Genomic DNA, 905,088 nt, shown 5'->3' with positions numbered 1-905,088 from the left:
CAGGCCGCGCCGGAGCATCGCAGCCGCGTGTTCGGCGTGTACATGGTGGTGTCGCTGCTGGCGCTGGCGGCGGGCCAGTTGCTGCTGGACCTGCAGCCGCCCCGCAGCGCCGTGCTGTTCAGCGTGGTGGCGATCCTGTTCGCGCTGGCGATCCTGCCGGTCAGCGCCACCCGGCTGGTGCCGCCGGTGATGACCGTGGCGCCGGAGATCCATCTGCTGCAGATCTGCCGCGCCGCGCCGAGCGCCGCGGCGGGTGCCGTGCTCGCCGGGCTGGCGCTGGGTGCGTTCTGGGGCATGGGCGCGGTGTACGCCGCGTCGCTGGGCCTCGACCGGTCGGGTATCGGCACGTTCATGGCGGTCACCATCGTCGGTGGCGCCGCGTTGCAGCTGCCGATCGGCCGCCTCTCGGACCGCGGCGACCGGCGCAGCACGCTGGCGCTGGTCGCCGCGGCCGGTGCTGCCACGGCGTTGCTCGCGCTGCGTTTCGATGCGCAGGCGCATGCGCTGTTCTTCCTGTTCGGCGGACTGGCGTTCGCGTTGTATCCGCTGGCCGTGGCGCACCTGCTGGATCGCCTCCCCGCGGAACAGTTGCTCGCCGGTTGCAGTGCGTTGCTGCTGCTCAACGGCATCGGTGCGGCGATCGGCCCTGCGGTGGCGGGTACTTTGATGCAGTGGTCGGGACCCTCGGCGCTGCCGCTGTTCTTCGCCGCTACGCTGGGCGTGCTGGCGCTGGTGGCGGGCGGCCGTCGCCTGTTCAAGGTGCGGGAGCTGCTGCATGCGGGCAGGTTCCACCCGATGCTCCGCACCACGCCGGCGGCGCTGGAGATGCTGCCCGAGATTCCCGATGCGCCCGAGGCCGAGTCGCACGATTCACGCGTGAATTGATCCCGATCAATGCGGCAGGACATGGCGCGCCCTAGCCTGTGCGCATGGGCATCGTCTCCCCTTCTCCTCTCTTCGACGCGGACCTGCTTCGGCGTTACGACACGCCGGGGCCGCGCTACACCTCCTATCCGACGGCGCCCCAGTTCAGCGCGCGGTTCGGGGCCGAGCAACTGCGCACCCATGCCGCCGCCACCAACCGTCAGGACCACGCCCGTCCGCTGTCGCTGTACGTGCACGTGCCGTTCTGCACCAGCCCCTGCTTCTACTGCGGCTGCAACCGGGTGATCACGCGCGACAAGGCACGCGGCGAGCTCTATCTCGACTACCTGTACCGCGAGATCGCGCGGATGGCGCCGCTGTTCGACAGCGGACGCCCGGTGGTGCAGCTGCACTTCGGTGGCGGCACGCCGAATTTCCTGACCCCGGCGCAGATCGCTGACTGCGTGGCGGAGCTGCGCAGCCAGTTCAGTTTCGCCACCGACGGCAGCATGGACTTCTCCATCGAGCTGGATCCGCGCTTCGTCACACCGGCGGACATCGGCGAACTGGCGCGCGTCGGTTTCAACCGCGCCAGCCTGGGCGTGCAGGACTTCGACCCGGACGTACAGAAAGCCGTCAACCGGGTGCAGGGCGTGGACGAGACGCTTGCGATCGTCGCCGCGTGCCGGGAGCACGGCATGCGCTCGGTCAACATCGACCTGATCTATGGCCTGCCGAAGCAGACGCGCGCCGGGTTCGAGCGCACGCTGGACATCGTGATCGAAGCGCGCCAGGACCGCATCGCGGTGTACAGCTATGCGCATCTGCCGCAGCTGTTCAAGCCGCAGCAACGCATCGCCGCGGAAGACCTGCCGACGCCGGAGGAAAAGCTTGCGCTATTGCAGTGCGCGATAGAGCGCCTGGTCGCGGCGGGCTACGTCTACATCGGCATGGACCACTTCGCCCTGCCCGAGGACGAACTGGCGCGTGCGCAGGAGCGTGGCGACCTGCATCGGAACTTCATGGGCTACACGACGCATGCGGAGAGCGACCTGCTCGGATTCGGCGTCAGCGCCATCAGCCACATCGGCGACAGTTTCAGCCAGAACCCGCGCGACATCCCCAGTTGGGAACGCGCCATCGACGATGGGCGCCTGCCGGTCTGGCGCGGCATGCCACTGGACCGCGACGACGTGCTGCGGGCCGACGTGATCCAGGAGCTCATGTGCCATGGTCGACTGGACTATGCGCGGATCGGGAAGCGGTTCGACATCGAGTTCGGGGAGTACTTCGCCGACGCCCTGCCCCGGCTGCAGGCGCTGGCCGAGGATGGCCTGCTCACCTTCAACCGCGTCGGTTTCCAGGCCACGCCGAAGGGCCGCCTGCTGTTGCGGGTGATCGCCATGTGCTTCGACCGTTACCTGCCCGCGACGCCTGCGCCGGACGCCCCGGACGCACCGCGGTTCTCGCGGACCGTCTGAACGGCGCCGTCAGCGGCAGGCGTCGTTGACGCGGTCGTCGAGCTTCCGGCTCGTCGCGAAGTCGCGTTTCAGCCCCAGTCGGGCGTAGGCCTGGTCGCGCGCCCTCTTCGCGCGCTCGCAGGCGGAAGGATCGCGATGCAGGGAGATCACCGCACCCCTGGGAGCGCCTTGTCTGCGCGGCGGTCCGGTGCGGGCCGAGCGCACCGGGCGACGTGCCGTCTCCGCTTCGCTTGTCGCCGGGCGGGAGGCTGGCGTTGCCGTTGTTGCAGCAGGGCCGGCCGGGTAGTCGCGCACCCACTCCGTGCGTTGTTCCGGCGCGCATGCCGTGGCCTGGTAGTACGACCGGCCATCGGCACCGCGACACTTGTGGACGGCGTTGCCACTCCCCGCGGCCACGCACGGCACCAGCAGGAAACCCAGCAGCAGGACGTGCCGGGCGCAGGACGGAACTCGGGACATGACAGGCTCCAGCAAGGACGTCGCCTGAGCATCCGGTACGGACTGGCACGCCTGCGATCGGCGCACGCCCCGATGGGCTGTCGGACTTCGCCTTACCTTCACCGATCCATCACTGCGGCACATGCATGAAGGACGCTTCTTTGCTGGCGGAACGCACATGGCATCGGTCTATCTGTATCTCAACGCCGCGGTCTACCTGCTGCTGGCCGCGTGGTGCGCGGTGGCGCCGGCACGCACCGCGGCCGCGGTGGGCTACACCTCGCTGAGCCGCTCCGGGCAGACCGAATACCTGACCATCTACGCGGGACTCCAGTTCGGCCTGGCATTCCTGTTCGCGTGGTTCGCCTGGAGCCAGCAGATGCGCACGGGGCTGGTGCTGGCCCTCGCGCTTTACCTTCCGATCGTCCTCTTCCGCAGCATCGGCCTGCTGCGCTGGTGGCCGGTGGAAACCGCCACGCTGGTGCTGGCCGCCGTCGAGTGGCTGATGCTGTTGGCCGGCCTGTGGCTGTGGTGGCAGGGCCGGCCCGGGTGACGCGCCGTCAGAAGTTGATCGGCACGCGCGCAGTGAACGTCATGTCCGGCGTATCGCGGGTAATGCCCACGCCGAGTGCGACGTTGAGCGACATGCGGTCGCTGAAGCGGTAGGTGCCACCCAGCAGCAGCGTGCCCAGGGTGGTACGCACGGCGCCCGCGACTTCCTCGCCGTTCTGCCTGGTCTTGTCGACGATGCTGGTGTCGTAGCCGATGCTGATGGCCGCCTTCTCGTTGAGTGCCAGGCCCATGCCGAGGTTGAAGCCGAGGATGTCGCCGGCCTTGATGTCGCCGAGGAACTCGGTCTGGCCGCCCAGCACGCGCCGCGACACGTCGCTGCGCTTGACGTTGTGCAGGTAGCTGAGGCTGCCGAAGAACACGACCGGATCGGACGGATACAGCCAGGTGATGCCCGGCTGGATCGCGTTGAACCCGCTGCCGGTGGGCAGGTCGAGCGGCAGGCCGGTGCCGGTGGTGTTGGCGACGCAGCGCGTCACGCAGTCGGTGGTCACGTCGAACAGGTCGCGACCCGTGCGGCTCTTGTAGCGCAGCCAGGCGATGTAGAACGGCTTGTCGGCGCCGCCGCGGTTGAGCTGGTAGCGGCCGGTCAGTTCCACATCGCCCAGGCCGCTGCCGCGCGCGTTGAACACGCGGTCCTGCGCGGAGCCGGTGAAGATCTCGCGGCTTACGGTATCGCTGTGGATGTAGACGTAAGGCAGCTTGGCTTCGACTTCCATGCGCCGGCTGACGCCATAACGTCCGGTCAGCGTGGCGACCGCGGTGGTGGTCTTGACCTGGCGCACGTCGATCAGGCCGATCAGGATCGCCGGAATGACGGTGTAGCCCACCAGTGCCACCCGGTCGTTCGCCGAGTAGCCGTACTGGATGGCCGGTTCCACCACCAGCGTGCCCTTGGGCGTCAGCACGCCGGGCTGGTCGAAGATCTGCGCCACTTCCGGCGGCCGTGAATCGCTCTCCGGCGCCTGCCCCACGCGCTGCGGCGCCTGTGCATCGCCGGCGGTGGCCGGCGCGGTCTGTGCCTGCGTGCCCTGCGGACTGCGTGTCGGCGCGCCGGCCTGTGCCACCTGCATGCCGGTGTCGTGGGCCGGCACGACGTCGCCCGTCGCCGGTGTGGAAGCGGAACCGGAGGTCGGTGCGGGACCGACGACGAGGTAGGTCGGCGAACCCGCAGGCGCATCGCGGAACGTCGGTGCCTGGTTCAACGAGGGCACGATGACCGGCGCGGGTGCGCCGCGCGCACGCGCGTTGGCCAGGATCTCGTCGTTCAACGCGTTCTGCAGGCTGAAGATCTGCTGCTCCTGCGCCTGCATCAGTTCGCGCATCTGCTGCAGGCGCTGGGTCTGTTCGTTGAGCTGGCGCTGCAGGGCATCCAGCCGCGCGTCGGCGGTGATCTCGTAGGGCTGGGTGGGGACCGGGGGTGCCTGCGTCGTCGGCAGCGGGACGTCCTGCGCCCTCGCCTGCCCGGCCTGCACGCCCAGTCCGACCGCCAGTGCCAGCGGTGCGACTTCGATCAGAGACGTCCCTTTCATGATGTTCCCCTTGTCGTGTGCGATGGACGGCGCGGGACGCGCGTCAGGGCCCGCCGGGCACGCGGATCAGCGCATCGGTGAGCGCGCCGCCCGCATTGAGGTTCTGGTATGCCCCCAGCGTGTCGACGCCGACATCGATGCGGGTGACGGTGCGGATGTCCTGCCCGTCGAGGGTGTTCTGGATGACCAGCCCACCGGCGACCTGGGCGGGATCGAAGCGGTTGCCATCGCCGATCTGCACGACGAGTCCCCGATTGAAGTCGGCCAGCGCCTGCGCCTGTTCCGGTGTGATGCGCGCCACATCCGGGACCTGCACCGCGATGCGCGCGGTCAGTTCGCCATTGAGGAAGACGACGCGTTCGATGCCGAAAGACAGCATCATGCCGGTCGGCATCTGGAAGCCGCCGCGCATCTGCGCCAGTCGCGCCGGATCCACCGGCTGCCAGTCGCTGCCGAGGTCGCCGCCGTGCCCACGCGCGCCGAGCGGTGCCAGCAGGATGGCGAACAGGAGTGCCATGCGTCGTGGCGCGCGTCGTTTTCCGTCCATGTCAGATGTCTCCCGGACCGCGCCTGGGCACGGTGATGTTGCGCAGGCCATCGCGCTGGATTCCCATGTCGAGCGGCGCCGGAGGTGCGGTCTTCCAGTCGCTGGCCTGGTTGAAGCGCGCGTGTTCGCGCCGGTTGTGGACGACGAACATCACCCGGTTGTCCCACAGTGTCTCGAAGCGCGAACGCGGCATCGCGCGCGTGCCGCGGGCCGGATCGCCCAGCAGCACGCGGCCGTCGCGCAGGCCTTTCACCACCACGAAGTGCCGGTAGCCGCGGTCGTTGAGCAGCACGATGGCGGGCACGTTCTCTTCCTGCAGCTTGTCGAGGGGCAGTTCGAAACCGTCGGCTTCGTAGCCCTTCGAGCGCAGGTAGCGCCGCATGTCCAGCAGCGAGAACCCTTCCTTGCGGATGCGTGCCTGGTCGCCGTTGTTGTACATCTGCACGAACACGTCGACCTCGCTGACCGGATGGCCGTACTGGTGCGTCAGCAACGTCGCGGTGGCCGCCGAGCCGCAGCTGAAGTCGTACTGCTGCGGCAGCGTGGTCTTGAAGCGGGCTTCCTTGAGGCTGGTCAGCCGCACGCTGTAGGCGCCGCCGGGCACGCGCAGGTCGCTGGTCGCGGCCGACGCGCCGCCCAACCCGGCGAACGCGCAGGCCAGCGCGGCGTAGGCGGGCCAACGCCAGCGTCGCGTGCCGGGTTTCATTGCGGGCCGCCGGCGAAATCGACGGTCACGATCATCGCGTTCTGGATCAGCACGTTGCTGCCGGTGTTCTGGATCACCGTGTTGATGCCGCTGGCGTTGTTGAATGCGCCGTCGGCGATGCTGTTCGACCCGCTGGTGAGGTGGTGGGCGGTGTTGTCGTCGACGGAACCGTCGACATCGATCAGGTTCTCGGTCTGGCTGGCGTCGCCCCCGCGCATCGCCGACAGCCGCCCCATCGCGACGGGATGCCCGAGCTCGCTGATGGCGGCAACGGGCACATCCGGCGCCGGCATGGCAATGGCCACGGGTGGCGCTTCGATCGGTGCGGTGGCGTCCTGCGCCGCTGCGCCGAACACGACGGCGAACATTCCCCAGGTGGCGAAGCGCAGCCTGGCCTGCTGGTGCGTAAGCATGGTCGGTCTCCCTCGACATGCGTCCGCCGCGCAGCCGTGCGGTGTCCCGCGTCCTGCAGGACACCGTCGCCCACGCGGAACGTCCCGGCCGTGGAGTCGGGACGCCTGCGGAGCGCTTATGGGCCTACGGTCAGGTTCGCCTGGACGGTGATGCCCTGCTGGATCAGCGAGGCCATGCCGCTGTTCTGCGCGGCCACCATGATGCCGGCGGCGGACTGGCCGACGCTCGACATGGTGTTGGACATGTCGAACGCACCGGCATCGACCGCCACGGAACCGCCTGCGCCACCGGCACCGCCGGTCGCGCCGTTGCCGACGCCGCCATTGCCGTCGCCGCCCATGCCGTCGCCGCCGTTGCCCACGCCGCCTGCGCCGCCGGTCGCACCGACCGCGCCACTGGCGCCGTTGCCGGCCGTGGCATCACCATTGCTCGCGCTGGACGAGGCACTGCCATTGCTGGCATCGCCGTTGCTGGCATCGCCGCCGTTACCGCCATTGCCAGCCGTCGCGGTCACAGTGCCACCCGCGCCGCCCCAGCCGTTGCCGGCACCGCCGGTCGCGGTCGCGTCGCCGCCCGTGCCGGAGCCCGCACCGCCGGTCCCGGAACCGTCACCACCGGTGCCCGTGCCGTCGCCGGAGGTGCCTGCACCTGCCGTGGCGGTGCTCGCCCCGCCGGTCGCGGTGGCATCACCGGACGTACCGGCTCCACCCGTTGCCGTGCCGTCGCCGCTGGTGCCATTGCCGGCGCCGCGTTCGCGCACGTTGCCGCTGCCTGCGCCGGCATCGCCACCCGATGCGCCTGCCATCGCGCCACTGTCGCCGCTGACGCTGCCGGCGTCGCCGCCGGACGCCCCGCTGGCGCCGTCGCCGTCACCGCCCCAGCCACCGGCATCGCCACCGCGGCCACGACCGTTGCCGGCGGTCGCGTTGCCGTCCGCGCCCCAGCCGCTGCCGTTGCCGCCGTTCGCGCCGCCGGTATCGTTGGCGTTGCCGCCGCGCCCGCCGTTGCCCGCGGTCGCATCGCCGATGCTGGCGCTGCCGTTGGACGAATCGCCCGCGGTCGCATCGCCGATGCTGGCGCTGCCGCCGCTGCCGCCGTCGCCGCCGGCTCCACCGTTGCCACCGTCGCCGCCACTGCCGCTGCCGCCACCGGCTTCGCCGCCATAGCCGTCGCCGCCGTGGCCGGCACCGCCGCGACCACCGCTTCCACCATTGGCATTGCCCCAGTTCTGGGCGACGTTGCCGATGTCGTGCACGGTCACGCCGGACACCGAACCGATCAGCTTGGTCTCGGCCACCGCCTTGCTCTGGTTGAACGAGTTGGAGAAGGTCGAGGTCGCCGTGCTGCCGTTGTTCGCGGCCGTGGAGCCGTAGCCTTCCGCAGTCGCGCGTCCGCGGTTGTCGCGGTTGTCGCCATCGTAGGAACGGTTGTCGCTGTTGTCCGAACTGTCGGAATTGTCCGAGTTGTCGCTGTTGTTGGAGTTGTCGGTGTTGGTGCTGTTGTTGCTCATATCCGCAGCGAGATTGACCAGGATGTCATCGCCGGTCCCGTTCTCGGTGTTGGTCTGCTGGGCGAAGGCCTGTCCCGTCATGCCGAGCGCCAGCAGTACCGCCGACGCGATCAGAGTCTTGCGTGTGCACATGTTGAGTCTCCTTGTGGCCGCTCCGGAGCCCAGGGGAAGCTCCTAAAAAGCGACGCGGGTCACACTTGCACACGATTCGTTAGCGCGTTCCGGCACGCAGGTTAAAAATTCATTAGCTCCATGACCGTCCGTCCGCAGGTAATCGGGACTGTCACTAGGCGACTGTCGTGAAGGGAGAAAGGCCCGGGCATCGTCCCGGGACAGGCTCACCAGGCCGGAGGACGGATCGCCCCTGCGGTGCGCGCGCCCAGCCAGACCAGCAGAAGGCCCAGTACCAGCGTCACGGCAAGATAGCCGAGGGCGGCAGCCTGCCGCTCCGACCGCGCCAACATCAGGCACTCGAGCATCAGCGCCGAATAGGTGGTCAGCGCACCCAGCACGCCGACGATGAGGAAGGCGCGCCAGTAAAGCGCCGAGGGTCCGCGTCCTTCGAGCCAGAGGGCGAGGAAGCCGACGGCGAACGAACCGATCATGTTCACCGCGAACGTGCCCCACGGAAATCCGCTGCCCAGCTGCCGCAGCAGCAGGCCGCCCAGCCAGAACCGTGCCGCAGCCCCTAACGCGCCGCCCGCCATCACCAGCATCAGCTGTTGCCACCACGTCCAGGCTTGCACCGGCATGCGTCGTGTCCTCCTGAAGAGCTCAGTCGTCGCGACCGGCGTTGTGGCGCGCCTGCCTGCGCGCCTCGCGCAGCCGGTCGAGTTTTTCCTTCAGCTTGATCTCCAGCCCACGCTCGACCGGCGCGTAGTACACACGCTCGCCCATCGCATCCGGGAATGCGGTCTGGTCCAGCGCGATACCGCCCTCCGCGTCGTGGTCGTACTGGTAGCCGGTGCCGTAGCCCAGCGACTTCATCAACTTGGTCGGTGCGTTGCGCAGATGCATCGGCACATCCTGCGTGCCGTACTCGCGTACGTCCGCCTTGGCGGCATTGAAGGCCATGTAACCCGCGTTGGACTTGGCGGTGCTCGCCAGGTAGATCACCAACTGCGCCAGCGCCAGGTCGCCCTCCGGGCTGCCGAGGCGGTCGTAGGTGTCCCAGGCATCGATTGCCATCTGCAGGGCGCGCGGATCGGCCAGGCCGATGTCCTCCACCGCCATCCGCGTCATCCGCCGTGCGAGATAGGCCGGGTCGCAGCCGCCATCCAGCATGCGCGCGAGCCAGTACACGGCGCCGTCGGGATTGGAGCTGCGCACCGACTTGTGCAGGGCCGAGATCTGGTCGTAGAACTGTTCGCCGCCCTTGTCGAAGCGGCGCGTGCGGTCCGCTAGCACCTGCGCCAGTGTCTGCGGCGTGATGCGGCCACCTTCGTCGGCTGCCAGTTCCGCCGCGATTTCCAGCAGCGTCAGCCCGCGACGCACATCGCCGTCGGCGGCGGTGGCGATTTCCAGCAGGGCTTCGTCATCGACCGTCACTGCCAGATCAGCGAGTCCACGCTCGGCATCCGATAGCGCCAGCCGCAATGCATGCCGGATATCGTCCGGCGACACCGCTTCCATCACATGCACGCGACAGCGCGACAGCAACGCGGAGTTGAGCTCGAACGAAGGGTTTTCGGTCGTCGCGCCGACGAAGATGATCGTCCCGCGTTCGATATGCGGCAGAAAGGCATCCTGCTGCGCCTTGTTGAAACGGTGCACCTCGTCGACGAACAGCACCGTGCGGCGACCACCGGCGAACCGCTGCGCGGCCTCCGCCAGCACCTGGCGCACCTCGGGCAGGCCGGACAGCACGGCCGAGATCGCCTTGAATTCGGCATCGGCATAGCGCGCCAGCAGCAGCGAGAGCGTGGTCTTGCCGCACCCCGGCGGGCCCCACAGGATCATCGAATGTACGTGGCCGGATTCCACCGCGCGCCGCAGCGCGCTGCCCGGCGCCAGCAGGCGCCGTTGCCCGACCATCTCGTCCAGGGTGCGCGGCCGCATGCGCTCGGCCAACGGTCGCAGCGCGTCGGTGTCCGTGCTCAGCAGGTCGACCTGCGGTTCAAGAGGGGTACGTGTCCTGGCCACGCGTCATTGTAACGTCGTGGCCCTTCGGGTCCGGCCCCCGCTTACCGGTCAGGGGCCGCCGACCACATCCACGCCCTTCGCGGGCGCGTACTTGAAGGTGCCGCCGGCGAACGCCGGGTTGCGCTTCCAGCCGCTGAAGCTGATCTCGGTACGCTGACCGACGGCGTCCTTCACTTCCATCTTCACCAGCGTGCCGTTGGCGAATGCCAGGCGCGCGGCCTGGAAGCTGGCATCGCCTTCCTGCCTGGGCGTCAGCGTGAGCCACTGCACCCCCCCCTGCCCCGCGGCCTCTGCCACCTTGAACTGCTGGTCGAGCTTGCCGGGATCGATCAGCGCGGCCAGTGGGCTGTTCTCTTCCTCGATGCCCTGCTCGCGCACCGTGGCCTGCTGCAGGTCCGGGTCGTAGACCCACACCTGCTTGCCGTCGGCGACGATCAACTGTTCGTAGGGCTTGTTGTACTCCCAGCGGAACAGGCGCGGTGCCGACAGCGCGACGCGGCCGTTCGAGGTCTCCTTGAGCTTGCCGCCGCCGTCGTACACCTTCTGGGTGAACTGCCCATCCAGCCCCTTTAATCCCGTGGTGAACGTCTTCAGTTCATCGCGGGCACCGGCGAAGGCGCTGGTGGCGAGCAAGGCGGTGGCGAGGACGGCATAGCGTGCGGTGCGGAGCATGGTGCGTTCCGGTTGAATGGCGTTGGGCGGAGTGTGGCCGGGCGAAACTGAACGGGGGGTGGCGCCCGGCCGTTGTGGGAGCGACGTCAGTTGCGATGAAGCGCTACAGGACGTTGATCGCGACTGACATCGCTCCCACGACCGTTCAACGCGCTGGATCAGCGCGGCGGAGGCGGCGCCAGGACCTGGCGGTCGCCGTTGTGTTCCGGCGGACTGACCACGCCCGCGGCTTCCATGGCTTCGATCAGGCGTGCGGCGCGGTTGTAGCCGATCTTCAGGCGCCGCTGCACACCGGAAATCGAGGCCCGACGGCTCTCGGTGACGATCTTCACCGCCTCGTCGTACAGCGGATCGGACTCGTCGCCGCCACCGCCCCCGGATTCCGGCAGGCCGGTCGGACCGACGACGATGCCGTCGCCCATCGTCTGGATCTCTTCCAGCACGCCCTCGATGTAGTCGGCGCTGCCGCTGGCCTTCAGGTGTTCGACCACGCGGTGTACTTCTTCGTCGCTGACGAAGGCGCCGTGGATGCGCTCCGGCATCGCGGTGCCCGGCGGCAGGTACAGCATGTCGCCGTGGCCGAGCAGCGTTTCCGCGCCGGACTGGTCGAGGATGGTGCGCGAGTCGATCTTGGAGCTGACCTGGAAGGCGATGCGGGTCGGGATGTTCGCCTTGATCAGGCCGGTGATGACGTCCACGGAGGGACGCTGGGTGGCCAGGATCAGGTGGATGCCGGCGGCGCGCGCCTTCTGCGCCAGTCGGGCGATGAGTTCTTCGACCTTCTTGCCGACGATCATCATCATGTCGGCGAATTCGTCGATGAAGATGACGATGAAGGGCATCGGCTCGAGCGGACGCGGCGCTTCGGCCAGGTCGGGGTTCGGCTTGAACAGCGGGTCCATCAACGGCTGGCCCGCGTCCATCGCGTCCTTGACCTTCTTGTTGAAGCCGGCCAGATTGCGCACGCCCACCGCGCTCATCAGCTTGTAGCGGCGCTCCATCTCCGCCACGCACCAGCGCAGGCCGTTGGCGGCCTCCTTCATGTCGGTGACCACCGGCGCCAGCAGGTGCGGGATGCCCTGGTAGACGCTGAGTTCCAGCATCTTCGGGTCGATCATCAGCATGCGCAGGTCTTTCGGCGAGGCCTTGTACAGCAGGCTCAGCACCATCGCGTTGACCGCCACCGACTTGCCCGAGCCGGTGGTGCCGGCGACCAGCAGGTGCGGCATGCGCGCCAGGTCGGCCACGGTCGGACGACCGGCGATGTCCTTGCCCAATGCCAGCGTCAGCACGCTGCCGGACTTGTCGTACTCCTTCGAGCGCAACAGCTCGGAGAGGAAGATCATCTCGCGGCTGGTGTTCGGGATTTCCAGGCCGATCACCGACTTGCCCGGGATCACGTCGACCACGCGCACCGACTTCACCGACAGGCCGCGGGCGATGTCCTTGTCCAGCGAACTGATCTGGCTGACCTTCACGCCGGGTGCGGGCTCCATCTCGAAGCGGGTGATGACCGGGCCCGGATAGGCACCGACCACCTGCGCGTCGATGCGGAAGTCCTTGAGCTTGAACTCGATCTGCCGCGACAGCGTTTCCAGTGTTTCTTCCGAATAGCCCTTGGTCTGCGGCTTCGGATCGTCCAGCAGCGACAAGGGCGGCAAACCGGATTCGTCGCCGCCTGTGCCGTGGAACAGCGGGATCTGCTGCTCACGCTTGGCGCGTTCGCTCTTCTCGATCACGGCCGGTGCGGGCGGCTCGATCTTCACCGGTTCGCGCTTGGCGCGGGCCACGGCGTCCGTCTTGCGGACGATCTCGCGTTCCTCGCGCATCGCGCGCGTCTGCTGCCACTCGTTGGCCTGCTGGCTGCCACGGCGGAACAGGTCCGGCAGCATCAGCACGTACTTGCCGATGCGCTCCATCACCGCGAACCACGACAGACCGGTCGCCAGCGTCACCGAGGTCAGGAACAGCACGAGCAGGAACAGGTTGCCGCCCAGCCCGCCGAACAGCTTCAGCAGCGACTTGCCGACCAGCGTGCCGAGGATGCCGCCCGCGCCGGCGGAGAAATGCTCGGCCGGCACGCCACGGAGATGCAGCAGGCCAGTGGCCGAGATCAGGAAGCCCACCATGCCGATGAGGCGCAGCGCAGGCCCGAGGTCGGCTTCGCCATCGCCGTCGGTATCCATGCCGAACAGCGCGATCCACGCGACCGCACCCAGGATCACCGGCAGCAGGAACGCCACGTAGCCGAACAGCCACAGCAGCAGGTCGGCCAGATACGCACCTGCCAGCCCGCCCATGTTGTGGACCGGTGCGGTCAGGCTGCCCGACTGCGACCAGCTGGGATCGCTCGGGGAAAAGGTGAAGAGACTCGCCAGCAGATACAGCAGCAGCGGCGCGATCGCGATCAGCGCAAGATCGCGCCACAGGCGCTGCCGGCGCGGATTCGGCGGCGACGCCTGCTTGCGCGAAGCCGCATTGCCACCCTTGGATTTGCCGTTGTCCGGGAGCTGCTTCGCCACCTTTGGACCAGACCTTAGGAAATTTCTGTTAGTGATTGATAGTAAACGAATCGTGTGCGCCGCAACAGCAGGACCTTTGGGCCAGGGCCAACGATTGGCGGACGCCGGATAGCAAAAACGCCGCGCGGTCGCGCAGCGTCTTCGTTTGATCGGTCCCGGGTCCGGCCTGCATCACCGCTTTCCATCTGCGCGCCTTGATTCGCCGGATACGCAACGCCACTCTATGTGCCTGCGGACGATGCGCCAGCGCGTCGTTGCCTGCCCGATCACCACCTTTTCGCGAGTATACATGAGCACTTCGAAGCACTGCCGCCTGTTGATCCTCGGCTCCGGCCCCGCCGGCTGGACCGCGGCCGTCTATGCCGCCCGCGCCAATCTAAAGCCTGTCGTGGTCACCGGCCTGCAGCAGGGTGGTCAGCTGATGACCACCACCGAAGTCGACAACTGGCCCGGCGACGCGCACGGCCTGATGGGCCCGGATCTCATGGCGCGCATGCAGGCGCACGCCGAGCGCTTCGAAACCGAGGTGATCTTCGACCATGTCCACACGGCCGACCTGTCCAAGCGTCCGTTCAAGCTGATCGGCGACAGCGGCGAGTACACCGCCGATGCGCTGATCATCGCCACCGGTGCGACGGCCAAATATCTGGGCCTGGAGTCGGAAGAGAAGTTCAAGGGTCGCGGCGTGTCGGCCTGCGCGACCTGCGACGGCTTCTTCTACCGCGACCAGGACGTGGCGGTGATCGGCGGCGGCAACACGGCCGTGGAAGAAGCCCTGTACCTGTCCAACATCGCCCGCAAGGTCTACCTGGTGCATCGCCGCGACACGCTGCGCGCCGAGAAGATCATGCAGGACAAGCTGTTCGCCAAGATCCAGGCCGGCAAGATCGAGCCGGTGTGGCACCACACCGTCGACGAGGTGCTGGGCAATGAGGCCGGCGTCACCGGCATCCGGGTGAAGTCCGTGCAGGATGGCAGCACACGCGACATCGACGTGCACGGCTTCTTCGTCGCCATCGGCCATACCCCGAACACCGGGCTGTTCGAGGGCCAGCTGGACATGAGCAACGGCTATCTGAAGATCCGTTCCGGTATCGAGGGCAATGCCACTGCCACCACGATTCCCGGCGTGTTCGCAGCCGGCGACGTGACCGACCAGCACTACCGCCAGGCGATCACGTCGGCGGGCTTCGGTTGCATGGCAGCGCTGGATGCGGAGCGTTTCCTGGACAAGGACGCCTGACCCGGAGGCAGGCATCCGCCTGGGATGGACAAGCTGCTGATCAAGCACTGCCTGTTCTACGGGAGTTGGCTGGTCTGGCCGTTCATCGCATGGCTGGTCTGGCGGCTGCGGAAGCGCCGTGGCCGCACGCTGGTCGTCCTTCTGCTGGCCGGCTGCCTGTTGTTCGCGTGGGCACGGTTCGTCGAACCGCAGCGCATCCGGGTGCAGGAGACCGTGCTGGCCGGCACCGGTGCGCAGGCGCGGTTGGTGCTGGTCAGTGACATCCATCTGGGTGTGTACAAGGACTCGGCCTATCTGCAGCGGCTGCTTGAGAGGATCAATTCGCTGCAGGCCGACGCCGTGGTGATCGCGGGCGACTTCACCTACGAACCCCAGGGGCATTCGCTTGCCCGGCTGTTCGCCCCGTTGTCGGCGCTGCGCATGCCCGCCTACGCAGTGTTGGGGAACCATGACCAGCAGGCGCCCGGTCCCGATGTCGATGCCGAACTGCGGGCTGCATTGGCGAAGCACGGTGTCCGCGTGATCGAAGGTGAGGTCGTCGCGGTGCGTGGATTCCGCCTCGCCGGCCTCGGCGACCGCTGGGCCGGTCGGGACGATCCGGGCGTCCTGACGTCCAACCCTTCGTCGCTCCCCACCCTCGTGCTGACCCACAACCCGGACAGTGCGATCGACCTCGCCCCGGACATCGCGACGCTGGTGCTGGCGGGCCATACGCATGGCGGCCAGATCCGCATTCCGTGGCTGTACCGCTACGCGATTCCCAGCCGGCATGGCTTCGACCGCGGCGAACAGTTCCTGGCGACGCCGCGCGGACCCGTGCGTGTCTACACCACGGTCGGTACGGGCGAAGTCGGCCTGCCCATGCGGTTGTTCAATCCCCCCACCGTCGACGTGCTGGACCTGCGTCCGTAGCATCGGTGCCGATGGCCGTCCGCTTCCTTCCCTCGCTCGCCGACGTGCCCGCATCCGCTTGGGACGCACTGCACGACGGACGCAATCCCTTCGTTTCGCACGCGTTCCTGCATGGGCTCGAGGCCCATGGCTGCCTGCGTGAAGACTGGGGGTGGACACCGCACCACGCCACGTTGTGGGAACGGGACCGTCTGCTGGCCGCAGCCCCTGGCTACCTGAAGGACAACTCGCACGGCGAGTTCGTGTTCGACCATGCATGGGCGCACGCGTACGCGCAGCACGGCCTCGACTACTACCCGAAATGGCTGGGCGCCGTGCCCTACTCCCCCGTCACCGGCCCGCGTCTGCTCGCACGCGATGACGCGGCGCGCGATGCCCTGCTTGTCGCGATACAGGAAGAGACCGGGCGGCTCTGCCTGTCGTCCGCGCACGTCAATTTCCCCATGCCCGCCGAGGATGCCGTGTTTCCCGGTGCCTGGCTGCCACGCATCGACGTGCAGTACCACTGGCGCAACCCGGGGCACTGGCACGACTTCGCCGGCTTTCTGGCCGACTTCGACCACAAGCACCGCAAGAACATCCGCCAGGAGCGCGCGAAGGTGCAGCGCGCCGGCGTGACCTTCCGTATCGTGCACGGCGACGAGGCCAGCAAGGCCGACCTGCAGGCCATGTTCGGCTTCTACCTGCAGACCTTCCACGAGTACGGCAACCCGCCGGCACTGACGCTCGATTTCGTCCGGCACCTCGCACGCGCCATGCCGCGCAACCTGGTGATGTTCCTGGCGGACCACGATGGGCGAACCGTCGCTGGCGCTCTGTGCCTTCGCGGCTCCGACACGTTGTACGGTCGTTACTGGGGAGCCACGGCGAGCATTCCCGGCCTGCACTTCGAGACCTGCTACTACCAGGGCATCGACTACTGCCTGCGCGAGGGGCTGGCCGTGTTCGAGCCCGGCGCGCAGGGCGAGCACAAGATCGCGCGTGGCTTCCTGCCGACGTTCGTGCACTCGCGGCACTGGATCGCCCATCCCGACTTCGCCGCCGCCCTCGCCCGCTGGTGCGCGGAAGACGCGCTGGCGGTGCGACGTTATGCCCTTACCCTGCAGACGCACACGCCCTTCAGGCGTCGCGACTGAAGCCGGCGATACGGGCCGGGATCGCCCGCTTACAATCCGCGCATGCGCCAGCGGCCGTTCGTCCTGCCTTCCGACCCCCATGCGCCGTTCCCGCCCGCGGGCAGCGCCATGCGCGATCCCGACGGCCTGCTGGCGATCGGCGGCGATCTGTCCCTTCCTCGACTGCTCAACGCCTACCGGCACGGCATCTTTCCCTGGTTCTCGTCTGGTCAGCCTCCGCTGTGGTGGTCGCCCGATCCCCGCATGGTGTTCCGCACCGACGGTGTGCGCCTGTCCTCGCGTTTCCGTCGCCACCTCCGGCAGAACACCTGGGTGGTGCGGGCGGACACCTGCTTCGACCAGGTGATCACCGCCTGCGCGCATGCGCCGCGACCCCGGCAGCACGGCACGTGGATCACGTCCGGCATGCGGCAGGCCTACCTCGACCTGCATCGGAACGGGCACGCCCACTCCATTGAAGTGTTCGACGGTGATGCCCTGGTGGGCGGCATCTACGGCGTTGCGATCGGCCGGATGTTCTTCGGCGAAAGCATGTTCAGCGGTCGCTCCGGGGGCTCGAAGATCGCCCTGGCGGCGCTGGCGTCGCGCCTGCGCGACTGGGGATGGCCATTGATCGATGCCCAAGTGGAAAACGACCACCTTCACTCGCTGGGGGGATGCCTGATGCCGCGAGCGGCCTTCCTCGAACGGGTCGCGGAGCTGGTGGATCAGCCCGCGCCGGCAGACGGCTGGGCCGAACGATTCGGCCTGCTGCCTGCCTCCGCGTTGTCGCAACCCTCGGTCCCATAACGGAATTTTTGCACCGGGGGCGCAGCTGGCGTACAATGCCCGGCTTCATGGCACCCGCCATCCCTCGCGGCACACACAGGTCTACATGTCGAAAGACGATTCCATTGAATTCGAAGGCACCGTTGCCGAGACGCTGCCCAACACCATGTTCCGGGTCAAACTGGAGAACGGGCATGAAATCATCGCCCACATCTCCGGCCGCATGCGCAAGAACTACATCCGCATCCTGACCGGCGACAAGGTGAAGGTCGAAATGACCCCGTACGACCTCACCAAGGGTCGAATCACCTATCGCATGAAGTAATCGAGATAAGTGATTGATCGAAAAGCGGCCATTGGCCGCTTTTCGCGTTCTTGGCATGGCGCTTCCCGTGACCATCGACACCGGGTCGGTCGTCACGTGGACTTCAAGCAGATTCCGGGAGGCGTCCGCGACGACAGCATGGCACCGCGTTCAATCCGGACGCAGACAAGAAGAGAGACGCCATGAACTCCCGTCGATCCACCCCCGCACTTCTCGCGTTTGCACTGGCCCTTCTCCCGAGCGCCGCGTTCGCGGGCGAAGCCCTTGCCGATTGCGTGGAATTGGGTAATGACCGGGAGATCGTGCGCCCCGGCGGCCAGCAATTCCTGCTGCGTGATGGCACCAATCACTATCGCGTATCGCTGCTACGCAGCTGCGACTCGCTTTCAATCGCATCCCACATCGACATAAGCACCGACGATCAAGCCAACCGTCTGTGTCCGGCTGATACGCGTATCAGAACGGATCGCGACACCTGTCGCGTCGCGTCGGTGGAGACCATGACGGCGGAGGAATTCGCCAAGCGCAAGAAACGCGCGGCGCGCTGACAGCGGACAAAGGAAAGGCGGCCTGATGGCCGCCTTTTCGTTCACAGGCTCCCGCGATCAGGACACGGTCGCGGGCAGCAGCCGCTCCGGCTCTGCCTGTGCATCGACCACCAGCTCGCCATCGCGCACGTCGATGCTGACCCGACCGCCGTTGACCAGCTTGCCGAACAGCAACTCGTCGGCCAGCGGGCGCTTGACCTTGTCCTGGATCAGGCGAGCCATCGGACGCGCACCCATCAAAGGATCGAAACCGTGCTGCGCCAGCCAGTCCCGCGCCGCCGGCGTGGCCGACAGGCTGACGTGCTTCTCCTGCAACAGCATTTCGAGTTCGATGACGAACTTGTCCACCACCCGCAGGATGTGGTCGAAGCCGAGGCCCTGGAACTGCACGATGGCATCCAGCCGGTTGCGGAACTCCGGCGTGAAGCTGCGGCGGATCACTTCCATCGCATCCGTCGAATGGTCCTGCTGCATGAAGCCGATGGTGCGGCGCGACGCCTGCGCGGCGCCGGCATTGGTCGTCATCACCAGGATGACGTTCTTGAAGTTCGCTTCGCGTCCGTTGGTATCCGTCAGTACGCCGCGGTCCATGACCTGCAGCAGGATGTTGAAGATGTCGGGATGCGCCTTCTCCACTTCGTCCAGCAGCAACACGCAGTGCGGCGTCTTGACGATCTTCTCGGTCAGCAGGCCACCCTGGTCGAAGCCCACATAGCCCGGGGGCGCGCCGATCAGGCGGCTGACCGAATGCGGCTCCATGTACTCGGACATGTCGAAGCGCACCAGCTCGATGCCCAGCTGCAGCGCCAGCTGCTTGGTCACCTCGGTCTTGCCCACGCCGGTGGGACCGGCGAACAGGAAGTTGCCGATCGGCTTTTCCGGATTGGCCAGGCCGCTGCGCGCCAGCTTGATGGACGAGGCCAGCGTCTCAATGGCCGGATCCTGACCGAAGATGACCATCTTCAGGTTGCGCTCCAGGTGCTGCAGCACGTCCTTGTCGGACGAGGACACCTGCTTGGCCGGGATGCGCGCCATCTTGGCGACGATGGTTTCGATCTCTTCGACGTCGATCAGTTCCTTGCGGGTGCCTTCGGGCAGCAGGCGCTGCCGCGCGCCCGCTTCGTCGATGACGTCGATCGCCTTGTCCGGCAGCAGGCGGTCGCCGATGTGCTTCACCGACAGGTCCACCGCCGCCTGCAACGCGTCGTCGGCGTAGGTGACACCGTGGTGCGACTCGTACTTGGGCTTCAGGCCCTGCAGGATCTCGTAGGTCTCGCCCACTGTCGGCTCGACGATGTCGATCTTCTGGAACCGGCGAGCGAGTGCGCGATCCTTCTCGAAAATGCCACGGTATTCCTGGAACGTGGTCGAGCCGATGCAGCGCAGCTCGCCCGAGGCCAGCGCAGGCTTGATGAGGTTGGACGCATCCATCGTGCCGCCACTGGCCGAACCGGCGCCGATGATGGTGTGGATCTCGTCGACGAACAGGATGGCGCCGGGGATCTTCTTGATCGCCGCCAACACGCCCTTCAGGCGCTTCTCGAAGTCGCCGCGGTACTTGGTGCCGGCGACCAGCGCGCCGAGGTCCAGCGAGTAGATGACGGCATCCAGCAGCACGTCCGGCACTTCGCCCTCGACGATGCGCTTGGCCAGGCCCTCGGCCAACGCGGTCTTGCCTACGCCGGCCTCGCCGACGTAGAGCGGGTTGTTCTTGCGACGGCGGCATAGCACCTGGATCGTCCGCTCGATCTCGTCGCCACGGCCCACCAGCGGATCGATCCGGCCTTGGCGTGCCATGTCGTTCAGGTTGCTGGCGAATTCGGTCAGGGCATCGCCCTTGCCTTCGCCCTCGGCGCCCTCGGCCTTGCCCTCGCCTTCCGGCTGCCCACCCGCTTCGTTCTCTTCACCCTGCTTGGCGATGCCGTGGGACAGGTAGTTGACGATGTCGAGGCGGGTGACGTCCTGCTGGTTGAGGAAATACACCGCGTGCGAATCCTTCTCGCCGAAGATCGCGACCAGCACATTGGCGCCGGTGACTTCCTTCTTGCCCGAGGACTGCACGTGGTAGACGGCGCGCTGCAGCACGCGCTGGAAGCCGAGGGTCGGCTGCGTATCGCGGCCATCGTCCTCCGCGAGGCGCGACACCGAGGCCTCGATCGCCTGCTCCAGGTCGGTGCGCAGGCGATTGGCGTCCGCGCCGGTCGCTTTCAGGACGGCCTGGGCCGACGGGTTTTCGAGGAGCGCGAGCAGCAGGTGCTCGACGGTCATGAATTCGTGCCGAGCTTCACGGGCGCGCTTGTAGCACTGGCCGATGGTCTGCTCGAGGTCTTTGCTGAACATGGTTGCCTCCGGGGCCTATGCCGACAATATGCGGCTTGGCGGGCGGTTTTCCATCACCCTACCGGATTTCAGTGTTCAGGGATCGTTGACTTGCGTCGAGCTGATGACGCCCCCACACCGTAACCGGTCCGGCGTACCCGTGCCGGCCCCTCAGGACTTCTCCATCGTGCACAGCAGGGGATGCTGGTTCATACGTGAAAACTCGTTGACCTGGGCCACCTTGGACTCGGCCACCTCGCGGCTGTACACGCCGCAGACGCCGCGGCCGCGGGTATGGACGTGCAGCATCACCTGGGTCGCCTTCTCGAGGTCCATCGTGAAGAACTGCTGCAGGACGGTGACCACGAAATCCATCGGGGTGTAATCGTCGTTGAGCAGCAGGACCTGGTACAGGGGCGGCGGCGCGACCTCGGGCCGGCTGGTCTCCACCATCAGGCCGTGGTCGCGTTCGTTTTCGTTCTTGCGTGACATGCCGCAATTATAGGCGCCAGCCGCCCTCGCCCGCATGGACGCCATGCGTGACCCCCGCCACAATGCACGTTCCGAACCCAAGAGCCGATCATGAAGCCGATCCTGCCCCCACTGACTGCCGCCCTCTTGTGCACCGCCGCCCTCGCCTTCCCGGCGTTCGCCGCCGATGCGTCGGTGGAGGCGCGCCTGCAGGCCCGCGGCGTGCAGTTCGAGGTGGACGGGGACGGCGATTACAAGGTCACCTATTCGTACCAGCAGGAGAACCGTACCCAGCTGGTCTTCGTGTCCGGCCGCACCGAGCAGGTCAACGGCATCACGGTTCGCGAAGTCTTCTCGCCCGCCGGCCGCGTCGCCGCCGACCAGATCGACGGCGCCAAGGCGCTGGCGCTGCTCGCCGACAGCCGCAGCAAGAAGATCGGTGCCTGGGAGATGTCGGGCGACGTCCTCTACTTCGTCATCAAGCTGCCGGACAGCGTCGACGCTGCCGCGCTGGAAGCCGCGATGGACATCGCGTCGGAAACCGCGGACAACAAGGAGATCGAACTCTCCGGCGACAAGGACGAGCTGTAAGTGAGCTACCGCGAGGGACGCTTCTGGCAGCCTGACGTCACCGTGGCCACGGTCGTGGTGCGTGACGGCAGATTGCTGATGGTGGAGGAGCGTGCGCAGGGTCGCCTGGTCTTCAACCAGCCCGCCGGACACCTGGAGCCGGACGAAAGCCTGCTGGAGGCCGCCCTGCGCGAGACGCTGGAGGAAACCGGCTGGGAGGTCGCGCTCACCGCCTTCATCGGCGCCTACCAGTGGAAGGCCGAGACCGGTCGCCATTACCTGCGTTTCGCCTTCGCCGCCGAACCGGTACGCCACCTGCCGGAGCGCCCGCTCGACGATGGCATCGTGCAGGCGCTGTGGTTGACGCCGGCCGAACTGCAGGCGCAGTCCGGACGCCATCGCAGCCCGCTGGTATGGCAGGTCGTGCAGGACTATCTGTCCGGGCGCCGCCTGCCGCTGTCGACGCTGCAGCAGATCGGATGAGTGCGCCACGCGTCATCGTCGGCGTCTCCGGGGGTGTGGATTCGTCCGTCGCCGCCCTGCAGCTGGTGCAGCAGGGCGAGCCGGTCGCGGGCCTCTTCATGCAGAACTGGGCCGATGACGGCAGCGGCGACTGCCGCGCCGAGGACGACCGCCGCGATGCCGTCGCGGTCTGCGGTCGCCTCGGCATTCCGTTCCACTTCCGCGACTTCTCCAGCGAGTACTGGCGGGGCGTGTTCGAGCACTTCCTTGCGGAGTACGCCGCCGGCCGCACGCCCAACCCCGATGTACTGTGCAATCGTGAAGTGAAGTTCAAGCACTTCCTCGATGCTGCCCGTGAACTGGGTGCCGAGAAGATCGCCACCGGCCATTATGCGCGTGTCGACCGGCACGACGGCCGGTGGCGCCTGCTGCGCGGCGTGGACCGCGGCAAGGACCAGAGCTATTTCCTGCACCAGCTGGGACAGGCGCAGTTGTCGGCCACCCTGTTCCCGATCGGCGAACTGCAGAAGACCGAGCTGCGGCGCATCGCGCGCGAGGCCGGGCTGCAGACGCACGACAAGAAGGATTCCACCGGCATCTGCTTCATCGGCGAGCGCGACTTCCGCGAGTTCCTCGGGCGTTACCTGCCGGCGAAGAAAGGCGAGATGCGGGACCCGTCTGGCCAGGTGATCGGCGAGCATCCCGGCGTGTTCTATTTCACCCTGGGCCAGCGCGAAGGCCTGCAGATCGGCGGTGTGCGCGGGCGTCCGCAGGCGCCGTGGTACGTCGTGGGCAAGGACGTGGCGGGCAACGTGCTGTACGTCGACCAGGACACGCAGAGTCCCCATCTGATGTCGACGCAACTGCGGACCGAAAGCGCCCACTGGATCGCCGGCGACCCGCCCGCCGCACGCTTCACCTGCACGGCGCAGACGCGCTACCGCCAACCCGATGAGTCGTGCGAGGTGCATGTCCTCGACGACGGCACGGTGTCCGTGCAGTTCCCGCACCCCCAGCGCGCCGTCACGCCAGGACAGTCGCTGGTCCTCTACGCTGGCGACGAATGCCTGGGGGGCGCCGTCATCGCGCGGACGAACGCCCCCCTCGAACTGAAACTCGCGGAGCAAGCAGCTTGAGCAACCGATATTCCGACCGCGTGCTGGCCCTCGCCGGGCTGGCGCAGGCCCTCCACCAGGTCCGCCGCATCGCGGAGACCGGCCAGTCCGAAGGCGCGGCCGTGCAGGCATCGCTGGACAGCGTGTTCCGCATCGACGCGGCCACGCCCTTGGCCGTGTACGGTCGCGTGGGCGATGTCGCTCCCGGCATGCGCGTGTTGCGAGGCTATCTTGCGAAGGAAGCCCAGGACGACGGCCTGTCGCGGCTGGCGATGGCCGTGCTGCAACTCGAGCGCCGCTTCGTGCGCGAAGAGAACACTGTGCATGCGGTCACCCGCGGGTTGACCGAGATCGCGCCGCGCGCCGAGCAACAAGGCAGTACGCATCCCGATGTCCTGTCGGCACTGGGCGGCCTGTATGCCGACACGATCAGCCACCTGCGCCCGCGCGTGATGGTCCAGGGCAACCCCCACTACCTCGGGCAGCCGGGCGTGGTGGCGGAAATCCGCGCGATCCTGCTCGCCGCCGTGCGCTCGGCGGTCCTGTGGCGCCAGATGGGCGGCACGATGTGGGACTTCGTCTTCAGCCGCCGGCAGATGCTCGAGGCCGTGGACGGCTGGCTGGACTAGGCCGGTGACGCCGCCGTGTCATCCTGCGGACGGCGCTCGTGCCTTTCCGGGCTGGTACCGATGCCGCAGCGAAAGCCAGGGCTTCTCCCAGTAGCGCCAGCTGAGCTCGGCCAGCACCATGGTCAATACGGCCGTGATGACCCACGTGGACAGGATGCCGTCCAAGGGGTCTGAGCCGTGGGCTTCCAATACGCGCTGGGTCCCGATGGCGATCGGGAAATGGAGCAGATACGCCGCGTAGCTGCGCGCGCCCAGCCACCGCATCACCGGGTTGACGAAGAGCGCCCGCACGATCGGTCCGTTGTCGCGGAATGCCAGCAGCGACAGCAGGCCCGCGCCGAACACGATGTTTGCGGTGTAGCCGAACATCTGCACCACCGGGTCGAGCAGCCAGTACTTCCCACGCACGGCCCAGATCACCGCGACGCATGCGAGGCCTGCCAGCATGAGGCGGTACGCCCAGCGCGCCAGTACCTCCCGGCCTGCCGCCGAACTGGCGATCAGCGCCAGCAGCGAGCCGGCTGCCAGGTCGTCCAGCCGCGTGAACAGCAACACGTAGATGGCGACGCCCGAGAAACCGGTCAGCACCATCGCCACGCGCAGCAGGATGGCCAGGAAGAACAGGCCGATCAGGATCCACCACAGTCGCCGCACCGGCAGCATCAACACCAGCAGGGGCCACAGCAGGTAGAACTGCTCCTCGACCGCCAGCGACCAGAGGTGCGTGACAGGGCGGAAGTCGCCCCACCCGTTCCGTGCAACGTAGAAGTTCTGCAGGTACACCCAGAACGACAGGTGCGACTTTTCCGTCATCGCCCTGAAGCTGCCGGCTTCCCATACCCACCAGACCGCGAGCAGCGCCAGCACCAGATAGTAAGGCGGGAAAATCCGCAACGACCGGCGGAAGTAGAACGTGCGCGTGGCATAACGGATGCCGCGCATCTGCAGCAGGATGCCGGTGATCAGGAAGCCGGACAGGATGAAGAACATGTCCACGGCCATCCACGACCACTGCAGGCCCGCATAGGCCAGCCCGAGGACGGAAGGCAGCGGAAGATGATTCCAGACCTCCAGCACATGCAGCGACAGGATGCACAGGAAGAAGATCCCGCGCGCGCCGTCCAGCGCAATGTAATACCTGCCCTGTGGTGCAGGACCTGGTGCGGTGCCCATCTTTTCCCCTGAGGTTCCCCTGCTTCATGTCACGTAAATTGGGTTCTGAAAAGGACAAGCTGATCGCGCCGGACCGCGACCGGCCCCCAAACGCAGACGAGCCCGGCAATGCCGGGCTCGTCGTTGCTGGTGCACCTCGGGGTCAGGCCGCGACGGTCTTCGCCACGTCCTGGTACTCCTCGATCTGGTCGAAGTTCATGTAGCGGTAGATCTCGGCGCCCTTCTCGTTGATCACGCCGATGTCGGCCATGTACTCGGCCTTGGTCGGGATCTTGCCCAGGCGCGAGCAGATCGCGGCCAGTTCCGCCGAGCCCAGGAACACGTTGGAGTTGCGGCCCAGGCGGTTCGGGAAGTTGCGGGTCGAAGTGGAGAACACCGTCGCGCCCTCGCGTACCTGCGCCTGGTTGCCCATGCACAGCGAGCAGCCCGGCATTTCCATGCGCGCGCCGGCGGTGCCGAACGTGCCGTAGACGCCTTCCTTGGTCAGTTCCGAGGCGTCCATCTTGGTCGGCGGGGCCACCCACAGGCGGGTCGGGATGTCGCGCTTGCCTTCCAGCAGCTTGGCGGCGGCACGGAAGTGGCCGATGTTGGTCATGCACGAACCGATGAACACTTCGTCGATCACCGTTCCGGCAACGTCCGACAGCGTCTTCACGTCGTCCGGATCGTTCGGGCAGGCCAGCAGCGGCTCGTGCACGTCAGCCAGGTCGATGTCGATGATCGCGGCGTACTCGGCGTCGGCATCCGGCTCCAGCAACTGCGGGTCGGCCAGCCAGGCTTCCATCTTGGCGATGCGACGGGCCAGCGAACGGGCGTCGGCATAGCCTTCGGCGATCATCCACTTCAGCAGCGTGATGTTGCTGGTCAGGTACTCGATGATCGGCTCCTTGTTCAGGCGCACCGTGCAACCGGCGGCCGAGCGTTCGGCCGAGGCGTCGGACAGCTCGAACGCCTGCTCCACCTTCAGGTCCGGCAGGCCTTCGATCTCGAGGATGCGGCCGGAGAAGATGTTCTTCTTGCCCGCCTTGGCCACGGTCAGCAGGCCGGACTTGAGCGCGTAGTACGGAATCGCGTTGACCAGGTCGCGCAGCGTCACGCCCGGCTGCAGCTCGCCCTTGAAGCGCACCAGCACGGATTCCGGCATGTCCAGCGGCATCACGCCCGTGGCCGCGGCGAAGGCGACCAGGCCCGAGCCGGCCGGGAACGAGATGCCCACCGGGAAGCGGGTGTGGGAGTCGCCGCCGGTACCGACGGTGTCGGGCAGCAGCATGCGGTTGAGCCAGCTGTGGATCACGCCGTCGCCCGGACGCAGCGAAATGCCGCCGCGGGTGGAGATGAACTCCGGCAGCGTGTGGTGCGTCTTCACGTCGACCGGCTTCGGATAGGCCGCGGTGTGGCAGAAGGACTGCATCACCAGATCGGCGGAGAAACCCAGGCAGGCCAGGTCCTTCAGCTCGTCGCGGGTCATCGGGCCGGTGGTGTCCTGCGAGCCCACCGAGGTCATCTTCGGTTCGCAGTAGGTGCCCGGACGCACGCCCTGACCTTCCGGCAGGCCACAGGCGCGGCCGACCATCTTCTGCGCCAGCGAGAAGCCCTTGCCGCTGTCGGCCGGCTGCTGCGGCTGGCGGAACAGGTCGGTCGCCGGCAGCTTCAGCGCTTCGCGCGCCTTCGCGGTCAGGCCGCGGCCGATGATCAGCGGGATGCGGCCACCGGCGCGCACTTCGTCGAACAGCACGTCGGACTTCACCTGGAACTCGGCGATCACCTGCCCGTCCTTCAGCGCCTTGCCGTCGTACGGGCGCAGCTCCACCACGTCGCCATGGTTCATCTGCGACACGTCGAGCTCGATCGGCAGCGCCCCGGCGTCCTCCATCGTGTTGTAGAAGATCGGGGCGATCTTGCTGCCCAGGCAGACGCCGCCGAAGCGTTTGTTCGGGATGAACGGGATGTCCTCGCCGGTGAACCACAGCACGCTGTTGGTCGCCGACTTGCGCGAGGAACCGGTACCGACCACGTCGCCGACGTAGGCGACCAGGTGGCCCTTGTCCTTCAGCGACAGGATTTCCTGGATCGGGCCGCGCTTGCCGTCTTCTTCCGGCACGAACGGCGCGTCGGGGCGCTTGTTCTTCAGCATCGCCAGCGCGTGCATCGGGATGTCGGGACGCGTGGTGGCATCGGGTGCCGGCGACAGGTCGTCGGTGTTGGTTTCGCCCGGCACCTTGAACACGGTGATGGTCAGGCTCTGGGGTACTTCCGGCTTGCTGGTGAACCATTCCGCGTCGGCCCAGCTCTGCAGCACGGCCTGTGCGTGGGCGTTGCCCGCCTCGGCCTTCTCCTGCACGTCGTGGAAGCTGTCGAACATCAGCAGCGTGTGCTTCAGGCCTTCGGCGGCGATCGCGCCGAGGTCGGCGTTGTCCAGCAGCTCGATCAGCGGATGGATGTTGTAGCCGCCCAGCATGGTGCCCAGCAGTTCGGTGGCGCGCTGCGCGGTGATCAGGGGGGTCTTCTCGGTGCCGAAGGCAACGGCGGCCAGGTAGGACGCCTTGACCTTGGCGGCATCGTCGACGCCGGCCGGGACGCGGTTGGTGATCAGGTCGACCAGGAACGCCTCTTCACCGGCCGGCGGGCTCTTCAGCAGTTCGATGACCTCGGCCGTCTGCTGGGCCGACAGCGGCAGCGGCGGGATGCCCAGCGCGGCGCGCTCGGCTACGTGGTGGCGATAGGCTTCCAACATGGGTGACTCCGGTCGTTCGATGGTGCGGTGGAAAGGGAAAACGGATGAGGCTTATTCGTTGGCGGGCACGATCAGCTTCAGGCCCTTGAAGTAGTCGCGATGGAAGGCGGTGTCGAAGGTGATCAGCCCGTCGCACTGCAGCAGCGCGTGCGCACCGACCAGAAAATCGGCGATCGGTCGCGCCTCGCCGTCGCGCTGGCGATGCCGGCGTTGCATCTCGCCCGCACGCAGCGCGGATTTGGCCTCGACGGCGCTGAAGTGGACGCCCATCTCTTCCAATGCGGCCAAGGCGTCGGCGCCGTTGCGCAGGGAGGCGCACAACTGCGCCAGCGCGGCATCGCAGACGACCACGCGGCCACTGCCCAGGCTCTGGCGCAGGCCGGCTTCGACCGCATCGGCGCGGGCGCCATCGGTCAGCAGCTCGATCAGGACGGGGGCATCGACGGCGATCATTCGTTCGTGGCGCCCGGCGTGCCGTCGCCATCAAGGGCGAACTTGCCGCGCACGCGCGAAATCGCGTCGTCGACGCTCTTCCGCAACACGATGCGGCTACCCTCCAGTTCGACCTTCAGCACGCTGCCCTTGGTCAGGCCCAGCGCATCGCGCACGGCCTTCGGCAGGGTGATCTGGCCGCGCTCGGCAACGGTGGCTTCCATCAGCGGCCCCTCTTGAGTATGGAAGAATTATACATACTTTACTTGGCATACCCCAGTCCGGAGACCTACCATCCTGCTGGTTGCCTGCCTCTTTGGTCGGATCACGGCCGTCTCACTCATGACGGATAATCCGGGCAAGCCTCGACAAGACACGCAGCGCCGGCCGCTTATGCTCGTGCCCTGCCCCTTCCCCCAGCTACAGGAGCCTCCGCGATGAGTGATTCCTTCGCCACCCGCCGTTCCCTGGACGTCAACGGCACGTCCTACACCTACTACAGCCTGCCGGTCCTGGCCGAACGACTGGATCCGAAGGGGGGCTTCGCCCGCCTGCCCTACTCCATGAAGATCCTGCTGGAGAACCTGCTGCGCTGCGAGGACGGCGTGACGGTCCTGCCCGAGCACATCCAGGCCGTCGCCGGCTGGGAAGCGGCCAAGGAGCCGGATACCGAGATCGCGTTCATGCCGGCGCGCGTGGTGCTGCAGGACTTCACCGGCGTGCCCTGCGTGGTCGACCTGGCCGCGATGCGCGACGCCGTGGTCAAGCTGGGCGGCAGCCCGGACCAGATCAACCCGCTGATCCCGTCGGAGCTGGTGATCGACCACTCGGTGCAGGTGGACGTGTTCGGCAGCCCCGATGCGCTGGACCTCAACGGCAAGATCGAGTTCGACCGCAACAAGGAACGCTACGGCTTCCTGCGCTGGGGCCAGAAAGCGTTCGACAACTTCAAGGTGGTGCCGCCGAACACCGGCATCGTCCACCAGGTGAACCTGGAAAACCTTGCCCGCGTGGTGATGACCGGCGAGAAGGACGGCCAGGCCATCGCCTACCCCGACACCGTGTTCGGTACCGACAGCCACACGACGATGATCAACGGCATCGGTGTGCTGGGCTGGGGCGTGGGCGGCATCGAGGCCGAGGCCGCGATGCTGGGCCAGCCCTCGTCGATGCTGATTCCGCAGGTGGTCGGCTTCAAGCTGACCGGCAAGCTGCCGGAAGGCGCCACCGCCACCGACCTGGTGCTGACGGTCACCCAGATGCTGCGCAAGCTGGGCGTGGTGGGCAAGTTCGTCGAGTTCTACGGCGACGGCCTGCAGCACCTGCCGCTGGCCGACCGCGCCACCATCGGCAATATGGCACCGGAGTACGGCGCGACCTGCGGCATCTTCCCGATCGACCACGAATCGCTGAACTACCTGCGCTTGTCCGGTCGTAGCGAAGAGCAGATCGCGCTGGTCGAGGCCTACGCGAAGGCGCAGGGCCTGTGGCATACACCCGACAGCCCGCACGCCGAGTACAGCGCCACGCTGCACCTCGACATGGGCGACGTGAAGCCGTCGCTGGCGGGACCGAAGCGCCCGCAGGATCGCGTGCTGCTGCAGGACGTGAAGCAGAACTTCCGCGACAACCTAGTGCCGTTCGCCGATGCGCGCCGCAAGCGCATCGACCTGGTGCAGGAAGACCGCCTGAAGAACGAAGGCGGGGGGGGTACGGCCGTCGGCGCACGGGAAGCCTCGCGCGAATCCGCACCCGACAGCGGCACCAAGAAACTGCGCGACGGCGACGTGGTGATCGCCGCCATCACCTCCTGCACCAACACCTCGAACCCGGCCGTCATGCTGGGCGCCGGCCTGCTCGCCCGCAATGCGGTCGCCAAAGGGCTGAAGGCGCAGCCGTGGGTGAAGACCTCGCTCGGCCCGGGCTCGCGGGTGGTGACCGATTACCTCGAAAAGGCCGGCGTGCTCGACGACCTGGAGAAGCTCGGCTTCTACGTGGTCGGCTACGGCTGCACCACCTGCATCGGCAACTCCGGCCCGCTGCCGGACGACGTGTCGGCGGCGATCGCGGCCGACGATCTGGTCGCGGCATCCGTGCTGTCCGGCAACCGCAACTTCGAGGGCCGCGTGCATCCCGAAGTGAAGATGAACTACCTGGCCAGCCCGCCCTTGGTGGTGGCCTATGCCATCGCCGGCACCACCGACATCGACCTGACCACCGAACCGCTGGGCACCGGCAGCGATGGCAAGCCTGTCTTCCTGAAAGACATCTGGCCGACCAACAAGGAGATCGGCGACTTCATCGCCCGCACGGTGGGGCCGGAGATGTTCGCCAAGAACTATGCCGACGTGTTCAAGGGCGATTCGCGCTGGAACACCATCGCCTCGCCCGATGGCGACCTGTACGCCTGGGATGGCGACTCGACCTACATCAAGAACCCGCCCTACTTCGACGGCATGTCGATGGAGGTCGGCAGCATCGACGACGTCCACGGTGCGCGCGTGCTCGGCCTGTTCGGCGATTCCATCACCACCGACCACATCTCGCCGGCCGGCAACATCAAGAAGGACTCGCCCGCGGGTCGCTTCCTGATCTCGCGCGGCGTGCAGCCGGCGGACTTCAACAGCTACGGCAGCCGCCGCGGCAACGACGACGTGATGGTGCGCGGTACCTTTGCCAACATCCGCATCAAGAACCTGATGTTCGGCGGCGAGGAAGGCGGCAACACGCTCTACTTCGGCAGCACGCCGCCGGAGAAGATGTCCATCTACGACGCCTCGATGAAGTACCAGGCCGAGGGCGTGCCGCTGGTCGTCATTGCCGGCAAGGAGTACGGCACCGGCTCATCGCGCGACTGGGCAGCCAAGGGCACCAACCTGCTGGGCGTGAAGGCGGTGATCGCGGAAAGCTTCGAGCGCATCCACCGCTCCAACCTGGTCGGCATGGGTGTGCTGCCGCTGCAGTTCAACGACGGGGAGAACGCGCAGTCGCTGGGTCTGGATGGCTCGGAAACCTTCGACGTGACCGGACTGAAGGATGGCGCGGCGAAGACTGCCACCGTCACGGCGCGCAAGTCGGACGGCAGGACGGTCGAATTCCAGGTCAAGGTCCTGATGCTGACGCCGAAGGAAGTCGACTACTTCCGCCACGGCGGCCTGCTGCACTACGTGCTCCGCCAACTGGCCGCGCGCAAGACCGCCTGAGAAGCGGAGAGCGGAATGCAATGAAGAAGGCCGCCCTCGGGCGGCCTTCCTCTTCAACAACGCATGCTCATCGATCCCCAGTGGCGGGGGCGGATCCGCCGCCCTGCCCCTTGTGCTTGACGTAGCGTTCCAGCCACTGGTCCTGCTCCCACAGCAGATGCAGGATCGATTCCTTCGCCGCGTAGCCGTGGCTTTCCTTCGGCAGCAGCACCAGCCGCGTCGGCGCGCCAAAGCCCTTCAGCGCATTGAAGTAGCGCTCGCTCTGCATCGTGAACGTGCCGGAGTTGTTGTCCGCTTCACCGTGCACGAGCAGCAGCGGCGTCTTCATCTTGTCCACGTGCATGAAGGGCGACATGCCGTTGTAGACCTCTGGCGCCTCCCAGTAGTTGCGCTCTTCCTGCTGGAAGCCGAACGGCGTCAGCGTACGGTTGTAGGCGCCGCTGCGCGCGATGCCGGCGGCGAACAGGTCCGAGTGCGTCAGCAGGTTCGCGGTCATGAAGGCGCCGTAGGAATGCCCGCCCACCGCCACGCGCGTGCGGTCGATGTAGCCCAGCGCATCCACGGCATCGATCGCCGCCTTCGCGTTCGCCACCAGTTGGGTGACGAAGGAGTCGTTCGGCTCCTCCTTGCCCTCGCCGACGATCGGAAACGCGGCATCGTCGAGCACCGCGTAGCCGCGCGTCACCCAGTAGATCGGCGAACCGTAGCTCGGGAAGATGAACTCGTTCGGGTTTGTGGTGTTCTGGCCCGCGCTGTCGCGGTCCTTGTACTCGGCCGGATAGGCCCACATCACCAGCGGAAGTTTCTGCGTCTTCGCGGTACGATCGTAGCCCGCCGGCAGGTAGAGCGTGCCGGTCAGCGGCAGGCCGTCGGCACGCGTGTAGGTAAGGACTTCCTTGTGCACGCCCTGCAAGCCCTTGAACGGATTCCCGAAGTGCGTCACCGGTACCGGCGCGATGCGCTGCTTGAGATGGCGGATGTAGTAGTTCGGGAATTCGGTCGGCGACTCCAGCCGCACCAGCACGGTGCCCGCCTCCGGATCCAGCAGGGCCTGGATCGCTTCCTTCTGCCCGGTCAGGCGCGAGGTATACACGCGCTCCTTCCTGCCGGTCGCCAGATCCATGCGGTCGATGAAGGGGAACTGGCCCTCCGGGGTGAAGCCGTCGCCGATCAGGTGCGCCTGGCCTTCATCCAGCGCCAGCACGCGCTGGCCCGCCGCGTTGCGACGGGTCTCGAACTCGCCCGGATCGCTGTACTGGTCCTGGTAGTTGCGGCTGGCGAGTTCGCGCAGCGGCGCGCCGGCTTGCGAGGGATCGAACAGGTAGGTGCGCGTGTTGCGCGTGTTCCACCAGTAGTCGGTGACGATGGCATGGCGATCATCGCCCCACAGCACGCCCTGCACGCGATCGATGGTCTTGAAGATCGAGCGCGGCGCCGCGGTGAACGGCGCGTCCCAGGCGAAGGCTTCGTCACGGAACGGCACGTCCACTGCGGGGTCGCCCTTGTCCAGCGCCTCCGCCCACACCAGTGTCGCCGGCTGGTCCGCGCGCCATTCGATATCGCGCCGACCCGCGCGCACGGCCATGAAGCCTTTCGGCAGGTTCTCGGCGAGCGGCGCGTCGACGACCGTCACGACGGGCTTTCCGGTGGTCTCCACGACGTCGGCGCTGAACGGGAAACGGCTGTAGGGCACCAGATACGAGAACGGCTTCTTCAGCGTCCGCAGCAATACATAGCGACCGTCCGGCGAGAATGACTCGCCGGTGTACATGCCGGCGCCGCGCCACAGCGTCGCACGGCCCTTCAACGGCACGCGATGGAGTTCGGATGTCGCCAGCACTGCGAAGTTCGCTTCGTCCTGCGGGTTCTTCAGCAGGTCCTGGTAGGTGCGGTTCTGTGCCTTGCTGCCATCGCTAACGGACACGGTGGGGCCGGTCGGCACCTGGCGCGAGGTGTCGATCAGCGCAGGACGTTGCGCGGGCAGCATGCGCACCAGCAGTGCCTGGTTGTCGCGGAACCAGGTGAGCGGATTGCCCACGTTGCCGTTCACGCGTGCCTCGGTGAGCCGCGTGGCGCGCGCGGAGGCCAGTTCCAGCACCCACACTTCCACGCCGGTGCGCGTGGTATGAGTGAACGCGAGCCGCGTTTCATCGGGCGACCAGACGAAGTTGGCCAGGCGCGGCGCGGCCGGCAGGCCGGTCACCTGTCGCGGGCTGCTGCCCGCAAGCTCCTGTACCTGCAGGTTGTTGAAGTAGGTGGCCGTGCTGGCGATGTTGGTGCGCGGATTGACCCGCAGGCCACCCAGCCGCAGTTCCTCGTCGGACAGTTCCGCCAGCGACTTGAACGCGTCGCGATAGAACAGCACCAGCCGCGTCTTGCGGCTGTCGGTCACCACGCTTGGCGGTCGCTGCACGTCCGCCAGTTGCAGGATCTCCGCAGGCGGCGTCTGGTAAGGCAGCGCTTCCTGCGCGAGGGCGGTGCCGGCGGCCAGCCACAGGCACGCCAGGAGTGTCCAGCGAATCGACATGGAGGTGTTCCCCTGTTGGATATCCCGATGATCCCGTCCCTGTCGCGCCACGGCAACCCGACCGGTTGCCGGTTCCGTGCTTTCCCTGCGTTGCGGGTCATGAAGGCCTTCTTCCGGAGGCCATGGGGAACGGCCATGAACCGACGTATCCCGCGTTTGCTTTCGCAGTGCGCCGGCCTGTGCATTGGGGTGCTGATCGCCACCAGCGGCATCGCGGCACCACCCGCGGCGGACCAGGCGAAACGGATCGCCGAGCAGTTCGTCACCGGCAAGCAGCCCGATGGACAGGAGAGTTACGAAGCGACGGAGGTGGTCACCAGCGACTTGAACGGCGACGGTCAGGATGAAATCGTCGTGCTGTGGACCCTGTATGGCCCGACCTACTGGAACCATGGCGTCGCCGTGCTTGAAAAACAGGGAGCGCGCCATGTCCCCGCCGGCGAAACACAGGATGCGCTCGGACTCGTGGAAGAGATGACCGTCGCGGATGGCATCATCCAGCTGAAGACGAAATGGCCCGGTCCCAACGATGCACGCTGCTGCCCCACCGTGGCCAAGACGCTGCGTTATCGATGGACGCCCGGGAAGCTCACACCGGCGAAGTGATCACTGCCCGCGCTGCCAGCGGGCGTGGTACACGCGCCAATCGCCATCCTCGCGTCGCCATGCCGTCGTGACGCGATAGGTGCCGGCCTGGTTCGGCAGCAGGCGTCCGCTGCTGGAGGTCAGCAGCACGTCGAACGCGACCTCCGCGTTTTCGCCATCCACCCTCACGTCGAGCGGCCCGGTGGTGGCGCCGATGCGCGCATTCATCAGCGTGTGCGCACGGATCATGTTGTGCAACGCAGCACGATCGAGCCCGTCCTCACCCGTGAAATCGGGACTGACGCCCTCGATGAAATCGCCCGCCTTGCCGGCCTCCACCGCTGCCTGCATCGCATCGAACTGCTGCCGCAACTGCGCTTCCGGCGTATCGCCGGCACAGGCAACCAGCGCCAGCATGCAGGCGAACAGCCAACCACGCGCGATGAACCCGGTCTTCCTCATCGAAACCTTCGCCTTTTCCATCCGGAACGGTATGCTCCCGACAGGCGCCATCTCCGGCGTTTGCCCATTGAACGCCGCGAGGCGACCCGAAGACCCTGGGGAGGGATTGGAACGATGAGTCAGGAACGTCCGTGGTTCAAGAGCTATCCGCAAGGCGTACCGCAGCAGGTGGACCTGGAGCAGTACCGCTCCATCGTGTCGGTCTTCGATGAGGCGATCAGCAAGTACCGCGACCGTCCTGCGTTCCGCAACTTCGGCAAGACCCTGACCTACGGCGAGGTCGACACGCTCAGCCGGCAGTTCGCGGCGTACCTGCTCGGCGAGCTCAAGCTCAAGAAGGGCGACCGCGTCGCCATCATGATGCCGAACTGCCTGCAGTACCCCATCGCGATCTTCGGTGTGTTGCGCGCCGGCCTGACGGTGGTCAACGTCAATCCGATGTACACCCCGCGCGAGCTGAAGCACCAGCTGGTGGATTCGGGCGCCAGCGTGCTGCTGGTCGTCGACAACTTCGGCAAGACCGCGCAGGAAGCCCTCGCCGGCACGCAGGTCAAGCAGGTGGTCACCACCGCGCTCGGCGACATGGTCGGTTTCCCCAAGGGCGCGATCGTCAACTTCGTGCTGAAGTACGTGAAAAAGATGGTGCCGGACTACGACATCCCCGGTGCCGTGCGTTTCAAGGACACGCTCACGCTGGGCCAGTTGCATACGTTGCCCGAGGTCGACATCGACTCCGGCGACATCGCCTTCCTGCAGTACACCGGCGGCACCACCGGCGTGGCCAAGGGCGCGATGCTGACGCACCGCAACCTGGTGGCGAACATGCAGCAGGCCGGCGTGTGGGTCGGCACCGGACTGGATTACGGCAACGAGGTGATCATCACCGCGCTGCCGCTGTACCACATCTTCGCGTTGACGGCGAACTGCCTGGTCTTCATGAAGCTGGGCGGCCTGAACCACCTGATCACCAATCCGCGCGACATGCCGGGCTTCGTGAAGGAACTGAAGGCCACGCGCTTCACCGCGATCACCGGCGTCAACACGCTGTTCAACGGCCTGCTCAACACGCCGGGTTTCGACGAAGTGGATTTCTCCAACCTCAAGATGACGCTCGGTGGCGGCATGGCCGTGCAGCGCGCGGTCGCGGAGAAGTGGAAGAAGGTCACCGGCGTGACGCTGGTCGAAGCCTACGGCCTGACCGAAACCTCGCCTGCCGCCTGCATCAATCCGATGGACCTGCACGACTACAACGGCGCCATCGGCCTGCCCGTCCCGTCCACCGACGCCTGTCTCAAGGACGACGATGGCAACGTCGTGCCGGTTGGCGAGGTCGGCGAGTTGTGCATCAAGGGTCCGCAGGTGATGAAGGGCTACTGGCAGCGTCCCGAGGAAACGGCGAACGTGATGGATGCCGATGGCTGGCTGCACACCGGCGACATGGCCAAGATGGACGAGAACGGCTTCTTCTACATCGTCGACCGCAAGAAGGACATGATCCTGGTGTCCGGTTTCAACGTGTACCCGAACGAGGTCGAGGACGTGATCGCCGGCCTGGACGGCGTGCTGGAAGTCGCCGCGATCGGCGTGCCCGATGAAAAGTCGGGCGAAGCGGTGAAGGTCTTCATCGTGAAGAAGGACCCTGCCCTCACCGCCGAACAGGTCAAGGCGTTCTGCCGCGACAACCTGACCGGCTACAAGCAGCCGCGTCACATCGAGTTCCGCACGGAGCTGCCGAAGACCAATGTCGGCAAGATCCTGCGCAAGGAACTGCGGGAGCCTGCGAAAACCGCGTGACGCCCTGTTCAGCTTCTTGCGGAAGGCCGGCCATGCGCCGGCCTTTTTCTTTTGGTTCAGGACTTTAGGGGTGAATTCTAGACGCCTGTCACAATTATCGGGACTGGGAGCGGCTTGGTGCCGTCAAGTTGCCGCAAGCGCGTATGTGCACTGGATTTTAATTATTCGTTCAGGTGTAGGATCGGCGCGTGATGCCACCTGCGTCACATTAATCCGTCACCCGCTTCCCCTGCCGCGCGGGCACTACCCCTCCAAGGAGCTCTCCATGAACAACGTCGAAAAACTGCAGCGTACCCGTGCCTTCCCGACCATCCGCGTCGAATCCGAACCGAGCGGCGATGCGCACTGGATGTATATGCATTCGGATGTCGCGCCGGGCGTGCGCCCCTGCTTCCGCAGCCAGATGCTCGACGACGTGCTGAGCTTCATGAACTCCATCACCCTGCGCGAATCCCAGCGCCAACCCGGCAAGCTGCGTCACCTGGTCGTCGCCTCGGATGCGAACGCGTTCAACCTGGGTGGCGACCTGGAACTGTTCTCGCAGCTGATCCGCGAGAACAACCGCGACCGCCTGCTGAGCTACGCGCGCCGCTGCATCGATGGCGTCCATCATCTCAACACCGGCCTCGGCGGCGACGTGCGCACCATCGCGCTGATCCAGGGCGATGCACTGGGCGGCGGCCTGGAGATCGCGCTGTCGTGCCACACCATCGTGGCCGAGGAAGGCGTGGACATGGGCCTGCCGGAAGTGCTGTTCGGACTGTTCCCGGGCATGGGCGCCTACTCGTTCCTGTGCAAGCGCGTGTCGCCGCAGGTGGCCGAGAAGATCATCCTGGAAGGCAACATCTACACCAGCGACGAGTTGTACAAGCTGGGCGTGGTCGACGTGCTGGTACCGAAGGGCCAGGGCGCGGCGGCCGTGCAGACGATCATCGACAAGCAGCGCCGTTCGCCCCATGCGCACCTGGCCTTGAACGCCTGCCGCAACCTGGCGCAGCCGGTCGGCTACGACGAACTGATGGGCATCACCGAAGTGTGGGTCGACACCGCCCTGACGCTCGGCGACAAGTCGCTGAAGATGATGGAACGCATCGTTCGCGCGCAGGAAAAGCGTTCCATCCGCGCAGCCTGACGACCTGCAAGACCCTGCTTCCATCGCAGGGAACCACAGGGGAAATCAGGGGGTTGAAGCGCGCTTCGCGTCTTCAAGGGCGAGTCCGGGTCACCGTACTCGCCACGGACCCGCGGATCCGCCGGTTGACCGCACGACATCTGCCACCCACCGGCCGTCATCGGCGGCCGGCAGGCGCATCACGGCGATGAGCTTTCGTTGCCCTTGTCGACCGCACTGCGGACACGCTGCCGGGCATCGAGCGCGGCACGGCCGTGGCTCAGGTGGGAGTTCAGCGCCGCCAGGCGATGCCGCCATTCGCGGGTGATCTGCCAGTCGGCCAGGCTCATCATCTCGCCCGCCGCGGCCGCCAGTTTCACCAGGCCCAGGTTGCTGGCCACGCCCTTCAGCGCATGCGCGTGTTCGCGCAGATGTTCGCCATCGCCGCGCTCCATCGCATGCGCCATGGCGCCGATGCATCCGTCGGCGTCGTTGAGGCATTGCTCGATGAATTCGCGTTCGAACGCTTCACCCATGCCGAGCGCCGTCAGTTCGTCCAGCACGCTGACGTCGAGCACGCCGTCCGAGACTTCCACCGCGCGCGCGGGCGCCATGGAGACCGCAGTGGCAGTGACCCGGCCGGAGGTCGCGATGTCCGCCAAGGCGTCCAGCAGGCGGGTCGCGACGACCGGCTTGGCCAGGAACGCCCGCGCACCGGCCTGTTCGCAACGCTGGATGGATTCGGGCGTGACGTCCGCGCTGAGGATCAGCACGGGGGTGCGGCTGCCGCTGCCCGCTTCCATCACGCGCAGCTGCTTGAGCAGGTCCAGGCCGCTGAGGCCGGGCATGTGCAGGTCGCAGATGACCGCGTCGTAGGAGGCCGACTCCAGCGCGTCCAGTACTTCTTCGCCGCCGTTGACGCAGGTGATGCGATGGCCGGCCTTCTGCAGCAGCCGCTGGACGACCATGCGATTGGCTTCGTGGTCGTCGGCCACGAGGATTTGCATGCTGCGCACGCGGGCGCGATGACGCAGGAACGGATCCGAGAACGCGATGATGTTCTCCGCGCCCGAGGTTTCCGGTTCTTCCTGCAGCCACTCCGCATGGCCGTGCACCGCGGGTACCACGACGCGCTCGGGCACCGCTTCGAACGGCAGTTCCACCCAGAAGCAGCTGCCACGCTGTTCATGGCTCTCGAACCCGATGGTGCCGCCCATCGCTTCGGTCAGGCCCTTGGCGATCGTCGTGCCCAGGCCCGTGCCACCGTAACGGCGCGACAGGCTGACGTCGGCCTGCTCGAACGCCTCGAACAGGCGCTCGCGCAGTGCGAGCGGTACGCCGATGCCGGTATCGGTGACGGTGAAGCGCAGGCGCACCTGGCTGCCCTCGACCAGGGACGGGGTGACGACCACGCGCACTTCGCCCTCGTCGGTGAACTTGACCGCGTTGCCGGCGAGGTTCAGCAGCACCTGGCGCAGGTGGCCGGCGTCGCCGCGCAGCTTGAGCGGAATCGCGTCGTCGACGACGCCTTCGTAGCGCACCTGCTTGCCGCGTGCCTGCGGCATCAGGATCAGGCCGATGTTGTCGACCAGCTCGCGCGGCGAGAACTCCACCACGTTGAGCTTGACCTTGCCCGCTTCGATCGCGGAGATGTCCAGCACGTCCTCGACCAGCCCCAGCAGCGTGCGCGTGGAGGCTTGGATGGTAGACAGGCATTCGCGCTGCTCGGCATCCAGGCGCGTGGTCGCCAGCAGTTCGGACATGCCAGCCAGCCCGTTCAACGGCGTGCGGAACTCGTGGCTCATGTTGGCGAGGAAGCGGCTCTTGGCCTCGTTCGCGCGACGCGCCTCGTCGGTGGCGCGGGTCAGGTCGCGCAGCAGGCCGGACAGGTACATCGGCACCGCGATCAGGCCGAGCACCAGACCCACGCCCAACGTCAGGTTGCTGCGCCAATAGTCGTTCATCGCGACGACGGCTGCGAATGTCGTGCTCGCCATCGCCACCGCCACCACCAGGTACCGGTTGCCGTAGCGCAGGCCGTTGCCGACCGTGATCCACATCAGCACCACGTAGGCCCACGACAGCGGTTCGCCCATGCCGTTCATCGCGGCGGCCAGCAGGCCGTAGTCGGCGATCATGCCCAGCGCACGGCGCGCGTGCGACTTGCCCGGCTGCACCAGCAGCCACGCGAAGATGCCCAGGCTGTTGACCAGGCCCGAGGTGATGATGGTCAGGACGATCGCGTACTCGCCCGGCGGCAGCGCCGCGCGCGAGGACGGCAGCAATGCGTACGTCAGGATGATGGAGATCAGGGCGACACGGATCAGCGCCTGGCCGTGTTCACTGTCGCCGCGATGCGCCAGTCGGGACTTGATCCAGCCGATGGGATTGGTCATGGCTCACTCCATCCCTGGACGGTTCTGCACCGTCGAGTAGCGTTCGCAGATGTCGTCCAGCCGCGCCCGCCCTCGGATCAGCGCGTCGACACATGCGGGGTCGAACAGGCGACCGCGCTGCGCATACAGGTAAGCCAGTGCGGCGTCCTTGTCCCACGCCTTCTTGTAAGGCCGCGGCGAGATCAGTGCATCGAACACGTCCGCCACCGCCACTATCCTCGCTTCCAACGGGATCTGCTCGCCGACGAGGCCATCGGGATAACCGCTGCCGTCGTAGCGTTCATGATGCCGCAGCGCAATCAGCGCGCCGGTCTGGATGAAGCGGTTCTGGCTGCCCGAGAGCAACTGGTGGCCGATCTTCGGGTGGCGGCGCATGACCTCGGTTTCGTCCGCGGTCAGCGGCCCGGCTTTCATCAGCACCGAATCGGGGATCGCGATCTTGCCCATGTCGTGCAGCGGCGCGGCCATCTCGATGGTGCGCACCTCGTCTTCCGGCAGGCCTAGCTGCTCGGCGATCAGCCCGGCCACGTGGGCCATGCGTTCCAGGTAGGCGCTGGTGCCGCTGTCGCGGTACTCGATGGCGCGCGCCAGGCGCGACAGCGTCTCGCGTTCGCGCTCCTCCACCTCGTGCATGCTGGACAGCAGGCGCTGCTCCAGCGACAGGGCGCGCTGCTTGACGTTCTCGGACTGCTGGCGGAGCTGCAGCAGGTTGCGGCAGCGGGCGCGCAGTTCGCGCGGCCGCACCGGCTTGACCAGGAAATCGATGACGCCGGCTTCCAGCGCGGCCTGGCGGATCGGCTCGTCGCCGACCACGGTGATCAGGATGATCGCGATGTCGCGGTGCATCGGCAGCCGGCGGAAGCGGCGGGCGAACTCCAGCCCGTCCATGCCCGGCATGCGGTAATCCAGCAGCAGCAGGTCGGTGCGGTTCTTCTCGCACCATTCCAGTGCGGCCAGCGGATCGCCGAAATCATGGACGGCCAGCTCGGACGCGATGTCCTCGATGACATGGCGCAGCATCGTGCGCGCAGACGTCTGATCGTCGACGATGACGATGTTCAAAGCGTTACCTGCCCCTTGGGGCCACATCACGTGGCTGTCGGGCAAGGATACTCCGGCGGGGCTCGCATCCAACATGTCGTCAGTCCTGTCCGGTGGCACGGGCCCGGGCGGGGTCCGTGAACCACGAAGGGAACCGATGCGAATCACGGGGCCCCCTCCCCTGATCTCTATCGGCGCGGGCGGAGGAAAATTGACCGCCCTGCGCGTGAAACGACGCAGGAAGCGTGCCAGCCGTCGCAATGGCCTGTCGGGGCTCAGCAAATTGATCTCCGTCACGGATTTGCGGTCTTCCCGACCGGTCCGTGGCGGGCTGCTGACGGGAAGGCGACCATCCTGGGACAGCCCTTCCCGCAGCAGTGGTCCCGCCGCGTCATCCCGACGGGTGCGTATGCTGCCCCGGAGCGTCACTTCGTCGACGCGCCGGGGTCCGTTTCAACCCTGGCTTTCAGGACGCATGTAGGGGAACAGCAGCACGTCGCGGATCGAATCGGAGCCGGTCAGCAGCATGACCAGGCGGTCGATGCCGATGCCCAGCCCGCCGGTCGGCGGCAGGCCGACTTCCAGCGCGCGGATGTAGTCGGCGTCGAAGTGCATGGCCTCGTCGTCGCCGCCTTCCTTGGCCTGGACCTGCGCCATGAAGCGCGCCGCCTGGTCCTCGGGGTCGTTCAGTTCGGAGAAGCCGTTGGCGATCTCCTTGCCGTTGATGAACAGCTCGAAACGGTCCGTATAGCCCGGCTGGTCGTCATTGGCGCGCGCCAGCGGCGACACTTCGACCGGGTGGTCGGTGATGAAGGTCGGTTGCACCAGGGTGTGCTCGACCGTCTTCTCGAAGATCTCCAGCAGCAGCTTGCCCCAGCCGTAGGACGGCTTGACGTGGATCTTCAGGCGTTCGCAGTGGCGCACCAGTGCATCGCGGTCGGTGCAGTCGGCGGCGCTGATCTCGGGGTTGTGGTGGCGGACGGCCTCGTCCATGCGCCAGCGGCGGAACGCCGGCTCCAGATCGATGTCCTGCCCGTCCCACGCCACCTGGCCGGTCCCGAGCACTTCATGCGCCACGTCGCGGATGACGCCCTCGGTCAGGTCCATGATCTCGGTGTACGTGGCGTAGGCCTCGTACAGTTCGAGCATGGTGAATTCGGGGTTGTGGCGGGTGCTGACGCCCTCGTTGCGGAAGTTGCGGTTGATCTCGTACACCCGCTCCAGGCCGCCGACCACCAGGCGCTTCAGGTACAGCTCCGGCGCCACGCGCAGGTACAGGTCCAGGTCCAGCGCGTTGTGGTGGGTGGTGAACGGCTTGGCCGCGGCACCGCCGGGGATGTAATGCATCATCGGCGTCTCGACCTCGAGGAAGCGCCGGGTATCCAGCCACTCGCGGATCGCGCGGATGATGCGCGAGCGCTTGATGAAGACCGCGCGTGCTTCCGGGGTGACGATCAGGTCGACGTAACGCTGGCGGTAGCGCTGCTCCACGTCCGACAGGCCATGCCACTTGTCCGGCAGCGGGCGCAGCGACTTGGTCAGCAGGCGGAGGGTGTCGGCCTTCACCGACAACTCACCGGTACGGGTGCGGGTCAGGCCGCCCTCGACGCCGATGATGTCGCCGATGTCCCAGCCCTTGAACGCGTCGTAGGTTTCGCCCAGCGTGTTGGCCTGCAGGAACAGCTGGATGCGGCCGGACTCGTCCTGGATCTGCACGAAGCTCGCCTTGCCCATCACCCGCTTGGCCATCAGGCGACCGGCCAGCTTCACCTGCCGCCCGCTGCCTTCCAGTGCCTCGCCGGTCCAGAGGTCGGCGTCCTCGTACTGCGTCTGCAGGTCGCCTGCGTAGTCGCTTCGGCGGAAGTCGTTGGGAAACGCGATGCCCTGCCCGCGCAGCGCGGTCAGTTTGGCGCGACGCTCGGCGATGAGGCTGTTCTCGTCGACGGGGGGCGCGGCGTTGGTCGGGTCGGTCATGGCGGTCGCAGGGATTCTAGGAAGGGGAATGTAGGAGCGGCCCGTGGCCGCGATGCTCTGACACGTCTACTTGGAGAAGCATCGCGGCCATGGGCCGCTCCTACAGGAAGACGCGTCGCCCGATCAGGCGTCGATGCGTTTGGAACCGGCTTCCAGGCCGGATTTCAGGCTGGCCTCGACGAACTCGTCAAGATCGCCATCCAGCACCTTCTGCGTATCCGAACGCTCCACGCCGGTGCGCAGGTCCTTGATGCGGCTCTGGTCCAGCACGTAGTTGCGGATCTGGCTGCCCCAGCCGATGTCGGACTTGGTGGCTTCCACCGCATCGCGCTCGGCGTTGCGCTTCTGTATCTCCAGCTCGTACAGCTTGGCGGCCAGCATCTTCATCGCGTTGTCGCGGTTCTGGTGCTGGCTGCGGCCGGTCTGGCAGGCGACGACAATACCGGTCGGCACGTGGGTGATGCGCACCGCCGATTCGGTCTTGTTGACGTGCTGACCGCCGGCGCCGGACGAGCGGTACACGTCGGTCTTCAGGTCGGCCGGATTGATGTCGATGTCGATGTTGTCGTCGACTTCCGGCGACACGAACACCGACGTGAAGCTGGTGTGGCGTCGGTTGTCGGAGTCGAACGGCGACTTGCGCACCAGGCGGTGCACACCGGTTTCGGTCTTCAGCCAGCCATAGGCGAAGTCGCCTTCCACCCGCAGCGTGGCCGACTTGATGCCGGCGACGTCGCCGCCGCTGGCTTCCATCAGTTCGGTCTTCCAGCCGCGCGATTCGCACCAGCGCAGGTACATGCGCAACAGGATTTCCGCCCAGTCCTGCGCTTCGGTGCCGCCGGCACCGGCCTGGATGTCGACGAAGGCGTTGGAGCTGTCCATCTTGCCGGAGAACATGCGCTGGAATTCCAGCTTGTCCACGTGGACGGCGTAGCGCTCCACGTCGGCCACCACGGCGCTCGCGGTGTCCTCGTCGTTCTCCATCTCGGCCAGTTCCAGCAGTTCGCCGGCGCCGGTCAGGCCGTCCTCGATGTCGCGGATGCCGTTGACCGTCTTGTCCAGCAGCGAACGCTCACGGCCGAGCTGCTGGGCGTACTCGGCGTTGTTCCAGATGTCCGGGCTTTCCAGCTCGCGGTTTACTTCTTCCAGGCGCTCGCGCTTGGCATCGTAGTCAAAGATACCCCCGGAGCGAGGCCAGCCTGTCCTGCAGGTCGGCGATGCGCTGGCGGATGGGATTGAGCTCGATCATGGGTCGTGGGGCGGGGCTGGAAACGGTCGGCAAGGATACCAGAGGCATGCGCGGCGCCGTGCCGGGGCCTGCTGCGTGGAACGGGACTTGCATCGTTGCGGGCGCGTCCTTCCGAGAGCCGTCCGCGCATGCCGACTCCCGCCACTCCCCTGCCCGTCCCGTTGTTGCCGTGGCTGCTCGGCCTCGCGCTGCTGGCCGGCCTGCCGTCTTCGCGCGCCCAGGGTACGCAGCCGGTCGTGGACCAGCGTGCCGACGAGGTGAAGCGCTGCCTGCAGTTGCGGCGCGATGCTCCCCCGGTCGCGGTCGCACTGGCGGAGTCGCTGCTGCGCGAGCCCGACCTGGCGGTCGAGGACGAAGTGAAGATCTACAGCTGCCTCGGCATCGCGGCCGGGTTGGCGGGCGACAGGACCCGCGCGGTGGAGGCTGGTGCGCAGATGGAGCGACTGGTAAAGGAGCACCCCCGCCTGCCCGCGCAGTTCCGTGCACGCGCCTATTCCCAGGCCGGCTCGGTGTTCCACGGCGCGGGCCAGATCCGTCGCGCCGAAGCCGCCTATCTGGACGCACAGGGTCTGGCTGCGCAGCTGCCGGCCGAGGAGGCCGCGCTGTTCCAGGCCACCACGCTGGCCAACATCGGCCTGATCCATACGGACTACCTGGATTCGCCGGAGATCGCGGATGGCTATTACCGCAAGGCCTTGGCGGCCGCGGACTCGGTCGGCCTGGAGGATCCGCTGATCCTGCATAACCATGCCCTCAACCTGGTCGCACTTGGCCGTACCGACGAGGCGATGGCCGTGATCGACCACGGCGAAGCGGTGGCGCGACGCAAACAGGCGCAATCCGTGGTCGATCGCCTGCGGGCCGAACGGGCGGGCCTGTGGATCGCGCAGGGCCGCCTCGCCCAGGCCAGGCCGCTGCTCGACGCCGTCATCAGCGCCCAACAGGCCAGTGCCGACAAGCCTGGCCTCGCCGGGTCGCTGGCCAAGCTGTCGACGCTGCAACGCCTGTCCGGCGACTACGCCGGTGCGTTGGCGACCGCCAAGCGCGCCTGGTCGAACGTGGATGGCACGCCTCAACCGCAGAAGCAGCGCGAGGTACTGCGTGCCTGGATGGCCGCGCATGCCGCGCAAGGCCAGGCCGACGACGCCATGGACGTCGGCGCGCGCCTGCATGCACTGGACATGCAGGCGCTGAAGGAACAGCGACTCGAGCTGCTGGCCGACCTGCAGGCCCGCAGCGAAAGCGCCGCCGCACAGCGCGAACTGGCCACGATGCGCCACCAGGCGCAGATCCGTGTGCTGAACGACGAGAAGTCGACGTTGCTGCGCCGCTACGGCATCGCCCTGCTGGTACTGCTGGTGCTTGTCGGCGTCGGTTTCGGTCTTCTGCAACGTCGCAAGAACCGGCAGCTGCGCAAGGTCAGCGCCACCGATCCACTGACCGGCCTGCGCAACCGGCGCGCCGCGACCGAGGCGATGAAGGCGATCTCGTCGCAACGCCCGGTGGCCGGCACCCGCCACGTGCTGTTCCTGATCGACATCGACCACTTCAAGAAGGTCAACGACGGCTTCGGCCACCATGCCGGCGACCAGGTGCTGATCGCGCTGGCGCACCGCCTGCGCGAGATCGGCCGCGTGGACGACGTCATCGCCCGCTGGGGTGGCGAGGAATTCCTGATGGCCTGCGCCGACCTGACCGAGGCGCAGGCCTGCACCGTCGCGTCACGGCTGCACGAAGCCCTGTGCGAAGTGCACGAACTGGCGCCCCGTCAGCAGTGGCCGTTGACCGTGTCGCTGGGCTTCGCGCCCTTCCCGTTCTTCGACAACGCGACCGGCGGCTGGGACTACGCATTGCGCATGGCCGACCGCGCACTGTACGCCGCCAAGGACCGCCGCAACGCCTGGGCCGGCCTGTGGGGGCGCACACTGCCGGTGGGTGCCACGTTGCAGGCGCTGCTGGAAGCACCCGAGGAGGCCGTCCGCAGCGGCGCCATCGAGCTGGTCGCCAGTTATGCGGTGGAACGCCTGCCACAGGTGCCGGCGTCGCGCGCGGCCTGATCAGGCGGCTTCGGCGCCGGTGCGCTGGCGCAGGTCCTGCCGATAGCGTCGGCTGCATGGCAGGGCGCTGCCATCCTTCATGTGTACGCGCGCGTCGCCGGTATCCAGCGGTTCGATCGACACCACCTGGTCGAGGCTGACGATGTAGCTGCGATGGATGCGGGCGAACCGGCGCGGATCCAGCCGTGCCTGGATGCCGGCGACGGTGCTGCGCAACGGGTAGTCGTGGCCGCGAACGCGCAGGTTGACGTAGTTGCCTGCCGCCTGCAGCCACTCGATGTCGTTGGCGGCCACCAGGAAATCGCGGCCGAGCTTGCGCACCAGGAACCGGTCCGGCTGGTCCACCGGTTCCAGCGGCGGCCCCTCGTCGGGCTCCGCGAGCAGGCTGGCCTCGCCCTGCCAGCGCCGCAGGAGCAGCCGGTAAGCCTCCATGGTCAGCACGATGTACGCGAAGCTCCGGATGTCCTTCAGGTATTCGTAGAACAGTTCGCGCGGCCACGGCCCGAAGTCGTAGCTCATTCCCTGAAGGCGGTAGGCCAGCATGCGCAGCGCCACCATGCCGACCACATGCACCACGCAGACCACGAGGCTGGCACCGACATACCGCGCCATCTGTCGGCGCCAGTCGCCCCACAGGAAGGGAAAGCGGCGGGTGAACCAGGCCATCGCCGGCAGCACGACCAGCAGCCACATCACCGCGCTGCTGGCCTCCCAGACTGCCGGCTCCCACGCCTGCACGCCGGATTCGCCGCGCCGGAAGTCCATCAGCGTGGTGATGCTGTTGGCGATGCAGTTCGCCCCGATCATCGCTACCCAGAAGCCGGCCTCGGCCCAGCGCTTCCAGGGCAGATAGCGTTCGTAGGTCAGCGTGGCACGTTCGGTCATGCACGCATTCTAGCGGTCGCCCCGGCGTGCACCCTCCGCGATCCGTCCCTCGATGCCGGCCATTGGCCCCTCCGCGACCGCCATGCGTCCCTTCGCGATGGAAGCGCGCGGCCCGGCATCGGACGCTGGCCGCCGACAACACAAGGAGACGATCATGCAACGCCGTCACGATCTGGACTGGGTCCGCGTCTGCGCCTTCGGGCTGCTGGTGCTCTACCACGTGGGCATGTACTACGTGACCTGGGACTGGCATGTGAAGAGCCCGGACGCCAGCGATGCGCTGGAGCCGTTCATGCTGCTCAGTTCGCCGTGGCGCCTGTCGTTGCTGTTCCTGGTGTCCGGCGCGGCCACCGCCTTCCTGCTCGGCAAGGCACGGCAGGCAGCGGACGCTGCGGGAACGCGCACCCGCTTCCTCGGCGCCCGCTCCTGGCGGCTGCTGGTGCCGCTGGTCTTCGGCATGCTCGTGATCGTGCCCCCGCAGGCCTACTACGAAGTGGTGGAGCAGCTGCCGGGTGGCTATCACGAGGGCTACATGGCGTTCTACGGACGCTACCTCACCGCCTACGACGGCTTCTGCGACGCCGACGGCTGCCTCAGGATCCCGACCTGGAACCACCTGTGGTTCGTCGCTTACCTGTGGGTCTATACCGTGGCCCTGTGGCTGCTGTGGCGGCTGGCGCCGCGGGTGCTCGACGCCAGCCGCCAGCTGCTCGCCACGCGGCTGTCGGGGCTGGGGGTGCTGGTCTGGCCGGTCCTGTTCCTGGGCGTGGCCCGGGTGTTGCTGGTCGGCCGCTTCGAGCAGACACACGCGCTGGTCGACGACTGGTACAACCATGCGCAGTACTTCGGCGTGTTCCTGTTCGGCTTCCTCGTCGCGCGCGCCGACGGGGTATGGCAGGCGATCGACCGGCTGCGCTGGCCCGCGCTGGTGACCTGGCTCGTCAGCTGGGCGGGACTGATCGCCTATTTCACCCGCTTCGCCGATATCGATCCGCCGGACGCGCTGCGCATGGCGATGCGGTTGGCCTGGGCGCTGAACCAGTGGTGCGCCATCGTCGCGGTGCTCGGTTTCGCGCACCACTGGCAGCCGGGCGACAGTCGCGTGCTGCGCTACCTGGTGCCTGCCGTCTTCCCGGTCTACATCCTGCATCAGACCGTCATCGTGGTGGTGGCGCATCACCTGAAAGCGTCGGCGATTCCGCCGCTGGTCGAAGGTCCTCTGCTGGTCGCGATCACCTTCGCCACATGCTTCGCCGGCTACGAAGGCATCCGGCGCGTCGGCTGGCTGCGGCCGCTGTTCGGTCTGACGCGCAGGCAGGCGCCGCGCGTGAAGGCAGCGGCGGCGGTCGCGGAGCGGCCGTGAGCCAGGCTCAGGCGATCGGCAGCCAGTGCCGCAGCAGCAACTGGATGCCGCGACGGTCCTTCCAGTCGTCGGTATCCAGTTGATAGGCCGCCTGGATGCGCGCCGGCGGCGGCACGTCCTGCCAACCGTTGAAGTGGATGGCGTTGAGCGCAGAGGAATGACCTGGCGGCCGCAGCGAGAACTTCAGGTGCTTCTCGCCCACGACCCGCCAATCCAGCACGTCGAACACGCCATCGAACACCGGTTCGGGAAACCCCTGCCCCCACGGACCGGCGCCACGCAGTACGTCGGCATGGATCCGATCGAGCTCAGCGGGCGAGAGTTCGCCATCGCTCAGGATCTCCTCGCGCAGCAGATCCTCGTCGAGCATCGTGGATGCGTACTGATGGAAGGCCGCGCGGAACTCGGGTAGCACGCTTTCGTCCAGCGACAGCCCCGCCGCCATTGCATGGCCGCCGAAGCGCTGCATGAGGCCGGGATGCAGGGCGTCGATCGCCGCCAGCGCATCGCGGATGTGGAAGCCCGGGATCGAGCGCGCCGAGCCACGCAGCGTGGTGCTGCCGGGCTCGGCCGGTGCGAACGCGATCACCGGCCGATGCAGCCTCTCCTTGATCTTGGAGGCGACCAGACCGACCACGCCGGGATGCCACTCCGGATCGAACAGGCACGGTGCCAGCGGCACCGGCGCGCCGTCGGTGCTTTCGATGCGCGCGAGCGCCGTATGCGCCTCGTCGACCATCTGCTGCTGCACGCCACGCCGTTCGGCGTTGATGCCGTCGAGCACGCGCGCCATCTCATCCGCCTGGGGGGCGTCGTCGGTCAGCAGGCAGGCGATGCCGAGCGCCATGTCCTCCAGCCGTCCCGCCGCATTGAGGCGCGGCGCGATGGCGAAGCCGATATCGGCGGCGGTCAAGCGTGCCGGGTCGCGTCCTGCCACGCGTATCAGTGCCTGCAGGCCGGCGCATCCCTGTCCGGCGCGCAGGCGTCGCAGGCCGGCGCCGACGAGGGCGCGATTGTTGGCATCCAGCGGCACCAGGTCGGCGACCGTGCCGATGGCGACGAGGTCGAGCAGCGTGGAGAGATCCGGCTCAGCGCCCGCGAACGCGGCGCGCTCGCGCAGCACGCGACGCAGCGCGAGCAGCACGTAGAACATCACGCCGACCCCGGCCAGCATCTTGCTGGGGAACGGGTCGCCGCGCAGGTTCGGATTGACGATGACATCCGCTGGCGGTAGTCGATCTCCCGGCAGGTGATGGTCGGTGACCAGCACCTGCCAACCGCGTGCTTTCGCTTCGGCAATACCGGCATGACACGCGATGCCGTGGTCGACCGTCACCAGCAGGTCGGGCTGCAATGCCGCCAGTTCGTCCACCAGCGACGGCGACAGGCCGTATCCATGGACCATGCGGTTGGGCACCGCTGGCGTCACCCGACGCGCGCCGAGCAGGCACAGGCCGCGCACGCCGACCGCGCAGGCGGTGGCGCCGTCGCAATCGAAATCGCCGACGATGACGATGTGCCGGTCCTGCGCGATCGCATCGGCCAGCAGCGCGGTGGCCGCATCCAGGCCACCCAGCGAATCCGGGGGCAGCAACTGCGCGAGCCGCGGCTGGGCCTGGTCGATCGACAGCGCGCCGCGAGCCTCGTAGATCCGGCGCAGCAGGGGCGGCACGCTGTCCGGCCATTGCCCGCCCGCCACGATGGCGCGACGGCGGATACGCGGGGATGGCGTCATGCCGGAACGTGGTCCGGGCGCGCCGTATCCAGTCGCTGCAGCGCACCGCGCCACAGGCGCCAGCGCTGGTCGCGGCGCAGGGAGAACAGGGCGCCATCCTCGAAGTCGAGGTTCAGCGCATCGAGTTCGCGCTTGCGCAGCGCATCGAGCAACGGGCGCAACGCATCGCTGCACAGCAGATCGAGATTGCGCAGGTGGCGCAGGTCGATCAGCGCATCCACCCCGCCCTCCCCGTTGGCATGCGTGGCTTCGACACCAGCCACCTGCGCGAGCGACTGCAGCAGCACATCGTTGCCCTTCACCTGGCGGAATCCGGTAGTCACGGCATCGGGCAGCACGCCGCCTCCCCAGAACCACAGCGAGTTCACCGGCGGCTTGCCCTGTGCCGTGCGCTGCGCGTTCCAGGGGTGGTTGTGCAGCAACACCTGCGCTTCGCTGAGCAGCGCACGCCAGCGCCGACCGGCATCGCCTTCCGGCAGGTGCGCAAAAAGATCGTCGCCGAGGACCTCGCTGGCCGGCGCGAATGCGGGCAGCTTCGCGTCAAGCGACAAGCGCAGGTACCAGCGCGACGGGTCCGGCGCATCGAGCAACATGCCGGCATCGCCGAACAGGGGCTTCAAGGCCGGCAGCAGCTGCGTGGTGTCGTCGTCCGTGAGTGCGAGCGCTTCGCCGTAGGCGAGCATGCGCGCGCCGGTCATGTCGGGCGACACGCGCGCCGGATCGGCGCGGAGCCAGGTCGCACCGGCCGCATCGCGCGCGTCGCGTTGCCGGGTCAGCGCCGCGACCGGCCAATGGTCGGGCACCAGCCGGAACTGGCGGCGCAGCTGCGCGCGCTCGCCCGCCTCGCCTTCCGCGCGGTCCGCACGTCCGAGCGCCTTGGCGATGTCGGGCGGCAGCACCTGCCCGACCAGGCGGGTCCGCACAGGCAGCAGCAGGGTGGCCTGGGCCATCAGTCCGTCAGTCGGCGTAGGAGACGCTGACGATTTCGTACTCGCGCTGGCCGGCCGGCGCGTCGATGGTGACGCTGTCGCCTTCGTGCTTGCCGATCAGGGCGCGCGCCAGCGGCGAGGAAATCGCGATCAGGCCCAGCTTGATGTCGGCTTCCAGGTCGCCGACGATCTGGTAGCGCTTTTCTTCATCGGTATCCACGTCGGCCAGCACCACCTTGGCGCCGAACACGATGCGCGAACCGGCGTTGAGCTTGCTGACGTCGATGATCTCCGAGTGCGACAGCTCGCCTTCCAGCTGCTTGATGCGGCCTTCGATGAAACCCTGCTGCTCGCGCGCAGCGTGGTACTCGGCGTTCTCCTTCAGGTCGCCGTGCGCACGCGCTTCGGCGATGGCCGTGATCACCTCGGGACGCTTGACCGTCTTCAGCAGATCCAGTTCCTGGCGCAGGCGCTGCGCGCCTTGCATGGTCAATGGGGCTCTCACCCTTGAAGCTCCTTGTGCAGTTCCTGCAACGCCAGCACCGGGCCCGTGCCGCGGTATTCCAGCGAATGCACCAGCGCCTTGGCGCCGGCGACGGTCGTCGAATAGGTGACGCGGTGCTGCAGGGCCTCGCGCCGGATGGAGAAGGAGTCGGCGATCGCCTGGCGTCCTTCCGTGGTGTTGACGATATACACGATTTCGCCGTTCTTGATCAGGTCGACGACGTGCGGGCGGCCTTCCAGCACCTTGTTAATCTGCTCGCAGGCGATGCCGTGCTCGCCCAGCCATGCCGCCGTGCCCGCCGTGGCGACGATGGCGTAGCCGCGGCCGACCAGTTCCTGCGCCACCGGCAGCACGCGCTTCTTGTCCGGGTCGCGCACCGAAATGAACACCTTGCCCACCGGCGGCGCCTTGATGCCGCCGGCTTCCTGCGCACGCGCCATGGCCGCACCGAAGCTGCGGCCCACGCCCATCACCTCGCCCGTGGAGCGCATCTCCGGGCCGAGGATCGGGTCGACGCCCTGGAACTTGGCGAACGGGAAGATCGCTTCCTTGACCGAGTAGTAGTCCGGCACGATTTCCTTCGTGGCGCCCTGCCCGGCCAGCGTCCTGCCGGCCATGCAGCGGGCCGCGATCTTCGCCAGCGGCATGCCGGTGGCCTTGGACACGAACGGCACCGTGCGCGAGGCGCGCGGATTCACTTCCAGCAGGTAGACGATGTCGTCGTTGCCGTCTTCGCTAAGCTGGATGGCGAACTGGGTGTTCATCAGGCCGACGACCTTCAGGGCCTTGGCCAGTTCGACCACCTGGCGGCGCAGCTCGTCCTGCGTCTTCGCCGACAGCGAGTACGGCGGCAGCGAACACGAGGAGTCGCCCGAGTGCACGCCCGCCTCTTCGATATGCTCCATCACGCCGCCGATCAGCACGTTGCCCTCGGCGTCCGCAATGATGTCGACGTCCACTTCCACCGCGTTGTCGAGGAAGCGGTCCAGCAGCACCGGCGAATCGTTGGAGACCTTCACCGCGTCGCGCACGTAGCGGGCCAGGTCGGATTCGCCATAGACAATCTCCATCGCGCGGCCACCCAGCACGTACGACGGACGCACGACCAGCGGGTAGCCGATCTCGCGCGCCAGCAGCAGGGCTTCCTGGTCGTTGCGGGCGATGCGGTTGGGCGGCTGCTTCAACGCGAGCTTGTCGACCAGCTGCTGGAAGCGCTCGCGGTCCTCGGCCAGGTCGATGGAATCCGGGCTGGTGCCGATCACCGGCACGCCATTGGCCTCTAGCGCACGCGCGAGCTTCAGCGGCGTCTGGCCGCCGTACTGCACGATGACGCCCTTCGGCTGCTCCAGTTCGACGATCTCCAGCACGTCTTCCAGCGTCAGCGGCTCGAAGTACAGGCGGTCGGAGGTGTCGTAGTCGGTGGAGACGGTTTCCGGGTTGCAGTTGACCATGATGGTCTCGAACCCGTCCTCGCGCAGCGCCAGCGCGGCATGCACGCAGCAGTAGTCGAACTCGATGCCCTGGCCGATGCGGTTGGGACCGCCGCCGAGGATCATGATCTTGTCGCGGTTGGTGGGCAGCGCCTCGCACTCGTCCTCATAGGTCGAATACAGATAGGCGGTGCTGGTGGCGAACTCGGCCGCGCAGGAGTCCACGCGCTTGTAGACCGGCTTCACGCCCAGCGCCTTGCGCAGCACGCGCACGGCGGCCTCGTCGGTGCCGGCCAGCTGCGCCAGGCGCGCATCGGAAAAGCCCATGCGCTTCAGGCGACGCATGCGCGCCTTGTCGAGCGAGCCCAGGCCGTCGGTGGCGAGCTGCTGCTCGGCGGCGATGATCTCTTCCATCTGGTCGAGGAACCACGGGTCGATGAACGACAGCGCGTGCACCTGCTCCACCGTCATGCCGGCGCGGAACGCATCGGCCACGTAGAACAGGCGTTCCGGGCCCGGCGCCTTCAGTTCGCGGCGCAGCGTGGCCAGATCGTCCTCGTCGGCCAGGTCGAGGCCGGTGGGGTCGAGGCCGACCTTGCCGGTCTCCAGCCCGCGCAGTGCCTTCTGCAGCGATTCCTGGAAGGTGCGGCCCATCGCCATCACCTCGCCCACCGACTTCATCTGGGTGGTCAGGCGCGCATCGGCCTGCGGGAACTTCTCGAACGCGAAGCGCGGGATCTTGGTGACCACGTAGTCGATCGCCGGCTCGAACGAGGCCGGGGTCAGGCCGCCGGTGATCTCGTTCTTCAGTTCGTCCAGCGTGTAGCCGACGGCCAGCTTGGCCGCGACCTTGGCGATCGGGAAACCGGTGGCCTTGGAGGCCAGCGCCGAGGAACGCGATACGCGCGGATTCATCTCGATGACGACGACGCGACCGGTCTGCGCATTGATGCCGAACTGCACGTTCGAACCGCCGGTGTCCACACCAATCTTGCGCAGCACGGCGATCGAGGCATCGCGAAGGCGCTGGTATTCCTTGTCGGTCAGCGTCTGCGCCGGCGCGACGGTGATGCTGTCGCCGGTGTGCACGCCCATGGGATCGAGGTTCTCGATCGAGCAGACGATGATGCAGTTGTCCGCGGTGTCGCGGACCACTTCCATCTCGAATTCCTTCCAGCCCAGCACCGATTCTTCCACCAGCACTTCGGTAGTCGGCGACAGTTCGAGGCCGCGGGTGACGATGTCGACCAGTTCCTCGCGGTTGTAGGCGATGCCGCCGCCGCTGCCTCCCAGCGTGAAGCTGGGACGGATGATGGTGGGATAGCCGACGCGGGTCTGGATTTCCAGGGCTTCTTCCAGCGTGTGGGCAACGGCGGCCTTCGGGCATTCCAGCCCGATCTCGCCCATCGCCACGCGGAACAGCTCGCGGTCTTCGGCCATGCGGATGGCGTCGCGCTTGGCGCCGATCAATTCGACGCCGTACTTCTCCAGCACGCCATTGTCGGCCAGGTCCAGCGCACAGTTCAGCGCGGTCTGGCCACCCATCGTCGGCAGCAGCGCGTCGGGCTTCTCCTTGGCGATGATCTTCTCGACCGTCTGCCAGTTGATCGGCTCGATGTACACCGCGTCCGCCATCTCCGGGTCGGTCATGATGGTCGCGGGATTGCTGTTGACCAGTACCACCCGGTACCCCTCCTCGCGCAGCGCCTTGCAGGCCTGTGCGCCGGAGTAGTCGAACTCGCAGGCCTGGCCGATGACGATCGGGCCTGCGCCGATGATGAGGATGGTCTTGAGGTCTTGACGCTTGGGCATGGTGTCCTCGATCTGTTGCGTTGCCGTCGCGCACGATGCGCGGCGCGGCGAAGTGGATAGTCAGCGCATCCGGCGGATGCTCAGAGGGTGGTGTCCTCGATGCCGCAATGGGTCTGCGCGTCGTCCTTGAAGGCGTCGAGCTCGGCGTCGGTCATGTCCAGGTCCGGAAACTCGCGTTCGAGCACCTTGGCCGCCGGGGTCCCCATGAATTCGACCACCTGCATCATCGCCGCCTGCGGCAGTCCGCCCAGCATGGATTCGGGCTCCGGCGCCGGTTGCCCGTTGATGCTGGACTCCACACCCTTGCGCACGAACTGCATGAGCTTGCTGCCACCTTCGGTCTCCGCGAACGCGATCCATTGGCCAGCCGTCTGCTCGTCGCCGAACAGGGTGCGGAACGCGTCCACGAGTTTCACCGACATGATCGGTTCGATCCGCGCCAGCAGGCACGTGCGCTGTGCGGGCGCCAGGTCGGCGAACGCAGGTTCCTTCCCGATCTCCGTTTCCATCACCTGCACGACCGCGCTGTCGAAGCCGAACAACTGCTGCAACTGCCGCACCTGCTCATGGGTGGGCAGCGTCGCGGATGCCGGCGCGGCCAGGAAGGCCAGCAGGAACCCGAGACCGCGTTGTCGCAGATTCATCGCGACGCCACCATGGATTGCACGAAGCGGTCGAACAGTGGCGCCACATCGTGCGGACCCGGCGAGGCTTCCGGATGTCCCTGGAACGAGAACGCTGGCGCGTCGGTCAGTTCGATGCCCTGGTTGGTGCCGTCGAACAGCGAGCGGTGGATGACGCGCACATTCGCCGGCAGCGAGGCTTCGTCGACGGCGAAGCCGTGATTCTGCGAGGTGATCATCACCCGGCCGCCGTCGAGATCCTGCACCGGATGGTTCGCACCGTGGTGGCCGTGGCCCATCTTCATGGTCTGCGCGCCGGCGGCGAGCGCCAGCAGCTGGTGGCCCAGGCAGATGCCGAAGGTCGGGATCTTCTTCGCGATGAACTCGCGGATCGCGGTGATGGCGTAGTCGCACGGCGCCGGGTCGCCCGGACCGTTGGACAGGAATACGCCATCGGGCTGCAGCGCCAGCGCGTCGGCGGCGCTGGTCTGCGCCGGTACCACGGTGACGTCGCAACCGCGCTCGGCCAGCATGCGCAGGATGTTGTGCTTCACGCCGAAGTCGTAGGCCACCACTTTGAACGTCGCCGGCGCCTGCACGAAGGCGTTGCGGTCGAGGTCCAACTGGCCGTCGCGCCATGGATACGGTGTGTCGGTGGTGACCACCTTGGCCAGGTCCATGCCCTTCAGGCCGGGGAACTTGCGTGCGGCTTCGAGCGCCTTCTCGACATCGACATCGTCGCCCGCCATCAGCGCGCCGTTCTGGGCGCCGCGCTCGCGCAGGATGCGGGTCAGCTTGCGGGTGTCGATGCCGGCGATGGCCACGATGCCGCGCGTGGACAGCCACTCCGGCAGGGCCTGCTGGTTGCGCCAGCTGCTGGGGCGGCGCGGCACGTCGCGCACGATCAGGCCAGCACACCAGACCTTGGACGCTTCGTCGTCCTGGTCGGTGCAGCCGGTGTTGCCGATATGGGGATACGTCAGGGTGACGAGCTGGCGGGCGTAGGACGGGTCGGTCAGGATTTCCTGGTAGCCGGTCATCGCGGTGTTGAACACCACTTCGCCGACCGAAAGGCCGTCTGCGCCTACGGATTCGCCCTCGAATACGGTGCCGTCTTCGAGTACGAGGATTGCGGGTCGTGTCACGGGGTTCGCCTTGGGGTGGAGGAACCCTGTCCCACCGGCTTGCGGCTGCAAGAAACCGCGAACGCGGCGTTGATCCGGTCCGTGGCGATGGGTAACAGGCGAGCGGGAATTGTACGGAAACGGCCTGTTCAGCGCCACCGTTTTTTTGCCCGTCAGACCATTGGCAGACCGCTGCCGGCAGGCGTGTTCAGTTTCCGGGACAACGTTCGCGTTCCCGCCCCTTCAGTCCAGCAGGTCACGCACCCGGTAGTCGCCGGCCGGCCGATCGAGCAGCTTGCGCGCCACATGCAAGGCGCCGCGGGCGAACACGTCACGATGCGTCGCGCGGTGGACCAGCTCGATGCGCTCGCCCAGGCCGGCGAACTGCACCGTGTGCTCACCGACGATGTCGCCTGCACGCAGGCTGGCGTAGTGCACCTGCGCGCCCGCACTGGCGGCCGCCTGGCCCAGCGTCAGCGCGGTACCCGACGGTGCGTCCTTCTTGTGCACGTGGTGCGACTCCACGACATCGATGTCCCAGCCGGGCAGCGCGGATGCCGCACGCTCCACCAGTTCCGCCAGCACGGCGACGCCGAGGCTGAAGTTGGTCGCCCAGACCAGAGGAATGGTGGTAGCCGCCGCCGCCAGCGTGGACTGCTGCGCGGACGAGACGCCGGTGGTGCCCGATACCAGGGCCGCCTTGCGCTCGACGCACAGTGCGAGGACCGAATCGAAGCCTTCCGGCAGGCTGAAATCGATGGCGACATCGAACGCCGGCACGCCCGCCAGTTCGCTGGCTGCGAAATGCGGCACGCCATTGACGACGCGCGGCGACGGCGTGCGTCGCGTCACGGCGCCGACCACCTGGTAGCGCTCGGGCTCGGCAGCCGCAAGACGGAGCAACGCCTGGCCCATCCTGCCGGATGCGCCATGGATCAGGAGACGGGTCGGTGAGGTGTTCATGGCCGCATGGTAGCCGCGGTCCGCCGGGCTGGCGACCGCCTGGGGGCGCTCCCGGGATCAGGGCACCTGCGGATGACCCAGATGGTAGCCCTGCGCATAGGGCACGCCGAGCGTCTTCAGCGTCTGCAGCTGCTCCGCGGTTTCCACGCCCTCGGCCACGAGTTCGGCCTGCGTACCACGCGCGAACGTCAGTAACGCGGCGATCAGGGCCTGCATGCGTGGCCGCTGGTCGACCTCGCGCACCAGCGTGAAGTCGAGCTTGATGATGTCCGGCGCCAGGCGCAGTACGTGCCGCAGGCTTGAAAAGCCGGCCCCGGTATCGTCCACGGCGATGCGCAGGCCCAGCGCCTGCAGGGCGGAGAGGCAGGCATTGAGTCGCCCGTAGTCTTCCACCGGGGTGTGCTCGGTGATCTCCAGCACCAGACGGCGCATGTCGTGGGCCTCGAGCATCGACTTCAGCTCGTCGCTGCAGACCGTTTCCGGCGACGCGTTGATTGCCAAGTAGGCGTCGGCCGGAATCCGGGCGAGTTGGTCCAGTGCGACCCGGGCCGCCGCCAACTCCAACCGGATGCTCATCCCGTGCCGTGCGGCCTCCTCGAACCAGCGACCGGTCGACAGGTCGTACTCCACCGGGAAGCGCGCGAGCGCCTCGTAACCGACGACCACGTCATCGGCGATGCGCACGATGGGTTGCAGGGCAGTCGTGAGCTGCGCGCCCTCCAGCACGGCCTCCAGGCGTTCACGTCCTTCGCGGGATTGCTGGCGGTCGCGATCGCCCTGGCCTTTCCTCTGTTCCAGCGCGGCCCGCATCTGCGCATGCTCGATGGCGTTGTAGAGGCTGGCGGCCACCAGCGTACTCAGCTGGTCGAGGGTGCGCTGGTCGGTGTCGCCGTAGGCGCCGGGGGTCGTCGAGACCACCTTGAGCACGCCCACGGCCTGGCGGCGGAAATACAGCGGTGCCACCAGCATCGAGCGGAGCCCCACGCTGCGGCAGGCTTCGCGGTTGACGCGCGGATCGGTCTCGCTGTCGTCGCAACGCATGACGCGCCCTTCCTCCAGGCACCGTCCCGACAAGCTGCCCTTCACCGGCAACATCAAGCCGACCTGGTTACCCGCGATGCCGCTGGCCGACCAGTAGCGCATGTGCTCGCCATCCTGGATCTCCAACACGGCACCCGCCGATCGCGTCAGTTCCTGCGCGCGGTACGTGATCGCATCGACGACATCCTGCGGGTCAGGCCCGGCGGCGGCGATCTCGCTTTGAGCCGCCACGATCCGCGTCAGCAACGCGACCGCATCTTCATCGGTCATCGCCGGGACCGGTGGCCGGGCCGACGCGATCGGAATCAGCTTGTGGTTGCGTACCATGTCCGTCGCTCCCTGCGGATGATGATGGATGCGCACGCGTCCACGCACCCCGGTGGGACCGATGCTAGGCCCCTCATCTCACAGTTGTCGAGTAAACGGGTTTACCACGTGTCGGGCTTTGCGTGATCGCCGGACGCGCGGCTACGGCAGGATGCGACCGAGTCCCTGCGCCACGATGTCGAACACGGTTCTTTCCAGGGCGACGCGATCGACGTCGTCGAATCCGATGCGGAAGTGCACGTCTCCGCCGGGAGTACGCGAAGAGTGGATCGACGACAGGCTGACGCCATGCCGCTCGAAAACATGCAGCAAAGCGCGCAGCGATCCGGGGCGATCCTCTGGCAGGTGCACGCTGAGCGCCTGGCCGGCCGCCGGATCGGCCAGCAGGTAACCGATCCGTTCGTAGCTGTAGTTGCCGGCGGCCAGCGTGGCCTCGCCGATCGCGCTGCGGTTGTCGTGGAGGAATTCATCGCGGAAGGTCGCGCGCGCCGCATCGCTGCCCTCGCCCACCAGTGCGGCCATGCGCGTGATCTGCGCGCCGAGTGCCTGCAGGACCTCGCCGGCGTGCGGATTGCCGAACTGGATGTCCTCGTAGATCGCGGGATTCAACGACAGGATACGCGCGATGATCGCCGCGTCCATTTCGAAGGATGCCGACCGGAATGGCATCACCGCGGCCAGGTCGCCCACCTGCGCCGCCTGCTCCTTCAACACACCCGCCTGCGCCAGGTGCGTGGCATGCACCATCGCCTGCACGAGGGCCATGACGCGGTCGTGCTGCACCGGCGTCGCGCGCACGCACTCGGCCTCGAGCGCATGCAGCAGGTCGTCGAGCCAGGGGCGCCAGCGCCCGATGCGCGCCTCGCAGACGACCATCACCCTGCCCTTCAGGGTCGGCGCCTTGGGCGGCGCGGTCATCGGATGCAATCCCGCGACCTCCGCATGCGAGCACAACATCGCGTCTACCGGCGCGGACTTGATCGAGGTGACGTCGAGCCACAACTTGCCGGCCTCGCTGCCGTCCGCCAGCGCCACATACCGGGCGATCAGCGACGCCGTGTGGCGGATGGGTGCGGCGAACACCAGCACGTCGGCACGACGCACCAGTTCGGACTCGCCCGTCGACGACGCGTCGGTCGGGTCATGGCCGATGACGTCCAATCCCATTCGGGCGCGGAAGAACTGCTGCAGCCAGCGGCCGTAGGCGCCGGCGATGCCGACAATGCCAATGAGGGGTGCGGACACGAAAAGGGCTCCACGAGGGAGCCCTATTCTAGAAGCATGTCGGAACCGCGGAACCTCAGGACGTCATGCGGTCCCAGAATCCTTTCACGCCGTCGAGGAACGTCGCCGACTTCGGCGAGTGCTTGCGCGCTTCTTCGCCACTGAAGGTCGCTTCAAACTTCTCCAGCAACTCGCGTTGCTCGGACGTCAGGTTGACCGGCGTTTCGACCACCACGCGGCAGTACAGGTCGCCCTCGCTGCGGCTGCGCACGGACTTGACGCCCTTGCCGCGCAGGCGGAACAGCTTGCCGGTCTGGGTTTCGGCCGGAATGCGGATCTCCGCTTCGCCCTTCAGGGTGGGCACGCGGACGGTGTCGCCCAGCGCCGCCTGCGAGATGCGGATCGGCACTTCGCAATGCAGATCGTCGCCATCGCGCTGGAAGATGTCGTGCTCGCGCACGCGCACTTCCACGTACAGGTCGCCCGGCGGCGTACCCGGCGGACCGGCTTCACCCTCTCCCGTCAGGCGGATGCGGTCGCCGTTGTCCACGCCCGCCGGAATCTTTACCGACAGGACCTTCTCTTCCTCGACCCGGCCGGCGCCGTGGCAGTGCGTGCAGGGATTCTTGATGGTCTGGCCGCGCCCGCCGCAGGCGGGACAGGCTTGCTGCATGGCGAAGATGCCGCGTTGCATGCGCACGTTGCCGCGTCCGCCGCAGGTCGTGCAGGTTTCGATCTTGCCGTCCGCCGAGCCGGAGCCGTTGCAGGGCTCGCAGGGCGCCAGCGACGGAATCTCGATGCGCTTCTCGACGCCGGCGACGGCCTCTTCCAGGTCCAGCTCCATGACATAGCCGACATCGGCACCGCGACGCGCGGCACGCGCACCGCCGCCACCGAAGATGTTGCCGAAGATGTCGCCGAAGATGTCGCCCATGTCCGGGCCGCCGGGACCGCCGCCGCCCATGCCATGCTCGAATGCGGCATGTCCGTGGGCGTCGTAGGTGCGGCGCTTGGCGCCGTCCGACAGGACTTCGTAGGCCTCCTTGCATTCCTTGAAGGCGGCTTCGGCGGCGGCATCGCCGGGATTGCGGTCCGGGTGATGCTTCATCGCGCAGCGGCGGTAGGCCTTCTTCAGGTCTTCATCGCTGGCGTCGCGGGCCACGCCCAGGACTTCGTAGTAGTCGCGCTTGCTCATGGAGCCGTGATTCGTGATGGGTGACGGGTGATTCGTAACGGCAACGGTGCCCGGGTAACCGGGATCGGAAACGGAACAAGCGGAGCTTTCGCTCCGCTGTTCCGAATCACGAATCCCGAATCGCCAATCACGGCTTCTTGTCGTCCTTCACTTCGGTGAACTCCGCGTCGACCACGTCGTCGGCGGGCGCGGACGCGCCCCCGGCCGGGCCGCCGGCACCGCCCTGGTCGGCCGATGCCGCCGCGTACAGCGACTGGCCAGCCTCTTCCAGCGCCTTGGCCTTGGCCTCGATCTGGGCCTTGTCGTCGCCCTTCATCGCAGTGTCGAGCTCGGCGATCGCCGCTTCCACGCGACCGATCACGTCGCCGCCCACCTTGCTGCCATGCTCGGCGATGGCGCTGCGGGTGGCGTGCAGCAGGCCGTCGGCGTGGTTGCGCGCCTGCACCAGTTCCTGGAACTTCTTGTCGTCCTCGCGGTGCGCCTCGGCGTCGGCGACCATGCGCGCGATCTCGTCCTCGGACAGGCCCGAACCGGCCTTGATCTCGACCTTCTGCTCCTTGTTGGTCTTCTTGTCCTTGGCCGACACGTGCAGGATGCCGTTGGCGTCGATGTCGAACGACACTTCCACCTGCGGCATGCCACGCGGGGCCGGTTCGATGCCCGACAGGTCGAACTTCGCCAGCGACTTGTTGAAGCGGGCCTGCTCGCGCTCGCCCTGCAGCACGTGCACCGTCACCGCGGACTGGTTGTCCTCGGCGGTGGAGAAGGTCTGCGACGCCTTGGTCGGGATGGTGGTGTTCTTCTCGATGATCTTGGTGAACACACCGCCCAGCGTTTCGATGCCCAGCGACAGCGGGGTCACGTCCAGCAGCAGCACGTCCTTGACGTCGCCGGCCAGCACGCCGCCCTGGATCGCGGCGCCGAGCGCCACGGCCTCATCGGGGTTGACGTCCTTGCGCGGCTCCTTGCCGAAGAACTCGGCCACCGCCTGCTGCACCTTCGGCATGCGGGTCTGGCCACCGACCAGGATCACCTCGCCGATGTCGCTGGCGCGCAGGCCGGCGTCGTTCAGCGCGATGCGGCAGGGTTCGATGGTCTTCTTCACCAGGTCTTCGACCAGCGCTTCCAGCTTGGCGCGGGTCAGCTTGATGTTGAGGTGCTTCGGACCCGAGGCATCGGCCGTCACGTACGGCAGGTTCACTTCGGTCTGCTGCGAGCTTGACAGTTCGATCTTGGCGCGCTCGGCGGCGTCCTTCAGGCGCTGCAGGGCCAGCGGATCCTTGCGCAGGTCGATGCCCTGGTCCTTCTGGAATTCCTCGACGAGATAGTCGATGACGCGCTTGTCGAAGTCTTCGCCACCCAGGAAGGTGTCGCCGTTGGTCGCCAGGACCTCGAACTGCTTCTCGCCGTCGACATTCGCGATCTCGATGATCGACACGTCGAAGGTGCCGCCGCCCAGGTCGTACACGACGATCTTGCGGTCCGCCCCACCCTCGCCCTTGTCCAGACCGTAGGCCAGCGCGGCGGCGGTGGGTTCGTTGATGATGCGCTTGACGTCCAGGCCGGCGATCTTGCCGGCGTCCTTGGTCGCCTGGCGCTGGCTGTCGTTGAAGTAGGCCGGCACGGTGATGACCGCTTCGGTGACGGTCTCGCCCAGGAAGGCTTCGGCCGTCTTCTTCATCTTTTCCAGCACGCGCGCGGAGATTTCCTGCGGCGCCATCTTCTTGCCGTCGCTGGTCTGCACCCAGGCGTCGCCGTTGTCGTGCGCGACGATGCCGTACGGCACCAGGTCCAGGTCCTTCTTCACTTCGGCGTCGGTGAACTTGCGGCCGATCAGGCGCTTCACCGCGTAGAAGGTGTTCTTCGGATTGGTCACGGCCTGGCGCTTGGCCGAGGCACCGACCAGCACTTCACCGTCCTTCGTGTAGGCCACGATGGAGGGCGTGGTGCGGTCGCCTTCCGAGTTTTCGATGACGCGGGCCTTGCCGCCGTCCATGATCGCCACGCACGAGTTCGTCGTGCCCAGGTCGATGCCGATGATCTTGCCCATGATGGATCTCACTCCCTAGCGAATGCTGATGTTGGACCCGGCGATCGGCCGGGTGGATGGTCCCGATATAGGGATGCGATGGCGCGGTTCAAGCGCCCTCGCGAGGGTGTTCAGTCGTGCTTCGCGACCACGACCAGCGCTGGGCGCAGCAGGCGGCCGTTGAGCACGTAGCCCTTCTGGAACACCTGCACCACGCTGCCGGGCGCGGCGCCGGGGGCATCGGCCTGACTGATGGCCTGATGATGCTCCGGGTTGAAGGCTTCGCCGGTCGGATCGATCAGGCTCAGGCCGTTGTCGCCGGCCACCTTGAGCAGCTGCTTGAAGGTCAGCTCCAGGCCGTCCTTCAGCGGGCTGGGCTCGGTGCCTGCGGCGGCCAGGCCGGCATCCAGGCTGTCGAACACCGGCAGCAGGTCGCCGAGCAGTCGCTCGTTGGCGAACTTGCGGGCCTGCTCGATGTCACGGGCCACGCGCTTGCGCTGGTTTTCCAGGTCGGCGCGCTCCAGCAGCGTGGTGGCGCGCAGCTGGTCCAGCTCGTTGCGCAGCGTTTCCAGCTCGGCCAGCAGGGCGGCGTCGGTATCGGTGGGCTCGGGCGCCTGGCCCTGAGCGGTGTCTTGATCGTGCTGTTCGTTCATTTCGGTTCCCTGGCGGCAGGTCCGGCCGCCCGACCCGGGAACCTATGGGGCCGCGGAATCCGGATTCAAGGCCGCGCCCAGGACATCGGCCGCTGCCTGCACCACCGGAATGACGCGGTCGTAGGCCATCCGCGTGGGACCGATCACGCCCAGCACCCCCAGCACCTGCCCGCCCGCCATGTACGGCGCGGTCACCACCGACACGCCATCGTGCGGCGCCAGCCCGGTGTCCTCGCCGATGAAGATGCGCACGCCGGGCGCGCGGATCGTGCGCTCAAGCAGTTGGAGGATCTCGCGCTTGCGGGCGAAGGCTTCGAACAGGTCGCGCAGCCGTTCGAGGTCCGACAGCTCCTGCACACCCATCAGCCGGGTCTGGCCGGCCAGCACCACATCGTCGCCCGGCGGCGTCAGCGCCTGCTCGGCCAGTTCGATGGATTCGGCCAGCAACCCTTCCATTTCGGTCTGCGCCCGACGCAGGTCGCGCAGCAGGTTGGCGCGGATCTCGGACAGCGGGCGGCCGGCGAACTGGGTATTCAGGTAATTGGCGATGCGCTCCAGCTCGGAGCGCTCGTAGGGGCGCCTCGTTTCAATAACCCGGTTCTGCACGTCGTTGTCGGCGAACACCAGGATGGCCATCACCCGCTGCCCGTCCAGCGGCACGAAGTCGATGTAGCGGAACGCGAACTGCTCGCGCCGGGGCACGCTGACCACGCCGACGAAATGGGTCATCGCCGACAGCAGCTCGGACGCGTTCCCCAGCAACGCCTGGGTGCCAGCGCCGGCCGACAGCTCGGCACGCAGGCGCGCGACCTCACCGTCGCCCAGCGACTTCACCTGCACCAGGCTGTCCACGAACACCCGGTAGCCCTGTGCCGTCGGGATGCGCCCGGCCGACGTGTGCGGCGAACTCAGCAGCCCGACCTCTTCCAGCTCCGACAGGATGTTGCGGATGGTCGCCGGGCTGACTTCCAGCCCTGCATGGCGGGCAAGCGTCTGCGACCCCACCGGCTCGCCGTCGCGAATGTACCGCGAGATCAGCGTGCGCAGCAGCTGGCGGGCGCGCGGATCCAGCGGGGGCGATGGCGTGTTCATGGCAGCTAGATAACGTCGCGCCGTCGCCTTTGCAAGCCGGAAGGGTGTCTCAGTCGGTGAGCCGGCTGCGCTTACAATCCACCGCATGCTCAGACATCTCGCCCTGAAGGATTTCGCCGTGGTTCGCGCCGCCGAACTGGAGTTCGGTGACGGCATGACCGTCATTTCCGGTGAAACCGGCGCCGGCAAGTCGCTGCTGGTGGACGCGCTCGGCTTCCTGTCCGGCCTGCGCGCCGACAGCGGCGTCGTCCGCCATGGCGCGGAACGCGCCGAACTGTCCGCCGAGTTCGCCGCCGCCGCCGGGTCGCCCGCGCAGGCCTGGCTCGCGGACAACGAGCTGGACGACGACGGCCAATGCCAGCTGCGCCGGGTGATCCGTGCCGACGGCGGCTCGCGCGCCTGGATCAACGGGCGCAGCGTGACCCTGTCGCAACTGGCCGAGCTTGCGGGCCGGCTGGTCGAGATCCACGGCCAGCACGAGCACCAGGCCCTGCTCGCGCGCACCAGCCAGTTGGACCTGCTCGATGCCTTCGCCCGCAACGACGGCGAGCGTGCCGCCGTACGTGAAGCCGCACGTCGCTGGACGGCGCTGCTGCGCGAGCGCGAGCAGCTGTCCGGCCAGGGCGATGTCTCCGACCGGATCAATTACCTGGAACACCAGCTTGCCGAACTGCAGCGCGAAGACCTCGCCCCCGCGGCACTGGAGGCATTGGTGGCCAACCACCGCCGGCAGGCGCATGCGGCCGGTCTGATCGAGGTCTGCGACGCCGCGCTCGGCCAGCTCGCCGGCGACGAAGCGCCCTCGTTGACGCGCCAGTTGCAGCAGGTCCGGGCCGATCTCGCCCGGCAGGCGGAACACGAACCGCGCCTGCGCGACGTGGATGCGCTGCTGGACGGTGCCGCTATCCAGATCGAGGAAGCCCTGTCCCTGCTCGGCCAGGTGCGCGACGACCTTGACGCCGAGCCTGTGCAGTTCGACGCGTTGGAACGCAAACTCGCCCGGGTGCACGACCTCGCGCGCAAGCACCGCGTGCCACTGGATGGCCTGCAGGAGCAGCACGACCGCCTCGCCGCTGAACTGGACTCGCTGCGCGGCGCCGGCGAGCGCCTGCTGCTGCTGAACGGCGAGATCGACGCCGCCAGGGTGCAGTGGCGCGATGCCGCCGCCGCGCTGACGCGCACGCGCCAGCGCGCCGCGAAGACGCTGGGCGACACCACCACCGCACTGATCGCCGATCTGGGCATGGGCGGCGGCCGCTTCGAGATCGCGCTGGAACCGCAGGACGGCGAACGGCCCGACCCGACCGGTGCCGAGCGCATCGAATTCCTGGTCTCCGCCAATGCCGGCCAGCCGCCGCGCGCCTTGCGCAAGGTCGCGTCGGGCGGCGAACTCGCCCGCATCTCGCTGGCGATCGAAGTCGCCGCGCTCGGCCTGGACGCCGTGCCCACCATGATCTTCGACGAAGTGGACACCGGCATCGGCGGCGCGGTGGCCGAGATCGTCGGACAGAAGTTGCGCGCACTCGGCGCGGAGCGTCAGGTCCTGTGCGTCACCCACCTGCCCCAGGTCGCCGCGCAGGGCCATTCCCACTACCGGGTGAGCAAGGCGCCCGTGGACGGCATGACCCAGAGCGCGGTCGAGAAGCTCAACGCGAAACAGCGCGAAGAGGAACTCGCCCGCATGCTGGGGGGCGTGGAAGTCAGTAAGGAAGCCCACGCGGCGGCCAAACGGCTGCTGGCGAACGCGGTCTGACCACTCTGCTGTTTAATGTGGGAGCGACGTAAGTCGCGATGAGGCATTACCCATGCTGCTTAGCGACTTGCGTCGCTTCCACATCCTGAAGCAGGAAATTTCCGACCGTCAGCGCTTCTTGCGCACGTAGAGCACCAGCGAATGCTCTTCCAGGATGTAGCCGTGCCTGGCGGCGATCTCGCGCTGCAGTTTCTCGATCTCGGCGCTTTCGAACTCGATGATCTTGCCGGTATCGACATCGACCATGTGGTCGTGGTGGCCGCCGCGATCGAGTTCGTAGACGGCCTGGCCGCCTTCGAAATTATGCTTCAGCACCAGGCCCGCGGCCTCGAACTGGGTCAGCACGCGGTACACCGTCGCCAGGCCGATCTCGTCGCCGTGTTCGAGCAGCTGGCGATAGATGTCTTCCGCGCTCAGGTGGTGCTGCGCGTTCTTCTGCTCCAGCAACTGGAGGATGCGCATGCGCGGGTGGGTGACCTTGAGGCCGACTTTGCGTAGATCCTGCGATTCCATGGCGTCTCCGTTCACTCTCGGTTTAGCGCCAGCTGCCTGAAGCTCGGTTGCGGCGGTCCGCGGGAGTGTATCATCGGCCCGGTTTCCCACCGTACCTGTCCCAATGCGCAAATTCCTGCTGGTTGCCGTCCTCGCTTCCGCCACCACTGGCTGCGGCATCCTCTACAAGCAGCCGATCTACCAGGGCAACCTGATCGAAAAGACGGCGGTGGACCAGTTGCAGGCAGGACAGAGCAAGCAGCAGGTGCAGTCGTTGCTGGGCAGTCCGTCGATCGCCGACCCCTTCCATGCCGACCGCTGGGACTACACCGCGAGCAACCGCACCAATCGCCGCGGCACCACCGAGATCAAGAACCTCACCCTGATCTTCAACAACGGCACGCTCGCCAGTTGGGAAGGCGAATACTTCCCCGAGGCCGACTCGCAGCTGTCGCGCGACGTGCGCAAGTTCGGTCCCAACCTTGCCAAGGACAAGAAGAAGGGCGGCCGCCGCCGCTGAGTTCAACCGCGCGCCCGACGTCGGCGCGCTTCCTTGGGATCGATCTGCAACGGCCGCAGCACTTCCACGCGGTCGCCTTCAATCAACACCGCCGTGGTCGTGGCGCTCACGCCGTGCACCGCGACGCCGGTGTGTCCGGCATCGACGAAGCCGCTGGCCGCCAGCGCATCCGCCACGGTGGCCCCGTCCGGCAACTCCAGCACCGCCGACTCGAACCGGTGCGGCCATGCCCGGATCACCTCTACCCGCACGTCATTCGCCCCGGTCGGCGGCGCGCACGAAATCGTCGACCATCCGGTCCGCCAGTCCCTGGAAGCCAAGCGCCATCGCCGGCGCCAGCAGGCGGCTGGACGGTTCGAATTCCAGCGTCAGCGTGACCTTGCAGGCCGATTCGTCCAGGGCGTGGAAATCCCAGCGACCGTGCAGCTTGCGGAACGGCCCGTCGACCAGGTCCATGTCGATGCGGTGCGGGCGGTCCAGCGTGTTCTCGGTGGTGAACCAGGTCCGCAGCGAGCCCAGCCCCAGGTCGAGCCGCGCGACCAGCCTCGCCTCGCCCTGCTCGATCAGTTCGGCCGCGCTGCACCAGTCGAACCGGCGCGGGTACGCCGCCACGTCGTTGACCAGGTCGAACATCCGGGTGGCCGAGTGTTCGACCAGGGCGCTGCGGCGGATCGTATGCATGTGGCTCGCGTAGGGTTCCGCCTTCGGCGACAATAGGACGGATGGCAAAGAAACCGGACAAGAATAAAGCAACGGGCACGATCGCGCTGAACAAGCGCGCCCGGCACGAGTACCACTTCGAGGAGCGCCATGAGGCGGGCCTCGCCCTGCAGGGATGGGAGCTGAAGGCGATCCGTGCCGGCCGCGCCAACATCACCGAGGCCTACGCAATCATCCGCCATGGCGAGATCTTCCTGTTCGGCGCGCAGATCACGCCGCTGATCCAGGCCTCCAGCCATGTGGTGGCCGACGACCGTCGCACCCGCAAGCTGCTGCTGCACCGGAACGAGATCGACAGCCTGATCGGCAAGGTCGAGCGCGACGGTTACACGCTGGTGCCGACCTCGCTGTACTGGAAGGGCAACAAGGTGAAGGCCGAGATTGCGTTGGCCAAGGGCAAGCAGACCCACGACAAGCGCGCCAGCGAGAAGGACCGCGACTGGGCACGCGAGAAGTCGCGCGTGATGCGCCAGCACAATAAAGATGCGTGAGGGTCAGGCGCGGGAGCGACGTCAGTCGCGATCGCTTCCTGCACATTGAGCACCCGTGAAACGTACGGTTTCGCGAAGGCTTTAGTGAAAAACTCGCGACTGACGTCGCTCCCACACCGGGCACGGCCAAGTGAAGCCAGGTTGACCCAGACCCTGCCCGAACCTTGTCTCAACCCCACCCCGCCCCTACACTTCCTTCGTCAGGTTGTTTCTGACTCCCGGGGGTGCACTGGCTTCGACGGGGGTTGCAAAGTTACCTGGTGCATGCCGAGGGGGCAGCTTTCCTCGTAAATCCAGCGGCAAAACTCTAGTTGCCAACGACGACAACTACGCTCTCGCCGCTTAAGGCGTAAGCCCCGAACCCACTTGTGCCCGTGCTCGTCGGTGTAGGGTCATTATCACGGAACCGGCTGTGACGGCTGCCTGTCAGTCATGGCTTAACCAAAACAGGCTGGTTCCCGGATGCGCTTTGCGCGCCGTGCTGTCGGGGAACGAGACCTAACGGAGCGCTAAGCATGTAGTACCGGGGATGGCGTGCCTTCGGACGGGGGTTCAATTCCCCCCACCTCCACCATCTTGAAGAGAAGCCGGAACCGCGAGGTTCCGGCTTTTTCTTTGCAAGTAGTCCCGCGCTCACCTCAGATTGGCCCACATGCGGGCCAGCCCGCTTGGCGCTTCCTGTAAAATCGTCGTCTTTTTTGAGCGTCAGCGTGGCATTACCGCATTCCCGGGCGGCCGTCTCGGCCCCCGCCTTCGTCCGGCGCCTCGCGCGTCTGGGCGAGGTCGAGCTGCCTCCTTCGGGGCCCGGCCTGTCCGACCGGCTGGGCCAGTGGCTCGACTGGAACCGCGCCGTCGCGCTGTCCCGTGCACTCGATTCGACGCCGTCCGCCGGTACGCCGTGCGACCCCGCCGCCGATGAGGCGGCGTGCGTCCGTGCGCGGGCGACCCTTGTCGCCGCGATTACGCGCCCGGAGGCCGCCGGCAGCGCGGTCGAGGCCGACTTCGCGCCGTTCCGGCGGAAATGCCTGGACCTGCAGCGCGCCATGCAGGCGTCCACCGGCCAGTTGCGTGGCCGGCTGCGCGACGCGCTGGCGAAAGGCTCGGCCGAGCAGGCGCGCCTGGCCGAGGTGGATGCGGTCATGGAGATGACGCTGAGCCCGCGCGAGCAATCGCTGCTGGCCGCCACCCCTGCCCTGCTCGGCCAGCATTTCGACCAGTTGAAGCAGGCCAATGCCGACACTCCCGGCGATGCCTGGCTCGGCCAGTTCCGCCGCGACCTGCAGGACGTACTGCTCGCCGAGCTTGATGTCCGCTTCCATCCCATCGACGCGCTGCTCGCCGCGCTTCGTTCTTCCCCTGTTTCCGGAACACCATGAACCGACATTTCCTCCTCGCGCCCCTGTTCCTGCTGGGCCTCGCCATCGTCACCTGGATCGGGGCCGGCTACGTCGGGACGCATGCGCTGGGCGTGGTGGTCACGCTGGTGATCGGCGCGTGCTATGTCGCTGGCGCGATCGAACTGCACCGCTACCGGCAGGCGACCGACACCCTGCTGCGTGCCATCGCGGACACCTCCGCCGCCAGGGACGGTCTGTCCACGTGGCTGTCGTCGCTGCATGCCAGCCTGCGTCCGTCGGTGCGCCAGCGGATCGAGGGCGAACGCGTCGCCCTGCCCGCACCCGCACTCACGCCGTACCTGGTCGGCCTGCTGGTGCTGCTGGGCATGCTTGGCACCCTGCTCGGCATGATGGTCACGCTGCGCGGCACCGGCCTGGCGCTGGAAAGCGCCACCGACATCGACGCGATCCGCGGCTCGCTCGCGGCGCCGGTGAAAGGCCTGGGCTTCGCGTTCGGCACCTCGATCGCCGGCGTGTCGGCCTCGGCCGTGCTCGGCCTGCTCGCCGCGCTCTGCCGACGCGAGCGGCTGCACGCGGTGCACCTGCTCGATGCGGAAATCGCCACCTCGCTGCACACGCATTCGCAGGCGTTCCAGCGTGAGGAATCCTTCCGCCTGCTGCAGCAACAGGCTGCACTGATGCCCGATCTGGTCGAACGCCTGCAGGCGATGGTGGCGTCGATCGAAACGCAGAACGCCGCCGCCGGCGAACGGCTCGTGGCCAGCCAGAGCGCCTTCCATGAGCGCAGCGAAGCCGCACAGGCGCAGTTGGCCGGCATGCTGGAGAACGTGCTGAAGACCGGTGTCGATGCGAGCGCGCGGGCCGTCGTTGCCGCCCTGCAACCGTCGACCGACGCGACGCTAGCCGGGCTCGCTCGCGAAAGTGCGGCGATGCAAGCCACCGTCACCGAGGCCGTGCAGCGCCAGCTGGATGGCCTGAGCGCCGGCTTCGGCGCCGCCACCAACGCAGCCGCGGCCAGTTGGGCTACGGCGCTCGAGCAGCAGCGGCAATCGAATGGCGATCTGTCGTCGAACATGCAGACGCTGGCCGATCGCCTCGCCACCGCCTTCGAGGAGCGTTCGACCGCGCTGGTCGACACGGTCGCGTCGCGCATGGAAGACAACACGTCGGCGTTGGCCGAACGCTGGGACCAGGTCCTGTCGCGCCAGGACGCCAGCCATGCCGGCATCGCCGAGCGCAACGAGCAGGCGTTGGCCGCCAACGCCGCGGAGGTGCAGCGCCATGCGACCGCGCTGCTCGACGCGATCGCCGCCTCGCATACCGATGTCCAACGGGCGCTCGCCGCGCAGGACGAACAGCGCCTCGCGGCTTGGGCCGAACGGCTGGCCGCGACCGGCGCCACCCTGCAGACCCAGTGGGAACAGGCCGGCGCGCGCACCGCGCAGCTGCAGCAGGAGATCTGCGATGCCCTCGCCCGCAGCGCGCAGGACATCACCACCCAGGCGCAGGCGCATTCCACCCAGACCATCGCCGAGATCTCGCAACTGGTGCAGGTCGCGTCGGAAGCGCCGCGCGCGGCGGCCGACGTCATCGCCGAACTGCGGCAGAAGCTCTCCGACAGCATGGTCCGCGACACCGCCATGCTGGAGGAGCGCAACCAGCTGATGGGCACGCTGCAGACCCTGCTCGATGCGGTGAATCACGCCTCCACCGAACAGCGCAGCGCCATTGATGCGCTGGTCGCCACCTCGGCCGACCTGCTCGACCGCGTCGGCACCCGTTTCACCGACCACGTCGAAGCCGAGACCGGCAAGCTTGGCGGCATCGCCGCGCAGGTCGCCGCCGGCGCCACCGAAGTGGCCAGCCTCGGTGACGCGCTCGGCGCCGCCGTGCAGGCGTTCGGCCAGTCGAACGAGGCACTGCTGGAGCGCCTGCAGGCCATCGAAGGCGCGCTCGACCGCTCGCTGGCGCGCAGCGATGACCAGTTGGCCTATTACGTGGCGCAGGCGCGCGAGGTCATCGACCTCAGCCTGTCCGCACAGCGGCAGATCACCCTCGACCTGCAGCAACTGGGCGGCACGCAGCCGGCGGAAGCCGCGTGAGCGTCGAGACAGGAGACGACACCGACCTTGGCGCGCCCGTCTGGGCCAGCTTCGGCGACCTGATGTCGGTGCTGCTCGGCGCGTTCGTGCTGGTGCTGGTCGGCGTGATCGCCGTGCAGGCGCAACTGTCGCAGCGGCTGGACGAGGAAGTGAAGCGGCGCGAGCTGGAAGCGCAGCAGCGCAAGGCGCTGGAAGAGGCCCTCGCCGAACCGCTGGCCGAAGGCCGCGTGACCATCGTGGACGGCCGCATCGGCATCCGTGGCAACGTGCTGTTCGCACTGAATTCGGACCAGTTGCAGCCGGAAGGCCGTGAGCTGCTGAAGGGGCTGGCCGCGCCGCTGGCCCGCTACCTGCGCACGCGCGACGAGATCCTGATGGTCAGCGGCTTCACCGACGACCGCCAGGTGAGCGGCAACAACCGCCAGTTCGCCGATAACTGGGAACTGTCGGCGCAGCGGTCGCTGACCGTCACCCGCACGCTGATCGCCGACGGCGTGCCGTCGTCGTCGGTGTTCGCCGCCGCGTTCGGTGCCGAACAACCGGTCAGTGCGAACGACAGCGAGGACGGCCGCGCACGCAACCGCCGCGTCGAGATCGCGCCCATTCCCCGCCCCGCCAAACACAAGGCAGCCCCCTGATGGACGGCAACGCCCTGCCCGTCGCCGCGCAGTTGCAAGCCTGGCGCGCGCGCGGCGCCGAGCGCATGGATCCGGTGCGCTTCGCGTTTATCGATGCGCTGGCGATACGCGCGCATGCGCATGCCGGTGCGGCACGACGCCTCTTGGACGCGCGGCTGTCCAGCCTGATCGCGACCTACGCAAGCGATCTGGCGGCATGGGCGCCGACGCCATCACGCCAGACCACGCCATCCGATGACGGTGCGTTGCGTCTGCTGGTGACCGCACTGCAGTCGCGCAGTCCCGCGCAGCCGCCCGCGGACACGCATGCCGGTACGCCGGCGGGTCAGGCACCGGCCGTGCTGGAGGAAGCCCGCCGCGTGTGGACGCAGGTGCGCACCGACAGCCAGGTGCGCGCTTCGCTCGACGACGTGCCCGCCGATGCCGGTCCGCTCAACTCGGGCATGCTGGTCCACCGGGCGCTGCATCTCATGCGCGGCGTCTCGCCGGGCTACCTGCAGCACTTCATTGCCTACACCGACACGCTGTCGTCGCTGGAGCGTCTGCAGTCGCAGCTCGGCGCGCCAACGCCCGCGGCCTCGGACTCCGTCAAGCCCGCCGGGCGCAGCCGTACGCGCAAGCGACGCGCCTGAGGTCCGTTCCACCCGCCTGCCGCGCTGCGCCCCCAGTAAGAACAAAGGCCGCGCATCGCCACCGAAGCGCCGGCGGCCGTTCCCTCATGCGCGTGCGCTGGTGATGACGGCGCCTTCGCGCATCACCAGCGTCACCGGCGTGCGGGCGACGACGTCCAGCAGGCGCTCCCACTGCGCGTCGGTCAGTGGTGCCGAGGCGCTCAGTGCGCGATGTACATGCAGCTTGCCTGTCTCGTCCCGCTGCGAGGAAAGCGATGCGCTGAACTCGCCCAGTTCCCATCCCTTCTTCTCGGCGTACATGCGCAGGGTGATCGCCGTGCAGGCGGCCAGCGAGGCCAGGTAGAGATCGAAGGGCGCCATGCCCTGGTCCCCGCCCCCCAGCGATGCCGGTTCGTCGGCCGTCAGGGCATGTCCGCGACTGGTGATCCGGTGCGCGTAGGGCGTTGCCGTCGATACCACCTGCACATGGGCCATCGTCTGTATCTCCTTGTCTGTCGGTGATGCGGCCCGACACCCGGCCGCGAACGTTCGCGACACCGCCGCTCAGTGCCGCCGCCCGACAGGTTACCCCGCTGTCGCCCGTCGCCCGCGTTCCAGTAACCGCAACACAGCTCGTCGTGGAATGGTGCTACCGCGACGCGCGCGGGAGTGACAAGGTTGTGCTTTCCCTAAACAAGACGGCGAATGTACGGATGTGGGCATGACGAAAACGACATCGCTCCAGCGCAACAGGGATCAAGGGAGCGTTCCGTCGCCCGCGCCATCGCGTACGTCGAAGCCCATTTCCGCGAGCCGCTCTCGCTGGCCCTGATCGCAGCGGAAGCGCATGTGAGCAAGTTCCATTTCGCGCGGATGTTCCGCCGGAACGTGGGTCTGAGTCCGATGCAGTACGTCCGTTGGCGGCGCATCGTGGAGGCCAGGCGCCTGCTCCACGCCGGTCACGCGCCGACCGTGGTCGCCGGCGGCCTGGGCTACTTCGACCAGAGCCATTTCACCCGTGCATTCCGCGCCGCCACCGGCCTTACGCCGCACCAGTACATGGTCCGCAGCGCGCCGGACGGCGACGCGGCTTCGTCCGTTCCCGCCGTCCCTCCCACCAACCAGGAGCACGCATGCCCGCCTCCCCCGACGCCGCCATCGATTACGAACGCCTGATGCAGGCCAACCTCACCCGCGTGTTCGGCGAGCGCGATGCATCACTGCGGCTGCAGGCCATCCGCGGCCTGTATGCCGACGATGCCGTGCTGAACGAGCCACACGCCAGCGTGCGCGGGCATGACGCCATCTGCGATGCCGTCACCGCCCTGCTCGCCAGCCTGCCGCCCACCTTCGTGTTCACCGCAGCGGGGCCGGCCAGCGGTCATCACGGTGTCGGTCGGCTGGCGTGGCGTGCCGGCCCCGCGGGCGGCCCGGTGGCCGTCACCGGCATGGACATTGCGCAGATCGAAGCCGACCGCATCCGCACACTCACCGTATTCGTGGACGTTCCGTCGTCGTAGGAATGCGTGTGGGTCAGTCCACACGGGCGGACCGCGCCTCGTACAGCAGGTGACGCTGTCGGACGGCCTGGAACGCCGCCAACCCCGGCTGCCAGCGCGCCTCGATAGCCTCGATGCTGTCGCCGCGCAGGATGGCACCGCGCAGCCAGGGAACCCCAGCCAACCGGTCGAAGAACGGCGGATCGCCGGGCAGGAACGCGAAATCCTTCGGATGCTGATCGTGCAGCGCCTTCAGCACGGCGATACCGGTGCGCACAGGACGGAAGGCGGCGCGGTCGGTGACATGCAGTTGCACGCCTGCGGAGGCCGCGCCGGCATGCTTGGAGAACGTGGGCGTGAACCAGGTGGGACGGAAACGCACGCCAGGCAGCTGCATGGCGTTGAGTCGCTCCGCGAGCGCAGGCGCATCGACCCAGGGGGAGCCCAGCGTCTCGAACGGCCGCGTCGTGCCACGTCCTTCGGACACGTTGGTGCCTTCGAGCAGACCGGTACCCGGATAGACCAGCGCGGTGTCGGGCGTGGGCATGTTGGGCGACGGCGGCACCCACGGCAGTGGGCCACGCAGCGGCTCGTCGCCCCGCCGCCAGCCCTGCATCGTCACCACGTGCAGGTCGGCGCCGATGCCGAATTCGCTGTTGAACAGCATGGCCAGTTCGCCCAGCGTCATGCCGTGGCGCAGCGGGATGGGGAACATGCCGACGAACGAAGCCAAGGCAGGCTCCAGCACCGGACCTTCGACCAGGACGCCGCCGATCGGATCGGGACGGTCGGTGACGACGACGGGAATGCCGGCGCGCTTCGCTGCGCGCATCACGCCCGCCAGCGTGTAGGGATAGGTGTAGAAGCGCGTGCCGACATCCTGGATGTCGAACACCAGCACGTCGATGCCGGCGAGCATCCCGGCGGTGGGCTCGCGGTGTTCGCCGTACAGGCTGTGCACCGGCAGGCCGGTGACGGCGTCGCGCGTGGACGCGACCTTGTCGCCGGCCTGTACGTCGCCGCGGACCCCATGTTCGGGGCCGAACAGCGCCACCAGCTCGAACGCCCGCTGTGCAGCGAAGCGGTCTACGCTGCTGCGCAACTCCCCGTCCACGCCGGTGGCGTTGGTCACCAGTCCCACGCGCTTGCCACGCAGCAGGTCCAGGCGATCCTCCAGCAGCACGTCGATGCCGAGGCGCGGCGCAGCGACCACGCAGCAGGCGCCGTTCGTGGCGGCCATCTCCGCCGACTGCAGGGGCGCCGCGAGGCTGGCGCAGAGCAGCGCGAGTGCCGCCGCGTGGACCGTGGGGCGCAGTGCAGCGTGCAGCGGACGCAGGAACCGGGGCATAGTGCGGTCACCGTTTGCTATCGTTGTCACGACGATAGCAGCCTGCGTCCGCGACCGTGCGACATGCCGGTCACGCCGCATTCTTCCGTTGTCAGGTGGGGAATCCGATGTCCCGTACGGCGAAACGCATCATGCGCAGCGTGTCTTTCCTTGTCATGGCCGGCGTGCTGGCCCCCGCAGCGGCCCAGCCCGCATCGAGCCGGCTGGGCGTATCGCCCTCGGCGCAGTCGCAGGACTTCGTGGCGAACAAGCAGCAGTTCCAGCTGCACAGCCTGCTGACCGAGCAGCGCCATCCGCTCAGCTTCGACCTGAGCGCCCGCATCGCCGCCGACACCGCCGATGGTCTGTCCTCGCTGCTGGCAGTGGACGAGGACATTGCGAAAGCACTGCAGGGCGTCGCCGACGACCCCGCACGACTGGCCGCGCTGGAGGCCGCATCGCGCGAGATCACCCGTGCGATGCGCGAAGGCCATCGCCTGTACTTCTACGGCACCGGCTCCACCGGCCGCCTGGCCGAGACCATCGAAAGCGGCCTGTGGCGTCCATTCTGGCAGCGCACGGCGACCTCGCCGGTGATGGCGAAGATCGATGCGCGCTACCCCGGTCTGGGCGAGCGCGTGCGTGGCGAGATCACCGGCGGCGACCGTGCGCTGATCGCCTCGCTGGAAGGCTTCGAGGACATTCCCGAGATCGGTCGCCTGCAGCTTCAGGACAACGGTATCCAGCCGCAGGACCTGGTGTTCGCGGTCACCGAAGGCGGCGAAACCTCCGCGGTGATCGGCACCGCACTCGCGGCCGCCGACCAGGCCGGCGCGGACGCGCGGCGCACGTGGTTCGTCTACAACAATCCCGACGAGGTGCTGCGCCCGTTCGAACGCAGCCGCCGCGTGCTGGACGACGCGCGCATCACCAAGATCCCGCTGCCGACCGGACCGCAGGCGATCACCGGCTCCACCCGCATGCAGGCCACGACGACCAGCCTGTACGTGCTGGGCGTGGTGTTGGAAAACGCCACACGCGCACTGCTGCGTGAATTGCTGACCACCGACGAACTGGCGGCGCTGGGCTTCAGCGACGCCAGCATCGCCGACCGCCTGCGCGGCTTCACCACGCTGCAGCAGACCGCAGCGGTGGCGGCGCCGAAGCTCGCCGCATGGACCGACCGCGAGGCCGCCAGCTACGCGAACGGTCGCCGCGCCACCTACCTCGCCACGCGTGCGCTGATGCCGGTGTTCGTGGACGTCACCGAGCGCGCACCGACGTTCCGGCTCGGCCCGCTCGATCCGGTCAACGCAAGCGAACGGCGTTCCTGGATCCAGGTGTGGACCCCTGCCGCCGACGGCGCCCAGGCCTGGCAGGCGCTGCTGCACCGTCCCTTCCACGGCCTCGACAAGGCGCTGTACCTGCCGCCGTTCGAGAACGGCATCCCCGACCCCTACCTGCGCGAAGCCGCGCTTCGCGGCCTGTCCAACGCCGGCGATGAGCAGCAGGCGCTGTACGACCTCTCGTACTCGCCGGCGAACATGCAGCGCAATGCACCGGCCGCGGGCGACTCGGGCGCACTGATCCTGCTCGGCGATGAAGCGCACCAGCAGGCCAACCAGCAGTGGCTGGACGCCGCCACTGCGGCTGGCGCTGAACTGGTGCTGTTCTCCGTGTCCGCGCGTCCGCTGGATTCGGACGTGCTGCGCGATGTCGCCGCGCTGCCCCGTCCGGTGCCGGTGATCGCGGTGACCGTGCCGCAGCGCGATGCGTTCGAGCTCAACCAGACCATCGTGCTGAAGATGCTGCTCAACGCGCATTCCACCGGCGTGATGGCCAAGCAGGGGCGCGTGGTCGGCAACACCATGACCAGCGTGCAGCCGGGCAACCTGAAGCTGATCGGGCGCGCGACGTGGCTGATCCTCTCGCACGTCAACGGCGTGCTGGAAACACCGGCATGGCGCGATGCGCACGGCACGACCGCGCCGTTGTCGTACGCGGAAGCCAATGCGGTGCTGTTCGAGGCCATCGAACAGCGGCGCAACGCCGCGGACGCATCCGGCTTGCCGGAAGTGGAGCTGTCGGTGGTCGCCGTGCTGGAAGCGCTGAAGACCGGCACGCCGGTCGACTGGACCGCCGCGGCCACGACGTTGCGTGCCGGTGGACTGAACCGCTACCTGGCGCCGTACGCCGCACGCTGAACGGCGCTGACCGGTGATGCCGATGATTGCATCGGCCTCGCACGGCGCATGACTGTAGGAAAAGCCTGATTTTTCGTGAACAGGGCGCATCGCGCCGTGCTGCATGTCCGTCGTGTGGATATCCGGGCGTTGTCCTTCATGCAGGAGGGATCCCCAGCCACACCGCCAAGGACAGCATCATGCCCATCATCGATACGCCCCTGACGATAGAAAACCTGCGCCACCTGGAGCTGCGCGAACGCTTCCGCGACGACTGGCGCCTCAACCCCGAGATCTACTGGCCGTTCCTGCGTCCCTGTACGGTCAAGCTGTTGCTGGTCGCCGACGGCGGCCTTGATTTCTCCGAAGGCGACTTCGGCCTGTCCACCTTCGTACGCTCGCTGCTCGCCATGCCGGGGCGCCACGCGCGCTTCGAGATCACGCTGGCGCATATCAACAACGTGGCCGGCAGCCAGCTGATGTCGGCCGAAACCCGCGTCGCCCAGCGCATTCCGTCATTCAAGTTCGACAATGCCGCGCATTTCGGCACCGGCATGTACGACGCCGTGTTCCTGTTCGGCATCGACAGCAATTACGGCGGTCGCGGCGCCGGGTATCCGTCCGATCGCCTGTCCGACAACGAACTGCGTGCCGTGACACAGTTCATGAATGCCGGTGGCGGTGTCTTCGCCACGGGCGATCACGGTTCGTTGGGACGTGCGCTGTGCCATGCGATCCCGCGCGCACGCGGCATGCGCCTGTGGCAGTCCACGCCCGGCGTCGGCGGTCTGGATGAGGTCAGCATGGGCGGAGCGCGCCGCAACGACACCAATCGGCCGCCCGGCACGTCCTCGTTCTCGGACCAGTCCGACGATGTGCCGCAGACGATCCAGCCCCGCATGTACGCGCGGCGCAACGGCCTGTTCCGCTACACCTACCCGCACCCGCTGCTGTGCGGACCGCGCGGCGTGATCCGGGTGATGCCGGACCATCCGCATGAAGGCGAATGCGTCGAGCCCTCCGCGACCGGCGCGAATCTCAACTTCGGTGGCGCCTTGGGCGCGGAGTATCCGGCCGCCATCGACGGCGGCCCGCGTCCGCTGCCGGAACTGATTTCCACCAACAGCGTGCTCGCCGGCACGCGCTCCGGCAAGGACCCGACGCAGGCGCAGACCTTCGGCGGCATCTGCGCCTACGACGGCCACCGCGCCGGCATCGGCCGCGTGGTCACCGATGCGACATGGCACCACTTCGTCAACGTCAACCTGATCGGCCTGTTCAATGACAGCGGCCTGACGCCCGGGCACGTGTGGCGCAACGGTTTCCTGTCGTCGGCCAGCGGACAGGCGCACTTCGAGGAGATCAAGTCGTACAACCGCAACCTCGCGGTCTGGCTGTCGCGGCCGGAGCGCATCCGCTGCATGAATTCGCGCCTGTACTGGACACTGCTGTGGGACGAGCGCGTGATGGAAGCGGCGCTGACCGCGACCGACATTCCGCTGGCCAAGCTCGACCTGGGCGCGATCCGCCTGATCGGCCAGCATGCGCGCGACGTGCTCGGCCGCTTCGCCGGGCGTTGCCAGGGCGTTCGCCTGGCGCTCGATCTGCTGTACGAACGCCTGCCGCCATTGATTCCCGAGATCGATCCGTGGTGGCCCGAGCCGGACCCGCTGCGCGAGAAGTTCGATGGCGTGGAATGGCTGGACGGCACGCAGTTGTTTGACATCGCCATCGGCAGCGCGCTGGTGGCACTGCGCGAAGCCTTCCCGGAGCCCGACGAGAAGACGGTGCGCAAGCTGGAAGGCGAGCAGATCGAGAAGGTGTTGCGCGAAGGCGCCGGCACGGGCGTGCAGCGCGCACTGGAATCGATGGTCGCGTCCGCCGAGCTGCTGGCCTCGGTGTCGAAGATCACGGCGGCACAGAAGCCGCGCAAGAAGCGCTGAGCCGGCAGGACGGGACATCGGCTGGTGCCGATGTCCCGTGGATGCGTCAGGACTTGTCGCGGGCGCGGGCGAACGCCGCGGCCAGCGCGTTGTCCGCCGGCGCCGCGGTCGTCTTCGCAGGAGCCGGGCCACGACGCTGGTCGCGCGGATTGCCGCGGTCCTGCCCGCGCGGCGGACGCGGATCGTTGCCGCGCGCCTCGCGTGGCGCCTGCGGCGCGGGCGCGTCGTCCAGGCGGCGCGTCAGCGCGATGCGCTTGCGGGCCACGTCGACCTCCAGCACCTTCACCTTGACGATGTCGCCCGCCTTCACCACCTCGCGCGGATCCTTCACGTAGCGGTCGGCCAGCGCGGAGATGTGGATCAGGCCGTCCTGGTGCACGCCGATGTCGACGAAGGCGCCGAACGCGGCGACGTTGCTGACCACGCCTTCCAGGATCATGCCTTCACGCAGGTCCTTGATGTCTTCCACACCCTCGGCGAAACGCGCCGCCTTGAACTCGGGGCGCGGGTCGCGGCCGGGCTTCTCCAGTTCCTTGAGGATGTCGCGGATGGTGGGCACGCCGAACCTGTCGTCGGTGTACTGCTCGGGCTTCACCCCACGCAGGAAGACGATGTCGCCGACGATCTGCTTCACCTGCCGGCCGCTGCCGGCCAGGATGCGCTCGACCACCGGATAGGCTTCCGGATGCACCGAGGAAGCATCCAGCGGCTCGTCGCCGTCGGCGATGCGCAGGAAGCCGGCGCATTGCTCGAAGGTCTTCTCGCCCAGACGTGGCACGCCCAGCAGCGCTTTGCGCGTGCGGAACGCCCCGTGCTCGTCGCGGAAGCGCACGATGTTCTCGGCCACCGTCGACGATAGGCCGGACACCCGCGTCAGCAGTGCGGCCGAGGCGGTGTTGACGTCCACGCCGACCGCGTTGACGCAGTCCTCGACGCGCGCATCCAGCGCACGCGCCAGGCGGAACTGGTCGACGTCGTGCTGATACTGGCCGACGCCAATCGCCTTGGGCTCGATCTTCACCAGCTCCGCCAGCGGATCCTGCAGGCGGCGCGCGATCGACACCGCGCCACGGAGGCTGACGTCGAGGTCGGGGAATTCCTTCGCCGCGAACTCGGACGCCGAGTACACCGACGCGCCCGCTTCACTGACGACGATCTTGTCCATCTTCAGCTCGGACGCCTGCTTGATGAGGTCGCCGGCCAGCTTGTCGGTCTCGCGACTGGCGGTGCCGTTGCCGATGGCGATCAGGTCGACCTGGTGCTTGATGCAGAGCGCGCGCAACACGTGCAGCGACTGGTCCCATTGGCGTTTCGGTTCGTGCGGATAGATGGTCGCGGTGTCGACCAGCTTGCCGGTGCGGTCGACGACGGCGACCTTCACGCCGGTGCGCAGGCCGGGATCGAGGCCGAGCACGGCCTTCGGCCCGGCGGGCGCGGCCAGCAGCAGGTCCTTGAGGTTGTCGCCGAACACGGTGATGGCCTCGGCTTCGGCCTTCTCGCGCGCCTGGTTGAACAGGTCGAGCAGCAGGTGCATGTGCAGCTTGGCCTTCCAGGTCAGGCGGCAGGCGTCCAGCAGCCACTTGTCGGCGGCACGGCCCTGCGCCGACACGCCGGCGTGCACGGCCACGCGACCTTCGGCCTGCTGGTGGCCAGCCTCGGCCTCCATGCCGGGATCGAGGTCGAGCATCAGGATCTCTTCGCGACGCGCGCGGAACAGTGCCAGCAGGCGGTGCGAGGGGATCTTCGCCAGCGGTTCGGCATGGTCGAAGTAGTCGCGGTACTTCGCGCCTTCGTTCTCCTTGCCTTCGGCCACCCTGGCGCGGATCACGCCGACGTCGGTCATCCAGCCACGCAGTTCACCGACCAGCGCGGCGTTCTCGCCCCAGCGCTCCATCAGGATGGCGCGGGCGCCGTCGAGCGCGGCCTTGGCGTCGGCGACGCCCTTCTCGGCATCGATGTGGGCGGCGGCCGCGGCTTCCGGCACCTGGGTCGGATCGGCGAGCAGGCAATCCGCCAGCGGCTCCAGGCCGGCTTCGCGGGCGATCTGCGCGCGCGTGCGGCGCTTCTGCTTGTACGGCAGGTACAGGTCTTCGAGGCGCGCCTTGCTGTCGGCGGCTTCGATATCGGCACGGAGTTCGTCGGTGAGCTTGCCCTGCTCCTCGATGCTGGCGAGCACGGCGATGCGGCGGTCTTCCAGTTCGCGCAGATAGGTCAGGCGCGTTTCGAGGTTGCGCAGCTGGGTATCGTCCAGCCCGCCGGTGACTTCCTTGCGGTAGCGAGCGATGAAGGGCACGGTGGCGCCTTCGTCGAGCAGGGCGATGGCGGCCTTGGCCTGGGCGGTCTGCGCACCGATCTCGGCGGCGATGGTGGCGGCGATGTGCTGGGCGATCGGGGGATTGCGGTCTTGCATTGCGTCCGTACTGGAAATCCCGATGGACCGGGAGGGATGCCGATTGTGGCAACGGATGGCGGCGCTGGAAACGGGTTGACAGCGCACATCGGCCTCGCAAAAGAAAACGGGCCGCTTTCGCGGCCCGCTCCTGCTACCTGCGGCGAAGGCTTACGAACGCACCGGCAGCACACGGACTTCCACGCGACGGTTCATCGCACGGCCCGACTCGGTGTCGTTGCTGGCGATCGGATAGCGCTTGCCCATGCCGACGATCTCGAAGCGCTCGCGCTGCAGGCCCTGGCCGATCAGGTAGTTGCCGACCGACGCGGCGCGCTGCTCGGACAAGCGCTGGTTGACGGCATCTGAGCCGACGCTGTCGGTGTGGCCGCTGACTTCCACGATGGTCTGGTTGTACTCGCGCAGCGTGGCGGCGACGTTGTTGAGGGCGGGATAGAACTGCGACTTCAGGTCGGCCTTGCCGAAGTCGAAGGTCACGCCGTCGGGCAGGTTGAGCTTGATGACGTCGCCGTCACGGCTGACATCGATGCCGGTGCCGGCGGTCTGACGGCGCAGTTCGGCTTCCTGGCGGTCCTGGTAGGCACCGATGGCGCCGCCGGTGAGGCCGCCCACGCCGGCACCCACCAGCGCACGCTGGCGGCGCTCGGTGGCGTCGCCGCCGCTCAGCAGGCCGGCCACCGCGCCAATGCCGGCGCCGATCAGCGCGCCACGCTGGGTACGGTTGGGGTCGTTGGGATCACTGGTCTGGCCGGTGTAGCTGGCGCAGCCGCCCAGCATCGTCACGGTGAGCGCCGCGAGGGCGCCGGTCTTCAGCATCGCATTCATGGGTTTCTCCTGGGTGGCTTGCGGTGGAGCGGAACGGGGGCAAGCCTAACCAGCGAAATGTTCACAACACGCGATTTGAGCCCTGTTCATTCAGGTGGCGGCGGGGATCAGGACAGCAGTGCGCTGGCCGCCGGCGCATCCAGGGTCTGTTCCCAGCTGCCCATCAGCGACAGGTACAGCAGCTTCTCGAACTCGGGGCCGAAACGGCGGATCACCGCATCCGGATCGGGGATCAGCTTCGCGTCGGCGATCAGGCCGAAGTGCACGCGGCCGTTGTAGCTGAGGATGGACACGCCGATGCCGATCGACCCCGTCTGCGGCACCCAGAACATCATGTCCCGGAGGCGCGAGCCGCCCATGTAGAGCGGTTGCTGGGGACCGGGGACGTTGGTCGCCACGGCGGTCGCCTTGCGCGAGAACAGCTCAAGCGCGACGCCCTGGATCGCGGACGGTGCCATGCCAAGCGCGGCGAGAAGTCCAAACGCAACAATGGCTTGGCGTGAATTCTTCAGGTCGCGCATGCACTCCGCGACACGCTCGAGACGGCGGACCGGATTGTCCTCGCCGACCGGCAGGTCGAGGAACACGAGCCCGAAATGGTTGCCGAGCTTGCGGGCGTGTTCGAGCGGACGCAGGTTGACCGGCACCGTCGCGCGCAGCGTCACGCCATCGAGTTGTTCGCCACGTTCCAGCATGTAGCTGCGCAGCGCGCCCGCCGCGGCGGCCATCAGCACGTCGTTGACCGTGCAGTCGCAGGCGCGCCCCACCGCCTTCACCTCTTCCAGATCCAGCGGCTCGGCCCAGGCGACGCGCTTGCTGACACCCAGCTTGCCGCGCAGCAGCGTCGGCGGGTCGTCCGACAGCGACAGCGCATGCAGCAGTTCGCGGCCGATCTCGCCGCCCTCCTTCGCCAGCATCGTCGCCAGCGTGGGGTCCTGCATCATCTCCATGCCCTTGCCGAGGACCTTGCCGCCGATCTGCACATAGCGGTCGATGGCGCCGACGCGGCGGACGACCTCCGCGCCGTCCTTCTTCAGCCAAGCCGAGCGCAGGTCCTCGCCCGCGTCCGGTTTCCGGCTGGTATCGGTCAGCGACAGCAGCACCTGCACCAGCGCGATGCCGTCCGCGTAGCTGTGGTGGATGCGCGCGACCAGCGCCGAGCCGGTGCCATAGCGTTCGATCAGGTGGAACTGCCAAAGCGGCTTGGTCTTGTCGAGCGGCGTGGACGCCATCTGGCTGGTGAAGCGCTCGAGCGCCTTCTTCTCGGATTTCGGGTCGTGCCGGCCCGGCAGCGCGGACAGGCGCACGTGCCAGTCGAGGTCGAAGTCCGGATCGGTGACCCACGACGCGCCTGCCGGCGTGTCGACCGCTTTCTGCAGGAAGCGCGGATAGGCGAGGAAGCGCTTCCTGATCACCTGCTTGAGCGTGTCGAGCGTCATCGGCTCGTCGAACATCAGCACGCCGGTGATCATCATCGGGTTGGTCGGACGGCACATCCGCAACCAGGCGGTATCCACCCGCGACATCGGCTCGCGACGCGGCTTTGCCGACGCTTTCTTCGTGGCCATGCTTGCCCTCCTCTCCCGCGCCGAGTGAAGCACGCGCCGGCGAAAGGCGTCAACGCGGCTCAGTCGCCGGTCTTGCGGTACGCGGCCAGCGCGCCATCGCGGCCGGCGGCCAGGTCGACGATGGGATGGCGTGGATACTCGGGCGCCAGCTTCGCCAGCACGTCGGGCTTCTGCCATGGCGCGAAGCGCAGCGGCACCGGGATGTCGGTCAGCTCCGGCACCCAGCGGGCGATGTACGTGCCTTTGGGGTCGAACTTCTCCGCCTGCGTCACCGGATTGAACACGCGGAAGTAAGGCGCGGCGTCGGCGCCCGTGCCGGCGACCCACTGCCAGCCCAGCGTGTTGTTGGCCAGGTCGGCATCCACCAGCGTGTCCCAGAACCAGCGCGCCCCGTGCGACCAGTGGTAGCGCAGGTGCTTGGTCAGATAGCTGGCGACGATCATGCGCACGCGGTTGTGCATGTAGCCGGTGGTCCACAGTTCACGCAGGCCGGCATCGATGATCGGCACGCCGGTGCGGCCGCGCTGCCATGCCTCCAGGGCGGCCGGATCGACCTTCGCCCAGTCGAAGTGCTCGAAGCGCGGATTGAGGTTCTGCGTGGTGGTCTGCGGGAAGTGGTGCAGCAAGTGGTAGGCGAATTCGCGCCATCCCAGCTCGCGGATGTAGCCATCCATGTCGGCGCTGTTGGCGGCGGTACGGGCGCGCTCGAGTTCCGCGGCAATGCGCCACGGCGCGATCTCGCCGAAATGCAGGTGGGGCGAGACCCGGGACGTACCGACGCGGTCGGGACGGTCGCGGTCGGTGCGGTACCCATTGAGCGCGCCATCGACGAAGACCTCCAGCGCCTCGCGCGCGCCGGCTTCGCCCGGCGTCCAGGCATCCCAGAAGCCGGCATCCCAGCCGAGGTCGGGCAGCAGGTTCCAGTCCTCCAGCCGGTAGCTCCGCAGCGCGGCATCGATGGACGGCAACCGGTCGGGCGCCTCCCACGGCGACGGTGCGCGCCATTGCGCCAGGGCGGAACGCCAGAACGGCGTGAACACCTTGTATGGATTGCCCTGCTGGGTGGCGAGATCCCAGGGCTCGAACAGCAGGCTGCCGTTGAAGCTCTCGACCTGCAGTCCGCGTTCGCGCAGGGCTTTCTTCAGCGCGGCATCGCGCGGCTGGGTGGCGGGCTCGTACTTGCGGTTCCAGACCACCGCTTCAGCGCCGGTCTGCTCGATCAACGCATCCAGTGCGGCGGCGCTTCCTCCCCGGCGCAGCAGCAGGCGCGATCCGCGCGCCTGCAGGTCGGCAGCGAGCGAGGCCAGCGACTTGTGCAGCCAAGCCCTCGATGCCCCACCCGGCACCCACTCGCCCTCCTCTTCCGGCGCGAACACATACACCGGGATGGGCGTGAAGCCGCCATCGAGCGCGGCGCGCAATGCAGGGTTGTCGTCCAGCCGGAGGTCGTGACGGAACCAGACGAGCGCGTTGGGCATGCAGGAAAGCTCTTGGCGGGACCGGACCGCTTACGTGGCGGATATCGGGATGGATGCACCGCCGACATACTCGCGCGGGATGCGTGCATTGAGTCCGGTCAGGATCTCGTACGGGATCGTCCCGGCCGTCGACGCCACCGCCTCGCAGGTGATCGCCTCGCCTCCCTGACGACCGATCAGCACGACCTCGTCCTCGTTGTACGCCGTACCTGCCGGGCCGAGATCGACCATGAACTGGTCCATGCAGACCCGGCCGACGATGGGATGGCGCTCGCCCCGCACCAGTACCTCGCCGCGCGACGACAGCGAGCGCGGATAACCGTCGCCGTAGCCGATGGGCACCGTGATCACCCTGGTGTCTTCGCTCGCGGTCCAGGTGGCGCCGTAGCTGACGGTGCGGCCCGCCTTCACCACCTTGAAGTAGACCACCTTGGACACCAGCGACAGCGCCGGCTTCAACGCCACCGTCGGACGCGAGGCGGGATCGGGCATCACGCCGTACAGCGCGATGCCCGGGCGCACCATGTCCAGGCAGGCGTCGGGGAAGTGCAGCACGCCGCCCGAGTTGGCGAGGTGGCGGACCGGCATCGGCGCCCCGATGCGATCAAAGTGGCTGCAGGCATGCAGGAAGCGCTGCAACTGCTCGCGCGTCATCAGCGACGCCGGATCGTCCGAGCACGCCAGGTGCGAGTAGATGCCCTTCACGCTGCACCAGCGCGACGACACCGCGGCGTCGATGAAGGCGCCCGCGTTCTCGCTGTGCACGCCGATCCGCTCCATGCCGGTATCGACCTTCAGGTGGATCACCGCCTTGCGACCAAGCGATTCGGCCGCCTGCTCGACCTGCCGCAGCTTGGCGATCGACGACACGGTCACTTCAAGATCGCACGCAAGGAACTGGCTGACTTGGGGCGCGTGGATGCCGCCCATGACGAGGACGGGCACGGTGACCCCGGCGCGCCGCAGCGCCAGCCCTTCCTCCACCAGCGCGACACCCAGCTGGCCGATGCCCTGCGCCTGCAGGTGCAGCGCGACCGGCACCAGGCCATGCCCGTAGGCATTCGCCTTGACGATGCCCATCACCGGCGCCCCCGCATGCGCCTGCAGGGCATGGAAGTTGTGGCCGATCGCGTCCAGATCCACGCGGATGCGCGTGGGCCGGTCGTTGGCTTCGGGACGGAACCCGGTGTCGTTGGCGATGTCAGGCGAAGAAGCGCTCATGTCGGGATTGTAGCGGCGCGTAAGCGACTGTCGCCCACGCAGACGACCAGACCGCCGCACAACGCGGACCCGTCACTGCATCCGTTGCGCCGCGGCACGTGCAGGGATCGTCCACTTCGCGAGGTATCGCCATGTGATACCGTCCGGCTCATCGGATGCTTCAGCCGCCAACGCGGCTTGCCAGCGCACTGCCACTGGTTAAGGCTCGGCTTTGCATCGCCCAGAACATCGAGCCCCCATGGATCAGGAAAGGCCTCGCTCCACCCCACTGCGCATCGTGGCGACAGGCGAATATGTACCAGTGCGTCGCGTCGGCTCAGACGCGTTCGACCGGCGCTGGCAAAAACCCGATGGCTGGACCGAACGCCACGTGGGCATCAGGCACAGGCAGCACGCCGGCGACGACGAGTCGTCCTCGATGATGGCCGCCATGGCAGCGCAGGCTGCCCTTGAACGCGCAGGCCTGCGCGCGGACGAGATGGATGCCATCATCAGCGTGGGCGGCGTGATGGAACAGGCGATCCCCTGCACGGCCGTGCTGGTGCAACGACGACTGGGCCTGTCGAGTACCGGCACGCCGGCCTTCGATGTCAATGCCACCTGCCTGGGCTTTCCGGTTGCGCTGGATCTTGTGGCACCGGCGCTGACCAGCGGACGCTACCGGCGCGTCCTGATCGTCGCCGGCGAGGTCGCGTCGGCAGGACTGGACTGGGATGACACCGATACGGCCGGACTCTTCGGCGACGGTGGTGCGGCGGTGATCCTCGAAGCCGGTGCCGGTGACGACGCGTCCTGCCTGCTCGCCACTCACATGGAAACGCACAGCGAAGGGGCCGAGTACTGCCAGGTCCGCGCCTGCGGCACGCGCATGCGCCTAGCCGACGACGTGGACGCCTATGCCCGCGCATCCCGTTTCGAGATGGCGGGCCGCGCCACCTATCGATTGGCAGCACAGAGGCTGCCCGGGTTCATGCATACCCTGTTTGCCCGCGCGGGCGTGGAAGCCCGCGACCTCGCCTGCCTGATTCCACACCAGGCCAGCGTCAAAGCCCTGGACCATCTGCAGCGGGCGCTTGGTCTCCCGCCGCAGGTGCTGGTCCGAATACTGGAGACACACGGCAACCAGATGGCGGCGTCCATCCCGTTGGCGCTGCATCACGCGATCGAACGTGGCGCGCTGCGCCGCGGCGATCTGTTCGCGATGGTCGGCTCGGGCGCGGGACTGTCCTTCGCCGGCGCGGTGCTGCGCTACTGACATGGCGCGCATCCTGGTCACCGGTGCCACCGGCTTCATCGGCAGTCATGCCGTGCGCCGCCTTGCCGACGCGGGCCATGCCATTGTCGCGACGGGTCGTGATCGCGCGCGTCTGGCCAGCATCGACACGCGCGCGCATGCCGTCGTCGCTGATCTCACCCGGGATCCACTCGAACCCCTGCTGCAAGCTTGCGACACCGTCGTGCACTGCGCCGCACTGTCGTCGCCGTGGGGGCGCACCGAGGAGTTCCACGCCGCCAACGTGCTCGCTACCGAGCGCCTGCTCGAGGCCGTGCGCCGGGAGGGTGTATCCCGCTTCATCCATCTCGGCTCACCGAGCATCTATTTCCGCTTCCGCGACCAGTTCGACGTGAGCGAAGACTTCCAGCCACCACAACGCTGGATCACCGACTACTCGCGCAGCAAATGGGAGCCGGAATGCCGGGTACGCGCGGCGTCCGGAAGCGATTTGGAGACGTTGATCCTGCGCCCTCGTGCCGTATTCGGGGAAGGTGACCGCGCGATCCTGCCCCGCCTGCTTGCAGTGGCGGCGGGGGGACGCTTTCCCCTGGTGGGCGGCGGACAGGCACTGATCGACATAACCCACATCGACAATGTGGTCGAACTGATCGCAACCTGCGTCCGCACCGACCTGCCCGGTAATGCACGCGCGTACAACGTCAGCAATGGCGAACCGATCCGCGTCCGCCACTTGCTGGAGACGCTGTTCTCCTCGCTCGGGCAGGAGGTGCGTCTGCTGCCGGTACCACGCGCCGCACTGCTGGCGCTGGCCGCGCTGTCCGAACGCATCGCGCGGCTGCGGCCCGGACAGCCCGAGCCGCGCCTGACCCGCTACGGGATCGGCGTGATCGGCTATTCGCAGACGCTGGACATCTCCCGGGCACAACGCGAGTTGCAATACCAGCCGCAGACGGGCGTTGCCGATGGCATCGCCCGCTACGCACGATGGTGGAAGGCCCATGGCCATCCTTGAGTGGCGGCTTTATGAAGCCGGGTTCTGCACCCATCCCGAACGCGCGACCCGCCGCGACGCGGGCCTGCAGGCTTGCGAGTTCCCAGCGCTGGTGCCCGTACTGCGGCACGCCGAACACAGTTGGATCCTGTTCGATACCGGTTATTCCGAGCACTTCCTGAAAGCCACATCCGCGCTTCCCGAACGTCTCTACCGCGTGGTGACCCCCGTGCACCTGCCTCCGCAGGACACGCTCGCATCCCAACTGCGCCGCGATGGCGTCGCGCCCGAGGACGTCGCATGGGTCCTGCTTTCGCACATGCATGGCGACCATGTCGGCGGACTCGCCGACTTCCCGCAGGCACGCCTGGCCTGCGCACGCGCCGCCTGGGACGACCTGCATGCGCACGGCCGTATCGGCGCATTGCGCCGCGGCCTGCTTCCGTCGCTGCTGCACGGCAGGCAGGAAGCAACGGTCCGCTGGTTCGAAGCACTGCCGCGACGTCGTCTTCCTGCGGCTCTGCACCTGTTCGACGATGGTTACGACCTGTTCGGCGACGGCAGCTTGCTGCTGGTGCCGCTCCCCGGTCACGCGCCGGGTCATTACGGTGCCGTGTTCGACGACGGGAAAGGCCCGGTCTTCCTGGTGGCCGATGCCAGCTGGTCGTCCCAGGCCATCCGCGATAACGTGCCGCCGCCGGCGGCAGTGACGGGCTGGCTGGGCGACACCGCCACCTATCGCGAGACGCTTGCTCGCCTGCACGCCCTGCATCGCGCATCGCCCGAGGTGCGCATCGTGCCCTCGCACTGCCGCGACTGGCGCCCGTCGCGCGAGCCGCGTGCATGACGGGTCGCGCCCTGATCCTCGGTGGACGCGCGCCTGTCGCGCTGGATCACGCGCGTCGCTTCCATCACCGTGGATGGCAGGTACATGTCGCCGACTCTATTCCCTGCCGGCTGACCGGCTGGTCCTCGTCGGTCACGCAGACCCACGCGATCGCGCCACCACGCTACGACCCGCGAGGCTTCGTCGAGGACTTGCGGCGCATCGTCACCGGACAGCGCATCGACCTGCTGCTGCCGACCTGCGAGGAGGCGGTCTACCTCTCGCGACACCGGCCGGCCCTGCCGCGCGAACTGCTGGTAGCGGTGGACGACTTCGCCACCGTGGCCTCCCTGCACAGCAAATGGCAGTTCGCCGGCCTCGCCGCGGCCTGCGGCATGCCGGTACCGGCGACGGCACGACTGCGCACGCTGGACCAGGCCCGTGAATGGGCATCCGGACGCGGCATGGTCCTGAAGCCCGAATACTCGCGGTTTGGCGTGCATTTGCGTCTGTATCCGGAGGGCATTCCCGCCGCTGCTCCCGAACTGCCCGCGCTGGGGGACTGGGTGGTGCAGGAATTCCTGACCGGGCAGGAACTGTGCTCGTATGCGATCGCGTACCGCGGACGCCTGCTGGCGCACGCGGTCTATCGCCCGGCGTACCGGCTGAGGCACAGTTCGAGCTACTACTTCGAGCCGGTGGAACGTCCCGCGATCCGCGAAGCGGTGGACGCGCTGGTCCGCCACACACGTTACAGCGGCCAGCTGTCGTTCGACTGGATAGAGGGCACCGACGGCATCGCGCGAGTGCTGGAGTGCAATCCTCGCGCCACCAGCGGCCTGCACCTGTTCTCCCCCGATGCGGACCTGCCAGCGGCCCTCGTTGGCGAAGGCCCTTTGCGCGAGCCAATCAATGCGCGCCCCAGGATGATCGCGGCACTGATGTCCAGCGCCGGCCTGGCGAGCGCGGCGGCGAAGGGAAGCCTTCCACAATGGCAACGCGACTGGAAGCGTGCCGATGACGTGGTCTCCGTGCCCGGCGACCGGTTGCCGCTGGGCGGTGCGCTCGCCGATCTCGGTGCGTACGCCGCGCTCGCCCTGCGACAGCAGTGCAACCTGCGCGAAGCCGCCACCCGCGACATCGAGTGGGACGGCGAACCGATGCCGGTGGTGGACGCTTGAACGCGTTGGCCGCCCATGCGGACTTCGCGACGCAGGCGAGCGCGTTCGCCGCCCTTCATGCGGGCCGCCGTACCGATGCGATGGTGTCCAACCTGCATGTCCGGGTCGAGACCCTGCACACGGGCGCCGGCGCCCTGCCCGTTAGCGTGCACGATGGTCGTCAGGGCGACGCCTGGGTCTGCTCGCCGCGCACCACCTACGCCGACTGCGCCGGCGAGGAGAGCGCCCGCTACCTGCCAGCACCGCTGCGCGACGGCGCGCACTGGCTGCTGTCGGCGCTGGGAGACGGCCTCGCCTTGAGCGGCCTGGACAACGCCGTGGCGGTCAACAACTGGCTGCTGTCGACCAACCTCTACCCGCCACTGGACGCAGTCGATCCTGCCTCCATGATCGAAGAAGCCGTGGCGCGGTGGCCCCGGCATACGCTGTGGTTCCGTTCTTTGAACGAACATCACAACGGCGACTGGCTCGACGCATTGCGCGGAGCCGGTTGCCTACCTGTGGCGAGCCGGCAGGTCTATCTATACGACGACATCGCTCCGCTGGCGACCCGCCGCCGCGATCTCAAGCGCGACCTGTCCCTGCTGCTCCGCACACCGTTGCGCCACTGCAGGGATGACGAGGTTACGGAGCACGACTACACACGCATCGCCGAACTGTATGCATTGCTCTACATCGGCAAGTACTCGCGCCACAATCCGCTTTACGGTGAAGACTTCCTGCGCGCATGGCATAGCGCCGGCCTGCTTTCCTTCGAGGGATTCCGCGATGACGACGGGCGGCTGGTCTGCGTGATCGGCCTGTTCCGCCAGGGACGCACCGTGACCGCCCCGATCGTCGGCTACGACACGGCGATGCCGCAGCCGATGGGCCTGTACCGGCTGGCGACGGCCTGCGCCTACCGGGCCTGCATCGAGAACGGCTGGCGCCTGAACTTCAGTGCGGGCGCGGCGGACTTCAAGCGTCTGCGTGGAGGTACGCCTTCGATCGAGTACAGCGCCGTCTACGCGCGACATCTGCCACGCGGCACGCGCCTCGCCGTGGCGGCACTGTCGGCGATCACCTGCCGGATCGGCGTACCGCTACTACGCAGGTATCGCCTGTGAATCCTTGGCATCCCGCACTGTATGACCACTGGTACGCGGTGGCGCGCACGAGCCGGATCGGACGTGCACCGGTCGCGATCTCGCTACTCGATCGCCACATCGCCCTGGCGCGCACCGAGGCGGGCAACTGGCTTGCGCTGGAAGACCGTTGTCCGCACCGGCATGCGCCGCTTTCCGCCGGCTGCGTGCAGGGTGATCATCTTATCTGCCCGTACCACGGCTGGTCCTTCGGCGCCGACGGGGGCCTGACGCGCGTGCCTGGTCTGGCGCAGGACACGTCGCCCCCCAACGTGCGCGTGCGCCACTTCGCCGTGCAGGAACTGGACGGTTTCGTCTGGTTGCGCCCTGGCGACGGCGGCGCGTCCGCACCGAGCGCACTGATGCGGGAAACCGATGGCGCCACACGTCGCTTCCAGTGGCAGACCCGCTGGTCCGCCCATGTGGTGGACGCGATGGAGAACTTCCTCGACCCCCTGCACACCCACTTCGTCCACGCCGGCCTGGTGCGGCGCGACGGCGCACGGATGCCGATGGACGCGCGCTTTCGTGGCACCACGGAAGGCTTCACCGTCGACTACAGTGGCAGGCCGTCGCAGTCCGGCCTGCTCTACCGACTGTTCGAATCCGAACGGACGGTTGAGCGCGCGCATTTCGCCGCTCCCGGTACCGCCCGCCTGGAGTACGGGTACGCCAACGGCAGCCGCGTACTGATCGACCTGCACTTCACGCCGGTCGCAGCCGATGCCACCGATGTGTTCGTGGCCCTGCACGTCGAAGGTCGCTGGGCGCCGGCATGGGCCGTGCGCCTGCTGGCCTGGCCCTTCCTGAAGCGGGTCAATGCGCAGGACGCCGCGATGTTGGCCGTGCAGGCGGACAACCGCCGGCGCTTCCCCGGCCGGCGTGGCGCCTCTACCGAGTTGGACATCGTGCGCGATGCGCTCGAAGCCTTCTGGATACGCGGCGAGACGCCCGCGCCATCCGCCGAACGCCTCGTTAGGATGATGCTCTAGCGTTACTCGAACGCGCCGATGTTGTCGTGGCTCAGGTTGTCGAAGCGGGTGTACTCGCCGAAGAACCGCAGCTTGCACGAGCCGGTTGGGCCGGAACGCTGCTTGCCGATGATGATCTCGGCCAGGCCTTTGTCCGGCGAGGTTTCCTTGTTGTAGTAATCGTCGCGGTAGATGAAGACGATCATGTCGGCGTCCTGCTCGATGGCGCCCGATTCGCGCAGGTCGGCCATCACCGGGCGCTTGTCGGTGCGCGTTTCCAGCGAGCGGTTGAGCTGCGACAGCGCGATGACGGGGACGTTGAGCTCCTTCGCCAGGCCCTTCAGCGAGCGCGAGATCTCCGAGATCTCGGTGGCGCGGTTCTCGCTGTTGCCGGGTACCGACATCAGCTGCAGGTAGTCGATGACGATCAGGCCCAGGTCGTGCTCGCGCTTCAACCGGCGCGCCTTGGAGCGCAGCACGTCGGGCGACAGGCCGGGCGTATCGTCGATGAAGACCTTGGCCTGGTCCTTGAGGATGCGGATGGCGCTGGTCACGCGGCTCCAGTCCTCGTCTTCCAGCGCGCCGGTGCGCAGGCGGGTGGCGTTGATGCGACCGACCGACGAGATCAGGCGCATCGCCAGCTGGCCGGCGGACATTTCCATCGAGAAGACCGCGACGGCCTTCTTCGATTTGATCGCCGCGTACTCGGCGATGTTCAGCGCGAACGTGGTCTTACCCATCGCCGGACGCGCCGCCAGGATCACCAGGTCGGTCGGCTGCAGGCCCGCGGTCATCTGGTCGAACTCGGTGTAGCCCGTCGGCAGGCCGGTCACCGTGCCGCCGCTCTCCGAGCGCACGCGCAGGACCTCGAAGGCGTCCTTCAGCGCGTCGTTCATCGCCACGAAGTCGGTACGTCCGCGCGCGCCCTGCTCGGCGATGGCGAACACCTTCTGCTCGGCCACGGCCAGCATCTCGTCGCTTTCCTTGCCATCCGGCTGGAACGCGTCGTTGACGATCTCGGTGCCCACCTCGATCAGCTGGCGCATCACCGCCTTGTCGCGGACGATCTCGGCATAGGCGGTGATGTTGGCGGCCGACGGCGTGGTGCTGGCCAATTCGACGAGGTAGGCGCCGCCGGCGATCAGCTCCATCTGGCCCTGCGATTCGAACCACTCGCCCAGCGTCACCGCATCGAACGGACGATTGCGCTCGGCCAGCTCGCCGATGGCGCGGTAGATCAGCTGGTGGTCGCGCCGGTAGAAATCGTTCGGCGTCAGCTTGTCGTTGATGCGGTCGTAGGCCTCCGGCGCCAGCATCAGTCCGCCCAGCACCGCCTGTTCCGCCTCGATGGAACTCGGCGGTACGCGCAGCTGTTCGATGCGCGCGTCATGGGGATCGGAACGGAAGCTCGTGCGTGCTGACATGTGCGGGGCAAACTCCTGCGGCGCATGCGTGGCGAACGCCAGCACGGCCGGACATGGTAGGCAGTCCATGCCCAGGGGTGTTGCAGATAAGTGTGTGGATAACCGGTGGGAATCTCACCGCGTGAGACACCGTTCGGCCCCTGAAAACAGGACGGGCGCCTTGCGGCGCCCGTCTGTCGGCATCACGGATGATGCGCGGGGTGGATCAGGCTTCGGCCTGCACCACGACCTTGACGGTCGTCTGCACGTCCGCGTGCAGCTTCACGACGATGTCGTACTCGCCGATGTTGCGCAGCGCGCCTTCGCCCATGATGACCTCGCTCTTCTCGAGCGGCAGGCCGGCGGCGGTGAAGGCGTCAGCGATGTCGCGCGGGCCGACCGAGCCGAACAGCTTGCCTTCGGTCGCGGCATTGGCCGTGATCGTGACGCTGGCGCCTTCCAGCTTGGCGGCGCGGGCTTCGGCGTCGTCATGAACGGCCTTGGCCTTCGCTTCGTACTCGGCGCGCTTGGCTTCGAACTCGGCGACGTTGGCGGCGGTGGCCGGCACGGCCTTGCCCTGCGGCACCAGGAAGTTGCGGCCGTAGCCCGGCTTCACGTTGACCTTGTCGCCCAGGACGCCCAGGTTGGTCACTTTCTGCAGAAGAATCAGTTCCATCGTGTATCTCCAATTCGTTAGCGGCCGCCGTGCGACCGCAACTGGTTGCTGTCCGAATGGACGGGATTTTGAAGCCAGGAGTGAGCGGAGACGAGTGAGAAGTGAGGGAAAGCCACTCACTTCTCACTTCTTGCGGCGCGAGCCGCCACTCACTTCTCCGCTCAGACGTCGTGGTTGTCCGTGTACGGGATCAGCGCCAGGAAACGGGCGCGCTTGACCGCGGTGGACAGCTGACGCTGGTAACGGGACTTGGTGCCGGTGACGCGGCTCGGCACGATCTTGCCGTTCTCGGTCAGGTACTGGCGCAGGGTGTTGAGATCCTTGTAGTCGATCTCTTTCACGCCTTCGGCGGTGAACTTGCAGAACTTGCGGCGACGGAAGAACTTGGACATGGGGGTGCTCCTCAGGCGGCTTCGGCGGTGTCGGAATCGGTCGAGGCGGCTTCGTTGCCGGCCTCGTCGTCGTCACGGCGGCGACGCTCGCCACGCTCGGGCTTGTCGCCCTTCTCGTCTTTGTTCTTCATGATCAGGGACTGCTCGGTATCCGGGCCATCGCGCTTGATGACCAGGTTGCGCAGCACCGCATCGTTGAATCGGAAGCTCTCGACCAGCTCGTTCAGCACGGCCTGGTCGGCCTCGATGTTGAGCAGGACGTAGTGGGCCTTCACCAGGTTCTGGATCGGGTAGGCCAGCTGACGGCGGCCCCAGTCTTCCAGGCGGTGGATGGTGCCGTTGCCGCCTTCGATCAGCGCCTTGTAGCGCTCGATCATGGCCGGCACCTGCTCGCTCTGGTCCGGGTGGACCAGGAATACGACTTCATAGTGACGCATCGTTTTTACCTTTCGGATGTGGGTCCGGCCACGAAAAAGGCCGGACTGGACAGCCCCCCGATGACCGGATCGGACACGGTGGGGCGAGGAACCGGGGGCCTGACGGGCCTCCGGGAGCAGGAAAGTATGACAGGTCAACCACTTAGGGGCAACCTGCCCCTGCGGACGCGTCAGGCGGCGTCGGCCGTGGTGAAGCTCTCGCCGCAGCCGCATTCGGCCGCGGCGTTTGGGTTGCGGAAGATGAAGGTCTCGGAGAGCCCCTGCTTGGCGAAGTCGATCTCGGTGCCATCGACCAGCGGCAGGCTGGTGGCGTCGACGTAGATCTTCACGCCGGCGAACTCGAACACCGTGTCGCCCTCGCGTTCGTCGCGGGCCAGGTCGGCCACGTGGCCCCAGCCGGAGCAGCCGGTGCGGGTGACGCCGAAGCGGAGGCCCAGCGCGGCCGGGGTCTGCTCGACGAAGCGCTGCACGCGCTCGAGTGCGACCGGGGTCAAGGTGATGGCCATGCGTGTCTCCTGTGCGACGCGGACGATTATAGCCGCCGGCATGCCGAGGGCTGCGCGGCTCTTGTAAACTCCGCGTTCCATTAATAAGTCTGTTATCGAAGGATTCAAGCCATGACGGTGGTGAGCGTCGAACATGCGTTGGCGGGCAAGCTCCCGGCCGGCGGCGAAGTCACGGTGCGCGGCTGGGTGCGCACGCGGCGCGATTCCAAGGCGGGCCTGTCCTTCGTCAACGTCAGCGACGGCTCGTGCTTCGCGCCGATCCAGGTGGTCGCACCCGATTCGCTGGCCAACTACGAATCCGAGATCAAGCACCTGACCACCGGCTGCGCGGTCGTCGCCACCGGCACGCTGGTGGCCTCGCAGGGCCAGGGCCAGAGCTTCGAGATCCAGGCCTCGTCCGTCGAGGTCGTGGGCTGGGTGGAGGATCCCCTCACCTACCCCATGCAGCCCAAGCAGCATTCGCTGGAGTACCTGCGCGAGTTCGCCCACCTGCGCCCGCGCACCAACCTGTTCGGCGCCGTCACCCGCATCCGCAACTCGCTGGCGCAGGCGGTGCACCGGTTCTTCCACGAGAACGGCTACTTCTGGATCAGCACGCCGATCATCACCACGTCCGACGCCGAGGGTGCCGGCCAGATGTTCCGCGTGTCCACGCTGGACCTGGTCAACCTGCCGCGCGACAAGGAAGGCGCGGTGGATTTCTCGCGCGACTTCTTCGGCAAGGAAACCTTCCTGACCGTATCCGGCCAGCTCAACGCCGAGGCCTACGCGCTGGCGATGAGCAAGGTCTACACCTTCGGCCCGACGTTCCGCGCCGAGAACAGCAACACCACGCGCCACCTGGCCGAGTTCTGGATGATCGAGCCGGAAGTCGCGTTCAACGACCTGGCCGCCAACGCACAGCTGGCCGAAGACTTCCTGAAATACCTGTTCCGCGCCGTGCTGAGCGAGCGTGCCGACGACCTGGCCTTCATCGCCGAGCGCGTCGAACCGACCGCGCTGACCCGCCTCGAAGCCTTCGTCAACTCGCCGTTCGAGCGCATCGACTACACCGATGCGATCTCGCTGCTGCAGAAGTCGGGGCAGAAGTTCGAATTTCCGGTCGAATGGGGCCTCGACCTGCAGACCGAGCACGAGCGCTGGCTGACAGAGCAGCATGTCGGCCGCCCGGTGGTGGTGACCAACTATCCCGAGCACTTCAAGGCCTTCTACATGCGCCTGAACGACGACGGCAAGACCGTCGCCGCGATGGACGTGCTGGCGCCCGGCATCGGCGAGATCATCGGCGGCAGCCAGCGCGAAGAGCGCCTGGACGTGCTGGACGCGCGCATGGCGCAGTTCGGCCTGGATCCGGCGCACTACGGCTGGTACCGCGACTTCCGTCGTTACGGCTCGGTGCCGCACGCCGGCTTCGGCCTCGGTTTCGAGCGGCTGGTGGTGTACGTCTGCGGCTTGTCCAATATCCGTGACGCCATCGCCTACCCGCGCGCACCGGGCAACGCGGAGTTCTGATGATCCTGTTCTTCGCCCTCTGCTTCGTCGGCGTCGCCATCGCCGGCTTCTGCGCCTTCGTCATCTTCTGGCCGTTGACGCTGGTGCATGTCCGCGACCGCCACGGTGCGCTCGGTGCGCAGTGGGGCGAAGGCGCCTTCCTCAAGCCGGTGGCGTTGCGCTGGCTGCTGGCCGGCGACTATCGCCGGATCGCCGACACCTCGCTGTCCGGCCTGGCGACACCGGCGCGCATCTCGTTGTGCGTGATCATGTTCGGGCTGGCGATGGCCGGCCTGCTGGCGTTGTGGGCGGAGGCCTTCGTATGAATCCGTTCCTCCGCGAAGACTGGTATCTCGCCTCCCTCGGCCGCACGCTGATCTGGGCGCGCCTGCGCCTGCTGGAGGCCGGCACCGCCGAGGTGCTGGACAGCGACGGCAACACCCTGGCCTACGACAGCGAAGACAGCGCCCGCGCGGCGCTGTTCGATGCCGAGTTCGTTGCCTTCGACGGTCTGGACGAAGACGATGCGCTGGCGCGCGGCTTCTCGCTGGCCGGCATCCAACCGCCGCAAGGCGACGACGATGCCGCGCTGGTGCCGCAGATGGTGCAGTCGCTCGGCGCTCGCGCCTGATCCGTCCATGTACACGCCGCGCGCGTTCGTCGAAACCGACCTGGCCGAACTCGACCGGCTGATCGCGCGCGATGCGTTCGTTACCCTGGTCACCGTTGTCGACGGCACCCCCGTCGTCAGCCACCTGCCCGTGCTCTACGCCCGCGATGGCGACCGTATCGTCATCGAGGGCCACTGGGCGAAGCCGAATCCACAGGCCCGCCATGCAGGCCCTGCCCTGCTGATCGTGCACGGCCCGCATGCCTACGTGTCCCCGGGCTGGTACGCGGACAAGGAAGAAGCCGCGCGCGTGCCGACCTGGAACTACGCGGTCGCGCATCTGCATGGGGTGCTCGACACCACGGAAGACACCACGGCGTTGGCTTCGATCGTGGATCGCCTCAGCCAGGTCAACGAGGCCCATGTGGGCAACGACTGGCGCTTCGGGCACGACCGCGAAGACCACGTCCGCCAGCTGCGCGGGATCGTCGGTTTCCGCTTCGACGTCGAACGCGTCGAGCTGAAGTTCAAGCTGAGCCAGAACCATCCGGTCGCCAACGTCGAGGGGGCCGCCGCGGCGCTCCGGCAACGGGGCGGCGAAAGCAACGTGGCGGTCTCGGACTTGATGCGCGAAAGACTGGCCCGCCGGAAAGACGGCGTGGGAGCGACGTAAGTCGCGAAGCGGCAGCCCAGGAAAAGCATCGCGACTTACGTCGCTCCCACACACCGCTCAGGGCTACACTCGGCGCCTCGTTCTGCAGGAAGCGATGCATGGATCTCAATCTCGCCGGCCGGCACGCGCTGATCTGTGGCGCCTCCGAGGGCATCGGCCGCGCGGCGGCCCATGAGCTGGCCCTGCTGGGCGCGGACGTGACGGTGCTGGCCCGACGCCCCGAGGCGCTGGCCGAGGTGGCTGCTGCACTACCTCGCGTCGCGAGCAGCCAGCAGCACGCAACCATCGCCCTCGATGTGGCCGATGCCGTGGCTCTGCGGGAGACCGTCGGTCGCCTCGTGGCGACGCGGCCGGTGCATATCCTCGTCAACAACACCGGCGGACCGCCCGGCGGTCGCGCCCTCGATGCTGGCGCCGACGACTACCTGGCAGCATTCCAGCGCCATCTCCTGGCCAACCAGGCGCTTGCGCAGCTCACCGTCCCCGGCATGCGTACCGCCGGCTGGGGACGCATCGTCAACATCGTGTCGACGTCGGTGAAGGAGCCCATTCCCAACCTCGGCGTCTCCAACACCATCCGGGGCGCGGTGGCGAGCTGGGCCAAGACGCTGTCCAGGGAACTGGGTGCCGATGGTATTACCGTGAACAACGTGTTGCCCGGCTACACGCGCACGCAGCGACTGGAACAGATCCTTCACGACCGCATACAGGCGACGGGCAAGGACGAAGCCACCGTCAGCGCCACGATGCTCGCCACGGTCCCGGCCGGCCGCTTCGCGGAAGCGCACGAGATCGCCGCCGCCATCGCCTTCCTCGCCTCCCCCGCCGCCAGCTACATCAGCGGCGTCAGCCTGGCGGTGGACGGCGGCCGCATGCAATCCATCTGACCCGGCGGGACGGGGGGGCTTGCCAGCCGGGTTAAGCTAATGGGCATGGACCGCTTCGGCCACTTCATCGACGGCGAACCGCGCCCCGGCAGCGCCTGGCGTCCCGTGTACGAACCGGCGTCGGGCGAGGTCTACGCCGAGGTCGCCGATGGCAGTGAACACGATGCGCTGCTGGCCGTGCAGGCGGCCGAAGCGGCATTCCCCGCCTGGTCGGGACTGACGACGAGCGAGCGATCGCGCTGGCTGGAACGCCTGGCCGATGCGCTCGAGCAACGGCGCGAGGTGTTCGCCGCCGCCGAATCACGCGACACCGGCAAGCCGCTCGCGCTGGCGCGCGATATCGAGATCCCCCGCGCCATCGCCAACCTGCGCTTCTTCGCACACGCCGCTACCCAGTTCGCCAGCGAATCGCACCACGGCGAGGCCGGACTGAACTACACGCTTCGACAACCGCTGGGTGTGGTCGCGGCGATCTCGCCGTGGAACCTGCCGCTTTACCTGTTCACCTGGAAAATCGCGCCCGCCTTGGCGGCCGGCAACACGGTCGTGGGCAAGCCGTCTGAAATCACCCCGGCTACCGCCACGATGCTCGGTGAACTGGCTGCCGAGATCGGTCTGCCGCGCGGCGTGCTGAACATCGTGCACGGCACCGGACCGGCAGTCGGCGAGCCGCTGGTGCTGCATCCTGCCGTCAAGGCGGTGTCGTTCACCGGCAGCACCACGGTTGGCCGCCGCATCGCCGGACAGGCCGCGCCGCACCTCAAGAAAGTGTCGCTGGAACTGGGCGGCAAGAATGCGACGCTCGTGTTCGCCAACAGCGACTGGCGCTCGCACCTGGACACCCTGCTCCGCTCGGCCTTCCAGAATGCGGGCCAGATCTGCCTGTGCGGTTCGCGCCTGCTGGTGCAGCAGGCGATCTACGACGAATTCCGTACGGCCCTGCTGGAACGTGTTCACGACCTGAAAGCCGGCCCGCTCGACGATCCCGGCACGCGCCTCGGTGCGCTGGTGTCGCAAGCGCATTTCGACAAGGTGCTGGCGTGCATCGCGCGTGCGCGCTTCGAAGGCGGGCGTGTCCTCGCCGGTGGCCACGCGCTTGAACGGCCGGGCTGGTACATCGCGCCGACCGTGATCGAGGGCCTGGGACCGGAAGCCACCACCAACCGGGAAGAGATCTTCGGGCCGGTGGTGACCTTGCAGCCCTTCACCGACGAGGCGCATGCGCTTGCGCTCGCCAATGCCGGCGACTACGGCCTGGCGGCGACGGTGTGGACGCGCGACCTGGACCGCGCCCATCGCCTGGCCGCGCAATTGCGCGCCGGCATCGTCTGGATCAATACCTGGATGACGCGCGACCTGCGCACGCCGTTCGGCGGCACGGGCGCGTCTGGCCTGGGCCGCGAAGGCGGGCTGGAGGCCATGCGTTTCTTCACCGAACCCAAGAACGTCTGCGTGGCGTTGCGCTGAGGACGAATACACACGATGTCTGATCAATCCGAACTCGAGAAGCTGCTGCAGAACAACCGCGACTGGGCTGCCCGCATCAAGCAGGAGGACCCCGGCTTCTTCAAGCGGCTGTCGCAGCAGCAGTCGCCACGCTACCTGTGGATCGGCTGCTCTGATTCGCGCGTGCCGGCGAACCAGATCCTGGGTCTGGACCCGGGCGAAGTGTTCGTCCATCGCAACATCGCCAACGTGATGTCGCACGGCGACCTCAATGCGTTGTCGGTGATCCAGTTCGCCGTCGACATCCTGAAGGTCGAACACATCCTGCTGGTCGGCCACTACGGCTGCGGCGGCGTGCACGCGGCCATGACCGGCCTGCGCGTGGGCCTGGCCGACAACTGGCTGCGTCATGTCGCCGACGTGGCACTGAAGCACCAGACGCTGCTGGACCAGGTGGACACCGAATCGCTGCGCCACGCGCGCCTGTGCGAACTCAACGTCATCGAGCAGGTGTTCAACGTCTGCCAGACCACGGTCGTGCAGGACGCATGGGCGCGCGGTCAGCCGCTGGCGATCCACGGCTGGGTCTACAGCCTGTTCGACGGCCGCGTGCGCGAGCTGGGCATGGACGTGGCGGCGCAGGACGAACTGCAGCCCTCCTACCAGCGCGCCCTCGCCGGCGTGCCGCCGAAGGGCAAGCGCGATGAGTGAGGCCGTGCAGGCCGGTGGCGCGCCGAAGCCCGTGGGGCACTACCCGCATGCGCGGCGCGTGGGCGACCTGCTGTTCCTGTCCGGCATCGGTCCGCGCGATCCGGTCAGCAATGCCATCGTGGGCAACGTGCACGATGCCGATGGCCGATTGATCAGCTACGACATCGATGCGCAATGCCGTGCCGTCTTCGCCAATGTCCGTGCGGTGCTGCAGGCCAGTGGCGCTCACTGGGAAGACCTGGTGGATGTGACGGTATACCTCACCGACATGGACCACGACTTCAAGACCTACAACCAGGTATGGGCGGAGTATTTCCCCGACGCAGCGACCGCTCCCTGCAGGACCACGCTGGGCATCACCGCCCTGCCCACGCCGATCTCCATCGAACTGAAGTGCATCGCACGTCTGGCAAAGGACGCGGATCGATGAAAAAGATGCTGTTCGCCACCCTGCTCGCTCTCTGCCTGAGTGCCGGTGCCCACGCCGATGGTCTGCCGGCAGACCATGCCGAACTGGCTGCTCTCCGCGAGCAGGATCAGGCCGACCGCCAAGGCACGATTGACTGGAGCAAGGTGGCGCCGCGCGACGCCGCCAGGCTCGCAAGGGTGAAGGTGTTGATGCGCGAGGGCGCCATGCGCACCGCCAGCGACTACGAGAATGCCGCCTGGGTGTTCCAGCATGGAGTCACTGCCGAGGACATTCGCATGGCCCACGCACTGGCTACGCTCGCATTGAACCTCGAAGCCGATGATGCCGGACGTCGCCGCTGGCTCGTTGCTGCATCATGGGATCGCCTGCTGATGAGGCAGCAACAGCCACAATGGTACGGAACTCAGTTCCTGAGCGACGCGAAAGGCTTGTATCTCTATCCCGTGGCGACGGACGCAGTCACCGACGAAGAGCGGGAGAAGATGATCGGTCTTACGCTGGCGGAATCGCAGGCGAAGACCGTGGAGATGGCCCGCAACGCCGGCATCCCGGTCCGCGATCCGGCGCCGACGGTCGAGGACCTCCGGGGCGCTTCCAAACCGGCGCCCAAGGGAGGTTGACGTGCTGCCCAACCCGCTGAACTTCCAGGCCTGGATCGACGAGCACCGCCACCTGCTGAAGCCGCCGGTCGGCAACAAGGTCATCTATGACGGCGACTTCATCGTCATGGTGGTGGGCGGCCCGAATGCGCGCACCGATTACCACTGGGACGAAGGCCCCGAGTGGTTCTACCAGTTGGAAGGCGAGATGGTCCTGCGCATCCAGGAAGACGGCGCCGTCCGCGACATCCCGATCCGGGCCGGCGAGATCTTCCTGCTGCCGCCGCGGGTACCCCATTCGCCGCAGCGCATGCCGGGCTCGGTCGGCCTGGTGATCGAGCGCAAGCGCCTCCCGCACGAGGACGATGGTCTGCTGTGGTTCTGCGAGAGCTGCAACCACAAGGTGTACGAGGAGTACTTCCACCTCAACGACATCGAGCAGGATTTCTTCCGCGTGTTCGAAGCCTTCTACCGCAACGACGACCTGCGCACCTGCAAGGCCTGCGGCCACCTGAACCCGCGCCCGAGCCGCTACGAAATGCAGGCGGACTCGCAGGCCGACATCACCTGAGCTTGCACTTGCCCAATCTGGGCATTATCGTGCCCGATATGGGCATGAGTGATACCCCTCGATCCGGGAAAGTCAGCGAAGCGGCGGCGCGCTACGCCACCGCCAGCCTGTCGGGCGCCTTGTTCACCACCACCCAGCAGCGAGTGCTGGCCTGCCTGTTCGGCGAGGCCGGCCGCAGCTACGCGGTCAACGAACTGATCCAGGCCACCGGCGCCGGCAGTGGCGCCGTCCAGCGCGAGCTCGCCCGGCTGGCCGGCAGCGGGCTGCTGACGGTCGAGCATGTCGGCAACCAGAAGCGCTACCGTGCCAATCCCGACGCGCCGATCCACGACGAACTGGTCTCCATCGTCCGCAAGACCTTCGGCCTGGCCGAGCCGCTGCGCGAAGCGCTGGCGCCGCTGGCCGACCGCATCCACGCCGCATTCCTGTACGGCTCAATCGCCAAAGGCAGCGACACCGCCCGCAGCGACATCGACCTGATGGTGGTCGCGGACGACCTGACCTATGCCGAGGTGATGCTGGCGCTGCACCCGGTGGCGGAACGGCTGGGCAGGCAGATCAATCCCACCGTCTACGACCGTGACGAGCTGCGCAGCAGGATCGAAGGCGGCAACAGCTTTGTCACCCGTGTACTGGAGCAGCCGCGGCAATGGCTGATCGGGGGCGACGATGACCTCGCCGCTTGAGAAGCTGGCCACCCACAGCGGCCCGCTCAGCGCCGAACCGCCCGACAGGAAGGAAACCGCTGGCCTGCTGCGCTCCGGGCTGGCACGGCTGGCCGACGCGCACAACGAGGCGCTGTCGCTGGAGAGCCGCTTCGACCTGGCCTACAACGCCGCCCATGCGCTGAGCCTGGCGGCGCTGCGCCGTGCGGGCTTCCGCGCGCGCCACCGCTACATCGTCTTCCAGGTGCTGCCGCACACGCTCGGTCTCGGCCCCGAGGTCTGGCGCGTGCTGGCCAAGGCGCACGACCTGCGCAACCTGGCCGAGTACGAAGGCCATGTCGAGGTGGACCGCCGCCTGGTCAACGACCTGATCGCCGCCTGCGAGCGCGTCTCCGACGCGCTGGAACGATGAACGCCGACGCCGCTCACGTTCCTGTTCCATCGCGGCACTGCAGCGCGAATCCCTGGCAGGCAGCCCCTGCAATCCGACGATGCTGAAGATCGACACCCATGCGCATTTCCTGCCCCGCGACTGGCCCGACCTGGCGGCCAAGTACGGCGACCTGCGCTTCCCGGTGATCCACCACGGCGACGACGGTCGCCACCGCATCTACAAGGACGGCAAGTTCTTCCGCGAGATCTGGCCCAAGACCTGGGATCCGGAAGAACGCATCGCCGACTACGCGCAATTCGGCGTGCAGGTGCAGGTGATCAGCACGGTGCCGGTGATGTTCAGCTACTGGGCCAAGCCACACCACGCCTTGGAATTGCACCAGGCGCTCAACGACCACACCGCCGCGGCCTGCCGCGACTACCCGCGCCACTACGCCGGCATCGGCACGGTGCCGCTGCAGTCGCCGCGCCTGGCCGTGCAGGAGCTCGAACGCTGCATGGACCAGCTGGGCCTGCAGGGCGTGCAGATCGGCAGCCATGTCAACGACTGGAACCTGGATGCACCGGAGCTGTTCGAGTTCTTCCAGGCGGCCAGCGAGTTGGGCGCCGCGATCCTCGTGCACCCGTGGGACATGATGGGCGCGGCCTCGATGCCGAAGTACTGGCTGCCCTGGCTGGTCGGCATGCCCGCCGAACAGTCGCGCGCCGCGTGCAGCCTGATCTTCGGTGGCGTGCTGGAGCGGCTGCCGCAACTGAAGGTCTGCTTCGCGCACGGTGGCGGCAGCTTCCCGTACACCATTGGCCGCATCGAGCACGGCTTCAACATGCGTCCCGACCTCGTCGCTACCGACAACCCGCGCAATCCGCGCGACTACCTCGGCCGCGTGTACTTCGATTCCTGGGTCGCCGATCCGCGTGCCTTGCGCTACCTGCTGGACACCGTCGGCCACGAGCGCGTGATGCTCGGCACCGACTACCCGTTCCCGCTGGGCGAACAGGAGCCGGGCGCCGGCATCGCCGCGCTGGGTCTTGAAGACGGCCAGCAGGCCCGCCTGTACCACGGGACCGCGCTGGAATGGCTCGGCCTGCCGGCATCGAGGTTTCTGTGATGAGCTCTGTAGGAGCGCCCCATGGGCGCGATGCTCTTGCAGGCATTGGGACGCTCATCCACAAAGCATCGCGCCCATGGGGCGCTCCTACATCATCTTCTGTCTTCCTTTTTCCGACTACTCCATGACCGACCCGTTGTCCCGTACCCACATCATCGCCCTCGACGCCGCCGATCCCCTGCGTGCGCTGCGCAATGAGTTCCTGATTCCCCGCCACAAGCACAACGACCAGATCTATTTCTGCGGCAACTCGCTGGGCCTGCAGCCGAAGGGCGCACGCGTCCACCTCAACGAGGCCCTGGACAAGTGGGCGAACGAAGCCGTCGAAGGCCACTTCACCGGCAACGCGCAGTGGATGACCTACCACGAGCTGGTGCGCGAGCCGTTGGCGCGCATCGTGGGCGCCGAGCCGTCGGAAGTGGTGGCCATGAACACCCTGACCACCAACCTGCACCTGATGATGGTCAGCTTCTACCGTCCCACCGCGGAGCGGCCGGCGATCCTGATGGAGGCCGGTGCGTTCCCGTCCGACCGCCATGCGATGGAATCGCAGGTGCGTTTCCACGGGTTCGATCCCGCGACCGACCTGATCGAGGTCGAACCGGATCAGCCCGACGGCACGCTGTCCATGGCCGCGATCGAGCGCGCCATCGCCGAGCACGGCCCGCGCCTGGCGCTGGTGCTGTGGCCCGGCATCCAGTACCGCACCGGGCAGGCCTTCGACCTGGCCGAGATCACGCGACTGGGCCACGCACAGGGCGCCGTCGTCGGCGTCGACCTGGCCCACGCCGTCGGCAACCTGCCGTTGCGCCTGCACGACAGCGGCGTCGATTTCGCGGTGTGGTGCCACTACAAATATCTGAACTCCGGTCCCGGCGCCGTGGCGGGCTGCTTCGTGCATGCACGCCACGCAAATACGGACCGGCCGCGCTTCGCCGGCTGGTGGGGCCACGAGAAGGAAACCCGCTTCCGCATGGCGCCGGAGTTCGTACCCACGCCGGGCGCCGAAGGCTGGCAGCTGAGCAACCCGCCGATCCTGGGCCTGGCGCCGCTGCGCGCGTCGCTGGACCTGTTCGAGAAGGCCGGCGGCATGGAGGCGATCCGCGCCAAGTCGCTGAAGATCACCGGCCTGCTCGAGGCGTTGATCCGGGCGCGGCTGTCAGACGTGCTGCAGATCATCACGCCGGTCGACACCGCACAGCGCGGCGCGCAGCTGTCGTTGCGCGTGATCGGCGGACGCGAGCGCGGGCGCGAACTGTTCGAGTACCTGTTGTCGGTCGGCACCGTGGGCGACTGGCGCGAACCGGACGTGATCCGCATCTCGCCCGCCCCGCTCTACAACCGCTACATGGACGTCCACCGCTTCGTCGAGGAAGTCGAGACGTGGCGGGGGTTCTGAACATTCCTGAAAATGGAAGTCGTCATTCCCGCGCAGGCGGGAACCCAGCGACTTTGCCCTGCCACGGACGCTTATGGACAAGCAACCGGCAACCTACATTCTGGCCAGCCGACGCAACGGAACGCTCTACATCGGCGTTACCAGCGATCTGGTGGGGCGTATCTGGCAACATCGCAATCATGTCGTGTCGGGTTTCTCCCATCGATACGGCATCACGCTCCTGGTGTGGTACGAGCTGCACGAAACGATGGACAGCGCGATCACCCGCGAGAAGCGTCTCAAGAAATGGGAGCGGGCATGGAAAGTGCGGTTGATGGAAGCATCCAACCCCTACTGGAACGATCTTTGGACGGACATCACCGGTCAGAGCAAAGTCACTGGGTCCCCGCCTTCGCGGGGATGACGGATTACGCGATTGGACAAGACTGATACCCCACGACACATCACCATCATCGGCGCCGGCCTCGCCGGTGCGCTGCTGGCCACGCTGATGGCGCGCGCCGGATGGCGGGTGGATGTGTTCGAAAAGCGCGGCGATCCGCGCGTGCAGGGTTACGCTGGCGGGCGTTCGATCAACCTGGCGCTGACCGAACGCGGTCGTCATGCGCTGCGGATGGCCGACGCCGATGACGCCGTCATGCGGCAGGCGGTGATGATGCGCGGCCGCATGGTGCATGCGCTCGACGGGCGGCTGCAGTTGCAGCGCTACGGCCGCGACGACTCCGAGGTGATCTGGTCGATCCATCGCGGCGATCTGAACATCACGCTGCTGGACCTGGCGGAGAAGGCCGGCGCGACACTCCACTTCGATCGCCGCCTGGATGCCGTGGACTTCGACGCTTCCGTCGCCCGCTTCGCCGATGAGCAGGTCGGCGGTTTCCATGACATCGGATTCGCCGCACTGATCGGGGCCGACGGGGCCGGATCGTCGCTGCGTGGCGCGATGCAACGCGAGGAGAATCTCGGCGAGCGCACCGAGTTCCTGGACCATGCCTACAAGGAACTCGAAATCCCGCCATCCACCGACGGCGGCTTCATGATGGAGCCGAACGCGCTGCACATCTGGCCGCGTGGGCATTACATGTGCATCGCGCTGCCGAACGATGAACGCACGTTCACGGTGACGCTGTTCCTGCCCAACCAGGGCGACCCCAGTTTCGCCAGCGTGCGCAACGGCAGAGAGGCGAAAGCGCTGTTCCTGCGCGATTTCGCCGATGCCGTGCCGCTGATCCCTGAGCTGGAGCAGGACTGGGAAACCAACCCCACCGGCCTGCTCGCCACCCTGTACCTGGACCGCTGGCACCTCGACGGCCACGCGGTGCTGCTGGGCGATGCCGCCCACGCGATGGTGCCGTTCCACGGCCAGGGCATGAACTGCGCCTTCGAGGACTGCGTCTCGCTCGCGCGCCACCTGCAGGCAACCGACGATCTGGCTGACGCGTTCGCCGCGTTCGAGGCCGAGCGCAAGCCCAATGCGCTCGCCATCCAGGAGATGGCGCTGGAAAACTACGTGGAGATGCGCGACAAGGTGGACGACAGCGGCTTCCTGCTGCAGCGCGAGCTGGAGCTGGCGCTGCAGCAGCGCCATCCGCAGCGCTTCGTCCCGCATTACACGATGGTCAGCTTCATGCGCATCCCGTACGCGCTGGCGCAGCACCGCAGCCACGTGCAGCGCGACCTGCTGGTGCGGCATACGGCCGGGCTTGCATCGCTCGATGGCGTCGACTGGGCGGCGGTGGATGCGGATGTGCATGCGCAGCTGCCGGTACTGGAGGAGATCGAGGGGTGAGCGCGAGCTTCCTCTTCTACGATCTCGAGACCTTCGGCGCGGACCCGCGCCGCAGTCGGCTGGCACAGTTCGCGGCGGTACGCACGACGCCGGCCCTTGAGGTGATCGACGAGCCGATCAGCTTCTTCGTGCAGCCAGCGGACGACCTGCTGCCCTCCCCCGTCGCCACCCTGATCACCGGCATCACCCCGCAGCGGGCGGTGGCCGAGGGCGTCAACGAGGCCGAAGCCTTCGCCCGCATCGCCGACGAGATGGGACGGCCAGAGACCTGCACGCTGGGTTACAACAGCCTGCGCTTCGACGACGAGTTCGTGCGCCATGGGCTGTTCCGCAATTTCCACGAACCCTACGAGCGTGAATGGCGCGGCGGCAATTCGCGCTGGGACCTGCTGGACGTGATGCGGCTGATGCATGCGCTGCGGCCGGACGGCATCATCTGGCCCAAGCGCGACGACGGCGCCACCTCGTTCAAGCTGGAACACCTCGCCCTCGCCAACCGCGTGCGCGAGGGCGATGCGCACGAGGCGCTCTCGGACGTCTACGCCACCATCGGCCTGGCGCGGCTGATGCGCCAGTCCCAACCGCGGCTGTGGGAGTATGCGTTGCAGCTGCGCGACAAGCGCTTCGCCGCGCGACTGCTCGACACGACGGCCATGCTGCCGGTGCTGCATGTCTCCCAGCGCTATCCCGCGCACCGGCTGTGCGCGGCACCGGTGCTGCCGCTGGCGAGGCATCCCCGCATCGACAACCGCGTCGTCGTATTCGACCTGGACAGCGATCCCACGCCGCTGCTGTCGATGTCGCCGGAGGACATCGCCGACCGTCTCTACACGCCTGCGGCCGATCTTCCCGAGGGCGAGCAACGCATTCCGCTGAAGGAAGTGCATCTGAACCGTGCGCCGGCGCTGGTGGCTTGGTCGCACCTGCGTCCGGCCGACATGGAGCGCCTGGGCATCGATCCGGTACGCAGCGAGCGCCATGCCGCGATCCTGCGCGAAGCCGGTCCCGATCTGGCCGAAACGGTGCGCCGCGTGTTCTCGACCGAGCGGAGTTTCCAGGCGGGCGATGTCGATGGTTCGCTGTACGACGGCTTCCTGGCCGACGCGGACAAGCGCCGCTTCACCGACGTTCGCACCACGCCCCCCGCGCTGCTGGGCGAGCGCGATTTCGGCTTCCGCGATGTGCGGCTGCCGGAACTGCTGTTCCGCTACCGCGCCCGCAACTGGCCCGACACGCTGTCCCACGACGAACGCCAGCGCTGGGACGATTACCGCCGCCAGCGGTTGACGATGGACAACGGTCTGTCGGAGTACAGCTTCGAGACCTTCGATGCCGAGATCGCGCTCCTGCGGCAGGCGGAGGCCGGAAACGCCGGCCGGCTGGTGCTGCTGGACAGGATCCAGCAGTGGCGCGACGGGATCCAGGCGACGCTGTAAGCCGACATCGAGGGCAGCCTTGTCGATGCCATGACACCGGCTTGTCTAGAATGCGGGGCATGGCTACCTACTTCTCCGATGCCAGTTTCAAGTTCCTGCGCGGGCTGGCGCGCCACAACGACAAAACCTGGTTCGCCGACCACAAGGCCCAGTACGAAGACCACGTCCGCCAGCCGTTCCTGCGGTTGCTGACCGACCTGCAGCCGGACTTGGCCGCGGTCAGCCTGCATTTCCGCGCCGACCCGAAGACCGTCGGCGGCTCGCTGTTCCGCATCTACCGCGATGCGCGTTTCTCCAACGACAAGTCGCCCTACAAGTCGTGGCAGGGCGCGCGTCTGTACCACGAGCGCCACAAGCAGGTGCCGGCACCGTCCTTCTACCTGCACCTGCAGCCGGGCGAGTGCTTCGTCGGCGCCGGCCTGTGGCATCCGGAACCGGACACGCAGCGCCGCGTGCGCCAGTTCATCCTCGACAACCCGGGCAGCTGGAAGAAGGCCGCGCACGATCCGGCCTTCCGGCGCCGCTTCGACTTCGAGGAGAGCGAGAAGCTGGTGCGCCCGCCGCGCGGATTTCCCGCCGATTTCGAGTTCATCGAAGACCTGAAGCACCGCAACTTCGTGTTCTGGCGCTCGCTGGACGATGCCACGATGACCGGACCGCGCCTGTGCCAGACGCTGGCCAGCGACCTGAAGACGCTGGGACCGTTCGTCGACTACCTGTGCGCCGCGCTGGATCTGGAATTCTGACCCTGGGGACTCACCGATGAAGGGCTCGCCGATGAAGAAGTGGGTTGTGGGGGGTGTTCTGCTGGCGGTGGTACTCGGCCTCTGCGCCTACGTGGTGGCGGGTCCCTACCTGGCCATCCACGGCATCCGCACCGCCCTGGCGGAGCAGGACACGGCCAAGCTCCAGCGGCATGTCGATTTCCCCGCGCTGCGCGTCAACCTGCGCGCGCAGGTGGAGGACTATCTGGCACGGCGTGCCGGCCCGGACGTATCGTCCAACCTGTTCGGCGCCGCGGCGCTATCGATCGCCAACCAGGTACTCGGACGCGGCGTCGACACCCTGGTCACGCCGATGGGCATCGCCGCCCTCCTGCAGGGCCGCGCAACGTGGAAACGCGCTATCGGCGACACCGTCGGTGGGGACACCTATGCGCCCGCGGTACCGGCCGAGCCGTTGAAGGAAGCCGAGCACCGCTACGAATCGCTGTCGCGCTTCACTGCCACCGTGCATGACGCCGATGGCGATCCGGTCGTCTTCGTCATCACCCGCCAAGGCCTGCGGTGGCGGCTGACGGATATCCGCCTGCCGCTCTGAGCCCGCCCGGATCGCGCCGCCTCACGCGTGTGCGAGTGCCGCTCCGGCCCCTTGTCCCGTGGCATCGGGTAACGCCAGCCGGAAAAGATCCGCCACCGTTCTCACCCCGTCGAGGACGGCCGCACGCGCCGCCGCCTCTTCGTCGTCCCGCGGATCGGTATCGCCCCATAGCTGGGCCAGCAGGACATTCTTCTTTTCGTAGGTATCGATGCGCGTGTACCCGCTGACCGGCTCGATGCGCTTCGTCCAGCTGCTTTGCCAGTAGAAGTCGTCGCCGTGGGCGAAATGCTCGCAGCGCGGCAGGAAGCGCAGCGGACCCGTCGCCCCTTCCAGCACGTCCAGCCCCTCGGTGATCGTGAACGCGTAGACGCGCTGGCCATCCCGGGCGAACCGGGTGTCGGGCACCAGCTGGAACCGTTCGGCGTCCGCGTCCATGACGCATGCGCCGCGACAGTACACCCGTCCGCCCAGGCGCGCGAAGTGCGGCGACAACACCTGGAAACTGCCGGATGCCGCATGCGCGGCGCGCATCACCCGGATCTTGTTGGGCAACCAGTAGCTAACGTAATGCAGGTGCCGGCCATCATCGACGTAGGCCCAGAAATCCGGCCCTTCCCCACCTTGTCTGACGACACGACTGGTGGCCGCAGGCAGGTCGAGATCGTAGATCTTCTCCTCCATGACGCGCTGGCTTCCCCACTCACGCCTGCGATGGACCAGATGCAGGCGCCCTTCCCGCTCTTCGAGGCACACGGCACACCCCCCATTCAGCGCCCCGCGGAACTGCGAAGCGGCTTGTGCTCAAGCTATCGGGGTGCTCCGCACCGGCCGGACAGGCCGGGCGCGACCGGCATCACGGATTGGCGACGCCGTGTGGAACGTGACCAGCGGCGACATGGTGACGGGCGCTGTCGATGTTGTGCTGCGAGTCGTCGAAGAAGATGTCGGCGCCGAAGGCTTCCAGGAACGGCCCCTTGTGGCGTCCGCCGAGGAACAGCGCTTCGTCGAGGCGCACGCCCCACTCGCGCAACGTACGGATCACGCGCTCATGCGCAGGTGCCGAGCGCGCGGTGACCAGCGCGGTGCGGATCGGCGAGCGCTCGTCCGCCGGGAACACCTGCTGCAACTGGTGCAGGGCCGACAGGAAGTTGCGGAACGGGCCGCCGGACAGCGGCTCGCGCGCGCGCGCCTGCTCATGCCTGCCGAACGCCTCCACCCCCTGTTCGCGCGAGATGCGTTCGCTCTCGTCGCCGAAGATCACCGCATCGCCGTCGAAGGCGATACGCAACTGGTGCTCGTGACGCAGCTGCGGTGCGCCGGCAGGCAGGATGGTCGCCGCCGCAATGCCGTGCTCCAGCGAGCGACGCACCGAGTCGGGATTGGCCGACAGGAACAGGTCGGTGCCGAACGGCTTCACATAGGGCCAGGTCGGCTCGCCCGCGGTGAACGTGGCACGCACGATGCCCAGCCCGTAGTGCTGGATCGAATTGAAGATGCGCAGGCCGGTGTCGGCCGAATTGCGCGACAGCAGGATCACCTCCACCCGGGGCGCTTCGGACGATGCACCTGCATTGAGTGCCAGCAGCTTGCGCACCACCGGATAGGCGATGCCCGGCGCCAGCGCGTCGTCCTCGTGCGTGCGCTGGAAATCGGCATAGGCCTGTACGCCTTCGCGCTCGTAAAGCGCGTGGCTTTCTTCCAGATCGAACAGGGCGCGCGAGGTGACGGCGACGGTCAGCAGGCGGGGGGTGTTGTCGGCCATGGGCACAGTATCGGCGATCCATGGCGCAGGAGGCGAGACAGCCGGCTAGCTTCCCGGCGCCGCGGCGATGCGCAGCTGCGTGGGCGGTCCGCGGCGGTTGTCCGCGGTCACCGCGCGCACTTCCACCATCAGGTCGATGGGGGCCTGCTGCGCGGGCGGCCCATCACGCCAGAGAAACACGAACTCGCTGCGCTTGCCGTCCACGGACCCGACCACCGGTGCGGACGGGAAGATCGCGAGGGCATCCTCGCCCACCACGCGGAACTCGAATCCCAAGTCGCGGATCTTGTAGTCCGTGCCACGCGGCCACTCCACGCGCACTGTCAGCAGACCGCTGGCGTCGCAGGATGCGCGTCCGTCCACGCCCCGGGTCAGGCTGACCACTTCGACGACCGGCGGCTTCAGGCCGGCATCGTCCATGGCCGTCGTCGCCTGGCCCTTGGCGAACGGGGTAACGCCGGTCGACAGGTTGCAGGCGACCGCATCGGACACGGCCAACAGGGCGCATAGCGCCACCGCGCACTTCAATGGCATCGGGACCCCTCCCCGGGTGGATGCGAACCGAACCGCTACGGGGCGCTGGATAACATGCGTGACATGACGGAGCAAGCCGCAGCGCGGCGAAACCGCACTGTCTCCCGGGACATGACCACTCAGGTCATGAACTGTTCGCTGAGGATGCGCTCTTCGAGATTGTGTTCGCGATCGAACAGCAGGGTGACCGTGCGGTCGCGCGATTCGCGGATGGTCACCTCGACGACGTCGCGCACTTCGTGCGAGTCCGCCGTGGCGCTGACCGGACGCTTGTACGGGTCGAGCACACGGAACCGCACTTCGGTATCCGCCTTCAGGATGGCGCCCCGCCAGCGGCGCGGACGGAACGGCGCGATCGGTGTCAGCGCGATGGTGTGCGAACCCAGCGGCAGGATGGGACCGTGCGCGGAGAAGTTGTACGCGGTGCTGCCCGCGGGCGTGGCCGTCAGCACGCCGTCGCAGATCAGTTCATCCAGGCGGGTCTCGCCGTTGAGGTCGATGCAGATGTGCGCCGCCTGCCGCGTCTGCCGCAGCAGGGAGACTTCGTTGTAGGCCAGCGACGAGGTCGAGGTGCCGGATTCGGTCAGCGCCTGCATTTCCAGCGGACGCAGCTTGGCGGGTTCGGCGGCGGCGATGCGCTCGACGAGGTCGTCGGAGCGGTAGTGGTTCATCAGGAATCCGACCGTGCCCAGCTTCATGCCGAACACCGGCTTGCCCAGCGCCCCATGGCGATGCAGCGTCTGCAGCATGAAGCCGTCGCCGCCCAGTGCGCAGAGCACGTCGGCCTGGTCGGGCGCATGCGCGCCGTGTTCGCGCTGCAGCGTCGCCAGCGCCTCCTGCGCCTCTGGCGTGGGGCTGGCGAGAAAGGCGATGCGGGGGTCGGACATCCGAGACTCCATCGTCGGGCCTGCACAGCGTACAGAAAAAAACGCCGGGAGCGTTTTTCGCCAATGCGCAGCGTTGGCCCAACGGGTTGCTGCCATGGAGGGCGGACACAAAAAAGGCGGCCCGAAGGCCGCCCCGTTTCCATTGCCAGTGAGCGAACCTCAGCCCTGGGACGCCAGCTGGCCCAGGCGCTGCACCGCGACCGATGCGGTCGGATAGTCCAGCGTCTTCTGCGCGGCCAGTTCGTTGAGCATGCTGAGCGTGAAGCGCAGGCCCGCGTCATCGCGGCCCAGCCACGCCTTGACCTTGGCATCGGCATTGCCACCCGGCAGCGACAGCACCTGGTTGGCCAGCGTGCGCTGGTGCGCAGCGAGTTCGTCGCGCAGCACGCCACGGGCCACCGCGTGCCAGCGCCCGTCGACCTTGAGGGCCTCGATCTGGTCCTGCAGCCACGGCAGGTGCAGGGCCTCGCCCAGGCGGTAGTGGACCTTCGACACCTCGACCGGCTTGAGCTTGCGCGCACGCGCCAGTTCGATGATGTCGCAGGACGGCTCCAGGTACGGCAGCGCGGCGATCTGGCCGGCCAGCGCGGGCGGCAGGCCCTTGTCCTTCCACGCCTGCAGGCTGGCGTTGTACGCCGGACGCAGCGAATCCGGCAGCACGCCGTCGGCGGCGCGGATCTCGTTGAAGCCGTCGTGGTAGCGCTCCACGGCCGTGGCGATCGCCGGGATCGGCCCCTGGCGGGTCAGCAGCCAGCGGGTGAAGTTTCGCTGCACCTGCCAGATGACCTGCAGGGCATCGATCTGCACGGACTCCGGCACCTGGCCATCCAGCGCGTCGATCTGGTTCCACAGCGCCCGTGCATCCAGTGTTTCGCGGGTGATGGTGAACGCCTTCGCGACTTCCGCCGGCGAGCGGCCGGTGTCTTCCTGCATGCGCAGCAGGAAGGTGGCGCCCATGCGGTTGATGGTGGTGTTGGTGACCGCCGTGGCGATGATCTCGCGCTTCAGGCGGTGCTTCTCCATTTCCGAGGCGTACTTCTTCTGCAGCGGCAGCGGGAAGTAGCGCTGCAGTTCCTTGGACAGGTACGGATCCTCGGGGATGTCGGATTCCAGCAGCTGCTGGAACGCGACCAGCTTGGAGTACGACAGCAGCACCGACAGCTCCGGACGGGTCAGGCCCTGGCCGCGCGCCTTGCGCTCGGCCAGTTCCGCGTCGGACGGGAGGAACTCGATCTGCCGGTCCAGCAGGCCCTGCGACTCCAGCGTCTGGATGAAGTGCTGCTTGGAACCCAGGCGCGTCACGCTCATGCGCTCCATCAAGCTGATGGCCTGGTTCTGGCGGTAGTTGTCCCACAGCACCAGGTCGGCCACTTCGCCCGTCATGTCCGCGAGCAGCTTGTTGCGGGCGTCCATCGACAGCTTCTTCGCCTGCACCACGCCATTGAGCAGGATCTTGATGTTCACCTCGTGGTCGGAGGTATCCACGCCGGCGGAGTTGTCGATGAAGTCGGTGTTGAGCAGCACGCCATGCTGCGCGGCCTCGATGCGCCCCAGCTGGGTCAGGCCCAGGTTGCCGCCCTCGCCCACCACCCGGCAGCGCAGGTCGCGGCCGTCGACGCGCAGGCCGTTGTTGGCGCGGTCGCCCACGTCGGCGTGCGTCTCGCTGGCGGCCTTGACGTAGGTACCGATGCCGCCGTTCCACAGCAGGTCGACCGGCGCCTTCAGGATGGCGCTCATCAGCTCGTTGGGCGTCATCGACTTCACGCCGTCGGCGATGCCGAGCGCGGCGCGCACTTCCGGGGTGATCTCGATGGACTTGGCGCTGCGCGGATGGATGCCGCCGCCCTTCGAGATCAGCTTGGCATCGTAGTCGGCCCAGCTGGAGCGCGGCACCTTGAACATGCGGTCGCGTTCCTTGAACGACTTCGCCGCATCCGGATTGGGATCCAGGAAGATATGGCGGTGGTCGAACGCGGCCAGCAGGCGGATGTGCTCGGACAGCAGCATGCCGTTTCCGAACACGTCGCCGGACATGTCGCCGATGCCGACGCAGGTGAAGTCCTCGGTCTGGCTGTCGCGGTTCATCGCGCGGAAATGGCGCTTGACCGACTCCCATGCACCACGCGCGGTGATGCCCATGCCCTTGTGGTCGTAGCCGACCGAACCGCCGGAGGCGAACGCGTCACCCATCCAGAAGCCATGCGCGATGGCCAGGCCGTTGGCGATGTCGGAGAACGTGGCCGTCCCCTTGTCGGCGGCGACCACCAGGTACGGGTCGTCCTGGTCATGGCGCACCACGTCCACCGGCGGCACGATCCTGTTGCCGACGATGTTGTCGGTGATGTCCAGCAGGCCCTGGATGAACAGCTTGTAGCAGGCGATGCCTTCCGCCAGCACGGCATCGCGGTCGCCCCCCACCGGCGGACGCTTCACGAAGAAGCCGCCCTTCGCGCCGACCGGCACGATGACCGTGTTCTTCACCATCTGCGCCTTGACCAGGCCCAGCACCTCGGTACGGAAGTCCTCGCGGCGGTCGGACCAGCGCAGGCCGCCGCGTGCGACCGGACCGAAGCGCAGGTGCACGCCCTCCACACGCGGGCCGTAGACGAAGATCTCGCGGTACGGACGCGGCTTCGGCAGGTCCGGGACCTTGGCCGAATCGAACTTGAAGCTGATCGTGTGCGCCGGCTTCCCGTCCTTGCCGGCCTGGTAGAAGCTGGTGCGCAGCGTGGCTTCGATCGCGCCCATGAAGCCGCGCAGGATGCGGTCTTCGTCCAGGCTGGAGACGCGGTCCATCAGCTTGAGCAGTGCCTGGTGCGCCGCCTCGGCCTGCTGTTCGCGCTTGCCGCCGCGGGCATCGACCAGCGCGGCGAGCGTCTTCTGCGCGGCCTCGTCGTTGCCGGCGAGCGGCTTCAGCTGTGCGGCGAAGCGCTCCTGGCCCTCCTTGACCTGCGCCTTGCTCTCGCTGCCGGTCGCCGGATCGAAGCGGGCTTCGAACAGTTCCACCAGCAGGCGGGCCAGCAACGGGTAGCGGTTGAGGGTCTCCTCGACATAGCTCTGCGAGAACGGCACGCCGGTCTGCAGCAGGTACTTGCAGTAGCCACGCAGCAGCGCGACCTGGCGCCAGGCCAGGCCGGCGCCCAGCACCAGCTTGTTGAAGCCGTCGTTCTCGGCATCGCCGTGCCACACGCGGGCGAAGGCATCCTCGAACATCGGCGCCAGCCGCTCGACGTCGACGTCGCCACCCACCGGCTCGACCTCGAACTCCTGGATATAGCGCGCGCCCTGCGCGGTCTCCAGGCGGAAGGGGTGCTCCGAGATCACGCGCAGGCCCATGTTCTCCATCAGCGGCAGCGCGTCGGACAGCGGGATGTCGGTCTCCTGCCGGTACAGGTTCAGGCGCAGGCGGCCCTGGCCAGGACGCTTGCGACGCGACTCGTGCAGGCTCAGGCGCAGGTCGTCGGCACCGGACAGTGCGGCCAGGTGTTCGACATCGCGCGCGGCGCCTTCCGGCGACACGACTTCGATGTAACCCGCCGGCAGCGCACGGCCATAACCGCCGGCCAGCAGCAGGCCCTTCGACTCGCCGTGCCGTCCGATCAGGGTCTCGCGCAGGTCGTCCTGCCAGTTGCGCAGCAGGTGGGCGATGTCGGCTTCCAGCGCGGACGTGTCGACCTCGACCTGCTCGCCGGCCTTGGGTCGGATGGTGATGTGCAGCTGGGCCAGCGGCGATTCGCCGAGCAGCACGCTGCTGTCGACGTACTCGCCACGCATTGCGTCCTTCAGCAGCGACTCGATGCGCAGGCGCACGTCGGTGTTGAAGCGCTCGCGCGGGATGTAGACCAGCGCCGAATAGAACCGGCCGTAACGGTCGCGGCGCAGGAACAGCTTGCTGCGCACGCGCTCCTGCAGGCCCAGGATGCCCATCGAGGTGCGGAACAGTTCCTCGTCGCTGGACTGGAACAGTTCCTCGCGCGGCAGCGTCTCCAGGATGTGGCGCAGCGCCTTGCCGCTGTGGCCGCTGGGCGACAGGCCGGACTTCTGCATGACGTACTCGTGGCGCTCGCGCACCAGCGGGATTTCCCACGGGCGGCGGTTGTAGGCGCTGGAGGTGTACAGGCCGATGAAGCGCTGCTCGGCGATCGGATTGCCCTGCGCGTCGAACTCCAGCACGCCGATGTAGTCCATGTTGCCCGGGCGGTGCACGGTGGAGCGGCGGTTGGTCTTGGTGAGGATCAGCGCATCGACCGAGCCGCCCTGCGGCAGGTAGTGCGCCGCCAGCGTCTTGATGTTGCGCGGCGGGGTAGTGTCGCCCTCGCGCAGCAGGCCGAGGCCGCTGTCCTCGACGGCGGCGAGGATGCCGGTGCTCTTCTCGACGCGGTATTCGCGGTAGCCGAAGAAGGTGAAGTGGTCGGCGGCGGCCCAGCGAAGGAACTCCTGTGCCTCGCGCCGACCGTCATCGTCCACCGGCATGCGGCGGGTGGCCATGTCGTCGGCCAGCGCCAGCATCTTCTCGCGCATGCTGGACCAGTCGCGCACGATGGCGCGCACTTCGTCCAGCACGGTGCGGATGCGCTTCTCGACCTGCGCCATCTCCTCCGGCGGCAGGCGGTCGATCTCCAGCAGCATCAACGACTCGTGCTTGCCCTCGCCCACCGCGGAAACCTTGCCGGCCTTGTCGCGGGTGAAGCGGACCAGCGGGTGGCCGAGCACGTGCACGCCCACGCCCATCTCGGCCAGCGCCATGCTCACCGAATCGACCAGGAACGGCATGTCGTCGTTGACGATCTGCAGCACGGTGTGGGGCGATTCCCAGCCGTGCGTCTTCTGCGACGCATTGAAGATGCGCACGTTGGCGGTACCGGGCTTGCGGGTACGCGCGAACGCCAGTGTGTCGGCCGCGATCGCGGCCCAGCCATCGGCGCTGTGGTGCGGATACTCGTCCTCTTCCATGCGCTTGTAGAACGCGTCGGCGAACGTACGCGCTTCTTCCTGCGCGGTGGCGCCGGCGACACGCTTGCGGATCGCATCGAGGATGGGCGACAGCGAGAACGCGTCGCCCGACTTCGCCACTGCCTTGCCCTGCTCCCCCGCGGCCTTCGCCGCCTTCACCGGTCGGGCAGCCACCTTCTTGGTGGGCGTCGCCTTGGGGCTCACCGACTTCGTGGCCTTTGCGGCTTCCGGTTTGGACGTCTTTTTCGAGGCTTTTTGGGGGCTGCGTGCAGCGTTCATGCAGAGAATGACTCAACAAGTGGTAGTCGAATGGTCATTGTATCTCCGGGCGCCATGACAAAACTTGCTGCGAGGCGTCATAAGCGCGGCTTGCAATCGCACGCAGGATTCTCCGGCGCACGCCAGGCGGAGCAGATGGCTGTGTGCCGCTCGGCGGATCGACGAGAACGGCACCCACGTTCGGCAGTGCGCGGATGCGTGCTGCGCATCGTCACGCATTCTTTACAAGACCTGTCGCCGTTCTGTGCACGGAAATACCGGGCTTTCAAGCCTGTCAAAATTCTGAACTGGACGGTATAGTCTAGCCCCGATGCGCCCGTCCCCCACCCCTGCCGCGCCCGATCAGCGTCGCGCCCGCGTCCACCAGGCCGTGCGCGAACTCATGTCCGAGCAGGGGTTCCGCATGAGCATGGACACGGTCGCCGCGCGCGCCGGTTGCTCCAAGCAGACGCTCTATGCGCATTTCGGCAGCAAGCAGGAACTGTTGCGCAGCGTGATCGCCGAACACCAGGACCTCGCCACGGTGCCGCTGTCCCCCGTCGTGGAGGACCCCCGCGAAGCGTTGCTGGCCTTTGCGCTGGAGCACCTCCGGCACCTCAACGATCCCACCATCGTCTCGACCAGTCGCCTGCTGGCCGCAGAAGCGCACCAATTTCCCGACGAAGCGCGCGACCTCTACCAGCAGGCCTGCGATACTCTCGTCCAGCGCCTCGCCACCTGGCTGCAGCACGCGATGGACCAGGGCCGGCTGAGGCATGACGATCCGCACTACGCCGCGGAGCTGCTGCTCAGCATGATCGTGGGAATGGACTTCCAACGGCAGCGTTTCGGCGTGGTCCACCGCGCAGGCGACCGTGCGCGCCACCGCTGGGCCGAATTCTCGATCGATACCTTCCTGCGGGCCTTCGCGCCCCCGACCGACGACGGCGCGCCGCCTTCCGTGTCCGCCGGCCGCCGTATCCGCTCACCGCTTTCCTCTCCCACGTCTCCAAGAAAAAGAAACGGAGCTTCCCCATGACGTCCCCCATCCGTTCCCTCGCCCTGGCCAGCGCCCTGCTGGCGGTCCTCGCGGCCTGCAGCAAGCCCGAGCAGCAGCAGATGCCGCCCCCCGAAGTGGTGGTGATGGCCGCCTCGCCGCAGGACGTGCCGCTGCAGCGCGACCTGGTGGGGCGCCTGTCGCCCATCCGCAGTTCCGACGTCCGCGCCCGCGTGCCGGGCGTGGTGCAGAAGCGGGTGTACCAGGAAGGCAGCGACGTCAGGGAGGGACAGGTGTTGTTCCTGATCGATCCCGCCCCGCTGCAGGCCTCGCTGAGCGCAGCGCAGGCCACGCTGGCCTCGGCGCAGGCCACCTACGCGAACGCGAAGGTCGCGGCGGATCGCGCGCGCCAGCTGGCGCCGCAGAAGTTCGTCTCCCGGTCCGACCTGGACAACGCCGAAGCCGCCGAACGCAGCGCCGCCGCCGCCGTGCAGCAGGCCCGCGCGAATGTCGAGAGCGCCCGCATCAACCTGGGCTATGCCTCGGTCACCGCGCCGATTTCCGGCCGGGCCGGCAAGCAGCAGGTCACCGAAGGCGCGCTGGTCGGCCAGGGCGATGCGACGCTGCTCACCACCATCGACCAGATCGATTCGCTCTACGCGAACTTCTCGATGAGCTCGAGCGAGCTGCAGACCCTGCGCCAGGCCCAGGGCGACGGCAAGGTGCAACTCGCTGGTGAGGGCCAGCGCACGGTGCAGGTGATCCTGCCCAACGGCCAGGCCATCGATCAGACCGGCACGCTGGACTTCTCCGACACCGTCGTCGATCCGGCGACCGGCAGCGTCTCGCTGCGCGCCACCGTGCCGAACGCCGACCGCACGCTGCTGCCGGGCACCTTCGTCACCCTGCGCGCCACGCTGGGCGAGCAGAAGGGCGCGTTCCTGATCCCGCAGGGCGCCATCCAGCGCGACACGGTCAGCGCCTACGCCATGGTGATCGGCAAGGACGGCAACGTCGTGCGCAAGAACGTCACCACGCAACAGGCCGTCGGCCCCAACTGGCTGGTCACCGACGGCCTGGCCGCCGGCGACCAGGTGATCGTCGAAGGCCTGCAGAAGGTCAAGGAAGGCGCGCCGGCCAAGGGCGTCACCGCCGAGCAGGCGGCCGCGGCGAAGGCAGCGCAGGCCAAGCCCGCGCAGGCCGCAGGCAAGGCCGAGTAAGAAGGACCCTCCCCCATGCCCAAGTTCTTCATCAACCACCCGATCTTCGCCTGGGTCGTGTCGATCCTGATCTCGCTGGCGGGCGTGATCTCGATCCTCAACCTCGGCGTCGAATCCTATCCTTCCATCGCGCCGCCGCAGGTCACCGTCAGCGCCACCTATCCCGGTGCCAGCGCGGAGACCACCGAGCGATCGGTCACCCAGGTCATCGAGCAGCAACTCACCGGCATCGACAACCTGCTGTACTTCAGTTCCAGCTCCAGTTCGGCCGGCCAGGCATCCATCACCCTGACCTTCCAGACCGGCACCGACGCCGACATCGCCCAGGTGCAGGTGCAGAACAAGGTGTCGCTGGCGACGCCGCGCCTGCCCAGCGAAGTCACCGCGCAGGGCGTGGTGGTGGCCAAGGCCAACGCGGGCTTCCTGATGGTGGTGGGCCTGCAGTCCGACAACGCGAGCATCGACCGCAACCGCCTGAACGACATCGTCGCCTCGCGCGTGCTGGACCAGATCGCGCGCGTGCCCGGCGTGGGCAGCACCCAGCACTTCGGCTCCGAGTACGCCATGAACCTGTGGCTGGACCCGGGCAAGCTGCAGGGGTTCAACCTGTCCGCCACCGACGTGCTGACGGCCGTGCGCGCGCAGAACGTGCAGTTCGCCGCCGGCTCCGTCGGCTCCGATCCCGCGCCCGAAGGCCAGGCATTCACCGCCACCGTGTCCGCGGAAGGCCGTTTCACGTCGCCCGAGCAGTTCGAACAGATCATCCTGCGCGCCAACAACGACGGCTCCACCGTGCGCCTGAAGGACGTGGCACGCGTCGAATTCGGCGCGCAGAACTTCGGCTTCGATACGCAGTTCAACGGCAAGCCGGTCGGCGCCTTCGCCATCCAGCTGCTGCCGGGTGCGAACGCGTTGAACGTGGCGGAGGCCGTGCGCGCGAAGATGGACGAACTGGCCCCCAGCTTCCCGCCGGGCGTCAGCTGGTTCTCGCCGTACGACACCACCACCTTCGTGAAGATCTCGATCGAGGAAGTGGTGAAGACCCTGATCGAGGCGGTGATCCTGGTGTTCCTGGTGATGCTGGTGTTCCTGCAGAACTTCCGCGCCACCATCATTCCCACGCTGGTCATCCCGGTCGCGCTGCTGGGCACGTTCTGGGGCCTGAGCGTGATCGGCTTCACCATCAACCAGTTGACGATGTTCGCGCTGGTGCTGGCCATCGGCATCGTGGTCGACGACGCCATCGTCGTGATCGAGAACGTCGAGCGCATCATGGCGGAAGAGAAACTGCCGCCGCGCGAAGCGACGATCAAGGCGATGGGCCAGATCACCGGCGCCGTCATCGCGATCACCGTGGTGCTGGCGGCGGTGTTCATCCCGTCGGCGTTGCAGGGTGGTGCCTCGGGCGAGATCTACAAGCAGTTCGCGCTGACCATCGCCATCTCGATGGCCTTCTCGGCGTTCCTGGCGCTGGGCTTCACGCCGGCGTTGTGCGCGACGTTCCTCAAGCAGCACGAGCACGACAGCCACGAGAAGAAGAACATCGTCTTCCGTACCTTCGAGAAGTACTACGGCAGGATCGAGAAGACCTACGTGGGCCACATCGGCTCGGCCATCAAGCATGCGCCGCGCTGGATGATCGTGTTCGCCCTGCTCACCGTGCTGGCGGGCTTCCTGTTCACCCGCCTGCCCAGCAGCTTCGTGCCGGAGGAAGACCAGGGCTACGCGCTGGCCATCGTGCAGCTGCCGCCGGGCAACTCGCTGCAGAAGACCAAGCAGGTGTTCAACCAGGTGCGTGGCACGCTGCAGCAGATGGACGGCTTCGACGGCGTGATGGAAGTGGCGGGCTTCAGCTTCCTGGGCCGCGGCGAGAACGTCGGCATGGCCTTCATCCGGCTCAAGCCGTGGGACGAGCGCGACATCACCGTGCCGGAGTTCATCCAGCAGGCCAACCAGCGCTTCTACGGCATCAAGGGCGCGCAGATCTTCGTGGTGAACCTGCCGACCATCCAGGGCCTGGGCCAGTTCGGCGGCTTCGACATGTGGCTGCAGGACCGCGCCGGCCTGGGTGAGGAAGCCCTGATGGCGGCACGCAACCAGTTGCTGGGCGCCGCCGCGCAGGACAAGAGCCTGATGGCGGTGCGTCCCAACACGCTGGAGAACGCCCCGCAGCTGCAGCTGCACGTGGACCGCGTGCAGGCGCAGTCGATGGGCATGTCGTTGAGCGACATCTACAACGGCATCCAGCTGATGCTGGCGCCGGTGTACGTCAACGACTTCTTCTACGAGGGCCGCATCAAGCGCGTGAACATGCGTGCCGACGCGCCGTACCGCACGGGCGCCGAGTCGCTGGCGAACATCTACTCGCCCAGCAGCCGGCAGACCGACGCCAACGGCGGCCGCGCGATGATCCCGCTGTCCAACGTGGTGCAATCGTCGTGGGCGTCGGTCCCGCCGTCGCTGTCGCGCTACAACGGCTACTCCGCGGTGAACATCAACGGCTCCGCCGCGCCCGGCAGTTCGTCCGGCCAGGCGATGACGACGATGGAGAACATCGTCATCGGGCAGCTGCCGCAGGGCTTCGGCTACGACTGGAGCGGCATGTCCTACCAGGAGATCCTGGCCGGCAACAGCGCCACGCTGCTGATGGTGCTGTCGATCGTGGTGGTGTTCCTCTGCCTGGCGGCGCTGTACGAGAGCTGGTCGATCCCGGTCGCGGTGCTGCTGGTGGTGCCGCTGGGTGCGCTGGGCGCGGTGCTGTTCACCATGCTGCGTCCGGGCCTGTCGAACGACCTGTTCTTCAAGATCGGCCTGATCACCATCATCGGCCTGGCGGCGAAGAACGCCATCCTGATCGTCGAGTTCGCCGTGATGGAGCGCAAGCAGGGCAAGACCCTGCGCGATGCGGTCATCACGGCCTCGCACCTGCGCTTCCGCCCGATCCTGATGACCTCGTTCGCCTTCATCATGGGCGTGCTGCCGATGGCCATCTCGACCGGCGCGGGCGCCAACGCCCGCCACGCGATCGGTACCGGCGTCATCGGCGGCATGTTCTTCGCCACCTTCCTCGGCCTGCTGCTGATTCCGGTGTTCTTCGTGGCAGTGCGCCGCGTGCTGGGCGACCGGATGGACGAGCCATCGAAGGAGTACCTGCTGGAACAGGAGAACCCGGCGTCGCGCTGAGCCGGCCCGCGTTTCCGCATCGTCAACAGCCCCGACCCGTGTCGGGGCTGTTTCGTTTCGTGCTGCACGCGTCATCGCGGCCATTCCAGCGTAATGAGCGTTTCGCCGGAGCGTGCCCCGGGCGCGGCCGGACACCATGTTTGCTCACCGATTCCGTCGCCGCGCAAGGGCCTGATCGCACTACTGGCCCGCGTCTCAAACCGTGATAATCACGCGCGACATGCTGTCGAGCCAGCCCCTGCCCGCTCGTCGCTCTCCCGACTCCCCCGCATTGAAGACCGACCGACCATGACACGGAAAGATCCCCTCGCACGGAAAACGCCCTCCACCACCAAGCGCATGATCCTCATGCTGATTGCGGTCGTCGTGATCTTCGGCGGTGTGTTCGCCGTCAAGGCGATCATGAGCAAGGGCATGAACGACTTCTTCGACACCATGCCGCAGCCCGCCGCCGCCGTGACCGACTGGACGGCCAAGCAGGAGGAATGGATCGACGCGCGGCAGGCCGTCGGTACGTTCGTGGCCATCAACGGCACCGATGTCACCACCGAGGCAGGCGGCGTGGTGCGCAGCCTCTCCATCGATGTCGGCAAGCCGGTGAAGGCCGGCACCGTACTGGCCCAGCTCAACAGCGCCAATGAACTGGCGGTACTGAAGTCGCTGGAAGCCTCGGCGAAGCTGGCGGCCGTGCAGCGCGACCGCTGGCAGGCGCTGGCGCGCGACAAACTGGTGTCGCAGGCCGAGGCCGAGGAACGCGCCACCGTGGCGGCGACCTCGCTGGCGCAGGTCGAGGCGCAGCGCGCCCTGATCGCGCAGAAGACCATCCGTGCGCCGTTCGACGGCGTGCTGGGCATCCGCAGGGTCAACCTGGGCCAGTACCTCAACCCGGGCGACGCCATCGTCAGCCTGCAGGCGCTGGACCCGATCTACCTCGACTTCACCCTGCCCGAACAGCGGGTGGGCCAGGTGCTGCCCGGCGCGAAGATCCGCGCGACCGTCGATGCCCTGCCCGGCCAGGTGTTCGAAGGTGAAGTCACCGCCGTGGAACCTCAGGTCGACCCCGCCACGCGCAACTTCAAGGTGCAGGCGACGCTGGCCAACGGCGAGTACAACCTGCGACCCGGTGCATTCGCCCATGTCGGCTTCGACACCGGCGACGCGCGCAAGGTCGTGGTGGTGCCGCAGACCGCGATCAGCTTCAACCCGTACGGCAACGCGGTCTACGTGATCCAGGAAGTGCAACGCGCCGCCGGCGAGAAGGACATGCAGGGCAACGACCTGACCGGCAAGAAGCTGGTCGTGCGCCAGCGCTTCGTGAAGACCGGCGCCACCCGCGGCGACCTGATCGCGGTGACCGAGGGACTGAAACCCGGCGAGCGCGTGGCGACCACCGGCCTGCTGAAGCTGCGCAACGACGCCGAGGTGGTGGTGAACAACAAGGTGCAGCCGGTGACCGAGGCCCAGCCCAAGCCCGAGAACCGTTGACGGAGTGCCGGCATGAAATTCACCGATATCTTCGTCAACAAACCGGTGCTGGCGATCGTCGTCAGCCTCTTCATCCTGCTGTTCGGCCTGCGCTCGTTCACCGAATTGAACGTGCGCCAGTATCCCGAACTGCGCAACGCCGTGGTCAACATCAGCACCACGTACTACGGCGCCGACGCCGACCTGATCCAGGGTTTCATCACCACGCCGCTGGAACGTGAAGTCGCCAGCGCCGAGGGCATCGAGTACCTCAGTTCGACCAGCTCGGCCGGCGTCAGCATCATCCAGGCCTACATCAAGCTGGACCAGGACCCGAACGAGGCGCTCACCCAGATCGCCGCCAAGGTCAACAAGATGCGCGGCCAGCTGCCGCCGGAGTCGGAAGACCCGGTGATCGACCTGCAGCAGGGCCAGCAGATCGCGGCGATGTACGTGTCGTTCGCAAGCGAGACGCTCGACAACAACCAGATCACCGACTACCTGACCCGCGTGGTCCAGCCCAAGCTGGTCACCGTCGCCGGCGTCCAGCGCGCCGACATCCTCGGCGCCGGTACGTTCGCGATGCGCGTGTGGCTGAAGCCGGACCGCATGACCGCCCTGCAGGTCACGGCCAGCGACGTGTCGACGGCGCTGTCGTCCAACAACGTGCTGGCCGCGGTGGGCTCGACCAAGGGCCAGATGGTCGCGATCGACATGACGGCGCGCACCGACCTGCGCAGCGCCGACGAGTTCCGCCAGCTGATCATCCGCGAGCAGAACGGCGCCATCGTGCGGCTCGGCGACGTCTCCGACGTGCAGCTCGGTTCGGAAAGCTACGGCACCTCCGTGCGCATCAACGGCGAGGCCGCCACGTTCATGGGCATCTTCGTGTCCCCGGACGCGAACTCGCTGGACGTCATCAAGAACGTGCGGGCGCTGTGGGACGGCGAGATCGTGCCGCAGCTGCCGGAAGGCATCAAGGCCACGATTCCCTACGACAGTACCGAGCAGATCCAGGACGCCATCGACGAAGTGGTCAGCACCATCGTCGAGGCCGTGATCATCGTGATTGTGGTGATCTTCCTGTTCCTCGGGTCGCTGCGCAGCGTGCTGATCCCGGCGGTGACGGTGCCGCTGTCGCTGGTGGGTGCGCTGTTCCTGATGCTGCTGATGGGCTTCACCATCAACCTGTTGACGCTGCTGGCGATGGTGCTGGCGATCGGCATCGTGGTCGATGACGCGATCATCGTGCTGGAGAACATCCACCGGCACATCGAAGAAGGCATGTCGCCCTACGAAGCGGCGATCAAGGGCGCACGCGAACTGGCCTGGCCGGTCGTCGCGATGACCACCACGCTGGTGGCGGTGTACCTGCCCATCGGCTTCCAGGGCGGCATGACCGGCGTGCTGTTCACCGAGTTCGCCTTCACCCTGGCCGGCTCGGTGCTGCTGTCGGGCGTCATCGCGCTGACGCTGACGCCGATGATGTGCGCCAAGATCCTCAAGCCGCACGGTGACGGCGGCAAGGGCAAGCTGGAGAAGTGGCTGGACCAGCGCTTCGACAAGCTCAATGCCGGTTACCAGCGGCGCCTGCACGGCACCATGGAAACCAAGGCGGTCGTCGGCGTGTTCGGCATCCTGGTGCTGGTCGCCTGCGCCTTCCTGTACATGACGGCGCCCAAGGAGCCGGCGCCACTGGAGGACGAGGGCTTCATCTTCTCGGTCGCCAGTGCCGACCCCTACTCCACGCTGGACTATGTGGAGCGCTACACCGAGGAAGTCACCTCGATCGCCAAGGGCGTGCCGGAAGTGCAGGATTACTTCCTGTTCAACGGCGGTTTCGGCGGCAGCGGCGGTGGCGCCAGCCCAAGCGCGATGGCCGGTTTCGTGCTGAAGCCGTGGAGCGAGCGTGATCGTTCGACCAACGCGGTACTGCAGCAGGAACTGCAGCCGAAGATGAGCCAGGTCAGCGGCCTGAACATCTTCGCGCTGGTCCCGCCCTCGCTGCCCAGCGCGGGTGGCGATGGCGGCGGTGGCGAGTTCATCATCGGCGGCGTGGGCGAACTGAGCCAGTTGAACGAACTGGCCGAACAGATCGTCATGAAGGCCATGGAGAGCAAGCGATTCATCTTCCTCGACAAGGACCTGAAGATCGACAAGCCGCGCATCGAGGTCAACATCGACCGCGAGAAGGCGGCCACGCTGGGGATCGACATGCGCACGCTGGCGGCCGACATGGCCGCGATGCTGTCGGGCGGCTACACCAACCGCTTCGCGATGCAGAACCGCTCGTACCTGGTGATCCCGCAGGTGCAGCGCAGCGACCGCCTCAACGCCAGCGACCTGGAGAACTACTACACCCGTACCCGCGACGGCGAGCTGATCCCGCTGTCGACGCTGGTGACGCTGAAGGAAACCGCGCAGCCACAGTCGCTGAAACGGTTCCAGCAGCTCAATGCGGTGTCGATCATGTTTGCGCCGCGCCCCGGCGTGAGCAAGGGCGAAGCACTCGCGATCCTCGACCAGGCCGCCAAGGAGGTCCTGCCGCAGGGCTATTCGGTGGACTACGCGGGCGAGTCGCGCCAGTTCAAGCAGGAAGGCGCCGCCATGCTGGTGACGCTGGCGCTGGCGCTGATCGTGATCTTCCTGGTGCTGTCGGCGCAGTTCGAGAGCTTCCGCGATGCGCTGATCATGCTGCTGACGGTACCGATGGCGATCTGCGGGGCGCTGCTGACGGTCAACGTGCTGGCGATCCTCAGCGGCATCCTCGGCATGATGCAGATCGAAGCCTTCCCCGGCATGAGCATCAACATCTACACGCAGGTCGGCCTGGTGACGCTGGTCGGCGTGATCTCCAAGCACGGCATCCTGATCGTGGAGTTCGCCAACAAGCTGCAGTCGGAACAGGGTTTGTCCAAGCGCGAGGCGATCGAACAGGCGGCCGCCATCCGTCTGCGTCCCGTGCTGATGACGACCGCCGCGCTGGTGTTCGCGATGATCCCGCTGCTGATCGCCAGTGGCCCGGGTGCCGCCTCACGCTTCTCGATGGGCGTGGTGATTGCATCCGGCATGACCATCGGTACGCTGTTCACGCTGTTCGTGCTGCCGGCCTTCTACCTGTACCTGGCCCGCGACCATGCGCATGATCGCGACCGCGAGCATGCGCCGCAGAATGACGGCGATGGACTGCCCCCGGAGCCGGCGACCGGTCACTGACCCGTACGAGACCTACAAGACTGAAAACCCCGGCATCGCCGGGGTTTTCTTTTTTGGCGCGCGTTGGCGTTACAGGCGGACCTTCCGCGCCTATACGCTTCACCTAATCCTTGATCGGCGAAGGATTGCCATGAAGAGATTGTCGACAGTGATGCTTGGACTGGCCGTCGCCGTACCCGGCACGGCGTCAGCATGCCTGCCCCCGCTGTCGGATGAATTCCCGACTTCACTTCGCGCCGCGGCGGCGAACCGGTTGCCACCTGCCGGCATATCGGCGCGCCTGCAGTTGATTCAGTTCCATGGCGGTAGTTGCGAAGGGGTCGAGTTCGTCGCCCTGGAAATCTCCGGCCTGTCCCGCAGGAACTACAAGCACTTCGGTTACTTCATCAGACCCGTTTCCGGATTCAACGAAGGCGGAATGGTGCCCGGGTCGCGTGCACTGGCGCCACTGCAGTTCGAGAATGGGGTCGTGCATGTGACGTGGACAGAGGGCGACGTCGTGCCCGACGCCGACGGCCATGTTCGATGGCGGCTGGAAGTCACGCCGGTCTCACGCTCCGGCGCACGTGGCACGCCATTCGAGGTATGCGCGGCGACCGACGGTTCGTGCCCACCGTTGCTGCCTGTCTGCGACATGGCGTGTCCTGCAGAACCGTCGCCCTGATGCAAGCCTGACCACGCGGTGGATCAGAGCGGCGCGTTGGCTGCCGGCGCGACATAGGCCTGACGCGCGGCCCGCACTTCGTCGTGGTGGTCGGATGCCCACTGCGCGAGCATCTCGATGCGCTCGAAGAACGATGAGCCCAGGGCCGTCAGTGCGTAGTCCACGCGTGGCGGTACCGTCGGGAACACCTCACGCCGCACCAGCCCGTCCTGCTCCAGACGGCGCAGCGTCTGCGCCAGCATCCGTGGCGAGATGTCCGCGATGCGCTTGCGCACTTCGGTGAAGCGCAGCGTGCCGCCGGCCAGCTCGTGCAGGACCAGCACGGTCCACCGGTCGCCCAAGCGGTCCAGCACGTCGCGGATCGGGCAGTTCTCGGTCAGGATCAGGGATTGGCGGTGCAGCGTCATGGGCGATATCCGGTGCATGGTTACCGCGCGGTAACCGGGTTACTTCGCGCTCCCTGCTTGTGGGCGCGGAAGCCATTACTACCATAGCGTAACCAATGACCTTTCCGTTACCGGATACAGGAGTCGCCATGAAGTCCCCCACCCCCACCCTGCTGGTCACCGGCGCTTCCGGAAAACTGGGGGGCGCCGTCGTCCGCCACCTGTTGGACACGCTGCAGGTTCCGGCAGAGCGCCTCATCGTCACCACGCGCAACTCGGACTCGCTGGCGGATTTCGCCGCCCGTGGCGTGACAGTCCGCAGCGCGGACTTCGATCAGCCCGACATGCTGGCGGCCGCCTTCACCGGCGCCGATCGACTGCTGCTGGTCAGCACCGATGCACTGATGGAACCCGGCAAGCGCCTGACCCAGCATCGTGCCGCCGTCCAGGCCGCGGCCGATGCCGGCGTGAAGCACGTCGTCTACACCTCGCTGCCGTCCGCCGACACGTCGCATGTGTCCTTCGCACCGGATCACTGGGGAACGGAGCAGGCGCTTTCGGCCTCTCCGCTGGGCTGGACGATCCTGCGCAACGCCTGGTATTTCGAGAACCTCGCCTATGCGCTGCCCGGCGCGCTGGCATCCGGCGAATGGGCAACCTCGGCCGGCGACGGCCGCATCGCCTACATCGCCCGTGACGACCTTGCGCGCGCCGCCGCTGTCACACTCGCCTCACCCGACACGACGAACCGCGTCCTGACCCTCACCGGCACGCAGGCGTACACCGCCCGCGACATCGCGGCGCGCGTGTCCACGCTGACCGGCAAGTCGCTGTCCGTGGTAGACATCACGCCGGCGCAGCAGGTCGAAGGCCTGCGCGCGCACGGCTTCCCGCGCGTCCTTGCCGACGTGTTCGCGTCGTTCGACGTCGCGACCGCCGCCGGCGATCTCGGTGAGGTCACGGGCGACTACGCGCGCCTCACCGGACAATCGCCAACTTCACTGGACACTTGGCTGACGGCGAACATCGCGCTGCTGACCACGGCGCACTGACGATGGAAACAAGAACCCCGGCGCAAGGCCGGGGTTCTCGGTATCACCTCGTCGAGGGTCAGGCCTGCTTGGCCTTTTCCTTCGCGATCCACTGGTCCACGCGACGCTCCAGCAGGTTCAGCGGCAACGCGCCGCCGCCCAGCACGGTGTCGTGGAAGCCCTTGATGTCGAACTTGTCGCCCAGTTCGGTTTCGGCCTTCCTGCGCAGGTCCTGGATCTTGATCATGCCGATCTTGTAGGCCGTGGCCTGGCCCGGCATGATCAGGTAGCGCTTGATCTCGGATTCGATCGCCGCACGCGGCACCGCGCTGTTGGCGTCGAAGTACTCGACCGCCTGCTGCTCGGTCCAGCCCTTGGCATGCAGGCCGGTGTCGACCACCAGGCGGATCGCACGCCACATCTCCGAACTCAGGCGGCCGTACTCCGAGTAAGGGTCCTTGTAGGTTCCCGGCATTTCCTTCGCCAGCCATTCCGAATACAGGCCCCAGCCTTCCGCATAGGCGGTGACGCCGTACTGCGTGCGGAACTTCGGCACGCCCGTCAGTTCCTGCGCGATGGAGATCTGCATGTGGTGGCCCGGCAGGCCCTCGTGATACGCGATCACTTCGAGCTCGGTCTTCGGCATGGCATTCATGTCGGACAGATGCGCGTAGTACACGCCCGGACGCGAACCGTCCGGCGTACCCGGGAAGTAGTGCTGGGCCGCGCCGTCCTGCTCGCGGAACGGCTCCACGCGCTTCACCACCAGATCCGCCTTGGGCAACAGGCCGAAGTAGTCCGGCAGCACCTTCTTGATGTTATCGATGGCGGCGGTGGCGTCGTCGATATAGGCCTGCCGGCCGGCGTCGGTGTTCGGATACTTGAACTGCTTGTCGGTGTCGATGAAGGTGAAGAAGGCATCCAGGTCGCCCTTGAAGCCGACCTTGTCCTTCAGCGCGGTCATTTCGCCCCTGATGCGCTCGACTTCCTTCAGGCCCAGCGCATGGATCTCCTCGGCGGTCATGCCGGTGGTCGTCATCTGCTTCAGCTGGTACTCGTAGTACGCCTTGCCGTTCGGGTGCGTGGAGCCCACGCCGGTGGCGTTGACGGCCGCCTTGGGCAGTTCCTCCTCGCTCCACGCGATCACGCCGTCGTAGGCCGGCTTGAACTGTTCCAGCAGCGCCTTGCGCGCTTCATCCTTCAATGCGGTGCCGCGGGCGGCGTCGATCTTGCCGCCCTTCACCAGCGCATCGGCCTTGGCCTGCGCATCGGCCCAGATGGCCGAATCCTTGCCGGCGGTGAACGGCGCGCCGGTGACGACCTTCTTCGCCTGGTCGATCACGCCCTCGTAGGCGAACTTCGGCGGACGGATGTTCTGCGCCGCCGAGGCGCGCGCGCGCTCCAGCAACTGGCCGAACGCGCGTTGCGTCGCCTTGAGGCGGGCGATGTAGGCGGTGTAGTCGGCTTCGTCATCGACCTTGTGGAAGCTGATCAGGAAGGTCGGCCAGAAGCTCTGGGCACCGTTCATCTGGTCGAAGGCGTAGCCGTCCTGCATGAACGGCAGGCCGTCGCGCGCGTTCTCGTACTGCAGCTTCCACAGGTCGTAGGAGAACTTGGTCTCGTCGTCGAGCTTGGCGTAGTCGAAGGACTTCTCCATCTCCTCGACGCTCGCCTTCTGCCACGCGACCTGGTCGCGCGTGGCCTGCTCGGACATGTCGTCGACCTGGTCGTACAGCTCCTTGCTGCCCTGGAAGGTCAACTGGATGGGACTGAACTTCAGCTGCTCCTCGTACTTCTTCTCGAACCACTCGTTCAACCGCTTGCTCTCGGCGGCGACATCGGCGGCGGACGCCACCGGCGCCGCGGCATCGGCGGCGGCACCGGCAGGAGCATTGCCCTTGTCGCAGGCGGCCAGGGCCAGCGTGAGGGCACAGACGATCAGGGTTTTGCGCATCGGGATCTCCAGGAGGAAAACGGGGGACGGACCCCCGCATCAGGCCACTCTAGCGGACCATCGCCCCTGCGGTCCCATGACCAAAGACGGGGGTGGCGCCATCCAGGTCCCGAAACGGAGAACGCCGCCTTGCGGCGGCGTCCTTCGTCGACAGGACGGCGGCAGACTCAGCGCAGGCCGGTCTCGTTGCGGGCGATGACCAGGCGCTGGATCTCGCTGGTGCCCTCGTAGATCTCGGTGATCTTGGCGTCGCGGAAGTAGCGCTCGATCGGCATTTCCTTCGAGTAACCCATGCCACCGTGGATCTGCAGCGCCTGGTGGGTGATCCACATGGCGGCTTCCGAGGCCGTGAGCTTGGCGATGGCCGCCTCGTTGCTGAAGCGCTGGTCCTGGCCCTTCACCCACGCCGCGCGCAGGGTCAGCAGCGTGGCCGCATCCAGCTTGCACTTCATGTCGGCGATCTTGGCCTGGGTCATCTGGAACGTGCCGATCGGCGCGCCGAACGCCTTGCGCTCCTTCACGTAGGCGATGGTCGCTTCATAGGCGGCACGGGCGATGCCGATGGCCTGCGAGGCGATGCCGATGCGGCCGGCGTCCAGCACGCTCATGGCGATCTTGAAGCCCTCGCCCTCGCTGCCCAGCACGTCGTCGGCGGGCGCCACGTAGTCGGTGAACTCGATCTCGCACGTCGCCGAAGCACGGATGCCCAGCTTGGGTTCGGTCTTGCCGCGATGGAAACCGGCCTTCTCCGTGTCGATCATGAAGGCAGTGATGCCGCGCGCGCCCTTGTCCGGCTCGCTCATCGCAAACAGCACGATGTACCTGGCGACCGGGCCGGAGGTGATCCAGCTCTTCTTGCCGTTGATGACGAAGCTGCCGTCGGCCTGCTTCACGGCGCGGCAGCGCATCGCGGTGGCGTCAGAGCCGGACTGCGGCTCGGTCAGCGCGAACGCACCGATCTCGCGACCCTCGGCGATGGCGCGCACGTAGGTCTGCTTCTGCGCTTCGGTGCCGAACTTCAGGATGCCGTTGCAGAACAGCGAGTTGTTCACCGACACGATGGTGGAGTGCGCGGCATCCGCGGCGGCGATCTCGATCATCGCCAGTACGTAGGCGATCGGATCCATTCCCGCCCCGCCGTATTCGGCCGGTACCTCGATGCCCATCAGGCCGTTCTCGCCCAACAGGCGGATGTTGTCCAGCGGGAACTCGCCGGTCCGGTCATGGTGCTCGGCGCTGGGGCCGATCTTCTCCTGGGCGATCCGGCGCGCCACGTCCTGGATCATCAACTGCTCTTCGGTGAATGCGAAATCCACGGGTACCCCTCGACAACGGTTAGATACCAATTGTAACCCGCGACCATCCGCGGGCGTATGCCAATGGGTTGACCGCGGCCGGGTCCAGTCTTCAAAATATCTCTATATCGCGATAGGAAGATATTTATGGATCTGGAAGCCTGGTCGACCCGGCTGAAAGTGTTCGCCGACGCCACCCGTGTGCGCCTGCTGGCGCTGCTGGCGCGCGAGGAACTGACCGTCGCCGAACTGTCGGCCATCACCCAGTTGGCGCAGCCGCGGGTATCCACGCACCTGGCCAAGCTCAAGGAGGCCGGCCTGGCACGTGATCGGCGCGCGGGCGTCTCGGCCTATTACCGGTTCGATGAAGACAACCTGGACGCGGTCCAGCGCGAGCTCTGGCGCAGCCTGCGCGACGGCAGCGACGATCCGCTGCTGCGGCAGGACGCCGAACGCGTCGCCAACGTACTGGCCAACCGCGCCGCAGACCAGAACTGGGCCGACAGCGTCGCCGGCGACATGGAGCGCCACTACTCGCCCGGGCGCACCTGGGAAGCACTGGCCCGCACCGCCCTGCCACTGCTGGAAACCGGCGACGTCCTCGACATCGCGTCCGGCGACGGCGTGCTCGCCGAACTGCTTTCGCCGCATGCCAGGCGCTACGTCTGCATCGATACCAGCACGCGTGTGGTCGCCGCCGCGGGCGAGCGCCTGCGCCGCTTTCCGAACGTGGAAGTCCGCGAGGGCGACATGCACGCGTTGCCGTTCAAGGACGGCAGCTTCGACCTGGTCGTGCTGATGCATGCCCTCACCTATTCCGCCAAGCCTGCCCAGGCCGTCGCGGAAGCGGCGCGCGTGCTGCGCCGGGGCGGTCGCCTGCTGCTCAGCAGCCTGGGCAAGCACGAGCACAAGTCGGTCGTGGAGGCCTACGGCCACGTGAACCTCGGTTTCTCGGAGAAGGAACTGCGCAAGTTCGCCGAGAAGGCGGGCCTCGAGATCGCCAACGCCGAGACGGTCACCCGTGAGCGTCGCCCTCCCCACTTCGAGGTCATTTCGCTGACCGCGGTGAAGCCATGAAGACGCTGCCCTGGCTCAACCCCGCGCGCGCCAGGCGCCTGGAGGACGCGCTGGCCCAGCGCATCCTCATCATCGACGGCGCCATGGGCACGATGATCCAGAAGCACGGGCTGCAGGAGGCGGACTACCGCGGGCAGCGTTTCGCCGACGGCTGCGATGCCGAGCACCCGCACACGCACGGGCCCGGTTGCGACCACGACCTGAAGGGCAACAACGACCTGTTGCTGCTGACCAGGCCGGAGGTGATCGCCGGCGTGCACACGGCCTATCTGGAAGCAGGTGCGGACCTGATCGAGACGAACACGTTCAACGCCACCTCGATCAGCCAGGCCGACTATCACCTCGAACACCTGGTCTACGAGTTGAACAAGGCCGGTGCGCAGGTCGCACGGCAGTGCTGCGATGCCATCGAGGCGATCACGCCAGACAAGCCGCGCTTCGTCATCGGCGTGCTCGGGCCCACCAGCCGCACCGCCTCGATCAGTCCCGACGTCAACGATCCGGGCTTCCGCAACACGAATTTCGATGAACTGCGTTCCACCTACCGCGAGGCCATCGAGGGTCTGATCGACGGAGGCGCCGACACCCTGATGGTGGAGACCATCTTCGACACGCTCAACGCCAAGGCCGCGCTGTACGCGATCGAGGAAGTGTTCGACGCGCGTGGCGGGCGCCTGCCCGTGATGATCTCCGGCACCATCACCGATGCCTCCGGGCGCACGTTGTCCGGCCAGACGGCCGAGGCGTTCTACACCTCGGTGGCGCACAGTCGTCCGCTGTCGATCGGCCTGAACTGCGCACTGGGTGCGAAGGACCTGCGCGAGCACGTCGAGACGCTGGCGACGGTCGCCGACGCGTACGTCAGCGCGCATCCCAACGCGGGCCTGCCCAACGCCTTCGGCGAGTACGACGAAACGCCGGAAGAAATGGCGGCCACGCTGAAGGAATTCGCGCAATCCGGCCTGTTGAACCTGGTCGGCGGCTGCTGCGGCACCACGCCCCCGCACATCAGGGCGATCGCCGAGGCCGTCGCGGGCATCCCGCCGCGCAGGCTGAATGCACGTCTGGAGCAGGCCGCATGAGCGCGACGACCGTGCGCCACACCCGCCTGTCCGGACTGGAACCGCTGGTCATCACGCCGGACCTGCTGTTCGTCAACGTGGGCGAGCGCACCAACGTCACCGGCAGCGCGCAGTTCCGCAAGCTGATCAAGGAAGAGCGCTACGAGGAAGCGGTCGAGGTGGCGCGCCAGCAGGTCGCCAACGGCGCGCAGATCCTCGACGTCAACATGGACGAGGGGCTGATCGATTCCGAGAAGGCGATGGACCGCTTCCTCAACCTGATCGCGTCCGAACCCGACATCGCCCGCATCCCGGTGATGGTCGATTCGTCGAAGTGGAGCGTGATCGAGGCCGGCCTGAAATGCCTGCAGGGCAAGGGCGTGGTCAATTCGATCTCGTTGAAGGAAGGCGAAGAAGCATTCGTCGACCATGCCCGCAAGGTGCTGCGCTATGGCGCGGCCGCGGTGGTCATGGCGTTCGACGAGACCGGCCAGGCCGACACCTGCGCACGCAAGGTCGAGATCTGCACGCGCGCCTACCGCATCTTGACCGAGGACGTCGGCTTCCCGCCCGAAGACATCATCTTCGACCCCAACATCTTCGCCGTCGCCACCGGCATCGAGGAGCACGACAACTACGCGGTCGACTTCATCGAGGCGACGCGGATCATCAAGCGGACGCTGCCGCACTGCCACGTGTCCGGCGGCGTGTCGAACGTGTCGTTCTCGTTCCGCGGCAACGAGCCCGTGCGTGCCGCGATCCACTCCGTGTTCCTGTACCACGCCATCCAGGCGGGCATGGACATGGGCATCGTCAATGCGGGCGGTCTGCCGGTCTACGACGACCTCGACGCCGACCTGCGCGAACGCGTGGAGGACGTCATCCTCAACCGTCGCAAGGATTCCACCGAGCGGCTGCTGGAGATCGCCGACCGCTACAAGGGCAAGAAGGGCGAAGCGCCCGTCGAGAACCTGGCATGGCGCGAGAAGCCGGTGCGCGAGCGCCTGGCCCACGCGCTGGTGCATGGTATCGATGCCTTCGTCGACCAGGACACCGAAGAGGCACGCCAGCAGGCCACGCGCCCGCTCGACGTGATCGAAGGCCCGCTGATGGACGGCATGAACGTGGTCGGCGACCTGTTCGGAGCGGGCAAGATGTTCCTGCCGCAGGTGGTGAAGTCGGCCCGCGTGATGAAGAAGGCGGTCGCCTACCTGCTGCCCTTCATCGAAGCCGAGAAGCTGCGCACCGGCGACGTCGGCAAGTCCAACGGCAAGATCGTCATGGCCACGGTCAAGGGCGACGTGCACGACATCGGCAAGAACATCGTCGGCGTGGTGCTGGCCTGCAACAACTTCGACGTCGTCGACCTGGGCGTGATGGTGCCCACGCAGAAGATCCTGGACACGGCGCGCGCCGAGAATGCCGATCTGATCGGCCTGTCGGGGCTGATCACGCCGTCACTGGAAGAGATGACGCACGTCGCCCGCGAGATGCAGCGCCAGGGTTTCGAGATGCCGCTGCTGATCGGCGGCGCCACCACCTCGCGCGCGCATACCGCGCTGAAGATCGATCCCCACTACACCGCCCCGACCGTGTGGGTGAAGGATGCTTCGCGTGCCGTAGGCGTCGCCCAGTCGCTGATTTCGCGCGACATGCGCGCAGCCTTCGTCGCGGCCAACGATGCCGACTACGCCGAGATCCGCGAACGCCACAGGAACCGCGGCGACGCCAAGCGGCTGGTCTCGCAGGAGAAGGCGCGCGGCCAGAAGTTCGATGGCGGCTGGGACACCTACACGCCACCGGCCCCGAAGCAGCCCGGCATCCACGTGTTCGACGACTACCCGCTGGGCGAACTGGTGGAGTGCATCGACTGGACGCCGTTCTTCAACGCCTGGGAATTGTTCGGCAAGTACCCGGCGATCCTGACCGATGCCGTGGTCGGCACGCAGGCCAGCGAGCTGTATCGCGACGCGCGCGCGATGCTGGTGAAGATCGTCGAGGAGAAGTGGCTTACCGCGAAGGCGGTGTTCGGCCTGTGGCCGGCGAACAGCCTGGGCGACGACGTGGAACTGCAGGTCGATGGCCGCAGCGAGCGTCTGCATTTCCTCCGCCAGCAGGTCGACAAGCCGGTCGAGCGCCCGGACTTCTGCCTGGCAGACTTCATCGCGCCGAAAGATTCCGGCCGGCAGGACTGGATGGGCATGTTCGCCGTCACCGCAGGCATCGGCATCGACGCGCATGTGGCGCGTTTCGAGGCCGACCACGACGACTACAACGCCATCCTGCTGAAGGCACTGGCCGACCGCCTGGCCGAAGCACTGGCCGAACGCCTCCACCAGCGCGTGCGCAGGGAATTCTGGAGCTACGCAGCCGACGAATCGCTGGACAACGAAGCGTTGATCGCCGAGAAGTACGTCGGCATCCGCCCTGCCCCTGGCTATCCGGCCTGTCCGGAGCACAGCGAGAAGGACACGCTGTTCCGCCTGCTCGACGCGGGATCCCACGCCGGCATGTCGCTGACGGAAAGCTTCGCGATTCTGCCGACCGCGGCGGTCTCCGGCTACTACTTCAGCCATCCGCAGAGCCAGTACTTCGTGGTCGGCCGCGTCTCGAAGGAACAGGCCGCGGACTACGCGAAGCGCAAGGGCGTGGAACTGGCCCAGGTGGAGCGCTGGCTGGCTTCCAATCTCGACTACGACCCCGAATAGGCACTGCCTGGGGAAGCGCGCCGGCACCAACGCGCACCAACCGCCCACCGCCGTCGTCCCCGCACAGGCTGGGACCCCTCTTGCTCCTGCGACGGATACCGTGGCCCGCATGGGCCATGGATTCCAGCTTACGCTGGAATGACGAAACTGCGACCAGACCATCCCCGCCGTCGTCCCAGCGCAGGCTAGGACCCATGTTGCTCTTGCGAGAGGCTGCGGCGCCCACGGGCCATGGATTCCAGCTTTCGCTGGAATGACGAAACTACGACCGGACCATCACCGTCGTCCCAGCGCAGGCTGGGACCCACGTTGCTCTTGCGAGAGGCTGCGGCGTCCGCGGGCCATGGATTCCAGCTTTCGCTGGAATGACGAAACTGCGACCAGACCATCCCCGCCGTCGTCCCAGCGCAGGCTGGGACCCATCTTGCTCTTACGAGGGATACGGTGGCCCGCATGGGCCATGGATTCCAGCTTTCGCTCGAACGACGAAACTGCGACCAGACCATCCCCGCCGTCGTCCCAGCGCAGGCTGGGACCCATGTTGCTCTTGCGAGATGCTGCGGCCCCGGCGGGCAATGGATTAGCGCTTCCGCTGGAATGACGGGACCGTAGCGTGCGCCTTGCGCACGACGAACGCTATCTGGTGGTCATCCCAGAGCCGACTACAGTTCGCGGCCGGCTCACGCAAGCTGCAGAACCAACGGACGCGACGGCCGTTCAGCCACATCCCGCCCCGCTACAATGCGCCATGACATCGTCCGGCGCCGCTCACCCGCACCCCTATCCCGCCGCACGCCTGTCCAGCTTCTACTTCTTCTACTACGCCGCGCTGGGTGCATTCACGCCGTACTGGAGCCTGTATCTCGAATCGCGCGGCCTGGGCGTCGCCGCGATCAGCGTGCTGATGAGCCTGTGGTACGCCACCCGCATCGTCTCGCCCAGCCTGTGGACCACGCTCGCGGCACGTTCCACCCACCCGATCCGGTGGCTGCATGCGGGCTGCGCACTGGCCACGGCTTGCTTCGCACTGTTCCTGCTGCCGCTGGAACATGCCGGCCTGTTCGCGGTGATGCTGGGCTTCTGCTTCGCCTACAACGCCGTGATGCCGCAGTTCGAATCGATCACGATGTCGCACCTCGGTGCACGCAGCGACCGCTACGGCCTGATCCGCGTGTGGGGATCGATCGGCTTCATCGTCGTGGTGGCCTCGTTCGGCTGGCTGATCGATGAGCGGCGGCTCGGCGTGGGTGCGCTGCCCTGGCTCATGCTGCCCGTCCTCGCAGGCGTGCTCGGGTCCGCCCTGGTGAACCGGTACGCGCACGATCCGAGCCTGCCGGCACAGGATGCCGACGGCGGTTTCCGTGTGCGGCTGCGGCAACCGCAGGTGATCGCCTTCTTCGTCGCGGCGTTCCTGGCGCAGATATCGTTCGGCCCGTTCTACACGTTCTTCTCGATCTACCTGTCCGAGCACGGCTATCCGACCGCGACGCAGGGCATGCTCTGGACGGTGGGCGTGCTGGCCGAGATCGGCGTGTTCTTCCTGTCCAGCCGCATCTTCCGGCGCTGGGATGCCAGCCGCGTGCTGATGATCGCGCTGCTCAGTGCCTCGCTGCGCTGGCTGGTCACCGCGCTCTTCCCCGACAACACGCCGGTGATGGTGGTCGCGCAGCTTACGCATGCGCTGAACTTCGGGGCCTTCTTCGCCGCCGCGATGCAGCTGCTCGTGCGTTTTTTCCCCGGCCGCATGAACGGCCACGGACAGGGTGTCTTCTATGGTCTGTCGTCGGGCGTGGGCGGTGTATGCGGCGCCCTGCTCGCGGGCCAGCTGTGGCGCATCGGCGGCGAAGCCGCCTTCCTCTGCTCATCGGCCATCGCGCTGATGGCGGCCTTCATCGTGTGGCGGTGGCTGGTGAGGACGCCGGCGCGCGCCTAGCCGTGCGTGTCTCCACTCAATCCGTCCAGCCACCGGCCGATTTCGGCCGCCGCCGGCAACGGTGCCATCTGGAAAAGAAAGTGCGGCGCATCGATCACCGCGTGACGAGCGTTGCGGGACAGGCGGATGACGTCGCGCCCCGCCTTTGGCCAGATGAGCCGGTCGTGCCTGGCCTGCAGGTACAGCGCGGGGATATCCAGGGCCGCCAGTTCCGTCGTCACGTCCACACGCAACGCCGCCAGGGCACGCTGGCGCAGGATGGCGAGCGGCAAGGTGGCGATGATCGCCTCGAACTCCGCGCGCAATGGCGCCGGCAAACCGCTGCCCGCGAGCAAGCGCTCCAACGCGAACAGCGGCGGCGCGACGGCAGGCATCCCTTGCAAAAGCGTCGCGCCGATCCGGCTGAACGGCAGCGGGGCCCGCACGAAGCTCGCCGCCATCACCAGACCACGAACGCGCCGTGGATGCCGGTGCGCCAGCAGGACTCCGAGCGGACCGGCAAAGGACTCCGCCACCAGCACGACATCATCGTGGCGCTCGATCACGGGCCGCAGCGTATCGGCCAAGGCGGCATAGCTTTCGAAATGCGTGCTGTCGTACGCCAGCACGTCGACATCGCCGACATCGGCCAACGCGGCGATCAAAGGAGCGTAGAGACGCCCGGTGCCGTCGAGGCCCGGCAGGAGGCAGAGCCGATGCCGGCCCCGCCTCTTCACCACACCAGGTCGTCGGGCACCTGGTACTGCGGATCGGCGTAGGGATCGTCTCCTGCCGGCGCGTCGGGATCGACCTTCAACGCGATCGCGGGGGCGAACAGGGCTTCCGCCTCGGCGAGTACGGCGGCGGTGACCAGCAGGTAGCGCCCGTTCTGCTGCACCACGCCCAGTTCACCGCCATTCAATGCCTTGAGCTGTTCCGCATTGACGTAGATGCGCTTGATCTTGCCGCCGTAGGGGAAATGGCGCGCGATGTCCGCCTCGGCGTCGTTCAGTGCCTTGTCCTTGAGGAAGGCCTCGAGCTTCGCCTTCGCCTCGCGGCGAACGCGCGCCTCTTCCTGCTTCACCCGCTCGGCCTCGATGCGCTCGTCCTTCTCGCGCTGCGCGCGGATGGCGTAGGCCTTGGCGAGGTCGATGTCTTCCTGGCTGCGCCTGGGTTTGCCTGCACCCTGCGACGGACGCGGCTTGCCGCCCTGCCCCGGTTTCGGATGCGCGCCACCCTTGCCCGCCGGCTTGTGGGCCTCGCGGCGCGGATCGGGGCCGCGTTCGGGTTTGCGCTCGGGCTTGGGCGCGGGCTTGAAGCCCAGGCCCAGCAACTGGTCACGGAGTGAATCGGTCATCGGTCGTTCGTGGGGACTGCTGTGCCGCAAGCGTATCAATAATGCGGCGGCGGCGGTTCGCTGGCAGGGTCCTCGAACAGGGAGGTCCGCACCTTGCCCAGTTCTTCCACCATGGTCCGCAGCAGCAACGCGGTGCGCTGGTTCTCGGCACGCGCATCGGCGAGCGCCTCGCTCATTTCGTTGAGCGAGTGCTCCTGGAAGGCCAGCCGGGTTTCCAGTTCGACCAGCCGGCGTTCCAGCATGTCGCCCGACAGGGGCAGATCAGCCTGCACGCACGGACCTCCCGCGTCCGATGCCGTAGTACGCCAGGCCGGCCGCTTCCACTTCGGCCGGCTCGTACAGATTGCGGCCGTCGAAGATCACGGCATCGCCGAGCGTCTCCTGGAGTCGCGCGAAATCCGGGCTGCGGAACTGCTTCCACTCGGTCACGACCACCAGTGCGTCCGCGCCGTCGACCGCGGCGCGCGCGTCTTCGCACAGCACCAGGTCATCGCGTTCACCGAAGATGCGGGCCGCTTCCTCGCGTGCCTCGGGATCGTAGGCCTGTACGCGGGCGCCCGCTTCCCACAGTTCCGCCAGCAGGCGCCGGCTGCTCGCCGCGCGCATGTCGTCGGTGTTGGGCTTGAAGGACAGGCCCCACACCGCGAACGTCTTGCCGCGCACACCCTCGTCCTCGCCACGGTCGTAGTGGCGCTGGATCAGTTCGAACAGATGGCCCTTCTGCCGCTCGTTGACCGACTCCACCGCCTGCAGCAGCTCCGGCACGTAACCATGCTGCTGAGCGGTGCGCGCCAGCGCCTGCACGTCCTTCGGGAAGCAGGAGCCGCCATAGCCGGCGCCGGGATAGATGAAGTGCCAGCCGATGCGCGGATCGGAGCCGATCCCCTGGCGCACCTGCTCCACGTCCGCGCCGACGCGCTCGGCGATGTTCGCGATCTCGTTCATGAAACTGATCTTGGCGGCCAGCATCGCGTTGGCCGCGTACTTGGTCAGCTCGGCCGAGCGCACGTCCATCACCACGATGCGCTCGTGGTTGCGGTTGAACGGCGCGTAGAGGCGGCGCAGCTTCTCCACCGCCTGCGGGCTCGATGCGCCGACGACGATGCGGTCCGGCCGCATGCAGTCCTTGACCGCATCGCCTTCCTTGAGGAATTCCGGATTCGAGACCACGTCGAACGCAACGTCGACGCCGCGCGCCGTCAGTTCCGCTTCGATGGCAGCGCGCACCTTGTCGGCGGTGCCGACCGGCACGGTGGACTTGTTGACCACCGTGCAGGGGCGCTGGAGATTGCGACCGATCGTGCGGGCCACCGCCAGCACGTACTGCAGGTCGGCACTGCCATCCTCGTCCGGCGGCGTACCGACGGCGATGAAGACCACTTCGCCATGCGAAATGGCGTCGGCGGCATCGGTGGTGAAGCGCAGCCGGCCCGCTTCATGGTTCGCCTTCACCATCGGCGACAGGCCGGGCTCGTAGATCGGCACGATGCCGTTGTTCAAGCCGTCGACCTTGGCCGGATCGATGTCCACGCAGACCACGTCGTGGCCGACTTCCGCCAGGCAGGTGCCTGTCACCAGCCCGACGTAACCCGTACCAAAGATCGCTACACGCATCAGCCCATCCTGTCAGTGAGTTCCAGTGCCGAATACGGTGATTCGGCTTACTGCAGGACACCCATCAGTTCGACGTCGAACGTCAGCGTCGCGTCCGGACCGATCTTGCCGCCCGGAGCGCCGTTCGGGCCGTAGGCGAGGTTGGACGGGATCCAGAAGCGGTACTTCGCGCCCACCGGCATCAAGGCCACACCCTCGGTCCAGCCGGCGATCACCTGGTTCAGGCCGAACTCGGCGGGCTCGCCGCGCGCGTAGGAACTGTCGAACACGTCCCCGTTGAGCAGCTTGCCTTCGTAATTGACGCGCACGCGGCTGCTGGACATCGGACGCTGGCCGTTGCCCTGGCGCAGCACCATGTACTGCAGGCCGGACGGCGTGGTGACCACGCCCGGCTTGACCTTGTTCTCGGCGAGGAACTTCGCGCCTTCATCGCGGTTGCGCTGGCCGGCGGTGGCCTGGCGCTTGGAGAGATAGGCCTGCATCTCGGCCTGCGCCTGCTCCACCGACAGCAGCGGCGTGCCGGTCTTGCCGGTGATCGTGCGCACGGCCTGCACCAGCGTCGCGGGGTCGATCTCGTCCTTGAACGGCAGCAGCGACGGACCGACCACGTACGTGCCCAGGAACAGACCCACCTTGGTCTTGTCGACCGGCGGCGGCGCGCTGCCCGGCGGCATGCCCGGGATGGGCTGGCCGTCGGCGACGGCCAGGTTGACGCGCAGCAACTGGTCGGTCGCCTGCGCTTCCTGCTCGGAGATGAGGTTCGGCTTGCCTTCGAAGGTGTTGACGATCGCGCGCTGGAACGCGGCCGTATCGAGGAACGGCCCGACCGGCTGCAGCGAGTTGCCCACGTCCACGCCGATGGCGTAGCTGACCTTGTCGCGCTCGGTGGTCAGCGCGGTTTTTTCCTGTGCAGACACGCTGCCTCCCAACATCGAAAACGAGATTGCCAACAACACGGCTGCGCCGCGAACCGACCGCTTCATCCTTCCTGCTCCTGGAACCTGCGCCACGATGGCGGCGCCAAACCGATATTGTGGCACGCCGGCCACCTGCCGAGGCACCGCGTCAACGCGCAGCGCGCGGTGCCTTCAGTTCGCGCTCGATGGCAGCAACCAGCGCGGGATCGTCCGGCGCTGTCTTGCTGGGGAAATTCGCGACCACGCGGCCATCCCTGCCGATCAGATACTTGTGGAAGTTCCAGGCGGGCGCCGTGCCCGTCGCCTGCGCGAGCGACTTGTACAGGGGCGTGGCGTTGTCACCGGTCACGACAACCTTTTCGAACATGGGGAACTTGACGCCATAGGTCAGCGTGCAGAACTCTTGGATTTCCTTCTCGCTGCCCGGCTCCTGGCCCTTGAAGTCGTTGGACGGGAACCCGAGCACCGAGAAGCCCTGGCCGGCGTAATGCTGGTGCAGGGACTCCAGTCCTTCGTACTGCGGCGTATACCCGCATTTACTTGCGGTGTTCACGATCAGCAGCACCTGCCCCGCGTACGCCTTCTTCAGGTTTACCGGCGCCTTGCCCGCCAGCGGACGGTAGCTGACGTCCAGCAAACCCGCCGCCAGGGCCGCTGCGGACACGCCCGCCAGGACCATCAACATCAGTATTTTCAACGACTTGAGCTTCATTTCACTACCCCGCTAGTGCGAACATCACAAGTATGCCTTCAGTTGGGTGACAAAACGTTCCCGGACAGTTGACGACCCGTGTTTTGGTGTTATAGTTGAATACAACACCACTCACCCAACTCACGGGGAGATGCCATGAACCAGAAACTGACCCACACGCTGCCCAGCCTGGCCGTTGGCGGCCTGCTGCTGGCGGCGGGCGCACTGGCGGCCATGTCCGGCGGCCGCACGTCCGAGGTGGATCCCGCGACGCTGGTGGGCGCGCTGGAAACGGACGTCGGCGAGATCACCGGCGACGGCACCGCGGCGGAACCGGCCCAGCACAAGCGTCGTGCGCGGGCCTCGCTGGCCATGCCGTACTTCTCCTTCGGCCAATCCCTGCGTCCGAGGAGCTGACCCATGGCGCCCATCCAATGGAGCGACGGTGCTCCCATCTACCGTCAGCTGAAGGACCGCGTGATCGCCATGATGCTGGACGGCATCCTGAAGCCGGGCGATGCGCTGCCCTCCGTCCGCCAGGTGGCGGCCGAGTACCAGCTCAATCCGATTACCGTTTCGCGCGCTTACCAGGAACTGGCGGATGAAGCCCTGGTCGAGAAGCGCCGCGGCCTGGGCATGTTCGTCACCGACGAAGCCGCCCGGAAGCTGCGCGGCAGCGAGCGCGAGCGGTTCCTGACCGAGGAGTGGCCGGCCGTCGCCGAGCGTATCGAGCGCCTGGGCCTGTCCATCGAAGAGTTGCTGCAATCCAAGGGGATCAAGTGATGAATGCTGCAATCGCCAACACCGTGGTGTCGGCCCACGGCCTGCGCAAGGCCTACAGGAACAAGCTTGCGCTGGACAACACCAGTTTCGAGATCGAAGCCGGCAAGATCATCGGCCTGATCGGCCCGAACGGAGCCGGCAAGACGACCGCGTTGAAGGCCATCCTGGGCCTGACGCCGTTCGAAGGCCAGCTGAAGGTGCTGGGCCTGGATCCACGCAAGGACCGCGACGAGCTGATGAAGGATGTCTGCTTCATCGCCGACGTCGCCGTGCTGCCGCGCTGGATGAAGGTCAAGGAAGCCATCGACTTCGTCGCCGGCGTGCACCCGCGCTTCGACCGCGCCAAGTGCGAGCGCTTCATCGCCAATACCCAGCTCAAGCCCAACCTGCGCGTGCGCGAGATGTCCAAGGGCATGATCGTGCAGCTGCACCTGGCGCTGGTGATGGCCATCGACGCCAAGCTGCTGGTGCTGGACGAGCCCACGCTCGGCCTGGACATCCTGTACCGCAAGCAGTTCTACCAGCGCCTGCTGGAGGACTACTTCGATGAGCAGAAGACCATCATCGTCACCACGCACCAGGTGGAGGAGATCGAGCACATCCTCACCGACGTGATGTTCATCCGCGACGGCAGGATCGTGCTGACATCGCAGATGGAAGAAGTCGCCGAACGCTACACCGAAGTGCTGGTCAGCGGCGACGCCGTCGACCAGGCCCGCGCCCTCAAGCCCATCGACGAGCGCGCCCTGCCCTTCGGCAAGACCGTGCTGCTGTTCGACGGCGTACCGAAGGGGCATCTCGCCGCCCTCGGCGAAACCCGCACCCCAGGCCTGGCCGACCTGTTCGTCGCCATCATGAAAGGAACCTACGCATGAACGCCGTGACTTCGACGTTGGGCAAATCCTCCAAGCCGGGCGCGTTCACGTGGCTGCTGAAGCGCGAGTTCTGGGAGAACCGCGGCGGTTTTTTCTGGGCACCGGTCATCACCGGCGGCATCTTCCTGGTGCTGAACCTGATCCTCGCCGTCATCGGCAGCATTTCCGCACGCGGCCAGTTGAACGGCGACGGTTTCAGCATCGAAGAGGCGCCGGAAAAGGCCCACCAGATCGTCGGCGGCATCGGCGACGGCATGCTGCTGGGCGGCGTGATCCTGGCCTGCGTGGTGCTGGCCTTCGTGGTCTTCTTCTATGCGCTGGGCACTCTGTACGACGACCGCCGCGACCGCAGCGTGCTGTTCTGGAAGTCCCTGCCGGTGTCCGATACCCACATGGTGCTGTCCAAGCTGGCCTGGGCGCTGGTGCTGGCACCGCTGCTGGCGGTAGGCGTCGGTATCGTGATCGGCGTGGCGATGTGGCTGATCTTCGCCCTGACCGTCTCGGTCAATGGACTGCCCGTGGGCAGCGCGGTCTTCACCCACTCGCATCCGCTGCGCATCATCGGCGGCGTCATCGCCTCGCTGCCCGTGTACATGCTGTGGGCGCTGCCGACGATCGGCTGGCTGATGTTCTGCTCGGCCTGGGCACGCAGCAAGCCGTTCCTGTGGGCGGTGCTGGTGCCGGTGCTGGCCTGCGTGATCATCAGCATGACCGACATCCTGCCGAGCCTGGCGGTCCGCCACGACCTGATCTGGTACACGGTGGTCTACCGCGGCCTGTTGAGCATCCTGCCCGGCGCCTGGTTCCCCACCCTGCCGGGCGGCGCGACCAACCCGCACGCCGACTTCAATACGCCGGACGACCTGGCCAACGCCATCGACCTGACCCGCAGCTGGGAGGCGTTCGCGACGGCCGACCTGTGGATCGGCGCCGTCATCGGTGTTGCCCTGATCGCCGGTGCGATCTACCTGCGCCGCTGGCGCGAGAGCGAATAAACACGCCCCCTCAGGCGGGCCACGACCGGCCCGCCGCTGACAAGGACATGGATATGCACACCTCTCTTTCCCTCATGCGCCCTCTCCTCGTCGTCGGCATGCTGGCCCTCGCCGCTTGCCAGCCGGCAGACAGCAGCAAGACGCCCACGGGTGTCGCCGCCAAGGCGATGGACGAAGCCGCCAACAGCCTGGGCGAAGCCAGCCAGGAGATGGAAAAGGCACGCCAGGAGATCGCCACCGCGCGCGACAAGCTGGCCCTCGCCAACCTGTCGCTGAATCGCGACACGACGCAGCATCTGGCGAAGGCGGAGATCACGCCCGCCGGCGATCTGCTGATCGAAGGCAAGCGCATTGCCACCACGCCGGAACAGAAGGCGCTGGTGCTGGCGTACCGGCACGAGTTGCTGGGCGTGGTGGGCGACGGCATGGCGATCGGACTGGAGGGCGCGCGCGTCGGCATCGATGCCGCCGCCACCGCGCTGAAAGGCATGCTGTCCGGCCAGAGCGGCGACGATATCGGCAAGCAGGCAGGCGAACAGGCCAAGGCCAAGCTCAAGCCGATGGTCGCGCAACTGTGCACGCGCCTGCCCGGCCTGCTGACGGCGCAGCAGGCACTGTCGGCCGCCCTGCCCGAGTTCGCACCCTACGCCACGATGGACCAGTCCGACGTGGACGACTGCGGCGACGAAGACGGCAACGGCCTCTGGACCTTCTGAACGCGCAGCCGCGCACACGTGGCCAGGCTTCCACGACCTCGACATCCATCGAATTCCATTCTGGGGAGAAACCGGATATGCGTACCCTGTCCATCCATCGTGTCCTGATGCCGTTGCTGTTCGTCGGCCTGTTGCCGCTCGCCGCGCCTGTCGCCAATGCCAAGGACACGGATATCCGAAGCGAGATCAGCAGGGACCTGGCCGATGCGCGCAATGAAGTGCGCGCGGAACTGGCCGACGCCCGCCGCAAGCTGGAAACCGACAACCTGGAACTGGGCGACAACCTGCACTTCAGCAAGTCCGGCAAGCGCCGCGCCGATGACGACAAGGTGCTGCCGAAGGCGGAAATCACGCCACAGGGCGACTTCCTGATCGAGGGCAAGCCCGTCGCCATCGACGGCCGCCAGCGGCAGGACCTGTTGCGCTATCGCCACCAGGTGATCGACATCGCCAAGGCCGGCATCGACATCGGCGAACGCAGCGCGCAGGTGGCGCTGGAGGCGGTCGACCGCGGCTTGTTCAGCCTGATGGTCAGTGCCATGACCGGCAACCTGGAGCGGCGCATCGAGAAGACCGTCAAGGAAACCGTCGAACCGGGCGTGCGCCAGATCTGCCGCACCCTGCCCGACCTGCACGCGACCCAGCAGCGCCTGTCGGCGAGCCTGCCGCAATTCCGCCCCTATGCCACGCTGGACGCGGACGATGCCGAGAATTGCGAGAAGGACCTGCGCCGCGAATTCGCGATGCGATAGATCCGCCATCGCCGTTCCCCGCCCTGCCCCGCTCCCGGAGACCCGATGATGCGTACCGCCCTGTTCGCCACCCCGCTGCTCGCACTGCTGACCGTGTCGAGCCCCGTCCTGGCGGCAGACCGCTACTGCAAGCACGAAGCGCCGCGCCAGCTCACGCTCGACATCGGCGACGCGAAGACCGTGGTGTTCGACGTCGGCCCGCACGACCTGACGGTGGCGTCGCGCGCCGGTGCGCCGGCGACGATGAAGGGCCGGGCCTGCAGCAGCCATGCGGACCGCCTGGACAACCTGAAGATCGAACAGCGGCGTGCCGGCGACAAGCTGATCGTGCGGATGTACTTCGACGGCAAGTCCAGCGGCATCTTCTTCGGCAGCAACTACGCCTACATGAACCTGACCACCACCCTGCCCGACCACCTGTCCGTGCAGGTGAAAGTCGGCTCGGGTGAAGCCGAGGTCACCGGCGCGCCGGTATTCAGTGCCGATGTCGGCTCCGGCCACGCCGTGGGGCGCAACATCCGCGGACTGGCCGCCGCGTCGGTCGGCTCGGGCGACATCGACATCCACGGTGCCGGCAGCCTGAAGGTCGTCTCGATCGGTTCGGGCGACGTGGACGCCGACAACGTGCAGGGCGCCACCCATGTCGGCAGCATCGGCTCGGGTGGTTTCCGCCTGTCGCGCAGTGGCAGCGTCGACATCGGTTCGATCGGTTCGGGTGGCGCAGAACTGCGCGACATCGCCGGCGACGTGGTCGTCGGTTCGGTGGGCTCCGGCGGCGTGGACGTGCGCAACGTCGGTGGCGCGCTGACCGTGCGCTCGGTCGGCAGCGGCGATGTCGACCACGAGGGCGTGAAGGGCCAGATCGATATCCCCAAGCGCCGTTGATCCCGGAGGAACGACCATGATGATCCGTACGCTCGCACTCGCCCTGTCCGCTGTCCTGCTGCTCGCCGCCTGTTCGAAGGGCAGCGATGACGACAGCGACGCCGTCCGGTCCAGCGCGCTGTGGGGCCAGAACCTGAAGCTCAGCGCCAGCGGCCATCCGCGTGCCGAGATATCGGCCAAGGGCGATTTCATCGTCGACGGCAAGCAGGTGCCGGTCACCGACGAGCAACGCGCGTTGCTGGTCGCCTACCACCGGGAACTCGGGGGCATCGCCGATGCCGGCATTGCGACCGGCAAGGAAGGCGCCAAGCTCGCGGGCAAGGCCGTCGGCGCCGTCGTGAGGGGCATCTTCAGCGGCAATCCCGACCAGATCGACCGGGAGATGGAAGCGGAAGGGAAAAAGATCGAAGCGCACGCCATGAAGATCTGCGACCACCTGCCCGGCCTGTACAAGGCGCAGCAGGACCTGGCCGCGGCATTGCCCGCCTTCCAGCCCTATGCCGGGATGGAACTGGACGACATCGCCGAATGCCGCACCTCGCAGGACGAACACCGCGAGGCCGGCCAGGAGATCGGCCGCACCGTCGGTCAGGCCGTCAAGGCGACACAAGGCGACGCGGCGCAGGAGGCCGATGCCGCCGCGGCGGAACCGGCGCCGGCGCCTGCTCCCACGCCCTGATCGCCTCCGGCCACCAGCGCCCTGCCGGCGTCTTCGTCAGCCGCCGCCACCGCCCGGCTTGCCGTGAATGCCGCCCTTCGCCAGCACGGCGGGGTCCAGCAGCGGCTTGAGCGTTTTCTCGGGGAGTCCGGTGACCTCGCGCGCGACGTCGAGCACCGGCCGGTTCTGTTGGTAGGCCTGCTTGGCGATCGCAGCGCCCTTCTCGTAACCGATCACCGGGTTGAGCGCGGTCACCAGGATCGGATTGCGGTCCAGCGCTTCCTGCACACGGTCGTTGCGCACCTTCAGCCCGGCGATGCAGTCGTCGGCCAGCAGGCGCGACACATTCGACAGCAGCTGGATGCCGTCCAGCAGATTGTTCGCGATCAGCGGCAGGGTGACGTTGAGCTGGAAGTTGCCGGTCTGCCCGGCGACGGTCACCGCGGTGTGGTAGCCCATCACCTGCGCGCAGACCATCACCGTGGCTTCCGGAATCACCGGATTGACCTTGCCGGGCATGATCGAACTGCCGGGCTGCAGCGCCGGCAGTTCGACTTCGCCCAGGCCGGCAAGCGGACCCGAGTTCATCCAGCGCAGGTCGTTGGCGATCTTGGTCAGCGCGACAGCAAGTGCACTGAGCTGGCCGGAGAGCTCGACCGCGTCATCCTGCGCGGCGAGGCCTTCGAACTTGTTGGCGGCGCTTTCGAAGCGCGTCTTCGTCATCGTCGACAGCACCTTCGCAACGCGCGCGCCGAAGCGCGGATCGGCGTTGATGCCGGTGCCGATGGCGGTGCCGCCCAACGGCAGGCGTCGCACGCGCTTCAGCGTGTCCTCGATGCGGGCCTGCGCGGAAGACAGCTGCGCCGACCAGGCCGAAAACTCCTGCCCGAACGTCAGCGGCATGGCGTCCATCAGGTGCGTGCGACCGGTCTTGACCACCTTGCCCAGCGCCTTGCCGCGCGCATCGATGGTCTTGCGCAGGTGCGCGATGGCCGGCAGCAGGTCTTCCACCACCGCGAGCTGCGCCGCCACGCGCAGGGCCGTGGGGACCACGTCATTCGAGCTCTGGCCGAGATTGACGTGGTCGTTCGGATGCACGGCCGTCTTGCCGGCGCGCGTCGCCAACGTGGCGATCACCTCGTTGGCATTCATGTTGGACGAGGTGCCGGAGCCGGTCTGGTACACGTCGATGGGGAAATGCGCGTCGTATTCGCCTGAGGCCACCGCCTCCGCCGCGCTCTGCACGGCGTTGGCGCTGCCCTTCGGCAGCAGACCCAGGCCGGCGTTGACCTCGGCAGCGGCCCCCTTCACCAGGCCCAGTGCCCGGATGAAACCGCGCGGCATCGGCCGACCGGAAATGGGGAAGTTCTGTACCGCCCGTTGCGTCTGCGCACCCCACAACGCCTCGGCGGGCACCCGCAGCTCGCCCATGCTGTCGTGTTCGATGCGGGTTCGTGCAACACGGGACTTGCCCGCGGTCTTCTTGCTGGTCATCAACCGTCTCCTGGAGGGATTCACGGCGTGCGCACCGGCACGGGGCCGGTGGCTGGCGGGGGCCACAGGATACGCCAGGCCGGAAGCAGGCCTTCCCGGGGTAAAATGGAACGCTCCCTTTCAGCCGCCCTCGTCCCCCATGTCGGATTCGTCCCTGCTCGCCCTGTCCCCGCTCGATGGCCGCTACGCCGGCAAGGTCGACGCGCTGCGCCCGATCTTCTCCGAGTACGGCCTGATCCGCGCCCGCGTGAAGGTCGAGGTGGAGTGGCTGCTGGCGCTGGCCGCCGAGCCAGGCATCAGCGAACTGCCCGCCTTCTCCGCCGCCCAGCAGGCCAAGCTGCGCGCCCTGGCGAACGGCTTCAGCGTGGCGAATGCCGCTCGCGTGAAGGAGATCGAGCGCACCACCAACCATGACGTCAAGGCGGTGGAATACTTCATCAAGGAGCAGCTGAAGGACGACGCCGAACTCGCGCCGGCACTGGAGTTCGTCCACTTCGCCTGCACCAGCGAGGACATCAACAACCTGTCCTACGGTCTGATGCTGGAACAGGCGCGCCGCGAGGTGCTGCTGCCGACGCTGGACGGTGTGGCCGCCACGCTGCGCGCACTGGCGCACGCGCAGGCCGCGCAGCCGATGCTGTCGCGCACGCACGGCCAGACCGCGTCGCCGACCACGCTGGGCAAGGAGATCGCGAACGTCGTCGCGCGCATCGAGCGCCAGCGTACGCAGATCGCCGCGGTGGAGCTGACCGGCAAGATCAACGGCGCGGTCGGCAACTACAACGCGCATGTCGCCAGCTATCCGGATGTCGACTGGCCGGCGTTCGCGCAACGCTTCGTCGAAGGCCTGGGCCTGGTCTTCAACCCGTACACCACGCAGATCGAACCGCACGACAACGTCGCCGAGATCGGCGACGCCGCGCGCCGCGCCAACACGGTCCTGATCGACCTGGCCCGCGACATCTGGGGCTACATCTCGCTGGGCTACTTCAAGCAGCGCCTGAAGGAAGGCGAAGTCGGTTCGTCGACGATGCCGCACAAGGTCAATCCGATCGATTTCGAGAACGCGGAGGGCAACTTCGGCATCGCCAACGCGCTGTTCGAGCATTTCAGCGCCAAGCTGCCGATCAGCCGCTGGCAGCGCGACCTCACCGACTCCACGGTGCTGCGCGCGCTCGGCACCGCGTTCGGCCACACCCAGGTCGCGCTGGACTCGCTGGCCAAGGGCCTGGGCAAGCTGGAAGTGAACCCGCAGCGCCTCGACGCCGATCTCGACGCCGCCTGGGAAGTGCTGGCCGAAGCCGTGCAGACCGTCATGCGCCGCCATGGCCTGCCGAATCCTTACGAGCAACTGAAGGCGCTGACGCGCGGCCAGGGCATCACGGCCGACTCGATGCGCGCCTTCATCGAATCGCTCGACCTGCCGGCCGACGACAAGCAGCGTCTGCGCGACATGGCGCCGGGCCGCTACACGGGTCTCGCTGAGCGGCTCGCACGCACCATCTGACGCGCGGGATACAAAGGAACGGCGATGCACCTGCTGATCAACATCGACGTTCCCGACCTGCCCGCCGCGGAAGCGCTGTATACGCAGGCCTTCGGGCTGAGTGCCGGGCGTCGCTTCGGCGACGGTGGTGTGGAATTGCTCGGTGCGCAGGCGCCGATCTACCTCCTGCAGAACGCCGCCGGCTCCATCGCCGCCGCCGACATGCCCCGCGACTACACCCGCCACTGGACGCCCGTGCACCTGGACGTGGTGGTGGATTCCCTTGAGCCTGCCCTCGACCGCGCCCTGCGGGCCGGGCTGATGCAGGAAACCGATATCCGCGAAGCGAACTGGGGCCGCATCGTGCGCCTGGCCGATCCCTGGGGTCATGGCTGGTGCCTGCTGCAGTTCGTCAATCGCGGCTACGACGGGATCGCCACATGCAGTGGCGAGCGCGGGTGCGAATGACGACCAACGAGACCAATAAGCAAGCGCGAAGATCTCTGCGCCAGGCGGTCCAAGTTCTTGTGATTATGATTTTTGTATTTCTCCTGTCCGCAGTGTTTCTAGGGAAAGGAGCGATAACCTTCGGCCTGCTAGCGCTCACGCTCGCGGTTGGTTGGTATGTTGTTATAGCTAAGCGGGAACTAACTGAACCAGTTGATAGACATAGACGTCGCGAGATTCGCGATTTTTCGGGTTTGGATATCAAGACTTCCGTCAGCGGACTTGGCTCACTTTTCCTGGATGAAGACTCGGAGCTATGGATTGGGCATCCGCTGGTAGATCATCCGGAAGTTGAAGTTTGTTTGTTTGCCGAGTGGCAGGGAGACGAGGTGCAGCAGCTGGCTCCCGAACTTCGGCAAGCCGCGTCGCTTATCGTTAGTAGCTATGACGAGTTCGAGTCGAAGGTCTCGTCGTTCTTGCAGGATGAAGTCGATGCAAGGCCTGAGATCGTCCGGCACGCGGCTGAGGCCGCCGGCCTGACCATTTCTAGGTTGAGTTTCCTGTGGCGAGAGCGACCTGACGACCTTGTCGTCCATCTTGCAGGAGGCACGGGTGGTCGATATTGGATGTGTGAGTGGTCCAAGGGCCAGCCAGTGGCTGGCTCCTTGGGCTTCGATACTTGAGCAAGTTGGCTCTTTCAAAGATGAAATGGACTTGATGATGCGCCCCCTCCTGTTCTGCGGCATGTTTGCCCTCGCGCTCCCGCTCGCTGTACTCGCCACCGATGCCTCTGCCGCCAAGGCCTGTGCGGACGACGCCGACTGGAACGATCCTGCCACGCCACTGAAGGTCTACGGCAACACCTGGTACGTCGGCACGTGCGGCATCAGCGCCTTGCTGGTGACCTCCGATGAAGGCCACATCCTGGTCGACGCCGCCACGCCGCAGGCCGGCCCGCAGATCCTCGCCAATATCCGCGCCCTCGGCTTCAAGCCGGAGGACGTGCGTGCCATCGTGTTCTCGCACGAGCACTTCGACCATGCCGGCAGCCTGGCCGAGTTGCAGCAGGCCACGGGCGCGCCGGTGTATGCGCGTTCCCCTGCCGTTGCCACGCTCAAGCGCGGCGCCAGCGATCGCAGCGATCCGCAGCATGAGGTACTCGATCCGTTCGCGCCGGTCCAGCAGGTGGTCGTACTCGACGACGACGGCGTGGTGCGTGTCGGTCCGCTCGCCCTGCAGGTCGTTTCCACGCCGGGACACACGCCCGGCGGCACCAGTTGGACCTGGCGCTCGTGCGAGGGCGACGACTGCCGGCAGATGGTCTACGCCGACAGCCTGACCGCGATCTCCGACGACGTGTACCGCTACAGTGACGACGCGGCGCATCCCGGCTACGTGGCGGCGTTCCGCGAGACGCTGGCGCGGGTCGCGGCGCTCGAGTGCGATATCCTGGTGACGCCACATCCGTCGGCCAGCCAACTCTGGTCCCGCATCGGTCCCCGCGCCGACCGCCCGCTGGTTGACAGCAGCGCCTGCCGCACCTATGCACGGACCGCGACGCAGCGGCTGGACAAGCGGCTCGCGGACGAAGCGTCGAAGCCCCCCGTGCCTGCGCCTTGATCGGACGCAATGACGACCGTCGCCCTGCGGTGAATGCTGCCGCCCTTCCTTTCTGCTGAAAGCCTCCCCCCGATGAACACCACATCCTCCCGTCGCCCCAAGCACCTGCCCTTCGAGGTGGACGCCACGCAGCAACAGCCACTCGGCATGCCGGCCGAGCGTTTCCTGCGCGATTACTGGCACAAGCGCCCGCTGCTGATCCGCAACGCGTTCCCGGACTTCGAGACACCGGTGCAACCGGAGGACCTCGCCGGCCTGGCCTGCGAAGAGGGCGTGCTGGCGCGCATGATCAGCCTGGACAAGGCGAGCGGCGTCTGGGACGTGCGCACGGGCCCGTTCCAGGAGGAGGACTTCCCCGGCCTGCCCGACCACGACTGGACCCTGCTGGTGCAGGACGTGGACAAGTGGGATGCCGATGTCCGCCAGTTGCTCGAACAGTTCCGCTTCCTGCCGCGCTGGCGCGTCGATGACATCATGATCAGCTTCGCCGCCACGGGCGGTTCGGTGGGTGCGCACGTCGACCACTACGACGTGTTCCTGTTGCAGGCGCAGGGCGAGCGGCGCTGGATGATCGATGCCAGCGTCGCGATGGGGAAGCCGGCACCGGACCTGGCCTTCCAGGACGACGTGGCGATCAAGCTGCTGCGCCGCTTCGACCCGACCCACGAATGGGTGCTGTCGCCGGGCGACATGCTGTACCTGCCGCCGCTGGTCCCGCACCACGGTGTCGCCGAGAATCCGTGCCTGACGTTCTCGGTCGGCATGCGTGCGCCGTCGTCGGCCGAACTGATCGGCGACTACCTGGATACGCTGATCGCCGATGCGGACGACGCGATCCGTTACCACGACGAAGACCTCACCGCGCCGCAGGACCCCAACGAGATCGACGCCCGCGCGATGGAGCGCGTGGTCGAAGCCTTGAACGCGCTGCGCATGAACGATCCGGACCTGGTCGGCGACTGGTTCGGCCGCTTCATCACCACCTACCGTGCCGCCGGCGATGTCATGCCGGCGCCGGATGCGCCGTCGCGCATCGAGATGGAATGGGACCTGCAGCGGGGCGCGCAGCTGCTGCGCCATCCGTTCTCGCGCGTCGCCTGGCGTCGGCGGCGCAAGGGCGCAACCCTGTTCTGCAATGGCGTGGACTACGCCTTGCCGGTCAAGGAAGCCCAGCAGCTCGCGGCCCTGGAAGGCCTGGACGGCGCCGCCTACGCCGCGCTCAGCGAGGCCGGCCGCGATGCGGTGATGGCACTGGCGGCGCAGGGCCACTACCAGCTGGCCCTGCCCGGCGACGACCAGGAAGGCGAGGACGAGGACGCATGAGCGCCACGCGCGACTACCACGTCGACGCCATCGACTACGCCACCGATGCGGGCGCGGTCCACCAGGTACGCGACGTGGTGTTCGTGCAGGAACAGCAGGTGCCGCGCGAGCTGGAGCGCGACGCGCTGGACCCGCTCAGCCACCACGTGGTGGCCCGTGATGCCTCGGGTGCCCCGATCGGGACGGCGCGGCTGACGCCCGAGCACCGGATCGGCCGCATGGCCGTGTTGTCGGCCTGGCGCGGCCGTGGCGTTGGCGATGCCCTGCTGGTCGCCTTGCTGGACGAAGCCCGCCGGCGCCAATGGCCCGACGTGTCGCTGCATGCCCAGGTCGCCGCCGAGGCGTTCTACGCCCGGCATGGCTTCCTGCCGGAGGGCGAGCGTTTCATCGAGGCCGGCATCGAACACCAGGCCATGCGGCGCGTGCTGGCCGGACCGGGCAGCATCGCCCACCGCGCCGAGGCCGTGGCCATCACCACGGCCGTCATCGCGCAGGCCCGTCGCGCATTGGTGGTCTACAGCCGGGCGCTCGACCCCGGCCTGTGGGACGCGCCCGCCGTCGTCGACGCCCTGCGCCGCTTCGCCACGCGCCAGACGGGCGCGCAGGTCCAGCTGTTGCTGCAGGACGCCGCCACCCCGCAGCGGGCGCTGGCACCCCTGATCGGTCTGGGCCAGCGCTTGCCCAGCGTGTTCGCCTTCCGCGAAGTGCAGGACCCCGTGGACCTGCCCTACACCGCCGCCTTCGTCGCCAACGACGACCACGGCTACTACTTCCGGCCGCTTGGCCACCGCTTCGACGGCGAAGCGGGACTGTCGCACGCGGGCCGCGCGCGCCAGCTGCGCGAGGAGTTCTCGCAGATGTGGGAACGTGCGCGGCCGGTCAGCGAGTACCGCGCACTCGGTATCTGAACACCCCCGCCTCCTTGCGTGGCGCATCGCCCCCGCGGGCCGGCATCCTGCGTCTTTAGTCCAATCCGGTTACGCCCGCTTCCCGGCATGGGGGTATAATTTCCGGGTTTTCGTCCATGTCCGTGGGACATCGCACGACATGGACCGCAAGCGCCCCTCGACTACCCCACCGAATCCCATCGTGGACAATCTCCTGAAGCAGTTCGCGCAATCCTCGCAGCTCAACGGAGGCAACGCCTCCTACGTCGAAGACCTGTACGAGCAGTACCTCGTCGCCCCGGACAGCGTGGGCCCCAAGTGGAAGGCCTACTTCGACGGATTCAAGGGCCGCGAGGCCGGTGATGTCCCGCACTCGGTGGTCATCCAGCAGGTCGCCGATGCCGCCCGCCAGGCCGGCAAGGGCGTGGTCGCGACCGGTGGCGGCGACGAGCGCGAGCGCAATGTGGGCCGGCTCATCACCGCCTACCGTTCGCGGGGCCACCTCGGTGCACAGATCGACCCGCTGGGCCTGACCCCGCCGGTCAATCCGCCGGACCTGGACCTGTCCTTCCACGACCTGTCCGATCGCGACCTCGACAGCGAGTTCAGCACCGGCAACGTCGGCGGCAACTCGCGCATGAAGCTGCGCGACCTGCTGGCCCGCCTGAAGGCGACCTATACCGGTCCCATCGGCGTCGAATTCATGCACATCTCCGAGGTCGAGCAGCGCCAGTGGCTCTACCAGCGCCTGGAGACCGCCGGCGGCCAGTTCGGCCTGTCCGACGACGCCAAGCGCCGCACGCTCGAGCGCCTCACCGCCGCCGAAGGCCTGGAGCGCTACCTGCACACCAAGTACGTCGGCCAGAAGCGCTTCTCGCTGGAAGGCGGCGATGCGCTGATCCCGCTGATGGACACCATGATCCGCAGCGCCGGCGAAGGCGGGGTCAAGGACATCGTGATCGGCATGGCCCACCGCGGCCGACTGAACGTGCTGGTCAACACGCTGGGCAAGAGCCCGCGCAAGCTGTTCGACGAGTTCGAGGGCAAGTTCGAGCACGACAACGACCTGGCGCACGCCGGCGACGTGAAGTACCACATGGGCTTCTCCGCCGACATCGCGACGCCGGGCGGCCCGGTGCACCTGGCGCTGGCCTTCAACCCGTCGCACCTGGAGATCGTCGACCCGGTCGTGGCCGGCAGCGTGCGCTCGCGCCAGGAGCGCCGCAACGACGCCGCCCGCCAGAACGTGCTGCCGATCATCATGCATGGCGACGCCGCGTTCGCCGGCCAGGGCGTGGTGATGGAGCTGTTCCAGATGTCGCAGGCGCGCGGGTTCGCCGTCGGCGGCACGCTGCATGTCGTCATCAACAACCAGATCGGCTTCACCACCAGCAACAAGGAAGACGCGCGCTCCACGCTGTACTGCACCGACGTCGCCAAGATGGTCGGCGCCCCGGTGTTCCATGTGAACGGCGACGATCCGGAAGCGGTGGTGTTCGTGGCGAAGCTGGCGTACGACTTCCGCCAGCAGTTCAAGAAGGACGTGGTGATCGACCTGGTCTGCTACCGCCGCCACGGCCACAACGAGGCCGACGAGCCCGCTGCCACGCAGCCGGTGATGTACCAGACCATCCGCAAGCACGCGACCACGCGCGAGATGTACGCCGCCAAGCTGGAAGGCGCCGGCGTCATCCCGGCCGAAGGCGGCAAGGCGCTGGCCGATGCGTACCGCAACAAGCTGGATTCGGGCGAATACACCACCGAACTCGCCAAGCAGAAGGGCGACGAGCTGGCCATCGACTGGTCCAAATACCTGTCCGGCAAGCTCAGCGACCCGGTCGACACCCGGGTCAAGCGCAAGGCGCTGGACGCGCTGGCCAAGATCATCACCACCATCCCGGCCGGCGTCGTGCTGCATCCGCGCGTGGCGAAGATCTACGAGGACCGCGTGAAGATGGCGGCGGGCGAACAGCCGGCAGACTGGGGCTTCGCCGAGAACCTCGCCTACGCGACGCTGCTGTCGGAAGGAAACGGCCTGCGCCTGGTCGGCCAGGACGCCGGTCGCGGTACGTTCTTCCACCGCCACGCGATCCTGCACGACCAGAAGACCGACAGCTATTACCTGCCGCTGCGCCAGCTGGTCGAACAGCCGGAGCAGGCGACCATCATCGACTCGCTGCTCAGCGAGGAAGCGGTGATGGCGTTCGAATACGGCTTCTCGACCACCGATCCCAACACGCTGTGCATCTGGGAAGCGCAGTTCGGCGACTTCGCCAACGGCGCGCAGGTGGTGATCGACCAGTTCATCGCCGCCGGCGAAGCCAAGTGGGGCCGCATCAGTGGGCTGACGCTGCTGCTGCCGCACGGCTACGAAGGCCAGGGTCCGGAGCACAGCTCCGCGCGCCTGGAACGCTTCCTGCAGCTGTGCGCGCTGGAGAACATGCTGGTCTGCGTGCCGACCACGCCCGCGCAGGCCTACCACATGCTGCGCCGGCAGATGCGCATGACCACCCGCAAGCCGCTGGTGGTGATGACGCCGAAGTCGCTGCTGCGCCACAAGCTGGCGGTGTCCACGCTGGACGAGCTGGCCAACGGCGAGTTCCAGCACCTGATCCCCGACGCCACCGCCGACGCCAAGAAGGTCAAGCGCGTCGTCGTCTGCTCCGGCAAGGTCTACTACGACCTGCTGGAAGACGCGCAGAAGCGTGGCCAGGACGACGTCGCCATCCTGCGCGTGGAACAGCTGTACCCGTTCCCGCGCGAACAGCTGGCCGCCGAGCTCAAGCGCTACAACAAGGCCACCGAGGTGGTCTGGTGCCAGGAAGAGCCGCAGAACCAGGGTGCGTGGTACCAGATCAAGCACCACCTGCAGGCCTGCCTGTCCGACAAGCAGACACTCGACTATGCGGGTCGCCCGCGTTCGCCCTCGCCCGCCGCCGGCCATTTCGCCGAGCACGTCGAGGAACAGCTGAAGCTGGTCGCGGACGCACTGGTCAACAAGCTCGGCAGCGGCAACGTCGCCGAATAAGCCCTTCCCATTTCATCGCACAACACCACCAGGACGTCCCATCCCATGGCCACTGAAGTCAAAGTTCCGGTTCTTCCCGAGTCAGTTTCCGACGCCACCATCGCCGTCTGGCACAAGAAGGTGGGCGACGCGGTCAAGCGCGACGAGAACCTGATGGACCTGGAAACCGACAAGGTCGTGCTGGAAGTGCCCTCGCCCGTCGACGGCGTGCTGAAGGAAATCAAGTTCAAGGAAGGCGACACGGTAACCAGCCAGCAGTTGCTGGCGATCATCGAGGAAGGCGCCGCAGCCGCTGCGCCGGCGCCCGCCGCGGAAGAGAAGAAGCCCGCCGCTGGTGCGCAGGAAGTGCAGCCGAAGGCCGAGGCCGCCAAGGCTGACGCCGCTGCGCCGTCCAGCACCAAGCCCGCGCCGGCCGGCACCGATGCGCTGCCGCCGGGCGCGCGCTTCACCGCCGTCACCCAGGGCATCGACCCGGCGAACGTGGAAGGCACCGGCCGTCGCGGCGCGGTGACCAAGGAAGACCTGGTCAACTACGCCAGCGGCAAGACCGCCGGCGTCAGCGGTGGCGCGCGTCCGGAAGAGCGCGTGCCGATGACCCGCATCCGCACGCGCATCGCCGAGCGCCTGATGCAGTCCAAGAACTCCATCGCCATGCTGACCTCGTTCAACGAAGTCAACCTGGCCAAGGTCATGGAGATGCGCAAGGAGCTGCAGGACGACTTCGTGAAGGCCAACGGCATCAAGCTCGGCTTCATGAGCTTCTTCGCCAAGGCCGCCGCCAACGCGCTGCAGCGCCACCCGATCGTCAACGCCTCGGTCGACGGCAACGACATCATCTACCACGGCTATTCCGACATCTCGATCGCCGTCTCCACCGAGAAGGGCCTGGTCACGCCGGTGCTGCGCAATGTCGAGCGCATGGGCTTCGGCGACATCGAGAAGGGCATCGCCGAGTACGCCAAGAAGGCGCGCGACGGCAAGCTGGGCCTGGAAGACCTGCAGGGCGGCACCTTCACCATCACCAACGGCGGCACCTTCGGTTCGCTGATGTCCACGCCGATCGTCAACCCGCCGCAGAGCGCCATCCTGGGTATGCACGCCATCAAGGACCGCGCCATCGTCGAGAACGGCCAGGTCGTCGCCGCGCCGATGATGTACATCGCGCTGTCCTACGACCACCGCATCATCGACGGCAAGGATGCAGTGCTGTTCCTGGTCGACATCAAGAACCAGCTGGAAAACCCGCACCGCATGCTGCTGGGCATGTGATGCGCTTGAGCCCCTCTCCCTGCGGGAGAGGGGTTGGGGGCGCCCCATCAGCAGCTTGGCGCCCGTGAAGATGAACGAGCCGCAGCGAGTTGTAGAGACGAACTAACGGCTGTTCATTTCCTCCACTCGCTGTGGCTCGTTCATCACTGCGGCTTACGGATAAGCGACTGCGGCACACCCTCATCCGGCGCTTCGCGCCACCTTCTCCCGGCGGGAGAAGGGACATGCAAAGGACTTCCAAATGGCTGAACAATTCGACGTCGTCGTCATCGGTGCCGGCCCCGCCGGCTACCACGCCGCCATCCGCGCCGCGCAGCTGGGCATGAAGGTCGCCTGCATCGACGCCGCGCTGGGCAAGGACGGCAAGCCCGCGCTCGGCGGCACCTGCCTGCGCGTCGGCTGCATCCCGTCCAAGGCGCTGCTGGATTCCTCGCACCAGTACCACAACCTGACCCACCAGTTCGAACAGCACGGCATCAGCGTCAAGGACGCGAAGATCGACGTCGGCACCATGGTCGGCCGCAAGGACGCCATCGTGAAGCAGTTCACCGGCGGCATCGCGCAGCTGTTCAAGGCCAACAAGGTCACGGCGTACTACGGCTTCGGCCAGTTGCAGCCGGGCAACCTCGTCAAGGTCAAGCAGCACGACGGCAGCGAGGTCGAGCTGAAGGGCACCAACATCATCATCGCCGCTGGTTCGGATTCCATCGAACTGCCGTTCGCCAAGTTCGACAACGAGTACATCGTCGACAACGTCGGCGCGCTGGACTTCACCGAAGTTCCCAAGCGCCTGGCGGTGATCGGTGCGGGCGTGATCGGTCTTGAGCTGGGCAGCGTGTGGAACCGCCTCGGCGCGGAGGTCACCATCCTCGAAGCCCTGCCCGATTTCCTCGCCGTCGCCGACAGCGAAGTGTCGAAGGTCGCCGCGCGCGAGTTCAAGAAGCAGGGCCTCGACATCCGCCTTGGCGCCAAGGTGTCGAAGACCGAGGTCACCGGCAAGGGCAAGAAGAAGGAAGTCGTGGTCACCTACAGCGACGCCGAAGGCGAGAAGACGCTGACGGTAGACAAGCTGCTGGTCGCCGTGGGCCGCCGCGCCGCGAGCAAGGGCTTGCTGGCCGACGGCACCGGGGTGAAGCTCAACGAACGCGGCCAGGTGGAAGTGGATGCGCACTGCCACACCGGCGTCGATGGCGTCTGGGCGATCGGCGATTGCGTGCGCGGGCCGATGCTGGCGCACAAGGGCTTCGAGGAAGGCATCGCGGTCGCCGAGCTGATCGCCGGCCTGCCGGGCCATGTCAACTTCGACACCATTCCGTGGGTCATCTACACCTCGCCCGAGATCGCCTGGGTCGGCAAGACCGAGCAGCAGCTCAAGGCCGAAGGCGTGGCCTACAAGGCCGGCTCCTTCCCGTTCGCCGCGGTGGGCCGCGCCGTGGCCATGGCGGAGCCGACCGGCTTCGTGAAGGTCATCGCCGACGCCGAAACCGATCGCGTGCTGGGCATGCACCTGGTCGGCGCCAACGTGTCCGAGCTGGTGCACGAAGGCGTGCTCACCATGGAGTTCAAGGGCTCCGCGGACGATTTGGCCCGCATCTGCCACGCGCACCCGTCGCTGTCCGAAGCGGTGCACGATGCGGCGATGGCCGTTCACAAGCGCGCGATCCACAAGCCCAACTGAGGCCCGCACGGCGGCGATGTCGCCGTCGTGATCCGCATGCGCCAGGCGATGCCTGGCGTTTTGCGTTTCAGACAACAGGCAACACAGGACATCGACATGAAGAGCATCTGCGTCTACTGCGGCTCCAACGCCGGCAACAAGCCCGCCTACACCGAGCGCGCCATCGCGCTGGGTGACCGAATCGCGAAGGAAGGCATGCAACTGGTTTACGGCGGCGGCAACGTCGGCCTGATGGGCGTCGTGGCCGACGCGGTGCTGGCAGCGGGCGGCGAGGTGATCGGCGTGATTCCCGAGCAACTGGTCAACTGGGAAGTCGCGCACAAGGGTGTGACGAAGCTGGAAGTCGTCGCCAACATGCACGAGCGCAAGAAGCGCATGTTCGACCTGTCCGACGCTTTCGTCGCCCTGCCCGGCGGCTTCGGCACGCTGGACGAGATGTTCGAGATGCTGACCTGGCGCCAGCTCGGCATCGGCGACAAGCCCTGCGCGTTCCTCGATGTGGAAGGCTTCTACACGCCGCTGATGGGCATGATCGACCGCATGGTCGAGGAGCGCTTCCTGCATCCCGAACAACGCGCCGACCTGTGGCACGGCGACGATATCGACGCCATGATTGTGTGGATGCGCGCCTATTCGCCGGCGCAGGCGGACAAGTGGATGGACGAGAAGCGGCGGAAGTCGTTGCGGTGAGCGCCGTGTCCCGGCGAACGCTGGGGCGGACCCATCTGCATTTTCTTCAACGTTTCGGCACGCAAAGACAATGGATTCCAGCTTGCGCTGGAATGACGGCGATTGGCGACTGCGTAATCCAGTCGACACCGCCCCCGCCCGTCGTCCCAGCGAACGCTGGGACCCATCTGCACTGCTCCAAACGTTTCGGCACGCATAGACAATGGATTCCAGCTTGCGCTGGAATGACGGCGATTGGCGACCGCGCACTCTAGTCGATGCCACCTCCACCCGTCGTCCCAGCGAACGCTGGGACCCATCTGCACTTGCTCCAAACGTTTCGGCACGCATAGACAATGGATTCCAGCTTGCGCTGGAATGACGGCGATTGGCGACTGCGCACGCGCACTCCAGTCGATGCCGCCCCCACCCGTCGTCCCGGCGAACGCTGGGACCCATCTGCACTTGCTCCAAACGTTTCGGCACGCAAAGACAATGGATTCCAGCTTGCGCTGGAATGACGGCGATTGGCGACCGCGTACTCCAGTCGATGCCACCTCCACCCGTCGTCCCAGCGAACGCTGGGACCCATCCGCACTTGCTCCAAACGTTTCGGCGCGCACAGACAATGGATTCCAGCTTGCGCTGGAATGACGGGGATCAACGACCACATGGTTCAGTCCTTGCCACCTCCACCCGTCGTCCCAGCGAACGCTGGGACCCATCTGCACTTGCTCCAAACGTTTCGTCACGCACAGACAATGGATTCCTGCCTTCGCTGGAATGACGGGGATCGGCTTATAGTCGTGCCATGCGCACGAGATAGGCCAAGGACATCTTCATGCCGCGGGAACGGATTCCCTGTGTCTACATCCTGGCAAGTCACCCCAGAGGCACGCTTTACATCGGCGTGACCTCCAACCTGCCGGCGCGTATCTGGCAGCATCGGAACGACCAGGCCGACGGATTCACGCGCCGATACGGCGTCCATACTTTGGTCTGGTATGAAGTCCATGAGCAGCTGGAATCTGCGATCCTGCGTGAAAAGGCGCTCAAGGCGTGGAAGCGGCTCTGGAAGATCCAACTCGTCGAAGATGCGAACCCAGCCTGGCGGGACCTGTATCCCGACATTACTTGAATGAAAGAGGTACGCCGACCATGACCCTCCCCACCACCTTCAACGCCTTCCGCATCCACAACGACGACGCCGGTTACCGCAGCGGCATCGAAACCATCGCGCTCGACGCACTCAATCCCGGCGAGGTCGTCATCAAGACGGCCTACTCGTCGGTCAACTACAAGGACGCGCTCGCCGGCACCGGCGAAGGCAAGATCCTGCGCCGCTTCCCCCTGGTCGGCGGCATCGACGTGGCGGGCCATGTGGTGGCTTCCACCGACGCTGCTTTCAAGGAAGGCGATGCGGTGCTGGTCACCGGCTCCGGCCTGAGCGAAACGCGCGACGGTGGTTATGCCGAGTACGCGCGGCTCGATGCGAAGTGGGTCATTCCCCTGCCCGCCGGGCTGAGCCTGCGCGAAAGCATGATCATCGGCACGGCGGGCTTCACCGCCGCGCTCGCGCTGTACCGCATGCGCGACAACCGGCAGACGCCGGACCTCGGCCCGCTCGCCGTCACCGGCGCCACCGGTGGCGTCGGCTCGCTGGCGGTCGACATCTTCAGCAAGGCGGGCTTCGAAGTGCATGCGATCAGCGGCAAGCCCGGGAACACGGACTACCTGAAATCCATCGGTGCGAGCGACGTGCTCGGCCGCGATGCGCTGGCGACCACGCGCCCGATGGAGTCCTCCCGCTTCGGCGGCGGTCTCGACAACGTCGGTGGTCCGATGCTGGCCAGCCTGCTGGCGCAGACCATGCCCTACGGCAATGTGGCCAGCGCCGGGCTCGCCGCTACGGCCGACCTGCCCATAACTGTGATGCCCTTCATAATTCGGGGCGTGTCCCTGCTCGGCGTCGCTTCCGCAGGTACCGCACGCGATATCCGCGAACAGGTCTGGCAGCATCTGTCCAGCGACTGGAAGCCGCGGCACCTGGACTCGATCTGCACGCGCGAAACCACGCTGGACGGGCTTCCCGAGGTGTTCCGCACCATGCTGGACGGACGCTCGTTCGGCCGCACGCTGGTGCGAATGGGATGAACGGCGGCGGCGGTACGACGGACGTCGTCCGTTGGACGCCCAGCCCATTGTGTTGTCACCGACAACGTCTAAAATCGATGCCGGGGAACACTGGGGATATCCATGGCAAAGATTCTGATCGTCGACGATTCGCCGTCGCAACTGCTGGGCATCCAGCGCATCGTCGAGAAACTGGGGCACGAATCCATCACTGCCGAGGACGGCGCCGCGGGCGTGGAAGTCGCCAAGCGCGAGCTGCCGGACATGGTGCTGATGGACGTGGTGATGCCGAACCTCAACGGGTTCCAGGCCACCCGCACGCTGAGCCGCGAGGCCACCACCAAGCACATCCCGGTGATCCTGGTGACCACCAAGGACCAGGACACGGACCGCATGTGGGGCCTGCGCCAGGGCGCCAAGGCCTACCTGACCAAGCCGTTCTCCGAAGACGAACTGGCCGAAGTGATCGAGCGCATCTTCAACGCGCGCGAACTGCCCTCAGCGCCGTCGGCCTGACATTGGCAAACACGTGTCGATGAAGAGCAGGCTCCGGCCTGCTCTTTTGGTTTATGGGTCCGCTCAGCGCGGCGCCACGTAGCCGCCCGGCACGCCGTTCGGCGACAGTACCAGCTGCCACAGCTGCGACCGGCGACTGCGGAACGTGGCCATCGAGGCCGCCAGGTAGAACCGCCACATCCGCCGGAAGCGCTCGTCGTAGCGCGACCCCAACGCACCCCATGCCGATTCGACGTTGCTGCGCCAGGCCTGCAGCGTACGGTCGTAGTCTGCGCCGAAGTTGTGCCAGTCCTCCAGCACGAACCGCCCCTCGATCGCCTGCGCGATCTGCGCCGCCGAGGGCAACATCGAGTTGGGAAAGATGTAGCGCGCGATCCAGGGATCGGTCCGCTGCACCGAACGACTGCTGCCGATGGTATGCAGCAGGAAAAGGCCGTCCGCTGGCAGGCAACGGCGTACGACGTCGAAGTAGCCGACGTAGTTCTTGACGCCCACGTGCTCGAACATGCCGAGCGAGAACGCCGCATCGAACGGTTCGCCCAGTGCGCGATAGTCCTGCAGACGGATCTCGACCGGCAGGCCCGCGCACAGCTGGCGCGCGTAGTCGGCCTGTTCGCGGGAAATGGTGATGCCGACGCCGCTGACGCCATAGCGTTCGGCAGCGAACTTCAGCGCTTCACCCCAGCCACAGCCGATGTCGAGCACCCGCATTCCAGGCCGCAGCAGGAGCTTGCGGCAGACCAGGTCGAGCTTGGCTTCCTGTGCCGTGTCGAGGTCGGCGGCGCCGCGCCAGTAGCCACAGCTGTAGACCAGCCGGCGGCCCAGCATGGCGGCGTAGAGGTCGTTGCCGAGGTCGTAGTGGCGTCGCCCGACGTCGCCGCTGCGCCGTGGCGACTGCAGGTTGGTCAGCCGGGCACGCAACGCATCGAAGATCTCGCCGGCGCCATGCACGCGCTCGTCCACGCGCGCCGCGAGCAGGTGGAACAGCAGGCCGTCGAGCGAGGCCGCATCCCACCAGCCGTCCATGTAGCTCTCGCCCAGGCCCAGCGAACCCTGCCCCAGCACGCGGGCATGGAAGCGCGGATCGTGAACCTGGATGTCCCAGGGACGGTTTCCGCCGCTCCGCACATCCGCTTCGGCCAACAGGTCTGCGATCCTGCGCTCGAAGCGGGCGTGCGGCATGGCGGTCAGCGGGCGAACAGCTCCGCGTACGCCGGGGCGACGTGCGGCAGCAGCAGGGCCGCGGGCACGTCGACCGTCTGCGTGCCGTCGGCATACGGGCCCACCTGGTACGGCGGGAACACGAAACGCAATGCGGTGACGTGGCCTGACGAATCCAGCACCGGCACGAACTCGCTGAAGTTGCCGGCCTCCGGCTCGGTGCCTTCGTCGATCATGCGGAACGTGCTCTTGATCAGCGCGGCGCGATCGGTCGGTTCCAGTTCGTCCTCGTCGGCCCGGTTCACCACGGCGGTGTGCAGCTGCTCGCGTACGTAGTCGCTGATGGCCTGCCATCCCTTCGGATCGGGGATCAGCGCGTCGGCGGTCAGGCGTGCGTCCTGTTGCGGCAACCAGACGAAGCGTGCGATCAGCGGCTGGCCGTGCGCGCCGCCCGTGTAGCGGCTGCCATCGGCGGCGACCGCCACGATCTTCGGCGTGTCCACCACCTGCTCGAACGCCAGCGACAGTTCATAGGGGGCGGTCGGCTTGTCGTTGCCGAAGGCCTCGACCGCCTCCATCAGTTCGGCCCGCTGGGCTTCGGTGTACGCGGACAGCGCCTTGGCCAGGCCGGGATACCGGTTGATCGTCGCCGGATAGCTGATGCCCACGACGTAGCGGTCGTTGGTCTCGATGATGTCCTTCAGCTCGACCGGGGCGTCGACCGTTCCCGCAGGTGCGGTCACGGGGGGCTGGGGCTCGCCCGCGGCCGTGGGTGGGCTGGCGGATTCGCGTTTGCAGGCGCCGAGCGCGAGCACCGTCATGAGGACGAGGCCAGCCTGGCGGATGGAATGGCGGGGTTTGTGGGGGGATGACACGTTCGGGCTCCTTCCGCGTGTGATGGCCGTCATTCTAGGCCGCGTCACCGCGGTCCTCCATCACGATCAAGCAACGATCAGATCGGCGTACTCGGGATGCCGCTGGACGTAGGCCGCGGAGTAGGAACAGGCCGGTACCACCCGCCAGCCCTGCGCGCGCGCGTGATCCAGCGCGGCCCTCACCAGCGCGGCGGCGACGCCCCGCCCGCCGATCGCCTCCGGCACGCCGGTGTGGTCGATGACCATGCGGCCGTCCCGCAGCGAATACAGGAGCTCGGCGTCATGACCGTCGAGACGGGTGGAAAAGCGGCGGGCCGCCGCATCGTGATGGAGGTCGAAGGAAGCGAGGTCGTCCGTCATGGCGGCACCGTGGTAGGGGACACCCCGACAGTGTGACGCAATGCCCGGCTGGCGACGTGGCAGAACTGGACGCAGCGCGTCACATTCACGCTTGTGAAAGGGAGACTGAGCACGACAGAGCGTGACCGGGATCGCAAATCGAAAGTTGGCACGATTGCTGCGTGATACGGGCCATAGACCTGCATCCCGGAGTTCCGCCATGAGCCTGATCGACGCACTGCCCGATGTCTCCAGCGCCAGCGACTTCACCCTGCTGGAAGGCCTGTACCAGCTCACCGTCACCGGCCACACCGACGCGTGGGAATTCGAGAAACTCAACAACGCGGTGTACGAGCGCCTGATGTCGACCTATTCCGGCAGCGAGACCGCCGGCGTGCACGCCGTGCACTCGTTGATGGACTGATCCACCCGCAAGACGCCTACCGGGCGCTCCGGCGCGGCGCAGGGGTCCGCCTTCGGGTGCGACTGCCGCGCCGGAGTCCCGTCCCACCTGCACGCACGGTGCAGGCAGAACGAAACCCCTCGCTTCATCGACACGAACGGCGCGCTTCACTCGCCGCGATGATCGCGCTTGCCCTGGTTGCGCCGGTCCTGCGTGCCCGAACTGCCCTGGATCGCCTTCATGCGGGTTTCGGCCGCATGCAATTCATTCGCCTTGGCCGCCGCTTCCGACGACACGAAGCCGGTGCCAGGGGCGACGCCGTGACCTTCATGATCAAGCTGCTGCCAGGGTGCCGGTTGGCGATCGTGTTCGTGCTTCTGTTCCAGCAACGTGCGCGCGTTCGCCAATGCCTGCGCCGGTGTGATTTTTCGCGGAGCGCGTTTGCGCGGTGCGGCCTTCTTCGCTGGCGCCTTACGCGCCGTCGTGCGCTTTGCGACGGCCTTCTTCGCCACCGGTCGCTTGGTGGCTGCCTTCTTTGCAACCTTCTTTGCCACCTTCCTGGTCGCCGTCTTGGCGGTGGCTTTCTTCACAACCGCCTTGCGCGCCGTTTTCTTGGCGACCTTGCGGGCCGTCGTCTTCTTCGTGGCCTTCTTGACGGTCTTGCCTGATGCGGCCTTCTTGACTGCCTTCTTCGCTACGCGCTTGCTGGCCGCTTTCTTCGCGGGTCTCTTCACCGCCTTGCGGGCCGTGCTCTTTCCGGCCACCGTCTTCTTTACGGCTTTCTTGACCGCTTTCTTCGTGGCCTTCTTGACTGCCTTCTTGGCTGCTGCCTTGCGGGTCGCCATGCGCTCCTCCACGGTTGGGACACGCCACCGGGATAGCACGGCCCACCTTCAATGCAGGTGAGCAAAGGCGCAATGGCGGCTTAACCGAAGCTGGGGTTCGACAGCGACTCCAGGAAGTGGCCCAGTACGCGTGGCTCAATCGCCGCCAGGAACAGGATGCCGTACGCCGCACCCGCGAGGTGTGCGCCGTGGTTGATATTGTCGCCGCCGCGCCGATCCATCCAGATGCTGTAGGCGATGTACAACACGGCGAACACGATCGCCGGCATCGGAATGAAGAACACGCCGATGCGGGCCCACGGATCGATCAGGATGTAGGCGAACAGCACCGCCGACACGGCGCCGGACGCGCCCAGGCTGCGATAATTCGGATCCTTCTGGTGCTTCAGGTAGGTCGGCAGGATCGACACCACCAGCGCCGAGAAATAGAACGCCACGAACGTCAGCCGGCTCCCGCTGAGCTGGGTCATCACCTGCTCCATCACGCGCCCGAAGAAGAACAGCGTGACCATGTTGAACAGGAGGTGCCAGAAGTCGGCGTGGATGAACCCGTAGGTCACCAGCCGATCGTACTGGCGGTGACGGTCGATCGCCGGTGGCCACAGGATCAGCCGCATGAGCAGCGACGGCGTGCGGAAGGCGATCAGGCTGACGGCACAGGTCACGCCGATGAGCAGCAGGGTGATGGGGGCGTCCATCGATCGTCCTCAGGCCGAGGTACGGTAGTTGTCCTGCATCGGATAGGTCCTGGCATACAACGCGAACGCCAGTGCCGCCACGAACGCGAAGCCGGCGAAGAAGAACATCAGGAACGCGTTCTCCGTCCAGCCCTGCGACTGGATCCAGCCGATCACGGCGGGATCGCGGACGCTGGCGTTGGTCAGCAGCACCCACAGGCCGCCGAACGTGCTGGTCAGGTACCAGAACGCCATGATCACGCCCTTCATCGCCATCGGCGCCTGGCTGTAGGCGAACTCCAGCGCGGTCGCCGATACCAGCACTTCGCCGAAGGTCAGCAGCAGGTACGGCAGCGTCTGCCACGCCAGCGAGACCTGCTCGCCATTGTCCATCTGCAGCTGCAGCATGCCGGCGACGATCCACGACAGCGCGGAGATCGCGATGCCCCAGCCCATCCGGCGCAGCGCGGTGACGTTGAAGCCCATCTTCCGCAGCGCCGGGTACAGGACCAGGTTGTTGAACGGAATCAGCAGCATGACCATCAGCGGGTTCAGCGCCTGCATCTGGGTGGCATCCTTCACCAGCCAGCTCGGCCACCACCACAGGTCGTGCGGGATCACCATCGCCTTGCCCTGGATGACCCAGGTCGATGCCTTCTGGTCGAACAGCGACCAGAACGGCGTGACCAGCGCGAACACGATCAGGATGCGCAGCACCGAACGCACGCCCTCGATCGCGGCATCCGGATGCAGGCCGCGCGCGCGTTCCAGCTGGATCGATGCACCGAAGCCGACCCCCGCGATGATCGCGCCCAGCGCAAGGCAGGCGGTGATGACGAAACCCCACGGCTCGGGCCAGAGGCCCACGCCCGCGAACTTCAACGCCCACAGTGCCAGCATCACGACCGCACCGACCATGCCGACGGCCGCGACGAGCGTGCCGAAGCCGAAGCCTTTGACCAGCAGCGCACTGCGCACGATGGTGAGGAACGAGTCCGGATCGTTGCCGCGCGACGGCGGCACGTTGACGTACTTGTGGCGGCCCAGCCAGAAGATGAAGGTCGCGATGAACATCAGGATGCCCGGGATGCCGAACGCCCAGGCCGGGCCCCAGCTGCGCAGCACCAGCGGCATCAGCAGCGAGGCGAAGAACGAACCGAAGTTGATGATCCAGTAGAACGTGTCGAAGACCACCTTCGCCTTGCTCTTGTTCGTCTGGTCGAACTGGTCGCCACAGAACGTCACCACCAGCGGTTTGATGCCGCCGGAGCCCAACGCGATCAGGAACAGGCCCGTATAGAACCCGGTCGCGTTGCTTTCGAATAACGCCAGGCACGCATGGCCCGCGCAGTAGATCAGCGAGAACCAGAGAACGGTGTTGTACTTGCCGAAATAGCGGTCCGACAGCCAGCCGCCCAGCAGCGGAAAGAAGTACACGCCGATGACGAAGCTGTGGAACAGATCCTTGGCGGCGCCTTCGCGCGCGGCCTGGTCCGGCAGATAGGCCAGCAGCACCGAGCTGATCAGGAACGGCACCAGGATGTTGCGCATCCCGTAGAAGCTGAACCGCTCGCACGCCTCGTTGCCGATGATGTAGGGAATCTGGCGGGGCATGCGGCCCGGGTTGGCTTCTGCGGTCGTGCTCATCCGATCTTCCGGTGAAAAAGTCCCGGAAGGGTACCGTATCCGCCCTCGGAGGGTCGAACCGCGCGGGTGCCCGATGGGGACTGGGACTGTCCGCGATTGCGCGGCATCATGCGCCCCTGCCCTGTTCAGGAATTTCCCATGCTGCGACCGCTCTGCGCCTCCCTGCTGCTGGCCCTGATGCCGCTGGCGAACGCCCAACCCGCGTTGACCACGGTGTCCGAGCGCTCCGGCTTCCTCGAGACGGGTCGCTATGACGAAGTCACCGCGCTGTGCGATGCGTTCGCGCGCCAGTATCCGAAGGCGGTGCGCTGCACCACGTTCGGCACCACGCCCGAAGGACGTCCGATGAAGGCGCTGGTGGCCTCCACCAGTGGTGCGTTGACGCCGGAGCAGGCGCAGCGGCGAGGACTGCCGGTCGTGCTGATCCAGGGCGGCATCCATGCCGGCGAGATCGACGGCAAGGACGCGGGCTTCCTCGCGCTGCGCGAGGTACTGGAAGGCAAGGCTGCGCCCGGCACGCTCGACAACCTGGTGTGGGTGTTCGTGCCGGTGTTCAACGTCGATGGCCACGAGCGCTTCGGCGCCTGGAACCGACCCAACCAGCGCGGCCCGAAGGAAATGGGCTGGCGCACCACGGCGCAGAACTACAACCTCAACCGCGACTACCTGAAGGCCGACACGCCCGAGATGCAGGCGATGCTGCAACTGGTGCAGCGCTGGGATCCGCTGGTGACCGTCGACCTGCACGCGACCAACGGCGCGCAGTTCGAACACGACATCTCGATCCAGGTCGAGCCCGTGCACGCCGGCGACGCGGGCCTGCGCAAGGCGGGACTGGCGCTGCGCACGGGCGTCATCGACGACCTGTCGAAGCAGGGCTCGCTGCCCCTGCCCTACTACCCCTCGTTCGTGGTGCAGGATGATCCGACGTCCGGCTTCGAGGACAGCGTGCCGCCGCCGCGCTTCTCGCATGGCTACTACCTGCTGCGCAACCGCATCGCCATGCTGGTCGAAACGCATTCGTGGAAGGAATACCCGGTCCGCGTGCGCATCACCCGCAACACCGTGGTGTCGGTGCTGGACCATGTCGCCCGTGATGGCGCCGCCTGGCTGGCCGCGGCAAAGCAGGCCGATGTCGCCGCAGCGGAGCTGGGCGGCCAGCAGGAACCGCTGACCTATGTCGCGGCGCCGACCGCGCGCACCGTGGATTTCCGTGGCTATGCCTACACGCGCACTACGTCCGACGTTTCGGGCGCGTTGATGACGCGGTATGACGAGACCACGCCGCAGATCTGGAAGGTGCCGCTGAAGGACGACATCCGACCGGGTGTCGTTGTCGACGCGCCGAAGGCCGGTTATCTGGTACCCGCCGCCGATGCGGCGTGGGTGGCGGCCGTGCTGAAAACGCATGGTGTCGACTACCGCCTGCTGGGCAAGGCGTGGAGCGGGGATGTGGAGGCGTTCCGCGCCAGCAAGAGCAGCTTCGGCGCCGGCTCGGTGGAAACCCACCAGCGGCTGACGGTGGAAGGCAGCTGGCAGCACGAAGCGCGCGGCGTGCCCACCGGCTCGCTGTTCGTGCCTATCGCACAGGCGAAGTCGCGTCTGGTGATGGCGCTGCTGGAACCGCTGGCGCCCGACTCGCTGCTTGCGTGGGGGCGGTTCAACAACGCCTTCGAGCGCAAGGAGTACATGGAAGACTATGTCGCCGAAAGCGTGGCGCGCGAGATGCTGCGCGACCCGGCGGTGAAGGCCGAATTCGAGAAGAAGCTGCGCGAGGACAAGGTGTTCGCCGCTGACCCCAACGCGCGGCTGGAGTTCTTCTACCGCCGCCATCCTTCGTGGGATGAGCGCTATCAGCTGTATCAGGTCCTGCGCGTCGACGTCGCACCCTGATCCAGCGCATCTCCTGTGGGAGCGACGTCAGTCGCGATCGTGCACCGTCCATTCCCTCGAACGCGAGGGCGCTGGCGCGTTCGGCGTGCGATCGCGACTGACGTCGCTCCCACAAGGACGCGAAGCTACTCACCTAGCCCAGGCGCCTCAATCCGTACCTCGGCGATGCGTCGCCACAGGTCGTGTCGGTAAGCGGCGCCCCCATCGCCGCCAGCACGGCGCGCTGCTCCGGCAGCGGTGTCCGCAGCATCGCGTCCTCGTACGCCGCCAGCGTGCGGAACGCGGGCAGCGCCCATGTCCGCTCGAGAAGCGCGGCGACCCGCGGCCAGCGCCCCGCGTCCACCTGGTAGCGCACGAACACGGCATTGCGGAAGAACGCCGCGAGACTGATGTCGGCAATGGACAGCTCGCCGAAGACCCATCCCTGTTCCGGCAGCTGCGCCTCCAGATAATCCAGCGCGACCGGGAGTTCCTCTTCGCGCGCCTTGCGCACGACGTCCTCGTCGGTACCTTCGTTGAACAGGAAGCGGCGCACGCCCTTCTGGAAGAACATGCGCCACACGATGACGTCGCCGAGTTGGGAATCGGCGTACTCCTCCAGCCAGCGCGCCTTCGCCCGCCGCACTGCATCGGCGGGATACAGCGGGACCTCCGGGAAGCGGTCCTGCAGGTACTCGCAGATGACGGTGGAATCATTGAGCACCAAGTCGCCATCGAGCAGCACCGGGATGCGTCGCAGCGGGCTGAGGCGGCTGAACTCCTCGTTGCCGACGAAAGGCGCGATCGGATCGATGCGGTACGGGATGCCCTTCAGCTCCAGGCAGACCAGCACCTTGCGCACGTAAGGCGACAGGGGGCTGCCAATGATGGTCAGGGGCTCACTCATGTGTCTGCTCCTCCGTGGACGGAGGCAGCGTGCGCATGCGGCGAGTCGCGGTCAACCCAGCGCGGTATCCAGCGCCATCATCAGGCAGAAGCCGATCGCCAGGCCCAGTGACGCCGTCGTGCCGTGACCATGGCGGTTCGACTCCGGAATCACGCTGTGCCCGACCGCGATGAGCATGGCCCCCGCCGCAAACGCCAGGCCCCACGGCAGCAACATCGCGGAGAACGCTACCGCCCATGCGCTCAGGACCGCCGCGACCGGTTCCGCCACGCCCGACAGAGCACCGATAAAGACCGCCTTGCTGCGCGCCATGCCGGCACCGGCGAGGATCAGCGCGACCACCAGCCCTTCCGGCACGTCCTGCAGCGAGATGCCCATCGCCAGGCCTTCCGCCCCGCTCAGGCCGCCGCCGGCCGCGACGCCGACCGCCATGCCCTCCGGCACGTTGTGCAGCACGATGGCCAGTACGAACAGCATGACCCGCGACGGCACCAGATGCCGGTTCGCGTCGCGTGGATCCTCCACGCTGCTCCGGTCCAGCGCCAGCAACGCGAGTGCGCCCGTCATCACGCCGGCGCTGATCAGGCCGGCCGCGCCCCAGGCCGAATACCCGGCGCGCTCCGCGGCTTCCAGTCCGGGCAGCACCAGCGAGAACGCGGTCGCCGCCAACATCACGCCGGCGCCGAATCCCAGCAGGCCGTCCGCCAGTTGCTGCGGCAGCCGCTTCACCACCCAGACCGGCATCGCGCCCAGCGCCGTGGCCAGCGCGCATAGCGCACCACCGCGCAGCGCGCGGCGCATGCCATCGGCATCGTCCACGGGAATCGTCGCGACCAGCCACGACGAGACCACCATGATCGACAGCACGGCGACCACGAATGGCCACGCCGTCGCTGCACGGGTATAAGCGAACGGCTGCAGGACGCGATTCATGCGCTTGCTCCATGCTCCGGTGAGGCCTCGATGCCGATACTAGTTCCGCGCAGGGGCCGACGCTCGTCGCAAAACTGAATCACCGTGACCGCCGCTCCTGATCGCTTGTTTCGCCGGGGCGTACTGCCAGTTCGCATCGGACGGCGATGGGTTCCCCTTCATGTCCCCAACACCGGCCGGCAGGCCACATGCACGAGGGAACGCAGTGCTCGAGCATTGAACCGGCGAGCGGTGCGGCCTTCGCGATGCAGGCATCCACTCGCGGATCGTGAGGTGACGGGACGGCACTTTCAGGAGTCGCGCCACGGTAGCGCGCCACCGTGCCGCCGTCCGCGTAATGCCGTTTCCCGCGTTGACGAACCATTACGTCCGCCATCGCTAAGCTGGCGGCCCGCCACCGGACCAGAAGGAGCGCGTGCGATGTTCCGTCCCCTGTTGACCACCGCCTGCCTGCTCGCGCTCGCGGCCTGCCAGTCGCCGGCCTCTGCGCCCACATCCGGCGATACGCCTGCCGCGCCGCAATCCGCGGCCACGATAGAGGGGCGCGCTGTCTATCTCGAACGCATTGCGCCACCGCCCGGCGCGATCCTCAGCGTGCAGTTGATCGACAACCAGTTGGCCGACACGCCTGCCGCCGTCATCGCCAGCGCCGACTTCACCGATGTCAAAGGTCCTCCGTTCGCCTTCTCCCTGCCCTACGATCCCGCCAAGCTGCGGCCGAACGGCCTTTACGGCCTGCACGCCGGCTTGCGCGATGCGCAGGGCACGCTGTGGTTCGTGACCGACACGCGCGTACCGGTGACGCCGGGTTCCTCCGCGCCGGTGGAGTTCCGCATGGTGCGAGCCGGCGGCGATCCGGTGGCACCGGTGGCCGGCACGCCGTGGGAGCAGGCCAGGGCGCGTGGCAGCGTGTTCCGCGGCATCGGCACCGAACCCGGCTGGTCGGTGGAGGTCGGCGGCGGTGCCACGCCCCGCCTGTCCGCCGACCTGGACTACGGCGAACGCAGGATCGAGGTCGCCCGTGCGAACAGGACCTCCGATGGCTACGTCGGCAGCACCGGCGATGGGCTGGCCGTGTCGCTGACGATGAAGAAGGAATCCTGCAGCGATGGCATGAGCGATATCGAGTATCCGGCCTCGGCGATCCTGACCATTGCCGGCAAGACCTACCGCGGCTGTGGCCGCTTCCTGACGGAATGATGCCCGCATGAGTCGACGTTCCCGCGCACGCCGCCAGAGCCGCCAACGCCTCCCCCTGTTCGCCTTTGTCGCACTGCTGGTCCTGGGTGCGGGCGCCTGGTGGTGGTCGCAGCGCGACGAGGTGCCCGCTGCACCGGTCGCCGCCAGCGAGCGGGCACCCGACCCGAAGCACACCAGCGCCGTGCTGGCACTGCCTCCGGTGGAGCAGACGCGCCCGGGCGTGCTTGCCGGCGAGGTCCCCGACGTGGCGCCCACCGCGGCACCCGCCGCGCAGCGCAGCACGGATGCGCTGCCCGCCTTCCTGCCGGAGGAAGCCCGTGCGACCCTGGACCTGATCCAGCGCGGCGGACCGTTCCCGCATCGCCAGGATGGCAGCGTCTTCCAGAACCGCGAGGGACGGCTGCCGCGCCAGACGCGCGGCTACTACCACGAGTACACCGTCGACACGCCCGGCTTGGACCATCGCGGCGCACGTCGCATCGTCACCGGTGGCAAGCCGCCCCGCGAGTACTACTACACCGACGACCACTACGAGAGCTTCCGCCGGTTCGAGATCGGCCGCGGGGACGCGCCATGAGCGAATCCGGCTTCGACCCCGGCCTCGCCGATCCCGCACGCGCAGGCGTCTTTTTCGTCACCGAGGACGATCTGGGGCCGTTGTCCGCCGTCGGTCGGGATGCCGGCCTGCTCGCGCGCCGCATCGACCTGTCCGGCTGCGACACCAAGTCCGCCCTGCTGCTGCGTATCGCCACCGTGCTGGACTTCCCGCAGACGTCCGGCCGCAACTGGGACGCGCTGTCCGACAGCCTGCGCGACCTGTCCTGGCTGGAAGCGCCGGGCTACGTGCTGCTGTTCGAACAGGCCCACGAGCTGCGCGACCGCGCCGAGGCCGACTTCGACACCCTGCTCGACATCCTCGATGAAGCGTCGCAGTCGTGGGCCGCGGATGACGTGCCGTTCTGGGCCTTCATCGCGCTGCCGGACGAGGACTTCCCCGACCTGCAGTGACCGTCCGGGCAGTGGCCCCGCCGATCTGCGAAAATGCCGCATGCTCGATTTCACCTCTCTTCCGCTGGCGCCCGGCCTGCAGCAGGGCGTCCAGGCGCTCGGCTACACCCAGCCCACTCCCATCCAGGCCCGCAGCCTGCCCGCCATCCTCGATGGCCGCGACGTCATCGCGCAGGCGCCCACCGGCAGCGGCAAGACCGCCGCATTCGGCCTGGGGCTGCTGCACAAACTGGACCTCGCCACGGTGCGCACGCAGGCGCTGGTGCTGTGCCCGACACGCGAACTGGCCGACCAGGTGGCGCAGCAGTTGCGCAAGCTGGCGATCGGCCTGCCGAACCTGAAGGTGCTGACGCTGTGCGGCGGCATGCCGCTGGAGCCGCAGCTGCGGTCGCTGGAAGCGCATGATCCGCACGTCGTGGTCGGCACGCCCGGTCGCATCCAGGAACTGCTGCGCAAGAAGGCCCTGCACCTGGGCGGCGTGCGCACGCTGGTGCTGGACGAAGCCGACCGCATGCTCGACATGGGTTTCGAGGAGCCGATCCGCGAGATCACCGGCAAGACACCGAAGGACCGCCAAAGCCTGCTGTTCTCGGCCACCTTCACCGACGCCATCCGCGGGATCGCGCGCACCACGCTGCGCGATCCGCTGGAAGTGACCGTCGATGCGCCGCAGGAACAGGCGGTGATCGAACAACGCTTCCTGCAGGTCGATCCCGCGCGCAAGCAGACGGCGCTGGCCGGCCTGCTCGCCCAGTACCGCGTGGAATCCGGCGTGGTCTTCTGCAACATGCGCAAGGACGTCGACGAAGTCGCCGGTTCGCTGCAGCACTTCGGCTTCTCCGCCCTCGCCCTGCACGGCGACATGGAACAGCGCGATCGCGACGAAGTGCTGGTGCGCTTTGCCAACCGCAGCTGCAACGTGCTGGTCGCCAGCGACGTCGCCGCGCGCGGGCTGGACATCGAGGACCTGGCGCTGGTGGTCAACTACGACATGCCCAGCGATGCCGACACCTACGTGCACCGCATCGGCCGCACCGGCCGTGCCGGTCGCAACGGCCTGGCGATCAGCCTGTGCACGCCGCGCGAACTGCCGCGCGCCGATGCCATCCAGGAGCGCCTGGGTGCACCGCTGCTGTGGGATCGCCACGTCCCGTCAGCACCCAAGGCCAATACCGCACCGCCTGCCGCGATGACCACGCTGCGTATCGATGCCGGCAAGACCGACAAGCTCCGGCCCGGCGACGTGCTCGGTGCGCTGACCGGCGATGCGGGCCTGTCCGCGTCGGCGATCGGGAAGATCAACGTCTTCCCCACCCGCACCTACGTGGCCGTGGTGCGCGACAAGGCCGCCGCCGCCCTGGCCCGCCTCAACGCCGGCAAGATCAAGGGCCGCAGCTTCCGCGTGCGGAAGCTCTGACCACCCGTCGTCCAGCGTACGCTGGGACCCATTTGCTCTCGCCTTGCTGAAAGACAATGGGATTCCAGCTTGCGCTGGAATGACGACACCGGATCCGCAACCGTCATCGTGGTGACCGCACAAACAAAAACGCCGGCGCTTGCGCACCGGCGTTTTCTTGAACCGAAGGGTTCAGGGCTGGATTACAGCGCCTGCACCTGGTCGGCCTGCATGCCCTTCTGGCCCTGCACGGCGACGAAGGAGACCGCCTGGCCTTCCTTCAGCGACTTGAAGCCATTGCCCTGGATCGAGCGGAAGTGCACGAACAGGTCGGGGCCGCTCTGCGGGGTGATGAAGCCGAAGCCCTTGGCGTCGTTGAACCACTTGACGGTACCGGTCTGACGATCAGACATCTTTACTAACTCCTGAAACATGGATGAAAGGACCACAACCCCGGCATGTGACCGGGACGGGACTGGGTTTGCAGGCGTTGGTAAAGCGGGAAGATGTAGCAGATGTATCTACCGCATCAGGCTCACGATTCACGGTGACCCTGGCAAGCACAGTGCCGCGCACTCTACCGGGGTTTTCTTGTAAAAGCGAATCCCCGTGACGCGAAAGCTGAACAGGGCTCCCGGCAGCTCGTCCGTAATCGGTTGCGGCTGGCGGTCCGGCGCTCCCCGGCCGCCAGCGTATGATGGCGCCCCTTTTGCCGAACCCCCGCCATGGCGCTCAAATCCACCGTCGTCAAAGCCGAACTGCAGATCAGCGACATGGACCGGCATTACTACGGTACCCACGCGCTGACCCTGGCCCAGCACCCGTCCGAGACGGACGAGCGGCTGATGGTCCGGCTGCTGGCATTCGCCCTGTTCGCCGCCGACCGCCTCGAGTTCGGCAAGGGACTGAGCAACGAGGAAGAACCCGACCTGTGGCGCAAGGACTACACCGGGCTGATCGAACAGTGGATCGACCTGGGCCAGCCGGACGAATCGCGCATCCGCAAGGCTTGCGGCCGTGCCAACGAGGTCGTGGTCGTCAACTACGGCGGCCGCGCTGCCGATCTCTGGTGGGAAAAGAACAGTGCGCTGTTGGCGCGCCACCGTAACCTGACCGTGCTCGACATCGCGCCCGAGTCGGTGGACGCGATCACCGCGCTAATGGTGCGCAGCATGCGTTTCAGCGTAATGATCCAGGACGGCGAGATGCAGTGGATGACCGACGACCAGCTGGTCGCCATCACGCCGGCCATCCGCCAGGCGGGTCTCGCCCGCGCTGCCTGACCGCATGCTGCCCACGCACGACGTACTGGTCATCGGCGGCGGCGCCGCCGGCCTGATGACCGCGCTCACCGCCGGCCAGCGTGGCCTGCGCGTGCTGGTCGTCGAGCACGCCAACAAGGTGGGCAAGAAGATCCTGATGTCGGGCGGCGGACGCTGCAACTTCACCAACACCGGCACCACGCCCGCCAACTTCCTGTCGGCAAATCCTCATTTCTGCAAATCGGCGCTGGCGCGCTACACGCCGGCGGATTTCATCGAACTGGTCGAGCGCCACCGCGTCGCCTACCACGAGAAGGAACTCGGCCAGCTGTTCTGCGATGTCTCGTCCAAGCTCATCGTGAAGCTGCTGGTGGACGAATGCCTGGCCGCCGGCGTGCGCATCGAGACCGGCTGCATCGTGCACAAGGTCGAGCACGGCGACGGCGTATTCCGGCTGGAGACGGCGCTGGGCCGCTTCGCCGCGCCGTCGCTTGTCGTCGCCACCGGCGGCCTGTCGATCCCGAGCATGGGCGCCACCGGCTTCGGCTACGAGCTCGCGCGCCAGTTCGGCCATGACGTGCTGCCGACGCGCGCCGGGCTGGTGCCGCTGACGTTGAGTGGCAAGCACCAGGAGCGACTGGCGGACCTCAGCGGTGTCGCCCTGCCCGTCGAGGCGCGCTGCGGCAAGGCGCGCTTCCGCAATTTCATGCTGCTGACCCATCGCGGCGTCAGCGGGCCGTCGATCCTGCAGATATCCTCGTACTGGCAACCGGGCGACGACCTGCGCCTGGACCTGCTGCCCGACCGCGATGCGCTGGACTGGCTGCAGTCGCAGCAGAAGCAGCGCCCCGAGGCCGAACTGAAGACCGTCCTCTCCGACGCGCTGCCGCGCCGTTTCGCCCAGCGCCTGTGCGAGATCTGGCTGCCGAACCGGCCCATGAAGCAGTTCAACGCCCCGCAACTCAAGGAAGCCGCCGCGCTGCTGGCCGACTGGCCGCTGGTCGCCAGCGGCACCGAGGGCTATCGCACCGCCGAGGTCACCCTGGGCGGTGTGGACACCGACGGCGTGTCCAGCAGCACGATGATGTCGAAGCATGTGCCGGGCCTGTTCTTTGTCGGCGAGGTCCTCGACGTCACCGGCTGGCTGGGTGGCTACAACTTCCAGTGGGCCTGGGCCTCGGGCCACGCAGCCGGCATGGCCGCCTGACGCACTGCGGCGTTCCTGCCGGGACGGCCTTTGCTAGCCTCTTGGGAACCGGTGTCATTCCAAGGTTCCCATGACCGCGCCCTTCGAAAAATCGCGTCGCCGCTTCCTGCAGCACCTGGCGGGCACGTCGGCGCTCGCGACCTTGGCGACGACCTTGCCCGCCGCCGGGGCTCCCCGGAGGACCGTGACCGCGACGACCCGGAGCGGCCGCATTGCCGGCCTCGTCGACCGTGGCGTGCACGTCTTCCGCGGCGTGCCCTACGGTGCCGACACCCGCACGCGACGCTTCCAGCGTGCACTGCGCGAAACCGCCTGGACCGGCGTGCGCGACGCGGTCCGCTTCGGCGCCTCCGCCCCACAGCGCGGCGATGCCGATGGCCAGACCGTCAGCGAGGACTGCCTGTTCCTCAATGTCCATACCCCTGCCCTGCGCGATGGTGGCAGGCGACCGGTCCTGGTCTACATCCACGGCGGCGGCTACAACAACGGCTCGGGATCGCACCCGCTCTACGACGGCGTGAACCTGTGCCGCCGCGGCGACGTCGTCGTGGTCACCGTCAACCACCGGCTCAATGCGTTCGGCTATCTCTACCTGGGCGAAAGCGGTGACGAACGCGTCATGGATGCAGGCAACGTCGGCCAGCTCGACCTGATCGACGCGCTGCACTGGGTGCGCGAGCACGCGCACGAATTCGGTGGCGACGCCGGCAACGTCACCGTGTTCGGCCAGTCCGGTGGTGGCGCCAAGATCGCCACGCTGATGGCGATGCCGGAGGCCGACGGCCTGTTCCACAAGGCGATGACGATGAGCGGCCAGCAGGTCACCGCCGTCGGGCCGCGCGCCGCCGCCCAGCGCAGCGCGCTGTTCGTGGCCGACCTCGGCCTGCGCCCCGGCGACATCGACGGATTGCTGGCGATGCCGATGGCGCGCCTGTTGGACGCCACGCGGGTCCGCGATCCGTCGCGCGCGGAAAACACGTCGCTCTACTTCGGACCGGTGCTGGACGCGCGCAGCCTGCCCCGCCATCCCTTCTACCCGGATGCGCCACCACAGTCCTCGCGCATTCCGATGGTCATCGGCAACACGCGCGATGAAACCCGTGCGTTCCTCGGCAACGACGAGGCGAACTTCACCCTGACCTGGGACCAGCTGCCGCAGAAACTGCGCGAGCAGCAGTACGTGGATCTGTTGCCGGACGTGGTGATCGCCGAGTACCGGCGGCTGTATCCGGATTACTCACCGTCGGAGGTCTTCTTCGCGGCCACCACGGCTGGACGTTCATGGCGCGGCGCCATCATCGAAGCCGAGGAACGCGCACGGCAGGGATCGCCCGCGTGGGTCTACCAGCTCGACTGGCGCTCACCGGCGGACGGTGGTCGGCTGCGCGCCTTCCACACACTCGATATCGCGCTGGTGTTCGACAACGTGGCCGCCGAAGGGTCGAAGACGGGCGACGATACCCGCGCACGGGCGATGGCCTCGCGCATGAGCGACGCGCTGATCGCCTTCTCCCGTCACGGCGACCCGAACCATCGCGGGATTCCAGCCTGGTCGCCGTACACGCTGCCGCGGCGGCAGACGATGGTGTTCGACGACGCATCCGGCATGCAGGACGATCCGCGCGGCGGCGAGCGCCGGCTCTACGAGCGCGTGCCATTCATTCAACGCGGCACCATGTAGGGCGGGCCCAGGCCCGCCATTGCCATCCCTACGCTCGCGATGGCGATGATCGAAACCACCAACGCACCGAATGAGGCCCGACAACGCGCGGCGGCGGACCAAGGCCCGCCCTACGACCGCATGACGTCGGCGGCGATCTCGAACGAACGCAGGCGCTTGGCGTGGTCGAAGACGTTGGCGGTCAGCATCAGCTCGTCGGGGCGGTGCCGCTCGATGAACGCCGCGATACCCTTGCGCACCGTATCCGGGCTGCCGACGACCGCGCAGGCCAGCGCCTGCTCCACGCCGGCCTTTTCGTGGGGTTGCCAGAACGTCTCGATATCGTCGATCGGTGGCGGCACCAGGCCGGCGCGGCCACGCCGCAGGTTGACGAACGCCTGCTGCTGCGTGGTGAACAGATAGCGGGCCTCCTCGTCGGTCTCGGCCGCCACCACATTCAACGCCAGCATCGCATGCGGCTTCGCCAACCGCTTGGACGGTCGGAAATCGCGGTGGTACACCAGCAACGCCTGGTCCATCGCGTCTGGCGCAAAGTGCGACGCGAACGCATAAGGCAAACCCAGCGCAGCCGACAGCTGGGCGCCAAACAGGCTGGAACCCAGCAACCACACCGGCACATCGAGTCCGGCACCCGGCACGGCACGCACGGCCTGCCCTTCCTGCACCGGTTCGAAGTAGCGCAACAACTCCTGCACGTCCTGCGGGAAGTTGTCGGCGCCGTCGAAGTAGCGACGCAGCGCGCGCGCCGTCGGCTGGTCGGTGCCGGGGGCGCGGCCCAGGCCCAGGTCGATGCGGCCGGGATACAGCGACACCAGCGTGCCGAACTGTTCGGCCACCTGCAGCGGCGAATGGTTGGGCAGCATGATGCCGCCCGAGCCGACTCTGATCGTCGAGGTCGCGCCCGCGACGTGTCCGACCAGCACGGCCGTCGCGGCGCTGGCAATGCCTGGCATGTTGTGGTGCTCGGCCAGCCAGTAGCGCGTATAGCCCCAACGCTCGGCGTGCTGCGCGAGGTCGCGCATGTGGACGAAGGCCTGGGTGGTGTCGCTGCCTTCGCAGACGGGGGCCAGATCGAGGAGCGAATAGGGAATCATGGGAGTACCGGCAATGACGATGACATCGTCATGGGGACACGGCGCAAGGGATTCCACGGCGCACCACGGGACGCTGTATCCCGCTCAGCCCAGCAGGTCGAACGGACCGCCCTGTTCCAGCGCCCGTTGGTAAGCCGGACGCCCATGTATGCGGGCCAGGAAACCGGCCAGGTTCGGATAGGCGTCCAGCCCTGCGCGTACCGCCGCCGCTTCCACCGGGAAGCTCATCTGGATATCGGCCGCGCTGAACTGGTCGCCGGCGAACCACGGTGTCTTGCCGAGCTCGCGTTCCATGTAGTCCAGGTGCAGTTTCACCTGCGGGCCAACGAAGGTCGTCAGCGCCTTGTCGGCAATCCCGCGCGCGATCGGGCGGGCGAAGAACGGCATGGGCGCCTTCTTCAGGCGCGAGAACACCAGGCTCAACAGCATCGGCGGCATCGCCGAACCTTCGGCGTAGTGCAACCAGTAGCGGTAGCGCAGGTGCTCCGCCGTCCCCGGTGACGGCGCGAACCGGCGCGCGGCGTCGTAGCGCTCCACCAGGTATTCGAGCACGGCACCGGATTCGGCCAGTACGTGTTCGCCGTCGACCACGACCGGCGACTTGCCGAGCGGATGCACCTTCTTCAGTTCCGGCGGTGCCAGCATGGTCTTCGGGTCGCGCTGGTAGCGGACCACCGTGTAGTCCAGGCCCAGCTCCTCCAGCAGCCACAGCACGCGCTGGGAGCGGGAATTGTTGAGGTGGTGGACGGTGATCATGGGGGCGCACTCCGTAGAGGATGGGACATCCTACCGCTCCCGTCTTGTGGTTGTGGGAGCGACGTCAGTCGCGAACGGGCGCAAAGCGAATTGCATCCATGTGGGTTACACCTGCACAAAAGCTCGCGACTTACGTCGCTCCCACATCAGTCCCAGTACCGTCAGGAACTGCAGGACAGCATCGAGCAGCCGGCACGCTGCCGTGCCCAGTCCGGACGCCGTGCTGCGAAGCGCTCGCGACCGGGCTGGTCGTCGTACGGGTGGCGCATCACGTCGAGCAGGTCGTGTACACCGGACAGGTCGCCCACCTCGGCTGCATCGATAGCCTGCTGCGCCAGGTAGTTGCGCAGCACGAAACGCGGATTGGCCAGGCGCATGCGTTCGCGCCGCGAAGCGGCGTCGAGCGCGTCGTCTTCGAGGCGACGCCCATAGGCCGCCATCCAGTCGCGCAACGCGGGGGCGACCGCCTCACGCCTGGCAGCGTCGTAGAACGCCTCGTCGAACGCCGACAGCGATGCATCCGCCGGGTCCGCGTCCATCAGCACGCGGAAGAACAGCGTCATGTCGACCTCGCCTTCCTGCAACAGGCCCTGCAGGGCCTCCATGCGTTCGACATCGTCATCGCGGCACGCGGCCAATCCCAGCTTGCGGGCGATAGTGTCGCGGTCGGCTTGCGCATACGCATCGGCGAAGCGCTGCAGTCCTTCCTGCAGCGCCTCCACACCATCGAACAGCGGCGACAGCGCCTGCGCGAAGCGGCTCAGGTTCCAGCCCGCCAGGCGCGGCTGCCAGCCGAAGCGATAGCGCCGGCCCTGCGCGTCGGTGGTATTCGGCGTCCAGTCCGGATCGTAGTTGTCGATCCAGCCGTAGGGACCGTAATCGATGGTCAGGCCCAGCACCGACATGTTGTCGGTGTTCATCACGCCGTGGACGAAGCCCACGCGCATCCAGTGCGCCACCATCACCGCGGTGCGCTCGCAGACCTCGGCGAACCATGCGGCATACAGCGCCTCGCCCTCGCCGGAAAGATGCGGGAAATCGCGGCGGATCGTGAAGTCGACCAGCGTACGCAGCAGGTCCGTCTCGCCACGCGACGCCGGCAACTGGTAGTGGCCGAAGCGCAGGAACGACGGCGCCACACGGCAGACGACCGCGCCCGGCTCGGGCGCTGGATGGCCGTCGTAGAACATGTCGCGCACCACCTGCTCGCCGGTGCCGACCAGGCTCAACGCCCGCGTCGTCGGCACGCCGAGGTGGTGCATGGCCTCGCTGCACAGGAATTCGCGGATGGAAGAACGCAGCACCGCACGCCCATCGGCGGTGCGCGAGTACGGCGTAGGTCCGGCGCCCTTCAGCTGCAGCTCCCAGCGTTCACCGTTCGCGTTGATCGCTTCCCCCAGCGTAATCGCACGGCCGTCGCCCAGCTGCCCTGCCCAGTTGCCGAACTGGTGGCCACCGTAGTTGCCGGCATACGGCTGCATGCCCGGCAGCAGCGCATTGCCGCCGAAGACCTGCGCGAAGGCAGGCGACGCGACATCGGCGTCGTCCAGCCCGAGCAGTGCCGCGACTTCACGCGAATGGGCCAGCAGCGTCGGCGCAGCGACCGGCGTGGGTTCGACCGCCGACCACAGCGCCCCTCGCACTTCGCGACGACGGAACCCCTGCTCCGGATCGCCTGGCAGTTCGCGGACGAAGCGGTTGTCGAAGCGCAGGGTGTCCAGGCCGCTCATGCAGCGTCCGCGGCTTCATCCACCAGCGGACTCAGATCCGGGTTCAGCGCCACGCGTTCGTCGAACACAAAGCAGGCGCCGTCGAAGCCGAACCCGCCGACCTGCTCGAAGTAGCCCAGGATGCCGTCGTCCAGCTGCAGCACGTTGTCCATGCCGTCGGCCTGCATCCACAGCGCGGCCTTCTCGCAGCGGATGCCGCCGGTGCAGAAGCTGACCACCGTGGCGTCCTTCAACGCATCGCGGTGCGGTGCCAGTGCGGCGGGCAGATCGGTGAACTTGTCGATCGACAGGGTCAGCGCGCCGGCGAAGGTGCCGTACTCGACTTCCTGCGCATTGCGGGTATCCAGCATCACCACGCGGCGGCCTGCATCGTCGTGACCCTGCTCCAGCCAGCGCGCCAGCGTGCGGGGTTCGACCACGGGCGCGCGCGCGTCTTCGGGTGTGGTGCCGGGGCGACGGAAGCTGATGATCTCCGGCTTCACCTTGACCTTGAGCCGTGCGAACGGGATCTGTGCGCTGTGGCTGTACTTCACCCGCAGTCCGGCGAAACGTTCATCGGCGCGCAACGGCGCGAGGAAGGCTTCGATCGCATCGGCCTTGCCGGCCAGGAACAGGTTCAGCCCCTCGCCCGCCACCAGCACCGAACCGCGTAACGCAAGCGCCTCGGCGCGGGCATGCAGCGTGGCCGCGAATTCGTCGGGCGCGGCGATCGGGGCGAAGTGGTAGGCGGCGATATTGGTGACCATGGCGCGATTTTACCGTCCGTCGGCCTTCGGCCCTTTATTCAACCAGATGGTTGACAGTTACGATTGGCGACGGAATACTCAACCACATGGTTGAACATGACTCTCCGCGGCTCGACGCCGTCTTCCACGCCCTCGCCGACGGCACCCGCCGCCGCATGCTCCGCAGTCTCGGCGGGCAGCCGCGCAGCGTCGGCGAGTTGGCGGCGCCGTTCCAGATCTCGCTGGCCGCCGCCTCCAAGCACATCAAGGTGCTGGAGCGGGCCGGCCTGGTGATGCGGCAGATCCAGGGCCGCACGCACCTGTGCCACCTGCAGCCGCAGGCGCTGGCCGAAGGCGAAGCCTGGCTGCGGCAGTACGAACAGTTCTGGACCGCCCGCCTCGATGCCCTCGATGCCGCACTGCAAGCGGACGCCGCCCCCCTCGCCACCCCGCCCCGGAAAACACCATGACGCACCCCTCCCCGCCCGACACCGTCGATGTCACCGTGCAACGCGCCTTTGCCGCGCCAGCCGAACGCGTGTTCGACGCCTGGCTGACGCCACGGTTGCTCGGGCAATGGATGTTCGGCCCGGATGTACGTGAAGAAAAGCTGCTGCGCCTGGACGTGGACCCGCGCGTCGGCGGCCGCTTCTCGATGCTGGTCGAACGCGGCGGCGAGCGCATCGACCACGTCGGCGAGTACCTCGTCATCGACCGGCCGCACCGGCTGTCCTTCACCTGGACCATCGCCGGCGAAGCCGACCAGGACGGCAGCCGCGTCGATATCGCCATCACGCCCACGTCCACCGGCTGCGAGCTGCGCCTGGTCCACACCCTCCCGCGCGCGTGGGCCGATTACGCCGGCCGCACGCAACAAGGCTGGAGCACGATGCTCGACGCCTTGCACGCGGTGTTCTGAGCTTCCATCACCCTTCACAGGAGTCCGCCATGAACGACATCAACACCGCTTTCGGCACGCTGGTCGCCCCCGGCACGCTGCGCCTGCAACGCTCGCTGCCAGGCCCCATCGAGCGCGTCTGGCACTACCTGACCGACAGCGAAGCCCGGGGCAGCTGGCTGGCATCCGGTCCGATGGACCTGCGCGTCGGTGGCGACGTGCGGCTGGAATTCCACAACGACGATCTGTCCGACCATCGCGTGCCGACGCCGGAGCGCTATCGCACCGAGGACGGCTGCCACCATCAGTCCGGCCAGGTCACGGCATGCGAGCCGCCCCACCTGTTGGCGCATACCTGGGGAGAAGCCGATGGCAGTGCGTCCGAGGTGCGCTTCGATCTGCAGCCCGACGGCGATCGGGTTCTGCTGACGATCACGCATGCACGGCTGCCCGACCGCGCCGCACTGCTCAGCGTGTCCGCCGGCTGGCACGCGCATGTCGGCATCCTGCTCGACCAGCTGGAAGGCCGCGCGCCGGGCAATTTCTGGGTCGCGCACGAAGCGCTGGAAACGGCCTACGCCGAACGGCTGCCGCGCGAAGCGGCGGCGTGACCGTCAGAGCAGCAGCCAGGGCAAGGCCAGCGTCAGCACGATGATCGCCACCATCGCGACGAGCATGCCGATCACATAGCCGGGCCGCGCCTGCAGCTGCCCCATGAACGTCTCGGCACGTCCCTCGCGTTCGTCCGCCGCCTGGCGCGCGCGGGCCTGGTCGCGCCGATTCGCCTGGTAGTCGGCCATCAGGGTCTTCGCGCGTGCCAGCTGGTCCGCGTCCTCGATCCACAGCCCGCCGGCGGAGATCCCCCACGGGCTGGGCTGGGTTTCATAGAAATCGATCGCGTTCGTGCGCAGCAGGTCGCGCACCTCGTCGGCTTCGTCGCCGGGCACGTTGCGCAGGTTGAGGAACAGTTTCGCCATGCCGGCAGTGTACCCGGTGCGTCTGCGCAGACTGTCGCGCAGGATCGGTTACCCTGCGCGCCTCTCGCCCCACCGGATGACATTGTCGATGCGTACCCTGCTGCTCGCTGTTTCGCTGACCCTGCTCGCCGCCTGCGCGCCTGCCGGCCCGCCCCCGGGTGGCAGCGTCGCCGAACTGGAGCGCATCGATACGCTCGCCGGCACGGGTGCCGTGGCGACCAGCGGGAGCGATGTCAGCGTGCACTACACCGGCTGGCTGTACGACGAGACTGCCCCGCAGCAGCGCGGCATGAAGTTCGACAGCTCGGTCGACCGCGGCACGCCCTTCACCTTCCTGCTCGGCGCCGGCCAGGTGATCCGCGGCTGGGACGACGGCGTGGCCGGCATGAAGGTCGGCGGCAAGCGCACGCTGAAGATTCCCGCCGACCTCGGCTATGGCAGCAAGGGCGCCGGCGGTGTCATCCCGCCGGGCGCCTCGCTGGTGTTCGACGTCGAACTGGTCGACGTCAAGCCGCATGAGTGACGGCTGTGCACTTCCCCCAAGGCCGAAGGCGGTTGTGGGAGCGACGTAAGTCGCGAGCTTTTGGCAAGGACAACGGACGTCCATTGCATGGTGACGCCTCCATCGCGACTTACGTCGCTCCCACACCTGCCATCCAGGCCTCTCCCTACTCCACCGGCGCCAGTCGCAGGTCGTGGAAATCGAAGCTGAAGTCGGTCAACGGTGAGATCGCTTCCATGCGTGCCTCGCGGACGCCGCCGTCCGGCTTCAGCGAATAGGTCAGGAAGGCATCGGCGTTGAGCCAGCGCTCGCGCCAGCGCACCACGAAGGTGTCGTGCTGCCACGGCTGCAGGTCGCCGACCAGTTCTGGCGTGCGGCTGAAGCGAAGGACCAGACCGTTGCCCTCCTGCGTCACCACCACGTCGCCGTACCACGGGTCGCGCAACGTGCCCGCGTACTTCGACAGCGGCAGCGATGGCTTCGCGCTCGCGTCGCGCGCGGCCAGCAGCTTCTGCCAGTGCTCGTCGGCGTTGTCCTTGGACTGCGCCACCTGTGCCCGGTAGGCGGCCAGCCAGTCCGTGCCGCTGTTGGCCAGGTACGCGTCCAGCACTTTCAACGTGATCGCATTGAAGGCCGCACCCACTTCCTGGTTGGTCAGCACCACGATGCCCAGCTTCTGCTCCGGCACCAGCGTCACGCGCGAGACCATGCCCGGCCAGCCGCCGGTATGCCACACGAGCTTGCGGCCCTGGAAATCGGACACCATCCAGCCTTCGCCATAGCCGAGGAAGTTCGGCTTCGCCGCCTTCAGCGCCTCGATCTTCGGTTCGGCGATCGGGATGGGCGTGACCAGCGACCACATGGCCTTCTGGCGTGCCGGCGTGAACAGCGCCTGCTCGCGGCCTTTTGCATCGCGGTACGTGCCACCGGCGAGCTGAGCGTTCATCCACTTCGCCATGTCGGTGACGCTGGAATAGAGGCCGCCGGCGCCGGCGACGTTGCGCCAGGTCATCCGCGGCGCAGGCTGCAGCGTGGTGAAGTCGGCCTTGGCATGCCCGCTGGCGACGTTGTCGCCGGCCTTCAGTGCATCGCTGTTGTAGCGCGTCTCGCGCATGCCCAGCGGCTGGAAGAAGCGCGCGCGCAGGAACTGGTCGTACGGCTGCCCGCTGACCTGTTCGACGACCAGCTGCGCCACGCCGTACAGGATGTTGTCGTACGCATAGCGCTCGCGGAAGCCGCCGGTGAGCGGCACGTCACGCAGGCGCTCGGCGACCTCGCGGTTGCTGTAGGTGGTGGTAGGCCAGAACAGCAGGTCGCCCGCGCCCAGGCCCAGCCCGCTGCGGTGGACCAGCAGGTCGCGGATGCGCATCTCACGGGTGACGTAGGGGTCGGCCATGCGGAACCACGGCAGGTGGTCGATCACCCGGTCCTCGAGCGTCAGCTTGCCCTCGTCGGCCAGCATCGACAGCGACGCCGCGGTGAAGGCCTTGGTGTTGGAGGCGATGGCGAACATGGTGTGCGCATCGACCCGCGCGGCCTTGCCCATTTCGCGTTCGCCCCAGCCTCTGGCCAGTACCACCTCGCCGTCCTTGACCACGGCGACCGCGATGCCGGGCACGTCGAAGGCCTCGCGGACCGAGTCGACATAGGCGTCGATGTCCTGCAGCGCGGGCGGCGGTGCGGCTTCTTTCGCCACCGCGCCGGAGGCGAACAGGCAGAGCAGCCAGAAGGCGCGGCTGGTGGTCGCCGGCAGGTTCGAACGCATCGTGTATCCCGTGTCTGGAGTCTTGCGAGACGATACCGCATGCCACGCACGCACCGCGCCTGCCGGAAGCGGCGTGGGGGCACGGCATACTATGCCGATGCCTGCGCGACACCCCGAATCCCATTCACCCGCACACACCATCGCCGTCATCGGCGGCGGCCCGGCCGGACTGATGGCAGCCGAAACCCTGCGCGCCGCCGGCCTGCAGGTCGATCTGTACGACGCCAAGGGGTCGGTGGGACGCAAGTTCCTGATCGCCGGCAAGGGTGGCATGAACCTGACCCACTCCGACCCCATCGATGTCTTTGTCACCCGCTACCACGCACGTGCGCCGGAGATCGCAATCTGGCTGCGCGACTTCGATGCCGATGCCCTGCGCGCCTGGGCGCGCGGGCTCGGCGTGGAGACCTTCGTCGGCACCTCGGGCCGCGTGTTCCCGTCTGACCTGAAAGCGGCACCGCTGCTGCGCGGCTGGGTACGGCGCCTGCGCGAACAAGGCGTCCGCTTCCATGTGCACCACCGCTGGCTGGGCTGGAACGATGCAGATGCGCTGCGCTTCGCGACACCGGACGGCGAGATCGCCGTACGGGCCGATGCCACCGTACTGGCGACGGGTGGGGGCAGCTGGCCCGAACTCGGTTCGGATGGCGCCTGGGTAGACGCGCTGAAAGCAAAGGACATTGACGTCGCACCGCTGCTTCCATCGAACTGCGGCTTCGACATCGGCTGGAGCGAGCATCTGGCCACGCGCTTCGCTGGCGAGCCGCTCAAGCCGGTGGTCGCACACTGGCAGGATACCGACGGCACCGCGCAGCAGCGCCAGGGCGAATGCGTGCTCACCGCCACCGGTATCGAGGGCAGCCTGGTCTACGCGTTGTCGCCGATGCTGCGCGACGCCATCGCGCGCGACGGTCACGCCACGCTGGTGCTGGACCTGCTGCCGGGTCGCGCGGAAGCCGACCTCGCCCGCCGCCTCGCCAAACCGCGCGGCTCGCGCAGCCTCAGCGAACACCTGCGGCGCGAGGCCGGCGTATCCGGCGTGCGTGCCGCGCTGCTGTACGAAGTCCTGGACAAGGCCGCGCTCGCCGACCCCGCGTGCATCGCGCGGACGTTGAAGCGTTTCCCGTTCCGGCTGCAACGCACGCGCCCGATCGCCGAGGCGATCAGCAGTGCCGGCGGGATTCGGATGGAGGCGCTGGACCCGCAACTGATGCTGCGCGCCCTGCCCGGCGTGTTCGCCGCCGGCGAGATGCTCGACTGGGAGGCGCCCACCGGCGGCTACCTGCTGACGGCCTGCTTCGCCAGCGGCCGACACGCCGCGCATGGCGTGATCGACTGGCTGGCGCAACGCAGCACCTGAGTGGTCGTCCGCAGGGGCTGCGGCGCGCACCCCGGGAAGTGCGTGCCGCAGCGGCTGCGGAACGTGGGCGGCACGATACGCGAGGACTTGTTGACGTCCGGTTAGCGTTTCAAAGCACTTTTATTACAGACATTTACGGCCGGATGTGCATGCTTGTCCTCACGCGGCATGCACCCTCATTCTGCGTCATCACCCGCCGGTTTTTCCGCGACACCTTCGCGTCGCGCCTTCGCCGCCACGTACATGTTGTCGACCAGGTTGGGATAGCGCCGGCCTGCCGCGGCCGCACGGGCGCGCGCTTCTTCTACCTGCGCGGGCGTCAGTTTCATCGCACCGCCTCGCCGCTTCGGCGCCGGGCGTTGCCAGGGACCGGGCTTGCGCGTCGCCATGACTCAGACCGCGGCCGTCACCACGATCTCGATCAGCCATGCCGGTCGTGCGAGGTTCGCCTGCACGGTGGCGCGCGGCGGCGCATTGCCTTCAGGCACCCACGCGTCCCATACGCGGTTCATTGCCTCGAAGTCCTGCAGGTCCTTGATGAAGATTTCGGCACGCAGGATCTTCGACTTGTCGGTGCCGGCGCGCGCCAGCAGCGCATCGATCTCGCCCAGCACCTGCTGGGTCTGGCCGGCGATGCCCTGGGTCGCGTCCTCGGCGATCTGGCCGGCCAGGTACACCACGCCATTGTGGATGGCCATCTCGGACAGCCGCGGGCCTACGTCGAAGCGCTGGATCATGGGGTTTCCTCCATTGTGGGACGGGCAGCTTAGCGCCGCGCGGCGACCGTCGCACCGGACCCGGCCCGCCACAGCCACCATCCGCCGAGCCACATGGCGATGACGATCAACGCGATCAGCAGCTTCTGCACCCAGCCCTGGCCTGCGGGCGGCCACAGGGCGTGCAGCCACAGCAACGCATAGCAGGCCACCGACCACGTCGCAGCCAGCGGGAAGTACCGACGCCACGCATCGTCCAGGCGGAACCGCCACGCCTGCAGGACCATGCCGGTGGTGACGCAGAGGAATGCGGTGATCGCGCACGTATGGTGGAACCAGTGGTGGAAGTACGGCGCCGCCTGCGGCAACCAGGAATCGCCGATCGCCACGCCCGCCAACGCCACCGCGCCGATGCAGAACAGCAGCAGCGGCGCGGCACTGCGTGCCCTCGCCGACAGTTGCGCGTGCAGGCCGAGCGCCAGCACCACGATGGTCGCGGCGAGCACGCAGTAGGTGGTGCGCAGCAGCAGCCCCCATGGACCCAGCAGGTACTGGCTCAGCGTGGCCCGCTGCCAGTCCAGGTCAGCGCGTACCAGGTGCAGCGATCCCGCCACGAGCAGGAACCCCACGGCACCGGTCATCGCCGCCAGCCCAGCCAGCCGGGTTGGCACAGGATGGGACGGGGCGTCGACGGAGGATCGTGGAGCGGACATCGGGAAACCGCGAAGGGAGGACGCCGGATTATCGTCCACACGCTCAAGAATCCGGCTCTTCGGCCGTTCTCCTGGCATGGCTCCGCAGCGTGCCCGCTGTCACGCTTTGACCTACACTCCGCCTTCCCCCGGCGCTCCGGGGGTGGCCGCCACGAGCGAGGGGACTCCAGCGCCAATGCCGTTCAACGCACCGCCCGGGACCGATCCGGAACGCCATACCGAACGCCTGCCGCGCCGGATCTACCGGCTGCGCATGCTTGGCATGGGCTTGGGGGCGTTGCCGATCGGCATGGTGTTGCTGGAGAACCAGGCCGGCGCGGGCCATTGGGTGTTCCTGCTCTTCACCACGGTGGTGTGGCCGCAGCTCGCGCTGTGGCTGGCGCTGCGCCATCCGGTGCCATTCCGCGGCGAGATCCGCAACCTGCTGGTGGATTCGATCCTGGCCGGCATGTGGGTGCCGCTGATGGCCTTCAACCTGCTGCCCAGCGTACTGCTGGTGACGCTGGCCACGGTCGACAAGATCAGCACCGGCATCGACCGGCTCTGGTACTGGTCACTGCCCCTGATGGCGGCCGGCGCGGTGGCGGCCGGCATGGCGAGCGGGTTCGAGGTGCAGGCCGTCACCAGCATGCCGGTGATGGTCGCGTGCCTGCCGATGCTGCTGATCCACACGATCGCCGTCAGCCAGGCCAGCTACCGTCTGGTGCGCAAGGTGAAGCGGCAGAACCGGCAGCTGGACGAACTGAGCCGGCGCGACACGCTGACGGCGCTGGACAGCCGGCGGTACTGGCAGGAGCAGGCAGCGCTGCTGCTCGACCAGTGCGCCGACACCGGCGAGCCGGCCACGCTGCTGATGATCGACATCGATCATTTCAAGACGATCAACGACCGCCATGGCCATGCGGCCGGCGACGACGTGCTGCGGGCGACGGCGGAGGTGATCCGCCAGAGCATCCGTGGCCACGACGCGGCGGGCCGGCTGGGCGGCGACGAGTTCGCGGTGCTGTTGCGCGGCACCGATGTGGACGCGGCCGGCATCGTGGCGCAGCGCATCCGTGAGGGCGTGGAGGCGTTGCAGGTGGACAGTGCGCCGGGGCTTCGCCCTACCGTCAGCCTGGGCCTGGCGAAGACGACAGGGGCCGCCGGTTTGCGGGCCTGGCTGGAAGCGGCCGACCGGGCGCTCTACCAGGCCAAGAGCCGCGGACGCAACCAGCTGGCGATCGACGACGGCCTGCAGGCGATCGTCGACACGCCCTGATCCGGACCCTCAGGCGCCGAGGTGCTCGGCGCGGTCGCGGTGCGGCATCTCCAACACGTTGCTGGTCGCGCGGGCGTTCTCCTGCTCGGCGTCGTAGATGCAGACGCGGTTGCGGCCGGCGTGCTTGGCGCGATACAGCTGTTTGTCCGCCTGCGAGAGCAGCTTGGCCAGGCTGTAGCCGGACTGCTGGGTGGAGGTCACGCCGAAACTGCCGGTGATGGCGAAGACGTGGCCGGTCTCGCGGGTCTCGATCTGGGCCAGGCGCACGCGGCAGTCTTCGGCCACGCGGGAGGCGGCGCGCAGGTCGCAGCCGTACATGAGGATGGCGAACTCTTCGCCGCCGAGGCGGCCCAGCACGTCGATGCGCCGGCAGAAGCCCTTGCTGGCCTCGGCCACTTCCTTCAACGCCCAGTCGCCGGTGCCGTGGCCGAAGCGGTCGTTGATGTTCTTGAAGTGGTCCAGGTCGAACATGATCAGCGCGGCCTGTTCGCCGTTGCGGGCGCACTCGGCCAGCGCGCGCTCGGCGCGGATGGTGAAGTGGTGGCGGTTGCAGATGCCGGTCAGGGCATCGGTCTCGGCCATCTTCTTCAGCGACAGCTGCACACGCTTGATCTTGAATGCCCAGTAGCCGATGGAGGCGATCAGCAGTATCAGCAGGATGACGATCAGGCGCGTGTTCTGTGCCGCCTGCTGGTCGACCTTCTGCTGCAGTTGGAGCACCTGGTTCTTCTGGTCGAGGGCGGTGATCTGTTGGGTCTTCTGAAGCGTTTCCTGGCGGACGATCTGGTAGGCCAGTTCGCGCGCGTTGACGTCGTTCAAATAAGCCTTGTCGGCCTCCGCGAACTTTCGGTACTGGGTAAGTGCCAGCGCTTTGTCGCCCTTCCGTTCCGCGATCTCGTACAACGTACGATACGCCGCAACCAGAGGGACGGAATACGGAATGTTCGCGCTCAACGCGGCCGCCCGGTTCGCGTGCTCCTCGGCCGCTTCGATATCCTGCTCTTCCAGAAGGAACTGAGCCAGCAGAGAATGCACTTCGCCCACCAGACGGGGGTAACGCGTGCCCTCGATTTCCTCCAGATGCTCGCTCAGCATCGAGATCGCTTTTTTCCGCTCCCCCTGGGCCGCCCACTTCTGCGCCAACACCTGGCGCGTGAAGTTGGCCATCACCACTTCCTTGTTCGCCAGGCAGTCGTCGATAATGCCGACCAAGGCTTTGTCTTCGTTGGGTATCTCGCCCAACTTGAGCTGGGCCTCCGATTTCAGAAACCCTGCAAAGCAGAGCTCACGCGGAATCTTGCTGGTCGCAAGTACCTGATCGGCAAACTGCAACGCCAGCTCATGTTGTCCTATCTGGTTGTAGAGCACGGCTGCCGCGACAGCGGCGTGCACCTTCAAAGAAGGTTCCTTCACCACGGGAAGCAGCACCAGGGTCTGCTCCAGTTGCCGTAGACCCTCTGTGAACTGGCGCGTGCCAGCATAGCTGGTAACGATCAACGAACCAGCCCTGACCTGCATGTCGACCGAGGTAGTCGAACGCATCAGCTTGCCAGCTGCCTCGATGGCCGCATCGAAGCGACCTGCGAAAGCCAGCGCGTAAGCGTTCAGGTAAGCAACCTGACCCTGCTGGTCGCCGGTTGCTTCGGCCCTGCGGGCGTTCACTTCACGCAATACCTGTCGGAATTCAACCGGGTTTGCACTGCGGACCTGCTCTGCCTTCTCCAGCAGCTCGTCGAAACCCAACTCCGGCGATGCCGCAGCTACCGATGCCGATAACAGCAACAGGACAAGGGCGCAAAGCGCCCCCATCCACGAACGGCCGAACGACACGCGCCGATCAGGGCGCCTGTTCTTCCTGCTCGTCCTCGCGACCATCCCGATCACCTTCTTCATCGCCATTCTCCTTAAACGGCTCGTTCTCGGGCGCGAAAATCGCGCAGACCATCTGCGCACGCGCACCGAAAACGTCGTTGAGCATATCGACATCACCCGTCAGGATCGCCGTCCGCTCTTGGTCCGTGACATCGGCATCACGGAAATAGGCTTCCAAGCTCTGCATACCCACTACCGGGGCAGCCCCCATACGTTCCAGCACCTGGATTGCATTCGTCACGCGAGTATCCCCAAATTGCCTTTCGATTTCTTGCGACCGCCATCGGTTTCCGATATGCGGTCTCCCCTGGGGGCCTCTTAGTCAGCGCCGGCCGAACTGGTACGCGTGCCCCTTGCCGCGGACGATACCCGCTTTCGTGACACGGAGCCACTCCGGCACCCCGAACCTCTGTTAGGCGCCGCTGGCCTGCAACGATGCGAGCCGGTTAAGCATCGCGTGATTGCGCTCCAGCGAACGGAAAGGCGGGATGACCAGGGTCGTGCTCAGTTCGAGCCGTACCCCGGGCAGGGCCGACAGAAGCATCCGTTCGATGCGTGGTTTGGCGATAGGGAGGGTCGCGGCCTCGTAAGCGATGACCTCGTGGTCTGACGGACACCCCTGCTCCGCTAACAGTTCGATGAGGAGATTCCTGAACTGCGCGCCCGTCTCAAAGCGAGCAAGCGTACGGTCACCTGCTACGCCGATCTGCCACAGGATGAGGTAGGCCGAAGGATCTATCCGGCGCTTGTAGAACATGAACTGGCTTGCCTCGTAGTGCTGGCAGCCGAACGTCCCTGGATCGATCCCCAGATCGGCATACAGGCAGTCTTCGGCGGATACCGCCGCCTCCATGACGGCCTCATACCCCTCATCGCGAGCCTGCGCCACCGCTCTGTGCGGTACGACCGCAAATACGCCCGGATGCCCATAGAACGCTCCGCAGACGCGACGGCCCGCACGAACCTCCTCCATCATGGCTGCGACCATCTCCCGGTACGTATCCGATCTCGGCTTGCCCTCGGCGTAGTAAGGCTGCAGGCTTCGTACGTCGTGATTCATGCCCTGCACCCAGAGCTCCACGAGCGCATCGGAGACCGCGACAAATACGACGTCGGCTTGCTCGATATGGCTGCGTGCCCGCGGACCGATATGGGCACCCAGCATCATCCCGGTGCCCACACAAGCCAAACTTCCCTTTTTCATGCGTTCCCCTGGTTCATTCGTTGCCGGACGCACGTTGCCATCGCGCACGCGTCCGTTCCCACCTTACGCCGCCATCCCGATGGCCTTCCGACGGAATACGCTGGAAGTCCAGTTTCCGCATCAGGCCCTCGGCACCGCCGTTTTCCGCCCGGTGGCGGGTGAAAACCGCCTGAGAGCCGCCTTCGGCAAAAGCGAAATCCATCAAACGGCGGATGATCTCGGTCGCGACGCCGCCGTTGTGCCATTCGGGCCAGATCAGGGCGCCGATTTCGTGTATCCCCTCCCGGGCCACGAGCGCCAGCAAGCCGATGTCCTGCCCGGTCGCCTTCTCGACGATGACCCACGTCCGGTAATCGTCGCTCCCGCGCCGGTTGAGCGATTCCACCTTGCTGAATGCTTGGCTGGCCGACTTGGCATCCATGGGTTCGGCCACATGCCTCATCACTGCGGCGTCGGTGTACAGCGCGACATAAAGCGCGGTGTCCCTGGCCGTCAGCGGACGAAGGTCGAAGCGTTCGGAATCCAGTGAAGGCAGATTCATGCCGGCGTGCGAAGCGAGGACAGCATCAGGCGCAGGCATCCCTCGCCCACCGCACGATCCCCTCCGCCTGCATCGCCCCGCTCTGCCGCGCGATCTCGCGTCCGCCCTGCAGCAGCACCATCGTCGGGATGCTGCGGATGCCGAAGCGGTTGCCCAGGCCGGGACTGGCGTCGGTGTCCACCTTCGCCAGGCGCATCGTCGGTTCCAGCAGGCCTGCCGCGCGCTCGAAATGCGGCGCCATCTGCAGGCAGGGACCGCACCACGGCGCCCAGAAATCGACCAGCAACGGCAACGTGCTGCGCAGCGCATGGCGATCGAAGTCCGCCTCGCCCAGCGCCAGTGGCACGCCGGTGAACAACGCTTCGTGGCAGCGCCCGCACTGCGGTGCCTCGGCCAACCGCTCCACCGGCACACGGTTCATCGCGGCGCAGTGGGGGCAGGCGATCAGGTGGGCATCAAGGTCCATGCGCACATCCTAACGCCCGCAATGTACCAATGCTGCATCGCCACAGCGCATAGACTGCCGCCATCGTCTCCGTCGGGAGGGCCGCCCCATGATCGCCACCCTGCTGGCCGCCACGCTGGCCGTGGCCGGACTGGTGCCCGCGCCCGTCGCCCCATCCGTTCCCGCCGCCCAGCCGCCCACGCCGGCCGAGATCATGGCCCTGCCCGACCCGCTGCGGCAGCAGTTCCACGCCAGGGTCCTGTCGACGCCGCGCGGTTCCGAACAACGCCTGCGGCGGATGGTCGAGTTCCTGTTCTCGCCCGACGACCTGGGCATGAGCTACGACATCGATGCCAACCACACGGTGGCCGAGGCCTACGCCACCCGCAAGGCGAACTGCCTCAGCTTCACCCTGCTGGCCATCGCGCTGGCGCGCGAAGCCGGCCTGCAGGCCTACGGCCAGCAGATCGACGAGACCCTCGCCTGGCGGCAGGAACAGGACACGCTCTACCGCACCCACCACGTCAATGCCGGCGTGCTTATCCAGCACCGTCAGCTGACCGTCGACGTCGCCTGGGACCAGGTGATCGCGCGCAAGCCACCGCGCCGGATCAGCGATACGCGCCTGCTGGTCCACTACTACAACAACCGCGCCGCCGACCTGCTGGAGGCCGGCCGGCTGGACGACGCCCTGCGCTACGCCAGCGTGGCCAAGACCCTGGACCCCGCTTATGCCGTGACGTGGAGCAACACCGGTGTCCTGCACCTGCGCCATGGCGATCCGGTGCAGGCGGAACAGCATTACCTGCACGCGCTCCAGCTGAATCCGCAGGACCCCGGCGCCCTGTCCAACCTGGCCGCGCATTACCAGCGCACCGGCAACACTCCGGCCGCGGCGCGCCTGCAGGCCCGGCTGCAGCGCGTGCAGGCCATGGATCCGTTCCACCATTTCCTGCTGGGCGTCCGCCACGAGCGCGAAGGCGATTTCGAACAGGCCGTCCGCGACTACCGGCAGGCGATCAAGCTGTTCCCCGACGAACACCGCTTCCATTTCGGCCTGGCGCGCGTGTACTTCCAGATGGGCGACAACCGCCGCGCCGGCAAGGCGCTGGCACGCGCTGAACATCTCAGCGAAGGCGACCACCGCCAGCTCTATCACGCCAAGCTGGATGCCCTGCGCCGGCTCCGGCACTGAGCCGCATCACCCCAACGGCCACTCGCCCAGCACGTCATAGTCGACCTCACCCTCGATGCTCTGCAGCAGGTGGACGGCCTGCGGGTGCAGAACCACCGGCGGCACGTCCACCGGCGTCGTGCGCGGCGGCACGTAGGCCAGGGTCAGGTGCGGGACGAAGCTGCGCCCGACGTGCTGCTTGAAGCCGGCCCGCAGCAGGCGCTGCTGCAGGCCGCGCCAGAAGGCGACCACGGCCGGCGACGGATGCAGCGCCGCCAGCGTCAATGCCGGGTTCTTCGGATTGCCCAGGCACAGCAGGTGGTCGAGGGTGATGCCGACCGGTTCCGGCTGCCAGTCCTGCATGGCGTCATGCGCGGTGCGAATCATGTCCTCGCGCGGCCCATCGCTTTCGCCGAGGAAATGCAGGGTCAGGTGATAGCGCTCAGGACGCACCCAGCGCGCCTGCGGAAACGCAGCCTTGAGGTCTTCGGCACGGTGGCGAAGGCCTTCGCGCTCGCCCGCCGAGGGCACCAGCGCGAAGAACAGCCGGTGCAGCCGGCCCGGCTGCGGGCCGCCGAACAGGTCGCCTTGCGAGGAGGACGCGGGGGTGGCGGGCATGAGACGAAACGCAGGAAAAACGACGATGCCCCGCATCATCGGCGCGCGCGCCCGGCGATGCAAGCCGAGCGAGGGCGCGGCGTAGCGTGCGCCATGCGCACGATCGCATTCAACCCTCCCGATGCACGAATGCGGCAGGCATCGCGCGTGTCGTGCGCATGGCGCACGCTACGACGTGGACGCCGCCTCGAGGGCGGCGTCCTGATGCGGCTACCAGATCCGCACGCGGTCCTGCGGTGCGATGTACAGCGGATCGCCCTGCTTGATGCCGAACGCGTCGTACCACGCATCGATGTTGCGCAGCGGCGCAAACGCGCGGATGTGGCCCGGCGAATGGGTGCCGTTGACGAGTTGCTGGCGCAGCGCGTCGTCGCGCCACAGCGTGCGCCAGATCTGGCCCCAGCCCATGAAGAAGCGCTGGTCGCCGGTGAAGCCGTCGATCACCGGCGCCGGCGTGCCGCCCAGCGAACGGTGGTAGGCCTCCAGCGCGATGGTCAGGCCGCCGAGGTCGCCGATGTTCTCGCCCATCGCCACGCGGCCGTTGATGTGCATGCCGGGCAGCGGCGCGAACGTGTAGGCCTCGTACTGCGCGCCGAGCTTGGCGGCCTGCACTTCGAACTTGGCCGCATCGTCAGCCGTCCACCAGTCGCGCAGCACGCCCTTGCCGTCCGACTTGCGGCCCTGGTCGTCGAAACCGTGGATGATCTCGTGGCCGATCACGCCGCCGATGCCGCCGTAGTTCACCGCCGGATCGGCGGCCGGATCGAAGAACGGCGGCTGCAGGATGGCGGCCGGGAACACGATCTCGTTCTTCACCGAGTTGTAGTAGGCGTTCACCGTCTGCGGGGTCATGCCCCATTCGCCCTTGTCGACCGGCTGGCCGATGCGGGCGCGGCGGTAGTTCCACTCGAACTGGCCGGCGCGCTGCGCATTGCCGAACAGGTCGCCGTTCTTCACCACAAGCGCGCTGTAGTCGCGGTACGTGTCGGGATGGCCGATCTTCAACCCGAAGCCGGCCAGCTTGGCATGCGCCTCGGCCTTGGTGGCCGGGCTCATCCACGCCAGCGTATCCAGGCGTGCGCCCATCGCCGCCTTCACGTTGGCGACCAGCGCATCCATCTTGGCCTTCGATTCGGGCGGGAAGTACAGGGCCACGTAGTCGCGGCCGATCGCCTCGCCCATCGCCGATTCGGCGAACGAGACGCCGCGCTTCCAGCGCTCACGCTGCTGCGGCTGGCCGGACAGGAACTTGTCGCGGAATTCGTACTGCGCCACCGAGAAGTCCTTCGACAGCAGCGGTGCGGCATTGTCGGCGGCGTGGAAGGCCTGCCACGCCTGCAGCGTCGCGACATCGGTATCGGCGAAGATCGCGGCGATCTTCGGGATGGCGCTGTCCTGGCGGATCACCGCGCGCCCGGCGCCCTCGACGCCGGCGGCGTTGAAGAAGTCCGCCCACGGAAAGCCCGGCGACGTCGTGGCGAAGGCGGCCATGTCCAGCGGGTTGTAGGTCTTGTCGCGATTGCGGCTTTCGGCGCGCGTCCAGTGCGCGTCGGCGATGCGGGTCTCCAGCGCGAGGATCGCCTTTGCGTTCTCCTGCGGCTTCGCCCAGCCGGCGAGCTGCAGCATCTGCGCGATATAGGCTTCGTAACGCTCGCGCTGCGGCTTGAAGTTGTCGCGCAGGTACATCTCGCGATCGCCCAGGCCCAGGCCACCCTGGCTCAGGTAGAGCGTGTAGCGGTCGGGATCCTTCTGGTCGTCGCTGACGCCCAGGTTGAAGAAGCTGTCGTAGAAGCCGCCGCGCTGGCCCATCAGTCTGCCCAGCGCCTCCTTGTCCTTCGCCGCGCGGATGCCCGCCAACACCGGCTGCAGGGGTTTCGCACCGAGCGCGTCGACGGTTTTCTCGTCCATGAAGCCCCGGTACAGCGCCGCGATCTTGGCGGAGTCGCCGCCCGTCGCCGGGTCGCCCAGCGCATACCCTTCGACCAGCACGCGCAGACGCGCTTCGGAGAGGTCACGCAGGATGGCGAAGCCACCATAACTGGAGCGGTCGGCCGGGATCTGCGTGGTGTCGGCCCAGGTGCCACTGACGTAGCGGAAGAAGTCGGTGCCCGGCTTGGCCTGGCGGTCCATACCCGCGGTGTCGAAGCCCCACGTGCCGAACTGCTTGGCGGTGATCGTCGAACCGGAGGCAGCCCTTGCGGCTTCGGGCTCGGCGAACAGCGACTGCAGCGTGCAGCCGTCATCCAGGCAAGCGTGGTCTTCGTGGGCCGCCAGCGGGGCGGCGGCGGCGAGGGCCAGCAGGGTGGCGGCGGACAGCAGGGTCTTCTTCAACATCGTTCTCCGGAAGCAGGACGGACGCGCATCGCGCGCGCGGACCCGTGAGAATATCGGCCAGGTACGGCGGCCGACCGTGCCAAAGGTGCCGGGACGCGGGACCAGCGCGGTTCCCCCGCACTCAAGAAGTGTGACGCGGGGCCGATACCGTTTCCTGAAGAGCCCGCCCCACGGGCCGCGACCCACCCCATGACCGGCACCTATAACGAGATCCTCGTTCTCTTCTCCCTGCTGGTCGCCATTCTCGCCTCCTATACCGCCCTCGACATGGCCGGCCGGGTGGCGACCACGCGCGGCGGCGCGGCTCGCTGGTGGCTGACCGGTGGTGCGCTGGCGATGGGACTGGGCATCTGGTCCATGCACTTCGTGGGCATGCTGGCCTTCGACCTGCCGATCCCGCTGGGCTACGACATCGCCCTGACCCTCGGCTCCATGCTGGCCGCGATCGGCTCCTCCGCATTCGCCCTGTGGCTCGTCTCGCGCGCCGACCTGCCCTATCGCCTGCTGGCGGTGGGCGCGTTGCTGATGGGCATGGGCATTGCGCTGATGCACTACACCGGCATGGCGGCACTGCAGATGCAGCCCGGCATCGAATACCACCCCGGCTGGTTCACCCTGTCGATCGTCATCGCGGTGGTGGCCTCCGGCGCCGCCCTGTGGATCGCCTTCCAGCTGCGTACCGGTGGCCGCCGCAAACTGCTGTTGCGCCTCCTGGCCGCCGTGGTGATGGGGTTCGCGATCGTCGGCATGCACTACACCGGCATGGCGGCCGCCCGCTTCGCGCCCGACAGCTGGTGCGGTGCCGCGCGCGGTGGCGGCGTACCCTCCGAATGGCTGGCCATCCTGGTGGTGGTGGCCACGGTGGCGATCATGGGCATCGCCCTGATCGTCTCCGTGCTGGACCGGCAGATGCATGCCCGTACGCACCACCTGGCGCATTCGCTGGCGCGCGCCAACGAGGAACTGGTGCAGGCGGCGCTGCACGACCCGCTCACGCGCCTGCCCAACCGCGTCCTGCTGCAGGACCGCATCGAGCAGGCGATCGAGAAGGCCAGGCGCAAGCACGAACAGTTCGCCGTCATGTTCCTGGACCTCGATGGATTCAAGGGCGTCAACGACGCCTACGGCCACCAGGCGGGCGATGCCTTGCTGGTGGACGTCGCTGCGCGCGTCCGCAGCCTGCTCCGCGGCCAGGACACGCTGTCGAGGCTCGGCGGCGACGAGTTCGTGCTCGTCCTCGCCGCGACCGATCCCGAAGGTGCCGCGATGGTCGCGCAACGCATCCTCGACACCGTCTCGGCGACCGCGTTGTCCGTGCACGGCGTCGAGCTGAACGTCACCGCCAGCATCGGCATCGCGCTGTATCCGTCCGATGGCGACAGCGAACGCGACCTGATGGCGCATGCCGATGCCGCGATGTACCACACCAAGGACAACGGGCGGAACGGGTACACGTTCTTCGCGCCGTCGATGAACATCAGCGCGCACCAGCAGTTGAAGCTGCTGAATGAGCTGCGCCGCGCCATCGAACGCGACGAGCTGGTCCTCCATTACCAGCCCAAGTTCGCCGCACCGGATTACCGGATGGTGGGCGCCGAGGCGCTGGTGCGCTGGCGGCATCCCGAGCTGGGACTCCTGTCACCCGGCGCCTTCATTCCCGCGGCGGAGCGCAGCGGCCTGATCCTGGCCATCGGCGACTGGGTGCTGGACGAAGCCTGCCGTCAGATGCGCGCGTGGCGCCACGCCGGGCACGAGATCGCCAACGTCGCGATCAACCTGTCCTCGCTGCAGTTTTCTTCGCCCAGCCTTGTCGAGGCCGTGGCCGCGGCCCTGCGCCGGCATGAAGTGCCGGCTTCCAGCCTCACGCTGGAAATCACCGAAACCACCGCCATGCGCGACGCCGATGCCAGCCTCGGGATCCTCGACGAACTGACGGCGATGGGCGTGAAGATCTCCATCGACGATTTCGGCACCGGCTATTCGAGCCTGCTGTATCTCAAGCGCCTGCCGGCCGACGAACTGAAGATCGACCGCGCCTTCGTCCACGACCTGGAAACCAACGCCGACGATGTCGCCATCGTGGCGTCCATCATCGCGCTGGGAAAAACGCTCAACCTGCGTGTGGTGGCGGAGGGAGTCGAAACGCCGGGACAGCGGCAGCATCTGCGACGCCTGGGCTGCGACCTCTACCAGGGCTACCTGATGGGCGAGCCGGTGGAGGCCGACCAGTTGTTCGCCGCACTCGCCGACCGGCCGCTGGCCTGACGGCATCCGGCCGCGGACGCGCTCAGGCGGGTTCCGGACGCGCCGGGCGACGGTCGCGCGCGCTGAGCGGATGCGCGGTCCTGTGCGGCTGCCCGCTCATGTCGAAGAACAGCGACGGCGCCTGCCTGCGCAGTTTCGCCGTCACGATGCCGGCGGCGATCCTCAGTCCACCACCGATCAGGGCGAACGGCGTCGGCTGCACGTCGCCCAGCGCAGCGCCTGCATTCAACACGATCCTGTCCCGCGGGCCGAAGGCGGCATCCCGTTGCTGCGCATCCGGAAGGCAGGCGGCCACCACGCCGACATAGGCGACATGGCCGTGGCGCGGCGTGTTGCCCAATGGCGTGCGGCAGCAGCCCGCGTACCAGCGCAGCAGTCCGCCTTCGCGCAGGCACAGGCCGGCGATGTGTTCTTCGCCCGCAGTGAACGTCACCGCATCGGGGTTCATTGCGATGATGTCTGTCCCTCCCTGCGCATCCATCACACCTGGCTGGCCGAGATGCCGCGCATACGCCTGGCAGTCGCGGCAATAGCAGGTGGCGCGCGCATACGCACGGCGCGCGTCCACCGTGCCCTGCACCTGTCCGCACCGGCAACGCAATTCGAGTGTCATGGAACACCTCGTCGTTGGACTTTGCCTGAGCGAGGGATACCGCATCCCGGATAAGCAGGACGTCAAACGGATGCGCATTGGCTGACTCGCAGGAAAACCGCCACCCCTGCTTCAGGCGGCGTTGGCTTCCGCGGCGACGTCCATGACCGCGCTCGCTTCGGGCGCAGCCATCGCGAGCGCACGCGCAAGCGGGCTCATGGCATGCGTCGCGTCGGCATCCTGCTCGTCCAGCGCCTGCATCACACGTTCCGAAAGCCCCCATTCACGTGCGACGGCGCGACCGATACGTGGCGACCAGCGGTGCAGCACGCGGGCCATCGACCCGGCGCCGGGAAATCCACCCGCCTGCGCCGCGACGACGTCGCGCAACGCCTGCACCACCACGATGGCGCCCAGCCCCTGCAACAGTGCCAGCAACTGCGCGGCGAACACCTCCTCGCGTCCGCCGGCACGCGCCGCATCCGCCGCGATCAGTGCGGTACGCTGCGTGTGGTCCCAGATCAGGTCGGGCAGGCGGCCGAACACGCCACCTTCCACCCGCATCACCGGCTGCATCAGTGCGACGGCGACCAGATGGCGCAGCCCGTCCACTCCGACCATCGCCACCGCGCGGTCGAGGCTCTCCACTGCTGGCCCATGGCTGCGATACAACGCACTGTTCGCGAGTTTCAGCAGGGTGGCCGCCAGCGTGGGATCGCGCGCGATGACGCCCGCGATATCGCGACTGGACGCGTCGTCGTCGTTGAGCGTGCTCAGCAGGTGCGGCAGCAGTTGCGGACGCCGCGGCAGGCGTTGCGGATCCTCCGCGAAACGCTGGAGCTTGCGGCGCACGGTCGCGATGACGGCGTCGCTGTCTTCCGCCGGCAGCGACGCCATCGCGTCGACCCCGGCGAACCGCAGCAGCGGCCCGGCCCAGTCCCGCGACGGTGCTTGCGGCGCGGCGGCGTCGCCGGCTGGCGTAGCAGGCGCTAGCGCCAACGCCGGCACGGACGCCGCGCGCCGGTTCCTGGACCACCAGTCGGTGACTTTCCCGAGCAACGCCACGCAGCCCATCCCTTCTTCGCATGTTCGATGTCATGCCATCGGCCATTCACGGAGAATCTTTAGCCCTCGTGAGGAAACGCTTCGCGTGGCCGCGATGTTCATGAACCTCGCCCACGCGAGGTCACACGGCGTTGATGCCGGTTGCGCGACGGTAACGCCACGGAACGCGACCCCTGCGCTTCCCCGACTTTCAACAGGAGTACCCGATGAACACCCAGAAGAAGATCCAGCACAGCCTCAACGACCTGATCGAGATCGCCCGCGACGGCCACGGCTTCTACACCGAGGCCGCCGGCAAGGTGAAGGATGCCGAACTCGCCGCGCTGTTCACGCGCATCGCCGGCGTCAAGCAGGACATCGTGGCGCGCCTCAGCGCGACCGTCGCCGCCACTGGCGGCACGCCCGCCGAACACGGCACGCTGGTCGGCAGCATGCAGCAGTTCTACGGCAAGGTCCGTGCCGCGCTGGGCGACACCACGTACGGCTATGTCTCCGAGCTGGAGGAATCCGAGGATCGCCTGCTGAAGGCGTTCAACGAGACCATCAGCGACGAGGACACGCCGGCCGCTGCGCGCGCCGAGGCCCAGGCGCTGCTGCCGAGCGTGCGCGAGTGCCACAACGTGATGCGCGACCGCAAGCAGGTGCTCAAGCACGCCAGCTGAGCCGCATGGCGATCTGACGAGCTGCCTGCACACGAAGCCCCGCCATCGCGGGGCTTCTTCATTGACGGCCTGCGACGTGCGGGCCGGTAGGACAGCAACAGGACTCAGCGGGACGTCTTGCGCACGCCCGCTTTGGATAGCCTCGCTGCCACGACAGCAAGGTCCTGCTTCCCGCGCATGTAATCCCCCCACGGATGTTCGCCGATACGCGCCATGCGCCGCGGCGCGGACGCCAGCGTGTAGGCGTCGCCGCCCTTGAGGCGGCCGAGTTCCTCCCAGCGCAACGGCATCGCCACCGGCGCGCCGTTGCGCGCGCGCAACGAAAACGACGCCACGCTGGTCGCACCGCGCCCGTTGCGCAGGTAGTCGATGAAGATGCGGCCTTTCCTGAACTTCTTCGTGGCCGTAGCCACATAGGCCAACGGTTCGGAGGCCGCCATCGACTCGGCGAACGCATGCGCGAAGTCCTTCACCTGTAGCCATGCGCACGCCGGCTTCAGCGGCACCACCACGTGCAGGCCCTTGCCGCCGGACGTGCGCACATGCGACGTCAATCCGAGGGCACGCAGACGTTTGCGCACCAGGCGCGCCGCGTCCACCACGCGCGCCCACGCGACGTCCGGCCCCGGATCCAGGTCGAACACGATCCGGTCGGCGAGATCGGGCGTCTTCGCCCGCGCGCCCCAGGGATGGAACTCGATCGCGTTGAACTGCGCCAGCTCCAGCAGACCGGCTTCATCGTTCACGAACAGATAGTCCGCACGCGCACTGCCCTCCTCTTCCAACGGCACCACACCGACGCGGTCCATGCCGGGCGTGTGGTGTTTCTGGAAGAAACACGGCCGCCCTGCGCCCTGCGGACAGCGCACGATGGACAGGGGTCGGCCCTCGATCTCCGGCAGCAGCCAGCGCGCCATCGCACGGTAGTAGTCGAAGACCTGCTGCTTGGTGATGCCGCTGCCGGGGAAGACGACGCGCTCGGGGTGCGTCAGTTCGACCGCCTCGGCGGACTTGGAGATGCGGTGAGTGGCAGGCATGGCGGATCCGGTGCGGTCAGCGGAAGAAGGCTCGCGCAGATCCGCGGCGCGTTTGTCGCGACGGATCGTCTTGAGCGAAGGCTGCCGCAACAAGCCCTGGTTGCCCAGGCCATGGTGGAAGACTTCTGCCACCAGCGTCGGCGTGACCCAGCGGGCGCGCCGAAGCTCCGGATCATCGACCTCGACGCGAGCTGTCGGCGCGCTGCGCGCGCGTGGCGCCAGTTGCGCGGCGAGCGTGTCGAGCTGCTCATGGCTGAAGCCCGTGCCCACGCGGCCCGCGTAGCGCCAGCCGCGGGCGCCCTCTGGCGCGGCCAGCAGCAGCGCACCCAGGCCGCTGCGGCTTCCTTTGGGCGCGGTGTAACCGACGACCGCGAATTCGTCCGACGCGCGCTGCTTGATCTTGCGCCAGGCGTCCCCGCGCCCCGCCCGGTACGGCGCATCGGCACGCTTGCTGATGATGCCTTCCAGTCCGCGCTCCAGCGCCATCGCCAGCGCATCGTCGCCACGGCCGACGATGTGCGAACTGTAGACCAGGCGGTCGGGCGGCGACTTCAGGATTTCCGCCAGCAGCGCCTTGCGCTGGTACTGCGGGCTGCGCGCCAGGTCCACGCCATCGACCTGCAGGATGTCGAACAGCACGTACGACAGGGTCGCGTTCTTCTCGCCGGCCAGGGTCGCCTGCAGCAGGCCGAAGTCCTCCTGCCGCCCGGCACCGGCCACCAGCTCGCCATCGAGCACGGCGTCGTCCAGGTCCAGCGCCTCGACGGCCGCCACGATCTCGGGCACCTTCGCGGTCCATTCGATTTCGTTGCGCGACCACAGCCGGGCCTTTCCCTTCGCGATCCGGGCGATCAAGCGGTACCCGTCCCACTTGGCCTCATGCAACCAGGTATCGCCCTGGGGAACGTGTTCCTGCAATTTCGCCAGCTGTGGCATGCGGAAGCCGGGGCGCTGGCTGGTAGCGCGCGCGCCGTCCAGTCGCGCCGCCCGCTTGGCCCAGCGCTCGGTCCCGCGGGAGGCGACGGCGGCACGCTTGCGCACCTTTCCCTTCGGTCGCGCGGACGTTCCGCCCACGGGCGTCACGTCCTGCAGCAGGTCGTCGGCTTCCTGCGTGCCGGCGTACTCGTCGCGCTCCTTGAACAGCAGCCACTGCGGCTGGCGCGCCGGCTTCTGCGTACGGACCAGGTGCCAACCACCCTTGAGCTTGTCGCCGAACAGGCGGAAGCGCAGATGCCCCTTGGCAAGTTGCGCTTTCGCGTCGCCGTCGGTCGTCCACAAGCCCTTGTCGAACGTGGCGACGTGGCCGCCACCGTATTGTCCTTTCGGGATATCGCCTTCGAATTCGGCGTAGTCGATCGGGTGGTCTTCCACCTCGGCCGCCAGCCGCTTCACGTCCGGGTCGAAGCTGGGGCCCTTCGGCACGGCCCAGCTCTTCAGCGTGTCGCCCACCTGCAGGCGGAAGTCGTAGTGCCGATGGCTGGCATGGTGCAGCTGGACCACGAAGATGGGCCGCTTGCCGCGCGCGCGGCGCCCGTCCGACGCCGGCTCCGGCGTGCGGTCGAAACGACGCTTGCGGCGGTATTCCTGCAGGCTCATCGGGATCCTCGCGTGCGCCTGTTATGCCGCGCATGCCGTCAACAGGACGTGCAAGCGTCGCGACGGCGCGAATCAGCGCGGCGCCAGCGTGTTGCGCGCCAGCCAGGCGTGCAGCGCTGGCGACACCGCGTCGTCCAGCGCAACGCCAAGTGCCGCGTATGCATCGAGGGCGTCCCGCAGCGCTGCCAAGGGCCGCCACGCGATGGCGGCTGGCCAAGCGTCGGGAGCACCATAGTGCGCGAGCGCCGCCTGCTCGCCCGCCTCCAGCCGCTCGCGCTGCGCCTGGAGTCGTTGTATGACCCAAGCGCGCAGCGGCGCATGCACGACGAATCCCTGCGTTGCCAGCTCTCCTCTCGCCGTATCCAGCGTCGCCAGTGCGCCGCGGAACCATTCGGTGTGCCCCGCCGCCTGTCCGGGCACCTGCAACGGCGGCGGCGCGGCATGCTCGCGCAAGGCGCGCTTCCAGCGGGTTTCCCAGCCGCGCGCCTCGCGCACGCTACCGGCCTCGGCCAACCAAGCGCGATCAAGGTCGAAAAACTCGTACCAGCGCGGCGAAAACGCCTGCATGCGCGCCAGCGGATCGGTGGCGATGCCGAGCTTGGCATGGTCCTCGTAGGCGCACGGCAGCACGTACAGGCAGGCGCGTCCACTGGCGCCGGTGCCGACGCCGTCCACCGGCAAGATGCGCCGCCCTCCCTCCATGGATCAGCGCGAAGCCGCCTTGCGTGCGCGCTTGGCCGGCGCCTTCTTCGTGGACTTGGATGCCTTCTTCACCGTCTTCCTCGCGGGCGCTTTCTTCGCCGCCGCCTTCCTGGCGGGCGTGCGCTTCTTGCTGTCCAGGCTCTTCTGCAGCAGCGACATGAAGTCCACCACGTTGGTGGCAGCGTCCTCGTGCTCGGTCTCTTCCTCGACGATCTTCGTGGTGGCGCCGCGGGCCTTGATGCGCTTCTTGATGATGGTCTCCAGGCGCTTGCGGAACTCGTCCTGGTAATCGTCGGGCTTCCATGTCGCCGACATCGAGCCGATCAGCGTCTCCGCCATCTCGCGTTCCTTGGCGGTGATGCGGTAATCGGCCGCCTTGCCGCCCGGCAGCTTGTACTCCTCCGGATCCACCAGTTCCTGCGGATAGCGCAGCATCAGCAGGACCAGCGCATCGCCTTCCGGCACCACCGCGCACAGGTATTCGCGCGTGCGGATCACCACCCGTGCCACGCCGACCTTGCCGGTGCTTTCCAGCGTGTCGCGCAGCAGTACGTAGCCCTTCTCCGCCTTCTTGCCCGGCACCAGGATGTAGGGCTTCTCGAAGAAGCGCAGGCCGATCGCGTCACGGTCGACGAACGCCTCCACGTCGACCGATTCGTGCGTCTGCGGTGCGGCCGAGGCGATGTCCTCCTTCTCCACGACCACATAGCTGCCCTTGTCGTACTCGAACGCCTTGACGATGTCCTTCCACGGCACTTCCTCGCCCGTATCGGCGTTGACGCGCTCGAACCGGATCGGCTTGCGGTCGCGGGAGTCGAGCATGCGGAAGCTGATGTCCACCTTGCGTTCGCCCGACATCAGCGAGACGGGAATGTTGAGAAGGCCGAACGACAGCGTGCCGGTCCAGATGGGGCGTGCCATGACGTGCCTGCAGGGACGGAAGGAACGCCATCGTGTGCAGCGACGGCGGAAACGGATGTGAAGACATCCGTGCGAGGTGCGGATCAGCGCAGCTGGCTGTCCTTGCTGCCGCGGCGGTTGTACAGGCCGGCGCCCTGCTCTTCCCGGTCGGCTGCTTCCTGGCAATCCACGCACAGGCGGACACCCGGCACGGCTTTCTGCCGTGCCACGGGAATGGGTTTATCGCATTCCTCGCAGTGCGTCAGGCTGGGACCGGTGGGCAACGCGCGGCGCGCCCGTGCGATGCCGTCCTTGACGGTCGCATCGATCTGGTCCTGCACGGCGCCGTCTCCGGCCCATCCGGTTGCCATGGTCGTCTCCTCTCGCTGCCCTCGATTGCACGGCCAGCTTACGCCGCTGCCGGCAACCCGTGTTCACGAACAGGAATGGGGACTTGCGCGCCCCGCTTCAACCGTGCGCCAGCGCGTAATCGATCGCCGCCACGACCGCCGCCACCTGCGCATCGTTGCACTGCTGCGGCGTGGCCTTGGGGCTGTCCGGATACACCTCGGTGATGGTGGTGTAACGCGCCCCGGTGATGCCGGTGCACAGGCCCAGCGACTTGACCGGGTATTCGATCACACCTTCGGCGACGACCGGCGACCCGATGATCTCGCCCTGCGCATCGGCGGGCGCGATATGCGTCACCGCAGCGACGGCGGCGATCAGCGCCCGCTGGAAATCCGGCTGCCGACGCTCGCTGTCGTCCACCAGGTAGAAGCCATCCGGGATCTCGCCGGGCTCGTAAGGCTTGCCATCGCGCGCGGCCAGCGCGGGGCGGAACTCGCTCTCGTCGCTGTCGGTGGTCTCGTGCAGGTCGATGTGCATCAGCACGCGGTCCTTCAGCGGCGCGACCAGCGCGATCAACGCCGCGGATTCCTGCGCCGGGCTGTCGGCGCGGAACGAGCGATTGGGGTCCAGCGCATCGGCATTCCAGCGGTGGATGCGTTCATACCCCCACGGACTGACGCACGGCACCACCAGCAGGTTGGCCTTGCCTACATATTCGTCGGCACGCTGTTCGAGGAACTGCAGGGCGCCATGCACGCCGCTGGTCTCGTAGCCGTGTACGCCACCGGTCACCAGCATGGTCGGCAGGGCCTCATTCCAGTCGCGGCTGCGCACGGCGAACAGCGGATAGGTTTCACCGGGGCCATAGTCCAGCGTGCCGTACTGCGCCACATCGAAGCGCTCGCGCAATGCGTCGATCGCCACGCCGACATCGTCCACGTAACGGCGCCGCACGCGCTGCTCTGCACGCCACTGCGCCTTCTCCGCCGCGCTCCAGGGCTGGCCGGGCGTACCGATGGGATGGAAGCGTTCGATCATGGTCATGGCGATGGCGGCGGTGGAACGAGGGGTCGGCACTATACCAGTGAGGTCCGGACGCCCCCGTCGCGCCTCATACTGTCCACGACGCCGCATCGCGGCGAAAATACCCGCGAACCCCCGCACGAGTTACCGATGCCCCGCTACACCGGCCCCCTGCTCACGCGCGACACCGCCACGTCCTTGCTCGCTGCGCGCGATCGCGGCGAAACGCACTGGACGGGCTCGCTCGACCTGGGCCGCTCGCAGGGCGAGGCGTTGCTGGAATCCGACGGTTGGCACTGGGATGGAAGCGCCTATCCGTATCCGGGCAAGCTCAAGGACCGCACGCTGTACTGGTGGGACGGCGAGGATTTCGAACCGGTCTCGCGCTATGCCGGTTCGCTGATCAAGCTGGTGCCGACCGAATGGGGTGTGCCGACCTTCGAGATCGACGGCATCAAGATGCTGCCAACCTCAAAGGAATCGCCACTGGACGACGCGAAGCGGAAGGTCGCGCTGGTCGAACCGCGCGGCAAGACCGTGCTGGACACCTGCGGCGGGCTGGGCTATTTCGCGGCCTGCTGCCTCGATGCCGGCGCCGCGCGCATCCTCTCGTTCGAGAAGAATGCCGACGTGCTGTGGCTGCGCACGCTGAATCCGTGGTCGCCGGATCCGGACAGCGTCGACGCCGGCGGCCGTCTGCAACTCACCCATGCCGACGTCTCACTGGCCATCGCGCAGGTGCCCGATGCCTCCGTCGATGCCCTGCTGCACGATCCGCCGCGCTTCGGCATCGCCGGCGAGCTGTATTCGCAGGCCTTCTACGACCAGCTCGCGCGCGTGCTGCGCCGGGGCGGCACGCTGTTCCATTACACCGGCAGTCCGAACAAGCTCACCAGCGGACGCGACGTGCCGGGCGAAGTGGCCAGGCGCCTGGAGAAGGCCGGCTTCAGGGCGCAGCGGGCACTGGATGGCGTGGTGGCCGTGCGCCGCTGACCGGGACCGGACCTGCGTCGCACCCGCGAGATGGTGCGATGCAGCTTTCCCCTTTGGCCAATGCCCCGCCGGGATGTGCTGTGGCCCACTGCCGCCACTTCACACCGGAGGTGCCGTCGATGTCGATCGTTGCCCTGCTGTCGTGTCCTGCCCTGCGTTGCCGTTTCCGCCGCATGGCCACCGTGCTCGCGCTGTCCTGCCTGTTCGCCAGCGGCCATGCGCTGGCGCTCACCGAAGTCTCCGGCTTCGGCAGCAATCCCGGCAATCTGAAGATGCACAAGTACGTGCCGACCGGTCTGCCCGCGAATGCGCCGCTGGTCGTCGCGTTGCATGGTTGTGCGCAGTCCGCGTCCAGCTACGATGCTGAAACCGGCTGGGAGCTGCTGGCCAACCGCTTCGGCTTCGCACTGCTGCTGCCCGAACAGCAGACCGCCAACAACAGCAGCCGCTGCTTCAACTGGTTCGAGATCGCCGACACCGCGCGCGGCCAGGGCGAACCGCTGTCGATCAAGCAGATGGTCGACCGCATGGTCGCCGACCACGGCATCGACCCCGCGCGCGTCTATGTCACCGGCCTGTCCGCCGGGGGCGCGATGACCTCGGTGATGCTGGCGACGTATCCGGACGTGTTCGCCGGGGGCGCCATCGTCGCGGGGCTTCCCTACCGCTGCGCGACGACGCAGACCGCCGCCTTCAGCTGCATGAATCCCGGCAGCGACCTGACCCCCGCGCAATGGGGCGCGAAGGTGCGCGCCGCCAGCAGTTGGACGGGCCCATGGCCCATCGTGTCGATCTGGCACGGCGATGCCGACTACACCGTGCGTCCCGCCAACCTGACCGAAAGCCTGGAGCAATGGGCAGATGTGCACGGCATCGACACCGTTGCCGACGTCAGCGACACGGTCAGCGGTTATCCGCACAAGGTCTACAAGAACGCGAGCGGCGTGGCGAAGGTCGAGACCTACGTCATCACCGGCATGGGCCACGGCACGCCGGTCGATCCCGGCACCGGCGAAACGCAGTGCGGCACGGCGGGCGCCTACATACTCGACGTCAACATCTGCTCGAGTTACCACATCGCCCGCTTCTTCGGCCTCGACAACCTGGATGGCGTAGCGCCCACGGCGGCACTGACGTCGCCCGCCAACGGTGCCGCCGTCAGTGGCATCGTCACGCTGGCGGCGACCGCCAGCGACGACATCGGCGTGGCGCGCGTGGACTTCCTGCTCGATGGCGCCCTGCTCGGCAGCGACGCCACCGCACCCTACAGCCATGCATGGGACAGCAGCGGCACCAGCAACGGCGCGCATGTCCTGTCGGCACGCGCGGTCGACCTGGCCGGCAACACCGGAACCTCGTCGCCAGTCAACGTCACCGTGACCGGCGGCACCAGCGGCGGCTCGCCGGTGACGGTCGTGTTCAACAACGAGGACGCCAACGACGGCTACGTCAAGGCCACCAGCACGGGCGGCAGCGCCGCCGTGGGCACGCTGGAATCGTTCTACGGCCTGGCCATCGGCCGCGGCACCGACGGCAACTACAACCGTGCGGTGCTTTCGTTCGACACCTCGTCGCTGCCGGACAACGCGACCATCACGTCGGCCACGCTGACCATCGCCTACCGCAGCGCCAGCGGTGACCCCTGGAGCAGTCCGGCGGGCAACACGATGGTCATCGACGTGCGCACCGGCTGCTTCGGTGCCTGCACGATCGAGGCCGCCGACTGGGCCGCCGGGGCAACGGCCGCGAACAGCGCGCAAGTCCCCGCCTTCACGGGTGGCAACCAGACCAGCACGGTGTTCGATGCGGCCGGACGTGCGGTGATCGATCGCACCGGGCGCACCCAGTTGCGGTTGCGGTTCAGCGCCAACCAGGCCGCGACGAACTACGTATGGATCGACCGAGGCGCGACGGCGAAGCTGTCGGTCACCTACACCCTGCCCTGACCGTCCTCGTCCTGCCGCTGCCTCACGGCGGTGGCAGGATCTTCCAGAACATGCCGGTGCCCAGCTTCACCGACTGCAGCGGCTTGCGCTGCGCGGCGGGCTGGTTGGCGCGGAACATCTCGCGGATGTCGCCCATCACCTTGTCCGATTCCATGAAGTAGGAATGCGCCAGCATGCTCTGGTCCACGCCGGACACGTCGATGGTGTCCACGCCGCCGACCAGCACGACGCCCTCGCTGGTGTCGCCGGCACGCGGACCGCGATTCACCTGCTTGGACGCCTTCAGTGCCATGTCCTCGGACGAGGCATACAGCGTCACCCGGCCACTGGCTGCACTCAGCGCCGGCGCCAGCTCGGTGCGGAATACCTTGGCATCGATGTCCGGCGCCGCCAGGATGATGCCGCGGAAGCGCCCGCGCAGTTCCGGCCGCTTCGTCACCAGATTGCGGATGGCCTGGGTGAGCCCGCGCGTACCCATGCTGTGGCCGATGACGTAGAGGTTCTGCGCGCCCGAGCGGTCGGCCATGTCGGCCAGGAAACCCTCGATCAGCGGTACCGAGCGCGCGATGCTCTGCTCGTCGGTGAAGTAGCCCGCCAGCGCCGCCTGCGACGGCCAGCTGTAGAACACCGGCGCACCGTCGAAGCGCAGGTCGTACGCCAGTTGCGCCGTGCGCCGGGCGGCGTCCCGGAAACTGACATTGTAGCCATGCACGAACACGAAGGCGTTGTCGCCGCGTGATTCGCCGACGCGGCCGTACAGCCGGGCGAAGAACGCGTCGCGTGGAAGGCGGGCCACGTCCTGCAGGATCACGTGCTGCTTCGGGTCTTCCTTGAATTCCAGCAGGTACCAGCGCGGGGATTCCAGTTCGCCCGCCACGTGCACCTTGGGAATGCTGATGCGCGCGGTGCCGTAGGTCAGCTCGCGCGCGACGCCGGCGGTGAAGCGATCGCCCGGCGCGGCGGTCGCAAAGGCCGCCGCGGGCATGCGGTTGGTGGCGTAGAAGACATCGACGTTGACGAAGTCCGCCCTGGGTGGCGGCGTCACCCGTGGTGGTGGGGTGCCGGTCGGCGGTGGCGGTGGCGGTGGCGGCGGAGGAGGCGGCGGTGGGGGCGGCGGCAACACCGGCACATCGTCCGGCGGAGGCGGCAGCTCCTGAAGGACCCGTTTCGAACAGGCGGCCAGCACCAACGCCACCAGCACCAGGCAAAGAATCCGCCGCATCGATCACCCCTTTGAAGACGCCATGGGCGTCCTTCCCCGGGACGCCCGACGCCCGCGATGGTAGCGCAGCGCCCGCTCTGTCCACGAGCGCACCCAATGCACCGGAAGGCCTGCAGCGCCTGCTTCACGCGGACGCGGACACGCCCGCAGGACCGCTCGCGGGCCAGCTGCCGCAGGACACCCGCGCGGAAGCCGGCTATCGTGTACGCCTTGGCGCCCGGCATTCTGCGGCGCCCACCCCTCGTTACAGGACCCCCCCAGGCATGGCCAAACCCAATTATTCGTTCGAGAAGCGCCAGCGCGAGCTGGCCAAGAAAAAGAAGAAAGACGAGAAGGACGCCAGGAAGCGGGCCGAACGCGACGCCGGCCGCGCCGACGACGCCCCCGACGCACCGGAATCCCAGTCCGACAACGCGCCGGAATGAGTGACGGTGGGGCCCCCGCCGCCCAGGTCTGGGTGGATGCCGATGCCTGCCCCGCGCCGGTGAAGGAGATCCTGTTCCGCGCCGCCGAGCGCGCCCGCGTGCAGGTCACGCTGGTCGCCAACCAGTGGCTGCGTACCCCGCCCTCCCGTCTCATCCGTGCCCTGCAGGTGCAGGGCGGCTACGACGTGGCCGATGACGCCATCGTCGAACGCGCGCAGGCCGGCGACCTGGTGGTCACCCAGGACATCCCGCTGGCGGCGCGCGTGCTGGCCAACGGTGCCCAGGCGATCAATCCGCGCGGCGACCGCTTCACCCCCGACAACATCGCCGAGCGGCTGTCGATGCGGAACTTCATGGACGAACTGCGCGGTGCCGGCGTGCAGACCGGCGGGCCGGCCGCCTTCAACGCCCGCGACCGCCAGGCGTTCGCCAACCAGCTCGACCGCTGGCTGGCCACGCGCCGCTGAGTCCGCCGTGCCCGATTTCGAGATCCGCGCCCCGCTCCACCTGCTGCTGCACGTCCTCGTGCCACTGGTGGTCGCACGCCGGGTCTGGCTGAAGGACTGGAAGCGCGCCGCGCTGTGGATGCTCGCGGCGTGGGTGATCGACCTCGACCATCTGCTCGCCGAACCGATCTACGCCCCAGGGCGCTGCAGCATCGGTTTCCATCCGTTGCACACCTGGCCGGCCATCGTGGTTTACGCCGGACTGGCGTTGCCGAGGAAGACCCGATGGTTCGGCATCGGCCTGCTGATCCATATCGTGCTGGACGGGATCGATTGCCTGCTGATGTAGGGCTGCGCCGGCCTGACCCGGGTCAAGGCATCGCCGCGACAGACGCCGCATCCTCTCCGCCATCCTCCCGGGAGCGCCGCATGCCCGTTCCACCCCTCGATATCGACGGCGCGCTGGTCGCGCGCGCCCTGTCGCTGGACGTGGCCTACTTCCGTCGCCTGATGGACGCCGGCAAGGTCACCGTGCTGTGCGAGCGCGGCACCGGCGACGACAGCGGCTGCTACCGCGCGAGCTTCTACCACGCCGGCCAGCGGGCGCGCTTCGTACGCGACCGCAGCGGCCAGTGGCAGCCCGCCTGATCGAAGACCCTCTCCGCGTGCCGCCGCGCGTTGCCTGACCCGGCCGTTCAGTTCGGGACGCGTCCGGGCGCGCGATCACGTAGGATGGCCCCGCTTCATCGTCCTGCGTCCCGTCCGACCGTTGTCCTGTCGCCCGCTGCGCTTTTCTCCACGCGTCCTCCCGCGACGCCTTGCCAGGAGCGCGCCATGCCGGCTCGTCGGTTCCGCCTCTTCCTCCACGACATGCCTGCGCGGCCATCCCGGCCTCCGTCCTGCGGAACGGTCGCATGAACGCCGCTGCCGTCCCCCTTTGCGAACGCTGCGATGCCGTGTGCTGCCGGCTGACGGTCGTGCTGCAGCCCGAAGACCGGGTTCCCTCGCACCTGACCACGCATACCGATGCCGGCCTGCACGTGATGGACCGTGACGAAGAAGGCTGGTGCGTGGCGATCGACGCGGCACGCATGTGCTGCTCCATCTACGAAACACGACCTGACATCTGCCGTCGCTTCGTCATGTCCGGGCCCTACTGCCGCGACGTGCGCGACGACTATCTCGACCGCACGTCGCGCGGCATTCCGCTGACGCTGTACTGACGCGACGTCGCGCGGCATCAGCCGCCCGGCATCCTCACGAACAGCGGTACCGCGCCCACGTCCTGGAAGCCGAGCCGGCGATAGACCGGATGTCCCGCGTCGGACGACTGCAGCACGCCCACGCGATAACCGAGCGCCTGTGCGCGACGCAGCGGTTCGGCGGTGACATGGGCGCCCAGCCCCTGCCCGCGGGCCTCCGGCAGCGTCGCCACGCAGTAGAGGCCCGCCAGTCCATCGTCGATGAACATCATCGAGGTCGCCACGATGCGACCGCCACGCCGGATGGCGAAGAACTGGATCCGCGCATCGTCCGCCGGATCGGCGCCGAGCGCTTCGGGCGAGAGCATCCGCGACAATCCGCGTGGGAGCTCGTAGCCGGTGGCAAGGACATCGGTCCATTCGCCGAACGCCGCCGGCGTGGCGATGCGCTCGAACATGTCGCCATGCGGCAACGGGGTCACCGCCAGACGTGCGATGTCCACCGCCATCGCCGGCATCGCACCGTGCGGCTGGAAGCCGCGCGCGGCCAACACAGCGGCGAGGTGCTCGCTTGCGCCATGCAGGCAGATGACGGCGGACGGTTGCGCGATGGACAGCAAAGGCGTGACCGCCGCGATAGCGGCTTCATGATCGTCCCAGGCAAGGATGGCGAGATTGCCGAGAGGATGGGGTTCGCCGGAGATCAGGCGGAACCAGTCCGCATCGGCCACCCCGCCCTGCGATCTCATGGCCCATCGCCACAGGTGGTCCAGATGACCGGCGGCGCGGGCGCCGATGGTATCGGCGCAGGCCGCGATCGACACGACGGGAGGCGAGGACGGCATGGCGTGACTCCCTGCAGGCGAGGCGAACCATCACCGCACGACCGCACACCGATGGTGCGGCCCGCCGTGATGCCGATGGCCTCGAGGATCCCCTGCGTCCCGATAGTCACACTGCCCGGCCCCGGACACAAGCCGGAGCCGACGGCCCTCAGCGGGCGAACACCGGCTCCAGCATCCGGAACGTCCCCGCATCCGCATCCATCTCGACCCTGCCGCCCACCGGCACGATGAACTGCTGGCGGATGTGGCCGATCATCGCGCCGCGGTAGGCGGGGATCTTCAGCGGCTTGAAGTAGTCGTCGAAGATCTGTGGCAGCGTCAGCGAGCCGTAACCGCCGCCGGGATCGCACTCGGTGCATTCGCCGAAGATCACGCCCTTCACCTTGTCCAGCGCGCCCATCAACCGCAACGTGCTGAGCATGCGGTCGATGCGGTACGGCGCCTCGGACACATCCTCGAGGAACAGGATCTTGCCGCTGAAGTCCGGCAGGTACGGCGAGCCGGCGAGCGCCGTGAGCACGGTGAGGTTGCCGCCCACCAGTTCGCCCTGCGCCTTGCCGCCGGTGATGGTGACGGTGCGGTTCCTGCGCTGCACGAGTTCGTCGCCCTTGTCGGTGCTGTTCGCGTACTGCATCTGTTCGCGCTGGAAGAACACACGGCGGAACTGGTCGGCGTTGAACGTGTTCCAGCTGCCGATGCCGATCGGGCCATGGAAACTGACCAGCCCGGCCTGCGACAGCAGCGCGTTGTGCAGCGCGGTGATGTCGGAGTAACCCAGCAGGATCTTGGGATGGCGGCGGATGGTCGCGTAGTCGAGCAACGGCAGCAGGCGCGCGGCACCGGAGCCGCCGCGCGCGCAGACGATCGCCTTCACCTCGCGGTCGGCGAACATCGCGTTGAGGTCGCCCGCCCGCTCCGCATCGCTGCCGGCCAGGTGGCCATAGCGGGAGGCGAGGTGCGGCGCCACCTTGACTTTCAGGCCCAGTGCTTCCATCGCTTCCTGCGCCAGTTGCAGGTCGAACGGTTCGTCGGTGGCGCCCGACGGACTCACCAGCGCGACCGTGTCGCCGGGATTCAGGGCGGGCGGCAACAGGCGCGGTCGCGGGGTCGCCGCCGTCGCCGTGGTGCCGAGCGCGAACGGCACGGTGGATGCAGCGGCCATCAGGGCCGCACTGCCAAGGAAATGTCGCCTGTTCATGCCACCTCGATTGGACATCGCATGGATCGGAGCTTCATCCTAACCGCTGCGGACCGGCGGGCGCATGCACGGCCTGTGTCCTTCGGACGCCGGCTTTGTCGTGAACCTCTGGTAATCATCCGACGACGCGAAGGGAGGGAAGCCCATGGCCAGGATCCAGCGGCCGTTCTATCCGATCATCTATGTGCGCGGCTACGCGATGACGCGCGACGAGGTCATCCAGACCACCTCCACGCCCTACATGGGCTTCGAGGCCGGTTCGACCAAGATCCGCCAGGCGCAGGGCGGACGCATCGTGAAGTTCGTGTTCGAGTCGCCGCTGGTGCGGCTGATGAAGGACTACGACTACCGCGACACCTACGCGGCCGGCGCGGAAAACGCAGGCAAGCTGTCGCCGCGCAGCATCGTGATCCACCGCTACTACGACGCCGCCGATCCCGCATTCGGCGACGGCAAGGCGCTGTCGATCCCGGATGCCGCCAAGGCGCTGGCCGAGCGCATCGTCGACCTGCGCGAGCGCATCTGCGGCAACAACCAGGCCGACCGGCAGGCGTTCCGCGTCTACCTGGTCGCCCATTCCATGGGCGGGCTGATCTGCCGCTGCCTGCTGCAGAACCCCGAGGTAGCCACCGCCGAGGTGCGCGGGCTGGTGGACAAGGTGTTCACCTACGCCACCCCGCACAACGGCATCGAGGTCGGCGGCATCAATGTGCCCAGCCTGCTGTCGATCAACGACATGAACAACTTCAACCGCGGGGTGATGGCCAAGTACCTCAAGGTGCCGAAGGACAAGGTCAACACGCTGGGCGACTCGGGCTTTCCGCTGGAGCGTTTCTTCAGCCTGGTCGGTACCAACAGCCGCGACTACGCGGTGGCGCACGGCCTGTCGGCGATGGCGGCCGGGCAGATGAGCGACGGCCTGGTGCGGATCGAGAACGCCTACGTCGCCGGCAGCCCGCGTGCCTTCGTCAACCGCAGCCACAGTGGCTTCTTCGGCATCGTCAATTCCGAGGAGGGCTACCAGAACCTGTCCCGTTTCCTGTTCGGCGACCTCAGCGCCACCGCGCGGCTGGACATCACCGCCCTGCCGTTCCCGCCGGAGATCGAACAGGCGCGCAAGCGCGGCAAGAAGATCGCCTCGTCGTACTACATCGAAGCGACGGTGGCGCCGCGCGGTGCGTACACCTACGACCTGACCTCGCGTACCAAGGCGCACGAAAGCGCGGTACGGCGCGAGTATGCCGAGCTGTTCGACCAGGACGGCAACCTGATCAGGGATGCACGCGCGCCGGTGCTGTTCTCGGTCTACCTGGACAGCTCGAAGATCACCGCCGGCAGCGAAGTGTCGTTCTCCATCGACCTGGCCGTGTCGACGGCCGGTTACGAAGTGGACGGCGCGCTGTTCCTCAAGCAGCACATCCCCGGCGAGTTCCTGTTCCGCGACACCCTGGTGCTGTTCGCCAAGCGCAACGACGATGGCACGTGGGCGCTGCGCTACGTTTGGGCCGACGAGCACTGGGCCACCGGGCCGAAGAACGCGGCCGAAGTCGCCCGCATGGGCAAGAAGGCCGTCGGCGTGGCGCAGACCGCGCCCACCCTGTTCGCCGTACCGGTGGCCTCGAGCAAGGGTTTCCAGGCCCAGCTGAGCATCGCGCTGTCGCCCTGGGTGTAGGCGGCGTCCCGTCCACCAGGTACTGCCGGTGGACGGAGCCGGTGGCCGTGTCGATTCCGTCCGTGCCCGTTCGTCGCAGGGTGGAGAGGCGGACCTGACACTCCGCCGGGAAGCACGACATGCGCAGACTCATCGCGGCCGTCATGGTCAGCCTCGACGGCGTCATGCAGGCGCCGGGCGGGCCCGGCGAAGACACCAGTGGCGGCTTCGCCCACGGCGGCTGGGTGTGGCCGTACGCGGGTGAGGACGAGGCGATGGACGGGCTGTTCGCGCAGCCGTTCATGCTGCTGCTGGGGCGGCGCACCTACGACATCTTCGCCGGACACTGGCCGCAGGTGCCCAGCGACGCGCCGCATGGTGGGATCGCCGATGCCTTCAACGGCGCCACCAAGTACGTGGCGACCCATCATCCCGACTCGCTCGCCTGGCAGCACAGCCATGCGCTGGGTGCCGACGTCGTGTCGGCCGTGCGCGCGCTCAGACGCCGCGAGGGACCAGATCTCGTCACCCAGGGCAGCAGCGCGCTGCTGCACCAGCTGCTCGCCAGCGACGTCGTCGACGAGCTGCGCCTGCTGACCTATCCGGTCCTGCTCGGGCGCGGCAAGCGCCTGTTCGACGACCGCACGCGGGCCGCGGCGTTCCGCTTGGCCGCCTCGCGCACCACGGCAGCCGGCGTGATCGTCAGCCGCTACCTGCGCGATGGCGACGTGCGCACCGGTTCGTTCGCGGACGGCTGATCGCCAACGACGGCTTCACCCGATGTTCCCTCCCCGCGGCGCGATGATCGCACCGCCCTTCCCTGCCTTCCCGATGGAGACCACCATGACCCCGAAGAACACGATCTGCCTCTGGTACAACAACGACGCCGAGGAAGCCGCCAATTTCTACGCGAAGACCTTCGCCGACAGCGAAGTGACCGCCGTGCACCGCGCGCCCGGCGACTATCCCTCCGGCAAGGAAGGCGACGTGCTGACGGTGGAGTTCACCGTGTTCGGCATTCCCTGCATCGGCCTGAACGGCGGCGATGCCTTCAAGCACAGCGAGGCGTTCTCGTTCCAGATCGCCACCGACGACCAGGAAGAGACCGATCGCCTGTGGAACGCCATCGTCGGCAACGGCGGGCGCGAAAGCGCCTGCGGCTGGTGCAAGGACAAGTGGGGCCTGAACTGGCAGATCACCCCGCGCGTGCTGACCGATGCGATGGCGAACCCGGACCGCGCCGTCGCCAAGCGCGCCTTCGAGGCGATGATGACGATGCACAAGATCGACGTGGCGAAGATCGAGGCTGCGGTCCGCGGCTGATCCGCGCCGTCAGCGCAACGCCGACGACAGTGCGCGGGCCGTGCTGTCGTCGGCGCCGGCGTCTGCGCTCGCCGCGGCCTGCGCCCGGCAGGCCGCGCGGTACGCGGTGGGCGTGCACCCCATCGCCGCCTTGAACGCGCGGTTGAACGGCCCCAGCGAGGCGAAGCCCACGGCGCCGCTGATCTCCAGCACGCTGGGGGTTGCCGCCGGGTCGGCCAGTCGACGGCATGCGTCTTCGATGCGGTAGCGGTTGATCATCTGGTTGAAATTGCGCTCGCCCTTCACCTGCGTGATCAGCCGGCTGAGCCGGTGTTCCGCGATGCCCAGCCGATGCGCCAGGTCCAACACCTTGAGCTCGGGCTCGCGGTAGGCATGCAGCACCTCCATCTGGTGCCGCAGCGCGTGCAGCAGCCGCGCCTCCTCGTCGCTGGCGGGTCCCTCCACCCGCGGTGACGACGCCGGCGACGCCACCGCCCGTGGCGCGCGTCCGCGGTACCGCAGCGCCGCATGGGTGAACAGCAGCATCGCGAAGGCGCAGAGGGCAACCACGCCGCTGCGCAGTCCGGCCACGGCGGGCACCGCGCCCACCAGCGTCGTCGACAGCACGCAGCCGGCGAACATCACCATGAAGGCGACGCGCAGGCGACGTTCGGCCGGCGGCAGCGACGACGACCAGCCGCGCACGGCTTCGAGGAAGCTCAGCACCAGCAGGCTCGAACTGGCCAGCGTCAGCAGGCTGTCGAGCGCGGATGCCCACGGCGACGCCGCCGCATGCGCGCCCAGCGTGGCGCCGCGGTAGGCCGCGATCAGCAGCGCGACGCCGACCGCGACCAGCACATGCACCCGGCGCACGCCGCCCTCGCCGCGGAACAATGCGCGCGACACCAGCCAGAAGCCGTTGCAGGTCGCGCTGCCGCCGATCGCGACCGCCCAGCGCATCCATGCCGGCGCGTCCCCCATCCACGGCGACATCAGCGACAAGGCCATCGAGCCGCTGACCACGGCGAACACCACCTCGGCATCGCGCTTCGGCCGTTGCCACAACAGGACCAGCAGCGACAGGGTCGCTACCGCCACCGCGACTGCCGTCGCCACCGCCTGCCACCCGTGCATCGCATCGCCCTCCCGTGTGTCGCCCACAGGGTCGGCCACCGGGCCCGTCGCGGCAAGCGCCATCGGTCACGCACGCCGCGCGGGACGGACGAATACCGACGACGATCCAGCCAGCCGAATCGCGAATCGGCAGGACGCCCGGTCGGCTGGCCGCCATCGTGCGGCTCCGTCTCCCCCGGAACCCGCCCATGCAATCCCACCTCGCGCCCGATCGCCTGCTGTCCCGCGGCGCCACGGCCTGGTTCGCCACCGCCCTGCTCGGCCAGGCCGCCTTCATCGCCTTCATCGCCGTGTTCTTCGGCGGCGCCATCGCCAGCGGCAACCTCGCCGCCGTCAACGCCAAGCCGCACATCACCGGCTACGCCCCGGGCGATCCGCTCGGCAACCTGCAGTTCCTCGGCCATGCGCTGCTGGGCGGGCTGGTGACGCTGGCCGGGCTGTGGCAACTGGTGCCCGCGCTGCGGCGCCGCTGGCCGGCCGTGCACCGCTGGAACGGGCGCCTGTTCCTCACCATCGCGCTTGTCGTGACGCTGACCGGCTTCTCCCTGGTCTGGCTGCGCGGCTCGCGGCTCGGCCTCGGCAGCGATGTCTCGATCAGCCTCAATGGCCTGCTGATCGTCGCCTTCGCCCTGCTGGCCTGGCGCAGCGCGCGGCGGCGGGACTTCGCCAGCCATCGCCGCCACGCCCTGCGCGCGTGGCTGCTGGTGAACGGGGTGTGGTTCCTGCGCATCGGCATCATGCTGGCCGGACTGCTCCTGGCCCCGATGGGCATCGCCATCGACTACCAGGGCGCGATCTTCATCGGGGTCAGCGTCGCCAGCTGGCTGCTGCCGCTGTTGGTGCTGGAGCTGTACTTCCGCGCCGAACGCTCGCATCGCGCGTGGCGGCAGGTCGCGATGGGTGGCCTGCTCGGCGTGTTCGCCCTGCTGACGCTGGCCGGCAGCGCGGCGGCGGCCGCCTTCATGTGGTGGCCGGTGCTGTGAACGTCGTGGCGAATCCCCGCGTCGCAGCGGCGTGCGCGCCCCCGGCCCTCAATCTCCGGCCATCACCGCCGTTATCGAGGTTGCTGATAGCATGGCGCGCCACCGGTGGGGGGACCGATGCCCGGAATTCCGCATGTTCCTTGATGCACGGCGCGCCAGCGCCCTGCTCGTCGGCGCCCTGTGCGCGCTCCTGCTGTTTCCCGCCCAGGCGCTGGAAGCGCGGCGGACGATCGGCCAGTTCACCCATGTCTGGTACGAGAACGAACTGCCGCAGGGCACGGTGCTGTCCATCGCCCAGCAGGCCGACGGTGCCATCTGGCTGGCGACCTATGGCGGACTGGCGCGGCACAGCGGCGCGGGCTTCGAGACCATCGACCCGCGCGTCGCGCCGGCGCTGAAGAGTTCGGCCATCACGGCCGTCAGCGCGGACCGCGAGGGCGGCCTGTGGGTCGGCACGCTCAACGGCGGCCTGTACCGCCGGCAGGGCCGCACGCTGGAGCCGGTCGCGCTGCCCGCCGGCATCGAGAGCGTGTTCGGCATCGTCAACGACACGACCGGTGGCCTGTGGCTGACCACCAATGCGGGCGTGGTGCGGATGGCGAACGGAACGCCACGCCTGCTCGGCGACGCCGACGGCTTTCCGCCTCGCGGCTTCTACCGGGCCATCGTCGCCGACCGCGCGGGTGGCATCTGGATCGCGGCCGACGGCGTCGGCGTCGTCCACTGGCAGGACGGCAAGGCGCGGCTCTACGACGAGCAGGACGGCCTGCCCAGCAACGCCGTCTACAGCCTGGCCGTCGATGCCGGCGACACCGCCTGGGTCGGCACCCAGGCCGGTCCCGCGTTCTTCCGCGAGGGGCGTTTCCAGCGCGACCCGCGTGCGGCCGCGATCGACGGACGGCGCATCTACAGCCTGTACGGCGACCGCGACGGCAATGTCTGGTTCGCGCCGCTGGACGTGGGCCTTTGCCGCCTGACGGCCGATGACTTCAGTTGCGACAACACGCTGGCGGGCATGCAGGGCGAGACCGTGCGGTCGATGTTCGAGGACCGCGAAGGCAACCTGTGGATCGGCACCACCTCCAGCGGCCTGCACCGGCTCAGCCCGTCCAAGCTGGTCACGGTCACCGGGCAGATGGTCTCCAACGCCGTGCGCGCGGTGCATCAGGTGCCGGGTGGGGCGTTGTGGATCGGCACCGACGGCGCCGGCCTGTCGCGCTACCAGGGGTCGGCACTGCAGCCGGCCACCGACTACAACCGGCAACTGCCCAGCCAGCTGGTGCGCGCCATCCTCTCCGACGACCAGGGCCAGCTTTGGGTGGCCGGCACCGAAGGCGTCACCCGCTTCGATGCGAACGGCCGCGCCCGCAACTTCGGCCTGGCCGACGGCCTGCCGGGCACCATCGTGTTCGCCTTCGCGCCGGCGCGTCAGGGCGGCATGTGGACCGGCACGCTGCAGGGCGTGGCCCGCATCGACGGCACGCGGGTGGAGGTGGTGGAAGGCACGCGCGGCGACGACACCCGCGCCCTCTACGAAGACCCCGATGGCCGGCTGTGGATCGGCCTGCGCAGCGGCCTGCGCTGCCTGTCGCGCGGCACGGTGGATACCTGCCGCACCGATGGCTTGCCCGGGACCAGCGTGTTCGCCTTCCACCCGACCGCCGACGGCAGCCTGTGGCTGGGCACCAGCGTGGGCATCGTGCGCATCCACGACGGCAAGGTGACCCGCTACCTGGAGCGCGCCGGTTTCCACGGCGACGCGGTGTTCGCCCTGCTCGATGACGGGCGCGGGAACCTCTGGTTCAGTTCGAACCGCGGCATCGGCCGGCTCGCCAGTGCCGACTTCACCGCGCTCGACCGCGGCCAGGTGCAGCAACTCGCCCCCCGCTGGTACGGCACCAGCGACGGCATGCTCAACGCGCAGGGCAACGGCGCCTCGCAGACGCCGGCCGACCGCAGCGACGACGGACGCCTGTGGTTCGGCACCGCCAAGGGCGTGGTGATCGTCGATCCGGACCGCATGCAGGGCAACCCGCAACCGCCACCGGTCTCGATCGAACGCCTGCTGGTGGATGGCGTGGACGTGGATCCGCACGCGGCCGGCCGGCTCGGCCCCGGCGTGGAGCGACTGGAACTGCAGTTCGCGGCAATGAGCTACGTGGCGCCGTCGGCCGTGCGCTACCGCTACCGGCTCGAAGGGTTCGACCGTGCCTGGAGCGAACCCGGCACGGGCCGCGCCGCCTACTACACCAACCTGCCGCCCGGCGATTACGTGTTCCGCGTGATGGCCAGCAACAACGACGGCGTGTGGAACGAACAAGGCGCGCAACTGCGCTTCACCCTGCTGCCGCAATGGCACCAGACCTGGTGGCTGCGCACGCTGGTGGCGCTGTTCGCGCTGGGCGCATTGGCCGCGCTCGTGCGGTTGCGCCTGCGCGCGGCGCGCGAGCGCGAGCGCGCACTGACCCACGAAGTGGCCCAGCGTACCGACGCCCTGCGCGAAGCCAATGCCCGGCTCGAATTGCTGGCCGCCAGCGATGCGCTCACCGGCATCGCCAACCGACGCGAGTTCACCCGCCGCCTGCAACTGGCTTGGGACGACCATGCCGAGCGCGACGTGCCGCTGGCCGTGCTGCTGATCGACGTGGATGAGTTCAAGGCCTACAACGACAGCTACGGCCACCTGGGCGGCGATGCCGCACTGGCCACGCTCGCGGCGGCACTGGCAACCAGTCTGCGCGGAAGCGGCGACCTGGCCGCGCGTTACGGTGGCGAAGAGTTCGCCATCCTGCTGCCGGACTGCGACGCCGACGCGGCCCTCGCCCTCGCCCGCCAACTGGTCGCCGACGTGCAACGCCTCGCCCTGCCCCACCGCGCATCGAGCGTGGCGCATGTCGTCACCGTCAGCATCGGCGCCGCCAGCCTGCGTCCCGCGCACGGCCGCAATCCGGATGCCTTGCTGCACGCGGCAGATGCAGCGCTGTATTGCGCCAAGGCCGAAGGCAGGAACCGGGCGTTGCCGGCGAAGTGACCGCGGCCCGCCTATCGTAGGGCGGGCTCAAGCCCGCCGTCGCGGGCCCACCGTCATCCGGTTGGAGGTTCGCACGCACGGGCATCGCGATACCTCGCCGAGGAACCCCACGGCGGACGCATCAACATGGCGGGCCTGGGCACGCCCTACGGAGGACCGCGTCATCGTAGGGCGGGCTCAAGCCCGCCGTCGCGGATCCACCGTCATCCGGTTGGAGGTTCGCATGCACCGACACGCGATACCTCGCCGAGGAACCCCACGGCGGACGCATCAACATGGCGGGCCTGGGCCCGCCCTACGCGAGCCGTCGCGGACTTGCCTTCACTCGCCCATCCATTCCCAAGCGTAGACCCCGCGCGCTACCCATCGCGGAAACGACGAGTGCAGCCAGTCGCAAGCACGCGCTACATGGCCATGCTTGACAGGATTGAGATGCACGTAGTCGATATGACGCCGCAGGTCGTCCTCGTCGCGGATCAGGTGCTCCCAATAGCGGCGCTGCCACAACCCGCGCTCCCGTCGGTCGATGCGTTGCCGTGAACGCTGTTCGCAGGCCGACAAGCGACGACTGACGTGGGACTTGATCTGCGCCCAACGGTTCGTGTTGTCGGCGTCATCTGCCGGCAACCGCCAGACACAGTGCAGATGGTCGGGCAACACCGCGATCGCCAGCACATCGAACGGTCGCACACGCCGCGTCTCGCGGAATGCCTCGCGCAACAAACCGATGTGATCGACCAGCAGACGGCTGCGCCGATCCAGCAGATTCACGGTGAAGAAGTAGGTACCACCCGGCACCCGCATGCGGCGATAGTTGGGCATGCGGGAAGCGTCGCGCATCGCCAGGTACCCGGACACTCGTCCGACACCGCGATGCACCGTCAGGAAACGCCACCTCGAATGCGCAGGCGCGACGAACCGTAGGGCGTGCTCAAGCCCGCCGTCGCGGACCCACCGTCATCCGGTTGCTCGCTCTCACCCACCGGCGTCGCGATACCTCGCCGAGCAACACCACGGCGGAGGCATCAACATGGCGGGCCTGGGCCCGCCCTACGGAGGGTCACTCCATCGTAGGGCGGGCTCAAGCCCGCCGTCGCGGATCCACCGTCATCCGGTTGGAGGTTCGCATGCACCGACACGCGATACCTCGCCGAGGAACCCCACATCGGACGTATCAACATGGCGGGCCTGGGCCCGCCCTACGGAGGGTCACTCCATCGTAGGGCGGGCTCAAGCCCGCCGTCGCAGGCCCACCGCCATCCAGTTGGAGGTTCGCACGCACCGACACGCGATACCTCGCCGAGGAACCCTACGGCGGAGGCATCAACATGGCGGGCCTGGGCCCGCCCTACGCGCGCCGCGTCCGACCGGACCCTTTGCGCGCCTGGCTCCCTCGTCAGCGTGGGCAGGTGTTCACGCCCAGCAGCCGGTACAGGGGACAGAACCCGAACAGGCCGGTGACCAGCGGCACCAGGCCGATCCACGCCCACAGCGGGCCGCCGGTCAGTGCCCAGCCGATCAACACCGCGCCGACCACCACGCGCGCCCATTTGTCGAAGCCGCCCACGTTCGTTTTCATCACGCCACCTCCCATCCGGGAAACGCAGCGTGGCGCGGCCGGCGCCGGCCCGCATTGATCGGAATCAAACTCCGTGGGCTGAGCGCCACCGTCGCCGCCCTCGCCTAACGCCGCGTAACGGTTTTGCAACCTTCAAGGCATGACCTCTGCGCCATGGCGGTAACGGAGCGCTATGTATACTCGGTCACACTCGGCGGGTGCCCCTTCCCGCCTCGAATCACGGAGCGATGTCATGGGTCTTGTGCAGGCGGTGGTGGGTGCGGTCGGTGGCGTGCTGGGCGACCAGTGGAAGGATTTCTACACGGTGCCGCAGGGCCTGCCGTCGACGGCGGCGCTCTTCGCCGCGGTGCCCCAGGGCACCAATGCCGGGCGCGGGTCCAATACCAGCGGCTCGACCAACATCATCACCAACGGCTCGAAGATCGTCGTGCCGGAAGGCTACGGCCTGCTGTTGATGCAGGACGGCGCGATCACCGCGTTCGTCGCCGAGCCCGGCGGCTACGAGTGGCGCTCTGACGACATCAACTCCAAGTCGATCTTCGCCGGCGACGGCCTCGTCTCGACCTTCATCACCCAGAGCTGGGAGCGCTTCAAGTTCGGCGGCCAGCCGGGCTCGCAGCAGGCGGCGTTCTTCGTCTCGCTGAAGGAACTGCCGGACAACCGCTTCGGCACGCAGTCCGAGATCTACTGGGACGACGGCTTCCTCAACACCCAGGTCGGCGCGGTCACGCGCGGCTCGTACACGCTGAAGATCGTCGACCCCATCCTGTTCGTGAAGAACTTCGTGCCGGCCAGCTACCTGCAGCCGGGCAAGGTGTTCGACTTCACCGACCTGGACAACGCCGCCGCCACCCAGCTGTTCAACGAAGTGGTGGGTTCGCTCGCCCCGGCCTTCAGCCTGTACACGAACGATCCGTCCAAGGGCAACCGCATCACCAAGCTGCAGCAGGATTCGCTGGGCTTCGCGCAGAGCCTGTCGGCCGCGGTGGAACAGGGTTACCAGTGGAGTTCCGACCGCGGCCTGGCCATCGTCAAGACCGCCATCGTTTCCATCGAGTACGACGCCAACACGCGTGAATTGCTGAAGACCGTGCAGCGCGCCGATGCGCTGTCCGGTGCGCGCGGCAATTCCAACCTGCAGGCCAGCGTCGCCCAGGGCATCCAGTCCGCCGGCGAGAACGGCGGCGCGGCCGGCCTGATGGGTGTGGGCATGGCCACCGGCATGATGGGCGTGGGCACCCTGCAGCAGCCGGCCGCCCCCGCGGCACCGGCCGCGGAGGATCCGGTCGCCAAGCTGAAGAAGGCCAAGGAGATGCTCGACCTCGGCCTGATCACGCAGTCCGACTACGACGCGCTGAAGGCGAAGGCCCTGGGCCTGTAAGCGGACGCACGCATGTCCACCCCGCACCGTCCGGCGCCTCCGCCGCTGCCGCCGGTGCCTCCTGCGTTGGGCCCCGGCTCGCCGCAGGAGGTGCCACCGCTGCCCGGGAGTTTCCCGGTCGACCCCGCCACTCTGCCCGACGCCATCCGCGAGGAAATCGACGCGCCCGATCCGGTCGCCATCGACACCGCCGCGGCCGAGCTGAAGGACGGACAGAACCGCTGCCCGAAGTGCGGCGCCACCGACATCCGCCACAGGCCGGGCAGCGACGTGCTGGTCTGCCTGTACTGCCGCAACGAGTGGGTCGGCGAGCGTGTCGAGGAAGCGTTCGGCTTCGGCGAAGGCATCGCCGACCTGCGCGGCACCGTCATCGCCTCCGGCGCGCGCGACATCCAGGCCGACGCCGCCGTCCTGATGACCTTCAAGTGCACCGGCTGCGGCGCCGAGGTCACGGTGAACACGCAGAGCGCCATGACGGCGCGCTGCCACTGGTGCCGCCACGTGTTCGGCGTCAACGAACAGATCCCCAACGGCGCCGTCCCGGACGCCGTGCTTCCGTTCCACATCAGGAAGGAGGACGCGGTCGCGCGCATCCGCCAGTTCGTCGACAAGCGCAAACTCTTCGCGTTGAAGGCGTTCAAGGACCAGTTCTCGCCGGAAAACGTCGTCGGCGTCTACCTGCCCTACATGATCGTCGACGGCAACGCGAGCGCGGCGGTCGCCGGCAAGGGCGAGATCCTGACGCGCACCTACACGCGCGGCACCGACAAGAACAAGAAGACCTATTACGACGCCGACATCTACCGGGTGGAACGCGCCGTCGACTTCACCGTCGACGACCTGCCGCTGGAATCCTCGCGCGAGCGCGGCAACCTCGACACCAAGGTCAACACGCAGAACATCATCAACACCATCCTGCCGTTCGACACCAAGAACGCGGTGAAGTGGAACGCCTCCTACCTGTCCGGCTTCACCTCGGAGAAGCGCGACACCGACGTCGAGCAGCTGCGACCCAGGCTGGAAGACCAGCTGCTGTCGATCGCGCGCGCGCAGGTGGAAAGCTCGGTCGGCCGTTACGACCGCGGCGTGCGCTGGGAACAGGAACGCCTGGACGTGCACGGCACGCGCTGGGTGTCGATGTACCTGCCGGTGTGGCTGTACTCGTACCACCAGCCCGGCAGCAACGGCGGCCTGCTGCACTACATCGCGGTCAACGGCCGCACCGGCGAAACCATGGGCAGCGTGCCGGTGCAGCAGTGGAAGCTGCTGCTCACCGCGTTGACCGTGGGCACCTTCCTGGAGGGCATCGCCCTCTGGATCATCTGGGCCGGATCATGAGCGACCACACATGAGCGACGACAACGGCCTATGGCTGCTGGCCCTCGGCCCCACCGGCGCCGCGGCGCTGTACTGGGCCATCTACCGCTACTACCGCAATACGGACAAGTCGCATGCCTTCGAGCATGAGACCGACATCGAGGCCAAGCCGGTGACCGGCAGCGACCGCAAGATCGACACCGTCACCGGCACCCAGCGCACCCGCATCGACGGCGACAACGTGCGCGCGTACCGGCAGCGCGTGACGCGGATCCGCGACGACGGCAGTTGATCCCGCCGCGCCCGCTGTTTCCCTTCGCCACGTAATACGGGGCAAAGGAAAAGCCGCGACGCCTGGCTGTTCCCTTCTCCCCGTGTAAAACGGGGAGAAGGTGCCGAAGGCGGATGAGGGGCGCTTTCCCCTCCGCCTACGCGAAACACTTCCCGCGCACTCACCGCAGCTGCATCGCCGCCCGCAGTCGACGGTCGACGGATACACCACGCACGATGCGACACCGCGCCCGCCCCTCATCCGCCCCCGTATCAAGTACGGGGGCGGATGAGGGGCGCTCTCATTTCCGCGCACGCGATTCCCCGGGTGCGCTTCGCTTACCCGGGCTACACTGCCCGCCCGTCGCGGCGTTTGCCGCGCCCCTGCAAGGATGCCGTGAAGACCCCTGCCAGCCTGCTGATGCTGATCGACGAAGGCGTCATCGACGAGGTGCTGCGTCCGCTCAAGAGCGGCAAGGAAGCCTCGGTGTACGTGGTGCGCGCGGGCGACGATGTCCGCTGCGCGAAGGTCTACAAGGACATGGCGCAGCGCAGTTTCCAGAAGCGTGCGCAGTACCAGGAGGGCCGCAAGTCGCGCGGCAGCCGCGAGGCCCGCGCGGTCGCCAGCGGCAGCCGCTACGGCCGCAGGCAGCAGGAAGCCGAATGGAAGAACGCCGAGGTCGACGCGCTGTACCAGCTGCGTGAGGCCGGCGTGCGCGTGCCCGAGCCGTATGGCTTCTTCCACGGCGTGCTGGTGATGGAACTGGTCACCGATGCCGAGGGTTTCTCAGCCCCGCGCCTGGGCGAAGTCGAACTGACGCCGGAACAGGCGCGCGAGTACCACGCCGTGCTGGTGCGCCAGGTCGTGCGCATGCTGTGCTGCGGCCTGATCCACGGCGACCTGTCGGCCTACAACGTGCTGGTCGGTCCCGACGGCCCGGTGGTGATCGACTTCCCGCAGGTGGTCAGCGCCGGCGGCAACAACGCCGCGCGCACCATGCTGCTGCGCGACGTCAACAACCTCACCGCCACGCTCGGCCGCTGGGCGCCGGAACTGCTCGACACCTGGTACGGCGAAGAGATGTGGGAGCTGTTCGAAGCAGGCACGCTGCTGCCCGACACCCCGCTGACCGGCCAGTTCACCCCGGACGAACGCAGCGTCGACCTCGACGGCGTGCGCGATGCCATCAACGACGCGCGCGAGCTCGCCCTGATCCGCCAACAGGGCCGCGAGGCGCAGGACGAGGATTGACCTCCCGGAGGCCGTAGGGCGGGCTCAAGCCCGCCATCCATCACCCGGACGATGACGCGGCAGCTGCGATCCACGCATCAACACGGCGGGCCAAGGCCCGCCCTACGACGCCCGGCGACCGTACCCTTCGTAGGGCGGGCTCAAGCCCGCCATCGCACACCACGACGACATCCGTAGCAACGATCGAAGCGACCTGAGCGGCTTACGCCTCCCCCGCCCTCAGCGCATCCGCCAAGCGCGGATACATCGGCTGAAAACCGAGGTCTTCGCGAATCCGCCGTCCGTCCATCACCGCGGAAAACGCCTTCCCCCGTTCCGGGTCCGTGCCATCCGGCGGCGGCTCGCCAACCGCGGCGAACAGCGTCGCCAGATCGGGCGCTTCATTGTCCACCACGTTGTAGATGCGATGCGCCGGCGACGCCTTGTCGAGCAGGCGCATCACCGCCTGCGCCACGTCCGCATGATGGCCGAGCGACATGCGCTGCGCCGGCGGGAACGTGCGCATGAACGGCACCACGTCCTGGATATGCGGATCGCCATCGCCGTAGACGAACGGCAAGCGCAGCACCCGCACGTCCAGGCCCTCGATGGCCAGCAGCATCCGTTCGGCGGCGAGTTTGCTCTGCGGATAGGCATCGACCGGCGCGCAGGCATCGTCTTCCTGCGACGGCGCACCGCCGTTCGGGCCATAGACCAGGCCGGTACTGGTGAACACGAAGCGCGTCACGCCTGCCTCGCGTGCCGCCAGTGCCAGATGCTGCGTGCCCAGGTTGTTCACCGAATGCGCTTCCTCCGGCGTGGCGCCGCGGAAGAACGCGGCGCAATGCACCACCGCGTCCACGCCCTGTACCGCCGCCGGCAACGAGGCCGGCTGCATCAGGTCGCCACTCGCCAGGGTGATGCCGTTATCCGACAGGTCGGAGGCACGCGCGGCATCGCGCACCAGGGCACGCACGGCGTGTCCCTGCTGCGCCAGCCGCATCGCGAGTCTGCTTCCCACTTTTCCGGTCGCGCCGGTCACGAGTATGTTCATGGCAGCGACGATAGAGGCCGCAGCGCCCGCTGCATTGGAAAAACCGGCCATCGCACGCGGGTTGCGGCACGGCGGACGCGGCGACCACAATGGCCCCATGCCCGCCGCCCTCGCCCGCTCCTCCCTGACCACGGCCCGTGCCGACGCGCGCCCGGTCGTCGCATGGACGGTGAGCGAGTACCCGCGCGACCGGCAGCGGGTCGCCATCCCGCAGGTGGAAGCCCAGCTCATCGTGCGCTTCGGCCCGACCCTGCCCGACGGCGTCGACGTGCACGCGATGGGGCCGCGCACGCAGGTCCATCGCAAGTTCATCCGCGGCGGACAACGTGCGGTGATCGCGCGCCTGCGTCCCGGCACCTACGAAGCGGCACTCGGCATCTCCGCGACGGAACTGCAGGGCGCGCCAGTGCCGCTGGAGGCGTTGTGGGGCGCCACCCACGTGCAGCGCCTGCGCGAATATCTCGCCAGTGCCACCGACACGCAGGCCGCCGGTGCACTGCTGGAGGCCGCGGTGTCGTCGCGCGTGGCGCGGCAGCCGACGCTCGAAACGGCACCGGCCTTCCTTTCGGCCGCGCTGGAGCAGCTGCAGCACGCCAGCCTCGGCCAGGTCGCGCGCGAGCTCGGCATCAGCGAACGCCACCTGCGCCGCGTCCTGCACGACGCCCTCGGCCTCAGCCCCAAGACGTACGCGCGCCTGACCCGCTTCGCGCAGGCCGTGCGCGCAGCGCAATCCGCCGCCACCCTCAACTGGTCCGCCATCGCCGCCGACACCGGCTACTACGACCAAGCCCACCTGATCGCCGACTTCCACGCCATCGCCGGCAGCACCCCGCGCAGGCTGCTGGAGGAATTGCGCGAGGATGATGGCGAGATCGCGGGAGCCTGAGCATCCGGTCGTTTCCTTCTCCCCGTGCGACGGGGAAGGAAAAGCGTGACGCGTCCGCTGTTCCCTTCTCCCCGTGAACAACGGGGAGAAGGTGCCGAAGGCGGATGAGGGGCGCTTTACTGTCCGCGCTCGCAAGGCTTCCCGCACACCCTTACGACGAACACATCATCATCCCGCGATCGACGGTTGCTTCGCGCACGATGCAACATCGCGCCCGCCCCTCATCCGCCCTCCGGGCACCTTCTCCCCGCACGCGGGGCGAAGGGAAAAGCCGTGACGAATCCGTTGTTTCTTTCTCCCTCCGCGACACTTCCGTTGTCCCCTTCCGCCCCGCACGCCGGGCGAAAGGAAAGCCGCGACGCATCCGCTGTTCCCTTCTCCCCCGTGAACAACGGGGAGAAGGTGCCGAAGGAGGATGAGGGGCGCTTTGTTATCCGCGCACGCGATGCGTGGCGCGCTATGTCTGTAGGTGGGCTCAAGCCGTCGGTTGGCCGAACGAACAGGCGGCACCGGCGATGCAATCATCCACATGGCGGGCCAAGGCCCGCCCTACGGCGTCGACGCGCACACCCGACGCGGGAAACCCCTAGACCTGCCGTCCCGGCGACGGCTGCACGTCGCGTTCTTCAGCGGCGGGTTGGCGCACGGTCTGCGGTTCTTCCCGCTCGCGGAACGCGGCCGCTTCCGGCGATTGCGCGTACTCGCGCATGACGCGATCGGCCCCCGCCTCGTCGCCTGCGACGACCGCTGCCAGCATGCGGTTAAGGTAGGGACTGTCGAAGGTGGGCGTGTCAGCGCGCGCGACCTCGCTGCGCTCCGTATCCGGCAGCAGGTTCCGGTCGATCGCGCCGGCATCGGCGCGCAGGTCGGGCGTCCTGGGATCCACCCGCAACAAGGTCTCTTGTCGCCCGTTCTCGTCGATGGTCAGCGTCGTCGTGCCATCGGCATTGCGCGTACGCGTCACGTCGTCCGGATCGATGCTGCGCCATTGCCCACCGATGTACGCCTGGCCCTCGCCGTTGCGGTTCCAGTGCACGAAATCGTCGCCGGACACGTAGAAGCCTGCTTCGCGGCGACCCTGCGCATTCGGTTGCGGATTGCCTACGGCCAGTGATCCACCCCGGTCGAGCGCCTCGATCATGCGGCGCGAGCCTTCCGGCGTGAGGAACAGCGAGCGCACGGTGTCGTACTCGTGACCGAGATTCGGATTGTCCGCGTTGGGCTGATGCGCGGCGACCGGCCCGATCAGCGGGTTCGCACTGACGTTGGCCCAGGCCTGCGACAACGGACTGTCCGTGTTGGCGCCGCGCAAGGCATTGAGCACCTCGATGCCGCGCAGCGTATTGTCCGCCCCGCTCTGCAGATAATCAGGATTGCCGTTGCGCTCGTTGGGTCGGAGAGCATCGACGGCGGCCTTGACGTCCTCCGGCGAGGTCAGCGTGCCTGCTTCCACCTGCCGCATCACACCCGGCCAGTATCTGCGGCCGGCTTGGTTCTGCAGCTTCATCATCATACCGGCGAGTTCGGCTTGCTCGTCACCGGTGCTGTTGCGGTACAGATCCGTCCGCTGCAACCGTTCAAGGGCCGAGTCGCGATTGCCCACCATCGCATCCCGGGCGGTGACGCCATTGACGTGCTCGGTATCGAGACCGTGCACGAACGTGCGGCCGGCGTCGGAGGCGAGGAAGCGGTTGATGTGCTGACGATCAATGTCGACAGCACGGTCGTCTTGCATCTGCTCTCCGGAGCGCCGCAGCGACTGCAGCGTGGTGTCGTAAGCGTTCTGACCCAGTTCGAGCGTGGCCCGGTCGGGCTGCGCTCGCGCCCAGGTCTGGTAGTTGTCCAGCAGGTCGCGCGCTACCTCGGGATGCCATCCGAGATCGATCTGCAGCGTACCGAATGAGTAACCGCTATTGGCCACCGGCATCATGCGTCCACCCGGACCGACATTGCCGGCAAAACTCAGGCGGTAGGCGACATCACGACCTGCGATGCTGCCTTCCGAGGTAACGCCGACGGCGAAGTAAGCGGCGGCACGCAGTTCGTTGTCGGTCAGGGGATTCGGGTTCGTCATGGTCCATTTCCTTATGGGTTCTTATGCGTCCTTAGGGCGCGTCACCGGGAATGCCGGACAGGCAGTCCTCCATCCACGGCTCCGCCAGCAGCGCGTCGCGCTGGTCCTCAGCCATGCGTACGGCCCGGTAGTAGGGGAAGCAGGAGCCATCCGCACGCATCAGGTCGGAAAGCTTGCCCTTACAGATCCGCAGCGGCTTGTCGATGCGCTGCCAACCGTCTTCGCATTCGGTATCGGACTCGACGCTTTGACGACCGCACACGTGCGTGCGCCGCGCCTCTGTGGACGAGTCCGCGTGCGCGACGATCCTGCCCGAGTACTCTTTTCCGGAAGCGAAATGAAACCAGGTGCCGCAGATGCGGCTGCCACGTTGCAGCAGCACATAGCGACTACATTGATCGGACGGGGTCTTGCCTGGGCATGCCTCCCATTCGCCCGCGAACTTGCCGCTTGTAGCACTCGCAGCAGGGGCCGCTTCATCGGGCGTCTGCCCGACGCGCATTCCCGTGCATGCCACCAGACCCAGCAATGCCGCCATCATCCATCTACGCATCCAGAATCCCTCCCGACCGGCGTTGACCGATGCTACGACGCGACTCGTTCACCCACAACCGCATGCATTCATGGTCGTGATGAACCGCTTCAGCTTGAAGGTGACAGGGACGCGTCACGACGCGCGTTGCTGCATGCGTTTGCCACGGTGAATGTTGCTCCGTCGCGAACACAACACACGCATGCGCACTTCCCTTCTCCCCGTGCAACGGGGAGAAGGTGCCGAAGGCGGATGAGGGGCTCTTTGTTGTCCGGGCACGCGAAGCTTCACGCACACCTTCAAGACGAATGCAGAACGGCGACACCACGCACGATGCAACACCGCGCTCGCCCCTCATCCGCCCTCCGGGCACCTTGTCCCCGCACGCGGGGCGAAGGGACATTCATCTCACCGCCCGAACAGCTTCATCGCATTCCCGCTTCGGATCTTCGCCTTCTCCTCGTCGCTCAGGTCCAGCCGATCCAGCGCTTTCGCGGTGACGTCGAGGCCGATCTGCGGGTAGTCCGAGCCCAGCAGCACGTGGTCGAGGCCGACGTTACGCAGGGTCCAGAGGAATTCTTCTTCCACCGGCGAATCGGCCACCACCAGCACGGTGGCGGAGATGTCGAAATAGAGGTTCTCGAAGCCGAAGCCGTCGGCGGTGCGCGCGAGGGCGAGGATGTTCCAGAAGCGGAAGTTCAGGCCGCCGATGTGGGCGAGGATGAACTTCGTCTTCGGCACGCGCACCACCAGGTTGAACAGCTTCTCGCTGTCGCCGGGCAGGATGTTGGCGTTGTCCAGCAGCACGGTGAGGCCGAGTTCGCCGGCGCGGCGTGCGAGCGCTTCCACGCGCGGGTCGGACACGTCGAAGCCCTGCGTGTGCGCATGGATCTTCAGCACCTTCACGCCGGCCGCCGCCACGCGCGTCAGTTCCGCCATCGCGGCCTCGCCGTCGTACGGGTGTACGGTGGCGATGGGCAGCACGTCGGCGTGCGCCTTCGCCAGCGCGATCATCTGGTCGTTGCCGGCGCGGATCTTCGCCAGGTCGCCCTGCCGGGCCTGGTGCGGGCCGCCGAACCACATCACGCCGATGCCGGAGAGGTCCAGCCCCGCGGCGCGCACGTCGTCGCGGTACTGCTGCAGGGAGGTTTCGCCGTCGCGCAGGTGGACGTGCACGTCGAACACGGGGTTGGCGGCCAGGGCCACCGGGGAGATCAGACACAGCGACAGGACCAGCGCACGCAGCATGGCGTCGTCTCACAGCAAGGGGATGCGTGCATGGTGCCATGCGCCGTCCCGACCAACGGCGGTTGACACATTTCGATGTTTAGCTAATTATCACATCATGAGCCAGGTCTTCCGCGCCCTTTCCGATCCCACCCGCCGCCAGGTGCTGCAGTTGCTGCGCAAGGGGCCGCTCAGTGCGGGCGAGCTGAGCGAGCAGTTTGATGTGTCGAAACCGACGATGTCGGCGCATTTCGCGGTGCTGAAGGAGGCCGACCTGGTGCATGCGGAAAAGGTCGGCAAGTCGGTGATCTACCACCTGAAGCTGTCGGTGCTGGAAGACGCGCTGCTCGGCTTCGTCCATTCGTTCGGTGCGGGCAGTCCCGCGCCCAAGTCCAAGAAGGAGCCTGTGCGATGAACAGAGAAGTGATGACCAGTCTGGCGTGGGGGATCGGCATCGTGGTGCTGGCGCTGTGCGCGACGTTCGCGCGGTCGCGGGGGGTTATCGATGGCGCGATGGTCGACCGCATCGTGATGGGGGCGATCGGGTTGATGGTGGCGTGGTTCGGCAACCAGATGCCGAAGCGGTTCGTGCCGAGTGCGCGGGCGCGGCAGGCGCAGCGGGTGGCGGGCTGGTCGATGGCGCTCAGCGGGTTGGTCTATGCGGGGTTCTGGATCGCGGCGCCGAAAGACGTGGCGGTGATCGGGGGTTCGCTGGCCGTGTTGCTGGGCATCGGGGTGACGGCGGCGTACTGCCTGTCGCTGCGGAACAAGGCGCGGGTGTCGGGCGCCTGAGGCGGGCGGCCATCGAGGGTTTTTCCCTCGCGCGCCAGGCTTTTTCCTTACTGCGGTTCGGTGATTCCCTGGCGGGGTTCGCTTTTTCCCGCTACGGGTTCGCTGCTGCCCCTCTCGCGGTTCGCTTTTTCCCGCTCGCGGGAGGCGCGGAGTGAGCCGCGAGCGGGTGCGCAGTCTCTAGGGGGCGACTTGAAGTGAACCGGACGCGGCTTTTTCCGTCCCGCGGTTCACTTTCTCCGGCTCGCTCCAGCCTCCTGCCCCGCTTGCTCCACGCTTTGACCCGCTCGCGGTTCGCTTTGGGCGAGCAGGACCAGGCTTTCAGGCGCTATCGGGGCGTGGAGGTGAGACCGGGGGCGTGCCGCGATGCGGCAATCGGATGTTTTCCGGTCTCGCGAGAGTCTTTTTGATGGAACGTTGGATCCTAGTGAGAGACGAGAGGATCTTTTCGATGGAACATTGGATCTATTCGATGCAGCGTTGGATCTTTTCGATGCAACGTTCGATCTTAGTGTTAGATGAATGCATGTTTTCGATCCAATGTTGGATCGTTTTGATGGAACGTTGGGTCTTAGTGTTAGAAGAACCGATGTTTTCGATGCAACGTTGGATGTTTGTGATGCAACGTTGCGTCTTAATGAGAGACGAGCGCGTCTCTTGGGTCACCGCTCCGTGTTTGTGTGATTAGAGAGGCCGCCGCGGTCGTGTGTAAGGCACGGCATCAGGCGGAGGCCCCCGTCGGCAGCAACCCCGTAGGTTGGGTTGGCTCTACCAACCCAACAGCACGTCGGGTGTCAGCGCTCGGTAGACGACGCAGGGTCTGGCGGGGCGTGCCTTAGAGTGGTGATGCGGGTTCGCCGGTGGCGGTGCGGGCGGCGGTGTCGGCGTGGGCGTGCAGGTCGTCCCAGCGGTCGTGGTCGTCCAGCAGGGTGGCCAGGTGCAGGTTGAGGTGGAGGACGCGGTCGCAGGCGTCGGCGGGTGTCAGCCGCATCAGCAGTTGGGCGGTGCAGTCCACCAGGCAGCGGGCCAGGTCCAGGCAGTCCTGCCCTTTGCGCTGGGCGGCGGCGGCGATGCGGTCCAGGTGCTCGGTGGGCAGCCGGGCGAGGACGGAATCGGGTTCGTCACTGCCCTCGCGTGCAGCAGGTCGAGGATGGTGGTGAGCGGGGCGTCGTCGACGTTGAGCGTAGCGGCCGCGTCCTGCGGCGGTGTTTCGATCTTCATTCCCTTGCTCCTGCCCACCAAGAGCGGTGGGTCGCGGAGCAAAGGTCGAATGAAAGTGGAGTGGTGTCTACTACGAAGTTCGTAGGCTGGCATGTACTAGCTGTTCTACAGCGCCTACCCGACCGTGCGACGGAAATGCACGACCGTCTACGAGAAAAGCTCTCTAGATGCACGATGAGAGTTAATGAGCCACGCAACCTCGTCATACATTCCAGCACTCAGTGCGAAGTCCTCTTCGTCAAGAACCTTCACTTCGCCACCAAAATCGATCCCACAGTCATCAACCGCAAAAAGCACGAGCTGGCTACCTTCTGGCCGAAAATCCCGTATGAACTCCAACATCCTGACGTGGTTATCCGGGTCTTGATCTTGCTGATTCGGCGAGTCGAGCACAATAGGGCACCGAACCGACGATGGAGAGTCCCAAATCAGTTGAAGCACTGCAAACATGTACGCCAAGACAGCACGAGGCCTGTCACTACCAGTCTCCTTTATGACGAAATCCAACCTCGAATAATCCTTCTCCGAGAGGCTCGTCACGCTCAGATGACGCAAATACTCCGCCATCAACGAAATATACCGACCGTTAACTGCCCGCTTGCGATCAACGGATTTGCTAGCCTCGATATCAGCTTTAGCTTCCATGATCCGCTCATCAATCTGGGTGAGATCGCCAACAAGATCTCGAATTTGCTCATCTAACTGAGTTGAAAAAGCCTTCTGACCAGCGCGCTCCAGCAAGCGAGCAAACGTAACTTGCCCGCGCTTTCTGCTCAAGATCTCCTGAATCTCAGCTTCCTGGCTGGTCATATCCGCCAAGGATCGCTTGGCCGACAAAAGCTGCTCTTCGTTTGAAGCCAAACGATCAAGAATTTCGGTCAGAAGATCGCCCGCCCTAGCTTCATCCTGAGCAATAGAGAATCGCTGCGCAAAAGAGTTTGAATGCATCTGACCGCAAGTTGGGCATTCGATGTCATCCGCCAACTCCTCCGCTGCAAACTTATAGTCTGCATGCAACTCACTTCGCGCCCGCTCGAGAATCTCTTTCTGCGCAATAACCTGAATTCTCTGATTAGATAGCTCAGAAATTGCCACTCGCTTTCTTTCCCGAACCTCAGCGATATCAGAAGCCCTCTGAACCAGAAGCTCGATCTCCTCAGCAAACACGTCAGAATCAATTTCCACGTCGAGATCGTAAAAGCTATTTGATGCAGCCTTCCTCTTTATCAGGATAAGACCATCCAAGGCTTTCTGTGGCTCTATTCGATCCAGATCTGCTTTAGCCAGCCTTGCCAGCGCACTGTAGTACTCGGGAGTAGTTATTCCGACATGGTAGTGAATCGTCTCAATCTTCCAACTCTGGAATTGCGCAAGCCTAGCGAATGATGACCAAGTGTCTCCCCAGCCCTTATCTTGGTCACAGTAGAAAGGAAGAAAGCAGAATGCAGGAGGCGCCTGCACCAAGGATCCATTACGGGCCTTCAATTGCAGACGAAAGTTAAGAAGGTCCGCCAGCGCGGGACCCATACCTGTAGTTACGGATGTATACGTGCAAATCGGCCTAGACGAGTCATCAAACAGGGTGTAAGTCGGCCCATCACGTAGCGCAAAGTACACAACATCATCCACTATGAATTCGAGAAGACTCGTTACACCGGCAGACTTCCACCTCGGGTGAACTACAGCTGCTTCTGCACCAAGCACCTCGAAGATCGATTTTGCGACAGATGATTTCCCAACATCATTTCCGCCCTTTATCACCGTCGCGCTTGGATGAAAGCTTATTGTTCTCGCGCGCCTCTCGCGATCTGACATCAGATGTAACTTTTGTAAGCGCAAGCTTTTCATGCGCTCTCTTCCTTAAGTTGTGAATTAGAAGTCGGAATTTCGTCGTTGCTTCGCTCATAAATTTCAACCATCACCAAGACTAAAGCCTCACTATCAGATAGCTCTGCCATGCCATAGATTGGATCCAGCTTGGCATGCTCGAGCGCCACCTCCGCCAGCTCAAGCATTCTGAGCTCTGGATTTTTCCTCAACGCATTCTCAGCCGCTGAGACCAACACACGCCTATCCGATCTTAGAGCGGCATCATTTGATCGAAGAGATCTAACGTAGTAGCTCTTTGAGGCCACACCAAGATCCAATCTTCTTCCTAGGGAGACTCCGTCTCGGTGCAGCTCCTGATCTATGCTCTTGAATGGGAAAGAGTGCGGCGCAGAGCGAACAGCGCCCGCCAGCATCCGATCAAACTTCTTACGATCGACCCCCTTTGCGGCGCACACTTGCGCAAAGCTGGCGCCGGACGGCTTCTTGGCAACGGTAATACGTCGGAGTTCGTCAAAAAGAGTACGGTAGAAGGCAGCTGGACTGATCAAAGATCCCGGAGCGTACTCTTCAAGAAATGAGCTCAACTCACCGCTAACTGCTTGCGGGTGCATACGCAATGGAAGCTCTGCCACCGCAAACACTAGCGTTTCCTGCAGTGCAGACGTCAGATCAATGCCAAGCTCTACATGGAGCGCAGAGTTCAGTTCTTTCCACTCAGAAGCTTCAAGGAACTTAGAAGCGAGACTGTGACCCGGCGAGTCCATTATTTTTTTCGACTTGCCATCCTTAGCCGAAAACCCGGTAGTTGTAACGATATGGAAATCAACTACACCGCCCGAGATATCTTTCGCGCGCCCGCAGAGCTTTCCGAGAATTGAGGGGAGCGGCGCACCGGCCTTTGAGGGCTTTTGCTTGACAAGCTTGTTTACAGACCAGTTCCCTTTCTCGCTCGTCTTAACCTGGAAAAGACTCAACGCTGTTGGGTTGTTAGGATCATCTATGACAGCGATATCCTCGTGAAACTCACAAAGAAGAACATAGTCCCCATCTTTACGATGCAAACCCAGAAGACGAAGTAGAGCCCAATCCTTCTGATAGTCGAAGCGATCAGCAGAAATGCTGCCGGCATCTTCTCGCTCCTCAAGCTCTATCAAGAGATCTTTCAGACTTTTTCCCATCGATCCACCATGCCCTTTACCTGAGCGCGGAAATCTCGAGTTCTAAGCGCGAACTCAAAGATGCCCGCAGCACCCGTCCTTGTTTCCACTTTGGATCAAACAACGAACCCAATCCTAACGCGACTGCGCAAGCCTCCATAGGGAGTGATCTAGCCGTTGCCAATGGCAATGATGCAGTACACCAGCTAATGTTTCCCCACTTCCCCCGCTTCTGACCCATGAAGTCCCCCTCCCCCGACGCCCTCACCCCCACATGAGCGACGCGCCAGGCCGCGGTCGCGCGGCGTCGCTGAGTCCGCTGGACAGGGAAGACCTCCACATCAAACGGCACGAGCGCAGCGTCGGCTCGCTCGTCAGCCTGCTGGTGCACCTGCTGTTCCTGCTGGCCCTGCTGTACTCCTCCCAGATCACCCTGGCCCCGCCCGAAGGCAGCGCCAGCGGCGGCGCCCGCGTCAAAGTCGACTTCCTGGGCGAAACCACCCAGGACGACCAGCGCGTTCCCGTCCCCCCGGTGGCCCCCACCCCACCCAGCGACCGCCCCCGCCCCCGCAAACCCCTGGTGACCACCGCCGTCACCTCCCCCGTCGACACCACCCGCGTCACCGAGGCCGAGAACCCCCTCAGCCCCGACGAGCAGCAGGCCAGCCCGCCCAGCGCCGACCAGGCCGTCGCCCAGCAACAGACCCGCCCACCCGCCAGCCGGCCCACCCCCGCCTGGCGACGCAACAGCCGCTGGGGCCAACCGCCCGGCATGCTGCCCCAGGACACCGCCCCCGAGAACATGGGCGCCACCGTCGGCACCGGCCGCAGCCAGGGCCGCGGCCAGGACAACAACGCCGGCCCCAGCATGGAAGTGGACGGCCACCAGATCTACTACGACGTGCGCAACGAGCGGAAGATCGCCGAATGGCAGCTCCAGGGCATGAAGGAAATCTCCTTCCCCCTGCCCGGTCGCCGCGACCTGATGGTGTGCGCCCTGGAGATCGTCGCCACCCGCGGCTCCGGCGGCTGCCGCCTGGTGCAACCCGGCGACCCCCAACTCGACACCATCGGCGACGCCCGCGACGTGGTGGACGTGATGCGCATCTACCGCCGCGGCGAACTGATCTGGCGCGGGCCGGGGGCGTACAGATAAGCGGTACCCGAGACGCCGTAGGGCGGGCTCAAGCCCGCCATCGCGCATCTGGACGGCGGGCTTGAGCCCGCCCTACGTGAAGCGACGAATGAGGGGCCGGGCGCTGTAACGAACCGGGCGCCGACATCTCCGTCACTCCGTTCGCCCCTCACCCGCCGTTGGCACCCTCTCCCCGCTTCGCAGGGAGAGGGAAACTTTGATGCATCGTGCATACCCGTCACCCCCGCGCAGGCGGGGGCCCAGTGACGTTGCTTCGTTGCGTTGAGGCGCTGGATCCCCGCCTGCGCGGGGATGACGGTGGAGGAGGCGGATTGCCGTAGGGCGGGCTCAAGCCCGCCATCGCGCACCCAGACGGCGGGCTTGAGCCCGCCCTACGTAAAGCAACGGATGAGGGGCCGGGCGCGGTAACGAACCGGGCGCCGACATCTCCGTCACTCCGTTCGCCCCTCACCCGCCGTTGGCACCCTCTTCCCGCTTTGCAGGGAGAGGGAAACGCCCACGCCCCTTGCATGACTCGTCACCCCCGCGCAGGCGGGGGCCCAGTGACGTTGCCTCGAGGCGTTGAAGGCGCTGGATCCCCGCCTTCGCGGGGATGACGGTGGAGGGCGCGGATTGCCGTAGGGCGGGCTCAAGCCCGCCATCGCATTCCTTCTCCTAGCGTCGCAGAGGAGGGAACACCACAGCCCCACTCACTCGCCGTCGGCGTGCACGGTGACCCGCATCTCGCGTGCGAAGACGCGCTCGTAGCCATGGTACGGCAACGGACTGGCCGCCCACACCGCGTCTTCCACCGATCGCCGAGCCGCCTCATCGAAGGCACAGCCGGGATGCGCTTCCACGTGCAGCACGTCGCCGCCCGGCAACTGCCGCACCAGCACCGGGCACGCGCCGGCGACGCCGGCGTCCGGCGGTGTCCAGTGCGTGCGGATGGCCTCCCGCACCGCCTGCGAATAGGCGCGGTGCATGTCGGCGTCTTCGGACACGGGCTGGGCGGAGGAAGACACGACCCCTGCCAGCAACAACGCGATCACCATGGCGGAACGTCGCCCTGTCGCCTGCAGGTTCGCGTAGCCTTTCAGTACGCGAAACCGTGGAATGCGGAACGGAGCCGCACCGCGCCGGGAGACGTCAGACACCGATCAGGCTCTCTGCCGGAATGCCGAGATCGCGGTGCAGGTTCCGGATCATCTCCAGGGTCAGGCCACGCTTGCGGTTCAGCACCTCATAGACCCGGTTGGGCTGACCGATGGACGGCACCAGATCCTTGACGGTCAGACCACCCTGCTCCATGCGGAATCGGATCGCCTCGATCGGGTCGGGAGCCTCGATGGGGAAGCGCTTGGCTTCGTAAGCCTCCACCAGCGTCACCAGGATCTCGAACCGGTCCCCCTCCTCCGTCCCCGGCGTCGGCTCGTCGTCGAAATACGCCGACAGGTCACGTAGCGCGGTCTGGTAGTCCTTCTCGGTGCGGATGGGATGGATGTTCATGGAGCCTCCACGGTGGCGGCATCGATCCGGTCGTACTCGGTATGCGTGCCGATGAACTTGATGTAGACCGCCTGGAACCGATAGGCGACCGCGACGATGAGGCGATAGTCGTTGCCCTTGATGTTGAACACCACGCGGTTACGACCCACGAAACTGGCGCTTGCATACCGCTGCCGGATGTCCTGCGGCGTGTTCCAGACGGCATGCCTGGCTTCGTCGTACCACGCCTTGAGAGGCTGTTCGGCATCGGCGTGACGCGCCCAGAACTCCCTCAAGGTGCTGACGGCGATGACCTTCATGCCGCCATATTAGTCCCATATTGGGACTATAGCAAGCCGTATCGTGACCCACGGCTGGTGCCTACACATCCGCGCTCCGTTCGCCCTCCCCCATATTCAGCATCCGCTCCCTCGTCGATGCGCTGAAGGCGCCTGCGTCCGCGCCTACACGGAGGTGAAGGGCATGGATTGCCGTATGGCGGGCTCAAGCCCGCAATCGCACACCCGGACGGCGGGCTTGAGCCCGCCCTACGTGGCGACCAGCGAGCGGCGGAAACAAAAAACCCGCCTTGCGGCGGGCTTTCCTCGTACGCGATCTCAGCGGTTTACATGTTCCGTCGGTACTCGCCACCCACGTCGTACAGCGCGTGGCTGATCTGCCCCAGGCTGTGCGTCTTCACTGCCTCGACCAGCGCGGCGAACACGTTGCGGCGTTCGCGGGCCGTGCGCTGCAGGTAGGCCAGGCCGTGGCCGTCGTGGACTTCCGGCTCGGCGTGCTCTTCCATGGCCGACGCATGGCTGTGGTCGGTCTCGCCTTCCGGCGCCAGCGCATTGCGCGAGGCCTGCCAGGCGCGCACGTTGGCGATCTGCTGGCCCTTCTCTTCCTCGGTCGAGCGGATCAGTTCGATCTCGGTGGCGATCTCGCCGCCGTGCTCGCGCGGCAGGAAGGTATTCACGCCCACCAGCGGCAGGCTGCCGTCGTGCTTCTTGTGCTCGTAGTACAGCGACTCTTCCTGGATCTTGCCGCGCTGGTACATGGTGTCCATCGCGCCAAGCACGCCGCCGCGCTCGCTGATCGCCTCGAACTCCTTGTAGACCGCCTCTTCCACGATGTCGGTGAGCTGGTCGACCACGAAGCTGCCCTGCCACGGGTTCTCGTTGAAGTTCAGCCCCAGCTCCTTGTTGATGATCATCTGGATGGCGACCGCGCGACGCACGCTCTCTTCCGTCGGCGTGGTGATCGCCTCGTCATAGGCATTGGTGTGCAGGCTGTTGCAGTTGTCGAACAACGCGTACAGCGCCTGCAGCGTGGTGCGGATGTCGTTGAACTGGATCTCCTGCGCGTGCAGCGACCGGCCCGAGGTCTGGATGTGGTACTTCATCATCTGGCTGCGCTCGTTGGCGCCGTAGCGCTCGCGCATCGCGCGTGCCCAGATGCGGCGGGCGACGCGGCCGATGACGGTGTATTCCGGGTCCATGCCGTTGCTGAAGAAGAACGACAGGTTGGGCGCGAAGTCGTCGATCTTCATGCCGCGGGCCAGGTAGTACTCGACGATGGTGAAGCCGTTCGACAGCGTGAAGGCGAGCTGGCTGATCGGGTTCGCCCCGGCCTCGGCGATGTGGTAACCCGAGATCGACACCGAGTAGAAATTGCGCACCGCGTGGTCGACGAAGTACTGCTGGATATCGCCCATCATGCGCAGGGCGAACTCGGTGCTGAAGATGCAGGTGTTCTGCGCCTGGTCTTCCTTCAGGATGTCGGCCTGCACCGTGCCGCGCACGGTGGCCAGCGTCTCGGTCTTGATGCGCGCGTAGGTGGCTTCATCGACCAGCTGGTCGCCGGTGATGCCGAGCAGGCCCAGGCCCAGCCCGTTGTTGGTCGGCGGCAGCTCGCCGTGGTACTGCGGGCGCGTGCGGCCTTCGAAAAACGCGTCGATCTTCTTCTGCGCCCCGGCCCAGCGCGCGTCGTCGGCCTTCAGGTACTTCTCCACCTGCTGGTCGATGGCGGTGTTCATGAACATCGCCAGGATGATCGGCGCGGGGCCGTTGATGGTCATCGACACGCTGGTGGTGGGCGCGCACAGGTCGAAGCCGGAGTACAGCTTCTTCATGTCGTCCAGCGTGGGGATGTTGACGCCGGAGTTGCCGATCTTGCCGTAGATGTCCGGGCGCGGCGCCGGGTCTTCGCCGTACAGGGTGACGCTGTCGAAGGCGGTGGACAGGCGCGCGGCCGGCTGGCCGACACTGAGGTAATGGAAGCGGCGGTTGGTGCGCTCCGGCGTGCCCTCGCCCGCGAACATGCGGATGGGGTCCTCGCCGGTGCGGCGGTACGGATACACGCCGCCGGTGTAGGGATAGCTGCCCGGCAGGTTTTCCTTCTGCAGGAACGTCAGCAGCTCGCCCCAGCCCTGGTACGGCGGCGGCGCGATCTTAGGGATCTGCTGGTGGCTGAGCGAGGTGGTGTAGTTGTCGATGCGGATGGTCTTGCCGCGCACCTGGTATTCGTTGACCGGATCGGTGACGGCCTTGTGCCGCGCCGGCCACTCGCGCAGCAGCTTCAGCGCCTCGGACGACAGCGACTGGAGGGCGTCGTTGTAGCGCTGGCGGAGGGTGAGCAGGGAGCGGTCCACGTGCACCGCCCCTTCCCCCGCCTGCGGGGGAAGGCTGGGATGGGGGCCTGCGTCACCGCGCTCGCCCCCATCCGCCCTTCGGGCACCTTCCCCCGCAAGCAGGGGAAGGAGCGCGTCTGACGCATACAGCTCCAACGCCTTCGGCAACGCCGGATCCTCAAGATCCTTCAGCGCGTTCCAGTAATGCTGCGCGCGGCTGGCGGTCTCGGCTTCGGTCTCGATGCGGCGGTTGATGCCGCGGCCCTGTTCGGCGATCTCGGCCAGGTAGCGGACGCGGCTGCCGGGGATCAGCACGGTGGCGCGCGGCTCCTTCAGCTCGGTGTCGATGGCAGGCGTCCACTTCTCCGCCGGCAGCTGCAGCTTCTCGCGCAGCAGGCGGCACAGGTTGGCGAACATCCAGCTGACGCCGGGGTCGTTGAACTGGCTGGCGATGGTGGGATACACCGGCACCTCGGCGTCCGGCGTCTGGAACGCCACGCGGTTGCGCTTCCACTGCTTGCGCACGTCGCGCAGGGCGTCTTCGGCGCCGCGCTTGTCGTACTTGTTCAGCACGATCAGCTCGGCGAAGTCGATCATGTCGATCTTCTCCAGCTGGCTGGCCGCGCCGTAGTCGCTGGTCATCACGTACATGGGGAAGTCGACCAGGTCGACGATCTCCGAATCGCTCTGGCCGATGCCGGCCGTCTCGACGATCACCAGGTCGAAGCCGAGCGACTTCAGGAAGGCGATGCAGTCCTTCAGCACCGCATTGGTCGCCACGTGCTGGCGGCGCGTGGCCATCGAGCGCATGTAGATGCGCTCGCTGCGCAGCGCGTTCATGCGGATGCGGTCGCCGAGCAGCGCGCCACCGGTGCGACGGCGGGTCGGATCGACCGAGATCACCGCGATGTGCATCTGCGGGAAGCAGGACAGGAAGCGGTTCATCAACTCGTCGGTGACCGACGACTTGCCGGCGCCCCCGGTACCGGTGATGCCGATGACGGGCGTTCCACCCGCGCGGGAATGGGGAGTGGGGAATGGAGAATCGGAGCCGGCGGCGGCCCATTGCTTGCGCAACCTGGCCAGTTCCTGCTCATTGAAAACGCCATCCTCGATGGCGGACATCATGCGGCCGATGGCGGACTCGTCATGGAGATCGGGCCTGGCGGCATGCGGCGATTCCCCGTTCCCCATTCCCGATTCCCGCGCGTGCTGCGCACGCGCCACCACGTCCTGGATCATCTCCACCAGGCCCATCTTCATGCCGTCGTTCGGGTGGTAGATGCGCTCCACGCCATAGGCCTGCAGCTCGGCGATCTCTTCCGGGGTGATGGTGCCGCCACCGCCGCCGAACACGCGCACATGGCCGGCGCCGCGCTCCTTCAGCATGTCGACCATGTACTTGAAGTACTCGACATGGCCGCCCTGGTAGCTGGACAGCGCGATGCCGTCAGCGTCTTCCTGCAGCGCGGCGCGGACGACGTCCTCGACGCTGCGGTTGTGGCCCAGGTGGATGACTTCCGCGCCTTCGCCTTGGATCAGGCGGCGCATGATGTTGATGGCCGCGTCGTGCCCGTCGAACAGGCTGGCGGCGGTGACGAAGCGCAACGGCGTGGCGTCGGCCTGTGCGGCGGGAAACTGGCTGGCGGGTGTGCTCACGCGGACTCACTGGCAGTGCGGACAGACGCGGGATTGTAGCCGCTTGCGCGTGGACACCTCACCAATTGCACACCAGTGGACACGGCACGCACACCCTACGGTGGCGTGCGGTGGTGCGGTGGATCACCAGGCTTCCGCTACCATCCGCGCATGCGGACCGATGCGGCACAGACCGAAACCTCTTCCATGGCAGGCGATGCGCTCTTCGCGCAGGCGCGCACGCACGTACAGAAGGGCGAGCACGAGCAGGCGTTCGCGTGCTACGTGCAGGCCGCAGATGCCGACCATCCGGCGGCCATGATCGAGACGGCGCGCATGGCAATGCATGGCGTCGGCGCCCCGCAGGACATCGGGCGCGCGCTCACCTGGCTGGCGGCTGCGGAACAGCGGGGTCATCCGGCGGCGGCCTATCACCTGGCATGGCTGGGCGCGGGCGGTACCGCCCTGCCCTTCGACGGCACCCTGCAGGCGCGCCTGTTGGCTGCGGCCAACGGCGGGCATCCGTCGGCCATGCTCGCGCTGGCGGTGTACTTCGGCCACAAGGCCGCGCCGGAAGACCAGCAGCGCAGCATCGCCCTGCTCGACCAGGCCGCGCAGGCTGGCCACGCCGTCGCCGCCGCACTGTTGGCGGAACGGCTGGCGCGCGGCGAAGGTACTGCCGCCGATCCGGCGGCCGCGGCGCAGCTGCACGCGCAACTGGCGGCGGCGGGCCACCCGCGCCTGCCGGAGGTGCCGGGTGATGCCGGCCTCGCATGGCCAGGCGCGCCGGCGGTGCTGGAGCTTGCCGACGTGCTGTCGGTGCCTGCGGTCAGCCAGCGCGCCGATGCACCGCGCGTGTGGACGATCGACGGCCTGCTGTCGGCGGACGAGTGCCGTCTGTTGATCGCGCACAGCCTCCCGCGACTGAAGCGCTCGCGCGCGGTCGATCCGCGCACCGGCGCGCCGCGCGAGGTGGCACTGCGTACCAGCAGCGACGCCACCCATGATCCGATGTTGGAGGACGTGGCGATCCGCCTGGTGCAGGCGCGGATGGCCGCCGCTGCCGGCGTGCCGCTGGCGCATGCCGAACGCCTGACCGTGCTGCGCTACCTGCCGGGCGAGCAGTACCGCCCGCATCGCGACTACCTGCCGCCGGGTTCGCCGGAAACGGATCGGCCCGACGCCGGCAACCGGCTGCGCACGATCTGCGTGTATCTCAACCACGTGGCGGCGGGCGGCGCCACGGCGTTCCCGCACGCAGAACTGGAGATTGCGCCAAAAGCAGGCAGGGCCGTGGTCTTCGACAACCTGCACGCCGACGGTCGCCCCGATCCGGACAGCCTGCACGCCGGCCTGCCGGTCGACGCCGGCGAGAAGTGGCTGGCGACGCTGTGGATCCGCCAGCGCCCCTACCGCGCGTTGTAGCGCCCGGTCAGCAGAGCCCGAACGGCAGCTCGCGCGTGGAGACGACGCGCTGGCCGACGGCTTCGCCACGCAGGAAACGCAGCGAGGCATCCAGCGTTTCCGGCGCGATGGTCACGCGGTGATGGCCCAGGCCGGTGGTGCTGAGCAGCGTGGCCTGCGGCCAGTAGCGCGCGTAACGCTCGCCTTCGCACCACGGCACATCGGTGTCTTCCAGGTCGTGCACGATCAACCCCGGCCGCGCGATCCGCGGCGCGGTGGCCTGCGCATGCAGGTCGCGGATGTCGTGCGCGGTGAGTTCCTGGTATTCGTCAAACAGGCGCCGGCTGAGGAACTGCGCCAGCCCGACCATGCCGCCGAAACGACGCGCGGCGTCGAAGGGATCGGCGGCGGGCGCGAGCAGGATCACGCGCTCGGCCTGCAGTCCGTTCCCCATCGCAATCGCTGCAGCGGCGCCACCCAGCGAGTGGCCGACGATGGCCGCCAACGGACCGAGACTGTCGGCGACGCGACGGGCGGCCTCGGCGAACATCGGCAGGGTCGCGCGGCGCCCGCTGCTGCGGCCGTGCGCGGGCTGGTCGAACGTCACCACCGCGTAGCCGGCGCGACGCAGCGGTTCCACCCATGGCAGGAAGCGCAGGCCGAAGCTCGACCAGCCATGCACCAGCAACACGGTGGGCTGGCGCTGCGGGTCGCCCCACGTATAGGTAGCGATGCGTTCGCGGCCGAAGGCGATTTCGCCGATACGGGCACTGCCGGTCTCGGCCTGCCGGGCCCGGGTGCGGGCGCCGGGCATCGGCGTGCAGAACAGGTGGAAGGCGCTTGCCAGCGTGCTGCGCGGCGCGAGCCAGCTGCCGACGGCGAAGCGGGCGTTGAGCAGCGACAGCATCCATGATTTGCGAACGGTCGTGCTATTCCGGGACACAGAGACAGCGGCCATGGGGAGACCTCGGGGGAATCAGGCGGGGGTGGAAACAGCGGGGGCGCCGTAGGACGCCAACAGGCGGTCCAGCGAACGGCGGGCGAGCAGCGGCGCCTGGTCGGCGTCGTAGAGGCGGGCGTCGTGCAGGCCCTGGGCGATGGCAAACAGTTCGAACGCCAGCAGGACCGGATCGGTATCGCGCGACAGTTCGCCGGTCTCCACGCACATTCCGATCGCCTTCATCAGCTGCACGCGCAGTTGGCGCAGCCAGTCGACGATGCGGTCATGCAGCAGGCCCGGGCGGGCGTCGTATTCGTGGGCGGCGGCGAGGATCAGGCAGCCGTCGGGGTTGTCGCAGACCCAGCGGAACCAGTTCTCCATGATCGCGCGCAGGCGCGGCAGGCCGCGCGGCAGCCCGACCGCCGGGACGATCACCGCACGCGCGTAACGCTCGGCGGTCCACTCCAGCACGGTCAGCTGCAGGTCCTCGCGCGAGCCGAAATGGGCGAACACGCCGCTCTTGGACATGCCGGCCGCGGTGGCCAGCTCGCCGATCGACAGGCCTTCCAGGCCGTGCCTGGCGGCGATGTCGTAGGCCCGCGCGACGATCATCTCGCGGGTGGCGTTGCCCTTGTGGGTGGCGGCTTGCGGGGTCATGGGCCAGAGAAATAGCACGGTCGTTCTATTGCAGCAATAGGCCGCTGGTCATCCGGCGAGGGTGCGGGGTGTCATCTCGCCATCCGGCGACTTGGATTAGACTGGCGCCCTGCGACGAGCACGGGCTGATCCGGAAACGTCGCTTTTTTCTTTTCTGACCACCCGTTAGCCCACGAACAGGCAAGCCCGCGCCGGTCCCCACCCGCGCACCGGAGCCCACCCATGATCTTCGAAACCCTCGACACCTCCGGCCACGAACAGGTCGTCTTCTGCCACAACCCGGACGCCGGGCTGAAGGCCATCATCGCCATCCACAGCACCGTGCTGGGCCCCGCGCTGGGCGGCGTGCGCATGCGCCCCTACGCCGACAGCGCGCTGGCGCTGACCGACGCGCTGCGCCTGAGCCGCACGATGACCTACAAGAACGCGCTGGCCGGCCTGAACGTCGGCGGCGGCAAGGCGGTGATCATCGGCGACAGCAGCGCCGACAAGACCGAGGTGCTGTTCCGCAGCTTCGGCCGTTACGTCGACTCGCTGGGCGGCCGCTACATCACCGCCGAGGACGTCGGCACCGACGTCAACGACATGGAAAACGTCTACCGCGAGACCGAATATGTGGTCGGCGTGCACCAGGTGCATGGCGGTTCCGGCGATCCGGCCCCGTTCACCGCCTACGGCGCGCTGCAGGGCCTGATGGCCACGCTGAACCGCAAGTTCGGCAACGAGGAGATCGGCAAGTACAGCATCGCCGTGCAGGGCCTGGGCCACATCGGCATGGAGTACGTGAAGCTGCTGAAGGAACGCGGCGCCAAGCTGTTCGTCACCGACCTAAACCCGGCGCTGGTCGAGCACGCGGTGGAGGAATACGGCGCCGAGGCGGTCAAGCCGGACGAGATCTACGACCTGCCGGTCGACGTGTTCAGCCCGTGCGCGCTGGAGTACGCGATCAACGAACAGACCCTGCCCCGACTGAAGGCCAAGGTCATCTGCGGCACCGCCAACAACCAGATGTCGCACGTCACCGGCGTGGAAGCGGCCAAGCGCGGCATCCTGTACGCGCCGGACTACGCGGTGAACGCGGGCGGCGTGATGAACGTGTCGCTGGAGATCGACGGCTACAACCGCGAACGCGCCATGCGCATGATGCGGACCATCTACCACACCGTCGGCAAGATCTTCGACCTGGCGGAGAAGGACAACATCGCGCCGCAGTACGCCGCCGACCGCATCGCCGAGGCGCGCATGGCCGCGATCGGCAAGCTGAAGCTGCCCCTGGGCCGCACCGCCCCGCGCTTCATGGGGCACCTGCGCGGCGAACACTGACGCAGGACGTTTCATCAACCTGGAAGTTGGGCCGCAATAGGAGGGAGGACCGAATGCGACCGGATACCGTCAGCGGGTTTCCGCTGGGCGAAGAATTGGATGCGCTGCGCGAGGCCGTGCAGCGGTTCGCGCAGACCGAGATCGCGCCGCGGGCGGCGCAGATCGACCACGACAACGCGTTCCCGCAGGACCTGTGGGCCAAGCTGGGTGAGCTGGGGCTGCTCGGCATCACCGTCGACCCCGAGTTCGGTGGCAGCGGCATGGGCTACCTGGCCCACCTGGTCGCGATGGAAGAGATCTCGCGCGCGTCCGGTTCGGTCGGCCTGAGCTACGGCGCGCACTCCAACCTGTGCGTGTCCAATCTCTATCTCAACGGCAACGCCGCGCAGCGCGCGAAGTATCTGCCCAAGCTGTGCAGCGGCGAGTGGAAGGGCGCGCTGGCGATGAGCGAACCGGGCGCCGGCTCCGACGTGGTCGGCTCGATGAGCTGCCGCGCCGAGTTGCGCGACGGCGTATGGATCGCCAACGGCAACAAGATGTGGATCACCAACGGGCCGGAAGCCGACGTACTGCTGGTCTACATGCGCACCGCCGGCAAGGACGCGGGCAGCAAGTGCATGACCGCCTTCATCGTCGAGCGCGGCATGAAGGGCTTCTCCACCGCGCAGAAGCTGGACAAGCTGGGCATGCGCGGCAGCAACACCTGCGAACTGGTGTTCGAGAACTGCGAGATCCCCGCCGAGAACGTGCTGGGCGACGTGAACCAGGGCGTGCGCGTGCTGATGAGCGGCCTGAACACCGAGCGGCTGGTGCTGAGCGGCGGCCCGATCGGCCTGATGCAGGCGGCGCTCGACATCACCCTGCCCTACGTGCGCGAGCGCAAGCAGTTCGACGCGGCCATCGGCACGTTCGGCCTGATGCAGGGCAAGCTGGCCGACATGTACACCGCGCTGCAGTCCAGCCGCGCCTTCGCCTACCAGGTGGCGCGCGGCTTCGACGAAGGCCAGGGCTCGCGCGCCGCCGCCGCCGGCTGCCTGCTGCACGCATCGGAAGCCGCGGTGCAGGTCACGCTGGAGGCGATCCAGTCGCTGGGCGGCAACGGCTACATCAACGAATACCCCGCCGGCCGCCTGCTGCGCGATGCCAAGCTCTACGCCATCGGTGCCGGGACCAACGAGATCCGCCGGATGCTGATCGGCCGGGAGCTGTTCGACGGGCGGGGTTGATCCGTGCGGCGTCGGTGGGCCTCGGCCCACCACCTCGTACATCCATCCATCAGGATGGCGGGCGTGAGCCCGCCCTACGGTGGCATCCGCTCCGCCCTCAGAACCCTATGCGCAAGCGCGACGACCACTGCCTGTCGCTGCGCTCGTCGCTGCCGTTGCGCAGGTCGTAACCGAAGGACAGCATCGCCTCCCGCCAGGGCGACACTTCCAGCGCGACACCCAGGTGCGTGCTGGTGCGTTCCGCCAGCGCCAGCGGCGCCCAACTGTCGACGCCGACGAAGCTGGCGTCCACGTCGAGGCCGCGTCCGTCCAGCGTGCGCTGCCACTCGGCGTACGCCTGCAGCGAGACCGTGCCCAGCGTCGAATTTTCCCAGCCACGGTAAGCACGCGCGCCGGCCAGCGCCTGCAGTCGATCGGTGCGGCTGTCGCGCGTCGTCAGGCCGAAGCCCTCCGCGCCCAGCTCGATGAAGCCATCGCGTTGCAGACGGGTGAACTCCATGCCGGCATACGGCGACACCCACGCATGTGGGCCCCCGATACGGTGACCGGTCTCCACGCTCGCGGTGAAATAGCGACCGGCATACCCAGTCGCCACGCCCTGCATCTTTCCGCCGACCAGCAGGCCGCGATCGATCTGACGGTCGAACCGTCCCGCACCGAGCAGGCCGACCACATGCGTGCCGTTCCAGTCGGTGCCGGCATAGGCGAGCGCCTGTGTCTGGCGGTCGCGGCCGCGGTCCCGGCCCGTCTGCGCACCACCGCTGGCACGGGCCTCGCCGAACGCCATGCCGGCGAAACCCCGCCGACCCAGTTGCCCGTCACTGCCCAGCAGCCAGCCATCGGCCTGGTAACGCGCCACGCCGAGCGCCCCCTGCCCCGGTGCACCCAGCGACTCGTACCAGTCCTGGCCGGGAGCTAGACCCGATGCGCGCGCTTCCGCCCGCGCGCCCAACGCACGGCGACCGGCGCCGATCACGTCGTAGGTCATCGCGTCCGCGACCGCATGCAGGTCGCCGGACAGGCTGCGCAGCGAGGCGTCGGCTTCCGTGACGCTCCCTGCGCGCTGGAAATCCCCTGCGCCATCGATGAAGCCCTGTCCGATGCCCGTAACGGCCTGCCCCGCCAACTGCCCGTCGACGGCCGACATGGCCGCCTCCATTCTCACGGCAGCCGCCTGCGCGGACTTGGGCAGCGACATACCCGCGATCGCACGCGACACGTCGATGCGCTTGATGTCCAGGTAGACGTTGTTCGTGTCGTAGGCGAGTGCCGCCTCCAGGAACACGCTGGGTGCCGCCTTCAGGCTGCTGAAGCGGCCGATGATCTGCGACGAATTCAGCAGTACCTCACGGGCCGACGTGATGTAGCCGCTTTTCACGCCCAGCACGCTGATCTGGCCATCGAGGCGCGCCTCGATCGAGGCAATGAACGGATTCCCCAGCCACACGCCGAGGTTGCCGGTCGGGCCCTGCGCGAAGCGGTAGGCGCCGACTGTGTTGTTGGCCGCGACCAGATAGGTGCCGTTGTTGTTGACCGACGAGGCATAGCCGCCCGACCAGACCGTGGCGCCCTGGCTGACATGGATATTGGAGAAGCCGTTGCCGTTGACCAGGTACAGGCTGCCTGCTTCCACCCGGGTGTCGCCGGTGTAGAACGCACGGTCGGCCAGGATCAGCGTGCCGGCCCCCTGCTTGATCAGCCCGCCGGGACCCGAAATGGGGTTGCGCCAGACGGACGTGCCGGTGAACGAGACGGTGACGTCGCCCCACGCGAATTGCGCGGGGCCGTTCGCGGCGCGGCCCACATCCAGCACGCCCCAGCCGAACTCGGCGTCCACGCCGGTCGCGCCGATGTCGCGTGCGGTGCCCAGCAGCGTCTGTCTCACCAGATCGTTGTTGAAGTACGGGAATGCCGACCACACCACGGCCGCCGCGCCCGACACCTGCGGCGCCGCATAGGAAGTACCGCCCCCCAAATAGAGGCTGTAGCTGGTATCGCCCGTGCGTGCGGCGGGATCGATGAAGACGACGTTGCCCGGCGCGGCCAGGCAGTAGTTCATCGCGATGCCGCAGGCCTGCGAGTAGTCGGTCAGGCGGGTGGGATTGTCCGGATCCAGTGCCGCTACCGTCAGCCAACCCCGTTCCAGGTCGGCCGCCGCCGCAGACAGGCTGGGCAGCGCGGCGTTGTCGGACGGGTTGGCGCGCAGCGCGGGGATGTCGCCGGCATTGCCGTTGGCGAACACGATCAGACCGCCGCGGCCGATGACGAAGTCGCGATAGGCCGATGCCAGCTCGGTCGTCAGCGCCGCGTCGTTCCAGTACAGCCCGCCCCACGAGTTGTTGATGATCCGCGCGCCCGCACCGGCCAACTGACTGTTGATGCTGCGGAAGAAATCGCCGTAACCCTGGCCGGCACGGATCTCGTTGCCCTCGCCGGTGCCGTCGTCGTCGGGGCGGGTGTCGTTGATGATGCGCGAGGAGACGATGGTCGCGCCGGGCGCCACACCGCCGCCCCAGTTGCCGATGCCGCGCCCCGCAGCGATCTGCGCGACCACGGTGCCATGGCCCACCACGTCGTCGACGCTGGTGTTGTTGGTCGCGGGATTGACGTTGACGAAGTTGGCGTTGACCCGCCCGCTCAACGCGGGGTGGTTGCGGTTCACGCCGGTGTCGACGAAACCGATGGTCACGCCCTGCCCGGTCAACCCCGCACCCAGCGAACGGGCCGCTCCGATCAGCTGCAGGTGCTGGCTGTACTCGGGCAGGCTCGCGGGGGGCGCCTGCGTCGGCACCGAGGGCGGATTCACCTGGGTCAACGACGCATCGATGACCACGTTCGGCGTAAACCCCACGCCCGTCGGTGGCGGCGGATCCGGCCGTACCGCCGAGCCTCCGCCACCGCCCCCGCACGCGGCCAGTACCAGTGCGAGCATCCCCAAGCCTGCCGCGCGTGCGCGGGCGGCCATGCCGTCGTGCGATCCCTTCATCCCCGTTCTCCCTGATGGTGGCGGAGCACCCCTGCACCGCCCGGACCGACTTTACCCCGTGGCCTACTCCATTGCAGCCCAGGCGGACGCGTCCAGCGTCTCCCGGTAGCCGTGCCAGCTGGCGTACGCCAGCCAGGGCATGAGGAGGCCCAGGCCCAGCAGCGCGGTGGCGAATCCGATCGCCGTCAGCGTCACCAGCACCAAGCCCCAGAGGACCATCACGCGCTTGTTGCGCATCACGGCATGCACGCTCGAGACGGCAGCCGTGACCATGTCCACGTCGCGGTCGGCGATCATCGGCAGCGAGAAGGCGGTGACGGCGAAGGTCAGCGCCGCGAACACCGCGCCTACCGCCGAGCCCAGCGCCAGGAACTCCCAGAAGGCCGCCGGGTCGCTGCCGTCGAACGGAAAGAACGCGCTGACCATCATGCCGGCGCGTGACCAGAGCAGGATGATCACGCCCTGCCCCAGTGCATACACCCCCGCCTGGCCCAGCACGCGCTTCGCCAGCACGAACGAGTCCCGCAGCCGCGGCGTGCGCCCCCGTTCCAGCGCCCGGCTGACGCAGTACAGGCCCACGCAGAGCAGCGGCGCCACGAAGACGAACCCCGACAGCAGCGTCGCCAGCAACGCGAACCGCCCCAGCAGGTAGGCCAGCCAGGAGATGCCCAGGCTGACCAGCACGATCACCACGCCGAACAACAGGGTCAGCCCGGGTGCGCGCCGCACATCGCGCCAACCGGCGCGCAACCAGCGCCACGGCGCGCCGGCGTCGAGGTCCGCGCACGGCACGACGAAGGGCCGTGCAGCCGGTTCTGTCGATGGTCCTTCCGTCATGCTCCCTCCCCTGGCGGCCAGCATACTCCCGGTGCAGGAGGACGTCCGGCCCTGTACCAACGGCCGATTTGCCCGTCGTCGGGCCGGAGCGGGATAATCGGGATCTCACTCCACGCGGGAAGCCCCCATGTCCGACATCGTCATCGCCGCCGCCAAGCGCACCGCCATCGGCTCGTTCCTTGGCCAGTTCACCGGCGTCCCCACCCCGACGCTGGGCGCTGCCGCCATTGCCGCTGCGCTGGAGCAGTCCGGCATTCCCGCCGCCGACGTGTCCGAGGTCATCATGGGCTGCGTGCTGCCGGCCAACCTGGGCCAGGCGCCCGCCCGCCAAGCGTCGCGCGCCGCCGGCATCCCGGACGCGGCCGGTGCCACCACCATCAACAAGGTGTGCGGTTCCGGCATGAAGGCGATCATGCTGGGCCACGACCTGATCAAGGCCGGCTCGGCCAGCATCGTCGTCGCGGGCGGCATGGAGTCCATGAGCAACGCCCCGCACATGATCCCCAACTCGCGCACCGGCAACCGCTACGGCAACTTCCAGGCGGTCGACCACATGGCGTGGGACGGCCTGACCAGCCCCTACGACGGCCAGCCGATGGGCGTGTTCGCCGAGGCCACCGTGGCCAAGTTCGGCTTCACCCGCGAGGAGCAGGATGCCTACGCGATCGAATCCGTCACCCGTGCGCAGGCCGCGCAGGCTGCGGGCGCGTTCAATGACGAGATCGTTCCGGTGAAGGTCGCCACCCGCAAGGGCGAGGTCGAGGTCGCCACCGACGAACAGCCCGGCAAGTCCGACATCGCCAAGATCCCGACGCTGAAGCCCGCCTTCAAGAAGGACGGCAGCGTCACCGCCGCCAGCTCGTCCAGCATCTCCGACGGCGCCGCCGCCACGGTGCTGCTGAGCGCGGACGAAGCGGCCAAGCGCGGCCTGCAGCCGCTGGCGAAGATCGTCGGCCACGCCACCTATTCGCAGGCACCGGAATGGTTCACCACCGCGCCGGTCGCGGCCATCGACAAGCTGCTCAAGCAGGTCGGCTGGACGGTGGACCAGGTGGACCTGTTCGAAGTCAACGAGGCGTTCGCGGTCGTGGCGATGGCGCCGATCAAAGAACTCGGCATCCCGCACGCCAAGGTCAACGTCAACGGCGGTGCCTGCGCGCTGGGCCATCCGATCGGTGCGTCCGGTGCACGCCTGGTGGTCACCCTGATCAACGCCTTGCGCGTGCGGGGCGCCAAGCGCGGCGTCGCCACCCTGTGCATCGGTGGCGGCGAAGCCACTGCGATCGCGGTCGAAATCGTCTGACCGGTTCGCGCAGTTCGGGGGCGGCACGGAGAAGGTTTCGCGCCGCCCATAGGAATTAACAACGGATTGACAAAGATAACCGGCCAACCGCTTGACACGGGTAACGGGCTTGTCATCATGTTGCAGGCGCGCAATTGCGCGTTGCCTAACTAACGACGAGGAAATGCAACGATGACCATGAACAAGGCTCTGATCGCGCTGGCTCTGGGTTTCGCCCTGGCTGCGTGCTCGAACCAGGAACAGGCTGCCGACGCCGCTGCTGACGCCGCTGCGACCGCGACCGAAGCCCAGGCTGCCGCTGACGCCGCCGCCGCCGCTGGCGAAGTGACCGCCGACGCCGCCCAGCAGTCGGCCGACGCCGCTGCCACCGCCGCCGACGCCGCCGCCACCGCCGCGACCGACGCTGCTGCCGCCACCACGACGGAAGCCGCCGACGCTGCTGCCGACGCCGCTGCCCAGGCTGCCGACACCGCCGAAGCCGCGACCGACGCTGCCAAGGAAGCCACCAAGCAGTAATCTGCTGGTAGTTGCCTGATTTAGCGTTAGACTGAAAGAGCCGCCAGTTCGCTGGCGGCTTTTTCTGTATCCGGGCATGGCGTCCCGGTTCGCGCCTCGGCTCGAGGACGAACGGACATCGCCGCCCGCTGCCACTTTCTTCCACACACCGATTTGGGGATCCGCATGAAGATCAAGACCACCGTCCTGCTGGCCGCCGCCGTCCTGGCCCTGAGCGCCTGCACGAAGAGCGACAACGCCGACCAGGCCGCTGCCGACGCCGCCGCTGCCGCCGACCAGGCCGCCGCCGCCGCCGGTGACGCCGCGACCGCCGCTGGCGACGCCGTCGAAGCCGCTGCCGACGCCACCGCCGCTGCCGCGTCCGACGCTGCCGCCACCACCGAAGCCGCCGCTACCGACGCTGCCGCTGCTGCTGCCTCGGCCACCGCCGACGCTGCGCAGGCGACCGCCGACAAGGCCGCCGAAGTGGCCGACAAGGCCGAAGCCAAGGCTGAAGAAGCCAAGAAGTAATCGACTCGCCTCATCGCGAATCGGACAAGGCCCGCGCAAGCGGGCCTTGTCGTTTTCGTGACCCGCCGATCGCGCGCGATGCAGGCACGCGCTGCCGATGGTTTTTTGCAGTGCGGTTTGGCGCACGGGGCGGCTTCGTGGTCTGATGCCGCCTTTCCCGCTGTTCCGTGCCGCATGCCCGCCATCACTTCGCAACTCGATCCGCGCTCGCCCGACTTCACCGCCAACGCGGCCTACCATCGCGTGCTCGTGCAGGAACTGGACCGCCGGCTCGCGCGCGCGGCCGACGGCGGCGGCGAGAAGGCCCGCAACAAGCACACCGAGCGCGGCAAGCTGCTCGCGCGCGACCGCATCACCGCCCTGCTCGACCCCGGCTCGCCGTTCCTGGAGATCGCACCGCTCGCCGCCGAAGACATGTACGGCGGCGCCGCTCCCGCGGCCGGCATGGTCTGCGGCATCGGCCGGGTGATGGGCAACGAAGTCGTCATCGTGGCCAACGATGCGACGGTCAAGGGCGGCACCTACTTCCCGATGACGGTGAAGAAGCACCTGCGCGCGCAGGAGATCGCGCGCGAAAACCGCCTGCCCTGCGTCTACCTGGTCGACTCCGGCGGCGCGTTCCTGCCGCTGCAGGACGAGGTGTTTCCGGACAAGGAGCACTTCGGCCGCATCTTCTATAACCAGGCGCGGCTCAGCGCGGAGAACATCCCGCAGATCGCCGTGGTGATGGGCAGCTGCACCGCCGGTGGCGCCTACGTGCCGGCGATGTGCGACGAGAGCGTCATCGTCAAGGAACAGGGCACGATCTTCCTCGGTGGTCCGCCGCTGGTGAAGGCCGCCACGGGTGAAGTGGTGGATGCCGAAGCACTGGGCGGCGCCGACGTGCACACCAGCGTCTCCGGTGTGGCAGATCATTTCGCCGAGGACGATCGTCATGCGCTGGAGATCGCGCGCGGCATCGTCGGCCACCTCAACCGTCGCAAGATGCTGCCGGTAGCCGCGCGCGACACGCGCGAGCCGCTCTACCCCGCGGAGGAGCTCTACGGCATCGTGCCGAAGGACACGCGCCGCCCGTTCGACATCCGCGAGGTCATCGCGCGCGTCACGGACGGCAGCGAACTGGACGAATTCAAGGCGCGCTACGGCAAGACGCTGGTCACCGGCTTCGCACACCTGCACGGGTATCCGGTCGGCATCGTCGCCAACAACGGCATCCTGTTCGGCGAAAGCGCGCTGAAGGGCGCGCACTTCATCGAGCTGTGCAACCAGCGCGGCATCCCGCTGGTGTTCCTGCAGAACATCACCGGCTTCATGGTCGGCCGCAAGTACGAGAACGCCGGCATCGCGAAAGATGGCGCGAAGATGGTCACGGCCGTCGCGTGTTCGTCCGTGCCGAAGTTCACGGTGGTGATCGGCGGCAGTTTCGGGGCCGGCAACTACGCCATGTGCGGCCGTGCGTATGGCGCGCGTTTCCTTTGGATGTGGCCGAACGCGCGCATCAGCGTGATGGGCGGCGAACAGGCCGCCAGCGTACTGGCGACGGTGAAGCGCGACGGCATCGAGGCCGCCGGCAAGGCGTGGAGCGCGGACGAAGAGGATGCGTTCAAGGCCCCCATCCGCGACCAGTACGAATCGCAGGGCAGCCCGTGGTATGCGACGGCACGCCTGTGGGACGACGGCATCATCGATCCGGCCGATACCCGACGCGTGCTTGGTCTCGGCCTGTCCGCCTCGCTCAATGCGCCGATCGAGCCGGCGAAATTCGGCGTGTTCCGGATGTAGCCGGTGGCGCCGCAGGTCGTCCTCATCACCGGCGGAAGCCGCGGCATCGGTGCGGCGACCGCGCTGCTCGCGGCCGGGCAAGGGTATGCGGTCGGCGTGAACTACCGGCGCGATGAGGCCGCGGCGACCTCTGTCGTGGCGCAGATCGTGGCGGCTGGCGGCCGTGCCGTCGCGCTGCAGGCGGATGTATCGGACGAAGCGGACGTGGTGGCGATGTTCCAGCGGATGGACGAAGCGCTGGGGCCGGCGACCGCCCTGGTCAACAACGCCGGCATCCTCGAAACGCAGATGCGCGTGGACACGATGGACGCCGCCCGCATCGGCCGCATCCTCGCCACCAACGTCACCGGCACCCTGCTCTGCTGCCGCGAGGCGGTGCGGCGCATGTCCACACGCCATGGCGGTCACGGGGGCGCGATCGTCAACGTGTCGTCGGTCGCGGCAAAGACGGGCTCGCCCGGTGAATATGTCGACTACGCCGCATCCAAGGGTGCGATGGATACGCTGACGGTCGGCCTGGCGAAGGAAGTCGCGCAGGAGGGCATCCGCGTCAACGCGGTGCGGCCCGGCTTCATCTACACCGGCATGCATGCGGACGGCGGCGAACCGGGCCGGGTGGACCGGGTGAAGACATTCGTGCCGATGCGGCGTGGCGGCCAGCCGGACGAGGTGGCTCAGGCCATCCTGTGGCTGCTGTCGCCGCAGGCGTCTTACACGACGGGCACCTTCGTCGATGTCGCCGGCGGCCGCTGAAGCACACCCTCTTCAGGCATGTGAGCGGCGCGTCGACAACTCCGGCTGCAAGGTGAACCGGTGCAAGACGATGCGTGGCGGCGTCCCCGTTTGGCAGGCGTGATCACAGTGTGAGGGGGCGAGGATTGGCGATAGTCGAATGCCCTGCCACTCCGGAGCATCCCCTGCATGTCCATCTGGAAAGACCAAGCGCCCGCGAAGAAGGACGGCGCTCCCCTGACGCCCGAGCCGACGCCGTCCGCATTGCGTGACGCACCGGCAGCGGCGGATTTCTCGCCCGCCGTCACCGCGCCGCCGGGCACACGCCCGGCGGAACGGTCCGCGCCCCAGGAAGCGCTCAAGGAATCGCTGATCGCCGCCGACCTCACCATCGAGGGCAAGATCGAAGGCACCGGCCATATCCGCATCGCCGGCCGGTTCAAGGGCGATGTCAACGTGCAGGGCGACCTGACCATCGAGACCGGCGCCAAGCTCAATGGCGGCGTGCGCGCGAAGAAGGTGACCATCGCCGGCGAGCTGGAGGGCAACATCGAGTCCGCATCCCGCGTGGAACTGCTGTCGTCCGGCGTGCTGGTCGGCGACGTGAAGGCCGGCGCGCTCACCGTGGCGGCCGGTTCGCGCATGCGCGGCAATGCCGAGTTCGGCTGGGGCGACACACCCGCCAAGGGCGGCAAGTCGAACGGCACGGAGCCCGGCGCCACCGCATGAGCCAACCCCGCCCGGGCAGTGCCGGCGCCACCCGCACCTGCCCGCACTGCAAGGCGACCATCCTGGAAAGCGCGGCGGTCTGCCCGGGCTGCCGCCATCACCTGCGCTTCGAACCCGGCGCAGGGGTCAACGCCGCGCCGGCCCTCACGCCCCTGCGGATCGAGGGCACGCTGCAACCGCCGGCCGAGGGCGCAGCGTGGGAGTACAGCGTGGTGCTGTCGATCCGCAACGAGCGCGGCGACGAAGTGACCCGCCAGGTCGTCGGCGTTGGCGCCATGCAGCCGCACGAGCAGCGCAGCTTCGTGCTGTCAGTGGAACTCAACCCCGCGACGGGCAAATCGGCCGGGCGACGCACGCGGCATTGACGCCCTCCCCGCCGGCGGAGCGCCCGGCTACACTCGACGCCGACATGGACGCCAGCGGGGACTGGATGATCGTCGGTATCGACCTGGGGACCACGCACTCGCTCGTGGGTTATTACGGACCGGACGGTCCGGTGCTGATTCCCAATGCACTAGGCGAGTTGCTCACGCCATCCGTCGTCAGCGTGGACGCGGATGAAGCGCTCATCGTCGGCCGGCCCGCCGTCGACCGGCTCATCACCCACCCGCAGCGCAGTGTCGCCAGTTTCAAGCGCTGGATGGGCACCAACCGTGTCACCCGGCTGGGAAAACATGCGCTGCGACCCGAGGAACTGTCGGCGATGGTGCTGCGCTCGCTGCTGGCCGACGCCGCCAGCCACCTGGGCGCACCGGTCACCGAGGCCGTCATCAGCGTGCCGGCGTACTTCGGCGACGCGCAGCGCAAGGCGACGCGGATCGCGGGCGAACTGGCCGGCATCAAGGTCGAGCGCCTGATCAACGAACCCACCGCCGCCGCCATGGCCTATGGGCTGCAGCAACGCGACGGCGGCCGCTTCCTGGTGTTCGACCTGGGGGGCGGTACCTTCGACGTTTCCATCCTGGAGATGTTCGACGGGGTGATGGAGGTCCACGCCAGCGCGGGCGACAACTTCCTGGGCGGCGAGGACTTCCTGTCCGTCCTGCGCGAGGCCTGCCTGCGCGACACCGGCTTCGATCCGCAGAAGCTCACCGCAGCCGAGGACGCCCACCTGCGCCGGCGCCTGGAACTGGCCAAGCGCGAACTCTCCAGTACCGCCGGCCAGGCGCTGACCGTGGACTTCATGCTGGGAGGGGAAGCGCGCCAGTGGCAGATCGACGAGGCCGGCTTCGCGCGCCTGTGCGAGCCGCTGGTGCAGCGCATGCGCGCGCCGCTGGAGCGCGCCATGCGCGACGCACGGCTGGAACCCGGGCAACTGGACGATATCGTGCTGGTCGGCGGCGCCTCGCGCATGCCGCTGACCGCCCGGCTGGTCTCGCGCATGTTCGGCCGGCTGCCGCTGCGCCACATCAACCCCGACGAAGCCATCGCACTGGGAGCGGCGGTGGCCGCCGGCATGAAGGCGCGCGACGAGAAACTCGAGGAAATCATCCTGACCGATGTCTGCCCCCACTCGCTGGGCGTCGACACCGGTCGCGATGATGGGCACGGCCAGGTCACCACCGGCCTGTTCTCCCCGATCATCCACCGCAACGCGACCGTGCCGGTCAGCCGCGTCGAGCGCTACCAGCCGATGCGCGACCTGCAGACGCAGGTGGAGTTCAACATCTACCAGGGCGAAAGCCCGCGCGTGGAGAACAACGTCAAGCTCGGCACCATCGCCGTGAAGGTGCCCGCGCGTGCCGCCCATGACAATCCGGTCGACATCCGCTTCACCTACGACATCAATGGCCTGCTGCAGGTGGAAGCCACGGTGCTGGCGACGGGCGAAACGCACGAGGTGGTGCTGGAACAGAACCCCGGCGTGCTGTCCGCAGGCGAGATCCGGGAGCGCCTGGCCAAGCTGTCGGAACTGAAAGTGCATCCGCGCGACCAGCAGGAGAACCTGGCGCTGATCGCGCGCGCGGAGCGGCTGTACGAGGAACTGCTGTGGGCGCGCCACGACCTGCAGGACGCGCTGGTCCGCTTCCGCACCATCCTGGACGGCCAGGACCCGATACAGATCCGCGAACACCGCGCGGACTTTGCAAGGATGCTGGAGCACATCGAGGCGCAGGCGTGAGTGGATGGCCGTACGACCTGCTCGGGGTCGGCGAGGAAGCGGACGAGCGCACCATCAAGCGTGCGTACGCACGGCTGCTGAAGCTCCACCGGCCCGACGATGATCCCGAAGGCTTCCAGCGGCTCAACGAGGCGTACCAGGCGGCGCTTTCGTACCCGCGCGACACCGCGCTCCCGCACGCTGTTGGGGACGACCTGCCCGGGATGGCGTCGCCGATGCCGATCCTCGAGACACGCCAGGCCGATGCGCCGGCGACGCACGCCATGCGTTCTCCTGGCACCGCAGGAAATTCCGAGCCAGTCGCGCCGCCCGTCGACGAAGACCCCCTGCGTGACGACCTGCTGGCGCGCGCCACGCACGAGTTGCCGAGTCTGCTGCGGCAGCATCTCGCGCAGCATCCGGACCTGTACTCGCTGGAGGTCAAGCGGCGCGTCGGCGCAGAGGTGTTCGAACGGATCGCTTACGAAGATGCACCGGTGTCGCCGGGCAACCTCGCGGTGCTGGGCGAGTTCTTCGGCTTCACACCGCCGGACTGGGTGGAGAGGCGCAGGCAGGTCGTACTGGCGGTGGAAAACGAGGACACGCAGGTGTTCGACGAAGACCGGCCACTGACCATCCGGCAACTGAAGCGCACGTTCCGCTGGCCGCTGGCGCTGCTGCTGGCCTGCATGCCGGGCTTCTCGATCCGCGCCGCGCGCCTGTCCCAGCGACTGGCCGCGGACTACGGCGACGAGGTGCCGGGACTGGATGCGCGACAACAGGCCTTCTTCAGCCGTCTGGCGGATCCCTTCTACGCGGGTGCCTGGCGGTGGGCGACCGTCCTGCTCTCCGCCGGCGCGGCCACGCTGCTGATCGCCGGCCTGTGCCAGCTGACCAATGTCGAACCCGACCGCGCGGCCCGCGTGACGGGCATGACCTTCGCCGCGGTCGCCGGCATGCTGTGCATGTGGCACGCGATGCGTGCGCTGTGGGCGCTGCGCGAACGCCCGGCCACGATGCACGCGCCCTGGATCGCCCTGATGCCGGTCTGGCTCGCTGCCGCCGGGCTGATGGTGGCGTTCCTGCTGCCGGACATACCGGCACTGGGTTTCGTGCTGGTGCTGCCGGCGGCACTGCTGCACTTCCGGCAGGTCTTCGACGCCCTGCGCTTCGGCATCGGCGTCAGCTGGCTGGTGCGTGCACTACCCGCCGCCGATTGGCTTTCGCCATGGCTCGCAGCGCTGGCAGGCGCGGCCATCGGCGTGAGCGTCTGCGACTGGGCCTACGCGCGGCGCCACCGGATCAGCCTGGCGAGTGCCGCGGGGAACCGCTGGACGACGGTCACGTCCTTCGTCGTCTTCGTGTCGATGGTGGTACTGGGCCTGGTACTGCGGCTCGCCTGAAGCTCGTCAGCCGCAGCCGTCGCACCCGCCGCAGGTCTTGCCGGTCGTGAGGCCCGGCGGCGCGATCCAGCGCCCGAGTCCGCGGATCCACGCCGCGCGATCCTCGCGCAACATCGGCAACGCCAGCGCCACCCGCGCCTTGCGCAGCGGACCGGGAAACTGCTTCTTCAGCACCACCCACGCACTGGCCACCACCGCAACCGCGATGATGGCGTACTGCAGGGCGAGCGAAGCGTCCACGGCTCAGCCCGCGCCGAGCGCTTTGGCGACCTGGTAGGTCACCAGCGAGGCGAGGTAGGCCAGCGCGAACAGGTAGAACGTCGCGAAGCTCATCTGCTTCCACGAGTTGGTCTCGCGCTTGATGGTGGCTAGCGTCGAGATGCACATCGGCGCGTAGATGAACCACACCAGCAGCGACAGCGCGGTGGCCAGCGACCAGCCGTCGCTGATGACCGGCGTCAGCGCCTGGATGGCGGCATCGTCGTCGGCCGCCGACAGGGCGTAGATCGTCGCCAGCGAGGCGACCGCCACTTCGCGCGCCGCCAAGCCGGGAATCAGCGCGATGCAGATCTGCCAGTTGAAGCCCAATGGCGCGAAGAACACCGCCATCGCATGGCCGATGCGGCCGGCGAAGCTGTAGTCGATCGCAGGGCCCACGGCATCCGCCGGCGGTGCCGGGAAGTTCAGCAGGAACCACAGCAGGATGGTCAGCGCCAGGATGATGCCGCCGACGCGCTTGAGGAAGATCATCGCCCGCTCGTACAGGCCGATCAGCAGGTCGCGCGGATGCGGAATGCGGTACGACGGCAGTTCCAGCAGCAGCGCATGTTCGCTCTTGTCGCGGCGCCACTTCTTCATCACCCAGGACACGAGCAGTGCACTGAGGATGCCGGCGGCATACAGGCCGAACAGCACCAGGCCCTGCTGGTTGAAAATGCCGACCTTCTCGTCCGGTACGAACGCACCGATCAGCAGCGCGTACACGGGCAGGCGTGCCGAACACGTCATCAGCGGCGCGACCAGGATCGTCGCCAGCCGGTCGCGCGGATCCTGGATGCTGCGCGTGGCCATGATGCCGGGAATGGCGCAGGCGAAGCTGGACAGCAGCGGGATGAAGGAGCGGCCCGACAGGCCTGCCGACGCCATCGTGCGGTCGAGCAGGAAGGCCGCGCGCGGCAGGTAGCCGCTTTCCTCGAGTGCCAGGATGAAGGCGAACAGGATCAGGATCTGCGGCAGGAACACCACCACGCCCCCGAGGCCACCGATGATGCCATCGACCAGCAGGCTGTTGAGCGGGCCTTCGGGCAGCAGGCTGCCGGCCTGCCCGCCCAGCCAGCCGGTGCCGGCTTCGATCATGTCCATCATCGGCGTCGCCCAGGCATAGACCGCCTGGAAGATCAGGAACATCACCACGATCAGCGCCACCAGCCCGAACACCGGATGCAGCAGCCAGCGGTCCAGCGCATCGTCGATCTTCGCCGTGCGCGTGGGCATGGTGACCGCCAGCGACAGCAGCCGGCGGGTTTCCGCATGCAGGTCGGCGCCCTCGGACAGATGCACGCGGGGTTCGTGCGGCTGCGCGGCGACCGCGTCGATGCGCTCGACCAGCGCGCGCGCGCCGCCATGCTTCACCGCGATCGTCTCGACCACCGGCACGCCCAGTTCGCGTTCCAGCGCCGCCAGGTCGATGGCGATGCCGCGGCGCTGCGCGGCGTCCATCATGTTGACCGCCAGGATCATCGGCTTGCCGAGTTCGCGCACTTCCAGCGCGAACCGCAGGTGCAGGCGCAGGTTGGTGGCGTCCACCACGCACACCAGCACGTCCGGAGCGGCTTCGCCGGGATAGAAGCCCCGGCAAACATCGCGGGTGACCGCTTCGTCCAGGCTGGCGGCGTGCAGGCTGTAGGCACCCGGCAGATCCAGCACGGCGTAGCTACGACCGGAATCCGCGGAGTGGAGCCGACCCTCCTTGCGCTCGACCGTAACACCGGCGTAGTTGGCGACCTTCTGCCGACTGCCGGTCAGCTGGTTGAACAGCGCGGTCTTGCCGCAATTGGGGTTGCCGACCAGTGCCAGCCGCAAGGTGGAGGCGTCTGCCGCGCTCATTCGGCGGCTCCATTGCGCAGGCGGATGCGCGCGGCTTCGGAGCGGCGCAGCGCGAAGCGGGTGAAGCCCACCTGCACGAGCAGCGGTTCGGCGCCCAGCGGACCCTTCGCCACGATCTCGACCTCCTCGCCGTTGACGAAGCCCAGTTCGCGCAGGCGACGGGCGATGCTGTCCTGCGGACCATGGTCCTCGACGGATTCGACGATGGCGGGCGTACGCCGGGGAAGGTCGGTCAGGATCACGCAGCAGCCTCAAATGCGAACTGTTCTCATTGTAGCATCGCCGCACTGCACGACGGCCGCAACGGACTGTGCCGCTATCATTCGGCGGACCTTGCAGGAAAAGACCGGAATGGCGGCATCACCGCAGGAACACCCCCTCGTACTGACCCGCACGGGCGCCGTGGCGCGCCTCCGGCTGGATCGCCCCGCCCTCCACAACGCCTTCGATGCCGGCCTGATCGCCGCCCTGACCGCAACGCTGGACCAGGTCGCCGCCGACGACGCCGTCCGTGCCGTGGTCCTGGAAGGCAGCGGCGCGTCGTTTTCGGCGGGCGCCGACCTGAACTGGATGCGCGGGATGGCCTCGGCCAGCGAGGCGGCCAATCGCGAGGACGCCCTCGCCCTCGCCCGCCTGATGCGCACGCTGGACGAACTGCCCAAGCCGACGATCGCGCGCGTGCATGGCGCGGCGTTCGGCGGCGGCGTGGGCCTGGTCGCCTGCTGCGATATCGCCATCGGCGTGCCGGAGGCGAAGTTCGGCCTGACCGAAAGCAAGCTCGGCCTGCTGCCGGCGGTGATCTCGCCGTACGTCATCGCTGCCATCGGGCCACGCGAGGCGAGGCGCTGGTTCGCCACCGCGGAAATCTTCGACGCCGCTACCGCACTGCGGATCGGCCTGCTGCACGAGGTGGTTGCCGCCGAAGCTCTGGACGCGGCCGTCGAACGCCAGCTCGCCCTGCTGCTGAAAGCCGGCCCACGGGCTGCCGCGGGCGCGAAACGGCTGGTCGCGCGCGTGGCGCACGGCGCCGACCCCGACCAGTTGGATGCCGACAACGCCGACCTGATCGCCGGACTGCGCGTGTCGCCGGAGGGCCAGGAAGGATTGGCCGCGTTCCTCGACAAGCGCGCACCGGCGTGGACCACCAAGGAATGACCGTGATGCGCACCCATGGTGCGACGGCGCTCTCGAGCCCTCCCCTTCAAGGGGAGGGTTGGGAGGGGATGGTGTTCAAGGAGGACATCACCATGCAAGGACAGACAAACAGGAAAATCCTGCAAGGCAAACTGCAACGCATCCTGCGCAACCAACCGACGGATGCAGAGCACCGGCTATGGCAATACCTTCGGAGACGTCAGCTGGACGGCTGCGGCTTCCGGCGTCAGCATCCCTTCGGCGACTACATCCTCGACTTCGCGTGCCTGGAGCGGAAGGTCGTGGTGGAACTGGATGGAAGCCAGCACGTGGACGATGCCTGTTACGACGCCCAGCGCACCGCCACACTCGAGCAGGCGGGCTTCGTCGTTCTGAGGTTCTGGAACAATGATGTATTCGGCAATATCGAGGGAGTGGTCGACGTGATCCTTGCAGCGCTCGCAGACAGACAGGCAACACCATCCCCACCCAACCCTCCCCTTGAAGGGGAGGGCTGATCGCATGTTCTCCAAGATCCTGATCGCCAACCGCGGTGAGATCGCCTGCCGCGTCATCCGCACCTGCCGCCGGCTCGGCATCCGCACCGTCGCCGTGTACTCCGAGGCCGACGCCGACGCCCAGCACGTGCACCAGGCGGACGAGGCGGTGCTGATCGGCGGCCCGCGTCCGGCCGAGAGCTACCTGCGTGGCGATGCCATCCTCGACGCGGCGAAGAAAACCGGCGCCCAGGCCATCCATCCGGGCTACGGCTTCCTGTCGGAGAACGCCGACTTCGCCGACGCCGTCGCGGCGGCCGGCATGGTGTTCATCGGTCCATCCGGCACCTCCATGCGCAAGATGGGCAGCAAGGCCGGCGCGAAGGAACTGATGGCGGCGGCCGGCGTGCCGGTGGTTCCCGGTTACACCGGCGAGGACCAGTCGCCGAACACGCTGTCGCGCGAAGCCGCGCGCATCGGCTTCCCGCTGATGATCAAGGCCGCGCATGGCGGCGGCGGCAAGGGCATGCGCGTGGTGCACCGGCTGGAGGACTTCATCGCCCAGCTGGAAAGCTGCCAGCGCGAGGCCGCGAACGCCTTCGGCCGCGACCGCGTGCTGCTGGAGCGTTACGTGCAGTCGCCGCGCCACATCGAGATCCAGGTGTTCGCCGATACGCATGGCCATACCCTGCACCTCAACGAGCGCGAATGCTCCGCCCAGCGCCGCTACCAGAAGGTGCTGGAGGAATCTCCGTCGCCGTTCCTGACCCCCGCCCTGCGCATGGCCATGGGCGATGCCGCGGTGAAGGCCGCGCAGGCGATCGACTACGCCAACGCGGGCACGGTGGAGTTCATCGTCGATCCCGACGGCCAGTTCTATTTCATGGAGATCAACACCCGCCTGCAGGTGGAGCATCCCGTCACCGAGATGGTGACCGGCCTGGATCTGGTGGAGTGGCAGCTGCGCGTCGCCGCGGGCGAACCGCTGCCGCTGGCGCAGGAGGCCATCGTGCAACGTGGCCATGCCATCGAAGTGCGCCTGTACGCGGAAGATCCGGAGGCCGGCTTCCTGCCGGGATCGGGACGGCTGGAGTCGCTGGTACTGCCCGCACCCTCGGCCCAGGTGCGCCTCGATGCCGGCGTCATCGAAGGCGACACGGTCACCATCTTCTACGACCCGATGATCGCCAAGCTGATCGTCTGGGGCGAGGACCGGCCCACCGCGCTGGCGCGCCTGCGCGACGCGCTGGCCGACTGCGACATCGTCGGGCCGAAGTCGAACATCGGCTTCCTGGAGCAGCTCGCCCGGCATCCTGCCGTGGTGGAGGGGCGCATCGATACCGGCTACCTGGACCGCCACCTGGACGAGTTCATGCCGGCGCCGACCCTGACGAGCGACCTGCAGGTGGCGGCCGCCGTCGCCGTTCTGCTGGAACAGGAGGTGTCCGCACGCACCGATGCTGCCGTATCGGGCGATCCGGGCTCGCCGTGGGCGATCGCCGACGGCTGGCGCCTGGGTCACGCAGGCCGCCGCCCGCTGGCCTTCCAGCACCGCGAGCAGCGCTGGGAGGTGCTGGCGCACGGCCATGGCGGCCGCTATGCCGTGGAGGTGGACGGCGCGACGCACCCGGTCGCCGGCGCAAGACTGACCGCTGGGCTGCTCGAGTTGCGTATCCATGATCAGGCACGGCGCTTCCGCATCCACCGCCATGGCAACCGTCTCACCCTGCACGACGGGGACCGGCGTGCCACGCTGGAGACGCTGCCGGCGTACCAGCGGACGGCGGGCGGAGACAGCGGCGGGGACGGCCGCATCATCGCGCCGATGCCGGGCCGGGTGGTGGTGGTCAGGGCGCGGATCGGGGACAGCGTGGACGCAGGACAGGAGTTGCTGGTGATGGAAGCGATGAAGATGGAACTGGCCGTCAAGGCACCGCGCGCCGGCGTGGTGGCGGAACTGCGCGCGGCGGCGGGCGATTTCGTCGACGCCGACACCGTGCTGGTGGCCTTGGAGTGACGTCTGTCCCCTCTTCCTCATGGTGCATGGCGGTCGCCCTGCTGGCGGCCAGCCTGCTGGGCGGTTGCGTGATGTTCGAACAACCGCCGGCCCCGCTGGCCTGCGATCCCGCCCTGGTCGGCCGATGGATCCCGTTGCCGAACAGTCCGCAGGACCGCATACCGCTGGGCAAGGACGACCATGCGGACGTGGACAGTGCGTGCCGCGTTCGCCTGCACGATGCCGCGCGCACCGATGCCCCGCAGTTCGACGCGCTCGGATTCGAACTGGACGGCCAGCACTACCTCGCACTGGGCTTCAAGGAGCTGGAAGGCCTGTTCGGCACCGGCAAGGCGGCCGCACCGCCGATCCCGAAAGGCATGCCGGCGAGCGCGGTCACCCTGCTGAAATACCGTATCCACGACGATACGTTGCAGATCGCCATGCTCGATACGGTGGACATCATGCAACGCGTGCAGCAGGGCTCGCTGAAGCCACGCGAGGCCGACGCCAGCACCTACCTGTTCGAAGGCCGGCCGGAACAGCTCCGCAAGCTGCTGCAGTCCGAGCCGGCCCTGTTCGACGCCTTCGACGGCCGTGACAAGACACTGCGCATGCGTCGCGCCAAGGACGGGAAGCGCTCATGAGTGCCCTGCCCTCCAGCACCGATTTCGTCCGCATCGTCGAGGTCGGCCCGCGCGATGGCCTGCAGAACGAGAAGACCCTGGTCGCCACCGCCGACAAGGTCGAACTGATCGACCGGTTGTCGCGCACCGGCCTGCTCAGCATCGAAGCCACCAGCTTCGTCAGCCCCAAATGGGTGCCGCAGCTGGCCGATGCCGCCGAGGTGTTCACCGCCATCCAGCGGCGGCCCGGCACGGCGTACCCCGTGCTGGTCCCGAACGAGACCGGTTACGACCGCGCTCGTGCCGTCGGCGTCGAGGAGGTTGCGGTCTTCACCGCGGCGTCCGAGGCGTTCAACCGCAAGAACATCAACGCCTCCATCGACGAATCCATCGAACGGTTCCGCCCGGTGCTCGAACGCGCCGCCGCCGATGGAGTGAGGGTCCGCGGCTACGTTTCCACCGTGCTCGGCTGTCCCTACCAGGGCGACGTGCCGCTGGCGGACGTGGTCCGCGTGGCGAAGCAACTGCATGCCTTGGGCTGCTACGAGATCTCGCTCGGCGACACCATCGGCGTTGGCACGCCGCGCAAGGCCGCCGACATGCTGAAGGCGGTCGCCGCCGAGGTGCCGATGCCGGCGCTGGCGGTGCACTTCCACGACACCTACGGACAGGCGCTGGCGAACATCCTTGCCTGTCTCGACGTCGGCGTCCGCGTGATGGACTCGGCCGTCTCGGGCGCGGGCGGCTGCCCCTACGCCAAGGGTGCCAGCGGCAACGTCGCCAGCGAGGACGTGGTCTATCTGCTGCACGGCCTCGGACTGCGTACCGGCGTGGACCTGGACCTGCTGGCGGACACTGGCCGCTGGCTGTCGGCCCGGCTGGGGCGCGAGACCGGCAGCCGCGTCGGCAAGGCCCTGGCGGCCGCATGAGCCACGGCCCGGCCAGCGACGTCGACGTGATGGCGCTGGCCGCCGCGCTGGAACGCGCGGCCGCCGCAGAGACCCATCCCGCCACTGCCGACCTGCTCCGTAGCGCGCGCGAAGCGCTCCTCGCCAAGCAGCACGAAGCGGACACCGAGCGCTCGCGCTACCGCAACCTGTTCGACGCCGTGCCCGACCCGGTCAGCATCCTCGCCGAGGACGGGACCATCCTCGACCTCAACCAGGCGGGCACGCTGGCCTACAAGCGTCCGCGCGACGGGATCGTCGGGCGCAACATCAACGTGCTCAACCCCGACCTGCCGCGCGATCACCTGGTGCCGGTGTGGGAAACGCTCAACCGCGGCGAGACCTACGTCATCGAGGTCACCAACATGCGCGGCGACGGCACGCGCTTCCCGGTTGAAGTGCACTCGGCCAACATCAATTTCGACGGCCGCAAGAGCATCGTCGCCGTCGCCCGCGACATCAGCAGCCGCCGGTTGGCGGAGATGCGCTACCGCGAGCTGATGGAGACGATCGACAAGGGCATCGTGGTGCATAACCGCGACCTCGAGGTGCAGTACTGCAACGGCGCCGCGATGCGCATCTTCGGCATCCGCGAGGACCAGCGCGCCGACCAGGAACTGGCGCTGGGCCGCTGGCACATCGTCGACGAGCATGGCCGCGAGATGGCGCGCCACGAACTGCCCGCGCAACGCGCCCTCGATACCGGCCAGATGATCGAGAGCGTGCTGCTGGGCCTGTATCACCGCGAAAAGAAGCAACTGCTGTGGCTCACCGCCACCTCGGTGCCGCAGTTCGCGCCTGGCGCCAGTACGCCGTCGCAGGTCAGCACATTGTTCAGCGACGTCACCGAACTCAAGCGCGACAGCGCGCTGTTCGACCGCGCCCAGTCGCTGGCCCACATCGGTGGCTGGGAATGGGACCTCGGCCGCGACCGCATGTACCTGACAGACGAAGCCCAGCGCATCCTCGGCGCAGCACGCCCGCTGGTCACGCTGGGCGACATGCTGTCGTGCCTGCGCGAAACCGACCGCCGCCGCCTGCGCGGCGCGCTGGACCTGATCACCGCCGGCGGCCAGGGCTTCGACCTGGAGCTGCAGGGCACCCAGGCCGATGGCCACCCGTTCTGGATCCGCGTGATCGGCGATGCCGAACCGGGCGATCCCGGCGCCTCGCGCATCACCGGCACCATGCAGGACATCTCGCAGGACAAGCAGGCGGAGGAAACGCTGCGCATCCAGGCGCGCACCGATCCGCTGACCGGGCTGATGAACCGCGATGCCGTGCTGACCGAACTCGGCGCGCGACTGGCCGATCCCGAGCGTGCGCGCGTGGCCGTGCTGTACATCGACCTCGACCGGTTCAAGATGGTCAACGACGTGCTGGGCCACAACGCCGGCGACGAACTGCTGGTGCAGGCGTCGGACCGCATCCGTGGCGCGGTCGGCACCGAGGGCATGATCGCGCGCTTCGGTGGCGACGAGTTCCTGGTGATCTGCGACGCCGGGGAAGACCCTCACCAGCCCGAAGCGATGGCGCATGCGGTGCTGGGCGCGTTCGCCGATGCGTTCCGTTTCGGCAAGGACGAATTCGCCATCACCGCCAGCATCGGCCTTGCCGTGGCGCCCGGCGACGGCCTGCGGCCGCAGCAGCTGATCCAGAACGCCGACATCGCGATGTACGACAGCAAGCATCGCGCGCGCAACGGCTGGCAGAGCTTCACCCAGGAGCTTGCCCAGCGGCAGCAGGATCGCCTGCAGATCGAGACGCAGCTGCGCCGCGCGGTGGACAACGAGGAATTCCGACTCGTCTACCAGCCGCAGGTCGACCTGCGCAACGGCCGCATCATCGCCGGTGAGGCACTGATCCGCTGGCAGAACCATCAGTTGGGCGAGCTGCGCCCGGACGTCTTCATCAGCCACGCCGAAACCACCGGCGACATCGTGCGCATCGGCAGCTGGGTGTTGCGCGAAGCCTGTCGTCAGGTGGCCGCGTGGCGCGACATGGGGCTCGGCATCGTGCGGGTGGCGGTCAACGTGTCGTACCGCCAGTTCGCCGGCGACGACCTCGCCGACCGCGTGCGCACGATCCTGGCCGAGTTCGACCTGCCGGGCAGTGCGCTGGAACTGGAGTTCACCGAGCGCGTGCTGATCGAGGACGCGCCCGCCACGCTGCGCACCTTCGCCGACCTGCGCCAGTTGGGCGTGCTGCTGACCATCGACGATTTCGGCGAGGGCTACAGCGCGCTGAACTACCTGCGTCGCCTGCCGATCCACGGCCTGAAACTGAGCCCGCTGTTCACCGAGGGCGTTCCCAACAACCGCTCCGACGTCGCGGTCTGCCAGGCGGTCTCGGCCATCGCCCGCAGCCTGGGCCTGGGCCTGGTGGCCGAAGGCGTGGAATCGGAGGCCCAGCGCCAGTTCCTGCTGAACCTCGGGGTGCCGGTCGGCCAGGGCTTCCTGTTCGCCCCCGGCCTGTCGCCGGACGAATTCGCGCGCCGGCTCGCCGATGCCCCGCTGGAGCGGGTGCAGCACGCCTGAGCGGCGGAATCCTGCCTCTTGTGGGGGCGACGTCAGTCGCGATGGGGCCTTACCGGGAAGGCATCGCGACTGACGTCGCTCCCACACGGGCTACCCCGGCCATGCCGCCCGCCACCCGCCATCGCGTAAAATGCCGCCCTTTCCGCAGCAGGTCCGCCGCATGCAGCTTTCCGATACCCGCGCCGTCATCACCGGCGGCGTCTCCGGCCTCGGCCTGGCCGTCGCCCGTCACCTCGTCGCCCACGGCGGCAAGGCCGCGCTGTTCGACGTCAACGACGACAAGGGTGCGGCTGCCGTCGCCGAGCTCGGAGAAGCCAATGCCCGTTATTTCCGCACCGACGTGACGGACGAAGCCGGCGTGGCGGCGAACGTGGCGGCGGCGAAGGATTTCCTGGGCGGCCTGAACGCGGCGATCAACTGCGCCGGCATCCTCGGCGCCGGCCGTGTGCTCGGCAAGGAAGCACCGATGCCGCTGTCTACCTTCCAGTCCACGGTGATGGTCAACCTGGTCGGCAGCTTCAACGTGGCCAAGGCGGCGGCGGACGTGATGCAGCACAACGCGCCCAACACCGACGGCGAGCGCGGCATCATCGTCAACACCGCCAGCGTGGCGGCGTACGAAGGCCAGATCGGCCAGGCCGCGTATTCGGCCTCGAAGGGCGGCGTGGTCGGCATGACCCTGCCCATGGCGCGCGAACTGTCGCGCTTCGGCATCCGCGTGATGACGGTGGCCCCGGGCATCTTCTGGACGCCAATGGTCGATGGCATGCCGGAGGCCGTGCAGCAGTCGCTCAGCGCCTCGATCCCCTTCCCGTCCCGCCTGGGCAAGCCGGAGGAGTTCGCCGACCTGGTCGCCTACATCCTCGGCAACCCCTACCTCAACGGCGAGACCATCCGCCTGGACGGCGCGGTGCGCCTCGCGCCGAAGTAAGCGGGATCACGCGCCGCCCTCCTCTTTCCCATTCCACAGAACCGGTTGATCCATGAAGGCTTTCGACATCAAGAAGGGTAACGTCGTCGAACACAACGGCGGCGTGTACCAGATCCGCGACATCGAGCGCAGCTCGCCGCAGGGTCGCGGCGGCAACGTGCGCTTCCGTTTCATCATGTACAGCGTGCCGGGCGGCAACAAGCTGGATGCCAGCTTCGACGCGGACGACAACCTGAGCGAGGTGGAACTGCTGCGCCGCCAGGCGACGTACTCGTACAAGGACGGCGATGCCTTCGTGTTCCTCGACGACGAGGACTACACGCCGTACACGCTGGACGCCAACGTCATCGGCGACGACGCCGGCTACATCACCGACGGCCTGAGCGGCTGCTATGTGCAGGTGATCGATGAATTGCCGGTCGCGCTGCAGCTGCCGCAGCACGTGACCCTGGAAGTGGTGGAAACGCCGCCGGAACTGAAGGGCGGCACCGCCACCAAGCGCCCGAAGCCGGCCAGGCTCAGCACCGGCATCGAGATCATGGTGCCGGAGTACATCACCAACGGTGAGCGCATCCTGGTGAACACGACCACGGGCGAGTTCGGCGGCCGCGCCGACTGAGTCCGCGGTTACGACGAGCCTGCCGCATCCAGTGCGCGCAGGCGCGCACCGATCGTCTCCAGGTTCGCCTCGATGCCTTGCAGCACCTCGCGCTGGTCGGCGGGCAGCCAGCGCTCCAGTTCTTCCCGCAGCACCCCGTCCTGCTCACGCAGGCGGGCCACGCGCACGCGGGCTTCGTCCGCGATGCGTTCACGCTCCTCCGCCTGCGGCAATCCGTAGCCCTCCGGCACAAGTTCTGACGGGCGGCTGACGAAACCCGTATCGCCCAGCCACGTGCGCAAGGCCTGCAGTGCGTGATCGATGTCGGCCGGCGCATCGCGGCTGAGGTAACGTCGCTTCAGCTCGTCGCGCAGCAGCAATTGCTGGCGACGCTGCGCGGCGGTTTCCAGTACCAGCAGCGCCGCACTGGCGCGCAGATCCGCGTGCGGCAACCACGCGGCCCGTTCGGTCGGCGACAGCGTCAACCAGGCCTGCACATCCTGCTGCGGCAGCGCCAGCGACTCGCGCGCGACGGCGAACAAGGATTCGTAACGTGCGCTCATCGGTTCGAAGTAGTGGCCGAGCCGCTTCGCATCCTCGGGATCGTCCAGCACGCTCGCATCCGCGATGCCGTGCCGTTCCAGCTTCCTCAGCAGGCCGGTCGGCGTGATGCTGGCGAGGGATTCGCCCGCCAGCCGGGGCACGCCGTCGTGGAGCAGCTTCCAGGTTTCCACCGCGCAGTTGTTGCTGATGAAGTAGTAGCGTCCGTCGTAGCTCCAATGGAGCTGGGCAGCGCGCTCCAGCAGCGACGCGACCTCATCCTGCTGGAGACGCAGCGGAATCGACTGCAACCCGCGCAGTTCGACGCGCGTGTACTCCTCGATCACCTGGTCCAGCGGCAGCAGGAACAGCCGCGACGGATACGAACCGGTCAGTCCGCGCCAGCCCGAGATCTGCACGTCGCCGACGAAGGCGCGGAACGACAGCACGCGATGGTGGGCCAGGTCGAAGCGGCAGTCCGGCCCCGGCGCACGCCCGGGCGCGCAGATCACCAGTCGCAGCATGCTGTGGCCCCAGCGGCTCATCGCCTGGGTGTTGCCCTCGGCCAGCAGGTAGTCGATCGCGTAGACACGTGACGGATCCAGCGCGAGCAATGCCGCATCGCCCGCCTCGGTGTCCACGTCCAGGAACGGCATTCCGGACGCGCATCCGTCGTCGGTGGCCGGCACATCGAAATGCGCCGCGAAATGGCGATACAGCGCGGGGCGACGGCAACCGTAGCCCGGGTCGAGCAAGAAATGCTCAAGGTTCACCGCCACGAACTCGGATGGCCGCTCAAGTTCATAGGCGTCGGGCGTCCGTGCTGTGAAGTCGTTGCGCGAACGACGGCCGGCAAGGGGAAACACGCTGCGCTGCCATCCCGCGAGATCGCGCAGGCGCGGATCATCGGACAGGACATTGCCCTGGGCCCGGTCGTAGCTGTGCGCCAACTCGTGCACCAGCGCCTCGCGGACGTCACTCAGGAACGCATCGTCCGGGGACACGGCTTCGCGGGTCGTCCATGCATGCAGCAGATGGCGGGGCAACAGGATGCGATTGCCTACTCGCCGACCCGCGACGTGCGCTGGCAAGTCAGCGCGCCATTGAAGGACGAGATCGGACGGCAACCCATCGCGCCACATCGCAGGCAGGCGTGGCAGCACATCATCGACGAGCGCCTGCGTCGCGGCGACATCGTCAGGTGCGAGGTTCGTGGCGTCGATCTCGAGCGCGGCCGCCGTGGCGGCCGGGCCGAGCCACGCCCACAGCAGGAGCGCGGCGATGCGCCGGCCCCGGGGCCGACGCGCGTGCATCAGCGGGCCAGGATGGCCTGCGCCAGCTGCATGTCGCTGGCCTTGCGCGCCGCTTCGTCCTTCTCGCGCAGGTGGCGCAATGCGGCCTCCAGCTGCGCACCGCGGATCCGGCCGTCGCTGGCGACGAAGCTTGCGGCATCTTCGCGCGCCTGCACGACGATCTTGTCGTCGCCAGACGAACTGTCGGACGAGGCAGACGAACCGGCGGAGGACGCGCCGGCGGACGAGCCGGCAAAGCTGCCGGCGAACACCGGCACGGAGAACGCCAGCAACACGCCGGCCAGGATCAATCGGGACATGAAGATTTCCACACGGGGGAACGCCGTGGTCGGCGCGGTGCGCAAAGACTACCCGCAATCGACGATGCGAGGCTGAATCCGGCGCTATTGTCAGCTGTCGAACAGCTTGCCCGGATTCATCAGGCCATTCGGATCCAGCACTCGCTTGATGCCGCGCATCACCGCGATTTCCCCGGCGCTCCGCGTGCTTTCCAGATATCCCTTCTTTACCAGGCCGATGCCGTGCTCGGCGGAAATGCTTCCGTGATGACGCTCCAGCGACGCCGCCAACAGCTTGGTGACCTGCTCGCACTGGGTGACGAACTCGGAGTTTTCCATGCCCTCAGGCTTCAATACGTTGATGTGCAGGTTGCCGTCGCCGATGTGGCCGAACCAGACCACGTCGAACTGCGGATACGCCTCGCCCAGCAGCGCCTGCGTCTCCGCCAGGAAGGCCGGCATCGCCGAGATGCGGACCGACACGTCGTTCTTGTAGGGCACATAACGCGCCAGCGCTTCGGTGATGCCCTCACGCAGGCGCCACAGCTGGGCGGCCTGGGCATCGGACTGGCTGATCACGCCGTCGCTGACCCAGCCCTGCTCCATGCAGGCCTCGAAGGCCGCCATCGCCGCGGCTTCCCTGGCCTCGTCGCCGATCGCGAACTCGGTGACCACGTAGTACGGGTGCACCTCGTCGAACGGCTTCTGCGCGCCGTGCGCCAGCACGTGCTCCAGCGCGCGGTCGGTGAAGAACTCGAAGGCCTCCAGTTGCAGTCGCTCGCGGAACGCGGCGAAGACCTGCATCAGCACCTCGAACGAGGGAAGCGCCAGCAACATGACGTTGGTCGGCGGCGGCGGATCGGTCAACCGGACGGTGGCCTCGACGACGATGCCCAGCGTGCCTTCGGAGCCGATCCACAGATGGCGCAGGTCGTAGCCGCTGGAATTCTTGATCAGCGCCTTGTTGAGCTCCAGCACGTCGCCGGCACCGGTGACGACCTTCAATCCGGCAATCCATTCGCGCGTATTGCCGTAGCGGATCACGCGGATGCCGCCGGCATTGGTGGCGATGTTGCCGCCGATCGCGCAGGACCCGCGCGCGGCGAAGTCCACCGGATACACCAGGCCGTGGTCGCGCGCGGCGTTGTGCACGGCCTCCAGCGGCATGCCGGCCTGCACGGTCAGCGTGCGGTCCACCGCATTGAAATCGAGCGCCTGGTTCATGCGCTCCAGGCTCAGCACCAGTTCGCCGTTCGCCGCCACCGCGCCGCCGGACAGGCCGGTGCGTCCGCCCGACGGCACGACCGCCACGCGATGCTCGTTCGCCCAGCGCACGACCGCCTGCACCTCATCGACCGTCGCCGGCAACGCGATGGCGAGCGGCGATGGCGTCCAGCGACGGGTCCAGTCGCGACCGTAGTGTTCCAGATCGGCAGGATCGGTCTTCAGGCGCAGCGCCGGGACGGCGTGCTGCAGGGCTTCCAGGCGTGGATCGCTCATTGCGGGGGCAGGACTCTCGGGGGCGCCCAGCGTGCCAGCGAAGCCCGATGGCGTCCAGCCGAAACGCGCCTTGGTTTCAGGGGCAACCAAGCCGGAAAACAGCAACCGAGCTTTCCATGGCGCGCCGCACCATCAATGTCTCCCATCTGGCATAGTGACGACCCTTTCCCCTCCGCTGCGACCTTTCCGGCAATGTCGATCAAGAAGACCTCGTACCCGAAGCAGGACATCCGCGTGCTGTTGCTGGAGGGGGTCAGTCAGACGGCCGTCGAGACGTTCCGCGCGGCCGGCTATTCGCAGATCGAGTTCCACGAGAAGTCGCTGCCGGAAGACGAACTGAAGCGCCGCATCGCCGAGGCGCACATCGTCGGCATCCGCTCGCGCACCCATCTGAGCGAGGACGTGCTGGCGCAGGCGCGCCGACTGATCGCCGTGGGCTGCTTCTGCATCGGCACCAACCAGGTGGACCTGGACGCGGCGGAACTGGCCGGCATCCCGGTCTTCAACGCGCCCTACTCCAACACCCGCAGCGTGGCCGAACTGGTCATCGCGCAGGCCATCCTGCTGATGCGCGGCATTCCGCAGAAGAACGCCGAATGCCACCGCGGCGGCTGGAGCAAGTCGGCTGCGGGCAGCCATGAAGTGCGCGGCAAGACGCTGGGCATCATCGGCTACGGCCACATCGGCACCCAGGTCGGCGTGCTGGCCGAAGCGCTGGGCATGCACGTGCTCTTCCACGACATCGAGACCAAGCTGTCGCTCGGCAATGCGCGTTCGGCCGTGAGCCTGGACGACCTGCTGGCGCAGAGCGACGTGGTGACGCTGCACGTGCCGGAGACGGCGGCCACCAAGGACATGTTCGGCGCGGCACAGATCGCCCGGATGAAGCCCGGCGCGCACCTGATCAACGCGTCGCGTGGCACCGTGGTCGACATCGACGCGCTGGCCGACGCACTGAAGGCCGGCAAGCTCGGCGGCGCGGCGGTGGACGTGTTCCCGCTGGAGCCCAAGGGCAATGCGGAGCTGTTCGAGTCGCCGCTGCGCGGCCTCGACAACGTCATCCTTACCCCGCACGTCGGCGGCAGCACGCTGGAGGCGCAGGACAACATCGGCATCGAAGTCGCGGCCAAGCTGGTGCGCTACAGCGACAACGGCAGCACGCTGTCGTCGGTGAACTTCCCCGAAGTGACCCTGCCCGGCCACGACGGCAGCCGCCGCATCCTGCACATCCACCGCAACGTGCCGGGCGTGCTGTCGCAGATCAACGACATCTTCCGCGACCGTGGTATCAACATCGACGGCCAGTTCCTGCGCACCGACCCGAAGGTCGGCTACGTGGTCATCGACGTGACCGCGGACGAGGAACAGACCGCCAGCCTGCGCGATGCGATGGCGGCGATCGAGGGCACGCTGCGGGTGCGCGTGCTCTATTGATGCGTCCGGGACGGTGGGCCAGGGCCCACCCTATGCGGTACTCCGTGCCAGCCACTTGCGCGCCATGCGGCTGAGGGATTCGTCCGGCTCGTCCGCGATCGGTCCGATCTCGCGCCAGGCCAGGTCCAGCGATTCCTCGCTGACCACATAGTCCTCACTGCCGTTGGCCCGAACGACATAGCGCACGTCGTAGTGCCAATGGCCCGGCACGCCTTTGCGCTCGGGTATCCAGTGGCGGTCGAGATCAAAGATGTCGCCCTCCACGGACAGGTCCGACAGGCCCGACTCCTCTTCCGCTTCCTTCAGCGCGACGCGCGCCATGTCGCTGTCGCCGTCCGCATGGCCGCCCAGCTGCAGCCACCGCCCCAGCTTTCGGTGGTGGGTCAGCAGGGTGCGGCGTCCATCCGCACTCACCAGCCACGCGCCGCCGGTCAGGTGGCCTTCCAACCGCTCCCGGACGAAGGGATCGGCAGGATCGTCGAGCAGGGCGAGGAACTGGCCCACCACCCCGGTTTCGGCAGGCCAGCGTCGTCCGTAGGTGGCCAACTGTTCGCGGAGGACGGCATGAGCGACTGACACGGCGTGGTTTTCTCTTCGAAGGCGGGCGATGGGCCGCGATTATCGCCGGTCATGCTGCACCCGCGCTTGTGATCCCCCGCCCGCTTTGGCAAGGTACGGCCTTCCATGGGGGCCGCCTCCATGACCGTTGCCACCGCCCGGCGGAGTTCTTCGTCGGCATCCAGTCTTTCAAGGGGACGCTGCGAATGCTCAAAGCTCTGTTCAGGGTCAAGCCGGTCGCGCCGGCAGGCCACGTCGATGCCGGTGAACCCTTCGAAGGCAGCCTGGACGGCGAAGCCACCCTGAAACGGACGCTGACCGCCAAGCACCTGGTGCTGCTGGGCGTGGGCGCGGTGATCGGCGCGGGCATCTTCGTGCTGACCGGCCAGGCAGCGGCCAACCACGCCGGCCCCGCGATCATGCTGAGCTTCGTCATGGCCGGCTTCGCCTGTGCCCTGGCCGGCCTGTGCTATGCCGAGTTTTCCGCGCTGATGCCGGTCTCCGGCAGTGCCTACTCCTATTCCTACGCCACCCTGGGCGAGTTCGTGGCCTGGTTCATCGGCTGGTGCCTGGTGCTGGAATACCTGTTCGCCTCGGCCACCGTGGCCGTGGGCTGGTCCGGCTATCTGATCAGCTTCCTGACCACCACGCTGCACCTGCCCTTCCCGACCGAACTGGCGCAGGCGCCGATCAACTGGGACGGCCACACTTTCATCGCAACGGGGTCGATCCTCAACCTGCCGGCCATCGCCATCGTCGCCGCCATCAGCGGCCTGTGCTACGTGGGCATCACCCAGTCGGCCTTCGTCAACGCCATCGTGGTGGCGATCAAGGTCACGGTGATCGTGTTGTTCATCGGCATCGGCGCCACGTACATCGACCCGGCCAACTGGACGCCGTTCATCCCGGCCAACGAAGGCCCGGGCAAGTTCGGGTTCGAAGGCGTGACCCGCGCGGCCGCCATCGTGTTCTTCGCCTACATCGGCTTCGACGCGGTCTCCACGGCGGCCGGTGAAGCCAAGAATCCGCAGCGCGACATGCCGGTCGGCATCCTCGGTTCGCTGGCCATCTGCACCGTCATCTACATCATCGTGTGCGCCGTGCTGACCGGCATGACCAACTACACGCTGCTGGGCACCGCAAAGCCGGTCGCCACCGCGCTGGAGCCCTACCCGAACCTGGCCTGGCTGAAGACGGCGGTGGAGATCGGCGCGATCGCCGGCCTCTCCTCGGTCATCCTGGTGATGCTGATGGCCCAGCCGCGCATCTTCTACAGCATGGCGAAGGACGGCCTGATGCCGAAGTTCTTCGGCCGGGTGCACCCCAAGTACCGCACGCCCTACGTCGGCACCATCATCGTCGGCGTGCTGGCCGCCGCGCTGGCCGGCCTGATGCCGCTCAACGTGCTGGGCGAACTGGTGTCGATGGGCACCCTGCTCGCGTTCGCCACCGTGTGCGCCGGCGTGCTGATCCTGCGCTACACGCGCCCCGAGATGCCGCGCCCGTTCAAGGTGCCGATGGCCATCGTGATCTGTCCGCTGGGCGTGGTCGCGTGCCTCTACCTGTTCTGGCAGCCCTTCGTCGAGCACTGGAAGATCTTCGTGGGCTGGACGATCCTCGGCCTGGTGGTCTACTTCACCTACGGCTTCTGGAACAGCAAACTCAGGCAGCCGACCTGATCCACCGGAAGGCCGGCGGCCGTACCGCCGGCCTTTTTTGATGGCATACCTCGACACCGCTCCGAGACCACGCACGATGCTCCGACAGCTCCTGTCCACCAAACACCCCCACGCCGCCCACGAAGAGGCCGAAGGGCTCAGCCTGCGCCGCACGCTCGGCCCCTGGGGCCTGACCGCGCTGGGCATCGGCGCCGTGATCGGCGGTGGCATCTTCGTCATTACCGGCCAGGCCGCGGCCAACCATGCCGGCCCGGCGATCATGCTGTCGTTCGTGCTGGCCGCGCTGTGCTGCACCTTCTGCGCGCTGGCCTATGCCGAGTTCGCGGCGATGGTGCCGGTGTCCGGCAGCGCCTACACCTACACCTATGCCACGCTGGGCGAACTGGCCGCCTGGTTCATCGGGTGGATGCTGGTGCTGGAATACGGCGTGTCCGCCTCGGCGGTGGCGGTCAGCTGGACCGGGTATTTCCTGAGCCTGCTCGAACACTTCAACATCTATCTGCCACAGGCGCTGGTCAGCGCGCCGCTGGACGCGCAGCTGCGCCCCACCGGTGCGATCGCCAATCTTCCTGCCGCGGCGATCGTGCTGCTGCTGACCTGGCTGTGCTACGTCGGCATCCGCAAATCCACGGCCATGAACATGGCGATGGTGGTTCTCAAGACGGGCCTGATCGTGCTGGTGATCGTCGCGGGCTGGAAGTACGTCGATCCGGGCAACTGGCAGCCCTTCATTCCCGCGAACGAGGGGCCGGGCAAGTTCGGCTGGGACGGCGTGCTGCGCGGCGCGGCGATGGTGTTCTTCGCCTACATCGGCTTCGAAGCGGTCTCGGTGGCGGCGCAAGAGTCGCATCGTCCCCAGAAGGATCTGCCGATCGGCATGCTGGCTTCGCTGGTGATCTGCACCCTCCTGTACATCGGCATGGCGGCCGTGATGACCGGTCTGGTGCCCTACACCGCGCTGGGCACCGCGGAGCCGGTGGTGACTGCGGTCGCCGCGCATCCCCAGCTCGGCTGGTTGCGCGTGATCGTGGAAATCGGCGCCCTGATCGGTCTGTCGTCGGTGGTGCTGGTGATGATCATCGGCCAGCCGCGCATCTTCATGATCATGGGCCGCGACGGTCTGCTGCCGCCGGTGTTCACCAAGATCCATCCGGAGTACCGCACGCCGCACATCAATACGGTGATCACCGGCATCGGCATCGCCCTGCTGGCGGCGCTGTTCCCGCTCGACGTGCTGGGCGAACTGACCTCGATGGGCACCCTGATCGCCTTCGCCTCGGTGTGCGTCGGCGTGCTGGTCCTGCGCCGCACGCAACCCGACCTGCCGCGGCCGTTCCGCATCCCGATGGCGTGGCTGGTCTGCTCCCTGGGCGTGCTGAGCTGCCTGGCGCTGCTGTCGGCGATGACCGCCCACAACTGGATGCTGATGGCGGTGTGGACCGCGGTCGGCTTCCTGATCTACTTCCTCTACGGCTTCCGCCACAGCCGCCTGCGCGGCAAGCGCTGAACCCGGCTCCGGGGGTAAAAAAAAGCGCGGCCAGGCCGCGCTTTTTTTCTTGCACGTCCTGTCAGGGCTTCCTGGCCCAGGCGCTGCACCAGCCAGCCGCGGCCACCGTGTTCTTGGGGAACAGCGTGCAGGGGCCGTAGGCCTGGCCCGCGGCGGCCTTGAAGAAATTGCAGTTCGCGCAATGGTCGCCCGCCTTGTGCTTGGGATGCTTGGCGGTCGCCGCATTGTCGGTATAGGCCAGCGCCTTGGCGGTGGGATTGGCGGCATCCAGCTTCGGCAACGCGGCCGGTGCGGCGGCGTCGGCACGCAGGCTGTGCCAGGCCAGCGGCGCTACGACCGCGGCAGTCAGGGTGGTGGTCAGGAAGCGGCGGCGGGAGGCATCGTGGCTCATCGGCTGGGTACCTGCGGAAGGGAGTAGCCAGTCTCCCCGCGGCGACCGGCGGCCGCATTGCGCTGGATCAATCGACCGGGGCGCCGCGGACCTTCCGCTAGAATGCGCGGCATGAACACCCTGCCCTACGACGCCGACCAGCTGCGCGACCGCGCGCAGTCCATCATTTCCAACGTGCGCGAACTGGCGCAGCTGGGCTGGACGCCGGCCACCAGCAGCAATTTCTCGCAGCGGCTGGACGAGCGGCATGCCGCGATCACCGTTTCCGGCCGCGACAAGGGGCGTCTGGTTGAGGGGGACATCATGGTGGTGGATTTCGACGGCAAGGCGGTCGGGAGCGACCATCGCCCGTCTGCGGAAACGCTGCTGCACACGCAGCTGTACCGCCGCTACCCCGAGATCGGCTGCGTGCTGCATACCCATTCGCTGGTGCAGACCGTGGCGTCGCGGCTGTTCGCCGGCGCCGGCCACGTCCGCCTGGAAGGCTTCGAGCTGCTGAAGGCCTTCCACGGCAACAGCACGCACGAAATGGCCATCGACGTGCCGGTGTTCGCCAACACCCAGGACATGCCCACGCTGGCCGCGCAGGTCGACGCGCTGCTCGACAGCCAGCCGCTGTGGGGCTACCTGATCGACGGCCACGGCCTGTATGCGTGGGGCCGCACGATGGCCGAAGCACGCCGCCACCTGGAGGCGTTCGAGTTCCTGTTCGCCGCCGAACTGGAGCTGCGCAAGCTCGGCTGCCGGCGCTGATAACCGGCGGTTATCGCGCCGTTCCGATGTTGCAACAGGGCGCGGGGACCGGGTTTGCTACCCTAGCGTCCCCCTCGCCGCCTCACGCCATCGCCATGAGCCGCCTGCGCATCTTCAACGAATCCGACCCGGCCACGCCGGAGTTCGCCAGTTACGACCCCGACTTCATCGCCACCGAACTGAAGAAGCTCGGCGTGACCTTCGAACGCTGGAAAGCCAGCAAGGCGATCGCGCCCGGTGCTTCGCCGGAGGACGTGATCGACGCCTACCGCGCCGACATCGACCGGCTGGTCGCCGAGCGCGGATTCAAGACCGTCGACGTGGTCAGCATCGCGCCGGACAACCCGCAGCGCGAGGCGATGCGTGCCAAGTTCCTCGACGAGCATTACCACAAGGAAGACGAAGTGCGTTTCTTCGTGGCCGGCTCGGGCCTGTTCACCCTGCACGTGGGCGACAAGGTCTACGAAGTCGAATGCGTGAAGGACGACCTGATCGGCGTGCCCGACAGCACGCTGCACTGGTTCGACATGGGGCCGGAACCGAGCTTCGTCGCCATCCGCTTCTTCACCGAGCCGGACGGCTGGGTGGGCCACTTCACCGGCACCACGCTGGCGCAGCAGTTCCCGCGCTACGAAGGCCTGACCGACGGCCATTGACCGTGCAGAGCCGGGCTTGCCCGGCTGCACCACCGTCCGAACACGCGCAGCGGAGCGAGCTCCGCTCTACAGGAATCCCATGCCCGTTTCCGCCATCCTCACCGACATCGAAGGCACCACCAGCAGCATCTCGTTCGTGAAGGACGTGCTGTTCCCGTATGCGCGGCGTGCCCTGCCCGGCTTCGTGCGCGAGCATGGGCAGGAACCGGACGTCCGCCGCTGGCTGGACGTGGTGGCCACGGAACACGGCAGCATCTGCAGCGACGACGTCATCGTCGAGACGCTGCAGGGCTGGATCGACCAGGACCGCAAGCACACCGCGCTGAAGGCGCTGCAGGGCCTGATCTGGGAAGCCGGCTACCGCGATGCCGACTTCACCGCGCACATCTATCCCGACGCCGCGCCCGCGCTGCGCGACTGGCATGCGCAGGGCTATCCGCTCTACGTGTACTCGTCCGGCTCCGTGCCGGCACAGAAGCTGTTCTTCGGCCACAGCGATGCGGGCGACCTGACGCCGCTGTTCTCCGGCTGGTTCGACACCGAGATCGGCGGCAAGCGCGAGGCCGACAGCTACCGCACGATCGCGGACCGCATCGGCATCGCACCCGAGCGCATCCTGTTCCTGTCCGACGTCGTCGAGGAACTGGATGCTGCGCGCGAGGCTGGCCTGCAGACGCAGCTGGTGGACCGGCTCGACGACTACCCGCAGCCGCGGACCGGTGACGCATCGCGCGGGCATGCACGCGTCGCGTCCTTCGCCGACATTCCGCTGCCTACCGCGTGAACGGCGCCGCCGCGCAGCGACAGGCCACGCTGATCGGGCTGGTCGCGATCCTGCTGTGGGCGTCGCTGGCCCTGCTCACGACGGCGACCGGCAACCTGCCGCCATTCCAGGTACTGGCGATCGGCTTCGGCATTGCCGCCATCCTGGGGCTGGTCCGCGCCACGCTGCGCGGCACCGCAGGCTGGCGTGAGCTGTGTCAGCCACTGCCTGCGCTCGCGCTGTCGACGTTCGCGCTGTTCGGCTACCACTCGCTGTACTTCATCGCGCTGAAACGCGCACCGGCGGTGGAAGCCAACCTGCTGAACTACCTGTGGCCGCTGCTGATCGTGGTGTTCGCGGGTGTTTTCGGCGGCGTCGCAGTGCGGCCGGGCCAATGGCTGGGCACCGCGCTCGGATTGGTCGCTGCGGTTCTGCTGGTCACCCGCGGCCGTGGTCTGCAGGTCGAATCCGCCCACGTTCCGGGTTATCTCGCGGCACTGGGTGCGGCGCTGATCTGGTCGCTGTACTCGGTGCTCAACCGACGCCATGCCGACGTGCCCACCGCCGCGATCACCGTCGGCTGTGCGGGTGTCGCCGTACTGGGCACGGTCGCGCACCTGCTCAGCGAACAGACCGTCATGCCGACCGCGGGCCAGTGGGTCGTGCTGTTGCTGATGGGCATCGGGCCGGTGGGCGCGGCGTTCTGGCTGTGGGACCACGGCACCAAGCACGGCGACATCGCCCTGCTGGGCAGCCTGTCCTACCTCGCGCCGCTGCTGTCCACCCTGCTGCTGGTGGCATCGGGCCGTGCGGAGGCGCACTGGATACAGGCGGTGGCGGTCGTCCTGCTGCTGGCCGGCGCGTGGCTGAGCGTCCGCGCCAGCCGTGCGTCGCGGTGAGAGCGATTCGCGTTCCTGCACGGCGTTGCGCGATTGCCTAGTCTGCGCGCCACGTCGCAAGCCAGCCATCCGCCAGCCAGCCATGTGAACCCAGCCCGCCAGCCGCCGCTCGCCCGCCAGGTCCTCACAGGAAACGCCCCTCGACGAGGGGCGTTCCGCGTTTCAGGGCTTGCGGGGTTTCAGCTGGCCAGCCTCCACATCATCGACAGCAGCGGCAGCGCCCTGGCCTTTGCGCCGTCCACATACCGGTTATGCCCGACAGGCGACGGCGTCACGCCGAAGCGCTGCACGCGCTTGCGGACGCGATGGTTGAACTGCATCGCCCGCGTCCAGCGCAGCGTTTCGTCGGTCTGGAAGAAGAACGACAGTGAGATCGACACATCCTCCGGTCCGTTCTTCACGTAGTGGCCGGAGGTGTAGGGAATGTGCAGCGTATCGCCCGGCCGGAAGTCGAACTTGATCGCATGCGCGTCCAGGTCCGGGTGCCAGGGTGCCTGCACTTCCTTGCGGTCCATGTAGGCCTCGCAGATGTCCACCGGCACGATGTCGGGCCGGAAGTTCGGGAATACGGCCACTTCCTTGCTGCCGCGGATCTGCATGAGCACGTTCGAATAGCGGTCGAAGTGGAACGGCGTCATTGCATTGGGCGATGCGATGAACAGCCACATGCGCGGTTCGTGGATCGCCTGCGAGTTGCCGCTCTGGCGCTGCAGTTCCGTCATCTCGGCACTCAGGGACTCGTACAGGTCGCGGAACGCCGGGTGCGCTACCGGGTCGCGCACCGCAATGTACGAGTTGGAGGTGCGTATCGTCTCGATGGTCTCGCGCAGGCTGAGGCCATTGCCGTGCTCGAGATGCGCGCGGTCGAAGTTGATCGACAGGTCGGACAGGCCCTTGGAGTAGGTGATGCACTCCGGGGACAACTGCGGCAGCGACTCGGCCAGTCCCTCCATGGTCAGCGCCGGATGATCCAGCAGGCGATGCTTGAAGGTGAACGGAACGCGGTCCAGCTTGCCCACGGGCAAACCGGAATCAAAACACTGGAACATCGAAACCCCCTGTCGCCGCCCCCTGACGGCATCATGCTACCCCACGCTGAAACGCACCGGGACCGGCCAGGCCACCGCCTGTCGGCAGCCCCTCACCCGTGGATCTTCTCGCCCCGGGCAAGCATGGCGACCAGCTTCTCCACCCGCGCCTGCTTCGTTTCCGGCTTCACTGCCGTCTGCACACGCCAGCACACGGCGTAGCGGTTGGTCTTGTCCAACGTGTCGAAGAACGCCTTGGCCTTGCGGTTCCTGGCCAGCGCCTTCGCCAGCTCGGGCGGCACGTCCATCGACCTCGCGCCGTCGTAGGCCGCGTCCCAGCGTCCGTCCGCCTTCGCGGCTTCGACTTCGCGCAGTCCCGCCGGCCGCATGCGGCCCGCCGCGCTCAAGGTGTCGATCTTCGCCACGTTGATCTTCGACCAGGTGCTGCGCGCGCGACGCGGCGTAAAGCGCTGCAGGAAGAACTGCGCGTCGAAGCCCTTCTTCTGCCCGTCGATCCAGCCATGGCACAGCGCGACGTCGAGCGCTTCGGGATACGTCACCGACGGAATGCCGGTGTCCTTCTTGGCGATCTTCAGCCACACGCCTGACGACTGCGGATGACGTTCCAGCCAGCATTCCCACGCGGCCGGATCGGCGAAGTGCTCGATGGGCAGGTCCGGGCTGGCCATGGTCAGGGTGTGGCGGTCTGCAGACGGTAGCTCGTGTGGGCGGTGGTCTCGCCGCGCCAGCGGTCGAAGGCACGGACCTCCACGCGATGCTCGCCCTCGGCAAGATCGGTGGTCAGTGCGCCGCGCCACAGGTGATGCGACGGTTCGGCTTCGGGGGAGCGGTCGTAGCCACGCAGTGCGTCGGCCAGGTCGTCGCGCATGTTCTCCACCAGCAGCGATGGATCGGGCTGCTCGACGCGCTTCATCGCCTTCCACTCGCCGCCGTCGACCCGGTACTCCACCCGCGTGTCCGCCTCGCCCATGTAGACGTTCGCGTAGACGCCCCAGGCCGGGTACGCCCCCTTGCGGAGGACGTTCGGTGCATGCAGGCCAATGCCGCTGTCGTCCTTCGCGCGCGCCGCATGCCACGACAGCGTGTACTCGCCGCCCTTCCGCACGCGCAAGCGCGCATGGCCATTCGGCGTGCCGTCAGCCATGGTGCTGTCCGGAATACCCGCCGCATCCTTGACGCCCGACCAGTACGCACCACAGGCCGCGCCGACGTTGTACTCGTGCAGCGGCTGCGTGCCGTGCCAGCCGGTGGCGGCATCGTGGTACCAGTGACGCTGCGTGTGGGTATGCCCACTGAGCAGCAGCACGTGCGGAAAATCCCTCAGCAGCGCGAACAGCCGCTCGCGGTCCGCAGGACGGAACCCACGCGCGCCTTCCTCGAAGAACGGGATATGCACGCCGATCACCAGCAGGCGATCCCTGCGCACGGTCGGCAGGTACGCCTGCAGGAAGGCGAACTGATCCTCGCGCAGTCCGCCCAGGTAGGACGGCGACTCGCCCGGCCGGTAGATGATGTCGTCCAGCCCGATGAAGGTCACCGCGTCCTCTTCCCATGCAAACGTGTCCGGCCCCAGATGGTGGCGGAACGTGCGCAGCGAATCCGCGTCGCTGGCGGCATCGAAATCGAGGTCATGGTTGCCGGGAATGAACAGCCACGGCACCTGCAGGCTCATCGTCGTGCGCAGCATCTCGGGATACAGCGCCAGGTCGTCGTTGACGATGTCGCCCAGCGTCAGCCCCAGCGACGCGCCGTGCTTGCCCACCAGCGGTTGCACGATGTCGCGCCAGTAGTAGTCCACGTCCTGCACCGAGGCGGTCTGGCTGTCGGCCAGCAAGAGGGCCTCGAATTCACCGGCAGTTGTCGCTTCGCCACGCGGACGCAGGCCGAAATGCCTGCAGCCCGGTTGGCGTTGCGGAGTGCCGCCGTACTTCAGCGCCGGGCCCTTGTGGTACTGCCGGTTGTGCCAGAAATCCGGCATGCCGTCCGGCCGCACCGACACGTCGTAGCCGGCCGGCTTGACGACGAACAGCGTGCGACCGTCCTCGTACGGCACGTCGTATCCGCCGTCCGCGCCGGTGGTGACCAGTTGCACGCCGTCGGAGACCTTGATGCCGGGGATGCCGGGTTCGCCGGCATCGCGCACGCCGTTGCCGTTGCGGTCCTCGAAGACAACGCCGCTGCTGCAGGGTGGCGGCAGCGCATGGGCGGGGACGGCCAGGCAGGCCAGCAGCAAGACGGTCAGCGAAGCGCGCACGGCGACTCCAGCGGGGGCGACCGGCGGATTATGGCGCAGCGGAGGTTTCCTTGTAGGTGCGACAGGAACCGCGACGGTGATCGCCCGCGATGAGGATGCCAGACGGCCCCACGAAGAAGCTCGCGACTTACGTCGCTCCCACGCCCTCTACCGGGAACGCTTCAGGCTCCGTGGCGCTCGCGCAGCACGTCGACCGCATCGGCCAGCGACAGGCCGCGCGCGCGCAACAGGACCGTCAGGTGGTACAGCAGGTCGGCGCTCTCGCCGAGCAGGGCGGTTTCGTCCTGCGCGACCGCCGCCAGCGCGGTCTCGACACCCTCTTCGCCCACCTTCTGCGCGATGCGGCGTGTGCCGGATTCGAACAGGCGCGTCGTATAGCTGTCCGCAGGTCGCTCGCGCTCGCGCCGCGCGACAAGCGCGTCCAGGTCCGACAGGAACGCCGAAGGCGCAGACGGGAAGCAACTGGCGCGCTGCAGATGGCAGGTGGGTCCTTGCGGGTGCGCCAGCACCAGCAGCGTGTCGTCGTCGCAGTCGGCATCGACCGAGACGAGTTCGAGCACATGGCCCGAGCTTTCGCCCTTGGTCCACAGGCGCTGCTTGCTGCGACTGAAGAACGTTACGCGCCGGCTGGCGAGCGTGGCTTCCAGCGCTTCACGGTTCATGTAGCCCAGCATCAGCACGCGCAGGTTCGACGCGTCCTGCACCACGACAGGCAGCAGGCCATCACCCTTGCCCCAGTCCAACCGGCCCGGATCGAAACCGGGCGATCCGTTGTCATTCGCCACGTCGCACCTCGATGCCCTGCTCCGCCAATGCGCGCTTCAGCGCGGGAATCCTGATGTGTCCGCTGTGGAACACGCTGGCCGCGAGCGCGCCGTCCACGTCCGCCTGCGCGAACACGTCCGCGAAATGTTCCACCTCGCCCGCGCCGCCGGACGCGATCAACGGCACCTCGCACACGGCACGCACCGCCTTGAGCTGCGCCAGATCATAGCCGCGGCGCACGCCATCCTGGTCCATGCAGTTCAACACGATCTCGCCCGCACCCAGCCGCTGCGCCTGCACCACCCAGTCCAGCGTCCTCAGCCCCGCGCCCTGCATCTTCGAAGGATCACCGGTGTAGCGGCGTACGCGCCACTCACCGTCCGCCTCGAGGATCGAATCGACGCCGACCACCACGCATTGCACGCCGAAGGCTTCCGCCAGCTCACCGATCAGCGCGGGGCGTTCCAGTGCCGGCGTATTCACCGACACCTTGTCGGCGCCACTGTAAAGCACGCGGCGTGCCGTCTCGACACTGCGGATGCCGCCGGCGACGCAGAACGGGATGTCGAGCAGGCGCGAAACCCGCTCGATCCAGGCGTAGTCCACCGAACGTCCCTCGGGACTGGCGCTGATGTCGTAGAACACCAGTTCGTCCGCGCCCTCGTCGCGGTACCGCAGCGCCAGGTCGGCGATGTCGCCCATGTCCACGTGGTCGCGGAACTTCACGCCCTTGACCACGCGTCCTTCGCGCACGTCCAGGCACGGGATGATGCGCCGGCTCAGCATGCCAGCGCCTCCGGCAGCGTGAAGCGGCCTTCCAGCAGCGCGCGTCCCAGCACGATGCCGGCGCATCCGGCCGCGCGCGCGCCGCCCACGTCGGCGATGGCGCTGACGCCACCCGAGGCCTGCACCGCCAGCGCCGGCACGGTGCGTCGCAGGTGGGCATAGAGGTCCAGGTTGGGACCGGTCAGCATCCCGTCGCGCGCGATATCGGTACTCAACAGGTGGCGCAGTCCGGCTGCGGCGTATCGTGCGGCAAGTTCGTCCAGGGTTTCGGACGCCGTCTCGGTCCAGCCATGCACCGGCAGGCGCCAGACCCCTGCATCGTCGCGGCGCGTGTCCAGCGCGACGGTGATGCGATCGCTACCGAACTCGGCCAGCCAGCCCAGCACCGTCTCGGGCTCACGCACGGACAGCGAACCGATGACCACGCGATCCGCACCGGCATCGAGAATGCGCGCCACATCATCGCGTTCCCGTACACCGCCGCCGGTCTGCACCTTAAGCGGGGTGTGGCGCGCGATGTCGGCCAGCAGCGGCGCCAATGTGTAGCCACCCGCGCGTGCGGCGTCCAGATCGACCAGATGCAGCCATTCGGCGCCCTGCACGGCGTAGCGCAAGGCCACGTCCAGCGGGGTGCGTTCGTAGCGCGTCTCGCGGGCGTAGTCGCCCTGCGCTAGGCGCACGACGCGGCCATCACGCACATCGATGGCGGGATAAACGGTGAAACTAGTCATTGCAATCCGTACTCGATGAAATTCTTCAGCAGGCGCGCGCCCACCGCACCGGAGCGTTCCGGATGGAACTGCGCACCGGCCACGTTGCCACGCTGCACGACGGCGGCGAAGCGCTGACCGTGTTCGCTGCTGCATAGGCAATCGTCATCGACGGCTGCGGCATAGCTGTGGACGAAGTAGGCATGGTCGCCCTCCCCGATTCCCGCCACCAGCGAACTGTCGCGTTGTCGCTGCAAGGTGTTCCAGCCCATGTGCGGCACGCGGATGCCCGGCGACGTCGGGAGCTTGCGCACACGTCCGGGCAGCAGACCGAGGCATGGCGTGTCATCCTCGTCGGAATGAGCGAACAACAGCTGGACACCGACGCAGACGCCCAGCAGCGGCTTGTCGAGCGTGCGTAGTACGCGGACGAGGTCCAGTTCCCTCAAGCGCGCCATACAGACCGCAGCGGCACCGACACCCGGCAGGATCACCCGGTCCGCGCTGTTGATCGTATCGGCATCACCGGTCAGTTCCGCCTCCACGCCCAGGCGCTGCAGCGCATAGCGCACCGAGCCGATGTTGGAACCACCGGCATCCACCAGGACTACCTTCATTACAACGCGCCCTTGGTGGATGGCAGCTCGGCGCCCTCGCGCTTCACCGCCTGGCGCAGCGCACGCGCCAGCGCCTTGAAGCAGGCCTCGACCTTGTGATGGTCGTTGTCGCCTTCCACCTTCAGGTTGAGGTTCAGGCCGGAGGCATCGCAGAGCGAACGGAAGAAATGCGGCACCAGTTCGGTCGGCAGGTCGCCGACGCGCTCGCGCTTGAACTCGCCGCTGAAGACGAAGTACGGCCGACCACTGAAGTCGAGCGCGGCGCAGGCCAGCGTCTCGTCCATCGGCAGGGTGAAGCCATAGCGGCCGATGCCGCGCTTGTCGCCCAGCGCTTCCTTCAGCGCCTGCCCCAAGGCGAGGCCGGTGTCCTCGACCGTGTGGTGTTCATCGATATGCAGGTCGCCATCGGCGCGCACGTCCAGCGCGAAACCGCCGTGCTTGCCGATCTGTTCCAGCATGTGGTCGAAGAACGGCAGGCCGGTCTTCGCCACCGGTTCGGCCACGCGGTCGAGGTCCACCTCGACGCGGATCTTCGTTTCCTTCGTATCGCGCTGGACCACGGCACGGCGCGGCGCATCGGCCAGCTCGTGCGCAATGCCGGCCCAGTCCCACTCTCCGCCGAACTGCGCGGTCTTCAGCTGGAAGCCGCGGATCTTCAAATTGTCGGCGAACTGGATGTCGGTCGGCCGGTCACCGACCATGCCCGAGCGCGCCCAGTCGATGCTGCGGTCCTGCAGGTACGGCACCATCAGGCCGATGCCGGGCTTGCGCGTGGGCTTGTTCTCGTGCGGCCAGCTTTCGTCGATCAGGACCTCGCGGAAGCGGATGCCCTGACTTTCGAACACCTGCATCATCAGCGCCTGCGGGCCATCGAAACTGGCACGCGGGTATTGCTCGCTGCCCAGCCCGTCCTGGTTGCTGACGATGACGAACTGGTAGCCCGCGTCGCGCAGCTTCAGCAGCGCCGGAATGACACCGGCGACGAAGCGCACCTTCTCGTAGGTATCGATCTGGAAGTCTTCGGGCTCCTCGATCAGGGTGCCGTCGCGGTCGATGAAAAGGATTGGCGTCATGACATGGTTTCTGTAGGAGGGGCTTCAGCCCCGACGACGACGACCAAACCGGTCGGGGCTGAAGCCCCTCCTGCAGCGTCCTCGCCCAGGGCGGACAGCACGCGATCGTTCTGGACCGGCGAGCCGACGGTGATGCGCAGTGCGTCTCCGAGTTGGGGGGCTGCACGCTGGTCGCGCACCACCACGCCGGCGGCGAGCAGTGCGCGAAACACGCTTTCGGCATCGTCGAAGCGCGCCAGCAAGTAGTTGCCCTGCGAAGCATAGACGCGACGGACAACGGCAGTCCTTTCGAGCGCTGCATGCAGGCGCGCGCGTTCGCTGCGTACCAGCGCGACGCGTTCGCGCGTCTGCGTCAGCGCAGCGTCGGACAGGCCTTCCAGCGCCACGTCGGCGCAGGGCGTCGGCACCGGATACGGTGCCTGGCAGCGTTGCAGCACCGCAATCAGGTCGGCATCGCCGATCACCACGCCGATGCGCGCGGCGGCCAGCGCATGTGCCTTCGACAGCGTCCGCAGCACGACCACGTTCGCCTGCGTGTCCAGCAGCGTCGTGGCGGACGGGCCATCGGCGAACTCGCCATAAGCCTCGTCCACGACCACCAGCGCCTTGCCGTCCAGCGCACGCGCCAACGCCGAGATGCCGTCGAGCGGAATGGCCGAGCCGGCCGGGTTCGAGGGCGAACACAGGAACACGATCTTGGCGCCCTGCCCCAGGACCGCCTCGCGGATGGCGTCGAGATCGGCGATGAAACCGGCTTCGCCGTCGACCAGCGGCACCTCGACAATGCGTGCGCCCTGCAACCGTGCGCAGACGGCATACATGCCGAACACGGGCGGCGTGATCACGATGGCGTCCTGTCCCGGCACGCACAACGCACGCACCAGCAGGTCGATCGCCTCGTCGCTGCCGCGCCCGACCAGCAGGTGTTCCGACGCAACGCCGTACAGCTGTGCCAGCCGCGCGCGCAATGCCGGCGGCTGCGGATCGGGATAGCGGCGGCTGCGCCCTTCCCCATCGGCCGGATTGGCCCAGGCGGACTCGTTGGCGTTCAACCACACGTCGCCACGCAGGGCTTCGCTGCGTGCGGACTTGTAACCGGCGAAGTCGCGCAGGTCGGGGCGTACGAGCGAAAGGACACTGCTCATGCGGCCACCTTGCGCAGGCGCAGCGCAACGGCATTGGCGTGCGCATCCAGCCCTTCGGCGCGCGCCAGCGTCACTGCACAGTCACCGATGGCGGAGATGCCCGCGCGACTGGCCGACTGCACACTGACGAAATTCTGGAAGCTGGCCACGCTGACACCGCTGTACGCACGCGCCGCGCCGCTGGTGGGCAGCACATGGTTGGTGCCGCTGCAGTAGTCACCCAATGCTTCCGGCGTGTAGTCACCGAGGAAGACGGAACCCGCCGCCTCCACGCGACCCAGCCAGGCGCGCGCATCGCGCAGCGCCAGGATCAGGTGTTCCGGCGCATAGCGGTTGCTGATGGCGAAGGCCTCGTCCAGCGTCGCGACCTTGACCAGGCGCGATGCCGACAGTGCCTGCCGCGCGATATCGGCGCGGTCCAGTTCCGCCAGCTGCGTGGCAAGTTCCGCCTGCACGCGTTCGATCAGCCCATCGTCGTCGGACAGCAGCAGCACCTGCGAGTCGGGGCCATGCTCGGCCTGCGACAGCAGGTCCGCGGCGACAAAGGCCGCGTCCGCGCCGGCATCGGCGATCACCAGCACTTCCGACGGCCCTGCGGGCATGTCGATGGCCGCGGCGCCGGACTGCGCGACCTGCTGCTTGGCCTCGGTCACGTAGCTGTTGCCTGGGCCGAACAGCTTGTCGCAGGCCGGCACGCTGTCGGTGCCGAACGCCATCGCGGCGATCGCCTGCGCGCCCCCCAGCTTGAACACGCGACGCACGCCGGTCAGCTGGGCAGCCACCAGCACCGCCGGATCGGCCGTGCCGTCCTTGCGCGGCGGCGTGCACAGCACCACTTCGCGACAACCGGCCAAGCGCGACGGAATCCCCAGCATCAGCGCCGTCGACGGCAGCGGTGCACTGCCGGCGGGCACGTACAGACCCACACGCGGGATCGGCAGGATCATCCGCTCGCACACCACGCCCGGCGCGGTTTCCACAGAATAGGGCTGCACCATGCCGGCGCGATGGAAGGCCTCGATGCGCTCGGCGGCCTCCTGCATCGCCTGGCGCAGATCGGCAGGCACGGCGGTATGCGCGGCGGTGAACTCTTCCTCGCTGACCTCGAACGTCGCGAGTTCCACGCCATCGAAACGCGCGGTGACTTCACGCAGCGCCGCGTCGCCACGGGCCTGCACGTCGGCCAGCAGGCCGGCGACGGCATCACGCGTGCGTTGCGCCACGGTCTGCACGGGACGCGCGAGCAGTGCCTCGCGCGTGGCTTCGTCCAGCACGGTCCAGTCATACACGGGTGCGGGCGATGCGGTCATGCCAGCGACCTCTCGACCGACAGCACCATCAGTCCCTGCGCGCCGGCGCGCTGCAGTTCCTCCAGCCGCTGCCAGGTGACCGCGCCGTGGCACATCGCCTGCAGCGACAGCGGACCGTCCTCGCCGCCCGGCAGCGTGACCAGGCCCTCGCTGTCGGTCAGCAGGCGCGACAGCGCCGGCACGGTGTCGCGCTCGGCACGGAACATCAGCAGCTTGCTGTCCTTCAACTTCAACACGCCATCCAGCCGGCGCAGCAGCATGTCGGCCAGGCCGGCACGGGCGTCGTCGAACTCGCGCGCCGGACCGGCCAGCACGGCTTCACTGTCCAGCAGCGTCTCCACCGGCTTCAGCTGGTTCGCCGCCAGCGTGGCGCCGCTGGAGACCAGATCGCAGATCAGGTCGGCGGTGCCCAGCTTCGGCGCGATTTCGACGGAGCCGGACAGTTCCACCACCGCCGCGTCGATGCCGCGCGCCTGCAGCCACTGGCGCAGGACGGACGGATAGCTGGTGGCGATGCGCAGGCCCTGCAGCTGTTCGGGGCCGATCCATTCCCAGCTGTCGGGGATCGCCAGCATCAGCCGGCAGCTGCCGAAACCCAGCGGACGCAGTTCGCGGTAGGCCTGCGGCAACCCATTGAGGGCGCGTTCGCCGGCCTGCTCGTCCAGTTCGTTGCGGCCTACGATGCCGAAATCGCAGACACCGTCGGCGATCAGGCCGGGGATGTCGTCGTCGCGCACCAGCAGCAGGTCCACCGGCAGGGATTCGCCGTAGCAGAACAGCTTGTCGCGGCTTTCGCGCCAGCTCAGGCCGCAGGCGGCGAGCAGCGTGCGCGCCGGCTCGGCCAGCCGCCCGCTCTTCTGGATGGCGATGCGCAGACGCTCGCGCGTCGCGGGGGTCAGGGAGGGACTCATGGGGGGAACTCAGTGGGAAGCGGAGGACGTCGCGGCCTGCTGGCGCTGGACGGCGGCGGCGTAGCCACCGGCCCCCCGCTCCAGCGTGCGGGCGACACGGCCGATGGTGGTCACGCTGACTTGGGTCAGGTCGTGGATCTCGCGGTACGGCACGCCCTTCAGCAACAGCGGCACGACCCGCCAGCGGTCGGACATGGCTTCCAGTTCCGCCGGGGTGCACAGGTCTTCCAGGAAGGCCCGCACTTCCTGCGCCTGCCCCAGCGCGGCAAGCGCCTCGGACAGCGCCTGCAGCGGGCCGGAGGCGGACTCGGGGTCGTCGTGGGGACGGCGCTTCATGATGAACGGGCAATCCAATGTATTAATACGCTAGTACATTAATTGGATTGTTGCGAAGCGTCAACCCGCCGCTTGTCTGGATGCGTGCGTCGATTGCGTTGTCTTGGGCAGGACAGGACGGGGACCCGCGATGGACTGGAGCGGACACGGACGATGAGTACACTGCCAAGGACGCCCGAACGCCGGAGCACCTACCGCGCAGCGGGCAACCCGGGGGGGACGGGCATGCGGTCACCACACACCACGCCATGCAGGCACCGCGCACTGGCCGCCGGGCTCTGGCTCCTGCTGCTGGCCTGCTTCCCGCTGGTGGCGACCGCCACCGACTCGCCGGCGCGCATCGCGGCCGACGCCAGCTATCTCCCGCTCGCCCCCCAGACCACGTACCTGCACGACGCCGATGGCACGACGACGGTCGAAGGGGCGAAGCGGCAACTGGACGACGGCCGCTTTGTTCCGCTGCCCAACGGCGATGCCTCCTTCGGCTTCCAGACCGGCGCGTTCTGGTTCCACGTCCGCGTGACCAACCAGAACCCGCGCGAGCAGCGCTGGCTGCTGGTGCAGCAGTACGCGCTGAGCGACCGCATCGACGTGTATGCGCGCTACCCGGACGGCCGCACCGTGCATCACGCCGGCGGCGACAGCTTCCCGTTCGAGCAGCGCAGCATCCGCTACCGCCACCCCAACTTCTGGCTCGACCTGCCGACCGGCGAGGAAGTCGACCTGCTGGTGCGCGTGCAGAGCCAGAGTTCGATGCAGGTACCGCTGTTCCTGTACACACCCGCCGCCTTCGCCGAACTGTCGCGCGACGGCCAGCTCGGCATCGGCATCTACTACGGCATCCTGCTGGCGCTGTTCTTCTACAACCTGGTGCTGTGGCTGGTGCTGCGCGACGGCAGCTACTTCTGGTACCTGTTCCACATCAGCGCATTCGGGCTGGTGCTGTTCACGCTCAACGGCCTGGGTTTCGAATACCTGTGGCCGCATTCCACCTGGCTGGCGGACAAGTCGGTGCCGCTCTCGGTCTGCCTGGCGCAGATCGGCATGCAGCAGTTCGCCCGCACGTTCCTCGACCTCAACACGCGATGGCGGCTGGGCGACCGCATCAGCAAGGCCATCATCGCGTTCTTCGTGCTGCTGGGCATCGCGGCCACGCAGCTGCCGTACCACGTGGCCACGCCCATCGCGTCGGCGGCCGTGTTCCCCAGCATCGTGTGGATCGCGGTGATCACGCTGATGGTGGTGCGCACCGGCTACCGGCCCGCCAAGGTGTTCCTGCTGGCGTGGGCGATGTTCCTGCTCGGCACCGGCATCTTCGTGGCGCTCGCGTTCGGCCTGCTGCCGAAGACCTTCATCACCGAGTACGGCGTGCAGATCGGCTCGGCGCTGGAGATGCTGCTGCTGTCGGTGGCGCTGGGCTACCGGTATGCGGCCCTGCGCAACGAGAACGAGCGCATCGTGCGCGACGCCAAGAACCTGCTCGAGGAACAGATCGTCGTCCGCACCGGTGAACTGCGGCAGGCGATGGCGGAACTGCAGACCGCTCACCACCGCCTGCGCGAATCCAGCCGCCTCGACGGTCTGACCGACCTCTACAACCGCACGCATTTCCGCGAGGCGTTCGAACACCTGCTGTCGCAGTCGCGCAATTCGCAGCGGCCGATCTCGCTGCTGATGATCGACCTGGACCACTTCAAGCGCATCAACGACACCTACGGCCACCTGGTCGGCGACGACTGCCTGCGCTGCACGTCGAACACGCTGGCCGAAACGCTGCGCCCGCACGGCGCGCTGCTGGCCCGGTTCGGTGGCGAGGAGTTCATCGCCGCCCTGCCCGGCATGGGCCTGGGCGAAGCGAGCGTCGTGGCCGAGGAACTGCGTCAGGCCTTGCGCGCGCAACCCTGCCGGAGCGGCGAGCTGGTCATCGCGGTGTCCGCCAGCATCGGCGTGCACTGCGTCGATCTGGAAGCCCGCGACAGCCTGGAATCGGCGCTGCAGGTGGCCGACCAGGCGCTGTATGCGGCCAAGGCCGAAGGGCGGGACTGCGTGCGGACGCTGTAAAGAATTTCGCTGTTGTGGGAGCGACGTAAGTCGCGAAGGCTCTCTGCAAAAAGCTCGCGACTTACGTCGCTCCCACACCTACTTTTCCTGGACCTCAGCGGCTCCGGACTGCCGCCAGAATCTCGCCCGACTCCACCAGCCGCACGGCGGTGGCGACTTCGCCATCCAGGGCGCGATCACGGTCGAGGAACGGGATCTTCGCGCGGATCGCCGCATGCGCGGCCGCGACCGCATGGCCCGGATGGAACTCCTCGCTGGACGCTAGCGCCTTCCGCAGCGCATCGACTTCGGTCAGGAACGCGTCGCGTCCTTCCACACCTGCCGACGGGCCACCGGACACTTTCGCGGCGAGACCTTCCGCATCGGTGCGATCCGACAGCGCACGCGCCGCATTGATCATGTCGCGGCGCAGGTCGAGCGCCTGCGCGGCGGTGTAAAGCTCCAGCGCCAGCACCTTGCCCAGGTCCTGCACCATCGCCAGCACGTGACGCGCCTCGTTGGCGCCCATCGACACATGGTCTTCCGCGTTGGCGCTGGTCGGCACCGAGAACACGCTGGCCGGATGCGCGCGACTGGCGAGGTCGTTGACGATGGCGGCCGCCGAGTACTGCACGATCATGTGGCCCGACTCGGTGCCGTCCTCGTTGCCGATCAGGAACGCCGGCAAGCCGTCGTTGGTGGCCGGGTCGACCAGCTTGTTGAGGCGGCGCTCGGAAATCGACGCCAGCGTCGGGATCGCCGCCTTCACGTAGCTCATCGCCAGCGCCAGCGGCATGCCGTGGAAATGGCCGGCGGAGATCACCTGTTCTTCGACGTGCTCGGCCTGCTTGTCGGGGAACACCAGCGGATTGTCGGTGACCGCGTTGAGTTCGATCTCCAGCACGCGCCGCGCCTGCTCGACCGCGTCGCGCACGGCGCCGTGCACCTGCGGGATGCAACGCAGCGAGTAACTGTCCTGCGGCTGGTGCTTCTTGCCGCCACGGAACGGCATGAAGCGGTCGTAGAACTTCTCGCGGCCATGGCGCTGGTCGGTCGGCACCCAGTCCCACCCGATGTCGAAGCGCAGTGCCTGCGCCTCGGCGGTATCCCAGCTGCGCGGCAGCCAGGGACGGAACTTCGGCACCAGGTGGTACGGAATGTCGGCCAGCGTCGACCCGTCCAGCAGTTCGCGCAGGCGGGCAGCGACGTGCACCTGGCCTGGGTGCGGCCGCAGCGCATGCACCTCCTCGGCGAACGCGCCCAGGCGGCCAGCGAACGCATCGATGGTCATCGCGGCGGCCAAGTCGGCAGTGTCCAGCAGCTGGTCCAGCCGGTAGGTGGCCAGCACGCCCATCGCCAGCATCTGCGCGGTGCCATTGTTGAGCGCCAGGCCTTCCTTGTACGACAGCGCGACGGGCGACAGGCCGGCACGCTTCAGCGCCTCGGCGCCGGTGATGCGTTCGCCGTTGTAGAACGCTTCGCCACCGCCCAGCAGCACGATGGCCAGGTGCGACAGCGGCGCCAGGTCGCCGGATGCGCCGACCGAGCCCAGCGACGGCACCACCGGCACGATGCCGGCATTGAGCATGGCGGCCAGCGCCTGCAGGGTCTCGACGCGGATGCCGGAGTGGCCTTTCAGCAGGGTGTTGATGCGGATGCCGAGCATGGCGCGGACGATCTCCGGCGCCATAGGCTCACCGACACACACGGCATGGGTGACGATCAGGTTGTACTGCAGCTCCTCATGCAGCGAACGTCCGGACTTCACCGCGCCCGGCAGTTCGTCGCGCAGCGGATGCGCGCCGAGCAGCTTGTCGGCGTTGCTGCCGAAGCCGGTGGAGACGCCGTAGATCGGCTCTTCGCGGCGGACCTGTTCGGCAAGGAAGTCGGCCGCGCGTGCGACCGCCTTCAGCGCGCCCTTGTCCAGCTCGACGCTGGCGCCGAACGCGATCTCGACCAGCTTGTCGCGGGTAAGCGATGCACCATCCAGCAGGATCGGCTTCATGTCAGCGCCCCGCCAATGCGCGGGCCTGTTCCAGCTCCACTTTCAGGCTGCTGGCCAGTTCCTCGCGCTTCACCTCGAACTGCTGCTCGCGCAGCAGGTCCTTGACCGTCACCACGCCGCGCGCGAGTTCGTCCTCGCCGGCCAGCACCACGAAACGGATGCCCGCACGCGAGGCGTACTGGAACTGCTTGGCCAGCTTGCGGCCTTCCATCTGCACTTCGGTGTTGATGCCGGCCGCGCGCAGGCGGCGCGCGATGTCCAGCGAACCGGCCAGCTGGCCGTCGTCCATCAGCGCCACCATCGCCTGCACGCTGCTCTCGTCGCTGCCGGCGATCAGACCGGCCTCGCGCAGCTGCCAGAACAGGCGGGTCAGGCCGATCGAGATGCCCACGCCCGGCAGCTTCGACTTGGTGTAGTGGCTGGCCAGGTCTTCGTAGCGGCCGCCCGAGCAGATCGAGCCGATCTGCGGGTAGCCGTCCAGCTGCGTCTCGTAGACGGTGCCGGTGTAGTAGTCCAGGCCGCGTGCGATGGAGAAGTTCAGGCAGTACGCGCTTTCCGGCACGCCCAGCGCCTTGACCAGGTCCAGCACTTCGCGCAGTTCGGCGATGCCCTCCTGATACTGGCCGCTACCCAAACGAGACTGAATTTCGTTGTGGGCCCACTCAATCTTTTCGAGCGCGTCGGCGTGCGAAACCGATCGCATCGCCACGAAATCTAGGATGCGTCCAACTGCCTCGGCAGAAAGACCAAAATCTGGCCCGGTCAGCGTCTCGCGCACGTAGTCGGCGCCGCGCTTGTCCAGCTTGTCGACCTCGCGCAGGACCAGCGCCTGCTGTTCGCCGTCGGTGACGCCCTGCGCTTCGAAGAAGCCGCGCATCAGCTTGCGGTTGTTCAACTGGATGGTGAAGTCGCCGATCCCCAGCTCACTGAAGACGGCGTGGATCACCGCCAGGATCTCGGCGTCGAAGCGCACGCTCAGCGCGTCCTTGCCGATCACGTCGATATCGCACTGGTAGAACTCGCGGAAGCGGCCGCGCTGCTGGCGTTCGCCGCGGTAGACGCGCTGGATCTGGTAGCGGCGGAACGGGAAGGTCAGCTCATGTTCGTGCTCGGCCACGTAGCGGGCCAGCGGCACGGTCAGGTCGAAGCGCAGGGCCAGTTCGGGCAGGCCCTCGCCTTCCTTGGCCAGGGCGCCGGTGGACTGGACGAAATAGACCTGCCGCTCGGTCTCGCCGCCAGACTTGGTCAGCAGGGTCTCGGACAGTTCGAAGACCGGGGTTTCCACGGGCAGGAAGCCGAAGCGCTCGTAGTTCCGGCGGATGGTGTCCAGCATGCGCTGGAAGGCGATCTGCTCGCGCGGGAGCAGCTCCATGACGCCAGGCGGGGTACGGGGCTTGATCAAGGGAGACTCCGGCTTTCGTGAACGGCACATTTTACGTGGCCGCCGCGGGGGCCGCAGCTTTTGTGGGACCCCGCCGGGCCGACGGTCGGATCCGCGCCCCAAGTCTTGCCTCGGCCCGGCGGCTTCATTACAATGCCGCGCTCAGTCGGGGTGTAGCTCAGTCTGGTAGAGCGCTACGTTCGGGACGTAGAGGTCGCAGGTTCGAATCCTGTCTCCCCGACCAATAGATTCAGCGTGTTACGACGAAACCGCCCTAGTGGCGGTTTTTTCATGCCCCTGATCTGCCATCACTCGCCCCAGATGGCTCGGTCTCAAGTTATGAGACCAACCATGTCCATGGTCTCTCCGTGCAGTCGGCACGTCTTTGGAGTGGCAATCATGGCAACCGACGTTGTCTCGCAACGCGCGGACGTTATCGCGAAAGACATCCTAATCGCGGCGCTTCAGGCCGAACGAGTGCATGTGGAAGGAGGAACTCCAGAATCTCAGGGGGAGAGCCTCGCAGCCATGTACGTCGCCTTGCTTAATGGAATTCGCCAACGCTCCTCAGCTTGATTGATTCAAGAGTGCGCTTGGGTTGCCTACATCGCGAGCCATGCTCCGTGCAGAAGGCCTGAGAGCATTATGCCGAAAGCCAGCAGAGCGAAGCCTGCGGCAATGCTCACCACGGTGATCCAAGCGTACTGAAACTTGCGCGCAAACCTCCCAATGCGCTCACGATAACTACGCATGTGCTCTTCAAAGCGCGGCGGATCATTTATGGCTCTGACGATATTTAGGTTCACCCTAGAGCGTAGGATCATTCCAAATATTTCCCAGCCAATGAACGCCAGCACAGACAGGCTCAATGAAATAGCTGCAGTCATGGATGTTAACGGCGTGAACTTACCAACGCCCTGTCCGGACATTTGCGCCCAAAGCGCAAATAGCGCCGCGTACCCTGCCACCATGATCACATTGGTGTAGTTTGTAGCGGCAGACATGCTTTCCTGAAGCATGTCTTTTTGGGCCGCAACCAGATCACCGCGATACATCTCGCGATGCCAGCGCATGATTGCTTGAAAATCTGGCTCAGGAACATTTACTTCTACCCAGACATTGAAGCGGTCACCACCGTCGTAAAAGTGGCGCTTTTCATAAATGGACTTCAGCCCGGTTCCAGGCTCTTCCCACTCCGAAATAAGCTGCCAGTCCCCCGGCACATCTTTGCCATTGGCGATCCCGCCAAGTAAGCGGGTCAGCGTGTAGTCCATAGCATCCCCCTATCTCGCCAAGGTGGACGATAGCGCACCTAGCTCTTCAACAGGTGCGGATGCCGAACCTGCCCTTCCCCACGCACCACAAACCGCTCCACCGTCAGCGCCTCCAGCCCCATGGGACCATACGAATGTAGGCGCGTGGTGGAGATACCAATCTCCGCGCCCAACCCCAGCTCTCCGCCATCCGAGAACCGCGATGAGGCGTTGACCATCACCACGGCTGACCGCAATGCGTTGAGGAACTTCTCCGCATGCACGGAATCACGGGTGACGATGACCTCCGTGTGGTCTGACGTATAACGACGGATGTGGACAATGGCGGCGTCCAGATCGTCCACCACACCGACCGCAATCACCAGATCGAGGAACTCGGCGGCGAAATCCTCGTCCGTCGCGGCGACTGCGCCCGGCATCAGCACCCGTGCCCCGGCATCCGCCCGCACCTCGACACCCCGCGCACGCAGCGCCTCAGCCGCACGCGGCAGGAACGACGGCGCGACATCGCGATGGACCAGCAGCGTCTCCAGCGAGTTGCAGGCCGACGGCCGCGATACCTTGCCGTCCAGCAGCAGGGCCAGCGCCAGGTCCTCGTCCGCGCCCGCGTCCACGTACTGGTGACAGACGCCCTTGTAGTGTTTGATCACCGGCACCCGTGCGTGTTCTGCGACGAAACGGATCAACCCCTCGCCACCACGCGGGATGACCAGGTCGATCACGTCGCTGAGCTGGATCAGCTCCAGGATGGTCTCGCGGCGCAGATCCTCGACCAGCATCAGCACCGCGTCCGGCAAGCCGGCTTCGCGTAATGCGCGCTTCAACGACACCGCGATGGCGGCGTTGGAGTGGATCGCTTCCGAGCCGCCGCGCAGGATCACCGCGTTGCCCGCCTTCAGGCACAAGGCCGCCGCGTCCGCGGTGACGTTCGGACGCGCCTCGTAGATCATCGCGATGACGCCGAGTGGAACGCGCACGCGTTCCACATGGATACCGTTGGGCCGGTCGTAGGCGCGGGTCACCTGCCCGACCGGATCCGGCAACTCCGCCACCTCGCGCACGGCCGCGGCGATGCCCTGCAGGCGGGACGCATCCAGCCGCAAGCGGTCCAGCATGGCGCTGCCGATGCCCTTCGCCGATGCCGCCTCGAGGTCGCGCGCATTGGCAGCCAGAATCGTGGCCTCATCGGCCAGCAGCGCATCGGCCATCGCGCGCAGCAGCGCGTTCTTCGCCTCCGTCGGCAGGCCCGCGATGGCGGTCGCCGCGGCGCGGCATTCCAGCGCCAACGTCTTGATGTCGGTCATGCGACCTCCTTGCTCACGATCGATCATGGAACCCATGCCCTTGTAGGAGCGCCCTCGGGCGCGATGCTTTTCGATCTGAAATCCCGGGCAGAAGCATCGCGCCCAAGGGCGCTCCTACAAAATGCGAGCGATGCAGGCGATGCGAATGATGCGTGCGATGTGCGCAATGCGTTCGGTGCGTGCAGACGAACCATCACAGCAGCACCAGATCGTCGCGATGGACGACGTTCTCGCCGTAGGTGTAACCGAGGATGGCTTCGATTTCGCGCGAATGGCGGCGTGCGATGCGGCGGATGTCGACCGCCGAGTACTGGCTGACGCCGCGCGCGATGCGGCGGTCGCCGGCCTCGTCGCGCAACACCAGCTCGACCATGTCGCCACGGCGGAAATCGCCCTCGGCCGTGGCCACGCCGCCGGGCAGCAGCGAGGCGCCCCTCTGCCCCATCGCGTTCGCCGCGCCGGCATCGACCACGATGGCGCCGGCTTCCACGGGCACGTTGCGCAACCAGTACTTGCGCGCCGCCAGGCGATTCTGCGCCGGGCGGAACCGCGTGCCGAGCAGCGCGCCGCGCGACAGCGCCGACAGCGTCGCCGCCTGCGTGCCGTTGAACAGGAAGGTCTCGATGCCGGCCGCTGCCGCCTTGGCCGCCGCTTCCAGCTTGGTATGCATGCCACCGGTGCCGACACCGCTGCCGGCGCCGCCAGCCATGGCGAAGAACGCCGGCGTCAGCGCCTCGACATCGAGGATCGGCTGCGCCTCGGCGTGCGTGCGCGGGTTGGCGGTGTAGAAGCCGTCGATGTCGGTGGCGATGAACAGCGCATCGGCATCGATCAGCGCAGCGACGACCGCGGCCAGGTTGTCGTTGTCGCCGAGCTTGAGCTCGTCGACGGAGACGGTGTCGTTCTCGTTGACCACCGGCAACGCGCCCAGCGCCAGCAGCTCCTGCAGCGTGGCGCGCGCGTTGAGGTAGCGACGGCGGTTGCGCAGGTCGTCGTGGGTAAGCAGCACCTGCGCCACCGGACGGTCGAAGAAGCGCTGCCACAGCGCGATCAGCTGCGCTTGCCCCAGCGCCGCCAACGCCTGCCGTTCGGCCATCGCCACGCCGGCCTGCGGCTTGCGGTGCAGCAGGCCGCGTCCGGCGGCAACCGCGCCGGAGGACACGATGACGACCTCGCGCCCGGCGGCGATGCTGGACGACACGAACTGCGCCAGGTTCAGCGCGTGGCGCGGGCTGAGCCCCTCGCCTTCAGCCGCCAGCAGGCTGCTGCCCACCTTGAGCACCGCGCGACGCCAGGCCGGCAACGGTTGTTCGGAGAACGGCGGCGGCATGGCGAGGGTCATCGGGTCAGCTCAGCGGGTATTCCATTCGTGGACGGTGAGGTCGGAGGTGCCGGTCAGCGCCAGGGGATCGCGCGAGGCGATCGCCTTCGCCTCCTCCAGCGAGGCGACGTTCACCAGCACGTAGGCACCGCCGCTCCTGTCGCTGAAGCCACCCGTCATCTCGAGTTGCCCGGCGGCACGCAGTTCATCGAGGAACGCGAGATGCGGTGCGATCACCGCATCATCGAACGAGGGGCGACGCATCGCCATGACGAGGTAGCGGATCACAGCGCATCCCAGCGGGCGAGCAGTTCGTCCAGCCGCAGGTCGGCGGCGGCGCCGGGCGACACGCGCGCGGCGAGGCTGCCTTCTGGCGTGCGACCCTGCCCCGCGCTGTCGGCGGAGGCCGCAGCGGCCTTGTAGGCCTCGCGAAACGGCACGCCGGCAACAGCTGCCTCGACCGCGACATCGGTGGCATACATGCCGGAATCGATGCCGGCACGCAGCTTGTCTTCGCGCCACTCGAGGTTGGCCAGCAGCGCGGGCAGCAGTTCCAGTGCCGGCAGGCCACGGCCGAAGCCATGGAAGATCGCGCCCTTGCTGGCCTGCAGATCGCGGTGGTAGCCGGACGGCAGCGACAGCAGCTGTTCGATCTCGCTGCGCGCGGCCGACACGCTGGCGTGGGTGGCGCGCATCAGCTCGATGACGTCGGGATTGCGCTTGTTCGGCATGATCGAACTGCCGGTGGTGTACTGCGCCGGCAGCGCGACGAAACCGAATTCCGCGCTGGTGAACAGCGACAGATCCCAGGCGATGCGGCGCAGGTCCAGCGTGGCACCGCCGAGCGCTTCCAGCGCGGCCAGTTCGAACTTGCCGCGCGAGAGCTGCGCGTAGATCGGGCTGACCTGCATGCGCGCGAAGCCGAGTGCGGCGGTCGTGTGCTCGCGGTCCAGCTTCAGGTTGACGCCGTAGCCGGCGGCCGTGCCGAGCGGATTGGCGTCGACCAGCTTCAGCGTGTCGCGCGCACGCGTGGTGTTGTCGATGAAGGCCTCGGCCCAGCCCGCCCACCACATGCCAGCCGACGAGACGACGGCCCGCTGGATATGCGTGTAGCCGGGGATGGGCAGGTCACGTTCGGCCTGCGCGCGGTCCAGCGCGACCTTGGCGATCTCGCGCGACAGCACCGCCACGCGCGCCAGCTTTTCCTTCAGCCACAAACGGGTGGCGACCAGAATCTGGTCGTTGCGGCTGCGGCCGGTGTGGATCTTGCGGCCGGCATCACCGAGGCGCTCGGTCAGACGCGCCTCGATGGCGGAGTGGCCGTCCTCGAAGCGCTCGTCCAGCACGAAATCGCCGCGGCGGAAATCCTCGGCCAGCGTCGCGAGTTCGCGCTTCAGCCCGGCCAGTTCGTCGCCCGACAGGATGCCGGTGCGCTGCAGGCCTTCGGCATGCGCGGCGCTGGCCTGGATGTCGTGCAGGAAGAACTCGCGGTCGAGCACCACGTCATCGCCAGCCAGGAAACGCTGGATCTCCGCGTCCACCGCCACGCCGGGTTTTTGCCACAACAAGTCAGACATCGTGTCTCTCCGCCAGAAATTGCCGATCCCTCGCTCTTTTCCTTCTCCCTCCGGGAGAAGGTGGCCCAAAGGGCCGGATGAGGGTGCGGCGCGCTGGCTGCCTGCAGCTTCGCCGTACCCTCACCCCAACCCCTCTCCCGGAGGGAGAGGGGCTTTCAAACCTGTTCCGGATTCTCCGGGATAGCAGTGAATTCATCGAAGCCGAATGCCAGATTGAGGTTCTGCATCGCCTGCGTCGCCGCGCCCTTGAGCAGGTTGTCCAGCGTGGCGACCACGACCAGCCGCTTGCCGCCGGGTGCCAGGGTGAAACCACCGATCTCCACGCCGTGCCGGCCGGCGATGCGGCTGACCCACGGCGCTTCGTCGAGGATATGGATCAAAGGTTCGGCCGCATAGCGCTCGCGGTACAGCGCGCGGACCTCGTCGATCTTCATCGCCTGCTGCAGCCACAAATTTACCGTCATGGTGATGCCGCGGAAATGCGGCGCCACGTGCGGCATGAACTCGACCGGCACGCGAAGCTGCCGGCTGACCTCGCGCTCGTGCATGTGGTCGGTCAGCGCGTACGGCATCAGGTTGTCGCGCAGCAGCTCGGTGTTGTTCTTGTCCGATGGCGACGTGCCCGCGCCGGAATAGCCGGACACGCCGAAGCACTGCGGCGGCCCCGCCAGCCGGTCGCGCAGCGGCGCGATGGCCAGCTGCATGGCGGTGGCATAGCAGCCGGGGTTGCTGATGCGCTTCTCACCGGCGTACTTCTGCCGGGTCAGTTCGGGCAGGCCGTAGTACCAGTGTTCGTCGAAGCGGTAATCCGCGGACAGGTCGACCACGACGGTATCGGGTGCCTGCGCATCGATGGCGGCGACCAGCTCGGCGGCCTTGCCGTTGGGCAGCGCCAGGATCACGGCGTCCGCGCCCTTGCCGCCGACCTGCTCGTGGCTCAGGTTCTCGTAGCACAGCTCGCCAACGAACCCGGCGATATGGTCGCTGACCTTCTGGCCGGCGAGTTCGCGGGAGGACACGAAGGCCAGTTCGAGATGCGGATGGCGGGCGATCAGGCGGATCAGCTCCGCGCCGGTGTGGCCGCGGGCGCCGACGATGCCGACGGTCTTCTTGTTGCTCATGGGGAATCCTGTTCGTGCTGCGCCAGCCTGGCCTGCAGGTTGCGTTTCACCGCGGGCCATTCGCTGTCGATGATGGAAAAGACGACGGTATCGCGCGGCGACCCGTCGGCGTGGCGCTTGTGGTTGCGCAGCACGCCGTCCTGCTTGGCGCCCAGGCGGGCGATGGCCGCGCGCGAGCGCTGGTTGAACCAGCTGGTCTCGAACACCACGCTGATGCAGCCCAGCGTCTCGAACGCGTGGGTGAGCAGCAGCAGCTTGGTCTCGGTGTTGATCCCCGTGCGTTGCACATCCGGCGCATACCAGGTGTAGCCGATGCTGAGCTTGGGTACATCCGCTTCCAGCCCGTAGTAGCGCGTGCTGCCCACCACGCGGCCATCGGCATCCAGCACCACGAACGGCAGCACGCGGCCCTCGGCCTGCGCCGCCAGCACCGCATCCACGTAGCCCGCCGCCTCGTCAGCCTTCGGCACACTGGTGAACCACAAGGCGGCCAGCGCATCGCCGGCCAATGCCGTGCGCAAGCCAGCGACGTGGTCACGCGACATCGGCTCCAGGCGGGCATGGCGACCCGCAAGAACGGGAACCTGCTGCCAGGCGGCGGGAAGGGACATGTCGGCCACGTCAGTCCTTCAGCGTCGGCAGCCGCGTGCGGCAATGCGCGACGCAGCGCTCGATATCGCCGAAAGCCTCGATGCCATACCAGAAGACCTTCCACTTCTCCTGCTTGTAGCAGCCGTCCGATTCGGCGTAGTAGAAGATGTTGACCGGGTTGTTGTGGCGCGAACGCCAGAACAGCTGCGGATTCTCCTCGCGCATCACGTGCCAGACCGCGCGGCCCAGGCCTTCGCCCTGCGCATCGTCCAACACGGCGAACTTGTCGAGATAGGCGAAGCCCTCTTCCTGCGTCAGGATCAGCGCGGTGCGGTAGTTCTCGCTGATGTAGACGCGGTACGGCGTGGTGCGCTCGAAATAATCAGGCAGCAGCGTCCGGCCGAAACTGGATTCGATCAGCGTCTTCAGGCGCGGCAGGTCCACGCCGTCCCAGCCATCCTGGAAGCGCAGCACGCGCTCGCCGCGGCGCACCAGCGTGCCGGAGCCACGGTGGGTGAACAGTTCCTTGGCCAGTTCGGCGGGCTTGGTGATCGACACCGACGAGGTCAGCGGCAGGCGGTCCAGCAGATCCTTGATCTGCTCGATCTTCACCCGCATGCCGCCGTTGATCCACGGCTGCGCCATCAGCTCGTCGTACTCGGTGGACAGGTTGATCGAGTCGATGACGCGACCCTCCGCATCCAGCAGGCCACCGGTGCCGGTCAGGAAGATGATCTTGTACGGCTGCAGCACCTGCACCAGTTCGTTGGCGGCGAAGTCGGCGTTGATGTTGAGGATCTGCCCGCCGATGGTCTCGCCCATGCTGGCGATCACCGGAATCGAGCCGGCCTTCAGGCTGGCCTCGATCGGCGACTGATTGATGCGCGTGACGTCGCCGACCAGCCCGTAGGTGGCCTGGTCCTTGTACTCGGCCTCGAACACGCCGGAGACGATCGACGTGGCGCGCGCGCCGACCTGCTGCAGCGCCTCGACCAGCGCCAGGTTCTGCTGCAGGAACACCTTGCGCACGATGGCGAGCACGTCCGGCGTGGTCACGCGCAAGCCGTTGACGGTCTGCTTGGTGATGCCGGCGGCGGTCATCTCCTCGTCCAGCTGCGGGCCGGCGCCGTGCACGACGATGGGCGTCAGGCCCACTTCCTGCAGGAAGGTCAGCGACGACGTCAGCGCTTCCAGGTCGTCGCGCAGCACCGCGCCGCCGACCTTGACCACGGCGAAGCGCTTGGCGTCCAGCTGCGAGAAGCGCTTGACGTACTGCGAGATCTCCTTAGCACTGGCCATGCTGGACAGCAGGCGGATGATGGTCTGGCGGGTCTGCTTGTTCGATTCCATGTCTTTGCTTGTCGTAGGGTGGGCCTTGGCCCACCGTCGTCATCGGGTTGCGCACGGCGGGCCGAGGCCCGCCCTACGGTGTTACTGGAGAATCCGCGCAACGCTCTCGGCATACCGCTGCAACTGCTCCAGCGACACCCATTCGTCGGCGGTATGCGCCTGGGCGATATCGCCAGGCCCGTAGACGAAGGCCGTCAGGCCGGCGGCCGAGAACAGCGAGGCCTCGGTCCAGAAGTCCACCGCGTTGCCGATCGGCAGGCCGAGTTCGTCGGCGAGGTCGCGTGCGGCCAGACGGCGTTCCTCGGCACGCGCGACGTCGCCGGACGGCAGCGACGGGCCTCGGAAGGTCTCTTCGTACTCGGCCAGCGCCTCGGCATTGGCGAAGCCGCGGAACGTGGCGTGCAGCTGGTCCATGTCCTGCGACGGCAGCGGACGGAAGCCGAAGCGGACCTCCGCACTCGGCGCGATCATGTTGGCCTTGATGCCGCCCTCGACCCGGCCGATGTTGAAACGCAGTCCGGTCAGTCCACCGAAACGCAAGTGATGCTGGTCCTGCACGAAGTCCAGCGCCGTCGTGCCCCAGCGCATCGCGTTGTGGAGCGCGCTCAGCGATAGCGCGTTCTCGGCCGAGGCATGACCCGCCCGCCCCGTGAACGCCATGCGCACCGCGCTGATGCCGCGGTGCGCGAGCACCGCTTCGCAACGGGTCGGCTCGGCGATGATCGCCTCGCCGAAGCCGTGATCGCGCGCCAGGAACGCGGCAATGCAGCGCGCATCGTTCGCTTCCTCATCGGTCGTGAACAGGAACGCGGCATCGCCCTGCGTCACCTGCGCCGCCGCGACCAGCGCGGCGGCAGCGCCCTTGATGTCGCAGGCCCCCAGGCCGATGGCCCGGTCGCCTTCGATGCGCAGCACGTGCGGACTGGCGCTCCACGCCGGCGACGACGGCACCGTGTCCAGGTGCACGTTGAACACCCGCTTCGGCTGTCCGCGCACGGCGAAGAACGACACCGCGCCGGCACCGTGGTCGGTCACCTCGATGCGGAAGTCCGGCAGTTGCGCGCGCAGGTAATCGAAGATCCCGTCCGTGCCGATATCGCGTGGCGGATTGCGGGTATCGAACGACACCAGCTTTTCGAGATGTTGGAGAACGGATTGCAGCATGGTGTGTGTCCGTGGACCGTCGTCGTTTCATTCGTCATCCCGGCGGCTCTCAACAGCCGGATGGCTGGTAACGCCGGGATCCATCTTGCTCTTGCCTCTAACGCATCCGAGGCAGAATCAACGTGGATTCCAGCTTGCGCTGGAATGACGTGGTGAGTTGTCGCGCGTGCTCAGCGATTGATCTCGGCCCACAGGGTCGAGCTCATGCCGAACAGCTTGATGAAGCCTTCCGCCTCCTCCACGCCCCAGTCGGCCGACTGCGCGTAGGTAGCGCCCTTGGCGTTGAGGATGTGCGGCGACGTCACCGCTACCGCGTCGACGCGGCCGCCGCGGGTCTCCAGCATCACCTCGCCGTTGACGACGGCCTGCGAGGACTGCAGGAACGCCTCCAGGTCCGCCTTCAGCGGGTCGTGGTAGAAGCCTTCGTACACCAGCTCCACCCACTTGCGCGCGACCTCGGGCTTGAAGCGGTTCTGCTGCTTGGTCAGCACCGTCTCTTCCAGCGCGCGGTGCGCGGCCAGCAGCGACACCAGGCCCGGCGCTTCGAACACGATGCGGCCCTTCAGGCCGATCACGGTGTCGCCGGTGTACACGCCACGACCCACGCCATAGGGCGCGAACAATGCGTTCAACTTCGCCAGCAACGCGGCGCCGGCAACGGGCTTGCCGTCCAGGCTGACCGCTTCGCCGTGCTTGAAGCCGATGGTCACCCGCAGCGGCGCCTCGGGCCACTCGGCGCGCGGCGCGCACCAGCCGCGCGCACCTTCGCCGGGCGCTTCCCACTTGTCGATCTCGCCGCCAGACATGGTCAGGCCCAGCAGGTTCTCGTTGATCGTGTAGCTCTTCTGCTTGGCGCGCACGCCGAAGCCGCGTTCTTCCAGGTAGGCCTGTTCGTAGGCGCGCGTCTGCGTGTGTTCCTTCTGGATCTCGCGGATCGGCGCCACGATGCGGTAGTCGCCGCTGGCCTTCACCGCCAGGTCGAAGCGCACCTGGTCGTTACCCATGCCGGTGCAGCCGTGCGCGATGGCGTTTGTGCCCAGTTCGGCGGCGCGCTTCAGCGCGGCGTCGACGATCAGGTAGCGGTCGGACACCAGCAGCGGGTACTGGCCCTGGTAGCCCTCGCCCGCCCACACGAACGGCTTGACGAAACCGTCCCAGATGGCAGGACCGCCATCGACGGTGACGTGGCTGGCCACGCCCAGTTCGGCGGCGCGCTGCTCGATGAAGGCGCGCTCTTCCGCATCCACGCCGCCGGTGTCGGCGAACACGGTATGCACGTTCCAGCCGCGCTCCTTCAGGTAGGGCACGCAGAAGCTGGTGTCGAGGCCGCCGGAGAAGGCGAGGACGATGTCTTTGGATTCGGAAGCAGTCATTTCTGAGGTCTCAAGTGATGTGCCCCCTCCCCCGCTTGCGGGGGAGGGTCGGGGTGGGGGCAATGGGATGGGGCCGAACTTTCCGGAGGCGGTTCGCCCCCATCCCAGCCTTCCCCCGCAGGCGGGGGAAGGAGCAAAACCGGGTTACTTCACCAAGGCCGCCATGATCGCCTTCTGCACGTGCAGTCGGTTCTCGGCTTCGTCGATGGCGATGCACTGCGGCGAATCCATCACGCCATCGGTGGCCTTGACGTTGCGGCGCAGCGGCAGGCAGTGACTGAAGACGCCGTTGTTGGTCAGCGCCATCTTCCGTTCGTCGACGATGAAGTGCTGGTACTGGTCGCGGATCGGCTTCTCCGGCTCCCAGTTGCCGAAGAACGGCAGCGCGCCCCAGCTCTTGGCATACACCACGTCGGCGCCGGCATAGGCGCTGTCGATGTCGTGGCTGACCGTGAGCGAACCGCCGCTCTCGGCCACGTTCTGTTCGGCCCAGCCCATGTAGCGCTCGTCCAGCACATAGTCAGGCGTCGGGCACAGCAGGGTCACGTCCATGCCCATGCGCGTGGCGATGGTCAGCGCCGAGTTGGCGACGGCGGTGTTCAGCGGCTTGGGATGGTAGGTCCAGGTGAGCACGTACTTCTTGCCGCGCAGAGCCTGGGTGCCGAAGTGCTCCTGCAGCGCAAGCGCATGCGCCAGCTCCTGGCAGGGATGGGTGATGGTTTCCATGTTGATCACAGGTACCGGCGAATACTTGGCGAACGACTTCAGCACGATGTCCTCGCGGTCGTAGGCCCAGTCGACGAACTTCGGGAACGCGCGCACGCCGATCAGGTCGACGTAGCGGCCCAGCACCTTCGCCACCTCGGCGATATGCTCCTCGGTGTCGCCGTCCATCACCGTGCCGAGGTTGAACTCGATGGGCCACGCATCCTTGCCCGGTTGCAGCACGACCGCATGGCCGCCCAGCTGGAACGCCCCCAGCTCGAAGCTGGTGCGGGTGCGCATGGACGGGTTGAAGAACACCAGCGCGACGGACTTGCCCTTCAGCGCGTCACCCACCTTGTGCTGCTTGTAGAGGGCGGCCTGCGTCAGCAACGCATCGAGGTCGCTGCGGCTCCAGTCCTGCGTGTTCAAGAAGTGCTTCATTACGGCATCCTGGTGTCGGGAATGTGGCAAAACGGGCTTCGGAAACGAAAAAACCCAGCCTCTGGCTGGGTTCCGGTGAACAGGCGACGACGTCCGGGGTACCCAGCTAGAGGCAGGATTCCGGTCGACGCGCACGCGAGGTCATGCTCGAGGCCTGCGAGGCCGCGCTGTCAGCATGGGCGTGTGCGTTCATCTTCATGGGCGCGAATGCTCGCATGTGCTGCGGCGCAGCGCAAGGACGGATTCGGTTGCGTGTGCAACCGTGCACGAATCAGGGACCGCTGGCGGTCGGCTGGACCGGCGCCACGTAGGGCACCACGGAGATGCGGATGCGCAGGCGGTTGCCGGGATCTTCGGCCAGCCGCGAGCGGTACTTCACGCCCTTGTAGATGTAGTCCACGTCGTAGGCGATGGGGCGCTGGAACTCGCGCTCGATCGGCACGATGCGGCAATTGACCTTGACCGCGGGCAGCGTCACCGGAGGCGTCTGCGCCGGCTCTTCATCGCTACCGAACCAGCCTCGCACCGAGCTGACCATCCGGCTCCAGCGACCCTCTTCTTTGGCTTCCTGCGCAGGCGCTTCGGCCTTGGATGCCGGTACTTCATCGCAACGCTGTTCGGTGCGGGTCGCCCGCAGGGTCTGGTACACCGGCTCCACGCCCAGCACCTGCGCATAATCCAGGCGCACGTTCTCCGTCGGGATCACGCGCTCCTGCGCCACGACCGGGGCGGCGAACAGGAGGCAGGACAGGAAAAGGGTGGTGCGGAGGCGGGGCATGTGGCCTGCAAGCGGTATCCAGGGGGCCCAGTGTAAGAACCACGCCTTGAGTCACGCTGAACATCGGCCGCCCCCAAGCCCGCGCGGCCCCTGCAAGCGGCACAGGCGGTAGAATTCCACGGCTCTCCCCTGCCCTGTCCTCATGACCCTGCGCCTGCACAACAACCTCACCCGCCGGGTCGAGGACTTCGCTCCCCTTGGCCCGATCCCCACGATGTACGTCTGCGGGCCCACCGTCTACAACTACGTCCACATCGGCAATGCGCGCGGCCCGGTGGTATTCGGCGTGCTGGCGGCCCTGCTGCGCCGGCGCTACGGTGGCCTGCGCTACGCCCGCAACATCACCGACGTGGACGACAAGATCAACGCGGCGGCCAAGGAGCTGGGCGTGGCGATCTCCGCCATCACCGACCGCTACGCCGCCGCCTACCGCGAGGACATGGCGGGCCTGGGCGTGACCGGCGAGTTCGCCCCGGACATCGAACCGGCCGCGACCGACCACATCGGCCACATCATCGCGATGATCGAGCAGCTGATCGCCGGCGGTCATGCGTACGCGGCCGAAGGCCATGTGCTGTTTTCGGTCGGCAGCTTCGCGGAGTACGGCAAGCTCTCGCGTCGCGACCCGGAGGAAATGCTGGCCGGCGCCCGCGTGGAAGTCGCCCCCTACAAGCGCGACCCGGGCGATTTCGTGCTGTGGAAGCCCTCCACGCCGGACCTGCCGGGCTGGGACTCGCCCTGGGGCATCGGCCGCCCGGGCTGGCATATCGAATGCTCGGCGATGGCCGCGGCCCACCTGGGCGAAACCATCGACATCCATGCCGGCGGCGTGGACCTGCAGTTCCCGCACCACGAGAACGAAGTGGCGCAAAGCGAATGCGCGCACAAGCACGCCGACGGGTCGCACAAGACGTTCGCGCGCTTCTGGCTGCACAACGGCATGCTGAACTTCGGCGGCGCCAAGATGAGCAAGTCGCTGGGCAACATCGAGAAAGTCCACGACCTGCTGCAGCAACATCCGCCGGAGGCACTTCGCTACGCCTTGCTGTCGGCGCACTACCGGCAGCCGCTGGACTGGTCGGAGGCGCTGGTGGAGCAGTCGAAGAACACGCTGGACCGGCTGTACGGGACGTTGCGTGATTTGGGCGATGTCGATGCTGTTGCGGTGACGCCGCAGGTCATCGAAGACGCGCTGGACGACGATCTCAACACGCCGCAGGCGCTGGCGGAGGTTGCACGCATCGCGGCCGACGCGCGCAAGGCAACCGGTGATGCGGAGAAGCAGCGCCTCAAGAGCGAGTTGCTGGGCGCCGGCCTTGTGCTGGGCCTGTTGCAGCAGGATCCTGCCGAGTGGTTCGGTCGCGGAACTTCGTCGGATGACGATGCGCGCATCCAGGCGCTGATCGACGAGCGCGCGGCGGCGAAGAAAGCACGCGATTTTGCCCGATCGGATGCCATCCGCGACCAACTGGCGGCGGAAGGTATCCTGCTGGAAGACACGCCGCAGGGCGTGCGCTGGAAGCGGGCGTGATCCGATCTTTCCTTCTCCCGTCGGGAGAAGGTGGCGCGAAGCGCCGGATGAGGGTGTGCCGCAGTCGCTTATCCGAGAGATGTAACCGTGAGCGAGCCACAGCGAGAAAAGGAAATGAATAGCCGGGGGTTCGCCTCTGCAACTCGCTGCGGCTCGCTCGTCATCACAGGTGCCGAGTTGTTGTTGGGGCGCCCCCAACCCCTCTCCCGAGGGGAGAAGGGCTCCAAACGCAGTAACTGACCGATAACACGATGACCGACACGATCTTCCCGCTCGAACCCACCGCCGCCGACGCGCAGGCCGCCATCAAGGACGAATTCGCCTTCTTTGGCGACTGGTCCGAGCGCTACCAGTACCTGATCGACCTGGGCCGCAAGCTGCCCGCGTTCCCCAAGGAATGGAAGCGCGAGGAGCACCGCCTGCTCGGCTGCCAGTCGATGGTCTGGATCGTGCCCGAAGGCGACGCGGCGAAGCTGGATTTCCACGCCGTCAGTGATTCGGCGATCGTCTCCGGCCTGATCTTCCTGGCCCTGCGCGTGTACTCGGGTCGCTCCGCCGCGGACATCCTGGCCGCCTCGCCCGACTACATCGCCGACATCGGCCTGGCCAAGCACCTCTCGCCCACCCGCAGCAACGGCCTCGCGTCATTGCTGGCCTTCATCCGCGAGACGGCCGCGAACGCGAAGTGAGCCGAACCGGTACGCCTTCCGCCTTCTCGCTGCTCCGCAACCGCGGCTATGCGGCGGTGCTGGCGTACCGCATCTGCGCGCTGCTGTCGTACCAGATCGTCGCCGTCACCGTCGGCTGGCATATCTACGAACTGACCAAGGATCCGTTCTCGCTGGGGCTCGTGGGCCTGGCGGAAGTACTGCCGTTCTTCTGCGTGGCGCCGTTCGCCGGCTATCTGGTCGACCATCTGCCGCGACGGCGCGTCGGCATCCTCGCCTGCACGGCGCTGGCGACCACGGCGGTGATCCTGGTGGCGGTGTCCGCGGGCTGGCTACCGTTCCACGGTACCTGGCCGATCTACGCCGCCATCGCGCTGACCGGCATGGCGCGTTCCTTTCTCAGCCCGGTCTACAACGCGCTGTTCGCGAAAGTGCTGCCGCGCGAGGATTTCGTGCGTGCTGCCGGGCTTGGCAGCGTGATCTTCCAGGCTTCGCTGGTTACCGGGCCGGCACTGGGCGGCCTGCTGGTCGGCTTCGGCGGCAAGACCCTGTCCTATGCGATGGCGGTGGTGTTCGCGCTGCTGGCGGCGACCGTGCTGGCGCGCCTGCGCGTGGAGGAACCCGGACCGCCCGCCGTCAGCCTGCCGGTCTTCGCGAGCATCGCGCAGGGCGCGCGTTTCGTGCTGAACAACCAGATCATGCTGGGCGCGATGGCGCTGGACATGTTCTCCGTCCTGCTCGGCGGCGTGGTGGCGATGCTGCCGGCCTTCATCCACGACATCCTGCACTACGGTCCCGAAGGGCTCGGCATCCTGCGCGCTGCGCCGGCAGCGGGATCGGTCTGCGTGGGCCTGTGGCTGGCCCGCCATCCGCTCCAGAGGAACGCGGGACGCGTGCTGTTGTTCGCCGTCGCCGGCTTCGGCCTGGCGGTCATCGCCTTCGGCCTGTCGCGCAGCTTCTGGCTGTCGGCGGTTATCCTGCTGTTCTACGGCATGTGCGATGGCGTGTCTGTGGTGGTGCGCTCGACCATCCTGCAGCTGTCCACGCCGGACGAGATGCGCGGGCGCGTGTCGTCGATCAACGGCATCTTCGTCAGTTCGTCTAACGAACTGGGTGCCTTCTATGCCGGCACGATGGCCAAGCTGCTGGGGCTGGTGCCGGCGGTCATCCTGGGCGGCTTCGCCATCCTGTCGGTGGCGGGCGTGACCGCGTGGAAGGCGCCGAGGTTGAGGCGGCTGGACCTGCGCGAGCTGCAGTAGCGCGACCGGCGCCCGGACATGAAAAACCCCGCCTGGGCGGGGTTTTTCGTCTGCAGGAACCGAGGGCTCAGTCGCCCTGCTGCTTCTGCATGTGTTCCCAGCGCTCCTGCGCATCGATGGTGCGTTCGGCGGTCAGGCGCGCTTCCAGGCGGTCCAGGCCGATCTCTTCGCCGGTATCGACGCAGTAGCCGTAGTCGCCGGCTTCCAGGCGCTTGAGCGTGCTGTCGATCTTGCCGATCAGCTTGCGGTAGCGGTCGCGGGTGCGCAGTTCCAGCGAGTTCTCGGTCTCGCGGGTCGCGCGCTCGGCTTCGTCGCCGATGTCGCGGACTTCGTCCTTGAGGTTCTCGATGGTCTGCTTGGATTCCTCGACCAGGTCGGCGCGCCATTGCAGCAGGCGCTGGCGGAAGTACTCGAGCTGCAGGGTGCTCATGTACTCCTCGTCGGACGAGGGCTTGTAGCCGGCCGGAATGATCGGGCGACCGCTGGCTTCGTCGATCTTGTAGGGCACTTCTTTCACCTTGCCGCGCACGACCGGCGCCGCAGGGCGGGCAGCCACGGCGACCGCGACCTTGCCCACGGGGCGGGCAACGGCGGGACGGGGGCTCACGGGCGCTTCGACGGCGGTGGAGGCTTTGGCGTTCTTGGTAGTCGGTTTCGGGACTGGCACAGGCTTCGGGGGGGACGGAACCTTGGCGGCGGGCGCCGGGGCCTGGGCAGCCGCCCTGGGGGCGGATGCAGGCACGGGAGTCTTGGTCGCAGCCGCGGTGGGGGCGGACTTTGCCGGAGCCGGCTTGGCGGCAGGCTTCGGTGCGGGGGCAGGAGCGGGTTTCGTGGCCTTGGCCGGCGTCTTCACCGGTGCCGCCTTGGCGGCGGGCGCCTTGGTGGCCGGCGCGGGCGCTGGCTTCTTGGCGACTGCGGGCTTGGTCGCCTTGGCGACCGCCTTCTTGACCGGTGCCGCCTGCTTCGCCGAGGGCTTGGCCGCCGGCTTCTTCGCCGGGACAGCCGCCTTCTTGGCCGGAGCGGCCTTCTTGGCGGCCGCTTTCTTGGCGACAGGCTTGGGGGCCGCTTTCTTCGCTACCGGCTTGGGGGCCGGTTTCTTGGCGACAGCCTTCTTCGCGACAGGCTTCTTGGCGACGGTCTGAGCGGGTTTCTTGGCGGCCTTGACGGCCTTCTTCGCAGGTTTCTTTGCAGCCACGAACAGCGCTTCCTTGGTTCTTCCCGAGCATCGGGAAAGCGCGCTTTTATAGCCTACCCGGCGGGCAGCGGCAACCCGACGCGGTATCATCGGGCCATGCTCGCCCGCCTGCTCATCCTGCTGCTGAAGGGCTACAAGCGCTTCATCAGTCCCATGCTGGGGCCGCGCTGCCGCTTCGTGCCGTCGTGCTCGGAGTACGCCATGGAGGCGATCGGCCGCTTCGGTCCGATGAAGGGCGGCTGGCTGGCGATCCGCCGGATCGGCCGCTGCCATCCCCTGCATCCCGGCGGATACGACCCCGTTCCCCCGCGGGCCGACCCCTCTTCCCCCCATTCCTGCACAGGACCCCACTGATGCCCGCTACCGTCATCGTCAACGCCCGTCTGGTCAATGAAGGCCGTGTCACCGAGGGCGACCTGCGCATCGAGAACGGGCGCATCGCCCGCATCGCCGCCGAGATCCGCCCGCAGGGCGACGACGCCGTGATCGACGCCGCCGGGCGCTGGCTGCTGCCGGGGATGATCGACGACCAGGTGCACTTCCGCGAACCCGGCATGCCGCACAAGGGCGACATGGCGACCGAGTCGGCCGCTGCCGTCGCCGGTGGCCTGACCACCTTCATGGACATGCCCAACACCAGCCCGCCGACGCTCGACGCCGCCGCGCTGGAAGACAAGTACCAGCGCGCCAAGGGCCGGGCCTGGGGCAACTACGGCTTCTATATGGGCGCCAGCAACGACAACCTGGAGGCGATCCGCACGCTGGACCCGAAGACCGCGCCCGGCATCAAGGTGTTCATGGGCGCGTCCACCGGCAACATGCTGGTCGACAACCCGGAAACGCTGGACGCGATCTTCCGCGAGGCGCCCACGCCGATCATCACCCACTGCGAAGACACGCCGATGATCGACGCCAACCTGGCGGCGTTCCAGGCGAAGTACGGCGATGCGCTAAGCGCCGAGCACCATCCGGACATCCGCAGCCGCGAGGCCTGCATCAAGTCCACCCGCCTGGCGATGTCGCTGGCACGCAAGCACGGCACCCGCCTGCACGTGCTGCACATCTCCACCGCCGACGAACTGGCGCTGTTCACGCCGGGTCCGCTGATCGCCGCCGACGGCACGCGCAAGCAGATCACCGCGGAGACCTGCATCCATTTCCTGCGCTTCGACCGCGCCGACTACGCCGCGCTCGGCAACCTGATCAAGTGCAATCCCGCGATCAAGGACGCCAGCGACCGCGAGGCCCTGATCAAGGCGCTGGTGGACGACGTGATCGATGTGCTCGCGACCGACCATGCGCCGCATACGCTGGAAGAGAAGGAAAAGCCTTACGTGCAGGCGCCGTCCGGTCTGCCGCTGGTGCAGTACGCACTGGTCGCGGCGCTGGAACTGGTGCATGAGCAGCGCATGGACGTGACCCGCGTCGTGCAGAAGTTCGCCCACGCCCCCGCGCAGCTGTTCGACGTGAAGGAGCGCGGCTACCTGCGCGAAGGCTATTTCGCCGACCTCGTGCTGATCGACGACGAGCCCTTCACGGTGAAGCGCGAGGACGTGCTGTCGAAGGTCGGCTGGTCGCCGTTCGAAGGCCGCACGTTCCGCTCGCGCATCGGCGCCACCTGGGTCAACGGCCGCATGGTCTGGAACGGCGAGCACCTGGTCGGCACGCCCAATGGCCAGCGCCTGGAGTTCGCGCGTTGAAGCTGGCGGTGGCGGCACTGTTCGCCGCGGTATGTGTCGGGTGGATTCCGCTGGTCGCCGCTCAGGATGCGGTGCCGGCAACACCGGTGTCCCAGGAAGACCGCATCGTGTTCCCCGCCAGCGTGTCGCAGGGCGTGCTGGTGTTCGGCAAGGTACCGCCGGGCAGTCAGGTCCGTTACCGCGACCGCGCGCTGCGCACCACCGGCTACGGCACGGTCGTGTTCGGCGTGGGCCGCGATGAAGCGGGGCCGCTGAAGGTCGATGTCACCACGCCGTCCGGTCGCACGGAATCCGTCAGCGTCGCGGTGACGCCACGCGACTGGCCGGTCGAACGCGTCAACGGCGTGCCACCGAAGACGGTCAACCCTCCTCCCGCCATCGCCGCGCGCATCGAACGCGAGCAGGCCATGGTCACCGCCGCGCGCGTCCGAGACGATGAACGCGCCGACTTCGCGCTGCCGTTCCAGTGGCCCGTGCAAGGCCGCATCAGTGGCCGCTTCGGCAATGCGCGGGTCTATAACGGCCAGCCCGGCGCCGGCCATTCCGGCATGGACATCGCGGCCCCGAACGGGACGCCGATCAAGGCACCGGCCGGTGGCATCGTGACGTTCGCGTCACCGGATCTCTATCTCACCGGCGGCACCGTGCTGCTCGACCACGGCCACGGCGTCAGCTCCAACTTCCTGCACCTGTCGCGCATCGACGTGAAGGTGGGCGACCGCGTGGAACCGGGCCAGGTGATCGGCGCCGTCGGTGCGACCGGGCGTGCGACGGGGCCGCACCTGCATTGGGGGATGAACTGGTTCGATGTCCGAATCGATCCCCTGCTGGTCCTCGAACGCGGGAAGTGAATCGCCTCGCTCTTGTGGGAGCGACGTAAGTCGCGATCGGGCCGAAGAAAAAGCTTCGCGACTTACGTCGCTCCCACACTCGACACCACGGCCCGATAACGCGGACCCGATATCAGTCGTTGCTGCCACTCACCCGGGCAACGGCATCGTGCGGATGCAGGCTTTCATAATGCGCCACGGTGGCATCGTAACGGGCCACGCGCGCGTCGCCGGCGAGCACGGACGCCACGCGGCGGGCGGCGTCCTCGCAGAACATCAGGTTCTCGGCATTGAGGCGGGCGAAGGCCTGCTCGTCGACACGCTTGACCGCCGTCTGCACCGGCGTGCCGAGGGCGGCTTCGATGGCGTCCACCAACGGCACCAGCGGCAACTCATCGAACTGCGCGCGCAGTTCCACCCGCACGCTGGCACGGCTGCGCTGGGCATGCGGGGTCGCGGCCAGGCCGCGCTCGGAGGCCAGCCAGTCGTGCACGGCAGCGACCGACAGCGCGGGCGAGCCATCGAAATCGCTGGCGAAGCGCTCCGCGTTGGCTTGCCGCGACAGCGCCGCGGATGCCGGACAGGTGCTGGAGTATTCGACCGCGAACGACAGCGCCAGGTTGAGATGCCCGTCGACCAGCGTCGCCTCGATTTCCACCGGATAGCGCTTCCAGCCGGCGTAGTCGCTCTCCAGCGCCTTGCGTTGCAGGAGCGCGTCGTAGCGGATCTTCAGCCGTGCGCTGGTGGCAAGCCCGGCCTGCGAGGCCACGCCATCCTGCAGCAGGTGCCGCAGCCCGGCCGGCGTGATCGCTTCACGCGCCAGTCCGTCCTGCAGTTGCAGGTACAGGCGCGACATGTGGATGCCGCGCGCGTCGGGGTTGGCCAGGTTCACCGACAGGTCGATGCTGGCGGCCACCTGCAGCTGACCACCCTGCCCGTCGGCGATGCGGACCGGCAGCGCGATGTTCTCCATGCCCACCCAGTCCAGGGGGCGCGCCAGCGGCACGCGCTGGTGGGCGACATCGGGGAGATCGGCGCGGGGCGCCACGGGAAGCGAGGGAGCCATCGTCATTGCACGGGGGAGTGGATGCCGCGCAATTGTACGCCCTGCCCCTGAATTTCCCGATGAAACAGTCCGTTACGGATCATTCCCTTCGCTATCGCGGCGATATGCGCGGCCTTCAGTCGCCTCGCGCCGCGCGCCAGCCGGTGAACAGCAGCACGGGGCGCGATGGCAGCGGTGCGGGCGCGCCCTTCCGCGACAGGCGATCCAGCCGGCCGCGTGCGTACGTGGCGAGCACGCGGCGCTCACGGGCTGCCGGTCGCGACGCATGCCAGCGCTGCAGGACCTCCATCGCCCAACCCCGCAGGGAAGCCGCATCGTCCGCGTGTCGGAAGGCCGTCGGCACGGCGGCGATGCCCATGTCGGTCAGGCGCGTGGCAAGCACCTGCGCGACAACGGCATCCGCATCCGGCGCGCGGCCGAGTACGTCGGCTTCCACTGCGGCGACGGCAGCACCGAAGGGCGCCAGTGCTGCGAACGCCTCGTCACTGCCACTCGGTGTGTCGCGCGCAGCCACCAGCACGGGCAACGCGTCGGCCAACGATGCCCATGGGGCACGCACAGGTTCCAGCCTGCGGCCGAGCGGATGGCGAGAGCGCTGCGCACTCCAGCCACGCAGTTCTTCGCTCCACCACGCGAGCTTGGCATCCGCCGGCAGCGGATCGCCGCTGATGTTCAGGACATCGTCGAATTCCTGCAGCAAGGCGAACCACGCGGCCGCGATGTCCCGGCGCGCGGGCGCAACAAAGATCTCCGCCACCGACCATTCGGGCCAGCGTGCGTGCCATTTTTCCAGGAAGCTGACGAGGGCGGCGGAGTCGGACATGCAAATTGCAGAGACGTGGGAGCGACGTCAGTCGCGATGGAAGTTGCAGGAGTACGAATCGGCGCTCGAGACAGGTGTGACCGCCAAACCGCTCGCGACTTACGTCGCTCCCACTGAGGAACGGCTTGCCGGCCATGCGGCCGGCTCGATGAGCTCATCCGCGGTCTCGCACATCACGTCCGCACCCCACTTGGCCGGCACCTCCTGCGCCTGCCGGTAACCCCACAATGCCGCGATCGACGGCATGCCGGCGGCCCGCGAGGCCTGGATGTCGCGCTCGTCGTCGCCCACGTAGACGCAGTCGGCGATGGCGATGCCGATGCGTTCGGCGGCGACCTGCAACGGCAGCGGATGCGGCTTCTTCTCTGCCAGCGTGTCGCCACCGATCAGCACCGCGCAGCGATCGCTCCAGCCCAGTTGCGGCAGGATGTCGCGCGCCAGGTATTCCGGCTTGTTGGTGACGATGCCCCAGGTGCTGCCCGCCGCCTCGAGGGCGTCTAGCATCTCCGCCACGCCATCGAACAGCACGCTGTGGCGACCGAGTTCCTCCTGGTAGATCGTCAGGAACTCCGGCACCAGCGCTTCGCGTGGACCCTGTTCCATGTCGGGGAATGCCGCCGCCAGCATCGCGCGCGCGCCCTTCGACACGTGCGGGCGCAACGCGTCCAGCGTCATCGGACCGAGGCCGCGCGACGCACGCATGCGGTTGGCGGTGGCCAGCATGTCCGGCGCACTGTCGAGCAGCGTGCCATCCAGATCGAACAGCGCGGCGCGCGGAAATCCCGTCGCCGTCACGGCTTCACCGCACTGGCGAGGTAGTTGACGTCGGTGCGCGAGGTGAGGCGTGCGCGCTGGCGCCACGGCTCGTAGGCCAGGCCGGTGACGTCCTGCAACTGGAATCCGGCCTCGCGCAGCCACGCGGCCAGTTCCGAGGGACGGATGAATTCCTTGTAGTTGTGCGTGCCCTTCGGCAGCAGGCGCGCGATGTACTCGGCGCCGACGATGGCCAGCGCAAACGCGGCCGGCGTGCGGTTCAGCGTCGACAGGAACAGCTGCCCGCCCGGCTTCAGCAGCGTGTGGCAGGCGCGAATGATCGAGGCCGGGTCCGGTACGTGTTCCAGCATCTCCATGCAGGTGACCACGTCGAAGCTGCCCGGGCGCTCTTCCGCCAGCGACTCGACCGAACGCAGCTGGTAGTCGACCTGCACGCCCGATTCGAGCTTGTGCAGCCGGCCGACCTTGACCAGTTCCGGCGCCAGGTCGATCGCGGTGACCTGCGCGCCCTCGCGCGCCAGCGCTTCGCTCAGCAGGCCACCACCGCAGCCGACATCCAGCGCGATGGCGCCGGTCAGCCGCATGCGCTCGCGCACGTACTGCAGGCGGACGGGATTGAGCGCGTGCAGGGCCTTCTGGGGGCCGTCCGGATCCCACCAGCGGTTGGCCAGCGCGCCGAACTTGTCGAGCTCGGCCTGGGTGAAGTTGTCGTCGCGGGGGGAAGTCGTGGTCGTCATGGCGTCATTGTAGAGCGCCAAGGCTTGGCGGGGCGTCCGTCGTCCCAGCGAACGCTGGGACCCATGTTGATGTTGCACTCGCCGGTGCCATACGGAGCAAGCGCAGAATGGGTCCCAGCGTTCGCTGGGACGACGGCAGCTTAGCGGCGCAGGCCAGCGATCCGTTCGCGCCATTGCCTCGCATTGGCGATCACGCCATCGAGGTCGATCTCCACCAGCACGCGCTGCAGCAGCTTCGGGCGACCGGCGATCCAGACGTCGCTGACCTGCTGGCGCCCGGTCGCGTAGATCAGCTGCGATACCACGTGGTGCAGCGGCTGGGTTTCCAGTGCGGACAGGTCGACGCAGACCAGGTCGGCCTCCTTGCCCGGCTCGATCGAGCCGATGCGGTCGTCGAAGCCGATCGCCTTCGCACCGCCCAACGTGGCCGCGCGCAGCGCGCTGAACGCATCCAGCGCCGCCGCGTCCTGCGCCACCGCCTTGGCCAGCAACGCCGCGGTGCGGGTCTCGCTGAACATGTCCAGGTCGTTGTTGCTGGCGCAGCCGTCGGTGCCGACGGCCAGCGTCACGCCCGCGCGCTCCAGCGCACAGGCCGGGCAGAAACCGGACGCCAGCTTGAGGTTGGACTCAGGGCAATGCACCACGCTGACGCCGCGCTCGGCGCAGAGATGGATCTCCGCCTCGGTGAGCTGCGTCATGTGGATGGCGATCAGGCGGTCGTTGACCAGCCCCAGCCGGTCCAGGCGCGCGATCGGGCGCTGACCGTATTTTTCCAGCGACTGTTCGACTTCCTGCGCCGTCTCATGCAGGTGCAGGTGCACCGGCACGTCGAGCTGATCGGACAGCATGCGCACACGTTCGAAGTTCGCGTCGTTGACCGTGTAAGGCGCATGCGGGGCGAAGGCGGTGGCGATCAGCGCGTCGTCGCGCCACTGATCGTGCACCTCACCCGCCTTCTCGAAGTATTCGTCGTCCGAGGCCGCCCACGCCGTGGGGAAATCGATCACCGGCAGGCCGACGCGCGCACGGAAGCCGTGGTGCTTGTAGGTCGCCGCCTGCACGTCGGGGAAGAAGTAATTCTCGTTGACGCAGGTGGTGCCCCCGCGGAGCATCTCGGCGATCGCCAGGGTGATGCCGTCGGCGACGAAGTCCGGGCCGATCACCGCGCCCTCGATCGGCCAGATGTGCTCCTGCAACCAGACCTTCAGCGGCAGGTCGTCGGCCACGCCGCGCAGCAGCGTCATCGGGTTATGGGTATGCGCGTTGACCAGGCCGGGGATCAGGGCCGCGTCGGGGCGCGATACCGTCTCGCGCGGCAGGAAGCGCTGGCGCGCCTCGGCCACCGGCAGGATCGCGACGATGCGGCCGCCGGTGACGGCGACCGCATGGTGCTCCAATACCACCCCGTGCGGGACGACCGGCACCACGAAACCGGCTTCGATCAACAGGTCGCAGGTATCAGGCGCAACGTCGGTCATGCAGGGTCAGATCCCGAAGCCCAGGGTGTAGGTGATGCCGAACGCGCCCGCGCCGAACAGCAGCCAGCAGAGCAGCATCAGCGCCAGCGCGCGGCCATAGCCCAGCCTGGGCACGGCGGGAAACAGCGTCGGCAGCGTGGCGTTCCAGCACAGCATGACGCCCAGCCCGGCGATCAGTACGCCGACCGCCCAGACGCCGAGGTAGAGCGCGAGCTGTCCCATCACTTCACGCGGCTGACGTATTCGCCGGTGCGGGTGTCGACCTTGATGACCTCTTCCTGGCCGACGAACAGCGGCACGCGCACGACGGCGCCGGTTTCCAGCGTGGCCGGCTTGCCGCCGGTGCCGGCGGTGTCGCCCTTCACGCCCGGATCGGTCTCGGTGATCTGCAGTTCGACGAAGTTCGGCGGGGTCACCTGGATCGGGTTGCCGTTCCACAGGGTCACCACGCAGTCTTCCTCGCCCTTCAGCCACTTCTCGGCGCCGCCCATGCCGGCCTTGTCGGCCTGCACCTGCTCGAAGGTCTCCTGCTGCATGAAGTGCCAGTACTCGCCGTCGGTGTACAGGTACTGCATGTCGGTATCCACCACGTCCGCCGCCTCGACCGAGTCGGTGCTCTTCATGGTGATTTCCTGCACGCGGCCGCTCTTGATCAGGCGGTACTTCACGCGGGTGAAGGCCTGGCCCTTGCCCGGCTTGACGTACTCGGTGTCGGTGATGATCGCCGGGTCGTTGTTGATCAGGATCTTCATCCCGTTCTTGACGTCGTTCATGCCGTAACTGGCCATGCGTGTGCTCCTGAGGGTAAGGCGGACCCGCCGCGCAGGGCGGCCGGCCGGATAGAATGGGGAACCCGCCGGATGCGGCGGGTGCTTGTTTCCAGACCCGACATGATACCCGCAGCCCCCGACCCCCGACAGCCCGCCCCGCTGGCCGCGCCCCGCTGGCAGCAGGCCTGGCGCGACGCCGTGCGCGATCCGCGCGAGTTGCTGGCGCTGCTGGGACTGGAGTCGCTGGCCGACCGGGTGTCCGATGAGGCCGCGGCGCAGTTCCCGCTGCGGGTGCCGCGCGGGTTCGTGGGCCGGATGCGATACGCGGACGCGCGCGACCCGTTGCTGCGCCAGGTCCTGCCGCTGGACGACGAGATGCAGCCGGTTGCCGGCTACGGCCTCGACGCGGTCGGCGACGGCGCTGCCCGAACCGGCACCGGCGTGATCCAGAAATACCGGGGCCGCGCCCTGCTGGTGGCCACCGGCAGCTGCGCGATCAACTGCCGCTACTGTTTCCGCCGCCACTTCCCCTATTCCGACGAGACCGCCGCGCGCGATGGCTGGCGCGAGGCCGTGGACCTGATCCGCCAGGACGACAGCGTCGAAGAGGTCCTGCTGTCCGGCGGCGATCCGCTGTCGCTGTCGAACAGCAAGCTCGCCGAACTGACGGATGCCCTGGCCGGCGTCCCGCACCTGCGCCGCCTGCGCATCCACAGCCGCCTGCCCGTGGTGCTGCCCGAGCGTATCGACGACGGCCTGGTCGCCTGGCTGGCCGGCCTGCGGTGGCCGGTGACGCTGGTGATCCACGCCAACCATGCCAACGAGTTCGACGGCACCGTCGACGCCGCCCTGCGCCGCCTGCGCGATGCCGGCGTGCACCTGCTCAACCAGGCGGTGCTGCTGCAGGGCGTGAACGACGACGTCGATGCCCTTGCCGCGCTCAGCGAGCGGGGCTTCGCCGCCGGCGTGCTGCCCTATTACCTGCACCAGCTCGACCGCGTCGCCGGCGCGGCCCATTTCGAGGTCGACGACGCCCGGGCGAAGGCGCTGCATGCGGCCCTCGCCGCGCGCCTCTCCGGCTACCTCGTGCCGCGGCTGGTGCGGGAAGTGGCGGGCGACACCGGCAAGCGCCCGCTCTGATACACCCGCGACAGGCCGTGTCCGCATCTGCGACGCCTGCATTGGACTCATCTCACGCGTTCAGGTATTAAACGCGCACCCCTCGCGGACACGCTGCATGCAGATCGGCAAAGACACCACGCTACGACTGACCCTGGTGGACGACAGCGCGGAAGACGCGGAGGCCATCGTCTCCACGCTGCGCAACGGCGGCATCGCCGTGCGCCCCCTGCGACCGATCGACGCGGCCGAACTGGGCCAGATGGTCGCCGCGCAGCCGATGGACCTGCTGCTCGCCTCGCGCAGCGCCAAGGGCATTCCGCTGGCCAGCGTGCTGGCCCAGGTCGATGCCAGCGGCAAGGACATCCCGGTGATCGTGCTGGCCGATGCGATCAGCGAGGCCGACCTGCTCGCCGACCAGGCCGCCGGTGCCCGCGCGGTCGCGCTGCGGGGCCGACCGGAGCATGTGCTGACGGTGCTGCGGCGCGAGTGGGCCGACCTCGACGCGCGCCGCTCGCAGCGCCGGCTGGAAGGCCAGATGCGCGAGACCGAGCGCCGCTGCGACGCGTTGATCTCGTCCTCGCGCGACCCCATCGCCTACATCCACGAAGGCATGCATATCCGGGCCAACGATGCCTACCTGGAGATGTTCGGCTTCGAGTCGTTCGAAGATGTCGAAGGCCTGTCGCTGCTGGACCTGGTCGGTCCGCAGTACGTCACCGACTTCAAGGCCCTGCTGAAGAAGCTCAGCAAGGGCGAGCCGCCCCCACCCCGCTTCGAGCTGGAAGCGCGCAGCATCGACGGCGACAGCTTCCCGGCCACGCTGGAATTCGCCACCGCCACCTACGAGGGCGAGGCCTGCGTGCAGGTGGTGTTCCGGCGCCGCGAGGAGTTCGATCCCGAACTCGCCCGCGAGGTCGAGGACCTGCGCCAGCGCGACATGGTCACCGGCCTGCTCAACCGCCCCACCTTCCTGCGTGAACTCGAGAACGCGGTGGCCCAGGTCGCCCGCGGCGAGGACCAGTACGCACTGCTGCTGATCGAACCCGACCATTACCAGCGCCTGCTGTCCGAGATCGGCATCGACTCGGCCGACGCGCTCGCCGCCGCGCTGGCCGCACGCCTGTCGGAAAAGCTCGACGAAGGCAGCCTCGCCGCCCGCTTCGGCGAGCGCACCTTCGCCGTCCTGCTGCGCGGCAACCATGCGCAGACCGCGGCGCTGGCGGAGAAGCTGCGCGCGGCCTATGCCTCGCACGTGTTCAACGTGGGCGAACGCTCGGCCTCGGTCACGGCCAGCATCGGCGGCGTGCAGATCGGCGAGAAGATCGCCAGCGTCGGCCCGGTGCTGACGCGCGCTACCGACGGGCTGCAGACGGCGACCAACCTGGGCGGCAACCGCATCGAGATCTTCGACCCCGGCGCGGTTGACCGGGCCGAGGAAGAGCGCGTGCAGAACTGGGTCAAGCGCTTGCAGGAAGCCCTGCAGGACGGCAGTTTCCGCCTGCACTACCAGCCGGTGGTCAACTTGCAGGGCGAGCCCGGCGAGATCTACGAGGCGCTGCTGCGACTGGAATCCAACGGCGAGGTGGTGTTGCCGCAGTCGTTCATCGGCATAGCGGAAGAGAACGGACTGCTCGACGCCATCGACCGCTGGGTGGTGAACCACGCCATCGAGGTACTGGCCGAGCGCAAGCGCGCCGGACGCGATACCCGTCTGGTGGTGAAAGTCAGTCCGGCCTCGTTCGCCGACAACCGCCTGCTCGACCTGATCGCCCGACAGCTCGCCGCGCTCGACGTTCCCGGCGACCGGCTGTGGCTGCAGACGCCCGAAGCCAAGGTGTTCACGCACCTGCGCCAGGCCCAGGCGTTCCAGACCGCCGCCGCCAAGCTGGGGTGCCAGGTCGGATTGGAGCATTTCGGTGCCGGCCTGGACTCGTTCCAGCTGCTGTCGCACTTCCAGCCGACCTTCCTCAAGATCGACCGCGTCTTCAGCGAGGACCTGGGCAAGAACACCGAGCACCAGCAGAAGATCCGCGAGATCGCCGAGCGTGCGCAGGCGCTGGGCATCCTGACGGTGGCCGAGCACGTGCAGGACGCGGCCACCATGGCGTTCCTGTTCACCGCCAGCCTGGACTATGTGGAAGGCAACTTCCTCGCCGCGCCAGGCCCGGCGATGAACTACGACTTCAGCTGACCTGGTTGCGGCTCTGTACAACTTCGGCTGATCGGTCGTTTGCCTTTGCAGGAGCGGGCCATGCCCGCGATGCTTTTTGGGACGGTCGATGTAGAGCATCGCGGGCATGGCCCGCTCCTACAAAGACCGGACATGAAAAACCCGCCTTCCGGCGGGTTTTTCGTTCACTGCACGGGCGACGCGATCAGGCGAACGTGCCCTGCTGCGCGCGCAGCGCGGCGATGCGGTCTTCCAGCGGCGGATGGCTGAGGAACAGCTTCTTCATGCCCTGCCCGATGCCGCCTGCGATGCCGAAGGCTTCCACCTGCGCCGGCAACGTGCTCGGACGCTGCTGCTGGCTCAGGCGCTCCAGCGCGGCGATCATCTTCTGGCGCCCCGCGTACGTGGCCCCGCCCTGGTCGGCGCGGAACTCGCGGCGACGCGAGAACCACATCGCGATCATCGTGGCGAACAGGCCGAACACCACCTCCAGCGCCATCACGATGAGGTAGTAGGCGAAGCCCCGGCCGCTGCCTTCGCGGTTGCCGGACAGGAAGCTGTCGACGATGCCGCCCACCACGCGGGCCAGCACGATCACGAAGGTGTTCAGCACGCCCTGCAGCAACGCCATGGTCACCATGTCGCCGTTGGCGACGTGGGCGACCTCGTGGCCGAGCACCGCTTCGGCCTCGTCCTGGTTCATCTGCCGCAGCAGGCCGGTGGACACCGCCACCAGCGCGTTGTTGCGGTTGGCACCGGTGGCGAAGGCGTTGATCTCCGGCGCGTCGTAGATGGCGACCTCCGGCATGCCGATGCCGGCGGCCTGGGCCTGGCGCTGCACGGTGGCGACCAGCCAGCGCTCGGCGTCGTTGCGCGGCTGCTCGATGACCATGGCACCGGTGGCGCGCTTGGCCATCCACTTGGAGGTCAGCAGCGAGATCAGCGAGCCGCCGAAGCCGAAGATCGCCGCGAATACCAGCAGGCCACCCATCTGGCTGGAATTGACGCCCAGCAGGGACATGACCACGCTGGCCAGGGCCAGCACGGCCAGGTTGGTAGCGAGGAACAACGCGACGCGCGTGAACAAGACGGGGATCTCCGGAACAAGTGGTATGCAGACGGTTACGACCGCAGAATTGCGGTTGTGCCCGCCTGAATTCAAGCGACTTGCTGACTGCATGGTTCAGCTTTCCTCCACTATTGACGAATGAGCGACAACGTTCCCTCCCCGTACCGCGGCCGCTTCGCGCCATCGCCCACTGGCCGGCTGCATCTCGGCTCGCTGGTCGCCGCGCTGGGGAGCTGGCTGCTGGCGCGCCACCACGACGGCACGTGGCTGGTGCGGATGGAGGATCTCGATCCGCCGCGCGAAGTCGCCGGCGCGGCCGAGATGCAACTGGCGACGCTGGCAGCGTTCGGGATGACCTCCGACGAGCCCGTCGTCCGGCAGAGCGCACGGCACGATCTCTACCGCGATGCGCTGGCGCGACTGCTGGCAAGCGGCAATGCCTTCGAATGCCGCTGCAGCCGCTCCGACCTGGCCGCGGCCGGCGGCATCCATCGGCATTGCGTGGCGAGCGATCCCACCCGCGCGCCGGCCATCCGCCTGCGCGTACCCGACGACACGGTCGTGTCCTTCGAAGACGGTCTGCAGGGCGCCGTCGAACAACGCGTCGACCGCGAGGTCGGCGACGTCGTGCTGCGCCGTGCCGACGGTTTCTGGGCCTACCAACTGGCGGTGGTCGTCGACGATGCAGACCAGGGCATCACCGACATCGTGCGCGGCGCCGACCTGCTCGACTCCACGCCCCGCCAGATCCTGCTGCAGCGCGCACTCGGCCTGCCCAGCCCTCGCCATCTGCACCTGCCACTGATCGTCGATGCGGACGGCCACAAGCTGTCGAAATCGATGGCGTCCCTGCCCATCGACGACGACGCGCCGCTACCGGCCCTGCGGATCGCCTGGCAGGCGTTGGGGCAACCGGTTGCCGTCCTCGACGGCGCGCCGACGGTCGCTGCCGCCCTGCGGATCGCGACACGCGAATTCCTGCCGGATCGCCTGCCAAAAGTGACATCACTGACGTTCGCTGCAGCGCACAACAATGCTGCCGCAGGCGCTGTCTAGAATCGGGTGGCCGTCGGCTTGCGGCGGTCCAAGGAGAGTCCCCACATGACATCGCGCGTCGCCCTGGTCACCGGCGGCACCGGAGGTATCGGTACCGCCATCTGCAAGAAGCTGGCCGACATGGGCCACAAGGTCGCCACCAACTACCGGAACGAAGAGAAGGCGCGTGCATGGCAGGCGCAGATGAAGGCGGACGGCTACGAGTTCGCGCTGGTCAAGGGCGACGTGACCTCGCCGGACGAGGCGCAGGCCATGGTGAAGGAGGTCGAACAGACCCTCGGCCCGGTCGAGGTGCTGGTCAACAACGCCGGCATCACCCGCGACGGCACCTTCCACAAGATGTCGGCCACGCAGTGGGGCGACGTCATCAACACCAACCTCAATTCGGTGTTCAACGTCACCCGCCCGGTGATCGACGGCATGCGCGAGCGCAAGTGGGGCCGCATCATCCAGATCAGCTCCATCAACGGCCTGAAGGGCCAGTACGGCCAGGCCAACTACGCCGCCGCGAAGGCCGGCATGCACGGCTTCACCATTTCGCTGGCGCGCGAGAACGCCAAGCTCGGCATCACCGTCAACACCGTGTCGCCCGGCTATGTGGCCACCGACATGGTGATGGCCGTGCCGGAAGAGGTACGCGCCAAGATCGCCGCCGACATCCCGACCGGTCGTCTCGGCAAGCCCGAGGAGATCGCCTACGCGGTCGCCTTCCTCGTCGATGAGCAGGCGGCCTGGATCACCGGCTCCAACCTCGACATCAACGGTGGCCACCACATGGGCTGGTAGGCCCGCGCCGGCCACGTCCACCGTGTCACACGACGCCCCGCAAGGGGCGTCGTCCATTCCGATGCTGCGCAACATTTTTCGCTGCCTGAACAGGGCATCCCTGCCTTGTGGCCTGTTGCAAGGGCTGTTGCGCTGCGTCATGCTGCGGTCATACGCGTTTAGAGCGAAGACTCAATGGCTGCGATCCGCATCATCAAGAAGTACCCCAACCGTCGCCTGTACGACACCGAGATCTCCAGCTACATCACCATCGAGGACGTGCGCCAGCTGATCGTCGACGGCGAGGACTTCGAGGTCCGCGACGCCAAGACCGGCAACGACCTGACCCGCACCGTGCTGCTGCAGATCATCAGCGAGCAGGAACAGGACGGCGAACCGGTGCTGTCCACGCAGCTGCTCAGCCAGATCATCCGTTTCTACGGCGACTCGCTGCAGGGCTTCATGGGCAACTACCTGGAGCGCAGCATGCAGTTGTTCATGGAGCAGCAGCAGCAGTTCCGCAGCCAGATGGGCAACCTGCTCGGCCAGACGCCGTGGACCATGATGAACCAACTCACCGAGCGCAACATGGAGCTGTGGCAGGAATTCCAGCGCAACCTCACCGGCGGCATGGGCCGTCCGACGACGGTCAAGCCGAAGGAAACCCCGCGCGAGACGCCGAAAACGCGCGCGCGCTGATATCCCCTGTAGTGAAACCCGGCCCGCGCCCCGTTGCGCGGGCCTTTTTTTGAGCCGAGACCACAGGAACTCCGCATGACGCAACGTATCGCCGTGGTGACCGGCGGCATGGGTGGGCTGGGACTGGCTATCTGCCAGGCACTGGCTCGCGCCGGCCGCAAGGTGATCGCCGCCGACCTGCCCGCTTCACCAGAACGTCTGGACCACTTCCGCGCACAGACCGCATCGCTCGACATCGGGACCGCCACCGTCGACGTGGCCGACTTCGACGCGTGCGCTGCGTTCGTGCGCGACGTCGAAGCCCGCCACGGCGCGCTCGACATCCTGGTCAACAATGCCGGCATCACCCGCGACGCGACCCTGCGCAAGATGGACAAGGCGCAGTGGGACGCGGTGATCGGCGTGAACCTGGACAGCGCGTTCAACCTCTGCCGCCACGCCATCGACGGCATGCAGGCGCGCGGCTTCGGCCGCATCGTCAACATCAGCTCGGTCAGCGGGCAGACGGGCAACTTCGGCCAGGTGAACTACGCGGCGGCGAAGGCCGGCCTGCATGGCTTCACGATGTCGCTGGCGCGGGAAGTCGCCCGCAAGGGCGTCACCGTCAACAGCGTGTCGCCCGGCTACGTGGAAACGCCGATGACGCGCGCGATGCCGGATGACGTGCGCGACCGCACCGTCGCCTCGGTACCGGTCGGTCGTATCGGCCAGCCGGACGACATCGCGCGCGCGGTGGCGTTCCTCACCGCCGACGACGCCGGCTACATCACCGGCGCCAACCTGCCGGTCAACGGCGGTCTGTTCATGAGCTTCTGACCGGCACGCCGCGTCCCCGTCTTTCCGCTCCCTGCGAATCAACACGCACCTTCGACAAGGACCCTCGATGAAACTCACTCCTCCCACCTTCGGCGTCTGGCTGATCGCGCTGCTGCTCGGCGGCGGCGGCATCGCCGCGAAGTTCGGCTACGTGCCGGTACTGGCCCCGCATGCGTTCTGGCTGGTGGTCGCCGGCTTCGGCCTGCTGGTGGCCGCGACGCTCTTCAGCAAGCTCTGAGCGACGGTGCCATGCTCCCGGTATCCATCGCCGGGAGCACCTCATGGACCTGATCGGATCTTTGCTGTACGGCCTGTGGTCGCAGCCCCGTTTCGCCATCCCATTGCTGCTGGGCATCGGCGCTGGCACGGGCCTGTTCTTCCTGACCGGCAAGGAGCCAGCCTCGGCGGCGATGGCCGTCGGTTGTGTCCTGCTTGGCCTGGCGATCGGCTTCGTGCTGCACTACTTCCGCGATACGCGGCGCGATCCGCGGGACTGAGCCTTATTCCAGTTCGAAGCGGTCGAACGCGATCTCCAGCGTTTCGAACAGCGTGTCCGCCTCCACCGCGTCCAGCGGCGAGGTCAGGTAGCCCGCCGGTCGCGCGCGCAGGAAGCGCCAGCTCATCGCGGGATTGCCCTGCTCGTCCAGCAGCGTGACCGTGACGGTGCGCCGGGCATCGCCGCCATTGCGCGCCTCGTCCCACCATCGGTACCACGCCAGCGACCCGATCACGCCACGCCGCAGCACCAGATTGTCGTAGTGCGTCAGCGTCGACAGTTTCCTCGTTTCCGGCGTCCTGTCGTTGCCGTTGCGGTACTCGTTGAGCTGCAGGCGGGCCGCGGGAAACAGCACCTCCGACACGCCGGCGTCGGGTCCGTCCCCCAGGCCGAGATCGACGTGGAAGTTCATTCCGGCATACGGGCGGTCGCGCGTGACAGGCATGGGCAGGTTCCATGTGAGGGAGGGAGAGGGGCCGCTCGGAGGCGAGCGGTCTTTCTCTCCAACGCAGTCACATCACACCAGCGGTCAGTGGCGTCTCTTCCATGGCCGCACAGGATGGGCTGTCGAGCCCCCTCGATGGGGCCCGGAATCCCTCACGCGGAGCTCGGCGTGCCGCAGCTCGGGCTCGGAAAGCCATCGATGGCACTCCGAGAGCCACACCCTGGCATTCGGAAAGCGATCGATGGGATTTACTGTGAGACGGATGGCTTTCCGGGGGCCATCGATGGCACGTCGAGAGCCATCGATCGCTTCCGGAATCCCATCGATGGCTTTCAGCGTGAGACGCATGGGACTCGTAAAGCCGTCGATGGATCTCCGAGTGCCAACCCCTGGCTTTCCGGGCTCGATCGTTGGCATTCCATGTGAGGCGAGAGCCGCTCGCAGCCCCATCGATGGCGCTCCGAGGGCCATCGATGGCGCCCGGAATGCCATCCACGCCGACGGATGTGAGACCGGAACGGAGGTCGTCACGCGCCCGGCGGTGCGACGCTCTGGCCCGTCGCCTGCTGCCCGATCCACAGGCGGTTGCCATCCGGGTCGTCGATGCGGAATTCGCGCATGCCGTAGAAGGTGTCTTCCAGGTCGGGAACGTCGAGGCCGTTGTCGCGTGCCTGGCGGTGGAAAGCGACCAGATCGTCCGGATACAGGTACAGCACCGCACCGCGCGGCGCGTCCGGATTCACGTTGATCGACTGGTCCAGCATCACCCGGCACTCGCCCCAGCGCAGCTTCGCCCAGCCCCAGTCGTCGCGCCGGTCCTCGACAGTGAAGCCGAGTTTCTCGTAGAACAGGATCGCCCGCGGCAGATGGCGGACGGGTTGCATGGGGATGATGCGGGACATGGGTTTCCGTTCTGATGGCGCCTCACAGGGTGGTTTTCTTGCCATGCAGTACGCAGCGCGTCAAACCATCCTGCTCGGTTGCCGGAGTCAACGTTCCAGTGCCGCATCCACGGCGCGTTTCGGATGCAGCAGGGGTTGACCGGAGGCATTGGGTGTCGCGGTGCGCTCCAACAGCTGCCTCACCTGCGCTCCGCTCATCCCCGGTCGCACTGTCCATATCTTGGCCGCCGCATTCGCAACCAGTGGAGCTGCCATGGAGGTGCCTGAGGGATAGGAGGTCATGCCGCCCGGCAGACGCGCCTCCACCCGGTCGCCGTTCGCGAACAGAGTGATTTCCGGGCCGGTGTTGGTCCACTCCGTCGTCACCCCATGACGGTCAACGGCCCCGACCAGGATGAAGTTGGGCAGCGTGAATCGTGTCGCCGGATTGGCCATTTCCATGCTGCTCGACGCATTGCCCGCTGCACCGACAAACAACACGTCCGGCGCTGCCTGCATGCCCGTGCGCAACACTTCACGAATCGCCTCCACCGTATAGCGGGCCAAAGCCTGCCGCTCGGACGGCGCCATGGCCGGCGCGCATTTCTCCAGGTTGCGCACATAGGCCCGCTCGGCACGGCCCCACGACATGTTGACCACGCGCGCGCCGCTGGCCACGACGAAGGCAAGCAAATCGCCGATGGACGCGGCCTCACGATCCGCAAGTTCACGCGTCCAGCAGGGAACCGGAGGATCGCCATGCCACCACTCCATGCGTGCGATGACGATCTCTGCTTCGGGCAGCCCTCGCAGCGCGATGTCGGCAAGCGCGGTGCCATGCACGAATCCACCCCACCGTCCGATGTCATCATCGAAGGCCGCAGCCTCGGCGGGCGACTGCGCCTTCATGCGCACGGAAATCGCCCGGGCCTCGGCGGTATCCTCCCCGCTGTCGCGATCATCCAGCGCCCGCAGCATCGCGTTCAACTCGTCCGCTCGAGCAAGAAGACCTTCCGGCAGCACCGCCATCGCGGTGTCCTGGCGTTGCTTGAAGGCGTCATAACCGCGCAGCAACAGCGCGCCGTCCTCATCTCGCGCGACTTGTCCGGGGAACAGGGTCGTATCCACGCCGCTGTCCCAGATCGCGATGCGAACCTTCGGACTGTCCGGCGCCGATGCCACGGATGCTTCGCGAGCTTCCCAGAAGCCCACGGCCGCAGGTTGAGCTGCCACCCCTCCTGACACCGTCGCCGTGGCGATGACGAGGGTCCGTACAAGGCGAAGGCTTGTCGCGTTCATGCGCTCTCGCGGCGATGCAGGCGGAGTACCTGTCCAAGCTCCAACGCAGTAAGGTCGATCAACCGGCAGGCGCACCGTCGGCGCCCTTGCGCAGGAAGGCGGCCAGCCCCCCCAGCTGCACGCCCTGCACCTTGTCCACGGCCGGCGCGAACTTGCCCAGGTCGTCGGGCGTATAGCCGCCGACGCGGTACCACAGCGTGATGCGGGTGCCACCCTTCTCGTCGACGAAGCGCCATTCCAGCGCGCCGTGCAGCCCCATGCCCTGCAGGGGGCCGAGGCCGCCGGTCATGCGCAGCAGCTTGCCGGGGTCGGTGAAGGTCACTGTCATGTGCCAGGCCTGCTGCGCACCGTTGAGCTCGCAGAAGCAGCCACCGGCCTTGTCGCTGATCGACAGCTTCGAGGCATCGCCCCACCACGTATGGTCGGCCGGCCACCAGCGGCCGACGTCGTTCACCAGTGCGGCGTAGGCGACCTGTGGCGTGGCCGGGACCCAGACCGAATTCTCGACCGTGAAGCCGTCCGGCTTCGCATCCCTGACCTCGGCATGGGCCGGCGCCGCAAGCGCCGCCACCGCAAGCAGCACGGTGCCGAGCAGGCGCTTCACTGCACCGCGCCCTGCGGGCAGAACTTGGCGCGGTATTCCTTCGCCTTCGGCATCAGCGCGGTGAGGTTCTGGATGCGCGTGCCGGGATTGGGATGGGTGGAGGAGAACTCCGGCGGTGCCTGGCCGCCGCTGGCTTCGCTCATGCGCTGCCACAGCGGCACGGCTTCTTCCGGGTTGAAGCAGGCGGCGGCGGCCAGCATCAGGCCGACCTCGTCGGCCTGCGTCTCGTGCTCGCGCGCGTACGGCAGCAGATAGCCGTAGCCCATCGCGGCCATCACCATCTGCTGCTGTTGCGGGTCCATGCCGCTCATCGCGCCGGCCATCTGGCCGATCTGCGTCAGCTTCTGCTGCGACATGCGCTGCGCGCCGTGGCGCAGCAGTGCGTGGGCGATCTCGTGGCCCATCACCACCGCCACTGCGTCAGCGTTCTGCGCGACCGGGATCAGGCCCGTGTACACCGCCATCTTGCCGCCGGGCAGGCAGAACGCGTTGGCCTGGTCGGACTGGATGACATTGACGTCCCAGTCGAAGGACTTCCAGTTGCCGCTGGGCTGGGTGCCCTTTTCGGCCGCGATCGCCGCCTCGACCTCGGGCACCTTGGCGATCAGGCGCTGCGCGATGGTGCGCACCTGCTGGGCGATCTGCGAATTCGGATCGACCGGGCGCTCCTGCTGCAGGATCTCCTCGTAGGCCTGAAGGCCAAGGGCTTTCTCTTCTTCAACGCCGATGGAGTTGTCGATCAGCACCTTCTCGCCGGTGTAGGGATCGACCACGCGGTTGCTGAAGTAGTAGCAGCCGCCGTAGACCAGGAAGCCCAGCAGGATCAGCCAGCGCAGGCTGCCCAGCCCGCCACCGCGGCGCCCGCCGCCCTGCCCGTATTGCTGGCGACCGTAAGGATCTTGCCTCATCACCCTCTCCCTGGCGGCTAGATGCCGCGAACGACGCGGAAGCCCACCCGCGCATTAGTCATATCCGAATCCGAGGACGAACGCCATGCGGACCGTGCCTGGGCCGGCGAGCTGGCCCAGGAGCCGCCGCGCACCACCCGCGAGCGGCAGCCGGGATTGAACCACGTCGCCCCGTCGGCGGGCGCGCGCCGGTAGCTGGCGTGCCAGCAGTCGCCGACCCATTCGCTGGTGTTGCCGTCCAGGTCCTTCAGGCCGAAGGCGTTGGCGCGGAACTTGCCCACCGGCGCCGGCCCCCAGTAGCCGTCGCCGTAGCCGACGAAGGCGTTGTTCCAGGTGCGCCCGCTGGGCGAGCGGTCGTTGCCGCCGGTCAGGTTGGCCACGCCGCGCGGGGGCTGCCCGTTGCCCCAGGGATACCGCCCCTGCTGGCCCGCGCGCAGGGCGTATTCGTACTCGGCCTCGCTGGGCAGGCGGTAGCCGTGACCGGTCTGTCCGGCCAGCCACTCGGCGTAGGCTTCGGCGTCGTACACGCTGACGTGCAGCACCGGCATGTCGTCGCTGGCCGGCTGGCCCGCGTAGTCCGACTGCCAGTCCACGCCGCTGCGGCGCACGAAGTTGCCGCTGCGCTCGTCGTAAACCACCGAATGACCGCGGCGCGTCGCGCGCGGGCGGTACTGCGTGGCATCGACGAAGCGGCGGAACTCGCCCACCGTCACCGGATGCCGCGCCATGGCGAAGCCTCGGTCGAAGCGTACGTAGTGCGCGGGCTTCTCGGCATCGGCCGCGCCAGTCTCGTCATCCGCGGCGCCCATCAGGAAACCGCCATGCGGCACCACCACCATCTCCGGGCCGCGACCGCCATGATGCAGGCCATCGGTGAAGGCCTGGCCCGGGCGGAACTGGCCGTAGTGCGTGGCCAGGTCGATGCGCTGGCGGAAATCGGCGGCCACGCGATTGCCGGGCTCGGCGATGCGCAGCACCTCGGCCAGCTTGATGCGGGCATCCTTCAGGCCCAGCGGCGTGGCCATGTCGCGCACGCCGGCGTCGCGCAGTTCGACGATGCGCGCCAGGCGGATGGCTTCCACGCGCACCCGCGCATCGGCGACGGTCTGCGCGTCCTCGCGGACCTTGGCCGCATGCGCCAGCCAGATGCGCGCCGTCCCGAAATCGCTGGCGAGTGCGGCCTCTTCCGCACGCCGGATCATCGCGCTCTCCACCGCCGCGATGCCCTGCAGGGCGCGCGGCTGGCCGGGCTTCCACTTGAGGACTTCGCGGAAGCCGGCCAAGGCGCCGCCACCCGCCTCGCCCAGCCGCCCTTCGCGCAGGGCGCGTTCGCTGGCCAGGTTCAGCCGCGTGAGCTGGTCGGCCTCGTCCACCTTCGCCAGATATGCACTGACCGCGGCGTCGCCCGGCGCCACCGTCCGCGCCACCGCGGCGATCTGGCGCGCGCGGCGCAACGACTCGGTCCGGTCCTCGGCATGCCGGAGTGCCTGCGCGCCCTGCTCCAGCAGGCGGTCGAGACTGCCGTCCAGGCCCGTCTTCGCGCGCGTGTCGTCGGCATCGAGCCGCGCCAGCGCCAGGTACAGCGGAATCGCATCGTCGGGGCCATCGAACAGGCGCCCGCCGGACAACGCGTCCGCGGCGCGCCGGTGCGCATCGGCGACATCCTCGGCTGCCAGCGCCACCTGTGGCGGACGCCAGTTCAGTTCTTCCACGCCGCTGTCGTCGCCGGTGACGGTGACGCTGGGCATGCGGATCGCATCGGCGCCGGCGTCGGCACCGCCGGGATCCGCTGCATCGCGCGAACAGCCCGCGAGCCACGGCAGCGACAGCAACAAGGCGGCGAGGATCGTGCGCAAACACCCTCCGTGATGGGAGCCGACGGCCCCGTGAGACAATGCCGGACGACGATACCGGCCGAGCCCGGACCTTAGGTTATTGTCGCCCGACTGAGCAAACGATGCATTACCGCGGAGACGACGTGCCCCACTGGATCAACACCCCCGCCGCGCTGGATGCGCACCTGCAGCGCCGGCCGACGCGGATCGGCCTGGATACCGAGTTCGTCCGCGAACGCACCTTCTGGCCCCAGCTCGCGCTGGTGCAGATCGCACTGGAGGACGATGTGCTGCTGGTCGATCCGCTGGCGCCGGGCATGACCGACGCGCTGCGGCCGTGGCTGCTCGACGCCTCGATCACCAAGGTGATGCACAGCGCGAGCGAGGACCTGGTGGCGTTCAAGGTGGCCTGCGACGCGCTGCCTTCGCCGCTGTTCGATACGCAGATCGCCGCCGCCATCGCGGGCGTCGCCGCGGGCATCGGCTACCAGAAGCTGGTGGAGCGCGTCACCGGCATCGCGCTGCCCAAGGGAGAGACGCGTTCGGACTGGTTGCGCCGCCCGTTGAGCGAGTCGCAGCTGCACTATGCGGCCGACGACGTGCGCTACCTGTTCGCCGTGCACGACATGCTGCAGGCCGAACTGGCCGCGACGGGCCGCCAAGGCTGGGTGGAAGAGGACTGCGCGCGCTTCGTCGAGAACGCGGCGCACGATGAAGGCGAGCGCTGGCCGCACCTGTCGATGCGCAGCGCGCAGTTCCTCGACGTGGACGCGCAGCGTCGGCTGGTCCGCCTGCTGCGCTGGCGCGAGGTGCAGGCCCGCGCCAGCGACAAGCCACGCAGCTGGATCCTGGACAATGAACTGTCGGTCGCCCTGGCGCGGACCCCGCCCAGCGACAAGGCCGCGTTGCTGCGCCTGTTCGACACCCAGCCCAAGGCCCCGCGCAAGCTGGCCGACGCGGTCTGGCAGGCGCTCACCACGCCGCTGGACGACGAGGCGTCGATGCCGGTCGCTCGCAATGCCAGCGACGGCGACAAGGCCCAGCTCAAGCGACTGCAGGACGCCGTCTCCGCACGCAGCACGGAACTCGGCCTGCCCGACGGCGTGCTCGCCTCGCGCCGCTACCTGGAAGCCCTGCAGGAATCCGGCCAATGGCCCGCCGCACTGTCCGGCTGGCGACGGCAGCAACTTGCTCCGGCGCTGGACCCCATCCTCGCCGGTTCAGGCTTGGCACCAGCGCCTGCCGCGGGCTAGAATGGCGCCGCTCTTGTGGGGCCATAGCTCAGCTGGGAGAGCGCGTCGTTCGCAATGACGAGGTCGGGAGTTCGATCCTCCCTGGCTCCACCACTTACACGAAGCCCCGCTCGCGCGGGGCTTTTTGTTTTAGGGTTCGACTGGCTTGGCGGCGGACGCGCATAGCGCTCACTCCGACTACCTATATTCAGTCGCACGGCGATGCCTCGACCTGACTGGACTATCAGGCGCGACGGTAGGGAATAGCGAGGGCCTCACCTACTTCAATGTCGTCGCCCGACTGCCTGGCAATGCAATTCCTCACGTCATGAGCCATGAGTTGATCCGGGTCTACCCAGGATAGTCGAGCCAGCTGCACCAGCACCTCGGAGCCGGGATGCTGCATGAGCCACCACTGAAACGCCCCATGACGATCATGCTCCGATGCATCCTCATGCCCCGGTTCGTAACCCGAAAGCTGCAGCGCAACCAGTTCTGGCGGGATGAGATCCCACGCCGTCCACTCCGGCGGAAATTGCATGAGCTTTAGCCAGTCACTGTGCTTCATATGATTTCAGCGGGACCTGATGCGAAACAAAAGGCCGGGCAATCGCCCGGCCTCCGGTTACCGCGTGCTCTTCTTTTCCTGCTTGTCTGCCCGCTTTTCCTTCAGCGTCTTGGCAGGTTTCTTCTTCTGCTCTTTCTTCTTGTCCAGGCCCTTGGCCATGTCCGCATCCTCTGGTCGGTATCGACGGCGGGATGATGGCACCTTGGCCGCCCTCACGCGAGCGCCGCATGCAATGGGACTGGCCGCCCGGCATCCCGGTACCAGCGCCCTCTCCCGCCCCTCATCCCCACAAAGAAAAAGCCCGCCGGCATGACGCCGACGGGCCGGGAGAGCACGGTTTACATGATCAGAACTTGTAGCTGACGCCCAGCAGGTAGCTGCGACCCCATTCGACGTACTCCAGCGGGCGGTCCTTCGTGCCGGCGTAGGTCTGGTAGGCCTCGTCGGTCAGGTTGCTGGCCTGGAGCAGCACGCTCAAGCCGCTGAGCGCGTGTCCTTCCGGGAACGAGTAGCTGACCTGCGCGTCGGTGATGTTCTCGCCCACCACGTAGCGCAAGGTGCGGTTGCCGTTGAAGTTGCCGATCTCGCCGATGAAGTCCGAGCGGCGACGCTGGTTGACTCGCGCCTCGAAGCCGTTCTTCTCGAAGTACACCGTCAGGTTGTAGACGCGCTTGGACAGGCCCGGCAGGTCGATGTCGCCGGCGCCGACGCTGGATGCGCTTTCCGGATCGCGGATCTGGATGTTGCTGTCGTTGAAGGTGGCGCTGGCGATCACACCGAAGCCCTGCAGGGCTTCGCTGAACATGTCGAACGGCAGCGAAGCGGTCAACTCCAGGCCCTGCAGCGTGCCGCCCTCGCCGTTCACCGGCCGCGTGTAGCTGCCGATCGGATCAACGCCGATGCCCGGGTTGTTCGTGCTGGGCGGGATGTCCGGCGTGTAGGCGGAGAGATCGTAGAACGGATCGGTCTGGGTGTAGATGTAGTTGCGCAGGTCCTTGTAGAAGTAGGCCGCGGCGACATAGGCCTTGGTGCCGAAGTACTTCTCGTAGGACACGTCGAACGCGTAGGCACGCCACGGATCCAGCAGCGGGTTGCCGCCGCTGGCGAAGCTGTTGCGTAAGCCGTTGTCCTGGTCGGGACCGTCGGACGCCGACACTTCCAGCGACGCGCGCAGCTGGTCGACGCGGGGACGCGCCACCTGCTTGGCCAGCGCGACGCGCAGGGTCTGGTCGTTATCGAAGCCGAACGCCAGGTTCATGCTCGGCAGCACGTCGGTGAAGGTCTTGCCCATGTGGATGGGCTGCGGATCGCCACCTCCGCTGAGCCGGATCGCATCGGAGGACTGGTCGACGCGCTGGACCTGCACGCCGGCGTTACCACGCACGCTGACATTGCCCCAATCGGTATTGATATTGCCGCGCAGGTAAGCGGTTGTGGTCTTTTCCCTGACATCCCACGACTTGGCGACCAGATAGTCCGCGTCGGCGTTCGGCTGGAAGATCATGTATCGCGCGACAGCGGCCGGAACGTTCCAGGACGGGATGTAGCCGACGCCGGCAAAGCTCAGGTCGACCGGGCGGTACTGCAGGTCCGACGCGATCGCGGTGACGCCCTGCGCACCGAGATTGATGTTGCCCTCGGGCTGGCGCTTGTTCTTCTCGCGATCGGCGTAGTTCAGGCCAACATCGATATCCGACATCCAGGACAGGAACGCCGGTGCCGGGAACGAGGCCGCCAGCTTGCCGGTGCGGAGTTCATCGACGACGTTCGGCACCTTGCCGTAACCCGAGCCATAGATCGTGTTAGACAGGTACAGCGAACTCGGATCCGAGTAGTCGCGGCCGGGATTGATCTGCGAGAAGCCGCTGTTGCGGAGCTGCAGCTGCAGCGTATCGAACTGCTGCGGCGACGGCAGCAGCTGCGTATTGTTCTCGAGGTTGAGCTCGTCACGCTTGGCACGCGACCAGCCGATGTCGGCGATGATGCGCGCCTGGCCCGTCGTGAACTCGTTGTTCCAGCCAAACGCGTTGATCTCGTCTTCACGCTTGTTGTACATGCCACGCACCAGCGGATATACGTTTCCGACCGTACCCCCGGTAAAGGTGTTGTTGCCGTTGATGCTCGGATTGGTGACGATCAGCCGGATCTTGTCCGGATCATTCGTTCCGTTGTAGTCGCCGATGTGGACCTCGAACTGGTTCGCCGTGTCGACCTGTTCGGCTTCCGAGTGGAACAGGTCCAGCGTGCTGGTCCAGGCATTCGAGGGGCGGAACTGCAGGGTGGCCATCACGCCGTCACGCTTGGTTTCGCCCGTACGACGAAGCGCCTTGATGCCATCGGAGTAGAACGTGCCCGACGGCACGCCCGGACGCCAGTTGTCGCCGATCGCCTGCCACGGCTCGTACAGACCGACCTGGTTTTCCTGGATGGGGGTGGTGGTGTGCGAGTAACCGATCGAGAAGCCGAACGTCCGAGCCGCGTTCTGGGTGATGTAGCTGGCATTGATGCGCTCGCCGTAGGCGGACGAATCCGCCGCCGCACCCAGCGAGTTGCGCTGTCCGCGCACGCCGACGGTACCGACCGGCGCATCGAAGCTCAGCGGACGCACGGTCTGCATGTCGATCGTGCCCGACAGGCCCTGGCCGATGAGGCCGGCGTCGGGCGTCTTGTAGACGGTGACGCCCGCGACCAGCTCGGACGGATACTGGTCGAACTCGACGCTGCGGTTGTCGCCGGTACTGACCATCTCGCGACCATTGAGCGTCGTGGTGGAGAAGTCCGGAGACAGGCCGCGCACGCTGATCACCTGCGCACGACCGGCCACGCGCTGCGCAGCGAGGCCGGGCAGACGGCCGATGGATTCGCCGATGCTGACGTCGGGCAGTTTGCCGATGTCTTCGGCGGACACCGCTTCGACGATGGAGGTCGATTCGCGCTTGACCGAGATCGCGCTCTCGATACCGCGGCGGATGCCGGTAACGACGACCGTGTCGAGTTCGGTCGCGTCGTTCGCGGGCGCCGTGTCGGTGGCGGTAGTAGCGGTCTGGGCCTGTACGCCGGTTGCGGTCAGCGCGATGGCAGACGCCAACGCCGCGCTCAGCAGGTTGCGCTTGAAATGCATGTTCCCCTCTCCAAGGACGTTGTATGCGATGAACCGGGTGCGTCGCACGACGCGATCGCCCGGGTCTTCCATGCCGGGCGCGGTGCCCCCGGAATGTGCGGCCATGGTAGTGGCGCGCGCAGTCGCACAAATCGGCCTGCATACGTATTCATGCATATTTCCGCGAACCGCCGTAACACGCATTCCGTACGCAAAAACACGCACGGGAACGGTATGCTCCGCGTGTCCGCGCACGACTCATGAACGCCGCATCGTGGCGGCGGAATATGGCGCCCTCGAACGGGACGCAGTGCCTCCGACACGCGGTCGGAGGCGCAACGTGTCAGGCGATGCTGGCGAAATACACGCCGCGTGCCGGCATCGACAGCGTCCCGCCATCGCACGTCGCCTGCTGCAGGCCGTGTCCTTCCAGCGCCTCGGCGACGATGCCGCCCGGCAGCGGCCACTGCACAGCGCTGGCGGACAGGTTGAACACCACCAGGAGGCGTTGCCCGTCGGCTTCACGCACGAAGGCGAGCACCGGCTCCGGCGCATCGAGGAAGCGGATGCTGCCGCTGCGCAACGCCGGTTGCGTGCGCCGCCACGCAAGGAAGCCGCGCACGCGATTGAGGACGGACGCAGGATCGGCCTCCTGCCTGGCCACGTTGATGGTGCGATGCTCGGCAGGAATCGGCAGCCAGGGCTGTCCGTCGCTGAAGCCCGCCTGGCCTTCGTCGTTCCATGGCATCGGCGTGCGGCAGCCATCGCGGCCCTTGAAGTTCGGCCAGAACGTCTTGCCGTAGGGATCCTGCAACGCTTCGTACGGCACGTCGGCCTCGGGCAGGCCCAGTTCCTCGCCCTGGTACAGGCAGACCGAACCGCGCAGCGAACACACCAGCGCGACCAGCTGCGCCGCAAGCGCTGGCGACGGGTCGCCGTTGCCCCAGCGTGTCACCGCGCGCTGTACGTCGTGGTTGGACACCGCCCAGCAGGGCCAGCCTCCGGCCATCGCCGCTTCCAGCCGCTCGACCGTGCCGCGGATGTACGCCGCGCTGCCGTCTTCGGTCAGCAGCTCGAAGCTGTAGCCCATGTGCAGGCGCTGGTCGGTGACGTACTCGGCGGTGGTCGCCAGCGAATCCTCCGACGAGATCTCGCCGAGCGCGGCGGCATCGGGATAACGGTCCAGCAGTCCGCGAAGGCGCTCGAGGAAGGCCACGTTCTCCGGCTGCGTGTTGTTGTAATAGTGGTATTGGTACGCGTATGGATTGTCGGGACTGAAGCCGCGGCCCACGCGCTGCTCCTTCGGCTTCGGCGGGTTGTCGCGCAGCTGCGCGTCGTGGAAGCAGAAGTTGATCGCGTCCAGGCGCAGGCCGTCGACGCCGCGGTCCAGCCAGAACTGCACGTTGTCCAGCGTAGCCTGCTGCACGGCCGGGTTGTGGAAGTTCAGGTCGGGCTGGCTGGCGAGGAAGTTGTGCAGGTAGTACTGCTCGCGGCGCGGTTCCCAGCGCCAGGCGACACCACCGAACAGCGACATCCAGTTGTTGGGCGGCGTGCCGTCTTCCTTCGGATCGGCCCACACGTACCAGTCGGCCCTGGGATTGTCGCGGCTCTCGCGGCTTTCCTTGAACCAGGCGTGCTCGACCGAGCAGTGGCTGAGCACCTGGTCGATCATCACCTTGATGCCCAGCGAGTGCGCCTTGGCGAGCAGGCGATCGAAGTCGGCCAGCGTGCCGAACAGCGGGTCGACATCGCGGTAGTCGGCGATGTCGTAGCCGAAGTCCGCCATCGGCGACTTGAAGAACGGCGAGATCCAGATGGCGTCCACGCCCAGGCCGGCGATGTAGTCGAGCTTCTCGACGATGCCCGGCAGGTCCCCTACCCCGTCCCCGTTGGTGTCCAGGAAGCTGCGGGGGTAGATCTGGTAGATCACCGCGCCACGCCACCAGTTGTTCTTCGTCATCGATGCACCCGTCGCAATGCGTAACGCACCCCTCCGGTGCGCTCGGCGGGCGCCACTATTCCACGCGGCACGGACATGCGTGCAGGCAGGCCGTCGTCGTTGGGCATGAATACGTATGCAGATGACGGCATGCGGAGATCGCGCGCCGGTCGCCACACGACGCACCGACGACGCGCTCGTCCGCCTGAAACGCAGACACGCCAATGCTTTGCGGCGATCCGACACGCCGTGGGTGCAAGCGGACGGCGTCGGGCGCGCTCGCCGTCGTTGTTTGCGCTGCAGCATGGAATCGGTCGCGCGTGCCGGCAAGATGCCGCGACGCTCGCCACCGCATGCGCGCACTTCGTCCGCACCGCACGACCAGGGAATCCGAATGACCGCCAAGCCCCGCCTGTCCTTCTGGCAGATATGGAACATGTCGTTCGGCTTCCTCGGCATCCAGTTCGGTTTCGCGTTGCAGGGCGGTTTCATGTCGCGCATCTTCCAGACGCTCGGCGCGGAGAAGGATGCGCTGCCGCTGCTGTGGATCGCCGCGCCGCTGACCGGCCTGCTGGTGCAACCGGTGATCGGCTACTTCAGCGACCGCACCTGGCATCCGCTGCTGGGGCGCCGCCGTCCCTACTTTCTCGCTGGCGCGATCCTCAGCTCGATCGCGCTGATCTTCATGCCGCACTCGCCCACGTTGTGGATGGCCGCCGGCCTGCTGTGGGTGCTGGACGCCAGCATCAATATCAGCATGGAACCGTTCCGCGCGCTGGTGGCCGACAAACTGCCGGAAAGCCAGCGCTCCTACGGCTTCGTGCTGCAGACGCTGATCATCGGCATCGGTACGTGGGTCGCCAGCAACCTGCCGTGGTTCATTACCCAGCTCGGCGTGCCCAACGAGGCCGGCCCCGGCATCGTGCCGCCCTCGGTGAAGATCGCGTTCGCCATCGGCGCCTTCGTATTCATGGCGAGCATCCTGGTGACCATCTTCACCACCCGCGAGTATCCGCCGGAGGACATGGACCGCTTCCATGCCGAGAAGAGAACGCAGGGCAATGTCGCCAGCGAGATCTTCCACCATGTCATCCACATGCCGGCGCAGATGAGGCGGCTGGGCGTGGTGCAGTTCTTCAGCTGGCTGGCGTTCTTCGCGATGTGGAGCATGGCCACACCCGGCTTGACCGAGCATGTGTTCAAGGCGCCGGCACCCGATCCGGCCCTCTTCGACATGGCGGTACCCGCGCAGGCCGCCACCTTCACCAGCGCGAATGCGGCCTTCCAGAATGCCGCCGACCTGGTCGGCTCCTACATGGGCTACTACGGCCTGTCGTCGATGCTGGTCGCGCTGCTGCTGAGCTTCTACGCCGCCCGCCTGCCGCTCAATCGCAAGGCCGTGCATGCCGGCTCGCTGGTGCTGGGCGGCATCGGCTTCCTGTCGATGTGGTTCGTGCCGCATCCATCCTGGCTGATCGGCTCGTTCGCCCTGGTGGGCGTGGCGTGGGCCAGCATCCTGTCGATGCCGTACGCCCTGCTGTCCAGCCATGTGCCGGCGGAGAAGATGGGCATCTACATGGGCATCTTCAACATGTTCATCGTCGTCCCGCAGATCGTGGCGGCGACCATGCTTGGTCCCGCGCTGCGCGGCCTGTTCGACAACCAGGCGATCTTCGCCCTGGTCATCAGCGGCTGCAGCCTCCTGCTCGCGGCCGTGTCGCTCGCCGGTGTGCGGGAGACCCATGACGCCTCCCTTCCGACACAGCCGCAGGTGCATTGATGCGACTTCCCCGCCCACGTCCTCTCGCTCTCCTGCTGGCATCGCTGCCTGCTGTGCCCGCCGCATACGCCGCAGACGACTTCTACGGCACCACCGAGCCCTTCGCGAAGGAAGCGGTCTACTTCGTGCTGACCGACCGGTTCGTCAACGGCGATCCATCGAACGACCATCGCGACCAGGGCGGCAAGCACCCGACCTTCGATCGCCCGACGCCGGGTGCGCCGGCAGGCCGCACGGACAACATCGGCTACCTCGGCGGCGACTTCAAGGGCGTGCTGGACAACGCCGGCTACATCCGCGACCTGGGCTTCACCTCGGTGTGGGTCACGCCGATCGTCGACAACCCCGACGAAGCCTTCACCGGCGGCGAAGAGGTGAAATGGGAAGGCATGTTCACCGACCGCGGCAAGACCGGCTACCACGGCTACTGGGGCATCAACTTCTACAAACTGGACGAGCACCTGCCCAGCGAAGGCCTGGATTTCGCCGGCTTCACCCGCGGCATGAAGGAGCAGCAGCTCGACGTGGTGCTCGACATCGTCGGCAACCATGGCTCGCCCGCCTACTCGATGCCGACGATGCAGCCTCAGTACGGCAAGGTCTGGGACAAGGACGGCAAGCTGATCGCCGACCACCAGAACCTCGACCCCGACAAGCTCGACCCGCGCCGCAAGCCGATGCACGCGTTCTACAACACCGGCGGTGGGCTGGCGCAACTGTCCGACTTCAACGAGAACAATCCAGCGGTGATGGAGTACCTGGTCGGCGCCTACGAACAGTGGATCGACCAGGGTGCCGCCGCGTTCCGCGTGGATACCATCGCGTGGATGCCGCATGCGTTCTGGAAGGAATTCGCCGACCGCATCCGCGCGAAGAAGCCGGGCTTCTTCATGTTCGGCGAGAACTTCAACTACGACGCGGCCAGCATCGCCGGCCATACCTGGACGCGCAACGGCGGCTACAGCGTGCTGGATTTCCCGCTGAAGGCGAAGCTCACGGAGGTGTTCGAGAAGCCCGGGACCAGCTACGAGGAACTCGGCAAGGCGCTGTATCTGGAGGATGGCCCCTACGCCAACCCGTATAACCTGATGACGTTCTACGACAACCACGACATGGCGCGCATGAACGCGGCCGACAGCGGCTTCATCGATGCGCACCACTGGCTGTTCACCGCGCGCGGCATCCCGGTGATCTATTACGGGTCGGAATCGGGCTTCGAACGCGGCCATGCCGAGCATGCGGGCAACCGCAACTACTTCGGGCAGGCGCGCATCGACGCCGCGCCGCAGAGCCCGATCTTCGGACCACTGAAGCGCATCGCCACCCTGCGCCGCGAGACGCCGGCCCTGCAGCGTGGCCTGCAACTCAACGTCCGCTTGAAGGGCGACCAGGCGATCTTCTATCGCGTACTGCAGCACGAGGGCGTCACCCAGACCGCGCTGGTGCTACTGAACAAGGCCGATGCCCCGGCGAAGCTGTCGGTTTCCGAGTATCTGGAAGCCGGCACCTGGCGCGACGCGTTCAACGGCAAGACCCAGCGCGTGCGCAATCGACTGCAGGCGGACGTGCCGGCCCACGGCGTGCGTGTGTTCCTGTTCGACAAGCCGCTCACGCGTGCCGACACCCGCGCGCGCCTGGCGGACCTGATGGCCCGCAAACGCACCGATCCGCAGTAAGACTCAAGCCCGGGCGGGCAGCGCCCACACGCTGTTCGGTTCACCGATGCGGGCACGCAGGCGCGTCACGCGCGCCAGCCAGGCGAACCCGGCCGCCATCGCCAGCGCGCCGGCATCGATGGCGAACAACGCGGTATGCCCGGCCGCGGCGCTCTGCCACAGCCAGGCTCCGGTCAGCGCGCCATGCGCGACCGGCACCAGCGCGGTGACGATGGCCGCTGCGCTCAGCAACTCGACGGCGGCGCGGACCGGCGGTCGCAGGGCCGCCCAGGCCAGGCACGCCGCCCAGACCGCGAAGCACGCGACGTTGATGCCGGTCGACACGCCGATGCCCCATGCCGCGCCCTTGGCCTCGAAGACCTGTGACGCAACGAACGCCGCCGAGATCGCGACGCAGACGCCGAGGCAGAACCCGACGGTCGCCTTCGCCATCCATACCTGCGCGGCGCCCTGCTCCGCCTGCCGCCGCTTGCGGCGCGATTCGATCCACAGCAGGTTGCCGGAATAGAAGAGGAACGCACCGCCGATACCGAGCAGGAAGTAGAGCCACTGCACCCACGCGTTGCCGTACTCGCCGAAATGCAGCAGGTAGGCGATCGACAGGGTGGCATGATTGGCGTCGCGGTTGCCTGGCAACTGGCTGGCCACCAGTTCACCCGTGTTGGCATTCAGCGCGACAGCGCCGAGTGCGCCCAAGGTACGCGGCGCCTCGCCGGTGATCTCGACCAGCGCATTCGCATCGCCGGCGTGCGTGAGCTTCAGATAGACCGGTTCGAAAGCATCAAGTCCCTGCCTGCGGGCTTCTTCCTGCGCACGCGCATGCCACATCGCCAGGCGTCCCGGCGCCTGCGGCGTGCCGGCTGCGGCGACCTGCGGCGCGGTGTCCAGCGCGGCCGGCATCGCCTCCATCAGCTTGCCCCCGTAGATCAGCGGATTGAGCGCCGCGGCCACCACCATGGACAGGCACAGCAGCGCCCCGGTGACAGCGAACATCACGTGCATCGGCAGGCCAAGCACGCCGATGATGTTGTGGGCGTCCTGCCAGAACCGCTTGAGGTTGCGACCTGGCCGCAGCGCGAACAGGTCTTCCACCAGTCTGGGCAGGTGGATCACGATGCCGGACACCAGCGCCACGCCGTACAGCAGGCTGACGATGCCCATCAGGTAGATGCCGGCGACGGAGATGCCCAGCGAGTAGTGCAAGGCGTTGACGAGTTCGGCGAGTGCCGCGGCAGGCGGTTCGGTACTGCCGGCCAGATCATCGGGCGTGGCGTAGTACCAGGCGCCTTTGGCATCCGGCCAGTAGACCAGCGGCTGCGCCGATTCTTCGCCCGGAAACATCATGCCGACCCACGTGCGGGCATCCGGATGACGCTTGAGCGTTTCATCGAGCAGGTGCTGGGCATCGTCCAGCGTACCGACAGGCTGTTCGGCGCCATGCGGCGACTGCCAGACCATCAGGTCGTGGTGGAACACGGTGATCGCGCCGGCGTAGAACGCGACGAAGAGCGCGAAGCCGGCGACCAGGCCGACCCAGGTATGCAGCGTGGTGAACGTGCGCAGCGTGGAAGACTTGAGTTTCAACGAACGACTCCTACTGCACCCACTGCAGGTGACGCAGCAGCGCCAGACTTGCCAGGCCCACCACCGACAGCAGGCTGTACAAGCACCAGGCGCGCACCCCGCTGCGGAACTGGAAGCTGGCACAGAACACACCCACCCAGACCGGGAAGAACGCCAGCCCGCCAGCCACCAGCGTCGACTGCCACGGCCCCGGCAACAGCCAGCTCACCAGACCGACGATGGCGGCGGAGAGAAAGAAGCCCGGCACGATACCGGCGGTTGCACGCCCCCACATCAGCCGTCGCTCCGTGCGTTGGCGGCGACGCGCATGCCGGCGACGTAGGGCAGCGCCATCATCGCGAACATCCATGTGCCGAGCATCGCGCAGGCACCGGCACCGGCGCCCAGCGCGCGTATCCAGAGGACCAGCGACGCGATGGCGAGTAGCGCACCGATCCAGGTGCCCGCACGTCCGAGGCGACGCCAGCTGGGCCAGCGACAGTGCCGGGAACCCGCGTACAGCGCCGCCGCCGACAGGAACGCCGCGACCGTGGCCAGCAAGCTTGTCCACCCTTCGGTCATGGCGTTATCCGGGACACGATTGTCTTCATCGACCGCTGCATCCAGCAGAGCACTCGGAAAAGGCTACAACGTCCGCCAGGTGGCGATTAGCCGGGCGACGCATCACGCTTACCACGCATAGCGGACCGTGGCCGTCACCGTGCGCGGATAGCCGTAGTAGCACCAGTCGGCGGAGTTGCAGGTGCTGATGTATTCCTTGTCGGACAGGTTCTGCACGTTCACCTGGAAGCGCCAGTCGCTGATGTCGTAGTGGACCGAAGCATCAAACAGCGTGTGCGAAGGCGCCTGCCAGGCATTGGCGGCATCGCCGTAGTGATCGCCGACATAGCGTACGCCGGCGCCGAAGCCCAGCCCCGACAGTGCACCGGTGGTGAGGGTGAAGTCGCCGCCCAGCGATGCCGAATGTTCCGGCTGCAGCGGGATCTGCTTGCCCAGCATCGTTGGATCGGTCGTCCTGGTCACTTCCGAATCGATGTAGGCATAGGCGCCGTACAGGCTGAGGTTGCGGGCGATATTCCAGCGCCCTTCCAGCTCGACGCCACGCGACCGGTATTGCCCCTGCTGGATGGTGTACGACAGGTAGTCCGGGTCGATCACCGCCACGTTGTTCTGCCTGATCTCGTACGCGGCCGCCGTGAACAGCACGTTGCCGCTGGCCGGCTGGTATTTCACGCCGACTTCGACCTGCTCGCCGGTGGTGGGGTCGAAGGCCTTGCCGCCGCGCTGCGGGGCCTCGGTGCCACCGACCACTTCGAACGACTGGCCCCAGCTGGCATAGGGAGCGATGCCGTTATCGAACAGATAAGTGACGCCCACGCGACCCGAGAACTTGTCGTCGCTCTGGTGCGACCCGTTGGTATCGGTGCCGACCCAGTCCTGGCGACCGCCGATGGTCAGCAGCCAGTTCTCGATCTTGATCTGGTCCTGCAGGTATACGCCAAGCTGTCCCGCGGTTTGCGCCGTGCTGCCGGTGAAGGTCGGCACCAGACCCGGCATGGTGCCGTAGACCGGGTTGAATGCGTCCAGACCGGTCGCATTGAAACCGAAGCCGTAGTGGTAGTCGGTCTCGAGACGGCGGTAGTCCACGCCCGCCAGCACCCTGTGCTCGGCTGCGCCGGTCTTGAAACGCCACTGCATGTTGTTGTCGATGCCGAAGGTCTTGGCGTCTTCCTTGATCGACCACGTGTAGCGGTACAGCGTGCGGTTGTCGCCCAGGTAGCCGAACGGCAGCACCATCACGGTCGGGTCGACCTTCGAGTCCTCGAAGCGCACGTTCTGCTTGAACACCGTGTCGCCACCGAAATCATGGCGGAAGTCGTAACCGATCGCGGCGATCGTCTTGACGTAATCGTTGCTGTCCGGCTCGCCGGTGTACAAGCTGGGCTTGATCTGGCCGTTCGGATTGGGCAGCAACGTGCCGACCGCCGGCAGGAAGCCGGCGCCGTTCTTGGTATCGGCCTTCTGCCAGCGCGCCAGCACGGTCAGCTCGTTGGCTTCGTCCGGCTTCCAGGTCAGCGCCGGCGCGAAGTAGTAACGGTCATCGTGGATGTAGTCGACGACGTTGTCGCTGTTGCGCGCCAGGCCGGTCAGGCGATACAGCAGCGTGCCGCTGTCGTTGAGCGCCCCGCCGATGTCGAATGCGACCTGCTTCATGTCGTCGCTGCCGACCTGAACTTCCACTTCCTTCGCCATGACGGCATCCGGGCGCTTGGTGACGTAGTTGACCAGGCCACCCGGCGGCATCGCGCCGTAATTGACCGATGACGGCCCCTTCAACACTTCGATGCGCTCCATGCCGTACGGTTCGATGCGCGTCTGGCCGCTCCAGGTACCGGTCGGCAGCGCCAGGCCATCGAGATAGCGCGCGGGCTGGAAACCACGGACCAGCAACCACTCGCTCCTCGTGTCCAACCCGTACACGCCACCCGACGCACCCGCGACGTACCACATGGCCTCGTCGACGGCGTGGAGACCGCGGTCCTGCAGGTCGCGGGACGTCACCACGGAGATGGATTGCGGGATCTCCTTCAGCGACGTGGCGGTCTTGGTCGCCGTGCCGGTGTCTTTCGGAATCGGCGCCTGCACCTGGACGGCGTCCAGCGTGGTGGCGTCATCGACGGTGGACTGGGCCAGGGCAAGGCCGGGTGTCGCCAGCACGGCCGCGATAGCGAGGCTGAGGGAACGGAGCGTGGTGCGGGTCATCGTGGGGGCTCGGACGCGGCCGGTACCCGTGCCACCGCCTACCGGTCGACTCGGGCCACGGGCAGTGCCCGCCATCAGCCAAAATAAGAATGATTCTTATTTTATGGCCGGCCGCCCTGTTCAGGCAATCACTTTGAGCCCGTCGATCCCCGCAAGGCCAGCCGGACCGGAATGGTCTGGCTCTCGACGGGCTCCCCGTTGACGAGCGCCAGCAGCGTTTCCACCAGCAAGGTGCCGGCGAGCTTGGTGTCCTGCTGCACGGTGGACAGACCCGGATTCATGGAACTCGCCAGCGGGATGTCGTCGAAGCCGGCGACCGCCACATCCTCGGGCACGCGCCGGCCATGTTCCCGCAAGGCCTTCATCGCCCCGACGGCGATCAGGTCGCTGGCGGCGAATACCGCATCGAACGCCGCGCCGTGTTCCAGCAATGCACTGGCGGCCTCGTAACCCGACTGTTCGGTGGTGATGGCGTCGATCTGGAGCGCATCGTCGGTGGCAATCCCTGCCGCTTCGAGCGCCTGCCGGTGGCCCAGGTACCGCTCGAAGAACTCGGGGTAGTGGTTCGACGCATGCCCCAAGAACGCAATACGGCGTCGCCCCTGCGCCAGCAGGTGCGCGGTGATGTCATGGCCGCCCTGGGTGTTGTCGCAACCGATCGACACGCCGGGCGTATCCGGCTGCACCGCGCCCCAGCGGACGAAGTGCGTGCCCTGCTCGACCAGCCGCTCCAGCCGGCTACGCGATTCCAGATAGTCGCCGTAGCCGAGCAGGATGATGCCGTCGGCCTTCTTGCTGTCTTCGTAGTCGGCCTGCCAGTCGTTGGACAACTGCTGGAACGAGATCAGCAGGTCGTAGCCGCGCAGCGCACAGGCCCGGGTGATGCTGCCCAGCATCGACAGGAAAAACGGATTGATCGCCGATTCGTCCGGCGTCGGGTCTTCGAAGAACAGCAGTGCCAGCGTGCCGGAATGCTGGCGGCGCAGGTTGGAGGCGTTCTTGTCGACCTTGTAATTGAGCTGCTCGGCGATGGCGAGGATGCGCTTGCGCGTTTCCTCGTTGACCATCGGGCTGCCACGCAGCGCGCGCGACACGGTGGGCTGCGACACGCCCGCCAGGTGGGCGATGTCCAGCGAAGTGGCCTTTCCCTTGATGGGCGCGATCACGGACGGCGTCGGCTACGGACTGCGGAGGGAGGGATCATGCCACGGCCGACTGCCAGCGGCGATCCGGGGGGCGCGGGCTTGACCAGCCATTCCTCGCCCTTGTGGGAGCGACGCAAGTCGCGAAAGGCCACCGGTAAAGCTTCATCGCGACTTGCGTCGCTCCCACAAGAGCAGCCCCAGCCAGCCTCCAACCGCCGATCAGGAATCGCCCTGCTCCGCCCGCGCGGTGCCATGCAGCTGCACACCGTCGGCGTCGGTGATGCTGACGGACACGTCGACCCCGTGCCGCACGCTCTCGGTGACCACGCAGAAGTTCTCGAACTGGGCCAGGATCCGCTCCAGCGACGCATGCACCGCGCCTGCCTCGGCGAGCCGGATGTCGGCATGGATGTGCTCCACCCGCAGCCGGCCCTGCTCGTTGCGGGCCAGTTCCGCGGTGGCATGCGTCACCAGCTTGCCGGGCGTGTTCTTGAACTTGCGCAATGCGAACAGCAGGCTGGCCGACAGGCAGTTGGCGACGGCGGCCGCCAGCAACCGCGTCGGATTGGGCCCCTCGCCCTTGCCCAGCGGCGCCGGCTCGTCGGTCATCAGGTCGGCGATGGTGGTCTCGTCGAAGCGGATGCGGAACGCATAGTCGTCCTCCTGTTCCAGGGTGAGGCGGATGCGCTGGGGATCACTCATGGTCGGCTCACGCAGGGGGCTGGCGGGTCGGAACAGCATACGTCACGCGACGCCTGCCCCCGGTCGGCGACGCACTCACCGGCCCTTCCCCACGGGCGCCTGCTTGCCATGCATCAGCCCGTAGTACAGCAGGGGGATCACCACCAGCGTCAGCACCGTGGAGACAAGGATCCCGAAGATCAGCGAGATCGCCAGGCCATTGAAGATGGGATCGTCGAGGATGAAGAACGCACCCGCCATCGCCGCGAGTGCGGTCAGCGCGATCGGCTGCGCGCGCACCGCGCAGGCATCGACGACCGCCAACGCCAGCGTCTGTCCGCGCTCGACCAGGTGGTTGATGAAGTCCACCAGCAGGATCGAGTTGCGCACGATGATGCCGGCCAGCGCGATCATGCCGATCATGCTGGTCGCCGTGAACTGCGCTCCCAGCAGGGCGTGGCCCGGCATCACGCCGATCACGGTCAGCGGAATGGGCGCCATGATCACCAGCGGCACCACGTAATTGCGGAAATAGGCCACCACCAGCAGGTAGATCAGCACCATGCCGGCCGCGTAGGCGATGCCCATGTCGCGGAAGGTCTCGTAGGTGATCTGCCACTCGCCGTCCCACTTGATGCCGAAGGCGGTGGTCTCGGCGGGCTGGCGGATGAAGAACTGCGCCACCTGCTGCCCGTCGATGGCGTTGTCCGACACCTGCCCGACCAGGTCGAACATGCCGTACAGCGGGCTGTCGACCGCGCCGCTCTCGTCGCCCATCACGTACACCACCGGCAGCAGGTCCTTGTGGTGGATGGCGCCATCCCACCAGGTGGAGCGCACCTGCACCAGTTCGGACAACGGCACCAACTGGTCATCGCCGCCGCGCACGCGCAGCGAGAGCAGGCCGTCGAGCGAGGCCTGGTCGGCCACCGGCAGGCGCAGGCGGATCGGGCGTGGATACTTCGAGCCGCCATCGATCACGTGGGTGGCGTCCAGCCCCGACAGGCCCGCGGCGATCGTGTCGGTGATCGCAGACTGCGGCACGCCCAGGCGCGCCGCGCGCACGCGGTCGATCACCAGGAGGTCGCGCCGCGCATCGGCTTCCACGCTCGTATCCACATCGACGATACCGCCGGTGGCCAGGAAGCGTTGCTCGAGCGCCCGCGCGACCTCGCGCTGGCGGGCGTAGTCCGGGCCGTACACTTCGGCCACGATCGGCGACAGCACGGGCGGCCCGGGCGGCACTTCTACCACTTTCACCGACGCGCCATGGCCACGACCGATCGCATCCACCTGCGGGCGCAGGGCGACGGCGATCTCGTGGCTCTTGCGCCTGCGGTCATGGCGATCCACCAGGTTCACCTGCAGGTCGCCGACGTTCGCCCCCTCGCGCAGGTAGTACTGCCGCACCAGGCCGTTGAAGTTGATCGGCGCCGCCGTTCCCGCATAGCCCTGGTAATGCAGGACCTCCGGTGTACGGTCCAGCACGCCGGCCAGCTCCACCAGCAGCGCGCTGGTGTCCTCCAGCGTGCGGCCTTCGGGCAGGTCGACCACGATCTGCAGTTCGGACTTGTTGTCGAACGGCAGCATCTTCAGCACCACCAGCTTGAACATCGCCAGGCTGGCCGCCAGCGCCACCAGTGCGGCCATGGCGACGAACAACAGGTGCCGTCGCCGCGCTCCCTTGCCGACGTCCAGGAACGGCGACATCACGCGTTCGAACAGGCGATGCAGGCGCGCGGCCATGGTGCCTTCCGCATGTCCGTGGGCGGCGCCCTCGCCCGCATGCGCGATCGCATGGCGCCCGAGCAGCTTCAGCGACAGCCACGGCGTCACCACCAGCGCGATCATCAGCGACAGCAGCATGCCGACCGAGGCATTGATCGGGATGGGGCGCATGTACGGCCCCATCAGGCCGGTGACGAACGCCATGGGCATCAGCGCCGCGATCACCGTGAAGGTGGCCAGGATGGTGGGACCGCCCACTTCGTCCACCGCCGGCGGGATGGCCTCGGCCAGGGACTTCCCGCCCTGCGCCATGTGCCGGTGGATGTTCTCGACCACCACGATGGCATCGTCCACCAGGATGCCGATGGAGAAGATCAACGCGAACAACGAGACGCGGTTGAGGGTGAATCCCATGGCCCACGACGCGAACAGCGTGACGGCCAGCGTCAGCACCACCGCGCTGCCGATGACGACGGCCTCGCGACGGCCCAGCGCGAACAGCACCAGCAGCACTACCGAGCCCGTGGCGAAGACCAGCTTCTTGATCAGCGTCTGCGCCTTGTCGCTGGCGGTCAGGCCGTAGTCGCGCGTGGTCTCCACCTGGATGCCGTCGGGAATCATGGTGCCGCGCAACGCCTTCACCCGCGCCAGCACGGCGGACGTGATGTCGGCGGCATTGCTGCCCGGCTTCTTGGCGATGGCCAGCGTCACCGCCGGTGCGACGCCACTGGCGGGTCCCGCACGCGTTGCGGGCGCACCGTGCCATACATAACTCGATGGCGTATCGGCCGCATCGCTGACCGTCGCCACGTCCTCCAGGCGCACCGGTTGGCCACCGGCCACGCCCAGCACCAGGCCGGCCACGTCCGCGCGGTCGGCCAGGAACTGTCCCGACGTCACCTGCACCACCCCGTCCATGCCGACGCGCTCACCCGCCTGCCGCGCCAGGTTGGCGGACTGCAACGCCGAGGACAGATCGTTCACCGCCAGGCCATGGCTGGCCAGTCGGGCCGCGTCGAGCTGCACCATCACCGCACGCTGCGGCGCGCCGATGGTGAAGACGTCGCGCGTACCGGGAATGCGCTTGAGTTCGGTTTCCAGCGTATGGGCCACCTCGGCCAAGTCGCGTGCGCCGCGCTGCGGATCGTCCGTCCACAGGGTCAGCGCCATCACCGGCACGTCGTCGATGCCCTTGGGCTTGATGATCGGCTGGCCCACGCCGAGGTTCGCCGGCATCCAGTCCTGGTTCGAGAACACCTTGTCGTACAGGCGCACCAGCGCAGGCTGGCGCTTCACGCCCACGTCGAACTCCACCGTCAGCACCGCCATGCCGGGCCGGCTGATCGAATAGGTGTGCTTGATCTCCTCGATCTCGGACAGCTTCTGCTCGAGCGGATACGTCACCATCTGTTCGACCTGGCGCGCATCCGCGCCGGGGAACGGCACGATGACGTTGGCCATCGTCACGTCGATCTGCGGCTCTTCCTCGCGTGGCGTGATCATCACCGCCACCAGTCCCAGCAGCAGGCCGAGCAGCGCGAGGATCAGCGTCAGCGGATTGGCCTGGAAGATGCGTGCCAGGCGACCGGACAGGCCCAGCCGCGGAGGGGTCGGGAGCGATGCCATGTCAGTCGTCCTTGCGCGCCGCCACGAGCGCCTGCTGCGCGGCGACCGGATCGGCGGCGACCCGGTCGCCGGGCGTCAGCCCCGAGATCACATCCACCTGGTCGCCCGCTGCATCTCCCAGCCTGACCTGGCGCAACGACAGCCGCCCGTCGCCGAGCACGTACACCGCCGTCACTTCGCCACGGCGCACCAGCGCGCTGACGGGAACGCGCGGAAACGCCGCGCCCTTCACGGCCGGGAACGCCACTTTCGCGGTCAGACCCGGTTGCGGCGGCGCATCGAGTGCCGGCAGCTGCACGCGGATGCGCATGGCGTGCGTGGACGCATCGGCGGCTGGAAAGACGGTGACGGCGGCGGCGTCGATCCGGCGCCCGTCGTCGAAGACGACCGCGGCCACGGGGTGGGCCCGGATCGCCTCCGCTTCCGATTGCGGCACCGCCACGTCGATGCGCAGTGCGCCCGGTGCAAACACGGTCATCAGCGTCTGCCCGAGGCCGACACTCTCCCCCGGCTCGACATCACGGGTGGCGACGATGCCCGCGTACGGCGCGCGCACCGTGGTGTAGCCGGTCTGCTGGCCGGCATTCGCCAGTTGGGCGCGGGCGGCGTCGCGCGCGGCGGTTGCCGAATCGCGCGCCATCCGGGCCTGGTCGAGCTGGGCCTTGGACACGAACTGGTCCTTCGCCAGGTTGGCGAAGCGCCGGTAGTTGGCGTCCGCCTCGGTCGCGGAGGCTTCGGCCGCGCGCAGCTGGGCGCGCGCGGCGTCCACACCGGCTTGCTGTTCCACCGCACTGAGCCGCACCAGCACATCGCCTGCCGCCACGCGGTCGTTGACATCGCGCTCCACCGCGGCCACGCGTCCGTTCGTCTGCGTCGACAGCGTGGCCTGTTGCACCGCCTCCACCACGCCCTCCCAGGCACGGCCGCCCGCCGCTTCGGCGGCCGGCACCTGGAAGGTCTGCAGTCCTTCGACGCGCGCGGCCGGCGCAACGGGCGCTTCGCGCCCGCATGCGGCCAGGCCGGCCACCAGCAACAGCGGCAACAGCAGGCGCGACGACATCGCGGTGCAACTCATGGCAAACCCCTTGCTCACTTGAACGCGCAGCCGGCGCGCACGCCCAGCCTGCGGAAAACGATGGCGGCGGGACAGAAGCCGGTAACGCTGGCCTGCAGCAGATTCACGCCGATGAAGACCGTGAACCACAGCCACAGCGGCGAAACGAAGTGGGCCAGCGCCACGCTGACGAGGATCATCACGCCGGCGAAGGCGAGGACGGCACGATCGAGGTTCATGAGGTGTTCTCCGGATAATGGATGGGGACATCAGCGGGTGCGCATGATGCCGAGCAGCTTGAGCACGTATTTCTCGTAGACCGGCTCGGTGTTGCCGGACTTCATCTTCATCAGGAAGTACTTTTCGAACGCGATCTTGGCCACGTGCACCCATTTGCCGACCTTGGCCCAGGTGACGTTGCGCGGCGGGATCTGCGGCAGCGCCACGAAGGCCGCGCCGGTGTCGCCCATGTCCGCCAGGCAGATCGCGTTCCACGTCGCTTCGGCGGTGACCGGTCTGCCGGCCAGATCGGCCTGGATGTTGTGCGCCACGGCGGTCACCATCGACTCGATCATGAAGCCGGTCTTTGGCGCGCCGGTCGGCACCGGCGTTGCCTCCACCGGCGGGATGGCCACGCACACGCCGAGCGAGAAGATGGCGGGATAGGCCGGGTTGCGCTGGTGCCTGTCGATCAGGATGAAGCCGCGCGGATTGCACAGCCCTTCTCCCTGGCGTACGGCCGGCACGCCGGTGAAGGCCGGCAGCACCATCGAGTACTTGAACGGCAGCACGTGCGCCTTCCTGGGCTGGCCGGCGTCGTCCATTTCGGACACATCCATCTCGCCGTCGCGCACCGCGGTGATCTTCGCGTTGGTGATCCACTGGATATGGCGCTGGCGGAACTCCGACTCCATCATCCCTCTGGAGTCGCCCACGCCGCCCAGGCCCATGTGGCCAATGTAAGGCTCCGGACTGACGTAGGTGATCGGCACCTTGTCGCGCAGCTTTCGCTTGCGCAGGTCGCTGTCCAGGATCATCGCGAATTCGTACGCCGGGCCGAAGCAACTGGCCATCGGCGCGGCACCCACGACGACCGGCCCCGGATTCTCGAGAAACGCCTGGTACGCCTGCCACGCCGTGGCCGCATGCGACGTGGTGCAGACGGACTGGGTGAATCCGCCTTCTGGCCCCAGGCCCGGCACTTCGTCGAAGGCCAGTCGCGGCCCCGTCGCGATTACCAGGTAGTCGTAGTCGAGGGTGCGTCCGTCGCGCAGCCGCACGCGGTGGTGGTCGGGCTCGATGCGCTCGGCGCCGGCACCCTCGAAGGCGATGCTCTTCTTCGCCAGATAGCGGGCGACCGGCATTTGGACATCGGACGGCTTGCGCCAGCCCACGGCGACCCAGGGATTGGAGGGCGTGAACGAGAAGCGGTCGCCCTCCCCGACCACGGTGATGTCCACCCCTTGGCCGAGCGTGCCGCGCAATTCGTACGCCGCGCTCATGCCACCGATGCCTGCTCCCAGTACGACGATACGCGCCATGTCTTCCCCTCCAGGTTCGATGGCTGCCACCGGCAGGAGTGCCGGTCGGCTTGCAATTAAAATTAGCATCTACTAATATTAGCGTCAACTAATGTTTTGGAGTCATCCATGGCACGCACCGTCCAGGAACTGGTGGCCGAGGCTCGGGGCCGCATCGAGGAAATCGCGCCCGACCGACTCGTCGCGCAGCGGAGCGGCATCGTGATCGACGTGCGCGAACCGGCCGAGTACGCGCAGGGCCACCTGCCAGGCGCCATCAACCTGCCGCGCGGGGTGCTGGAGTTCCAGATCCATGCGCACCCGGCGATGGCCTGCACCACCAGCGAGGCGCTGGCCGTCCCCGACCGCGACGTGGTGCTGTACTGCCTGACCGGCGGACGCTCGGCGCTGGCGGCGGAGAGCCTGCAGTCGCTCGGCTTCACCCGCGTGCGCTCGCTTGCGGGCGGGCTCATCGCATGGCGCAATGCCGGCCATCCCCTGACCACGGAACCCGCATGACCCGCAACTCCTCCACGCCCGGCTTCGACATCGCCGCCATGCAGGCGCATGCCGGCGACGCGGCGCAACTGCTGAAGGCCCTGGCCAACGAAAAGCGTCTTCAGATCCTGTGCCTGCTGACGTCGGGCGAGCGCTCGGTCGGCGACCTCAATGCCCTGCTCGACCTCAGCCAGTCCGCACTGTCGCAACATCTGGCCGTGCTGCGCGAGGAGGGCCTCGTGCAGACGCGCCGCGAGGCCCAGAACGTGTTCTATGCGCTGATGCCGGGACCGGCGGCGCAGGTGATGCACACGCTTCACGGCATCTATTGCGCACCCGCAGCGGCGCCAGCGCCCCGCAAACGCGCAGGAAGATCGTGATGCTCGGCGTGCTGAAGAAGATTCTGTTCGGAGTCCGAGGCGCACGGGTTTCCCCGCAGGAAGCGGTCGGGTACGTCAACGGGGGAGCCGTGCTGGTCGACGTGCGGGAGAAGGACGAGTTCGCGCGCGGTCATGCGCACGGCGCCTGCAACATCCCGCTGCGCGAACTGCGCGCTGGCGGAACCGCCTTCCTCGACGCCGGCCTTCCGGCCGGTACGCGCGAGGTCGTGCTGGTATGCCAGAGCGGCATGCGCTCGCGCGTGGCGCAGTCGATCCTCTCCGGACAGGACGCGCGCACGTATCTCGATCTGGCCGGTGGAATGGGAGCCTGGCGCGCCCACGGCCTCCCCATCGCGCGACACGACTGATCCCGTCCACCCCACAAGGTATTCCCATGTCCAGCGCAGACCGCTATCAGGAACTGACCACCCGCATCAACCGGCACCTCGCTCCCTTCCGCACGGCAGCGCCCGAGGTGATGCAGGGATTCGGCGCCATGGCAGGTGGAGCGATGGCCGCCGGTGCGCTGGACGAGAAGACCAAGGAACTGATCGCCATGGCGATCGGCGTCGCCTCGCGCTGCGATGGTTGCCTCGGCTTCCATGCCAAGGCGCTCGTCAGGCTGGGCGCGACGCCGGAGGAGTTCCACGACATGCTGGGTGTCGCCGTCTACATGGGCGGTGGTCCTTCGCTGATGTACGCCGCGCACGCGCTTGAGGCTTTCGAGGAGTTTTCCGCAAGGACCGCCTGATCGCGCTTGGCCGCATGCCCTGCGGCTGCGATCATGCGCGCTGCCGACCGGCGACGCATATCCAGGAGCGATGCGATGACGACACCCCGTGTGCATGCGCAGTTCGACGATGCGACCAACACGGTCAGCTATGTCGTCTGGGACCCTTCCACGTGCCGTGCAGCCATCATCGACCCGGTGCTGGACTACGACCACCGTTCCGGCCGTGCCTCGCACCGCAGCGCCGACACGTTGCTGGGCGTCGTCGACGACCACGGCCTGACCGTGGACTGGATCCTCGAAACCCATGCGCATGCCGACCACCTCAGCGCCGCCCCGTACCTGAAGGAAAAGACCGGCGCGCCGATCGGCATCGGCGAGCGCATCACCGAGGTGCAGCGCACGTTCGCACCGGTGTTCGGGCTGGAGGACGTGAGCGGCGATGGCCGCGAATTCGACCGCCTGTTCCGCGAAGGCGACCTGTTCCCGCTGGGTGCATTGCAGGTGGAAGTGCTGCATACGCCCGGCCACACGCCCGCGTGCGTGTCCTACCGCATCGGGGACGCGGTGTTCGTCGGGGACACGCTGTTCATGCCCGACTACGGCACCGCGCGCGCGGATTTCCCCGGCGGCGACGCGCGCACGCTGTACCGCTCGATCCAGAAGCTGCTGGCCCTGCCCCCGCAGACCACGCTGTACCTGTGCCACGACTACAAGGCGCCGGGACGCGATCACTACGCGTGGGAAACCACGGTCGCCGACGAGCGGGCCCGCAACGTGCACATCGGAGGCGGCGTGGACGAAGACAGCTTCGTCGCGATGCGCGAAGCGCGCGATGCGACGCTGTCGGCACCGGCGCTGCTGCTGCCGTCGCTGCAGGTCAACATCCGCGCCGGCCGCCTGCCGGCGCCGGACGCCGATGGGCGGCGCTACCTGAAGATCCCGGTCAAACTCTGATCAACCGCCTGTGCTGGCCGCGGCGGGATGGGCCGCCACGCCTGCGCCGCACTCCGCGCCGAGCAGGCGCGACTGCTTCAGCCAGGCGGGGTCCGGGTAGTACGCGAACAGGAATGACCCGCCCCGGATGCTGTCGATCAACGGCTGCGCCACGGTCGTGCGCACCGCCGGACAGCCCAGGCTACGGCCGAGGCGCCCCTGCGCGCGCACCAGCGCATCACTGACATACGGCGCGCCATGGATGACGATGGCGCGTTCCCGCGCCTTGTCGTTGAAGCCGGGTTCCAGCCCTTGCAGGCGCAGCGAGTAGCCGTTCGCGCCGCGATAGGACTCCTGGGTGACGAACGCGCCAAGGCTGGACATGTAGCTGCCGGTGGCATTGGAGAAGCGCGTCGCCAGGTTCTCGCCGGTATTGCGCCCATGCGCGACCCGCTCCTCGAACAGCAGGCGCGCGCCCTCCAGATCGAACACCCAGAGCCGCGGCTGCGTGGAAGGCCGCGAGTAGTCGATCACGCTGAGTCGCTGCTTCGGCACCGATTCGCCGCGCCGGATCGAACAGGTCATCGCATGCGCCGCCAGGGACAGCACGTTGCGATCGAGCGATGGCGCGGCACGATGCAGGCGCTCGACCAGGCGGTCGGCAGGAAGCGACTCGGCGGGCCCTGCCAGGGCGGCGACCGCCCACGGAATGGCCGCGAGGGTGAGGCACAGCAGCAGCGGACGGGAGGACTTGTTCATGACCACGCTCGGGTATCGGTCCAGACGCGCCGGCATCCCGATTCCGTCCGCAAGGCTCAGCGCAAGGAGGGTGTGGGGCCGGCCTCGTCCGATTCCAAGACCGGCACGGACGGCTGCTCACCCGGCGTTGCGCGCACACCCGGCAGGTCGGACAGCAGCACCGTGGTGCCGGGCTTCAGCACGCCGTACAGGCGACGCGCGAAATCCTGCGGAATCCAGAACGAATCCCCCAGCGCACGCAGCGGCGGCATCGGCGCGCCGGCCTCGCCCAGCACGCGGTGTGCGACCCACCGGTGTTCCTTCTGCTGCGGATCGAGCAGGCTCGGGATGTCCTCCATCTCGGTGGTCATCACCAGCAGCACGGTACCGTTGAGCGCGAAGTCGCGGACCATCTGCAACGGTGCCGCACCGATCAGCACGCCGTTGCGCAGCACCGACACGCGCTGGTCGTACAGGCTGACCAGGATGCTGACCGGGCCTTCCGGCGACGCGGCCTCGTTCCAGTACACCTCGTAGGACGACAGGTCCGGATGGGCCGCTTGCCCGCCCGCGGTGACCGGCGCCAGCACGGCGGGATGCACCAGGCTGGCCGGCGAGGCTTTCGCGTTCGCGACCACCACAGAATCGCCGAAGCGGGTGATGCCGAACAGCTTCTCGGCGAAGGCCTGCGGCAGCCGGACGCAGCCATGCGAGGCCGGATAACCCGGCAGGTGGCCACCGTGCAGCGCGATGCCGTCCCAGGTCAGCCGCTGCATGTACGGCATCGGTGCGTTGTTGTAGAGGTTGGAACGGTGGTCCTTGTTCTTCTGCAGGATGGTGAACACGCCCGTCGGCGTGTCCTTGCCGGCCTTGCCCGAACTGATCGTCGACACCCCGATGGCGATGCCGTTGCGGTACACGTAGGCGCGCTGCTCGTCGAGGCTGACCACCAGCACCACCGGACCCTCGGGGGCGATCTGCGGATACCACAGGAACTCACCCGGCTTCAGCGCGCGGACATCGGCCTGCGGCACGGCCGACTGCGCGTGCGTGGCGGACGGGGCGGCAGCGGCGAGCAGCGCGGCCAGCAGGAGGATGGTCAGGGCGTTTCGTGTCATCGGATGAGCTTAGCGCAGGAGGACGCGCCTGCAAAAAATGAGGCTGCCTGCTCTGTGGGAGCGACGTGAGTCGCGATGAGGCGTTACCGTCGAACTTTCGCGACTCACGTCGCTCCCACATGCGGAACCTCGCGCCCGACTACGCCAGCAGCCGCTCGCGCAAGGCGTCGTAGTCGGCGGGAACCGGATCGGCGTGCGCGGGACGCGCCAGCAGGCCGGCCAATGCCGGCGGCACGTCGACGGCGCGACCGACCAGCGGCTCCACCACGCTCTCGAACTTGGCCGGATGCGCGGTGGCGGCCACCGCCCAGTCTCCGCCCTCGCCCTGTGCGCGAAGGTCCTCCAGCACCTTCACCGCGGTAGCGGTGTGCGGGCAATGGACTTCGCCGTGGTCGCGGTAGCGTCGCGCGATCACCTCGCGGATGGTGGCGTCATCGACAGTGGACGCGCGGAACGCCGCGCGCAAGCCGTCATCGTCGTTCGCATAGAGCCAACGCAGGCGTTCGAAGTTGCTGGGCGCGCCCACGTCCATCGCGTTGGCCAGCGTTGCGACGCTGGCGGCCGGCGCGTACGCGTTGCCCGCGAAGAAATCCGGCAACACGCGGTTGGCATTGGTCGCCAGCACGATCCTGCCCAGCGGCACGCCCAGCGCGCGCGCCAGGATCGCCGCCATCGCATTGCCCAGGTTGCCGGTGGGGATGACGAAGTTCAGCACCTGTCCTGTCGCCGCGCGATGCGTCAACGCGGCATGCGCGTAGTAGCTCATCTGCGGCAGCAGCCGTCCCAGGCTGATGCTGTTCGCGGAACTGAGCGGCGCCCGCACCTGCAGGTCCGCGTCGTTGAGCGCGCGCTTCACCAGCGCCTGGCAGTCGTCGAACGAACCATCCACGCGCAGCGCGGCGATGTTGTCCCCGAAGCAGCCCAGCTGATGCGCCTGCCGCGGCGAGACGCGCCCGTCCGGATACAGCACCACCACGCGCAGGCCCGGCTGGCCATGGAACGCCGCGGCCACCGCGGCGCCCGTGTCGCCCGAGGTGGCGACCAGGATCGTCAGCGGCTTCGCTTCGTCGCGACGCAGGCGCGCCATGCAGGCCGCCAGGAACCGCGCGCCGAAATCCTTGAACGCGGCGGTCGGACCGTGGAAGAGCTCCAGCACATGATCGCCCGGCGTACCGAGCGCCTCGAGCGGTGCAGGGAAATCGAACGCTTCGCGACAGATCGACGCGAGTTCGCCCTCCAACCCGTCACCGGCGAAGAATGGCGCCAGCAGCGTTGTCGCGGTCTCGGCGATATCAGGCCCGGGAGCCAGTTCGCGCGACACCGGCAAGGCTTCGGGAACGTACAGCCCGCCGTCGGGCGCGAGTCCGGCCGCGATGGCCTGGCTGAGCGAGGCAGCGGGCGCGGCGTTGCGGGTCGAGATGAAATTCATGGTCTGCCGTAGGAATAGCGCCACGCGCGAAGCGTGGCGATCGAAGTAAGGAAAGGATCAGTTCGCGGACAGCAGTTCGGCACCGACCGCGTTGATCGGCGACACCCAGGCTTGACTGTCGAAGCCGGCCGCGGCGAACGCGGCCTGCACGGCGGGCGCCGCACGCTCGGCCTCGCTGCGCGATTCGAACCACGCGAACACGCTGGGACCGGCACCCGAGATGCTGGCGCCCATCGCACCGGCGTCGAGCGCCGCCTGCTTGGCCGCATCGAAGCCGACGATCAACGGTGCACGGCGCGGTTCAACCAGCACGTCGCGCAGGCCATCGCGCACCAGCGAGGCGTCGCCGGCATGGCAGCCGGCAAGCACCAGCGCCAGGTTGGCGCTCTGTGCGACGAATTCCTTCAGCTCGTACGTGCCCTGAAGCGCAGCACGCGCGCGGCGCGTCTCCAGGATCGCCTCCGGGTGCACGAGTATGCTGTGCCAATGCTCAGGCACCGGCACGCGCACCAGACGATCCGCCGTGGACAGCACCAGGCCGCCCAGCAGCATCGGGCCGAGGTTGTCGCCGTGCTTGCCGCCGCTGGCGACGGCCTCGCCGACCAGCGCATGCGGATAGAGCGCCTCATGCGACAGCGGCGCATCGAACAGCGCATTGGCCGCGACCAGTGCGGCCACGCACGAGGCAGCGGAACCGCCCATGCCGGAGCCGAGCGGAATGCCCTTCTCGATCTCCACCTCGAATCCGAACGGCAGTGCCAGCGCTTCGCGCAGGGAGATCAGCGCCGCGCCGGCGGTATTGCCGGGCGCATCCAGCGGCAGGTCGACAGTGGCCCCACGGATCGCGGCGATGCGCACCTCGTCCGCCTCGATGCGACGCACGGTGACGGTGTCGCCGACGCCTTCGATCACATGGCCCAGGATGTCGAACCCCACGCCCACGTTGCCCACCGATGCCGGCGAAAACGCACTTGCCTGCTGCCTCATGCCCACTCCAGATCCTTCGTCATCGGATGCCTCACAGCTTCGCGCCCTGCCCGGCCGCCACCCGCAGCACGTCGGCGAACACGCCCGCCGCGGTGACGTCCGGACCTGCGCCGGGGCCCTGCACGATCAGCGGATTGTCGCAGTAACGGCGGGTGGTGAACTGCACGATGTTGTCGGTCAGGCTCAGATTGCCGAATGCGTGCGTCGCCGGCAGTTCGACCAGGCCGACGCTCGCGCGGCCGTCGGCATCCAGCCTGGCCACGTAACGGAGCACGTTGCCGGCGGCGCGCGCCTTCGCGAGCCGCTCACCGAACGTGGCATCCACCTCACCCAGTCGCGCCATGAAGTCGTCGACGCTCGCCTGCCGCAGCGCCTCCGGCACCAGGCTCTCGACCCGCACATCCTCCAGCGCCAGCTCACGGCCGGCCTCGCGCGCCAGGATCACCAGCTTGCGTGCCACGTCGGTGCCCGACAGGTCGTCGCGCGGATCCGGTTCGGTATAGCCCAGCCCGCGCGCCTCGGTGACCAGCTGCGAGAACGGCACACTGCCGTCGAACTTGTTGAACAGCCAGGCCAGCGTGCCGGAGAAGATGCCTTCCACGGACACGACCGTATCGCCGGTATCCAGCAGGTCGCGCAGCGTGGAGATGACCGGCAGGCCCGCGCCGACCGTCGCCTCGTAGCGGAAGCGCGCGCCGCTGACGGCCGCCGCCTCGCGGATCGCCTGGTAGCGCGGCAGCGGGCCGGCGCCTGCCTGCTTGTTCGGCGTGATCACGTGGATGCCGGCCGCCAGCCACTCGGCGTAGCGGTCCGCGACCTCCGGACTGGCGCTGCAGTCCACGATCACCGCATGCGGCATGTGCGCCGACATCAGGTGCTGGGTGAAGCGGTCCAGGTCGGCCGCCTGCGGACTGCCATCGAAGCGTGCGCGCCAGTCGGCACCGATGCTGCGTTCGTCCAGCAGCATGCGCTTGCTGGAGGCGATCGCACGCAGGCGCAGGTCCAGGTTGGCCTTGCCCAGCAGCTGCGGCTGCGCGGCGCGCAACTGTTCGATCAGCGTGGCGCCGACGTTGCCCGGCCCGATCACGCCGACGGCGAAGGTCTGCGGCGACAACCAGAAACCGGCATGCGCCGCACGCAACGCCTTGGTGGCGTCGGCACTGTCGATGGCGACGGAGATGTTGCGTTCGGACGAGCCCTGCGCGATCGCCAGGATGTTGACCTGCGCGCGCGCCAGCGCACCGAACAGGCGCGCGGACACGCCGGGCGTACCGGCCATGCCGTCGCCGACCGCGGCCAGCACGCTGACGCCGTCGCGACGCTGCACGCGTTGGATCTGCCCGGTGCCCAGCTCGTGGGCGAACGCATCGAGCAGCGCTGCCTGGCCCTTGCCCGCCTCGCTGGCCCTCACCACGCAGCAGATCGAGTGCTCGGAGGAACCCTGCGAGATCATCACCACCGACACGTGCGCATTGCGCAGAGCGGCGAACACGCGCTCCGCCGTGCCGGGCACGCCGATCAGGCCGGTACCCTCCAGGTTCAGCACGGACAGGTCCGGACTCAGCGTCAGTCCTTTCACCGGACCCACCGCATCGCGCTCGGCGGTGATGCGCGTTCCCGGATGCTCGGGATGGAAGGTGTTGCGGATGATGATGGGCAGGCCGCGCTCCATCGCCGGCGACATGGTCTGCGGGTGCACGACCTTGGCGCCGAAGTACGCCAGCTCGCAGGCCTCGTCGTAGCTCAACGCCTCCAGTTGCACCGCCTCGGGCACCACCCGGGGATCCGCCGACAGCACGCCGTCGACGTCCGTCCAGATGTGCAGTTCGGCGGCGTCGTACAGGGCCGCGAAGATGGCCCCGGAGTAATCGCTGCCGTTGCGCCCCAGCGTCGTGAAGCGGCCCTCGCGATCGCGCGCCACGAAGCCCGTTGCCACCACCCGGCGTTGCGGATGCGTGGCCTGCCATGCGGCCAGTCGCTGCGCGCTGGTTTCCCAGTCGACCACCACGCCCAGATCGCCGTGGTCGACGCGCAGCACCTCACGCGCATCCAGCACGGCGCAGTCCTCGCCCTGCAGCGTCAGGTACTCGCCCAGCAGGCGCGCCGAACACACCTCGCCCAGCCCCTGCACGCGCTGCAGCACCAGCTCCGGCAGGCCGCCGATGACGATCAGCGCATTGAGGATCTCGTGCAGTCGCTGGAAGCGTTCGTCCACCCATTCGATCACCGGCCCGGCGGACTCGCCCAGCAGCGCCACCGCCGCACCGCGGTGCCGGGCGCGCAGCGCATGCCAGCTGTCCTGCCACTCGGGACGGTTGGCGGCCGCGAGTTCGCACAGCTCGATCAGGGCATCGGTGACGCCCTTCATCGCCGAGACGACGGTGACCTGCACGTCCTCGTCGCGCGCGAGCAGCAGCTGCGCGACATGGCGGTAGCGGTCGGCATCGGCGACGGAGGTGCCGCCAAACTTGTGGACGACGGTGCGGGGTTTGGATTGTTCGACTTCGGCGCTGCGGGACGACATGGGTCAGGAACCTCGGTAAGGAGGCCCGGCACGCATCAGGAAGTCGGGTGGCCCTGCATCCTGATCCGGGTGCGGGGCCGTGGTCTGCGGATTACGCGAACACAACCAGCCGCACCCGACAAGTCAGGGTGGTAATGGTGGTGGTAATGAGCGTGCGCCCGATCTCCGCACGCGCCATCGCCGGCGACGGGGCCGGTGCGGGAAGCGTTGCGTGCGAGGGATGGAAGTGCATGGCGGAAGAAAAGCACGCCACCCCGGGGGGCTGTCAAGCGTTGCGTCGCAACAAAGCCAATGATTTCAGATGGATGCAACTGAAACCAATGATCCGCGCTACAGCGTGCGCGTCATGAAGACGCTGTTCGGGTCTTCGATGTAATCACCGAACAGAGCGCAAGGAACGAAGCCGGCCCGCGCATAGAGGGCACGGGCGGGCGCGAAGTAGGCCATCGATCCTGTCTCCAGGCTCAGGCGCTGGTATCCGCGTCGACGGGCTTCGTCGACCACATGGTCGAGCATGCGCTGTGCGACGCCGCGGCGCAGATGGGTCTGCGCGGTGCGCATCGACTTCACTTCGCCATGAGCCGCATCCAACTGGCGCAATGCACCGCAACCGGCCAGCGCCTCGCCGTCCCATGCCGCCCAGAAGGTGATGTCGTTGCCACGGAGCGCATCCAGATCCAGCGCATGCACGCTTTCAGGAGGCGAGGTGCGATGCATCCAGTCCAGGTGCTCCTGCAACAGCGCGATGACCGCGGGATGACGGAGGTCGTCGAGGAGGATGTCCATGCCGGCCGGCAGAGGGGAACCGACGCCACAGTGCCACGCCAACCGGTCGACGGGATACGGCCAACCGGTCGACGCGTCGTGCAACGCGGCGCTTCGTGCGAGAATCGGCGCCGATGGCCCCGTAGCTCAGCTGGATAGAGCGGTCCCCTCCTAAGGGACAGGTCGTGCGTTCGAATCGCGCCGGGGTCACCATCTTTCCCATCGCCCGCGCCGCCTGCGCGCCTCGGCGAATCGACGATCGATCCGTTCCCGGATCGGCAAACCGAACAAAGCCCGGCACGTATTCCTCGTCGTTCCGCGCAACCGGCGACAGCCCGGAATCGCTGGAAAAACACGGACTTACGCGCGGCCTGGCCGACCCGTTCTGGTAGAATCCCGCACCTCTTCCGGTGCCACGCCGTCCGATGGCATCCCGTGCAATGACCCTGGAGCTTCCATGCCTGCTGACCTCCTCAAGGCCCTCGGCCTCGCCACCACCAACTCCGGTACCTACCTCGGCAGCGGTGAGTGGTCCACGACCACCGACGCCGGCCTGCTGCAGTCGATCAACCCGACCACCAACGAGGTGATCGCCGAGGTCCACGCCAGCAGCCAGGCCGACTACGAGAAGGTCGTCGCCCGCGCGCAGGCCGTGTTCAAGATCTGGCGCACCACCCCGGCGCCGCGCCGTGGCGAAGCGATCCGCCTGTGCGGCGAAGCGCTGCGCAAGCACAAGGACGCGCTGGGCTCGCTGGTCGCGCTGGAAATGGGCAAGAGCAAGCCCGAGGGCGACGGCGAAGTGCAGGAGATGATCGACATCGCCGACTTCGCCGTGGGCCAGAGCCGCATGCTGTACGGCTACACCATGCACTCCGAGCGTCCCGGCCACCGCATGTACGAGCAGTACCAGCCGCTGGGCCTGGTCGGCATCATCAGCGCGTTCAACTTCCCGGTCGCGGTGTGGGCGTGGAACTCGTTCCTGGCCGGCATCTGCGGCGACATCTGCATCTGGAAGCCGTCCAACAAGACCCCGCTCACCGCCATCGCCAGCATGAAGATCTGCAACGACGCGCTGAAGGCCGGCGGCTTCCCGGACATCTTCTTCCTGATCAACGACGCCGGCGTCGAACTGGCGCAGCAGTTCGTCGACGACAAGCGCGTCCCGCTGATCAGCTTCACCGGTTCCACCCAGGTCGGCCGCACCGTCGGCGAGCGCGTCGCGCGCCGCATGGGTCGCAGCCTGCTGGAACTGGGCGGCAACAACGCGATCATCCTGGACGAGACCGCCGACCTGAAGCTGGCGATCCCGGGCATCGTGTTCGGCGCCGTCGGCACCGCCGGCCAGCGCTGCACCACCACGCGCCGCCTGATCGTGCACGAATCCATCTACGACACCGTGCTCGCCACGCTGATCAAGGCGTACAAGCAGGTGGAAGGCAAGATCGGCGACCCGACCGACCCGGCCAACCTGATGGGCCCGCTCAACAGCCAGGGTGCCGTGCAGCAGTTCCTGGATTCCATCGCCAAGGCCAAGGCCAGCGGCGGCACCGTCGAAACCGGCGGCACCGCGATCGACCGCCCGGGCAACTTCGTGCTGCCGGCGATCGTCACCGGCCTGAAGAATTCCGATGAGGTCGTCCAGCACGAGACCTTCGCACCGATCCTGTACGTGATGAAGTACAAGACGCTGGACGAGGCCATCGACATGCAGAACGCCGTGCCGCAGGGCCTGTCGTCGTCGATCTTCACCCAGAACCTCAAGGCGGCCGAGCAGTTCCTGTCGGCGGCCGGCAGCGACTGCGGCATCGCCAACGTCAACATCGGCACCAGCGGCGCCGAGATCGGCGGCGCCTTCGGTGGCGAGAAGGAAACCGGCGGTGGACGCGAGTCCGGCTCCGACGCGTGGAAGGTCTACATGCGTCGGCAGACCAACACCATCAACTACTCCGACTCGCTGCCGCTGGCCCAGGGCATCAAGTTCGACCTCTGACCTCGGCGGCGCCGGCACGCCTGCGTGCCGGCCGCCCTGAAGGCGCCCGCATCTGGGATAATCGCGCCACCTTCACGGGTGGCGCGTTTTTTTGCCTGTCCGATCCTGCGCCATCCCGCCTCCCTGACCCCTGCACGGAGCACTCAGATGACCCCAGTCCGCACCACCAGCAGTCTCGCCATCGCCAGCCTCGTGTCCGGCATCCTCGGCTGGACCCTGCTACCCTTCATCGGCACGATCGTGGCCATCATCACCGGCCACATGGCGCGTGCGGAGATCCGCCGCAGCGCGGGCGCGCTGGACGGCGACGGCATGGCCATCGGCGGGCTGATCCTGGGTTGGGTATCGGCGCTGCTGTGGGTCGTCGGCATCGCGGTGATCTTCCTGTTCCTGGGCGGCATGGCCTGGCTGGCGACGTTGAACTGAGCCCGCGCGCGACCATGTATTCGTTCGCACGCCCCTTCCTGTTCGGCCTGGATGCCGAAACCGCCCACGGCATGGGCCTGAAGGCGCTCGACCTGGCCTACCGCACCGGCACCACGCCGCTGGTGGCGCGGCCGATCACGCCGATGCCCACCAAGGTCATGGGCCTGACCTTCCCCAACCCCGTCGGCCTGGCCGCCGGCATGGACAAGAACGGCGCCCACATCGACGCGCTGTTCGCGCTGGGGTTCGGCTTCGTCGAGATCGGTACGGTCACGCCGAAGCCGCAGCCGGGCAATCCGAAGCCGCGCATGTTCCGCCTGCCGCAGCACCAGGCCGTCATCAACCGCCTCGGCTTCAACAACGAGGGCGTGGATGCGCTGGTCCGCAACGTCGGCGCCGCGCGCCGCGATCGCGGCCTGCTCGGCATCAACATCGGCAAGAACAAGGACACCTCCAACGAACGCGCCGCCGCGGACTACCTGTACTGCCTGGAGCGCGTCTACCCGCTGGCGGACTACATCACCGTCAACATCTCCTCGCCCAACACCGCCGGCCTGCGCGAACTGCAGGAAGAGCAGGCGCTGCGCCAGCTGATCGGCACGCTGCGCGAATCGCAGGAAGACCTCGCTGCGCAGCACGGCAAGCGCGTGCCCATGCTGGTGAAGATCGCGCCCGACCTGTCCGACAGCGACATCGACGCGGTGGCGCGCGTGCTGGGCGACATGCAGGTGGACGGCGTCATCGCCACCAACACCACGGTCTCGCGCATCAGCGTGCAGGACCATGCGCTGGCGCGCGAGACCGGCGGCCTGTCCGGCGCGCCGCTGATGGGCCAGGCCACGCTGGTGCTGCGCCGCCTGCGCACGCGGCTGCCGCACAGCATCCCGCTGATCGGCGTGGGCGGCATCCTGTCCGGCGCCGACGCGGTCGCGAAGATGTCCGCCGGCGCCTCGCTGGTGCAGTGCTACACCGGGCTGGTCTACCGCGGCCCCGAACTGATCCGCGAATGCGTGGAAGCCATCCGCCGCCGCCGCGAAGCGCCCAGCGGCGGCCCGGTGGCGCCGGAATGACCCCAGGCTATCGCATCATTGCGAACGCCTCGCTGCGCGAACGCACGACCTTCGGCGTCCCTGCCCGGGCGCCGTGGCTGATCGAGGTCGACGATGCCACCGCGCTGGGCGAGGTCCTTGCGCTGCCGCAGGTGCTCGAAGGCGACACCCTGGTGATCGGCGGCGGCAGCAACCTGCTGTTCGCCGGTGACGCGCCCGGCGTCGTCATCGCCATGGCGACGCACGACCTGCGCATCCTGTCCGACGACGGCGGGCATGCCCTCGTGCGTGCCGATGCCGGCGTGGCCTGGCATCCGCTGGTGATGTGGACGCTGGAGCAGGGCCTGTGCGGCCTGGAGAACCTGGCACTGATCCCGGGCACCGCGGGTGCGTCGCCGATCCAGAACATCGGCGCCTACGGCACGGAAGTGGGCGAGTTCATCCAGGTCGTCGAGGCGCTCGACCGTCGCGACGGCATGCGCGTGCGACTGGATCGCGAGGCGTGCGCCTTCGCCTACCGCGACAGCGTGTTCAAGCACGATCCCGACCGCTACCTGGTGACCGCGGTCGAGTTCCGGCTGCCGCGCACGCCCGCGCTGCGCCTGGACTACGCCGGCATCCGCGACGAACTGGCGGCGATGGGCATCGCCGCACCGACCGCGCGCGACGTCGGCGATGCCGTCATCCGCATCCGCCAGCGCAAGCTGCCCGATCCCGCCGTGGTCGGCAACGCCGGCAGTTTCTTCAAGAATCCAATCGTCTCGCAGGCGCAGGCCGACGCACTGCTGGTCGACTACCCCACCCTGCCCGTGTTCCGCGGCGACGCCGCGCACAACCGCAAGCTGTCGGCAGCGTGGATGATCGAGGCCTGCGGCTGGAAAGGCCATCGCGACGGCGATGCCGGCGTATCCGACGCGCACGCGCTGGTGCTGGTCAACCACGGCGAAGCGACCGGCGCGCAGCTGCTGGCGCTGGCGCGGAAGATCGCGGATTCGGTCCGCACCCGCTTCGGCGTCGCGATCGAACCGGAACCGAAAATCATCGGGGCGAGCTGGTAGCCCTGGATGATCCGCATCGGCGCCCCTGAAACCGCCCCCTCCCCCGCTCACGGGGGAGGGCTGGGATGGGGGAAGACCGAAGCCGACACCCCTCGGCAGCCGCGATGGCAGCGAGGGCGGCGACAACCGATGTGCCAAGCCATGGAATGCATACCGATGCTCAGCGGCTCTGTTCGCCCCCATCCCGACCTTCCCCCGCACGCGGGGGAAGGGGCGGATCCGGAACACTGATGCCGGCCCTTCCCACCCACTATCGCGCCGCCGTGCTGATGCTGGGCAGCACTGTGTTCTTCGCGCTGATGGTAGTGGCGATCCGGCTGGCGTCGGCCACGCTGCACACGTTCGAGATCGCGTTCTTCCGCAACTTCTTCGGCCTGCTGGCCGCGGCACCGCTGATCCTGCGGCACGGCCCCGGCTTCCTGAAGACCACGCAGTTCCCGCGCTACCTGTTCCGCTGCGTCATCGGTATCTGCTCGATGCTGGCCGGCTTCTGGGCCATCGGACATCTGCCGCTGGCACAGGCGGTCTCGCTGTCGTACTCCACGCCGCTGTTCGTCACCCTCGCCGCTGCCGCCATGCTCAACGAACAGGTGCGCGCGCGCCGCTGGACCGCGGTCGTGCTGGGCTTCGTTGGCGTGCTGATCATCGTGCGGCCCGGCACGTCGCAGTTCACCGTGGACGCGATGATCGCCGTGCTGGCCGCGGTGATGAGCGCGCTGGTGGCAATCCAGATCAAGCAGCTGTCGAACACCGAGCCCGCCGACCGCATCGTCATCTACACCACGCTGCTGTGGGTACCGATGTCGCTGTTGCCGGCGCTGGCGGTGTGGGAATGGCCGCAGGGCATCACCTGGGTGTGGGTGATCGCGGCCGGCGTGCTCGGCACCAGTGGCCACATGCTGTGGACGCGCGCGTTGAAGCTGGGCGAAGTCTCGGCGCTCACGCCGATCAGCTTCATGCAGCTGCCGGTGGTGGCGCTGTTCGGCTGGCTGCTGTTCGACGAGACCCTGGACCGGTGGACGCTGCTCGGCGCCGGCATCATCTTCGGCGCGAATGCCTACATCGCGCACCGCGAGGCCGTGTTGTCCCGGCGCTCCGCCTCCGAGGCGCCGAGCGCGGGCGCCAAACCCGGCGAATGATCGCCGCGCCTGGTCAGCCGCGCCTGATCGTCTGCTTGCCCGGTCGCTTGCCCGAACGGTAGCGCTCGACGAACTCGGCGTCGGCGTCGGCCAGCGTCTCCGGGTCTGCCGCCAGCAACGGCGCGATGTACTGGCGGTACAGCGGCTCCGCCTCCGCCGGGCGACCGAGCTCGCGGTAGGTGTCGATCAGGTTCCAGGCCGCCGTGCGCGTCTCCACGTGGGTTTCGCCCAGCGCGCGCCTGCGCAGTTCGAACAGGCGCTGGAACTCGGCCAGCGCGTCCGGCACGCGGCCGAGCACGCGCAGCGCTTCGGCGCGGATGACCATCGTGGCCTGCGCCTGCGGGTGTTTCTCGCCCAGGGTCTTCAACGCCAGCGGCTGCACATCGCCCAGCAGGCGCAGCGACGCTTCCGCCTGGCCCGCGTTGAGCAGCGTCCCGGCGTGGTTGACGAGGATCGACAGCGTATCGGGATGGCCGGGCCCGAGCGTGCGGCTGCGCGCGGTGATGACCTGCTCTTCCAGCGGCAACGCGGCGGCGAAGTCCTTGAGCCTTGCATGGGCCGTCGCGAGATTGAGGCGGGTGCGGACCGTCTGCGGATGATCGCGACCCAGCACCCGCTCGCGCGCGGCCAGCACGTCCCGCAGGAGCGGTAGTGCAGCTTCCACCGAGGCCACGCTGCCGCCGTCGGTCATCATCGTGGCCAGCGTGCTGCGCGCCTGCAACGTGACCGGGTGCTCGCTGCCCAGCTTGCGCACGTAGCGGTCGGTCAGGTCGCGCTGCAGGGAGATCGCGGCGTCCTTCTCGCGATTCATGATGCGCAGCACCGCCAGGTTGCCCATCGCCGACAGCGTGTCTTCGTGGTCGGCGCCGAGCGTGGCGGTGCGCCGGGCGACGACGGTTTCCATGTTGGCGCGCGCCTCGGGCAGCTCGCCGAGGTTGCGCTGCACGGCGGCAAGGTCGTTGGTGGCTTCCAGCGTGGCCGGATCGTCCTGACCGGCAGTGGCAAGGAGTCGTGCCTGCACCGCTTCGACCACGGCTTTCGCCCGCGGGCGGTCGCCGCGTGCCGAGATCACCTGCGCCTGCGCCAGTTCCAGCTTGACCCGCACGCGGTCGTTGTCCGCCAGCGCGAACGCGCGCGGCAGCGCCTTCTGCAAGGCGGCCTCGGCCTGGTCGATGTGGGCGCCCTCGAGCAGCGCCTTCACCTGGTCGTTGCGCGCGCGCAAGGTGTCCTGAGCACCTTCGCCGAGCACGCGGCTGCGGTAGTCGGCGACCTGCGCGAAATGCGCCGCCGCCTTGTCGTACAGGCCGATGGCGGCGTACACGTGGCCGACCGATTCGCGCAGCCTGGCCGCGACGTCCGGCTGGTCGGCGAAGTCGCGCGTGATCGCCTCCTCGGCATTCGCCAGCAGCTGCCGGTCGACCAGGTCGCGCGCCAGGTCGTTCGTGCTGGTCTTCGCCAGCGTGGCGCCGAAGGCGTCGGCAGCCGAGGGATCGAGGCTGCCGACCTGGCGCACCAGGCCCTCGGACAAGCCCACGCCCATGGTTTCGATGTCGATGCCTTCCAGCATCGACTGCTGGAAGTCGGCGACCTTCTCGAGTTCGGCGCTGCGCGCCTCGGCCACGCTGCGCTGCATGCGTGCCTGCTGCAGCCCGTACAGCGATACGCCCAGTCCGCCCAGCAACGCGAGCAACGCGAAACCGCCAGCAATGGCCGCGGTGCGATGGCGACGCAGGAACTTGCGCCACACGTAGCTGCGACTCGTTGGCACCGCCGTCACCACACGGCCATCGAGATACCGCTGCAGGTCGTCGGCCAGCGCGGCGACCGAGTCGTAGCGCGCGTCGCGGTCGTGCTGCATGGCCTTCAGCACGATCCAGTCGAGATCCTTCCGCAGCCGGCCGCGCATCCGCGCCAGTGACAGGCCGCGCTCCTGCGCCATCTGCCGGGCCTGTTCGAGCGGCAGCGCCGCCAGCCGCGACGACGGCGCGACCGCGGTCGATGTTTCCGCCGCCCAGGTTTCACCCGCCGCGTCCGGACGCACGCCGGTCACCAGTTCGCACAGCACCACGCCCAGCGAATAGACGTCGCTGCGCGTGTCGACCTGGCCCGCATCGCCCTGCGCCTGCTCCGGGCTCATGTACTCGGGCGTGCCGGCACGCTCCAGTGCGGCGTCGCCGGCCAGCGACGCGGCCATGGCGATGCCGAAATCGATGATCTTCGGCGCCGGACGACCGTCGAGCGTATCCACCAGCAGGTTGCCGGGCTTCAGGTCGCGGTGCACGACGCCCTTGTGGTGCGCGTGCTGCACGCCTTCGCACACGCGGATGAACAAGGCCACGCGCGCATCCATCGACAGGCGCTGGTCGCGGCAGTAGCGCGTGATCGGGCTGCCGTCGGTCAGCTCCATCGCGAAGAACGGATAGCCCTCCCCGGTGGTGCCGGCATCGTAGATCTGGGCGATCGCCGGGTGGCGCATCTGCGCCAGCACCTGCCGCTCCACTTCGAACCAGGCAAGATGGCGTGCCTGCAGCCGCTGCACGCGCATCAGCTTCAGCGCCACCTCGCGGCGGACCGGCTCCAGCTGCGCGGCACGGTAGACCTCGCCCATGCCGCCGCGGCCCAGCAGGGCTTCGATGCGGTAATGGCCCAGCCGCGCGCCCGGCGCGAGCGTGCCGTCGGGCGCCGTGGGCGCGTCGTTCAGGCGCGTGGCCAGGCTCTCGGTCGGTGCGAGGTCGTCGTAAGGTTGCGATGTCATGCCACTGTCCCCGGTGCGCCCGGGCATGGTAGCGGAAACGTGAGTTGACCGACCGATCCGTTACACTCGGTACCGCACCAGCCTGTCGCGCACGCATGTCCCGGGACTTCCTGAATCCACCGACCACGCAACGGACCATCCTGAGCGACGGCCCGCGGCCGGCCTCGCACCGGTCCGCGTGCGTGGTGGTGATCCACGGCGAGGGATTGGGCCGGCGCGCCGACATCGACACCGCGCGCGTGCGCGTCGGCCGCTCGCAGGAAGCCGACCTGCACATCCCGCACAACAGCGTCTCGCGCCTGCACTGCGAGCTCTGGCGCGACGGCGACAGCTACCGCGTGCGCGACCTGGGCGCCACCAACACCACCCGCGTCAACGACGCGCCGGTATCCGAAACGGTGCTGGCGGATGGCGACCACATCACGCTGGGCGAGAGCATCCTGAAGTTCATCAGCCACAGCAGCGTGGAGGCGCGCTACCACGAGGAGATCTACCAGCTCGCCACCCACGATGCGCTGACGGAGATGTACAACCGCCGGCACTTCATCGAGACGGTGGAGAAGGAGATCGCCCGCGCGATGCGCCACCAGCGCGACCTGACCATGTGCATCATCGACGTGGACCTGTTCAAGCCGATCAACGACCGCTACGGCCACATCTCCGGCGACCACGTGCTGAAGCAGATCGCCGCGCTGGTGCGCCGGCACGTGCGCAACGACGATGCCGCCGCCCGCATCGGCGGCGAGGAATTCGCGGTACTGCTGCCCGAATGCGGACCGGAGGCGGCCTACGGCTTCGCCGAGCGCCTGCGCGAAGCGGTGGAGGCCGTGGTGTTCAGGCCCGGCGGCGAAGCGCAGACGATCACCGTCAGCATCGGCATCGCCGCGCTGACGCCCGAGCGCGACACGGTGAGCCGCATGATGGCCGCCGCCGACGCCGCGCTGTACCGCGCCAAGAGCGAAGGCCGCAACCGGGTCTGCATCGAGCACTGACCCGCACGCACGGCCTCAGCCGCCGATGCGCTCCACCCCGTAGCCGGCGCCGCGCCAGGCATCGATCCCGCCGCGCAGTGGCAACACGTCGCGGAAGCCCGCCTTGCGCAGCTTCGCCGCCATCCAGGCGGCCGACACTTCATCGGGACAGGCGCAGTAGATGACGACCTTGCCGTCGCGCGGGTACGTCGCCAGGATGCCGCCGAGCTCGCGTTCGTCGGCGAACACGGCACCCGGGATCACGTACGGATCGACATCGCGGAAGCCGGGCGCACGGATGTCGAACAGCACCGGGGGTTGTCCGGCCAGCCGCAACGCTTCCAGCTCCGACGGCTCGATCCGCGCCGCCTCCAGCGCTGCCAGCAGCGTGCGGCGGCGCCACCAGCGCCAGCCCACATAGGCCGCCAGCGCGACGCCGACCAGCACACCGGCACCGGTGCCCAGCTGCGACAGCGTGTCGATGACCGTTTCGACCTGGCGCGAGAACGCCACGCCCAGCCCCAGCCCCAGCGCGGCCCACAACGCCGCACCCAGCGCGTCATAGCGCAGGAACGACGGCAGGCGCGCCTGCATGGCGCCGGCCATCGGCACCGACACCATCGACAGGCCGGGAATGAACTTCGCCACCGACAGCACGCGGATGCCGAACCGTCCATAGAAGCGCTCGGTGTGCTTCATGCAGGTGTCGCGCGACAGCGACAGCCGGCACAGCGACTGCAGCGTGCGGTTGCCGTAGCGGCGCCCGGCGTAGAACCACACGCTGTCGCCGATCAGGCTGGCCGCCACCGATACCGCCAGCACGCCCAGCAACGGCAGCCATGTCGCCTCCGGCTGCAGCGCCAGTCCCGCACCGACCAGCACCAGCGTGGGCATGGCCGGCACCGGCAGGCCCAGCGACAGCGCCAGCACGTTGGCGAAGACCAGCAGCACGCCGTACTTGTCCACCACGTCCTGCATCGCGATCCCCGTCGCTGCTGCCGCGCGTTGCGGCGAGCCGGCATGTTCGACCCATGTCCGCGCGACGGCAAGGCGCCGGCCCGCAACGATCCGTTGCCGTCCGCGATCACGCACGCAGGTACCAGACGCCGCCGCGTGCTGCGACGCGGGATCGCTGCGTTTACCTGGCCATCCGTCGCGACTGCGAAGGGGGGCATCGCGGCCAATGTCGGGGGCATGCGCAGCCAAAGCCGGTGCCATCACGCGCGCTTAATCCCCGTGCCGCATCAACGCACCACCATCCGCCTTCGTACGGTGGCCGCCCCCCACAGGCGCCGCACGCCAAGGCAGTCCATCCCGTTGAACGTCCGCTCTGACTCTCGCCGGAGGATCCGATCATGGTTGCACCCGTACGACCCGCCCGCCTGCCCCTCGCCCTCGCCGCGGCCACGCTGACCCTCGCCATCGCGGCGCCGCTCAAGGCCGAGGAAGGCGACTACAGTTTCTGGCAGACCCTGGTGAACCTGGTCTCGCCGCCGAAGGCCGACAACAAGGTCACCGCAGCGCAGCGCACCGGCAACTATCCCCTGCTGTCCAACCCGTCCGGCTTCAACGACGGCTTCCAGCCCGGCCGCTACGAGGCCTGGCAGACCATCCAGCTGGCGCCGTCGACCGGCGCGGTCTGCGGGGACGGCTCGCCGTTCAAGTTCTTCGTCAACCGCGTGGCCGACACCCGCAACACCATCATCTACATGGAAGGCGGTGGCGCGTGCTGGGATTACGCCAGTTGCAGCGGCCAGGGCGGCATCCGCGGCGCCCGCAATCCGAACGGCATTCCCGACGACTACATGAGCCTGCTGAATCCGGGCGCCAGCCTGGTCAGTCCGTTCGTGACCCGCGTCAGCCCGTTCGAGTCGGTGAAGACGCAGGGCTGGAACATGGTCTACGTGCCCTACTGCACCGGCGACATCTACAGCGGCGACAAGGTGGCCGTGTACAACGACCCGAGCGGGCAGAACGCGCCGCTGGTCTGGCACCACAACGGCGCGCGCAACGTGCGCGCCGTTGTGAGCTGGCTGAAGGACAACCTGCCGCGCCCCACCCAGATGCTGTCCACCGGCTGCAGCGCCGGCGGCGCCGGCAGCCTGACCAGCTACCACCCGCTGCGGCGCGACCTGGCGCCGACGCGCAGCTTCCTGATCGATGATTCCGGCCCGATCTTCCCCACCCCGAAGAACGGCAATCCGGTCGACTACCCGTCGCAGCCGCTGATGGCGCTGATCCGCAGCGCCTGGGGCCTGGACCAGCCGAACGGGCCGCTGCCCTACCTCGCCAGCGGGCTGCCGCAGTTCGACCTCAACGAACTCGGCACGCTGTATCCCGCGCTGTCCAGCAAGTACGCGAACGACCGGCTCGGCCACACGCACTTCTGGAAGGACCTCAACTACTCCTCGTATTCGTACGAGCGCTTCTATCCCGACATCGCCAACGCGCCGGACCAGGCGACCAAAGAGGCCCGCATCCATGCGCGCTGGAACACCGACACCACCCGCCTGCGCGACCGCCTCAACGGGCTGAACAATGTCGGCGGCTACTTCCCGCAGTACCGTGCGCTCAACGAAAGCCACTGCACCACCATCGTCGACTTCAAGAACGCCGACGTGCAGGCGCAGAACCTGGAACTGAAGCACTTCATCGACAGCGTGCTCGACGGCCAGGGCGAGGTGCTCGACGCCAGCGAGCAGGACGACAAGGCCGACAAGGCGAAACCGTTCAACCTGCTGTACTGGCTGGTCGACCAGCTGATGGGTTGAGGTCCACGCCCGGGACCGTCGTGCTTCGACGGTCCCGGCGCAACAGGGTCCCGCATGAAGAAACTGCTGACGCTGCTGGTGCCGTTGTTGGTCTTCGTGGCCGCCGTGCTGTGGTGGAAGCGCGACGATGCGGGCATGCCGGCGGACGCGATGCGTACGCCGTCCGACACGGTCGACACATCCCCCCCTGCGCTGGCGTCACTGCAGACCACACCGCAGGCGCAGGCGCATCGCGAGCGCCAGCGTTTCGAGACCGACGCGAAGGATTTCTTCGCTCGTGCACCGTCGCTGCGCGCCGTCGAGCGCAGCGAACGTGCCGATGCGTTGACGCGGCAGATCGACCGCTACGAAGCCGCCGGCGGCCTGTCCGCCGGCGAAGCCGTGCTGCTGCGCACCGCACTGATCAAGGCCACCGTGGACGATCCCGCCGAACAAGCGGCGGCGGTCGCCGAGATGGCCGACCGCTACCGCACGCATGCCGACCAGCGCATGGCCGCCTTCGCCGCACAGCAGGCCAACGATCCCCGCTTCCAGTCGTACAAGACACGCGAAGCGCAGGTCGTCAGCGAGGTGATGGCGATGACCTCGATTCCCGCCGGCCTGACCCGCGACCAGTACCTGCGCCAGCGGTTGCAGGAAGAGCGCGAGCGGGCGTATGCGCCCTGAAGCACCTGCGCAAGCGGACACAGGTGTGGGGGCGACGTAAGTCGCGATAGACCACCAGCAGCGCTTCATCGCGACTTACGTCGCTCCCACAAAACAGCGTGCTAGCCGCTGACCTGCCACGGCCGCGCACGGATGCGGTACAGCAGCAGATAAACCCCCGACACCCACGCGATGCCGGCCGCGAAGCCGCCCAGGATGTCCGATGGGTAATGCACGCCCAGGTAGATGCGCGAGATGCCGACCAGCAGCGCGAAGCTGCCCGCCAGGGCGACCGCCAGCCAGCGCCAGCGCGTATGCCAGCACAGCAGCACGACCACCATCGCCAGCGTCGCCGATCCCATCGCATGACCGCTGGGGAAGCTGAAGGTGTGCTCGGGCGCGATGGATTCCCACAGCGTCGGCCGGTCGCGCTGGAAGAACTGCTTGGTCGCCATGTTCAGCAGCGCCGAGCCGGCGAACGACACGCCGGCGAACGTCGCTTCCCGCCAGCGTTTCGCGATCAGCAGGCCGACCGTCAGTGCGATGTCGACCGGCACCACACCCCACTGGTAGCCGATCGCCGAGATGAAGACGAAGAAGCGGTCCAGCGCCGGACCCGCCATGGCATGCGCCTGCCACAGCAACGCATCATCGAAATAGAAATCTTCCAGCTCATGCACTTCGTCGGCCAGCGCGACGAAGACCCACAAGGGCACCAGCAGGCAGAGGAACAGCAGGACCAGGCGCCCGCTGTGCTCGCGCAGCAGGCCGGCGATGAAGCGCCGGCCCTGGGCCAGCCTCTCAGCCGGCGACACGCGCGTACTTGCTCTCGACGTAGTCGTCGATCAGCGCGACGAACTCATGCGCGATGTTCTCGCCGCGCAGCGTGATCTTCTTCTCCCCATCAACGAACACCGGTGCCGCCGGCGCCTCGCCGGTACCCGGCAGCGAGATGCCGATGTTGGCGTGGCGCGACTCGCCCGGCCCGTTCACCACGCAGCCCATCACCGCCAGCGTCATGGTCTCCGCACCGGGATGGGTGACCTTCCATTCCGGCATCTTGCCGCGCACGTGCTCCTGCACGACCTTGGCCAGTTCCTGGAAGAACTCGGACGTGGTGCGCCCGCAACCGGGACACGCGGTGACCATCGGCGTGAACGCGCGCAGGCCGGTGGTCTGCAGCAGTTCCTGCGCGACGATGACTTCCTGCGTGCGCGACTGGCCGGGTTCCGGCGTCAGCGAGATGCGGATGGTGTCGCCGATGCCTTCCTGCAGCAGCACCGCCAGCGCGGCGCTCGAGGCGACGATGCCCTTGCTGCCGATGCCGGCCTCGGTCAGGCCCAGGTGCAACGCGAAATCGGTGCGCGACGCCATGTCGCGGTAGACCGCGATCAACTCCTGCACACCGCTGACCTTGGCCGACAGCACGATGCGGTCGCGCGGCAGACCCAGTTCGACGGCGCGCTCGCCGGAATCCACTGCCGAGCGGATCAGCGCCTCGCGCAGCACGCGACCGGCGTCCCACGGCACTTCGCGGGCATGGTTCTCGTCCATCAGCTGCGCGGCCAGCGCCTGGTCCAGCGAGCCCCAGTTGGCGCCGATGCGAACCGGCTTGCCGTAGCGGATCGCGAACTCGACCAGCTGGGCGAACTGGGTGTCCTTCTTCTTGCCGAAGCCGACGTTGCCGGGATTGATGCGGTACTTGGCCAGCGCCTCGGCGCAGGCCGGCTCGCCCGCCAGCAACTGGTGGCCGTTGTAGTGGAAGTCGCCGATCAGCGGCACCGAGATGCCCATCATCTCCAGCTTCTCGCGGATGCGCGGGATGGCGGCGGCGGATTCCGGATTGTTGACGGTCAGGCGGACCATCTCCGAGCCGGCGCGCCAGAGATCGGCCACCTGCTTCACGCTGCCGGCGATGTCGGCGGTGTCCGTATTGGTCATCGACTGCACCACCACCGGGCGACCGCCGCCGACGACGGCGTTGCCGATCTGGACAGCCTGGGTGATGCGGCGCGGCCAGGGCGCGGCGTCGGTGGGGGGCGTGGGGCGGGTGACGGCGTCGTGCATGCCGGCATTGTAGCGTGGGCCACCGGCCGGTCTCGTCCACGCCCCTGCGACGCCATGCCGCAGGCCCGCCGCGCGCGCTTGCACTAGCATGGGAGCATGCCGAATACCCTGCTGACCCTGTCGCCGTCGTTCCTGCGCACGCTGTGCAACCTGCGCTGGGTGGCGATCGTGGGCCAGGCGGTGACGGTGCTGGTGGCGCTGGGGCCCCTCGGCATCGACCTGCCGCGCTGGCCGCTGTGGGGCGGGATCGGCGCGCTGGCGCTGTTCAATCTCTATGCGACGTGGCGCAGCCGGCGGCCGGGTGAAGAGACGGCGGCCGAAGCCTTCGCCCACATGCTGGTCGACGTGGCGGTGTTGTCCTGGCTGGTCGCCTGGAGTGGCGGCATCGCCAATCCGTTCAGCTCGATGTTCCTGCTGCTGATCGCGGTGTCGGCATTGGCACTGCCGCTGCGCTGGGTGATCGCCACCGGCGTGGCCTGCCTGCTCGGCTACATCCTGACGGCGGTGTTCGGTCGCCCGCTGCCCCATCTGCACGGCAGCGGCTTCAATGTCCATCTCTGGGGCATGGCGGTGAACTTCGTGCTGTCGGCGGCCGTGGTGCTGTACTTCTCCACCCGCCTGGTCGCCGCTCTGCGCCTGCGCGAACAGGAACTGGCCCGCCTGCGCGAGCGCTTCGCGCGCAACGAGGGCATCGTCGCGCTGGCTACGCACGCCGCCGCGGTGGCGCACGAGCTGAACACCCCGCTGGCGACCATGACGCTGCTGACCGAGGACATCCGCGAGCACGCTGCGGAATCGGAGATACGGGAAGACGCCGGCACCCTGCGCCAGCTGATCGACGTCTGCCGCGACCGCGTGCGCGCGCTCGCCGCCTCGGCCGACATGGGCGTGCACCTGCGCGTGGACCTGGACGACGTGGTGCAGCGCTGGCAGCTGATCCGGCCGACGGTGGAACTGCAGCGCACCGGCGCGCTGCCGCCGTGGCTGGCGACCGATGCCTCCACCGGCCACCTGCTGCAGGCGCTGCTGAACAATGCCGCCGATGCCAGCCGCCAGGCCGGCTCGCAACGCGTGGACCTGGACCTGCGCTGCGAAGGCGACGAACTGGTCGGCACCGTGCGCGACTACGGCAACGGCTTCCACGAGGCCTTGCCGTTCCAGTCAGAACAGTTGTTCCGCACCAGCAAGCCCGAGGGCATGGGCGTGGGCCTGGCCCTGTCGCACGCCACCATCGAGCGGCTGGGCGGACGCATGACCATGCGCGCCGTGCCGCCGAAGGGCGTGCAGGTGCAGTTCCGCCTGCCGGTGGCGGGCCCCGACGAAACCCCCTGATGAGAGGCATCCCATGAAAGGCCTGCTGGTCGACGACGACGAACTCTACGCGCGCACGCTGCAGCGCAGCCTGGCGCGCAAGGGCATCGAGACCGAGATCGCGCTGGACGCCGCCAGCGCCCTGGCGCGGGCGCGCGAGTACCAGCCCGACTTCGCGCTGGTGGACCTGAAACTGGGCGCCGACTCCGGCCTGAGCCTGATCGAGCCGCTGCGCGCACTGCGCGCCGACATGCAGATCCTGCTGGTCACCGGCTACGCGAGCGTGGCCACCGCGGTGGAATCGATCAAGCGCGGCGCCGACGACTACCTGCCCAAGCCGGCGACGGTGCCGACGATCCTGCGCGCGCTCGGACTGGACGTGCCGGGCGCAGCGGACGACGCCAGCGCCACCGACGACACCATGACGCCGCTCAGCCGGCTGGAGTGGGAACACATCCAGCAGGCACTGGCCGAGACCGAAGGCAACATCTCGGCCGCCGCGCGCCTGCTCGGCATGCACCGGCGGTCGCTGCAACGCAAGCTGGCGAAGCGACCGGGACCGGAGCGTCGCTGGATCGACGAATAGCGGTCAGCGCGAGGGATCGCGGTCGGGATCCATCGCCATCCCGGCCCCCATGCCGAGACCCGCGCCCGCCCCCACGCCGGCGCCCACCCCGCCTCCACCACCGCGCCCGCCGTCGCCGCGGCCTTCACCCTTGCCGCCCTCGCCCTTCCCTTTTGCCGCGACCGGCCGTGCCGGACCCTGACGGGGAATGTCGAGCCCGACGGGGATCGGTGCCAGGTCCAGCACGCCGCGGATGAAGTCGCGCAGCGACACCACCAGCGCATGCGTCTGGACGGGGCGCCCGGCAGCGAGATCGGTGGCCGCCTGCGCGGCAAGCCGCACCTGATCGTCGGTACCGAGCAGGATGACGTCCGACAACGCCGCTTCGACCGCATCGCGGATGCGCCGCGAACGATCACTGCCGTCATCGACGATATCGAGACCGCCCTCGCGCGCCCGCTGGCGCAGGTCGCGCAGATGCGTGGGATCGACGTCGAGATCGCCGGTGAACGAGCCACCCAGCGTCTTGTAGGCGGCGATCAGCGTGCGCAGGCGCTCGTTGATCTGGCGGTTCTCGCGCGCCCGCCGCTCCTGCACCGTCTGCATCACCAGCAGGCGGATGCCGACGCCGATCAGCGTGATCAGCGCCAGCCCCGCCAGGGTGGTCAGCAGGCCCTGCCATGAACTGAAATCCAGACCCCGCATGCGACGCATCTCCCCGACGACCAGGCTGCCATCGTAGCCAAGACGACGGAAGCCGATGCGAAAGCCCGCTCAGTACGCCAGGTGCAGCTTCAACCATGCGGTGCGACCGGGCTCATGGATGCGCACCGGTTCGGCCGGATAGCCGAAATCGGCGCTGCCGGACAGGTTGAGGTGTTCGGCGTACGTGCGGTCGAACACGTTGTCGATGCCCGCGATCAGCTTGACCCGGTCATTGAAGCGATAGCCGCCGTTGAGCGCCAGCGTTGCGAACCCCGCGCTGGGGCCGAGATCGCGCCCGACCACGTTGCCCTGGTCGATGGCCACGCGGTCCTGCCGCGCGACGGCGCGCAACAGCACGCCCGCGCTCCAGCGGGGACCTTCGTACGCGGCGGTCAGGCGTGCCTCCAGCGGCGGCATCTGCGGCAAGGCGCCGCCGCTGTCGCGGTTCTCGCCCCAGGCGTGGGCCAGGGTGCCTCCCAGCGTCCAGCCGTCGCCCGGCCGCCAGCCGATGCCGGCTTCGGCACCGCGTACGCGCGCATCCACGTTCGACACCGCCGACATCGGGCCCATCATCCCGCCCGCCATGTAAGAGAACAGCAGGTAGTCGTCGATGCGGCCGGCGTAGGCCGATACCCACGCATCCAGCCGCGTGCTGCGGTACTGCAGGCCGATGTCGAGCTGCGTGGTCTTCTCGGGGGCGAGGCCGGCGAAGGCGTTCGGCGCGCCCATCGGCCCCATGTCGGCGGAGAACAGCTCCCAGTAGTCCGGCATGCGCTCGGTGTGGCCGACGCCGGCGTACCAGGTGACGGGCACGGCGGCGACATCGTGCTCGAAGCGTACGAACCCGCCCGGCAACGTCTGCCTGCGCGTCTGCCCCGCGGTCGGATTCGGCATGCCCATCATGCCCGCGGTCGCCCGGCGATCCTGCACGTCGACGCGATCGGCGCGCGCGCCCACCACCAGTCGACGGCGCTCGGCCGCATGCCATGTCCCTTCAGCGAAGACGCCGCGCGTCTGGAACTCCGCATCGGTTTCCCAGGGCTGGGCCCGATACGCATCCACCCCCATCGCACTGCGCTGGCGATGCCGGCTGCGCTGCGCATCGACACCGCCGGTGAGCGCCCACCGGTCGCCCTTCGCCGCCAGCGCCGCCCGACCGCCCTCGGTGCGGCGATCGACGTTCGCCGCCACCGGCATCGGCATGGCGCTCATCGGGTTGGGTTCGCGCAGCGTGTAGTTGTCCATCACGTGGTCGGCTTCATTGCGGAACACGCTGGCTTCGACCGTATCCAGCACGCCTGGCAGGTCGCGCTTCTCGAAGCGCAGCGCGAGGCTGTCGCGCCGGAACATCGAGCCGTCCATGCCACGGCCGGCATAGCGCGCCTCGCCATCGCCGATGCCTGCATTGAGCTCGAGCACGGTATCGGCATCCGGCGTCCATCCCAGGGCCAGGTCGGTGTTCCACTTCTTCCACGCCGACGGCACGCGCCGGCCGTCGCCGTCACGGTAATCGTCCGCGTCGGAACGGTTGGCGCTCAGGCGCGCGTAACCGCGCGGTGCACCAGCAGTCGCATCGATCACCTGGTCGTTGCGGCCGTGCGAACCAGCCAACAGGCTGCCGTCGATTCGCAGCCCCGGCGCGTCGAAGCGCGGCGTGTCGCGCTCGAAGCGGACCGTGCCGGCGGATGCGCCCGGCCCCCAGAGCACGGTCTGGGGACCCTTCACCACCACCAGGCGGTCATAGGTTTCCGGCGCCACGTAGGACAACGGGTTGTCCATGCGCGCGGGACACGCGCCCGGCATGCTGCCGTCGTTGGTGAGCAGGTTGAGCCGCGAACCGAACATGCCACGCAGCACCGGATCGCCGTTGGTGCCACCGTTGCGCAGCGCGGTGAACCCGGGGATGGTTTTCAGGTAGTCGGCCCCGTCGCTGGCCGGCACCGGCTGGCGCGGCAGGGTCGGATCGGTTTCGTAGGTCAACGGCGAGACGGGCGTGGCGGTCACGACGACGCGGTCGAGCGTGGCAGCCTCGCCCATCGCCTCGGCATGGAGCACGGCGGGCGCGGCGCACGCGAAAGCGATCGCGACGACCAGGGGACGACGGAAGTGGAACGGATGCATGGAGGACTCCGTGAGGCGGATGCGCGGCACCCGCGGGAAAGGAAAGGAGGAAACGGAACGATCGTCAGTGATGCGCGGCCGGCGCCCTGGCACCGGGTGGACGGACATCGAACACGACGGGCACGCGGCCCGCGTGCTCGAACACCAGCGTGGCGTCGACGCGCCCTCCGGCTTCCAGCGCGGCATGTGGCTGGATGAACATCAGGTGGAAGCCGCCCGGCTTCAGCTCGACCGTGGCGCCGGCAGGCAGTGGCAGGCCATCGGCGAGGCGGCGCATGCGGGCGACGCCATCGTCGTCGCGCATCGTGTGGATCTCGATGCGCTCGGCTGCCGCGCTCTCCACGGACAGCAACCGGTCGTCGATCCGGGTGCCGTTGTGCAGTGTCAGGAAGCCGCCGACCACGGGCGCACCGGGCGGCGACTCGCGCAGCCACGGCGAGGCCACGCTCATGCCGGCGCGAGGCCCGGCGTCGTGTGCGGCCGGCGGCGACGACGGCTGGCATGCCGCCAGCGCCAGCGCCAGCAGGCCGGCAAGGGGAAGTTTCATTCCAGCGTCTCCATCTGGGTGGGCGGGACAGGGGTATCGAAGAGCGTCAGCGGCGATGGAGCCGCATGCGTATGCGCGAGCCGATGAAGGCCGAGCGCACACGCCCACGCGATCAGCCAACTGCCGACGCCGAGGAAGAAGATCGTGTCCAAGGGATTCTCCGGTCGCGCGACGCGGCGCACGGGGCGCCGCGACCGCATCAGAACGTCTTCCGCAGCACCACTTCCCAGCTGCGTGGATCGCCGAGATAGGCCATCGTGCTGCCCAGCGCGTACACCACATGGGTGCGGTCGTCGAGGTTGCGGCCACGCACGGTCAGTTCCGTACTGTCGTTCCAGCGGAAGCCCACATGCGCCCCCCATGTCGCGTAGCCCGCCGTCGACAGCGTGTTGGCGGCATTGGCGTAGCGCGACGACACGCCGCGCAGGTCGATGCCGGCAGACCAGCGTGGCGTGAAGGTGTAGTCCAGCCACAGGTTGCCGACGCGCGAGGGCGTGTTGGTGGGCCGGTTGCCCGCGCGCGACACGGGCACGCCGCCGACGTTCTCGTAGAAGTCGTCCAGCGTCGCATCGACCCAGGCCAGGTTGCCTTCGACGCTCAACGCCTCCAGCGGATGCCAGCCGAACGCCGCTTCTATACCGCGCGAGGATTGCTGGCCGACCGGCAACGTCTGCCCCGGATTGGCAGGATCGGTGATGGCGAGATTGCGCCGCACGATGCGATACGCGGCCAGCGTGGCGAAGCTGCGTCCGTCACGCGTCTGCAGCTTCGTGCCGATCTCGCCCTGGCGTCCGGTGGTCAGGTCGAAGTCGCGCAGCGTGGCGAAGTTGGCCGTACTGAGGATGCCGGCCGGTGGATCGGCCGCCGTGCTGTACTGCGCGTAGACGCTCGCCTGCGGTGTGATGGCCCAGTTCAGCGCGACACGTCCGGTGGTGGGCGAATATTCGCGCTCGAATCGGGCGGGATTGGTGGGCGTGACTGCGCGATGGTTGACGACGTCCAGCACGATGCGGTCGCGGCGCACGCCGGTCAGCAGCGACAGCGACGGGGTCAGTTCGGTCAGGTTTTCGACATAGAGCGCCTGCGTGTGCAGACGGTTGGTGCGGTCGGGCGTGTAGACGATCGTCGTGCCGGGTACGTCGAGGAAGCGGCCCGGCGTGACGGCGTCGAGCGGTACCGTGTCCACGGTGGCCGAGAGCGACAGCGGAAAACGCGTCTGCCGGTTGTAGCTGACATCCAGGCCCGTGGCCCACTGCGTGGGCAGGCCGAACAGCGTGCCGTCATGGCTCCATTCCAGGCGGTTGCCGTAGACCTGCTGGTCGTGCCGCTGCAGCAGCGTGCCCGAACGGATCACGCCATCGTTGCCGGCGGTCAGGCGGTAGCTCTCGACGTTGCGATAGTCGCGCAGCGCGTCGTAGTGGTAGACCGTGTTGCGCACGGTGTCGTGCTCGCCCGGCGTCCATTCCAGCAGCGAACGCGCCCAGCGCACGTCCTGTCCGTAGTAGCCGTCGGCGACGTTGTAGTTGCGGCCGACGGTCTCCGGCAGCACCGACAGGCGGCCGGTGGCCGGCTGCCGCACCGGCGTGCCCCAGTACGGACGATGGCTGTCCTCCTGCTGGACCTCCACCGCCAGGGTGTGGCGCAGCGTGGGCGCCAGTTGCACCAGCCACGAGGCGGCGAGTGTCGACGCCTCGCGCTCCTGACCGTCAATCCAGCTCTCGCCATCGCGCGCGCTCGCATCCACGCGAACGGCCTGGCGCGCCTCGTCGCCGCCGATGCGCAGGTTGCCCCCCATCGCCAGCGTGCCGTCGCGGAACGAACCCCACGACGCCTGCACGGCGGCTTCGTCGCGGTCCAGTCGCGCCAGCCGCGTGACGTAGTTGATCGTGCCGCCGACCGCACCGGCGCCATAGAGGAAGCTCGACGGCCCGCCGATCGCTTCCACCCGCTCGTACTGCCACGCGTCCACGGGGCGCGCGGCGATGCTGGCGTACTGCACGTCGATGCCGTTGAACAGCTGGGTGATCTGGCTGCCGGAGAAGCCGCGGTACGTCACCGCATTGCCGTTGCCCGGCGGCGACGCGACGGTGAGGCCGGGAATGCCGGCCAGCGCTTCCTGCGTGGTGCGCACGCCACGCGCATCGAGCGCATCGCGGTCGATGACGGTGACCGACGCCGGGGTTTCCATCAGGGTCAGCGACAGGCGCGTGCCGGTGCCGGCGACCTGCTCGAGGCCGGCCTTGTGGCCTTTGACCTCGACCGTGTCGAGTTGGGTGGCGCGGGAGCCGTCGGGCAACGCAACGGGGTCCGCCGCGAAGGCGAAGGACGGAACGGACAGGGCCGCGGCAACGGCCACGGACAGGCAGGACGCACGCGGCGTCGCCCGGAAAGACAGGGACATGGACACTCCAAAGCACAAGGACGCGGCGCACGGGCCGCAAGGTCAACCAGGGGTCTTGTGGTTCAGAGCAGGACGGGCGGCCCTTGCCCGCCCAGGCCGCGCAGGCGCAGTCGTCCCACGCGTGGAAGCGCCGGCAACCCCACGAGGAAGCCGCCCGAGAGGCGCGGAAACAGCAGGGCGATACAGAGCAGCAACAGCGGCAATGCCGCGGCCAGCGTGCAGTAGGCGCAATCGGCACCCATCGTCATGCCGGCGGGTGATGGCGCCTTGCCGAACGGGGCCTTGGCGACCGGCGATTCGGCCCGCGTATCGACCCACTTGATGCCATGGGTTGTACACAGCTCGGTCCAGCCGGCCAGCACCTGCGATCCCGTGGCGGTCACCCACCGCGTGACTGACGGCGCGAACGCCATCAGCAGCGCCGCCAGCAAAGCCAGCTGCAGCATCGGTCGGAGGAAGACGGACGAACGGATCACCGCGGGATTCTAACCGGAGCGTGTCATGCAGGTCAGGTGCGACGGAGTGTCGCACCCGGGCGCATCAGCGGAACACGACGCGTGCGCTTTGCAACCGCGGCTTTTCGCCGGCCACATCGGTCCACGCCAGCCAGGCGGCATCGTCGTGCCATTGCAGTCGCGGGATGCCGCTCGCGCGTCCACGTGCGGACAGCGTCGCGACATCGACGCGCTGCGCCCCCGCCCAGGCGTGGTCGTAGCGCGCCAGCACCAGCGTCTGGCGTTCGTCCTGCGCTTGCTCCAGCCAGCTCACCAGCAGGTGGCCATCGCCATGCACCAGACCCAGGCGACCCAGCACCTGCATGCCCTTCGCCAGCGTCACCGGCACACCGAACGTATCGCCGGCGTCGTCCGAACGTGCCGCACGCAGTTCCGGCACGCCACCGGCTTCCGTGTACCACGCGACCCAGACCGTGGCACCGTCCGCCACCGCCACCGGTCCGTTGACGGGGCAACCGGCGATCCTCCAGCCATCCGCATGCACGTCGCGAGGCGACGTCCAGCGCTGACCGTCGAAGCGAACGATGCGCGTATCGCGGATCTCGCCATGGCCGCGTCCGCGGTAGACGACTACGACGCCACGATCCGTCACGGCGGACGAGGTGGTGCAGCAGTCGCAGGTGGACGTATCCAGTGGCCACTCTCCCACCTGCGTCGCCTGCGCATCGTAGGTCGCGGCACGCAGCATCATCGCCGCACCGCCTGCGTGGTCGTGTCCTCCACCGTCGTGACCCGCATGTCCGGACGCTGCCTTCTGCCGGCTGTCCAGCCATGCGATACCCAGCCGGTCGCGCGCCTGCGGCCAGAACGTCACGAAACCATGGTCACCGGGCGTGCCCGACGGATGCACCAGTTGCGGCGCGCTCCACGTGGTGCCGCCATCGGCGGAACGTACCAGGTCGATGCCGTAATCCATCCGCGACGGCCCGGTACTGCGCAGCCAGTGCGCCCACAGCGAGCCGTCCGGCAGTGCATACACATGCGGTGTGTCGGCCCAGTTGACGAACCACGTGTCGCCTTCGGCGATCGTGCGCGGTGACTCCCAGTCCTCCGTCCCGGCAGGCCGGCGGCTGAAACGCAGCCGATGGCCTGCCCCGTCCACCGGTTCGATCCAGCTCAACAGCAGCGCACCGTCCGGCGTCGAGACCAGGTCGGGCTGTGCGGCGCCCGGCGGCGAAGGAAGGTCCACCACGTCCACGACGGGCGAGGGCGCAACGGCCTCGGGCACCGGTTCGCCCGGGGGCGAACAGGCGGCCAGCGCGGCGAGCAACACCGGCAACAAGGGACGGGACCAGCGCGACGTGAGCATGGAGGACGATTCCGGCCGACGGGAGCGCGCCATTCCAGCACGGAACGCGCCCCACCGCCTGCGACCGCCTGTCGCAGGCATTCGCGGTGTCCTTCGTCGCGAGCGTTTATCCTTGCCCCATGACCGACACCGCCCGCGACATCCTCACGCCCACCCAGCTGAACACGCTGGCGCGCGACCTGCTCGAGGGTGCGTTCCCGCTGGTGTGGGTGGAGGGCGAGCTGGGCAACGTCACGCGTCCGGCTTCGGGCCACCTGTATTTCACGCTGAAGGACGCACGCGCACAGGTGCGCTGCGCGATGTTCAAGCCGAAGAGCCAGTGGCTGAAGTTCGCCCCGCGCGAGGGCCTGCGCGTACTCGCGCGCGGCCGGCTGACCCTGTACGAAGCGCGCGGCGACTACCAACTGGTCATCGACAGCCTGGAGGAAGCCGGCGAAGGCGCACTGCGCCGCGCGTTCGAGGAACTGAAGGCGCGACTCACCGCGGAAGGCCTTTTCGACGACGCCCGCAAGCGGCCCCTGCCCGCCCACGTACAGCGACTCGCCGTGCTGACATCGCCGACCGGTGCGGCCGTGCGCGACGTGCTCAGTGTCCTGCAGCGGCGATTCCCGCTGTTGGAGGTCGACGTGCTGCCCGTGCAGGTGCAGGGCGAGACGGCGGCGGCGCAGATCGTCGACATGCTGCAGCGTGCGGCGCGCAGCGGTCGCTACGACGTGCTGCTGGTGGCCCGCGGCGGCGGCTCGCTGGAGGATCTGTGGGCGTTCAACGATGAACGGCTGGCGCGCGCCATCGCGGCGTCGCCGGTTCCCGTGGTGTCCGCCGTCGGCCACGAGACGGACTTCACCCTCGCCGACTTCGCCGCCGACCTGCGCGCGCCCACGCCGTCGGTGGCCGCCGAGTTGCTGGTGCCCGACCGACGCGACCTGCTGACGCGCGTGCAGGTGTTGCAGCGCCGCCTCGCCGCCACCCAGGCGCAGCGCCTGCGCAATGCGATGCAGCGTGCCGATCGCGCCAGCCTGCGCCTCAACGCGCTGCGCCCGCAGGCCCGACTGGAAGCGTTGCGACGACGACAGGAAGACGCTGCGCGCCGCCTGCATGCCCTGTGGCACCACCAGCAGGCCCGTCGCATCGCATCGCTGCGCCACGCCGACGCTGTCCTGCGCGCACACGCACCGCAACGCCGCCTCGAACAACTGCGCGAGCGCCTGCTCGCCCTCGCCCCTCGCCCCCAGGCCGCCGTTGCACGCACCCTGCAACGCGATGCGCTGCGCCTGCGCGCCCTCGCCCGCTCGCTCGAAGCGGTCAGCCCGCTGGCGACCGTCGCACGCGGCTACGCCCTGGTGACCAAGGAAGACGGCACGCTGGTGCGCTCGGTGGCGCAGGTGCAACACGGAGACAAGGTCCAGGCCCGCCTTGCGGATGGAACGTTGGAACTGACCGTGGACTGACGTCGCCGCAGCAGCGGATTCGGGACCCGCTTGCTGGCATGTCCATACCCGGCGCAGGGTCAGGGCCGCTCGACGCAACAATGTAAATGGAAATGGCGCCAAGCCTGTGGCTACATTTCGCCGTTGCGGCGGAGGCCATGTATGGCCAAGGAGATGTCCATGCGCCAGGAGCTTTGCATAACCACGCTCTTCGCTTCATGTATCTGGTTGACGGCTTGCGTCACGTCGCCCTCCATCGGCGAGGAAGACATCGTGAGGCTCGCCATCAAAGAAGCATCGGTGGTGATGAAGGTTAGCGGCGATGCGGATGGGGATGGCGACGACGATGTCCTGCTGATCATCGATCGCGAGCGCATCGACGGCTCCCGCCCGCGAGGACTGCTGATCTTTCTGCGCGGTCCTGATGGCTCGCTGACGGAGGCGCTAGACAGTCCCCATGCCATCCTCTGCCGTGCCTGTGGCGGAATGATGGGAGACCCGCTTGAAAGCCTCAGCGCCGCGAAGGGCGAGCTGAAGCTCCGCTTCGAGGGCGGCTCGCGTGAGCTGTGGTCCAGCGAGTACAGCTTCGACTACATGCCTGGGAACAAACAATGGCGACTGGTCAGCATCGTCCATCACGGACTGGACCGCCTTGAGGGAAGGTCCGTGGAGCGACAGCAAGATCTTTCCCGTGCCGACACCGTATTCCTGGAACGCTTCGATCCTGCCGACTACCCGGCAGATGCGATTCCCTGACCCAGCTTCCGTCGAAAAGGATTTCTTCGATGCCGAACGAGAACGAACTCTCCCTGCTGCGTGCGGCACGCGAAGCAGGCATAACCTCGCGCGAGGAAATGGCCAACTTCATGGCGCAGATGGGCCACGAGTCTTCAGGTTTCACCCTTATGGAGGAGAGCTTCCGGTACACGCGGGGCATCAACCAGATCCCCGTCAGATCCGCGCGTCGAGAAGGCCTTGAAGCGCTTGAGTCGGCACGACTGGAGGCGCTGCAAGGCAGGCCCCAGGAATTGGCGCGGCTGATGTACGGCAACCGTATGGGCAATGACGATGCTGGCGATGGCTATCTGTATCGTGGCCGCGGATACACGCAGTTGACCGGAGAGAACAACTATGCAACGGCGGGAGCGGCGCTGGAGCTGGATCTGACACGCCATCCCCAGCTTGCTGCAGATCGTGGAAACGGCGAACGCATCGCCCTCTGGTTCTGGCAGAACGAAGTGCCTGAACAGGAGCGCGATGATGTCTCCAAGACGACACTTGCGATCAACAACGGCGAGAATGGTCTGGAAGACAGGTTGAACCGCTATGACGCCTGGCATGCCGTGCTGACACCGGAATTCGTCGCTGACCTCGACGCGGGACGTGTTCCCGCCGGCAACCCTGTCCTGCCTGCGGTCGGCCGACCTGCCATGGAGGATGGTGCCCTACGCCGTCTTGAGACGGGCGAGGAAGTTCGACAACTCAATGAACAGCTGCGCACGCTCGACCTCCGTGCCGAACGGAACCGGCGCGTGCCCACGGGCGACGTCTTTACCCAGGAAACGGAACAGGCCGTCCGGAGTTTCCAGGAGCAGCACGCGCGCGCCGTAACAGGACGGGCGGACCCCTTAACGTTGAGGGAGATCGAACGTGCCGCGGAGCAATGCAACGCCCGGCCTGACGATCGCCAGCCTCCACCAGACACGGTCCAACCACTGCCCGGTCGGGACCGCATAACACAACCCGATGCGGGCACGGGCGACCGGGACCTCGACCGACTGGCTGCCGCTGTTTTCGCGGGCGATGACAGAGCCGCGAACCGGGTGATCGCACAGATCGCCGGGTCCGACCACATCCTGAAACTCGAGCAATGGGGCCGTGAACTTCTGACCGAAGGTCCATCACAGGATGTGCATCAGCAGGACACGCTTCGCGAGCCCTTCGCTCGCGGGCTATCCATCTGACCGCTGCGGCAAGGGACTGCCCATGTACGACGAACAAGAACTCCGCAGCCTTATGGCATCCCTGCACAACTCGCTCAAGCTTCAGGCCGCCATGATGGCCAAATTCGAACAAAGCGAAGCCAGCATGCAGGCCAAGGTCAACCAACACATGCGGGCGTTGCAGGATGCGCTTTCCTACAGCAGCAGCCAGGTAAAGACGATCGTCGAGAATGCCTCCACGGTTATAGCCGATGACGCAATAAAGACCTTGTCGCCTATTGCAACCGGCTTTGGCCACGACGTATCGGCGCGACTCCAGACGGTGCACAGGACCTTGTCGATCTGGTGCGGGGTCGCTGTAGCGACCCTGCTACTCGTGCTTCTTTGCGGCTGGATGACACTGGCTCATTATCGCCAGGAACTGGTAGCCGTCAGGGGTGAGCTGCAACGCCACGAGGATGCCATTCCTGTGTTGCAGGCGTATGCGGCGTCGGACGCAATCCTTTGTGGCGGCGTTATCTGTGTCAATATCGACACGGAAAGCCGACGATTGGGCGACCGGCGCCAATATCGACCAGCGCGGCCGCGACCCATGCCCTAGTCGATGGCGTGCAATTCATCCTTCGCTGGCGCGTCAGCTGTCCTTGCATCAGGAGCATCTACATGATCACCCACGAACAACTCGTCGAGATGTTCGACAACATGGCCAGGGAAACGTCGTGGGACCTGCGCAAGCCGCTGGTGTGGGGCTACTTCTTCACCCATGGTTCGCGTCCCGCACTGGAGGCGGTAGTGCCGCTGCTGCAGGAACAGGGCTACCGCGTGATCGCGCTCTACCTGGAGGACAAGGACAACCGCAAGGATCCGGACCTGTGGTGGCTGCATGTCGAGAAGACGGAAGTCCACACGGCCGACAGCCTGCACGAGCGCAACCAGGCCCTGTACCGCTTCGCCGACGAGCATGGCCTGGATGCCTATGACGGCATGGATGTCGGCGCCATCGACTGACAATCCCAGGCACGTCTGGGGGCAGGAAAAAAATAGCGCCCCTCCGTCCAACCCCGTTTTCCAGACCCGCGCGTTCGACTCCCTGTCCCACACCACACGGAGTCGCGCCATGTCGCACCGCCTGACCGTCACCCTCCTGGCCGCCGCGCTGCTGGCGGCCTGCCAGTCCAATCCCACTGCCCAGCACTCCCCTGAAGCCGACGCAGCCGCCGTGGCCGCCGATGCCTACGTCCGCCAGCAGGCCGGCACTGCACAGCGCGAAGAAGCGACGCTCGACCGCATCGCCGTGACCGGCAGCCGCGTGCGCAGCGAGCACGCCAAGGCGGTGGCGCCTGCCGGACTGGCCTACGCGCCTTCGGCACCGCCGCCCCCGCCCGCTCCCGCCATGATGGTGGAGTACCGCGCCGCCCATGCGCTGTCGGTGCCGCACGCCACGTCCGTCAACACCGAGAAGTACGCCGACCGAGACGACAATCCGGTGCGCCGCACGCTGGACGAGCCGGTCTCGACGTTCTCCGTCGACGTGGACACCGGCAGCTACAGCAACGTGCGCCGCATGCTGCGCGACGGCCAGCGTCCACCCGCCGATGCGGTGCGCGCGGAGGAATTCATCAACTACTTCCGCTATGGTCATGCCGGGCCGACCGACCGCAGCCAGCCGTTCGCGGTGACCACCGAGCTCGCGCCGGCGCCGTGGAACGCCAAGCGCCAGCTGCTGATGGTCGGCATCAAGGGCTACGACGTGCCGAAAGCGACCCTGCCCCCGGCCAATCTCGTATTCCTGCTCGATACCTCCGGCTCGATGGAGTCTCCCGACAAGCTGCCCCTGCTGAAGCAGTCGTTCGCCCAGCTCGTCAAGCAGCTACGCGCACAGGACCGCGTCAGCATCGTCGTCTACGCCGGTTCCGCAGGCCTCGTGTTGCCCCCTACGCCAGGCGACCGGCATGGTGAAATCCTCGCCGCACTGGACCGTCTGCAGGCAGGCGGCAGCACCAATGGCGGCGACGGCATCCGGCTGGCGTACGCGATGGCGAAGCAGGCCTTCGTCAAGGATGGCGTGAACCGCGTGATCCTGGCCACCGATGGCGATTTCAACGTGGGCACGGTCAGCCAGGATGCGCTTGAGACGATGGTCGCCGACCAGCGCAGATCGGGCATCGCGCTGACCACGCTCGGCTTCGGCACCGGCAACTACAACGACGCGCTGGCCGAGAAGCTGGCGGATGTCGGCGACGGCAACCATGCCTACATCGATACGCTGCAGGAGGGCCGCAAGGTGCTGGTGGATGAAATGCAGTCCACGCTGCTGACCATCGCCCGCGACGTGAAGATCCAGGTGGAGTTCAATCCCGCCGTGGTGTCGGAGTACCGCCTGATCGGCTACGAGAACCGCGTGCTGGCCAACGAGGACTTCGCCAACGACAAGGTCGATGCCGGCGACATCGGCGCAGGCCACGAAGTCACCGCGCTCTACGAGATCACGCCCGTCGGCAGCGGTGTGGATCGCTTGCCCGCCCTGCGCTACGGGGGCAAGCAGGTCGCGGCCGGTGCGTCGACGGCCGAAGTGGCGCACGTACGCCTGCGCTACAAGCTGCCCGACCAGGACAGCAGCCGCCTGATCGAAACGCCGATCGCGCGCACATCGCTGACCACGCAACCCAGCGATGCGTTCCGGTTCGCCAGCGCCGTGGCGGCGTATGCCGACCTGCTGCGTGGTGGCCAGCGCGTCGATGGCTGGACCTGGAACGACGTGGCACGCACCGCACGTGCAGCGAAGGGACGCGACCCGTATGGCCTTAAAGCGGAATTCGTCGGCATGGTCGACCAAGCGCACCGGTTGGTGGCAGTGAAGGACGACGCACCTGCAATCGCGGGCGAATGACCGGAACCATGGGGCGGCACGGATGCCGCCCCCATGTCGATCACGTCGTCAGGCAGCGTCGGTAATGCCGACCTTCTCGAGGTTCGCCGCAGGCCGTCCCAGCAGATATCCCTGGCCAAGATGACAGCCCAGTTCCAGCAAGGCCTGGCGCTGCTCCTCGGTCTCCACGCCCTCGGCGATCGTCTCGATGCCCAGCGTGCTGGCCAGCGCCAGGATGGCGCGCACCAGCGCCAGGCTTTCCGGACGCGCCTCGTTGCCCAGGCCGGACACGAAACTGCGATCGATCTTCAGCACCGAGATCGGGAACCGGTGCAGGTAGGACAGCGCGGAGAAGCCGGTGCCGAAATCGTCCAGCTGCGCGAGGATGCCGTGCTGGCGCAGCGTGCGCAGGATGCGCAGCGTCCGCGGCGCGTCATCGAGCAGTGCGACCTCGGTGATCTCCAGCCGCAGGCGCGAAGGATCCGCGCCCTGCGCCTCGAACATCGCCAGCAGGCGGTCGCCGAAGTCCGGCGAACGGAAATGCCGTGGCGAGACATTGACCGAGATGTAGCCTTCCACGCCGCGCGCGATCTGCCGCACCACCTGTTCGTACAGTAGCCAATCGACCTGCTCGATCAGGCCGCTGTTCTCGCCCAGGCCGATGAACTCCGCCGGCAGCAGCAGGCCGCGGCGCTCGTGCCGCCAGCGCAGCAGCGCCTCGTGGCCGATGACGCGGCCATCGTCCATGCGGCGGATGGGCTGGTAGAACGGCAGGAAGTCACGGTGGTTGATCGCCCGGCGCAGGTCGGCTTCGAGATCCAGGCTCTGCACCGCCGCCTCGCGCATGGCCTCGTCGAACAGGGCGCAGCGGTCGCGCCCCTGTTCCTTGGCGCGGTACATCGCCGCATCGGCGTCGCGCAGCAGCTCCTCGCCGTTGCGGTAACGCGGGTGCCACACCGCGATGCCGAGACTGGCGGAAGGAAACAGCTCGCGCCCGGCCACCCACATGGGCAGGCCGAGCACGGCGAGCAGCCGCTGGGCGAAATCGCGCACGTTCTCCACGCCATCGGCGTATTCGACCAGCAGCGCGAACTCGTCGCCGCCCAGGCGCGACACCACGTCCTCGTCGCGCACGCTCATGGTGATGCGGCGCGCCACTTCCACCAGCAGTTCGTCGCCGGCGGCATGGCCCATGCTGTCGTTGACCAGCTTGAAGCGATCCAGGTCGAGGAACAGCACGGCGAACGCCTGCCCATCGCCATGCCGCGCGCGCTCGATCGCCGCCGACAGGCGATCCAGCAGGTGCGGACGGTTGGGGAGGCCGGTCAGCGCATCGTGCGTGGCCTGATGGGTCAGCTGCTGCTCCACGCGCAGGCGCTCGCCGATCTGCGAGCGCAGCTGGTGGTTCGCCTCGGCCAGCTCGCGCGTGCGCTCGTCGACCCGGCGCTCGAGTTCGGCATGCGCACTGCGCAGACGTTCCTGCGCCCGCTGCCGGTCCAGGCCGTTGCCGATGTGGTGGGCGACGAAGGTCAGCAGGTTCTGGTCGTGCGAGGTGAACTTCACCTCTTCCGAATAGCTCTGCACCACCACCGCACCGACCACGTCCTCGCCGCGGAACAGCGGCACGCCCAGCCAGCTGTAGGCCGGCGGACCGTGCTGCTGGACCTTGCCGGCCTCGGCCAGTTGGCCGATCACCTCGCGGTCGGCCAGCAGCGGACGCCCCGTGGCGATGACGTACTCCGTCAGGCCATTGGTCATGCGCCGCGTCTTGCGCATCGGGTCGCGTTCGTCGATGGAATACGGGAAGTTCAGGTCCCTGCCATCGTCCGAGACCAGCGCGATGTAGAAATTGCGCGCGTTGATCAATTCGTCGACCACGGTGTGCACGTCGGCGTAGAAACGCTCCAGGCTGTCCGAGGTGATGGCCAGGTCGGTGATGCGGAACAGCGCGCGCTGCAGTTTCTCGGCGCGCTTGCGTTCCATGATCTCGGCCTGCAGTTCGCGGTTGGCGCGCTGCAGCTCGTGGGTGCGCACCGCCACGCGGTGTTCCAGCTCGACATGCGCATGCTTGCGGTCGAGTGCGGTGAGGATGTGCTGGGCCACGTAGCCCAGCAGTGCGCGGTCCTCGTCGGCGTAGCTGGCGGGTGCGTCGTAGCTCTGCACGACGATGGCCCCGCAGACATGGTCGTCGCGGCGCATCGGCACGCCCAGCCAGTCCAGGCTGTCCGGGCCGTGCGAGGGATCGCGCACCACGCCCAGCTTCTGCCGGATCACCGCCGACGGTCCGCGCAGCGGCTGGCCATGGCGCAGCAGCGCGAAGGTCATGCTGTTGACCATTTCCTCTTCGCCGAACTCGCGCTCGGGCTCGGCGATGTAGGGGTCGCGCTGGTCGGCGAAGTAGAGGAACCGCACGGTGCGGCGCTGGTCGTCGTACAAAACGATGTAGCAGTTCTCCGCGTACATCAGCGAGTTCACCACCGCGTGGATGCGGCGGAGCATCTCCGGCATCTCGAGGTCGGCGCCTGCCAGGTCGGCGATCTCATACAGCGCCTGCTGCAGGCGCTTGGACTTCTCCAGCGACACCACCCGCGCCTGCGCCCGCGAGGCATCCAGCGAGGTCACCAGCAGCGTGCGTGCCAGCAGTACCCAGGAGGCTTCTTCAGCCTCTGCCAATGGACCCGGCAGCGCCAGCGCCAGGGCGACACGGGCGTTGCCGTCGGCGTTGTCCCACGCGTATGCGCGCGAATTGGGGCCGTCGTGTTCGACGGCGGTCTCGGCGAGCGCGTGCTCGGCGCGTCGCCGCAACGCCCCGGATGCGCCCTGGGTCGCGCCGCTGCCGTTGCCCAGGGCCCAGTCGCGCCAGCAGACGGCCAGTTCCGCACCGGCCGGCAACAAGCCGCACAGGACCTGCGCGATCCGTTCCGCCGGGGAGGCGTCTTCGCTGGCCGGGTTGTCGGCGCTGATCGATGGCGTAGGCATGGTCGTGATCCGACCCAGTCGGAAGGCGGTATCCGGAAGTCCCCCGCAGCGAGCATACCGCCTGCCACCCCCTGAACGGAAACCGCCGGGACAACCCCGCCAAGGGGGCTCGGCCGTTTGCCATGCACGTGCCCGCTCTCCCCGCTCCCGCCGATGTCTCCACGTCCGTCCTGCCCGCGCATGGCAGGTCCAGGATGAACACGGCGGTCCCCCGACAGGCCGCCAGCTTCACGGACACGCGGGGACCGCTTACGCTGGTGGCGGTGAACGACCTTGCCGAACCCGCCGACGAAACCCTGATGCTGGCCTACGCCGCGGGCGACGCGTCGGCGTTCGAACAGCTTTACGCCCGCCACCGCGGCCCGCTGTACCGGTTCCTGCTGCGGCACCTGCGCGATGCGGCGCTGGCCGACGAGTTCTTCCAGGACACCTGGCAACGCGTGATCAGCGCGCGCCAGGGCTGGAAACCGGAAGCGGCGTTCGGGACCTGGCTGTACCGGATCGCGCACAATCGCCTGAACGACCATTGGCGCGCATCGAAGCACCGCCCCGCGGCACCGGTGGACGCGGACGAACGCATGGCACGCGTCCCCGACCCGGAGACGCCGGAGCGGCAGCTGTCCGAGTTCGAGCAACGGCGGCGGTTGCAACTGGCCATGGATGAATTGCCGCCGGAGCAGCGCGAAGTGCTGCAGCTGCGGCTGGAGCAGGAACTGACCCGGGAGGAGATCGGCGAGATCACCGGCGTGGGCCGGGAAACCGTGAAATCGCGACTGCGGTATGCGATGGACCGGTTGCGGACGAGGTTGAACGAATGAGCATGCCCCACGAGCCCCTGACCCCCGAAGAGCGCGCCCTCGCGCAGTCGCTCGCGCGCCTGGGACCGCATGGCGGCCCCTCGCCCGAACTGGACGCCCGCATCCTGGGTGCGGCGCGGGCGGCGGTGCAGGCGGCGCCGGCGACAGGCGGACACGTGCCTCCCTCGCGTCGTCGCTGGCCGCTCGGCATGGGCGTGGCGGCCTCGGTGCTGCTCGCGGCCGGCATCGCCTGGCAGCTTCGCCCGGTTCACGAAGTCCCGGTCGCCAGCGAAGTGCCGATGGCGGCCGAGCGCTCGGTCGGCGTGGTGTCCGAAGAACGCGAAGTCGCTGCCGCGGATGCCGCCGCACCGGTCGCCGACATGCCCGCCCCTCCCGCCATCGTGGCGCAGGAGGTCGCGCCTCCGATGCCCGCCAAGGTGCTGCCGCCTTCGCCTGTCGGACGCGCCGCGACGGCATCAGGACCGGCGCGCCAGAACGCAGAAGCCGCCGCGCGCCAGGAACCCGCGCCGAAGCGCGGCCCGTTGGCCTTGATCCCTGCCCCCATCCTGCCCGCGCCACCCGCACCGGACGCGGCGCCACAAGCGTTCCCGGCGGACATCGATGGCTATTCGCGCTCGCCGCAAGGTGTCGTTGCCACGACCGCACCGGAAGCTGACCTGCAAGAGCGCGCGCTGTATCGCGCCGCCGCCCAGCAGGAACAGGAGCAACGCGCCCGCTTCGACGAACCGCGACAGGACGCCTCCGCCAAGGCCGGAGAGAACACGACCCTCGACGCCATTGCCGTGACCGGCAGCCGGGTGAAGTCGCGGGACCGTCAGGCGAGAACGAAAGACGTCGTGTCGGCGCCGGCACCGACGCCCGCCGCCGCACCTCCTCCCCCTCCGCCTCCGGCTGCCAGCGCAGGGAGCGCCCAGCCCAGTGCGGCCCGCAACGCCCTTCGCCGTACCGATCTGCAGGTGCCGGTCGACGCCGACACGCGGCTGCCGCCGGACGAGTGGCTGGATCGCATCCGGCTGCGCCGCGACCTGGGCGACGACGCCAACGCATTGCGCAGCCTGCAGTTGTTCGTGCAGGAGCATCCGTTCCAGCGCGTGCCGGAAGACCTGCGCCCACTGCTCGGCAATCCGTGAGCGACACCCTCGCCGCACGCGCCTCGCAACTGCTGGAGGTGAAGCACAGCCGTTTCCTCGCGCAGGCGTCGCCGGTCGACAGCGCCGACGACGCACTCGCCTTCCTGCGCGAGATCGGCGATCCGGCCGCGACCCACAACTGCTGGGCGTACCGGATCGGGCAGGAGTACCGGTCCAGCGACGACGGCGAGCCTGCCGGTACGGCCGGCCGGCCGATCCTCGCGGCGATCGATGGCCAAGGGTTCGACCGGGTGATGGTAGTGGTGACCCGCTGGTATGGCGGCATCAAGCTCGGCGCTGGCGGCCTGGTGCGGGCGTATGGCGGCGCGGCGGCGGAGTGCCTGCGGCTGGCGCCGCGGGAGCCCCTCGTCGCCTGGGCGACCGTCGAACTGACCTGCCCGTTCGACGACCTGGGCCATGTGCATGCGGCGCTGGTGGTCCACAGCGCGGCGAAGCAGGACGAGGATTTCGACGAGCATGGCGCGCGGCTGCGCGTGCAATTGCCCGCGGATCGCGTCGATGCCTTGAAATCACAGCTGCGCGACGCCACCCGTAACCGGGTGCGCTTCCTCGGACCGGCCTGATCGTCCGGTCGACGGCAGGTGTTTGTGGAAGGGACTTCGGGACGACGCGGCACGCTGGCCTGGTCAGCACTGAAGTCCCTTCCACAACCGCTTTGAAGACGGATCCTCTATGAGTACCCCTGCCGAGTCAGTGGACGACGCTGTCGCCAAACCCAAGCCCAAGCTGGGCACCCTGCGTGCGCTGTGGCCGTTCGTGCGCCAGCATGCCGGCCTGTTCACAGCCTGGCTGCTGGCCTTGGCATTGGCCTCCGCCGCCACGCTGAGCCTGCCGGTCGCCTTCCGGCAGATGATCGACAACGGGTTCACCGACGGCGCCAACATCAATCGCGCCTTCCTGTTCCTGTTCGTGGTGGCCGTCGTGCTGGCACTGGCGAGCGCCGCGCGGTTCTATTTCGTGTCGCTGCTTGGCGAGAAGGTCGTCGCCGACCTGCGCGGTCAGCTCTACGGCCACCTGATCGGACTGGACGCCGAATTCCACGACCGCACACGTAGCGGCGAGCTGGTGTCGCGCCTGTCCGCCGACAGCGAACTGCTGCGGACGGTCGTCGCCACCAGCATGTCGGTCGCCCTGCGCAGCAGCGTCACGGTGATCGGCAGCCTGGGCATGCTGTTCGTGACCAGCCCGCGACTGGCGGCCTTCGCGCTGATCGGCATCCCACTGGCGGTGCTGCCGATCGTGCTGGGTGCGCGCCGGCTCGAAAAAGCGTCGCGTGCGAGCCAGGACCGCGTGGCCGACGCCAATACGCTGGCCAGCGAAACGCTGGGCGCCGTGCGTACCGTGCAGGCGCATGCGCGCGAACCTTACGAACGCGGCCGCTTCGGTGCCGCCATCGCCACCGCGGTGGACACTGCACGCCGCCGCATCCGCGCACAGGCCTGGGTCACGGCCGCGGCGATCACGCTGATCTTCGGTGCCATCACGCTGGTGCTCTGGTCGGGCGCGCACGATGTCATCGACGGCACGATGAGCGCGGGTACGCTGGGCCAGTTCGTGCTGTACGCCCTGATCGGCGGCGGCTCGGTCGGTGCGCTTGCCGAAGTCTGGAACGAACTGCAGCGCGCGGCCGGCGGCATGGGCCGCATCGCCGAGCTGTTGAACGAAACGCCTGCGATCCGCGCGCCGGGAACGCCGCGCACGCTGCCCGTGCCGGTGAAAGGCGAGATCCGCTTCGACAACGTCTCGTTCCACTACCCGTCCCGCCCCGACCTGCCCGCACTCGACGATTTCGACCTGACTGTCCATCCGGGCGAAACCGTCGCCCTGGTCGGCCCCTCCGGCGCCGGAAAGAGCACGGTGTTCTCGATGCTGCTGCGATTCCACGACGCCCAGACCGGCAGCGTGCGGGTGGACGGCGTGGACCTGCGCGAGCTGGCGCCGGCGGACCTGCGCGAACACATCGCGCTGGTGCCGCAGCAGCCGACGATCTTCGCTGCCAGCGCCGCCGAGAACATCCGCTACGGCAAGCTCGATGCCACGGATGCCGAACTGCAGGCCGCCGCCGAAGCCGCCGAGGCCGACGATTTCATCCGCGAACTGCCGGGCGGCTTCGACAGCCAACTCGGCGAACGCGGCGCCCGCCTGTCCGGCGGCCAGCAGCAACGCATCGCCATTGCGCGCGCGTTGCTCAAGGACGCACCGATCCTGCTGCTGGATGAAGCCACCAGCGCCCTCGACGCTCAGAGCGAGCGCGCCGTGCAGAATGCGCTGGAGCGTCTGATGGACGGCCGCACCACGCTGGTCATCGCACACCGCCTGGCGACCGTGCAGAAAGCGGACCGTATCGTCGTGATGGACCGGGGCCGCATCGTCGCCCAAGGCACGCACGCCGAACTGCTGGCGCAGGACGGCCTGTATGCGGAACTGGCGCGGCTGCAGTTCCTCGACTGACGGCGGTGACGGCCACGCACCGCGTGGTCTAGGATGCGCCCGTCTCCCGGCCGGAAGCCGCGCATGATCCCCGAATCGTTGCCGCCGTTGCTGCGCGGCTTGGGCACCGCCCTGATCCTGGTGACCAGTGCGCTGGTCGTGGTCGTCGAGCGCAGGCCCGATGACGATGCCGCGTCACGGGCCGCGATGACGCAACTGGCGGTCAAAGCCGAAGAAGCCCGGCATCCTGGCGAGACCGGCGCCAATGCACTCGCCACCGAGGTACGCCTGCTGCGCCTGCAACTGCAGGGCAACGACCTGGCGGACGATGTATTCGAGAACCCCTGGTTCCAGTGGCTGGGCCTGCTCGGCACCGCGCTGATCTCGGCCTCGTTCTTCGCCGAGTGGCGCCTGAAGCACGACGTGGCGCGCGCGGCGAAGGCCGCGGCGCCGGACACTCCCTGACGGCTTACGCCATCGCGTCGGACTGCACCAGCGCCGGCACGCGGCGCGGGCGGCTGGGAAAGGCATGCCGCACGATGCGCCAGCAGACCTGACCGAACTGGGTCAGCAGCGTCCCGGTGTTGTAGTGCTGGCCGTAGCGCGCGCAGATGGCACGCACTTCCTTGGCCATCTCGGCGTAACGGTTGGCCGGCACGTCGGGGAAGAAATGGTGTTCGATCTGGTGGCTCAGGTTGCCCGACAGGACATTCATCAGGAAGCCGCCGCGCAGGTTGGACGAACCGCGCAACTGGCGCAGGTACCAGTGGCCGCGCGATTCGTTCTTGATGCATTCCTTCGGGAACGTCTCCGCGTTGGCGGTGAAGTGGCCGCAGAAGATGATCACATAGGTCCACACGTTGCGCAGGCCGTTGGCGACCATGTTGCCCAGCAGCACCGGCAGGAAGAACGGGCCGGCCAGCGCGGGATAGATCACGTAGTCCTTCGCCAGTTGCCTGCCCATCTTGCGCACCACCGGCGCGGATTTGCGGCGCAGCTGCGTGTTGGTCATCTTGCCGCTCCACCAGCGGCCCAGCTTCAGGTCCTGGATGGCGATGCCCCACTGGAACAGCAGCGCGAACACCACCGCGACGAACGGCTGCACCAGGTAGAACGGGCGCCACTTCTGCTCGGGGAAGATGCGCAGCAGCCCGTAGCCGATGTCATCGTCCAGCCCACGCACGTTGGTGTAGGTGTGGTGGCGGAAGTTGTGCGTGTGCCGCCAGTTGTCGCTGGTGGCGACGATGTCCCAGTCGTAGGTCTTGCCGTTGAGCTGCGGGTCGCCCAGGAAGTCGTACTGGCCGTGGATGACGTTGTGGCCCAGCTCCATGTTGTCCAGGATCTTGCCCAGGCCCAGCGAGAACGCGCCCAGCGCCCACAGCACCCAGAACAGCCAGCCCACCGCGCTGTCGGCCAGCCACAGACCCCCGGCGACGGCGGCGGCGAACAGCAGCGCGCGACCGATCAGGTTGGTGTAGCGCACGGCCTTCACCACATTGCGGATGTAGCGCGCGTCGCGGACGCCCAGCGTCGCCACGGTGCGCGCACGCAGCGCGTCCAGTTCCTCGCCGAACTGGTCCAGTTCGGCGACGGTGAGCTTGCGGTTGCGGGAAGAGGCCATCATAGGTCCAGCTCGAGGTCGGTGGCGGCGCTGTGGATGCACAGCTTCAACGCCTGGGTGGGTTCGTGGATCAGTTCGCCACTGGGCAGGTGGCGCGTGCTGCCGGCGGACTTGCCGCAGGCGCAGGTGTTGCAGATGCCCATGCGGCAGCCGGACGGCGGTTTCAGTCCGTGCTGCTCCAGGGCCACCAGCAGGGATTCGCCGCGCGGCACCCGCAGCGTGCGCCCGCTGCGTTGCAGGCGGATGTCGACTTCACCCTCATCCAACACCGTCACTGGCGGCGCGGTGAAGGCTTCGGCCTGGAAGGCGGCAACGCGCGAGGCCAGCAGGCTGCGCGCGGTTTCGACGAAGCCACCAGGACCGCAGGCCATCACCTGCATGTTGGCGACGTCACCGACATGCATAGAAAGCAGGGCGTCATCCATGCGGCCTTCGGCCTCATCGGCGAACGACGCGGTATCGCGCGTCAACAGCAATCGCAGGCGGAAGCGCGGATGTTCGGCGGCCAGCGCACGCAATTCGTCGAGGAAGCACGCTTCCTCTCGGCGGCGCACCCAGTACATCAGCGTCAGGTCGGCCGGCATGCCCTGCCCGGCCAGCTCGCGTACCAGCGCCATCAGTGGAGTGATGCCACTGCCCGCCGCAAGCAACAGAAAGGCGCCCGGGGACGACGCCGGCAGCGTCATCTCGCCGAAGGCCTGGCCCAGTTCGACGATGTCGCCGATGCGGGCGCCCTGGCACAGGTGCCGGCTGACCCGGCCACCTTCGATCGCCTTAACGGTGACCGGCAGCAGCCCGTCCGCGCGCGGCGGTGCGGTCAGGCTGTAGCTGCGGGTCACGCGGACACCGTCGATGTCGACGCCCAGGTTCACGTGCTGGCCGGCGCGATGGCCGCCCCAGTGGCGGTTGGGCTTGAACAGCAGGGTCACGGCGTCGGCCGAGGCGACCTCGCGCGCGACCAGACGGGCCAGCGGGCGCTCCCAGGTCCAGGTGCGATGGAAACGGGTGGCCCAGAAATCGAAGACATCCGGCTTCACCAACGGCCGGATCAGGCGTTTCAGGGGACCGGGCCGGCGGGGGATCGGACGGATCTGAGCGTTCATGGGCGCACTATACCGTCGTGAAGACGCTTGTGTATACACTTGTATATTAATTTACGGGGCTATGATGCCCCTACCACCCCGTATGCCCGGCCCCTTCGCGTGATTCCCAACCCGCAACCGCAGCTCCAGGACGACCACGGCCCCGGCCGCAAGGCGTCCATTTCGCGCGAAGACCTGATGGCGGCCGCCCTGAAACTGGTCGGCCCCCACCGCAGCGTCTCCACCCTGAGCCTGCGCGAAGTGGCCCGGGAGGCCGGCATCGCGCCGAACAGCTTCTACCGCCAGTTCCGCGACATGGACGAACTGGCGGTGGCGCTGATCGACCTGGCCGGCCGCTCGCTGCGCAAGATCATCGGCGAGGCGCGGCACCGCGCCACCAGCAGCGACCGCAGCGTGGTGCGAGGCTCGGTGGAAGCGTTCATGGAACAGCTGCGCGCCGACGACAAGCTGCTGCACGTGCTGCTGCGCGAGGGCAATGTCGGCTCGGACGCCTTCAAGCACGCGGTGGAGCGCGAACTGCAGTTCTTCGAGGAAGAGCTGTGCATCGACCTGATCCGGCTGGCCGCGCGCGACAACGCGCCGCTGTACGAACCCGCACTGGTCTCCAAGGCGATCACCCGCCTGGTCTTCGCCATGGGCGCCACCGCGATGGACCTACCGCCGGAGAAAGACCCGGAGCTGATCGAACAACTCTCGGAAATGGTCCGCCTGATCATCACCGGTTCGCGCGCCCTCTCGCGCGGCGGCGCCCGCTGACCGGCGACGCCCTCAGGGCATGATGCGGATCGGCGTGCCGACCGGCACGCGCTGCCAGATGGCGTCCATCTCCGCATTCGTCACCGCAATGCAGCCTTCCGTCCAGTCCGCCTGCGAACCGGGCGGCGTCGCGCCGTGGATCATGATGTCGCCGCCCGGATCGACGCCGCGCGCGGCCGCCTGCTGCCGGTCGGCCTCGTTCGGGTAGGAGATGCGCAGCGACAGGTGGAACCTGCTGCGATCGTTGCGGTAGGTGATGCGGTAGTTCCCTTCCGGCGTGCGCTGGTCTCCTTGCTGCCGCTTGTGCCCGACCGGCGCGCCGCCCAGCACGATGCGGTAGGTCGCGATGACCCGCCCATCGCGCATCAGGTCCATGCGCCGCTGCGCCTTGTAGACGTGGATCGCATCGGTCTGTTTCGCCAGGGGCAGCAAGGCGGGCGGCGGCGTACCGGCTTCATGCGCCTGCGACGTCATGCCCAGCGACGCCAGCAGGATGAGCAGCCAGCGACTCATGCCGGCAATGCCCGTGCGAGCAGCACAGCCACGTCCGCATCGGCGGGCAGCGTGCCGAACACCAGACCATGCTCGTCGCCGAGCCGACTGCGGACGAACAGCCGCGCCGCCGGGCTGCCGGTGCGCAACAGTACGGCGGCCTGCAGCGCGAGCGCCAGCCGCTCGACCAGCTTCCGTGCGCCGGCCTCCTGCGTGGATGACAGATCGGCACGCAGTCGTTCGACGAAGGCGTCGTAGACATGGTCGCCACCGGACGCCGACGCGAGTTCGCGCGTGATCGCATCGAGCACGCCCGCATCGCGCGCCAGTGCGCGCAGCACGTCGAGACACTGGATGTTGCCGCTGCCTTCCCAGATCGAATTCAGCGGCGCCTGCCGGTACAGCCGCGGCAGGATCGATTCCTCCACGTACCCTGCCCCACCCAGGCATTCCTGTGCTTCGTTGACGAACGCGGGGACGCGCTTGCAGATCCAGAACTTGCCCACCGCGGTGGCGACACGGGCGAATGCCGCCTCATATGGATCCCGAGGCGCTGCATCGACCGCACGAGCCACGCGCAGCGCGAAGGCGGTAGCGGCTTCGGATTCCAGCGCGAGATCGGCCAGTACATTGCGCATCAGCGCCTGCTCGACCAGCGGCTTGCCGAACGCGACGCGATGGCGCGTGTGATGCAGCGCCTGCGCCAGCGCCATGCGCATCTCGGCGGCGGAACCGAGCATGCAGTCCAGCCGCGTCAGCATCACCATCTCGATGATGGTCGCCACGCCACGTCCTTCCTCGCCCACGCGCCAGGCGCGCGCACCGGTGAACTCGACTTCGCTGGAGGCATTCGCCCAGTCGCCCAGCTTGTCCTTCAGACGCATGAGCCGGAACGCGTTCTTACCACCGTCGTCCAGCCGACGCGGCATCAGGAAGCAGGTCAGGCCACCTTCGGCCTGCGCCAGCACCAGGAAGCCATCGCTCATCGGCGCGGAGAAGAACCACTTGTGGCCGACCAGCGCATACATGCCATCGTCCGCCAGCGTCGCCGTCGTCGCATTCGCGCGCACATCGGAGCCGCCCTGCTTCTCGGTCATGCCCATGCCCAGCGTGATGCCGGCCTTGTTGGCGATAGGGACGTCGCGCGGATCGTAATGGGGTGTAGCCGCTTTCGCCGCCCATTCGCGCAGGCCGGGCTCGCGCAGCAGCACCGGCACGGCGGCATGCGTCATCGTCAGCGGACAGCTGGTGCCCGCTTCGGCCTGGTGGTGCAGGTAGCTGAGCGCCGCACGCGCGACGTGCGCACCGGCGACTGGCTCGTGCCACGACAGGCCGGCGACGCCGTGCGTCTTCGCCGCCTCCATCAACCGGTGATAGGCGGGATGGAACTCGACCGTGTCGATGCGTTGCCCGGTGCGGTCATGCGTGCGCAGTCGTGGCCGGTCGCGGTTGGCGTCGAAGCCCAGGCGATACAGCTCGTCGCCAGCCAACGCGCCATAGTCGGCAAGCCGTTCGGCGAACGCCTCGCCTCCCTCGTGCGCCACGGACTCGCGCAGGACCACGTCGTCCGCCCACAGGTCGCGCGGATCGAACGGCGGCGGCTGGTTGTCCACGCGATGCGTTTCGAACGGAGGAAGGTCGTCCATCACCGGCTCCCGCGGCAGGTTTGTCGTGGTCGATTGTGCCCGATGATGCATCGAGAACCAGAAACTGGGATTGCCCTGAACAATGCGCCGTCGTTCGTCATTCCCGCGACGGCGGGCAGTGCGTTTCAACAGCCGAATGGCTGGTCACCCAGTGCCTCGGTGTTTCAACGACGTGAAGTCGCTGGGTCCCCGCCTTCGCGGGGATGACGGCCGTTGATCAGATCGTTCTGCAACGCCGCCAGGAAGTCGGGCTTCAGCTTCAACGTGCCGAAGAACCCGTGCTGCGTGCCGCTCAGTACCCGCAGCATGTGCCCACGTCCGCCCGGCAGGCGGCCCGCAGGCAGGAACGCGATGTCGCGTGCACGGGCCACCCAGTCCCGGTCGGACTGGAAGATCGGCGTCAGCCAGCGGCTCCAGAACTGGTAGACGCCGACATGCGCCTGGCGTTCGCGCTGGTAGGCGCCTAGTGCGGCCGGTACATCGTCCTGCCCGCGCAACGCATCACGCAGCGCCAGCGCATCCATCAAGGCCATGTTGACGCCCTGCCCCAACTGCGGGCTCATGCCGTGCGCGGCATCGCCGAGTACGACCAGGCGATCGCGATGCCACTGGCGCAGGGTGACGTCGCGGTAGCTGGCGCGCGCCAGCTGGTCGGGATCGACGGTGTCGGCGAGGCAGGCATCCACCTCTGGCCACAACTGTGCGATCTCGTCTCGCCATGCCGGCAGGCCGCGCGCCCGCCAGGCATCGAAATCGGCGATAGGCAGGCTCCAGAAGAAACTGAGGCGCGGCGTGTCGTCACCCGGACGCGTGCCCACCGGCAGCAAGCCGATCATCTTGCGGGCGGCCACGTAGCGCTGCCGCAGCTCGTCGCCCCAGGCCCAGTCGCCTTGCGGCACCAGACGCCACAGCGCACCCCAGGGATAGACGGCTTCGCGCTTCACCGCGCCGGTGGCACCGCGCAGCTTCGACGCCGATCCATCCGCCGCGATCACCAGGTCGAAGGGGCCATGCCAGCGGCCGTGCTGGTCGCGGATGCGGCGAGTGTCGTCGCTCACGTCCTCGATGGCATGGCCACGATGCACCTTGCCATGCTCCACCCACGCCTCCGACAGCAGCGAGAACAGCGCACCACGCTGCATGCCCAGGCCGAACAGCCGTGCATCCAGTCCTGCGTAGCGCATGTCCATCACCGCGCGTCCGCAGGGCGTTTCGCCATACAGCCGGTTCACGCGTCGACCATGCGCCATCACGTCGGGCAGCAGGCCCAGTTCCCACAACACCTGCAAACCGGTGGGTTGCAACAGGAACCCGGCGCCGACCGGACCGAGCTCCGCTGCGCGCTCGAACACCTCCACCCGATGCCCATCGCGCGCCAGCAGCAACGCTGCCGCCTGGCCGGCGGTGCCGTAGCCGATGATCGCGATGTGCTGGGCATCCATGGCGTGTGGCCATCCTTCGTGGTGCGGTAAACCGGTGCCGCGGAAACAGCAGGCGTTAAAAAACCCCGCCGGAGCGGGGTTCAAGAAAATCGTCTTGGATCAGGCTGCCGGCGTGATGTTGGACGCCTGTGCACCCTTCGGGCCCTGGGTCAGCTCGTAACTGACGCGCTGGCCTTCCTGCAGGCTGCGGAAGCCCTTGCTGTTGATGGCGGTGTGGTGCGCAAAGACGTCGGCGCTGCCATCTTCTGGCGCGATGAATCCGAAGCCCTTGGCATCGTTGAACCATTTCACGGTACCGTACGGCATAGCGCTTGTATTTCCTTTTCTGGATGCGGGTGGAATGTGTGGCGTGACGTCACACCCGCCGAGTATGCAAAGCTCTGCGCGCGTTGACAATCACCCTCGCGCCAGCGCGGCCACCAGGGCCGGGATGCCGGATGAGGCAGCGGCCACATTGGCCAGCACTTCCTCCATGGTGATCTCCTCGTCGGTACCGCAGCCCGCGGCCCAGTTCGCGACGATGGCGAGGCAGGCGTATTCCAGGCCCAATTCCCGCGCCAGCCCCGCCTCCGGCATGCCAGTCATGCCCACCAGATCGCAGCCGTCGCGGCGCATGCGGCGGATCTCCGCACGCGTCTCCAGGCGCGGGCCCTGGGTGGCGCCATAGCACCCACCATCGACCAGATCGACACCGGCTTCTCGAGCCGCCGCGAGGATCTGCTGGCGAAGTAAATGCGTGTATGGGTCGCCGAAGTCGACATGCAGCACCTCGCTGCCCGGCTCCTCGCAGAGGGTGGAGATGCGACCCCAGGTGTAGTCGATCAGCTGGTCCGGGCAGGCCAGCACGCGCGGACCACAGGCATCGGTGATGCCGCCGACGGTGTTGAGCGCCAGCACGCGCGTGGCGCCGAGGTCCTTCAACGCCTGCAGGTTGGCGCGGTAGTTCACCTGGTGCGGTGGCACCGAATGGCCTTCGCCATGGCGCGCCAGGAAAGCCACGCGCCGTCCGCCAAGCGTGCCGACGCGGACCGGGCCGGAGGGCGCGCCGAAGCGCGTCTCCAGCTCACGGGTCTCCACATCCTGCAGATCGGCGAGCTTGTAGACGCCGGTGCCGCCTATCACGGCGAGCGCGAGGTCGGCCATGGTCATTCCTTCAGCGCGTAGATGCCCGGCAGGTTGCGACCCTGCTCGTGGTAGTCCATGCCGAAGCCGAAGACGTAGCGGTCTGCGACTTCCAGGCCCACGTAGTCGGCGCAGATGCCCTCCACACAGCGGTCGTGCTGCTTGGTGGTCAGCGCGGCGATACGCACATCGGTGGCGCCCTGCTCCAGGCACCACTGCTTGACCGCGAGCAACGTGTGGCCCTCGTCGAGGATGTCGTCCACCAGCAGCACGCGGCGCCCGTACAGCGCCGTCGCCGGCCGGTGCTTCCATACCAGTTCACCGCCGGTGGTCTCGCCGCGGTAGCGGGTGGCGTGCAGGTAGTCGAACTCCAGGTCCAGGCCCAGCGCGCCCAGTTCGAGCGACAGCTGGCCGGCGAACGGCAGCGCGCCATGCATGATGGTCAGATAGACCGGCACTTCGCCCGCGTAATCGCGCGCGATCGGCGCGGCCATCCGCGTGATGGCGGCATCCAGTGTCGCGCGGTCGACCAGCAGGTCGGCGTTGGCCAGCGCGTCGGCCAGTTTCGGTCGCGGATTGCCCAACGGTTCCATCACGCCACTCCCTTCATGTTGTCGATCACGCGCGTCTGCGCGTCGCCATAGCGCGCGTCGGCGATCAGTCCATCCCAGCCGAGGGCACCACGGCCCAGCACGCCGAGTACGGCGGCCGTGTTCAATGCGCGGCCTTCCACCGCCTTCAGCGATTCGTCCACCAGCTTCGGCGAGCACACCAGCACCACGTCGCAGCCGGCATCCAGGTGGTCGTGGATACGCTGCTTCACGCCGCCGGCAGAGAACGCCGCGGCCATGCCGATGTCGTCGGAAAACACCACGCCGCGGAAACCCATTTCGTCGCGCAGGATCTTCTGGATCCAGAACGGCGAATAGCCCGCCGGCTCCGGCGCGACAGCCGGATACTTCACGTGGCCCATCATCACCGCGTCGGCCTTGGCCTCGATGCCGGCGACGAACGGGACCAGGTCCTCCGCACGCAGCACGTCCAGCGGACGCGGGTCGACGGCGTCATCAAAGTGCGTGTCTTCCAGCACCGTGCCATGGCCCGGGAAGTGCTTCAGCGTGGCGGCCATGCCGGCGCTGTGCATGCCGCGCACGTAGGCGCGGGTGAACTCGGCGACGATCTGCGGATTGGCGTCGAAGGCACGGTTGCCGATGGCGCGGTTGCCGCGCGCCAGGTCGACGACCGGCGCGAAGCTCAGGTCCACGCCGCTGGCGATGATCTCGCTGGCCATCAGCCAGGCGTGTTCTTCGGCGCGCTGCAGCGCGGCCTGCGGATCCTGCGCGTACAGCTTGCCGAACACCTCCAGCGCCGGCAGGTCGCTGTAGCCGTCGCGGAAGCGCTGCACGCGGCCGCCTTCCTGGTCCACGCAGACCAGCTGCGGACGCGGCGCGGCGGCGCGGATCGCCTGCGACAGTTCCGCTACCTGCGCGCGCGAGGCGAAGTTGCGGGTGAAGAGGATGACGCCGGCGACGGCGTCGTGCTGCAGCCAGTCGCGCTCCTGCGCGGTAAGTTCGGTGCCGGCGATGCCGATGACGAGCATTTCGGAAAGTCCTCAGGGAATGTCGGTGGCGGCGCGTTCGTCGTCCGACCACTGCGTGTACGGCCGCGACGCCAGGGCCAGATTGTAATAGCGGGCGGCGTCGGTGACCTGTTTGCCGGCCCAGGCCGGTTTCACGAAGGCTTCATCGGCACGGTCCAGTTCGATCTCCGCCACCACCAGCCCGGCGTTGTCGCCGAGGAACTCGTCGACTTCCCACAGATGGCCTTCGTGCCGCACGTAGTGGCGGCGCTTGTCGATCACGCCACCCACGCACAATGCCAGCAACGCGCGCGCATCGACGACGGGGATGGCGTAATCGAATTCCTGCCGGGTGGCGCCCAGCTCGCGCGACTTCAGGTTGAGGAACGCCGTATCGCCCTGGATGCGCACGCGCACCGAGGCCTTCTGCTCGCCCCGGTCCATCGCGCCCATGTCGTTGATGTAGCCCTGCGCCATCGGCACGACCTCGTGCGCAGACTCGCGCCAAGCGTCGCCGACGACCAGGAACTTGCGTTCGATTTCGATGCCCATCAGCGCCTCTCGAACAGCGCGATCGATTCGACGTGTGCCGTATGGGGAAACATGTCCATGGCCCCCGCCGACACCAGCGTATAGCCCTGCTCGTTGACCAGGTAGCCGGCATCGCGCGCCAGCGAACCCGGATGGCAGCTGACGTAGACGATGCGGTCGAACTGTTTCAGCGGCAGTTGCTGCAGCACCTCGATGGCGCCGGAGCGCGGCGGATCCAGCAGCAGCTTGTCGAAGCCCTGCCGCATCCACGACGCACTGCGCTGGTCCTGGGTCAGGTCGGCCGCGTGGAACTGCGCGTTCGCCAGCGCATTGCGCGCCGCGTTCTCGCGGGCACGTGCCACCAGTCCGGCATCACCCTCCACGCCGACCACCTCGCCCACCAGGCGCGCCATCGGCAGGGTGAAATTGCCGAGGCCGCAGAACAGGTCGAGCACGCGGTCCTGCGCCTGCAGATCGAGCAGGCCGAAGGTGTGCGCGATCATCTTTTCGTTGAGCGCGGCGTTGACCTGGATGAAGTCCAGCGGACGGAACGCCAGCGACACGTTCCACGGCGCCAGCGCGAACGCCAGCTGCGGCGCCTCGGGCCAGATCGGATGCACGCTTTCCAGCCCGCCCGGCTGCAGGAAGATGGCGAAGCGGCTGGCCTCGCCGAACGCCACCAGCGTCGCGCGGTCGCTCTCGCTCAAGGGCTGCAGGTGGCGGAACACCAGCGCGATGCCACTGAAGTCGGCGCTCTCGTCGCCGGCGATGAATTCGATCTGCGGGATGTGCTCGCGCGCATCCAGACTTTCGACCAGCGCGGCGAGATCGGAAACCCTGCTTCCGATCTCGGGAATGACGGTGTGGCATTCGGACAGATCGGCGACGAAGCGCGGATCCTGTTCGCGGAAGCCGACCAGCGTCTTGTCCTTCTTGTTGACCCGACGCACCGAGAAGCGGCCCTTGCGGCGGTATCCCCAGTTGGCACCGGTCAGCGACGGCAGCACCGTGCCGGGCGTGACGTGGCCGATACGCTCCAGATTCTCGAGCAACACGCGCTGCTTGGCCTCGATCTGGCGATGCTCGTCCAGGTGCTGCAGCACGCAGCCGCCGCAGGTGCCGAAATGCGGACAGCGCGGCGCGACGCGGTCGGGCGAGGCCTCCAGCACGTCCAAGGTTTTCGCCTCGTCGAAATGGCGGTTCTTGGCGGTCTGTTCGGCCATCACGCGCTCGCCCGGCAGGGCGCCCGACACGAACACGGCCTTCCCGTCGCGGCGGGCGACGCCGCGCCCATCGTGGGTCAGGTCGGTGACGGAAGCTTCAAACGGGGTCTTGTCGATGCGGGGGGAGCGGGTACGGGCCACGTGGCGTCAGGCTGCGTGTCTTTGGCGGGGCGGCATTGTCGCATGGCCGCCGGCCGCGCCTGCTGGCGCTAAGATGGCGCCAGTCCGCAGGAAGCACGGCCATGTCTCCCGCCCCAGGCACGATGCCCTCGATACTGCTGGTGGAAGACGACGCGGTCAGTGCGCTGTTCCTGTCGGCCGCATTGGAGACCCTGCCCGCCCACGTACACGTCGCCGAGGACTGTGCGCAGGCACTGGCGGCCACCGGTCCCTTCGATGCCTGGCTGATCGACGCCAACCTGCCCGACGGCAGCGGCGAGGCCCTGCTGCAGCACCTGCGCATGCGCTGCACCGAGGCGTGCGCGCTGGCGCATACCGCCGACGCCACCCGCTCGACCCACGACCGCCTGGTGCAGGCAGGCTTCGCCGGTGTGCTGGTCAAGCCGCTGACGGCCCAGGCCCTGCTGCTCGCGGTGCGCGCGGCGCTGGGCACCGATACGTCCCCCGCAAGACCGGACTGGGATGAAGCCGCCGCGCTCGCCGCCCTCGCCGGCAACCGGGAGCACGTGGCGACGCTGCGCCAGTTGTTCCTGTCCGAACTGCCGTCCACGAGGGCTGCGTGCCTGGAGGCCTTCGCCCGCGCCGACGATGCGGCGCTGCGCGCCCAGCTCCACCGATTGCAGGCGAGCTGCGGGTTCGCCGGCGCCGCCGCGTTGGCGGAGGTGGCGTCCAACTGGCATGCCGCACCTGCGGACGCTGCCCTGCGCGATGCGTTCGTGGCGACCAGCGGACGCCTGCTTCCGGCAACAGGCTGAGGGCGTCAGCCGGTCGCGCTGCCGGCCCGTTTCAAGCGTCCCAGTTCGCCGATCATTTCCCAGGATTTCAGTCCGCGCGGACCCAGGTGGTGCGCCAGCACGGATCGCATCGGCAGCCGCAGGCTTGCCAGATCATCGGGCGAGGGAAGTCGGTCGTCGGCCAGCGCCAGCAGCGCGCGACCCGTCGCCGCCTGGCTGCGCTCTTCATGCCCGCGATCGCTGCGCAGCCGTCGTGGACCGTGTTCGGGATCCAGCCGGTAACGGGCGGCCGGATCGATGGCATCGCCATCGCCGTCGCAATCCAGCGCAAAGCCGAACCCCAGCGCTTCGATCAGGTCGCGCTCGAACCGGCGCAATGACCACGCCAGCCCCTCACGCTCGCGGAGTTGCTCGCGCGTGCGCGCATACGCGTCGAACAGGTCCGGGAGCGGATCGTGGCGTGGCGACAGTCGCAGCACCAGTTCATTGAGGTAGAACGCCGCCAGCATCGCGTCGCCGGTCGGCTGCGGGGCGGCATCCAGCGCTTCCGCACTGACCAGCCGCGCCAACTCGCCACGCAGGTCGCCGTCCAGACGAATCAGCTGCAAGGGCTGCAGCGCGGCGCGCAATACATGCTTCTTCGGCCCCTGCACGCCGCGCGCGATCAGGCCCAGCCTGCCCTGTTCGCGGCCCAGCACTTCGACCAGCAGGCTGGTCTCGCGCCAGGGACGCGTGTGCAGGACGAAGGCGGTGTCGCTCAGGCGCATGGGACCGGCGTCGCCGGGAACTTATTCGTAGCCGAACGCCTTCAGCGCGGTCTCGTCGTCGGACCAGCCTTCGCGCACGCGTACCCAGGTTTCCAGGAACACCTTGCGGCCGAACAGGTGCTCCATCTGCTGGCGCGCCTTGCTGCCGATGTCCTTCAGCCGCGCACCACCCTTGCCGATCACGATGGCCTTCTGGCTTTCGCGTTCCACCCAGATCACCGCGCCGATACGCGCCAGTTCGCCCTTCGGCGACGCTTCGGTGGTGAAGTTCTCGATCTCGACGGTGGTCGCGTAAGGCAGTTCCGCGCCGAGCTGGCGCATCAGCTGTTCGCGCACCAGTTCGGCGGCCAGGAAACGCTCGCTGCGGTCGGTGATCTCGTCCTCGCCGAACATCGGCGGCTGCTCCGGCAGCAACGCCAGGACGTCCTTCACCAGCGCGTCCAGGCCGTTGCGTTTCAGCGCGGACACCGGATGCACGGCCGCGAACTCACGGTCCTGCGCAACCTCGGACAGGAACGGCAGCATCGCCGCCTTTTCCTTGATCCGGTCGACCTTGTTGACCACCAGCACCACCGGGATGCCGGCATCGCGCAGCACGTTGTAGGCCAGCGTATCTTCTTCGTCCCAGCGCCCGGCCTCGACCACCATCAGTGCGGCGTCCACCTCCTCCAGCGCGCCGCGTGCCGCGCGGTTCATCACCCGGCTCATCGCCGAAGCCGAGAACTTGCCCTGCTGCTTGTGCAGGCCGGGCGTGTCGACCAGCACGATCTGCCCGGCCGGCCGGTCCTTGCCCGCCGCGAAGGTCGCGATGCCGAGCAGGCGGTGGCGTGTGGTCTGCGGGCGATTGGAGGTGATGCTGACCTTGGCGCCGACCAGGGCGTTGGTCAGGGTGGATTTGCCCACGTTGGGGCGGCCGATGACGGCAACGCTGCCGCTACGGTGGGAGGGGGTTTTACTCACCGGGTGTACTCACTTCGAAATATCGAGCTTGTCGAGCAGCGCCGCGGCAGCGACCTGTTCGGCATTGCGGCGCGAGGTGCCCTCGCCGTCCGCCGTCAACGGCGGATCCAGCGTGGTGCAGCGCGCGAGGAAAAGTTTGGCGTGGTCGTCGCCGCTTTCGGACACGAGTTCATAGACAGGCAGCGGACGCTGGCGCCCCTGCAACCACTCCTGCAACCGCGTCTTGGCATCCTTCTCGGGGCGCCCGACCGGCAGCGCGGCCAGCGACGCCTCGAACCAGGGCATCACCACGCTGCGGCACGCCTCGAAGCCGGCATCGATGTAGATGGCGGCCACGACGGCCTCCAGCGCATCGGCGAGGATCGAGTCGCGGCGATGGCCGCCGGACTTCATTTCGCCCGGCCCCATGGTCAGGCGTTCGCCCAACTGCAACTCGCGGGCGATGGCCGCCAGCGAGGCTTCGCGCACCAGTTCGGCACGCGCGCGCGTGAGTGCGCCTTCGTCGGCCTTGGGCCAGCGCTGGAACAGCGTATCGGCGACCAGCAGGTTGACCACCCCGTCGCCCAGGAACTCGAGGCGCTCGTTGTGCGGCGCCCCGGCACTGCGATGCGTCAGGGCCTGTGCAAGCAGGCCCTGGTCGGCGAACGCGTGGCCGATGCGGTCAACCACCAAACCGTCAGTCCGCGCCGCGGCGCGTCATCGCCTGTTCGGCGTCGAAGTTCCCCACCACATCGAGGTTGCCGACCAACGGGCGACGGACCTCATAGACGACGGTCATGTTCCAGCCGCCCTCCATACGCTCGATCTTCACGTCAGCGGGCTTGATGTTGGTGGAGTAGTTCATGTTGAGCCGCCGGAAGAACAGTTCCTTGATCCGGGCCGGGTCCATGTCGGCTACGCCCTGCTCGTTGGCAAGACCCTTCAGCGACGATTTGACCGCGTAGTACTCCTGATACATCGGGAACAGGCGCATGGCGACGTAGGCGGCAAAGCCCACCAGTCCCAGCACCACGACAAAGCTCAACAACGTCATGCCTTTCTGATTGCGCTTCATTGCCATTCCCCCGTCCGTCCCCGTTAGCGTTGGTTGATCACTCGATGCCGTTGCCGATGCGCGAGGCATCGAAGCCATTCTTGCAGAACCAGCCTTCGCAGTTCAGCCATACCAGGAAGGCCTTGCCCCGCAGGTTCTGCTCCGGCAGGAAATGGTAGTCCCAGAACCGGCCGTCCAGGCTGTTGTCGCGGTTGTCGCCCATCACGAAATAGTGCCCCGGCGGCACCACCCAGTCGCCCTCGCCGCCGCCCGGTGGCGGCAGGCCCACGCTCTCCAGGATGGTATGCGGGCGTCCGGGCAGCTCTTCACGCAGCAGGGTGGAGCCGAACGCCTCGGCACGGTCCCCGGCACCCGGGTATTCGCCGAGGGTCTGGTACTTCAGGGGCTGGCCGTTCAGGTAGACGGTATCGCCATGGAAGCCGACCTTGTCGCCCGGCAGGCCGATCACCCGCTTGATCCAGTTGTTCTCGGGATCGTGCGGCGGCTTGAACACCACCACGTCGCCGCGCTTGGGCTCGCCGATGGCCAGGAACTTCTGGTTGGTGATCGGCAGGCGCAGGCCGTAGGAGAACTTGTTGACCAGGATGAAGTCGCCGATCAACAGGTTCGGCATCATCGAACTGGACGGGATCTTGTACGGCTCGGCGATGAAGCTGCGCAGCACCAGCACCACGGCCAGCACCGGGAAGAAGGCGCGCGAGTAGTCGACCAGCACCGGCTCCTCGTCGAGCAGGCCGCCCTTGGCCTTGCGCCGCTTGGCGAAGAACAGCGCGTCCAGCAGCCACACCGCACCGCTGACGAGCGTCGCGCCCACCAACAGCGATTCGAACCAGGTCATCAAACTCATGGAGCTTCCTTTGGATTGCACCCGGCGACGCGCATCGGAGCGCGCGCCACCCACACCGGAACGGACTTACTTGCTGTCCACCTGCAGCACCGCGAGGAAGGCTTCCTGCGGAATCTCCACGCGGCCCACCTGCTTCATCCGCTTCTTGCCCTCTTTCTGCTTCTCGAGGAGCTTCTTCTTGCGGGTGATGTCGCCACCATAGCACTTGGCCAGCACGTTCTTTCGCATCGCCTTGACCGTGCTGCGCGCGATGATCTGCGAGCCGACGGCGGCCTGGATGGCCACGTCGAACATCTGCCGCGGGATCAATTCGCGCATCTTCTCGGTAAGCTCGCGGCCACGCCGGTCGGCATGGCTGCGGTGCACGATCAGGCTGAGCGCATCGACCTTGTCGCCGTTGATCAGCGTGTCCAGCCGCACGAACGGCCCTGGCTGGAAGCGCAGGAACGAGTAGTCCAGCGACGCGTAGCCGCGACTGACCGACTTCAGCTTGTCGAAGAAGTCGAGCACCACTTCGGCCATCGGTAGCTCGTAGCTGATCTGCACCTGGCTGGCCAGGTACTGGATGCCGATCTGCACGCCGCGCTTCTCTTCGCACAGCTTGATGATGGCGCCGATGTAGGCCTCGGGCGTCAGGATGTTCGCGCGGATGATCGGCTCGCGCACCTCGTCGATCAGGTTGGACTGCGGCAGTTTGGCCGGGTTGTCCAGCGAAATGACCGTGCCATCGGTCTTGAGGACTTCATACACGACGGTCGGCGCCGTGGTGATCAGGTCCAGGTCGTACTCGCGCTCCAGGCGCTCCTGCACGATCTCCATGTGCAGCATGCCGAGGAAGCCGCAGCGGAAGCCGAAGCCCATGGCCTCGGAGCTTTCCGGTTCGAAACGCAGCGCGGCGTCGTTGAGGCGCAGCTTCTCCAGCGCCTCGCGCAGCGCCGGGTAGTCCTCGGCATTGACCGGGAACAGACCCGCGAACACGCGCGGCTGCATCTCCTGGAAGCCCGGCAGCGGGCCCGGTGCCGGGTCGCCGGCCAGGGTCAGCGTGTCGCCGACCGGTGCGCCGTGCACGTCCTTGATCGACGCGGTGATCCAGCCCACCTCGCCGGCGCCGAGCTTCTTCAGCTCCTTGCGCTTGGGGGTGAACACGCCGACCTTGTCCACTTCGTGGGTGCGGCCGGTGGACATCACCAGGATCTTGCTCTTCGGGCCGATCTCGCCCTGCATCACGCGCACCAGCGAGACCACGCCCAGGTAGTTGTCGAACCAGGAGTCGATGATCAGCGCCTGCAGCTTGTCGGTATCGCGCGGCTGCGGCGGCGGGATGCGCTGGACGATGGCCTCCAGCACCAGGTCGACGTTGAGGCCGGTCTTGGCGCTGACCGCCACGGCGTCGTCGGCGTCGATACCGATGACGGCCTCGATCTCGGCCTTGGCGCGCTCGGTGTCGGCGGTCGGCAGGTCGATCTTGTTGAGGACCGGCACCACTTCCAGGCCCTGCTCCACCGCGGTGTAGCAGTTGGCGACGGACTGGGCTTCCACACCCTGGGCGGCGTCCACCACCAGCAGCGCGCCCTCACAGGCGGCCAGCGAGCGGCTGACTTCGTAGGAGAAGTCGACGTGGCCGGGGGTGTCGATGAAGTTGAGCTGGTAGACCTGCCCGTCCTTGGCCTTGTACGGCAGGGACACGGACTGGGCCTTGATGGTGATACCGCGCTCGCGCTCGATGGGGTTCGAGTCGAGCACCTGCGCTTCCATCTCGCGGGCCTCGAGGCCACCACAGAGCTGGATGATGCGATCGGCCAGGGTCGACTTGCCGTGATCGACGTGCGCGATGATGGAGAAATTGCGGATATTCCGCATGGAATCGGAGGACATGGGGGGCGGCGGCCTGTGCCGTCGTCAGGAATAACGGGCGATTATCGCACGGCCGGGGGCCTGGCTCGTCCGCCCGGATTGCCGAAAGGCGTGGAAACGACATCGCCCCGGCATGGCGGGGCGATGTCGGGCGGCAAACGGGGTGGATCAGCCCTTTTCGACAGTCACTGCCAGGAAGCGCGTCACGCCCCGGCTGCGGACCAGCAGCATGACCGTGTCGCCTGGCTTGGCGCCGGCAAGTTCCCGGTCCAGCGCGGCCGGACTGTTCACCTTGTTGCGGCCGACCTGCAGGATGACCATGCCGGGCGACAGGCCGGCCTCGCGGGCAGCAGCGCTCTCCACCCGGCTGACCAGCACGCCGTCGCCCGACTCCAGGCCGAGTTGCTTGCGGCTGTCGGCGTCCAGCGCCTGGCTCTGGATGCCCAGCGCATTGCGGCCGACCGGGCCCGCGGGGGTGTCGGGCGCCAGCGGCGCGCTGCGCGCCACGGTCTCGCCTTCGTCCAGTTCACTGAGGGTCACCGAGATGTCGCGGGGCTTGCCGTCGCGCAATATGCTCAACGTCACCTTGGTACCTGGCGCCATGGCGCCGATGATCGGGGGCAGATCGCTGGAATCGTTGATCGCACGGCCATTCACCGATCGGACCACGTCGCCAGGACCAATGCCGGCCTTGGCCGCCGGGCTGCCGGCGACCACATCATTGACCAGGGCGCCGCGATTGTCGGGGAGACCGAAGCCCTTCACCGCATCGGACGTCACCGCCCCGACCTGCACACCCAACTGCCCACGACTGACGCGGCCTGTCGCCTTCAACTGGTCGACGGCGCCCATCGCCAAATCGATCGGGATCGCGAAGCTGATGCCCATGTAGCCGCCGGACACCGAGAAGATCTGCGAATTGATGCCGACGACTTCGCCGCGCGTGTTGAGCAGCGGGCCGCCGGAATTGCCCTGGTTGATCGCCACATCGGTCTGGATGAAGGGCACATAGCGCTGCTCGGCCGATGCACTGCGGCCGACCGCGCTGACGATGCCGGCGGTGACCGAATGATCCAGGCCCAGCGGCGAACCGATCGCCACGACCCACTGACCGGGCTTCAACGAAGCCGAATTGCCGATGCGCACCGTCGGCAGGCCCTTGGCCTCGACCTTGAGCAAGGCCACGTCGTACTGCTGGTCGCTGCCGACCACCTTGGCGGTCAGCTCGCGGCGGTCAGGCAGAGTTACCTTGACCTCGTCCGCACCGTCGACGACATGGTGGTTGGTCAGCACATAACCGTCGGCCGAAATGATGAAGCCCGACCCCATCGACGTGCCGCGGCGCTGCGGCCCTTGCTGGCCGGGACCCGGCATCTGGAAGCCCGGCGGCAGCATGCGACGGAAGATCTCGGGGATGTCGGCCTCTTCGCTCGCCTGTGTACTGCGGCGCGAGCCGACGGTGGCTTCGACGTTCACCACGCCCGGACCGACCTGCTCCACCAACTGGGTGAAATCAGGCAGGCCGGTGACCAGTTGCGGTGCAGCCGACTGCGCCACGGCGGGCGCCACAGCCGCAACGGGCGCCGGCGCTTCGGCCTGCTGCGCGCAGGCGGCGAGCGGCGTGGTGAGGATCAGCAGGGCCAACAGGCTGTGACGGGCGTGTGGAGTCATCGAATGCATGCCTCGATAGGAAGTGAAGCGGAATGTCGCGTGCGTCCGGCGCCGGGCCGGACGCGCGGAATGTCAGTCGCGCGGCGCGTCGACCGGGGCCGGGATCGGCGCACTGGACGGCAGACGGGGCTCGAACGGGTAGAACGTCCGGGCCGCCGACTCCGAGCTGTAGCCCGTGGTCAGGCTGCCGCTGGCCGACGGATACGCCGACAGTGCCGACCGCGGCCACGGACGGGATGCCACGGCATCCTGTGCCCCGTGCGAAAACGGGCTGGAAGCATGCGCGGGCGTGGACGCCGCAACGGTGGCGACCGCCTCCAGCGGAGCCGCCTGCGTCGTACCGTTCGCACGGACCGGGACGTCCGCCCTCGCCACGCGCTGTGCGCTACGAGCCGCCTGCTGGCTGCGCGTCGCGCTGCGGCGCGCGTTGTCCTGACGCCGCGGCACGCTCGCTGCCACGGCGACGGCCGCCGCGGCGTAGGCTTCTGCATCGGGGGCCGGTGCGGACGGGGATTCCGGTGCCGCGACAGGAGCAGTCGCCTGGGCCGAGGCCACCTGCGTGCCCTCGCCCACCGGCACGTCCTGCGGCGACTGCTGGCGCGCCATGAACAACGCCACCAGCGCAACAGAGGCCGCCAGCGCACCACCACCCCAGCGTGCGAGCAGGTTGCGCGGGCGCGCGCCCTGCGCCTGCGGCGCCGCGTGGGCGCTGGATGTGGATTCGGCCGCGATCGCCTGCGCCACGCGCTCCGCGAAGCCTGCCGGCGCCGGCGCGCGGCCCTGGCCACGCAGCACGTCGCCGCACAGCTGCCAGCGTTCCCAGCAACCCGCCAGTTCGTGGTCGTGCTGCAGGCGACGCAGCAGGAAACGGGCCTCGTCGGCCGGCAGGTCGCCGTCCATCAGGGCGGACAACTGCTGGCGATGGTGGATATCGAGCTTGTCGATGATCGGTGTCTCGTTGGCGGTCATGAGCGGGCGCGCTCCCGGGTTGTACTGTCCACGTCCAGCAAGGGACGCAGTTGTTGATCGATCGCCTCGCGCGCCCGGAAGATGCGGGAACGCACGGTGCCGATCGGGCAGTCCATCTTCTGCGCGATCTCCTCGTAGCTGAGGCCTTCGACCTCGCGCAGGGTGATCGCGGTCCGCAGCTCCTCGGGCAAACCGTCCACTGCCTTCATCACCGTCGCCTCCATCTCCTGGCGCATCAGTTCGCGCTCGGGGGTGTCGGTGTCGCGCAGCCGCGCGCCGATGTCGTACTGCTCGGCGTCGGCGGCATCCACGTCCGCGGTGGGCGGGCGACGGTTGTGCGCGACCAGGTGGTTCTTGGCGGTGTTCACGGCGATGCGGTGCAGCCACGTATAGAACTGGGAATCGCCCCGGAAATTGCCCAGCGCGCGGTATGCGCGCAGGAACGTCTCCTGGGCCACGTCCTGGCACTCGCTCCAGTCATGGATGTAACGCCCGATCAGCGCCACCACGCGATGCTGGTACTTGCGCACCAGCAGATCGAAGGCCGCGCTGTCGCCGCGTTGCACGCGCCTGACCAGCTCGAGGTCCAGCTCCTGGGTTGGATCAACTTCGGCCATGCCGGGCCGCACTCCTGTCGGCTCGGCGTTGGCCGGGCCCTGTGACCGCGCTAGCGGGGGAAAGTTCAACGCCTTGTCCAAACCGTTGCCCTATCAAGAATTTAACCGGCGCAACGGGAACATCCCCGGTGCCGTGGTCACGCCCGTGACGGCGTTCCCTTTCCATATGTGGATTTGACGGGGACGAAACAACCTCGGGATGATAGCGGCCTTATCCATACGTGAACGGATGGTCCCCTGCATGGCCACGAACTTCGATGGGCTGCGATTCAGTCACTGGCAGACAGAGCTGCGTGACGACGGGATCGTCGTGCTCGCCTTCGACCGTCAAGGCGCCAGCGTCAATGCGTTCTCGCAGGATGTGCTGATCGAACTGGCCGACATCATCGAGCGCCTGACCATCGATCCGCCGAAAGGCGTCGTGCTGCGCTCGGCGAAGTCATCGGGTTTCATCGCCGGTGCGGACCTGAAGGAATTCCAGGAGTTCGACCGCAAGGGCACCGTCAACGACGCCATCCGTCGTGGCCAGGCCGTGTTCCAGAAACTGGCGGAACTGCCCTGCCCCACGGTCTCCGCGATCCACGGCTTCTGCATGGGCGGCGGCACCGAGATCTCGCTGGCCTGCGATTACCGCGTGGCCAGCAGCGATCCTTCCACCCGCATCGGCCTGCCCGAAGTGAAGCTGGGCATCTTCCCCGGCTGGGGCGGCAGCGCGCGGCTGCCTCGCCTGGTGGGTTCGCCGAAGGCGATGGACATGATGCTGACCGGCCGTACGCTGTCGGCGAGTTCGGCCAAAGCGATGGGGCTGGTCGACAAGGTCGTCGAACCCGCCGTGCTGGTCGACGCGGCCGTCGCCCTGATCGGTTCGCGCCCGACACGCCCGTTCAAGCAGCGCTTTACCGGCTGGATCAGCAACACCTGGATCGCTCGGCAGATCCTCGCGCCGCAGATGACCAAACAGGTCGCCCGCAAGGCGCCGAAGGCGCACTACCCTGCGCCATACGCACTGATCAACGTATGGAAAACTGCCGGCGGCAAGGGAGTCCAAGGCCGCCTGGATGCCGAGCGCAAGGCGGTGGTGAAGCTGGCCGGCACGCCGACCGCGCGCAACCTGATCCGCATCTTCTTCCTGACCGAGCGCCTGAAGGGCCTCGGCGGCAGGGACCACGGCATCGCCAACGTGCATGTCGTCGGCGCCGGCGTGATGGGCGGCGACATTGCCGCGTGGTCGGCCTACAAGGGCTTCAACGTCACCCTGCAGGACCGCGAGCAGCGTTTCATCGACGGTGCCCTGTCGCGTGCGCAGGAGTTGTTCGCCAAGAAGGTGAAGGACGAGAGCAAGCGTCCCGCCGTGGCCGCGCGCCTGAAGGGCGACCTGGCCGGCGATGGCGTGCCGCAGGCCGACCTGGTGATCGAGGCGATCATCGAGAACCCCGAGGCCAAGCGCGAGCTGTACCAGACGGTCGAGCCACGCCTGAAGGCCGACGCGCTGCTGACCACCAATACCTCGTCGATCCCGCTGACCGAACTGCGCGAGCACATCCAGCGCCCGGCGCAGTTCGCCGGCCTGCACTACTTCAACCCGGTGGCGCTGATGCCGCTGGTGGAGATCGTGCAGCACGATGCGCTTGACGAGGCGAACGTGAAGCGGCTGGCGGCGTTCTGCAAGGCGCTGGACAAGTTCCCGGTGCCGGTGGCCGGCACGCCGGGCTTCCTGGTCAACCGCGTGCTGTTCCCGTACATGCTGGAAGCCGCGACGGCCTACGCCGAAGGCATTCCCGGCCCGGTGATCGACAAGGCCGCTGTGAAGTTCGGCATGCCGATGGGTCCGATCGAACTGATCGACACGGTCGGACTGGACGTCGCGCAGGGTGTGGGTGCGGAGCTCTCGCCCTTCCTCGGCCTGACCCTGCCCGCGGCACTGGCGACGGTCGAGCCCGGCAAGCGCGGCAAGAAGGATGGCCAGGGCCTGTACAAGTGGGAGGACGGTAAACCGGTGAAACCTCAGGTGCCGTCCGACTACAAGGCACCCGACGATCTGGAAGACCGCCTGATCCTGCCGTTGCTCAACGAAGCCGTGGCCTGTCTGCACGACGGTGTGGTCGCCGACAGCGACCTGCTCGATGCCGGCGTGATTTTCGGCACCGGCTTCGCCCCGTTCCGCGGTGGCCCGATCGAACACGTCAAGGCCGTCGGACCCGACGCGCTGCTGGAGAAGCTCAAGGCGCTGCAGGCCCGCCATGGCGACCGCTTCGCGCCGCGCCCGGGCTGGGACAATCCGGTGCTGCGCCAGCCGACGGTGTAAGCCGGCATGGCGCTGCTGCCGGTCGCGCTGCTGTTCGCCGCCCTCGCCACGACCGGCGAGCCGGCGGCGCCGTTGTCGACGCTGACCGGTTGGCTGGAAGCGCATGAGCGCGGCGGCGGCGGCTGCGGCGGTGGCGATGTCGACGAAACCCTGCGCACCCGCTTCGAGGGATCGCAGGCGATATTCGAGCAGGATGTGTGGCTGTCCTCGCGCGAGTCGCTGGAACCGATGAACGCGGTCGACGTGGTGCGCGACGGCGACCTGCTCAGTGCCGAGGTCGACGTGCAGGTGCAACCCATCGAGGAAGATCGTCCGGTGCCAGCCTGCATTCGCGCCGTGCACATCGTCCTGCGTGTCGACGGACTGCCGGCGGGCGACTACCGGTTGCAACTGCGCAAAGCGCAGCCGTGATATCGCGCCGCTTTGCAGGTCACGCCGACGGCAAGGCCTGCGTCATCACCCAGTCTTCCTTGGGATCGTTGCCCACGTAGAAGATCGAGCGGCCGACACTCTGGAAGCCGTGCTTGCGCCAGAAGCGGATCGCCTGCGGCGCCTCCTGCCAGACCGTGAGCCACGCCGAACGCGAGCCGCGCAGCTTGGCCGCGGCCAGCAGGTGCGAGACCAGCACGGCGGCGATGCCCTTGCCGTGGAAAGCCTCGTCCAGGTAGATGCGCGCCAGTTCCACCGTGGGCCGCAGCACCACTTCGGTCGGCGGCACCGTGCCCCAGCGCAACTGCGCATAGCCGGCCCACACGCCGTCCTGTTCGACGATCAGGGTCAACGTGTCGGGGTCTCGGATTTCCTGCGCCTGGCGCTCGGGCGAATAGACCTCGTCCAGGAAGGCCGCCACGTTCTCCGGCGTACTGCAGTGCCCATTGGCTGCCAGGAAGGTACGGCGCATCAGGTCGGACAGGGCGGCCGCCTCGGACGGGCGGGCGGGACGGATCGTGGTGCCGGAATTCATGCGGAAGTCGAGGAGCCTGGTCTGCTTGTCTTACACAACGCAACGCGCGCCGTGCGCAGGTCAGTCCTCAGGCCAGCGTGAGATGAGCCCGCCCGCTCAGCGGCGCACGAACACCTCCGGTGGCGCGCGCACCGGACTGCGATCGGCGGTCACGTCACCGCGCACCCCGAGCTGCGCGGAGAAATCGGAGAGCCTCGCCCATACATAGGGCTGCAGGTCGTCGGGCGCACGGTCGTACACCTGTCGCCACAGTTCGTCCATGAACACGCGCGGATCTTCGCGCAGCGCACCGCGTTCGATGCGCTGTCCCGCAGCGGCCAGGACGGCCCGGATGTCGGCCAAGGAGTCCATGCAGCGAGCCTAAGCCGCGTTCGTGCCGCGCGTGTGACAAGGCGCACCGGTTTCCGACGGCCGGTCCGTTTCCGTGAACCCGGTTACGTATCGCGCGCCTGCGCGCAGCTACCGCCTCCGATACCTGCATGAATGCCGCACTGCGCCAGGACGCGCCGGCCTGTCAGCGCCTCACGTAGCCCGGCGTGCCATCGGCATACAGCACGATCTGTTCCCAGACATCACCGCCACGCTCGACCACACCGCGTCGCTGATAGCGTTCGCCCGGTCCCAGGGTTTCCAGCACGGGGGCTTCGGCCTCGGGGAACTCGCGCACCTGTACCTTGTCCCGCGCCTGCCATTGGCCGCCCTGCGGCCGGACGCGGAACTCGAGCGTCGCCATGCGCGCCATGACGGGATCGTGCACATAGGCCTTGCGCTTGCCCGGCCCCCAGGGCGCCACTTCGATCCAGCCCGTCGTGCCCACGATGCCGCTGACCGGCACGAGCAGGTCCTTGTCCAGGTCGTCGATCGGCGGCGCCTGCGGCGACGGCGCGGCGTGGAAGACCACGGGGCGCGCCTGGCGATGGCTCCATTTGGGCAGGTTGCGGCTGTTCACCAGGGACGGGGGGTGCGACGAAAGCGCGACGCCCGACGGCGTCGGCATCGTCGCGGGCTGCGGCAGCACCTCCCCGGGCAACGCGGCGAGATTGCGCGGGTTGCCGGCGACCAGCTTCACTCCCTTGCTGGTGCGGTAGACCAGCGTCGGGAAGGCGAACGTCGAGGAACGGTCGTAGGGCCGCATCTGGTAGTTGATGCTGTCCATGACGCCCTGGTTGTAGGCGAGGCCGCGCTGCGCGGCAGCCACGTCAACCACGCGGGGGCCGCGGCCACCGAAGGCCCCTGCGATGCTGGCCGCATCGCGCGCCGCCACGACGCTGCCCGCCGTACCGCCCGCGACCGGTATCCATCGCAGCTGGACCTTGCCGGCGAGGCCGCGCGTGTCGTCGTAGAGCCGTTTGCTCCAGGCACACTCGGTGCTGTACAGCACATAGACCGGCTTGTCCGCCGCCTGGCCATCCGCGGCCCAGATCGCGTTCTCCACCGTATCCAGCAGTCGGGCAGCAGGTTCCGATTGGGAAACCACCACCTGCTTGCCGCGGTCCACGGCGTCGCTGCGCAGCGGCAGCAAGGCGGCCACGGTCATCGTCATCGCAGCAAGGACACCGAGCACTGCGCCCGGTCCGCCGGCATGTTCAACCCTGTTTCCAGGCACGGAAGAATGTGTCGCCATGTCTGATCCCCTGTCGTGGAATGGCGCGCACGGCCGCCGACGCCCCCAGGGCGACGGCGATGCGTGCGACGGAAGGTGCGCTGGCATCGCGCGGCCTATTTCCTGCGGATGTCCTGCAGCGCTTCGTTGATCTTGAACAGCACGATCATGATTTCGCAGTAGATGCGTGCCAGCAGCGCGGACAGCGTGGCCAGGATCGGCGCCGCCACTACCATGCCGAAGCCGGCGAAGCCCGAATAGCGCATCATCCCGAAGCCCTTCACCATCAGGACCAGGCCAGACAGGGCCGCGCCTGCCAGCAGGATCCAGTAGATGAAGGTGATGATCTTCGGCGTCACCATCGCATCGAAATACAGCCAGTCCCTCATTGTGGTTTCTCCTGTTGAAGTCGTGATCGGTCGTGCGGCGCTCAGTCCGCCACCCGCCTGTAGGTGACCCCCATGGGGCCGGAGAGCGTGTTCTCGTCCACACGCGTGAGCACCAGCGCCGCGCCGTCGATGTCGGGATGCGACAGCCGCACGCGGTCGTCTTCCACCTCGTAGCGCAATCGCACTTCGACGCCGCCCAGCGCCGCGGTCTGGACCACCGACCCATCGCGATCGAACCGCAACCGGCTCAGGCCCATCGCATCTTCGTAGGTGCCCTGCATGCCGCTGCCACAGGCAGCCAACAGCAGTACCAGGCACGCCAGCCCTCCTGTCCGCAGGATCGTCATGTCATGGGCCTCCCGCCGGCGAGAACCGCCGCTCGCCCAGCGACACGGGACGTCCGTAGCGGTCGTTGCCGATCGCGTAACCTTCCAGGCGCGCGGTAATCACCGGCCCCTCGCTGCGGCGGTTGATCCCGGTGATGCGCAGGCGGCTGTCCAGCACGACGTCGCGCAGCCCGCCGTTCCGGGTCAGCACGTCCTGTGCGGCGGCGGCGTCGAGCGGCCAGAAATTGAGTTCTTCCGGATTGTCGACCTGCAGGCTGATCCGCTGCGCGCGTTCGGACGGCGACGGCTGCGCAGTGAAATGGAACACGCTGCCCGGCATGAAGGCGTCCAGGTAATAGCCGCCACGTGCGCTGTCGTACTCGCCGAAGTGGGCCCGGACGTTCATGCGCAGACGTCCCACCTCGGCGGTGCCGTCGTAGATCGCCTGGAGACGTCCCTGTTCGTCCTGCAACAGCGCGGGGCGCTGGAACTCGTCGGCATAGGCCACGCGCGACTGCTGGCCCGCCCAGGTGGCGATCGGCGGCTCGCGCCCTTCCAGGCGATAGGCCAGCATCAGCATCTGCAGATCGTCCGGATGATCGAGTTGGCGCTCGCCGAACGTGGAAGGTGGCGTTGCGGAGGGCGAAGCGGATGGCGTGGCCGAGCCTGCGGCCGTCGCCGGTGCAGCGGAAGGCGCCTCTGGCGCGGGCGATCCGCCTGCCTCGCCCGGTGCGGCAGACGACGCCTCCTGGCGATCGCCGCAGGCGGAAAGCAGCGTGGCGAGCGCCAAGGCGAAGTATGCGGCGCCGCGCGCGCGGCGATCAGAGGCTGACGTCGTTGGCATCGCCGGCCTCCTTGACCTCCGCGTCGCGACGCGCCTGGCCGATCCGCTGCAGTTCCGCGCCCATCCCCTCCACCAGCGCGTAGGTGTCGCTCTGCTGGATCATCGCGGTATGGAACTCCATCACCAGGCCGGGGTTCTTGCCGCTGAGCACGACCCGCGCACTGATGTTCAGGCCGCACCCCTGGGTCCAGCGCGCACTGGTGTTGTCGCTGGCCGCATAGACCCCGTTGCGGCACTGGTTGAACAGCGGATTGGCTTCGGACAGCGGATTGCCGGCGCGGTCGTAGATCCACTGCAGATCGCGCGTGCCGGCCGAGTAGCCGCGCGGCGAATCGTCGCTCTCCCGTACCTGTGGCTGGCCGTACTTGCCGGTCAACGCGTCCAGCGTGGCGTCCACCGACGGCATCTGGCCGTCGCGGAACTTCTGCGTGCGCCAGATGGCCACCGCCGTCTCCTTGCCGGGCACGCCCGGCGTGGCGACGCTGACGATCTCGTCGGTGTGTTCCCACTTGAACTTGCCACGGCACTCCTGCCACTCGCGCGCGAAGTTGCAGGGCCGGTAACTGCCCCTTTCGACGGTGAAGAACTGCGTGCCGAGTTCCACGCCATAGGTGTCCAGGCGATCCAGCCAGCGCTTCTCCTCGGTCACGATGGCGTCCTCACCCAGGTTGCAACGCACGGTGGACAGCGCCTCTTCCCGCGTCATGCCCGGCCGCAGGCCGGTGATGTCCGGGCCCACCAGGCTCTTGCGGACTTTCGGCGGACAACGCAATGGCGCGGTTCCGTCGGGCGCGGCGGCGGCCGCTTCCTCCAGTTCGTCGACCGGCACGCCCATCTCTTCCTGGCCGTCCGCCAGGTCGGTGTCGCTGCCGCCGCACGCGGACAGCAGCAGGACGGACAGGGCCAGCAAGGGCAAGGTCTTCGTCATCGGGGTTTCCTTCTCTGGGATGGGTGGCGGGGGTTGCGTGGACCGAACGGTTCACTCCAGCAGCACGATCTCGACCCGGCGGTTGGCTTCCGCCCCGGGATTGCCTGGCTGCTTGAGGCGTGTCTTGCCGAAGCCCTGCACATCGAGGCGTTGCGGTGCGATGCCGAACGCGTGCTGCAGGTAGGCGGCGACGGCGGCCGCGCGCTGGCGCGACAGCTGCAGGTTGGCGTCCGCATTGCCGACGGCATCGGTATGGCCGTGGATGCCGATGCGGCGCGCGGACAGCGCGGGCGTCAGCAGGGTCCGACCCAGTTCGTCGAGCTGCGGCACGCTGTCGGGGCGGATCGTCGCCTGCGCGAAGTCGAACAGGATGTTCAGGTCGACACGGCCCGCGTTCGCCAGCGCGTCGCCGAGGCGCCCGGCATCCTGCAGGTCGGCCTGCGCCACCGGCATGGCGATCGCGCAGGTGGCCGGCGGCGTCGCCGGCGAGGGACCACGGGCCAAGTCGAACTGCTTGCACGCGGGCGCACCACTGACCTTGCCGGTGAATCGCCGGCCTTCGGCATCGACGTGTCCATCGAAATGCACCACCCGGTACCCGCCGGGCTTGAGCAGCCAGTCACCGCCCTTGAGTTGAAGCCGGCCGGACGCCGGGTCGTACTGGCCGCTCATCGTGAAGCAGCCGGTCGGCACCCGCGGGTTGCGCGGGTCCGCATAGAAGTGGAACAGCGCGCGTGCCTGCGTGGGCGTCGCCTCGGCGATGCTGAGGGTCAGGCCGGTCAGGCCCTGCGCACAGACATAGGTGCCCACCCAGGGCCCCACCACGCTGCGCGGGTCGGACGTGGACGTGGACGTGGACTGGGCCGCGGCCGGCGCCATCGCGACGGCGCCCAGCCACGCCAGCGACAGGGCAAGCCGGCTCCACCCCCCTCGACTGCTGTTTCCTGTCCGCATCACCCGGCCTCGCTGGATGCCCCGACCGACGCGTGGCCGGGGCTTGGGAACGAGACTGCCGGGAGGTCGCCACGGGCGTCCTCATGCGGACTTCAAGAAACCTTCAAGCGCGCCGCGACGGGGTTTCCCGCCCCGCAATGGGCGCCGTAACCGGCGTTATCATCGGTCGCATGCCCCCCTCCCCGCCCCCCGATGCCCGGCTCTACCGATGGCGCTTCGGCACCGTCGAGTTCGACGAGGCCCGTCATGAACTGCGCGTCGCCGGCCTGGCGGTCGACATCGAGCACAAGCCGCTGCAGGTGCTGTCGGTGCTGCTGCGCCATGTCGGCGAGGTGGTGACCAAGGAGGAACTGTTCGACCAGGTCTGGACCGGCCGGGTCACCGTCGACCACGTGCTCGCCACCGCCATCGGCAAACTGCGCAAGGCGCTCGACGCGGCCGGCGAGGACCGCATCGCCACCGTCCCGCGCGTGGGCTACCGCCTGGACGGTCCCGTCGAGCGCGTCGCGCAGGGCCAGCGGCTGGGCACTGCACTGAGCTTCGCTGCCGGCCAGCCGGTGCCCGGTCGCGAACACTTCCTGCTCGAGCGCCCGCTCGGCCGCACCCTGGGCAGCGAAGTCTGGCTGGCGCGCCAACCGCGCAGCCGCGATGCGCGCGTGTTCAAGTTCAGCGTGGGCGGCGAGCGCCTGGCCACCATCAAGCGCGAAGCCACGCTGATGCGCGTGCTGCGCGACACGCTGGGCGAGCGCGACGATTTCGTTCGCGTGCTGGACTGGAACTTCGAAACCGAGCCGTACTTCCTGGAATGCGAGTACGGCGGACAGGCACTGCCCGACTGGGCCGCGGAGCATGGCGCGCTCGGTTGGGACCGCGCGCGCAAGCTGGCGTTCTTCCTGCAGGTCGCCGCGGCAGTCGATGCCGCGCACGGCGTGGGCGTGCTGCACAAGGACATCAAGCCGGACAACGTGCTGGTGCGCGCCCGCCAGGACGAGCGCTGGCAGCCCTGCCTCACCGACTTCGGCAACAGCCGCCTGCTGCAACCGGAGCGGCTGGCCGAACTCGGCATCACCGGCATGGGCATGACGGTCACCACCGCCGGCAGCGACAGTTCGGGCACACCGCTTTATCTGGCACCGGAGCTGGTCGCCGGCCAGCCGGCCACCGTGCGCAGCGACGTCTATGCGCTCGGCGTGCTGCTGTACCAGTGGCTGGTGGGCGACCTGCGTCGTCCGATGGCGCCGGGCTGGGAGCGCGATATCGACGACCCGCTGCTGGTCGAGGATATCGGCCGCGCCACCGACGGCGATCCCGCACGACGCATCGGCAGCGTGGCGGACCTGATCGACCGCCTGTCCTCGTTGCCGCAGCGACGCGCACGCGACGACGAACAGCAGGCGGCGGCGCGCCAGGCCCAGCATGCGCAGCGCGCCCTGGAACGCACGCGTGCGCGTCGCCCGTGGATCATCGCCAGCTTCGCGCTGCTCAGCGCAGGCCTGCTGGCAAGCTCACTGTTCTGGTACCGCAGCGAACAGCAGCGCCAGAGCGCCGCGATGCAGGCCGCGCGCGCGGAAGCGGTCACGCGTTTCCTCAGCGACGATCTGATCGGCGCGCTGAGCCCGGGCGGCGCCGGCTTCGAGCGCGACCCGACCGTGCGGCAGATGCTCGAACAGGCGGGTGCGCCGCTGGCCGCCCGCTTCAGCCAGGACCCGGCGGTGCGCGGCGGCATCCATGCGGCACTGGGCGATGCCTGGCGCACGCTCGGCGATCGCGAGCGCGCCGCCAGCCACCTGCGGCAGGCGGTGCAGGACTACGGCCGCGCCTTCGGCGTGGATGACGAACAGACCCTGGTCACCCGCTATGGACTGGTGCGCACGCTGGCCTATGCCGGCACGCGCGAATCGTTTACCGAAGCCGAGCGCCAGCTCCGCGAAGCCGACCGCCTTGCCGGCCGCACGCGGCTGGAAGGCCGGAACGTCGTCGCGCTGTACGCTGCCATCGCGCGCGGCCAGTTCCACTTCCAGCAACTGGAAATCGAACCTTCGCTCGTCGCGCACCGCCGCGCGGATGCGTTGCAGCGCGCCCTGCGTCCCGACGACGCCTCGATGGCCGCTCTGATCCGCTCCAACATCGCCGACGCCCTGCTCCGCTCCGGCAAGGCCGAGGAAGCCGTGCCGTTGTTGCAGCAGCTGCTGGCCGATCCCTTGCTGGACGCAAAGCGCATCGGCGAGTCCACCGTCGCCGGCTACCGCGTGATGCTGGCGCGAGCGCTTCGCAACATGGGCCGCTACGCCGAAGCGCTGCCCATCGCGCAGACCGCGGCCGCGACCACCGAGCGCATCCTCGGCCCTGACGACTACACCACGCTGGTGCAGCTGTCGCTGGTCGCCAGCATCCACGACTACGCCGACGACTGCCCGAAGGCGCTGCCCATCGCGCGCACGGTGCGCGAACGCATGGCGAAGCGTTACGGCGAGGAGCGCCAGGCGACGTTGATCGAAACGGGCAACCTGGGGTTCAAGGAGTACGCCTGTGGCGACCGCCAGGCCGGCCTCGACTACCTGCGCCGGGCGGAAAGCGGCCTGCGCCGGCATTTCGGCCAGGACAACGTCGCCGCGCACAGCTTCCGCTATGCGCTCGCCGGCCACCTCGCCACCGAAGGCCGGTATGCCGACGCGCTCGAGATGGTCGATGGCCTCAGCGTGCCGGCGCTGACCGCCGGCGACTCCACGCCCGGGTGGGAACACCGGCTGCAGGCGCTGCGGGGCCAGATCCTGATGCAGTCCGGGCGCACCCAGGAAGGTCGCCCGCTGCTGGTCGCGGCGGTGGCGGCGCTGGGCGAGTTGGGTACGCCCGAGGAAGACGAAATGGCCGCGTGGCAGCGTCTGTTGGGCGGCACGGGAGCCGCCGGGAACTGAACCGGTATCCGGCGGACTTCCATCCGCAAAACGGTTTGGGGCGCCCGGCTTGAATCCACTGCCCGGCGATACGGGTTCGCAGAAGCCGGCCATTGCCGGAATGGCATCACTCACCAGGGGAAAATATGAAGATCGGCGCGGTGTTGATGTTCGCCATGCTGGGCGGACAGGCAGGGCTGGCATGGGCGAATGACGAAGATGCTGCTGCCCTGGCGCACTATCCTTCCGCAGCGCAGGTCCAGTCCGACCTTCTGGCAACCGCCGGGGACGCCGAACCCGACGACCTAGCCGGACGTCAGGCGGGACGGCTGATGATGCTGCACAGTGCCCTGGCGCACACCGCGAGCAGCAGCGGCAACGTGTCCCAGGCATCTGGGCCTGCCCGAGAGCTGCTCGACGCGTACAGCCGGGCGTATCGTTCCATCGACGAAAAAATGCAGGCCTATCCCGACTGGCGCAAGAAGTGCGGCTACCTGGACAACCTGTTCGATACGTGCCGCCGCCAGCGCTTCGCAAGGGAAAAGAACTACTTCAAGGCGAGTCCGCAAGCGGCGCGGGAGACGGCCCAACGGTATTTTCCGCCCGGGTATCAGGATCGGTTCGTGGACCTGACCGGCGTGGGCGGCAGCCGTCAGCGGTTCGCCGACTACCAGAGTGAGCGCCATGAAGCCGGACGCGCCGGCCGCGGGCGCGAATTCCGGAAGAAGCTGCCCATCGTGCTCGGGGGCTTCTCGTTGATTCCGCTGGGCATCGGCATCGTCCTGTTCGCATTGGCACGCAAGACGGGCAATTCCCTTGCGCGCTACGAGTTCCACAACACCTCTGCGGGCGGCGTTGTCGAGTTTGCGAGCTTCGAAGCCTCGCAAGCGCATGAAAGGAAACGCTTGCTGCAGCGGCTTCTCGGCAATGCCGGCTACCTGGCCCTGGCCATCGGCGTGCTGGGATTGGGCCTGGCCGTCGGGGTGCTGATCGCCAATTCCCAGTGAAAGCGGTTCGACCCGATCGGGTCATGCCCACCTGAGCGGCGGCCATGGCACCCTTCCGCCTGCGTCGTAGCGTCACAGGGTGGGCATTGAGCGACTGCGCCTTCACGCCGGTGGTGTCGGATCGGGTTCCAACCCGCGGGTGAAGCTGCGTTTGGCGGCGCGGCGCGAGGCGTGACCTACTTCTTCGATCGCTTGAACGTCAGCGCGTGCTGCCACAGCGCATCGAACAACTGCCCGTACACCTTGCCGTCACGATCGTCCACCGAGGTGTTGACGAACAGGACGATTGCGACGTCGCCGGCCGGGTTGGCCAGCATCGCGGTGTGCACGCCCGGGTCTGAACCGCCATGGCCGACGTAGGCCGTGTCGAACTTGGTGGCCCAGAACAGGCCGGAGTTCTTTTCCTCAGGCACGACGTTGTCCGGTGTGTGGCCGGGCGTGTACTGGAAACGTCTAAGTTCGGCGATCGATGCCGGTGACAGGATGCGTGCGCCGTCGAGGCTGCCGTCGCCAAGCACCGCGATGAAGAACCGCGACAGGTCCGCCACGGAGGTACGCAGGCCACCGTCCGGATACGTCGCCAGCCCATAGTTCCGTATCGGCACCGCGAATCCGCCCTGTGCGACGTACAGCGTGGCGCGCTCGTCCGCCGGCCGCTGCGACAGGAACCAGTGGCTGCGCGTCATCTTCAGCGGCGACAGGATCGTGCGCTGCGTGTAGGCATCGAAGCGTTCGCCCATCGCGCGCTCGACGATGTAACCGACCAGTCCCGCGCCGATGTTGGAATAGGCGCGGTGCGTCCCCGGCCTATGCGGCACGAAGTTGTCCGTCGCGTAGTCCTTGCCACCCTGCACCAGATAGCCGCGCAGGAAGTCGCCCAGCGCCTCGGGCGCGTCGCCTCCCCAGTGGTACAGACGCTCGTACACGGCCCACCGATCATTGATGCCCGAGGTATGCGTGGCGAGCTGGCGCAGGGTGATGCGCGCGTCGGGGAACTGCGGGTGGACCACCTTGAACGGGAGGTAGGCGTTTATATCTTCGTCCAGCGACAGCTTGCCGGCCTGCACCGCCTGCATCATCGCCACGCCGGTCACTGTCTTGGTGATGGAGGCGATGTTCATCGCCGTGTCGGGCGTGAATGCAACGCCGCGCTGGCGGTCGGCGAATCCATAGCCCTTCGACCACACCATGCGCCTGTCGACGATCACCGCGGCGCCCACGCCGACCAGGCCAGCCTCGGTCATTGACGTCTCGATCCGCGCATCGATAACTTCGCCCGCCCCAGCAACCTCCGCTGCCCCAGCATGACCGGCCACCAGCATCGCGGCCACGACCGTCACCCCCTGCAATACAGCCCCGATCCGCATTCCTTCCCTCCGCCATCCGGCCTGCTGTGCGACGCCCGCCTGGCGCCCCTTTCGCCGCCGAGCATGGACATTGGCCAGCCCGACGGCCAGTGGTGGGCGATGAAACCCGACCCACGCCGACGGAACCCGGGTTGCCGCCGATCAAAGCGTCGAGCGTGAAGCAGCGCGCAGCACGTCCTCGGTTTCCAGGATGCGCAGGATCCGCGGCATGGCCAAGCCGATGGCGTCCTGTCCTCAACCGGCCTGGTACAGGGCGGCGATCAGCAGGATTTCAATGTCCATGGGGTTCGACGGTTGGGGGGCTGCATAGCGGCTTACCTGCCGCATGGACGCGCCCCAGTCCGCGCAGCCAGTCGGCAGGATGCACATGAACACTGGTCGAGCGCCTCTGGGCGACCTTCGCACCCTGCGTGCCCGAGTGGCGCCGACTGCTCCAGCGCGACCGAACGCGGGCATACAGCCGCATCACTGCGCTGGCGCCAACGCGATGTCCCCGCGGAAAAGCCACAGCATCGCGCGCCGGTAGCCCTCACCGATCGAGGCGGCATGCGTGCCGTCAGGCAGCGCCACCAACGCGACGTCCCATGGCGCACCTGCCGACGGGGCAGCCCAGTGCGTGGTCCAGTCGTGCGCGATGCGCTGGCGTTCGGCGGTATCGCGCGCGCCGCTGACCACGGCCACGCGCAGGTCCGCGCCGGTGTACGGTCGCGGCGCGGCGAACAACGCGTCGCGTGCCGGCCCGGGCGACGGATTGCTGGCGATGCGCCCCCAGAACAGGTCGGGATCCTGCACCGCCGACCACAGCACGAAATAGCCAGCGCGCGACTGCCCGATCAGCACACGGCGCGTGGGATCCGCCGCATACCGTCGCTCCACCTCGGGCAGCACCTGCGCGCGCAGGAAAGCGAGGAATCCGGGCGCCCCGCCCTGCTCCGCGCCGGCGTCGTCGCCGGGCGCCGTGAAATCGACATGCCGCTTGTTGATGGCCGGGTCGAAACCGCCATAGGCGATGCCGACGATGATCGCCTCCGGCAACGTCTCGTCGTAGTGCAGGAACAGGTGCGTCGGCGCGAGCAACGGAAACAGGCTGCGCCGTCCAGCACGTACACCACCGGATAGCGCGTGGCCGTCGCCGCGTCATAGCCCTCGGGATAGCGCACGTAGAGGTGATGCACGCGACCGGATCCACGATCGGTCAGGGCGAAGTAGTCGCCCTTCAGGGCCGGCAGGTGCTCGAGCGTGGCGGTGCCCTGCCCGGACGGAACGGCGGGCGGTTCCGCCCTTGCCGGTGGTGTCGTCGCCATGGCCAGCAGCCATGCAAGCACGAGGGTCATTCGGCGCATCATGTGGAATCTCCCTGACTGAACGTTGCCCTGCGGTCGGGCGACGGCTTCACGACGGCGTGATCAGGGCCATCTTAAGGTCGAATGCATCACGCAATCGCACGGCGAAGAGGAAGAGCATGACGACGATCAGACTCCGGGCCACCGGCCCGCAGACCGCGTTCGACGCGCTGATGGCCGCACTGGAAGGCATCGACGGGGTGGAGCGCCTTGAGGAATTGGCGGACCTGATGCCGCACATGGACGACGACGATTCCAGTTCGGCGGGATTGCCCGACGACATCGGCGCCAGCGACGTGCACGCCGTCGAGATCGAAGTCGCTTCTCCCTATGCCGATACCGTGACCGCCACCGCCGACGATGTCGCCACGCGCTACGGCCTGGTGCTCGAGTACGTCGACGACTTCTGAGGCGCCTTTGGCCGGCCTTCACTACACCTCCGACGCGATGCCCGGCCTGCGGCGTCGGCGGCGTGGGCTCGGCTTCAACTATCTGGATGCGCGCGGGCGTGCGGTCCGCGATGCGGCGACGATCGCCCGCATCCGCCAGCTCGCCATTCCGCCGGCCTACACCGATGTCTGGATCTGCGCCGATGCGCGCGGCCACCTGCAGGCCACCGGGCGCGACGCGCGCGGACGCAAGCAGTACCGCTACCACACCGCGTGGCAGGCCGAACGCGGCGCGCGCAAGTACGACCGCCTGATTGCCTTCGCCGAGGCGCTGCCCCGACTGCGCCGCCGGGTGCGCGCCGATCTCGCCCTGCCCGGCTTCCCGCGCGACAAGGTGGTCGCGCTGGTCGTCGCCCTGCTCGGCCACACGCTGCTGCGTGTCGGCAACGAGAGCTACCAGAAGGAAAACGGTTCGTACGGACTCACCACGCTGCGCAACGTGCATGCGCGCTTCATCGCCGGCAGCGAGGTGCGCTTCGCCTTCCGCGGCAAGGGTGGCAAGGCACTGGAGTCCCGCGTCAGCGATGCGCGGCTGGTGAAGCTGGTTCGCCAATGCCGGCAATTGCCCGGGCAGGCGCTGTTCCAGTACCGCGAGCAGGGCAAGGTGCAGCGCATCACCTCCGGCGACGTCAACGACTACCTGCAGGCGCAGCTGCAGGGGCCTTACACCGCCAAGGATTTCCGCACGCTGGGGGCCACCCTCTTCGCGTTCCGCACGCTCGCCGCCCTCCCGCCGCCGGCCGATGGCGACCCGTCATCGGCGCAGGTGCGGCAGGCCGTTTTGCGCGGTGCCGCGGACCTGCTGGGCAACACCCCGCGCATCTGCGAAAAGAACTACGTGGATCCGCGCGTCTTCTCGGGCTGGGAAGACGGCCGGCTCCAGCGCATCACGCGCCATGCCAACGGTCCGCGCCAGTGGGAAACTGCCGCGATCCGCTTCCTGCGACGCGCGCAGCGCGGGTGAGCGGACCGTCGCGGAGCGCGGACGGCAATGCCGCAACCGCGGCCCGTCCTTGTGCACGTTCCCGAAGCGCCCGCCGATCCCTCACTGCGCCAGATAGAAGTCCATCGGGATCAGTTCGACGGCCCATCCTCCTTCCTCGCCCAGCGTGGCCGCGGGATGCAGGGACGCGATGCGCAAGGCCTCCTCCGGATCCTCCGCCTCGATGATGAACAGGCCGCCCACTACTTCCTTCGACTCGGTGTAGGGCCCGTCGCTGATCTGCGTCCTGCCAGCGCGCGGCCGCAGCGTCCTCCAGCCTTCCAGGTCGCCCAGCGACGCGGCCACCAGCACCTTGCCGGTCGCACGCATTTTCTCGTCGAGCGCGGGACACTGGCTGACCAGGGCTTCGACATCGTCCGCGCTCATCCCGGCGAACTTCTCCGGCGTGAAATAGGCGAGACCGAGATACTTCATGGGCGTTCCTTGGGTTGGGAGTGCATGAGCGACGAAGCAGGTGGCGGGAAATCGACAGGCATGGAAGCCGAGCGCGAGCGAACTTCGCCTCCATCGAAAGACCAGGACCAGTCCAGCGGACGTGCCATCGCGCGCTTCGATGGCTGGCGGCCAGCGTAAGCTTGCGCCATGCACGACATCCTGTCCTCGCTCGGCATCGACCTTCCGCTGATCCAGGCGCCAATGGCCGGCGTGCAGGACGAAGCGCTCGCCATCGCGGTAGCCAATGCCGGCGGGCTCGGCTCCCTGCCCTGCGCGATGCTCGAGCCTGCGCGACTCGAGACCGCGCTGCACACCTTCGCGTCGCTGCCGCACCCCATCAACCTCAACTTCTTCTGCCACGCGATGGCCGAGCCGGATGCTGCGGAGGGGCAGCGCTGGCACGATGCGTTGATGCCGTACTACGCCGAGTACGGCATCGAACCGCCCGCGCCCTCGACGGCGGGCGCGCGCCGCCCGCTCGATGCGGCGACCGTCGACCTGCTGGACGCGTTCCGGCCGCGGATCGTGAGCTTCCACTTCGGCCTGCCCGATGCCGCGCTGATGGCGCGGATCAAGGGCTGGGGCGCCACCGTGCTGTCGTCGGCGACGACCGTCGAGGAAGGACGATGGCTGCAACGCCATGGCGTGGACGCGGTGATCGCGCAGGGCATCGAGGCCGGCGGCCACCGCGGGCATTTCCTTTCCGATGACCTGGCGATCCAGCCCGGCACGCGTGAACTGGTGGCGTCGCTGTCGAAGGCGTTGACGGTACCGGTGATCGCGGCGGGCGGCGTCGGCGACCGCGCCGATGTGCGCGCCTTGCTCGCGGCCGGCGCGAGTGCGGTGCAGGCCGGCACCGCGTACCTGCTGTGCCCGGAGGCGACCACATCGGCCGTCCATCGGACTGCCTTGCAGCAGCCTGCGCGCACAGGCGCGATCACCAACCTGTTCAGTGGGCGGCCCGCGCGCGGTCTGGTCAACCGGCTGATGCGCGATCTCGGCCCGCTGTCGGACCTGCCTCCCGCCTTCCCCTGGGCGTCGCAGGCGCTTGCGCCATTGAGTGCCGCGGCCGAAGCGCAGGGTCGCGACGATTTTTCGCCCCTGTGGTCCGGGACACGCCGCGGCACGCTGGCGGGGCGGAGTGCCGCCGAGGTCACACGGCATCTGGTGGGGCCGGGCTGATCCCGGCATCGCGGCCCGTACGACGGCACCGGTTGCGGCCACCGCATCCATCCGCCGCCATGACGCGTAACGTCAGTTTCAGCCCAGTCCGGCAGTCCCGCAGGAACGGAACACGCATGCCTCATGCCCGCGATCGTCGCGTCGGCGGATCGCGGGGATGGCACGGGTCTTGCTGGAATTGGCTGATTGGACGGGGGATGACGATGCGGGTATGGCGGCGCGTGGGGCGGGCGTGGTCTGGAGTGCTGCTGTCGATGGCCATCGGGTCGGCTGCGCATGCGGCGGAGGTGCGCCTCGCCGTGGGCAGCAGCAGCGGCCCGGTCGCCGATGCCGTGGTCAGCCTGCACGGCGCGACGCCGTCGACCACCCGCAGCGCCACCGCGCGCATGGATCAGCAGCATTCGGCCTTCGTGCCGGGCGTGCTGCCGGTGCAGGCCGGCACGGTGGTCGCCTTCCCCAACCGCGACAACATCCAGCATCACGTCTATTCGTTCTCGCAGCCACGCCAGTTCGAGATTCCGCTGTACTCCGGCAACAAGGCCGCGCCCATCCGCTTCGACACGCCGGGCGTGGTGGTGGTGGGCTGCAACATCCACGACTGGATGATCGGCCACATCGTGGTGCTGGACACGCCCTACTTCGGCAAGACCGCCGCCGATGGCCACCTGACCCTCGACGTGCCGCCGGGAAGCTACACGCTGCGGGTGTGGCACGTGCGCGGCGAGGGTGCGCCGCTGGAACGCACGCTGGTGGTGCCGGCCGCTGGCGCCTCGTCGACGTTGCAGATCGCGCTGGTCCCGGCGAAGAACGACGTGCGTGGCACTGACCGCCTGCGCGCGCTGCAGGAGAAGTTCCGCCAGACCAAGGGCGGCACCCCTTGAAGCCACGCAGTTTCCAGACCCGCGTCATCGCAGTGATGATCGCCGTGGTGGTGGCCGCGCAGCTGGCCACGTTCGCGGTGGTGACGGTGGCCACGCAGCGCGCGGTGTCGTCGCGGCTGGAACAGGAGCTGCACGTGGGCCAGCGCGTGTGGGAACAGTTCCAGCAGAGCCGCTCGGAACAGCTGCTCGCGTCGGCGTCGGTGCTGTCGGACGATTTCGGTTTCCGTGCGGCGGTGGCCAGTGGCGATGTGCCGACACTGCGTTCGGCGCTGGGCAACCAGGGCACCCGTGTGGGTGCCGACCTGGCCTGGCTGCTGGATCGCGACGGCCGCTGGCAGGCCGGCGCCGAGGGCGCCGCGGCGCCGTCGGCGGAGGTACTGGCCGGTCTCACGCGCCAGGCCGCCCGCGACGGGCTGGCCTTGCAGACAGTCGTCGTGAAGGACGCCCTTTACCTGGTGGTGATGTTGCCGGTCATGGCGCCGGAGCGGGTGGGCTGGCTGGCCATAGGCCGTCGCTACGACGATGCGGTGGCGCGCGAGTACCAGCGCCTGACCGGACTGGAAGCCGCCTTCGTCACCAGCGCCGGCTCCCGGACGCGCGTGCATGCCTCCACGTTGCCCGACGCGCAGCGCGCGTCCTTTGCGAGCGCCTGGACGCCGCAGGGCGACCACACGCGCCCGATTGCCGTCGGCAGCGACCATTACCTCTCCGACTCGCATCCGCTCACCGAGGGCGACGACGCACGGCTGGTGCTGCTGGATTCGTACGACCGAGCGCTGGCGCCCTACCGCGCGTTGCGTTCGCGCATCCTGCTGCTGTCCGGGCTTGCGGCGCTGCTCGCGGTTGCCGTCGCCGTTGCCCTGGGTCGCGGCATCAGCCGACCGGTGTCGCGACTGGCCACGGCGGCGCAGCGCATCCAGGCCGGCGATTACTCGCAGGCGCCGGTCGCCGGCGGCAGTCGCGAAATCGCCGAGCTTGCCGGTGCGTTCGGCCGCATGCAGGCGGACATCGCCGCGCGCGAAGCGCGCATCCTGCACCAGGCCCACCACGACGGCCTGACCGGGCTGCCCAACCGCAGCCATGCCTACGACCTGCTGCAGGCGGCGATCGCCCGTGGCGGCGACGTGGCGGTACTGGTCATGGACGTGAACCGCTTCAAGGAGATCAACGACACGCTGGGCCACGAATTCGGCGACCAGGTCCTGCGCGAAGTCGCGCAGCGGCTGCGCAGCGCGTCGGATGACGCCCATCTGGTCGCCCGCCTGGGCGGTGACGAGTTCATGCTGATGCTGCCGGGCCTGCGATGCGAGGCGGCGCAGGCGCAGGCGCACGCGCTGTGGAACGCGTTGAAGCAGCCGCTGGACCTGCCCAGTACGCGCGTTGGCGTCGAAGGCAGCTTCGGCCTGGCCTGCCATCCCGAGCATGGCGCGGATGCCGACACACTGCTGCGACGGGCCGACATCGCGCTGTACGACGCCAAGGCCGCGCACGGCGGAGTGGCGGTGTACCAGCCCGGCCGCGACGAATCCCACCTTCGGCAGCTGCAGTTGATGACCGACCTGCGGCAGGCGATCTCCGGAGGCCAACTCGAACTGAAGTTCCAGCCCAAGCTCGATGCCGCCAGCGCGCACGTGCAGCACGTCGAGGCGTTGCTGCGCTGGCGCCACCCCACCCTGGGCGCGGTGGCGCCAGACGAGTTCATCCCGCTGGCCGAACGCTCGGGATTCATCCACGAACTGACGCGCTTCGTACTGGACCAGGCCCTGGCCTGCCATGCCGTCTGGCGCGCGGGCGGACTGGACCTGGGGCTGGCGGTGAACCTGTCCGCGATGGACCTGCTGGATGCGGACCTGCCGGACTACATCGAACAGCGGCTCGCCGCCCATGGCGTCCCGGCGGAGCGCCTGATCCTGGAGGTCACCGAAAGCGCGCTGATGCAGGACATCGAGTACGCACTGCGCATGCTGCACCGGCTGAAGGCCTGCGGCGTGCGGCTGGCGATCGACGACTTCGGTACCGGCTATTCCTCGCTGGCGCAACTCAAGCGCATGCCGGTGGACGAGCTGAAGATCGACAAGAGCTTCGTGATGCAGCTGGAAGAAGGCAGCGACGACGCGGTGATCGTGCGCTCCACCATCGAACTGGGCCACAACATGGGCCTGTCGGTGATCGCCGAGGGCGTGGAGAACGACCGCGCACTGGCCCTGCTGCGCCACTACCGCTGCGACATGGTGCAGGGCTACCTGTTCAGCGCACCGCTGGGCAGCGCCGCGCTGCTGGACTGGTGCCACCAGCGCGAGCGCACCGCGACGACCGACGACCTCCCGCTGGAAACCGACGCATGACCCCTGCCCTTCGTTGCGTATCGATCGCCTGCGCCCTGTCCGCGCTGCTGCCGGCGCTGCCCGCCTCCGGACAGGGCCGCCTGCTGGCGACCGGTGGCGCCACGCAGGTGGAAGGTGCGGCCGGCGGCGGCATCGTGCCGTGGGCCGTGCTGTCGGGGTACGGAACGGACGAACAGCACGGGGGCGCCGCGTTCTACACGCGCGTGGATACCGGCGACTACGCGCTGGACGCCTTCGGGGCGTCGTACACGTTCGCCAACCGGGTGGAAGTGTCGTTCGCGCGGCAGTCCTTCGACCTGGGCGAACTGCAACGCCGGCTGGCGCTGCCCTGGGATGCGCTGGAGCAGGACATCTACGGCGCCAAGGTGCGCCTGGCCGGCGACCTGGTCTATACGCGCATGCCGCAGGTCAGCGTCGGCGTGCAGCACAAGCGCCTGCGCGACGGCGCGTTGCCGCTGGCGGTGGGCGCGCGCGACGACAACGGCACCGATGCCTATCTCAGCGCCAGCAAACTGTTCCTCGATGCCGCCGGCGGTTACCAGTTGCTGCTCAATGCGACCTTGCGTTCGAGCAACGCCAACCAGGCCGGCCTGCTGGGCTTCGGCGGCGACCGGCGTGCGGAGCGCACGTGGCTGTGGGAAGGATCGGCGGCCGTGCTGCTGGATCCCCGCCTCGCCGTAGGCGTGGAATACCGGCAGAAGCCCGACAACCTCGGCTTCGCCAGAGAAGACGACTGGCGCGACGTCTTCATCGCCTGGTTCCCGAACAAGCACGTCGCCGTCGTCGGTGCGTGGGCGGACCTGGGCAGTATCGCCACGCTGGACGACCAGCGCGGCGCATACGTGTCCTTGCAGTTGAGCTTATGAGGTGACGAGCATGCGTATCGCGACCGCCCTGCTGCTGGCCAGCCTGCTGTGGATCGCCGGCTGCGCGTCCGCGCCACCGGCGAAGGACGCGCTGTACGACGGGCTGGGCGGGCGCGCCGGCATCGAGGCGCTGGTGGAGACCTTGCTGTTCCGTGTGTCGGACGATCCCCGCATCGCGCATCACTTCAAGGACGTCGACATCATCAACCTCAATGACCGGTTGGTGGAGTTCCTGTGCGTGCAGTCGGGCGGCCCCTGCTCGTACGCCGGCAGGGACATGGCCGGGGCGCACAAGCACGTGAACATCGCCGAAGCCGATTTCAATGCGCTGGTCGAGGATCTGATGTGGGCGATGGACCAGCGCCAGCTGCCGCGCGCCACACAGAACCGCCTGCTGCGCCGGCTGGCGGCGATGCAGCGCGACGTGGTGCGTCGTGGACCGCCGCCGCCGGAAGCGCCCTTGCTGACTCCGCAGCCCTGACCTGCCCTACCGCGGCACGGTTTCATGCGGGCGCAGGGCGGTTTCGTCGGCATCCCGCCGGATTCGTCGCAGCGCGCTGGTCCACCGCAGTGCAGGACGCGAGGATGGACGCCTGACATCCGCTGCCCGAAGGAGTTCCGGACCATGAAGACCCTCGTCGCCCTGCTCGCCTGGTGCCTGCTGTTCGTCCTGTGCTGGCCACTCGCCGTGCTGGCGCTGCTGGCCTGGCCGTTCGTCTGGCTGCTGTCGCTGCCGTTCCGGCTGGTCGGCATCACCTTTTCCGCGCTGTTCGCCTTCCTGCACGCGCTGTTGATGCTGCCGGCACGGCTGCTGGGCGGCGGTCGGCACGCACCGCTGGTGTCGGCATGACCGCGGTGCGTTCGCGCGTGGCGAAAGCAGCCTTCGGCGGCCTGCTGGGTACCGCGCTGCTGTGCGGCGCGGTCGAGGCGACGGCCGCCACCGAGCGGACGCCGGAGCAGCTCACCGACACCCTCGATGCGCTGGACACGGCGGTGTTCGACACCTTCAACACCTGCGCCGATCCGGCGCAACTGGCGAAGCACGCCGCCTACTTCGACGACGCGGTGGAGTTCTACCACGACAACGGCGGGGTCACCTGGACCCGCGACGAGATGATCGGCCGCACGCGCCAGCATGTCTGCGGCCACTACCGCCGCGAACGCGTGCCGGGCACGCTGGTGGTGTACCCGATCAAGGATTTCGGCGCGATCGCGCAGGGCAAGCATCGCTTCTGCGACCTGGGCGGCACCGACTGCGCGGGCGAGGCGGATTTCGTGATGGTCTGGCGCGAACGCGATGGCCAATGGCAGGTGACGAGGGTGCTGAGCTACGCGCACCGGCCTGCGACCCCCGCCCCCTGAGCCTGGCAGGACTTCGCACCCGCTTCACACATGCCCCGCCACAGGCGCACATCAGCCATCGATCCTGTGCCCGGCGCTTCTGCCGCAGACACGGGACCATGGCGATGACCACCGACACCTACCCCAACGCGGTCTCATGGATCCGCGTGATGCGGCCCTTGGCATGGGGCGGCGCCGGCCTGTTGCTGCTCGCGCCCTGGGTGGCCATGCGGTTCACCCACGACGTGGCCTGGACCGTCGGCGATTTCATCGTCTTCGGCGCGATGCTGCTGACCGCCTGCGTCGCCTTCGAAATGGCGATGCGCATGGCGCGCGTGCCCAGCTATCTGCTGGCCAGCCTGGTCGCGATCGGTGCAGCCTTCCTGCTGCTGTGGGCGAACCTGGCGGTCGGTATCGTCGACGAGCCGGGGCATCCCGCCAACCGGTTGTTCCTCGGCGTACTGGCCGTCGGCGCCATCGGCGGCGGGCTGGTCCGGCTGCAGGCGCGCGGCATGTCACGCGTGATGGCGGCGATGGCGATCGTCCAGGGGGGCGCGGGCGGCATCGCGATACGGATGGACACGCAGGAATCACCGGCGTTCGTGCTGGCGTTCACCGGTCTCTGTGTCGTGGCCTGGTGCGTGTCCGCCCTGCTGTTCCGGAAGGCGTCGAAAGCGACTCCAGCCGGATGATCACCGCGGCTTCATGTGCCACAGCGCGTTGACGATGATCCAGCGCTCGCCATAGCGGCCCATGTGGAAATGGTCGACGAACCAGGGCGTCTCCAGTCGGACGGCAGCGGTCTCGGCTGTGACGTCGAGGATCCGGCAGCTGCGGTTCCACTGGTCTTTCGGCGTCTTCAGCGCGCCCTGCCGCGTCAGCGACACCAGTTCCTCCTTCGACATGCGGCGCAGGCCGAGGCGCTCGTCGGGCGTGTCGCCGATCACCGAGCGCTTGGCCAGGTCCGGATGCAGCGCACGCGCCACGCGGGCGGGGTCCCCTTCCAGCTGGCCATCGACGTAATCGAGGCAGGTCGCCTCGATGGCAGCCAGGGTGGCGGCATCGGCCAGGGGAGGCGGTGCGGTGGCGGCGGATGCGGCCATGATCAGCGAGAGCAGGGACATCGGGAACTCCTCCGGGGACGGGCCATCCTCGGCCGTGTCTTGGCGGACGGCACGTGCCGGAAGTGCAGCGCGCACACCGGCATCGACATGCGTTCAGGGCACGCGTTAACCTGCCGGTACGGAACGGGGAGTTCGCCGCCCCCGCTGTCGCGGTTCCCACCGCAATCCTCCCACGGACGGGTCCACCCGCCTGTCGTCCGCAGGGAGCGCCGCAGGATGGGGTGGCAGGCCTGCAGGCAGAGGCGCGGTGTTACGGCAGCCAGACCTTCTCCAGGTCGCGGAAACCCCACTTCTCCGGCGACTCGACACCGACGATACGTTCGCGGTCCCCGGCGGTGGCCAGGTCGAGGTCGGTCATCAGCACGTGCTTGCGCTGCCTGGCCGAGTAGAAGACACGCACGCGGGGAGCCAGCAGCGTGGCGGGGTTCTGCTCCACCACCACCGCCAGCCGGTCGCTGGACAGCCGCACCAGGGCGCCGACCGGATAGATGCCGATGCTCCGGACGAACGCCTTCATCAACGTCGTGTCGAAATGCCCCTCCCAACTGGCCATGCGGCGCAGCGATTCGGCCGGATCCCAGCCGTTCTTGTAGGGCCGGTTGGAGGTGATGGCATCGTATACGTCGCAGATGCTGCTCATGCGGGTGAGCAGCGGCAACTCGGTACCGGAGAGACGCTGTGGATAGCCTGCGCCGTTGATCTTCTCGTGATGGTGGCGGGCGATGTGCAGGATCGCCTCCTGGGTGATGCCGCCATCCCGCAGCAGCCGTTCGCCATGCACCGGGTGCTGGCGGACGATGGCGAACTCGTCCTCGGTCAGCTTGCCGGGCTTGTTGAGCACGTCCAGCGGCAGCATGGCCTTGCCCATGTCGTGCAGCAGGCCGCCCAGAGCGGCGTCGCGCACCTGGTCATCGGGCAGCTGCAGCTGGCGGGCCAGCATCGTCATCAGCGCGCTGACCGCCACCGAATGCAGATAGGTATAGCTGTCGGCGTCCTTGAGCCGCGCCACGCTGACCAGTGCGGTGGGATGACGGTCGACCGAACCGGTGATTTCGTCCAGCAGCGGCATGACGTGGCCGGCGTCAACGCCACGACCCAGGCGCACTTCGCGGAACATCGCCTCGACCGCGTCGCGCCCCTCGTCGCAGATGCGGCGGGCACGCGAGATCTCGGACGCCAGACTCACGGTGCCGTCGGCCACGATCACCCGGCGGTGCTCGGCCTCCGGATCCTTATCCGTATCCGTGGCCGACGGGGACATCGCGGCCGGCTCCGCGGGCACCGGTCCTGCCGCGTCCGGGGTCGGAGTCTCGGGTGAGTCGCGATCGCCGTCCAGCTCGCTCCGGGACAGGTCCACCACCACCTGCTCCACCCCGCTGTCCTGCAGCTCGGCAATGCGTTCGTCGTCGAGCAGGAACGACGTGCGCCAGAACGGATGCTGCATCCACGGACCCAGCAACTTCTGCACGTACATGCCGGGCCGGAGGTCGGCGACATTTACGGTCTGCAGCATGCATGGCTCCGCCAGGTTGGGGGGTCCGTTATGCTCCCGCCCATCGACCAGCACGGTGGGGCGACCCCAGTCCCCCGAACGGTATCGGCACGGGAGCCCACATGCTGAAGACCTATAGCGGCAGCTGCCACTGCGGCGCAGTCCGCTTCGAGGCCGACATCGACCTCACCCAGCCCACCTACCGGTGCAACTGCTCGATCTGCCGGCGCAACCGGTTCTGGCCGGCCATCGTGGCGCCCGACCGGTTCCGGCTGCTGGCAGGTGAAGGGGAACTGGTGGAGTACCGCTTCAACACCCTGCGCAACTCGCACCACTTCTGCCGGACCTGCGGCGTGCGGCCGTTCGGCATCGGCAACGACATGCCGGGGGAAGCGCGCATCTACGGCGTGAACCTGGGCTGCCTGGAAGATGTCTCGCCCGAGGAGCTCGACGCCGCGCCGGTCGTTCACGTGGATGGCGCGCACGACCGCTGGCAGGAAGCGCCCAGGTTCACGCGTTACCTTTAGGCGGCACGTCGAACAACGACCGTATAGCCGCCACAGTCCCGCGGCGTTTTGCTAGGCTGGCGCAATATCGCCACCCAGCCGTGTGCAGGGACTTTCCGTGAGCATCCAGTCCGATTATCTGGAAAACGTTTCCAGCGATGCCGACCCCGGCACGGTGCCACTGCGGGCGCGCCCGCAGGTGGAACTGTGCCGTCGCGGCGAGATCCGCGCCGAGAAATTCCTCGATGCCGCCACCGAGGTGTTCGCCGAGAAGGGGTACCAGCACGCTCGCCTCAGCGAGATCGTGGCGCGTGCGGGCGGATCGCTGGCCACGCTGTACCGCATCTTCGGCGACAAGGAAGGATTGGCCTGCGCCATCCTCGAACGTCGCCTGGACCTGCATATCCATGTCCTGAGCGACCTCAACCTGACCGAGCTTTCGCCCCAGCAGGCGCTGCGGCGCGTCGCCATCCGCATGGCGCAGCTGATGGCGGGCACCGATTCGCAGGTGGTCTACCGCATCGTGATCGGTGAGGGCCAGTCGTTCCCCGCCTTGCGCGACTGGTTTTTCGATCATGTGGTGGCGTCCATCCGCCGCACGCTCGAAGATTATTTCGAGCAGCAGGTCGCCGCGGGCCGCCTGCACCTGGCATCGCCCAAGGCGGCGGCCGGCCAGTTCTACATGAGCCTGTTCGGCGACCAGGTCGTCCGCCTGGCTGCGGGCGGGCCGCACCTGCCGGACGTCGACACGCTGGAAGCGCAGGCACTGGCGGCCGTCGACCTGTTCCTGCAGGGCGCTTTGCCGCGCTGACCCCGCGTCCTTCACCCCTCGATGGCAGGCGGCCTGCGAGCATGGTCGCCTCGTGACGGGACCGGATGCGCATGGACCTCAAAAGCGGTTACCCCTTCTGGGCGGTCAGCAACGGGCTGATGCAGGCGTTTCCGCGCCTGGAAGCCGACCATCGCTGCGACGTCGCCGTGCTCGGCGGCGGTATCACCGGCGCGCTGATCGCCGATGAACTGGCCCGCCATGGCTTCGACGTGGCGGTGCTGGAGCAGCGGGACATCGGCTGGGGCAGCACCGCCGCCAGTACCGCGCTGCTGCAATACGAAATCGACACGCACCTGATCGATCTGGCCAGGCGCCATGGCGAAGCCGATGCGGCGCTCGCCTACCAGGCCTGCGCCGAGGCCATCGACCAATTGCAGGCGGTCGCATCGGCCTGGCGCGATGTCGGCTTCGCGCGCAATCGCAGCCTGTACTACGCCAGCCGACGCCGCGATGTCGCCAGCCTGGAAGAAGAGTGCGTTGCCAGGAAGAAGCACGGCCTGGAGGTGGAGCTGCTGTCGTCCGACCGCGTGCGCGACGATTACGGATTCGATGCGCCTGCCGCCCTGCTCAGCCAGCAGGCGGCGCGCGTGGATCCGTATCGTCTGACCTATCGCCTGCTGCAGCGGCTGCAGAAGCAGGGCGCATCGGTCTTCGACCGTACCCGCATCGAAGGAATCGCCTCCACCACGCGCGGCGTGACGCTGCGCACCGACACCGGACTGACCGTGCGCGCCGGGCATCTGGTGGTCGCGGCGGGCTACGCGAGCCAGCACTGGCTGAAGAAATCGGTGGCGCGCAACCGCAGCAGCTACGCCGTGATCAGCGATCCACTGCCGGAGTCGGCGCTGGGCTTCCTCGCCGATACGCTGCTGTGGGAAACCGCCCGCCCCTATCTGTATGCGCGCACCACCTCCGACCGTCGTCTGCTGCTGGGGGGAGAAGACGATTCCGTCGATATCCCGGCCAAGCGTGACGCGCGCGTGGAGAAGAAGGCACGCACGCTGCTGAAGCGGTTGAAGGACCTGTTCCCCGAACTCGCGCTCACCCCGGCGTTCTCATGGGCCGGCACCTTCGCGGAAACCGAGGATGGGCTGCCGTTCTTCGGTCCGCATGAGCAATGGGGTCCGCGGGTGCACTTCGCGATGGCCTACGGCGGCAACGGCATCACCTACAGCATGCTCGGCGCCGGGCTGCTGCGCGCTTTGATCGAGCGGCGCAAACACGCCCTGTGGCCCTTGTTCTCGTTCCAGCGCCTGGAGCGTTGAGCATGTCTTGACAGCGTCGTCATCCAGGTCGCGCGACGCTGCGCTTCCCCACGCCCCGGGAGACAGCGTCATGCCACGCGGTGACAAGTCGGCGTATACCGACAAGCAGAAGCGCCAGGCCGAACACATCGAAGAAAGCGAACTGGAACAGGGCCGCTCGCACGAGGACGCCGAACGCATCGCCTGGGCCACCGTCAACCAGCAGGACGGCGGTGGCAAGAAGATCGGCTCCGGGCGCAAGACGGCGACAAAGCAGGCTACCAAGAAAGAGGCCAGCAAGACCGCCACACACTCCAAGAAAAAGAAGACCGCGAAGAAGACCTCACGCAGCTGAGGCACTGCAGGATCGAGCGAGTTCGGTCGCGTCGAGACGTTTCTGTGGCTGGTGCGTACGAAATCGCAGCCTGTGCGTCTTGCGGGCGTCGATCAGGTCGCACAGGCCGACGTTAGAACACAACGACCGTCGTCAGTCACCCGCCCGGCCACCATCCCTTGCCCGTCAATGCATAGCGATCGGCCGCGCGTTCGAACGGATTGCGGACGCTGACCCCGCCGCACAGCAGATAGACCGGCAGGAACAGGGGTCCCAGCACCATGTACTGATAGACGTGCGCGCGCTCATGGTCGCCCAGGCGGATGCGCGGATGCTGCGTGCGGCCGGCACGATGCTCGTAGGTGACGCATTCCGACTCCAAGGTTTCGCCGGTATGCAGGATGCTGTTGCCGAAGGTGATGGCGCCGCCCGGTCCCCACGGCCAGCGATGGAAGACGACCGCGAAATCGCGCCGGCTCCATTCGGGTCGCGCGCCAAACGGCATGCCCACGGCGCCGGCGACGAGGCCGATCAGCGTATTGGGAACGGCCCACGCGATGCCGAGCACGCGGGCGGACCACAGCATGGCCGGCGCCAAGGCTCAGTCCTGTTCGTTTGGCATCAGCAGCCAGAGGATCAGGTAGACCAGGATGCCGGGAAACGCCGCCGACGCGATCGACACGACGACGAAGATCACCCGCAGCAAGGTCGCGCTCCAGCCATAGCGGTGGGCGATGCCGCCCATCACGCCGGCGATCATACGGTCGTTCAACGAACGCGCGAACGGTTTGGATGCCGAGTTGTTCATCGCCGACTACTCCCCGCGGTGGTCTGGACCGAGTCTAGCGCGTCAGCGGACCGGCGCGCCTGAACCGCGCAGCGTCTTGAGCTTCGCCGTGAACCACGTGGCAGCCGGCTGTGCGGGCTGTCCCGGACACCGCACCTGGTAAGCCTTCCCGCTCATGCTGCTCTTGCTTGCCGCGCGCTCGATGAACTGTTCCGCGGTATCGACCAGGTTTTTCTTCAGCAGGTAGTCGTACTTGCGCTGCAGGTGCTTGCGGGCCTCGTCACGCCCATGCCACGTACCGTTGCGCTGGAACTCGCAGGACGACGTGGAGAGGGCGTCCATCAGGCCCTGGATCTCGCGCTTGGCGGTTGCTGAAGGTGCGGCCGACGCGAGCGCGGAAAAGGCGATCAGACAGGCAGCGAAGGTGAGGCGCGACAGCATGGGATTACCCTGATGCAACAAAGGTGAAGGGGGCGCACTTCTGTAGGAGCGACGTCAGTCGCGACCGCACGGCCCGATGCGCCGACAACAGAAGGCCAAGTCGAACAGGGGACTGGCCCAACGGCGACCTTCATATACTGTCGGATCGCGGTCGCGACTGACGTCGCTCCTACAAAAGGCAGCGTGCGCACTTATCGGGCGCGCTGGCCCAGCCAGTGGTGGATGGCCGTCGGCACTTCGCGCTGCGCACGGCTGGACACGTAGATACCGATATGGCCACCCTTGAAGCTCAGTTCGGTGTAGTCATCGGTGCCGACCACGTCCTTCAGCGCACGCGAGGCATCCGGCGGCACCAGATGGTCCTGCTCGGCATAGATGTTCAGCACCGGCATGTCGACGAAACCCAGGTCCACCGCTTCGCCGCCGATCTCGATGCCGCCCTTGATGAAGCCGTTGCGCTGGTAGAACTGCTTGATGAACTGGCGGAAGGCTTCGCCGGCGAGATCCGGCGAGTCGAAGATCCATTTCTCCATGCGCAGGAAGTCCTCGATCGCCCGCTTGTCGTCGAGGATGTCGACCAGCCCCACGTATTTCTGCAGGTTCAGCCGGAACGGCTTCAGCATCAGGTAGCAGGCATTCATCATGTCGGCGGGCACGTTGCCCAGTGCGTCGACGAACAGGTCCACGTCGAGTTCGCGCGTCCAGTGCGAGAGCATGTTGTCCGGCGTATGGAAATCCACCGGCGTGACCATGGTGATCAGGTTCTTGACCTTCTCCGGGTGCAGCGAGGCGTAGCACAGCGAAAACGCGCCGCCCTGGCAGATCCCGAGCACGTTGACCGCCTCGCGGCCGCTGCTGTCGCGCAGGTGGTCGACGGCGCCGTCGATGAAGCGGTTGATGTAGTCGTCGAGTTCGAGAAAGCGGTCCGAGCGGTCCGGATAGCCCCAATCGATGACGTAGACGTCCTCGCCCTGCGCCAGCAGCCCCTTCACCAGCGAGCGGTCGTGCTGCAGGTCGACCATGTACGGCCGGTTGACCAGCGCGTAGACGATCAGCAGCGGGATTTTCGCGGTCGGCGCCTTGTCGCCGATGAAGCGGTACAGCACCACCTTGCCGTCGCGCCAGACTTCCTGCTTCTGGGTGGCGCCGTAGTGGACGTCCTCCACTTCCGGCAGCGTATGCAGCCCGGCGGACAGCTTCTGCGTCAGCGTGGTGGCTTCGTGCGCCAGCGCTTCGGCGCTGAAGTTGAGCGGTCCGTTCATTTGCCTTTACCCCGCTTCGTCTTCTTGCCGGTCCCGGGCGAGTCGACGACTCCGCTGCGCGTTGCGTTGCGCGCCACCCAGTCCTTCATCGACACGACCGCTGCAGGCTTGGCCGACGCTGGCTTTGCTGGCGGCGCCTTGGCTTGCTTCGGGGCTTTCGCGACCGAGGCCTTCGATACCCGTTTGGCAGCCGCTTTCTTCGTCCTGACAGGCTTCTTCGCGACGCCCCGGGTCGCGGCGGCCACGGGTTCCCGCTTGCTTGCCGCCGGCGCCGTCGCGGCCACGGTCCGCCGTGCAGGCTTCTTGGCCGCCTTCTTCTTGGCGGCTGGACGCTGCTTCGTCACAGCTTTGGACGCCGAGGGCTTGCGGCGGACGGGCGCGCGCTTCTTCGTTGTTTTCGGCTTCGCGGCGACGGGCTCGGACCGGGATGGCGCCTCCACCACGACCGGCGTCTCCGTCGGCGTCGTAACGCGCGGTGCCGGCGCACGGCGGGCGGGTGCCGCCTGTGCACGCGTCAGCCTGCGCAGTGAACGCTCGAGTTCAACGATCTTGCGGTGGGCGGAGTCGACTTCCGTCCGCGTCGGCATGCCGAACAGCGTGCAGACCTGCTCGACCTCGCGCTGCACGCCGAGGCGCAACCGCGCCTGGGCGTTCGCCAAGCCACCGTAGGCATGGCGGAAATCGCTGGACATGGCGACCTGCGCGTACGCCTCTTCAGCGGCATCGATCCACAGGTCGAACAGGGCCCGTGCATTCTGCAACTGGCGGCCCGGTTCGGCATGCTCCTCCAGCTTGCGCTCGAAACGCACGAAGGCGTCCTGCGCCACCTGCAGCATCAACTGGTCGTACTCGCCGACCTGACGCTGGTAATCCTGGTAGGCCTGCGCCAGTTGCTGCCAGCGCTCCTGGTGTTCGCGCGACAGACCGAAGGTCGGCAAGTGCATCCAGCGGTCGCCATCGCGCTGCAGGTTCTCCAGCCAGGGGCGCATCTGCTGCATCCAGCCATCCATGCCGTGCGCACCGCCCTGCATGTGGCGGAAGATGTCGGCGAACGGATTCTGCGCCGGCGTGGGCTCGGCCATGCCGAGCGCCGAGCGCCAGGCGCGGCCGATGTCGGTGGCATCGTGGTCGCGCCCGGTGAACTGCGCAGCAACCTGCTGCATCTGCCCGAACCACTGGCTGGCCTGCCGCTGGAAGCGGCCGACGGCCTCGTCCACCTGCGGCTGCCCGCCGGGCACCAGCTTCGACCACCAGTCGACCGTCTGCTGCCAGCCGGGCGCGGCACCAGGCATGGACATCGTCGGCGCTGCGCCGGCCTGCCGCAGGGCATCGCCCCACAGGCTCCAGTACTGCTGGGCGACCGATTCGAAATCGCCCGGCCACGGTGGAACGGAATTTGCCATGTGCCCTCCCTTTCCCGACCGATTCTAGCCGCGGCCGGCGGCGCGTGCATGACGTGCCCTCATCTCACGACTCAAGGTTTGGGAATGCGCAGCGTCTTGCTGATCATCAGCGTGCCGGATACCGCGAACAGCAGCACCAGCGGATGCAGCAACCAGGGCCCCAGCTTCAGCGCACCCAGCCACAGTTCCGGACCCACGTGGCCCAGGTAGGCCGCGATCGCCAGCAGCACGACCAGCAGCAGGCTGGTCGGGATTGGCGTGCCCTCGAAGTACTTCACCTTGTCGCCGCCGTCGGCCAGCGATTCGGCGGTGACGTTGTAGCGGGCCAGCCGGCTGACACCGCAGGCCACGAAGTACGACAGCACCAGCCAGTCCCAGCCGCCCTGCATGCCGCAGGCGTAGGCCAGCGCGGCCGGGGCCACGCCGAAGGAGATGACGTCTGCCAGCGAGTCCAGTTCGCGTCCCAGCACCGAGGCCTGGTTGCGCCAGCGCGCCACCCGTCCGTCCAGCGCATCGAAGATGAAGGCCAGCGGGATCAGCGCCATGCCGATCATCAGGTCGCGCAGGATGCCCTCCTGCAGGAAGCGCATCGCCGCGAAGATCGCGCCGGTACCGCAGAACGCATTGCCCAGCGTGAACCAGTCGGCCAGCTGGAAGTCGCGGATCATCGAGAAGTGTCGGGACATGGCGGCAGTCGTGACCGGGGACGGCCTACAGGGTAAGCCGAACCGGGTGAAACCGTCGTGGCAACAGGCTGTCCCTCTCCCCGCCTGCGGGGAGAGCAACTGTCTTGATTCAGGCGCAGCAGGACGCGTTCAGATGGTCCCGCATGCGGGCGTTGAGGATGACCAGCAGTTTGCGCATGGAGGCCACCAAGGCGACCTTGGCCGGTTTGCCGCGATCGCGCAGCGATTGGTAGAAGGACCGCAGCGTCGGTTCGTAGCGCACGGCGGTCAGCGTGCCCATGTACAGCGTGGCCCTAAGGCCTGCCCGGCCACCCCAGATGCGGCGTGCGCCGCGCAGGTTGCCACTGTCGCAGGCCAGCGGTGCCACGCCCACCAGCTTGGCGATGGCCTTGCCACTGAGGTGGCCCAGCTCGGGCAATTGCGTGGCCAAGGCTGAGCGCAGCACAGGCCCAACGCCCTTGATCTGGCCCAGCACGGCCAGGCCGGGCTGCTCGGCTACCTGCTGAGCGATGCGAGCGTCCAGCGCCTTGAGCATGGCTTCACTACGACCCAGGTCCAGCAAGGTCTGCCGACGCAGCCAGGGATCGGTGAGCTGCTCCAGTCGCTGGCGCTCCTGCTGTACGGTCTGCTGCACGTCCAGGCGGCGCTGGTGGTATTGCGCCAGACGGCGCTGCCAGGCCGGTGCAGGGCGATACGGCGTCAGTTCCAGCACCGCCGCCATGTGCGCCAGGATCTGGGCATCGAGCGCGTCGGTCTTGGCCAACTGGCCGGTGGCCTTGGCAAAGTCACGCCCCTGACGGGGATTGATGCGCACCATCGGCACGCCGGCCGCATGCAGGCGATCCAGCGCCTGCTGCTCGTAGCCTCCCGTGGCTTCCAGCACACATTGGCGTACCGGCACCTCGGCCAACCAGTGACGCAGGGCCTCAAGCCCGGTGTCGGTGTTGGGAAATCGAGCCCGACGCTCCATGCCGTGCACATGCGCGTCGATCCATGCCTTGCACACATCAAGACCTATGCCGTATCCCATTGCCCATCTCCGGTAAGCTGCCAGGGTCGAGAGTCCTCCCTTGCGGCCCAGCCTTATCGTTACGAGCGCCTACTCGAGCAACTGTTCGGGCGTGTGCAGGGAGATTCCGGCGTGGCGAGCTTGCTCTCCCGCGGTCGTAGCACCCAAGGTGTGACGCTCAACCACGCCGGCTCTCGGCACCTAATCTGGCAGATCGGCAAGAGATAAGGGTGCCGAAGGCGGGTGAGGGGCGAACGAAGACCGACAAGTTTGACGCACGCCGTCGTACCGCGCTCTGCCCCTCATCCGCCCTCCGGGCACCTTCTCCCCGCAAGCAGGGAGAAGGAGGTGCTCAGCGCGGAATCGCGAGCTGGCTGAGCTCGACGCTCCCCGCCCCACGCGGTTGCGCGCTGATCAACGCGTTCGCCGGCAATTCGCGGCGGCCATCCAGCGTGGCATCGACCTGATCCAGTGCCGCGTAGACATACGGCAGCAGCGGCACGTAACGCGCGCCGTAGGCGGGCAGCGCCAGGAAGCCGTCGAAGTGCTGCGCATGACGCACCTGCCAGTAGCGCACGTCGGGGTTGGCGGCACGTGCCGCAGCCACGTACGGCGCGCTGGAGAACGCGGGCGGGACAAGGCCATCGTCCAGGCCATGGATCACCACGACCGGACGGCGCGTCTTCGGGAAGTGCGCAGCCGTCTGCGCGATGCCCGCCTGCACGCGGCGCGCGTCATCCGTGCTGCCGGTCTGCAGCGCACGCAGGCACTGCAGGCCAGGCAGGGTGAAGTCCTGCGGCGCCAGCGTCGTATCGACGATGCCGACACCGGCGCCCGGCGGAATGCCGCTGCCCTCGGACCACCACGCGGCGCGCTCGGCGGCCGTCGCGGCACGCGCGGAAAAGTCGGCATTCTGCGCCGAGAACGCGAAGCCGCACGGATGCTCGCCCACGCCGTAGCGACCGTAAGCCGACGCATACGTCACCGCGACCGCACGCCACAGGTCGAAGCCCACGCTCAGCGCGCCGGCGACCAGCGCCTCATCGGTCCAGCCGTTCGCCTTGAGTTGCGCATGCGCCGACGCCGCCTGCGCCTTCGCATCGGCACCCGTCACCAGGCCCGCCGCCTTCAGCGTGGCGCAGCGCGCCGTCCACAGCGGTTCGACCTGTGCACGCAGCGGTGGCTGCGGCAGCGACTCGGCCGGCAGGTCCAGCATTGCGCACGGCATCAGCAGCGCCGCTTCGGTGGTGTAGTCGTACAGCGAGCGCGCGCCGGGCGCATCGGCCGCGTAGATGTTGGGTTCGCCGGCGACCACGGCATCCAGCCAGCCGCCCTCCTCCTCGCTGGCGCGCAGTACCGCACCACCGCCGTTGGAGATACCGACCGCGATGACGCGCGTGTTGTCGAAACGGAACGGCGCCGCCTGCGGGAAGGCCTGGTCCAGCGCAGCCAGCGCGAATTCCGCGGCCTGCTTCACATGCTTGCCCCAGTCCGCCTCCGGATTGTCCTTGGAATGCGCATGCTTGACCGCCACGCCGCTGGCGCCGACCGGCGCGTCGGGCGTGAAGGCGAGCGTGTCGACGCCGAGTTCGCCGATGGTGCCGTCCTCGCGCGCGCCGCGCTGGTCGGTCAGGTCGAAGTAATCCGTGCCGGCGCCCTTGTCGGTGTAGGCGACCGCACACCCCTTCGGCAGCGCCCACGGCGCGGCGACGGCGATGGCGCCGTAGACACCGCGCGAGCCGGACGCGGCGGTGACGACGACGCAGCGCTTCGTGGCATCGAAGTTGTCCGGCACCTGCACCAGCACGCGGTGCGGCTGCTTGGCGCCGGGCACCGTCGCCAGTGCCGAATACTCGCGACCCGGCGCGCTGGCCACGCTGCCGTAGGCCTGCCCGTAGCTGCCGGTCAGCGACAGGTCGGCGATGCCGCGCCAGTTCGCCCAGATCGCGCGGCGACGCAGTTCGGCCGGCGTCGGGTTGGCGGGATCGGCGAACGCGGGCGCCGCCATCGCGCGCAGGCCGTCCAGGCCCAGGCCGGCGGTAAGCAGGTCGTCGGCGCCACGATGGTCGGTGACGCGCTGGGGCTGGATCATGTGGGCCACCGCTTCGGGCTTGGGCGGCGCGCTGCTGCAGGCGGCGAGCGCCGCACCAAGCAACAGGCCGCAGGAAATGCGCGTCTTCGCGTTCATGCGTGGAAAGCGTCCAGGGTTCCGGTCAATGCCATGAAACTACCCTCCGCGGGAAGCGCCGTCATCGTACTTTGGTACCACGAACCGCGCGCGCCTGCCTGCTACCCTAGCGACGACACGCAGGAGTTCCCCCATGCAGCCCACCCACACCCTCCTCATCACCGGCGCGGCCAGCGGCATCGGCGCCGGCATCGCCGCGCAGCTGGCCGAAGCCGGCCGCCACGTCATCGTCAGCGACCTGAACCTGGACGCCGCCGAAGCCGTTGCCACACAGATCCGCAGCGAGGGCGGTTCGGCAGAGGCCGTCGCGCTGGACGTCACCTCGCAGGCCAGCATCGACGCCGCGCTGGCGACGATCTCGCGGCCCATCGACGTGCTGGTCAACAACGCAGGCCTGCAGCATGTCTCGCCGCTGGAAGACTTCCCCATCGAGAAGTGGGACTTCCTGGTGCAGGTGATGCTGGTCGGCGTAGCCCGGCTGACCCGCGCGGTGTTGCCCGGCATGCGCGAGCGCGGCTTCGGCCGCATCGTCAACATCGGCAGCATCCATGCACTGGTCGCCAGCCCGTACAAGAGCGCCTACGTGGCGGCCAAGCACGGTCTGGTCGGCTTCTCCAAGGTGCTGGCACTGGAAACCGCCGACACCGACATCACCATCAACACGGTCTGCCCCAGCTACGTGAAGACGCCGCTGGTGGACAAGCAGATCGCCGACCAGGCACGCACGCGCGGCATCTCCGAGGCCGACGTGGTCAGCCAGGTGATGCTGAAGCCGATGCCGAAGGGCGTCTTCATCGGTCTGGACGAACTGGCCGGCATCACCGCCTTCCTCACCTCGCCCGCCGCCCGCAACATCACCGGCCAGACCATCGTGGTGGATGGCGGCTGGACGGTGCAGTGAGCATCGGACCTTGAAGATCCGCGTCCCGCCGAGAACATGCAACCTGCTTGCGATCATCGTGCTCGCCGCCTGTAGCGAATCGGCGCCGGAACATCCGCTTCGCAGCGAACTCGCACGCCTGTCCGGCTCCCAGGCCAACGCCTGCGGATGGGTCGCCGCAGGAGGGGAGACGGAAGCAGGTTGGGCCTGTGCCCAGGAGGCCGACGCCGCCGGACAAGCGTTCTGGTTTGCCGTCCAGGGACGCGGCGTCGACTCCGAGGTATGGGATGCGATTGGACGCGACGCTCACGGCATGCGCTACCACCTGCAGTACGACTCCAATCCCTATGGCGAAGCTTCGCTGATGCCTCGCTACTTCCGCGACACCTGCCTTGGCGCGTTCCGCCTGAGGAAAGACGAGGGCACCCGACTCGGGTGCTCAAGGGCAAGGATCGAGACCCGCCAGATGCAAGCACCCGCCCAATGACTTGCGCCGAATGCCCAACCTCCTGATCGCCGACGACCATCCGCTGTTTCGTGCCGCCCTGCGCGGTGCGGCGGCGGACGCCGTGGCGCAGCTGTCGGTGCGCGAGGCCGAGTCACTGGATGGCGTCATCGCCACGCTGGAAGCGCACGACGACATCGACCTGGTGCTGCTCGACCTGCACATGCCCGGCAACCACGGTCTCGCGGGACTGGCGGCGATCCGCGCGCAGTTTCCCGCGGTCGCGGTGGTGGTGGTGTCCGCGAACGACGATCCGCGCGTGGTGCGCCGGGCACTGGACCACGGCGCTGCCGGCTACCTGCCCAAGAGCTCGGGCCTGGACGAACTGCGCGACGCGATCCGCAGCGTGCTCGCCTGCGAGCAGTGGCTGCCGGCATCGCTGCGTGGCGCGGTGGCGCGCGCGCAGTCGTCCGAACACGACACCGAACTGGCCGGCCGCCTCGCCAGCCTGTCGCCACAACAGTTCCGCGTGCTGACACTGGTCGCGCAGGGCCTGTTGAACAAGCAGATCGCCGACCGCCTCGACGTGCAGGAGCGCACGGTGAAAGCGCATCTGTCCGCGATCTTCGACCGACTCGGCGTGCGCAACCGTACCCAGGCCGGCGTGGTACTGCGCGAACTGGAACTGGCCGATCCGGCACGGCAGATCGAGTAATCCTGCCTCGTTGCCGCGCCGCATGTCGGGAACGAATCCCCGCGACGCCCACGCCGTCATCCCAGCGAACGAAACTCCGCGCCCCGCATGTCGTCATCCCAGCGAACGCTGGGATCCATTTGGCTCCCGCCCTTGCTTCCGCTGGATGTGTCGTGGAGAACAGCAGGATGGGTCCCAGCGTTCGCTGGGACGACGGCGCGAGAATCGTCATCCCGGCGCAGGCCGGGACCCAGTGCCTTTGCTCTTCCAGGCAGGTTAAAGACGCAGATCGCCGGCTCCCGGCTTGACCCGCCGTCCGGCATTTGAAAGTCGCCATGACGAGAGCTGCATCACTCCTGATGGCGTCATCCCAGCGAACGCTGGGATCCATTCGGCTCCTGCCCTTGCTTCCGCTGGATGTGTCGTGGAGAACAGCAGGATGGGTCCCAGCGTTCGCTGGGACGACGTCGCGAGAATCGTCATCCCGGCGCAGGCCGGAACCCAGTGTCTTTGCTCTTCCACGCACCTTAAAAAACGCAGATCGCCGGCTCCCGGCTTGACCCGCCGTCCAGCGTTTGAAAGCTGCCGGGACGAGAGCTGCATCACCCCTGATTACGTCATCCCAGCGAACGCTGGGATCCATTTGGCTTCTGCCCTTGGTTTCGCTGGATGTGTCGTGGAGAACAGCAGGATGGGTCCCAGCGTTCGCTGGGACGACGGCGCGAGAATCGCCATCCCGGCGCAGGCCGGGACCCAGTGCCTTTTGCTTCCCGCGCATGACGGCGACGCACGTCGCACGCCCGGCATTGGCGGGGATGACGGATTAGTGCGTGAAACCATCCGCCATCGCAGGACCGTCGACTGCACTGGCCATAATTTCGCCACCCATCTTGACAGCGTTGCGCCGCAACGCGCGCCGATGCTTATCCACATGTTGGTCGACAGGCCATCCACACCCGGTGTGGAAAACCCTGAAACCCGCCGGTCATGGACTGGTCAAAATTTCGCCACGCATCTTGACAGGCTTGCGGCACAAGGCGGCGGCGGGGTTATCCACATGGTTTCCCCAACGTCATTCCACAGCGGATGTGGAAAAGTCCTGGCGTGGAACACGGCGCGCCCTCGGGCATCTGTGGGAGCGACGTCAGTCGCGACGGCAAATCTGACGCGGAGGACTCAGCGCCCACTGCAGCAGCTCACCGTGCGCCGCGCGACGTCATCGGAAAGCGATCGCGACTCACGTCGCTCCCACCTCCCACATCCCTTACGCCGTCTTTCAGATCCGCGAGTAAGCCCACGACACCATGCGGCCATCGCGGTACGGCATGACGCCGTGGAAGCCGCGCGGGTCGTCGTCGAACACCAGCGGCAGGAAGTGGCGGTCGCCATCCCACAACGGCAACCCCATGATCTTCTCGACCGGCACCCACTCCAGCGTGCCCTCGGGATTGGACTCGAACGGCGTGCCGCTGTACGTCGTGATGAGGAAGACGAATCCCAGCCAGTCCTCGCCGTGTTTGCCGAAGCCCGGCCAGCTGATCGTGCCGCGCAGCGTCATCGCGTCGCAGTCGATCCCGGCTTCCTCGTGGATCTCGCGGCGCATGCCGGCGACCACATCCTCGTCGGGCTCGATCTTGCCGCCCAGGCCGTTGTACTTGCCCAGGTGCTGGTCGTCGGGACGCGCGTTTCGGTGAATCAGCAGGACCTGCGAGCGGTCCGGCGACAGCACGTAGCCGAGGGTGGCGACGATGGGGGTGTAGGGCATGCGCGGATTCCTGGACAACGACCGTGCATTCTAGCGATGGTGGTCGTGGGAGCGACGTAAGTCGCGATAACGCGCCAGCGGCCCCGCATCGCGACTTACGTCGCTCCCACACCAGCGGAGGCCCGCGCCGCCAGCAGCCGGTCCAGCACCGACTTCAGCGCCAGTGGCCGCACCGGCTTGGCCAGCAACGGCAGGTCCGCATCGCGCACGGCACGTCGCACGGCATCGGTCTGGTCTGCGGTGAGGATCAGGCAGGGCCGGGAACCGTGCGCTTCGCGCAGGCGCCCGGCCAGCGCCACGCCGGTATCGCCATCGTCCAGGTGGTAGTCGAACAGCCAGAGGTCGGCCGCCTGCTCCTGCAACGCGCGCTCTGCCGCATCGCCATCACCGGCGATGGCGACACTGCATCCCCAGCCCTCCAGCACCTGTCGCAGCGCAGACAGCGCGACGGGATCGTTGTCGACCGCCAGCACGTGGCGGCCGGCTAGGCCCGGCTTGCCGAACGGTACGGGCACGGGCGCAGGGGCCGCCACCCGCACGAGGTCGACGGCGAACACCGCTCCCCGCCCTACCCGGCTGCGCAGCGACAACGGCGCGTGCAGCAGCGCCGCAATGCGGTCGGCGATCGACAGCCCCAAACCGAGGCCCTGCCCGGGCACGTCGTCGCCACGACGGAATTCCTCGAAAATCCGTCGCTGGTCCGCCTCGGCGATACCCGGCCCCGTGTCCCACACCTCGACACGCAGATGGGGGCCGATGCGCCGCACGCCCAGCAACACGCCACCACGCGCGGTGTAGCGCACGGCATTGGCGAGGAAGTTCTGCAGGATGCGCCGCAGCAGCTGCGGGTCGGTGTGCACCCAGGCGCGTGTGGGCACCATGGCGAACGACAGGTCGCGCTCGTGCGCGAGCACGCGGAACTCCGACGCCAGCGGCTCCAGCACTTCCATCAGCGGCAGGTCACGCGGCTCCGGCACCAGCCCACCGGCTTCCAGCCGCGACATGTCCAGCAGGCCGGTCAGCAGGTCGGTGGTGGAATCCAGGGCACCGCGCACCTGCAGCGCGGTCTCGCGCTGGTGCGTCTCCGGCAACTGTTGCGACAGCGCGTCGGTGAACAGCTGAGCCGCATGCAGCGGCTGCAGCAGGTCGTGTCCGATCGCGGTCAGGAAGCGGCTCTTCGCATCGTTCGCGTGTTCGGCCTCGCGCTTGGCGGTCTCCAGCAGCGTGGTGCGCTCGGCCACGCGCTGCTCCAGCGTCTCGTTGGCCTGCTTGAGCGCCCGCTCCGCCTGGCGCGACGCAGTGACGTCGGTATAGGTGGCGACGAAGCCGCCCCCCGGCATCGGATTGCCGCGGATCTCGACGATGCTGCCATCCGGGAACACGCGCTCGGTCAGGTGCGGCGTGCCCGCTCGCATGAAAGCCAGCCGCCGCTCCAGCGCACGATCGTCGTGGCCACGCTGCGGCATCCGCTGCAGCGCCCAGCGGGTCAGGTCGGCGATCGGGCGCCCGACCTGCAGCACCTCGGGCGGGAACCCGAACATCTGCGCATAGCGCCGGTTCCAGGCGACCAGCCGCTGGTCGCGGTCGATCACGCTGATGCCCTGGCTCATGTTCTGCAGCGCGGCTTCCAGCACCTGCTGGTTGAAGCGCAGGTCCTGCGAGACCTCGCCGACGATGGCGGCGACGGTCTCCAGGTCGCCGCTTTCGCGGCGCGCCGCATCCAGCAGCAGGCGCGCGGATGCCGAACCCAGCACCGCGGCAAGTTCGCGTTCCAACCGCGCCTCGATCAACGCGGGCACCGGTCCGCTGCGCGGCGCATCGACCAGCAGCTCTTCCACCCGCTCGCGCGGGAGGAAGCGGCGTCCGGCATCGCGCAGCGTCCCGGCATCGAAGCCGCGGCTGTCGGCGCGGCGCGGTGCCGTGCCGCGCCATCCCATGACGACCAACGTCACCACGGTGCCGAGGAACAGGCTGACGCCGACCGCACGCCCCAGCCGGCTCCAGCCCGTCAATCCGAAAAAGCCATCCGGCGCCAGGGCAGCGATGCCGAAGGGCCCCTGCGACAGCCAGGCCGGCGCGACGCCACGCGCGTCCATCGTCACCGGCAACAACAGCAGCCAGACCCAGACGACGAAGCCCGCCGCGATGCCGGCGATCACCGCGCGCGGCGGCGTCTGCGGGCGCCAGATCGCGAAGCCCAATGCCGGTGCCAGCGTGGCCAGCGCCGAGAACGACACCGCGCCGACATCGGCCAGCGCATCGTTGCCCGCCACCAGGCGGCTGTACGCCCACGCAAGCAGCATCACCGCGACGATGCCGACACGCCGCTGCGTCAACACCGCACCGCGCAGGTCGCCCCCGCGCCCGCGCAGCCAGCCGCCCCGCAACAGACCCGGCGCCAGCCAGTGGTTGCCGATCATCAGGCTGAGCGTCAGCGTGCTGACCACCACCATGCCGGTGGCCGCGCTCAGGCCGCCGAGGAACGCCAGCAGCGCCAGCCCCTGCTGCCCCTGCGACAGCGGGAGCGCCAACACGTAGAGATCGGACGGCACCGCGTCGCCGAACATCGCACCGCCTGCGCGCGCCAGCGGCAGCAGCGGCGCCGCCATCAGCACCATGTACAACGGGAACAGCCAACGCGCCGTGCGCACGTGGCGCTCGTCGCGGCACTCCACCACGCCCACGTGCACCTGGTGCGGCAGGGTGAACATGGCCAGCACGCCCAGTGCGACCAGCGGCAGGAAGCCATAGGTGGTCGACGCCGGGGCCTGCACGGGTGCGACATCCGGCAAATCCGGCAGGCCGAACCAGACGAACAACCCGAGCGCCAGCATCGCCGCCAGCTTGAACAGCGATTCGAACGCCATCGCCAAGATCAGGCCGCGGTTGTGTTCCACCGCGCTGGCACGCCGCGTGCCGAACAGCATCGCGAACACCGCCATCGCCAGCGCCACGTACAGCGCGCTGTCCTGCCACGCCGGCAGCGCCTCGTTGCCAGGCGAGCGCGTCAACAACGCGAAGCTCATCGCCACCGCCTTCAGCTGCAGCGCGATGTAAGGGATCAAGCCGAGCGCTGCGACCAGGGTCACCGTCGCCGCCAGCCAGCCGTCCTTGCCCAGCCGCGTGGCGATCAGGTCGGCCAGCGAGGTCGCGTTCGACTCGCGCGCCATCCGCACCAGCCGCACAAGCAGGAACGCGCCGAAGACGTACAGCAGGATGGTGCCGACGAAGGTCGGCGGCAGCGGCCAGCCGTAGCGTGCGGCCTGCGTCACCGTGCCGAAGAAGGTCCACGAGGTGCAGTACACCGCCAGCGACAGCGCGTAGATATAGGGCCATTGCACCGCCAGCACGTGCGGCCGCCGCTCGGCGTAGAGCGCGGAGCCGAACAGCACGCCCAGCCACAGCAATCCGGCCAGCACCACCATGCCCACGCTCAGCACGCGAAACCCCACGTAGCGTGCGCCACGCGCACGACCTTGCGATGCCGGAAACCACGTGTCGATCCCGTCACGATGATCGATGCCACATCGCACCCCGACCGCGCGAGGTGCACGGCGGATTCTGCGTTCGTGCGCATGGCGCACGCTACGGGGCGGGAAGACATGCGCGGGAGCATAACGCAGCAGCGGGGGCTTTCGCCCGCCGCTGCCGGTTCCGCGTCATGGCCGTGCGCGTGCTCAGAAGTCGTAGCGCGCGGTCAGGCTGTACTGGCGCGGCGGACCGTAGAAGCCGGTCAGCACGCCGTAGGCGGCGATGTTGTAACCGGTGGTGCGGTATTCCTCATCGGCCAGGTTGGTGCCCTGCAGCGACAGGCTCCACGCATCGTTGACCTTCCAGATCACGCCGGCGTTGACCAGGCCATAACCGTCCTGCTTGATCGCCGGGCTCAGGTCGGTGGTCGGCCACACTTCCGACTGGTAGGAATAGCCCACGCGCGCCGACAGGTTGCCGCCGTTGGCCAGGTCGGTGCGGTACTCCACGTTCAGCGCACCGGAGAACTCGGGCGCGTTGGTGAAGTACTGCGTGTCGGCGATGTTCACGCCGCCGCTGATGAACTCGTCGTACTTCGCGTCCAGCCAGGCCAGGTTGCCGCTGATCAGCCAGTTGGCGGTCGGCAGGAACTGGTACTCCACCTCCACGCCGTTGACGGTGCCCTTGCCGGCGTTGGTGAAGTCGCCGAAGAAGCTCTGCGATCCGTTCGGCAGCGTGTACGAGGTGAATACCGACAGCTGGATGTCCTCGTACTTGTTGTGGAACGCCGACAGGTTGAGGAACAGGCGCTGGTCGAGGAACGACATCTTGCTGCCGATCTCGAAGCTGTCGACCTGCTCGTCGTCGAACGGCTCGCCCGAACGCGGCACCGCCGTGGTGTTGGCGCGGATGTTGTAGCCGCCCGACTTGAAGCCGCGCGACGCCAGGCCGTAGATCATGATGTCCGGCGTGATCTGGTAATCCAGCGAGACCTTCGGCGACACGTTCTTGAAGTTCACCGTCTTGTCGAAGTTGGCCGCGGTACCCCAGGATGTCTCGTACGCGGTGCTGGTGTAGAAGCGGTTCAGCGCGACGGCGTGCTTGTCTTCGTCGGTGTAGCGCGCGCCCACGTCCAGCGTCAACCGGTCGGTCAGGTCGAAGGTCCAGTCGGCATACAGCGCGACGCTCTTGGTGTTGACCACGCCCTGGGTATCGCCGAACAGCGGATTGGTCAGGCTGGTGGCCAGCAGCGGATTCCAGAAGTAGTTCAGCACCTGGCCGCCGGCGTCGCCGTTGAACCAGTACAGGCCCATCACGCCACGGGCGCGGCCGCCGCCGTCGTAGTTGGCCTGGAATTCCTGGCTGACCTGGCTGTCGCTGTAGAACGCGCGCACGTCGACCAGCGGCCGCGGCGTGGTGTCGAAGTCGATGTTGGTCTCGGTGTCCGACTCGCGCTTGGCGGCGACGTACTTGAACGCCCAGTCGTCGTTCGGCCGCCAGTTGGCAGTGATCGACGCGCCCTTCATCTCGGTGTCGTTGATGTTCTTCATGCCGCTGCGGATGTCGTAGCGGTCGTCGGTCGGCGGATAGGCCGGCGCAAGCGGGTTGGGCGCCAGCATCTTCGCGCCACGCACGCCGGACTGGTCGTCCATGTAGTCGAACGCGACCTGCACGTCGAAATCGTCCTGCGAGTACGCGCCCAGCTGCATGCGCATCGCGTTGATTTCCTTGTCGCTGACGTCCTGGCCGGTGAACGTGTTGGTGCCGAAGCCGTCGCGGTTCATGCTGGCGACCGACACGCGGCCGCGCAGGCCGCTGTCCTTGCCGCCGATCTCGCCGCCCAGCGCAGCCTTGACGTCCAGCTGGTTGTAGTTGCCCACGGTGACCGAGGCGAAGCCGGTGGTTTCCTGCGGCAGTCCGCGCGAGATGTACTTGATGGCGCCGCCGATGGTGTTCTTGCCGTACAGCGTGCCCTGCGGACCGCGCAGCACTTCGATGCGCTCCACGTCGAACACGTCCAGCAGCGCGCCCTGCGGGCGGGCGATGTAGACGTCATCCAGGTAGATGCCCACGCCCGGGTCCACACCCCACAGCGGATCGGCCTGGCCGACGCCGCGGATGTAGGCGGTCACGGTGCTGGTGGAACCGCGTGCGGCGTACACCGTCAGGTTCGGCACCTGCGCATCGAGGTCGCCGAGATCCTTGATGTTGAGCTTGTCCAGCGTCTCCGGCGTGAAGGCGGTGACCGCGACCGGCACGTCCTGCAGGGTTTCCTCGCGCTTGCGCGCGGTCACCTTGACCGAATCGAGCGTGGTGGCGTTGGTGGCTGGCGACGCGGTGGCCGGTGCGGCGTCCTGCGCCCATGCCACCGGCATGGACGACAACAGGACACAGCCGATGGCCAGGCTCAGGTGCTTGCGCTTCATGGGTCTCCCCCTCCCGGGTATGACATGGCGGCGGACGGATGCCGCCGATTGAAGCGAACACTAGTGGGCGGGCCGGGCGGACGGCATCGTACCTTCGTACAGTGGGCCGGCCGGCGCGGCGCTGCCGATACTCGCCGCACTGAAACCGGCGGTGGCCGAGGAGTCGTGGATGTCGTTCCTGATCGTGCTGGCCGCGCTATGCTTCCTGATGTTCGTGGCCTACCGCGGCTACAGCGTCATCCTGTTCGCGCCCATCGCGGCGCTGGGCGCGGTGCTGCTGACCGATCCGTCGCTGGTCGCACCGATGTTCACCGGCCTGTTCATGGACAAGATGGTCGGCTTCCTGAAGCTGTACTTCCCGGTATTCCTGCTGGGCGCGGTGTTCGGCAAGCTGATCGAGATCTCCGGCTTCTCCAAGGCGATCGTGAAAGCCACCATCAAGGTGGTCGGCGCGCAGCGCGCCATGCTGTCCATCGTGCTGGTGTGCGCGCTGCTGACCTATGGCGGCGTGTCGCTGTTCGTGGTGGTGTTCGCGGTGTATCCGTTCGCGGCCGAACTGTTCCGCCAGAGCGACATCCCCAAGCGGCTGGTGCCGGGCACCATCGCGCTGGGCGCCTTCACCTTCACCATGGATGCGCTGCCGGGCACGCCGCAGATCCAGAACATCATCCCCACCTCGTTCTTCGGCACCACGGGCTGGGCCGCGCCGGTGCTGGGCACGCTGGGCGGCGTGTTCATCCTGATCGTCGGCATGAGCTACCTGGAGTGGCGTCGCCGCGTGGCCGCGCGCAACGGCGAGGGCTATGCCGGCAGCGACGAACTGCGCAACGAACCCGAACCGTTCAAGGGTGACCGGCTGGCCCATCCGCTGATCGCGATCCTGCCGCTGCTGCTGGTCGGCGTGGCGAACTTCCTGTTCACGCGCTGGATTCCCGGTTTCTACGGCGAGAGCCAGTCATTCGTCCCGGCGGTGATCGGCAACCCGGCACCGGTCGTGCAGGAAGTGTCCAAGGTCGCCGCCATCTGGGCCGTGCAGGGCGCGCTGCTGGTCGGCATTGCGTCGGTCATCATCTTCGCGTGGAAGCCGGTGTTCGCCAGCTTCGCCGAGGGCACGAAGAGCGCCATCGGCGGTGCCCTGCTGGCGTCGATGAACACGGCTTCGGAGTATGGTTTTGGCGCGGTCATCGCCGCCCTGCCCGGCTTCCTCGTCGTCGCCAATGCGCTGCAGGCCATTCCGAATCCGCTGGTCAACGAGGCCATCTCGGTCACCGCGCTGGCCGGCATCACCGGCTCGGCCTCCGGCGGCATGAGCATCGCGCTGGCGGCGATGGCGGACAGCTTCATCGCCAACGCCAACGCGGCCGGCATTCCCATGGACGTGCTGCACCGCGTGGCCTCGATGGCCTCCGGCGGCATGGACACCCTGCCCCACAATGGTGCGGTCATCACCCTGCTGGCCGTCACCGGCCTAAGCCATCGGCAGTCCTACAAGGACATCTTCGCCATCACCCTGATCAAGACGACGGCCGTCTTCGTCGTCATCGGCGTGTTCTACGCCACAGGTTGGGTCTGACCCGCCCGATGGCGTGACCGGCCTGTGCGCGCGGTCGCAAACGGCGTACGGTTCTTGGCCAATACTCCCCGCATTCCGGGGAAGTCAGGGAAATCCGCATGGCGTACTACACCGTCCCGTGGCGTCGGCTCTTCGCGCGCGGGCCATGGCGGCGCAAGACCGTCGGCACGCGCGCCCGACTCGATGCCGTCCAGACGAAACCGCTGGCGGCCGCGCCCAGCCTCGACACCCAGGTCCGCCAGCGCCTGAACCGCCTGTACGGCTGGAAGGGCGGCGAGCGCGCCAGCCCCAAGGACACCACATCCGCACCGGACGTCGTGGCCGTCACCTCGCAGAGCGGCGGCCGCGTGATGATGGGGCAGTCGAATCCCCGCCTGCTGACGATGGCCCGCCCGCCGTTCGCGGTACAGGCGTTGAACCACCTCAGCTACGGCGCCACCGCCGCCACGGTCGCCGAATTCAATGCACTGGGCAGCAACGACCGCCAGCGGCTGGCGGCCTACGTGGACTGGCAGCTCAACTGGGACGCGATCGACGACAGCGCGGTCACCAACCGCCTCAACGCTGCCGGCTACACCACCCTCAACAAGAGCCTGTCCCAGCTGTGGGCCGATCACGTGGTCTCCGACCCCGAGTACGGCGTACGCATGCGGCCGGCCAACGAGGTGCAGCGCGCGGCGTTCGTGCGCGCGGTGTATTCGCGCCGGCAACTGCGCGAAGTGCTGGTGAACTTCTGGCACGACCATTTCAACGTGCTGGGCACCGACTTCAGCGTCGGCCCGGTGTTCGTGCACTACGACCGCGACGTGATCCGTGCCAATGCGAAGGGCAACTTCCGCACGATGCTGGAAGCCGTGGCCCAGAGCACGGCGATGCTCCATTACCTGGACAATCTCAACAATTCCCGCTCCGGCCCGAACGAGAACTTCGCCCGCGAACTGCTGGAGCTGCACACCTTCGGCGCCGAGAACTACCTGGGCTTCATGGACCCGTTCCAGGTGCCTCCCTGCCCCGAGGACCCGGCCTACCCGATCGGCTACACCGACATCGACGTGTACGAGACCTCGGCCGCCTTCACCGGCTGGTCGGCGAAGAACGGCCACTGGCAGTTCCCCACCGAGAACGACGGCACCTTCGTCTACCGCCAGTCGTGGCACGACGCCGGCCCGAAGTTCCTGCTCGGCATGCTGATCTATCCGGAACAGCCGGCACTGAAGGATGGCCGCGACGTGCTGGACCGCTTGGCCAGCCACCCGCGCGTGGCCAAGTTCATCTGCAAGAAGCTGATCCGCCGCTTCATCAGCGACACGCCGAAGCAGGCGCTGATCGACAGCGCCGCGGCGATCTTCCGTGCCAACTGGCGCGCATCGAACCAGATCGAACTGGTGCTGCGGCACATCCTGAATTCCGACGACTTCATCAACAGCTTCGGCCAGAAGAACCGACGCCCGTTCGACTGCGCCGTCGCCGCGATGCGCACGATGGGCGGCGACTGGACGATCCGCCTGGACCACGGCCGCAGCGGCGACTTCATGTGGCTGTACGGCTTCACCGGCCACACGCCCTACAACTGGCCGGCGCCGAACGGCTATCCCGACAGCGGGTTGTCCTGGTCGGGCTCCAACTCCTATGCGATGACCTGGCGCCTGCTGGGCTGGCTGACCGAGAGCAAGGACGGCGACGTTCCGCTGCATCCCATCGTCGACACCACGCGCGCCAACGTGCCCGTCGCCACCTGGACCGCGAACACCCTGGTCACGTGGTGGTGCACGCGCCTGCTGGGTTACCAGCCCGAGGCCGCGCGCAAGCAGGCGCTGGTCGCCTTCATGGCGCAGAACGGCGACCCCAACACCTACGTCATCACCGACACCAACACGTGGCAGGGCAGCGACCTGAAGCGGCATTACAACCACGAGCGCCTGCGCAGCCTGGTGGCGCTGATCCTGATGACTCCCGAATTCATGAGCCGCTGAGGCCCCGATGACCGACTTCCGACTCACCCGACGCGAATTCGTCAAAGGCTGCGGCGCGGCCGCCATCGTCGGCACCACCGGCGCCAGCCTGATGTTCGCCGATCCCGTCGACGCCGCCGTCAACAGCTACGACACCGTGGTGCACCTGTTCCTGCGCGGCGGCATCGATGGCCTGAACCTGGTGGTGCCCGTCAGCGGCGTGGACCGGACCTTCTACGAGGAGGCACGTCCCAGCCTGAAGATCGACACCAGCGGCGCCTACGGCGCGTTGCCGTTGACGCTGTCCGGCGGCGCCGCCACCGGCTTCGGCCTGCATCCCTCGGCCACCGGTCTGCGCGACCTGTGGAACGACGGGAAGATGGCCATCGTCCACGCCTGCGGCATGGCCACCACGGTGACGCGCAGCCACTTCGATGCGCAGCTGTACATCGACCTGGGTACGCCCGGGAAGTACGGCTCGCCCACCGGCTGGATGACCCGCGCCTGGGAAACGCGTCCGAACGGCAGCGGCACCCTGCCCGCGCTCGGCGTCAGCGGTACGCAGCCGGCCGGCCTGATGGGCGCGATCGATGCGATGACGATGAGCAGTCCTGGCGATTTTTCGCTCAATACCACGGCCTGGAGCTGGCAGCGCACGCGCAGCGATTCACCCAGCGGCCTGCGCGGCGTCAGCGAAACCGTGGCCTCGCTGTGGAACGGCCAGACCGGCATGGAAGTCAACGGCCGTCGTGCCGACGGTGCGCTGCGCCTGATCGGCCAGCAGGGCTACGCGAGCCTGCCGGCGACCTGGCCGACCGGCAACTTCGCGCAGCAACTGTGGACCATCGCGCAGACCATCCGCTTCAACCTGGGCCTGCGCTACGCCACGCTGGATCTGGGCGGCTGGGATACGCACGAGGGCCAGGGCACGGCCGGCAGCGGCTACCACTACTACCAGAACAAGATCGCCGAACTCTCGCAGGCGCTGGCCGCGTTCTATGCCGAACTCAACGGCACCGGCGAGATGGCGCGGGTGACGGTGGTGGTGCAGTCGGAATTCGGCCGCCGCGTGCGCGCCAACGCCAACGGCGGCACCGACCATGGCTACGGTAATCCGTTGCTGGTGCTCGGCGGCCCGGTGAACGGCCGCCGCTTCTACGGCAGCTGGCCAGGCCTGAATCCGGAAACCCTGTCGCCCACCTTCGGCGACGTGCCGGTGACCACCGACTACCGCCGCGTGATGTCGGAGATCCTGATCCGCCGCATGGGCAACGCCAATCTCAGCCAGGTCTTCCCCGGCTACACCGGCTATGCGCCGCTGGGGATCATGCAGGGCACCGACCTGGCGCCGAAGGTGGAGGACTCTGCCGTCACCGCGACGTCGATCCCGTCGCTGGTCGTACCGGACGCGTCGTCCCCAACGCTGGCGACGGAACAACCTATCGAACGCGCCGTGCCCGACTGGCAGCGGCGTGGCCCGGTGGATCGCATGCTGGTGCGGCGGGAACGCTGACACTTCCCGTCTTGAACCCGAGCGACGTCCTGTGGTGAGCTAGCGGCGTCACGGACGTCAGGGAAACGCGGGATGGAAACACGTCGCCACACAGGGAAGTGGCTGCTGGTCTTGCTGCCGGCGATGTTGGGCCTCGGATGGTGGAGCGGTCGCGCCAGCCTTCCCGCCGTGCCCGCGCCCACCGATGCCGCGCCTTCGGACCCTGCCCCGCAGGCCAGCCTGTCTGCCGACCATGGCGCAGTGCGCCCGGCGGGCGCGGATGCGCCGCTGCCGGATCTCTCGCTGCCCTTGCGCGACACATGGCGCGGGCTGCAGCAGCGCGCCGACGGCGGCGACGCGACGGCGTCGTGCCGGCTGGCAGCGGAACTGGAGCTCTGCGATCAGATCCGGCAACGCCTGGACGCCGCGTCCGCGATGCTCGCGGACCACGAGGCGATGGCCGCAGCGACCGCCAGGTCCGGCCCGGACGCCACCGCACAGGAACGCGCCCGCGCCAGGCCCTCACCCGCGCCAGCGAAGACGTGCTGGGATTGAGCCTGCACTGCGAGGGGGCACCGGCCTTCCCGTCGCAGGACCGCGTGCGCTACTGGCGCGTCGCCGCGCTGGGCGGGAATGTCGCGGCGATGCGGCATTACACGGTCGGCAATGCGTTCGGGTTGAACGACACGCTGGAGAATCTCGACGAACTGCACCTCTACCGGAACGAAGCCGAGGCGATCGCCAAGCGCGCCGTGGCGGCCGGCGACCTGCCAACCACGCTGGCGCTGGCGGCGGCCTACTCGCCGCAGCCGCGCAATGGACGCCGCTTCTATCTTGCCCAGGTCGTGAAGCCAGACCCAGGTCAAGCGCTGGCGCTGTACCTGCACGTGCAGGACCGCCTGCGCGACGGCCCGCCCCTCACGCAACCTGCACGGGCGCGCATGGAGGCTACCCTCCGCGACCTGGAATCCGGCCTGTCGCCGGCCGCACGGGCGCAGGCGCGCGCGCAGGCATCCCGATACTCGGCCGACACGCCGGTCCTACCGTCGGATCGCGGCTATGCCTTCAACAGCCCCATCGTGGGCGCCACCGCTACCATCGACCGCCAGGACTGTGACCCGCCGCGCTGACGCGCGCCTTACGCCTTGCGCGCGTACCACGCCTTCAGCAGTTCCGCTTCCTTCTCGCGCGTGATCCCCGCATTGAGCTTGGCCTGGCGTTCGGCCGGCAGGCTGCGGAACCACGCCAGCAGGTCCTGCACGGTGGTGGCCAGCGGGCGGAAGGTCAGGCCCGCGGCGATCGCTCGCCGGTTGCTGACCGAACCGTAGCCGGCGTACTCGCTGTCCTTGGACGGCACCCAGATCGGCAGGCCGACCTGCTGTTCCTCCAGGAACTTCGGCGTCACGTGCGTCAGCGTCATGCCGCCGCCGGTGACCGCCTGGCAGCCATGCAGCATGGCGTCCATCGACAAGGTGTAGTCCGGACCGCAGGCGTTGAAGACGCCGGTGGTCTTCGCTTCGGCCAGGCGGATCATCCACTCGCCCAAGTCGCGGCCGTCGATGATCTGGACAGGGTCGTTGCCGTCGCCGGGCACCAGGATCTCCCCGCCCTGCGCCACCCGGTGCGGCCAGTAGGTGAAGCGGTCGGTCTCGTCGCGCGGACCGACGATGTAGCCCGGCCGCACGATGGTGACGTTCTTGCCGAACTGCTTGTGCGCCTCGGCTTCACTCAGCGCCTTCAGCGGACCGTACAGGCCGCCGATGTCGGCACGCAGCGACTCCTGCGTCTCCGCCATCGCATCCTTGCCCTTGTACTGCGCCAGCGCCGAGGTCTCGGTGATGCCGGGCTTGCTGCCATCGGCATAGACCGAGATGGTCGAGATGAAGAGGTAGTGCCCGACGTTGCCCTTCAGCACCTGGCCGGCATCGCGCACCCAGAACGGCAGGCTGGTGGGGTTGTCGATGCAGACATCCCACTTCCGTCCCTTCAGCGCGGCCAGGTCACCGGTGTTGCGGTCGCCATGCAGTTGTTCGACCTCGGACGGCCACTCGGGCGACGGCCGCTTGCCGCGGTTGAACAGGGTGACCTTGTGGCCGCGCTTCAGCGCGTAGTCCACCTGGAACGGCCCGGTGAAGCCGGTGCCGCCGAGGATCAGGATATTCAGAGGCTTGGCCGCCTTGCCGACCGGCTTGGCCTCGCTGGCGGCGGAGGCGAACGACGGCAGTGCGGCCGCGGCGGCGGCCAGTGCGCCCAGCTTGAACAGGTCACGACGGGTGGTCATGCGAGAGCTCCCCAGGACAGGCCGGACTGGCCGCAGTCGGCATTGATAGCACCGCCTCCCGCGGTCCACCCCTGCCTGAAGTCGTGGTGACTTCCTGATACACCCATCGGCGAGCGGAAAGCGGCCGCCCGCGTGCTCCGCCACCCTCCGAGCCGCTCCCGGCAGGGAAAAAGCCTCCCGCGAGCGGCTCGGACCCGTTCCGGGTCGGCGGAAAATCGCTTCCTAGCGGCGTCGACCCTCGCGGGAGCGGCAGCACATCGCTCCCGCGAGAGAAAAAGCGTCTCCCAAGAGGGAGGAAAGCCGCTTTGGAGAAGCTTCGTGCCGACACGGAGACGCGGAAAGCCGCTCATGATCGACATTTTGTCTGGAGAAAGAGGCTGCACAGCCTCTCGAGAGCGGCAAAAAGCCGAACCGAAGAGGCGTCGGTGTTTCATCGGAGAGAGAAAAAGCCGCTCCGGGTTCGGAAAAAGCCGCTCGGTCGTCGCCGGAGGTGTGCCGGTCGTCCCGGACCGGCGGACGTGCCCACCCTTGCCTTGGCGACGCGAGGCGGCAGGACGCTTCGATCCCACGGCCGCCCCGGGCCAACCGCTGCGTTGAACCACCGGGGGCCACCACAAGGAGTTGCACCATGCCCGCATCACAGTCATTGATGACCACCCGTCGTGGCGAGTTCCGCACGCTGTACCGCGCCCTCGCGCGCAAGCCCGACGCCTTCGCCTCCACGCCCATCGTGTTCTGCGAAGGCGATTCGTGGTTCTCCACGCCGCTGGCGATGAACCTGCTGGACTGGCTGGTGTTTCCGGCACCGGAAGACGAGAAGAAAGGGGTGCCGCTGTTCGGCGCCGGCGGGCTGTTCTTCCGCACGGAAGACAGCGGCGACTTGGCCGTCGACATGTTCGCCCCGCGCGGGATCCGCGACCTGTCCACGTGGTACCGCGGGTTCGAGTTCGACCTGGTGCTGGTCAGCGCCGGCGGCAACGACTTCGTCGACACCTTCCTGCAGACCACGTTCCGCGGCGCGGCACCGATGAGTCCGTCCGCCGCCTTCCAGCGCGTGGTGGACACCGGTCGCTACGACGAGGTGCTGGCACGCTACCGCGCCTTCGTCACCGCGTTCCAGGCCATCCGCCCGCACACGCCCATCCTGGCGCACACCTACGACTACCCGCGCGAACTCGGCCGCGCCGCGCAGTTGACGCTGGGCAACCTCGGTGCGGCTGCGCTGCTGAAGAAGGGCGTGGGTCCGTGGATCGGCAACAAGGTCGCGCACGTGCTGCCGCGCATCGAGCAACAGCGCGAGTTCGCCCGCCTGCTGATCGACGGCTTCGTCGAGCGCGTATTGATCCCGCTGCGCGACGACCGCACCACCGGCAAGGTGTTCGACTTCGTCGACTTGCGCGGCGTATTGACCAACAGCAATCAATGGTTCGACGAGATGCACCCGACGGGCGCGGGATTCGCCGCATTGGCGAACAAGTTCCGCCAGCAGATGCGGGCGACGCTGGAGATCAAGCTGGGGAAGTAGCAGCCAACGCACCGCAGGTCACTCGGGCGTGAGCGGCAGCGCAAGCGACATGGTGATGAGGTTGAACCAGATCAGCGCGGTCAGCAGGACCACGAACCAGAAGAACAGCGTCCTCCACCAGTCCGACCAGGATGAAGATGGGCGACTGAACCATGCGTGGTAGCAGAGGGGAAAGAAGCACACGCATGCACCCAGTGGCGGCATCAGCAGCGCAAGCATCTCCATGCGCCCCGGCTCGAACGCGCGGTGGTCACGGAGGTAGTACAGCTCGGCAGCGAACGCGGCCAGGAACAACAACTCCAGGACCGCCAGGGGGAGCTTCACCCGCTGGATGATGCGCAACGCCGACGCACGTAACGACATCCCGCCTCCTCGCCTTCACCGGTGGAACCGCCTGCCTGCCTACTGCCGTGTGCCCGGGCCGTCCGCCCGCGCACCTGCGGCCGTCTTTCTTGCCGCGATCGCGCGGAACAGCAGGAAGAACATCGACCAGACCACCACGACCGCCAGCACCCGGCCGGCGGCGTTGGGAACGAAGAACCCATGCATCTCGCTGCCGACATCCACGATGCCGATGGCGTCGACGGCCCAGAGCGGCAGCATGAACACCAGCAGGAAGACCGGCAGACCGACCGGCGGCACCAGCATCAGGGCGGCACCGACGAGCGTGGCGATGGAAGCGCGAAAAGCGGCTTGAGGTATTCGCTCCACGCTTGCCCCCCCGCTGCGGCACCGGGTCGCCGTCGACGACGCTTGGTGCGGTTGCAATGGAGTATTTGCGCACCGGGGAAGAGCGTCAATCCTGCTCTACGTGGTGGGCATTGCTTCGGCGCCGCCTGGCCTGCGGACCGGGAACGCGAGCCAACGCCATATCCTCAGCCCTCGCGTGGCCCTGCTCCCGGAAACCATTCCACGTGCTGGTCGCCGTGACGGCCCATATAGACCACGCGCTTGCCAGCGAGGAAGGCAAAGTAACCCTGCACGCCGGCACGCATGGCGCGTTCGCAGAAGTTGCGGAACGGCTGGCCGTGCTGCTGGCTGTCGAGGATGGCGGCCTTCAAGGCCGGCGCATCCCACGCCAGCGCCACGACCGGCAATGCCTCGTACGCCAGCTGCGCCGTCACGAAGACGCCCTCGCCGTAAAAGGTGAACGAGCGCGTCGCGTAATCGACGTGGTAGTACTCCACGCCCTGCGCGATGAGTTTTCCGACGATCTCCGGAAACGGCATGGAACCGGCGAGCGTGGCCCCGGCGAGGACAGAGATGGCGTGCGGATCCATGGGACTCCCTGGTGAATGGAAAACCTGTCGCGATACGACGACCGGCGCGTGTCCGACCGCATCCTGCGTGCTAGTGCCAAGTATCTTCCAGATACCGCGGCCTGCACGCCAGGTAGCCACCGATCACCAGCACCCCGATGCACCCGCCCAGGAACGCCATCGGCAGCGCCCAGCCATGCGTGTGATCGTGCAACAGACCAAAGATCAGCGGACCCGCACAGGACAGCGTATAGCCCACGCCCTGCATGAAGCCGGACAGCGAGGCCGAGCCTTCGGGCGTGCGCGTGCGCAGGTTGATCATCGTCAGCGACAGCGGGAACGTGCTGGGCCCCAGACCGAGCAGCGCGACCCACAGCGCGGGCGCGGCCATTGGCGCGATCAGCAGGCCGGCGAATGCCGCCGCATAGAAGCCTGCGCAGACCACCACCACGATGAAGGGGTTGCGCATGCGCACTGCAATCTGCGGCATCGTCAATGACGCCACCAGCCCAAGCGCCGAGAACAGCGCCACCATCGTGCCGCCGAGCGCCGGCGTGCCACCGGCTTCGACCAGCAGCTTCGGCAGCCAGGTGAACATGGAGTACGTCACCAGCGAGGTCATGCCGAACATCAGCGCCATGCCCCAGGCCACCGGCGAGCGCCAAGCGCGCCCTGTGGATCGTGGCGCGGCAAGTTCAGGCGCTTCATCGTCGACGGTAACGGCTTCGTCGTGCACACGTGCCAGCGGGCTCTTGTGCGCACGCTCCTGCCACAGCAGCAGGCACCATGGAACGGCTGCAGCGGCGGCGAACACCGCCCACAGGCCGAGCGAAATGCGCCAGCCAGCCGCTTCCATCACCGGCACCGCCACCAGCGCCGGCAGGATGGTGCCTGCCTGCAGCACGGTGATGTACAGCGTGCTCACCGTGCCGACGCGATCGGCGAAGTAACGCTTCACCAGTGGCGGCAGCACGATGTTGCCGATGCCCATGCCGGCCAGCGCAGTCAGCGAGGCGGCCATCAGCGCCGTCGTGTCGCCCGCCGCGCTGCGCAGCAGCAGACCGAGCATCGCCACCAGCATGGCCAGCAGCGCCGTCCGTTCCAGGCCGATGCGGTGCGCCAGCGCCGGGGTGGCCACGCCGAACAGCGCGAACGCCGCGGTCGGCAGCATGCCGAACACCCCGGTCATGGTCGCGCCGAAGCCGAAGGTGTTGCCGAGCGTATCGAGCAGCGGCGTCAGCGAGGTCACCGCGGTGCGCAGGTTGAATGCGGACAGCACGATGCCGAGCAGCACCAGGCCGCGGCCGGACCAGAGCGAGGCTGGTGCGGCCGTGTGGGTCTTCGAAGAATCCATGGGCGCCATTATCGGCGATGGCGTGCGACCGCGCGTCGCAGCCACGGAGACGGTGTGTCCCGTGTATTCCGGTTGCCTGCCCCGCCCCAAAGGAAAAGCGGGCCGAAGCCCGCTTTTCCGTGTGCCGCACGATGACGCCTGTCGTTCGACCCGTCAGTACGTCCCGGTCATGTTGACGAACCAGCCCCGGTGGTCGTAGTCGAAGTCGGTCAGGTCGTCGCTGAAGCGGGTGAAGTTGTAGCCGGCACCGAGACGGAAGTGCTTGTTGATGTCCCGGTCCACGCCGGCCAGGAAGCCGTGGCGTGCACCGCCGTCCTTGACGTCGAGCCAGCGGTACTCGCCCAGCGCGTGCCACTTGGTGCGCAGTTCGTAGCGCGCCTGCACGGCGGCGAAGGTCGTGGCCGAGTCCAGCCACACGCCCGTGCCCCGCCCCATGCGCACCTCGCCTTCGCGGCGCGACAGCTTGCCCGCAAACTCCCAGTGCTGGTCGTGCTTGTACACGCCTTCCAGCGAGACGATCTGCGAACGCTGGTCGTACTCGGCGCCTCCCAGCTGGCCCATGCTCGCCAGGTCGTACAGGTAGGTGTAGCGACCGAACACGCCCCAGCGCTGGCTGTTCCACGGACGGTAGGCGAAGCCCAGGTTGCCTTCGATGAAACGGGCGCCTTCCTGCGGGTTGAGCCGGTCGTCGGTGTCGGCGTAGTTCAACCGTGCCGCGATGCGCCAGCTGTCGTTGATTCGGTGAGTCAGGCGCGTGGTGCTGACCCACTGCTCGCGCTGTTCGGCACCGGTGTCCTCGCGCCATTCCAGCTTGCTCTGCCAGTCGGTGTCCGGCGACGTGCGGCCACCGGACACGCTGACCGCGCGACGGTCCACCACGCCACCGGTCTGCGCGTTCTCCAGTTCGCCCTCGGACAGGGTGAAGCCGGTGTTCCAGCCGCGCGCCGGATAGAAGTCCATGCCGAAGGTGTGCGCCAGGCCGGACTCGTTGCGCTCCTTCAGGAACTGGCTTTCGTTGAACACGTTGACCTGGCTGGAGATGCGCCAGCGCTGGCCGAGCGTCCAGCCGTTCTGCCCCTGCGGGTTGAACAGCGAGTCGTAGCCGGTGGTGTCGGTCGAATGGGTGTAGCCACCGTAGAACGTGTGTTCCGGTGTGATGCGGTACTCGGCATTGACCGTCGCCGCATTGCCGCGGTCGCCGTCGGTCACTTCCGCACCCACCGACGAACTGTCGCCGAACAGGTGCTTGGCGCCCAGCGTGTAGGCGTCGTTGTCGGCGTACCGGCCGCCGTCATCGTCCACGGTGAGCTGCGCTACGCCGTACAGTTCCCAGGCAGTGCCGATGCGGTGCTGGTACTTCAACGCCGCCAACGTGCCCGCCGCGTCCAGCGTGCCGCTTTCCTCGTCCACGCGGCGCACTTCCAGACCCAGCGTGCCGTCGTCGTTGAGGCGCCACTCCAGCGTCGCCTGCGCCTGCGTCAGTACGTCCGCACCGCGTTCGGCGCGGGTGTAGCGGCTGTACAGGCGGATGCTCTCGTTGAACTGGCCCAGCACTTCGGCGCCGTACTCGGTCACCGGCAGGCCGTTGTCGTAACGCGAGACGGAGTAACCGGCATCGGTGCGACGCCACCACGTACCGGCGCTCCAGTCCTGTTCGGTCCAGCCAAGTTCCTTGAAGTTGGCGCGCGCTTCCAGCGACTTGGCCTCGCCTTCCCGGTTCAGTGCCGTGCCGTTCTGCTGGATGAAACTCAGGCCGCCGTTGTCCGAGAAGAACGCGGGCAGGCCGAACGATTCGCTGCGTGCGTATTCGGCTTTCAGGAACGTGCCCTTGCCTGCCTGCAAGGTGAGGTCGCCACCCTTCAGCGTGTAGTCCTCGCCCGCGCGGCTCTCGTCGATGTAGGTCGCACCCACGCCGACGTGGTCGCCGAACCAGTGCTTTCCGCGCAGGCCCACGGTGAGTTCGTCCGCGTCGAAGCCCGACGGCACCCATTCGTAGTCCACCAGCAGGCGCTGCTCGAAGCCGTCCAGCGGGGTGTCGCGCGTCAGTGTGGGATTGTTGTCGCGGCTGATCTGCGCCAGCGGACGCGTCAGCAGGATGCGGCCCTGCAGTTCATCGATCTCGTAGTCGGCGCCCCGCTGCAGCACCACGCGATTCTCCGTGCGGCCGGTGGTGCGGTCGCGCACCTCCAGCGTCACCACGTCCGAGCCGGGCAGCAGATCGGTGTGGCGCAGGTAGTACAGGCTGCCGCCGGTGCCGATGAACTCGTTGTGGCCCGGCGCGCTCTCCGGCTGCGAACCGAACACGCGCAGTTCGCTGCCGGCATCGCCCCAGCGGTTGCTGGCGTTCGAGCGCCAGTTCAGTGCCGCGCCGTACAGCGAACGCTGGTACTGGGCGAATTCCGTCCCCGTGATGCCGGTGCTGTAGTTGCCCCACAGCGCCTGGTTCTTGTCCCAGTCCACGCGCAGGTAGAAGCGGCCCATCGTGTCGACGTCGCGATAGGTGTTCGAATCGTCGCCGTAGACCGGGTAGTACAGGTCCGGATCGAGGCGACGGAAGATGTCCTGCGGATCGGCTTTGGTGAAGCCGTCGAACAGCCGTTCCAGGTCGCGTTCGGTGGTGTCGGCCTGCGCGGTGACCAGGTATTTGCCGGCGTACTTGGCCTTGCCGTAGAACGCGAGGCGGCCGTCGCTGATCACGTCGTCCTGGTAGCGCGTGTCGTTGGCGAACGCGGCGCCCGAACCGCTGATCTTGTTCTGCGAGAGGGTCACGTCGGCCAGGCCGACACCGAAGAAGTAGCGACCGCTGACGTCGACATCGAGCGTATGCCCGGCCCGTGCCGCCTGCGCGTCGTTGCCGCGTCCACCCAGCGCGATGTCGAAACGGTGCCGCCCGACGGGGACCAGGTATTCGGCGACGAACTTGCGTTCCAGGTCCACCGGGTAGTCCTGGCCGTTGATGCTCAACGACGCGTCGCCCGGCAGGTTGCGGCCCTGGATGCGGATGCGCGATCCGTACAGCGGGATGTTCTGCTGGCGCAGGCCGTTCTCCGCGAACACGCTGTCGATCAGGCTCTGCGACTGCGCCTGTTCGACGCTCAGCGCGTTGCCCAGCTGGCGCTCGGTCGCGTTGCGTATGGCGGTCGCACCGCGTTCGGCTTCTTCCGGCGACACCAGCTGCAACGTGCGCGGCAGGGTTTCGTCGACCTGGCCGTTGGCGCCGGTGGCACGCAGCACGTAGACCAGTTCATCGCCCTTGCGGAAGCGGTACTTGGCCGGCAGCGCGCCATCCCAGTCGACCCGGCTCACCGCTGCCACGTCCAGCGGCACGGTGGCCAGCGGTTCGATCAGGTCCGCGTCGCTGGCGCGATACAGGCTGATCTCCAGGCGCTCGATGAAGGCCGGGTAGTTGCCGCGCACATAGAACTGCACGGGCTTGAGGAGGTTCGTGCCGTCGAAGGCGGCGAACGACGGCGCCGACACCGACAGTTCCGGCTGGCCGAGGGTGGGATCCTCGGTCGCCCAGATCACGCCGCCACCGGGCAGGTCGATCGAGAACTTGCCGGTGACGACCGCCTTCGCAGGTGATGCCGTCTGCACGGTCACGCGCCGGTCCGGCTGCAGCGTGGCCGAGGAGGCCTGCGCGTCCGTTTCACGGGTGGCCGGCTGGTCGTAGCTGCGCGTGCGCAGGCGGAAGAACAGTCCGTCCTCGCTGGTGCAGCGGTCCGTGTCGCACGTGACCGTCGCGCCCTCGCCCTGCACGGCGGTGTCCGCGGTCGTGGCCGCTTCCTGCGCGGCCACCATCGGCGCCGCGCCGGCCAGCAGCGAGATCAACGTGTAGTCCAACAGCTTCATCTTCATGCGCTTGTCCATGACCCGCCCCCTCATTTCCGTGCGCCGTTCGGCGCGACCGGGTCGTTTTCGATTTCCACCCGCAACGTGGCGCGGGCCGATGCACCAAGGCGTCCGGCGAGGGCGTCGAACACCGCCTTCGCACGCCGCATTCCCAGTGCGCTGTTGTAGGCATGCGAGCCGCGCCGGTCGGCATGGCCGACGATGACGACGTTGCCTCCACCCTGCCGTTCGAGTGCCGCGGCCATCGCATCCAGCAGCGGAGCGAACTCCGCCCGGATCGTCGCCTTGTCGGTGTCGAACAGCAGCGTGCCGAGCAACGCATCGCCCCCGCGCACACCGGCCACCAGTGATGCCGGTTCCCCGGTGCGGGCGCGGACACTGACGGTCAGCGCCTTGGTGGCCGGACCGTCGAGCTGTGCCAGCAGGGCATCCTTGAGCGCGTTGGCGCGATCGAATGCGAGGCCTTCGTTGTCGCCATCGGCCTGGATCACCACCTCCCCGCCCTGGTGCTCGCGCACCTTGGCGGCCATGGCGCTGACCAGCGGCTGGTACCGCGGCGGCAGCGCAGCGCTGCCGGGTGCGAACTGCACCTCGCCCAGTTCGAGCTCCAGCTGTTCGCTGCCACCTTCGATCACCTGCTCGGGCAGCACCACGCCCCAGTCGAAGCGCACCGGCACGCCCGGCGTGACACGACGCAGCAGCGGGTTGTCGGTGGTCATGCGGGTACCGGCCGGCAGCGTGGACGGATCCACCTTCAGCACGACGTTGCGTCCCCGTTCCCACGCGCCACCGGACAGGCCGGCCAGGTGGTAGCGGCCGAACTGGTCGGTTTCGATCAGCAAGCCTTCCACCGTGGCGATGCGCACGCCCGGCACACCGCGTTCTTCGATACCGGCGTTGCCGATGACGTAGTCGACGATGTAACCGCCTTCGCCCTGCGCGATCCTGCGCTCCACGGTCGGCATCGCCGCCGTGAGGCCCTTGGCGGCTTCGCCCGTGGTCACCAGCGAGGTCACGCCGTTGCGGTCCATCCGCACCGTCACGCCCTGGTCGTTCGTCAGCACGAAGTCGTCGGTGAACGACAGCTCGCGCAGCGTCTGGCGGATCACCACCTGACGGCCCTGCACCGGGTCGGCTTCGGACTGGCGTCCTTCCACCGTACCCACCGCGATGCCGTGCAGCAGTGGCGCGCTGGCATCGGCCTGCGGCTGCGGGCCCGTACCGTGGTCCAGCGTCGTTGAACCGGCGACATAGACCTCCGGTGCGAAGCCACCCTGCACGCGGATACCGCTCAGCGCCGCGCCATCCTGCCAACCATCGCCGTCGCGGTCGTTGAAGACCGTGCCGAACACCAGGCTGTCGTCGACCATCGCATCGGCCACCAGCATCACTTCGGCGGTCGCCACGTTGGACAGGGGCTCACCGGACGACGATACCGCCTGCGCCTGGTTGACCTGCGTCCCGGCACGCGCGCCGGCACCCACCCGCATCATGTACACCAGTCGTGCCGTGCCGCCGACCGGGATGTCCAGGCCTTCGAAACGCACGGGATGCTGGCCGGACACGGTGGCGGCGTTGTCGCCATCGCTGACCGTCAACGAACCTTCCACGTAGCTGAGACCGGCCGCCGGCGTATCGATGATGCTGCCGTTCGACAGCGCACCGTCACCCAGGTTTTCGACCGTCACGGTGTAGCGCACCAGATCGCCGGTCTGCACGTCGCGCACGCCTGCGGTCTTGGTCACGCGCAGCAGCGCTTCGCCACTGACCACCACGACGGCATCGGCCGTATCGCAGTTGGTCGGGTTCAACACTTCGCACAGGGTGTACGGATAGCGATACGTCCCGGGCGGCGTGCCCGCGGCGATCGTCACCGTGCCGTCCGGATTCATCACCAGTCCCGCGTGCGGCGAACCGCCCGGCACCAGCGTGACCTGGCCGATCTGCGCGGGACCGCCACCCAGGGTGTCGTTGCCCAGCACGCTCGGCGAGGTACCACCACCGCCACTGCGGATCGGCACGAAGGCATCGTCCTCGGCGTTGATCGTCGTGGCCACCACGGTCAGCGAGACCACCGCGTCATCGCAGTTGTCCGGATTCAGCGTCTCGCAGATGCGGTAGCCGATCGTGTACGTCCCGGCCGGCGTTCCTGCCGGCACGCTCACCACACCCGAGGCCGGATCCATCACCGGCACCGGACCGCCGTTGATGGAGGTGGCCGGCGTCGTCACCGTTCCGGTGACGCGCGACGGGTCCACCGCCACGCCGTTGATCACGTCGTTGTCGTAGGCGTTGCCGGCCGACGGGTTGCCGCGGGCGCCGTCGACGGGCGCCAGGACATCGTCCACCGCATCCAGCACCGGCAGGATGGAGGTATCCACCGTGCTGGGCGGGCTGCTGACGTCCGGCGGCGCCGTGCCACCGGGAACGGTCGGCGGTCGACCCGTCGCCGTCGCACTGTTGCGGACGTTGCCGGCGACGACATCGCCAGGCGTCACGGTGTAGGTCGCATTCGCCACCACCCGTTCACCGGGCTGCAGCTGCCCGGCGGTCCCCGGCCAGGCATAGGTCAGCGGCCCCAGGCCGGCCAGCGTGTCGATCACCGACACGTTGGTCAGGATGACGTTGCCGGTGTTCTCCACGTCGAACTGGTAGGCGATCACGCTGCCGGCGCGATACGGACCGGTCGAGGTCACCGACTTCACCAGCGCGATGGCCGGCAGCTGTTCGGTCGCCGTGTCCACCGTGCTCGGCGGACTCGTCACCGGCGGCGGCGTCGGGCCGCCCGGCGGTGTCGGCGGCTGGCCGGTCACCGTCGCCGTGTTGCGCACGTTGCCGACCGCCACTTCTGCGGCCGTCACGGTATGCACGCCCGTGCACGTGGTGTTCGCACCCGGCTGCAGCGTCGTCGACGCACACACGGCTGGTGCATCCAGCTGCGTGTCGTTCACCACGATGCCGCTGAGGATCACGTTGCCGGTGTTGGTCACCAGGAACTGATAGGCGATCACGCTACCCGTGTTGTACGGACCGGTCGAAGTCACCGACTTCACCAGCGTGATGGCCGGCAGCTGCTCGGTCGCCGTATCCACCGTGCTCGGCGGACTGGTGATCGTCGACGGCGTCGGGCCACCCGGCGGCGTCGGCGGCTGGCCGGTCACCGTCGCACTGTTGTGCACGTTGCCCACCGCCACTTCGGCCGCGGTCACGGTGTGTACACCCGTGCAGGTCGTGTTCGCGCCCGGTGCCAAGGTTGTTGCGGCACAGGTCGCTGCCGTATCCAGCAGCGCGTCGTTCACCACCACGCCCGTCAGGTTCACGTTACCGGTGTTGGTCACCACGAACTGGTAGCCGATCACGCTGCCCACGTCATACGGACCGGTGGAGGTGACCGACTTGACGAGGCCGAGCGCGGGATTCTGCGCCGTCGCCGTGTCCACGCTGCTCGGCGGACTGGTGATGGGCGTGGGCGGCGTACCACCCGCGGGGGTCGGCGGCTGACCGGTCACCGTCGCGCTGTTGTGCACATGGCCCGCAGCCACCTCAGCCGCGGTCACCGTATGCACGCCGGTGCAGGTCGTGCTGGCACCCGGTGCCAGCGTCGTCGCCGGACACGTGGCCGGTCCATCCAGCAGCGCGTCGTTCACGACGACGCCGCTCAGCGTCACGTCACCGGTATTGGTCACCACGAACTGGTAGGCGATCACGCTGCCCAGGCCGTACGGACCACTGGAGGTCACCGACTTCACGACGGTCATCGCAGGCGCCTGTGCGGTCGCGGTATCCACGACACTCGGCGGACTGGTGACCGTCGACGGCGTCGGACCGCCCGGCGGCGTCGGCGGCTGGCCGGTCACGGTCGCACTGTTGTGCACGTTGCCCACCGCCACTTCGGCGGCGGTCACCGTGTGCACGCCGGTGCAGGTCGTGCTGGCACCCGGTGCCAGCGTCGTCACCGGACACGTGGCCGGCGCATCCAGCTGCGCGTCGTTCACCACGACACCCGTGAGGGTCACGTTGCCGGTGTTGGTCGCAACGAACTGGTAGGCGATCGCGCTGCCCACGCCATACGGACCGGTCGAGGTCACCGACTTCACTAGCGTCATCGACGCAAGCTGCGCGTCGATCGTCGTGGTGACCGGCGGACTGGTGCAGCCCGCCGTACAGGCAGGATCGCCACCGCCGGTCACGCGGGCCGTGTTGTTCGCGTTGCCCGCCGTCACCGGCGTGACATTGATCGTGATCGTCGCCTGTTCGCCGGTCTGCAGGTCCGCCATGGCCACGGTGCAGCTCACGTCCTGCCCAACGATCGTGCAGTTCGGCGTGGCACTGTTGACCGCCACGCTGGCCGGCACCGTATCGGTCACGACAGCGTCAGCCGTCGCATCCGCAGTGCCGCTGTTGGTCACGGTGATGGTGTAGTCGAACGGGACCCCGGTGACGGCCGTTGCCGGTCCGCTCTTGGCGATGTCCAGGGCGGGTGCATTGATCGTCGTGCTTACGGTCTGGCTGTCGCAGCCGGTGACGCAATCCGGATCGCCGCCACCGGTCACGCTGGCCGTGTTGCTCACGCTGTTGCCCGCGGCCGCCGTCGGCGTCACGCGGATCACGTAGCTCACCGTATTGCCCGGCGCCGCATTCGAAAGCCCGGACGCGATCGTGCACTCCACGGTCTGGCTGCCCGACGGATTCGTCACGCAGCCGGCCGGCAGCGTACCGATGGTCAGTCCCGCCGGCACCACGTCGGTGACCGTCGCGACTACCGACGTCGCCGCCGTGCCGCTGTTCGTCACGGTGAAGGTGTAGTCGTACGGCACGCCGACCACGGCGGTCGCCGGGCCGCTCTTGACGATGTCCAGGCTGGAGGCGACCACCGGTGTATCCACCGGCGTGCTGACGCAACTGCCTGCGCTCGCACAGGCGGGATCGCCGCCGCCGGTCACGCTGGCCGTGTTCGATACCGTCGTGTTGTTGATGGCGCCCTGCGGCGTGACCGGAATCACGAAGCTCACCGCATTGCCGGGCGCCACGTTCGACAGACCCGCGGCGATGGTGCATTCCACGGTCTGGCTGCCCGACGGATTGGTCGCGCAGTTCGCGGGCAAGGTGCCGATCGTCAAGCCGGCCGGCACCACGTCCGTCACCGTCGCCGGCGCCGACGTCGCAGCTGCACCGGTATTGGTCACCGTGATCGTGTAGTCGAACGGCACACCGACGGCGATCGTCGCCGGCGCCACGACCGATGCGGTCTTGGCGATCTCCAGCCTCGGCTGGCTGACGAACGCCACGTGGAACGCGCAGTCCTGCGTCACGGGCGTCACGCTGTAGGTGTAAACGCCACCGGTGGGGCCGCTCAGCGTGGCCTGGCAGGTGTTGGCGCCGCCGGGCGTGGTGATGACCGGAATGTGGCCAGGCGTGGTCGGCGTGAAGGTATAGCTGGTGCCCTGCCCGTCTTCCACGACCTGGGGCGACGACGTGTTCAGCGTGCCGCCCGTGACGCTCGGCGTCACGATCCAGACCGTCGCGAACTCGGCCGTGACCTCCAGATCCTGCGTGCCCATCCGCACGTAGCATTCGTTGCCCGTGATCGTGGTGCAGCCGCCGCTCCAGCCCTTGAAGATGGAACCGTTGTCCGCCACCGCGGTCAGGTAGGCCTCCTGGCCTTCACCCAGATTCTCCGAACTGCAGGCCGACCTTGCGCCGCCGGACGGACACGCATAGACGGCGGGAATGGCGTTCAGGCGCCCGGAGCCCGCACCGATCGTGTTGGCGGTGAGCAGGTGCTGCGCCGCGCTGACCGGCGTGCTGACGCCGTCGGTGTTGTTGGCCGAGACGCTGTCGGACATGCCGGCGGGCGGCGTGACGCTGACCACCGTCACGACCGGCGTACCCGCCGCCGTGGCCGTGATGCCGCTGACGGTATAGACCAGCGACTGGCCGACCGGCAGGTTGGCCGTCGCGGTGGAGATGGGGCCGGAACCGCTGCCGGTCGCGCCGCAGGTCGCCGTGCTCCCCGGGGCCGGCGCGCAACTCCAGCTCGCCGTGCCGCTCGTGCCGTTCAAGGTCTGGGCGATGGTCGCGCCAGTGGCATCGACCGGCCCGTTGTTGGTCACCGTGACCGTATAGACCACCGCGCCGCCCACCAGATAGGACGGCACGCTGCCATTGCTGACGCTGACGCCCAGGTCGATCAGGGTCGTCGCCGCGGGCGAAATGGTTGTCTTGACGAGCGGGCCGATGAAGGGACTCACCGTGTTCGCGCGAACGTCGTAGTCGCCGTTGTTGATGACGTTGTTCGGACCGGTCGTGGCCGCGCCGGCGGGCACGGTGAACGTCACCGGGAAGCTGCCGCCCGCGCCCGCCACCAGGTCGCCCACGGGACAGTCGATGTAATCGGCACGCGGCGCAGTGCCGGCATGCGGACCCGTGCACGACGCCGGCCAGGAGTTCGGCACGAAGGCGAGGTGCAGGCCGTTCTCGGTGATCGGCGCAGCCAGGCGCACCGTCGCGCCCAGGGCGTACACGCCGGAGTTGTTGACGTATTTGTAGGTGTAGGTGACCTGCTCGCCGGGCTTGGTGGTGGACGGCCCGATCGCCGCCACGCTCAGGCCGGGCATCTTCGAACCGAACACGTCCATGTAGACCTGCGCGGTGTGCGCCGCTCCACCGTCCGCGCAGTTCGCCACGTAGACCTTCAGCAGCACCTGGTCGCCCACGTCCAGGCGACCGTTGCCCGGCGCGATGTCGAAGCCCTGCCAGTTGGTGAACTGGTAGTTGCCGAATGACTGCCAGGGAATGCCCGCCTGGTTGGAGTAGTTGAAGGTGTGGAAAAGCTGCGTGCTGCCCTTGCTCAGGTTGATGACTTCGACGAAGAAGAAGGGCTGGCGACCCGCCGGGTGGTTGGGATTGTTCAGCACAGGCGCCATCGCGAAACGGATGTGCACCTTGCCGTCGACCGGATCGACATCGCTGAGCGCCATGGTCGCGGTCTGCTCGATCGCGTACGCGAGGTAGCCGCCGTTGCCGCCGAGTCGCGCCGACGCCGTACCCGAGAAGGGATAGCGCGCACCATTGCCGTTCGTGAAATCGGCGGTTCCCGGCGTGGTCAGTATCCGGAGATTGCCGCCGAAGGCAGTGTTGACGGTATTGGTGCTGGCCACCGTTCCGGTGGGCGAGCCGAGCGTCAGTTGGCTGCTGTTGGTCGGCGGGACCGGGGACATGGTGGACGTGGAGCGCGTGTAGCTCTCCAGCTTCCACTCCGAGAAATTCTGCGCTTCGAATCCACCGTTCTTGATCTGCGCATGCACCGTCGGAGCGAACAACGCCAGCAGCGCCATCAAAGCGAACGCAGCGAAGACGCCGCTCCTGCCTTTCCGTCGATCGGTCTTCCCGATCCGTCGTCCCCGTAGTACCGCGGCAATCTGCATGATCCGTCCCGTCCTGAAGGCAAAAAGGTTAGAAAGCGACGCGTGCGAAACCCACGCGGCTTGTGCATGGAGTGGTGGGCATGGCGTCACGCCCGGATGGCGGCTCGGACGGCGCAGTGCATTGCGCGGCCCGTCCACGGCGCTGAGGCCGCTCAATGCGCGTGCCCGCTTGCGCGGCGCGCATCGTCCACCGTGTTCACCGTGATGCCGTTCGGCAGCACCATGTCGCCGGCGCGCTGGCCGGGCTTGCAGCGGCCGAGCCAGCGTCCTTCGAACGGGACCTGCCCCGAATCGCTCGACGGCGAGCCCGACTGCTGGATGCGGTAGGTGCCGCTGTAGCGCGTTTGCATGTCGCCACGCAGCGTCAGTTGCATATCGGCGCGTTGGCCATGCGACCGGCAGACAGTGCCGACATCGTGGCCGCCGCGTGCGGCGTTCTTGCTCACGGTGATCCGCTCGCATCCTTCCCGTGCGGGAAGCAGGAACAGGGGGACGACGCGCTCTGCGTTCGCATCGGTGCAATGCAGGACGGTCATCGCCGGTTGCATGCGCCCGCCCATGCCGGGGGCCGCATGGGCCTGGACCGTCACTTCCCACAGGCCAGACTTGCGCACCGGCAGGTCTTTGTAGGGATCGGCATCGACGCCGGACGCCCAAGCCAGCGCAGGCAGCAGCGCCAACAACAGCATCGGAACGAGCCGCCATCGTCCATCGACGGCATGAAGGGTATTCGCCGCGCGCAAAAAGCCGGCCATGGCGCGCGAAAGCGCGCCTGTTGTCGAATCCATCGATGTCCCCAGGGTTCCCGAAAACCCGTTCGTTGCCATCGCCCGCAGACCGCCGGACGAATCCCCATGACCTACGTCCGCCGGCGCATTCCCCCGAAGGAATCCACTACTTGCCGGCGCGGACGTCTGCCTCGCTGGAGCGACGCGGCGCAGTCCGCCGCACGTCTCCTGCCTTCTCGTGTTCCATTATCGGCGATGAGACCGAAAACTGAAATATGAATTTCGCGGAATCGATCAGGCGCATGACGCGATGCAAGTCCGGTGCCACTAAGGAGAAGCTTCTCCCGCAGGCGTGGGAGACATCGCATGCGGCGCGCCGGAAAGGCGTCCACCAAAGGCTGGAGGCGCAGCGATGCCTCCCGCATCGCCATCATCGGATCCCGTGGCAGTCACGCAATGCGCCGGCGGTGTGCGCGGGCTTTCTGCCGCCCATGTCGGAAAACCGGCGCGCGCGGCCACGCCACGGACAGATGCCGCGACGCGTCGCCGTCGCAGGTAGAACGGACGCGTGCGGACGCGATCAGACGCAATGCGTCACCAAGTGCCGCAAAAGAAAAAGCGGGCCGAAGCCCGCTTTTCCGTAACACGTCGCGATGTCGTGCGGCTTACTCGGCCGACACGCCCTCGCCTTCTTCCACGGCCTTGATCGACAGGCGGATGCGGCCCTGCTTGTCGACTTCAAGCACCTTGACCTTGACCACGTCTCCTTCCTTCAGCGCGTCGCTGACCTTCTCGACGCGGTCGTTGGAGATCTGCGACACGTGCACCAGGCCGTCCTTGCCCGGCAGGATGGTGACGAACGCACCGAAGTCCATGATCTTGGCGACCTTGCCTTCGTAGATGCGGCCCGGCTCGACGTCGGACGTGATCTGCTCGATGCGGGCCTTGGCGGCCTGGCCGGCGGCGCCGTTGACCGAGGCGATGGTGATGGTGCCGTCGTCCTGGATGTCGATCTGCGTGCCGGTTTCCTTGGTGATCGCCTGGATCACCGAGCCGCCCTTGCCGATCACTTCGCGGATCTTGTCGGGGTGGATCTTGATGGTGATCAGGCGCGGCGCGAACTCGCTCAGCTCCTGGCGCGGTGCGGTCATCGCATGGGCCATCTCGCCCAGGATGTGCAGTCGGCCGGCCTTCGCCTGCGTCAGCGCCTGCTTCATGATCTCTTCGGTGATGCCTTCGATCTTGATGTCCATCTGCAGCGCGGACACGCCGTTGGCGGTACCGGCCACCTTGAAGTCCATGTCGCCCAGGTGGTCTTCGTCACCCAGGATGTCGCTCAGTACGACGAAGTCGTTGCCTTCCTTCACCAGGCCCATCGCGATGCCGGCCACCGGCGCCTTGATCGGCACGCCGGCGTCCATCAGCGCCAGCGAGCTGCCGCAGACCGAGGCCATCGAGGACGAACCGTTCGACTCGGTGATTTCGGAGACCACGCGGATGGTGTACGGGAATTCTTCCATCGTCGGCATCACGGCGAGCACGCCGCGCTTGGCGAGGCGGCCGTGGCCGATTTCGCGACGCTTCGGGCCCATCATGCGGCCGGCTTCGCCCACCGAGAACGGGGGGAAGTTGTAATGGAACAGGAAGTGGTCCTTCCACTCGCCGCCAACGGCGTCGATCACCTGGCCGTCGCGCGCGGTGCCGAGGGTGACGGCGACGATCGCCTGCGTCTCACCACGGGTGAACAGCGAGGAGCCGTGCACGCGCGGCAGCACGCTGACCTTAGAGGAAATTGGGCGGACGGTGTCCAGCGCACGGCCGTCGATACGGACCTTGGTGGCCAGCACGGAGCCGCGCATGGTCTGGTATTCCAGCTCGCCGAATTCCTTCGACAGCGCGCCGGTGGCCCAGCCTTCCGATTCCGCACGGCCGGCCAGCTGCGCCAGCACGTCCTTCTTGATCGCCGAGATGGCGTCGCGGCGCTGCAGCTTGTCGCGCACCTGGAAGGCGCCGTCGAGCTGCGTGCCCACGGCTTCCTTCAGCGCGGAGACCAGCGCTTCGTTCTTGGCGGGGGCGGACCAGTCCCAGTTCTTGGTACCGGCTTCGACGACCAGCTCGTTGATGATGTGGATGACCTTCTGCATTTCGCGATGGCCGAACATCACCGCACCCAGCATCACGTCTTCCGACAGCTCGGCGGCTTCGGATTCGACCATCAGCACGGCATTCGAGGTACCGGCGACGACGAGCTCCAGCTTGGAGTCCTTCAGTTCACTGACGGTCGGATTCAACACGTACTCGCCGTTGATGTAGCCGACCTTGGCGGCACCGATCGGGCCGTTGAACGGCGCACCGGTCAGGGCGACGGCGGCCGAGGCGCCGATCAGCGCCGGGATGTCGCCGTCGATTTCCGGGTTCAGCGACATCACCGTGGCGATGACCTGCACTTCATTGCGGAATTCTTCCGGGAACAGCGGACGCAGCGGGCGATCGATCAGGCGGGAGATCAGCGTCTCCTTTTCGGTCGCGCGACCTTCGCGCTTGAAGAAGCCACCGGGGATACGGCCGCCGGCGTAGAACTTCTCCTGGTAGTCGACCGTCAGCGGGAAGAAGTCCTGGCCTTCGCGGGCCGACTTCGCCGCCACGGCGGTGACCAGCAGTACGGTGTCGTCGAACTTGACGACGACGGCGCCGCCGGCCTGACGGGCGATTTCGCCGGTTTCCAGGGTGACCTGGTGCTTGCCGTACTGGAAGGTTTTGGTGATTTTTGCCACGGGGGTTTCCTTGGGATGCCTTGTGCGGGTTGGACCTCACGCGACCCTTGTCGCGTGTGGCTGGCCGGATGCGTCCGGCCGGTGATGCTGTGTGGGGCGGGCCCTGTGCGGCCAGCGGATGCAGCGCATTCCGTTCCCTGAAATGCAAACCGCGGCGCATCTCTGCGCCGCGGTCGGGGGTATATCAGCGACGCAGACCGAGCTTTTCGATCAGGGTCTTGTAGCGCTCGTTGTCTTTCTTCTTGAGGTAATCAAGCAGGCTGCGGCGGCGGTTGACCAGCTGCAGCAGACCACGACGGCTGTGGTGATCCTTCTTGTGGGTCTTGAAGTGGCCGCTCAGGTGCTCGATGCGGGCGGTCAGCAGGGCGACCTGCACTTCCGGGGAGCCGGTGTCGTTGGCGCCACGGGCGTTGTCGGCAATCACTTTCTGGGTATCGACGGACATGGTTTCTCTCTGTTGGATGCGTGGCCTGCAGGAACGCGGGCTGTCCTCCGCGCGCACCGCCTGGCTCGCCGTTGATGAAGCTGGGGAATGTAAATCACCGGTGAAAACCGGCGGCGTAGTGTAGCCCCGGGGGCCTTGTGAAACAAGGTTTTATTGATCCTGCCCGGCCCTGGTGGCAGTGCTGGCGACCGCCCATGCGAACAGTCGCTGCGGTGACAGCGTGCCGTCGGCATCGACCGTGCCCAGCCCCAGGACGCGGTCTTCCGGCCCATGGATCGCCACCGGACCGTCGCTGGGCGGGTAGTCACGCAACCGCTGGCCCTGCGCCAGCCGGCGCCCGCCGGCGGCATCAACGTCGACCCGCGGGAAGCCCGTCAGGCCGGCCTCGACGGGCAGCAGGCAGGCGTCGAGGGCCGCCTCGCCGCCTTGTTCAGCGATCGCCTGCAGCGCTTCCAGGGTGTACATGCGGGGCTGCCTGAACGGGTCGACCCAGAGCCGCCGCAGTGCCCCCACGTGGGCGCCGCATCCCAGCGCTTCGCCGAGATCGCGGACCAGGCTGCGCACATAGGTGCCGGACCCGCATTCCACCCGCAACGACAGGCGGTCGGAGGCGATGTCCAGGATCTCGATGCCGTGGACCTCGACCTCGCGCTCGGGCGCCTCGATGACGTCGCCGCGGCGAGCCTTGGTGTAGAGCGGTTCCCCACCCTGCTTCAGGGCCGAGTAGATCGGCGCCCGCTGGCGGATGCGGCCTGTCAGCGGCGCCAGCGCAGCCTCGACGGTGGCGACGTCCAGCGACGGCACAGTCCGCTCACGCAGCGGCGCGCCGTCGGCGTCGTCGGTATCGGTGGTGGTGCCCAGCACGGCAACCGTGTCGTAAGCCTTGCGCGAGCCCAGCAGCAGGCCGGCGATCTTGGTGGCCTCGCCGAAGCACAGCGGCAGCAGGCCGGTGGCGAGAGGATCGAGGCTGCCGGTGTGCCCGCCCTTCTCTGCGCGGAACAGGCGCCGAGCGACCTGCAGGGCGCCGTTGGAGCTCATGCCCTGCGGCTTGTCCAGCAGCAGCAGGCCGTGCAGCGGGCGGAATTGGATGCGTCCTGCCATACACAGTCCAGGTCAGTTGGCGTGGCGGGGATCGCCCCATCGTAGCGTCGAGCTTGCTCGACTGCGTGCGAAGCAGGCATCCGGGCACCGGAGCGGAGAGCAGCGGAGCAAGCTCCGCTCTACGGCATGCCGTATCAGGTTTCGTCGTCGGACCCGGGGACCGGCGGGTTGTCGCGCAGCAGGGTTTCGATGCGCTCGCCACGGTCGACGGAGTCGTCGTAATGGAAATGCAGTTCGGGAACGTGGCGCATCTTCACGCGACGGGCCAGTTCCATGCGCAGGCCCCAGGCCAGTTCCTTCAGGCCCTTCACCGCCTCTGCGGAACGTTCCTGCATCAGCGCGGTGACGAACACCTTCGCATGCGCCATGTCGCGGGTGACTTCCACGTCGGACACGCTGACCGACGGCAGGCCGTGCTCGCGCACGGCCTCGTGCACCAGCGTGCCCAGCTCGCGACGGAGCTGGGCGGAAACGCGGTCGGTGCGATGGAACGACTTCGTAGGCATGTCAGGTCAGAGCGTGCGCTGCACTTCGATGCGCTCGAAGCACTCGATCTGGTCGCCCGGCTGCACGTCGTTGTACGCCTTCACGCCGATGCCGCACTCGGTGCCGTTGCGCACTTCGTCGACGTTCTCCTTGAAGCGGCGCAGCGATTCCAGTTCGCCCTCGAACACCACGGTGCTCGCGCGCAGCACGCGGATCGGCTTGTTCCGCTTGACCGTGCCTTCGACCACCATGCAGCCCGCGACCGCGCCGAACTTGGAGCTGCGGAACACGTCGCGCACTTCGGCGATGCCGATGATCTCTTCGCGGATCTCCACGCCCAGCAGGCCGGAGGCCACCTGCTTCACCTGGTCGATCACGTCGTAGATGATCGAGAAGTAGCGCAGGTCCACGCCGTTGGCTTCGATGATGCGACGCGCGGAGGCGTCGGCACGCACGTTGAAGCCGATGACGGTGGCCTTGGAGGTGACCGCGGAGTTGGCGTCGGACTCGGTGATGCCGCCCACGCCGGAGTGGATGATGTTGATGCGGATCGATTCGTTGGACAGCGCGACCAGCGAATGGCGCAGCGCTTCGACAGAACCCTGCACGTCGGCCTTGACGATCAGATTGAGGCTGAGCTGGCCTTCGCCCTTGCCCAGCTGCGCCATGATGTCTTCCATGCGACTGCCGGCGGACTGCACCAGACGCGACTCGCGGCGCTTGGCGTCGCGCTGCTGCGCCACATCCTTGGCCAGCCGCTCGTCCGCGACCACGACGAAGTCGTCGCCCGCTTCCGGTACGCCGGACAGGCCCAGGACCTGCACGGGAATGGACGGGCCGGCCGACGGCGGCTGGTTGCCGGTCTCGTCGAACAGCGCACGCACGCGGCCGTACTGGATGCCGCAGACCAGGTAATCGCCCTTCTTCAGCGTGCCCTGCTGCACCAGCACCGTCGCGACCGGGCCACGGCCCTTGTCCAGCGAGGACTCGATGACCACGCCGCTGGCGCGGCCGTCTTCCACGGCCTTCAGTTCCAGCAGTTCGGCCTGGATGGAGATGGCGTCCAGCAGGTTGTCCACGCCCTGGCCCGTCTTGGCCGAGATCTCGACCATCTGGGTGTCGCCGCCGAAGTCTTCGGCGACCACTTCCTCGGCCAGCAGCTCGTTCTTCACGCGCAGCGGGTCGGCGTCGGACTTGTCGATCTTGTTCACCGCCACGATCAGCGGCACCTTGGCCGCCTTCGCATGCTGGATGGCTTCACGCGTCTGCGGCATGACGCCGTCGTCCGCGGCCACGACCAGCACCACGATGTCGGTCAGCTTGGCGCCGCGGGCGCGCATCGCTGTGAACGCGGCATGGCCCGGGGTATCGAGGAAGCTGATGACGCCCTTCGGCGTTTCCACGTGGTACGCGCCGATGTGCTGGGTGATGCCGCCTGCTTCGCCGCTGGCGATCTTGGTGCGGCGGATGTAGTCCAGCAGCGAGGTCTTGCCGTGGTCGACGTGGCCCATGATGGTGACGACGGGCGGACGCGCGACCTTGTCGCCCTGCTGCTCTTCCGAATGCGCCAGCAGTTCGTTCTCGACGTCGTTGGCGTCGGCGCGCACGGCCTTGTGGCCGAGCTCTTCGGTGATCAGCGCGGCGGTGTCGTGGTCGATGGTCTGGGTGATGGTGGCCATCACGCCCATCTTGAACAGCGCCTTCACCACGTCGCCGCCCTTCAGCGCGAGCTTCTGCGCCAGGTCGGCTACGGTAATCGTCTCGCCGATCGCCACTTCGCGCACGATCGGCGCGGTCGGACGCTCGAAGCCGTGCGCACCGCCGCCACCGCGGCTCTGCTCATGGCGACGCGGCGGCTTGGGCTTGCCGCGCGAGGCGCCACGGCGGGCACGATCGGCCGCGGAAAGGTGCAGCTGGCCGGCGAAGCGGCTGGTGTTGTCGTCGTCCTCGACGCCGGCCACCATCGCGTGCGAACCGCGGGTCTTGTGCTTGGCCGCGGCGGCATTGTTGCGGTCGTCGGTGCGCGGCGGATCCTTGCGCACGACCAGCTTGGGCACGTGGTGGCCCTGCGTGGCCGGCTTGGCCGGACGCGCGGTCTCGTCGCCATCGACGGCCACGGCACCGGCGGCGAGCGCGGCGGCTTCGGCATCGGCCTGCGCGCGCGCGGCTTCGGCCTCGGCGCGGGCGGCGGCTTCTTCCTGGCGGCGACGCTCGAGCTCTTCGGCGCGCTTGGCGTCTTCCTGCGCCAGGCGCTGCTGTTCGTCGAGGTTGCGCTGGCGGGATTCCTCCAGCTTGCGCAGGATCTCGGCGCGCTCGGGATCGGCTTCGTTCTGCCAGTTGGTGGCGACCGACTCTGCGTCGGTCGGCTTGGTGTAGGTGCGCTTCTGGCGCACTTCCACGTTCACCGTGGTCTTGCTGCGGCCGGCCGCGACGGTGACTTCCTGCACCTTGCGACGGTTCAGCGTGATCTTCTTGGGCGCAGCCTCATCCGTCGCGGCATCGCTCTTGCCGTGCGAGCGCTTGAGGAAGCCGAGCAGCTTCACTTTTTCCATGCTGGTCACGACCTGGTCGGGACCGCTGAAGCTCATGCCGGCTTCGGACAGTTGCTCCAGGAGTTTCTCGACCGGCGTGTTGACCAGTTCAGCGAGCTTGCGGATGGTGGTTTGCTGCGACATTCGGATCCTAGGTTTTGTGTTTCGCCCCCCCGGCGGTGGAGGGGCAACCCTGTTGGAAGGGGGGAATTCTAAGCCCTGCGGACACCAGGGCGGTGTTCATGGACGGCTCATGCGCCGCGTTCCAGACGAGCGATCTCCTCGGCGCGGGCGGCCAGGATCAGCGCCGCGGCACGACCCTCGTCCAGGCCCTCGATGCCGAACTCGACCACTTCGTCGGCGGCCAGGTCGGACAGGTCCTCGCTGGTGCGGACGCCGTGCGAGGCCAGCGCGAACGCGGTTTCCTCGTCCATGCCTTCCAGCGCCAGCAGGTCCTCGGCCGGGTGGTCGTCTTCCAGGCCCTCTTCCTCGGCCAGCGCCTCGTTCAGCAGGGCGTCGCGGGCGCGCGAGCGCAGCTCCTCGACGATGTCCTCGTCGAAGCCCTCGACGGCCAGCAGTTCGCCGACCGGGACATAGGCGATTTCCTCGACCGTGCTGAAGCCCTCGGCGACCAGGATGGCAGCGATTTCCTCGTCCACTTCCAGCTTGTCCATGAACAGCTGGCGGGCGACGGCCTGTTCGGCCTCGCTCTTGGCCTGCACCTGGTCGGCGGTCATGACGTTGAGCTGCCAGCCGGTCAGGCGGCTGGCCAGGCGCACGTTCTGGCCACCCTTGCCGATCGCCTGCGCCAGGCGGTCTTCCGCCACGGCCAGGTCCATGGAGTGCTTCTCTTCATCGACGATGATCGACTGCACTTCCGCCGGCGCCATCGCGTTGATGACGAAGGTGGCCGGGTTGTCGTTCCACAGCACGATGTCCACGCGCTCGCCGTTGAGCTCGTTGCTCACGGCCTGCACGCGCGAACCGCGCATGCCGATGCAGGCGCCGATGGGATCGGTGCGGGTGTCGTGCGCCAGCACCGCGATCTTGGCGCGGTCGCCCGGATCGCGTGCGCAGGCCTTGATCTCGACCAGGCCCTGGCCCACTTCCGGCACTTCCAGCTTGAACAGCTCGATCATGAATTCCGGGGCGGCGCGGCTGATGAACAGCTGCGGGCCACGCGGTTCGTAGCGCACGTCGAAGAGGTAGCCGCGGACGCGGTCGCCGGCGCGCAGCACGTCGCGCGGGATGCCCTTGTCCTTCGGGATGAAGGCCTCGGCGTTGCCGCCCAGGTCCACGTAGATGTTGCCGCGCTCGGCACGCTTGACCACGCCGGTGACCAGTTCGCCCACGCGGTCCTTCCAGGCATCGACCACCTGCGCGCGCTCGGCCTCGCGGACGCGCTGCACGATGACCTGCTTGGCGGCCTGCGCGGCGATGCGGCCGAAATCGGGGTTCTCGATCTTCTCTTCGATCCAGTCGCCCACTTCGGCGCCTTCGGCTTCGTCTTCGGCATCCATCAGGCGGATCTGGCGGTCGGGGGACTCCATCACCACGTCGTCGGCCACCACTTCCCAGCGGCGGAACGTCTCGTAGCTGCCATCCTTGTGGTCGATGGTGACGCGCACCTGCACGTCCTGGTCCAGGTAGCGCTTCTTGGCGGCGGACGCCAGGGCGGCCTCGATGGCATCGAAGATGACTTCGCGCGGCACGCCCTTCTCGTTGGCCACTGCATCCACGACCAGCAACAGTTCCTTACTCATTGATCACTCCGCGCGCGGCTTGCGGGCCGCCGGTTGGTTGGGTTTTTTCTTGGCTTGTTTGGCAGGGGCGCGCTTGGCGTCCGCTGCCTTCTTGGCGCCGGCCTTGCGGCCACCACCGGGTTTCTCTGGCGCCAGGCCGAGGGCGGCCCAGTCCGGGACCAGTCGTCCCTTGTCGATATTGTCGAACGCCACCGTCATCTCGGCGTCGTCCACGGTGAAGACGATGTTGTCGCCTTCGATACGGCTGATCATGCCCTGCAGGCGGCGACGACGGTCCTGCGGCAGCTTCAGCACGATCTTGGCCGACTCGCCGACGAAGCGCGCGTAGTGCGCCAGCTGGAACAGCGGGCGGTCCACGCCCGGCGAGGACACTTCCAGCGTGTAATTGCCGGAGATCGGATCCTCGACGTCCAACTGCGCCGACACTTCACGGCTGACCGCTTCGCAGTCTTCGATGTTGACGTGACGCGTGGCGCGCTCGGCTTCCTGCACGTCGATGTACAGGCGCACGGTCGCGCCGCCGGGCGCCGGCAGGTATTCGATGCCGAGCAACTCAACGCCCAGTGCCTGGACGGTGGGTGCCAGCAGGTTGGCGATGTCGTTGGCCTTGTCGCTCACGGATTCGCTGCCGATAGTTCGTGGTTCTGCATGTCGCTGAAACAAACAAGGGGCCCGATGGGCCCCTTGTCCGATACGCTGGATGTCGGTGCAACGACGGGAACATGCGTCGTTGCGTGCCCAGGCTTTTCGTCGGTCGCCGGTATCGGCGACCTCGGATAAACATGGTAGCGGGGGCAGGATTTGAACCTGCGACCTTCGGGTTATGAGCCCGACGAGCTGCCAGACTGCTCCACCCCGCAGCAGAAGCGAAATTATGATGAATACGCCGGTGCATTGCAAGCCTTGTCATGCACCAACTTGAAACATCGCGTTCATCACGCGTGCCGGCGGTCCCCCGCCGGCGGAACATCCGGGACTGATCCAGCCCTCAGCCCGCGAAAGCGAGCTTGCACCACGCCATGATCGGGTTCCAGGCGATGCCCAGCGCCAGCAGGGCCAGCGCATTGACGCCGAACACCATCGGCACCACGCGGTCGGCGCGCGGCGGCGGAACCTCGCCCACCGGCTCGTCGAAGTACATCACCTTGATGACGCGCAGGTAGTAGAACGCGCCGATCACCGCGCACAGCACGCCGACGATGGCCAGCCACAGGAAACCGCCGTTGACGGCCGCGCCCAGCACCACCAGCTTGGCCCAGAAGCCCAGGAACGGCGGTACACCAGCCAGCGACGCCATCACGCACAGCACCAGGCCGGCCTGCCAGGGATTGCGCGCGTTCAGGCCCTTGAAGTCGTCGATCCTGTCGGCCTCGAAGCCCTGCCGCGACAGCACGATGATCGCGCCGAACGCCGCCGCGGACATGATCGCGTAACTGATCGCATAGAACAGCGCCGCCGAGTAGCCCACTTCACCGCCGCCGGCGAAGCCGACCAGCAGGAAGCCGACATGCGAGACGGTCGAGTACGCCAGCATGCGCTTGAGATTGGTCTGCGCGATGGCGATGACGTTGCCGATCACCAGCGACGCGGCAGCCAGGCCGGCGAGCAGCCACTGCCATTGCGCCGCGGCCGGACCCAGGCCGTCCTGCAGCAGGCGGAACGCCATGCCGAACGCGGCCAGCTTCGGTGCCGCGCTGATGAACAGCGTCACCGGCGTCGGGGCGCCGTGGTAGACGTCCGGCAGCCACATGTGGAACGGCGCCGCACCCAGCTTGAAGGCGACGCCGGCCACCATGAACACCACGCCCGTCAGCAGCAGCATGCGCGCATCGCTGCTGCCGCCCAGTGCCGCACCGGCGGCATCGAAGATCGCCGGCAGGTGCAGCGAGCCGGTCGCGCCGTACACCAGCGACATGCCGTAGAGCAGCAGGCCCGACGCGAGCGAGCCCAGCACGATGTACTTCATCGCCGCCTCGGTCGCCAGCCCATCGTCGCGGTTCAGCGCGACCAGCGCGTACGAGCACAGCGCCAGCAGTTCCAGGCCCAGGTAGACCATCACCAGGCTGCCGGCCGACACCATCATCATCATGCCGGCGGTGGCGAACATGACCAGCACCGGCGCCTCGCCCGGATACAGGTTGCGCTCGCGCAGGTACGGCCAGCCGTAGACCAGCGACAGCGCGCTGACCGCGACGATCACGACCTTGCTGACATCGGCCAGCGTGTCGCGCACGAACATGCCGCTGAACACGGCGCCCTGCCCGCCCACGCCCGTTGCCAGCATCCACACGACGGCGGCCATGACGACCAGCGCGATGCCGTGGGTGATGAAGCGGCGGGAATTGTCGAGGAACAGGTCCAGCATCAGCAGCGCGAACGCGCCCCCGATCAGGGTCAGTTCGGGCAGCAGCGGCTGCAGGTCGGCGGCGGAGATGGGCATCGGCGTCGTCATGGTTCTTCCTTACAGCTTGCTGTTGGCGAGCTGCATCGCCAGTTGCGCGATCGACGGTTCCATCAGGTCGGTCAGCGGCTTGGGATACACGCCCAGCGCCAGCACGCACACGGCGAAGCCGCCGAGCACCACCGCTTCGCGCAAGGACACGTCCTGCAGCTCGGCCACGTGCGCGTTGGCCACGTCGCCGAGGATCACGCGTTTGACCAGCCACAGCGTGTAGGCCGCGCCGATCACCAGCGTGGTCGCGGCGAAGAAGGCGATCAGCGGATGCTGCTGGAAACTGGCCAGGATGACCATGAACTCGCCGACGAAACCGCTGGTGCCCGGCAGGCCGGAGTTGGCCATGCCGAACAGGATGAAGAAGGCGCCGAACCACGGCATCGTGTTGATGACGCCGCCGTAGTCCTTGATCATGCGGGTGTGCATGCGGTCGTAGAGCACGCCGACGCAGGTGAACATCGCGCCGGAGATGAAACCGTGGCTGATCATCTGCACCATCGCGCCCTGCAGGCCGAGGCGCGCACCATCCAGGTTGCCGTAATCACGCACCAGGCTGAAGGCGATGAAGATGCCCAGCGTGACGAAGCCCATGTGCGAGACCGACGAATAGGCGATCAGCTTCTTCATGTCGTCCTGCACCAGCGCCACCAGGCCCACGTAGACCACGGCGATCAGCGACAGCACGATGACGAACATGGCCCACTCGTGGCCGGCGTCCGGCACGATCGGCAGGCTGAAGCGCAGCAGGCCGTAGCCGCCGATCTTCAACGCGATCGCGGCCAGGATCACCGAGCCAGCGGTCGGCGCCTCGACGTGCGCATCCGGCAGCCAGGTGTGCACCGGGAACATCGGGATCTTGACTGCGAATGCGATGAGGAAGGCGAAGAACAGCCAGGTCTGCTCTTTGGCGTTCAACGGCAGCGTATATAGGTCAGCGAGTTGGAAGCTGCCGCCCTTGATGTACAGGTACACCAGGCCGACCAGCATCAGCACCGAGCCGAGGAACGTGTACAGGAAGAACTTGAGCGAGGCGTAGATGCGGCGCGGACCGCCCCAGACACCGATGATCAGGAACATCGGGATCAGCATCGCCTCGAAGAACACGTAGAACAGCACCGCGTCGCTGGCGGCAAAGATGCCGTTGGTCAGGCCCTCCAGGATCAGGAACGCGGCCACGTACTGGGCCACGCGCTTGTTCACCGAGCCCCACGCGCCGGCCAGGGTCAGCACGGTGATCAGCGTGTTGAGCAGCAGCAGGGCCACCGCGATGCCGTCGGCGCCCAGGTTGTAGTGGATGTCGAAGCTCGGGATCCAGGCGCGGGTCTCGACGAACTGGAGACCCGGATTCGCGTAGTCGAAGCCGGTCAGCAGGCCGATGCTGAAGACGAACGTCAGCACGGCGACCGCCAGGCCCAGCCAGCGGGCCGCGTCGGCGCGGGCGTTGCCCACGGCGAGCACCAGCGCGCCACCCAGGATGGGCAGCCAGATCAGAACACTAAGCAGGGGCCAGTTCGACACGTTGTGTTATCCGTTGAGTTCTTCGCCAGGACGCTCCGCACGGGGCGGCGCCAGGTCGTTACTGCCAAAACTTGATGACGACGCCCAGCAGCAGGATCAGGCCGACGATCATCGCGAACGCGTAGTGGTACAGGTAACCGGACTGGGTCTTGCGGAGCAGCTGCGCGCCCAGGTCGACCAGCTTCGCCGTGCCGTTCACCGCCGCGCCGTCGATCACGTACGTGTCGAAGGCGCGCGAGGCCTTGCCCAGCTTCACGCCGCCGCCGGCAAACCCGTTGATCCACAGGTGGTCGGCCCAGTACTTCTTGTCCAGGATGTTGGTCAGGAAGGCGCCGACGGTGCTGCGACGGATCTTGCCCGGCAGCTCCGGCTTGAACAGATACAGGAACGTGGCCAGCAGGAAACCGCCCAGCGCCAGCCAGAACGGCGGCATCTGCATGCCGTGGATCGCATAGCCGACCGGCCCGTGCCAGAACTCCTCCTTCAACGCCATCACGGTATCGCGAGGCGACAGCGCCACACTCGGGTCGACACGCAGAAAATCGATCGCGCCCAGGAAGAACGGCGTCGCCTCGTGGTGTCCCCTCCAGTCCGTACCGAACAGCATCGGGCCGATGGTGAAGAAGCCGATGAAGATCGATGGTATGGCGAGCAGCACCAGCGGCACCGTCACCACCCACGGCGACTCGTGCGGCACATGCGCGCCGTGATGCCCGTGGTCGTCATGCGCCGCATCATGGTGCGCGTCATGGCCGTGACCATGATCGTCGGCATGGGCGTCGCGGAAGCGCTCCTTGCCGTGGAACGTCAGGTACAACAGGCGGAAGCTGTAGAAACTGGTGACGAATACGCCGAGCAACACCGCCCAGTAACCGTAGGTGGCGATCCACTCGCTCGGCCCCTGGATGTTCTGCGCCGCCATCACGCCCATCTCGCCAACTTCCCTGCCCACCTCGTGCGCGACGTGCTGATGGTGCTTGGCGGCCTCGATGATGGTGTCCTTCGAGTAGAAGCCGGAGAAGAACGGCGTGCCGACCAGCGCCAGCGTGCCGATCAGGCTGGTGATCCAGGTGATGGGCATGTACTTGCGCAGGCCACCCATCTTCCGCATGTCCTGCTCGTGGTGCATGCCGATGATGACCGAGCCGGCTGCCAGGAACAGCAGCGCCTTGAAGAACGCATGCGTCATCAGGTGGAACACGGCCGCCGAGTACGCCGACACGCCCAGTGCCACCGTCATGTAGCCCAGCTGCGACAGCGTGGAGTACGCGACGACGCGCTTGATGTCGTTCTGCACGATGCCGATCAGGCCGGTGAACAGCGCCGTGGTTGCGCCGATGAACAGCACGAAGTCCAGCGCCGTCTGCGACAGCTCGAACAGCGGCGACATGCGCGCGACCATGAAGATGCCCGCGGTCACCATCGTCGCGGCATGGATCAGCGCCGAGATCGGGGTGGGGCCTTCCATCGAGTCGGGCAGCCACACGTGCAACGGCACCTGCGCCGACTTGCCCATCGCACCGATGAACAGGCAGATGCAGGTCAGCGTGGCCATCGACCAGATCATCGGCTCGTCGAGCACCTGGAAGGTGCTGCCGAACAGGGTGACCGCGCCCGACCAGACCGGGATGGCCTTGCCCGCCAGCAGCGAGGCATTGGCGAACACGGTGGCGTAGTCCAGCGTGCCGAACATCAGCAGCACGCAGCCGATGCCGAGCAGGAAGCCGAAATCGCCCACGCGGTTGACCAGGAACGCCTTCATGTTGGCGAAGATCGCCGTGGGGCGCTTGAACCAGAAACCGATCAGCAGGTACGAGACCAGGCCCACCGCTTCCCAGCCGAAAAACAGCTGCAGGAAGTTGTTGCTCATCACCAGCATCAGCATGCTGAAGGTGAACAGCGAGATGTAGCTGAAGAAGCGCTGGTAACCCGGGTCTTCGGCCATGTAGCCGATCGTGTACAGGTGGACCAGCAGCGACACGAAGGTCACCACGACCATCATCATCGCCGTCAGCTTGTCGATCATGAAACCGACATGGCCGCTGATGTTGCCCACTTCGAAGAACGTGTACAGGTTCTCGTTGAACGGCGACGCGCCCTGCGCCACCAGCTGGTACAGCACCCAGCACGACAGCGCGCAGCTGGTCGCCACGCCCAGGATGGTCGCGGTGTGGGCGCCCGCGCGGCCGACGATGCGGCCGAACAGCCCGGCGATGATGCTGCCCAGCAGCGGCGCCAGCACGATGGCCAGCAGCACGTTCTTGGAGAGGAGGACTTCCATACCGGTCATCGGTGCATCAGCCTTTGAGCGTATCGACGTCGGCCACGTTGATCGTGCGCCGGGTGCGGAACAGGGTGACCAGGATCGCCAGGCCGATGGCGGCCTCGGCCGCGGCCACGGTCAGGATGAAGAAGACGAAGATCTGGCCGGCCGCATCACCCAGCTCGCGCGAGAACGCGACGAAGTTGATGTTCACCGAGAGCAGCATCAGTTCGATCGACATCAGCAGCACGATGACGTTCTTCCGGTTGAGGAAGATGCCCGCCAGGCTGATGCAGAACAGCACGGCGCCGAGCGCCAGCAGGTGGCCTACGGAAATCATGCCTTGCCCTCCCCTTCCACCGGCGCGCTGGCCGGCGTCTCGCGCACCGGCTTCTCGGCCGGCATCGACACCATGCGGATGCGGTCGCCCGCCTTGACCCGCGACTGCTCGCCCGGGTCCTGCGTCTTGATGCCGGTGCGCTTGCGCAGCGTCAGCATCACGGCGGCCACGACGGCCACGGTCAGGATGACGGCGGCGAACTCGAACGGCAGCAGGAACTCGGTGAACAGCGTCCGCGCCAGCCAGGCCGTGTTGGACACGTCCGCCGCGGCGGACGCGGCGTTGTCCTGGAACGGCACCGCCATCTTCGCCTTGATGCCGATCAGCACCAGCATCTGCGCCAGCATGACCACCGCCACCAGCAACCCGACGGGCAGGAATCTGACCCACCCCTCGCGCATGGCAGTGACGTCGATGTCGAGCATCATCACCACGAACAGGAACAGCACCATCACCGCGCCCACGTAGACGAGGATCAGCGCCACGCCCAGGAACTCCGCGCCCACCAGCAGCCAGATGCAGGCCACCGAGAAGAACGTCAGGATGAGGCACAGCACCGCATGCACCGGGTTGCGCACGCTGATCACCGCGCCGGCGGCAACGACCGCGACGGTGGCGAAGGCGTAGAAACTGATCAGGACCCAATCCATTCTTCGGACCTCAGCGGAAGGCGGCGTCGGCGGCGCGGCGCTCGGCGATCTCGGCTTCCAGCCGGTCGCCGATCGCCAGCAGCTGCGGCTTGGTGACGATGTTCTGCCCGCGCTTGTCGAAGTGGTACTCCAGCACGTGCGTTTCCACGATCGAGTCCACCGGGCAGCTCTCTTCGCAGAAGCCGCAGTAGATGCACTTGAACAGGTCGATGTCGTAGCGCGTGGTGCGGCGGGTGCCGTCCTCGCGCGGGGCCGAATCGATGGTGATCGCCAGCGCCGGGCAGACCGCTTCGCACAGCTTGCAGGCGATGCAGCGCTCTTCGCCGTTGGGATAACGGCGCAGCGCGTGCAGGCCACGGAAGCGCGGCGACTGCGGGAACTTCTCCATCGGGTACATCAGCGTGTACTTCGGCTTGAAGGTGTACTTCAGCGTCAGCCACAGGCCCTGGAGCAGCTCCAGCAGCATCAGGCTCTTGAAGTAGTGCACAACCTTGCTCATGTCTTACACACCCTTCTCGAACACGCCGAAGAACACCATCACTGCCGTCACCGCGATCCAGAAGATCGTGAGCGGGATGAACACCTTCCAGCCCAGGCGCATGATCTGGTCGTAGCGATAGCGCGGGAAGCTGGCACGGAACCAGATGTAGGCGCTGGCGAAGAACAGCACTTTCAGCAGCAGCCACGGCCAGCCGCCGGTCCAGATCCAGTTGATCCACGGCGACACGTCGGCGGTGATCCAGCCCTGCAGCGGGCTCAGCCAGCCGCCGAGGAAGAACAGCGACACCAGGAAGCTGACCAGGATCATGTTGGCGTATTCGGCCAGGAAGAACAGCGCGAACGCCGCGCCCGAATACTCGACCATGTGGCCGGCGACGATTTCCGATTCGCCTTCCACCACGTCGAACGGCGAGCGGTTGGTCTCGGCGACGCCGGACACCCAGTACACGATGAACAGCGGGAACAGCGGCAGCCAGAACCACTCGAAGAAGCCGGAGTCGCCCGCCTGCGCCATCACGATGTCGGTCAGGTTGAGGCTGCCGGCGGCGATCAGCACGCCGACCAGGGCGAAGCCCATCGCGATTTCGTAGCTGACGACCTGCGCGGCCGAGCGCATCGCGCCGAGGAAGGCGTACTTCGAGTTGGAGGCCCAGCCGGCGATGATGATGCCGTACACGCCCAGCGAGGTCATCGCCAGCAGGTACAGCAGGCCGGCATTGGCGTTCGACAGCACCAGCTGGTAATCGAACGGCACCACCGCCCACGCCGCGAACGCCGGCGCCAGCGTGATCAGCGGCGCCAGGATGTACATCGTCTTCTGCGCGCTGCTGGGCTGGATGATCTCCTTGAACAGCAGCTTGAAGACATCGGCGAAGGCCTGGAAGATGCCCATGCCCACGTACATCGGTCCGTGGCGCACATGCATCCAGCCGATCAGCTTGCGCTCCCACACCACGTAGAACGCGACCGAAATGATCACCGGCATGGCGATGGCCAGGATCTTCAGCACGATCCACAGGATCATGCCGATGTCGCCCAGCCCGAAGAACCACTCGCGCAGGGGGCCGACCACGTTGATCAACATCTCGTTCATGCGCTCACCACCGTGACGCGTCCAGCGCCCAGCGGTGCCGTGGCACCGTAGCCGCTCTCGATCCAGGCGACGCCCGCGGCGACACGGGCATCCACCACCACCGGCAGCGCGGCCGTGCCGACGCCGTTGCCGACCTTCGCCATCTGGCCTTCGGCGACGCCGGCGGCCTGAGCGTCGGCCGGATTCAGCACGATGCGGTCGCCCACGTTCAGCGGGTGCGCCTGCAGCGCTTCGGCGCGGCGGACGGTACCGTCGGTGCGGTAGATCGCCGCGGTGACCGCCAGTTCCAGACCCTGTCCATTGGCGGCAGGCGCGGCCGACTTGGCGACAGCGACGGCCTTGGCATCGCCGATGGCCTCGCGCGCACCGGCGATGTCGGTGAACTCGAAACCGGCCAGCTGCAGTTCGCCACCCAGGGCACGCAGCACCTTCCAGCCGTCGCGCGCTTCGCCCGGCAGCTTGCCGGCGGCCTGCGTGCGCTGGTCCCTGCCATCCAGGTTGGTCAGCGTCGCTTCGATTTCCGGCAGCAGGCCGATCGGCAGGATCACGTCGGCCACGTCGCGCGTCGACTTGCAGGCGAAGTGGCTGAAGGCCACGACCTTGGCCGAGGCCAGCGCGCGCGAAGCGGCCGGCGTATCGGCGAAGTCCAGGCCCGGCTCGATGCCGTAGATGACGTAGGCGCTGAGCGGCTCGGCGAACATGCCGGCCACGTCGCGACCGGTCGGCAGCACGCCATGACGGGCCAGGCCGACCGCGTTCGCGCCTTGCGGAATGCGGCACAGCGACGCGTCGGTCGCGCCCGCGAACGCCGCGGCAGCGGCGCGTAGCGTTGACGCCTGCGGATGGTTCTCGACGATGCCGCCGACGATCACGACGGCGCGGTTCGCGGCCTTGGCGATGTCGCGCAACGCGGCATCGTTCAGCGCGTCACCGAGCTTCGACGGCGCAACGATGTGCTTGCCGGCGATGCCGAAGGCGAAGTCGAAGTCGACCGGGTTGACCACGTGCACCTTGGCGCCCGTGCGGACGGCCTTGCGGATGCGCTGGTGCAGCAGCGGCAGCTCGTGGCGCAGGTTGGTGCCGAACAGCACGATGACATCGGCCTGTTCGATCTCCGCCAGCGGCAGTGCGAACGGCTCGGCGACGGCGCCGTCGGAGAAGTCGCGGGTATTGATGCGGTGGTCCAGGTTGCCGGTGCCGAGGCCGCCGGCCAGCTTCGCCAGCAGGCCGCCCTCTTCGTTCGACACGGCCGGATGCACCAGCATGCCGAGGCTGTCGCCGCGGTTCGCGCGCAGGATCTCGGCAGCCGCCGCCAGGCCTTCACCCCACGACACTTCGCGCCACTCGCCATTGACCTTCTGCAGCGGCTTCACCGCGCGGTCGTCGGCGTACAGGCCCTGGTGCGAATAGCGGTCGCGATCGGACAGCCAGCACTCGTTGACCGCTTCGTTCTCGCGCGGCACGGTGCGCAGCACCTGGCCACGGCGCGAGTGGTAGAACACGTTCGAGCCCATCGCGTCGTGGAAACCGACGGACTCGCGTGCGATCAGTTCCCACGGACGGGCGCGGAACTGGAACACCTTGTTGGTCAGCGCGCCCACCGGGCACACGTCGATGACGTTGCCGGAAATCTCGGTGGTCAGCGGCTTGCCGTCGTAGGTGCCGATCTGCAGGTTCTCGCCACGGTACATGCCGCCCAGCTCGTAGGTGCCGGCGACGTCCGCGGTGAAGCGCACGCAGCGCGTGCACTGGATACAACGGGTCATCTCGGTGGCGACCAGCGGACCGATGTCCTCGTCCGGCACCACGCGCTTGCGTTCCTGGAAACGGCTGACCGAACGGCCGTAACCCAGCGACAGGTCCTGCAACTCGCACTCGCCGCCCTGGTCGCAGATCGGGCAGTCCAGCGGATGGTTGATCAGCAGGAATTCCATCACGTTGCGCTGCGACTTCAACGCCTTGTCGCTGCGCGTGGCGATCTTCATGCCGTCCATCACCGGCGTGGCGCAGGCCGGCGCCGGCTTCGGCATCTTCTCGACTTCGACCAGGCACATGCGGCAGTTGGCCGCGATCGGCAGCTTCTCGTGGTAGCAGAAGCGCGGGATCGGGATGCCGGCCTTGTCGGCGGCCTGGATGATCATCGAACCCTTGGGCGCGGCCAGCTCCTGCCCGTCGATGAAGACGGTGACGTGGTCCGGCGGCAGGTTGGGATTCACGGGCTGCGCACTCACGCGGCCACCTCCAGGTTGGAACGGACCACCGTGCCGTTGCGCTCGTCGTCGACGAGGAAGCGCTTGTTGACGATCGCGTATTCGAATTCGTGCCAGAAGTGGCGCAGCATGCCCTGCACCGGCCACGCGGCGGCTTCGCCGAACGCGCAGATGGTGTGGCCTTCGATCTGGCCGGCCGCCGCACGCAGCGTCTGCAGGTCTTCGATCGTGGCCTTGTGCTCGGCGACGCGGGTCAGCATGCGGTACATCCAGCCGGTGCCTTCGCGGCACGGCGTGCACTGGCCGCAGCTTTCCTTGTAGTAGAAGCGCGCGATGCGCTGGCAGGCACGCACCATGCAGGTGGTGTCGTCCATCACGACGACGGCGCCCGAACCCAGGCCGGAGCCGGCCTTCTGGATGCTGTCGTAGTCCATCGTCAGGCCCATCATCACCTCGCCCGGCAGCACCGGCATCGAGGAGCCGCCCGGGATGACCGCCTTGAGCTTGCGGCCTTCGCGCATGCCACCGCACAGGTCGAGCAGGTCGGCGAACGACGTGCCCAGGCGGATCTCGTGGTTGCCCGGCTTCGCGACGTGGCCGGAGACCGAGAAGATCTTGCAGCCCCCGTTGTTGGGCTTGCCCAGATTCATGAACCACTCGGCGCCGTTGCGCACGATCGCCGGCACCGACGCGTAGGTCTCGGTGTTGTTGATCGTGGTCGGCTTGCCGTACAGGCCGAAATTTGCCGGGAACGGCGGCTTGAAGCGCGGCTGACCTTTCTTGCCTTCCAGCGACTCCATCAGCGCGGTTTCCTCACCGCAGATGTAGGCGCCCGCGCCGAGCGCGTTGTACAGGTCGATGTCCACGCCGGAGCCGAGGATGTTCTTGCCCAGCCAGCCGTGCTTGTAGGCCTCGGCGGTGGCTTCTTCCAGGTGCTCGAACGGCTCGTGGTGGAACTCGCCGCGCAGGTAGTTGTAGCCCACGGTCGAACCGGTGGCGTAGCAGGCGATGGCCATGCCCTCGATCACCGCGTGCGGGTTGTAGCGCAGGATGTCGCGGTCCTTGGCGGTACCCGGTTCGGATTCGTCCGAGTTGCAGAGGATGTACTTCTGCATGTCGCCCTTGGGCATGAAGCTCCACTTCAGGCCGGTCGGGAAGCCCGCGCCGCCGCGGCCGCGCAGGCCGGACTGCTTGACCATCTCGACGACGTCGGCCGGCGGGATCTTCTCTTCGATGATCCGGCGCAGCGCGGCGTAACCGCCGGTCTTCAGGTAGTTCTCGTACGACCACGGCTTGTCGAAGTGCAGCGTGGTGTAGACGGCCTGGTGCTCCTTGGGAGCGGGGCCGACCGGGCCGTAGCCTTCGGAACCGTGCTTGTTTGAATCTGGGGAATGGCCTGCCATGCGCTTACTCCAGCCCGTCCAGCAGCTCGTCGACCTTCGCCGGCGTCAGCTTCTCGTGGTAGTGACCATTGATGACCACGACCGGCGCGCCGCAGCAGGCGGCGACGCATTCTTCTTCACGCTTCAGGTAGACACGACCGTCGGCGGTGGATTCGCCCAGCTTGCAGCCGAGCTTCTTCTCCGCGTGCGCGACCAGATCCTCGGCGCCGTTGAGCCAGCAGCTGATGTTGGTGCAGAAGGCCACGTTGTTGCGGCCGACCTTCTCGGTCTCGAACATCGAGTAGAAGCTGGCGACTTCGTACGCCCACACCGGCGGCAGGTCGAGGTACTTGGCGACGGCGGCGATCAGCTCGTCGGTCAGCCAGCCCTCGTTCTGTTCCTGCGCGGCATGCAGGCCCTGCAGCACCGCGGAACGCTTGCGGTCCGGCGGGAACTTGGTCAGCCAGTGATCGATGTGCGCGCGCGTCTTGTCGCTCAACGCCACCAGCGGATCGACGTTCTGCGCCGCTTCGAAATTACCCGTGGCCCTCATCGGTCCACCTCACCAAAGACAAGATCATAGGTACCGATCATCGCGACGACGTCGGGGAGCATGTGGCCGCGCACGATCTCGTCCATCGAGGACAGGTGCGCGAAGCCCGGCGCGCGCAGCTTCACGCGGAACGGCTTGTTGGCGCCGTCGGACACCAGGTAGCAGCCGAACTCGCCCTTCGGCGCTTCGACCGCGGCGTAGGTCTCGCCGGCCGGCACGCAGTAGCCCTCGCTGAAGAGCTTGAAGTGGTGGATCAGCGCTTCCATGTCGTCCTTCATCTCCTCGCGGGAGGGCGGCGCGACCTTGAAGTTCTGCACCATGACCGGGCCGGGGTTGGCCTTCAGCCACGTCACGCACTGCTGGATGATGCGGTTGGACTGGCGCATCTCGGCGACGCGGACCAGGTAGCGGTCGTAGCAGTCGCCGTTGACGCCGACCGGGATGTCGAAATCGACCGCGTCGTACTTCGCGTATGGCTGCTTCTTGCGCAGGTCCCAGGCGATGCCCGAACCGCGCAGCATGGCGCCGGTCATGCCCCAGGCGCGCGCCTGCTCCGGCGCGACCACGCCGATGCCGACGGTGCGCTGCTTCCAGATGCGGTTGTCGGTCAGCAGCGTCTCGTACTCGTCGACGCGCTTCGGGAATTCTTTGGTGAAGTCTTCCAGGAAGTCGAGCAGCGAGCCCTCGCGCGCCTGGTTGAAGTGCTTCAGCGCCTTGCCCTTGCGCCAGGGCGATTCCTTGTACTTCGGCATGCGGTCCGGCAGGTCGCGGTAGACGCCGCCCGGCCGGTAGTAGGCCGCGTGCATGCGCGCGCCGCTGACCGCTTCGTAGCAGTCCATCAGCTCTTCACGCTCACGGAAGGCGTACAGCATGACCGCCATCGCGCCGAGATCGAGCGCATTGGAGCCGATCCACATCAGGTGGTTCAGGATGCGGGTGATCTCGTCGTACATCGTGCGGATGTACTGCGCGCGCTCCGGCGCCTCGATGCCCATCAGGGTCTCGATGGCGCGCACGTAGGCGTGCTCGTTGCACATCATCGACACGTAGTCGAGGCGGTCCATGTAGCCGATCGACTGGTTGAACGGCTTGGACTCGGCCAGCTTCTCGGTGCCCCGGTGCAGCAGGCCCACGTGCGGATCGGCACGGACGATGGTCTCGCCGTCCATCTCCAGGATCAGGCGCAGCACGCCGTGCGCGGCCGGATGCTGGGGCCCGAAGTTCAGCGTGTAGTTGCGGATTTCCTGCTTGCTTTCGGCAGGATTGCTGGCGAACGCGACGCCGGATTGCGGATTGCTCATGCCTTGCCCTCGCGCGCGGCCTGCTCGCCGGCGGCGGTCTGGTAGCGGGCGTCGTCGCGGATCACGCGCGGCACGCCGACACGCGGCTCGACCGAGGTGACCGGTTCGTACACCACGCGCTTCTTCTCTTCGTCGTAGCGGACTTCGACGTTGCCGATCAGCGGGAAGTCCTTGCGGAACGGATGACCGACGAAGCCGTAGTCGGTCAGGATGCGGCGCAGGTCCGGATGGCCTTCGAAGATGATGCCGTACAGGTCGAACGCCTCGCGCTCGAACCAGTTCAGGCCCGGCCACACGTCGCACAGCGACGCGACCACCGGCAGGCCGTCATCCGGCGCGAAGCAGCGCACGCGCACGCGACGGTTGTGCTGGTACGACAGCAGGTGCAGCACGACGGCGAAGCGGTTGGGACGAACGGCGTCGCGCGGACGCTGGTCCCAGTTGAAGCGGCCCGGACCGAAGCCCTCGACACCGCGACTGAAGCCTTCAGACGACACGTCGGCGGTATCCCACTCGGCGCTGCCGTAACCCAGGTAGTCCACGCCGCTGACATCGACGGCCTGTTCGAAACCGAACTCGTCGCGCAGCGCCAGGCAGACCGCGTGCCAGGAGGCGGACGGTACTTCCAGGGTGATCTCGCCGCGCGGCTCGGCCACGCTGACCGTGGCGTCCGCGAAGCGGGCGCGCAGCTGGTCGGTGAAGTTTGCAGCTTGCTCAGCCATGGGGCGTGGCGTGCTCTAGAAAGGATTCGGGGGAAAGGAGGATCAGCGCGCGATGGTCTGCGTGCGCCAGATCTTCTTCTGCAACTGCAGGATGCCGTACACCAGCGCTTCGGCCGTGGGCGGGCAACCGGGCACGTACACGTCCACCGGCACGACGCGGTCGCAACCGCGGACGACGGAGTACGAGTAGTGGTAGTAGCCGCCGCCATTGGCGCAGCTGCCCATCGAGATGACCCACTTCGGCTCGGGCATCTGGTCGTAGACCTTGCGCAGCGCCGGGGCCATCTTGTTGACCAGCGTGCCGGCCACGATCATCACGTCGGACTGGCGCGGCGACGGGCGGAACACCACGCCGTAGCGGTCCAGGTCCAGGCGCGACGTGCCGGCGTGCATCATTTCGACGGCGCAGCAAGCCAGGCCGAAGGTCATCGGCCACATCGAACCGGTACGCGCCCAGTTCATCAGCGCGTCGACGCTGGTGGTGACGTAGCCCTTTTCCAGCAGCGGGTTGTCGCCTTCGGGGCGCAGGATGTCGTCCACCCGCCCTTCCGGGATCGGGTTGTTCATCAGACGATCGACGGTCTGGATCACTCCCATTCGAGCGCTCCCTTCTTCCAAACGTAAACGAAGCCGAGGAACAGCATGCCCACGAACAGGCCCATCGTGACCAGCGCACGCGGACCCAGCTCCTGGAACACCAGCGTCCACGGAACAATGAAGATGATTTCCAGATCGAACACGATGAACTGGATGGCGATCAGGTAGTAGCGCACGTCGAACTTCATGCGCGCGTCTTCGAAGGCCTCGAAGCCGCATTCGTACGGGGACAGCTTCTGGGCGTCGGGGCGACGCGGGCCGAGGAAGCGACCGGCCACCATCAGCGCGATGCCGATGCCGGTGGCGACGATCAGGAACAACAGGGTGGGCAGGTAATTGGCCAGCACTCGCTTGTCTCGTCTTGTCCTATCCGCCGGCGCGCACGACGCGGCACGGCATGAATGGGGCTCGCATCGCCCGCGTCCGGCCAGGCCGTACGCGACCCGTGGCGCAACCACCGGGCCCATCTTCGGCGGGAGCCCTTCCGCAACACGTACCGGGCGCCCGATGAATCGGCGGGATTGTAACGGTTCGTGAACTCGCTAGTAAACGATTACCGGCGCATATCACCGCAGTCGGCAAAAGAAAAAACCCGCCGGAAGGCGGGTTTTTCCATGCGGGAGCGACGTTGCCGCCGACCCGCCGATTGGTGCCCAAGAGGGGACTCGAACCCCTACGACTTTCGCCGCTACCACCTCAAGGTAGTGCGTCTACCAATTCCGCCACCTGGGCTTTGAAACCTGCGCGGTACGCCGCGCCATTGTATCCGCGATCAGCCGCCCTGCGGCGGCGTCACCGGCGGCGTTCCGGTTGCCGGCGCCGACTCCTGCGGTGCGGCGGGCGCGCCATCCGTCGCGGGCGCGGCGGGCGCCTGCTGGATGGGCGTGCTCGGCACGGTGGACGGCTTCGGCAGTTCGCCCACCGGCGCAGCCGGCGCTGCGGGCAGCTCGGACATCACACCGAGGTTCTGCTGGGTGGTCGGACGCGCGCTGTGCGTCGCGTACCAGGCCATGAACAGGCTGATGCCGAAGAACGCGATGGCCAGCCACTTGGTGCTCTTGGACAGGAAGTTGGACGCGCCGCGCGCGCCGAACACCGTGCCGGAGGCGCCGCCGCCGAAGCCCGAACCCGCCTGGGCGCCGGAACCCCGCTGCATCAGCACCAACGCGATGATGGCGATGGCCACCAGCACGTACACCACATTCAGGATCAACATCCACATTTGGAATCAGTCTCAACCGGTTGAGTCGCCCGGTCCCGATGGACCGGTCGTGCCGGGGTCACCCCCGACCGGCCGCCGCCTGCGCGATGGCCAGAAAATCCCGGGCGACCAGGGAAGCGCCGCCCACGAGCCCTCCATCGACATCGGGCTGCGAGAACAGTTCCGCGGCGTTGTCGGGCTTCACGCTGCCGCCGTACAGGAGAGGCAACGAGCCGGCGATTCTAGCATCGCGCGCGGCGACTTCGCCACGGATGAACGCATGCACCGCCTGGGCCTGGGCTGGCGTAGCCGTCAGGCCGGTGCCGATGGCCCAGACCGGCTCGTAGGCGATGACGGCGCCATCGAAGGCCTGCGGGCCGGCCAGGTCGAACACCGCCTGCAGTTGCTTCTGGATACGGAACTCGGTCTGCCCGTCCTTGCGCTGCTGCTCGGTCTCGCCCACGCACAGCACCGGGATCAGGCCGGCGTTCCTGGCGGCGACGAACTTCTTCGCCACCAGTTCGCTGCTCTCGTTGTGGTACTGGCGACGCTCGGAATGCCCGACCAGCCCGTAGCGCGCGCCCACGTCCACCAGCATGGCGGCACAGACTTCACCGGTGTAGGCGCCCTTTTCGTTGCTGCTGACGTCCTGCGCGCCGAAGGCCACGCCACGGCCGGCGTAGTCCTCGATCAGCTCGCCCAGATAGGGCAGCGGCGGCAGGATCAGCAGGTCCACGCCGTCCAGCGGCAGGCCTGCGACCAGTTCGTCCATCAGCGCGTTGGCGAAACCGCGGGTGCCATGGAGCTTCCAGTTGCCGGCCACGAGCTTGCGACGCATAAGACCAATTCCTGTCCAGTTCGAGGGCGCGCAGTCTAGCCGATGTTGGGCGGTACACCTACCCGCGCGCTATCGTGCCTGAACCCCTTCGCTCGCCCAGGAGCCCGCATGTCCGACGCCACCCCTGCCCCTCCTGCCGGCTACGCCCTGGTCACGGGCGCCTCCAGCGGTATCGGCGAGCAGATCGCACGGGAGTACGCGAAGCGTGGTGTCCCGCTGGTGCTGACGGCACGCCGCGTCGACCGGCTGCAGGCGTTGGCCGCAGAACTGCAGGCACAGGTGCCGGTGGAGATCGTGGCGGCGGATCTGGCCGATCCTGCCGCGCCCGAGGCGCTGGTCGCCGAACTCGAGCGGCGCGGCGTGAAGATCCGCATCCTGGTCAACAACGCCGGGTACGGCCTGCCTGGACGTTACCGCAGCAGCGACTGGGCCGACCATTCCGACTTCCTGCGGGTGATGGTGACCAGCGTGTGCGAACTGACCTGGCGGTTGCTGCCGTCGATCCGCACCTCGGGCCAGGGCCGCGTCCTCAACGTCGCGTCGTTCGCCGCACTGATGCCGGCCGCCGATGGACAGACGCTGTACGCACCGGCCAAGGCCTTCCTGTTGAAGTTCAGCGAGGCGCTGGCGCTGGAGAACGCCGACAAGGGCGTGCATGTCACTGCCCTGTGTCCGGGCTTCACCTACTCCGAGTTCCACGATGTCACCGGCACGCGCGCGCGGATGCGCGTGTCGCCGACGATGTGGCTGCAGGCCACGGAGGTGGCGCGTGCCGCCATCAATGGCAACGAGCGGGGCGACGTGCTGGTGGTGCCCGGCTGGCGCTACCGCGTGCTGCACGCCATCGTGAAGCTGCTGCCGCACCGGCTGGCACTGGGGATGATGGCGCGCAACTCGCGCAAGGTGCGGCCGCTGGATTGAGACCGCCTCAAACGCATGACGCCGGACATGCCGGCGTCGTGTGTCGTGCGATGGCGGGCCTGGGCCCGCCCTATTTCAGCTTGATCTCGCGCAGGCGCTCTTCCAGGTAGCCCTGCGCGGTGATCGGCTCGGGGTACCGCTTCGGATTGTCCGCGGTGATCGTGGACGGCAGCACGTCGATCAGGAAGTCCGGATTCGGGTGCAGGAAGAACGGCACCGAATAGCGCGGCTGGCGCGCCTGTTCGCCCGGCGGGTTGGTCACGCGGTGCGTGGTCGACGGATACACGTGGTTGGTCAGGCGCTGCAGCATGTCGCCGATGTTGACCACGATGGTGTCGGCGTCCGAGGTGAACGGCACCCACTCGCCCTGCTTCGACCGCACTTCCAGGCCGGCGGCGCTGGCGCCCACCAGCAACGTGATCAGGTTGATGTCCTCGTGCGCACCCGCGCGCACGTTCGGGATGTCGTCGGCGGTGATCGGCGGATAGTGGATCGGGCGCAGGATCGAGTTGCCGGAATCGGTCTTGTCGGCGAAGTAGGTCTCGGGCAGGCCGATGTGCAGCGCCAGCGCCGACAGCACGCGCGAACCCAACTGGTCGAGCGCCTGGTACAGCCCATAGCCATGCTCGCGGAAGCCGGGCACTTCATCGGGCCACAGGTTCGGCGGCATCACGTCGCGGTACTTCGAATCGTCCGGGATCTCGCGACCGATGTGCCAGAACTCCTTGAGGTCGAAATGCTTGGAGTCCTTCGCGGTCTCCACGCCGAACGCGGTATAGCCGCGCGCGCCACCACTGCCTGGCACGTGATAGCGCTTCTTGGCATCGTCGGGCAGCGAGAAGAAGCGCTTGAACACATCGTAGGCCGCGTCGATCTGCGCCTGCGGGATCCCGTGGTTGCGGATGCCGGCGAAGCCCCATTCGCGATACGCGGCGCCGAGTTCGGCCACGAAGGCCTCGCGGTCGGTATCGAAACGGGTGATGTCCAGCGTGGGAATTCGGGCACTCATGCAATCTGCTCCAACAAGGGAAAGGCGCAGGAGGCCCGGGGACCATCACCGCGCCAGAGGTTCATCGATCCGGCTCAGGCCGCGGCGGCGGCGCGCACGGCCTCGGCCAGCGTTTCCAGCGTGTTCTTCACCAGCGTGTCGTCGTCCGCTTCGACGGTGACGCGCACGACCGGTTCGGTGCCGGAAGGACGCAGGAAGGCGCGCCCCCGCCCGGACACCGCCGCCTGCGCCTGCGCCAGTGCGGCCTGCACGCTGGCCGCTTCGGTCGGCCTGGCGCCGCTGGCCAGCTTCACGTTGATGGTCTTCTGCGGCAGCATCGTCAGGCCGTCCAGCGCCTCGCGCAGCGTGACCTTGCGGCGCTTCAGCGCCTCCAGCACCTGTAGCGCCGCGATGATCGCGTCGCCGGTCGTCGTGCGGTCCAGGCACAGCAGGTGGCCGGACGCTTCGCCGCCGAGCACCGCATTGCCCTCGACCAGCGCCTGGTGCACGTAGCGGTCGCCGACCTTGGTGCGGACGAACGGAATCTCGAGCTTGCCCAGCGCGCGCTCCAGACCGTAGTTGGTCATCAGCGTGCCGACCACCGGGCCGCGCAGCCGCCCGCTCGCCTGCCAGTCGCGGGCCAGCAGGTAGATCAGCTGATCGCCATCCACCGGCGCACCCTGCCCGTCCGCCATCAACACGCGGTCACCGTCGCCGTCGAACGCGATGCCGAGGTGTGCGCCGGTCTCCCGCACTTTCGCGGCCAGGTTGTCGATGTGCATGGAACCCACGCCATCATTGATGTTGATGCCGTTCGGCTCCGCGCCGATGGTGATCACGTCGGCGCCCAGTTCGCGGAACAGCAGCGGCGCGATGTGGTAGGTCGCACCGTGCGCGCAGTCCAGCACCAGCTTCAGCCCCTTCAGGTCGAAGCGGCGCGGCACGCTGGCCTTGCAGAATTCCATGTAGCGGCCGACCGCGTCGCGCGTGCGGATCGCCTTGCCGAGCTTGTCGGATTCGACGGTGACGAACTCGCCATCCAGCGCGGCTTCGATGGCTGCCTCGGTGGCGTCGTCCAGCTTCTCGCCTTCGGCGGAGAAGAACTTGATGCCGTTGTCGTAGTGCGGGTTATGCGAGGCGCTGATCACGATGCCGGCATCGGCACCCAGCGTACGGGTCAGGAACGCGACGGCCGGCGTCGGCATCGGGCCCATCAGCTGCACATCGGCGCCGGCGGCGACCAGGCCGGCTTCCAGCGCGGCCTCGAACATGTAACCGGAAATGCGCGTGTCCTTGCCGATCACCACGACCGGACGGGCGCCGCTGCTGTTCTCGCACAGCACGCGCCCCAGCGCGTTGCCGAGGCGCAGCACGAAATCCGCCGAGATCGGGCTGGTACCGACGCGGCCACGGATGCCGTCGGTGCCAAAGTACTTGCGGCTCATGCGGTCACCAGTTCGCTGTCTTCGGGCTTGGGCTGTCGCATCAACAACGCCAGCAGGTCCGCCAGGCGGTCACGCATCTCGCGGCGGTCGCAGATCTGGTCGATCGCGCCGTGCGCGACGAGGAACTCGGAACGCTGGAAGCCTTCCGGCAGCGTCTCGCGCACGGTCTGCTCGATCACGCGCGGGCCGGCGAAGCCGATCAGCGCCTCCGGCTCGGCGAGGTTGATGTCGCCCAGCATCGCGAAACTGGCCGACACGCCGCCGGTGGTGGGGTGCGTCATCACCGAGATGTACGGCAGGCCGGCTTCGCGCAGGCGTCCGAGCGCGGCGGAGGTCTTCGCCATCTGCATCAGCGAGAACAGGCTTTCCTGCATGCGCGCGCCACCACTGGCGGAGAAGCACACGAACGGCGACCCGATCTCCAGCGCCTTCTCCGCACCGAGCGAGAAGCGCTCGCCGACCACGGAGCCCATCGAGCCGCCCATGTAGGCGAAGTCGAAGGAACTGGCGACCAGGTCGCGGCCCTTGAGCGTGCCCTGCAGCGTGATCAGCGCATCGCGCTCGCCGGTGCTCTTCTGCGCGGCCTTGATGCGGTCGGCGTACTTCTTCTGGTCCTTGAACTTCAGTACGTCGGTCGGGCCGAGCGTGGCGCCGATCTCGCGGGTGCTGCCGGGATCGAACAGCGCCGCCAGACGGGCGCGGGCGCGGATCGGCATGTGGAAGCTGCACTTCGGGCAGACCTCCAGGTTTTCCTCCAGCTCCGGCCGGTACAGCACCGCGCCGCAGCGGTCGCATTTTTCCCACAGCCCCTCGGGGACGCTGCGTTTGCTCTTGCCTGCGGTGCCTTCGGTGCGGATGCCCGACGGCATCAGTTTGCTGAGCCAGCTCATGCGTGGTCTTGCTGCCTGCCCCTGGCGGGGCCTCGTGGATTAGCGCGGCAGTTTAGCTCAGTCGTCCATGCACAACCGTACGGAGGCTCAGCCGTCCAGCGCCGCGCGCAACGGAGCCAGGAACGCCGCTGCCCGCGCCGGGGCGTCGCCACCAGCCTCTGCCAACGCGGCCACCAGCGCACTGCCGACCACGACGCCATCGGCATCGGCCGCCATCGCGCGGGCGCTGTCGGCGTCCTTGATGCCGAAACCGGCCACGACGGGCGCCCGCGAACCCGCACGAAGCTGCTTCAGTCGTTCGCCCGCCGCGGCCGTGTCCAGCCGGTCGGAGGCGCCGGTCACGCCGGCGAAGCTGACGTAGTACAGGTAGCCCTGCGCGGTGTCGCACAGCATCCGCAGGCGCTCGGGCGAGGTGGTCGGCGAGGCCAGCGCGATCAGCGCCAGCCCTTCCCGGTCGAACACCGCACGCGTGTCCTCGGCCTCTTCCGGCGGCAGATCGACCAGCAGCACGCCGTCGACACCGGCGGCCACCGCCTCGCGGGCAAACCGTTCGGCGCCGTGGATCTCGACCGGGTTCAGGTAGCCCATCAGCACGATCGGCGTGCCATCGTCCTGCTGGCGGAACACCTCGACCGCCTCCAGCACGTAGCGCAGGCCTGCGCCGCGTGCCAGCGCGCGCTCCGAGCTGCGCTGGATGACCGGGCCGTCGGCCATCGGATCGGAGAAGGGCACGCCCAGCTCGATGACATCGGCACCGGCCGCAACCAATGCGTGCATCACCGGCACCGTGGATTCCAGCGAGGGATCGCCGGCGGTGATGAACGGCACCAGGGCCTTGCGGCCTGCGGATTTCAGTTCGGCGAATTTCTGTTCGAAACGGCTCATCGGAGATATCCAGCAGGTCGGGCTTGTAAGCCCTCCCCTTCAAGGAGAGGGTTGGGTGGGGATGGTGTGGAAGGAATGATCAGCACGCTCGGCAAAACAAACACCCTCCCCTCCCCGACGCTCCCCTTGAAGGAGAGGGAGCAAGGCGTCAAAGCGAAATGCCTTCCCGCGCCGCGATGGTGTGCACATCCTTGTCGCCACGACCGGACAGGTTGCACAGCACCAGCTGGTCCTTCGGAAGTTCGCGCGCCAGCTTGATGGCCTGGGCAACGGCGTGGCTCGACTCCAGTGCCGGCAGGATGCCTTCGGTGCGGGTCAGTCGGTGGAAGGCGGCCAGCGCTTCCTCATCGGTGACGCCCACGTATTCCGCGCGGCCGCTGTCCTTCAGGAAGGCGTGCTCCGGTCCGACGCCCGGGTAGTCCAGGCCGGCGGAGATGGAATGCGTTTCGATGATCTGCCCGTCGTCGTCGCAGATCACGTAGGTGCGGTTGCCGTGCAGCACGCCCACGCGGCCGGCCGACAGCGACGAGGCGTGGCGGCCGGTCTCGATGCCGTCGCCCGCGGCTTCGGCACCGACGATGCGCACGCCCGGATCGTTGAGGAAGGCGTGGAACAGGCCGATCGCGTTGCTGCCGCCACCGACGCAGGCGGTGATCGCGTCCGGCAGACGGCCGTAGTCGGCCAGCATCTGCGCCCTCGCCTCGCGCCCGACGACGGCGTTGAAGTCGCGGACCATGCGCGGATATGGATCCGGGCCAGCCACGGTGCCGATGATGTAGAACGTGTCGTGCACGTGGGTCACCCAGTCGCGCATGGCTTCGTTCAACGCATCCTTCAGCGTGGCCGAGCCGCTGGTCACCGGCACCACGGTCGCGCCGAGCAGCTTCATGCGGTAGACGTTGATCTTCTGCCGCTCGATGTCGGTGGCGCCCATGTAGACCACGCACTCCAGGCCCAGCCGCGTGGCGACGGTGGCGCTGGCCACGCCGTGCTGGCCGGCGCCGGTCTCGGCGATGATCCGCTTCTTGCCCATGCGGCTGGCCAGCAGCGCCTGCCCGATGGTGTTGTTGATCTTGTGCGCGCCGGTGTGGTTCAGGTCCTCGCGCTTGAGCAGGATCTGCGCGCCGCCCACTTCGCGACTCAGCCGCTCGGCGTGGTAGATCGGGCTGGGCCGGCCGACGTAGTGCTTCAGGTCCTTGTCGAAGGCGGCGATGAAGGCCGGATCGACCCGCGCGGCGTCGTAGGCGGCCGACAGTTCCTGCAGTGGCCCGATCAGGGTCTCGGCGACGAAGCGGCCGCCGTGCCGGCCGAAGTGGCCGCGGGCGTCGGGATAGGCATGGTAATCGGCGGGGGCAGCCATGGCAGGTCGTACGGGAGCGGATGAGCCGTCACTCTAGCGCACAGGTTCTGCCCGTGAAATCGATGAAATATCACCAACCCGTGACTTAAACTCACGGCATGTCGCGCCCCCTGCCCCCGCTCAACGCCCTGCGCGCCTTCGAGGCCGCCGCCCGGCTGGGCAGCGTCAGCCGGGCCGCTGCGGAGCTGCACGTCACCCACGGCGCGGTCAGCCGGCATGTGCGCACCCTGGAAGACGCATTGGGACGCCCGCTGTTCGTCCGCGACGGGCGTGGCCTGGCGCTGACCGCCGACGGCCTGCGCCTGCGCGACCTGGCCGGCGATGCGTTCTCTTCCCTGCAGTCCGGCTGGGTCGCGCTGCAGCGCGACCGCCGGCCGTCCGCCTTCGTCCTCGGCTGCCCGGGCAGCCTGCTGGCGCGCTGGGTGATTCCGCGGCTGGAGCGGCTGGCGGTCGACCTGCCCACGCTGACCCTGCACCTGTCGGCACAGGAGGGCGGCTTCGACGACGCGCTGACCGGGCTCGATGCCGCCCTGCTGGTCGGCGAAGCGCCGTGGCCGACGGGCTGGGACGTGCATCCGCTGGCGCCGGAGCGGATCGGGCCAGTCGTCAGCCCGCGCCATGCCGGCTTCGCGCGACTGGAAAGGGCGCCGGCCAGCGCGCTGGCGAACGAAGCGGTCCTGCATACCGCCTCGCGCCCACAGGCCTGGCCGCGCTGGTTCGAGGCCCGGGGCGTGGATGCTGGCCAACTCCGCCTGGGCGCCGGCTTCGATCATCTGACCTACCTGCTGGAAGCGGCCGTCGCCGGCCTGGGCGTGGCCATCGCACCGCAGGAACTGGTGCAGGCCGACCTGGACAGCGGACGCCTCGTCGCGCCCTGGGGCTTCGTGGATACCGGCGGGGAATGGGCGCTGTGCGCCCGGCGCGGCAATCCGGACCCCCGGATTCCCGCATTGGCGACGTGGCTGCGCGCCACGCTCGCCTGAGATCAGCCGCGGGCGTCGGCCTCGCGCACCGCCTCCACGAAGCGCCGCATCTTCTCCGCGTCCTTGATGCCGGGCGCCGATTCGATGCCGCTGGACACGTCCACGCCCCAGGGCCGCGCCGTGCGCAGGGCCAGGCCTACGTTCTCCGGCGACAGGCCGCCCGCGAGCAGGAACGGTTTGTCGGCGGAGGTCGGCATGCGCCGCCAGTCGAACCGCTGGCCGCTTCCCCCTTGCTCGCCCGCCGCATGGCCATCGAACAGGAAGCCGTGCGCACCGGGATAATCCGAGAGACTGGCGAACACATTCTCGTCCTGTCCACCCATCGCGATCGCCTTCCAGTACGGACGGCCGAACGACGTCGCCAGCGCATCGTCCTCGCTGCCATGGAACTGCAGCAGATCCGGCTGCAGCGATTCGACGACGTGCTCGATGTCGCTACGCGGGTTGTCCATCACCAGGGCGACGACCGCGATCTCCTCGGGCACCAGGTCGCGCAGCATGCGCGCCTGCCCCAGCAGCAGCCGGCGCGGGCTATGCGGCGCGAACACCAGGCCGACGTAGTCCACGCCCAGCTCCACCGCCAGACGGACGTCCTCGGCGCGGGTCAGGCCGCAGAACTTGATGCGCGTATGCATGGCGGGAAGGAACTGTCGGGCGTCGCGGAAGCGTAGCCGGTTTCGGAAGATCGCGAGGGATCGGGCGATGCCCGCCACTTCTGGTGCTGTAGGCGCGGGCCATGCCCGCGATGCTTTTCCGCAGGGCTGGGTTGGATAAAAAGCATCGCGGGCATGGCCCGTTCCTACAGTGAGGGCGTGGCGACTGGGATTGGCGTGTCCTGCAGGGTCACTTCGATCGGCAACGCCCACTCCGCCGGATACAGCGGACTGACGAAGACCAGACCGTCCGGCGGCGCGGTCGGTCCGGCCACAGTCCGGTCGCGGCCGGCCAGCAGTTCGCCGATCCAGCCCTCGGGCCGTTCGCCACGCCCCACCACCAGCAGCGAGCCGACGATGTTGCGGACCATGTGGTGCAGGAAGGCGTTCGCCTGCACCTCGACAATCACGCGCTCGCCTTGCCGGATCACCGAGATCGCGTGCAGGTTGCGCATCGCATGCGGCGACTGGCAGTGCACGGTACGGAACGCGCTGAAGTCGTTCTCGCCCAGCAGCACCTGCGCGGCGCGATGCATGGCGTCCGCGTCCAGCGGCATCCGCTCCCAGCTGAGGTACTGCCGTTCCAGCGCGGGTCGCGCCAACCGGTTGACCAGCGTGTAGCGGTAGCGACGCGCCCGCGCGGAGAAGCGCGCATGGAAATCGTCGGCGACCGGCTGGCACCAGCGCACGCAGACCGCCGGTGGCAGCCGCGCCGTGGCGCCCAGCAGCCAGCCGCGCGGCGTGCGGACGATGTCGCTGTCGAAATGCACCACCTGGCATTGCGCATGCACGCCGGCATCGGTGCGGCCCGCGCAGATCGTGTCGACCTGCGCATCGGCAACCGACGACAGTGCGGCTTCCAGCGCCGCCTGCACGGTGGTGGTGTCGTCCGGCGTGCCGGACTTGCTCAGCCGTTGCCAGCCCTTGAATCCGCTGCCGTCGTATTCGACGCCCAGCGCGTAGCGCGTCACGACATCACTCCGCGTCCGTCATCCGATATCGCGGAGCAACTGCAGGGCCTCGTCGCGCGCCGTCACGTCGTTGCCCGCCGCCACCTCGTTCAACAGGTCGCGCGCGGTGGCGACATCACCCAGATCGAGGTAAGCCACCGCCAGTTCCAGACGGTCGCGACCGGCCGGCGGTGGCGGCACGGCCGGCGCTGCAGGCTTAGTGCCACCGCCGGCATGCCAGGTGGGACCTGGCGCAGGTGCGGGTGGGGGAGCAGCCTTCGGCGCAGGCCGGGGCGCCACGGCCTGCGGCAGGACGACCGCCGGCTCCAGCACGGGACTCGGTGTATGCACCGGCTCGGGTTCGGGCGCGGCTTGCGGCATCACGGCGGCGAGCTCCGCGGCACGGCTCTCGGGCGGCGCCTTGCCGAACACCGGGTTGCGCGGCACGGGAGCCGGCGACAGGCGCTGGCGTCGCTGCGCGAATCCCCAGGCCAGCGCGCCGACGAACAGCAGGCCAAAGCCCGCCCATGCCCACACCGGCACGCCACCGTCGCTGCCGTTGCTCTGCGCCAGCCGCTGCTGCGCGGCGGCCAGGTCGCTGTCCTTCATGGCCAGCAACTTTTCCTGCTGCGCCTTCAGCTTTTCCAGGTCCGCGACCTGCGAGCGCAGTTCCTGCACTTCGGCTTCGCGCGCGGCCAGGTCTTCCTTCGACTGCTGCAACTGTTCGTTCGCCAACATCTCGCCCTCACCGCCGGCGCTGACGCCGGACTGCGTTCCAGAACCCGACGTGCTCGTCGCCGCGGGTGCGATTTCCAGCCGTGCGTCCGCCACCGCCGGCGCGCGCGACGGCGCGGCTGGCGTGGAGGTCGCTGCCGGCTCGACCACGGCCGCCGGTTGCGGGATCGGTGCGCGCGCGCGCCGCCACTCGGCGATCTGGCTGCGGACCAGCGCCGCTGCCTCGCTCTCCAGGATGGTCTGTGCTTCCGTCGACTCCGGCACGCGCAGTACCGCGCCCTGCTTCAGCAGGTTGAGGTTGCCGTTGATGAAGGCCTCGGGATTGGCGCGCAGCAGCGCCACCATCGCCTGGTCGAGCGTGTAGCCCTGTTCTCGCGCCAGCGGCGCCGCGATCTGCGACAGCGACTGGCCGCGGCGAACCGGCGCAAGCGTGTCGCCGGGCGCGACGGATGGCGTCGGCGCCGCCGCCACGACGGGTGCCGGCGCGGGCGTCGGCCGCACCGGGGCTTCCGGCGCAGGCGGCGTCGGTGCAGGTTCCGGTGCGGCGGCAACCGGCTCGACCGGGCGGCTGATGATGTCCGTCGGCGCGGCGGCCGGCGCATCGATGATCGGCTGCTCGGCGGCGGCCAGCGTGCCAGGCGCACTGACCAGCGCCGAGTACTCACGGACCAGCCGGCCCTGGCCCCAGTCCACTTCGATCAGGAAATTCACCGCCGGCACGTCGACCGGCGTGCGGCTGGTGACGCGCACGACCGGGCGGCCGGCGTCATCCAGCGCGACCGCGAAGTCCAGCTCGTTCACCAGGCCCTGCGGGCGAGGCAAGCCGACACGTTCGAATGTCACCGGCGAGGCCAGGCGCGCACGCAGCTGCTCGAGCTCACCCGGCTCGCTGGAAATGACCGGAATCTCGGCCAGCAATGGCTGGCCGGGTTGCGATTTGACCCTTATCTCCCCCAGGCCGAGCGCCAGGGCGACGTTGCTCAGCAACGCCAGCCCCAGCCCGAACATGCCGGCCAGGCGGAGTCTTGCCGTCCGAGGTCTGTGCTTCGGTTTCACGGCCCTTCCCCAAGTTTCCCGGCCACGACTATAGCCGCTCAGCCGTTTTTCGCCACCAGCTCCGCCACCTGCACCGCGTTCAGGGCGGCGCCCTTGCGGATGTTGTCGGACACGATCCACAGGTTCAGGCCGCGCGGATGCGAGATGTCCTCGCGGATGCGGCCGACATAGACCGCGTCGGTACCGGAGGCATGGGTCACCGGCGTCGGATAGCCACCCGGGGCACGGTCGTCCACCACCTCGATGCCCGGCGCGGCTTCCAGCAACGCGCGAGCTTCAGCCGCCGTGATCTTCTCGCGGGTTTCGATGGCGACGGCTTCGGAGTGGCCGTAGAACACCGGCACGCGCACCGCGGTCGGGTTCACCTGGATGCTGTCGTCGCCGAGGATCTTGCGGGTCTCCCACACCAGCTTCATTTCTTCCTTGGTGAAGCCGTTGTCGAGGAAGTCGTCGATGTGCGGGATCAGGTTGAAGGCGATCTGCACCGGGAAGCGCTGCGGGTCCGGGTCCTGGAAGTTCAGCAGCGCGCCGGTCTGGCGGCCGAGTTCCTCCAGCGCCGAGCGGCCCGCGCCCGAAACGGACTGGTAGGTCGCCACGTTGATGCGTTCGATACCGACCTTGCGATGGATCGGCGCCAGCGCCACCAGCATCTGCATGGTCGAGCAGTTCGGGTTGGCGATGATGCCGCGCGGGCGGTTCTGCACCTGCTCCGGATTCACCTCGCTGACCACCAGCGGGATGTCGGCGTCGTAGCGGAAGGCCGAGGAGTTGTCGATGACCACCGCACCCGCGGCCGCGAACTTCGGCGCGAATTCCTTGGAGATGCCGCCACCGGCGGAGAACAGCGCGATGTCGATGCCGGCCGGATCGAACGTGGCGAGGTCCTGCACGGTGATCTTTTCGCCGTTGAACTCGACGCTGCTGCCGGCCGAACGCTCGGAGGCGAGCGCGACGAGCGTGCCGATCGGGAAGTTGCGCTCGGCGAGGATGGACAGCATGGTTTCGCCGACGGCGCCGGTGGCGCCCACGACGGCGACGTTGAAGGTACGGTTCTGGTTGCTCATGGATGGGTTTCGCGAAGAGTGGGAATGAAGACAGCAGACAGGCGAAGGCTGTGTTCGGGGAACCTGCGGGCGTGCCTCAGGCTCCCTGTCGTTTGGCGATGGTGGTTTTGATGGTGGTGGCGATGGCCAGGGCGTCCGGATTCACCGGCGTCGGCGGATGGCCGGCATCCGGGCCTTCGCCCAGCGCGGCGATCAGGTTGTCCACCGCCAGCGACACCATCGCGCGGCGCGTGGCGAGGCTGGCGCTGGCGATGTGCGGCGTCAGCACCACGTTGCGCAGCGCGAGCAGTTCCGGACGCACGGCAGGTTCGCCTTCGTACACGTCCAGGCCGGCGGCGGCCAGGCGGCCGTTCGCCAGCGCATCGGCCAGCGCGATCTCGTCGACGATGCCACCGCGCGCGATGTTCACCAGCGTGGCGGTGGGCTTCATCTTCGCGAGCGCTGCGGCATCGACCAGGTGATGGACCTGCGGCGAGTACGGCAGCACCAGCACCACGTGGTCGGCCTGCGCGAACACGTCGTCGAAGCTGGCGTATGTCGCACCGCAGTCCCGCTCGACGGCCTCCGGCAACCGGCTGCGGTTGTGGTACAGCACCCGCATGTCGAACCCGCGCGCGCGGCGGGCGATGCCCTGCCCGATCCGGCCCATGCCGATGATGCCCAGCGTGGTGCCGTGCAGGTCGGCGCCCAGCAGCGTGCCGAACGACCACTGCTGCCATTGGCCGTCGCGCAGCCAGCGCTCGGCCTCGGTGATGCGGCGCGCGGTGGCCATCAGCAGCGCAAAGCCGAAGTCGGCCGTGGTCTCGGTCAGCACGTCGGGGGTATTGGTGGCGACGATGCCGGCCTGCGTCAGCGTGGCCACATCGAGATTGTTGTAGCCCACGCCGACATTGGCGATGGCGCGCAGCTGCGACGCCGCAGCGATTTCCTGCGGGCCGATGCGCTCGTTCAAGGTGACCAGCGCGCCGGCGCAATCGCGCAGCGCGTCGGCAATGGCCTGCGGCGCGTACTCGGTGACCTCGTCCGTCGACTGCACGTCGAAGTGCGCCGCCAGCCGTCCAACGATGTCGTCGAACAGCGGCTGCGACACCCAGACGCGCGGCCGCGGCTCAGCCATCGACGCTGCCGGGAACGTGGGGCGGCACCTCACCGACATCGCCGCACTGCGCGCGATGGCGCAGCGCCTGGTCCATCAGCACCAGCGCCATCATCGCCTCGGCGATCGGCGTGGCGCGGATGCCGACGCAGGGGTCGTGGCGGCCCGTGGTGATGACGTCCACCGTATTGCCGTCCACGTCCACCGTCGCGCCCGGCAGACGCAGGCTGGAGGTGGGCTTCAGCACGATGGAGGCAGTGACCTGCTGCCCGGTGGAAATACCACCGAGGATGCCGCCAGCATGATTGGAGAGGAAGCCGTCCGGCGTCATCAGGTCGCGGTGTTCGGTGCCCTTCTGGGTGACGGCGGCGAAGCCGTCGCCGATCTCCACGCCCTTCACCGCGTTGATGCTCATCAGCGCGGCGGCGAGATCGCCATCCAGCTTGCCGTAGATCGGTTCGCCCCAGCCGGCGGGCACGCCGTCGGCGACGACACTGACGCGCGCGCCGATGGAGTCGCCCGACTTGCGCAGCGCGTCCATGTAGGTTTCCAGCGCAGGCACCTGTTCGGCATGCGGCCAGAAGAACGGGTTGTCTTCCACCGCCTCCCAGGCGAAGCCCTCCGGCACGATCGGACCGAGCTGCGACAGGTAACCCCGCACGGTCACGCCATAGCGCTGCTGCAGCCACTTCTTTGCGATCACGCCCGCGGCCACCCGCATCGTGGTCTCGCGCGCGGACGAGCGTCCTCCGCCGCGCGGATCACGGATCCCGTACTTCTGCCAGTAGGTGTAATCGGCGTGGCCGGGGCGGAACTGCCGCGCGATGTCGGCGTAGTCCTTGCTGCGCTGGTCGGTGTTGCGGATCAGCAGCGCGATCGGCGTGCCGGTGGTGCACCCTTCGTAGACGCCGCTGAGGATCTCGACCTCGTCGGCCTCGCGGCGCGCGGACGTATGCCGCGACTTACCGGTGGCGCGGCGCTCCAGGTCGTGGCGGAACTCCTCCGGCGCGATCTCCAGGCCCGGCGGGCAGCCATCGACCACGCAGCCGATCGCCGGTCCGTGCGATTCGCCGAACGTGGTGACGGTGAGGAGTTTTCCGAAACTGTTGCTGCTCAAGCGCCGCTCCGCGGGTGGACCTACCGTGCCGGGCGTTGAAGCATCGCATGCCGGCCGCCCTATTGTGCAGTGCGCCAACGCCGGCCGCGACGGTTGCGTTCGCAACCGCTGCCGGCGCCGCACGCGGCGTGCGGCTTTATTTTCGCGCGGCGGCGAGTTCGCTGATCCGCGCGTTGTGGCGGATCAGCTCGGCGCATTCGACCGCGAAGATGCCCATCTGCCCGACCTTGAACTCGATCCACGCGAACTCGACGCCCGGCAGCAGCTTCACCAGCGCGCGCTCGGACTCGCCGACCTCGCAGATCAGCAGGCCGTCCTGGCTCAGGTGCAGCGGCGCATCGCGCAGGATCTTCAGCACCAGGTCCAGGCCGTCGTCGCCGGCACGCAGGCCGAGTTCCGGTTCGAAGGAATACTCCTTCGGCAATGCGTCGGTCTCGTCGTTGGTGACGTACGGCGGATTGGTGACGATCAGATCGTAGTGGCGACCGGTCAGGCCGGCGAACAGGTCCGACTTGATGAACTGCACGTTGTCGGCCAGCAGGCGCGCCTTGTTCTCGGCCGACAGCGCCAGCGCGTCGTCGCTGATGTCGACGCCATCGACCTGCCAGTCCGGGTGGTAGTGGCCCATCGCAATGGCGATGCAGCCGGAGCCGGTGCACAGGTCGAGCGCATGATTGACCTCGCGACCGCCCAGCCAGGGCTCGAAACCGGCCTCGATCAGTTCGGCGATCGGCGAGCGCGGCACCAGCGCGCGCGCATCGCTCTTGAAGCTCAGGCCTGCGAACCAGGCCTCGCCGGTCAGGTAGGCGACCGGGATGCGCTCGTTCACCCGGCGCTCGAACAGCGCCAGCACCTGGGCCTTCTCCGCGCCGGTGACGCGCGCCTGACCGTAAGCGGGGCCCAGATCCGGCGGCAGGTGCAGCGTGTGCAGCACCAGGTGCGATGACTCGTCCAGCGCGTTGTCGTAGCTGTGGCCGAAGGTCAGGCCGGCGGCGTTGAAGCGGCTGGCGCCGTAGCGGATCAGGTCGATGATGGTGTGCAGTTCGGCGGCGACGTCGGCGGTCATGGCAAGGCTTGTGAAGACGCCGGAACGGCGAAGGCCGCCGATTATAGGGGCTGCCCCGGTATCATGGCCGCCTTCGTGCCGCGCCCATGCGGCCCCGGCCCACCGGCCGCGCCCCTCCTCCGTGGGAATCCCCAGCGCATGTTCAACAAGAAGATCGGCCTCATCCTCGTCCTGGCACTGGCTGCCGGCCTGGGCCTGCTGGCCGCGCAGAAGTTCTTCGGCCCGGCCACGCCCGCCACCGTGTGGCCGCCGACGCAGACCGTCACCCTGTTCCCGCAGGCGCGCCCGCTGCCGCCGTTCTCGCTGCGCCAGTCCGACGGCACCCAGCTGACCGACGGCGAACTCAAGGGCCACTGGACGCTGGTCTTCCTCGGCTTCACCTTCTGCCCGGACGTCTGCCCGACCACGCTGGCCGAACTGGCGCAGGCGCAGGCGCAATGGAAGGACCTGCCCGACTCCACCCGCCCGCGCGTGCTGTTCGTGTCGGTGGATCCGGAGCGCGACACGCCCACCCGCATCGGCGAGTACGCCCACGCCTTCCATCCCGACACGATGGCGGCCACGGCCGACGTGCCGGCGCTGGAGAACTTCGCCAAGTCGCTGGGGTTCGTCTTCATGAAGGTGCCGGGCGACGGCTTCGAGCAGAACCCGAACGACTACAGCATGGACCACTCCTCCGCGATCGGCGTGCTGGATCCGCAGGGCCGCCTGGCCGGCCTGATCCGCCCGCCGTTCCAGCCGAAGGCGATCGCCGCCGACATGCGTGCGTTGACCGAGGCGTCGACGCAATGAGCCTGCTCACCTCGCTGACCTACGTCCTGCCGCACCGCTTCCTGTCGTCGCTGGCGCGCCGGCTGGCGTATTCCACCTCGCCGGGCACCAGCCGCTGGCTGATCGATACGGTGACGAAGAAGTTCAACGTCGACCTCGGTGAGGCCGCGAATCCCGATCCGCGTTCCTATCCCAGCTTCAATGCCTTCTTCACCCGTGCGCTGAAGCCGGGCGCCCGCGTCGCCGACGCCGATCCGCGCGCGCTGCTGATGCCGGCCGACGGCCATATCAGCCAGTGCGGCCCGATCGAGGACGGCCGCATCTTCCAGGCCAAGGGCCAGTCGTTCACCGCGGCCGAGCTGCTCGGCGATGCGGCGGCAGCGGAGCCGTTCCGCAACGGCCTGTTCGCTACCGTCTACCTGTCGCCGCGCGACTATCACCGCGTGCACATGCCGTGGACCGGCACCCTGCGCGAAACCGTGCACGTGCCCGGCCGCCTCTTCAGCGTGGGCACCGATGCGGTGGCGAACGTGCCGCGCCTGTTTGCCCGCAACGAGCGCCTGGTCTGCCACTTCGACACCGACTTCGGGCCGATGGTCTCGGTGATGGTCGGCGCCCTGCTCGTCTCCGGCGTGGAAACCGTCTGGAGCGGCGAGGAGATCCCCGCCTACGGCACCGCGATCACGCGCAAGGATTACCGCGGCAAGGGCATCACGCTGGAACGGTTCGCGGAGATGGCGCGTTTCAACTACGGATCGACGGTCATCGTGCTGCTCCCGCCGGGCGTGGCGACGCTGTCGCCGGAGTTGGAATCGGAATCGCCGGTGCGGTTGGGTCAGCGACTGGCGACAATGGGCTGACTGCTCTGAAGACATGCATCAGCGTCACCCACCCTCGTTTGAATGAACTTTTAGCTTCCATTCTGGCGCTGCCTGAACGTCCAGCGAGGAGCGTGCGGTGATCCTTCAAGTAGAGAAGAAACCGCACGACTTACTTCATTGAAGTCGTTGTCAGTGAAACTGCCATGCTTTGTAGCCGTCAGCGTGGCTTCCTCACTGGCACTCTTGTTATCCGAGACGACTGAATTGACAGCAAGAGCCAACGAGAATCCAGAGTCCTCAAGATACTTTGACAAGCGCTGAATCGAGAATTCAGGGGACACCTCAACACTCAGCTCAATGGTTACGGGGGCTGAGAAGTCAATGTCGATGCTTGCCGACTCACTCGATGCGGATGCTTCGAATGGCGACGCGGCAACCAGAATGGCCGCGAAGACGTAGAGGGCAAAGGAAGGTAACTTCCGGTTCATGGTTCTCTCTCCGTGGTAGCTAGCGCGGCGATATCAGCGGGTGACCGCATACTCGACGTCGTACAGGCGCACCGTGGCAAGCGCCTTGTCGGCGCAATGGAAGCTCAGGTCCACTTTCAGTTTGGCCTTGGCCGGCACGGTAAACTCATCTCCCGGGTGCAGCGTGGTGCAGGCGTAGCCCTCGCCATCGAGGCCGGTAACATGGTTGCCCTGGGAAAGATCAGTGACCCGCACGGGCGCAGCACCGTCGTTGGCGAAGCCCATCGTCACCTGCGCCAACTGCGTCGACGCATCGTTCGTCGCCGTCAGGACCGCGCCAGTGAGTGCGGCCGTCAACTCGTCGCCACTGCTGACGATCACGGCACCGTCGACGCTGGTGCTGGCCTTGCGACCTTCCTCGACACCCTTGCTGGCGCCGGTGGCAGCACCTTTGGCAAGCTCAACCGCCTTAGACACTGCGCCCGTCGCCGCCTTCTCGGCGTTGTCACCAGAACATGCGACAAGCAGGCATGTCAGACAGAGGGGAACAAGGACGCGGATCGACTGCATGGCATGGCCTTCGCTCGTGGAATGCCGTGCAGTCTAGGTCACGTCGTAGCGCCCGGGATCATGTGCGCGCTTAATGTTAGTCGTGTAACAGCAATGCGCAGACACCGCATCGCCGATCAGCCTGCGCGCCTCACTGCGATCTGCAGTTCTCTCGCCCGGGCTTCTGCCCGCCCGCGCCTCCGACGGACCGGGCGATGCACCACTGCGCGATCCAGTAGGTCGTCAGCACCCAAACGCTCGCCATCGGGATCGGGGCGCTGAAGCGATCCAGCGCCAGCAGCGCATCCGACGCCACGAAGAACGCACCGCCGACCGCGGCGACCCGGGTGATGCCGGTGCGATGCTCCCGCCACACGCTGGCCGCCTGCGCCGCCATGCCAGCCAGCGCGATGACGTAGACGATCACCGGCACCTTCAGTTCGTCCGGCAATCCGGGCCATAACCGTACGAACACCAGCGACGCGACCAACGCGTACGCGAGCAGCGGCCAGCGCACCCGCCACCACCCGTCGCGCTTCCGCAAGGCGACCAGATAGGCGATATGCGCCAGCAGGAAGCTGCCCAGGCCGAACACGAAGCCATCGAACGGCAGCATCAGGAATACATCACCCAGCGTGGACAGCAGCAGGCCGACCACAATCAGGCGCCGGTAGCCTGCCGGCCCGCCCGACGACAGCCGGAGCGCCATCGCCAGGATCAACAGCGTCGTCAGCGGCTTGAAGACGTAGTGCAGCCCGCGCAGGCCGGCGACTTCCGCGCCGAGGATCGCCAGCGCGGCGCTGGCGACGATCGCGGCTGTCCAGAGATGTCTGCTGCCGTCCGTGGCCATGGCGTGCGCCCTACTTCCTGCAGCTTTCCAGTTTCAGCTCCTGCCCGGGCCGCACCGCGTATGCCGGCGCCTTCAGCCTGTTGGCCTGCGCCAGCTTCTTCAGGTCGCACTGGAACCGCTGCGAGATGCGGCCAAGCGTGTCGCCCTTCGCCACACGGTAGTCGCGCGCCTGCTTGGCTTTCGGCTCGGCGGGCTTCGGCTCGCCGGAGGCGACGGTCGTCGGAACGCCCGCGACCGGGGTCACGTCACCGACGGCGACATTGCCCGCCCGCGACGCGCGCCGGATGGCGGCAGCCGGATCGGCGCTCACCAGCGTGCGTGCCAGTTCCGCGCGCGGACCGTTGACGCAGTAGCGCGTGTACAGGCCCGCAATGCGTGCATTGGCCTTGAGCGTGGTGCCGGCCGGAATCCAGGCCTCCGGCTGATAGCGCGGATTGAGGTTACGCAGCGTGCGCATGTAGCCCTCGCGCGTGCCGCCGTTGCCCAGGCAGATGGTCAGTTCGTAGAGCGACGCGTCGCGTGCCAGCTTGAGCGCCGCCGGCTGGGCCGTGACCTTGGGGAATTCCAGGCCGTACTGGCGCGGGTGCAGGAACAGCCACGCCGCCGCGATCACCATCGGCACGTAGTCGCGCGTCTCGCCCGGGAACTGGCTGTAGACCACGTCGTCCCAGAAGCCCAGGCCGGGATTCTCCCGATAGACACGGGCCGCCCGGCCCTCGCCACCGTTGTAGGCGGCCAGTGCCAGCTCGATGTTGTTGTTGAGCCCGCGCATGCGCTCGTTCATGTACTCGGCGCTGGCCTGGCCGGACGCATACGGGTCGTAGCGCGTGTCGAACCCGCTCGCATCGCGCCCCAGTCCGAAGCGCGCGCCGGTGTGGAACATGAACTGCATCGGACCGGCCGCGCCCGCGCGTGACGTCGAATGCACGCGCCCGTTGGACTCCTTCGCCATGATGCCGAACAGCAACGCCTCCGGCAGACCACTGCGCTCCCACGCCGGGTACAGCTCGGCGCGCATGTTCTGGTAGTTCTCGTAGCTGTCGATCAGCGCCGGGCGCATGTCGGTCAGCCAGCGACGGATGCCGGCCTGGATCGCCGGGTTGTATTCGACCATGCGGTCGAAGGCGTGCCGCTGGTCGTTCAGCAGTGCAGCCGTGCGTGCCGTCTCGGGTACCGGCGATCCGGTCGGAACCGCGTGGTCGGTGCCGTCATCCAGCGCATCGATGGCCTCGCCCTCTTCCGTCTCGCCTTCACCCTGCGCGTCGGCGTTGCCCTTCAGCAGGCGCTTGTAGGTCGCCAGCAGCGTGGGCACCTGGCAGCCGCGCTGCTGGACGCAGGCGGCCAGCACATCTTCCATGTCCTCCAGCGCGGCGTCGCTCTCGGTCGCACCGCGCGGATCGCTGTTGGCCACCAGCACCAGACCGTCGCGGTACCGCTTTTCGGCAGCCGCCATGCGCTGTTCCAGCGCTTCGGCCGCGGCACGGTCTTTCGCGGACACGCGTTGCGCCAGCGACACGGGTGAGACCAGAAGGAGGGACAGGGCGACCGCAACGGGCCACAGGCGCAGACAGGCAGGAACCGCAAGCGACATCAGGTGTGCATCCAGAGTGTGAGCCGGGAGGGTAGCCCCGCCCGCGCGGCCGGGGCAAGGTCGCGCGTCGCATCGCTTTATCCCCGAGGCGGTTTCCAGCCGCTAGAATCCCGGCATCACCACGCGAGGTTGCACATGGATCCGATCCTGCTGGGCAAGGGCATCACGGACGATATCCCGGTCACGCTGCTGCCGAAGTTCGGCAATCGCCATGGCCTGGTGGCCGGCGCCACCGGCACCGGCAAGACGGTCACGCTGATGACGCTGGCCGAAGGCTTCTCGCGCATGGGCGTGCCGGTCTTCATGGCCGACGTGAAGGGCGACGTAGCCGGCCTGGCGGCGGCCGGCGATGGCAGCGAGCGCGTCATGCAGCGGGCGAAGGACATCGGCATCGCCGATTACGCCCCGATCGCCAGCCCGGTGGTGTTCTGGGACCTGTACGGCAAGCTCGGCCACCCGGTCCGTACCACCGTCAGCGAGATGGGTCCCACCCTGCTCTCGCGCATCCTGGAATTGAACGACACCCAGAGCGGCGTGCTGGACATCGTGTTCAAGCTCGCCGACGACCGCGGCCTGCTGCTGCTCGACCTGGAAGACCTGCGTGCGCTGCTCGGCCTGGTCGCCGCCGAACGCAAGGACATTTCCACCAGCTACGGGCTGGTCAGCACGCAGTCGGTGGGCGCGATCCAGCGCGCGCTGCTGCGGCTGGAACAGGAAGGCGGCGAGATGTTCTTCGGCGAACCCGCGCTGGAACTGACCGACCTGATGCGCACGAACACCGACGGCCGCGGCGTCATCGGCATCCTCGCCGCCGACCAGCTGATCCTGAAGCCGCGCCTGTATTCCAGCTTCCTGCTGTGGCTGCTGTCGGAGCTGTTCGAGACGCTGCCGGAAGTCGGCGACCTCGACAAGCCCAAGCTGGTGTTCGTGTTCGATGAGGCACACCTGCTGTTCGACGATGCACCGCCGGCCTTGCAGCAGCGCATCGAACAGGTCGTGCGCCTGATCCGTTCCAAGGGGGTGGGTGTGTATTTCTGTTCGCAGTTCCCCGACGACGTGCCCGACAACATCCTCGGCCAGCTCGGCAACCGCGTGCAGCACGCGCTGCGCGCGTTCACCCCGCGCGATCAGAAAGCGGTGAAGACCGCGGCGCAGACCTTCGTGCCGAACCCGAAGCTGGACGTCGCGCAGGCGATTTCCACGCTGGGCACCGGCGAAGCGCTGGTGTCGACGCTGCAGGACAAGGGCATTCCGTCGCCGGTGCAGCAGACGCTGGTCTCGCCGCCACGCTGCCGCATGGGCGCGATCAACGAGGCCGAACGCCAGCAGGTGCGCAACAACAGTCCGGTGGGCGGCAAGTACGACACGGCCGTGAACCGCGAATCGGCGGCGGAGATGCTGGCCAAACGCGCCGAGACGGCCGTGCAGGCCGCCAACGCGCCGGCTGCGAAGACGGAGAAGGACGATCCCGATGCCGGCGGCTTCGGCCAGGCGGTCAAGGACGCGGTGTTCGGCACCAAGCGCCGCCAGGGCATGATCGAGACGATGGCCAAGCAGACCACCCGCACCGTCGGCACCAAGCTGGGCAACCAGATCGTGCGCGGCATCCTGGGCAGCATCTTCGGCGGACGCCGCTGATCGCACGGATGAAGTGGCTGTTCGCTCTCTCGGTCTGCTCGATGCCGCTTGTCGTCGTCGCCGCCAATCCGACGCCCGCGACCTTCGCTGGCCAGTTCTTCGGCACCATGACGGACCGCGCCTGCGCCTCGCAGGATGCGCTGCTGTCGCTGCAAGCCGACGGACACTACACGCTGCAGATGCATTGCCAGGATGATCTGCAAGCCACGCCGGCCAGTCGCGGACGCTGGTCCGTGACCTGGAACGGCACCTGCGTACAGCTCAAGCCCGACGACGTACCGGCGCAGCCGCTGGAGTTCGCGATCCATGACGACGACCTGCTCGTGCTGACCACCGGCAGTTGCATCGAACCGGTCGAGGATCCCCGCGGCCGCACGCTGCGTCGCGCACTCGACGACACCGGAAACGACTGATGTCCCGTTGGCGCCCGCCGGGCGAGAAAAGCACCGCCCTGATCACCCGCGAAGGCCACGACCGCCTGAAGACGGAACTCGACGATCTGTGGCGCGTGCGCCGACCCGAGGTCGTGAAGGCGCTCGCCGCCGCTGCGGCCGAAGGCGACCGCTCCGAGAACGCGGAGTACACCTACCGCAAGAAGCAGCTCGGCGAGATCGACCGCCGCGTGCGCTATCTGAGCAAGCGGCTGGAAGTGTTGCGCGTGGTCGACACCGCGCCCAGCGATCCGGAGGCGGTGTTCTTCGGCGCGACGGTCGAACTGGAGAACGTCGCCAGCGGCGAGACCTCGCGCTACCGCATCGTCGGCCCGGACGAGACCGACGCGGCGCGTGGCTGGATCAGCATCGATTCGCCCATGGCGCGCGCGCTGCTGAAGAAGCGCATCGACGACGAGTTCGCCGTGGAGCTGCCCGGCGGCCTCACGCAGTTCGTACTGGTGGATGTCGGCTACGCGAGCTGATCCTCACAGCGGTCGCGGGTAGACGCGCCCCTCGCGCAGCGGCCGGAAGTAGTCCGCCTGCTTATAGAATGCCTCATCCTGTTCCGCGTGCCACCCGGGGATACCGGATAGTGGCAACGGACGCAGTTCCGTCGGTGCGACGAGACTCGTCCCCGCCATGATCGATTCGACCACGCGTGCGACGCTGTCGACCGGATCGCCCTGCACCACCAGGCACTTGCCGACGAGCAGGCGCCCCGGCACCAGCATCTGCTCCATCAGCGCATGCCCGACCACAGCCGCGACGCTGATGCCGCCATCACGCCAGCGCCCCGCGTTCGCATGGAACAGTGCCGTCCAGTCATGCCGGTCCCACAGGTTCAGCAGTGCCCTGTCGCGCACCTGCACGATGATGCCGCTTTCATCGAACTGCGTCAGCGCCTGCTGCGCAGGACTGCGCTCACGCGTGCCCATCCGTTCGATCTGCCGGCACTGCTGTTGGTTGAGGGCGTACTTGAGGTCCGGGTGACGCATCCAGACCATCGCGTTGAACAGGTCGTGCCAGTTCTCGGTTCGCGTGGCGATGTGCCCCTGCGCGATGCGTGCTTCGTAATGCAGGCCATCGCCGAGCAAGGCCGCGTCCTGCGCCACGAAACGCGGACCGGACGCCGGCATGCGCGCATTGAGGGCGTCGATGTCCGGCCATGGTGCTGACGCCAGCAGGTCCAGGTGCTCACCGTACCCGCCGAACACCGGATGCCGGAAACACGCGGCATCCACCTGTCCACGCACAGGCGCAATGAAACGACGCCGGCCGTCACCAGCGCGGATTCCAGCGTCTGGCGCGGTCACAGCACCTTGAGATCGAGCGGCGCGCCCGCCGTCTCGATGATGGCATCGCCGATCAGATCGTGCTCGTCGCTCTCGGTGATCTCCACATCGACGAACTGGCCGACGCGCAGGCCCAGTTCGCCACCGTTCTGGATATGCACCAGGCCATCGATCTCCGGCGCGTCGGACTTGGATCGCGCCACGGCGATGTCGTCCTCGATCAGGTCGACCAGGCACTGCTGCACGGTGCCGATCTTCGCTTCCAGGCGCGCGGCGGAGATCTCCGCCTGCTTTTCCATGAAGCGGGCCAGGCGCTCCTGCTTGACCTCTTCCGGCACGGGGTTGGGCAGCAGGTTGGCCGCGGCGCCGTCGACCGGCGAATAGGCGAACGCGCCGACGCGGTCGAGCTGCGCTTCGTCGAGGAATTGCAGCAGTTCCTCGAACTCCTGGTCCGTCTCGCCGGGAAAGCCGACGATGAAGGTCGACCGAAGCGTGATGTCGGGGCAGATCGAACGCCAGCGCTTCACGCGCTCCAGCGTCTTGTCGACCGCACCCGGGCGCTTCATCAGTTTGAGGATGCGCGGGCTGGCGTGCTGGAACGGAATGTCCAGGTACGGCAGCACCTTGTTCTCCGCCATCAGCGGCACGATGTCGTCGACGTGCGGATACGGATAGACGTAATGCAGGCGCACCCAGGCATCGAGTTCACCCAGCCCTTCGCACAGCGCCTTCATGCGGGTCTGGTAGGACTTGCCGCGCCACTCGCGTTCGGCGTACTTCACGTCCACGCCGTAGGCCGACGTGTCCTGCGAGACCACCAGCAGTTCCTTCACGCCGCCGCGCACCAGGCGCTCGGCTTCGCGCAGCACGTCATCGACCGGACGCGAGACCAGGTCGCCACGCATCGACGGAATGATGCAGAAGCTGCAACGGTGGTTGCAGCCTTCGGAAATCTTGAGATAGGCGTAGTGGCGCGGGGTCAGCTTGATGCCGTAGTCCGGCACCAGATCCACGAAGGGATCGTGCTTCGGCGGCAACGCTTCGTGCAGCGCCTCCATCACGCTCTGGTAGTCCTGCGGACCGCTGATCGCCAGCACGTCCGGATACTGCTCGCGGATCTGCTCCGGTCGCTTGCCCAGGCAGCCGGTGACGATGACCTTGCCGTTCGCGTTCATCGCCTCGCCGATGGCATCCAGCGACTCGGCCACGGCCGAATCGATGAAGCCACAGGTATTCACCACCACCACGTCCGCCGCGTCGTAGGTCGGCACGATGTCGTAGCCCTCCACGCGCAGCTGGGTGAGGATGCGCTCGGAGTCGACCAGGGCCTTCGGGCAGCCGAGGCTGACGAAGCCGACTTTGGGGTTCTGCAGGGACATGGAGACGGTACGGCGGCGGCGTGTACGGGGCGCGGATTATAGCCTCCCGCCTTCGCCTGGCCCGGAATGTGCGTTCAGGCGGGCGGACAGGTGCACGCCGTCCTTGGGTCGCCCCGGGCGCCGGCATACACTGACCGCATGGGCCACTGGACCACCCTCGATACACCGCACGGCCGCATCGCGGCCTGGCAGGCCGATCCTGCCGGTGCTCCGCGCGGCGCCCTGGTCGTGGTGCAGGAAATCTTCGGCGTGAACGCGCATATCCGCAGCGTCGCCGAAGGGTTTGCGCTCGAGGGCTACGCAGTGCTGGCGCCGGCCTGTTTCGATGTCGTCGAGCCTGGCGTGGAACTCGCCTACGACGCCGGCGGCGTCGAACGCGGGCGGGCACTGAAAGCCGCCGTCGGACTCGAGCGGGCCAACGACATCACGCATGCCGCCGCCAATGCACTGGCGGCCTCGCATCACCGCGTCGGCACGGTCGGCTACTGCTGGGGCGGCACCGTCGCCCTGCTGGCGGCGCTGCGGATCGGACTGCCGTCGGTCAGTTACTACGGGGCAGGCAACCTGCCCTTCCTGGACGAAACGCCGCGCGCGCCGGTGATGCTCCATTTCGGCGAACGGGATGCCTCGATCCCGCCGGGCATGGTGCAGGCCCATCGCGACGCGCTGCCCGGGATGGATGTCTTCACCTACCCTGCCGGGCATGGCTTCAACTGCGACCTGCGCGCGGACTACGAGCCATCCAGTGCGCGGCTCGCACGCGAACGCACGCTCGACTTCTTCACCCGGAACCTCGCATGACCGATTTCCTGCTCGACCCGCGCCTGGCCGCTGACAGTGCCTTCATCGCCGACGGCCCGCTGTCGCAGGTGCGGCTGATGGACGACACCCGCTATCCCTGGCTGGTGCTGGTACCGCGCGTCGACGGCGTGAGCGAATGGCTGGACCTGGATGGCGGCCAGCAGCGCCTGCTGCTGGCGGAGATCAACCAGGCCGGGCAATTGATCCGCGCGACTCCCGGCGTGGAGAAACTCAACATCGGCGCGCTCGGCAACATCGTGCGGCAGCTGCATGTGCACCTGGTCGGGCGACGTGACGGCGATGCGGCGTGGCCCGGCCCGGTGTGGGGCAATGGACATGCTGTCCGCCATACGCCGGAACAACTGGCTGCCGGGATCGAGCGCTGGCGCCTGCGCCTGGCATGAGCACGCCGCGCTTCGAACCGCTCGGGGACGATGCCCTGCTGGTGCGCTTTGGCGAGCGCATCGAGGCAGAGACCAATGCGCAGGTGCACACGCTGGCGGCGCGGCTGCGCGACCGCTCGCCGCCGTGGCTGCGCGATCTGGTGCCGGCCTACGCCAGCCTGGCGGTGTTCTTCGATGCCGACCATGCACCGGCCAGCGATGCGCATGCGGTCGTACGTGAATCGGTTGAAGCCCTGCTTGCCGATCCCTCATCGCGATCCGACGGCGCCACCGGGCTGCACGAGATTCCCGTGTGCTACGGCGGCGAATGCGGCGACGACTTCGTCGACGCTATGCAGACGCTGGGATGCGATGCGGCCTCGCTGATCGCCCGCCACAGCGCCCCCGTCTACACCGTGGCGATGATCGGCTTCGCACCGGGCTTTCCCTATCTGCTCGGGCTGGATCCGGCATTGGCGCTGCCACGGCTGGCGACGCCACGCACGCGGGTGCCGGCGGGTTCGGTCGCGGTCGGCGGCGCGCAGGCGGGCATCTATCCGCGCGAAAGTGCTGGAGGATGGCGCTTGCTGGGGCGAACGCCTGCCGTGCTGTTCGATGCAGGCCGCGCGCAGCCTGCACTGCTGCAACCCGGCGACCGGGTGCGTTTCGTGCCGATCGACGAATGCACGTTCCGCCACCTGGCAGCGTCGCCATGAGCGCGTGGCAGGTGCTGTCGCCCGGCGTACAGACGACGGTGCAGGACCAAGGGCGCCACGGCTGGCGCCATCTTGGCGTGGCGCACGCGGGCGCGATGGATCCCGCCGCCCTGGCGATGGCGAACCGGCTGGTCGGCAACGATGAAGCCGCGGCGGGACTGGAGATCGCATTACAAGGTCCACGCCTGCGGTTGCCGTGTGCCTGCCGCATCGCGCTGACCGGCGCCACGGTGCAGGCGCGGTGGAATGATGTGCCGCTGCCGATGGGGCGACCCATCGATTTCCCCGCAGGCGAACTCACGCTCGGCCCCTTGCGCGATGGCGCGCGGGCCTGGCTCGCCGTGGCGGGCGGCATCGCGACACCCGCCATGCTCGGCAGCCGCAGCACCGATCTCCGCGGCGGGTTCGGCGGCGTGGACGGACGCGCGTTGGCCACCGGCGATCGCCTGCCTGTCGGCAAGGTCCGCAGGGAGGTTGCCATCGCGCGGCAACCCGCCTTTCCCGCATGGTGGATCGACGTGGACGACCCGTGGACGGCGGATCACCACGTCCTGCGCTACGTGCCGTCCGCGCTTCCGGCCGCCCTCATGCTCGCCGCTCAGGTCTGGCGTACGCACCCGAACAGCAATCGTCAGGGCGTGCGGCTGCGTGGCACCGGATTGCCCGCAGGAATGGGCGATGGCGTGTCCGAGCCGGTCGCCGTCGGCACGCTGCAACTGCCACCCGACGGGCAGCCCATCCTGCTGCTGGCCGACGCACAGACGGTGGGCGGCTATCCGCGACTGGGCCATGTGATCGCCTGCGACCTGGGGCGCGCCGCGCAGTTGCGCCCCGGCGAACCGGTGCACTTCGAACCGGTCACGCTGGAACAGGCGCGATCGCTGGCCAGGGAACATGCGTACCGCCTTGCGCGGCTGCGCATCGCCATTGCGCAGCGCGTGCAGGCGTGAGGTAGGCTCGCGGGCATGCGCACCATCGACTTCAACTGCGACCTGGGCGAAGACTGCGGCGACGATGCAGCGATCCTGCCGTACATCAGCTCCGCCAGCATCGCCTGCGGCTTCCATGCCGGTTCGCCGGACACCATGCGACGCACCGTCGCGCTGTGTCTCGCGCACGGCGTTGCCATCGGCGCGCACCCGTCGCATGCGGACCGCGAGCATTTCGGCCGCGTCGCGCACCCCCTTTCTTCGGAAGAAGCGTATGCCCTGACGCTGTACCAGGTGGCCGCACTGGATGGATTCGTCCGGGCCGCCGGCGGGCGCCTCCACCACGTCAAACCGCACGGCGCCCTGTACAACCAGGCGGCCCGCGACGCCGGCCTCGCCGATGCCATCGCGCGTGCCGTGCACGACCACGACGCTGGCCTGGTGCTGTACGGCTTGTCGGGCAGCGCGTTGACGACCGCCGGAGAACGGCTCGGCCTGCAGGTGGCGCACGAAGCCTTCGCCGAGCGTCGCTACGAAGCCGATGCCACGCTGACGCCCCGCTCGCAGGCGGGCGCCAGCATCGAGGACCTGCCGACCGCCGCGGCGCAGGTCACGCGGATGCTGGACGCCGGCATCGTGGTCGCTCGCACGGGTGAATCCGTGCCGTTGCGCGCGGACAGCATCTGCCTGCACGGCGACCGACCGGACGCCGCCGCGTTCGCGCACGGACTGCGACAGACCATCGAATCCAACGGCTTCGCCATCCGCACCATGGAGCGCCACGCATGAGTTACTGGCCCCTGCTGGGCATCGTGGTGGTGGTGGCGGGTTTCGTCCTGCGCTTCAACCCGGTCATCGTGGTGGTCACGGCGGGCCTGGTCAGCGGGCTGGCGGCAGGCAAGTCGATTCCGGACCTGCTCGCGCTGCTGGGCGAGAGTTTCGTATCCAACCGCGCCCTGCTGATGTTCGCGCTGACGCTGCCGACCATCGGCCTGCTGGAGCGTGCCGGTCTGCGCGAGCATGCGCTGCGCTGGATCGCACGGCTTCGCGGGCTGACGCTGTCGCGCCTGCTGGCGGGTTACCTGCTGGTGCGGCAAGGGCTGAGCATGGTGGGGCTGATCGATATCGCCGGACATGCGCAGACCGTGCGACCGCTGCTGGCGCCGATGGCCGAATCCGCCGCGGGCAAGACGCGCGCCCCCCTGTCGCGTGAGGAAACGCAGCGCGCGCATGCGATGTCGGCGGCGACCGACAACATCGGACGCTTCTTCGGTGAGGACGTGTTCCTCGCCTTCGGCGCCGTGCTGCTGATCCAGGGCTTCTACGCGCAGCACGGCATCCAGCTGGAGCCGCTGCAGATCGCGCTGTGGGCACTGCCGACGGCGATCGCGGCCTTCATCATCCATGCCGTGCGTATCGTCCTGTTCCAACGCCGACTGGACCGGGCGGTACCGGCGGCGGAGGCGAAGACCGATGCTGTCGATTGAGCACTTCTACTGGGTACTGGCGGCCTTCCTCGCCTACGCCGGGTGGCGCAACCTGCAGCAGCGTCGCTACGCGCACGCCGCGTTCTGGACGGTGATTGCGGCGCTGTTCGCGGGCGGCGACGTCGTGCTGCGCGCAAGCAAGGCCGGCGATGCCCTGCCGGCGCAGTTCGCTGGTGGCGCCGTACTCGTGCTCGCCCTGCTGGCCACGCGCATGCGCCGCGAACCGCTGGACGAGGCGCCGGAATCCGAACGCCTGGCGTCCGCGCTGCGGCTGGGCCACCGCCTGTTCGTGCCGGCCCTGCTGATTCCGGCGCTGACGATCACCGTCGTGCTCGCCGGCCCACACCTGTCCTTGGGCGGTACCCCGCTGTTCGCGCCCACCGGCATGACGCTGGTCGGCCTGGCCTTGGCCTGCGTGATCTCGGCCATCGCGGCGATCGCGGTGACGCGCCAACCCCCGCTACGGGCCGCCGATGAAGGACGCCGCCTGCTCGACACGATGGGCTGGGCGGCGCTGCTGCCGCTGGTACTGGCGACGCTGGGCGGGGTCTTCGCGGCCAGCGGGGTGGGCGAATCCGTCGCATCGCTGGTGTCGATGGTGATTCCGGCCGACAACCGCATGGCCTGCCTGCTGGCATTCGCGGCGGGCATGGTGGTGTTCACCGTCATCATGGGCAATGCATTTGCTGCGTTCCCGGTGATGATGGCCGGCATCGGCCTGCCGCTGCTGGTGCAGCGCCACGGCGCCGATCCCGCCATCCTCGGCGCCATCGGCATGCTGACCGGCTATTGCGGCACGCTGCTCACGCCGATGGCCGCCAACTTCAACATCGTGCCTGCGGTGCTGCTGGAACTGGACGACCAGTACGGTGTGATCCGTGCGCAGGCCGCGACCGGTCTGTGGCTGATGGGCACCAACGTGCTGCTGATGGCTTGGCTGTGCTTCCGCTGATCGCGCTTATCCGGGACATCCGATGACGACGACACGTACCGTCCTGCTGACCGGCTTCCAGCCTTTCGGCGGCGAGCGGGTCAATCCCAGTTGGCAGGCCGTGTCCGCCTTGCATGGCACGCGCATCGCCGGGCATCGCGTGGTGGCGCGGGAACTGCCCGTCGCATTCGGCCAATCGCTGAAGGCGCTGCGTAGCGCATTGAAGGAAACACAGCCGTCGCTGGTGATCTGCGTCGGCCAGGCCGGCGGCCGCGCGCAGCTGTCGCTCGAGCGCGTGGCGATCAACGTCGACGACGCACGCATTCCCGACAACGCGGGCCAGCAGCCGATCGATGTGCCTGTGATCGCCGATGGTCCGGCCGCCTACTTCTCCACGCTGCCGATCAAGGTGATGCGCGAGGCGTTGCGCGGTGCCGGTTTTCCTGTCGAGGTCTCGCAAACTGCGGGCACCTACGTCTGCAACCACGTGTTCTACGGGTTGATGCACGCACTGCGGCGCCAGCGCGCGGTACGGGCGGGCTTCATCCACATTCCCTACTCGCCGGCCCAGGCGTCAGGGCATGCCGGTGCGGCGAGTCTGCCGGTGGAGACGGTGACAGCCGCCTTGCGCCTGGCGCTGAAGGTGGCCCTGAAGACGCCTCTCGACATCCGCGCCGCTGCGGGTGCGGAACACTGATATCGCGCCCTATTTCGCGCGCACGACGCGCGTGCCCGCAATCAGGTCATGCAAGCAGCGCTGGTCCTGCCGGAAGATCATCAGCGAATCGACGAGCACATAGATCGTGCCCAGGCATGGGATGTTGGCAATGACATGCGTCGGCAGGTAGCGCTTGCCCAGCAGGTCCACCAGGGTCGGCTTGTTGCCTTGCAGGTCCACGATCCTGATGGATAGCACCTTCTTTCCCCAGGTCTGACCACCGCTGTGAAGCAGATAACCCTGGATCAGCGCGAATACGACGAAGCCGATTGCGGCCCACAGCAGCGTCGTGCCAAGCGGCATGATGCCGAAACCGCCCGAACGACCCGCCTCGAACGCAGCCTCCCAGTAACCACCGACGAATATGAGCGGGACGATCACGGCGAGGCCGATGCAGGCGTCGATCAGGATCGCTGCCAGCCGCAGCCAGCGGATCGCGGGATCCGGCACACCCTGATCCTGGAAATCAGCGACATTCGCATCGGGAGTGCGATAAGGGTCCTGCGGCATCGGCGGCGGTGCTTGCATCGTGATTCCTTTCGGCAGAGCGGACGGATCAGGTCCGTGGCAACGTCACCCCGGTCTGACCCTGGTATTTGCCGCCACGGTCCTTGTAGCTGGTCTCGCACACGTCGTCGGCATCGGACTGGAAGAACAGCATCTGCGCCACGCCTTCGTTGGCGTAGATTCGCGCGGGGAGCGGCGTGGTGTTGCTGAATTCCAGCGTCACGTGGCCTTCCCACTCCGGTTCCAGCGGCGTGACATTGACGATGATGCCGCAGCGCGCGTACGTGCTCTTGCCCAGGCAGACCACCAGCGTGTCGCGCGGGATGCGGAAGAACTCCACCGTGCGCGCCAGCGCGAAGCTGTTCGGCGGAATGATGCACTCGTCCGCTTCGATGTCGACGAAGCTCTTCGGGTCGAAGTGCTTGGGGTCGACGATGGTGGAGTTGATGTTGGTGAACACCTTGAACTCGCGCGAGCAGCGCACGTCGTAGCCGTAGCTCGAGGTGCCGTAGCTGACGATGCGCTGGCCGTTGACCTGCTTGACCTGTCCGGGCTCGAACGGCTCGATCATGCCCTGCTGCTCGGCCATGCGGCGGATCCAACGGTCGCTCTTGATGCTCATGCAAATCCTGGTCTGGTGGGGCGAAGGCCGCGCGGGCGGCGCGCAGCGGACGGGGAATTGTAGGGCGGGCCCCGGCCCGCCGTCTGCGCCAGCCGGCTAGACCAGCGAGGACGCGATGGACATCGAGGCCCGCGGCCGCTGTGCCAGCGTGCCCGCCATGACCCGCGCGGTCTGCCGGTAGGCCTGTGCCACGGCAGAATCCGGCGCGGCCACCACGACCGGCTGGCCGGCGTCGCCCTGCTCGCGGATGGCGATGTCCAGCGGCAGCGAACCCAGCAGCGGCACGCCGTACTGGGCCGCCATGCGCTCGCCGCCCCCCTGGCCGAACAGGTGTTCGACATGGCCGCAGTTGGAGCAGGTGTGGACTGCCATGTTCTCGACGATGCCGAGCACCGGCACCTCGACCTTCTCGAACATCTTCAGCGCCTTCTTGGCATCCAGCGTGGCGATGTCCTGCGGCGTGGTGACGATGACCGCCCCCGCGACCGGGATCTTCTGCGCCAGGGTCAGCTGGATGTCGCCGGTACCCGGCGGCAGGTCCACCAGCAGGTAGTCCAGGTCGCCCCACAGGGTGTCGGTGAACAACTGCATCAGCGCCGAGGTCGCCATCGGCCCGCGCCAGATCATCGGCGTGTCCGGGTCGACCAGGAACCCGATCGACATCGCCTCCACCCCGAACGCCCGCATCGGCTCGATCGACTTGTTGTCATGGCTCTCCGGGCGCCCCGACAGGCCCAGCATGGCCGGCACGCTGGGGCCGTAGACGTCGGCGTCCAGCACGCCTACCCGGGCGCCCTCGGCCGCCAGCGCCAGCGCGAGGTTCACCGAGGTGGTCGACTTCCCCACCCCGCCCTTGCCGGAACCGACGGCGATGACGTTGCGGATGCGGGGGTGGGGAGTGAGGTTGCCTTGGACGGCGTGGGATCGGACAGACATCGACGCATTTCCAGTATGTGAGTAGCCGCCGCAGCGTGTGCGGTACCCGGGCATCTGTTGGATACGCATGCGGCAACGCGACATCTTCTCACACACGCCAGCGGGGGGCTTTCCTGTTCGACCTCGCTGCACTACTCTGGCCGGCGCGCCAGAGAATGAACAATGCGTTCAGCATCCGGGGCCGGCAACACGCTGCGATGCGCGCTTGGCGCCTTCTTAAGAACACGAATCAGGGGTACGAGCCAACCATGAAGATTGGGAAAGTACGTTTAATCGCCGCATCGTTGATGCTGCTGACAGGGACCGCCACCGCACGCGATGCGATCCCGATCGAGTCGTTCGCGCGCCTGCCGAACATCCAGTCGGTCTCCATGAGTACCGACGGCAAGAATCTCGTCGCCATCGTCTCCATGCCGGATTCGAAGAACCAGGAGACCGGACTGGCGACCTGGAACCTGGACGACCTGAAGGCCGGCTCGGTCATCACGCCCTCCGGCGACCGCATGAAGTTCATCGCCGCCAATGCGATGAAGGCGAACCGCGTGCTCGTACTGGGCCGCCAGGAGTGGACCGGACAGCTCTCCGGTTGCGGCGAGGGCAGCAACGTCGGCGCGACCAAGACGTTCGTCGTGAAGCCCTACCTGACCGACGTCAAGCAGCAGAAGTTCGAGGAAGCCTTCGCCGACAACACGCGTCGCCTGGGCGTGAGCGAGGAGCTCAAACGCTGCCTCGAGATCGCGGGCACCGCCAACCTCGTTCACACCCTGCCGCTGGATCCCGACAACGTCATCATTTCGCAGACGAGCGGCCTGTCCCTCAGCGGCGCGTACTACCTGTACAACCTGCGGACCAACGAGACCAAGCTGCTGTTCCGCGCCAACAGCCGCACAAGCCCGGGCCTCTTCAATCCGCGCAACGGCGAACTGCTGACGCGCTCCCAGCTGGAACCCATCTCGCCCGGCGAGTACGAGCAGCGCGTGCTGATACGCAACAAGGCCGGCGAGTTCGAGGTCCATGCGCCGCTGACCACCAAGCTCAGCGAACGCCATGCCGTCGATATCGTCGGTATCGATGAACAGACAGGCAAGTTCTACATTCTTACCGACATGTTCTCCGACCTGGTGCAGGCATGGATGTACGACCCTGCCACACGCAAGTTCGACAGCGAGCCCCTGCTGGCGCACCCGCAGTTCTCGATCAGCCGGCTGATCCTCGGTTCGCAGCCGAGCAACTTCAATCGCGTGCTCGGCTTCGTCGTGGACGGCCCTGAGCCCGAAGCGACGTACGTCGACCCCGAACTCGGCGGCATCCATGCCGGCCTGAAGAAGGCTTACCCGGGCCAGACCGTCGCCATCACCGGCTACAACAACGACATGTCGCGGGTGCTGTTCACGACGGAAAGCGCGCAGCGTGCGGCGAGCTACCACCTGCTGACCGAGCGCAAGAACGTCGTCGATCTGGGCGACGAGCGCCCGTGGATCAATCCCAAGCAGATCGGCGAGCAGCGCTGGGTCACCTACCCGGCACGCGACGGCCTGAACATTCCGGCGCTGCTGGACCTGCCCGTCGGCTGGAAGGAAAGCGACGGCCCGCTGCCCACGATCATCCATCCGCACGGCGGCCCGTGGGCCCGCGATTACGGCGGCTGGGACGCCTCCGGCTGGGTGCCGTTCCTGACCTCCCGCGGCTACGCCGTGCTGCGCCCGCAGTACCGCGGCTCGAGCGGCCTGGGCCGCAAGCTGTGGCTGGCCGGCGATGCCGAGTGGGGCCAGAAGATGCAGGACGACAAGGACGACGGCGCCGCGTGGCTGGTCAAGCAGGGCATCGCCGATCCCAAGCGCCTGGCCATCTTCGGTTACTCCTACGGCGGATTCGCTGCGGCCGCAGCGGTCGTGCGCCCGAATAGCCCTTACCAGTGCGCGATCTCAGGCGCGCCCGTGACCGATCTGACCAAGCTGGGCTGGTCGTGGAGCGAAAACCGCCTGCAGCGCATCCTCCAGGGCCGCACGGTCAAGGGCATGGATCCGATGCTGAACACGGACAAGGCCAATATCCCCGTCCTGCTATACGTCGGTGACCGCGACGTGCGCACCCCGTCGTTCCACGCCCGCGGCTTCTACGATGCCGTCAAGGGCAAGGTGCCCGCCAAGTTCGAGCTGATCGCCGACATGCCCCACAGCATGCCCTGGTACTACCGGCACCAGCAGCAGGCGCTGGGCCTGATGGAGGATTTCCTGGCCAAGGACTGCGGCTCCGGCGGTTTGTGATCCCAAAGCATCCTCGAAAAACCCCGCCATTGGCGGGGTTTTTTGTGGCCGAACGGGGTTCCCGGCTCCGGTTGGCGCTGTTCAGGTTCCTGCCAAACCCTTTTATCACACCCTAGGCACGACGAACCGAGCACGTGTCACACGTTTCTAACATTCGGTTGCTATGGGGGATGAACGCTGCATATACTCGCTTAACCCCTGCGTAACACGCAGGGGCATTCATCTAGCGGGACTCTTAGGGGATTCAACTCATGCAGCAAGCAAAGAAAGGCATTGCCTTCAAGAAGCTACCTCTGTTTGTCGCTGTTCTGGGCTGCCTTTACGGCGGCAATGCAGTGGCACAGTCCGAAACAACGGAGAGTGAACCGGCGAAGAAGCGGGAAGCCGTCGAGCTCGACAAAATCACGGTTACGGGTTCGCTGATCAAGCGCGTCGAATACGATTCCGTGTCGCCCGTGCAGGTCATCACTGCCGATACCAACGTCGCGCTCGGCCAGGTGGAAACCTCCGAGTTCCTGCAGAAGTCGAGCATCGCCGCTGGCGCCACGCAGATCAGTCACCAGTTCGGTGCCTTCGTCACCGAAGGCGGCGTGGGTGCGCAGACGCTCTCGCTGCGCGGCCTCGGCCCCAACCGCAGCCTGGTGCTGCTGAATGGCCACCGCCCCGGCCCCGCCGGTACCCGCGGCCAAGTCGGCGCGTTCGACCTCAATGTACTGCCGTCCTCGATCGTCCAACGCATCGAACTGCTGAAGGACGGTTCGTCCTCGATCTATGGTTCTGACGCCGTCGCCGGCGTGGCGAACGTGATCACCCGCAAGAACATCACCTCGCCGGAAATCTCGGTGAGCTTCCGCGCGCCGTTCTACGGCGGTGGCGAAGTCATCAACTTCTCTGGTGCCACCGGCTGGAACTTCGACAACGGCAGCATCACCCTGGCCGGCGAGTACTACAAGCAGTCCCCGCTGACCGTGGGCGACCGCGACTTCTTCAAGTGCGCCGAAGACCTGGTGTGGGACCAGAACGGCAACCGCATCGACCGTGAAGACCGCTCGATCTTGGCAGGTACCGAACTCGGCGGCTGTACCAGCGGCAACCTGTACGCCAACACCGTCAGCGACCTGCTGACCGGCGCACGCTACGTGCCCACGTGGAACGGCCAGACCATCGGCAACATCCCCGGCTACCGTCCGCGCGTCAGCACCACCTACGCGAACTCGCCGCAGGCCAGCTACACCGACGTGCTGAACTTCCCGTTCTTCGGCGAGCAGTACGTCATCCAGGACCTGGAGCGTTTCAGTGGCTACCTGTCGGCTGACTTCTCGCTGGGCGAGGTCAACTGGAAGACCGAGCTGCTGGTCAACCGCCGCGAGAGCGCGTACAAGGGCTTCCGCCAATTCTTCCCGGTCATCGTGGGCGGCTCGGGCTACATCTACCAGAACGACCCGGACTTCGTTAACACCGCGACCCCGTCCGGCGTTTCGCAGCCGGTGATGCCGTTCCGTTCGAACAGCAGCCAGAAGGTCGACTACTACTACGTCAACACCAATTTCAACGGCCTGTTCGCCGATACCTGGTCGTGGGACGTCAATGCCTCGTACTCGCGCTCCAGCGGCACATACAGCGACCTGTCGATCGACGCCTCCAAGACCGGCGACTGGAACTACGGTGAAGACGCGCCGACGATCAACTACTTCGACCCGGGCTTCCTCAGCGGCACCCGCATGGACGAACTGGTCGGCCTGATCGGCGTGATGGACACGGGCAAGACCATCTACGACCAGACCGTCGTCACCGGCGTGCTGACGGGCGAGCTGTTCGACCTGCCCGCCGGTGCGGTGGGTGCGGCCGTCGGCGCCGAATACCGCGAGTTCAGCATCGACGACCAGCCGGGCTACTACTCGGCCAACGGTCTTCTGTGGGGCCAGTCCTCGGCCCAGCAGACCAAGGGCGACGATACGGTCAAGGAAGTCTTCGCCGAAGTCGAAGTGCCGCTGCTGAAGGGCCTGCCGGGCGTCGAGTCGCTGACGTTCAACGCCTCGACCCGCTGGTTCGACTACGACTCCGTTGGCGACAGCGACGACGTCTGGAAGATCGGCCTGGGCTGGCAGGTCGTGCCGTCCCTGCGCCTGCGCGCCACCAAGGGCACCTCGTACCGCGCCCCCGGCCTGTATGAGCTGTACCTGGGCAACCAGTCGGCCTTCCTCGGCCAGACCGCGATCGATCCCTGCATCAACTGGGGCGAGAGCTCGAACGCCAACATCCGCAACAATTGCGGCGCTGCTGGCATCCCGGACGACTACAACGGTGCGCCGAGCTCCGCCACGGTCTACCAGGGTGGCGGCGCAGGCTTCCTGACCCCGGAACATTCCAACGCCTTCACGGGCGGTCTGATCTGGACGCCGGAATTCGCCCCGATCAGCGTCGCGCTGGATTACTTCGAGATCGAAGTCCGCGATCAGATCGGTGAACTGGAAGCGCAGACGATCCTCGCCAGTTGCTATGGCTCGGATGTCTACCCGAACAACTTCTGCACCATGTTCACGCGCAATTCGCCGACGGCCACCGTCGAGCCGAACGGCATTCAGGAGGTCTACGCGACCTACGTGAACATCAACAAGCAGAAGGTCCGCGGCTACGACATGCTGGTCCGCTACGAGGATGACTTCTCCTTCGGCAAACTGACGCTGGAATCCCAGGTCACCTACATGAAGGAAGACGTGGTGCAGCTCTTCGACAGCCCGCTGGAGGGTGGTTCGACGATCTCCAACTATGTGGGTGGCATCGGGCGTCCGAAGACCGTGGGCAACTTCATCGCCTCGCTGGAACGCGGTGACTGGACCTACAACTGGGGCATCGACTTCGTTGACAGCACGCGTCGTCTGACCCCGCTCACCTCCACCGGCAGTTACACGTACTTCGGCTACGCCAATGCCGTGGTCGACACCAAGGCCGACAGCCGTACGTACCACACCGTGTCTGTTCAGTACGAACAGCCGAAGTGGTCGTTCCTGATGGGTGTGCGCAACCTGTTCAACAAGGAGCCCGACACCATCTCGGCCGCGGCTGGCTACAACCGTTACGGCAACGTGCCGGTCAGCGCCACGCAGTACGACTATCTGGGTGTCTCGCTTTTCGCCCGCCTGAACTACAAGTTCTGATCGCGCGAGAGACATGAAGGTCCGGGAGGCGGCGCATTGCGCCGCCTCTTTTTTTGGGAGATTCACCAGCCCTTCCCTTCCATACGCTGCCGGATGCGGTATAAAGACGCCAACCCGCCGGCCGTAGCGGTGGGGCCGACCTACATCCCTGGGAGGGGAACATGCGCAAGACCCTGATGGCCGTACTGCTGGCTGCTCCGCTGATGGCCCTGTCGCTGGTGGCGTCGGCCGCCGATCCGGTGGTCGGCCGCTGGAAGACCATCGACAGCGATACCGGCAAGCCGAAGTCCTTCGTCGAGATCACCCAGGCGGCCAACGGCACGATCACCGGCCGCATCGTCGAGTTGATCAACCCGAGCAAGCCCAACCCGACCTGCGACAAGTGCAAGGACGATCGCAAGAACAAGCCGATCACCGGCATGGAGATCATCCGCGGCATGAAGGCCGAGGGCGGTGGCGAGTACGCGGGTGGCACCATCCTCAAGCCGGACGAGGGAAAGATCTACAAGTCGAAGATGGAACTGATCGAGGGCGGCAAGAAGCTGGAGGTGTCCGGCTGCATCGCCTTCATCTGCAAGTCGCAGACCTGGATCCGCCAGTAACCTCGTGCGAATCCGCGACATCGCAGGCCCGGCATTGCCGGGCCTGTTGCGTTTGGGCCACCGGAAGGGCCTCCATCCGGGCATGCGATAATCGCCGCCCCCCGTCGCGAAGTCCGTCATGAGCCGCACCGCACTCGTCACCAACGCCCTGCCCTACGCCAACGGCCCGCTGCATCTGGGTCACCTGGTGGGCTACATCCAGGGCGACATCTGGGTACGGGCACGCCGGATGCGGGGCGACACGGTCCACTTCGTCTGCGCCGATGACACCCACGGCACGCCGATCATGCTGGCGGCCGAGAAGGCCGGCGTCACGCCCGAGGCCTTCATCGCCGGCATCCAGGCCAGCCACGAGCGCGACTTCGCCGCGTTCGGCGTGGCCTTCGACCATTACGACTCGACCAATTCCGCCGCCAACCGCGAGCTGACCGAGCAGTTCTACCAGCGCCTGGACGCGGGTGGACACATCAGCCGACGCACCGTCGCGCAGTTCTATGACCCCGCCAAGGGCATGTTCCTGCCCGACCGCTACATCAAGGGCATCTGCCCGAACTGCGGCTCCGCCGACCAGTACGGCGACAACTGCGAGGTCTGCGGTGCCACGTACGCGCCGACGGACCTGAAGGAACCGAAGTCGATCCTGTCCGGCAGCACGCCGGAGATCCGCGATTCGGAGCATTACTTCTTCGAAGTCGGCCGCTTCGATGCCTTCCTGCGCGAATGGCTGGCCGGCGACGTCGCCCTGCCGGGCGTCAAGGCCAAGCTGCGCGAATGGCTGGATGCCGAGGGCGGCCTGCGCGCGTGGGACATCTCGCGCGATGCGCCGTATTTCGGCTTCGAGATCCCCGGCGCGCCCGGCAAGTACTTCTACGTGTGGCTGGATGCGCCGATCGGCTACCTGAGCAGCTTCCGCAACCTGTGCGCCGAGCGCGGCCTCGACTTCGCCCCGCACCTGCAGGCCGGCACCGACGTGGAGCTACACCACTTCATCGGCAAGGACATCGTCAACTTCCACGGCCTGTTCTGGCCGGCGGTGCTGCATGGCACCGGCCATCGCGCGCCGACGCGGCTACACGTCAACGGCTATCTGACCGTGGACGGCGCCAAGATGTCGAAGTCGCGCGGCACCTTCATCATGGCGCGCACCTACCTGGACGTGGGCCTGGAACCGGAAGCGCTGCGCTATTACTACGCGGCCAAGTCGTCGGGCGGCGTCGACGACCTCGACCTAAACCTCGGCGACTTCGTCGCGCGCGTCAACGCGGACCTGGTCGGCAAGTTCGTCAACCTGGCCAGCCGCTGCGCGGGCTTCATCGACAAGCGTTTCGGTGGCCGACTCGCCGATGCCCTGCCCGATCCGGCCATGTACCAGCGCTTCGCCGACGCGCTCGGCCCGATCGCCGACGCCTACGAGCGCAATGAACCGGCCACCGCCCTGCGGCTGACGATGGCGTTGGCCGACGAGGCCAACAAGTACATCGACGAGACGAAGCCGTGGGTGATCGCCAAGCAGGAAGGCGCGGACGCCGAACTGCAGTCGGTCTGCACGCAGGGGCTGAACCTGTTCCGCGTCCTGGCCGCCGCGCTGAAGCCGGTGCTCCCGCGCACGGCCGCTGAGGCGGAGGCCTTCCTCAGCGCGCCGGTCGAGACCTGGGCCGATGTAGCGGCGCCGCTCCAGGCACACACCATCCAGCCGTATGCCGCCCTCTTCACCCGTATCGACCCGAAACTGATCGACGCCATGACCGACGCTTCCAAGGACACCCTCGCCGCTCCGACGCCCGCCGCCCCCGAGAAGAAGACGGAAGCCAAGCCCTCCGTGCCTGCGGAATCGAAGGACGCGACGGGCACCATCGGCATCGAGGATTTTTCCAAGCTCGACCTGCGCATCGGCAAGGTGCTGGAGTGCGGCTTCGTGGATGGTTCCGACAAGCTGCTGCGCTTCCTGCTGGACGCCGGCGACCTGGGCCAACGCCAGATCTTCTCCGGCATCCGCGCCAGCTACGGCGAGCCGGACAAGCTGGTCGGCCGCAACGTGGTGTTCATCGCCAACCTCGCGCCGCGCAAGATGCGCTTCGGTCTGAGCGAAGGCATGATCCTGTCGGCCGGCTTCGACGGCGGCGCGCTGGCGCTGCTGGACGCCGATGCCGGCGCCCTGCCCGGCATGCCGGTGCGTTGAGGCGGCCAGCCACGCCACGGCGATGAACGCCGATCTCGTCGAACGCCTCGACCGCCTGTTGCCGCAGACCCAATGCGGCCAGTGCGGCTTCGACGGCTGCCTGCCGTACGCGCAGGCGATGGCACGCGGCGACGTCGGCGTGGATCATTGCCCGCCCGGTGGCGATGCAGGTGCGCGGGCGCTCGCCCGCGTGCTGGAGGTACCGTCGCTGCCCTACGACCGGGCGCGCGGCACCCACAAGCCCGCGATCGTCGCGGTGGTCGTCGAAGCCGACTGCATCGGCTGCACCAAGTGCATCCAGGCGTGTCCGGTGGACGCGATCATCGGCGGTGCAAAACACATGCACGTGGTGATCGACCCGCTCTGCACGGGCTGCGAACTGTGCGTGCCCGCCTGCCCCGTGGACTGCATCGTGATGGAACCGCCCCGCGCGTGACGCGTCTGGTGCCGGCGTCACGCCGGATCAGCTGCCGTCAACGCCCACCCGCCGCGCAGGCGGAACAGACGCGTTCGACCTTGTAGCCCTGGTCGCGCAACTTCTCTACCACGCCATCCTCACCCAGCAGGTGCAATGCACCGACCACGACCAGCGCATCGTCGTCGCCCGGCTGATCGAGGAGTTGCCGGATCTTCGGTACCCACGCGTCGTTGCGGTCCACGTTGATGCGCCGGTACAGGCGCGGATACTGCTCGCGCATGTCGGACGCCATGCCGTTCCACAAGGTTTCCGCGTCTCCACGGCGCCAGGCGTCGTGCAGGCGCTGGGTCTCTGCCGACCCCTTGTCGGCCTGCTCCAGGGCTTCGGCCACGAACTGGCGCTGCTCGCTCGCGTCCATGCCGTCCAGCACGCCGATCTGCTCCTCCATGCGCTCCAGCCCGCTGGCGGGCTTGCCGGCCGCCAGCGCCTTGTCCATGAAGTGATTGTCCAGGCCCAGTTTCGGGTCCAGACCCTGCTTGGTCATCTCGACGATGCTGATCGTCAGGCCGACGAACCACGGTTCGAAACCGTTGAACGAAGCGAGCGGCAGATTGTTCTTGCCCGCCCACGCCTCCAGCCGCGTCCAGGTGGCGGCATCCAGGTCCTGCTGCAGCGTCTTGCCGTCGACGCGCATCGCGACCTGCATCATCAGCTGCGAAGCGGCCGGCGAGCGCATTTCCTCCGGCGACAGTTCGAACAGCACGCGCTCGGCGTCGTCGAAGGCGGCATCGACATCACCGGACAGCGGATAGTCGCTCGGACGCAGCAGATGGAACGAGCCCAGCAGGTAAACGGCGTTGTCCTTGTCCGACACCTTCCACAACAGCGGCACCGGTGCTCCGGTCTCCTGCGGCGCATCCGCGAGCACGGATGCGCTGCCGAGCAGCGCGGTGACGACGAGGGCTTTCAGCGAACGGCGCAGCAGCATCGCGAGATTTCCTTCAGAGCACTTTGATGGGTTTCGCGTAGGTCTTCTCGCCGGCCTCGACCCGCAGGTCCAGGCGATTCTCCGCCGGTGGCAACGGACAGGTCGCGTACGGCGTGAAGGCGCAGGGCGGGTTGTAGGCGCGGTTGAAATCCAGCACCACCTTGCCCGCCTGTGGCGCGTCGGCATCCAGGAAGCGACCGGCCGGGTAACTTCCATGCCCACTGGTGCGGTCCGCCAGCACGAAGAACAGCGGCCCGCCGACCTGGCCCAGCGCCTCCAGGCGGAAGGTCGTGCCGTCGCGTTCGAACTCGACCACGCCCGGGTTCGGCGACTCGTTGGCCACGCCGATCACGTCGACGATGGTGAGCGTCTTGCCGGGCGGATGGGGAATGAAGCGCCCTTCGATACGCCAGTCCTCCTGCGCGGGCCAGTAATCGAGCCCGACGAACTGCGTACGCGACTCGGCATCGGCATGCTTCACGCGCAACGCGTGGCGGCCACCGCGCTCGATCACCGTCAGCAGGCCTTTGCCGTCGTCGAAACCGACCGTGGATGGATTGGGATCGCGGTCGCTTTCAAGTTCAACGCGCCCCTTCATCGGTTCGCCGTTGTAGGTCAGCGTGGTGCCACCCTCGGGCGTGAGGAACACGCGCTTGTCCTGCTGCGTGACCATGCCCAGCCTGGCCGGACCGACGGCAAGCTTGATGCCGCTGCCCGGCCCGCTGCCGATGAAGTGCGATTTCAGCTCGATCCAGTGCAGGCCGACCAGGCTGGTCCAACCGTCGGGGGCGATCAATTCGTTCCTGCGCTGCTCGCGCCAGGCCGCGTTGTCGGCCAGGAATCGGGCGTCGGCCACCTTGCCGGTGGTCGCGACCTTGTCCTCGCCGCCGCAGCCGGCCAGCACTCCCACCAGCACGGCCATCCCCAGCCATCCCGTGTTTTTCCCCATGTCAGCGTCCTCGCAGGAACCAGCGATCGATCTCGTTCAAGGAAAAGCGCGCCCAGGTCGGGCGGCCGTGATTGCATTGCCCCGAGCGCTCGGTGGCTTCCATCTCACGCAGCAGGGCGTTCATCTCGGGCAGTGTGAGGCGACGGTTGGCGCGCACGGCACCGTGGCAGGCCATCGTCGCCAGCAGTTCGTCGCGCGCCGCCGCGACACGCCGGCTTTCGCCGTGCTCGCGCAGGTCGGCCAGCACGTCGCGCAGCAGCGCCTCGGGTTCGGCATTCGACAACAGGGCGGGAATGCTGCGCACGTTCAACGATTGCGGGCCGCTGCGGGTGATGTCGAAGCCGAGCGTCGCCAGCGTGGCGGCTTCGCGCTCGGCCACGTCCGCCTCGCGTTCGGCGACCGCCAGCGCCATCGGCACCAGTAGCGGCTGCGAGCGCAGGCCGATGCTGTCATGTGCGCCTTTCAGCTTCTCGTAGCCGATGCGCTCATGGGCCGCATGCATGTCGACCACGATCAGGCCGTCGGCGTTCTCCGCCAGGATGTAGATGCCGTGCAGCTGCGCAATGGCGAAACCGAGCGGCGGAATGCCGTCGGCATCGGTGGCCGGCATTGCCTGCACGGATGCCGGCGGCATCATGCCGGCCTGCATCGCATCCACCGCCGGCGCCGCATACAACGCGGCATACGCCGCCGGCGCTTCCGCCACGTTGAGCCCCAGCGGCGACTGCTGGGTGGGCATCCAGGCGGACGGCACGGATGCAGGCCGCGCAGCGAACGGCGACGGCGCGACGTCCTGCGGCGTCGCACCCGCACGCGTTTCCGCCAGCGCTTCGTGCAGCGTGCGATAGACGAAGTCGTGGATCAGCCGCGTATCGCGGAACCGGACTTCGTGCTTGGCCGGATGCACATTGACGTCGACGCGGGTGGGATCGAGTTCGAGGAACAGCACGTACGCCGGCTGGCGGCCATGGAACAGCACATCCTGGTACGCCATCTTCACCGCGTGGGCGATGTTGCGGTCGCGCACCGAACGCCCGTTGACGTAGACGTACTGCTGGTCGGCGCTCGCGCGCGAATAGCTGGGCTGCGCGATCCAGCCGTGCAGGCGCAGGCCGGCGGCGGCGTGATCCACGCGCAGCGCGCTGCGTGAGAAGTCGTCGCCCAGCGTTTCGCTGAGGCGGGCGAGCGATTCCAGCTCGTCCGCCTTGTACCGCCGTGACGGCCGACCGTTGTGCGAGACGCGCAATTCGATGTCGGGACGCGCCAGCGCCAGCGAACGGAGCCACTCTTCGATGTGGCCCATCTCCGTGCGCTCTGCGCGCAGGAACTTGCGCCGCGCCGGCACGTTGTAGAACAGCTCGCGTACTTCCACGGTGGTGCCGACCGCGTGCGGCTTGGGCGCCACCTCGCCGACCTTGCCGCCTTCGACCTGAAGCGACGCGCCGTGTTCGTCCTGCGCGCGGCGCGAGGTCAGTGCGAAGCGGCTGACCGAGGCGATCGACGGCAGTGCTTCGCCGCGGAAGCCGAGCGTGGCGACCGCTTCCAGGTCGTCGAGCGAGGCGATCTTGCTGGTGGCGTGGCGCGACACCGCCAGCGGCAGTTCTTCCGGTGCGATGCCGCCGCCGTCGTCGCGGATGCGGATCAGGCGGACGCCGCCCTCTTCCAGATCGATGTCGACGCGGCGCGCGCCGGCATCCAGGGCGTTTTCGACCAGTTCCTTGACCACGGACGCGGGCCGTTCGACGACTTCGCCGGCGGCGATCTGGTTGATGAGGGTGTCGGGAAGCTGGCGGATCGGCACGTGCTGGCGGCGCGGTGGCGCCGTCTCGGGGAATCAGCCGTGATGATAGCCGAGCGGGCGCGGACTCAGGGCGCGCCGGCGGCGCCGCCTGCCGCGACGGTACGTGCGTCGGCCTCGGCCTGCGCACGGGCGGCGAACAGCGTGCCCGGCGGCGGCTGGCGGGTGAAATACGTCTGCACGCCATCGAGGACGGCCGAGGCGATCTGGCGCTGGTAGGCCGGATCCTTCAGGCGACGCTCTTCGTCCGGATTGGAGATGAAGGCGGTTTCCACCAGCATCGCGGGCATGTCGGACGTGCGCAGCACGGCGAAGTTGGCGCGCTCGATGTTCGGCTTGTGGTTGTTGCCGATGCGCTTCAGGCCCGCCAGCACGTGGTCGGCGGCGTTCTCCGATGCGCGCATGTGGCCGCTCTGGGCGAGGTCGAGCAGGATCGACGACAGCGTGTTGTCGACCTTCTGCAACGCCACGCCGCCGATCAGGTCGGAGGAGTTTTCCTTGTCCGCCAACCAGCGGGCACGCTGCGAAGACGCGCCCTTCAGGGAAAGGACATAAACGGACGACCCGCGTGCGGCCCGGTTCTCGGCGGCATCGGCATGCAGCGAGACGAAGATGTCGGCGCGCGCGGCACGTGCCAACCGGGCGCGCTGCGGCAGCGGGATGAACACATCCGTGTCGCGCGTGAGGAACGCCTTCAACCCTGGCGTGGCGTTGATCTGACGCGCCAGTTCGCGCGCGATCTGCAGCACCACGTGTTTCTCGTGGGTGCCGTTGGGTCCTACCGCGCCGGGATCCTGCCCGCCGTGGCCGGGATCGATCGCCACGACCAGGGGACGCATCCCCTTCGCCATCGCCACGGCAGGCCTTTCCTGCTCACCCGCAGGCACCGCTGCAGGCTGCTCGACGGTGGTGGTCGCCGTGGGAGGCACCGACGGTTGGCCGGTGGCGATCGTGTACGCCGGACGCTCCGTCGTGGCGGACGGGACAGCGGCTGACGACTGCCCGTTGAGGATCGCCTGCGGCGAAGGGCCTGCGGCCGCCAAGGCGGTGGGCACGTTCGATTCCGGGGCCGCACCCGCCTGGACCACCTGCGCGGTCAGCAGGGCGGTCGCGCGGGCGGCATCCGCCTGTGGCGACGTCGAGGGCGTCGAGGGCGTCGCGGTTGCAGGCGCAGCAGGCGTGGTGGTGGCGACGGACGTGGCGGGCACCGTCGCGCCATCGCCCGGCCATTCGATCACCAGCCGCGCATTGGCGCCTTCCTGCTCCATCCGCGGCTTGAGCGCGGTGACCGGCGACGCGAGGTCGAAGACGACACGCAGCGTGTTCGCATCCGGCTGGCCGGTACGCACGGCTCGCACGACGCCGGCCGGAGCCGGCAGCCGCAGGCCGGCTTTCGCCGTCGAGGCTGGCAGGTCGACGACCAGACGGTCAGGACCTTTCAGGGCGAGGGTCTTGTACTGCCCGGCGCCGGCGATCTGGATTTCCGCCCGCGTGCCGGTGCTGCCCTGGGCAACCGTGACGCCGGTGACTTCGCCGGCCAGCAGCGTGCACGGCACCACGGCCAGCACCGCCGCAAGGGCGAGACGCAGCGTAGCGGTGGTGGGCATCCCCGGGCTCATGCGGCGGATTCAAGCATCATCCGCCCACGAATGCAAGGCGTTTTCCCTTAATAATCCGTGACCTGCCGGATGTTCCTAACCGACCTGGAGAGATGGTGCCTGCAACTGCCGTTCGGCAGCCAGCCGTCCAAGCCACTGCTCGCCAACGGCCGAGGCGCCGCTCAGCGACGCCGAGCGGCCCGTCCCTTCGACCGCCAACGCCACGTGCAGGTCGGGGGCAGGCAGCGCAGCGGCGCCACGCTCGGGCCATTCGACTAGCCACAGGACGGCGGCACCCTCGTCCAGGCCGAGGAATTCGAGTTCACCGGCGTCGCCGATGCGGTACAGGTCCAAATGCCAAGCCTCTCCCCCCTCGACCGGGTAGCGCTCGACCAGCGTGTAGGTGGGACTGCGGATGGCACCCGCCACACCAAGCGTCCGCAACAGCGCGCGCGCCAGCGTGGACTTGCCTGCACCAAGGTCACCCTGCAGGTGCACGACGGCGGCCGCAGGTCGCGTGCGTGCGAGCGCCTGGCCCAGCGCTTCGGTGGCGTCGTTGTCGGGAAGGAACACGTGCATGCGGCGATTCTAAGCGCTCGCGCAGCATCCGCCATGCAGGCATGCGCCGATCATGGATTGGACAATCGCCGCAGGTGCGCGAACAGGTCGGACGGCAGCAGGCCGCGCTGACCGTCCCAGGCCGCGGCATCGCCGGCCACTGCGTGCAGCAGTGCGCCCGCGCTGGCGGCATCGAACGCGGAAAGACCCTGTGCGCGTAGCGCAGCGATGACGCCGGTCAGCACATCGCCCATGCCGCCCACCGCCATGCCGGGATTGCCGGCGTCGATCACGCGCGGGGTCTCGCCAGGCGCCGCCACGACCGTGCCCGCGCCCTTCAGCACGACCACGCAGCCGTGGCGCTGTGCGATCGCGTGGGCGGCGGCGAAACGATCCCGCTGCACGTCGGCGCTGGTGCACTCCAGCAGACGCGCCGCTTCGCCCGGATGCGGCGTCAGGATCGCGTCGTCCAACGGAAACGGCGAACTGGCGATCAGATTGAGCGCATCCGCATCGAGCAGCAGCGGCTTTGCACTGCGCACGGCATGCAGGAAAAGGGCGCTACTCCACTCGCCCTGCCCCAGTCCGGGACCGACGGCGATCACGCGCGCGCGCGCTATCAATGGCGCAAGATCATCCGTCGATTCCACGGCGCGCACCATCGCTTCCGGCCTGCGTGCCAGCAGCGGCGCGACATTGACCGGACGCGTGGCCACGCTCACCAGACCCGCGCCGGCGCGCAATGCGGCTTCGGCGCACAGCGCGATCGCGCCGCCACTGCCCTCGTCGCCACCGATGCAGAGCACATGACCGGATTCGCCCTTGTGCGTGTTGCGACGGCGCGGCAGCAGCCAGCGCGCGAGTGCGTCATGACCCAGCAGCGCAGCCTCCATCTGCACGCTGTCGAAGGCGGCGGCAGGAACGTCGAGTTCTTCCAGCGCAAGCTCGCCGGTGTATTCCAGCGCATCGCCGGTATACAGGCCGGCGTGCCGCACGATGAACTGCAGCGTACGCGTCGCCAGTACCGCGGCGCCCGGGGCACATCCCTTGTCCGCATCCACGCCGCTCGGTACGTCGAGCGCGAATACCGGTGCCGCCTGCGCATTGATCGCCTCGATCAGCGCCTGCACCTCGCGCTCCGGCGCGCGCGACAGCCCGATGCCGAACAGCGCATCCACCACCACGTCCGCCTTCGGCAACGCGTCGTTGAACAGCGTGACCTGGCCGCCCCCTGCGACGTAGTCGGTGCAGGCGCGTTGCGCGACCGGGTTGCCGGGAACGTGCGCCGGCAGATGGACAACGTCGACGCGGCGCCCCGCACGATGTGCGTGCCGCGCCAGCACGTAGCCATCGCCGCCGTTGCTGCCGGGTCCGCATACCACGGCGATGCGCTGCGCCTCGGGCCAATGCAGCAGCAGGTGCTGCCAGGCGGCCAGCCCGGCGCGCTGCATCAGCACATACGGATCACCGCCGAGGACCTGCGTGGCGCGCGCATCCAGTGCCCGCGCGGCGTGCGTGGAATACAGGGGCCAGGTGCCGGACATGGCGGAATTCTAGGTCTGCCCCGGGTTGCGGGGAAGTGAATCCGGCCGGCCTCCTATAATCCACACATGCCATCCGTCGGTTCCACCACGACTCCACCCGATCCCGCCGCACTCGCCCACCGCGTGCGGACGCTGGCGCGCGAGTTCGGTTTCCAGCGCTGCGGCATCGCCGGCATCGAACTGGGCGACGACGAGCGCCATCTCCGCGACTGGCTGGCGGAAGGCCTGTACGGCTCGATGGAATGGATGGCCCAGCATGGCGACAAGCGGTCACGTCCGCAGGAACTGATCCCCGGTACGCTGCGGGTCATCTCGGTGGGACTGGACTACGGCCGCAACGACAGCGACGACGCGTGGGACACACTGCGCGATGGCGAGCGTGCCTACGTGGCGCGCTACGCGCTGGGCCGCGATTACCACAAGCTGATGCGCAACCGGCTGCAGAAGCTGGCCGAATGCCTGCAGCAGGAAGTCGGGGCATTCGGCCATCGCGTCTTCGTGGATTCGGCGCCGGTGCTGGAGCGCGCGCTGGCGCGCAACGCCGGGCTGGGCTGGATCGGCAAGCACACCTGCCTGATCGACAAGGACGGCGGCTCCTGGTTCTTCCTCGGCGAAATCTACGTCGACCTGCCGCTGCCCGTCGACACGCCGGCCAGCGCGCACTGCGGCACCTGCACGCGCTGCATCGACGTCTGCCCGACGCAGGCGATCACCGCACCGTACCGGCTCGATGCGCGCCGCTGCATCTCCTACCTGACCATCGAACACGATGGCGCGATTCCGGAAGAGCTGCGCCCGGCGATCGGCAACCGCATCTTCGGCTGCGACGACTGCCAGCTCGTGTGTCCCTGGAACAAGTTCGCCAAGCGCACGGACGAACCGGATTTCCGCGCACGCAACGAGCTTGACGTGGCGACGTTGCCGCAGCTGTTCGCATGGGACGAGGCGGAATTCCTGCGCCGCACCGAAGGTTCGGCGATCCGCCGCAGCGGCCACGAACGCTGGCTGCGCAACATCGCGGTGGCGCTGGGCAATGCGCCCACTACACCTGACGTGCTGGCCGCGCTGGCCAGCCGGCGCGAAGATCCATCACCCCTCGTACGTGAGCACGTGGCCTGGGCGTTAGCGCGCCACCGCCTGACGGCGGGAGCGACGCAAGTCGCGAAGCGCGCCGACCACAAGCTCGCGACTCACGTCGCTCCCACAAGATCCCGGAGCGCTCGTTGTGGCAGCGGCGACTAGCCGCGTGCTTTCAGCTCCGCCAGCAGCGCGCGCGTCACCGGATCCTGCGCTTCACCCTGCCCCTTCAATGCAGGCAGCAGGCCGTTGGCGAGCTGCTTGCCCAGTTCGACGCCGAACTGGTCGAAGGCATTGATGCCCCACAGCACCGACTGCGCGTAGACGCTGTGTTCGTACATCGCGATCAGGCCACCGAGCGACTGCGGCGTCAGCGCATCCAGCAGGATCATCGTGCTGGGCCGGCCACCGGCGTAACTGCGGTGCGGGTCATCGCTGGTCTGTCCGTTCGCCAGGGCTTCGCTCTGCGCCAGCAGGTTGGACATCAGGGCGAGGTGGTTCTCGGCGTAGGGATCGTCGTTGCGGACGGTGCCGACGAAATCCAGCGGCACGATCTGCGTGCCCTGGTGCAGTGCCTGGAAGAAGCTGTGTTGCACGTCGGTGCCCGCACCGCCCCACCAGACCGGGACGGTGTCGACGCCGACCGGGCTGCCATCCAGCTTTACGGACTTGCCCAGGCTCTCCATCACCAGCTGCTGCAGGTAGGCCGGCAGCAGCGCGAGGCGCTGATCGTAGGTCATCACGCCGTGCGCGGCATGGCCGAGGACATTCCGGTTCCACACCGCCGTCAGCGCATGGCGCACGGCGATGTTGTCCGCCAGCGGCGTGCCGATGACATGGGCATCGAACGCCGATGCACCGTCCAGCAACTGTTCGAAGCGGTCGAAACCGATCGCCAGCGCGATCGGCAGACCGACCGCCGACCACAGCGAGTAACGGCCACCGACCCAGTCCCACATCGGCAGCACGCGCTCGGCCGCGATGTCGAAGGCGGCGGCGGCGCGCTCGGGATTGGCGCTGACGGCGTAAAGGCGCTCGCTGCCACCCAGCCAGTCGCGCAGGATGCCGCCGTTGAGCAGCGTTTCCTGCGTGCCAAAGGTCTTCGAGATCAGCACCGCCGCCGTGCGCGCGGGGTCGAGCGGCGCCAGCGTGCGCTGTGCCGCCGCGCCATCGACGTTGGACAGGAAGTGCACGCGGAAGCGACCCGGCAGCGGATCGCGCAGCGCGTCCGCGACCAGCCGCGGCCCGAGATCCGAACCGCCGATGCCGACACTGACGATGTCGGTGACGTCGCTGTCTTCCAGCTGCGCGATCAGCGCCGCCATGCGCTGGCGAACGTCGGCCGCGGTGGCGAAGGCTTCGCGCGCCACGACGGCCTCCGAATGCTGTCCACGGAGCGCGGTATGCAATGCCGCCCGACCCTCGGTGACGTTGACCTTCTCGCCATCGAACAGGCGGCGGAAGGCACCGGCCAGGTCGGCGGACTCCGCTTGCGCAAGCAGTGCCTGCCAGGCCGGCGCGTCGTACGACTGCCGCGCAAAGTTGAAGTACAGCGGACCGCTGCGCAGCGTATGGGCGGCGACGCGATCCGGCCCGCGCGTCAGCAGCGTGCTCAACGGAACCGCACGCAGGCGCGCGGCGTGGGACTGCACTGCGTCGAAACCCTGGCTCATGTCAGGCCGCCTGCTTGGGGATGCTGCGGTTGGTGTGGGTGATGCGGTTCTGGCCATCCACGTAGACGAGCGTGGGCTGGAACGCATCGGCTTCCTGTTCGCTCATCGAGGCGAACGCGGCGATGATGATCAGGTCGCCCACCTGCACGTGGCGCGCGGCGCCGCCGTTGAGCGAAATGATGCCGCTGCCTTCGTCGGCGCGGATCGCGTAGGTGGAGAAGCGGGCGCCGTTGGTGACGTCCCAGATGTGCACCTGTTCGAACTCGCGGATGCCGGTGGCGTCCAGCAGCAGGCCGTCGATGGCGATCGAGCCTTCGTAGTTCAGCTCGGAATGGGTGACGGTCGCGCGGTGGATCTTGGTCTTGAGCAGGCTGAGGTGCATGTCGGCGGGGAGAAGAACGGGAGCGCGGAGTTTATCCCCTCATGCCGGCCTTGTACCGCGTGCGACTGGCCGCTCAGAACTCCAGATTGTCGATCAGCCGCGTGCGGCCCAGCTTCGCGGCGACCAGTGCGACGCGCGCGCCTTGCTCGCCATCCTGCGGTTCGCTGAGGTCGGGACGACGGATCACCGTGTAGTCCACTTCATAACCAATCGCGGCGAGCTGTCGTCCAGCCTCGATCTCCACCTGTGCGCGCGGCGTGCCGGCCACCAGGTTTTCGCGCATTGCGATCAGGGTCTTTCGGATCTCCGCGGCACGCGGGCGCTCGTCTGCCGACAGGTACTGGTTGCGCGAACTCATCGCCAGGCCATCGGGCTCGCGCACGATGCTGCCGGCAAGGATCTGGATGGGGAACGCCAGGTCGGTGACCAGTTGGCGGATCACCGCGAGTTGCTGGTAATCCTTCTTGCCGAACGCCGCCACATCCGGCTGCACCTGGTTGAACAGGCGGCTGACCACGGTGCATACGCCGTCGAAATGGCCGGGGCGATGCGCGCCCTCGAGCACGCTGCTCACGCCCGGGACATGCACGTTGGCCGCCAGCTCGACGCCGAACGGGTACATGGATTCCACCGTCGGCAGCCACAGGACATCGCAGCCCGCGCCTTCGAGTCCGCTCATGTCCGCTTCCGGCGTACGCGGGTAGCGGGTGAAGTCCTCGTTGGGACCGAACTGGGTCGGATTGACGAACACGCTGGACACCACCCGGTCCGCGTACTGCCGCGCCAGCATCACCAGCGAGTAATGACCGGCGTGCAGGTTGCCCATCGTCGGCACGAAACCGACCCGCAGGCCCTGCTGCCTCCACTCCCGGACGCGTGCGCGCAGCGCGTCAAGTTCGGTGATGGTCTCGATCATCGTGGCCCCTGTGGCGAATCGGTGCGCGCGGCGCAGTCAGTAGGAGTGGGCGTCGTCGGGGAAGGCCCCGCTGCGCACCGCGTCGGCGTAGGCGCGCACCGCGCCCGCCACGGAGCCGCCTTCGGCAAGGAAATCCTTGACGAACTTCGGCCGCCGGTGGCCCGTGTCCAGGCCGAGGAAATCGTGCAGCACCAGCACCTGCCCGTCGCAGCCCGGCCCGGCGCCGATACCGATGGTGGGGATGGCGAGGTCGGCGGTGATCGCGGCCGCCAGCGACGAAGGCACGCATTCCAGCACCAGCAACTGCGCGCCGGCATCAGCGACCGCGCGGGCCTCTTCACGCAGGCGAGCGGCAGCGGCTTCATTGCGCCCCTGCACCTTGTAACCACCGAACTTGAGGACCGACTGCGGCGTCAGGCCCAGGTGCGCGCACACCGGGATGTCGCGCTCGACCAGGAAGCGGATCACGTCAAGCTTGTGGCCGGCGCCTTCCAGCTTGACCATCTCCGCGCCGGCCTGCAGCAGCGCGATGGCGGCATCGAGCGCGCGCTCGGGCGTGGCATCGGACTGGAACGGCAGGTCAGACACCAGCAGCGCCCGGTTGAGGCCGCGCGATACGGCACGCGTGTGGTAGACGATGTCGTCCACCGTCACCGGCAGCGTCGAATCATGCCCCTGCACCACCATGCCCAGCGAGTCGCCGATCAGCACCAGGTCGACGCCATTGGCATCCAGCACGCGGGCGAAACTGTTGTCGTAGGCCGTGAGCATCACCAGCTTGCGACCGTCGCGCTTGGCGTCGGCGAGGGCAGGAACGGTCCAGGGCTTGCTGTCGGCGTGCGTGCTCATAGCGCCGCATTATCCACTCATAACGGACGGATGTTGGACATTTCCAGCACGGACACAGCATCCCGCGCAGCGCCATAGCCAGGAATGCGGGCCTCCGGCAGCACGTCCAGCAGCGGGACCAGCGCGAAGGCGCGCTCGTGGAGGTGCGGATGCGGCACGCGCAGGCCGGGCTCGTCGATCACCGCGTCTCCGTACAGCAGCAGATCCAGGTCCAGCGTGCGCGGGCCCCAGCGCTCGCCGTCCGGTCGATGCCGGCCGAATTCGGTCTCGACCGCCAGCAACCGTTCCAGCAACGCGCGCGGCGTAAGCGAGGTCTCCAGCAGCGCGACCGCGTTGATGAAATCGGGCTGGTCTTCCCTGCCCCAGGCCGGCGTCCGGTAGAAGCGCGAGACCTCGCGCACGGTGATGCCCTCGCGATGGTCCAGCGCTTCGACTGCCTTGCGCAGCGTATCGGCGGCATCGCCGAGGTTGGCGCCCAGGCCGATGCAGGCCTGGATGACCGGCATCATTCCGGCGACGAGCCGCCGGTACGGCGGCGACGGCGGCGACGGCGCTTGGAAGGCGGTGCGTCTTCGTCGGCGAAGTCTTCCGTCGGCGCGACGCCGAGCGTGGCGGCCAGTTCCTCGCCGGACTGCGTCTGCGCTTCGCGCCAGAACGCGACGTCCTCGGAATGCTCGGGCGAGGCCGCCAGCCGCAGGACCAGGAAGTCGAACGCAGCACGGAAGCGCGGATGCGTCAGCAGGCGCGTCACGCGCTTGCGCTGCCGATTGCCGAAGCGCGTCTGCAGCAACCAGATCTCCTGCATCGGCAGCGAGAAGCGGCGCGGGAGCGCGACCGTATTCAACTGGTGCAGCGTGACCCGGTCGGCGGCGCGACGTTGCGCCTCTTCGGCCTGCACGCCCTGCGCCTGCAAGCCCATCAGCGCGCGGCAGTACGCCGGCCACAGCAACAGCGCGAACAGGAAGGCCGGCGAGACAGGTTCGTCGTTGGCGACGCGCTGGTCGGTACCGCTCAGGCCGGCCAGCACCATGCGCCGCAGCGCACCGCTGCGATTGGACGCCAGCGCGGCCGCGGTTTCAGGGAACAGCACCTTGAGCAGGCCGAAGCGCTCCAGCCCCTCGAAGCTGGCCACGCCGTGCCCGGACAGGAACAGCTTCAGGATCTCTTCGAACAGGCGGGCCGGGGCGGCTTCGGCCAGCAGCGGCGCCAGCGGCGCGATCGGCGCAGCGGTGTCGGCGTCGATCTCGAAGCCCAGCTTGGCGGCCAGGCGCACGGCGCGCAGCATGCGCACGGGATCCTCGCGGTAACGCTGCTCGGGATCGCCGATCAGCTTCAGCCGCCGCGCCATCGTGTCTTCGAAGCCGCCGACGTAGTCGCGGACCGAGAAGTCGTCGATGGCGTAGTAGAGCGCGTTGGCGGTGAAGTCGCGCCGCACCGCGTCGTCTTCCACCGTGCCATAGACGTTGTCGCGGACGAGCCGGCCGTTGTCCATCTCGCGGTCGCCACTGCCGTCGTCGACGTTGGCGCGGAAGGTGGCGACCTCGATGATCTCTCGCCCGAACACCACGTGCGCCAGCCGGAAGCGGCGGCCGATCAGGCGGCAGTTGCGGAACTGCTGGCGCACCTGTTCCGGCGTGGCATCGGTGGCGACGTCGAAATCCTTGGGGTGGCCGCCCACCAGCAGGTCGCGCACCGCGCCACCGACCAGGTAGGCCTGGAAACCGGCATCCCGCAGGCGGTAGAGCACGCGCAGCGCGTTAGGGCTGATGTCCTTGCGCGAGATGGTGTGCTGGTCGCGCGGGATGGTTCGCAGAGCGGTGGCGGGCGTAATAGCGGCAGTTCCATGCAGGAGGGTCACGCGGCCGGCGGGGTGGATTGCCCTCGGCCTGAGCGCCGCCTATACTAATCCGCTACGCCGGTTTCACCAAAAACGCTCCCTTCGTCTAGTGGTTAGGACGTGGCCCTCTCAAGGCTAAAACAGGGGTTCGAGTCCCCTAGGGAGCGCCATCCGGCCGAGGCTGCGGGTTGAGATCCGCAGCAGGTGAGCCACCAGAACCCCGCCCAGGCGGGGTTTTGTGTTTGGGAGCACGGGCTCGCACGCATTAAAGACGGTTTAATCGCACCGGCCTAGCATGGCCGCTCCCATCCACCCGAGGGCCGCACGTGTCGCGCCTGCTCCTGGTTGAAGACGATCGCATGCTGGGCGACGCGCTGGCCGCCGCGTTGGCACAGGACGGCTGGTCCATCGACCGCGCCGAGGACGTCGCATCCGCGCGGCTGGCGCTCGTCGACCATGGCTACACCGCCGTGCTGTTGGACCTCGGCCTGCCACGCGGCTCCGGGCTGGATGTGCTGCTGGCGCTGCGCCAGCGTTACGACACCACCCCGGTGCTGATCATCACCGCGCGCGACCAGCTCAGCGACCGCGTCCGCGGCCTGGATGCCGGCGCCGACGACTACATCGTCAAACCCTTCGAAGCCGGCGAGCTCGGCGCACGCCTGCGCGCCGTGGTCCGCCGCACGCAGGGCCGCGTGGCGCCGGTGCTGCGCCATGGCGACATCGTGCTGGATCCCGCCGACCGCTCGGTGCGCCTGGGCGATCGCCCGGTGCGCCTGGGGGTGCACGAGTACCGCACCCTGCTCGCCCTGATGGAACGTCCCGGCCGCGTGATCGCGCGCGACATGCTGGAATCGCTGGTCTACGGCGGCGACGGCGCGATCGAGAGCAACACCATCGCGGTGTACATCCATCAGCTGCGCAAGAAGCTGGGCGACGGTGTCATCACCACGGTGCACGGCTTCGGTTACCGCCTGGGAGAGGGCGAATGAGCCACTCGCTGAAGTCGAAACTGCTGCTGGCGGTGATGGCGCCGCTCGCGCTGGGATGGGGCGGCTGGCTGGCCAGCCAGCACTTCCAGATGACGCGGCAGCAGCAGGGCCACGATGACCTGTTCCTGCAGGAAGTCAGCGAACAGATCCTGCTGTCGATGCCAGGCAACCTCGATTCGCTGGACGAAGGGCCGCGCCTGACGCTACCCACGCGGCCGCGCACGGCCAGCAAGAAGTTCGACACCTTGCGTTACCAGGTCTGGATCCTCGGCCGGCGCGTGCCCGTGGTGGCGTCGAACGGCGCCCCGATGCAACCGTTGCGCGCCGACTTCAAGCCTGGCTTCGTGGTCAGCGACGTGGCGGGTGAACCGTGGCGCGTCTATGCCGCCACCGATGCCAGCGGCCGCATCCAGGTGCAGGCCGGCATGTCGCAGTCGGCGATGAAGGCCGAACTGGCGCATTGGGTGAAGATCAGCCTGTGGAGCGGCATCGGCATCCTTCTGATGCTCGGCGCTCTCGTGGGCCTGGCGATCCACTGGAGCCTGCGGCCGATGAACCGGCTGCGCCGCGAGATGGCGCAGCGCGAACCGCATGACCTGGCGCCCCTGCCCGCCTCCGGCCTGCCACGCGAGATCAGGCCCCTGGTGGATTCGTTCAACCTGCTGCTTGAGCGCCTGTCCGACGCGATGCGCGGCGAACGCCAGTTCCTCGCGGACGCCGCGCACGAACTGCGCACGCCGCTGGCTGCGCTGCTGACGCAGACCCAGGTGGCCATGCGTGCCGGCAGCCAGGAGGACGCGCAGGCGGCCTTGGCGCAACTGGCGTACGGCATCCAGCGCACCTCGCGCCTGGCTCAGCAGTTGCTGGATTCCGCTCGCGTCGATGCCTCACCACTGCGCGAAGACCGTCCGGTGGTCGCTCTTCCGGATGTGATGACGATGGTCGCGCGCGAGTTCGACTCGATGGCGAGCCGCCGCCAGCAGACGCTCGCGCTGCATGCGGAACCAGCCAGCGTGCAGGGCGATCTGGACGACCTTGGCATCCTCGTCCGCAACCTGCTCGACAATGCGGTCCGCTACAGCGGCGACGGTGCGCGCATCGAGATCGCCTGCGGCGCCGACGACGAAGGCGGGACGGCCTGGCTGGTCGTGCGCGACAACGGTCCCGGTGTGCCAATCGAGGAGCGCGAGCGCATCTTCGAGCGCTTCTTCCGCGGCAGCCAGGGCAACGGCGAACGCGGCAGCGGCATCGGCCTGTCGCTGGTCGACCGCATCGCCCGCGTACACGACGCGCGTATCACCGTGGAAGACGGCATCGCCGGCCGTGGCTTCGGCTGCCGCGTCGAGTTCCGCGCGGCACCGGAGGCCTGAGTCCCGGGGCGGCGGCGTTACTCGCTGCGCCACCACGGCTGCGTGTCGCCGGGCCGCGCGATCGCCAGCGGCTGACCGATCACCGGCGTGGCGATGTCCACGTCCGCCTGTTTCGACAGGGTATACAGCCTCTCCATCGGCTCGCTCCAGCCATGGAACGCCAGGTCGAACGTGCTGTTGTGGATCGGCACCATCGACCTGCCGCGCAGGTCCCGATGCGCCTGCAGGGTCTGCTCGGGCAGCATGTGGACATCCTGCCAGCGGCGATCGTAGGCACCGCATTCCAGCAGGGTGAGGTCGAACGGGCCCAGGCGCTCGCCGATGGCGCGGAAACCATCGAAGTAGCCGGTGTCGCCGCTGAAGAACACCTTCAGGCCATCCGCCTGGATCACCCACGACGCCCACAGCGTGGCATTGCGGTCGAACAGGGTGCGACCGGAGAAGTGCTGCGACGGCGTGGCCGTGAAGCGCACCCCGTCCAGCTGCACGTCGTCCCACCAGTCCAGCTGGCGCACCTTCTCGCGGGGCACGCCCCAGCGGACCAGGCGATCGCCCACGCCGAGCGGCGTCAGGAACACCGCCGTCTTCGTCGCCAGCGCGCGCACGGTGTCGCGGTCCAGGTGGTCGTAGTGATCGTGCGACAGCACCACCGCGGACAGCGGCGGCAGGTCATCGAGGGCGATGGGCGGCGCGTGGAAACGCTTCGGCCCGGCCCATTGCACTGGCGAGGCGCGTTCGGAAAACACCGGGTCCGTCAGCCAGAAGCGGCCATCCAGTTTGAGCAGTACCGTCGAGTGCCCCAGCCGGTACAACGTACCGTCCGGCGCAGCGTCCAGGTGCTGACGCGTCAGCGCCTGCATCGGGATCGATCCGCTCGGCACGGTGCCGGCCGGCTTGCCGGTCACCAGGAAATCCCACCAGAGCTTGCTGGTCTGGCGCCAGCCCATGGGGCGCGGTTTGCGCTCGTTCTGGAAACCGTCCTCGCCGAACTGCGGCGACTGCGGATACGACAGCGTGGCGCAGCCGGACAGGCCGGCATAGGCGAACGCGGTGGCCGACACGCAGGCGGCCGCTGCGAGAGGCTTCAGCCGCTTCCTGCGTCGCGGCACAGGGGTGGACACCTTAGTCATCCTGATCGCTCCGCAACGGAGGGAACACGTACTGGATCATCGTCGCAGCACCGGTATGGCCGGGCATCGCCATCGGCGCGCCGCCCTGCCCCACCGGCACCTGCCAGCGCAGGTCGACGCAGCCCAGGTCCGAGGCCATGCGGCGCGCCGCGTCGAACAGGCGGGAGGCGACGTCGGATGGCCGGGCACTCGCGGGCACGAAGAGCGCTTCCAGATTGAGGTAGTACGCACGCTCGACCATCGAGAACCCCACGGTGGCGAACGCGTAGCCCGCCGGTTCTCCCCGCCGTTCTGCGATCCACGCCCAGGCACGCAGCGGCGCCTCGAACAGCGCTTCCATCAGTTCCAGCACACCGCCGGCCGCGCGCGTACCCGGCGTCGGCGGACGCTCCGCCTTGTGCCGGTCGCACAGGTGCATCAGCGCGGCGGCCTGCGCGCGGGTAACGCGACGGACCTCGACCTGGTCACGGCCCAGCATGTTGGCCCAGGCAGGATCGCCCGGAGCGGGAAGATAGCTGCCCGGCAGTGGCAGCGCTGCCGGCCCCGCAGGCATGAGTCGTGCCGTCATGGGCACCTCCGGAAAAGTGGAAGGATGGACACGCATCAGAAGCCGCGCGAAATGCCGACGAACAGGGAGGTACTGTTGTCCTTGCCCAGTTCGACCAGCGGGCTGTCCTTCAGCACATCCGGCAACGCCCGGTATTCGAGGTTGCCCAGCAGCGCCCAGCGCTTGGCGAACGGATGGACCAGGCTGAGGCTGGCGCGCGGCACCGTGGCCGCGCCGGGGCGATAGGCCGCCACGCCGCGCGCGACTTCTTCGTCGAGGATGCCGTAGTAGTAGTCGGCCATGTCGGCCGACAGGCGCACCGCGCCGACCGAGGGCACCAGCGTCGTGCGCCCCAGCGTCAGCGGATAGCTGTAGTCGAGCGCGACGGCATAGCCGTCGCTGGTGCCGCTAACGTCGACGCGTGCATCGAGATCGAGTTTGCCGGCCGCACCCTTCCAGCTCGCGCCGACACCGACGTCGACGCTGTCGTCGCGGTCGGACAACAGGCGGCGGTCCACGCCGCGGCGTGCCAGTTCGGCGACGCCGAAATCATCCGCATCCAGGCCATCCAGCCGGCCGGCGATGAAGGTCCGCAGTTCGAACCGGTCGTCGGTATAGGCGCGATAACCCAATGCCGCGCCACGCAGATAGAAGCGGTCACCGTCGTAGGCGATGTTGGGATACAGGCGCGTGCGCGTCCCCTCGCCCGCATATTCGCTGTCGCGATGGACGACCGCCACGCCCGCGCTCCAGCGCGACGGCAACTGGTCCTGCGCCTTCGCATCGGTGCGTTCGACGACCTGGGCGAGGGCGGAAAACGGCAACAGCAACAACAGGGGCGTACAGACGCGCAGCGCAAGCATGGAGACCTCGGCGATGGGGGAACCGGACGATCCGGCCTACCCATGCTCGCGCGCGCTCTTTAAGAACTCCTTAAGCGCAGGAACGGTCGACGCGACGTACGTCGACCACGCCCCGTCGACCGCGCGGCCTATTGCATCCGCGGCAGGTCGAACACCAGCACTTCCGCACCGATGCCACGCTCGATGCTGACCAGCGGCTCCGCGTCGTACAGCAGCGCGTCGCCGGCCTTCAGCGGCTTGCCGTTGACGGTGACTTCGCCACGCGCGACGTGCACATAGCCCAACCGCCCTTCGGCCAGCGGCAGCTCCGCCTTCTCGCTGCCGTCGAACAGGCCGACGTACATGCGCGCATCCTGCTGGATGCTGATCGAGCCGTCGCCCCCGTCCGGGCTGACCACCAGGCGCAGGCGGCCCTGCTTCTCGGTGGCCGGGAAGGCCTTTTCCGCGTACGAGGGCGTCACGCCCTGGCGATCGGGGATGATCCAGATCTGCAGGAAATGCGTGGTGCCCGTCTCGCTGTAGTTGAACTCGGAGTGCTGCACGCCGGTACCTGCGCTCATGCGCTGCACGTCGCCCGGCACGATGCTGGAACTGTTGCCCATCGAATCCTTGTGGCCAGCGCGCCTTCCAGCACATAGCTGATGATCTCCATGTCGCGGTGGCCATGCTCGCCGAAGCCGCGGCCGGCGGCCACGCGGTCCTCGTTGATCACGCGCAGCGGGCCCCAGTGGACGTGCCTGTCGTCGAAGTAGTTGGCGAAGGAGAAGCTGTGCCACGAATCGAGCCAGCCGTGGTTGGCATGGCCGCGGGCATCGGCGGGACGCAGGGTGATCATGGCGGGACTCCTTGGTGTGAGGCGTGCAGCATGACCCTCGACAAAATTGGGATAAATCAGGCAGCAATCAACTGATTGTTCTATCTATATCAATCAATTCAGCTCCATGCCCGATTCGCCCGACCACTGGAACGATTCGCCATCTGGCATGGTGCTGCCACCTTCAAGGGGATCGGCCGGCCGTCGTGGCGTCGCCCGCTGGCCGCGCCCATCGGTCGCAGGGCACCGACAAGAAAGATTCCCAATTCGACGGACGTGGTGATTTAAACTTGCGCGGTTCTTTCCGCTGCACATCGAGCCTCATGCCTTTCGTCGTCACCGAAAACTGCATCAAGTGCAAGTACACCGACTGCGTGGAGGTCTGTCCGGTGGACTGCTTCCACGAAGGCCCGAACTTCCTGGTGATCGATCCGGACGAATGCATCGACTGCACGCTGTGCGAGCCGGAATGCCCCATCAACGCGATCTATCCGGAAGACGACGTGCCTGCCGGGCAGGAAGGCTACGTGGCGCTCAACGCCGAGCTGTCGCGCGCCTGGCCGGTGATCACCACGCGCAAGGATCCGCTGCCGGATGCGAAAGAATGGGAAGGCAAGCCGGGCAAGCTGCCGTTGCTGGAGCGCTGAGCCCGCGACCGGGCCGGAAACAGCCAATGAAAAAGGGCGCCTCGCGGCGCCCTTTTTTTTCTGGCGTGGTGACGGATCAGCCGCCCAGCTTGGCCTTCAGCGCAGCGAGCAGCTTGACCGCGGCCGGCGAGGTGGCGGGCAGCCCGCGCGGGTCGACCGCGGACACGTAGGCACCCGCTTCCACCGCAGAGACACGCACCAGGAAGCTCGCGCCTTCATAGCTCACGTCGTAGGTGCCCAGCAGCTGCGCGCGGCTGGCAACCGTCACGCCCTCGACACCGGCCAGCGCCTCGCCGACGCGCGTGAACGCCTCGTCGCGCGAGCCGGCCACGTTGAAGCCGCCTGCCGCCGGTGCGGCGGCGGGACCCACCTGGCCTGCCGCCGGCACCTGCATCGCGCCGCTGGTGTTGGGCAGGTTGAGGTCCGGCGGAACTTCCAGCGGACGCGCTTCGGGCGCCAGCGCATAGTCGCCCTTCGCACCCTTCTTGAACCACGAGCAGCCGGCAACGGAGACGACCAGCAGCACGAGGGCGAGCGGACGCGCGAGGGAAGACGAAAGACGCATGAAATTCTCCTGGGTTCAGGCCGCGAGGCTGTCGCGGCTGGATTGTGCTTCCAACGCCTGCGCCAGAGCGGCGAGACGGTCGGCGGTATCGGTATGGGCGGAAGACAGCGTAAGCAGCGGCAGGCGCAGGCCGTGGCCGAAGCCCGCGCGTTGCAGCAGCGCCTTCACCGGAATGGGATTGGATTCCACGCCGAGGAAGGCGTAGATCTCCTGCACCTGCGCATCCAGCGCCGCGGCGGCGACGGCATCGCCCGCGCGGGACAGGTCGCACAGGCGGCGGAACGTGCGGGGCAGCGCGTTGGAACCCACCGAGATCAGGCCGTCGGCACCGGCGAGCATCGCGCGCGATGCGGTCGGATCGTCGCCGCTGAGGATGGCGAAATCCTCCGTGCGCAGTGCCAGCAGCGCGGCCATGCGCTCGGGCTCGGCGCGCGCTTCCTTGATGCCGACGATGTTCGGATGGTCGACCAGCTCCGCCACCGTCTCCGGCAACAGATCGCAGCCGGTACGGCCCGGCACGTTGTATAGCACCACCGGCAACCCGCCCTGGTCGGCGACGGCGCGGAAGTGCGCCACCAGGCCGGCCTGCGTGGGTCGCACGTAAGGCGGCGTCACGACCAGCGCGAACTGTGCCCCACCGGCGGCCGCGCGACGCGTGGCCGCGATGGTCTTCGCGGTATTCATCTGGCCGGTGCCGGCCAGCACGGGGATGCGGCCGCGCACCTCTTCGACGGCGATCCGCAGCACGGTGTCGTACTCGTCGTCGGACAGCGCGGCCGCCTCGCCGGTGGAGCCCGCCACCACCACGCCCTGGGTGCCGCCGTCGAGCTGCTGTTTGAGCAGCGCGCGCCAGGCTTCCAGGTCGAGTTCGCCCGACGCCAGGAACGGCGTGGCCAATGCGGTGATGCTGCCGGAAAGGTGCAAGATGGAGGCTCTCGGTGGGGATCCGACGGCCGGTGACGCCCGTAAGCGCAGTTATCCCGGTCCGCCTGCGATGTCGGCCGCATGTTACTTGCGGGTTCAAAGGGCGGGCAAGTATGCTGCCAGCGTCGTCGGGCCGCAGCCCGGCCGCCATTCAGCCAGACCGCAACGCCGGAAGCTCTCTTGACCGATTCCACGCCCCGGCCTTCGCCGACCGAAAACCACCTCCTGATCACCGCCTACACGACGCATCCGGAATCGCCGCTCCTGTCGGTGACGCGCCGGATCGCCGACAGCGGCTGCAATCTGGTGGACGCACGGCTGTCCACGGTGGGCCGCGACGTGTCGGTGACCGCGCTGGCGACCGGTTCCTGGGACGCAGTGGCGAAGCTGGAGGCGATGCTGTCGCGGCTCGAGCGCGATGATGGCCTGAAGCTGGTGTTCTACCGCACCGGCCCGAAGGTGGTGCAGTCCAACTTGCTGCCGTACATCGTGGAAGTGGTGGCCGCCGACAAGCCGGGCATCCTGTTCCAGCTGGCCGATTTCTTCGACCGCCAGGGCATCACCATCGAGAACCTGCAGAGCACGCGCTACCGCGCGATGCAGACCGGTGCGGAAATGTTCTCGGCGCAGGTCACCATCGGCGTGCCGGCGAACATGCACATCGCCGCGCTGCGCGACGATTTCCTCGAATTCTGCGACCATCTGAACCTGGACGCGATCATGGATCCGATGAAGTTCTGACGATGACGGCGAAAAGCGCGAACGCCCTGCCCAAGTCGACATTGAAACTGCCGCTGGCGCTGTCCGGCGGCGAACATTCCCCATCTGCCGCAGGCGCTACCACCCTCGCCGATTACTCCGGCACATGGCTGGTCCTCTACTTCTACCCGAAGGACAGCACGCCCGGCTGCACCACCGAAGGCCTGGATTTCAACGCCCTGCTGCCGAAGTTCAAGAAATTGAACGCGACCGTCCTCGGCGTCTCGCGCGACTCGGTGAAGTCGCACGACAACTTCTGCGCGAAACAGGGATTCAAGTTCCCGCTGGTGAGCGATGGCGACGAAGCGCTGTGCAAGGCCTTCGACGTGATCCACGAAAAGAACATGTACGGCCGCAAGGTACTGGGCGTGGTGCGCAGCACCTTCCTGATCTCGCCCGATGGCCGCATCGCGCAGGAATGGCGCGGCGTGAAGGTCGCCGGCCATGCCGACGCCGTGCTGGACGCACTGAAGGCCCACCAGGCCCAGTGACGGAATCCCCTTCCCTTTCACCCACCATCCCGCGCCGCGGCGGGTCATGGTGGTTCGCTGCTGTCCGCGGAAAAGTCGCCCGTGTTCACACATCTTCCTCGATGAGGTTGCCCGAATGACCCGTAGCAAGCGTATCTATGTGTTGGACACCAACGTGCTGATGCACGACCCCACCGCGTTGTTCAAGTTCGAGGAACACGATGTCTACCTGCCGATGCAGGTGATCGAAGAACTGGACAATGGCAAGAAAGGCACATCGGAAGCGAGCCGCAACGCGCGGCAGGTCAGCCGCTTCCTCAACGAACTGGTCGAAACCTCGGGCCTGGACAACCTGGCCGCCGGCATCCCGCTGATCCAGCCCAACAGCCTGCAGCTGCGCGGTTCGAAGAGCGCGGGCCTGCTGCGCTTCCAGACCAGCCACTTCGAGGCCGGCAAGAGCTTCGGCGCGGTCATCCCCGACAACGCCATCCTCGGTGCCATCCTCGCGCTGAAGGAACAGGAGCCCGAGATCCCGGTGGTGTTCGTCTCCAAGGACATCAACCTGCGCATCAAGGCGGCGATCGCCGGCATCGTGTCGGAAGACTACGAGAACGACCGCGCGCTGGACGACTTCAGCCTGCTGTATACCGGCGCGGATCCGCTGCCGGAGGATTTCTGGCAGCGCCACGGCAAGGACCTGCGCTCGTGGACCGACAAGGGGCGTACGTTCTACGAAGTCGCCATGGCCGAGGACGCCGGCTGGTATCCCAACCAGTTCCTGTATCTGCCCGGCGACGATGAATCGGAGTTCCGCGTCAGCAAGGTGGAAGGCGACAAGGCCACACTGCAGATCGTCGACGATTTCCGCCACAGCCAGCATGCGGTCTGGGGCATCAACGCGCGCAACCGCGAGCAGAATTTCGCGCTCAACGCGTTGATGGATCCCGACATCGACTTCGTCACCCTGCTCGGCACCGCCGGCACCGGCAAGACGCTGCTAGCGCTGGCCGCCGGCCTGGCGCAGACGATGGACCAGCAGCGTTACCGCGAGATCATCATGACGCGCGCCACCGTCAGCGTCGGCGAGGACATCGGCTTCCTGCCGGGCACCGAGGAAGAGAAGATGACGCCGTGGATGGGCGCGCTGACCGACAACCTGGAAGTGCTGACGCACAATCAGGAAGGCGGCGCCTGGGGCCGCGCGGCGACCAACGACCTGCTCGCCTCGCGCATCAAGATCCGTTCGATGAACTTCATGCGTGGCCGCACGTTCCTGTCGCGCTACCTGATCCTCGACGAGGCGCAGAACCTCACGCCGAAGCAGATGAAGACCCTGATCACCCGCGCCGGCCCCGGCACCAAGATCGTCTGCCTCGGCAACGTGGAGCAGATCGACACGCCCTACCTGACGGAGACGACCTCCGGCCTGACCTACGCGGTGGACCGCTTCAAGAACTGGGCGCACAGCGCGCACATCACGCTGCGGCGTGGCGAGCGTTCGCGCCTGGCGGACTACGCGTCGGAAGTGCTGTAGCGAGCATGCAACCGTTACGTTGATCGTTCAACGTAACGGTCATGTGCGTACTTGCCATGCATGATCCCTACTCTCCTCCGCAGGCGGCGGATACCAGCCAGGCCGCCCCCTCCGTCTCCACTGCGAAAGGTATGCAGTGGAGAAGGCTCCTGCCGGGAGCCGTCGTCCTCTTCATCGGATTGAAGGGCTGGGCGATCCTGACGATGTTCCTGACGCTGAGCATGGACGCCTGGTTCGATCCGGCCAGAGCATCGTTCGATACGTTGATGGATATCCGCAGTGCCATCCATCTATTGGTGGCATCCGCAGCCTATTGGTGGTTCACCGCTGGAGTGCGGCATTGGCGACTGGCTCATGTTCTGCTCGCATGGATACTGGTCCAGATGTTGGACGCGCTGATCATCACGTTCACGGTGCAGGTGGAGATACAACGGCTTGCATCACCCCTGCTCGTCGACCTGCTGCCCGCACTCGCCGGGTGGGGATTGACCTGGCTATGGCCAGGAGGACGGCCGCACATGACGCACCGCGCGCCCTGATACCGCATGGGCCTCCACCTCCCCCGCTGGGTCTGGATCGGTGCGGTGCTGCTGGCCTGCGTGGCCGGCATGGTCAACGTCATCGGCTACCTGGGGTTCGAGCACCAGGCGGTCAGCCACCTGACCGGCACCACCAGCCTGCTGGGCGCGGCGATCGCCCACGGTGACGGACGTGCGGTGATCCACCTGTGGGGCGTGCTGATCGCGTTCTGCCTGGGCGCGATGCTGAGCGGCCTGATCATCCAGGACCAGACCCTGCAACTTGGCCGCCGCTACGGCGTGGTGCTGGCGCTGGAAGCCGCGCTGCTGCTGGCGGCGATCCCGCTGTTCAAGCAGGAGCAGATCTGGGGCGCGCTGCTGGCGGCCGTGGCCTGCGGCCTGCAGAACGCCATGGTCACCACGTACAGCGGCGCGGCCGTGCGCACCACGCATCTCAGCGGCATGTTCACCGACCTCGGCATCGGGCTGGGCCATCTGTTGCGGGGCATGCCGTTGCCGGTGCGCCGGCTGACGCTGAGCGGACTGATCATCAGCGGCTTCCTCGGCGGTGGCGTGCTCGGTGCATGGCTGTACCGCCACCTCGGTTACGACGCCCTGTTGGCCCCGGCGTTGCTGACCGGCGGCACCGGCGTGGGCTACGTGCTGTACCGCCAGTGGCAACGGACGAAGACGCCGGCTGCCTGACCCATCGCGCCACACGCCTGAGTGCGGGTGGCACAATCCACGCATGACAGTCCCTTCCGTGGTTTCCGCCCTCACCATCGCCGGCTCCGATTCCGGTGGCGGCGCCGGCATCCAGGCCGACCTCAAGACCTTCGCCGCGCACCGCGTGCATGGCCTCTCGGCGATCGCCGCACTGACCGCGCAACACACCCGCGGCGTGACCGCGGTGAACGTGCCGCCGATGGACTTCCTGCGCGCGCAACTCGACGCCTGCTTCGACGACTTCGATATCCGTGCGGTGAAGCTGGGAATGCTGGCCACCGCCGACGTGATCGGTGCGGTGGCCGAGGCTCTGCGCGCGCATCGCCCGGCCACCGTGGTGGTCGACCCGGTGATGGTCGCGACCAGCGGCGCCAAGCTGCTCGAAGACAGCGCTCTGCACGCCCTGCGAACGCTGTTGCTGCCGCTGGCCGACGTGGTCACGCCGAACCTGCCCGAGGCAGAGCTGCTGCTCGGCCGCGCCATTCCCGATGCACAGGCGATGCGGTCGGCAGCGAACGATCTGCTGGCGCTCGGTGCGCGCGCGGTGTTCCTCAAGGGTGGTCACCTGCCGGGCGATGGCGATGTGGTGGACTTGTATGCGGACGCGGACGGCGTGACGGAAACCTCACACCCTCGCCTGTCGCTCGAAGCGCACGGCACCGGCTGCACACTGGCCTCGGCCATCGCGGCGCGCCGCGCGCAAGGCCTACCGATGAAGGACGCCTGCCTTGCCGCATCCGATTACGTTCACGCCGCCTTGCGCGGCGGCTACCGGCCAGGGCGCAGCGACATCGTCGTGCTGGACCATGTCGGCGCGGCGCCTGTCGCATGAACGTCGTCGACCAGCACGTGCTCCACGAAGAGATTCCCCTGCAGTCTCAGGACGGCCACGCCTACACCCTGATCGCGCGCATCCCCGCGAATCCGTCCAGCGCGCTGCTGTGGATCCCCGCGCTGGGCGTGGCTGCGCGCCACTACCTGCCGTTCGCGGAGGCGCTCGCCACCCGCGGTGTGGCGGTGTTCGTCCACGAATGGCGCGGCAACGGCAGCAGTTCGCTGCGCGCGGACCGGCGCACCGACTGGGGTTGCCGCGACCTGCTGGGAACGGATATTCCCCTTAGCCATGAAGCGCTACGACAGCGCCTTCCCGGCATGCCGCACCGCATCGGCGGACACAGCCTGGGCGGCCAGCTGGCAGCCTGCCATGCCGGCCAGGCGCCGGACGCGTTCGCCTCCCTCTGGCTGGTCGGCAGCGGCACGCCGTACTGGCGCACGTTTCCGGCGCCGCGCGGCTATGCGCTGCCGTTCTTCTACCAGTTCGCACCGTGGCTGGCCCGCGCCTGCGGCGCGTTGCCCGGGCGGCGACTGGGCTTCGGTGGCGACGAAGCGCGCGGCCTGATCCGCGACTGGGCGCGCGTGGGGCTCAGCGGCCGCTATCGCGCGGCGGGCTGGCCGGTGGACCTGGAAGCCGGCATGCGCCAGGTGCATGCGCCCGTTCGCGGCGTGCTGTTCGACGACGACTGGCTGGCGCCGGAAAGCTCGCTCCGCGCGCTGATGGCGAAACTGCCGGATGCACCGGCGCACGTCACCGTGCTGGACCACGCCCGCCTGGGCGCGCGCGCCGACCATTTCGCCTGGATGAAGCAGCCGCAGGCCGTGGTCGACGCCCTGCTCGCCTGAGGCCGTCCAGGCAGTCCGGGAGCGTCGCGATGCCGGCGCGGAATCCGGCCAACCCGATCGCGTCCCGGGACGCGCTCAGGCGACCGGGTAGCCCTGCGGATTCTGCGATTGCCAGCGCCAGGCGTCACGGCACATCGCCTCGACCCCCAGTTCGGCACGCCACCCCAGCACATCGTTGGCCAGCGACGGATCGGCGTACACCTCGGCGACATCCCCCGCGCGCCGTTCGACGATCTGATAGGGAATGTCCCGCTCCGCGGCGCCGGCGAACGCCTTGACCAGTTGCAGCACGCTGATGCCTTGGCCGGTGCCGAGGTTGACCGTCAGGCTGCGGCGTTCGCGCAGCAGGAAATCCAGCGCATCGGCATGCGCCCGCGCGAGGTCCATCACGTGGATGTAGTCGCGCACGCCGGTGCCGTCCTTCGTGGGCCAGTCGCCGCCGAACACGCTCAGGTGCTCGCGGCGCCCCACCGCCACCTGGCAGATGTACGGCATCAGGTTGTTGGGGATGCCGGTCGGGTCTTCGCCAATGAGGCCGGATTCGTGGGCTCCCACCGGATTGAAGTAGCGCAGGTTGGCGGCATGGAAGGCGGGATCGCTGGCGCACAGGTCGCCGATCAGCTCCTCCATCACCAGCTTGGTGCGGCCGTAGGGATTGGTGACCTGCAACCGTGCGTCCTCGCGCACGGGGACGCTGGCGGGGTCGCCGTAGACGGTGGCGGAAGAACTGAACACCAGGCGCTTCACGCCCGCCGACTGCATGCCGTGCAGCAGGTTGAGCGTGCCGCTGATGTTGTTGTGGAAATAGTCCAGCGGACGCTCGCACGACTCGCCCACCGACTTGAGCGCGGCGAAATGGACCACGGCGTCGAAGTGCTGCCGCGCGAAGAAGCCGGTCACGGCGTCCCGGTCGCGCAGGTCCAGCGGCTGGAACGGCACTGGCTGCCCGGTGATCTGCTGCAGCCTGGCCAGCACACCCGGCGAGCTGTTGCTGAAATTGTCGGCCACCACCACATCGTGGCCGCGCTCGACGAGTACCACGTAAGCATGCGCGCCGATGTAGCCGGCGCCACCGCACAACAGGATCCGCATCTCGACTCCCCGGTCGCTGGTCGCCTACCTTCCAGGTGGGCGGGTCATCGGATAGATACGCGTGTGGCGCGGCAATCAGGCCATGCGCGCCGCCTGTCCTGTGCACGCGGGTTTGCACGTTGATCCACAAGATTCCGTGCCGGGGCCGTGACGCACCGGCATCGCCGCTCGCTATAGACTGCTCGACCAACTGCAGCACACAGGGGATTCCACGTTGACGAACGCTCCATTGCCCACCCTGGACCAGGTCCGCATCGCCGTGATCGGCCTGGGCTACGTCGGCCTGCCGCTGGCGGTCGCCTTCGGCCGCACGTTCCCCACGCTCGGCTTCGACATCAACAGCAAGCGCGTGTCCGAACTGCGCGACCACCAGGACCACACGCTGGAAGTCAGCGCGGATGAACTGCGCGATACCCCGCAGCTCGACTTCAGCGATGATCCGGCCGCGCTGGCGGGCTGCAACGTGTTCATCGTCACCGTCCCCACCCCGATCGACGACTACAAGCGGCCCGACCTGCATCCGCTGGAATCGGCCAGCCGCACCGTCGGCCGCGCGATCGGCAAGGGCGCGGTCGCCATCTACGAATCGACCGTCTACCCGGGCGCGACCGAAGAAACCTGCGTCCCGATCATCGAGCGTGAGTCCGGCCTGCGCTTCAACCAGGACTTCTACGCCGGCTACAGTCCCGAGCGCATCAATCCCGGCGACAAACAGCACCGCCTGGAAACCATCATGAAGGTCACCTCCGGCTCCACCGCCGAGGTCGCCGATTTCGTCGACGCGCTGTACGGCAGCATCATCACCGCCGGCACGCACAAGGCCAGCAGCATCCGCGTCGCCGAGGCCGCGAAGGTCATCGAGAACACCCAGCGCGACGTCAACATCGCCCTGATCAACGAACTGGCGCTGATCTTCCACCGCCTCGGCATCGACACCCATGAGGTGTTGGAAGCCGCCGGGACCAAGTGGAACTTCCTGCCGTTCCGTCCCGGCCTGGTCGGCGGGCACTGCATCGGCGTGGATCCGTACTACCTGACCCACAAGGCGCAACAGATCGGCTACCACCCCGACGTGATCCTGGCCGGCCGCCGCATCAACGACGGCATGGGCAGCCATGTCGCGCGCCGCGTGGCCAAGCTGATGGCCCGGCAGAACCTGCCCACCGCGGGCGCGAAGGTGCTGGTGCTGGGGCTGGCGTTCAAGGAGAACTGCCCCGACGTGCGCAACACGCGCGTGGTCGACATCGTGGCCGAACTGCGCAGCTACAACGCGCAGGTCGACGTGCACGACCCGTGGGTGAATGCGGACGAAGCACGCCACGAGTACGGCCTGGACCTGGTGGCGGAGCCACAACCCGGACAGTACGATGCGGTCATCCTGGCCGTCGCGCACCGCGAGTTCACCGAGCGCGGCGCCGAGGGCATCCGCGCCCTCGGCAAGCCGGGCGCGGTGATCTTCGACGTGAAGCGCACCCTGCCCCGGCATGCCGTCGACGACTGCCTGTAACCGCCCCCTTTCTGTACGGAAATTCCCGATGCGCGTTCTGGTCACCGGTGCCGCCGGTTTCATCGGCTCCCATCTCAGCCATCGCCTGCTCGACCGCGGCGACGAGGTGCTGGGCTACGACAACCTCAACGACTACTACGACCCCACCCTGAAGGAGGCGCGGCTGGCGCGGCTGCTGCCGAAGGAGGGTTTCCGCTTCGTCCGGGGCTCGCTGGAAGACCGCGCCGCCCTCGAGGCCGCCTTCGATGACTTCAAGCCCCAGCGCGTGGTGAACCTGGCCGCTCAGGCCGGCGTGCGCTACTCATTGGAGAATCCGCACGCCTACATCGACAGCAACATCGTCGGCTTCACCAACATCCTGGAGGCTTGCCGCCACCGTGGCGTCGAGCACCTGGTCTACGCCTCGTCCAGCTCGGTCTACGGCGCGAACCGCAAACTGCCGTTCGCGGTGGAGGACAGCGTCGACCACCCGGTCAGCCTGTACGCGGCGACCAAGAAGGCCAACGAGCTGATGGCGCACACCTACAGCCACCTGTTCGGCCTGCCCACCACCGGGCTGCGCTTCTTCACGGTGTACGGGCCGTGGGGACGTCCGGACATGGCGCTGTTCCTGTTCACCAGGAACATCCTGGAAGGCAAGCCCATCGATGTGTTCAACCACGGCCACCATACCCGCGACTTCACCTTCGTCGACGACATCGTCGAAGGCGTGATCCGCACGCTCGACACCGTGCCAGGCCCCGACCCGACCTACGACCCGCTGCTGCCCAACCCCGGCTCGTCCAGCGCGCCGTACCGCGTCTACAACATCGGCAACCACCAGCCCGTGCAGCTGCTGCGCTATATCGAGGTGCTCGAGGATTGCCTGGGACGCAAGGCGGAAAAGCGCCTGCTGCCGATGCAACCCGGCGACGTCCCCGACACCGAGGCCGATGTCGAAGCCCTTCGCCGGGACACGGGCTACTCGCCATCGACGACCATCGAGACCGGCGTGCGCCGGTTCGTCGACTGGTACCGGGAGTTCTACCGCGCCTGAGCGCAGCCCCCTGGGCCCGGTGGCCGGGCGCGCCCCTTGTCTGCGTTATATGAGGCAATCCGCAACAACACAGGGGATGCTTCATGAACCGTACCTTCGTCGGCCTGACGGCCGTCACGCTGGCGCTCCTGCTCGCTGGCTGCGCCTCCGGCGGCGGCAGCAGCAAGTCCGCGCCGCCCCAGCAGGCGAGCGTCGCCGTCGAGAACTACCAGATCGGTGTCGACGACATCGTCCAGGTTTCGGTGTGGCGCAACCCGGAACTGGGCATCACCGTGCCGGTGCGTCCGGACGGCATGATCTCCGTGCCGCTGGTCGGCGACGTCATGGCCGGTGGCCGCACGCCCACCGAGGTGGCCGCCGACATCCAGAAGAAGCTCGCCGACTTCGTGCGCGACCCGCAGGTCGCCGTGATCCTGACCGAACTGCGCAGCCACGAGTACCTGTCGCGCGTACGCGTCACCGGCGCGGTGCGGCAGCCCATCTCGATTCCCTACCGGCAAGGCATGACCGTGCTCGACGCGGTGCTGGCGGCCGGCGGTGTCAACGAATTCGCCGCACCCGACCGCTCCGACCTGTTCCGCCGCAACAAGGACGAGACCAGCGCTACCTACCCGGTGCGGCTGGACCGCATCCTGAATCGGGGTGACCTGTCCACGAACTACACGGTGGCGCCGGGCGATGTCATCGTGATCCCGGAGCGCACGTTCTGATGAGCTCCACCACTTCGTTGCCGCCCCCGCGCACGGCCGCGCAGGCCCGCAAGGCGGATGAACTCAAGCCCGAAGAGCTGCTGCTGGTCCTGTTGAAGGAAGCCCGCAGGCGCGTTCTTCCGATCGCCGCCACCTTCACCGCCGTCACCCTGCTGACGCTGGTCGTCGGCTTGCTGGTGATCCCGCGCAATTACGTGGCATCCACCACGATCCTCGCCCAGGACAGCGACATCATCCAGCCGCTGCTGGAGGGACGCGCCGTCCCCACCGGCGTGGCCGACCGCGCCGGCATGGCACGGCAGATCGTGTACAGCCGCAAGGTGCTGCAGGAAATCCTCGCCGTGGGCAAATGGACGGAGAAGGATCTCAGCCCGGTCGCGCAGGACAAGCTGATGGAGGACATCCGCAACAACACCACCATCAGCAGCCCGCGCAACGACCTGGTGCAGATCAACTACCGCGACACGAATCCCGAGCGCGCCTACCACGTGACGGAGGCCTTCGGCACGCTCTTCATGCAGGAAGCGCTGGCCGCCAAGGAACGCGAAAGCCGCGAGGCCTACGAGTTCATCGACAAGCAGGTGCAGGAGTACCACCGCAAGCTGACGGACGCGGAAAAGAACCTGCAGGCCTACCGCTCGCAGAACGCCGATGCCCAGCCCGGCAGCGCCACCGACGTGAACACGCGCATCAGCTCGCTGCGCACCCAGGTCGAACAGACGCGGATGTCGCTGCTCGAGCAGGAATCCCGTGCGGCCGCCATCACCGACCAGTTGTCCGGCGAATCGGCCGTCACCGCCGTGCAGACGCGCGAGAGCCTCTATCGCGCGCAGCTGATCGAACTGCGCGCGGAACTCGACCGGCTGATGCTGACCTTCACCGACCGCCATCCCGACGTGGTGCGCGTGCGCCACCAGATCGAGGACGTCCAGCGCGCCATCGTGCAGGAGCAGGAACGCCGCCAGCAGCCCACGCCGGGCGCGCTGGCGTCGGAGGACGCCCAGCTCAATCCGCTGTACAACGAACTGCGCAGCCAGCAGGCCCAGGCCCGCCACGAGGCCGCCGCGACCCGCTCGCGCATGGGCATCGCCGAATCCATGCTCGGCGCCGAACTGGACCGCAGCCGCCGCATCGCCGAATCCGAAAGCGCGCTGGCCGAGCTCACGCGCGACTACGAGGTCAACCGCGAGATCTACCAGGACCTGCTGCGCCGTCGCGAGAATGCGCGTGTATCGATGGGACTGGACCAGGAGAACCGCGGCCTGACGCTGCGCATCCAGGATCCGGCCACCATGCCGCTGCGCCCGAGCGGGCTGCGCTTCATGCACATCGCCGCCGCCGGCTTCGTGGCCGCGCTGGCCCTGCCGCTGGGGCTGCTCTTCCTGCTGGTCCGGTTCGATCCCCGCGTCCGCGTGGCCCGCCAGATCGTGCAGAAGACCAGTTATCCGCTGCTCACCGTGATCCCGACCTACCTTACGCCGAAGGAGCGCCGCCGCCAGTCGCTGAAGTTCATGGCCAGCGCGGCGATGGTCTGCAGCGTGTTCGTCGTGTACGCCCTGGTGTTCGCCTTCAAGGTCGCCAGCGCCTGATGCGCCGCCCATGCACGACGCCCGTCGCCAGGAAGAACCCATGAACATGAATACCCACCCGAACAGCGGCGCCGCGGAACGCACCGAGCCCACCGTCCCGGCGCGCTCCATCGTGCGCGCCACCGAGACCCAGGCCTTGAGCCCGCGTGCCCTCGAGGATCGCCGGCTCATCCACCGCAACGATTCCACGCGCCTGCATGCGGACGCCTTCCGCGACCTGCGCACGCGCCTGCTCGCGCTCGGCGGCGACCGGAACTTCGTCACCCTCGTGGCGCCGGTCGTACCGGGCTGCGGTGCCAGCTTCGTGGCCCGCAACCTCGCCGCCGCGTTCGCCTTCGACGAGACCAAGACCTCGACCCTGATCGACTGCGACGCACTGCGGCCGGCACAGCAGGCGGCGCTCGGCGTCGACGCCGCCCAGGGCGGGCTGATGGACTACCTGGACGGGCGCATCGACGAAATGGCACCCGTGCAGTACCGCACCGTGCTGCCGCGGATGGACCTGGTGCCGACCGGCGGCGTGCGCGAGATCACGGGCGAATCGTTCTCCTCGCTGCGGATGCGCAGCCTGGTCGATTCGCTGCGAAGCACGCACGGCAACCGGTACCTGGTGCTCGACGGCCCGCCGGTCCTCAAGTCGCCCGACGCGCGCATCCTCTCGGACCTGGCCGACCTGGTCGTGCTGGTGGCCGGCTACGCGCGCGTGACCACCGAACAGATCGAGAAGGCCGCCGCCAACTTCGCGCCGGAAAAACTGGCCGGCGTCGTCTTCAACGACATCCAGTAACCGTATCCATCGGGGAGCTCTCATGAAACGGCATCCATGTCGTCCGGCGCTGATCTCGGCGGCGATCGCAGCCGCCATCGTGTTCGATGCGCATGCCGTGCGGATCGACTACACGCTCGATGCCGGCATCGAACGCGACGACAACGTCACGCTGTCCCAGACCGACCCGGTCGAGCAGGACATCTACCGCGTGGGGCTGGGCTTCGCCATCGAGCAGAACTCGTCCGCCGTGCAGGCGAGGATCGCCGGCCGCCTCGACCACCGGCGTTACGAAGCCATCTACCCCGACGCCACCGACCGCACGCTGGATGGCCGCCTGAACTGGATGGTCATTCCCGACCGCCTCGGCCTGGTGGTCGAGGACAGCTACGGCGTGCAGACCATCGACCGTTTCGAGCCGGACTCGCCGGACAACCGCCAGCAGGTCAACGTGCTGTCGCTGGGGCCCGACCTGCATTTCAACCTGGGAAAGGCGCTGCGCGGACGCGCCGAACTGCGCTTCATCAACAGCGACGCGGAGGTCACCGAGGATTTCAATTCGGACCGCATCGTGGGCGCACTGCGCGCGATCAAGGACCTGGATGCGACCAGCGCGCTGTCCTTCAACCTGCAGATGCAGGACGTCGACTTCGACAACGACCTGTTCGCCCGCGACCATCGGCGCTACGAGGCGTACGCCAGCTACAACCGCCGGTTCAGGCATTTCGACATGCTGCTCGATGGCGGCTATGCGCGCCTCGACTACAAGGACGGGCAGGCGCGCAACAATCCGCTGTTGCGCGCCGAACTGGGCTGGCGCCCGAGCGAGCGCAGCCGCTTCAGCGTGAACGCCGCCAACCAGTTTTCCGACGCCGCGACGAGTGCGCTCAGCGCCATCGCCGGCGCCGCCCCGGGCATTCCCGAGTCCGTCCTGGTCGGGCGCTCCACGATCACGCCGTCCGCCTACGAGCAACGCAGCCTCAACCTGGCCTACGAGTACACCGGCGTCCGTACCATCTACACGCTCTCCGGCTACACGCAGAAGCTGGAGTACGTCGATCCGGGCGCCTCCACCGAAGAGAGTCGTGGCGTCGCCGCCGAACTCAGCTACCGCCTGCGCCCCTCGCTGACGATACGCGGATCCGCGTCGCGGGACCGTACCGAGGCGGTGGCACCGGCCCGCCGCGAGAACAACCGCCTGTACTCGCTCGGCCTGGAGAAGCAGTGGTCGCGCCACTGGTCTTCCATGCTGGAGTACACGCGTTATGAGCGTACCAGCGCATTCGCGACCGGCGAATTCAAGCAGAATCTGATCTACCTCAGCATCGCCTACCGAAACCGATGAGCAACCAGAACAAGGCGGCGACGCCGTCGATGCGGCACTGGGTCGCCACCTCGCCGCATCCTCTCGCAGCGGCCGTGCGCAACGTGCGGCGCGGCGTCCACGGTTTCACCCTGCCGGCGCCGCGCGTACTGGTCCTGCCCTACCTGTGGCTGTTCCTCGCATGCCGCAGCGCGATCTTCTTCGTCCGCCGCACGCTCGTCGCCGAGCCACTGTTCAAGGCGTACTGCACGCGCGTCGGCAAGGGCGTCACCACCGGCATCTATGTGCCGTGGGTGCAGGGCAAGGGCGACCTGATCGTCGGCGACCACGTCCGCATCAGCGGCAAGCTGTCGATCAATTTCGCCGCGCGCTTCGTCAAGCGCCCGTGCCTGGAGATCGGCGACCATAGCGACCTCGCACACGACTGCCGGCTGGTCGTGGGCAAATCGGTGAAGATCGGCCGCCATGTGGAGATCGCCGGTGGCGTGACCATCCGCGATTCCGGCGGCCATCCGGCCGACCCGGCGCGCCGCGCCGCCGGCGCACCGCCGGACGAGGCGGACGTCAAGCCGATCGTCATCCACGACAACGTGTGGATCGGCTCCCAGGTCCTGATCCTGCCCGGCAGCGATATCGGCGAAGGCAGCATCGTGTCCGCGCATTCGGTGGTCTCAGGCACCGTCGCGCCCTATACCGTGGTGGCGGGCAATCCCGCTCGCCGCATCGGAACGCTGACGCCGCCGCCGGACCGCGCGCATCTCGCCCCTGCCACGAAGCCGTCCCCCGCCGCCAAACCCGAAGCCTCGGCTGCGCCTGCCGCGGATGGCGCAGCGGCGACTGGCTGAGAAAAGCCTGCAGGTGCCGGCGAGCCCGGCACCTTCCTCTTCATTCTCCCTCAGACCAGCGCTTCGACGGCCTCGGGATGACTGAGGAAACCGCGCGGACTGGCGCTGCGGCCATACGCGCCGGACTGGAACACCACCACCAGATCGCCCGGTTCGGCCACATCCAGTTCCATCCGGTCTGCCAGCAGGTCCAGCGGGGTACACAGCGGACCGACCACGTTCGCCGTTTCGGTTCCGCCACGGCGTCCGTTGACGGCGACCGGATAGTTGCGACGGATCACCTGGCCGAAATTGCCCGAGGCCGCGAGGTGATGGTGCATGCCGCCGTCGACGACCAGGAACACCTGGCCGCGCGACCGCTTGCGGTCGATCACGCGCGACACGTAGATGCCGGCTTCACCGACCAGGTAGCGCCCCAGTTCGATCACGATGTGGGCGCCCGGCAGATCGCGCACCAGGCGGTCCGACAGCGCCGCCAGGTTGTCCGTCACCGGCATAGCATCCAGCGCGGCTTCACCGGGCGAATAGGGAATGCCGAAGCCGCCACCCAGGTTCAGGCTTCGGATCGGCGCCGGCAGCAGATCCTGCCATTCGAGCGCCTGCTCGTAGCACTTGGTCTGCGCCTCGACGATGGCCGCGTGCCGCAGGTTCTGCGACCCGGCGAACATGTGGAAGCCCTCGAACGCCAGGCCGGCGCCGGCGATATCGCGCAACAGGTCCGGCACGCATTCGGCATCGACGCCGAACTGGCGCGCGCCGCCGCTCATCTTCATGCCCGAGGCCTTCAGCTCGAACGGCAGGTTCACCCGCACCGCCACGCGCGCCGGTACGCCGTTGCGCTGCGAGGCCTCGGCCAGCACCTTGATCTCGCGGAAGGATTCGACGTTGACCAGGATGCCGGCGGCGACGGCCTGCTGCAGCTCACCGTCGGACTTGCCAGGACCGGCGAAGCTGATGTGCTCCGGCGCCATGCCGGTGTCCAGTGCGACGCGCAGTTCCCCGGCCGAAGCCACATCGAGGCCATCGACCAGGCGCGCCATGTGTCCGACCAGGGCGGGCATCGGATTGGCCTTCATCGCGTAATGCAGCAGCACCGCCTTCGGCAGCGATGCGCGCAATGCCTGCGCTCGCGCGGTCAACCGCTGGCGGTCGTAGAGGTAGCACGGCGTGCTGCCAACGGCGTTGACGACGCGCGTCAGGGGTTGTCCGCCAACGAGGATTTCGCCGGTGGTGTCGCGGGGCCAGTCCCAGCTGGGAGTCGATGCATTCATGCGGTGCGGATGTCCGTCTGTCCGGTGGAGCCCTGCCCGATCGCCTGGTGGAACTCGACCAGTTGCAGGATGTTGTTGCGCCATTGGCGGTGGCGGGTGATATAGGCACGGGCGTTGGCACCCACGCGCCGCAACGCCTCCGCGTCCTGGCTGTACTTCAGCACACTTTCCACTGCCGCTTCCATGTCGCCGGCCGGGAACATCCAGCCGGTCGCGCCCTCTTCCAGTACTTCGCGGATGGGCTCGAAATCGGGCGCCACCGGCGCCACGCCGCAGGCCATGAACTCGAACAGCTTGACCGGCGAGGTGTAGTCGCCCGCGCTCGGCAGCACGGCCATGTCCATCGCCGCCAGCAGGCCGGGCACCGCATCGTGCGGCACCCGTCCGGTCAGCACCACACGGTCGGACAGGCCGCGTTCTTCCACGAACGCACGCAGCGCCGGATACGTCGAGCCGTCGCCCACGAGCAGCAGCTTGAGGTGCGGTGCCGCCTCCAGGCGATCGGCGATCTGGTGGACGAAGCGGTCGATGGCATGCCACGGCACGAACGCCCCCAGGTAGCCGCAGACCACATGGCCTTCCAGCCCGTAGTGGCGTCGCGCATCATCGCGCTGGGCCTGGGTGAAGGTGAACTTGTCGATGTTCGCGGCGTTGGGCGTGATGATCGCCGGCGCCAGCGCGCCATGCGCCGCGAGCGCGCGGTCGCGGAACACCGAGGACACGAACACCAGCCCGTCCGCGTTGCGGAAGGTCCAGCGCTCGATCGCCATCGCCAGCCGCTTGAAGAACAGCGGGCGCACGCGCTCGACGGTCGCCGAGTCGTTGACTTCCATGATCATCGGCACGCCGCGCCTGCGCGCGAGCCAGGTCGGCAGGAACATGAAGAGCGAGTAGCGCTCGTAGATGAAATCCAGGTCCGGATGCTGGCGCAGGTAGGCCAGCAGGCGCCATGCGGCGACCAGGTTGTAGGCCACTTCGGCCAGTTCGAACAAGGGCTCGGGGAGCTTGTTGACCCACGCCATCCACGGCCTCGCCTGCTGGGTGGGCGACATGGCCTTGGGCGATGAATACGGATCCGCACCGGGCAGCGAAATGATGTCCACGGCCACGCCTTCGACGCGCAGCGCGTCGGTTATGCCGCGGATATGCACGCCCTCCACGGCCTTGCCCTGGGTGCGATGGTGGTAGAGCACGCGCTTGACGGGGATGTCCATGTTCACTCGCTGGATGAAGTAAGCGGCGCTTGGCGCGCCAGGGGAATGCCGAAGGTGCCGGTGCCCAGCGCCTGCGCGACCAGTCGTTCGCTGTCGTGCGCCAGTCCGCGTTGCCGCACGTCGATCCACTCGAGCGTGCGCGCTTCATGCGACAACCGGCGCTTGTACGGCTGCGCGCCGGCCAGGAAATCGAACGCCGCCAGCCCCTCGTCCAGGCAATGCTGGATGCAGGCGGCCAGCGCGGCCGAGCCCGGACTGTCGTAGCGCGGCAACGCGCCATAGTTCAGTCCGCAGTTGTAGAAGTACACCGTCCCGCGCCAGTGCAAGTTGTACAGATACCCGACCACCAGCGCGCCCGCGCTGACGCGCGTCAGCCGCACATAGCCATCGCCCGAGCCCTTCCGCACCAGCGCCTGGTGGAAGGCATGGAAGAAGTCGCTGGAGAACGACCCCTCCTTTCCTTTCGACCGCCACCGGCGCTCGTGCAGCGTGCGCAGCTCGTCCAGCCATGCCAGCGCCTGCCCGACGCTGTCGGCCACCTCGACCTTCAGTGCGCCGTGCGCTTCGTAGGCACGCAGGCTCTGCCGCAGGTGGTGGCGGAAGTTGCGCTTCAACGAATCGACATAGCCCTTGCCGCTGTCCCGCAGCCGGTCCAGGTCGACCCGACAACAGGGCTGGCTGAGCACGCAATAGCAGTGCAGGCCGGCGGGCAGCGCGGACGCGATATGCGGCCCATGCGCGGTGGCGGTGATGCGGAAGCGCCTCCACCCCTCCCAGTGGCCTTCGAGGGCGCGGAACAGGGCCGCGTACGCGGCGACTTCACCGCCGCGCCTGACCAGCAGTCCGGAATACTCGACGCTGATCTCGTCCAGCGCGTCCATGCCGGTTTCCTGCAGCCGCAGCGAATGACGCCCGAAGAAGCGGCCCTTGCCGCGCTCCGGCGCATCGACCGCCACGGCCAGCGCCAGCAAGCCCTCCGCGTCCTCGATGCGGAACACCCGCGGCACGATGTGCGCCGGCAGCTGTTCCAGCCAGGTCGAGATCCAGTGCCAGTGCGTGAACGGGGTCCCGTCGGACTGCGCCTGCAAGCGCATCCAGTCGTCGGCAAGATCCGGGTACTCGGCCAGCACCCGCCATGTCCCCCTCGCCTCGCTGGTGATCCGCGATGCCGGGCCGCCGACGGCGCCCGTCATCAGGCACGGCCCAGGCAGACGTCGCCGTCGCTCACGCCCAGCACCTGCCGGCAGATGGCCAGCGTATCGGCCGCGACGTCGCCCCAGCCACGACTTACCGACGCCGACACCGCGGCGGCGTCCCAAGTGCGCGCCAGCGCATCGGCCAGGCCGTGCTCCAGCGCAGCGGCATCGCGCGGCGGCACCAGGATGCCGTTGCCGGCCTTGATGATCTCGCCGGTGCCGCCGACCGCGGTCGCCACCACCGGACGGCCGCAGGCGATGCCTTCGACCACCACGTTCGGATAGCCTTCCGACCAGCTCGGCAACGTCAGCACATCGGAGGCACCGATCCATTCGGCGACCTGAGCCGGCTCGAGTCCGCCGGTCATGGTGACGCGCCCGGCCAGGCCGGTCGCCTGCACCAGGCCGGCCAGTTCCTCGCGCATCACGCCGTCGCCGACCAGGGCCAGGCGGACGCGCGGATCCTGTCCGGCAAGCGACTGGAATGCCTGCAGCAGTTCGCGCATGCCCTTGGCTTCGACGAAACGGCCGACATAGGTGATCAGGCGCGCATCGGCGGGGACGCCCAGCTTGCTGCGCATCGCCTGGCGGTCGCGCGGATGGAACACGTCGGTGTCGATGCCGTTGACCACCGGATGCACGCGCTCAGGATCGGCGCCGAAGGTCGCGATGGCGGTGTCGCGCATCGCATGGCTGACGGTCAAGATCGCGTCCAGACCCTGCAGGGTACGACGGGTCAGGTGGGCGTTGAGGCCGGTGCGCACATGGATGTCGGAACCGCGGGCACCGACGATGCAGGGCACGCCCAGGCGCCGTGCCGCACGCTTGGCCGCCGCACCATCCGGGTACACCCAGTACGCCAGCACCAGGTCCGGTTCGAACCGGCGCATCCGCGGCACCAGCGCGCGGCTCGCCATCCAGCCGTTGGTGGCGCGCGACAGACCCGGCAGCGCCGGATAGGTGAAGGCCTCCACGTCCACGCCGTCCAGCGTGTAGTCCTCGCCGACCTCACCGCGCAGGAAGCTGCGCGGCGACAGGCCCGGAATGCGGGGATAGCTCGCCTGCTGGAAGAACACGCGCACCTGCGCGAGTTGCGAGAGCGCGCGTGCGGTCTCATGGATGTAGCGGCCCCGCGTCTGGTCGTGGGGCACGGGCAACATCGGGGTGACGAGGGCAATCCGGGGCATCATCAATCTCTTTGAACGCGAATGGTCCGTCTCTCAGGCCAGAGACAGCGGTCATCCCATCGCCAGCAGCACCTTCAGCACGACATAGAAGCCGACCACGGCACCCGCCGTCAGCACGGCCCAACGCACGAGGTGGTTGCCTAGGCGCAGTTCGCCCAAGGCCGGGAAGCGCGCCAGGACATTGGAATGGTGGGCCACGACCAGTGCGGCGAGCAGGTACAGCAGGATCACGTAGCTGCGGCTCAGGAAGAACGCCGCAGCGAAGAAGCCTGCCTGCGCCACCAGCAGCACCAGCGCCATCGCCCTGGCCTCCTGCCATTCGACGATGTCGTCCTCGTCCTCGAATTCCGGCTCGAAACGGACGATGCGGTACATCATCCAGAAACCGTACCCGACGAAGGTGAACCACAACGAGAAACCGATGATGCCCGTCTCGGCGAGCACCAGGATGATCGAGTTGTGCGCGGTGAGGTAGTGGTACTGCGTGAACTGCCCTGCCCCCACGCCGAGCACGGGATGGGTGATGAACATCTGCATGCCTTCGTACCAGGCATCGATGCGGCCGGAAGCGGAGGACTCCTGCACGTTCAACTCGTCCAGTCGCGACGGCATCATGCGCAATACCACCATGGCCCCCGCGCCGAGCATGGCGGCCCAGATCGCGCCGCGCTGGATCCAGATGTAGACAGCGGTCATCGCGACCACGGCCAGGAACGAGCCGCGCGAGTTGGTCAGGTAGATGCCGTAGAACAGCAGCAGGCATCCGCAGTACCAGAACAGGCGCCGCAGGCCCAGCAGGCCCCCGCGGCTGCCCAGGTAGGCCGCCATCGGCAGCGAGATGACGAACAGCATGCCCAGGTCGTTGGGGTCACTGAAGATGCCGACGTACTGGATACGCCCGTCCTCGACCGTCGTCTGGCCGGTCCAGCCGACACCGGTCGCCGCCTGCTCCCAGCCGTGCGCCGCCATGACGAACGCGCACAACACGATCACCGTCATGATCGTCCGCGTGTAGGCGGGCGTGTTGACTGCATTGGCGAGCAGGAAGAACGACACCAGGCAGGGCAGGAAGTACAGGAACGCCCCCACCGCGCCTTCCATCCACCCTATCGCCAGCAACGACAGGCAAAGCACGAGGTGGAACATCGGCAGCAGGAGGTACTGCGGCGCATTGAAGCGCTTCTCGCGCGAGAAGACCCAGGCGCCCAGCGCCGACACCATCGCCATCGGCAGGATCGGAATCCCGAAGTCCGCCATCTGCGGATAGTCCTGCGGCCTCAGCAGGACCAGCATCAGATAGATCAGCACGAAGACGAACATCATCATCGGCGTTCGCCCCCCCTGGCGTGCGCAACTCCTTCAGGATGCCACGATCCACCGCATCCGCTCACCACAGGTGCAACCTCGGGTTCCGGACATAGGCGACCAGCGCCTGACCGGCGTAGAGATTCATGTGCAGGAACGTCGACGCCAGGCGCACCGGCATCCACTCCGACAGCGCGGGCAGCCAACTGGCGGCCACCGCGAGCGCGACGCCCCCCAGGCCGGCCAGCAGGCAGGCCAGGTACAACGGGTGCGAGAAGGCGAGGATGGCCGACGACACCGCCAGCACGCAGAGCAGCCACGGCACCATCAGCCTCAGCAGCTTGTGGCTGACGAAGCGGAACCACAGCGGGTTCTGGAACGGCACCACCAGCCACGGCGCGATCGCCACCGCCTGATAGTTGCCGGCCAGCGTACGCACCTTGCGCACGCGTTCCTGCGCCGAGGTCGTGGATGGCGTGTCCCAGGCCACGGCGCCCGCCTCGAAGACGACCCGGTAGCCGTCGCGCACCACGTTCATCGGCGTCAGCACGTCGTCCAGCACGGTGCCGGCGGGAAGCGGCACGTACAGGTCCCGCCGGATCGCGTAGAGCGCGCCCGTGACCCCCACCACCGAGCCACTGCGGGCCTCGGCGTTGCGGATCATCTTTTCGTAGCGCCAGTACGCACCGACCTTGGCGGCGAAACCGCCGGTCTCGTCGGTGAAGCAGAGTTCGCCGCTGACCGCGCCGACGTCCTGGTCCGCGAAGTTCGTGGCCAGACGCGACAACGCGTCGCGCTCGAGCCGCTGGCGCACGTCGACCATCAGCAGGATGTCGCCGGTGGCGGCGTCCACCAGATCCGCCAGGCACGCCGCCTTGCCGCGGCGCTGCGGGAACTCGACCACGCGCAGGCGTGGCGACGCGATCCGGCGCAAGGCGTCGGCTGTCGCGTCCGTGCAGCCGTCGCAGGCGACGACGATGTCCAGGTGCTCGGGCGGGTAGTCCAGCGACAGCAGGTTCTCGACCTTGGCCACCGCGCTTCCGGCCGCGTTGTACACGGCCAGGAGTGCCGTCACGCGGGGCGTGTACGGACGCTTGCGCACGGGATCAGGGAACAGGCGCCCCCACGCCAGCACCCACAGCGGATAACCGGCGTAGGTGAACGCGATGACGGCCAGGCTGCCCCAGAAGGCGATGAGGACGGGCATGTCCGCCATCAATGCACCCCGTCCGTCGGCAACCCGTCGGCCCAGCGCTGCAGGCGTCCCTGCATCCGGCCCGCAAGCGCCGGGTAGCGTTGCAGCAGGGCGTCGAGATGCTGGATGTCGCCGGCACGCCAGGCGCGCATCATGACGGTCCCCAGCACGAACACCGCCGCATAGATCAGGCCACCCGCCAGCTCGGTCCAGGGATTGATCCCGCCCAGCAGCATCGGCACCAGGGCGACGGCGATCGCCATCAATGCGCACAGCAGCATGCGGCCGAGTTCGCGCCATGGCATCCGCAACTTCAGCAGGCGGGACACGCCGGTGGCCATCAGCGTGAAGATGAGCACTTCCGAGATGGCATGCGCGGCCACGGCGCCGTTCAGGCCGTAGCGCGGGATCAACAGCACCGACAGCACGCCCACGCTCAGGATGGAGAACAGCACGTAACCCACGCGCAGATGCTGGTTGTCGGTCGTCGACAGCAGCGCATTGAACGCGCCGCCGATCATGGTGAATCCGCCCACGATCATCATCACGCGCAGGGGATTCACCACCGCCTTGTACTCCGCGCCGTAGAGCAGGGTGATGGCGCTGTCGGCCACCAGTGCCCCGCCCCCCGCCAGCAGCAGGCCGATGAAGGCGAAGTAGCGCATAGCGTTCGCCATGATCGCGTTGACGCCCTCCTGCCCGCCCTTGCCGAACGCATGCCCCATCATCGGCATCAGCACCGTGGCCAGCCCGGACGCGAGCAGGTCCACGCCTCCGCGCGTCAGCGCGGCGGCGATCGCGAAGTAGCCCACCGCCGCCGAACCGACCATGGCGTTCAGCATCCAGGTCTCGATGGACTTGTTGCTGATGGCGTAGGCCAGCGTCAGCAGCACGGTCCATCCGAGGTGCCGCTTCAGGCGCGCCAGCGTCGCCGGATCCACGGGCTCGCGCGACGGCCGCACGCCCGCCTTGCGCAGCATCATGGACGAACACACGACGTACCCGACGCTGACGAACGCGAACAGCAGCAGGTACGCCAGCAACGGCGCCTTCATCACCACCATCACGAGTACCGCGGCGATGCTGAGCAGGCTCATCGTCACCGTGGAGCGCGCTTCGACGTGGAACAGGCCGTACCCCTTGGCCACGGACACATCGAACAGGAACATGGCCTTGGCGATGGCGGCGACCAGCACCACCGCGGCGAATACCGCCAGGTGACCCTCCCAGCCGGCGGGCTTGAACCAGGGCATCGCCACCAGGAACAGGCACCCCACCAGCACGACACAGGCGAGCTGCCGCCGGCGCAGCCATCCGTGGATGCTGCTCGCGTTCTCCGGCGAGCTCCTGCCCAGGCTCTCCGATGCGAAACGGATCACCGTCGTGGTCAGGCCGTTGTTGCTGAACATGATCAGCAGACCGGCCATCCACACCATGTAGGTGTACCGGCCGAAGTCGTCCGGCCCCAGCGTCCGCGCCAACAGGATGCTGGTCAGCATCCCCAGCGCATACGTCACGTAGGTCGACCCCATGACCATGATGGCGCCGCGGATGGCCGTTCGGCCGTTGAAAGGCTGGTTCATATTCCCCTGGGATCGGTGCAACGGGCCGCACCTGTGCTCACTGCCTCGAACAACGCAGAAAACAGCGAACAGTGGTCACGCGTCGTCGCATCCGGCTCAGGCTGGCGTTCATACTCTGACCTGCCGCCGGCACCTTTCACGTTGTCATCGCCATATGAAACCAACAGGCACGCTGGGCATCGTTCATGTCCTCGACTCCCTCGAATACGGCGGACTGGAACGCGTCGTTGCCGACCTGGCCATCGCACAGGCGAAACACGGGCACGCGGTCACGGTGTTCAGCCTCTGCGACACCGACGGATTCCGTCCCTTCCTGGAGCAGGCCGGCATTCCCGTCGTCATCGGGCACAAGCGCGGCGCGGCGGATCCCGCGATGATCCGCCTGCTGCGCTCCACCCTGCTGGAGGCCGGCGTGGACGTGGTGCATACCCACAACTTCGTGCCGAGCTACTACGCCGCCGCCGCCACGCGCTTCGCTCGGCGCCGTCCCGTGCTGGTGAACACCTGCCACAACATGGGCGGCAGGCTCGGCAATCGCCGGCTGCGCTGGCTGTACCAGTGGTCGCTGGCGCATTCGCGCAGGATCGCGATGGTCGGCCGCAAGGTCCGCGACCAGTTGCTGTCGCGCAACCTGGTGCCGGCCAGCCGCAGCAGCGTGGTGATGAACGGCATTCCGGTCGATCAGTTCCCGCGCTCGCCGGCGCTCCGTGACGAGGTCCGCCGCGAACTCGGCATCGCACCGCAGGCCCTGGTGGTCGGTACGGTCGGCCGGTTGGTGGAACTGAAGAACCAGCGGCTGCTGCTGGATGCCGTGGCGCACCTGGCAGCCTCCCATCCTGACCTGGTGGTGGTGCTCGCTGGCGATGGCCCGTTGCGCAGCGGACTGGAAGCCTGCGCCGGACAACTCGGCATCGCGGACCGCGTCGTGTTCACCGGCGCGCGCAAGGACGTGCCCAGGCTGCTCAACGCCTTCGATGTCTTCGCCCTGCCCTCGCGCACCGAAGGATTGTCGATCGCCCTGCTGGAAGCCTGCGCGGCTGGACTTCCCCTGCTGGCCACGCGTGTGGGTGGCAACGACGAGATCGTGCAGGCGGACGAGACCGGGCTGCTGGTGCCATCGGACGATGCGGTCGCATTGCGCACGGCCCTGTCGCGCCTGCTGCAGGCGCCCGCCGAGCGACAGCGCATGGGCGAGAACGCGCGGCGCTGGGTGGTCGAGCACGGATCGATCGACGTCATGCGGGGAAACTACGACGCGCTGTACGGCGCCGCGCTGGCAACGCGCTGACGCCTCACCCGCGACGACTGTCGCCGCGCGGGTGGCGCCCGTCGCCGTCAGCCAGCGCGCTTCGAAAGATCCTCGAACGCGCGCTCCAGGCCGATACCGGTCGGCACGCGCTGCTGCCAGCCGATCGCCTTCAGCTTGCCGTTCGGGTATTCGAAGCGGCGGTACATGGAACGCACCACGTAGGGCGTGAACACCGCCGGCAGCTGCCCCTTCGACCACCGGTGATAGCGCAGCAATATTTTCGCGCCCAGCATGAACACCGGATACGGCACCGGCAGCACGCGCAACCTGGCGACCTGGCGACGGTAGGCGCGCAGGTACTGCGAACACGTCGGAATGTCGTCGTCGACCACGTTGTACGCCTGGCCATCGGCGCCGCTCAACGCGGCGCAGGCGATCGCATCGGCACAGTTGTCCACGTAGGTCAGCGGCAACGGCGCGCGACCGCCCAGGCTGAAGAACAACCCCATCGCACCGATGCCGACGCGGTTGGAGAACGCGCCGCCGCCGGGCCCGTAGATCACGCCCGGCCGCAGCACCACGGTCTCGAAACCATACCGCTCGCGGTACTCGTCGAGCAGGTGTTCCTGCCGCGTCTTGGCGTGCGCATACGGCCCCTTGTCGATGCCGATCGGCTCGACCGGCACCGTTTCGTCGTGGGCCGCACCCGTCGGCAGCGAGGCGGTCTGGTAGACCGCGAACGAACTCACCATCACCACGCGGCGCACGTGGGCGGCGGCCGCCGCATCCAGCAGGTTGCGGGTGCCGACAACGGTATTGGCGAACATGTCCGCCGCCGAACCGCGCATGCCCGCCGCCGCGTGCACCAGCACGTCGACGCCTTCCAGCATCGGCGCCAGATCGTGGCGATGCAGCAGGTTGGCGGCGACGACACTGACGTTCGCGTCGGGGTAGTCGCGCTGCAAGCACTCCAGCAGGCCCGGCGGCGCCGTGCGGCGCACATGGATGCGCAGGTCCTGCACGCCGGCTGCCAGCAGGCTGTCGGCGATCCTGCGTCCGAGGAATCCGGCCGCGCCGGTCAACAGCACGGTCATGCCGGCCGCTCCAGTGCTTCGACGATGCCGTCGATCAGGGTCGCCACCCGCAGGATGTGGGCATGCGGCACGGGATCCTCGTCCCGGCCGTCGATGGCGCCGTAGAAGCCGCGCAGCAGCACGCGCATGCACTGGAAGTAATGGAACTGGTTGCGCATGAAATCCCCGGTATTCCTCGCGCCGTTGCGGGCGAAGCGCAGCGACTGCACCCAGGCCGGGAACAGCCGACCCAGCGAACTGGGCTGGTCCTGCCGCGCACTGCGCACCAGCGTGCGCGCGGCGTAATCGAGTTCGACAGTGTCGCGGGTGCCGTACACCTTCATCGTGTGCGAGACCGGCCGTGCATGGGAGCTGACCATGCCGGACACGGTGACGCCGTTGGCACCCGACAGCGTGAAGCGCAACTCGTCCGGCATCGCATCGAGCGCGGGATCCCCGCTGGCCGGGCGCATGCGGTGGGCGAAGGCGTTCACCGTCACCGGCTCCTCCAGGAAGCCGACCACCTTGGCCAGTACATGGTCGAGCACGTTGTGGAACAGCTTGCCGGGCAAGCGGTGGACCCAGTGCGCAGGATCGCCCATCACCGCCATGCCGTAGTCGCCGCCCAGGTTGTAGCCGTAGGTGGTGTCGATATGCACCACGTCGCCCAGGGCCCGTTCGGCCATCAGGTCGCGCAGCTGCAGGCCCGGCGTCTCGAAGTTGTAGAGGTAGTTCACGCCGATCTTCCGCCGGGTCGCCTGCGCGCATTCCAGGATGCGGCGCGTACCGGCGGCGTCCAGCGCAAAGGGCTTTTCCAGGAACACATGGCAACCCAGTTCCATCGCCTGGCATGCGAGCTGCACGTGCGAGTCCGGCGGCGTCACGATGTGCACCACGTCCAGCCGCTCGGCGCGCACCATCTCGGCCATGTCCGCATGCGCGGCCACGCCGTTCCAGCGCTGCGCGAACCGTTCGACCATCAGCGGCTCGCGATCGCATGCGGCGACCAGGTCGGCACCGCCGATGGCGCGCAACTGCTCGGCATGACCGTCCGCGATCTTGCCGCACCCCACGATCCCAACCCTCATCCGACGCTCCCGGCAACGCGCGGCTGGGCCGGCGCCGACGCCTCGCCGCCGACGCGGTAGGCCGGCCGCGCGATCACGTAGTCGCGGTACTGGCCCGGCTCGCCGGTTTCGCCGGCTTCCGCGGCTTTCGCCAGGTTGTACATCTCGCGCGCACTGACGTAGTGCAGCTTCCACTGTTCACCATCGTTGTAGCGCGATTCCAGGTAACGGTAGGCCTCGTCCATCGACTGGCCGAGCAGCGTATCCATGTCGCAGTCCTCGGCCCCGTGGGTATGGATCTTGACGAAGGTCCATTCCGGTCGGCCTTCCACGTGGATGCCGGTCTTCACCCAGGCATCGATGCGGTCGCGCGAAGGCGGCGCGACCTTGCGGATGTCGGAATTCTCGATGCGCGGGATCAGGCCGAACTTGCGGCTCTTCCAGCGGAAGCCGAGCGGCCCCTGGATGATCATCAGGTCCGCATCGGCCTGGCGACCACCCGCCTTCACGCGCGGGCCGGTGTCGTGCGACTTGCAGCGCGCGGGATCGTCCTTGGCGTAGTGGATGCGGTTGACCGTGCGCGTCTGGCACGGGTCCGGCGCCGCCGGCAGCGTGAAGTCGGCATAGCAGCCTTCTTCACGCAGCACGATCAGTTCGTTGTCGACGCCGCAATGGCGACCACTCGGATGGCTGTTGTCCAGCGCCCAGTTGCCGTGGATGAAGGCCCATCGCGGCTGGCCGGTGGCTGGATCGCGCGGCAGCGCATCGTGGCGCGAGGCAAGCAGTTCGGTGAAGCGCGACAGCTTCTCGCGCAGGCCGGCCTCGGTATCGTTGTCGTGGTGCAGGTGGATCTCGATCTCGCCCAGCCCCTGCCGGCAGAGATCGACCAGCGCGTCGAGATGCTCTTCGCGATATTCCTCTTCGGGATAGAAGAACGAATGCACCGGCGGGCGACCATCGGCATCGCGATGACCGGCACACAGGCGCGGCAGGTCGCGACTCCAGCGGGCGACGCGGGCGCGCTCCTTCTCGAGGTCGGGCTTGCCCCACGCGGGCTCGTAGTGGTCGACGAAGCAGAACAGCAGGTGGCGGGTGGTGCCCTCGGGCACCGGCGCGCGCCAGTCCTGTTTCATCCAGGCCAGCAGCCAGCCCATCACGTTGCGCTTGCGCACCAGACGGATGGCCAGGACCAGGCCCAGCAGGACGACGACCGTCAGCGAAATCAGTACGAACTTCATCAGCGATATCCCGGGAGCGAAACGGTTCCACACCGCCTGCAAGGAGGCGTAGTGCGATCTTGCGACCAGACCGGCATCGTCGGCGCCGGCACTCAATGAGGCAAGGGTGTCGTCGGCGACGGCCACGACGGGCGAGGAAGGCGGCGGCACGGCGGCCGCCTGCAGGCCGGTCTCGTAGGCGCCGAGGTCCGGCGGGTCGCCGCGTGGATGGCCATCGATGTCGTCCGTCACCGCGTCGAGCGTGGTGCCGGCCTTGATCGCCGGGCTTCCGGTCTGCAGCTTGCCTGTGTCGTCCAGCATGAAGGAAGCAGCCTGCACGCCATGCGCATCGGCCCCCATGCGGCGGCGCCAGCGGTCGAAGTCGCCGTTGGCGACCAGCATCGGCGTCTGCGGGCGCTGGTCGATGAACCGGCAGGCGCCCCGGCGATCCGAATAGCCGTTCCAGTCCATGCCGGGATCGCCGTCGAGCGCCGACAGCGCGCCGCCGAGTTCCTCTTCATGCGTCCAGCGGATCTCCACGCACGGTCGGCCATCCTGCACGACCAGGTTGTTGCGCACCGTCGGGTTGATGTTGGGCGGACGCTTGGCGTCCTGGTCCCAGTCCTGCAGCGACAGGCCGAAGAACAGCGCGGCATGCCCCTTCGACCCGGCATTGATGATGGTGTTGTTGGCGACGATGGCATCCTTGGAGGCGTACATGCCGATGCCCGAATACCCCGTGTTGCGCACCACGTTGTTGCGCACGATCCCGCGGATGGACTCGTAGTACTGCGGGTTCGCGCTCAGGTCGAAGAACTCCACGCTGGTGTCGAAACCCACCAGGATCCCTGCATCGCCCGTGTTCTCCACCCGGTTGCGCTGCACCACCACATCGCGCGCGCCGCCCTTGAAGTACATGCCCGTGGTGGCCGTGTCGTGGATGTAGCTGTCTTCCACCAGCATCCCGTCGGCATTGACGTTGTCGATGCCGTCGGCATTGCTGTTGTCGCGCGCACCGGTGGTGTGGATCTCCACCCGCCGGATCGTGGCCCGGTTCGACTTGGGCGTGATCTTGATCCCGTCACGGCCCGTGCTGTGGATCAGCAGGTCTTCCAGCACCACGTCCGTGGCGCCGGTATCGGTGGCAGGACCGGGACCGCCCTGGTACCAGTTGGTCTGCAGCATGATCCCGTAGTAGTAGCCGCCGCTGATCTCCAGGTTCGACAGCCGGCTGCCCGAGGCCGCCGGGTCGATCTGGATGGTCACCGTCTCCGGCGTGGTGATCGCGCAGTGGATGCGCGCCTTGCCTTCGCCGGCGTAGGTCTGCAGCGTCATCTTCTGCCGCAGGCGCACATCGCACTCGTTGTAGATACGGTTGTTGGCCGGGGCGCGCAGGGTGATGGTGTCGCCGGCACGGCCGGCGCTGATCGCACGCTTGACCGTGCGGTAGGGGTTCTGCAGCGTGCCGGTGCCGCTGCTGTCGTTGCCCGACGTCGAGACGAAGTACTCGGCCGACAGCGCGGGCTGGCTCACGCTCGCACCCGTGGCCAACAGCAGCGCCATCACGGGAACGGCCGCGCGCGAGGAAAGGGACATGGACATCGGTGGCGGGTTTCCTGAAGTTCCCAATCCCGCCGTGTACCATCACGACAGGGGCGGCCTGCCCGGAGGGTTGCCAGGGGAACGTTGCGCCGGTCGTCGCTGCCGTCGACAACGCATCCGCCGTGGTCGCCCCCCCGGGAATGTCCCGTGCACCGCGTCTTATCAGGGGAAAACGCGGATGCATCGGGATTCCGGCCAATGACAGTCCTGTTTCAGGGACAAACCGCGTTACAGGAAGGGAACAGGATCTGTCGACACGCGATGCATGCCGGTATTCGCGCGCGGTCGAGAAGGGGATGGACGTGAAAAGAGGAATGATCGCCAAACTGCTGTCGGTGACGGGACTGGGCCGCGTACTGGCCACGCTTCCCCGCCGCGGGGTACTGGTGTTCAACTACCATCGCATCGGCGACGACGCGGCATCGCAGCCGTACGATCGCGCGCTGTGGAGCGCGAGCGTCGATGGCTTCGACGCACAGGTCGGCCACCTGGCACGCGGCTTCGACGTCATCTCCCCGAAGGATCTGGACTACGCGCTGGGGGACCGGAAGGGTCGCTACGCGCTGATCACCTTCGACGACGGTTATCTCGACAATTACGAGTTGGCCTACCCGATCCTGCGGCGCCATCAGGTTCCAGCCGCCTTCTTCATCGCGACAGGCTTCATCGACAAGCCGTCGCTGCCGTGGTGGGACGAGATCTGCTGGCTGCTGCGCACGTCGCCCCACGCGAGAATCTCGCTGTCGCCCTGGATCAGCCAGCCGCTCCACCTCAAGCCGGATTGCAACGGCGCCATCGCGCTCATGCTGGCCCGCTACAAGTCGCTGCCCTCCAGCGACGCGGAGGCGATGCTGCACGCGCTGCGCGCTGCGGCCGGCGTGCGCCACCCGGACGACGTGGCCGGGCACTGGATGAACTGGGACATGATCCGCGAGATGGCGCGCGGCGGCATGACCATCGGCGGGCACACGGTCAACCATCCGGTGCTGTCGCGGATGCCGAAGGAGCAGCAGTACCGGGAAATCTCCGGCTGCGCCGCACGCCTGAAGGCCGAAGTCGGGTGCGACATGGAGTACTTTGCCTATCCGGTCGGCAACCGGACCTCGTTCAATGAGGACACCCGCGCCTGCCTGGAAGCCATGAACGTGCGCCACGCCTTCTCGTACTACGGCGGCTACGCCACGCAGGCATCGCCGCGCTACGACATCCCGCGCGTGGCGATGGAAAGCCACATCGTGCAGTACGAATTCGAAGCCATGGCATCGCTGCCGCAGGTCTGCGCGCGCCCCTACAACTGAGCAACGCTCCACCCCCATGAACGACGGCGCGGATTTTCTGGCCCTGTACAAGGAACTCGGCGTCGATCCCGAGTGCGATACCGACACCTTCAAGCGCGCCTACCGGCGACGCGTGTCGGGACTGCACCCCGACCGAGCCGGCAGCGGCGACGGTGACGAAGAAAAGCTGAAGAAGCTCAATCGCGCGTGCTCCGCCGCACTGGAGTTCCATCGCGTGCACGGGCGCTTCCCGGGTACCGCGGTGAAGTCGACGGTGGCGCCGGCCGCCGTGCGCAGCGAGGTCGTGCCGGCGGTTGGCGAGGACGCCATCGACGACGCCGACAGCCCGATGCGCTGGCGCGCCCTCCTCTGGCTGGGCCTGGGCGTGGCGGTGACGGCACTGGTGCTGTCGGCGAGCGATGACGATCACCCTGCCTCGCCGACCGCATCGGCGGTATCGATCCCGGACGTGGCCCGGCCAGGTGCGCGCACGACGGAGATCGCCGTCCTGAAGCTCGGCATGACACCTCGCGAGGTGATCGCTGTGACCGGTCAGCCTTTCGGCAGCGACGCGAGCGGGCAGCAGTGGCTGTACGGCGCCTCGTGGGTGCGGGTCGCCTGCGGGCAACTGGTGGACTGGTACAGCTCACCATCGCGGCCGCTCAATGTTGCCCATGAACGGCCGGGACCCGACGATACGGTGCCCGGCTTCAGGCCGCGGCGGCACTGTCCGCCGGGCGGCTGACGGCCGCACCGGAGTGCGGCGAGGCGCGGAGCGTGCGCGGCTCCGCGTCGATGACGTCCTACGCGGGTTCTTCGTCGGCCGGAATCGGCTTGCCTTCGGCTTCGGCCTGCAACACGCTGCGCCGGATCTTGCCCGTGCCGGTCTTCGGCAGCGCGTCACGGAACTCGACGGACCGCGGCACCATGAATTCCTCCAGGTGCGCACGGCAATGCGCCATGATGGCGCGGGCGTCCAGGTCGTCGCGGTCGGTCACCACGATCGCCTTCAGCGCATGGCCCATCACCGGATCCGGCACGCCTACCAGCGCGGCTTCGCGGACACCCGGCAATGCGTACAGCACGTTCTCGACTTCCTTCGGGCTGACCTTCTCGCCGCGCGACTTGAGGATGTCGTCCTTGCGGCCCACGAAGTACAGGAAGCCTTCTTCATCCATGCGGAACAGGTCGCCGGTGTGCAGCACCTTTTCCCACGGATAACGCCCGGCCTTCAGCGTCTTCGCGGTCGCTTCCTCGTTGCGCCAGTAGCCCTGCATCACGTGGCCGCCACGCACGACCAGCTCGCCAACGACGTTCGGCGCCACTGGCTTGCCCTCGTCGTCGGCCACCCACACTTCCGTGCCGGGAATGGCGATACCGACGCTGTCAGGCCGCTTGCGCAACTGCTCCGGCGGCAGATAGGTGCAACGCTTGGATTCGGTCATGCCGTACATCGAGAAGATGCGGGCATTCGGGAAGATTTCCTGCAGCTTAAGGATGTGCGCCGGCGGAAGCGCTGCCGCGGTATTGGTCAGGTAACGCACGCCGCGCGCCCAGGCCGGATCGAAGTTGCCGATCTGCACGATCAGCGCCGCCATCGTCGGCACCAGCGGGAAGCCGGTGATGTTCTCGGACGCCAGCAGCGGCAGGATCTTCTGTGGGAACGCGAACGACTTCTCCAGCACCAGCGTGGCGCCCATCTTGACGCACATCAGCAACTGGTAGAGGCCGTAGTCGAACGACAGCGGCAGCACGCTCAGCACCACATCGTCGCGGCGCGATTCGAGGTAGGTGGTGATCGACGTCGCGGCATGCTCGATGTTCTTGTGCGTCATCATGACGCCCTTCGGATTGCCGGTGGAACCCGACGTATAGACCAGCATCGCCAGGTCGATGTCCACGCCGGCGTGGCGGCGGGCGGCGGCACCGCCATCGACGCCATCGATGAAGGCGGCATACGACACGGTATTGGCCGGCAGCGCCACGGCCGTATCGTCGACGATCACCACCTTGCGGATGCTGGGCGCCTGCGCGGCGGCGGCCAGCGCCACCGTCGCCAGGCTGGCCTGGGTGAACAGCACCGACGCCTCGCAGTTGTTCAGCACGAAGGCGAGCTTGTCGGTCTTGGTGGTCGGGTTGACCACGCTGAAGATGCCGCCGGCACGCAGGGTGCCGAAGATGCCCACCGCGGTTTCGACACGGTTCTCGAGAAACAGCACGCAGCGCTCGCCGTTGGCGAACGCGACGCGGTCGACCAGGGCGTCGGCGAAGCGGTCGGCGGCCGCATCCAGTTCCGCGTACGTGGTGCGCACGCCTCCCTGGATGATCGCGGCCTTGGAAGGCTCGTACGCAGCCGCGGCGGCAAGGTGCTTCTCGTACCTCAGCATGGTTACGCCGCCTCCTGCTGCTTGCGCGTCACGTAGGCGACGATGCCGGCGATGCTGCCCAGGTTTTCCGGCAGCACGTCCTCGTCGTCCACCGTCACCTCGAACGTCTCTTCGATCCACGTCACGATCGTCAGCACGCCGATGGAGTCGACGACCCCGGCATCCAGCAGATCCTGGTGAGTGTCGAGCTGTTCCCCGGCGTCGACCGGGAACGTCGTCCCGATGAATTCCCGTACGCGCTGCTCCATCGATTCCATGCAAGCGATCCAATTCGTTCTGTGGTGTGGACAGGAACGATGGCGCAGGCAGGTACCCCCTCCTGCAGCCATCGTCTCGTGATTCGGGCCCTGCCGGCGACGCGGACGTCCCCTTCAATGCAGGTGGCGGAATCCGGGTGCCGAGCTTCCCGTCATCCACACGCCAGGCGGCCAAGGCACCGGAGCCGTACTCCGATGTCAGGAAGAACGCACAAGCAGGCGCGAAGCGGCCAGTTCAGGCTTCCCGCACGCCGCGACGCAAACGAAAACGGGGCCCGGCGAATGCGGGCCCCGTCCTTGTGTATCGGGTGCAGTCCTGCAGCCGGTCAGTTCAACCAGCCCACCCATGCGAGCAGCCAACGCCACGCCCTTACGGCCGGCGGCGTGTATTGCCTGGCGGCGGCGGGCCTGGTCGTGGCGGGCTTCGCGGTCGACACCGAAGGCGCGGTGGTGGTGGCCGGCGTGCTCGACGGCACGACCGCCGACGCGGATCCGCTCGGCAGGCTGCCAGCCGTCACCGGCGTGGACGCCGCGCTGGTGCCGCGCACCGGGACCAGCGGCTGCACGCCATTGACGCGGATCGGGGCTGTGCTCTGCTGGCCGTATTCGTCCGCACCCAGGTCGAACGGTGCGGAACGGGCCTGGCCATCGATGTCGTCGGTCACCTGCGCCAGCGTGGTGCCGGCGTCGATGGCGGGACTGCCGGCAGGCAGATGGCCGGTGGCATCCACCGAGAACGCCGCCTGCTTGCTGTTGGCATCCGCACCCGTGCCGCTGCGCCATTGCGCCAGGGTCCCGGCCGTCACCGTGCTGCCCGGGCGACCGTCACGGAACACGCAGCCGTTGTTGAAGCCGTTCCAGTTGCTGTTCGGCGAACCGGAGAGACCCGACAGGCCGCCCAGCTCGGACGAGTAGCGGATCTCGACGCAGCGGTTGTTGTCCTGGATCACCAGGTTGTTGCGGAGGGTCGGGTTGGTGTTGGCAGGACGGCCCGCCTTCGGATCCCAGTCCTGGAAGGTGACGCCGAAATAGAGCGCGGAGTGGCCCAGGCGCCCGGCATTGATGATGGTGTTGTTGGCGACGATGGCATCCTTGGAGGCGTACATGCCGATGCCCGAATACCCCGTGTTGCGCACCACGTTGTTGCGCACGATACCGCGGATCGACTCGTAGTACTGCGGGTTCGCGCTCAGGTCGAAGAACTCCACGCTGGTGTCGAAACCCACCAGGATCCCCGCATCGCCCGTGTTCTCCACCCGGTTGCGCTGCACCACCACATCGCGTGCGCCGCCCTTGAAGTACATGCCCGTGGTGGCCGTGTCGTGGATGTAGCTGTCTTCCACCAGCATCCCGTCGGCATTGACGTTGTCGATGCCGTCGGCATTGCTGTTGTCGCGCGCACCGGTGGTGTGGATCTCCACCCGCCGGATCGTGGCCCGGTTCGACTTGGGCGTGATCTTGATCCCATCACGGCCCGTGCTGTGGATCAGCAGGTCTTCCAGCACCACGTCACTGGCGCCGGTATCGGTGGCAGGACCGCCCTGGTACCAGTTGGTCTGCAGCATGATCCCGTAGTAGTAGCCGCCGCTGATCTCCAGGTTCGACAGCCGGCTGCCCGAGGCCGCCGGGTCGATCTGGATGGTCACCGTCTCCGGCGTGGTGATCGCGCAGTGGATGCGCGCCTTGCCTTCGCCGGCATAGGTCTGCAGCGTCATCTTCTGCCGCAGGCGTACATCGCACTCGTTGTAGGTGCGGTTGTTGGCCGGGGCGCGCAGGGTGATGGTGTCGCCGGCACGGCCGGCGCTGATCGCGCGCTTGACCGTGCGGTAGGGGTTCTGCAGCGTGCCGGTGCCGCTGCTGTCGTTGCCCGACGTCGAGACGAAGTACTCCGCCGACAGCGCGGGGACACTCACGCAAAGACCGGCGGACAACAGAAGGACCGGGAACAGGGAACGGGGACGCAGGGGGGCGATAGCCATGAAAGCTCCGTTAAAGCGTGACAGCGCCCCCTGTTGCGCCGTGACCATTTTTGAAAAATCATTCAAAATCAATCATTTATGATCGATTTCGGAGGGGAGTCTAACACGCTAGACGGAGGTTGCGCATGACAGGGGGTGGCCGGATTGTGTTGCGTTCATCGTTTTTGGACGCGCACATGCGTGCACCCGACGAACGGACCTTCGGGGAGGCGCTGCGGAGAGAGGGCCTGCGCGCGCCGGCGACCGCGATCAGGTGGCCGGAAACTGCGCGCGCATCCACGCCGAAAAACGCGTGTTGAGCCGCAGCCGATCCTTGCGCTGGAAGAAGGTGTGGTCGCAGTCCGGCCAGTACTCCAGGCTGACCTGCGGCGCGTCCATGGCCACGCCGAAACATTCACGCGCCTGGCGCGCATGGTTGAAATAGCGGAACGCGCCGCCGGTGTAGACCAGCAGCACGCGCGCATCCCGGGCGGACAGGCGCTGCAGCCGCGCGACCGCTTCGTCGGGCGACGGGAAATCGCGGAAATCGCCTTCGTCGAGCGCGTGCTCACCGTCTTCGTCGCGCTTGAACAGGCGCCCTACCCTGCGCATCACCTTGCCCGCGTCGAGCAGGCCTGGCCCGTAGCGGCGGATCTTGTAGCCGGTCGTGCGGTAGGCATAGCCATCCAGCAGCACGATACCCGCCACGCGCGCGTTGCCATCGGCAAGCCTGAATGCGTCGTCCGCACCCGAGCAGATGCCGGACAGGACGAAGCGGTCGACACCCGTCAGCCCGGTGACCAGCTGCATGGCCGCATCCGCTTCCTGCTGCTTCAACACGGGTCCGGGACTTGCGCCAACCGCGTTGGCGCTGTCGCCACGTCCGGACAGGTCGAAGCGCAGCACCACGAAGCCGCAGCTGGCCAACGCACGCGCGAGTTGCGCATAGACACGGAATGGACCGGAACGCTGCACGAGCCCGGCATTGAGCAGGATCACCGCCGGCCGCCCCTCCGCGATCTGGCGCGGCCGCGACAGCACACCGACCAGACTCTCGCCGAAGACGTGCGCCGTCTCGGTGATGCCCCCTTCCTGCAGCATGTTTTCCCCTGAATGCGACACCATCATCCCCACTCGCCTGCCTCGGCCAGCCGGCCCGCCAGTTTGGCCACGCCACGACGGGGGAACACCTGGTTCTCGAACTGCGCGGGATCGTTCCATTCCGGGGCGTCGCCGGTCTCCAGCGGCCACCATTCCGCACGCACACCCTCGGCGACGCGCCGCTCGATCCACGCCTGCGTCGCCGGCGACAGCGTCCACCCCGTCACCAGCACCCGACTGCCAGGAGGCAATGCCAGGTCGCGGGCGTCGATGCCCCGAAGTGCGCGCAGGAACGCCGCATCCAGGTCGAAGCCCAGCCGTTCGTCCTCGTCCATCGCAGGCGCCGCGAACGGGTAACGGCCGACGTCGTCGACCTGCGCACGATGCATGCGCTCCCAGTCGTCGCACATCGCCGCGCCGTCCAGCACCGGCTCCCACAGCACCAGATCGACCGGCGTGCCGGCACGCGAGGCTGCCAGCAGCACGCCGAGCGCGCCACTGCGCAGGCACAACGTACGGGCACGTCCCTGCGCCTGCGACCACGCCATCGCAGCGGCGGCGTCCTGCGCCAGCCCGTCCACGGTCATCTGGTGCGCGCTGCCGCCCGCATCGCCGTTGCCATACCAGTCGAAGCGCAGCGACGCGACGCCGGCGGTGCCGAGTTGCTCGCACAGCTGCCAGAGCGCGCGTTGGGTGGAAATGCCTTCCTGCAGCAGCGGCGGCGCGACGGTCATCGCGCCGATCACCGACATGCCGTCGGCGGGCACGTGCCGGATACCGAACAGGGTCCGTTGCGGTGGACCGAAATACAGCGGTTGCAGCATCAGCGCGAGCCACCGAAGAGACGGGCGATGCCGCGCAGCATACTGCGTCCCCAGCCGGTCTTGCCGTGCGCGCCGGACACCTGGGGTGCGGGCAACGTCATCGCGATCTGTTCCAGCGTCTGTGTGGCCAGCGGCATGAGCTTGATCCGGAAGCCGGTATCGCGCGCCACGCGGTTGGCCATCTGCACGGCCAGCATCGAGTGTCCGCCGAGATCGAAGAAATTGTCCTGCGCCGACGCCGGCATCGCCAGGATGTCCGACCACACCAGCACCATGTAGGAGACGCGCGGATCTTCTTCGCCCGTCGTCGGAGCGGGAGCCGCCGCCACCGGCGTCGCGACGGCGACCGGTGCGGCCGGCAGTGGCAGCGCGTTGCGGTCGACCTTGCCATTTGGCAGCAGCGGGATCGCCGGCAACGTCACCAGGTGCTGCGGCACCATGTAGCCCGGCAAGACGGCGCGCAGGCCGGTCAGCAACGCGGCCGCATCGATGCGCTGACCCGGTGCCGCCACCACGTAGGCGACCAGCCGGACGTCGCCGGGCCGATCCTCGCGGACGATGGCCAGCGCACGCGCGACCGACGGATCGTCGGCCAGGCGTGCTTCGATCTCGCCCAGCTCGATGCGGTAGCCGCGGATCTTGACCTGGTGGTCGAGGCGACCCAGGTGTTCCAGCACGCCGTCGCTGCGCCAGCGCGCGCGATCGCCGGTCCGGTAGAACGTGCCTCGCGGCGACAGCTCCGAGGAATAGCGGTCGGCGACGAACTTCTCCGCGGTCAGCTCGGGGCGTCCCAGATAGCCCTGGGTGACGCCCAGGCCGCCGATGCACAACTCGCCCACCACGCCGGGCGGGCACAGCTGCCCGCGCGCATCGACGATCCAAACGGAGGTATTGGCGATGGGCCTGCCGATAAGGAGGTCGGGACTGCCCGTCGCCGTCGTTTCGACGCGCGCGCACGTCGACCAGACGGTCGTCTCGGTCGGCCCGTACATGTTCCACAGCGCCGAACAGCGCGACAGCAGCGCCGTCGCGAGATCCTGCGGCAGCGGCTCACCACCGCACAGCGCCTTGAAGGGGCTCGCGCCGGTCCAGCCCGCCTCGAGCAGCAGCCGCCAGCTCGACGGCGTCGCCTGCATGACGGTAATACCGCGTGCATCGATCAGCGCCGCCAGCGCCGCGCCATCGAGCGCGTCCTCGCGGGACGCGATCACCACTTCGGCGCCAACCGCGAGCGGCAGGAACAGCTCGAGCACCGCGATGTCGAACGACGTGGTGGTCACCGCCAGCAGGCGGTCGTCGGCCTGCAGGCCGGGCTCGCGCGCCATGCTCGCCAGGAAGTTGACCACGGCGCCGTGCGGTACGCAGACGCCCTTGGGCTTGCCGGTGGAGCCGGACGTGTAGATGACATAGGCGACCGAGTGCGCGTCGCCCAGCGAGGCGTTGCCGATCGCCTCGACGACGGGCGCCGCCTCGATCGCTGCGGCGTCGGCATCGATGCGCAACAGCTTTTCCTGCGGCCATTGCAGCGGCTCGGCCAGTTGGCCTTCGCTGACGATCAGGCGCAGATCCGCGTCCTCGGCCATGAAGCGCAGCCGGTCCGGCGGATACGCAGGATCCAGCGGCACGTAGGCCGCACCGGCGCGCCAGACCGCGATCATCGTCGCCAGCAGCTCTGCATGGCGGTCCAGGCAGATGCCGACGCGGTCGCCCGCCACCACGCCACGCTGCGACAGCGCGCAGGCGATGCGCTCGCTGCGCGCGGCGAGTTGCGCATAACTCAGCGCGTGCTCGCCACTGCGCACGGCGGTGCGGTCGGGGCTGCGCAAGGCCTGTGCATGCAGCAAGGCGTGCGCGGTGTGCTCGGCTGGCAGCGCTTGCCGGGTAGCATTCCATTCGCGCAGCTGCGCAGCGTCCTGCGGCGACAGCAGCGCGGCGTCGCCGATTGCCTGCTCCGGGCGCTCGGCCAACGCTGTCAGCAGTGCCTGGAAGCGCTCGCCGATCGCCGCCGCCGCGGCGTCGCTGAAGACGTCCGCGTTGTAGCCCATGGCGCCCGACAATCCCTGCGGATGCTCCAGGAACCAGATGCCCAGGTCCTGCCCTGCGCCCTTCTGGAACATCAGCAGGTGCTCGTGGCGCAGGTCGCCCCACTGCAACTGGCGCGCCCGCACGTCCTGGAACGAGAACAGCGCCTGGTAGATCGGCGAGCGGCTGGGGTCCCGCGCCACGTTGAGCTGCTGCATCAGGTGCTCGAAGGGCACATCCGGATGGTCCAGCGCTTCCACCAGGCCTGCCTTGACCTCTTCCACCAGCCTCAGGAACGGCATGGAAGGATCGAGCCGTCGACGCAGCGGCAATACGTTGACGAAGAATCCCATCACCTTCTCCAGCGCATCGCTGGGACGGTTGCGGAACGGCATGCCGACGACCACGTCGTCCTGCCCGCTCAGGCGGTGCAGCAGCACGTAGTACGCGGCCAGCAGCGTCATGAACAGGGTGGCGCCGACGCGTCCACCGACGTTCCGCAGCGCACTCGTGGTGGTGCTGTCGACGTGCACCCAGCCGGTGCCGCCCACGCCGCTCGCCCTCGCGGGACGGGGCTTGTCCTCCGGCAACTGCAGCGGTTCCAGGCTGCCGGCGAGGTGCGCGGTCCAGTAGTCGACCTGCCGCTTCAGGGCATCGCCTTCCACCTGCTGCCGGTGCCAAGCGGCGAAATCGCCGTAGTCCGTGTCCAGTGCCGGCAACGGCGAAGGCTTCCCGGCCGCGAACGCCTCGTACAGCGCCGACATTTCCGCGTAGAAGATGTCGAACGACCATCCGTCCCAGATGGCGTGATGGGTCATGAAGTAGAGGACGTGGTCGTCATCCGCGAGCTTGTACAGGCGCGCGCGGAACAGAGGCCCCTGGTCCAGCACGAAAGGCTGCGCGGTCCGTGCCTCCAGCTCGGCCATCAGCGTGTCCATGCGCTGCGGCTCGGCGAGATGCGAAAGGTCGGCCGCGGGCAACAGCGACGCATCGACCTCGTCGAGGATCTTCTGCATGGCGGATTCGCCGTGCGGCACCAGGATCGTGCGGAGCGATGCCTGCCGCCGGACCATTTCCTGGAAGGCGCGCTCCAGCGCGTGTACGTCCATCGGGCCGTGCAGACGGTGGGCCGACGGCGTGTTGTAGGTTACCGCGCCCGGTTCGATCTGCTCCAGCACCCACAGCCGCTGCTGCATCAACGTCATCGGCGCGAGGGTGCGATCGTCGAGCCGCGGGATGGACAGCACGCCGGAGGCCCGCTCCTGCGAAGGCACGCTGGTCTGTGCGCGCAGCGCCTCCGACAGCCCGCGCGCGGTGGGCGTATCGAACAGCTGCCGCAGTGGCACCGACACCTCAAGCGCACGACCCAGGCGAGCGCATAGCTGCGCGGCCAGCAGCGAATGCCCGCCCATCTCGAAAAATCCGTCGTCCATGCCCAGGTCCGGGCGCGCCAGGACGTCTTCCATGGCCTTCAGCACCTGCGCCTGCAGGGCATCGGCCGGACGCGCGGTGGCCGGCGCCGTGCCGGACGCGGATGCAGCCGCCGGTTGCGCTGCCACGGGTGCCGGCAGCGCCTTGCGGTCCACCTTGCCGTTCGGCAGCAGTGGAATCGCCGGCAACCGCACGAAATGCTGCGGCACCATGTAATCCGGCAGCCGCTGCTTCAGGTGCGCGACGAGGGCGGCATCGTCCACCGGCGACGCTGCTGCTACCACGTACGCGACCAGGCGCACGTCGCCGGGACGGTCTTCGCGCGCCATCGCCACCGCGCGGGACAGCGACGGATGCGTCAGCAACTGGGTCTCGATCTCGCCCAGTTCGATGCGATAGCCGCGCACCTTGACCTGGAAGTCCAAGCGACCGAGATGTTCGAGCTGGCCATCCGCGCGCCAACGACCGCGGTCGCCGGTGCGGTACAGCGTCGGGGCGGGAATGCCGGTGCCGAAGCCTCTGCCCGCGTCGGCGAACGCATCGGGCAGGAAGCGGTCGGCGGTCAGTTCCGGGCGCGCCAGGTAACCCGAGGTGACGCCTTCGCCGCCGATGCAGATCTCGCCAGGCACGCCGCGCGGACACGGCTGGCCGTTCCCGTCGAGGATCCAGACCTGCGTGTTCGCGATCGGATGACCGATATGGATGTCGGGCAACGCGTCCTGCCCGGCCTGCACGCGCATGACCGTGGACCACACCGTGGTTTCGGTGGGGCCGTAGAGGTTCCACAGTTCGCCGCAGCGTTGCAGCAGGGCGTGCGCCAGGTCCGGTGGCAGCGGTTCGCCGCCGCACATCGCCTTGAAGCCGGCGCGGCCGGTCCAGCCGGCTTCCAGCAGCAAGCGCCAGCTCGCCGGCGTGGCCTGCATCGCGGTGGCGCCCGACGAGGCCAGCAGTGCCGCCAGCGCTGCACCGTCGATCACCGTGTCCTTGCCGGCGATAACCACTTCCGCGCCCACGCTCAGCGGCAGCAACAGCTCCAGCACGGCGATATCGAAGGAGAGCGTGGTCACCGCGATCAGGCGGTCGTCGCCCGACAGGCCGGGCTCGGCCTGCATGCCGGTGATGAAGTTGGACACCGCGCGATGCGGCACCTGCACGCCTTTCGGGCGGCCGGTCGAACCGGACGTATAGATGACGTAGGCCGCCGACTCCGGATCGGCGGCGCCGGCATCGCGACCGGGGCGCGTGTCCGGCAGCAACGCCAGCTCGGTGGCCAGTGCATCCAGCGCCAGCACCGGCCGGCCGCGCAGGTCGAAGCGCGCCGCATGGAGGGACTGCGTGACCAGCGCCGCGAGACCGGCATCGCCCGCCATGAAGGCCAGACGATCGGCGGGGAACTGCGGATCCAGCGGCACGTAGCCGGCACCCGCCTTCAGGATGCCCAGCAACGAGGCCAGCATGTCGGCGCCGCGATCGACCGCCAGGCCGACCAGCGCCCCCTTCTGCACGCCCTGGCGCCGCAGCCATTGGGCAATGCGGTTGGCGCGCGCCTCCAGCTGGCGATAGCTGAGCGTGCCATCGTCGGCGCGGATCGCGGCACGGTCCGGCGTAAGGTCGCACTGGCGCTCGAAGTGCTCGTGCATGCGGCACTCGCGGTCGAACGCGACAGGCGACGGCTGAAGGGCCGACAGCTCAGCGCGCGACGCGGCATCCACCAGCGGCAACCGCCCGATGCGCTCGTCCGGCGCCTCGGTCGCGGCACGCAGCAAGGTCTCGAACGCCGCCAACCAGCGGCGCACCGTGCGCGCATCGAACAGGTCGGTGTTGTACTGCGTTTCCAGCCGCAGCATGCCGTCCACCTGCACCGCATTGATGGACAGCTCGAAGTTCTCGCACGCGCGCGCATTGGTGGTGAAATCCAGCGCCAGGCCAGGGAACCCGGATTTTTCCTGATCCAGTGCCTGGTCGATGTTGAACATCACGCTGACCAGCGGCAGGCGGGCAGGATCGCGCGCGACGTGGAGCTTCTTCAGCAGCGTGCCGAAGGTGTAGCGCTGGTGCTCGATGGCATCCAGCAGGGTCGTCTGCGCGCTGTCCAGCACGTGCGTGAAGCCGTGCCCGGCCTGCAGGTCGAAGCGCAGCGGCAGCAGGTTGACGCAGTGCCCGACCAGATGGTCGTGCCCGTCGATGGACTGGCCTGCCGCGGGAATGCCGACGACCACGTCGTCCTGCCCCGCGATGCGCGACATCAGCGTGGCGAATCCCCCCAGCAGCGTCGCGAAGAGGCTGGCGCCCCGCTTCGCACCGAGGCGACGCACCGCCGTCACCAGCTCGGCATCCAGCAGATGATCCTCGCGCCGCGACGCGAAGGTGCGGCGCGCGGGGCGCGGACGGTCGGTCGGCAGCTCCAGGACCGGCAACGAACCGGCGAACTGCGCCAGCCAGTAGGCCTCGTCCTCACGGAACTGCGGCCCCGCCGGATGCAGGGCTTCGGCCAGCGCGTAGTCGGCGTAGCGGTCGGTCGGTGTCGCCGCGACACCGTCGGTGCCGCCCGCGTAGGCGGCCCCGAGTTCGCGGACGATCACCCACCACGACCAGCCATCGCAGACGATGTGGTGCGCATGCATCAGCAGCACGTGCTCCTGCGCATCCGTCTGCAGCAGCTCCGCGCGGAACAGGCGTCCCTGCTCCAATGCGAACGGCGTTTCCACCCCGACGCGGCGACGCTCGGCGAGTTGCTTCTCGCGCTCGCCGGCAGCAAGCCGGGACAGGTCGGTGAACGGCAACCGCAAGGGCTCGTGCTCCAGCACGCAGAATGTCTCGCCATCCGGCCCGAAACTCGCACGCAGGGCGTCATGCCGTTCCACCACCACCTGCAATGCCCGCTGGAGCCGGCCAGCATCCAGTGGGCCGCGCAGCCGCAGGGACACCGATTCGTTGTAGGCCAGCGAGGCGTCTTCACCCAACTGGGACGCGAGCCAGACCTCGCGCTGCGGTTCAGTGGTCGGCACCACGCGCGTCAGGGCGCCGCCCGCGAACGGGTCGTAGTCGACGGGCACGAGCGTGCCGCGTGGAATCGCCCGCACGTCGTTCACGCATCCACCTTCATGTAGCGGCCAGGCGACTGCGGATTGGGCACGTACCACGCCGGTCGGCCTTCCGGATCGCGTCCCAGACGAGCGCCCTGGACAACGGGCTTGCCGGCATCCATCTCCCTGCCCGACGGCGCCTCGCCGCCCGGCAACAGCCTTGCTTCCTGCAGTTCAAGCACCGCCTCCTTCCATGCCTGCGCGATGGCCTGGAAGTCGGCCTCGCTGTGCACGGTGGTGAAGAAGCACGGGAAGTTGTCGAGGATATGGATGCCACGGCTGCGCATCATCGCGAACAGCAGGTCCTGCAGCGGATGGTCTTCCTCGAAGTGCGTACGCCACAACGAGGCGAAATGCCTGATGCGGACCGGCGCGCCGACCTCCGTGGCGAATGCGTTCAACTCCGCCGCCATGGCGGCGGTGCGCTCGTTGACACGCTGTTGCAGCGCCGGGCCATGCTCCTTCATGTGCAGCAGCGATGCTTTCGCCGCCGCGAGCGTCAGCGGGTGGCGCACGAACGTGCCGGCGAAGTAGGTCACGCCGGCCGGCGGCACGGAATCGTCGCCGTACTGCCAGTAGCCGCCGTCCAGCGCGTCCATGAATTCGCGCTTGCCCGCCATCACGCCGATCGGGTAGCCGCCACCGACGACCTTGCCGTAGGTGCACAGGTCGGCCCGGATGCCGAACAGCGCCTGCGCGCCGCCCGGGTGCGAGCGGAAGCCGGTGATCACTTCGTCGAAGATCAGCACCGCGCCCGCCTCGGCGGTGATCCTGCGGACTTCCTGCAGGAATTCGACCGGCTGGAAGTCGGGGCGACGGCTCTGCACCGGTTCGACCAGTACGGCGGCCAGCTCATGCGCACGCTCGCGGATGATCTCCAGCGTCTCCGGCGTACCGTAGTCCAGCACCAGCACCTTCTCGGCGGTGTTGCGCAGGATGCCGGGGGCGGCGGGCACGGCCCGCAGCTTCTTGGTGCCACGCACGATCACTTCGTCGTTGATGCCGTGGTACGAACCGGAGAACACCACGATGGTCTCGCGGCCGGTCGCCGTGCGCGCGATGCGCATCGCACCCAGCACCGCCTCGGAACCGGTGTTGCACAGCGCCGCGCGGTCGTGGCCGGTGAGTTCGCAGACCAGCTTCGACACTTCGCCAGCCAGCGGATGCATCGGCCCGATCTCGTAGCCCTGGTCGATCTGCTGCTTGATCGCGTCGACCACGAAGTCCGGCTGCCAGCCGAACAGGCTGGTGCCGAAGCCGTTCAGCGCATCCACGTACTCGTGGCCATCGATGTCCCATACGTGCGAGCCCTTCGAGCGCTCGACGACGATCTGGTACACGATCTCCTTGGTCAGCGGACGGAAGCCGGTGACCACGCGCGGATCGGCCATGTGCTGGCGATGTTCCTGCGTATAGGCCTTCGACTTGGGCGTGCGCGCGGTATAGCGGCGGATGAAGCCGTCCAGCCGCTCGCGCTGGTGCGCGTCCAGCTCGGTGCCGCTGTTGGCGTCGATGCGCGCGATCGCGCCGAAAGCCTTCTTCACGTCGTAGCGCGTATGCGCGAGCGCCGCCTCTTCGTCGGACGGCACGCTCGTGGCCTGCGCCGCGGGTGCGTTCGATGCCATCACCGGCGCGGCGGCAACGATGGCGGATGTCGCGGCGACCGGTGTCGGGGCAGCCGGCAGGGCGGCGGACGTCGCCGAAGCCGTACCGGCCAGCAGCGCCAGCTGTTGCTGCATCAACTGCATCTGCTGCGCGATCAGGGTGCTCAACGCATCGCCGTGAGCCAGCGGCTGTACGGGCATGACGAAGGCAGGCGCCGACGGCAGCGACACCGGCATCACCGGCCCTGTCGCCACGCCTGGTGCCGTCGACGGGACAGCGGACACCGCTACAGCCGGCGCGGCCTCGGCCGGCAACTGGGCATCCAGCCCCTGGGCCAGCCGGTCGAGGCTGGCGTACTCGCCCATGAGCTGGCGGAACGTGATCTTCACCGGGAAGGTCTTCTGCAGCTGCAGGGCCACCTGGGTCAGCATCAGGCTGTCCAGCCCCAGCTCGATGAAGTTCGCATCGCCGTCGGCATCCGACAGGTCGAAGCCGGCCACGTCCTCGAAGACCTCCTTCAGCTGCGCCGTGATGCGCGGACGGCGATCGACGGGGGCGGCAGGCGAAGCGGTGTCGGGGCTGACGGACATCGGAAACTCCGGAATTGCGGGGGCGACGGAAGCGGACGGGGGAACCATGGCAATGGCCGCGGCGGACTGCGGCTCCACCCAGTAACGTTTTTTCTCGAACGGATAGGTCGGCAGGAGAACGCGCCGGCGGCGAGTGCGGCGGTCGAGCTGCTCGGCCCGCACGTCGACGCCGTGCGTCCAGAGCTGGCCGAACGCAGCCAGCAGCGCGGCATGCTCGCCGTCTGCGTTGTCCGCCAGCGACGCAACGGCCGCGATGCGCTGCTTCTGCAGCAGCGGCTGCTGGCGCGACAGCACCGCCAGCGTGGTGCGCGGCCCGACCTCCAGCAGCACGCGGCCGGGACGGTCGAGCACCTGCGCGATGGCGCCGGAAAAGCGCACCGGTTCGCGCAGATGGCGCGCCCAGTAGTCCGGGGACATGGCCTGCGCGTCCTGCAGCCAATCCGCGGTCGCGGTGGACAGGATGGGCAGCGACGGCGCGTGGCGCTCCAGTGCTTCGACCTCGGCACGGAACATCGGCACGACCGCATCCATCATCGCCGAGTGGAAGGCATGCGAGGTCTTCAACGCACGGCAGGCAACGCCCTCGCCTTCCAGCCGCTGCTGGAAGGCGGCGATCGCCTCATGCGGACCGGCCACCACGCAGGTGCCGGGCGCGTTCTCGGCCGCCAGCGAAAGCGTCCCGGGCAACCGTGCCAGCAAGGCGTCCAGCGGCAGGCGCACCGACAGCATGGCCCCCGACGGCTGCCCCTGCATCAGGCGACCGCGGCGCGCCACCAGGCGCAGCGCGTCCGGCAGCGCGAACACACCGGCCAGCGTTGCAGCGACGAATTCGCCGACGCTGTGGCCCACCATCGCCGCCGGCACGACGCCTTGCGCCATCCACCAGCGTGCGAGGGAGTACTCGATGCTGAAGATCGCCGGCTGCATGATCGCCGTCGGCAGCAGCGCCTCGGCGTCGTCGCCGAACACCAGTGCGCGCAGGTCCTGGCCCAGTTCGACATCGAGCACGCGGGCGCAGTCGTCGAACGCCTCGCGGAACGCCGGCTCATGCGCGTAGAGCGCCCGGCCCATGCCGGCGTACTGGCACCCCTGGCCGGGGAACATGAACACCACGTCGCACTCCTGGGCCGGGCGCGACTTCGTGGCGGAAGCGGCGATGTCGGCGCTTCGCAGCTGCGCGACGGCCCCGGCCGGCGTCTCCGCCGCCACAGCAATGCGGTGCGGGAAAGCCTTGCGACCCACCGCCAACGTCCACGCCACGTCGGCGAGGTTGGCGTCGGTGTCGCGCTCAAGGTGATCGGCCAGGCGTGCGACCGCGTCGACCAGCGCGACCGGGGTGCGCGCCGACAGCGTCAGCAGCTGCGCGCTGTCCGCGTGGTCGGACGGTGCCAGGGGTGGTGCCTCTTCCATCACCACATGCGCGTTGGTGCCGCCCACGCCGAAGGAGCTGACGCCGGCGCGGCGCGGGTGGCCTTCAACGGCGGCCCACGGCTGCAGCTCACCGCTTACGCGGAACGGGGTGCGCGCGAAATCGATCACCGGGTTGGCGTGGCGGAAATGCGCGGTCGGCGGCAGGCAGCCGTGATGCAGCGCATACGCCGTCTTGATCACGCCCGCCGCACCGGCGGCCATCAGCAGGTGGCCCACATTGCTCTTCACCGAGCCGACCACGCAGAAGCCCGTGTCGTCGGTGCTCTGGCGGAAGGCGTGCGTCAGCCCTTCGATCTCGATGGGATCGCCCAGCGGCGTCGCGGTGCCATGCGCCTCCACGTATCCGATGCTGCGCGCCTCCACGCCGGCGTCGGCGTGCGCCATCGCGATCACCGCGGCCTGCCCTTCGCTGCTCGGTGCGGTGAAACTGGCCTTCTGCCCGCCATCGTTGTTGACGGCTGCACCACGCACCACCGCGTAGATCGGGTTGCCATCGGCGATGGCGTCGGACAGGCGCTTCAGCAGGACGACGGCGGCGCCATCGCTGAACACCGTGCCGCTGGCCTCCGCATCGAAGCTGCGCGTATGGCCATCGGCCGACAGCATGCCGCCTTCCTGGTAGACATGGCCGCTGCGCACCGGACAGGTCACCGCGATGCCGCCCGCCAGCGCCATGCCGCAGCGGCCGGCACGCAGGCTGTCGATGGCCTCGCTGATCGCCACCAGCGACGTGGAGCATGCGGTGTGCACGCTGATCGCGGGACCGGTCAGGTTCAACTTGTGCGCCACGCGGGTGGCGATGTAGTCCTTCTCGTTGCCCAGCATCACCTGGAACGCACCGAGCTTGTCGACCAGATCAGGATGGGCCAGCACGTTGCGCTGGTAGTAGCTGGCGTTGTACATGCCGGCGAACATGCCCACCGGCACCCCGGTCGCGTCCGGCACATGGCCGGCGCGCTCGATGCACTCCCAGCACAGTTCCAGGAAGATGCGCTGCTGCGGATCCATCAGCTCCGCTTCCTTCGGCGAGATGCCGAAGAACGCGGCGTCGAACTTGTCGACATCGTCGAACACGCCGCGTGCAGGCACGTAGGCCGGATGGGCGCGCTGTGCCTCGGGAACACCGGCATCGAGCTCGTCGGCAGCGAACCGGCTGACGCTGTCGCGTCCGGCGCACAGGTTGTCCCAGAACGCCTCCACCGTCGCCGCGCCCGGAAAGCGTCCGGCCATGCCGACGATGGCGATGGGCTCGTGCGCCTGCGAATCGCGACGCACGGCGATGCGCGCGGCCTCCAGCGGTGCACGACGACCGTCCGTCATCGCGACCGCCAGCTGCGCCGGCGTGGGCGCGCGGAACAGCGCCATCGCCGGCACGTCGCCCAGTCGCTCGCGCCGCGCCGCCTCCAGCATCCGGACCGCCAGCAGCGACGTGCCGCCGAGGTCGAAGAAGTTGTCGTCCCGTCCCAGGTCTTCGAGATCCAGCACGTCGGCGAAGATGCGGCACAGCGCCGCTTCGGTCGCGTCCCGCGGCGCACTGTAGGTGCCCGCCCACGCCGGTCGCTGGCGGCCCGGACGCGGCAGCTTCTGCCGGTCGAGCTTGCCGTTCGGCGACAGCGGCAGCGTATCCAGCTGCACATAGGCGGCCGGCACCATGTAGTCCGGCAGCACGCCGACCAGATGCTGGCGCAGGCGTTCGACGTCCACCGGCGCCATCGGGTCCTGCGGCGCCAGGTAGGCGACCAGGCGCTTCAGCCCCGGCACGTCCTCGCGCGCCAGCACACCGGCGTCGCGCACACCGGGAAACGCCATCACCTGCGCCTCGATCTCGCCCAGCTCCACGCGGAAGCCGCGGATCTTGACCTGGAAATCCTGGCGCCCGAGATAGTCGATCGTGCCGTCCGACAGCCAGCGTCCGAGGTCGCCGGTGCGGTACATGCGCGCGTCGGCGGCATCGACGAACGGATCGCGCAGGAAGCGCTCGGCCGTCAGGTCGTCGCGCTGCAGGTAACCGCGCGCGACCACCGGACCGGCCAGGTACAGCTCGCCGACCACGCCATGCGGCAGCGGTTGTCTCTGCGCATCGAGCACGTACACGCGCGCGTTGGCGATGGGCGCGCCGATCGTGGGCAGCCGCGGCCATAACCGTGGATCTTCCGGCAGCGTCAACGCCGTGACCACGTGCGTCTCGGTGGGGCCGTAGTGGTTGTGCAGGCGGCAACCGGGGAGTTGCTCGAAGAAGCGCACAATCTTCGGCTCGATACGCAACTGCTCGCCGGCGGTGATGACCTCGCGCAGCGCGCAGTCGAGGCGGTGGCCGTCCGGCTGTGCGGCGAGATGCCCCTCCAGCCCTTCGGCCAGCATCTGCAGGGCGAAGTACGGCAGGAACATGCGTTCTACACGCTGCCCGACGATGAACTCGAACAGCTTGCCCGCGCTCATGCGGGTCTCCTGGTCGATCGTGAGCAGCGTACCGCCGGTGGACAGCGTGGCGAATACTTCCTGGAAGGCCACGTCGAACCCCAGCGCGGCGAACTGCAGCGTGCGCAGTGGCACGCCGTTGCCCGGCTCGCGCACCTGCCAATGGATCAGGTTGACCAGCGGGCCATGCGGCATCGCCACGCCCTTGGGCTTGCCGGTGGAGCCGGAGGTGTACAGCACGTAGGCCAGATGGCCGGCCTCGACACGGGCTTCGCCGTCGTCCAGCACATGCGTCGGCAGCGCGGCCCAGGCTGGCGACGGATCGCGCAGGTCGACCACGACCAGGCCATCGGGCAGTTCGCCCAGTACGTCGCGGGCGTCCTGCTCCATCCCGGACATCGTCAACAGCACGCGCGGCCTGCTGTCCGACACGGTGTACGACAGGCGCTCGGCGGGATACGTCGGGTCCAGCGGCACGTAGGCGCCGCCGGCCTTCAACACGGCGAGAAGGCCCAGCACCACGTCGATGCCGCGCTCGACGTAGATCGCGACGCGTTCGTCCGGCCCCACGCCGTGCTGCTTGAGCAGGCGCGCGAGCTGGTTCGCCTGTGCGTCCAGTTGTGCATACGTCAGGCGGCGTCCGTCCTGGACCAGGGCGATGGCTTCCGGCGTGGCGGCGGCCTGAGCTTCGAACAGGCGATGCACACCGGACACGCGGGGAAACGTCTGGCGTGTGCCATTCCCGTATTCGAGCAGTTCGCGATGCATCGCCTGCGGCACGAGCGCAGCGCGCGCAAGCGATACGTCCGGCGAATCCAGCAGCGATTCGAGCAGGCACGTCCAGTACCCCAGCCATCCACTGAGCTGGCCCTCCGTGTATCCACCATCGCGGTCGTACAGCGTCGCATCGCCGTCGCTCAGGCGCAGCACCAGTTCACAGGCCGGTGCCGTGGCCGCGTCGCGCGCGTAGCCAGCCGCCGGCACGTCGTCGCCCGCGGACGGAACAGCATCTCCACTCCCTGCCGACAGCGCCGACTGCAGGGCGACCAGTGCATCCGCGAGTCCGTCGTCCAGCGACAGTGTCCAAGCCACCTGGGGCGCGGTCGACGTCGGCTCCCAGGCTACCCTCAGGCTCGTGGCAGACTCCGCACGCATGCGCGCCACCAGCGCCGCCCACGCGACCACGGCGACACGATGCGCTTCCACGCCGTAAGCCTGTGCCAGGCGGACAAGAGCACCGGGCGCCGCGACGCGCGCCTCCGTGCCGGCACCCTGCCCTTCGCCGCGCCATGGCCATTCCAGCGTTGCGGCCTGCGATCGACGATGGCCTTCGGTGGTGTCGCTGGCAGTGCTCAACGTGATGCCCCCTGGAAGCCGTCCGCGCTTCCTCCATTCTTCCAAAACGTACGGGAAGATTGATTCAGGTCACGACGTGGATTTCCCGCAAGACGCGCGCCACGGAAGTCGGTTTCCCGCCGCTGTACAGCGACCCCGCCATCGATCCGGATGCGGGCTGGACGACTTCAAGCGCGCCTGTCGCCAGCGCGTGGCTGGCCTGTTCCCCGGACCGGCACGCCCATGACGACCTGCCCTCTGCAGGCGGGAGCAGGGCGCTGCCGGAATTCACGCTGCGTCAGCGTGCGCCGCGACCGAACAGCACCACTTCGACGGTCTGCAGCAGGATCATCATGTCGAAGACCAGGCCGTGGTTCTTCACGTAGAAGAGATCGAACTTCAATTTTTCTTCCGCGTCCTTCACCGACGCCCCGTAGGGATAGCGCAGCTGCGCCCATCCGGTCAGGCCCGGCTTCACGCAGTGGCGGACACGGTAGTAGCGCACTTCGTCGTTGAGCATGTCGACGAACTGCGGACGTTCCGGCCGCGGCCCCACGAAGCTCATGTCGCCGCGCAGAACCGCGAACAGCTGCGGCAGCTCGTCCAGCCGCGTCTTGCGGATGAAGCGGCCCACGCGCGTCGTCCGGTCGTCGTCCTTGCTCGCCCAGACCGCGACGCCGCCCTTTTCCGCGTCGGTCCGCATGCTCCGGAACTTGGTCAGCTTGAAGTGGTTGCCGCGCTCGCCGACACGGATCTGGCTGTAGAGGATCGGGCCACCGGATTCCGCCCATACGGCCAACGCCGTCAGCAGCATCAGCGGCCAGGCGAGCACCAGCAGCGCGCCCGCAGCCAGCAGGTCGAAGAAGCGCTTGCTGAGGCGCCGCGGCGTGGAGTAGTCGAAGCCGCCGGAGAAGACCAGCCAGGACGGATCGACGATGTTCAGTTGGACCATGCCCGCTTCGCGCTCGAAGAAGGTGGACAGGTCGATCACGTTCACGCCGTGCTGCACGCACTGCAGCATGTCTTCCATCGGCAGTCCGCCACGGCGTTCGTCCGGCGCAATCACCAGTTCGTCGATCTGCAGTTCTTCGACCAGGTCCGCCAGCGTGCCGGGTGGCTTGACGAGCAATTCGTCCCGCACGACCACCGGCTGCCCCGCCACCGGCACGAACCCGACGACGAGAAAACTGCGTCGATCCGCCTTACGACGCATGCGGCTATTGATGAGGTCGGCATTGTTGCCCGCGCCCAGCACCAGGATGCGCTGCTTCAGCACATCGGTGCGAAACAGGCTGACCGACAGCATGCGGACGGCCACGATGCCCGCTGCCGATATCAGCAACGAAAGCGCCAGCACGCCGCGGCCGATGTAGGCCTGCGGCACGAGGTAGTACAGCACCACCAGCGCGATGCCGCCGAGTACGAACGACATCAGGAAGCGCAGGAAGAAATCCATGCGGCTGTGGCGCATGTGCACCTGGTACAGCCCGAAAGCCGCCATCGCCCCGGTCAGGCAGACCGCCACCAGCAGGGCGCGCGCCGGCGCATCCTCGATGAACTCCAGATGGGTCTGCTGATCGTTCAGGAATCGCAGCCAGGCAGACCCCAACACCGCGATCACGATGATCACCACTTCCAGCAGCCACAGGAACCGGATAGCCCTGGACTTCTGGCTGGCATGTGTCGATTTCATGACTTCCCCCGTATGTACGCCGAGCCCGGCTGCACCCCATCACGCGGCGCGGCCGCGTGAGCAAGCACCCGGCCCTGGTGCCCCTCTCCATCCAAGAACGCAAAACGTGACATATCCGGACATCGCGCACCGGCTACGGCGCGCCACCTTCCAGCATCGGACGCAACCGTCCCGCCACGCAGGCGACATCGGGCGCCTTCGCCACGGCACAGACGATGTCGGGACCGAGCGACAGCAGATCCGTTCCCACCCGCATGGCGTCGCCAGGATGAAGGGCCTGCGCCTCGCCCTCGGGCAACGCGAACGTATCCATCTCGCGCTCCAGCCCCACGCCAGCCGCCTTCAGATAAGCCTCCTTCCGCACCCAGAGATCCAGCAGTCCGGCCGCACGCTGCGCGTCGTGCAGCCCCGAGAGGCGTGCCAGCTCGTCGCCATGGCATATCCGTTCGGCGATCTCCGGCATGACGACCGCACGATGGGCGGGCTCGATGTCCACGCCAACGGCACCGTGCAGACTCACCGCCATCGCGACATGGGCATCGGCATGAGCGAGGCTGGTACCGGCGGGCATGCCATCGAGCACCGGACGCCCGCGCGCATCGCGCGCCAGCGGCACGTCCTCGATCGGCAGCTCCAACGCGTGCGAAAGGAAAAGGCGATGCAGCGCATAGGCGAGCGCCAGGCTGTCCCGATGCGCATCCCGACGCTGGCGCTCCACTCGCATCCGTTCGCGCGCATCGAGAAGCGCGAGCGCGCCGTCCGTCCATGCCCGCCAGTCGTCGAGCACGAACACCGCGACCAGCACACGATCCGCAACCGCGCGATCAAAGCGCACGTCGCCGAATCCCCGCGGGAACACCGACGCCAGCGCGCTCGTCGCAGGTCGACGACCGTGAGCGGGCACCATGGGGCGTGCAGAGACGTAGGACATGTGCGGACCACAAGCGCCTGCAGGCGCGACTGCCTTACATCACGCGCGCGGCAACCGAAACAGGCCAACCCGTTCGCAAGCCCGTGTGCGGCGAGCACGCAAACGCAAAGAGCCAGCGGAAAACCGCTGGCTCTTTGCGTTGTAATGGCGCGCCCGGAGAGATTCGAACTCCCGACCGCCTGGTTCGTAGCCAGGTACTCTATCCAGCTGAGCTACGGGCGCGTGAGGAGCGGAATTATGCGTGAAACGTTTTCCGCCCGTCAATCTTTTTTCTACTTCTTTTGCTGCTTGCCTTGGCGCTGCAGAGAACGCTTCCGGAGGACGCTTCGTCGAGCGCGATCATCGCATCGACATCTTTTTTCCCACGCATTTCCGTCCGGCAAGACGAACTTCAAACTGGCGGAGTGAGAGGGATTCGAACCCTCGATAAGGCTTTTGACCCTATACTCCCTTAGCAGGGGAGCCCCTTCAGCCGCTCGGGCATCACTCCGGTTTGTCGCTCGCATTGCAGCCGAGCTGCAGCGGCCGCATAGGATAGCGGCTCACCGCGCAGGCGGCAAACAAAATCAGTCGGTGATGTTTTCCGAAGCGGCAGGCGATGAAATTTCCTCGCCCCGCTGGATGCGCTGGTAGATTTCTTCGCGATGCACGGCCACATCCTTGGGCGCGGTGATGCCGATGCGCACTTGGTTGCCTTTGACGCCAAGGACGGTCACCGTGACCGAGTCGCCGATCATCAGGGTTTCGCCGACACGGCGGGTCAAGATCAACATGTTTCGTCTCCGTAATCCGGCAAAGGATAGTGCCGGGGGCGCACTGGCACCGTGAAAACGGGCCGGCGGCTTCCTGGTACATTCATGAACCTAAAGCATGTTAGCGGCCGGAGGCACACGGCCGCAAGCACCGATTGGTCCAATGCGAGGGTCAGCCGAGGCGCTGCTGGACCCACTCTGGAACGCCCTGCAGGGCGGTCGCAAGGGCGGGCCCGTCCTCACCACCACCCTGGGCGAGGTCCGGGCGGCCACCGCCCTTGCCGCCGATCTGACCCGCGATGTGTGAGAGGAGTTCCCCCGCCTTCACCCGGCCGGTTGCGGCGCCGTTCACACCCGCCACCAGTGCAGCCTTCCCATCTGCCGTACCGGCCAGAACGATCACGGTGTCGCCCAGCTGCTGCTTCAAGCGGTCCACCGCATCGCGCAGCGCCTTGGCATCGAAGCCCTCCAGCCGCGACGCGAGCACGCGTATGCCGCCGACGTCCACGGCCGCACTGCCCAGGTCGGACGTGGCGCTCGAGGCGGCCTTGGCCTTCAGCGACTCCAGTTCGCGCTCGAGCTTCTTCTGCCGGTCGGCCATCGCCCGGATCTTCTCGACGACGTCGCCGGTGTTGCCGCCCAGCAGGCTGGCCGCCTCGGACAGCCGGCGCTCTTCGTCTGCCACGTAGTCCAGCGCGCCCTGCCCGGTCACGGCCTCGATGCGACGGACGCCGGCGGACACGCCGCTTTCGCCGACCAGTTTGAACAGACCGATGTCGCCGGTACGGCCGACATGGGTGCCGCCGCAGAGTTCGGTGGAGTAATCGCCCATTTTCAGCACGCGGACGTTTTCGCCGTACTTCTCACCGAACAGGGCCATGGCACCGAAGTCCAGCGCCTCCTGCATGCCCATGTGATGCACTTCGGCCGCATTATTCGCGCGGATCTCCGCATTGACGCGACGCTCGATCTCGGCCAGTTCGGCCGACGTCATCGGCTGGAAGTGGGAGAAATCGAAACGCAGGCGATCCGGCGCGACCAGCGACCCTTTCTGCTGGACGTGCGTACCCAGGACTTCGCGCAGCGCCGCGTGCAGCAAATGGGTCGCGGAGTGGTTGAGGATGGTGCGGGCACGGCGGGCGGCGTCCACCGAGGCGACGACGTGGTCGCCCAGCTTGAGCGCGCCCTTGGCGACGCGGCCGGCATGGCCATGGAACTGCCCCGCGAACTTCAGCGTGTCGGCGACATCGAATTCAACGCCCTGCTCGGCCAGCACGCCCATATCGCCGACTTGGCCACCGGATTCGGCATAGAACGGCGTGCGGTCCAGGATGACCACGGCCTCGTCGCCCGCTTCGACCGACTGCACAGGGCGGCCATCCTTCAGCAGTGCCACGACCTGCAGGCCGCCGGCATCGAGCTGGTCATAGCCGAGGAACACGGTCGGCGACAGCTGGGCGACCAGATCGGCGGGGAGGCCGGTGTTGGAAGTGAACTTGCCGGCGGCACGGGCGGTCTCGCGCTGCTGCTCCATCGCGGCGTCGAACCCGGCCATGTCCACCGTGAGCCCACGCTCGCGGGCGATGTCGGCGGTCAGGTCGACCGGGAAGCCATACGTGTCGTACAGGCGGAACGCGTCGGCACCGGGGATCACGCCGTCGCCCACGCGCGCCGCAACGTCATCGAAGATGCGCATGCCGGAATCCAGCGTCTCGGCGAACCGCTCTTCCTCGGCCTTGAGCGCGCGCTCGACCAGCTCACGTGTCGCCGGCAGCTCGGGATAGGCCTCGCCCATCAGATCCGACAGCGTACCGACCATCCTGTGGAAGAACGGCTGGCGGACGCCCAGCATCCAGCCGTGGCGAAGCGCGCGGCGGATGATCCGGCGCAGCACATAGCCCCTGCCCTCGTTGGAGGGCAGCACGCCATCGACGATCAGGAAGCTGCAGGCACGGATGTGGTCCGCAATCACGCGCAGCGACTTGTTCTCGAGATCGGCGGTGCCGGTCAGTTCCGCCGCCTTGCGGATCAGCCCTTGGAACAGGTCGATCTCGTAATTGGTGTGGACATGCTGCAGGACTGCGGCCAGGCGCTCCAAGCCCATGCCGGTATCGACGCAGGGCGCAGGCAGCGGCACCAGCGTGCCGTCGGGCTGACGGTCGAACTGCATGAAGACGTTGTTCCAGATCTCGATGTAGCGGTCGCCGTCCTCATCGGGCGAACCGGGAGGACCACCGGCGATGTGGTCGCCGTGGTCGTAGAAGATCTCCGTGCACGGCCCGCAGGGACCGGTGTCGGCCATCTGCCAGAAATTGTCGGAGGCATAAGGCGCGCCCTTGTTGTCGCCGATACGGACGATGCGCTCGGCAGGCAGGCCGATCATGTCGTGCCACAGGTCGTAGGCCTCGTCGTCGGTGTGGTACACGGTGACGAGCAGGCGTTCCTTCGGCAGCTTCCAGACCTCGGTCAGCAGTTCCCACGCCCAGCCGATGGCTTCCTTCTTGAAATAATCGCCGAAGGACCAGTTGCCCAGCATCTCGAAGAAGGTGTGGTGGCGTGCCGTGTATCCGACCGAATCGAGATCGTTGTGCTTGCCACCCGCACGCAGGCAGCGCTGCACGTCGGCCGCGCGCACGTAGCTGCGCTTCTCGGCGCCCAGGAACACGTCCTTGAACTGCACCATGCCGGAGTTGGTGAACAGCAGCGTTGGGTCGTTGCCGGGAACCAGCGAGGCGGAGGGCACGATGGTGTGGCCCTTGCCGGCGAAGAAATCGAGGAAATCCTGGCGGATCTGACGGGTGCTGGGAGTCTTGGAAGTGGTCATCTGGCAGGCATTGGCTGGAAGGCGCTCCATTGCGCCGATCCATCCATGTAGATGCGGATGCGGCCGGGAGAAGCAACCCAATGCACTAGATTATCAGGCCACCCCCTCCCAGTCCTCCGGGTCCAGTTGGCTGGCGGCTCGGACCGCGGCCGCATCGAAGCCACGGCGGATCAGGAAGTCCGCGATCTTGCGTGCCTGGCCCGGCTCGATCCGGCGGACTGGACCGAAACGCCGGCGGACGAGGTCGCACGCCGTTTCGGTCCAGTCGCCGTCGAAGGTGGCCATGGCCGCCGCTATCGCCTCGCGGTCCAGCCCATGGGTGGACAGCTCGGCCTTGATGCGCAGCGGGCCATATCCCCCCGAGGCCCGGCTGCGGACGAGGGCTTCGGCAAAGCGCGTGTCGCTCTGCCAACCCTCATCCGCCAGCCGGTCCACGGCCGATCGCACATCGGCCGCCTCCACGCCACGGGACGCCAACTTCCGGGACAGTTCACGACGGGAGTGTTCCCGCCGGGTCAGCAGGCCAAGCGCGCGCTGCAGGGGCGTCTGCTCGACCGGCTTGCGCCGGCGCCCCGCCCTTGCTCCTGCCTGACCGTTCTCCTCGGACATCGTGCGCCGTCGCGGACTTGTCAGTCGTCGCTGTCGTCGTCGGCGCTCTCATCGCGCTGCGCTTCGGCGGGCTGGAACTTCTCGCGCAGTTCCGCTTCCAGCTTCGCGGCGATGGCCGGGTTCTCGCGCAGGAAGGTGCGCGAGTTGTCCTTGCCCTGGCCGATGCGCTCGCTGCCGTAGCTGTACCAGGCGCCGGCCTTGTCGACCAGCTTGGCTTCCACGCCCATGTCGATCAGCTCGCCCTCGCGGCTGATGCCTTCGCCGTACAGGATCTCGGTAACGACCTGCTTGAACGGCGGCGCCAGCTTGTTCTTGACCACCTTGATCTTGGTCTGGTTGCCGATGATCTCGTCGCCCTTCTTGATCGCGCCGATGCGACGGATGTCCAGGCGAACGGAGGCATAGAACTTCAGCGCATTGCCGCCGGTGGTGGTTTCCGGGCTCTGGCCGGGCATCATCACGCCGATCTTCATGCGCAGCTGGTTGATGAAGATAACGGTAGTGTTCGAACGCTTGATGTTGCCGGTGAGCTTGCGCAGCGCCTGGCTCATCAGGCGGGCCTGCAGGCCCGGCAGCTGGTCGCCCATCTCGCCCTCGATTTCGGCCTTGGGCGTCAATGCCGCCACCGAGTCGATGACCACGATGTCGATCGAGCCCGAACGGACCAGCATGTCGGCGATTTCCAGCGCCTGTTCGCCGGTGTCCGGCTGCGACAGCAGCAGGTCGTCCACGTTCACGCCCAGCTTGGCGGCGTAGATGGGGTCCAGCGCATGTTCGGCGTCGATGAACGCCGCCGTGCCGCCCTGCTTCTGGCACTGCGCGATGGCCTGCAGGGTCAGCGTGGTCTTGCCGGAAGATTCCGGACCATAGATCTCCACCACGCGGCCACGCGGCAATCCACCGATTCCCAGCGCGATATCCAGCATCAGCGAGCCGGTGGGAATGATTTCGACGGGTTCGATCACCCGGTCGCCCATGCGCATCACCGAGCCCTTACCGAACTGGCGCTCGATCTGGGTCAGTGCGGCGGAAAGGGCGCGCTTCTTGTTCTCGTCCATCGTCGTGGTCCTAGTCAAAGTGGTCAGGTGCGGTCAGTGTGGGGAACGTCCATCGCACAGGCTGCGACGGGACGGGAGAGAGTGAAATTAATCGTCGATGCCGTCCGTGGGGATCGGTCCACGCCGCTCAGCGTCATCGGAAAACACCGTCCGGCGGCGTCGGAGGCGCAGGCGCTCATCACCGGTTCGGCCTCACCAGACCGCAGTACAGGCCTTCGATGGCGAAGTCCTGGTCGGGCTGGACCTCGATGGGGGCGTAGTCCGGATTGCGTGGCAGCAGGCGGATGCGGTCCTTGCCGATCTTCAGCAGCTTGACGGTGATCGCGTCGTCGACCCGGGCCACCACGATCTGGCCGGAGCGCGCATCACGGGTGCGGTGCACGCCGATCAGGTCGCCGTCGAAGATGCCCTCGTCGCGCATGGAGTCGCCTTTCACCTTCAGCAGGTAATCCGGCGCGGGCGCGAAGAAAGCGCGATCCAGCAGCACGTAGTCATGATGGCCGGCATCCGCACCGATCGGCGCGCCGGCGGCCACCTGCCCCAGCACCGGGATGCGCAGGCCGTCGTCGTTGGCGGACGGGAAGTCCAGATCCGGCTGCGCGGACAGCGGCGCCTTCAGCAGGCGGATGCCGCGCGCCCGTCCCGGAACACGCTCGATGGCCCCGGCCTGTTCCAGCGCCTCAAGGTGGTACTGCGCGGCGCGCACGCCCTTGAAGCCGAACGCCTTGGCGATTTCCGCCTGCGACGGCGGCATGCCTTCGGCTTCGAGCCGTTCGGCGATCAGGGCGAGGATGGCGTGCTGGGTATCGGTCAGGTCCATGGTTAGTAGTAATACTACTAACCCGGCGACATGGCAATAGCCTGCAACCATTGCATGCCGGTCATGGCATCAGAGGTGTTCGAGTCCCCTCAGGGCACGCTCGACGGTCTGCCGGCGCACCGCGTCACGATCGCCATCGAACTGGAAGACCTCCGCCCGCGCATAGCCGCCACGGCGTTTCCAGCCGATCCACACCGTCCCCACCGGCTTTTCGGGACTGCCGCCTCCCGGCCCGGCGATGCCGGTCACCGCCACCGCGACGCTGGCCCCCGAGTTCACCAGGGCGCCCGACACCATTTCGATCACCGTCTCCCGACTGACCGCGCCGTGCGTTTCCAGTGTCTGCGGGCGCACACCGAGCAATGCCTGCTTGGCTTCGTAGCTGTAGGCGGCCATGCCGCAATCGAACCAGTCCGACGACCCGGCGATGTCGGTGACGCACTTGGCGATCCAGCCGCCGGTGCAGCTCTCGGCGGTGACCAGATGGTCACGGCCCTGTCGCAAGCGTTCGCCGACATGCTCGGCCAAGACACGCAGCGCTTCATCGTTGGGCACGGACATCGTCGGTTCCGAGGTGGGGGCGTGCGTGTTGTAGCCGATTTGCCCCTTCGCTGTCGCCTTGGCATGCCTCAAAGAAAACGGCCCGCCTGGACGGGCGGGCCGTTCGCTACATCGAGCGAAGGGGATCAGTAGCGGACGCGCAGGGTCATGCCGTACATGCGCGGCGCGCCGAGGAACGCGTTGAACGTGTTGAGCGGATTGTTGGGGTCCGGGAACAGGCCCTGCAACGGACCATCGAAGCCGACCTGCACGTAGTCCTCGTCGGTCAGGTTGGTGCCCCACAGCTCCAGCATCCAGCGACCGTCGCTGCGGCCGAAGCCGACGCGGGCGTTGAACACGGTGTACGAGCTCTGGTGCTTTTCGACGTCCAGGTCCGAGCCGGTGTTGTAGTCGCCCATGTACTTGCCGCCGATGTTGAAGCGGCCGATGTGGTCGGCGCCGACATCCCATTCATAGGTGGCCGACAGCGAACCCGACCATTCCGGCGCGAACGGCATCGTCGCGCCCGGCAGCTTGTAGAGCGCGCCCGAGGTGCTGAGCGGGGTGCGTTCGACGAAGTCGCCGCCCGGGATGTCCTTGCCGAACTCGGTCTTGGCGTACATCAGGCCGCCCTGCAGCATCAGGCCCTGCACCGCACGCGGCTGCCACAGGATTTCCGCATCCAGACCCGAGGAGGTCACCTTGGGGATCGAGCGGACCACGAAGCTGGTACCGAGGAAGCTGTTGAGCTGGAAGTCCTCGTATTCCTGGTGGAACAGGGTGGCGTTCAACAGCAGCGTGCCGTCGGCCCAGGTGGTCTTGGTGCCCAGTTCGAAGCTGTCGACGAACTCACCGCCGAACGAGGTGTCGTTGACCGGGCGGATGCCCTGCCCGCTGCTCGACAGGCCGTCCGCCGACTGCACGCGGTCCAGGTTGAAGCCGCCGCCCTTGTAGCCGCGGGCGTAGGACGCGTAGGTCATCACGTTCTCGTTCCAGCGGTAGGCCGCCTTCACCGTGCCGGACCATTCCTTGTCGTCCATCTCCTGGAAGGTGTTGCGGCCGTTATGCAACGCGTTGGCCCACGGCAGGCACATGTAGCCGGCGATGGTGGGGCCGACCGACGCCAGGATCGCATTCTGATTGGCGGCCGGCAGCGAGGCGAACACCGAACTGCGCGACGCCAGCGCCGCGCGCAGCAGCGCGAAGCGGTTTGGATTGGCGGCGTTCTGGTCGGTCAGCGTGCCCGTGCAGGCGAGGCTGCCGTTGGGATTGCTGTAGGACGAGGTCAGCTCTTTCTTCTCGCGGGTGTAGCGCAGGCCCAGGGTCAGGTCCAGCGCGTCCGTCGCGTGCCAGGTGTTGTTGGTGAACAGCGCGAGGCTCTTGGCATCCTGCTTGTAGCGGTCCAGCGACCCCAGGCCGACGAAGCCGGTGCCGAATGGACGCCCGCCCACCTGCGCCAGGAACGCGGCCGGCGAGATGTTGTTCGGATTGTTCAGCGGCACGCCCGCCGCGCCGAGACTCTGGCCGACCAACTGGTAGACCAGCGTGGACACGTACGGTTCGTAATGCGGACCGATGCGGTAGGTCTCGTTGCGGGTCAGCTCCTCGTCCGAGTAGAACGCGCCCACCATCCAGTCGATGCGCTCGCTCGAGCCGGTCAGGCGCAATTCCTGGCTGAAGGTGTCGAAGCCGGTGAAGGACTCGTCCTTATCGGCATTGCGGTAGAGCAGGTCGGCCGTGCTGAAGTCGTAGTCGAGGCCGTTGATGGCCTCCCACTGCCGCGAGGCGGTGATCGAGGTCAGCGTTGCACCACCGAACCAGGGCGTGTCCCAGTTGATCTCGGCGGACAGGCCCTTGTCCACGATGTCCTGCGTGGTCGGACGGTTGCTGTAGGCCACGCGGTCGAACGGATCGTCGCCCGGCGCCGCCACCGCGCGGCCACCGGCCAGCGCGTTGAGGATGGCGGCGGTGCCGCCGACCGTGGTCTGCACCGCCGTGCAGCAGTTCTCGTCCCGGCTGGTGAAGTCGCCCGACAGCAGGATTTCCAGGTTCTCGGTCGGCTCCAGCAGCAGCTTGGCGCGCACCGTGTGGAAGTTCTGGTCGTAGTCGTCGGTTTCCTGGCGCGGTCCGTTGCCGGTGCGCACGTCCATCCAGCCGTCGCGCTTGCGCTTGGCGGCGTAGATGCTGAAGGCCGAGTTGTCGGACAGCGAGTCGTTGTAGCTGCCGGACACGCCGATCGCGCCGTAGTTGCCGACGGTGACCTCACCCTCCGCGCTCTGCGTGTAGCTGGGGCGGCGGGTGACCACGTTGATCACACCGGCCGAGGTGTTCTTGCCGAACACGGTGCCCTGCGGCCCCTTCAGCACCTCGATACGCTCCAGCTGGCCGAGGTCGCCGAAGCCGACGCTGTTGCGCGGGCGGTACACGCCATCGATCACCACGCCGACCGACGATTCCAGGCCGACGTTGTCGCCTACCGTGCCGATGCCGCGGATGCGCGCCGTGGTGATGGCTTCGTTCTGCGTGCTGGTCACGGTCAGGCCCGGCACCAGGACCTGCAGGTCCTTGATGTCACGGACGCCGGTGTCCTGCAGCAGTTCCTCGGAGATCACGGCGACCGTGATCGGCACGTCCTGCAACACTTCCTCGCGCTTCTGCGCGGTGACCGTCATGGTCCCCAGCGTGGTGGGCTCGTCCTCGCCCGCCGGCGCGGCCGCCTGCTGCGCATAGGCATGCGAGCTGGCGCAGAGCGCGGTGAAGACGGCGAGCGAAAGCGCTTTGTGCCTGGGCAATGCGTTGACCATGTTCTCCCCTCCCAAGGGTCATGTGCTGGCGGTTGGTGCCTGTTTGATTCCCGATGTAGCGTGCGGCGGTGCCGCCGATGACGAACGCAACTCCCCTTGCGTCAACGCGAAACTAACATCCGCTTCACATCGCGGCATTCTGCACTGCGTCGATACGCCGCACCGGACTTTGGCACGGATAAGCCACTGATTTTACGAACGATCGTGCGGAACTCCGGTTACGCCAACGCTGATCGCCTCGCCGGCGCAGTCGAGGCGCCGCATCTGGAACACGTTGCGAACGCGCGCGCGCCATCGGCGATGGCCGTTCGCCACCGCTACAATCAACGCCCTTTTGCCTCCCCCTTCTGCTGGCCTCGTGAGCAAAGACAAGTCGGAACACACGCCCCTGATGAAGCAGTTCTTCGCCGCCAAGGCGGAGTACCCGGACCTGCTGGTGTTCTTCCGGATGGGGGATTTCTACGAACTGTTCTACGACGACGCGCGCAAGGCCGCCCGGCTGCTCGACATCACCCTGACCCAGCGCGGCAGTTCCGGTGGCGCACCGATCCCGATGGCGGGGGTGCCCGTGCATGCCTGCGAGGGGTACCTGGCTCGACTCGTGGCGCTGGGCGAGTCGGTGGCGATCTGCGAACAGATCGGCGACCCGGCGTTGGCCAAGGGTCTGGTGGAGCGCAAGGTGGTACGCGTGGTCACACCGGGCACGGTGACCGACGAAGCCCTGCTCAACGAACGCCGCGACACGTTGTTGATGACGGTCAGCCGCGGTCGCTCGGGCTATGGCCTGGCGTGGGCCGACCTCGCCGGCGGGCGTTTCATGGTCAACGAGGTCGACAGCGACGATGCGCTGGAAGCCGAACTCGCCCGCCTGGAACCGGCCGAGTTGCTGGTTCCCGACGAAGAAGGCCTGCCGGCGTTCCTGCAACAGCGTACCGGCCTGCGGCGGCGCGCACCGTGGCTGTTCGACCCCGACAGCGGACGCCGGCAACTGCTCGCCTTCTTCGGCCTGCACGATCTGACCGGCTTCGGCATCAACGACAAGGCGCTGGCCACCGGCGCCGCAGGTGCGCTGCTCGGTTACGTGGAAGAGACCCAGAAACAGCGCCTGCCGCACCTGACCGCGATCGCGCTGGAGTCGGCCGGCGACGCGATCGCGATGAACGCTGCCACGCGCCGGCACCTGGAACTGGACACCCGCGTCGACGGCGACACGAAGCACACCCTGCTGGGCGTGCTGGACACCACCGTCACCCCGATGGGTGGTCGCCTGCTGCGTCGCTGGCTGCACCGCCCGCTGCGTGATCGGACGGTACTGGGCGAACGTCACCACGCCATCGCCACGCTGATCGGGCATGGCACCGACCGCGATCTGCGCACCGGCTTCCGCGCGCTCGGCGATCTGGAGCGCATCCTCACCCGCGTGGCGCTGCGCTCGGCGCGTCCGCGCGACCTGTCCACGCTGCGCGACGGCCTGGCGCTGCTGCCCGACGTCCGCGGCCATCTGCAACCGCTCGATTCGCCGCGCCTGCAGGCGCTGGCCGCGGAACTGGGCGAGCACGACGACACCTCCGCGCTGCTGCAGGCCGCCGTCGCGCCGCAACCGCCGCTCAAACTCACCGACGGCGGCGTGCTGGCCGACGGCTACGACGCCGAACTCGACGAACTGCGTCGTCTCAGCACGAATGCCGACCAGTTCCTGGTCGACCTGGAGGCACGCGAGCGTGCCAGCAGTGGCATCGCCACGCTCAAGGTCGGCTACAACCGCGTGCACGGCTATTACATCGAGATCAGCAAGGGCCAGGCCGACAAGGCGCCGGTGCACTACACCCGCCGGCAGACGCTCACCGGCGCCGAACGCTACATCACCGAGGAACTGAAACAGTTCGAGGACAAGGTGCTGTCGGCGCGCGAGCGCTCGCTGTCGCGCGAGAAGCTGCTGTACGACGCGCTGCTGGACACCCTCAATGCGCGGCTGGAGCCGCTGAAGCACTGCGCTGGTGCCCTCAGCGAACTCGACGTGCTGGCATCCTTTGCCGAGCGCGCACAGGAACTGGACTGGGCGCAGCCGGAACTCGTCGATGCGCCCGGCCTTCGCATCGAACGCGGCCGCCATCCGGTGGTCGAGGCGGTGCGCAAGGAGCCGTTCGAACCGAACGACCTGCGGCTGGACGAAGGTCGCCGCATGCTGGTCATCACCGGCCCGAACATGGGCGGCAAGTCGACCTACATGCGGCAGAACGCGCTGATCGTGCTGCTCGCGCACATCGGCAGCTTCGTGCCGGCCTCGCGCGCGGTCATCGGCCCGATCGACCGCATCCTCACCCGCATCGGCGCGGGCGACGACCTCGCGCGCGGGCAATCCACCTTCATGGTGGAAATGGCCGAGACCAGCTACATACTGCATCACGCCACCGACCGGTCGCTGGTCCTGATGGACGAGATCGGCCGCGGCACGTCCACCTACGACGGCCTGGCCCTGGCCGATGCCGTGGCGCGCCACCTGGCCGCCAGCAACCGCTGCTACACACTGTTCGCCACGCACTACTTCGAACTGACCGCACTGGCGAACGAGCCGTCCAGCGGCATCGCCAACGTGCATCTGGACGCGGTGGAGCATGGCGACACGCTGGTGTTCATGCACGCGGTGAAGGACGGCGCGGCGGACCGCAGCTTCGGCCTGCAGGTCGCAGCGCTGGCCGGCCTGCCAAAAACCACGCTGCAGCAGGCGCGCCGCCGGCTGGCGGAACTGGAACAGCGCGGTCGCGAGACGCATGCATCGGACATGGCGCCGCAGGCGCTCGATGCCCCGCAGCAGTTCGGCCTGTTCGCCGCCGCACCGTCGGCCGCACAGGAAGCGCTAGCCGCGCTCGATCCGGACGAACTCACGCCCAAGCAGGCACTGGAAGCGGTCTACCTGCTCAAGGCGCTGCTTTGACCGGGTCGCGCCTCCCGTCGACCGGCACGCGTTCGCGGATTGAGACCGCAGGCCCGCCACAGCACGCATCTACAACATCCGCGTAACGCACGCGGAGTATCGTGCTGCGGCGACGAAACGCATCGCGATGGCGCAACGCACCATTGAAAGGCGCTATCGAACCCTTCGCCACAAACGATTTTCATTGATCGTTCGCACTGCCTAGTCTGGTCGCCATCCGCCAACGCCCTTGAAGGACGTCAGCCATGCGAGTGCCCACGTTGCCGCCCTGCCGGCATCCCCCACGCTCTCCTGCCCCACCACGCGACTGACCTGTCGCGCGGCGCATCGCCTTGCACCCCATCCGCTCCACCGACATTCCCACCCACACCTGACGACCAGAGGAAGGAAACCCATGACCACCGAATCGAAGTGCCCGTTCCACCAGACCGCCGGCGGCGGCACCGGCAATCGCGACTGGTGGCCCAACCAGCTGCGCGTGGATCTGCTCAACCAGCATTCGTCGCGCTCCAACCCGCTGGCGGGCGACTTCGACTATGCCGAGGCCTTCAAGAAGCTGGACTACCACGGGCTGAAGAAGGACCTGCGCGACCTGATGACGGACTCGCAGGACTGGTGGCCGGCCGACTTCGGCCACTACGGTGGACTCTTCATCCGCATGGCGTGGCACAGCGCGGGCACCTATCGCATCCAGGACGGTCGCGGCGGCGGCGGTCGCGGGCAGCAGCGATTCGCCCCGCTCAACAGTTGGCCGGACAACGTCAGCCTGGACAAGGCGCGCCGCCTGCTGTGGCCGATCAAGCAGAAGTACGGCCAGGCCATCTCCTGGGCCGACCTGATGATCCTCACCGGCAACGTGGCGCTGGAGACGATGGGCTTCCGCACGTTCGGTTTCGGTGGCGGACGCGAGGATGTGTGGGAGCCGGACCAGGACGTGTACTGGGGCCGCGAGACCACGTGGCTGGGCGGCGACATCCGCTATGCGCACGGCTCCGACGGCGTCGAGAAGCCGGGCGACAAGGGCGTGCTGGTGTCCGATGACGACGCCGACGGCGATGTCCATTCGCGCCGTCTGGAGAACCCGCTCGCCGCCGTGCAGATGGGCCTGATCTACGTGAACCCGGAAGGCCCCGACGGCAATCCCGATCCGCTGCTGGCGGCGAAAGACATCCGCGACACCTTCGCGCGCATGGCGATGGACGACGAGGAAACCGTCGCCCTGATCGCCGGTGGCCACACCTTCGGCAAGACCCACGGTGCCGGCCCCGCCGACAACGTCGGCGCCGAGCCCGAAGCCGATGAACTGGAAGCGCAGGGCTTCGGCTGGCACAACAAGTTCGGCAGCGGCCGTGGTGGCGACACCATCACCTCCGGCATCGAGGTCACCTGGACGCAGACACCGACGCTGTGGAGCAACAAGTTCTTCGAGAACCTGTTCGGCTTCGAATGGGAACTGGAGAAGTCACCCGCGGGCGCGCACCAGTGGGTCGCCAAGGACGCGCCGGAAGACGTGCCGTTCGCGCACGACTCCACGAAGAAGCAGCGTCCCAAGATGTTGACCACCGACCTGTCGCTGCGCTTCGATCCCATCTACGGCCCGATCTCCAAGCGCTTCCTGGAAAATCCGCAGGCCTTCGCCGAGGCCTTCGCGCGCGCCTGGTTCAAGCTGACCCACCGCGACATGGGCCCGCGTGCCCGCTACCTGGGTCCGGAAGTGCCGAAGGAAGAGCTGGTGTGGCAGGACCCGTTACCGAAGGCGGACTACGCGACGATCGACGCCGGCGATGTCGATGCGCTGAAGCAGAAGATCGCGGCCTCCGGCCTGTCGGTCGCGGAGCTGGTCTCCACCGCGTGGGCGTCGGCGTCCACGTTCCGCGGCGGCGACAAGCGTGGCGGCGCCAACGGCGCCCGCATCCGCCTCGCCCCGCAGAAGGACTGGGCGGTCAACCGGCCCGACCAACTGGCGAAGGTGCTGAAGGCGCTGGAACGCATCCAGATGGAGTTCAACCTGGATGCCGCCGGCGGCAAGAAAGTCTCGCTGGCCGACCTGATCGTGCTGGCCGGCGGCGTCGGCATCGAGCAGGCGGCGAAAGCCGGCGGCCATGCCGTGACCGTGCCGTTCCATCCGGGCCGCACCGATGCACGCGCCGACCAGACCGACGTGGAATCGTTCGCCGTGCTCGAACCGTTCGCCGATGGCTTCCGCAACTACCTCAAGGGCCGGTCGGCGGTGCCGGCGGAACACCTGCTGGTGGACCGCGCGCAGTTGCTGACGCTGACCGCGCCCGAGATGACCGTGCTGGTCGGCGGCCTGCGCGTGCTGGGAGCGAATGCGGACGGCGGCCAGCATGGCGTCCTCACCGACAAGCCCGGCACGCTGAGTAACGACTTCTTCGTCAACCTGCTCGACATGGGCACGGAGTGGAAGGCGACCGGCGCCAATGGCTATGAAGGCCGCGACCGCAAGAACGGCGCGGTGAAGTGGACCGGCACGCGCGCCGACCTCGTGTTCGGCTCCAACTCGGTGCTGCGTGCGCTGGCGGAGGTCTATGCCAGCAGCGACGGCCAGGCGAAATTCGTCGAGGACTTCGTCGCCGCCTGGACGAAGGTGATGGAGCTGGACCGCTTCGACCTGCGCTGACCCTCGGAAGCACCGGTCCGCGCATCGCCCGATGTGCGGACCGCATGCTGGCCCGTCGGTCGGCGGACGCAATTGTGAGGCGTGTATCACATAATTTGGCGCTAGGATGGCCGTGGTCACTATCACACTCGTCCAGGAGGACAGCCGCACTATGAGCAACCAGTCACTCGCAGAAGAACTCTTCGCCCAACTGCAGGGCGCACCGTTGCAGCAGGTGTCGCAGCAACTCGGCGTGGGGCAGATGCAGGCGTCCGGCGCGGTCGCGGCGGCCCTGCCGTTGTTGCTGGGCGCGCTGGGCAAGAACGCCGCGCAGCCGCAAGGTGCGGAAGCCCTGTTCGGTGCGCTGCAGAAGGATCACGCCGGCCTGGACCTGGGCAGCGTGTTGGGCGCGGTCCTGGGCGGTGGTTCGACCCCCAGCCGGCAGACCGATGGTGCTGCCATCCTCGGCCATATCTTCGGCGGCGCACAGCCGCGTGCCGAGGCCAGCCTGGGACAGGCGACCGGCCTCGGCGGCGACAAGTCGGCGATGCTGATGAAGATCCTCGCACCGATCGTGCTGTCGTTCCTTGCCCAGCGTTTCCTGGGCCAGGGCAACGCGAACCCGAGCGCGCTGGGCCCGGTGCTCGGACAGGAACGGCAGGTTGCGCAGCAGCAGGGCGGTCTCGGCGGCGGCCTGCTCGGTGCCGTGCTCGACCAGGATGGCGATGGCCAACTGGGCCTGGGCGACATCCTCAAGATCGGCAGCGGCATGCTCGGTGGCGGACGCTGATCCGCTCGCCCGCATCGAAGCAGTGAAAAGAAAGGGCGCCATCGGCGCCCTTTTTTTGTCGCGCCATTACAGCGCGTCGATATCGCCCAGCGCGCGGATCAACCGCCGCGCACGCTTGTCCGGCCGCGACTGCGGCGCCTGGTAGCCCGCACGTTCCGCCTGCCGTGCCGCCAGCGCGGCGGCACGCCGCTCGCGAGAGGATTCCGACTCCGCGTACAAGGCCTGCGCGACCGTCGCGGAACCGCGCTTGTCGCTGAGCGCGCGGACTTCGATCTCGAACACGTCATCGCCGCGCGTCACCGCCAACGCGTCGCCCACGCGCACCGCGCGCGACGATTTCGCGCGCTGCCCGGCCACGTCCACCTTGCCGGTCTCGATGGCCTGCTTGGCCAGACTGCGTGTCCTGAAGAAACGGGCCGCCCACAGCCACAGGTCGAGGCGGACGGAAGCGTCGTTGGATTCGGTCATCGGAACAAGAAGTACGGTCGCCTCAGGGCAGGCGCGAAGGAGATGACGCCCAAGGGAAGGACTCGCTTCGGGTGCATAGCGCGCTCCGTGGCCGTGGACGCCAGTCTGCACCGGAATGCCTCCGACGGAAACGCAAACGGCCACCCGGAGGTGGCCGTTCCTGCGATGCGCTTGTGCCGGATTACTCGGCGGCAGCGGCAGCAGCAGCCTGGCGGGCGGCCTTGGCGGCGGCATTGGCGGCCAAGTCTTCCTTGATGCGGGCAGCCTTGCCTTCCAGGTCGCGCAGGTAATACAGCTTGCCGGCGCGGACCTTGCCGCGGCGCTTCACTTCGACCGAGTCGATCGAGGCGCTGTGGGTCTGGAAGACGCGCTCGACGCCGTAGCCGTGCGAGATCTTGCGGACGGTGAAGGCCGAGTTCAGGCCGGCGTTCTTCTTGGCGATGACGACGCCTTCGTACGCCTGCACGCGCTCGCGGTTGCCTTCCTTGACCTTCACGTTGACGACCACGGTGTCACCGGGGCCGAACGCGGGCAGCTCGCGCGTGATCTGGGAGGCTTCGAATTCCTGGAGGAGCTTGCTCATGTTGGCACCAATGCTTGTATGCGTGATCGTGTCTTGCGACAGCGGAAAACTGATGCAGTCGCCGGATTGCGCTGCACGATATTCTTATGGGATCCCGGGCGAGAACCGCCCAAGGGTCGTGCATTCTACCGGATTCCCGGCCGGGCTGGCTACCCTGCCCCGTCCCCGCCTGCCAGACCGGCCCGGAACGTCGCCAGCAGGGCCTTGTCGGCCTTGGACAGGCCGGCTTCGTCCAGCAAATCTGGCCGCCTCAACCAGGTGCGGCCCAAGGCCTGCTGCCGCCGCCAGCGGGCGATGGCGGCGTGGTCGCCCGAACGCAGCACGGCTGGCACCTCGCCCAACGGATGGCGGGACGGGTGGGTGAAATGCGGGCAGTCCAGCAGACCATCGCCCTCGAAACTGTCCTGCACGGCCGAATCGGCATCGTTCAGCGCACCGTCCTGCAGCCGGCCGACCGCGTCGATGAGCACCGCTGCGGCCAGCTCGCCGCCAGACAGCACGTAGTCGCCGATGGAAATCTCCTCGTCCACTTCGGCCTCGAGGAAACGCTCGTCCACGCCTTCATAGCGCCCGCACAGCAGAATCATGCGCGGCAGCGCGGCCAGTTCACGCGCCTTCTTCTGCGTCAGCGGCGTGCCCTGCGGGCTCAGGTAGATCAGCGGGGCCGGCGCTGCATCCGCGGCCCGGATTGCCGACAGGCAGGCCTGCAGCGGCTCGATCATCATCACCATGCCCGGGCCGCCGCCGAACGGGCGGTCATCCACGCGCCGGTAGCCGCCACTGGCGTAGTCGCGCGGATTCCAGCCGTGCAGCGACAGCAATCCCCGCTCCTGCGCGCGCCCCACCACGCCCACGGCCGCGGCCTGGGCGATGAAGTCGGGGAACAGGGTCATGACGTCGATGCGCATGGCGATCGGCTGCAACTCGGTTGGAACGCAGGGTACCCGCGTGTGCGGTCGCCTGCGAGGCGGCTAGAACTCGGGATCCCAGTCGACGGTGACCACGCCGGCCTCGAAATCCACCGAGCGCACGTAGTCGGGTTCGACGAACGGAATCAGACGCTCGCGATCGCCGCGCGCAACCAGCACATCGTTGGCGCCGGTCGAAAACAGGTGCGAAACGGTGCCGAAATCGGTGCCGTCGACATGGATGACACGCAGGCCTTCCAGATCGACCCAGTAGAACTCGCCCGCGCTCGGCGGCGGCAATGCGGCGCGCGGGACGAGGATTTCCTGCCCGTGCATCGCTTCCACCTGGTCGCGGTCTTCCACGCCCGGCAGCGTCGCCACCAGATGCTTGCCCGAAGCCTTGCCGCGCGCACCGCTCAGCTCGCGCTCGACGCCGGCGGCATCGCGCAACGTCCACGGCTGGTAGCGGAAGATGGCGTCGCGCGGCTCGGTCCAGGATTCGATCTTGATCTGGCCGCGCACACCAAAAGCGCCCAGAAGCCTTCCCAGCAGAATCATTTTCTGCGGGGTCGGTGGGCGCTCGGTGTTCATGCGAACAAACGGCCGCGCGATGCGCGCGGCCTGGTCACTCAGGCCGCCGTGGCGGACTTGGCGACTTCCTTGTACAGGTTGCGGACCTTCTCGGTCAGCTGCGCGCCGTTGCCGACCCAATGGTCGACACGGGCGATGTCGAGTTCGACGCGCTTTTCGGCGCCGGCGGCGACCGGGTTGTAGTAACCCACGCGCTCGATGTTGCGGCCGTCACGCGCGCTGCGCGAGTCGGTCACGATGATGTGGTAGAAGGGGCGCTTCTTCGCGCCGCCGCGGGTGAGACGGATCTTGACCATAGTGTTTTCCAGTGTTGCCCAGTCGCCAGAATGGCGAGGTAAGCCGGCTATTCTAAGCCATTGAATCGGTCAGGAAAACCCCACGGGGACCGGTGATCCGGCGGGTCAGCCCACGGGCGTCCACGGGACCGGGTCCAGCGCTGCCCGCAGACGTGCCATCAGGGCGATATCAGCCCCCCATGCGACGGCATCGACCGCCTCCACCGCCTGCAAACCACTGGCATTGCAGGCGAATCCGGCCCGGAAGTCCCCCAGTTCGTCCCGCCTGACCGTGGCGCGCCGCTGCGGGACCCCTGCCTCTTCCAGCGCCATCTGGAGCAGTCGCTCCGCCGTACCCCGCAGCGCCGGCCCCTCGGGCCAGACGACCGACTGGCCGTCCCACAGGCCCAGGTTCCAGATCGACCCCTCGACCACCTGCCCCGCCGGATCGACGAACAGCGCGTCGTCGTAGCCGTCCGCCAGCGCCTGCCGGCGGTAGTGGAACAGGGGGAACGTGCCTACGTGCTTGACCTGCGGCAGCGGGCGGACGAACGGATACGACTTCACCCGCAGCGCCGGCTTGTCACCCGAGGCGGCCGGCGACAATGTCACCAGCACGTCGGGCGCGACGACGCGTGCGGGGTCGCGGTAATCGAAGCGCGTGGAGAACACGGTGATGCGGACCGACGCATCGCGCAGGCCGGCACGCTCCATCGCCTGCGCTGCCTGCTTCAACGCATCGTCGCCGTCCAGCTGCGTGCCGAACAGGATGAAGGTCGCTTCCTCAAGCCGCTGCCGGTGCAGCGCGCGGCCCTGCACCGCGCCGTCGCGCACCTGCATCGAGGTGAAGTGACCGTAGTTGGCCAACGCCAGCGCTCGCAGGTCGTCGGCGGTGGCGGGCTTGCCGTTGAGGAAGGCCGAGGTCATGCGGGCCGGATCTCCGCGTCAATCGAATGTGGGAGCGACGTAAGTCGCGATGAACGGAGACAAGATCGCGACTTGCGTCGCTCCCACAGGAAAGAGAAGCGAAACCTCAACGGAACGGCATGCCGCCGCGGCCGCCCATCATGCTCTTCATGTTGCGCATCATGCCTTTCATGCCGCCGCCAGCCAGCTTGCCCATCATCTTTTCCATCTGCTGGTACTGCTTCATCAGCTTGTTGACGTCGGCCGGCGTCAGGCCCGCGCCCTTGGCGATGCGCGCACGGCGCGAGCCGTTGAGCAGCGCCGGGTTGCGGCGTTCCTTCTTCGTCATCGAATTGATGATGGCGATCATGCGCGGCACTTCCTTGCCCTGCTGCACCTGCTGCTTCACGTGCTCGGGGATCTGGCCCATGCCCGGCAGCTTGTCCATCAGGCCGCTGATGCCGCCCATGTTCTGCATCTGCTCCAGCTGGTCGCGCATGTCGTTGAGGTCGAACTTCTTGCCCTTGATGACCTTGGCGGCCAGCTTCTCGGCCTTCTCGCGGTCGACGTTCTGCTCGACCTGCTCGACCAGCGACAGCACGTCGCCCATGTCGAGGATGCGGTTGGCCACGCGCTCGGGGTGGAACACGTCCAGGCCGTCGGGCTTCTCGCCCACGCCAATGAACTTGATCGGCTTGCCGGTGATGTAGCGCACCGACAGCGCCGCGCCACCGCGCGCATCGCCGTCGGTCTTGGTCAGCACCACGCCGGTCAGCGGCAGTGCTTCGCTGAAGGCCTTGGCGGTGTTGGCCGCGTCCTGGCCGGTCATGGCGTCGACGACGAACAGCGTCTCCACCGGCTTGACCGCCGCGTGCAGCGCCTTGATCTCGGCCATCATGGCCTCGTCGATGGCCAGGCGGCCGGCGGTGTCGACCAGCAGCACGTCGACGAAGGACTTTTTCGCGTCGTCGATGGCGGCACGCACGATGGCCTCGGGCTTCTGCCCCGCATCCGACGGGAAGAACAGCACGTCCACCTGCTGGGCCAGCGTCTTCAGCTGCTCGATGGCGGCCGGACGGTAGACGTCGGCGCTGACCACCATGACCTTCTTCTTGCGCTTCTCGCGCAGGTGCTTGGCCAGCTTGCCGACGGTGGTGGTCTTGCCCGCGCCCTGCAGGCCGGCCATCAGGATGACGGCGGGCGCGGGCACGTTGAGGTTGAGGTCGCTGGCCTGCGAGCCCATCACCGCGGTCAGCTCGTCGCGAACGACCTTGATCAGCGCCTGGCCGGGGGTCAGCGACTTCAGCACTTCCTGGCCGACGGCGCGCACCTTGATGCGCTCGATCAGCGCCTGCACCACCGGCAGGGCCACGTCGGCCTCCAGCAGGGCGATGCGCACTTCGCGGGTGGCCTCGCGGATGTTCTCCTCGCTCAGGCGGCCGCGGCCACGCAGGCGCTCGATGGTGCCGGAGAGTCGCTGGGTCAGGGATTCGAACATGGGGCAGGCAGGACCAGGGAAAACGGACGGCGATTATAGCGGTCCCGCCCGCCATGCCCGTCCCGCGTCGTCCGGACGCTGCGCCGTGCGTGGCCGCTGTGCGACACTTCTCCGATGACACTGATTCTCATCGCCGTCGCGCTCTACCTGCTGGCCGCCGGCCTGCTGGTCCGTTCCGTGGCCCGCGACACCGGCGATGCCCCGCGTCCGTGGGTCTGGCCGGCGCTCGGGGCGGTGATCCTGCACGGCACCTACCACCTGCTGGTCGCCTGGCGCACGCCCGGCGGGCCGGACATGCACTTCTTCGCCGCGCTGTCGCTGGTGTCGCTAGGCATGGCGGTGATGACGCTCCTGGTCGCGATCCAGGGCCGCATGGCCGCGCTCGGCGTGGTCGCCTTCCCGCTGGCCGCGGCCCTGCTGGCGATCTACCACGTCTACGGCCACCAGGCCGCGAGCGGGCTGGACTGGCGCCTGCAACTGCATGCCTGGCTGGCGCTGCTCGCTTACGCCGCGCTGGCCATCGCGGCGCTGCTCGCCGTGATGCTGTGGGCGCAGGAACGCGCGCTGCGCCGGCGCGAGTTCCACCTGTGGCTGCGCGCGCTGCCGCCGCTGACCGAACTGGAAGACCTGCTGTTCCGCACCATCACGGTCGGCTTCATCCTGCTGACCGCCACGCTGCTGACCGGCGTGCTGTTCGTCGAGAACTTCCTGGCGCAGAAGCTCAGCCACAAGACCGTGCTCAGCGTGATGTCGTGGCTGGCGTTCGGCGCCCTGCTGGTCGGCCGCTGGCGCTACGGCTGGCGCGGCGCCAAAGCCGTGCACTGGACGCTCGCCGCGATGGTGCTGTTGCTGCTGGCGTTCTTCGGCAGCAAGTTCGTCTATGAAATGGTGTTGAGGCGGGGTTGAGCCACCCCGCCTCCGCCAACCAGCCTATTTCGCCGGCAGCGTCGCACGAAGCTCCAGCGCCGCCAGCGCGCGGATGTCGCGGTCCCGCAACGCCTTGAGCCGATGGCGCAGGAAGTCCTCCGCCGCGTCGCCGTAGGCACGCCGGCTGATGCCCACCATCTGCACACCGTCGCCCAGAGTGCTGTAGCGGTAGGCGTTCCATTCGACGATGAGATCACCGCCGGTCGGCGTGGCGGACAGCAGGAAGTCGAGGATCACTTCACCGTTGTCGCCCAGTAGCACCTCGTAGTTCACGACCGGATCGGAGGACTTGCGCGCGTCCAGCGTCGCGGCGAACGCCGCCGCCTTCTGGCGCGGCGTTGCGCCGTCGAAGGTCAGGTCGAGCATCAGCATGCTTTCGTAGCGTTCCAGTGCCTGGCCCACGGGCAGGTACTCCTGCTTGTAAAGACGATCACTGGGATTGCTGGTCCACGCGAGGCTGAACGTTTCGCCGGAAAACCCGATGGGTCCCGGCACCTTCAGGCGATCCACCACGTCCTGGGCGGACACACTCACCGCCATCGACAACAGCACCGATACCCACACCGCGCGCATCCACATCGCTCTGCAAACTCCTTTCACAGTCGCCTCCTTGGCGTTACGTGACCACGGACCGTGGTCGGGGCGAGCATGCCACATCCCGGGGTGGTACCCCCCCTACTCCGCCGCCGCTTCCAGCGCCTGCGACAACCGTTCCACCGCCACGACTTCCAGCCCCTTGAACGTGCCCGACTTCGGCGCGTTGCCCTTGGGCACGATGGCGCGCTTGAAGCCGTGCGTGGCCGCTTCACGCAGGCGCTCCTCGCCGTTGGGCACGGGGCGGATCTCGCCCGACAGGCCCACCTCGCCGAAGGCGATCGTCTTCTCGGCGAGCGGGCGGTCGCGCAGCGAGGACAGCACGGCCAGCAACACGGGAAGGTCGGCCGCGGTTTCCTGCACGCGGATGCCGCCGACCACATTGACGAACACGTCCTGGTCGCCCACCACCACGCCGCCGTGCCGGTGCAGCACGGCCAGCAGCATGGCCAGCCGGTTCTGTTCCAGGCCCACCGCGACGCGGCGCGGATTGGACAGCGGCGAACTGTCGACCAGCGCCTGCACTTCCACCAGCAGCGGGCGCGTGCCCTCGCGGGTGACCATCACGCAGCTGCCGGGCTGCTGGGCGCTGCCGGACAGGAAGATCGCCGACGGGTTGGGCACTTCCTTCAGGCCCTTCTCGCCCATGGCGAACACGCCCAGTTCGTTGACCGCGCCGAAGCGGTTCTTGAACGCGCGCAGCACGCGGAAACGGCTGCCGCTCTCACCCTCGAAATACAGCACGGCGTCGACCATGTGCTCGAGCACGCGCGGGCCGGCGATGCCGCCTTCCTTGGTGACGTGGCCGACCAGGAACACGGCCGTGCCGGTCTCCTTGGCGTAGCGCACCAGCCGGGCGGCGCTCTCGCGCACCTGGCTGACGGAACCGGGCGCGGCGGTCAGCGATTCGGTCCACAGGGTCTGCACGGAGTCGGCGACGATCAGCTTGGGCCGTGCCACCGACGCGTGCTGCAGGATGTTCTCGATGCCGGTCTCGGCCAGCGCCTGCAGGTTGTCCAGCGGCAGGTCCAGGCGCACGGCGCGGCCGGCGACCTGGGCCAGCGATTCCTCGCCGGTGACGTACAGGGCCGGCAGGCTGGCCGACATGCGCGCCAAGGCCTGCAGCAGGAGGGTGGACTTGCCGATGCCGGGGTCGCCGCCGACCAGCACCACGGCGCCTTCGACCAGGCCGCCGCCGAGTACGCGGTCGAACTCGCCGATGCCCGTACTCACGCGCGCCTCTTCGCTGTGGCGGACGTCCTTCAGGGCAGTGATCTTAGGCGCCTCGGCCTTGCCAGCCCAGCCGGAGCGGCGGGCGGCGGCAGGGGCGCCAGCGGCGGGCTCCAGGACGATCTCGCTGAGGGAGTTCCAGGCGCCGCAGTCGGCGCACTGGCCCTGCCATTTGCTGTGCTCGGCCCCGCATTCGGTGCAGACGTAGGCAGTGCGGGACTTGGCGGAGGTCTTGGCCACGGGGAACCTGTCGGGACGGCGAGCGGCTACTGTATCGGCCCGCCGTCTCCGCGGGCGAGACCCGGAAAAACAAAGCCCCGCCGAAGCGGGGCCTTGTCTCAACTGGTGCCGGAAATAGGAATCGAACCTACGACCTACGCATTACGAATGCGCCGCTCTACCAACTGAGCTATTCCGGCGGAGCCGCGAATTTTAGGGGCTGGGACGGGGGCGGGTCAATGCGGGGGTGTCCGGGTGGCGGGAAGCCGCCAGGAAGCTTGCGGGTGGGCATGCCGGTCGACCATAGCCGACCGGCGCGCTCGCATGACGAAACCACTACTCACGCTCGGCTCTATCCGCCCGATACATTCGAATGAAAAGCGACCCGGCGACAACCCGGGCTATGAGCAAAACACCCAAAAAATTAATCCAGAACGCGTAAGGACTCGGAACGGCCAAAGCGTTAAGTATCCACTTGCACGCGAGAACATAGATCAGAAGCAGCGGAGCCAGCTTCAAGATCAGCACAGCAAAATTTTCTTTGAAACCAGGTATTTTCACTATTCGCACGATGATCGTTAGCAGGCCCACAGGTTGGGATGAGCGCAACGAAGCCCAACGGCCTCAGCCCTCCCCGCACGCACATCGCCCTCGGACGCCGCTGCCCAATCTTTCGGCACCACGCCCAGCCGCATGTCGCGATGTATCGAACTGTACGGCCAATCTGCCACATGCGCGATGTAGCCATGCATCACCGGATTGATATGCACTTGGTCGACGTGGCGTCGGAGATCGTCATCGTCAATGACCAGATGCTCCCGGAAGCGGCGCTGCCAGATGCCGCGCCCGCCATTGCGGCGACGTGCATTGCGAATCCGCTCGCCCTTCGGCATCCCTGGTGAGCAGGTAGCCTTGATCCGTATCCGGCGCGTGGCGCAATCGCCGTCGTTCGTGGGCAGTGTCCAGACGACATGCATGTGATCGGGCAGGACCACCCAGGCAACGATATCGAACGGATGCCGCTGCTTGACGACGCGGACCGCACGTAGAAGGTCGTCGATACGATCCACGAGCAAGGTGCTGGAACGATCGGCCAGATCGACCGTGAAGAAGCAGGTGCCGCCTTTCCGACGGGTACGCCGATAGTCCATGACCGTTCACCTGCTGCAGGTGTTGGGCGTCGCTTCGCTCATCCCGACCTTTGGTCACGACCCTTGCCCGACTCTGACCTGTTCGCGACAACGGCCCCGCGCGCGGAGTCGTTATGCTTCCATCGAGCATCTCGCTACCCCGTCGTTCGCGCAGGCATCCAAGCCGATGACCGAAGAAAATGACTGGCAATAGCGACGCCGTCCGTTGCGTCATGACACCTAATCGGCGCCAGCACGCCGCTACTGTGAGAAATCGAACCAGAAAGGTGCGCGCGCAGGGCATTGAGGTGAGATGACGAGGCTTTTTGCTTCGCTCGCAAGGCTTTTCGGGTTGCCGCCAAAGCAAAAAGCCTCGACCGCGGACCATTGAAGTGAGACGACACGGCTTTTTGCTTCGACGTCGAAGCTTTCAGCAATGACGACAACGCGATTTGCCTTGCCGCCGAGGCTCTCCGCTCCGGTCGCAAGGCTTTTTGCCTTGCCGCCGCACCACCGAGGTGCGCGCGCGAAGCTCGGCGGCTCGACAGCGAAGCAAAAAGCCTCGCCGCCCCCTCCTGCGCAGCGGATGGAGACATCCGGCACGATCCCGTCGACGCATCGTGGTGGACGCGAATGTGACCTCCTTGCGCGACCCGTCCGCCGCGCGCGGGCGATCTACCTGGCTACCCCGTGACGCCGCCCGCACGCCGCGCACGTCCGGTAGGTGCCGAAGCGTCCCGGCCGTTCCCCGCCCAACAGGCCACCACAGCCGCAGATCAGCGCGTCGCCGGTGTCCCAGCGCAACAGGCGCACGCTGGTGATGACGCCGAGCAGCACGGACAGCCCCAGCAGCGCGTAGGGTGCCCAGCGCAGCACGCCGCCGAGCGGCGGTGCGAACGCGGCCGGTTCCGCGCTGGTGAGCAGCCAGGTGGAGGCGAATGCGAGCAGCAGGCACGCCAGCGTCGGCAGGTACATCCTGAAAGCCATCCAGTGCAGCTGGGTCATCGCGCGTCCCCTCGGTTCGATGGCGGAGAAGATCGCCCGGCGCCGTCGCACGGCGTGATACGCAATGGCCGGTGACGGCAAAGAAGCGGCCACACCCGGCCCGTACAATCGGACTCCCCCGCCCATCGGACCGCTCGCGCATGCGCCTCGTCTTCGATGCCCTGCTGATCGACATGGACGGCACGCTGGTGGATTCCACGGCGCGGGTGGAAACGGTGTGGGCCCACTTCTGCCGCGAGCACGGGCTGGACTTCGACGCCTTCATCGCCGGCTCGCACGGCCGGCGCACGATGGACAGCGTGATCGACGCGCTGGGCGATACGCCGTCCAGCCGCCGCATCGCACGCGAGCTGGAAGCGCAGGAAACCGAGGCGACCGACGGCATCGTCGCCTGCACCGGCGCCGCGGCCCTGCTGGCCACCCTGCCCGCGAGATCGTGGTCGCTGGTCACCTCGGCGGGAAGCGACCTCGCCCGCCGGCGCATGCAGGCGGCCGGCTTCGACCTGCCCGCGTTCGGCGTGTACGGCGAAGACGTCGCCGTCGGCAAACCCGACCCCGCCTGCTACCGGCTGGGCGCGCAGCGCCTCGGCGTACCGATCACCGCGTGCGGCGTGCTGGAAGACGCCCCGGCCGGCATCCTCGCCGGCGTTGCGGCCGGTGCCCGCGTGCTCAGTGTCGGGCCGCGCTTCGACGGGCAACCGGAGGTGGTGGTCAATATCGCCGGGCTGGACGCGCTGCGCGTGTCGATGATCGACGGCAAGGTCCACGTGCACGTGGATGCGTGACCACCCAACACAGAAATAAAGAGCCCCGCGGTTGCGGGGTTCCGCTTCGGAACGACCAACGGTGCCTCAGCTCACCAGCTGCAGCCGCAGTTCCTTCGGCAAGGCGAACACCATGTTCTCGGGTTCGCCATCGAGTTCGCTGATGCCGCCAGCACCGAGGTCGCGCAGGCGCTGGATGACGCCTTCGATCAAGACGTCGGGAGCGGAGGCGCCGGCGGTGACGCCGACGCGCTGCTTGCCGTCGATCCAGCGCGGGTCGATCTCGTGCGCGCCGTCGATCAGGTACGACTCCACGCCGTCGCGCTCGGCCAGTTCGCGCAGGCGGTTGGAGTTGGAGCTGTTGGGCGAACCGACCACCAGCACCAGGTCGCACTGCTTGGCCAGGTCGCGCACGGCGTCCTGGCGGTTCTGCGTGGCGTAGCAGATGTCGTCGTGCTTCGGCCCCTGGATGGCCGGGAAGCGCTGCTGCAAGGCCTGGATGATGCCCGCCGTGTCGTCGACCGACAGCGTGGTCTGGGTGGTGTAGAACAGGTTGCCGGGCTGGCTGACCTCGAGCGTGGCGACCGCATCGATGTCTTCGACCAGGTAGATCTGGCCCACGCCGCCCTCGCGGCTCCACTGCCCCATCGTGCCTTCCACCTCGGGATGGCCGGCGTGACCGATCAGCACCACGTCGCGACCGGCGCGGCAGTGGCGTGCCACTTCGAAGTGGACTTTGGTCACCAGCGGGCACGTCGCATCGAACACCTTCAGCCCGCGCCGATCCGCTTCGTTGCGCACGGCCTTGGACACGCCATGCGCGCTGAAGATGACGGTGGCGCCGTCCGGCACTTCATCGAGTTCCTCGACGAACACCGCGCCGCGCTCCTTCAAGTCATCGACCACGAAGCGGTTGTGCACCACCTCGTGCCGCACGTAGATCGGCGCGCCCAGGGTTTCGATCGCACGCTTGACGATCTCGATGGCGCGGTCGACACCGGCGCAGAAACCACGGGGATTGGCGAGCAGGACGTCCATAAAACCGATATTACCGAAGACGAGGAAATGAAAAGCTAAACGTGTTGCCGGCGCCGATCCCGCTTGGCACGAACGCCCCTCTCCCGCCCGCGGGAGAGGGGAACGGGGTGAGGGCAAACCGCCGCGATGCCAGTAGGGTGGGCCTTGGCCCACCGTGTTGATGCGTCACCAAACGGCGGGCCAAGGCCCGCCCTACGCGGCTTTCTTCTTGCCGTCAAACAACCCGAACAGCGCAATCCCGATGGCGCCGCCCACCACCGCGCAGTCCGCGATGTTGAACGCCGGCCAGTAGTAATCGCGCCAGTGCCACTGGATGAAGTCGATCACGTGGCCGTGGATCTGGCGATCGATGACATTACCCAGCGCGCCGCCGATGACCAGCGCGTACGGCAGCGCCTGGCGCCAGTCGCCGCGCGCGGTACGCGACAGCCAGAAGCCCAGCAGGCCGCTGATGCCCACCGCCAGCACCGTGAAGAACCACAACTGCCATCCGCCTGCATCGGCGAGAAAGCTGAAGGCCGCGCCGGTGTTGTAGGTGCGGTACCAGTTCCAGAAGCCATCGATCACGGGGATGGCGGTGTATTCCGGAAGCGACGCCAGCACCCAGGCCTTCGACCACTGGTCGAGGCCGATCACGATGACCGAGAGCAGCAGCCAGGCCAGGGCGTTGCGTTTGGGGCGTGTCGTCATGCGACGTTCTCCTGTAGGAGCGCCCCATGGGCGCGATGCCGTTCCCGGCACGTGCGAGCAGGAGCATCGCGCCCGTGGGGCGCTCCTACAGCGAGCCAGCCCAGCATGGTCAGAACCATCGACGGTCCTCACCAGCACCGTCGATATTCTCGACGCAGCGGCCGCACAGCTCGGGATGCGCGGCATGCTCGCCGACATCGGCACGATGGTGCCAGCAGCGCACGCACTTGCGCTTTGTGGTCGGCGTGGCCAGCACGAAGATCTCATCGGCGCTGACTTCGCTGACGGTGACGTCGCCGCTGATGAAGAAGAAACGCAGTTCCTCGGCCAGCGGCTGCCACTTGGCGGCGGTCAGGGCGTTCACCGACACGGTGATCTCCGCTTCCAGCGCGGCGCCGATCAGGCCATTGGCGCGCATCGGCTCCAGCACCTTGGCGACCTGCTCGCGCAGGGCCAGCAGCTGGTCGAAGTCGGCGGCGTTGAGCGCGGCGCCTTCCGGCAGCGGGGCCAGGCCGTCGTACCACGTGGCGAACAGCACGTTGCCCGTGCGCTCGCCCGGCAAGTAGCCCCACATCTCGTCGGCGGTGAAGCTGAGCACGGGCGCGATCCAGCGCACGAACGCCTCGGCGATATGGAACATCGCGCTCTGCGCGCTGCGACGGCCGCGCGAATCCTCGCGCATCGTGTACAGGCGATCCTTGGTGACGTCGAGGTACAGCGAACCCAGGTCGACGCTGCAGAAGTTCAGCAGCGCCTGCACGATCTCGGCGAAATCGTAGCGGTCGTAGGCGGCCTTGATCTTCTCCTGTACCTCGTAGGCGCGATGCACGATCCAGCGATCCAGCGCGACCATGTCGGCCGGCGCCAGCAGATCGCGCGACGGATCGAAGCCGTTGAGGTTGCTGAGCAGGAAACGCGCGGTGTTGCGCAGGCGACGGTAGGCGTCGGCGTTGCGCTTCAGGATTTCCTGCGACAGCGACATCTCGTTGCTGTAGTCGGCGCTGGCGATCCACAGGCGCAGGATGTCCGCGCCGAGGGTCTTCATGATGTCCTGCGGCTCGATGCCGTTGCCCAGCGACTTGGACATCTTGCGGCCGTGCTCGTCCACGGTGAAGCCGTGGGTGAGGCACTGCTTGTACGGTGCCGCCTTGTCGATCGCCACGCCGGTCAGCAGCGAGGACTGGAACCAGCCGCGGTGCTGGTCCGAACCCTCCAGGTACAGGTCGGCCGGCTTGCCGAAGCCACGCTCCAGCAGCACGCCTTCGTGGGTCACGCCGGAATCGAACCAGACATCGAGGATGTCGGTGATCTTGTCGTAGTCCTTCGCTTCGTCGCCCAGCAGTTCGGTCGCGTCCAGCGTGTACCAGACGTCGACGCCTCCCTGCTCCACCCTGTCGGCGACCGCACGCATCAGCTCGACGCTGCGCGGGTGCGGCTCGCCGGTTTCGCGGTGCACGAACAGCGCGATCGGCACGCCCCAGGTGCGCTGGCGCGAGATAGTCCAGTCAGGACGGCCATCTACCATGCCGGCGATGCGCGCTTCGCCCCACTGCGGGAACCAGCCGACGTGCTTGATCGCCTCGAGCGCATCGGCGCGCAGGTTGGCCTGCTCCATCGAGATGAACCACTGCGGCGTGGCGCGGAACGCGATGGGTGTCTTGTGGCGCCAGCAGTGCGGGTAGCTGTGCTCCAGCTTGCTGAAGGCGAGCAGCGCGCCGCTCTGCTTCAGCACCTCGATGATGGTGTCGTTCGCCTTCCAGATATGCAGGCCGGCGAATTCGACGCCATGCGCGGCCGGCGTGGACGGCAGATAGACGCCGCGGCCGTCGACCGGGTTGAGCTGCGCGGCGGTGTACTTGTCGAGCAGGCCGTACTGCTTGCTGACGACATAGTCTTCCTGGCCGTGGCCGGGCGCGGTGTGCACGGCACCGGTACCGTCCTCGGCCGACACGTGGTCGCCGAGCAGCACGGGGATGTCGCGGGTGTCGTAGAACGGATGCGCGAACAGCGCGCCTTCCAGCGCACTGCCCTTCACCCGGGCGTGCACGACCACGTCGGTGACGCCGTAGCGCTGCAGCGCGCGCGCGGCGAGCGCATCGGCCAGCACCAGCCAGCGGCGCTTGCCGTCATGCGCGGGACCTTCGACCAGGGCGTACTCGAGATCCGCACCGACCGAGATGGCCAGCGACGCCGGCAGCGTCCACGGCGTGGTGGTCCAGATCGGCAGCGCGACCTCGACATCGGTCGGCACGTCGACGCCGAACGTCTTCGCCAGCGCCTGCGCATCGCGCGCGACGTAGGCAACGTCGACCGCCGGCGAAACCTTGTCGGCGTATTCGATCTCCGCTTCGGCCAGTGCCGAGCCGCAGTCGAAGCACCAGTGCACCGGCTTCACGCCGCGCGTCAGGTGCCCGTTGGCGACGATCTTCGCCAGTGCGCGGATCTCGTTGGCTTCGAAGCGGAAGTCCAGCGTCTTGTACGGGTTGTCCCAGTCGCCGATCACGCCCAGGCGCTTGAAGTCCTTGCGCTGGATCTCGATCTGCGACTCGGCGTATTCGCGGCACTTCTGCCGGAACTCGACCGCGTCCAGCTTCACGCCGACCTTGCCGAACTTCTTCTCGATGGCGATCTCGATCGGCAGGCCATGGCAGTCCCAGCCCGGGACGTAAGGCGCATCGAAGCCGGCCAGGTAGCGCGACTTGACGATGATGTCCTTGAGGATCTTGTTGACCGCGTGGCCCAGGTGGATCGCGCCGTTGGCGTACGGCGGGCCGTCATGCAGCACGAACAGCGGGCGCCCCTTGGCGTTGTCGCGCAGCTGCGCGTACAGGCCCTGGCTTTCCCAGCGGGCCAGCGTGTCCGGCTCGCGCTTGGGCAGGTCGCCGCGCATCGGGAAATCCGTGGCGGGCAGATGGAGGGTCGCTTTGTAGTCCTGGCTCACGCCGTCGCTCGTCGTTGATGTTCGGAAAGGATCCCGCGCGCGTCGTCGGCGTCGCGGTGCATCTGCACGGTGAGGCTGGGCAGATCGGGGAATTTCAGTTCGTCGCGCAGCTTGGCGACGAATTCGACCTCGAGGTGGCGCCCGTAGAGGTCGCCGGCGAAGTCGAACAGGTGCGCTTCCAGCAGCGGCTCCACGCCGTCGACCGTCGGCCGCGTGCCGAAGCTGGACACCGACGGCCACGGACGGTCGCCGACGCCGTGCACCCAGGTGGCATAGATGCCGGACAACGCCGGCGTCTTCGGGAAGCGCAGGTTGGCGGTCGGGAAACCGAGCGTGCGGCCGAGCTGCTTGCCGCGCACGACGCGGCCACCGATGGCGTACGGACGGCCCAGCAGGCGTGCGGCGGTATCGAAGTCGCCGCCTTTCAGCGCTTCGCGGATGCGGGTGCTGGAGACGCGGTCGCCGTGCGCGTGCACAGGCTCGATCTCACCAGCGCTGAAACCGAGCTCACCTCCCATCGCCTGCAGCAGGGCGAGATCACCGCCGCGGCGGTGGCCGAAGCGGAATTCGGGGCCGATCCAGACTTCACGGGCATGCAACCGGCCCGCCAGCAGCGTGTGCGCGAAGTCCTCGGCGGACATCGCGGACAACTTCGCATCGAAGCGCAGCAGGCCGACGTGGTCGGCGCCCAGTGCCAGCAGACCTTCCACCTTCGTCCGCGCCAGCGTCAGCCGCGGCGGCGGATTGTCCTTCGCAAAGAACTCGCGCGGCAGCGGCTCGAACGTCACCACCACCGCCGGTACGCTCAGCGCACGGGCACGCGCGACGGCGTGCCGCACCAGCGCACGGTGGCCCAGGTGCAGGCCATCGAAGGCGCCGATGCAGACCACGCTACCGTGCGGGCACAGAGGCCCGCCATCGACGTCACGGAACAGCCTGCTCATGGATTCCTGTCAGGACGGATGCGCCAGGCGGCGGATCCGGGATGGTGCAAGACCCTGAAGTATAGCCGGCCCCGCCTTTCCTCAATGCCCACGCAGGTCACGCGGCCGGATGCCCTGCAGGTACAGCAGGCCGGCATAGAGCGCGCCACCGGCACCCACCATCACCGCCAGCCGCATGCCGCGCTCCCACCAGGTCCAGGCCGACCAGTCCGGCCACAGCAGCCGGAACGCCAGCACCACCAGCGTCATGGCCAGCGTGGCCACGCCGAGCTGGCGCAGGAAGCGGCCCCAGCCCGGCTGGCGCCGGTAGACCCCTGCCTTGCGCAGCAACCACGCCAGTTGCAGCGCGTTGACCCAGCCGGCCATGGCGATGGCCAGCGCCAGCAGCGCGTGCGCACCGGGGATGGCGGCGAGCGCCTGCGTCCAGCTTCCCCCCGCCGCCTGCAGCGCGGCCTGTCCGGTCGGCGTGGCGTACAGCAGGCCGGCGAACAGGCCGATCGTGCACAGGGCATTCGTCAGCACGGCGACCACGGCCGCCTTCACCGGTGTGCGGGTGTCCTGCCGCGAATAGAACGCCGGCGCCAGCACCTTCACCAGCAGGAAGGCCGGCACGGCGGTGGATTGCGCGATCAGGCTCCAGCTGCTCATCCGTGCGTCCTCGACGGTAAAGCTGCGGTACTGGAACAGGGTCGACATCAGCGGCTCGGCACATAGGATCAGGCCGGCACACGCCGGCAAGCCGATCATCAGGCAGAGCCGGAAGCCCCAGTCGAGCCCCTTCGAATAGCCGTCCGGATCGGTGGCAGCGTGCCGGCTGGACAGGTGCGGGAGGATCACCGTGCCGATGGCGACACCGAACATGCCCAGCGGGAACTCCAGCAGTCGGTCGCTGTAGTACAGCCAGGTGATGCTGCCGCCGATCAGGTACGAGGCCGCCATGGTGTTGAACAGCAGGTTGAACTGCACCACCGAGGACCCGAACAGCGTGGGCACCATCAGCGTCAGGATCTTGCGGACGCCGGCATGGGCGAAGTCGAGCCTGGGCCGCGGCAGCAGGCCCAGCTTCGCCAGCGCCGGCAACTGGAAGCACAGCTGCAGGATGCCGGCGGCGAACACGCCCCACGCCAGCGCCTTGACCGATCCGCCCATCAACGGGGCCAGTCCCAGCGCCGCGGCGATCATCGCCAGGTTCAACAGCACCGGCGAGAGCGCGGGGACGGCGAACCGCTGGTAGCTGTTGAGGATGCTGCCCACCAGCGAAGCCAGCGAGATGAACAGCGCATACGGAAAGGTGATGCGCAGCATCTCGATGAACAGTGCGTGCTTCTCGCTCCCGACCTCGAAACCGGGCGCGATGACCCGGGTCAACCAGGGGGCCGCCAGCAGGACCACCGCCGTGACGACCAGCAGCGCCGCCAGCAAGGTGCCGGTGACCCGGTCCACCAGGTCCTTGACGGCTTCCTGACCGTGTTTTTCCTTGTATTCGGCCAGCACCGGCACGAACGCCATCGAGAACGAGCCCTCGGCCGAGAGCCGCCGCATGAAGTTCGGGATACGGAACGCCGCGATGAACACGTCCATGGCCGGGTTGGCGCCAAAGACGATGGCGTAGACCTGGTCCCGGACCAGCCCGGAAACCCGGGACAGGAAGGTCATGGAGCTGAAGATGGCGGTGGAACGGAGCAGCCGGTTACCGCTCATCGACCCTCCCCTGCCCGGGGACGACCCAGGTTGACGCAACCCATTGAATGCCCCATAATTTCCGGCTCAATTTACCCGTCTTCCGTTCACCCCCTGAATTCTCTCAGGTATTCATCAGGAATCCCACTGTGGCCAATATCAAGTCCGCCAAGAAGCGCGCCAAGCAGACCGTCGTGCGCAATGCGCGCAATGCCGGTCAGCGTTCGATGCTGCGCACCGCCGTCAAGAAAGTCCTGAAGGCGCTCGACGCCAATGACGCCGCCGGCGCCCAGGCCGCGTTCGTGTCGGCCCAGCCGATCCTCGACCGCCTGAGCTCGCGCGGCCTGATCCACAAGAACAAGGCTGCCCGCCACAAGAGCCGCCTGAACGCCCGCATCAAGGCCCTGCAAGCGGCCTGATTCACGGCGGTACGCAACGCGAAGACACGGGAACCCGCCGAAAGGCGGGTTTCTTTTTGGCCGCTCCCCATTGACGCATGCTCCCCGCCCCGGTTCTGATGCGCACGCCTCGCCAACCGGAGAGGCTGGGGGAATCCAACAAGGGGAACACAATGAAACTGCTTCGTGCGACGGCGCTCGCCGTCCTGCTGGCCACCATGTCGATGCCGGCATTCGCCGGCAAGATGGCCAAATCCAATGAACCGCTGACCTTGGAGCCGGACAAGGCCGCCGTCGTCTTCCTGCGGCCCGGCAAGTTCGTCGGCGCCGCCGTGGCCGTGCCGCTGTATGACGTGACCGGCGACGACACCCGCTTCATTGGCATCCTCGATGCCGGCAGCAAGGTGGCCTACCAGGTGCCGGCCGGCGAGCACGTCTTCATGACCACGGTCTTCGGTGGCGACGGCGGCGTGCGCTTCTACAAGGCCAACGTGGAGGCCGGGAAGACCTACTACTTCCGCGCCCACATCATCGATGGCATCTGGGGACTTTCGCCGGTGCACCAGGAGGCGTTCGCGGGCAAGGAGTTCGCCGGATGGGACAAGGGCACCCAACTGACGATCAACAGTCCCAAGTCGCTGGAATGGGGACAGGCCAACCTCGAAAGCGCCACACAGCGCCACAAGAACCTGGAACCGCAGGTGATCGCGGATTCCGCCTCGCTGCGCGCGGAGGATGGCCGCTGAGGCCCACCGTCTTCCGGTAATGAAAAACCCGCCGATCGGCGGGTTTTTCTTGACTCAGCCCTCGCGGGCCGCCTCGTCGGCCTCTTCCTTCTGCCGGTCGAAGAAGGCCATGACGTCCTTCATGATCGGCCAAGTGCCTTCGCGGGAAATGGCGGAGACCTGGAACCAAGGCTGGGTCCAGCCGAGGCTGGCAATGATCTGCTCAGCACGCTCCTTGGCCTCGTCCTCGAACATCAGGTCGGCCTTGTTGAGCACCAGCCAGCGCGGCTTCTGCAGCAGTTCGGGATCGTGCTTCTCCAGTTCGCGCTCGATGGCGCGGACCTGCTCGACCGGATCGACATCTTCCACGCCGCCTTCCATCGGCGCCATGTCCACCAGATGCAGCAGGATGCGCGTCCGCTGCAGGTGCCGCAGGAACGTCGCACCGAGTCCGGCGCCATCGGCGGCGCCCTCGATCAGGCCCGGGATGTCGGCGATCACGAAGCTGCGGTGCGCCTCGACGCTGACCACGCCCAGATTGGGATACAGCGTGGTGAACGGGTAGTCCGCCACCTTCGGCGTCGCCGCCGACACGGCGCGGATGAAGGTGCTCTTGCCGGCATTCGGGAAACCGAGCAGGCCGACGTCGGCCAGCAGCTTCAGTTCCAGCTTCAGCAGGCGCTCTTCGCCCTCTTCGCCCGGCGTCGCCTTGCGCGGCGCACGGGTGATGGAGCTCTTGAAGTGCATATTGCCCAGGCCGCCCTTGCCGCCCTTGGCCACCAGCAGGCGGTCGCCGTGCTGCGTGAGGTCGCCGATCACTTCGTCGGTGCTGACGTTGGTCACCACGGTGCCGACCGGCACCGTGATGGTCAGGTCTTCGCCGGCCTTGCCGTACATCTGCCGACCCATGCCGTTCTCGCCACGCTGCGCGCGGAACTGGGTCTGGTGGCGGAAGTCGACCAGCGTGTTGAGGTTCTCGTCGGCCTGCAGCCAGACGCTGCCGCCGTTGCCGCCGTCACCGCCATCCGGCCCGCCCAGCGGAATGAACTTCTCGCGGCGGAACCCCACGCAACCGTTGCCGCCGTTGCCGGCGCCGACCAGGATTTCTGCTTCGTCTACGAGTTTCATGGGGGCGTGATTCGCGATGGGTGATTCGTGATGGGGAAACGCCCCGACGACGGGATGGCCACGTCGATGGGCGTTAATTCGGTGCCGGCAGGCTAGGAGCGGAACACGCTGGCGAATCACTCTTCACGAATCACCAATCCCGGCTTCATCAAACGAAAAGCCCCGCACGCGGCGGGGCCCTTCGCTCGACGTGTGGAAAGCCTCAGGCTTCCGCGACCACGCTCACGGTGCGACGCTTCTTGGCGCCCTTGACCGAGAACTCGACCTTGCCGTCGACCAGCGCGAACAGCGTGTGGTCGCGACCCAGGCCGACGCCCGGGCCCGGATGGAACTGGGTGCCGCGCTGGCGGATGATGATGTTGCCCGCATCGATCGCCTGACCACCAAAGACCTTGACGCCCAGCATCTTCGGATTGGAGTCGCGGCCGTTGCGCGAGGAACCTACGCCTTTTTTGTGTGCCATGACTGCTTCTCCTTACTTGGTGATGCCGGTGATTTCGATTTCGGTGTAGTGCTGCCGGTGACCCTGGCGCTTCATGTGGTGCTTGCGGCGGCGGAACTTGATGATGCGCACCTTGTCGGCGCGGCCATGGCCGACGACCTTCGCGGTGACGCTGGCGCCCTTCAGGGCGTCGCCCAGGCTGATGGCTTCGCCATCGCCCAGCATCAGGATGTTGTCGAAGGTGATCTCGTTGCCGGCTTCGGCCTCGAGCTTCTCGACGCGGAGCGTCTCGCCCTTCATCACGCGGTACTGCTTACCGCCCGTGACTACGACTGCGTACATGTGGATTCCTTGGTTTCTGTAGTTATTTTCTGGAGCCTGTCTGCCATCGAGGGCGGACAGAAGCGGAATTTTAGTGGATTCATGGAGTTACGGTCAACCCGCCTCTGGCCCGGCCTCATCCCGTCCGCGTCGGTGCAAACGCCTTTGCGGACATTTCCTGTCCGCATGGCCAGGCAGACTGGCGTGGTTGGCGGCCGCAACTCCTCCACCCGCGCCGTCCAGCCCTTGTAAATCAATGTGTTACCAATCGCCCCGCAGTGAGAAACGCCCCGCTCCGGGGCTGACTGCCGCCCCACCTGCCCCCTCATCCTCACTGGCAAAAGCGGTATTTGCCCCCACCTAGGCAGACCGCTACGCTTCCTTGTTCGCTTTCCGGATCCCCCACCCGATGGCCATGGACTACATCCGCATCCGCGGAGCCCGTACCCACAATCTCAAGAACATCGATCTCGACCTGCCGCGCGACAAACTGATCGTGATCACCGGCCTGTCCGGCTCCGGCAAGTCGTCGCTGGCGTTCGACACCATCTACGCCGAAGGCCAGCGCCGCTACGTGGAATCGCTGTCGGCGTACGCACGGCAGTTCCTGTCGGTGATGGAAAAGCCCGATGTCGACCACATCGAGGGCCTGTCGCCGGCGATCTCGATCGAACAGAAATCGACCAGCCACAACCCGCGCTCGACCGTCGGCACCATCACCGAAATCTACGACTACCTGCGCCTGCTGTACGCCCGCGTCGGCCTGCCGCGCTGCCCGGACCACGGTTACCCGCTGGAAGCGCAGACGGTCAGCCAGATGGTCGACCAGGTGCTGGCGCTCGATGGCGAGCAGCGCTACATGCTGCTGGCGCCGGTGATCCGCGAGCGCAAGGGCGAGCATGCGCAGGTGTTCGACCAGTTGCGTGCGCAGGGCTTCGTGCGCGTGCGCGTGGACGGCGAGCTGTACGAGATCGATGCGGTTCCCGCGCTCGCGCTGCGCCAGAAGCACACCATCGAGGCGGTGATCGACCGCTTCCGTCCGCGCGAGGACCTCAAGCAGCGTCTCGCCGAAAGTTTCGAGACCGCGCTGAAGCTGGGCGATGGCATGGCCCAGGTGATGTCGCTGGACCAGCCGGAATCGGCCCCGCTGCTGTTCTCGTCGAAGTATTCCTGCCCGGTCTGCGACTACTCGTTGCCGGAGCTGGAACCGCGCCTGTTCTCGTTCAACTCGCCGGTCGGCGCCTGCCCGACCTGCGACGGCCTGGGCGTGGCACAGTTCTTCGACCCGGCGCGCGTGGTCGTGCATCCGGAGCTGTCGCTGGCCGCCGGTGCCGTGCGCGGCTGGGACCGCCGCAACGCGTACTACTTCCAGCTGATCGCCTCACTCGCCAAGCACTACCAGTTCGACACTGATGCGCCTTGGCAGTCGTTGCCCGAGAAGGTGCAACAGGCGGTGCTGTACGGCAGCGGCGAAGAGGTCATCACCTTCACCTACCTCACCGAGTCCGGCGGCCGCACGCAGCGCAAGCACCGTTTCGAAGGCATCGTGCCGAACCTGGAGCGCCGCTACCGCGAAACCGAATCGCCGGCGGTGCGCGAGGAACTGGCGAAGTACATCAGCGACCGTCCCTGTCCGGACTGCCAGGGCGCACGTCTCAACAAATCCGCGCGCAATGTGTTCGTCGCCGACCGTCCGCTGCCGTCGCTGGTGGTGCTGCCGGTCGACGAAGCGCTGGCGTTCTTCCGCGGCCTGGACCTGCCCGGCTGGCGTGGCGAGATCGCCGCGAAGATCGTCAAGGAAATTGCCGAGCGCCTCGGCTTCCTGGTCGACGTCGGCTTGGATTACCTGACCCTGGAACGCAAGGCCGACACGCTGTCCGGCGGCGAAGCGCAGCGCATCCGCCTGGCTTCGCAGATCGGCGCAGGCCTGGTCGGCGTGATGTACGTGCTCGACGAGCCCAGCATCGGCCTGCACCAGCGCGACAACGAGCGTCTGCTCGGCACGCTGACGCGCCTGCGCGATCTGGGCAACACGGTGATCGTGGTCGAGCACGATGAAGACGCGATCCGCCTAGCGGACTACGTGCTCGACATCGGTCCGGGCGCCGGCGTGCACGGCGGCGAGATCGTCGGCCAGGGCACGCTGCAGGACCTGCTGGAGGCGCCACGTTCGCTGACCGGCCAGTACCTGTCCGGCAAGCGCCAGATCGAGGTGCCGAAGGCGCGCCACAAGGCCAACCCGAAGATGACGCTGCACCTGCGCGGCGCCACCGGCAACAACCTGAAGGACGTGGATCTCGACATTCCGTCCGGGCTGTTCACCTGCATCACCGGCGTCTCGGGCTCGGGCAAGTCGACGCTGATCAACGACACGCTGTATTCGTTGGCCGCCAACGAGATCAACGGCGCCTCGCACAAGCCGGCGCCGTACCGCGAAGTGACCGGCCTGGACCTGTTCGACAAGGTCGTCGACATCGACCAGTCGCCGATCGGCCGTACGCCGCGTTCCAATCCCGCGACCTACACCGGCCTGTTCACGCCCCTGCGCGAACTGTATGCGCAGGTGCCGGAGGCGCGCGCGCGCGGCTATTCGCCGGGCCGCTTCAGCTTCAACGTGCGTGGCGGTCGCTGCGAGGCCTGCCAGGGCGACGGCATGATCAAGGTGGAAATGCACTTCCTGCCGGACGTCTACGTGCCCTGCGATGTCTGCCACGGCAAGCGCTACAACCGCGAGACGCTGGAGATCCTCTACAAGGGCTACAACATCAACGACGTGCTGGAGATGACGGTCGAGGATGCGCTGACCCTGTTCGAGCCGGTGCCGTCGATCTCGCGCAAGCTGGAAACGCTGATGGACGTCGGCCTGAGCTACATCAAGCTGGGCCAGAGCGCGACCACGCTGTCCGGCGGCGAAGCGCAGCGCGTGAAGCTGTCGAAGGAACTGTCGCGCCGCGACACCGGCCGCACGCTGTACATCCTCGATGAGCCGACGACCGGCCTGCATTTCCACGACATCGAGCATCTGCTCGCTGTGCTGCACAAGCTGCGCGACGAGGGCAACACCATCGTGGTGATCGAACACAACCTGGACGTCATCAAGACGGCCGACTGGGTGGTGGACCTTGGCCCGGAGGGTGGCCATCGCGGCGGACAGATCCTCGCCACCGGCACGCCGGAAGACATCGCGGCGCATCCGGACTCGCACACCGGCCGCTTCCTCGCCAAGCTGCTGCCCGCCGCCAAGGCGCCGAAGCCGACCAAGCCGGCAGCGGTCGCCAAACCCGACGTGCTGCCGCCCCGCAAATCCGCCACGAAGGCAGCGAAGACAACCAGGACCACGACGAAGAAGGCCGCACGATGAGCGACACCCACGACACCGGCCGCAAGCTGCTGGCGAAGATCCCGATCAGCGTGCGCTGGCGCGACATGGACAGCATGGGCCACGTCAACAACGCCAAGTACATCTCGTACCTGGAAGAGGCGCGCGTGCGCTGGATGCTCACCGTGCCGGAGGTGTCGATGACGGACCGCATCGCGCCAGTCGTGGCGGCGAACAACATCAACTACAAGCGGCCGCTGACCTGGCCGAACGATGTGGTGGTGGAGCTCTATGTCGACCGGCTGGGCACCAGCAGCGTCACCATCGGCCACCGCATCGTGTCGGCCAAGGACGACAGCGTGCTGTATTCGGACGGCAATGTCGTCGTGGTCTGGATGGACACGCAGACGGGCCACAGTGCGGCGTTGCCGGCGGCGATCCGCGCGGTGTCGGAGTAACCGCCGAGAGCGTTGTGGAGTGACGCAAGTCGCGAGCTTTTCCCGAGACTGAAGAAGAACTCGCGACTTGCGTCGCTCCCACAACAGCCCGGATCAGGGCGCGCCCTTCCGCACCTCGAACACCACCGGCAACGAGCGGCCATCGGCCAGCTTCAGCGTGATCACCGGCTTCTCGCCTTCGGCCAGCGGCTGGTACGGGCCATGCAGCATCAGGTGCAGCCCCCCCGGCTTCAGCTCGACAGCCTTGCCGGGCGCGACGGGCAACGCAGCCACTTCGCGCATGCGACTGACGCCGCCCTCTTCGCGCGTCTCGTGCAGCGACACATCCTCGAAGGCAAGGCTTTCTGCGCCGACAATGCTGATCGGCGTCTTGCACGGATTCTCGATGCGTACGAAGCCGGCCATCATCGGCATCGCGACCGGCGGCAGGCGCACCCAGGCCGCCTTGGCGACCGGCAGGCATTCGGCCGCATGGACCGTGCCCACGCACGACATCAACAGGGCCGCGAGGCCGATCATTCCGGTGCGATGGTTCATGCGCCTATGATACCGGCCTGACCTCAGGGAGCGGATGAATGACGGGCCTTATCGAAACCGCCGACCACGGCGACATCCGCGAGATCCGCCTGGCGCGTGCGCCGGTCAACGCGCTCAACACCGAGCTGTGCCGCGCGCTGATAGACGCCCTCAACGCCGCGCTGGACCATGGCACGCGCGGCATCGTGCTGGCAGGCAATCCGAAGATCTTCTCCGCCGGCATGGACGTCCCCTACCTGCTGTCGCTCGGCGACAACCGCCACGCTCTGCTCGATGCGTGGCAGGCCTTCTTCGGTGCGGCACGCACGCTGGCCGAATCGCGCGTGCCTGTCGTGGCCGCACTCACCGGCCACGCGCCCGCAGGCGGCTGCGTGCTGGCGCTGTGCTGCGACTACCGGGTGATGGCGCGCAGCGCGGATCCGGCCCGCCCGTTCGCGCTCGGCCTCAACGAAACCCAGGTGGGCCTGGTGGTGCCGGAAGGCATCCAGCGCCTGATGCGCCGCGTGGTCGGCCCTTATCGCGCCGAACGCCTGCTGGTTGCCGGCGAGATGGTACCGGCCGAGCGCGCTCTGGAAATCGGGCTGGTCGATGAACTCGTCGACCAGAATGAGGTCACCGCACGCTCCGTGGCATGGCTGCAGCAGCTGCTGCGCCTGCCGCACCATCCGATGCTGCAGACGCGCACGCTCGCCCGTCGTGACCTGGTCGACGCACTGGATCCGGCGCTGATCCAGTTGGAACGTTTCGTCGATGCCTGGCATGCGCCCGACACGCAGACCGCGCTGCGGGCGCTGGTGGACAAGCTGAAGAAGTAGGCAACGCTTCGTCAGTCGCCGCGCGCAACCGGGTGCGACGGATCACTGATCCAGCCGCTCCAGGAACCGGGATAAATGCGTGCGCCCTGCAGGCCCGCATGTTCGAAGGCGAGCAGCAGATGGCACGCGGTCACGCCGGAGCCGCACATCAGCACGGTGTTCGCGGGGGACCGATTCCGCAGCAGCGTCGACAACTCCGCGCGCAGTTCGTCGGCCGGCTTGAAGCGGCCGTCACGCAGGTTCTGGGCGAAAGGACGATTGAGCGCGCCGGGAACATGCCCGGCGACCGGATCGATGGGCTCGACGTCGCCGCGGAAGCGCTCGGCGGCACGCGCATCGATCAGCCAGCCGCTGTCCGCATCCAGCCGCGCCAGGATGTCCGACGCCTCGACGAATTGGCCCGTATCGAAACGCGACGGATACGCCGCAGCAGGCGCCAGCGCTGGAAGCTCGGCGGTCTCCTGGCCGCCCGCGGCACGCCACGCGGCCAATCCGCCATCGAGCACCGCCACGCGGGCATGCCCCATCAGCTTCAACAACCACCACAGGCGTGCGGCCGCCATGCTGCCGTCGCCGGCGTCGTAGACCACCACCTGGTGCGACGGCCCGATCCCCCACTCGCCCAGCTTGCGCGCGAACACATCGCTGTCTGGCAGCGGATGCCGGCCTTCGCCGACCTTCGACAGATCGGACAGGTCGAGATTGAGGTCGGCGTAGACGGCGCCTGGCAGGTGCGATGCGGCATAAGCTTCGCGACCGGCATCCGGCGCGGCATTGAGCATCACGAAACGCGCGTCGACCAGCCGCAATCCGGGATCGCCGAGGGCAGCGGACAGTGCGGCGGTATCTACGAGGGTCGTCCAGTTCATGCCAATTGCTCCAGCCGTTGCCGCAGGTTGAACAGGATGGCCGCCGTCGCGCCCCAGATGCGCTGGCCCGGCCATGCATACTCGAGCACCACGCGGCGGCGCCCGCGATAGTCGACCTCGACGCGGCGCAGGTTGTCGGGCGACAGCAGATAGTCGAGCGGTACCTCAAACACGTCGGCCACTTCGTTCGGCTCGGGCACCGGCACGAAGGCGGGATCGACCAGCGCGACCACCGGCACCACGCGGAATCCGCTGATGGTGGTGAAAGGGTCCAGGAAACCGAGCGGCGTGACCTGCGACGCCGGCAAGGCGATCTCCTCGTGGCTTTCGCGCAGCGCCGCCGCGACCGCATCGGCATCGGAAGGCTCGATGCGGCCACCGGGGAAACTTACCTGCCCCCCGTGGTGGCGCAGGCCATCGGTACGACGCGTCAGCAACACCTGCGTGCCGTCCTTGCGCGGAACGAGACCCGCCAGCACCGCCGCCTCGGCCAGCGGACCGGGCGGCAACAGGTCGATGAGGTCGTCGTGGTTCCAACCTGCGGAACTCGGCGCACGGCCCAGCGGATGCAGGGCGCGACGCAGGTCGCCGCCTTCGCGCAGCCGCTGCTCGAGCATGGAGGGCGCACGCGCGTGCTCGCGTGCAGGCAGCACATGCTCCATCAGACGCAGGCGTTCGTCATCGTTCATCTGCGACCAGCGTGCGATCTCGGAAGTGGTGCGGAGGCAGCCTTCGCACAGTCCATTGGAGTCCAGTGTGCAGACGCCGATGCATGGACTCAACAGGGCGCGGAATGCGGTATTCATGGCTTCGGGCACCTGCGGAGGGTAGCGCGGAAACGCCGCCCTGCGCTGGAAAGCACTGCGCCGGCACTAGGCCGGCGCAGGGGGAACGTTGTTGAATGTCGCTGGATTCCTGCTTTCGCAGGGTAACGCAAGAGCCGAGTCACTGGATCCCCGCCTGCGCGGGGATGACGCAATGACAAAGGCGTCCGCGCGGTGCGCGGACGCGTCATTGCGTCACTTGACGCTGACCAGCTTGATCTCGAACACGACGGCCACGTTCGGCGGGAAGCCGGTGCGCGGATCGGCGCCATAGGCCTTGTCCGGCGGGAGCGCCACTTCCCACTTGGCACCGGCCGGCATCTGCAGCAGCGCCTCACGCATAGCCGGCATCTCGACGGCGCTGATCTTCAGGTCCTTCATCGGCTGCGGCGGGCGGGCTTCCGCCGGACGCTGGCCGAACGGATACGGACCGGATACCAGCAACTCGACCGTGCTGGCCTGGGTCGGCTTCGCACCGGTACCGTTCTCCATCACCTTGTAGGGCACGCCGCTGGCCAGCGTCTTCACGCCCGCCTGGCCCTTGTACTGGGCGATGAACTGATCGCTCTTGGTCTTGTTCTCGCCGGCGACCTTGTCGTACTCGGCCTTGGCCTGCTGGGCGCGGGACTGCTCGCGCTTCTGGAAGGCTTCCAGTGCCGGCTTCAGCTGGTCGGCCGTCAGGGCCGGCTGCTTCTTGGCATAGGCGTCCTGCAGGCCCTTCACCACGGAATTGATGTCCAGCTGCTCGCCACGCGCGGTCAGTTCGGCAAGGTTGTTGCCGTAGTCGTAACCGAAGTAGTAGCTCAGCTTGCCTTTCTCGGACGAGACGTCCTGGGCCAGGGCGCTACCGGCCATGGCGAATGCCGCAACAGCGACCGCAATCGAACGCAACTTCATCAACACACTCTCCGAAGATAGGGCGACGGCGGCATACCGTCTGGAATGGACGCGCTAGGATAGCCGCCGGGGCGCTTAACCGCCACTGACGACAGGCGGGTCTGACCAGACCTTGCCGGCAGAGTTCCGATTTCACCCAGAATTTACAAAAATCCCCGGAAAACCCATGTCCGAACACCTTGTCCTTGTCGCCGACGACGCCGGCATCCGCCGCATCACCGTCAACCGCCCCGACAAGCTGAATGCCCTCAACGCCGCCACGCTGGATGCCCTGCAGATGGCTTTCGACGAGGCGGCGGCCGATGCCGCCGTGCGGGTCGTGGTGCTCACAGGCGCCGGCCCCAAGGCCTTCGTCGCCGGCGCCGACATCGCCGAGATGGCGGACCTGCGCCCGACCGAGGGCCGGGATTTCTCGCTGCGCGGCCAGAAGCTGATGCGCACCATCGAGACGCTGCCCAAGCCGGTGATCGCGATGGTCAACGGGTTCGCACTGGGCGGCGGGCTCGAACTGGCGATGGGCTGCCACCTGCGCATCGCCGCGGACAGCGCCAAGGTCGGCCAGCCGGAAATCAACCTGGGCCTGATCCCGGGGTTCGGCGGCAGCCAGCGCCTGCTGCGGCTGGCCGGGCGGTCCGCCACGCTGGAGCTGTGCCTGCTCGGCGCACCGGTCACGGCAGAGCGCGCGCTCCAGCTGGGCATCGTCACCCGCGTGGTGCCCGCGGCGGATCTGGAAGCCGAGACGCTGAAGATCGCCGCCCAGCTGGCCGCCTCGGCGCCGCTGGCGCTGCGCGCGACGCTCGACGTGGTCAACATCGGCGGCGAATGCGGCATCGAGGAAGGCCTGCAATACGAAAGCGCGCAATTCGGCCTGATGTTCGCGACCGACGACATGCGCGAAGGCACGCGCGCCTTCGTCGAGCGCCGCAAGCCAGCGTTCGCGGGCCGCTGAGCCGCGACAGCACACGTGTCCACTCCCTGCTCCGCTTGCGACCAGGCACGCGCGTTCCACGCGCAGCTCGTGGCTGGCGACGTCGATGCTGCGATCGAGGCGGGACTGATGGCGTTCCAGCCCTGCGGTTGCGTGGACGACAGCATCATCGTGGTCATGCAGACCCAGCAGCGCCTGCGCACGGCGTGGGACGCGCGCGAACGCTACCGGCAGCGCGAGGCCCGGCTGGCGCGCCGCGCGGCGGAGCGGGAAGCGCGCCGACTGAAGGTCACCGACGTTGCGGAAAGCGCACAGCCCGCACGCCCTGCCCTGCCGACCGCCGCCGCCGCGATCCTCGCGCGCGCCAAGGCCAAGGCGGCCGAGAGGATGGAACGATGACGACAGCACCCCGGCGCAGCGCCACGCTCACGCGCGCCGAGGTCGTCGAGCTGTTCTCGCGCCTGCGAGAGCTCAACCTCAAGCCGACCACCGAACTGGAGTACCGCACGCCGTTCGAACTGCTGGTCGCGGTGACGCTGTCGGCGCAGGCGACCGACGTGGGCGTCAACAAGGCGACGCGGCGGCTGTTTCCGGTCGCCAACACCCCCGCCGCCATCCTCGCGCTGGGCGAGGACGGGCTGAAGAAGTACATCTCGACCATCGGCCTGTTCAATGCCAAGGCGAAGAACGTCATCGCCACCTGCCGGATCCTGATCGACGAACACGGCGGCGAAGTGCCGCGTTCGCGCGACGCGCTCGAAGCCCTGCCCGGCGTGGGCCGCAAGACCGCGAACGTGGTGCTGAACACCGCCTTCGGCGAGCCCACGATCGCCGTCGACACGCATATCTTCCGCGTCGCCAACCGCACCGGCCTGGCGCCGGGCAAGGATGTGCGCGCGGTGGAGGATCGGCTGTTGAAGGTGGTGCCGGCGGAGTTCATGCAGGACGCGCATCACTGGCTGATCCTGCACGGGCGTTACGTCTGCAAGGCCCGCAAGCCCGACTGTCCGCAGTGCGTGATCCGCGACATCTGCCGCTTCAAGGAAAAGACCGTCGCCTGAGAGTCGGCGGCGGCCTCTCGACTCTGCCTACTGCGCGTCGCGCTCCACGAACGGCTTGCGCGGCAGCCGTTCCTCGCGCATCGCGGCGTGCCAGGCGAACGAGGCGATGATCGCCGCGGCCTGCTTCAGGTCTTCCGGCACCACGTGGTCGTAGGTGTCCAGGTGGGTGTGGTGGACATGGGTGAAGTAGTCCGCCGGATCCTGCACGAACTGGAATCCCGGCAAGCCGACGCGATCGAACGAGATGTGGTCGGTACTGCCGGTATTGCGCGTGGTGACGATGCTCGCGCCGAGGTCGTTGAACGGCTCCAGCCACGCCTTGAAGATCGGCACCGCCGCATGGTTTTCCTGCGCGTAGATGCCGCGGATGCGGCCGGTGCCATTGTCGAAGTTGAAGTAGGTGGAGAACCGCTCGTAACCGCGCTGGCGCTGCAGCGGCCCGGTACCGCGCTGGTACGCGCGCGGCAGTGCCTTCTGTTCCGGATCGGTCGGTTCCGGATAGTCGGCCAGGTGCTTCGCGACGTAGCCTGCCGAGCCATGCAGGCCCTGCTCTTCGCCACCCCACAGTGCGAGGCGGATCGTGCGCCGCGGCTTGGCGCCGATCGTCTTGAGGATGCGCATGGCTTCCATCATGACGACCACACCCGCACCGTTGTCGCTGGCGCCGGTGCCGGTATGCCACGAGTCCAGGTGTGCGCCGATGATGACCACTTCATCCGCTTTCCCGCTGCCGGGAATCTCGGCGAACGTGTTGGTCGCCGGCAGGTCCTGTTCGCTGGTGAACGCGGAATCCACGTCGATGCGCAGCCGCACCGGCTGCTTGCCCTGCACGGCGCGCACCAGCGGGTTGTAGTGTTCGGCAGGCAGGACCAGCTCGGTCACGCCAACCGGTTCACCGGCCTTGCGCGCGCCGCCGCCGGTCGCGCGGATGATGCCGTTGTCCCATGAACTGATCGACAGCGTGGCCAGCACGCCTTCCTCGGCAAGGAAGGTATTCAGCGCCTTGCTCAGGGCGATGCGCTTGCGGTACTCGTCCAGGCGCTTCTGCTGCGCGTCGGGCGCGGTGTCTTCCGGCATGGGGAAGGTCTGCAGTTCGCCCAGTTCGGCCTCGCTGTAGCGACGGAAATCGGTCTTCTCCGAAGGCTTGTAGGCACGTGCTTCATCCACCAGCACGATGCGTCCGCGCAGCTTGCCGCGCTGCTTCTCGATGTCCTCCAGCGTCTTGAACGAGGCCAGCACCACCTCGCCCTCGACCGGACCATCGGTACCGCGCGTCCAGGCCTTGGGCAGCGCGTGTACCGGCAACTGGCGCGGCGACAGCATTTCCACGCGCGATGCGCGGAACGCCCACCCCCGGCCGAACGCCGCGTCGTAGACCTCGTCGTGGACGTTCGAGAGCCCCCAGCCGGACAGCTTGCCGCGCGCCCAGGCGCTGGCCTGCGTGTAATTGGGCGAATTGGTCAGCCGCGGCCCGATGGTCTCGGTCAGCTCCTTCAGGTTGGCGGCGGCCTGCGAGCGGTGGAGCGCCTCGCTGCGGATCTTCGCCACCATGTCCAGGTCGACCGGCTCAGCGGCCTGCGCCACGCCTGCCATCGATATCCCCGCCCACAACGCCATGCCGGCCACACGCGCCAATCGCTTCACCACGCCCCCTGGTTCTTGAAAGATCCCCATCCCCGGACATCGGCCTACCCCGACATCGTGCCCCAGTGTCTCCACGCAGCGCGCGACGGACCCCTGCCAATGGTCATGGTCGGGAGTGGACCTCTGGACCTGGCAACGCTCAGGCGATCCGGTTTGGTCTGGCATCGTGACGGCAGCCGGACCGCCTCCGGGGAAGTGCATGACGACCTCCGTGCTGTCCGGAATGTGATCCGACGTCCGTTCAATCCGGGGAAAGCAGAAGCAACACGGGGGCCATCGGGGCGTCCCCCCACCTTCCGACCCTCCCTTTGGGTGCGCCGCCCGTGGCGTGCCCGGAAAACACACGACACCATGCCATCGCCGCGACCGCATCCACGCCAGCATTCGCAACGGATGGTCCGACTGTCGCCGCCCGTTGGCGACATCTGACCATGTGCGGCATCGCAGGCTTCGCTGGCGCAGTGCAGGGCGTTCCCGAGGACCGGGCGACGTTGCAGCACATGATCGGCACGCTGCACCATCGCGGACCGGATGGCAGCAGCACGCACGTGGAGCCTGGCGTGGGACTGGCGCATGCGCGTCTGGCGATCATCGACCTGGCCACCGGCCAGCAGCCGCTGCACGACGGCACCGAAACCGTCTGGACGGTCTTCAACGGCGAGATCTTCAACTACGTCGAGTTGCGCGAGGAACTGGAAGCGCAGGGCTATCGCTTCCGCACGCGCTCCGACACCGAAGTCATCGTCCACCTCTACCACCGCGACGGCGACCGCTTCGTCGAACGGCTCAACGGTCAGTTCGCGATCGCGGTGTGGGACACGCTGCGGCGCCGGCTGCTGCTGGCGCGCGACCGCGCCGGCATCCGCCCGCTCTATCACGCGACCGCGCGGGGCCGCGTGTGGTTCGCATCCGAGATCAAGGCGCTGCTGGCGGCGCTGCCGGAACGCGCGACCTTCAATCCCGACGGCCTCGCGCAGGCGTTCACCTTCTGGGGCCCCTGCGATCCGGACACGCTGTTCTCCGGCATCGACAGCCTGCCGCCCGGCCATCTGCTGGCGGTGGAATCGGACGGCACGCGCACGCTCACGCAGTACTGGGACTGGAGCTTCCCCCGCGCGGGCGACGCACCGACCTTCACCTCCTTCGACGATGCCGTGCACGAGCTGCGCGACCTGCTGGATGACGCGGTCCGCCTGCAGCTGCGCGCCGATGTGCCGGTGGGTGCCTATCTGAGCGGCGGACTGGACTCGTCCGGTATCGTCGCGCTGGTGAAGCGCAGCGGCATCGCGGCGGTGCGCACGTTCTCGGTGACGTTCGAGGACGCCGAGTTCGACGAACGCGAACAGCAGCAGACGATGGTGCGCCACCTCGGCACCGAGCACACCACCCTGCACTGCACGCGCCGCGACATCGCCGACGCGTTCCCCACGCTGATCCATCACACCGAGGCGCCCGTGCTGCGCACCGCGCCGGTGCCGTTGATGCTGCTGTCGGGCCTGGTCCGCCGTTCGGGCTACAAGGTGGTGCTGACCGGGGAAGGCGCCGACGAGGTGTTCGGCGGCTACGACCTGTTCAAGGAAGCGAAGGTGCGCCGCTTCTGGGCGCGCAACCCGGAGTCGCAGTGGCGCCACCTGCTGCTGGGACGCCTGTACGGCTACCTGAAGCACTCGCCGGTGGGCACACCGGGATTCGCCCGCTCGTTCTTCGGCCAGGGCATGGAGCACCTGCCGCGCCCGGTATTCGCGCATGCGCCGCGCTGGACGACCTCGCGCCGCGCGCTTGCGTTCCTGTCGCCGGAACTGCAATCGCGCGTCGCCGGCTTCGACCCGTTCTCGTTCTACGAACAGCGGTTGCCCGCCACGATCGACAGCTGGTCGCCCCTGGCACGCGACCAGTATGTGGAAGCGAAGTCGCTGATGGCCGCCTACCTGCTGTCATCGCAGGGCGACCGCGTGGCGATGGCCAACTCCATCGAGGGCCGCTTCCCGTTCCTCGATCACCGGCTGATCGAATTCGCCAACCGGCTGCCACCGCAATGGAAGCTGCGCGGCCTGACCGAGAAGCACATCCTGCGCAAGGCGCTGGCGCCGCTGCTGCCGCCGGAGATCGCCCGCCGCACCAAGCAGCCTTACCGTGCGCCGGACGCCAGCAGCTTTTTCACCGACGGCCGCCCGGCCGACTACGTCGACGAATTGCTGTCGCCCGAGCGCATCCGCGATGCCGGTTGCTTCGATGCCGGCAAGGTCCGGCTGCTGTTCGAGAAGTGCCGCAACGGTCGCGCGGTGGGCTTCGCCGACAACCAGGCCTTCGTCGGCATCCTCTCGACCATGCTGCTGCACGACGGCTTCATCCGCCGGCGCGCGCCGCTGACCACCCCATTGCCTGCCACCGGGACGGAATGACCATGACCGAAACCGCCATCCGCGAAAAGATCCGCGGCCACATCCTCAACAACCTGATGTTCACCAACGACCAGGCCAGGCTCTCCGACGATGCGTCGTTGCTGGACATGGGTGTCATCGATTCGACCGGTGTGCTCGAGCTGGTGCTGGTGATCGAGGAGAACTTCGCCATGAAGGTGAACGACGCGGCCATGGTGCCCGAGAACTTCGACTCGGTAGACCGGATCGTGTCGTTCGTCATGCGCTCGAAGGCGGCATGACCGCGGCAGCCGAACAGCGACTGCGCACGCTGCAGGCACACTGGCGGGCAGCGCACGACAAGCCGGAGGAAACGCCGGAGAACACGCTGCGCGCATTGTGGTCCGCCGCGACGGGCTCGCCGCTCTCGGCCGTTGCCGCCGCCGGCGCCACGCTCTCTGACCTGGACGAGGCTGCCGAACGGCGCCTGGACGACCTGATCGGGAAGCGCCTCGCCGGCACGCCGCTGGCGCACCTGACCGGCCGGCAGCATTTCCTCGGCCTGGAGCTGCTGGCGGGCCCGGAGGCGCTGATTCCGCGCCGCGAAACCGAACTGCTGGGACAGGCGGTGATCGGGCTTGCGCGGAGCCGCGACGCAGACGGCCCACCCGGCATCGCGGTGGATGTCTGCACCGGGTCCGGCAACCTGGCGTTGGCGCTGGCGCACCATGTCGACGGCCTGCGCGTGTTCGGTGCCGACCTCAGCGAGGACGCGGTGGCGCTGGCGCGCCGCAACGCGACGTTGCTCGGCCTGGCCGACCGCGTCGAGTTCCACGCCGGCGACCTGCTCGCCCCATTCGACGACGCGACCTTCCACGGCGCCGTTGACCTGCTGCTCTGCAATCCGCCGTACATCAGCAGCAGCAAGGTCGGCGCGATGCCGGAAGAGATTTCGGCGTACGAGCCCCGGCTGGCGTTCGACGGCGGTCCACTGGGCGTGTCGTTGCTCGCCCGGCTGATGCAGGACGCCGTCCGGTTCGTGAAGCCCGGCGGCTGGCTCGCGTTCGAGGTCGGGCTTGGCCAGGGGCCGGCGATGGCGCGCCGCCTGCGCAACGACGGCGCCTGGGACGACGTACGCGAACTGATCGATGGAGACGGAGCCGTGCGCGCGCTGCTGGCGCGCCGCGCGGACCGCATGACGGGAGACAACGGATGAGCGGATTCGGCTGGGAAGCACTGGACATCGATTACGAACAGGAAGCCGAACGCATCTGCGCGCGCCTGCGCGAAACCGTGGCGCAATCGCTGCGCCGACGGGGCCTGGTGGTCGCCATTTCCGGCGGCATCGACAGCTCGGCGTGTGCTGCGCTGGCCGTGCGCGCACTCGGCAAGGAGCGCGTGCACTGCCTGATCCTGCCCGAGCGCGACTCCGATCCGGACAGCGCGGCGCGCGCCACCCTGCTGGCCGACACCCTGGGCGTCAGCGTGGACATCTTCGACATCGCACCGGCGCTGGACGCGATCGGCGCCTATGCCGCGCGCGACGCCGCCGTGCGCACCGTACTGCCGGAGTATCGCGACGACTGGAAGATGAAGCTGGCCATCGCCGGCGGCAGCGAGGGTGCGATCAACCGCTTCCGCCTGATCGCGCAGTCGCCCGACGGCGCGATGCACGAGCGCGAACTGCGCCTGCACGAGTACCTGACCATCGTCGCCGCGACCAGCTACAAGCAACGGCTGCGCAAGACCATCGAGTATTTCCATGCCGACCGCCTGCACTACGCCGTGCTGGGCACGCCCAACCGGCTGGAGTACGACCAGGGCTTCTTCGTCAAGAACGGCGACGGCTCGGCCGACATCAAGCCGATCGCGCACCTCTACAAATCGCAGGTCTATGGCATGGCACGCCATCTCGGCCTGCCGGAGCGGCTGTGCAGCGCCCAGCCGACCACCGACACCTACAGCCTGGAGCAGGGCCAGGACGAGTTCTACTTCGCGCTGCCGTACCGCGCGATGGACCTGGCGCTGTGGGCGCTGGAACACGACGTGCCTGCCGCGGACCTCGCGCGCGTGCTGGAGATGACGGTGGAACAGGCCGAGGCCGTCTACGCCGACATCGTGAGGAAGCGTCGCAGCACGGCACCGCTGCACCTGCGCCCCGTGCTGCTGGGCAACGTCTCTGTCAGCGACGGGGCGGGCGCGCACGCCGCATGAGTGCGCAGGTCGCCGACAGCAATCCCTATGCGGTCGCGCGCGCCGACGTCGTGCGCGACCGCGATGCCGTCGTCGACATCTGGCGGTCGAGCCTGCATGACGACCAGGCTCGTTCGCTGAAACTGGACTGGTTCTACCGCCGCGCGCCGCACGACGCGTTGCTGCAGGTACTCGTGCATCAGCCCAGCCACGCCATCGTCGGCACTGCCGGCGTGGGCTGGCGTCGGATGCGGCTGGACGGCCGCGAGCTGCGGAGCGGACTGCTGGCCGACATGGCGGTCATGCCCGGCCATCGCATGCTCGGCCCGGCCTTGCTGCTGCAGCGCACGGCCAGCGACACCGCGCTGCAGGACGGCGACCTGGTCTACGGGTTCCCCAACCCTCATGCCGTGCCGGTGGTGAAACGGCTTGGCTACGTGCACGTCGGCGACATGACCACCTACGTGCGCATCGTCCGGCACGGTCCCTATCTGGCGCGACGGATGCCCGCGGCGCTCGCAGCGCCTCTGGGCGCCTGCATCGATCGCCTGGCGTGGCTGCGCGATCGGCTCCACCGGATGGCCGGCCGCCGGCTGCATGCGGCATGGCGCACCACGCCACATGAAACCGTGCACGCGCAGGCGTGGTCCGAGCCCGGCACGCTCGAAGGCGTACACGATCGCGATACGCTGGAATGGCGGTTCGCGCGCTGCCCGCTGGAAAGCTTCCGTTTCCTTTACGTGCAGCGCGACCGCGCGCCGCAGCCATGCGCCTGGTTCGTGTGCCGGCAGCAGGGCGACACGCTGCACGTGGTGGACTTCAAGACCGATCCGGCAGGCAGTGCATCGCGCAGCCTGACCGTGCTCGCAGACGCGGCACACGCGCTGGGCTGCCGCTCGATCTCGCTGGAAGGCTGTCTTGCCGACAGCGAGAAGGCGCTGTTGCGCCGGCACGGCTTCTTCGTCCGCCAGGGACGACCGGTGTATGCGCGCTGGAAGCAGGACGACGCCGCACCGCGCGCGGCATTCCGGCTGACCCCGTTCGACGAGGACGAATAGTCCCCACCACGCAGAAGGGACATGCCGGTGGCATGTCCCTTCGCGATGCCGTGCCCGTCATCCGGGCCGGCGCTGGCTTACCAGCTGAACTGCGTGCGCAGCGCGTACTGGGCGGTTTCGTCGCCGGTGACTTCGTTGTCGCCCTGCGTGTAATTGAACATGAAGCGCAGGTTCGGGTTGACGTAGTAGTTCATGCCGAGGATCCAGCTGGTGACTTCGCGGTTCAGCGTTTCGTTCTCGACGTAGTCGTAGCGACCGGTCAGCTCCCACAGGCCCTTGTCGGCGACCTTCGGCGAACCGAACACGCCGGTGGCGCCCTTGTACGGCTTGTGGCCGCCGTTGAGCATGAAGCTGCCCTGCACGTAGTACGTCTTGACGTCCTGGTCGCGACCCAGCGGCTGACCGTAGGTGGCGTCGGCGTATTCGGCCTGGAAGAACGCCGGGCCGAACGAACCCGCGGCTTCCACCGCCATCACGTCGACGGTGTTGCGGCTTGCGCCGGTCGTGGTGGCGATGACCTGCGACGGACCGCGGCGGCCGGCGTAGTTGGAGGTGGCGACCAGGTCGGCCGAACCCTGGTTGTTGTCCTCGAAGCTGTACCACGCACCGAAGTGCAGCGTGCTGTTGTCGGTGTTGATCGGCGCGAACGTCACGCGACCGGCGGCGCCCATGCCTTCGTTGCGCGTACCGGAGGCGCCGCGCAGGTTGAACACGCTCAGGCCGGCGGTGTAGTTCTCGCCGGCACGCAGGTAGCCCACGCCCTGCTGGAACTGGCGGCCCGAGAACAGGCCCGTGGCGGACGCGAACGGACGCTCCATGGTCAGCAGTTCGTTGGAGCTGGTCAGTTCTTCCATGGCGCGGTAGGGCTTGAAGTGACCGATGGTGAACTTGCCACCCAGCGCGGACTTGGCAATGTAGACGTCGCGGAAGCCCTCCAGGCCGCCACCGGCGCCGAAATCGTTCTCCATCTTGTAGTCCCAGCCGTAGGCCTTGCCCGACAGGGTCAGGCGCGCGCGGCGGAATTCGGTGGTGCCCGTGGTGCTGGCCAGGTCGCGGTCGAAAGCATAGGTGTCGAAGTGGATGCGGCCGCCGATGCTGGCTTCGAACTTGCCATCGGCCGAGGTGACTTTCACGCCGCCCTTGGTGTCGATCTTCGGCGAGCCGGTGGTGATCTTGTCCAGCTGCGCGGCGGTGTCCAGGTTCACGTCGGACTGCGCATCGGTGCGCTCTTCCAGCTCGGCCACCTTGGCCGACAGCGCTTCCAGCTGCGCCTTCAGTTCGGCGATCGTCTGATCGCGGGAGTCGGCGGCGGACGCCGAGAAGCTGGTGCTGCCCATGGCGACGGCAAGCGCGGCGGCCAGGAGGGAATAACGCATGGTGACTCTCCGAGTGGAAGTAAGAAGTAGGAGCACAGGCTTCGTGGGCGCCCTGCTTCGCTTCCGAGATCACCTTCGGAAATCATTAAGCGCCCGTCAAAGATGCGCTAAAGGATGGGAGTGAAATCTTGCAGTCACATGTGAGTTTCATGACCGTGGCGTGACAAGGCGCGAGCAGACCCCGTCTGCGGCTGCGCGCTACGCACGCAGGCACTCCTATATGTATGAATCCGGCACTAGACCGAATCGTTGGAGAGCAGTGCCCTCCCCTCCTGCACCTGACCTTGCGCACGACACTCGCGCACCCGCGACCACCGGGCGCGCACCCCACGTCACCGGACTGTCGCAATGCCGACACGGGGCTGTCACACAAACGTCGTGGAATGGCCACCCAACGGGCATGCCCCGTCCTTCCACCCTGCCTTCTCCCAGGAGATTTCCGTGCTCAACTCGATCAAATCCCGCGTCGCGCTGCTCGCGCTCGCCTCGGCCTTCTCGGCGCAGGCGTTCGCCGCCGACGTGACCGGCGCCGGTGCCTCGTTCGTGTACCCGGTGATGACCAAGTGGTCCGCCGACTACGCCAAGGCCACCAGCAACCGCGTCAACTACCAGTCCATCGGGTCGGGCGGCGGTATCGCGCAGATCAAGGCCGGCACGGTGGACTTCGGTTCGTCCGACGCCCCGCTGAAGCCGGAAGATCTGGCCAAGTACGGCCTGGCGCAGTTCCCGTCGGTGATCGGCGGCGTGGTGCCGGTGCTGAACGTGGCCGGCCTGAAGCCGGGACAGCTGAAGCTGGACGGCCCGACCCTGGCCAACATCTTCCTGGGCACCATCAAGACCTGGAACGACCCGGCCATCGCCGCCCTCAACCCGGGCGTCACCCTGCCGGCGCAGCGCATCACCGTCGTCCGTCGCTCGGACGGTTCGGGCACCACCTTCAACTTCGTCAACTACCTGTCCAAGGTCAGCCCGGAGTGGAAGACCAAGGTCGGTGAGGGCACCACCGTGCAGTGGCCGACCGGCGTGGGCGGCAAGGGCAACGAAGGCGTCGCCGCGTACGTGAAGCAGATCAAGGGCGGCATCGGCTATGTCGAACTGTCCTACGCGCTGCAGAACAAGATGTCCTACGCCAGCCTGAAGAACGCAGCCGGCCAGTTCGTGCAGCCGAGCGAAGAGAGCTTCGCCGCCGCGGCCGCCAGCGCCGAGTGGGGCAAGTCGAAGGACTTCTACCTGGTGATGACCAACGCCCCGGGCGCGCAGTCCTGGCCGATCACCGCCACCAACTTCATCCTGATGTACAAGGCGCCGAAGAAGGGCAACAAGGACGCCCGCGACTTCTTCCGCTGGGTCTACGCCAACGGCGACGCCCAGGCCAAGTCGCTCGACTACGTGCCGCTGCCGCCGGCGCTGGTCCAGCAGATCGAGACCTACTGGAAAGCCAACCTGAAGTACTGATCGCACCCGCCGGCACGGTCTCTCCCCGTGCCGGCGCCGATGCGGCGTCCCTCCCGCGCCACATCACCGGGCGGGCCTTCGGGCCCGCCCTTTTTTGTTCGGCATGTCTATTGGGCGTGTTCGTTGGACACGGCTCCGCCGGTCGTCGCATGACAGCGCGAGATGGCGATGTCATCACGCTGTAACAAAAACATCATTTCATAGCGTGGATCACACACGACCCGTCCGGAGACTCCATGCCCGTCCGTACCGCCCGCCTGGCCACGCTGGCCCTGGCCACCGCCTTCTTCACTGCCGCCTGCGGCGGCAAGACCGACGCTCCCGCCACCACGGCCGGCGCCGACGCAGCCCCGACCGCCGCCGCTGGCGCGCAGCAGATCTCCGCCGAACTCACCGGCGCGGGCGCGTCCTTCATCTATCCGCTGATGGCCCGCTGGTCCACGGACTACAACAAGGCCACCGGCGCCAAGATCAACTACCAGTCCATCGGCTCCGGCGGCGGCATCGCGCAGATCAAGGCCGCGACCGTCGATTTCGGCTCGTCCGACAAGCCGCTCTCGTCCGAGGAGCTGGCCCAGGCCGGCCTGGCCCAGTTCCCGTCGGTCATCGGCGGCGTGGTGCCGGTCATCAATGTGGAAGGCCTGCAACCCGGCCAGCTGAAGCTCAGCGGCACCGTGCTGGCGGACATCTTCCTGCACAAGATCACCACCTGGAACGACCCGGCGATCGTCGCGCTGAACCCGGGCGTCACCCTGCCCACCGGCAAGATCAACACCGTGCACCGCTCCGACGGCTCGGGCACCACCTTCAACTTCGTCAATTACCTGGCCAAGGTCAGCCCGGAGTGGAAATCCAAGGTCGGCGAAGGCACCTCGGTCAACTGGCCGGGCGGTGTCGGCGGCAAGGGCAACGAAGGCGTCGCCGCCTACGTGCGCCAGCTGAAGGGCTCGATCGGTTACGTCGAACTGGCCTATGCCGAACAGAACAACATGTCGTACGCCTCGCTGCAGAACGCCGCCGGGCAGTTCGTGAAGCCCACGCCGGAAAGCTTCGCCGCCGCCGCGGCCAGTGCCGACTGGGCGAACGCCAAGGACTTCAACCTGGTCATCACCAATGCGCCGGGCGAGCAGGCGTGGCCGATCACCGCGACCAACTTCATCCTGGTCTACAAGCAGCCGAAGGACGCCGCGAAGGCCAAGCACACGCTGGCGTTCTTCAAGTGGGCCTACGAGCAGGGCCAGGCGCAGGCGAACGAGCTGGACTACGTGCCGCTGCCGCCGGAACTGGTCGGCCAGATCGAGCAGTACTGGAACACCGAGATCAAGCTTTGATCGATGTGTCATCCGCGGGCCGTCCAGTGGGGCGGCCCGCTGTCATCACGCGGTAACCGCACCACCGTGCACTAGCGCTTCACGCGTCAACCGCCCCTCCCCCACCTCCCGGGTTGCATGAACGCCACCGCCCTCCCCGCTTCCCTGACGGACGTGCGCACTGCGAAAGACGCACGCGCCGACACACTGTTCCGGCTGACCCTGACCGGCGCCGGCCTGTTCGTCCTGTTCTCCCTGATCGCCGCTGCCGTCTCGATGTTGTGGGGCGGCCGTGAAGCCCTGCAGACCTTCGGCCTCGGCTTCTTCACCAGCACCAACTGGAACGTCGGCACGCGCGAGTTCGGTGCGCTGGTGCCGATCTTCGGCACGCTGGTCAGCGCCGGCATCGCCATGCTGATCGCCGTGCCGGTGAGCTTCGGCATCGCGGTGTTCTTGACCGAAGTCGCACCGGCCTGGATGCGCGGCCCGGTCGGCATGGCCATCGAACTGCTGGCCGGCATTCCCTCGATCATCTACGGCATGTGGGGCCTGTTCGTGCTGGCGCCGCAGTTGAGCGAACACGTCTATCCGTGGATCAACGACAATCTCGGCCAGCTGCCGCTGGTCGGCGTGCTGCTGTCGGGTCCGCCGCTGGGCATCGGCATGATGACCGCCGGCCTGGTGCTGGCCATCATGGTGATCCCCTTCATCTCGTCGGTGATGCGCGAGGTCTTCCTGACCGTGCCGGGCCGCCTGAAGGAATCCGCCTACGCGCTGGGCTCGACCAGGTGGGAAGTGGTCTGGGACATCGTGCTGCCGTACACCCGCTCGGCGGTGATCGGCGGCGTGTTCCTCGGCCTGGGCCGCGCGCTCGGCGAGACGATGGCAGTCACCTTCGTGATCGGCAACGCCTACGCGATCAGCCTGGCGCTGCTGGAACCCGGCACCTCGATCGCCGCGACCATCGCCAATGAATTCGCCGAAGCCACCGACCCGCTGCACAAGGGTTCGCTGCTGCTGCTCGGCTTCACCCTGTTCGTGCTGACCTTCATCGTGCTGGCGATCGCCCGCCTGATGCTGCGCCAGCTCGCCAAGCGGGAGGGCAACTGATGTCCGCTTCGCTCTACACCTGGCGCAAGGTCAAGAATGTCGCCGCACTGTCGCTGTCCATCGCCGCCGCCGCGTTCGGCCTGATGTGGCTGGTCTGGATCCTGTGGACCACGATCACCAAGGGCATGGGCAGCCTGAACCTGGACCTGTTCACCCAGATGACCCCGCCCCCGAACGAACCCGGCGGCCTGGCCAACGCGCTGTTCGGCAGCGTGGTGATCAGCCTGCTGGCGATCCTGCTGGGCACGCCGATCGGCATCGCCGCCGGCACCTACCTGGCCGAATACGCCAACAAGCACTGGCTGGGCGAAACCGTCCGTTTCGTCAACGACATCCTGCTGTCGGCGCCGTCCATCGTGCTGGGCCTCTTCATCTACACCGTGATGGTGGCGCAGATGGGCCACTACTCCGCCTGGGCTGGTGCGGTGGCGCTGGCATTCATCGCGCTGCCGGTGATCGTGCGCACCACCGACGAGATGCTGCGGCTGGTGCCGCAGCAGATGCGAGAAGCCGCGCTGTCGCTGGGCGTGCCGCAGTGGAAGGTCACCACCCAGGTGCTGATGCGTTCGGCGCTGCCGGGCATCGTCACCGGCATCCTGCTCGCCCTGGCGCGCATCAGCGGCGAGACCGCCCCGCTGCTGTTCACCGCCTTCAACAACCAGTTCTGGAGCACGGACCTCAACCAGTCCATGGCCAACCTGCCCATGGTGATCTTCCAGTACGCGATGAGCCCCTACGACTCGTGGAACTCGCTGGCCTGGGCCGGCGCCTTCCTCGTCACCGGCATGGTGCTGATCCTCAGCCTGATTGCGCGAACCATCCTTCTTCGAAACAAGGTGACCCATGAATGACGCCGCCCGCATTGCCGTGGTGACGCCGCAGCGCCACGACGACCTCGCCGCGCCCGCCAGCGTGAAGCTGGCGGCCAAGGGCCTGGACTTCTACTACGGCGATTTCCATGCGCTGAAGAACATCAACCTGGAGATCCCGGAAAAACGCGTCACCGCGCTGATCGGTCCCTCCGGCTGCGGCAAGTCCACCCTGCTGCGCGTGTTCAACCGCATCTATTCGCTGTACCCCAAGCTGCATGCCAAGGGCGAGGTACTGCTGGATGGCGAGAACATCCTCGACACCAGGTACCCGATGAACCGCCTGCGCAGCAAGGTGGGCATGGTGTTCCAGAAGCCGGTGCCGTTTCCGATGACCATCTTCGAGAACGTCGCCTACGGCATCCGCCACCACGAACGCCTCAACAAGGCCGACATGGACGTGCGCGTCGAACAGGCGCTGCGCCAGGCGGCGCTGTGGGACGAAGCCAAGGACAAGCTGAAGCAGAGCGCGCTGGGCCTGTCTGGCGGCCAGCAGCAGCGCCTGTGCATCGCGCGTGCGGTGGCGCTGCGCCCGGACGTGATCCTGCTGGACGAGCCGACCTCGGCGCTGGACCCCATCTCGACCAGCAAGATCGAGCAGCTGATCGAGGAACTGAAGCACCAGTACACCATCGCCATCGTCACCCACAACATGCAGCAGGCGGCACGCGTGTCGGACTACACCGCCTTCATGTACCTGGGCGAGCTGGTGGAGCACGACGCCACGTCGACGATCTTCTCCAACCCCGGCAAGCAGCAGACCGAAGACTACATCACCGGCAGGTTCGGCTGATGCCGGAACCCGTGATTCGTGATTGGGGATTGGTGATTCGCCAAAGCGAGCACCCCAGCATGAAACGGCACCGGTTCATCCCATCGCGAATCACCCATCACGAATCACCAATCACGGCCTCCCCATGAACACCCAACCCAACGACCATATCGTGAAGAGCTACGACGAAGAACAGCGCCGCATCGTGGCCGAGATCGTGCGCATGGGCGAAACCGCGGTCGCGCAGCTGGAAGCCGCGCTGGACGTGGTCGAGCGCCGCGACGACAAGGCCGCCCAGCGCATCATCGCCAACGACGAGGCCATCGATGCCATCGAGCACCAGGTCAGCCACGACGTGATGCACCTGGCGCTGCGCGGCCCGATGGCGCGCGACCTGCGCGAGATCCTCGCTGGCCTGCGCATCCCGGCCGACATCGAGCGCATCGGCGACTACGCGGCCAACGTCGCCAAGCGTTCGATCGCGCTCAACGTTTCGCCGCCGATGCCGCAGATCACCGGCCTGCGCGCGCTCGGCAAGCTGGCGGCGCGCCAGGTGCGCGACGTGCTGGCTGCCTACCAGAACGGCGACGCCGAACAGGCGGTGCAGGTCCGCGCACGCGATGCCGAACTGGACGCGCACTACACCGCGCTGTTCCGCGAGCTGCTGACCTACATGATGGAAGACCCGCGCAACATCACGCCCTGCACGCACCTGCTGTTCATGGCCAAGAACCTGGAGCGCATCGGCGACCACGCCACCAACATCGCCGAGAACGTCTGGTTCCTGGTGCACGGCGAGCAGCCGCTGCCCCCGCGCGACAAGCGCGACGAGACCAGCACCACCGGCGCGGTCTGAGCTGAGCTGAGCCGGGCCGGCCCGTTCCGCACCGCAACACCACCTTCGCCCCGCTCCCATGCGGGGCGCAGGCGTTTCAGGCCCTGCATACGGCCGGCTAACGGACTGCGTCTACACTGTCGCCACTTCCCGTGCGGCCCCCGTCGCACCCCATTGGAGAGCATGACGATGTCCAAGACGAACAAGCCCGCCGCTGTCGCCATCGCCCTGGTCGGCGGCCTTGCCCTGACCGGTTCCGCCTTCGCCATGGAACCGCTGGCGCAGGGCTACCTGCTGGCCGCACAGGACGCCGCCAAGACGGCCGAAGGCAAATGCGGCGAAGGCAAGTGCGGCATGGCGAAGGTCGACACCGACAAGGACGGCAAGGTCTCGCAGGCCGAGTTCACCGCCGCGCACCCGGACAAGGCGGCGACATTCGCCGAGATCGACACCAACAAGGATGGCTTCATCGACGCCGCCGAGCACAAGGCCCATGCCGGCACCAAGGGTGCCGAGGGCAAGTGCGGAGAAGGCAAGTGTGGCGAGGGCAAATGCGGCGGCGACAAGAAGACCGGCGACAAGTAAGCCCTGATCGGTCGACGCGGATCCTGGCGCAACGCCGGGATCCGCGCACACCCCGCGCATGAGCCATCCCCTCTCCACCCACACTACTGGCCTCGGCCTGCGTCGCGCCCTGCTGGACGAACTGCTGGACGCGCCGGCCGGCGCGTTCGATTTCCTCGAGTGCGCACCGGACAACTGGATCGGCGTGGGTGGCCGCTACGGCGAAGCACTGCAGGTGCTGTCCGCCCGCCATCCGGTCACCTGCCACGGCCTGTCGCTCTCGCTGGGCGGCATGGCGCCGCTGGACGACACCTTCCTCGCACGCACGCGGCGCTTCCTCGACCAGCATGGCGTGTCGCTGTACAGCGAACACCTGAGCTACTGCAGCGACGACGGCCATCTGTACGACCTGATGCCGACCCCGTTTACCGAGGAGGCGGTCCGCCACGTCGCCGCGCATATCCGCCAGGCGCAGGATGCGCTGGGCCGCCGCATCGCCGTGGAGAACGTCTCCTACTACGCCGCGCCCTACCAGGCGATGGCGGAAGCCGACTTCATCACCGCGGTGCTGGACGAAGCCGACTGCGACCTGCTGCTCGACGTCAACAACGTGTTCGTCAACGCCATCAACCATGGCTACGACGCGCGCGATTTCCTGGCGCGCATGCCTTCCGCGCGGATCGCGTCGTACCACATCGCCGGCCACTACGACGAGGCCGACGACCTCAAGGTCGACACGCACGGCGCGCCGGTGAAGGACGACGTGTGGGCGCTGCTGTCGCTGGCCTATGCCACTCATGGTGTACGCCCTACCCTGCTGGAACGCGATTTCAATTTCCCGCCACTGGCGGAGCTGTGCGCGGAACTGCAGCGCGTCCGCGACCTGCAGGCGATGCATGCGAACGGCACGACCGCCCAGGCCACGCATGGCTGAAACGCTGCACGACCAGCAGTTCGCGCTGTCGCGCCACCTGCGGGATCCGTCGTCGCAACCCCCGCCGCCCGGCATCGAGGACCGGCGACTGGCGGTCTACCGCGATCTGTTCTTCAACAACATCGAAGGCCTGCTGGCCGGCAACTTCCCGGTGATCCGCAAGACGCTGGGCGACGATGCGTGGCGTGCGCTCGTGCGCCGCTTCTACGCCGACCACCGCAGCCAGACACCACTGTTCCCGGAGATCGCGCGCGAGTTCATCCGTTACCTGGAATCGCGCGACGACGATGGGCTTCCTCCCTGGCTACGCGAACTCGCACACTACGAGTGGGTCGAGCTGGCCCTGCAGATCGCCGACGACGCAGTCCCGGCGCATGTGCCCGACGGCGACCTCCTTGCGGGCGAGCCCGTCGTCTCGCCCTTCGCTTGGGCATTGGCCTACCAGTGGCCGGTGCATCGCATCGGTCCGGCATTCCAGCCCGACGCGCCGCAAGCAGAGCCCACCTTGCTGCTCGTCCGCCGCGACGCCGGCTACCAGATCCGCTTCGCCGCCATCTCGTCGCTGGTGTACCGCCTGATCGAGCTGCTCGGCGTAGGTGGACGCAGTGGTAGTGATACGTTGCGGAAGCTCGCGGTGGAAGCAGGCGTCGACGACGTGTCCGCCTTCGTCGAACAGGGCGCGGCAATGCTGTCGCGCATGCGCGAGGAAGGCACGCTGCTGGGTACCGCTCCCCGGATCTGACCTGTGTGAGCGACGTCAGTCGCGATCGTCTGACAGCCTGCATTGCCCCATCGCGACTGACGTCGCTCCCACGAGAAGAAGTCCGGATCGCGGTTGTGCTTCCAGCCGAGGAAGCACCGGCTGCCTCTGCTACGCTTTCCTCATGGAAAACACCGCCGAACCCTCCCGCATCACCCCCATGGCCCAGCGCTTCCGCGGCTACCTGCCCGTGGTGGTGGACGTGGAGACTGGCGGCTTCGACTGGAACCGGCATGCGCTGCTGGAACTGGCGGCGGTGCCGCTGGACCTGGACGAGAACGGCCTGCTGGTCTGCGGCACCACGTCGAGCGTGCACCTGCATCCTGCGCCAGGCACCGAGATCGACCCGAAGTCGCTGGAAGTCACCGGGATCGACCTCGACCATCCGTTCCGGTTCGCCAAGCACGAGAAGGACGCGCTAGACCACGTGTTCGCGCCGGTGCGCGCCGCGGTGAAGAAACACGGCTGCCAGCGCGCGATCCTGGTCGGCCACAACGCGCACTTCGACCTCAACTTCCTCAACGCCGCCGTCGCGCGCGTGGCGCACAAGCGCAACCCGTTCCATCCCTTCAGCGTGTTCGACACGGTGACGCTGGCCGGCGTCGCCTACGGACAGACCGTGCTCGCCCGCGCCGTGCAGGCGGCCGGCTTCGACTGGAATGCCGAGGACGCACATTCCGCCGTGTACGACGCGGAGCAGACCGCGCGCCTGTTCTGCAAGATCGTCAACGCGTGGCCGAAGCCGCTGGGCTGATCGCGCGACGCTACGCCTCGCCGCTGGCCGCCGTCGTCACCGGCGCGCGCGAGGTCATGGCGGCACCGGCAGACGCGACGATGATCGACGCTATCGCCAGCCACTGCAGCATCGACAGGCGCTCGTGCAGGAACAGCAGGCCGCACAGCGCGGCGATGGCCGGTTCCAGGCTCATCATCATGCCGAAGGTGCGTGTCGGCATCTTCGTCAACGCCACCATCTCCAGACTGTAGGGAACCGCGGTGGACAGCAGCGCGACCGCCAACGCGATGGGCAGCAATGCTGGCGCCAGCAGCGCGGTGCCGGCGTGCGCGACGCCGAACGGCACCGCCACCGCGGCGGCGATGCAGCTGCCGATGGCGACCGTCTGCGGACCATGCACGTTGCCCGCCTTCTGGCCGAACACGATGTACATCGCCCAGCAGGCGCCGGCACCCAGCGCGTAGGCCGCACCGACGAGGTCCAGCGGCTGGCTGCCCTGCTCCGGTACCAGCAGCACCAGTCCGATCACGGCCAGCACGACCCAGCCCACGTCGCGCAGATGACGCGAACCCAGCAGCGCCACCGCCAGCGGTCCGGTGAATTCGAGCGCGACCGCAATGCCGAGCGGCACCGTTTCCAACGACTTGTAGAACAGCAGGTTCATCAGCCCGAGCGAGGCGCCGTAGAACAGCAGCAGCGGCCATTGCTCGCGGGTGACGCGCGCGCGCCACGGGCGGAACACGGCCACCAGGATCACGGTCGCCAGCGCAAGCCGAAGTGCCGTCGCGCCGGTGGCGCCGACCGCGGGGAACAGGCTCTTCGCCATCGACGCGCCGGCCTGGATCGACAGCATGGCGACGAGCAGCAGCGCGATCGGCTGCCAGTGGATGGTGGGATGGGAGTTGGAGGACGACATGACGACACGACCTGCGGACACCGGGAGCGGAGCGCCGCGCTTGAAGAGGGATTCGATTGCGCACTATATTGCGCAGATCGAAGCTTACAGGATGCGCAATATAGTGCGCAACCCTCACCCATGAGTGTGCTGGAACACGTCGCCGAGAACATCCGTCGCCTGCGGACCGACGCAGGCCTCAGCCAGCAGGCGCTGTCGGTCGCCGCGGATGTCTCCCGCCGCATGCTGGTGGGCATCGAATCCGGCGACGCCAATGTCAGCCTCAACACCCTGGACCGCATCGCCGAGGCGCTGAAGGTGACGTTCGCCGACCTGGTGAAGGCGCCGAGCCGGCCGGGGCTCGATCGCATCGAGGCGCTGGCCTGGAGTGGGCGCGTCGCCGGCTCGCAGGGCGTGTTGCTGGCCACCGCGCCGGCGGCCCACGACGTCGAGTTGTGGGCGTGGACGCTGATGCCGGGCGACCGCTACGTATCGGCGGCCGATCCCGCGGGCTGGCGCGAGATGTTCTTCGTCATCGAAGGCCGCCTGGTGATCGAACTGCCGGACCGCGAGCACATCGTCGCGGCCGGCGACTTCTTCGTATTCCCCAGCGACCGCGACTACGCCTACCGCAACGACGGCGACGCGCCGCTGCGCTTTATCCGCAACGTCGTGCACTGAGTCCGGCGCATCACTTCTTCGGTGGTGCGATGCCGTGCTGCTCCAGGATCGCGCGCACGCGATCCAGCGGGATCGCCTCGACGGTCTCGCCGTTGCCGCTGACCGTGGTGGCCATGAAGATCGAGTTGTAGATCGCCTCTTCCACTGCTTCCACGCTGGCCTGGAACACGGCGCTCATCTGCTCGTTGGCCAGCTCCGACGTCTCCAGCCGCGGCGCATCGAAGGCGCGCCGCACCGACGCCGCGGTGGAGAACGCCAGGATGTAGTCGCCGCTGCCATTGGAAGCCGAACTGCCCGTGCGGCCCAGGCCCATCATCGCGCGCGAGGCGACGCGACGAAGGTTACGGTCGCCCAGCGGTGCGTCGGTGGCGATGACGATGATGATCGACCCGTCGCCGCGATCGTCGGCAAGGCCGCGGCGGTCGCCGGCCTGCATGGCGACCGCCTTCTGGAAGGCGTAGCGGTCCAGTTCGCGCCCGACCGGCGCGCCCGAGACCTGCAGCACGCCACCGAAATTGCTCTGCACCAGCACGCCGACGGTCCAGCCGCCAAGCGACGCGGGCAGTTTGCGCGACGACGTGCCGATACCGCCCTTCCAGCCGAATGCCACCGTACCGGTGCCGGCGCCGACGCTGCCTTCCTGCACCGTACCGTCGGAGGCGGATTCCAGCGCGCGGCGCACGGCCTCGGCGGTGACCGGGCGTGCGCGGATATCGTTGAGCCCGCCGTCGTTGGTTTCGCCGACCACCACATTGAGCGACTGCACCTTCCCCATGTCGGGTTTGGCCAGCATCCAGTCCGCCATCGCATCGGCGGCCTTCCACACGCACAGCGTGCAGGTCAGCAGGATGGGCGTTTCCAGTTCGCCCAGTTCGTTGACCTGGGTGCTGCCGACGAACTTGCCGAAGCCGTTGCCGACATGCACCGCCGCCGGCACGCGCGAGCGGTAGACGTTGCCGGCATGCGGCAGGATCGCGGTCACGCCGGTGCGGACGGTGTCGCCCTCCTTCAGCGTCACCTGGCCGACGCGCACGCCGGCGACATCGGTGATGGCGTTGTGCGTGCTAGGCGCGAAGATGCCCGGGGCGACGCCGAGGTCGCGCGCGCGGACGCGCGTCTCGTCCTTCGCGGTCGCGGAGAACGAACACGCCACCAGCGACAGCGCGACCAGGTGGCGAAAGATACCGCCGCGTTCCTTGCTCATGTCTTCTCCTTGTTTACTGGCGCTGGCGGACGGCCTCGAACAGCGTGATGCCGGCTGCGACCGAGACGTTGAGGCTTTCGATGTCGCCGGGCATGGGGATCTTCACCAGCCCGTCGCAGTGCTCGCGGGTCAGGCGGCGCAGGCCATCGGCTTCGCCACCCAGTGCCAGCGCCACGTTGCCGCGCAGGTCGGTCGCATACAGCGATGCGGTGGCTTCACCGGCCAGGCCATAGATCCACACGCCCAACTGCTGCAGGTCGCGCAGGCAGCGCGACAGGTTGGTCACCTGCACCACCGGGATGCGGTCGGCGGCACCGGCCGAGGTCTTGCGCACGGTGGCATTGACGCCGACCGACTTGTCCTTGGGGATGATCACCGCGGTGACGCCGGCCGCCGCCGCGCTGCGCAGGCAGGCCCCGAGGTTGTGCGGATCCTGCACGCCGTCCAGCACCAGCAGCAGCGCCTTGCCTTCGGCGGCTTCCACCAGACCCTGCAACTCGTTCTCGTCCCAGGTTGGCGCGGCGGCATAGCGCGCCGCCACGCCCTGATGGCGCAGCGAGCCGGCCACGCCGTCCAGCGCCTGGCCGGTGACGCGGCGCACGTCGATGCCCTTGCGGCGCGCGTTCTCTTCGATCTCGGTCAGGCGCGCGTTCTTGCTGCCGCCCTCGACCAGGATCTCGCGCACGTTGTCGACGTCGTTCTCGACGGCCGAGGCGACCGCGTTGACGCCGACGATCCACTGGTTCTGCTTGCTCATGCGCTGTACGGCCGCGTAGGAAAGGCCGGCATTATCGCACCGACCGCCGGCTCAGCGCGGCGGCCACGCGGTCGTGTCGTGGTCCGGATGCTGGAACGAGACCACCCCGGCCAGGAACGCCGTAGCGGCCTCGTCTTCCTCGGTCCGCCGCTGCGGTAGTGCCGACAGGCCGTCCACATAGGGCAGCTTTCTCTCCACGCCGTACTGCACCCACGGCGCCAGCCCGGCCGGATCGTCGAAAGCCCCTGCCGCCAGTGCCACGCCATCGGGCGCCTCGTAGGTCAGCGGTGTGCCGCAGTCAGCGCAGAAGCCACGCTGCACGACGTTCGACGACCGGAAGCGCTTCGGTTCGCCGCGCGTCCATTCCAGCACCGCGCCGCGCGTGGACACCAGCGGGGCGTAGTAAGCGCCGAAGGCTTTCTGGCACATGCGGCAATGGCAGATCGATGCGTCCTTCAGCTCACCCGTGACGCGGAAGCGGACCGCGCCGCATTGGCAGCCGCCGCTGTGGATGTCGAGGGACATAGTCGCTCCGCATCAGGCAAGGGAAAACACGGCAATCCATGCCGTCATCCCGGCGCACGCCGGGATCCATCCTGATTCTGCACTTGCCTTGAATCATCCCGACAAAAGCAACATCAAGATGGGTCCCAGCCTGCGCTGGGACGACGGCGTGGTTGTTCAATACTTCTTCTTCGTCCGCTTGGCCGGCTGGCCGCGCGGCGGAGGCGGCGGCACCCCCGTATCGGTCTTGTCCTCGACCAGGCGGAAATCGATCTTGCGCTCCTCCAGACTTGCCTTCAGCACGATGATGCGCACGCGGTCGCCGAGGCGGTACGACAGGCCGCGGCGCTCACCCGCCAGCGTCTTGCGTACCGGGTCGAAGTGGTAATAGTCGTGCGGCAGTTGGGTCACGTGGACCAGGCCGTTGACCTTGGACTGGTCCAGCTCGACAAACAGGCCGAAGCTGGTCACGCCGCTGATGACGCCGTCGAACTGGCCACCGACATGCTTTTCCATCCACGCGGCGCGGAAGCGCTCGTCGACTTCGCGCTCGGCCTCGTCGGCGCGGCGCTCGCGTTCGGAGCACTGCAGCGCCAGCGCGGCCATGTCGCGCGGCGAATACTGGAACGCATCCGGATTCTTCCTGCTCAACCCGTGCTTGATCGCACGGTGCACCAGCAGGTCGGGATAGCGTCGGATCGGCGAGGTGAAGTGCGCGTACGCCTCCAGTGCCAGGCCGAAGTGGCCGACGTTCTCGGGCGCATACACGGCCAGGCTCTGGCTGCGCAACAGCACCGACTCCAGCAGCGCCGCATCGGGACGCTCGCGCACCTTCTTCAGCAGGTTGGTGAAGTCCTTGGGCTGCACCTTGCCCCACGACGGCATGGAGAGCTTGAACTCCTTCAGGAATTCCAGCAGGTCCATGTACTTGGTTTCCGGCGGCTTGTCGTGGATGCGGTACGGCGCCGGAATGTGCGCGGCGAGCAGGTACTTCGCTGCCTGGACATTCGCGGCGATCATGCACTCCTCGATCAGCTTGTGGGCCTCGTTGCGCACCAGCATGCCGGCCTGCGTGACCTCACCGCGGTTGTCGAGGACGAAGCGCACCTCGGAACTCTCGAACTCGATGGCGCCACGCTGGGTGCGCGCCTTGGCCAGCACGTGATAGAGCTGGTACAGGCGCTCGACGTGCGGCAGCACGGGCGCGATCTGCGCTCGGACCTCCTCGTCGTTTTCGCCGACCGCCTTCCACACCTGCGTGTAGGTCAGGCGCGCATGCGAATTCATCACCGCTTCGTAGAACTTCGAGCTGGTGACCTCGCCGTCGCGGTTGACCTGCATGTCGCAGACGAAGGTCATGCGGTCGACTTTCGGATTCAGCGAGCAGATGCCGTTGGACAGCGTCTCCGGCAGCATCGGCACCACGTAGCCGGGGAAGTAGACCGAGGTCGCCCGCTTCTGCGCCTCGTCGTCCAGCGGCGTGCCGGGACGGACGTAATGCGACACGTCGGCGATCGCGACGACCAGGCGGAAACCGTCGCGCGTCGGCTCGCAGTAGACCGCATCGTCGAAGTCCTTCGCGTCCTCGCCGTCGATGGTCACCAGCGGCGTGGAGCGCAGGTCGACGCGGTCGCCGATCATCGCGGGCTCGACCACGAGCGGCACCGCGGTGGCTTCGTCCAGCACCTCCTGCGGGAACTCGTGCGGCAGGTTGTGGCCGTGGATGGCAGCCTCGACCACCAGCGACGGCGTGAGACTGTCGCCGAGCACGGCGATGACCTTGCCGATGGGCGGACGGCGCGCGTCGGGCGCCTGGGTCAGTTCGACCACGACGAGCTGACCGTCGCGCGCGCCGCCGGTGGCGTCCTGCGGGATCTGCACATTGCGCTGGATGCGCTTGTCGTCCGGTGCCACGTAGGCGATACCGACCTCGAAGCCGAAGCGTCCGATCAGGCGGGTGACGCCGCGCTCCAGCACGCGCGCGATGCTGCCTTCGCGGCGGCCGCGGCGGTCGATGCCGGTGACGTTGGCCAGCGCGCGGTCGCCGTGCATGACCTTGCGCATTTCATACGGCGGCAGGAACAGGTCGTCGCCACCGCCCGTGTCCGGCCGCAGGAAGCCGAAGCCGTCGGGATTGGCGATCACCGTGCCGGCGATCAATGCGGTGTGCTGGACCGGGGCGAAACCGCCGCGGCGGTTCTGCACCAGTTGCCCGTCGCGCACCATCGCGCCCAGCCGCTTGGACAGCGCGTCGAAGCGGTCGGGCGCCTCCAGCCCCAGCGGGCCTGCGATTTCCTCGGCCGTCTGCGGACCGTCCGCCGCCTCGAGGAACCCCAGGATGGCCTCGCGGCTGGCGATGGGCTGTTCGTAGCGCTGGGCCTCGCGCTGCGCGTGCGGATCGACGAATCCGCCGGCCGCGCGTGGCGTGTGTCCGGTGGCCGGTCGCCGGGAGGGCGCGTTGCCCGCCGACGGACGGGACGGCGTGCGCGCAGCGACGTCAGGCATCCACGGTGGCAGGCTCTTCTTGGCCGGCTTGCCGGACTTGCCGGACTTGCCGGCGGTGCGCGAGGCGGCGGTGCCGCCTGGCTTGCTTCCTTTCCCGGCGGGCGTCTTGCCGCCGCTTTTCGTTGGTTTCTTGGTCATGACGGGATGGTACACCTCGCCTGAACAACCTCATGCGAACGAACCGTTGACATTCCCCCGTCCGATCCTCAAAATGCGCGCCTCGCTTACCTGCCCAGGTGGCGGAATTGGTAGACGCACTAGTTTCAGGTACTAGCGGGTAAAACCGTGGAGGTTCGAGTCCTCTCCTGGGCACCACGCATAACGAAGACCCTCGCGAAAGCGGGGGTTTTTCGTTTCCGGCGTCGCACGGATGCCGGATCACGTGTCCTCACGCCGGCCCGCGCTAGGCTGGCGGCACAAGCACCACGATTTGTCGCCAGGGGGCGTACATGGAGTTCCAGCAGATCCTGTTCCTCGCCATCCTGGCGATCACCCTGGGTCTGTTCGTCAGCGAGAAGCTGCGTGTCGACCTGGTCGCCCTGCTGGCCCTGCTGGCGCTGTCCCTGACCGGGATTCTCAACCCGAAGGAAGCGCTCTCGGGCTTCGCCAGCGAGCCGGCGATCATCGTCGCCGCGGTGTTCGTGCTGTCCGCCGGCCTGTCGGCGACCGGCATCACCGAACGCATCGGCGCGGGCATCGGCCGCGCGGCCGGCGGCAGCGAGTGGCGCACGATCGCCGTGGTAATGCCCGCGACCGCGGCGCTCGCGGCGTTCTCGCACCACGTCATGGTCACCGCGATGATGCTGCCGATCCTGATGCGCATCGCGCGCGAGCAGAAGCTGGCCGCCTCCCGCCTTCTGATGCCGATGTCGTTGGCCGCGTCGCTGGGTACCACGCTGACGCTGTTCAGCGCGCCGGCCTTCCTGCTGTCGAACGACCTGATCAAGCGTGCCGGCCTGCCGGCGCTCGACATCTTCGCCATCACGCCCATCGGCATCGCGCTGGTGCTGCTCGGCACCGTCTACATGCTGCTGGGGCGCTGGCTGGTGCCCAAGCGCGAGGGCGAGTCGCCGCAGGGAGACTACCTGAAGCTGGACCGCTACTACACCGAGCTGCTGGTGGAAGAGGATTCGCCGTGGATCGGCAAACCGCGCGGCGATTTCGCGAAAACCTTCGACGACCGGCTGCAGGTGGTGGACTGGCTGCGCCACGGCATGCGCCGCCGCAACCAGCGTTCGGACAGCGTGTTGGCCGCCGGTGACGTACTGCTGGTACGCGCGTCGCCTGACGAGATCGCCTCGATCCGCGACGAACCCGGCCTGGCGTTGCACGCGGTGGCCAAGTACGGCGAGAAACGCGAGGAAGGCAAGAGCGAGGCGCTGGGCGAGGAACAGCTGGTGCAGGCCGTCGTCGCGCCGCATTCCGAGTTCATCGGACGCAGCGTGGCCGACATCGATTTCCTGCGGAACCTCGGCGTGGTCGTCGTGGGCCTGTGGCGGCGCGAAGGCTGGTTGCACGGTGAACTGTCGGAGATGGTGCTGCAGGAAGGCGACCTGCTGGTGCTGTGGGGCCAGCAGCAGAACTTCGAGCCGTTGGCCGCCCATCACGGCTTCCTGATGCTGGTGCCGTTCGGCGGGCAGAAGAAGCCGCGCCGTCGCGCGCCGGTCGCGCTCGCGATCATGGTGGCGGCGGTAGCGGCCGCCGCGACCGAAACGCTGGCGCCGCATATCGCCTTCCTCGCCGGCGCGGTGGCGATGGTGCTGACCCGCTGCGTCGACATCGAACGGGCCTACCAGGAAATCGACGTCCGCATCTTCGTGATGATCGGCGGCGTGATTCCGCTGGGCATCGCGATGGAGAAGACCGGCACCGCGGCCGTGGTCGCCGACCTCCTGCTGAACCACGCAGCGCATTGGTCGCCGCTGGTGCTGCTGCTGGTGATGTTCGGCACGGCAGCCCTGCTGACGCAGATCCTGTCCGACGCCGCCACGACCGTGCTGCTCGCCCCGATTGCGCTGGCGCTGGCCAACGGCCTGGACCTGAACCCGGTGCCGTTCGTGGTCTGTACCGCGATGGGCGCGGTGGCCTCGTTCCTGACCCCGATCGGCCACCACGGCAACCTGCTGATCCTCAACCCGGGGCGCTACACCTTCGGCGACTTCCTGCGCGTGGGCATCCCGCTGACGGCGGCCATCGCCCTCACCACGGCCTGGCTGGCACGCTGGCTGTGGCTGGACGGTCCGCTGTGGCCGGGTATCGGCGGCTGAGACGGGGCGGCGGGTAGAATGGCCGGGTTTTCCGACCCGCAGACCGCACGCCCGCAATGACCGAAACGATCCGCCCGACCTTCCACGGTTTCGAACAGATCCCGCTGCGCGAATACGCCGAGCGCGCCTACCTCGACTATTCGATGTACGTGGTGCTGGACCGCGCCCTGCCCTTCATCGGCGACGGCCTGAAGCCGGTGCAGCGGCGCATCGTGTACTCGATGAGCGAGCTGGGCCTGAGCGCCGGCGCCAAGCCGAAGAAGTCCGCCCGCACCGTCGGCGACGTCATCGGCAAGTACCACCCGCACGGCGACAGCGCCTGCTACGAAGCGCTCGTGCTGATGGCGCAGCCGTTCTCGTACCGGTATCCGCTGATCGAGGGCCAGGGCAACTTCGGTTCACCGGACGACCCGAAGTCGTTCGCCGCGATGCGCTACACCGAGTCCAAGCTCACCCCCATCGCCGAAGTGCTGCTGGGCGAACTCGGCCAGGGCACGGTGGACTGGACGCCGAACTTCGATGGCACACTGGAGGAGCCGACCTGGCTGCCGGCACGCCTGCCGCACCTGCTGCTCAACGGCACCACCGGCATCGCCGTCGGCATGGCGACCGACGTGCCGCCGCACAACCTCAACGAGATCGTCAGCGCCTGCATTCGCCTGATCGACGATCCCGACGCGACCGTCGCCGACCTGTGCGAACACGTGCGCGGCCCGGACTATCCGACCAGGGCGGAGATCATCACCGCCGCCTCCGACCTGCGCGCGATGTACGAGAACGGCACCGGCAGCGTCCGCGCGCGCGCCGTCTGGCGCAAGGACAACGCCAACATCGTCATCGACGCCCTGCCCTACCAGGTATCGCCGTCGAAGGTGATCGAGCAGATCGCCGCGCAGATGCGCGCCAAGAAGCTGCCGTGGCTGGAGGACATCCGCGATGAGTCCGACCACGCCAATCCGGTACGCGTGGTGCTGATCCCGCGCTCGAACCGCGTGGACGCCGAACAGCTGATGGGCCACCTGTTCGCCACCACCGACCTGGAGAAGAGCTACCGGGTCAACCTCAACATCATCGGGCTGGACGGGCGTCCGCAGGTCAAGAACCTGAAGATGTTCCTGACCGAGTGGCTGGCGTTCCGCAGCGACACCGTCACCCGCCGCCTCAAGCACCGGCTGGACAAGGTCGAGCGTCGCCTGCACCTGTTGGAAGGCTTGCTGGTCGCGTTCCTCAACCTGGATGAAGTCATCCGCATCATCCGCACCGAGGACGAGCCGAAGACCGCGCTGATCGCGCGCTTCGCGCTGAGCGAGGAACAGGCGGACTACATCCTCGAGACCAAGCTGAAACAGCTCGCCCGCCTGGAGGAAATGAAGATCCGCGGCGAGCAGGACGAGCTGCGGGCCGAGCGCGAGAAGATCGCCGGCATCCTCGAGTCGAAGCCCAAGCTGAAGAAGCTGATCAAGGACGAACTGACCGCCGACGCGAAGAAGTTCGGCGACGCCCGCCTGTCGCCGCTGGTGCAACGCGACGCCGCGCAGGCGCTGGACGAGACCGAACTGGTCGCCAGTGAGCCGATGACGGTGGTGCTGTCGGAGAAGGGCTGGATCCGTGCGGCGAAGGGCCATGACGTGGATGCGTCCACGCTGTCGTACCGCGATGGCGACGGCCTGCTCGGCGCGGTGCGCTCGCGCAGCACCCAGCAGGTCGCGTTCCTCGATTCGGAAGGCCGCAGCTATTCCACCGCCGTGCACACGCTGCCGTCCGCGCGCGGCAACGGCGAGCCGCTGACCGGACGCTTCTCGCCGGCCGCGGGCGCCTCGTTCCAGGCGCTGGCCACCGGCGACAACGACGCCCGCTTCGTGCTGGCGTCGTCGCATGGCTATGGCTTCGTCACCCGCTTCGAAAATCTGACCGGCCGGCAGAAGGCCGGCAAGGCGATGCTCAACCTGACCGTGGGCGCTAACGTGCTGCAGCCCGCGCAGGTGCCGAATACCGGGACCGACCGCATCGTCGCCGTCACCAGTGCCGGCCACCTGCTCGCCTTCCCGGTCAGCGAACTGCCGGAACTGGACAAGGGCAAAGGCAACAAGATCATCGAGATCCCGAAGGCCAAGCTGGGCACCGAGCGCGTGGTCGCGATCGCCGCGGTGTCGCCGGGCGCGACGCTGCTGGTCAAGAGCGGCCAGCGCACGATGAGCCTGTCGTTCAAGGACCTGGACGAGTATGTGGGTGCGCGGGCGACGCGGGGTGGGTTGTTGCCCAGAGGTTGGCAGAAAGTCGATGGACTGGATGTCCAGTAGTTCATCAGCCGGGCGCGCTGCGGCGCGTCCGTAACAGCATCGCTGGTGTAGGAGGGGCTTCAGCCCCGACGCTTCACGCCTCAAGGCGGTCGGGGCTGAAGCCCCTCCTGCAGCGGGCCGGCAAGTTCGCTTCCATGTATCTACCGTGAGGGCTGCACGATGGACGCCGATTTCTGGTTGCAGAAGTGGCAGGAAGGCCAGATCGGCTTCCACCGCCACGACGTGATGCCGCTGTTGCAGAAGCACTGGCCGTCGCTGCAGCTGCCGGAGGGTTCGCGCGTGCTGGTGCCGCTGTGCGGCAAGTCGCTGGACATGCACTGGCTGGCGGCGCAGGGACACGACGTGCTGGGCGTGGAGCTGTCGCCGTTGGCGGTGACCCAGTTCTTCGAAGAGGCGGGGTTGGAACCGGTCCGGACGACCAGTCACTACGGCGAGCACTTCAGCGCCGGCCCCATCGAGATCATTCTCGGTGACGCATTCGGATTGGATCCCGCGCTGCTGGCGGACGTCGCCGGCGTTTACGACCGCGCGGCGCTGATCGCCTTGCCGCCGGAGCTGCGCCTGCGTTACCGCGATACGGTCTACGCCGCGCTGCCGGCCGGCTGCCAGGGGCTGCTGATCACCGTCGAGTATCCGCAGGAAGAGAAGGCCGGGCCGCCGTTCTCGGTGACGCAATCCGAAGTGGAAGCGCTGTTCGCGGCGCCGTGGCGGCACACGCTGCTGGAGCGGCGCGACATCCTCGACCAGGAGCCGCGCTTCCGCGAGGAAGGGCTGAGCGCGCTGGAGACGGCGGTCTACCGCCTCCGTCGTTCGTAGCGCGGAGCTTGCTCCGCTGCTTTTCATCCGAGCGGCATCACTATCGCGCAAAGCCGAGCAAGCTCGGCTCTACGGGAAGCGGTTATTCGGCGGCGGGTTCGCCGTCGAGCTTGGAGGTCAGGTACAGCTCGATGCCCAGGCGCTTGATCAGGCCCAGTTGCTGTTCCAGCCAGTGCGCGTGGTCTTCCTCGGTGTCCTTGAGCTGGGTCAGCAGGATCTCGCGGCTGACATAGTCGCCGTGCTGCTCGCACAGCGCCACGCCCTTGGCCAGGTGCGCACGCACGGCGTACTCGACCTCAAGGTCGCGCTGCAGCATCGCTTCCACCGTCTTGCCGGGCACGAACGGTTCCGGACGCATGTCCGGGTCGCCCTCCAGGAACAGGATGCGGCGAAGCAGCGCGTCCGCGTGCTCGGTCTCTTCCTGCATCTCGTGGTCGAGGCGATGAAACAGCGCCTTCAGCCCCTGGTCCTCGTAGCGGCGCGAATGGATGAAGTACTGGTCGCGTGCGGCCAGTTCGCCGCGCAGCAGGAAGTTGAGGTAATCGACGACGTCGGGGTGGCCTTTCATGGGGGCGGCTCCGGGGGCGAGGCGCGCATGATGCCCCATCCTTCCGGACGATGACCGAATCGGAATCAGTCTCGTTCGTCGCTGCGGCGCGGCAGTGCCGGTCGTGGCTTCCGTGGAATAATCCGGCCACCCCGCCCCGCCATTCCCCGCAAGGACCCTGCAATGCTGAAGTGGACCCGGCGCATCGCGCTGCTGCTGTTGGCCCTGGTGGCCGTGGCGTTGCTGGTGGCGTGGTGGTCGATGCGGAGCAGCCTGGCGCGCCTCGATGGCGAACAGGCACTACCCGGGCTGTCGGCACCCGTCTCCCTCCAGCGCGATGCCCTGGGCGTGGTGACCATCGACGCCGCCAGTGAAACCGATGCCATGCGCGCGCTCGGTTTCGTGCATGCGCAGGAGCGCTACTTCGAAATGGACCTGATGCGGCGCAGTTCCGCCGGCGAGCTGTCCGGCCTGTTCGGCCCGATTGCGGTGGACATGGACAAGGGACGCCGCATGCACCGCATGCGCGCACGCGTCGATGCATCGCTGGAGGGCTTCGCCGGCGACCGCATGCCGCAGCTGCAGGCCTATGCGGACGGCGTCAACGATGGCCTGGGGGCATTGAAGTCCCGCCCCTGGCCGTACCTGCTGCTGCGCCAGTCGCCGCGCAAGTGGGAAGTGGCCGACTCGGCGCTGGCCGGCTATGCCATGTACTTCGACCTGCAGGACGCAGACAACGTGCGCGAGCTCGGCCTGTGGAAGATCCGTCGCCAGCTGCCGCCCGCACTGTATGCCCTGCTGGCCCACGACGGCACCGAGTGGGATGCGCCGCTGCAGGGCGAGCCGCGCGGCAATGCGCCGTTGCCGACCGCCGACCAGGTCGACCTGCGTATGTTGCCGATGCCGGAAGCCGGCACGCACCAGCGCCTCGCCGACAAGGGCACGCCCGGCAGCAACAACTGGGCCGTGGCCGGTGCGCTGACGGCGGACGGCCGTGCCATCGTCGCCGACGACATGCACCTGGGGCTGCGCGCGCCGAACATCTGGTTCCGCGTGCGCCTGCGCTATCCGGATCCGCGCGCGCCGGGCGGCAAGGTCGATGTCTCCGGCTTCAGCCTGCCCGGCCTGCCGGCGGTCATCGTGGGCAGCAACGGGCACGTGGCGTGGGGCTTCACCAACAGCTACGCGGACACCGCGGACTGGTACCCGGTGAAACCCTGCGGGAAGGACGATGCGGCGGAGACCTGCGACGCGGTCGAACACCATGCCGAAACGATCGAGGTCGCTGGTGGCGAGCCGGTGACGCTGGACGTGCCGGAAACGCGCTACGGGCCGATCCTCCATGCCGCGAAGGGCAAGCAGCCGGCGCTGGCCTTGCGCTGGGTCGCGCACCAGCCGGGCTCACTGAACTTCGGACTGGCGGATTTCGCCGCGGCAGGCGACCTGTCGGCCGCGCTGTCGGTAGCGCAGCGCACCGCGACCCCAGCGCAAAACCTGGTGATCGCCGACCACAACGGCCGCATCGCCTGGCGCATCCTCGGCCCGCTGCCGTCGCGCGCGGCGTCGTGCCCGCATACGCTGGAACTCGCACCGGCAGCGCCCGCAGACGACGTAGCGCCCCAGCTGCCCGGCAGTTGCCGGCCCTGGGTCATTTCCAGCCAGCTGTCGCCGGTACTGACCTCGCAGACCAGCCACCGCCTGTGGACGGCGAACGCGCGCGTACTGGATGGCGCTGCGCTCGACCGCGTGGGTGACGGCGGCTACGCGCTGGGTGCACGTGCAAAGCAGATCCGCGACGGCCTGCTGGCGAAGGAGCGATTCACCGAGAAGGACCTGCTGGCGATCCAGCTCGACGACCGCGCCTTGTTTCTCGAGCGCTGGTGGCAGTTGCTGCAGGACGAAGCGAAGCGGATGCCGGCGGATTCGTCGGTGAAGGCGCTCGCCGATGCCGGCAAGACCTGGGAAGGCACGGCCAGCGTCGATTCGGTGAGCTACCGGCTGGTGCGCGCGTGGCGCCTGGCGGTGCATGCGCGCATCGCCGATGGCCTGACCGCACCCGCGCAGGCGGCGCTGGGCGACGACTTCGTCATGCCCGACCTGCCGCAGTTGGAAGGCGCCGTGTGGCCGCTGCTGGAACAGCGCCCGCCGCACCTGCTGTCGCGCCGTTACACGACGTGGGACGCGCTGCTGGAAGACGCCGCCAAGGAAGTGCGCGACGACCTCGCCGGACAAGGTCCGTTGGCCGAGCGCCGCTGGGGCGAGCGCAACACCGCGAAGATCTGCCACCCGCTGGCCAACGCCCTGCCTGCCTTCCTCAAGCCGACGCTGTGCATGCCGGGCGAACCGCTCGGCGGCGACGGCGCCATGCCGCGTGTGCAGGGTCCGTCGTTCGGTGCGTCGGAACGCATGGTGGTCTCACCGGGTCACGAAGCCGACGGCATCATCCACATGCCGGGCGGCCAGAGCGGCCACCCGATGTCGCCGTTCTGGGGCGCGGGTCACGATGACTGGGTTCACGGGCGGCCGACGCCGTTCCTGCCTGGCGCCGCGGTGCACACGCTGACGCTGCGGCCGGCCAACACTCAGCCGAAGTAATGCGACGGCACCGGCAGCCCCTGCTGCCGGAAGAAGCTGAGCTGGTCGAAGTAGCCGCGCTGGAACACGATCCGCCCCTCGCGCACGTGGAAGAAACCGCAGCCGCGCAGGCCGAGCGGATCGCGCCATTCGAGGATGGCCCACTCGCCGTCCTCGAACAGGTTCTCCACGATGCACACCATCGTGGCGCGGCCGAACTCGGTGCGGAACATCGCCGCGATCGCCTCGCGCCCGTGCAGCGGCTCGGTCACCACCTGGTGGTTGACCGCGTCCTCCGCATACAGCGCCGCCAGCCCATCGATGTCCGCCGCGTTGAAACGGCGGACCCACTCCCGGACGAGCTCCGAGGGTTTCATGTCGATGACGCCTGCAAGGCGGACGTGTGCACGCCAGCGACGGCGCGACCGGACGGATCGGCCATCTTCGCGAAACTGGCATCCCACGCGATCGCCGCAGGCGACGAGCACGCGATCGACTTGCCGCCTGGTACCGTCTCCGCGCAGGCCTGGCCCGGATAGTGCTGCTCGAACAGCGTGCGGTAGAAATACGCCTCCTTGGTCAGCGGCGGATTCACCGGGAAGCGCTTGTCGGCGGCCGCGAGTTCGCGGTCGCTGACCTGCGCTTCCGCATGCGCCTTCAGCCCGTCGATCCAGCCGTAGCCGACGCCATCGCTGAACTGCTCCTTCTGCCGCCACAGGATCGATTCCGGCAGGTAACCGTCAAACGCCTCGCGCAACACGCCCTTCTCCATGCGCTGCGCACCGGCGCTGCCCTTGTCGATCATCTTGTGCAGGGCATCCATCTTCATCGCCACGTCGAGGAACTCGACGTCGAGGAACGGCACGCGCGGCTCCACGCCCCACGCCATCATCGACTTGTTCGCGCGCAGGCAGTCGTAGTTGTGCAGCGCGTCCAGCTTGCGTACCAGTTCCTCATGGAACTCGCGCGCGTTGGGCGCCTTGTGGAAGTACAGATAGCCGCCGAAGATCTCGTCACTGCCCTCGCCCGACAGCACCATCTTCACGCCCATCGCCTTGATGCGGCGCGCCAGCAGGTACATCGGCGTGGACGCGCGGATGGTGGTGACGTCGTAGGTCTCGATGTGGCGGATCACCTCGGGAATGGCATCGAGCCCTTCCTGGAAGGTGTACGTGAAACCATGGTGCACCGTGCCCAATGCCTTGGCCGCGACTTCGGCCGCCGCCAGGTCGGGCGAGCCTTCCAGGCCGATGGCGAACGAATGCAGGCGCGGCCACCAGGCTTCGGTCGTGTCGTTGTCCTCGATGCGGTGACGCGCGTAGCGCGCCGCAACCGCCGCGACCAACGACGAATCCAGTCCCCCGGACAGGAGTACGCCGTAAGGCACGTCGGTCATCAGCTGGCGGTGCACCGCGCGTTCGAACGCCTCGCGCAGTTCGTCCTTCGCCAGTTGCACACCTTCCACCGCCGCATAGTCGCGCCACGCCGTGTCGTAGTACTTCCGTAGGGCGGGCCTTGGCCCGCCATCCTCAGCATCCGTCGTGAACTCGTAGTAATGCCCGGGTGGGAACTGCGCCACGTCCGCACAGATCGGCGCCAGTGCCTTCATCTCCGACGCCACGCACAGGCGGCCTTCGCGATCATGGCCCCAGTACAACGGACACACGCCGATGGGATCGCGCGCGATCAGCGCACGTCCCTTCGCCTTGTCCCACAGCGCGAACGCGAAGATGCCGTTGAGGCGGTTGAGGAAGGAAGCAGGTTCATCCTCGCGGTACAGCGCGTTGATGACCTCGCAGTCCGATCCGGTCTGGAACGCGTAGTCCTGCGCCAGTTCCGCCTTCAGCTCGCGGTGGTTGTAGATCTCGCCGTTGACCGCCAGCACCAGTTCGCCGTCGGCCGAACGCAGCGGCTGGGAACCGCCGGCCGGATCGACGATGGCCAGGCGCTCGTGCACGAGGATGGCGCCGTCGTCGTGGTACACGCCGCTCCAGTCGGGCCCGCGGTGGCGCTGCTTCTGCGAAAGCTCCAGCGACTGACGTCGCAGCGCCTGGATGTCGTCACCGGGCTGCAGCCCGAAGATGCCGAAGATGGAACACATGGAAACACTCCTGGTGGGGTTCGATGGCGGGCGCCCGGAACGAAAAAACCCGCATCTCGCGATGCGGGTTTCTGGTATCCGGCAGGTCTTTCGTTGCCTAGTCGCAGAGCCGCATCGCCCGCGTCCGATTGTTCGGGCGCAGGTTATTGCGGTTGTTGTTGATGGCGGTGCGGCGGGGCATGGCGCGAACGTAACCGCTCAGGCCAGGGCTTGGCAAGCCCTGCAAAGGTTGCGTCTGCAACCACCCTCTACATTCCAGGAGCGCCCTTGGGCGCGATGCTCTTCAGGAAAGAATCGCAAAAGCGTCGCGCCCATGGGGCGCTCCTACAGCGCCGTGCGAACCGGCAGCATCAACCGCTCGATCAGCTTCTGATAAAGACCCGGCAATGCTTCCAGATCGGCCATGCGGATGTTCTCGTCCACCTTGTGGATGCTGGCGTTGACCGGCCCCACTTCGATGCACTCCGCACCCAACGGTGCGATGAAGCGCGCATCGGACGTACCGCCGGCCGTGCTCTCCTCCGGCGGCACGCCGGCGAATTCGCCCAGCACCGCGCGCGCTGTGGCGCGCAGGTGGCCTTCCGGCGTGTAGAACGGCTCGCCGCCACGCAGCCACTGGATGCTGTACTCCAGCCCATGCTTGCGGAAGATGCCTTCGATCTCCCGCTCCAGCCGTTCCGCCGTCCAGCTCGGATTGAAGCGCAGGTTGAACACCACCTGCAGTTCACCCGGGATGACGTTGCTGGCACCGGTGCCGGCGTTGATGTTGGAGATCTGCAAGCTGGTCGGCGGGAAGGTTTCGTAACCGTCGTCCCACTGGCGCGCGGCCAGTTCGTCCAGCGCGGGCAATGCCTTGTGGATGGGATTGAGCGCCTTGTGCGGATAGGCCACGTGCCCTTGCACGCCGTGCACCTGCAACGTGCCGGTCAGCGTGCCGCGACGACCCACGCGCAACAGGTCGCCCAGCGCTTCCTTCGAGGACGGCTCGCCGGTGATGCACCAGTCGATCGTCTGTCCGCGCTCGCGGAACAGCTCGGCGACCTTCTTCACGCCATCGTGCGCCGGGCCTTCTTCGTCGGAGGTCACCAGCAATGCGACCGTGCCCGGATGGTCCGGATGCGCGTCGACGAAACGCTCCAACGCGATCGTGCATGCCGCCACGCTGCACTTCATGTCGGCGGTGCCGCGTCCGTACAGCACGCCATCGCGCACGGTGGGCACGAACGGATCACTGGTCCACGCGGAGAGCGGACCCGGCGGCACCACGTCGGTGTGGCCGAGCAGTACCAGCACCGGCGAACCTGACCCGTGTGTCGCCCAGAGATTGTCGGTGTCGCCGAAGCGCAGGTGTTCGCACTGGAATCCCCATTGCGCCAGCCGCGTCGCCAGCACCTGCTGGCAGCCCGCATCGTCCGGCGTCACCGAATGACGGCGGATCAGCTCGCTGGAAAGCTCGACGACATCGCTCACGATTCGGCTCCGAACTGCTTCTTGAAGCCATTGTCGCTGAAGCCCTGTGAAAAGCCCGCCACGCCACCGATGACGACAGGACGGCGGATCAGCTGCGGATACTCCTTCAGCAGCAGCTTCCACTCCGCATCGGAACCGGGCGTCTTCCGGTTCTCGGGCAACTGCCGCCACGTCGTCGACGACTTGTTGATCAGCGCGTCCCAGCCACCCGCCTTCTCCGCCCAGTCCTTCAGCGTCTCGGGCGACTGCCGGTGGTCGCGGTAGTCGATGAATTCATACGCGACACCGAAGCGGTCCAGCCACTTGGTCGCCTTCTTGCAGGTATCGCAGTTCTTCAAGCCATACAGCGTGGTCGTCATGATGCTCCAGAGATTTGTAGGAGCGGGGGGGGGGGGGGGGGGGGGGGGGGGGGGGGGGGGGGGGGGGGGGGGGGGGGGGGGGGGGGGCCATGCGCGCGATGCTTTTCCGACGTGAGCCGGACATGCCGCAGGAGCATCGCGCGCATGGCGCGCTCCTACAAGACGTACGGAATCGACCCGCCGCTCAATCCGCCAGACCGCGCAGCAGCTCATTGACGCTGGTCTTGCTGCGCGTCTTCTCGTCGACCTGCTTGACGATCACCGCGCAATACAGCGAATGCGAGCCGTCGGCGGCCGGCAGCGAACCCGACACGACCACGCTGCCCGGCGGCACATAGCCGTAGGTGATTTCCTTCGTCGCACGGTTGTAGATGCGGGTGGACTGGCCGATGAACACCCCCATGCCGATCACGCTGTGATGACCGATGACCACGCCTTCGACGACTTCCGAACGCGCGCCGATGAAGCAGTGGTCCTCGATGATCGTCGGGCTGGCCTGCAGCGGTTCCAGCACGCCACCGATCCCGGCGCCGCCGGACAGGTGGCAGTGCTTGCCGATCTGCGCGCACGAACCCACGGTCGCCCAGGTGTCGACCATCGTGCCCTCGCCCACGTAGGCGCCGATGTTGACGAAGCTCGGCATCAGTACGACATCCTTGCCGAAGTACGTGCCGCGGCGCGCGATCGCGCCCGGGACGACGCGCACGCCGAGCTTGCGGAAGTCGTTCTCGTCGAACGCACCGAAGCGTGCCTCGACCTTGTCCCAGAATGGCGCAGGATAGGCTTCGACCAGTTCCATCTCGTTGACGCGGAAGTACAGCAGCACCGCTTTCTTCAGCCACTCGTTGACCTTCCAGCCGCCCTTGCCGTCCGGCTCGGCCACGCGCAGCTTGCCGGCTTCAAGACCTTCGATGGCCAGTTCGACGGCGGTACGGGTGGAACCCTCGATCTCGGCCGGCGTCAGCTCGGCGCGGCGCTCGAAGGCGCTTTCGATGGTGGACTTCAGTTCTTCGGTCTTGCTGGCTTTGCGGGTCATCAAAGGGTCTGCCGGATGCGTGTCAGGGGGACGTCTCTAGGCCGGCGCGAAGCGCATCGCGCAACGCGTCCTGCAAGGACGTATCGATGAGGGGCTGGTCGTGCTCGTCGGTGATCTGGAAGACGTCTTCCGCGCGCTCGCCGAAGGTCGCGATGCGGGCGTCGTGCACGCGCAGGCCCTGCCGGCGCAGCACCTGGGCCACGTCCGACAGCAGGCCGGGGCGGTCGGGCGCGACCAGGCCAAGGACGGTGCGGCGACCGTCGGGCGTGGTGCCGAATTCGATGCGCGGCGCGAACCTGAAATGCTTCAGCTGCCGCGGCATCGCGCGGCGCGACGTGCGCACGCTGTCGAGCGGCCGCGACAGCGCGGCACCCAGGGTGCCTTCGATCTCGTCCGGGTCTCGCGTGGCGTAGGTGTCGGCCGGCAGCAACTCGAACGTATCGAAGACAGCGCCCTGCGGCCCCACCAGCACGCGCGCCTGGTGGATCGCGAAGCCCATGCGGTCCAGGGTGGCGAGGATGGCGGCGAACAGGCCATCGCGGTCGGGCGAATGGACGAACACCTCGATCGCATCGGCATCGTCGGCGATGCGGCGCGCGCGTACGCGCGTCTCGCCCGCATTCGCGCCTCGGATGGCATGCGCCTGCCAGGCGAGCTGTTCGGGCCGGAAACGCAGGAAGCTCTCTTCCGGCATGGTGGTGAACAGCGCATCCGCCTGTTCCGCCGACAAGCCCTGCACTTCCAGCATGGCGCGCACGCTGCCGCGCGCTTCGTCCAGCCGCTCGTCCACGGCCACCGGATTTTCCAGACCCTCGCGCAGCACGCGGCGCGCGGCGAAATACAGGTCCGCGAGCAGCCGGTCCTTCCACGCGTTCCACAACTTGGGGCTGGTGCCGGCGATATCCGCGCAGGTCAGCAGGTACAGGTAGTCGAGGCGCTCACGATCCCCCACCAGCGTGGCGAACCGGTGGATGACGTCGGGGTCGGCGATGTCCTGCTTCTGCGCCGTCACCGACATGCGCAGGTGCTGCTCCACCAACCAGGCGACCAGCGCGGTGTCGCCCTCGCTGAGCGCATGCGCCGCGCAGAACTCGCGCGCATCCACCGCGCCCAGTTCCGAATGGTCGCCGCCGCGGCCCTTGGCGATATCGTGGAACAGGCCCGCCAGCAGCAGCAGTTCCGGCTTGCGCAGGCGCGGCCAGACTTCGTGCGCGATGGAGAAGCGCTCGTCGGCACGACCGGCGGCGAAGGCAGCGATGTTCCGCAGCACCATCAGCGTGTGCTGGTCGACGGTGTAGACATGGAACAGGTCGAACTGCATGCGCCCGGACACGCGGGCGAAGGCAGGTATCCACTGCCCCAGCACGCCGAGGCGGGCCATGCGGGTAAGCGTCTCCACCGCACGCGGGCCGCGCAGCAGCGCCATGAAGGCGTCGCGCTGGGCGCGCGTGGCATCGGGATAGGCGGCGAGCTTCGGCAGAGATTCCGCCAGCGCGCGCGCGGTGCGCGAATGCAGGCCGCGAATCTGCGGATGGGCGGCCCACGCGGCGAACAACGCGAAGACCTGCCCCACATCGTTCGCCGGCCAGCCGCCCTGGCGCGCAGCCAGGTAACCGCGACGCAGCGCGAACTGTTCGTCCAGCGGCTCCGGCAATGCCTCCCCGTCGAACTGTTCCTCGAACCGCTGCAGCAGCCGATCGCTGATCCGCCGCACGATGGCGGCGCTGCGGTAGAAGCCCTGCATCATCTTCTCGACACCGAGGCTTTCGGCGTCGTCGGCGAACCCCAGCCGCTGCGCGAGCGTCTTCTGGTAATCGAACCGCAGCCGTTCCTCGGGCCTCCCCGCGACGCGATGCAGGCCGTAACGCAGGCGTCCCAGCGCGCGGCGTTCGCGCGCCAGTGCGACGGCTTCGTCCGGACCCAGGTGGCCCAGTCCCACCAGCGCTTCCAGATCGCGCACGCCGAAGGTGCGCAGCGCCATCCAGCCCAGCGTGTGCAGGTCGCGCAGACCGCCGGGGCCCTCCTTGATGTTGGGCTCCAGGTTGTCGGAGGTATCGCCGAACCGCGCGTGGCGGATGCGCAACTCCTCGCGCTTGGCGACGAAAAAGTCGCGTGCGGGCCAGACGCGCGCCGGACCGATGGCATCGATCAGCAGGGCTTCGTCGACCGGTTCGCCGACGATCAGCCGCTCCTCGATCAGCGCCGTGAGCACGCTCTGGTCGGCCGCCGCCGCGGCCGTGCACTGCGCCGCCGAGCGCACACTGTGGCTGATCGGCAGGCCGGCGTCCCACAGCAAGGCGAACAGGCGCGCCACGGCATCGTGGTGGGTCTGCTGCACGTCGGCCGGCGCCAGTACCAGCACGTCGACGTCGGAATGCGGAAACAGTTCGCCACGCCCGTAGCCGCCGACCGCGAACAGCGCCATCGGCGCATCCGCGGGGATGCAGCGCAGCCATGCGTCCTTCAGCAGATGGTCGACCGCCCTCGCACGCAGCGCGAGGATGCGGTCCATACCGTCGTCCTGGTCGAAGCGCTTGTCCAGGCGCGCGTCGGTATGACCCAGCGACACCCTCGCCGCCGTCGACCAGGCCGCATCATCGGCGGCGTCCGGGCCGATGTCCGGAAGCCGCGTCGCCTGTCCGTTCGCGGCTGTCGGAACGCTCACAGGTCGTTGTCGTCGCCCGGCACGCGGGTCAGGATCTCGACGCCGTCCTCGGTCACCGCCACGGTGTGTTCCCACTGCGCCGACAGCTTGCGGTCCTTGGTTACCACGGTCCAGCCATCGGGCAGCACGCGGGTGTGACGCGCACCTTCGTTGATCATCGGCTCGATGGTGAAGGTCATGCCGGGCTTCAGCACCACGCCTTCGCCGGGGCGACCGTAATGCAGCACCTGCGGCTCGTCGTGGTAGACCTTGCCGATGCCGTGCCCGCAGTACTCGCGCACCACGCTGAAGCGCTCGGCTTCGGCGTACTGCTGGATCGCGTGGCCCACGTCGCCCAGGGTGGCGCCCGGCTTCACCGCGCGGATGCCGCGGAACATGGCCTCCCGCGTCACGTCCACGAGCCGCTTCGCCATCACCGACGGCGTGCCGACCATGTACATGCGACTGGTGTCGCCGTGCCAGCCATCCTTGATGACGGTGACGTCGATGTTGAGGATGTCGCCGTCCTTCAGGACCTTCCCCTCATTGGGGATGCCGTGGCAGATGACGTTGTTGACCGAGGTGCAGACGGTGGCCGGGAAACCCTTGTAGCCCACGTTGGCCGGGATCGCCTGTTGCACGTTGACGATGTGGTCGTGGCAGATGCGGTCCAGTTCGGCGGTGGTGACGCCCGGCTTCACGTGCGGGGCGACCACCTGCAGCACCTCGGCGGCGAGCCGGCCGGCGATGCGCATCTGGGCGAGGTCTTCGGGGGTCTTGAGCTGGATGGCCATTGGCCGATTATCCCCCATTTGGCGCGGCAGCTGAACGCCCCGGGGCGGCGTCACCCTTGCCGGCCCACCCCACGGTTTGCGGCCACCGGCCCTGTCCGGCTATACTCCCGCGGCTTCGTGCCCGGCCTGCCCGGACCGAGACCGCCCACGTCGGGCGACACCGACGAATCCACACCTGCTGCCCCAACCCGTGCCGGGGTGCCCTTCGCTGAAGGGTTCGGACACGGAAGCCGCAGGGAGGCCCAACCCCGGAACCCCGCCTTCACCGGCGCCGTCCTCCATTGAACCGGACGGTGGGTTCCCCTTCGATGGAGTCACTGCAATGCCCCAAGTCACCATGCGCCAGATGCTGGAAGCCGGCGTCCATTTCGGCCACCAGACCCGCTACTGGAACCCCAAGATGGCGCCGTACATCTTCGGTGCCCGCGGCAAGATCCACATCATCAACCTCGAGAAGACCGTTCCGCTGTTCAACGACGCGATGAACTTCATCTCGGGCGTCGCGCAGAAGCGCGGCACCATCCTGTTCCTGGGCACCAAGCGCAGCGCGCGCGAAGCGGTGAAGGAAGAAGCCGAGCGTTGCGGCATGCCGTTCATGACCCAGCGCTGGCTGGGCGGCACGCTGACCAACTTCGCCACCGTGAAGAAGTCGGTCGCCCGCCTGAAGGAACTGGAAGCCGCCGAAACCGACGGCACGTTCGAGAAGCTGGTCAAGCACGAAGTGCTGGGCCTGCGCCGCGAGCGCGAGAAGCTGCTGGCCTCGCTGGGCGGCATCAAGGAAATGAACCGCCTGCCGGACGCCCTGTTCGTCATCGACATCGGCCATGAAGACATCGCCATCAAGGAAGCCAAGAAGCTCGGCATCCCGGTGATCGCGGTGGTCGACTCGAACTACGACCCAGCCCTGGTCGACTACGCCATCCCCGGCAACGACGACGCCATCCGCGCCGTGCAGCTGTACGCCCGTGCCGCCGCCGACGCCGTGCTGGAAGGCAAGGCCGCCCAGCCGAACGCCGCCACCGTGCGCGAGGAAGAGTTCGCCGAAGGCGGCGACGACAAGGGTGCCCGTCGCGCCCCGGCCAAGAAGGCCGCCGGCAAGAAGTCCGACGAAGCCGCTGCCGAGTAATCCGGCTGCAACGCCGCCGCGCCATGCTGCGCGGCGGCCCATGTTGTTCCTTCTCCCCTCGGGAGAAGAGCCTGCCCCCGCGAAGGCGGGGGTGCCCGAAGGGCGGATGAGGGTACGGGAAGCAAGCTGGCGTTCAACACGTCGCACTCCTCCGGACCCTCACCCCAACTCCTCTCCCGACGGGAGAGGGGCTTTGCCAATCCAAACAGAGGTAATCCCGTGGAAATCACCGCTTCCCTGGTCAAGGAACTGCGCGAGCGCACCGGCGCCGGCATGATGGAGTGCAAGAAGGCGCTCACCGAGAACAACGCCGACATCGACGCCGCGGCCGAGTGGCTGCGCAAGTCGGGTCTGGCCAAGGCCGACAAGAAAGCCGACCGCGTCACCGCTGAAGGCCGCGTGGCCGTGGCCCAGGACGGCGGCAAGGCCGTGCTGGTCGAGATCAACTCCGAGACCGACTTCGTCGCCAAGGACGCCAACTTCATCGCCTTCACCGATGCCATCGCGCAGGCCGCGCTGACCTCCGGCGCCGCGGACGTGGAAGCGCTGAAGAGCGCCAAGCTGGCCTCGGGCGAGACCGTGGAGGAAGCCCGTGCCGCCGCCATCGCCAAGCTGGGCGAGAACATGCAGATCCGTCGCCTGGTCGCCATCGACAGCGCCAACAATGTCGCCGCCTACGTGCACGGCGGCAAGATCGGCGTGCTGGTCGAGGTCAAGGGCGGCGACGCCGAACTGGCCCGCGGCCTGGCGATGCATATCGCCGCGATGAACCCCCCGCACAACAAGGCCGCCGACGTGCCGGCCGAGTTCGTGGCGAAGGAGAAGGAAATCGAGCTGGCCAAGATGTCGGACAAGGACAAGGCCAAGCCGGCCGACATCCTGGAGAAGATCATCTCCGGCAAGATCAACAAGATCGTCAACGAAGTGACCCTGTACGGTCAGCCGTACGTGCTGGACAGCGACAAGTCGGTCGAGCAGGTGGTCAAGGCCGCCGGCGCCGACGTGGTCGGCTTCCAGCGCCTGGTGGTCGGCGAAGGCATCGAGAAGGTGGTGGAAGACTACGCCGCCGAAGTGATGAAGCAGGCCGGCCTGGCGTAAGCCGAGCCGCCTCCGCTTCACCGGAAAAAGCCGCGGGAAACCGCGGCTTTTTCTTTGCCTGCGGCACGCGCGGCCTGCGTCGTCGCGTCGCATGACCGCTCGTCGCCCGCACCTAAAGTTCGCCGTTCCCGCGCCGACATTGTTTACAAAGCTGACATTCGGTCACGCTTTGCTGGCATGCTGCCCGCCACTTTCCTTCAGCGTAGTGCGCACCCGGATGCGTCCCGAACTCGAATCCCAGCTCTCGAACTGCCGCAACCTGCCGAGCCCGCCGGGCGTGGCACTGCGCATCATCGAGCTTGCGCAGGACCCCGAGGTGGTGATGGCGACGGCAGCCGATGCGATCGGCCTGGATGCCGCCCTGAGTGCGCGCATGCTGCGCATCGCCAACTCCCCGCTTTACGCCAGCCGTCGCCGCGTGGAGAACCTGTCGCAGGCGCTGACAGTGCTCGGACTCAATGCCACGCTGACGCTGGCCCTGGGCTTCTCGCTGACACGCTGCGGCACAGGCACCCATCCGGTGGCGCAGGAGCGCGTCTGGCGCCGCAGCGTCATCGCCGCCCTCGCCTGCCGGCTGCTGGGCCAGCATGCCGGCCTGCGCAAGGCCGAGGAACTGATGCTGGCAGGCCTGCTGCAGGACATCGGCGTGCTCGCGTTGCTGGAAGTGCTGGGCGACGACTACGCGCAACTCGTCGAGCGCGCCGACGACAACGCGGCCCTGCTGGCCGCCGAGCGCGACCTGCTGGGCTGCGACCATGCCGCCGTCGGCGGCTGGCTGGCGCGGCAATGGAACCTGCCGGCCCTGCTGCGCGAAGCGATCATGGAGAGCGAGACGCCCGTCTCCGACACCACCTTCAACGCCTGCGTCGCGGTGTCGGGCCACGTGGCCGACATCTGGATCGCCGGCACCGACGAAGCGCGCACCGAGGAAGCGCACCGGCACGCCGCGCTGCAGGCCGCGACGCGACTCGGCCTGGACTATGCGGCCTTCCTCGCCCTGACCGAGGACATGCTCGCGGCCCTGCCCGAGGTCTGCACGATGTTCGACGTGCCGCCCGCGCCGCCCGCCCGCATCCAGGCATTGCTGGACCAGGCGCGCGAACTGCTGGTGGTGCGCAACCTGCGCGAGATCCAGGAAGCCGCACGCGCGCGAAAGGAAGCCGACGAGCACGAAGACCGCGCGCGCCGCCTGGCCGAGGAGGTCCGTCGTGATCCGCTGACCGGCGCCTACAACCGCAGCCAGCTGGAGGAAGTACTCGAGAAGGAATTCGATGCCGCCACGCGCCATGGCTGGCCGCTGTCGATCGCCTTCATCGACCTGGACGACTTCAAGCAGGTCAACGACCGCTGGGGCCACCTGGTCGGCGACGAGGTGCTGCGCAACTTCGCCAAGTCGCTGATGCGGCACGTACGCAGCAGCGACATCGTCGCCCGCTACGGCGGCGAGGAGTTTCTGGTGGTACTGCCCGGCATCAACGAGGAAGCCGCCGCGCACGTGGTGCGGCGCATCCTGTCCGAAGTGGCCGGCGCCGCCATGGCCCACGTCAACGGCCAGCCCCTGCACATCACCTTCTCCGCCGGCCTCGCCACGCAGGGCGCGCTGGAGCAGTTCCGCCACGTCGATGACCTGCTGCGTGCCGCCGACGAGGCGCTGTACGGCGCCAAGCGCGAAGGACGCAACCGCGTGTCGGTCGGCGCCAGCGCCTGATTCCGGTACGCGCCTCCGCTACTGGCGGGGCGCCAGCGCGACTTCCTCGTAGGGCTGCACGACCACCCAGCCCTCACCCGCGAACCGCAGCTGGATGCTTTCCCCGGACCCGCGGCCCAGCAGCGTGCCCAACGAGATGTCGGTGATGATTTCCGGCGTCAGGCCACCCGACCAGGCGACCGTCGCGTTGGGATCGGTGAACACCGGCCCGGTCTGCGCGTTCACCGGCAGCGTCAGCGGCTCGTAGTGCGAGGTGATGGCCACGATGCCGTGGCCACTCAGGCGCACGTTGAACAGCCCGCCCGACAGCATGCCGGCGACCTTGCGCATCATCGTGATGCGGCTTTCGATGCCCGACTCGACCGCCAGCACGTCGTTGCCGTTGACGAAGATGGATTCGCCGGCCAGCCGCAGCAGGGTGATCCGCTTGCCGGCGTCGGCCAGGTAGACGCGTCCCTGGCCCTCGATTTTCATCAGCTGCATGCCCTCGCCGCTGACCGCCTTCTTCAGCAGGTTGCCGAGTCCCTGCTCCAGCACGCCCTGGCGGGTGAACTTCACCGCGCCCTTGCGCGCGACCATGGCGCCGGCCTTGGCCCAGACCAGGCCGTTCAAGCGCACTTCGAGCAGATGGGGACTTTCCAGTTCGAACGCTTCAGGGCTGGCGTCCTTCTCGCGGGACGAGGCGATGAATTCCTGCAGGGTGCGCACGCTCATGGCCGTTCCTTGATGGCTGGCAAAGGGAGGCGACATCATAGTCGCCCCGTCCGCAGGCAACGCCCATGCCCCGCATCGTTCCCGTACCGCATAACCCGGATGAGGCCAGCCGTGCGCCGGTCGCCGCCGACCGTCTCGTCTCGGGTCAGCCGCAACAGGCCGTCGGCAATGCCTATTCGACGCAGGACGACCGGTTCCACTGCGGCGTCTGGGAAGGTGGCGTGGGCGCCTGGCGCGTGCAGTACACCGAGCACGAGTTCTGCCACCTGCTCAGCGGTCGCGTGCGCCTGCGCGGCGACGACGGCAGCGAGATCCTGCTGGAGGCGGGCCAGAGTTTCGTCGTGCCGGCGGGTTTCACTGGCCTGTGGGAAGTGCTCGAGACGGCCCGCAAGCTCTACGCGATCTACGAACCCGGCGACTGAGGCAGGCGCACTCGGCTAGAATTGCGCCGTTTGCCCCCACGCCGAGACCTCCCATGCCCGCACCGCTCATGTATCGCCGCATCCTGCTCAAACTGTCCGGCGAGGCGCTGATGGGGGCGGAGGACTACGGCATCGACCCGGCCGTCATCACCCGCATCGCCCGCGAGATCATCGAAGCGCGCGACGCCGGGGCCGAAGTGGGCCTGGTGATCGGCGGCGGCAACATCTTCCGCGGCGCCGGCCTGGCCGCGGGCGGCATGGACCGCGTGACCGGCGACCAGATGGGCATGCTGGCCACGGTCATCAACGCGCTGGCCATGCAGGACGCGCTGGAGAAGCTCGGCGCCAAGTGCCGTGTCATGAGCGCCATCAAGATCAACGACGTGTGCGAGGACTACATCCGTCGCCGCGCGATCCGCCACCTGGAAAAGGGCCGCATCGCGATCTTCGCGGCCGGTACCGGCAACCCGTTCTTCACCACCGATTCCGGTGCCGCGCTGCGCGCGATCGAGATCGGCGCGGACCTGCTGCTGAAGGCGACCAAGGTGGACGGCGTCTACGACAAGGACCCCAGCAAGCACGCCGACGCTGTGCGTTACGACCAGCTGACCTACGACGACGTGATCGCCCGCGACCTGCAGGTGATGGACACCGCCGCCTTCGCCCTGTGCCGCGACAGCGACGTGCCGCTGCGCATCTACGACCTGTCGGTGCCCGGCAACCTGATGCGCATCCTGCGCGGCGAGCATGTCGGTACGCTGGTGAAGGGCCGCAACTGACTCTTCCGGGCGCCTCACGAGGCGCCTTGCTGTAATAGTGTCCGGCCAACCCGGCCGGCACCCTAGCCCGCCATGGGACACGGACACCACCACGGACACGGGGCGCACGCCCATCCACAGGCATCGGCCACGCGCACGTTCGCGTGGGTCACGCTGATCAACCTCGCCTACACCGCCGTCGAGGCGGGTTATGGCTTCCACACCAATTCGCTGGCGCTGCTCTCGGACGCGCTGCACAACCTGGGTGACGTGCTGGGACTGGCGCTGGCCTGGGGGGCGGCTGCCCTCGCCGGCCGCCGGCCGCGCGGACGGCATACCTACGGGTGGCGCCGCGCGACCCTGCTGTCCCCGCTGGCCAATGCCGTCCTGCTGGTGGTGTTCTCCGGCGCGCTGGGCTGGGAGGCGTTCCGACGCTTCAGCGCGCCGCCTGAAATTCCAGCAACGCCTGTCATCGTGGTCGCCTCGCTGGGCATCCTGGTCAACCTGGGGGCCGCCTGGCTGGTGAAGGACGGCCATACGCACGACCTCAACAAGCGCGGCGCCTTCCTTCACCTGATGGCCGATGCCGCCGTTTCGCTGGCCGCCGTGCTGGCTGGCGTCGGCATGGCGACGCTGGGCTGGGCCTGGCTGGATCCGGCCACCGCGCTGCTGATCGCCGTGGTGGTCGCCATCGGGTCCTGGGGCCTGTTGCGGGCCAGTTTCGACGCCGCGATGGACGCGGTTCCCGGCCATGTGGACGCCGAAGAGGTCCGCGCCTTCCTGCAGGAACAGCCCGGTGTATCGGCCGTGCACCACCTGCATATCTGGTCGCTCGGCGCCAACGAGATCGCGTTGACCGCACATCTGGTGCGAGCGCGCGACGATGACCACGACGCCTTCATCGATGCCACCGTGCACGCGCTGGACGACCGCTTCGGCATCAACCACGCCACCCTGCAGATCGAACGCGGCGCCGGCTGCGGCCACGACCTGCATGATGCGGCACCGCATCATTCGCACTGAACGGCCCGCCAGCGGTCGGCAACGGCTCCGAATCGCCCTATAATCCGTCGTTTACAGGCTTTGCAACGGAAAGGGCGATGCTCAACGACATCAAGAAAGACGCGCAGGCGCGCATGACCAAGAGCATCGAGGCGCTCCGTCACACGCTGGTGAAGGTCCGCACCGGCCGTGCGTCGACCGCCCTGGTCGAGCACCTGAAGGTCAACTACTACGGGTCCGACATGCCGCTGAGCCAGGTCGCGACGGTCACGATTTCCGACTCCCGCTCGCTGACGATCACTCCATGGGAAAAGCAGATGGTCGGCGCCGTCGAGAAGGCCATCCTGGCCTCCGACCTGGGCCTGACCCCGAATACCGCCGGCACCACCATCCGCCTGAACCTGCCCGCCCTCACCGAGGAGCGCCGCAAGGAGTTGTCCAAGGTGGTCCATGGCGAAGGCGAGGACACCAAGGTAGCAATCCGCAACATCCGCCGCGACGCCAACCAGCAGATCAAGGAGCTGCTGAAGGACAAGCAGATCACGGAAGACGAAGAGCGCAAGACCGAAGACGAGATCCAGAAGCTCACCGACAAGTCCATCAAGGACGTCGACGACGTCGTCAAGGCCAAGGAACAGGAACTGATGGCGGTCTGAGGACTGCCATGTCCCCTGCCGTCCCCGCGTCCGTGCCCCGCCACCTGGCCGTCATCATGGACGGCAACGGGCGCTGGGCGGAACGCCGCCGCCGTCCGCGCGTGATCGGCCACCGCGCCGGCGCGCGCGCGGTCAACGTCTGCATCGATTTCTGCCTGGAGCGCGGCATCGGCGCGCTGACCCTGTTCGCGTTCTCCAGCGAAAACTGGGGCCGGCCCGAAGAGGAAGTCGGCGCGCTGATGAAGCTGTTCCTCAACGCGCTGGACCGCGAGGTCGACGAACTGCACCGTCGCCAGGTGCGCGTGCGCTTCATCGGCGACCGTGCCCGCTTCTCATCCGACATCCGTGGTCGGATGGACGCCGCCGAAGCCCTGACCCGCGACAACGGGCGCCTGCATCTCGTCATTGCGGCCAGCTATGGCGGGCGCCAGGACATCGCGCACGCCGCACGCGCGTTGGCGGCCGACGTCGCGGCCGGCCGCCTGCGGCCTGAGGACATCGACGAGGCCGCGCTCGGCGCGCATGTCGCCCTGGCCGACCTGCCGCCGCCCGACCTTTTCATCCGCACCGGCGGCGACCACCGCATCAGCAACTTCCTGCTGTGGCAGCTGGCCTACACCGAACTCTGGTTCACCGACGTGCTGTGGCCCGACCTGGACGCGGCCCTGCTGCAGCGCGCGCTGGACGACTTCGCGCAGCGCGAGCGCCGCTTCGGACTGACCAGTGCCCAGGTCGCCACCGGCGCCATCGAGGATTCGACCGCATGAGCGCGACCCGTACCCGTGTCATCGCCGCGCTGGTGATGGCGCCCTTCGCCATCGGCGCGATCCTGCTGCTGCCCACCTCCTGGCTGGCCATGCTGGCCGCGCTGGTGTTCCTGGTCGGCCTGTGGGAATGGTTCAAGCTCGCCGAGATCGACGACACCCTGCAGCGCACCGTGCTGCTGACCGCCAACCTGCTGGTGATGGTGGCGCTGGTGTGGGCCTCGCGCGGCTCGGGTGATGCGACCGACCTGGTGCCGCTGCGCCTGATGGCGCTGGTGGGCGTGGTCTGGTGGCTGCTGGCGCTGCTGTGGCTGCGCTTCTTCACCTTCGCCTCCGACCACGAGACCTGGGCCCGTGTGTTCAAGCTGGCTGCAGGCACGCTCGCCGTGGTCCCGGCCTGGTGCGCGCTGGGACTGATCCACTCGTCGCAACCGAACGGACACATCTGGCTGTTCGTCGCCCTGGCCATCGTGTGGGCGGCCGACAGCGGTGCGTATTTCGCCGGTCGCCACTTTGGTGGCCGATGGTTCGCTGGTCGCAAGCTGGCGCCGCGGATCAGCCCGAACAAGACGCTGGAAGGCCTGCTGGGCGGCCTGGCCGCCGGCATGCTGGTGGCGGCGGTGGGCGCACTGATCGCGGGTGCGGGCGTCGGCCAACTGGCCGGGGTGCTGGTCGTGGCGATCTTCACCGTGCTGTTCTCGGTGGTCGGCGACCTGTTCGAAAGCCTGCTCAAGCGGCACGTCGGCGCCAAGGACTCGGGCGACCTGATCCCGGGCCACGGCGGCGTGCTGGACCGCATCGACGGCGTGCTGGCCGCCCTGCCCATCTTCGTGCTGGGCAAGGAAGTCTTCGGATTCTGAGCATGAGCACGCTTGCCCCCCGCAACGTGGCGGTCCTGGGCGCGACGGGCTCGATCGGCGCGTCGGCGCTGGATGTCATCGCGCGCCATCCGGATCGCTACCGCGCCAGCGTGCTGGCGGCTGGCTGCAACGTGGAGGCGCTGCTCACGCTGTGCATCGCGCATCGGCCCGACCACGCCGTGATCGCCGACGACACCCTGTACGCGCGCCTGCGCGACGGACTGTCCGACGCCGGCCTCGCCACGCAGCCGCACGCCGGCATGGAAGCGCTCGATACGCTGGTCGCGGCCCCCGACTGCGACGTTGTGGTGGCCGCCATCGTCGGTGCGGCCGGGCTGTCCTCGACGCTGGCCGCCGCGCGCGCCGGCAAGCGCCTGCTGCTGGCCAACAAGGAGTCGCTGGTGCTGGCCGGCGAGCTGGTGACCGACGCGGCCGATGCCGCGGGCGCCGAGATCATCCCCATCGACAGCGAGCACAACGCCATCTTCCAGTGCCTGCGTTCACGGCAGGCTCAGGCCGAAGTCAAGCGCATCGTACTGACCGCGTCGGGTGGCCCGTTCCGAGGCCGCAGCCGGGCCGACCTGGCACAGGTCACGCGCGAACAGGCCGTGGCGCACCCCAAGTGGTCGATGGGGCCGAAGATCTCGGTCGACTCGGCCACGCTGATGAACAAGGGCCTTGAACTGATCGAAGCCCACCACCTGTTCGGCGTGGGCCGCGAGCGGCTGGACGTGCTGGTGCACCCGCAGAGCCTGGTGCATTCGCTGGTGGAATTCGTCGACGGTTCGACGCTGGCGCAGCTAGGCCTGCCCGACATGCGCACCTCGCTCGCGGTCGGCCTGGGCTGGCCCGCGCGGATCGACTCCGGCGTGGGCGGGCTCGACCTGCTGAAGCATCCGCGGCTGGAATTCGAAGCCCCGGATACCGAGGCCTTCCCCTGCCTGCGGTTGGCCTGGGACGCCATGGCGGCGGGCGGCACCGCGCCGGCGGTGCTCAATGCTGCGAACGAAGTCGCAGTTTCAGCCTTTCTTCAGGGCCGGATCGGTTTCCTATCCATCCCTGCGTTGGTCGAGGATGCCCTCGCTGCGCTGCCTGCGGCGCCCGCGGATTCGCTGGAGGTCCTGCTGGCGGCGGATGCGCAGGCCCGCCAACTGACCGAACGCAACCTCGCAGGCCACCTCTCCCCATGAGCGCCGACATCCGATGAGTGAAGTGCTGGGCTCAATCTGGTGGATGATCGTGGCGCTGGGCGTGCTGGTCACCTTCCATGAATTCGGCCACTACTGGGTGGCGCGCCGCTGCGGCGTCAAGGTGCTGCGCTTTTCGGTGGGTTTCGGCAAGCCACTGTGGTCGCGTCGCGACCGCCATGGCACCGAGTTCGCGGTCGCCGCGATTCCGCTGGGTGGCTACGTGAAGATGCTGGACGAAGCCGAGGGCGACGTCCCCGCGGCACAGCTCGACCAGGCCTTCAACCGCAAGTCGGTCTGGCAGCGCATCGCCGTGGTGGCTGCCGGCCCGGTGGCGAACATCCTGTTGTGCGTGATCCTGCTGTGGGCGATGTTCGTCATCGGCAAGCAGGACTACTCCGCCACGCTGGGCAGCGTATCGGGCATCGCGGCGGACGCCGGCTTCCAGCGCGGCGACCGCATCGTCCGCGTCGGCGACCGCACGATCGATACGTGGACCGACGCATCCATCGTCCTGACCAAAGCCGCCATCGACGGCGACAACCTGCCGGTGGAGGTCGAAACCGCCGCCGGCAACATACTGACGCGCACCCTGTCGCTGTCCCGGCTGCCAGCCGGCTTCGACCAGGAAAACGCCATCGGCCTGATGGGCCTGACCTGGCAGCACTGGGTCACGCCGGCCGTCATCGGCAAGGTTGCCCCCGGTTCCGTCGCCGACGGCGTCCTCAAACCCGACGACATCGTGACGGCCGTGGACGGCCAGCCGGTGCACGGTTTCGATGACATCGCCCGTCAGGTCGACGCCCTGGGCAAGCGCGGCGGCGCGGCCATGATCGAGGTGGACCGGGCCGGCGAGCGACTGGCATTCGAACTGGCGCCGCGCTGGACGAAGCATCCTGATGCCGCCAAAGGGCACTACTGGGCGCTCGGCCTGGCGCCGCCGGAAGAGCGGCAGATGCCCGCCTACGACGCCCGCCTGCACTTCGGCCCGCTGGCGGCGGTTCCGGCGGCACTGCGCGAGACCGGCAAGCTGACCTCGGACTCGCTGGGCATGATCCGTCGCATGCTGACCGGCGACGCCTCGCTGAAGAACGTCTCGGGGCCCATCACCATCGCCCAGGTCGCCAATGTCTCGGCCCAGCGCGGGCCGGACTGGTTCCTCTGGTTCCTGGCGGCCATGTCCCTGAGCCTGGCCATCATCAACCTGCTGCCCATCCCTGTCTTGGACGGCGGGCACCTGCTGTATTACCTTATTGAATTGGTCAAGGGCAGCCCCTTGAGCGAGCGCCACATGGTGGCCGGACAATACGTGGGCCTGGCGGCACTGGCGGGCCTGATGGGACTGGCGTTCTACAACGACATCCTGCGTCTGATGACGCGTCTGGTGACCTGATGCCCCTGAACTTCCACGGGCCGGCCCGCTCCAAGGTGGCCGCCCCTCCCCTTGCTGCACCCCGGACCGCCGCCCCGCAGTCCACTCCTGCCCAGCAGGAACCACCCCAACCGGATGTAATGATGACGCGACTGCCTTCCCGCCGCCTGCTTGCCCTCGCCCTGGCTTCGGCCATCGCCATGCCGGCACTGGCCCAGACGACGGAACCCGCTGCCGCGCCCGTGGCGGCCGAACCGCTCAGCACCGCATCGTTCACCGCGACCGACATCCGCATCGACGGCCTGCAGCGCATCTCGACCGGTACCGCACTGACCTACCTGCCGATCGAGCGCGGCGACGTCGTCACGCCCTCCAACGTGGGCGAGTCCATCCGCGCGCTCTACAAGACCGGCTTCTTCGAGGACGTCAGGCTCGACCGGCAGGGCGACATCCTCGTGGTCACCGTCACCGAGCGTCCGGCCATCAACAAGCTGACGCTGACCGGCAACAAGGACATCAAGACCGAGGACCTGACCTCCGGCCTGAAGGACATCGGCCTGGCCGAGGGCGAAACCTTCGATCGCCTCAGCCTGGACCGCGTGACGCAGGAACTGGTCCGCCAGTACAACAACCGCGGCAAGTACAACGTCGAGATCACCCCGACGGTCAGCCCGCTGGACCGCAACCGCGTGGACGTCACCATCGCGGTCAAGGAAGGCAAGGCGGCCAAGATCAAACACGTGAATGTCGTCGGTGCCGAGAAATTCGCCACCGAGGACCTGCTGGAGAACTGGGAGTCGAAGGAGTCCAGCTGGCTGTCGTGGTACCGCCGCGACGACCAGTACTCGAAGGAAAAGCTGTCCGGCGACATGGAACGCCTGAATTCCTGGTACCTCGACCGCGGCTACGTCGACTTCAACATCGATTCCACGCAGGTGTCGATCAGTCCCGACAAGCGCGACATGTTCATCACCGCCGGCATCACCGAAGGCGAGCAGTACAAGATCTCCGACGTGAAGGTCACCGGCGACACGGTGCTGCCGAAGGAAGAGATCGAACGGCTGGTGATCGTGAAGCCGGAGCAGACGTTCTCGCGCATCCTGCTGGAAATGACCGCGGACTCCATCACCGCCACGCTGGGCAACATCGGCCACGCGTTCGCGCAGGTCAATCCTATCCCGACCGTCGACCGCGAGAACCGCACCGTCGCGATCAACCTGCAGGTGGTGCCGGGGCCGCGCGTCAACGTGCGCCGCATCGTGTTCAAGGGCAACACGCGCACCTCCGACGAGGTGCTGCGCCGTGAAATGCGCCAGTTCGAAGGCAGCTGGTTCTCACAGGTCGCGGTGGACCGGTCGCGCGTACGCCTGCGCCGCCTGGGCTATTTCGAGACGGTCGACGTGGAGACCAACCCGGTTCCCGGGACGAACGACCAGGTCGACGTGGTCTTCAACGTGAAGGAGACGACGTCGGGCAGCTTCGTGTTCGGCCTGGGCTATTCGCAGCTGTCCGGCCTGACCACCTCGATCCAGCTGTCGCAGAACAACTTCCTCGGCGGCGGCAACCGCGTGTCGGTCGAAGCGCAGCGCAGCGACTACCTGCAGCGCTACTCGTTCTCCTACACCAATCCCTTCTTCACCGACGAAGGCATGTCGCTGGGCTACAACCTGTGGTGGCGCGAGTTCGACTACTCGGACTTCAACACCGCGCAGTATTCGACCACCAGCGCCGCGGCGCAGGGCATCCTGGGCCTGCCGATCACCGAGAACGACACCGTCTCGCTGCTGTTCGGCGTGGACAGCAACGAGATCCTGACCTTCGGCGGCTCCACGCCGCGGTCGATCATCGATTACATCGACGCCGTGGGCCAGCGCACGTTCCATGCGTGGCGCACCGAACTCGGCTGGGCACGCGATACCCGCAACGACTACTTCATGCCTACCGGCGGCACCTACCAGCGCGTGTCGGCGGAGGTCGCGTTGCCCGGTTCCACCGTGCAGTACTACAAGCTCAACTACGAGTTCTCCAAGTACTGGTCGCTCAGCCCCTCGTTCGTGCTGAACACCCGCGCCGAAGTCGGCTACGGCGACAGCTACGGCTCCGACATCTACCGTTACATCTGCCGTGCGGGCGGCTCGGACCCGCAGATCCCCGGCCAGGCGCCCACCACGCCCTCGGCCGACGGCACCTGCGCCGACGGCGGCACGCTGGACAGGACCCTGGTCGCCACCGGCCTGCCGTTCTTCGAGAATTTCTACGCCGGCGGCACGCGCTCGGTGCGCGGTTTCCGCGACAACACGCTGGGTCCGCGTTCGGAGGTCATTTCCGGCTATCGCGGCCAGCCGCTGGGCGGTTCGCTGAAAACCACCGGCTCGGTGGAGCTGATCTTCCCGAAGCTGTTCGATTCCAACGCCGCGCGCGTGTCGGCGTTCTTCGACTTCGGCAACGTGTTCGACGGCGTGGACAATTTCGACGCCGGCCAGCTGCGCGCCTCCACCGGCGTGGCCCTGCTGTGGCGCGCGCCGGTCGGCCCGATCTCGATCAGCTACGCCTTCCCGATCAAGAAGGAAGACGGCGACGAACTGGAGCGCCTGCAGTTCACCTTCGGCGGCGCGTTCTGACGGCGGCGCCACGCGATCCGCAGACGACGAAGGGGGGCGCAAGCCCCCCTTCTGCTGTCCACCATACGCCCCCGTGGAAGCGGTTCTGGGGCGGCAGGGGCTAAACTACGCGGCCTATGACCCCTCCTTCCTTCACCTCCGGCGAGCTGGCCGACCGTTTCGGCCTGGAGCTGCGCGGCGATGCCGGCCTGCGCATCGACGGCGTGGCCACGCTCGCCCGGGCCGAGGCGGGACAACTCGCCTTCCTGGCCAACAGCCGCTACCGCGCGCAGCTGGCCGACAGCCGCGCCAGCCTGGTCGTGCTGCGCGCCGATGACGCCGGCGAGGCGACCGGTACCGTGCTGGTCGCGAAGGATCCGTATACCGCGTTCGCCAAGATGGCGGCCCTGTTCGAACAGAAGCCGGTCCGCGAACCTGGCGTCCATCCGAGCGCCGTCGTTGATCCGAGCGCGCGCATCGCGCCCGGCGCGCACGTGGGGCCCTTCGTCGTGGTGGGCGCACGCAGCATCGTCGGCGCGGGCAGCGTGATCGGCCCGGGCAGCATGATCGGCGACGATTGCGTCATTGGCGAGGGCTGCGAGCTGGTCGCCCGCGTCACCCTGGTCACGCGCGTGCGCCTGGGCCAGCGCGTGCTGATCCATCCGGGTGCCGTGATCGGTGCCGACGGTTTCGGCCTGGCGATGGACAGCGGGCACTGGATCAAGGTGCCGCAGCTCGGCGGTGTGGTGGTCGGCGACGACTGCGAGATCGGTGCCAACACCACCATCGACCGTGGCGCGCTGGACGACACGGTGCTGGAGGAAGACGTCCGCCTCGACAACCAGATCCAGATCGGCCACAACGTCCGCATCGGCGCACACACCGCGATGGCCGGCTGCAGCGCCGCAGCCGGCAGCGCCCGCATCGGCCGCTACTGCCTGATCGGCGGCGCGGCCGGCGTGTTGGGACATCTGGAGATCTGCGACCGCGTGGTGGTCACCGCCATGTCGCTGGTGACCAGTTCGATCACCGAGCCCGGCGAGTACTCCAGCGGCACACCGCTCACCGACAACCGTACCTGGCGCAAGAACGCCGCCCGCTTCAAGCAACTGGACGCCTTGGCACGACGCGTGCTGGCGGCCGACAAGGAACCCTGATGACCCTGGACCTGCAACTGCCCGTCGACGCGGCCACCATCCGCAAGCTGCTGCCGCACCGCTATCCGTTCCTGCTGGTGGACCGCGTGGTGGAGTTCGAGAAGGACAAGCGCGTGCTGGCCTACAAGAACATCACCCAGAACGAGCCGTTCTTCACCGGCCATTTCCCGGACCGCCCGATCATGCCCGGCGTGCTGATCATCGAGGCGCTGGCGCAGGCCGGCGGCCTGCTGACGCAGCTGTCGCACCAGGGCGATACCGCGGGCCGCATGTTCTACATGGTGAAGGTCGAGAACGCGCGTTTCACCCGCATGGTGGTGCCCGGCGACCGCCTGGACCTCGACGTCACCCTGAAGCGGCTGATCCGCAACATGGCCTTCTACACCGGCGTCGCCTCGGTCAATGGCGAACAGGTCGCCTGCGCCGACGTGCTGTGCGCCGAGGACACCCGCTGAGATGAGCGCCCCCACCGCCATCCATCCCAGTGCCGTCGTCGATCCCGGCGCGAAGCTTGGTGAAGGCGTGCGTGTCGGTCCGTTCGCCTACATCGGCCCGGAGGTCGAGATCGACGACGGCACGGTGGTCGGTCCGCACTGCACCGTCACCGGTCCCACCCGCATCGGCCGCGACAACCACTTCGTCGGCCACGCCGCGATCGGCGGCGATCCGCAGGACAAGAAGTTCAAGGGCGAGCGCGTGGAACTCGTCATCGGCGACCGCAACCAGGTGCGCGAGTTCGTCACGATCAACCGCGGCACCGTCACCGGCAGCGGCATCACCCGCGTCGGCAACGACAACATGCTGCTCGCTTACACGCACGTGGCGCACGACTGCATCATCGGCAACCACTGCGTGTTCTCCAACAACTCCACCCTCGCCGGCCACGTGACCATCGAGGACTGGGTGATCATGAGCGGCTTCGCCGGCGTGCACCAGTTCTGCCGCGTCGGCGCGCATGCCTTCATCGGCATGGGTGTGCTGCTCAGCGGCGACGTGCCGCCGTTCACCATGGTTGCCGGCGATGCCGCCGGCCGGCCTCGCGGCATCAACAGCGAAGGCCTCAAGCGACGCGGCTTCGACGCAGACCGCATCGCCGCGATCAAGCGTGCGTACCGCACGCTGTACGTGGCCGGCCTGCCGCTGGCGGAAGCCAAGCAGCAACTGGCCGAACAGGCCAGCGCCAGCGATGACGTGAAGGCGCTGCTGCAGTTCATCGAAAGCGGCGAACGGCCGCTGCAACGCTGATGGACCCGGTGCGGGAGCCCGGCGACACGACTCCCGCCGCAATCCCGCTGCGCATCGCGCTGTGCGCGGGGGAAGCCTCCGGCGATGGTCTCGGCGCAGGGCTGATCGCTGCGCTGAAGACGCGCTTCCCCAACGCCGAGTTCGCCGGCATCGGTGGCGACGCCATGCGCGCTGCCGGCTGCGATACCTGGTTCGACGCGAACGAACTGGCAGTAATGGGCCTGGCCGAAGTGCTGCGCCACCTGCCGCGCCTGCTGCGCCTGCGCAAGGCGTTCCGCCAGCGTGTCCTCGACTGGAAAACCGATGTCTACATCGGCATCGATGCGCCGGACTTCAATCTCGGCATCGAGCGCTGGCTGAAGGAGCGCGGCGTGCGCACCGTGCATTACGTCAGCCCTTCCGTCTGGGCCTGGCGCGAGAAACGCGCCGAGAAGATCGGGCACAGCGCCGACCGGGTGCTCTGCCTGTTCCCGATGGAACCGCCGATCTACGCGAAGCATGGCGTGGATGCGCGCTTCGTCGGACATCCGATGGCGGACGACATCCCGCTGCAGCCGGACCGTGCCGCCGCGCGTACCGCACTCGGACTGTCTCCCGACGCACCGGTGCTGGCCGTGCTGCCCGGCAGCCGGCTCGGCGAGATCGGGCGGCTGGCGCCGGCCTTCTTCGACGCCGCGCGCCTGGTCGCTGCTCAGATACCGGGCTTGCAGATCGTCGTGCCTGCCGCCAATGCCGCCTGCCGGCAGGCGCTGGACGCGCAGTTCGCCGCGCACGGTGCCGATGCCGCCTGGCATCTGCTCGATGGACAGGCGCGCGATGCGATGATCGCCAGCGATGTCGTCCTGCTCGCCTCGGGCACCGCGACCCTGGAAGCGATGCTGTGCAAACGGCCGATGGTGGTCGGTTACCGCATCGCGCCGCTGACCTACCGCATCGTCACGGGGCTCGGCCTGCTGAAGGTGGAGCGCTACGCGCTGCCCAACGTGCTGGCGGGCGAGGACATCGCGCCGGAACTGATGCAGGACGACTGTACGCCCGAGCAGCTGTCCGCGGCCGTCCTGCGCTGGTTCCGTGCACCGGACGCCGTCGCCGCGCTGCAGCCGATCTACCTACGCCTGCACGAGCTGTTGCGGCAGGATGCTTCCGCGAGTGCTGCCAATGCCGTGGCGGCGTTGATCGCTCCCCCTGTAGGAGCGACGTAAGTCGCGACCGCACGCCATGAGCGCCATAACGTCGTCATCGCCCGCCGGGCAATTCCATATTCCACGCCTTCTTGTCGGAAGAAGAGTCTCCGAGGATGTCATCCTCGCGGTCGCGACTCACGTCGCTCCTACAGGAAACTCTCCCTGATGGCCGGCTCTTCGCTATTCCCGGATCCCGTCGTCCGTCTGGTCGCCGGCGTGGACGAAGCCGGTCGCGGACCGCTGGCGGGCCCGGTCGCCGTCGCGGCCGTGATCCTCGACGAGTCGCGCCCCATCGCCGGCCTCAACGATTCCAAGCAGCTGAGCGAAGCCAGGCGCGAAGCGCTGTTCCCGCAGATCCAGGAACGCGCGCTCGCCTGGCACGTCACTTTCGTCGAACCCGACGAGATCGACCGCCTCAACATCCTGCAGGCGACGATGGAAGGCATGCGCCGCGCCGTCATGGCGCTGCAGCCGTTGCCGGAACTGGTCCGCATCGACGGCAACCGCGCGCCGAAAGGGTTGAACTGCATGGCGGAAACACTGGTCGGCGGCGATGCCATCGAGCCGGCGATCATGGCCGCCTCGATCCTGGCGAAAGTGTCGCGCGATCGCCTGATGGTGCAGCTGCACGCGACGTTCCCGCAGTACGGGTTCGACGTCCACAAGGGATACCCCACGCCCGCGCATCTCTCCGCACTGACCCTGCACGGTCCGTGCGCGCACCACCGGCACAGCTTCGCCCCGGTGCGCAAGGCACTCCTCCGCACCTGACATCGCGTATCGCTGCGCGCGTGACCATCGGCATGGTGCCCATGGTCACGATGGCTTCCAGCAGGCGCACACATGGCATCGCAAGGGCACCATGGTCCTGCATCCGGCGCTTCCCCACGCCAGAGCCCTCTCCCCCACGAGGTGCGCCATGACCCTGCTGAACGTTGTCGCTTCTTCCTCTTCCTCCTCGCCCCACCCCGTCGACGACGCACGCGTGCAACTGCTGCGCAGCCTGCTGGCGGATCGCGACTGGTCGCAGGACGCCGTCCTGCGCAGCCGCCTGCAACAGGCCCTGCTGTTGCTTCGCGATCCTGCAGCCTCGCTGGACGAAGCCACCTGGCTGCTGGTCGCCGACGAAACCGCGCATTACCTCGACTTCCGCCGCCTGCGCACTCTGGAAGCGCAACTGCGGGGATGCACGCAGGACGAGGTGCGCTACACCCGTGCGGATTGGCAAGCCGCACGCACGGCCGAAGCCGCGTTGGCCTCTCACCTGCGGCATGTCCGCTTCAGCAGCTACGCGCCGGCACCGGTGCCGATGTTCCGCATCCATTGAACCCCCGGCGCGGCCTACGCAGCCGCGCCCACCCCACCCCGAGCCCTCGGGTTTCCCCTAGGCCGCCTTTCCCCGGGCGGCCCTTTTTTTCGCTGCTTCCGGCCCGTTCCGGGATGCCGGAATGTCAAGCCTTGCCCCACCCCACCCCCGCCGGTACGCTGCCACGACAGCACCCTGAGCCGGCATGTCTTCCCGTTTCGTCCACCTCCACCTGCACACCGAGTTCTCGCTCGCGGATTCGATCATCCGCGTGCCCGAGAAACCGGACCACGCCGATCCGAAGAAGGCCAAGCAGGCCAACCTGCTGAGCCGGGCGGTGGAACTGGGCATGCCTGCGCTGGCGGTCACCGACCGCAACAACCTGTTCGCGCTGGTGAAGTTCTACAAGGCCGCCGAAGGCGTGGGCATCAAGCCCATCGCCGGCGCCGACGTGATGGTGGCCGACGGCAGCGACGCGCCATGGCCGGTGACGCTGCTGTGCCGCGACCGCGAAGGCTACCTGTCGCTGTCGCGCCTGCTGTCGCGTGCGTGGATGGAAGGCCACCGCACCGACGGTGTCGCCATCGACCCGGACTGGCTGCGTGCCGACCACCAGGGCCTGTTCGCCATCATGGGCCGCCAGAGCCTGGCCGGCCGGCTGGCGCTGACCGGTCGGCATGACCTTGCCGAACAGCACCTCGCCGACTGGCAGCGCGCCTTCGGCGACGACCTGCACCTGGAACTGACGCGCACGCAGCGCGACGGCGAAGAAGCCTTCAACGCCTTCGCCCTGCATGCCGCGGGATCGCGCGGGCTGCCGGTGATCGCCAGCAACGACGTGCGCTTCCTGTCGCCGGACGATTTCGATGCGCACGAAGCGCGGGTGTGCATCGCCTCCGGCCGCGTACTCGACGATCCCAAGCGTCCGCGCGAGTACAGCGCCGAGCAGTACATGAAGTCGGCCGAACAGATGGCCGAGTTGTTCGCGGACGTGCCCGACGCGATCGACAACACGCTGGCGCTGGCGCAGCGCTGCAACATCGAGATGCGGCTGGGCACCTACTTCCTGCCCGCGTATCCGGTGCCGGACGAGGAGACGTTGGACAGCTGGATCCGCAGCCAGTCGCACGACGGCCTGAAGGCGCGCCTGGAGAAGAATCCGCTCGCGCCCGGACACACCCGCGAGGACTACGAGAAGCGGCTCGATTTCGAGCTGGACACCATCTGCAAGATGGGCTTCCCGGGCTACTTCCTGATCGTCGCCGACTTCATCCAGTGGGGGAAAAACCACGGCATCCCGATCGGTCCGGGCCGCGGCTCGGGCGCCGGCTCGCTGGTGGCGTGGGCGCTGCAGATCACCGACCTGGACCCGCTGCCGTACGGGCTGCTGTTCGAACGCTTCCTCAATCCGGAACGCGTGTCGATGCCCGACTTCGACATCGACTTCTGCATGGACCGCCGCGATGAAGTCATCGACTACGTCGCGCGCAAGTATGGCCGCGACCGCGTCAGCCAGATCATCACCTACGGCACGATGGCGGCCAAGGCCGTGGTGCGCGACGCCGGCCGCGTGCTCGGTTTTCCGTACGGCCTGGTCGACGGCGTCGCCAAGCTGATCCCGAACATCCTGGGCGTGTCGCTGAAGGACGCGATGGGCGAAGGCAGCAGCGAGGCCGCCTCGCAGGAGCTGATCGACCGTTACCGCGACGAGGACGATGTCCGCGACCTGATCGACCTGGCGCGCCAGTTGGAAGACCTCACCCGCAACGCCGGCAAGCACGCCGGCGGCGTGGTGATCGCGCCATCCCCGCTGTCGGACTTCTGCCCGCTGTTCGCCGAACACGACGAAGGCGGTCGCGGCAAGAATCCGGTGACCCAGTTCGACAAGGACGACGTGGAAGCCGTCGGCCTGGTGAAGTTCGACTTCCTGGGCCTGCGCACGCTGACGATCATCGACTGGGCGGTGAAGGCGATCAACCTGCGCCATGCGCGCGTCGGCGTGCCGCCGGTGGACATCACCACCATTCCGCTCGACGACGCCAGCGTCTACCGCGACGTGTTCGCCAACGGCAACACCGGCTCGGTATTCCAGTTCGAATCCACCGGCATGCGCCGCGCGCTGAAGGAAGCGAAGCCCGACCGCTTCGAGGACCTGATCGCGCTGAACGCGCTGTACCGTCCCGGCCCGATGGACATGATCCCCTCGTTCGTCGAGCGCAAGCACGGCCGCGAGGAGTTCGAGTATCCCGACCCGCGTACGCGGACCATGCTGGAAGAGACCTACGGCATCATGGTCTACCAGGAGCAGGTCATGCAGATGGCGCAGATCGTCGGCGGCTACTCGCTGGGCGGCGCCGACCTGCTGCGCCGCGCGATGGGCAAGAAGGTGCCGGCCGAAATGGCCAAGCACCGCGAGATCTTCCGCGAGGGTGCCGCCAAGGGCGGCGTGGAAGAGCGCAAGGCCGACGAAATCTTCGACCTGATGGAGAAGTTCGCCGGCTACGGCTTCAACAAGTCGCACGCCGCCGCGTACTCGCTGGTCGCCTACCAGACCGCATGGCTGAAGAAGCACTACCCGTCCGAGTTCATGGCCGCGACGCTGTCCTCTGACATGGACAAGACCGAGAAGGTGGTCGGCTTCCTCGACGAAGCGCGCGGCCTCGGCCTGAACGTGATGCCGCCGGACGTGAACCACTCCGACTTCATGTTCGTGGCGACCGATGCGAACAGCATCCGCTATGGCCTAGGCGCGGTGAAGGGCGTCGGCCAGGGCGTTTGCGAGAGCATCGTCGAGGCGCGCAAGGACGGGGGCGATGGCTCCAAAGACGGCGCGTTCGTCGACCTGTTCGATTTCTGCAAGCGCGTCGATTCGTCCAAGCTCAACAAGCGTGCGCTCGAAGCGCTCATCAATGCCGGCGCGCTCGATGCGTTGGGCCGCAACCGCGCCTCGCTGGCGCTGCAGTTGCCGGAAGTGCTGAAGGCCATCGACCAGATCAGCAAGAACCGCAATGCCGGCATCGTCGACATGTTCGGCTCCAGCAGCGGTGGCGACGAGATCCACGTCGAACTGCCGGTCACCGACGAATGGCCGCTCATGCAGGTGCTGCATGGCGAGCGCGAGACGCTGGGTCACTACCTCAGCGGCCATCCGATGGACCCGTACCGCGACGACCTGCGTTCGCTGGTCGGCAGCGACCTGAGCGAACTCGACCGCATCTGGTCCAGTTCGTCCGGCGGCGACAAGAAGGGCTGGCGGCCGGAGGTCAACGCGATCGTCGCCGGCCAGGTGGTCGGCATCCGCCGCAAGGGCGACAGCCAGGTGTTCGTGCAGCTGGAAGACGGCCGTGGCCGCATCGAGTGCAGTGCGTTCTCCGATGCGCTGGCCGAGTTCGGCGCCCTGATGACGCGCGACCGCGTGCTCGTCATCAAGGGTGGCCTGCGCGAGGACGAATTCAGCGGCGGCTACAGCCTGCGCATCCGCCAGGTGTGGGACTACGCCCAGCTCTGCCAGCAGCATGCGCACCGCCTGCAGTTGCGCCTGGACCTGCGCGTGCCCGGCCTGTGGGAACGCGTCGATGCGCTGCTGTCGCGCCATCGTCCCGGTGGTACACCACTGCGCCTGGACCTGCTGATGGCGACCCCCGACGCGGCCATCGCCGGCATGCTGGACCTCAACGGCCAGAAGGCCGTGCGCGTGGACGCCGAACTGCTCGACGCCCTGCGCGCCATGCCGGGCGTGCGCGCGGCCAAGCCCGCGTTCAACCGGCCCTGGGCGAACTGACGCGCCGCGTGCACGCGATCACGGCCCTACCCCCCCGTACGTGACCGCCGGACCGCTTCGGCTACACTTCCCCCCTTTCCGGCCCATGGCCCGCAGATGAATCCGAACTACCTCGATTTCGAACAACCCATCGCCGATCTGGAAGCCAAGATCCAGGATCTGCGCGCCGCCAGTACCGGCCCGGCGGTGAATGTCGATGCCGAGGTCCATGCGCTGCAGGACAAGCTGCGGGTGCGTACCGCGCAGATCTTCCGCGACCTGTCGCCCTGGCAGGTCTCGCAGCTGGCACGCCATCCGGCGCGGCCGTACACGCTGGACTACATCAAGGTCTTCTGCGATGAGTTCCAGGAACTGGCCGGCGACCGCGCCTTCGCCGACGACGCCGCCATCGTCGGCGGCCTGGGCCGCATCGACGGCCGCAGCGTGATGATCATCGGCCACCAGAAGGGCCGCGACACCAAGAGCAAGATCGCGCGCAACTTCGGCATGCCGCGCCCCGAGGGCTACCGCAAGGCGCTCCGTCTGATGAAGATGGCCGAGCGCTTCAAGCTGCCGCTGCTGACCTTCATCGACACGCCGGGCGCGTACCCGGGCGTGGGCGCGGAAGAGCGCGGCCAGTCCGAGGCCATCGCGCGCAACCTGATGGAAATGGCCGAACTGAAGATCCCGATCATCTGCACGGTGATCGGCGAAGGCGGCAGCGGTGGCGCGCTGGCGATCGGCGTGGGCGACCGTACGCTGATGCTGGAGTACGGCACCTACTCAGTGATCTCACCGGAAGGCTGCGCCTCGATCCTGTGGAAGGACGCCGCCAAGGCCAAGGATGCCGCCGAACAGCTCGGTCTGACCGCCAAGCGCCTGCACGGCCTTGGCCTGGTCGACAAGGTGGTGCGCGAACCCATCGGCGGCGCGCACCGCAACCCGCGCCAGATGGCCGTGCGCCTGAAGGCCGTGCTGCTCAACGAACTGGACGCGCTGGACCAGTTGCCGGTCGAACAGCTGCTGCAGAAGCGCTACGCACGGCTGCGCGGCTACGGCGCGTACGAAGCCGCCTGAGTCGCCACCGGGGATGGCCTGGATCAGAGCCCTCCTCGCAATCCTGCTGGTCCTCGCCGTACTCGTCGCGGGCCTGTGCTTCGGTCTGCATGCCTATGGGGCGTCCGATCTTCCTGACGACCTCGAGCCGAATCGCTATCGCGCCAGCTCTGACCTGCGCGCGCTTTATCTGGCCGTCGAAGCCGACGGCATCGATGACGCACCGCGCCTCAACCCCGTCAGCGTCTGGGGCTACTGGCTCTGGCACTTCTCCGGCGGACAACGCGAACGACTCGGCGCCCAGCTGAGATTGCTCGGTCACGCAGGACACTCCTTGGTGGCACGACAAGAGGCACCGCAGGCAGGCGCTGCACGCTGGCACCTCACCAACCTCGCCGCCACGATCCATGTCAGTCGCCAGTGGCGCCTGGACCGGATGGTCGACACGGTGCTGGCGGAAAGCGGCTTCGGCCGCAATGCCACCGGCATCGAGCAGGCGGCGCAGGCTTGGTATGGCCATCCGCTGGACGAACTCGTCGCTGAGGAGCGGCTCCTGCTGATCGCGCTGTTGAAAGGCCCCTCCTACTACGACCCTGCCTGCCATCCGGACCGGTTCGCCGAACGGTATCGGTGGGCCATCGCGCAGGTCGGCTGGTCCGATCCGGATGCCGCGCTTGCGCGCGCACGTGCGCGTCTGCGGGCGCTCCCCTGTCCCGCACCGGCCCCGACACCCACGATCCCGTAGACTCGCGGCAGGGGCGTCGACAGGGAAAGGCATTGGTGGAAACTCGGGACAGCGAACGGCAACTGGAACCACTCCGCTACCACGTGGACGTGGTCGACTACCTCAAGCGGCATGAGCCCGACGTCTGGGCGTGGGCCAGCTCGCAACGCGCCAGGGACGAGCACCTGCAGAAGGCACGCGATAGCCTGCTGCGCGATACCTATCGACTCGAGGCCGGCGCGCACACCGGCATCCATGCGGAGTTGCAGCAGGCCATGCAGCGCTTGGGCATCCAGGCCCCCGCGACGCTGTACCAGGCAGGCAGCCCCCACATGAATGCCGCGCTGATGTTCATGCCCGGCGAAATCCACATCGTGCTGGAAGGACCGATCCTCGAACGCTTGTCGGACACGGAGCGGTTGGCGCTGTTCGGCCACGAACTGGCGCACTATCTGCTGTGGTCGCGCGACGACGGCGACTTCCTGGTGGCCGACCGCATCCTCAACGATGCCCTCGGTTCGCCACAGGCGAGCGCGAGCCATCACGAGACCTTCCGTCGTTACGCCCTGCATACCGAACTGTTCGCCGACCGTGGTGGCGCCATAGCCGCCGATGCGCTGGAACCGGCGGTCAACCTGCTGATCAAGACGCAGACCGGCATCACCGATCCCGATCCGATGGCCTATCTGCGCCAGGCGACGGAAATCGATGCACGCGATACCGGCGCCAGCGGGGGTCACACCCATCCCGAGACGTTCCTGCGTGCACGCGCACTGGATCTGTGGTGGCGGCACAACGACGGACTGGAAGACTGGCTGGAACGCAGGCTGTGCGGAGCGCTGGCGCTTCCGTCGCTGGACCTGGCGGGACAGTCGCGCCTGCAGGCGATGACACGCGGCTTCCTGGCCTTCTTCCTGGGCGATACGACGCTTCGCAGCGACCCCGTCATCCACCAAGTCCGCGAGCTGTTCCCCGACTGGTCAGCCGACGAGACCGCGCTGCCGCCGTCCGCGTTCGCGGCGCCCGCCGTGGACGCGAGCGTGCGCGAGTATCTCAACGCGCTGATGCTCGACCTGGCGTTGGCCGACGACGATGTCCAGGACGCCGCGCTAAGGCGCGCGGTCCGCACCGCGCACGAACTGGGCAGCCTCGATCCGATGCTCGCCGCACTCCGACGCGATGCCCGCCTGGGCAAGCGCGAGATCGACAAGCTGAAGAAAGCCGCGACGGTGCAGCCATGAGCCACGACACCACGACGCAGACCACGACGACCCTGCCCGCCCTGATCGACGCGCAGGCCGGCGCCGCACTGGCGACCGACGATGTCCTGGTACTGGTGCTGCCGCTGTTCGAACAGGTGGCGGCCCTGCATGCGGCCGGGCGCGTCGCCACGCTGGACCCCCCCACCCTCGTGCTGGATCAGGCAGGCAACGCATTGCGCCTGATGCACGCGGAGGGCCGTGCACCCATGGTCGAACTCGCGGCTATCCACCGCGTGCAACCGCATCCGGCATCGACCCTCAGCATCGTCGGCGAACTGCGCCGCTCGCATACCGCCGACGGCTGGGAAGAACTGCATACGCTGGAGGTGCAGGCGGACCCGGAAGCCGCCATCGAGCGTCCCGTGTTCCTGCCCGGATTCGCCAGTTGGGAACTGAGGCTGGGTCACCACGACGAGATCACCGATGTGTTCCGTCTGGGCCTGGTGCTGGCGGCGCTCGCCTGCGGCCTGGACTTCGACGACATCGACGACGTGCAGCGGTTCGCCGCGCACCGCCGCAATCTGTTCCAGCTCGCCGACCGCCTGCACCCGATCGTCGCCGCCGTCATCGTCGAAATGACCGCGCTCAACCGGCATGAGCGCGCGACCGATCTTGGCGCCTTGACCACCCGTTTGCGCACCTGGCGAGACCAACCCCCTGTGCTGGACGTTGAACGCGCCCTCTCCGCTGCACAGGGCGCGGCACCACGGCGCAAGGCAGTGCTGACGCACCTGCGCGATCGCCTGTTCGACCTATCGCGCCGCAACCGCCTCCTCTACTTCAAGCCGACCGCCAGCAGCGTCAACCTGACCGTGTCCAGCGTGCCGCTGGTGCTGCAACTGGACAGCATCCGGCCGGAACACATCTGCACGTGGGGCGATCCGTTCGCCGCCGACGTCATCGCCGGCCGCACGATCGACCTGCAGCGCTGGCTGCGGTTCGAGGACCAACCGTATCTGCCGGTCGCCCTGGACAAGCTGATCCAGGAAACGCGCCGCGACCGCGCCGAATACGGCTTCAGCAACCTGCGCCTGGTCATCGCGTTCCTGCGCTGGCACAACCTGAAGGAGACGCCGGAGGAGCGCATCGTCACCCCGTTGCTGTGGCTGCCCGTCGAACTGTCGCGACGCAAGGGCGTGCGCGACCAGTATGCGCTGCAGGCTGCCGACGGCGAGGCGGAGTTCAATCCCGTGCTGCGCCACCAGTTGCGCCAGCTCTACGACATCCGTCTGCCCGAGACGGTCGATCTGCAGAAAACGTCGATCGCAGACGTCCATGCCGAACTGCTCGCGCAGATCCAGCGCACCGAGCCTGCCGTGCAACTGCGACTGATCGACAAACCGCAGATCCGGCTGGTCCGGCAGAAAGCCCTGCAACGCCTGCAGCAGTACCAGCGGCGACGCGGTGCCACCCGCGTGCCGCGCGCCGCGACGCCAGGCCTTCCCGACTACAGCTACGAGCGCAACGATTACCGTCCGCTGGGCCGCGCGCTGTTCGAGCGCTGGGTCCGTCCCAGTCCGTTGCCGCAGCGGTTCGAAGCGGGTGCGGCACCTGTCGCCGGCCCGCGCCATCCGCAGATGATGCAGAGCGATGCCACTCAGGAAACCGAACGCGTCGGCTTCGACCTGCAGGAATCCGAAGGCCACCGCTATGCGTGGGACCTGGATCTGACGCAGGTCAGCCTGGTCAACTTCAATTACAAGAAGATGTCGCTGGTCCGCGACTACACCCAGCTGATCGATACGCCGGATGCGAACCCGGCGTTCGACCGCGTGTTCTCGATCGAGCCTCGCGACGTCGAGACCGCGCCACCCGCCGCGCTGCCGGTACGTCAGCGCTGGAACGTGGTGGCGGCCGACGCCACCCAGGACGCCGCCGTCGGGCTGGCGCGTGACGGGCGCAGTTTCATCATCCAGGGCCCGCCCGGCACAGGCAAATCGCAGACCATCACCAACCTCATCGCCGACTACGCGGGCGAAGGCAAGCGGGTCCTGTTCGTCTGCGAAAAACGCGCGGCGCTCGACGTGGTCTTCCACCGTCTGAAGCAGAGTGGTCTGGACTCGCTGTGCTGCCTGATCCATGACTCGCAGGCCGACAAGAAGGCGTTCATCGCAGACCTGCGGACCTGCTATGAACACTGGGTGGCGCAGCCGCACGACAGCGATGCGCTTCGACAGCAGCGCGATGTCCTGCTGCAGGGGCTGGAGCGCCAGCAACAACGGATCGCCGCGTTCGAGACGCGGATGTCGACGGTCCCGGCCGCTCTCGGCACGCCGTTGCGCAGGCTGGTGCGCCGACTGCTTGAGCTGCCCGCTACGACGACGCTCGACGCAGCCACCAACGAACGGCTGCCCGATCTTGCAGCCTGGGATGCCGAACGACCGTTGGCCAACCGCGTACACCGGGACATGCGCGAGCGCTTCGGCCGCGACGGGCTGGCCGGTCATCCGTTCGCCCGCCTGCGCGGCACGCTGCTGGCCGACGAGCGTGCCTATGCGCGGCTGCAGGATGCGCTCGATGATGCGCAAGCGCAGTTCGATCGCCTGGATCCCCTCTTCGAGGATGCCCAGACCCTGATCGATGACGCGCTCGGCCTGGAGGCTGCGACGGCCCTGGCCGATGCTGCCCATGGCCTGCTGCAGGAAGGTCTTGCAGGTCATCTGGAGCTGCTCGACGAGAGCGGCGGTGCGGCCACCCTGCGCCAAACGCGCGAGTCGTTGGCTGCATTGCAAGCGGATCTGGCGAAGGCGGCGAGCACCACCGTCCACTGGACGCAGAAGCTCACCCCTGCCGACACGCAGGCCGCGCTGGCGCTGGCGGGCGCAATGGAAGGTTCCGCATTGCGCTGGCTGCAGCCGGCCTGGTGGCGGCTGCGGGGGGAGTTGCGCCGCCGCTATGCGTTCGGCCAGCACGCCGTGCATCCCGGCTACACCCGCGTCGTGCAGGCGCTGGCGGACGAGCAATCCGCCGCGCAGCGGATCGATGACGCCGAAGCGGCAGCGCGCACGCATTACGGCGTGGCCGACATCAAGGCATTCCTGGCCGCGGCGGCAATGCTGCGCGAGCGGCTGCCGACGGACGCGGTGCTGCGTCGACTGGTCACGCACCTGAAGCAGTCGCCCGACCCCGTGGCCGCCGCGCGCCGGGAGGTCTCGGCACGTGACGCCCTGAACGCCCTTGCCGCGCACGCGCGCGATGTGGTGGACGCATCCGCCGACACGCTCGGCACGCTGGCCGAACTGCTGCGCGATCTGCGCGAGAGCATGGATGACCTGCCGGATCTGCTGCCCCTGCTGCGTGCGGTGCATGGCGCCGACGCTGCAGTCGGGTGGGCCCTGCGCACGCTGCCGGGAACGCCCGACGCGACCGAGGCCGCGATCGCCGCAGAAGCCTTGCGGCGTGCGGAGCGCGAATCGCCCGAGCTGGCACGCTTCGACGGCGTGGCTCTGGCGCGTTGCGCACACGCCATCGCGCGCGCGCAGGGCGACCTGCTCGCCGCCAATTCGCGCGTGGTCCGCGCCACGCTGCATCGCCTGTTCACCGACAACCTGCGTCGAGCGGCGCTGTCCGCCACGCAGCTCGACGCCGTCGGCAAGGAGTTCAAGAAGCGCTACTCGACCGGCCGGCGTGAACTGGAGCACGAGTTCGGCAAGAGCATGCGCCATCGTTCCATCCGCGATCTGGCGGACGATGAAACCGGCCTCGTCATCAACGACCTCAAGCCGATCTGGCTGATGAGCCCGCTCTCGGTCTCCGACACGTTGCCGCTGGCCAGCGATCTGTTCGACGTGGTGATCTTCGACGAGGCCAGCCAGATCCCCACCGAAGAAGCCGTCCCCGCGCTGAGCCGCGCGCGCCAGATCGTGGTCGTCGGCGACGAGATGCAGTTGCCGCCGACCAGCTTCTTCTCCGCCAGCGGCGACGGCGAGGACGAAATCCTGATCGAAGAGGACGGCGAACGCATTGCCATCAACATGGACTCGGACAGCCTGCTCAACCAGGCCGCACGGAATCTTCCGGCGACCCTGCTGGCTTGGCATTACCGCAGCCGGCACGAGGCGCTGATCAGCTTCTCCAATGCCGCCTTCTACGACGGCAGGCTGGTCACCATCCCGGACCGCCGTATCGAAGCGCCCGACCCGCAGTCGCGTGTGGTGCGATCGGACCAGGAGGACGCGGGCGTGCTGGGCGTCGAGACATTGCTGGATCGCGCCGTCAGCTTCCATCCGGTGGCCGATGGCGTCTATGAGGGGCGACGCAACGCCCCCGAGGCGCGCTACATCGCACAGATGGTCCGCGAACTGCTGGCCCGCGAAACCGGCATGAGCATCGGCGTGGTCGCCTTCTCCGAGGCGCAGCAGGACGAGATCGAGTCCGCCCTCGATGCGCTGGCGGCACAGGACGAAGCATTCGCGCTGCGACTGGACCGCGAGTATGTCCGCGAAGATGCCGACCAGTTCAATGGCCTGTTCATCAAGAACCTGGAGAACGTGCAGGGCGACGAGCGCGACATCATCATCCTAAGCATCTGTTATGCACCGGGACCGGACGGCAGGATGCTGATGAACTTCGGCCCGATCAACCAGCGCGGCGGCGAGAAGCGGCTCAACGTCATCTTCAGCCGTGCACGCCACCGCATGGCGGTGGTGTCGACGATCCAGGCCGATGCGATCACCAACACCCACAACGATGGTGCCGCTGCGTTGCGCGCCTTCCTGCAGTTCGCCCAGGCCAGTGCACGCGGCGACCAGCCGCGCGCGCAACAGGTGCTGGGTGCATTGAATGCAGGCGCACAGGAAGCCTTCGCCCGACCCGCCTCCAACGACGCAGTGCGCCGGGCACTGGCCAGCGCGCTGCGCGCACGCGGCCATGCGGTCGATGAGAACGTGGGCCGCTCGCAGTTCCGCTGCGACCTGGCCGTGGTCGATCCAGACGGCGGCAACTACCTGCTCGCGATCCTCATCGACGATCCGTCGATGGCTGCGACGGACGCCAGCGAGCGCTACGTGTTCCGCCCCGGTGTCCTGCGCAGCTTTGGCTGGCGCACGCTCGACGTGCCCGGCAGGGACTGGCTGCGCGCGCCGGAGGCGGTGTTGGCGCGGATCGAGGCGGCGCTGGCGGGAGATGAAGCGACGTTCGATGACGCCGATCTCGACGATGACATTCTCGCACCGCCGTCCGCTCCGGCCACCGGCACGGCCGCCCCAGCCGCGTCCCCGCCACCGGAAGCCCCGGACGTGGTGACACGACGCTTCCATTTCGAGCAGGGCAATTCGCGCAAGTTCTGGCAGGCCTCGCTCGCCGGCACGGAACTGGCAGTCAGCTACGGACGCATCGGCAGCCAGGGCCAGTCGGTGGTCAAGGTCTTCGAAACACCGGGACGCGCGCAGCGCGAGATGGACAAACTGGTCGCCGAGAAGCTGGGCAAGGGCTACCGGGAAGCGTGATGCGGTGTGGCCGTGCGCGGCATCGCCCGGCCAACGCGGGCGATTCCGACCGCCGGATGTTCAGAGCGACCTGAGGAAATCCACCAGCGCCCGCCGGTCTTCGGCGCTCATCGCCTCGAACCGCTGCTTCGCCGCGGTGCCCTGCCCACCGTGCCACAGCACCGCTTCTTCCAGCGTGGCCGCGCGACCGTCGTGCAGGTAGCGCACGCTCGGATCGATCGATGCGGCCAGGCCGAGGCCCCACAGCGGCGGCGTGCGCCATTCGCGTGCGGTGGCGCGGCCTTCGACGTAGGTGTCGGCCAGCTCCGGTCCCATGTCGTGCAGCAACAGGTCGGAGTACGGGCGGATGGTCTGGTAGCGCAGCTCGGCAAACCGGTGGTGGCCGGTCCGCAGTTCCGGCGTGTGGCAGGTGCTGCACCGTGCGGCCTCGAACAGCTGCGCACCGCGCTTGACGCGCAGCTGGCGCCCGCGTGCCTGCGCGTCCTGTTCCAAGGGGTTGTCGAAGTCGCGTCTCGGCGGCACGCCCAGCAGGCTCAGGTAGAGCGTGGTCTGGTGGATGTCGGCAGCCGTGAGTTTCGCGTTGCCGGTGTCGACCTGGGCGCACGCCGTACCCTGGCTGCCACGCGCGCATTCCAGCGACGGCATCAGCGGCGAGGTGACGCCCATGTCGGTGTTGAACGCGAGCGAGGCCTGCTGCTCCAGTGTGGCGGCCGCCGCCTTCCAGCCGAAGCGGCCGACGCGGCTGGCCCCGGCATCGCGGGCATCGGCGACGATCTGCAGGCGCCCGGCCACGCCATCGGGATCGCCCTGTTGCGCCAGCGCCAGACGTTCCAGTTGCTGCTCGGGCACCGCTTCCAATAGACCCAATCCGATCAGCGACGGCGCCACGCGCACGGACAGTGCGGTCGGCAGCGCCAGCGGCTGGCCAGCACGATCGCGTAGTGCGTAGTTCGGACGGCGCAACGTGTAGCCGGTGCCATCCGCGTAGCGGCCCGGCAGTTCGGTATAGCCGGTCAACACCAGCTCGGCTTCGCGTCCGTCGATGTTGGCACCGGCTTCGCGGTAGGTGCCCTGCTGCAGGCGCAGGCCAAAGCGCGCGTCCGGCGCCTGCGTTCCTGCGCCCGCCACGCCGATGAACACGCCCAGCCGGTTCAGCGGCGCGCCGACCACGGGCGAACTGCGGCCGTTGCCGGTGTGGCAGTCCACGCAGCGCGTCTGCGAGAAGCGCGGTGCCGCCTTGCCGGCATGCGCAGTGAAGACGGTGTTGCTCTCCTCCGAGTGCCGGCCACTGGCGAACGAGGTATGGATCAGCCGGCGCCCTTCCGCCCACGGCTGCATGTTGTAGCCGGCGATGTTGTGCGAGGCCTGCTGCAGCATGCGGAACGGCTCGCTGGAGGTGTCCTCGTGCAGGGTCATCCACGGACCGGCGGACAGCGCTTCCGCCGGCATCGCCAGCGAGTCCAGCGGACGCTGCACGCCATAGCCCGGCCCACGGAACCACGACACGATGCCGTGCGATCCCGCGCGGTAGACCAGCGCTTCGGCGTAGTAATTGAAGCGGCCGATGAGGTCGGGATTGCCGGCCAGGAAGATGCCCAGCTCGAACTCCACCAGATCGCCCTTGCGCAGCGGCCGGTGTCCCTCGTTGGCGGCGGTGCGGATCTCCTTCACCAGCACGAAGGCGTTGCCGGGCGCGCCGGCCGGTGGCGTGTAGTTGCTGTTGGGATCCTGCCCGAGCTGCGCGTAGTTGGCGATCGGCGTCTGCGTGGCCACACCGCCGGGTAGCAGCTTCATGCCGCCGTTGTCGGCGTACAACGCGACCGAGGTCGGCTCCAGCGGATCCTCGCTGCGCCGGCCGATGTAACCGTGGCGGAAGTTGGTGCCGTACCAGTAGTGCTGCGGCTTCACCACCACGGTGAGGATGCGCTGCTCGCCGGAGGTGCCGGGCACGGCATCGTCGTAGATCAGGATCTCGTGCGTGCGCCGTTCGAAGTAATGCGGCGGGAACACCTGATAGCTGTCGTCGACGATGGGCTCGCGCGCATGGCGGTCGCGCACGCGGCCACCGACGTGGGTCACCAGCGTGCCGTCGTCCTGCGTGTACTGGATCGGCGCGGCATCGTCGGGCCACAGCAGCGGCTGGTAGGTGGCCGACGGCGGCACCGGAGGCGGTGGCGGCAGCAGCGGCTGCGAGCCGTTCTGCCGCACCGGTTGCGGCTCGCCCGCACCCAGGTGGAACTGCTGCGCCGGCACCGCGGCGCAGGCGATCTGCTCGACCGCGGCCCCTGCTGCCGTCGCCGCACCGACGATGCCCAGGCACTTGCCGCTGTTGACGTTGACGATGCGGTAGCGGTCACTGGTGTCGATGCGCTGCAGGCGGAAGCGCTGCGCTCCGCTGCCGTTGTCGTCCCACTGCTGCACGATCACGTGGTCGGCAGCGGATCCGGCCGGGATGTCGGCCGACTTCTGCGTGGCCAGGTTGCGCAGGCGGTACTGTCCGGTCGCGGTTTCGGCGATGTCGAAGAACTGCCGGTGCAGCGTGGCGTCGCAGGCCGACTGCACCAGCGGCGTGCCGTTGGCGGTGCTGCCGTCGCGGACCTCGATGCACCGGCCGCTCAACGCGCTGGCAATGCGATAGCGGCCCGGCGGCACGGGATCGACGTTGATGTTCTGCGGTGGTGCCGCCTGCGGTTCGGCGGCCGCAGCGATCGCTGTCGCGCCGGCGTCCATCTGCGCGGACGCGGACACGGGACGCGCGCGACTCCAGAACGGCGCATTGCCCGACTCGTCGGCCGGCGCGGAGCAGGCCGCCAGCGATATCACGGCCAGCAAGGACAACACCGGCGCGCGGAAGCGCCGGACGAACGCGGGGGAATACATCGGGTACCGACTCCGTGGGGACGCGTGGGGAACGCCGGCAGCACGCCCGCTTCTTTCCCCGAAGCGGACCATGCGCCATCCGATGGCAGGACGCGGCATCGTCGCAGAGCAGTCACCCGTGCGGCTGTGACCGGCGCCGCACAACGCAGCGCGGCGCACGCGCATACCGACCTCGCCCCGCGCTGGCGCCGGTCACGCGGATGACGGATGCTTGGCCCTCCTCCGCCGGCACACCACTCCCGCATGAGCCCACTCCTGTTGCTGACCTACGCCGTGCAGATCGCCTGCTGCGTGCACGTGGTGCGTACCGGACGTCCGCTGTACTGGGTCTTCATCCTGCTGGTGTTCCCGTTCCTCTCGGCAATCGTCTACTTCATCGCCGAGGTCCTGCCGGAACTGCGCAACAGTCCGTCGGCGCGCCGTACGGTGCGCAACGTGCGCAACCGGATCGACCCCGACCGTGATCGCCGCGATGCCGCCAAACTGCTGAAGGCGGCCGATACGCCCGAGAATCGCCGACGCCTGGCCGAGGAGAGCCTGCGCAGCGGCGACTACGCGCACGCGTCGGAGCTCTACGATCAGGCATTGAAGGGGCTGTATGCGACCGATCCCGACCTGATGCTGGGACTGGCGAAAGCGCAATTCGGTCTGGGCGAATCGGCGAAGGCACGCGCCACGCTGGACGCACTGATCGCCGCGAACCCCGGTTTCCGCTCCGCCGATGGCCACCTGCTGTACGCACGCGCGGTCGAGGACACTGCCGATGCGGCAGCCGCCCTGCACGAATACGAAGCCGTGGTGCAGGGCTACCCGGGTGAGGAAGCACGCGCCCGCTACGGCCTGCTGCTGAAGCGCCAGGGCGAGCATGCCCGCGCGCGCCGCGTGTTCCAGGAAATCCTCGACCGCTCCGACGCCGCGCCGCGCTACTACCAGCGCGAGCAGCGCGACTGGATCGAGGTGGCCAAGCGGGAACTGCCTACGTTGCCGCAGGACTAGGCCGGGTCAGAACAACCGGGCGACGACCTTGCCGGTGATGTCCTCGCGCTTCGTCATCGGCTGGAAGCGGCTGTCCATGCTGTTGTCGCGGTTGTCGCCCATCATGAAGTAGTGCCCTGCCGGCACGCGGGTCGGTGGGAAGGTCAGCGAATGATCCATGCTGACGTTCCCGGCGGCGACATACGGCTCATCCAGCGCGACGCCGTCGATATGCACCCTGCCATCGACGATGCTCAGCGTTTCGCCCGGCAGGCCGACGATGCGCTGCAACCACACCTGGCCTTCGTGCTCGGGCACGAACAGCGTGACCAAGTCGCCTCGCTGCGGTGCATGCTTCGTGTAATAGCCCGCACGGGTCAGCAGGACCTGCTCCGGCACGATGCCCGGCAGCATGCTGGACGAGGGCACGCGGTACAGGCCATGTCCCAGGATGCGCTGGCGTGGGTCCAGCGAACGCGCGCCGAACGGATTGAAGGCGTACATCGCCAGTGAAGCGGCAGGAATGAGGACGATCGACGCCACGAGCAGGCGGACGATGGAGCGACGCAGGCGGGACATGTCTCCTCATGACAGCTGTGAGTCGGCGGCCAGCGTGCCGCAGATCCGTCTCTTCCGCACCTTTCCTGCCAGGACATCCCCTTGATCGCAATCAACGCGGATGCGGCGGAACGGCGCGATCCTGCCGTCGCGGCCTGCTCCGCCGCGATGCCGGGAGACGACATGAACCTGCTTTCGCTGCCCTGGTGGTGCCTGCCGGCGGCCCTGTTCGTCCTGTCCCTCGTTGCCGTGATGGCCGTGAACCGGTGGCGCTTCCACCGCAACGGCGCCAGCCAGCACCTGGTGCTCGGGATGTTCGTATCGGCCTGCTGGATAGCCGCCGTGGTCGTGATCCTGCAGCGCGTGCAGTAGCCGGTCGCCTGCGCGGCGCGATCGCCGCTGTCGCGCCAACGACAGCGTCATCGCGTGCCGGCACAGACGCCGTCGATGCCGTCTTGCCCTGACCGGCTGCATATCGGCGCGCCCGCCGCTAGCATGCGCGCATGCCTCATCCCGACGCCTCGTCGCTCGTCCTGCCGCTGCCACCCGTGGCGGGACGCGTGTGGGTGGCCTTCAGCGGCGGTCTGGATTCGACGGTGCTGCTGCACCGGCTGGCACAAGACGCGGCCGTGCGCAGACAGGGACTTCACGCGATCCACGTGCACCACGGACTGCAACCGGATGCCGATGCCTGGGCCGCGCATTGCGAAGCGCAGTGTTTGTCGCTGGAGGTGCCGTTGCAGGTGCACCGCGTGCGCGTGGACATGGCGGCCGGCGATGGCGTGGAAGCCGCCGCACGGCGCGCACGCCATGCGGCCTTCAGGGAGGCCATGCAGGCGGGCGACATCATCGCGCTCGCCCATCACCGCGACGACCAGGCGGAGACGTTCCTTCTGCGCGCACTGCGCGCGTCCGGTCCCGAGGGCCTGGCCGCCATGCGCCCGTGTCGTGCCTTCGGCACCGGATGGCTTTGGCGCCCGTTGCTGGACACGCCACGCTCCACACTGGAGTCGTACGCGCGTGCAGCGTCGCTGTCGTGGATCGAGGATCCCAGCAACGCGGGCACCACCTTCGACCGGAACTTCCTGCGCCACGAGGTGCTGCCGCTGTTGCGGACACGCTGGCCGCACGCGGATGCCGCTTTCGCACGCAGCGCGGCGCTGAATGCGGACGCGGCCGGATTGCTCGCACGACAGGATCGCGACCTGCTCGCCCGCGCGGCCACCGCCGATCCTGCCGCCTTGCAGGTCGAGGCCTTGCGCGATGCGGGCGCCGCCGCGCGTGCACGCGCGCTGCGACACTGGATCGAGGGTCTTTCACTGCCTCCGCTGCCTGCCGAAGGGGTGGCACGGATCGACGCACACCTCCTCGATGCGCGGGCGGACGCACAGGCCGAGTTCGCCTGGCATGGCGCGGTCGTGCGGCGCTGGCGGGGCCTGCTGCATGCCGAACGCCAGCGGCCGGCGCTGCCGGACGACTGGCAGGTCGACTGGGACGGCGCGGCGCCGCTCGCGCTCCCCGATGGCGGCGCGCTTTGTCTGGACGGCGCGCCGTTCGCCACCCCCGTGCGCGTGACGGCACGGCGCGGCGGCGAGCGGATCGCCCTGCCCGGCCGCGCGCACCGGCATGCCCTGAAGGACGTGCTGCAGTCGCTGGGCATTCCGCCATGGGAACGACGCCAGCTGCCTCTGTTGTGGCGGGACGACGTGCTGTGGGCCGCGGGCGACCTGGTCCTGTCGGCCGACTGCGATGCCTGGCTGCACACGGCCAGCCGCCGCCTGGCGTGGCGGCGCGGCTGAAACAGGTGCCGGGTTTGACCTTGCCGCAGGCGATCCCCACACTTGCCGCATGGCAAAGAAGACCCCCGCCGACGCCTCGCCCGTCGCCCATTTCGAACAGTCGCTGGACGAACTCGAGCAACTGGTCGAGAAGATGGAACACGGCGACCTGACCCTGGAAGCCTCGCTGGCCGCCTACGAGCGCGGCGTGGGCCTGTACCGGCAATGCCAGGCGGCCCTCGAACAGGCCGAACTGCGCGTGCGCCTGCTCACCGACCCCGGGCAGCCCGAGAGCGGCGAACCCTTCGCTCCCGCGCCCGATGGCCGCTGATCCCCGCTTCGCCACCTGGGCGAACGCGCTGGAAGACCACCTGGACCAGGCCCTGCCACCCGCAGGGGCGGCGCCGCAGCGCCTGCATGCCGCCATGCGCCATGCCGTGCTCGGCGGCGGCAAGCGCATGCGGGCCCTGCTGGTCTACGCCAGCGGTGCGCTGCTGCAGGCGGACGAGGCCACGCTGCATGCGCCCGCCGTCGCAGTGGAACTGATACACGCCTATTCGCTGGTGCACGACGACCTGCCAGCGATGGACGACGACGACCTGCGCCGCGGCAAACCCACCGTGCACATCGCGTTCGATGAAGCCACCGCCATCCTGGCCGGCGACGCGCTGCAGACGCTCGCATTCGAACAGCTGGCCACGGCCGATGCCACCGCGACGCTGCGCGTGGACTGGCTGGCGACGCTGGCGCAGGCGTCGGGCGCGGCCGGCATGTGCGGCGGCCAGGCCCTCGACATCGACGCCACCGGGTCGCAGCAGTCGCTGGACGACCTGCAGCGGATGCATGCGCTGAAGACCGGCGCGCTGATCCGGGCCGCAGTGCGCATGGGCGCGCTCGCCGGCGGCGCCGATGCGGCCACGCTGACGCGGCTGGACGGCTTTGCGGACGCGCTGGGACTGGCGTTCCAGGTACGCGACGACATCCTCGACATCGAGGCGAGCTCCGCGCAACTCGGCAAGACGGCCGGCAAGGACGTGGCGCAGGCCAAGTCGACCTACCCCGCCCTGCTCGGCATGGACGGCGCTAAGACGAAGCTCGCGGAGCTCGACGCCCGCATGCGCCAGGCACTGGCGCCCTACGATGGCCGCGCCGACGCACTGCGTGCGCTCGGCGACCTCGCCATCCACCGCATGCATTGAACGAAGCCATGAAAAAGCCCGGCGTTGCCGGGCTTTCTCGTTGCGCGCGATGAGCGCTTACTTGACCAGTCGCAGCGCGAAGGGGAAACGGAAGGCGGTTCCGCCGTTGGCCTTGATGGCCGCGATGATGGACAGGATGAAGCCGGCCAGGGCCAGCACCATATAGAGCAGCGTGCCCACGATCGCCAGCTTGGGCGAGACCATGGCCAGCACGAACACGACCACCCACAGCGCGATGAAGGCCAGCGTCAGCGAGATGGCCCAGTTGAGCGCTTCGGTGGTCTGGTCCTTCGCGAACGCACCCTTGCCCTTGAATACCGCCCAGCCGATCACTGCGCCGATGATGCCGAGGAAAGCCGTGAGCAGATAGGTGATCAGGGCCGCGGTGCGTTCTTCCGGTGAAACGTTCGAGTGGGACATGCAGATTCCTTGTTGAGTCGGACAGACAGCGGGACCAGTCGCGGCGCCGGTAACGGCAGGGCCGCGCCTGGTCCGCCGGATTCTAGGTGCCCGTCCTCCGCTTGACACCTAACAATAAAAAAGCCCGGCATGGCCGGGCTTTCCTGCAGCGCGTCGCGATCGCTTACTTGATCAGGCGCAGGGCGAACGGATAGCGGTACGACTCGCCGTTGTTGGCCTTGATGCCCGCGATGATGCACAGCACGAGGTTGGCGATGCCGACCAGCGGCATCAGCAGCAGACCGATCAGCACGAAGGCCAGGATCCAGGAGATGACGATCGCGATGAACACCGTGATCTGGAAGTTCAGCGCTTCCTTGGACTGGTCGACGACGAAGCCCTTCGACGCATCGTCCTTGCTGACCAGCCAGATGATCAGCGCGCCGATCGGCCCGGTGATGATGCCCAGCAGGTGCCCCAGCAGCGCCATGGTGCGCTGGTCCTGCGGCGCATCGCCGGCAGCCGGCGGCGGCGGTGCGGTGACGTTGTCGAATTCGCTCATCGTGTGGATCCCCGGAAAGTGGTGTGGTGGGCGGTCGAGTACGGCATTCCCCCGCCGTACTCCGCACGCCAAGCATAACGGGTAATGGGGGCACCGTCGGCCAGACGGCCGTCGCGACTACTCGCCCGCGACCGTCATCCGACCGACCAGGATCGATCCGACGCCCACGTGCGAACGGCGGTCCACGTCGCTGCCCACCGCCTCGATGCCGGCAAAGATGGTCTTGAGGTTGCCAGCGACAGTGATGCCGTCGACCGGGTAGGCCAGTACGCCGTCCTCCACCCAGAAGCCGGCCGCGCCGCGCGAGTAGTCGCCGGTCACGCCGTTCACGCCCTGCCCCATCAGCTCCGTAACCAGCAGGCCGGTGCGCATGCCACCCAGCAGCGCATCGAAACCGCCTGCGTTCGCCTTCACCTGCAGGTTGTACACGCCCCCGGCATTGCCGGTGGTCTGCAATCCCAGCTTGCGCGCGGAATAACTGCCCAGCACATAACGCTCCAGCACGCCGTCGCGGACGAGGTGCGAGCGCTTCGTCGCCACCCCTTCGGCATCGAAGACCGACGAGCGCAGCCCGTGCGGCAGCAGCGGCAACTCCTCGATGGCGAACCAGTCCGGGAAGATCCTCTGGCCCACGTGGTCGAGCAGGAAGCTGGCCTTCCGGTACAGCGCGCCACCGGAGACCGCACCGAGCAGGTGGCCGACCAGCGAACGCGCGACCTCCGCGGAGAACAGCACCGGATACTCGCCGGTGGCCAGCGAGCGTGGCTGCAGGCGCGACAGCGTGCGTTCGGCGGCCTTGCGACCGATGGCGGCCGGGTCGTCCAGTTCGCGGTGCGACAGCGCGGTGCTGTACCAGCCGTCGCGCTGCATGCCGTCGCCCTGCCCGGCGATCAGCGCGCACCCGATCGTGTGCTGGGTGTCGCGCTCGCGGCCGATGAAACCATGGGAGTTGGCATACACCGACAGGCTCTCGCCGCTACCGACTGAGGCGCCATCGGAATTCGCGATGCGCGCATCGGCATCGCGCCCGGCCGCTTCGCACGCAAGCGCGAGGTCCACGGCATGGTCCATCTCGAGCGCCCACGGATGCCAGACATCCAGGTCGGGAAACTCGCGCGCCATCAGCGCCGCGTCGGCGAGGCCCGAGGCGGCATCGTCCTCGGTGTAGCGGGCGATCGCGCACGCCTGGACGACCGTGGCCTCCAGGCTCTCCTCGCGCAGGTCGGCCGTGCTGGCGCTGCCCTTGCGCTGGCCGAAGTACACGGTCACGCCGATGCCGCGGTCGCGGGTCGACTCCACCGTCTCCACGTCGCCGAGGCGGACGTTGACGTTGAGGCCGGTCTCCTCGCTGCAGCTCACCTCGGCCTGGGTGGCGCCATGCGCCCGCGCACGTTCCAGCAGGCGCTGCGACAGCGCCTCCAGGCGTTCGAGCCGCGCGAGGCTGTCGTCGGGGGAAGTCAGGGCAGTGGCGTTCAATGCTTTATCCTTGTGTCCTGTGATCCGCGCCCAAGCGCCGGATCGGTATTCGATTCAGGCTGCCGCACGTGGCTGCGGCAGCGAAAGAGAGGCTTCACCATGCGCGGACGCGACCCCGAAACCGGCGAATTCTTCAGTCCCAGCCGTACCCAGCAGCGGGGCGAGGCGCTGGAGATCCGCAGCCTGGCCGAGAAGCTGGTCGCGCTGCCGGCCGCGCAGCTGGCACGCCTGCCGATTCCCGAAGACCTGATGCCACACATCGTGGAAACGCAGCGCATCACGTCGCACATCGCGCACAAGCGCCAGTTGCAGTTCCTCGCCAAGCAGATGCGGCGCGAAGAGGACGAGGTGCTGGAAGCGATCCGCGATGCGATGGACGAAGGCGGCGAAGCGGCGCGCCGCGAGACCGCCCTGCTGCACCAGGCCGAACACTGGCGCGACCGCCTGCTGGCCGATGGCGACCAGGCGCTGGCGGACCTGCTGGACGCGTTCCCGACGGCCGACCGGCAGAAGCTGCGCCAGCTGGTACGCAACGCCACCGACGAAAAAGCGAAGAACAAACCGCCGCGTGCCTTCCGCGAACTGTTCCGCGAGGTGCGCGAGGTGTTGGCTGCGGCCGACGGGCGGGACACCGACGAAGACGACGCACACTAGTCCCTCTCCCACCGGGAGAGGGGTTGGGGTGAGAGTCCGGCGGAGTCCATGATGCGCACGTTGCGTGGACTTCGCCGCACCTTCATCCGCCCCTGCGGGGCACCTTCTCCCGAGGGGAGAAGGCGCAGGCAAGGACGCATGCTGTTCGGGGCGATGCGCGATGTGCTCGGGGAAGCTGGCGCAGCGCAGGCGATCGGCGAAGATGACGGACTCTAGTCCCTCTCCCTCCGGGAGAGGGGTTGGGGAGAGGGTCCGGCGAAGTCCATGTGGCGCAGGCGTCATGGATTCCGCCGCACCCTCATCCGCCCCTGCGGGGCACCTTCTCCCGACGGGAGAAGGGACAGGCAGGAGCGCATCACGCCTTCGTCCCACCCACCGTCAGGCCTTCGATCAGCAACGACGGCTGGCCCACGCCCACCGGCACGCTCTGGCCGTCCTTGCCGCACACGCCGACGCCTTGGTCGAGCGCCAGGTCGTGGCCGACCATCTTCACCTTCTGCATGGTTTCGGGACCGTTGCCGATCAGCGTGGCGCCCTTGACCGGCGCGGTGATGCGGCCATCCTCGATCAGGTAGGCCTCGGTCGCGGAGAACACGTACTTGCCGCTGGTGATGTCGACCTGGCCGCCGCCGAAATTGACCGCGTACAGGCCCTTCTTCACCGAGCGGATCATGTCTTCCGGGTCGTGCTGGCCGGCGAGCATGTAGGTGTTGGTCATGCGCGGCATCGGCAGGTGCGCGAACGATTCGCGACGGCCGTTGCCCGTGGGCGTCACGCCCATCAGGCGTGCGTTGTGCGTGTCCTGCATGTAGCCGACCAGCACGCCATCCTCGATCAGGGTGGTGCAGTTGGTCGGCGTGCCTTCGTCGTCGATGTTGAGCGAACCGCGGCGGCCCGGCAGCGTGCCGTCATCGACGATGGTGACGCCCTTCGACGCGACCTGCTGACCGATGCGACCCGCGTACACGCTGGTGCCCTTGCGGTTGAAGTCGCCTTCCAGTCCATGGCCGACGGCTTCGTGTAGCAGCACGCCCGGCCAGCCGCTGCCCAGCACCACCGGCATCACGCCGGCCGGCGCATCGATCGCCTCCAGGTTCACCAGCGCCTGCCGCAACGCCTCGCGTGCGAGGTCCTCGGGCTTGCCGTCGGCGAACAGCTCGGCATAACCGTAGCGTCCGCCCATGCCGGCGTAGCCGGATTCGCGGCGACCGTTCTGCTCGACGATCACCTGCACGTTCAACCGCACCAGCGGGCGCACGTCAGAGGCGAGCACGCCGTCGCTGCGCGCGACCAGCACGGTGTCGATGCCGCCGGACAGGCTGACGGTCACCTGCTGCACGCGCGGGTCCGCGGCGCGCAGGAAGCGATCGACCGCACGCAGCGCCTCGACCTTGGCGTCGTTGCCCATCGCATCGATGGGATCGTCGCCGGCGTACAGCGCGCGGCCACCACTGCGCACCAGCGTGCGCGGCGCATGCGCGGCGCCATCACGGGCGATGGCGCGCGCGGACTTCGCCGCACCCAGCAGCGCCTGCGCGTTGATGTCGTCGGAATAGGCGAATCCGGTCTTCTCGCCGGAGATTGCGCGCACGCCCACGCCCTGTTCGATCGAGTGCGCTCCGTCCTTGACGATGCCGTCCTCGACCGTCCAGCTCTCGCGGCGGGCGTGCTGGAAATACAGGTCCCCGAAGTCGATGCCGGGCCCGAGCAGCGTGCCGAACGCACGGTCGAGACCGGAGGGATCCAGTCCGGCAGGCAGGAGGAGACGGGTTTCGGCGAGCGGGATGGGCAGGGTCATGTCAGTACCATGGGGGCGAAGGACGGCCTCGGCAACCTTGCCGCGGCCATGCTCGCCGGTGTCAGGGGGCGCCGGCGCGGTCGGTGCGGTCGTCGTCGTTGCGGGTGCGCGACTGCTCACGGCCCACCACTTCGACCTTGGGCGACTTCCACGGGCCGGTGACCCGGTAGGTCTTGGCGCCCATCTCGGCCAGCGGCTTCTTCAGGACGGCATTGGCCACCGCACCGACCGCGGCACCAATGGGGCCGCCGGCCACGGCGCCGACCGCCGTCAGCACGTTGGCGGATTTCGGCTTCACGTCGACGGTCTGGTCGAACCGTTCGCTGCGCAGGTCGGTGTCGCCGCGGATCGCGATCTCGGCTGCGGGGCCATCGATCAGCAGGTTGTCGCTGCGCGCCAGCCCGCCGCCGACACGGATGTCGCCGTCGATGCGGTTGAACGCGAATCCCTTGGAGAAGAAGTCGCTGAAATCGAGCATCAGACGGCGCCGCACTTCGGCCACGCTGAGCAGGCCGAGCACGCGGCCGGCGCCCGGTTCGACCTCGAGCAGATGGCCATCGCGCACGGCCAGCTTCACGCTGCCGTCGAGTGCAGCGAGGCGGAACGCGGCGGGGCTGCCGGGCCAACCGGCATCCGCGGTGATCTGGCCATGTCCGCCACCCACGCGGTCGCCAAGACCCAGATCGTCGAACAGCACGCCGAAGTTCTCGCTCTTCACCTCGGCAGCGAACCGCGTGCGTGCCGCCGTGCCGGTGCCGGTCCACTGGCCATGCACGTCGATCTGCTGGCCGGGCGAGCGCAGTTGCAGCTGGTCCACATGCAGGCCGTCGGCCTGTTGGCGCGTGCGCAACTTGGCCGTACCCAGTCGCGCATCGCCGAATCGCAGGTCCTCGACGTCCAGCGACAGCGGCGGCACCGCCGCCGGATCGATGTCGTCGGTGGCGCTGCGCGCGCCAGGTCCGGCGGTCGGCGCACCCTGCACGGGCGCCTTGCGCCAGTGCACGCGCGCCAGCTTGCCGGCGATCGGTGCGCCCTTCGCATCGGGAACGAGCAGCGCACCGGACAGCGCGTCGCCATCCAGCGACACCGCCAACGCCTGCTGTGCGGGCGCGAGTTGCAAACGCGTGTCCGGGAACACGGAACCGATCATCAGCAGCCGCTCGGCAGTGACATCGATATGGCGCAACGCCAGACCGTCGCCTTCCCCGCCGCCGCCACGCGCGACGGTGATCCACTCCATCGCATCCAGCGCGCCGGTGCGGCCGGTCGCGACCAGGCCGGACGAGGGTGGCGCGTCCTTCACCGCGTCGCTGCCCAGCACCACGCGCACGCCGGTCTGGCCGTTGGTGCTGCGTGCACGCAGCGCCAGCAGGTTGCCGAACGCCACATCGATCTCGCCGCTGCCGATGGGCAATGGCGCGCGGACCGTGGTCGCCAGTGGCGTCGGCGCCGCCTTGCGCATCGGTGCCGGCAGGCTCATCGACGTGCCGACCAGATCGGACGTCAGGCTCAGTTGCGTGGGGGCTTCGGGCGCGCCCGACGCGGTGCGCGGAATGCTCACGCCCACGGTCCACGACGACCGCCCCTCCATGTACGGCTTCAGCCACGCCATTTCCGGAGCGCGATCGAGCAGGCGGTCGGCGTCCACCATCGCGGACAGATCGGCCTCGAACGCCTGGGTGCGGTCGCGCGTGCCGCTGCCGGCGCGCAGGCCCAGCACGCCCGGCTGGCCCTCGTGCACGACCTGCAACGGGCCCGACGCAAAGCCGCCGTCGTCGTACTTCGCCTTGCCGCGCACATTGTCGAACACCAGGTCCCAGCGCGTCTCGGACAGCTGCGTGCCTTTCAGGTCCACAGTGCCGGCCAGCGTCCTGCGCGCCTGCTCGTCGGCATGCAGCGGCTGCAGCAGATCGAACGTCGCCGTCACCGGACCCTTGGCCTGCAGGTGATCCAGCGTGTCGCCATAGGTCTTGTGCAGCGGGCTCTGCCGCAGCAATGCGAGCAATCGGCCCGAATCGGTGTCGGTGCGCGCGGCGATCTTCAGGTCGCCGTCGCCGAAATCCGCGATGCCGGCCTGGAAGGCGGGGATCGCGACGCCTGCGAGCGCGCCGCGCCCTTTCAGTTCAAAGCCGTTGCCGATGAAGGCGATGTCCGCATCCACCTGCTCGAGCTGCGGCCAGTCCGGCTGGAACTTGAACTGTCCATGCTCGATGTGCGCCACGGCTTCGAACCGGCCGTTGCGGTCGGTGAACGGCCAATCGTCCAGATCGCCGCTGACGATCGCGCGTCCGTTCCGCACGGTGCCGCCGACCAGCGCGCCGTTGAGCCAGTCGACCGCCGCCTTCGGCATCTTGTGGTGGATCCAGAAGCCCTTGGCCACCGGCACCGGCGCATCGGCGAGATCCGCCGCCAGATCGATCCACGGCCGCGTGCCGTCGCCCTGGAACCACATGCCACCGCGCACGTCGGCCGCATAGTCCTTGCCCTGCACGTGCAGGGCGGAAGTTCCCACGCGCCAGCCGGCGCCCTCCCGCCAGCCGAGCACGTCGCCCTGCAGGCGCACGTCGTGCACCACCGCGAATCCGCTGGGCCAGTCGAAACGCATGTCGGACGCGGGATCCAGCGTCAGGCGGAACCCATCCGCATCGCCATCGAAATCACCGGCAAGGCCGCTGAGTCCGGGTGCATCGCCCACCGCCTTGAACGCGATGTCGCGCAGTTGCCCCTCTGCGTGCAGCCCGCCGTCCTTGCGGCCGGCCAGGGTCAGGCGTGCCAGCCGCGCACCGGGCTGCGCCTGCACCAGCCAGCGGCGCAGGCCGGCATCGACCTTGTCGCTCAGGCCGAGCACCGAGAACAGCGGCGCCGCATCCACCTGGTCGGCCAGCAGCGCGTAACGCTCGCCGCCCGCGAGCACCAGGCCATCGAGTGTCTGCACGGCCGGCGCCGTGCCGACACGCAGCTGCGGCGCATCGAGCCGCCAGCCACCCGATACCAGTCGCCAGCGCAGGCGGCCTTCGATCTGGTCGAACGCGATCCGCGTAGGCGTGGCGGAATCCGGCAGAGGCGCCCCCTGCAATCCTACCTGGCGCAGGCGGGCGTCCGCGGTCACCAGCACTACGCGGTGCTTGCGCAACTCCGTCCACGCCTGCACGCGCCCGTTGCCGCTTTCAGCGACCACGCCGGCGTAGCGCAGCAGCGGCGACCAGGCGCCGATGTCTTCCGCGGATACGTCGAGGTAGGCGCGTCCATCGCCTGCCTTGCGGTCGAAGTCGACCGCCACGTTCAACGGCGCGGCGTCCTTGCGGATCCACGCACGCGTGCCCGCACGGACACGGTCGCCATCGACGCGCAGGCGCAGGTCGATCTCGGGCAGGCGGATATCCCAGCCAAGCGACGGCGCGACGATCGCCAGCTTGCCGTCGATCACCTGCAGTTCGCCGAGGCCCTCCAGGCTCCGCAGCGGATCTTCCGTGGACTGCTGCTGCCCGGGCAGTCCGCGCACCGCCCATTTGCCGTCGTCGCCGCGCTGCAGCGTCAGCGACAGACCGCGCAGCCGCAACTCGGTGAAGGACCGTCCCGGCAGCAGGCCACCGTACATCGACACCAGCACCTCGGCCTGGCCGATGCGCACACCGCTGTCGCCCTCGCCCAGGCGCAGGCCATCGAGCTGCAGCAGCGGACCGCGCCGTGTCCATTGCGTCTTCACCGCATCGAAGGCGACCGGCCGCCCCGCACGCTCGCTGAGCCACGCCGCAACGCGGTCCGGGTGCCGTTCGGCCAGCGGCAGCACCTGGCTGGCGATGCCGAGCACCACGGCCATGCACACCAGCACCACCGCGATGCCATAGACGGCACCCCGGCGAGCCAGGCGCAAGCGGCGGCGCAGCGGCGTGGGCATCAGCGGGCCGGGAATGGGGAACGGGGAATGGGGAATGGGCGCTTCCTGGGCAACGCGCCGGCTATCGGGCTACCGCTCGCACGATTCCCCATTCCCGATTCCCCATTCCCGGCTTCAAAGCAGCACGACATCGAACTGCTCCTGCAGGTACTGCTCGTCCGCCTGGAAGCGGATCGACTTGCCGAGGAATTCTTCCAGTTCGGCCACCGCGGTCGACTCTTCGTCGGTGATGCGGGCAACGACCTTGGGCGAGGCGATCACCAGCAGGCGCGCGGCTTCGAACTGGCGCACGGCGCGGGTGATCTCGCGGAAGATCTCGTAGGTGACGGTTTCGGTGGTCTTGATGCTGCCGCGGCCGCTGCACTCCGGGCACGGCTCGGACAACTGGCGGGCCAGGCTTTCCACCGTGCGCTTGCGTGTCATCTCCACCAGGCCGAGCGGCGAGAACTCGTACACCGTGGTCTTGGCGTGGTCCTTCGCCAGCGACTTCTCCAGCGTGCGCAGCACCTGGCGGCGATGCTCGGGATCGTCCATGTCGATGAAGTCGATGATGATGATGCCGCCCAGGTTGCGCAGCCGCAGCTGGCGAGCGACCGCCTGCGCCGCTTCAAGGTTGGTGCGGTAGACGGTTTCCTCGAGGTTGCGTTGCCCCAGGAACGAACCGGTGTTCACGTCGACCGTGGTCATCGCCTCGGTCTGGTCGATCACCAGATAGCCGCCGGATTTCAGCGGCACCTGCTTGTCCAACGCGCGCCCGATCTCGTCCTCGACGCCGTACAGGTCGAAGATCGGCCGCTCGCCCGAATACAGTTCGATGCGTTCGGCCAGGACCGGCATGTACTTGGCGACGAAGGCCTGCAGGCGCTCGTGGGTTTCCTTGGAGTCGACCTTCACCTTTTCCACGTCCTTGCGGATCAGGTCGCGCACGGCGCGCAGCGGCAGGCTCAGGTCTTCGTACAGGATGCTGCACGAAGGCGATTCGCGGCCTCGCCGCTCGACCACGTTCCACACGCGCGACAGGTAGGCGATGTCCTCGGCGAGCGCCTCGGCCGGCTGGCCTTCTGCATTGGTGCGGATGATGTAGCCGTGGCCGCCATGCAGTCCGGCCAGTTCGGTGACGACCTGCTTGAGGCGATGGCGCTCGGCCTCGTCCTCAATGCGCGCCGACACGCCGATCACCTTCGACTGCGGCAACAACACCAGGTAGCGCGACGGAATGCTGATCTGCGTGGTCAGGCGCGCGCCCTTGCTGCCGATCGGGTCCTTCACCACCTGCACCACGATGTCCTGCCCGTCGCGCAGCAGGTCCATGATCGGCGCAGCCGGCGGCGTGGGCAGCGGCGCCTCTTCGCCCTCGACCACCGCGCCCGGCGACGAGCGCAGGATGTCGTTGGCATGCAGGAAGGCGGCGCGGTCCAGCCCGACCTCGACGAACGCCGCCTGCATTCCGGGCATCACCCGCTGCACCTTGCCCTTGTAGATGTTGCCCACCACGCCGCGGCGCCAGCCGCGTTCGATGTGCAGTTCCTGCAGCATGCCGTTCTCGATCACCGCGACACGGGTTTCGCGCGGGGTGACATTGACCAGGATTTCTTCCGACATGGGGTCCTTCCCTCAGGCTGACGCGGTGGCGGCGGATGCCGATGGAAGGATGCCGAAGTCGCGCAGCAGCCTGGAGGTCTCGTGCAACGGCAGGCCCATCACTGCGGAATAGCTGCCGGCGAGCCGGGTGACGAACTGTTCGGCCCGTCCCTGGATGCCATAGGCACCCGCCTTGCCCATCGCCTCGCCGCTGGCGACGTAGGCGGCGATCTCATCCTCGCCGAGTTCCGCGAAGCTGACCTCCGTGACCACCAGCGCCTGCGCTTCGCGCGAGGCACTGACCACCGAGACCGCGGAGACGGCTTGGTGCGTGCGCCCGGACAGGCGGCGCAGCATGGCCGCGGCATCGGCGGCATCCACGGGCTTGCCGAAGACCTCGTCGCCCAGGATCACTTCGGTGTCGGCGCCCAGCACCACCGCCCCTGGCGTGGCGACGACCTTCAGCAGGCCGGCTTCTGCCTTCTCCCGGGCGACGCGGCGGACGTAGTCGGTGGCCGGCTCGTTCGGCTGCCGCTGCTCGGGGATGTCGAGATCGATACGCCCGAAGGACAGCCCCAGGCGGGTCAGCAGTTCGGCACGGCGCGGGGACTGGGAGGCGAGATAGAGCATCGAGGAAGAATAACCCGCGGCGCCTGACTGAATGATCGCTGATACTGGCCGGAGGCCTCTAACCCTGCGCCAGATCACAGCGCGTTCATGTCATCGTGAACACCCTTTCGCCTCGACGACCGGGTGCCGCGCCACCCCCAATACGACAAGGAGATCCCATGCGCCTGCCCCTGATCCGTCCCCTGCTGCTCGCCCTGACCCTGTCCCTCGGAACCACTGCCGCCATGACTTCCTCCGCCCAGACCGCTCCGGCCTACGCCATCCCGGCCGACGGCACCCTGCTCAACGTATCGGCGCAGGCCGAAGCCTCGCGCGTGCCGGACATCGCCACGATCTCGGCCGGCGTCGTCACCCAGGCGGTCGACGGCAACACCGCGATGCGCCAGAACAGCGAGCAGATGGCCAAGGTCGTGGCCGCCATCAAGGCCGCCGGCATCGCCGACAAGGACGTGCAGACCAGCGGGATCAGCCTCAATCCGCAGTACCGCTACGCCGAGAACGAAGCGCCGAAGATCACCGGCTACCAGGCCAACAACACGGTCAGCGTCAAGGTCCGCGACATCGCCAAGCTCGGCAAGGTGCTGGATGCGCTGGCCGGCGTGGGTGCCAACCAGATCAACGGCCCCAGCTTCGAGATCGACAACCCGGAACCGGTCTACGACGAAGCCCGCCTGACCGCGCTGAAGAAGGCCCAGGCCCGCGCCGAGACCTACGCCAAGTCGCTGGGCCTGAAGGTGCGCCGCATCGTGAGCATCTCCGAGGGCAACGGCGGCTTCCGCCCGATGCCGATGATGGCGATGGCCAAGATGGAAGCCCGTGACGCCTCGGGCGCCCCGCCGGTCTCGCCGGGCGAAACCACGGTCTCGATCAACCTGGACGTGGTGTTCGAACTGGGCAAGTGAGCCCGCACCACATGTTCACGACGACGGCGCCCTGCGGGGCGCCGTTTTCGTTCCAGGGCCGGATTCCCGGACTACGCCGAAGGTCGAAGCCCCGCCCTCTTGCGGACGCCCTACACCGGAGTACAGTCTGGACGTGCGGCGCCGGGACGTTGCAACCCCACTCCCCGCGGCCGAGCGTTGTTCCGTTCACAGCCCTCAAGGAGGTGGATCATGGTTCGCGCACTACCCCACGGTTCCGATACCCGCATCGACATCGGCCGCATCGCCGCCATCGCGGCCGCCATTGCCCTTCACGCCGCCGCGCTGCTCATGCTACTGATTCCAATGGCGGCGCCGACGATCGCGCCTGCGGCCAAGCCCAAGCCTGAGGTGCGCTGGATCCAGAAGGAGGATCCCATCCCGATCGTCGTGCCGATCGAGGAACAGCAGACCATCGTCAAGCGGGAAGAGCCGCGCCCGACCACACCGACGCCTGCCGTGACTCCTACTGCGACGCAGACGGTCGATGTTCCGGTTTTCGTGGCGCCGGGTAGCGAGCGCTTCATCGACATCCCCGCCATCGACAGCAGCGAGGTCGGCGGCACGGCCGTGGGCACAGGACCCTTGCCCTCCGCCACACTGGAGTATGTCCGTGCCACGGCGCCGCGTTACCCGCTCAATGAGCTGAAGAATGGCGTGGAAGGCACGGTGGTGCTGCGCGTGCTGGTCGACATCGACGGCAAGCCCCTCGACGTGACCATCGAGACGAGCAGCGGCAACCGCAACCTGGACCGCTCGGCCCTACAGCATGTGCTGAAGACCTGGCGCTTCAAGCCCGCCATGCAGAACGGGCAGGCGGTGCAGGCCTATGGTCTGGTGCCGATTGCGTTCAATATGCAGTGATGCGCCCGGCGTGAAAGCAGAAGCCCGCCGAAAGGCGGGCTTTTCTTCTGCGGGAGCGACGTGAGTCGCGACAGCCGACCGGAGAGCGCCAGCAGTCCTCAAGGCGGATGCTGACCTTCCTCCGTGGTCATTTCTGGCGTGCACGCCATCCGGTCTCGACTCACGTCGCTCCTACGAAAGGACGTGCGACTCATGCGCGGTGATAGGGATGGTTCGCCAGCATCGCGGCGGCGCGATAGACCTGTTCGGCCACCACCAGCCTTACCAGCATGTGCGGCAGCGTCAGCGGGCTGAGCGACCACTTCTCGTGTGAGGCAGCCAGCACATCCGGCGCGTGACCCTCGGGCCCGCCGATCAGCAGCGCGATGTCGCGACCCAGCGTGCGCCAGTGCTCCAGCCGCTGCGAGAGCTGTTCCGACGAGTAAGGCTTGCCTGTGACCTCCAGCGCGACGATATGCGCGCTCTTCGGCAACGCGGCCAGCACCCGCTTCCCCTCATCCTCGATGGCCCGCTGCGGATCGCGCCCTTTTCCGCGCAGCCCCGGCTCGATCTCGACCAGTTCGAACGGCAGCCAGTGCGACAGGCGCTTCTGGTATTCGGCGAAGCCCTGCGCGACCCAGGTCGGCGCACGCTCGCCGGTGGCGATGAGCCGGCATTTCATGACGGCAGGATAGCGGGCACAGGCGAATCTCCCTAAACGACAACGGCGCCACGAGAGCGCCGTCGCATCGAACAACAAGCCTGCGTCAGAGGCGCGATTCGTCGGCCGTCTCGACGTCTTCCGGCGGCTGGTCGCCGACGGTCCACAGCCGTTCCAGCGCATAGAACTCGCGTACGCGCGGCAGCATGACGTGGACGATGACATCGCCCAGATCCACCAGTACCCATTCGGCTTCGCGCTCGCCCTCCACCCCCAACGGCATCACGTCGAGCTTCTTCGCAAACCTCACCACTTCGTCGGCGATCGACTTCACGTGGCGGGTGGAGGTGCCCGAGGCGATCACCAGGTAATCGGCGACGCTGGACTTGCCACGCACGTCGATCTCGACGACGTCCTTGGCTTTCAGCTCCTGCACCGCGGCGTGCACGGTGGCGAGCAGGTCCGGCAGGGCCGGAGGCGGGCTGGGGAGACGGGTCTTGATGACGTGGGCTTGGCTGGACAAAGGCTTGGTGGCTCCTGGAACTCGGCCGCGATTATAGCGGACCGGCGTCGGCGGCCCGTGAGACGTAGAGCCTTTCGTCGGCGATCGCGTCCGCGACCGCTCGAGGGACCAGATGGCGCCACGCCTCGCCGGCGGCGATGCGGCGACGGATCTCGGTGGCCGACTCCGGCTGGAGGGGCTGGTTCAACCGGAATACGCGGCCGGCGGGGGCCAGTTGGAGGTCTTCGGCCCGATCGGTCCAGCGGCCCTCCAGCCTGGCGCTCAGGTCGGGCGCGAGGCCGTCCTCGAGGCCGCTGCCCGGCCGATCGGCGACGATGAAGTGCGCCTGGTCGAACAGGGTCGCCCATGACCGCCAGGTCGGCAGGCCCAGCAGGCTGTCGGCGCCGATCAGCAGGGCGATCGGGACCGCTCCGCCGAGCTCTCCACGCAGTTCCCGCAGCGTATCGACCGTGTACGAGCGACCGGTCGGATCGCGCGCGGCGCGCGCCAGCTCGCGTCGGTCCACGCGAAGGTCGGGCTCGTTCCGTACCGCGATATCGAGCAGATGCGCACGCTGCGCGGCCGTGGCGCCTGGCACTGCGCGGTGCGGTGGGTCGGCTGCCGGCATCAGGCTGACAGGAACGCCGAACGCCTCGTGCGCAGCGCGCGCGATGGCCAGGTGCCCATTGTGGACGGGGTCGAACGTACCGCCGTAGACGAGATGCAGCATCGCCCGGTCAGGCGACCAGCAGGCGCACGGCCTTCGCGTCTGCGATGGCCAGCAGCAGCCGTTCCAGTCCGACCCAGGCATCACCGTCGCCCCGGCCCTTGGCGGTGCGGTCGATCTTCGATGCTTCGGCGACGAAGCGGTCCCAGCGCGCCGGCGCGGCGTGACGCTGCAGCGCGCGCTTGAACGGCGCCTGCTTGGCTTCCCAGATGCCCTGCGACTTCATTTCCGCCGCGACATTGCCGCCGTTGGCCTGCACGCGCGCCAGCGTCGCCGTGCGCAGCAGTTCCTTGACGATCATCGGCATCAGGCCAGCGACCACATCGCCCTCGGCACGCAGGCCGGCGAGAATGCGCGACACCTGTGCTCCCTGCCCCGCCAATACCGCGTCTGTCAGGCGGAACACGTCGTAGCGCGCCGCATTGGCGACCAGCGACTCCATGCGAGCGACATCCAGCGCCTGGCCGTCGCTGAGCAACGCCAGCTTGTCGATTTCCTGCGCCGCGGCGAGCAGATTGCCCTCGACGCGGTCCGCCAGCAGTTGCACCGCATCGCGATCGGCGCGCAGGCCCTTGCTGCGCAGCCGGCTCTCGATCCAGCCCGGCAGTTCGTGCGGCTTGATGGCCCACGCCACCGCCAGCACGCCGACCCGGGTGATGGCGTCACTCCACTTGCCCTGGTAGGCCTTGCCCCACTCGCCAGCCGTGATCAGCAGCACCACGTCGGGCGGCGGGTTGGCGCAGAACGCGCTGATCACCTCCGCGCCCTCCTTGCCCGGCTTGCCACCCGGCAGGCGTACTTCCACCAGTCGCTGTGCGCTGAACAGGCTGGGTGCATTGAAGCTCGCTTCCAGCTGCCCCCAGTCGAAATCGCGTCCGTCGGCATCGAAGACTTCGCGCTCGCCGATGCCCTGCGCGCGCGCCTGGGCACGCACCGCGTCCGCGGCCTCGAGTACGCGCAACGTCTCCGGCCCCGCGATCAGGTAGACCGGCAGCAACGGCTCGGACGTGCCGCGCGCCGCCAGCTGTTCCGGCTTGAGCTCCATCAGGGCGCCGCGTTCACCTGCCCCGAACGCACCACACCGTCGATACGGCGCAGGATCGAGGCGGCCATCTCGCGGCGCAGCTCGTCGGCCAGCACTTCCCGCTCGGTGGTGGTGCCGGTGGCGTCCTGCGGCGGCGACACGTAGTCGCGAGAAAGTTCGACCACCTGCTGCGGTACCAGATCGGTGCCATCGGCCTTCTTGAACGAGAACACCACCGCGTAGCGCAGGCTGAATTCCTGCGCCCGCCCGAACTGGTCCACCGCGATCGGCAGGTCACCCCAGCGCTCGGACACGATGCGCAGCGTGGCCACCTGCGCGTTTGACGAGACCGCGCTGTCTTCGTCGCCGATCTGCTCCGCCAGCGTGGCACCCGCGGCCTGCAGGCCACGCGACAGGCTGGTGACCAGCGCGCTGTAGGAAGTCGACGACGCCGTCACGCGGACCGGGCCCAGGTCGGCCGGCAGCGCGATCTTGTTGCGCAGGTGGAACCCGCATCCGGCCAGCAGGGCCAAGGCGAGGACGAGGACGGGCAGGCGGAATCGGATCATGGGCGAAGTCTGGACGAGGCGGTCAAGGGCGGCAAGAGCGTAGCCCGACCGGAGGTGAACACCGGGGCAAGGCCACGCCTTCCGTCATCCCGCCACGATGTTGACGATCTTGCCCGGCACCACGATGACCTTGCGGATCGCCAGGCCCTCGAGGAACTTGGCGGTGTTGGGTTCGGCCTTGGCCAGCGCCTCCATCTGGTCGCGCGCGGCATCCGCCGCCACCTCGATGGTGCCGCGCAGCTTGCCGTTGACCTGCACCGCCAGCGTCACCGAATCGCGCACCAGCGCATCGGTGTCCACCTGCGGGAAGGCCACGTCCTCGATCAGCGTTTCCTCATGGCCCAGCGCCTGCCAGAGCGCGTGGCTGGCGTGCGGCGTGATGGGATTGAGCAGCAGCACGGCCGCCTCCAGCGCTTCCTGCCGCACGGCACGGCCCTGCGGGGACGCATCGTCGAACTTGCCCAGCAGGTTGGACAGTTCCATCACCGCCGCGATGGCGGTGTTGAAGCTGTGGCGCTTGCCGTAGTCGTTGCCGACCTTGTCGATGGTCTCGTGCGTCTTGCGGCGTACGGCCTTCTGGTCCGCCGTCAGCGCCGCAACGTCCAGCGCCTGCACGGCACCGTCGGCGACGTGCTTCTGCACCTGCGTCCACAGGCGGCGCAGGAAACGCGCCATGCCTTCGACGCCGGCCTCGTTCCATTCCAGCGACTGCTCGGGCGGCGCAGCGAACATCGAAAACAGGCGCACCGTGTCAGCGCCGAACTTGTCGACCATCGACTGCGGGTCGACGCCATTGTTCTTCGACTTCGACATCTTCTCGACCGGGCCGATCTTCACCGGCTGCCCGTCGGCCTTCAGCGTCGCACCAACCACGCGCGCCTTGTCGTCGCGCTGGATCTCGACGTCGACCGGATTGATCCAGTCCTTCGAACCGTCCGCGTTGTCGCGATAGAACGTCTCGGCGATCACCATGCCCTGCGTCAGCAGGTTGGTCGCCGGCTCGTCGCTGTCCACCATGCGCGCGTCGCGCAGCAGCTTGTGGTAGAAGCGGAAGTACATCAGGTGCAGGATCGCGTGCTCGATGCCGCCGATGTACTGGTCGACCGGCAGCCAGTAGTTGCCGCGCTTGTCGACCATGTCCTTCGCGCCCGGCGAGGTGTAGCGCGCGTAGTACCAGCTCGATTCCATGAAGGTGTCGAACGTGTCGGTCTCGCGCTCGGCGGCGGCGCCGCACTGCGGGCACTTCGTCTTCCGCCACTCGGGATCGGCCTTGATCGGCGACTTCACGCCGTCCAGGGTGACGTTCTCCGGCAGCACGACGGGCAGGTCGGAATCCGGCACCGGTACCGCGCCGCAGCTTTCGCAGTAGATGACCGGAATCGGGCAGCCCCAGTAGCGCTGGCGGCTGACGCCCCAGTCGCGCAGGCGGTAGTTGACCCGGCGCTGGCCCTGGCCCTTGCGCTCGAAGCGCTCGGCCAGCGCCTCGAACGCGCCGCGGTAGTCCAGTCCGTCGAACTCGCCCGAGTTGACCAGTTCCAGGTCATCGCGCGTCTTGTCTCCGTACCAGTCACGCCACGTGGCGGCGTCGTAGGTCTTCTCGTCGTCGTTCTTCGGCGCCTTCAGCGCGATGACCTGCTGGATCGGCAGCGCGTACTTGCTGGCGAACTCGAAATCGCGCTGGTCGTGGCCGGGCACCGCCATCACCGCGCCGGTGCCGTAGCCCATCAACACGAAGTTGGCGACCCACACCGGCACCTTGTCGCCGGTGATCGGATGGATGGCGCGCAGGCCGGTGTCCATGCCGCGCTTTTCCTGCGTTTCCAGTTCCGCCTCGGACACGCCGCCGTGCTTCAGCTCCTCAAGGAATGCGGCCAGTGCCGGATTCGATGCTGCCGCCTTCAGCGCCAGCGGATGCTCGCCGGCGATCGACACGAAAGTCACACCCATCAACGTGTCGGGACGCGTGGTGAACACCGTCAGCGGCTCGTGGCCGTCGACGGCGAACTGGATTTCCAGGCCTTCCGAACGGCCGATCCAGTTGCGCTGCATGGTCTTGACCGCGTCGGGCCAGCCCGGCAGGTCGTCCAGGCCGTCCAGCAGTTCCTGCGCGTAATCGGTGATGCGCAGAAACCACTGCGGGATCTCGCGCTTCTCGACCAGCGCGCCGCTGCGCCAGCCGCGGCCGTCGATGACCTGCTCGTTGGCCAGCACGGTCTGGTCGACCGGGTCCCAGTTCACCACCGAGTTCTTGCGGTAGGCCAGGCCCTTGCGCAGCAGGCGGGTGAACATGCGCTGCTCATGCACGTAGTACTCGGGGCGGCAGGTGGCGAACTCGCGCGACCAGTCGATCGCGTAACCCAGCGACTTCAGCTGGCTGCGCATGTGCTCGATGTTGGCGTAGGTCCACTTGGCCGGCGCGGTCCTGTTCTTGATCGCGGCGTTCTCGGCCGGCAGGCCGAAGGCGTCCCAGCCCATCGGCTGCAGCACGTTGTGGCCGGTCATGCGCTTGTAGCGGCTGATCACGTCGCCGATGGTGTAGTTGCGCACGTGGCCCATGTGCAGCGCGCCGGACGGATACGGCAGCATCGACAGGCAGTAGTACTTGGGCTTGTCCGACTGCTCATCGACCTCGAAGGCGCGCCGGGCCTCCCAGAAGGACTGGGCCTGGGATTCGACGGTTTTCGGATCGTAGGAAGCGGGTTCGGCGGCAATGGACATGGCGGTGTGCGGCAACGGCGACGGCAAAGCGGCCAAGGGTACCGCAGCGCACCATGGCCCGCCACGCCAACGGGTAGCATGGACGGGTCGAAACCGGGGATTCCACATGACCAAGACCTTGCTCGCCCTCGCCCTGGCCTCCATGGGCCTGCCCGCTGCCGCTCAGACCGCCGCGCCGTCGACCCTCGCCGTGCACTGCGACCGGCTGTTCGACGCCCGCAGCGGCAAGGTGCTCGGCGAGCACACCGTGCTGGTGCGGGACGGCAGGATCGCCGAGGTCATTCCCGGCCGCGCCAAGCTGGCCGATGCCGAATCCATCGTCCTGGCCGACCACACCTGCACGCCCGGCTGGACCGACCTGCACGTGCACCTGGGCAGCGAGTCCAGCCCACAGAGCTACTCGGAGGGTTTCCGCCTGGATCCGGTGGACTACGCCTTCCGCTCGGTGGGCTATGCCGAAAAGACGCTGCTGGCCGGCTTCACCAGCGTGCGCGACCTGGGCGGCGAAGTGGCGCCGCACCTGCGCGACGCGGTCAGCCAGGGACTGGTGAAGGGGCCGCGTATCTTCGCCGCCGGCAAGTCGATCGCGACCACCGGCGGTCATGCCGATCCCACCAACGGCTTCAACGACCGGCTGTCGCACCTGCTCGGCCCGCCGGGTCCGACCGATGGCGTGATCAATTCGCCGGAAGAAGCCCGCCAGGCGGTGCGCCAGCGCTACAAGGACGGCAGCGACGTCATCAAGATCACGGCCACCGGCGGTGTGCTGAGCTATGCCAAGTCCGGCGATGCGCCGCAGTTCGTGGTCGACGAGGTCAAGGCCGTCGTCGACACCGCGCGGGATTACGGCTTCCGTGTGGCCGCGCACGCGCACGGCAAGGAAGGCATGCGCCGCGCCATCGTCGGCGGCGTCACCAGCATCGAGCACGGCACCTACATGGACGACGAAATCATGCGGCTGATGAAGCAGCATGGCACCTGGTACGTGCCGACGATCTACGCCGGCCGCTTCGTGGCCGAAAAAGCCAAGATCGACGGCTACTTCCCGCCGGTCGTGCGCCCGAAGGCCCAGCGCATCGGTGCGCTGATCCAGGAGACCGCCGGCAAGGCGTACCGCAACGGCGTGAAGATCGCCTTCGGCACCGACATGGGCGTGGGTCCGCACGGCGACAATGCCCGCGAGTTCCTCTACATGGTCGAAGCCGGCATTCCCGCCAATATCGCGCTGCAGGCCGCGACCATCCGCGCCGCCGAAGTGCTCGGGGTGGACGACCAGGGCGTGATCGAGGTCGGCAAGCGTGCGGATATCGTGGCGGTCCCGGGCGATCCGGTGGCGGACATCAACGCGGTGCTGAAGGTCGACTTCGTGATGAAGGACGGCACGGTGTATCGGACCCCGCGCCTCGACACGCCCGCCCAATGACGCGATGACGAACGCGCCGCAGCGCGCCCGCGCAGCGAATGGCGCGCGCCTTCCGACCGTAGCGCCGGGCTTGCTCGGCGGTTCCCTGAGCTCGTCGGCGTTTACGTATGCACGCGCAGCGGAGCAAGCTCTGCTCTACGCACGCGGATTGCGTGAAGCGATGCACAGCCAGCCGAGCCACGCTGCGTAGCCGAACCGCTGCGCGACACCCGCCGGCATCAGTTCCACCGCCAGCAGCGCGACAAACAGCACCAGCACGGCCGCCACGGCACTGGCCCATGTGAGCGATCGCCACGCCGGTCGCCCCCTCAGACCCAGCGCGACCAGCAGCGCGCCCGGCACGAACGCGACCCACCACAGCATCCATGCCGTGGCATGCAGGCTGCTGGCCGGGTTGTCCAGGTCTTCGGGATCCAGCGGCAGCAATCCCATCGCGGCGAACCCCAGCGCGGACAGCAGGACCAACTGCGCACCGACGCGGAGCCGCCAACCCGCATCGTCTGGCAGGCGACGCCGCAACCCCATCGCCGCCGTTGCCGCCAGTGCGCCGGGAAGGACGAAGCCCAGCAGATTGAAGCCGAGCGCATGCGGCACGCCCATCGCTCCGAGGACGGCCACCGGATGCGCGATCTGCGAGTAACCCGGCAGCGCGAGGCCGAAACCGAGCAATGCCGCAACGAACACGATCGCCGCTGCCAACCCGCTCCACCTGACTGCACCGCTCATTCGCCCTCCCAACGGAACACCGCATCGATTCCCACGCCGAACGCCCGCGCGATGCGGAACGCCAGCTCCAGCGATGGCGCATAGCGGCCCGCCTCCAGCGCAATGATGGTCTGCCGCGTGACGCCGCAGGCATCGGCCAACGCCTGCTGGGTCATCTCGCCGCGCTCGAAACGCAGGCGACGGATGTCGTTGGCGATCGGGGTGCCGGTCATTGGCGATCGCGCCAATACATCACCGCCGTCGCCGCGTACTCGCACAGCCAACCCCACATCAGCGCGAACACCAGCAGGTTGGCGATCATGAGATGGGTGGCCCATGCGAGCCGGTCGGCCGGCGAGAACGCCAGCATCACCGCCAGTCCGATCACGACGAACATCAGCCCGCCACGTCCCCAGCCCGCAGCCTGCTTCTCGATCTCGCGGTCACGCTCGTCCTCCTGCACGCGTCCCTTCCAGCGCGCGCCCAGCACACCGAGAAGCACGCTCCAGGCGACCAGCAGCAACACCAGGTTGCGCCCCACCGCACGGGCGCCATAGTTGTCTGCGACGGGGCCCTCGGCGAAGACATGCGCCTTGGCCAGGAAGTACCCGGTCGCCGCGAGCATGAAGGCCACGCCGACCCACGCCTTCCACTCGCCCGGCGACAGGCCGTGCTCCGCCTCGCCGGGCGGCGCCTGCGAGACCGCGAACATCGATACCCAGGCCACCGTCACCAGCAGGGCCGTACCCCACTTGCCGAGGTCCACCCCGAACAGGACGTCCGGTCCGGCCAGCAGTGCCCAGAACGCCAGCATCGCGCCGACCAGCAGGAGCCACCATTTCACGTGCTGCAACCGCATTGACGTAACTCCTGCCAGACAATATGTAATACATACATTACATTCTGGCGATCCGATGTCAAACGCTTTTTACATTTCCTTGTATCCTGCCGCCCCCGGCACCATCTGACCGCCACGCCCCACCGCCAAGAGTGACCCGATGAGCGATCTGCCCCACGTGTTCGATGCCACCACCGAGACCTTCGAAGCCGAGGTCCTGCGCAAGTCGCTGGAGGTGCCGGTACTGGTCGACTTCTGGGCGACCTGGTGCGGACCGTGCAAGACGCTGGGACCGATCCTCGAGAAGCTGGCCGGCGACTACAACGGCGCGTTCCTGCTGGCCAAGGTCGACGTGGACAAGGAACAGCAGATCGCCGCCGCCTTCCAGATCCGTTCGGTCCCCACCGTCTTTCTGGTCAAGGACGGACAGATCGTCGACGGCTTCCCCGGCGCATTGCCGGAAGGCCAGCTGCGCGAGTTCCTCGCGTCGCACGGCGTGCAGCCGGCGGAAGCGGCAGAGGCGCAGGCCGAAGAAATTCCGCTGGATCCCCAGCAGCAGGTCGCCGCCCTGCGCGAGGCCGTTGCCGCCGAACCGGACAAGGACGAACTGAAACTCGACCTGGTCCTTGCCCTGCTGAAGACCGGTGAGGCCGCCGAGGCCGAGCGCCTGCTCGATGCCCTGCCCGCCAACCTCGCCACCGACGACCGCGCGGTCAAGGCACGCGCGCGCCTGGGCTTCGCGGCCGCCCTCAAGGACGCGCCGGCGTCGGACGCCCTGCGCGCCGCCATCGCCGCGAACGCGGACGACCTGCACGCCCGCCACCTGCTGGGCGTGCATGCACTGGTCGCCGGCGATTCCGAGGCCGCGCTGGAACAGTTCCTCGAGATACTCAAGCGCGACCGCACGTTCGAGGACGGCCTGGCGCGCAAGAGCCTGATCGATGCCTTCCGGGTGATCGAGGATGAGGCCCTGGTGAGCCAGTACCGCAGGAAGATGTCCTCCCTGCTGTTCTGATCGTCGAATACCCGTCCGTCACCTCCGAACGAAGCAGTCCTGCATGAAACCCGGCACCCTGCGGCACATCTTCAACGTGTGGCCGCCCTTCCTGCTCAGCGGCATCCACGTCACCGAGATGGCCGCCGACTGGAGCTTCGCGCGCGTCGAGCTGCGCATGCGTCCCTGGAACCGCAACTACGTCGGCACCCATTTCGGCGGCAGCCTGTTCGCCATGACCGACCCGTTCTGGATGATCCTCGCCAAGGAGCGCCTGGGCGGCGAGTACTACGTCTGGGACAAGGCCGCCGAGATCGAGTTCGTGAAGCCCGGCAAGGGCACGCTGCATGCGGAATTCCGCCTGGACGAGCGCGTGCTGGAGGAGATCCGCGCCGACGCCGCCAACGGCGAGAAGCACCTGCGCTGGCTGCCTGCCGACGTGTTCAACGCCCAGAACGAAGTGGTCGCCCGCGTGCGCAAGCAGATCTACGTTCGGCTGAAGCCGGAAGCGCGCCGGCCGCGCTGATCACGGGGCCGGTACTGCTGTCCCGTCGGCAGGCAGGAGCAGCGAGAACACGCGGCTCTGCCTACCGTTGAACAGGTCGATCACCAAAACATAGGAACTCCCGCCGACCCGGATCCTGCGGCCACCCGGATGCGCGCGTTGCCACTCGTCGAGACGCTCCGCCAGCGGACGCGCATCGGCGCCGTGCTCGCGCAGCGCCCGCCAGGCCGCGACGGCACGCAGCTTCGCCTCCGCGTCCTGGAACCGTTCCGCATAGCCCGCCAGCGACGGCGCGGCGATGTTCTCAAGCATGCAGCCGGCTGCATTCGCAACGCACGAGAACGTCCATCCTCCTGACAATGGTGCATGCTTGCCGAGCGGCGTATCCGCCCGGATGAGCACATCCGCCTGCGCGCCGCAGAACCATGCATGACGACGCGCTCCCTTCGCCATCGTCTTGCGCTGGTCGAGGAAGAGGCCCGTCATGAACCTGCGATGCCACGGCTGTTCGGCCCCGTTCTGTGCACGCAAGCCTCCGTCGATGTACTTTCCCTCGCCAGTCATGGTGGGACAGATGCCCGCTGCCATCGCACCATCCGGCCTGAAGGCGTCCTCGCACGCCTCCGGCAGCGGGTGATCGGCAGGGAGTTCCGCCAGCATTTCCACGAACAGCCGCAGCGATGCGTCAATCAGCGATGTTCCGATCACGCCGCCGATTAGGTTGTCGCCGCTGGCCACCAGCTTGCGCGCGATCGATCCGCTTCGGCAGACGCCGCGCAGGCCCGCCTCGTGATCGCCCCGCGCGAATGCGTAGGCATACGATGTCTGCACCGATAGCAGGGGCTGGTACGCCGGCAGTGGCGTATCCGGCCTTGCCGGGAACGGACTGCGGAAGTAGTCGTACGCATCCAGCGCAGCGACGCGCTCTTCAAGCGCAACGTGGGAGGCCATGATGGGCGCGAGGGTATCCAACCGCTCGCGGACATGCCGCAGGCAACCGCCCTCACCGAGGCGGCACAGTATGTCGCTGTCGGCCTCCGCATCGAGCAGCGGGTAGGACTCCAACACAGAACGATAGGGCGACGGGGGCACCCCACGGTCGACGGTCCACGGGGGCGACGCCTGGAAGCGAATGATGTCTTCGGCCAGCAAGCGCTCGGCCTCCGCCACCGGAACGTCGTGTCGCAACGACCACAGCGCCGCAAACCCGTTGCGGCCCTCCATCGGCCGGGGCGCCTCGATCAGCGCAAGCGCCTCGGCATCCTCCGCCGGGATCGGCATCAGCCGGCTGACGGTGTACAGGGACACCGCGATCACCACCGTGCCGAACACGACCAACCCGGACCACCTGAAGAAACCACCCATTCCATTCCCCCTGCAACAGCGTCCTGCCGACGACTATATAGCCGGGGCTGCGCGGCGGCCTACAATGTCGCCATGCCCCCCGACCATCCCGCGCACCGTCCCTCGGTGCAGAAACTCTTCATCACCGGCCTGCTGACCCTGCTGCCGATCTGGCTGACCTGGGTCGTCATCAAGTTCGTCTTCGTACTGCTGTCCGACATCAGCAAGCCATGGGTGGAACCGCTGTCGCACCAGATCGCGGCGACATTCCCGCAGTCGCTGGGCTGGTTCAACGGCCTGTGGGTGCAGAACACCATCGCCATGGTCGCCACGCTGTTCGTCATCGTCGCCGTCGGCGCGCTGACGCGACGCGTGGTCGGCCAGCGGCTGCTGCGCTGGTTCGAAACGCTGATCGCGCGCGTGCCGCTGGCGAACGTCATCTACACCAGCGCGCGCAAACTGCTGGACATGCTGGAAACCAAACCGGGCAGCACGCAGCGCGTGGTGCTGATCGACTTCCCGCACCGGGACATGAAATCGGTCGGCTTGGTGACGCGGGTGATCCGCGAGGAAGGCAGCGGGCGCGAACTGGCCGCGGTCTACGTGCCCACCACGCCGAATCCGACTTCGGGCTATCTGGAAATCGTCCCCGTCGAACTGCTCACGCCCACCGACTGGACCGTGGACCAGGCGATGAGCTTCATCATTTCCGGCGGTGCCGTCGCGCCGGAGACGATGCCCTTTACCCGCGCGGGAGATCGCTGACCGATGGACGCGCCGCGCACGCTGGACGACCGCGCGGTGCGCCTCTTCATCGTGCTGGCGGCGGTGTTCTGCGCCAACGCGGTGCTGGCCGAGTTCATCGGCGTCAAGATCTTCGCGCTGGAAGACACGCTCGGCATCGCGCCGCTGGAATGGAACCTGTTCGGCCAGACCGGCTCACTCAGCTTCACCGCCGGCACGCTGCTGTGGCCGTTCGTCTTCGTCCTGACCGACACCATCAACGAGTTCTTCGGCAAGCGCGGCGTGCGTTTCATTTCGTGGCTGGCGGTCGCGCTGATCGTCTACGGCTTCCTGTTCGCGTTCGCCGCCATCGCGCTGGCACCGGCCGGCTGGTGGGTGGAAGCGGCACAGGCGCAGGGTGTGCCGGACTACCAGAAAGCGTTCGCCGCGATCTTCGGCCAGGGCATGTGGACCATTGCCGGTTCCGTGGTGGCGTTCCTCGTCGGCCAGCTGATCGACGTGTCGGTGTTCCACCGCATCCGCAACGCCACCGGCGAACGCTGGGTGTGGCTGCGGGCGACCGGCTCGACGGCGATCTCGCAACTGGTGGACAGCTTCGTGGTGATCTACATCGCGTTCGTGCTCGGCCCGCAGAAGTGGCCGACCTCGCTGTTCCTGGCGGTCAGCACGGTCAACTACGCCTACAAGATGCTGGCCGCGGTCGCGCTGATCCCGCTGCTGTACCTGATGCGCCATGGGATTCGCCGCTACCTGGGCGACGAACGGGAACGGCAACTGCGCGCCGAGGCTGCGATCGACTGACGCGCTGCGTCAGGCTGGCACCGGCATCGGGAGACCACGATGAAAGCGATCTGGCTACTGGGAGTCCTGCTGATGACGACAGGCGACGCAAGCGCCGCGACGCGCGAGTCCATCATCGATGCGTGGATGCGCGACTACACCGGTCGCGTGCCCGGCGCCTCGGTGCTGGTGCTGAGGGATGGCGCGCCGGTGTTCCAGCGCAGCTACGGCTTGGCCAATCTCGAGGCCGGCGTCGTCGCATCGTCGACGACCAACTATCGGCTGGCATCGGTCAGCAAGCAGTTCACCGCCGCCAGCGTGTTGCTGCTCGCGGAAGATGGCGCGCTGTCGGTCGACGACCCGGTGAAGCGCTGGCTGCCTTCGTTGCCGGCCGCCGCGGATGGCATCACGCTGCGCCACCTGCTCAGCCACACGTCGGGCCTGGTCGACTACGAAGACCTGGTGCCGGCGGAGCAGACGCGACAAGTGCACGACGCCGACGTCCTGCGACTGCTCGAACACGAAGATCGCCTGTATTTCCCCGCCGGCAGTGACTACCGCTACAGCAACAGCGGCTATGCGCTGCTGGCGCTGGTGGTGGAACGCGCCTCCGGTCAGCGCTACGCGACGTTCCTGCAGGACCGGATCTTCGCCCCGCTGGGCATGACCGCGACGCGTGCGCGTGAAGACGACGGTCCGGCGGTGACGGATCGCGCCTACGGTTACAGCCGGGTCGAAGGCCACTGGCAGCGCACCGACCAGAGCACGACCAGCGCGGTGCTCGGCGACGGTGGCATCTATTCCTCGCTCGAGGACCTGGCGCGCTGGGATGCGGCGCTGTACGACGACCGCCTGCTGTCGGCAACCTCGCGCGCGCTGGCCTTCGCGCCCGCCACGGCGACGCCCGAGCCGGACGTTGCGCATTACGGCTTCGGCTGGCGCCTGCAGGGCGGCATGCAGTGGCACTCCGGCGAGAGCATCGGTTTCCGCAACGTGCTGCTGCGGTTCCCGGCCCAGCGGGTGACCGTGATCGTGCTCAGCAACCGCGATGCGCCGGAGCCGTATGCCCTCGCGCGGCGCATCGCCGGACTATGGGACGCCCGACCGTAAGCACGCCTACGGCCCAATGTGAGGTGACGGAAAATCGGCCCGCCACCGGACAGGAATGTCATCAGACCCGCTTATAATTGTGACCAGTTCAACATTTCTGACGGGCGAGGCGGGAGCTGGTGATGCAAAGGCGGGCACTCCAGGGAAGAGGATGGCTGGGATGGGGCCTGGTGCTGCTGTGGCTGGCCTCGTGGTCGGCCCAGGCGCAGGAATGGGTCTACCGCGTGCGTCCCGGCGACACCCTGTGGGACGTGACCGGCACCTACCTCAAGCCGTCGATTCCCTGGCAGCGGCTGCAGGAGCACAACGGCATCGCCAATCCCTACCAGCTTCCGCCCGGCAGCAGCCTGCGCATTCCGCTGCAGTGGCTGGACCGCCAGCCCGCCAGCGCCAGGGTCATCGCCCTCCAGGGTGACGCCACCGCACGTTCCGCCACGGGCCGCGATGCGCCGGTGACCCCGGGCATGTCGCTGTCCAGCGGCGCGCGCCTGAAGACCTCGCCGGAGGCCTCGCTCAGCCTGCAGTTCGCCGATGGCTCGCGACTGCTGTTGCTCGGCGACAGCGAACTCCTGCTCGACCGGTTGACCCGTTTCGGCCGTTCCGGCATGGCCGATACCCGCCTGCGCCTGCAGCGCGGCAGGATCGGCAACGACGTGCGCCGCCTGAACGGACCGGCCGCCAATTTCATCGTCGACACACCCACCGCATCGTCCGCGGTCCGCGGGACCAGGTTCCGCGTCGAAGCGGGCGAGGCCCACTCGCAGACCGAAGTACTGGAAGGCCGCGTGGCGGTGAACGCAGCCCGCCAGCGCGGCGCGCTGCTGCGGCCCGGGTTCGGCGCGGTGGTGGCGGCAGGACAGTCGGCCGTCTCGCCCGTCCGGCTGCTGCCCGCGCCCGACCTGTCGCGCATCGCGGCGCTGTCGCAGACCGCCACTCCCGACCTGGCCTGGCCCGCGGTGGAAGGTGCGGCCCGGTACCGCATCCAGGTGAGCGCGCGAAGCGCCTTCGACAGCCTGCGCGTGGACGCGGAGAGCGACGCCCCACGCTATGTCCTGCCTGCGCTGGAAGCCGGCCAGTACTTCGTGCGCGTTCGCGCGATCGCCGCCAGCGGACTCGAGGGACGCGACGCCGTCACCGAGCTCCGGATCGACGACCAGCCCGCGCCGCCGTATTCCATCGCGCCCGCAGCCACGAGCGTCGTGCGCACGCCCGAGGTCGCGCTGAACTGGACGCAGGCGCCCGGCGCGGCGGCGTACGAATACGAAGTGACGGCAGACGCCGTAGGCACCATCGCCCAGGCACGCGTCGACGGCGCGACCACCGCCCGCCTGCACGAACCATTGCCCCCGGGCGACTACCACTGGCGCATCCGCAGCGTGGACGCCGCCGGCAAGGCCGGCCCGTTCGGCGACCGCGTGGCGTTCACCGTGCGCCCGCTGGCGGAAGTCACCGAGATCGACGGTTCGGCCGCCACCTCGGGCAGCACCCGTGACGTGACGTTCCGTTGGCCGGCGGGTCAGCCCGGCCAGCGCTATCGCTTCCAGATGTCGCGTACGCCCGATTTCAGTGCGCCGCAGGTCGATGAAGTGGTCGACGATGCCCAGATCACCCTGCCCCGGTTGCGCGCCGGCACCTGGTACCTGCGCGCCCAGACCATCGACCTGGATGACTTCGAAGGATCTTTCCCGGCCCCGCAGGTGATCGAGATCCCCTGTCGCTGGTGCCGGATTGGCGCCGGGGCCGGCGCATTGCTCATACTGCTGGCCCTGTGAGCACAGCCGCGCAAAAGCCGAAGTGGAAACCCCGCCTGCTGACGGCGGTGGGCGCGGCCGCACTCGCGATCCTGGTGACGCTGTCGGGCCTGACGGCCCCACTCGACGCCTGGATCTACGACCGGCTGGTGCTGGGCGCGTCGCCGGATCCGGATCCCGGCATCGTGGTGATCGACGTCGACCAGAAGAGCCTGGCCGAACTCGGCCGCTGGCCATGGTCGCGCCGCACGCATGCGCAACTGGTGGACCGGCTGCGCCTGACCGAAGTGAAAGGCATCGCGTTCAACGTCCTGCTGTCGGAGCCCGCGCTGTTCGATCCGGAAGGGGATGCGCTGCTGGCGCGCGCGATCAGCCGCAGCGGCCGGGTCGTGCTGCCGGTGCTGGCGGAACCCGTCCAGCTCAACAGTTCAACCGTGGAACTGATGCCCATCCCCGAGTTCGCCGCGTCGGCCGCCTCGCTGGGCCATGCCGAAATGGCGCTGGACGACGATGGCGTGGCGCGCAGCGCCTACCTGCGTGCCGGCCTCGGCTCGCCGCACTGGCCGGCACTGGCGCTGGCGCTGCTGCAACTGGACCAACCCGCGGGTGCCGGCGGGCACCTGCCGGGCCGCCGCCTGGCGGCCACCGGCCTGGAAACGGCCTCCCCCTACGAATGGGTGCGCGACTACGAGGTGCTGGTGCCGTTCGCCTCGCCGCCCAACGCCTTCCGCCACGTGTCGTACACCGACGTCCTCAACCAGCGCATTCCCGCATCGCTGCTGCGGGGCAACTGGATCATCGTGGGCGTCAGCGCCACCGGCATGGGACCACTGGCGCGCGCCCCGGGGCAATCCCCGACCGCCAGCATGAGCGGCACCGACTACCAGGCCAACCTGCTCAACATGCTGCTGAAGCGCGCCGCCATCACGCCGATGTCCGAAGGCTGGCAGGCCGTGCTCGCCGCGCTGCTCGCGGCACTCCCGCTGCTGCTGTCGCTGCTGCCTGGCCTGCGCCGCATCTGGCGCCCGACGGTGCTGACGATGGTCGGCACGCTGGTGCTCTCGGTACTGTTGCTGCGTTACGGGCATGCATGGTTCTCGCCGGTGCCGGCCTTGCTGGTGCTCGCGCTCGGCGCATCGCTGTGGGTGTACCGGCTGCTTCGACGCACCCACCACCAGGCACAGTCGGACGCGCTCACCGGACTGGCCAACCGCAACCGCTTCGACCACGCACTGGACCACGAATTGCGTATCGCACGCCGCACCGGCCAACCGCTGTCGCTGCTGGTGATGGACATCGACCATTTCAAACAGCTCAACGATACCCAGGGCCATGCCGCGGGCGATGGCGCGCTGAAAGCGCTGGGCCGCATCCTGCGCAGCCGCGCGCGGCGCCCGCGCGACCTGGTCGCCCGCCTGGGCGGCGACGAATTCGCCGTCCTGCTCCCGGAAACCTCGGCGCAGGCGGCCGCGACCATCGCGACCACCATCCACGTGGACCTCGCCAACCACGGGCGCAAGCCGCACGGCGCGAACGCCGGCGCACCGCCCCCGTTCACGGCCAGTGTCGGCATCCACACCTACGTGAGCGGCGACGACGCCGGACCGGAAGACGTCTTCGACCGTGCCGATGCCGCGCTCTACCGCGCCAAGCAGGCCGGCCGCAACCGCAGCTTCAGCCACACCGGCGAACACGAGCCGGTCGGCTCGCCCGTCCAGAGCACCTGACGCACGCAGTCCCGTTCAAACATCGACGATCATCCCCGGCCGCGCGAGCTCCACCGGCACGCCGTGGCGTTCCCCGATCTCGCCCGCCAGCGCCTCGCGCGCCCGGTCTTCGCCATGCACCAGCACCAGCGGCGGCGCGGGCTGGAAGTTGCCGTACCAGGCCAGCAGGCCCTGCTGATCGGTATGCGCGGACAGTCCGCCGACGGTGTGCCGCTGCGCGTTGACCCGGTAGTCGCGGCCATGGATGCGCACCCATTGCGCGCCATCCACCAGCCGCCGGCCCAGCGTGCCCTCAGCCTGGTAGCCGACGAACACGACATGCGCGTTGCGCCGACCCAGGTTGTAGCGCAGGTGGTGCTGGATGCGTCCGCCATTGGCCATGCCGGAGCCGGCGATGACGATGGCGCCGTTCTCGATCTGGTTGATCGCCATCGACTGCTGGACGGTCTCCGCAACGTACAGGTTGGGCAGGCGGAACGGGTTGGGCGACTGCGCCCAGACGCGGCGTGCATCCTCGTCGAACAGGCCATGGTGCCGTGCATAGACGCCGATGACCTTCGCCGCCATCGGGCTGTCCAGGAAGATCCGCCAGCGCGACAGCTTCCACGCGTCCCAGTTGCGGGCGAACCAGTACAGCAGTTCCTGCGTGCGGCCGACCGCGAAGGCCGGGATCAGCACGTTGCCGCGGTCGCGCCAGGCATGCTCGAAGATCGCGCCCAGCTCGCGGATCGTCTCCGGCCGGTCGCGGTGGTTGCGGTCGCCGTAGGTCGATTCCATCAACAGCAGGTCGGCCTGCTTCACCACGGCCGGATCGCGCAGGATCGGCGTGCCCTTCGGCCCCAGGTCGCCGGAGAACACCAGCTTGCGGCCGTCGGCCCACAGTTCGACGATGGCCGAGCCGAGGATATGGCCGGCATCGCGCAACGCGATGTCCACGCCGGGCAGGATCGTCGTGCGCTCGTCGTAGGGCAGCGGACGCACCTGTTTCATCGCGGCGTGCACGTCCTCCTCGGAGAACAGCGGCTGCGCGTCGGGCTCGCCGCGGCGGCGATGGCGGTTGGCGCGCTCGGCCTCCGATTCCGACAGCGAGGCCGCGTCCAGCAACATGATCGGCAGCAGCTCGGCGCTGGCACCCTGCGTATGGATCGGGCCGCGGAATCCGCGCTTGACCAACAGCGGCAGCCGCCCGATGTGGTCGATGTGCGCGTGGCTCAGCACCACCGCGTCGAGCGTGGCCGGGTCGAACGGGAACGGTTCGGCGTTGCGCGCCTCGGCCTCCCGGCTGCCCTGGATCAGCCCGCAGTCCAGCAGGACGCGTTTGCCCGCAGCCTCGACGAGATGCATCGAACCGGTGACCTCGCCCGCTGCGCCGTGGAAATGGACCTGCATGGCACCCCTCCTTGCCGTGGCGCCCAGTATGGCCGCTGACGCCCCCCGAGGGCATGACCTTCGACACACCTGCCCTTCATGTGACAGGCGTAGAGTCGCCGCCACGCCCCCTTCCGGGGGTTCCTTTTTTCATTGCCCTGCCCAGGGCCGGAGTTGATCGTGATTGCCCGCAAACCCCAGATCCTGATGCTGTCCGTCGCCGTGGCCGCCGCGCTGGCCGCCTGCGCCAAGAAGGAAGAGGCCGCGCCTGCCGCCGATACCGCCGCCAAAGCGCCCGCCGCGCTGGAGCTGAAGCTGGACGAAAGCAGCCTGCCGGGCGTGAACCGCTTCCAGCTCGCCGACCTCGACACCACCAAGAACGCGTGCACCGACTTCGCCGGCTATGCCAACGGCAAGTGGCTGGCCGCCAACGCCATCCCCAGCGACCGCACCAGCTGGGGCGCGTTCGAGATGCTGGCCGAGCGCTCCACCGCCGTCCAGAAGCAGCTGGCCGAACAGGCCGCCGCGCACGCCGATGCCACCGGCGTGGAGAAGATCGTCGGCGACCTGTGGGCCACCGGCATGGACGAGGCCAAGGCCAACGCGCAGGGTATCGAGCCGATCGTGCCCGAACTGAAAGCCATCGACGGCCTGCAGGACAAGGACGCCATCGTGGCGTATCTGAACCAGACCGCCGCCAAGGGACAGAACTTCCTGTTCGGCTTCGGCTCGCTGCCGGAGTTCAGCAACCCGGATATGAACACCGCGGTCGCCATGCAGGGCGGGTTGGGCCTGCCGGACAAGAACTTCTATTTCGACGCCGACAAGAAGGACATCCGCACGGCGTACGTCGCGCATATCGCCAAGATTCTCGAGCTCTCGGGCGTCGCCACGGCCGATGCGCAGAAGCAGGCAAACGACATCATGGCGTTCGAAACCCGTCTGGCGAAGGCCTCAAAGTCGCGTGAAGACCTGTCGCGCGACGTGAGCCTGTACAACAACATGGTGTCCGTCGCCGACGCCGACAAGTTGACGCCGAACTTCTCGTGGACGAAGTTCCTCGAGTCACAGGGCGTGACTGGCCTGCAGCAGTTCTCTCTCGCCATCCCGTCTTTCCACCAGGAAGTCAGCAAGATGCTCGGCGACACGGACCCGGCGACGTGGCGCGCATACCTGCGCTTTCACACCGTCGACGGCGCGTCGGCCTACCTGAGCGATGCCTTCGCGAACGAGCAGTTCGACTTCTACAGCAAGACTCTGCGCGGCCAGAAAGAGATCAAGCAGCGCTGGAAGCGCGTGCTCGAAACCATCGAGGGCCAAAGCGGCGAAGCGTTGGGCCAGATGTACGTGAAAGTGGCCTTTACGCCGGAGTCGAAAGCGAAGATGGAAACGCTGGTCGCCAACTTGGGCACCGCGCTGAAGGCGCGTATCCAGAACCTGGCGTGGATGAGCGACGCCACCAAGGCCAAGGCGATGGAGAAGCAGGCCGCGTTCACCACCAAGATCGGCTACCCCGACAAGTGGCGCGACTGGTCCGGCCTCGCAACCAGCCGCGACAGCTACATCGGCAATGTGCTTGCCGCGCAGGAGTTCAACTACAAGTTTGATCTGGGGAAGATTGGCAAGCCCGTGGACAAGACCGAATGGGGCATGCCGCCGCAGATGGTCAACGCCTATTACAATCCGTTCCAGAACGAGATCGTGTTCCCGGCCGCCATCCTGCAGCCGCCATTCTTCGACCCCAACGCCACCGATGAAATGAACTACGGCGGCATCGGCGCGGTGATCGGCCACGAGATGACGCACGGCTACGACGACCAGGGCAGCCGTTTCGGGGCCACCGGCAAGTTCGAGAACTGGTGGAGCGATGCCGACGCCAAGGGCTTCAAGGCGCTGACCGGCAAGCTGGTGGCGCAGTTCAACGGCTACCGCACCGACGCGGGCCAGGCGATCAACGGCAACCACACGCTGGGCGAGAACATCGCCGACCTCGGCGGCCTGGCGACGGCCTACGACGCCATGAAGGCCGCCGCCGGCGATACGCCCGACCCGATGACCGACGGGCTGACCCGCGACCAGCGCTTCTTCCTCAACTGGGCCACGGTGTGGCGCCGCAACTTCACGCCGGAAGAGCTGAAGAACCGCATCGCCACCGACGAACACGCCCCCGCGCAGTTCCGCGCCATCGGTGCGCCGTCGAACCTGCCCACGTTCGCCGCGGCATTCTCGTGCAAGGCCGGCGATCCGATGGTGCGCAGCGGCGACCAGCAGGTCGTGATCTGGTAATCCCGCGCGTTGCGTCGTGAACTGGAAAGGCCCGGCACGTCCGGGCCTTTCCTTTTCCGCGGACCAGTGGCCGAGCTGTGACGCAGGCCAGCAAAAGCCGCCACGCGGCACCGGGTTCCGTTCACGATCCTGCGGGCCGGCAACGGCTCCCTTGCTAGAATCGCCCGACCCTGAACTCCGGATGTTCCTGATGCCCAGCCCGCGCCACGCTCTCGGCCGCCCCACCCTGATCGCCTTCGCCCTCGTCATCGCCCTGGGCGCCCCGGATGCCGAAGCCCAGCGCAAGAAGCGCGCCCCCGCCGCCCCGGCGGTCAGTGCGCAGTGCTCGGATTTCTACACGGCCACCAATGCGGACTGGCTGAAGAAGAACCCCGCGTCGAATGAAGCCGGTGCCGTCAGCGTCTTGGGTGCCTTCCGCGCGCGCACGCTGGACCAGCAGCGCGCCCTGCTCGACAGCGCCATGCAGGCGCCGCAGGGCAACGTGCAGAAACTGCTGGGCGACTTCTGGGCCAGCGGCCTGGACGAAGCCGCCGTGGAAGCCGACGGCTCCAAGCCGATCGCGCCGCTGCTGGATCGCATCAACGCCATCAAGAAGCCGAAGGACGTCGCACCGGCCATCGCCGCGCTGCACCAGGTCGGCATCCCGGTGGCCTTCAACTTCAGCCCCGACGTGGACCTGCAGGCGCTGGACCGCCACATCGGCTACTTCATGCAGGGCGGCCTGGGCCTGGCCGATCCGGCCTACTACACCCGCACCGACGCCGACACGCGCGAGCTGCTGGGTCGCTATCGCACCTACGTGAAGCAGGTGCTCGCGCTGACCGGTACGCCGGCCGCGAAGCTGGACGCCGAATCGGCGCTGGTCATCGACGTGGAGACCAGGCTGGCGCAGGTGTCCAAGCCGCTGGTCGACCTGCGCAGCCCCTTCGCCAACTACGCGCCGGTGCCGACCAGGGACCTGGGCAAGCAATACCGCAACCTTCAGCTCGACGCCTTCCTGAAGGCGCAGGGCGTCAGCGACGACACGGTGTCGATGGCCGATCCCGAGCTGTTCAAGCGCCTGGACAACCTGGTCGGCACGCTCAAGCCCGACCAGTGGAAGGCCTACCTGCGCTGGCGCGTGGGCGATGCGATGGCGCCGTACCTGGCCAAGCCGTTCCGCGATGCCGAATTCGATTTCCGCGGCCGCGTGCTGCGTGGCGAAACCGCGCCGGCGCCGCGCTGGCGGCAGGTGCTGGACGCGATCAACCTCGCCGCCGGCCCGATGCTCGGCAAGGAATACGCCGAGCGCTACGTGCCCGCCGACCACAAGCACCGCGCCGAGCAGATCGCCGGCCAGGTGCGCGACGCGCTGGGCCGCGGCATCGAACGCACGACCTGGCTGAGCGAGGCCGCCAAGACCGAAGCCAAGGCCAAGCTCGACAAGCTGAAGATCGAAGTCGGCACGCCCAAGCGCGACCTCGACTACAGCGTGCAGCCGATGGGCCGCGGCAGCTTCGGCGGCAATATCCTGATCGCGTCGACCTGGCGCCACCGCGAAGAGATGAAGCGCATCGGCAAGGGCAATGCCGACCGCCGCTGGGACGTGCTGCCGCAGCAGCCTGCACTCGCCTACGACCTGGCGCAGAACCGCCTGATCGTCACCGCCGCCGTGCTGCAGGAAGAGATCTTCGATGCGAAGCAGCCGGCCGCCGTGCAGTACGGCGCGTTCGGCGCACTGGTCGGCCACGAGCTGAGCCGCGGCTTCGACGTGAAGGGCCGCATGGTCGACGCCAAGGGACAGCTGCGCGACTGGTGGACGCCCGCCGATGTCGCCGCATGGAATGCGCTGGGCGACAAGGTCGTCGCGCAGTACAACGCGTATGCCTTCCCCGACCTGAAGAACGTCAAGGTCAACGGTGCGCTGACGCGCGACGAGAATCTGGCCGACCTCGCCGGTGTGGAACTGGCATGGGACGCCTTCGCCACCGCCGAACCGCAGGCGAACGCCGCGGCGAAGCAGTCGTTCTACAAGGCCTGGGCCACGTTGTGGGCACAGAACCTGTCGGAAACCGAAGCCGCGCAGCGCGCCGCCGTCGACGTGCACGCCCCCGGCCAGTGGCGCGCCAACGGCCCGCTGACCCAGCAGCCGGCCTTCGCGCAGGCGTTCACCTGCAAGGCCGGCCAGCCGATGCAGGCGAAGGAAGCGGACCAGGTGCGCATCTGGCGCTGAGCTCCGCATCCGCTGCATGGAAGAACGGCGCGGGATCCCGCGCCGTTTTTCTTTGCGTCCTGGATGCCGATTATTTGACCGAGCGCAGGTGCGGCGGCTTCGGCTTGCGCGGGCCCCTGCCGAACGGTGGCTGGCCCCGCCAGTAGCGGATCATCAGCCAGCCGAACACCATGCCACCCAGATGCGCGAAGTGTGCGACGCCCGGCTGCAGACCGGTAAAGCCCAGCACCAGCGCAAGCAATGCGTAGAAGATCACCAGCGTGCGTGCCTTGATCTCCATCGGCAGCGGAAACACGATCATGCGGTTGTTCGGAAACAGCATGCCGTAACCCAGCAACAGCCCGAACACGCCACCCGACGCGCCCAGTGTCGGGTATGGCAGCGCACCCGCGGACACCATCCACCAGCCCACGGCGAGCTGCAGCAGACCGGCGCCGGCGATGCACACCAGGAAGAAGGTGAGGAAGCGTTTCTGTCCCCACGTCTGTTCGAGCGGCGAACCGAACATCCACAGCGCCAGCATGTTGAAGGCCAGGTGCGCGAAACCGCTGGTGTCGTGCAGGAAGCCATACGTCAGCAACTGCCAGGGCAGGAAGCCATGGCCCACCGGCCACAAGGCGAACCAGTCGAGCAGTGTGTCGCCCAGCAACAGCTGCAGCAGGTAGCCCGCGACGTTCGCGATCAGCAACGTCCTGGTGACGGGGAGAAGTCGGGGAAACATGGCAATCCTCGGAACGGTCGCGCCACATCATACGTGCCGCGCGTTAACGGGGGCCCGGCCCCCACAGTGCCGCATCCAGATCGTCGGCCTTGCGCGGCCGCTTCACGCGTCCGCCCTCCACCTTCACGCCTTCCGCGCGCAGGCGCTGGCTCTGCTCGCGGAACGCCTTCGAGCCTTCGGGAAACGCGATACGCCCATCGGAGCGCAGCACGCGGTGCCACGGCAGCGCCGGATCGTCGTTCTGGCTGAGGATGCGCGCGGTCAGGCGCGCGCGGCCCGGCAAGCCCGCGCGATGCGCGACTTCGCCGTAGCCGGCCACCTGACCGTGCGGTATCGCACGGATTGCGGCAAGAATTCTGTCTTCGGGAGACTTGGCGCTCATGCGGGATTAGCATAGCGGCAACGGCAACAGGGGGAGCATCCCATGCACAACTTCGAACAGGTCCGCGGCCATCTGAATTCCTCCGGCTACAAGGTCACCATGCACGACCCTTACGTCGCCTGCGTGGAACTGTCGCTGGGCAACGGCAAGCGGCACCAGACGATCTACCTGTCCGAACTGGGCAACGACGACGAGCGCGGCTACCTGCGCGTGAGCACGGTGATCGCCCCGATGACCGGCATCGACGCCAAGCGCGCGCTGAAGTTCAACTGGCAGAGCAGCGTCGGCTATCTGGCCATCGGTGAACTCGACGGCGTGCCCTACCTGCAACTGTGCGAGAACCGGCCGTACGAAAGCCTCAGCCCGGCCGAAGTCGACCGCCTGGTGCTGGAGATCGGCGGCCTGGGCGACAGCATGGAACGCGCACTCTCCGCTGAAGGCGATCTGCTGTAGGGCGGGCCCGGGCCCGCCATCGCGGCGTCGGAACAAAAAAACGCCGGGCAAGCCCGGCGTTTTCTGTTTCAACGGATGCAGGGCGACATCAAGCCCAGCCGATCGACTCCAGCAACCGCAGCAGGCCGTAGGCGATACCGCCGGCCGCCGGGATCGTCAGCACCCACGCCCACAGGATGCGTTCGATCACGCCGAACTTCAGCGCACGCGGATTCTTGGCGAAGCCCACGCCCATGATGGCGGTGGAGATGCTGTGCGTGGTCGATACCGGCATGCCGAAATGCGCGGCCACGGTCAGGATGGTCGCCGAGCTGGTTTCCGCCGCGAAGCCGTTGATCGGATGCAGCTTCACCATCTTGTGGCCCAGCGTCTTGATGATCTTCCAGCCGCCCGACGCGGTACCCAGTGCCATCACGATGGCGCAGGTGATGACGATCCACATGGCGATGTCCTGCTCGCCGGCACTGCCCGGATGCAGGAACGCAAGCCAGTTCGGCAGGCTGTCCAAGGCACCGCTGGCCTCGGCGCCGAACAGCGTCAGCGCAATGATGCCCATCGTCTTCTGCGCATCGTTGTGGCCGTGCGCATAGCCCATGTAGGCAGCGGAGAGGATCTGCGCCTTGCCGAAGAACTTGTTGACGAAGTGCGGACGCGCCAGACGGCCCAGCCAGCCGCCCAGCTTCGACAGCAGCACGATCAGCCCCCATAGCAGCACCATCACCACGATGCCGAGCACGAAGCCCGCCACCGGCGAGGAGATCATCGGCAGCACGACCTTCCACAGGATGCCCTTGTTCTGCGTCCAGTCGCCGGCCGCCTGCGACCAGATCAACGCACCCCAGTCGTTGTGCGCGGCGGCCAGCGCGGCACCGCACAGGCCGCCGATCAGCGCATGCGACGACGACGACGGCAGGCCCTTCCACCAGGTGATCAGGTTCCAGATGATGCCGCCCAGCAGCGCGCACAGGATCACCTGCGAGGTCACCTGCACCACGTTGGTGTCGACCAGGCCGGAGGCAATGGTCTTGGCGACGGCGGTGCCGGTCAGCGCGCCGATCAGGTTCATCACGGCCGCCAGCATCACCGCCTGGCCCGGCGACAGCACCTTGGTGGCGACCACGGTGGCGATGGAGTTGGCGGTGTCGTGGAAGCCGTTGATGAACTCGAAGACGAGCGCGGCGAAGATCACCACCAGCACGAGGGTAAGCATGGGCGCGACCCGTCAGCTGTTCTTGAGGACGATCTGGTACGCCACCACGCCGGCCTCGCGGCAGCGGTCGATGGCCTTCTCCAGGATCTCGAAGAACTCCTTCAGCAGGAACATCTGCAGGTGGTCCAGGCGACCGGAGTAGATGTCGCGGTACAGCTCCAGCATCAGCCGGTCGGCCTCGTTCTCGATCGCGCGCAGCTTCTCGTTGAGCGAGGTCATGCGATCGATGTTCATCTTCTTGATCTCGTGGACCATCTCGACCACCACGCTGGCCGCCTGCTCCAGCATCGCCGCGCGCGGCGCGAAGTCGATGCCGTCCAGGTGCTGGATGGCCAGCGAGTAGCGGTCGGCGAACTTCTCGACCTGCTTGGGGATCTTGTACAGCGCCGAGCCCAGCGCCTCGATGTCCTCGCGCTCGATCGGGGTGATGAAGCTGTCCACCAGCGCCTTGCCGATCTTGTCCGAGGCCGCACGCTCGCGCAGGCGCGCCAGCTTGAAGGCATCGAGCGCCGGCTGGCGGTCGGTGGCCTTCATCATGGTGTGCAGGGCCTTGGTGCTGTCGTGGGCGGCTTGGGCGGCCTCGTCCAACAGCGTGTAGAACTGCTGGCCGGAGCCGAAGATCGTCTGGAGGGAGAACATCGGGCGGTCCCACCGTCACGGGATGGACGGCTTCAGGAGCGGAATTATGACCGCTTCATGACTGTTCCGGACAGTCCGGCGGGACGGGAGCCGTCCTCGGGGCGCCCGCATTAGCCGAATGTCTTGTTCAGCTTCACGCGTCCGCCCGCCGACCGTTTGCTAAACTCGCCGCGCGCCTCCGGGTGCACCCTATGGACGACGACCCTACTTCCCCCCACTGTCCTCCGCGACAGACCCCGCCCGCCTCGCCGGCCCTCCCCGCTCTGAACGGAGGCTCCCGTGCTTGAGCTGCTCATTGTTTTCGCCCTGGTGCTGTTGAACGGCTTCTTCGCCATGTCCGAGATGTCGGTCATGACCTCGCGCAAGAGCCGCCTGAAGCAGATGGCCCAGACCAGCCATCGCGCCCAGCGCGCGCTGGACCTGTCGGAGAAGCCCGAGAGCTTCCTGTCCACGGTCCAGATCGGCATCACGCTGATCGGCGTCCTGACCGGTCTGTTCGGTGGTGAAGCCATCGGCATGGCCATCGCAGGCTGGTTGCAGGGCGTATTCCCGTCTCTTTCGGCCACTTTCGCGCTTGTCGGTGAGCCGCAGCCCTGGTCGGAGCTGATAGGCAAGACGCTTGCCGTCGCCTTGATCACCTTCATGACACTGATCTTCGGCGAACTGGTACCCAAGCGCCTTGCGATCACTGCGCCGGAGAAGATCGCCGGAGTCGTTGCCGTGCCGATGGGCTGGTTGGCGAAGATCGCTTTCCCGTTCGTGTGGCTGCTCTCCCATAGCACCCGCTTCGTCCTGCGCCTGCTGGGCTTAGGCAAGGATGAAGCGGCCACCGTCAGCGAAGAAGAAATCCGCATGCTCGTGTCCGAAGGGCACGAGGCCGGCGTGATCGATGCCGACGAGCGCAACATGATGAACCGCGTACTGCGCCTGGGCGACCGCACCGCGGACAGCCTGATGACGCCACGCAAGAAGATTGTCTGGCTCGACGCCGCCGCGTCCTACGACGACAACCTGCAGACCATGCACGAGTCGGCGTTCTCGCGCTTTCCGGTGTATCGCGGCAACGACCAGGACGTGGTCGGCGTGCTGGAAGTGAAGTCCCTGCTGGACCGCTTCGGCATCGCCCAGCCCGACCTCTTCATCAAGCTGCGCGAGCCGCTGTTCGTGTCCGAGTCCACCCATGCCATGAAGCTGCTGGAGATCTTCCGCGAAGAGCAGCAATCGCTGGCGCTGGTCGTGGACGAGTACGGCGAGATCCAGGGCCTGGTCACCCAGAGCGACCTGATGGGCGCCGTGGTCGGTCGCCTGCAGGCCGCGGAAAACACCGAGGATGCGCCGCTGGTGGTGGTCCGCGACGACGGCTCGCTGCTGGTGGACGGCTCGCTGCCCAACGACGACCTGCGTGAACTGCTGGGCGGCCTGGCGCTGCCCGACGACGACGAGTACAACACCGTTGCCGGCCTGATGATCGAACGCTTCGGCCGCATCCCGCACGTCGGCGAGCACCTGGACTGGGCCGGCTGGCGCTTCGAAGTGGTCGACCTCGACGGCGCCCGCATCGACAAGCTGCTGCTTCAGAAACTGCCCGAGACCGACGGCGAAGACCTGGCGGTCTGACATGTCCGCCGACGACGCACCACGACACACCAGCACGGCCACGCTGATCGACGGCTTCGCCGCCGGCGATCCCGACGAGGTCCTTCGCCTTGGCGACCTGCTGAAGGACTTCGGCCCCGCCGCGTTCGGCCTGTTGCTGTTCATCGGCGTGCTGCCGGCCTTCATCCCGATACCCGGTGTCGGCGGCGCCGTCGGCGGACCGATGGTGGTCCTGGTCGGCGTGCAGCTGCTGCTGGGCCTGCGCAAGGTGTGGTTGCCGGCCTTTTTGGCACGCCGCGGACCGCACCGCAGCGCGATGGTGCGCTTCCGCCAACGCATGGCGCCGTGGCTGCGCCGCCTGGAAAAACTCGTCCGCCCCCGAATGGGCGGCCTGGTCGACAACCGTGTGGCGCTCAGCTTCACCGGCTTGCTGCTGATCCTGCTGGGCATCCTGCTGGCGTTGCCCATTCCGTTCACCAACTATGTGTTCGGTTTCCTGCTGCTGCTGTTCGCGCTGGCGCTGCTCGAGCGCGACGGCGCGCTGCTGCTGGTGGCGTGGATCGCCGGTGGCATCGCCGTGGTGGTGTTCGGTTTCCTGTCCGGCAACCTGGTGGAAGCCACGAGTGCGCTGATCGCGAAGTGGTTCTGAGCCTTCGCACCAGGCATAAGCAGGAAGGTGGGTGTGGGAGCGACGTAAGTCGCGATGAGGCTTTATCGGTGGGCCATCGCGACTTACGTCGCTCCCACAACACCCTTTCCCTTACGCCACGAGCTGCGCGAACTCCGCCGCGGTGACCGGATACCCCAACCAGTAGCCCTGCGCCAGGTCGCAGCCACGTTCGCGCAGCAGGTTGAACTGGCCTTCCTTTTCCACGCCTTCGGCGACGACCGTGATGCCCAGCGAGTGCGCCATCGCGATGATCGCGGACGTCAGCGCCAGGTCGTCGGGATCGCGCAGCATGTCGGCGATGAAGCTGCGGTCGATCTTCACGCCGTCGACCGGCACGCGACGCAGGTGGCTCAGGCCCGAGAAGCCGGTGCCGAAATCGTCCAGCCACACCTTCACCCCGGTGCGGTGCAGCGTGGCCAACAGCGCGCTGGCATGCGCCTCGTCGCTGATGACGGCGGTCTCGGTAAGCTCCAGGTGCAGGCGTGATGCCGCCAGCCCGGTGTCGCGCAGGCATTCGGCCACCACGTCCGGCAAGTCGCCGCTGCGCAGCTGGCGCGGCGAGACGTTGACCGAGACGAACAGCGGATCCATCGCGTCGCGTTCGCTGCCCCAGCGCGCGGCGGCGGCGCAGGCGGCGCGCAGCACGCGGGGACCGATGCTCTCGATCAGGCCACTCTGCTCGGCCACGTCGATGAACACCGACGGCGCCACCATGCCCAGCTCCGGATGCTGCCAGCGCAGCAGCGCCTCGGCGCCGACGATGCGGCTGTCGGCCATGCGGAACACCGGCTGGTACATCAGGCTCAGTTCGCCGCGCTCCCACGCGCCGCGCAACTCCTGCTCCATGCGCACGCGGCGCTCGACGGCCTGGTCCATCGCACGGCTGTAGAAGCGGTAGCAGTTCTTGCCGGCGACCTTCGCCTGGTACATCGCGATGTCGCCGTTCTTCATCAGCGCGGTCGCGCCGGAGGCGTCTTCCGGGAACAGGGTGATGCCGATCGATGTACCGAGGAATACCTGGCGTTCCTGCACCACGATCGGGCGACCCAATTCGGCCACCAGTTTCTCGGCCAGCCGGGTGGCGCCGCCGCGCACGTCGCCGTCCTGGATCAGGATGACGAACTCGTCGCCGCCGAAGCGCGCCAGCAAGGCGTCGTCGCCCCCCATCAGCTCCACCGCGTCGCGGATGCGGTGCGCGAACTGCTGCAGGACTTCGTCGCCGGCCTCGTGGCCCAGCGTGTCGTTGACGCGCTTGAAGTCGTCGATGTCGGCGAACAGCAACGCGAGTTGCCGGCCCGCGCCGCGCAGCATCATCAGGCGATGGTCCAGGCTTTCGCGGAACGCCAGCCGGTTGGTCAGTCCGGTCAGCGAATCGGTGTAGGCCATGCGCCGCACGTCACGGTCGTGCCGGGCGATGCTGTCGCTCATCGTGCCGAACGCACGCACCAGTTCGCCGACCTCGTCCTGGCGCTCGCTGGCCATGCGCTCGCCGTTGTAGTTGCCCACCTCGATGTCGTGCGCCGCCCGTGCCAGCTGCCGGATCGGCCGCACCAGCGTGCGCTGGGCGTACACCATGATCGCCACGCATGCCGCCACCAGCGCCGCCAGCAGCAACGCGATCCAGCCCAAGTGGCGCGCGCCAAGTTCGTTCAGCCGTGCCCGCGCGGCGGTGATGGCCTTCTCTTCGTACGCGCGCACCGAGGCGACCGAATAGCCGACACGCACGCCGCCGATGCGCTCGCTGCCGATCATGATCGGCTCGGACACATCGACGATCTGCGCGGACCACTGCGTATGCATGCTGCGCGCATTCACCGCTTCGTACGCCAGCGGATCGGTCATGGTCTGCCCGTACACCGCGATGTCGGCGGTACCGTCGTGGATGATCCGGCCCTGGTTGTCGTAGACGAGCACGTAACTGACGTCGGGCTCCTTCTGCGCCGAGCGCACGATGCTGCCGATCGTGTCCAGGTCGAAGTAGTACAGCGGGTTGGCCAGCGCGTCGCCCAACTGGTCGACGGTGGCTTCGCCGTGCCGGCGCAGGCTGTCCTCGACCATGCCGTGCATCGCCTCGCGGCCGAGGTCGGCGACCTCCTGCTGCATCACCTTCTGACGGTGCAGCAGCGTGCCGAGCAGCGCGATCACCACCAACAGCATGATCGCCATCGCCGCCAGGAAACGCGCCTGCAGGCCGAACTTCACGGACTTCATTCGACCTGCTCCCGGACACGGGTCACGCCGCGGCGCAGATCGTCCAATGCCTGCTGCGAGGTCGGATCGACCGGCAGGAAGCGGGTCGTGCGGAAGAAGACGTTGAGCGCATCGCGCGCGGCAGGATCGTTGGCGGCTTCCAGCAGCACCTCGCGCAGGCGCGCCTCGATCCGAGGATCGAGGTCGCCACGCACCATCTCGAGCGCGCGCGGGAAGTCCTGCGTTTCGTGGATCACGCGGAAGTCGCGGCGGAACGAGGGCGGCATGCGGCGCACGTCGTCCCAGTCCAGGTTGCTGACCACGCCCGCATCGACCAGGCGCTTGTGCACCCAGGCGGCGATGTTGAGTTCGGAACGCGCGAACACGTAGCCGACCGAGTCGGCGGACGGCCGGTCCATCGGCGAGAGCAGGATCTCCATCCGCTGGCCGGCATCCAGCAACGCCACCGACGGCGCGAAGTACGCGCTGGTCGAGGCGGTGTTCTGGAAGGCCACCGTCCGCCCCTTCAGATCGGCCAAGCGCTCGAGGCCGCTGTCGCGGCGGACGAAGAACACCCCGTGGTAGCGGCTCACGCCGCCGCGCTCGGTCAGCAGCAGCGGGCGTGCGCCGGCGCGCTCCTGCAGCCGCATGCCGGTGCCCGCCGTCTCGGTGACCCAGTCCACCCGGCCGCGGCGCAGGTAGCTGGTCATCTGCTGGGCATCGCGCGCCATCAGGATGCGGCCCTCGGTGATGCCGACATCGCGCATGCGCGGGACCACGTAGTCCAGCAGGGGTTTGAGCTGTTCGTAGTGCGCCTTGGGGTCGTCGCTGATGCGTCCCAGGACGAGGACCCGTTCGTCGCCGGCGGCCTTGGCCGGCACGACGGCGGCGGGAAGCAGGGCTGCACCGAGGGCGGCCAGCGCGAGGCGGAACCAGGTTGTACGCAACGATAGGCGCCCGCCAGAACGATGGCGGCAGCCTAGCGGAAAACGTGAGCTCAAGACAGTGTTCCGGTCCCGCCCTGGCCCGCCAGTCGCGCCATGCGCTGGGCGTCGGCCAGGATGCCGCGCAGCAGCCGCACTTCCTGCTCGGTCAGGTCCGCCTTGGCGAACAGCCGCCTCAACTTGCGCATGGCCGAATCGGGCGTGCGCCCCTTGTGGAAGTCGATCGCATCGAGCGTGTCGCCGAGCTGTGCGAAGAACCCTTCCACGTGGGCATGGCTGGCCGGGGTTTCGTCGGGATGGACCGGCTCCGCCGTCGTCGCCGTCGCCCCCTCCAGCAGCGCCAGTCGCAGTTCGTAGGCCAGTACCTGCACGGCGGCGGCGAGGTTCAGCGAGCTGTATTCGGGATTGGCGGGGATGTGCACCGCGGCGTGGCAGAGCTGGAGTTCCTCGTTGCTCAGGCCGGTGCGCTCGCGGCCGAACACCAGCGCCACCTCGCCTCCGGCTGCCGCCCGGCCCACCGCCAGAGCGGCGGCCTGGCGGGGTGCGTGCTCCTCCAGTTGGACGCGGCGGCTGCGCGCCGTGCATCCCAGCACAAGGTGGCAATCCGCCACGGCCTCGGCCAGCGTGGCCACCACCGGGGCGTCGCCCAGCAGGTTGTCGGCCCCTGCCGCGCGCCGGTAGGCCTCTTCCGCGGGATAGTCCTCGGGTGCGACCAGCACCAGCCGCGCAAGTCCCATGGTCTTCAGGGCACGCGCTGCCGCACCGATGTTGCCGGGGTGCTGCGTGCCGACCAGCACCACGCGCAGGCGGGCGGCCGTGGCCGGGGAAAGGGAATCGGTCGGGGAAACAGGCGTATTCATGGGGGCAAATGGTAAACTGCGCGGGCCGGTCTCCGCGCCGTGCTGCTCTTTTCCACTTGTTCGCCCGCCCCACGCCTGTCCGAGGTCCGTTCGCATGCAAAAGCCCGTCGTCACCGTCATGACCAAGGCCGCCCGCCTCGCAGGCAACGTGCTGTTGCGGAGCATCAACAAGCTGGATGCGCTGAACGTGGTGCAGAAGGAGCGGATGGACTACGCAAGCGAAGTCGACGCGGATGCCGAGAAGGTCATCATCAAGGAACTGCGCCGCGCCTACCCGGACTACGGGTTCGTCGGCGAGGAGAGCGGCGCCCAGATCAACGGCCGCTACACCTTCGTGATCGACCCGCTGGACGGCACCAGCAATTACCTGCGCGGGTTCCCCCACTACTGTGTGTCCATCGCGCTGGTGGACAACGGCGAGCCGACCGACGCGGTGATCTTCGACCCCCTGCGCAACGATCTGTTCACTGCCAGCCGCGGCGCGGGCGCCCAGCTCAACGAGCGCCGCATCCGCGTGGCCGACCGCAAGGAGCTGGCCGGCACCGTCATCACCACCGGCTTCCCGCCGCGCGAGCGCGCCCGCGCCGGCGCGCAGCTGGAATGCGTACGGGAGCTGCTGGTGCACGCCGAGGACATCCGCCGCACCGGCTCGGCCGCGCTGGACCTGGCCTACGTGGCCTGCGGCCGCGCCGATGCCTATTTCGAGGCCGGCGTGAAGGACTGGGACATCGCCGCCGGCGTGCTGCTGGTGCGCGAGGCGGGCGGCAAGGTGTGCGACTTCCGCGGCGCCGCGCTCGGCAAGATCGACGGCCGCACTGCCCTGCCCCGCCAGATCGTCGCCGGCAACCTCAAGGTCGCCGAGGCGCTGCAGAAGACCATCGTCTCGTCGGGTTATGCGGCTTCGTTCAACGGCTGATCGCCGCGTTCACCTGTAGGAGCGACGTAAGTCGCGACCGGAAACCGGAATACCCGGGAGAAGGTCGCCCGAGTGCTGGTCTGGCCTGATCGACCGTCGCCAGTCAATTTGATCCTGTCGATCTGGCCGTGCGGTCGCGACTTACGTCGCTCCTACAGAAGACCAACTCCTAAAGAAAAAGGCCACGCATTGCGTGGCCTTTTTTCGTTCCCCGGCTACCGGAGATTACGGACGACGCGCCAGTGCGGCATCGTCCTTCGCCTTCGGCATCAGATCCTGCTTGGTGACCTTCAGGAAGCCCAGGGTCAGCAGCGGACAGGCGACGAAGATCGACGAGATCGTGCCGATCACGATGCCGATCATCTGCGAAATGGCCATGCCTTCCAGCGAGCCGCCGCCGTACAGGTACAGCGCCAGCACGGTCAGGAACGCAACGAAGGAGGTGATGATGGTGCGCGACAGCGTCTGGTTGACCGAGCGGTTCAGCACTTCCACCGGCTCGACGCGCAGGCTGCGGAAGTTCTCGCGTACGCGATCGAAGACCACGATGGTGTCGTTGATCGAGAAGCCCATCACCGACAGCAGGCCGGCCAGGATGGTCAGGTCGAACTCGCGGCCCGTCAGCGCGAAGAAGCCGGCGCAGATCAGCACGTCGTGCAGGGTGGTGACGATCGCGGCCACCGCGAACTTCCATTCGAAGCGCGCGGCGATGTAGATCAGGAAGCCCACCACCACGAACACCAGCGTGTACAGGCCGTTGAGCGCCAGTTCCTTGCCGACCTGCGGGCCGACGAACTCGTTGCGCATCACGGTGGCCTGGTTGCCTTCCACCGAGGCCAGGCGGACGACGTCCTGTGCGGTGCGGTTGGTGGCGTCCAGCCCGGCGTCGCCTTCGGCCTGCGCGCCTTCTTCCCTCGGCTGCAGTCGGACCAGCAGGTCGCTGCCGGTGCCGAAGGTCTGCACCTGGGCACTACCGTAGCCGGCAGCCTCCAGGCGCGAGCGCACGCCATCGACATCGGGTGGCTGCTGGAAACGCAGTTCCACCACCGTGCCACCGGTGAAGTCGAGCGCGAAGTTGAAGCCCTTGAAGGCGATGGCGCCGATCGCCACCACGGCCATGATCACGGCGATGGAGATCGAGATCCAGCGCAGCCGCATGAAGTCGATGCGGGTGTCGTTGGGAACGAGATGCAGCGGAAAGAGGTTCATGGGTCGGATGCTCTCGTCAGATGGCCAGCGACTTCAGCTTGCGGCGGCGGCCGTAGATCAGGGTGGCCAGGCCACGCGACACGGTCACCGCGGTGAACACCGAGGTCGCGATGCCGATCACCATGGTGATCGCGAAGCCCTTCAGCGGACCGGTACCGAAGGCGTACAGGGCCACGCCGGCCAGCAGTGCGGTCATGTTGGAGTCGAAAATGGTGCCCGAGGCTTTCTCGTAGCCGGTCGCGATGGACGCCAGCGGCGGCACGCCCGCCCTCAGTTCCTCGCGTATGCGCTCGTTGATCAGCACGTTGGCGTCCACCGACATGCCGATGGTCAGCGCCAGGCCGGCGAAGCCGGGCAGCGTCATCGTCGCGCCGAACAGCGACATCACCGCGACCACCATCACCAGGTTGAGCAGCAACGCGATGCAGGTGATCAGGCCGAACATGCGGTAGTACACCAGGAAGAACGCCAGCGCGAAGATGAAGGAGTACACCACCGCCTTGGTGCCGCGGGCGACGTTCTCGGCACCCAGGCTGGGGCCGACCACGCGTTCCTCGATGAAATCCATCGGGGCGGCCAGCGAACCGGCACGCAGCAGCTTGGCGAGGTTCTCGGCCTCGGTCTTCTCCAGGCCGGTGGTCTGGAAGTTCTTGCCGAAGACACCGGCGATGCGGGTCGGCGACAGCGCCTCCTCACGGACGCGCACGCTGCGCACTTCCTTGCCGTCCACCATCGTCACGGTGGGCACGCGCTCGATGTAGACCACCGACATCAGCTTGCCGACGTTGGCGCTGGTGTAGTCGAACATGCGCTGCCCGGCGATGTTGTTGAGGGTCACGTCGACGGCCGGCAGGCCGTTGTTGTCGGTACCCACGCGGGCGTTGACCATCTCGTCGCCGGACGCCAGCACGCGCTTGTTGAGCAGCACCGGGCCGCCGTTGTCGCGCAACTGGTAGACCTTGGCCTCCGGCGGGATGCGACCACTGGCCACGGCGTCGGCGGCACTGCCTTCCACCACGGCGCGGAACTCGAGCGTGGCCGTCGCGCCGATCAGGCGCTTGGCCTCGGCGGTGTCCTGCACACCGGGCAGCTGCACGACGACGCGGTCGTTGCCCTGGCGCTGGATGATGGGTTCGGCCACGCCGATCTCGTTGACACGGTTGCGCAGCGTGGTCAGGTTCTGCTCGATCGCCTCGCTGGCGATCTGGTCCAGCTCCGCCTGCGGCAGGCCGATGGTGATCTGCTGGCCCGAGGCCTGGTAGGTCAGGCCCGAGCCGGTCGCCAGCGTGCCGGCGTTGTTGCCGCGCGAGCTGAGCGTCTGCGCCAGCGCCTGCTGCGCCGCCGCCACGTCCTCATCGTCGGCCAGCGTGACCATGATGCTGTTGTTCGGGCGGCGTTCGACCGATGTGTAGCGGATGCGCTTGTCGCGCAGCGTGACGCGGGTATCTTCCAGATAGCCCTCGACGCGCTTGTCCAGCGCGGCCTTCTGGTCGACCTGCATCACGAAGTGCACGCCGCCCTGCAGGTCCAGGCCCTGCACCATCGGGCGCGCGCCCAGCTTGCCCAGCCAGTCCGGCACGGTGGACGCCAGGTTCAGCGCCACCAGGTAGTCCTCGCCCAGCGCCTGGCGCAGCGCGTCGTTGGCCTTGGTCTGTTCGTCCAGGCCCGGCAGGCGCACCAGCATGGTGGTGCCGTCGACCTCGATCTGCTTCGGCTTCACGCCAGCGTTCGTCAGCGCGGTCTCGATGCGGGCGCGCAGCGCGTCGTCGACGGTGAAACCGCGGTTGGCGGTGATCTGCACGGAGGGATCCTGCGGATACAGGTTGGGCAGCGCATACAGCGCGCTCGCCAACACGACGATCAGGATCAGGACGTATTTCCAGCGTGGGAATTCAAGCATCGTGGCGACCCGCGCAGGCCCTTCCCGGGCATGCGCTCAGCAGTGGTTCGGAAACAGCGGAATGCGTCCGGCGCACAGGCGACGGGACGCGAGAAACGGATCAGGCGGACTTCAGCGTGCCCTTCGGCAGCACGTTGCCCACGGCGGCCTTCTGCACGCGCACGCGCACGTTGTCGGCCACTTCCAGGGTGACGAAGTTGTCGCCGATGTCGGTGACCGTGCCGGCGATGCCGCCCGAGGTGATCACTTCGTCGCCCTTGGACAGCTTGTCCAGCATGGAGCGGTGCTCCTTGGCGCGCTTCATCTGCGGGCGGATCATCAGGAAGTACATGATGGCGATCAGGGCGATCGGCATCAGCAGGCCGAAGCCGCCCATGCCCTGCTGGGCCGGCGCGGCCTGGGCGAGAACGGGGGCAACGAGGAAATCAAGCAGATTCATGGACTTGTCCATTCGGTATGAAAAGCAGCCGGGGATTATGCCACGCGACGGGAAGGCCCGCCCGGGCGCCCCCATCGGCCCGGACCGGAAAAGACCGCATCGGCGCCGGTTGGTTCCCGGCCTGCGGTCTCGACCTGCCCCGCAGAGGACTTCGCCTCCGCCACGAAGCCTGTAGGAGCGCCCCATGGGCGCGATGCTCTTCCGGACGGCCGAGGGAGCGCATCGCGGGCATGGCCCGCTCCTACATAAAGCGTCTGACGGCGTGCGGCCCGGTATCCCGGCTAAAGGGCGAGGTCGATCCCGCGGGCTGCGTAGAAAGCGGCCCGGAAGTCGGCGAACCGCCCTTCCGCGATCGCCGCACGCATCTGCGCCATTACCTGCTGGTAGTACCAGAGGTTGTGCAGGGTGCCCAGCATCGGCGCCAGCATCTCGTTGCAGCGGTCCAGATGGCGCAGGTAGCTGCGGGTGAAGCCGTTGCGGCAAGCGTAGCAGCCGCAGCCCGGCTCGATCGGCTGCAGGTCGTGCTCGTACTTCGAGTTGCGGATCCGCACCGTACCGAACGAGGTGAAGTAATGGCCGTTGCGCGCGTTGCGGGTCGGCATGACGCAATCGAACATGTCCACGCCGCGCGCGACCGCCTCCACCAGGTCTTCCGGCCGGCCCACCCCCATCAGGTAGCGCGGCTGGTCCGCCGGCAGCTGCGGGCAGGTGTGTTCGAGCGTCGTGTTGCGCTCCTGTTCGGTCTCGCCCACGGCCAGGCCGCCGATCGCATAACCGTCGAAACCGATCGCCTTCAGACCCTCCGCGGAGCGGGTACGCAGATCGTGGTGCACCCCGCCCTGCATGATGCCGAACAACGCGGCGTCGTTGCCCTCATGGGCGCGCTTCGAGCGCTCGGCCCAGCGCAGCGACAGCTCCATCGAACGCTCGATCACGCGTGGATCCACGGGCTTTCCATCGATGTTCACCGGCGGGCACTCGTCGAAGATCATCACGATGTCCGAGCCCAGCACGCGCTGGATGTTCATGCTCTCTTCGGGCCCGAGGAATACCTTGCTGCCGTCCACCGGCGAGGCGAACGTCACGCCCTGCTCGGTGATCTTGCGCCGGTGCGCCAGCGAGAACACCTGGAAACCGCCGGAGTCCGTGAGGATCGGCTTGTTCCACCGGGCGAACCCGTGCAGGCCGCCGTGCGCACCGATCACGTCCAGTCCGGGCCGCAGGTACAGATGGAAGGTGTTGCCGAGGATGATCTCGGCGCCGAGGTCCTCGACATGCTCGGGCAGGATGCCTTTCACGGAGCCGTAGGTGCCCACCGGCATGAACGCCGGCGTCTCGATGGTGCCGCGCGGGAACGTCAGCCGGCCGCGACGGGCGGCGCCTTCGGTGGTCAACAGGTCGAAGGACATGCGGCTCATGCGGCCACCCTGCCACGCGCCCCATACCCGTCATTCCGGCGAAAGCCGGAATCCATTTGGCTGTTGGTGTTGCGGTCGGAAGCCAAAATCAAGATGGTTTCCGGCTTTCGCCGGAATGACGATCCGATTTCTGACGCGGAACGGTCACGATTCACCTGGCATCCTCCGGAAACAGCAGCATCGCGTCTCCATACGAAAAGAACCGGTACTGCTCGCGCACCGCGTGGGCATACGCCGCCATGATGCGGTCCTTGCCGGCGAACGCACTGACCAGCATCAGCAGCGTGCTTTCCGGTAAATGGAAATTGGTGACCATCGCATCGACGCTGCGGATGCGGTAGCCGGGGAAGATGAAGATCTGGGTCTCGCCGGCGAAAGGTTGAAGTTCCCCGTCACGCATGGCGGACTCCAGCGCGCGCACGACGGTGGTGCCCACGGCGATGACGCGACCACCGCGGGCGCGGGTCGCGCGCACCTGCTCGACCAGCGCGGCACCGACGTTGAGCCACTCGCTGTGCATGTGATGTTCGAGGATATTGTCCACGCGCATCGGCTGGAAGGTGCCGGCGCCGACATGCAGGGTCACGTGGCCGAACTCCACGCCCTGGTCGCGCAATGCCGACAGCAGCGCGTCGTCGAAATGCAGGCCGGCAGTCGGCGCCGCCACCGCGCCGAGTTCGCGCGCGAACACGGTCTGGTAGCGCTCGTCGTCGTCCTGCCCCGGCGCACGCTGGATGTAGGGCGGCAGCGGCAACCGACCCGCCTTCTGCAGCCAGCTTTCGAGCGCGCCCGGCACGTGGAAGCGCAGCTGGTAGAACTCGCCATCGCGCCCGACCACCTCCGCTTCGCCGCCGGCATCCAGCTGGATGCGGCTGCCCGGCTTGGGCGACTTGCTGGCGCCGACCTGCGCGCGCGCCGCGTTTTCCGGCAGCAGGCGTTCGATCAGGATCTCGACGCGCCCACCGCTTTCCTTCTGGCCGAACAGGCGCGCCGGGATCACGCGCGTGTCGTTGAACACCAGCAGGTCGCCCGGCCGCAGGAATTCCGGCAGATCGCGCACGTGCCGATCAGTGAACTGCGCATCGCCGGGCGGCACCACCAGCAGCCGGCTGGCGGAACGCTCCGGCAGCGGCGACTGGGCGATCAATGCGTCGGGCAGGTCGAAATGGAAGTCGGACTTCTTCACGGTCGGGGCCTTGCGGGGGCGTGCATTGTACGGGAGCCCGCCGGGCCGCCCCGTCGTCAGCGCTCGAACTTGGTCGACAGCACGATCGACGACGTGGTCCGCTCCACGCCCTCGAGCGCACCGATGCGGTCGGTCAGCAGATCCATGTCCCCGACGCTGGGCACCGCACCGATGGCGATCAGGTCGTGGCTGCCACTGACCGAGTGCAGCACGCGCAGCTCCGGCATCGCGCGCAGGGCCGCGACCACCGAGGTCATCTGCTTGGGGTGCACGGCGATCATGATGTGCGCGCGCAGGTGGCTGCGGTCGTATTCGTCGTGCACGCGCACGGTGTAGCCGCTGATCACGCCCTCGCGCTCCAGGCGCTCGATCCGGCTCTGCACCGTGGTCCGCGACAGGCTCAGGCGGCGCGCGATCTGGGCGGTGGAGGCCCGTGCGTTCTCACGGAGCATTGAGAGCAGTTGCTGGTCGGCGTCGGTGAGCTTCATTGAACAGGCACGATTCGGCGAATCGACGAAATATCCCCTAAATCCGCGCAGTTCACAACTGTCAAATGACGAATTATTCCCGATAATACGGGTTTGCCGCTTGCTGCCGGAGGATTCCCATGGCCCTGACCGACCACCTCGCCCCGCTCCGCGCCCACAAGGGCCAGCGCCTGACCCAAGGCCTGGACGACGCCACCATCGAGCGCCTGGCCAAGGGCCACCCGGACCTGGTCGCCGCCATCGAGGCCGCCGCAGCCGAGCACGCCCGCCTGCAGGACGAGTTCGCCGAACTGCTGGCGATGGACGAAGCCGAGCAGCTGCGCGCGGTGCAGGCCGGCTATGTCAACTTCTACGCCGACGACGCCATCAACCCCTATATCGCCCTCGCCGCCCGCGGCCCCTGGGTGGTCACGCTCAACGGCGCCGTGCTGTACGACGCCGGCGGCTACGGCATGCTCGGCTTCGGCCACACCCCGGCCGCCGTGCTGGAGGCGATGGCCCGCCCGCAGGTGATGGCCAACATCATGACGCCCAGCCTGTCGCAGCTGCGCTTCGACCGCGCCTTGCGCAACGAGATCGGCCATACCCGCGGCGGCTGTCCGTTCGCGAAGTTCCTGTGCCTGAACTCGGGTTCCGAGTCCGTCGGCCTGGCCGCGCGCATCGCCGACATCAACAGCAAGCTGATGACCGATCCGGACGGCCGTCACGCCGGCCGCATCATCAAGCGCATCGTGGTGAGGGGCAGCTTCCACGGCCGTACCGAACGCCCGGCGCTGTATTCGGATTCCTCGCGCAAGTCCTACCAGCAGCACCTGGCCAGCTACCGCGGCGAGGACTCGGTCATCGCCATCCCGCCGTACGACGTGGACGCGCTGAAGCAGGCCTTCGCTGATGCCGAGGCCAAGGGCTGGTTCGTCGAAGCCGTGTTCCTGGAACCGGTGATGGGCGAAGGCGACCCGGGCCGCTCGGTACCCCCGGCGTTCTACACCGCCGCGCGCGAGCTGACCCGCAGCCACGGCAGCCTGTTCCTGGTCGACTCGATCCAGGCCGGCCTGCGTGCGCACGGCGTGCTGTCGATCGTCGACTATCCGGGCTTCGAGGGCCTGGATGCGCCGGACATGGAAACCTATTCCAAGGCGCTGAACGCCGCGCAGTACCCGCTGTCGGTGCTGGCCGTGAACGAGCGCGCCGCCGGCCTGTACCGCAAGGGCGTGTACGGCAACACCATGACCACCAACCCGCGTGCGCTGGACGTGGCCTGCGCCACGCTGGCCCAGCTGACCCCGCAGGTGCGCGAGAACATCCGCAAGCGCGGCGTCGAAGCCGTGCAGAAGCTGCAGCAGTTGCAGGGCGAACTCGGCGGCCTGATCACCAACGTGCAGGGCACCGGCCTGCTGTTCTCGTGCGAACTGTCGCCGGCGTTCAAGTGTTACGGCACCGGCTCCACCGAGGAATGGCTGCGCCAGCAGGGCCTGAACGTCATCCACGGCGGTGCCAACTCGCTGCGCTTCACGCCTCACTTCGCGATGGATGGCGAAGAGCTGGACCTGCTGGTCGGCATGGTCGGCAAGGCGCTGCGCGAAGGTCCGCGCATCAGCCAGGCCGCGGCCGCCTGATCGACGCCGCTGGCGCAACGAAAAAGGCGAGCCTTTGCTCGCCTTTTTCTTTTCTCTCCGAGGAACGTCGACCCGACCTGTTCGCTCACAGCGTGCGATGGCGGGCCTGGGCCCGCCCTACGGCTTCGCGACGAAACGGTCCAGCGATTCACGGATCAGCGCCTTCGCTTCCTTCGCATCGCCGTAGCCGTTGAGCTGCACCGGATTGCGGCCCTTCGGCAGGTCCTTGTAGACGTGGAAGAACGCTTCGATGCGCTGGCGCTCGATCTCCGGCAGGTCGGCGATGTCGCGGATGGTGGCGTAGGTCGGATCGACCTTGTCGGTCGGCACGCCGATGATCTTCTCGTCGTGCTCGCCCGCATCGATCATGCGCAGCACGCCGATCGGGCGGAACTTCACCAGCACGCCGGGATGCAGCGGCTCGCGCGTCAGCACGAGCGCATCGAGCGGGTCACCATCGCCGGCCAGCGTGCGCGGCATCGAGCCGTAGTTGGCGGGATACGCCACCGGCATCGACTGGAAGCGGTCCACGTAGACCAGACCCTCGTCGTTGATCTCGTACTTGGTGAAACTGCCGGCGGGGATCTCCACGGCCAGCAACACTTCCTCCGGCGCGGCCTTCGGCTGCTCGGCGAGAAACGGGTGGCGGATGTGGGCTTCACGGGCGGACGCGTTCGCGCAGAAAAGAAGCAAGGCGACAGCGGCAACGTGCTTCATGCTCGACTCCTTGTAGGGGGACACCGTAGAGCGGATCTTGCTCCGCTGCTTTTGTAGAGGGTCGGCGATACGTGAGAACAGCAGCCGAGCAAGCTCGGCTCTACAACGACGGGTCATTCCCAGCACCGGTCGGCCCGCCCCTTCAGGGTTTCGGCGCGCGTGCAGGCGCGTTCGTCGATGCGATCTTCATCGCGCTCGACCAGTTGCTTGCCCCTCTCCCCGCCGTCAACGAGATCGAACGCGTCGTACAAGCGCCCCGTCGCCGTACGCGCTTCATAACGCAGGCGCGGACCGTCGAAGCGCAGCACCTGGAACAGCTGCGTATCCTCGGCGACCGGCCGCATCGTCCTGCGCGCTTCATCCGACAGCCGGTACTGCTTGGCGCCGGTCACCGACACCACGAACACCGGTGGCGGGCTCTTCAGGCGGCCATAGACGTGGTCGTGCCCCTGCAGCACCAGATCGACCTTGTGCTTGCGGATCACCGGCAGCAGGTGCTTGCGCAGCGGCACGTTGTCGCGCCCTTCGCGCGGCGAGAAGAACGGCTGGTGCGTCAGCACGATGCTCCAGCGATGCGGGTTCGAGGCCAGCGCCTGGTCCAGCCAGGCGGCCTGCGCCTTCGCGGTGCCGAGGTCCAGCGCGGACGTCCCGTCGATGACGACCACGCGCACGTCCTGGTAGTCGAACCAGTATGTGGTCCGCTTCGCCTTCGCCAGACCATTGCCCGGCAGCGCAAAGGTCACCGGCCAGTGCGCGCCCAGCACGCGACGCTCCTGCGGGGTGTCCTCGAACTCCTCGAAGTATTCGTGGTTGCCCGGCGCCGGCGCGACGACCAGCGAGGTCGGCAGCACCTCGTTCGCCTCGAACCACTCGCCCCACTCGTTGTCGTCCTCGCCATCGCCGCCGCTGACCAGATCGCCGGCGTACAGCGCCAGCCGTGCGTCGGGCGCATGGCGCATCGCCTCGCGCACGACGCGGGTGGTCAGGCTGACGTTCTTGTTCTGGGTGTCGCCGAAGTAGATCAGCGTCAGCGGATCCGATGCCTTGGCGGCGGTCCGCGTGTGGTGCCAGGCGCTCCACGTCCGGTCGCCCTGCACACGCCAGGCGTACAGCGTGTCGGGCTGGAGGCCGTCGACGTCGGCACGGTGATGGTGCGCGCTGCCGTTCTCCGTCTTCAGCGCGGCGCTGGTGGCGGTGATGCGGCGCGGCTCGCCCATGTCCGGCGAATCGCCGGCGACGACGATCTCCAGCAACGGTGCATCGACCTTCGCATCGGTACGCCACGCCACCGCGAAGCCGGTGCCCGCATCCTGCACCGGCGACGCCACGATGCGGTCGGGGAATCCGCTCGGCGCATAACGCAGCACGCCATGCGGCACGCGGGTGTTCGGCTCCGGCTGGCGCGGCGCCGCCTCCTGCGCGAGCGTCGTCGCGCAGCTGCCCAGCAACAGCACGGCCAGCAACCACTTCATTCCCACATTCCCTGCGTACTTCATTCGGCGCGGCACTCCGGCAGCGACAGCGCCTTTGCGATGTCGCGCCAGTCGAACGCGGCCACCGCCTGGTCATCGTCGACCGCATAGAACGCGCCCTGCGGGAAGCGCGCGTCGGCGCTCTGGTCCAGCCACACGCCGTCGGTGTTCGCGGTGCGGTTGCCAGCGAACGCGCCCTTGTAGTCCAGCGTCAGCCGGTCGAACACATGGAACACGCTGCGGTCCTTGAACTGATCGGTCGCGATCCAGTAGCCGGTACCGCCCGCGCACTGCGCCAGCGCCATGCCCTCGGCCTGCGCCTTGAACAGGTCCGCGCCGATGTCGCGGCCACGATACGCACCGTCCAGGCCGTACTCGCGTAGGCGCGTGCCGACCGCGACATCCTCTTCGGCCAGCAGCAGGCGGTCGTTGGCGGCATCGCCGAACACCGACTCCGCGATGCGGATCGCGCCGGCTTCGCCCGTATCACCGAACGTGCCCGCGAGCGCCGCCTTCCAGCCGCCCTCGGCCCGCTGCAGAAGGTAGCGCTTGAAGCGCTGGCCGAGTTCGGCCAGCGGGGGCGGCACATCCTCGTTCTGTGGCGACATGTAGTTGTCGCTGACGATGACCTCGTACGCATCCTTCTGCGGGCGCACCCACAGGCCGTACGGCTGTTTCAGCTCGTCGGCACCGAATACGAGAAGTGGCGTGAAGTCCGGCAGCTGGAAGACCTGCACGCGCCGGTTGTCGCGCTCGACCACCAGCACCAGATCGTCGATCACGGCGATGCCGTTGGGGCGCTGCATCTGTCCAAGCTCCGGGCCCGGGCCGGACGCCGTGCGCAGCTGCTTGCCGGTGCTGCCGTCGTACACGACCAAGCGGTGGGTGTCCTTCGCGGTGGCGATCAGCCAGCGCGTGCCATCGGCTGCGCGCCAGCTGGCCGGAGAGTCGACGTTCTCCGCCGGCGTCGCTGCGGTGATGAAAGCCTCGGGCACCACGACGTGCGCGATCTTCGCCTCGCTCAGCAGCGGATCCTTCTCGACATGTTCGTCCGGCTCTTTTTCGCGCGCCGGCATCTCGATCGCCGTGGCGCCCGCAACCGGCGCATCGGGTTTGCCGCCGCACGCGGCAAGCAGGAAAGGAATCGCAAGCAAGGCAATGCGTGATTTCACTGGGGTCCCCATGACATGAAGGCGTCAACAAACTGCCATGTTCTACGCAGCCGCGATGACATTTTCATGTCAGTGCGCTGCGCGCGAGTACCTGTCACCGCGCGGGAACCTGGCTGTCATGTGGTCGCCATGTGACGTGATTACAAAGTGCCGTTTACTTTCGTCACGGGGACGACACACGATGAAACGCAATGCCTCGGCCGCTTCGCTTTCGCAGGCGCTGTTCTGCGCGGCCCTGCTGCCGGCCAGCCTCGCCGCCACCGCCCAGAACCAGGCGCCGGACGCCGGCACCACCGGCGATCCCAAGCAACTGGACACCGTGGTGGTGCAGGCCGAGATCGCCTACCGCGACCGTACCGACGACATCGCACCCACGCTGGTCTACGACCTGGAGTACTTCCAGCGCTTCGAGCCGAACACCGTCGGCGACATGCTCAAGCGCGTGCCGGGTGTCGGCTTCGTCGGCTCGGACATCATGGAGTACGACGGCGTGCAGCTGCGCGGCCTGGGCGGTGGCTACACGCAGGTGCTGATCAACGGCAAGAAAGTGCCCGGCGCCGGTGACGACCGCTCGTTCTACGTCGACCGCATCCCTGCAGAAATGGTCGACCACATCGAGATCAAGCGCAGTGCCAGCGCCAACCGCAGCGGCGACGCCATGGCCGGCGCCATCAACATCGTGCTGCGCGACGCGTACGAATTCACCGGCAGCTACATCCGCCTCGGCGTGAACCGCTGGGACGATGGCGAGATCAACCCGACCTTCGGCGCGGTGACCTCGTCTGAGGCGCTGGGCGGCCGCCTGCTGGCCGGCATCAACGTGCAGGACCGCTACCGCGCCAAGACCAAGCGTTCCGACCGCTTCACCGACAACACGCAGGAAGAGAAGGTCAGCTGGGAAGACCAGACCGAGGTGAAGGACGGCCGCGACTACTCGGCCAACCTGTCCTACACCGCCGACGTGGGCGATACCGGCCGCTTCAGCCTCGATGCCTTCTACGTCAAGACCGATCGCGACGTGACCGAAGTGTCGTTCGAGGAAGAGCTGGACGACGACGAAACCATCAACCTGCGCGTCCCCGGCCGGGACCCGTACGACCAGAAGAACTACGGCATTGGGGCCGAATACAGGTTCGACATGGCCGGCGGCCGTACCGAGGTGAGCGTGGACCATGCGCGCTTCGAGAATTCGCAGGCCACCACCGAGGGCGAACAGGTCTACGTCAGCGGTGCGGAGAACTGGGACGACACGTGGAGCATCCCGGCCGACGCCGAGTGGGACGAGACCGTCTACAGCGCCGAATCCGTGACCGCCAAGGATGCCGAAACCGGCTTCAGGCTGAGCCATGCGCGCCCGGTGGGCGGCGCCGAGCTGGAGTTCGGCGTGGACTACCGCACCAAGAAGCGCGAAGGCCTTCTGGTGGGCTATGAGTGGGAAGCCGAAGAGGAAGGCGAAACTCCCGCATCCCTCGCGGACTACCAACTGGACGGCAGCGTGGCTTCGGTGATCGAGGAAAAGCGCCTTGACCCGTACATCATGCTCAGCAGCAAGGGCGACGCCTTCTCGTGGGAGGCCGGCCTGCGTTACGAGACCACCAAGTCCGACGTGGAGTACCTGGAGGACGAGGAAAGCGAAGGCCGCGTCAGCAAGGACTACAACGAGTTGCTGCCGTCGGTGAACCTGCGCTGGAACCTGGGCGATGCGGACCGCATCAGCCTGTCGCTGGCCAGGACCATCAAGCGACCGAACTTCAACGAGCTGCTGCCGGCGCTGCTGGACGGCGAGTTCGGCGACAACGACTACATCGGCAATCCCGAGCTGGACCCGGAGACCGCCAACGGCCTGGACCTTGGCTTCGAGCACCGCCTCGGCCGCAAGGGCGTGGTCGGGCTGAACTTCTTCTACCGCGACGTCAAGGACCTCATCGAGATCGTCAACACCGGCGAGCCCAGCGAAGAGATGCAGGACGTGTGGGACGAGCTGATCGAGGACGGCGACGCCGTCGACCTCGCCGATGCGATGGCGCAGGAACCGGCCTCGAGCTTCCTGTACACCTCGGCCAATGTCGGCGACGGCAAGGTCTACGGCGTCGAGTTCGACGTCTCCACGCCGCTGTCGGCCATCGGCCTGGACAACACCGGCGTGTTCGCCAACTACTCGTGGGTGAAGTCCAGGGTCGATGATTTCCTGGGCGAACGCCGCTTCAACGACCAGGCCAAGTCGGTCTACAACGTCGGCTTCATCCACGACATCCCGAGCTGGGGCGCGAGCTTCGGTGCGACCTACCGCAAGCAGGGCGACGCCTACACGCGCCTGCTGGCCGAGGAAGTGCTCATCCGCTATGGCGGCGAACTGGACGTCTTCGTCGAGAAGCGCTTCGGTACCAGCTTGTCCGTGCGCCTGAGCGCCAACAATCTGCTGGATGCCAGCAAGGACGAGTTCTTCGACAAGTTCGACACGCTGCAGGACCAGATGGACCGCGACTACGACGAGTACGAGCTGGAAACCGAAGAAGCCGGTCCGAGCTACCAGCTGGTCATGCGCTGGGCGTTCTGATCCGGAACCGTCCGGACGCGATGGAGAAGCCGGCGAATGCCGGCTTCTCTTTGTCCGATCGCGGCGTTTGATGCAGACTTCCCGCATCTCCCGTCGCCCTGACCCGCCATGAAAACCGTCGAAGTCCGCCACCCCCTCGTGCAGCACAAGATCGGCCTGCTGCGCAACGCGAGCCTCAACACCAAGGATTTCCGCGAGCTGGTCACCGAACTCGGCACGCTGCTCGCCTACGAGGCGACCGCCGATCTCGAACTGACGACCGAGACGATGGCCGGCTGGGCCGGCCCGGTGCAGGTGAAGAAGATCGCCGGCGCCAAGATCACCCTGGTGCCGATCCTGCGCGCCGGTCTGGGCATGCTGCCGGGCGTACTGGCACTGATCCCCACCGCGCGCGTCAGCGTGGTCGGCCTGCAGCGCGATGAGGAGACGCTGCAGCCGGTGCCCTACTTCGAGAAGCTGACCGGTCGGCTGGAAGAGCGCGACGCGCTGATCCTCGACCCGATGCTGGCCACCGGCGGCACGCTGATCGCCACCATCGACATGTTGAAGCGCGCCGGCGCGAAGCGGATCAAGGGCATCTTCCTCGTCGCCGCGCCGGAAGGCCTGAAGGCGCTGGAGGCCGCGCATCCCGATGTCGAGGTCTACACCGCTGCCATCGACGAGCGCCTCAACGACAAGGGTTACATCCTGCCCGGTCTGGGCGATGCGGGCGACCGCATCTTCGGCACGCGGATCGGCTGAGGTCGTTCGTAGACTCGAGCTTGCTCGACTCCATCGCGACTCCGATCTCATCCCAGCAAGGTGCAGCGGAGCAAGCTCCGCTCTACGCGCTCCAGAAGCAGCCCATCGCGTCGAGCTTGCTCGACTCCATCATGACCCTGACCTGCCCGGGTAGAGAGCAGCGGAGCAAGCTCCGCTCTACAGGGTGGGGCGTCATTCCTCACAGATCTTCGTCACCGCTAATCCAGGTGCAATACCAGTACGGGTAATCCGCCAGCCGGGCGACCAACCCTCGACGGAGTGGATTGGCGACCAGGTAACGCGCCTGCGCGGCCAGGTCCTCATCATTCCGGATCCGATGATCGTAGTAGCCGGCCTGCCAGACCGGACCACAGGATGCGCAAGCCTGATTGATTCCACGAGCGACGCGCGACTTGAACGCCTGCACGGACGACCCCAAAGCACCTTGTCGCAGCTGGAACAGCCAGTGGACGTGATCCGGCATGACAACCCAGGCGATGTTCCCGACCCGTTGCTCAGCCTCGCAGCGGGCTAACTCCTGCATCGTCAAGGCGGCGTTGCCTGCGTCGGCCAGCAAAGGCGCTCGTCCACGGATGACTGACGTGACCGCGTAGATGGCACGACTGGAGGAATGGCGGCCGATCATGAGGCGAGGACTTGGCATGCGCTTTATCGTGCGCTGCCCGGCTCCCCATCCATTTCGGAGAACCTGTGGCCGGGTTGTCGGGTTTCTCCATCGGAAGAAACGAGCGCTTCAATCCGGCGTAGAGTCGAGCTTGCTCGACTCCTCCGTCGTTCCGCCCCCTGCCGGGCAAGAGCAAAGCAGCGGAGCAAGCTCCGCTCTACGACAGCCAGCGTCACCCGGTAGGGTCGAGCTTGCTCGACTCCTCCATCGCTCCCGCACCTGCCGGGCAAGAGCACAGCAGCGGAGCAAGCTCCGCTCTACGCAGCCAGCGGGCGCGCCTGCAGGTCGGCGACCTCGTGGGTGACACCGAACTTGCCCTTCTCGTCGCGGGTCACCTGCGCCAGCGCGCAGCCCGGGTCGTGGGTGAAGAACAGATGGACGTTGCGGGTCAGCTTGTCTTCGAGGAAGGCGCGCTTCTCGTCGATCAGCAGTTCCGCGTTGCGGTCGTAACCCATGGTGATCGGCACGTGCACCCACGAGCGGCCGGGGATGAGGTCGGCGCAGAACACCACGCCACCATGCGCCTGCCCGTCCTGGCGCTCCGGCCCGACGATCTCCGCCAGCATCAGGCCGGGTGTGTGGCCATCGCTGAAACTGAAACGCACGGCGTCGCCGAGCGCCTCCGAATGTTCGCCGGCGACCAGCTCCAGTCGCCCGCTCGCTTCCAGCAACGGCTGCAATTCCGGGATGAAACTGGCGCGATCGCGCGGATGCGGTTTCAGTGCCCGCTGCCAGTGCCCGGCGCCGACGACGAAGGTCGCGTTGGGGAACAGCAGTTCCGGCGACTTGCCGTCCTGCCACGGCGCCAGCAGGCCGCCGGCATGGTCGAAGTGCAGGTGGCTGAGCACGACGACTTCGATGTCCTCGTGTGAGAAGCCCGCCGCCTGCAGCGAATCGAGCAGCACGTGGCGATCTTCCTGTACCCCGAAGCGCGCGCGCATCCGGGGATCGAAGAACGCACCGATGCCGGTCTCGAACAGGACGGTCTTGCCGTTCAGCGGTTGCGCCAGCAGCGCTCGGCAGGCCAGTTCGATACGGTTCTCCGCATCCGGTGGCGACCACCGCTCCCACATGGCACGCGGCGCGTTGCCGAACATCGCGCCCCCATCGAGTTTCTGGGAATTGCCCAGCAGCGACCAGAGTTTCATGGGGCGATTCTACGCCCCGATCCGCTGTGGGAGCGACGTCAGTCGCGATGACGCGCCCGGGAGGCCTTTCGCGACTGACGTCGCTCCCACAGGACTGGTCTCAGGGCTTCGCGGCGGATTCGACGACCTTGGCCGCCCCCACCGAATTGCGCGGATCGCTGCCGCCATGCAGCGCGTTGTTGGTCTTGTACCATTCCACCGTCTGCAGGTTGCCCCAGACGTGGCTGGAGCCGCGGCCGCCCTGCGCGGCGTTGCCGGGCACCTTGAACTTGTGGCCCATGGCTTCCAGCGTCTGCTGCGAGGCGGGCGTCAGCGCGTCGGTTTCCATTTCGATCAGGTCCGGCATCCACTGGTGGTGGAAGCGCGGCAGCGCCGCAACGGCCTGCGGGTCGAGGCCGGCGTCGTAACCCAGTACGCCCAGCAACACCATGGTGATGATGCGGCTGCCGCCCGGCGTACCCAGCACGGCGACCTTGTCCGGCGACTCCATGAAGGTCGGCGTCATGGAGCTGAGCATGCGCTTGCCCGGCTTCGGCGCGTTGGCGTCGTAGCCCATCACGCCGAAGGCGTTCGGGGTACCGGGCTTCAGCGCGAAGTCGTCCATCTCGTTGTTCAGCAGCACGCCGGTACCCGGCGGCACCAGGCCGGAGCCGTACAGCAAATTGACCGTCTGCGTGCCGGCCACGCGATTTCCTTCCGCATCGATGATCGAGAAGTGCGTGGTCTCCTCATCTTCCAGCGGCGTCTGCTGGCCCGACAGCTGGTCGCTCGGCGTTGCCTTCTGCGGATTGATCGTCGCGCGCAGGCCGGCCGCGTAGTACGGGCTGGTCAGCGTCTTCATGGGGATCTCGACGAAGTCCGGATCGCCCAGATAGAACGTGCGGTCGCGGAACGCGCGGCGCATGGCTTCCACTATCAGGTGCGTGCGCTGCGCCTCGTCGAGCTTGGACAGGTCGTAGGCATCGAGGATCTGCAGCATCTGCGTCAGCGCCACGCCGCCGGACGACGGCGGCGGCGCCGTCGTCACCTGCCAGTCGTTGTACTTGAACGTCAGCGGTTCGCGCTCGCGCACGGTGTAGCCGGCCAGTTCCTTCGCCGTCCATTGCCCGCCCTCGGCCTTCACGCCGGCCAGCAGCAGCTTCGCGGTCTCGCCGCGATAGAAGCCGTCGAAGCCTTGCGCGGCGAGGCGCTCCAGCGTGCGTGCCAGGTCGGGTTGCCGGAAGATGTCGCCTTCCTTGATCGGCTGCCCGTTCGCCAGGAACACCGCACGCGTGCCTTTGTAGCGCTCCATCACCTCGCGGCGCGCCTGATAGCCACGCGCCATGCGCGCATACACCGGGAACCCTTCGCGCGCCGTGCGGATCGCCGGCGCCAGCGAGGTCTTCAACGGCAGCCGGCCGTACTTCGCCGCCAGGTGGACGAAGGCGGCGGGCAGTCCGGGGATGCCGGCCGCCCACGGACCGTTCTCGGCGCGGTCGCGGTTGAAGTCGCCATTCGGCAGCAGGTACTTGTCGGGCGTCGACGCGGCCGGCGCGGTTTCGCGCGCATCGATGAAGACATCCTTGCCGGTCTTGCCGTCGTGCAGCAGGAAGAAACCGCCACCGCCGAGGCCCGAACTGATCGGCTCCACCACCGACAGCGTCGACGACACGGCGATGGCCGCATCGAACGCGTTGCCGCCCTGCGCGATGACGTCCAGCCCCGCTTGCGTGGCGAGCGCATGCGCACTGGCGATGGCGGTGCCGGGCGGGTGGGAGGGCGTGTTGGAACGGACGGCGTCGGCGGCGAACGCAGCGGGTGCGATGGCGACGACGAACAACAGGGCGAACAGACGGCGATGGATCACGACTTCTCCTGGAGCGGCTACCGGGACGAAGCGCATGCGGAAACGGGGCGATCAGCCGGCCTGCAGCCTCAGCATCTTCGTCAGCAGGGCTTCGTGGGTCTCAGGATACGCCGGATCGGGGTCGATGCACTCGACCGGGCAGACGACGACACATTGCGGTTCGTCATGATGGCCGACGCATTCGGTGCAGCGCGCCGGATCGATCACATAGATCGTCTCGCCCATCGAGATGGCCTGGTTCGGGCAGGCCGGCTCGCAGACATCGCAGTTGACGCAGAGTTCGTTGATCTTGAGGGACATCTTCTTCCGTCATTCCCGCGAAGGCGGGAAGCGCTTCACAACGGCCGCATGGCCGATCACCCAGTGACTTTCATCGCGGCGTTCGTCGGAGATACCGAATCCCGACGTCCAGTCGGCGCAGGCTGGCTGCGATGCGCGACTGAAAGTCACTGGATCCCCGCATGCGCGGGGATGACCTTCCGGCAGAGGCGTGGCCGCCGTGCGGCGGCCACGCGCCGGAAGGTCACTTGGCTTCGACGAACAGGTATTCGGCGCTGCTCGGGGCCACGGCGGCCTTCACCCGCTCGCTGTCCTCTGCCTTGCCGATGAACAGCACGCGCACGCCCTTGAACGCGTCGGTCTCGACGCCCTCGAACGCGGCCACGGCCAGGTCGGCGATCTTGGCGCTGTTCGGCGAACCGAACGCGATCAGGTTGCCGGCGCTGACGCCGCGCGCCACGGCGCCCTTGGCCTGGTCCAGCTGGCGGCCGTACTTGGCCTCGAACTCCGGATCGGTCTCGGCGGGCAGGTAGTACACGTAAGGCGTGTTGGTGATCGTGCCCATGTTGGCGTCGACCACCTTGCTCAGGTACTCCTTCCACGGACCGTCTTCGGTCGTGGTCGGCGCGACCAGGGCGACTTCCGCCGGCTCGGCCGGGGCTTCTTCCTGCTTCTTGCACGCCGCGAACGGCAGCACGAGGCAGGCGGTGAGCATGATGCGGCTTGCGAACTTCTTCATGGGTATTCCCCCTCTTGGTAAAGCGGTTGTCGGAATCGTGGCGCTCAGGCGCCCTGCTTGTCTTGCTGCCACTGCGCCTTCAGCGCGGCGGTCACCGCCGGCGGCACGAAGCCGGACACGTCGCCGCCCAGCCGCGCGATCTCGCGCACCAGCGACGAGGAAATGAAGCCGTACTGCTCGGCCGGGGTCAGGAACAGTGTCTCGACTTCCGGAATCAGGTGGCGGTTCATGCTGGCCAGCTGGAATTCGTATTCGAAGTCGGACACCGCACGCAGGCCGCGCAGCAGCACGCCGCCGCCGACCTCCTTCACGAAATGCGCCAGAAGACCGTCGAAGCCCCGCACTTCCACGTGGGCGTGCTTGGCCACCGCATCGCGGGCCAGCGCGACGCGCTGGGCCAGCGGCAGGGCCGGCCCCTTGCCCGGGCTCTCGGCCACGCCGATGATCACGCGCTCGAACAGCGGCGCGGCGCGGTCGATCAGGTCGATATGGCCATTGGTGATGGGGTCGAACGTGCCGGGGTACACGGCCGTCCGGGTGCGCGCCACAGTCATTCAGTCGTCGCCGGCGGATCGTCGGCCCGAAGTGTAACAGTGGCGTGATGGCCCGGGGCACGGTACAGGGCATAGCGGACCTCGCGCGTCCTGCCCTCGCGGTGCAATACCCAGTCCGGCGGCACGACCGGCTGGATGTCCCCCGGCGATTCCACGTAGACCCGGGCACCGGGCGCCAGACGTGGCGCCAGCCCGTCCAGCGCGCGCGCCCACAGGCCGTCTGCGAACGGCGGATCCAGGAACACCAGGTCGAAGGTGTCGTGACGACTATCCAGCCATGCCAGTGCGTCTGTGGCATGCACCTCGGCAGGCGCGGACAGCCTGGCTGCTGTCTCTCGCAGCGCTGCGGCCAGGCCGGGATCGCGTTCCACCAGCACCGCCTGCGCGGCCCCGCGCGACAGCGCCTCCAGGCCCAGCACGCCCGTGCCCGCGAACAGGTCCAGCACCCGCGCACCCGGCAGCGCCGGCATCAGCCAGTTGAACAGCGTCTCGCGCACGCGGTCGCTGCTGGGCCGCAGGCCGGGACGGTCCGGCACGGCCAGCTTCGTGCCGCGCCAGCGCCCGCCGATGATGCGCACCTGGCCGGTTCCGCGTGGAGCGGTACCTGAGGACGGCGCGGGGCGGGAATGCGGACTGCGGGACATGCGGAAAGCGGCAATGGGAGGTCCCGCATGATACGTCCCCACCCTGCAGGAGGGGCTTCAGCCCCGACCGCAGCGGCGCAACCGCCATCGCTTACACGCTCCGCTCGGCAACCCGGCAGGCATCGGATTCGATAGCTCGTGGTCGGGGCTGAAGCCCCTCCTACAGGCAACATGGTTGAGAAAGCCGTGCCTGACCCATACACCGGACCCATCGGCCGCGCCGGGCGGCCTGTACCCGATTCCATGGAGCACGACCCAATGACCGTTGAGACCCGCAAAGAAACGCTGGGCTTCCAGGCCGAAGTGAAGCAGCTGCTGCAGCTGATGATCCACTCGCTGTATTCGAACAAGGAGATCTTCCTGCGCGAGCTGGTCTCCAATGCCGCCGACGCCGCCGACAAGCTGCGCTTCGAGGCGCTGAAGGACCCGAAGCTGCTGGAGGAAGACCCCACCCTGCGCATCCGCATCGGCTTCGACGCCGCCGCGCGCACGGTAACCATCGACGACAACGGCATCGGCATGAGCCGCGACGAGGCCATCGCCCACCTGGGCACCATCGCCAAGTCCGGCACCGGTGAGTTCCTGCGGGCGCTGTCTGGTGACCAGAAGAAGGACGCCAACCTGATCGGCCAGTTCGGCGTGGGCTTCTACAGTGCCTTCATCGTGGCCGACCGCGTCGACGTGTTCAGCCGTCGCGCCGGCCTGCCGGCCAGCGAAGGCGTGCACTGGTCCAGCGCCGGCGAAGGCGATTTCGAAGTCGCGACGGTCGACAAGCCCGAGCGCGGCACGCGCATCGTGCTGCACCTGAAGGACGGCGAGGAAGGCTTCGCCGATGGCTGGAAGCTGCGCGGCATCATCAAGAAGTATTCCGACCACGTCGGCCTGCCGATCGAGATGCTGAAGGAACACCACGGCGAAGACGCGCCGGCGACGGTCGAATGGGAAGCCGTCAACAAGGCCAGCGCGCTGTGGACGCGCGCCAAGTCCGAGATCAAGGACGAGGAGTACACCGAGTTCTACAAGCACATCGCCCACGACTTCACCGACCCCGCCGCCTGGAGCCACAACAAGGTCGAAGGCAAGCTGGAATACACCTCGCTGCTGTACGTGCCCGGCCGCGCGCCGTTCGACCTGTACCACCGCGACGGCGCCAAGGGCCTGAAGCTGTACGTGCAGCGCGTCTTCATCATGGACCAGGCCGAACAGTTCCTGCCGCTGTACCTGCGCTTCCTGCGCGGCGTGGTGGATTCCTCCGACCTGTCGCTCAACGTCTCGCGCGAGATCCTGCAGTCCGGCCCGGTGGTCGATTCGATGCGCTCCGCGCTGACCAAGCGCGCACTCGACATGCTGGAGAAGCTGGCCAAGGACAAGCCCGAGGACTACAAAGCGTTCTGGACCAACTTCGGCCAGGTGCTGAAGGAAGGCCCCGCCGAGGACTACGCCAATCGCGAAAAGATCGCCGGCCTGCTGCGCTTCGCCTCCACGCACGATGCGACGGGCGCACCCAGCGTCTCGCTGGCCGACTATGTGAGCCGCCTGCAGGAAGGCCAGGACAAGCTGTATTTCCTCACGGGCGAGTCGCATGCGCAGATCAAGGACAGCCCGCACCTGGAGATCTTCCGCAAGAAGGGCATCGAGGTGCTGCTGCTCACCGACCGCATCGACGAATGGCTGATGGGTTACCTGACCGAATTCGACGGAAAATCCTTCGTCGACGTCGCCCGCGGCGACCTGGACCTGGGCGCGCTGGAGAGCGAAGACGACAAGAAGGCGCAGGAAGAAAGCGCCAAAGCCAAGGAGGCACTGACCGGCCGGATCAAGACGGTGCTGGGCCTGGACGTGGCCGATGTGCGCGTCTCGCATCGCCTGACCGATTCGCCGGCCATCCTCGCCATCGGCCAGGGCGATCTGGGTCTGCAGATGCGCCAACTCCTGGAAGCCAGCGGCCAGCAGGTGCCGGAAAGCAAGCCGGTGTTCGAGTTCAATCCGGACCATCCGCTGATCGCCAAGCTGGATGCGGAGAGCGACGCGAACCGCTTCAACAACCTCACCCGCGTGCTGTTCGACCAGGCCGCGCTGGCGGCCGGCGAAAGCCTCAAGGACCCGGCCGGTTACGTGAAGCGGCTCAATGCGTTATTGCTGGAGCTCTCGGCCTAATCGGAAGTCCCTCGCGCTCGCGGCTGCTCCCCTCTCCCCGCGTGCGGGGAGAGGGTGCCAAAGGCGGGTGAGGGGCGATCGGAGGCAGCGTGCTTCGACGCCCTTGATCAAGCTCCAAGCGCGCCATTCTTCAGGCCACAGCGCCCGACCGAGAAGAAAGCGCCCCTCATCCGCCCACGTATCAAGTACGGGGCAGGCTCTTCGGGCACCTTCTCCCCGCTGCCGCAGGGAGAAGGAATTCGGACACCCGGATTCAGACCTTGATATCGAGCAGGCTGCCCAGCGTCTGGTCCGCCACTTTCAGCACGAACAGGTTCGCGCCGGCCATCGCCTTGTAGGTCAGCATCGCAGCCACGTCTTCGACCGGCGCGGCCGGATCGGCAGGCGCTTCGACCACCGTCGCGGACACGCCACCCGTCGCTGAGGCCGACAAGGCCAACGTCTGCCGCGTGGCGTCGGGTGTGGCCAGGTTGGCGAGGTTGTGCGCCGCGGCCTGCATTCCGCTCGAGGCGGCGCGCAGGCCGGAGGTAGCGATGCCGGTGATGGCGTTCATGCGGGGATTCCGGGTTTTCCGCCCTCGATATCGGCCGCCCCCGGCCCCACTTGAGTCCTGTGCCCGGGCGTCCGACAGCCGGGTGGTAGCATGTCGCCCTCTTCGAGATACCCCCTGCAATGATCGGTTTTTTCCGCCGCAAGAAGCCCCAGGACGGCCCGGACGCCGCCCAGACCCGCCCCAGCACCGAAGAACTCGCCGCCGCCTTCCCGCGCGCGCCCAGCGAGCCGTTGCCGGCGGACTCCACTTCCTCGTCCACCGGGCCCGCGGAGGCGCAGGTGCAGAAGGCGGACGAGGGGGAAAGCCTTGCGGTTGAGCGGTCGGACAGTACCCCGCCCGCCCCCTCACCCCCGCCCTCTCCCCCGCAGGCGGAAGAGAGAGAGCTCGAGAGCAACGCGGCGCCCGCTGCCGCTGCCGGGAAGTCGGGCTGGCGCGACCGCCTGCGCCGCACCAGCGCCGCGCTGGGCCTGGCCGGCCTGTTCACGCGCAACCCGCGCCTGGACGACGATCTGCTGGACGAGATCGAGACCGCGCTGCTGACCGCCGACGTCGGCGTGCCCGCCACCACCGCGATCATCGAGGACCTGCGCAAGCGCATGAAGGAGCGCGAGTTCAGCGATGCGCAGGCGCTGCTGAAGGCGCTGCGCGCGGACCTGATCGCGCTGATCACGCCGGTGGCGAAGCCGCTGGTCATCGATGCCGGCCGCAAGCCGTTCGTCGTGCTGACCGTGGGCGTCAACGGCGTCGGCAAGACCACGACCATCGGCAAGCTGGCACGCCGCTTCAAGCAGGACGGCCACAGCCTGATGTTGGCGGCCGGCGACACCTTCCGCGCCGCCGCCGTCGCGCAGTTGCAGACCTGGGGCGAGCGCAACGGCGTGCCCGTGGTCGCGCAGGGCCAGGATGCGGATGCGGCTTCGGTCGCGTTCGACGCCCTGCAGTCGGCCAAGTCGCGCGGCTTCGACGTGCTGATCGCCGATACCGCCGGCCGCCTGCACACGCAAACCGGCCTGATGAACGAGCTCGGCAAGATCCGCCGCGTGCTCGGCAAGATCGACGCGGATGCACCGCACGAGGTGCTGATGGTCATCGACGGCACCACCGGCCAGAACGCGCTCTCGCAGCTGCGCCAGTTCCATGCCGCGGTCGGCGTCACCGGTCTGGTGGTCACCAAGCTGGACGGTACGGCGAAGGGCGGCGTGGTGTTCGCGCTGGCGCGCGAGTTCGGCATCCCGATCCGTTATGCCGGTATCGGCGAGCGCGTGGAAGACCTGCGCGTGTTCGATGCGGAATCCTTCGTCGACGCGCTGCTGCCGGAAGCGCTGGGTGGCGGCTGACATCAGTTCCACCGCCGTTGTGGGAGCGACGTCAGTCGCGATGACGCCATCGCGGTGGTCGATCGCGACTGACGTCGCTCCCACAGGACGTTGCACGTGAGCGCCGACTCCTTCGCGCATCGCCTGCTCAGCTGGTTCGACGGGCACGGGCGCCACGACCTGCCGTGGCAGCATCCGCGCACACCGTACCGCGTGTGGCTGTCGGAAATCATGCTGCAGCAGACGCAGGTGTCCACGGCGACGCCGTATTTCCTGCGCTTCATCGAACGCTTCCCCACCCTGTCCGACCTTGCAGCTGCCACCACCGACCACGTGATGGCGCATTGGGCAGGGTTGGGCTACTACGCCCGCGCCCGCAACCTGCACGCCGCTGCGAAAGTCTGCGTCACCGACCACGGCGGTGAACTTCCACGCGATTTCGATGCGCTGCACGCGCTGCCCGGCATCGGGCGCAGCACCGCCGGCGCGATCCTGTCGCAGGCGTGGAACGACCGGCTCCCGATCCTCGACGGCAACGTCAAACGCGTGCTGACGCGCTTCCACGGCATCGTCGGCTGGCCGGGTATGCCGGCGGTGGAGAAACAGCTGTGGGCGCTGGCGGAACAGCACCTGCGCGACGTGCCCGACGGACGGCTTGCCGACTACACGCAGGCGCAGATGGATTTCGGCGCCACGCTGTGCACGCGCGCGAAGCCGGCGTGCGTGGTGTGCCCCCTACATGACGACTGCGCCGCGCGCCGCGATGGCCTCGTTGCCGCCCTGCCCACCTCCAAGCCATCGAAGGTCCTGCCCGAACGCGAGGCCGTGGCCCTGTGGCTGGAGAACGCTGATGGCGAGATCCTGCTGCAGCGCCGTCCGGAGACCGGCATCTGGGCCTCGCTGTGGACGCTGCCGCAGGCCGACACCGATGCGGACATGCGCGACTGGTTCGCGCGCGAGATGAAGGGCACGTACGACAACGCCGAAGAACTGCCCGTGGTCGTGCACACCTTCAGCCACTACCGCCTGCACCTGCAGCCGCTGCGCCTGCGCAAGGTCGCCCTGCGCGACGCGGTGCGCGACAATGACGACCCCGTATCCGGTACGGGGCAGGCCCTGCGCTGGGTGGCGCGTGGCGACCTCGCCACGCTGGGCCTGCCCGCGCCGATCCGCAAACTGCTTTCTGCCGTCATCCCCGCGTAAGCGGGGATCCAGTGACTCACCACAGGACGTCTTCGATGTCGCGCACCGTCTACTGCCAATACGAACAACGCGAAACGGAAGGGCTCGATTTCGTCCCGTATCCCGGCGAACTGGGCAAACGCATCTACGCGAACATCGGCAAGCCCGCGTGGGCGGCCTGGCTGGCACACCAGACCATGCTGATCAACGAGAACCGGCTGTCGCCCCGCGATCCCAAGCACCGCGCCTTCCTGGAAACGGAACTGGAGAAATTCCTGTTCGGCGGCGGCGCGGACAAGCCGGCCGGCTACGTGCCCACGCCGTAATCCGCACCGGCTCGACCCGCTTCCGTAGAACCGGGCTTGCCCGGGTCCGCACGCTCACCCACAACGTGAACCATCGCTACGGGCAGCGGAGCAAGCTCCGCTCTACGGGGTCGATTTGCGCTCTTCGAGTGCCGCCTCGCGCATTTCCTTCTCGCTGGCGCGCAGGGCCTTCACGTCCAGCGGACGGATGGTTTCGATGCGGCAGGGAATCTTGATGCTGGACGTGCCCGCGCCCAGCGGCACGACATCATCGAAGCGGGCGGACACACGGTTGCCGAACTGGGTGACGCTGATGGACATCGCGTAGTCGAGGTCCTGGCAGGGGCCGGTCAGTTCCAGCAGGTAGCCTTCGCTGGGCCTGGTCCAGACGGCCAGCGCGCCGTCGCCGAGCGGCGTCCAGCCGTTGAGGCGGCCGAAGTACTGGAAGTCCTTGACCGGTTCGCCGGCGTGGTCGCGGTAGAAGGCCAGTTTCTCGGCGTCGGTCTGCTTGCCGTCGGTAGCGCAGCCGGACAGTGCGGCTGCCGCCAGCAGGGCAAAGGGAAGTAGGGGTTTCATGCGCGGCCTCCTCGGGCGTGCGGGGCTCTCTCCGGATGCCGATGATGCGCCCGTGGTGGGCCGCGGGTACCGGCGGCCGGCGCCCGCATTCAGCCGACGGTACGGCTTGCCATACCCGACCGCGATCCGTATCATTCGTCGCCTTCGCACCGGCTCGGCCGTCCTGCGGAACATTGTGGCCTGGTAGCTCAGTTGGTAGAGCAGCGGATTGAAAATCCGCGTGTCGGTGGTTCGAATCCGCCCCGGGCCACCACTTTTCCCGAAAAGGCCTGCAGCGATGCAGGCCTTTTTCGCGTCCGCTGAAAATCCCGGTGTCCCCATGCCAGAGCCCATCCGCCTCGCCAGGCGCGTCGTCGAACTGACCGGCTGTTCGCGCTCGGAAGCCGAGCAGTACATCGAAGGCGGCTGGGTGACCGTCGATGGCGAGATCGTGGAAACGCCACAGCATCCGGTCACCGACGAACGCGTGGACATCGATCCCGCCGCCGAACTCCGCATCGCCGAGCCCGCGACGCTGCTGCTGCACAAACCTGCTGGGGTGGGCTGGCAGGACGCAGCGGCCCTGGCCACGCCGGCAACGCATCTGCCGGACGACGACAGCGGCGTGCGCGCACTCAAGCGCCACCTGCAACGCCTGACCCCGCTGGTGCCGCTGGACACCGAGGCCAGCGGCCTGATGGTGCTCAGCCAGGATGGCCGGGTGCGGCGCAAGCTGACCGAGGACTACGCGCAGACCGAACAGGAGTTCGTGGTGGAGATCCGCGGCGACGTCCACCCCTACACGCTCGGCCGCATCGGCCATGCCTCCAGTTACCAGGGCCGTGGATTGGCGCCCTGCAAGGTGAGCTGGCAGAACGAAGTGCGCCTGCGTTTTGCGATCAAGGACGTGCAGCCTGGCGAGCTGCGGCATCGCTGCCGCGAGGGCGGCCTCGACGTGGTGTCCATCAGGCGCCTGCGGATAGGTCGCATCTCGCTCTCGAAGCTACCCCTGGGGCAATGGCGCTACCTGCCCGCAGGCGAACGCTTCTAGGGGCACTGCCCGCAAGGCCGCAGCAGGACATCTGCCGCACCAGCCGCCCTGGCCCATCGCTTCACGCAGCCCTGCGCCTTGCCTGACTACGCTGGTCGCACGCGCTTCCGAGGATCCTCCATGCGACCGCTCATCCTGCTTTCCTTCCTGATGCTGTCCGCGTGTGGCGGCGGTGGCCTTGCACGCGGAGGCGATGCGCCGACGTGCGCCAGCGTCGCGTCCAAACAGAAGGCCGTCGACAGGATCAACAAGGATTACGAAGAGCTCCGCCAACGCATCGTGGATTCGCCCACCGAGAAGAACCAGCAGAAGCTCGCGGACATGGCGACGGAGTCCGCGGCCGCCAAGGCCGCACTCGACACCGCCAAGGCCGAACAGGCCGCGGGGCGTTGCCCGGGAGACTAGGAGCGCGGCGCCGCGGTGCCGCCGCGTGCAGGCACCGGCGGCACATCATCGGTCGTGCGCGACATCGCCATGTCCTGCTGACAGCGTGCGCAGTCGCTTGTCTGGCCCGGCGGCAGCTCGCTTGGTTCGCAGCGTGGCGTGCTGCGCGTGACGTCCTGTCCATTCCAGTGCAACCAGGCGACGAGCACGAGGACGGCAACACCGCACACCCTGGCAATGAAAAGGGAATTTGAATCGAGGCGCATGTCGTTGACTCGCGGAGCGTACGGGGTGCGTGCACTGGCAGGCACGCAATGTGCACAGCGGAAGCGTCGATACGGGATATCGCGGGGCGCGGAGCGTTCAGGACAATGGCAATCGGACGAAGTGGCATGCCGATGCCCTCGCTCACGGTCGCCCGACGCATGGATCGTGGCACCGGACGTGGGTGCACAGCCCGCCCCGCCCTGTCCCGCGCGGAGGCGAACGCCGCCTATGCGCTTTGCCGGATCGGGCGATTCGCACCGGCAAGGCCCGGCGTAACGGACAAGCCGGCACGCGCTGCCTATCCTGCGGGCCCCGCCCGTCCTCCCGCACCGCCATGATGCCTGCCACGTCCCCCTACGCCATCGGCCAGTGCTGGCGCTGCCGCGGCCGCCATGCCACCGAGACACCGGTGCTGACGATCAATCGCATCGACGCACATCCGTTGGGCGGCGAGATCCTGCATGTCAGCGTGACCCACGCGCGATCCGCCACCCGGGCATTCGTGAGGGCTTCCTCACCACCTTCGCCCACCTGCCCGTCATCGGCCAGGTGCTGGAGCGCAGCGGCGCCGAACTCGTCGGCGCGGCTACGCCCGACCCGGCCTACCTGGATGGATACCACCAGTGGAAGCAGGCATTCGACGCCGGCCAGGCCGGCTCCTACGGCATTCCGCTGGCCGAGATCCTCGACCTGATCGAGACGATGCTGGCCAGGCACAACGACTGACGGCCCGCGCGCCGATGCTGGCGGCGCGGCTTCACTTGATCGAGGCCTGCGCGTTCTTGTTGACGTGATAGCCGATCAGCTTCCAGGCATCGTCCTCCCGCTGCATCACCACGCGCTCGGTGGACACCACGTTGCCCGAGACCGCTTTGTACGCCACCACCACATAGTCGCCCTCGGGCAACGCAAGATCGACCTTGGGGGTGAAGCCGAAACCGTGCAGTTCGCGCTTGTCGGGCAGGCTGAAGGTGCGGGCGAACTTGATCGAACTGAGGAAGACGCGCTTGCTGGAGGTGGTATGCAGGCCACTACCGGCGCGCCTCCAGATTTCATCGTCTTCGTGCGCATCGATCAGCTTCAGGTATTCCTTCGCCGCGCCGGCTGCGTCCTGTTGCAACTCGGGCGTGCCCGCCGTGGGCGCCGGCAACACCTGCCTCCCGTCGTCCGTGCCGAAAGAGAGCCTGCATCCAGCCAGCATCAACACCGCGCACAGCGCCATTCCCATGCTTCGCTTCATCACCCTGTCCCCTTGCCGGCTGCGCGCATCCCCGCGCGCAGTGCATGACGCCAGTATGCGTCATCCCGGCAGCGTGCCCGCCATGCCCCTCCATCACGCCGTCACGACGGCACGCGACGCCGACTGAACGCGGTCGCACGCCTCCTCTGTGCAGCGTCCGCATTGACGCCGCCTGCACGTGCACTGGCACAAGGTCGTCGCATCACCCTCCTACGGCAGGCCCGCGTGAACATCGCCATGAAGCCCGTTTCCCACATCCTTCCCGACCGCTTCGCCTGGCACCATACCGACGCAGGCCATGACCTGCGCGTGGACGGCACGACGATTGCCGAAGTGCGGCCGCTGCGGGACGGCATCGTGCTGCGGATCCTCGTCGACATGGGGGACATCGCGCCATTCGAAATGGCAGTGCGCTGCGAGGAGCGTGCGATCGGATGGGCTACGCAATGGGCGCGGCAGCGGGCCAACCTGCTGTACCGGCACGCGGACCGCCAGCGCGCACTGCAGGCCGACGCCGAGCTCGCCCTGGCTGGCTGACGCGGTATCAGTGTCGCGGGTCTGCGCCGCGTCCGAGGCCTTGCAGGAAGGCCACGCTGCGGTCCATCGCGTGTTGCCCTGCCTCGTTGTCCAGGTTGAACTGGTACTCGTGCGGCAGCGCGTCCACGTAATCCTCGGGGAAGAAGAGCGCATCCACCTTTACGCCCTGCGCTTCCAGTGATGCCGCCAGTGCGCGCGAATGCGGCGCCAACGGATCGGCGTTGCCGGCACTGATGAAGGAAGGCGGGAATGACGGCGTGACGTGGCGCAGCACGGAGAAGGTATCGACGCGCGGATCGGCCATGAAGTCCTTCTCGCCGAAATAGGACCACAGCACGGTACGCATGAAGCCGGCGAACGCGCTGTCCCAGTCCACCAGCGCGGCGTCGTAAGGACCGCAGAACAGCAACGTGCCCACGAGTTGCGTGGGTTTCACTGCGGGCACGATGCCCATGCGCCGTGCATGAACCGGTGAGGTGGTGAGGTTGGCGACCTCGGCCGCGATCTGCGCGCCCGCCGAGTCGCCCGCCAGCACGATGCGCGTCGCATCGATATCCAGTTCGTCCGCATGCGCCTGCAGGTAGGCAAGCGCCGCATTGAGCTGACGCGCCGGCGTCGGCCACTTCGCGCCGGGCGCGATGCGGTAGTCCACGTTGACCACAACGAAGCCGCGCGCGGCGAGCACATGCAGGTAGTTGGCGACATCGTTGCGGCGACCGGACACGAAGCCGCCGCCATGCATCCACACCACTGTGGTCGGCCGCTGCGCGCCGCGCTGCCCCTCCGGCGGGTAATACACGTCCAGCAGCGCCTCCGGATCGCGCGGATCGTAGGCCAGCCCCCGCCGTTCGGAGACGCTGGCAGGCAGGTGCTTCTGCAGGGCGGCGGACGTCTCGGCGGCACCCCGGTCGAACGTCCAGCGGATCAGCAGGACGGACGGCCACGGACTCAGCCGGAATGCCGCCCAGGTCGCGACCGCAAGCGTAACCAGCACCAGGAGCAATCCGACCGCCCAGCGCTTGCCCCATCCACCACGCCTCTCCGTCGCCATCGCCGCCTCCGGTGCATGAGCCCACGCTGCGATGGTGCGCCTTCGCTGGCATGGCGCAAAGAGCCCCGGCAAAAGAAAAGCCACCGGGCGGAGAGTGGCCCGGTGGCTTGGGGGATGCGCGCCGGCCTCTCTCCGGCGCGCACCGCACTCAGTGGCCGCTGCCGGCGGCGAGCTTGTCCAGATCGATGCCCTGGTTGCGCAGCGTGCGCGTCGCGGCGATGGCGTAGAACGCCAGATAGGCGAAGCAGGCCACGCCGACGATGAAACTGAAGTGCACGCCGACCTTGTCGGCCAGCAGGCCCTGCGCCAGGCTGACGAAGCCGCCACCCATGATCATCATGATCAGCAGGCTGCTGCCCTGGTTGGTCTTGTCGCCCAGGCCGGTGATCGCCAGCGCGAAGATGCACGGCCACATGGTGCTGCAGAAGAGGCCCACGCTGATGAAGGCCACCACGCTGGTCCAGCCGGTGGTGAACATGCCGATCAGCAGCGCAGCGATGCCGCAGGCAGCGAAATACAGCAGCATGCGCGCCGGGTTGCCCTTGCTGGCCAGCGTGGCCAGGATCATCAGCACGATGACGGCGGCGTAGCCGAAGAACTGCGACACCTCATGTTTCATGATCGCGTTGACAGCCAGGAACACACCGAACGCCACGTACGGCAGCAACAGCGTCAGCCAGCGCTTGGCACCGGAGCCGACGTTGAATGCGCCCGCCGCGCCGCCCCAGCGCCCGATCATCAGGCTGGCCCAGTACAGCGACACGAACGGCGCGATCTGCGAGGTATCCAGGCCAAGGCCTTCCGGGGACTCGAGATAGGCCGGCAGATTGCTGATGGTGGACACCTCCACGCCGACGTAGACGAAGATGGCGATCATGCCCAGCACCAGCTGCGGATAGCCGAGCGCCGACTTCTTGTGGATCAGCTTGCTGCTGTCCTGCGCTTCGTTCTCCGACAGCTTCTCCAGGTCGATGTGGTTGGGCACCGAGGAGAACTTCAGGAAGATCGCCACCAGGATGAACGCCACGCCCAGCACCAGGTAGGGCGTCTTGACGCTTTCGATACTCGCTTCGGTGCCGCCCGAAAGCACGCTGCCGAAGATCGCCACGCTGACCAGCAACGGCCCGATGGTGGTGCCGAAGTTGTTGATGCCGCCAGCCAGCGTCAACCGTTGCGCACCGGTCTTGGGATCACCGATGACGATGGCCAGGGGATTGGCCGCGATCTGCTGCAGCGAGAAGCCCAGGCCGACGATGAAGAGGCCTGACAGCATCAGGTTGAACGACCCGGCGTTGGCCGCCGGATAGAACAGCAGCGTACCCAGCGCGGAGATCACCAGGCCCAGGCAGATGCCGTTCTTGTAGCCGATCTTGTTGAGCAGATCGAGGCCGATGATCTTGGAGACCGCCACGTAGATCAACGAGCCGACGGTATACGCGACGTAGAACGCGACGGCGACGTACTGGCTCTGCGCCTGCGTCAGGTTGAAGGCTTTCTTGAACACCGGGATCAGGATGTCGTTGCTGGCGGCAACGAAACCCCAGAAGAAGAAGACGGTGATCAGCACGCCGAACTGCGACCATCGGGTGGGTTGGGTGGTCATGGATTGGTATGCCTGCTGGTATGGGATCCGGACGGAACGGCCAGCCTACGTAGCCGCCGCGCGATTGCAACTTGCACTGCGTCAGCGCCCCGCAGGGAAACTGCGGGGCGCCGGGTGGACCACCTTATTGCGTGCACTTCACCGCATCCGGTGCGTCGGCCGCACCGGCCACCACCTGGATGTTGGTGAAGGCCGCAGCGAACGGTGCGTCGGCGGTGATGCTGAAAGGCGTATCCACGCCGCTCAGGTCCGCGCCCAGCTTGCCGAAGCACGCGAGCGGCACCTTGATCGTCTGCTTCTTGCCGACAGCGGCGCCGGACAAGCTGGCGGTCAGGTCGAGGCTGGCGCCGCAGTTCGCACCACAGCCGACGGTGAACTGCACCGGCTTGGTCGGCGCCTGCTTGACGATCACGTCGAACTGCACGGCACCGCGTGCGGTCGCCATCGAGGCGAGGTTGTTCTTCGACGGATTGCGGGCGAAGAAGCGCGCCGGCGCCAGCCAGGTCACTTCCTTGGCATCCTGCTGGGTGTTGACCTGCACGGTGGCGACCTGCAACGCAGGCTTGGCCTGAGGCCAGCGCTGGGTGGCGTTCATGTCCGAACCCACGGCCTTCTCTTCGCTGCCTGCGCCCATCTGCAGGGTGAAGGGTGCGATGTCGGACTGGTTGAACACACCCATCGCCGTGGCGTCGCCACAGCTCGCCGCGCTGTCTTCCGGCAGCTTGCCGACCTTGCTGCTGTCGCCGTAACGCAGGCCGGTGTCGAGCGCGAATTGCGGCGTGCTGTCGGCCTTCGGGCAGGCCACGGCCGGCCACGGGAAGGTCAGTTTGCCGCGGAAGTCATTCGCCGGCTTGCCATCGGCACCGGCCACCAGCACGTCGGTGACGCCCTTGCCCTCCGTGCCCGGCAGCCATGCGGCCACGAAGCTGTTGGACAGGTTGATCAGGTCGTTGGCGTACAGCGCGCGCCCGGACAGGAACACGGTGACCACCGGCTTGCCGGTGGCGGCCGCGGCCTTGAGCGTCGCCAGGTCTTCCGGATGGCGACGGCTGTGCGCCATCGTGTCGGACGGCACGATGTCGCCGTTGGTTTCCGCATACGGCGTTTCGCCGATGGCAGCGACGATGACGTCGTAGCTGGCCGGATCCACCCCCTCGGCGCTGTCGCGCAACAGCACGTTCGCCTCGCCCAGCTGCTCGCGCAGGCCGGCGGCGATGCTGTCGGCATTCGGGAAGTCCGCGTTGGTGTTGTCGGTGCCCTGCCAGGTCAGCGACCAGCCGCCGGTCTGGTTGGAGATGCTGTCGGCGCTCTTGCCCACCAGCAGCACGCGCTGGCCCTTCTTCAACGGCAGCGCGCCGCCGTCGTTCTTCAGCAGCACCAGCGACTCGCGCGCGGCGCGGCGTGCCAGATCGCGATGCACCAGCGACTCGAGCTTGCCGGCATGCTGACTGGCCGACGGCCTGTGCTCCCACAGGCCTGCGCGCAGCTTGACGCGCAGGATGCGGGTGACGGCATCGTCGATGCGCGCCTGCGGGATCTCGCCCGACTTCACCTGCGCGATCGTGTTGCCGATGAAGGTCTTCCACTTGTCGGGGACCATCACCATGTCGATGCCGGCATTGATGGCCTGCGGACAACTGTCATCGCTGCAGCCAGTGACCTGGCCGATGCCGTTCCAGTCGGAGACGACGAAGCCGTCGAAGCCCATCTTCTCTTTCAACGCCACCGTCAGCAGGTCGCGTGTGCCATGCATCTTGCCGTAGTCCTTGCCGGCGGCCACGTCGTTCCAGCTGTTGAAGGACGCCATGACCGTCTGCACGCCGGCTTCGATGGCGCCGTAGTAGCCCTGGCCGTGGACGTTGATCATCGTCGACTGCGTGACCGTGGCATTGCCCTGGTCCTTGCCGCCTTCGGTGGCACCATCGCCGATGAAGTGCTTGGCGGTGGCGACGACGTTGCCGTCCTTGTCGAGCAGGCCCTGCATGCCCTTGACGTAGGCGGCTGCGTACTCGCGGATCAGCGTCGGCTGCGAGGAATAGCTTTCGTAAGTGCGGCCCCAGCGTGCGTCCTGTGCAACGGCGACGGTGGGCGCGAACGTCCAGGTGACGCCGGTGGCGCGCGTGGAATGGCCGGTGGCTTCGGCGATGCGCTCGATCAGTTCGACGTCGTGCGCGGCCCCCAGGCCGATGTTGTGCGGGAAGATCGTCGCGCCGTAGACGTTGCTGTGGCCGTGCACGGCGTCGGTGCCCCAGATCACCGGCACCGGGATCTTCGCGTCGGTGGACATGGACGCGTCGTAGTAGGCATCCGCCAGCTTGACCCAGTCTTCGACCTTGGCGTGCTTGTTCATCGCCGGCCAGGAGCCGCCACCGTTGAGCACGGAGCCGATGTAGTACTTGCGCACGTCGGCCGGCGTGATGGCCTTGATCTCCGGCTGCACCATCTGCCCGATCTTCTGTTCCAGCGTCATGCTGGCGAGGATCTCCGCCACGCGTGCCTCGATGGCTGGATCCTTGGCGAAGCTGCTTTTCAGCGCAGGCCAGTCCTTCAGTTCAGCGGCATCGTTCGTGGCTGCACTGGCGGGTTTCTGTTCTGGGTCCTTTTGCGCCGTACACGACAGGCACGCCAGAAGACTGGCCCCCAGCAGGGTCACTCGGATCGGATTCACTCGTTTCTCCCGGAATGGCGGCGCGTACAGCATCCCCGACAGGATCCGCGCCTGGACGAAAAGTCCGACGGGACGCGGGGCCAGGCCCCGCATCCCGTCAGGTACTGCGGTTATCGATGACGTGCGGCGATCACAGCTTGTAGCGGAAGCCGAGCAGGTACTGGCGGCCGTACTCGGTGTACTCCTCGGGGAAGAACAGGTCCGGGTGCGTGCCGGAGCTGACTTCCGTGCGGAAAGGCTCGTTGTTGACGTTGTTCACCTGGAGCAGGAGCGACAGGCCCGACAGACGGCTGGATTCCGGGAAGTCGTAGCCCAGCTGCAGGTCGACGGTGCGCTCGCTGAGCGTGTATCGGTACACGCGCTGGCCGAACAGGCTGCTGTATTCGCCGCGGTACTTGTCGCGATAGCGCTGGCTGGCTCGCGCCGAGAACCCATGCTTCTCGTAGTAGACCGTGGCATTGGCGACGATCTTGGACAGGCCGGGGAACGTGTCGGTGCTGGAACCCTGGTCGGGACCATCCGGATCGATCGACGACTCGGTGTAGGAGGCGTTCACCAGCAGGCCGAAGCCATCCAGCGCCGGATTGATCAGGTCGCCACCGAGTGCGGTGCTGACTTCGACGCCACGCATGTAACCGCCGGTGCCGTTGGCCGGTGTGGAGAATTCGCCCAAGTTCGACGGCGGCGCGGCGCCGGTGTAATCGTAACCGGAGAAATCCCAAGGAATGTTCCGGGTATAAACGTACGAATCGAGGTTCTTGTAGAAGCCGGCTAGTGCCACGTAGCTGGCGACACCGAAGTACTTCTCGATCGAGAGGTCGATCGCATTGGCGCGATACGGTTCCAGCGACGGATTGCCGCCGCTGCCGGACCACACGCGGGGACCAGTACTGCCATCCGACAGGCCGACGCTGGCGTAGGCGCCCATGTCGTTGATGCGCGGACGCATCAGTTCCTTGGCCATGCCGTACCGCACGTTCCAGCCGTTTCCGAAGTCCAGCACAAGATTCAGGCTGGGCAGGATGTCGCCGTACGATGCCCCTGCCGAACCGATGTGCATACCGGTCGGGTCAAAATAGACACCCTGGGATGTCTGCTCGGTGCGGATGTACTGGACGCCGGCGTTGCCGCGCAGGCGCACGGCATCCGTGATGTCCATGTCCAGGTTGGCCTTGAAATAGAAAGTCTTGATCTGCTCTTCGGTGATCGCGTCCTTCTGCAGGTCGTTGTTGTCCTCGTTCAGGGCGACATCGTAGTAACGGGACAGCAGCGCGCGGGGATTGAATGTCAGCACCCGGCCCATTCCTGCGAAGCCGAGATCGGTCGGCGCCAGCAGCAGAGACGGATCGACCAGGGTGGGTTCGCGATCATTCCGCAGGAGGCCGAAGTACACGTCAGCGCTCTTGCTCTTGGTCCGCTTGCTGTAGTTGAAGCCCGCATCCCAACTGCGAAGGAAATCGGACGACTCGACCGCACGGTTGACCGAGAGCCGGAAGGCCTTCAGTTCGTCCTTCTGCCGCGAGTCCTCGAGGCGTGCTTCACGCCCGTAACTTTGCGGATCGCTCAGGTATACGGCGTTGGGATCGGACATGTCGGGCAACGCATAGTGGGCATAACCCGGCGACAACGGGATGCGGAAATCCGTCGTCACTCCGCCCAGCATGCCCGAGTAGGCCTCCAGCTTGGACTCTTCGATTTCGGCGCGCGAGTAACTCGCATCGGCTCCCAGGGTCCATGCTCCCAACTTGAATTCGTTGTTCCAGCCGAAGGAATCGAGCTTCGATTCGCGCCGGTTGTCGTCGTTGCGCACCAGGGGCTGGATACCGCTCAAGGTACCGCTGGTGACGACCGGCGTGCCGTGGTAGTCCGTCGTGCCGACGTTGGAGTAGTCCGCCGCCCCACCGTTCCACCACGGATCGTTGGTCCACATCACGCCCCGCATCCATTCACCCTGGTCGAACTTGGAGTGATAGGCATCCAGCACGCTGTGCCAGGTGTCGTTGGGCTTGAATTCCAGCACCGCCATCACGCCGTCGCGCGTCATGTCGCGCGACTTGACCCAGCCCTCGGCTCCCTGCAGCGCGATCGCATCAGCCGGCTTGCCGTCCTGCGGCGTGCCCCACATATCGGTGTTGGCCCACCACCAGGACTTGTAATGCTTTTCCTGGAAAGGGGAATTCATGCGCGCCACGCCGATGGCGAGGCCGACCGTGTCATTGGCGAACTGATCGATGTAGGACGCGGAAACGCGATAGCCCTTGTCGTCGCCACCGGCCGTCAGGTCGCCCAGCGAGTTGGACTCTCCCTGGCCACTGAACACGATCCGGCGTTCGCTGAAATCCAGCGGCCGCACGGTCTGCATGTTCACGGTACCGGACAGGCCCTGTCCAACCAGAGAAGCATCCGGTGTCTTGTACACGGTTACGCCGCTGACCAGTTCGGCCGGGTACTGGTCGAACTCGACACCGCGGTTGTCGCCGGTCGTGACCTGTTCGCGACCATTGAGCAGCGTGCCGGCGAACTGCTCGGACATGCCGCGGATATGGATCACCTGCGCGCGTCCGTCGACGCGCTGCATGGTCAGGCCCGGCAGACGCGAGATCGAGTCGGCGATGCTGATGTCCGGCAGTTTTCCGATGTCCTCGGCGGAGATCGCCTCGACGATGGAGGTGGATTCGTTTTTCGTCTCCACTGCCGAGGCAATGGCAGCCCGGATGCCGGTGACCTTGACGGCGTCGAGCGTTTCCACGGAAGGATCGGCCGAGGACGCAGCCTGCTGGGCGCTTGCGGCCATCGGAAGCGCCAGCGCCATGCAGCACGCGACAGCCAGATGCTGCTTGCGAGGCGCGCGACGCGACGATGCGCTGGAAATGTGATTCGAGTACTTCATGTGGTCCCTCTCCGACCCGTGTTGACAGCGCTGTCATATCGAAGCTCCAATGCACTGTCAACAAATTCCTAACGCGTGCGACATGTTGTCGCACTCAGCATTGAATTCGCTTGCCGTTCGGCGACCGGACAACGAAGTTTCGCTGCGTTGCAGCACCCGCTTTGCGTGGATTCCACCAGGAATTCGCGTCATATCCAGACCCTTTCCTGTGAGGAATCCCGATGCGCCGATGCGCCCCGTTACGACTCCGCTTCCGCCACCTGTTCGTCCCGCTGCTGCTGGCACTCACCCCTCTGGCGCACGCTCAGGACGTCGCCGTATGGATCACGACGGCCGACCACAAGACCACCCTCGCCGCGTCCACGCCCGCGCGATTCGAGTCCGATGCGGTCCTGGCGACCCCGCGCATCGAGATCGATGACGGCGAGCGCTTCCAGGACATCGTCGGCTTCGGCGCGTCGCTCACCGACTCGTCGGCATGGCTGATCCAGCACACGCTGGATCCTCGGCAACGCGAGGCATTGCTGAAAGAGCTGTTCGGCCGCGACGGCAACGGCCTGGGCCTGAGTTTCTCCCGCCTGACCATCGGCGCATCGGATTTTTCCCGCCATCACTACAGCCTCGCCGACACGCCGGACGGCAAGCCGGATCCGGAACTGGAGCACTTCAGCATCGACGAGAACCGCGGCGACGTGATCCCGGTGGCACGCGCGATGCTGGCGATCAATCCGCAGCTGAAGATCATGGCATCGCCATGGAGCGCACCCGGCTGGATGAAGGACAGCAACAGCCTGATCCAGGGCACGCTGCTGCCGCAGTACTACGACGCGTTCTCGCGCTACCTGCTGAAGTACGTGGATGCGTATGCGGCGGAGGGCATCCCGATCTTCGCGCTGACCGTGCAGAACGAACCGGATTACGAGCCCAAGGACTATCCCGGCATGCGGCTCAACGCGCCGGCGCGTGCGCGGCTGATCGGCGACCATCTGGGCCCGATGATCGCCGCGCGCGGCAACGGCCCGCTGATCTTCGACTGGGACCACAACTGGGACAAACCGCAGGAACCGCTGGGCGTGCTGGGCGACGCGAAGGCGAATCCGCATGTTGCCGCCGTCGCCTGGCACTGCTATGGCGGTGACGTCGCCGCGCAGTCGCCCGTGCACGACGCGTTCCCCGACAAGGACGCCTACATGACCGAGTGCTCCGGCGGTGACTGGGAGCCGGTGCGCAGCGGCGGCCTGCCGTTGCAGATGAAGAACATCATCATCCGCAGCGCGCGCCACTGGGCACGCGGCGCGCTGTTCTGGAACCTGGCTCTGGACGAGAAGAACGGCCCCTACGCCGGCGGCTGCGATACCTGCCGCGGCGTGGTGACCATCGACTCGCGCACGGGCGACATCACGCGCACCGACGAGTACTACGCGCTGGCGCATGCCAGCCGGTTCGTGCGACCGGGCGCGCACCGGATCGCGTCCAGCGAGTCCGGCGGCGACCTGGACAACGTCGCGTTCCTCAACGCCGATGACGGCTCGCTGGTACTGCTGGTCGCGAACTCGGCGAAGCAGACCCGTCGCTTCAGCGTCGGACAAGGCGACCGGTCGTTCGACTACACGCTGCCCGCGCGCAGCGTCGCCACCTTCGTGTGGAAGCCTGCCGCAGCGCAACACGACTGATCCGTCCATGACCGGCCGGACTGTCATTCCGGCCGCCATACGCCGTAGTATCCTGCCGCATTCCCTCATGGAGCCGCGGCATGATGCGACGTACTTCCCTGTTGGCACTTCTGGCGGCAACCGCCCTGCTGGGCGGCTGCGGCGATGGCGTGGTCCGCCGCGTCTCCGACCCGGCCGTCAGCGTGCAGCAGCTGACGGTGAAGGCCGACGGCCAATGGGCGGTGGACCTGCGGCTGCAGAACTACAGCAGCATCCCGATGCGCTTCGACACCGTCGAGGTCGACGTGCAGGTCGGCGACCAGGACGCCGGCAAGCTTCGCGCCACGCCCGGCCTGTCGGTGGGTCCCGAATCCGCGGATGTCGTTACCGTGACCTTCGCACCCAGCAGCGCCGGCCGCATCGGGGTGGCGGACGCACTCGCCGGCCGTCGCACCCTTCCCTACACCTTGAAGGGCACTGCCGCGGCGACGCCGGACGAAGCCAAGCAGCGCAGCTTCGACATCGATACCCGCAGCACCCTCAATCCCGTCCCCGGCCTGGACGGCGTGCTGCGCTGAGCGCGGCCTTTCCCACATCCGCGATCCGAGAACCCGCATGCCCGCGTCCTATAAAGCTCCCCTGACCGATCTCCGCTTCGCCCTGTACGACGTGCTGGGCGTCGAACCGCTGTTCCAGCGCCTCGGCTACACCGACGCCACCCGCGACATCCTCGATGCCGTGCTGGACGAGGCGGCGCGCTTCACCGAAACCGTGCTCGCCCCCCTGAACAGCGTGGGCGACGAGATCGGCAGCCAGCTCGACAAGGCCACCGGCGAGGTCACCACACCGCCGGGCTTCAAGGCAGCGTACGCGCAGTTCGTGGAAGGCGGCTGGACCGGGCTGACGGCCTCGCCCGAGCTGGGCGGCCAGGGCCTGCCGCATACGATGGGCGTGCCGCTCAATGAGCTCGTCAACGCCAGCAACCTGGCGTGGGGCAACTTCCCGCTGCTGTCGCATGGCGCGGTGGAAGCGCTCAAGCACCATGGCGAGGCGTGGCAGCAGGAAGTCTTCCTCAAGCCGCTCGTCGAAGGCCGTTGGACCGGCACGATGTGCCTGACCGAACCGCACTGCGGTACCGACCTCGGTCTGCTGAAGACCAAGGCCGAACCGAACGCCGATGGCAGCTACGCCATCACCGGCACCAAGATCTTCATCACGGCGGGCGAGCACGACCTGACCGACAACATCGTGCATCTGGTACTGGCCAAGCTGCCGGACGCGCCGCCGGGCGCGAAGGGCATCTCGCTGTTCGTCACGCCGAAATTCAAGGTGGCGCGCGACGGCACGGTTGGCGAGCGCAACGCGCTGTCGTGCGGCTCGATCGAACACAAGATGGGCATCAAGGCGTCCGTCACCTGCGTGATGAATTTCGACGGCGCGCAAGGCTATCTGGTCGGCCAGCCGCACAAGGGCCTGCAAGCGATGTTCACCATGATGAACACCGCGCGCCTCGGCGTGGGCCTGCAAGGCATCGGCCTGAGCGAACGCGCCTACCAGAACGCATTGCGCTACGCGCGCGATCGCCTGCAGACGCGCTCGCTCAGCGGCGCGAAGTTCCCCGACAAGCCGGCCGATCCCATCCTCGTCCATCCGGACGTGCGCCGCATGCTGCTGACGGTGAAGTCGCTGGTCGAAGGCAGCCGCCTGCTCGCCCTGCACGCCGGCACGCTGATCGACATCGCCAACCACGCGGAAGATTCCGCGGAACGCGAGCGCGCCGACACGCTGGTGAGCTTCCTCACGCCGATCTCGAAGGCCTGCCAGACCGAATGGGGCATCGAGAACACCTACCACGCGCTGCAGTGCTTCGGTGGCCACGGCTACATCCACGAACACGGCATGGAACAGCTCGCGCGCGATGCCCGCATCACCACGCTGTACGAAGGCACCACCGGCATCCAGGCACTCGACCTGATGGGTCGCAAGACCGCAGCAACGCAGGCTGCCGGCCTGAAGCTGTTCCTGGCCGACGTGCATGCCTTCGTCCAGCAGCACAAGGACGATGCGTCGCTGACCGAGTTCATCGATCCGCTGCAGCAGAAGGCCGCCGAATGGGCGGGACTGACGAAGAACATCCTGCAGCGCGCGGCGGCGAATCCAGAGGAAATCGGCGCGGCAAGCACGGACTACCTCTTCTATTCGGGCTACGTGGTGCTGGCCTACTGGTGGGCGCGCAGTGTCGCGGCCGCAGACGCGTCCCCGCATGGCGATGCCTTCAAGCAGGCCAAGCGCGAGACCGCGCGCTTCTACTTCGCCCGCATCCTGCCCCGCACGCTGTCCCATGCCGCCGCCATCGAGTCCGGCGCGGACACGCTGATGGCGATGGACGACGCGCGTTTCGGCGATTGACCCGGTATCGGAGGAGCGCGGGTATCGCGCTCCTCCGGACAAAAGCCGCGCCGGATACACATTTCGTCAACATTTGGGTATAACCTGCTTCTCCATGGAAGCAGACAGCGCTCAGCTTCACCTGGTCCAGACCGGTTCCCTTTCCTCGCCGGTCCCGTCGCCGTCGTCCCCCCGCCCCCACCCCGCCGCCCTGCGACTGTTGTCGCTCGATGCGCATGGGCGCGTGCTCGACTGGATCAACTGGCAGGACGCGACCTGCCTGTACGCGCGCGGCGCGGTCGCCTGGACGCTGGGCGACCCCTGCCTGCACGTGCATGGCGGCGTCTCCCGCCTGACCGGCGAGCAGAGCCTGATCGAGCTGCATCCCATCGTAGCCTCGCGCGGCCACGCGCGTGCGCATGCCCTCTCGCCCACCCCGACGCTCACCAACACCGCCCTGTTCGCCCGCGACGCCCACCTGTGCCTGTACTGCGGGCACGAATACTCCCGCCCACACCTGACCCGCGACCACGTGCTGCCGCTGTCCAAGGGCGGCAAGGACATCTGGGAAAACGTGGTGACCGCGTGCTTCCACTGCAACTCGCGCAAGAGCAACCGCACCCCGCAGCAGGCCCACATGCCGCTGCTTGCCGTGCCGTACCGGCCGAGCTGGATCGAGCACCTGATCCTGTCCAACCGCAACATCCTGGCCGACCAGATGGCGTTCCTGAAGGCCCAACTGCCGAAGAAGTCGAAGCTCTCGGCGTGATTCATTGCCAGGATGCCCCGCCCGCGCTTGCGCGCGGGCGTTCGCTGACGCGCGATCTGCCACTGGCAGATCGCAAGCGCGCCCGCTCACCCTGGCCGACCAGATGGCGTTCCTGAAGGCCCAACTGCCGAAGAAGTCGAAGCTCTCGGCATGATTCATTGCCAGGATGCCCCGCCCGCACTTGCGCGCGTGCGTTCGCTGACGCGCGATCTGCCACTGGCAGATCGCAAGCGCGCCCGCTCACCCTGGCCGACCAGATGGCCTTCCTGAAGGCCCAGTTGCCCAGGAAGTCCAAGCTGTCTGCCTGAGCGTCACGACGCCGCGAGAACCTTCCTGAACCACCCGGGCCGGGTCCACGCCGGCTTCACGTGTTTGCTTGCCCCACTTCACATCCGGGGGGGACAATACCGGCTCAGAACCAGCCTGCTGCCGATGATCGCCCCCGACCGCTATCCCCGTCTTTCCCGCATCCACGTCCCGGCCGACCTGCGCCAGTTCGACGAGTCCGAACTGCCCGCCATCGCCGAGGAACTGCGGGGCTACCTGATCGAGTCGGTCGGCAGGAGCGGCGGACATTTCGGCGCGGGCCTGGGCGTGATCGAACTGACGGTGGCCCTGCACTACCTGTTCGACACCCCGCGCGACCGCCTTGTGTGGGACGTCGGCCACCAGACCTACCCGCACAAGATCCTGACCGGCCGCCGCGACACCATCCACACGGTGAAGCAGAAGGACGGCGTGGCACCGTTCCCGAAGCGCGAGGAAAGCGAGTACGACACCTTCGGCGTCGGCCACTCGTCCACCTCGATCTCCGCCGCGCTCGGCATGGCCATCGCACTGCAGCAGCAGGGCGACGACCGCAAGGTGGTCGCGGTGATCGGCGATGGCGCAATGACGGCCGGCATGGCATTCGAGGCGCTGAACCACGCCGGCGGCATGGAGCCGGAACCCAACCTGCTGGTGATCCTCAACGACAACCAGATGTCGATCTCCGAGAACGTCGGTGGTCTGACCAAGATGCTGGGCCGGCTGAGCAGCAGCCGCACGCTCAATGCGTTGCGCGAGGGCGGCAAGAAGCTGCTGGGCGACAAGAAGAAGCCGCCGGCCCGCTTCATGCGCCGCTGGGAAGAACACTGGAAGGGCATGTTCGTGCCGTCCACGCTGTTCGAACAGATGGGCTTCCACTACACCGGCCCGATCGACGGTCATGATGTCGAGGCGCTCGTCGGCGCGCTGAAGACGCTGAAAACCCTCAAGGGCCCGCAGCTGCTCCATATCCTGACCACCAAGGGCAAGGGCTACGAGCTCGCCGAGGGCGACCAGATCGGCTACCACGCCGTCGGTCCGTTCGATCCGGAGAAGGGCCTGGTCAGCAAGGGCGGCGCCAAGAAGCCGACCTACACCGACATCTTCAGCGACTGGCTGTGCGACATGGCCGCCGCCGAACCGAAACTGCTGGGCATCACGCCGGCGATGCGCGAGGGCTCCGGCCTGGTGCGTTTCAGCAAGGAATATCCTGAGCGCTACTTCGATGTGGCCATCGCCGAGCAGCATGCGGTGACGCTGGCGGCGGGCATGGCCTGCGAAGGCAGCAAACCGGTGGTGGCGATCTATTCGACCTTCCTGCAGCGCGGCTACGACCAGCTGGTGCACGACGTCGCCATCCAGAAACTCGATGTGCTGTTCGCCATCGACCGCAGCGGCGTGGTCGGCCCGGATGGCGCCACGCACGCTGGCAACCTGGATCTGAGCTATCTGCGCTGCGTGCCGCACATGGTGGTGATGGCACCGGCCGATGAAAACGAATGCCGGCAGATGCTGAGCACCGGCTACCACTTCGATGGCCCGGCCGCGGTGCGTTACCCGCGCGGCACCGGCCCCGGCGTGGCGCTGCAGACGACGCTGGATACCCTGCCCATCGGCAAGGCGGACCTGCGCGTGCGCGGCAACCGCGTCGCGCTGCTCGCGTTCGGCTCCACCGTCGCGGCCGCCGAACAGGTGGGGCGCGAGCTGGGCCTGAGCGTGGTGAACATGCGCTTCGTGAAGCCGCTCGACCGCGAACTGCTGCTCGACCTGGCGAAGACGCATCAAGGCTTCGTCACCATCGAGGACAACGTGGTGATGGGCGGTGCGGGTTCCGGCGTGGCCGAACTGCTCAATGCCGAGGGCATATCGATACCCGTGCTGCACCTTGGCCTGCCGGACGAATTCCAGCATCACGCCAGCCGCGAAGACCTGCTGGCCGAAGCGGGCATCGATGCGGCCGGCATCCGTGCCAGCGTGCTGAAGCGCTGGCCTGCACTGGGCGCTACGCAGCCGCCGCTGACCGCGGCGGGCTGAGTCGGCAAGTGCGGCGCCGGATCACTCCGGCGCTTCGATCTCGTATCCCTTGGCCTGCAACGCGGCCAGGTAGCCATCCGGCTTGACCAGCTGCCAGACCGGCAGCGTGGCGAAGGTGATCCGGTTCTTCTGCAACGCACCTTCGACGACTTCCATCCAGCGCGCCTGCATGCGCGACTCGATATCGGAGATGCCGCGCTTGCGTGCCGTCTCGGTGTTGAACCAGGCCGTGGCGCAGGCCTGTTGCCAATCCTGGCGGGCGCCGGATCGCAGTGCCGGCCAGTCGCCGACCGCCCACGCGTTGGCGCGCGCCGCGACCTGCGGCAGGTCGCGCTCGATGACATCGAGCGTCTTGCTGAAGCAGACGAGGTCTTCGGGCTTGAGGCTTTCCTTGCGGAAATCCGCCAGCGCCGCGCGCGGATCCTCCAGCTTGATCTTCAGCAGCGTCGGCGTGCGCTTCATCTTGCGCTGCTTCAGTACCGCGTCGATGACGGGATCGATGACCCCCCCTTCGCGCAGGCCGGAATCAGAGAGCGCTTCGGTGTAAAGCTGGTAGGCGGCGATCAGGGGACGCTTCTTCTCGATCCCTCCGTCGCGCCGCGCGTACTGCTGCTTCAGCACGCTCCAGCGGGCATATAGATCCGCCGGCAGTACCTCCTTCAGCTTCTGTCCGTCCGGGTTCTTCGATGCCTTCAGCGCCGATGGAAGCAGGGTCAGCCCGCGAAAGAAGCCGACATCGGCATCGACCGTGATCCCCGGGGATGCGAGGACCTCATCAGCAAGCTGCAGCACCTGATCGACCTCGTCCGACCGCCACGTGATGTTCTTCGGCAGCGGCGACTGGGTACCCAGGATGTAAAGCAGATGATCGCCCCGCCGCACCTTCCACAAGCCCGGACCCGGCTGTACGCCGGCGACGACGACCGCATCCATGTCGATCACGCCGTCTTTTGCCGCAAGCGCCGATGCGTTCTCCGGCGCCTCCTGCGCATCCGCAGGCGCTGACCAGGCCAGCAACGACAGCCACAGCATTCCGTAGAACGGCAAACGCATTCCGGCGACTCCAGACGGAAGAGCCGCGAGTGTGCCCGTGCAAGGCGGCCGTGGTACGCACTGCGGCACAGCCGATGGGGAATCCGTTCAGGCGACCTTGCCGCCCGCTTCGCGCAAGGTGCGCGCGACGTCGCTGCCGCTCTGCATCAGCTCGAATCCCTGCCAGCTGAAGCCCGGGGACACCGAGCAGTCCACCAGGGTGAACTCGCCCAATGAGCGCGCGCTCTGCCAGACGCCCGCCGGCACGACCTGGTTCGACTGTCCGCCACGCGCGGACGTGTCCAGTTGCACGCGGGTCAGCGTGCGCTGGTCGGGATCGAACATCGACAGTTCCATGGCACTGCCGTCATGCCAGTCCCAGACCTCGGTCGCGTCGACGCGATGCCAGCGGGTCACCACGCCTTCCGGCAGCAGGAACTTGATCGCCGTCAGTGCGGGACGCTCGATGCCGTTGACCTCGGTGCGCTTGGCCGACTCGTAGACGCGCCGGAAGTAGCCGCCTTCCGGGTGCGGCGTCAGTTGCAGGTCGCGGATCAACGCGTCGGTCATCGAAGTCATGGACGATCCTGCAGCCGGTGGTGGTGAACCGTCCTCGCCCGCGGCGAACGACGGGCACAAAAAAGCCCACGCATCGGCGCAGGCTTGATGTCGAACCGCGATTGGTCGGGACGGCCGGATTTGAACCGACGACCCTCTGCCCCCCAGGCAGATGCGCTACCAGGCTGCGCTACGCCCCGAATCTCGCGGATCGGCCCGCCTTGCGACGGGCCGCGCATTATAGCCGGAATTCCTCGGCGACTCCCAGCGGGAGCGCCGTCGAGCCTCACCGGCGGAGCAACTGCAGGATTTCTTCCAGCTCCATCCGCACCTGGCGCACGATCTGCGCGCTCATGGCGGACTCCTGCTTGGCGCCCTCGCCTTCCAGACGCAGGCGCGCACCGCCGATGGTGTAGCCCTGTTCGTACAGCAGGCCGCGGATCTGGCGCACCATCAGCACGTCGTGGCGCTGGTAGTAGCGACGGTTGCCGCGACGCTTGGCCGGTTCCAGGCTGGGGAACTCGGTCTCCCAGTACCGCAGCACGTGCGGCTTGACGTCGCACAGCTCGCTCACCTCACCGATGGTGAAGTAGCGCTTGGCCGGAATCGGCGGAAGCTCGCGGTTACTGCCCGGATCCAGCATACGTTTCCACCCGCTCCTTGAGTTTCTGGCCTGGCCTGAAGGTCACCACCGTCCGTGCCGAGATCGGGATCTCCTCGCCGGTCTTCGGATTGCGGCCCGGGCGCTGGTTCTTGCGACGCAGGTCGAAGTTGCCGAACCCCGACAGCTTCACCTGCCGGCCCTGCTCCAGGGCCTCGCGCAGCACGTCGAAGTACGCATCGACGAATTCCTTCGCCTCGCGCTTGTTCAGGCCGACCTCGTCGAACAGACGCTCAGCCATCTCCGCCTTCGTCAATGCCATGGATTACTGCGTCCCCATTGCGGCCGTCGCCGGCCTCGCCACTGCCTTCATACCATTCATCCGCGGATCTTCGCGCCGTGCGCTTCGTCGATCGCGGCCACGACAGTCGCCACTACCTGCGCCACGTCGCCTTCGGTGAGAGTGCGTGAGTTGTCCTGCAAAATCAAGCCCATAGCGAGACTCTTTTGACCCGATTCGACCCCCTGCCCGACGTAGCGGTCGAAGAGCTGGACGTCGCGCAGCAGCGGGCCGGCGGCGCGCCTGACCGTCGCCGCGAGCTGGGCCCACGACACGTCCTCGGCCACGACGAACGCGAGGTCCCGACGGACGGACGGATACCGCGACAGCTCCGCCGCACGCGGCAACGTGCGGACGGTCAGCGGCGCCAGGTCCAGTTCGAACGCGACGACGTCGGCGTCCAGGTCCAGCTGGCGCTGCAGGCGAGGATGCAGCTGGCCGATCCAGCCGATGCGGGCGCCGTCACGGTAGATATCGGCGGAACGGCCCGGATGGCCATGCGCCGCCTGCGAAGGACGGAACTCGAGCGTCGCACCCGCCAGGGCAGCCACACTCTCCAGGTCGCCCTTGAGGTCGTGGAAGTCGGCCTTGCGCGCGGGCACACCCCATTGCTCGGCCGCGGCATCGCCGGTGATCGCGGCGGCGATACGCAGCGATTCGACCGGCGCATCGCCGGCCTGCGCCGGTGCCTGGAACACGTTGCCGATCTCGAACAGGCGCACGCGCCCGGCCTGGCGCGCCGCATTGCGCTGCAACGCCGCCACCACGCCGGGCAGCAGGCGGGTGCGCATAATCGCCAGTTCGGCGCTGAGCGGATTCGCCAGCGGTACGGTGCCTTCGTCAGCCCCCCACTGCGCCAGCCAGTGCGCGTCGACGAAGGCGAAGTTCACCGTCTCGAAGTAATCGCGCGCCGCCAGTTGCCGGCGCACCACGCCGTCCTCGACCCGCGTTTCGCTCGGTGCCGCGACACGGGTGGCTCCACCCGGCAGCGTGGTCGGCACGCGGTCGTAGCCATGGATGCGCGCCAGTTCCTCGATCAGGTCTTCCTCGATGGCGATGTCGAAGCGCCGGCTCGGCGCGACCACGCTCCAGCCCTCGGCAACCGCGGCCGCCTGCAGGCCGAGCGCGCGCAGGATGCGTTCTACTTCCGCATCCGGGATATCGACGCCCAGCACGCGGGCGATGCGCGCGCGCCGCAGCAGGATGGCGCTCGGCTTGGGCAGATGCTCCGCATGCTCGACCACCGTCGTCGGGCCGGGCGTCCCACCGGCGATCTCGAGGATCAGGCGAGTGGCGTATTCCACCGCGATGCGCGGCAGTTCCGGATCGACACCGCGCTCGAAACGATGGCCAGCGTCCGTATGCAGGCCAAGCTTGCGGCTGCGGCCTATGATCGCGGACGGGATCCAGTGCGCGGCTTCGAGGAACACGTTGCGGGTCGTGTCGGAGACCTTGGTGTCGAGCCCCCCCATGATCCCACCCAGCGCAACGGCACGCGCAGCGCGGCCGCCGCGACCATCGGTGACCACCAGGAAATCGTCATCGAGCGTCACGGTGCGGCCGTCCAGCAGCGGGACGGTCTCGTCCTTGCGCGCGGGACGCACGACAATGCCGCCCTCCAGCGTGTCCTTGTCGAAGGCATGCATGGGCTGCCCCAGCTCCAGCATCACGTACTGGGTGACGTCGACCAGGAAGCTGATCGGACGCACGCCACTGCGGCGCAGGCGCTCGGTCATCCATACCGGTGACGGCGCAGTGGCGTCGACGCCTTCGATCACGCGACCGGCGAAGCGGGGTACGCGCTCGCCCGCCTCCAGCTCGATGCTCAGTACGGACGGGCTCTGCGCCGGCACGGGCGTGGTGTCGAAAGGCTTGACTTCGCTGCCCAGCGAGGCGGCGACGTCGTAGGCGATGCCGCGCACGCTGAAGCAGTCGGCGCGGTTCGGCGTCAGCTTGATCTCGATGCTGGCGTCCGGCAGACCCAGATAGTCGCCGATCGCCGTACCGACCGGCGCATTCGCCGGCAGTTCCAGCAGCCCGGAGGCATCGGCATCGATGCCGAGCTCCTTGGCCGAGCACAGCATGCCGTTGGATTCCACGCCGCGCAGCTTCGCCGCCTTGATGGCGATGCCGCCGACGTTCGCGCCGACCATCGCCAGCGGCGCCAGCAGGCCCGGACGCGCGTTCGGCGCGCCGCAGACGATCTGCAGCAGGGTGCCCTGTCCCGCATCGACTTGGCAGACCTGCAGGCGATCGGCCTCGGGATGCTTGGCGCACTCGACGATGCGCGCCACCACCACGTTCGCCAGTCCATCGCCCAGCGCCGTGACGTCTTCGACCTCCAGGCCGATGGCGGTCAACGTCGCGGACAACTCATCGCGGGAAGCCTGGGTGGGGACGTGGCTGCGCAGCCAGTTTTCGGAGAATTTCATCGTCTCGTTACCGTAGGGCGGGCCCGGCCCGCCATTGCCATGTGTCGGATGTCGTGATGCCGGAAAGGCGCCGGTCGAAGGTCGCTTACGCGAACTGCTTCAGGAACCGCACGTCGTTCTCGAAGAACGCGCGCAGGTCGTTGACGCCGTAGCGCAGCATCGCGAAGCGCTCCACGCCGAGGCCGAAAGCGAAGCCGGTATAGCGCTCCGGATCGATGCCGCAGTTGCGCAGCACGTTCGGGTGCACCATGCCGCAGCCCAGCACTTCCAGCCAGCGCGTGCTGCCATCGGGTTGCTGCCAGGCGATGTCGACTTCGGCGCCGGGCTCGACGAACGGGAAGTAGCTGGGACGGAAACGCATCTCGAAGTCGCGCTCGAAGAACGCACGAACGAATTCGGCGAGCGTGCCCTTGAGATCGGCAAAGGTCGAGTGCTCGTCCACCAGCAGGCCTTCCACCTGGTGGAACATCGGCGAATGCGTCTGATCGCTGTCGCTGCGGTAGACCTTGCCGGCGGCGATCATGCGCAGCGGCGGCTGATGCGTGTCCATGTAACGCACCTGCACACCGGAGGTGTGCGTGCGCAGCAGGCGACCGTCTCCGAAATAGAACGTGTCGTGCATGGCGCGCGCCGGGTGGTGCGGCGGGAAGTTCAGCGCCTCGAAGTTGTGCTGGTCGTCCTCGATCTCGGGACCGTCCGCCAGTTCGTAGCCCAGGCGACCGAAGATGTCGGCGATACGCTCCAGCGTACGGCTGATCGGATGCAGGCCACCGCGCGCACCGTTGCGGCCGGGCAGCGTCACGTCGATGGTCTCGCCGGCCAGGCGCGCGTCGAGGGCGGCGTCCTCCAGCACGGCCTTGCGCACCGACAAGGCCTCGCCGATCGCATCGCGCGCGCGGTTGATCGCTTCACCGGCCGTCTTGCGCTGGTCGGCAGGCAATGCACCCAGTTGCTTCAACTGCGTGGTGATGCTGCCGCTCTTACCGAGCAGGGCGACGCGCAGTTGTTCCACCACCTCGGGCGACTGCGCGGCGGCGATGTCGGCCAGTGCCTGGGTGGACAGGGATTCGATTTCGCTCATTTCTTGATCGGGCCTCGTGTCGTCATCCCGGCGAAAGCCGGGATCCATTCTGCCGTTGCATCCGCTTCGCGTCTGGCGGCCTTGCGCGCGAAGATCAAGATGGATTCCGGCTTTCGCCGGAATGACGGCAACCCACAAAAAACAATGGGGAAGGACTCGCGCCCTTCCCCACGTGTTCCCGGCGATGGACTGCCGGAGTGCTGTACGGTGGAGACGCGGCTTACGCCGCGAGTGCGCCCTTCGCCTTTTCAGCCAAGGCCGCAAAACCGGCCGCATCGTGCACGGCGATGTCCGCCAGCACCTTGCGGTCCAGGGTGATGCCAGCCTTCAGCAGGCCGTTCATGAAACGGCTGTAGCTCAGGCCGTTGATGCGGGCCGCCGCGTTGATACGCGTGATCCACAGCGAACGGAAGTTGCGCTTCTTCTGCTTGCGGCCGATGTAGGCGTACTGCTGCGCCTTGATGACCGCCTGCTTGGCAACGCGGAACACCTTGCGGCGCGCGTTGTAGTAACCCTTGGCCAGGGTGAGGATCTTCTTGTGACGGCGACGCGCCATCACGCCACGCTTAACTCGTGCCATGTCTCAGTCCTCAGAGGTAGGGAAGCATGCGGTTCAGACGGCCGCTGTCTTCGGCGCGAATGATGTTCGTCGCACGAAGGCCGCGCTTACGCTTGGTCGCTTTCTTGGTGAGGATGTGGCTACGGTTGGCGTGGCCAGCCTTGAACTTGCCGGAGGCGGTCTTGCGGAAACGCTTCGCCGCCGCCCGGTGGGTCTTGATCTTGGGCATTGCTATGTCCTTGACGGGTTTATGTCACTGATCCGGGCGGCGCCCTTTCAATGCTTTGCGGCTTCGCCGCGAAGATCGAAAGGCCACTCTTTCCATCCATGCCCATATCGGCTTGTAAGTCGTTGATTCCAGAACGGAACCTGCGACGGGTCCATCGGCTGCGAGCAGCCTCCCGGCGTACCGGGCCGCGTATTATGCCCGCTGGCGTTTTCTCTTGCAAATCCGGCTACTTAGCGAGGGAACCGGAGGGCGCCAAAAGCGAAAGGCGCCTTGCGGCGCCTTCCCCTCACCCTTTGCCCTCTCCCCGCATGCGGGGCGAGGGGAACGGGTGGCGTCGGCGGCTCCGCCGCCGACATCACTTCTTTTTGGGGGCGATCATCATGACCATCTGGCGGCCTTCCAGGCGCGGACGGGACTCGATGACGATCTCGTCGCCCAGCTCGGCCTCGATGCGCGCGGCCATCTCGCGACCCAGCTCCTGGTGGCTCATCTCGCGGCCACGGAAGCGGATGTTGACCTTGACCTTGTCGCCCTCTTCCAGGAAGCGGCGGATGTTGCGCATCTTGATCTGGTAGTCGCCCTCGTCGGTGACCGGGCGGAACTTGAGTTCCTTGATCTCGACCTGCTTCTGCTTCTTCTTGGCCTCGTTGGCCTTCTTCTGCATTTCGAACTTGAACTTGCCGAAGTCCATGATCTTGCAGACGGGCGGCTCGGCGTTGGGCTGGATCTCGACGAGATCCAGACCTTCGTCCTCCGCCTTGGCCAGAGCTTCGTCGCGCGAAAGCACGCCGATCATCTCGCCATCGGAACCGATCACGCGCACCCGCGGCACGCGGATTTCGTGGTTCTTGCGGTTTTGCTTGTTGTCAGGGGTGCTGATGTTGCAGTCTCCAGGGAGGGTTGTACCGGTCGACCAGGGACCGGAACTTAGTGTGCAGCGTGCTCGTTCCGCAAACGTTCGGCAAAGGCGGCAACGGACATGCTGCCAAGATCTTCCCCTGAACGCGTACGCACGGCGATGGCGCCATTGTCCTTCTCGCGGTCGCCGACCACCAGCAGGTAAGGCACCCGCTGCAGCGTGTGCTCGCGAATCTTATAGCCGATCTTCTCGTTCCGCAAATCCGCCGCCACCCGGAAGCCTTGATTTGCAAGGGTTTTCCGGACCTCGGCCACATAATCGGCCTGGGCGTCGGTGATATTCATCACCACCGCCTGCTGGGGGGCCAGCCAGGACGGGAATGCACCAGCATGGTGCTCGATCAGGATACCGATGAACCGCTCCATCGAGCCCACGATGGCCCGGTGCAGCATGACCGGGTGCTGGCGCTGGCTGTTCTCGTCCACGTACTCGGCGCCCAGGCGGCCCGGCATCATGAAATCGACCTGCATGGTGCCCAGCTGCCAGGTCCGGCCGATGGCGTCCTTCAGGTGGTACTCGATCTTGGGACCGTAGAAGGCGCCCTCGCCCGGCAGTTCCTGCCACTCCACCCCGCAGCTGCGCAGCGCGGCGCGCAGGGCGGCCTCGGCCTTGTCCCAGGTGGCGTCGTCGCCCAGGCGCGATTCCGGGCGCAGGGCGATCTTGATCTGGATGTCCTCGAAGCCGAAGTCCGAATAGACCTTCAGCGCCTGCTGGTGGAACGCGGTGACCTCGGCCTCGATCTGGTCTTCCGTGCAGAAGATGTGGCCATCGTCCTGGGTGAAGCCGCGCACGCGCAGGATGCCGTGCAGCGCACCCGACGGCTCGTTGCGATGGCAGGCACCAAATTCGCCGTAGCGGATCGGCAGGTCGCGGTAGCTGTGCAGACCCTGGTTGAACACCTGCACGTGGCCCGGGCAGTTCATCGGCTTGACCGCGTAGGTGCGGTTCTCCGACTCGCTGAAGAACATGTTTTCCTTGTAGTTGTCCCAGTGGCCGGACTTCTTCCACAGGGCCACGTCGAGGATCTGCGGGCAGCGCACTTCCTGGTAGCCGCTGTCGCGGTAGACCTTGCGCATGTACTGCTCGACCACCTGCCAGATGGCCCAGCCCTTGGGGTGCCAGAACACCAGGCCCGGCGCCTCTTCCTGCAGGTGGAACAGTTCCTGCTGCTTGCCGATCTTGCGGTGGTCGCGCTTCTCGGCTTCCTCGATGCGCTGGATATAGGCTTCCAGCTGCTTCTTGTCGGCCCAGGCCGTGCCGTAGATGCGCTGCAGCTGCTCGTTCTTGGCATCGCCGCGCCAGTAGGCGCCGGAGATGCGCGTCAGCTTGAAGGCCTTCAGGAAGCGCGTGTTCGGCACGTGCGGGCCGCGGCACATGTCCACGTATTCCTGGTGGTAGTACAGGCCCATCGCGGTGACGTCCGGACCCATGTCGTCGATCAGGCGCAGCTTGTAGTCCTCGCCGCGCGACGTGAACACCTCCACGACCTCGGCGCGCGGCGTCATCTTCTTGATGACGTCGTAGTCCTGCGCGATCAGTTCCTGCATACGCTGTTCGATCGCCGCCAGGTCTTCGGGCGTGAACGGGCGCTCGCTGTAGATGTCGTAGTAGAAGCCTTCGGCGATGACCGGGCCAATGACCATCTTCACGTCCGGGTACAGCTGCTTCACCGCATGGCCGACCAGGTGGGCACAGGAGTGGCGGATGATCTCCACGCCCTCCTCGTCCTTCGGCGTGATGATGCGCAACGACGCGTCGTGGTCGATGACGTCGCTGGCGTCGACCAGCACGCCGTCGACCGCGCCGGCCACGGTGGCCTTGGCCAGGCCGGCGCCGATGGACTGCGCGACCTCCATGACGGAGACGGGGTTGTCGAACTCGCGGCGGCTGCCGTCGGGGAGCGTGATGGTGATCATGTAAGGACCGGGAATGGAGAATCGGGAGTGGGGAATCGGCGGCGGCGAAAGCGGGCGGGATTCAAGGGGAGCATCGGGACCCAGCGCAGTGGTTGCGACGATTCCCTACTCCCCATTCCCGATTCCCTTGCCGTCCTGCGGACAACAAAAAAGCGCCACGAGGGCGCCTACGGGATGCAGTGCCTCGGGCAGTACCAGATTCAGGCGGTGGTAGTGCTCATGTCGCACGCTCGGCCGGCGTTGCCGCGGGCCACCTCGTGAGGAAGATGGCGCATCGGGCTGGCCCCAGAAGTCCGGAATCCACGCTGTGGAAGCGTGGTGGGCGGTACAGGGTTCGAACCTGTGACCCCTACCATGTCAAGGTAGTGCTCTACCGCTGAGCTAACCGCCCGGTCTGCCCTTTGCAGGGGCGCGAATTCTAGCCCGGAAGCAGGGTCGCCGACAACCGGGGCATGCGATCCGGCGTATCAGCCGCCCAGGCTGGCTTCCTTCAGCCGCTGGATCTGGTCGCGCAGGCGCGCGGCGTCCTCGAATTCCAGGTCGCGCGCGTGCTGGTACATCTGCTGCTCCAGCGCCTTGATGCGGGCCACCGCCTGGGCGGGATCCATCACACCGTACTCGGCCGGCTCCTCGGCCACCCGACGCGACTTGCCCCGCCCGGACTTGCCCTCGCTGGTCGCCTCGCTGCGGGCGCCCTCCAGGATATCCACGATGGGACGGGCCACGGACTTCGGCGTGATGCCGTGCTCCAGGTTGTACTCCACCTGCTTCTCGCGACGGCGGGCCGTTTCGTCTATCGCCGCCTGCATGGACCGGGTGACCTTGTCGGCATACAGGATGGCCTTGCCGCGCAGGTTGCGCGCGGCGCGGCCGATCGTCTGGATCAGCGAGCCGGTCGAGCGCAGGAAGCCCTCCTTGTCGGCGTCGAGGATCGCCACCAGCGACACCTCCGGCATGTCCAGGCCCTCGCGCAGCAGGTTGATGCCGACCAGCACGTCGAACTTGCCCAGCCGCAGGTCGCGGATGATCTCCACGCGCTCGACCGTGTCGACGTCCGAGTGCAGGTAGCGCACCTTGATGCCGTGTTCGCCGAGATACTCGGTCAGGTTCTCGGCCATGCGCTTGGTCAGCGTGGTGACCAGCACGCGGTCGCCCCACGACACGCGCTCGTTGATCTGCGACAACAGGTCGTCGACCTGCGTGCCGACGGGGCGGATTTCCACTTCCGGGTCGATCAGGCCGGTGGGACGCACCACCAGCTCGACGATCTCGCCGGCGGACTCGCGCAGCTCGTAAGGCCCTGGCGTGGCCGAGACGTAGATGCTTCGTGGCGAGCGCGCCTCCCACTCCTCGAACCGCAGCGGCCGGTTGTCCAGTGCCGACGGCAGGCGGAAACCGAACTCCACCAGCGTCTCCTTGCGCGAACGGTCGCCCTTGTACATGGCGCCGATCTGCGGAATGGTCACGTGCGACTCGTCGATGACCAGCAGCGCATCGGCCGGCAGGTAGTCGAACAGCGTCGGCGGTGGCTCGCCCGGCGCCTTGCCGGTCAGGTGGCGCGAGTAGTTCTCGATGCCGGAACAGAAGCCGACCTCCGCCATCATCTCCACGTCGAACTGGGTGCGCTGGGCCAGCCGCTGCGCTTCCACCAGTTTGTTCTGCGCGTACAGGCTCTCCAGACGATCCTTCAGTTCGACCTTGATGGTATCGATCGCCGCCAGCACGCGCTCGCGGGTGGTCGCGTAATGGGTCTTGGGATAGACGGTGTAGCGCTGCAGCTTGCGCAGCGATTCGCCCGTGAGCGGATCGAACAGGCTGAGCCCCTCGACCTCACCGTCGAACAGTTCGATGCGGATGGCTTCGGCATCGCTTTCGGCCGGGTGCACGTCGATGATCTCGCCGCGTACGCGGAACGTGCCGCGCTGCAGTTCGTACTCGTTGCGGGTGTACTGCAGCTGGGTCAGGTGGCGGATGAGTTCGCGCTGGTCGATCCGCTCGCCCAGCGACAGGATCAGCCGCAGCGACAGGTAGTCTTCCGGGGCGCCCAGGCCGTAGATGGCGGACACGGTGGCCACCACCAGCGCATCCGGTCGCGACAGCAGCGTCTTGGTCGCCGCCAACCGCATCTGTTCGATGTGTTCGTTGATCGAGCTGTCCTTCTCGATGAAGGTATCGCTCGACGGCACGTAGGCCTCGGGCTGGTAGTAGTCGTAATAACTGACGAAGTACTCCACCGCGTTGTGCGGAAAGAACGCCTTGAACTCGCCGTACAGCTGCGCAGCCAGCGTCTTGTTGGGCGCCATGATCAAGGTCGGCTTCTGCACCTGCTGCACCACGTTGGCGATGGTGTAGGTTTTGCCCGAACCCGTCACGCCCAGCAGCGTCTGCTTCGCCAGGCCCGCCTCGAAATTCTCGGTGAGTTTCTTGATCGCCTGCGGCTGGTCGCCGGCCGGTGAATAGGGGGAAACGAGCTGGAAACGGTCGGTCATGGCGCACAACCCGGAGACAAGCGGACGAGTATAGCGATGGGCGTGTGACAGCCGCCGCGGCGAATCCCTACATGCGGACAGGCCCGGACCTGATGGCGAGCGATGGGGCAGCGCCGCGAACCTGTGCCCGTCCTATCCGCAAGGAGTTGTCGATGGCAAGGATGCCTTCGCTGCCCCGTCAGGGGAGCCACGCACGTCGCCCCGTATCCACCCATGGCTTCACGCTGGTGGAAATCTCCGTCACTCTGTCCGTCCTGGCGCTCATGGTCGCCATTGGCCTGCCTTCGCTGCGGGAGTTCCGGGCCCGCCAACAGGCCAGCGCGACGACGAACCTGCTGATGTCCCACTTCGCCTCGGCCCGGATGACCGCCATCAGCCACAACGTGCCGGTCGTGGTCTGCCCCAGTGATGGCGCCGGCAACTGCCGCAACGGCACCGACTGGGGAGGACACTGGCTGTCCTTCCGCGACCCGGACGGAAACCGCGAGCCCGACGACGGCAACGACATCTACCGGAACGAGGCGGCGCCCGGGGCGCCGAGCATCCGGGTGGTATCCAGCCAAGGGCGCCGGCATGTCCGCTATCAGCCGACCGGGATGAGCTACGGCACCAACCTGACCATCCGGATCTGCTACGACGGCCGCGTGGCAAGCAGCGTTGTCCTGAACAACACAGGCCGCCCGCGCGCTGTGCGAGGCAACCTGAAGACGCCATGCTGATGATCCAACGCCTTGGGCGCCAGGCCCCACACGCCCTCAGTTCCCGAGGCTTGTCGCCACGGGAATCGCTGGCTACAATACGCGCCCCGCCCGAATAGCTCAGCCGGTTAGAGCACTTGACTGTTAATCAGGGGGTCGTTGGTTCGAGTCCAACTTCGGGCGCCAGATCAAAAGAAAAAGCCGCATCGAAAGATGCGGCTTTTTTGTTGCCCTCTCCACCCCAGCGGCGATGGCGATACAGCGACCTCAAATGACAGGTCTCGCCACCGACGATGACCGGACCCAAACGTATCGCGTGCGCGACATGCTAAAGCGTTAGGTTTTTCTCACCAACAGCCTTGCGTCGTGGGCAAGCGATTGCCGGCCTGATCGATCGAGAGGTTGCCACAGCGATCACTCGCCTGACTCCCCTGCGGGGTAGCAATCAGCAAGTAAGTCCTTGGCGCCAAACTGTCGGTATCCACTGAGACCGTGTAGAACCTGCTCGCGTCAGCATCACAGGTAAAGACGGTCGGACTGTCATCAGCGTCGTACGCCAGTGCCGTGGTGTAGAAGCGCTCCATCTGCTGCGCTGCCTGCAACAAGCAGGCAGTGCCAGCAGCCCGCCGGCCCTTGCGCACGTGTTCGAGGTAGCTGGGCAAGGCGATCGAGGCCAGGATGCCGATGATGGCCACCACCACCATCAGTTCGATCAAGGTGAACCCAGCTAGCGCACGTGGCGCGGCCTTGACGGAAACCATCATATGTTCGCTCTCCATGTGTCAGTCCCTGCGGATCTCGCGCCATGAGGCGCGGTCCCAGCGCGGCGCCGCCGTACGCACCGTATTCAATCCGGCGCCACCGCTGCCACCAACCCCCAGCAAACCGCGCAACAGATTCGGCAAGGTCGGCATGCCGTTACCCAGGTTCACCGATCCCACCGGCAAGCCGCCAGTAACCGCCGTATCCTCCGTAACTCCATCGCCATTCAAGTCGAAATACGAAAGGCTGCCGCTGGTGCCGGTGAAGGCATCCAGCGCGTTTATGTAGCCGGTACCGCTGGAACTGCAGGCACCACCCGAGGGGATGATGCTGGCAGTAACCAGGAAACGGCCCGCCAACTGTGCGTCCTGCACGATCCGCTCACCGCTGACAGGAAGATCCAGATACCAGCCCTTCGAGCTGGACGGCAGCGCTGCGCGCGATTCAAATGCGCGCACATTGCCCTCCGTCACCTGGATGGATCGTTCGGTCAGCTCATCACGTGTGCGGGTAGTATTTTCATCGATGAACCCGTACATGCTCTGTACGTCAGTGCTTCCTGGCTGAGCATCCTCGGCGGTGAGGTAGCGACCGGTGCCGAAGAAGACCCAGCGCTTCCGTGTGAGCGGATGGACACCCACCGCCACGCCACCACTGATGGGCTGCGCATTTCCATCTTCGTCCTGCGCCGTGAACAGGCGGGTAGCGGTCCAATCAGCCGGGGTAGAGGAGGTCATGTCGAACTTCCAGACGTTGCCTTGCATGTCGCCGGCATAGACATAAGCCAGCGTCTTGCCGTCTACGCCATAGACGCCCGTCGCCGAGGACAGGCCATTGGGTGCAAGCGCACTTCCAACACCCGTATCGATTTCGCGAATGACGCTGCCCGTATCCAGATCCAGGACGATCAGCACGGCGCGCTCATTGGTACTGTTGGGACCATTGCCAACGACCACGGCTGGCGTGCGCGTGCCGGCATTCACGCTGGCCAGCAACGGCTTGCTGAGTACCAAGCCCATGTTGTTGCGTGTGGTTTCAGCGCGCTCCCACTTGAAGTTTGAGGCCGCCATCGATGCGGGATTGGTGACGTCCAGCGCATACAGTCCCTTGCCGCCACGCCCCAAGCTTCCGACCAGGATGTTTTCGCCGCCCGGCGTCAGAGAGCGACGACTGACTGCGATGGGACCATCGACGAAGTATCTGTGGGCATAGTCGCCGCGACTCAGGGTGGACAGCAGGCCCAAGTTGATGATGCTGGGAATGTAGGCGAACAGTTCCTCGCCGCTGCTTGCGTCGAAGGCATGCAGCATGCCGTCGTTGGCGCCCACATAGAGCGTATTGGTTTCCGGGTCATAGGCGGGCGATGAATTGACGATGTCGCCCAGCACGCTGGTACGCCTGCGCAGGTGCGGCGCTTCGTTGCCTTCCAGACTCGTATCGCCCTTGATGTAGTCGGCATTCTTCGCGCCAGTTACCGGATAGTTGAACGTGCCACCGGTCCTGGCGAGAGCAGTGATCTGATTATCAGTCGGGAAAGTGTGTCCTGTGCCGTCTTCGGAAGTCAGGACATTACGCGTATTCCAACTGCCAACACTCGCATTCCACATTTCAGCGCCGTCCGATGCCCGGCTGGCCCTCAAACCACCTTTCCAACTGCCCTGCTCGTAGCTGGCGTTGAATACCAGCGTGCTGGCCTCCGGCGACACGGATGTGGACGCCACGTTGGAGTACGAACTGCTGCGTCGCTCGATCTCAGTCAATGCGTCCAGCAAGGCCTTGGTGAACCTGTCGGCGTCGTTGGCCAGTACGTACTTGCCACGTCCGTTCACCGCTGCATGCCACAGATCGTCGATGCTGCTGGCGTCATTGTTGACAGAAATTGGCCAGCTCTTTGTACCCGCCGTGATGGCCGGCAAATCCGTTTCCGGATCCAGGCTACCCGCGGCGCCCAACGACACCGAGAACGTCACCATGTGCTGGTGGCTGGCCGGGTCGTCGATCGACGCCGGCACGTTGTTTGCCAGGTCCTCGCGCAAGTCGGTCTTCCAGTAATACATGGCGATATCGGCCAAGGTGTCGGCCTGGTTATCGCCCTTGTATGGCCGAGGGAACGAGCCATCCTGCTCACCGACGTTCTGACCTACTCCCGTGTAATCGTATCCGGTATCAGTCGAGTCGTTACGGTAACCATCGGTGGTCAGGATCATGTAGCTCTGACGGCAGCTGAATTGCTCCACCGGCTCGCCAGGACCCCAAGGCCCGTCCGACGCATGGTCCGTTGCGAAGTAATTGCCTGCATTCCACATGGCGGAGCGCAACGGCGTGGCGCCGCCCCCATTTTCGGAATACAAGCGCTGGAACCAGGCCGTTCGGTTGTTATCGGCGCCGGTGGTGCCATTCGGGTCGTCGAACAAACCCTGGTTGCGCGTAACCGGAATGGGTTTGGCTGGCGTCATCGGGTGGACATTCCACCTGCCCCCAGCCGGCCACACACCTCCACTAGGAATGACAGTATTGGATGTCGGCATGTTGTTCCAGATGTTGCGGTAGCCGACGCGATAATTGGTGCCGATCTGGCGAATGCGCGCCCGGCGCCTGATTTAGCAACCTTGTAACGTGTGCGGTGGTAGGAGTACCAGATAGCGAAGTTCTCCAATTCCGCTGCAGCGCTACGTCCGGTTGGAGTCGCCGTGGTGCAATTCACCCAACCATATCCGCTGCATCGATCAAGCTGATATGTAATGGTCAGCGTCACGCCGCTGTAGTTGTTCCTGCCCCGAAGTCCCACGTTGATCTGTTCGCCGGTCACCGGATTGTTGCGGACGATGGTCTTTGTGGCATTGCCGTTCACCACATTACTCGTGGACGTCGCGGCTGTCGGGGCGGCATTGACCCTCATGAACAGGTCGACATTGCCCGCCGCAGTGGCCGTGATGGTTACACGGTTAGCGTTGGCTGGAACCGTGAAGACGGGAAACTTCGTACTGAAGCTCCCATTCGTTCCCGAAACGTTCGTAACGGGATAGTCAGGCGCGACGGTGAAACTGGCAACGCCGCCCCACTCCGAACGTTCAACGACGCCGTCGGTCAGAATCTGGTAACGGTAGTAGCCGGAAACGTTGCCGAACGTCGTCGGATCATTCGGATTTCTCGGGTAGTAGAACGTCCTGATCTGATTTGCCAGGTTGATGGTCGCGGTAGCGAATGGCCAAACCCGATTGGCGTCGCTGTAGGCGGCGCCATAACTCTTGCCACCCGTCATTTCGGAGCCATCGGGGTTCACCCAAGGCAGGTACGTCTTGCGCGGGTCGTAGTAGATGGTGTTGCGGGTGTAGGCTTGCAACGCCATCGTGTCGCCGTTGCTGTTATCGGCAGTGCCGGCAATTCTTGGCACACTGTCCGGCATGTAATCATTCGACATCGAGCCAGAATTATCGAGCACAAGCAGGATGTTGGGTGGTATCCGCGTACCGGTGGTCATCGGCTCGTCCGGAATCGCGACGCCGGCATTGACTGGGAGAGCCAGTAGTGTCGCCAGGAAAGCCACAGGTGCGCTCCACCACGGACGATGGCGGGTGTTCTGGAGATGCGAGCACAGGGGAGAAGAGGAAAAAGTGTTCATGGCTCATCCGGGATGCGACTGATGACGGTGGCTTGCACAAGCACGTCGGCGCGGCCTGCGGCACGGCTGCGTGCGGTCACGCGGTACAAGGGATTGGCGCAATTGAGCGTGGAGCCTGAAGTGGTATCGCAGCCACCGGGTTGGCCGGGGCCGGTGCCGATGTACTCGATCCAGTATTCGGGATTCTCCGCAACCATCTGGTTGTCGTAGCTATCGTCGGGTACCTGACGCCATGCGGGCACGGAGCCGCTGGGGCAGATGCTGTCAGACGTGCAGTCCGCCGCCGTGGGAATGCGGCGATCCCAGTCCCCTGCACCAAGCACCTGATCCTGCGCGAATCGAAGCGCACCTTCGGCCGCCTGGAAAGCGACGCTACGGTCACGCAGGTTAGCGGCCATGCGCTCCTGCATGGCGGAACTGCGCATGATCGCCAGGCCGAGGATAGCCGTCACCACCAGCAGGACCAGCACCACGATCAAGGCGATACCCTGCTGATCGCGGCTCATGCCGACGGAACGGGAACGATCGGATTTCATAGCGTGCGCCCCCGCAAGCTGACGATGTTGGATACCTGCCGCGTCAGGTCGCGGCCATCGACGTCCGCGCCCTGCAAGGTCATGTTGATCCGTACGGCCACCACATCGTCACCCGGCGTATCGGCGTAGTTGGCTTGGCCACGCTGGCGATAACCGAAATCGATGTCCTGCACGCCGTCGATCACTTCCTCGGCCGCCCCGCCGAAACGCGACATGTAGAGGGAACTGCCTCCGCGACCATTTTCCTGCACGAACCATTGCACGTCGCGAAAACGAGCCAAGACGACTGACGGCAGCAGAGCAGCATCGGTCACCGGGTAGTCCGGCAGACCATCGAAACTGACGGTCATCCCGGTCACGCCAGTGGCTGCGACGACGTGAGTACGGCTGCTGTTGCACAGCATGATGAGGTTTCCGACGGAAAACGCGTCGGAGGCAGTATCGAGTTCCTCGTCATCCAGCGTGACGGAACTGGACGTCGTACTCTCCACACGGTAGGCGGTATCGTCGCCGGAGAACACGCGCAGCGAGGCGGCATCCCCCTGGATGGGCGAACCGCTGAACTGAGCAGCCTCCGCGTTGGCACCCATGATTTCCGAATACCGTGAACAGGCACTGCCACCGGCGGCGCGGATGTCGCGAGACATCAACTCGAACGCGATACGGGCATTTTCCTGGATGCGGTTCAAGCCTTCGTTCGAGCGATAGGTGGCCTGATTGGACTGCAGGATCGCGAAGGCAGCGCCGGTGACCAGCAAGCCCAGCACCAAGGCCACCATCAGTTCGATCAGGCTGAAGCCAGCGGCAAGACGGCGCGATGTCATATGGTCGTCCTCGTGACCACTCGCCGCTCGTTGCCACCGCCGGCACGCGAGTCATCCCACTGAATGGTAATGACGCAAGCCTCCGGGCAGCCAGTGATCTGGCCGCATGTCGTGTCATCGTCGTCGGTATTGGCGATGTTGTTCTTCAGATCGGTGATCCAGGTCTGCAGGTCGCTCTCGGCCACACTGCTGCCGGCCTCCGCGGCGCACATCATGCCGTCGGTGTTGTATTCCTCCGCGGCAGCACGGTTGGCGCGCATGGCATCGAGGATGGCGTTGGTCTGCATGACCGCCTGGCTGGTTTCGAGGGAACTCTGGCCGCCGCGCAGGGCGACGGATTGCATGGCGGCCACTCCGAGCAGGCCGATGCTCAACACCACCACGGCCACCAGCACTTCGATCAGGCTGATACCGCGCACAGACCGCGCGCTGGGCAATGGCCGGCGACGAGAAGCCGCAACACCGTGGATGCGATGACTCATGAGCAAGCACCTCCTCCATCTGCCCTTTCGGTCGTGATATGTCCTGCCACGCTTATGGTTATCACCCGCTGGTTCTCAACGGGACTAGTCGTCGGGATACAGACGGTGAGCACTTGCGCCGAAGGAATCAGCCCCGCCGAATTGAACGTGATGCCGCCCGCGGGCCCTGCGAGTTGCACGTTGCCCGGGAACAGGCCACCCCGCACCACTTCCTCGCTATCGTCGAGGTTGTTGTTTCCCACGATGGCCCAGCCACCCCAGTCGGCCCCGTTCGAGCACGTCGTGCCATCGGTGCTCCGACACAGACGCACCGGCGAATTGCGCCGGATGGCCTCCAAACGCGCCAATTGTGCGGCAGCGGTCAGTTCGCCGGCCGTGCTGGAAAGGCGGTTGGAGTTCATCAGCGAGACCATCGACGGTGCGGCGATGGCCGAAAGGATCGCGATCACCGCGATGGTCACCATCAGCTCGATCAGTGTGAAGCCCCGCTGGCGCTGCCGGCGACGGTGCACTGCGCCTCCGCTGCCGGCATCGCTTGGGTGTGAGACGGACATACCCTTCCCCTTGTTGACGGCTTACCCTAGCCTCAACCTGGGACCCCGGCCAGTTCTTCCCGAATGAACGGCGCGATTCGCCGCCCCAATGGCGAGTTCCAGCCAATGGCACCCTGCTCGAGGCCCCGGCTACCCTTCCCCGACCCCCGCCCGACGATATGGATAACCCTTCCCCCGTGTTGAGTCCCCTCGACACCCTATGGCAAGCCCGCACCCTGGTGTGGGTGCTGCTGGCCGGGGAAGCGCTGGCGGCGATCCTGACGATCGCGCCCGGCCGAGAAGGAGATCGCCTGACCTACTTCGGCGTGGCCTCGCTCGCCATCCAGTGGATCGTGCTGACGTCGCTGGGCTTGTTGTACCTGTTGCGCGGGGCGCTTTCCCGGGCAACCCCACCGCTCATCGCACAAGTCGGACTCGGCGCACTGCTGGCCAGTACTTGGCTCGTGCTGTTGGCTGGTTGGCTGGCACTGCGGGATCTCGTGCCGCTGCCGGAGGGCGGCTGGCTGACCCTTTCGCTGCGCATCACCGCCATTGCCTTGATCATGGGGGGGCTGGGGCTGGGTGCATTCCACGCACAGTGGCGGGCTCGGCAGTTGGCCGTGGCTGCCGAACACGCCAAGCTGCAGGCCCTCCAAGCCCGCATCCAGCCGCACTTCCTGTTCAACACGCTCAACACCGGCATTTCGCTGTTGCATGCCAAGCCCGACCTCGCGGAGCAGTTGCTGCTGGACCTGTCGGACCTGTTCCGGGCGGCGCTGTCGCAACGCGAGTCCCTCACGCTGGCAGAGGACCTGTCGCTGGCGCGCCGCTACCTGGAGATCGAACAGCTCCGCCTGGGGGATCGTCTCCGGTTGACCTGGGATACCCCCGCCGAGCTGCCCGCCCTGCAGGTACCGACGCTTTCCATCCAGCCATTGGCGGAAAACGCCATCCGGCACGGTATCGAACCCTCCACGACGGGCGGGAATGTCGGCATCCGCATCGGCACGGTCGATGGCGCCCTCCAGATCGCCGTTTCCAACACCCTGCCACCCGCCTCGGCCCGCGCGGCGTCAGGCCATCAGGTCGGACTCAGCTCGGTGCGGGCGCGCATCCATGCCGCGACCCAGGGCCGCGGGAGCGTGGACACGCGGATCGTCGATGGCCTGTACACCGCCACCATCCGCCTGCCACTGGATGCCACGGGCTAGCGGCGTCAGGTCGCCACGCGGTAACAGGGCTTGTACTCGCCCGCGATCTTCATGCGCCGCTGCTCGACAAACGCACGCAGCAGGGCATCCAGCGCCTGCATCATCGCGGCGTCGCCGTGGATCTCGAACGGACCGAATTCCTCGATGCGGCGCATGCCGTCTTCCTTGACGTTGCCGGCGACGATGCCGGAGAACGCACGTCGCAGGTCGGCGGCAAGATCATGCACGGCGCGGCCGGGGCGCAGCTGCAGCGCGGCCATCGCCTCGTG

The 905,088-nt window shown here is 67.6% G+C and carries 811 protein-coding genes, 14 tRNA genes, 1 other RNA gene and 5 pseudogenes (2 of these 831 only partly in view); 372 read left to right on the top strand and 459 right to left on the bottom strand.

What is annotated here, in order from left to right; all coding sequences use genetic code 11:
- Window positions 1-885, top strand: partial view of an MFS transporter gene (locus ACGHX3_RS09205; protein ID WP_394697265.1) — the 3' portion only. Its footprint begins 351 nt before the window's first position; only the last 885 of its 1,236 coding nucleotides appear in the window; its start codon lies off the left edge, out of view; it ends in the stop codon at window positions 883-885.
- Between the two features lie 44 nt (window positions 886-929).
- On the top strand, window positions 930-2,345 hold the full coding sequence (gene hemN / locus ACGHX3_RS09200; RefSeq protein WP_394697187.1) for an oxygen-independent coproporphyrinogen III oxidase: 1,416 nt from the start codon (window positions 930-932) through the stop codon (window positions 2,343-2,345).
- Window positions 2,346-2,354: 9 nt separating this feature from the next.
- Here the strand turns inward: hemN and ACGHX3_RS09195 are convergent, their stop codons facing one another.
- Window positions 2,355-2,804, bottom strand: coding sequence for a hypothetical protein (locus tag ACGHX3_RS09195; protein ID WP_394697186.1), 450 nt, complete (start codon window positions 2,802-2,804; stop codon window positions 2,355-2,357).
- Between the two features lie 157 nt (window positions 2,805-2,961).
- Between ACGHX3_RS09195 and ACGHX3_RS09190 the strand changes: the two genes are divergently transcribed.
- Window positions 2,962-3,336, top strand: a complete 375-nt coding sequence (locus ACGHX3_RS09190) for a DUF4345 domain-containing protein (protein WP_162337335.1) — start codon at window positions 2,962-2,964, stop codon at window positions 3,334-3,336.
- 7 nt (window positions 3,337-3,343) lie between these two features.
- Here ACGHX3_RS09190 and ACGHX3_RS09185 read toward each other — a convergent pair whose 3' ends face one another.
- From ACGHX3_RS09185 to ACGHX3_RS09145, 9 genes are all read right to left on the bottom strand, one after another.
- Entirely contained in the window at window positions 3,344-4,885 is a 1,542-nt protein-coding gene (locus tag ACGHX3_RS09185; RefSeq protein ID WP_394697185.1) for a transporter, read from the bottom strand.
- Between the two features lie 43 nt (window positions 4,886-4,928).
- On the bottom strand, window positions 4,929-5,402 hold the full coding sequence (locus ACGHX3_RS09180; RefSeq protein ID WP_394697184.1) for a hypothetical protein: 474 nt from the start codon (window positions 5,400-5,402) through the stop codon (window positions 4,929-4,931).
- A 31-nt stretch (window positions 5,403-5,433) separates the two neighbouring features.
- Window positions 5,434-6,138, bottom strand: a complete 705-nt coding sequence (locus ACGHX3_RS09175) for a C39 family peptidase (protein WP_394697183.1) — start codon at window positions 6,136-6,138, stop codon at window positions 5,434-5,436.
- A complete protein-coding gene (locus ACGHX3_RS09170; RefSeq protein WP_394697182.1) occupies window positions 6,135-6,551 on the bottom strand; it encodes a hypothetical protein in 417 nt (138 codons plus the stop codon). Before ACGHX3_RS09170 ends, ACGHX3_RS09175 begins: the two co-directional genes overlap by 4 nt.
- Before the next feature lie 116 nt (window positions 6,552-6,667).
- Complete coding sequence (locus tag ACGHX3_RS09165) at window positions 6,668-8,194, bottom strand: hypothetical protein (protein ID WP_394697181.1); 1,527 nt, start codon at window positions 8,192-8,194, stop codon at window positions 6,668-6,670.
- A 206-nt stretch (window positions 8,195-8,400) separates the two neighbouring features.
- Window positions 8,401-8,808 carry a fluoride efflux transporter CrcB gene (gene crcB, locus ACGHX3_RS09160; protein ID WP_394697264.1) on the bottom strand — a complete coding sequence of 136 codons (408 nt, stop codon included), beginning with the start codon at window positions 8,806-8,808 and terminating at the stop codon, window positions 8,401-8,403.
- A gap of 28 nt (window positions 8,809-8,836) precedes the next feature.
- Window positions 8,837-10,204, bottom strand: a complete 1,368-nt coding sequence (locus ACGHX3_RS09155; protein WP_394697180.1) for a replication-associated recombination protein A — start codon at window positions 10,202-10,204, stop codon at window positions 8,837-8,839.
- 48 nt (window positions 10,205-10,252) lie between these two features.
- A complete protein-coding gene (gene lolA, locus ACGHX3_RS09150; RefSeq protein WP_394697179.1) occupies window positions 10,253-10,876 on the bottom strand; it encodes an outer membrane lipoprotein chaperone LolA in 624 nt (207 codons plus the stop codon).
- 158 nt (window positions 10,877-11,034) lie between these two features.
- Window positions 11,035-13,398: a DNA translocase FtsK gene (locus tag ACGHX3_RS09145; RefSeq protein ID WP_394697178.1), complete on the bottom strand. Its 2,364-nt coding sequence runs from the start codon at window positions 13,396-13,398 to the stop codon at window positions 11,035-11,037.
- 289 nt (window positions 13,399-13,687) lie between these two features.
- Between ACGHX3_RS09145 and trxB the strand changes: the two genes are divergently transcribed.
- The 6 genes from trxB to ACGHX3_RS09115 all read left to right on the top strand — a co-directional run bounded on the left by trxB (window position 13,688) and on the right by ACGHX3_RS09115 (window position 18,330).
- Window positions 13,688-14,641 carry a thioredoxin-disulfide reductase gene (gene trxB / locus ACGHX3_RS09140; protein WP_394697177.1) on the top strand — a complete coding sequence of 318 codons (954 nt, stop codon included), beginning with the start codon at window positions 13,688-13,690 and terminating at the stop codon, window positions 14,639-14,641.
- A 24-nt stretch (window positions 14,642-14,665) separates the two neighbouring features.
- Entirely contained in the window at window positions 14,666-15,553 is an 888-nt protein-coding gene (locus tag ACGHX3_RS09135; protein ID WP_394697176.1) for a metallophosphoesterase, read from the top strand.
- Between the two features lie 11 nt (window positions 15,554-15,564).
- On the top strand, window positions 15,565-16,689 hold the full coding sequence (locus tag ACGHX3_RS09130) for a GNAT family N-acetyltransferase (RefSeq protein ID WP_394697175.1): 1,125 nt from the start codon (window positions 15,565-15,567) through the stop codon (window positions 16,687-16,689).
- Between the two features lie 42 nt (window positions 16,690-16,731).
- Window positions 16,732-17,478: a leucyl/phenylalanyl-tRNA--protein transferase gene (aat, locus tag ACGHX3_RS09125; protein ID WP_394697174.1), complete on the top strand. Its 747-nt coding sequence runs from the start codon at window positions 16,732-16,734 to the stop codon at window positions 17,476-17,478.
- An 85-nt stretch (window positions 17,479-17,563) separates the two neighbouring features.
- A complete protein-coding gene (infA, locus tag ACGHX3_RS09120) occupies window positions 17,564-17,782 on the top strand; it encodes a translation initiation factor IF-1 (protein WP_055943174.1) in 219 nt (72 codons plus the stop codon).
- 182 nt (window positions 17,783-17,964) lie between these two features.
- Window positions 17,965-18,330 (top strand): hypothetical protein, encoded by a 366-nt coding sequence (locus ACGHX3_RS09115; RefSeq protein ID WP_394697173.1) that lies wholly within the window; start codon window positions 17,965-17,967, stop codon window positions 18,328-18,330.
- A 57-nt stretch (window positions 18,331-18,387) separates the two neighbouring features.
- On the opposite strand, the gene clpA is transcribed toward ACGHX3_RS09115, so the two are convergent.
- Window positions 18,388-20,670 (bottom strand): ATP-dependent Clp protease ATP-binding subunit ClpA, encoded by a 2,283-nt coding sequence (clpA, locus tag ACGHX3_RS09110; RefSeq protein WP_394697172.1) that lies wholly within the window; start codon window positions 20,668-20,670, stop codon window positions 18,388-18,390.
- 150 nt (window positions 20,671-20,820) lie between these two features.
- Window positions 20,821-21,141, bottom strand: a complete 321-nt coding sequence (clpS, locus tag ACGHX3_RS09105; protein WP_162337349.1) for an ATP-dependent Clp protease adapter ClpS — start codon at window positions 21,139-21,141, stop codon at window positions 20,821-20,823.
- Window positions 21,142-21,231: 90 nt separating this feature from the next.
- Between clpS and ACGHX3_RS09100 the strand changes: the two genes are divergently transcribed.
- From ACGHX3_RS09100 to hflD, 4 genes are read left to right on the top strand one after another with little or no spacing between them, the layout of a single operon-like run.
- On the top strand, window positions 21,232-21,711 hold the full coding sequence (locus ACGHX3_RS09100) for a hypothetical protein (RefSeq protein ID WP_213604949.1): 480 nt from the start codon (window positions 21,232-21,234) through the stop codon (window positions 21,709-21,711).
- Window positions 21,712-22,173, top strand: a complete 462-nt coding sequence (locus tag ACGHX3_RS09095; protein WP_162337351.1) for an NUDIX hydrolase — start codon at window positions 21,712-21,714, stop codon at window positions 22,171-22,173. It abuts the gene before it with no gap.
- Entirely contained in the window at window positions 22,170-23,288 is a 1,119-nt protein-coding gene (gene mnmA / locus ACGHX3_RS09090) for a tRNA 2-thiouridine(34) synthase MnmA (protein ID WP_394697171.1), read from the top strand. The genes ACGHX3_RS09095 and mnmA overlap by 4 nt, the downstream gene beginning before the upstream one ends.
- A complete protein-coding gene (gene hflD, locus ACGHX3_RS09085) occupies window positions 23,285-23,896 on the top strand; it encodes a high frequency lysogenization protein HflD (RefSeq protein ID WP_394697170.1) in 612 nt (203 codons plus the stop codon). The genes mnmA and hflD overlap by 4 nt, the downstream gene beginning before the upstream one ends.
- An 18-nt stretch (window positions 23,897-23,914) precedes the next feature.
- Here hflD and ACGHX3_RS09080 read toward each other — a convergent pair whose 3' ends face one another.
- The 4 genes from ACGHX3_RS09080 to ACGHX3_RS09065 all read right to left on the bottom strand — a co-directional run bounded on the left by ACGHX3_RS09080 (window position 23,915) and on the right by ACGHX3_RS09065 (window position 28,459).
- Window positions 23,915-25,069, bottom strand: coding sequence for an acyltransferase family protein (locus tag ACGHX3_RS09080; RefSeq protein ID WP_394697169.1), 1,155 nt, complete (start codon window positions 25,067-25,069; stop codon window positions 23,915-23,917).
- A 142-nt stretch (window positions 25,070-25,211) separates the two neighbouring features.
- Window positions 25,212-27,803, bottom strand: coding sequence for a bifunctional aconitate hydratase 2/2-methylisocitrate dehydratase (gene acnB, locus ACGHX3_RS09075; protein WP_394697168.1), 2,592 nt, complete (start codon window positions 27,801-27,803; stop codon window positions 25,212-25,214).
- 51 nt (window positions 27,804-27,854) lie between these two features.
- Window positions 27,855-28,256, bottom strand: a complete 402-nt coding sequence (locus ACGHX3_RS09070) for a type II toxin-antitoxin system VapC family toxin (RefSeq protein WP_313928005.1) — start codon at window positions 28,254-28,256, stop codon at window positions 27,855-27,857.
- Entirely contained in the window at window positions 28,253-28,459 is a 207-nt protein-coding gene (locus ACGHX3_RS09065) for an AbrB/MazE/SpoVT family DNA-binding domain-containing protein (protein WP_394697167.1), read from the bottom strand. Before ACGHX3_RS09065 ends, ACGHX3_RS09070 begins: the two co-directional genes overlap by 4 nt.
- Before the next feature lie 213 nt (window positions 28,460-28,672).
- On the opposite strand from ACGHX3_RS09065, the gene acnA reads away from it, so the two are divergent.
- On the top strand, window positions 28,673-31,438 hold the full coding sequence (gene acnA, locus ACGHX3_RS09060; RefSeq protein WP_394697166.1) for an aconitate hydratase AcnA: 2,766 nt from the start codon (window positions 28,673-28,675) through the stop codon (window positions 31,436-31,438).
- Window positions 31,439-31,505: 67 nt separating this feature from the next.
- On the opposite strand, the gene ACGHX3_RS09055 is transcribed toward acnA, so the two are convergent.
- Complete coding sequence (locus ACGHX3_RS09055; protein ID WP_394697165.1) at window positions 31,506-33,965, bottom strand: prolyl oligopeptidase family serine peptidase; 2,460 nt, start codon at window positions 33,963-33,965, stop codon at window positions 31,506-31,508.
- Window positions 33,966-33,992: 27 nt separating this feature from the next.
- On the opposite strand from ACGHX3_RS09055, the gene ACGHX3_RS09050 reads away from it, so the two are divergent.
- A complete protein-coding gene (locus ACGHX3_RS09050; protein WP_394697164.1) occupies window positions 33,993-34,571 on the top strand; it encodes a hypothetical protein in 579 nt (192 codons plus the stop codon).
- On the opposite strand, the gene ACGHX3_RS09045 is transcribed toward ACGHX3_RS09050, so the two are convergent.
- Window positions 34,572-35,012 (bottom strand): nuclear transport factor 2 family protein, encoded by a 441-nt coding sequence (locus ACGHX3_RS09045; RefSeq protein ID WP_394697163.1) that lies wholly within the window; start codon window positions 35,010-35,012, stop codon window positions 34,572-34,574.
- Window positions 35,013-35,126: 114 nt separating this feature from the next.
- On the opposite strand from ACGHX3_RS09045, the gene ACGHX3_RS09040 reads away from it, so the two are divergent.
- Both ACGHX3_RS09040 and ACGHX3_RS09035 read left to right on the top strand, forming a co-directional pair.
- Complete coding sequence (locus ACGHX3_RS09040) at window positions 35,127-36,806, top strand: long-chain fatty acid--CoA ligase (RefSeq protein WP_162337362.1); 1,680 nt, start codon at window positions 35,127-35,129, stop codon at window positions 36,804-36,806.
- A gap of 265 nt (window positions 36,807-37,071) precedes the next feature.
- Window positions 37,072-37,938, top strand: a complete 867-nt coding sequence (locus ACGHX3_RS09035; protein ID WP_213604940.1) for a crotonase/enoyl-CoA hydratase family protein — start codon at window positions 37,072-37,074, stop codon at window positions 37,936-37,938.
- Between the two features lie 179 nt (window positions 37,939-38,117).
- Here the strand turns inward: ACGHX3_RS09035 and ACGHX3_RS09030 are convergent, their stop codons facing one another.
- From ACGHX3_RS09030 to prfB, 4 genes are all read right to left on the bottom strand, one after another.
- Window positions 38,118-40,313 (bottom strand): ATP-binding protein, encoded by a 2,196-nt coding sequence (locus ACGHX3_RS09030; protein WP_394697162.1) that lies wholly within the window; start codon window positions 40,311-40,313, stop codon window positions 38,118-38,120.
- A 3-nt stretch (window positions 40,314-40,316) separates the two neighbouring features.
- Window positions 40,317-41,402 (bottom strand): two-component system response regulator, encoded by a 1,086-nt coding sequence (locus tag ACGHX3_RS09025; protein ID WP_249720550.1) that lies wholly within the window; start codon window positions 41,400-41,402, stop codon window positions 40,317-40,319.
- 405 nt (window positions 41,403-41,807) lie between these two features.
- The gene (lysS, locus tag ACGHX3_RS09020) at window positions 41,808-43,328 is read right to left on the bottom strand and encodes a lysine--tRNA ligase (protein WP_394697161.1); all 1,521 of its coding nucleotides are present in this window, start codon (window positions 43,326-43,328) and stop codon (window positions 41,808-41,810) included.
- A 123-nt stretch (window positions 43,329-43,451) separates the two neighbouring features.
- Window positions 43,452-44,577 (bottom strand): peptide chain release factor 2 gene (gene prfB / locus ACGHX3_RS09015; RefSeq protein WP_313928013.1). Its coding sequence is split into 2 segments (ribosomal slippage): window positions 43,452-44,501 and window positions 44,503-44,577, totalling 1,125 coding nucleotides; the frame shifts between segments, so codons are not numbered across the junction.
- 128 nt (window positions 44,578-44,705) lie between these two features.
- Between prfB and ACGHX3_RS09010 the strand changes: the two genes are divergently transcribed.
- Complete coding sequence (locus ACGHX3_RS09010; protein ID WP_394697160.1) at window positions 44,706-46,634, top strand: diguanylate cyclase; 1,929 nt, start codon at window positions 44,706-44,708, stop codon at window positions 46,632-46,634.
- Here ACGHX3_RS09010 and ACGHX3_RS09005 read toward each other — a convergent pair whose 3' ends face one another.
- Window positions 46,635-47,519: a LytTR family DNA-binding domain-containing protein gene (locus ACGHX3_RS09005; protein WP_394697159.1), complete on the bottom strand. Its 885-nt coding sequence runs from the start codon at window positions 47,517-47,519 to the stop codon at window positions 46,635-46,637.
- A gap of 154 nt (window positions 47,520-47,673) precedes the next feature.
- On the opposite strand from ACGHX3_RS09005, the gene ACGHX3_RS09000 reads away from it, so the two are divergent.
- Window positions 47,674-48,882 (top strand): acyltransferase family protein, encoded by a 1,209-nt coding sequence (locus ACGHX3_RS09000; protein WP_394697158.1) that lies wholly within the window; start codon window positions 47,674-47,676, stop codon window positions 48,880-48,882.
- Between the two features lie 7 nt (window positions 48,883-48,889).
- Here the strand turns inward: ACGHX3_RS09000 and recJ are convergent, their stop codons facing one another.
- The 13 genes from recJ to hrcA form a co-directional block, all read right to left on the bottom strand.
- Window positions 48,890-50,617, bottom strand: a complete 1,728-nt coding sequence (recJ, locus tag ACGHX3_RS08995; RefSeq protein ID WP_394697157.1) for a single-stranded-DNA-specific exonuclease RecJ — start codon at window positions 50,615-50,617, stop codon at window positions 48,890-48,892.
- Entirely contained in the window at window positions 50,614-51,567 is a 954-nt protein-coding gene (locus ACGHX3_RS08990; RefSeq protein ID WP_394697156.1) for a phosphoglycerate mutase, read from the bottom strand. The genes recJ and ACGHX3_RS08990 overlap by 4 nt, the downstream gene beginning before the upstream one ends.
- 7 nt (window positions 51,568-51,574) lie before the next feature.
- Window positions 51,575-52,039 carry a transcription elongation factor GreA gene (gene greA, locus ACGHX3_RS08985; RefSeq protein ID WP_192271214.1) on the bottom strand — a complete coding sequence of 155 codons (465 nt, stop codon included), beginning with the start codon at window positions 52,037-52,039 and terminating at the stop codon, window positions 51,575-51,577.
- Between the two features lie 8 nt (window positions 52,040-52,047).
- Window positions 52,048-55,293, bottom strand: a complete 3,246-nt coding sequence (carB, locus tag ACGHX3_RS08980; protein WP_394697155.1) for a carbamoyl-phosphate synthase large subunit — start codon at window positions 55,291-55,293, stop codon at window positions 52,048-52,050.
- Window positions 55,294-55,373: 80 nt separating this feature from the next.
- The gene (locus tag ACGHX3_RS08975; RefSeq protein WP_394697154.1) at window positions 55,374-55,937 is read right to left on the bottom strand and encodes a hypothetical protein; all 564 of its coding nucleotides are present in this window, start codon (window positions 55,935-55,937) and stop codon (window positions 55,374-55,376) included.
- The gene (gene carA, locus ACGHX3_RS08970) at window positions 55,934-57,061 is read right to left on the bottom strand and encodes a glutamine-hydrolyzing carbamoyl-phosphate synthase small subunit (RefSeq protein WP_394697153.1); all 1,128 of its coding nucleotides are present in this window, start codon (window positions 57,059-57,061) and stop codon (window positions 55,934-55,936) included. The genes ACGHX3_RS08975 and carA overlap by 4 nt, the downstream gene beginning before the upstream one ends.
- Window positions 57,062-57,283: 222 nt before the next feature.
- On the bottom strand, window positions 57,284-58,003 hold the full coding sequence (gene dapB, locus ACGHX3_RS08965; protein ID WP_394697152.1) for a 4-hydroxy-tetrahydrodipicolinate reductase: 720 nt from the start codon (window positions 58,001-58,003) through the stop codon (window positions 57,284-57,286).
- 57 nt (window positions 58,004-58,060) lie between these two features.
- The gene (locus ACGHX3_RS08960; protein WP_394697151.1) at window positions 58,061-59,371 is read right to left on the bottom strand and encodes an EAL domain-containing protein; all 1,311 of its coding nucleotides are present in this window, start codon (window positions 59,369-59,371) and stop codon (window positions 58,061-58,063) included.
- 141 nt (window positions 59,372-59,512) lie between these two features.
- The gene (locus ACGHX3_RS08955; RefSeq protein WP_394697150.1) at window positions 59,513-60,616 is read right to left on the bottom strand and encodes a prephenate dehydrogenase; all 1,104 of its coding nucleotides are present in this window, start codon (window positions 60,614-60,616) and stop codon (window positions 59,513-59,515) included.
- A 55-nt stretch (window positions 60,617-60,671) separates the two neighbouring features.
- Complete coding sequence (dnaJ, locus tag ACGHX3_RS08950; RefSeq protein WP_213604925.1) at window positions 60,672-61,790, bottom strand: molecular chaperone DnaJ; 1,119 nt, start codon at window positions 61,788-61,790, stop codon at window positions 60,672-60,674.
- Between the two features lie 127 nt (window positions 61,791-61,917).
- The gene (gene dnaK / locus ACGHX3_RS08945) at window positions 61,918-63,840 is read right to left on the bottom strand and encodes a molecular chaperone DnaK (RefSeq protein WP_394697149.1); all 1,923 of its coding nucleotides are present in this window, start codon (window positions 63,838-63,840) and stop codon (window positions 61,918-61,920) included.
- Window positions 63,841-63,950: 110 nt separating this feature from the next.
- The gene (gene grpE, locus ACGHX3_RS08940; RefSeq protein WP_162337381.1) at window positions 63,951-64,472 is read right to left on the bottom strand and encodes a nucleotide exchange factor GrpE; all 522 of its coding nucleotides are present in this window, start codon (window positions 64,470-64,472) and stop codon (window positions 63,951-63,953) included.
- 42 nt (window positions 64,473-64,514) lie between these two features.
- Window positions 64,515-65,564, bottom strand: coding sequence for a heat-inducible transcriptional repressor HrcA (hrcA, locus tag ACGHX3_RS08935; RefSeq protein ID WP_162337382.1), 1,050 nt, complete (start codon window positions 65,562-65,564; stop codon window positions 64,515-64,517).
- A gap of 85 nt (window positions 65,565-65,649) precedes the next feature.
- Here hrcA and recN point away from each other — a divergent pair, with 85 nt between their 5' ends.
- A complete protein-coding gene (recN, locus tag ACGHX3_RS08930) occupies window positions 65,650-67,317 on the top strand; it encodes a DNA repair protein RecN (protein ID WP_394697148.1) in 1,668 nt (555 codons plus the stop codon).
- Between the two features lie 108 nt (window positions 67,318-67,425).
- Here the strand turns inward: recN and fur are convergent, their stop codons facing one another.
- On the bottom strand, window positions 67,426-67,830 hold the full coding sequence (fur, locus tag ACGHX3_RS08925) for a ferric iron uptake transcriptional regulator (RefSeq protein ID WP_213604920.1): 405 nt from the start codon (window positions 67,828-67,830) through the stop codon (window positions 67,426-67,428).
- A 103-nt stretch (window positions 67,831-67,933) separates the two neighbouring features.
- Here fur and ACGHX3_RS08920 point away from each other — a divergent pair, with 103 nt between their 5' ends.
- Window positions 67,934-68,329, top strand: coding sequence for an outer membrane protein assembly factor BamE (locus ACGHX3_RS08920; protein ID WP_162337385.1), 396 nt, complete (start codon window positions 67,934-67,936; stop codon window positions 68,327-68,329).
- A 2-nt stretch (window positions 68,330-68,331) separates the two neighbouring features.
- On the opposite strand, the gene ACGHX3_RS08915 is transcribed toward ACGHX3_RS08920, so the two are convergent.
- Together ACGHX3_RS08915 and ACGHX3_RS08910 are read right to left on the bottom strand one after the other, a co-directional pair.
- The gene (locus ACGHX3_RS08915) at window positions 68,332-68,580 is read right to left on the bottom strand and encodes an RnfH family protein (RefSeq protein WP_213604919.1); all 249 of its coding nucleotides are present in this window, start codon (window positions 68,578-68,580) and stop codon (window positions 68,332-68,334) included.
- Window position 68,581: 1 nt separating this feature from the next.
- Window positions 68,582-69,010, bottom strand: coding sequence for a type II toxin-antitoxin system RatA family toxin (locus tag ACGHX3_RS08910; RefSeq protein WP_213604918.1), 429 nt, complete (start codon window positions 69,008-69,010; stop codon window positions 68,582-68,584).
- Between the two features lie 41 nt (window positions 69,011-69,051).
- Here ACGHX3_RS08910 and smpB point away from each other — a divergent pair, with 41 nt between their 5' ends.
- From smpB to ACGHX3_RS08880, 6 genes are all read left to right on the top strand, one after another.
- Entirely contained in the window at window positions 69,052-69,540 is a 489-nt protein-coding gene (gene smpB / locus ACGHX3_RS08905) for an SsrA-binding protein SmpB (RefSeq protein WP_162337388.1), read from the top strand.
- Window positions 69,541-69,760: 220 nt separating this feature from the next.
- Window positions 69,761-70,114: a transfer-messenger RNA gene (ssrA, locus tag ACGHX3_RS08900) on the top strand.
- Between the two features lie 136 nt (window positions 70,115-70,250).
- On the top strand, window positions 70,251-70,916 hold the full coding sequence (locus ACGHX3_RS08895; RefSeq protein WP_394697147.1) for a DUF3348 domain-containing protein: 666 nt from the start codon (window positions 70,251-70,253) through the stop codon (window positions 70,914-70,916).
- On the top strand, window positions 70,913-73,000 hold the full coding sequence (locus ACGHX3_RS08890; protein WP_394697146.1) for a DUF802 domain-containing protein: 2,088 nt from the start codon (window positions 70,913-70,915) through the stop codon (window positions 72,998-73,000). The genes ACGHX3_RS08895 and ACGHX3_RS08890 overlap by 4 nt, the downstream gene beginning before the upstream one ends.
- Complete coding sequence (locus ACGHX3_RS08885; protein WP_213604915.1) at window positions 72,997-73,638, top strand: OmpA family protein; 642 nt, start codon at window positions 72,997-72,999, stop codon at window positions 73,636-73,638. Before ACGHX3_RS08890 ends, ACGHX3_RS08885 begins: the two co-directional genes overlap by 4 nt.
- A complete protein-coding gene (locus tag ACGHX3_RS08880) occupies window positions 73,638-74,270 on the top strand; it encodes a DUF2894 domain-containing protein (protein WP_394697145.1) in 633 nt (210 codons plus the stop codon). The genes ACGHX3_RS08885 and ACGHX3_RS08880 overlap by 1 nt, the downstream gene beginning before the upstream one ends.
- A gap of 84 nt (window positions 74,271-74,354) precedes the next feature.
- On the opposite strand, the gene ACGHX3_RS08875 is transcribed toward ACGHX3_RS08880, so the two are convergent.
- Entirely contained in the window at window positions 74,355-74,744 is a 390-nt protein-coding gene (locus ACGHX3_RS08875; protein WP_394697144.1) for an OsmC family protein, read from the bottom strand.
- Window positions 74,745-75,098: 354 nt separating this feature from the next.
- Here ACGHX3_RS08875 and ACGHX3_RS08870 point away from each other — a divergent pair, with 354 nt between their 5' ends.
- Window positions 75,099-75,425: a helix-turn-helix transcriptional regulator gene (locus ACGHX3_RS08870; RefSeq protein ID WP_238391201.1), complete on the top strand. Its 327-nt coding sequence runs from the start codon at window positions 75,099-75,101 to the stop codon at window positions 75,423-75,425.
- Entirely contained in the window at window positions 75,383-75,769 is a 387-nt protein-coding gene (locus ACGHX3_RS08865; RefSeq protein WP_162337395.1) for a nuclear transport factor 2 family protein, read from the top strand. Before ACGHX3_RS08870 ends, ACGHX3_RS08865 begins: the two co-directional genes overlap by 43 nt.
- A gap of 13 nt (window positions 75,770-75,782) precedes the next feature.
- On the opposite strand, the gene ACGHX3_RS08860 is transcribed toward ACGHX3_RS08865, so the two are convergent.
- The gene (locus tag ACGHX3_RS08860) at window positions 75,783-77,096 is read right to left on the bottom strand and encodes an exo-beta-N-acetylmuramidase NamZ domain-containing protein (protein WP_394697143.1); all 1,314 of its coding nucleotides are present in this window, start codon (window positions 77,094-77,096) and stop codon (window positions 75,783-75,785) included.
- Window positions 77,097-77,227: 131 nt separating this feature from the next.
- Here ACGHX3_RS08860 and ACGHX3_RS08855 point away from each other — a divergent pair, with 131 nt between their 5' ends.
- Together ACGHX3_RS08855 and ACGHX3_RS08850 are read left to right on the top strand one after the other, a co-directional pair.
- Window positions 77,228-79,279 carry a hypothetical protein gene (locus ACGHX3_RS08855; RefSeq protein ID WP_394697142.1) on the top strand — a complete coding sequence of 684 codons (2,052 nt, stop codon included), beginning with the start codon at window positions 77,228-77,230 and terminating at the stop codon, window positions 79,277-79,279.
- Window positions 79,280-79,458: 179 nt separating this feature from the next.
- Complete coding sequence (locus ACGHX3_RS08850) at window positions 79,459-81,201, top strand: hypothetical protein (protein ID WP_394697141.1); 1,743 nt, start codon at window positions 79,459-79,461, stop codon at window positions 81,199-81,201.
- A gap of 46 nt (window positions 81,202-81,247) precedes the next feature.
- Here the strand turns inward: ACGHX3_RS08850 and ACGHX3_RS08845 are convergent, their stop codons facing one another.
- From ACGHX3_RS08845 to alr, 5 genes are all read right to left on the bottom strand, one after another.
- The gene (locus ACGHX3_RS08845; protein ID WP_394697140.1) at window positions 81,248-83,611 is read right to left on the bottom strand and encodes a Tex family protein; all 2,364 of its coding nucleotides are present in this window, start codon (window positions 83,609-83,611) and stop codon (window positions 81,248-81,250) included.
- A gap of 150 nt (window positions 83,612-83,761) precedes the next feature.
- A complete protein-coding gene (locus tag ACGHX3_RS08840) occupies window positions 83,762-84,436 on the bottom strand; it encodes an OmpA family protein (protein ID WP_394697139.1) in 675 nt (224 codons plus the stop codon).
- Between the two features lie 107 nt (window positions 84,437-84,543).
- The gene (locus ACGHX3_RS08835; protein WP_394697138.1) at window positions 84,544-86,004 is read right to left on the bottom strand and encodes a wax ester/triacylglycerol synthase family O-acyltransferase; all 1,461 of its coding nucleotides are present in this window, start codon (window positions 86,002-86,004) and stop codon (window positions 84,544-84,546) included.
- Window positions 86,005-86,063: 59 nt separating this feature from the next.
- The gene (locus ACGHX3_RS08830; protein ID WP_394697137.1) at window positions 86,064-87,482 is read right to left on the bottom strand and encodes a cryptochrome/photolyase family protein; all 1,419 of its coding nucleotides are present in this window, start codon (window positions 87,480-87,482) and stop codon (window positions 86,064-86,066) included.
- Window positions 87,483-87,512: 30 nt separating this feature from the next.
- Window positions 87,513-88,703, bottom strand: a complete 1,191-nt coding sequence (gene alr / locus ACGHX3_RS08825; protein WP_394697136.1) for an alanine racemase — start codon at window positions 88,701-88,703, stop codon at window positions 87,513-87,515.
- A gap of 238 nt (window positions 88,704-88,941) precedes the next feature.
- Between alr and ACGHX3_RS08820 the strand changes: the two genes are divergently transcribed.
- From ACGHX3_RS08820 to ACGHX3_RS08795, 6 genes are read left to right on the top strand one after another with little or no spacing between them, the layout of a single operon-like run.
- Complete coding sequence (locus tag ACGHX3_RS08820) at window positions 88,942-89,958, top strand: beta-ketoacyl-ACP synthase 3 (RefSeq protein ID WP_394697135.1); 1,017 nt, start codon at window positions 88,942-88,944, stop codon at window positions 89,956-89,958.
- Between the two features lies 1 nt (window position 89,959).
- Window positions 89,960-90,952 (top strand): NAD-dependent epimerase/dehydratase family protein, encoded by a 993-nt coding sequence (locus tag ACGHX3_RS08815; protein WP_394697134.1) that lies wholly within the window; start codon window positions 89,960-89,962, stop codon window positions 90,950-90,952.
- Window positions 90,939-91,778, top strand: coding sequence for an MBL fold metallo-hydrolase (locus tag ACGHX3_RS08810; protein WP_394697133.1), 840 nt, complete (start codon window positions 90,939-90,941; stop codon window positions 91,776-91,778). The genes ACGHX3_RS08815 and ACGHX3_RS08810 overlap by 14 nt, the downstream gene beginning before the upstream one ends.
- Complete coding sequence (locus ACGHX3_RS08805; RefSeq protein WP_394697132.1) at window positions 91,775-92,938, top strand: ATP-grasp domain-containing protein; 1,164 nt, start codon at window positions 91,775-91,777, stop codon at window positions 92,936-92,938. Before ACGHX3_RS08810 ends, ACGHX3_RS08805 begins: the two co-directional genes overlap by 4 nt.
- Window positions 92,935-94,044 carry a GNAT family N-acetyltransferase gene (locus ACGHX3_RS08800; protein ID WP_394697131.1) on the top strand — a complete coding sequence of 370 codons (1,110 nt, stop codon included), beginning with the start codon at window positions 92,935-92,937 and terminating at the stop codon, window positions 94,042-94,044. Before ACGHX3_RS08805 ends, ACGHX3_RS08800 begins: the two co-directional genes overlap by 4 nt.
- Window positions 94,041-95,054 (top strand): Rieske 2Fe-2S domain-containing protein, encoded by a 1,014-nt coding sequence (locus ACGHX3_RS08795; protein WP_394697130.1) that lies wholly within the window; start codon window positions 94,041-94,043, stop codon window positions 95,052-95,054. The genes ACGHX3_RS08800 and ACGHX3_RS08795 overlap by 4 nt, the downstream gene beginning before the upstream one ends.
- A 2-nt stretch (window positions 95,055-95,056) precedes the next feature.
- On the opposite strand, the gene ACGHX3_RS08790 is transcribed toward ACGHX3_RS08795, so the two are convergent.
- The 5 genes from ACGHX3_RS08790 to ACGHX3_RS08770 form a co-directional block, all read right to left on the bottom strand.
- Complete coding sequence (locus ACGHX3_RS08790; RefSeq protein ID WP_162337404.1) at window positions 95,057-96,457, bottom strand: replicative DNA helicase; 1,401 nt, start codon at window positions 96,455-96,457, stop codon at window positions 95,057-95,059.
- 205 nt (window positions 96,458-96,662) lie between these two features.
- A complete protein-coding gene (gene rplI / locus ACGHX3_RS08785; protein WP_055943002.1) occupies window positions 96,663-97,112 on the bottom strand; it encodes a 50S ribosomal protein L9 in 450 nt (149 codons plus the stop codon).
- A 161-nt stretch (window positions 97,113-97,273) separates the two neighbouring features.
- Complete coding sequence (gene rpsR / locus ACGHX3_RS08780; RefSeq protein ID WP_055942998.1) at window positions 97,274-97,504, bottom strand: 30S ribosomal protein S18; 231 nt, start codon at window positions 97,502-97,504, stop codon at window positions 97,274-97,276.
- Window positions 97,505-97,515: 11 nt separating this feature from the next.
- Complete coding sequence (rpsF, locus tag ACGHX3_RS08775; RefSeq protein ID WP_162337405.1) at window positions 97,516-97,941, bottom strand: 30S ribosomal protein S6; 426 nt, start codon at window positions 97,939-97,941, stop codon at window positions 97,516-97,518.
- A 170-nt stretch (window positions 97,942-98,111) separates the two neighbouring features.
- Entirely contained in the window at window positions 98,112-98,447 is a 336-nt protein-coding gene (locus ACGHX3_RS08770) for a HesB/IscA family protein (RefSeq protein ID WP_394697129.1), read from the bottom strand.
- A gap of 111 nt (window positions 98,448-98,558) precedes the next feature.
- Between ACGHX3_RS08770 and asnS the strand changes: the two genes are divergently transcribed.
- From asnS to ACGHX3_RS08675, 19 genes are all read left to right on the top strand, one after another.
- Complete coding sequence (gene asnS / locus ACGHX3_RS08765; protein WP_313927493.1) at window positions 98,559-99,959, top strand: asparagine--tRNA ligase; 1,401 nt, start codon at window positions 98,559-98,561, stop codon at window positions 99,957-99,959.
- Window positions 99,959-100,264, top strand: coding sequence for a hypothetical protein (locus tag ACGHX3_RS08760; protein ID WP_394697128.1), 306 nt, complete (start codon window positions 99,959-99,961; stop codon window positions 100,262-100,264). The genes asnS and ACGHX3_RS08760 overlap by 1 nt, the downstream gene beginning before the upstream one ends.
- On the top strand, window positions 100,261-100,569 hold the full coding sequence (locus ACGHX3_RS08755) for a hypothetical protein (protein ID WP_394697127.1): 309 nt from the start codon (window positions 100,261-100,263) through the stop codon (window positions 100,567-100,569). The genes ACGHX3_RS08760 and ACGHX3_RS08755 overlap by 4 nt, the downstream gene beginning before the upstream one ends.
- Window positions 100,570-100,576: 7 nt before the next feature.
- Entirely contained in the window at window positions 100,577-101,221 is a 645-nt protein-coding gene (locus ACGHX3_RS08750; protein WP_394697126.1) for an FMN-binding negative transcriptional regulator, read from the top strand.
- A gap of 98 nt (window positions 101,222-101,319) precedes the next feature.
- Window positions 101,320-102,108, top strand: coding sequence for an SDR family oxidoreductase (locus ACGHX3_RS08745; RefSeq protein ID WP_394697125.1), 789 nt, complete (start codon window positions 101,320-101,322; stop codon window positions 102,106-102,108).
- Between the two features lie 39 nt (window positions 102,109-102,147).
- The gene (locus ACGHX3_RS08740) at window positions 102,148-103,575 is read left to right on the top strand and encodes an aldehyde dehydrogenase (RefSeq protein ID WP_394697124.1); all 1,428 of its coding nucleotides are present in this window, start codon (window positions 102,148-102,150) and stop codon (window positions 103,573-103,575) included.
- 15 nt (window positions 103,576-103,590) lie between these two features.
- Window positions 103,591-104,265, top strand: coding sequence for a carbonate dehydratase (gene can / locus ACGHX3_RS08735; protein WP_162337413.1), 675 nt, complete (start codon window positions 103,591-103,593; stop codon window positions 104,263-104,265).
- Window positions 104,258-104,695 (top strand): RidA family protein, encoded by a 438-nt coding sequence (locus tag ACGHX3_RS08730; protein WP_394697123.1) that lies wholly within the window; start codon window positions 104,258-104,260, stop codon window positions 104,693-104,695. The genes can and ACGHX3_RS08730 overlap by 8 nt, the downstream gene beginning before the upstream one ends.
- Window positions 104,692-105,315: a hypothetical protein gene (locus tag ACGHX3_RS08725; RefSeq protein WP_394697122.1), complete on the top strand. Its 624-nt coding sequence runs from the start codon at window positions 104,692-104,694 to the stop codon at window positions 105,313-105,315. The genes ACGHX3_RS08730 and ACGHX3_RS08725 overlap by 4 nt, the downstream gene beginning before the upstream one ends.
- A 1-nt stretch (window position 105,316) precedes the next feature.
- Window positions 105,317-105,865 (top strand): 3-hydroxyanthranilate 3,4-dioxygenase, encoded by a 549-nt coding sequence (locus tag ACGHX3_RS08720; RefSeq protein WP_394697121.1) that lies wholly within the window; start codon window positions 105,317-105,319, stop codon window positions 105,863-105,865.
- Window positions 105,866-105,909: 44 nt separating this feature from the next.
- Window positions 105,910-106,551 (top strand): nucleotidyltransferase domain-containing protein, encoded by a 642-nt coding sequence (locus ACGHX3_RS08715; RefSeq protein ID WP_213604059.1) that lies wholly within the window; start codon window positions 105,910-105,912, stop codon window positions 106,549-106,551.
- Window positions 106,535-106,942 carry a hypothetical protein gene (locus tag ACGHX3_RS08710; RefSeq protein ID WP_162337417.1) on the top strand — a complete coding sequence of 136 codons (408 nt, stop codon included), beginning with the start codon at window positions 106,535-106,537 and terminating at the stop codon, window positions 106,940-106,942. Before ACGHX3_RS08715 ends, ACGHX3_RS08710 begins: the two co-directional genes overlap by 17 nt.
- A gap of 79 nt (window positions 106,943-107,021) precedes the next feature.
- Window positions 107,022-108,032, top strand: a complete 1,011-nt coding sequence (locus ACGHX3_RS08705; protein WP_213604057.1) for an amidohydrolase family protein — start codon at window positions 107,022-107,024, stop codon at window positions 108,030-108,032.
- A 124-nt stretch (window positions 108,033-108,156) separates the two neighbouring features.
- Window positions 108,157-109,431 (top strand): kynureninase, encoded by a 1,275-nt coding sequence (kynU, locus tag ACGHX3_RS08700; protein ID WP_394697120.1) that lies wholly within the window; start codon window positions 108,157-108,159, stop codon window positions 109,429-109,431.
- A 73-nt stretch (window positions 109,432-109,504) separates the two neighbouring features.
- Window positions 109,505-109,834, top strand: coding sequence for a GIY-YIG nuclease family protein (locus ACGHX3_RS08695; protein WP_394697119.1), 330 nt, complete (start codon window positions 109,505-109,507; stop codon window positions 109,832-109,834).
- Between the two features lie 87 nt (window positions 109,835-109,921).
- Window positions 109,922-111,220 carry an FAD-dependent oxidoreductase gene (locus ACGHX3_RS08690; RefSeq protein ID WP_394697263.1) on the top strand — a complete coding sequence of 433 codons (1,299 nt, stop codon included), beginning with the start codon at window positions 109,922-109,924 and terminating at the stop codon, window positions 111,218-111,220.
- Entirely contained in the window at window positions 111,217-112,656 is a 1,440-nt protein-coding gene (sbcB, locus tag ACGHX3_RS08685) for an exodeoxyribonuclease I (protein WP_394697118.1), read from the top strand. The genes ACGHX3_RS08690 and sbcB overlap by 4 nt, the downstream gene beginning before the upstream one ends.
- Window positions 112,657-112,715: 59 nt before the next feature.
- Window positions 112,716-113,402: a DUF2461 domain-containing protein gene (locus ACGHX3_RS08680; RefSeq protein ID WP_394697117.1), complete on the top strand. Its 687-nt coding sequence runs from the start codon at window positions 112,716-112,718 to the stop codon at window positions 113,400-113,402.
- A 31-nt stretch (window positions 113,403-113,433) separates the two neighbouring features.
- The gene (locus ACGHX3_RS08675; RefSeq protein ID WP_162337424.1) at window positions 113,434-113,976 is read left to right on the top strand and encodes a DUF2939 domain-containing protein; all 543 of its coding nucleotides are present in this window, start codon (window positions 113,434-113,436) and stop codon (window positions 113,974-113,976) included.
- A 21-nt stretch (window positions 113,977-113,997) separates the two neighbouring features.
- On the opposite strand, the gene ACGHX3_RS08670 is transcribed toward ACGHX3_RS08675, so the two are convergent.
- The 5 genes from ACGHX3_RS08670 to ACGHX3_RS08650 form a co-directional block, all read right to left on the bottom strand.
- The gene (locus ACGHX3_RS08670; protein ID WP_394697116.1) at window positions 113,998-114,657 is read right to left on the bottom strand and encodes a hypothetical protein; all 660 of its coding nucleotides are present in this window, start codon (window positions 114,655-114,657) and stop codon (window positions 113,998-114,000) included.
- Window positions 114,658-114,829: 172 nt separating this feature from the next.
- Window positions 114,830-115,738, bottom strand: a complete 909-nt coding sequence (locus tag ACGHX3_RS08665; RefSeq protein ID WP_394697115.1) for a 5'-nucleotidase — start codon at window positions 115,736-115,738, stop codon at window positions 114,830-114,832.
- Between the two features lie 45 nt (window positions 115,739-115,783).
- Window positions 115,784-116,272 carry a hypothetical protein gene (locus tag ACGHX3_RS08660; protein ID WP_162337427.1) on the bottom strand — a complete coding sequence of 163 codons (489 nt, stop codon included), beginning with the start codon at window positions 116,270-116,272 and terminating at the stop codon, window positions 115,784-115,786.
- Window positions 116,273-116,391: 119 nt separating this feature from the next.
- Window positions 116,392-117,159 carry an NAD kinase gene (locus ACGHX3_RS08655; protein WP_213604043.1) on the bottom strand — a complete coding sequence of 256 codons (768 nt, stop codon included), beginning with the start codon at window positions 117,157-117,159 and terminating at the stop codon, window positions 116,392-116,394.
- 159 nt (window positions 117,160-117,318) lie between these two features.
- Window positions 117,319-122,391: an NAD-glutamate dehydrogenase domain-containing protein gene (locus ACGHX3_RS08650; protein WP_394697114.1), complete on the bottom strand. Its 5,073-nt coding sequence runs from the start codon at window positions 122,389-122,391 to the stop codon at window positions 117,319-117,321.
- Window positions 122,392-122,701: 310 nt separating this feature from the next.
- Between ACGHX3_RS08650 and ACGHX3_RS08645 the strand changes: the two genes are divergently transcribed.
- From ACGHX3_RS08645 to ACGHX3_RS08620, 6 genes are all read left to right on the top strand, one after another.
- Window positions 122,702-123,409, top strand: coding sequence for a TetR/AcrR family transcriptional regulator (locus ACGHX3_RS08645; protein WP_394697113.1), 708 nt, complete (start codon window positions 122,702-122,704; stop codon window positions 123,407-123,409).
- Complete coding sequence (locus ACGHX3_RS08640; protein WP_213604024.1) at window positions 123,406-124,587, top strand: efflux RND transporter periplasmic adaptor subunit; 1,182 nt, start codon at window positions 123,406-123,408, stop codon at window positions 124,585-124,587. The genes ACGHX3_RS08645 and ACGHX3_RS08640 overlap by 4 nt, the downstream gene beginning before the upstream one ends.
- A gap of 15 nt (window positions 124,588-124,602) precedes the next feature.
- A complete protein-coding gene (locus tag ACGHX3_RS08635; RefSeq protein ID WP_394697112.1) occupies window positions 124,603-127,770 on the top strand; it encodes a multidrug efflux RND transporter permease subunit in 3,168 nt (1,055 codons plus the stop codon).
- Window positions 127,771-128,109: 339 nt separating this feature from the next.
- Entirely contained in the window at window positions 128,110-129,255 is a 1,146-nt protein-coding gene (locus tag ACGHX3_RS08630) for an efflux RND transporter periplasmic adaptor subunit (protein ID WP_394697111.1), read from the top strand.
- A gap of 12 nt (window positions 129,256-129,267) precedes the next feature.
- Window positions 129,268-132,450 (top strand): efflux RND transporter permease subunit, encoded by a 3,183-nt coding sequence (locus ACGHX3_RS08625; RefSeq protein ID WP_394697110.1) that lies wholly within the window; start codon window positions 129,268-129,270, stop codon window positions 132,448-132,450.
- The gene (locus ACGHX3_RS08620; protein WP_394697109.1) at window positions 132,377-133,114 is read left to right on the top strand and encodes a hypothetical protein; all 738 of its coding nucleotides are present in this window, start codon (window positions 132,377-132,379) and stop codon (window positions 133,112-133,114) included. The genes ACGHX3_RS08625 and ACGHX3_RS08620 overlap by 74 nt, the downstream gene beginning before the upstream one ends.
- 23 nt (window positions 133,115-133,137) lie before the next feature.
- Here the strand turns inward: ACGHX3_RS08620 and ACGHX3_RS08615 are convergent, their stop codons facing one another.
- Window positions 133,138-133,521 (bottom strand): helix-turn-helix domain-containing protein, encoded by a 384-nt coding sequence (locus tag ACGHX3_RS08615; protein ID WP_162338649.1) that lies wholly within the window; start codon window positions 133,519-133,521, stop codon window positions 133,138-133,140.
- 128 nt (window positions 133,522-133,649) lie between these two features.
- On the opposite strand from ACGHX3_RS08615, the gene ACGHX3_RS08610 reads away from it, so the two are divergent.
- A complete protein-coding gene (locus tag ACGHX3_RS08610; protein ID WP_394697108.1) occupies window positions 133,650-134,552 on the top strand; it encodes an SDR family oxidoreductase in 903 nt (300 codons plus the stop codon).
- Window positions 134,553-134,610: 58 nt separating this feature from the next.
- Here ACGHX3_RS08610 and ACGHX3_RS08605 read toward each other — a convergent pair whose 3' ends face one another.
- Together ACGHX3_RS08605 and ACGHX3_RS08600 are read right to left on the bottom strand one after the other, a co-directional pair.
- Entirely contained in the window at window positions 134,611-136,485 is a 1,875-nt protein-coding gene (locus tag ACGHX3_RS08605) for a DUF885 domain-containing protein (protein ID WP_394697107.1), read from the bottom strand.
- Window positions 136,486-136,652: 167 nt separating this feature from the next.
- On the bottom strand, window positions 136,653-137,801 hold the full coding sequence (locus ACGHX3_RS08600) for an acyl-CoA dehydrogenase family protein (protein WP_162338652.1): 1,149 nt from the start codon (window positions 137,799-137,801) through the stop codon (window positions 136,653-136,655).
- Window positions 137,802-137,927: 126 nt separating this feature from the next.
- Between ACGHX3_RS08600 and ACGHX3_RS08595 the strand changes: the two genes are divergently transcribed.
- From ACGHX3_RS08595 to ACGHX3_RS08580, 4 genes are all read left to right on the top strand, one after another.
- Window positions 137,928-138,857, top strand: a complete 930-nt coding sequence (locus ACGHX3_RS08595; RefSeq protein WP_313928757.1) for a metalloregulator ArsR/SmtB family transcription factor — start codon at window positions 137,928-137,930, stop codon at window positions 138,855-138,857.
- Entirely contained in the window at window positions 138,854-139,939 is a 1,086-nt protein-coding gene (locus tag ACGHX3_RS08590; RefSeq protein WP_394697106.1) for a homocysteine S-methyltransferase family protein, read from the top strand. Before ACGHX3_RS08595 ends, ACGHX3_RS08590 begins: the two co-directional genes overlap by 4 nt.
- Entirely contained in the window at window positions 139,936-142,626 is a 2,691-nt protein-coding gene (gene metH / locus ACGHX3_RS08585; protein ID WP_394697105.1) for a methionine synthase, read from the top strand. The genes ACGHX3_RS08590 and metH overlap by 4 nt, the downstream gene beginning before the upstream one ends.
- Before the next feature lie 748 nt (window positions 142,627-143,374).
- A complete protein-coding gene (locus ACGHX3_RS08580; protein WP_213603997.1) occupies window positions 143,375-144,559 on the top strand; it encodes an MFS transporter in 1,185 nt (394 codons plus the stop codon).
- Here ACGHX3_RS08580 and ACGHX3_RS08575 read toward each other — a convergent pair.
- The 6 genes from ACGHX3_RS08575 to ACGHX3_RS08550 all read right to left on the bottom strand — a co-directional run bounded on the left by ACGHX3_RS08575 (window position 144,556) and on the right by ACGHX3_RS08550 (window position 149,138).
- Window positions 144,556-145,275, bottom strand: coding sequence for an alpha/beta fold hydrolase (locus tag ACGHX3_RS08575; RefSeq protein ID WP_394697104.1), 720 nt, complete (start codon window positions 145,273-145,275; stop codon window positions 144,556-144,558). The two genes, ACGHX3_RS08580 and ACGHX3_RS08575, sit on opposite strands and share 4 nt — an antisense overlap.
- Complete coding sequence (locus ACGHX3_RS08570; RefSeq protein WP_213603993.1) at window positions 145,272-145,895, bottom strand: DUF2058 domain-containing protein; 624 nt, start codon at window positions 145,893-145,895, stop codon at window positions 145,272-145,274. The genes ACGHX3_RS08575 and ACGHX3_RS08570 overlap by 4 nt, the downstream gene beginning before the upstream one ends.
- Window positions 145,896-145,930: 35 nt before the next feature.
- The gene (locus ACGHX3_RS08565; protein WP_162338700.1) at window positions 145,931-146,137 is read right to left on the bottom strand and encodes a SlyX family protein; all 207 of its coding nucleotides are present in this window, start codon (window positions 146,135-146,137) and stop codon (window positions 145,931-145,933) included.
- 19 nt (window positions 146,138-146,156) lie between these two features.
- Window positions 146,157-147,509 (bottom strand): UDP-glucose/GDP-mannose dehydrogenase family protein, encoded by a 1,353-nt coding sequence (locus tag ACGHX3_RS08560; RefSeq protein WP_313928763.1) that lies wholly within the window; start codon window positions 147,507-147,509, stop codon window positions 146,157-146,159.
- Between the two features lie 47 nt (window positions 147,510-147,556).
- Window positions 147,557-148,492, bottom strand: a complete 936-nt coding sequence (locus ACGHX3_RS08555) for an FKBP-type peptidyl-prolyl cis-trans isomerase (protein ID WP_394697103.1) — start codon at window positions 148,490-148,492, stop codon at window positions 147,557-147,559.
- 82 nt (window positions 148,493-148,574) lie between these two features.
- A complete protein-coding gene (locus tag ACGHX3_RS08550) occupies window positions 148,575-149,138 on the bottom strand; it encodes a glutathione peroxidase (RefSeq protein WP_394697102.1) in 564 nt (187 codons plus the stop codon).
- Window positions 149,139-149,273: 135 nt separating this feature from the next.
- On the opposite strand from ACGHX3_RS08550, the gene ACGHX3_RS08545 reads away from it, so the two are divergent.
- The 8 genes from ACGHX3_RS08545 to ACGHX3_RS08510 all read left to right on the top strand — a co-directional run bounded on the left by ACGHX3_RS08545 (window position 149,274) and on the right by ACGHX3_RS08510 (window position 154,802).
- Entirely contained in the window at window positions 149,274-149,534 is a 261-nt protein-coding gene (locus ACGHX3_RS08545) for a hypothetical protein (RefSeq protein ID WP_213603985.1), read from the top strand.
- A 3-nt stretch (window positions 149,535-149,537) separates the two neighbouring features.
- Window positions 149,538-149,900 (top strand): GntR family transcriptional regulator, encoded by a 363-nt coding sequence (locus ACGHX3_RS08540; protein WP_062356164.1) that lies wholly within the window; start codon window positions 149,538-149,540, stop codon window positions 149,898-149,900.
- The gene (locus tag ACGHX3_RS08535; protein WP_394697101.1) at window positions 149,900-150,775 is read left to right on the top strand and encodes an ABC transporter ATP-binding protein; all 876 of its coding nucleotides are present in this window, start codon (window positions 149,900-149,902) and stop codon (window positions 150,773-150,775) included. Before ACGHX3_RS08540 ends, ACGHX3_RS08535 begins: the two co-directional genes overlap by 1 nt.
- The gene (locus ACGHX3_RS08530) at window positions 150,772-151,770 is read left to right on the top strand and encodes an ABC transporter permease (RefSeq protein WP_162338664.1); all 999 of its coding nucleotides are present in this window, start codon (window positions 150,772-150,774) and stop codon (window positions 151,768-151,770) included. Before ACGHX3_RS08535 ends, ACGHX3_RS08530 begins: the two co-directional genes overlap by 4 nt.
- Window positions 151,771-151,844: 74 nt before the next feature.
- Window positions 151,845-152,486 (top strand): hypothetical protein, encoded by a 642-nt coding sequence (locus tag ACGHX3_RS08525; RefSeq protein ID WP_213603983.1) that lies wholly within the window; start codon window positions 151,845-151,847, stop codon window positions 152,484-152,486.
- A gap of 77 nt (window positions 152,487-152,563) precedes the next feature.
- Window positions 152,564-153,238 (top strand): YggN family protein, encoded by a 675-nt coding sequence (locus tag ACGHX3_RS08520; protein ID WP_162338666.1) that lies wholly within the window; start codon window positions 152,564-152,566, stop codon window positions 153,236-153,238.
- 45 nt (window positions 153,239-153,283) lie between these two features.
- Window positions 153,284-154,123 carry a hypothetical protein gene (locus ACGHX3_RS08515; protein ID WP_394697100.1) on the top strand — a complete coding sequence of 280 codons (840 nt, stop codon included), beginning with the start codon at window positions 153,284-153,286 and terminating at the stop codon, window positions 154,121-154,123.
- Between the two features lie 16 nt (window positions 154,124-154,139).
- Window positions 154,140-154,802, top strand: a complete 663-nt coding sequence (locus tag ACGHX3_RS08510) for a DUF2884 family protein (protein ID WP_394697099.1) — start codon at window positions 154,140-154,142, stop codon at window positions 154,800-154,802.
- Between the two features lie 36 nt (window positions 154,803-154,838).
- Here ACGHX3_RS08510 and ACGHX3_RS08505 read toward each other — a convergent pair whose 3' ends face one another.
- The gene (locus ACGHX3_RS08505) at window positions 154,839-156,275 is read right to left on the bottom strand and encodes a class II fumarate hydratase (RefSeq protein WP_394697098.1); all 1,437 of its coding nucleotides are present in this window, start codon (window positions 156,273-156,275) and stop codon (window positions 154,839-154,841) included.
- Window positions 156,276-156,414: 139 nt separating this feature from the next.
- Between ACGHX3_RS08505 and purB the strand changes: the two genes are divergently transcribed.
- The 13 genes and pseudogenes from purB (at window position 156,415) to pilH (ending at window position 171,331) form a co-directional block, all read left to right on the top strand.
- Window positions 156,415-157,782: an adenylosuccinate lyase gene (gene purB, locus ACGHX3_RS08500; protein ID WP_394697097.1), complete on the top strand. Its 1,368-nt coding sequence runs from the start codon at window positions 156,415-156,417 to the stop codon at window positions 157,780-157,782.
- A 24-nt stretch (window positions 157,783-157,806) separates the two neighbouring features.
- Window positions 157,807-158,229, top strand: coding sequence for a VOC family protein (locus ACGHX3_RS08495; RefSeq protein WP_394697096.1), 423 nt, complete (start codon window positions 157,807-157,809; stop codon window positions 158,227-158,229).
- Window positions 158,226-158,891, top strand: a complete 666-nt coding sequence (locus ACGHX3_RS08490) for a hypothetical protein (protein ID WP_394697095.1) — start codon at window positions 158,226-158,228, stop codon at window positions 158,889-158,891. The genes ACGHX3_RS08495 and ACGHX3_RS08490 overlap by 4 nt, the downstream gene beginning before the upstream one ends.
- Before the next feature lie 34 nt (window positions 158,892-158,925).
- Window positions 158,926-159,828: a PJM family subclass B3 metallo-beta-lactamase gene (gene blaPJM, locus ACGHX3_RS08485; RefSeq protein WP_394697094.1), complete on the top strand. Its 903-nt coding sequence runs from the start codon at window positions 158,926-158,928 to the stop codon at window positions 159,826-159,828.
- A gap of 72 nt (window positions 159,829-159,900) precedes the next feature.
- Window positions 159,901-161,145 (top strand): annotated as a pseudogene (locus tag ACGHX3_RS08480) (JmjC domain-containing protein); the annotation flags it as partial.
- 2 nt (window positions 161,146-161,147) lie between these two features.
- Window positions 161,148-162,059 carry a GNAT family N-acetyltransferase gene (locus ACGHX3_RS08475; RefSeq protein WP_394697093.1) on the top strand — a complete coding sequence of 304 codons (912 nt, stop codon included), beginning with the start codon at window positions 161,148-161,150 and terminating at the stop codon, window positions 162,057-162,059.
- Between the two features lie 181 nt (window positions 162,060-162,240).
- Entirely contained in the window at window positions 162,241-165,066 is a 2,826-nt protein-coding gene (locus ACGHX3_RS08470; protein ID WP_249720424.1) for a 2-oxoglutarate dehydrogenase E1 component, read from the top strand.
- A 45-nt stretch (window positions 165,067-165,111) separates the two neighbouring features.
- The gene (gene sucB / locus ACGHX3_RS08465; protein ID WP_394697092.1) at window positions 165,112-166,335 is read left to right on the top strand and encodes a dihydrolipoyllysine-residue succinyltransferase; all 1,224 of its coding nucleotides are present in this window, start codon (window positions 165,112-165,114) and stop codon (window positions 166,333-166,335) included.
- A 241-nt stretch (window positions 166,336-166,576) separates the two neighbouring features.
- Window positions 166,577-168,013 carry a dihydrolipoyl dehydrogenase gene (lpdA, locus tag ACGHX3_RS08460; RefSeq protein ID WP_394697091.1) on the top strand — a complete coding sequence of 479 codons (1,437 nt, stop codon included), beginning with the start codon at window positions 166,577-166,579 and terminating at the stop codon, window positions 168,011-168,013.
- Between the two features lie 96 nt (window positions 168,014-168,109).
- Window positions 168,110-168,703: a TIGR00730 family Rossman fold protein gene (locus ACGHX3_RS08455; RefSeq protein ID WP_394697090.1), complete on the top strand. Its 594-nt coding sequence runs from the start codon at window positions 168,110-168,112 to the stop codon at window positions 168,701-168,703.
- Window positions 168,704-169,523: 820 nt separating this feature from the next.
- Window positions 169,524-169,820, top strand: coding sequence for a GIY-YIG nuclease family protein (locus ACGHX3_RS08450; protein WP_394697089.1), 297 nt, complete (start codon window positions 169,524-169,526; stop codon window positions 169,818-169,820).
- 20 nt (window positions 169,821-169,840) lie between these two features.
- A complete protein-coding gene (locus ACGHX3_RS08445) occupies window positions 169,841-170,836 on the top strand; it encodes an oxidoreductase (RefSeq protein WP_394697088.1) in 996 nt (331 codons plus the stop codon).
- Between the two features lie 102 nt (window positions 170,837-170,938).
- Complete coding sequence (gene pilH, locus ACGHX3_RS08440; RefSeq protein ID WP_055942820.1) at window positions 170,939-171,331, top strand: twitching motility response regulator PilH; 393 nt, start codon at window positions 170,939-170,941, stop codon at window positions 171,329-171,331.
- A 63-nt stretch (window positions 171,332-171,394) separates the two neighbouring features.
- Here the strand turns inward: pilH and cfa are convergent, their stop codons facing one another.
- The 3 genes from cfa to ACGHX3_RS08425 all read right to left on the bottom strand — a co-directional run bounded on the left by cfa (window position 171,395) and on the right by ACGHX3_RS08425 (window position 173,727).
- Window positions 171,395-172,513 (bottom strand): cyclopropane fatty acyl phospholipid synthase, encoded by a 1,119-nt coding sequence (gene cfa / locus ACGHX3_RS08435; RefSeq protein ID WP_394697087.1) that lies wholly within the window; start codon window positions 172,511-172,513, stop codon window positions 171,395-171,397.
- 5 nt (window positions 172,514-172,518) lie between these two features.
- Window positions 172,519-173,313: a DUF3298 and DUF4163 domain-containing protein gene (locus ACGHX3_RS08430; protein WP_394697262.1), complete on the bottom strand. Its 795-nt coding sequence runs from the start codon at window positions 173,311-173,313 to the stop codon at window positions 172,519-172,521.
- Between the two features lie 120 nt (window positions 173,314-173,433).
- Complete coding sequence (locus ACGHX3_RS08425; RefSeq protein ID WP_162338682.1) at window positions 173,434-173,727, bottom strand: GNAT family N-acetyltransferase; 294 nt, start codon at window positions 173,725-173,727, stop codon at window positions 173,434-173,436.
- A gap of 199 nt (window positions 173,728-173,926) precedes the next feature.
- Here ACGHX3_RS08425 and ACGHX3_RS08420 point away from each other — a divergent pair, with 199 nt between their 5' ends.
- Window positions 173,927-174,130: a hypothetical protein gene (locus ACGHX3_RS08420; RefSeq protein ID WP_162338683.1), complete on the top strand. Its 204-nt coding sequence runs from the start codon at window positions 173,927-173,929 to the stop codon at window positions 174,128-174,130.
- A gap of 146 nt (window positions 174,131-174,276) precedes the next feature.
- On the opposite strand, the gene ACGHX3_RS08415 is transcribed toward ACGHX3_RS08420, so the two are convergent.
- The 3 genes from ACGHX3_RS08415 to ACGHX3_RS08405 form a co-directional block, all read right to left on the bottom strand.
- Window positions 174,277-174,954 carry a hypothetical protein gene (locus ACGHX3_RS08415; RefSeq protein WP_394697086.1) on the bottom strand — a complete coding sequence of 226 codons (678 nt, stop codon included), beginning with the start codon at window positions 174,952-174,954 and terminating at the stop codon, window positions 174,277-174,279.
- Window positions 174,955-175,034: 80 nt separating this feature from the next.
- Window positions 175,035-175,652, bottom strand: a complete 618-nt coding sequence (locus tag ACGHX3_RS08410; protein ID WP_394697085.1) for a rhomboid family intramembrane serine protease — start codon at window positions 175,650-175,652, stop codon at window positions 175,035-175,037.
- A 9-nt stretch (window positions 175,653-175,661) separates the two neighbouring features.
- Window positions 175,662-177,278 carry an MFS transporter gene (locus ACGHX3_RS08405; protein ID WP_394697084.1) on the bottom strand — a complete coding sequence of 539 codons (1,617 nt, stop codon included), beginning with the start codon at window positions 177,276-177,278 and terminating at the stop codon, window positions 175,662-175,664.
- A gap of 138 nt (window positions 177,279-177,416) precedes the next feature.
- On the opposite strand from ACGHX3_RS08405, the gene ACGHX3_RS08400 reads away from it, so the two are divergent.
- Window positions 177,417-179,171: a M14 family metallopeptidase gene (locus ACGHX3_RS08400; RefSeq protein WP_394697083.1), complete on the top strand. Its 1,755-nt coding sequence runs from the start codon at window positions 177,417-177,419 to the stop codon at window positions 179,169-179,171.
- 133 nt (window positions 179,172-179,304) lie between these two features.
- On the opposite strand, the gene ACGHX3_RS08395 is transcribed toward ACGHX3_RS08400, so the two are convergent.
- Together ACGHX3_RS08395 and ACGHX3_RS08390 are read right to left on the bottom strand one after the other, a co-directional pair.
- Window positions 179,305-180,057: a glutathione S-transferase family protein gene (locus ACGHX3_RS08395; protein ID WP_394697082.1), complete on the bottom strand. Its 753-nt coding sequence runs from the start codon at window positions 180,055-180,057 to the stop codon at window positions 179,305-179,307.
- A 51-nt stretch (window positions 180,058-180,108) separates the two neighbouring features.
- Window positions 180,109-180,990: a ZIP family metal transporter gene (locus ACGHX3_RS08390; RefSeq protein WP_394697081.1), complete on the bottom strand. Its 882-nt coding sequence runs from the start codon at window positions 180,988-180,990 to the stop codon at window positions 180,109-180,111.
- A gap of 420 nt (window positions 180,991-181,410) precedes the next feature.
- On the opposite strand from ACGHX3_RS08390, the gene ACGHX3_RS08385 reads away from it, so the two are divergent.
- From ACGHX3_RS08385 to dbpA, 4 genes are read left to right on the top strand one after another with little or no spacing between them, the layout of a single operon-like run.
- Complete coding sequence (locus ACGHX3_RS08385) at window positions 181,411-182,190, top strand: YbaY family lipoprotein (RefSeq protein WP_394697080.1); 780 nt, start codon at window positions 181,411-181,413, stop codon at window positions 182,188-182,190.
- Window positions 182,191-182,197: 7 nt separating this feature from the next.
- A complete protein-coding gene (locus ACGHX3_RS08380; RefSeq protein WP_394697079.1) occupies window positions 182,198-182,767 on the top strand; it encodes a ribonuclease domain-containing protein in 570 nt (189 codons plus the stop codon).
- Window positions 182,764-183,198 carry a barstar family protein gene (locus tag ACGHX3_RS08375; protein WP_394697078.1) on the top strand — a complete coding sequence of 145 codons (435 nt, stop codon included), beginning with the start codon at window positions 182,764-182,766 and terminating at the stop codon, window positions 183,196-183,198. Before ACGHX3_RS08380 ends, ACGHX3_RS08375 begins: the two co-directional genes overlap by 4 nt.
- A 40-nt stretch (window positions 183,199-183,238) precedes the next feature.
- The gene (gene dbpA, locus ACGHX3_RS08370) at window positions 183,239-184,615 is read left to right on the top strand and encodes an ATP-dependent RNA helicase DbpA (RefSeq protein WP_394697077.1); all 1,377 of its coding nucleotides are present in this window, start codon (window positions 183,239-183,241) and stop codon (window positions 184,613-184,615) included.
- 182 nt (window positions 184,616-184,797) lie between these two features.
- On the opposite strand, the gene ACGHX3_RS08365 is transcribed toward dbpA, so the two are convergent.
- Window positions 184,798-185,007 carry a cold-shock protein gene (locus tag ACGHX3_RS08365; RefSeq protein WP_162110978.1) on the bottom strand — a complete coding sequence of 70 codons (210 nt, stop codon included), beginning with the start codon at window positions 185,005-185,007 and terminating at the stop codon, window positions 184,798-184,800.
- 312 nt (window positions 185,008-185,319) lie between these two features.
- Between ACGHX3_RS08365 and ACGHX3_RS08360 the strand changes: the two genes are divergently transcribed.
- From ACGHX3_RS08360 to ACGHX3_RS08350, 3 genes are all read left to right on the top strand, one after another.
- Window positions 185,320-185,877, top strand: a complete 558-nt coding sequence (locus ACGHX3_RS08360; RefSeq protein ID WP_394697076.1) for a YaeQ family protein — start codon at window positions 185,320-185,322, stop codon at window positions 185,875-185,877.
- 4 nt (window positions 185,878-185,881) lie between these two features.
- On the top strand, window positions 185,882-187,063 hold the full coding sequence (locus ACGHX3_RS08355) for an NAD(P)/FAD-dependent oxidoreductase (RefSeq protein WP_394697075.1): 1,182 nt from the start codon (window positions 185,882-185,884) through the stop codon (window positions 187,061-187,063).
- Between the two features lie 70 nt (window positions 187,064-187,133).
- Window positions 187,134-188,744, top strand: a complete 1,611-nt coding sequence (locus tag ACGHX3_RS08350) for a carboxylesterase/lipase family protein (protein WP_394697074.1) — start codon at window positions 187,134-187,136, stop codon at window positions 188,742-188,744.
- A 110-nt stretch (window positions 188,745-188,854) separates the two neighbouring features.
- Here the strand turns inward: ACGHX3_RS08350 and ACGHX3_RS08345 are convergent, their stop codons facing one another.
- From ACGHX3_RS08345 to ACGHX3_RS08330, 4 genes are all read right to left on the bottom strand, one after another.
- The gene (locus ACGHX3_RS08345) at window positions 188,855-189,838 is read right to left on the bottom strand and encodes an LLM class flavin-dependent oxidoreductase (RefSeq protein WP_394697073.1); all 984 of its coding nucleotides are present in this window, start codon (window positions 189,836-189,838) and stop codon (window positions 188,855-188,857) included.
- A gap of 84 nt (window positions 189,839-189,922) precedes the next feature.
- Window positions 189,923-190,594 (bottom strand): glutathione S-transferase, encoded by a 672-nt coding sequence (locus tag ACGHX3_RS08340; protein WP_394697072.1) that lies wholly within the window; start codon window positions 190,592-190,594, stop codon window positions 189,923-189,925.
- Window positions 190,595-190,755: 161 nt separating this feature from the next.
- Window positions 190,756-192,324, bottom strand: coding sequence for a YdiU family protein (locus ACGHX3_RS08335; RefSeq protein ID WP_394697071.1), 1,569 nt, complete (start codon window positions 192,322-192,324; stop codon window positions 190,756-190,758).
- Window positions 192,321-193,070 carry a sulfurtransferase gene (locus ACGHX3_RS08330; RefSeq protein ID WP_394697070.1) on the bottom strand — a complete coding sequence of 250 codons (750 nt, stop codon included), beginning with the start codon at window positions 193,068-193,070 and terminating at the stop codon, window positions 192,321-192,323. Before ACGHX3_RS08330 ends, ACGHX3_RS08335 begins: the two co-directional genes overlap by 4 nt.
- A gap of 86 nt (window positions 193,071-193,156) precedes the next feature.
- Between ACGHX3_RS08330 and ACGHX3_RS08325 the strand changes: the two genes are divergently transcribed.
- Genes ACGHX3_RS08325 through ACGHX3_RS08315 form a run of 3 tightly spaced genes read left to right on the top strand, consistent with a single transcriptional unit; the run spans window position 193,157 to window position 194,558 of the window.
- On the top strand, window positions 193,157-193,519 hold the full coding sequence (locus tag ACGHX3_RS08325) for a helix-turn-helix transcriptional regulator (RefSeq protein ID WP_213603913.1): 363 nt from the start codon (window positions 193,157-193,159) through the stop codon (window positions 193,517-193,519).
- Window positions 193,516-193,968: an SRPBCC domain-containing protein gene (locus ACGHX3_RS08320; protein ID WP_394697069.1), complete on the top strand. Its 453-nt coding sequence runs from the start codon at window positions 193,516-193,518 to the stop codon at window positions 193,966-193,968. The genes ACGHX3_RS08325 and ACGHX3_RS08320 overlap by 4 nt, the downstream gene beginning before the upstream one ends.
- 29 nt (window positions 193,969-193,997) lie before the next feature.
- Entirely contained in the window at window positions 193,998-194,558 is a 561-nt protein-coding gene (locus tag ACGHX3_RS08315; RefSeq protein WP_394697068.1) for an SRPBCC family protein, read from the top strand.
- 3 nt (window positions 194,559-194,561) lie between these two features.
- Here the strand turns inward: ACGHX3_RS08315 and ACGHX3_RS08310 are convergent, their stop codons facing one another.
- Complete coding sequence (locus ACGHX3_RS08310; RefSeq protein WP_394697067.1) at window positions 194,562-194,924, bottom strand: DUF6164 family protein; 363 nt, start codon at window positions 194,922-194,924, stop codon at window positions 194,562-194,564.
- Between the two features lie 88 nt (window positions 194,925-195,012).
- On the opposite strand from ACGHX3_RS08310, the gene ACGHX3_RS08305 reads away from it, so the two are divergent.
- On the top strand, window positions 195,013-195,447 hold the full coding sequence (locus ACGHX3_RS08305; protein WP_162338850.1) for an FKBP-type peptidyl-prolyl cis-trans isomerase: 435 nt from the start codon (window positions 195,013-195,015) through the stop codon (window positions 195,445-195,447).
- Window positions 195,448-195,592: 145 nt separating this feature from the next.
- Here the strand turns inward: ACGHX3_RS08305 and ACGHX3_RS08300 are convergent, their stop codons facing one another.
- Window positions 195,593-197,191, bottom strand: a complete 1,599-nt coding sequence (locus ACGHX3_RS08300; protein ID WP_394697066.1) for a serine hydrolase — start codon at window positions 197,189-197,191, stop codon at window positions 195,593-195,595.
- Window positions 197,192-197,363: 172 nt separating this feature from the next.
- Between ACGHX3_RS08300 and ACGHX3_RS08295 the strand changes: the two genes are divergently transcribed.
- Window positions 197,364-198,551 carry a TIGR03862 family flavoprotein gene (locus ACGHX3_RS08295; RefSeq protein ID WP_394697065.1) on the top strand — a complete coding sequence of 396 codons (1,188 nt, stop codon included), beginning with the start codon at window positions 197,364-197,366 and terminating at the stop codon, window positions 198,549-198,551.
- Between the two features lie 176 nt (window positions 198,552-198,727).
- Here the strand turns inward: ACGHX3_RS08295 and ACGHX3_RS08290 are convergent, their stop codons facing one another.
- The 3 genes from ACGHX3_RS08290 to ACGHX3_RS08280 all read right to left on the bottom strand — a co-directional run bounded on the left by ACGHX3_RS08290 (window position 198,728) and on the right by ACGHX3_RS08280 (window position 199,896).
- Window positions 198,728-198,880 carry a hypothetical protein gene (locus tag ACGHX3_RS08290; protein ID WP_394697064.1) on the bottom strand — a complete coding sequence of 51 codons (153 nt, stop codon included), beginning with the start codon at window positions 198,878-198,880 and terminating at the stop codon, window positions 198,728-198,730.
- A 63-nt stretch (window positions 198,881-198,943) separates the two neighbouring features.
- On the bottom strand, window positions 198,944-199,288 hold the full coding sequence (locus ACGHX3_RS08285; protein WP_162338854.1) for a RidA family protein: 345 nt from the start codon (window positions 199,286-199,288) through the stop codon (window positions 198,944-198,946).
- Window positions 199,289-199,317: 29 nt separating this feature from the next.
- The gene (locus ACGHX3_RS08280; protein WP_394697063.1) at window positions 199,318-199,896 is read right to left on the bottom strand and encodes a DUF998 domain-containing protein; all 579 of its coding nucleotides are present in this window, start codon (window positions 199,894-199,896) and stop codon (window positions 199,318-199,320) included.
- A gap of 259 nt (window positions 199,897-200,155) precedes the next feature.
- Between ACGHX3_RS08280 and ACGHX3_RS08275 the strand changes: the two genes are divergently transcribed.
- Complete coding sequence (locus ACGHX3_RS08275; RefSeq protein ID WP_394697062.1) at window positions 200,156-201,238, top strand: diguanylate cyclase; 1,083 nt, start codon at window positions 200,156-200,158, stop codon at window positions 201,236-201,238.
- A gap of 9 nt (window positions 201,239-201,247) precedes the next feature.
- Here ACGHX3_RS08275 and ACGHX3_RS08270 read toward each other — a convergent pair whose 3' ends face one another.
- The 5 genes from ACGHX3_RS08270 to trxC form a co-directional block, all read right to left on the bottom strand.
- On the bottom strand, window positions 201,248-203,131 hold the full coding sequence (locus ACGHX3_RS08270) for a GGDEF domain-containing protein (RefSeq protein WP_213603895.1): 1,884 nt from the start codon (window positions 203,129-203,131) through the stop codon (window positions 201,248-201,250).
- The gene (locus ACGHX3_RS08265; RefSeq protein WP_213603893.1) at window positions 203,076-203,351 is read right to left on the bottom strand and encodes a hypothetical protein; all 276 of its coding nucleotides are present in this window, start codon (window positions 203,349-203,351) and stop codon (window positions 203,076-203,078) included. Before ACGHX3_RS08265 ends, ACGHX3_RS08270 begins: the two co-directional genes overlap by 56 nt.
- A 171-nt stretch (window positions 203,352-203,522) precedes the next feature.
- A complete protein-coding gene (locus ACGHX3_RS08260) occupies window positions 203,523-204,314 on the bottom strand; it encodes an SAM-dependent methyltransferase (RefSeq protein WP_213603891.1) in 792 nt (263 codons plus the stop codon).
- Window positions 204,315-204,327: 13 nt separating this feature from the next.
- Window positions 204,328-204,855 (bottom strand): GNAT family N-acetyltransferase, encoded by a 528-nt coding sequence (locus ACGHX3_RS08255; protein ID WP_213603890.1) that lies wholly within the window; start codon window positions 204,853-204,855, stop codon window positions 204,328-204,330.
- Window positions 204,856-204,880: 25 nt separating this feature from the next.
- Window positions 204,881-205,321, bottom strand: a complete 441-nt coding sequence (trxC, locus tag ACGHX3_RS08250; protein ID WP_394697061.1) for a thioredoxin TrxC — start codon at window positions 205,319-205,321, stop codon at window positions 204,881-204,883.
- Window positions 205,322-205,409: 88 nt separating this feature from the next.
- Here trxC and ACGHX3_RS08245 point away from each other — a divergent pair, with 88 nt between their 5' ends.
- A complete protein-coding gene (locus tag ACGHX3_RS08245) occupies window positions 205,410-206,495 on the top strand; it encodes a tetratricopeptide repeat protein (protein WP_394697060.1) in 1,086 nt (361 codons plus the stop codon).
- 6 nt (window positions 206,496-206,501) lie between these two features.
- On the opposite strand, the gene thpR is transcribed toward ACGHX3_RS08245, so the two are convergent.
- Together thpR and ACGHX3_RS08235 are read right to left on the bottom strand one after the other, a co-directional pair.
- Entirely contained in the window at window positions 206,502-207,092 is a 591-nt protein-coding gene (thpR, locus tag ACGHX3_RS08240) for an RNA 2',3'-cyclic phosphodiesterase (protein ID WP_394697059.1), read from the bottom strand.
- A 210-nt stretch (window positions 207,093-207,302) separates the two neighbouring features.
- Window positions 207,303-209,426: a M13 family metallopeptidase gene (locus ACGHX3_RS08235; protein ID WP_394697058.1), complete on the bottom strand. Its 2,124-nt coding sequence runs from the start codon at window positions 209,424-209,426 to the stop codon at window positions 207,303-207,305.
- 189 nt (window positions 209,427-209,615) lie between these two features.
- On the opposite strand from ACGHX3_RS08235, the gene ACGHX3_RS08230 reads away from it, so the two are divergent.
- Entirely contained in the window at window positions 209,616-211,691 is a 2,076-nt protein-coding gene (locus ACGHX3_RS08230; RefSeq protein WP_394697057.1) for a putative bifunctional diguanylate cyclase/phosphodiesterase, read from the top strand.
- Window positions 211,692-211,713: 22 nt separating this feature from the next.
- Here the strand turns inward: ACGHX3_RS08230 and ACGHX3_RS08225 are convergent, their stop codons facing one another.
- Together ACGHX3_RS08225 and ACGHX3_RS08220 are read right to left on the bottom strand one after the other, a co-directional pair.
- The gene (locus tag ACGHX3_RS08225; protein WP_394697056.1) at window positions 211,714-212,304 is read right to left on the bottom strand and encodes a DUF6151 family protein; all 591 of its coding nucleotides are present in this window, start codon (window positions 212,302-212,304) and stop codon (window positions 211,714-211,716) included.
- A 111-nt stretch (window positions 212,305-212,415) separates the two neighbouring features.
- Window positions 212,416-213,348, bottom strand: a complete 933-nt coding sequence (locus ACGHX3_RS08220; RefSeq protein WP_394697055.1) for an HDOD domain-containing protein — start codon at window positions 213,346-213,348, stop codon at window positions 212,416-212,418.
- Window positions 213,349-213,554: 206 nt separating this feature from the next.
- Between ACGHX3_RS08220 and ACGHX3_RS08215 the strand changes: the two genes are divergently transcribed.
- Window positions 213,555-214,010, top strand: coding sequence for a PA2169 family four-helix-bundle protein (locus tag ACGHX3_RS08215; protein WP_162338867.1), 456 nt, complete (start codon window positions 213,555-213,557; stop codon window positions 214,008-214,010).
- Between the two features lie 104 nt (window positions 214,011-214,114).
- Here the strand turns inward: ACGHX3_RS08215 and ligD are convergent, their stop codons facing one another.
- From ligD to ACGHX3_RS08190, 5 genes are all read right to left on the bottom strand, one after another.
- Window positions 214,115-216,643: a DNA ligase D gene (gene ligD, locus ACGHX3_RS08210; protein ID WP_394697054.1), complete on the bottom strand. Its 2,529-nt coding sequence runs from the start codon at window positions 216,641-216,643 to the stop codon at window positions 214,115-214,117.
- Window positions 216,644-216,715: 72 nt separating this feature from the next.
- The gene (locus tag ACGHX3_RS08205) at window positions 216,716-217,324 is read right to left on the bottom strand and encodes a GIY-YIG nuclease family protein (protein WP_394697053.1); all 609 of its coding nucleotides are present in this window, start codon (window positions 217,322-217,324) and stop codon (window positions 216,716-216,718) included.
- Between the two features lie 24 nt (window positions 217,325-217,348).
- Window positions 217,349-218,266 carry a Ku protein gene (locus ACGHX3_RS08200; protein WP_394697052.1) on the bottom strand — a complete coding sequence of 306 codons (918 nt, stop codon included), beginning with the start codon at window positions 218,264-218,266 and terminating at the stop codon, window positions 217,349-217,351.
- 83 nt (window positions 218,267-218,349) lie between these two features.
- The gene (locus ACGHX3_RS08195) at window positions 218,350-218,616 is read right to left on the bottom strand and encodes a DksA/TraR family C4-type zinc finger protein (protein ID WP_162338871.1); all 267 of its coding nucleotides are present in this window, start codon (window positions 218,614-218,616) and stop codon (window positions 218,350-218,352) included.
- Window positions 218,617-218,713: 97 nt separating this feature from the next.
- Window positions 218,714-219,634: a M14 family metallocarboxypeptidase gene (locus tag ACGHX3_RS08190; protein ID WP_394697261.1), complete on the bottom strand. Its 921-nt coding sequence runs from the start codon at window positions 219,632-219,634 to the stop codon at window positions 218,714-218,716.
- 135 nt (window positions 219,635-219,769) lie between these two features.
- Between ACGHX3_RS08190 and ACGHX3_RS08185 the strand changes: the two genes are divergently transcribed.
- Window positions 219,770-220,612 (top strand): class I SAM-dependent methyltransferase, encoded by an 843-nt coding sequence (locus ACGHX3_RS08185; protein WP_394697051.1) that lies wholly within the window; start codon window positions 219,770-219,772, stop codon window positions 220,610-220,612.
- Between the two features lie 119 nt (window positions 220,613-220,731).
- Complete coding sequence (locus ACGHX3_RS08180; RefSeq protein WP_394697050.1) at window positions 220,732-222,558, top strand: PHB depolymerase family esterase; 1,827 nt, start codon at window positions 220,732-220,734, stop codon at window positions 222,556-222,558.
- 22 nt (window positions 222,559-222,580) lie between these two features.
- Here the strand turns inward: ACGHX3_RS08180 and ACGHX3_RS08175 are convergent, their stop codons facing one another.
- Window positions 222,581-223,780, bottom strand: a complete 1,200-nt coding sequence (locus ACGHX3_RS08175) for an alpha/beta hydrolase (RefSeq protein WP_394697049.1) — start codon at window positions 223,778-223,780, stop codon at window positions 222,581-222,583.
- Between the two features lie 263 nt (window positions 223,781-224,043).
- On the opposite strand from ACGHX3_RS08175, the gene ACGHX3_RS08170 reads away from it, so the two are divergent.
- From ACGHX3_RS08170 to ACGHX3_RS08150, 5 genes are all read left to right on the top strand, one after another.
- The gene (locus ACGHX3_RS08170; RefSeq protein WP_394697048.1) at window positions 224,044-224,205 is read left to right on the top strand and encodes a hypothetical protein; all 162 of its coding nucleotides are present in this window, start codon (window positions 224,044-224,046) and stop codon (window positions 224,203-224,205) included.
- Window positions 224,202-224,672 carry a YaiI/YqxD family protein gene (locus ACGHX3_RS08165; RefSeq protein ID WP_394697047.1) on the top strand — a complete coding sequence of 157 codons (471 nt, stop codon included), beginning with the start codon at window positions 224,202-224,204 and terminating at the stop codon, window positions 224,670-224,672. Before ACGHX3_RS08170 ends, ACGHX3_RS08165 begins: the two co-directional genes overlap by 4 nt.
- Before the next feature lie 7 nt (window positions 224,673-224,679).
- Window positions 224,680-225,000: a DUF6122 family protein gene (locus ACGHX3_RS08160; protein ID WP_394697046.1), complete on the top strand. Its 321-nt coding sequence runs from the start codon at window positions 224,680-224,682 to the stop codon at window positions 224,998-225,000.
- An 80-nt stretch (window positions 225,001-225,080) separates the two neighbouring features.
- Window positions 225,081-225,299: a DUF6522 family protein gene (locus ACGHX3_RS08155; protein ID WP_394697045.1), complete on the top strand. Its 219-nt coding sequence runs from the start codon at window positions 225,081-225,083 to the stop codon at window positions 225,297-225,299.
- 266 nt (window positions 225,300-225,565) lie between these two features.
- Entirely contained in the window at window positions 225,566-225,874 is a 309-nt protein-coding gene (locus ACGHX3_RS08150) for a YkgJ family cysteine cluster protein (protein ID WP_162338878.1), read from the top strand.
- A gap of 17 nt (window positions 225,875-225,891) precedes the next feature.
- On the opposite strand, the gene ACGHX3_RS08145 is transcribed toward ACGHX3_RS08150, so the two are convergent.
- Together ACGHX3_RS08145 and ACGHX3_RS08140 are read right to left on the bottom strand one after the other, a co-directional pair.
- Window positions 225,892-226,698, bottom strand: coding sequence for a GNAT family N-acetyltransferase (locus tag ACGHX3_RS08145; RefSeq protein WP_394697044.1), 807 nt, complete (start codon window positions 226,696-226,698; stop codon window positions 225,892-225,894).
- A 148-nt stretch (window positions 226,699-226,846) separates the two neighbouring features.
- Window positions 226,847-227,896 (bottom strand): LD-carboxypeptidase, encoded by a 1,050-nt coding sequence (locus ACGHX3_RS08140; RefSeq protein WP_394697043.1) that lies wholly within the window; start codon window positions 227,894-227,896, stop codon window positions 226,847-226,849.
- 145 nt (window positions 227,897-228,041) lie between these two features.
- On the opposite strand from ACGHX3_RS08140, the gene ACGHX3_RS08135 reads away from it, so the two are divergent.
- The 3 genes from ACGHX3_RS08135 (at window position 228,042) to ACGHX3_RS08125 (ending at window position 230,870) form a co-directional block, all read left to right on the top strand.
- Complete coding sequence (locus tag ACGHX3_RS08135; protein ID WP_394697042.1) at window positions 228,042-229,568, top strand: esterase/lipase family protein; 1,527 nt, start codon at window positions 228,042-228,044, stop codon at window positions 229,566-229,568.
- Window positions 229,569-229,687: 119 nt separating this feature from the next.
- A complete protein-coding gene (locus ACGHX3_RS08130; protein ID WP_394697041.1) occupies window positions 229,688-230,305 on the top strand; it encodes a dihydrofolate reductase family protein in 618 nt (205 codons plus the stop codon).
- 85 nt (window positions 230,306-230,390) lie between these two features.
- The gene (locus tag ACGHX3_RS08125; RefSeq protein WP_213603824.1) at window positions 230,391-230,870 is read left to right on the top strand and encodes a VOC family protein; all 480 of its coding nucleotides are present in this window, start codon (window positions 230,391-230,393) and stop codon (window positions 230,868-230,870) included.
- Between the two features lie 9 nt (window positions 230,871-230,879).
- On the opposite strand, the gene ACGHX3_RS08120 is transcribed toward ACGHX3_RS08125, so the two are convergent.
- Entirely contained in the window at window positions 230,880-232,046 is a 1,167-nt protein-coding gene (locus tag ACGHX3_RS08120) for a helix-turn-helix domain-containing protein (protein WP_394697040.1), read from the bottom strand.
- Window positions 232,047-232,171: 125 nt separating this feature from the next.
- Between ACGHX3_RS08120 and ACGHX3_RS08115 the strand changes: the two genes are divergently transcribed.
- Both ACGHX3_RS08115 and ACGHX3_RS08110 read left to right on the top strand, forming a co-directional pair.
- Window positions 232,172-232,966, top strand: a complete 795-nt coding sequence (locus tag ACGHX3_RS08115; RefSeq protein WP_394697039.1) for a DUF2306 domain-containing protein — start codon at window positions 232,172-232,174, stop codon at window positions 232,964-232,966.
- A 133-nt stretch (window positions 232,967-233,099) separates the two neighbouring features.
- Window positions 233,100-235,997, top strand: a complete 2,898-nt coding sequence (locus ACGHX3_RS08110; RefSeq protein ID WP_394697038.1) for a two-component regulator propeller domain-containing protein — start codon at window positions 233,100-233,102, stop codon at window positions 235,995-235,997.
- A 321-nt stretch (window positions 235,998-236,318) separates the two neighbouring features.
- On the opposite strand, the gene ACGHX3_RS08105 is transcribed toward ACGHX3_RS08110, so the two are convergent.
- A complete protein-coding gene (locus tag ACGHX3_RS08105; protein WP_394697037.1) occupies window positions 236,319-236,837 on the bottom strand; it encodes an REP-associated tyrosine transposase in 519 nt (172 codons plus the stop codon).
- 556 nt (window positions 236,838-237,393) lie between these two features.
- A complete protein-coding gene (locus ACGHX3_RS08100; RefSeq protein ID WP_162338888.1) occupies window positions 237,394-237,576 on the bottom strand; it encodes a DUF2892 domain-containing protein in 183 nt (60 codons plus the stop codon).
- Window positions 237,577-237,808: 232 nt separating this feature from the next.
- On the opposite strand from ACGHX3_RS08100, the gene ACGHX3_RS08095 reads away from it, so the two are divergent.
- The 4 genes from ACGHX3_RS08095 (at window position 237,809) to ACGHX3_RS08080 (ending at window position 241,796) form a co-directional block, all read left to right on the top strand.
- The gene (locus ACGHX3_RS08095; RefSeq protein ID WP_394697036.1) at window positions 237,809-238,957 is read left to right on the top strand and encodes an SPFH domain-containing protein; all 1,149 of its coding nucleotides are present in this window, start codon (window positions 237,809-237,811) and stop codon (window positions 238,955-238,957) included.
- A gap of 12 nt (window positions 238,958-238,969) precedes the next feature.
- Window positions 238,970-240,295, top strand: a complete 1,326-nt coding sequence (locus ACGHX3_RS08090; protein ID WP_394697035.1) for a TFIIB-type zinc ribbon-containing protein — start codon at window positions 238,970-238,972, stop codon at window positions 240,293-240,295.
- Between the two features lie 10 nt (window positions 240,296-240,305).
- Window positions 240,306-240,566 (top strand): hypothetical protein, encoded by a 261-nt coding sequence (locus tag ACGHX3_RS08085; RefSeq protein WP_313928693.1) that lies wholly within the window; start codon window positions 240,306-240,308, stop codon window positions 240,564-240,566.
- 375 nt (window positions 240,567-240,941) lie between these two features.
- Complete coding sequence (locus ACGHX3_RS08080) at window positions 240,942-241,796, top strand: PA4780 family RIO1-like protein kinase (RefSeq protein ID WP_213603798.1); 855 nt, start codon at window positions 240,942-240,944, stop codon at window positions 241,794-241,796.
- 202 nt (window positions 241,797-241,998) lie between these two features.
- On the opposite strand, the gene ACGHX3_RS08075 is transcribed toward ACGHX3_RS08080, so the two are convergent.
- Window positions 241,999-242,829: an NAD-dependent epimerase/dehydratase family protein gene (locus ACGHX3_RS08075; protein ID WP_394697034.1), complete on the bottom strand. Its 831-nt coding sequence runs from the start codon at window positions 242,827-242,829 to the stop codon at window positions 241,999-242,001.
- Here ACGHX3_RS08075 and ACGHX3_RS08070 point away from each other — a divergent pair.
- Window positions 242,828-243,715, top strand: coding sequence for a helix-turn-helix domain-containing protein (locus tag ACGHX3_RS08070; protein ID WP_394697033.1), 888 nt, complete (start codon window positions 242,828-242,830; stop codon window positions 243,713-243,715). The genes ACGHX3_RS08075 and ACGHX3_RS08070 overlap by 2 nt on opposite strands.
- 586 nt (window positions 243,716-244,301) lie before the next feature.
- Here the strand turns inward: ACGHX3_RS08070 and ACGHX3_RS08065 are convergent.
- The 3 genes from ACGHX3_RS08065 to ACGHX3_RS08055 all read right to left on the bottom strand — a co-directional run bounded on the left by ACGHX3_RS08065 (window position 244,302) and on the right by ACGHX3_RS08055 (window position 247,569).
- The gene (locus tag ACGHX3_RS08065) at window positions 244,302-245,789 is read right to left on the bottom strand and encodes a hypothetical protein (RefSeq protein WP_394697032.1); all 1,488 of its coding nucleotides are present in this window, start codon (window positions 245,787-245,789) and stop codon (window positions 244,302-244,304) included.
- Window positions 245,790-245,820: 31 nt separating this feature from the next.
- The gene (locus tag ACGHX3_RS08060; RefSeq protein ID WP_313928687.1) at window positions 245,821-246,327 is read right to left on the bottom strand and encodes a hypothetical protein; all 507 of its coding nucleotides are present in this window, start codon (window positions 246,325-246,327) and stop codon (window positions 245,821-245,823) included.
- A gap of 402 nt (window positions 246,328-246,729) precedes the next feature.
- Window positions 246,730-247,569, bottom strand: coding sequence for an amidohydrolase family protein (locus tag ACGHX3_RS08055; RefSeq protein WP_394697031.1), 840 nt, complete (start codon window positions 247,567-247,569; stop codon window positions 246,730-246,732).
- 97 nt (window positions 247,570-247,666) lie between these two features.
- Here ACGHX3_RS08055 and ACGHX3_RS08050 point away from each other — a divergent pair, with 97 nt between their 5' ends.
- Complete coding sequence (locus ACGHX3_RS08050) at window positions 247,667-247,963, top strand: autorepressor SdpR family transcription factor (protein WP_213603788.1); 297 nt, start codon at window positions 247,667-247,669, stop codon at window positions 247,961-247,963.
- Window positions 247,960-248,340 carry a hypothetical protein gene (locus ACGHX3_RS08045; RefSeq protein ID WP_394697030.1) on the top strand — a complete coding sequence of 127 codons (381 nt, stop codon included), beginning with the start codon at window positions 247,960-247,962 and terminating at the stop codon, window positions 248,338-248,340. The genes ACGHX3_RS08050 and ACGHX3_RS08045 overlap by 4 nt, the downstream gene beginning before the upstream one ends.
- Window positions 248,341-249,172: 832 nt before the next feature.
- On the opposite strand, the gene ACGHX3_RS08040 is transcribed toward ACGHX3_RS08045, so the two are convergent.
- The 4 genes from ACGHX3_RS08040 to ACGHX3_RS08025 form a co-directional block, all read right to left on the bottom strand.
- Window positions 249,173-249,328 carry a hypothetical protein gene (locus ACGHX3_RS08040; RefSeq protein WP_394697029.1) on the bottom strand — a complete coding sequence of 52 codons (156 nt, stop codon included), beginning with the start codon at window positions 249,326-249,328 and terminating at the stop codon, window positions 249,173-249,175.
- Window positions 249,328-249,558 carry a hypothetical protein gene (locus tag ACGHX3_RS08035; RefSeq protein WP_394697028.1) on the bottom strand — a complete coding sequence of 77 codons (231 nt, stop codon included), beginning with the start codon at window positions 249,556-249,558 and terminating at the stop codon, window positions 249,328-249,330. Before ACGHX3_RS08035 ends, ACGHX3_RS08040 begins: the two co-directional genes overlap by 1 nt.
- A gap of 147 nt (window positions 249,559-249,705) precedes the next feature.
- Window positions 249,706-251,406, bottom strand: a complete 1,701-nt coding sequence (locus ACGHX3_RS08030) for a hypothetical protein (protein ID WP_394697027.1) — start codon at window positions 251,404-251,406, stop codon at window positions 249,706-249,708.
- Complete coding sequence (locus tag ACGHX3_RS08025) at window positions 251,403-252,566, bottom strand: DUF4297 domain-containing protein (protein WP_394697026.1); 1,164 nt, start codon at window positions 252,564-252,566, stop codon at window positions 251,403-251,405. The genes ACGHX3_RS08030 and ACGHX3_RS08025 overlap by 4 nt, the downstream gene beginning before the upstream one ends.
- 253 nt (window positions 252,567-252,819) lie before the next feature.
- On the opposite strand from ACGHX3_RS08025, the gene ACGHX3_RS08020 reads away from it, so the two are divergent.
- Complete coding sequence (locus ACGHX3_RS08020) at window positions 252,820-253,701, top strand: type II toxin-antitoxin system RelE/ParE family toxin (protein WP_394697025.1); 882 nt, start codon at window positions 252,820-252,822, stop codon at window positions 253,699-253,701.
- Window positions 253,702-254,390: 689 nt separating this feature from the next.
- Here ACGHX3_RS08020 and ACGHX3_RS08015 read toward each other — a convergent pair.
- From ACGHX3_RS08015 to ACGHX3_RS08000, 4 genes are all read right to left on the bottom strand, one after another.
- Entirely contained in the window at window positions 254,391-254,837 is a 447-nt protein-coding gene (locus ACGHX3_RS08015) for a TonB C-terminal domain-containing protein (RefSeq protein WP_394697024.1), read from the bottom strand.
- Entirely contained in the window at window positions 254,830-255,189 is a 360-nt protein-coding gene (locus ACGHX3_RS08010; RefSeq protein ID WP_213601156.1) for a type II toxin-antitoxin system HigA family antitoxin, read from the bottom strand. The genes ACGHX3_RS08015 and ACGHX3_RS08010 overlap by 8 nt, the downstream gene beginning before the upstream one ends.
- Window positions 255,186-255,488 carry a type II toxin-antitoxin system HigB family toxin gene (locus ACGHX3_RS08005; protein WP_213601157.1) on the bottom strand — a complete coding sequence of 101 codons (303 nt, stop codon included), beginning with the start codon at window positions 255,486-255,488 and terminating at the stop codon, window positions 255,186-255,188. The genes ACGHX3_RS08010 and ACGHX3_RS08005 overlap by 4 nt, the downstream gene beginning before the upstream one ends.
- Before the next feature lie 305 nt (window positions 255,489-255,793).
- On the bottom strand, window positions 255,794-259,456 hold the full coding sequence (locus ACGHX3_RS08000) for a methylmalonyl-CoA mutase family protein (RefSeq protein WP_394697023.1): 3,663 nt from the start codon (window positions 259,454-259,456) through the stop codon (window positions 255,794-255,796).
- Between the two features lie 186 nt (window positions 259,457-259,642).
- Here ACGHX3_RS08000 and ACGHX3_RS07995 point away from each other — a divergent pair, with 186 nt between their 5' ends.
- Window positions 259,643-260,860, top strand: a complete 1,218-nt coding sequence (locus tag ACGHX3_RS07995) for a 2OG-Fe(II) oxygenase (protein WP_394697022.1) — start codon at window positions 259,643-259,645, stop codon at window positions 260,858-260,860.
- A 7-nt stretch (window positions 260,861-260,867) separates the two neighbouring features.
- Here the strand turns inward: ACGHX3_RS07995 and ACGHX3_RS07990 are convergent, their stop codons facing one another.
- Together ACGHX3_RS07990 and ACGHX3_RS07985 are read right to left on the bottom strand one after the other, a co-directional pair.
- Window positions 260,868-261,746: an alpha/beta hydrolase gene (locus ACGHX3_RS07990; protein ID WP_394697021.1), complete on the bottom strand. Its 879-nt coding sequence runs from the start codon at window positions 261,744-261,746 to the stop codon at window positions 260,868-260,870.
- Window positions 261,747-261,815: 69 nt separating this feature from the next.
- Entirely contained in the window at window positions 261,816-262,436 is a 621-nt protein-coding gene (locus ACGHX3_RS07985) for a TetR/AcrR family transcriptional regulator (RefSeq protein WP_394697020.1), read from the bottom strand.
- Between the two features lie 222 nt (window positions 262,437-262,658).
- Between ACGHX3_RS07985 and ACGHX3_RS07980 the strand changes: the two genes are divergently transcribed.
- Both ACGHX3_RS07980 and ACGHX3_RS07975 read left to right on the top strand, forming a co-directional pair.
- A complete protein-coding gene (locus tag ACGHX3_RS07980; RefSeq protein WP_162338261.1) occupies window positions 262,659-263,759 on the top strand; it encodes a Glu/Leu/Phe/Val dehydrogenase dimerization domain-containing protein in 1,101 nt (366 codons plus the stop codon).
- 53 nt (window positions 263,760-263,812) lie between these two features.
- Window positions 263,813-264,985: an isovaleryl-CoA dehydrogenase gene (locus tag ACGHX3_RS07975; RefSeq protein ID WP_394697019.1), complete on the top strand. Its 1,173-nt coding sequence runs from the start codon at window positions 263,813-263,815 to the stop codon at window positions 264,983-264,985.
- 97 nt (window positions 264,986-265,082) lie between these two features.
- On the opposite strand, the gene ACGHX3_RS07970 is transcribed toward ACGHX3_RS07975, so the two are convergent.
- Complete coding sequence (locus tag ACGHX3_RS07970; RefSeq protein ID WP_394697018.1) at window positions 265,083-267,971, bottom strand: S8 family serine peptidase; 2,889 nt, start codon at window positions 267,969-267,971, stop codon at window positions 265,083-265,085.
- Between the two features lie 63 nt (window positions 267,972-268,034).
- A complete protein-coding gene (locus tag ACGHX3_RS07965) occupies window positions 268,035-268,808 on the bottom strand; it encodes a DUF2189 domain-containing protein (protein ID WP_394697017.1) in 774 nt (257 codons plus the stop codon).
- 127 nt (window positions 268,809-268,935) lie between these two features.
- Between ACGHX3_RS07965 and ACGHX3_RS07960 the strand changes: the two genes are divergently transcribed.
- The 9 genes from ACGHX3_RS07960 (at window position 268,936) to ACGHX3_RS07920 (ending at window position 277,884) form a co-directional block, all read left to right on the top strand.
- Window positions 268,936-270,111: a thiolase family protein gene (locus ACGHX3_RS07960; protein WP_394697016.1), complete on the top strand. Its 1,176-nt coding sequence runs from the start codon at window positions 268,936-268,938 to the stop codon at window positions 270,109-270,111.
- A gap of 171 nt (window positions 270,112-270,282) precedes the next feature.
- A complete protein-coding gene (locus ACGHX3_RS07955) occupies window positions 270,283-270,627 on the top strand; it encodes a hypothetical protein (protein ID WP_162338256.1) in 345 nt (114 codons plus the stop codon).
- Window positions 270,628-270,792: 165 nt separating this feature from the next.
- Complete coding sequence (locus ACGHX3_RS07950; protein WP_162338255.1) at window positions 270,793-271,137, top strand: hypothetical protein; 345 nt, start codon at window positions 270,793-270,795, stop codon at window positions 271,135-271,137.
- A 174-nt stretch (window positions 271,138-271,311) separates the two neighbouring features.
- Window positions 271,312-272,919, top strand: coding sequence for a carboxyl transferase domain-containing protein (locus tag ACGHX3_RS07945; RefSeq protein ID WP_394697015.1), 1,608 nt, complete (start codon window positions 271,312-271,314; stop codon window positions 272,917-272,919).
- A 3-nt stretch (window positions 272,920-272,922) separates the two neighbouring features.
- Window positions 272,923-273,672, top strand: a complete 750-nt coding sequence (locus ACGHX3_RS07940) for an SDR family oxidoreductase (protein ID WP_394697014.1) — start codon at window positions 272,923-272,925, stop codon at window positions 273,670-273,672.
- A gap of 168 nt (window positions 273,673-273,840) precedes the next feature.
- Window positions 273,841-274,380, top strand: a complete 540-nt coding sequence (locus ACGHX3_RS07935; protein ID WP_394697013.1) for a polymer-forming cytoskeletal protein — start codon at window positions 273,841-273,843, stop codon at window positions 274,378-274,380.
- Entirely contained in the window at window positions 274,377-274,745 is a 369-nt protein-coding gene (locus tag ACGHX3_RS07930) for a hypothetical protein (protein ID WP_394697012.1), read from the top strand. The genes ACGHX3_RS07935 and ACGHX3_RS07930 overlap by 4 nt, the downstream gene beginning before the upstream one ends.
- Window positions 274,746-274,810: 65 nt before the next feature.
- Entirely contained in the window at window positions 274,811-276,502 is a 1,692-nt protein-coding gene (locus ACGHX3_RS07925) for an Hsp70 family protein (RefSeq protein WP_394697260.1), read from the top strand.
- Complete coding sequence (locus tag ACGHX3_RS07920; RefSeq protein ID WP_394697011.1) at window positions 276,499-277,884, top strand: J domain-containing protein; 1,386 nt, start codon at window positions 276,499-276,501, stop codon at window positions 277,882-277,884. The genes ACGHX3_RS07925 and ACGHX3_RS07920 overlap by 4 nt, the downstream gene beginning before the upstream one ends.
- A 6-nt stretch (window positions 277,885-277,890) precedes the next feature.
- Here ACGHX3_RS07920 and ACGHX3_RS07915 read toward each other — a convergent pair whose 3' ends face one another.
- Genes ACGHX3_RS07915 through ACGHX3_RS07905 form a run of 3 tightly spaced genes read right to left on the bottom strand, consistent with a single transcriptional unit; the run spans window position 277,891 to window position 280,232 of the window.
- Window positions 277,891-278,124: a DUF6587 family protein gene (locus ACGHX3_RS07915; RefSeq protein WP_394697010.1), complete on the bottom strand. Its 234-nt coding sequence runs from the start codon at window positions 278,122-278,124 to the stop codon at window positions 277,891-277,893.
- A gap of 3 nt (window positions 278,125-278,127) precedes the next feature.
- Window positions 278,128-279,990 (bottom strand): ferrous iron transporter B, encoded by a 1,863-nt coding sequence (locus ACGHX3_RS07910; protein WP_394697009.1) that lies wholly within the window; start codon window positions 279,988-279,990, stop codon window positions 278,128-278,130.
- On the bottom strand, window positions 279,987-280,232 hold the full coding sequence (locus tag ACGHX3_RS07905; protein ID WP_394697008.1) for a ferrous iron transport protein A: 246 nt from the start codon (window positions 280,230-280,232) through the stop codon (window positions 279,987-279,989). Before ACGHX3_RS07905 ends, ACGHX3_RS07910 begins: the two co-directional genes overlap by 4 nt.
- Before the next feature lie 109 nt (window positions 280,233-280,341).
- Between ACGHX3_RS07905 and ACGHX3_RS07900 the strand changes: the two genes are divergently transcribed.
- The 8 genes from ACGHX3_RS07900 to yeiP all read left to right on the top strand — a co-directional run bounded on the left by ACGHX3_RS07900 (window position 280,342) and on the right by yeiP (window position 289,277).
- On the top strand, window positions 280,342-281,145 hold the full coding sequence (locus ACGHX3_RS07900; RefSeq protein ID WP_394697007.1) for an enoyl-CoA hydratase-related protein: 804 nt from the start codon (window positions 280,342-280,344) through the stop codon (window positions 281,143-281,145).
- 5 nt (window positions 281,146-281,150) lie between these two features.
- Window positions 281,151-281,642: an endonuclease domain-containing protein gene (locus tag ACGHX3_RS07895; RefSeq protein WP_394697259.1), complete on the top strand. Its 492-nt coding sequence runs from the start codon at window positions 281,151-281,153 to the stop codon at window positions 281,640-281,642.
- A gap of 4 nt (window positions 281,643-281,646) precedes the next feature.
- Window positions 281,647-283,638, top strand: coding sequence for an acetyl-CoA carboxylase biotin carboxylase subunit (locus ACGHX3_RS07890; protein ID WP_394697006.1), 1,992 nt, complete (start codon window positions 281,647-281,649; stop codon window positions 283,636-283,638).
- 26 nt (window positions 283,639-283,664) lie between these two features.
- Window positions 283,665-284,264 carry a hypothetical protein gene (locus ACGHX3_RS07885; protein WP_394697005.1) on the top strand — a complete coding sequence of 200 codons (600 nt, stop codon included), beginning with the start codon at window positions 283,665-283,667 and terminating at the stop codon, window positions 284,262-284,264.
- The gene (locus ACGHX3_RS07880) at window positions 284,261-285,172 is read left to right on the top strand and encodes a hydroxymethylglutaryl-CoA lyase (RefSeq protein ID WP_394697004.1); all 912 of its coding nucleotides are present in this window, start codon (window positions 284,261-284,263) and stop codon (window positions 285,170-285,172) included. Before ACGHX3_RS07885 ends, ACGHX3_RS07880 begins: the two co-directional genes overlap by 4 nt.
- A complete protein-coding gene (locus ACGHX3_RS07875) occupies window positions 285,169-287,727 on the top strand; it encodes an EAL domain-containing protein (RefSeq protein ID WP_394697003.1) in 2,559 nt (852 codons plus the stop codon). Before ACGHX3_RS07880 ends, ACGHX3_RS07875 begins: the two co-directional genes overlap by 4 nt.
- A gap of 160 nt (window positions 287,728-287,887) precedes the next feature.
- Complete coding sequence (locus ACGHX3_RS07870; RefSeq protein WP_394697002.1) at window positions 287,888-288,658, top strand: SDR family NAD(P)-dependent oxidoreductase; 771 nt, start codon at window positions 287,888-287,890, stop codon at window positions 288,656-288,658.
- A gap of 52 nt (window positions 288,659-288,710) precedes the next feature.
- Window positions 288,711-289,277: an elongation factor P-like protein YeiP gene (gene yeiP, locus ACGHX3_RS07865; protein ID WP_093486429.1), complete on the top strand. Its 567-nt coding sequence runs from the start codon at window positions 288,711-288,713 to the stop codon at window positions 289,275-289,277.
- An 8-nt stretch (window positions 289,278-289,285) separates the two neighbouring features.
- Here the strand turns inward: yeiP and ACGHX3_RS07860 are convergent, their stop codons facing one another.
- The 3 genes from ACGHX3_RS07860 to ACGHX3_RS07850 form a co-directional block, all read right to left on the bottom strand.
- On the bottom strand, window positions 289,286-291,109 hold the full coding sequence (locus ACGHX3_RS07860; RefSeq protein WP_394697001.1) for a DUF4105 domain-containing protein: 1,824 nt from the start codon (window positions 291,107-291,109) through the stop codon (window positions 289,286-289,288).
- The gene (locus ACGHX3_RS07855; protein ID WP_213601200.1) at window positions 291,109-291,408 is read right to left on the bottom strand and encodes a DUF2388 domain-containing protein; all 300 of its coding nucleotides are present in this window, start codon (window positions 291,406-291,408) and stop codon (window positions 291,109-291,111) included. The genes ACGHX3_RS07860 and ACGHX3_RS07855 overlap by 1 nt, the downstream gene beginning before the upstream one ends.
- Before the next feature lie 90 nt (window positions 291,409-291,498).
- Entirely contained in the window at window positions 291,499-292,887 is a 1,389-nt protein-coding gene (locus tag ACGHX3_RS07850) for an FAD-binding oxidoreductase (RefSeq protein WP_394697000.1), read from the bottom strand.
- A 192-nt stretch (window positions 292,888-293,079) separates the two neighbouring features.
- Between ACGHX3_RS07850 and serA the strand changes: the two genes are divergently transcribed.
- Entirely contained in the window at window positions 293,080-294,321 is a 1,242-nt protein-coding gene (gene serA / locus ACGHX3_RS07845; protein WP_394696999.1) for a phosphoglycerate dehydrogenase, read from the top strand.
- A 30-nt stretch (window positions 294,322-294,351) separates the two neighbouring features.
- Here serA and ACGHX3_RS07840 read toward each other — a convergent pair whose 3' ends face one another.
- Window positions 294,352-294,900, bottom strand: a complete 549-nt coding sequence (locus tag ACGHX3_RS07840) for an NUDIX hydrolase (protein WP_394696998.1) — start codon at window positions 294,898-294,900, stop codon at window positions 294,352-294,354.
- Between the two features lie 185 nt (window positions 294,901-295,085).
- Between ACGHX3_RS07840 and ACGHX3_RS07835 the strand changes: the two genes are divergently transcribed.
- Together ACGHX3_RS07835 and ACGHX3_RS07830 are read left to right on the top strand one after the other, a co-directional pair.
- Entirely contained in the window at window positions 295,086-296,558 is a 1,473-nt protein-coding gene (locus tag ACGHX3_RS07835; protein WP_162338234.1) for an amino acid permease, read from the top strand.
- 76 nt (window positions 296,559-296,634) lie between these two features.
- Window positions 296,635-298,065 carry an amino acid permease gene (locus tag ACGHX3_RS07830; RefSeq protein ID WP_162338233.1) on the top strand — a complete coding sequence of 477 codons (1,431 nt, stop codon included), beginning with the start codon at window positions 296,635-296,637 and terminating at the stop codon, window positions 298,063-298,065.
- A 61-nt stretch (window positions 298,066-298,126) separates the two neighbouring features.
- Here ACGHX3_RS07830 and ACGHX3_RS07825 read toward each other — a convergent pair whose 3' ends face one another.
- Window positions 298,127-298,456 carry a high-potential iron-sulfur protein gene (locus tag ACGHX3_RS07825; protein WP_394696997.1) on the bottom strand — a complete coding sequence of 110 codons (330 nt, stop codon included), beginning with the start codon at window positions 298,454-298,456 and terminating at the stop codon, window positions 298,127-298,129.
- A 111-nt stretch (window positions 298,457-298,567) separates the two neighbouring features.
- Here ACGHX3_RS07825 and ACGHX3_RS07820 point away from each other — a divergent pair, with 111 nt between their 5' ends.
- The 4 genes from ACGHX3_RS07820 to ACGHX3_RS07805 all read left to right on the top strand — a co-directional run bounded on the left by ACGHX3_RS07820 (window position 298,568) and on the right by ACGHX3_RS07805 (window position 301,527).
- Window positions 298,568-299,209 carry a methylthioribulose 1-phosphate dehydratase gene (locus ACGHX3_RS07820; RefSeq protein WP_162338231.1) on the top strand — a complete coding sequence of 214 codons (642 nt, stop codon included), beginning with the start codon at window positions 298,568-298,570 and terminating at the stop codon, window positions 299,207-299,209.
- A gap of 95 nt (window positions 299,210-299,304) precedes the next feature.
- Complete coding sequence (locus ACGHX3_RS07815; RefSeq protein WP_213601210.1) at window positions 299,305-299,865, top strand: acireductone dioxygenase; 561 nt, start codon at window positions 299,305-299,307, stop codon at window positions 299,863-299,865.
- 79 nt (window positions 299,866-299,944) lie between these two features.
- Window positions 299,945-300,649, top strand: coding sequence for an acireductone synthase (gene mtnC / locus ACGHX3_RS07810; RefSeq protein WP_394696996.1), 705 nt, complete (start codon window positions 299,945-299,947; stop codon window positions 300,647-300,649).
- On the top strand, window positions 300,646-301,527 hold the full coding sequence (locus tag ACGHX3_RS07805) for a DMT family transporter (protein ID WP_394696995.1): 882 nt from the start codon (window positions 300,646-300,648) through the stop codon (window positions 301,525-301,527). Before mtnC ends, ACGHX3_RS07805 begins: the two co-directional genes overlap by 4 nt.
- Window positions 301,528-301,706: 179 nt before the next feature.
- Here the strand turns inward: ACGHX3_RS07805 and ACGHX3_RS07800 are convergent, their stop codons facing one another.
- The 12 genes from ACGHX3_RS07800 to ACGHX3_RS07745 form a co-directional block, all read right to left on the bottom strand.
- Window positions 301,707-302,576 carry a cupin-like domain-containing protein gene (locus tag ACGHX3_RS07800; protein ID WP_394696994.1) on the bottom strand — a complete coding sequence of 290 codons (870 nt, stop codon included), beginning with the start codon at window positions 302,574-302,576 and terminating at the stop codon, window positions 301,707-301,709.
- A 92-nt stretch (window positions 302,577-302,668) separates the two neighbouring features.
- Entirely contained in the window at window positions 302,669-303,244 is a 576-nt protein-coding gene (locus ACGHX3_RS07795) for a YdeI family protein (RefSeq protein ID WP_162338226.1), read from the bottom strand.
- A 2-nt stretch (window positions 303,245-303,246) separates the two neighbouring features.
- Window positions 303,247-304,830 (bottom strand): calcineurin-like phosphoesterase C-terminal domain-containing protein, encoded by a 1,584-nt coding sequence (locus ACGHX3_RS07790; protein WP_394696993.1) that lies wholly within the window; start codon window positions 304,828-304,830, stop codon window positions 303,247-303,249.
- 161 nt (window positions 304,831-304,991) lie between these two features.
- Window positions 304,992-305,615 (bottom strand): bifunctional phosphoribosyl-AMP cyclohydrolase/phosphoribosyl-ATP diphosphatase HisIE, encoded by a 624-nt coding sequence (hisIE, locus tag ACGHX3_RS07785; RefSeq protein WP_394696992.1) that lies wholly within the window; start codon window positions 305,613-305,615, stop codon window positions 304,992-304,994.
- Window positions 305,605-306,381 (bottom strand): imidazole glycerol phosphate synthase subunit HisF, encoded by a 777-nt coding sequence (hisF, locus tag ACGHX3_RS07780; protein ID WP_394696991.1) that lies wholly within the window; start codon window positions 306,379-306,381, stop codon window positions 305,605-305,607. The genes hisIE and hisF overlap by 11 nt, the downstream gene beginning before the upstream one ends.
- Window positions 306,375-307,112, bottom strand: a complete 738-nt coding sequence (hisA, locus tag ACGHX3_RS07775) for a 1-(5-phosphoribosyl)-5-[(5-phosphoribosylamino)methylideneamino]imidazole-4-carboxamide isomerase (RefSeq protein WP_394696990.1) — start codon at window positions 307,110-307,112, stop codon at window positions 306,375-306,377. The genes hisF and hisA overlap by 7 nt, the downstream gene beginning before the upstream one ends.
- A complete protein-coding gene (gene hisH / locus ACGHX3_RS07770; protein ID WP_394696989.1) occupies window positions 307,109-307,708 on the bottom strand; it encodes an imidazole glycerol phosphate synthase subunit HisH in 600 nt (199 codons plus the stop codon). The genes hisA and hisH overlap by 4 nt, the downstream gene beginning before the upstream one ends.
- A complete protein-coding gene (gene hisB / locus ACGHX3_RS07765; protein ID WP_394696988.1) occupies window positions 307,708-308,781 on the bottom strand; it encodes a bifunctional histidinol-phosphatase/imidazoleglycerol-phosphate dehydratase HisB in 1,074 nt (357 codons plus the stop codon). The genes hisH and hisB overlap by 1 nt, the downstream gene beginning before the upstream one ends.
- A complete protein-coding gene (gene hisC, locus ACGHX3_RS07760) occupies window positions 308,778-309,926 on the bottom strand; it encodes a histidinol-phosphate transaminase (RefSeq protein WP_394696987.1) in 1,149 nt (382 codons plus the stop codon). Before hisC ends, hisB begins: the two co-directional genes overlap by 4 nt.
- Window positions 309,923-311,236, bottom strand: coding sequence for a histidinol dehydrogenase (gene hisD, locus ACGHX3_RS07755; protein ID WP_394696986.1), 1,314 nt, complete (start codon window positions 311,234-311,236; stop codon window positions 309,923-309,925). Before hisD ends, hisC begins: the two co-directional genes overlap by 4 nt.
- Window positions 311,233-312,147, bottom strand: coding sequence for an ATP phosphoribosyltransferase (hisG, locus tag ACGHX3_RS07750; RefSeq protein WP_394696985.1), 915 nt, complete (start codon window positions 312,145-312,147; stop codon window positions 311,233-311,235). Before hisG ends, hisD begins: the two co-directional genes overlap by 4 nt.
- Before the next feature lie 9 nt (window positions 312,148-312,156).
- The gene (locus ACGHX3_RS07745) at window positions 312,157-312,483 is read right to left on the bottom strand and encodes a YerC/YecD family TrpR-related protein (RefSeq protein WP_213601242.1); all 327 of its coding nucleotides are present in this window, start codon (window positions 312,481-312,483) and stop codon (window positions 312,157-312,159) included.
- Between the two features lie 225 nt (window positions 312,484-312,708).
- On the opposite strand from ACGHX3_RS07745, the gene ACGHX3_RS07740 reads away from it, so the two are divergent.
- A complete protein-coding gene (locus ACGHX3_RS07740) occupies window positions 312,709-314,544 on the top strand; it encodes a 7TM diverse intracellular signaling domain-containing protein (RefSeq protein ID WP_394696984.1) in 1,836 nt (611 codons plus the stop codon).
- A 94-nt stretch (window positions 314,545-314,638) separates the two neighbouring features.
- Here the strand turns inward: ACGHX3_RS07740 and hutH are convergent, their stop codons facing one another.
- Both hutH and hisS read right to left on the bottom strand, forming a co-directional pair.
- Complete coding sequence (gene hutH, locus ACGHX3_RS07735; protein WP_394696983.1) at window positions 314,639-316,528, bottom strand: histidine ammonia-lyase; 1,890 nt, start codon at window positions 316,526-316,528, stop codon at window positions 314,639-314,641.
- 1 nt (window position 316,529) lies between these two features.
- Window positions 316,530-317,930 carry a histidine--tRNA ligase gene (gene hisS, locus ACGHX3_RS07730; protein ID WP_394696982.1) on the bottom strand — a complete coding sequence of 467 codons (1,401 nt, stop codon included), beginning with the start codon at window positions 317,928-317,930 and terminating at the stop codon, window positions 316,530-316,532.
- A 146-nt stretch (window positions 317,931-318,076) separates the two neighbouring features.
- On the opposite strand from hisS, the gene ACGHX3_RS07725 reads away from it, so the two are divergent.
- Both ACGHX3_RS07725 and ACGHX3_RS07720 read left to right on the top strand, forming a co-directional pair.
- Window positions 318,077-318,153: transfer RNA gene (locus ACGHX3_RS07725), tRNA-Pro, on the top strand.
- Between the two features lie 155 nt (window positions 318,154-318,308).
- Window positions 318,309-318,485, top strand: a complete 177-nt coding sequence (locus ACGHX3_RS07720) for a hypothetical protein (RefSeq protein WP_394696981.1) — start codon at window positions 318,309-318,311, stop codon at window positions 318,483-318,485.
- 26 nt (window positions 318,486-318,511) lie between these two features.
- On the opposite strand, the gene ACGHX3_RS07715 is transcribed toward ACGHX3_RS07720, so the two are convergent.
- From ACGHX3_RS07715 to ACGHX3_RS07660, 12 genes are all read right to left on the bottom strand, one after another.
- On the bottom strand, window positions 318,512-319,183 hold the full coding sequence (locus ACGHX3_RS07715) for a hypothetical protein (protein ID WP_394696980.1): 672 nt from the start codon (window positions 319,181-319,183) through the stop codon (window positions 318,512-318,514).
- A gap of 38 nt (window positions 319,184-319,221) precedes the next feature.
- Window positions 319,222-320,487 carry a glutamate-5-semialdehyde dehydrogenase gene (locus tag ACGHX3_RS07710; RefSeq protein WP_394696979.1) on the bottom strand — a complete coding sequence of 422 codons (1,266 nt, stop codon included), beginning with the start codon at window positions 320,485-320,487 and terminating at the stop codon, window positions 319,222-319,224.
- Between the two features lie 193 nt (window positions 320,488-320,680).
- Window positions 320,681-321,829 (bottom strand): glutamate 5-kinase, encoded by a 1,149-nt coding sequence (proB, locus tag ACGHX3_RS07705; protein ID WP_394696978.1) that lies wholly within the window; start codon window positions 321,827-321,829, stop codon window positions 320,681-320,683.
- A gap of 9 nt (window positions 321,830-321,838) precedes the next feature.
- Entirely contained in the window at window positions 321,839-322,078 is a 240-nt protein-coding gene (locus ACGHX3_RS07700) for a YciI family protein (RefSeq protein WP_394697258.1), read from the bottom strand.
- Between the two features lie 14 nt (window positions 322,079-322,092).
- The gene (gene argH, locus ACGHX3_RS07695; RefSeq protein ID WP_394696977.1) at window positions 322,093-323,385 is read right to left on the bottom strand and encodes an argininosuccinate lyase; all 1,293 of its coding nucleotides are present in this window, start codon (window positions 323,383-323,385) and stop codon (window positions 322,093-322,095) included.
- A 155-nt stretch (window positions 323,386-323,540) separates the two neighbouring features.
- A complete protein-coding gene (gene argC, locus ACGHX3_RS07690) occupies window positions 323,541-324,506 on the bottom strand; it encodes an N-acetyl-gamma-glutamyl-phosphate reductase (protein WP_394696976.1) in 966 nt (321 codons plus the stop codon).
- The gene (locus tag ACGHX3_RS07685; protein WP_394696975.1) at window positions 324,503-325,117 is read right to left on the bottom strand and encodes a GNAT family N-acetyltransferase; all 615 of its coding nucleotides are present in this window, start codon (window positions 325,115-325,117) and stop codon (window positions 324,503-324,505) included. Before ACGHX3_RS07685 ends, argC begins: the two co-directional genes overlap by 4 nt.
- A 10-nt stretch (window positions 325,118-325,127) precedes the next feature.
- The gene (locus ACGHX3_RS07680) at window positions 325,128-326,447 is read right to left on the bottom strand and encodes an acetylglutamate kinase (RefSeq protein ID WP_162338206.1); all 1,320 of its coding nucleotides are present in this window, start codon (window positions 326,445-326,447) and stop codon (window positions 325,128-325,130) included.
- A gap of 81 nt (window positions 326,448-326,528) precedes the next feature.
- Window positions 326,529-327,611 carry an acetylornithine deacetylase gene (locus ACGHX3_RS07675; protein WP_394696974.1) on the bottom strand — a complete coding sequence of 361 codons (1,083 nt, stop codon included), beginning with the start codon at window positions 327,609-327,611 and terminating at the stop codon, window positions 326,529-326,531.
- A 170-nt stretch (window positions 327,612-327,781) separates the two neighbouring features.
- Window positions 327,782-328,984, bottom strand: a complete 1,203-nt coding sequence (locus tag ACGHX3_RS07670; RefSeq protein WP_394696973.1) for an argininosuccinate synthase — start codon at window positions 328,982-328,984, stop codon at window positions 327,782-327,784.
- 144 nt (window positions 328,985-329,128) lie between these two features.
- The gene (locus ACGHX3_RS07665) at window positions 329,129-330,130 is read right to left on the bottom strand and encodes an N-acetylornithine carbamoyltransferase (RefSeq protein ID WP_394696972.1); all 1,002 of its coding nucleotides are present in this window, start codon (window positions 330,128-330,130) and stop codon (window positions 329,129-329,131) included.
- A 271-nt stretch (window positions 330,131-330,401) separates the two neighbouring features.
- A complete protein-coding gene (locus ACGHX3_RS07660) occupies window positions 330,402-330,908 on the bottom strand; it encodes a hypothetical protein (protein ID WP_394696971.1) in 507 nt (168 codons plus the stop codon).
- A 142-nt stretch (window positions 330,909-331,050) separates the two neighbouring features.
- Here ACGHX3_RS07660 and cysS point away from each other — a divergent pair, with 142 nt between their 5' ends.
- The 3 genes from cysS (at window position 331,051) to ACGHX3_RS07645 (ending at window position 334,366) form a co-directional block, all read left to right on the top strand.
- Window positions 331,051-332,439 (top strand): cysteine--tRNA ligase, encoded by a 1,389-nt coding sequence (cysS, locus tag ACGHX3_RS07655; protein WP_394696970.1) that lies wholly within the window; start codon window positions 331,051-331,053, stop codon window positions 332,437-332,439.
- Window positions 332,440-332,690: 251 nt separating this feature from the next.
- Window positions 332,691-333,128 (top strand): SufE family protein, encoded by a 438-nt coding sequence (locus tag ACGHX3_RS07650; RefSeq protein ID WP_394696969.1) that lies wholly within the window; start codon window positions 332,691-332,693, stop codon window positions 333,126-333,128.
- Window positions 333,125-334,366 carry an MFS transporter gene (locus tag ACGHX3_RS07645; RefSeq protein ID WP_394696968.1) on the top strand — a complete coding sequence of 414 codons (1,242 nt, stop codon included), beginning with the start codon at window positions 333,125-333,127 and terminating at the stop codon, window positions 334,364-334,366. The genes ACGHX3_RS07650 and ACGHX3_RS07645 overlap by 4 nt, the downstream gene beginning before the upstream one ends.
- Window positions 334,367-334,433: 67 nt before the next feature.
- Here the strand turns inward: ACGHX3_RS07645 and dksA are convergent, their stop codons facing one another.
- Window positions 334,434-335,561, bottom strand: a complete 1,128-nt coding sequence (dksA, locus tag ACGHX3_RS07640; RefSeq protein WP_394696967.1) for an RNA polymerase-binding protein DksA — start codon at window positions 335,559-335,561, stop codon at window positions 334,434-334,436.
- Window positions 335,562-335,657: 96 nt separating this feature from the next.
- On the opposite strand from dksA, the gene yidD reads away from it, so the two are divergent.
- The 3 genes from yidD to ACGHX3_RS07625 are packed head-to-tail and all read left to right on the top strand — an operon-like array spanning window position 335,658 to window position 338,112.
- Window positions 335,658-335,915 (top strand): membrane protein insertion efficiency factor YidD, encoded by a 258-nt coding sequence (gene yidD, locus ACGHX3_RS07635; protein ID WP_162338197.1) that lies wholly within the window; start codon window positions 335,658-335,660, stop codon window positions 335,913-335,915.
- Entirely contained in the window at window positions 335,915-337,261 is a 1,347-nt protein-coding gene (locus tag ACGHX3_RS07630; RefSeq protein WP_394696966.1) for a dihydroorotase, read from the top strand. Before yidD ends, ACGHX3_RS07630 begins: the two co-directional genes overlap by 1 nt.
- A gap of 2 nt (window positions 337,262-337,263) precedes the next feature.
- On the top strand, window positions 337,264-338,112 hold the full coding sequence (locus tag ACGHX3_RS07625; protein ID WP_394697257.1) for a M23 family metallopeptidase: 849 nt from the start codon (window positions 337,264-337,266) through the stop codon (window positions 338,110-338,112).
- A gap of 112 nt (window positions 338,113-338,224) precedes the next feature.
- On the opposite strand, the gene folE2 is transcribed toward ACGHX3_RS07625, so the two are convergent.
- From folE2 to efp, 7 genes are all read right to left on the bottom strand, one after another.
- Window positions 338,225-339,157, bottom strand: a complete 933-nt coding sequence (gene folE2 / locus ACGHX3_RS07620; RefSeq protein ID WP_394696965.1) for a GTP cyclohydrolase FolE2 — start codon at window positions 339,155-339,157, stop codon at window positions 338,225-338,227.
- A 115-nt stretch (window positions 339,158-339,272) separates the two neighbouring features.
- A complete protein-coding gene (locus ACGHX3_RS07615) occupies window positions 339,273-339,980 on the bottom strand; it encodes a phytoene/squalene synthase family protein (RefSeq protein WP_394696964.1) in 708 nt (235 codons plus the stop codon).
- A 99-nt stretch (window positions 339,981-340,079) separates the two neighbouring features.
- Window positions 340,080-340,775, bottom strand: a complete 696-nt coding sequence (locus ACGHX3_RS07610) for a phosphoglycolate phosphatase (protein ID WP_394696963.1) — start codon at window positions 340,773-340,775, stop codon at window positions 340,080-340,082.
- Window positions 340,772-341,491, bottom strand: a complete 720-nt coding sequence (ubiG, locus tag ACGHX3_RS07605; protein ID WP_394696962.1) for a bifunctional 2-polyprenyl-6-hydroxyphenol methylase/3-demethylubiquinol 3-O-methyltransferase UbiG — start codon at window positions 341,489-341,491, stop codon at window positions 340,772-340,774. The genes ACGHX3_RS07610 and ubiG overlap by 4 nt, the downstream gene beginning before the upstream one ends.
- A gap of 140 nt (window positions 341,492-341,631) precedes the next feature.
- The gene (locus tag ACGHX3_RS07600) at window positions 341,632-342,969 is read right to left on the bottom strand and encodes a TRZ/ATZ family hydrolase (protein ID WP_394696961.1); all 1,338 of its coding nucleotides are present in this window, start codon (window positions 342,967-342,969) and stop codon (window positions 341,632-341,634) included.
- Between the two features lie 6 nt (window positions 342,970-342,975).
- Window positions 342,976-343,191, bottom strand: a complete 216-nt coding sequence (locus tag ACGHX3_RS07595) for a hypothetical protein (protein ID WP_394696960.1) — start codon at window positions 343,189-343,191, stop codon at window positions 342,976-342,978.
- Complete coding sequence (gene efp, locus ACGHX3_RS07590; RefSeq protein WP_162338187.1) at window positions 343,191-343,757, bottom strand: elongation factor P; 567 nt, start codon at window positions 343,755-343,757, stop codon at window positions 343,191-343,193. The genes ACGHX3_RS07595 and efp overlap by 1 nt, the downstream gene beginning before the upstream one ends.
- 102 nt (window positions 343,758-343,859) lie before the next feature.
- On the opposite strand from efp, the gene epmB reads away from it, so the two are divergent.
- A complete protein-coding gene (gene epmB / locus ACGHX3_RS07585) occupies window positions 343,860-344,879 on the top strand; it encodes an EF-P beta-lysylation protein EpmB (protein ID WP_394696959.1) in 1,020 nt (339 codons plus the stop codon).
- A gap of 97 nt (window positions 344,880-344,976) precedes the next feature.
- A complete protein-coding gene (locus tag ACGHX3_RS07580) occupies window positions 344,977-347,052 on the top strand; it encodes an EAL domain-containing protein (protein WP_213601308.1) in 2,076 nt (691 codons plus the stop codon).
- Window positions 347,053-347,236: 184 nt separating this feature from the next.
- Here ACGHX3_RS07580 and htpX read toward each other — a convergent pair whose 3' ends face one another.
- A complete protein-coding gene (htpX, locus tag ACGHX3_RS07575; protein WP_213601310.1) occupies window positions 347,237-348,118 on the bottom strand; it encodes a protease HtpX in 882 nt (293 codons plus the stop codon).
- A gap of 120 nt (window positions 348,119-348,238) precedes the next feature.
- Between htpX and gluQRS the strand changes: the two genes are divergently transcribed.
- The 6 genes from gluQRS to ACGHX3_RS07545 all read left to right on the top strand — a co-directional run bounded on the left by gluQRS (window position 348,239) and on the right by ACGHX3_RS07545 (window position 351,933).
- Entirely contained in the window at window positions 348,239-349,156 is a 918-nt protein-coding gene (gluQRS, locus tag ACGHX3_RS07570) for a tRNA glutamyl-Q(34) synthetase GluQRS (protein ID WP_394696958.1), read from the top strand.
- A gap of 45 nt (window positions 349,157-349,201) precedes the next feature.
- Complete coding sequence (locus ACGHX3_RS07565) at window positions 349,202-349,942, top strand: beta-ketoacyl-ACP reductase (protein WP_162338747.1); 741 nt, start codon at window positions 349,202-349,204, stop codon at window positions 349,940-349,942.
- A 174-nt stretch (window positions 349,943-350,116) separates the two neighbouring features.
- Window positions 350,117-350,620, top strand: coding sequence for a polyhydroxyalkanoate synthesis repressor PhaR (gene phaR / locus ACGHX3_RS07560; RefSeq protein ID WP_055942352.1), 504 nt, complete (start codon window positions 350,117-350,119; stop codon window positions 350,618-350,620).
- Window positions 350,621-350,695: 75 nt separating this feature from the next.
- Window positions 350,696-351,436: an acetoacetyl-CoA reductase gene (gene phbB / locus ACGHX3_RS07555; RefSeq protein ID WP_162338746.1), complete on the top strand. Its 741-nt coding sequence runs from the start codon at window positions 350,696-350,698 to the stop codon at window positions 351,434-351,436.
- Window positions 351,437-351,503: 67 nt separating this feature from the next.
- Window positions 351,504-351,674, top strand: coding sequence for a hypothetical protein (locus tag ACGHX3_RS07550; RefSeq protein WP_156383629.1), 171 nt, complete (start codon window positions 351,504-351,506; stop codon window positions 351,672-351,674).
- A gap of 43 nt (window positions 351,675-351,717) precedes the next feature.
- Window positions 351,718-351,933, top strand: coding sequence for a hypothetical protein (locus ACGHX3_RS07545; protein WP_394696957.1), 216 nt, complete (start codon window positions 351,718-351,720; stop codon window positions 351,931-351,933).
- A gap of 3 nt (window positions 351,934-351,936) precedes the next feature.
- Here the strand turns inward: ACGHX3_RS07545 and ACGHX3_RS07540 are convergent, their stop codons facing one another.
- From ACGHX3_RS07540 to ACGHX3_RS07515, 6 genes are all read right to left on the bottom strand, one after another.
- A complete protein-coding gene (locus tag ACGHX3_RS07540; RefSeq protein ID WP_213601320.1) occupies window positions 351,937-352,377 on the bottom strand; it encodes a phage tail protein in 441 nt (146 codons plus the stop codon).
- Window positions 352,378-352,904: 527 nt separating this feature from the next.
- On the bottom strand, window positions 352,905-353,279 hold the full coding sequence (locus ACGHX3_RS07535) for a VOC family protein (protein ID WP_394696956.1): 375 nt from the start codon (window positions 353,277-353,279) through the stop codon (window positions 352,905-352,907).
- Window positions 353,280-353,366: 87 nt separating this feature from the next.
- Window positions 353,367-354,557, bottom strand: coding sequence for a S8 family serine peptidase (locus ACGHX3_RS07530; RefSeq protein WP_394696955.1), 1,191 nt, complete (start codon window positions 354,555-354,557; stop codon window positions 353,367-353,369).
- A gap of 58 nt (window positions 354,558-354,615) precedes the next feature.
- Complete coding sequence (locus ACGHX3_RS07525; RefSeq protein ID WP_394696954.1) at window positions 354,616-355,161, bottom strand: SRPBCC domain-containing protein; 546 nt, start codon at window positions 355,159-355,161, stop codon at window positions 354,616-354,618.
- Window positions 355,158-356,069, bottom strand: coding sequence for a M48 family metallopeptidase (locus ACGHX3_RS07520; protein ID WP_394696953.1), 912 nt, complete (start codon window positions 356,067-356,069; stop codon window positions 355,158-355,160). Before ACGHX3_RS07520 ends, ACGHX3_RS07525 begins: the two co-directional genes overlap by 4 nt.
- 17 nt (window positions 356,070-356,086) lie before the next feature.
- Entirely contained in the window at window positions 356,087-357,817 is a 1,731-nt protein-coding gene (locus ACGHX3_RS07515) for an SUMF1/EgtB/PvdO family nonheme iron enzyme (protein ID WP_394697256.1), read from the bottom strand.
- 230 nt (window positions 357,818-358,047) lie between these two features.
- Between ACGHX3_RS07515 and rnd the strand changes: the two genes are divergently transcribed.
- The gene (gene rnd, locus ACGHX3_RS07510; protein WP_394696952.1) at window positions 358,048-359,157 is read left to right on the top strand and encodes a ribonuclease D; all 1,110 of its coding nucleotides are present in this window, start codon (window positions 358,048-358,050) and stop codon (window positions 359,155-359,157) included.
- 17 nt (window positions 359,158-359,174) lie between these two features.
- A tRNA-Ala gene (locus ACGHX3_RS07505) sits at window positions 359,175-359,250 on the top strand.
- A gap of 130 nt (window positions 359,251-359,380) precedes the next feature.
- On the opposite strand, the gene ACGHX3_RS07500 is transcribed toward ACGHX3_RS07505, so the two are convergent.
- From ACGHX3_RS07500 to ACGHX3_RS07490, 3 genes are all read right to left on the bottom strand, one after another.
- Window positions 359,381-359,704: a hypothetical protein gene (locus ACGHX3_RS07500; protein WP_394696951.1), complete on the bottom strand. Its 324-nt coding sequence runs from the start codon at window positions 359,702-359,704 to the stop codon at window positions 359,381-359,383.
- Window positions 359,705-360,050: 346 nt separating this feature from the next.
- The gene (locus tag ACGHX3_RS07495; RefSeq protein ID WP_394696950.1) at window positions 360,051-362,825 is read right to left on the bottom strand and encodes a TonB-dependent receptor; all 2,775 of its coding nucleotides are present in this window, start codon (window positions 362,823-362,825) and stop codon (window positions 360,051-360,053) included.
- A gap of 322 nt (window positions 362,826-363,147) precedes the next feature.
- The gene (locus ACGHX3_RS07490; protein ID WP_394696949.1) at window positions 363,148-364,764 is read right to left on the bottom strand and encodes an alpha-glucosidase family protein; all 1,617 of its coding nucleotides are present in this window, start codon (window positions 364,762-364,764) and stop codon (window positions 363,148-363,150) included.
- A gap of 373 nt (window positions 364,765-365,137) precedes the next feature.
- Here ACGHX3_RS07490 and ACGHX3_RS07485 point away from each other — a divergent pair, with 373 nt between their 5' ends.
- Both ACGHX3_RS07485 and ACGHX3_RS07480 read left to right on the top strand, forming a co-directional pair.
- Window positions 365,138-366,523: an MFS transporter gene (locus ACGHX3_RS07485; RefSeq protein WP_394696948.1), complete on the top strand. Its 1,386-nt coding sequence runs from the start codon at window positions 365,138-365,140 to the stop codon at window positions 366,521-366,523.
- Window positions 366,523-368,199, top strand: a complete 1,677-nt coding sequence (locus ACGHX3_RS07480; protein WP_394696947.1) for an alpha-amylase family glycosyl hydrolase — start codon at window positions 366,523-366,525, stop codon at window positions 368,197-368,199. Before ACGHX3_RS07485 ends, ACGHX3_RS07480 begins: the two co-directional genes overlap by 1 nt.
- A 3-nt stretch (window positions 368,200-368,202) precedes the next feature.
- On the opposite strand, the gene ACGHX3_RS07475 is transcribed toward ACGHX3_RS07480, so the two are convergent.
- The 10 genes from ACGHX3_RS07475 to ACGHX3_RS07430 form a co-directional block, all read right to left on the bottom strand.
- Window positions 368,203-369,783, bottom strand: a complete 1,581-nt coding sequence (locus ACGHX3_RS07475; protein ID WP_394696946.1) for a PepSY-associated TM helix domain-containing protein — start codon at window positions 369,781-369,783, stop codon at window positions 368,203-368,205.
- Between the two features lie 10 nt (window positions 369,784-369,793).
- The gene (locus ACGHX3_RS07470; RefSeq protein ID WP_313928789.1) at window positions 369,794-370,057 is read right to left on the bottom strand and encodes a hypothetical protein; all 264 of its coding nucleotides are present in this window, start codon (window positions 370,055-370,057) and stop codon (window positions 369,794-369,796) included.
- Window positions 370,057-370,344 carry a hypothetical protein gene (locus ACGHX3_RS07465; RefSeq protein WP_394696945.1) on the bottom strand — a complete coding sequence of 96 codons (288 nt, stop codon included), beginning with the start codon at window positions 370,342-370,344 and terminating at the stop codon, window positions 370,057-370,059. Before ACGHX3_RS07465 ends, ACGHX3_RS07470 begins: the two co-directional genes overlap by 1 nt.
- Window positions 370,345-370,452: 108 nt before the next feature.
- Window positions 370,453-372,546 carry a TonB-dependent siderophore receptor gene (locus ACGHX3_RS07460; protein WP_394696944.1) on the bottom strand — a complete coding sequence of 698 codons (2,094 nt, stop codon included), beginning with the start codon at window positions 372,544-372,546 and terminating at the stop codon, window positions 370,453-370,455.
- A gap of 128 nt (window positions 372,547-372,674) precedes the next feature.
- Window positions 372,675-373,709, bottom strand: a complete 1,035-nt coding sequence (locus tag ACGHX3_RS07455) for a LacI family DNA-binding transcriptional regulator (RefSeq protein WP_249720266.1) — start codon at window positions 373,707-373,709, stop codon at window positions 372,675-372,677.
- Window positions 373,710-373,910: 201 nt separating this feature from the next.
- Entirely contained in the window at window positions 373,911-374,393 is a 483-nt protein-coding gene (locus tag ACGHX3_RS07450) for an OsmC family protein (protein ID WP_394696943.1), read from the bottom strand.
- A 75-nt stretch (window positions 374,394-374,468) separates the two neighbouring features.
- A complete protein-coding gene (locus ACGHX3_RS07445) occupies window positions 374,469-377,726 on the bottom strand; it encodes an efflux RND transporter permease subunit (RefSeq protein ID WP_394696942.1) in 3,258 nt (1,085 codons plus the stop codon).
- 1 nt (window position 377,727) lies between these two features.
- Window positions 377,728-378,801, bottom strand: a complete 1,074-nt coding sequence (locus ACGHX3_RS07440) for an efflux RND transporter periplasmic adaptor subunit (protein WP_394696941.1) — start codon at window positions 378,799-378,801, stop codon at window positions 377,728-377,730.
- Between the two features lie 14 nt (window positions 378,802-378,815).
- A complete protein-coding gene (locus ACGHX3_RS07435; RefSeq protein ID WP_394696940.1) occupies window positions 378,816-379,019 on the bottom strand; it encodes a DUF2892 domain-containing protein in 204 nt (67 codons plus the stop codon).
- Window positions 379,020-379,049: 30 nt separating this feature from the next.
- The gene (locus ACGHX3_RS07430) at window positions 379,050-380,321 is read right to left on the bottom strand and encodes an NAD(P)/FAD-dependent oxidoreductase (RefSeq protein WP_394696939.1); all 1,272 of its coding nucleotides are present in this window, start codon (window positions 380,319-380,321) and stop codon (window positions 379,050-379,052) included.
- 108 nt (window positions 380,322-380,429) lie between these two features.
- Here ACGHX3_RS07430 and ACGHX3_RS07425 point away from each other — a divergent pair, with 108 nt between their 5' ends.
- The 5 genes from ACGHX3_RS07425 (at window position 380,430) to ACGHX3_RS07405 (ending at window position 382,865) form a co-directional block, all read left to right on the top strand.
- Window positions 380,430-380,819 carry a rhodanese-like domain-containing protein gene (locus ACGHX3_RS07425; RefSeq protein WP_394696938.1) on the top strand — a complete coding sequence of 130 codons (390 nt, stop codon included), beginning with the start codon at window positions 380,430-380,432 and terminating at the stop codon, window positions 380,817-380,819.
- Window positions 380,816-381,178: a metalloregulator ArsR/SmtB family transcription factor gene (locus ACGHX3_RS07420; RefSeq protein ID WP_162338725.1), complete on the top strand. Its 363-nt coding sequence runs from the start codon at window positions 380,816-380,818 to the stop codon at window positions 381,176-381,178. Before ACGHX3_RS07425 ends, ACGHX3_RS07420 begins: the two co-directional genes overlap by 4 nt.
- On the top strand, window positions 381,178-381,546 hold the full coding sequence (locus tag ACGHX3_RS07415) for a rhodanese-like domain-containing protein (protein WP_394696937.1): 369 nt from the start codon (window positions 381,178-381,180) through the stop codon (window positions 381,544-381,546). Before ACGHX3_RS07420 ends, ACGHX3_RS07415 begins: the two co-directional genes overlap by 1 nt.
- 26 nt (window positions 381,547-381,572) lie before the next feature.
- Window positions 381,573-381,929 carry a carboxymuconolactone decarboxylase family protein gene (locus tag ACGHX3_RS07410; RefSeq protein WP_394696936.1) on the top strand — a complete coding sequence of 119 codons (357 nt, stop codon included), beginning with the start codon at window positions 381,573-381,575 and terminating at the stop codon, window positions 381,927-381,929.
- A 75-nt stretch (window positions 381,930-382,004) separates the two neighbouring features.
- Window positions 382,005-382,865, top strand: coding sequence for an MBL fold metallo-hydrolase (locus ACGHX3_RS07405; RefSeq protein WP_394696935.1), 861 nt, complete (start codon window positions 382,005-382,007; stop codon window positions 382,863-382,865).
- On the opposite strand, the gene ACGHX3_RS07400 is transcribed toward ACGHX3_RS07405, so the two are convergent.
- The 6 genes from ACGHX3_RS07400 to ACGHX3_RS07375 all read right to left on the bottom strand — a co-directional run bounded on the left by ACGHX3_RS07400 (window position 382,866) and on the right by ACGHX3_RS07375 (window position 390,426).
- Complete coding sequence (locus tag ACGHX3_RS07400; RefSeq protein ID WP_394696934.1) at window positions 382,866-383,603, bottom strand: murein L,D-transpeptidase catalytic domain family protein; 738 nt, start codon at window positions 383,601-383,603, stop codon at window positions 382,866-382,868.
- A 56-nt stretch (window positions 383,604-383,659) separates the two neighbouring features.
- Window positions 383,660-384,700 carry a L,D-transpeptidase gene (locus ACGHX3_RS07395; protein WP_394696933.1) on the bottom strand — a complete coding sequence of 347 codons (1,041 nt, stop codon included), beginning with the start codon at window positions 384,698-384,700 and terminating at the stop codon, window positions 383,660-383,662.
- A 139-nt stretch (window positions 384,701-384,839) separates the two neighbouring features.
- The gene (gene thrC / locus ACGHX3_RS07390; protein ID WP_394696932.1) at window positions 384,840-386,129 is read right to left on the bottom strand and encodes a threonine synthase; all 1,290 of its coding nucleotides are present in this window, start codon (window positions 386,127-386,129) and stop codon (window positions 384,840-384,842) included.
- A gap of 57 nt (window positions 386,130-386,186) precedes the next feature.
- Window positions 386,187-387,116: a homoserine kinase gene (locus ACGHX3_RS07385; protein ID WP_394696931.1), complete on the bottom strand. Its 930-nt coding sequence runs from the start codon at window positions 387,114-387,116 to the stop codon at window positions 386,187-386,189.
- A gap of 31 nt (window positions 387,117-387,147) precedes the next feature.
- Window positions 387,148-389,640, bottom strand: a complete 2,493-nt coding sequence (gene thrA, locus ACGHX3_RS07380; RefSeq protein ID WP_394696930.1) for a bifunctional aspartate kinase/homoserine dehydrogenase I — start codon at window positions 389,638-389,640, stop codon at window positions 387,148-387,150.
- Window positions 389,641-389,970: 330 nt separating this feature from the next.
- Window positions 389,971-390,426 carry a GNAT family N-acetyltransferase gene (locus tag ACGHX3_RS07375; RefSeq protein WP_394696929.1) on the bottom strand — a complete coding sequence of 152 codons (456 nt, stop codon included), beginning with the start codon at window positions 390,424-390,426 and terminating at the stop codon, window positions 389,971-389,973.
- A 115-nt stretch (window positions 390,427-390,541) separates the two neighbouring features.
- Between ACGHX3_RS07375 and ACGHX3_RS07370 the strand changes: the two genes are divergently transcribed.
- From ACGHX3_RS07370 to ACGHX3_RS07345, 6 genes are all read left to right on the top strand, one after another.
- Window positions 390,542-390,618, top strand: a tRNA-Arg gene (locus ACGHX3_RS07370).
- Window positions 390,619-390,862: 244 nt separating this feature from the next.
- Window positions 390,863-392,395 (top strand): aldehyde dehydrogenase family protein, encoded by a 1,533-nt coding sequence (locus ACGHX3_RS07365; protein ID WP_394696928.1) that lies wholly within the window; start codon window positions 390,863-390,865, stop codon window positions 392,393-392,395.
- A 147-nt stretch (window positions 392,396-392,542) separates the two neighbouring features.
- Window positions 392,543-392,821 carry a DUF4190 domain-containing protein gene (locus ACGHX3_RS07360; protein ID WP_394696927.1) on the top strand — a complete coding sequence of 93 codons (279 nt, stop codon included), beginning with the start codon at window positions 392,543-392,545 and terminating at the stop codon, window positions 392,819-392,821.
- Window positions 392,822-392,835: 14 nt separating this feature from the next.
- Window positions 392,836-393,891, top strand: coding sequence for a quinone-dependent dihydroorotate dehydrogenase (locus ACGHX3_RS07355; protein WP_162338713.1), 1,056 nt, complete (start codon window positions 392,836-392,838; stop codon window positions 393,889-393,891).
- Window positions 393,888-394,928 carry a UDP-N-acetylmuramate dehydrogenase gene (gene murB / locus ACGHX3_RS07350; RefSeq protein ID WP_394696926.1) on the top strand — a complete coding sequence of 347 codons (1,041 nt, stop codon included), beginning with the start codon at window positions 393,888-393,890 and terminating at the stop codon, window positions 394,926-394,928. Before ACGHX3_RS07355 ends, murB begins: the two co-directional genes overlap by 4 nt.
- 230 nt (window positions 394,929-395,158) lie before the next feature.
- Complete coding sequence (locus ACGHX3_RS07345) at window positions 395,159-396,067, top strand: DMT family transporter (RefSeq protein ID WP_394696925.1); 909 nt, start codon at window positions 395,159-395,161, stop codon at window positions 396,065-396,067.
- A 13-nt stretch (window positions 396,068-396,080) separates the two neighbouring features.
- Here the strand turns inward: ACGHX3_RS07345 and ACGHX3_RS07340 are convergent, their stop codons facing one another.
- Complete coding sequence (locus ACGHX3_RS07340; protein ID WP_394696924.1) at window positions 396,081-398,822, bottom strand: tetratricopeptide repeat protein; 2,742 nt, start codon at window positions 398,820-398,822, stop codon at window positions 396,081-396,083.
- Between the two features lie 95 nt (window positions 398,823-398,917).
- Here ACGHX3_RS07340 and ACGHX3_RS07335 point away from each other — a divergent pair, with 95 nt between their 5' ends.
- Window positions 398,918-399,814 carry a diguanylate cyclase gene (locus ACGHX3_RS07335; RefSeq protein ID WP_394696923.1) on the top strand — a complete coding sequence of 299 codons (897 nt, stop codon included), beginning with the start codon at window positions 398,918-398,920 and terminating at the stop codon, window positions 399,812-399,814.
- Between the two features lie 15 nt (window positions 399,815-399,829).
- Here the strand turns inward: ACGHX3_RS07335 and ACGHX3_RS07330 are convergent, their stop codons facing one another.
- Window positions 399,830-400,771 (bottom strand): DedA family protein/thiosulfate sulfurtransferase GlpE, encoded by a 942-nt coding sequence (locus ACGHX3_RS07330; protein WP_162338708.1) that lies wholly within the window; start codon window positions 400,769-400,771, stop codon window positions 399,830-399,832.
- A gap of 377 nt (window positions 400,772-401,148) precedes the next feature.
- Between ACGHX3_RS07330 and ACGHX3_RS07325 the strand changes: the two genes are divergently transcribed.
- Window positions 401,149-402,564 (top strand): pectin acetylesterase-family hydrolase, encoded by a 1,416-nt coding sequence (locus tag ACGHX3_RS07325; protein WP_394696922.1) that lies wholly within the window; start codon window positions 401,149-401,151, stop codon window positions 402,562-402,564.
- 54 nt (window positions 402,565-402,618) lie between these two features.
- Window positions 402,619-403,230 (top strand): hypothetical protein, encoded by a 612-nt coding sequence (locus tag ACGHX3_RS07320; protein ID WP_394696921.1) that lies wholly within the window; start codon window positions 402,619-402,621, stop codon window positions 403,228-403,230.
- A 101-nt stretch (window positions 403,231-403,331) separates the two neighbouring features.
- On the opposite strand, the gene ACGHX3_RS07315 is transcribed toward ACGHX3_RS07320, so the two are convergent.
- The gene (locus ACGHX3_RS07315; RefSeq protein WP_394696920.1) at window positions 403,332-404,024 is read right to left on the bottom strand and encodes a phosphatase PAP2 family protein; all 693 of its coding nucleotides are present in this window, start codon (window positions 404,022-404,024) and stop codon (window positions 403,332-403,334) included.
- Window positions 404,011-405,276 carry a flavodoxin-dependent (E)-4-hydroxy-3-methylbut-2-enyl-diphosphate synthase gene (gene ispG, locus ACGHX3_RS07310; protein WP_394696919.1) on the bottom strand — a complete coding sequence of 422 codons (1,266 nt, stop codon included), beginning with the start codon at window positions 405,274-405,276 and terminating at the stop codon, window positions 404,011-404,013. The genes ACGHX3_RS07315 and ispG overlap by 14 nt, the downstream gene beginning before the upstream one ends.
- 96 nt (window positions 405,277-405,372) lie before the next feature.
- On the opposite strand from ispG, the gene ACGHX3_RS07305 reads away from it, so the two are divergent.
- Both ACGHX3_RS07305 and ACGHX3_RS07300 read left to right on the top strand, forming a co-directional pair.
- Entirely contained in the window at window positions 405,373-406,608 is a 1,236-nt protein-coding gene (locus tag ACGHX3_RS07305) for an ATP-binding protein (protein ID WP_162338704.1), read from the top strand.
- Between the two features lie 13 nt (window positions 406,609-406,621).
- The gene (locus ACGHX3_RS07300) at window positions 406,622-407,173 is read left to right on the top strand and encodes a response regulator transcription factor (protein ID WP_162338703.1); all 552 of its coding nucleotides are present in this window, start codon (window positions 406,622-406,624) and stop codon (window positions 407,171-407,173) included.
- A 3-nt stretch (window positions 407,174-407,176) separates the two neighbouring features.
- On the opposite strand, the gene ACGHX3_RS07295 is transcribed toward ACGHX3_RS07300, so the two are convergent.
- The 7 genes from ACGHX3_RS07295 to ACGHX3_RS07265 form a co-directional block, all read right to left on the bottom strand.
- On the bottom strand, window positions 407,177-407,857 hold the full coding sequence (locus ACGHX3_RS07295) for a hypothetical protein (protein WP_394696918.1): 681 nt from the start codon (window positions 407,855-407,857) through the stop codon (window positions 407,177-407,179).
- A 69-nt stretch (window positions 407,858-407,926) separates the two neighbouring features.
- Complete coding sequence (locus ACGHX3_RS07290; protein WP_394696917.1) at window positions 407,927-409,978, bottom strand: TonB-dependent copper receptor; 2,052 nt, start codon at window positions 409,976-409,978, stop codon at window positions 407,927-407,929.
- Window positions 409,979-410,042: 64 nt separating this feature from the next.
- Window positions 410,043-410,525, bottom strand: coding sequence for a copper chaperone PCu(A)C (locus tag ACGHX3_RS07285; protein WP_394696916.1), 483 nt, complete (start codon window positions 410,523-410,525; stop codon window positions 410,043-410,045).
- Window positions 410,522-410,677, bottom strand: a complete 156-nt coding sequence (locus ACGHX3_RS07280; protein ID WP_394696915.1) for a hypothetical protein — start codon at window positions 410,675-410,677, stop codon at window positions 410,522-410,524. The genes ACGHX3_RS07285 and ACGHX3_RS07280 overlap by 4 nt, the downstream gene beginning before the upstream one ends.
- A 47-nt stretch (window positions 410,678-410,724) precedes the next feature.
- A complete protein-coding gene (locus ACGHX3_RS07275) occupies window positions 410,725-412,926 on the bottom strand; it encodes a TonB-dependent receptor (RefSeq protein ID WP_394696914.1) in 2,202 nt (733 codons plus the stop codon).
- Between the two features lie 62 nt (window positions 412,927-412,988).
- Window positions 412,989-413,402: a DUF2946 family protein gene (locus tag ACGHX3_RS07270; protein WP_394696913.1), complete on the bottom strand. Its 414-nt coding sequence runs from the start codon at window positions 413,400-413,402 to the stop codon at window positions 412,989-412,991.
- Window positions 413,403-413,466: 64 nt separating this feature from the next.
- Window positions 413,467-414,750: a sialidase family protein gene (locus ACGHX3_RS07265; RefSeq protein WP_394696912.1), complete on the bottom strand. Its 1,284-nt coding sequence runs from the start codon at window positions 414,748-414,750 to the stop codon at window positions 413,467-413,469.
- 119 nt (window positions 414,751-414,869) lie between these two features.
- On the opposite strand from ACGHX3_RS07265, the gene xseA reads away from it, so the two are divergent.
- The 6 genes from xseA to ACGHX3_RS07235 all read left to right on the top strand — a co-directional run bounded on the left by xseA (window position 414,870) and on the right by ACGHX3_RS07235 (window position 421,010).
- Window positions 414,870-416,198 (top strand): exodeoxyribonuclease VII large subunit, encoded by a 1,329-nt coding sequence (gene xseA / locus ACGHX3_RS07260; protein ID WP_394696911.1) that lies wholly within the window; start codon window positions 414,870-414,872, stop codon window positions 416,196-416,198.
- A gap of 141 nt (window positions 416,199-416,339) precedes the next feature.
- Window positions 416,340-416,933 (top strand): hypothetical protein, encoded by a 594-nt coding sequence (locus tag ACGHX3_RS07255; protein ID WP_394696910.1) that lies wholly within the window; start codon window positions 416,340-416,342, stop codon window positions 416,931-416,933.
- Window positions 416,934-416,962: 29 nt separating this feature from the next.
- The gene (locus tag ACGHX3_RS07250; protein WP_394696909.1) at window positions 416,963-418,141 is read left to right on the top strand and encodes a peptidoglycan-binding protein; all 1,179 of its coding nucleotides are present in this window, start codon (window positions 416,963-416,965) and stop codon (window positions 418,139-418,141) included.
- A 22-nt stretch (window positions 418,142-418,163) separates the two neighbouring features.
- Complete coding sequence (locus tag ACGHX3_RS07245; RefSeq protein ID WP_394696908.1) at window positions 418,164-418,721, top strand: hypothetical protein; 558 nt, start codon at window positions 418,164-418,166, stop codon at window positions 418,719-418,721.
- A gap of 62 nt (window positions 418,722-418,783) precedes the next feature.
- Window positions 418,784-419,128, top strand: a complete 345-nt coding sequence (locus tag ACGHX3_RS07240; RefSeq protein ID WP_213601420.1) for a ribonuclease E inhibitor RraB — start codon at window positions 418,784-418,786, stop codon at window positions 419,126-419,128.
- A 109-nt stretch (window positions 419,129-419,237) separates the two neighbouring features.
- A complete protein-coding gene (locus tag ACGHX3_RS07235) occupies window positions 419,238-421,010 on the top strand; it encodes a von Willebrand factor type A domain-containing protein (RefSeq protein WP_394696907.1) in 1,773 nt (590 codons plus the stop codon).
- Between the two features lie 48 nt (window positions 421,011-421,058).
- On the opposite strand, the gene ACGHX3_RS07230 is transcribed toward ACGHX3_RS07235, so the two are convergent.
- Window positions 421,059-423,968 (bottom strand): EAL domain-containing protein, encoded by a 2,910-nt coding sequence (locus ACGHX3_RS07230; protein WP_394696906.1) that lies wholly within the window; start codon window positions 423,966-423,968, stop codon window positions 421,059-421,061.
- Between the two features lie 299 nt (window positions 423,969-424,267).
- Here ACGHX3_RS07230 and ACGHX3_RS07225 point away from each other — a divergent pair, with 299 nt between their 5' ends.
- From ACGHX3_RS07225 to ACGHX3_RS07205, 5 genes are all read left to right on the top strand, one after another.
- Window positions 424,268-424,786: an RNA polymerase sigma factor gene (locus tag ACGHX3_RS07225; protein WP_394697255.1), complete on the top strand. Its 519-nt coding sequence runs from the start codon at window positions 424,268-424,270 to the stop codon at window positions 424,784-424,786.
- A gap of 2 nt (window positions 424,787-424,788) precedes the next feature.
- Window positions 424,789-425,916: a hypothetical protein gene (locus tag ACGHX3_RS07220; RefSeq protein WP_394696905.1), complete on the top strand. Its 1,128-nt coding sequence runs from the start codon at window positions 424,789-424,791 to the stop codon at window positions 425,914-425,916.
- On the top strand, window positions 425,913-426,500 hold the full coding sequence (locus ACGHX3_RS07215) for an IMPACT family protein (protein ID WP_394696904.1): 588 nt from the start codon (window positions 425,913-425,915) through the stop codon (window positions 426,498-426,500). Before ACGHX3_RS07220 ends, ACGHX3_RS07215 begins: the two co-directional genes overlap by 4 nt.
- Before the next feature lie 109 nt (window positions 426,501-426,609).
- Window positions 426,610-428,388, top strand: coding sequence for an ABC transporter transmembrane domain-containing protein (locus ACGHX3_RS07210; protein ID WP_394696903.1), 1,779 nt, complete (start codon window positions 426,610-426,612; stop codon window positions 428,386-428,388).
- 63 nt (window positions 428,389-428,451) lie between these two features.
- Window positions 428,452-428,832 (top strand): hypothetical protein, encoded by a 381-nt coding sequence (locus tag ACGHX3_RS07205; protein WP_213601432.1) that lies wholly within the window; start codon window positions 428,452-428,454, stop codon window positions 428,830-428,832.
- 4 nt (window positions 428,833-428,836) lie between these two features.
- Here the strand turns inward: ACGHX3_RS07205 and ACGHX3_RS07200 are convergent.
- Together ACGHX3_RS07200 and ACGHX3_RS07195 are read right to left on the bottom strand one after the other, a co-directional pair.
- Window positions 428,837-429,724 (bottom strand): annotated as a pseudogene (locus ACGHX3_RS07200) (fatty acid desaturase family protein); the annotation flags it as partial.
- Window positions 429,725-429,987: 263 nt separating this feature from the next.
- Window positions 429,988-431,091, bottom strand: coding sequence for a ferredoxin reductase (locus ACGHX3_RS07195; RefSeq protein ID WP_394696902.1), 1,104 nt, complete (start codon window positions 431,089-431,091; stop codon window positions 429,988-429,990).
- 102 nt (window positions 431,092-431,193) lie between these two features.
- Between ACGHX3_RS07195 and fabR the strand changes: the two genes are divergently transcribed.
- Window positions 431,194-431,847, top strand: a complete 654-nt coding sequence (gene fabR / locus ACGHX3_RS07190; RefSeq protein WP_249720267.1) for an HTH-type transcriptional repressor FabR — start codon at window positions 431,194-431,196, stop codon at window positions 431,845-431,847.
- Between the two features lie 12 nt (window positions 431,848-431,859).
- On the opposite strand, the gene ACGHX3_RS07185 is transcribed toward fabR, so the two are convergent.
- The 9 genes from ACGHX3_RS07185 to rlmD all read right to left on the bottom strand — a co-directional run bounded on the left by ACGHX3_RS07185 (window position 431,860) and on the right by rlmD (window position 440,023).
- Entirely contained in the window at window positions 431,860-432,360 is a 501-nt protein-coding gene (locus ACGHX3_RS07185; protein WP_394696901.1) for a murein L,D-transpeptidase family protein, read from the bottom strand.
- Window positions 432,357-433,985: an acyl-CoA dehydrogenase family protein gene (locus ACGHX3_RS07180; protein WP_394696900.1), complete on the bottom strand. Its 1,629-nt coding sequence runs from the start codon at window positions 433,983-433,985 to the stop codon at window positions 432,357-432,359. The genes ACGHX3_RS07185 and ACGHX3_RS07180 overlap by 4 nt, the downstream gene beginning before the upstream one ends.
- Window positions 433,986-434,149: 164 nt before the next feature.
- A complete protein-coding gene (locus tag ACGHX3_RS07175; protein WP_394696899.1) occupies window positions 434,150-435,427 on the bottom strand; it encodes an FAD-dependent oxidoreductase in 1,278 nt (425 codons plus the stop codon).
- A 99-nt stretch (window positions 435,428-435,526) separates the two neighbouring features.
- The gene (locus ACGHX3_RS07170) at window positions 435,527-435,733 is read right to left on the bottom strand and encodes a cold-shock protein (RefSeq protein WP_055942196.1); all 207 of its coding nucleotides are present in this window, start codon (window positions 435,731-435,733) and stop codon (window positions 435,527-435,529) included.
- A gap of 90 nt (window positions 435,734-435,823) precedes the next feature.
- Window positions 435,824-436,570 (bottom strand): S-methyl-5'-thioinosine phosphorylase, encoded by a 747-nt coding sequence (locus tag ACGHX3_RS07165; protein WP_394696898.1) that lies wholly within the window; start codon window positions 436,568-436,570, stop codon window positions 435,824-435,826.
- A 2-nt stretch (window positions 436,571-436,572) separates the two neighbouring features.
- Complete coding sequence (locus tag ACGHX3_RS07160) at window positions 436,573-437,142, bottom strand: hypoxanthine-guanine phosphoribosyltransferase (protein WP_162336658.1); 570 nt, start codon at window positions 437,140-437,142, stop codon at window positions 436,573-436,575.
- On the bottom strand, window positions 437,142-438,149 hold the full coding sequence (gene nagZ, locus ACGHX3_RS07155) for a beta-N-acetylhexosaminidase (RefSeq protein ID WP_394696897.1): 1,008 nt from the start codon (window positions 438,147-438,149) through the stop codon (window positions 437,142-437,144). Before nagZ ends, ACGHX3_RS07160 begins: the two co-directional genes overlap by 1 nt.
- Before the next feature lie 12 nt (window positions 438,150-438,161).
- Window positions 438,162-438,680: a CYTH domain-containing protein gene (locus ACGHX3_RS07150; protein WP_394696896.1), complete on the bottom strand. Its 519-nt coding sequence runs from the start codon at window positions 438,678-438,680 to the stop codon at window positions 438,162-438,164.
- Entirely contained in the window at window positions 438,680-440,023 is a 1,344-nt protein-coding gene (rlmD, locus tag ACGHX3_RS07145; protein WP_394696895.1) for a 23S rRNA (uracil(1939)-C(5))-methyltransferase RlmD, read from the bottom strand. The genes ACGHX3_RS07150 and rlmD overlap by 1 nt, the downstream gene beginning before the upstream one ends.
- Before the next feature lie 101 nt (window positions 440,024-440,124).
- Between rlmD and ACGHX3_RS07140 the strand changes: the two genes are divergently transcribed.
- A complete protein-coding gene (locus tag ACGHX3_RS07140; protein WP_394696894.1) occupies window positions 440,125-440,817 on the top strand; it encodes a response regulator in 693 nt (230 codons plus the stop codon).
- A 5-nt stretch (window positions 440,818-440,822) separates the two neighbouring features.
- On the opposite strand, the gene recO is transcribed toward ACGHX3_RS07140, so the two are convergent.
- The 9 genes from recO to rpoE all read right to left on the bottom strand — a co-directional run bounded on the left by recO (window position 440,823) and on the right by rpoE (window position 449,535).
- Window positions 440,823-441,563 carry a DNA repair protein RecO gene (recO, locus tag ACGHX3_RS07135; RefSeq protein WP_394696893.1) on the bottom strand — a complete coding sequence of 247 codons (741 nt, stop codon included), beginning with the start codon at window positions 441,561-441,563 and terminating at the stop codon, window positions 440,823-440,825.
- Between the two features lie 21 nt (window positions 441,564-441,584).
- Complete coding sequence (gene era, locus ACGHX3_RS07130; protein ID WP_162336651.1) at window positions 441,585-442,523, bottom strand: GTPase Era; 939 nt, start codon at window positions 442,521-442,523, stop codon at window positions 441,585-441,587.
- Window positions 442,524-442,532: 9 nt separating this feature from the next.
- The gene (gene rnc / locus ACGHX3_RS07125; RefSeq protein WP_394696892.1) at window positions 442,533-443,195 is read right to left on the bottom strand and encodes a ribonuclease III; all 663 of its coding nucleotides are present in this window, start codon (window positions 443,193-443,195) and stop codon (window positions 442,533-442,535) included.
- 4 nt (window positions 443,196-443,199) lie between these two features.
- Window positions 443,200-443,577: a DUF4845 domain-containing protein gene (locus ACGHX3_RS07120; protein WP_162336649.1), complete on the bottom strand. Its 378-nt coding sequence runs from the start codon at window positions 443,575-443,577 to the stop codon at window positions 443,200-443,202.
- A 37-nt stretch (window positions 443,578-443,614) separates the two neighbouring features.
- The gene (gene lepB, locus ACGHX3_RS07115; protein ID WP_394697254.1) at window positions 443,615-444,415 is read right to left on the bottom strand and encodes a signal peptidase I; all 801 of its coding nucleotides are present in this window, start codon (window positions 444,413-444,415) and stop codon (window positions 443,615-443,617) included.
- 75 nt (window positions 444,416-444,490) lie between these two features.
- Window positions 444,491-446,299 (bottom strand): translation elongation factor 4, encoded by a 1,809-nt coding sequence (lepA, locus tag ACGHX3_RS07110; protein ID WP_394696891.1) that lies wholly within the window; start codon window positions 446,297-446,299, stop codon window positions 444,491-444,493.
- A 147-nt stretch (window positions 446,300-446,446) separates the two neighbouring features.
- Window positions 446,447-447,949, bottom strand: coding sequence for a DegQ family serine endoprotease (locus ACGHX3_RS07105; RefSeq protein ID WP_394696890.1), 1,503 nt, complete (start codon window positions 447,947-447,949; stop codon window positions 446,447-446,449).
- 72 nt (window positions 447,950-448,021) lie between these two features.
- On the bottom strand, window positions 448,022-448,918 hold the full coding sequence (locus ACGHX3_RS07100) for a sigma-E factor negative regulatory protein (RefSeq protein ID WP_394696889.1): 897 nt from the start codon (window positions 448,916-448,918) through the stop codon (window positions 448,022-448,024).
- A complete protein-coding gene (gene rpoE, locus ACGHX3_RS07095) occupies window positions 448,915-449,535 on the bottom strand; it encodes an RNA polymerase sigma factor RpoE (RefSeq protein WP_162336646.1) in 621 nt (206 codons plus the stop codon). Before rpoE ends, ACGHX3_RS07100 begins: the two co-directional genes overlap by 4 nt.
- Before the next feature lie 241 nt (window positions 449,536-449,776).
- Here rpoE and ACGHX3_RS07090 point away from each other — a divergent pair, with 241 nt between their 5' ends.
- Together ACGHX3_RS07090 and ACGHX3_RS07085 are read left to right on the top strand one after the other, a co-directional pair.
- Entirely contained in the window at window positions 449,777-451,840 is a 2,064-nt protein-coding gene (locus ACGHX3_RS07090; RefSeq protein WP_394696888.1) for a 3-hydroxyacyl-CoA dehydrogenase NAD-binding domain-containing protein, read from the top strand.
- Window positions 451,841-451,846: 6 nt separating this feature from the next.
- Window positions 451,847-452,251 carry a hypothetical protein gene (locus ACGHX3_RS07085; RefSeq protein ID WP_394696887.1) on the top strand — a complete coding sequence of 135 codons (405 nt, stop codon included), beginning with the start codon at window positions 451,847-451,849 and terminating at the stop codon, window positions 452,249-452,251.
- A 19-nt stretch (window positions 452,252-452,270) separates the two neighbouring features.
- Here ACGHX3_RS07085 and ACGHX3_RS07080 read toward each other — a convergent pair whose 3' ends face one another.
- The 8 genes from ACGHX3_RS07080 to ACGHX3_RS07045 all read right to left on the bottom strand — a co-directional run bounded on the left by ACGHX3_RS07080 (window position 452,271) and on the right by ACGHX3_RS07045 (window position 457,848).
- The gene (locus ACGHX3_RS07080; protein WP_394696886.1) at window positions 452,271-452,804 is read right to left on the bottom strand and encodes a GNAT family N-acetyltransferase; all 534 of its coding nucleotides are present in this window, start codon (window positions 452,802-452,804) and stop codon (window positions 452,271-452,273) included.
- Window positions 452,805-452,900: 96 nt separating this feature from the next.
- Window positions 452,901-453,155, bottom strand: a complete 255-nt coding sequence (locus ACGHX3_RS07075; protein WP_162336642.1) for a hypothetical protein — start codon at window positions 453,153-453,155, stop codon at window positions 452,901-452,903.
- A gap of 163 nt (window positions 453,156-453,318) precedes the next feature.
- Complete coding sequence (locus ACGHX3_RS07070; protein ID WP_394696885.1) at window positions 453,319-454,347, bottom strand: hypothetical protein; 1,029 nt, start codon at window positions 454,345-454,347, stop codon at window positions 453,319-453,321.
- 176 nt (window positions 454,348-454,523) lie between these two features.
- Window positions 454,524-454,796, bottom strand: a complete 273-nt coding sequence (locus tag ACGHX3_RS07065; protein ID WP_162336640.1) for a DUF4282 domain-containing protein — start codon at window positions 454,794-454,796, stop codon at window positions 454,524-454,526.
- A gap of 41 nt (window positions 454,797-454,837) precedes the next feature.
- Window positions 454,838-455,143: a hypothetical protein gene (locus ACGHX3_RS07060; protein ID WP_162336639.1), complete on the bottom strand. Its 306-nt coding sequence runs from the start codon at window positions 455,141-455,143 to the stop codon at window positions 454,838-454,840.
- A 1-nt stretch (window position 455,144) separates the two neighbouring features.
- A complete protein-coding gene (locus tag ACGHX3_RS07055) occupies window positions 455,145-455,966 on the bottom strand; it encodes a hypothetical protein (RefSeq protein WP_394696884.1) in 822 nt (273 codons plus the stop codon).
- Entirely contained in the window at window positions 455,944-456,894 is a 951-nt protein-coding gene (locus ACGHX3_RS07050; RefSeq protein ID WP_394696883.1) for a hypothetical protein, read from the bottom strand. Before ACGHX3_RS07050 ends, ACGHX3_RS07055 begins: the two co-directional genes overlap by 23 nt.
- Before the next feature lie 51 nt (window positions 456,895-456,945).
- The gene (locus ACGHX3_RS07045; protein ID WP_394696882.1) at window positions 456,946-457,848 is read right to left on the bottom strand and encodes an OmpA family protein; all 903 of its coding nucleotides are present in this window, start codon (window positions 457,846-457,848) and stop codon (window positions 456,946-456,948) included.
- 170 nt (window positions 457,849-458,018) lie between these two features.
- On the opposite strand from ACGHX3_RS07045, the gene ACGHX3_RS07040 reads away from it, so the two are divergent.
- Together ACGHX3_RS07040 and ACGHX3_RS07035 are read left to right on the top strand one after the other, a co-directional pair.
- A complete protein-coding gene (locus ACGHX3_RS07040; protein WP_394696881.1) occupies window positions 458,019-460,763 on the top strand; it encodes a winged helix-turn-helix domain-containing protein in 2,745 nt (914 codons plus the stop codon).
- Window positions 460,764-460,888: 125 nt separating this feature from the next.
- The gene (locus ACGHX3_RS07035; RefSeq protein ID WP_394696880.1) at window positions 460,889-461,749 is read left to right on the top strand and encodes a hypothetical protein; all 861 of its coding nucleotides are present in this window, start codon (window positions 460,889-460,891) and stop codon (window positions 461,747-461,749) included.
- Window positions 461,750-461,925: 176 nt separating this feature from the next.
- Here ACGHX3_RS07035 and ACGHX3_RS07030 read toward each other — a convergent pair whose 3' ends face one another.
- The 3 genes from ACGHX3_RS07030 to ACGHX3_RS07020 form a co-directional block, all read right to left on the bottom strand.
- A complete protein-coding gene (locus ACGHX3_RS07030; protein WP_238391156.1) occupies window positions 461,926-462,993 on the bottom strand; it encodes a serine hydrolase domain-containing protein in 1,068 nt (355 codons plus the stop codon).
- Window positions 462,994-463,350: 357 nt separating this feature from the next.
- Entirely contained in the window at window positions 463,351-463,485 is a 135-nt protein-coding gene (locus tag ACGHX3_RS07025; RefSeq protein ID WP_394696879.1) for a hypothetical protein, read from the bottom strand.
- 96 nt (window positions 463,486-463,581) lie between these two features.
- Complete coding sequence (locus ACGHX3_RS07020; protein WP_394696878.1) at window positions 463,582-464,193, bottom strand: alpha/beta hydrolase-fold protein; 612 nt, start codon at window positions 464,191-464,193, stop codon at window positions 463,582-463,584.
- A 385-nt stretch (window positions 464,194-464,578) separates the two neighbouring features.
- On the opposite strand from ACGHX3_RS07020, the gene ACGHX3_RS07015 reads away from it, so the two are divergent.
- Both ACGHX3_RS07015 and ACGHX3_RS07010 read left to right on the top strand, forming a co-directional pair.
- Window positions 464,579-464,869 (top strand): hypothetical protein, encoded by a 291-nt coding sequence (locus ACGHX3_RS07015; RefSeq protein ID WP_162336632.1) that lies wholly within the window; start codon window positions 464,579-464,581, stop codon window positions 464,867-464,869.
- Window positions 464,870-464,876: 7 nt separating this feature from the next.
- Window positions 464,877-465,872 carry a DNA topoisomerase IB gene (locus tag ACGHX3_RS07010; RefSeq protein WP_394696877.1) on the top strand — a complete coding sequence of 332 codons (996 nt, stop codon included), beginning with the start codon at window positions 464,877-464,879 and terminating at the stop codon, window positions 465,870-465,872.
- 81 nt (window positions 465,873-465,953) lie between these two features.
- Here the strand turns inward: ACGHX3_RS07010 and ACGHX3_RS07005 are convergent, their stop codons facing one another.
- Window positions 465,954-466,325 carry a YciI family protein gene (locus ACGHX3_RS07005; RefSeq protein WP_394696876.1) on the bottom strand — a complete coding sequence of 124 codons (372 nt, stop codon included), beginning with the start codon at window positions 466,323-466,325 and terminating at the stop codon, window positions 465,954-465,956.
- 168 nt (window positions 466,326-466,493) lie between these two features.
- On the opposite strand from ACGHX3_RS07005, the gene ACGHX3_RS07000 reads away from it, so the two are divergent.
- The 8 genes from ACGHX3_RS07000 to ACGHX3_RS06965 all read left to right on the top strand — a co-directional run bounded on the left by ACGHX3_RS07000 (window position 466,494) and on the right by ACGHX3_RS06965 (window position 473,653).
- On the top strand, window positions 466,494-467,528 hold the full coding sequence (locus ACGHX3_RS07000; protein WP_394696875.1) for an NAD(P)H-dependent flavin oxidoreductase: 1,035 nt from the start codon (window positions 466,494-466,496) through the stop codon (window positions 467,526-467,528).
- 197 nt (window positions 467,529-467,725) lie between these two features.
- Complete coding sequence (locus ACGHX3_RS06995; RefSeq protein ID WP_394696874.1) at window positions 467,726-468,409, top strand: methylamine utilization protein; 684 nt, start codon at window positions 467,726-467,728, stop codon at window positions 468,407-468,409.
- Window positions 468,406-470,754 carry a putative bifunctional diguanylate cyclase/phosphodiesterase gene (locus tag ACGHX3_RS06990; protein WP_394696873.1) on the top strand — a complete coding sequence of 783 codons (2,349 nt, stop codon included), beginning with the start codon at window positions 468,406-468,408 and terminating at the stop codon, window positions 470,752-470,754. The genes ACGHX3_RS06995 and ACGHX3_RS06990 overlap by 4 nt, the downstream gene beginning before the upstream one ends.
- A complete protein-coding gene (locus ACGHX3_RS06985) occupies window positions 470,751-471,620 on the top strand; it encodes a DUF3034 family protein (RefSeq protein ID WP_394696872.1) in 870 nt (289 codons plus the stop codon). The genes ACGHX3_RS06990 and ACGHX3_RS06985 overlap by 4 nt, the downstream gene beginning before the upstream one ends.
- Window positions 471,621-471,630: 10 nt before the next feature.
- A complete protein-coding gene (locus ACGHX3_RS06980; protein WP_394696871.1) occupies window positions 471,631-472,101 on the top strand; it encodes a group 1 truncated hemoglobin in 471 nt (156 codons plus the stop codon).
- Window positions 472,102-472,245: 144 nt separating this feature from the next.
- Window positions 472,246-472,470 carry a hypothetical protein gene (locus ACGHX3_RS06975; protein ID WP_394696870.1) on the top strand — a complete coding sequence of 75 codons (225 nt, stop codon included), beginning with the start codon at window positions 472,246-472,248 and terminating at the stop codon, window positions 472,468-472,470.
- Entirely contained in the window at window positions 472,467-472,982 is a 516-nt protein-coding gene (locus ACGHX3_RS06970; protein WP_394696869.1) for a nuclear transport factor 2 family protein, read from the top strand. The genes ACGHX3_RS06975 and ACGHX3_RS06970 overlap by 4 nt, the downstream gene beginning before the upstream one ends.
- Before the next feature lie 98 nt (window positions 472,983-473,080).
- Window positions 473,081-473,653, top strand: coding sequence for a hypothetical protein (locus ACGHX3_RS06965; RefSeq protein ID WP_394696868.1), 573 nt, complete (start codon window positions 473,081-473,083; stop codon window positions 473,651-473,653).
- Here ACGHX3_RS06965 and ACGHX3_RS06960 read toward each other — a convergent pair whose 3' ends face one another.
- Both ACGHX3_RS06960 and ACGHX3_RS06955 read right to left on the bottom strand, forming a co-directional pair.
- On the bottom strand, window positions 473,654-474,085 hold the full coding sequence (locus ACGHX3_RS06960; protein WP_394696867.1) for a nuclear transport factor 2 family protein: 432 nt from the start codon (window positions 474,083-474,085) through the stop codon (window positions 473,654-473,656).
- A gap of 250 nt (window positions 474,086-474,335) precedes the next feature.
- Window positions 474,336-475,598: an HD-GYP domain-containing protein gene (locus ACGHX3_RS06955; RefSeq protein ID WP_394696866.1), complete on the bottom strand. Its 1,263-nt coding sequence runs from the start codon at window positions 475,596-475,598 to the stop codon at window positions 474,336-474,338.
- Window positions 475,599-475,699: 101 nt separating this feature from the next.
- Between ACGHX3_RS06955 and ACGHX3_RS06950 the strand changes: the two genes are divergently transcribed.
- The 4 genes and pseudogenes from ACGHX3_RS06950 to ACGHX3_RS06935 form a co-directional block, all read left to right on the top strand.
- Window positions 475,700-476,104 carry a GFA family protein gene (locus ACGHX3_RS06950; protein WP_394696865.1) on the top strand — a complete coding sequence of 135 codons (405 nt, stop codon included), beginning with the start codon at window positions 475,700-475,702 and terminating at the stop codon, window positions 476,102-476,104.
- A gap of 97 nt (window positions 476,105-476,201) precedes the next feature.
- Window positions 476,202-476,894 carry a TetR/AcrR family transcriptional regulator gene (locus tag ACGHX3_RS06945; protein WP_213601504.1) on the top strand — a complete coding sequence of 231 codons (693 nt, stop codon included), beginning with the start codon at window positions 476,202-476,204 and terminating at the stop codon, window positions 476,892-476,894.
- Between the two features lie 71 nt (window positions 476,895-476,965).
- The gene (locus ACGHX3_RS06940; RefSeq protein WP_394696864.1) at window positions 476,966-478,180 is read left to right on the top strand and encodes an NAD(P)/FAD-dependent oxidoreductase; all 1,215 of its coding nucleotides are present in this window, start codon (window positions 476,966-476,968) and stop codon (window positions 478,178-478,180) included.
- 70 nt (window positions 478,181-478,250) lie between these two features.
- Window positions 478,251-478,505, top strand: a pseudogene (locus ACGHX3_RS06935) (HupB); the annotation flags it as partial.
- Between the two features lie 145 nt (window positions 478,506-478,650).
- Here the strand turns inward: ACGHX3_RS06935 and ACGHX3_RS06930 are convergent.
- The 8 genes from ACGHX3_RS06930 to ACGHX3_RS06895 form a co-directional block, all read right to left on the bottom strand.
- Window positions 478,651-479,079, bottom strand: coding sequence for a hypothetical protein (locus ACGHX3_RS06930; protein ID WP_394696863.1), 429 nt, complete (start codon window positions 479,077-479,079; stop codon window positions 478,651-478,653).
- 15 nt (window positions 479,080-479,094) lie between these two features.
- Complete coding sequence (locus ACGHX3_RS06925) at window positions 479,095-479,301, bottom strand: PspC domain-containing protein (RefSeq protein ID WP_162336618.1); 207 nt, start codon at window positions 479,299-479,301, stop codon at window positions 479,095-479,097.
- A 42-nt stretch (window positions 479,302-479,343) separates the two neighbouring features.
- The gene (locus tag ACGHX3_RS06920) at window positions 479,344-479,721 is read right to left on the bottom strand and encodes a DUF5329 domain-containing protein (protein ID WP_162336617.1); all 378 of its coding nucleotides are present in this window, start codon (window positions 479,719-479,721) and stop codon (window positions 479,344-479,346) included.
- A gap of 191 nt (window positions 479,722-479,912) precedes the next feature.
- A complete protein-coding gene (locus ACGHX3_RS06915; RefSeq protein ID WP_394696862.1) occupies window positions 479,913-480,983 on the bottom strand; it encodes a class III poly(R)-hydroxyalkanoic acid synthase subunit PhaC in 1,071 nt (356 codons plus the stop codon).
- Window positions 480,980-482,386 carry a class III poly(R)-hydroxyalkanoic acid synthase subunit PhaE gene (phaE, locus tag ACGHX3_RS06910; protein WP_394696861.1) on the bottom strand — a complete coding sequence of 469 codons (1,407 nt, stop codon included), beginning with the start codon at window positions 482,384-482,386 and terminating at the stop codon, window positions 480,980-480,982. Before phaE ends, ACGHX3_RS06915 begins: the two co-directional genes overlap by 4 nt.
- 71 nt (window positions 482,387-482,457) lie before the next feature.
- Window positions 482,458-483,072, bottom strand: a complete 615-nt coding sequence (pssA, locus tag ACGHX3_RS06905; RefSeq protein WP_394696860.1) for a CDP-diacylglycerol--serine O-phosphatidyltransferase — start codon at window positions 483,070-483,072, stop codon at window positions 482,458-482,460.
- A gap of 109 nt (window positions 483,073-483,181) precedes the next feature.
- A complete protein-coding gene (locus ACGHX3_RS06900) occupies window positions 483,182-484,102 on the bottom strand; it encodes an IS110 family transposase (RefSeq protein WP_394695888.1) in 921 nt (306 codons plus the stop codon).
- 331 nt (window positions 484,103-484,433) lie between these two features.
- Window positions 484,434-486,269, bottom strand: coding sequence for a 3-hydroxybutyrate oligomer hydrolase family protein (locus ACGHX3_RS06895; protein WP_394696859.1), 1,836 nt, complete (start codon window positions 486,267-486,269; stop codon window positions 484,434-484,436).
- Between the two features lie 133 nt (window positions 486,270-486,402).
- Here ACGHX3_RS06895 and ACGHX3_RS06890 point away from each other — a divergent pair, with 133 nt between their 5' ends.
- Genes ACGHX3_RS06890 through ACGHX3_RS06880 form a run of 3 tightly spaced genes read left to right on the top strand, consistent with a single transcriptional unit; the run spans window position 486,403 to window position 488,309 of the window.
- Entirely contained in the window at window positions 486,403-487,170 is a 768-nt protein-coding gene (locus ACGHX3_RS06890; protein ID WP_162336612.1) for a 3-hydroxybutyrate dehydrogenase, read from the top strand.
- A 10-nt stretch (window positions 487,171-487,180) separates the two neighbouring features.
- A complete protein-coding gene (locus ACGHX3_RS06885) occupies window positions 487,181-487,636 on the top strand; it encodes a hypothetical protein (protein WP_162336611.1) in 456 nt (151 codons plus the stop codon).
- Between the two features lie 10 nt (window positions 487,637-487,646).
- On the top strand, window positions 487,647-488,309 hold the full coding sequence (locus tag ACGHX3_RS06880; RefSeq protein WP_056881237.1) for a response regulator: 663 nt from the start codon (window positions 487,647-487,649) through the stop codon (window positions 488,307-488,309).
- A 1,255-nt stretch (window positions 488,310-489,564) separates the two neighbouring features.
- Here ACGHX3_RS06880 and ACGHX3_RS06875 read toward each other — a convergent pair.
- The 3 genes from ACGHX3_RS06875 to ACGHX3_RS06865 all read right to left on the bottom strand — a co-directional run bounded on the left by ACGHX3_RS06875 (window position 489,565) and on the right by ACGHX3_RS06865 (window position 495,950).
- Window positions 489,565-490,053: an NUDIX domain-containing protein gene (locus tag ACGHX3_RS06875; protein WP_394696858.1), complete on the bottom strand. Its 489-nt coding sequence runs from the start codon at window positions 490,051-490,053 to the stop codon at window positions 489,565-489,567.
- Window positions 490,054-490,148: 95 nt separating this feature from the next.
- Complete coding sequence (locus tag ACGHX3_RS06870; protein ID WP_394696857.1) at window positions 490,149-493,505, bottom strand: PAS-domain containing protein; 3,357 nt, start codon at window positions 493,503-493,505, stop codon at window positions 490,149-490,151.
- 225 nt (window positions 493,506-493,730) lie between these two features.
- A complete protein-coding gene (locus tag ACGHX3_RS06865; protein WP_394696856.1) occupies window positions 493,731-495,950 on the bottom strand; it encodes a TonB-dependent receptor in 2,220 nt (739 codons plus the stop codon).
- Window positions 495,951-496,119: 169 nt separating this feature from the next.
- Here ACGHX3_RS06865 and ACGHX3_RS06860 point away from each other — a divergent pair, with 169 nt between their 5' ends.
- The 5 genes from ACGHX3_RS06860 (at window position 496,120) to ACGHX3_RS06840 (ending at window position 502,097) form a co-directional block, all read left to right on the top strand.
- The gene (locus ACGHX3_RS06860) at window positions 496,120-497,523 is read left to right on the top strand and encodes a GntP family permease (RefSeq protein ID WP_394696855.1); all 1,404 of its coding nucleotides are present in this window, start codon (window positions 496,120-496,122) and stop codon (window positions 497,521-497,523) included.
- A gap of 98 nt (window positions 497,524-497,621) precedes the next feature.
- Window positions 497,622-499,496 (top strand): DUF1800 domain-containing protein, encoded by a 1,875-nt coding sequence (locus tag ACGHX3_RS06855; RefSeq protein WP_394696854.1) that lies wholly within the window; start codon window positions 497,622-497,624, stop codon window positions 499,494-499,496.
- A gap of 7 nt (window positions 499,497-499,503) precedes the next feature.
- A complete protein-coding gene (locus ACGHX3_RS06850) occupies window positions 499,504-500,988 on the top strand; it encodes a DUF1501 domain-containing protein (protein ID WP_394696853.1) in 1,485 nt (494 codons plus the stop codon).
- A gap of 72 nt (window positions 500,989-501,060) precedes the next feature.
- Window positions 501,061-501,522 (top strand): hypothetical protein, encoded by a 462-nt coding sequence (locus ACGHX3_RS06845; protein WP_394696852.1) that lies wholly within the window; start codon window positions 501,061-501,063, stop codon window positions 501,520-501,522.
- Complete coding sequence (locus ACGHX3_RS06840; protein ID WP_394696851.1) at window positions 501,519-502,097, top strand: hypothetical protein; 579 nt, start codon at window positions 501,519-501,521, stop codon at window positions 502,095-502,097. The genes ACGHX3_RS06845 and ACGHX3_RS06840 overlap by 4 nt, the downstream gene beginning before the upstream one ends.
- Before the next feature lie 8 nt (window positions 502,098-502,105).
- Here ACGHX3_RS06840 and ACGHX3_RS06835 read toward each other — a convergent pair whose 3' ends face one another.
- Window positions 502,106-503,248 carry an NAD-dependent epimerase/dehydratase family protein gene (locus tag ACGHX3_RS06835; protein ID WP_394696850.1) on the bottom strand — a complete coding sequence of 381 codons (1,143 nt, stop codon included), beginning with the start codon at window positions 503,246-503,248 and terminating at the stop codon, window positions 502,106-502,108.
- 628 nt (window positions 503,249-503,876) lie between these two features.
- Between ACGHX3_RS06835 and ACGHX3_RS06830 the strand changes: the two genes are divergently transcribed.
- Entirely contained in the window at window positions 503,877-504,773 is an 897-nt protein-coding gene (locus tag ACGHX3_RS06830; RefSeq protein ID WP_394696849.1) for a hypothetical protein, read from the top strand.
- Between the two features lie 18 nt (window positions 504,774-504,791).
- On the opposite strand, the gene ACGHX3_RS06825 is transcribed toward ACGHX3_RS06830, so the two are convergent.
- The 32 genes from ACGHX3_RS06825 to tpiA form a co-directional block, all read right to left on the bottom strand.
- The gene (locus ACGHX3_RS06825; RefSeq protein ID WP_394696848.1) at window positions 504,792-505,136 is read right to left on the bottom strand and encodes a hypothetical protein; all 345 of its coding nucleotides are present in this window, start codon (window positions 505,134-505,136) and stop codon (window positions 504,792-504,794) included.
- A gap of 39 nt (window positions 505,137-505,175) precedes the next feature.
- Entirely contained in the window at window positions 505,176-505,484 is a 309-nt protein-coding gene (locus tag ACGHX3_RS06820) for a hypothetical protein (RefSeq protein ID WP_394696847.1), read from the bottom strand.
- A 164-nt stretch (window positions 505,485-505,648) separates the two neighbouring features.
- Window positions 505,649-506,053: a DUF1398 family protein gene (locus tag ACGHX3_RS06815; protein WP_394696846.1), complete on the bottom strand. Its 405-nt coding sequence runs from the start codon at window positions 506,051-506,053 to the stop codon at window positions 505,649-505,651.
- Between the two features lie 70 nt (window positions 506,054-506,123).
- Entirely contained in the window at window positions 506,124-507,386 is a 1,263-nt protein-coding gene (locus ACGHX3_RS06810) for a CynX/NimT family MFS transporter (protein WP_394696845.1), read from the bottom strand.
- Window positions 507,387-507,539: 153 nt separating this feature from the next.
- Complete coding sequence (locus tag ACGHX3_RS06805; protein WP_394696844.1) at window positions 507,540-511,244, bottom strand: hypothetical protein; 3,705 nt, start codon at window positions 511,242-511,244, stop codon at window positions 507,540-507,542.
- Between the two features lie 23 nt (window positions 511,245-511,267).
- Window positions 511,268-518,665: an OmpA family protein gene (locus ACGHX3_RS06800; protein WP_394696843.1), complete on the bottom strand. Its 7,398-nt coding sequence runs from the start codon at window positions 518,663-518,665 to the stop codon at window positions 511,268-511,270.
- A 152-nt stretch (window positions 518,666-518,817) separates the two neighbouring features.
- Entirely contained in the window at window positions 518,818-519,492 is a 675-nt protein-coding gene (locus tag ACGHX3_RS06795; RefSeq protein WP_394696842.1) for a DUF3617 domain-containing protein, read from the bottom strand.
- 566 nt (window positions 519,493-520,058) lie between these two features.
- A complete protein-coding gene (gene pnp / locus ACGHX3_RS06790) occupies window positions 520,059-522,167 on the bottom strand; it encodes a polyribonucleotide nucleotidyltransferase (protein WP_162336598.1) in 2,109 nt (702 codons plus the stop codon).
- A gap of 184 nt (window positions 522,168-522,351) precedes the next feature.
- Window positions 522,352-522,612 (bottom strand): 30S ribosomal protein S15, encoded by a 261-nt coding sequence (gene rpsO, locus ACGHX3_RS06785; RefSeq protein WP_162336597.1) that lies wholly within the window; start codon window positions 522,610-522,612, stop codon window positions 522,352-522,354.
- Between the two features lie 150 nt (window positions 522,613-522,762).
- Window positions 522,763-523,713, bottom strand: coding sequence for a tRNA pseudouridine(55) synthase TruB (gene truB / locus ACGHX3_RS06780; protein WP_394696841.1), 951 nt, complete (start codon window positions 523,711-523,713; stop codon window positions 522,763-522,765).
- A gap of 134 nt (window positions 523,714-523,847) precedes the next feature.
- Window positions 523,848-524,219, bottom strand: coding sequence for a 30S ribosome-binding factor RbfA (gene rbfA, locus ACGHX3_RS06775; protein ID WP_162336595.1), 372 nt, complete (start codon window positions 524,217-524,219; stop codon window positions 523,848-523,850).
- Window positions 524,220-524,225: 6 nt separating this feature from the next.
- Window positions 524,226-526,874, bottom strand: a complete 2,649-nt coding sequence (gene infB, locus ACGHX3_RS06770) for a translation initiation factor IF-2 (protein ID WP_394696840.1) — start codon at window positions 526,872-526,874, stop codon at window positions 524,226-524,228.
- A 107-nt stretch (window positions 526,875-526,981) separates the two neighbouring features.
- Window positions 526,982-528,493, bottom strand: coding sequence for a transcription termination factor NusA (nusA, locus tag ACGHX3_RS06765; RefSeq protein WP_162336593.1), 1,512 nt, complete (start codon window positions 528,491-528,493; stop codon window positions 526,982-526,984).
- A 3-nt stretch (window positions 528,494-528,496) separates the two neighbouring features.
- On the bottom strand, window positions 528,497-529,111 hold the full coding sequence (gene rimP / locus ACGHX3_RS06760; RefSeq protein WP_394696839.1) for a ribosome maturation factor RimP: 615 nt from the start codon (window positions 529,109-529,111) through the stop codon (window positions 528,497-528,499).
- Window positions 529,112-529,276: 165 nt separating this feature from the next.
- Window positions 529,277-529,353, bottom strand: a tRNA-Met gene (locus tag ACGHX3_RS06755).
- A gap of 128 nt (window positions 529,354-529,481) precedes the next feature.
- A complete protein-coding gene (gene nuoN, locus ACGHX3_RS06750; protein ID WP_162336591.1) occupies window positions 529,482-530,945 on the bottom strand; it encodes an NADH-quinone oxidoreductase subunit NuoN in 1,464 nt (487 codons plus the stop codon).
- A gap of 9 nt (window positions 530,946-530,954) precedes the next feature.
- The gene (locus ACGHX3_RS06745) at window positions 530,955-532,466 is read right to left on the bottom strand and encodes an NADH-quinone oxidoreductase subunit M (RefSeq protein ID WP_162336590.1); all 1,512 of its coding nucleotides are present in this window, start codon (window positions 532,464-532,466) and stop codon (window positions 530,955-530,957) included.
- A 58-nt stretch (window positions 532,467-532,524) separates the two neighbouring features.
- On the bottom strand, window positions 532,525-534,747 hold the full coding sequence (nuoL, locus tag ACGHX3_RS06740) for an NADH-quinone oxidoreductase subunit L (RefSeq protein WP_394696838.1): 2,223 nt from the start codon (window positions 534,745-534,747) through the stop codon (window positions 532,525-532,527).
- A gap of 16 nt (window positions 534,748-534,763) precedes the next feature.
- Window positions 534,764-535,069 carry an NADH-quinone oxidoreductase subunit NuoK gene (nuoK, locus tag ACGHX3_RS06735; protein WP_162336588.1) on the bottom strand — a complete coding sequence of 102 codons (306 nt, stop codon included), beginning with the start codon at window positions 535,067-535,069 and terminating at the stop codon, window positions 534,764-534,766.
- Complete coding sequence (locus ACGHX3_RS06730) at window positions 535,066-535,719, bottom strand: NADH-quinone oxidoreductase subunit J (RefSeq protein ID WP_394696837.1); 654 nt, start codon at window positions 535,717-535,719, stop codon at window positions 535,066-535,068. Before ACGHX3_RS06730 ends, nuoK begins: the two co-directional genes overlap by 4 nt.
- Before the next feature lie 10 nt (window positions 535,720-535,729).
- A complete protein-coding gene (gene nuoI / locus ACGHX3_RS06725) occupies window positions 535,730-536,218 on the bottom strand; it encodes an NADH-quinone oxidoreductase subunit NuoI (RefSeq protein ID WP_162108528.1) in 489 nt (162 codons plus the stop codon).
- 3 nt (window positions 536,219-536,221) lie between these two features.
- Window positions 536,222-537,313, bottom strand: a complete 1,092-nt coding sequence (nuoH, locus tag ACGHX3_RS06720) for an NADH-quinone oxidoreductase subunit NuoH (protein WP_394696836.1) — start codon at window positions 537,311-537,313, stop codon at window positions 536,222-536,224.
- The gene (gene nuoG, locus ACGHX3_RS06715; RefSeq protein ID WP_394696835.1) at window positions 537,310-539,544 is read right to left on the bottom strand and encodes an NADH-quinone oxidoreductase subunit NuoG; all 2,235 of its coding nucleotides are present in this window, start codon (window positions 539,542-539,544) and stop codon (window positions 537,310-537,312) included. Before nuoG ends, nuoH begins: the two co-directional genes overlap by 4 nt.
- Window positions 539,541-540,926, bottom strand: a complete 1,386-nt coding sequence (nuoF, locus tag ACGHX3_RS06710; RefSeq protein WP_394696834.1) for an NADH-quinone oxidoreductase subunit NuoF — start codon at window positions 540,924-540,926, stop codon at window positions 539,541-539,543. The genes nuoG and nuoF overlap by 4 nt, the downstream gene beginning before the upstream one ends.
- 4 nt (window positions 540,927-540,930) lie before the next feature.
- Window positions 540,931-541,458, bottom strand: coding sequence for an NADH-quinone oxidoreductase subunit NuoE (gene nuoE / locus ACGHX3_RS06705; RefSeq protein WP_162336583.1), 528 nt, complete (start codon window positions 541,456-541,458; stop codon window positions 540,931-540,933).
- Window positions 541,455-542,759 carry an NADH-quinone oxidoreductase subunit D gene (locus ACGHX3_RS06700; protein WP_394696833.1) on the bottom strand — a complete coding sequence of 435 codons (1,305 nt, stop codon included), beginning with the start codon at window positions 542,757-542,759 and terminating at the stop codon, window positions 541,455-541,457. Before ACGHX3_RS06700 ends, nuoE begins: the two co-directional genes overlap by 4 nt.
- The gene (locus tag ACGHX3_RS06695) at window positions 542,756-543,481 is read right to left on the bottom strand and encodes an NADH-quinone oxidoreductase subunit C (protein WP_213601590.1); all 726 of its coding nucleotides are present in this window, start codon (window positions 543,479-543,481) and stop codon (window positions 542,756-542,758) included. The genes ACGHX3_RS06700 and ACGHX3_RS06695 overlap by 4 nt, the downstream gene beginning before the upstream one ends.
- Window positions 543,482-543,523: 42 nt before the next feature.
- Entirely contained in the window at window positions 543,524-544,078 is a 555-nt protein-coding gene (locus tag ACGHX3_RS06690; RefSeq protein ID WP_055943825.1) for an NADH-quinone oxidoreductase subunit B family protein, read from the bottom strand.
- A complete protein-coding gene (locus ACGHX3_RS06685; RefSeq protein WP_162108536.1) occupies window positions 544,069-544,425 on the bottom strand; it encodes an NADH-quinone oxidoreductase subunit A in 357 nt (118 codons plus the stop codon). Before ACGHX3_RS06685 ends, ACGHX3_RS06690 begins: the two co-directional genes overlap by 10 nt.
- Before the next feature lie 300 nt (window positions 544,426-544,725).
- Window positions 544,726-544,810, bottom strand: a tRNA-Leu gene (locus tag ACGHX3_RS06680).
- Window positions 544,811-544,850: 40 nt separating this feature from the next.
- A complete protein-coding gene (gene secG / locus ACGHX3_RS06675; protein ID WP_394696832.1) occupies window positions 544,851-545,300 on the bottom strand; it encodes a preprotein translocase subunit SecG in 450 nt (149 codons plus the stop codon).
- A gap of 58 nt (window positions 545,301-545,358) precedes the next feature.
- Window positions 545,359-546,117, bottom strand: a complete 759-nt coding sequence (gene tpiA / locus ACGHX3_RS06670; protein ID WP_394696831.1) for a triose-phosphate isomerase — start codon at window positions 546,115-546,117, stop codon at window positions 545,359-545,361.
- A 108-nt stretch (window positions 546,118-546,225) separates the two neighbouring features.
- Between tpiA and ACGHX3_RS06665 the strand changes: the two genes are divergently transcribed.
- Window positions 546,226-547,038, top strand: a complete 813-nt coding sequence (locus ACGHX3_RS06665; RefSeq protein ID WP_394696830.1) for an SDR family NAD(P)-dependent oxidoreductase — start codon at window positions 546,226-546,228, stop codon at window positions 547,036-547,038.
- 70 nt (window positions 547,039-547,108) lie between these two features.
- On the opposite strand, the gene ACGHX3_RS06660 is transcribed toward ACGHX3_RS06665, so the two are convergent.
- The 5 genes from ACGHX3_RS06660 to trpB form a co-directional block, all read right to left on the bottom strand.
- A complete protein-coding gene (locus ACGHX3_RS06660; RefSeq protein WP_394696829.1) occupies window positions 547,109-548,047 on the bottom strand; it encodes an isopenicillin N synthase family dioxygenase in 939 nt (312 codons plus the stop codon).
- Between the two features lie 74 nt (window positions 548,048-548,121).
- Window positions 548,122-549,471, bottom strand: a complete 1,350-nt coding sequence (gene glmM, locus ACGHX3_RS06655; protein WP_394696828.1) for a phosphoglucosamine mutase — start codon at window positions 549,469-549,471, stop codon at window positions 548,122-548,124.
- Window positions 549,468-550,361 (bottom strand): acetyl-CoA carboxylase carboxyltransferase subunit beta, encoded by an 894-nt coding sequence (accD, locus tag ACGHX3_RS06650; protein ID WP_394696827.1) that lies wholly within the window; start codon window positions 550,359-550,361, stop codon window positions 549,468-549,470. The genes glmM and accD overlap by 4 nt, the downstream gene beginning before the upstream one ends.
- 87 nt (window positions 550,362-550,448) lie before the next feature.
- Window positions 550,449-551,246, bottom strand: coding sequence for a tryptophan synthase subunit alpha (trpA, locus tag ACGHX3_RS06645; protein WP_394696826.1), 798 nt, complete (start codon window positions 551,244-551,246; stop codon window positions 550,449-550,451).
- A gap of 148 nt (window positions 551,247-551,394) precedes the next feature.
- A complete protein-coding gene (gene trpB / locus ACGHX3_RS06640) occupies window positions 551,395-552,606 on the bottom strand; it encodes a tryptophan synthase subunit beta (protein ID WP_394696825.1) in 1,212 nt (403 codons plus the stop codon).
- Window positions 552,607-552,704: 98 nt separating this feature from the next.
- Here trpB and ACGHX3_RS06635 point away from each other — a divergent pair, with 98 nt between their 5' ends.
- The gene (locus ACGHX3_RS06635; protein ID WP_394696824.1) at window positions 552,705-553,589 is read left to right on the top strand and encodes a LysR family transcriptional regulator; all 885 of its coding nucleotides are present in this window, start codon (window positions 552,705-552,707) and stop codon (window positions 553,587-553,589) included.
- A gap of 2 nt (window positions 553,590-553,591) precedes the next feature.
- Here ACGHX3_RS06635 and ACGHX3_RS06630 read toward each other — a convergent pair whose 3' ends face one another.
- The 7 genes from ACGHX3_RS06630 to prmB form a co-directional block, all read right to left on the bottom strand.
- A complete protein-coding gene (locus ACGHX3_RS06630) occupies window positions 553,592-554,224 on the bottom strand; it encodes an N-(5'-phosphoribosyl)anthranilate isomerase (RefSeq protein WP_394696823.1) in 633 nt (210 codons plus the stop codon).
- Between the two features lie 164 nt (window positions 554,225-554,388).
- On the bottom strand, window positions 554,389-555,213 hold the full coding sequence (gene truA / locus ACGHX3_RS06625; protein WP_213601610.1) for a tRNA pseudouridine(38-40) synthase TruA: 825 nt from the start codon (window positions 555,211-555,213) through the stop codon (window positions 554,389-554,391).
- Between the two features lie 18 nt (window positions 555,214-555,231).
- Entirely contained in the window at window positions 555,232-556,983 is a 1,752-nt protein-coding gene (locus ACGHX3_RS06620) for a FimV/HubP family polar landmark protein (protein ID WP_394696822.1), read from the bottom strand.
- 38 nt (window positions 556,984-557,021) lie between these two features.
- Window positions 557,022-558,047, bottom strand: a complete 1,026-nt coding sequence (locus tag ACGHX3_RS06615; protein ID WP_162336569.1) for an aspartate-semialdehyde dehydrogenase — start codon at window positions 558,045-558,047, stop codon at window positions 557,022-557,024.
- A 76-nt stretch (window positions 558,048-558,123) separates the two neighbouring features.
- Window positions 558,124-559,164 (bottom strand): 2-hydroxyacid dehydrogenase, encoded by a 1,041-nt coding sequence (locus ACGHX3_RS06610; RefSeq protein ID WP_394696821.1) that lies wholly within the window; start codon window positions 559,162-559,164, stop codon window positions 558,124-558,126.
- Window positions 559,157-560,260 carry a chorismate synthase gene (gene aroC / locus ACGHX3_RS06605; protein ID WP_394696820.1) on the bottom strand — a complete coding sequence of 368 codons (1,104 nt, stop codon included), beginning with the start codon at window positions 560,258-560,260 and terminating at the stop codon, window positions 559,157-559,159. The genes ACGHX3_RS06610 and aroC overlap by 8 nt, the downstream gene beginning before the upstream one ends.
- 136 nt (window positions 560,261-560,396) lie before the next feature.
- Window positions 560,397-561,326 (bottom strand): 50S ribosomal protein L3 N(5)-glutamine methyltransferase, encoded by a 930-nt coding sequence (gene prmB, locus ACGHX3_RS06600; RefSeq protein WP_394696819.1) that lies wholly within the window; start codon window positions 561,324-561,326, stop codon window positions 560,397-560,399.
- Between the two features lie 138 nt (window positions 561,327-561,464).
- Between prmB and ACGHX3_RS06595 the strand changes: the two genes are divergently transcribed.
- The gene (locus ACGHX3_RS06595) at window positions 561,465-562,118 is read left to right on the top strand and encodes an SCO family protein (protein ID WP_394696818.1); all 654 of its coding nucleotides are present in this window, start codon (window positions 561,465-561,467) and stop codon (window positions 562,116-562,118) included.
- On the top strand, window positions 562,115-562,957 hold the full coding sequence (gene asd, locus ACGHX3_RS06590) for an archaetidylserine decarboxylase (protein ID WP_394696817.1): 843 nt from the start codon (window positions 562,115-562,117) through the stop codon (window positions 562,955-562,957). Before ACGHX3_RS06595 ends, asd begins: the two co-directional genes overlap by 4 nt.
- Before the next feature lie 50 nt (window positions 562,958-563,007).
- Here the strand turns inward: asd and ACGHX3_RS06585 are convergent, their stop codons facing one another.
- The 4 genes from ACGHX3_RS06585 to ACGHX3_RS06570 form a co-directional block, all read right to left on the bottom strand.
- Window positions 563,008-563,406 carry a hypothetical protein gene (locus ACGHX3_RS06585; RefSeq protein WP_394696816.1) on the bottom strand — a complete coding sequence of 133 codons (399 nt, stop codon included), beginning with the start codon at window positions 563,404-563,406 and terminating at the stop codon, window positions 563,008-563,010.
- A 33-nt stretch (window positions 563,407-563,439) separates the two neighbouring features.
- Window positions 563,440-563,955 carry a hypothetical protein gene (locus tag ACGHX3_RS06580; protein ID WP_394696815.1) on the bottom strand — a complete coding sequence of 172 codons (516 nt, stop codon included), beginning with the start codon at window positions 563,953-563,955 and terminating at the stop codon, window positions 563,440-563,442.
- A 130-nt stretch (window positions 563,956-564,085) separates the two neighbouring features.
- Complete coding sequence (locus ACGHX3_RS06575; protein WP_394696814.1) at window positions 564,086-564,784, bottom strand: lysoplasmalogenase; 699 nt, start codon at window positions 564,782-564,784, stop codon at window positions 564,086-564,088.
- 10 nt (window positions 564,785-564,794) lie between these two features.
- Window positions 564,795-566,375, bottom strand: a complete 1,581-nt coding sequence (locus ACGHX3_RS06570; protein WP_313927450.1) for a transglycosylase SLT domain-containing protein — start codon at window positions 566,373-566,375, stop codon at window positions 564,795-564,797.
- Window positions 566,376-566,510: 135 nt separating this feature from the next.
- Here ACGHX3_RS06570 and ACGHX3_RS06565 point away from each other — a divergent pair, with 135 nt between their 5' ends.
- The 3 genes from ACGHX3_RS06565 to greB are packed head-to-tail and all read left to right on the top strand — an operon-like array spanning window position 566,511 to window position 568,929.
- Window positions 566,511-568,013 carry a helicase HerA-like domain-containing protein gene (locus tag ACGHX3_RS06565; RefSeq protein WP_394696813.1) on the top strand — a complete coding sequence of 501 codons (1,503 nt, stop codon included), beginning with the start codon at window positions 566,511-566,513 and terminating at the stop codon, window positions 568,011-568,013.
- An 8-nt stretch (window positions 568,014-568,021) separates the two neighbouring features.
- Entirely contained in the window at window positions 568,022-568,426 is a 405-nt protein-coding gene (locus ACGHX3_RS06560) for a copper resistance protein NlpE N-terminal domain-containing protein (protein ID WP_394696812.1), read from the top strand.
- Window positions 568,426-568,929: a transcription elongation factor GreB gene (gene greB, locus ACGHX3_RS06555; RefSeq protein WP_394696811.1), complete on the top strand. Its 504-nt coding sequence runs from the start codon at window positions 568,426-568,428 to the stop codon at window positions 568,927-568,929. The genes ACGHX3_RS06560 and greB overlap by 1 nt, the downstream gene beginning before the upstream one ends.
- A 3-nt stretch (window positions 568,930-568,932) precedes the next feature.
- Here greB and ACGHX3_RS06550 read toward each other — a convergent pair whose 3' ends face one another.
- Window positions 568,933-569,760, bottom strand: a complete 828-nt coding sequence (locus tag ACGHX3_RS06550) for a DUF3025 domain-containing protein (protein ID WP_394696810.1) — start codon at window positions 569,758-569,760, stop codon at window positions 568,933-568,935.
- A complete protein-coding gene (rimO, locus tag ACGHX3_RS06545) occupies window positions 569,757-571,118 on the bottom strand; it encodes a 30S ribosomal protein S12 methylthiotransferase RimO (RefSeq protein ID WP_394696809.1) in 1,362 nt (453 codons plus the stop codon). The genes ACGHX3_RS06550 and rimO overlap by 4 nt, the downstream gene beginning before the upstream one ends.
- Window positions 571,119-571,256: 138 nt before the next feature.
- Between rimO and ACGHX3_RS06540 the strand changes: the two genes are divergently transcribed.
- From ACGHX3_RS06540 to pcp, 8 genes are read left to right on the top strand one after another with little or no spacing between them, the layout of a single operon-like run.
- Window positions 571,257-571,919 (top strand): dienelactone hydrolase family protein, encoded by a 663-nt coding sequence (locus tag ACGHX3_RS06540; RefSeq protein WP_394696808.1) that lies wholly within the window; start codon window positions 571,257-571,259, stop codon window positions 571,917-571,919.
- Window positions 571,916-572,323 (top strand): HIT domain-containing protein, encoded by a 408-nt coding sequence (locus ACGHX3_RS06535; RefSeq protein WP_394696807.1) that lies wholly within the window; start codon window positions 571,916-571,918, stop codon window positions 572,321-572,323. Before ACGHX3_RS06540 ends, ACGHX3_RS06535 begins: the two co-directional genes overlap by 4 nt.
- The gene (pxpB, locus tag ACGHX3_RS06530) at window positions 572,320-573,018 is read left to right on the top strand and encodes a 5-oxoprolinase subunit PxpB (RefSeq protein WP_394696806.1); all 699 of its coding nucleotides are present in this window, start codon (window positions 572,320-572,322) and stop codon (window positions 573,016-573,018) included. The genes ACGHX3_RS06535 and pxpB overlap by 4 nt, the downstream gene beginning before the upstream one ends.
- Window positions 573,015-573,968: a biotin-dependent carboxyltransferase family protein gene (locus ACGHX3_RS06525; protein ID WP_394696805.1), complete on the top strand. Its 954-nt coding sequence runs from the start codon at window positions 573,015-573,017 to the stop codon at window positions 573,966-573,968. The genes pxpB and ACGHX3_RS06525 overlap by 4 nt, the downstream gene beginning before the upstream one ends.
- Before the next feature lie 15 nt (window positions 573,969-573,983).
- Window positions 573,984-574,736 carry a LamB/YcsF family protein gene (locus tag ACGHX3_RS06520; protein ID WP_394696804.1) on the top strand — a complete coding sequence of 251 codons (753 nt, stop codon included), beginning with the start codon at window positions 573,984-573,986 and terminating at the stop codon, window positions 574,734-574,736.
- Window positions 574,733-575,434, top strand: a complete 702-nt coding sequence (locus ACGHX3_RS06515; RefSeq protein WP_394696803.1) for a DUF969 domain-containing protein — start codon at window positions 574,733-574,735, stop codon at window positions 575,432-575,434. The genes ACGHX3_RS06520 and ACGHX3_RS06515 overlap by 4 nt, the downstream gene beginning before the upstream one ends.
- On the top strand, window positions 575,421-576,386 hold the full coding sequence (locus ACGHX3_RS06510) for a DUF979 domain-containing protein (RefSeq protein WP_394696802.1): 966 nt from the start codon (window positions 575,421-575,423) through the stop codon (window positions 576,384-576,386). The genes ACGHX3_RS06515 and ACGHX3_RS06510 overlap by 14 nt, the downstream gene beginning before the upstream one ends.
- A 22-nt stretch (window positions 576,387-576,408) precedes the next feature.
- Window positions 576,409-577,062: a pyroglutamyl-peptidase I gene (pcp, locus tag ACGHX3_RS06505; RefSeq protein ID WP_394696801.1), complete on the top strand. Its 654-nt coding sequence runs from the start codon at window positions 576,409-576,411 to the stop codon at window positions 577,060-577,062.
- 9 nt (window positions 577,063-577,071) lie between these two features.
- Here the strand turns inward: pcp and ACGHX3_RS06500 are convergent, their stop codons facing one another.
- The 3 genes from ACGHX3_RS06500 to apbC form a co-directional block, all read right to left on the bottom strand.
- On the bottom strand, window positions 577,072-577,611 hold the full coding sequence (locus ACGHX3_RS06500) for an RDD family protein (RefSeq protein WP_394696800.1): 540 nt from the start codon (window positions 577,609-577,611) through the stop codon (window positions 577,072-577,074).
- A gap of 28 nt (window positions 577,612-577,639) precedes the next feature.
- Window positions 577,640-578,212: a dCTP deaminase gene (dcd, locus tag ACGHX3_RS06495; protein WP_055943731.1), complete on the bottom strand. Its 573-nt coding sequence runs from the start codon at window positions 578,210-578,212 to the stop codon at window positions 577,640-577,642.
- A 96-nt stretch (window positions 578,213-578,308) separates the two neighbouring features.
- Window positions 578,309-579,148 carry an iron-sulfur cluster carrier protein ApbC gene (apbC, locus tag ACGHX3_RS06490; RefSeq protein WP_394696799.1) on the bottom strand — a complete coding sequence of 280 codons (840 nt, stop codon included), beginning with the start codon at window positions 579,146-579,148 and terminating at the stop codon, window positions 578,309-578,311.
- A 287-nt stretch (window positions 579,149-579,435) separates the two neighbouring features.
- On the opposite strand from apbC, the gene ACGHX3_RS06485 reads away from it, so the two are divergent.
- The 5 genes from ACGHX3_RS06485 to rnfB all read left to right on the top strand — a co-directional run bounded on the left by ACGHX3_RS06485 (window position 579,436) and on the right by rnfB (window position 587,790).
- Window positions 579,436-581,415 carry an alpha/beta hydrolase family protein gene (locus tag ACGHX3_RS06485; protein ID WP_394696798.1) on the top strand — a complete coding sequence of 660 codons (1,980 nt, stop codon included), beginning with the start codon at window positions 579,436-579,438 and terminating at the stop codon, window positions 581,413-581,415.
- A gap of 251 nt (window positions 581,416-581,666) precedes the next feature.
- On the top strand, window positions 581,667-584,573 hold the full coding sequence (locus ACGHX3_RS06480) for a TonB-dependent receptor plug domain-containing protein (protein WP_394696797.1): 2,907 nt from the start codon (window positions 581,667-581,669) through the stop codon (window positions 584,571-584,573).
- A 161-nt stretch (window positions 584,574-584,734) separates the two neighbouring features.
- Entirely contained in the window at window positions 584,735-585,175 is a 441-nt protein-coding gene (locus ACGHX3_RS06475) for a DUF2147 domain-containing protein (protein WP_313927433.1), read from the top strand.
- Window positions 585,176-585,293: 118 nt separating this feature from the next.
- Complete coding sequence (gene metG / locus ACGHX3_RS06470; protein ID WP_394696796.1) at window positions 585,294-587,354, top strand: methionine--tRNA ligase; 2,061 nt, start codon at window positions 585,294-585,296, stop codon at window positions 587,352-587,354.
- Window positions 587,355-587,376: 22 nt separating this feature from the next.
- On the top strand, window positions 587,377-587,790 hold the full coding sequence (gene rnfB / locus ACGHX3_RS06465) for an Rnf electron transport complex subunit RnfB (RefSeq protein ID WP_394696795.1): 414 nt from the start codon (window positions 587,377-587,379) through the stop codon (window positions 587,788-587,790).
- Window positions 587,791-587,827: 37 nt separating this feature from the next.
- On the opposite strand, the gene ACGHX3_RS06460 is transcribed toward rnfB, so the two are convergent.
- From ACGHX3_RS06460 to ACGHX3_RS06435, 6 genes are all read right to left on the bottom strand, one after another.
- A complete protein-coding gene (locus ACGHX3_RS06460; RefSeq protein ID WP_394696794.1) occupies window positions 587,828-588,760 on the bottom strand; it encodes a TraB/GumN family protein in 933 nt (310 codons plus the stop codon).
- A gap of 13 nt (window positions 588,761-588,773) precedes the next feature.
- Complete coding sequence (locus ACGHX3_RS06455) at window positions 588,774-589,709, bottom strand: DUF1684 domain-containing protein (protein ID WP_394696793.1); 936 nt, start codon at window positions 589,707-589,709, stop codon at window positions 588,774-588,776.
- A gap of 1 nt (window position 589,710) precedes the next feature.
- Complete coding sequence (gene mutL / locus ACGHX3_RS06450) at window positions 589,711-591,510, bottom strand: DNA mismatch repair endonuclease MutL (RefSeq protein ID WP_394696792.1); 1,800 nt, start codon at window positions 591,508-591,510, stop codon at window positions 589,711-589,713.
- A gap of 65 nt (window positions 591,511-591,575) precedes the next feature.
- The gene (locus ACGHX3_RS06445) at window positions 591,576-593,126 is read right to left on the bottom strand and encodes an N-acetylmuramoyl-L-alanine amidase (protein WP_394696791.1); all 1,551 of its coding nucleotides are present in this window, start codon (window positions 593,124-593,126) and stop codon (window positions 591,576-591,578) included.
- A gap of 75 nt (window positions 593,127-593,201) precedes the next feature.
- Entirely contained in the window at window positions 593,202-593,684 is a 483-nt protein-coding gene (gene tsaE, locus ACGHX3_RS06440; protein ID WP_394696790.1) for a tRNA (adenosine(37)-N6)-threonylcarbamoyltransferase complex ATPase subunit type 1 TsaE, read from the bottom strand.
- A 50-nt stretch (window positions 593,685-593,734) separates the two neighbouring features.
- A complete protein-coding gene (locus tag ACGHX3_RS06435; protein ID WP_394696789.1) occupies window positions 593,735-595,207 on the bottom strand; it encodes an NAD(P)H-hydrate dehydratase in 1,473 nt (490 codons plus the stop codon).
- A 66-nt stretch (window positions 595,208-595,273) separates the two neighbouring features.
- Here ACGHX3_RS06435 and queG point away from each other — a divergent pair, with 66 nt between their 5' ends.
- On the top strand, window positions 595,274-596,449 hold the full coding sequence (gene queG / locus ACGHX3_RS06430) for a tRNA epoxyqueuosine(34) reductase QueG (RefSeq protein ID WP_394696788.1): 1,176 nt from the start codon (window positions 595,274-595,276) through the stop codon (window positions 596,447-596,449).
- Here queG and pgi read toward each other — a convergent pair.
- From pgi to pcnB, 6 genes are all read right to left on the bottom strand, one after another.
- Window positions 596,446-597,957, bottom strand: a complete 1,512-nt coding sequence (gene pgi / locus ACGHX3_RS06425) for a glucose-6-phosphate isomerase (RefSeq protein WP_394696787.1) — start codon at window positions 597,955-597,957, stop codon at window positions 596,446-596,448. The genes queG and pgi overlap by 4 nt on opposite strands.
- 1 nt (window position 597,958) lies before the next feature.
- Window positions 597,959-598,339: an aspartate 1-decarboxylase gene (panD, locus tag ACGHX3_RS06420; protein WP_162336535.1), complete on the bottom strand. Its 381-nt coding sequence runs from the start codon at window positions 598,337-598,339 to the stop codon at window positions 597,959-597,961.
- A 73-nt stretch (window positions 598,340-598,412) separates the two neighbouring features.
- Complete coding sequence (gene panC, locus ACGHX3_RS06415) at window positions 598,413-599,255, bottom strand: pantoate--beta-alanine ligase (protein ID WP_162336534.1); 843 nt, start codon at window positions 599,253-599,255, stop codon at window positions 598,413-598,415.
- 36 nt (window positions 599,256-599,291) lie between these two features.
- Complete coding sequence (gene panB, locus ACGHX3_RS06410; RefSeq protein ID WP_313927422.1) at window positions 599,292-600,104, bottom strand: 3-methyl-2-oxobutanoate hydroxymethyltransferase; 813 nt, start codon at window positions 600,102-600,104, stop codon at window positions 599,292-599,294.
- A gap of 17 nt (window positions 600,105-600,121) precedes the next feature.
- On the bottom strand, window positions 600,122-600,610 hold the full coding sequence (gene folK / locus ACGHX3_RS06405; protein WP_394697253.1) for a 2-amino-4-hydroxy-6-hydroxymethyldihydropteridine diphosphokinase: 489 nt from the start codon (window positions 600,608-600,610) through the stop codon (window positions 600,122-600,124).
- Window positions 600,610-601,962 carry a polynucleotide adenylyltransferase PcnB gene (gene pcnB / locus ACGHX3_RS06400; protein ID WP_394696786.1) on the bottom strand — a complete coding sequence of 451 codons (1,353 nt, stop codon included), beginning with the start codon at window positions 601,960-601,962 and terminating at the stop codon, window positions 600,610-600,612. Before pcnB ends, folK begins: the two co-directional genes overlap by 1 nt.
- Before the next feature lie 74 nt (window positions 601,963-602,036).
- Here pcnB and ACGHX3_RS06395 point away from each other — a divergent pair.
- The 3 genes from ACGHX3_RS06395 to ACGHX3_RS06385 all read left to right on the top strand — a co-directional run bounded on the left by ACGHX3_RS06395 (window position 602,037) and on the right by ACGHX3_RS06385 (window position 604,303).
- A tRNA-Glu gene (locus ACGHX3_RS06395) sits at window positions 602,037-602,111 on the top strand.
- A gap of 189 nt (window positions 602,112-602,300) precedes the next feature.
- Window positions 602,301-602,933 (top strand): response regulator transcription factor, encoded by a 633-nt coding sequence (locus tag ACGHX3_RS06390; protein WP_213601864.1) that lies wholly within the window; start codon window positions 602,301-602,303, stop codon window positions 602,931-602,933.
- Window positions 602,930-604,303 carry an ATP-binding protein gene (locus tag ACGHX3_RS06385; protein ID WP_394696785.1) on the top strand — a complete coding sequence of 458 codons (1,374 nt, stop codon included), beginning with the start codon at window positions 602,930-602,932 and terminating at the stop codon, window positions 604,301-604,303. Before ACGHX3_RS06390 ends, ACGHX3_RS06385 begins: the two co-directional genes overlap by 4 nt.
- Window positions 604,304-604,320: 17 nt before the next feature.
- Here ACGHX3_RS06385 and ACGHX3_RS06380 read toward each other — a convergent pair whose 3' ends face one another.
- The 4 genes and pseudogenes from ACGHX3_RS06380 to ACGHX3_RS06365 all read right to left on the bottom strand — a co-directional run bounded on the left by ACGHX3_RS06380 (window position 604,321) and on the right by ACGHX3_RS06365 (window position 607,678).
- Window positions 604,321-605,364, bottom strand: a complete 1,044-nt coding sequence (locus ACGHX3_RS06380) for an MBL fold metallo-hydrolase (protein WP_394697252.1) — start codon at window positions 605,362-605,364, stop codon at window positions 604,321-604,323.
- Between the two features lie 61 nt (window positions 605,365-605,425).
- Window positions 605,426-606,001, bottom strand: coding sequence for a GNAT family N-acetyltransferase (locus ACGHX3_RS06375; RefSeq protein ID WP_394696784.1), 576 nt, complete (start codon window positions 605,999-606,001; stop codon window positions 605,426-605,428).
- A gap of 35 nt (window positions 606,002-606,036) precedes the next feature.
- Window positions 606,037-606,843, bottom strand: coding sequence for a MipA/OmpV family protein (locus ACGHX3_RS06370; protein WP_394696783.1), 807 nt, complete (start codon window positions 606,841-606,843; stop codon window positions 606,037-606,039).
- Between the two features lie 128 nt (window positions 606,844-606,971).
- Window positions 606,972-607,678, bottom strand: a pseudogene (locus ACGHX3_RS06365) (pirin family protein).
- Between the two features lie 302 nt (window positions 607,679-607,980).
- Between ACGHX3_RS06365 and fdxA the strand changes: the two are divergent.
- Window positions 607,981-608,304: a ferredoxin FdxA gene (gene fdxA / locus ACGHX3_RS06360; protein ID WP_162110889.1), complete on the top strand. Its 324-nt coding sequence runs from the start codon at window positions 607,981-607,983 to the stop codon at window positions 608,302-608,304.
- A gap of 76 nt (window positions 608,305-608,380) precedes the next feature.
- Here the strand turns inward: fdxA and ACGHX3_RS06355 are convergent, their stop codons facing one another.
- Both ACGHX3_RS06355 and dapA read right to left on the bottom strand, forming a co-directional pair.
- Entirely contained in the window at window positions 608,381-608,869 is a 489-nt protein-coding gene (locus ACGHX3_RS06355) for a hypothetical protein (RefSeq protein ID WP_394696782.1), read from the bottom strand.
- Window positions 608,870-608,884: 15 nt separating this feature from the next.
- Entirely contained in the window at window positions 608,885-609,793 is a 909-nt protein-coding gene (dapA, locus tag ACGHX3_RS06350; protein WP_394696781.1) for a 4-hydroxy-tetrahydrodipicolinate synthase, read from the bottom strand.
- A gap of 180 nt (window positions 609,794-609,973) precedes the next feature.
- On the opposite strand from dapA, the gene ACGHX3_RS06345 reads away from it, so the two are divergent.
- The 7 genes from ACGHX3_RS06345 to ACGHX3_RS06315 all read left to right on the top strand — a co-directional run bounded on the left by ACGHX3_RS06345 (window position 609,974) and on the right by ACGHX3_RS06315 (window position 615,480).
- The gene (locus ACGHX3_RS06345; protein ID WP_162336523.1) at window positions 609,974-610,534 is read left to right on the top strand and encodes a glycine cleavage system protein R; all 561 of its coding nucleotides are present in this window, start codon (window positions 609,974-609,976) and stop codon (window positions 610,532-610,534) included.
- A 2-nt stretch (window positions 610,535-610,536) separates the two neighbouring features.
- Window positions 610,537-611,043 carry a peroxiredoxin gene (locus ACGHX3_RS06340; protein WP_394696780.1) on the top strand — a complete coding sequence of 169 codons (507 nt, stop codon included), beginning with the start codon at window positions 610,537-610,539 and terminating at the stop codon, window positions 611,041-611,043.
- Window positions 611,044-611,158: 115 nt separating this feature from the next.
- The gene (locus ACGHX3_RS06335) at window positions 611,159-612,556 is read left to right on the top strand and encodes a PhoH family protein (RefSeq protein WP_162336521.1); all 1,398 of its coding nucleotides are present in this window, start codon (window positions 611,159-611,161) and stop codon (window positions 612,554-612,556) included.
- A 56-nt stretch (window positions 612,557-612,612) separates the two neighbouring features.
- Entirely contained in the window at window positions 612,613-613,095 is a 483-nt protein-coding gene (locus ACGHX3_RS06330) for a hypothetical protein (protein WP_394696779.1), read from the top strand.
- 6 nt (window positions 613,096-613,101) lie between these two features.
- A complete protein-coding gene (locus tag ACGHX3_RS06325; protein ID WP_394696778.1) occupies window positions 613,102-613,779 on the top strand; it encodes a DUF1275 domain-containing transporter in 678 nt (225 codons plus the stop codon).
- Window positions 613,780-613,822: 43 nt separating this feature from the next.
- Complete coding sequence (thiD, locus tag ACGHX3_RS06320; RefSeq protein ID WP_394696777.1) at window positions 613,823-614,632, top strand: bifunctional hydroxymethylpyrimidine kinase/phosphomethylpyrimidine kinase; 810 nt, start codon at window positions 613,823-613,825, stop codon at window positions 614,630-614,632.
- Entirely contained in the window at window positions 614,629-615,480 is an 852-nt protein-coding gene (locus ACGHX3_RS06315) for an alpha/beta fold hydrolase (RefSeq protein ID WP_394696776.1), read from the top strand. Before thiD ends, ACGHX3_RS06315 begins: the two co-directional genes overlap by 4 nt.
- A gap of 75 nt (window positions 615,481-615,555) precedes the next feature.
- Here the strand turns inward: ACGHX3_RS06315 and galE are convergent, their stop codons facing one another.
- On the bottom strand, window positions 615,556-616,572 hold the full coding sequence (galE, locus tag ACGHX3_RS06310; protein ID WP_394696775.1) for a UDP-glucose 4-epimerase GalE: 1,017 nt from the start codon (window positions 616,570-616,572) through the stop codon (window positions 615,556-615,558).
- A gap of 229 nt (window positions 616,573-616,801) precedes the next feature.
- Here galE and tviB point away from each other — a divergent pair, with 229 nt between their 5' ends.
- The 7 genes from tviB (at window position 616,802) to ACGHX3_RS06275 (ending at window position 624,349) form a co-directional block, all read left to right on the top strand.
- The gene (tviB, locus tag ACGHX3_RS06305; RefSeq protein ID WP_394697251.1) at window positions 616,802-618,079 is read left to right on the top strand and encodes a Vi polysaccharide biosynthesis UDP-N-acetylglucosamine C-6 dehydrogenase TviB; all 1,278 of its coding nucleotides are present in this window, start codon (window positions 616,802-616,804) and stop codon (window positions 618,077-618,079) included.
- 28 nt (window positions 618,080-618,107) lie between these two features.
- The gene (locus ACGHX3_RS06300; RefSeq protein WP_162336513.1) at window positions 618,108-619,115 is read left to right on the top strand and encodes an NAD-dependent epimerase; all 1,008 of its coding nucleotides are present in this window, start codon (window positions 618,108-618,110) and stop codon (window positions 619,113-619,115) included.
- A gap of 83 nt (window positions 619,116-619,198) precedes the next feature.
- A complete protein-coding gene (locus ACGHX3_RS06295) occupies window positions 619,199-619,825 on the top strand; it encodes an XrtA/PEP-CTERM system exopolysaccharide export protein (protein WP_162336512.1) in 627 nt (208 codons plus the stop codon).
- Window positions 619,825-621,414 carry an XrtA system polysaccharide chain length determinant gene (locus ACGHX3_RS06290; RefSeq protein WP_394696774.1) on the top strand — a complete coding sequence of 530 codons (1,590 nt, stop codon included), beginning with the start codon at window positions 619,825-619,827 and terminating at the stop codon, window positions 621,412-621,414. The genes ACGHX3_RS06295 and ACGHX3_RS06290 overlap by 1 nt, the downstream gene beginning before the upstream one ends.
- A gap of 40 nt (window positions 621,415-621,454) precedes the next feature.
- Window positions 621,455-622,201: a CpsD/CapB family tyrosine-protein kinase gene (locus tag ACGHX3_RS06285; RefSeq protein ID WP_162336510.1), complete on the top strand. Its 747-nt coding sequence runs from the start codon at window positions 621,455-621,457 to the stop codon at window positions 622,199-622,201.
- A gap of 22 nt (window positions 622,202-622,223) precedes the next feature.
- Window positions 622,224-623,525: a hypothetical protein gene (locus tag ACGHX3_RS06280; RefSeq protein WP_394696773.1), complete on the top strand. Its 1,302-nt coding sequence runs from the start codon at window positions 622,224-622,226 to the stop codon at window positions 623,523-623,525.
- Window positions 623,522-624,349, top strand: a complete 828-nt coding sequence (locus tag ACGHX3_RS06275) for an acyltransferase (RefSeq protein ID WP_394696772.1) — start codon at window positions 623,522-623,524, stop codon at window positions 624,347-624,349. The genes ACGHX3_RS06280 and ACGHX3_RS06275 overlap by 4 nt, the downstream gene beginning before the upstream one ends.
- 50 nt (window positions 624,350-624,399) lie before the next feature.
- Here the strand turns inward: ACGHX3_RS06275 and ACGHX3_RS06270 are convergent, their stop codons facing one another.
- From ACGHX3_RS06270 to ACGHX3_RS06240, 7 genes are all read right to left on the bottom strand, one after another.
- Window positions 624,400-625,620, bottom strand: coding sequence for a pyridoxal-dependent decarboxylase, exosortase A system-associated (locus ACGHX3_RS06270; protein WP_162336507.1), 1,221 nt, complete (start codon window positions 625,618-625,620; stop codon window positions 624,400-624,402).
- On the bottom strand, window positions 625,617-626,834 hold the full coding sequence (locus ACGHX3_RS06265; protein ID WP_162336506.1) for a glycosyltransferase family 4 protein: 1,218 nt from the start codon (window positions 626,832-626,834) through the stop codon (window positions 625,617-625,619). The genes ACGHX3_RS06270 and ACGHX3_RS06265 overlap by 4 nt, the downstream gene beginning before the upstream one ends.
- 2 nt (window positions 626,835-626,836) lie before the next feature.
- Entirely contained in the window at window positions 626,837-628,027 is a 1,191-nt protein-coding gene (locus ACGHX3_RS06260) for a GNAT family N-acetyltransferase (protein ID WP_394696771.1), read from the bottom strand.
- Window positions 628,027-629,217 carry a glycosyltransferase gene (locus tag ACGHX3_RS06255; protein ID WP_394696770.1) on the bottom strand — a complete coding sequence of 397 codons (1,191 nt, stop codon included), beginning with the start codon at window positions 629,215-629,217 and terminating at the stop codon, window positions 628,027-628,029. The genes ACGHX3_RS06260 and ACGHX3_RS06255 overlap by 1 nt, the downstream gene beginning before the upstream one ends.
- A gap of 51 nt (window positions 629,218-629,268) precedes the next feature.
- Window positions 629,269-630,543 carry an O-antigen ligase family protein gene (locus tag ACGHX3_RS06250; protein WP_394696769.1) on the bottom strand — a complete coding sequence of 425 codons (1,275 nt, stop codon included), beginning with the start codon at window positions 630,541-630,543 and terminating at the stop codon, window positions 629,269-629,271.
- 61 nt (window positions 630,544-630,604) lie between these two features.
- Window positions 630,605-631,729, bottom strand: a complete 1,125-nt coding sequence (locus ACGHX3_RS06245; RefSeq protein WP_162336502.1) for a glycosyltransferase family 2 protein — start codon at window positions 631,727-631,729, stop codon at window positions 630,605-630,607.
- Window positions 631,730-631,737: 8 nt separating this feature from the next.
- Window positions 631,738-633,300: an oligosaccharide flippase family protein gene (locus tag ACGHX3_RS06240; protein WP_394696768.1), complete on the bottom strand. Its 1,563-nt coding sequence runs from the start codon at window positions 633,298-633,300 to the stop codon at window positions 631,738-631,740.
- Between the two features lie 154 nt (window positions 633,301-633,454).
- On the opposite strand from ACGHX3_RS06240, the gene ACGHX3_RS06235 reads away from it, so the two are divergent.
- Window positions 633,455-634,588: a glycosyltransferase gene (locus ACGHX3_RS06235; protein ID WP_394696767.1), complete on the top strand. Its 1,134-nt coding sequence runs from the start codon at window positions 633,455-633,457 to the stop codon at window positions 634,586-634,588.
- Between the two features lie 47 nt (window positions 634,589-634,635).
- On the opposite strand, the gene ACGHX3_RS06230 is transcribed toward ACGHX3_RS06235, so the two are convergent.
- The 3 genes from ACGHX3_RS06230 to ACGHX3_RS06220 are packed head-to-tail and all read right to left on the bottom strand — an operon-like array spanning window position 634,636 to window position 639,508.
- Window positions 634,636-635,643: an NAD-dependent epimerase/dehydratase family protein gene (locus ACGHX3_RS06230; protein ID WP_394696766.1), complete on the bottom strand. Its 1,008-nt coding sequence runs from the start codon at window positions 635,641-635,643 to the stop codon at window positions 634,636-634,638.
- A complete protein-coding gene (locus ACGHX3_RS06225) occupies window positions 635,640-636,710 on the bottom strand; it encodes a Gfo/Idh/MocA family protein (protein WP_394696765.1) in 1,071 nt (356 codons plus the stop codon). The genes ACGHX3_RS06230 and ACGHX3_RS06225 overlap by 4 nt, the downstream gene beginning before the upstream one ends.
- Window positions 636,707-639,508 (bottom strand): right-handed parallel beta-helix repeat-containing protein, encoded by a 2,802-nt coding sequence (locus ACGHX3_RS06220; protein WP_394696764.1) that lies wholly within the window; start codon window positions 639,506-639,508, stop codon window positions 636,707-636,709. Before ACGHX3_RS06220 ends, ACGHX3_RS06225 begins: the two co-directional genes overlap by 4 nt.
- 314 nt (window positions 639,509-639,822) lie before the next feature.
- Here ACGHX3_RS06220 and ACGHX3_RS06215 point away from each other — a divergent pair, with 314 nt between their 5' ends.
- Window positions 639,823-640,806, top strand: a complete 984-nt coding sequence (locus tag ACGHX3_RS06215; RefSeq protein WP_394696763.1) for a polysaccharide deacetylase family protein — start codon at window positions 639,823-639,825, stop codon at window positions 640,804-640,806.
- Window positions 640,807-640,822: 16 nt separating this feature from the next.
- Window positions 640,823-641,530, top strand: coding sequence for a J domain-containing protein (locus ACGHX3_RS06210; RefSeq protein WP_394696762.1), 708 nt, complete (start codon window positions 640,823-640,825; stop codon window positions 641,528-641,530).
- Between the two features lie 58 nt (window positions 641,531-641,588).
- Here ACGHX3_RS06210 and ACGHX3_RS06205 read toward each other — a convergent pair whose 3' ends face one another.
- The 18 genes from ACGHX3_RS06205 to ACGHX3_RS06120 form a co-directional block, all read right to left on the bottom strand.
- Window positions 641,589-643,172: a class I adenylate-forming enzyme family protein gene (locus ACGHX3_RS06205; RefSeq protein WP_394696761.1), complete on the bottom strand. Its 1,584-nt coding sequence runs from the start codon at window positions 643,170-643,172 to the stop codon at window positions 641,589-641,591.
- A 2-nt stretch (window positions 643,173-643,174) separates the two neighbouring features.
- The gene (locus ACGHX3_RS06200; RefSeq protein ID WP_162336494.1) at window positions 643,175-643,429 is read right to left on the bottom strand and encodes an acyl carrier protein; all 255 of its coding nucleotides are present in this window, start codon (window positions 643,427-643,429) and stop codon (window positions 643,175-643,177) included.
- A gap of 326 nt (window positions 643,430-643,755) precedes the next feature.
- Window positions 643,756-645,408 (bottom strand): right-handed parallel beta-helix repeat-containing protein, encoded by a 1,653-nt coding sequence (locus ACGHX3_RS06195; protein ID WP_394696760.1) that lies wholly within the window; start codon window positions 645,406-645,408, stop codon window positions 643,756-643,758.
- Between the two features lie 249 nt (window positions 645,409-645,657).
- On the bottom strand, window positions 645,658-646,488 hold the full coding sequence (locus ACGHX3_RS06190) for an alpha/beta hydrolase (RefSeq protein ID WP_394696759.1): 831 nt from the start codon (window positions 646,486-646,488) through the stop codon (window positions 645,658-645,660).
- Window positions 646,489-646,511: 23 nt separating this feature from the next.
- Window positions 646,512-647,312, bottom strand: a complete 801-nt coding sequence (locus ACGHX3_RS06185; protein WP_394696758.1) for a hypothetical protein — start codon at window positions 647,310-647,312, stop codon at window positions 646,512-646,514.
- Window positions 647,312-653,857, bottom strand: a complete 6,546-nt coding sequence (locus tag ACGHX3_RS06180; protein WP_394696757.1) for an amino acid adenylation domain-containing protein — start codon at window positions 653,855-653,857, stop codon at window positions 647,312-647,314. Before ACGHX3_RS06180 ends, ACGHX3_RS06185 begins: the two co-directional genes overlap by 1 nt.
- A complete protein-coding gene (locus tag ACGHX3_RS06175) occupies window positions 653,854-661,251 on the bottom strand; it encodes an amino acid adenylation domain-containing protein (RefSeq protein ID WP_394696756.1) in 7,398 nt (2,465 codons plus the stop codon). Before ACGHX3_RS06175 ends, ACGHX3_RS06180 begins: the two co-directional genes overlap by 4 nt.
- Window positions 661,252-661,528: 277 nt before the next feature.
- Entirely contained in the window at window positions 661,529-662,923 is a 1,395-nt protein-coding gene (locus tag ACGHX3_RS06170) for a TIGR03013 family XrtA/PEP-CTERM system glycosyltransferase (RefSeq protein WP_162339067.1), read from the bottom strand.
- Between the two features lie 133 nt (window positions 662,924-663,056).
- Window positions 663,057-663,854 carry a 4'-phosphopantetheinyl transferase family protein gene (locus tag ACGHX3_RS06165; protein ID WP_394696755.1) on the bottom strand — a complete coding sequence of 266 codons (798 nt, stop codon included), beginning with the start codon at window positions 663,852-663,854 and terminating at the stop codon, window positions 663,057-663,059.
- A 145-nt stretch (window positions 663,855-663,999) separates the two neighbouring features.
- A tRNA-Arg gene (locus ACGHX3_RS06160) sits at window positions 664,000-664,076 on the bottom strand.
- A 175-nt stretch (window positions 664,077-664,251) separates the two neighbouring features.
- A tRNA-Ser gene (locus tag ACGHX3_RS06155) sits at window positions 664,252-664,344 on the bottom strand.
- Window positions 664,345-664,420: 76 nt separating this feature from the next.
- Window positions 664,421-664,627 (bottom strand): carbon storage regulator CsrA, encoded by a 207-nt coding sequence (gene csrA / locus ACGHX3_RS06150; RefSeq protein WP_162339065.1) that lies wholly within the window; start codon window positions 664,625-664,627, stop codon window positions 664,421-664,423.
- Between the two features lie 151 nt (window positions 664,628-664,778).
- Entirely contained in the window at window positions 664,779-667,430 is a 2,652-nt protein-coding gene (gene alaS / locus ACGHX3_RS06145) for an alanine--tRNA ligase (RefSeq protein ID WP_394697250.1), read from the bottom strand.
- A 93-nt stretch (window positions 667,431-667,523) separates the two neighbouring features.
- A complete protein-coding gene (gene recX, locus ACGHX3_RS06140; RefSeq protein ID WP_394696754.1) occupies window positions 667,524-668,039 on the bottom strand; it encodes a recombination regulator RecX in 516 nt (171 codons plus the stop codon).
- A 20-nt stretch (window positions 668,040-668,059) separates the two neighbouring features.
- Window positions 668,060-669,097, bottom strand: a complete 1,038-nt coding sequence (gene recA, locus ACGHX3_RS06135; RefSeq protein WP_313928498.1) for a recombinase RecA — start codon at window positions 669,095-669,097, stop codon at window positions 668,060-668,062.
- Window positions 669,098-669,275: 178 nt separating this feature from the next.
- Window positions 669,276-669,917: a transcriptional repressor LexA gene (lexA, locus tag ACGHX3_RS06130; protein WP_213601797.1), complete on the bottom strand. Its 642-nt coding sequence runs from the start codon at window positions 669,915-669,917 to the stop codon at window positions 669,276-669,278.
- A gap of 69 nt (window positions 669,918-669,986) precedes the next feature.
- Window positions 669,987-670,478: a CinA family protein gene (locus ACGHX3_RS06125; protein WP_394696753.1), complete on the bottom strand. Its 492-nt coding sequence runs from the start codon at window positions 670,476-670,478 to the stop codon at window positions 669,987-669,989.
- 125 nt (window positions 670,479-670,603) lie between these two features.
- Entirely contained in the window at window positions 670,604-673,261 is a 2,658-nt protein-coding gene (locus ACGHX3_RS06120; protein ID WP_213601801.1) for a TonB-dependent receptor, read from the bottom strand.
- Window positions 673,262-673,652: 391 nt separating this feature from the next.
- On the opposite strand from ACGHX3_RS06120, the gene mutS reads away from it, so the two are divergent.
- The 3 genes from mutS (at window position 673,653) to ACGHX3_RS06105 (ending at window position 679,606) form a co-directional block, all read left to right on the top strand.
- Window positions 673,653-676,196, top strand: a complete 2,544-nt coding sequence (gene mutS / locus ACGHX3_RS06115; RefSeq protein WP_394696752.1) for a DNA mismatch repair protein MutS — start codon at window positions 673,653-673,655, stop codon at window positions 676,194-676,196.
- Window positions 676,197-676,590: 394 nt separating this feature from the next.
- Window positions 676,591-678,837: a catalase/peroxidase HPI gene (katG, locus tag ACGHX3_RS06110; protein WP_394696751.1), complete on the top strand. Its 2,247-nt coding sequence runs from the start codon at window positions 676,591-676,593 to the stop codon at window positions 678,835-678,837.
- A 151-nt stretch (window positions 678,838-678,988) separates the two neighbouring features.
- On the top strand, window positions 678,989-679,606 hold the full coding sequence (locus ACGHX3_RS06105) for a DUF937 domain-containing protein (protein ID WP_394696750.1): 618 nt from the start codon (window positions 678,989-678,991) through the stop codon (window positions 679,604-679,606).
- Window positions 679,607-679,672: 66 nt separating this feature from the next.
- Here ACGHX3_RS06105 and ACGHX3_RS06100 read toward each other — a convergent pair whose 3' ends face one another.
- From ACGHX3_RS06100 to ffh, 7 genes are all read right to left on the bottom strand, one after another.
- Window positions 679,673-680,074, bottom strand: coding sequence for an RNA-binding S4 domain-containing protein (locus tag ACGHX3_RS06100; protein ID WP_394696749.1), 402 nt, complete (start codon window positions 680,072-680,074; stop codon window positions 679,673-679,675).
- A gap of 181 nt (window positions 680,075-680,255) precedes the next feature.
- Window positions 680,256-680,657, bottom strand: coding sequence for a 50S ribosomal protein L19 (gene rplS, locus ACGHX3_RS06095; protein ID WP_162339055.1), 402 nt, complete (start codon window positions 680,655-680,657; stop codon window positions 680,256-680,258).
- Between the two features lie 149 nt (window positions 680,658-680,806).
- On the bottom strand, window positions 680,807-681,565 hold the full coding sequence (trmD, locus tag ACGHX3_RS06090; protein WP_394696748.1) for a tRNA (guanosine(37)-N1)-methyltransferase TrmD: 759 nt from the start codon (window positions 681,563-681,565) through the stop codon (window positions 680,807-680,809).
- 63 nt (window positions 681,566-681,628) lie between these two features.
- Window positions 681,629-682,156 carry a ribosome maturation factor RimM gene (gene rimM, locus ACGHX3_RS06085; protein WP_394696747.1) on the bottom strand — a complete coding sequence of 176 codons (528 nt, stop codon included), beginning with the start codon at window positions 682,154-682,156 and terminating at the stop codon, window positions 681,629-681,631.
- Window positions 682,157-682,194: 38 nt separating this feature from the next.
- Window positions 682,195-682,452: a 30S ribosomal protein S16 gene (rpsP, locus tag ACGHX3_RS06080; protein WP_162339052.1), complete on the bottom strand. Its 258-nt coding sequence runs from the start codon at window positions 682,450-682,452 to the stop codon at window positions 682,195-682,197.
- A gap of 105 nt (window positions 682,453-682,557) precedes the next feature.
- A complete protein-coding gene (locus tag ACGHX3_RS06075; protein WP_394696746.1) occupies window positions 682,558-683,358 on the bottom strand; it encodes an aminotransferase class IV family protein in 801 nt (266 codons plus the stop codon).
- 106 nt (window positions 683,359-683,464) lie between these two features.
- On the bottom strand, window positions 683,465-684,835 hold the full coding sequence (gene ffh, locus ACGHX3_RS06070) for a signal recognition particle protein (RefSeq protein ID WP_162339050.1): 1,371 nt from the start codon (window positions 684,833-684,835) through the stop codon (window positions 683,465-683,467).
- Window positions 684,836-684,949: 114 nt separating this feature from the next.
- Between ffh and ACGHX3_RS06065 the strand changes: the two genes are divergently transcribed.
- The gene (locus ACGHX3_RS06065) at window positions 684,950-685,741 is read left to right on the top strand and encodes a cytochrome c biogenesis protein CcsA (protein WP_313928117.1); all 792 of its coding nucleotides are present in this window, start codon (window positions 684,950-684,952) and stop codon (window positions 685,739-685,741) included.
- Between the two features lie 24 nt (window positions 685,742-685,765).
- Here the strand turns inward: ACGHX3_RS06065 and ACGHX3_RS06060 are convergent, their stop codons facing one another.
- From ACGHX3_RS06060 to ACGHX3_RS06045, 4 genes are all read right to left on the bottom strand, one after another.
- Complete coding sequence (locus ACGHX3_RS06060; protein ID WP_394696745.1) at window positions 685,766-686,341, bottom strand: hypothetical protein; 576 nt, start codon at window positions 686,339-686,341, stop codon at window positions 685,766-685,768.
- A 96-nt stretch (window positions 686,342-686,437) separates the two neighbouring features.
- Entirely contained in the window at window positions 686,438-687,826 is a 1,389-nt protein-coding gene (radA, locus tag ACGHX3_RS06055; protein ID WP_162339047.1) for a DNA repair protein RadA, read from the bottom strand.
- A gap of 103 nt (window positions 687,827-687,929) precedes the next feature.
- Window positions 687,930-688,005: transfer RNA gene (locus ACGHX3_RS06050), tRNA-Thr, on the bottom strand.
- A gap of 378 nt (window positions 688,006-688,383) precedes the next feature.
- Window positions 688,384-688,956 carry an REP-associated tyrosine transposase gene (locus tag ACGHX3_RS06045; RefSeq protein ID WP_394696744.1) on the bottom strand — a complete coding sequence of 191 codons (573 nt, stop codon included), beginning with the start codon at window positions 688,954-688,956 and terminating at the stop codon, window positions 688,384-688,386.
- Here ACGHX3_RS06045 and ACGHX3_RS06040 point away from each other — a divergent pair.
- Window positions 688,955-689,149 (top strand): hypothetical protein, encoded by a 195-nt coding sequence (locus ACGHX3_RS06040; protein ID WP_394696743.1) that lies wholly within the window; start codon window positions 688,955-688,957, stop codon window positions 689,147-689,149. The genes ACGHX3_RS06045 and ACGHX3_RS06040 overlap by 2 nt on opposite strands.
- A gap of 47 nt (window positions 689,150-689,196) precedes the next feature.
- On the opposite strand, the gene ACGHX3_RS06035 is transcribed toward ACGHX3_RS06040, so the two are convergent.
- Both ACGHX3_RS06035 and ACGHX3_RS06030 read right to left on the bottom strand, forming a co-directional pair.
- On the bottom strand, window positions 689,197-689,538 hold the full coding sequence (locus ACGHX3_RS06035) for a hypothetical protein (RefSeq protein ID WP_394696742.1): 342 nt from the start codon (window positions 689,536-689,538) through the stop codon (window positions 689,197-689,199).
- A 72-nt stretch (window positions 689,539-689,610) separates the two neighbouring features.
- Window positions 689,611-689,940, bottom strand: coding sequence for a hypothetical protein (locus ACGHX3_RS06030; protein ID WP_162339218.1), 330 nt, complete (start codon window positions 689,938-689,940; stop codon window positions 689,611-689,613).
- 140 nt (window positions 689,941-690,080) lie between these two features.
- Between ACGHX3_RS06030 and ACGHX3_RS06025 the strand changes: the two genes are divergently transcribed.
- A complete protein-coding gene (locus tag ACGHX3_RS06025; protein ID WP_394696741.1) occupies window positions 690,081-690,725 on the top strand; it encodes an HAD-IA family hydrolase in 645 nt (214 codons plus the stop codon).
- A gap of 66 nt (window positions 690,726-690,791) precedes the next feature.
- On the opposite strand, the gene ispH is transcribed toward ACGHX3_RS06025, so the two are convergent.
- The 5 genes from ispH to murJ all read right to left on the bottom strand — a co-directional run bounded on the left by ispH (window position 690,792) and on the right by murJ (window position 698,018).
- Complete coding sequence (gene ispH, locus ACGHX3_RS06020; protein WP_394696740.1) at window positions 690,792-691,742, bottom strand: 4-hydroxy-3-methylbut-2-enyl diphosphate reductase; 951 nt, start codon at window positions 691,740-691,742, stop codon at window positions 690,792-690,794.
- A gap of 192 nt (window positions 691,743-691,934) precedes the next feature.
- Entirely contained in the window at window positions 691,935-692,432 is a 498-nt protein-coding gene (gene lspA, locus ACGHX3_RS06015; RefSeq protein ID WP_394696739.1) for a signal peptidase II, read from the bottom strand.
- 109 nt (window positions 692,433-692,541) lie between these two features.
- Window positions 692,542-695,373: an isoleucine--tRNA ligase gene (ileS, locus tag ACGHX3_RS06010; protein WP_394696738.1), complete on the bottom strand. Its 2,832-nt coding sequence runs from the start codon at window positions 695,371-695,373 to the stop codon at window positions 692,542-692,544.
- A complete protein-coding gene (locus ACGHX3_RS06005; RefSeq protein ID WP_394696737.1) occupies window positions 695,370-696,317 on the bottom strand; it encodes a bifunctional riboflavin kinase/FAD synthetase in 948 nt (315 codons plus the stop codon). Before ACGHX3_RS06005 ends, ileS begins: the two co-directional genes overlap by 4 nt.
- An 81-nt stretch (window positions 696,318-696,398) precedes the next feature.
- Window positions 696,399-698,018, bottom strand: coding sequence for a murein biosynthesis integral membrane protein MurJ (murJ, locus tag ACGHX3_RS06000; protein ID WP_394696736.1), 1,620 nt, complete (start codon window positions 698,016-698,018; stop codon window positions 696,399-696,401).
- A 128-nt stretch (window positions 698,019-698,146) separates the two neighbouring features.
- Here murJ and rpsT point away from each other — a divergent pair, with 128 nt between their 5' ends.
- Window positions 698,147-698,416 (top strand): 30S ribosomal protein S20, encoded by a 270-nt coding sequence (gene rpsT / locus ACGHX3_RS05995; RefSeq protein ID WP_062355047.1) that lies wholly within the window; start codon window positions 698,147-698,149, stop codon window positions 698,414-698,416.
- A 152-nt stretch (window positions 698,417-698,568) separates the two neighbouring features.
- Window positions 698,569-699,141 (top strand): hypothetical protein, encoded by a 573-nt coding sequence (locus tag ACGHX3_RS05990; RefSeq protein ID WP_394696735.1) that lies wholly within the window; start codon window positions 698,569-698,571, stop codon window positions 699,139-699,141.
- A gap of 54 nt (window positions 699,142-699,195) precedes the next feature.
- Here ACGHX3_RS05990 and cgtA read toward each other — a convergent pair whose 3' ends face one another.
- The 3 genes from cgtA to rplU form a co-directional block, all read right to left on the bottom strand.
- Window positions 699,196-700,248 (bottom strand): Obg family GTPase CgtA, encoded by a 1,053-nt coding sequence (cgtA, locus tag ACGHX3_RS05985; protein ID WP_162339209.1) that lies wholly within the window; start codon window positions 700,246-700,248, stop codon window positions 699,196-699,198.
- Between the two features lie 202 nt (window positions 700,249-700,450).
- Window positions 700,451-700,711, bottom strand: coding sequence for a 50S ribosomal protein L27 (rpmA, locus tag ACGHX3_RS05980; protein ID WP_062355042.1), 261 nt, complete (start codon window positions 700,709-700,711; stop codon window positions 700,451-700,453).
- A gap of 12 nt (window positions 700,712-700,723) precedes the next feature.
- Window positions 700,724-701,032 carry a 50S ribosomal protein L21 gene (gene rplU / locus ACGHX3_RS05975; RefSeq protein WP_379608900.1) on the bottom strand — a complete coding sequence of 103 codons (309 nt, stop codon included), beginning with the start codon at window positions 701,030-701,032 and terminating at the stop codon, window positions 700,724-700,726.
- A gap of 388 nt (window positions 701,033-701,420) precedes the next feature.
- Here rplU and uvrA point away from each other — a divergent pair, with 388 nt between their 5' ends.
- Complete coding sequence (gene uvrA, locus ACGHX3_RS05970) at window positions 701,421-704,372, top strand: excinuclease ABC subunit UvrA (RefSeq protein WP_394696734.1); 2,952 nt, start codon at window positions 701,421-701,423, stop codon at window positions 704,370-704,372.
- Window positions 704,369-704,788, top strand: coding sequence for a thioesterase family protein (locus ACGHX3_RS05965; RefSeq protein WP_338015143.1), 420 nt, complete (start codon window positions 704,369-704,371; stop codon window positions 704,786-704,788). Before uvrA ends, ACGHX3_RS05965 begins: the two co-directional genes overlap by 4 nt.
- A gap of 93 nt (window positions 704,789-704,881) precedes the next feature.
- Here ACGHX3_RS05965 and ACGHX3_RS05960 read toward each other — a convergent pair whose 3' ends face one another.
- On the bottom strand, window positions 704,882-705,325 hold the full coding sequence (locus ACGHX3_RS05960; protein ID WP_394696733.1) for a copper chaperone PCu(A)C: 444 nt from the start codon (window positions 705,323-705,325) through the stop codon (window positions 704,882-704,884).
- 38 nt (window positions 705,326-705,363) lie between these two features.
- Between ACGHX3_RS05960 and ACGHX3_RS05955 the strand changes: the two genes are divergently transcribed.
- On the top strand, window positions 705,364-706,140 hold the full coding sequence (locus tag ACGHX3_RS05955; protein ID WP_394696732.1) for an enoyl-CoA hydratase/isomerase family protein: 777 nt from the start codon (window positions 705,364-705,366) through the stop codon (window positions 706,138-706,140).
- Between the two features lie 11 nt (window positions 706,141-706,151).
- Here the strand turns inward: ACGHX3_RS05955 and ACGHX3_RS05950 are convergent, their stop codons facing one another.
- The 3 genes from ACGHX3_RS05950 to ACGHX3_RS05940 form a co-directional block, all read right to left on the bottom strand.
- Window positions 706,152-707,009 carry a sulfurtransferase gene (locus ACGHX3_RS05950; protein ID WP_394696731.1) on the bottom strand — a complete coding sequence of 286 codons (858 nt, stop codon included), beginning with the start codon at window positions 707,007-707,009 and terminating at the stop codon, window positions 706,152-706,154.
- A complete protein-coding gene (locus ACGHX3_RS05945) occupies window positions 707,006-707,815 on the bottom strand; it encodes a CoA pyrophosphatase (protein WP_394696730.1) in 810 nt (269 codons plus the stop codon). Before ACGHX3_RS05945 ends, ACGHX3_RS05950 begins: the two co-directional genes overlap by 4 nt.
- Window positions 707,816-708,028: 213 nt before the next feature.
- Window positions 708,029-708,730 (bottom strand): FKBP-type peptidyl-prolyl cis-trans isomerase N-terminal domain-containing protein, encoded by a 702-nt coding sequence (locus tag ACGHX3_RS05940; protein WP_213605251.1) that lies wholly within the window; start codon window positions 708,728-708,730, stop codon window positions 708,029-708,031.
- Between the two features lie 166 nt (window positions 708,731-708,896).
- Here ACGHX3_RS05940 and ACGHX3_RS05935 point away from each other — a divergent pair, with 166 nt between their 5' ends.
- From ACGHX3_RS05935 to nth, 3 genes are read left to right on the top strand one after another with little or no spacing between them, the layout of a single operon-like run.
- The gene (locus ACGHX3_RS05935; RefSeq protein WP_394696729.1) at window positions 708,897-709,679 is read left to right on the top strand and encodes an enoyl-CoA hydratase/isomerase family protein; all 783 of its coding nucleotides are present in this window, start codon (window positions 708,897-708,899) and stop codon (window positions 709,677-709,679) included.
- Between the two features lie 15 nt (window positions 709,680-709,694).
- Window positions 709,695-710,057, top strand: a complete 363-nt coding sequence (locus ACGHX3_RS05930; RefSeq protein WP_162339200.1) for a hypothetical protein — start codon at window positions 709,695-709,697, stop codon at window positions 710,055-710,057.
- The gene (gene nth, locus ACGHX3_RS05925) at window positions 710,054-710,719 is read left to right on the top strand and encodes an endonuclease III (RefSeq protein ID WP_394696728.1); all 666 of its coding nucleotides are present in this window, start codon (window positions 710,054-710,056) and stop codon (window positions 710,717-710,719) included. The genes ACGHX3_RS05930 and nth overlap by 4 nt, the downstream gene beginning before the upstream one ends.
- Window positions 710,720-710,746: 27 nt before the next feature.
- Here nth and ACGHX3_RS05920 read toward each other — a convergent pair whose 3' ends face one another.
- The gene (locus ACGHX3_RS05920) at window positions 710,747-712,336 is read right to left on the bottom strand and encodes a M28 family metallopeptidase (protein ID WP_394697249.1); all 1,590 of its coding nucleotides are present in this window, start codon (window positions 712,334-712,336) and stop codon (window positions 710,747-710,749) included.
- Window positions 712,337-712,794: 458 nt separating this feature from the next.
- On the opposite strand from ACGHX3_RS05920, the gene asnB (ACGHX3_RS05915) reads away from it, so the two are divergent.
- From asnB (ACGHX3_RS05915) to ACGHX3_RS05895, 5 genes are read left to right on the top strand one after another with little or no spacing between them, the layout of a single operon-like run.
- Window positions 712,795-714,765, top strand: a complete 1,971-nt coding sequence (gene asnB, locus ACGHX3_RS05915) for an asparagine synthase (glutamine-hydrolyzing) (RefSeq protein ID WP_394696727.1) — start codon at window positions 712,795-712,797, stop codon at window positions 714,763-714,765.
- A gap of 2 nt (window positions 714,766-714,767) precedes the next feature.
- The gene (locus tag ACGHX3_RS05910) at window positions 714,768-715,025 is read left to right on the top strand and encodes an acyl carrier protein (RefSeq protein ID WP_162339197.1); all 258 of its coding nucleotides are present in this window, start codon (window positions 714,768-714,770) and stop codon (window positions 715,023-715,025) included.
- Entirely contained in the window at window positions 715,022-715,939 is a 918-nt protein-coding gene (locus ACGHX3_RS05905; RefSeq protein ID WP_394696726.1) for a N5-glutamine methyltransferase family protein, read from the top strand. Before ACGHX3_RS05910 ends, ACGHX3_RS05905 begins: the two co-directional genes overlap by 4 nt.
- Window positions 715,936-716,937, top strand: coding sequence for an NAD(+) synthase (nadE, locus tag ACGHX3_RS05900; RefSeq protein ID WP_394696725.1), 1,002 nt, complete (start codon window positions 715,936-715,938; stop codon window positions 716,935-716,937). The genes ACGHX3_RS05905 and nadE overlap by 4 nt, the downstream gene beginning before the upstream one ends.
- Window positions 716,934-717,974 carry a hypothetical protein gene (locus ACGHX3_RS05895; RefSeq protein WP_394696724.1) on the top strand — a complete coding sequence of 347 codons (1,041 nt, stop codon included), beginning with the start codon at window positions 716,934-716,936 and terminating at the stop codon, window positions 717,972-717,974. The genes nadE and ACGHX3_RS05895 overlap by 4 nt, the downstream gene beginning before the upstream one ends.
- Before the next feature lie 77 nt (window positions 717,975-718,051).
- Here the strand turns inward: ACGHX3_RS05895 and ACGHX3_RS05890 are convergent, their stop codons facing one another.
- Window positions 718,052-719,350, bottom strand: a complete 1,299-nt coding sequence (locus ACGHX3_RS05890; protein ID WP_394696723.1) for an OprO/OprP family phosphate-selective porin — start codon at window positions 719,348-719,350, stop codon at window positions 718,052-718,054.
- 453 nt (window positions 719,351-719,803) lie between these two features.
- Between ACGHX3_RS05890 and pstS (ACGHX3_RS05885) the strand changes: the two genes are divergently transcribed.
- From pstS (ACGHX3_RS05885) to rnt, 10 genes are all read left to right on the top strand, one after another.
- On the top strand, window positions 719,804-720,805 hold the full coding sequence (gene pstS, locus ACGHX3_RS05885; RefSeq protein WP_394697248.1) for a phosphate ABC transporter substrate-binding protein PstS: 1,002 nt from the start codon (window positions 719,804-719,806) through the stop codon (window positions 720,803-720,805).
- Between the two features lie 236 nt (window positions 720,806-721,041).
- Window positions 721,042-722,136, top strand: coding sequence for a phosphate ABC transporter substrate-binding protein PstS (gene pstS, locus ACGHX3_RS05880; protein WP_394696722.1), 1,095 nt, complete (start codon window positions 721,042-721,044; stop codon window positions 722,134-722,136).
- A 117-nt stretch (window positions 722,137-722,253) separates the two neighbouring features.
- A complete protein-coding gene (pstC, locus tag ACGHX3_RS05875; RefSeq protein WP_162337643.1) occupies window positions 722,254-723,225 on the top strand; it encodes a phosphate ABC transporter permease subunit PstC in 972 nt (323 codons plus the stop codon).
- Window positions 723,225-724,076 carry a phosphate ABC transporter permease PstA gene (pstA, locus tag ACGHX3_RS05870; RefSeq protein WP_394696721.1) on the top strand — a complete coding sequence of 284 codons (852 nt, stop codon included), beginning with the start codon at window positions 723,225-723,227 and terminating at the stop codon, window positions 724,074-724,076. Before pstC ends, pstA begins: the two co-directional genes overlap by 1 nt.
- Complete coding sequence (gene pstB, locus ACGHX3_RS05865; protein WP_162337640.1) at window positions 724,069-724,887, top strand: phosphate ABC transporter ATP-binding protein PstB; 819 nt, start codon at window positions 724,069-724,071, stop codon at window positions 724,885-724,887. Before pstA ends, pstB begins: the two co-directional genes overlap by 8 nt.
- A gap of 124 nt (window positions 724,888-725,011) precedes the next feature.
- Window positions 725,012-725,722, top strand: coding sequence for a phosphate signaling complex protein PhoU (gene phoU, locus ACGHX3_RS05860; RefSeq protein ID WP_162337639.1), 711 nt, complete (start codon window positions 725,012-725,014; stop codon window positions 725,720-725,722).
- A gap of 168 nt (window positions 725,723-725,890) precedes the next feature.
- Window positions 725,891-726,286, top strand: a complete 396-nt coding sequence (locus ACGHX3_RS05855; protein WP_394696720.1) for a hypothetical protein — start codon at window positions 725,891-725,893, stop codon at window positions 726,284-726,286.
- 58 nt (window positions 726,287-726,344) lie between these two features.
- Window positions 726,345-727,199, top strand: a complete 855-nt coding sequence (locus ACGHX3_RS05850; RefSeq protein ID WP_394696719.1) for a DUF692 domain-containing protein — start codon at window positions 726,345-726,347, stop codon at window positions 727,197-727,199.
- The gene (locus ACGHX3_RS05845) at window positions 727,192-727,941 is read left to right on the top strand and encodes a DUF2063 domain-containing protein (protein WP_394696718.1); all 750 of its coding nucleotides are present in this window, start codon (window positions 727,192-727,194) and stop codon (window positions 727,939-727,941) included. Before ACGHX3_RS05850 ends, ACGHX3_RS05845 begins: the two co-directional genes overlap by 8 nt.
- Window positions 727,942-728,083: 142 nt before the next feature.
- Window positions 728,084-728,713: a ribonuclease T gene (rnt, locus tag ACGHX3_RS05840; protein ID WP_394696717.1), complete on the top strand. Its 630-nt coding sequence runs from the start codon at window positions 728,084-728,086 to the stop codon at window positions 728,711-728,713.
- 10 nt (window positions 728,714-728,723) lie between these two features.
- On the opposite strand, the gene rhtA is transcribed toward rnt, so the two are convergent.
- Window positions 728,724-729,611, bottom strand: a complete 888-nt coding sequence (rhtA, locus tag ACGHX3_RS05835; RefSeq protein ID WP_394696716.1) for a threonine/homoserine exporter RhtA — start codon at window positions 729,609-729,611, stop codon at window positions 728,724-728,726.
- 120 nt (window positions 729,612-729,731) lie between these two features.
- Between rhtA and ACGHX3_RS05830 the strand changes: the two genes are divergently transcribed.
- A complete protein-coding gene (locus ACGHX3_RS05830) occupies window positions 729,732-730,271 on the top strand; it encodes a helix-turn-helix domain-containing protein (protein ID WP_394696715.1) in 540 nt (179 codons plus the stop codon).
- A 10-nt stretch (window positions 730,272-730,281) separates the two neighbouring features.
- Here ACGHX3_RS05830 and ACGHX3_RS05825 read toward each other — a convergent pair whose 3' ends face one another.
- The 4 genes from ACGHX3_RS05825 to rnr all read right to left on the bottom strand — a co-directional run bounded on the left by ACGHX3_RS05825 (window position 730,282) and on the right by rnr (window position 735,241).
- On the bottom strand, window positions 730,282-731,475 hold the full coding sequence (locus tag ACGHX3_RS05825) for a P1 family peptidase (protein WP_394696714.1): 1,194 nt from the start codon (window positions 731,473-731,475) through the stop codon (window positions 730,282-730,284).
- 13 nt (window positions 731,476-731,488) lie between these two features.
- Entirely contained in the window at window positions 731,489-732,232 is a 744-nt protein-coding gene (gene rlmB / locus ACGHX3_RS05820) for a 23S rRNA (guanosine(2251)-2'-O)-methyltransferase RlmB (protein ID WP_394696713.1), read from the bottom strand.
- A gap of 51 nt (window positions 732,233-732,283) precedes the next feature.
- Entirely contained in the window at window positions 732,284-732,757 is a 474-nt protein-coding gene (locus ACGHX3_RS05815) for a GFA family protein (protein ID WP_394696712.1), read from the bottom strand.
- Between the two features lie 156 nt (window positions 732,758-732,913).
- Complete coding sequence (gene rnr, locus ACGHX3_RS05810; protein ID WP_394697247.1) at window positions 732,914-735,241, bottom strand: ribonuclease R; 2,328 nt, start codon at window positions 735,239-735,241, stop codon at window positions 732,914-732,916.
- A gap of 230 nt (window positions 735,242-735,471) precedes the next feature.
- Between rnr and ACGHX3_RS05805 the strand changes: the two genes are divergently transcribed.
- From ACGHX3_RS05805 to ACGHX3_RS05790, 4 genes are all read left to right on the top strand, one after another.
- Window positions 735,472-735,556: transfer RNA gene (locus ACGHX3_RS05805), tRNA-Leu, on the top strand.
- Window positions 735,557-735,690: 134 nt separating this feature from the next.
- The gene (locus tag ACGHX3_RS05800) at window positions 735,691-737,508 is read left to right on the top strand and encodes an SLC13 family permease (RefSeq protein ID WP_162337628.1); all 1,818 of its coding nucleotides are present in this window, start codon (window positions 735,691-735,693) and stop codon (window positions 737,506-737,508) included.
- A gap of 56 nt (window positions 737,509-737,564) precedes the next feature.
- Window positions 737,565-739,808, top strand: a complete 2,244-nt coding sequence (gene parC, locus ACGHX3_RS05795; RefSeq protein WP_394696711.1) for a DNA topoisomerase IV subunit A — start codon at window positions 737,565-737,567, stop codon at window positions 739,806-739,808.
- A gap of 159 nt (window positions 739,809-739,967) precedes the next feature.
- Window positions 739,968-740,624 carry a thiopurine S-methyltransferase gene (locus tag ACGHX3_RS05790; RefSeq protein ID WP_162337626.1) on the top strand — a complete coding sequence of 219 codons (657 nt, stop codon included), beginning with the start codon at window positions 739,968-739,970 and terminating at the stop codon, window positions 740,622-740,624.
- Window positions 740,625-740,706: 82 nt separating this feature from the next.
- On the opposite strand, the gene bfr is transcribed toward ACGHX3_RS05790, so the two are convergent.
- Window positions 740,707-741,192, bottom strand: coding sequence for a bacterioferritin (gene bfr / locus ACGHX3_RS05785; RefSeq protein WP_394696710.1), 486 nt, complete (start codon window positions 741,190-741,192; stop codon window positions 740,707-740,709).
- 162 nt (window positions 741,193-741,354) lie between these two features.
- Between bfr and ACGHX3_RS05780 the strand changes: the two genes are divergently transcribed.
- Window positions 741,355-743,766, top strand: a complete 2,412-nt coding sequence (locus ACGHX3_RS05780; protein WP_394696709.1) for a penicillin acylase family protein — start codon at window positions 741,355-741,357, stop codon at window positions 743,764-743,766.
- Here the strand turns inward: ACGHX3_RS05780 and ACGHX3_RS05775 are convergent.
- The 7 genes and pseudogenes from ACGHX3_RS05775 to map all read right to left on the bottom strand — a co-directional run bounded on the left by ACGHX3_RS05775 (window position 743,754) and on the right by map (window position 752,149).
- Window positions 743,754-744,122 carry a nuclear transport factor 2 family protein gene (locus ACGHX3_RS05775; RefSeq protein WP_394696708.1) on the bottom strand — a complete coding sequence of 123 codons (369 nt, stop codon included), beginning with the start codon at window positions 744,120-744,122 and terminating at the stop codon, window positions 743,754-743,756. The two genes, ACGHX3_RS05780 and ACGHX3_RS05775, sit on opposite strands and share 13 nt — an antisense overlap.
- On the bottom strand, window positions 744,119-745,846 hold the full coding sequence (gene asnB, locus ACGHX3_RS05770) for an asparagine synthase B (RefSeq protein ID WP_394696707.1): 1,728 nt from the start codon (window positions 745,844-745,846) through the stop codon (window positions 744,119-744,121). The genes ACGHX3_RS05775 and asnB (ACGHX3_RS05770) overlap by 4 nt, the downstream gene beginning before the upstream one ends.
- A gap of 324 nt (window positions 745,847-746,170) precedes the next feature.
- Entirely contained in the window at window positions 746,171-747,316 is a 1,146-nt protein-coding gene (dapE, locus tag ACGHX3_RS05765; RefSeq protein ID WP_394696706.1) for a succinyl-diaminopimelate desuccinylase, read from the bottom strand.
- On the bottom strand, window positions 747,313-747,675 hold the full coding sequence (locus tag ACGHX3_RS05760) for an arsenate reductase (RefSeq protein WP_394696705.1): 363 nt from the start codon (window positions 747,673-747,675) through the stop codon (window positions 747,313-747,315). The genes dapE and ACGHX3_RS05760 overlap by 4 nt, the downstream gene beginning before the upstream one ends.
- Before the next feature lie 184 nt (window positions 747,676-747,859).
- Window positions 747,860-748,687: pseudogene (dapD, locus tag ACGHX3_RS05755) on the bottom strand (2,3,4,5-tetrahydropyridine-2,6-dicarboxylate N-succinyltransferase); the annotation flags it as partial.
- A gap of 46 nt (window positions 748,688-748,733) precedes the next feature.
- On the bottom strand, window positions 748,734-751,328 hold the full coding sequence (gene glnD / locus ACGHX3_RS05750; protein ID WP_394697246.1) for a [protein-PII] uridylyltransferase: 2,595 nt from the start codon (window positions 751,326-751,328) through the stop codon (window positions 748,734-748,736).
- A gap of 44 nt (window positions 751,329-751,372) precedes the next feature.
- Window positions 751,373-752,149 (bottom strand): type I methionyl aminopeptidase, encoded by a 777-nt coding sequence (map, locus tag ACGHX3_RS05745; RefSeq protein WP_162337618.1) that lies wholly within the window; start codon window positions 752,147-752,149, stop codon window positions 751,373-751,375.
- Between the two features lie 322 nt (window positions 752,150-752,471).
- Here map and rpsB point away from each other — a divergent pair, with 322 nt between their 5' ends.
- From rpsB to ACGHX3_RS05730, 3 genes are all read left to right on the top strand, one after another.
- Complete coding sequence (gene rpsB / locus ACGHX3_RS05740; protein ID WP_162337617.1) at window positions 752,472-753,275, top strand: 30S ribosomal protein S2; 804 nt, start codon at window positions 752,472-752,474, stop codon at window positions 753,273-753,275.
- A gap of 219 nt (window positions 753,276-753,494) precedes the next feature.
- Window positions 753,495-754,373: a translation elongation factor Ts gene (gene tsf / locus ACGHX3_RS05735; protein ID WP_142123817.1), complete on the top strand. Its 879-nt coding sequence runs from the start codon at window positions 753,495-753,497 to the stop codon at window positions 754,371-754,373.
- Between the two features lie 217 nt (window positions 754,374-754,590).
- Window positions 754,591-756,081 (top strand): GGDEF domain-containing protein, encoded by a 1,491-nt coding sequence (locus tag ACGHX3_RS05730; protein ID WP_213605352.1) that lies wholly within the window; start codon window positions 754,591-754,593, stop codon window positions 756,079-756,081.
- A gap of 18 nt (window positions 756,082-756,099) precedes the next feature.
- On the opposite strand, the gene ACGHX3_RS05725 is transcribed toward ACGHX3_RS05730, so the two are convergent.
- Complete coding sequence (locus tag ACGHX3_RS05725) at window positions 756,100-756,795, bottom strand: AIM24 family protein (protein ID WP_394696704.1); 696 nt, start codon at window positions 756,793-756,795, stop codon at window positions 756,100-756,102.
- Window positions 756,796-756,860: 65 nt separating this feature from the next.
- Here ACGHX3_RS05725 and ACGHX3_RS05720 point away from each other — a divergent pair, with 65 nt between their 5' ends.
- The 20 genes from ACGHX3_RS05720 to ACGHX3_RS05625 all read left to right on the top strand — a co-directional run bounded on the left by ACGHX3_RS05720 (window position 756,861) and on the right by ACGHX3_RS05625 (window position 783,557).
- Complete coding sequence (locus ACGHX3_RS05720; protein WP_394696703.1) at window positions 756,861-757,217, top strand: cupin domain-containing protein; 357 nt, start codon at window positions 756,861-756,863, stop codon at window positions 757,215-757,217.
- Window positions 757,218-757,270: 53 nt separating this feature from the next.
- On the top strand, window positions 757,271-757,996 hold the full coding sequence (pyrH, locus tag ACGHX3_RS05715; RefSeq protein ID WP_162337610.1) for a UMP kinase: 726 nt from the start codon (window positions 757,271-757,273) through the stop codon (window positions 757,994-757,996).
- Between the two features lie 72 nt (window positions 757,997-758,068).
- Window positions 758,069-758,998 carry a cation diffusion facilitator family transporter gene (locus ACGHX3_RS05710; protein WP_394696702.1) on the top strand — a complete coding sequence of 310 codons (930 nt, stop codon included), beginning with the start codon at window positions 758,069-758,071 and terminating at the stop codon, window positions 758,996-758,998.
- 77 nt (window positions 758,999-759,075) lie between these two features.
- Window positions 759,076-759,633 carry a ribosome recycling factor gene (gene frr, locus ACGHX3_RS05705; RefSeq protein WP_394696701.1) on the top strand — a complete coding sequence of 186 codons (558 nt, stop codon included), beginning with the start codon at window positions 759,076-759,078 and terminating at the stop codon, window positions 759,631-759,633.
- An 8-nt stretch (window positions 759,634-759,641) separates the two neighbouring features.
- Complete coding sequence (gene uppS, locus ACGHX3_RS05700; RefSeq protein WP_162337607.1) at window positions 759,642-760,400, top strand: polyprenyl diphosphate synthase; 759 nt, start codon at window positions 759,642-759,644, stop codon at window positions 760,398-760,400.
- The gene (locus ACGHX3_RS05695; protein ID WP_394696700.1) at window positions 760,397-761,257 is read left to right on the top strand and encodes a phosphatidate cytidylyltransferase; all 861 of its coding nucleotides are present in this window, start codon (window positions 760,397-760,399) and stop codon (window positions 761,255-761,257) included. The genes uppS and ACGHX3_RS05695 overlap by 4 nt, the downstream gene beginning before the upstream one ends.
- 2 nt (window positions 761,258-761,259) lie before the next feature.
- Complete coding sequence (locus ACGHX3_RS05690) at window positions 761,260-762,447, top strand: 1-deoxy-D-xylulose-5-phosphate reductoisomerase (protein ID WP_394696699.1); 1,188 nt, start codon at window positions 761,260-761,262, stop codon at window positions 762,445-762,447.
- Window positions 762,448-762,460: 13 nt separating this feature from the next.
- Window positions 762,461-763,837 carry an RIP metalloprotease RseP gene (rseP, locus tag ACGHX3_RS05685; protein ID WP_394696698.1) on the top strand — a complete coding sequence of 459 codons (1,377 nt, stop codon included), beginning with the start codon at window positions 762,461-762,463 and terminating at the stop codon, window positions 763,835-763,837.
- Between the two features lie 122 nt (window positions 763,838-763,959).
- Entirely contained in the window at window positions 763,960-766,437 is a 2,478-nt protein-coding gene (bamA, locus tag ACGHX3_RS05680) for an outer membrane protein assembly factor BamA (protein WP_394696697.1), read from the top strand.
- Window positions 766,438-766,553: 116 nt separating this feature from the next.
- Entirely contained in the window at window positions 766,554-767,573 is a 1,020-nt protein-coding gene (gene lpxD / locus ACGHX3_RS05675; RefSeq protein ID WP_394696696.1) for a UDP-3-O-(3-hydroxymyristoyl)glucosamine N-acyltransferase, read from the top strand.
- The gene (fabZ, locus tag ACGHX3_RS05670) at window positions 767,573-768,028 is read left to right on the top strand and encodes a 3-hydroxyacyl-ACP dehydratase FabZ (protein WP_055935832.1); all 456 of its coding nucleotides are present in this window, start codon (window positions 767,573-767,575) and stop codon (window positions 768,026-768,028) included. The genes lpxD and fabZ overlap by 1 nt, the downstream gene beginning before the upstream one ends.
- A gap of 1 nt (window position 768,029) precedes the next feature.
- The gene (gene lpxA, locus ACGHX3_RS05665; protein ID WP_213605362.1) at window positions 768,030-768,818 is read left to right on the top strand and encodes an acyl-ACP--UDP-N-acetylglucosamine O-acyltransferase; all 789 of its coding nucleotides are present in this window, start codon (window positions 768,030-768,032) and stop codon (window positions 768,816-768,818) included.
- Window positions 768,818-770,020, top strand: coding sequence for a lipid-A-disaccharide synthase (lpxB, locus tag ACGHX3_RS05660; protein WP_394696695.1), 1,203 nt, complete (start codon window positions 768,818-768,820; stop codon window positions 770,018-770,020). The genes lpxA and lpxB overlap by 1 nt, the downstream gene beginning before the upstream one ends.
- 147 nt (window positions 770,021-770,167) lie before the next feature.
- Window positions 770,168-770,773: a ribonuclease HII gene (gene rnhB, locus ACGHX3_RS05655; RefSeq protein WP_394696694.1), complete on the top strand. Its 606-nt coding sequence runs from the start codon at window positions 770,168-770,170 to the stop codon at window positions 770,771-770,773.
- 148 nt (window positions 770,774-770,921) lie between these two features.
- Window positions 770,922-771,329 (top strand): hypothetical protein, encoded by a 408-nt coding sequence (locus ACGHX3_RS05650; protein ID WP_394696693.1) that lies wholly within the window; start codon window positions 770,922-770,924, stop codon window positions 771,327-771,329.
- Window positions 771,330-771,513: 184 nt separating this feature from the next.
- Complete coding sequence (dnaE, locus tag ACGHX3_RS05645) at window positions 771,514-775,089, top strand: DNA polymerase III subunit alpha (RefSeq protein WP_394696692.1); 3,576 nt, start codon at window positions 771,514-771,516, stop codon at window positions 775,087-775,089.
- Between the two features lie 96 nt (window positions 775,090-775,185).
- Window positions 775,186-776,145, top strand: a complete 960-nt coding sequence (locus ACGHX3_RS05640; protein WP_394696691.1) for an acetyl-CoA carboxylase carboxyltransferase subunit alpha — start codon at window positions 775,186-775,188, stop codon at window positions 776,143-776,145.
- 13 nt (window positions 776,146-776,158) lie between these two features.
- Window positions 776,159-776,869, top strand: a complete 711-nt coding sequence (locus ACGHX3_RS05635; RefSeq protein ID WP_394696690.1) for a transglycosylase domain-containing protein — start codon at window positions 776,159-776,161, stop codon at window positions 776,867-776,869.
- Window positions 776,870-776,904: 35 nt separating this feature from the next.
- Complete coding sequence (locus ACGHX3_RS05630; RefSeq protein WP_394696689.1) at window positions 776,905-778,089, top strand: M48 family metalloprotease; 1,185 nt, start codon at window positions 776,905-776,907, stop codon at window positions 778,087-778,089.
- Window positions 778,086-783,557 (top strand): AAA domain-containing protein, encoded by a 5,472-nt coding sequence (locus ACGHX3_RS05625; protein ID WP_394696688.1) that lies wholly within the window; start codon window positions 778,086-778,088, stop codon window positions 783,555-783,557. Before ACGHX3_RS05630 ends, ACGHX3_RS05625 begins: the two co-directional genes overlap by 4 nt.
- Window positions 783,558-783,617: 60 nt before the next feature.
- On the opposite strand, the gene ACGHX3_RS05620 is transcribed toward ACGHX3_RS05625, so the two are convergent.
- Window positions 783,618-786,437 carry a di-heme oxidoredictase family protein gene (locus ACGHX3_RS05620; protein WP_394696687.1) on the bottom strand — a complete coding sequence of 940 codons (2,820 nt, stop codon included), beginning with the start codon at window positions 786,435-786,437 and terminating at the stop codon, window positions 783,618-783,620.
- A gap of 243 nt (window positions 786,438-786,680) precedes the next feature.
- Here ACGHX3_RS05620 and ACGHX3_RS05615 point away from each other — a divergent pair, with 243 nt between their 5' ends.
- A complete protein-coding gene (locus tag ACGHX3_RS05615; protein WP_394696686.1) occupies window positions 786,681-787,433 on the top strand; it encodes a tetratricopeptide repeat protein in 753 nt (250 codons plus the stop codon).
- Window positions 787,434-787,439: 6 nt separating this feature from the next.
- Here ACGHX3_RS05615 and lepB (ACGHX3_RS05610) read toward each other — a convergent pair whose 3' ends face one another.
- The gene (lepB, locus tag ACGHX3_RS05610; RefSeq protein ID WP_394696685.1) at window positions 787,440-787,991 is read right to left on the bottom strand and encodes a signal peptidase I; all 552 of its coding nucleotides are present in this window, start codon (window positions 787,989-787,991) and stop codon (window positions 787,440-787,442) included.
- 81 nt (window positions 787,992-788,072) lie between these two features.
- Here lepB (ACGHX3_RS05610) and ACGHX3_RS05605 point away from each other — a divergent pair, with 81 nt between their 5' ends.
- From ACGHX3_RS05605 to ACGHX3_RS05590, 4 genes are all read left to right on the top strand, one after another.
- On the top strand, window positions 788,073-788,342 hold the full coding sequence (locus ACGHX3_RS05605; RefSeq protein WP_394696684.1) for a hypothetical protein: 270 nt from the start codon (window positions 788,073-788,075) through the stop codon (window positions 788,340-788,342).
- 131 nt (window positions 788,343-788,473) lie between these two features.
- On the top strand, window positions 788,474-789,769 hold the full coding sequence (gene tilS, locus ACGHX3_RS05600; RefSeq protein WP_394696683.1) for a tRNA lysidine(34) synthetase TilS: 1,296 nt from the start codon (window positions 788,474-788,476) through the stop codon (window positions 789,767-789,769).
- Between the two features lie 49 nt (window positions 789,770-789,818).
- A complete protein-coding gene (locus tag ACGHX3_RS05595) occupies window positions 789,819-790,079 on the top strand; it encodes an exodeoxyribonuclease VII small subunit (RefSeq protein WP_162337589.1) in 261 nt (86 codons plus the stop codon).
- Complete coding sequence (locus ACGHX3_RS05590) at window positions 790,069-790,947, top strand: polyprenyl synthetase family protein (protein WP_394696682.1); 879 nt, start codon at window positions 790,069-790,071, stop codon at window positions 790,945-790,947. Before ACGHX3_RS05595 ends, ACGHX3_RS05590 begins: the two co-directional genes overlap by 11 nt.
- A 57-nt stretch (window positions 790,948-791,004) precedes the next feature.
- Here ACGHX3_RS05590 and ACGHX3_RS05585 read toward each other — a convergent pair whose 3' ends face one another.
- From ACGHX3_RS05585 to pmbA, 3 genes are all read right to left on the bottom strand, one after another.
- Complete coding sequence (locus ACGHX3_RS05585) at window positions 791,005-791,367, bottom strand: DUF4870 domain-containing protein (protein ID WP_394696681.1); 363 nt, start codon at window positions 791,365-791,367, stop codon at window positions 791,005-791,007.
- Between the two features lie 163 nt (window positions 791,368-791,530).
- The gene (locus ACGHX3_RS05580) at window positions 791,531-791,908 is read right to left on the bottom strand and encodes a DUF4870 domain-containing protein (RefSeq protein WP_162337586.1); all 378 of its coding nucleotides are present in this window, start codon (window positions 791,906-791,908) and stop codon (window positions 791,531-791,533) included.
- A gap of 117 nt (window positions 791,909-792,025) precedes the next feature.
- Entirely contained in the window at window positions 792,026-793,384 is a 1,359-nt protein-coding gene (gene pmbA / locus ACGHX3_RS05575; protein ID WP_394696680.1) for a metalloprotease PmbA, read from the bottom strand.
- 99 nt (window positions 793,385-793,483) lie between these two features.
- Here pmbA and yjgA point away from each other — a divergent pair, with 99 nt between their 5' ends.
- A complete protein-coding gene (yjgA, locus tag ACGHX3_RS05570; RefSeq protein ID WP_394696679.1) occupies window positions 793,484-794,038 on the top strand; it encodes a DUF615 domain-containing protein in 555 nt (184 codons plus the stop codon).
- 355 nt (window positions 794,039-794,393) lie between these two features.
- Here the strand turns inward: yjgA and tldD are convergent, their stop codons facing one another.
- From tldD to ACGHX3_RS05550, 4 genes are all read right to left on the bottom strand, one after another.
- Window positions 794,394-795,836 carry a metalloprotease TldD gene (gene tldD / locus ACGHX3_RS05565; RefSeq protein ID WP_394696678.1) on the bottom strand — a complete coding sequence of 481 codons (1,443 nt, stop codon included), beginning with the start codon at window positions 795,834-795,836 and terminating at the stop codon, window positions 794,394-794,396.
- 61 nt (window positions 795,837-795,897) lie between these two features.
- Complete coding sequence (locus ACGHX3_RS05560) at window positions 795,898-799,734, bottom strand: YhdP family protein (RefSeq protein ID WP_394696677.1); 3,837 nt, start codon at window positions 799,732-799,734, stop codon at window positions 795,898-795,900.
- 114 nt (window positions 799,735-799,848) lie between these two features.
- On the bottom strand, window positions 799,849-801,336 hold the full coding sequence (gene rng / locus ACGHX3_RS05555) for a ribonuclease G (RefSeq protein WP_394696676.1): 1,488 nt from the start codon (window positions 801,334-801,336) through the stop codon (window positions 799,849-799,851).
- 12 nt (window positions 801,337-801,348) lie between these two features.
- Window positions 801,349-801,945, bottom strand: a complete 597-nt coding sequence (locus ACGHX3_RS05550) for a Maf family protein (RefSeq protein WP_394696675.1) — start codon at window positions 801,943-801,945, stop codon at window positions 801,349-801,351.
- 158 nt (window positions 801,946-802,103) lie between these two features.
- Here ACGHX3_RS05550 and ACGHX3_RS05545 point away from each other — a divergent pair, with 158 nt between their 5' ends.
- Together ACGHX3_RS05545 and ACGHX3_RS05540 are read left to right on the top strand one after the other, a co-directional pair.
- The gene (locus tag ACGHX3_RS05545; protein WP_394696674.1) at window positions 802,104-802,847 is read left to right on the top strand and encodes an SIMPL domain-containing protein; all 744 of its coding nucleotides are present in this window, start codon (window positions 802,104-802,106) and stop codon (window positions 802,845-802,847) included.
- Window positions 802,848-803,057: 210 nt separating this feature from the next.
- Window positions 803,058-803,729, top strand: a complete 672-nt coding sequence (locus ACGHX3_RS05540) for an energy transducer TonB (protein WP_394696673.1) — start codon at window positions 803,058-803,060, stop codon at window positions 803,727-803,729.
- A gap of 190 nt (window positions 803,730-803,919) precedes the next feature.
- Here the strand turns inward: ACGHX3_RS05540 and rlmH are convergent, their stop codons facing one another.
- The 6 genes from rlmH to leuS form a co-directional block, all read right to left on the bottom strand.
- Entirely contained in the window at window positions 803,920-804,390 is a 471-nt protein-coding gene (gene rlmH, locus ACGHX3_RS05535; RefSeq protein WP_162337577.1) for a 23S rRNA (pseudouridine(1915)-N(3))-methyltransferase RlmH, read from the bottom strand.
- Window positions 804,391-804,475: 85 nt separating this feature from the next.
- Window positions 804,476-804,892, bottom strand: coding sequence for a ribosome silencing factor (gene rsfS, locus ACGHX3_RS05530; RefSeq protein ID WP_055935896.1), 417 nt, complete (start codon window positions 804,890-804,892; stop codon window positions 804,476-804,478).
- A gap of 31 nt (window positions 804,893-804,923) precedes the next feature.
- The gene (gene nadD / locus ACGHX3_RS05525) at window positions 804,924-805,601 is read right to left on the bottom strand and encodes a nicotinate-nucleotide adenylyltransferase (RefSeq protein ID WP_394696672.1); all 678 of its coding nucleotides are present in this window, start codon (window positions 805,599-805,601) and stop codon (window positions 804,924-804,926) included.
- A 7-nt stretch (window positions 805,602-805,608) separates the two neighbouring features.
- Window positions 805,609-806,643 (bottom strand): DNA polymerase III subunit delta, encoded by a 1,035-nt coding sequence (holA, locus tag ACGHX3_RS05520; protein ID WP_394696671.1) that lies wholly within the window; start codon window positions 806,641-806,643, stop codon window positions 805,609-805,611.
- Window positions 806,643-807,191 (bottom strand): LPS assembly lipoprotein LptE, encoded by a 549-nt coding sequence (lptE, locus tag ACGHX3_RS05515; protein WP_313928194.1) that lies wholly within the window; start codon window positions 807,189-807,191, stop codon window positions 806,643-806,645. Before lptE ends, holA begins: the two co-directional genes overlap by 1 nt.
- 84 nt (window positions 807,192-807,275) lie before the next feature.
- Window positions 807,276-809,909: a leucine--tRNA ligase gene (leuS, locus tag ACGHX3_RS05510; protein ID WP_394696670.1), complete on the bottom strand. Its 2,634-nt coding sequence runs from the start codon at window positions 809,907-809,909 to the stop codon at window positions 807,276-807,278.
- A gap of 106 nt (window positions 809,910-810,015) precedes the next feature.
- Here leuS and ACGHX3_RS05505 point away from each other — a divergent pair, with 106 nt between their 5' ends.
- A complete protein-coding gene (locus tag ACGHX3_RS05505) occupies window positions 810,016-811,332 on the top strand; it encodes an amidohydrolase family protein (protein WP_394696669.1) in 1,317 nt (438 codons plus the stop codon).
- Between the two features lie 135 nt (window positions 811,333-811,467).
- Here ACGHX3_RS05505 and ACGHX3_RS05500 read toward each other — a convergent pair whose 3' ends face one another.
- The 3 genes from ACGHX3_RS05500 to ACGHX3_RS05490 are packed head-to-tail and all read right to left on the bottom strand — an operon-like array spanning window position 811,468 to window position 812,896.
- Complete coding sequence (locus ACGHX3_RS05500) at window positions 811,468-812,058, bottom strand: DUF998 domain-containing protein (protein WP_213600748.1); 591 nt, start codon at window positions 812,056-812,058, stop codon at window positions 811,468-811,470.
- A complete protein-coding gene (locus ACGHX3_RS05495; RefSeq protein WP_313928199.1) occupies window positions 812,055-812,270 on the bottom strand; it encodes a helix-turn-helix transcriptional regulator in 216 nt (71 codons plus the stop codon). The genes ACGHX3_RS05500 and ACGHX3_RS05495 overlap by 4 nt, the downstream gene beginning before the upstream one ends.
- The gene (locus tag ACGHX3_RS05490) at window positions 812,267-812,896 is read right to left on the bottom strand and encodes a hypothetical protein (protein ID WP_394696668.1); all 630 of its coding nucleotides are present in this window, start codon (window positions 812,894-812,896) and stop codon (window positions 812,267-812,269) included. The genes ACGHX3_RS05495 and ACGHX3_RS05490 overlap by 4 nt, the downstream gene beginning before the upstream one ends.
- Before the next feature lie 139 nt (window positions 812,897-813,035).
- Here ACGHX3_RS05490 and trxA point away from each other — a divergent pair, with 139 nt between their 5' ends.
- Window positions 813,036-813,890 carry a thioredoxin gene (gene trxA, locus ACGHX3_RS05485; protein WP_394696667.1) on the top strand — a complete coding sequence of 285 codons (855 nt, stop codon included), beginning with the start codon at window positions 813,036-813,038 and terminating at the stop codon, window positions 813,888-813,890.
- Between the two features lie 43 nt (window positions 813,891-813,933).
- Entirely contained in the window at window positions 813,934-814,395 is a 462-nt protein-coding gene (locus ACGHX3_RS05480; RefSeq protein WP_213600752.1) for a DUF4442 domain-containing protein, read from the top strand.
- Here the strand turns inward: ACGHX3_RS05480 and ACGHX3_RS05475 are convergent, their stop codons facing one another.
- Entirely contained in the window at window positions 814,396-815,739 is a 1,344-nt protein-coding gene (locus ACGHX3_RS05475; RefSeq protein WP_394696666.1) for a hypothetical protein, read from the bottom strand.
- A gap of 72 nt (window positions 815,740-815,811) precedes the next feature.
- Here ACGHX3_RS05475 and ACGHX3_RS05470 point away from each other — a divergent pair, with 72 nt between their 5' ends.
- From ACGHX3_RS05470 to ACGHX3_RS05450, 5 genes are all read left to right on the top strand, one after another.
- Window positions 815,812-816,483: a DUF502 domain-containing protein gene (locus tag ACGHX3_RS05470; RefSeq protein ID WP_162337565.1), complete on the top strand. Its 672-nt coding sequence runs from the start codon at window positions 815,812-815,814 to the stop codon at window positions 816,481-816,483.
- Window positions 816,484-816,486: 3 nt separating this feature from the next.
- Window positions 816,487-817,263, top strand: a complete 777-nt coding sequence (locus tag ACGHX3_RS05465; protein WP_394696665.1) for a queuosine precursor transporter — start codon at window positions 816,487-816,489, stop codon at window positions 817,261-817,263.
- Window positions 817,264-817,302: 39 nt separating this feature from the next.
- Window positions 817,303-818,352 carry a serine hydrolase domain-containing protein gene (locus ACGHX3_RS05460; protein WP_394696664.1) on the top strand — a complete coding sequence of 350 codons (1,050 nt, stop codon included), beginning with the start codon at window positions 817,303-817,305 and terminating at the stop codon, window positions 818,350-818,352.
- Between the two features lie 122 nt (window positions 818,353-818,474).
- The gene (locus ACGHX3_RS05455) at window positions 818,475-820,124 is read left to right on the top strand and encodes a FecR domain-containing protein (protein ID WP_394696663.1); all 1,650 of its coding nucleotides are present in this window, start codon (window positions 818,475-818,477) and stop codon (window positions 820,122-820,124) included.
- Complete coding sequence (locus ACGHX3_RS05450; RefSeq protein ID WP_394696662.1) at window positions 820,121-821,830, top strand: CHASE2 domain-containing protein; 1,710 nt, start codon at window positions 820,121-820,123, stop codon at window positions 821,828-821,830. The genes ACGHX3_RS05455 and ACGHX3_RS05450 overlap by 4 nt, the downstream gene beginning before the upstream one ends.
- 15 nt (window positions 821,831-821,845) lie before the next feature.
- On the opposite strand, the gene ACGHX3_RS05445 is transcribed toward ACGHX3_RS05450, so the two are convergent.
- The gene (locus ACGHX3_RS05445; protein ID WP_394696661.1) at window positions 821,846-823,219 is read right to left on the bottom strand and encodes an MBL fold metallo-hydrolase RNA specificity domain-containing protein; all 1,374 of its coding nucleotides are present in this window, start codon (window positions 823,217-823,219) and stop codon (window positions 821,846-821,848) included.
- Window positions 823,220-823,402: 183 nt separating this feature from the next.
- On the opposite strand from ACGHX3_RS05445, the gene ACGHX3_RS05440 reads away from it, so the two are divergent.
- The gene (locus ACGHX3_RS05440) at window positions 823,403-825,484 is read left to right on the top strand and encodes a M13 family metallopeptidase (RefSeq protein WP_394697245.1); all 2,082 of its coding nucleotides are present in this window, start codon (window positions 823,403-823,405) and stop codon (window positions 825,482-825,484) included.
- A gap of 190 nt (window positions 825,485-825,674) precedes the next feature.
- Window positions 825,675-827,696, top strand: coding sequence for a M13 family metallopeptidase (locus ACGHX3_RS05435; protein ID WP_394696660.1), 2,022 nt, complete (start codon window positions 825,675-825,677; stop codon window positions 827,694-827,696).
- Window positions 827,697-827,766: 70 nt separating this feature from the next.
- On the opposite strand, the gene ACGHX3_RS05430 is transcribed toward ACGHX3_RS05435, so the two are convergent.
- Together ACGHX3_RS05430 and ACGHX3_RS05425 are read right to left on the bottom strand one after the other, a co-directional pair.
- Window positions 827,767-828,417, bottom strand: coding sequence for a rhomboid family intramembrane serine protease (locus ACGHX3_RS05430; RefSeq protein ID WP_394696659.1), 651 nt, complete (start codon window positions 828,415-828,417; stop codon window positions 827,767-827,769).
- Window positions 828,418-828,460: 43 nt separating this feature from the next.
- Window positions 828,461-828,799: an MGMT family protein gene (locus tag ACGHX3_RS05425; protein ID WP_162337557.1), complete on the bottom strand. Its 339-nt coding sequence runs from the start codon at window positions 828,797-828,799 to the stop codon at window positions 828,461-828,463.
- 42 nt (window positions 828,800-828,841) lie between these two features.
- Here ACGHX3_RS05425 and ACGHX3_RS05420 point away from each other — a divergent pair, with 42 nt between their 5' ends.
- The gene (locus ACGHX3_RS05420; protein WP_162337556.1) at window positions 828,842-829,252 is read left to right on the top strand and encodes a hypothetical protein; all 411 of its coding nucleotides are present in this window, start codon (window positions 828,842-828,844) and stop codon (window positions 829,250-829,252) included.
- An 88-nt stretch (window positions 829,253-829,340) separates the two neighbouring features.
- Here the strand turns inward: ACGHX3_RS05420 and ACGHX3_RS05415 are convergent, their stop codons facing one another.
- Both ACGHX3_RS05415 and ACGHX3_RS05410 read right to left on the bottom strand, forming a co-directional pair.
- Window positions 829,341-830,462, bottom strand: a complete 1,122-nt coding sequence (locus tag ACGHX3_RS05415; protein WP_162337555.1) for an inorganic phosphate transporter — start codon at window positions 830,460-830,462, stop codon at window positions 829,341-829,343.
- Between the two features lie 12 nt (window positions 830,463-830,474).
- A complete protein-coding gene (locus ACGHX3_RS05410; protein ID WP_056878267.1) occupies window positions 830,475-831,101 on the bottom strand; it encodes a DUF47 domain-containing protein in 627 nt (208 codons plus the stop codon).
- Window positions 831,102-831,380: 279 nt separating this feature from the next.
- On the opposite strand from ACGHX3_RS05410, the gene ACGHX3_RS05405 reads away from it, so the two are divergent.
- Together ACGHX3_RS05405 and ACGHX3_RS05400 are read left to right on the top strand one after the other, a co-directional pair.
- Window positions 831,381-832,718: a hemolysin family protein gene (locus tag ACGHX3_RS05405; RefSeq protein ID WP_394696658.1), complete on the top strand. Its 1,338-nt coding sequence runs from the start codon at window positions 831,381-831,383 to the stop codon at window positions 832,716-832,718.
- Between the two features lies 1 nt (window position 832,719).
- Entirely contained in the window at window positions 832,720-833,346 is a 627-nt protein-coding gene (locus tag ACGHX3_RS05400; RefSeq protein ID WP_162339334.1) for an exopolysaccharide biosynthesis protein, read from the top strand.
- Window positions 833,347-833,457: 111 nt separating this feature from the next.
- On the opposite strand, the gene ACGHX3_RS05395 is transcribed toward ACGHX3_RS05400, so the two are convergent.
- Genes ACGHX3_RS05395 through ACGHX3_RS05385 form a run of 3 tightly spaced genes read right to left on the bottom strand, consistent with a single transcriptional unit; the run spans window position 833,458 to window position 837,361 of the window.
- Window positions 833,458-835,578, bottom strand: a complete 2,121-nt coding sequence (locus ACGHX3_RS05395; RefSeq protein ID WP_162339333.1) for a bifunctional diguanylate cyclase/phosphodiesterase — start codon at window positions 835,576-835,578, stop codon at window positions 833,458-833,460.
- Window positions 835,575-836,504, bottom strand: coding sequence for a phosphate/phosphite/phosphonate ABC transporter substrate-binding protein (locus ACGHX3_RS05390; protein WP_394696657.1), 930 nt, complete (start codon window positions 836,502-836,504; stop codon window positions 835,575-835,577). The genes ACGHX3_RS05395 and ACGHX3_RS05390 overlap by 4 nt, the downstream gene beginning before the upstream one ends.
- Window positions 836,505-836,554: 50 nt before the next feature.
- Complete coding sequence (locus tag ACGHX3_RS05385) at window positions 836,555-837,361, bottom strand: RNA methyltransferase (protein ID WP_394696656.1); 807 nt, start codon at window positions 837,359-837,361, stop codon at window positions 836,555-836,557.
- Window positions 837,362-837,455: 94 nt separating this feature from the next.
- On the opposite strand from ACGHX3_RS05385, the gene ACGHX3_RS05380 reads away from it, so the two are divergent.
- Entirely contained in the window at window positions 837,456-838,277 is an 822-nt protein-coding gene (locus ACGHX3_RS05380) for an inositol monophosphatase family protein (protein WP_162339331.1), read from the top strand.
- 225 nt (window positions 838,278-838,502) lie between these two features.
- Here the strand turns inward: ACGHX3_RS05380 and secF are convergent, their stop codons facing one another.
- The 6 genes from secF to ACGHX3_RS05350 all read right to left on the bottom strand — a co-directional run bounded on the left by secF (window position 838,503) and on the right by ACGHX3_RS05350 (window position 844,917).
- Window positions 838,503-839,486: a protein translocase subunit SecF gene (secF, locus tag ACGHX3_RS05375; protein ID WP_162339330.1), complete on the bottom strand. Its 984-nt coding sequence runs from the start codon at window positions 839,484-839,486 to the stop codon at window positions 838,503-838,505.
- Between the two features lie 16 nt (window positions 839,487-839,502).
- Entirely contained in the window at window positions 839,503-841,386 is a 1,884-nt protein-coding gene (gene secD, locus ACGHX3_RS05370; RefSeq protein WP_162339329.1) for a protein translocase subunit SecD, read from the bottom strand.
- Between the two features lie 100 nt (window positions 841,387-841,486).
- A complete protein-coding gene (gene yajC, locus ACGHX3_RS05365; protein ID WP_162339328.1) occupies window positions 841,487-841,825 on the bottom strand; it encodes a preprotein translocase subunit YajC in 339 nt (112 codons plus the stop codon).
- Window positions 841,826-842,106: 281 nt separating this feature from the next.
- A complete protein-coding gene (gene tgt, locus ACGHX3_RS05360) occupies window positions 842,107-843,243 on the bottom strand; it encodes a tRNA guanosine(34) transglycosylase Tgt (protein WP_394696655.1) in 1,137 nt (378 codons plus the stop codon).
- 151 nt (window positions 843,244-843,394) lie between these two features.
- The gene (gene queA / locus ACGHX3_RS05355) at window positions 843,395-844,429 is read right to left on the bottom strand and encodes a tRNA preQ1(34) S-adenosylmethionine ribosyltransferase-isomerase QueA (RefSeq protein ID WP_394696654.1); all 1,035 of its coding nucleotides are present in this window, start codon (window positions 844,427-844,429) and stop codon (window positions 843,395-843,397) included.
- A gap of 56 nt (window positions 844,430-844,485) precedes the next feature.
- Window positions 844,486-844,917, bottom strand: a complete 432-nt coding sequence (locus ACGHX3_RS05350; RefSeq protein WP_162339324.1) for an Lrp/AsnC family transcriptional regulator — start codon at window positions 844,915-844,917, stop codon at window positions 844,486-844,488.
- Window positions 844,918-845,036: 119 nt separating this feature from the next.
- Between ACGHX3_RS05350 and ACGHX3_RS05345 the strand changes: the two genes are divergently transcribed.
- The gene (locus ACGHX3_RS05345; protein ID WP_394696653.1) at window positions 845,037-846,533 is read left to right on the top strand and encodes an aminotransferase class III-fold pyridoxal phosphate-dependent enzyme; all 1,497 of its coding nucleotides are present in this window, start codon (window positions 845,037-845,039) and stop codon (window positions 846,531-846,533) included.
- Between the two features lie 117 nt (window positions 846,534-846,650).
- Here ACGHX3_RS05345 and ACGHX3_RS05340 read toward each other — a convergent pair whose 3' ends face one another.
- The 3 genes from ACGHX3_RS05340 to ACGHX3_RS05330 all read right to left on the bottom strand — a co-directional run bounded on the left by ACGHX3_RS05340 (window position 846,651) and on the right by ACGHX3_RS05330 (window position 849,798).
- Window positions 846,651-847,250, bottom strand: a complete 600-nt coding sequence (locus ACGHX3_RS05340; protein WP_394696652.1) for an inorganic diphosphatase — start codon at window positions 847,248-847,250, stop codon at window positions 846,651-846,653.
- 113 nt (window positions 847,251-847,363) lie between these two features.
- Window positions 847,364-848,746 (bottom strand): metallophosphoesterase, encoded by a 1,383-nt coding sequence (locus tag ACGHX3_RS05335; protein WP_394696651.1) that lies wholly within the window; start codon window positions 848,744-848,746, stop codon window positions 847,364-847,366.
- Window positions 848,743-849,798 carry a phytase gene (locus ACGHX3_RS05330; protein WP_394697244.1) on the bottom strand — a complete coding sequence of 352 codons (1,056 nt, stop codon included), beginning with the start codon at window positions 849,796-849,798 and terminating at the stop codon, window positions 848,743-848,745. The genes ACGHX3_RS05335 and ACGHX3_RS05330 overlap by 4 nt, the downstream gene beginning before the upstream one ends.
- A 277-nt stretch (window positions 849,799-850,075) precedes the next feature.
- On the opposite strand from ACGHX3_RS05330, the gene ACGHX3_RS05325 reads away from it, so the two are divergent.
- Complete coding sequence (locus ACGHX3_RS05325) at window positions 850,076-852,451, top strand: TonB-dependent receptor plug domain-containing protein (protein WP_394696650.1); 2,376 nt, start codon at window positions 850,076-850,078, stop codon at window positions 852,449-852,451.
- Window positions 852,452-852,559: 108 nt separating this feature from the next.
- Window positions 852,560-853,192: a uracil phosphoribosyltransferase gene (upp, locus tag ACGHX3_RS05320; protein WP_394696649.1), complete on the top strand. Its 633-nt coding sequence runs from the start codon at window positions 852,560-852,562 to the stop codon at window positions 853,190-853,192.
- Between the two features lie 199 nt (window positions 853,193-853,391).
- Here the strand turns inward: upp and ACGHX3_RS05315 are convergent, their stop codons facing one another.
- From ACGHX3_RS05315 to rsmD, 7 genes are all read right to left on the bottom strand, one after another.
- Window positions 853,392-853,838 (bottom strand): REP-associated tyrosine transposase, encoded by a 447-nt coding sequence (locus ACGHX3_RS05315; RefSeq protein ID WP_394696648.1) that lies wholly within the window; start codon window positions 853,836-853,838, stop codon window positions 853,392-853,394.
- A gap of 296 nt (window positions 853,839-854,134) precedes the next feature.
- Window positions 854,135-855,025, bottom strand: a complete 891-nt coding sequence (locus ACGHX3_RS05310) for an MBL fold metallo-hydrolase (protein ID WP_394696647.1) — start codon at window positions 855,023-855,025, stop codon at window positions 854,135-854,137.
- A 100-nt stretch (window positions 855,026-855,125) separates the two neighbouring features.
- A complete protein-coding gene (gene ggt, locus ACGHX3_RS05305) occupies window positions 855,126-856,829 on the bottom strand; it encodes a gamma-glutamyltransferase (RefSeq protein ID WP_394697243.1) in 1,704 nt (567 codons plus the stop codon).
- A gap of 93 nt (window positions 856,830-856,922) precedes the next feature.
- Window positions 856,923-857,171, bottom strand: coding sequence for a YfhL family 4Fe-4S dicluster ferredoxin (locus ACGHX3_RS05300; protein ID WP_162339357.1), 249 nt, complete (start codon window positions 857,169-857,171; stop codon window positions 856,923-856,925).
- A gap of 223 nt (window positions 857,172-857,394) precedes the next feature.
- Window positions 857,395-857,889: a hypothetical protein gene (locus ACGHX3_RS05295; RefSeq protein ID WP_162339358.1), complete on the bottom strand. Its 495-nt coding sequence runs from the start codon at window positions 857,887-857,889 to the stop codon at window positions 857,395-857,397.
- A gap of 44 nt (window positions 857,890-857,933) precedes the next feature.
- Complete coding sequence (gene coaD, locus ACGHX3_RS05290; protein WP_213600802.1) at window positions 857,934-858,443, bottom strand: pantetheine-phosphate adenylyltransferase; 510 nt, start codon at window positions 858,441-858,443, stop codon at window positions 857,934-857,936.
- Window positions 858,440-859,087, bottom strand: a complete 648-nt coding sequence (gene rsmD, locus ACGHX3_RS05285; RefSeq protein ID WP_394696646.1) for a 16S rRNA (guanine(966)-N(2))-methyltransferase RsmD — start codon at window positions 859,085-859,087, stop codon at window positions 858,440-858,442. Before rsmD ends, coaD begins: the two co-directional genes overlap by 4 nt.
- A gap of 258 nt (window positions 859,088-859,345) precedes the next feature.
- Between rsmD and htpG the strand changes: the two genes are divergently transcribed.
- Window positions 859,346-861,244, top strand: coding sequence for a molecular chaperone HtpG (gene htpG, locus ACGHX3_RS05280; RefSeq protein ID WP_394696645.1), 1,899 nt, complete (start codon window positions 859,346-859,348; stop codon window positions 861,242-861,244).
- Window positions 861,245-861,497: 253 nt separating this feature from the next.
- Here htpG and ACGHX3_RS05275 read toward each other — a convergent pair whose 3' ends face one another.
- Window positions 861,498-861,797 (bottom strand): hypothetical protein, encoded by a 300-nt coding sequence (locus tag ACGHX3_RS05275; RefSeq protein WP_394696644.1) that lies wholly within the window; start codon window positions 861,795-861,797, stop codon window positions 861,498-861,500.
- A gap of 119 nt (window positions 861,798-861,916) precedes the next feature.
- On the opposite strand from ACGHX3_RS05275, the gene ftsY reads away from it, so the two are divergent.
- The 3 genes from ftsY to ACGHX3_RS05260 all read left to right on the top strand — a co-directional run bounded on the left by ftsY (window position 861,917) and on the right by ACGHX3_RS05260 (window position 864,621).
- Window positions 861,917-863,134 (top strand): signal recognition particle-docking protein FtsY, encoded by a 1,218-nt coding sequence (gene ftsY, locus ACGHX3_RS05270; protein ID WP_394696643.1) that lies wholly within the window; start codon window positions 861,917-861,919, stop codon window positions 863,132-863,134.
- 96 nt (window positions 863,135-863,230) lie between these two features.
- Entirely contained in the window at window positions 863,231-864,316 is a 1,086-nt protein-coding gene (gene mutY, locus ACGHX3_RS05265; protein WP_394696642.1) for an A/G-specific adenine glycosylase, read from the top strand.
- A 35-nt stretch (window positions 864,317-864,351) separates the two neighbouring features.
- Window positions 864,352-864,621 carry an oxidative damage protection protein gene (locus ACGHX3_RS05260; protein ID WP_213600808.1) on the top strand — a complete coding sequence of 90 codons (270 nt, stop codon included), beginning with the start codon at window positions 864,352-864,354 and terminating at the stop codon, window positions 864,619-864,621.
- 102 nt (window positions 864,622-864,723) lie between these two features.
- Here ACGHX3_RS05260 and ACGHX3_RS05255 read toward each other — a convergent pair whose 3' ends face one another.
- The gene (locus ACGHX3_RS05255) at window positions 864,724-865,176 is read right to left on the bottom strand and encodes a DUF6491 family protein (RefSeq protein ID WP_162339135.1); all 453 of its coding nucleotides are present in this window, start codon (window positions 865,174-865,176) and stop codon (window positions 864,724-864,726) included.
- A 177-nt stretch (window positions 865,177-865,353) separates the two neighbouring features.
- Between ACGHX3_RS05255 and ACGHX3_RS05250 the strand changes: the two genes are divergently transcribed.
- From ACGHX3_RS05250 to ACGHX3_RS05240, 3 genes are all read left to right on the top strand, one after another.
- Window positions 865,354-865,429: transfer RNA gene (locus tag ACGHX3_RS05250), tRNA-Phe, on the top strand.
- Window positions 865,430-865,495: 66 nt separating this feature from the next.
- A complete protein-coding gene (locus ACGHX3_RS05245; protein WP_394696641.1) occupies window positions 865,496-866,206 on the top strand; it encodes an rRNA pseudouridine synthase in 711 nt (236 codons plus the stop codon).
- Between the two features lie 120 nt (window positions 866,207-866,326).
- The gene (locus ACGHX3_RS05240) at window positions 866,327-866,611 is read left to right on the top strand and encodes a hypothetical protein (RefSeq protein WP_394696640.1); all 285 of its coding nucleotides are present in this window, start codon (window positions 866,327-866,329) and stop codon (window positions 866,609-866,611) included.
- Here ACGHX3_RS05240 and ACGHX3_RS05235 read toward each other — a convergent pair.
- Window positions 866,608-866,856, bottom strand: coding sequence for a hypothetical protein (locus ACGHX3_RS05235; RefSeq protein WP_162339132.1), 249 nt, complete (start codon window positions 866,854-866,856; stop codon window positions 866,608-866,610). The two genes, ACGHX3_RS05240 and ACGHX3_RS05235, sit on opposite strands and share 4 nt — an antisense overlap.
- 550 nt (window positions 866,857-867,406) lie before the next feature.
- Between ACGHX3_RS05235 and ACGHX3_RS05230 the strand changes: the two genes are divergently transcribed.
- Window positions 867,407-867,583: a hypothetical protein gene (locus ACGHX3_RS05230; RefSeq protein ID WP_394696639.1), complete on the top strand. Its 177-nt coding sequence runs from the start codon at window positions 867,407-867,409 to the stop codon at window positions 867,581-867,583.
- Between the two features lie 31 nt (window positions 867,584-867,614).
- Here ACGHX3_RS05230 and ACGHX3_RS05225 read toward each other — a convergent pair whose 3' ends face one another.
- Window positions 867,615-868,097: a DUF4019 domain-containing protein gene (locus ACGHX3_RS05225; protein WP_394696638.1), complete on the bottom strand. Its 483-nt coding sequence runs from the start codon at window positions 868,095-868,097 to the stop codon at window positions 867,615-867,617.
- Window positions 868,098-868,322: 225 nt separating this feature from the next.
- On the opposite strand from ACGHX3_RS05225, the gene ACGHX3_RS05220 reads away from it, so the two are divergent.
- Complete coding sequence (locus ACGHX3_RS05220; RefSeq protein ID WP_394696637.1) at window positions 868,323-868,634, top strand: hypothetical protein; 312 nt, start codon at window positions 868,323-868,325, stop codon at window positions 868,632-868,634.
- Window positions 868,635-868,641: 7 nt separating this feature from the next.
- On the opposite strand, the gene ACGHX3_RS05215 is transcribed toward ACGHX3_RS05220, so the two are convergent.
- From ACGHX3_RS05215 to ACGHX3_RS05200, 4 genes are all read right to left on the bottom strand, one after another.
- Complete coding sequence (locus ACGHX3_RS05215) at window positions 868,642-869,685, bottom strand: alpha/beta hydrolase (RefSeq protein WP_394696636.1); 1,044 nt, start codon at window positions 869,683-869,685, stop codon at window positions 868,642-868,644.
- A gap of 148 nt (window positions 869,686-869,833) precedes the next feature.
- Window positions 869,834-871,288, bottom strand: coding sequence for an MFS transporter (locus ACGHX3_RS05210; RefSeq protein ID WP_162339127.1), 1,455 nt, complete (start codon window positions 871,286-871,288; stop codon window positions 869,834-869,836).
- A 124-nt stretch (window positions 871,289-871,412) separates the two neighbouring features.
- On the bottom strand, window positions 871,413-873,956 hold the full coding sequence (locus ACGHX3_RS05205) for a glycoside hydrolase family 3 N-terminal domain-containing protein (RefSeq protein ID WP_394696635.1): 2,544 nt from the start codon (window positions 873,954-873,956) through the stop codon (window positions 871,413-871,415).
- A gap of 130 nt (window positions 873,957-874,086) precedes the next feature.
- The gene (locus ACGHX3_RS05200) at window positions 874,087-876,846 is read right to left on the bottom strand and encodes a TonB-dependent receptor (RefSeq protein WP_394696634.1); all 2,760 of its coding nucleotides are present in this window, start codon (window positions 876,844-876,846) and stop codon (window positions 874,087-874,089) included.
- A 221-nt stretch (window positions 876,847-877,067) separates the two neighbouring features.
- On the opposite strand from ACGHX3_RS05200, the gene ACGHX3_RS05195 reads away from it, so the two are divergent.
- The 5 genes from ACGHX3_RS05195 (at window position 877,068) to dxs (ending at window position 883,995) form a co-directional block, all read left to right on the top strand.
- Window positions 877,068-878,519 carry a glycoside hydrolase family 30 beta sandwich domain-containing protein gene (locus ACGHX3_RS05195; protein WP_394696633.1) on the top strand — a complete coding sequence of 484 codons (1,452 nt, stop codon included), beginning with the start codon at window positions 877,068-877,070 and terminating at the stop codon, window positions 878,517-878,519.
- An 83-nt stretch (window positions 878,520-878,602) separates the two neighbouring features.
- Window positions 878,603-879,076 (top strand): LEA type 2 family protein, encoded by a 474-nt coding sequence (locus tag ACGHX3_RS05190; protein WP_162339142.1) that lies wholly within the window; start codon window positions 878,603-878,605, stop codon window positions 879,074-879,076.
- A 37-nt stretch (window positions 879,077-879,113) separates the two neighbouring features.
- Complete coding sequence (locus ACGHX3_RS05185; protein ID WP_394696632.1) at window positions 879,114-880,907, top strand: acyl-CoA dehydrogenase C-terminal domain-containing protein; 1,794 nt, start codon at window positions 879,114-879,116, stop codon at window positions 880,905-880,907.
- Window positions 880,908-881,001: 94 nt separating this feature from the next.
- Complete coding sequence (locus tag ACGHX3_RS05180) at window positions 881,002-881,655, top strand: HNH endonuclease (protein ID WP_162339122.1); 654 nt, start codon at window positions 881,002-881,004, stop codon at window positions 881,653-881,655.
- 432 nt (window positions 881,656-882,087) lie between these two features.
- Window positions 882,088-883,995 carry a 1-deoxy-D-xylulose-5-phosphate synthase gene (gene dxs, locus ACGHX3_RS05175; protein ID WP_394696631.1) on the top strand — a complete coding sequence of 636 codons (1,908 nt, stop codon included), beginning with the start codon at window positions 882,088-882,090 and terminating at the stop codon, window positions 883,993-883,995.
- 21 nt (window positions 883,996-884,016) lie between these two features.
- On the opposite strand, the gene ACGHX3_RS05170 is transcribed toward dxs, so the two are convergent.
- The 13 genes from ACGHX3_RS05170 to uvrB form a co-directional block, all read right to left on the bottom strand.
- Complete coding sequence (locus ACGHX3_RS05170) at window positions 884,017-885,048, bottom strand: TraB/GumN family protein (RefSeq protein ID WP_394696630.1); 1,032 nt, start codon at window positions 885,046-885,048, stop codon at window positions 884,017-884,019.
- An 87-nt stretch (window positions 885,049-885,135) separates the two neighbouring features.
- Window positions 885,136-885,606 (bottom strand): cupin domain-containing protein, encoded by a 471-nt coding sequence (locus ACGHX3_RS05165; protein ID WP_162339119.1) that lies wholly within the window; start codon window positions 885,604-885,606, stop codon window positions 885,136-885,138.
- Between the two features lie 102 nt (window positions 885,607-885,708).
- A tRNA-Pro gene (locus ACGHX3_RS05160) sits at window positions 885,709-885,785 on the bottom strand.
- Window positions 885,786-885,871: 86 nt separating this feature from the next.
- Window positions 885,872-886,228 (bottom strand): MerR family transcriptional regulator, encoded by a 357-nt coding sequence (locus ACGHX3_RS05155; RefSeq protein WP_055936060.1) that lies wholly within the window; start codon window positions 886,226-886,228, stop codon window positions 885,872-885,874.
- Window positions 886,209-886,508 (bottom strand): integration host factor subunit alpha, encoded by a 300-nt coding sequence (locus ACGHX3_RS05150; RefSeq protein ID WP_055936063.1) that lies wholly within the window; start codon window positions 886,506-886,508, stop codon window positions 886,209-886,211. Before ACGHX3_RS05150 ends, ACGHX3_RS05155 begins: the two co-directional genes overlap by 20 nt.
- Window positions 886,509-886,564: 56 nt before the next feature.
- The gene (gene pheT, locus ACGHX3_RS05145) at window positions 886,565-888,958 is read right to left on the bottom strand and encodes a phenylalanine--tRNA ligase subunit beta (RefSeq protein ID WP_394696629.1); all 2,394 of its coding nucleotides are present in this window, start codon (window positions 888,956-888,958) and stop codon (window positions 886,565-886,567) included.
- A gap of 85 nt (window positions 888,959-889,043) precedes the next feature.
- Window positions 889,044-890,039, bottom strand: a complete 996-nt coding sequence (gene pheS, locus ACGHX3_RS05140) for a phenylalanine--tRNA ligase subunit alpha (RefSeq protein WP_394696628.1) — start codon at window positions 890,037-890,039, stop codon at window positions 889,044-889,046.
- Window positions 890,040-890,259: 220 nt separating this feature from the next.
- Window positions 890,260-890,619: a 50S ribosomal protein L20 gene (rplT, locus tag ACGHX3_RS05135; RefSeq protein ID WP_162339116.1), complete on the bottom strand. Its 360-nt coding sequence runs from the start codon at window positions 890,617-890,619 to the stop codon at window positions 890,260-890,262.
- Between the two features lie 10 nt (window positions 890,620-890,629).
- A complete protein-coding gene (gene rpmI / locus ACGHX3_RS05130) occupies window positions 890,630-890,827 on the bottom strand; it encodes a 50S ribosomal protein L35 (RefSeq protein WP_014160066.1) in 198 nt (65 codons plus the stop codon).
- Window positions 890,828-891,182: 355 nt separating this feature from the next.
- Window positions 891,183-891,707, bottom strand: coding sequence for a translation initiation factor IF-3 (gene infC, locus ACGHX3_RS05125; RefSeq protein ID WP_162339141.1), 525 nt, complete (start codon window positions 891,705-891,707; stop codon window positions 891,183-891,185).
- 47 nt (window positions 891,708-891,754) lie between these two features.
- Window positions 891,755-893,662, bottom strand: a complete 1,908-nt coding sequence (thrS, locus tag ACGHX3_RS05120; protein ID WP_394696627.1) for a threonine--tRNA ligase — start codon at window positions 893,660-893,662, stop codon at window positions 891,755-891,757.
- Between the two features lie 316 nt (window positions 893,663-893,978).
- A tRNA-Val gene (locus ACGHX3_RS05115) sits at window positions 893,979-894,053 on the bottom strand.
- Between the two features lie 76 nt (window positions 894,054-894,129).
- Window positions 894,130-896,151, bottom strand: a complete 2,022-nt coding sequence (uvrB, locus tag ACGHX3_RS05110; protein ID WP_394696626.1) for an excinuclease ABC subunit UvrB — start codon at window positions 896,149-896,151, stop codon at window positions 894,130-894,132.
- 152 nt (window positions 896,152-896,303) lie between these two features.
- Between uvrB and ACGHX3_RS05105 the strand changes: the two genes are divergently transcribed.
- Both ACGHX3_RS05105 and ACGHX3_RS05100 read left to right on the top strand, forming a co-directional pair.
- A complete protein-coding gene (locus ACGHX3_RS05105) occupies window positions 896,304-896,870 on the top strand; it encodes a GspH/FimT family pseudopilin (protein ID WP_394696625.1) in 567 nt (188 codons plus the stop codon).
- 88 nt (window positions 896,871-896,958) lie between these two features.
- A tRNA-Asn gene (locus ACGHX3_RS05100) sits at window positions 896,959-897,035 on the top strand.
- A gap of 161 nt (window positions 897,036-897,196) precedes the next feature.
- On the opposite strand, the gene ACGHX3_RS05095 is transcribed toward ACGHX3_RS05100, so the two are convergent.
- From ACGHX3_RS05095 to ACGHX3_RS05065, 7 genes are read right to left on the bottom strand one after another with little or no spacing between them, the layout of a single operon-like run.
- Window positions 897,197-897,628 carry a type IV pilin protein gene (locus ACGHX3_RS05095; RefSeq protein WP_274379371.1) on the bottom strand — a complete coding sequence of 144 codons (432 nt, stop codon included), beginning with the start codon at window positions 897,626-897,628 and terminating at the stop codon, window positions 897,197-897,199.
- 3 nt (window positions 897,629-897,631) lie between these two features.
- Complete coding sequence (locus ACGHX3_RS05090; RefSeq protein WP_394696624.1) at window positions 897,632-900,067, bottom strand: pilus assembly protein; 2,436 nt, start codon at window positions 900,065-900,067, stop codon at window positions 897,632-897,634.
- Complete coding sequence (locus ACGHX3_RS05085; protein ID WP_394696623.1) at window positions 900,064-901,233, bottom strand: hypothetical protein; 1,170 nt, start codon at window positions 901,231-901,233, stop codon at window positions 900,064-900,066. The genes ACGHX3_RS05090 and ACGHX3_RS05085 overlap by 4 nt, the downstream gene beginning before the upstream one ends.
- A complete protein-coding gene (locus ACGHX3_RS05080) occupies window positions 901,230-901,769 on the bottom strand; it encodes a PilX N-terminal domain-containing pilus assembly protein (RefSeq protein ID WP_213600828.1) in 540 nt (179 codons plus the stop codon). The genes ACGHX3_RS05085 and ACGHX3_RS05080 overlap by 4 nt, the downstream gene beginning before the upstream one ends.
- A complete protein-coding gene (locus ACGHX3_RS05075; protein WP_213600829.1) occupies window positions 901,766-902,593 on the bottom strand; it encodes a prepilin-type N-terminal cleavage/methylation domain-containing protein in 828 nt (275 codons plus the stop codon). Before ACGHX3_RS05075 ends, ACGHX3_RS05080 begins: the two co-directional genes overlap by 4 nt.
- Window positions 902,590-903,075: a type IV pilus modification protein PilV gene (pilV, locus tag ACGHX3_RS05070; RefSeq protein WP_394696622.1), complete on the bottom strand. Its 486-nt coding sequence runs from the start codon at window positions 903,073-903,075 to the stop codon at window positions 902,590-902,592. Before pilV ends, ACGHX3_RS05075 begins: the two co-directional genes overlap by 4 nt.
- Window positions 903,072-903,629 (bottom strand): GspH/FimT family pseudopilin, encoded by a 558-nt coding sequence (locus tag ACGHX3_RS05065; protein WP_394696621.1) that lies wholly within the window; start codon window positions 903,627-903,629, stop codon window positions 903,072-903,074. Before ACGHX3_RS05065 ends, pilV begins: the two co-directional genes overlap by 4 nt.
- A gap of 176 nt (window positions 903,630-903,805) precedes the next feature.
- On the opposite strand from ACGHX3_RS05065, the gene ACGHX3_RS05060 reads away from it, so the two are divergent.
- Window positions 903,806-904,819 (top strand): sensor histidine kinase, encoded by a 1,014-nt coding sequence (locus tag ACGHX3_RS05060; protein ID WP_394696620.1) that lies wholly within the window; start codon window positions 903,806-903,808, stop codon window positions 904,817-904,819.
- 5 nt (window positions 904,820-904,824) lie between these two features.
- On the opposite strand, the gene ppnN is transcribed toward ACGHX3_RS05060, so the two are convergent.
- Window positions 904,825-905,088 carry the 3' end of a nucleotide 5'-monophosphate nucleosidase PpnN gene (ppnN, locus tag ACGHX3_RS05055; protein WP_162339314.1) on the bottom strand. It continues 1,119 nt past the right edge of the window, so only the last 264 of its 1,383 coding nucleotides appear in the window; its start codon lies beyond the right edge, outside the window; the stop codon is at window positions 904,825-904,827.

The sequence above is a fragment of the Pseudoxanthomonas japonensis genome (assembly GCF_043632995.1).
In the GTDB taxonomy this organism is placed as follows: Bacteria; Pseudomonadota; Gammaproteobacteria; order Xanthomonadales; family Xanthomonadaceae; genus Pseudoxanthomonas_A; species Pseudoxanthomonas_A japonensis.
The sequence above is the reverse complement of the archived record's forward strand: the minus strand, read 5'-3'. Positions and strand labels throughout refer to the sequence as shown.

What these genes read in the sequence shown, in the direction of transcription:
- hemN (WP_394697187.1), top strand. Translation starts at nt 930, where the DNA reads ATGGGCATCGTCTCCCCTTCTCCTCTCTTCGACGCGGACCTGCTTCGG.
- ACGHX3_RS09195 (WP_394697186.1), bottom strand. Translation starts at nt 2,804, where the DNA reads ATGTCCCGAGTTCCGTCCTGCGCCCGGCACGTCCTGCTGCTGGGTTTC.
- ACGHX3_RS09190 (WP_162337335.1), top strand. Translation starts at nt 2,962, where the DNA reads ATGGCATCGGTCTATCTGTATCTCAACGCCGCGGTCTACCTGCTGCTG.
- ACGHX3_RS09185 (WP_394697185.1), bottom strand. Translation starts at nt 4,885, where the DNA reads ATGAAAGGGACGTCTCTGATCGAAGTCGCACCGCTGGCACTGGCGGTC.
- ACGHX3_RS09180 (WP_394697184.1), bottom strand. Translation starts at nt 5,402, where the DNA reads ATGGCACTCCTGTTCGCCATCCTGCTGGCACCGCTCGGCGCGCGTGGG.
- ACGHX3_RS09175 (WP_394697183.1), bottom strand. Translation starts at nt 6,138, where the DNA reads ATGAAACCCGGCACGCGACGCTGGCGTTGGCCCGCCTACGCCGCGCTG.
- ACGHX3_RS09170 (WP_394697182.1), bottom strand. Translation starts at nt 6,551, where the DNA reads ATGCTTACGCACCAGCAGGCCAGGCTGCGCTTCGCCACCTGGGGAATG.
- ACGHX3_RS09165 (WP_394697181.1), bottom strand. Translation starts at nt 8,194, where the DNA reads ATGTGCACACGCAAGACTCTGATCGCGTCGGCGGTACTGCTGGCGCTC.
- lolA (WP_394697179.1), bottom strand. Translation starts at nt 10,876, where the DNA reads ATGCTCCGCACCGCACGCTATGCCGTCCTCGCCACCGCCTTGCTCGCC.
- trxB (WP_394697177.1), top strand. Translation starts at nt 13,688, where the DNA reads ATGAGCACTTCGAAGCACTGCCGCCTGTTGATCCTCGGCTCCGGCCCC.
- ACGHX3_RS09135 (WP_394697176.1), top strand. Translation starts at nt 14,666, where the DNA reads ATGGACAAGCTGCTGATCAAGCACTGCCTGTTCTACGGGAGTTGGCTG.
- ACGHX3_RS09130 (WP_394697175.1), top strand. Translation starts at nt 15,565, where the DNA reads ATGGCCGTCCGCTTCCTTCCCTCGCTCGCCGACGTGCCCGCATCCGCT.
- aat (WP_394697174.1), top strand. Translation starts at nt 16,732, where the DNA reads ATGCGCCAGCGGCCGTTCGTCCTGCCTTCCGACCCCCATGCGCCGTTC.
- infA (WP_055943174.1), top strand. Translation starts at nt 17,564, where the DNA reads ATGTCGAAAGACGATTCCATTGAATTCGAAGGCACCGTTGCCGAGACG.
- ACGHX3_RS09115 (WP_394697173.1), top strand. Translation starts at nt 17,965, where the DNA reads ATGAACTCCCGTCGATCCACCCCCGCACTTCTCGCGTTTGCACTGGCC.
- clpA (WP_394697172.1), bottom strand. Translation starts at nt 20,670, where the DNA reads ATGTTCAGCAAAGACCTCGAGCAGACCATCGGCCAGTGCTACAAGCGC.
- clpS (WP_162337349.1), bottom strand. Translation starts at nt 21,141, where the DNA reads ATGTCACGCAAGAACGAAAACGAACGCGACCACGGCCTGATGGTGGAG.
- ACGHX3_RS09100 (WP_213604949.1), top strand. Translation starts at nt 21,232, where the DNA reads ATGAAGCCGATCCTGCCCCCACTGACTGCCGCCCTCTTGTGCACCGCC.
- mnmA (WP_394697171.1), top strand. Translation starts at nt 22,170, where the DNA reads ATGAGTGCGCCACGCGTCATCGTCGGCGTCTCCGGGGGTGTGGATTCG.
- ACGHX3_RS09080 (WP_394697169.1), bottom strand. Translation starts at nt 25,069, where the DNA reads ATGGGCACCGCACCAGGTCCTGCACCACAGGGCAGGTATTACATTGCG.
- acnB (WP_394697168.1), bottom strand. Translation starts at nt 27,803, where the DNA reads ATGTTGGAAGCCTATCGCCACCACGTAGCCGAGCGCGCCGCGCTGGGC.
- ACGHX3_RS09070 (WP_313928005.1), bottom strand. Translation starts at nt 28,256, where the DNA reads ATGATCGCCGTCGATGCCCCCGTCCTGATCGAGCTGCTGACCGATGGC.
- ACGHX3_RS09065 (WP_394697167.1), bottom strand. Translation starts at nt 28,459, where the DNA reads ATGGAAGCCACCGTTGCCGAGCGCGGCCAGATCACCCTGCCGAAGGCC.
- acnA (WP_394697166.1), top strand. Translation starts at nt 28,673, where the DNA reads ATGAGTGATTCCTTCGCCACCCGCCGTTCCCTGGACGTCAACGGCACG.
- ACGHX3_RS09055 (WP_394697165.1), bottom strand. Translation starts at nt 33,965, where the DNA reads ATGTCGATTCGCTGGACACTCCTGGCGTGCCTGTGGCTGGCCGCCGGC.
- ACGHX3_RS09050 (WP_394697164.1), top strand. Translation starts at nt 33,993, where the DNA reads ATGATCCCGTCCCTGTCGCGCCACGGCAACCCGACCGGTTGCCGGTTC.
- ACGHX3_RS09045 (WP_394697163.1), bottom strand. Translation starts at nt 35,012, where the DNA reads ATGAGGAAGACCGGGTTCATCGCGCGTGGTTGGCTGTTCGCCTGCATG.
- ACGHX3_RS09040 (WP_162337362.1), top strand. Translation starts at nt 35,127, where the DNA reads ATGAGTCAGGAACGTCCGTGGTTCAAGAGCTATCCGCAAGGCGTACCG.
- ACGHX3_RS09035 (WP_213604940.1), top strand. Translation starts at nt 37,072, where the DNA reads ATGAACAACGTCGAAAAACTGCAGCGTACCCGTGCCTTCCCGACCATC.
- ACGHX3_RS09030 (WP_394697162.1), bottom strand. Translation starts at nt 40,313, where the DNA reads ATGACCAATCCCATCGGCTGGATCAAGTCCCGACTGGCGCATCGCGGC.
- ACGHX3_RS09025 (WP_249720550.1), bottom strand. Translation starts at nt 41,402, where the DNA reads ATGTGGCCCCAAGGGGCAGGTAACGCTTTGAACATCGTCATCGTCGAC.
- lysS (WP_394697161.1), bottom strand. Translation starts at nt 43,328, where the DNA reads ATGACCGACCCGACCAACGCCGCGCCCCCCGTCGACGAGAACAGCCTC.
- ACGHX3_RS09010 (WP_394697160.1), top strand. Translation starts at nt 44,706, where the DNA reads ATGCCGACTCCCGCCACTCCCCTGCCCGTCCCGTTGTTGCCGTGGCTG.
- ACGHX3_RS09005 (WP_394697159.1), bottom strand. Translation starts at nt 47,519, where the DNA reads ATGACCGAACGTGCCACGCTGACCTACGAACGCTATCTGCCCTGGAAG.
- ACGHX3_RS09000 (WP_394697158.1), top strand. Translation starts at nt 47,674, where the DNA reads ATGCAACGCCGTCACGATCTGGACTGGGTCCGCGTCTGCGCCTTCGGG.
- recJ (WP_394697157.1), bottom strand. Translation starts at nt 50,617, where the DNA reads ATGACGCCATCCCCGCGTATCCGCCGTCGCGCCATCGTGGCGGGCGGG.
- ACGHX3_RS08990 (WP_394697156.1), bottom strand. Translation starts at nt 51,567, where the DNA reads ATGGCCCAGGCCACCCTGCTGCTGCCTGTGCGGACCCGCCTGGTCGGG.
- carB (WP_394697155.1), bottom strand. Translation starts at nt 55,293, where the DNA reads ATGCCCAAGCGTCAAGACCTCAAGACCATCCTCATCATCGGCGCAGGC.
- ACGHX3_RS08975 (WP_394697154.1), bottom strand. Translation starts at nt 55,937, where the DNA reads ATGAATCTGCGACAACGCGGTCTCGGGTTCCTGCTGGCCTTCCTGGCC.
- dapB (WP_394697152.1), bottom strand. Translation starts at nt 58,003, where the DNA reads ATGAACACCTCACCGACCCGTCTCCTGATCCATGGCGCATCCGGCAGG.
- ACGHX3_RS08960 (WP_394697151.1), bottom strand. Translation starts at nt 59,371, where the DNA reads ATGGTACGCAACCACAAGCTGATTCCGATCGCGTCGGCCCGGCCACCG.
- dnaJ (WP_213604925.1), bottom strand. Translation starts at nt 61,790, where the DNA reads ATGAGCAAGCGCGACTACTACGAAGTCCTGGGCGTGGCCCGCGACGCC.
- dnaK (WP_394697149.1), bottom strand. Translation starts at nt 63,840, where the DNA reads ATGGGCAAGATCATCGGCATCGACCTGGGCACGACGAACTCGTGCGTG.
- grpE (WP_162337381.1), bottom strand. Translation starts at nt 64,472, where the DNA reads ATGAACGAACAGCACGATCAAGACACCGCTCAGGGCCAGGCGCCCGAG.
- hrcA (WP_162337382.1), bottom strand. Translation starts at nt 65,564, where the DNA reads ATGAACACGCCATCGCCCCCGCTGGATCCGCGCGCCCGCCAGCTGCTG.
- recN (WP_394697148.1), top strand. Translation starts at nt 65,650, where the DNA reads ATGCTCAGACATCTCGCCCTGAAGGATTTCGCCGTGGTTCGCGCCGCC.
- fur (WP_213604920.1), bottom strand. Translation starts at nt 67,830, where the DNA reads ATGGAATCGCAGGATCTACGCAAAGTCGGCCTCAAGGTCACCCACCCG.
- ACGHX3_RS08920 (WP_162337385.1), top strand. Translation starts at nt 67,934, where the DNA reads ATGCGCAAATTCCTGCTGGTTGCCGTCCTCGCTTCCGCCACCACTGGC.
- ACGHX3_RS08910 (WP_213604918.1), bottom strand. Translation starts at nt 69,010, where the DNA reads ATGCATACGATCCGCCGCAGCGCCCTGGTCGAACACTCGGCCACCCGG.
- smpB (WP_162337388.1), top strand. Translation starts at nt 69,052, where the DNA reads ATGGCAAAGAAACCGGACAAGAATAAAGCAACGGGCACGATCGCGCTG.
- ACGHX3_RS08890 (WP_394697146.1), top strand. Translation starts at nt 70,913, where the DNA reads ATGAACCGACATTTCCTCCTCGCGCCCCTGTTCCTGCTGGGCCTCGCC.
- ACGHX3_RS08880 (WP_394697145.1), top strand. Translation starts at nt 73,638, where the DNA reads ATGGACGGCAACGCCCTGCCCGTCGCCGCGCAGTTGCAAGCCTGGCGC.
- ACGHX3_RS08875 (WP_394697144.1), bottom strand. Translation starts at nt 74,744, where the DNA reads ATGGCCCATGTGCAGGTGGTATCGACGGCAACGCCCTACGCGCACCGG.
- ACGHX3_RS08865 (WP_162337395.1), top strand. Translation starts at nt 75,383, where the DNA reads ATGCCCGCCTCCCCCGACGCCGCCATCGATTACGAACGCCTGATGCAG.
- ACGHX3_RS08860 (WP_394697143.1), bottom strand. Translation starts at nt 77,096, where the DNA reads ATGCCCCGGTTCCTGCGTCCGCTGCACGCTGCACTGCGCCCCACGGTC.
- ACGHX3_RS08855 (WP_394697142.1), top strand. Translation starts at nt 77,228, where the DNA reads ATGCGCAGCGTGTCTTTCCTTGTCATGGCCGGCGTGCTGGCCCCCGCA.
- ACGHX3_RS08850 (WP_394697141.1), top strand. Translation starts at nt 79,459, where the DNA reads ATGCCCATCATCGATACGCCCCTGACGATAGAAAACCTGCGCCACCTG.
- ACGHX3_RS08845 (WP_394697140.1), bottom strand. Translation starts at nt 83,611, where the DNA reads ATGCAAGACCGCAATCCCCCGATCGCCCAGCACATCGCCGCCACCATC.
- ACGHX3_RS08840 (WP_394697139.1), bottom strand. Translation starts at nt 84,436, where the DNA reads ATGAATGCGATGCTGAAGACCGGCGCCCTCGCGGCGCTCACCGTGACG.
- ACGHX3_RS08835 (WP_394697138.1), bottom strand. Translation starts at nt 86,004, where the DNA reads ATGGCCACGAAGAAAGCGTCGGCAAAGCCGCGTCGCGAGCCGATGTCG.
- ACGHX3_RS08830 (WP_394697137.1), bottom strand. Translation starts at nt 87,482, where the DNA reads ATGCCCAACGCGCTCGTCTGGTTCCGTCACGACCTCCGGCTGGACGAC.
- alr (WP_394697136.1), bottom strand. Translation starts at nt 88,703, where the DNA reads ATGAGCGCTTCTTCGCCTGACATCGCCAACGACACCGGGTTCCGTCCC.
- ACGHX3_RS08820 (WP_394697135.1), top strand. Translation starts at nt 88,942, where the DNA reads ATGGATCAGGAAAGGCCTCGCTCCACCCCACTGCGCATCGTGGCGACA.
- ACGHX3_RS08815 (WP_394697134.1), top strand. Translation starts at nt 89,960, where the DNA reads ATGGCGCGCATCCTGGTCACCGGTGCCACCGGCTTCATCGGCAGTCAT.
- ACGHX3_RS08810 (WP_394697133.1), top strand. Translation starts at nt 90,939, where the DNA reads ATGGCCATCCTTGAGTGGCGGCTTTATGAAGCCGGGTTCTGCACCCAT.
- ACGHX3_RS08805 (WP_394697132.1), top strand. Translation starts at nt 91,775, where the DNA reads ATGACGGGTCGCGCCCTGATCCTCGGTGGACGCGCGCCTGTCGCGCTG.
- ACGHX3_RS08790 (WP_162337404.1), bottom strand. Translation starts at nt 96,457, where the DNA reads ATGTCAGCACGCACGAGCTTCCGTTCCGATCCCCATGACGCGCGCATC.
- rplI (WP_055943002.1), bottom strand. Translation starts at nt 97,112, where the DNA reads ATGGAACTGATTCTTCTGCAGAAAGTGACCAACCTGGGCGTCCTGGGC.
- rpsR (WP_055942998.1), bottom strand. Translation starts at nt 97,504, where the DNA reads ATGTCCAAGTTCTTCCGTCGCCGCAAGTTCTGCAAGTTCACCGCCGAA.
- rpsF (WP_162337405.1), bottom strand. Translation starts at nt 97,941, where the DNA reads ATGCGTCACTATGAAGTCGTATTCCTGGTCCACCCGGACCAGAGCGAG.
- ACGHX3_RS08770 (WP_394697129.1), bottom strand. Translation starts at nt 98,447, where the DNA reads ATGGCCATCACCTTGACCCCGGTCGCACTCGAGCGCGTGCAGCGCTTC.
- asnS (WP_313927493.1), top strand. Translation starts at nt 98,559, where the DNA reads ATGACGGTGGTGAGCGTCGAACATGCGTTGGCGGGCAAGCTCCCGGCC.
- ACGHX3_RS08760 (WP_394697128.1), top strand. Translation starts at nt 99,959, where the DNA reads ATGATCCTGTTCTTCGCCCTCTGCTTCGTCGGCGTCGCCATCGCCGGC.
- ACGHX3_RS08755 (WP_394697127.1), top strand. Translation starts at nt 100,261, where the DNA reads ATGAATCCGTTCCTCCGCGAAGACTGGTATCTCGCCTCCCTCGGCCGC.
- ACGHX3_RS08750 (WP_394697126.1), top strand. Translation starts at nt 100,577, where the DNA reads ATGTACACGCCGCGCGCGTTCGTCGAAACCGACCTGGCCGAACTCGAC.
- ACGHX3_RS08745 (WP_394697125.1), top strand. Translation starts at nt 101,320, where the DNA reads ATGGATCTCAATCTCGCCGGCCGGCACGCGCTGATCTGTGGCGCCTCC.
- ACGHX3_RS08740 (WP_394697124.1), top strand. Translation starts at nt 102,148, where the DNA reads ATGGGCATGGACCGCTTCGGCCACTTCATCGACGGCGAACCGCGCCCC.
- can (WP_162337413.1), top strand. Translation starts at nt 103,591, where the DNA reads ATGTCTGATCAATCCGAACTCGAGAAGCTGCTGCAGAACAACCGCGAC.
- ACGHX3_RS08730 (WP_394697123.1), top strand. Translation starts at nt 104,258, where the DNA reads ATGAGTGAGGCCGTGCAGGCCGGTGGCGCGCCGAAGCCCGTGGGGCAC.
- ACGHX3_RS08725 (WP_394697122.1), top strand. Translation starts at nt 104,692, where the DNA reads ATGAAAAAGATGCTGTTCGCCACCCTGCTCGCTCTCTGCCTGAGTGCC.
- ACGHX3_RS08715 (WP_213604059.1), top strand. Translation starts at nt 105,910, where the DNA reads ATGAGTGATACCCCTCGATCCGGGAAAGTCAGCGAAGCGGCGGCGCGC.
- ACGHX3_RS08710 (WP_162337417.1), top strand. Translation starts at nt 106,535, where the DNA reads ATGACCTCGCCGCTTGAGAAGCTGGCCACCCACAGCGGCCCGCTCAGC.
- ACGHX3_RS08705 (WP_213604057.1), top strand. Translation starts at nt 107,022, where the DNA reads ATGCTGAAGATCGACACCCATGCGCATTTCCTGCCCCGCGACTGGCCC.
- kynU (WP_394697120.1), top strand. Translation starts at nt 108,157, where the DNA reads ATGACCGACCCGTTGTCCCGTACCCACATCATCGCCCTCGACGCCGCC.
- ACGHX3_RS08695 (WP_394697119.1), top strand. Translation starts at nt 109,505, where the DNA reads ATGGACAAGCAACCGGCAACCTACATTCTGGCCAGCCGACGCAACGGA.
- ACGHX3_RS08690 (WP_394697263.1), top strand. Translation starts at nt 109,922, where the DNA reads ATGGCGCGCGCCGGATGGCGGGTGGATGTGTTCGAAAAGCGCGGCGAT.
- ACGHX3_RS08680 (WP_394697117.1), top strand. Translation starts at nt 112,716, where the DNA reads ATGGCTACCTACTTCTCCGATGCCAGTTTCAAGTTCCTGCGCGGGCTG.
- ACGHX3_RS08675 (WP_162337424.1), top strand. Translation starts at nt 113,434, where the DNA reads ATGAAGAAGTGGGTTGTGGGGGGTGTTCTGCTGGCGGTGGTACTCGGC.
- ACGHX3_RS08670 (WP_394697116.1), bottom strand. Translation starts at nt 114,657, where the DNA reads ATGGAGGAGAAGATCTACGATCTCGACCTGCCTGCGGCCACCAGTCGT.
- ACGHX3_RS08665 (WP_394697115.1), bottom strand. Translation starts at nt 115,738, where the DNA reads ATGGCCGACAACACCCCCCGCCTGCTGACCGTCGCCGTCACCTCGCGC.
- ACGHX3_RS08660 (WP_162337427.1), bottom strand. Translation starts at nt 116,272, where the DNA reads ATGCCATTGAAGTGCGCGGTGGCGCTATGCGCCCTGTTGGCCGTGTCC.
- ACGHX3_RS08655 (WP_213604043.1), bottom strand. Translation starts at nt 117,159, where the DNA reads ATGTCCGACCCCCGCATCGCCTTTCTCGCCAGCCCCACGCCAGAGGCG.
- ACGHX3_RS08650 (WP_394697114.1), bottom strand. Translation starts at nt 122,391, where the DNA reads ATGAACGCTGCACGCAGCCCCCAAAAAGCCTCGAAAAAGACGTCCAAA.
- ACGHX3_RS08645 (WP_394697113.1), top strand. Translation starts at nt 122,702, where the DNA reads ATGCGCCCGTCCCCCACCCCTGCCGCGCCCGATCAGCGTCGCGCCCGC.
- ACGHX3_RS08640 (WP_213604024.1), top strand. Translation starts at nt 123,406, where the DNA reads ATGACGTCCCCCATCCGTTCCCTCGCCCTGGCCAGCGCCCTGCTGGCG.
- ACGHX3_RS08635 (WP_394697112.1), top strand. Translation starts at nt 124,603, where the DNA reads ATGCCCAAGTTCTTCATCAACCACCCGATCTTCGCCTGGGTCGTGTCG.
- ACGHX3_RS08630 (WP_394697111.1), top strand. Translation starts at nt 128,110, where the DNA reads ATGATCCTCATGCTGATTGCGGTCGTCGTGATCTTCGGCGGTGTGTTC.
- ACGHX3_RS08625 (WP_394697110.1), top strand. Translation starts at nt 129,268, where the DNA reads ATGAAATTCACCGATATCTTCGTCAACAAACCGGTGCTGGCGATCGTC.
- ACGHX3_RS08620 (WP_394697109.1), top strand. Translation starts at nt 132,377, where the DNA reads ATGATCGCGACCGCGAGCATGCGCCGCAGAATGACGGCGATGGACTGC.
- ACGHX3_RS08615 (WP_162338649.1), bottom strand. Translation starts at nt 133,521, where the DNA reads ATGACGCTGCACCGCCAATCCCTGATCCTGACCGAGAACTGCCCGATC.
- ACGHX3_RS08610 (WP_394697108.1), top strand. Translation starts at nt 133,650, where the DNA reads ATGAAGTCCCCCACCCCCACCCTGCTGGTCACCGGCGCTTCCGGAAAA.
- ACGHX3_RS08605 (WP_394697107.1), bottom strand. Translation starts at nt 136,485, where the DNA reads ATGCGCAAAACCCTGATCGTCTGTGCCCTCACGCTGGCCCTGGCCGCC.
- ACGHX3_RS08595 (WP_313928757.1), top strand. Translation starts at nt 137,928, where the DNA reads ATGGATCTGGAAGCCTGGTCGACCCGGCTGAAAGTGTTCGCCGACGCC.
- ACGHX3_RS08590 (WP_394697106.1), top strand. Translation starts at nt 138,854, where the DNA reads ATGAAGACGCTGCCCTGGCTCAACCCCGCGCGCGCCAGGCGCCTGGAG.
- metH (WP_394697105.1), top strand. Translation starts at nt 139,936, where the DNA reads ATGAGCGCGACGACCGTGCGCCACACCCGCCTGTCCGGACTGGAACCG.
- ACGHX3_RS08580 (WP_213603997.1), top strand. Translation starts at nt 143,375, where the DNA reads ATGACATCGTCCGGCGCCGCTCACCCGCACCCCTATCCCGCCGCACGC.
- ACGHX3_RS08570 (WP_213603993.1), bottom strand. Translation starts at nt 145,895, where the DNA reads ATGACCGATTCACTCCGTGACCAGTTGCTGGGCCTGGGCTTCAAGCCC.
- ACGHX3_RS08565 (WP_162338700.1), bottom strand. Translation starts at nt 146,137, where the DNA reads ATGCTGGAACGCCGGCTGGTCGAACTGGAAACCCGGCTGGCCTTCCAG.
- ACGHX3_RS08560 (WP_313928763.1), bottom strand. Translation starts at nt 147,509, where the DNA reads ATGCGTGTAGCGATCTTTGGTACGGGTTACGTCGGGCTGGTGACAGGC.
- ACGHX3_RS08555 (WP_394697103.1), bottom strand. Translation starts at nt 148,492, where the DNA reads ATGAAGCGGTCGGTTCGCGGCGCAGCCGTGTTGTTGGCAATCTCGTTT.
- ACGHX3_RS08550 (WP_394697102.1), bottom strand. Translation starts at nt 149,138, where the DNA reads ATGAAGCTCAAGTCGTTGAAAATACTGATGTTGATGGTCCTGGCGGGC.
- ACGHX3_RS08545 (WP_213603985.1), top strand. Translation starts at nt 149,274, where the DNA reads ATGAACCAGAAACTGACCCACACGCTGCCCAGCCTGGCCGTTGGCGGC.
- ACGHX3_RS08540 (WP_062356164.1), top strand. Translation starts at nt 149,538, where the DNA reads ATGGCGCCCATCCAATGGAGCGACGGTGCTCCCATCTACCGTCAGCTG.
- ACGHX3_RS08535 (WP_394697101.1), top strand. Translation starts at nt 149,900, where the DNA reads ATGAATGCTGCAATCGCCAACACCGTGGTGTCGGCCCACGGCCTGCGC.
- ACGHX3_RS08530 (WP_162338664.1), top strand. Translation starts at nt 150,772, where the DNA reads ATGAACGCCGTGACTTCGACGTTGGGCAAATCCTCCAAGCCGGGCGCG.
- ACGHX3_RS08525 (WP_213603983.1), top strand. Translation starts at nt 151,845, where the DNA reads ATGCGCCCTCTCCTCGTCGTCGGCATGCTGGCCCTCGCCGCTTGCCAG.
- ACGHX3_RS08520 (WP_162338666.1), top strand. Translation starts at nt 152,564, where the DNA reads ATGCGTACCCTGTCCATCCATCGTGTCCTGATGCCGTTGCTGTTCGTC.
- ACGHX3_RS08515 (WP_394697100.1), top strand. Translation starts at nt 153,284, where the DNA reads ATGATGCGTACCGCCCTGTTCGCCACCCCGCTGCTCGCACTGCTGACC.
- ACGHX3_RS08510 (WP_394697099.1), top strand. Translation starts at nt 154,140, where the DNA reads ATGATGATCCGTACGCTCGCACTCGCCCTGTCCGCTGTCCTGCTGCTC.
- ACGHX3_RS08505 (WP_394697098.1), bottom strand. Translation starts at nt 156,275, where the DNA reads ATGACCAGCAAGAAGACCGCGGGCAAGTCCCGTGTTGCACGAACCCGC.
- purB (WP_394697097.1), top strand. Translation starts at nt 156,415, where the DNA reads ATGTCGGATTCGTCCCTGCTCGCCCTGTCCCCGCTCGATGGCCGCTAC.
- ACGHX3_RS08495 (WP_394697096.1), top strand. Translation starts at nt 157,807, where the DNA reads ATGCACCTGCTGATCAACATCGACGTTCCCGACCTGCCCGCCGCGGAA.
- ACGHX3_RS08490 (WP_394697095.1), top strand. Translation starts at nt 158,226, where the DNA reads ATGACGACCAACGAGACCAATAAGCAAGCGCGAAGATCTCTGCGCCAG.
- blaPJM (WP_394697094.1), top strand. Translation starts at nt 158,926, where the DNA reads ATGATGCGCCCCCTCCTGTTCTGCGGCATGTTTGCCCTCGCGCTCCCG.
- ACGHX3_RS08475 (WP_394697093.1), top strand. Translation starts at nt 161,148, where the DNA reads ATGAGCGCCACGCGCGACTACCACGTCGACGCCATCGACTACGCCACC.
- sucB (WP_394697092.1), top strand. Translation starts at nt 165,112, where the DNA reads ATGGCCACTGAAGTCAAAGTTCCGGTTCTTCCCGAGTCAGTTTCCGAC.
- lpdA (WP_394697091.1), top strand. Translation starts at nt 166,577, where the DNA reads ATGGCTGAACAATTCGACGTCGTCGTCATCGGTGCCGGCCCCGCCGGC.
- ACGHX3_RS08455 (WP_394697090.1), top strand. Translation starts at nt 168,110, where the DNA reads ATGAAGAGCATCTGCGTCTACTGCGGCTCCAACGCCGGCAACAAGCCC.
- ACGHX3_RS08450 (WP_394697089.1), top strand. Translation starts at nt 169,524, where the DNA reads ATGCCGCGGGAACGGATTCCCTGTGTCTACATCCTGGCAAGTCACCCC.
- ACGHX3_RS08445 (WP_394697088.1), top strand. Translation starts at nt 169,841, where the DNA reads ATGACCCTCCCCACCACCTTCAACGCCTTCCGCATCCACAACGACGAC.
- pilH (WP_055942820.1), top strand. Translation starts at nt 170,939, where the DNA reads ATGGCAAAGATTCTGATCGTCGACGATTCGCCGTCGCAACTGCTGGGC.
- cfa (WP_394697087.1), bottom strand. Translation starts at nt 172,513, where the DNA reads ATGCCGCACGCCCGCTTCGAGCGCAGGATCGCAGACCTGTTGGCCGAA.
- ACGHX3_RS08430 (WP_394697262.1), bottom strand. Translation starts at nt 173,313, where the DNA reads ATGACGGTGCTCGCGCTCGGCGCCTGCAAACGCGAATCCGCCAGCCCA.
- ACGHX3_RS08425 (WP_162338682.1), bottom strand. Translation starts at nt 173,727, where the DNA reads ATGACGGACGACCTCGCTTCCTTCGACCTCCATCACGATGCGGCGGCC.
- ACGHX3_RS08420 (WP_162338683.1), top strand. Translation starts at nt 173,927, where the DNA reads ATGAGCCTGATCGACGCACTGCCCGATGTCTCCAGCGCCAGCGACTTC.
- ACGHX3_RS08415 (WP_394697086.1), bottom strand. Translation starts at nt 174,954, where the DNA reads ATGGCGACCCGCAAGGCAGCAGCCAAGAAGGCAGTCAAGAAGGCCACG.
- ACGHX3_RS08410 (WP_394697085.1), bottom strand. Translation starts at nt 175,652, where the DNA reads ATGGACGCCCCCATCACCCTGCTGCTCATCGGCGTGACCTGTGCCGTC.
- ACGHX3_RS08405 (WP_394697084.1), bottom strand. Translation starts at nt 177,278, where the DNA reads ATGAGCACGACCGCAGAAGCCAACCCGGGCCGCATGCCCCGCCAGATT.
- ACGHX3_RS08400 (WP_394697083.1), top strand. Translation starts at nt 177,417, where the DNA reads ATGCTGCGACCGCTCTGCGCCTCCCTGCTGCTGGCCCTGATGCCGCTG.
- ACGHX3_RS08395 (WP_394697082.1), bottom strand. Translation starts at nt 180,057, where the DNA reads ATGAGTGAGCCCCTGACCATCATTGGCAGCCCCCTGTCGCCTTACGTG.
- ACGHX3_RS08390 (WP_394697081.1), bottom strand. Translation starts at nt 180,990, where the DNA reads ATGAATCGCGTCCTGCAGCCGTTCGCTTATACCCGTGCAGCGACGGCG.
- ACGHX3_RS08385 (WP_394697080.1), top strand. Translation starts at nt 181,411, where the DNA reads ATGTTCCGTCCCCTGTTGACCACCGCCTGCCTGCTCGCGCTCGCGGCC.
- ACGHX3_RS08380 (WP_394697079.1), top strand. Translation starts at nt 182,198, where the DNA reads ATGAGTCGACGTTCCCGCGCACGCCGCCAGAGCCGCCAACGCCTCCCC.
- ACGHX3_RS08375 (WP_394697078.1), top strand. Translation starts at nt 182,764, where the DNA reads ATGAGCGAATCCGGCTTCGACCCCGGCCTCGCCGATCCCGCACGCGCA.
- dbpA (WP_394697077.1), top strand. Translation starts at nt 183,239, where the DNA reads ATGCTCGATTTCACCTCTCTTCCGCTGGCGCCCGGCCTGCAGCAGGGC.
- ACGHX3_RS08365 (WP_162110978.1), bottom strand. Translation starts at nt 185,007, where the DNA reads ATGTCTGATCGTCAGACCGGTACCGTCAAGTGGTTCAACGACGCCAAG.
- ACGHX3_RS08360 (WP_394697076.1), top strand. Translation starts at nt 185,320, where the DNA reads ATGGCGCTCAAATCCACCGTCGTCAAAGCCGAACTGCAGATCAGCGAC.
- ACGHX3_RS08355 (WP_394697075.1), top strand. Translation starts at nt 185,882, where the DNA reads ATGCTGCCCACGCACGACGTACTGGTCATCGGCGGCGGCGCCGCCGGC.
- ACGHX3_RS08350 (WP_394697074.1), top strand. Translation starts at nt 187,134, where the DNA reads ATGACCGCGCCCTTCGAAAAATCGCGTCGCCGCTTCCTGCAGCACCTG.
- ACGHX3_RS08345 (WP_394697073.1), bottom strand. Translation starts at nt 189,838, where the DNA reads ATGATTCCCTATTCGCTCCTCGATCTGGCCCCCGTCTGCGAAGGCAGC.
- ACGHX3_RS08340 (WP_394697072.1), bottom strand. Translation starts at nt 190,594, where the DNA reads ATGATCACCGTCCACCACCTCAACAATTCCCGCTCCCAGCGCGTGCTG.
- ACGHX3_RS08335 (WP_394697071.1), bottom strand. Translation starts at nt 192,324, where the DNA reads ATGAGCGGCCTGGACACCCTGCGCTTCGACAACCGCTTCGTCCGCGAA.
- ACGHX3_RS08330 (WP_394697070.1), bottom strand. Translation starts at nt 193,070, where the DNA reads ATGGTCACCAATATCGCCGCCTACCACTTCGCCCCGATCGCCGCGCCC.
- ACGHX3_RS08325 (WP_213603913.1), top strand. Translation starts at nt 193,157, where the DNA reads ATGGTTGAACATGACTCTCCGCGGCTCGACGCCGTCTTCCACGCCCTC.
- ACGHX3_RS08320 (WP_394697069.1), top strand. Translation starts at nt 193,516, where the DNA reads ATGACGCACCCCTCCCCGCCCGACACCGTCGATGTCACCGTGCAACGC.
- ACGHX3_RS08315 (WP_394697068.1), top strand. Translation starts at nt 193,998, where the DNA reads ATGAACGACATCAACACCGCTTTCGGCACGCTGGTCGCCCCCGGCACG.
- ACGHX3_RS08310 (WP_394697067.1), bottom strand. Translation starts at nt 194,924, where the DNA reads ATGGCGAAACTGTTCCTCAACCTGCGCAACGTGCCCGGCGACGAAGCC.
- ACGHX3_RS08305 (WP_162338850.1), top strand. Translation starts at nt 195,013, where the DNA reads ATGCGTACCCTGCTGCTCGCTGTTTCGCTGACCCTGCTCGCCGCCTGC.
- ACGHX3_RS08300 (WP_394697066.1), bottom strand. Translation starts at nt 197,191, where the DNA reads ATGCGTTCGAACCTGCCGGCGACCACCAGCCGCGCCTTCTGGCTGCTC.
- ACGHX3_RS08295 (WP_394697065.1), top strand. Translation starts at nt 197,364, where the DNA reads ATGGCAGCCGAAACCCTGCGCGCCGCCGGCCTGCAGGTCGATCTGTAC.
- ACGHX3_RS08290 (WP_394697064.1), bottom strand. Translation starts at nt 198,880, where the DNA reads ATGAAACTGACGCCCGCGCAGGTAGAAGAAGCGCGCGCCCGTGCGGCC.
- ACGHX3_RS08285 (WP_162338854.1), bottom strand. Translation starts at nt 199,288, where the DNA reads ATGATCCAGCGCTTCGACGTAGGCCCGCGGCTGTCCGAGATGGCCATC.
- ACGHX3_RS08275 (WP_394697062.1), top strand. Translation starts at nt 200,156, where the DNA reads ATGCCGTTCAACGCACCGCCCGGGACCGATCCGGAACGCCATACCGAA.
- ACGHX3_RS08270 (WP_213603895.1), bottom strand. Translation starts at nt 203,131, where the DNA reads ATGAAGAAGGTGATCGGGATGGTCGCGAGGACGAGCAGGAAGAACAGG.
- ACGHX3_RS08260 (WP_213603891.1), bottom strand. Translation starts at nt 204,314, where the DNA reads ATGAAAAAGGGAAGTTTGGCTTGTGTGGGCACCGGGATGATGCTGGGT.
- ACGHX3_RS08255 (WP_213603890.1), bottom strand. Translation starts at nt 204,855, where the DNA reads ATGAATCTGCCTTCACTGGATTCCGAACGCTTCGACCTTCGTCCGCTG.
- trxC (WP_394697061.1), bottom strand. Translation starts at nt 205,321, where the DNA reads ATGGACCTTGATGCCCACCTGATCGCCTGCCCCCACTGCGCCGCGATG.
- ACGHX3_RS08245 (WP_394697060.1), top strand. Translation starts at nt 205,410, where the DNA reads ATGATCGCCACCCTGCTGGCCGCCACGCTGGCCGTGGCCGGACTGGTG.
- thpR (WP_394697059.1), bottom strand. Translation starts at nt 207,092, where the DNA reads ATGCCCGCCACCCCCGCGTCCTCCTCGCAAGGCGACCTGTTCGGCGGC.
- ACGHX3_RS08235 (WP_394697058.1), bottom strand. Translation starts at nt 209,426, where the DNA reads ATGTTGAAGAAGACCCTGCTGTCCGCCGCCACCCTGCTGGCCCTCGCC.
- ACGHX3_RS08230 (WP_394697057.1), top strand. Translation starts at nt 209,616, where the DNA reads ATGACCGGCACCTATAACGAGATCCTCGTTCTCTTCTCCCTGCTGGTC.
- ACGHX3_RS08225 (WP_394697056.1), bottom strand. Translation starts at nt 212,304, where the DNA reads ATGACACTCGAATTGCGTTGCCGGTGCGGACAGGTGCAGGGCACGGTG.
- ACGHX3_RS08215 (WP_162338867.1), top strand. Translation starts at nt 213,555, where the DNA reads ATGAACACCCAGAAGAAGATCCAGCACAGCCTCAACGACCTGATCGAG.
- ligD (WP_394697054.1), bottom strand. Translation starts at nt 216,643, where the DNA reads ATGAGCCTGCAGGAATACCGCCGCAAGCGTCGTTTCGACCGCACGCCG.
- ACGHX3_RS08200 (WP_394697052.1), bottom strand. Translation starts at nt 218,266, where the DNA reads ATGGCACGCCCCATCTGGACCGGCACGCTGTCGTTCGGCCTTCTCAAC.
- ACGHX3_RS08195 (WP_162338871.1), bottom strand. Translation starts at nt 218,616, where the DNA reads ATGGCAACCGGATGGGCCGGAGACGGCGCCGTGCAGGACCAGATCGAT.
- ACGHX3_RS08190 (WP_394697261.1), bottom strand. Translation starts at nt 219,634, where the DNA reads ATGATCGAACGCTTCCATCCCATCGGTACGCCCGGCCAGCCCTGGAGC.
- ACGHX3_RS08185 (WP_394697051.1), top strand. Translation starts at nt 219,770, where the DNA reads ATGCCCCGCTACACCGGCCCCCTGCTCACGCGCGACACCGCCACGTCC.
- ACGHX3_RS08180 (WP_394697050.1), top strand. Translation starts at nt 220,732, where the DNA reads ATGTCGATCGTTGCCCTGCTGTCGTGTCCTGCCCTGCGTTGCCGTTTC.
- ACGHX3_RS08175 (WP_394697049.1), bottom strand. Translation starts at nt 223,780, where the DNA reads ATGCGGCGGATTCTTTGCCTGGTGCTGGTGGCGTTGGTGCTGGCCGCC.
- ACGHX3_RS08170 (WP_394697048.1), top strand. Translation starts at nt 224,044, where the DNA reads ATGGCCAAACCCAATTATTCGTTCGAGAAGCGCCAGCGCGAGCTGGCC.
- ACGHX3_RS08165 (WP_394697047.1), top strand. Translation starts at nt 224,202, where the DNA reads ATGAGTGACGGTGGGGCCCCCGCCGCCCAGGTCTGGGTGGATGCCGAT.
- ACGHX3_RS08155 (WP_394697045.1), top strand. Translation starts at nt 225,081, where the DNA reads ATGCCCGTTCCACCCCTCGATATCGACGGCGCGCTGGTCGCGCGCGCC.
- ACGHX3_RS08150 (WP_162338878.1), top strand. Translation starts at nt 225,566, where the DNA reads ATGAACGCCGCTGCCGTCCCCCTTTGCGAACGCTGCGATGCCGTGTGC.
- ACGHX3_RS08145 (WP_394697044.1), bottom strand. Translation starts at nt 226,698, where the DNA reads ATGCCGTCCTCGCCTCCCGTCGTGTCGATCGCGGCCTGCGCCGATACC.
- ACGHX3_RS08140 (WP_394697043.1), bottom strand. Translation starts at nt 227,896, where the DNA reads ATGAACAGGCGACATTTCCTTGGCAGTGCGGCCCTGATGGCCGCTGCA.
- ACGHX3_RS08135 (WP_394697042.1), top strand. Translation starts at nt 228,042, where the DNA reads ATGGCCAGGATCCAGCGGCCGTTCTATCCGATCATCTATGTGCGCGGC.
- ACGHX3_RS08130 (WP_394697041.1), top strand. Translation starts at nt 229,688, where the DNA reads ATGCGCAGACTCATCGCGGCCGTCATGGTCAGCCTCGACGGCGTCATG.
- ACGHX3_RS08125 (WP_213603824.1), top strand. Translation starts at nt 230,391, where the DNA reads ATGACCCCGAAGAACACGATCTGCCTCTGGTACAACAACGACGCCGAG.
- ACGHX3_RS08120 (WP_394697040.1), bottom strand. Translation starts at nt 232,046, where the DNA reads ATGGCGCTTGCCGCGACGGGCCCGGTGGCCGACCCTGTGGGCGACACA.
- ACGHX3_RS08115 (WP_394697039.1), top strand. Translation starts at nt 232,172, where the DNA reads ATGCAATCCCACCTCGCGCCCGATCGCCTGCTGTCCCGCGGCGCCACG.
- ACGHX3_RS08110 (WP_394697038.1), top strand. Translation starts at nt 233,100, where the DNA reads ATGTTCCTTGATGCACGGCGCGCCAGCGCCCTGCTCGTCGGCGCCCTG.
- ACGHX3_RS08105 (WP_394697037.1), bottom strand. Translation starts at nt 236,837, where the DNA reads ATGCGCGACGCTTCCCGCATGCCCAACTATCGCCGCATGCGGGTGCCG.
- ACGHX3_RS08100 (WP_162338888.1), bottom strand. Translation starts at nt 237,576, where the DNA reads ATGAAAACGAACGTGGGCGGCTTCGACAAATGGGCGCGCGTGGTGGTC.
- ACGHX3_RS08095 (WP_394697036.1), top strand. Translation starts at nt 237,809, where the DNA reads ATGGGTCTTGTGCAGGCGGTGGTGGGTGCGGTCGGTGGCGTGCTGGGC.
- ACGHX3_RS08090 (WP_394697035.1), top strand. Translation starts at nt 238,970, where the DNA reads ATGTCCACCCCGCACCGTCCGGCGCCTCCGCCGCTGCCGCCGGTGCCT.
- ACGHX3_RS08085 (WP_313928693.1), top strand. Translation starts at nt 240,306, where the DNA reads ATGAGCGACGACAACGGCCTATGGCTGCTGGCCCTCGGCCCCACCGGC.
- ACGHX3_RS08070 (WP_394697033.1), top strand. Translation starts at nt 242,828, where the DNA reads ATGGCAGCGACGATAGAGGCCGCAGCGCCCGCTGCATTGGAAAAACCG.
- ACGHX3_RS08075 (WP_394697034.1), bottom strand. Translation starts at nt 242,829, where the DNA reads ATGAACATACTCGTGACCGGCGCGACCGGAAAAGTGGGAAGCAGACTC.
- ACGHX3_RS08065 (WP_394697032.1), bottom strand. Translation starts at nt 245,789, where the DNA reads ATGACGAACCCGAATCCCCTGACCGACAACGAACTGCGTGCCGCCGCT.
- ACGHX3_RS08060 (WP_313928687.1), bottom strand. Translation starts at nt 246,327, where the DNA reads ATGGCGGCATTGCTGGGTCTGGTGGCATGCACGGGAATGCGCGTCGGG.
- ACGHX3_RS08055 (WP_394697031.1), bottom strand. Translation starts at nt 247,569, where the DNA reads ATGCTGCGTGCGCTGGTCCTGTCGCTGTGTCTGATCTCCCCGGTGGCC.
- ACGHX3_RS08050 (WP_213603788.1), top strand. Translation starts at nt 247,667, where the DNA reads ATGAGCCAGGTCTTCCGCGCCCTTTCCGATCCCACCCGCCGCCAGGTG.
- ACGHX3_RS08045 (WP_394697030.1), top strand. Translation starts at nt 247,960, where the DNA reads ATGAACAGAGAAGTGATGACCAGTCTGGCGTGGGGGATCGGCATCGTG.
- ACGHX3_RS08040 (WP_394697029.1), bottom strand. Translation starts at nt 249,328, where the DNA reads ATGCGGCTGACACCCGCCGACGCCTGCGACCGCGTCCTCCACCTCAAC.
- ACGHX3_RS08035 (WP_394697028.1), bottom strand. Translation starts at nt 249,558, where the DNA reads ATGAAGATCGAAACACCGCCGCAGGACGCGGCCGCTACGCTCAACGTC.
- ACGHX3_RS08030 (WP_394697027.1), bottom strand. Translation starts at nt 251,406, where the DNA reads ATGAAAAGCTTGCGCTTACAAAAGTTACATCTGATGTCAGATCGCGAG.
- ACGHX3_RS08025 (WP_394697026.1), bottom strand. Translation starts at nt 252,566, where the DNA reads ATGGGAAAAAGTCTGAAAGATCTCTTGATAGAGCTTGAGGAGCGAGAA.
- ACGHX3_RS08020 (WP_394697025.1), top strand. Translation starts at nt 252,820, where the DNA reads ATGAGCGACGCGCCAGGCCGCGGTCGCGCGGCGTCGCTGAGTCCGCTG.
- ACGHX3_RS08010 (WP_213601156.1), bottom strand. Translation starts at nt 255,189, where the DNA reads ATGAACATCCATCCCATCCGCACCGAGAAGGACTACCAGACCGCGCTA.
- ACGHX3_RS08005 (WP_213601157.1), bottom strand. Translation starts at nt 255,488, where the DNA reads ATGAAGGTCATCGCCGTCAGCACCTTGAGGGAGTTCTGGGCGCGTCAC.
- ACGHX3_RS07995 (WP_394697022.1), top strand. Translation starts at nt 259,643, where the DNA reads ATGGCAGGCGATGCGCTCTTCGCGCAGGCGCGCACGCACGTACAGAAG.
- ACGHX3_RS07990 (WP_394697021.1), bottom strand. Translation starts at nt 261,746, where the DNA reads ATGCTGTCGCTGCTCAACGCCCGCTTCGCCGTCGGCAGCTGGCTCGCG.
- ACGHX3_RS07985 (WP_394697020.1), bottom strand. Translation starts at nt 262,436, where the DNA reads ATGACCCCGCAAGCCGCCACCCACAAGGGCAACGCCACCCGCGAGATG.
- ACGHX3_RS07980 (WP_162338261.1), top strand. Translation starts at nt 262,659, where the DNA reads ATGATCTTCGAAACCCTCGACACCTCCGGCCACGAACAGGTCGTCTTC.
- ACGHX3_RS07975 (WP_394697019.1), top strand. Translation starts at nt 263,813, where the DNA reads ATGCGACCGGATACCGTCAGCGGGTTTCCGCTGGGCGAAGAATTGGAT.
- ACGHX3_RS07970 (WP_394697018.1), bottom strand. Translation starts at nt 267,971, where the DNA reads ATGAAGGGATCGCACGACGGCATGGCCGCCCGCGCACGCGCGGCAGGC.
- ACGHX3_RS07965 (WP_394697017.1), bottom strand. Translation starts at nt 268,808, where the DNA reads ATGACGGAAGGACCATCGACAGAACCGGCTGCACGGCCCTTCGTCGTG.
- ACGHX3_RS07960 (WP_394697016.1), top strand. Translation starts at nt 268,936, where the DNA reads ATGTCCGACATCGTCATCGCCGCCGCCAAGCGCACCGCCATCGGCTCG.
- ACGHX3_RS07955 (WP_162338256.1), top strand. Translation starts at nt 270,283, where the DNA reads ATGACCATGAACAAGGCTCTGATCGCGCTGGCTCTGGGTTTCGCCCTG.
- ACGHX3_RS07950 (WP_162338255.1), top strand. Translation starts at nt 270,793, where the DNA reads ATGAAGATCAAGACCACCGTCCTGCTGGCCGCCGCCGTCCTGGCCCTG.
- ACGHX3_RS07945 (WP_394697015.1), top strand. Translation starts at nt 271,312, where the DNA reads ATGCCCGCCATCACTTCGCAACTCGATCCGCGCTCGCCCGACTTCACC.
- ACGHX3_RS07935 (WP_394697013.1), top strand. Translation starts at nt 273,841, where the DNA reads ATGTCCATCTGGAAAGACCAAGCGCCCGCGAAGAAGGACGGCGCTCCC.
- ACGHX3_RS07930 (WP_394697012.1), top strand. Translation starts at nt 274,377, where the DNA reads ATGAGCCAACCCCGCCCGGGCAGTGCCGGCGCCACCCGCACCTGCCCG.
- ACGHX3_RS07925 (WP_394697260.1), top strand. Translation starts at nt 274,811, where the DNA reads ATGATCGTCGGTATCGACCTGGGGACCACGCACTCGCTCGTGGGTTAT.
- ACGHX3_RS07910 (WP_394697009.1), bottom strand. Translation starts at nt 279,990, where the DNA reads ATGAGCGCGGCAGACGCCTCCACCTTGCGGCTGGCACTGGTCGGCAAC.
- ACGHX3_RS07900 (WP_394697007.1), top strand. Translation starts at nt 280,342, where the DNA reads ATGGCGGCATCACCGCAGGAACACCCCCTCGTACTGACCCGCACGGGC.
- ACGHX3_RS07895 (WP_394697259.1), top strand. Translation starts at nt 281,151, where the DNA reads ATGCGCACCCATGGTGCGACGGCGCTCTCGAGCCCTCCCCTTCAAGGG.
- ACGHX3_RS07890 (WP_394697006.1), top strand. Translation starts at nt 281,647, where the DNA reads ATGTTCTCCAAGATCCTGATCGCCAACCGCGGTGAGATCGCCTGCCGC.
- ACGHX3_RS07885 (WP_394697005.1), top strand. Translation starts at nt 283,665, where the DNA reads ATGGCGGTCGCCCTGCTGGCGGCCAGCCTGCTGGGCGGTTGCGTGATG.
- ACGHX3_RS07880 (WP_394697004.1), top strand. Translation starts at nt 284,261, where the DNA reads ATGAGTGCCCTGCCCTCCAGCACCGATTTCGTCCGCATCGTCGAGGTC.
- ACGHX3_RS07875 (WP_394697003.1), top strand. Translation starts at nt 285,169, where the DNA reads ATGAGCCACGGCCCGGCCAGCGACGTCGACGTGATGGCGCTGGCCGCC.
- ACGHX3_RS07870 (WP_394697002.1), top strand. Translation starts at nt 287,888, where the DNA reads ATGCAGCTTTCCGATACCCGCGCCGTCATCACCGGCGGCGTCTCCGGC.
- yeiP (WP_093486429.1), top strand. Translation starts at nt 288,711, where the DNA reads ATGAAGGCTTTCGACATCAAGAAGGGTAACGTCGTCGAACACAACGGC.
- ACGHX3_RS07860 (WP_394697001.1), bottom strand. Translation starts at nt 291,109, where the DNA reads ATGCACGCGCGTCGGCCCCGGGGCCGGCGCATCGCCGCGCTCCTGCTG.
- ACGHX3_RS07855 (WP_213601200.1), bottom strand. Translation starts at nt 291,408, where the DNA reads ATGTCCCGATTGATCCTGGCCGGCGTGTTGCTGGCGTTCTCCGTGCCG.
- ACGHX3_RS07850 (WP_394697000.1), bottom strand. Translation starts at nt 292,887, where the DNA reads ATGAGCGATCCACGCCTGGAAGCCCTGCAGCACGCCGTCCCGGCGCTG.
- serA (WP_394696999.1), top strand. Translation starts at nt 293,080, where the DNA reads ATGTCGATCAAGAAGACCTCGTACCCGAAGCAGGACATCCGCGTGCTG.
- ACGHX3_RS07835 (WP_162338234.1), top strand. Translation starts at nt 295,086, where the DNA reads ATGCTCAAAGCTCTGTTCAGGGTCAAGCCGGTCGCGCCGGCAGGCCAC.
- ACGHX3_RS07830 (WP_162338233.1), top strand. Translation starts at nt 296,635, where the DNA reads ATGCTCCGACAGCTCCTGTCCACCAAACACCCCCACGCCGCCCACGAA.
- ACGHX3_RS07825 (WP_394696997.1), bottom strand. Translation starts at nt 298,456, where the DNA reads ATGAGCCACGATGCCTCCCGCCGCCGCTTCCTGACCACCACCCTGACT.
- ACGHX3_RS07820 (WP_162338231.1), top strand. Translation starts at nt 298,568, where the DNA reads ATGAACACCCTGCCCTACGACGCCGACCAGCTGCGCGACCGCGCGCAG.
- ACGHX3_RS07815 (WP_213601210.1), top strand. Translation starts at nt 299,305, where the DNA reads ATGAGCCGCCTGCGCATCTTCAACGAATCCGACCCGGCCACGCCGGAG.
- mtnC (WP_394696996.1), top strand. Translation starts at nt 299,945, where the DNA reads ATGCCCGTTTCCGCCATCCTCACCGACATCGAAGGCACCACCAGCAGC.
- ACGHX3_RS07800 (WP_394696994.1), bottom strand. Translation starts at nt 302,576, where the DNA reads ATGTTCCAGTGTTTTGATTCCGGTTTGCCCGTGGGCAAGCTGGACCGC.
- ACGHX3_RS07795 (WP_162338226.1), bottom strand. Translation starts at nt 303,244, where the DNA reads ATGGCCAGCCCGGACCTGCCCATCGAGCACTTCGCCGATCCGGCCGCG.
- hisF (WP_394696991.1), bottom strand. Translation starts at nt 306,381, where the DNA reads ATGCTGAGCCGGCGCATCATCCCGTGCCTGGACGTGCGCGAAGGACGC.
- hisA (WP_394696990.1), bottom strand. Translation starts at nt 307,112, where the DNA reads ATGACTAGTTTCACCGTTTATCCCGCCATCGATGTGCGTGATGGCCGC.
- hisH (WP_394696989.1), bottom strand. Translation starts at nt 307,708, where the DNA reads ATGAAGGTAGTCCTGGTGGATGCCGGTGGTTCCAACATCGGCTCGGTG.
- hisB (WP_394696988.1), bottom strand. Translation starts at nt 308,781, where the DNA reads ATGACGCCAATCCTTTTCATCGACCGCGACGGCACCCTGATCGAGGAG.
- hisC (WP_394696987.1), bottom strand. Translation starts at nt 309,926, where the DNA reads ATGAGCAGTGTCCTTTCGCTCGTACGCCCCGACCTGCGCGACTTCGCC.
- hisD (WP_394696986.1), bottom strand. Translation starts at nt 311,236, where the DNA reads ATGACCGCATCGCCCGCACCCGTGTATGACTGGACCGTGCTGGACGAA.
- hisG (WP_394696985.1), bottom strand. Translation starts at nt 312,147, where the DNA reads ATGAGTCCCTCCCTGACCCCCGCGACGCGCGAGCGTCTGCGCATCGCC.
- ACGHX3_RS07745 (WP_213601242.1), bottom strand. Translation starts at nt 312,483, where the DNA reads ATGAAGCGCCGTCCCCACGACGACCCCGAGTCCGCCTCCGGCCCGCTG.
- ACGHX3_RS07740 (WP_394696984.1), top strand. Translation starts at nt 312,709, where the DNA reads ATGCGGTCACCACACACCACGCCATGCAGGCACCGCGCACTGGCCGCC.
- hutH (WP_394696983.1), bottom strand. Translation starts at nt 316,528, where the DNA reads ATGAAGCCGATCCTGCTGGATGGTGCATCGCTTACCCGCGACAAGCTG.
- ACGHX3_RS07720 (WP_394696981.1), top strand. Translation starts at nt 318,309, where the DNA reads ATGGCAACCGACGTTGTCTCGCAACGCGCGGACGTTATCGCGAAAGAC.
- ACGHX3_RS07715 (WP_394696980.1), bottom strand. Translation starts at nt 319,183, where the DNA reads ATGGACTACACGCTGACCCGCTTACTTGGCGGGATCGCCAATGGCAAA.
- ACGHX3_RS07710 (WP_394696979.1), bottom strand. Translation starts at nt 320,487, where the DNA reads ATGACCGACATCAAGACGTTGGCGCTGGAATGCCGCGCCGCGGCGACC.
- proB (WP_394696978.1), bottom strand. Translation starts at nt 321,829, where the DNA reads ATGACCCTCGCCATGCCGCCGCCGTTCTCCGAACAACCGTTGCCGGCC.
- ACGHX3_RS07700 (WP_394697258.1), bottom strand. Translation starts at nt 322,078, where the DNA reads ATGGCGATGCGTCGCCCCTCGTTCGATGATGCGGTGATCGCACCGCAT.
- argH (WP_394696977.1), bottom strand. Translation starts at nt 323,385, where the DNA reads ATGTCTGACTTGTTGTGGCAAAAACCCGGCGTGGCGGTGGACGCGGAG.
- argC (WP_394696976.1), bottom strand. Translation starts at nt 324,506, where the DNA reads ATGAGCAACAAGAAGACCGTCGGCATCGTCGGCGCCCGCGGCCACACC.
- ACGHX3_RS07685 (WP_394696975.1), bottom strand. Translation starts at nt 325,117, where the DNA reads ATGTCCCTTCCCGCCGCCTGGCAGCAGGTTCCCGTTCTTGCGGGTCGC.
- ACGHX3_RS07680 (WP_162338206.1), bottom strand. Translation starts at nt 326,447, where the DNA reads ATGGAATCGAACAAGCAGACCCGCCAGACCATCATCCGCCTGCTGTCC.
- ACGHX3_RS07675 (WP_394696974.1), bottom strand. Translation starts at nt 327,611, where the DNA reads ATGCTGCAATCCGTTCTCCAACATCTCGAAAAGCTGGTGTCGTTCGAT.
- ACGHX3_RS07670 (WP_394696973.1), bottom strand. Translation starts at nt 328,984, where the DNA reads ATGACTGCTTCCGAATCCAAAGACATCGTCCTCGCCTTCTCCGGCGGC.
- ACGHX3_RS07665 (WP_394696972.1), bottom strand. Translation starts at nt 330,130, where the DNA reads ATGAAGCACTTCTTGAACACGCAGGACTGGAGCCGCAGCGACCTCGAT.
- ACGHX3_RS07660 (WP_394696971.1), bottom strand. Translation starts at nt 330,908, where the DNA reads ATGCCCCGCCTCCGCACCACCCTTTTCCTGTCCTGCCTCCTGTTCGCC.
- cysS (WP_394696970.1), top strand. Translation starts at nt 331,051, where the DNA reads ATGACCCTGCGCCTGCACAACAACCTCACCCGCCGGGTCGAGGACTTC.
- ACGHX3_RS07650 (WP_394696969.1), top strand. Translation starts at nt 332,691, where the DNA reads ATGACCGACACGATCTTCCCGCTCGAACCCACCGCCGCCGACGCGCAG.
- yidD (WP_162338197.1), top strand. Translation starts at nt 335,658, where the DNA reads ATGCTCGCCCGCCTGCTCATCCTGCTGCTGAAGGGCTACAAGCGCTTC.
- ACGHX3_RS07630 (WP_394696966.1), top strand. Translation starts at nt 335,915, where the DNA reads ATGCCCGCTACCGTCATCGTCAACGCCCGTCTGGTCAATGAAGGCCGT.
- folE2 (WP_394696965.1), bottom strand. Translation starts at nt 339,157, where the DNA reads ATGGCTCCCTCGCTTCCCGTGGCGCCCCGCGCCGATCTCCCCGATGTC.
- ACGHX3_RS07615 (WP_394696964.1), bottom strand. Translation starts at nt 339,980, where the DNA reads ATGTCCGACTCCGCCGCCCTCGTCAGCTTCCTGGAAAAATGGCACGCA.
- ubiG (WP_394696962.1), bottom strand. Translation starts at nt 341,491, where the DNA reads ATGACGACCACGACTTCCCCCCGCGACGACAACTTCACCCAGGCCGAG.
- ACGHX3_RS07600 (WP_394696961.1), bottom strand. Translation starts at nt 342,969, where the DNA reads ATGACCGACGTTGCGCCTGATACCTGCGACCTGTTGATCGAAGCCGGT.
- ACGHX3_RS07595 (WP_394696960.1), bottom strand. Translation starts at nt 343,191, where the DNA reads ATGGGACAGCTCGCGCTCTACCTCGGCGTCTGGGCGGTCGGCGTACTG.
- efp (WP_162338187.1), bottom strand. Translation starts at nt 343,757, where the DNA reads ATGGCCAGTTACGGCATGAACGACGTCAAGAACGGGATGAAGATCCTG.
- epmB (WP_394696959.1), top strand. Translation starts at nt 343,860, where the DNA reads ATGATACCCGCAGCCCCCGACCCCCGACAGCCCGCCCCGCTGGCCGCG.
- ACGHX3_RS07580 (WP_213601308.1), top strand. Translation starts at nt 344,977, where the DNA reads ATGCAGATCGGCAAAGACACCACGCTACGACTGACCCTGGTGGACGAC.
- gluQRS (WP_394696958.1), top strand. Translation starts at nt 348,239, where the DNA reads ATGAGCGACAACGTTCCCTCCCCGTACCGCGGCCGCTTCGCGCCATCG.
- ACGHX3_RS07565 (WP_162338747.1), top strand. Translation starts at nt 349,202, where the DNA reads ATGACATCGCGCGTCGCCCTGGTCACCGGCGGCACCGGAGGTATCGGT.
- phaR (WP_055942352.1), top strand. Translation starts at nt 350,117, where the DNA reads ATGGCTGCGATCCGCATCATCAAGAAGTACCCCAACCGTCGCCTGTAC.
- phbB (WP_162338746.1), top strand. Translation starts at nt 350,696, where the DNA reads ATGACGCAACGTATCGCCGTGGTGACCGGCGGCATGGGTGGGCTGGGA.
- ACGHX3_RS07550 (WP_156383629.1), top strand. Translation starts at nt 351,504, where the DNA reads ATGAAACTCACTCCTCCCACCTTCGGCGTCTGGCTGATCGCGCTGCTG.
- ACGHX3_RS07545 (WP_394696957.1), top strand. Translation starts at nt 351,718, where the DNA reads ATGGACCTGATCGGATCTTTGCTGTACGGCCTGTGGTCGCAGCCCCGT.
- ACGHX3_RS07540 (WP_213601320.1), bottom strand. Translation starts at nt 352,377, where the DNA reads ATGCCTGTCACGCGCGACCGCCCGTATGCCGGAATGAACTTCCACGTC.
- ACGHX3_RS07535 (WP_394696956.1), bottom strand. Translation starts at nt 353,279, where the DNA reads ATGTCCCGCATCATCCCCATGCAACCCGTCCGCCATCTGCCGCGGGCG.
- ACGHX3_RS07530 (WP_394696955.1), bottom strand. Translation starts at nt 354,557, where the DNA reads ATGAACGCGACAAGCCTTCGCCTTGTACGGACCCTCGTCATCGCCACG.
- ACGHX3_RS07520 (WP_394696953.1), bottom strand. Translation starts at nt 356,069, where the DNA reads ATGAGGCAAGATCCTTACGGTCGCCAGCAATACGGGCAGGGCGGCGGG.
- ACGHX3_RS07515 (WP_394697256.1), bottom strand. Translation starts at nt 357,817, where the DNA reads ATGCCCAGCGTCACCGTCACCGGCGACGACAGCGGCGTGGAAGAACTG.
- ACGHX3_RS07500 (WP_394696951.1), bottom strand. Translation starts at nt 359,704, where the DNA reads ATGAAGCACAGTGACTGGCTAAAGCTCATGCAATTTCCGCCGGAGTGG.
- ACGHX3_RS07495 (WP_394696950.1), bottom strand. Translation starts at nt 362,825, where the DNA reads ATGCATTTCAAGCGCAACCTGCTGAGCGCGGCGTTGGCGTCTGCCATC.
- ACGHX3_RS07490 (WP_394696949.1), bottom strand. Translation starts at nt 364,764, where the DNA reads ATGACGAAGAACAACTGGTGGCGTGGCGCGGTGATCTACCAGATCTAC.
- ACGHX3_RS07485 (WP_394696948.1), top strand. Translation starts at nt 365,138, where the DNA reads ATGACCGCCAAGCCCCGCCTGTCCTTCTGGCAGATATGGAACATGTCG.
- ACGHX3_RS07480 (WP_394696947.1), top strand. Translation starts at nt 366,523, where the DNA reads ATGCGACTTCCCCGCCCACGTCCTCTCGCTCTCCTGCTGGCATCGCTG.
- ACGHX3_RS07470 (WP_313928789.1), bottom strand. Translation starts at nt 370,057, where the DNA reads ATGTGGGGGCGTGCAACCGCCGGTATCGTGCCGGGCTTCTTTCTCTCC.
- ACGHX3_RS07465 (WP_394696945.1), bottom strand. Translation starts at nt 370,344, where the DNA reads ATGACCGAAGGGTGGACAAGCTTGCTGGCCACGGTCGCGGCGTTCCTG.
- ACGHX3_RS07460 (WP_394696944.1), bottom strand. Translation starts at nt 372,546, where the DNA reads ATGACCCGCACCACGCTCCGTTCCCTCAGCCTCGCTATCGCGGCCGTG.
- ACGHX3_RS07450 (WP_394696943.1), bottom strand. Translation starts at nt 374,393, where the DNA reads ATGAGTGATCCCCAGCGCATCCGCCTCACCCTGGAACAGGAGGACGAC.
- ACGHX3_RS07445 (WP_394696942.1), bottom strand. Translation starts at nt 377,726, where the DNA reads ATGGCATCGCTCCCGACCCCTCCGCGGCTGGGCCTGTCCGGTCGCCTG.
- ACGHX3_RS07440 (WP_394696941.1), bottom strand. Translation starts at nt 378,801, where the DNA reads ATGAGTTGCACCGCGATGTCGTCGCGCCTGCTGTTGCCGCTGTTGCTG.
- ACGHX3_RS07435 (WP_394696940.1), bottom strand. Translation starts at nt 379,019, where the DNA reads ATGAACCTCGATCGTGCCGTCCTCGCCTTCGCCGGCGTGATGATCCTC.
- ACGHX3_RS07430 (WP_394696939.1), bottom strand. Translation starts at nt 380,321, where the DNA reads ATGGCGCGTATCGTCGTACTGGGAGCAGGCATCGGTGGCATGAGCGCG.
- ACGHX3_RS07425 (WP_394696938.1), top strand. Translation starts at nt 380,430, where the DNA reads ATGGCACGCACCGTCCAGGAACTGGTGGCCGAGGCTCGGGGCCGCATC.
- ACGHX3_RS07420 (WP_162338725.1), top strand. Translation starts at nt 380,816, where the DNA reads ATGACCCGCAACTCCTCCACGCCCGGCTTCGACATCGCCGCCATGCAG.
- ACGHX3_RS07415 (WP_394696937.1), top strand. Translation starts at nt 381,178, where the DNA reads ATGCTCGGCGTGCTGAAGAAGATTCTGTTCGGAGTCCGAGGCGCACGG.
- ACGHX3_RS07410 (WP_394696936.1), top strand. Translation starts at nt 381,573, where the DNA reads ATGTCCAGCGCAGACCGCTATCAGGAACTGACCACCCGCATCAACCGG.
- ACGHX3_RS07405 (WP_394696935.1), top strand. Translation starts at nt 382,005, where the DNA reads ATGACGACACCCCGTGTGCATGCGCAGTTCGACGATGCGACCAACACG.
- ACGHX3_RS07400 (WP_394696934.1), bottom strand. Translation starts at nt 383,603, where the DNA reads ATGAACAAGTCCTCCCGTCCGCTGCTGCTGTGCCTCACCCTCGCGGCC.
- ACGHX3_RS07395 (WP_394696933.1), bottom strand. Translation starts at nt 384,700, where the DNA reads ATGACACGAAACGCCCTGACCATCCTCCTGCTGGCCGCGCTGCTCGCC.
- thrC (WP_394696932.1), bottom strand. Translation starts at nt 386,129, where the DNA reads ATGAATTTCATCTCGACCCGCAACGCCGCGCCCGCTGCCTCGCTCAGC.
- ACGHX3_RS07385 (WP_394696931.1), bottom strand. Translation starts at nt 387,116, where the DNA reads ATGAGGCAGCAGGCAAGTGCGTTTTCGCCGGCATCGGTGGGCAACGTG.
- thrA (WP_394696930.1), bottom strand. Translation starts at nt 389,640, where the DNA reads ATGTCGTCCCGCAGCGCCGAAGTCGAACAATCCAAACCCCGCACCGTC.
- ACGHX3_RS07375 (WP_394696929.1), bottom strand. Translation starts at nt 390,426, where the DNA reads ATGGACATCCTCCTCGACGACCTCCGTCATCCCGCGGTCATCGCGCTG.
- ACGHX3_RS07365 (WP_394696928.1), top strand. Translation starts at nt 390,863, where the DNA reads ATGCCTGCTGACCTCCTCAAGGCCCTCGGCCTCGCCACCACCAACTCC.
- ACGHX3_RS07360 (WP_394696927.1), top strand. Translation starts at nt 392,543, where the DNA reads ATGACCCCAGTCCGCACCACCAGCAGTCTCGCCATCGCCAGCCTCGTG.
- ACGHX3_RS07355 (WP_162338713.1), top strand. Translation starts at nt 392,836, where the DNA reads ATGTATTCGTTCGCACGCCCCTTCCTGTTCGGCCTGGATGCCGAAACC.
- murB (WP_394696926.1), top strand. Translation starts at nt 393,888, where the DNA reads ATGACCCCAGGCTATCGCATCATTGCGAACGCCTCGCTGCGCGAACGC.
- ACGHX3_RS07345 (WP_394696925.1), top strand. Translation starts at nt 395,159, where the DNA reads ATGCCGGCCCTTCCCACCCACTATCGCGCCGCCGTGCTGATGCTGGGC.
- ACGHX3_RS07340 (WP_394696924.1), bottom strand. Translation starts at nt 398,822, where the DNA reads ATGACATCGCAACCTTACGACGACCTCGCACCGACCGAGAGCCTGGCC.
- ACGHX3_RS07335 (WP_394696923.1), top strand. Translation starts at nt 398,918, where the DNA reads ATGTCCCGGGACTTCCTGAATCCACCGACCACGCAACGGACCATCCTG.
- ACGHX3_RS07330 (WP_162338708.1), bottom strand. Translation starts at nt 400,771, where the DNA reads ATGCAGGACGTGGTGGACAAGTACGGCGTGCTGCTGGTCTTCGCCAAC.
- ACGHX3_RS07325 (WP_394696922.1), top strand. Translation starts at nt 401,149, where the DNA reads ATGGTTGCACCCGTACGACCCGCCCGCCTGCCCCTCGCCCTCGCCGCG.
- ACGHX3_RS07320 (WP_394696921.1), top strand. Translation starts at nt 402,619, where the DNA reads ATGAAGAAACTGCTGACGCTGCTGGTGCCGTTGTTGGTCTTCGTGGCC.
- ispG (WP_394696919.1), bottom strand. Translation starts at nt 405,276, where the DNA reads ATGCACGACGCCGTCACCCGCCCCACGCCCCCCACCGACGCCGCGCCC.
- ACGHX3_RS07305 (WP_162338704.1), top strand. Translation starts at nt 405,373, where the DNA reads ATGCCGAATACCCTGCTGACCCTGTCGCCGTCGTTCCTGCGCACGCTG.
- ACGHX3_RS07300 (WP_162338703.1), top strand. Translation starts at nt 406,622, where the DNA reads ATGAAAGGCCTGCTGGTCGACGACGACGAACTCTACGCGCGCACGCTG.
- ACGHX3_RS07295 (WP_394696918.1), bottom strand. Translation starts at nt 407,857, where the DNA reads ATGCGGGGTCTGGATTTCAGTTCATGGCAGGGCCTGCTGACCACCCTG.
- ACGHX3_RS07290 (WP_394696917.1), bottom strand. Translation starts at nt 409,978, where the DNA reads ATGCATCCGTTCCACTTCCGTCGTCCCCTGGTCGTCGCGATCGCTTTC.
- ACGHX3_RS07285 (WP_394696916.1), bottom strand. Translation starts at nt 410,525, where the DNA reads ATGAAACTTCCCCTTGCCGGCCTGCTGGCGCTGGCGCTGGCGGCATGC.
- ACGHX3_RS07275 (WP_394696914.1), bottom strand. Translation starts at nt 412,926, where the DNA reads ATGTCCCTGTCTTTCCGGGCGACGCCGCGTGCGTCCTGCCTGTCCGTG.
- ACGHX3_RS07265 (WP_394696912.1), bottom strand. Translation starts at nt 414,750, where the DNA reads ATGCTCACGTCGCGCTGGTCCCGTCCCTTGTTGCCGGTGTTGCTCGCC.
- xseA (WP_394696911.1), top strand. Translation starts at nt 414,870, where the DNA reads ATGACCGACACCGCCCGCGACATCCTCACGCCCACCCAGCTGAACACG.
- ACGHX3_RS07255 (WP_394696910.1), top strand. Translation starts at nt 416,340, where the DNA reads ATGGCCAAGGAGATGTCCATGCGCCAGGAGCTTTGCATAACCACGCTC.
- ACGHX3_RS07250 (WP_394696909.1), top strand. Translation starts at nt 416,963, where the DNA reads ATGCCGAACGAGAACGAACTCTCCCTGCTGCGTGCGGCACGCGAAGCA.
- ACGHX3_RS07245 (WP_394696908.1), top strand. Translation starts at nt 418,164, where the DNA reads ATGTACGACGAACAAGAACTCCGCAGCCTTATGGCATCCCTGCACAAC.
- ACGHX3_RS07240 (WP_213601420.1), top strand. Translation starts at nt 418,784, where the DNA reads ATGATCACCCACGAACAACTCGTCGAGATGTTCGACAACATGGCCAGG.
- ACGHX3_RS07235 (WP_394696907.1), top strand. Translation starts at nt 419,238, where the DNA reads ATGTCGCACCGCCTGACCGTCACCCTCCTGGCCGCCGCGCTGCTGGCG.
- ACGHX3_RS07230 (WP_394696906.1), bottom strand. Translation starts at nt 423,968, where the DNA reads ATGCCTACGCCATCGATCAGCGCCGACAACCCGGCCAGCGAAGACGCC.
- ACGHX3_RS07225 (WP_394697255.1), top strand. Translation starts at nt 424,268, where the DNA reads ATGCTGGCCTACGCCGCGGGCGACGCGTCGGCGTTCGAACAGCTTTAC.
- ACGHX3_RS07220 (WP_394696905.1), top strand. Translation starts at nt 424,789, where the DNA reads ATGCCCCACGAGCCCCTGACCCCCGAAGAGCGCGCCCTCGCGCAGTCG.
- ACGHX3_RS07210 (WP_394696903.1), top strand. Translation starts at nt 426,610, where the DNA reads ATGAGTACCCCTGCCGAGTCAGTGGACGACGCTGTCGCCAAACCCAAG.
- ACGHX3_RS07205 (WP_213601432.1), top strand. Translation starts at nt 428,452, where the DNA reads ATGATCCCCGAATCGTTGCCGCCGTTGCTGCGCGGCTTGGGCACCGCC.
- ACGHX3_RS07195 (WP_394696902.1), bottom strand. Translation starts at nt 431,091, where the DNA reads ATGAACGCTCAGATCCGTCCGATCCCCCGCCGGCCCGGTCCCCTGAAA.
- ACGHX3_RS07185 (WP_394696901.1), bottom strand. Translation starts at nt 432,360, where the DNA reads ATGAGTCGCTGGCTGCTCATCCTGCTGGCGTCGCTGGGCATGACGTCG.
- ACGHX3_RS07180 (WP_394696900.1), bottom strand. Translation starts at nt 433,985, where the DNA reads ATGGACGACCTTCCTCCGTTCGAAACGCATCGCGTGGACAACCAGCCG.
- ACGHX3_RS07175 (WP_394696899.1), bottom strand. Translation starts at nt 435,427, where the DNA reads ATGGATGCCCAGCACATCGCGATCATCGGCTACGGCACCGCCGGCCAG.
- ACGHX3_RS07170 (WP_055942196.1), bottom strand. Translation starts at nt 435,733, where the DNA reads ATGCCGTACGGTACCGTGAAATGGTTCAACGATGCCAAGGGCTTCGGA.
- ACGHX3_RS07165 (WP_394696898.1), bottom strand. Translation starts at nt 436,570, where the DNA reads ATGGCCGACCTCGCGCTCGCCGTGATAGGCGGCACCGGCGTCTACAAG.
- ACGHX3_RS07160 (WP_162336658.1), bottom strand. Translation starts at nt 437,142, where the DNA reads ATGGAACCGTTGGGCAATCCGCGACCGAAACTGGCCGACGCGCTGGCC.
- nagZ (WP_394696897.1), bottom strand. Translation starts at nt 438,149, where the DNA reads ATGCTCGTCATCGGCATCGCCGGCACCGAACTTACCGCGCAGGAGCGC.
- ACGHX3_RS07150 (WP_394696896.1), bottom strand. Translation starts at nt 438,680, where the DNA reads ATGGGCATCGAAATCGAACGCAAGTTCCTGGTCGTCGGCGACGCTTGG.
- ACGHX3_RS07140 (WP_394696894.1), top strand. Translation starts at nt 440,125, where the DNA reads ATGTCTCCCGCCCCAGGCACGATGCCCTCGATACTGCTGGTGGAAGAC.
- recO (WP_394696893.1), bottom strand. Translation starts at nt 441,563, where the DNA reads ATGCGCCTGAGCGACACCGCCTTCGTCCTGCACACGCGTCCCTGGCGC.
- ACGHX3_RS07120 (WP_162336649.1), bottom strand. Translation starts at nt 443,577, where the DNA reads ATGAAGCGCAATCAGAAAGGCATGACGTTGTTGAGCTTTGTCGTGGTG.
- lepB (WP_394697254.1), bottom strand. Translation starts at nt 444,415, where the DNA reads ATGACCTGGTTCGAATCGCTGTTGGTGGGCGCGACGCTCGTCAGCGGT.
- lepA (WP_394696891.1), bottom strand. Translation starts at nt 446,299, where the DNA reads ATGTCCTCCGATTCCATGCGGAATATCCGCAATTTCTCCATCATCGCG.
- ACGHX3_RS07105 (WP_394696890.1), bottom strand. Translation starts at nt 447,949, where the DNA reads ATGACTCCACACGCCCGTCACAGCCTGTTGGCCCTGCTGATCCTCACC.
- ACGHX3_RS07100 (WP_394696889.1), bottom strand. Translation starts at nt 448,918, where the DNA reads ATGACCGCCAACGAGACACCGATCATCGACAAGCTCGATATCCACCAT.
- rpoE (WP_162336646.1), bottom strand. Translation starts at nt 449,535, where the DNA reads ATGGCCGAAGTTGATCCAACCCAGGAGCTGGACCTCGAGCTGGTCAGG.
- ACGHX3_RS07090 (WP_394696888.1), top strand. Translation starts at nt 449,777, where the DNA reads ATGGCCACGAACTTCGATGGGCTGCGATTCAGTCACTGGCAGACAGAG.
- ACGHX3_RS07085 (WP_394696887.1), top strand. Translation starts at nt 451,847, where the DNA reads ATGGCGCTGCTGCCGGTCGCGCTGCTGTTCGCCGCCCTCGCCACGACC.
- ACGHX3_RS07080 (WP_394696886.1), bottom strand. Translation starts at nt 452,804, where the DNA reads ATGAATTCCGGCACCACGATCCGTCCCGCCCGCCCGTCCGAGGCGGCC.
- ACGHX3_RS07075 (WP_162336642.1), bottom strand. Translation starts at nt 453,155, where the DNA reads ATGGACTCCTTGGCCGACATCCGGGCCGTCCTGGCCGCTGCGGGACAG.
- ACGHX3_RS07070 (WP_394696885.1), bottom strand. Translation starts at nt 454,347, where the DNA reads ATGACGATGACCGTGGCCGCCTTGCTGCCGCTGCGCAGCGACGCCGTG.
- ACGHX3_RS07065 (WP_162336640.1), bottom strand. Translation starts at nt 454,796, where the DNA reads ATGAGGGACTGGCTGTATTTCGATGCGATGGTGACGCCGAAGATCATC.
- ACGHX3_RS07060 (WP_162336639.1), bottom strand. Translation starts at nt 455,143, where the DNA reads ATGACGATCCTGCGGACAGGAGGGCTGGCGTGCCTGGTACTGCTGTTG.
- ACGHX3_RS07055 (WP_394696884.1), bottom strand. Translation starts at nt 455,966, where the DNA reads ATGCCAACGACGTCAGCCTCTGATCGCCGCGCGCGCGGCGCCGCATAC.
- ACGHX3_RS07050 (WP_394696883.1), bottom strand. Translation starts at nt 456,894, where the DNA reads ATGACGAAGACCTTGCCCTTGCTGGCCCTGTCCGTCCTGCTGCTGTCC.
- ACGHX3_RS07045 (WP_394696882.1), bottom strand. Translation starts at nt 457,848, where the DNA reads ATGCGGACAGGAAACAGCAGTCGAGGGGGGTGGAGCCGGCTTGCCCTG.
- ACGHX3_RS07040 (WP_394696881.1), top strand. Translation starts at nt 458,019, where the DNA reads ATGCCCCCCTCCCCGCCCCCCGATGCCCGGCTCTACCGATGGCGCTTC.
- ACGHX3_RS07035 (WP_394696880.1), top strand. Translation starts at nt 460,889, where the DNA reads ATGAAGATCGGCGCGGTGTTGATGTTCGCCATGCTGGGCGGACAGGCA.
- ACGHX3_RS07030 (WP_238391156.1), bottom strand. Translation starts at nt 462,993, where the DNA reads ATGACCGAGGCTGGCCTGGTCGGCGTGGGCGCCGCGGTGATCGTCGAC.
- ACGHX3_RS07025 (WP_394696879.1), bottom strand. Translation starts at nt 463,485, where the DNA reads ATGTGCATCCTGCCGACTGGCTGCGCGGACTGGGGCGCGTCCATGCGG.
- ACGHX3_RS07015 (WP_162336632.1), top strand. Translation starts at nt 464,579, where the DNA reads ATGACGACGATCAGACTCCGGGCCACCGGCCCGCAGACCGCGTTCGAC.
- ACGHX3_RS07005 (WP_394696876.1), bottom strand. Translation starts at nt 466,325, where the DNA reads ATGAAGTATCTCGGTCTCGCCTATTTCACGCCGGAGAAGTTCGCCGGG.
- ACGHX3_RS07000 (WP_394696875.1), top strand. Translation starts at nt 466,494, where the DNA reads ATGCACGACATCCTGTCCTCGCTCGGCATCGACCTTCCGCTGATCCAG.
- ACGHX3_RS06995 (WP_394696874.1), top strand. Translation starts at nt 467,726, where the DNA reads ATGACGATGCGGGTATGGCGGCGCGTGGGGCGGGCGTGGTCTGGAGTG.
- ACGHX3_RS06985 (WP_394696872.1), top strand. Translation starts at nt 470,751, where the DNA reads ATGACCCCTGCCCTTCGTTGCGTATCGATCGCCTGCGCCCTGTCCGCG.
- ACGHX3_RS06980 (WP_394696871.1), top strand. Translation starts at nt 471,631, where the DNA reads ATGCGTATCGCGACCGCCCTGCTGCTGGCCAGCCTGCTGTGGATCGCC.
- ACGHX3_RS06975 (WP_394696870.1), top strand. Translation starts at nt 472,246, where the DNA reads ATGAAGACCCTCGTCGCCCTGCTCGCCTGGTGCCTGCTGTTCGTCCTG.
- ACGHX3_RS06970 (WP_394696869.1), top strand. Translation starts at nt 472,467, where the DNA reads ATGACCGCGGTGCGTTCGCGCGTGGCGAAAGCAGCCTTCGGCGGCCTG.
- ACGHX3_RS06965 (WP_394696868.1), top strand. Translation starts at nt 473,081, where the DNA reads ATGGCGATGACCACCGACACCTACCCCAACGCGGTCTCATGGATCCGC.
- ACGHX3_RS06960 (WP_394696867.1), bottom strand. Translation starts at nt 474,085, where the DNA reads ATGTCCCTGCTCTCGCTGATCATGGCCGCATCCGCCGCCACCGCACCG.
- ACGHX3_RS06955 (WP_394696866.1), bottom strand. Translation starts at nt 475,598, where the DNA reads ATGCTGCAGACCGTAAATGTCGCCGACCTCCGGCCCGGCATGTACGTG.
- ACGHX3_RS06950 (WP_394696865.1), top strand. Translation starts at nt 475,700, where the DNA reads ATGCTGAAGACCTATAGCGGCAGCTGCCACTGCGGCGCAGTCCGCTTC.
- ACGHX3_RS06940 (WP_394696864.1), top strand. Translation starts at nt 476,966, where the DNA reads ATGGACCTCAAAAGCGGTTACCCCTTCTGGGCGGTCAGCAACGGGCTG.
- ACGHX3_RS06930 (WP_394696863.1), bottom strand. Translation starts at nt 479,079, where the DNA reads ATGCTGTGGTCCGCCCGCGTGCTCGGCATCGCGTGGGCCGTTCCCAAT.
- ACGHX3_RS06925 (WP_162336618.1), bottom strand. Translation starts at nt 479,301, where the DNA reads ATGAACAACTCGGCATCCAAACCGTTCGCGCGTTCGTTGAACGACCGT.
- ACGHX3_RS06920 (WP_162336617.1), bottom strand. Translation starts at nt 479,721, where the DNA reads ATGCTGTCGCGCCTCACCTTCGCTGCCTGTCTGATCGCCTTTTCCGCG.
- ACGHX3_RS06915 (WP_394696862.1), bottom strand. Translation starts at nt 480,983, where the DNA reads ATGAACGGACCGCTCAACTTCAGCGCCGAAGCGCTGGCGCACGAAGCC.
- phaE (WP_394696861.1), bottom strand. Translation starts at nt 482,386, where the DNA reads ATGGCAAATTCCGTTCCACCGTGGCCGGGCGATTTCGAATCGGTCGCC.
- pssA (WP_394696860.1), bottom strand. Translation starts at nt 483,072, where the DNA reads ATGTCCCGACACTTCTCGATGATCCGCGACTTCCAGCTGGCCGACTGG.
- ACGHX3_RS06900 (WP_394695888.1), bottom strand. Translation starts at nt 484,102, where the DNA reads ATGGGATACGGCATAGGTCTTGATGTGTGCAAGGCATGGATCGACGCG.
- ACGHX3_RS06895 (WP_394696859.1), bottom strand. Translation starts at nt 486,269, where the DNA reads ATGAACGCGAAGACGCGCATTTCCTGCGGCCTGTTGCTTGGTGCGGCG.
- ACGHX3_RS06890 (WP_162336612.1), top strand. Translation starts at nt 486,403, where the DNA reads ATGCAGCCCACCCACACCCTCCTCATCACCGGCGCGGCCAGCGGCATC.
- ACGHX3_RS06880 (WP_056881237.1), top strand. Translation starts at nt 487,647, where the DNA reads ATGCCCAACCTCCTGATCGCCGACGACCATCCGCTGTTTCGTGCCGCC.
- ACGHX3_RS06875 (WP_394696858.1), bottom strand. Translation starts at nt 490,053, where the DNA reads ATGCCCTACACCCCCATCGTCGCCACCCTCGGCTACGTGCTGTCGCCG.
- ACGHX3_RS06865 (WP_394696856.1), bottom strand. Translation starts at nt 495,950, where the DNA reads ATGAAGCGCAAGCACCTGAGCCTGGCCATCGGCTGTGTCCTGTTGTCG.
- ACGHX3_RS06860 (WP_394696855.1), top strand. Translation starts at nt 496,120, where the DNA reads ATGTCGTTCCTGATCGTGCTGGCCGCGCTATGCTTCCTGATGTTCGTG.
- ACGHX3_RS06855 (WP_394696854.1), top strand. Translation starts at nt 497,622, where the DNA reads ATGGCGTACTACACCGTCCCGTGGCGTCGGCTCTTCGCGCGCGGGCCA.
- ACGHX3_RS06850 (WP_394696853.1), top strand. Translation starts at nt 499,504, where the DNA reads ATGACCGACTTCCGACTCACCCGACGCGAATTCGTCAAAGGCTGCGGC.
- ACGHX3_RS06845 (WP_394696852.1), top strand. Translation starts at nt 501,061, where the DNA reads ATGGAAACACGTCGCCACACAGGGAAGTGGCTGCTGGTCTTGCTGCCG.
- ACGHX3_RS06835 (WP_394696850.1), bottom strand. Translation starts at nt 503,248, where the DNA reads ATGACCACCCGTCGTGACCTGTTCAAGCTGGGCGCACTGGCCGCCGCC.
- ACGHX3_RS06830 (WP_394696849.1), top strand. Translation starts at nt 503,877, where the DNA reads ATGCCCGCATCACAGTCATTGATGACCACCCGTCGTGGCGAGTTCCGC.
- ACGHX3_RS06825 (WP_394696848.1), bottom strand. Translation starts at nt 505,136, where the DNA reads ATGTCGTTACGTGCGTCGGCGTTGCGCATCATCCAGCGGGTGAAGCTC.
- ACGHX3_RS06815 (WP_394696846.1), bottom strand. Translation starts at nt 506,053, where the DNA reads ATGGATCCGCACGCCATCTCTGTCCTCGCCGGGGCCACGCTCGCCGGT.
- ACGHX3_RS06810 (WP_394696845.1), bottom strand. Translation starts at nt 507,386, where the DNA reads ATGGATTCTTCGAAGACCCACACGGCCGCACCAGCCTCGCTCTGGTCC.
- ACGHX3_RS06805 (WP_394696844.1), bottom strand. Translation starts at nt 511,244, where the DNA reads ATGAAGATGAAGCTGTTGGACTACACGTTGATCTCGCTGCTGGCCGGC.
- ACGHX3_RS06800 (WP_394696843.1), bottom strand. Translation starts at nt 518,665, where the DNA reads ATGCAGATTGCCGCGGTACTACGGGGACGACGGATCGGGAAGACCGAT.
- ACGHX3_RS06795 (WP_394696842.1), bottom strand. Translation starts at nt 519,492, where the DNA reads ATGGCAACGAACGGGTTTTCGGGAACCCTGGGGACATCGATGGATTCG.
- rpsO (WP_162336597.1), bottom strand. Translation starts at nt 522,612, where the DNA reads ATGTCCGTCGATACCCAGAAAGTGATTGCCGACAACGCCCGTGGCGCC.
- truB (WP_394696841.1), bottom strand. Translation starts at nt 523,713, where the DNA reads ATGGCAGGACGCATCCAATTCCGCCCGCTGCACGGCCTGCTGCTGCTG.
- rbfA (WP_162336595.1), bottom strand. Translation starts at nt 524,219, where the DNA reads ATGCCTACGAAGTCGTTCCATCGCACCGACCGCGTTTCCGCCCAGCTC.
- infB (WP_394696840.1), bottom strand. Translation starts at nt 526,874, where the DNA reads ATGTCGCAGCAAACCACCATCCGCAAGCTCGCTGAACTGGTCAACACG.
- nusA (WP_162336593.1), bottom strand. Translation starts at nt 528,493, where the DNA reads ATGAGTAAGGAACTGTTGCTGGTCGTGGATGCAGTGGCCAACGAGAAG.
- nuoN (WP_162336591.1), bottom strand. Translation starts at nt 530,945, where the DNA reads ATGACGACGCCGATGCCCATCTCCGCCGCCGACCTGCAGCCGCTGCTG.
- nuoL (WP_394696838.1), bottom strand. Translation starts at nt 534,747, where the DNA reads ATGGAAGTCCTCCTCTCCAAGAACGTGCTGCTGGCCATCGTGCTGGCG.
- nuoK (WP_162336588.1), bottom strand. Translation starts at nt 535,069, where the DNA reads ATGATTTCCGTAGGCCACCTGCTGGCGCTCGGCGCCGTGCTGTTCTGC.
- ACGHX3_RS06730 (WP_394696837.1), bottom strand. Translation starts at nt 535,719, where the DNA reads ATGGATTGGGTCCTGATCAGTTTCTACGCCTTCGCCACCGTCGCGGTC.
- nuoI (WP_162108528.1), bottom strand. Translation starts at nt 536,218, where the DNA reads ATGAGCAAGGTTGTGCACTACTTCAAGAGCCTGATGCTGCTGGAGCTG.
- nuoH (WP_394696836.1), bottom strand. Translation starts at nt 537,313, where the DNA reads ATGAACGAGATGTTGATCAACGTGGTCGGCCCCCTGCGCGAGTGGTTC.
- nuoF (WP_394696834.1), bottom strand. Translation starts at nt 540,926, where the DNA reads ATGGCAGGCCATTCCCCAGATTCAAACAAGCACGGTTCCGAAGGCTAC.
- nuoE (WP_162336583.1), bottom strand. Translation starts at nt 541,458, where the DNA reads ATGAGGGCCACGGGTAATTTCGAAGCGGCGCAGAACGTCGATCCGCTG.
- ACGHX3_RS06700 (WP_394696833.1), bottom strand. Translation starts at nt 542,759, where the DNA reads ATGAGCAATCCGCAATCCGGCGTCGCGTTCGCCAGCAATCCTGCCGAA.
- ACGHX3_RS06695 (WP_213601590.1), bottom strand. Translation starts at nt 543,481, where the DNA reads ATGGCTGAGCAAGCTGCAAACTTCACCGACCAGCTGCGCGCCCGCTTC.
- ACGHX3_RS06690 (WP_055943825.1), bottom strand. Translation starts at nt 544,078, where the DNA reads ATGGGAGTGATCCAGACCGTCGATCGTCTGATGAACAACCCGATCCCG.
- secG (WP_394696832.1), bottom strand. Translation starts at nt 545,300, where the DNA reads ATGTGGATGTTGATCCTGAATGTGGTGTACGTGCTGGTGGCCATCGCC.
- tpiA (WP_394696831.1), bottom strand. Translation starts at nt 546,117, where the DNA reads ATGCGTCGCAAGCTCGTGGCCGGCAACTGGAAGCTCCATGGCACCCGC.
- ACGHX3_RS06665 (WP_394696830.1), top strand. Translation starts at nt 546,226, where the DNA reads ATGTCCGACGCCACCCCTGCCCCTCCTGCCGGCTACGCCCTGGTCACG.
- ACGHX3_RS06660 (WP_394696829.1), bottom strand. Translation starts at nt 548,047, where the DNA reads ATGAGTGCCCGAATTCCCACGCTGGACATCACCCGTTTCGATACCGAC.
- glmM (WP_394696828.1), bottom strand. Translation starts at nt 549,471, where the DNA reads ATGAGCCGCAAGTACTTTGGCACCGACGGCATCCGTGGCCGCGTCGGT.
- accD (WP_394696827.1), bottom strand. Translation starts at nt 550,361, where the DNA reads ATGAGCTGGCTCAGCAAACTGATGCCGTCGGGCATCCGCACCGAAGGC.
- trpA (WP_394696826.1), bottom strand. Translation starts at nt 551,246, where the DNA reads ATGAGCCGTTTCGAACAGAAATTCGCCGAACTGAAATCCGCAGGCCGC.
- trpB (WP_394696825.1), bottom strand. Translation starts at nt 552,606, where the DNA reads ATGGCTGCCCCCGCCGATTACCATGCCTATCCCGACGCCCGCGGCCAC.
- ACGHX3_RS06635 (WP_394696824.1), top strand. Translation starts at nt 552,705, where the DNA reads ATGTCGCGCCCCCTGCCCCCGCTCAACGCCCTGCGCGCCTTCGAGGCC.
- ACGHX3_RS06630 (WP_394696823.1), bottom strand. Translation starts at nt 554,224, where the DNA reads ATGCATACGCGCATCAAGTTCTGCGGCCTGACCCGCGCCGAGGACGTC.
- ACGHX3_RS06615 (WP_162336569.1), bottom strand. Translation starts at nt 558,047, where the DNA reads ATGAGCAACCAGAACCGTACCTTCAACGTCGCCGTCGTGGGCGCCACC.
- ACGHX3_RS06610 (WP_394696821.1), bottom strand. Translation starts at nt 559,164, where the DNA reads ATGGCTGAGCCGCGGCCGCGCGTCTGGGTGTCGCAGCCGCTGTTCGAC.
- prmB (WP_394696819.1), bottom strand. Translation starts at nt 561,326, where the DNA reads ATGACCGCCGACGTCGCCGCCGAACTGCACACCATCATCGACCTGATC.
- ACGHX3_RS06595 (WP_394696818.1), top strand. Translation starts at nt 561,465, where the DNA reads ATGTTCAACAAGAAGATCGGCCTCATCCTCGTCCTGGCACTGGCTGCC.
- asd (WP_394696817.1), top strand. Translation starts at nt 562,115, where the DNA reads ATGAGCCTGCTCACCTCGCTGACCTACGTCCTGCCGCACCGCTTCCTG.
- ACGHX3_RS06585 (WP_394696816.1), bottom strand. Translation starts at nt 563,406, where the DNA reads ATGAACCGGAAGTTACCTTCCTTTGCCCTCTACGTCTTCGCGGCCATT.
- ACGHX3_RS06580 (WP_394696815.1), bottom strand. Translation starts at nt 563,955, where the DNA reads ATGCAGTCGATCCGCGTCCTTGTTCCCCTCTGTCTGACATGCCTGCTT.
- ACGHX3_RS06575 (WP_394696814.1), bottom strand. Translation starts at nt 564,784, where the DNA reads ATGGCCACGGACGGCAGCAGACATCTCTGGACAGCCGCGATCGTCGCC.
- ACGHX3_RS06570 (WP_313927450.1), bottom strand. Translation starts at nt 566,375, where the DNA reads ATGTCGCTTGCGGTTCCTGCCTGTCTGCGCCTGTGGCCCGTTGCGGTC.
- ACGHX3_RS06565 (WP_394696813.1), top strand. Translation starts at nt 566,511, where the DNA reads ATGGATCCGATCCTGCTGGGCAAGGGCATCACGGACGATATCCCGGTC.
- ACGHX3_RS06560 (WP_394696812.1), top strand. Translation starts at nt 568,022, where the DNA reads ATGAAGTGGCTGTTCGCTCTCTCGGTCTGCTCGATGCCGCTTGTCGTC.
- greB (WP_394696811.1), top strand. Translation starts at nt 568,426, where the DNA reads ATGTCCCGTTGGCGCCCGCCGGGCGAGAAAAGCACCGCCCTGATCACC.
- rimO (WP_394696809.1), bottom strand. Translation starts at nt 571,118, where the DNA reads ATGTCCCTGCAGAACCCCAAAGTCGGCTTCGTCAGCCTCGGCTGCCCG.
- ACGHX3_RS06540 (WP_394696808.1), top strand. Translation starts at nt 571,257, where the DNA reads ATGGGCCACTGGACCACCCTCGATACACCGCACGGCCGCATCGCGGCC.
- ACGHX3_RS06535 (WP_394696807.1), top strand. Translation starts at nt 571,916, where the DNA reads ATGACCGATTTCCTGCTCGACCCGCGCCTGGCCGCTGACAGTGCCTTC.
- pxpB (WP_394696806.1), top strand. Translation starts at nt 572,320, where the DNA reads ATGAGCACGCCGCGCTTCGAACCGCTCGGGGACGATGCCCTGCTGGTG.
- ACGHX3_RS06525 (WP_394696805.1), top strand. Translation starts at nt 573,015, where the DNA reads ATGAGCGCGTGGCAGGTGCTGTCGCCCGGCGTACAGACGACGGTGCAG.
- ACGHX3_RS06520 (WP_394696804.1), top strand. Translation starts at nt 573,984, where the DNA reads ATGCGCACCATCGACTTCAACTGCGACCTGGGCGAAGACTGCGGCGAC.
- ACGHX3_RS06515 (WP_394696803.1), top strand. Translation starts at nt 574,733, where the DNA reads ATGAGTTACTGGCCCCTGCTGGGCATCGTGGTGGTGGTGGCGGGTTTC.
- ACGHX3_RS06510 (WP_394696802.1), top strand. Translation starts at nt 575,421, where the DNA reads ATGCTGTCGATTGAGCACTTCTACTGGGTACTGGCGGCCTTCCTCGCC.
- pcp (WP_394696801.1), top strand. Translation starts at nt 576,409, where the DNA reads ATGACGACGACACGTACCGTCCTGCTGACCGGCTTCCAGCCTTTCGGC.
- ACGHX3_RS06500 (WP_394696800.1), bottom strand. Translation starts at nt 577,611, where the DNA reads ATGCAAGCACCGCCGCCGATGCCGCAGGACCCTTATCGCACTCCCGAT.
- dcd (WP_055943731.1), bottom strand. Translation starts at nt 578,212, where the DNA reads ATGAGCATCAAGAGCGACCGTTGGATCCGCCGCATGGCCGAGCAGCAG.
- apbC (WP_394696799.1), bottom strand. Translation starts at nt 579,148, where the DNA reads ATGTCTGTCCGATCCCACGCCGTCCAAGGCAACCTCACTCCCCACCCC.
- ACGHX3_RS06485 (WP_394696798.1), top strand. Translation starts at nt 579,436, where the DNA reads ATGCTGCTGACAGGGACCGCCACCGCACGCGATGCGATCCCGATCGAG.
- ACGHX3_RS06480 (WP_394696797.1), top strand. Translation starts at nt 581,667, where the DNA reads ATGCAGCAAGCAAAGAAAGGCATTGCCTTCAAGAAGCTACCTCTGTTT.
- ACGHX3_RS06475 (WP_313927433.1), top strand. Translation starts at nt 584,735, where the DNA reads ATGCGCAAGACCCTGATGGCCGTACTGCTGGCTGCTCCGCTGATGGCC.
- metG (WP_394696796.1), top strand. Translation starts at nt 585,294, where the DNA reads ATGAGCCGCACCGCACTCGTCACCAACGCCCTGCCCTACGCCAACGGC.
- rnfB (WP_394696795.1), top strand. Translation starts at nt 587,377, where the DNA reads ATGAACGCCGATCTCGTCGAACGCCTCGACCGCCTGTTGCCGCAGACC.
- ACGHX3_RS06460 (WP_394696794.1), bottom strand. Translation starts at nt 588,760, where the DNA reads ATGCTGCTGCGCCGTTCGCTGAAAGCCCTCGTCGTCACCGCGCTGCTC.
- ACGHX3_RS06455 (WP_394696793.1), bottom strand. Translation starts at nt 589,709, where the DNA reads ATGGGGAAAAACACGGGATGGCTGGGGATGGCCGTGCTGGTGGGAGTG.
- ACGHX3_RS06445 (WP_394696791.1), bottom strand. Translation starts at nt 593,126, where the DNA reads ATGAGCCCGGGGATGCCCACCACCGCTACGCTGCGTCTCGCCCTTGCG.
- tsaE (WP_394696790.1), bottom strand. Translation starts at nt 593,684, where the DNA reads ATGCACGTGTTCCTTCCCGACAACGACGCCACCGAAGCGCTGGGCCAG.
- ACGHX3_RS06435 (WP_394696789.1), bottom strand. Translation starts at nt 595,207, where the DNA reads ATGTCCGGCACCTGGCCCCTGTATTCCACGCACGCCGCGCGGGCACTG.
- queG (WP_394696788.1), top strand. Translation starts at nt 595,274, where the DNA reads ATGCCATCCGTCGGTTCCACCACGACTCCACCCGATCCCGCCGCACTC.
- pgi (WP_394696787.1), bottom strand. Translation starts at nt 597,957, where the DNA reads ATGAGCCAGGGTTTCGACGCAGTGCAGTCCCACGCCGCGCGCCTGCGT.
- panD (WP_162336535.1), bottom strand. Translation starts at nt 598,339, where the DNA reads ATGCACCTCAGCCTGCTCAAGACCAAGATCCACCGCGCGACCGTCACC.
- panC (WP_162336534.1), bottom strand. Translation starts at nt 599,255, where the DNA reads ATGATCGAGACCATCACCGAACTTGACGCGCTGCGCGCACGCGTCCGG.
- panB (WP_313927422.1), bottom strand. Translation starts at nt 600,104, where the DNA reads ATGAGCACGCACGCCGACAGCAAGCCCTGGACCGTTCCTGCCCTCGCC.
- folK (WP_394697253.1), bottom strand. Translation starts at nt 600,610, where the DNA reads ATGCCGGTCATCCAGGCCTGCATCGGCCTGGGCGCCAACCTCGGCGAT.
- ACGHX3_RS06390 (WP_213601864.1), top strand. Translation starts at nt 602,301, where the DNA reads ATGCTGGGCGACGCGCTGGCCGCCGCGTTGGCACAGGACGGCTGGTCC.
- ACGHX3_RS06385 (WP_394696785.1), top strand. Translation starts at nt 602,930, where the DNA reads ATGAGCCACTCGCTGAAGTCGAAACTGCTGCTGGCGGTGATGGCGCCG.
- ACGHX3_RS06375 (WP_394696784.1), bottom strand. Translation starts at nt 606,001, where the DNA reads ATGACGGCACGACTCATGCCTGCGGGGCCGGCAGCGCTGCCACTGCCG.
- ACGHX3_RS06370 (WP_394696783.1), bottom strand. Translation starts at nt 606,843, where the DNA reads ATGCTTGCGCTGCGCGTCTGTACGCCCCTGTTGTTGCTGTTGCCGTTT.
- fdxA (WP_162110889.1), top strand. Translation starts at nt 607,981, where the DNA reads ATGCCTTTCGTCGTCACCGAAAACTGCATCAAGTGCAAGTACACCGAC.
- ACGHX3_RS06355 (WP_394696782.1), bottom strand. Translation starts at nt 608,869, where the DNA reads ATGCGTCTTTCGTCTTCCCTCGCGCGTCCGCTCGCCCTCGTGCTGCTG.
- ACGHX3_RS06340 (WP_394696780.1), top strand. Translation starts at nt 610,537, where the DNA reads ATGACGGCGAAAAGCGCGAACGCCCTGCCCAAGTCGACATTGAAACTG.
- ACGHX3_RS06335 (WP_162336521.1), top strand. Translation starts at nt 611,159, where the DNA reads ATGACCCGTAGCAAGCGTATCTATGTGTTGGACACCAACGTGCTGATG.
- ACGHX3_RS06330 (WP_394696779.1), top strand. Translation starts at nt 612,613, where the DNA reads ATGCATGATCCCTACTCTCCTCCGCAGGCGGCGGATACCAGCCAGGCC.
- ACGHX3_RS06325 (WP_394696778.1), top strand. Translation starts at nt 613,102, where the DNA reads ATGGGCCTCCACCTCCCCCGCTGGGTCTGGATCGGTGCGGTGCTGCTG.
- thiD (WP_394696777.1), top strand. Translation starts at nt 613,823, where the DNA reads ATGACAGTCCCTTCCGTGGTTTCCGCCCTCACCATCGCCGGCTCCGAT.
- ACGHX3_RS06315 (WP_394696776.1), top strand. Translation starts at nt 614,629, where the DNA reads ATGAACGTCGTCGACCAGCACGTGCTCCACGAAGAGATTCCCCTGCAG.
- galE (WP_394696775.1), bottom strand. Translation starts at nt 616,572, where the DNA reads ATGCGGATCCTGTTGTGCGGTGGCGCCGGCTACATCGGCGCGCATGCT.
- ACGHX3_RS06300 (WP_162336513.1), top strand. Translation starts at nt 618,108, where the DNA reads ATGCGCGTTCTGGTCACCGGTGCCGCCGGTTTCATCGGCTCCCATCTC.
- ACGHX3_RS06295 (WP_162336512.1), top strand. Translation starts at nt 619,199, where the DNA reads ATGAACCGTACCTTCGTCGGCCTGACGGCCGTCACGCTGGCGCTCCTG.
- ACGHX3_RS06290 (WP_394696774.1), top strand. Translation starts at nt 619,825, where the DNA reads ATGAGCTCCACCACTTCGTTGCCGCCCCCGCGCACGGCCGCGCAGGCC.
- ACGHX3_RS06285 (WP_162336510.1), top strand. Translation starts at nt 621,455, where the DNA reads ATGAACATGAATACCCACCCGAACAGCGGCGCCGCGGAACGCACCGAG.
- ACGHX3_RS06280 (WP_394696773.1), top strand. Translation starts at nt 622,224, where the DNA reads ATGAAACGGCATCCATGTCGTCCGGCGCTGATCTCGGCGGCGATCGCA.
- ACGHX3_RS06275 (WP_394696772.1), top strand. Translation starts at nt 623,522, where the DNA reads ATGAGCAACCAGAACAAGGCGGCGACGCCGTCGATGCGGCACTGGGTC.
- ACGHX3_RS06270 (WP_162336507.1), bottom strand. Translation starts at nt 625,620, where the DNA reads ATGAATGCATCGACTCCCAGCTGGGACTGGCCCCGCGACACCACCGGC.
- ACGHX3_RS06265 (WP_162336506.1), bottom strand. Translation starts at nt 626,834, where the DNA reads ATGGACATCCCCGTCAAGCGCGTGCTCTACCACCATCGCACCCAGGGC.
- ACGHX3_RS06260 (WP_394696771.1), bottom strand. Translation starts at nt 628,027, where the DNA reads ATGACGGGCGCCGTCGGCGGCCCGGCATCGCGGATCACCAGCGAGGCG.
- ACGHX3_RS06255 (WP_394696770.1), bottom strand. Translation starts at nt 629,217, where the DNA reads ATGCCCCGGATTGCCCTCGTCACCCCGATGTTGCCCGTGCCCCACGAC.
- ACGHX3_RS06250 (WP_394696769.1), bottom strand. Translation starts at nt 630,543, where the DNA reads ATGATGATGTTCGTCTTCGTGCTGATCTATCTGATGCTGGTCCTGCTG.
- ACGHX3_RS06245 (WP_162336502.1), bottom strand. Translation starts at nt 631,729, where the DNA reads ATGCCCGTCCTCATCGCCTTCTGGGGCAGCCTGGCCGTCATCGCGTTC.
- ACGHX3_RS06240 (WP_394696768.1), bottom strand. Translation starts at nt 633,300, where the DNA reads ATGAACCAGCCTTTCAACGGCCGAACGGCCATCCGCGGCGCCATCATG.
- ACGHX3_RS06235 (WP_394696767.1), top strand. Translation starts at nt 633,455, where the DNA reads ATGAAACCAACAGGCACGCTGGGCATCGTTCATGTCCTCGACTCCCTC.
- ACGHX3_RS06230 (WP_394696766.1), bottom strand. Translation starts at nt 635,643, where the DNA reads ATGACCGTGCTGTTGACCGGCGCGGCCGGATTCCTCGGACGCAGGATC.
- ACGHX3_RS06225 (WP_394696765.1), bottom strand. Translation starts at nt 636,710, where the DNA reads ATGAGGGTTGGGATCGTGGGGTGCGGCAAGATCGCGGACGGTCATGCC.
- ACGHX3_RS06220 (WP_394696764.1), bottom strand. Translation starts at nt 639,508, where the DNA reads ATGTCCATGTCCCTTTCCTCGCGCGCGGCCGTTCCCGTGATGGCGCTG.
- ACGHX3_RS06215 (WP_394696763.1), top strand. Translation starts at nt 639,823, where the DNA reads ATGATCGCCAAACTGCTGTCGGTGACGGGACTGGGCCGCGTACTGGCC.
- ACGHX3_RS06210 (WP_394696762.1), top strand. Translation starts at nt 640,823, where the DNA reads ATGAACGACGGCGCGGATTTTCTGGCCCTGTACAAGGAACTCGGCGTC.
- ACGHX3_RS06205 (WP_394696761.1), bottom strand. Translation starts at nt 643,172, where the DNA reads ATGCTGAGGTACGAGAAGCACCTTGCCGCCGCGGCTGCGTACGAGCCT.
- ACGHX3_RS06200 (WP_162336494.1), bottom strand. Translation starts at nt 643,429, where the DNA reads ATGGAATCGATGGAGCAGCGCGTACGGGAATTCATCGGGACGACGTTC.
- ACGHX3_RS06195 (WP_394696760.1), bottom strand. Translation starts at nt 645,408, where the DNA reads ATGGCTATCGCCCCCCTGCGTCCCCGTTCCCTGTTCCCGGTCCTTCTG.
- ACGHX3_RS06190 (WP_394696759.1), bottom strand. Translation starts at nt 646,488, where the DNA reads ATGCTGCAGGAAGGGGGCATCACCGAGACGGCGCACGTCTTCGGCGAG.
- ACGHX3_RS06185 (WP_394696758.1), bottom strand. Translation starts at nt 647,312, where the DNA reads ATGCTGCAACCGCTGTATTTCGGTCCACCGCAACGGACCCTGTTCGGT.
- ACGHX3_RS06170 (WP_162339067.1), bottom strand. Translation starts at nt 662,923, where the DNA reads ATGAAATCGACACATGCCAGCCAGAAGTCCAGGGCTATCCGGTTCCTG.
- ACGHX3_RS06165 (WP_394696755.1), bottom strand. Translation starts at nt 663,854, where the DNA reads ATGTCCTACGTCTCTGCACGCCCCATGGTGCCCGCTCACGGTCGTCGA.
- csrA (WP_162339065.1), bottom strand. Translation starts at nt 664,627, where the DNA reads ATGTTGATCTTGACCCGCCGTGTCGGCGAAACCCTGATGATCGGCGAC.
- alaS (WP_394697250.1), bottom strand. Translation starts at nt 667,430, where the DNA reads ATGACCACTTCCAAGACTCCCAGCACCCGTCAGATCCGCCAGGATTTC.
- recX (WP_394696754.1), bottom strand. Translation starts at nt 668,039, where the DNA reads ATGTCCGAGGAGAACGGTCAGGCAGGAGCAAGGGCGGGGCGCCGGCGC.
- recA (WP_313928498.1), bottom strand. Translation starts at nt 669,097, where the DNA reads ATGGACGAGAACAAGAAGCGCGCCCTTTCCGCCGCACTGACCCAGATC.
- lexA (WP_213601797.1), bottom strand. Translation starts at nt 669,917, where the DNA reads ATGGACCTGACCGATACCCAGCACGCCATCCTCGCCCTGATCGCCGAA.
- ACGHX3_RS06125 (WP_394696753.1), bottom strand. Translation starts at nt 670,478, where the DNA reads ATGTCCGTGCCCAACGATGAAGCGCTGCGTGTCTTGGCCGAGCATGTC.
- ACGHX3_RS06120 (WP_213601801.1), bottom strand. Translation starts at nt 673,261, where the DNA reads ATGGTCAACGCATTGCCCAGGCACAAAGCGCTTTCGCTCGCCGTCTTC.
- mutS (WP_394696752.1), top strand. Translation starts at nt 673,653, where the DNA reads ATGAAGCAGTTCTTCGCCGCCAAGGCGGAGTACCCGGACCTGCTGGTG.
- katG (WP_394696751.1), top strand. Translation starts at nt 676,591, where the DNA reads ATGACCACCGAATCGAAGTGCCCGTTCCACCAGACCGCCGGCGGCGGC.
- ACGHX3_RS06105 (WP_394696750.1), top strand. Translation starts at nt 678,989, where the DNA reads ATGAGCAACCAGTCACTCGCAGAAGAACTCTTCGCCCAACTGCAGGGC.
- ACGHX3_RS06100 (WP_394696749.1), bottom strand. Translation starts at nt 680,074, where the DNA reads ATGACCGAATCCAACGACGCTTCCGTCCGCCTCGACCTGTGGCTGTGG.
- rplS (WP_162339055.1), bottom strand. Translation starts at nt 680,657, where the DNA reads ATGAGCAAGCTCCTCCAGGAATTCGAAGCCTCCCAGATCACGCGCGAG.
- trmD (WP_394696748.1), bottom strand. Translation starts at nt 681,565, where the DNA reads ATGCGCATCGACGTCATGACCCTGTTCCCCGACTTCATCGCCCAGGCC.
- rimM (WP_394696747.1), bottom strand. Translation starts at nt 682,156, where the DNA reads ATGAACACCGAGCGCCCACCGACCCCGCAGAAAATGATTCTGCTGGGA.
- rpsP (WP_162339052.1), bottom strand. Translation starts at nt 682,452, where the DNA reads ATGGTCAAGATCCGTCTCACCCGCGGCGGCGCGAAGAAGCGCCCCTTC.
- ACGHX3_RS06075 (WP_394696746.1), bottom strand. Translation starts at nt 683,358, where the DNA reads ATGACCTCGGCCTTCCTCAACGGCAAGCCCGCCACCGCCGACGACCTG.
- ffh (WP_162339050.1), bottom strand. Translation starts at nt 684,835, where the DNA reads ATGTTCGAATCCCTGACCCAGCGACTCTCCGGCACCATCGAGCGCCTG.
- ACGHX3_RS06065 (WP_313928117.1), top strand. Translation starts at nt 684,950, where the DNA reads ATGACACTGATTCTCATCGCCGTCGCGCTCTACCTGCTGGCCGCCGGC.
- ACGHX3_RS06060 (WP_394696745.1), bottom strand. Translation starts at nt 686,341, where the DNA reads ATGTGGATGCGCGCGGTGTGGGTATCGGTGCTGTTGTCGATGGCGGTG.
- ACGHX3_RS06040 (WP_394696743.1), top strand. Translation starts at nt 688,955, where the DNA reads ATGACCGTTCACCTGCTGCAGGTGTTGGGCGTCGCTTCGCTCATCCCG.
- ACGHX3_RS06045 (WP_394696744.1), bottom strand. Translation starts at nt 688,956, where the DNA reads ATGGACTATCGGCGTACCCGTCGGAAAGGCGGCACCTGCTTCTTCACG.
- ACGHX3_RS06030 (WP_162339218.1), bottom strand. Translation starts at nt 689,940, where the DNA reads ATGACCCAGCTGCACTGGATGGCTTTCAGGATGTACCTGCCGACGCTG.
- ACGHX3_RS06025 (WP_394696741.1), top strand. Translation starts at nt 690,081, where the DNA reads ATGCGCCTCGTCTTCGATGCCCTGCTGATCGACATGGACGGCACGCTG.
- ispH (WP_394696740.1), bottom strand. Translation starts at nt 691,742, where the DNA reads ATGGACGTCCTGCTCGCCAATCCCCGTGGTTTCTGCGCCGGTGTCGAC.
- lspA (WP_394696739.1), bottom strand. Translation starts at nt 692,432, where the DNA reads ATGACGACACGCCCCAAACGCAACGCCCTGGCCTGGCTGCTGCTCTCG.
- ACGHX3_RS06005 (WP_394696737.1), bottom strand. Translation starts at nt 696,317, where the DNA reads ATGAGCAGGCTGTTCCGTGACGTCGATGGCGGGCCTCTGTGCCCGCAC.
- murJ (WP_394696736.1), bottom strand. Translation starts at nt 698,018, where the DNA reads ATGAGCGGTAACCGGCTGCTCCGTTCCACCGCCATCTTCAGCTCCATG.
- ACGHX3_RS05990 (WP_394696735.1), top strand. Translation starts at nt 698,569, where the DNA reads ATGAAACTGCTTCGTGCGACGGCGCTCGCCGTCCTGCTGGCCACCATG.
- cgtA (WP_162339209.1), bottom strand. Translation starts at nt 700,248, where the DNA reads ATGAAACTCGTAGACGAAGCAGAAATCCTGGTCGGCGCCGGCAACGGC.
- rpmA (WP_062355042.1), bottom strand. Translation starts at nt 700,711, where the DNA reads ATGGCACACAAAAAAGGCGTAGGTTCCTCGCGCAACGGCCGCGACTCC.
- rplU (WP_379608900.1), bottom strand. Translation starts at nt 701,032, where the DNA reads ATGTACGCAGTCGTAGTCACGGGCGGTAAGCAGTACCGCGTGATGAAG.
- uvrA (WP_394696734.1), top strand. Translation starts at nt 701,421, where the DNA reads ATGGCCATGGACTACATCCGCATCCGCGGAGCCCGTACCCACAATCTC.
- ACGHX3_RS05965 (WP_338015143.1), top strand. Translation starts at nt 704,369, where the DNA reads ATGAGCGACACCCACGACACCGGCCGCAAGCTGCTGGCGAAGATCCCG.
- ACGHX3_RS05960 (WP_394696733.1), bottom strand. Translation starts at nt 705,325, where the DNA reads ATGAACCATCGCACCGGAATGATCGGCCTCGCGGCCCTGTTGATGTCG.
- ACGHX3_RS05955 (WP_394696732.1), top strand. Translation starts at nt 705,364, where the DNA reads ATGACGGGCCTTATCGAAACCGCCGACCACGGCGACATCCGCGAGATC.
- ACGHX3_RS05950 (WP_394696731.1), bottom strand. Translation starts at nt 707,009, where the DNA reads ATGAACTGGACGACCCTCGTAGATACCGCCGCACTGTCCGCTGCCCTC.
- ACGHX3_RS05945 (WP_394696730.1), bottom strand. Translation starts at nt 707,815, where the DNA reads ATGAATACCGCATTCCGCGCCCTGTTGAGTCCATGCATCGGCGTCTGC.
- ACGHX3_RS05940 (WP_213605251.1), bottom strand. Translation starts at nt 708,730, where the DNA reads ATGAAGTTGCGTTCGATTGCGGTCGCTGTTGCGGCATTCGCCATGGCC.
- ACGHX3_RS05935 (WP_394696729.1), top strand. Translation starts at nt 708,897, where the DNA reads ATGTCCGAACACCTTGTCCTTGTCGCCGACGACGCCGGCATCCGCCGC.
- nth (WP_394696728.1), top strand. Translation starts at nt 710,054, where the DNA reads ATGACGACAGCACCCCGGCGCAGCGCCACGCTCACGCGCGCCGAGGTC.
- ACGHX3_RS05920 (WP_394697249.1), bottom strand. Translation starts at nt 712,336, where the DNA reads ATGGCGTTGTGGGCGGGGATATCGATGGCAGGCGTGGCGCAGGCCGCT.
- asnB (WP_394696727.1), top strand. Translation starts at nt 712,795, where the DNA reads ATGTGCGGCATCGCAGGCTTCGCTGGCGCAGTGCAGGGCGTTCCCGAG.
- ACGHX3_RS05910 (WP_162339197.1), top strand. Translation starts at nt 714,768, where the DNA reads ATGACCGAAACCGCCATCCGCGAAAAGATCCGCGGCCACATCCTCAAC.
- ACGHX3_RS05905 (WP_394696726.1), top strand. Translation starts at nt 715,022, where the DNA reads ATGACCGCGGCAGCCGAACAGCGACTGCGCACGCTGCAGGCACACTGG.
- nadE (WP_394696725.1), top strand. Translation starts at nt 715,936, where the DNA reads ATGAGCGGATTCGGCTGGGAAGCACTGGACATCGATTACGAACAGGAA.
- ACGHX3_RS05895 (WP_394696724.1), top strand. Translation starts at nt 716,934, where the DNA reads ATGAGTGCGCAGGTCGCCGACAGCAATCCCTATGCGGTCGCGCGCGCC.
- ACGHX3_RS05890 (WP_394696723.1), bottom strand. Translation starts at nt 719,350, where the DNA reads ATGCGTTATTCCCTCCTGGCCGCCGCGCTTGCCGTCGCCATGGGCAGC.
- pstS (WP_394696722.1), top strand. Translation starts at nt 721,042, where the DNA reads ATGCCCGTCCGTACCGCCCGCCTGGCCACGCTGGCCCTGGCCACCGCC.
- pstC (WP_162337643.1), top strand. Translation starts at nt 722,254, where the DNA reads ATGAACGCCACCGCCCTCCCCGCTTCCCTGACGGACGTGCGCACTGCG.
- pstA (WP_394696721.1), top strand. Translation starts at nt 723,225, where the DNA reads ATGTCCGCTTCGCTCTACACCTGGCGCAAGGTCAAGAATGTCGCCGCA.
- pstB (WP_162337640.1), top strand. Translation starts at nt 724,069, where the DNA reads ATGAATGACGCCGCCCGCATTGCCGTGGTGACGCCGCAGCGCCACGAC.
- phoU (WP_162337639.1), top strand. Translation starts at nt 725,012, where the DNA reads ATGAACACCCAACCCAACGACCATATCGTGAAGAGCTACGACGAAGAA.
- ACGHX3_RS05855 (WP_394696720.1), top strand. Translation starts at nt 725,891, where the DNA reads ATGTCCAAGACGAACAAGCCCGCCGCTGTCGCCATCGCCCTGGTCGGC.
- ACGHX3_RS05850 (WP_394696719.1), top strand. Translation starts at nt 726,345, where the DNA reads ATGAGCCATCCCCTCTCCACCCACACTACTGGCCTCGGCCTGCGTCGC.
- ACGHX3_RS05845 (WP_394696718.1), top strand. Translation starts at nt 727,192, where the DNA reads ATGGCTGAAACGCTGCACGACCAGCAGTTCGCGCTGTCGCGCCACCTG.
- rnt (WP_394696717.1), top strand. Translation starts at nt 728,084, where the DNA reads ATGGAAAACACCGCCGAACCCTCCCGCATCACCCCCATGGCCCAGCGC.
- rhtA (WP_394696716.1), bottom strand. Translation starts at nt 729,611, where the DNA reads ATGTCGTCCTCCAACTCCCATCCCACCATCCACTGGCAGCCGATCGCG.
- ACGHX3_RS05830 (WP_394696715.1), top strand. Translation starts at nt 729,732, where the DNA reads ATGAGTGTGCTGGAACACGTCGCCGAGAACATCCGTCGCCTGCGGACC.
- ACGHX3_RS05825 (WP_394696714.1), bottom strand. Translation starts at nt 731,475, where the DNA reads ATGAGCAAGGAACGCGGCGGTATCTTTCGCCACCTGGTCGCGCTGTCG.
- rlmB (WP_394696713.1), bottom strand. Translation starts at nt 732,232, where the DNA reads ATGAGCAAGCAGAACCAGTGGATCGTCGGCGTCAACGCGGTCGCCTCG.
- ACGHX3_RS05815 (WP_394696712.1), bottom strand. Translation starts at nt 732,757, where the DNA reads ATGTCCCTCGACATCCACAGCGGCGGCTGCCAATGCGGCGCGGTCCGC.
- rnr (WP_394697247.1), bottom strand. Translation starts at nt 735,241, where the DNA reads ATGCCTGACGTCGCTGCGCGCACGCCGTCCCGTCCGTCGGCGGGCAAC.
- ACGHX3_RS05800 (WP_162337628.1), top strand. Translation starts at nt 735,691, where the DNA reads ATGGAGTTCCAGCAGATCCTGTTCCTCGCCATCCTGGCGATCACCCTG.
- parC (WP_394696711.1), top strand. Translation starts at nt 737,565, where the DNA reads ATGACCGAAACGATCCGCCCGACCTTCCACGGTTTCGAACAGATCCCG.
- ACGHX3_RS05790 (WP_162337626.1), top strand. Translation starts at nt 739,968, where the DNA reads ATGGACGCCGATTTCTGGTTGCAGAAGTGGCAGGAAGGCCAGATCGGC.
- bfr (WP_394696710.1), bottom strand. Translation starts at nt 741,192, where the DNA reads ATGAAAGGCCACCCCGACGTCGTCGATTACCTCAACTTCCTGCTGCGC.
- ACGHX3_RS05780 (WP_394696709.1), top strand. Translation starts at nt 741,355, where the DNA reads ATGCTGAAGTGGACCCGGCGCATCGCGCTGCTGCTGTTGGCCCTGGTG.
- ACGHX3_RS05775 (WP_394696708.1), bottom strand. Translation starts at nt 744,122, where the DNA reads ATGAAACCCTCGGAGCTCGTCCGGGAGTGGGTCCGCCGTTTCAACGCG.
- asnB (WP_394696707.1), bottom strand. Translation starts at nt 745,846, where the DNA reads ATGTGTTCCATCTTCGGCATCTTCGGGCTGCAGCCCGGTGACGACATC.
- ACGHX3_RS05760 (WP_394696705.1), bottom strand. Translation starts at nt 747,675, where the DNA reads ATGACGACCACGCTGTATGGCTTGAAGAACTGCGATACCTGCAAGAAG.
- map (WP_162337618.1), bottom strand. Translation starts at nt 752,149, where the DNA reads ATGGCCATCCAGCTCAAGACCCCCGAAGACCTCGCCCAGATGCGCATC.
- rpsB (WP_162337617.1), top strand. Translation starts at nt 752,472, where the DNA reads ATGCCCCAAGTCACCATGCGCCAGATGCTGGAAGCCGGCGTCCATTTC.
- ACGHX3_RS05730 (WP_213605352.1), top strand. Translation starts at nt 754,591, where the DNA reads ATGCGTCCCGAACTCGAATCCCAGCTCTCGAACTGCCGCAACCTGCCG.
- ACGHX3_RS05725 (WP_394696704.1), bottom strand. Translation starts at nt 756,795, where the DNA reads ATGAGCGTGCGCACCCTGCAGGAATTCATCGCCTCGTCCCGCGAGAAG.
- ACGHX3_RS05720 (WP_394696703.1), top strand. Translation starts at nt 756,861, where the DNA reads ATGCCCCGCATCGTTCCCGTACCGCATAACCCGGATGAGGCCAGCCGT.
- pyrH (WP_162337610.1), top strand. Translation starts at nt 757,271, where the DNA reads ATGCCCGCACCGCTCATGTATCGCCGCATCCTGCTCAAACTGTCCGGC.
- ACGHX3_RS05710 (WP_394696702.1), top strand. Translation starts at nt 758,069, where the DNA reads ATGGGACACGGACACCACCACGGACACGGGGCGCACGCCCATCCACAG.
- frr (WP_394696701.1), top strand. Translation starts at nt 759,076, where the DNA reads ATGCTCAACGACATCAAGAAAGACGCGCAGGCGCGCATGACCAAGAGC.
- uppS (WP_162337607.1), top strand. Translation starts at nt 759,642, where the DNA reads ATGTCCCCTGCCGTCCCCGCGTCCGTGCCCCGCCACCTGGCCGTCATC.
- ACGHX3_RS05695 (WP_394696700.1), top strand. Translation starts at nt 760,397, where the DNA reads ATGAGCGCGACCCGTACCCGTGTCATCGCCGCGCTGGTGATGGCGCCC.
- ACGHX3_RS05690 (WP_394696699.1), top strand. Translation starts at nt 761,260, where the DNA reads ATGAGCACGCTTGCCCCCCGCAACGTGGCGGTCCTGGGCGCGACGGGC.
- rseP (WP_394696698.1), top strand. Translation starts at nt 762,461, where the DNA reads ATGAGTGAAGTGCTGGGCTCAATCTGGTGGATGATCGTGGCGCTGGGC.
- bamA (WP_394696697.1), top strand. Translation starts at nt 763,960, where the DNA reads ATGACGCGACTGCCTTCCCGCCGCCTGCTTGCCCTCGCCCTGGCTTCG.
- lpxD (WP_394696696.1), top strand. Translation starts at nt 766,554, where the DNA reads ATGACCCCTCCTTCCTTCACCTCCGGCGAGCTGGCCGACCGTTTCGGC.
- fabZ (WP_055935832.1), top strand. Translation starts at nt 767,573, where the DNA reads ATGACCCTGGACCTGCAACTGCCCGTCGACGCGGCCACCATCCGCAAG.
- lpxA (WP_213605362.1), top strand. Translation starts at nt 768,030, where the DNA reads ATGAGCGCCCCCACCGCCATCCATCCCAGTGCCGTCGTCGATCCCGGC.
- lpxB (WP_394696695.1), top strand. Translation starts at nt 768,818, where the DNA reads ATGGACCCGGTGCGGGAGCCCGGCGACACGACTCCCGCCGCAATCCCG.
- rnhB (WP_394696694.1), top strand. Translation starts at nt 770,168, where the DNA reads ATGGCCGGCTCTTCGCTATTCCCGGATCCCGTCGTCCGTCTGGTCGCC.
- ACGHX3_RS05650 (WP_394696693.1), top strand. Translation starts at nt 770,922, where the DNA reads ATGACCCTGCTGAACGTTGTCGCTTCTTCCTCTTCCTCCTCGCCCCAC.
- dnaE (WP_394696692.1), top strand. Translation starts at nt 771,514, where the DNA reads ATGTCTTCCCGTTTCGTCCACCTCCACCTGCACACCGAGTTCTCGCTC.
- ACGHX3_RS05640 (WP_394696691.1), top strand. Translation starts at nt 775,186, where the DNA reads ATGAATCCGAACTACCTCGATTTCGAACAACCCATCGCCGATCTGGAA.
- ACGHX3_RS05635 (WP_394696690.1), top strand. Translation starts at nt 776,159, where the DNA reads ATGGCCTGGATCAGAGCCCTCCTCGCAATCCTGCTGGTCCTCGCCGTA.
- ACGHX3_RS05625 (WP_394696688.1), top strand. Translation starts at nt 778,086, where the DNA reads ATGAGCCACGACACCACGACGCAGACCACGACGACCCTGCCCGCCCTG.
- ACGHX3_RS05620 (WP_394696687.1), bottom strand. Translation starts at nt 786,437, where the DNA reads ATGTATTCCCCCGCGTTCGTCCGGCGCTTCCGCGCGCCGGTGTTGTCC.
- ACGHX3_RS05615 (WP_394696686.1), top strand. Translation starts at nt 786,681, where the DNA reads ATGAGCCCACTCCTGTTGCTGACCTACGCCGTGCAGATCGCCTGCTGC.
- lepB (WP_394696685.1), bottom strand. Translation starts at nt 787,991, where the DNA reads ATGTCCCGCCTGCGTCGCTCCATCGTCCGCCTGCTCGTGGCGTCGATC.
- tilS (WP_394696683.1), top strand. Translation starts at nt 788,474, where the DNA reads ATGCCTCATCCCGACGCCTCGTCGCTCGTCCTGCCGCTGCCACCCGTG.
- ACGHX3_RS05595 (WP_162337589.1), top strand. Translation starts at nt 789,819, where the DNA reads ATGGCAAAGAAGACCCCCGCCGACGCCTCGCCCGTCGCCCATTTCGAA.
- ACGHX3_RS05590 (WP_394696682.1), top strand. Translation starts at nt 790,069, where the DNA reads ATGGCCGCTGATCCCCGCTTCGCCACCTGGGCGAACGCGCTGGAAGAC.
- ACGHX3_RS05585 (WP_394696681.1), bottom strand. Translation starts at nt 791,367, where the DNA reads ATGTCCCACTCGAACGTTTCACCGGAAGAACGCACCGCGGCCCTGATC.
- ACGHX3_RS05580 (WP_162337586.1), bottom strand. Translation starts at nt 791,908, where the DNA reads ATGAGCGAATTCGACAACGTCACCGCACCGCCGCCGCCGGCTGCCGGC.
- yjgA (WP_394696679.1), top strand. Translation starts at nt 793,484, where the DNA reads ATGCGCGGACGCGACCCCGAAACCGGCGAATTCTTCAGTCCCAGCCGT.
- tldD (WP_394696678.1), bottom strand. Translation starts at nt 795,836, where the DNA reads ATGACCCTGCCCATCCCGCTCGCCGAAACCCGTCTCCTCCTGCCTGCC.
- ACGHX3_RS05560 (WP_394696677.1), bottom strand. Translation starts at nt 799,734, where the DNA reads ATGCCCACGCCGCTGCGCCGCCGCTTGCGCCTGGCTCGCCGGGGTGCC.
- rng (WP_394696676.1), bottom strand. Translation starts at nt 801,336, where the DNA reads ATGTCGGAAGAAATCCTGGTCAATGTCACCCCGCGCGAAACCCGTGTC.
- ACGHX3_RS05550 (WP_394696675.1), bottom strand. Translation starts at nt 801,945, where the DNA reads ATGCTCTATCTCGCCTCCCAGTCCCCGCGCCGTGCCGAACTGCTGACC.
- ACGHX3_RS05545 (WP_394696674.1), top strand. Translation starts at nt 802,104, where the DNA reads ATGCGCCTGCCCCTGATCCGTCCCCTGCTGCTCGCCCTGACCCTGTCC.
- ACGHX3_RS05540 (WP_394696673.1), top strand. Translation starts at nt 803,058, where the DNA reads ATGGTTCGCGCACTACCCCACGGTTCCGATACCCGCATCGACATCGGC.
- rlmH (WP_162337577.1), bottom strand. Translation starts at nt 804,390, where the DNA reads ATGAAATGCCGGCTCATCGCCACCGGCGAGCGTGCGCCGACCTGGGTC.
- nadD (WP_394696672.1), bottom strand. Translation starts at nt 805,601, where the DNA reads ATGCTGCATCTCGTCTACGGCGGTACGTTCGACCCCGTCCACAATGGG.
- holA (WP_394696671.1), bottom strand. Translation starts at nt 806,643, where the DNA reads ATGGAGCTCAAGCCGGAACAGCTGGCGGCGCGCGGCACGTCCGAGCCG.
- lptE (WP_313928194.1), bottom strand. Translation starts at nt 807,191, where the DNA reads ATGATCCGATTCCGCCTGCCCGTCCTCGTCCTCGCCTTGGCCCTGCTG.
- leuS (WP_394696670.1), bottom strand. Translation starts at nt 809,909, where the DNA reads ATGTCCATTGCCGCCGAACCCGCTTCCTACGATCCGAAAACCGTCGAA.
- ACGHX3_RS05505 (WP_394696669.1), top strand. Translation starts at nt 810,016, where the DNA reads ATGACCAAGACCTTGCTCGCCCTCGCCCTGGCCTCCATGGGCCTGCCC.
- ACGHX3_RS05500 (WP_213600748.1), bottom strand. Translation starts at nt 812,058, where the DNA reads ATGAGCGGTGCAGTCAGGTGGAGCGGGTTGGCAGCGGCGATCGTGTTC.
- ACGHX3_RS05495 (WP_313928199.1), bottom strand. Translation starts at nt 812,270, where the DNA reads ATGACCGGCACCCCGATCGCCAACGACATCCGTCGCCTGCGTTTCGAG.
- ACGHX3_RS05490 (WP_394696668.1), bottom strand. Translation starts at nt 812,896, where the DNA reads ATGCGGTTGCAGCACGTGAAATGGTGGCTCCTGCTGGTCGGCGCGATG.
- trxA (WP_394696667.1), top strand. Translation starts at nt 813,036, where the DNA reads ATGAGCGATCTGCCCCACGTGTTCGATGCCACCACCGAGACCTTCGAA.
- ACGHX3_RS05480 (WP_213600752.1), top strand. Translation starts at nt 813,934, where the DNA reads ATGAAACCCGGCACCCTGCGGCACATCTTCAACGTGTGGCCGCCCTTC.
- ACGHX3_RS05475 (WP_394696666.1), bottom strand. Translation starts at nt 815,739, where the DNA reads ATGGGTGGTTTCTTCAGGTGGTCCGGGTTGGTCGTGTTCGGCACGGTG.
- ACGHX3_RS05470 (WP_162337565.1), top strand. Translation starts at nt 815,812, where the DNA reads ATGCCCCCCGACCATCCCGCGCACCGTCCCTCGGTGCAGAAACTCTTC.
- ACGHX3_RS05465 (WP_394696665.1), top strand. Translation starts at nt 816,487, where the DNA reads ATGGACGCGCCGCGCACGCTGGACGACCGCGCGGTGCGCCTCTTCATC.
- ACGHX3_RS05460 (WP_394696664.1), top strand. Translation starts at nt 817,303, where the DNA reads ATGAAAGCGATCTGGCTACTGGGAGTCCTGCTGATGACGACAGGCGAC.
- ACGHX3_RS05455 (WP_394696663.1), top strand. Translation starts at nt 818,475, where the DNA reads ATGCAAAGGCGGGCACTCCAGGGAAGAGGATGGCTGGGATGGGGCCTG.
- ACGHX3_RS05445 (WP_394696661.1), bottom strand. Translation starts at nt 823,219, where the DNA reads ATGCAGGTCCATTTCCACGGCGCAGCGGGCGAGGTCACCGGTTCGATG.
- ACGHX3_RS05435 (WP_394696660.1), top strand. Translation starts at nt 825,675, where the DNA reads ATGCCCAGCCCGCGCCACGCTCTCGGCCGCCCCACCCTGATCGCCTTC.
- ACGHX3_RS05430 (WP_394696659.1), bottom strand. Translation starts at nt 828,417, where the DNA reads ATGTTTCCCCGACTTCTCCCCGTCACCAGGACGTTGCTGATCGCGAAC.
- ACGHX3_RS05425 (WP_162337557.1), bottom strand. Translation starts at nt 828,799, where the DNA reads ATGAGCGCCAAGTCTCCCGAAGACAGAATTCTTGCCGCAATCCGTGCG.
- ACGHX3_RS05420 (WP_162337556.1), top strand. Translation starts at nt 828,842, where the DNA reads ATGCACAACTTCGAACAGGTCCGCGGCCATCTGAATTCCTCCGGCTAC.
- ACGHX3_RS05415 (WP_162337555.1), bottom strand. Translation starts at nt 830,462, where the DNA reads ATGCTTACCCTCGTGCTGGTGGTGATCTTCGCCGCGCTCGTCTTCGAG.
- ACGHX3_RS05410 (WP_056878267.1), bottom strand. Translation starts at nt 831,101, where the DNA reads ATGTTCTCCCTCCAGACGATCTTCGGCTCCGGCCAGCAGTTCTACACG.
- ACGHX3_RS05400 (WP_162339334.1), top strand. Translation starts at nt 832,720, where the DNA reads ATGTCCGCCGACGACGCACCACGACACACCAGCACGGCCACGCTGATC.
- ACGHX3_RS05395 (WP_162339333.1), bottom strand. Translation starts at nt 835,578, where the DNA reads ATGAAGTCCGTGAAGTTCGGCCTGCAGGCGCGTTTCCTGGCGGCGATG.
- ACGHX3_RS05385 (WP_394696656.1), bottom strand. Translation starts at nt 837,361, where the DNA reads ATGAATACGCCTGTTTCCCCGACCGATTCCCTTTCCCCGGCCACGGCC.
- ACGHX3_RS05380 (WP_162339331.1), top strand. Translation starts at nt 837,456, where the DNA reads ATGCAAAAGCCCGTCGTCACCGTCATGACCAAGGCCGCCCGCCTCGCA.
- secF (WP_162339330.1), bottom strand. Translation starts at nt 839,486, where the DNA reads ATGAACCTCTTTCCGCTGCATCTCGTTCCCAACGACACCCGCATCGAC.
- secD (WP_162339329.1), bottom strand. Translation starts at nt 841,386, where the DNA reads ATGCTTGAATTCCCACGCTGGAAATACGTCCTGATCCTGATCGTCGTG.
- yajC (WP_162339328.1), bottom strand. Translation starts at nt 841,825, where the DNA reads ATGAATCTGCTTGATTTCCTCGTTGCCCCCGTTCTCGCCCAGGCCGCG.
- tgt (WP_394696655.1), bottom strand. Translation starts at nt 843,243, where the DNA reads ATGAGCCGCATGTCCTTCGACCTGTTGACCACCGAAGGCGCCGCCCGT.
- ACGHX3_RS05350 (WP_162339324.1), bottom strand. Translation starts at nt 844,917, where the DNA reads ATGAAGCTCACCGACGCCGACCAGCAACTGCTCTCAATGCTCCGTGAG.
- ACGHX3_RS05345 (WP_394696653.1), top strand. Translation starts at nt 845,037, where the DNA reads ATGGCCCTGACCGACCACCTCGCCCCGCTCCGCGCCCACAAGGGCCAG.
- ACGHX3_RS05340 (WP_394696652.1), bottom strand. Translation starts at nt 847,250, where the DNA reads ATGAAGCACGTTGCCGCTGTCGCCTTGCTTCTTTTCTGCGCGAACGCG.
- ACGHX3_RS05335 (WP_394696651.1), bottom strand. Translation starts at nt 848,746, where the DNA reads ATGAAGTACGCAGGGAATGTGGGAATGAAGTGGTTGCTGGCCGTGCTG.
- ACGHX3_RS05330 (WP_394697244.1), bottom strand. Translation starts at nt 849,798, where the DNA reads ATGCCGGCGCGCGAAAAAGAGCCGGACGAACATGTCGAGAAGGATCCG.
- ACGHX3_RS05325 (WP_394696650.1), top strand. Translation starts at nt 850,076, where the DNA reads ATGAAACGCAATGCCTCGGCCGCTTCGCTTTCGCAGGCGCTGTTCTGC.
- upp (WP_394696649.1), top strand. Translation starts at nt 852,560, where the DNA reads ATGAAAACCGTCGAAGTCCGCCACCCCCTCGTGCAGCACAAGATCGGC.
- ACGHX3_RS05315 (WP_394696648.1), bottom strand. Translation starts at nt 853,838, where the DNA reads ATGATCGGCCGCCATTCCTCCAGTCGTGCCATCTACGCGGTCACGTCA.
- ACGHX3_RS05310 (WP_394696647.1), bottom strand. Translation starts at nt 855,025, where the DNA reads ATGAAACTCTGGTCGCTGCTGGGCAATTCCCAGAAACTCGATGGGGGC.
- ACGHX3_RS05300 (WP_162339357.1), bottom strand. Translation starts at nt 857,171, where the DNA reads ATGTCCCTCAAGATCAACGAACTCTGCGTCAACTGCGATGTCTGCGAG.
- ACGHX3_RS05295 (WP_162339358.1), bottom strand. Translation starts at nt 857,889, where the DNA reads ATGAAGAAGTTCGCAAGCCGCATCATGCTCACCGCCTGCCTCGTGCTG.
- coaD (WP_213600802.1), bottom strand. Translation starts at nt 858,443, where the DNA reads ATGACTGTGGCGCGCACCCGGACGGCCGTGTACCCCGGCACGTTCGAC.
- rsmD (WP_394696646.1), bottom strand. Translation starts at nt 859,087, where the DNA reads ATGTCCCGCAGTCCGCATTCCCGCCCCGCGCCGTCCTCAGGTACCGCT.
- htpG (WP_394696645.1), top strand. Translation starts at nt 859,346, where the DNA reads ATGACCGTTGAGACCCGCAAAGAAACGCTGGGCTTCCAGGCCGAAGTG.
- ACGHX3_RS05275 (WP_394696644.1), bottom strand. Translation starts at nt 861,797, where the DNA reads ATGAACGCCATCACCGGCATCGCTACCTCCGGCCTGCGCGCCGCCTCG.
- ftsY (WP_394696643.1), top strand. Translation starts at nt 861,917, where the DNA reads ATGATCGGTTTTTTCCGCCGCAAGAAGCCCCAGGACGGCCCGGACGCC.
- ACGHX3_RS05260 (WP_213600808.1), top strand. Translation starts at nt 864,352, where the DNA reads ATGTCGCGCACCGTCTACTGCCAATACGAACAACGCGAAACGGAAGGG.
- ACGHX3_RS05255 (WP_162339135.1), bottom strand. Translation starts at nt 865,176, where the DNA reads ATGAAACCCCTACTTCCCTTTGCCCTGCTGGCGGCAGCCGCACTGTCC.
- ACGHX3_RS05245 (WP_394696641.1), top strand. Translation starts at nt 865,496, where the DNA reads ATGCCAGAGCCCATCCGCCTCGCCAGGCGCGTCGTCGAACTGACCGGC.
- ACGHX3_RS05240 (WP_394696640.1), top strand. Translation starts at nt 866,327, where the DNA reads ATGCGACCGCTCATCCTGCTTTCCTTCCTGATGCTGTCCGCGTGTGGC.
- ACGHX3_RS05235 (WP_162339132.1), bottom strand. Translation starts at nt 866,856, where the DNA reads ATGCGCCTCGATTCAAATTCCCTTTTCATTGCCAGGGTGTGCGGTGTT.
- ACGHX3_RS05225 (WP_394696638.1), bottom strand. Translation starts at nt 868,097, where the DNA reads ATGAAGCGAAGCATGGGAATGGCGCTGTGCGCGGTGTTGATGCTGGCT.
- ACGHX3_RS05215 (WP_394696636.1), bottom strand. Translation starts at nt 869,685, where the DNA reads ATGGCGACGGAGAGGCGTGGTGGATGGGGCAAGCGCTGGGCGGTCGGA.
- ACGHX3_RS05210 (WP_162339127.1), bottom strand. Translation starts at nt 871,288, where the DNA reads ATGACCACCCAACCCACCCGATGGTCGCAGTTCGGCGTGCTGATCACC.
- ACGHX3_RS05200 (WP_394696634.1), bottom strand. Translation starts at nt 876,846, where the DNA reads ATGAAGTACTCGAATCACATTTCCAGCGCATCGTCGCGTCGCGCGCCT.
- ACGHX3_RS05195 (WP_394696633.1), top strand. Translation starts at nt 877,068, where the DNA reads ATGCGCCGATGCGCCCCGTTACGACTCCGCTTCCGCCACCTGTTCGTC.
- ACGHX3_RS05190 (WP_162339142.1), top strand. Translation starts at nt 878,603, where the DNA reads ATGCGACGTACTTCCCTGTTGGCACTTCTGGCGGCAACCGCCCTGCTG.
- ACGHX3_RS05185 (WP_394696632.1), top strand. Translation starts at nt 879,114, where the DNA reads ATGCCCGCGTCCTATAAAGCTCCCCTGACCGATCTCCGCTTCGCCCTG.
- ACGHX3_RS05180 (WP_162339122.1), top strand. Translation starts at nt 881,002, where the DNA reads ATGGAAGCAGACAGCGCTCAGCTTCACCTGGTCCAGACCGGTTCCCTT.
- dxs (WP_394696631.1), top strand. Translation starts at nt 882,088, where the DNA reads ATGATCGCCCCCGACCGCTATCCCCGTCTTTCCCGCATCCACGTCCCG.
- ACGHX3_RS05170 (WP_394696630.1), bottom strand. Translation starts at nt 885,048, where the DNA reads ATGCGTTTGCCGTTCTACGGAATGCTGTGGCTGTCGTTGCTGGCCTGG.
- ACGHX3_RS05165 (WP_162339119.1), bottom strand. Translation starts at nt 885,606, where the DNA reads ATGACTTCGATGACCGACGCGTTGATCCGCGACCTGCAACTGACGCCG.
- ACGHX3_RS05155 (WP_055936060.1), bottom strand. Translation starts at nt 886,228, where the DNA reads ATGCTGGATCCGGGCAGTAACCGCGAGCTTCCGCCGATTCCGGCCAAG.
- ACGHX3_RS05150 (WP_055936063.1), bottom strand. Translation starts at nt 886,508, where the DNA reads ATGGCATTGACGAAGGCGGAGATGGCTGAGCGTCTGTTCGACGAGGTC.
- pheT (WP_394696629.1), bottom strand. Translation starts at nt 888,958, where the DNA reads ATGAAATTCTCCGAAAACTGGCTGCGCAGCCACGTCCCCACCCAGGCT.
- pheS (WP_394696628.1), bottom strand. Translation starts at nt 890,039, where the DNA reads ATGAGCGAAATCGAATCCCTGTCCACCCAGGCACTGGCCGACATCGCC.
- rplT (WP_162339116.1), bottom strand. Translation starts at nt 890,619, where the DNA reads ATGGCACGAGTTAAGCGTGGCGTGATGGCGCGTCGCCGTCACAAGAAG.
- rpmI (WP_014160066.1), bottom strand. Translation starts at nt 890,827, where the DNA reads ATGCCCAAGATCAAGACCCACCGGGCGGCGGCGAAGCGTTTCCGCAAG.
- thrS (WP_394696627.1), bottom strand. Translation starts at nt 893,662, where the DNA reads ATGATCACCATCACGCTCCCCGACGGCAGCCGCCGCGAGTTCGACAAC.
- uvrB (WP_394696626.1), bottom strand. Translation starts at nt 896,151, where the DNA reads ATGACCGACCGTTTCCAGCTCGTTTCCCCCTATTCACCGGCCGGCGAC.
- ACGHX3_RS05105 (WP_394696625.1), top strand. Translation starts at nt 896,304, where the DNA reads ATGGCAAGGATGCCTTCGCTGCCCCGTCAGGGGAGCCACGCACGTCGC.
- ACGHX3_RS05095 (WP_274379371.1), bottom strand. Translation starts at nt 897,628, where the DNA reads ATGGAGAGCGAACATATGATGGTTTCCGTCAAGGCCGCGCCACGTGCG.
- ACGHX3_RS05090 (WP_394696624.1), bottom strand. Translation starts at nt 900,067, where the DNA reads ATGACGCCAGCCAAACCCATTCCGGTTACGCGCAACCAGGGTTTGTTC.
- ACGHX3_RS05085 (WP_394696623.1), bottom strand. Translation starts at nt 901,233, where the DNA reads ATGAACACTTTTTCCTCTTCTCCCCTGTGCTCGCATCTCCAGAACACC.
- ACGHX3_RS05080 (WP_213600828.1), bottom strand. Translation starts at nt 901,769, where the DNA reads ATGAAATCCGATCGTTCCCGTTCCGTCGGCATGAGCCGCGATCAGCAG.
- ACGHX3_RS05075 (WP_213600829.1), bottom strand. Translation starts at nt 902,593, where the DNA reads ATGACATCGCGCCGTCTTGCCGCTGGCTTCAGCCTGATCGAACTGATG.
- pilV (WP_394696622.1), bottom strand. Translation starts at nt 903,075, where the DNA reads ATGAGTCATCGCATCCACGGTGTTGCGGCTTCTCGTCGCCGGCCATTG.
- ACGHX3_RS05065 (WP_394696621.1), bottom strand. Translation starts at nt 903,629, where the DNA reads ATGTCCGTCTCACACCCAAGCGATGCCGGCAGCGGAGGCGCAGTGCAC.